Genomic DNA, 913,489 nt, shown 5'->3' on the forward strand with positions numbered 1-913,489 from the left:
ACCGGCTCGGCTTCCCCGCCGCGTTCGCCGTCACCGGCGCCGTGTGCGTCGTGGGGCTACTGGCGTGGCTACGGGCGCCGGAGCCGATGAGCCGCATACCCTCGGGTGCGTGAGCACCACCCCCCACCCCGGCAGCGAGCACCTCATCATCCTCCCGGACCGCGAGGTCGCCGAGGAGCTGGCGGAGGACCTGCGCGAGGAGGGGTTCGAGCAGGTGCGGGTGGTCCGCGAGGCCGCGCGGACCGAGGAGGATGACGAGGACCACGAGTGGGCGGTCTACGTCCAGGACACCCGGCTGCCCGACACGTCCGGGAGCGGTGCCTACGAGGGGTTGCGGGAACGGTTCACCGAGGTCGCCCGTCAGAACGGCGGCTGGTACGACGAGCCGGGTGACGACCGCCCGCCGGCACCCTGACCTGACCCGACACGATTCACCTGACCTGACCCCGGGGGGACACCCATGGCCTTCTTCACCGTCGCGACCACCCTGGCCGTGATCGCGCTCGTCGCGTTCGTCGCCGGGCGGTGGGTCCGCAGCTCGCGCTGGGTGGGTGCGGTCGCCGCCGTGCTGCTCGTGGCCTACACGGCCCTCAACAGCTTCGTCACGCTCGACCACCGCGAAGTGGGGATCCAGACGGCGCTGGGACGCTACATCTCCACGCTCAACACCGGCGGCATCCACTACAAGTCGCCCTGGAGCTCGGTCGAGAAGTTCGACCAGACGATCCAGACCGTCGACCTGTCGAGCATCTCGGTGAGCTTCAGCGACGGTGGCGGCGTCGAGGGGATCGAGGAGATCGGTGGCGGCAAGGGGCTCATCAACGCCACCGTCCGTTGGCAGATGTCGCGCGACGAGGACGGTGCCCGGCTGCTGTGGGAGCGTTACCGCACCTTCGAGTCGGTGAGCGCCTCGCTGGTGGAGCGCACGGCCCGGGACGCCGTCATCAACATCGCCAACGCCTACCCCGCCGCGACCGCGATCATCTCCCAGCGCGAGATCGCCGAGCAGGTGCGGACCGAGGTCGAGCGCAGCCTGGACCCCTACGGCGTGGTCATCGACTCGGTCTCCATCCCCGCGATCGACCTGGACGACTCGACGCAGGCGGCGGTGGACCGGCTCTTCACCACCCAGCAGGACATCAAGCGGGCCCAGAACGAGCAGCGCCGCGCGGAGATCGACGCCGAGACGGTCCGGATCCGGGAGGCGGAAGGGGCGCTGTCCCCGGCCGCGAACCAGCGCTACTGCCTGGAGATCGTCAACGCCTGGGACGTGGCCCAGAACGGCCCCCTGCCGGCGACCTTCAACTGCGCGATGACCGGGTCGGGCGACAGCCCGGCGATCATCGTCGACGGCAGCAGTCCCACCCCGAGCGGCAGCGGCGGTTCACCGGCGCCCACGCAGGACGAGGAGGCGCCGGAGGCCGAGCCCTCCGAGTGACCGCCGGGCCGGCAGGCCAGGATGGGGGTATGGAGCAGCTCGAGGTCGAGCGGAAGTTCGACATCGCCCCGGACGCACCCCCGCCGTCACTGGACGGCGTGGTGGGTGTGGGGCAGACTCGGACGCACCGGATGCGGGCCGTCTACCTGGACACGGTGGACCTCCTGCTGATCCGGCACCGCATCACCCTGCGGCGGCGGGAGGGGGGCGCGGACGAGGGGTGGCACCTCAAGCTCCCGCGGGGGTCCGCCCGGCTGGAGCTGCACGCGCCGCTGGGGAAAAGCCCCGGCCGGATGCGGGTGCCGGAGCGGCACCGCCAGGCGGTGGCCGAGGCCCTGCCCGACGGGCTGCCCGAGGGCGCGGCGGGGACGCTGGTGCCGGCGGCCGTCCTGCGGACCGTCCGGCAGGAGACCGACCTGCTCGACGAGCGGGGACGGGTCGTGGCCCAGCTGTGCGACGACCACGTGAGCGCGCTGCCCGAGGGCCGGCGGTGGCGCGAGGTCGAGGTCGAGCTCGTGGAGGGCGGTCCGGGGGACGAGGCGCTGCTCGACCGGATCGCGACCGCGCTGCTGGCCCAGGGGCTGGCGGCGTCGCCCTCGCCGTCCAAGCTGGCCCGCGCGTTGGGCGACCGTCCCCGCCGCGCCGAGGCCGGTGCGGGTCCCACCCCGGACGACAGCGCGGGCGAGGTGGTGCGGGCCTACCTGCTCGAGCAGGTGTCGGTCATCCTCGGCCGGGAGGCGGGTCTGCGGGTCGACGCGCCGGACGCCGTGCACAAGTCCCGGGTGGCGGCACGACGGCTGCGCAGCGCCCTGCGGACGTTCCGACGACTGCTCGACCGCGAGGTCACCGACCCGGTGCGCGAGGAGCTGAGGTGGTGGGGGGAGGTGCTCGGCGCGCCCCGGGACGTGGAGGTCCTGCGGGCGCGGGTCGGCGAGCGGGTCCGGTCCCTCCCGTCCGACCTCGTCCGAGGGCCGGTCGTGGGCCGGGTCGAGGGGGAGCTGGCCGGTCGGCACGCACGGGGTCACGCCGTCCTGGTGGAGGAGCTGGACGGGGAGCGCTACCTGGCGCTCACCGACGCCCTGGTCGACCTGGTCGCCGAGCCGCCGTGGCGCGGCAGGGCGCGTCGGTCGGCCCGCGCGGTGCTCCCAGGCCTGGTGGAGAAGGCAGCAGAGCGCGCGGCGAAGGAGCACGGCCGGGCGGGGCTGGCGGAGGGCGCTGACCGGCTGCACCTGCTCCACGAGACGCGCAAACGGGCCAAGGCCGCCCGCTACGGGTGGGAGGCGATCGCACCGGTCTTCGGCGGGTCGGCGACCGAGCACGCCGAGGCCTGGGAGCAGGTGACGGAGACGCTGGGGGCGATGCAGGACGCGAGCGTCGCCGCCGCCCGCCTGCGTGAGCTGGTCGAGGACGCGGAGGAGGCCGGCGAGCCCACGCTCACCTACGCCGTCCTCCTCGGGCGGGAGCTGGAGGCGCAGGAGCGTGCCGCGCTCGACGGGGAGCGGGCGATGGACGACGCCCTCCTCTGACGGGGGCGTCCCAGGCGTCCGAGGCAAGGCTGTGCACCTGAGGCGACGCCCTCCGAGGTGTCTCTCGTGCACACCCTTGCCCGCGGCGCCCGTGGCTCCCCGGCGCCGGCTGGCCCACCTCGGCGCCCGTGCCCACCCGTCGGCACGTTAGTCCGGGTCGAGGGCCCGCTCGAACTCGGCGAGGACCTGCGGGCTGAACAGGACGAACCGGACCTCCTGGACCGTCCGGGCCCGCTCCGCGGACGCGCGGACGGCCGCCACGGCGACGTCGGCCACGACGGCGGGGTCCCACCCGTAGATCCCCGCGCTGACGGCCGGGACGGCGACCGACCTGGCCCCGACCGCGTCGGCGACCTCCAGGCTGCGGCGGAAGCACGAGGCCAGGAGCTCCGGATCGGTCTGACCGCGGTGCCGGTCCGGTCCCACCGTGTGGACCACCCACCGGGCCGGCAGGTCGCCCGCCCCGGTCGCGACCGCCTCGCCCACGGGAAGCCCGTCGGGCCAGACCGTGGCCCGCACCTGCCGGCACTCCTGCAGCAGCGCCGGTCCGGCGGCGCGATGGATCGCCCCGTCCACCCCGCCACCGCCCGACAGGGAGGAGTTGGCGGCGTTGACGACGGCGTCGACGCGCTCGGTGGTGATGTCGCCGAGGTGGGCGGAGATCTGCATACCCCCCAGGCTGGCAGGAATCCGCGTCCGGTGCGGCACAATCGGGGGCCAACGGTCCTGCAGGCGAGGAGGTACGGGTGGCGCTGGCCTTCGTCGTCACCCTGCTCGCCGGCCTGTCGACCGTCGTCGGGGGGTGGCTCGGCACGCACACCCGGGTGCTGCGGCGGGACGTGCTCGCCGCGGCGCTCGCCTTCGCGGCCGGGGTCATGATCACCATCTCGGTGGTCGAGATCGCCCCGGGGGCCGTGACCGACCTCAGCGACCACCTGGGGGAGACCGAGGCGTTGCTGTGGGTCGGCGGGGCTCTCGTGCTGGGGGCGCTCGCCGTGCTGGGGATCGACAAGGCCATCCCGCACGACATCAACCCGGCCGAGATCGCCGGCGGCGAGCAGCTGGACCGCATCAACGCCGGTGAGGTCAACCCCCGGCTCCTGCGCAGCGGCGTGCTGCTCGCCGCGGTCGTCGGGCTGCACAACCTCCCCGAGGGGCTGGCCACCTTCATCTCCACCCTGGAGCGGCCGTCGGGCGGCATCACCCTGGCCGTCGCCATCGCCATCCACAACGTGCCGGAGGGGCTGGCCGTCGCGGCGCCGATCTACGCGGCGACCCGGTCCAAGCTGCAGGCGCTGTTCTGGGCCACGCTCTCCGGGCTGGCCGAGCCCGTCGGGGCCGTCCTCGGCTACCTCCTCCTCAGCGCCGTGCTGCCCGACCGTTGGCTGGTCCTCACCCTGGCCCTGGTCGCCGGGATGATGCTGGCCGTCAGCTTCCTGGAGCTGCTGCCCTCGGCCCGTCGGTACGAGACGCACTACTCCCAGACCCTCGTCGGCTTCCTCCTCGGGGCCGTGGTGATGGTCCTCTCGCTCCAGCTGCTCCAGCTGTCACCCGCTCAGGGTTGAGCGGAACAGACTCAACTTCCTTCCTGTTGTCCATCGTAGAGTTCACACCACGCGACAGCGGCCGCCTCCGCGGCCGGAGGAGGACACATACCCATGGAGCTGACCACCAAGGCCCAGGAGGCGCTGCAGGCCGCCATCCGCGACGCCGCCGCCTCCGGGCACGCCCAGGTCGAGCCGGCGCACCTGCTCATGGCGCTCGCCGGCCAGCCCGAGACCACCACCGCCCCGCTGCTGGACGCGACCGGGGCGTCGGCGCGCTCGGCCGCCCAGGCCGCCGCGACCGCCCTGGCGTCCCTGCCGCGGGCGAGCGGGTCGACGATGGGCAACCCGCAGTTCTCCCGGGCCATGCACGGTGTCGTCCGTGACGCCGAGCAGGCGATGTCGGCGATGGGTGACAGCTTCGTCTCCACCGACCACCTGCTCCTGGCGCTCGCCCGCACCGGCTCCTTCCCCGTCCTGGACGCGGCGGCGATCGAGGAGCGCATCCCCACCCTGCGCGGGGGCAAGAAGGTCGACTCCGCCGACCCGGAGGCCACGTTCGACGCCCTGGGGAAGTATGGCACCGACCTCACGGCGATGGCCCGGGAGGGCAAGCTCGACCCGGTCATCGGCCGCGACGCGGAGATCCGCCGCGTGGTCCAGGTGCTCTCGCGCCGCACCAAGAACAACCCGGTCCTCATCGGCGAGCCGGGCGTCGGCAAGACGGCGGTCGTCGAGGGCCTGGCCCAGCGGATCGTCGCGGGCGACGTGCCCGAGTCCCTCCGCGACAAGACCCTCATCGCCCTCGACCTGTCGGCGATGGTGGCGGGGGCGAAGTACCGCGGCGAGTTCGAGGAGCGTCTCAAGGCGGTGCTCGGCGAGATCAAGGCCAGCAACGGCCGGGTCGTCACCTTCATCGACGAGCTGCACACCGTGGTGGGGGCCGGCGCGTCGGGCGACTCCTCGATGGACGCCGGCAACATGCTCAAGCCGCTGCTGGCCCGCGGCGAGCTGCGGATGGTCGGCGCGACCACCCTGGACGAGTACCGCGAGAACATCGAGAAGGACCCGGCGCTGGAGCGCCGCTTCCAGCAGGTCTTCGTGGGCGAGCCCTCGGTGGAGGACACCATCGCCATCCTGCGCGGGCTCAAGGAGAGGTATGAGGCGCACCACAAGGTCGCCATCGCCGACTCCGCGCTGGTCGCCGCGGCCTCCCTCTCCGACCGCTACATCTCCGGCCGCCAGCTGCCCGACAAGGCCATCGACCTCGTCGACGAGGCCGCCTCCCGCCTGCGGATGGAGATCGACTCCAGCCCGACCGAGATCGACGAGCTGCAGCGGGCCGTCGACCGACTGCGGATGGAGGAGATGCACCTGGCCAAGGAGACCGACGACGCCTCCCGGGACCGGTTGGCCCGGCTCCGCGCCGAGATGGCCGACAAGCAGGAGGACCTGGCCGCGCTCAACGCCCGGTGGGAGGCGGAGAAGTCCGGCCTCAACCGGGTCGGCGAGCTCAAGGCCCGGCTGGACGACCTGCGCACCCAGGCGGACAAGGCCCAGCGCGAGGGCGACTACGAGAGTGCCTCCCGCCTGCTCTACGGCGAGATCCCGGCCGCCGAGCGTGAGCTCACCCAGGCCCAGGAGCAGGAGGACCTGGCCGCGAGCTCGGCGGGCGCCGCCGGAGGCCCGATGGTCAAGGACGAGGTGGGGGCCGACGACATCGCCGAGGTCATCTCCGCCTGGACCGGCATCCCCGCCGGTCGCCTGCTCGAGGGGGAGACGGAGAAGCTGCTGCGGATGGAGGAGGTCATCGGCGGGCGGCTCATCGGGCAGCGCGAGGCCGTGCGTGCGGTGAGCGACGCCGTGCGGCGGGCCCGGGCCGGCATCTCCGACCCGGACCGGCCCACGGGGTCCTTCCTCTTCCTGGGCCCCACCGGTGTCGGCAAGACCGAGCTGGCCAAGGCTCTCGCCGACTTCCTCTTCGACGACGAGCGCGCCATGGTCCGCATCGACATGTCGGAGTACTCCGAGCGGCACGCCGTGGCCCGGCTGATCGGCTCGCCCCCCGGCTACGTCGGCTACGAGGAGGGCGGTCAGCTCACCGAGGCCGTGCGGCGCCGCCCCTACTCGGTCGTCCTGCTCGACGAGGTCGAGAAGGCGCACCCGGAGACCTTCGACATCCTGCTGCAGGTGCTGGACGACGGTCGGCTCACCGACGGCCAGGGGCGCACGGTGGACTTCCGCAACGTCATCCTCGTCATGACCTCCAACCTGGGCAGCCACTTCCTCATCGACCCGCTCGCGGACGCCGAGACCAAGCGGGAGCAGGTGATGGCCACCGTGCGGTCGACCTTCAAGCCGGAGTTCCTCAACCGGCTCGACGAGGTCGTCGTCTTCGACCCGCTCAGCCAGGACGAGCTGGCCACGATCGTGGGGCTCCAGGTCGACCTGCTCGCCCGGCGGCTGTCGGACCGCCGGATCACGCTCTCGGTCACCGAGCAGGCCCGGGACTGGCTGGCCCGGCGCGGCTACGACCCGGCCTACGGCGCGCGCCCGCTTCGCCGGCTGGTGCAGACCCAGATCGGTGACCGCCTCGCGCGGTCGCTGCTGGCCGGGCAGGTGCGGGACGGTCAGCAGGTCGTCGTCGACCTGGACGAGGCCGCCGACGAGCTCGCGCTGCGCTGAGCCCGGCCCGGGGCCGTGGCGGACGTCCCCTGTCCGCCACGGCCCCTAGCGTGGGCCCATGGACACGCGCGCACCCCTCGACCCCGACAGCGACCTCGGCAGGTGGCTCCTGGGCACCGACCCGGCCCTGCGCTGGCAGGTGCAGCGTGACCTGCTCGACGCCCCCGAGGAGGTCTGGCGGGCGACCCGGGCGCGGGTGACCACCGAGGGGTATGCCGCGCGCCTGCTGGCGCTCCAGGACGAGGACGGGCAGTGGGCCGGCGGCGCCTACTTCCCCACGAGGAACGACCCGCGGGCGGAGGTCGGGGACGCCAACGAGGGTCAGCCCTGGGTGGCCACCACCTGGTCGCTCAGCGCGCTGCGCGAGTGGGGGGTGCCCGCCGAGGCCCTCGGGAACACCGCGGAGCGGTTGCGGGAGCACGCGCGCTGGGAGTACGACGACCTGCCCTACTGGGGCGGCGAGGTCGACGTCTGCATCAACGCCTGGACCCTGGCGAACGGCACCTGGCTGGGCACCGACGTCAGCTCCCTGGCGGCCTGGTTCCCCGAGCACCAGCTGGCCGACGGCGGCTGGAACTGCGAGTGGGTGGAGGGTGCCACGGCGTCCTCCTTCCACTCCACCCTCAACGCGCTCGAGGGTCTGCTGGAGCGCGAGGAGCGGGGCGCGCCGCCCCAGGAGCGGGAGCAGCTCCGGCCGGCCCGGCACCGCGGTCAGGAGTACCTCCTCGAGCGACGCCTCCTGCGCCGGCGCTCCACCGGTGAGCTGGTCGGGGACTGGGTCACCCAGCTCGGCTACCCTCCCCGCTGGCGCTACAACGTGCTGCGGGCCCTCGACGTCTTCCGGCGTGCGGCCGTCCTGGACGGCACGGCGCCCGACCCGCGGCTGCAGGAGGCGGTCGACGCCCTGCGATCGCTGCAGGGGCCGGACGGGCGATGGGTCCAGCAGGCCCACCACGAGGGGCAGGAGTGGTTCCCGGTCGACGTGCCGGTGGGCAACCCCTCGCCGTGGCTGACGCACGCGGGGCTGCGCGCTTTGCGTTGGTGGGACGGTCGCGGCTGAGACCTCCTGAGGTTCGGCACACGTTCACCCCTCCTTCACCCAACCCGCCTCGGCGGGACACCCTCTCTCCCTAGCGTTCCCGGTGGTTGGCAGCGCGGCCGGCACCCGCCGACTGCCGGGTCCTCCCGGCAGGAGCGCGCCACCGCCATCCAGACACCCCTGAGAGAGGTTCCACCCGTGAAGCTGCACCGTTCTGCACCGGCCGTCGCCCTGGCGATGACCGCTTCGCTCGCGCTCGCCGCCTGCGGCGACGACACCACCACCGGTGACGAGGCTGCCGCAGCGGCCGACGGGACCGCCGTCGCCGCCGGGGACGACGGGTCCCAGGACGGCGGGGCGCTGTCCGGCGACATCGCCGTCGACGGCTCCTCCACCGTCACCCCCCTCACCGAGCCGGCCGCCGAGCTGTTCATGCAGGAGCACGCCGACGTCCGCATCGCGGTGGGGACCTCCGGGACCGGCGGAGGCTTCGAGAAGTTCTGCAACGGCGAGACCGACATCTCCATGGCCTCACGACCGATCAAGGAGGAGGAGGTCGCGGCGTGCGAGGCGGCCGGGATCGAGTACGAGGAGCTGGGCGTCGCCAACGACGGGCTGGCCGTGGTGGTCAACCCGGAGAACGACTGGGCCGGCTGCCTCACCGTGGAGGAGCTCAACGCCGCCTGGAAGGACGGCTCCGAGGTCACCGACTGGTCCGGCATCCGTCCCGACTTCCCCACCGAGGAGCTCGAGCTCTACGGCCCCGGCACCGACTCCGGCACCTTCGACTACTTCACCGAGGCGGTGAACGGTGAGGAGGGCAACATCCGCCAGGACTACAACGACATCGGGGAGGACGACAACGCCGCCATCCAGGGCGTCGCCGGTGGCACCGGCGCGATGGCCTTCATCCCGCTGACCTTCGCCCTCGAGGCCGGGGACAGCGTCAAGATCCTGGAGATCGAGAACGAGACCGGCGAGTGCGTGGCCCCCTCCGCCGAGACCGTGCAGGCGGGCGACTACACCCCCTGGCCCGCGAGCTGTTCATCTACCCCAAGGGCGAGGCGGTCTCGACCAAGCCCGAGGTCAAGGCGTTCGCCGAGTTCTACGTCGAGAACTCCGACCAGATCGCCGACGCGGCCGGATTCATCGCGCTGACCGAGGAGCAGAAGCAGGCCGCCCTCGAGCAGATCGCCTCCCTCGGCGGTCGCTGACCCTCGCGTCACCCGCCCGCGACCAGGACCGCGCAAGGACCAGGATGAGCACCATCACGCGACCCGGACCCGTCCCCGGAGGACGGGCCGGGACGGGGCTCTCGCTCCGGGCGAGCTCGCCCCGGTGGGGGGAGAAGGCGGTCGTCGGATGGCTCCTGCTCTGCGCCGCCTTCTCGGTCCTGGTCACGGTGGGCATCGTCCTGTCCCTGGTCCCGCCCACGGTGGAGTTCTTCCGCCGGGTCGCCCCCTGGGACTTCTTCTCCACCGACTTCTGGGCCCCCACCAACGCCGGCAACCCCGGCTTCGGGGTGCTCAGGCTGGTCGTCGGCACCCTCAACGTGACGTTCTGGGCCCTGCTCATCGCCATCCCGGCAGGCCTCGGGGCCGCCATCTACCTCAGCGAGTATGCGAGCTCCCGGTCCCGGCGGGTGCTCAAGCCCGTGCTCGAGGTCCTGGAGGGCGTCCCGACGGTCGCCTACGGCTTCTTCGCCATGACCTTCGTCACCCCGCTGCTGCGAGAGTTCTGGCCGACCTTCCTGCCCCGCAAGCTGGGCGAGCCGCCCGGCATCTTCTCGGCCGCGTCGGCGGGACTGGTCATGGGGGTCATGATCATCCCCACGGTGGCCTCCATCTCGCAGGACGCCATGAGCGCCGTGCCCTCCGGGTTGCGGCAGGCGGCCTACGGGCTCGGCTCGACCCGGATGCAGGTGGCGACCAGGGTGGTCGTGCCGGCGGCGCTGTCGGGGATCGTCGCCAGCTTCGTGCTCGGGATCTCCCGGGCCATCGGCGAGACGATGATCGTGCTGCTGGCCGCGGGCGCCTCCGCCAACCTCACCTTCTGGCCGAACGACTCGGTGCTGACGATGACGACCTTCATCGCCCGGACCTCCACGGGGGACATCGGGCACGGCACGACGACCTACTACACGATCTTCGCGGTCGGCGCCCTGCTCTTCGTGATGACCTTCGTCATGAACATGATCAGCATCGCCCTGGTCCGCAGGTTCCGGGAGACCTACGAGTGAGCACCTCCACCACACCCAGGCTGAACGGCCCCAACCGCACCGGGGTCGCGGCCGCCCGGCGCGCCACCGAGCTCGGTCTGGACGGCAGCGGCCGCAGAGGCTCGTGGAAGGGCGGTGCCTTCCGCGCTCTGCTGGTGCTGTGCCTGATCCTGGCCTTCGTCACCCTGCTGGCCGTCATCGTCCAGGCTTTCGTCCGGGGGCTGCCCAGGCTGGACCTGGACCTCATCACCGGGATGCCCTCGACGCTGGACCGCGAGACCTCCGGCATGCAGTCCGCGATCTTCGGCACGATCTACGTGATGGCCGGCGTGATCGTCACCGTGGTCCCGATCGGCGTGTCCGCCGCCATCTACCTCGAGGAGTTCGCCGACCACTCCCGGTGGTGGGTCCGCTTCATCGAGCTGAATATCCAGAACCTCGCGGCCGTGCCCTCGATCGTGTTCGGGATCCTCGGCCTGGCCTTCATCGTGCGCGGCCCGCTCAGCCTCGGGCCGGTGGCCTACGCCGGCTCCCTCACCCTGGCGCTCCTCGTGCTCCCTACCGTCATCCTGGCGGCCCGGGAGGCGATCCGGGCGGTCCCCAACAGCCTGCGCCTGGGCTCCCTGGGGCTGGGAGCCACCCAGTGGCAGACGATCTGGCACCACGTGCTGCCCGCGGCGGTGCCCGGGATCGTCACCGGCACCATCCTGGCCCTGTCCCGTGCGATCGGCGAGACGGCACCCCTGCTGCTCGTCGGCGCGACCGTCTTCGTGACGTACAACCCCGACGGCTTCTTCGACGGCGCCTACACCGTCCTGCCCGTCCAGGTCTTCCAGTGGGCCGTCCGCCCCCAGGAGGAGTTCCGCGTCCTCGCGGCCGCAGGCATCATCGTGCTGCTGGGCGTCCTGCTGGCGATGAACTCGCTGGCCATCTGGATCCGCCAACGCTTCACCCGCGAGCTGTGAGAGGCCCGCGCCCTCCCGTCGGCCTCCGCCGACGGTCCCGACCGGAAGGAGCCGCTCCCGTGAGCGCCAGCACCGTCACCCCGCCCCGCAGCCTGCCGGGCCGCGACACCCCCGACCATCCCGCGGCGGTCATGGAGACCCGCGGGCTCAACGTCCACTACGGCGGTTTCCACGCCGTGCACGACGTCGACCTGGCCTTCGGCCGGCACGAGATCACCGCCCTCATCGGCCCGTCGGGGTGCGGCAAGTCCACGGTCCTGCGCTGCCTCAACAGGATGAACGACCTGGTCCCCGCAGCCCGCGTGGAGGGCTCGGTGCTCTACCACGGCCAGGACGTCTACGCCCCCGAGGTGGACCCGATCGAGGTGCGCCGCCGGATCGGGATGGTCTTCCAGAAGGCCAACCCCTTCCCCAAGTCGATCTACGACAACGTGGCCTACGGCCCACGGGTGACCGGTATGAAGGTCGACAGCATGGACGACCACGTGGAGAGGTGCCTGCGGGGCGCCGCCCTGTGGGACGAGGTGAAGGACAAGCTGAAGGAGTCCGGCTACTCCCTCTCCGGAGGTCAGCAGCAGCGCCTGTGCATCGCCCGCGCCATCGCCACCGAGCCGGACGTCATCCTCCTGGACGAGCCGTGCTCGGCCCTGGACCCCATCGCCACCGGGGCGGTCGAGGACCTCATGCTCGACCTTCGCCAGGACTACACCCTCATCATCGTGACCCACAACATGCAGCAGGCGGCCCGCATCTCGGACCGGACCGCCTTCTTCACCGCGCGACCCGACGAGACCACGGGCAACCGCACCGGGCTGCTCGTCGAGTACGACAAGACCTCGACGATCTTCGAGAACCCCTCGGACAGCCGGACGGAGGACTACATCTCGGGCCGCTTCGGCTGACGTCAGGGGTGGTCACCACCGAGCCGACCGTGCCGGGACCCCGCACGGTCGGGCTTCACCTGTTGTTCACCTCGGTGTCTCCTGCCTGACACGATCGGGTCCTACGGTGAGCGGCGGCCAGCGACGTCCGTCGTGCGCCTCGGCACAGGCCTGGCGCGCGTCCGACCGCCGTCCAGCAACCGGAGAGGACCTGCGTGCTCCACGAGCGTCGCGCCCGGGCCCGGCTTCTCGCCGCGATCCTGCCCCTGACCCTGCTCGCCGCCTGCGGCAACGACGACCCGACCGGCATGCTCGCCGAGGGTGGCGGAGGCAGCCTCGAGGGCGACATCAAGGCGTCCGGCTCCTCGGCCCAGGAGGCCGCCATGACGGCCTGGATCGCCGGTTACCAGGGGGAGCAGCCCGGTGTCCTCGTCCAGTACGACGCCATCGGGTCCGGCGGAGGGCGGGAGAACCTCATCGCCGGGGCCACCGACATCGGCGGCACCGACGCCTTCCTCGACGAGGAGGAGCGGGAGGCGGTGAAGGAGAGGTGCGGCCCCCGGGGGGCGCTCCACGTCCCGGTCTACATCTCCCCGATCGCGCTGCCCTACAACCTGCCCGGCGTCGACGACCTGCAGCTCACGCCGGGCACCCTCGCCCGCATCCTGGACCAGAAGATCACCACGTGGGACGACCCGGCGATCGCGCAGGACAACCCGCAGGCCGACCTGCCGGACACGCGCATCACCGTGGTCCACCGGTCCGACGACTCCGGCACCACGGAGAACTTCCTCGAGTACCTCGCCGCGGCCGCCCCGCAGGAGTGGCCGCACGAGGTCGACAAGGCGTGGCCGGTCCCGGCCGAGGCCGCCCCCCAGAACACCGGGGTCATCCAGGTCGTCAACGCCACCGAGGGGGCCATCGGGTATGCCGACGCCTCGGTCGTCACGGGGGACGCCGTCGCGATCGGGGTCGGGGAGGAGTTCGTCACCTTCTCCCCCAAGGCGGCCGCCCGGGTCGTGGACGCCTCCGATCCGGTCGACACCGGGCTCGAGGGGGACCTGGCCCTGGAGCTCGCGCGGGACACGACCGCGTCCGGTGCCTATCCCATCGTCCTGGTGTCCTACCTCGTGGCCTGCACGCACTACGAGCGGCCGCAGCGGGCCGAGCTGGTGAGGGACTTCCTGTCCTACATCGTCTCGGAGGAGGGCCAGCGCGCCGCTGCGGACGCGGCCGGGTCCTCACCGATCTCGGACTCCCTCCGGGAGCGTGCCCTCGCCCTCGTCGACACGATCCAGGGAGGCTGAGCGATGGCTCCGGCACCAGGCACCGCCCCGGCGCGCGAGCGGCGCGGCATACCGCCCCGAGCGCCCCGCCGGCCAGGGGACGTCCTGTTCTCCGGCGCCTCGCTGGGCTCCGGCATCCTCATCCTGCTCGCGCTCGCCGGCGTCGCCTTCTTCCTCGTCCAGCAGGCGATCCCCGCGCTCACGGCCGACCCCGAGGACGTCACCGGCGAGGCCGGGTTCGGCGGATACATCTGGCCGCTGGTCTTCGGCACCGTCGTGAGCTCCCTCATCGCCATGCTCGTGGCGACGCCGGTCGCGGTGGGGATCGCCCTGTTCGTCTCCCACTACTCGCCGCGCCGGGTGGGTGCGGTCGTCGGATTCGTGGTCGACCTCCTCGCGGCCGTGCCCTCGGTCGTCTTCGGTATGTGGGGACTCGCGGTCTTCGCCCCCATGCTGGGTCCGCTCTACGGCTGGCTGGAGCGCAACCTGTCCTTCATCCCCGTCTTCGGCGAGGCCTCCGCGACCGGGCGCACCATCCTCACCGCCTCGCTCGTGCTGGCCGTCATGATCCTGCCGATCATCACCTCGGTCTCCCGCGAGGTCTTCCTCCAGACCCCGCGGCTGCACGAGGAGGCCGCGCTCGCGCTCGGCGCCACCAAGTGGGAGATGATCCGCACGGCCGTGCTGCCGTTCGGCATGCCGGGGGTCATCGGCGGCACCATGCTCGGACTGGGGCGGGCCCTGGGCGAGACGATGGCCGTCGCCATCATCCTCGCGCCCGGGGCCTTCAGCTGGAACCTGCTGGGCAGCGGCAACAAGACGATCCCCTCCGAGATCGCCCTCAACTTCCCCGAGGCGGCCGGGCTGCGCCTGTCCGAGCTCATCGCGGCCGGTCTGGTCCTGTTCGTCATCACCCTGGCGGTCAACATGCTCGCCCGGTGGATCGTCGCCCGCCGCGCCGCCTTCTCAGGAGCCAGCTGATGAGCACCCCGTTGCAGGTCACCCCCTCCGGTCCCCGCTCCCGCCGCAAGGACCACGAGGGCGTCGTCGCCTCGTCCGTCCGTCCGACGACCGGTCGTCCGGCCCTCGTCCTGGCCGGCGGCGCCGTGCTGCTCGCCGTGGTGCTCCGGCTGCTCGACGTGCACGTCGGGGCCGCGGTCGCCGCGGGCTGCGCTGCCTACCTCCTGGGGGTGTACGTCGTCTACCGCGCCCTGGGCGGGCCCCGGGTGGCGGTCGACCAGCTCATGCGCGGCCTGGTCCACCTGGCCTTCGCCCTGGCCGTCCTGCCGCTCCTGTCGCTGCTGTGGACCGTGATCACCCTCGGGTCGGGCCGCGGCCTGGACCTCTCCTTCCTGTGGCAGACCATGAACGGCGTGACCGGGGTGCACGACCAGGCCTACGCCGAGGGGTCCGCCCCGTTCGTCGGCGGCGCCTTCCACGCGATCGTCGGCACCCTGGTCATCACCGGGCTGGCCACGCTCATCTCGGTGCCCATCGGCCTGTTCACCGCCATCTACCTGGTGGAGTACGGCCGGAGCGGACCGTTGGCCCGCTGGATCCGCTTCTTCGTCGACGTCATGACCGGCATCCCCTCCATCGTGGCCGGGCTCTTCGCCTTCGCCCTCTTCGCCTCGGTCTTCGGCCTGCGCGACGCCAAGATGGGTCTGGCCGGCGCCGTGGCGCTCTCGGTCCTGATGATCCCCACCGTCGTGCGCAACAGCGAGGAGATGCTGCGGATCGTGCCGGCCGAGCTGCGCGAGGCGGCGCTCGCCCTGGGCGTGCCCAAGTGGCGCACGATCGCCAAGGTGGTGCTGCCCACCGCGGCCTCCGGCCTGGCCTCCGGTATCACCCTGTCGATCGCCCGGGTGATCGGGGAGACCGCCCCGCTCCTCGTGGCGGTCGGCTACGCCCGGGCGCTGAACTGGAACCCGCTCGAGGGCCCGATGAACACGCTGGCGGTCTATGCCTACTTCATGTTCACCAAGCCGCTCAGCCCGGCGGTCCGCGACCCCAGCCTCGAGCGGGCCTGGGCCGCCGCCCTGCTGCTCGTCCTCATCGTCGTCGCCCTCAACCTCACCGCCCGGCTCATCGCCAAGATCTTCGCGCCGAAGACCGGCCGCTGACCCCCTGCATCGGAGAGCATCACCCATGTCCAAGCGCATCGACGTGAAGAACCTCGACATCTACTACGGGGACTTCCACGCCGTGAAGAACGTCACGATGACCATCGAGCCCCGCTCGGTCACCGCCTTCATCGGGCCCTCCGGCTGCGGCAAGTCGACCTTCCTGCGGACCCTGAACCGCATGCACGAGGTCATCCCCGGGGCCCGTGTCGACGGCGAGGTCCTCATCGACGGGCAGAACCTCTACGCCAGGGGTGTGGACCCGGTCGAGGTGCGGCGGCAGGTCGGGATGGTCTTCCAGCGCCCCAACCCCTTCCCGACGATGTCGATCAAGGAGAACGTCCTGGCCGGGGTGCGGCTGAACTCCCGGCGCATCTCCGCCAAGGCCGCCGACGAGCTCGCCGAGAGCGCGCTGCGGGGCGCCAACCTGTGGAACGAGGTGAAGGACCGCCTCGACAAGCCCGGTGCCGGCCTGTCCGGCGGTCAGCAGCAGCGCCTGTGCATCGCCCGCGCCATCGCCATCCAGCCCGAGGTCATCCTCATGGACGAGCCGTGCTCGGCCCTGGACCCCATCTCCACGCTGGCGATCGAGGACCTCATCAACGACCTCAAGACCGACTACACGGTCGTCATCGTCACCCACAACATGCAGCAGGCCGCCCGCGTCTCGGACCGGACCGGCTTCTTCAACCTGGAGGCGACGGGCCGTCCGGGCGAGCTGGTCGAGTACGACACGACCCAGACCATCTTCAACAACCCCGCCCAGAAGGCGACCGAGGACTACATCTCCGGCCGCTTCGGGTGAGGCACGACATACTGACGGTATGACGCGCGCCGGCTCCCGCCCCACCCGACCGGCGGGGCTGGTGCTCGCCCTGTCCGCCGCCCTCGCCCTGTCCGGCTGCAGCGGCGGTGGGGACGACGACGCGGCCACCACCTCGACGCCGCCGCCCCCCACGGCGCAGGACCGGCTCGAGCAGGCCCACGACGTCGTCGTCGAGGCCGGGTCCCTCCAGCTGACGCTGACCGGGACCGACCTGCCGGAGAGCGAGAACTCCTACATCATCAGCGCGACCGGTGGCGGCACGATGGAGCCGCCCGCCTTCGACGGCACCATCACCGCCCGGCTGGCGGGGGTGCAGGCCGACGTCCCGACGGTGGCGCTGGACGGCGAGCTGTGGGTCAAGCTGCCCTACGTGCCGGCGCACGTGCAGACCGACCCGGCCCAGCTGGGCGTGCCCGACCCGGCCACCCTCTTCGACCCCGAGACCGGTCTGGTCTCCCTCCTGGAGGACACCGTCGACCCCGAGTTCGGGCCCCGCGCCCGGGCGGGGGAGGAGATCGTCCAGGAGGTCGTGGGGACGCTGCCGGGGGAGGTCGTCACCGCACTGCTCCACGCCGGGGACGACAGCGCCGACTTCGACGTGACGTATGGCCTGGTGGAGGAGACCTGGGAGGTGCGCACGGTGGAGATCACCGGCCCGTTCTACCCGCCGGCGACCTCCACCTACACCGTGACGCTCGACAGCTACGGCGTGCCGGTCACCGTCACGCGACCCTGACATGGGGACGGGGGAGGGGCCGACCGTGCCGCGGGGGGCGCGTGCGCTGCTGACCGTCGCGGCGCTCGCCGTCGCGCTGGCCGCGGCGGACACCTACGTCGTGGTGCTGGCCCTCACCGACATGATGGCCGGCGTCGGTGTGGGCATCGAGTCGCTGCAGCGGGGGACGCCGATCATCTCGGGGTTCCTGCTCGGCTACATCGCGGTCCTGCCGCTCATCGGGCGGCTGTCGGACCTGGTGGACCGACGCCGGATCCTGCTGTGGTGCCTCGTCGTCTTCATCGTCGGCTCGGCGGTCACCGCGGTGGCGGTCGAGCTGCCGGTCATGGTCGCCGGGCGCTTCCTGCAGGGGCTCGGCGGGGGCGGTCTGGTGCCCGCCACCCTGGCCCTGGTCGCCGACCTGTGGCCCCCGCACCGACGGGGTATGCCGCTCGGCGTGGTCGGGGGCGTGCAGGAGCTCGGCTCGGTCCTCGGGCCGCTCCTGGGCGCGGTGGTCCTGGCCGTCGCCGGTTGGCGCGAGATCTTCTGGCTCAACGTCGTCCTCGGTGCGCTCTGCCTGGCCGGCATCTGGCTCCTGCGACCCGGGCCGGGCAGCTCAGCACCGGACGCCGGCGTCCGACCGCCCCGGCGGGCACGCCGCCGGTCCTGGGCGACGGCGACGGCATACCTGCTGGCGGCGGTGGCGGCCGTCCTCTGGACGCTGACCCTGTGGGCCCCCGAGGCTCTCACCACCTCGATCGAGCTCGGTAGCCCGTTCGTGCCCCTCGACGGAGGAACCTCGAGGGTCCTCACGCCTGTCGGGCTCACGGCCGCGGCGGTCACGCTGCTGCTGGTCGGCGTCACCTCGCCGCGCTGGCTCCCCCTGCTCCTGCGCGCCGACCTGCTCGGCGCGAGCCTCCTCGCGCTGGCGCTTGCCTGCCTGGTGCTCACCTTCTCGACCGCGGACCCGGAGACCGAGGTGCTGGGGCCCTGGGGTCTGTGGCTGCTCCCGCTCGGGGTGGCCTCGGCGCTCGGCTTCCTCGTCCGCCAGCGCACCGCCCGGGACCCGCTGGTCCCGCAGGGGGTCGTCCGGGGCCGGGTCTGGCCCGCGCTGCTCGTGAGCCTGCTCGTGGGTGCGGCCATCGTCGCCGTCGTCGTGGACGTGCCGCTGCTGTCCCGCCTCACGCAGGGCACGGACGAGACGGACGCGGCCCTCGTCCTCGTCCGGTTCCTGGTGGCCGTGCCCGTCGGGGCGGTGCTCGGCGGCTGGTTGCTCCGCCGGGTGGGCCCTGGCGTCGTGGCCGCCCCGGGCCTCGCGCTCGCCGCCGTGTCCATCCTGGCCATGGCCCAGTGGGAGCGCAGCACCCTCGACGCTGTCGTCGCCACCACGCTGCCGCTGGTGGGGGCCGGGCTGGGCGTCGGGCTGGCGATCGCGCCTGTCAACGACGCGGCCCTGGCCGACGCGGTGGACGACGGGCACGGCACCGTGAGCTCGCTGGTCGTGGTGGCCCGGATGGTCGGCATGGTCGTCGGTCTGGCGCTGCTGACCTCCCTGGGCCTGCGGCGCTTCCACCAGGAGGTGGGGGCGCTGCCCGACCCCACCGACACCGAGGCGCTGCTCGACGCGGCCGTCGTCCAGGTGCAGACCGTGCTCACGGGCGCGGGGCTGGCCGCGGGGGTGGCCGCGGTCGTGGCGCTGCTGCTCGGTCTGCGTCGACCGGGACTGGCGCCGACGGCGGGCTCCCGTGCTAGTGTTCTCCCTGAGGTGCGCACACGCGGGCTTCGACAGCGATCAAGAACGAGGCAGTATCAGTGGCTACAGGCACCGTGAAGTGGTTCAACTCCGAGAAGGGTTTCGGATTCATCGAGCAGGACGGCGGAGGCGCTGACGTCTTCGTCCACTACTCCGCCATCGAGAGCTCCGGCTACCGTGAGCTCCAGGAGGGTCAGAAGGTCGAGTTCGACGTGACCCAGGGCCAGAAGGGCCCCCAGGCGGAGAAGGTCACTCCTCTCTGAGCTGACACACCCGAACGTCGTGGAGACGCCCCCGAGCAGCTGCTCGGGGGCGTCTCCCGTGTTCGGGGGCCGGCGCGCGGCCTACCCTGGGGTCATGACCCAGACGCTGCACCTCGTCGGCGAGCCCGAGGCCGACCGGATCCTGTCCGAGCACCCGTTCGCCCTGCTCACCGGCATGCTGCTCGACCAGCAGATCCCCATGGAGGTGGCCTTCGACGGGCCGCGCAAGATCCTCGACCGGCTGGGGTCGGTGGATCCCGCCGCCATCGCCTCGACCGACCCCGAGGAGTTCATCGCGCTGTGCGCGACCCCGCCGGCGGTCCACCGCTTCCCGCGCTCGATGGGGCAGCGGGTCCACGACCTGGCCGCCGCGGTCGTGGAGGCCTACGACGGCGACACCGCGGCGATCTGGACCGACGGCGACCCGGACGGCAAGGAGGTCCTGCGGCGGCTCAAGGCCCTGCCGGGCTTCGGTGACCAGAAGGCCCGGATCTTCCTCGCCCTGCTCGGCAAGCAGCGCGGGCTGACCGCAGACGGGTGGCGCGAGGCGGCGGGCGACTACGGCCGGGACGGTGTGCGCATGTCGATCGCCGACGTCACCAGCGACGAGACGCTGCAGCAGGTGCGCGCCTGGAAGAAGGAGAAGAAGGCCGCCGCCAAGGCCTCGTCGGCGTGAGCCGGTCGCCGGCGCGCGAGCGCGCGCCCGGCGTGTGGTCCACCCCGGGGATGGTGACCCTGGCCGCCTTGTCGTTCTGCGGGTTCGCCGGGTATGCCGCGCTCCTGCCGGTCGCGCCGCTCTGGGTGGTCCGCGGAGGCTCCGACAGCGCCGGCGCCGGTCTGGTCAACTTCGTCCTGCTCGCGGCGACCGTGGCCACCCAGTTCGCCGTGCCCGCCCTGGTCCGCCGGCTGGGGTGGGGGCCGGCGCTCACGGGCGGGCTGGTGCTGCTGGGTGCGCCCTCGCTCCTGCACGTCCTCACCGCTGACCTCGGGGTGACCCTGGCTCTGTCCGCCGTCCGCGGCGTCGGCTTCGGCGTCCTCACCGTGGCCGCCAGCGCGGCCGCGGTCCTGCTCGTCGAGCCGGCCCGCCGGGGCGCGGCGATCGGGGCCTACTCCCTGGCACTGGCGCTGCCCAACGTGCTGCTCATGCCGACCGGGGGATGGGTCGCCGACACGCTCGGCTTCGGGTGGGTCTTCGGCGTCGGGGCCCTGCCCCTGCTCGGGGTGCCGGCGGCCCTCGCGCTGGCGCGCCACCTGCCGGAGCGCTCCACGCACGCCGCCGGGCCGGGGGTGGCCGCGACGGGACCCACCGGGACGCCCGCCACCGGGACGCACACGACCGCGGCGGGCATGTCCACCGCGACGGCGGCCACCCGCACCACCTACCTGGCCCTGCTGGCGCCCACGGCCGTCCTGCTGTCGGTCACCCTCGCCGGCGGGGCGATCATCACCTTCGCGCCGCAGCTGGTGCAGGTGCCCTGGCTGTCCGCGGTCGGGCTGCTCGCGCTCGGCCTGACCTCGACCCTCACCCGCTGGCGGATCGGGGCGGTCGCGGACCGGATCGGCGGGCAGCGTCTGCTCCTGCCCTTCCTCGGCCTCCTCGTCCTCAGCCTGCTGGCCCTGGCCTGGCTGGTGCGGGACCCCGTGGGACCGGGCTCGGCCCTCTGGTGGGTGCTGGCGTGCGCGGCGGTGGGGGTGAGCTACGGCGCGCTGCAGAACCTCACCATGCTGCAGGCCTTCGCCGCCGCCGGGCCCCGACGGGTGGGGGCCGCGAGCGCGGTGTGGAACGCCGGCTACGACACCGGCACCGCGGTGGGCTCGCTGCTCGTCGGCGCTGTCGCCGTGGTGGCCGGCTTCGGGTGGGCGATGGCCCTGACCGCGGCGCTGTGCCTGCTGGCCGTCCCCCTCGCGCTGCGCCCGCGCTCCTGAGTGGCCCGCTCAGGTCAGCTGAGGTCGACGACGACGGGGGCGTGGTCGCTGGCGCCCTTGCCCTTGCGCTCCTCCCGGTCGATGAAGGCGTGCTCGACCCGGTCGGCGAGGGCCGGCGACCCCAGGCAGAAGTCGATGCGCATCCCGCGGCGCTTGGGGAAGGCGAGCTGGGTGTAGTCCCAGTAGGTGTAGACCCCGGGCCCCGGCGTGTGCGGTCGCACGACGTCCGTGAACCCCGCCCGCACGACCTCCTCGAAGGCCGCGCGCTCCGGCGGGCTCGTGTGCGTCCTGCCCTGGTAGAACTCGACCGACCACACGTCGTCGTCGGTGGGCGCGATGTTCCAGTCGCCCATGAGCGCGATGGCCGCGTCCGGCGCCTCGGCGAGCCAGCGGGCGCCCGCCTCCCTCAGGGCGGCGAGCCAGTCGAGCTTGTAGCGCAGGTGCGGGTCGGCCAGCGAGCGACCGTTGGGGACGTAGAGACTCCATACCCGCACGCCCGCGCAGGTCGCGCCCAGGGCGCGGGCCTCCGCCTCGGCCGGCTCGCCCCACCCCGGCTGCCCGGGGAAGCCGACCTCGACGTCCTCGAGCCCCACGCGGCTGACCACCGCCACGCCGTTCCACTGCGAGTGCCCGACGTGGGCCACCTCGTAGCCGGCCGCCTCGAAGGGCAGCAGGGGGAACTGCTCGTCCTTGCACTTGGTCTCCTGGAGGGCCAGGACGTCCACCTCGTGCCGGTCCAGGAAGGCGAGGATCCGGTCGACCCGGCTGCGGACCGAGTTGCAGTTGAAGGTGGCGATGCGCATCCCGCCACCCTACGAGAGGGCGGGGGCGTGCCTCCGGGACCCCGGGAGCGGGTCCGAGTCAGGGGCGGGTCAGCCGCCGCAGCGCCGTGAGGTACCCCGCCCGGACGGCGGGAGCGGCATACCGGGCCAGGGCGTCCGGCACGCCGGCGGCACCGAAGGTCTGCCGCCAGCGCACCCGGGTGTCGGGGCCGGCGGGCCGCAGGTCGACCTCGATCCGTCCGTGCAGGACGCGGCCGACCTTGACGATGACGGCGTGCCGGGGCGGGTCGAACTCCACGACCTCCATGTCGTCGTCGAACCCGACCGGCCCCACCCCCGTGCGGGCGGTGAAGCTGGCCCCCGGTCGCAGGGTCCCGCCGTGGACGGTGGTGAGCGGGATGGCGGCGGTGTGCCGGTCGAGGTCCCACAACCGTTCCCAGACCGCCTCCGGGGGGCCGGGGGCGAGGAGGTCGATCTCGAACGCGGGGGTGGCCATGGCCGCAGACTAGGGCACGCGCCCGTGGCGGACGCTGCCTACGATGGCCGGTATGACCACCCTCGCCCTCGGAGCCCATGTCGACCAGACCGACCCCGTCGCCGAGGCGCAGGCCCGGGGGATCTCGATGGTGCAGTTCTTCCTCGGGGACCCGCAGAGCTACAAGGGTCCCCAGGTCGCGCACGAGGGTGGCGCCGAGGGGCTGCGGGCGGCCGCGGAGTCGGCGGGGGTGGACCTCTACGTCCACGCCCCCTACCTCATCAACGTCGCCACCCTCAACAACCGCATCCGGATCCCCTCGCGCAAGCTGCTCCAGCAGCACGTGGACGCCGCGGCCGAGATCGGGGCGAAGGCCCTGATCGTGCACGGCGGTCACGTCGGGGTGGAGGACGACCCCGAGAAGGGCTTCGACAACTGGCGCAAGGCGATCGAGGCCACCGACCTGTTGGTCCCGGTGCTGCTGGAGAACACCGCCGGCGGGGACAACGCGATGGCCCGCCACCTGGACCGCATCGCCCGGACGTGGGAGGCGATCCAGGCGGCCGAGGGGGCCGAGATGGTCGGCTTCTGCCTGGACACCTGCCACGCCTGGGCCGGCGGCATCGAGCTCGGGGACGTGGTGGAGCAGATCCGGGGCATCACGGGCCGGATCGACCTGGTCCACGCCAACGACTCCCGGGACGCGGCCGGGTCGGGGGCCGACCGGCACACCAGCCTGGGGGCGGGGCAGATCCCCGAGGACGAGCTGGCCGACGTCCTCCGGGCCGCGGGTGCCCCGGTCATGCTGGAGACCCCCGGCCAGGACCTGCACGCCGCGGACCTCGCGTGGCTGCGCGAGCGTCTCTGAGCCCCGCCCTGAGGCCCGGGCCGCACGGCACCGCCGCGTAGGCTGAACGGATGGGCACAGCGTTGATCACCGGGGCGTCGGCAGGGCTGGGCCGTGAGTTCGCGGTGCAGCTGGCGGGCCGGGGGCACGACCTGGTGCTGGTCGCCCGTGACGCCGGGCGTCTGGAGGCCGTCGCCGCCACGCTGCGCTCCACGCACGGGGTGCAGGTCGAGGTGCTCGCCGCCGACCTGGCCGACCGTGCCCAGCTGGGGACGGTGGCCGCGCGGGTCGCCGACGAGGACCGGCCGGTGGACCTGCTCGTCAACAACGCGGGCTTCGGCTCGCGTCGCGGCTTCGTCTCCGGCGGTCTCGAGGAGGAGGAGCGCGCGCTCGACGTCATGGTCCGTGCGGTCATGGTGCTCAGCCACGCGGCCGCCGGGGCGATGCGCGGCCGCGGACGGGGTGCCGTCCTCAACGTCTCCTCCGTCGCCGGGTATGCCGTCATGGGTCACTACTCGGCGATCAAGTCCTACGTCACGGTGCTCTCCGAGGCGCTCGCGACCGAGCTGGCCCCCCACGGGGTCACGGTGACGGCGCTGTGCCCGGGGTTCGTCCGCACCGAGTTCCACCAGCGGGCCGAGATGAACATGTCGCGGCTCCCCGAGGCCCTGTGGCTGGATGCGGGCGACGTGGTCCGGGAGGCGCTCGACGCGGTCGCCAGGGGTGCGGTCGTCTGCGTCCCGTCGGTGACCTACCAGGGCCTGGTCGGGCTGCTGCGGGTCGCCCCGCGCCGCCTCACCCGGCGGGTGGCGGGCGGCCTGGCCGACCGTCGTCGCCGAGGGCGGGCGCGCGGCCGCTGAGGGCGGGCTGCCCGACCACGCCAGGTCCCGCCGGTGGCGCAGACGAGGCTGTGCACGCCAGACGACGATGCCCGGCTCGTCTGACGTGCACAGCCTTGTCCGGGTGTCGCCGACCCCTGGGCAGCCGCGCCAGTAGGGTGCGTGCCATGAGCCACCGCGACCGCCTGCTGCAGCTGATCAAGGACCTGGCCGTCGTGCACGGCCGGGTGACCCTGTCGTCGGGGCGGGAGGCCGACTACTACGTCGACCTGCGTCGCATCACGCTGCACGGGGAGGCCGCCCCGCTGGTGGGCGAGGTGATGCTGGACCTGGTCGAGGACCTGCAGATCCACGCGGTCGGCGGGCTGACGATGGGTGCGGACCCGGTGGCGACCGCCATGCTGCACGCCGCCGCGCGGCGGGGTCGGGCGCTGGACGCGTTCGTGGTGCGCAAGAGCGAGAAGGCGCACGGCCTGCAGCAGCGGATCGAGGGTCCCGCGGTGAGCGGTCGTCGCGTGCTGGTCGTGGAGGACACCTCCACCACCGGCGGCTCCCCGCTGACCGCGGTCGAGGCGGTCCGCGAGGCCGGCGGCGAGGTCGTCGCCGTCGCGGTCATCGTCGACCGGGCCAGCGGTGCCCGGGAGAAGATCCAGGCCCAGGGCCTGGACTACCGCGCCGCGTTCGGTCTCGACGACCTCGGGCTCGGGTGACCCGCTGCGTCGCACCCCGCACGTTCCCTCAGGGGACCGACGGTGGCCAACGGTGCCGCCGCCAGTCGTCCCAGGTCGCAAAGCCCGAGGGGGGAGCGCCGACGGGATCGGAGCCGTCGAGCTCGCCGGGCGACGGGGTCTCCATCGCCGCCGCCCAGTCGCGGAGCTCCTCGTCCGACATCGGCCAGCTGGCCCCCGGAGCCTCGGACTGGCGCCGATCGAGCCGTCTGCGCTGCTCCGCCGGGTCGACCTCACGGTGGACCAGGACGACGCGAGCCCCGCGCTCCGCGGCTGCGTGACGCAGCGCCGTCCGCTCGTCCCGGCTCCACAGGCCGAAGTCGACCACCACGTCGATCCCGAGCTCGAGACCGCGCAGGGCGATCTCGACCAGCCGGCCCTCGATCACGGCCTGGGCGGCGGCAGGGTTCTCGGTCCCGTACAAGGCCTTCACCCAGTCGTCCTTGGTCAGGCGCAGCGCCCCCTGCCGCTCGAGCTGCCTGGCGGCGGTGGTCTTCCCGGTGCCCGGCAGCCCGACGGTGAGGAACAGCGTCGGCGCGGACCTGCCCCGCTCTCCGGCATCCATGGGGTCATGATCGCCGAGCGGGCCGCGGGCTGCCAGGCCCGGGACGCGGAAGGGGCGCACCTCCCGGTGCGCCCCTTCTGCTGCCTCGTGGCTGCGGCTCAGCGCCGGCGCCGGTCCCAGTGCGCGAAGCCGGCCGCGCGCGCGGCCTCCTCGCTCTCGAACCACAACCTCGGCACGCACCGCGTCATAGCTCGGCGACTCCTCGGTGTGGAAGAGCATCGAGCCGGAGTTGCCCTTCACCACCCAGCCCTCCGGGCCCGAGCCGTCCTCGGCCGGGTCGGCCGAGCCGGGACCGTAGACGGACTCCGAGAACACCGCCCCGCCCGCAGCAGCGGGAGCGTCGGCGTCACCGTAGGAGCGGTCGGGCTCGGCATAGGCCGTCTCGCTGGTGGCCTGGTCCTGCTCGGTGTAGGCGGTCTCGCCGGTGGCCTGGTCCTGCTCGGTGTAGGCGGGGTCGCCGGTGGTGAGGTCGGGCTCGGTGTAGGTGGTGTCGCCGGTGGTGAGGTCGGGCTCGCCGTAGGTGGTGTCGCCGGTGGTGAGTCGGGCTCGCCGTAGGTGGTGCCGCCGGTCGCGAGGTCGGGCTCGCCATAGGCAGTGCGGGCGGCCGAGGCGTCGTCGTAGGAACCGTCGGTGTCCTCGCCGGCGTAGGTGCGGTCGGTGTGGGCGGCTCCGGCCGCACCGACCGCCGCTGCCCCGGCGCCGGCAGCGGCGCCGGTGCCCTGCGCACCCGTGCCGATCGGCTCGTCGGCGACGACACGCTCACCGGCGGCGGCTGTCGTGTCCGGCGGGTAGGTCGTGGCGCTGGACAGGGCCGGACCGTCGTCGCCACGGACGGGGGTGGTGTCGTCGTGGTAACCGTGCTCCTGCATGCCCGGCTCGCCGACCACGTCCTCGACGACGACCGCCTCGCCGCCGTCGCCGCGGTAGGTCGTCGTGGCGGAGTCGTCGAGCGGCTGCTCGTGGTCCGTGCCGCGGTCGTGGTCGTCGACGCCGGAGCGGTCGTACCCCTCGACGGGCGAGTCGGAGGACCCCTCGTGGGCCGTCACCTCCTCGGGGGTCTCACCCGGGGTCTGGTCGTCGGCGGGGAGCGGCTCGTCTCGGGCCCCGGCGTCGATCTCCTCGCTGGTCAGGGCGTGCACGTCCGCGTGCTCGTCGTGGCCGGCGTGGTGGTCCTCGGACAGGTAGGCGTCCGCGTGCTCGTCGTGGCCGGCGTGGTGGTCCTCGGACCGGTAGGCATCCGCGGGCTCCTCGTGGACCGGCTCCTCGCGGGACTGCTCCTCGTGGACCGGCTCGTCGCGGACCTCACCGTCGGGCGCGCGATCGGTCGTGGCGGCGCCGGTGGCCGCGGCTCCCATGGCGCCGATCGCGGCCGCCTGCCGCATCTGGTCCCCGTCCCCCTCGCGCGGGTGTCGACGTCCGCGTGGTGGGAGTCGTCCACGTGTGTGCGTGTGCTCGACGTCCGCGTGGTGGGTGTCGTCGACCACGGTGTGGTCCACGGTCGCCCCGGAGGCGTCGTCTGCGTACGCGCCGCCGGCGACGGGCTCGTGGTCGTCCTCACGCACGACGTAGTCGGTCTCCTCGGCCCGGTGGCCCCGCTCGCTCGCAGCGTCACCGGCCCCCGCCCCGTGGCGCCGACAGCGGTCACGGCCTCGGCCTCGCGCCACCGGTCCGCGTCGTCGTCGACCCGCTGGTCGTCGTCTCCCCGCAGGTCGTCGTCGGCGTGCTGGTCGAAGGGCTGGTCGCGAGCGTCCGTCCGGTCGTCGGCGGGCGTGGTGCCCGGGCGTCGACCCCGGGGCGGCAGTGCCGGGGCCCAGGTCTCGTCCCTCGGCCACGACGTCACGGCTGCCCACGGCGGAGTCGTCACGGCTGTCCACCGCGGTGTCGCCACCACCGGGCCGGCGCAGCAGCATGAAGATCGCGGCGCCGATGAGCAGGAGCAGCAGCGCGACCATGATCCACGTGGTCGTCGAGTTGTCCATGTTGGTCCCTCCGTCAGGCGACCGGAGGTCGGTCGCGATGGGGTCGGGCACCACGCGGGTGCACCGGTTGGGCACCACCGTAGTGGGATTCGCCCTGCTCCGGCAGGTCGAGGACGCCGTGAGGGCCGAGCAGGCGGCAGCGTCTGGGACAATCGCGTGTGAGTACTTCGTCCGACCTGACCGGTGTCGCCGGGTGGGCCGTCTCCGTCATGGAGACCCTGGGAGGTCCCGGCGCGGGCCTGATCATCGCCCTCGAGAATCTCTTCCCGCCCCTGCCCAGCGAGGTGATCCTCCCGCTCGCCGGCTTCACCGCGAGCCAGGGGACCTTCACCCTCACCGGGCGATCCTGTGGACGACCGCCGGGTCCGTGGTCGGGGCGATGCTGCTCTTCCTCCTCGGCTCGGCCCTGGGGCGGGCCCGGTTCCGCTCCCTCTGGGGACGGCTGCCCCTCGTCGACATGACCGACCTGGACCGGACCGAGGCGTGGTTCGCCCGCCACGGTGGGAAGGCCGTCTTCTTCGGGCGGATGATCCCGATCTTCCGCAGCCTGATCTCCATACCCGCAGGCATCGAGGGGATGCCGCTGCCCAAGTTCCTGCTGCTCACCACCGCCGGGAGCGGCATCTGGAACACGCTGTTCGTGGTGGCGGGATACCAGCTGGGGGAGAACTGGCACCTGGTCGAGTCCTACGCCGGTGTCCTGCAGAAGGTGGTCATCGTCGTGGTCCTGGGCCTGGTCGCGTGGTGGCTGGTCCGGCGGGTCCGCACCGTCCGCGACCGCGCCGGGGCCTCCCGCGACGGCCAGGTATGACGTCGCGCCCGGCGGTGGGGGTCGGGCCTTGGGAGGGCGACCGGCCGCAGGACGCGGACGGGTCCCTGCCGTCCCACCTCGACCCCGACCTGCTGCGTGACGGTGACACCCGCAACGTCGTCGACCGCTACCGCTACTGGCGGCACGAGGCCATCGTCGCCGACCTCGACACCCGCCGCCACGAGGTCCACGTCGCGGTGGAGAACTGGGAGCACGACTTCAACATCGGCTCGGTCGTCCGCACCGCCAACGCCTTCAACGTCGCGGCCTTCCACATCGTGGGGCGCCGTCGCTGGAACCGGCGCGGGGCCATGGTCACCGACCGCTACCAGCACGAGCACCACCACCCGGACGTCGCGGGCCTGGGCGCGTGGGCCCAGGAGCGACGGCTCCCGCTCCTCGGGGTGGACAACGTCCCCGGCTCCCGCCCGCTGGAGGACTTCCCCCTCCCGCGCGGCTGCATACTCCTCCTCGGCCAGGAGGGCCCCGGGTTGAGCCCGGAGGCGGTCGCCGCGTGCGAGGACGTGCTGGCCATCACCAGCACGGCTCCACCCGCTCGATCAACGCGGGGGCGGCGGCCGCGATCGTCCTCTACCACTGGGCGCTCCAGCACACCCGGTGAGCCTGAGAGGATGAGCCCCATGCTCCGTCGCCTCACGTCCGAGATGTCCATGACCGTCACCGCGCCGGGGTGGCCACGATCGGGACCTCGGTCGCCGAGCAGGTGGACCGGGCGCAGGAGAGCTTCTCGGTGACCCTCGACGGCGAGCCGCTGGAGGTGCTGGACGTGCTCGACGACGCGTCGGGCACCCGGTGGCACGTGGTCCGTGACGTGGCCCCGGGGCAGCTGCTGGTCAGCTACTCCGCGCTCGTGCGGGACGGCGGGGCCAGCCGGCCGGTGACCGAGCTGGACCGCATCCACTACGTGCGGCCCAGCCGCTACGTCGACCTCGACCGGCTCGAGGCGGTCGCCCGCGCCGAGGTGGGGGAGGTGGTGGGGGAGCAGGGGGTCCTGGACGTCGCGACCTGGGTGCACGAGCACCTGCGCTACGTCGTGGGCAGCTCCCGCGTGACCGACGGGGCGAGCGACACCTACCTCGCGCGGCGCGGGGTCTGCCGCGACTTCGCCCACCTGACGATGGCCCTGCTGAGGGCCCGCGGCGTCCCGGCCCGGATGGTCGCCTGCTACGCCCCCGGCCTGGCCCCGATGGACTTCCACGCCGTCGTCGAGGCCGCGGTCGGCGACCGCTGGGTCGTCGTCGACCCGACCCGGCTCGCGCCCCGGCCCTCCCTCGTGCGTATCGGGGCCGGCGCCGACGCGAGCGAGACCAGCTTCCTCACCGTGCACACCGGGGGCCTGAGCTTCGGGCGGCTCACCGTCACCGCCGCCGTGGAGGACGCCGACCTCCCGGTGGACGACCACCTGGGCACCGTCGAGATCGGCTGAGCACGCGGACGGCCGCGGGGCGTCACCGCGGGCCTCCCTCCCGGAACGCCGCCGGGGTCAGACCCGCAGCGCCGTGAGCTCCACCTCGACGAACATCGCGCTGCTCCGGGTGCCGGTGTAGATGCCGCGCAGCGGAGGGACGTCGCCGTACTCGCGGCCGCGGGCCACCTCGACGTGCCGGCCACCGGGCTGCACGCCGTTGGTGGGGTCCATGCCGACCCACTCCCCGTCCCACCAGCACACCCAGGCGTGCGACTCGCCCTTGTAGGGCTGGCCGATCTCGGGCTCCCGGGCGGGCAGGAGGTAGCCGCTGACGTAGCACGCCGGGATCCCGACGGTCCGCAGGCAGCCGATCGTGAGGTTGGACATGTCCTGGCAGACCCCGGCCCGTCCCGCCCACGCCTCCGAGGCCCGGGTGTGCACCCCGGTGGAGCCGGACACGTAGGTCATCTCGTCCCGGACCAGGTCGACGATCTCCCGGGCGCACGCGGAGGGTGTCGAGGACCGGTCCGCGATCTCCTGCACCCGGGCCCGCAGGTCCTCCGGAGGCTCCACCGAGGGGCTGCACAGCAGGTACTCGCTGAGGTCGTCGAAGACCTCGGCCGACCGCAGCTCCTCCCACGACAGACCCTGCCCCGTGACCTCCGGACGCTGGACGTCCACGGTGGCCGAGGCGGTCACGCTCAGCCGCTGGTGGGGCTCGTGCACCTCGAACTGGGTGACGGTCGTCCCCCAGTAGTCGGTGTAGGTGTTGGTCCACGCCGCCGGAGCGATGTCGACCTTGGTGTGCAGCACCTGCTGGTGCAGGGTGGACATCGGGGTCATCCGGGCCTCGTTGAAGGAGTGCGAGGCGGCGCCGGTGTACTCGTAGCCCGTCCGGTGGACGATCCGCAGCAGCATCAGCGCACCCCCGCCCGCCACACCGTCTGACCGGCACCGTCGAAGAAGTGGCTGGACACGGCGTCGTTGACGGCCGAGCACGTCCGTTGCAGGTCGCTCATCCGCGTCGGCAGGTCCACTGTGAGATCCTCCAGCGCGCCGAACTCGAAGCGGGCGCGCGCCCGGCCCAGGGCCCGCAGCGCCTCCGTGGACGGCACGCGCGTCCCACCCTCCAGCGCTTGCAGCGCCTCCTCCGCCCGGTCCAGGGCGAAGAGGACCGAGCGCGGGAAGAGCCGGTCCACGAGGAGGAACTCGGCGGCCCGCTGGTCGGTCGCGTCGCCCCGGTAGGTCCGGACGAACGCGTGGTGGGCGCCGCACGCCCGCAGCGTCTGGGTCCAGGCGTAGGGGCCGTCCGCGCTGTAGGCGGCGGTCTCGATGATCCGCGAGGTCATGTCCACCCGCTCCAGGGAGCGGCCGAGCAGGAGGTACTGCCATCCCTCGTCGTGGCTCATCGTCGAGTCCGCGATGCCCCCGACCACGGCGCAGCGCTCACGGACCAGCTGGCAGGCCCGGTGGGCGGGGAGGTGCTGGAGACGGTTGCCGCGCATCATGTTCCACGTGGTGTTGATCGCCTCCCACATCTCGGTGGAGACGGTCTCCCGCGAGCGTCGCGCGCTCTCCCGGGCACCGTGGAAGGCGGCGACCATCGACGTGGAGGACGACTCGTCCCACCCGAGCAGCTGCAGCACCGTGTGGTGGTCGGGGCTGGCCTCGTCGTCGATGCCCATGACGCGCAGCAGGATCCGGCTGACCTCCTCCTCGTCGACGACGGGGTCCTCGAGCAGCCGGGTCAGGTGCACCTCCAGGAGCCGGGAGGTGTCCTCAGCCCGTTCGAGGTAGCGACCGATCCAGTAGAGCGACTCCGCGATCCGGCTCAGCACGGCATACCTCCGGTCTGTTGCTGCTGCTGCTCCTGCTCGGCCGGCTCGGCCTCGGAGCGGGTGAGGGCGACCTGGGGGGCGGTCCCCAGGGGGAGCGAGCGCTGGCTCTGACGCTGGAAGCGGCTGCGCCGCCCGTCGCCGGAGAGCACCCACGTGTCCTTGGACCCGCCGCCGCGGCTGGAGTTGACGATGAGGTCCCCCTCGCCGAGCGCGACCCGTGTCAGCCCGCCGGGCAGCACCCACACCTTCTCCCCGTCGTTGATGGCGAACGGCCGCAGGTCCACGTGCCGGGGCCGCATACCCTCCTCGACCATCGTCGGGATGGTCGAGAGCTGCACCACCGGCTGGGCGATCCACCCCCGCGGGTCGCGCAGCACCGCGGTGCGCAGCTGGTCGAGCTCGGCGGCGTCCGCCTGCGGGCCGATGACGATGCCCTTGCCGCCCGAGCCGTCCACCGGCTTGAGCACCAGCTCGTCGAGCCGGTCCAGGACCTCCTCGCGGTGCCCGGGGTCCTCCAGCCGCCAGGTGTCGACGTTGGGCAGCAGCGGCTCCTCCCCGAGGTAGTAGCGGATGAGGTCGGGCACGTAGGAGTACATCAGCTTGTCGTCGGCGACCCCGTTGCCGACCGCGTTGGCGATGGTAACGTTGCCCGCCCGGGCGGCGTTGAGCAGGCCCGGGCAGCCGAGGACTGAGTCGTTGCGGAAGGCGACCGGGTCCAGGAAGTCGTCGTCGACCCGACGGTAGATGACGTGGACCGGCTGCAGCCCGTGCGTGGTGCGCATCATGACTCGCCCGCCCTGGGTCACCAGGTCGCGCCCCTCGACCAGCCGGCAGCCCATCAGCCGGGCCAGCAGGCTGTGCTCGAAGTAGGCCGAGTTGTAGGGCCCGGGGGTCAGGACCACCACCTCGGGGTCCTGGACCCCCGACGGTGCGGCCGCGCGCAGCGCGCGGAGCAGACGGTCGGGGTATGCGGCCACCGGCCGGATCCGGTGGGTCCCCACCACCTCCGGCAGGGTGGAGGTCATCGCACGGCGGTTGGTCAGGACGTAGGAGACCCCGCTGGGGATGCGGACGTTGTCCTCCAGCACGCGGAAGGTGCCCTCGGCGTCCCGGATGAGGTCGATGCCGGAGACGTGGACCCGCACGCCGTTGACCGGCTGGATGCCGTAGGCGACCCGGTGGTAGTGCTTGCTCGTGGTGACCACGTGCCGCGGCAGGACCCGGTCGGTCACGATCTGCATGGCGCCGTAGACGTCGGCGAGGAAGGCCTCCAGCGCACGCACGCGCTGGCCCACGCCCTCCTCGACGTGCGACCACGTCGAGGCCTCGATGATCCGCGGCACGATGTCCAGGGGGAAGGGCCGCTCCTCGCCCTCGTAGTCGAAGGTCACGCCCTGGTCGTGGTAGCTCTTGCTGACGTACTCCGCCCGGTTGCGGACGTCGTCCAGGCCGAACTCCTCGAACTGGGTGGCGACCTGGTCGTAGGCTGCCCGCACCCGGCCGTCGGCGGCCACGGCCTCGTCGAAGGTCGAGGTGGACGTGGGGTAGTCCGTGAAGGCGCCGGCCATGCGCACACCCTAGTGGGGCGGTCGGCGGGCCTGTGGAAGAGTGGGTGGTGCACCGACACCGCTGCTCTTCGAGGAGGACCCATGCCGATCGCCACCCCTGAGGTCTACGCCGAGATGATCGACCGGGCCAAGGCGGGCAACTTCGCCTACCCGGCCATCAACGTCAGCTCCAGCCAGACCCTCAACGCCGCACTCAAGGGCTTCGCCGACGCGGGCAGCGACGGCATCATCCAGGTCTCCACCGGTGGTGCCGAGTACTTCTCCGGCCAGGGCGTGAAGGACATGGTGACCGGGTCCCTCGCCTTCAGCGCATTCGCGCACGAGGTCGCCAAGAAGTACGACGTCAACATCGCCCTGCACACCGACCACTGCCCCAAGGACAAGCTGGACGGCTTCGTCCGGCCGCTGCTGCAGGCCTCGATCGAGCGGGTGCAGCAGGGTGGGCTCCCCTGGTTCCAGTCCCACATGTGGGACGGCTCGGCGACCCCGATGGAGGAGAACCTGCAGATCGCCGAGGAGCTGCTCGACCTGTGCCAGCAGGCACGGATCATCCTCGAGGTCGAGATCGGCGTGGTCGGCGGCGAGGAGGACGGCGTCGCCCACGAGATCAACGACAAGCTCTACACCACCCCCGAGGACGCCGTCGCGACGATCCGGGCCCTGGGCGCCGGTGAGAAGGGCCGCTACCTCACCGCCCTCACCTTCGGCAACGTGCACGGTGTCTACAAGCCCGGTGGCGTCAAGCTGCGCCCCGAGATCCTCAAGGCGGCCCAGGAGGCGGCGGCCGTCGAGCTCGGTCGGGGCGGTGAGGACCGTCCCTTCGACCTGGTCTTCCACGGCGGCTCCGGCTCCTCCGCGCAGGAGATCTCGGACGCCGTCGACTACGGCGTCGTCAAGATGAACATCGACACCGACACCCAGTACGCCTTCACCCGGCCGGTCGCGGGCTTCATGCTCACCAACTACGACGGGGTCCTGAAGATCGACGGCGAGGTCGGCAACAAGAAGATGTACGACCCGCGCACCTGGGGCAAGGAGGCCGAGGCCTCGATGAGCGCGCGCGTCGTCCAGGCCTGCGAGCACCTCCGCTCGGCCGGGACCAGCCGGTGAGCCTGGGCGCGGGGGGCGACCTGCTCGGCATACCCCCGACCGAGCTGCCGGAGGACCCCGCCGCCGCCGAGCTCGAGGCGGGGGACCCGAGGCAGGTGGCTGCCTCCTACCCCGCCTCGTGCCTGGCCTGGGCGCGGCTGGCCGAGGAGGCGCTGGCGGGCTCCGAGCCGGTCGCCGCCTACGCCTACGCCCGGACGGGCTACCACCGCGGTCTGGACCAGCTGCGCCGGTCCGGGTGGCGGGGCCAGGGGCCGGTGCCCTGGGAGCACGTGCCCAACCGCGGGTTCCTGCGGGCGCTCGCGGCACTGGCGAAGGCGGCCGGCGCGATCGGGGAGACGGAGGAGCAGACGCGCTGCACCGAGTTCCTCCGGGCCTCCAGCACCACCGCCGCCCGCGAGCTCGGTCTCTGATCTGAGGGGGGGGTTGGCCCCCGGGCGGTGACGCCGTCCGTGACGCGGTGCCACCGGCCCGGGAGGCCCCTCCGCGCGAGGCTCCGTGGCCGTGGCCCGGAGCGTCTCGCGCTCCCAGTGCCCGGGGCCTGCGCGTCCCCTGACGATGGACCCGGGCTGAGGCCTATATAACCACGACCTGCCACCTGCGCGTTGTCCGAACCGTGCCAGTGGCCTTAACCTGCCAAGGATGAAATTCGCAGCCCAGCCCGGCCTGAGCGAGCCCGCCGAGCTCCTCTACCGCCACGTCCTGCGCTCCGCCCCGGCCGACCTGGCGCAGCACGCCGACGCGCTCGGCTGGCCCCTGCGGCAGACCCAACGCGTCTTCCGTGACCTGGAGCGGATGCGGCTCGCCCGGCAGGCCCCGGACGGGCTGGTGCGGGTGGACGACCCCCGGGCGAGCGTGGGTCGGCTGCTGGACCACGAGGAGGCCGAGCTCGACGACCGGCGGCGTCGGGTCCTGCGCATGCGCGAGTCGCTGGAGAACTTCGAGTTCGACTACCGGCGCGGGCTGCAGCTCTCCGGCCCGCGGCAACCGCCCTGGGAGGAGGTCTCGCCCGCCGAGGCCGCCGCCGTCGTCGAGCAGCTGCACCGAACCTCCCAGGGGCCGGTGCTGCAGGTCGTCCGCGACGTCGGCACCGGGCCCGGTCACGACCAGGCCGTCCGGCGTCACTGGGAGGAGGCCGCCTCCTCCGGGCGGGTCCTGCGCACCATCCTGCCGCTGTCGATCCTCACCGACCCGCAGTGGCACGACTTCGCCGAGCGACGGGCCCAGCTGGGGGAGCAGCAGCGCTACTTGCCTGACGAGGCCCTGCGGGTGGAGTTCGCCGTCTTCGGGCGGGCCGGCGTCCTGCTCCACGAGGGAGAGGCCCCGGACGCCGACTACCTGCTCATGCGGCCCCGGCCCGTCGTCGAGGTCCTCACCACCCTCTTCGACGAGCTCTGGCGGCGGGCGGAGCCGGTGCACCCCCCGGACGCCAGGGCAGGGGACGTCCGCCTGCTGGAGCTGCTCTCCCTCGGCTTCAAGGACGAGGCGATCGCCCGGCAGCTGGGGCTCGGCCTGCGGACGGTCCGTCGGCGCATCGCCGGGCTCATGGAGGAGCACGGTGCGGACACCCGCTTCCAGCTGGGTCTGGCCGTCAGCAGGCGGGGGCTGGTCGGGTAGGGGCCGTCCCGGTGGGGTCCGGCGGGCGCGCCGACCGGTCCCCGGCGGCCCGCCGATACGATGAGGCCTCCGAGACCGAAGACGGAGAGGCAGGCACATGCCAGCGATCGTCCTGGTGGGCGCCCAGTGGGGCGACGAGGGCAAGGGCAAGGCGACCGACCTCCTGGGGTCGCAGATCGACTACGTCGTGAAGTTCAACGGAGGCAACAACGCCGGGCACACGGTCGTCGTCGGCGACCAGAAGTACGCCCTGCACCTGCTGCCCAGCGGCATCCTGACGCCCGGTGTCACCCCGGTCATCGCCAACGGCGTCGTCATCGACCTCGGGGTGCTCATCTCCGAGCTCGACGGGCTCGAGGCGCGCGGGGTCGACACCTCCCGGCTGCGGATCAGCGCCAACGCCCACGTCATCCCGCCCTACAACACCGTCCTCGACAAGGTGACCGAGCGCTTCCTCGGCAAGCGCCGGATCGGCACCACCGGGAGGGGGATCGGACCCACCTACGCCGACAAGATGAACCGCATCGGCATCCGGGTCCAGGACCTCTACGACGAGTCCATCCTGCGGCAGAAGGTCGAGGCGGCCCTCCAGGGCAAGAACCAGCTGCTCCTCAAGGTCTACAACCGCCGGGCGATCGAGGTGGACGAGGTGCTCGCCGAACTGCTCGAGCACGCGGAGCGGATCCGGCCGATGGTGACCGACACGGTGCTGGAGCTGGGCACCGCCCTCGACGAAGGGAGGACCGTCCTCTTCGAGGCCGGCCAGGCGACGCTGCTGGACGTCGACCACGGCACCTACCCGTTCGTGACGTCCTCCAACGCCACCGCCGGCGGCGCCTGCACCGGCTCGGGCGTGCCCCCCACCCGGATCGACCGCGTCATCGGGGTATTCAAGGCCTACACCACGCGGGTGGGTGAGGGCCCGTTCCCGACCGAGCTGGACGACGAGCACGGCGACCACCTGCGCACCGTCGGGGCCGAGTTCGGCACGACCACGGGCCGCCCGCGTCGCTGCGGCTGGGCCGACGTCGTCATCGGCCGCTACGCCACCCGGGTCAACGGCCTCACCGACGTCGTGCTCACCAAGCTCGACGTCCTCACCGGGCTGGAGAAGATCCCCGTGTGCGTCGCCTACGACGTGCAGGGTCGCCGCGTGGACGAGATGCCCGTCGGCCAGTCCGACTTCCACCACGCTACCCCGGTCTACGAGGAGCTGCCGGGGTGGACCGAGGACATCACGGCCGCCCGCACCTTCGAAGACCTGCCGGTCACGGCCCGGCGCTACGTCGAGCGGCTGGAGGAGCTGATCGGCACCCGCATCTCGGTCATCGGCGTCGGTCCCGGTCGCGACGAGGTCATCGTGCGTCACGACCTCCTTGGTCGCGACGAGGCCTGAGCGACGCGGTCGAGGACGGGTCGCCCCGCCATGGACGTCACGGTCAGCACCGTCTACGACGCTCCCCGGCCCCTGGTCGCCGCGGTCGCCGGCGACCCGGCGCACGCCGAGCGGTGGAGCGGCACCGTCCACGGCGTCCGGTGGCACGGGGAGCCCACCGTCGCCGCGGGATCGTCCTTCGAGCTGCTGAGCCGGGCGCTGGGGCGGGAGATGGCCGCCACCTACCGTGTGGTGGACCTCGTCCCGGGGGAGCGCCTGGTGGCCCGGGTCGAGGGCGGTGCCTACCCGCTGGAGGTGACCATGACCTGGTGGGACGAGGAGCCGGGGTCCACCGGCCCCCGCACCGGGATGGCCCTGCGCCGCGCCGGCCGGCCACCGGTGATGGCGACGCTCGGGTCCGGGGCCGTCACGCTGGGGATGCGGCGCGCGATGCGGCGGGACCTGGAGCGGCTCCGCCTGGTGCTGCGTGAGGAGGCCGACGCCGCCTCACGGCCCGGCGTCTGACGCCGGCCCTCAGTCCTCGTCGGTGTGCTTGGCCCGGGAGACGATGAGCGGGTCCGGGGAGTAGACGACGCTGTCGTCCTTGCCCTCGTAGTCGAACTGGTGCAGGAAGGCGCGCAGGGCGTTGATCCGGCCGCGCTTCTTGTCGTTGGACTTGATCACCGTCCACGGCGCGTGCTTCTTGTCCGTCCGGTTGAACGTCTCCTGCTTGGCCGCCGTGTAGTCCTCCCACCGGTCCAGGCTCTCCAGGTCCATCGGGGAGAGCTTCCAGCGCCGGACGGGGTCGATCTGGCGCAGCGCGAACCTGGTGCGCTGCTCGTCCTGGGTGACGGAGAACCAGAACTTGGTGACCGTCGTCCCGCTCTCGACGAGCATCTGCTCGACCCGCGGGGCCTGGCGCATGAAGGTCTCGTAGTCGTCGTCGCTGCAGAAGCCCATGACCCGCTCGACGCCCGACCGGTTGTACCAGCTGCGGTCGAACAGGACGATCTCCCCCGCGGTGGGCAGGTGGTTGATGTAGCGCTGGAAGTACCACTGGCCCTGCTCGGTGGAGGAGGGCTTGTTCAGCGCGACGACGCGGGCGGCGCGCGGGTTGAGGTGCTCGGTGAAGCGCTTGATCGTCCCGCCCTTGCCGGCGGCGTCGCGGCCCTCGAAGAGGATGATGTGCTTGGCCCCGACGTCCTGGGTCCAGTACTGGAACTTCAGCAGCTCGACCTGCAGGAGGTACTTCTCGTGCTGGTAGATCTCGTCGTCCATGAGCTCGTCGTACGGGTAGCCCTCGCGCCAGGTCTCCACGGCGTTGCCGTCGGGGGCGATGAGCACCGGGTCCTCGTCGGTGGCGTCCCGCACGGAGTAACCCTCGATGCGCAGCTGGTCGATGTACTCGCGAAGGTTCATGCGCTGGACCATGTCCCTAGTCAACCGCTCAACCGGGGAGGACGGGACACCGGGTCCCACTCCCGTCGCCGCTCCTCGCCCCGCGCCGACCCCCCCACCCCGACCTGTGCACCCCAGGAGCACTTCTGCACGGGCTACAGCCCGCCACCATGTCCGATTCCGGTGCACAGGTCGGGCACGGGGGACGCGTGGCTCAGACGGGAGAGCCGTGACGGGCCCGGGCGCGGGCGAAGGCCGCGCCGATCCTGCTGAGCGCTGGTCCCGGAGGAGGAAGTCGACGATCCCGACGAGCTCTCCCGTGGCGTCGCGCACCGGGTACGGCCGTGCAGACTCGAGACCTGCCCGATCCGTGGCTCCGCCCCTCAGGGCCGAGTCCGCGCTCACCAGACCGGACACGATGCCGAAGGCGGCACCGACCTGGAGGCAGGCGAGTTCGGGAAGGACCGCCGGTATGCCGTCCACCTCACCCACCCACCGAGGCAGGACGGGCGGATGCACGTGCACCACCGTCCCGCTGCGGCCACGCCTGCCGTCGGTCCGCACGAGATGGACACGGTAGTCCACGCCATACACGCCCACCCCTCGGAGGACGAGCGCGCTGTGATGGCTCAGCGTGAAGGGCGACCCGCCGTGGCACATCGCTGCCGCGACAGCCCGGGCGCGCAGCTCGTGCCGTTCCCAGGGCTGGGCGGTCCGCCACCGGTCTCCGTCAAGAAAGGTGGAACGCCGCAGCCGCACGAGGACTCCCGAGGTGAGAAGACGATCGACCTGGGCCGGTGTCACCCCCATCGCCTGCAGACGCCGCGTCGTCGTCACCCACCCTGCGCCGCCAGGTGCGCAAGGACCTCTTCCCCCACCGTTGCCATCGGCCCAGGGTGGCTGACGTGCAGAAGGGCTCTTCAGGTGCACAGGTCGGGGGGGAGGGTCAGTCGACCCAGACCCGGGCGTTGCGGAACATCCGCAGCCAGGGGCTGTCCTGGGCGACCGGGCCGTCGGTCCAGGAGAGCTGCGCGTTGCGCAGCACCCGCTCGGGGTGCGGCATCATCGCGGTGAAGCGGCCGTCGGGGGTGGTCACCGCGGTGAGGCCGCCGGGGGAGCCGTTCGGGTTCGCCGGGTATGCCGTGGCCACCCGCCCGTGGTTGTCGACGTACCGGGCGGCGGCCAGGACCCGTGACTCGTCCCCGCGGGCGGAGAAGTCGGCCAGACCCTCGCCGTGCGCCACGGCGATCGGCAGGCGTGAGCCGGCCATCCCGGTGAGGAAGACGGACGGGCTGTCGAGGACCTCCACCATGGACAGGCGCGCCTCGTACTGCTCCGACCGGTTGCGGGTGAACCGGGGCCACGCCTGCGCGCCCGGGATGAGCTCGGCCAGGGCGGCGAACATCTGGCAGCCGTTGCAGATCCCGAGCCCGAAGGTGTCCTCCCGGGCGAAGAAGGCGCTGAAGGAGGCGGTCAGCCGCTCGTTGAAGAGCACCGAGCGGGCCCAGCCCTCACCGGCGCCGAGGGTGTCGCCGTAGGAGAACCCGCCGCAGGCGACCAGACCCTTGACGGAGGCGTCGGCGAGGTCGAAGCGTCCCGCCTGCAGGTCGGTCATGTGCACGTCGTAGGTGTCGAACCCGGCCCGGTCGAAGGCGAAGGCGGTCTCGACGTGGGAGTTGACGCCCTGCTCGCGCAGGACGGCGACCCTGGGGCGGGCCCCGAGGTTGAGGTAGGGCGCAGTGACGTCCTGGGCGGGGTCGAAGGTGGGCTCCACGTGCAGGCCGGGGTCGTCGTCGGCGCCGAACGCCGCGTGCTCCTCCTCGGCGCACGCGGGGTTGTCCCGCAGGGTGCTGATGCGCCAGGACACCTCGTCCCAGGCCTGGGCGAGCTCGCGCACCGGCTCGTCCAGGGAGATCTCCCCGGCGCGCACGACCACGCGGCGGGTGGAGGTGGCGACGCCCAGCTCGTGGGTGAGGTCGCCCAGGCCGTGCCGGTCCAGCACCGCCAGCAGCTCGTCGACGTCGTGGCCCCGGCAGCCCAGGACGACCCCCAGCTCCTCGGAGAAGAGCGCGGCGACGCCCCCGGTGACGGGGTCCGCGTAGGACAGCCCGTCCGGGACGTCGACGTCCACCCCGACGGCCCCGGCGAAGGCCATCTCGCACAGGGTGGCCCACAGGCCGCCGTCGCTGCGGTCGTGGTAGGCGGTGAGCAGGCCGCGACCCCGCAGCTCGGCGAGCGCGGCGGTGAGCTGGGCGAGGTGGGAGGGGTCGTCCAGGTCGGGCACGGTCCCACCGAACTCCCCGCGGACCTGGGCCAGGATCGACCCGCCGAGCCGGTCGCGACCGGCGCCGAGGTCGACGAGCACCAGCGCGTCCCGCGCCCGCACCTGCGGGGTGAGGGTGCCGCGGACGTCCGGCAGGGACGCGAAGGCCGAGACGACGAGGGAGACGGGCGAGACGACCTGCCTGGCCAGGCCGTCCTGCGTCCACGTCGTCCGCATCGACAGCGAGTCCTTGCCGACGGGGACGCCGATCCCGAGCGCCGGGCACAGCTCGGTGGCGACGGCCTGCACGGTGTCGTAGAGCGCGGCGTCCTCCCCGTCCTCGCCGCAGGCGGCCATCCAGTTGAGGGAGAGCTTCACCTCGCGCAGGTCGGCCACGGGTGCGGCGAGGAGGTTGGTGAGCGCCTCGCCGACGGCCATCCGTCCCGAGGCCGGGGCGTCGACCGAGGCGAGCGGCGTGCGCTCGCCCGACGACATCGCCTGGCCCGCCAGCCCCACGTGGTCGCTGAGCGTCACGGCCACGTCGGAGACCGGGACCTGCCAGGGGCCGACCATCTGGTCGCGGTGGGAGAGGCCGCCGACGGTGCGGTCGCCGATGGTCACGAGGAAGCGCTTGGAGGCCACGCTGGGGTGGCGCAGGACGGCGTATGCGGTGTCCCGCAGGGTCTCCCGCCCGTCCGCGTGCAGGTCCAGCTCCTCGGTGGAGCGCCGGACCCGGCGCACGTCGCGCACCATCCGGGGCGGCTTGCCGAGGAGGACCTCCATCGGCATGTCGACGGCCCGGGCGTCCTCGGACACTCCGGTGAGGACCAGCCGACCGTCGGCGTGGGCGACGCCGACCACGGCGTAGGGGCACCGCTCCCGCTCGCACAGCGCGCCGAACGCCTCGAGGGAGGCCGGGTCGAGCGCGAGCACGTAGCGCTCCTGGCTCTCGTTGCTCCAGATCTCCTTGGGGGACAGCCCGGACTCCTCGAGCGGGACGGAGCCGAGCTCGAAGCGCGCTCCCAGGCCGGCGTCGTCCACGAGCTCGGGAAAGGCGTTGGACAGCCCGCCCGCCCCCACGTCGTGCAGGGCCAGGACGGGGTTGTCCTCCCCGAGGGCCGCGCAGTGGTTGATGACCTCCTGCGCCCGGCGCTGCATCTCGGGGTTGCCCCGTTGCACCGAGTCGAAGTCGAGGTCCTCGGCGTTGGCCCCCGAGGCCATGGAGGAGGCGGCCCCTCCGCCCAGGCCGATCCGCATACCCGGTCCTCCGAGCTGGACGAGGAGGGTGCCCGCGGGGAAGCGGACCTTCTCGGTCTGCGAGGCGCTGATCGACCCCAGGCCCCCGGCGCTCATGATCGGCTTGTGGTAGCCGCGCCGCACCCCGTCGACGGTCTGCTCGTAGACCCGGAAGAAGCCCCCCAGCGCCGGGCGGCCGAACTCGTTGTTGAAGGCGGCGGCGCCGACCGGGCCCTCGGTCATGATCTCCAGGGGCGTGGCGAGGTGCGCCGGAGCGCCGTAGTCCTCCGCCTCCCAGGGCTCGGAGGTGCCGGGCAGGCGCAGGTGGGAGACGACGAAGCCGGTGAGCCCGGCCTTGGGGGCCGACCCCCGGCCAGTCGCCCCCTCGTCCCGGATCTCACCGCCCGCGCCCGTGGCCGCTCCCGGGAAGGGTGAGATCGCCGTCGGGTGGTTGTGGGTCTCCACCTTCATCAGGACGTGGACCTCCTCCTCCGCGGCGGCGTAGCGGGTGGGGCCGGCCAGCGCGGCGGGCCCGTGCCGGCGGCCCTCGGGCGCCCAGCGCGTCACCGTGCCGCCCCGCATGACGGAGGCGTTGTCCTTGTAGGCGACGACCGTGCCCTGGGGGCTGGCCTGCTCGGTGTGCCGGATCATGGCGAAGAGCGAGCGCTCCTGCGGCTCCCCGTCGACGATGAAGTCGGCGTTGAAGATCTTGTGGCGGCAGTGCTCGGAGTTGGCCTGGGCGAACATCGTCAGCTCGACGTCGGTCGGGTTGCGCCCCAGCGCGGTGAAGGCCTCGACGAGGTAGTCGATCTCGTCCTCGGCCAGGGCCAGTCCCCAGGACCGGTCGGCCTCCACGAGCGCCGCGCGACCCCGGCCCAGGACGTCGACGTGCTCCATCGGGGCTGCCTCGCGCTCGGCGAAGAGGGCCGCGGCGTCCTCCTGCGACGGCAGCGCCGACTCGGTCATCCGGTCGTGCAGCACCGCCGCGCAGGCGACCCACTGCGCCTGCGTGAGGTCGTCGGGCCCCTCGAGGTCGAGGGTGTACTCAGTGACGCGCTCCACCCGACGGATGTCGATCCCGCAGTTGTGGACGATGTCGGTCGCCTTGCTGGCCCACGGGGAGATGGTGCCCAGCCGGGGCGCGACGACGACCATCGCCTCGGCCCGGGTGAGGGGGCCGTCCGGGCGCGGCATGCGACCGTAGGGCTCGCCGTAGTCGAGGATCGCGCCGAGCGTGCCGGTGGTCGCCTCGTCCAGCGTCTCGTCGGAGGCGACCCAGTGCACATGACGGGCCGCGACACCCGTGACCCGGGGGACCACCTCCCGCAGCCGGCGCAGGAGCGCGGCGGTGCGGAAGTCGGACAGGGCGGAACCGCCGGGGAAGGCGGTCAGCCGGTAGTCGGGCACGACCATGGCTCAGGACTCCTGCACGTCGGGGGAGGGGAGGAACGGGGTGCCCGTGAGCGTCTCGTACGCCTCGACGTAGCGCGCCCGGGTGAGCTCGACCACCTCGGGCGGCAGGGCCGGCGGCGGCGTGTCGGAGGCGCGGTCCCACCCGCTCGCCGGGGAGGTCAGCCAGTCCCGCAGCACCTGCTTGTCGTATGACGTCTGCGTGCGCCCGGGCGCCCACTCGCCCGCCCGCCAGAAGCGCGAGGAGTCCGGGGTGAGCACCTCGTCGGCGAGGACGACGTCGACCACGTCGGGATCCACGGCGGCCCAGTCGATCTCGTCCTCCAGCGCCTCCTGGGTGCTGAGGCCGAGGGCGGTCGCCAGCTGCTGGGGGTCGACGCCGAACTCCACCTTGGTGTCGGCGATGAGGATGCCCCGGTCGGCCGCGATGTCGTTGCCCCGCACCAGGATCGCGACGGTGAGGTCGCGCAGGCGGGCCGCCAGCCGGGGGCCCACGAGATGCTCCACCTCCCCGAACGTGATCGGCTCGTCGTGCTCGCCGACCGCGGCCTTGGTGCTCGGGGTGAAGATCGGCTCGGGGAGTCTCGACCCGTCGACGAGGCCCGCGGGGAGAGGGACCCCGGAGACGGTGCCGGACGCGGCATACTCCGCCAGGCCGCCGCCGGTGAGGTAGGCGCGGGCGACGCACTCCACGGGCAGCATCCGCAGTCGCTTCACGGAGACGGCGCGGCCCGCGACCGCGGCCGGCACGTCCGTCGACATGACGTGGTGCGGCGCGAGGTCGGCCAGCTGGTCGAACCACCACAGGGACAGCTGGGTGAGGACGGCGCCCTTGTCGGGGATCGGGGTGTCGAGGACGTGGTCGTAGGCGCTGATCCGGTCGGAGGCGACGAGCAGCAGCCGGCTGTCGTCGCGGCGACCGGTGCCGGGGTCGAGCGGAGCGTAGAGGCCGCGCACCTTGCCCACGTGCACGAGCTCGTGGCCCGGGAGCTCGACGGGGGCGTCGACGGGCGAGCGGGGGTCCGGCGTGGTGGCGCGGGGAACGGTGATCTGCCCCTGCTCGGCGGCGCGTGCGACGTCGGTGCGGAAGAAGGATCCGTCGAGGGAGATCCGGTGCACAGCGGCGTAGGCGCGGACCCGGGCCTCGGCGAGGTCGCGCCCCAGGGCGACGACGCTCAGCACCCGCCCCCCGGCGGAGACCAGAGTGCCGTCGACCCCCCGGGTGCCCGCGTGCAGGACGTGGACGCCCTCGACCGCCGCCGCCCGGTCCAGGCCCGTGACGGGGTCCCCGGTGCGCGGGGCGGAGGGGTAGCCGTCGGCGGCGACGACCACGGTGACGCTCGCCTGCGAGGACCACCGCAGCGGGGGCAGCTGCGCCAGCCGGCCCTGGGCCGCGGCCAGGAGCACCCCGGCCAGGGGGGTCTCCAGGCGGGCGAGGACCGACTGCGTCTCCGGGTCGCCGAACCGGGCGTTGAACTCGATGACGCGGGGCCCGGCCGCGGTCAGGGCGAGCCCGACGTAGAGGACCCCGGTGAAGGGCGTGCCGCGACGGGCCATCTCCTCGACCGTCGGTCGCGCGACCCGGTCCACGACCTGGTCGACCAGGTCGGGGGCCTCGTGCTCCAGCCAGGGCAGGGGGCTGTAGGCGCCCATCCCTCCGGTGTTGGGGCCGGAGTCCCCGTCCCCGACCCGCTTGAAGTCCTGCGCCGGCGCCAGCGGGACCACGGTCGACCCGTCGGCCAGGCAGAAGAGCGAGACCTCCGGGCCGTCCAGGTAGTCCTCGACCACGACCCGGCCGCCGTCACGGGCCAGGCAGGAGAGGGCGTGCTCGGTCGCCGCCTCCCGGTCCGCGGTGACCACGACCCCCTTGCCGGCGGCCAGCCCGTCCTCCTTGACGACGTACGGGGCGCCCGTGGCCGCGAGGGCCGCCTCCACCTCCTGCGGCGTGGTGCACACGTGGCACGCCGCGGTCGGGACATTGGCGGCGGCCATGACCTCCTTGGCGAAGGCCTTGCTCCCCTCCAGCCGGGCCGCGGCGGCCGTCGGCCCGAAGCACGGGACGCCGGCCTCCAGCAGGGCGTCGGCGACACCGGCCACGAGCGGCGCCTCCGGCCCCACGACCACGAGGTCCACCTGCTCCCGCCGGGCGATCCCGACGACCGCGGCCGGGTCCGTGGGGTCTCCCGGCAGGCAGCGGGTCAGCTGGGCGAGACCGGGGTTGCCGGGCAGGGCCAGGATCTCCGAGACGTCCGGATCGAGGGACAGGGCCCGCGCCAGGGCGTGCTCACGGGCGCCGGAGCCGAGCAGCAGGACCTTCACCCGACCGAGCCTACCCAGGCCGACGGGGGCATAAGTGTGGCCCTCCTGGGAGGCAGGGGGGGTATCTCCCAGGAGGGCCACGATGCAGGGCAGGGTCTGCGGGGGCTCATGGGGGGGCATTGCTCCCGCGACTCGCACATCCCTGCGCCGGCGAACCGGCAGTTCCCACAGTGACACACCTGCCCGCGTCTTGTCATCCTGAGCGCTGGCGGGTTGCCGCCACTGTCGCCCATCCGTCAGGATCGGGGGGTGATCACCGGTCCCGAGCCGAGCAACATCCAGGCGACCCGGCAGACGTTCGGGCTCAGCTACGAGGACTTCGTGGGGCGGTTCTACCGCGCCGCGGTCCCCCTGGGCGTGCCGACGCGGGAGGGCCTGAGGGAGTCGGGCTACTCCGACGAGGACATCACCGTCGCCACCTCGGAGCTGGTGGCACGAGGGTTCCTCACGACCGGCGACGACCCCGACTCCTGGGCGGTCGTCCCGCCCCGCGCCGCGTTCAGCGCCTACGCCGCGGAGATGGAGCACCGCATGAACCTCACCAGGGCGACGATGGGCCCGATGGAGCTGATGTGGCGCCGGTCCCTCGGCCGGCGTCGGGTGACGGAGATGCCCACCGACATCGACCTGCTGGTCGACGTCGACGACATCGTCCAGCGGGTGCTGACCCTGCACCAGAGCGCGACCACGCGTCTGTGGTGGGCGGTGGACGGCTCCGCCGCCGCGCGCTCGTTGCTGCACCGGGCGATGGACGAGCCGGGGCTGCTCGAGGTAGGGGCCCACGTCGAGCGCCGGCTCATGATGGACACCTCGCTGCTGCAGGACGAGGCGGCCCTGGCCCACCTGCACCGGTGCCGCGGGGCCGGGCACGAGGTGAGGATGGGCAACGGCATCCCCTTCTCCATGGTCGTCGGGGACGACACCGCCCTGGTCGACCTGTCCGCCTTCGACGAGCTAGGCCAGGGGTCCTTCGTGGCCAGGCTGGCGCCGGCGGTGAGCGCCGTCAGCCGGCTGGCCGAGGAGATCTTCACGCTGTCCACCCCCTACGGGGAGACGGTGGAGGCGCTGGCCGCCGACGGGTCGGCCCCGCCGCTGGACGAGCGTGACCGACGGATCCTCGCCCTGCTCACGGTCGGGGCCTCCGACCAGGTCGCCGCCCGTCAGCTCGGGGTGTCCGTCCGCACGGTGGAGCGCAGGGTGCGCTACCTCATGGAGCACCTGGGGGCCGCGACCCGCTTCCAGGCCGGGGTGCAGGCGGTGCGCCGGGGCTGGGTCTGAGCCCGGACGCGGGATAGCATGAGGCCTTTGCGGGGGCGCGGGTGCAGGGCCGTGCCCGGACCCGGACGAACGGAAGGTGGCCGATGACCGCGACCACGAGCGAGCTCGTCGCTGCCGAGATCGCGGCTGAGCAGGCGCACGTGGACAGGGTCTACGGCGAGCTCGCCAAGGCGGCGGAACGGGTGGAGCTGGTGCACGCCGAGGGGATGGCCCGGGGGCAGACGGACCGTCGTGGCACCGGTGACCCCCGGGAGGAGGAACTGGCCGGCCTCTTCGAGCGGGACGCGCTGGTCTTCACCGCGAGCAAGCGGCGCGCCTCGCTCCAGCACCAGCACGAGGGTCTGGTCTTCGGACGTCTCGACCTGGACCACGAGCGCCCCGACGCCGACGGCGAGACCCGGGAGGTGCGCTACGTCGGCCGGCTCGGGGTGCGCGACGACGACTACGAGCCGTTGGTCGTGGACTGGCGGGCCCCCGCGGCCGCGCCGTTCTACCGCGCCACCCCCGTGGACCCCCAGGGCGTGGTCCGCCGCCGGGTCCTGCGGTGCCGCGGCGAGGAGGTCGTCGGGGTCGAGGACGACCTCATGGTCACCGAGGCCCCGGACGACCTGGTCGTGGTGGGGGACGGCGCCCTCATGGCGGCCCTCACCCGTAGCCGGGGTGCCGCCCCGCATGCGGGACATCGTCGCCACGATCCAGCAGCACCAGGACGAGGCGATCCGCGCCCCCGCCCGCGGGATCACCGAGATCACGGGTGGCCCCGGCACCGGCAAGACCGTCGTGGCGCTGCACCGGGCCGCCTACCTCCTCTACTCCGACCGACGTCGTTTCGAGGGCGGCGGGGTGCTGGTCGTCGGCCCCTCGGCCGCCTACACCGCATACATCGAGCGGGTCCTGCCCTCCCTGGGGGAGGACTCGGTGGTGCTGCGCTCGGTCGGGGACGTCGTCGGCGGCCTCACCGCCACGCGGCTGGACGCGCCCGAGGCGGCGGCCCTCAAGGGCAGCCTGCGGATCCGCCAGCTGCTGTCCGCGCTGGTGCGCGAGCCGGCCCCGGGGGCTCCCACCCTGCTGCGCGTCTTCGTGCAGGGCCACGCGGTCCGGCTCGAGGCGGCCGACCTCGAGCGCGCCCGCCGGCAGGTCCTCCGGCACCACCACCGCAACGCCGGGTATGACGCCGCCGTCGCGGCGCTGGCCCAGCTCGCCTGGGAGCAGGTCCGGCAGGGGGAGCGGGAGGAGTTCGTCGACCGGTTCACCGACTCCGGCGACGTCGAGGCCTTCATGCGCGAGTGGTGGCGGCCCGTCGACCCCCGCGACATGCTGCTCTGGCTCGCCGACGAGGCGATGGTGCGCCGGCTGGGGGCCGATGCCCGGACGGCCCGGATCGTCGCGGACTCCTACCGGGAGGCGCTGCGCACCGGCACCTGGAGCGTGGCCGACGTGGCGCTCGTCGACGACCTGCAGGCCCGCCTCGGGCCGATGGTGGACCTGCCCAGCGAGGAGCGCGGTTTCTACGAGATCGAGGAGCTCGACGACGCCTCGCAGTACGGCGTCGCGGCGCTCCGCGTGGGATCGGCCGGGGACGGGGACGTGACCGCGGTCGGCGACCACACGCACCTGGGTGACGCCCGGGCCGCGGAGCGTCTGTCGCACGACCCTCGGGAGCGGCTCCTGGCCGGTCGCGTCACCCCGGCCGAGGAGTACGCGCACGTCCTGGTCGACGAGGCGCAGGACCTCTCCCCGATGCAGTGGCGCATGCTCGGCCGCCGGGGCCGGTGGGCCTCGTGGACGGTGGTCGGTGACCTCGCCCAGGCCTCGTGGGACGACCTGGAGGAGGCGGCCCAGGCGCGGGAGGAGGCCTTCGGCGGTGCGCCCCGGCAGGCCTTCCACATGGACACCAACTACCGCAACGCCCGGGAGATCTTCGACCTGGCCGCGCGGATGATCCGCGAGCACGTCCCGGACGCCGACATCCCGCCGCGGTCCGCGAGACCGGGATCGAGCCGGTCGAGGCCGCCGTGCCTGCCGGGGACCTCGTGGCCGGGGTCGCCGACGAGCTCGACCGGCTGCTGCCGGAGGTGGAGGGGCAGGTGGCGGTCGTCGCGCCGTGGTCCTGGCACCGGCGGCTCGCCCCGGTGCTGGACGGCCGGCCCGACCGCGTGCTGATCATCGACCCCCTGTCGACCAAGGGGCTGGAGTACGACGCGACGGTCGTCGTCGACCCCGCCGCGATCGTGGCCGAGTCGCCCGGCGGGGTGCGGGCCCTGTACGTCGTGCTGACGCGCGCCGCGCACCGCACCTCGATCCTGCGCCCGGTCTGAGGCGCCCGCCCGTGGCGCGTCACCGGGTCGGGTACGCGGGGCGTCGTGCCCTCCCCGCGGTCGTGGCGCTCCTCGCTCTGGCGCTCGCGGGGTGCGTCCCGTCGGGCGGGGGCGGCGCGGTGCCCCCCGCGCCCACCGCGGCCGGTCCCGGGCCCGCTCCGGCGGACCAGGATCCCGAACGGCGGATGCATCCTCGACCGGTGCGGAGAGGTCGGCCGACGGAAAGAGCGACGGCAGGCGGACCGCATACCCCGAGGACACCGGCGGCGTCCCGCCGGCGGAAGGCCGGGCGCAGGTGGTCTTCACCGGTGACCTCATGCTGGCCCGCAGCGTCGGCGAGCTGGTCCTGGCCGAGGGTCCGGCGGCGCCGTGGGAGGGGGTGGCCGAGGTGCTCGCGGGGGCGGACCTGCGCGTCGGCAACCTCGAGACGACCGTCGGGGCTGCGGGCGAGGCGGAGGACAAGGCCTACACCTTCCGGGCGCCCGCGGAGGCGGTCGACGCCCTCGTGGCAGGCGGGTTGGACGTGCTCAGCCTGGCCAACAACCACGCCTACGACTTCGGTGCCGAGGGCCTGCTGGAGACGCTGCGTCTGGTGCGCGGGGCAGGGATCCGGACCGTCGGGGCGGGAGCCGACGCCGAGGCCGCACACGCCCCGGTGGTGGTGGTGGAGGGGGTCGAGCTGGGCTTCCTCGGCTACGTGGACGCGCCGGACGACTGGTCCGGCTACGCGAACCGGGCCTGGGCGGCCACCGCCGGCTCGCCCGGCGTCGCCTGGGCCGACCCGGCCGCCGTCGCCGCCGACGTGGCGGCCCTCGCGCCGGAGCTGGACCACGTCGTCGTCCTCCTGCACGCCGGGACCGAGGGCAGCGGGGAGCCGGACCCGGTCCAGGTGGCTGCGGTCCAGGCGGCCCTGGACGCCGGGGCGAGCGCGGTCGTCGGCGCCCACCCGCACGTCCTGCAGGGGTGGTCCCTGCAGGAGGGACGGCTCGTGGCCTGGTCGCTGGGCAACACGGTCTTCGACGGGTTCGAGGATCCGCTGAGCAGGGAGGCCGGCCTGCTGGTGGTGACCTTCACGGGCCGGGCGGTCGAGGAGGCGCGCCTGGTCCCAGCCCTCGTCGACGAGCGAGGGCTGCCCACGGCTCTCGACCCCTCCGAGGCGCCCGGCCGGGCGATCCTGCAGCGGGTGGACGCGCTCCCGGTGCCCGAGCTCACCGGTGGGGACGGGTGAGCGCGCGGGAGGGGACGGAGGGCCGGGAGGCCACCCCCGACTGCCCGGCGCACCCGCCCCGGCCCTGTGGATCGGACGCACCCGGTGTCGGTCGAGGCGGTTAGGGTCGGTCCTGTGAGCACCGCCCTGTACCGCCGCTACCGGCCCGAGTCCTTCGCCGACGTCATCGGTCAGGAGCACGTCACCGAGCCGCTGATGCAGGCGCTGCGTTCCGGACGGGTCAACCACGCCTACCTCTTCTCCGGCCCGCGGGGGTGCGGCAAGACGACGAGCGCCCGGATCCTGGCCCGCTGCCTCAACTGCGAGCAGGGCCCGACGGACACCCCGTGCGGCACGTGCGAGAGCTGCGTCGCGCTGGCCCGGGACGGTGCCGGGTCGGTCGACGTCATCGAGATCGACGCCGCCAGCCACGGGGGGGTCGACGACGCCCGCGACCTGCGGGAGCGCGCGGCGTTCGGGCCCGCCCAGTCGCGGTTCAAGGTCTACATCATCGACGAGGCGCACATGGTGACGCCCAACGGCTTCAACGCCCTGCTCAAGGTGGTGGAGGAGCCGCCGCCCCACGTGAAGTTCATCTTCGCCACCACCGAGCCGGAGAAGGTGCTGGCGACGATCCGCTCTCGCACCCACCACTACCCCTTCCACCTCGTGCCGCCCCAGCGGCTCACCTCCTACCTCGAGCAGCTGAGCGCGCAGGAGGGGGTCCGGCTCGAGCCCGGTGTGCTGTCCTTCGTCACACGCGCGGGCGGGGGGTCGGTCCGGGACTCCCTGTCGGTCCTCGACCAGCTGATCTCCGGCGCCGGTGAGGAGGGACTGACCTACGAGCGGACCGCCGCGCTCCTGGGCTTCACCGACGTCGAGCTGCTGGACTCGGTGGTCGACGCGGTTGCGGCGGGGGACGCGGCGACCGTCTTCCAGCAGGTCGACCGCGTCATGGAGTCCGGGCACGACCCGCGGCGCTTCGTCGAGGACCTGCTGGAGCGCTACCGCGACCTCATCGTCCTGGCCGCCGTCGGGGAGCAGGCCGGCGGGCTGCTGCCGGGCCTGCCGCCGGACCAGGTGGAGCGGATGCGGCTGCAGTCGCGGACGTACGGCCCGGCCGCCCTGTCCCACGCCGCCGACCTGGTGGCCCGGGGCCTGTCCGAGATGGCCGGCGCGGTCTCCTACCGGCTCATGCTCGAGCTGCTCGCCGCCCGGTTGCTGCTGCCCGCGGCCGCCGGGGAGGAGGGGTATGCCGCCCGCCTGGACCGCCTCGAGCGTCGCCTCAGCTCCGGGGCCGGGGTGGACGTGCCCGCGCCGGCCGCCCGTCCGGTCCGTGGTCGGGCCCAACCAGGCCAGGCCGAGGGGCCGACCGGCGGGCCTCCGGGTGGCCAGAGGGCCCCCGGTCCCCAGGGCGGCGAGGTCGTCTCCGGCGCCCAGGGGGACCCGGTCGACGCCGGCCCCCGCGGCGGGGGACCAAGCCGCCCGGACCCGCGGGAGGACGTCCCCACCGGGCCGGACACCGAGGGGGCGGCCAGACCAGGTGCTCTCGACACCGCCGCCCTGCGCCGCAGCTGGCCGGACATCCTGGCCGCGGTGCGGGAGATCAGCCGGCGCACGGCGGCCGGTCTCGAGCAGGCCCAGGTGCTGGACTTCGACGGCCGGCGGCTGCTGGTCGGCTTCCCGGCGGAGAGCTGGGTGCGCCACTTCACCGGGACCTCGCACGAGGAAGCGCTGCGCCAGGGGGTCCTCGACGCTCTGGCGCTGGACACCCGCATCGAGGCGGCGGTCCAGCGCGACCCCGAGCCTCGGACCCAGACCGGACCCCAGCGCATGGCGCCGCCCCAGGACCAGGCGCCGCCCCAGAGCGAGACCGGGCCCCCGCCGAGCGGAACCGCCGGTGACTCCCCGCACCCCCCGGTCGGGGGCGGTCACCAGCAGGGGCGGGTGCGTCGACGGTCCGACGAGGCCGACCGGGACGGCCGGTCCGCCTCCCCGGCTCCATCGGCCGCTCCGCAGGTCAGGGTGCGGGGCCGCGGGACGGCGGGGCAGCCGCAGGGTGGCCCCACCGGGGACCCGCAACGGACCGCGCCCTCGATGGCCGAGCAGCTCGGGGCCGTCGGGCGCACCGGGGCGGACTCCGGGCCGGACTGGGCGCAGACCGCTCGCAGCGCCGCGGCCCCCGCCTGGGCCACGTCCGAAGGTGCACCCGAGGGTGGGTCGTCCGACGGCGCCCCCGCCGGTCGGGACGCTGACCGGGAGCGGGGGGTGCCGGCCGAGGGTGGTCCGCCTCCTGAGGAGCGGGAGGCGGTGCGGGACGAGCGCGGCCCGGCCTCCGCCCCGGTCCAGGAGGACGTCTCCTCGCCCCCGACGGGCCACCGGCCGGGGCAGGTGCGCACCCGGGCCGCGGCCCAGGCGCCCCCGCCCGCGCCGCAACCCACGACCGCGACGAGCTGGGCGGACGCGCCGAGCGCCGACGACGAGGACCTCAGCTCCTCCGGGGCGGTGGGGCAGCCGGTCATCGAGACGGTGCTGGGAGGTACGGTCATCGACATCACCGAGGACCGGGTCGGCTGAGAGGACGTCCATGATTTACGAGCTGCTGCACCCGATCGTCACGCCGCTGGCGACCGCGATCTGGCGCCCGGAGGTCGTGGGTCGGGAGAACGTCCCGCCGACGGGCCCGGTCATCCTGGCCAGCAACCACCTGTCCTTCGCCGACAGCGTCGTCATCCCGCTGACCTCCCCCCGGCAGGTCGCCTTCCTCGCCAAGTCCGAGTACTTCACGGGCAAGGGCCTTAAGGGCTGGATCAGCCGGGAGTGGTTCGAGGGGGTCGGCTCGATCCCCGTCGACCGGGACGACACGCGGGCCGCCCAGGCCTCGCTCGACCTCGCCCTGGCACACCTGCGCAGCGGCGGAGCCTTCGGGATCTACCCGGAGGGCACCCGTTCCCGGGACGGGCGGCTCTACCGCGGCCGGACCGGCGTGGCCTGGCTCGCCCTGGAGGCCGGCTGCCCCGTCGTGCCCGTCGGCCTCAGCGGCACCCAGGACATCCAGCCGGTGGGCTCCCGGTTGCCCCGCCGCGCCAAGGTCCGGGTCGAGTTCGGCCCGGCGATCCCCGTGGCAGGGCGGTTCGACGGGGTGCCGTCCGGCCGCGCCCGCCGGGAGCTCACCGACGAGGTCATGGCCGCGATCCTGGGGATGACCGGCCAGGAGTGGGCGGGGGAGTACAACCAGCGCCCGCCGGAGACCGCCGCGTGAGCCGCTGGCCCGTCGTCCTCTTCGACTTCGACGGCACCCTCGCCGACACGCTGGCCCTCATCGTGGCCTCCTACCGCCACACGCTCGCCGACCTCGAGCCGACGGTGAGCGAGCGGGAGATCCGGTCCTGGATCGGGCGCACGCTCGTCGACACGCTCGAGTCGCGGCACCCGGGACGGGGGGAGGACCTCGTGGCCCGCTACCGCGCCCACAACCTGGCGCACCACGACGACCTCCTCGAGCCCGTCCCCGGGCTGGACCTCCTCCTGTCCGACCTGCTCGCGGGCGGCACGGCCGTCGGGGTGGTCAGCTCCAAGGTCGGCGACACGGTGCGCCGCGGCATGGCCGTCGCAGGCCTCCCCCACGTCGAGGTGGTCGTCGGGCTCGGGGAGACCACCGAGCACAAGCCGCACCCGGCACCGCTGCTGGAGGGAGCGCGGCGGCTCGGTCTGCTCCCGGGGGAGGTGAGCAGCCAGTCCTGCGTCTACGTCGGCGACGCGTGGGTCGACGTCGCGGCGGCCCGGGCGGCCGGGATGGCCAGCGTGGCGGTCACCTGGGGTGCCGGGTCGAGGGAGGAGCTCGCCGACGCCGACCACCTCGTCCACGACGTCGAGCGGCTGCGGGCCCTGCTGCGCCCCGGCCCCTGACCGCGCCCGTAGCCCCTGAGCGCGCCCGGTGCGCCTGGCCGCGGCACCCAGGCGGACCGCATACAGTCGATCACTGTGTACGAGGGCGTGGTCCAGGACCTGATCGACGAGCTCGGGCGGCTGCCCGGGGTCGGGCCGAAGGGTGCCCAGAGGATCGCCTTCCACCTGCTGACCGCGGACCCGGAGGACATCACCCGGCTGGCGGACGCCCTGGTCCAGATCCGCGAGAAGGTGCGCTTCTGCGAGGTGTGCGGCAACGTGGCCGAGGCCGAGCGCTGCCGCATCTGCCTGGACCCGCGCCGCGACCCCGCGGTCATCTGCGTCGTCGAGCAGAGCCAGGACGTGGCCGCGATCGAGCGGACCAGGGAGTTCCGCGGCCGCTACCACGTACTGGGCGGGGCCATCAACCCGATCGGCGGGGTGGGCCCGGACGACCTGCGGCTGCGCGAGCTGGTCGTCCGGCTCGCCGACGGGCAGGTGAGCGAGGTCATCATCGCGACCGACCCCGACCTGGAGGGTGAGGCCACGGCGACCTATCTCGCGCGCCTGCTGCGGCCCTACGAGGGCGTCGCGGTGAGTCGGCTCGCCTCCGGCCTTCCCGTCGGGGGCGACCTGGAGTATGCCGACGAGGTCACCCTGGGGCGCGCCTTCGAGGGACGCCGCGTGCTGTCCACCGGCACGGCCGGCTGAGCTCCCCTAGTGTGGGGGCCATGAGCGAGCCCATCGACGACGGCTGGGACGACCTTGCCCAGGAGATGCACCGCGAGGTGGAGACCTACTTCGCCAGCCTGGAGGAGGTGTCCTCCGGGGGCGCGGCCGAGTCGGCCCTTCCGCTCCTCCTGCTCTCCCTCGGCCAGCTCTGCGCGTCCGGGGCGCGGCTGGGGGCCATGGTCGACGTGGTCCCGGAGGAGCGTTTCGAGCCCGACGTCGGCCCCGACCCCGACCTGGAGCGGGTCCGCGACGGCCTGCACCAGCTGCTCGGGGGCCTGGACGCCTACTGCGACCTGGAGGACCCGGTGCTCTCGGGCGAGGTGTCGGAGGGCTCGCTGTCGGAGGACCTCGTCGCGGTCGCCGCCGACCTCAGCAACGGTCACAGGCACTACCTCACCGGCCGGGTGACCGAGGCGCTGTGGTGGTGGCAGTTCAGCTACCTGTCCTCGTGGGGGGAGCGCGCCGCGTCGGCGCTGCGGGTGGTCCTGGCCCTGCTCTCGCACGTCCGTCTCGACGCGGACGACGAGCAGGTCATGGAGGCCGAGATGGCCGCCCTGCACGCCGTGACCTGACCCCCTCAGCGCGACGGGGGCTCGGCGAGGTCGTTGGGGCTGGTCGCCGGGTCCAGCGGCGCACCGGACCGGTAGGCCGCGCGCGTGATCGAGTTCGAGGCGACCGAGCTCATGATGATGAAGCCCAGGACGGCGACGCCCAGCTTGACCAGGTCCACCCACAGGAAGCCGTGGTCGTGGACGGTCCACACGTAGGCGCCCACCGCGATCGACGGCATCCCCACACCGGTGGCGGCGGAGAGGACGTTCATCCGCGACAGGCCGTCGCGCGCCTTGAACATCGCGACGCCGCTGACGAGCACGAAGAGCGCTCCCCCGACGCAGAGGAGGGCGACGAGGGCGACCACGACCACCTCGGGCATCAGCGGCGCCCCCTCGTGAGGATCCGCGCGAGCGCGACCGTCGCCAGGATGCCGAGCAGCGCACCGATCGACAGGACGTCCATGGTGATGGAGGACCCGGCGAGCATGGCACCCAGGGTGACCGTCCCGATGCCGCAGAAGTAGACGAGGTCGCTCACCGCGGCGACGCTGGCGTCGTCCCGAGCCGTGAGCACCCTCACCACCCCCAGCACCGCCGTGGCGGCCAGGATGACGATGGTGGTCACGACGACCCAGGTGATCATGTGGCCTCCTGCGCCCGGTCGGAGGTATGCCGTGCCGCGGCCGGTGAGCCGCCGGCCGGAGGTGCGGCGGTGGGCCGGGGCGGGTCGTCCGGCCCCGGGGCGTCCTTGCCCCGGGTCATGGCGAGCAGGTGCTGCTCCATGTCGAGCAGACCGGCCCGCACCTCCTCGGGGTCCTGCCCGTAGATGGCGTGGACGAACAAGGTGGGTGGTGTCTCACCCCTCGCGGCCGCGATCCCGAGGGTGACGGTGCCGGGGGTGATGGTGATCGAGGACGCCATGAGGCTGACCTCCAGGTCGGTGACGCAGCGCAGCGGGAGCTCGATGATCGCGGGGGAGATCGCGGTCCCGGGCGTGAACGCGTCACGCGCGACGGTCAGGGCACCCTTGACGATCTCCGCACCCAGCCAGCCGGAGTAGCGCAGCGCGCGCAGGGGGTTGATCATCCCAGCACCGCCTCGACGTAGGGGGCCGTGTCGACGAGACCCTCGGCCGCCCGCCGCACCAGCGGCAGGAGCAGGCCCGCACCGAGGAACATCGCCAGCTGCAGCGCGGCCAGGACAGCACCGGGTGCCATCAGGGTGCGGGTGACCCGGACGTCGTCCGGCAGGGGCACGCTGCGGCCCCGGCCGGTCCGGGGGCTGTCCGGACGGTAGGTCTCCATGGGGGGGCCCCAGAACACGCCTGCCCACAGGCGCTGCATCGCGATCAGGCTGGCGACGGCCGCGACCAGCACGAGGGTCAGCATCAGCCACCCCTCCCAGGTCCCGGCGGAGGCGGAGGAGGTGATGAGGCCGAGCTTGCCGAAGAAGCCGGCGGAGGGCGGGATGCCGACCAGGGACAGCAGGACGAAGGCGTACCAGATGGCCACCCAGCCGTCCCGGTGCATGAGGCCGGAGAGCCGCTCGTAGCGCCCGCTGCCGTAGGTCTGCTCGATCGCGCCGGACAGGAGCAGCAGCGAGGCCATCGTCACGATGTGGTGGAGCATGTAGAACAGCCCGGCCGCGAGGGCCACCTCCGTGAAGAGGACGACACCCACGAGGATGTGGCCGACCCCGGCGACCATCTGCCAGGCCAGGGCCCGGCGCATGATGTGCTCGCCGAAGGTGGAATAGGCCCCCACCACGATGGAGAGCGCGACGAGCAGGGTCAGCACCAGGGCCCACGGGGCCGCGCCCTCGAACACGGTGGAGTAGACCCGGTAGATCGCGTAGAGCGCGACCTTGGTGTGCAGAGCGGAGAAGAGCGCCATGATGCCTGCGGAGGTGGCGGGGTAGGTCTGAGGGAGCCATCCGTGCACCGGGACCACCGCGGCCTTGATCGCCATCGCCAGCAGGACCACCGCTGTGGCGACGGCGACCATGGGCCGATCCGCGGCAGCGCCCGCCAGCTCGGCGATGTTCACGGTGCCGGTGGTCCCGTAGACCAGGCCCACGCCCAGGACCAGCAGGCCGGAGGTCAGCAGGTTGACGACGACGAAGGTGCGCCCGATCCCGAGCCGGCGCCACGTGCCGGTCACCGCGATGAGGGCGTAGGACGGCAGCACCATGACCTCGACCATGACGAAGAAGTTGAAGAGGTCGCCGGTGAGGAAGGCGCCGTTCACGCCTCCCAGCATCATGAGGATGAGAGGCGGCACGAAGCGGTACCGGTCCTCGCCGGTCGCCGTCAGGAAGCTCACGCAGGCGAGCGCGGCGGTCGCGGTGACCGTGATCATCAGCGCGGCCAGGGTGTCCGAGACGAAGGGGATGGCCACGCCCGGGACGTAACCGCCGACCTGGTGGGCCAGGACGGGTTCGGAGCGGTGCTGCAGGAGCAGCAGGATGCCGCTCGCCAGGGAGACGAGGGGCACGGCCAGCAGCAGGATCCGCTCGAGCAGGGCCTGGCGCACGACCACCAGGAGCCCGGCCAGCAGGAGCGGGCCCCCCATCAGCAGCGGCAGGGCGGCGGCGGGGAACGTCACCGGTCCCGCACCTCCCCGGTGCGGGGCATCCGCTTGGTGTCGTCGTCGTGGCCGATGGCGGCGAGCGCGAGCATGAGGACGGTGGAGGCGAAGGCGATGACGATGGCGGTGAGGACGAAGGCGTGCGGCAGGGGGTCCGTGGACAGGGCGGGGTCCGCCACGTCCGGCAGCGGCTCCCCGCGCCAGGAGGTGACCCCCGCCGAGAGGATGGCCAGGTTGGCCGCGTGGGCGAAGAGCGTCAGCCCGAAGATGATGCGGACCATCCCTCGTTGGAGCATGAGGTAGACCCCGCCCGCGACCAGGGCGGCGACGGTGAGGGGGATGATCATCGCTCCTCCTTCACGGGTGCGTCCGTCCGCTCGGCCTGCTCGCCGGCGTTGTCCGCCGCGGGCCTCGCGGCGGGTGGGGGCACGCCGTCGGCGAGCCAGGTGGTCCGGGCCCCCACCTTCGTCCGGGAGCGTGCCGCGAGCTGCGACGGCGACTCCCCGCGGGAGGACTCCAGCGGGCCGGGCAGCTCGCCGTAGGACGACTCGTCGGCCCGCTCCCGGGTCCGCTCCACGCCGGAACCGGCACCCAGCAGGTTGAAGGCGGCCATGACCAGACCCAGGACTGCTGCGTAGACACCGACGTCGAAGATCAACGAGGTGGTCAGCTTGATCCCCAGGACGTAGCCCGCGATCGGCTCCAGGAAGGACCCGGCGAGCACCAGCCCGAGGACCCCGGTGAGCGCGGCGACGACCACCCCGCCACCGATGAGGAACATGGGTGCCCGGGCCGGCCCGATCTGCCGGTCGGTCGCGGCCGACAGGTACATGAGGGCCACGACGGACGAGCCGATCAGGGCCGCGATGAACCCGCCACCGGGGGAGTTGTGACCGCGCCAGAAGACGATCGCCGAGATGATGACGAGCAGCGGAGCCGTGGCCTGGACGAGCAGCTGCATCGGCACGGCGTTGCCCCAGGCCTCCTCGAGCGCGCGGTATGCGGTCGTGCCCCGCTCACGGAGGGGGACCGGGGGAGGGGCGACGTAGTTGCGGTCGACCTCGGGGGGCGGGTCGAGGTAGCGGTCCCTGACGGTGGACAGCACGGCCACCACGGCCACGCCCGCCATCCCGAGCACGGCCAGCTCGCCGAAGGTGTCCAGCGCGCGGAACTCGACCAGGATCGTGTTGACCACGTTGTCCCCGCCGGTGATCTCCGGACCGTTCGCCAGGTAGTAGTCGGCGATCTCGCTGCGCCCACGTCGACCGGTGAGGGCCCACACGCCCAGGCCGGCCGACACGCCCGCGACCAGCGACAGGGCGAGGGCGCCGCGCTGACCCATCCGTGGGGCCCGACCGAAGCGGAGCGGCAGCTTCTGCAGCACGAGCATGATCATGAGGATGCTCAGGGCCTCGACGAGCAGCTGGGTGAGACCCACGTCGGGGCCACCCAGGCCGAAGATCTGGATGGTCATCGCGACGCCGATGGCGGACAGGGCCACGGTGGCGGCGAGCCGGGACTGCGAGCGGCACAGGACGTAGACGCTCACGAGCATGATCGCCAGGACGACGAGGTCGACCCCCGCCGTGGCACCAGGGTGCCGCTCCGGCAGCATCCCACGCGTCAGGAGCACCAGGCTCCCCCCGCCGAGGACCACGGAGGCGGCGACCAGGATGGGGACCAGATGCCGCGTCGGGTTGTCGGCGCGGACGAGGAGGGCCAGCGTCTGCCCGAAGCGGGCGACCGGGGCGATGAGGGCGGCGATGACGTCGGCCCCGTCCCAGCTCGCGGTGAGGCGTTCGGCCGCCGGGAACAGCGTGCGCCGTCGGGCGATGACGAGCGCACCGACCGCGAAGATCAGCAGCGAGGCGACGAGCTCGGCGTTGACCCCGTGCCAGAGCTCCAGGTAGAGGTCGACGCTCTCGACGGGCAGGGATGCCTCGACCACCCGGGTGACGGGGGTCTCCAGGACGCCGACCCAGAGCGCGAGGGGGAGGCCGGCCAGGATCGGCAGGGCGGCGAAGACCCCCATGGCCCACGGTGTGGTGTGCAGCGGTCGGTCCTCGGGCCACCGCTCCTGCCCCTGACCGTCGAGGAAGCCGCCCCAGATCAGCTTGGCGGAGTAGGCGAAGGTCAGCACCGCCGCGAGGGCGGCGAAGACGAAGCCCGACCAGCCGGCCAGCGGCCCTCCCGGTGACTCCAGGAGGGCGGCCAGGACCCCCTCCTTGGAGACGAAGCCGAGCATCGGCGGCACGCCCGCCATCGAGGCGGCACCGAGCACGGTGACCCAGAAGACGAGGGGCATGGCCCCGTGCAGCTGCGGCAGCCGCCGGACGTCGCGGGTGCCGGTGGAGTGGTCGATGACGCCCACCATCATGAACAGTCCGGACTTGAAGAGGGCGTGGGCGATGATGTGCAGCGTCGCGGCCTTCATGGCCGTCTCGGTGCCGACCCCAATGGTGGCCACGATCAGCCCGAGCTGGCTGACGGTGGAGTAGGCCATGAGCTTCTTCAGGTCCGTGCGCTGCAGCGCGAACCACGCGCCGAGGGCGCAGGTGACCAGGCCGACCACGACGAGCAGCACGTTCCACACCAGGACGTCGTGGAAGGCGGGGAGAAGCGCATCAGCAGGAAGATGCCCGCCTTGACCACGGCGGCGGCGTGCAGGTAGGCACTCACGGGCGTGGCGGCGGCCATCGCGTCGGGCAGCCACACGTGGAAGGGGAACTGTGCCGACTTGGTGAAGGCGGACAGCAGCACCAGGAGCGCCACGCCGGTGGTCACCCCGGGCGAGGTGGTCCACACCTCGTGACCGAGGGCCTCCGAGATGCGCGTGGTGCCGGTGACCGCGGCGATGATCCCGACCGCGGCGAGCAGGGTCAGCCCCCCGAGGAAGGTGACGAGGAGGGTGCGCATCGAGGCGCCCTCCCCGCTGTAGCCGGAGCGGGCGATGAGCAGAAAGCTGGCCATGGAGGTCAGCTCCCAGCACAAGAAGAGCAGCAGCAGGTCGTCGGCGAGGACCAGACCCACCATGGCGAAGGTGAAGATCGCCATGAACAGGTAGAAGGACAGGTTGCGCCCAGCAGCCAGGTAGGCGGTCGAGTAGGCCAGGACGACCGCGCCGATCAGCAGCGCGATGAAGGTGAAGAGTACCCCGATGCCGTCGGCCCGCAGCGCCAGCTCGAGCCCGAGGTCGGGCACCCAGGGGGTCGACCACTCCACGACGTCGCCGGCCATGACGGCGCGGGCCGCCGGCCAGAAGGCCGCGGCGGCGGCGAGGTAGAGACCGGCCAGGGGCCAGCCGGCGTGCCGGCCGAGCAGGCGGGTGAGGGGAAAGCTGGCCAGCACCGCCGCCGCCGAGATGGCGAGGGTCCAGACTAGGGTCATGGCGCCACCGTCCCGGACGCCTCACCGGCGTCCGCGTGGACGCGACGCCGCATGACCATGCGGACGAGGGTATCAACCTGCGCCTCCGGGCCGGCAGGCACCGTCCGGAGAAGAGGCCAGGCCCGGGCACGACGACGGGGCGGGGAGAGCCTGCAGCTCTCCCCGCCCCGTGCGCCGTGGACCATGCGGGACCCGGTGGTCCCGCTCAGGCGGGGGTGATGAGACCGGTGGTCGCCGTCCGGGCGGCCTCCAGCCGGCGCGAGACGTCCTGCCAGTTGACGACGTTCCACCAGGCGCTCACGTAGTCGGCCTTGACGTTCTTGTACTGCAGGTAGAAGGCGTGCTCCCACATGTCGAGCATGAGGAGGGGGGTCTGCCCGATCGGCACGTTGCCCTGCTGGTCCCAGAGCTGGAAGACCCGGGGGGCCTGGCTGACGGCGTCCCAGGACAGGACGGCCCAGCCGGACCCCTGGATGGTCGTGCCGGCGGCCTCGAACTGCCCCTTGAAGCCGTCGAAGGAGCCGAAGTGCTCGTCGATGGCGGCGGCGACCTCACCCTCCGGACGGCCTCCGCCGTCGGGGGACATGTTCTGCCAGAAGACGCTGTGGTTGGTGTGACCGCCCAGGTTGAAGGCGAGGTTCTTCTCCAGCATCGGCACCGTGCCGAAGTCCCCCGACTCCCGCGCGGCGGCCAGCTTCTCGAGGGCCTGGTTGGCGCCGTCGACGTAGGCCTTGTGGTGCTTGCTGTGGTGCAGCTCCATGATCTCGCCGCTGATGTGCGGCTCGAGCGCGCCGTAGTCGTAGGCGAGGTCGGGAAGGGTGTAGATGCTCACGGTAAATCTCTCCTCAGGATTGGGGGTTTTCCGGGCTTTCAGCACTATAGACGGGGCTCGTTGCGGGTGCTCGACGAGGCTGGATCGGCGCCGGCACGGGGGCGCTGGAGGTGTCACCGCGCAGGTGCTTGAGGACGAGCTCGGCGCTGATGAGGCACATCGGCAGGCCGATGCCGGGGATCGTGCTGGCTCCCGCGTAGTGCAGACCCGCCACGTGGCGCGAGGTGTTGCTGCTGCGGAACATGGCACTCTGCCGCAGCGTGTGGGCCGGGCCCAGCATGCCGCCCCGCCAGGCCAGGAGGTCCGCCTCGAAGTCTCCCGGTCCGATCGTCTCGCGGACCACGACGCGCTCGGCCAGGTCGGGGACACCGGCCCAGCGGGCGACCTGGGCGATGGCTGCGTCGGCGACCGCCTCGACCTGGGGGCTGCCACCACCGTCGCGCCCGCCGCGCCCGAGACCGGGGTCGGCCGGCACGGGCACGAGGACGAAGAGGTTCTCGTGGCCCTCCGGCGCCACACCCGGGTCGGTCGCCGAGGGCTTGCAGACGTAGACGGAGGCGGGGTCGGGGACCCTCCCGCCGAAGATGGCGTCGAAGTTCGAGCGCCAGTCATGGGTGAAGAACAGCGAGTGGTGGGGCAGCTGCGGCAGCTCCCCGCGCACCCCGAGCAGGACCAGCACCCCTCCGGGTCCGGGGTCGCGACCCTCCCAGTAGCTCTCGGGGTAGGAGCGCAGCTCCTCGGGGAGCAGCCTGGTCTCCAGGTGGTGCAGGTCCCCGGCCCCCACCACGACGTCGGCCGGGTGCAGCCGCTCGGTCCCGTCCCCGTCCCGCCACCGCACCCCCGTGGCCCTGGCGCGTCGGCGACCACGACGACCGGACACGGGCGCGGTGGTCACCTCGGTGACGCTCGCGCCGAGGTGGATGCGGACGCCCTGCGCGGTCGCGAGGTCGGCGATCCTGCCGATGAGGTGGGTGAACCCGCCCTGCGGGTACATCACCCCACCCGTCAGGTCCAGGGCGCTCATCAGGTGGTAGAGGCTCGGCGCCCGGTCGGGGGAGGACCCGAGGAAGACCGCGGGGTAGCCGAGCACCTGGCGCAGGCGGACGTCCTGGAAGCGGGACCCGACGAAGGACTCCAGGGAGCGGGTGAGCAGCGGCAGGAGGCGGGGCAGCCGGCGCAGGACATCAGGGGCGGCGAGGGCGATCGGACGGGTGAAGCTGGTGTAGAGGAAGTGCCGCAGAGCCACGTCGTAGGCCTCCCGGGCCGACCCGAGGTAGCTCCGCAGGGCGGCGCCCGCTCCGGGCTCGACGGCCTCGAAGGCCTCGATGTTGGCCCCGGTGTCCGCCACGACGTCGAGGGGGGGCGGTGGGTCCTGCCCCGGGGCGCCCTCGTAGAAGACGCGGTAGGCGGGGTCGAGGACGCGCAGGTCGAGCTGCTCGGCGGACGAGGTGCCCAGGAGCTCGAAGAAGTGGTCGAACACCTCCGGCATGAGGTACCACGACGGGCCCGTGTCGAAGCGGAACCCCTCCGTGGACCGGGAGCCGGCCCGACCGCCGACCTCATCCCGCTGCTCGAACAGGTCGACGTCGTGACCGTCGGAGGCCAGCAGCGCGGCGGTGGCCAGCCCGGCGATCCCGCCGCCGACGACCGCGACCCTCATCGCGCACCTGCGATGCTGCGGGCGACGATCCGGGCCTTCACCAGGTCGGGCACCCGGACGCGCTCCTGCGCGATCCGTGAGGCCGGGGTGGTCCGCAGGCGGGCGGACAGCTCCTGGAAGAGCCCGTGGGCCGCCTGCACGGCGGCCCGGCTGCTGGGTGGGAGTCGACGGACGGCGATCGCGGCCGCGTCGAGGTCCGCGTCGATGTCGTCCAGGAGCAGGTCGCGCTCGCGGTCGGTGAAGGTGCTCAGGTCCACTCCCGGGAAGTAGGCCCGCCCGAGCCGGCTCTGGTCGGCGTGCAGGTCCCGCAGGAAGTTCACCTTCTGGAACGCGGCGCCGAGGCGACGCGCACCGGGGGCGAGCTCGTCGTAGGCGGCCGGGTCGCCGCCGACGAATACGCGGAGGCACATGAGGCCCACGACCTCCGCGGAGCCGTAGACGTAGGTCGCCAGGCTCTCCGGGTCGTGCACGTGGACCGACAGGTCCGCCCGCATGGAGTCGAAGAAGGGGTCGACCAGGTCCGGGCCGATCCCGTGCTCGCGGGCGGTGAGGGCGAAGGCGTGGACGACGAGGTTGGCGCTGCCGCCGCTCCGCAGGGCGCTCAACGTCTCCCGGTGCATCCCGTCGACGAGCTCCGCCCGCAGGTCACGGTCCCAGGTCTGGGTGGCGTCGTCGACGAGCTCGTCGGCCACCCGCACCAGCGCGTAGATGGACCGGACGTGAGTGCGCACCGGCTCGTGCAGCAGCCGGGTGGCCCAGCCGAAGGAGGTCGAGTAGTGGGCGATGACCACCGCGGCGCTCCGGCGGGCGACGTCGTCGTAGGAGGTCGAGACCGGCGGGTGACCGCTACGCCGGGAGATCATGCGGCCCCCTGCACCCCGGTGACGGGCCGGCCCAGGCTCTCGGCCGCCGTCCACCGGTCCTCCTCGGGCCTGAGCAGCAGGGTGACCATCGGGCGCAGGAAGTCCTGGACAGGGGCGGGCAGGTCCGCGACTCCCGCCAGGGCGGCCTCGCGCAGGTCCCGCACCAGGTCGCTGACGACGTGGAGAGCCCCGCAGGCGAGGAGGATCTCCCGGGCGCGCGCCGCGCCCTCCGGCGTCAGGTGCGGGTCGCCGACATACCGGGACAGCTCCGGCCACCAGGCGGTCGTCCGCGCCACGGCCACCAGCGCCGTGCACTTTCCCTCGCGCAGGTCGCCCAGGGGATCCTTGCCCGTCCTCGCGGACGGCGCGAAGACGCCGTCGAGGTCGTCCTGGAGCTGGAAGCCCACCCCCATGCACCGGCCCACGGCCCCCAGGGTGGCCACCGTCGAGTCGGAGGCGCCCGCCAGGAGGGCGCCCGCCCGGAGCGGCAGCTCGAAGGAGTAGGCGGCCGTCTTCCACTCCGCGACGTCGAGGACCTCCGCCATGGGGGCGGCGCCGGTCAGGCTGAGTCGCACGTCGGCCAGCTCCCCGGCCGCGCTGCGGTGGAGCACCTCCTCGAGCAGGTCGAGCAGGGCGACCGTCACGTCGGGACGCGCCCCGCACGTCGCGATCTCCCGCACCGCCCCCGCGAGGGCGAGGTCGCCGGCCAGGATCCCGGCCGCCTCGCCGTAGCGGCCGGCCCGTGCGGGGTCGGCCCCGTCGGCCACGGCGCGGGCGGCGAAGGTGCCGCTGACGTTGGGCCGTCCCCGTCGTACCTGATCGCCGTCGATGACGTCGTCGTGGATGACGAAGGCGGTGTGCAGGAGCTCCACCGCGTCACCGACCCGCTCGGCCCGCGCGTGGTCCTCGCCCCCCAGGGCGGCGTGGACGCCGGTGAGCAGCGCGGGGCGGAACCTCTTGCCGTGCGCGGTGGCCTGCTGCAGCGCGGCCCACAGGGCCCGGTCGTGGTCGTCGAGGACCTGTGCCGCACCGGCGGAGAAGAAGCGCTCGTGCGGAGCGGCGGTGCCGGACCCGACGGTCGGGCCCTGGGTCTCGGTGACTGTGGTCATCGGTGGCTCGTCTCGTTCGGCGGTCTGGGGGGCGTGGTCCCGCAGGCACCAGCATGCAGCATTGACAAAGATTTGACAAACATTAGACGCCACGGAGTTCCGCGGCGACCGTCCGGGCGGCCGCGACGAGCGAGGGGGGCAGGGGGGCCAGGGTCGGGCCGGCGAGGTCCTCCACGAGCGGCGGGACCCCGGGGGCGCCCTGCCCTCCGACGTACACCCGGAGCCCGGGGAAGTCCTGGGTGAGGCGCCGGAACACGGCCGCGGCGGCAGGTGCGTCCCTGGCGAGCGGGACCGACACCACGGCTCCGGCCGGCCGGAGGCGGTCGGCGGCGTGCGCCCAGCTGTCGACCGGCAGGTCCACCCCCAACCACCGGACGTCGGCGCCCAGGCGGCGCAGCACGGTGGCGAAGCTCAGGGATCCCAGCTCGTGCAGGGAGCCCGGTGGCAGCCCGGCCAGGACGACCGGGCCGCCCAGGGCTGTCCCCGAGGCGTCGAAGGCCCGGCCGAGACGACGTCGCACCGCGGCGCTCACGAAGTGCTCGCCGGCCACGTCCACGATTCCGTCCTGCCACGCGCTGCCCACCTGGGCGAGAGCCGGGAGCAGCCAGTGCTCCACCACGGACTCGAACGACCCCGCGGCGAAGGCCTGGTCCAGCAGGAGCTCCGCCTCGGCCCGGTCCAGCGACACGGCGACCCGCACGAGGGCGTCCAGCCCCGGGCCGGTCCCGGCACCCAGGGGCTCGGGCGGGCGGAACTCACCCGTCGGTGCCGAGGTGGCGCCGTTGACCTCCTGGGCGGCGAGCGAGGCCGGGGTGCCGCCGTCCACCAGGCGCATCATGAGCCGCAGGCGCGCGATGTCCTCGTCGTCGTAGAGGCGGTAGCCCCCGTCCGTCCGGGTCGGGCGGACCACGCCGTACCTGCGCTCCCAGGCGCGCAGCCGGTCGGGGGCGATCCCGGTCAGGGCGCTCACCTGCTTGACCGTGTAGGGCACAGGTCCACCTCCTTCGAAAGGGTGTGGCCGGAGCATACCCCAAGTTGTGACAAACCTTGGACGTAGCATCCAGGTCCGCACATCTGACAAACCCGTGACAAACATTTTACGAAGGTTGAATCCAACGGGGAGGTTCACGCCGTAGTGCTGGGTGAGGGTCGGACCGGTTCCACCCCAAGAGACACGAGGAGCACCTCTCATGCGTAAGACCACCACCGCCGTCCTGATGGGCGGCCTGGCCGCCGCCGCCTTCGCCGCCCCCGCCGCCGCCGACGAGCACGAGTCGGCCGTGTCGGTGCTGCACGGTGTGCCCGGCCTGACCGTCGACGTCTACGTCAACGGCGAGGAGACCCTGCCCGACTTCGAGCCCGGGACCCTCACCGACCCGCTCATGCTGGCTGCCGGCAGCTACGACATCGAGATCTACGCGGACGGCGACACCCCCGACTCCGCGGAGCCGGCCCTGTCCGCCGAGGGCCTCGAGGTGCCCGGTGGGGCCAACCTGACCCTCGCCGCCCACCTGAGCGACGAGGGCACCCCCATGCTGAGCGCGTTCGTGAACGACATCTCGCAGACCGCCGCCGGTGAGGCCCGCCTCACCGTGCGTCACGCCGCCGCGGCCCCCGCCGTGGACGTCCGCGCCGGTGGCACCCCCGTCATCGAGGGCCTGACCAACCCCAACGAGGAGGTCCTGGACCTGCCCGCCGGCACCGTCTCCGCCGATGTGGTGCTCGCCGGCACCGAGGACGTCGTCCTCGGCCCGGCCGACGTGGACCTCGTGGAGGGCACCAACACCATCGTCTACGCCTGGGGCTCCGCCGAGGAGGGCAACCTCGCGCTGGCCGTCCAGACCATCGACGGTCTGCACAGCGCCCCCGAGGGTGTCCCCTCCGGTCAGGGTGGTCTGGTCGACACGAACGCCATGCTCGTCCTCGCGCTGGCCGGTGTGGCCGGCGCCGTGATCGCCGGTCGCCAGGTCGTGCGCTCCGAGCGGGTCTGACCCCATGACCCCGCGCACCGCCCACCGGTCACGCCGCGTCTCCCTCCTTGCGCTGGCTGTGACGATCGCGAGCCTCGTGCTCGCGGGGTGGGCGGTGCGTGGCGTCCTGCAGGAGCCCGTGCCCACGGTGACCGGCTTCGGGTCGGCCGCGGCGACCGGTGACGTCGACCCCTCGACGACGGCCGCCGCCGCGGCCGACCCCTCCGCAGCGACGGTCGGCTCCACCGTCGCGACCTCCCCGCCGACGCGGCCCGCCCCGACCGCGTCGGCGGGGAGCCTGCCCACCCCGGGCCGCAGCTCGGCCGCCCTGCCCGAGATCGAGCCCCGGCCGACGCCCGTGCGCCTCGCGGTGCCGGCCGTCGGGCTCGAGGTCACCGTCGAGGACGTCGGCGTCCGCGCCGACGGCCAGATGGAGATCCCGGACGAGGGCGACCGGGCCGGGTGGTACCGCCACGGACCCCGTCCCGGGGCTGCGGAGGGGTCGGTCGTCGTCGCCGCGCACGTCGACACAGACACCGGCCCGGGAGCCTTCCTCGCCCTGACCGAGGTGGCGGAGGGCGACGAGGTGCAGGTCGAGCTCTCCGACGGGACGAGCGTCACCTACCGCATCGTCGGGGGCGAGCAGGTCGCCAAGACGGACCTGCCCGTCGACGACCTCTTCCGCCGCGACGGCGACCCGGTCCTGCGCCTGGTCACCTGTACCGGTGACTGGTCACCGCGGGCCGGCAGCTACACCGACAACCTCGTCATCAGCGCCGTACCCGTGAGCTGAGGCCACCACCGCCTAGGCTTGCGGGCATGACCTCAGCGCATGCCGACGACACGGCCATCGGCGAGGCCTGGGTCCGTGGGGAGGAGGAGGCGCTCGAGCAGGCGTACGAGCGTTGGAGCCCCCTGGTGCACGGTCTCGCCCGCAAGGCCGTGGGCCCGGTCGAGGCCGAGGACGTCACCCAGCAGGTCTTCCTGTCGGCCTGGCGGGCCCGCTCGACCTTTGACCCGCAGCACGGGCCCCTCGGGGCCTGGCTGGTCGGCATCACCCGCAGGGCGGTCGCCGACTCCTTGCGCGTGCGGCAGCGAACCGCCCCGGTGGTGGACACCGACGAGGTCCACGACACGCCGGATGACCGCTGGGAGCACGTGGACCGGGACGACCTGCTGGCGATCTACGAGGAGCTCGAGAAGATCGGTGACCCGCCCCGGAGGATCCTGCTCCTGGCCTACGTGCACGACAAGACGCAGAAAGAGATCGCCGAGCTGCTCGACCTGCCGCTCGGCACCGTGAAGACCCACACAAACCGGACCCTGGCCCGGCTCCGAACCCTCTTGGGAGGTGCCTGATGCACGATGACGACGACGGGTCGACGCCTCCGCGTCCTCCGGACGAGCGCGCCGCCGAGCTGCTGCGACGGGGGGGCGAGGTGGAGGTGCCGCCCCCTCCGCACGTGTGGGAGGCCGTGCGCCAGGCGCTGGGCCGGCCGGGTGTCGTCTCCCTGGCCGACCGGCGACGGCGCCGGTGGGTCGGCCCGGTGCAGCTGCTCGCCGCCGCCGCTGCCGGTGCCCTGGTCACCTGGGCCGGGGTCGAGGTGGTCGGCCGCGAGGCGCCCCCGGAGCTGCTCGCCAGCGGCGACCTCCAGGCCCTGGCGGCCGGGGCGCCGGACGGTCGGGCGGAGGTCGTGACCGTCTCGGGGCACCAGCGCCTGCGGGTGGAGCTCACCGAGCGTCCGGACCCCCAGGACGGCTACCTCGAGGTCTGGCTGCTGCGCCCGGACGTCTCCGGCATGGTGACGCTGGGTGTCCTCGACGCCGAGACCGGTGAGTTCGCGCTGCCGGACGGTCTGGACCTGGGGGAGTATCCCGTGGTGGACATCTCGCGCGAGCACATGGACGGCGACCCGGGTCACGGCGGTGACAGCCTGGTCCGGGGGCAGGTCGGGTGAGTCCTGTCCGCCGGGACCAGCTGGTCGTCACCGCGGCCGCCGTCCTCTGGATCGTCGGCACGCTCATCGGCACCGGTCTGGTCGGTGCCGAGGGCGGGGTGGAGGAGCAGGGGGACGGTCTGTTCTCCGATGCTGCGACCCTCATCGCCCCCGACGGACCCGCCTTCTCCATCTGGTCGGTGATCTACCTCTTCCTCGCCGGCTACGTCGTCTGGCAGTGGCTGCCCCGGGCCAGGGACTCCGTGTGGGCCTCGCGGACCAGGATCCCCGCCGCCGCGTCGCTGGCTCTCAACGGCCTGTGGCTGCTCGTCGTCTTCGCCGGCTGGCTCCTCGTCTCCGTCCTGGTCATCGCCGGGATCGCCGTCTCGCTGGGCGTCATCCTGCGCCGCACCGCCGACCTGCCCGACGAGGGACGGGTGCCCCGGGTCCTCGTCTCGGTCACCTTCGGTCTCTACCTCGGGTGGATCTGCGTCGCGACGTGCGCGAACGTCGCGCTCTGGCTGGTGGACCGCGGCGTGCCCGCCGAGGGGCAGCTGGCCACGGTCGTGACCCTCGTGGTCCTGGCGGTCGTCGTCGCCCTGGTCGCCGTGCTGCTGCACCGGGCCGACCGGGTCTTCGGCACGGCGCTCGTGACGGCGGTGACCTGGGGTGTGTCGTGGGTCGCCGTGGGACGCCTGTCCGGCGAGCCGGCCAACGACGTCGTCGGCTACGCCGCCGTGGCCACCGCCGTGCTCGCGGTGGCGGCCTGGGGGGTCAGGGTCAGAGCAGCACGAAGCCCGGGTCACCGCCTCGCGCGGTGACCCGGGCCCGCGACGATCAGCACCAGGGGTAGACGAACAGGCTGTCGTCACCCGCGCGGTGGTCGGCCAGCACCACGGACAGCGGGATCGGGTCCGGCACGCCGGAGATGTCGGCACCCGGTCGGATGGTGACGCCGGCGTCGACGGCGAGGCCGATCGGCAGCCCGCCCTGGGCCACGGTGGTGAACAGACCCTGGTCCTTCAGGAAGGCGATGCCCGCCTGCATGCAGGCGGTGTCGGGGCGGTGCCCGGCGGCGGAGGCGGCCGGGGCGGCGGCGACCGAGGCGGTCAGGGCGAGGGCGGCCAGGGTCAGGGCGGTCTTCTTCATGATTCCTCCGGGGACAGTGGGCCGGGTCCGGGATGGCTCCGGATTGGTCTCATCATGGATCTGTTGCACAATGTTTGTCAAGGGTTTGTCACAACTAGTTCACAACTCATCTGGCGGAGGTCGTGCGTGCAGGGCAGAGTGGACCGGGTGAACCCCGTCGCCGAGCTGCGCAGCTTCCTGCGCGCATCCCTGGTGACGAAAGTGCCGCGCTCCCGGCGGGACCCGGCGCACGTGCTGCGGCGACGCCGGGTGGTCTCGGCCCTCACCCTGGTGATCGGTTCCGCCGTGCTGTGGTGGTCGCTGCAGCTCCAGCCCGGCGACCCGCTGTTCTACGCCGGCACGGCCCTGCTCGCAGGCATCTGGCTCGCCGGGGCCTTCCTGGCCGGGCCGCTCTACCTGGGTCGTGCCCACACCCGGGACGGCACCGCATACGCCCGCCCCGTCGTGCAGTCCCTCGCGCTGGGAACCCTGCTCCTCGGGGTCTTCCTCGCCGGCGCGTTCGTGGTCGCGCAGGTGCCGTTCCTGCGCGGGCCGGTGGACGACCTGCTGGACCACGCGAGGTTCGGGTCCCTCCCGCTCGTCCTCGTCATCACCATGGTCAACGGGATCGCCGAGGAGCTCTTCTTCCGGGGTGCCCTCTACGCCGCCATCCCGCAGCGGTGGACCGTCGCCGCCACCACGATGGTCTACGCCGCGACGACCGTCGTCGTGGGCGTGCCGCTGCTGGTGCTGGCCGCTGTCTGCCTGGGTCTGGTCTGCGGCCTGCAGCGGCGGGTCACCGGTGGCGTGCTCGGCCCCGTCATCACGCACATCACCTGGTCCTCCGGCATGCTCCTGCTCCTGCCGCCCCTCCTCTCGACCCTGAAATGAGCCTCATGAACACACCCCGCACCGCCCTGGTCACCGGCGCGTCCGGCTACGTCGGAGGGCTGCTGGTCCCGCACCTGCTCGAGGCCGGGTATGCCGTCCGCGTCCTGACCCGGTCCGGCTCCCTCGACGCGCCGTGGGTGTCCCGGGTGGAGGTGTGCCGCGGGGACGCGACGCAGGAGGAGGACCTCAGGGCGGCGCTGCGCGGGGTCGACGTGGCCTACTACCTCATCCACTCCATGGACGGGGAGGGCGACTTCGCCCGGCGCGACCGGGAGCTGGCCGAGGGGTTCGCCCGCGCCGCCGCGTCGGAGACCGTGGGCCGGATCGTCTACCTGTCCGGTCTGCACCCGGACGGCGAGCTCTCGACCCACCTCGCGTCGCGGGTGGAGGTGGGGGAGATCCTGCTCGACTCCGGGGTGCCGACCGCGGTGCTCCAGGCGGCCACCGTCATCGGCCGCGGATCCGCGAGCTTCGAGATGCTGCGCTACCTCACGGCCCGGTTGCCCGTCATGGTCGCGCCGCGCTGGCTGGCCAACCGCATCCAGCCGGTGGCCGTGGACGACGTGATGCACTGGCTGGTGGCGGCGGCGGACCTGCCGGCCGAGGTCAACCGCACCTTCGACATCGGAGGCCCGGACGTGCTGACCTACCGCGACATGATGCAGGTCTTCGCCGAGGAGACGGGGCTGCGCAGGCGGCTCATCTACACCCTGCCGGTGATGACCCCCTGGCTCGCCAGCCACTGGGTCGGTGTGGTGACACCCGTCGGCGCCGGGGTGGCCAAGCCGCTCGTGGGGTCGCTGGTCCACGAGGTCGTGTGCCAGGAGAACGACCTGGAGGGCCTGGTCGGTCCACCGCCCGGGGGAGCGACCCCCTACCGCGAGTCGGTCCGGCGCGCCATGGCGGGGGTGGCGCCCGACCCGCAGCATGCCGCAGCCAAGGTCGGGGTCGGTGCCGCCACCCTGGTGGCGACCTCCAGCCTGGTGCTGGGCGTGGCTCGTCGACGCCGGCGGTAGCCGGGTCCACCGGCACGAGGATCCCCCGGGCCCGGCCCGGGGGATCCGCGCTGTGGTCCTGCCCTTCCCGCTGCGGGGGTGAACGCTGGCGTGGCGGGGGGTGGAGCGGGGCGTCGGTCGTCGCCGGACCGGGACCGTCGACCCAGCTGCGCCGGGTGCCCGGTCCCCCGTGAGGCCCGGGTCGCGGCGACAGGGTCGGCGGGGTCGGCCTCTCACGCGACGGGTACTCGGCGGCCATGATGGCGTCGAACTCCGCCCGCAGCCAGTCCTCCTCGCCGCAGACGAGGTCCCAGAAGACCTCGTCCTCCGGTCGGACCAGCGTCTGGTCGGAGGTGGTCATGCCTGCTCTCCCGTCCGGGCCCGCCCGGGTCAGGCGTCGATCGCCTGCCGCTCGGTCGAGCGGGACACCTCCTGCGGCCCCTGGGAGCCGTCGGAGGACGCCGTCGACACGCTGATCTTGCGTGGCTTGGCCTGCTCGGCGACCGGGACGCGCAGCGTCAGCACACCCGCGTCGTAGCTCGCCTCGATCCGCCCGGTGTCGAGGTTGTCGCCCAGCACCAGTTGGCGGCTGAACACGCCCCGCATCCGCTCCGCGGCGAGCATCTCCCGCTCGTCGTCGCGGACGGGACGCTCGGCCCGCACGGTGACGACGTTGCGCTCCACGTCCAGGTCGATCGAGTCGGCCCGGACGCCAGGCAGGTCGAACTCGATGACGAAGGTGTCGCCCTCCCGCCACGCGTCCATGGGCATGACCGAGGGGCGGGCCGCCGTGCCGTTCATCCCCGAGAACATCTGCTGCGACAGCCGGTCCAGCTCGCGGAACGGATCGCTGCGCATGAGCATCGAGACCATCGTGGGCTCCTTCCTTGGATGCTGTGGTGATGTCACGATCAGTCGAGTAAATCTGTTTCGACTGATATAGATTTCATAGCACCGTGTGTGACAGGATGCAAGTCCGTCGACGGACGGGGTCATCGACTGGCAGGAGGCGACATGACGGACGGTTCCAGGCCCCACGACTCCGACCGAGGTGTCTACGGCATCTCCGTCGCGGCGGAGCTGGTCGGTCTGGCGGCACCCTCCTTGCGACTCTACGAGTCCCAGGGGCTGCTCGAGCCGGACCGGACCCCCGGCGGGACGCGGCGCTACAGCATCAACGACCTGGAACGGCTCCGAGCCATCGCCGAGCTGCTGGACGCCGGCGTCAACCTCACCGGCATCGCCATGATCCTGCGGCTGCGGGAGGAGAACGAGCGGCTCACGGCCGAGGGGCACCGTCTTCGGGCGGAGCTGGGGGAGGCCCGGCGGGGCCGGCCGTGACGTGGCCGTCCGGGGCTCCTGCGGAGGTGGTGCCCCTGCCGTCCTGCCCCTGCTCGGTGTCCGCTGCCTCGTCGCTGGGCGCGGTCGACTGCCCGCGCATGAGCTGGTAGCGCCAGCGCTGCGCACCCGAGGCCCTCGCCCTGGCGTGGCTCTGCGGGTCGAGCGGGTCGTCCCCGAGCACGGGATCCTCCCCTGACTGGTAGCGATCGGTCCAGAGCTGGATGATGGTCCACCCGACGGCGGTGTAGGGCACCGCCAGGATGGCACCGAAGATGCCGCCCACGATCGTGCCGATCGTGAGAGCGAGCAGGACGACCAGCGGATGCAGGCTGAGCGCCTGACCCATGATGACCGGCTGGAGCAGGTCACCCTCGACCTGGTTCACGACGATGACGATGGCCAGGACGATGAGCGCCTCGACGGGCCCGGTCGTCACCAAGGCGACCAGGGCGGCCAGCACGCCCGCGACGGTGGCGCCGACGATCGGGATGAAGGCGCCGACGAAGACGATGACCGCCAGCGGCAGGGCGAGAGGCACTCCCACGATCGCCAGACCGATCCCGATGAGCACGGCGTCCACGGCTGCCACGATCGCCGTGCCGCGCACGTAACCCCCCAGCACCTCCGCGGAGCGGTCGGCGGACTCGGCCAGCTTGGCCCGGGTGTCTCCCTGGAACCACCGCAGGGTGAAGTTGGCGATCTTCGGACCGTCCTTGAGGAAGAAGAACAGCACCACGACCATGAGGATGACCCCGGCGAAGAACTCCGTGGCGGCCGAGAGGCCGGTCAGGGTGCTGCTCGCCATGCCCGCGACGTCGCCGCTGACGACGGCGTCGACGACCTGCTGCGCCAGGTCGTCCACGGCGGTCGTGTCCACCGGCAGGGGGCCGGTGCGCAGCCAGTCCTGCAGCTGCTGCCAGCCGTCCACGGCCGAGGACTGGAGGGTCTCCCACTCGTTGCGGATGGCCAGGACGACCCCACCCACCACGCCCCCGACGACGGTCAGGATCCCGACGAAGGCCGCGATGGTCGCCAGGAGGTGCGACCACCCCTTGCCCACGAGCCATCGCACGGCGGGAGACACGGCCGCCCCCAGCACCAGAGCGACCAGGACGGCCACCACGACCACCTTGATCCGCAGCAGGAGCCAGAGCACCCCGACGGCGACGGCGGCGACGAGCAGCGTCTGCGCCGCCCGTGACGCCACCCGGCCCATGCCGTCGGACCAGGCTCCCCCAGGCTGTGAGGCCCTCGACACCGATCGGGAGGAGACCGGTGGGTCCTGAGCTGGCGGCGTGGGCTGGGTGGCCATCGAGGTGAGCTCCTGCCGGGGATCGTGTTCTTCCCGGCGCCGCACCGACCGCGCCGGGACGGTCGGGTCCCGACGTGCAGGACAGGACCCTTCCTTCTAGTGTCGCAGGGCGACCACCCGGAAGGAGTTGGTCATGTCCACCCCGAGCAGCAGCACGATCAGGAGCGCAGGCACGAACGAAAGATGTACCTCGTGTTCGCGGCCATGATCGCCACCTCGACGGTGACGATGTTCCTGCTGACCTACACCAACACCTGGGCCTGGGCCCACGTGGCTCTCAGCGAATGCGGGTCTACATGGCCCTCATCATGGGCTCGGCGATGGCCATCATCATGCTCGCCTTCATGTGGGGGAGGATGTACAAGAAGGTGGCGGTCAACCTCGCCATCGTGACTGGTGCTCTCTTCGTGGGGCTGACTGCGCTGTGGCTCGCCCGCTCCCAGACGCTCGTCGACGATCAGGCCTACATGAACGGGATGATCCCGCACCACTCCATCGCCATCCTCACCAGCGAGCGGGCCGACATCGACGACGTGCGGGTCCGGGAGCTGGCCGACGAGATCATCGAGGCCCAGCGCAGGGAGATCGCCGAAATGACGTGGCTCGTCGACGACATCGAGATCAACGGCGTGGTGACGACCGAGCAGGAGGCCGAGCAGCGCCCCGTCCCCGAGTTCCAGGTCACTCCGTGAGAGGCGCGTGGTGATGGGGGTCGTCCTGACGCTTGCCGGCGTCCTTCTGCTCCTGGTCGGGCTGCACGACATGTTCCACACCCTCCTGCACCCCACCGGGCAAGGAGCGTTGACCCGGATCGTGCTCGCGGGCACCTGGCGGGTATCCCGGGCGACCGGGCACCGCCTGGGCTCGGCGGTGGGACCGGCAGCCATGGTGGGGGTGATCCTGATGTGGGTCGTGCTCCAGATCCTCGGGTGGGCGTTGGTCTACCTGCCGCACGTCCCGCGCGGCTTTCTCTACGCGTCAGGGATCGACCCTGCGGACTACGCCGAGATCGCCCAGGCTCTCTACCTGTCCGCCGTGACGCTGACCACCCTGGGCTACGGGGACGTGGTCGCGACCGACCAGTGGATCCGACTCGCCACGCCACTGCAGGCCCTGACCGGCTTCGCGTTGCTGACCGCTGCGCTGACGTGGTTCATGCAGATCCACCCGCCGCTGTCCCGCCGACGAGCTCTGGCGCTGGAGCTCAAGGGCCTCGCCCACCTCGGATGGGCCGACAACCTGGCCGAGCTGGGGGTGGTCACGGTGAGCAGGATGCTGGACACCACGGCGGCCAAGGTGAGCAAGGTCAGGATCGATTTCGCGCACAACCGCGAGGGCTTCTACTTCCAGGAGGACGACCATGACCTCGCCCTGGCCCGTCAGCTGCCCTACGTGCTCGAACGGCTCCTCGTACAGGTTCCCCCACCCGTCCTGACCAGCATTCTTGTCATTCGGTTCAGCCCCCCGTGACCTGACCGAGGACCTCGGTCAGCGCGGGCGTCGACGCGTCCTTCGCCACGGGCTCACTCTGGTCATCGGCAGGCTTCTCGCGCGGCAGGTTGGTCGCGTGCTGGTGCGCCAGGCTGACCGTGGAGTCCACGCTGACCGTCCACTCGACCTCCCCGGCCGCGTCGGCTCTCGCCAGCAGCGCCTGATGGATCTTGTCCCACGTGCCGTCCTGGCTGAACCGCCGGTGGCGTTTCCACACCGTCTGCCATGGCCCGAACGACGCCGGCAGGTCACGCCAGGCCAGGCCGCACCGGTATCGGTAGATCACGCCCTCCACAACCTGCCGGTGATCACGCATCGGACGGCCCGTCCTGGGCCGTTGCGGCGGCAGCAGAGGCTCGATCAACGCCCACTGCTCGTCCTCAAGAAACGCTTCACGATTCACGAGCCCCACACTCCCCGACCCCGACCCTCAGCCTTTGGAGACGACACGCCCTAGGGCCTTGAGCTCCTTGTCCGCGGCCTTGGTCCGGGCGTAGATCGTGGCCAGGTCAGCTGTCAGTTCCAGGGCGTGGGCCTTGCGGACCTTGCCGGCCGCCGTGGTGGGGCGGACCTTCTTGAGCAGCTCCTTGGCCTGGGCCGCGGACAGGAACGTCTTGGCTCCGCCGGGGATGAGCTCGAGCAGGAGCTTGTGCAGCTGGCACACCTTGCGGGTGTGCTCCTCGCCCAGGGAGCGGCGCCGGTCCACGCACATCCGCAAGATCTCGAGCTGCTCGTCATTGACGACCGGGCGCAGTCCGGTCATGCGGACCCCGACCAGGGCGATGGAGTGGGCGTCGGTGGCGTCGGTCTTGCGGCCCTGCCCGGTGGTGAAGATCCGCACCCGCGCCGACATCTTCGCCGGCACGTCGACCACGTCCTCACCGTCGGCGACCAGCCGGTCCGCGACGTGCTTGCCGATGCCGGCGCAGCCCTCGACCGCCCACACCCGGTGCGGCCACGCCCGGGCGTAGGCCAGCAACCGGCCGTACCCGTCGGCATCGGTGCCGAACCGTCCACCGCCCACTAGCGCCTCGTCGGCGGTCATGACCTCGATCGTGACGCTGGGCTTGTGCGGGTCCATCCCGATCACGACCCGCGGTGACTGCTCGTCCATGCTGTGCTCCCTTGCTCGCGACAACAACGGTGGTGTCGAGCTGGGAGGGCACCGCTACGTACGGCTGGGCATACCCCTCTTGAGCCTCTCGCAGCCCTGGCGGTGACCGGGACGACGCACGCCAATTGTGAGCCTCACACCCGGGGTGTGGGCAGCCGCAAAGAGGACGACCGTCCCGGTCACCTAGAACCGAGCCTGGCCGGCCCAATCCTGCCGTCTATGAAACACGTAGCCGCGTGGCGCGTTCATACCCCACTCCCCGGTGCGAGGGAGGCTCCAAGATCTGCCCGTCCGGGAGGGGCCCTCGTCAGGGGGATACGACCAACTCGGATACGCAGAGTCTCCAGTCCTGGTCTGCGTAAGCCCGTGACCCGCGGACCGGGCTTTCCGCGCGCAATTCTTGCACCGGGTTATTCGCGGGCGACGCCAGGACGGGCAGGCTCGAGACGCCCAGTCCAACTGATCCTGTTGGGCAGTGGAGGTCATGCGTTCGCCCTGTACACGTCGGCCATGGTCGGTTCAGGGCAGGCTTCCCGCGCGGAGAGGTCTCCCGAGGCATCGGTCGCCTCGTGGGCGAACCACGGAGGTTGGATATCGGTGCCACCTTCGTACATCGCGAGGTACAAACTAATAAAGATCTCACGACTGCTTGGATCGGTCACCGGGTATCCCCCCGCCAACAAGCATTCCCTCGCCTGGAGCTGAAGATCATAAAGGGTGCCGAGCTCCTCCCGAGTCATCGGATCGCCACCCGGGACTGGCCCCGCCTCGGCTTCGCACGCCTGGATGGCCTCTTCGAAAGCAGCCCGCTGCTCCGGAGGCGGGTCCCAAATGTCGAGCCCGTCCCCAGCCATCTGCGCCCTAAATCCTGCCTCCCGCAGGCATTCGCCCTTGGTCTGAAGCCAGGCGCGCTGCAGATCCTCCAGATTACGTGGCCGGGCGGCCGGAGCGCTCGGCGCGGCTCCGTGCGCGGGTGACGTAGCGGGCACCGGTGCGGAAGCAGTGTCTGCACTGCTCACCTCAGTGGAGCGGACAGGGGCGTTCGCGCCAGCTTCCCCCGAACCTTCTGGACCAGCAAGACAAGCTCCCAGAAGCAGTGGGAGAGCGGCAGCACCCAATATCGCCGTTCTCAGTTTCACTGGCGATCACGGATTGCGGCAGATGCCACGCGTGTTGCTGGAGTCGAGATTCGCCGGCGTCGTCACATGCCAGTAACCGCCATTGTACGTTCCGTACACATATCGCGTCTGATACTGCGTGCCGTTGACAAACTCTCTATAGAAGTTCTGTCCCGGGCCTTTCACCTGGGTAGTCCCCGAGGTCCGGGCCTGCACCCAGGGGTCTGACGGCTGTATGCAGTCGATCCGATAGAGGTACCCATCCTTCTGCGCAGCGAATGCTGGAATAGCTAAACCTACGACAAGTAATCCCCCCAGAAGTGATCCTACGATCTTCCGCCCTGTCCCCTGCATGACTGCCTCCCTAGTCCAGGTGACGGTTGCCCACGATGGCAGCGTCAGAAGCGCAGACACTATGGGATGGGAACGCGCGGGGTCAACCCTGGCCCCGGCTCGGGGGGGGAGGGTGCGCCTGGCCCGTCGTGTGTGTCGCTCCAGGTTTCGCTCCGCCCGCCGAGGCATCCGCTCTTGCCGCAACTGGTAAGCAGTCGGGACCCGCTTTCGACATGCGTGGCAGACTCCAACCATGTGCCATCAGCACGTGGAGCTTCACGCCCATGAATGAGGTTAGTTAGCGGGTGAATGCGCGCAGGGCCCGGGGAGGAGCGTGCGTGGGATGGACTCTGCTCGCCTGTGGACTGCTCGCTTCCTGTAACGGTCCCGACGGTGACACCTCGTCTCCGGACACGGCCCGCAGCACAGTCCAGGAGGTGGCCCGTGGGTACTACGCGGACATCGCTCAGTGCCTTACCGACCAAGGGTTCCCCACGACCTACGACCCGGACGAGATCCGGATGGAGATCAAGGCGGACGCTGCGCAGGACCAGGACCTCCAGAAGGCAGAGGCGCACTGCCGACGTGTTCACGGTCCGGCCTCGACCTCGTCCCCGGCCTTGCGGACGGTGATCGAGGACCGCAGCAACGGGGAGGGCTTGGTCGTGGCAGTGCCGCGCAGCTGCTCCGTGGCCTTGGCCGGTGCCAGGTACCGGTCGATCGTGGCCGCGCTCATCGACAGCAGCTCGGCCCGCACCTCGGGGCTGTACCTGCCCTGCGGGTCCAGCCGACCCGATCCCTGCAGGGGCGAGCTCACCATGGCGTTCCTGGGCGTCGAGTTGGGTGCGCATCGAGGCGGCCAGGTACTTCCCGCACTGCCCTCCGGAGGCCGCCCACACCCGCTGCAGCACCTTGGTCGCGTCGTAGGAGTACTTCGGTGCCCGCGGCCGTCGGGGCCGGGTCGCTACCTGCCGGCCCGACCCCGGCGGCGACTTCGCCGCCTCGGTCAGCCGGCGGCGGGCGTTGTCCCGCGACCAGCCGGTCACCGAGACCACCTCGTCCAGGATCTGGCCACGCACCTTCTTCCCCGCGCTCACGTACGTCCTGGCGTACCGCGTCGTCACCTCGGCACGAGACCTCATCGACAGCCCACCATCCATGTCCCAGGGTGGCACCCAGCAGCCCCCTCGTTTCGCGGGCATTCTTAGTTGAGGCACCAGGCCCGTTTCGCGGGCACTTTAGGTGAGTCTCGTCGGATCCTTGACGAACACGGGCGCTAGGCCTAACTTCTTTTGTACATCAAAGGAGTCAACGATGACCAAGATGAAGTTCTATGCTGTTAGCCTGGCAGTGGCGCTGCTTCTCAGCATCCTGCCAACGGCTGGAGCCTCGGCGGCGTCGAGTTCTGGACAACTCGGCTGCTCGACCAACTTCCAGCCCGCTCTCACGACCTACACACAGTCGTACCTCACGCACACCCACACGCACACGTCCTCGAGTGGCAGGACCGAGACGTATAGAGGACAAGGGACGCTGCGTTTCACGTCGCAGGCACCTTTCCTTCACACCAGGTGGACGGCGACCAATCACTCGTGGGAGGCGTGGGACCGGACGCCGTGGATCCGGTGCGTGTCTCGCCCGCTCTAGGCCGAGGGTCGGGGAGGACAGCGACGTGCGTCGCTGTTCTGACCATAGCCTCGAGCGTTCTGCTCGCAGCCTGCGACGCGGGTCGACCGACCCGCCGAGCGCTGATACACCGACGACCCCCGAAACAGAGACGGCTTCGCCACCGCCCACGCAGGCGGCCGGCGACCTCAATGACGAGCCGGGCGACGTTTCCTCGGTGGACGAGGAACTGCCTGAGTGGGAGCCTCCGGTCTTCACCCGGGAGGACTGGCTGAGTTGGTCGAACTACGACCTCGATGAGTTGCCCGAGGTCGCCGTGATCCGGGAGATCAACCTTGAGGAGCAGGAGGAGGTCATCATCGCCTGCATGGCCGACCAGGGATTCAGCGGTGAGTACGATGCCCAGAGCGGGGGGACCAGATGGAGCTATCCCACCGAGCAGCAGGACGCGTTCACGCTGGCGATGTATACCTGTGACGCGAGCTATCCGCTCGCGCCGGAGTACTACCAGCCCTACTCGACCGAGCAGCTGGTGCAGATCTACTCGTGGCAGGTCGAGCAGACCCTGCCCTGCGTAGAGGAGCGCGGTTACGAGGCCGGGGAACCGCCGACCCTGACGGCTTACGTCGAGTGGTACTCAGAGCGGATGACGCCGATGTGGGACCCGCTCCGGGAGGTCATCGGCCAGACCGACGACCAGTCGTTCAGGGAGTTGGAGCAGGACTGCCCCGGCCTCCCGCCCGCCGACCAGCTCTACGGCAGCTGACCTCGGTATCGGCCAACCTCTGGGCGAATCGGCTTCGCCCCCCGGGGCGCGTTCGACCTCATGAACGCCGCCTGGTCCGACGTCGCGACCGCGATGCAGGTGAGCGCGTACTCGCTGAAGTCGCTGGCTGCCGCGGATGGGCCAGGGCGGCTCGATCGTCGGGCTCACCTTCGACGCGCAGTACGCCTGGCCGGTCTACGACTGGATGGGCGTGTCGAAGGCGGCGTTCGAGGCGACCAGCCGTTACCTGGCCCGCGACCTCGGGCCGCTCGGCATCCGCTCCAACCTGGTCTCCGCCGGCCCGATCGCGACCACCGCGGCCAAGTCGATCCCGGACTTCGAGCAGTTCGCCAAGTGGGGCGAGCACTCGCCGCTGGGCTGGGACGTCAAGGACCCGGTGCCCGCCGCCCAGGCCTGCGTGGCGCCGCTCTCCGACTGGTTCCCCGCCACGACCGGCGAGATCGTGCACGTCGACGGGGGCTACCACGCGACCGGGTTCTAGCCGGAGTGCCTTCAAGCCCTTTAGTCGTGGCAGGCGATCAGCGATCGTTTCACGGGTCGGCCGGTGTGGTCGTCGTGCAAGATGACAACAGTGAGGGCGAGGAGACCTCCAGATACGAACGATCACGCCGGCGAGGTTTGTCCGCCGTGGCTTCTGGGTCGAGCTCTACCTTGAAGGCGTCCTTGATCGACTCGGATGATCTGGCGCAACGAATTGGAGAATCCGGCGCCCAGCCGTTGGGCCACCGGTCGAAGATGTTGTGCGGGCTGCAAGGCGCCCTCAGCCGTCGGACTGGCGCCTGCCCGCCCACCTGGTTGAGGTCAACTCCCTGAGGGTGGGGATGGCGTTTCCTCGGGGGCAAAGAGCCCCCACGGATCAATCTGAGGGCAGTCTCGGAGCACCTCGTTCTCCCACTCCCATGGAGAGACCGCGTGGACTACCTCAGAGTGCGCGAGCCAAGGCGGCCCTGCCTCGGACTCATAGCCTTCGACAAAGGCCTCCTTACTGGACGGCTCCGCCACTGGGTAGCCGTGCTCACGCAGACAGGCTGCTGCTCGCAACTCTGCGTCGTACACGTCTTCCAACATTCCCCGATCGAAAGGAGGATTGAGAGGTACCGGCCCTGCCACCGACAGGCATTCAGAATCCAGGCCACCTTCAGAGGGCCGGTTCGGCACACTGAAACCTTCCCAGCCGCCTCCACGCCGATGTATGGGCTGCAGGCCCGCATCGCGAAGGCACTCGACGAAGGCACTTTCCCAGCGTCGATGCTCCAGCACGTAGTCGCCGTATGCCTCTCGGGCCGACCCGGCTGTCTCCTCCGATGACGGTGAAGCACCCGACGAACAGCCGGCTAGTGACACCGTAAGGAGGATTGCGGCGACTAGCCGGTCAAGCGGCAAGAAGGCACCAAGTTACGGTAGGTGTCATTGGCGACGACGCGGTAGTAGCCCCCACCTGTCATGCGACCACCGTCCGTGATCGTCCTGTAAACGCCGCCGGTGTTCTGCCACTCCGGGTAAGCTCCCCCAGTTTGCCAATCACCCGGGCCCCAGGTGTTGCCCGTGCCTCGCAACTGCAGGGTGATCACGCCTGTGTTGTTGTTGGGACACGGATGATGCCGAATCCCCGAATCGGCAGCCGCAGACGCGGGGCCAGCCATCGCGACGGTCAGCGCGATGCCAGCCGCTAAACCAGTCACCTTGCTTCTCAAGCGTGATTCCATGTCCCACCCCTTCGTTTTGTGCGACGCCGTCGTCGCCTCTGAGTACAGAGTGGCGTGTCTACACCCGATACGCAACCCCCGGGTAGGTAGAGAGTTGCGACGCACCGGTCAGAGGTGCACCTCGTAGTTAAACTAGTGGCCCGCGTTCAGTTGCTTGACGGTTGGCTTTCTTGAGGATCTCGTCTGCGGTCTTGGTCCAGACGAAGGGGTCGACTTCACCTACGTGGCGACCTTCGCCGGGTTCGTCTACGTCGCCTTCGCCATCGATGTCTTCTCCCGGATGATCGTGGGCTGGCGAGCGGCCAGGACGATGAAGACCGACCTGCCGCTGGATGCGTTGGACATGGCGCTGTGGCACCGCGGCCGCGCCGGGCACGACGTCAACGGCCTCGTACACCACTCCGACGCGGGCAGCCAGTACACCTCGATCCGGTACACAGACCGGCTCATCGAGGCCGGTCTCCAGGCCTCGATCGGGACCGTGGGCGACTCCTACGACAACGCCCTTGCCGAGAGCGTCAACGGCCTCTACAAGGCCGAACTCGTCTACTGGGAAGGACCCTGGCGAGGCGCGGACGATCTCGAGCTGGCCACACTCAGCTGGGTCGACTGGTTCAACCACACCAGAATCCACTCCTCGCTCGGCTACCGCACCCCTGCAGAGATCGAGATTGAGTACTACCGTCACAACCACACCGCCGAGCAACCGCTCGCGGCAGAACTGACCGTCTGACAAACTCGGGGCGATTCAGGTCGATGATGAAGAGGCTTCACAACACCCGGTTCCTTGCGTACACCTTCCCGTCTCGTTCACCAGGCACGGCCCGTCCGGTAGTGCCGAAGCGCCCTGACTTTGTCGCGGCTGCTCCCGCCCTCCCCGGCGATCCCCGGTTCAGGCTGCCGCCAACTTCACCCAGCCGCTACGACGACCAGACGATGCAGGTCTCTCACCTCCATCCGAAACAACAGCGCCTCGTGGCGCACCACGTGCTCATCCACGCCCAGGGTTGACACGCCGGCGAAGCGGGACTCGTCCTCGGCCGCCGCGGCCAGGATCGGCTTGATCGCGGCCCACACCGTGCGCCACCGCACACCGAGCTGGCGGGCCACGCCCTGCACCGAGGCGTGCTCCCTGCGGATCTGCCCGATGGCCCATCGCGCGGCGGGGGTGGTGAGCAGCCCGCGCGGGCGGACCAGGTCTGGTTCCTGCTCGGTGAACGTCCGCACTGCGCATCCGTCCTCGCGGCACCGGTAGCGGCGCTTGCGCCAGATGAGCACGACCGGGGTGTCGAAGCAGGGCGCGTCGACCAGCCGCACCGCCCGCCGGCTGTGCGCCTCCGCGACCCTCCCGCAGGTCGGACACCCGACCGGTGCCTGCGCCGACTCCACCGTCACGGTAAGCAGGTCCGGTTCCCGCCGGACGGCTTTCAGGTGCAGCCCGTCCAGGCCGACGAGCAAGTCGCAGTTGTCGCAGTACGCGCCGCCGGCGCTCCAGGCGCGGCAGCACGACGTAGGCTGATTCACGTCGAGGTCCTCGGAGATCAGGGTGAGGTAAGAGTCCTCTGATCATTGGGGACCTCGACACGTCCCGGCCTCACCCAGCGCGTCGGCGCGCCGCCCTCACCCCACCCTCAAAGACGAAGAGCCCGATAACTGTTGGTCGGGGCGAGATGGTTATGCCACGGACAGTCTCGGGCACGATCGTCTCACGAATGCTGAAGCCGGGTGCGGCGCGACCTGACTGATGTCACGATGTGGTCACGATGTGGTCCGCGAAGCGTTGCATCAACTAGGCGAGGGCACCATTCTGGCTGGGAACACGGGGCTTCCGTAGCAGTTTCCGGACGACGGAGTTCAGAATGCGACGTGAATGGATATTCAAGGGCGAGATGTGGAGCCGGTGGACGGCTGCGGGACTTGGTGGGTTGCTAGCTGTCACTCTGCTGGGCACGATTCCCGCTCAGGCAGCTGTGATCCGGTCGGGCACGGTCTACTGTAGCGCCGGCCAGCAGCTGATCATCTCCTCGGACACGGTTGGTCAAACTTACCATCGGGTCACCAACAGTTCAGGTTCCACCAGGACCTACAATCATGGCTTCCGCGACTACCCTTACCCGAGCAACACCAGGGCCGCAACCTGGACGGGGTTGCGAGTCGCGGCTGGCGAGATCGAAGCGCCGCACATACTGACAAGCCCACCCGGGCACCAGCGGTTCTACTGTGCCGGATGACGATGCCTTTACTGTCGACGTGGTCGGAAGGCGCCGACAGTGGGCAACAACCGTAGGGCTTGCCCTAGTTCTGACTGGCTGCGCTTCGGGCCCGGAGGGAAGCGCCGACGGGGGCGGCACAGCCTTGGCGCCTCTCACTCATGAGGAGGAGTTGGAACGCCTCGCCGTCGATTTTGGCTTGGATCCGAGGAGTCTGCCGCAGGTGGACGTGGTGCGCGAGATCAGTCCTGAGGAGTCAGATGAGGTTACTTCCGAGTGCATGACAGAGCAAGGCTTCCCGCCGGACCGGCAGGGAGGCACGATGAGCTGGACGACCCCGGACGGGCAGTTACTCGGCCTGAATACTGCGCTGTACGTTTGCCAGGCGAAGTACCCAGTGGCTCACCGGTATCGCGAATCCCTCTCGAGGGCGCAGCTGGAGCTGGTGTACGACCACCAGGTCGAGGTGATGGTGCCCTGCATCCGGGAGCTGGGTTACGACGTGCCGGAGCCACCGAGCCGCGAGCGATTCCTGGAGCGGGACGGGGCCTGGGAGGAGCTGGGGGAGTTGGAACCGCAAGTGGTCCAGGACGCCATCCGGACGGGCCGTTGGGAGTCCTACCAAGACTTTCTGGACGCCTGCCCGCCCATGCCCCCCCAAGATGTGCTCTACGGAGGCTGACGGCTTACTCCGCCCTCTATTGCGCGCATGGCAGGTTGGCGACTACCCGGATGCGGCAGACATCCGGCTCTTCGTCTTTGAGGGTGGGGTGAGGGCGGCGCGCCGATGCGCTGGGTGAGGCCGGATGGGGTCGAGGTCCCCGATGATCAGAGGACTCTTACCTCTCCTGATCTCCAAGGACCTCGACGTGAATCACCCTACGTCGTGCTGCCGCGCCCCGGGCGCTGGCAGCGCGTACTGCGACAGCTGCGACCTGTTTCTGGGCCTCGACGGCCTGCACGTGCTCGCCGTCGAGCGGTCCCCGAACCTGCTCACCGTCACGGTGGAGTCCGCGCCGGGCCCGGCCGGTTGCCCCACCTGCGGGGTGCTCGCCGAGGCCGTGGGTCGACGAACGGTAAGGCTGATCGACGCGCCGTGCTACACCACACCCGTCGTCCTGCTGTGGCGCAAGCGCCGCTACCGCTGCCGGGAGGATGCCTGCGAGAGGGTCACGTTCACCGAGCAGGAACCGGACCTTGCCCGTCCTCGCGGGTTGCTCATCACCAGGGCGGCACGGTGGGCGATCGGCCAGATCCGGCGCGAGCACGCCAGCGTCCAGGGCATCGCCCGCCAGCTCGGCGTGCGGTGGCGCACCGTCTGGTCCGCGATCAAGCCGATCCTGGCCGCCGCGGCCGAGGATGAGACCCGCTTCGCCGGTGTGTCCACCCTCGGGGTCGATGAGCACATCGTGCGCCACGAGGCGCTGTTGTTTCGGATGGAGGTGAGAGACCTGCATCGCCTGGTCGTCGTAGCGGCTGGGTGAAGTTGGCGGCAGCCTGAACCGGGGATCGCCGGGGAGGGTGGGAGCAGCCGCGACGAAGTCAGGGCGGTTCGGCACTACCGGACGGGCCGTGCCTGGTGAACGAGACGGGAAGGTGTACGCAAGGAACCGGTGTTGTGAAGCCTCTTCATCGTCGACCAGCTCGAACCCGGTGGATCTGGGCTGGTGAGCGGTGCGTACCTGCCCCTTGTGGTGGCTGCCAGCCAGGTGGCCGTCGGGGGGCAGGGAACTGTCGGGACGGTTGTATGTGTCGGGCCTGGCAGGTCGTGGTGAAGGTCTACGGCGTAGCCACGACGAGACCGCAGGGGCAAAGCCGGGCGCCTCGCCCGTTGACCGAGCAACAGTGAACGTGGGAACCGCCCGTAGTCCGTTCCCCGCCCTCGTGGCGGGGATAGGTCCGATGCCGACCGAAGGGTGCGGGTGGGGCGGAGCCGTCGTAGTACTCCGAGGCCGGGAGAGCCGGTCGCATGGGGAAGGACGGCAGCGAGAGGAAGCAAGGAGGGACTGTGATGTCCGAAGACGCGTCGGTGAACACCGGCGCCGTGATCTGGCCCGAGCATGAGTGGGCCCAGGTGACGGTACGGAGGATGCAGACCAAGCTGCATTGTTGGGCGGTCGGGGACCCCGGCCGCCGGTTCGACGATCTGTACAACCTGGTCTGTGACCCGGCGTTCCTGGTGGTGGCGTGGCAACGCGTCGCGGGGAACAAGGGGTCGCGGACGCCGGGGGTGGACCGGGCCACCGTGGCCTGGATCGCTTCCCGGATCGGGGTCGAGGAGTTCCTGAACGGCGTCCGCGCGCAGTTACGGGCGCGGACGTTCTGCCCGGTCGAGGTACGTCAGGTGGAGATTCCCAAGGCCAGCGGCAAGGTCCGCAGGCTGGGGATCCCGACCGTGACCGACCGGGTGGTGCAGGCGGCTCTGAAACTGGTGCTGGAACCGATCTTCGAGGCGGACTTCGCTCCGTGCTCGTACGGTTTCCGCCCGAACCGGCGCGCGCAGGACGCCATCGCCGAGATCCATCACTTCACCACCAAGTCCTACCACTGGGTGCTGGAGGCCGACATCGAGGCGTGCTTCGACAGGATCGATCACGTCGCCCTGTTGGACAGGGTCCGAACGCGGATCGGCGACAAGCGCGTGACCAGGCTGGTCAAGTCGTTCCTCAAGGCCGGGGTGATGACCACCACCGGCTCGCGGGAGGCGACGCACACCGGCACCCCGCAGGGCGGGATCTTGTCCCCGTTGCTGGCCAACATCGCCCTGTCCACGCTGGATGATCACTTCATCACCGCGTGGGAGCAACAGATGGGCACCGAGGTCCAGCGGCAGCGCCGCAAGCGACAAGGCAGGCCCAACTACCGTCTGGTCCGGTACGCCGACGACTTCGTCGTCCTGGTCACCGGGCAGCGGGAGCACGCCGAGCAGTTGCGGACGGAGGTGGCAGGCGTGCTGGCCCCGATGGGCCTGCGCCTGTCACCGGAGAAGACCCGTGTGGTCCACATCGAGGACGGGTTCGACTTCCTCGGCTTCAACATCCGTCGGATGCGCAGGCGAGGGAGCAACAAGTGGTTCGTGTACACCAAGCCCTCGAAGAAGGCGATCGCCTCGATCAAGGGCCGGGTGAAATCCATGACGTACAGAGCGACCCTGCACCACGATCCCGGGTACTTGTTCGAGTACCTGGGCCGGGTGCTGCGAGGGTGGGCCAACTACTTCCGGCACGGCGTGTCCAAAGCGACCTTCTCCGCGGTCGACTCCTATGCGTGGGAGCGGATCACGGCCTGGTTGCGGGACAAGCACAAGATCGGATGGCCAGAGTTACGGCGCAGGTTCTGCCTGCCCGGGACCTGGCGGCTCGCCGTCGACGGGCAACGGTTCCGGGGCGCAGCCAGCGTCTCCGTCGTCCGGTACCGCTACCGCGGCTACCGGATCCCGACCCCGTGGACACCGACAGTCACCACCGGCTGAGCAACAACCACCTCGTGGAGAGCCCGGTGCGGTGAGAGTCGCACGCCGGGTTCGGCGGGCGGTCCGGGGAAACGGAGCGACAGCAATGCCGCCACCGCGCCCCGGACCGACCCAACTGGCACCACGTCTCCACCAAGCCCGTCGCCGACGGTGGCCGCGGACCGAAGGAGCTCACCGGCATGGTCGACCTGACCAGATACAAGAACGGGCAGGTCAGGGCACGACTGCTCGACCTCGTCCCGGGCCGCACCAGGGCCGCCTACGCCGACTGGTTGACGGCCCGCGGCAAAGACTTCACCGCCGGCATCCGTGTCGCCACCCTCGGCCCGTTCCAGGGATACAACACCGCGATCGATGAGGAGCTGGCCGAGGCCACCGCCGTGCTCGACGTCTTCCACGTCGTCGCCCTGGGCACCAAGTGCGTCGACGAGGTCCGCCGCCGGGTCCAGCAGGCCTCCACGGGGCACCGCGGGCGCAAGGGCGACCCGCTCTACGGGATCCAGAACATCCTGCGCGCCGGCGCGGAGAACCTCACCGACAAGCAACGCGCCCGGATCGAGCGGGCATTCGCCGCGAACGAGGCCCACGATGAGGTCGACCTTGCCTGGCAGTGCGCCCAGCAGCTGCGCTCGGCCTACAAGCACGCCGACAAGGCCGAGGGCCGAGCGATCGTCGAGCGCATCGTCGCCTCCTTCCCCTCCTGCCCGATACCCGAGATTGCCCGCCTTGGTCGAACCCTGCGCAAGTGGAAGGACGCCCTCCTGGCCTACTTCACGACCAACGCCTCCAACGGCGGCACCGAGGCCATCAACGGCCTCATCGAGCTCCACCGCCGCATCGCCCGAGGCCTGACCAACTTCGAGAACTACCGCCTGCGCATGCCGCCTCATCGGCGGAGGCCTGAACCTATGACCCCACCCTCAAAGACGAGGAGGGTCTGTCCGATGAACGGTGTTTCCGGCGTTCATCTCAGAGGTTCTCCGCGGCCGGCATGCGGTCGGCGAAGGTGACGGCGAAAGCGTTGAGCGCGGGCTTCCACCGCATGGTCCATCGTGCCTGCCCGGTGCCCTTGGGGTCCAACCCGCGGGTCACCAGGTAGAGGCACTTCAGCGCGGCCTGCTCGGTCGGGAAGTGCCCGTGCACGGTCACCGCCCGTCGGTACCTGGCGTGCAAGCTCTCGATGGCGTTGGTGGAGAACAGCACCCGGCGGATTTCGACGTCGTAGGCCAGGAAGGGTATCAACTCCAACCGCAGAGCTGCTGTTTCATGGCGATGACACCGATCACCCGCTGACGCACGAGCTGGCGTGGCTGTCTCCCATTCGGCAGGTCGGGGTCGGTGCGCGTCCTGGTTATCCACGACCGCAGCCGACCGCCGTCCTGCACCGTTACCCGTACGACCGTGGCATCCTTCGTGCACTAACGATCTCTCGGCGGTCTCTTTGAGTACGTGTCAGCCCCCACCGGTGACAGCGTGAACTTCACCCGGCTGGGGAAAGTGGATGTCACCTTCCTGGACCACTCCGAGACAGTTCTGGGATCGACGGTGACCCACGAAGGACTCATGCTGTCTCCGGTCGAGGCCCCCGACGACCAGAACCTGATCCATCCGCTCCTGCCGCACGGAGGGCGCTAGCCCGGATCGTTCACGGGGTGGTGGTGTGATCGGCGTGTAGAAGCACCGAAGTGCTCCCTGATCAGGGAAGACTTGGACTTGTCTAAGGTCCCAGGTCGCCCAGCAGGAAGCACTCGGTAAGTGAAGCGTACGTCGTGGTCGTCGGGGTTGTCCGTCTCTGCTGATGGTGTCGGCGTGGTGGCCCACGCGGGCAGTGTGGGGCTGCGCCTGCTGGCGGAGCGCACCGGGCTGACGGCGGAGCTGTCCGCGGCGATGGCCCGCCGTTCGTTCGTGCCGGTCCACGACCGCGGCCAGGTGCTGAGCGACGTGGCGGTGATGCTCGCCGACGGCGGGGAGGCGATCGCCGACGTCGACGTGCTGCGCCACCAGGGCGGCGTGCTCGGGCCGGTCGCCTCACCACCGACGGTGTGGCGTGCTCTGGACGAGGTCACACCGGCCCGGGCCAGGAAGATCGCCGCCGCCGGGCCCGGGTCCGGCGCCACGTGTGGTCCCTGATCCCCGGTGGGTTGCCGGCCAGCAAGGTCGCCGGGAGCGACCTGGGACAGGTCGTCGTGCTCGATGTGGATGCCACGATCGTGATCGCGCACAGTGAGAAGGAACAGGCGGCGCCGACCTTCAAGCGGACCTTCGGGTTCCACCCCCTGGGCGTGTGGTGCGACAACACGAGTGAGTTTCTGGCCGCGAAGCTGCGCACCGGTCGTGCCGGGTCGAACACGGCCGTCGATCACATCGAGGTCCTGGCTGCGGCGATCGCCCAGGTCCCCGGCACCCACCGCAAGGACCTGCTGGTCCGCTCCGACGGGGCCGGTGCCTCGCACGACCTGCTGGACTGGCTCACCGGCCAGGGCAAGGTCCGCGGCCGCCGGGTGGAGTACTCCGTCGGGTTCGCGCTCACCGAGCAGGTCCGCGGCGCGATCGTCCTGGTGCCCAAGCAGACCTGGACCCCGGCGGTGGACGCCGACGGTGGTGTGCGCGAAGGCGGGCACGTCGCCGAGCTGACCGGCCTCATCGACGCGGACCTGCTCGCGACGTGGCCCGAGGGGATGCGGGTCATCGTGCGCCGTGAGCGGCCCCACCCCGGTGCGCAGCTGTCCCTGTTCGAGGAGGCAGACGGGTGGCGTTACCAGGCGTTCGTCACCAACACTGCCGTCGGGCAGCTGGCGTTCCTGGAGGCCCGCCACCGCGCCCATGCCCGCGTGGAGGACCGCATCCGGCACGCGAAGGATTCCGGCCTGGGACGCTTTCCCTCACGAGAGTTCGGCATCAACCAGACCTGGCTGCTGCTGACCGGCATCGCCGCCGACCTCCTCGCCTGGACCCGTCTGCTGGCCCTGACCGGTGAGGCCAAGCCCCTGGCCGCGTGCGAGCCCAAGGCGCTGCGCTACCGGTTCCTGCACGTCCCCGCCCGGCTCACCCACGCCGCCCGTCGCCGACGGCTGCGGATCCCGAGGTCCTGGCCCTGGGCGGCAGCGATCGTCGCGGTCTTCGCGAACATCGCCGCCATCCCCCGACACCCCTGACCGCCCCGTCCGCTCACGACCAGGAACCCGGAGAACCGCAGCCCGGCAGCGCCAGCCGGCGCTACCCCACGTCCACGCGCCGAATCCGAAAGGCGATGACCATCACGCTCGCGCCGAGCCAACCAGCCCGACCTCATGAAAGACCGGGGCTAGCCTGCGGCGCGTCCGACTTGCCGCTGATCGCGCGACCGTTCGCGCAGACGTCCGGATGTTCCATAAGCCTCCTACGAGGCTGGCCCCAGCCGCCGGGAAAGCAGACTCGGTGGTGGCGACGCCTCATGCGCGCAACACTCAGTCCCACCGCCCAGGAGTTCATGCCACTTCAGCTGGCCATAAGACGGCAGGTGCCTTGTCGGTTTCCGCCTGCGGCTCCGCGACGCCAAGGACGTATTTCCCGCGCATCGCCGGTGAAGCCAACCAGAGTCGCTGCCCAGTTTCGAGGGACGCCTTTCGAGGCGATTCGATGGTCCAGACAAGTTCTGTACCGTCGGTCTGACGCGTGGTGATCCTCTGGCCTTGCACCTTCGTCAGCACTGCAGGGACGGTTGAGTCCACCGATGGAGCAGCGGCTGAAAGTGAGTCCGAAGCTGTGATCCACCACCCCCCGATGACACCCGTGACAAGCCACGCGGCGCCAAAGAAGGTGGCCTGCTCCAGGGGTGAGTCCCACATCCAAACGGATAGCAGCGTCGTGAAGATCGACGCCATGAATGACAAAGACACCCAGCCCAGCCGCATTCTACGTTTCCGGGCTCGAGGAGCGGCCCGAAGATAGTCCGCAGCTTCCTGCCCCGTCATCGAGAGTCCACAAGTGATTCGAATCGATGCTCCCGCCGGTGCTCCCCTTCAGCGCCCCCCTGGTCTGTACGCATCCCCATGACCGGGACACTATCGGGGATCACTCGATCACGCACTCACATGCCGCTGCTGGTGAAGGGGAATCCGGATCGTCCTCGAGGTGCGTCTGGGGTAGATCCGGAAGGTCACGGTTCGATCGCGTTCTGTCCGTCTCGTGGTCCTCTGATCCTGGATCCGCCGAGCGGGTTTCGTGAGGAGGTCGCGCGTCGCTGAAGACGATTTTTGGAGCGGGTCGGGGTTCTGGGCGTGGGAGGTCCGCCGGTCTGCCCGGCTTTTCCACTTGTGGTCGTTCCTCGAAGGGTCAGGGGGCTGGGTCAGGAGGGGGCGTAGGCGGCGTCGTGGAGGCCAAGCCAGGGGTGCTGCCAGGGCCAGTTCGTGGGCAGGTGCAGGTGGAGTCGTCGGGCCCGGTTGGCGATCCGGGCGGGGATCTTGATCAGCTCGTCGCGGATCGTGGCGGGTCGGGCCCAGGCGTGCCGGGTCGAGGCCAGGACGCCGGCGGCGCGGGTCAGGTTGTAGGCGATCGCGGCCAGCACCGTCCACGCACCGTTGGCCGAGAACGATCCGGAAGGGACGTGAGCCAGCGGCCCTGATTTCAGGTCGGCGATGACCTGCTCGACGATCGCGTGGTCACGGTGCGAGGCCTCCGCGGCCAGCATGGACAGGGGTGAGTCGGTGAACACGGCGTGGTGGCGGTAGGTCGCGAACAGCTCGTCCTGCCCGGCCTTGGTCGCCTTGGGGTTCAGGCGTCTGACGCGGCGCACGATGAGCCGGGCGGTGACGTGCTCGGCCTTCTTCCGGGACGTGAACGCTGTGTACTCGACCTCGGTGACCTGGGCGTCGGAGACCCACCGGTCCTCGGCCTGGTCCCAGATCGCGTTCGGGTACTTGATGGACACCCAGTCGTCCTCGGGGATCCGGGAGATCGCGGCGGTCACGGCCGGGTCCATCCGGGCGGTCAGGGAGAACCGGGCCCCGGCCCGGCGGGTCGCGGCGACGACGTCGTGGTTGTAGTAGGCCGAGTCCGCGCGGACGGTCAGAGTGCCGGTGGCACCGGCCCGGCGGGCGGTGGCCAGCGCGTCGGCGATCAGCCGGGCCGCGCCGTGCGCCGAGGCGGCGTTGCCCTTGCGCAGCCTCGTGGCTGCGAGCACCGGTGCCGCGGTCGGGGTGGACAGGGTCGCGACCTGCACGTTCAGGCCCTTGACACCGGTGTAGCCGTACCCGACCCCTTCCTTGGCGTACCCGTGGGTCGCGCGGATCGTGTCGTCGACATCCAGGTAGGCGACCTGATCGGCGCCGGCCAGCAGGCCCGGGACGATACCGGCCAGGTTGGCCAGGACACGGGAGCCGACGGCGTCCAGCTGGCGGACGTGGCCGAAGGTGTAGCCGCGCAGGTGGGTGCCCAGCGTGGTCGGCGCCCGGAGTCCGGTGAAGACCCGGTCCATCCCACCGTGGCGCACCACGTCCATGTCCTCGATGCTGTCCGCGCCGGCGACCATGCCCGCGACCAGCGAACTGACCTTGAGGTCGGCGTTGGCGCCGGCCGAGCCGGGCACGCTGACGTGCCCGGCCACCAGATCCTCCAGCCCGGCCTCCTCGGCCAAGCCCATCACCGGGACCAGGCCGGCCGTGCCGATCAGGTTCGGGTCATCGAACACGGCGGAGATGTTGTGGCAGACTCGCATTATCGGGTGCTCCTGTTTTCTGGTCGATCGAACTGTCGCAAGTCCAATCGTCCCAGGTCACAGGGGCATTCGTGTGTTACGACCCGGCTTGGTCACCCAATACATCGGCGGATCGAGGCTGATCCGGACTGGCGCTACGTTCAGGCATGCGCAACCGGGCCACCGCCGTCCTCGTTATCACCGCCGGCTTCGGCGTAGTGTTCTGGCTCGGCACCGGACCCCTTGCGCTGCTGTACACGCCCCGTTGGGCTGCCGACGCGGTCCCCGTTTTCTTTGGTCCCCTGGCTCTGACCGCGGTCATGATGGTGCCCCGTTCAGCGCCTTGGAGTTTAGGTGGATACGGCGTGGGAGTCATCCTCGTTGAAGTGATCGGTGACCGGATATACCGGGCACAGCAGGCCCGCCTGCAATCGCAGTTAGCCGATCCCGGGTACTCACAGGACTGGGAACCGAGCCATCCCGGGTGGTGGATTTCGACCCTTATCTTCCTGACGTTGACAGGAATCGGGTGCTGGCGAGGGCGAGGAGCCGCCCGCCGCTCGGACGGAGCATCGGACCGCACACCTGCCCATGCCGGTTGACATCCCCGTCGATGGTCGTTCCACGCTTGCGCTTCCCCACAAGCCAGGTCCAGGCCAAGTTCCCGGCAACCTGACCTGCCGCCGACCGGTCAGCACTCCGTCGTCGCCTCAGCTCCGCAACACCTCGAGAAAAGAGCGCAGCTCCGCGTTCACGCCGACTCAGGCCCGTCGAGCGAGGGGGTAGGTTCCCCGTTGGGTCTGTCCGATGAGCGGTGGTTCTGGCATTCATCTCAGAGGTTCTCCGCGGCCGGCATGCGGTCGGCGAAGGTGACCGGCGAAAGCGTTGAGCGCGGGCTTCCACCGCATGGTCCATCGTGCCTGCCCGGTGCCCTTGGGGTCTAGCCCGCGGGTCACCAGGTACAGGCACTTCAGGGCGGCCTGCTCGGTCGGGAAGTGCCCGCGCACGGTCACCGCGCGCCGGTACCTCGCGCGCAGGGACTCGATGGCGTTGGTGGAGAACAGCACGCGGCGGATCTTCAGGTCGTAGGCCAGGAAGGGGATGAACTCCTCCCACGCCGCTCTCCACATCTTCGGGATCGCGGGGTAGGGCTTGCCCCACTTCTCCTCAAGTTCCTCGAACGCCGCCCACGCCGCCTCGACCGAGGGTGCGGTGTAGATGCGACGAAGGTCCTTGGCCAGCTGGTCCCAGTACTTCCGGGAGGCGTACCGCAGCGTCGCCCGGATGAGGTGGATCACGCACGCCTGCACGATCGCCTGCGGGACCGCGTTCACGGAGTCGGGCAGGCCCTTGAGGCCGTCGCAGACGATGAAGAAGACGTCGGCCACGCCGCGGTTCTTCAGGTCGGCCAGCACGTTCATCCAGACCTTCGCCGACTCCCCACCACCCTGCCCGGCCCACAGGCCGAGCACGTCCCGGCGACCCCCCAGGTCGACGCCGATCGCGGCGTAGAAGGGCTGGTTGCCGACCTGGCCGTCGCGGACCTTGACGTAGATCGCGTCGATGAAGATGGCGGCGTAGACGCCCTGCAACGGTCGGGAGGACCAGGTGGCCATCTCCTCCAGGACCTTGTCGGTGATCCGGCTGACGGTGTCCTTGGAGATCGAGGCTCCGTACACCTCCTGGAAGTGGGCGGAGATCTCACCGGTGGTCAGGCCCTTGGCGAACAGGATGATCGCGACCGCGTCCACGTCCGAGAGGCGCCGCTGTCGCTTCTTGACGATCACCGGCTCGAAGGTGCCGGCCCGGTCGCGCGGCACCGCGATGGTCACCTACCCGGCGGCGTCGGTCAGGACCGTCTTGGGCCTCGTGCCGTTGCGGATGTTGCCGTTGCCGGACGTGGGTGCCTGATGCTTCTCGTGACCGAGGTGCTCGGTCAGCTCCTCTTCCAGGGCCGTCTCCAGGACGGTGGCGGTGATCGCCTTGAGCAGCCCGTCCGGGCCGGTCAGGTCCTCCCCACGGGCACGGGCAGCCCTGACCAGCTCCCGGACCGCGGTGCGCTCGGTCTCGCTGCGCGAGACCGTCTTCCTGGCTTCCTTCGGCATCGAGCTCATGCTCGAGATCTTCTCGGTCATCTCATGACCTTCCCCGCCAGCGGTGCCGGCGCGTCGGGCCAGAAACACCGTTTAGCGGACAGTCCCCCGCCTTGCTGATTGTCAGCGGCTGCGGCAGCACTACGGCTGAGCAGGCTTCGGCCCCCAATCCCGCCTCGGCCGCCAGCGCACCCAACGTCGAGGCACCGACAGAAGCGAATGACGCAGAGGTCAGTCCGTCACCGCCGCAAGTCCCTGACGGGTACACCGGCCCGCACATTGAGGAACCCGCTCCAGTCCCAGCCTGCCCGGCGGTTAGGGCGAAGCTGTGGGCCACCAGCGGTAGGAGAGGGTCGGGAACGCCACCCTGACCGCACCCGAGAAGGAACACGGAAAGCAGCGGCGTCCCAGGGCGGGGCCACCCGGCGGACTCACGGCGACTTGTCCGCCAGCCAGGCGGTGATCTCGGGGCCCATGGGGTAGGGGCACGCTACTTCTGCCCGAAGATAGGCGTTCGGATCTTCAGGGTAGGGACTCCAGCGGTCGTCAAGGGCCTGCTCATTCCCTGCGTAGACGAGGTACTCGTTGGCGATGAAGGCGTCCACGCTCGGCGGCTCGGTCGATGGTGGGTAGCCACGCTGCCGGAGGCAGTCTGCTGACTCGACCAGGAGGGCGTGCTGGGCTCGGAGCTCGTCAGCTGAGTAGGGGATCTCGGTGGGAAGGGGCCCGAGCCTTTCCGTGATCGCCTCGTGGCATGCGGCTGACTGGGCCCGCCGAGCCTCGCGCTGATCTGATCCGCCGCCCGTGATCGTGATTCCCTCGCCGTCGTAGTGGGCGGGGAAGCCGTTCTCGGTGAGGCACGAAGCTTTGGCGGTCCACCACTGCCTGGCCATCTCGGCTTCGTTGCTCCGGTCGATCGGTGCCTCGGGGATGGCCATGCCCCACGCAGTCTCGCGGAGCGGGGCTGCCGTTGGGCCTCGCCCCGGATCGGGCTCAGCTACCCGCTGCGTGTGGGTTGCAGACTCCGTGGCCGGGTGACCGGAGTCGGTGCAGGCCGTCAGCGCCGCGCCAGCGGACACCAGGAGGATGACTGCACGGCTTCGGGGCAGGCTCACGGATTGAGACAGAAGGAGTAGGTGCCAGAGCTGCTGACGGTCCCGGATCCGGGCGCCTCAACCGACCAGTAGCCACCGTTGTACGTGCCAGCGACGTACCAGTAGCCCGGAGATCCGCTGCGTTCGGTCTCGTACGGCTGGCCTGGGCCAACAATGTTCAGGGTGCCCGATCCTTGTGCGCGCACCCACGGATCAGACGGCTGAATGCATGAGGAACGGTACCGGTACCCGTCCTTGAATCCGTACGCGCTGCCCGGTATCGCCGTTGATACCACCAGGGCCAGGGCGAGCGCGCCACACGCCACAACCTGCGAGACAGACTTTGAACGAACCACTCCTAAGCTCCCGTCCAGCTGAGTGTAGATTCGCGGGCAACATACCAAGACACGGCGAACGGGGCAACCACAGCGGGACCGCCCATCCAAGGTATCGAGCGGGCGCGTGACGCCGGGGTCGTCATCGAGACGTCTTTGGCGGCGGGGTGAAGCAGGTGTCGGTCCGGCCTGGAGCTTAGCCTGGATCCACCGATCGGGTGAGCCGGTGAAGCGGCGTGGGAAAGCGAGAAATGCCCTTCTGACCTGGGAAGATACGACTTGTCTAGAGCACGTATCACCCAAACCGGAAGGGCATCTCGTAGATGCAACTCTCTCACACCCTCCCCGTGGTCTCCGCGACGTTCGATGACCCCAACCTCGTGTCTGCCGCCGGGCTTGTCCCGCTGATGACGCTGGCCGAAGAAGCCGGCCTGCACGCCCTGGGCGATGAGCACCTGAGCCTGCCGACCGACAAGGGCGCCAACGCCGGCGCCAAGCTGGCCGCCCTGGTGGCGGGTATGGCCGCCGGCGCGGACAGCATCGAGGATATGGGGCTCTTGCGCCACGGCGCGATGGGCAAGCTGTTCGAACGGCCCTATGCCCCCTCCACGCTCGGTTCGTTCCTGCGCACGTTCACCTTCGGCCACGTCCGCCAGGGCGACGCGGTCGCCTCCCGCTTCACCCTCGCCCTGGCCGGGCGCACCGGGCTGCTGGGCCGGGCCGGCGACACCGGGACGGTGCTGCTCGACCTGGACGACACCATCGTGGAGGTCCACGGCTACGCCAAGCAGGGCGCCGGGTTCGGCTACAGCGGGGTCCGAGGGTTGAACGCGCTGCTGGCGACCGTGTCCACCGAGCAGACCGCCCCGGTCATCGCCGCCCAACGCCTGCGCAAGGGTTCCGTGGGTTCCTCCCGTGGCGCGGCCCGGTTGACCACCGATGCCCTGGCGCTGGTCCGGCGCAGCCACCTGGCCGGGCGACCGGTGCTCCTGCGCGCCGATTCCGCGTTCTACTCCGCCGCCCTGGTGGGCGCCGCCGACAGGGCCGGTGCACAGGTCTCGATCACCGTGCGGCTGGACCCGGCGGTCAAGCGCGCCATCGCCGCGATCGCCGAGGACGCGTGGACCACGATCAGGTACACCGACGCGATCTACGACCAGGCCACCGGCAGGTGGGTCTCGCGGGCCGAGGTCGCCGAGATCGACTACACCGCGTTCACCTCGGCCAAGAAGTCCGAGCAGGTCACTGGCCGGCTGGTGGTGCGCCGCGTCCCGGACCTGAACCCCAGGGCCAAGGACGGGCAGGAGTCGATGTTCGACACCTGGCGCTTCCACGCGTTCTTCACCACCACGCCCGCCACCGAGCGGGACACCGTGGCCGCCGACCAGGTCCACCGGGGCCACGCGGTCATCGAGAACGTCCACGCCGACCTGAAAGCCTCGGCCCTGGCGCACCTGCCCTCGGGCAAGTTCGCTGCCAACGCCGCCTGGCTCATCGCCGCGGTCATGGCGTTCAACCTCACCCGCGCCGCGGCCACCCTGACCGGCAGCACCCGCCTGGCGCGGGCGACGACGCCCACGATCCGCCGCAAGCTGGTCAACCTGCCAGCCCGGGTCGCCTCCTCCGCCCGCCGCCTGCACCTGCACCTACCCCGAGACTGGCCCTGGGAGCACGCCTGGACCGTCCTCTACGACGCGCTCCGCCCCGGCCGGGCCGCAGCACCCGCCTGACCCCAGCCCCCGTCCCTACCAGCAGGAACCCAGTGGAAAAGCCGGGCAGACCGGCAGTTCACGCGCGCCCTCACGACCCTCGCCCCGTCACAGACCTGACCCCGTCCTACAGCGGCCCATCCACCTGCCCATCGGTGGATCGAGGCTTAGATGTACGCGGTTCTCAATCTACGACCATTCGACCCCGCCCACGTCAACGCAATGCCGCGACGAGTGAGGTACGTCGGCACCGTGGTGATCGCACCCGCCAATGCCGAGAGGGTCTACTTACCGGGCTATTCGCAGATGAGCAGTCCAGCGCGCCTTGGGCCCGCGCCGTGGTGCCCGAAGATTCCGCCGTGGTCGCCGTTGCGGAACCTGGCCTTTGAGGTGGACGCTGGTTGGGTTCGTCGTTGGTCGACCCCGGAACACCCTGTGGTGCGAGTAACCCTGTAGATGAGCATGGGGCGGAGGGCTCCACGGGAGGCGTGGATTGGTGCCAGCGAGCGCGTCGCCATCGACAGCGACGTACGATGGGTCGAGTTCAGCCGCGAGTGACCTCCAAAGTGCTGGCGCTCATGCCGCTGACGGAATCTCCTGGTTTCGGCACGCCGGTCGTTTTGGCTTGGTCATGTGTTCGGCGACGTCCTGGCCCTGCTTGAGCCGGGCGCGCCTGTACTTGCGGCGGTTATGGCTGGGGAGGTCACGGTTGAGTGACGAGGAGGCGGGTTCCCAACCTGACCCGGGGTCTGACGCGTTAGGGTCACGACACCGTCCGGCGTGGAGAGGGATGTGATGACGGACCCGACGAAGAGTTCAGGGGCGCGCAGGGCGCTGGGTGTGCTGCTGGCGCTGGTGCTGCTGGGCGGCGCGGTGGCGGCGGGCTGGTGGGCCTCCCGTGCGACGTTGACGTCCTCGGTGCCGCAGGACGAGGCGACGGCCGGGACCGAGCAGGTCGTGTGGGCCGAGGCGAGCCAGGGGTCGGTGGGTCGCTCGTTGCCGTTATCGACGACCTTGCGGCAGCCGGCGCTGCCGGTGGCGGCCAACGCCCTCTCGGGGGTGGTGACGGCCGTCTCGCCGGGCGAGGTCGGCCCCGCTGACGTCGTTTATGTCGTCGGTGACACCCCGGTGCGCGTGGTCGAGGCGGACCGGCCGTTCTGGCGCGACCTGACGCGGGGCACCAAGGGCGAGGACGTGACTGCCCTGCAGGAGCTGCTCATCCGCGACGACTACCTCACCGGCACGGCCGACGGCGACTTCGGGCCGGCGACCGAGCGCGCGGTCAAGGCCTGGCAGAAGGACGAGGGCCGGCCCCAGAGCGGTGTGGTCGCGCTCGGTGAGCTGGTCGCGGTCACGGACCTGCCCGCGGTGGTGCAGCTGGGCGATGCGATCGCGGTCGGGCGGACCCTCGGTGGGGGCGAGGACTCGGTGCTGGCCCCGACCGGTCAGCGGGAGTTCGTGCTGGTCGTCACCCAGGAGCAGGCCCGGTTGATCCCGGCCGAGGCGACGGTGGAGATCTCCTACGAGGACCATGCCTGGACCGGGGTGATCGCTTCCTCGAGCCTGGACGAGTACGGCTCGACCACCTTCACCCTCACCGCTCCCGACGGCGGCGAGGTGTGCGGGGACGACTGTGGCGTGCTGCCCAACGACGCCCAAGTCACGCTGCGCTCGGCGGTGGTCATCGTGCCCAAGGTCGAGGGCACCACGGTCCCGGCGGCTGCGGTCCGCACCGCCCCGGACGGGCGGACGTTCGTGGTGACCGACGCCGGTGAGGTCGATGTGACCGTCCGAGGGTCGGGCCAGGGGGTGACCGTGGTCGAGGGGATCGAGCCCGGCGCCCGGGTGCAGGTCACCGGCCAGGGTGCGGGTATGGGGCAGCCCGGCGGCGGTGCGCCGCCGGCACCGGCGCCCGGGGGCGGGTCGGGCGAGGAGTCCGGGCCCGGGGACGGGTCGGGCTCGACCCAGGACGGGTGAGGCGGCGTGGCGCTGGCCGTCGAGAACCTCTCGTTCGCCTACACCCGTGGTGGTGAGGAGCTGTTCGACGGGTTGTCCCACGAGTTCGTCCCGGGCGAGGTGACCGCGTTGACCGGACCCTCGGGGCGGGGCAAGTCGACCCTGCTCTACGTGCTGGGGCTGATGCTGGCCCCGACCAAGGGCCGGGTGCTGCTGGACGGCGTGGCCGTCTCCTCGGCCCCGGACGCGGTCCGCTCCCGGGTGCGGGCGCATCGGATCGGGTTCGTCTTCCAGGACGCGGCCCTGGACCCGACCCGCACCGTGCTGGACTCGGTCGTCGAGCCGGCGCTCTATGCCGGCTGGTCCCTGTCCCGGGCCCGCTCCCGCGGCCGGGACCTGCTGGAGCAGATGGGCGTCGGGGCCCGGGCGGACCACCGGCCCGGGGAGATCTCCGGCGGGCAGGCCCAACGGGTCGCGGTCTGCCGGGCCCTGGTCACCGACCCGGCCGTCATCCTGGCCGACGAGCCGACCGGCAACCTGGACCGCGACAACGCCACCGGGGTCCTGGCCGCCCTATCCGCTGCGGCCGGCGGCACCGAGGACGGTGGCGTGGCCAGGACCGTGGTCATCGCCACCCACGACCCGTTCGTGATCGAACGCTCCGGGCAGGTGCTGTCGCTGTGAGGATCCTGCTGATGCTGCGCGAGGCCCTCGCCACCGCCTGGGTCGCGAAGGTCCCCTCCACCCTGGTCACCTTCCTCGTCGCGACCATGTGCGCCGCCACCCTGGCCACCGTCGGACGCACCGCCGCCGCCGAGGAACAGCTCCTGTCCCGCCTCGACTCCGCCGGCTCCCGCGTCCTGGTCGTCTCCGACGCCCGCGGCGACGAGCTCATCTCCCCCACGATCGTGGACCAGACCGCCGGCCTGTCCACCACGGAGCGGGCCATCGGCACGATCATCCCCGTCGACGTCGTCAACGGCGCCGTCGGGCAAGGAGCCACCCGCGTCCCCGCGTGGGGCGTGCACGGCGACCTGGCCGACGTGGCCACCCTGACCTCGGGCCGCTGGCCCGGCCCCGGCGAGGCCATCGTCACCGAAACCGCGATGGATCGCCTCGGCATGCAGGCGCCCGTCGGGTGGGTCGCCCAGGCCTCCACCACCGTCGTGGACGACTGGGCCGTCGTCGGGTCCTACACCCCCCGCGAACCCTTCAGCGACTACGGCACCGGCGTCCTATACGTTAGCCCGCAAGGTCGGGCCCTGGACAGCCTGCACGTCGTCCTCACCGACGCCCGCGCCGCCCAGGCGGCCCAGGGCCAGGTGCTGCGCCTCATCGACCCGCCCACCCCCGACTCGTTGACCATCATTTCCCCCGTCTCCCTGGCCCAGCTCCAGGAACAGGTCACCGGAGACCTCGCCGGCTTCGGCCGCACCCTCCTGCTCGCCGTCCTCGGCGGCGGGGCCCTGCTGACCGCCATCGTGGTCCTGGCCGACGTGCTCGTGCGCAGCAAGGACCTCGGCCGCCGCCGCGCCCTCGGAGCCACCCGCGGCACGATCATCTCCCTGGTCACCCTGCGCACCCTCGGCCCCGCCCTCCTGGGCGCCGCCCTGGGCACTGGGCTGGGCATATACCTCACCCACCGCCTCGACGCCACACCCCCCTGGCAGTTCATCACCGGCACCGCCACCCTCGCCCTCCTCGCAGCCCTCGCCGCCGCCATCCCCCCAGCCCTCTACGCCGCCACCCGCGACCCCGTCCGCGTCCTGCGCACCCCCTAAGCCTCGATCCACCGATGGGCAGGTGGATGGGCCGCTGTAGGACGGGGTCAGGTCTGTGACGGGGCGAGGGTCGTGAGGGCGCGCGTGAACTGCCGGTCTGCCCGGCTTTTCCACTGGGTTCCTGCTGGTAGGGACGGGGGCTGGGGTCAGGCGGGTGCTGCGGCCCGGCCGGGGCGGAGCGCGTCGTAGAGGACGGTCCAGGCGTGCTCCCAGGGCCAGTCTCGGGGTAGGTGCAGGTGCAGGCGGCGGGCGGAGGAGGCGACCCGGGCTGGCAGGTTGACCAGCTTGCGGCGGATCGTGGGCGTCGTCGCCCGCGCCAGGCGGGTGCTGCCGGTCAGGGTGGCCGCGGCGCGGGTGAGGTTGAACGCCATGACCGCGGCGATGAGCCAGGCGGCGTTGGCAGCGAACTTGCCCGAGGGCAGGTGCGCCAGGGCCGAGGCTTTCAGGTCGGCGTGGACGTTCTCGATGACCGCGTGGCCCCGGTGGACCTGGTCGGCGGCCACGGTGTCCCGCTCGGTGGCGGGCGTGGTGGTGAAGAACGCGTGGAAGCGCCAGGTGTCGAACATCGACTCCTGCCCGTCCTTGGCCCTGGGGTTCAGGTCCGGGACGCGGCGCACCACCAGCCGGCCAGTGACCTGCTCGGACTTCTTGGCCGAGGTGAACGCGGTGTAGTCGATCTCGGCGACCTCGGCCCGCGAGACCCACCTGCCGGTGGCCTGGTCGTAGATCGCGTCGGTGTACCTGATCGTGGTCCACGCGTCCTCGGCGATCGCGGCGATGGCGCGCTTGACCGCCGGGTCCAGCCGCACGGTGATCGAGACCTGTGCACCGGCCCTGTCGGCGGCGCCCACCAGGGCGGCGGAGTAGAACGCGGAATCGGCGCGCAGGAGCACCGGTCGCCCGGCCAGGTGGCTGCGCCGGACCAGCGCCAGGGCATCGGTGGTCAACCGGGCCGCGCCACGGGAGGAACCCACGGAACCCTTGCGCAGGCGTTGGGCGGCGATGACCGGGGCGGTCTGCTCGGTGGACACGGTCGCCAGCAGCGCGTTCAACCCTCGGACCCCGCTGTAGCCGAACCCGGCGCCCTGCTTGGCGTAGCCGTGGACCTCCACGATGGTGTCGTCCAGGTCGAGCAGCACCGTCCCGGTGTCGCCGGCCCGGCCCAGCAGCCCGGTGCGCCCGGTCAGGGCGAGGGTGAAGCGGGAGGCGACCGCGTCGCCCTGGCGGACGTGGCCGAAGGTGAACGTGCGCAGGAACGAACCGAGCGTGGAGGGGGCATAGGGCCGTTCGAACAGCTTGCCCATCGCGCCGTGGCGCAAGAGCCCCATATCCTCGATGCTGTCCGCGCCGGCGGCCATACCCGCCACCAGGGCGGCCAGCTTGGCGCCGGCGTTGGCGCCCTTGTCGGTCGGCAGGCTCAGGTGCTCATCGCCCAGGGCGTGCAGGCCGGCTTCTTCGGCCAGCGTCATCAGCGGGACAAGCCCGGCGGCAGACACGAGGTTGGGGTCATCGAACGTCGCGGAGACCACGGGGAGGGTGTGAGAGAGTTGCATCTACGAGATGCCCTTCCGGTTTGGGTGATACGTGCTCTAGACAAGTCGTATCTTCCCAGGTCAGAAGGGCATTTCTCGCTTTCCCACGCCGCTTCACCGGCTCACCCGATCGGTGGATCCAGGCTAAGAGCACCCGCACCGACAATCAAACGTACTCATCTGCCGCATCCTGTTACGGACCGAGGCGCTGCCCCTGGGACAGCGCCGGGGTTGGTGATTTACCGTGGCAGCGCCAGGCGGGTGGACGGGTCAGAGGACGTTCCCCGCGTCACCTAGCCCGGCAGCAGCCCCGCAGTTTGTGCTCTTCACACCGTCGGCACGCGAACCATCAAGCGATCTACGTCCTCGGGGTTCACCCGGAGGACTCGCTGCCCAGCTCTGTAGGCAGGCAAGCGTCCTTCAGCGATCCTGCGGCGAAGTGTGCGGGTGCTCAGGCCGGTCCGTCTGGCCGCTTCGGTAAGCGACTCGAATTGGAGGCGTCGGCGGGGGGTCGATTCAGGTCTGCCTGGAGTGCTCATGCCTCCAAAAGCGACAGGTTGCTGCTCAGGGTCTCAGCACATCTGCAGGATGCTGGGGCTGATCGCCCTCTGGCCACAGCCAATGTCGCCTGACAATCGGAACCTATAGTGCAGCGCGTGGACGACGTCGTGGCCGCCGAGAGCTCTCCTACGTACGCGAGAGTGCCGGTGAGCGCCGCGCGTCTGCGCGATCTGCGACTCAGCAACGGTTGGACGCAGCAGGCGCTCTCCATGATGGTTGGCGTCAGGGGGGCTGCTGCGGTCTCGGCATGGGAGAGGGGTCTCGCGGTGCCGAGGCCGGCCACACTGCTGCGCATAGCGCGAGCCTTCGGGGTGGAACCCGTCGACCTGCTGCAGCGAGACGGTTTCGAGGCCCTGGCTCTACGAGAGTTGCGAGTCGTCCGAGGGATGAGCCTGAGAGAGCTCGCCGCTGCCGCCAGCACGTCGACGTCCACCCTGAGGAGGTGGGAAAGCGGCAGCTACCTCAGGGCACCAGGCCCGGATGTTGTTCGCGCTCTAGCTCGGGCCCTGGATGTCCAGCCCGCACGGGTGGAAGAGGCGTTGGTGAATGCTCGCGACGCCGCGAGCCGGCGGCCCTGATTCTCGCGGGAGCACGTGGACAGACCTTGGTAAATGTTTGGTAAGAACCCCCGGCGGGGCCAGATCCGGGCTCTAGGCTCGCCTCGGACAAGGTCAGGAGGGGGTTCGCCGGTGCGCGGGTTCATGTTATCCACAGGCTCCTTGCCTGCGCCGACTGGCCGTCACCAACCAGCGGTAATGTGCCAAGTTATCCGCGCGTGAGACCCAGACAGCCAGTCGGCCGCTTTGGTAGGTATGGAAGGAAACAGGACATGGTGAGCACTCGGGTTCGACTGGGAAGCCTGATCGCAGCGGGAACGCTTGCGCTGACCGGTTGCTCCAATGCCCCGGTGACCGAGAGCCCCACGCCGGCTCCGAGCACCGTTGACCAGGGCACTGCGACGACTGAGACCGCCCCACCGCCCGTGGATGACGCGGTGCAGACCACAGAGGCCGCCGCCGGCCCCACCGCCGTCGAGCTCAAGGACCAGGGGCAGCGGGACGCCGCCGAGGCCGTTGAGCAAGCCTGGGCGATGCTTGACATGGTGAGTCAGAACCTCGAGCTCGAGGTGGGTGAGCTGGCCAAGGTGGCGCGAGGACAGGCTGTCGCCCAGTGGGTTTCCAACGTTCAGTCGCGTCGGGAGCGGAACTCGGTTCAGTCCGGTGACACGGAGGTGACTGTCACCGGGGTCGAGACGATCACTGAGGGGGAACGGTACGAGGTGACCGCCTGCTTGGACTGGTCGGACGTGGAGTTCAACGATGTGAAGCCCGACCGTGGCGAGCTCGGGGACCGCCAGCAGATCACCTACGTGGTACGTCCTGACGCTGGAGGACCAGAGCTGTTTGTCACCGAAGACCCCTTGGAGTACGTCGCATGCGACGACTGAGATAGAGCCCCGCTGGGTGGTGGGCTTTGAGGTGATGCTCGTTGCCTACCGGTCGCCTTTCTCGAGGGCGACGGTTCCAGTATCACCGGTGGGGTAGATCTTGGCCATGGAGGCTTCGGACAGGTAGCGGCGGTCGTCGACCTGCCACTCGTCGTGAGTGTCGGCCAGAACGGCGCCGATGAGGCGGACGACGGCGGCCTCGTTCGGGAAGATGCCCACGACTCGGGCACGGCGCTTGATCTCCTTGTTCAGCCGCTCGAGGGGGTTGGTGGACCAGATCTTGCGCCAGTGCTCGCGCGGGAAGACCGCGAACGCGAGCACCTCCGACTTCGCGGCGTCCATCACCGGGCCCGTCCTTGGGTACCGGGCGGCGAGGTCGTCACGCACCCTGTCCCACTGCTTGTCGATCGCGGCCAGGTCGGGTTGGGCGAAGATGGTGCGGAAGATCGCGGCGACCATCTCGGTCTCGGCCTTCGGCACGTGCGCGAGGACGTTGCGGATGAAGTGGACCCGGCAGCGTTGGTGGGCCGAGCCCTGGAACACCCGGGTCAGCGCCGCGACCAGGCCGGCGTGCTGGTCGGAGATGACCAGCTGCACCCCGCCCAGGCCACGCTTCTTGAGCCCGGTCAGGAACGCGCGCCAGAAGACCTCGTCCTCGCTGTCGCCGACGTCCAGGCCCAGCACCTCGCGGCGGCCGTGCTCGGTGACGCCGGTGGCGACCACGACCGCCTTGGACACCACCATCGCGGCCTCGGTGCGCACGTGCAGGTAGGTCGCGTCCAGGTAGACGTAGGGGAAGCGGGCGTGGTCCAGGCGGCGGGTGCGGAACGCCCCGACCGCCTCGTCCAGGCCGGCGCAGATCCGTGACACCTCGGACTTGGAGATGCCGGTGCCACCGAGCGCGGTGACCAGGTCGTCGACCGAGCGGGTGGACATGCCGTGGACGTAGGCCTCCATCACCACCGCGTACAACGCCTGGTCGATGCGCCGGCGCGGCTCCAGGATCGAGGGGAAGAAGCTGCCCTGGCGCAGCTTGGGGATCGCGACGGTGACGTCGCCGCCCTTGGTCGTCAGCAGCTTGGGCCGGGTGCCGTTGCGCTCGGTCACCCGCCCGGGCGTGCGTTCGTAGCGGCCGGCGCCGATGGCCTCGGTGGCCTCGGCCTCGATCAGCTCCTGCAGCACGATCCGCACGGACTCGCGCACGAGATCGACGCCGTCGCCGGCGCGAAGTGCGTCCAGCAGGTCGGACACGGCAGACTGGGGAAGGGTCATCGGTGAGATCTCCTCTGGTGAGTGCTTGGCGGTACACACCGAGCATCTCGCCGATGACCCCCTCACGTCAGGGAGCCACACCGCCTCCCCAAACCCCACCACTCCACGGGACTCTTACACGACTGACGGGGGGTCTGGCGGGGGGAGTCGGGTTGGCTTTTCTTGCCGTATGGATCAGCTCGAACGCCCGTTGGGGTTGTTCGAGGCGTTCTCCGTGACGAAGAGGCCGCTGCTTTTTTCAGGAACTCCCGGTCCGCGCCCCGTTTACTCGTGGCGGATCTGCGTCGTGGTTGAAGTGGCGCCGACCAGCCAACTGGCTGCCGCGGCAGCCACGCTAGTCAATCCCAGACCAAGGAGTACCGGCCACAACCCTCCGAGGGCCACCCAGGCAGGGGCCGCACCCGGGATGATCAGCAGGGCGCTCAGCACCCCGAGCAGCAAGGCCAGGGTGGACAACGAGGCGAGTGGGGTCAGAATGGCCAGCAGAGATGCTCGGCGCAGAGTGACCACGCGCGCACCGGCGGCCCACAGGACCGATGTCGTGCGAGCGCGCTCCAGGTGGCCCGAGACAGCGCCGGTGAACACGGAGGCCGCGGCCGTGAGCAGAGTGAGCGCAGCCCCCCAGCTCATCAGTAAATAGTAACGTCTCAGTCCACCATCGAAGCCCTGTTGCGAACTCTCCCGTGTGGCCACTTCCGCGGTGGGATCCGCGGCAAGTGCTAGTTCGCTGACTTCCTCCACCACATCGGATGCGTTCACCCTGACGTTGACGAGCGTCGGCCGGAAGGCCGAGGAATCTAAGCCGGAAACTGCTGCGTCCACGATGATCTGCGGTCGGTCGATGGCTGCGGGAGATGTCCGCAAGGTGACCGCACGGTGTTGCGGGAGGACCAGGGAGGAGGGTGCATCGAAGTCTGGGACGTCGGTGAAAGCCGCTACCTCTCGAGGTTGCAGGCCGGTGATCGCCAGTTCACTCGCGCCGGCCAGCTCTGACTCCGCCAATGACGTCTGGCTGACCGCGTGCCCGCCGGAGCAGGACGAGGGATCCATGCCCGCGGCATCGACGATCGCCTGGCAGTCGCCGATCCACACAGTTAGCGCGGATTTGCCCGTTTGCACCTCCCCGGTCAGCACCGTCGCCACGGCCTCGACACCAGGCAGACCGGTGATTTGGTCTGCGAACTGCTCTACTTTCGCAGGCGGGGCAGCGGGCAGCCGTACCGCGACTACCCCAGTCGACTGCTCGACCACCGGTTGGTCGCGGTACGACGCCTCGACAGCCGTCGGGAAGGCAATCACGAACGTCGCTGCCACGAACACGGCCAGCACAGCGGTCGAGACCATTCTCGCTGCCGCCCGGGGGGCGGCTGTCAAGGACCCGCCCGCGAGCACCACCGATCCTCGCGAGGACTTGAGTAGGGCGGCGCCGATCACGCGGCACACAGCAGGGCCTATCAGCAGCAGGGCCACGGCGCCGGTCACCATCGCCGCTACGACGGCCTGGCTTCTTGACAGCACACCTGACAGGCCCGCTACGACGCCGACGAGCAGGGAGAGCACTCCCAGTGCTGCCCAGCGCCAGGTACCTCCGTCCTCGCGGGCGGTGACCGTTGCCCCCAGCGGGTCTCGGACGGTGCGCCGCGCTGTGCGCACGGCGATGAACCCAACGCTCACCGGAAGGACGAGTACCGTGAGCACGGCCACCGCCCAGGGAGGCCTGAGATCGGAGGCGAAGGGCGCGGGCGGCTCGACGACAAGGGGTGCCAACGCCCCTCGCAGGAGCAGGAGTACGCCGAAACCCAAGAGTGTGCCCACCAGCGCACCAACGGCAGCTTCGATGGCAACCACTCGGGTCAGTAGACGTCGAGATGCTCCTGCGATGACCAACGCGGCTGCCTGGCGTTTTCGAGTCCGGCTCGCAGCCCTGGTGGACACGTAGGCCAGCAGCAGGGGCGGCGCCAGCATCGCCACGCCGGCCAGCGCCAACAGCAGTGCCAGCACGGGATCATCTAGAGTCGAAGCACGCGACACCGCCAGGCTGAGCACCGGAACAGCCACGGGCGAAAGCTGACCGGTCTCTGTGCCACGGACAGCCATCAGGGCGGTGGGGCCCGCCAGCGCCTCGGGCCCGAGCGTCCCGCCACTGCGGCCGTAGCGTCCCAGGTCGTCTTGCTCCCGCAACAAACCCTGCAGCGCGGGCGACAGCACGACCTCACCGGGAGCAGGGAAAGCGTCTACGCCCGGCGGAGGAGGTATGCCCGCACCGTGGACGGCCGTGTTGACGACGACTACGTCCTCCCCTCCTACCCGGTCCCGCACGGAGTGCACGAAGACGTAGTCCAAGTTGTGCTGCGGATCTGCCTGTTGGGTCCAGTCCGCGGCCTGGGTCCAGGCGAGACGGTTCTCTTGCCGGTCCAGGGCCACCGGGATGCTCGCAAGGAAGAGGACGACCAAGGTCGCAAGCGCCACCGTCGACACGAGCATGCCAGCCAGCACCCACTGCCACGGCCCGGACCCCCGCCACAATCGCGTTAACAGCCAGCCAGTCATTTTCGTCCGCCGACCGGAACGAGCCGCCCGTCGAGCAGGTGCACCTGACGGTCCGCAGTGTTGGCAACGCGGTCGTCGTGGGTGACCAGGACGACCGCTGCGCCTCGCGCTCGGGCCGCATCCAACAGCAGACCTAGCACGGCCTGGGAGGCTGTGGAGTCCAGGGCGCCGGTGGGCTCGTCGGCCAGGACCACCGAGGGGTTCAGCACCAGCGCCCTGGCGATAGCTGCTCGCTGTTCTTGTCCTCCCGAAAGCTGGTGCGGATAGTGCCCCGCCACCTCCGCGATACCGAGTTCTTCGATCAGTGCCTGGGCTGCGACTGTGGCCTGGCTCCGATCCCGGCCGCTGAGCAAGAGGGGAAGTCGGATGTTGTCGAGCGTCGTCAACTCGCCGACGAGCTGTCCGAACTGAAAGACCAGCCCGATGTGGCCCAGTCGGAAGGAAGTGCGCTCGTCCGCGCCGAGACCCCAGATGTCGGTGCCGTCAATGGTGACCTCCCCGCCGTCCGGGACCAGCAACCCGGCCAAGACGAGCAGGAGGGTCGACTTGCCCGAACCACTGGCGCCGGTAACGGCAACCACCTCCCCGGGCTCGACTGAGAAGGAGATGCCGGTCAGCACGGGCCGTTGTCGAAAGGCCTTGGACACCCCCCGACAATGGACCCCTGCCGACGGCTGTTGAGAATCATGCAACTCAGACGTCGAAATCACGCAGATAAATGAACGCGTCCGAGCCAGCTCGCCAAGGGAACGTGAAGTAGATGCGCGTTCCCTTCGGACAGGCGCGCGGGCTGTAGTCAGTCGCCGTAGAGACGTTGTAGGTCGCGTACACCTGGGCGCACTGACCGTCGTTGTCGGTGTCCATGACATTGCCGTCGACGCGGATGTCACCGCTCCTGTTACGGCACTCTCGGACCTGTGCCTCGGCTCCCGAGGTCTTGAGGGTGTAAGGCGCCCCACAGTTCCCCGGCGCAGGCGGGGGGGGAACCGCCATCATCTCGTAGGAGGCCGCCTCTTGGGCCGTCGTCTCGACACCGACAGCGGGCACTGGTAGCAGAATGCCATTGACCAAGAGGGCTGCTGTGGCAAGAGTGAAGAAGTGAGGACGTTTCATGAGGGGATCCGTTCTGACGAGGCTAAGAACTACGGGGGTGCAGCGGTCTCCCGCCAGACACAAGCCGACCCAGGGAGATCCACGACTCTGACCCCATCGGACTCCTGTGAGCACAGAGTGTCCACCCCCGCGCGCTCAAGTGCAACCACTTCTATAACTACTCGGGTGAACTTCTGGTCAAGGATCGGCAAAGAGGGTGACCGAGAACCCGATGCGTGCCGAGGGCGGCACCCCACTCACGCCACGACCGCGTCTCCCCGGGCTTGCACTACACACGACCGCAACCCGCAGGGCCGATCCGGGTGGACACCGTTCCGACACCGGGGCACGCCTTGACGTGCTGGGTGGCATAGGCCTGGACCAGCGCGAGGCTGGACCGGCTCACCCCTGTGCGTCAGGATGGGGTGAGACACCACCGCTGATTTGCTACTGACCTCGCACGGGGCGAGAGATGGACACATTGAGATGACAATGACGGTTGCTGATGTCGGCGCCGATGATGGGGTCATGTCCCCTCGTGCTGACCAGCCGAAGCGGCGGAAGTTCACCGCTGAGTTCAAGGCCGCGATCCTGGCCGAGTACGACGCGGCCGACCGCGGTGAGCGGGGCGCGATCCTGCGCCGGGAGGGCCTGTACACCTCCCACATCGCCGAGTGGCGCAAGGCCGCCGCGGCGGGCGCGCAGGCCGGGCTGGGCAGCAAGCCGCGGGACCGGCGCGAGCGGGAGCTGCAGGCGCTACGTGCACGGGCGGAGAAGGCCGAGGCCGAGCTCGCGCGGACCCGGGCGGCGCTGGACTTGATGGGAAAAGCACACGCGCTCTTGGAGACGCTCTCCGAGAGCGCGGACAAGCCGCCGCGGTCGCCGCGGTGATCAACCCGGCCGTCGAGCAGGTGGCCGAGCACGTCGGCACCGCCAGGGCGTGCGCGCTGCTGGGCCGCTCCCGCGCGAGCCACTACCGGGCCAAGAACCCGCCACCGCCACGTCCACGGACGCCGCGGCCGGCGCCGGCGAACAAGCTGACACCGGCCGAGCGGGCCCACGTGCTGGCCGTGTTGACCAGTCAGCGGTTCGCGGACAAGGCGGTCGCGCAGGTCTGGGCCACGTTGCTGGACGAGGGCACCTACCTGTGCTCGATGTCGACGATGCACCGGATCCTGCGCGAGCACGACATGGCCGGGGAACGGCGCCGGAGGCGACCCACCCGCCCCGGCAGCGGCCCGAGCTCGTCGCGACGGCGCCGGGGCAGGTGTGGTCCTGGGACATCACCAAGCTCAAGGGGCCGGAGCGGGGCGTGTACTACGACCTGTACGTCGTGCTCGACATCTTCTCCCGGTTCGTCGTGGCTTGGACCATCGCTGCCCGCGAGGACGCCGAGATCGCCAAGAACCTGCTCGAGCACGCCATGGGCATCCATGGCGTGCCGGAGACGATCCACGCCGACCGGGGCACGTCGATGACCTCCAAACCGGTGGCCCAGCTGCTGGTGGACCTGGGCGTGGCCAGGTCGCACTCCCGCCCGCACGTGTCGAACGACAACCCTTACAGCGAGGCGGCGTTCAAGACGATGAAGTACGCCCCGGTCTTCCCCGAGCGCTTCGGGTCGCTGGCCGACGCCGGCGCGTTCGCGGAGGCGTTCTTCGCCTACTACAACCACGAGCACCGCCACTGCGGGATCGGGCTGCACACCCCCGCCAGTGTCCACTTCGGCACCGCCGGGCAGGTCCGCGCCCAGCGCCAAGCCACCCTGGACGCTGCCTACGCCGCCCGCCCCGAGCGCTTCAGCCACCGCCGACCCCAGGCGCCGAACCTGCCCACCGCGGCGTGGATCAACCAGCCCTCACAGGAGGCCCTCATACAGACCGCCTGACGGAATCTGTCTCACCCGCCTTGACACTTTCCGCCACCCCGCCGAAATGCTGAGAGCGGAGCCAGGGGTAGGCGACTCAATGACGACCGTTTCCGAGCCAGGGGACGGCCGGGGGAAGCGTCAGAGCGACCGTCACCCCGGCCCGACGCGCTGGCGGCACGGTGCCGTGCGGGCGACGAGCCGGAGCTGGTCGAGGTCTTCCGCGGGCTGCTCGCCGCGCGTGGCTGAGCCTCGGCACAGCCTCACGTAGCCTCGAATCGGGAGGCTCATCCGTCCCTGACCACGGTGCCACCCTCCACGGCATACACAGCCTGAGCCGGGTCGGACACATCACCGTCGATGTGGCTGGTGAAGACGAGCGTGTGCGGGACTGCTGCACGGGTAGGTGACACCGAGTCTGTGGTGCTGTGAAGCGCTGCAGGAAAGGATGTGCACCATGCCCAAGCCCTATCCCCAAGAGTTCCGGGACGATGTCGTCCGGGTCGCCCGTCAACGGGAGGAGGGGGTGACGATCAAGCAGGTGGCCAAGGACTTCGGGATCTCCGAGTCGTGCCTGACGAACTGGATGGCCCAGGCCGACCGCGACGCCGGGATCAAACCCGGCGCCGACCGTGAGGAGATGGCCGAGCTGCGCGAGGCGAAACGGCGCATCCGGCTGCTGGAGCAGGAGAACGAGGTCCTGCGGCGCGCCGCTGCCTACCTGTCGCAGGCGAACATCTCCCCAAAATGATGTACCCGCTCGTCCGCGAGCTGGCCGGCGACGGGATCCCCGTCACGGTGACGTGCCGGGTGCTGAAGATCGCTCGCCAGCCGTACTACCGGTGGCTGAGGGATCCGGTCACCGGTGCCGAGCTGGCGGCCGCCTACCGCGCGAACGCCCTGTTCGACGCCCACCGCGACGGCCCCGAGTTCGGGCACCGGCTGCTGGCCGACGAGGCACGCGAGGCCGGGGTGGGCATGTGCGACCGGACCGCGTGGCGGATCTGCTCGGACAACGGCTGGTGGAGCGCCTTCGGCAAGAAGCGCGGCAAGAACGGCAAGCCCGGGCTGCCGGCGCACGAGGACCTCGTCGAGCGGGACTTCACCGCGGCCGGCCCGAACCAGCTGTGGCTGACCGACATCACCGAGCACCCCACCGGTGAGGGCAAGCTCTACCTGTGCGCGGTCAAGGACGTCTGGTCAGGCCGCATCGTCGGCTACTCCATCGACGCCCGGATGAAGTCACGCCTGGCGGTGCAGGCCCTGGACAACGCCGTCGCGACCCGCGCCGCGCACGGCATGGACGTCGCCGGCTGCATCGTGCACTCCGACCGCGGCAGCCAGTTCCGGTCGCGGAAGTACCTGGCCGCGCTCCGCCGCCACCACCTGGTCGGGTCTATGGGCCAGGTCGGCACGAGTACGGACAACGCCGCCATGGAGTCCTTCTTCGCCCTCCTGCAGAAGAACGTCCTGGACCGCCGCCGATGGGCCACCAGGCAGGACCTACGCATCAGCATCGTCACCTGGCTCGAGCGCACCTACCACCGCCGCCGACGCCAGGACCGCCTCGGTCGGTTGACGCCCATCGAGTACGAGGCCACCATGGCCGCAGCCGCCCCTCAGGCGGCCTGACCCCACCTGTCACCTACCCGTGCAGCAGTCCCCGATGGCTCTCCTGCGCGGTCGGGTCTGAGGATCGCCCCATCCTACGCCGTTCACGCTGCTCAGGGACCTGCTCGGCCTCAGCTCTTGGCATGATCCGCTTCTCTTTGGTTCAAGCTCAGTGAGGCAGGACTATGCGGTCTCACTTTGGTTGGCTGGCCTGGCGTCACCCCACATGTCAGGCGTTGAAGGGGGGGAGGAGCAGCGAGAGCATGGGGGCCGGTTCAAGGCACACTTGTGGGAATCCCCCCCAAAGGCCGACCTCACGTTGATTCCAACCCACGCCGAGGGGCTCGCCCTCGAATCGAGGGCGAGCTTGTCGCTACCCACCGCGAGCCGTGCACTGCTGTGCGGGAGGCGGCCCGTGCCGGTTCACAGGCCTGGAGGTCAATCACCGGGGCGTCGTCGTTTTGTTCACGCGGCTGAGGCCGTGTCCAGCGCCGCGTCCAGCGGGTCGGTAGCTACCTCATTGCAGGCCTCTCTGCTCGCGTGCCGAGGGGCGGGTGAAGACGGGAGGCCGGGGGCGCCACAGGGAGGGGCTCTACGCCCTTCACGGGCGGAGCGATGGCGGCTACGATAGGAGCCACGTCAGCACCTACTTTGCTGTCGTCCGACCCCCGGAGGTTGCCGCCTCGCGGGGGTCATTCATGGTCGCAGCCGGTCCAGTTATGCCCCAGTTTATGCCCAAGTGGGACAACGCAAACCGGCCCTGACTGCGTTTCCGCAGGTCAGGGCCGGTTCTTGTGTGGTCGGGGTGACAGGATTTGAACCTGCGGCCTCTTCGTCCCGAACGAAGCGCGCTACCAAGCTGCGCCACACCCCGTGGCTACCGGCCCGACGGGGATCCGTCCGGCACAGCAGCGCCCAGAATAGACCACGGTCGGGGCAGCACCTAAATCCGGGCCGGCCGCGTCAGCCCGGGGTCCCGACCGGGTGGCGCTCGACCAGCGTCAGGAGGGTCGCGCCGGGCCGGCACCAGAAGCGGAACGGCGTGTAGGGGTTGCCCCCCAGGCCGGCGGAGACGTGCAGCCACGCGGCATCGGCGGGCGCGAGGCGCGAGGGGGTGGTGCCGGCACCGGGCCACCAGCGGGACAGCCCCGCGACGCGGTCGGTCCCCAGGTCGCAGTTCGTCACCAGGGCCCCGACGCCCGGCACCTGGAGCTGCCCCCCGTGGGTGTGCCCGGCCATGATCAGGCCCGCTCCGTCGGCCGCCATCGCGTCGAGCACCCGCTGGTAGGGGGCGTGGGTGACGCCGATCGTCAGGGCCGCGGTCGGATCGGCCGGGGCGGAGACGGCGTCGTACCGGTCGCGCTCCAGGTGGGCGTCGTCGGTCCCGACCAGCTCCAGCGCGACCCCGGCCACTGTGAGGCAGGCGCGGCGATGGGTCAGGTCGACCCAGCCGCGGTCGGTCAGACCGTCGACCAGGTCCTGCGTGGGCAGCCGCTCGGGCGTGAGCTCCTCGCCCTTGCGGTGGCTGTCGTCGAAGTAGCGCAGCGGGTTCTTGGGCTTCGGGGGGAAGTAGTCGTTGGACCCCAGGACGAAGACGCCCGGACGGTCCAGCAGGCCGTCGTAGGTGTCGAGCACCGCCGGCACGGCCGCCATGTCGGCCAGGTTGTCGCCGGTGCTGACGACCAGGTCCGGCGCCAGGGCCGCCAGACCGGCGACCCAGCTGCGCTTCCGGCGCTGCCGGGGGACCAGGTGCAGGTCCGAGACGTGCAGCACGCGCACCGGGCCGGACCCCGCGGGCAGGCACGGCACCTCGACCCGCCGCAGGGCGAACCACCGCGGCTCCACCCACGTCGCGTAGGCGGCCACCGCGGCACCCGCACCAGCGGCCACGGCCGCGGCGGTGGTGAGCGCACGCCATACCGACCGCGCTCGGGCATCGGGAGAAACCATGACGGGATCCTCCCAGGTGGATGGGAGACTGGTCGCATGACTGACCGCACCGGACTCAAGGCCACCCTTCAGCAGCACCTCACCGACGCCATGCGGGCACAGGACAAGGTGCGTGCCGGGACCCTGCGGATGGTGCTGACGGCCGTGACCAACGAGGAGGTCGCCGGGAAGGCCCATCGCGAGCTGTCCGACGACGAGGTGCTCAAGGTGGTGGCCAAGGAGGCCAAGAAGCGGCGGGAGGCGGCCGAGGCCTACCACGGGGCCGGGCGGGCGGAGCTGGCCGCCCAGGAGGAGGCCGAGCTGGTCGTCCTGGAGGGCTACCTGCCCGCCCAGCTCTCCGACGAGGAGCTGCTGGCCATGGCCCGCGACGCGGTCGCCGAGGCCGGCGTCGAGGACCTGCGCGGTATGGGGCAGGTCATGAAGATGCTGCAGCCTCGGGTCGCGGGTCGGGCCGAGGGCGGGCGCATCGCCGCCGCGGTGCGCCAGGCGCTGGGGGCCTGAGCGCGGGCGGTCGCCGGGCACGCACCGGTAGGCCCGACGCGCCGCGCCCCGCCGCTCACGGCGACCGGTCCGCGCCGATCAGCCCGAGCAGCTCCTCCAGCGCGCCCACCCGTCGGATACCGGGCTGCCCGTGCTCCACGCCCGCGGTGACCAGCAGCACCCCCAGGACGCCTGCGGACCCGGCCGCCTCGACGTCCGCGGGCCGGTCGCCGACCATGAGCACGTCGGCCGGGTCGAGGTCGTGCCGGCGGAGGAGCTCGGCCACCATGGCGGGGTCCGGTTTGCGGGGGAACCCGTCGGAGGCGCTGACCAGGTCGTCGACCTCGAGGCCGGCCGCCGAGAGCAGCTCGAGGGCGCTCTGCCGGTCGCGGTGCGTCGCCACGAGGTTCGACCCGCCCCCGGCCCGCACCGCGGCCAGGACCTCCTCCGCCCCGGCCATTGGGGCCGGCGGGTCGTCGCGCCACGTCTCCCGGGTGGCCGCGTAGGCCTCCCGGAGCGCCATCTCGGGGACCCCGTGGCGGTCGGAGAGCTCGGAGATGGCGTGGCCGCTGGAGACGCGGGTGAGCCGGGCCACCTCGTCCAGGAGGGAGGGCTCCGGCTCACCGCCTCCCGTGACGGCCCGGGCCAGGGCCCGGTCGACCACGGGGTAGGTGTCCAGCAGGGTTCCGCCGAGGTCCCAGATCACGCTGCGCATGACCCATCGTCACCCGCCGGCCACCCGGGGAGGAAGCTGCCCTCCCGTGTGTCTCAGCCCTGGCCCTCGTCGTCCCCGTCGTCGTCCTGCCCCGGGGGGTCGGGGTTGCCGGGCGGGCTGGGCGGCGGCGCGGGCGCCGGCGGCGGCTCCGGCTCGGAGGTGGGCGGCGGCTCGGGCTCGGGCTCGGTGGTGGGCGGCGGCTCCGGCTGCGAGGGCGGCTGGGGTGCCGGCGACGGCTGCGAGGGGGGCTGCGAGGGCTGCGGGGCCACCGGGGGGGCGAAGCCGCTCGAGACGTGCAGCACCACCGGGGTCGAGGTCTGGATCGAGGAGCCGACCCCCGGGGTGGTGTAGACGACGACACCCTCGGGCTGGCTGGAGGAGACGCGCTCGATCGTGCCGGTGAGCCCCGCGTCGCGCAGCTCGTCCTGGGCCTCCTCGACGGGCAGGCCCACCACCTGGGGGATGGTGACCCGCTTGCCGTTGAGCAGCTCGTCGGTGGGCTCGGGCCAGTCCTGCGGCTCCGTGTCGCGCAGCGCCCAGTCCATGATCCGCTTCCACGTCGGCGCGGCCAGCGACGAGCCGTAGAGCGGGCCCTCGATGTAGCGGTCGCCGACCTGGATGTCGACGAGCGTCTCGGGGGACCGGGCCGCGCCGGGGACGTTGCCGACGAAGACGGCCGTGGACAGCTGGGGGGTGAACCCCGCGAACCAGGTGTGCGACGCGTTGTTGTTGGTGCCGGTCTTGCCGGCGGAGGGACGCTCACCGTCCAGGACGGCCAGGTAACCCGACCCCTGGGGGCTGACGACCCCCTTGAGCAGCTCGATCGAGGCGTGCGCGATCTCCTCGTCGATGGCTCGCTCGCACTCACCCACCTCGAGCGGGAGCTCGTTGCCCTTGGCGTCGGTGATGCGGGTCACCGGCACCGGCGGGCAGTAGATGCCGCCGGAGGCGAAGGTGGCGTAGGAGGCGGCGACCGTCAGCGGGCTGGCCCAGTCCGAGCCGAGGACGAGCGAGGTGGCGAGCCGGCTCTCCGCGTTGCCGGGGTCCTCGCCGTAGACCCCGCCACGGGAGTTCTGCAGGCCCATCGCCGTCATGGTGTCACCGATGTCGCAGGTGCCGACCTGGGAGGCCAGCGAGGCGAAGGCGGTGTTGACCGACTGTGCAGAGGCGTCCCGCAGGCTCATCTCCTCGGGCATCGCGTTGTCCCCGGAGTTGCGGACGGTCCAGTACTCCTCGCCGATCGTGCACCCCTCGTCGAAGTCCTCGGGCAGGAAGACCGCGGCGTCGAAGACGTCGTCGGGGTCGGTGGGCCACTCCTCCTGGGGGACCGGGTCCTCCGGGTTGTCCAGCCAGACGTTGCCCCACGTGGCCTTCCCCGGCTCGCGGATGCTGATCTCCGCCTCCACGGGGACGCCCTTCTCCAGGGCCTCCACGATGGTGTAGGCCTTGGCGACGGAACCGACCTCCATACCACCGGGGCCGCCGAAGCGGTCGTCGACGTTCCAGTTGACCGAGGTCTTCTCGATCTTGTCGGTGCTCTCCTCGAAGGAGTACTCGCTGGACTGGTTGAAGGCCAGGACGTGGCCGGTGCCGGGCTCGACCACGGAGGCGGCCGAGGCGAGGTAGTAGTCGTTGTCGTAGGGCGTGGCCTCGAGCAGGATCTCGTGCAGCTGGTCGGAGAGCTCCAAATCCAGCGTGGTCTCGACGGTGAGCCCGTTGGTCGTGAGGTTCTCGTAGCGCTCCTCCCGCGTGTCGCCCAGCGCGGGCTGGGTCATCAGCCACGCCTCCACGTAGTCGCAGAAGTAGGGGTTGCGGGAGTTCAGGCAGGAGCGCTGGCTGTCCGTGCGGAGCCGGTCCTCGACCTCGACGGCGAACGCCTCGTCCGCCTCGGCCTGGTCGATCATGCCCAGCTCGAGCATCTTGGCGATGACGAGGTCGCGGCGGGCCTGCGCGGCCTCGGGATTGGTGACCGGGTTGGTCGTGGAGGGGGAGCGGACGATGCCGGCCAGCAGCGCGGCCTCGGCGACGGTGAGCTCGGAGGCGTTCTTGTCGAAGTAGTTGCGGGCGGCCGCCTCGACCCCGTAGGAGTTGTTGCCGTAGAAGGCGAGGTTGAGGTAGCCGGTGAGGATCTCGTCCTTGGTGAGCCGCTCCTCCAGGGTGATGGCGTACTTCAGCTCGCGCAGCTTGCGGATGTAGCCCTCCATGCCCGCGCGGGCCTGGGCGGCGTTCCACGCCTCCGCGTCGTTCTCCTTCACGGCCTGCTCCACCAGCGCCAGCTTGATGTACTGCTGGGTCAGCGTCGAGCCGCCCTGGGTGTTGTCGGTGGTGGCGTTCTGCACCACGGCCCGCGCCAGCGCCTCCAGGTCCATCCCCCCGTGCTGGAAGAAGCGCTCGTCCTCGATGGCGACCTGGGCGTCCTTCATGGCCTGGGAGATGTCCTCGCTGGCCACGATGATGCGGTTCTGCTTGGCGGGGGTGGCGATGACGCTGCCGTCGGCGGCGAGGATCCGGGACTGCTGGGCCAGCGGGTTCTGCTCGAGGTCCCCGGGCAGCTGCTCGAACATGCCCACGCTCTCGCGGGCCGCGAAACCGGCGGCCCCGACGACGGGGGCGAGCAGACCCGCACCGATGATCCCCATGAGCACCGAGACGGCCAGGAAGACCCCGAGCAGGGAGGTCACCCTGGCGACCGTGAGAGCAGAGCGCATGGGTCCACGGTACGGGAGGTTCCTGAGGAAACCCCGTTCATCGCGGGGCGAGCAGCCCCTCGATGGCGTCCCGGAGGACCGTGCGGGCCGGGTGCGTGGGGTCGACGAGGGGGAAGTGGGTGACCCCGGGCAGGAGGACGAGACGGTCGCGTCCGGGGTCGCCCGCCTGCTCCCACCAGGAGCGGGCCACCTCGAGCGGCACCTGCTCGTCCTGGTCCCCGTGCACGACGACGACGGGGTATGGGGCGCGCCCGAGCCGCGCCGGGTCCGCCGCGCCCCAGGCGGTCGGGTCCGCGGCGGGGGTCGAGCCCATCAGGGCGGCTGCGGCGTCGCCGTCCAGGCCCAGCCGGTGGACCAGGTGAAGGTCCAGGCAGCCCGCGAGGCTGACCGCCCCGGCGAGGCCGGGGACCGTGCTCGCCTCTGCTCCCCGACCTGGTGCAGGGTCCACACCGCCAGGTGGCCGCCGGCGGAGTGCCCGACGAGGACCACGGGGCACGCCCCGGCCTCGTCCCGCCCGACGGCGGCGACCGCCGCGACCACGTCATCCCCGGTCGCCGGCCACCCGCCCCCGGGCAGCCCGGGACGGACGTACTCGACCAGCGCCACCGCATACCCCTCCTCGGCGAGCGAGGCGGCCAGGGGCCGCAGGTGGACGCGGTCCCACTCCGCCCGCCAGAACCCTCCGTGGACCAGGAGCACCCAGGCGTGCGGCTCCCCCGGGGGCTCGTGCACCTCGTAGACCTGGTGCGCAGCCGGGCCGTAGGGGACGGTGCGGGAGGGGTCAGGTCCCCGGAGGTCGAGAATGCCGCGGTCGGGGGAGGTGCTCACGGTCGTTTCCTAGCACGCTGCTACCTTCCCCGCATGAGTGCTCGTCCCTCCTGGGTGGGGCAGCGTCGCCCCCGCAAGGTCGCGGTCGTCGGCGCCGGCATCGTCGGGCTGGCCACCGCGTGGCACCTGCTCGAGCGCGGGGTGGGGGTGACGGTGCTCGAGCGCAGCGGCGTGGCCGCCGGCGCCTCGTTCGGCAACGCCGGCTGGCTGACCCCCGGCCTGGCCGTGCCGCTCGCCGACCCGGCCGTCCTCGGCTACGGCGTCGGGGCGATCCTGGACCCGGCCTCCCCGATCTCCGTGCCGCCGCAGGCCGACCTCGGTCTCGCGCTCTTCCTCGCCCGCTTCGCGGCGCGCTGCCGGATGCCGCAGTGGCGTCGGACGATGGCGGCCCTCGTGCCGCTGAACACGATGGCGCTGGAGGCCTACGACCAGCTCGAGGCCGGCGGGCTCGAGGTGCGGACCGTCCCCGGTCCCATGGTGGCGGCGTTCACCACCGAGAAGGCCGTCGCGTCCCTCTTCCACGAGCTCGACCTCATCCGGGCGGCCGGGCAGGACGTCGACGCCGAGCGGGTCGACGGCGAGCGGGTGCGCGAGATGGCCCCCGTCGTGTCGCCCGACGTGGGCTTCGGGGTCGTCATCAAGGGGCAGCGGCGCATCGACCCCGGACCGTTCATGGAGTCCCTCGCGGACGCCGTGCGGGCCCGGGGGGGCGAGGTGCGGGTGGGCGCCGAGGTGGCCCGCCTGCGCCACGGGGCAGGGGGGATCTTCGTGGACGTGGTCGGTGGGGAGCCGGTGCGCGCCGACCAGGTCGTCCTGGCCACGGGCGCCTGGCTGCCGCGGCTCGCGGGGCCGCACGGCGTCCGCCAGCCGCTGCGGGCCGGACGCGGCTACTCCTTCTCGGTGCCGGGACCTGACTCCGAGCTGGCGGTCCCGGTCTACTTCCCGCACGAGCGGCTGGTCTGCACCCCCCTGGGCGGCGGGCGCATCCGGATCGGCGGCACCATGGAGTTCCGCCCCACCGACGCGCCCCTCGTGCAGGCCCGGATCGACGGGCTGGTGTCCACCGGCCGGCCGCTGCTGCCCTCGCTGGACCTGTCGGCCGCCGCCCGCGAAGACGAGTGGGTGGGCTCGCGGCCGGTCACCCTCGACGGGCTCCCGCTCGTCGGTCCGGCGCGCACGCCGGGGGTATGGGTGCACGGAGGTCACGGGATGTGGGGCATGTGCCAGGGCCCGGCGACCGCCCGTCTGCTCGTCGAGCAGATGATGACCGGGACGGTGCCGGAGGCGCTGCGGCCGCTCGACCCGTTGCGGTGAGAGGCCGGTAGGGTCGGCCCCATGACGAACCAGCAGTGGGAGTACGCCACCGTTCCGCTCCTCATCCACGCGACCAAGCAGATCCTCGACCAGTGGGGCGAGGACGGCTGGGAGCTCGTGCAGGTGGTCCCCGGGCCGGGCGAGGGGGCCAACCTCGTGGCCTACCTCAAGCGTCCCAAGGGCTGAGGTCCTCGTGAGTGCCGTCGAGGCGCGGTTGGCCGAGCTGGGCCACACCGTCCCCGAGGTGGTCCCACCCCTGGCCGCCTACGTGCCGGCCGTGCAGCACGGCGACCTGGTCTTCAGCTCCGGCCAGCTCCCCATGGTCGACGGCGTCCTGGCCGCCACCGGCAAGGTCGGTGAGGGCCCGGGCCTGGTGGACCCGGAGGAGGCCCACCGGCTGGCCGGGATCTGCGCGCTCAACGCCGTCGCGGCCGTGCGGTCCGTCGTCGGCGACCTCGACCGGGTGGCCCGGGTCCTCAAGGTCGTCGGCTTCGTGGCGAGCGACCCGTCCTTCACCGGCCAGCCCGCCGTGGTCAACGGCGCCTCCGAGCTGCTGAGGGCCGCCTTCGGCGAGGCCGGGGTCCACGCCCGCTCCGCCGTGGGGGTGACCAGCCTGCCGCTGGACACCCCGGTCGAGGTCGAGATCACGGTCGCCCTGCGCGACTGACCCCATGGCCGGAGCTCCCTACCGCGACTTCCCGATGCCGGCCGTCATCGCCGAGCAGACCCGACGCTGGCTGGACACCGCGCAGGAGGAGCGCACGGTCGCCCCGGCCCGGGCCTCGGCCACCGTGCTGCTCGCGCGTGAGGCCGCGGCCGAGGTGGCGGGTGTCGCCCCCGGGTCGGCCGTGGAGGTGTTCGTCCTGCGCCGGGCCGCCGGGATGGCCTTCGCCGGGGGGATGCTGGCCTTCCCCGGTGGCGGGGTCGACGCCCGCGACGCCGACCCGAGCCTGCCCTGGGCCGGTCCCGACCCCGCGCGGTGGGCCCGCCGGCTGCAGGTGGCGGAGCCGATCGCCCGCGAGCTGGTCATCGCCGCCGCCCGCGAGGTCTTCGAGGAGTGCGGGGTCCTGCTGGCCGGACCCAGCGCCGACGAGGTCGTCGCGGACCTCACCGACCCCTCGTGGGACCGCGAGCGGGAGGCGTTGCTGGACCGCTCGCAGAGCTTCGCAGAGATGCTCACCTGGCTCGACCTCGTGCTGCGCACCGACCTGCTGGCGCTGCGGGGCCACTGGACCACCCCGGTCTGCGAGCCGCGCCGCTACGACACCAGGTTCTTCGCCGCCCGCATGCCCGGCGGGCAGGTGGCCGACGACCGCAGCTCGGAGGCGGAGGTCGCGGGATGGGCCACCCCCGCCGACATCCTGCGGGCGCAGGCCGAGGGCCGGGAGGTGCTCCTGCCCCCGACGCAGGTCATGGTGGAGCAGCTGATGGAGGTGCCCGTGGGGGGCCTGGACGACTGGCTCGCCCGCCCGGTCCCGGTCCACCCCGTGCAGCCCTGGCCGGTCGAGCACGGGGGCACGCTCTGGATGCGGTCGCCGGTCGGCCCCGACGGTCACGGGCTGCCGGTCCCCGGGACGGACCTCCGATGAGACCGACCGGCCCGGCCGACCCGGGATGGCGGGGCGGGGCGTGGGGCGAGCGGGCCCACGCCGTCCTGTGCCCCAACCCCTCCCCGATGACGCTCGAGGGCACCAACACCTGGGTGCTCTCCGAGCCGGGCAGCACCGACGTCGTGGTGGTGGATCCCGGGCCTCTGCACGAGGAGCACCTGCAGGCGGTGCTCGACCACGTCGGGTCCCGCGGGGCCCGGGTCGCGCTCACGCTTCTCACCCACGGCCACGACGACCACGCCGAGTCCGCCGGCCGCTGGGCCGAGCTGACCGGTGCCCCGGTCCGGGCCGTGGGTCGCGGGCACGACGACCTGGAGGAGGGTGAGGTGGTCCGGGTCGGGGGGCTGGAGCTGCTGACGGTCCGCACCCCCGGCCACACCGCCGACTCCGTCTCCTTCCTGCTGCCCGCCGAGCAGGTCCTGCTCACCGGTGACACGGTGCTCGGCCGGGGCACCACCGTCGTGGCCTACCCCGACGGCGACCTCACCTCATACCTCGCCTCCCTGGAGCGGCTGCGGACGCTGACCGGGTCGGGCCGCGCCACGAGCATCGCCCCCGGCCACGGGCCGGTGGTGCCCGACGCCGCGGGGACGGTCGAGCACTACTGGCGGCACCGCCACGAGCGGCTCGAGCAGGTGCGGGACGCGGTGGAGCGGCTGCGCGCGGATCCCGCCCCGGTCGCCGGGGCGGATCTGGCCGACCGGGTCGTGCAGCTGGTGTATGCCGACGTCCCCCGGGAGGTGTGGCCGGCGGCCCGGCTCTCGGTGCTGGCGCAGCTGGACTACCTGGGACGGTTGTAGCCCACCCGTCCGCGCGCCCCGGACGGGCTAGCGGGCCCGGCGGCGCAACCGGTCGGTATCCAGCAGGACCACCGACTTGGCGCCCAGCGTGAGCCACCCCCGGTGGGCGAAGTCGGCCAGCGCCTTGTTGACCGTCTCCCTGCTCGCGCCGACCAGCTGGGCCAGCTCCTCCTGGGTCAGGTCGTGCGTGACCGCCACCCCGTCCTCGGTGCGTCGGCCGAACCGGTCGGACAGGTCCAGCAGGGCCTTGGCGACCCGGCCGGGCACGTCGGTGAAGACCAGGTCGGACATCCCCTCGTTGGTGCGGCGCAACCGGTGGGCCAGCCCGGCCAGCATCTGCATGGCCACCTCCGGGTGCTCGCCGAGGAAGCGGCGCAGGGCGTCGTTGCCCAGCGAGATGAGCTCGGTGTCGGAGACGACGTAGCCGGTGCTGAGACGCGGGCCGGGGTCGAACAGGCTCAGCTCCCCGAACATCTCCCCCGGACCGAGGACCGACAGCAGGCTCTCGCGCCCGTCGCCGGAGCCGCGGGCCAGCTTGATCTTGCCCGAGACGATGACGTAGAGCGAATCCCCGGGATCACCCTCCCGGAAGACCACCTCCCCCCGGGACAGGCGCAGCGGTGTCATCGAGTCCATGAGGCGGTCCGCGGTCTCCTCGTCGAGGGCGGCGAAGAGCGGCGCTTTCATCACGACAGGCCGGTACACACCATCATCGTGCCATGACCAGCAGCGCAACGGGGGGAGCCGGTGTGTCGCACGTCACGTCTACGCTGGACGGGTGACCCTCCCCACCGACCTTCCCGCCGGCCTGCCCGCCCCCGGTGCGACGCCGGACCGGACACCCGCGGGGGAGACCCCCCTGGCGTTGACGCGGCGGGCCCGCCGCATGGCGCGGCTGCTGGAGCAGCGCTACCCCGACGCCGGGTGCGAGCTCGACTTCCAGGACGCCTACCAGCTGCTCGTCGCGACCGTCCTGTCGGCCCAGACGACGGACCTGCGCGTCAACGGGGTCACCCCGGCCCTGTTCGCGCGCTACCCGGACGCCGCCGCCCTGGCCACGGCCGACCGCACCGAGGTCGAGACCATCGTGCAGCCCACGGGCTTCTTCCGCGCCAAGGCCGACTCCCTGCTGCGTCTGGCGCAGGCGCTCGTCGAGCGCTTCGACGGGCAGGTCCCGGGCCGGCTGCAGGACCTCGTGACCCTCCCCGGGGTCGGCCGCAAGACCGCCAACGTGGTCCTCGGGGACGCCTTCGGCGTCCCGGGCATCACGGTCGACACGCACTTCGGCCGGTTGGTCCGGCGGTTCGGCTGGACCGCGGAGGAGGACCCGGTCAAGGTCGAGCACGCCGTGGGGGCCCTCTTCCCGCGCAAGGACTGGACCCGGCTGTCCCACGTCCTCATCTTCCACGGCCGCCGCACCTGCCACGCCCGTCGTCCGGCCTGCGGGGCCTGCCCGGTGGCGCGCCTGTGCCCGTCCTACGGGACGGGCGAGACCGACCCGGTCGAGGCCCAGGCCCTCGTCCGCTCGGCGCCGCGCCGGTGAGGGGGCCGGCGTGACGGCATACCTCCCCCCGGCCTGGCTCACCGACCTGGCCGCGGCGCTGCCCGGTGTCGACGGGGAGCGGTTCAGCCGCTTCCTCCCGCCGCCCGAGGGCGGCCGCCGGCATTCGGCGGTGCTCATCCTCTTCGCCCCCGGGGTGCACGAGCCGCAGGACCCGGGTGCCACGACGGTCGTGATCACCGAGCGCGCCCACACGATGCGCTCGCACGCCGGGCAGCCGGCCTTCCCTGGAGGGGGCACCGAGCCGCAGGACGTCGACGCGCCCGCGACCGCGCTCCGCGAGGCGTGGGAGGAGATCGACCTGCACCCTCCCACCGTCGACGTGCTGGGCACCCTGCCGACGCTCCACATCCCGGTCAGCGGCTACGACGTCACGCCGGTGCTGGGGTGGTGGCGGGAGCCCGACCCGGCCACCCTGTGGGCCAAGGACGAGCGCGAGGTCGCCCGGGTGCTCCAACCGCCGGTGTCCTCCCTGACCGACCCGGCGGGCCGCTTCCAGGTGCGGCACCCGAGCGGCTTCGTGGGGCCGGCCTGGGACGTCGAGGGGCTCCTGGTCTGGGGTTTCACCGGTGGTCTGCTCGACCGGCTCCTCGACCTGGCGGGCATCGCCCCGTCGTGGTCCCCGGTGCGCACCCTCGACCTGGAGCTCTGAGGCCGCCGGGACGACAGGACGCCGCCCCCCTGGAGGGGACGGCGTCGGGTCACGGCCGGGTCGGTCGGACCCGGTGACGGGTGGCTCAGCTACGGGTGGCCTCGCGGCGCTCCACGTCGAGGGCGTTGTCCAGGGCCTTGGCGGCCGGGGTGGCGCCGGAACCGCTGAGGTGCTCGGTGCCGGGGGCGAGCATGCCGGCCTTGTGGGGGGGCTGGGCCGAGGCCTTGAGCTTCTCCACGGTCTGCTTGCCCTGGTCGATGGCCTTCTCCGGCTTGCCCTTGACCTGGGTGACCTGACCCTTGCCGACGAGCGCGAGGACACCGGCCACGACGAAGAGCAGGGCCGCCATGATGAGCAGGCCTGCCCACCAGGGCAGCCAGATCGCGATGACGCCCGCCAGGCCGAGGAAGAGCAGGCCGAGGCCGTAGAGACCGAACAGGGCGGCACCGGCGAACATGCCGGCCCCCTTGCCGGCGTGCGTGACGTCCTGCTTGATCTCGGCCTTGGCGAGCTCGAGCTCGCCGCGCATGATCTGCGACAGGTCGGTGGAGACGTCGGAGACCAACTGTCCCAGCGTGCGCTCGCCGGTGACGCCGGTCAGGGGCGGCGGGGCGTCGTTCACAGGAGATGACATGGCTCGGATGCTATCCCGTGCGCGGGCCGGTCGCAGGATCAGCGCTCGGGCGGACCGGTGCACCGTGGCGCAGGGACGGTCGCTGGGGCGGGGGCTCAGCAGAAGGATGTCCGCCCGGCACACCCCTGTGAGTGCCGGGCGGACACCCTGTCGACTCACCGGTCCCGTGACAGCCGGTGGGGCACTACCCGAAGCGGGGGCCACCGAGGTCGATGCCTCTCATCCTGCCAGCACGCGCGGGTGCCACCAAGAGGGTTTCGGTCAAGACTTGGTAAGGACCCGCCGGTAACATCGGCCCGCCTCGCCGGGCCCGTCCGGGCCTCTCCGGGGGTCGAGGGGGCCGCTCGTAGGGTGGGCGGATGACCTCGCCCCCCCTGGACGCCCTGCGTGCGCTCGCCGACCTCCCCGGCGTGCAGGAGGCCGTGGACGAGGCCAGGGACGCGTGCACCCGCCTACGTTGGCACCAGGCGCTGCGGCGTCGCACGCCCGAGGCGGCCGCGGAGTCCCGCGTCCGCGGGGCGACGGCCTCGGCGCTGCTCGAGGGGGCAGAGCCCGCCGGTTCCGAGGCGAGCCTGCCGCTCGTCCGCGACCTGATGCGCGGCGCCGTGCCGTGGCAGGCGAGGGGCCAGGACCCGGTGTGGCAGGTGCTCTCCGGCGTCGTCCGGGCCACAGCGGCCACCGAGCACGTGGGCGCCACGCACCTGCGCGCGCCGGCACAGCTGCTCGCCGCGCTGCACACGGCCGCGACCGCGGGCCTGCTGCCCGAGGACCAGGTCGGGCGTCCTCGCTCGTCCGACGGGTGCCCGGAGGCCGTCGAGGTCCTCGGGGCCGCACCGGCGGTCGAGGAGTCGCTGCAACGGCTGAGGCTGGTGCACGAGCTGGTCGCCGCGGTCCCGGGAGGCCGCGTCCCGGTGCTCGTGCTGTCGGCCGTGGTGCACGCGGAGATCGCCGTGGGGCGGCCCTTCGTCGCGGGCAACGCCGTGGTCGCACGTGCCCTGGACCGGGTGCTCGTCAGGGTGGGGGGTCTCGACCCCACGGGGGTGGCGGTGCCGGAGGCCGGACATGCGGACCGTGCGGGCACCGACTACCGTGGCGCTCTGGCCGCCTACGCCGAGGGAGGGCCCGAGGGGGTCCGGCTGTGGCTGATCCACTGCGCGCACGCCGTGGGTCGGGCGGCCGAGGAGGGTGCCCGGGTCGCGGACGCGGTGCTCGCGGGAAAGCTGCCGCAGCGGTGACGCGATGGAAGTCCAAGCGGAGGTACCCGGTCCGACGAGTTTCGGGTATCGCTTGCGTCGCACCCATCGCATGGGGCATACTCACACCTAGCGCTCCTCGCAAGAGTTGTAGCGCGGGTGCACAGGGTCATCCCCCCCTGACCTTGGGCACCGACGGCCCCGGCATCCCCCCCGCCGGGGCCGTCCCCTTTTCCCAGGGCGCGTTCGGGTATGCGGTCTGGCAGAGCGCGCTGACCTGCTTCTTGACCAACTCTTGACCTTCTCTCGTGGCGACCGGCGACCCTCTGTGTCGTCGGGTGCGGTGGTCGCCCACACGGGTCGGCGGGTCGGGGGAGCGGTCCACAGGCCAGCCCCGTGGACTACCGGAGGACGGTGCCTGCAGCCACGCTCGGGTCCATGGACAGGTCCGCGAGCCTCGGCGAGCTGCTGGCCGCCCTCGGCCCCCTCGGCCCGCTGGTCGACGACGAGCGGGTCACCGACGTCCTCGTCAACGGCGCCACGGGAGTGTGGGTCGACCGGGGCGGGGGTGTGGAGCCCAGCACCGTCCTGCTCCAGGACGAGCGCGGCGTGCGCCGGCTCGCGGTGCGCCTCGCCGCGATGGCCGGTCAGCGGCTCGACGAGTCCTCGCCCTGGGTGGACGGACTGCTCCCGGGCGGCGTGCGTCTGCACGCGCTGCTCCCGCCCCTGGTGGCGGGAGGTGCCCACCTGAGCCTGCGGATACCACGCCGCGCCGTCCCGGGGCTGGCGGACCTGCGGGCCTGGGGGGCGGTGGACGACCTCGCCGAGGCCGTGCTGCGTGGCGTGGTGAGATCGGGTGCCTCCTTCGTCGTGTCAGGAGGGACGGGCACGGGCAAGACGACGATGCTCGCGGTGCTACTGGGTCTGGTCCCGCGGGAGGAGCGGGTCGTCGTGGTCGAGGACGTGCGCGAGCTGCGCGTCGATCATCCGCACGTCGTGCACCTGCAGGGCCGGAGCGCCAACGTCGAGGGGCGGGGGGAGATCCCGCTGACCACCCTCGTCCGGCAGTCCCTCCGCATGCGGCCCGACCGGGTGGTGGTCGGCGAGGTCCGGGGAGCCGAGGTCCGCGAGCTGCTCACGGCCCTCAACACCGGGCACGAGGGTGGGTGCGGGACCCTGCACGCCAACACCGCGGGGGACGTCGTCACGCGGTTCGAGGCGCTGGGCGCCCTGGCCGACCTCTCGCCGGCCGCCGTCCACGCCCAGCTGGCCAGCGCGATCCACGTGGTCCTGCACGTGGACCGCGGGGTGGCCGGGCGGCGCCTCCGGGAGGTCGGGACGCTCCGCCAGGACGCCACGGGCCGCGTACGGTGCGAGACCGCCCTGTCCGGGGGGCCCGGTGCCTGGGTCCGCGGACCGGCCTGGGGTGATCTCGCCGCACGGGTGGGTGCTACCTGGCCCGGGGGCGGCGGGTCGTGACGGGCGCCGGACCGGGTCCGGCCGGCGCCCTGCTGGTCGGGCTCGTGGTGGGGCTGGCCGTCCTGGTGTGGCCGGTGAGGTCCGGTGCGCCGGGGTCGGGTCGGGGTCGGGGTCACCCGCGCCGGGGGGTCACGGCCCGGTGGGTCCGCGCGGTGTCCACGGCCCTCGCCCGCTGGCGGGGAGCCGGCGCTGACCGCCGGGCCCGGATGGCCGAGCTGCAGGTGCTCGACGGGCTGGCCGCTGCCCTCGAGGCCGGGCTCCCGGTCTCCCGGGCCGTCCAGCTCGCCGTGGGTGGGAGCGACCCCGGCGGCGCCTGGGAGCAGCTCGCCGGCGCCGCCGCCGAGGGGCGTCAGCTGGGAGCGGCCTGGACGCGGTTGGCGCGGCAGACCGGAAGCCCCACGCTCGCGTCGGTGTCACGGGCGTGGCGGGTCGCCGAGCTGACCGGGGCGCCGCTGGCCGCCGCCCTGCGTGTCAGCGCGCACGCAGGCCGGGAGCGCGCCCGACTCACGCGGGCTCTCCAGGTCGCCGTCGCCGGGCCCCGGGCCACCGTCGCCGTCCTGACCGCCCTCCCGCTGGCCGGGGTGGGGCTGGCGGCGGTGCTGGGTGTCGGCCCCGCTGCCCTCTACGGTCATCCCGTGGCCCACGCCTCGGTGGGGACCGGTGCCGTCCTGCTCCTGGCGGGCCAGGTCTGGGTGCGGCGCCTGGTGGCCACGGTCCTGGGGGGTTCCGCATGACGGGCGGTCCCGTGTGATGGCGGTCCTGGCGGGTGCGCTGGCCGCCGCCGCGGTGCTGCTGTGGTGGCGTCCGCCGGACCCGGCCTGGACGCCGGCGCGGGCCGGGCCGCCGCCCTCGCGGCAGCATCGCGGCCGGGACAGGGCGTCGCGGGCGGGTGAGGGAGGAGCCGTCGTGGCCGAGGCGATGGAGCTGCTGGCCCTGGCCCTGCACGGTGGGGTGTCCCTGGGGGAGGCGACGACCCAGGTGGCCACCGTCCTCCCGTCGAGCCGCAGCGAGCAGCTGGGCAGGGTGGGCCGGGCGTTGGTGGCCGGGGCGGACGTCGACGAGGCCTGGGCCGAGGCCGGCCCGGACTGGGTCTCGGCCCGGACCGCTCTGGAGCTGGCGGCGATCGCCGGCGTGGCCCCGGCGCAGACGCTGAGGCAGGCGGCCCTCGACCTTCGGGGCGACCTGGTCTCGGACGTCGAGCTCGCCACGGCCCGGTTGGGCGTGCGCCTGGTCCTGCCCCTGGGTCTGACCTTCCTGCCGGCCTTCGTGCTGATCAGCGTGCTTCCCCTGGTCCTGGCGCTCACCCGCGAGCTGGCCTGGTGAGGTGTCGCAGGGCGCGCCCGATACCCGCCCGGGCAACCCGGGCACCCCGGGCACCCCGGGCACCCCGGGCGGATGCTCCTCCACACCTGCACGGCGGGGGGCCGGCCCGTCCACAGACGGTGCCCGACCCTTCCCCGGGGCGGCTCCGGCTCCGCAGGGTAGGACGACAGGCGCCCCATCCGGGGGTGCTGACCAGAGGAGGGGACCATGAAGAAGTCCACGATCAGGCTGCGCGCCCTGGTGCGCGAGCTGCGTCACCGAGGAGAGGCGGGGATGACGACGGCGGAGTATGCCGTGGGGACCATCGCCGCCTGCGCGTTCGCCGCGGTGCTGCTGGCGATCCTGAAGTCGGGTGCGGTCAAGGGCGTCGTGACGTCGGTGATCACCACCGCGCTGTCGGTGTCGCTGTGAGCCCGCGCGGGCACCGGACGAGGGACCGGGGGATGGTGAGCGCCGAGCTGGCCCTCGCCGTCCCGTCGGTCCTTCTGGTGCTCGCGATCTGTCTCACCGCTCTGGCTCTGGGCGTCGACCAGGTCCGGGTCGTGGATGCGGCGCGCGTCGGGGCGCGCGCCGCATCCCGCGGGGAGGACCCCGCCGTGGTGGAGGGGCTCGTCCGTGCCCGCGCGCCCCACGGGGCGATGGTCAGCGTCGACGTCGACCACGACCGAGTGGTGGTGACGGTCTCCGCCCCCGCCCGGGTGCGTTGGCTCCCGGCTGTGCCAGGGGCGCAGGGGTCCGCTCAGGCCCTCTGGGAGCCCGGGGCGGGACCGTGAGCGTCCGGCGAGCGAGACAGCGCCGGTTGCCGTCGCCGGCCGGGCGCGGACACCGGCCCCCGTCGCCGACCGAGCGTGGGTCCGGCACCGTGCTCGCGGTCGGGGTCATCGCGGGGGTGAGCACCCTCCTGGTGCTCGCCCTCCTGCTCGTGGCCGTGCTGGCCGCGGGCCAACGTGCGCGGGCTGCCGCGGACCTCTCGGCCCTCGCCGCGGCCGGGAGCCTCGTCCGGGGTGAGGGCGAGCGCGAGGCCTGCGCCGCGGCCGGCACGGTCGCACGGCACAACGGTGGTTCCCTACGGACCTGTCGCACGGAGCTCGTCGGCACCGATCCCTGGCCCCGGGTGCGGGTCACCGTGACGAGCGAGGTGCCAGGGACCCCCTGGGAGGCGACGGCCGAGGCCGTGGGCGGCGCAGCGGCCCTGACCGGATGACGGTCAGCGTCGGGGCGGGTCGACGTCCAGGTCGCTCCGTGCCCCGGGGGCGCCCGGGGTCGTGTGCCCCTCGCCCCGGGGGGACCGGGGCAGGATCGGCGCGTCCGACCCGGTGGAGGGCGTCGTCCCGCGAGGGTGGGACGCCCCCGACGAGGGCGCACCCGCCGGGGCGGAGCGCTGGTCCAGCGTCGAGGAGTCCTGGGCGCGCTCGGCGCGACGGTCGGCCTCCTTGGCCTGCCGGCGCAGCTCCCGCACCTCCTTGGCCTTGCGCGCCTTGGTCCGGGTCCCGACCGCCATCATCCACAGTCCGGAGGTTGCCGCGGCGAGGGCGATGCCACCGGCGACGAAGAGCCAGAAGGGCTCCAGCGACACGTTGAGGACGCCGTAGTCGATCTCGACGGCGGACATCCCGGCGGTCGCGAACCACATATAGGCGATGACCGCCAGGGCGAGCAGGAGGAGGATCAGGCCGAAGATGACCATGGGGGCCTCTTTCCGGAGCGTGCGGTGACGTCCTTGAGTCGGTGGCGACCGGCACCCGCTGTCGGTGCCCGACCTCGAGCCTAGCGCGGTCGGACGGGCCCAGCGAGCGCTCCGGAGCAGGTCAGGCGGTCGGCACCGCCACGGGCCGCTCGCTGAGGAGGTGGTCCAGCAGCGCCACCGCACCGGTCCTCGACAGGGGGTCGTTGCCGCTGCCGCACTTCGGGGACTGCACGCAGGCCGGGCAGCCGGACCGGCACTGGCACGCCTGGACGAGGTCGCGGGTGGAGGCCAGCCAGGTGGCGGCCACGCCGAAGGCGCGCCGGGAGAAGCCCGCGCCGCCCGGGTGCCCGTCGTAGACCATCACGGTCGGCAGGCCGGTGTCGGGATGCAGCGCCGTCGAGACCCCACCGAGGTCCCAGCGGTCGCACATCGCCATAAGAGGGAGCATGCCGATCGCGGCGTGCTCGGCCGCGTGCAGCGCCCCGGGGACCTCGTCCTCGGCGATCCCGGCGAGGGCCAGCTCCTCCGACGGCAGCGTCCACCACACGCCCTGGGTGAGCAGCGACCGCTCCGGCAGCTCCAGCGGGTGGTGGCCCACGACGGTGCCGTCCGGCAGCACCCGCTGGAAGGCGGTCACGCGGGTCGTCACCTCCACGCGGCCGGTGCACAGGTGCGCGGCTCCCCACAGCTGCTCCTGCTCCACCGACCGGATGGCGAACGTGCTCTCGCTGAAGGCCCGGGTGGACCAGCCGGGATCGCCCGCGACCACCAGCGCCACGGCGCCCTCGAGGTCCAGCTCGGTGACGACGTGCGGCTGGCCCTGGTGCACGTAGACCGCGCCCTCGTGGACCGTGGTGAGCGCCCGGGCCTCGTCGACCGTGCCGAGCACCCGCCCGCTGGCGGCATCCACGATCTGCACCGTCTGACCGGCGTCGCGCAGCCGGAGGTGGTCGGAGGGCCGGTCCGGTCGCGACCAGTACCACCCCGTGGGGCGCCGTCGCAGGAGCCCGCCGACGACGAGCTGCTCGGCCAGGGTCTCGACCGTGGGGCCGAACCACCGGGAGTCGGCCCGGGTGAGTGGGAGCTCGGCCGCTGCCGCGGCCAGGTGCGGCCCGAGGACGTAGGGGTTCTCCGGGTCCAGGACGCAACCCTCCACCGGGGCGTCGAAGATGAGCTCGGGGTGGGAGAGCAGGTAGGCGTCGAGGGGGTCGTCGGCGGCGACGAGGACGGCCAGCGAGGGGGCGCCGCTGCGCCCGGCACGGCCGGCCTGCTGCCAGAACGAGGCCCGGGTGCCCGGCCATCCCGCCATCACGACGGCGTCCAGGCCGGCGATGTCGATGCCCAGCTCGAGCGCGCTCGTCGCGGCGAGCCCCAGGACGGACCGGTCCCGCAGGGCCGACTCCAGGGCACGCCGCTCCTCCGGCAGGTAGCCGCCGCGGTAGGCGGCCACCTGGCCCGCGGTCGCGTCGCCCGGCCCGCCGTCGGCCTCCAGGGCCTCACGCGCCCGGGCCGCGACGACCTCGACCCCGGGACGGGAGCGGGCGAAGGCCACGGTCTGCACACCCGTCCGGACCAGATCGGTGAGGACCGACGCCGCCTCCGACAGGGTGCTGCGGCGGGTGCCGTCGTCCTGCTCCGGCGGCTCCCAGAGCGCCACCACCGTCTCCCGGCGCGGCGAGGCGTCGTCGGTGACCGCCCTGACGTCCTGCCCCAGGAGCGCCCGACCGAGGGCGGCGGGCTCGGCGACCGTCGCGGAGGCGAGGACCACGGTGGGGTGCGCGCCATACCGGGACGCCAGTCGCAGGAGGCGTCGCAGCACGGCGGAGACGTGGGCACCGAAGACGCCGCGGTAGACGTGGCACTCGTCGACGACGACGTAGCGCAGGGCACGGAGGAAGGGCCGCCACCGCTCGTGACCGGGCAGCAGCGTGTGGTGGAGCAGGTCGGGGTTGGTGAGCACGTAGTGGGCGTGCTCGCGGATCCAGCGCCGCTCCTCGGTGGGGGTGTCCCCGTCCAGGGTGGCCACCCGGATGCCGGGGAGGGCCAGGTGGTGCAGCCGCGCCGCCTGGTCGGCACCCAGCGCCTTGGTCGGGGCGAGGTAGAGGGCGGTGGCGCCGCGGCCGGTCGGCGCCCCGACGCCCTCGGACAACGCCGTGAGGACCGGCAGCAGGTAGCCCAGGGACTTGCCCGACGCGGTGCCGGTGGCCACGACGACGTGCTCCCCCCGGCGCGCCAGCTCGGCCACGGCGCCCTGGTGCTCCCACAGCTCGCTGATCCCCTCCCCGTGCAGGGCCGCGGTCACCTCCGGGGCGACCCACCCCGGCCAGGGCACGGTGCGCCCCTCACGGGCGGGCACCGTGCGGGTGTGCACCAGCCGCGCGGCACGCGCCCCGCGGCCGAGGTGGGCGAGGGTGCGCACCGGGTCGAAGGCAGGCGCGTCGGGGCCTGCGGCGACCGCCCCGGGGGGCGGGGGCGGCACAGGGGCAGGAGCTGGTGCGGACATGGTGCGACCACGCTACGCCCGGCCCCTGACAGGCCCACGAATCTCAGCCGTGCCGCGGGGGGTGTTGGGAAGCGTGGCGGCCCTCACTACAGTGACCTGCGTCCACGCAGTTCCGCGCGAGCTCTCGCGCGTCGTCGCCCGCACCGTCGCGGGCCACCTCAGGAGGCAGTCCATGGTCCCAGTCCGAGCCGCGGCGAGCGATCTGTCGCTCACCGGATTCGATACGGCCGTCGTGATCGTCGTGCTCGCCATCGCCCTGGTCGCACTGGTCTTCGGCTTCATGTTCCGCAAGCAGGTGCTCGCCACCCCGACCGGGACCGACAGCATGCGGGCGATCGGCGCGGCCGTGCAGGAGGGGGCCTCCGCCTACCTGACCCGCCAGTTCCGGACGCTCGGCATCTTCGCCGTGGTCGCCTTCCTGCTGCTGCTGGTCCTGCCCGCCGACGACATGTTCGTGCGCATCGGCCGCTCCGTGGCCTTCTTCTTCGGGGCCGGCTTCTCCGCCGCCATCGGCTGGCTGGGCATGAACCTGGCGACCGCCGCCAACATGCGGGTGGCCGAGGCCGCCCGCCACGGGGACCGGGACCAGGGGATGCGGATCGCCTTCCGCACCGGTGGCACGGTGGGTATGGCGACCGTCGGCCTGGGTCTGCTCGGCGCCGCGCTCGTCGTCCTCGTCTTCCAGGGTGACGCACCGACCGTGCTCGAGGGCTTCGGCTTCGGCGCCGCGCTGCTGGCGATGTTCATGCGGGTCGGCGGCGGCATCTTCACCAAGGCCGCCGACGTCGGCGCCGACCTCGTCGGCAAGATCGAGGCCGGCATCCCCGAGGACGACCCGCGCAACGCCGCCACCATCGCCGACAACGTCGGCGACAACGTCGGCGACTGCGCCGGCATGGCGGCCGACCTCTTCGAGTCCTACGCCGTGACCCTTGTCGCGGCCCTCATCCTCGGCACCGCGGCCCTGGGCGCCGAGGGCGGTCTCACCTTCCCGCTCGTCATCCCCGCCATCGGTGTCCTCACGGCGATCATGGGTGTCTACATCACCAAGGCCAAGGCGGGGCAGAACGCCCTGCAGGCCATTAACCGCAGCTTCTACATCTCGGCGGCCGTCGCGGCGGTCGCCTCCGTCGTCGCCGCCTTCGTCTTCCTGCCGACCGACTCCGCCGACCTCGGCGGAGGCGAGGCCTCCGGCACCGTGACCGGTGGCATGCTCTCGCTGCTGGGCGACACGGGGGACCTCGACTTCAACCCGGCCCTGGGCTCGGCGGCGGCCGTCGTCATCGGCATCGTGCTCGCCGCCTTCATCCTGTGGCTCACCGGCTACTTCACCGGCACCGAGTCCAAGCCGACCAACGACGTCGCCCGCACCTCCCTCACCGGCCCGGCCACCGTGATCCTCTCCGGCATCGGCATCGGCCTGGAGTCCGCGGTCTACACCGCCGTCACCATCGCCGGCGCCATCTTCGGCCTCTTCCTGCTCGCCAACGGCTCGATGATCGTCGCGCTCTTCTACGTCGCCCTGGCCGGCTGCGGCCTGCTGACGACCGTGGGTGTCATCGTCGCGATGGACACCTTCGGCCCGGTCTCCGACAACGCCCAGGGCATCGCCGAGATGTCCGGCGACGTCGACGAGGCCGGCGCCCAGATCCTCACCGAGCTGGACGCCGTCGGCAACACCACCAAGGCCATCACCAAGGGCATCGCGATCACCACGGCCGTCCTGGCCGCCACCGCGTTGTTCGGGGCCTACTGGAACGCCATCACCAACTCCCTGGGCGACGTGAGCGAGGAGGCCGAGACCGACGTCTTCCAGTCCTTCCTCATCTTCGACCCGCGCGCGCTGGCCGGGGTGCTCATCGGCGGGGCCGTGGTCTTCCTCTTCTCCGGCCTGGCGATCAACGCGGTGACCCGCGCCGCCGGGGCGATCGTCTTCGAGGTGCGCCGCCAGTTCCGGGACAAGCCCGGGATCATGGACTACTCCGAGAAGCCCGACTACGCCCGCGTCGTCGACATCTGCACCAAGGACTCGCTGCGCGAGCTGGCCACCCCCGGCCTGCTGGCCGTCTTCGCCCCGATCGCGGTCGGCTTCGGCCTGGGCGTCGGCGCGCTCGCGGGTTACCTGGCCGGCGCGATCGGGACCGGCGTGCTCATGGCGGTCTTCCTGGCCAACTCCGGTGGTGCCTGGGACAACGCCAAGAAGATCGTCGAGGACGGCAACTACGGCGGCAAGGGCACCGAGGCGCACTCGGCCACGGTCATCGGCGACACCGTCGGCGACCCCTTCAAGGACACCGCCGGCCCGGCCATCAACCCGCTCATCAAGGTGATGAACCTCGTCGCCCTGCTCATCGCGCCGGCCATCGTCGGCCTCACCTACGGCGACGGGGCCAACGACCTCGTCCGCTGGGGGATCGCCCTGCTGGCGGTCGTCGTCATCATCGGCGCGGTGACGGTCTCCAAGCGCCGCGACATCGCCATCGGGGACGCCCCCGAGGTCGAGGCGGCCGGGGTCGTCTCCGGGGACTGACCACCTCCTGCGCTCGGGCCCGTCCGGTCACCTCGACCGGGCGGGCCCGTCCCGTGGGCCCGCGGCCCCGTGGGCGGGCCGTGGGAGAGTGCTGCCGTGACCTCGCCCGACAGCCCCCAGCCCGACAGCCTGGCGCCCGACGCCGCGACGGACGCCGGCCGGACGCCACCGCGCAGCGACGACCCGGTCGCGCTGGAGGCGCTGCGGGCGGACCTGCAGGAGGCCGGCTACGACCTCGCCGGTGTGCGGCGGGCACTGGGGGACCGCGCGGCGGACGCGCTGCACCGCGAGCAGCCCCTGCTGGCGGTGCGGGCCACCACCGACCTGCAGGACCCCGCCGGGGTGCTCGTGGGCTGCTTCGTGCTCGGCCTGGCGGTCCCTGCGGCCGCGCTCGACCGGTGCCTGCCCCGCACCAGGAGCACAGGTCTGGTGCGCCTGGGGCTCGTGGTGGAGGACGGCTCGTCCGTGCGGGCCACCTGCGACCTGCGTCCCTACGGCACCGAGAGCGAGACGTGGTGGGTCGCCTCGGACCCGGGGGAGGGCGCGACCGGAGGGCCGCTCCCGCCCGACCACGTCCTGGGGATCGGTGGCGCGTCGCTGACGCTGGCGACCTGGACGCCGCGGCCGCAGGTCCGCCGTGCCCTCGACCTCGGGACCGGGTGCGGGGTCCAGGTGCTGCACCTGGCCGGGCACACGGCATACCGGGTGGCGACCGACCTGTCCGGACGGGCGCTCGACCTCGCCCGGTTCACCCTCGCGCTCAACGGGGTGGAGGCCGAGCTGCGGCAGGGGAGCCTCCTGGAGCCGGTCGCGGACGAGCAGTTCGACCTCGTCGTCAGCAACCCGCCGTTCGTCATCACCCCCCGCAGACCCGACGTGCCGGTGCTGGAGTACCGGGACGGCCGGCAGGGGGGCGACGCCCTGGTCGCGGGGCTGGTGAGGGACGTCGGTCGCCACCTCGCCCCGGGCGGGATCGCGCAGCTCCTGGCCAACTGGGAGCTGAGGGCCGGCGAGCGGTGGCAGGACCGGGTCAGGGGCTGGCTGGCCGGGACCGGCCTGGACGCGTGGGTCGTGCAGCGCGAGGAGCAGGACGTCGCCGAGTATGCCGAGACCTGGGTCCGCGACGGCGGTCACCGGGCGGGGACCGCCGGGTTCGAGCAGCTCTACGCCGCGTGGCTCGACGACTTCGCCCAGCGGGGGGTCGAGCGGGTCGGGTTCGGCGTGATCACGCTGCAGCGGCCGGTCGAGGAGCGGGAGCCGTGGCAGGACCTCGTCGACGTCCGCACGCCGGTAGCCACCCCCATGGGCCCGGTGGTCCTCCGGGGGGTCCGGGCCCGCACCTGGCTCGCCGAGCACTCCGAGGACGAGTTGCTGGAGGTCGCCTGGTCGGTCGCCGACGACGTCACCGAGGAGCGGGTCGGTCGGCCCGGCGCCCCGGACCCGCAGGTGATCCAGCTTCGGCAGGGCGGCGGTCTGGGCAGGGTGGTGCGCCTGGACACCCTGGGGGCGGGTCTGGTGGGCGCCTGCGACGGGGAGCTCACGGCACGGCAGCTGTGCGGCGGGCTCGCGGTGCTCACGCAGGTGCCCTCCGCCGAGGTGGAGCAGCAGGTCCTGCCCCTGCTGCGCGAGCTCGTCGCCGACGGCCTGCTCGTCTGAGCGGGCGGGGTCAGCGCCCCGGGTCAGGCGCTGCGGTCGTAGGCGAAGCTGCCGCGGGACAGCACGAACCTGCGCCCGTTGAGCTCGGGGTTGGCGCAGGTGACGCCCGCCTCCGACGACTCGCACCACACCGGCCCCACCTCGATCCGCTGGCCGTAGGGCAGGACAGCGACCCGCACGCCGTCGACCTCCAGCGTGTCGCGGTCGACCTCCGGCTCCCACCAGCCGCCGGCGGTGAGCCCGGCGTCGCTGACCAGGTCCTCGGAGACGCAGGTCCAGGCGCCGGACTCCTCGATGGTCCGCATGGCGTTGGCGTCCGCCGGGCTGCACGGCCCGACGAGGTCCGGGACCATCTCCGCCTCGCTCACGGTGTACGACTTCTCCGCGATCTGGCAGGTGGCGCTCTGCTCGGTGAGCACGCACGCGATGTTGCCGGTGGGGAGCACGAAGGCCGCCCGGTCGCCCTCGACCCGGATCGTGCTGCCGTCCGCGGTGGCGCTGCGCTCGCCGGCGGCCAGCTCCAGCTCCATGGGCTCGGTCGGGGGAGCGACGGGGGCGGCGCTGCGCGCCGCGTCCTCACCCCCGGCACCCTCCGTGCCGGCCGCGTCGGTCGGGGTGGCCGGTGCCTCCTGCGGGTCGTCGTCGCAGCCCGCCAGGGCGAGCATCGCGCCCACCGCCAGGGCCAGCGCGGGGCCCCTCCGGCGGCGCGGCCGCACACCTGGTCCTCGTCGCACCGTCATGGGGCAGCAGCGTAGTCGCTCCGGACCGTCGGCTACGGTTGCGCCCGAGGTCCCGTGTCGGAGCCGCGACGAATCCGCGGCACACGGGGTCAAGGAGCGTGAACATGGCCGCAGGCACCAAGCTGGTGATCGTCGAGTCCCCCGGCAAGGTCAAGAGCATCGGGGAGTACCTCGGCCCGGGCTACCGGGTCGACGCCAGCATCGGCCACATCCGGGACCTGCCCAACCCCTCCGAGCTGCCCCCGGAGATGAAGAAAGGCCCCTTCGGGCGCTTCGCCATCGACGTCGACGGCGGGTTCGAGCCCTACTACGTCGTCGACGCGGACAAGAAGAAGAAGGTCGCCGAGCTGCGCCGTGCGCTCAAGGACGCCGACGAGCTCTACCTCGCCACCGACGAGGACCGGGAGGGCGAGGCCATCGCCTGGCACCTGCTGGAGGTCCTCAAGCCCAAGGTCCCCGTCCGCCGGATGGTCTTCCACGAGATCACCAAGGAGGCCATCCAGCGCGCCGTCCACGAGACGCGGGAGCTGGACATGGACCTCGTTGACGCGCAGGAGAGCCGGCGCATCCTCGACCGGCTCTACGGCTACGAGGTCTCGCCGGTGCTGTGGCGCAAGGTGCGTCAAGGGCTGTCGGCCGGGCGGGTCCAGTCGGTCACCACCCGGATGGTCGTCGAGCGGGAGCGGGAGCGGATGGCCTTCCGGTCCGCCTCCTACTGGGACGTGGAGGGCGAGTTCGCCCCCGGGGGCAACACCGGCCAGGCCTTCGAGGCCAAGCTCAGCGCGGTCGACGGGGCCCGGGTCGCGACGGGCCGGGACTTCGCCGACGACGGCACGCTGCGCACCCAGGGGGCCGTGCAGCTGGACGCCGAGGCGGCGCAGTCCGTCGCCGCGGGCACCCTCGAGGCCGAGGTGGCCGTCACCGAGGTCTCCGAGAAGCCCTACACCCGCCGCCCCTCGGCCCCCTTCACGACCTCCACGCTGCAGCAGGAGGCCAGCCGCAAGCTGCGGCTGAACAGCCAGAGCACGATGCGCACCGCCCAGCGTCTCTACGAGAACGGCTACATCACCTACATGCGGACCGACTCGACGACGCTGTCGAGCTCGGCGGTCAACGCGGCCCGGGAGCAGGCCCGGGACATGTACGGCGCCGACTACGTGCCCCAGGCCCCCCGGTCCTACGGGAAGAAGAGCAAGAACGCCCAGGAGGCGCACGAGGCCATCCGGCCGGCGGGCGACCGGTTCCGCACCCCGGCCCAGGTCGCCGGCGAGCTGCGGGGCCAGGAGTACGCCCTCTACGAGCTCATCTGGAAGCGGACGGTCGCCTCCCAGATGGCCGACGCGCGCGGCTCGACCGCCAGCGTCCGGCTCGAGGCGCGGCTGCCCGAGGGCACCGCGTACCGGACCGCGCAGTATGCGGCCTCCGGCACCGTGATCACCTTCCGCGGCTTCCTCGCCGCCTACGAGGAGGGACGCGACGAGTCCCGCTACGGCGAGGACGGCGAGATGGGCAAGCGACTGCCCAAGCTGTCCGAGGGGGTCGCTCTGGAGACGCTGCGCGCGGAGGCCGAAGGGCACCGGACCAGCCCGCCGGCGCGCTACACCGAGGCGACCCTGGTCAAGGCGCTGGAGGAGAAGGGGATCGGCCGGCCCTCCACCTACGCCGCGACCGTGAGCACCATCCAGGACCGGGGCTACGTCCGCAGCCGCGGGTCCGCCCTCATCCCGACCTGGCTGGCCTTCGCCGTCACCCAGCTGCTCGAGCGGCACTTCCCCCGCCTGGTGGACTACGACTTCACCGCCGCGATGGAGCAGGACCTGGACCGGATCGCCCAGGGTGACGAGCAGCGGGTGTCCTGGCTGCACCGGTTCTACTTCGGTGACGAGGCGACCCGGGCCGAGGGCCTGCGCTCGCTCGTGGACGACCTGGACGACCTGGGCGACGCCCGGGCCGTGTCGGCGATCGACATCGCGACGGCACCACGGTGCGCGTCGGCCGGTACGGCCCCTACGTCGAGGTCGAGGAGGACGGCGAGGTGAGGCGGGCGACCGTCCCGGACGACATCGCCCCGGACGAGATGACCGCCGAGAAGGCGACCGAGCTGCTGGCCCAGGCCGCCGACGACGGGCGCGTGCTGGGGCAGGACCCCGAGACCGGACGGGACATCGTCGCCCGGGCCGGGCGCTACGGGCCCTACGTCACCGAGGTGGTCCCTGACGAGGAGCCGGCGGCCAGCACGAGGAAGAAGGCCGCGAAGATCAAGCCCCGCACCGGTTCGCTCTTCCGTGACATGGACCTGGCCACGATCGACCTGGACACCGCGTTGAAGCTGCTGTCCCTGCCGCGCGTGGTGGGCGTCGACGCCGAGGGTGTCGAGATCACGGCGCAGAACGGCCGCTACGGGCCCTACCTCAAGAAGGGCACCGACAGCCGCTCCCTGGAGACCGAGGCCCAGATCTTCGACATCACCATCGAGGAGGCGCTGGCGATCTACGCCCAGCCCAAGACGAGGGGCCGGGGGGTCGCGAAGCCGCCGCTGGCGGAGTTCGCCGAGGACCCCGTGTCCGGGAAGAAGGTCGTGGTCAAGGACGGGCGCTTCGGGCCCTACGTCACCGACGGGGAGACCAACGCGACCCTGCGCAAGGACGACGACCCCGAGACCCTGACCGAGGAGCGCGCCTTCGAGCTGCTGGCCGAGAAGCGGGCCAAGGGTCCGACCACCCGCAAGCGGGCGGCTAAGAAGGCACCGGCGAGGAAGACCGCGGCCAAGAAGACGACGGCGAAGAAGGCGACCGCGAGGAAGGCCGCCCCGAAGAGCCCCTGACCCTCAGGCGCGGAGGGCCTGCCCGAGGTCGGCGATGAGGTCCTGCGGGCTCTCCAGGCCGACGGAGAGCCGCAGGATGCCCTGGCCCGGCTTCGCCTCGTCCGCGACCACCCGGTGGGTGAGGGCGGCGGGATGCTGGACCAGGGTGTCGACGCCGCCGAGGGAGACCGCGTGGGTGATGAGCCGGCACCCCGTGGCGACCGCGGCGGCGCGCTCGTAGGAGCCCAGGTCGAAGGAGAGCACCGCACCGGGGCCAGCCATCTGGGTGCCGACGAGACCACGGGGGTCCGCGCCCTCCAGACCGGGGTAGAAGACCTGCTCGACCGCGTCGTGCTCCGACAGCCAGCGGGCCACGACCTGGGCCGAGTCCTGCTGGGCACGGACGCGCACGGCCAGGGTCTGCAGACCCCGGTGGGCCAGGTACGCGGACAGCGGGTGCAGGATCGCGCCGGTGATGGCCCGCACGGGGCGGATCCGGCGCGCCCACCCCGCATCGGTGACCACGGCGCCGGCGAGCACGTCGCCGTGCCCGGCGAGAAACTTGGTGACCGAGTGCAGCACGAGGGTCGCCCCGTGCTCCAGGGGTCGCTGCAGCACGGGGGTGGCGAAGGTGTTGTCCACGAGGACCGGCACGGACCCGGCGGCCGCCACGACCTCCCGCAGGTCGAGCAGGTCCAGGGTCGGGTTCGCCGGGGTCTCGACGACGACCAGGCCGGTGTCGGGCTCGACCGCCGAGGCGATGCCGTCCGCGGTGGTCCACGTCACGCGGGTCCCGAGGAGACCGGTGGCCAGGATGTGGTCGGATCCGCCGTAGAGCGGACGCACCGCGACCACGTGCGGTGTCCCGGCACCCACGCACGCCAGCAGGACGGCGGACAGCGCCGCCATCCCGGAGGCGAAGGCCACCCCGGCCTCCCCGCCCTCGAGCTCGGCCAGCGCCTCCTCGAAGCGGGCCACCCCCGGGCTCCACAGGCGCTGGTAGACCGCGGTCTGTCCCTCCTCGCGGTCGTACCCACCGCTGAGGTGGTCGTAGGCCGCACCCCCGGCCTCCACGTCGGGCAGCGGATAGGTGCTGGAGAGGTCGATCGGCGGGACGTGCACCCCGAGAGCGGTCAGATCGGCGCGTCCTGCGTGAACGGCCCGGGTCTCGACGCTGAAAGATTCGGAGTTCATCCCTGAATTCTGCTGAGGCTTCGGCTCCGGGTCAAATATGCCGAAGGTCTGGCTTCTCTTGCGGCCGCTGTCCTATCCTCCCCCTACGGGCAACACGGAGGAGATCAGGCAGTTGCGACCGCGTTCCACGGGGGAGGCGGCGGTGTCGACCGCGGCCGGGGTGCCCGCATCGTCCTCCGCGCCGAGCCTCGTCGTGGTGGTCAGCCCGTGCCGGGAGGAGCAGGCCCGGCTCATCGCCGGACTGCCTCCGGACGTCGCCGTCCTGCTGGCCCCCACCCTGGAGCACGCGCAGGAGCTGCTGCATACCCTCCCGTCGGTCGCGACGGACCCGATCCTGGGGTGCACCCTGCGTGCGGACGAGCGGACGGTCACCTTCGGGGACCGGTACGTCCGACTGACGCCCCTGGAGTTCGCGATGCTCAGGGTGCTGGCCTCCGAGCCGGGGCGGGTGTGGGCCTTTCCCGAGCTCGCTCGGACGGTCTGGGCGACCGGCTACGTCGGCGACGGTGCCCAGGTGCGGGCCGTCGTCAAGAGGTTGCGGCGCAAGCTGGCGGAGGCGGAGGCGCCCGTGTGCGTCGAGACCGTGCGGGCGGCGGGCCTGAGGCTCGGACGACGCACCCCCGCCCTGTCCTGACCTGCGTCGACGCCCCGCGTCCCCGGTCGACCCGATTGCCCCACAGCTGCCCCGGTCCGGTCGTTGTCCCCGCTGCCGTGCGAGGCCTAGTTTCAGAACTGTCCGGGCCGCGTCGTGCCCGGGAGAGCTGCATCGACCAAAGGGGGTCGTGGGAATGAACGCACGGGACAGGTGGCGGCGGATCGTCGCAGGGCTGGCAGGGGCGGCGCTCCTGGCGGGGGGCACGACGGCAGCGGCCGTCCCCGCGGGCGCCCAGCCGGCGGCGGAGGCGGTCGACAAGATCGACGAGACCCTGGCGAACACCCTCGAGGAGGACGGGCGCACCGACTTCTGGCTCCGCTTCGCCGACCGGCCCGACCTGGACCAGTTCGCCGGGATCGCCGACTGGGACGCCCGGGGCCGGGCCGTCCACGACGCGCTGACGGCCTCGGCCCGGTCCAGCCAGCAGCAGGCCCTGGCCACCCTGAGGGACGAGGGCGTCGCCCACCGGTCCTTCTGGATCACCAACGCGATCCGGGTGGAGGGGGGCACCCGGGAGCTGGCGCTCGCCCTGGCGGCCGACCGTCAGGTGGAGGGTCTCTACCCCACGAAGACCTACGAGGAGCCCGACCCGACGCCGGTCGAGCTCCGCGACGTCGGCCCCGACGCGGTCGAGTGGGGCATCGCCGACATCAACGCCGACGACGTCTGGGCCGACTTCGGCGTCACCGGCGAGGGCATCGTCGTCGCCAACCTCGACAGCGGCGTGCAGTGGGACCACCCGGCCCTGATCGAGCAGTACCGAGGGTGGGACGGCGCCACCGCCGACCATGACTACAACTGGTTCGACGGAACGCCGGAGAACGAGCCCGCGCCGTGGGACTGGGCCGGGCACGGCACCCACACCATGGGCACCATGGCCGGTGACGACGGCGGGGACAACCAGATCGGCGTCGCCCCGGGGGCGAGGTGGATCGCCGCCTCGACCGACCTGAGCGACGCGATGATGTTCGCCGCCGGCGAGTGGTTGCTGGCGCCCACCGAGGTGGGCGGCGCCAACCCGGACCCGGCGATGCGACCGCACGTCATCAACAACTCGTGGGGCTCGGGCATGCCGACGAACGACCCCTTCATGGAGGACATCATCGAGGCCTGGCACGCCGCCGGGCAGTTCAGCGTGTTCTCCAACGGCAACGAGGGACCGGGCTGCGAGACCTCCGGCTCCCCCGGCAGCCGCATCCTGACCTACTCGGTCGGCAGCTACGACAGCTCCCGCTCGATCAGCGGATTCTCCTCCCGCGGTCCGGGCCAGGACGGCGAGGTCAAGCCCAACATCGCCGCCCCGGGCGACGGCGTCCGCTCCTCGGTGCCGGGCAACGGTTACGACATCTACTCCGGGACCTCCATGGCCGCACCCCACGTGGCCGGTTCGGTCGCGCTGATGTGGGCCAGCGCTCCCGCGCTGGTCGGGGACGTGGGGACGACGAGGAGCCTGCTGGACGGGACCGCGATCGACACCGAGGACCTGCAGTGCGGCGGCACCGCCGAGAACAACAACGTCTTCGGTGAGGGCCGGCTGGACGCTCTGGCGCTGGTGGCCGCCACTCCCCGTGGTGACATCGGCTACCTCGAGGGCACCGTGACCGACGCCGCCTCCGGTGACCCGCTGCCGGCTGTCGAGGTCGTCCTGGACGGTCCCCTCGACCGCACCCTGCGCACCGGCGCCGACGGCGGCTACCGCGCGCTGGTCATGGCCGGTGACTACACCGTGAGCGCCTCGAAGTTCGGGTGGGTCACGGACTCTGCATCGGTCAACGTCCCGGTGGACACCACCGTGGTCCAGGACTTCGCCCTCGACCAGGCGCCGTCGGGCACCCTCACCGGCACCGTCACCGACGGGTCCGGCCAGGGCTACCCGCTGTACGCACGGGTGTCGGTGGCCGGCACCGACCTGGCCACCTACACCGACCCGGTCGACGGGAGCTACGCGCTCGACATCCCGCTGGACACCTACGTCCTGGTCAACGTCACCGTGCAGTACCCCGGGTACCAGCTCGCCTCGGAGGAGATGCAGCTCACGGGTGACAGCGAGCACGACTTCGCCGTGCCGGTCGACTCCTTCTCGTGCATCGCCAACGGCTACGAGGTGAACGTCGACGGGGTCACCGAGACCTTCGACGACCTCACCCTGCCTGCCGGGTGGGCGGTCGAGGACCACGCGGGCACCGGTCAGGTGTGGACCTTCGACGACCCCGCCGGCCGGGGCAACCTGACCGGTGGCGAGGGCGGGTTCGCCATCGCCGACAGTGACTGGTACGGCCCCGAGGGCTACCAGGACACCTCGCTGATCAGCCCCTCCTTCGACCTGAGCGGGCGGACCAACCCGGTGCTGACGTTCCAGCACTACTACGAGTCGCTGGGCGACCGGGCCGACGTGGACGTCAGCGTGGACGGCGGGGCCACCTGGACCACCTCGGTCAGCTACGGCGGCTCGGCGCAGGGACTGGACCTGGTGCCGCTGCCCGCCGAGCCCGACGTCAAGGTCCGCTTCCACTACTACGACGCCTACTGGTCGTGGTTCTGGCAGGTCGACGACGTCTTCCTCGGGGACCGCACCTGCGACCCCGTCGGTGAGGGCGGCTACGTCGTCGGCAACGTCTGGTCCTCGCTGCAGGACCAGCCGATCCGCGGCGCGCGGGTGACCAGCCTGGACAACCCGGCCGACACGGGCATCACCCGTGACACCCCCGCCGACGAGGGCCAGGACGACGGCTTCTACTGGCTCTTCAGCAACCTGGCCGGCACCCACCCGTTCGAGGCCAGCGCCCGGCTCTACACCTCGCAGGTGCAGGACGTCGCGGTGCCCGACGGTGGTGCGGTCCGCGCCGACTTCGTGCTCGGCGGCGGTCTGCTCACGGTGGACCCGACCTCGATCGACACCGAGGTGGTCCTGGGTGCCTCGGCCACCGAGGACCTTACCGTCACCAACGAGGGCGACGGGACCGTCGACGTCGAGCTCAAGGAGGTCCGCGGTGACTTCGTCATGCAGCGGGCCGACGGGACCCGGATGGCGACGACCGAGGCGCTGGGTATGCGGGGCGCCGAGCCCCGCCGGTCCGACGCGGAGAGCTCGATCGTCGCCTTCCCCGGGCGCGCCTCGGACCAACGGCCCGCCGCCGTCGGTCCTGCGGAGGAGCCGTGGGTGGAGCTGACTCCCCACCCGATGCCGGTCATTGACGGCCGGGTCGTCACGCTGGACGGACGGTGGTACGCCATCGGCGGCAGCGACGGCATGGAGGGCACCGGAGCGGTCCGCGTCTACGACAACGACACCATGACGTGGTCGGACGTCGCCCCGCTGCCCGTCCCGCGGCACGCGGTCCAGGCCGGGACCGTCGACGGGCAGATCGTCGTCAGCGGCGGATGGACCCCCGAGGGTGGCACCGCCACGGAGACCTTCGTCTACGACCCCGCGGCCGACTCCTGGACCCAGGTGGCCGAAGCCCCCTGGGGGGTCTCCGCGGCCGGCCAGGCCGTGCTCGACGGTCGTCTCTACACGGTCGGTGGCTGCAGCACGGGCGAGTGCGTGCCGATGTCGTCCTCGGTGACGGCGTACGACCCGGCGAGCGACAGCTGGGAGGGTCTGGCCGACTACCCGCTCGACGTGGCCTTCCCCTCGTGCGGCGCGATCGACGGTCAGCTCTACTGCACCGGCGGCGTCAACGAGATGGGGACGTCCGCCCAGACCTTCGCCTACGACCCGGCGGCCGACACCTGGACCCAGGTGGCCGACGCCCCCGCGACCACGTGGGGCAGCTCCTACGCCGCGGCCAACGGGATGCTGGTCATCACCGGAGGCATCGTGGACGAGAACGTCTCCAACGAGGCCTGGGGCTACGACCCCACGGCCGACACCTGGCTCGACCTGCCCAACCCCAACACGCCCACCTACCGGGGCGGGGCCGCCTGCGGGTTCGTGCGGGTCGGCGGTGACCAGGGCGGGTTCATGCCCACGGACGTCGTCGAGCACCTGCCCGGCCTGGACGACTGCGGCGACAGCGGGACCGACGTGCCCTGGCTCTCCCTGAGCCGGACCGAGGCCACCCTGGCACCGGGCGAGTCGGTCACGGTGCAGGTGACCACGGACGGCGACGTCGCGCAGCCCGGCACCTACTCCGCCGGGGTCAAGGTCGTCGGCGGCGTCCCGGGGAGCGAGCCGACGGTGCCGGTCACGATGACCGTCACCCCCCCGGCGACCTGGGGCAAGCTGACCGGTCTGGTCGACGGTGAGAGCTGCATCGGGGAGATCTACCCGATCCCCGGCGCCGGCGTCGACGCCAGCCCGACCCGCATGGACCAGCCGCACTGGCGGATGGTCACCGACGGGGAGGGGCGCTACGCCCGGTGGATCGACACGCGCGTCGGCGAGCTGGAGCTCATCGCCTCGGCGGCCATGCACCTGAGCGACAGCGCGCTCGTCACCCCGCCGCGCGGACAGATGACCGAGCAGGACTTCACCCTGCTCCACGCCACCTGCGAGGTGCCTCCGGGCCCGATCCACCCCGACGTGCGTCGGGTCTACGGCACGGACCGCTACGGCACCGCCGCGGCGCTCGCGCAGACCTACGCCCCAGGCGTGGACACGGTCTTCGTCGCCACCGGCCTGACCTACCCGGACGCCATCGCGGCGGCCGCACGGGCCGGCAGCCTGGACTCCCCGGTGCTGCTGACCCGACCCGGGTCCCTGCCGTCGGCCACCTCGGTGGAACTCAAGCGGCTGGACCCGCAGGAGGTCGTCGTCCTCGGTGGCGAGGCCGCGGTGAGCGACGCCGTCGTCCGGGCCATCGAGACCGCCAGCGGCGCACCGACCCGGCGCCTGGCCGGGACGGACCGCTACCGCACGGCAGCCCTGATTGCCGCGGAGGTCGAGGCCTCCGACGTCGTCTTCGTGGCGACCGGTCAGGACTACCCGGACGCGCTCGCCGGTGCGGCCCGGGCCGGGGCCCTGGACGCCCCGGTGCTGCTGACCCGGACCGACTCGTTGCCGTCGGCGACGATCGCCCAGCTGCAACGGCTCGACCCCGACGAGATCGTCGTCCTGGGAGGCACGGGGGCGGTCAGCACGGCCGTGGAGACCGCCCTGGAGGCGTACGGCGAGGTGACCCGCGTCGCCGGGGCCAACCGTTACGCCACCGCGGTGGCCGTCGCGGAGGCCTACCCGACGGTGGACAGCCTCTACGTCGCCTCGGGCCAGAACTGGCCCGACGCGCTCGCCGGCGCGGCTCGGGCCGGGAGCGAGGACGTGCCGATCCTGCTGGTGCGCAGCACCTCGGTGCCGGGGGTGACCTGGTCCTCGCTGGAGCGGCTGGAGCCCGGTCGGATCACGGTCCTCGGCGGCCCGGTCGCGGTCTCCGAGGAGGTCGTGGAGCAGCTCCGCACGTTGGAGTGACCTCGAGCCGGTGACCCCGGCCGAGGCGGCCCGGTGACGCGCAGGCGTCACCGGGCCGCTTCGGCATACCCTGTCCTCGTGCCGAAGAATCCTCGTGACGAAAAGCCGCTCGACCCGACCGACCTGGCCCTGGTCCGGCTGCTGGAGCAGGACGGGCGGATGTCGAACGCCATGCTGGCCCGCGAGGTCGGCATCGCCGAGTCGACCTGCCTGGTCCGCGTGCGGAGCCTGCGCGAGCGCGGGGTCGTCCGCGGCATCCACGCCGACATCGACCCGGTCGCCGTCGGCCGACCGGTCGAGGCCATGATCGCGGTCCGCTTCGGGGGGCACCGGCGCAGTCACTTCGAGCAGTTCACCGAGGAGGTCCCCCAGCTGCCGGGTGTGCTGGGCGCCTACCACGTGTCCGGTGCCATCGACTACTACGTGCACGTCGCCTGCCCCAGCGCCGACGCGCTGCGCGACTTCGTCCTGGACCACCTGACCAACCGCCCGGGCGTGCTGCACGCTGAGACCTCGCTGATCTTCGAGAGCCTGCGGGGACGCGGCACGATGACCCGGACGGAGGACGCGCCGGAGCTGCCCGCTTGACCCTCACGCGACGTGAGGTCTCATCGTGGGAGGCGTGACCAGGAGCATGGCGATGACGGGCGAGATGCTGACCGTGGGTCAGGTGGCCGAGAGCCTCGGCGTGACGGTGCGGACCCTGCACCACTACGACGAGATCGGCCTCGTGGTCCCGTCGGAGCGCAGCCGCGCCGGGTACCGCCTCTACACGGAGGAGGACCTGCGGAGGCTGCAGCACGTCGTCGTCTACCGCCGGCTCGGCCTCCCGCTGGAGCGGATCGGCGAGATGCTCGCGGACGACGCCGGTGCCACGATCGTGCAGCACCTGCGCCGCCAGCGGGAGACGGTCACGACCCGGGTCGCCGAGCTCACCGAGCTCGTGACGGCCATCGACCGAGCCCTGGAGGCAGAGATGAACGACCACAGGATCACCCGCGAGGAGCAGCGCGAGCTGTTCGGCGACACCTTCGACGACAGCTACGCGCAGGAGGCGGAGGAGCGCTGGGGCGGGACCGAGGCCTGGGAGCAGTCCCAGCGGCGGGCCCGGAGCTACGACGAGGCGCAGTGGCAGCAGATCAAGGACGAGGGGGACGCGGTCAACGCCCGCTACGTGGAGCTGATGGGCTCCGGCGTGCCCGCGGCGTCGACCGAGGCGATGGACGTGGCCGAGGAGGCCCGGCAGCAGATCTGCCGCTGGTTCTACGACTGCCCCCGCGAGATGCACGCGGGCATCGCCGCGATGTACGTCTCCGACCCGCGCTTCCGGAAGACCTACGAGGACGTCCACGAGGGCCTGGCGCAGTACGTGCACGACGCGGTGGTCGCCAACGCCGCCCGCGGCTGAGGACCGTCCCGGGGGCGGTGTGGACGAGCACCGGGTCGGTCCGCGCCGTCACGTAGGCTGCCGCTGTGATCGAGCAGACCCCGCCCTCCGCCGCCCCGCGCGGCGTCGGGCGGGGTCTGTTCGTGGCTTTCGAGGGGGGTGACGGGGCCGGGAAGTCCACCCAGGCCCGGCTGCTGGGGGAGTGGCTGCAGGAGCGGGGGTATGCCGTCCGCCACACGCGCGAGCCGGGGGCACGGCGCTCGGGCGCGGGATCCGCGAGCTGCTGCTCCACGGGGAGGACGGCTCGGTCAGCCCGCGGGCCGAGGCTCTGCTCTTCGCCGCGGACCGTGCCCATCACGTGGCCACGCTGGTCAGGCCGGCCCTGGAGCGCGGAGAGGTCGTCCTGACCGACCGTTATCTCGACTCCTCCGTCGCCTACCAGGGCGCGGCCCGCGACCTGGGCCACGAGGAGATCCGCGAGCTGTCGGTATGGGCCGTCGACGGCCTCGTGCCGGACCTCACGGTCCTTCTGGACGTCCCGGCGGGGGTGGGCCGGGAGCGCCGGGGCGCCGTCCACGACCGGCTCGAGCGCGAGGCCGACGACTTCCACGACCGGGTGCGGCGAGGGTTCCTCGACCTCGCGGCCCGCGAGCCCGGACGGTATGTCGTGCTCGACGCCACCGGCGGGGTCGAGGACCTCGCCGCGGTGGTGCGCGAGCGGGTCACGGAGCTGCTGGCGGGTGCGCCGTGAGCGCCACCGGGGTCTTCGACCAGCTGGTGGGCCAGGACCGGGTGGTGGGCACGCTGCACCGCGCGGCGTCCGTGGCGGGGGCCATGACTCACGCCTGGTTGTTCACGGGCCCGCCGGGGTCGGGGCGGTCGGTGGCCGCCCGCACCTTCGCCGCGGCCCTGCAGTGCGAGCGGGAGGACGACCCGGGGTGCGGGCGGTGCCAGCCCTGCCGCATGGTCCTGGCCGGGAGCCACCCCGACGTGCGCATCGTGGACACCGAGCAGACCTTCATCAAGGTCGAGGAGGCCCGGGCGCTGGTGGTCGAGGCCCAGGCCCGGCCCAGCATCGGCCGGTGGCGGGTCATCGTCGTCGAGGACGCAGACCGGCTCAACGACCACTCCGCCAACACCCTGCTCAAGTCGCTCGAGGAGCCGACGGCGCGCACGGTGTGGATGCTGTGCGCCCCCACCCTCGAGGACGTCCTGGTGACCATCCGGTCCCGCTGCCGGCACGTGCGCCTGGGCACCCCGCCGGCGGCCGCGGTCGCCGAGCTGCTGGTCCGGCGTGACGGGGTGGACCCCTCGATGGCCCACTACGCCGCCCGGGCCGCCCAGAGCCACATCGGGATCGCGCGCCGGCTCGCGACCGACGAGCACGCGCGCGCCCGGCGGCGCGAGATCGTCTCGATCCCCCTGTCGCTGCACTCCCTGGGCGATGCGCTGCGCGCCGCCCAGGATCTCGTCCAGGAGGCCGGGGACGGGGCTCGGGCGACGTCGGAGGACTACGCCCAGGAGCAGCGGCACGAGCTCCTGGCCCAGATCGGCGCGGACCCCTCCGCCCGGTCGCAGCCCCCCTCGGTGCGGGCGCACCTCAAGCGCCTCGACGAGCGGCTCCGGGCCGAGGCCCGGCGCCAGCAGCACGACAGCATCGACGCGGCGCTCACCGACCTCGCCTCCGCCTACCGGGACGCCCTCATGGTGTCGACGGGGGCGCCGGTGGAGCGCATCAACACCAGCGACCCCGAGCAGGTCGAGCGCCTCGCGCGGGCCTTCTCCCCCGAGGGTCTGCTGGGGGCGCTGGAGACCATCGGCCTCGCACGGCAGCGGCTCATCGCCAACGGCGCGCCGCTGCTCGTCCTCGAGGCGATGATGATCGGCCTGACGCTGCCCGGCAGCGACTGACGACCGGAAGGACACACGTGGCCAGCACCCACACCGCCCGAGCGCGGGTGATCACCGCGACGGTGGCGAGCCTCGCCCTGCTCGCCGGCTGCGCCGGGGGGCAGTCTGCCCCGGAGGCGACCCCACCCCCCACCAGCGCGGCGGGCACCGCGGCCGAGGCGGAGGACCGGGCCGCCGGCACCGACGAGGACGCGGCGACGACCGAGGGGGGTGCGCGCTCCGCCGCGCCCTCGACGGCTCCCGACGCAGCCCCCGGCCCGGTCCCCGAGGGCCTGGACGACTACTACTCCCAGCCGCTGGACTGGAGCGCCTGCGAGGGGGCGTTCGAGTGCGCCAGCCTCACGGTCCCGGTCGACTACGCCCAGCCCGACGGCGCCACCCTCGACCTGGCTCTGCTCAGGGTGCCCGCCGCCGGGACGGCCCGGGGGTCGCTCGTGGTCAACCCCGGCGGGCCTGGCGTGTCCGGCGTGGACTACGCGAGGCTGGCCGGGCCCGGCTTCGGGCCGGAGCTGCTGGAGTCCTACGACGTGGTCGGTTTCGACCCCCGGGGCGTGGGTCGGTCCGCACCGCTGACCTGCCTGTCCGACGCCGAGATGGACGAGTTCATCGCCAGCGACCCGACCCCGGACGACGCCGAGGAGGAGGCCCGGCTCGAGGCCCAGCTCGAGGAGTTCGCGCAGGCCTGCGTCGAGGCCGCCCCCGACCTGCTCGGTCACCTGTCGACGGTCGAGGTCGCCCGCGACCTGGACGTGCTGCGCGCGGCCCTCGGTGACGAGCAGCTCACCTACCTCGGGGCCTCCTACGGCACCTTCATCGGCACCACCTACGCCGTGCTCTTCCCCGAGAACGTCGGCCGGATGGTCCTGGACGGCGCCCTCGACCCCACCCTCACCGCCATGGAGCTGGGTCTCGGCCAGGCCGAGGGCTTCGAGCGAGCCACCCGCGCCTACGCCGAGGACTGCGTGGCCGGCGGGAGCTGCCCGCTGGGGAGCGACGTCGAGTCCGTGCTGAGCACCATCGGCGACCTCCTGGACCGGCTCGACTCCGACCCCCTGCCCGTGACGGGCGACGTCGCCGGGGAGCTGACCGAGGGGTGGGGCCTCTACGGCGTGATCGCCGCCATGTACGGCCAGGAGAACTGGCCGGTCCTCACCCAGGCCCTGGCGCAGGCGCTCGACGGGGACGGGACCATCCTCATGCTCCTGGCCAACTTCTACCTCTCGCGCAGCAGCGACGGGACCTACGACGGCAACACGATGCAGGTGATCCGGGCGGTCAACTGCCTGGACCGCCGGGGCGAGGCGTCGGCCGACCTCGACGAGGACGCGGTCCTTGCGCAGTTCGAGAAGGTCGCCCCCACGTGGGGCCGCTACCTCGCGGGTGACGGCGCCTGCGCGTCGTGGCCGGTGGAGGCGGCCGAGACCATCGAGGACTACTCGGCGCCCGGGGCGCCCCCGGTCGTCGTGATCGGGACCACCCGGGACCCGGCGACCCCCTACGAGTGGGCGGTCCAGCTCGCGGACACCCTCGACTCCGGCGTCCTGATCAGCTTCGACGGCGACGGGCACACGGCCTACGGGCGATCGAACGACTGCGTCGACGACGCCGTGCACGCCTACCTCCTCGACGGTGTCGTGCCGCAGGACGGGCTGCGCTGCTGAGGTTTGGGGGCGGCGAGCCCGGTCGGGTATCCTCGTGCGGGTTGCCCGCCGCCTTAGCTCAGTCGGCCAGAGCGATTCACTCGTAATGAATAGGTCAAGGGTTCGATTCCCTTAGGCGGCTCCGACACGAAAGGCCCCCCACCGTCACGGTGGGGGGCCTTTCGCGAGCGGCTCACTCCTGGTCGGCCACCAGGCGCAGGGTGAAGCGGCCGGCGCCCTCGCCCTCGGTCGTGCCGGACATTCCGACCGCGCCCAGCTGCTCCAGCGCGGCGCGGGCGTCCTCGTCGGTGACCTCGGGGAGGTAGTACTGCTCGAAGGCGGCGACGTCGACGAAGAAGACGGTGTCGCTGCTGCCGGAGTCGGCCACCGCGGCGGAGAAGAGCGCGGTGGAGCCGAGCGTCTCGCCCGTGCCGTCGGCCAGGGAGTCGACGTAGGCCTGGTCGGTGCCCACGGTGAGGGTCCCGTCGTCCTCACGGACCGTGAGGAACCCGGCTCCCAGACCGTTCTCGCTCAGCATCGTCTGCAGACGGGCGGTGTCGGTGGTCACGCGGTAGCCGAGCGGCAGCGCCGGCACGGACGGCTCGGTGGGGCTGATCCCCGTCACGGCGTCCACGATGCCCGGCCCGACGGACAGCGTCATCGACTCACCGAGCACGGTCCGGAGGTCGTCGGGAAGGGTGAAACCTGCCTCCTCCGCCTGGCCGGACACCTCGGCGACCTCGTCGGGGTAGAGATCGGCGTAGTAGTCCCAGGTCGCCTGCACCATCTGCGCGCCGTTCTCCACGGACAGAGCGACGGCGGTGTCCGCCGGCAGCTCGCCCACGAGTCGGGTCGCGCCGGTCGACGCAGGTAGGGCGACGCCGGACACCCCGCGGGTGATGCCGTGCAGCTCGATCGCGTCGGCGCTGAAGCGCAGGGTGCCGGCCATCCGACCGGTCACGTCGGGACGCTCGGGCAGACCGAGCGCCTCCTCGGTCAGCCCCAGGTCCGCGTCGAAGGCGGACGGATCGATCTCGGAGGCCCGGGCCGCATCCGCCCACATCGCGACGATCCCGGCCTCGCCGAGGTCGTCCATGTCGGAGGTGTAGGGCTCGTGCTCGTCGAGGGTCCCGGCCTCGGCGGCGGACCGGACCAGCTCCAGCGACCCCTGCTGGGTCAGCACGACGTAGTCGTCCGCGAGGTAGTAGGCGAGGTCCTCGCTCCCCTCGGCGTCGAGCCCGTCCAGGAAGTCGAGGGCGGCCTGGCCGTCCTTGACCTGCAGGGCCACGGCCGCCACGGGCTCCTCGCCCTCCCCGGTCGGGATGAGCGCCACGCCGGCCCGGTCGCCCAGCCACGGCTCGACGTCCTCGGCGTAGCTCACCTCCGGGGGCAGGTCGCCCTCCTCCTGGAGCTGCTCCCACACCCAGGCGCGCCAGTCGCGGTCGATGCTGGCCCGCACCTCGGGGTCCAGCCCCTGGAAGAAACGGACCGCCGTGACCTTCTGGCCGGCGCTCGGGTCGAGGTCGACCTGGGCGTAGGCCGCGGCCGTCGCCGGCAGGACGCTGTCGGGCTGGTCCCCGCCACCGCTCATCGCCAGCGCGGCGTAGACCCCGCCACCGAGCAGCGCCGCGGCGGCGACCCCGCCCCCGATGAGCAGCCAGGGAGCCCTGCGGCCACCCTCGGTCAGGTCGCCCCCGGGCGTCTCGGTCACTGTCGTCATGGTGCCTTCCGTTCCCCTCGATCGGCCGCGCGACCCTGCAGTCCCACGGGTGCGGCGCCGAGTCCCGGCACCGGCCGGACCCAGCGTATCCACTCAACCTGGGCGCCGGCCCCGCACGAGGGATACGACGACGCCCCGGTCGGGTCGGTTCCCGTCCGGGGCGTCGGGCCGGGGAGAGACCCGGTCGTGCTCAGTGCTGGGGCATCGGCCAGCGCGCGGTGGACAGACCGGCGTCCTTGGCCCGCTGCACGGCCTCCTGGTAGACGCGCTGCGCCTCCTCCGGCCCGGCCCAGTGCGCGCCCTCGACCGACTTGCCCGGCTCGAGGTCCTTGTAGACCTCGAAGAAGTGCTGGATCTCCAGCCGCGTGTGGGTCCCGATGTCGTCCAGGCTCTGGATGGCCAGCTTGCGCGGGTCCTCCGCGGGGACGCAGATGATCTTGTCGTCACCCCCCGCCTCGTCCCTCATGTGGAACATCCCGATGGGGCGGGCCGCGACGAGGCACCCGGGCCAGGTCGGCTCGTCGAGGAGGACGAGGGCGTCCAGCGGGTCGCCGTCCTCGCCCAGGGTGTCCTCGATGTAGCCGTAGTCGGCGGGGTAGCGGGTGGCGGTGAACAGCATGCGGTCCAGCCGGATGCGTCCGGTCGCGTGGTCCACCTCGTACTTGTTGCGGCTTCCCTGCGGGATCTCGATCGTCACGTCGAACTGCATCTGCGGCGGCTCTCTCTGGTCGGGGGACGGCGTTAGGCTCGGCTCCAGTGTCCCCCATCGGGGTGTCGTGAATCCATCCGGAGGTGCTCATGCGGTATGCCGTCGCCCCGGCGCTCGCCGTGGCGTTGCTCCTCCCCCCGGCCGGGGCGGGCCTGCCCGGCCCCGCCGCCTCGGCCGGCGGGGAGCAGGACGCGGTCGCGACGAGCACCTCGCAGAGCGAGGTCACCGGCCCGTCGTCCACACCGACCGCCCCCTCGGACGTGCGTCCCCGGATCGCCGCGCTCCAGCACCCGCTGGGGGAGGTCGCCGCCGCACCGGCGCCGGACCCGGCCGCCCTGCGGGAGGAGCTGGAGGATGAGCTCGAGAGCGAGTGGCTCGGCCCGGGCAACCGCCGGGGCCTGTCCGTCCGGGACGCCCTGACGGGCGAGGTGCTGACGGAGGTCAACGCCGACCGGCTGATGACCCCGGCCTCCACCACCAAGCTGCTCGCGGCGGCGGCGATCGTCGTCGGGCTGGACCCGGAGGCACGGTTCTCCACCCGGGTGGTCGCCGGGGCGGAGCCGGGGCAGGTCGTGCTCGTGGCCGGCGGGGACATGCTGCTCGGCGACGCGGCGGGAGACCCGGAGGCCGTGGCCGGGCACGCGGGCATCGCCGATCTCGCGGCGCAGACCGCACGGGCCCTGCGGAACGGGGTCCGCGGCGACGGGGCAGCGTCCACGGGTGCCCCGGGGCCGGGTGCCGTCCTCCCGGAGGACGCGGCGACCACCTCCGACGCACCCACCGACCCCGGCCCGGTCACCGTCGCCCTGGATCTCTCCCACGTGGCGGGGCCGCACGCGGTGCCGACCTGGAGCGACCACTGGGTGCAGGAGGGCTGGACCGGCCGGATCGTGCAGCTGGGCCGTGCCTCCGACCGGGCCCTGCCCTTCAACCCCTCCCCGGAGCGGCCCGAGCAGGAGGTCGCGCGCGTCTTCCGCGCGGCGCTGGCGCAGGAGGGGATCGAGGTGGTCGGCGCCGAGGACGAGGACGCGAGGGCCGCCGAGGTGCAGATCGCGCCGGACGCGGCGAGCTGGCCTCGTGGAGTCCGCCGCCGTCGCGACGTCTCTGGCGCTGGCGCTGGCGACCAGTGACAACGCGATGATCGAGCAGCTCGCGCGCCAGGCCGCCGCGGCCGCCGGGGAGAGTCCCGAGCAGGAGTCGGTGACCGCCTGGATCACCCGCACCCTGGTCGAGCGCTACGGGGTCGACCTGACCGGGATGCGCATCGTCGACGGCAGCGGGCTGTCCGACGGCACGCGGCTGTCGATGGCTGCGGTGGCCTCGGTCCTGGTGGCCGGGTCGGACGGGTCGCACCCCGCCCTCCAGGAGGTGCTGGCCGCCGGGGGGCTGCCGATCGCCGGTTACACCGGCACCCTGGGCAACGGCCTTCGCTTCCACCTGCCGGTCCACGCCCAGGCCGTCGGCAACGCCCGGGCCAAGACCGGGACGCTGCCCTGGGTCACCTCCCTGGCCGGGTCGGTCGTCACCGCCGACGGGAGGCTCCTGGTCTACGCCGTCGGCGCCGACCGGATCGGTGAGGACGCCGCCGCGCTCGAGGCGGCCTCGATGCTGGACGAGATCGTCGCCCAGCTCGCCCGCTGCGGGTGCTGACCCCGGTGCGGGGGACGGGTCCGGGCCGACCGCATACCGTGGGTCCATGACCCAGACCCCCGAGGGCCCGACGCCGACCCTGCCCACGACCGCCCGCGACGTCCCGGGCAGCGCCCTGGTCGACTGGGAGTTCGCCGCCGGGGCGGCCGCGCGGCTGGCACCGGCCGGGCCGAAGGCCTCCCGGGCCGAGATCACCCAGCTGGTCGAGGAGCTGCGCTCCGCCGGCGAGCGGGCGGTCGACCCGGTCGCGACCACGGCCCGGATGCAGACGCCCCCGGGGGTGCCCCCCGCGCTGGTCGTCGACCGCGCCGGGTGGATCCGCGCCAACGCGGAGTCGATGGGCGCCATGCTCGCCCCCGTCCTCGACGACGTGGTCGCCCGCAAGCGCGTCTCGGACCGCGAGCACGCCGAGCGCACCGGCCGGACAGCCCCCGAGCTGGGCCCCACCTCCCAGGCGATCTCGGGGAAGGTGACCGGCACCGAGGTCGCGGGCCTGCTGTCCTGGATCTCGACCAAGGTGCTGGGGCAGTACGACCTGGCCCCCCAGGGCACCCCGAAGCTGATGTTCGTCGCGCCCAACATCCTCACCGCCGAGCGGGAGCTCGGGGTGGACGCGGGCGATTTCCGGCTCTGGGTGGCGCTGCACGAGGAGACCCACCGGGTGCAGTTCACCGCCGTCCCGTGGCTGCGCCAGCACATGATCGACACGGCGCGTGCGGTCGGCACCCAGATCATGCCCGAGCCCGACGACCTGGGCCGACGGCTGGCCGAGATCGTCGGCCGGCTGCCGGGCGTGATCACCGGGAAGGAGGACATCACCCAGGTCATGGCGACTCCCGAGCAGCGCGAGCGGCTGGCGGAGGTCACCGCGATCATGTCGCTGCTGGAGGGGCACGCGGACGTGGTCATGGACGAGGTGGGGCCCAGCGTCATCCCCACCGTGTCCGAGATCCGCGCGAAGTTCACCCAGCGTCGCCAGGGTGCGGGCAACGTCGACAAGCTGCTCCGCCGGCTGCTGGGGATGGAGGCCAAGATGCGGCAGTACCGCGACGGCGCCGTCTTCGTGCGCGCCGTGGTGGACGAGGTGGGGGTGGACGGCTTCAACGTGGTCTGGACCTCCCCCGAGGCGCTGCCGCGCGCGACCGAGATCCCGGACCCGCAGGCCTGGGTCCGACGCGTGCACGGCTGACCCCTCCCGCCGGACGCCGCCATCCCGTGCCCGGGCCTCCAGCCGCCGTCGCCTCCACGCGCGTCGCCGTGCGCCGGTGGCTGCGCTCGGTCGGGCTCGCACCCGACGCGCTCGTCCTGGTCGCGTGCTCAGGAGGAGCGGACTCGCTGGCGCTGGCCGCCGCCATCGCCCACGTCGCCCCCCGCGAGGGCTGGCGGGCCGCGGCGGTCGTCGTCGACCACGGCCTGCAGGACGGCTCGCGGCAGGTGGCCCACCGGACGGCCGCCGTGGTGTCCGGACTGGGTCTGCCCGTCCAGGTCGTGCGGTGCGACGTCGGTCCGACCGCCGCAGGGCCGGAGGCCGACGCCCGGCGTGCACGCTACGGCGCGCTCGTCGCCACCGCGCAGGACCTGGGTGCCGACGTGGTGCTGCTCGGTCACACCCGGGACGACCAGGCCGAACAGGTCCTGCTCGGCCTGCTCAGGGGGTCCGGTGCCCGGTCGCTGGCCGGTATGCCGCCACGGCGCGCGCTCGGTGGGGTTGAGGGCAACCAGGCGAGGCGGCCGGTGGGGGCTAAGGGCAACCAGACGGCGCGGCCGGTGGGGGGTGGGCCGCTGCTGGGTCGGCCGCTGCTCGGGGTCTCGCGGGCGCAGACGGTGCAGGCCTGCGCCGACCTGGGCCTCGAGCCGTGGTCCGACCCGCACAACGAGGACCCGCGCTACACCCGCGTGCGGGCCCGCCGGGTGCTGGCGGTGCTCGGGGCCGAGCTCGGCCGGGGCGTCGTGCGGGGTCTGACACGCACCGCCGACCTGCTCCGCGACGACGCCGACGCCCTCGACGAGGCCGCGGAGGCGGCATACCGGGGGCTCGGGGAACCGCCCTGGCCGGTGGCCGAGCTCTCGGCCCTGCCCCGCGCCGTCCGCACCCGCCTGTGGCGACGGCTGGCGCTCGGCGCGGGCAGCCCTGGGACCGACCTCACCCGCGAGCACCTGCTCGCGGTGGACGACCTCGTCACCGGGTGGCGCGGGCAGGGCCCCCTGCACCTGCCCGGGCGCGTGCGGGCCGGCCGTTCGGGGGACCGGGTGTGGCTGCGGGGGCCGGCGTAGTTGAATGGTCCGTGCCGCACCTCGTCGCGCCGGCCCGGCGCGCGGACGAGCAGCTGCCGCACCGACATCACGAGGAGCACGCGTGGACGCCGAGCACATGGGTGAGGACCTGGCCTCGATCATGCTCACGGAGGAGCAGATCCAGGGCCGGCTGGCGGAGCTCGCCGACGCCGTCTGGCAGGACTACGCCGACAAGGACGTGCTGCTCGTGGGGGTGCTCAAGGGTGCGGTGATGGTGATGGCCGACTTCATGCGGGCGCTGCCGGGCTCGGCGGAGATGACTGGATGGCCGTGTCGAGCTACGGCTCCGGCACCAAGAGCAGCGGTGTCGTGCGCATCCTCAAGGACCTCGACACCGACATCACCGACCGCCACGTGCTCATCGTCGAGGACATCATCGACTCGGGCCTGACGCTCTCGTGGATCCGCACCAACCTGCTCTCGCGCCGCCCGGCGAGCCTGGAGATCTGCACCCTCCTGCGCAAGCCGACGGCCGCGAAGGTGGAGATCGACGTGCGCTACGTCGGCTTCGACATCAAGGACGAGTTCGTGGTGGGCTACGGTCTGGACTACGCGGAGAAGTACCGCAACCTGCGGGTCATCGGCACGCTGGCGTCGCACGTCTACTCCTGACCGGAGCAGACCGACGGAACAGCCGCACCCGTCCGAGCGTTGTGGCGAGCAGGAACGATCCGGACCGACCGAGCAGGAGGACCGGGCCGCCGCCCTGGGGCGGAGGCCTGACAGCGTCAGACATGAGCACCGCCAAGCCGACGCGGCCGCAGCGCCGCAAGCCCAGCCCGTGGATGTGGATCTTCCTCTTCCTCGCGCTCGGGATCCTCTGGTACACCCTGCTGTCGCAGAGCCCCTTCACCCGGATCGACACCGCCGACGCGATGCAGCTGATCCGGGACGGCAAGGTCGCCTCGGCCGAGATCACCCCGGACCGGATGGACCTCACCCTCACCGAGCCCTACTCCGACGAGGAGAACCGGGTCCGCGAGACCGACCAGGTCATGGCCTACTACGTCGAGGCCCGCGGTGACCAGGTCATCGAGCTGGTCGAGGAGTACGTCCCGGCGGGGGAGTGGACCGACGACCCCGCCCAGCCCAACTTCTTCGTCTCCATCCTGGCCAGCTTCCTGCCGCTGCTGCTCATCCTGGGCCTGTTCCTGTGGCTGATGATGCGGATGCAGGGCGGCGGGCGCGGCGTCATGCAGTTCGGCAAGTCCAAGGCCAAGCTCGCCACCAAGGACATGCCGAAGGTCACCTTCGCCGACGTCGCCGGGGCCGACGAGGCGGTCGAGGAGCTGGAGGAGATCAAGGAGTTCCTCTCCGAGCCCCGCAAGTTCCTCGAGGTGGGGGCCAAGATCCCCAAGGGCGTCCTGCTCTACGGGCCACCCGGGACGGGCAAGACGCTGCTGGCGCGGGCCGTGGCCGGCGAGGCCGGCGTCCCGTTCTACTCCATCTCCGGCTCCGACTTCGTGGAGATGTTCGTGGGCGTCGGCGCCTCGCGCGTGCGTGACCTCTTCGAGCAGGCCAAGGAGAACGCCCCGGCGATCATCTTCGTCGACGAGATCGACGCCGTCGGTCGCCACCGCGGCGCCGGCATGGGTGGGGGCCACGATGAGCGGGAGCAGACCCTCAACCAGCTGCTGGTGGAGATGGACGGCTTCGACGTCAAGACCAACGTCATCCTCATCGCCGCCACCAACCGGCCCGACATCCTCGACCCGGCGCTGCTGCGCCCAGGCCGCTTCGACCGGCAGATCGCGGTCGAGGCCCCCGACATGCTGGGGCGCCTGCACATCCTGCAGGTGCACGGCAAGGGCAAGCCCCTGGCCGACGTGGACCTCATGGCGATCGCGCGGCGCACCCCCGGCTTCTCCGGGGCCGACCTGGCCAACGTCCTCAACGAGGCGGCGCTGCTCGCGGCCCGCAAGAACGAGAAGGTCATCCACGACCCCGACCTCGACGAGGCGATCGACCGGGTGATGGCCGGCCCGCAGAAGCGCACGCGGGTCATGAGCGCCATGGAGAAGAAGATCACGGCCTACCACGAGGGCGGGCACGCCCTCGTCGCCGCGGCGATGAACCACACCGACCCGGTGAGCAAGGTGACGATCCTGCCGCGCGGCCGGGCCCTGGGCTACACGATGGTCCTGCCCGCCGACGACAAGTACTCCACCACCCGCAACGAGCTGCTGGACCAGCTGGCCTACGCCCTCGGCGGACGCGTCGCGGAGGAGCTCGTCTTCCACGACCCGACGACCGCGCGGCGCGACGACATCGAGAAGGCCACCGGGCTCGCCCGCAAGATGGTCACCCAGTTCGGGATGAGCGAGCGCATCGGTGCCGTCAAGCTGGGCTCCGCCGGGGGTGAGGTCTTCCTCGGCCGCGACATGGGCCACGAGCGGGACTACTCCGAGAACCTCGCCGGGGTGGTGGACGAGGAGGTGCGCCGCCTCATCGAGGCAGCGCACGACGAGGCGTGGCACGCCCTCAACGACAACCGCGACATCCTGGACGCGCTGGTGCTGGAGCTGCTGGAGAAGGAGACGCTCAACGCCGCGGCGATCGCGGAGATCTTCACCGACGTCCGCAAGCGTCCGGTGCGCCCGGTCTGGCTCTCCTCCGACGGACGGACCGTCCACCAGGAGGGCCCGGTCCTCACCGAGGCGGAGAAGCGGGCGATGGCCAACGGTCACAACCCGCTGGAGGACGCCCTGCGGGAGAAGCCTCCGGCCAAGGTGATCGAGGTGCCCGAGGGCGGACGTGTCGACCCCGGGCCCTGACGACCCCTACGCCGCCGGCCACGGGGACCTGGCCGACGCCGCCGTGGCGGTGGACGGTGCCCGTCCCCTCCAGGGTGTCGACCACGACCGGATCGCGGCCGCCGTGCGGGAGATCCTCCTCGCCGTCGGTGAGGACCCGGACCGCGACGGCCTGCTCGACACCCCGGCCCGGGTGGCCCGCTCCTACGCCGAGGTCTTCGGAGGGCTCCACCAGGACCCGAGGGAGGTGCTGGGCACGACCTTCGACGTGGAGCACGACGAGATGGTGCTCGTCACCGACATCGCCGTCTACAGCACCTGCGAGCACCACCTGCTGCCCTTCCACGGGATGGCGCACGTGGCCTACATCCCCGGACGGCACCACCGCGTCGCCGGGCTGTCCAAGCTGGCCCGGCTCGTCGACGTCTTCGCCCGCCGGCCCCAGGTGCAGGAGCGGCTGACCACCCAGGTCGCCGACGCCCTCATGGACCACCTGGACCCGCGCGGCGTGCTGGTCGTCGTGGAGGCCGAGCACCTGTGCATGTCGATGCGGGGCGTGCGCAAGCCGGGAGCCCGCACGACCACGTCCGCCGTCCGTGGACAGCTGCGTCACCCGGCCACCCGCGCCGAGGCGATGAGCCTGATCAGCCGATCGGCCGGATGAGGGCCGGGGCGTGAGCGCACCGCGCACCGTGGCCGACCTGGTGCTCCCGGGGGTGACCCGGATCATGGGGATCGTCAACGTCACCCCGGACTCCTTCAGCGACGGGGGTCGCTGGCTGGACCCGACCGCGGCCGTCGCCCACGGACGGGCGCTCGCGGCCCAGGGCGCCGACCTGCTCGACGTCGGCGGCGAGTCCACGCGCCCGGGCAGCACCCGCCCCTCGGAGGCCGAGGAGCTCGACCGCGTCGTGCCCGTCGTCGAGGCGCTGGCCGGGGACGGCCTGCTGGTCTCGGTCGACACGATGCGCGCCGCGGTCGCGGCTGCCGCGCTCCGGGCCGGGGCGGTGCTGGTCAACGACGTCTCCGGCGGGCTGGCCGACGAGGCCATGCCGGAGCTCGTCGCGAGCACGGGTGCGCCGTTCGTCGTGATGCACTGGCGGGGTCTGCTCACCGACCCCTCCGCCGAGCCGCACTACGACGACGTCGTCGCCGAGGTCCGCGCCGAGCTGGAGCAGAGGGTGGACGCCCTGGCCACGGCCGGGGTGTCGCGCGGGCAGATCATCCTCGACCCCGGGCTGGGCTTCTCCAAGGACGCCGGGCACAACTGGACCCTGCTGGCGGGGATGGAGGAGATCCTGGCGATCGGCCTCCCCGTCCTGCTCGGTGCCTCCCGCAAGCGCTTCCTCGGCCGGCTCCCGGCCCGGCCCGGGGCCCCCGTGAATCCCGGCGGGACACCGACACCGGCACCGGAGCGGGACGCCGCGACGGCCGCGACCAGCCTCCTCGCGGCCCAGGCGGGGTGCTGGGCGGTCCGCGTGCACGACGTCGCCGCGACGCGCGACGCGCTGGGCGTGGAGGAGATGCGGCGGCGTCACGCCCGCACGCACCCGAATCCGACCGCGCTCCATACGCGAGGACCCGTCGGGGGTGCGGGGCGATGACGCGGCGCGGCGACCTCGTGAGACTCACCGGCGTGCGGGCCCGTGGTTTCCACGGTGTCTTCGACCACGAGCGGCGGGACGGCCAGGACTTCGTCGTCGACGTGGAGATGCACGTGGACCTGACCCGGGCCGGGCGCACCGACGACCTGGCGCACACCGTCCACTACGGCGAGGTGGCCGCCGACGTCGTGGCCGTCGTCGAGGGGGAGCCCCGCGACCTCATCGAGAGCGTCGCGAGCCAGATCGCCGACCGGGTCCTCGCCCGGCCCCTCGTGGAGTCGGTCACGGTCACCGTCCACAAGCCGCAGGCGCCGGTCGGGGTGCCCTTCGGGGACGTCGAGGTCGTCGTCCGCAGGGACAAGGACCTCCCCGTCGTCCTGGCACTGGGGGGCAACCTGGAGCGGGACGGCGCGGGCCCCGACGTGACCCTGCGCGAGGCCGTGGCCCGGCTGCGCCGGACGCCGGGGCTGCGACGGCTCAGGGTGTCCGACGCGTTCGTCACCGCCCCGGTCGGTGGCGACCTGGTGGCCGGGCAGCCCGACTACGTCAACGCGGTCGCGGTGGCCCGGACCAGCCTGTCACCCGGTCGTCTCCTCGCGCGTCTGCACGACGTCGAGGCGGCGCTGGGCCGGACCCGGACGGCCCGCTGGGGAGCTAGGACCCTGGACCTCGACCTCGTCCAGTACGGCGACCCCCTCGAGGGGACCGACGTCCGCTCCACGGCCGAGGAGCTGACGCTGCCCCACCCGCGCGCCCGGGAGCGGGCCTTCGTGCTCGTCCCCTGGCTCGACGTCGACCCCGCCGCCCGGCTGCGGGTGGGCGAGGAGGTGGTGGCCGTGGGCGACCTCGTCCCGGCGCTGTCGGACCAGGCCGTGCGCCGGTGGGAGGACCCCCGGTGAACCCGGCGGAGGGGGTCCGTCCCTCGGCCGGGCTGGTCGTCGCCGTGCTGGCCGGGATGGCCAGCTGGCTGCTGCTCCAGGTGGCGAGGTCCCTGGGCGCCAACTACCCGGTGATCTCCTGGATCGGGGTGGTCCCCCTGGTCGCCGTCACGCTCCTCGTCCTGGGGATGTGCTGGCAGATCCGCCGCTACGCCCGGGGCAAGGGCACCGCGCGACCCACTCCGCAGCGCGGGAGGGGGACGCTGGTGGGGGCCCAGGCGGCCGCGCTCGGCGGTGCCGCGCTGGTGGGGTGGTACACCGCCAACGCCCTGGTCCACCTGCCGCACGCCGACGTGCCCAGCGAACGGCTGCAGCTGGGGTGGGGTTTGCTGCACGCCGCCCTGGCCCTGGCGCTGTCGGTCTCGGGCTACGTCGGTCAGGCGTGGTGCCGCGTCCCGCCCGGGGAGGACGACGACGACGGTGACGGGGCGGCCGAGCGCGGGCTGGCCTACGGCTGACGTCCGCCCGCTCAGGCCAGGGCCAGGGCCAGCCAGTCGGCGACGACGGGCGTCGGGACCCCGAGACGGTCGGGGTCGACCGGGGCCAGCAGCCGGTCCCAGGAGGCGGCCCGGTGCAGCGCCCCCAGGCGGTCCGCCGCCCGCAGGACCTCCGCGCGGTCGGACCGGTCGACCTCGGGCCAGTGCTCGGCATACCGGTCGAGGAGTCCGTGCACCGTCGCGGTCCCCGGCAGCGGGTCCCGCAGCCGGGTCCCGCCCGCCGTGCGCAACGGGGCGGACAGGACGGCCCACGGGTGGGAGCGGAACGCGTCACCCAGGTCGAAGAGGCGCAGCCGGCCGTCGGCTCCCCGGCCGGCGTTGCCGAGGTGCACGTCGTTCGGCTGCAGCGTCGTGGGCAGCCCGGTCCCGCACAGCACGTCCATCGGGCGGTGAGCCGCCCCACCCCCGTGAGCATCGACCGGGCCCGCGTGGCGTCCACGTGCTGGGGATGGCCGGGCGGGAGCCCGGACAGGGCCTCGACGGTGCGGACGGCGTGCTCGACGGCGTCATGGGCGTCCAGGAGCGGCACCATCGCCAGCTCGTGGAGGTGCGGCGCACACGCCCGCTGCAGATCCGCGGCGAGGTCCAGGCACTCCGTCCAGGCGCTCCCGGACGGCTCCGGATGAGGTCCGGCGTCAGGGAGCAGCCACCACCCCCGGCCCGGGTCGACCGCCCACGGCGGCACGGTGAGCCCCGGTGCGATCCGGTCCAGCGCGGCGAGCAGCTCCCCCTCGAAGGCCTGCCCGGGGTTGGCCACCTTGATGAAGGCGCGTGCCGGGAGGTCGACCCCCTCCTGGTCGGCGCGGACGACCGGGACCTCGTGCACGGCGGCCCAGAACCGGACCTTGCGCTCGGTGAGGGGCCCGGTGCGTCGCCACCCGGCGATCAGGAGCGCCGCGTCGACCCACCGGGTCACCTCGTCGAGGAAGTCCGGCGACCGCCAGCGGCCCACCAGATCGGTCATGGCGGCCCAGGGTAGACCCGCCCTACAGTGGCCGGGTGAACGACCACCCCTACCGTGCACCGGTCGACCCGCTCCCCGACGGCACACCCACCTCCCTGTGGCCGGGGCTGCGGGACGAGGAGCACTCGAGGTGGTACGCCGCCCGCTTCCGGGAGATGGGGCGGCGCGGGGAGGACCTGGAGGGGGAGTCGCGCCTGGTCGACGTCCTGGCGCCGCGCGGGGCCAGGTTGCTTGACGCCGGGTGCGGACCCGGGCGGCACGGCGGTCACCTCGCGCGGCTCGGGCACCGTGTCGTGGGGATCGACGTCGACCCCGTCCTGGTCGCGGCGGCCCGGGAGGACCACCCGGGCGCGACCTGGCTCGTGGGGGACCTGACCACCCTGGACCTCGCGGCCCAGGGGGAGGGCGAGCCGTTCGACGGGGCCCTGCTGGCCGGCAACGTGCTCGACTTCGTGCCCGAGGAGCACCGGGGCGGCGCCGTCCGTCGGGTCGCCGCCCACGTGCGTCCTGGCGGGTTCGTGCTCGTGGGTTGCCGCGTGGGTCGCGGCTTCACCTCTGCCGACCTGGACGCCGTGCTGCCCGGGGCGGGGCTGGTGCTGGAGCACCGGTTCGCCACCTGGGACCTGCAGCCCTGGCGACCGGGGTCCGACTTCTCCGTCAGCGTGCTGAGGGTCCTCGGCCGGGCTTCGTGACCCGGCCTGTCTGCTGCGTCACATCCGGGCCCGGAGCGCCCGAAAGAGGCATCTACTACATACCGTAGGGGGTATGGTGGATGTCATGAACACGCTCCTCATCCTGGGGGCGGGCACCGCTGGCACGATGGCCGCGCGCAGGTCATCTTCGTGTGAGGTCCCGGCAGGTCAGCGGTCGACGTCCCCGACGACGAAGAACATCGAGCCGAGGATCGCGACCATGTCCGCCACCACGGTCCCGGGCAGCATCCGGCCGAGCACCTGCACGTTGTTGAACGACGCCGAGCGCAGCTTGAGCCGGTGGGGCGCCTTCTCCCCCCGGCTGACCAGGTAGTAGCCGTTGAACCCCAGCGGGTTCTCCGTCGCCAGGTAGTGGCTGCCCTCGGGCACCTTGAGCACCTTCGGCAGCTTGGTGCTGACCGGGCCGTCGGGCAGCTCGCGCAGCCGCGCCGTGCAGGCCCGCGCGAGGTCCAGGCTCACCTCGATCTGCTCGGCCAGGACCTCCAGCCGGGCGTAGCAGTCGCCCGCCTCCCGGGTCACGACCCGGCCGGGCCCGCCCTCGGCGAAGAGCTCGGCATACGCCAGGTAGGGCTCGTCGCGCCGCAGGTCGACGTCCAGACCGCTCGCGCGGGCGATTGGGCCGGACACGCCGTAGGCGAGCACCTGCTCCAGCGGCAGGACGCCCACCCCGCGGGTGCGGGACTGCAGGATCTCGTTGCCGAGGGTGAGGCCCAGCAGGTCCGGCATCCGCCCGCGCACGGTCTCGACGGCGGCGTCGACCCGGTCCAGCCATCCCTGCGGCAGGTCGTGGAGCAGGCCGCCGATCCGGGTCGCCATGTAGTGCATGCGCCCGCCGGAGAACTCCTCCATCACCGCCTGCAGCTCCTCCCGCTCGCGGAAGGCGTGGAACATGGGGGTGATCGCGCCGAGCTCGTGCGGGTAGGAGCCGAGGAACATGAGGTGGTTGAGCACCCGGCCGAGCTCGCTGAGCAGGGTGCGCGTCCAGGTCGCCCGCTCGGGCACCTCGAGCCCGAGCAGGTGCTCGGCGGTCAGCGCGACGCCCACCTCGTTGTTGAAGGCCGACAGCCAGTCGTGCCGGTTCGCCAGCACCAGGATCTGCCGGTAGTCGCGGACCTCGAAGAGCTTCTCCGCACCCCGGTGCATGTAGCCGATGACCGGCTCGGCGGCGGTGATCCGCTCACCGTCGGCGGTGATCCGCAGGCGCAGGACCCCGTGGGTGGCCGGGTGCTGCGGCCCGATGTTGAGCACCATCTCGGTGGTCTGCAGACCACCCACCCCGGCGGCGCCCAGGGTGACGTCCAGCTCTCCGGCGCTCACGCCGCCACCCTATGCGTCCGGACGCACGAGGGCCACGACCCACCAGAAGTCGCCGGGTCCGCCCCGGGCGGTGAGGGCGGCCAGGGCGCCGCGCCGGGCCAGGGCGGCCAGGTATGCGGCCGGTTCGAGCCGCGCGAGCTCGTGCGGCACCGGTGCCGCCGGGGGCGGGTCCGGGAGCAGGTCGATCAGGGCCTCCCGCTGGAGCAGGAGCCGGCAGGCGTCCGTCCCGCCGCGCGGGGTGCCCGCGCCCAGAGAGTCGACGGCGACGTGCGCGGTGAGGTCGCAGGACCCGTCGGGGACGGCCGGCACCTCACGACCGCCGCGGAAGCCGGTCAGGGTCCCGTGCCGAGGGCGGTCGGTCAGCGTGTGGCCGTAGTCGACCGCGAGGACGACCCCGGAGCGCACCCGGGACACGAGGTCGGCGAACGCCAGGTCGCGCGTCCGCCCGATCTCCGCCCGCTCGACCTCCTCCGGCAGCCAGGTCCGCGCCCACCCCAGGTCCGCGCCGACCAGCGGTGGTCCGGCCGTCTCGCGTCCCCGGTGGTCCACCCTCACGGTGCGCCACACCCCCTGCCCGTCCCGGGTCGCGACCGGGCACGGGACGACGTCCAGCCACTCGTGGGCGAGCACCAGCGTGTCCTCGAGGTCGTGCAGGTCGTGGGGGAGGGAACCGCCGCCCGGGGCGACCAGCCACTCGTGGACGTCCAGGTCGGGGGGAGCGGGCACGACGTCGACACCGGTCAGCCGGAGGGCCGGGTCGAGGTCCCGCACGTGGCGGAGGAACTCACCCCGTCCGCAGCCGACGTCGACCAGGCGGGTGCACCCGTGCCGGCGGGCGAGGGCCACCACGGCCTGCGCGAGCACCTCACCACCGCCGGGGACCCCCTGGGCCGAGGTGGCGAAGTGGGACGCCGGGGCGTGCAGGCGGTAGAAGCCCTCCTGGCCGTAGAGCGCGTCGCGCCAGGCGCGCTCCCAGGTCTGCACTCGTCCGTCCACGGCACTAGGGTGCATCACCGTGGAGCTCCTCGACGTCGGCCGGATCGTGCTCGGTGTCATCCTCCTGGTCGGCGGCGGAGAGCTGCTGGTGCGCGGGGCGTCGTCCCTGGCCGTCCGGGCGGGGATGTCGTCGCTGGTCGTGGGACTCACCGTCGTCGCGGCCGCGACCTCGGCCCCTGAGCTCGCGGTGACCACGGGGGCGGTCCTGGACGGCGAGACGGCCCTGGCGATCGGCAACGTCGTGGGGTCCAACATCGCCAACGTCCTGCTCATCCTGGGGATCTCTGCCCTCGCAGCCCCGCTGGTGGTGAGGAGGGTGCTCGTCCGTATGGACGTCCCCGTCCTGGTCGGGCTGTCCCTGCTCACCCTGGTGCTGGCCCTCGACGGCGAGATCGGCCGGGGGGACGGGGTGGTGCTGCTGGTGCTGCTCGTCGCCCACGCGGCGGTGGCGATCGTCGTGAGCCGACGGGACCCGATCGTGGCGGGGGAGCAGCCTGCTGCCGAGGACTCCTCCGGGCCAGGTGTCCTCGTCTCGGTCGCTCTGGTCGTCATCGGCGTCGGGCTGCTGGTCCTGGGTGCTCGCGTCCTGGTTGCAGGTGCGGTGAGCATCGCGACCGGGCTGGGGGTGAGCGGGCTCGTCGTCGGGCTGACCGTCGTGGCCGTCGGCACCTCCCTGCCCGAGCTCGCGACCTCGGTCATCGCCACGATCCGCGGCGAGCGCGACCTCGCCGTCGGCAACATCGTCGGGAGCTGCATCTTCAACCTCGGGATGGTGCTGGGTCTTCCGGCGCTCCTCGCCCCCGGCGGGCTGGCCGTCCCCGCGGCGGCCGTCGCGCTGGACCTGCCGCTCATGATCGCCACCGCCGTGGCGCTGGCGCCGGTCGTCTTCACCGGCTACCGGGTGGGTCGGCGCGAGGGCGGTCTCTTCCTGCTCCTCTACGCCGCCTACGTGGGCTACGTCGTGCTGGACGCCACGAGCCACGACGCCCTCGAGGGCTTCACCACCATCATGGTGATCTTCGTGCTGCCGCTGGTCGTCCTGGCGCTCGTCGGTGCCGTGGCCTACGACCTGGGCCGCCGCAAGGAGCGGCGGCTGGCTGCCCGGGCGCAGCCCTCCGACTGAGATCGACGTCGTTTTCCTGCTAGACCCCCGACCCTGAGCGGCGCAGGATGGGACCGTGACCCCGATGCACCTCGACCCCGACCGTTGCGTCGCCGCCGTGCGCAGCAAGGACGCACGGTTCGACGGCTGGTTCGTCACCGGGGTGGTCTCGACCGGCATCTACTGCCGCCCCAGCTGTCCGGCCATCACCCCCAAGGTCCGCAACATGCGCTTCTACCCCAGCGCCGCGGCCGCCCAGGGTGAGGGGTTCCGTGCCTGCCGGCGGTGCCGGCCCGACGCCACCCCCGGCTCGCCGGAGTGGGGGGCGCGCAGCGACCTGGTCGCCCGCGCCGTGCGGCTCGTCGCCGACGGCGTCGTCGACCGGGAAGGGGTCGTGGGGCTGTCCCGGCGGCTCGGCTACTCCGTCCGTCAGGTGGAGCGTCTGGTCCGGGCCGAGCTGGGGGCGGGTCCGCTGGCGCTGGCCCGGGCGCAGCGTGCGCAGGCGGCCCGGCTGCTCGTGGAGCGCACCGACCTGCCGATGGCGCAGGTGGCCCACGCCGCGGGCTTCGCGAGCATCAGGTCCTTCAACGACACGTTCTCCCGGGTCTACGCCGCCACGCCGACCGAGCTCCGCGCGTCCGTGACGGGCCGGGGGAGCAGCACGACGTCGGGTGCCCGGCCCGGGGTCGCCGGTGGCGCACGGTCCGGCGCGCCGACGTCGCTGAGCCTGCGCCTGCCCTTCCGCGGCCCGCTGCACACGGCCAGCCTCTTCGGCCACCTCGCCGCCACCGCGGTCCCGGGGGTGGAGGCGTGGACGGGTGACGCGCTCGAGCGCCACCTCGCGCTGCCGGGTGGCCCTGCCGTGGCGGTGCTCCGGCCCCCGGCTGCGGGCGCGCGGCACGTCGAGCTCACGCTGCGGCTGGCCGAGGTGGCGGACCTGGCCGCGGCCATCGCACGGGTCCGTCGCATGCTGGACCTCGACGCCGACCCCGAGGCGGTGGACCGTCACCTGTCCGGCGACGCCACGCTCGCCCCGCTCGTGGCGACCGCCCCCGGCGTCCGCCTGCCCGGCGGCCCCGACCCGGCCGAGATGGCCCTGCGGGTGGTCCTCGGCCAGCAGGTCTCGACGGCTGCGGCCGCCACCCAGGCGGGGCGTCTGGTGCGTGCCGTCGGCCGGCCGCTGCCGGAGGTCTTCGGGCCGGGCCGGTTCTGCTTCCCGACCCCGGACGCGGTCCCGGCGCCGCGACGACCAGCTCCCCGGTATGCCGGCGAGCCGGCGACGCACGCTGCGCACCGTCGCCGCGGCCCTGGCCGACGGTGAGCTCGACCTGGGGCCCGGTGCGGACCGCGACCGGGCGCGGGCCCAGCTGCTCGCCCTCCCCGGGGTGGGGCCCTGGAGCACCGAGATGGTCCTGCTCCGGGGTCTGGGCGATCCCGACGCCTTCCCCGGGACGACCTGGGCATCCGCGCCGTGGCCCGGACCGTCGGCCTGCCGGACGCGCCCGTGCCGCTGCAGGACCGCGCGGCGTCGTGGCGACCCTGGCGCGGGTACGCCACCGCCCTGCTCTGGGCGTCCTCGACCCACGCGGCCGCACGCCTGCCGCAGACCTCGCGCCCGAGGGGCGACCTCCACCCCGCCCATCCCGAAGGAGCACCCCATGACCTCCGTCCCTCCCCACCTGCGCGTTGACAGCCCCATGGGGCTGCTGCGCCTGACCACCGACGGCGAGCACCTCACGGGCGTCTGGTTCGAGGACCACCGGCACGGTCCGGGCGACGTCGGGCCGGCCGCCGGTCCAGGGCAGGTCCCGGCCGTGCTGGAGTCGGCGGCGCACCAGCTGGGTGAGTACTTCGCGGGCGAGCGCACCGTCTTCGAGCTGCCGGTGGCGACCCGGGGCACCGCCTTCCAGGAGCGGGTCTGGGCGGCGCTGCGGACGATCCCGTACGGGCGCACCTGGTCCTACCGCCAGCTCGCCGACGCCGTGGGGAGCCCCGGCGCGGCCCGGGCGGTGGGGCTGGCCAACGGCCGCAACCCCGTGTCGATCGTCGTGCCGTGCCACCGGGTGGTGGGGGCTGACGGGTCGATCACCGGCTACGGCGGAGGAGTCGCCCGCAAGCAGCTGCTGCTCGACCTGGAGGCCGGTGCCGACGCCCGTCAGCTCTTCTGAGCCCCGACCGGCGGACGACGGTCGCGGTGGCGCGTGTCCGACAGGGTGGTCCCGGCGACTACCCTGGAAGGTGTGAGCCACCCCCCTGCCGACGCCCTTCCCGAGACCGACCTGCCCGAGCAGATGAAGGTCCGGCGCGCCAAGCGGCAGGCGATGCTGGACGCCGGGGTGGAGCCCTACCCGGTCGAGGTGCCGGTCACCCACGGCCTGGCCGAGGTGCGCGAGCGCTGGGGTCACCTCGAGACCGGGGAGGAGACCCAGGACGTCGTCGCCGTCGCCGGGCGGCTGGTCTTCGTGCGCAACACCGGCAAGCTCTGCTTCGCGACGCTCCAGGCCGGGGACGGCACCCGGCTGCAGGCGATGCTCTCCCTGGCCGAGGTCGGGGAGGAGTCCCTGGCCCGGTGGAAGGCCTGGGTGGACCTGGGCGACCACGTCCTCGTGCGCGGCCGGGTCGTCTCCTCGCGCCGCGGCGAGCTCTCCGTCATGGCGCAGGAGTGGACCATGGCGGCCAAGGCGCTGCGACCGCTGCCCGTCCTGCACAAGGAGCTCTCCGAGGAGCAGCGGGTCCGGCAGCGCTACGTCGACCTCATCGTCCGCGAGGAGGCCCGGCAGATGGTGCGCGACCGGGCCGCCGCCACCCGGGCGGTGCGCCGGGTGCTCGAGGACGACGGCTTCGTCGAGGTGGAGACCCCCACCCTGCAGCTGGTCCACGGTGGCGCCAACGCCCGTCCCTTCCGCACCCATCTCAACGCCTTCGACCTGCCCATGACCATGCGGATCGCCCTCGAGCTGCATCTCAAGCGGGCCGTCGTCGGCGGGATCGAGAGGGTCTACGAGATCGGGCGGATCTTTCGCAACGAGGGCATCGACTCGACCCATTCCCCGGAATTCACCATGCTCGAGGCCTACCAGGCCTACGGGGACCAGCGCACCGTCGCCGATCTGACCCGCCGTCTCATTCTCGCTGCGGCTGACGCCGTCGGCCGGGGGCGCCAGGTCGCGACCCCTTCCGGGACGGTCGACCTGGACGCGGAGTGGGCCTGGCTGTCGTTCTACGACGGCCTTTCCCGGGCGATGGGGAAAGAGGTCTCGCTGGAGACGTCCCGCGCCGACCTCATCGCCATGGCGCAGGCGCACGACGTGCCGGTCAAGGACGGATGGGGTGCGGACAGGATCGCCCTGGAGATCTTCGGTGACGTCGTGGAGCCGACCCTGGTCCAGCCCACCTTCGTCTGCGACTACCCCGCCCTCGCCCAGCCCCTGGCGCGGCCCCACCGGACCGTCCCGGGTCTCATCGAGGCCTGGGACCTCATCATCGCCGGGGTGGAGCGGGCCACGGGCTTCACCGAGCTCGTCGACCCCGAGGTCCAGCGGGCCAGGCTCACCGAGCAGTCCCTGCTGGCGGCCGGCGGGGACGTCGAGGCGATGCAGCTGGACGAGGACTTCCTGCGGGCCCTCGAGTACGCCTCGCCGCCCATGGGTGGCCTCGGCATGGGGCTGGACCGCGTGCTCATGCTGCTGACCGGCTCAGGGATCCGTGAGACCATTCTGTTTCCCTTCCTCAAGCCGGAGGCGTGATGTCCGAGGTTCTCCACGAAGGCTGGATGATCCTGGCGGCCCTGCTGCCCTCGATCGGTCTTCTCTACCTGTTCTTCGTCATCATCAAGCACATGGTCGAAGGCGACCGTCGTGAGCGCGCCGCCCAGCGCGAGCTCGACAGGCAGGAGGCCGCCCGCGCCGATTCCCCCGGGCCCGCCGGAGAAGGCTTTTCGGCGTAGGTCTGCAGGATGATTTCCGGCCGGCGGCCGATTAATGTCGGACGCCGTTTGGCAGTGTCGGGCCGGAAGGGGATACTCTTTTCTCGTACGTCAGCAGAGCATGATGAGAGCCAATGATGGGAGAAAAGATGGCACAGCGCGTGCAGGTCATTCTGGTGGATGACGTGAACGGTGGTGAAGCGTCCGAGACGGTCGAGTTCGCCCTGGACGGCGTCAGCTACGAGATCGACCTCAACGACGAGAACGCCGCCAAGCTGCGTGAGGACCTGGCTCCCTGGATCGGCCAGGCCCGCCGGTCCGGCGGCCGTCGTTCGTCGCGTCGCCGCACCTCCGGCTCGGCGTCGGGCTCCGCCCGCGGCGAGGACCTGACCAAGATCCGCGAGTGGGGCCGGGAGAACGGCTACAAAGTGAGCTCGCGCGGACGCGTCTCGCAGGAGCTGCAGGACGCCTACGCCGCCGCGCACTGAGCGCGAGCGCGAGCACGGCACGACCGGGCCGGCCTCCCCTTTCGTGGGGACGCCGGCCCTGGCGTCGCCCGGCCCCCGGTCACACCTCGTCGATCGTGGACTGCGTGAGCCGCAGGTCCCCGGAGGCCGCGGCCTCCACCTGCGCCCACCCTCGGGGACGGGCGACCTGAGGGCGGTCCCGCCCGCGCAGGGACCACGGGCAGATCGTGGTCTTGGCGGCGTTGTTCTGGCTCCAGTCGAGGAAGATCTTCCCCGGGCGGAGCGCCTTGGCCATCCTGGCGGTGACTAGGTCGGGGTGCTCCTCCGCCAGCTGCTCGGCCAGGGCCTTGGCGACGGCGCTCACCTCCTCGGAGGTGCGCGTGCCCTCCAGCGGGGCGTAGAGCTGCATACCCTTGGACCCGCTGGTCACCGCACGGGCGCGCAACCCGGCGGCCTCGAGCCGGTCCCGCACCAGCACGGCCACCCGCGAGCACTCGGCGAGCCCGGTGCCCGGCCCCGGGTCGAGGTCGATCACCATCCGGTCCGGCGGCTGAGGCTCTCCCGCCTCGTCGACCTGCCACTGCGGCACGTGCAGCTCCAGGCTGCCGAGGTTGACGAGATAGACCAGCGCCGCCACGTCGGGCACCAGGGGGAAGGTCAGCGTGTCCCGTCCGCGCGAGGAGCCGGGGTGGGCACCGTCACCCGCGGCAGCCAGTCGGGTGCGCCAGAGGGCAGGTTCTTCTCGAAGAAGTGCCCCTTCTCGACCCCCTCGGGCCACCGGATCCTGGTCACCGGCCGCCCCTGCAGCTCGGGGAGGATCTGCTCGGCATGGGTGACGTAGTAGGTGATCACCTCACCCTTTGTGCGGGTGGACGGGTAGAGCACCTTGTCCAGGTTGCTCACCCGCAGGGTGCGTCCTGCCACTCGGACGCTCTGGCTGCTCACTGCGCCTCCAGCAGGTCGGCCGCGGCCAGGTCGGCCCGGGTCCCCTGGTAGGAAGGCTGCCGCAGCCTGCTGTCCCCCGGGGTGAGTCCCAGAGGCGGAGGCCACGTCGATGACGACCTCCGGCGCCACCCAGACCGAGCCCCTGGCCTCGGCATGGGGGATGGGGTCGACGAACGGGTATGTGGTGCCCGGCAGCGCGGCCAGCCGCTCGAGCAGGGTGGCCCCGGCGCGCCCGGCCAGCCCGCTGCCCACCCGGCCGAGGTACGCCAGGCGCAGGTGCCCCGCTGCGTCCCTCCGCGGTCGACCGTGGCCGTCGTCGACCGGCACGCCGACGTGCACGGCCCCGAGCCGGGAGGCCGTGCCCGTCTGCGGCCTCCAGCCTCCGACCACGACGCTCATCCGGTCCCGGTGGGGGAACTTCAGCCAGTGGGGGCTGCGCTCGCCCGGGAGGTAGGGCGCCGACCGCCGCTTGCTCAGCACCCCCTCCAGGCCCTGCTCGTGGGTCACGGCGAGCAGCTGGGCCCCGTCCTCGAACACCGGGGAGAGCTGGGTGTGGGGCAGGTCCTGGACCAGGTCCTCCAGCGCGCCGCGACGAGCGCTCCACGGGAGCGGGGTGAGGTCGAGACCGTCCAGCCGCAGGAGGTCGAAGACCAGGTACGTGACCGGGCGGGCGGCTGCCACCCGGCGGGCCGCCGCCTCGGTGGTGAGGTGCACCCGGTCCACGACGTGCGAGAAGGACGGGCGACCGTCCAGCAGGGCCACCGCCTCCCCGTCCAGGAGCAGGTCGGGGGCGAGGTCGGCCAGGCCGGCGAGCTCGGGGAAGGCCACGGCCACGTCCCGCTGCCCGCGCGTGAGCAGCCGCAGCCGGCCGTCCCGCACGTCCGCGAGCAGCCGCACGCCGTCCCACTTGATCTCGTGCACCCACCCCTCACCAGAGGGTGGACCCACGCTCGGGTCGCCGGGAGTGGCGAGCATGGGGCGCATGGGTCCATCCTGGGGGGTGTGAGAGCGATCTGGAAGGGTGCCGTCTCGTTCGGGCTGGTCAATGTGCCCGTGCGGCTCTACTCCGCCACCGAGAACCACGACCTGAGCTTCCACCAGGTCCGGCGTTCGGACGGCAGCCGCATCCGCTACAAGCGGGTCGCGCAGGCTGACGGCGAGGAGGTCGAGTACAAGGACATCGCCAAGGCCTACCAGACCGAGGACGGCAAGACGGTCATCCTCACCGACGAGGACCTGGCGAGCCTGCCCAGCCGCAGCAGCAAGGAGATCACCGTCGAGAAGTTCGTCCCGATCGACCAGATCGACCCGATCCTCTACGACAAGGCCTACTACATCGAGCCCGACGCGATGGGCGCCAAGGCGTACGGCCTGCTGCGGGAGGCCCTGCGGGAGTCCGAGCGGGTCGCGGTGGTCACGGTGTCGGTCCGGACCCGGATGACCATGGCCGTCCTGCGCGTCCTCGGTGACGCGATCGTGCTGCAGACGCTGCTCTGGCCCGACGAGGTGCGCGACGCCGGGCGGCTCGACCACCTCGACGAGGTCAGCGAGCCGAAGCAGGCGGAGGTGGGCATGGCCCGGATGCTTGTGGAGTCGATGGCCGGCGACTTCGAGCCCGAGGGGCACGTCGACGACTACAAGGAGGCCGTCGAGGCGCTGGTCGCGAGCAAGATCGAGGGCGGCGACGTCACCGAGAGCCCGGACGCCGTCGACGACGACGCCGACTCCGGCGAGGTGGTCGACCTGCTGGCCGCCCTGCAGCGCTCGGTCGAGCGGGCCAAGCAGGGCCGCGGCGGCGGCACCGCGGAGGAGGCCGACGGCCGGTCGGACGACTCCGACGACTCCGACGATGGCAGCGAGGACGAGGCCGCCGCCAGGAAGACCACGGCCACGAAGACCACCGCCAGGAAGACCACGGCCACGAAGGCCGCCGCCAAGAAGACCACGACCAAGAGGACCACCGCCAAGAAGACGGCTGCCAATGACACGGCCAAGCGCACCGGGACCGGCAGCACCACCCGGAGGTCGGCCCCCAAAAAGGCGGGCTGACCGGCCGGAGCGGCAGGGCCGAGCGTCAGGGGGCGGTCGTGGCGGCGGCGTTCTCGGCCGCCTGCTGGGCCGCCATCTTCGGGCTGCACCCGACGGCCTGGTCCAGGCTGCGCGCGACCGTCCCCGCCACCACCACGAGGTCGCGCTGCAGGTCCTCCTCGCCCTCGGCCAGGGCCTCCACCACGAGGGAGTAGGGCTCGTAGCCCTGCGAGCCCTCGCTGTCGGGGACCCGGCACATGGTCAGGGTGGTGACCTTGCGCGGGCCGAGGTAGGCCTCGCCCAGGTAGTCGGGACCGCCCTCGGCGATGCCGGCCTCCTGGGCGGCCAGGCGGTCCTGGGCAGGCAGCTCCTCACCCCGGTCGATCACCAGGCGCAGGAGCGGCTGGTCCCCGTCACGGCCCTCGCAGGCCCAGGTGGTCCGGTCGTCCTGCACGGTGACCTGGACCGGCTCGGTCCAGTCGGCCCCGGTGACGGCCCGCTGGACGCTGGGGCTGATGTAGCGGCACAGGAAGCCGTTGGCGGCCGGTGGCTCCTCGACGCCCACCACCGCGGTGACGTCAGCGTCGTCCGCCGCGGGCTGGCTGGGCGAGGGGCCGGCCGGGGCCGGCCCCGAGGTGCACCCCGACAGCAGGAGGGCGGACACGGCCAGGGACGGCAGGAGCGAGGAGCGGGTGCGCATGGGCGGACATGGTAGAGGCCGCGGCTGGGGCGGCCGTGTCGTTGCGCCGGGGGCGAACACCAGGCCGGTGCGGAACATCGGCGGTGGACGACGGCGTTGAGCGGAGCAGACGCACCGTAGAGTGAGGTTGCAGGAGCTATCGGCGAAGGAGACCGACATGTTCGAACGGTTCACCGACCGCGCACGACGGGTGGTGGTGCTCGCGCAGGAGGAGGCGCGGATGCTCAACCACAACTACATCGGCACCGAGCACCTGCTGCTGGGGCTGATCCACGAGGGTGAGGGCGTCGCCGCCAAGGCGCTGGAGTCCCTCGACATCTCGTTGGACGCGGTCCGCCAGCAGGTGCAGGAGATCATCGGCCAGGGGCAGCAGAGCCCGACGGGGCACATCCCGTTCACCCCGCGCGCCAAGAAGGTCCTGGAGCTCTCGCTGCGCGAGGGTCTGCAGCTGGGCCATAACTACATCGGCACCGAGCACCTGCTCCTGGGCCTGATCCGGGAGGGCGAGGGCGTCGCGGCCCAGGTCCTGGTCAAGCTCGGCGCGGACCTCAACCGGGTCCGCCAGCAGGTCATCCAGCTGCTCTCGGGCTACCAGGGCAAGGAGACGGCCGCGGCCGGCGTCGGACCGTCCGGCGGAGCGGAGGGCCAGCAGGCCGGCTCGCTGGTCCTGGACCAGTTCGGCCGCAACCTGACCCAGGCCGCCCGCGAGGGCAAGCTCGACCCGGTCATCGGGCGCGAGCAGGAGATCGAGCGGGTCATGCAGATCCTGTCCCGCCGCACCAAGAACAACCCGGTCCTCATCGGTGAGCCCGGTGTCGGCAAGACGGCGGTCGTCGAGGGTCTGGCCCAGGCGGTCGTGCGCGGTGACGTGCCCGAGACGCTGAAGGACAAGCAGCTCTACACCCTGGACCTCGGCGCGCTCGTCGCGGGCAGCCGCTACCGCGGTGACTTCGAGGAGCGGCTCAAGAAGGTCCTCAAGGAGATCCGCACCCGCGGCGACATCATCCTGTTCATCGACGAGATCCACACCCTCGTCGGTGCCGGTGCGGCCGAGGGCGCCATCGACGCCGCGAGCATCCTGAAGCCGATGCTCGCCCGGGGTGAGCTGCAGACCATCGGCGCCACCACCCTGGACGAGTACCGCAAGCACATCGAGAAGGACGCCGCGCTGGAGCGTCGCTTCCAGCCGATCCAGGTCGCCGAGCCCACGCTCAAGCACGCGATCGAGATCCTCAAGGGCCTGCGCGACCGCTACGAGGCGCACCACCGGGTGACCATCACCGACCAGGCGCTCGTGGCCGCCGCCTCCATGGCCGACCGCTACATCAACGACCGTTTCCTGCCGGACAAGGCGATCGACCTCATCGACGAGGCGGGCGCGCGACTGCGCATCCGCCGCATGACCGCTCCGCCGGACCTGCGCGAGTTCGACGAGAAGATCGCGCACGCCCGTCGGGAGAAGGAGTCCGCGATCGACGCGCAGGACTTCGAGAAGGCCGCGCGGCTGCGGGACGAGGAGCACAAGCTCACCCAGGCGCGCAGCGAGCGGGAGAAGGAGTGGAAGAACGGCGACATGGACGTCGTCGCCGAGGTGGACGAGGAACTGATCGCCGAGGTGCTCGCCGCGGCGACCGGCATCCCGGTCTTCAAGCTGACCGAGGAGGAGTCCAGCCGCCTGCTCCACATGGAGGACGAGCTGCACAAGCGGATCATCGGCATGGACGACGCGATCACCGCGCTGTCCCAGGCCATCCGCCGGACCCGCGCCGGCCTGAAGGACCCCCGCCGCCCGGGAGGCTCCTTCATCTTCGCCGGCCCCACCGGGGTCGGCAAGACCGAGCTCGCCAAGGCCCTGGCCGAGTTCCTCTTCGGGGACGAGGACAGCCTCATCACCCTGGACATGTCCGAGTACTCCGAGAAGCACACGGTCTCCCGGATGTTCGGCTCGCCCCCCGGGTACGTCGGCTACGAGGAGGGCGGGCAGCTCACCGAGAAGGTCCGGCGCAAGCCGTTCTCCGTCGTGCTCTTCGACGAGGTGGAGAAGGCCCACCCCGACATCTTCAACAGCCTGCTGCAGATCCTGGAGGACGGTCGCCTGACCGACAGCCAGGGCCGGGTCGTGGACTTCAAGAACACCGTCATCATCATGACGACCAACCTGGGCACCCGCGACATCGCCAAGGGCGTCTCGCTCGGCTTCTCCGCCGGGCCGGACACCCAGAGCAGCTACGAGCGGATGAAGAACAAGGTCACCGACGAGCTCAAGCAACACTTCCGGCCCGAGTTCCTCAACCGCGTCGACGACACCATCGTCTTCCCGCAGCTGACCCAGGATGAGATCGTGCAGATCGTCGACCTCATGGCGGCGCGGCTCGACGAGCGGCTCAAGGACAAGGACATGGCGCTGGAGCTCACCCCCGCCGCCAAGGAGCTGCTCGCCAAGCGCGGCTACGACCCGGTCCTGGGCGCCCGTCCGCTGCGCCGGGCGATCCAGCGCGAGATCGAGGACCAGCTGTCGGAGAAGATCCTCTTCGGCGAGATCGGCCCTGGTCAGATCGTCGTGGTCGACGTCGAGGACCCGGTCGGCGAGGGCCGCAGCCGCGACAAGGTCTTCACCTTCGCCGGCCAGGAGAAGCCGTCCGCGGTGCCGGACACCCTGCCCGTGGAGGAGCAGGCGGGCTGACCGTCCGCGTCGCGGGTCACCGACCCGACCGAGCAGTCCCCGGAGGGGCCGTGGCACCTGGTGCCACGGCCCCTCCGGCCACGTGCGGCATACCCTGACCCGGTGACCCTGCGCGAGGCGACCCCGACCGAGCTGGCCGCCTGGGACGACCTCGTCTGGGCCAACCCCGGGGGTCCGGACCTGTACCAGCTGGACAGCTACGCCCGCTTCAAGGCCCCCGCCTGGCGGGCGCGGCGGCTCGTCCACGAGCACGAGGGGCTGCCGCCGGTCCACGCCCTCTACCTCGTGCGGCGCCTCCCACCCTTCGGCGAGCTCTGGTACTGCCCCATGGGTCCCCGGGTCCCGGACGCCGACCACGCCCGGCGCTGCGTGGAGGACCTGCGGACGGGGGAGGTCGGCCGGCCCTTCCTCGTCGTGCTCGAGCCGTCGGTCCCGGCGACCGGTCCGCAGGACCGGGAGCGTCTCATCGCCTCGATCCCGGGTATGCGGTCCGTCCCGGACCTGCAGCAGGGCCAGCACACCGTGGTCGTCGACCTCCGACCCTCCGAGGAGGAGATCCTGGCGGGCTTCCGGCAGCGGGCGCGCCGGCACCTGCGCAAGACGGCCGAGGCGGTCGTGGAGCACCGCACCGACGCCGAGGCCTTCGCGATCATGTGGGACCTGTTCTCGCACACGATGGAGCGGGCGGGGGTCGACTTCCGGAGCCGGGAGTACCACCAGGGCATCTGGCGGGACTACATCGACGCCGGGATGGGGCACTTCGTGCTGGCCCGTCCCCGCCCGGGCGGGGAGGTCGAGGCGGGCGCCTTCGTCGTGCACCACCGGGAGCTGGGCTACTACAAGGACGGGGGGTCCCTGCGCACCCAGGACTCCAACGGGCTGCAGTACCGCGTCCAGTGGGAGGCGATGCGCTGGTGCCGGGAGCGCGGCGTCACCGACTACGACATGTACAGCACGCCGCCCAGCTGGCTCGCGGACGACCCGGGTCACAAGGCGCACCCGCTGGTGCAGTTCAAGACCGCCTTCGCCCCGATCGTGGACCACGTGGGCACGATGCAGCTGGTGCTCAGGCCGCGGGTCGTCCGCGCCTGGGACCTGGTCGGCATGCCGGTCCACCGCCGGCTGGCCGAGCGCACACCGGCCGGGATGTTCTTCTGAGCGGCGCGGGCGCCGCGGGGTTCGACCTGGTCCGGATCGGTCGGGGCCTGCCCTTCGCGGAGGTGCTGCCGGAGCTGCGGTCAGGGCTGTCGAGCCGCGGGGCCGTGGTCGTGCAGGCGCGTCCCGGCGCGGGCAAGACCACGCTCGTGCCGCCGGCGGTGGCAGGCTCCCTGGCCGCGCGGGGACCGGGCCCGCGTCGGGTCGTGGTGACGGGGCCCCGGCGCGTCCTGGTGCAGGCGGCCGCGCGCCGCCTGGCCGCCCTCACCGGCACCGAGGTGGGCGGGCTGGTGGGCAGCACCGTCCGGGGCGACTCACGGGTGGGGCCGGCCACGGTCGTGGAGTTCGTCACGGCAGGGGTCCTCCTCCGGCGCCTGCTGCGCGACCCCGAGCTCGCCGGGACCGGAGCGGTCGTCCTGGACGAGGTGCACGAGCGCGGCCTGGACACCGACCTGCTCGTGGGGATGCTCGCGGAGGTCAGGATGCTGCGGCCGGACCTGCTGCTCGTCGCGATGTCGGCGACCCTCGACGTGCCGGCTCTGGCGAGCGCCCTGGGCGACGCGGACGCTCCGGCGCCGGTGCTGGACCACAGCTCCGCCCAGCACCGGCTCGACGTCGTCTGGGCCCCGCCGGGCGGTCCGCGCACCGACGCCAGGGGCGTCACCGACGCCCTGCTGGACCACGTGGCGCGCACCACGGCCGAGCACCATACGAGGGCCCTCGCCGTCGACCCCGACGTTGACGCCCTGGTCTTCCTCCCCGGGGTCCGCGAGGTGGACGGGGTGGTCGACCGCCTGACCCGGCTCGTCCCGGGCCGGAGGGTGCTCGCGCTGCACGGTCGCCTCGGGCCGGGGGAGCAGGACCTCGCCGTCGGCGGCCGCGAGCCCGGCGGCGCCCCGCGGGTGGTGGTGTCGACGGCGCTGGCAGAGTCCTCGCTGACGGTGCCCGGCGTCCGCCTCGTCGTCGACGCCGGACTGTCCCGCGAGCCGCGGCAGGACCTGCGTCGGGACATGAGCGGGCTGGTCACCGTCCAGGCGTCCCGGGCGGCGATGACCCAGCGGGCCGGACGGGCGGCCCGGCTGGGCCCCGGCACCGTCGTGCGCTGCCTCGACGAGACCACCTTCGCCCTCGCGCCCGAGCACGCCACCCCCGAGATCGCCACCGCAGACCTCGCGGGAGCCCTGCTCACCCTGGCGGCGTGGGGCTCACCCCGGGGCGAGGGTATGCCGTTGCTCACCGCGCCCCCGGCGGGCGCCGTGCAGGCCGGCGAGGACCGGCTGCGCGAGCTCGGCCTGGTCGGACCGGACGGCCGGGTCACCGACCTGGGCGCGAGGGCGGCGGACGTGCCGGCGGACCCCCGGGAGGCCCGCGCCCTGCTCGTCGGGACCCCCGTGGTCGGCGCGCGGGCGGCCGCCGAGGTCGTCGCCGCGCTGGCCGGCGACCACCGTCGCCCCGACGCGGACCTGGGGGCGCTCGTCGCGGCCCTGCGCTCGGGGCACGCACCCGGTGTGGCGCGGTGGCGTGCGGAGGTGGCCCGGCTGGAACGCCTGGCCCGTCGGTCCGTGCCCGCGGGCGACCCGCCCCGGGGCGTCGTCCCGGACGGCGAGGTCGTCGGCCTGGTCACCGCGCTGGCCCATCCCTCGCGGGTCGCCCGCCGGTCCGGCGGCACCTGGCTGCTGGCCTCGGGGACGCGGGCCGCCCTGGCGGCCGGCAGCCCGGTGGCGAGCTCGGAGTGGGTCGCGGTCGCCGACGTCACCCGGTCCGGCGGCCGCGACGCCGCCGGCACCGGGGCCGTCATCCGCCTGGCCGCACCCCTGGGCCCGGCCTCCCTGGAGCTGGCGGCCGGCCCCCTGCTCGGGCGGGAGGTGCGGGTGAGCCTCCGGGGCGGCAGGGTGACGGCGCGGGAGGTGGAGAGCGTCGGGGCGATCGAGGTCACCTCCACCCCGGTCCGGCCCACCCCCGAGGACGGGGCCCGGGCCGTGGCGGCCGCCCTCGCACGCGACGGGGTGGGTCTGCTGACCTGGTCCGCGACCGCCACCGGCCTGCGCCGCCGCCTGGCGCTGCTGCACCGCACCCTCGGGGCTCCCTGGCCGGACGTGTCGGACGAGGCGCTGGCCGCCCGCGCCGAGGAGTGGCTCGGGCCCGAGCTGCGCCGGCTGGCCGCGGGCACCCCCGTCGACCGCCTCGAGCTGGCGGAGCCGCTGCGCAGGCTCCTGCCGTGGCCGGAGGCCGCGCGGCTCGACGAGCTGGTCCCCGAGCGGCTGCCCGTTCCCAGCGGGTCCAGGGTCGCCCTGGACTACCCGCCGCACGACGACCGTGACGCCCGGCCCGTCCTCGCGGTCAAGCTGCAGGAGTGCTTCGGGCTGGCCGAGACCCCGACCCTGGTCGACGGGCGGGTGCCGGTGCTCCTCCACCTGTTGAGCCCGGCACGCCGCCCGCTCGCCGTCACCGACGACCTCCGTTCCTTCTGGTCCGGCCCCTACGCCCAGGTGCGGGCCGAGATGCGCGGCCGCTATCCCAGGCACCCGTGGCCCGAGGACCCCTGGACGGCCCCCGCCACCGCCCGGACCTCCCGGCGCCGCTGAGCCCGGAACGTGAGCGCTCCCGCCCCGAGCCGGTGGCTAGACTCGCCCGCGTGAATCCCATCGTCGTCCGCCAGCTCGCCCCGACCGACCGGGAGGTCTACGAGACGGTCCTGGCCGGGCTGGCCGGTTCCCCCCACCTGACCTTCTTCCACTCCTGGGAGTGGGGCGAGGTGATGGCCGAGCGCACCCACCTGCTGGAGCGGGTGGCGCTGGAGCAGGACGGCGCGGTGGTGGCCGTGGCCCAGGTGGGGCTGCACCGGGACAAGGGGGTGGCGTACTGGTACTCGCCCCGCGGGCTGGCCCTGGACTATGCCGACCCCGGGCTGGTGACGGCCGCGCACGCGGCCCTGCGCGACCACTTCCGGGGACGGGAGGGCGCGGCCCTGCTGCGCGTGGACCCCAACGTGGTCCAGGGCGACCCGGCCGAGGCCGCGATCGACGCCGTGGGCGCCAAGCGGGCTGCCATCTTCACCCAGGTCGAGCGCTGCTGGATGGCCGAGGTCCGCCCCACCGAGGAGGAGCAGATCGCCTGGCTGAAGGACCACGGGCTCAAGGGCAACACCCGGCGGTTGTTCAACAAGGCGGGCAAGGCCGGCGTCACCGTCCGGGCCAGCGACGACCCGGCCGACCTGGAGATCCTCATCGCGATGCTGCGGGAGATGGACCAGCGCAAGGGCGGCATCGGCATGCACACCGACGACCACTACCGCGTGCAGTTCGCCCACCTCGCCCCGGCCGGTCATCAGAAGGTGTTCCTGGCCGAGATGGAGGGGCGGGTGGGTGCCGCGTCCCTCATGGCGCTCTACGGGACCGAGGCCAGCTTCCTGCACGGGGCCAGCTCGGCCGACGAGGACTTCCGCAAGCTCTCGCCGAGCTATCTCATGCACCTGCGCACCATGGGGTGGCTCGCCGAGCACCGCCCGGAGATCACCCGCTACAACTTCTGGGGCATCGTCAGCGACGAGAACCGCCACCCCGGGCACCCCCGGCACGGCTACTCCGAGTTCAAGCGCAGCTTCGGCGGCTACAAGGTGGAGTACGTCCGGGCGCGCGACCTGGTCTACCGGCCCCTGCACCGCTCCGGGCTCTACTACCTGGACGCGGCCCGCACCCGCCTCCACCGGAACGACTGACGCGCGTGAGCGCCGCCACGCACGACCGTCTCTCGGCCGACGTCCGGGCCCGGCTCGCCGCCTCGACCGGCACCGACGCCACCGACTGGCACCTGCTGTCCAAGGGACGGCACGCCCTGGAGCTCGTGCTGGCGCAGCTGGAGCCGGGGGAGGTGCTGACCCAGCCCTTCACCTGCCTCACCGCGGTCGCCCCCGTCATCACCGCCGGGCACGTCCCGACCTACGCCGACATCGACCGCGCCACCCTGGCCATGGACCCACGCGGTGTCGGCCGGGCGGTCACCGGACGCACCAGGGCCGTCATCGGACAGCACACGTTCGGTGCGGCCGCTCCTCTGGACCGGGTGCGCGCCGCGCTCGACGAGGACGTGGTGCTCGTGGAGGACGCGGCCCACTGCCTGGGGGAGATGGCCGTCGACGCCTCCGGCCGCCCGGTCGCCGACGTGTCGGTGCACAGCTTCGGGGTCGAGAAGATGCTCCCCACCCGTGCCGGCGCCGCCCTGTGGGTGGACCCGTCCGCCGCCGGCCGCCCGTGGCACACCCGGCTGATGCACGCCCTCGCCGGGCTGCCGGGCACCGGCCTGCGGGGCGCGGTGTCCGAGGTGCTCTCCCCGACGGCCCTGCGGGCGGGCCGACGGCTGGGAGGGCCCGCCGCCCGGCTCGTGGACCGGGCCGCCGCCGCGGGCCTGGTCGACAAGGCGATCATGCCCTCCGAGCTCTCCGGCATGGTGGCCGGGGAGCCGGCGGCCCTCACCGGTCGGTCCCTGGCGGCCGTCGCGCGGGAGCTGCCCGACCTGGCGGCCTCCCGGCGCCACCGGCGCCGGATCGCTTCGATCTACCGGGAGGGTCTGGCCGGGCTGGCCGACGTCACCCGCCCCGCGGTCCTGGACGAGGAGGGCCGCTCCCTCGTGCGCTACCCCCTGCTGCTGGCCGACGCCGCGCAGGCGGAGGCGACCTTCGACGCGCTCGCGGCCCGCGGGCTCGTGCCCGGGCGGTGGTACCGACCCCTGCTGTTCCCCGGTCCGACCGACCCCGCGCCGTTCGCCCACGCCCCCGGATCGTGCCCGGTGGCGGAGGACGCCAGCGCGCGGATCCTCAACCTGCAGACCGCCCCCTTCGTCACCGAGGAGGCGGCCCGGGCTGCCGTCGACGTCGTCCGCTCCCAGGTAGGTTGACCCGGTGCCTGTCCTCGACCTGTCCGACCCGGTCGCCGTCGACCGTTACGCCGCCTTCGTCCGGGCCCACCCGCTGCGGGCGCTGAGCCAGGACCCCCGGTGGGGGATCGTCAAGGACGACTGGGGCCAGGAGGCCGTCTACGTCGAGCGGGACGGGCAGATCGTCGCCGCGATGTCGCTGCTGGTCCGCCGGCTCCCCGGCGGCTTCTCCGTGCTCTACGCACCGCGCGGGCCGCTGGTCGACTGGGACGACCACGACCTGGTCCTGGAGATCCTGGAGCAGGCCGCCCCGCTCGTGCGCAAGCACCGGGCCGTCATGACCAAGTTCGACCCCGAGGTGACCTGGTCGACCGAGCTCGACGCCTGGCTCCGGGCGCAGCCCGGCTGGGTGGTCAAGAACGTCGGTGCCGACAAGGACGACCTGGTGCAGCCGCGCTACTGCATGATCGTCTCCCTCCGGGACGAGGAGGGCAGGCCCCTCGACGAGGAGACGCTCCTGGCCAAGTACGACGGCAAGGCGCGCAACCGGGTCCGGGCGGGCCGGAGGAGGGGGGTGCGCACGGTGGTCGCCGACACCGAGGAGGGTCTGTCCACCTTCCACGACATCTACACCTTCATGGCCCGGCGCAACGAGATCACCGCGCGCGGCCTGCCCTACTTCCACCGGATGCGGGAGGCCTTCGGGGAGCGGATGCGGGTGGTGCACGCCGTCCACGAGGACGACGTGCTAGCCGCGTCGGTGACGATCGACTACCACGGCAAGCTCTACTACCTCTACGCCGGCTCCAACGACACCAAGCGCAACCTGAGCCCGAACCAGGTGATGAACCACGACCTCATGGTGTGGGGCCTGTCCACGGGTGCGGAGAGCTACGACATGGGCGGGGTCTTCGCGCTCGACGAGTCCGACGGTCTCTACCTGTTCAAGCGGGCCTTCTGCAAGGCCGACGGCGGCGCCACCGAGTTCATCGGCGAGGTCGACGTCGTCCACCGCCGGGCGGTCTACGCCGTGCTCCAGCGTCTCGTGCCGCGGGTGCAGCGGGCCCGACGCGCAGCCGCGGCCACCGTCTCCCAGGCACGCAAGACGATCGCCGCCCGGCGAGCCTCCTGAGGGCACGGACCCCTCCCGCCCCGCGGCTCAGGCGGGGAGCCGGAAGCGGTCGTCATCCAGGGGCTCGACCAGGCCGTCGGAGACGAGCGCGTCCAGGCAGCGCTCACGCTGGAGCGCGTCCGGCCAGCAGGCGCGCAGGCGGGTCCCGGGGACGGGGCCGGGAGACTCGCGCAGGGTCTGCAGCAGCCGTCCGCGGCACTGCCGGTCGGTGCCCTCCCAGGCCTGCCCGCGTCGCGGCGGTCCGTCGTAGGGCGGGGAGCCGGCCAGGCGCCACGCGCACACGTCGGCGACGGGGCACGCCAAGCGGGGTGAGCGGGCCGTGCAGACCAGCGCCCCGAGCTCCATGACCGCGACGCTCCAGGTCGCGGCCTCTCGGCCGTCCCCGGGCAGCAGTGCCGTGGCCAGCGCCGTCTCGTCGCGGGTGAGCGCGGGCGCGGGCAGCGCGGCGCCCCGCACCAGCCGCGCCTGCACCCGCCGGACGTTGGTGTCGACGACGGTGGCCCGGTGGCCGAAGGCGAAGGCGGCGACCGCGGCGGCCGTGTAGTCACCGATCCCCGGGAGCGTGCGCAGGGCGGTCTCGTCCGCGGGCACCTCGCCCCCGTGCCGGTCCCGGAGCGAGGTCGCGGCCGCGTGCAGACGCAACGCCCGCCGGGGGTAGCCCAGCCGTCCCCACTCCCGCACCGCCTCGCCCGCCGGGGCCGCGGCGAGGTCCTCGGGGGCGGGCCACAGGGTCATCCAGCGCTCCCAGACGGGCAGCACCCGCGCCACCGGCGTCTGCTGCAGCATGACCTCGGACACCAGGACCCCCCAGGGGGAGCACCCGGCGGTGCGCCAGGGCAGGTCGCGCGGCGGGACGCGGCATACCACTGCCCGAGGCGGCGGTGCAGGGTGCGCCGCCGGTCAGGTGTAGCGCTCAAGGATGGAGCTCTCGGCCAGCCGGGACAGGCCCTCGCGCACGGCTCGGGCCCGGGTCTCCCCGACGCCCTCGACCTGCATCAGGTCCTCGAGGCCGCGGACAGCAGGGCCTGGAAGCTCCCGAAGTGGTCCACGAGCCGGTCCACGATGACGCCGGGCAGACGGGGTATGCGGTGCAGCAGCCGGTAGCCCAGGGGGCTCAGCTGCTGGTGGTCCATCCCGTCGCCGACCACGTGGATGCCCAGGGCGCGCGCCACGGCGGCCAGGTCGAGCAGCTCGATCGAGTCGAGCACCGCCAGGTTGAGCAGCACGTCCGCGGGTGCGGGCGCGCCGTCCTCGGGGGGGGTGTAGTCCCGGATGACCAGCTCCCGCTCGGCCGCGACCCCGCCGGTCAGCTCCTCGAGCTGCAGCCCGATGAGCCGGCCGTCGGTGCCGAGCGCGAGCAGGTAGTGGTCGATCTCGTCGCTGATGCGGCGCACCATCTCCAGCCGCTGCAGCACGGTGACCAGGTCACGGACCGTCACCAGGTCCTCGATCTCCAGGGCCGACAGGGTGGCCGCGACCTCGTCGAGGCGGGCGCGGTAGCGCTCGAGGGTGCGCAGGGCCTGGTTGGCCTGGGCCAGGATCTGGGTGCGGTCCTCCAGGACGTGGCGCAGGTCGCCGACGTAGATGGCGATCATCGACATCGACTGGCTGACCGAGATGACGGGGAAGCCGGTCTGCTTGGCGACCCGCTCGGCGGTGCGGTGCCGGGTGCCGCTCTCGCGGGTCTCGATCGAGCGGTCGGGCACCAGCTGCACGGCGGCGCGCAGGATGCGAGTGCCGTCCCGGGACAGGACCACCCCGCCGTCCATCTTCGTCAGCTCCCGCAGCCGGCTGGCCGAGAACTCCACGTCCAGGTCGAAACCCCCGGTGCTGATGGAGTCGACCACCCGGTCGCTGCCCAGCACGACCAGCGCGCCGGTGCGGCCGCGCAGGATGCGCTCCAGCCCGTCGCGCAGCTCGGTGCCCGGGGCGACGGCCGCCATGGTCGCCCGCAGCACGTCTTCGTCGGAGCGCTCAGCCACGCCTGTGCCCCTTCCCCGCAGATCCGCCTCACCCTGCCCGGGGAGGGACCCGGCGGGTGCGGGCCGTCCGACGTCCCGCTCGGGCACAGGATACGGGTGGGCTGCGGCGTTCTTGTCCTCCTGCGGGACAGTCGTTACCCATTCTTGACCGGGGGCCCCGGCCCGGTGGCGGGCCTCAGCCTGCGGGGTGGAGCCGGGCGCGGGCGGTCGCCGGCAGGCGGGCGGCCGCGGACTCGGCCGCCGCGACGACCAGACCCACGGCGTCGGCGAGCGTCGGGACCTCGTGGACGCGCATGCCGGTCGGAGGCCCGCCCTCGCTGAGCGAGCCCGCGGGGACGACCGCCTCGGTGAAGCCGATCCGGGCCGCCTCGGTGAGCCGGCGCGGGAGCCCGGTGACCGGCCGCAGGTCGCCCGACAGCCCGACCTCCCCCACGGCGATGGTGCTCACCGGGAGGGCGAGGTCGGCCTTGGCGCTGGTGAGGGCCAGGGCCAGGGCCAGGTCGACCGCGGGCTCGGACAGCCGGACGCCACCGACGGTGGAGGCGTAGCAGTCGTTGCGGGCCAACGGCACCCCGCCCCGCTGGGACAGGACGGCGAGCACCATGGCCAGGCGGGCCGAGTCGAGACCGCTCGTGGTGCGGCGGGGGCTGCCGACCTCCTCGCCGCCCACCAGCGCCTGCACCTCCGCCACCAGGGGCCGGCGCCCCTCGAGGGTGACGGTGACGCAGGTCCCCGGCACGGGCCGGTCGCGGCTGGTGAGGAAGAGGCCGCTGGGGTCGGCCAGCCCGGTGATCCCCGCGTCGCCCAGGTCGAAGCACCCGACCTCGTCCGTGGGGCCGAAGCGGTTCTTCACCGCACGCACCAGCCGCAGCCGGGAGTGCCGCTCGCCCTCGAAGCCGACCACGACGTCCACCAGGTGCTCGAGCAGGCGTGGCCCGGCGATGGCGCCGTCCTTGGTGACGTGCCCGATGAGGATGGTCGCCGTCCCGCGCGACTTGGCGGCCTGGATCAGCGCCGCCGCGACCTCCCGCACCTGGCTGACGTTGCCCGGCGACCCCTCCACCTCGGCGCTCGCGACCGTCTGCACCGAGTCGACGACGAGCAGGGTGGGGGCGATCCGCTCGAGCTGGCCGAGGATCGTCGCGAGGTCGGTCTCGGCCGCGAGGAAGAGCTGGTCGGCGACGGCGCCGATGCGCTCGGCCCGGAGCTTGACCTGGGCCGCCGACTCCTCGCCGGAGACGTAGAGCACCTGCAGCCCCGACCGGGCGGCCCGGGCGGCGACGTCCAGGGCCAGGGTGGACTTGCCGATGCCCGGCTCGCCGGCCATGAGGACCACGGCGCCGGGGACGAGGCCGCCTCCCAGGACGCGGTCGAACTCCTCGACCCCGGTCGGGCGGGCCCGGGCCTGCTGGGCGTCCACCTCGGCGATCGGCACGGCGGGGCGGACCGGGGGCACGGCGTTGGTCCGGACCGCCGACGCGGCCCCCACCTCCGCGACCGTGCCCCAGGCCTGGCACTCGCCGCACCGGCCGACCCACTTCGCGGTCTGCCACCCGCACTCGCCGCACCGGTATGCCGGACCTCTCGCCTTCGCCACACGCCCCAGGGTAGGTGGCGGGTCCGACAGGCCCGTGCCGTCCTCACCGGGGGCGCGGGCTCCCACCCTGGGCGGCCCGCGTCGCCGGGTGCACGTGCAGCGGCAGGAGCGGGCGACCACCGGGCCCGCCCAGGGCCTCGACCGCGGCCAGGTGCACCTCGCAGGCGCGCGCCAGCTCCGCGTAGGCCGCCGGGCCGAGCAACTCCACCAGCTCGGCGCGCAGGGAGACGAACACCGGCTCGGACCCGGTGTGCGCCTCCGGGGCGTTCGTGCAGTACCAGTCCAGGTCGTGCCCGCCCGGGCCCCAGCCCCGCCGGTCGTACTCCCCGACCGAGATCTCCAGGTGGGAGGTGCCGTCGGCGCTGCTCACCTCCCGGTACTCCCGCCGCAGCGGCAGCTGCCAGCACACGTCCGGCTTGGTCGTCAGCGGCTCCAGCCCGCGGTCGACCGCGTGCCGGTGCAGGGCGCAGCCGGGTCCGCCGGGGAAGTCCCCGCGGTTCAGCAGCACGCAGGCGCCGTCGACCACGCGCGTGCTGGTGGAGCCGTCCTCGTCCGTGACCCACCACCCCTCGGTCCGGCCGGTGCCGCGCAGCTGCCACTCGTCGGCCCCGAGCGACTCCACCACCGCCGTCACCCGGGCCAGGTCGTCCGCGTCGGTGAAGTGCGCCCCGAGGGTGCAGCACCCCGCGTCCGGCGCCCCGGCGTCGATCCCCGGGCACCGGCCCTCGGCGTAGAGACAGTGCCACCTCGAGGTGAGCCAGGTCAGGTCGGCCCGGACCCGCTGGGCCGGCTCGTCGGGGTCCTGGATCTCGGCCCACAGGCCCGGACGGTCCAACGGGGTCTGCGTCACCGGCCCAGCGTAGGTGGGATACTGGAAGCATGCGCCTGGGTGTGATCGACGTCGGTTCGAACACCGTTCACCTCCTGGTCGTCGACGCCCACCCGGGCGCCCACCCGATGCCCGACTTCTCGCACAAGGCGACCCTGCGCCTGGCCGAGCACCTGACCCCGGAGGGGGACATCAGCGCGGAGGGTGCCAGGACGCTGGCCCGCTTCGTCACCGACTGCGTCGAGGTGGCCGAGAGCCGGGGGGCCTCCGAGCTCATGGCCTTCGCCACCAGCGCTATCCGGGACGCCGGGAACACCGAGGACGTCCTGGCGCGCGTGAGGAAGGAGTCCGGGGTCACCCTCGAGGTGCTCCCGGGGGAGGACGAGGCGCGGGCCACCTTCCTGGCGGTCCGGCGATGGTTCGGCTGGTCCGCCGGCCGGCTGCTCACGGTCGACATCGGGGGTGGCTCCCTGGAGCTCGCCGCGGGGCTGGACGAGGAGCCGGACGTCGCGGTGTCCCTGCCGCTGGGGGCGGGCCGGCTGTCGCGCGAGCTGTCGGCCGACCCTCCGGGCGAGCAGGAGCTGCGGGCGCTGGGCAAACGGGTGCGGTCGCAGGTGGCGACGGCCCTGCCGACCCTCGCGCGGGTCGGGGTCCCCCAGCTGGCCACCGGCAGCAGCAAGACCATCCGCTCCCTGGCCCGGGCGTGCGGGGCGGCGCCCCGGGCCGAGGGTCTCTACCACCCCAGGTCGCTGCGCCGCGCCGACCTGGCCGACCTCACGCCGCGGCTGGCGCGGATGACGGCCGCGGAGCGGGCGTCGTTGCCCGGTGTGTCCGCCGAGCGCGCCACCCAGCTGCTGGCCGGCGCCGTGGTCCTGGAGGCGGTCCTCGACCTCGCCGACGTCGAGGAGCTCGCGATCTGCCCGTGGGCCCTGCGTGAGGGGCTCATCCTTCGTTTCCTGGACGGACTGTCCGATGACTGATCCCGCGCCCTCGTCCCCGCTCGACGACACCGGCACCACCGGGCTCGACACCACCCCCGCCGGCACCGGCCCGGCGCCGGGGGCCAGCGGCCCCATACCCGTCCACGTCTCGACCTCGTCGGTCTACCCCGAGAACGCCGCCTACGCGTTCGACCTCGCGCAGCGGCTGGGCTACGACGGGGTGGAGATCATGGTCTGGACCGACCCGGTCACGCAGGAGGCGGGGGCCCTCAACGCGCTGGCCAACCTGCACGAGCTCAGGATCGGGGCCATCCACGCGCCCACGCTGCTGCTCGCCCAGCGGCTGTGGGGCTGGGAGCCGTGGGGCAAGATCGAGCGGGCGCTCGACCTCGCGGCGGAGGTCAACGCCCAGTGCGTGGTGGTGCACCCGCCCTTCCGCTGGCAGCAGGGGTATGCCGAGGGGTTCGTGGAGGGCGTCGCGGAGCGCGAGAAGCGGTGGGGCGTGCCGATCGCCGTCGAGAACATGTTCCCCTGGCGCACGGGCGCGTCGGCGATGCAGGCCTACCTCCCGGGGCCCGACCCCCGGGACTACCCCTACGCTAACGTCACCCTCGACATCAGCCACGCCGCGACCGCGGGCACCGACGCGCTGGAGCTCGCCCGGGACCTGGCCGACCGCATCCGGCACGTCCACCTCGGCGACTCCTTCGGCTCCTTCAAGGACGAGCACCTCGTGCCCGGCCGGGGGGCGCAGAAGTGCCGGGAGGTGCTCGAGCTGCTCGTGGAGCGGGACTTCACCGGGGTGGTCAGCCTGGAGGTGGGGACGCGCCGGATGAAGCCGGCCGACCGGGAGCAGGCCCTCGCCGAGTCGCTCGCCTTCGCCCGTGAGCACCTGGGCCAGCACGACCTGCCAGGGGCCCGGCCGCGCGCCTCGTGACCGGGCGTAGCCTAGCCCCCATGGTCCTCGCCAACCTCGATCCCTCCCAGGTGCTGCGCCAGACCATCCTCGGCATGAGCCGCAACGACCAGCTCCGGTCGGCGATCGAGAAGGCCCCCGTGAGCAGGGACATCGTCAAGCGTTTCGTCGGCGGGGTCAGCAGCTCGGACGCGGTCCGCACCGCGACGGAGCTGGTGGACACCCGTCGGCTGGTGACCATCGACTACCTCGGCGAGGACACCCTCGACCCCGCCCAGGCGGCGCACACGCGGGACGCCTACCTGGACCTGCTGGAGCACCTGGCCGAGGCCGGCCTGACCGCCGACGGCACGGTGGAGGTCAGTCTCAAGCTGTCGGCGCTCGGGCAGGCCCTGGGGCGGGACGGCAACCGCATCGCGCTGGACAACGCCCGGGCCATCTGCCAGGCCGCCGCCAACGCCGGGACCACGGTGACCCTCGACATGGAGGACCACACCACGACCGACCTCACGCTGTCGGTGCTGCGCGACCTGCGCCAGGACTGGCCGTGGGTGGGTGCGGTGCTGCAGAGCTACCTCTACCGCACCGAGCAGGACTGCCGTGACCTCGCCCACGAGGGGTCGCGTGTCCGGCTGTGCAAGGGCACCTACAAGGAGCCGGAGTCCGTCGCCTTCCCCGACAAGCTCGACGTCGACCGCTCCTACGTGCGCTGCCTGAAGATCCTCCTGGAGGGCGCGGGGTACCCGATGATCGCGACCCACGACCCCCGGCTGGTCGAGATCGCGACCGTGCTGGCGGCCAAGGCCCAGCGCGCCCCGGACACCTACGAGTTCCAGATGCTGCTGGGCATCCGTCCCGAGGAGCAGCTGCGGATCGCGGCCGGCGGGGCCCGGATGCGGGTCTACCTGCCCTACGGCGAGGAGTGGTACGGCTACCTCATGCGGCGGATGGCCGAGCGCCCCCAGAACCTCGGGTTCTTCCTGCGCGGCCTGGCCACCAAGGGCTGAGGGTGCTGGGATGACGATCGCCCTCCTGGGGGCCGGGGTGATGGGCTCGACGCTGGTCGCGGCCCTCGTGCGCTCCGGCCACGAGCCCACCGACCTCGTCGTCGCCGACAAGGTGAACGCCCGTGCGGCGCTGGTGGCCGACGAGCACGGTGCCCGTCACGCACCGCCGGCCGAGGCCACCGCGTCCGCGGACGTCGTGGTCCTGGCCGTCAAGCCGCAGGACATGGCCGCGCTGGTGGAGGAGATCCACGACGAGGTCCGCCCGGACACGCTGGTGGTGTCCATCGCGGCGGCGATCAGCACCGCATACCTGGAGCGCCGGCTGCCCGAGGGAACCTCGGTCGTGCGCGTCATGCCCAACACCCCCGCCCTGGTCGACCAGGGCATGTCGGCGATGAGCCCCGGACGGCACTGCACCCCCGAGCACCTGGCCCAGGCGCGCGACCTGATGGAGCACGTGGGGCGGGTGATCGTGCTCGACGAGGTGCACCAGGACGCGGTCACGGCGATCAGCGGCAGCGGGCCGTCCTACATCTTCTACGTGGTGGAGGCCATGATCGAGGCGGGCGTGCTGCTGGGGCTCCCGCGCGACACCGCCACCGAGCTGGTCGTGCAGACGTTGTATGGTGCGGCCACGATGATCCGAGAGACGGGGCACCACCCGACGGTGCTCCGGGAGCAGGTCTCCAGCCCGGGCGGCACCAGCGTGGCGGCCCTGCGGGCCCTCGAGGATCACAAGGTCAGGGCGGCCTTCCTCACCGCGATGGAGGCCGCCGCCATCAGGTCCAAGGAGCTGTCACCGCCGGTGGAGTGACGGCGCCGGTGGGCCGTCGGAGGGCGAGTCCGGCGGCGATGCACCCTTGGCCCGTGTGACAGAGTAGGGAACATGACTGAGATTCACGTGCGCGTCCTGGGCGAGGACGAGTGGCAGGCCTACAAGGACGTCCGGCTCCGTGCGCTGCGTGAATCTCCCGAGGCGTTCGCCGCCTCGGTCGACGAGGAGGAGCAGCACCCCGAGGAGATGTGGCGCGAGCGGATGGCGCGCTCGCGCAGGCTGCTGGCGGAGGAGGGGTCCGACATCATCGGGGTGGCCAGCCTCGGCACGACCCACCGCACGAAGATCGAGGGCGCCGCCGAGCTCTTCGGGCTCTGGGTGCAGGCCGACCGGCGCGGCGCCGGGGTGGCCCGTCGGCTGCTGGAGAAGGCGGCCACCGTCGCCCGCGAGGAGGGGCTCAAGCAGCTGCTCTACTGGGTCGGCACCGACAACGGTCGCGCCGTGGCCTTCGCCTCCTCCTTCGGGTTCCGGCCCACCGACTCCCGTCGTCCGATGCGCCTGCAGGGCGTGGACGCCGAGGACGCCGAGGCCGAGGAGATGATGATGGTCTACCCCCTGGCCGACGCCGCCGGGGTGCCCACCTCCCTCTGACCCGCACCTCCACGACGCCCCGTCGTGGACTAGCGTGGAGGTATGAGCGTGCCCTGGGTGATGTGGGACGACCGCTACACGGCCTACGACTTCGGCCCGGGTCATCCGATGCACCCGTCCCGGCTCGACCTCACCGTCCGGCTCGCGCGGGAGCTGGGCCTGCTCGACCACGACGACGTCCGGGTCCGCCCCGTCCGCCAGGCCACGGACGAGGAGCTGCTCAGCGTGCACACCGCCGAGCACGTCGCGGAGGTGCGCCGGGTCTCGTTCGACCCCTCCGGCGCGCGGGGGCGGCACGGTGTCGGCACCGACGACACCCCCGCCTTCGCCGGGATGCACGAGGCGTCCGCGCTGGCCGTCGGCGGGACGCTGCTGGCGTGCGAGGCCGTCTGGTCGGGGGAGGCCGCCCGGGCGGTGAACATCGCCGGAGGTCTGCACCACGCCATGCCCGAGGCGTCCTCGGGGTTCTGCGTCTACAACGACATCGCCGTCGGCATCCAGCGTCTGCTGGACCTCGGTGCCGAGCGGGTCGCCTACCTCGACCTCGACGTCCACCACGGTGACGGCGTCGAGCGGTGCTTCTGGAACGACCCCCGGGTGCTCACCGTGTCCGTCCACGAGACCGGCCGGGCCCTCTTCCCCGGCACCGGTTTCCCCGGGGACACCGGCGGGCCCAGGGCCCAGGACACCGCCGTCAACGTCGCCCTGCCCCCGGGCACCGGCGACGAGGGCTGGCTGCGTGCCTTCCAGGCCGTGGTGCCCACGATGATGCGGGCCTTCCGCCCCCAGATGATCGTCAGCCAGCACGGCTGCGACTGTCACTTCGCCGACCCGCTCGCGCACCTGTCGCTGTCGATGGACGCGATGGCGGTCGCCGACGGCTGGGTCGCCGAGCTGGCGGAGGACCACGCCGGGGGCAGGTGGGTCGCCCTCGGCGGCGGGGGCTACGAGCTGGTCGACGTCGTGCCCCGGGCCTGGGCGCACCTGATCGGGGTCGTGACCGGTCGACCGGTCGACCTCACGACATCGGTGCCGGAGGCGTGGCTGCAGCACGTGCAGGACGTCTACGACCGGGAGGGTCCGACCTCCATGGGGGACCGGGGCGGGCGCGACATCAGGTTCGGGCGGTGGGAGGACGGCTACCACCCGGAGGACCCCGTCGACTCCGCGATCATGGCCACCCGCCGGGCGGTCTTCCCCGGGTGGGGCCTGGACCCGTACTTCGACTGACCGCCGGGTGGGTCACAGCGTCCCACCGTGCGTCACCCGAGTCACAGCAGGAACTCCGGGCTGATTTCGCACCAGGCGGCGTGTCGGGCTGGACTTTTTCTGGTCACGGCTTTCGCAACGGCACCATCTGCCCCTAGTGTTAACCCCACATCAACCGCTTGATCGTGGGTCGCGTGCCGGAGGGGAAGCCGAGTTCGCGCCCGCGGGAGACAACGAGAGACGGGAAGCGTCCTATGGCTGAAGAGCGTCAGCTCGCCGAGATGACGTTCATGACCGTGGCCGAGGTGGCTGCCGTCATGCGCGTGTCCAAGATGACGGTGTACCGGCTGGTGCACTCTGGCGAGCTCCCCGCCGTGCGCGTGGGAAGGTCCTTCCGTGTCCCGGAGAAGGCCGTTCACGCCTACCTCCAGGAGTCCTACCACGGCACCGCCTGAGGGCGCCGCGGGACGGCGCACCCGGTGGACCCGGCGCCCGCCGCGTTTGGGGAGCGTCCCCGCGCCGCGTTAGGCTGACCCGAACCTCGCGGCGTCCGCGGCCCACGCGGTGCTGCGGACAGCACGAGACACCCCCGATCGAGAAGGACGGCCCATGGGCTCTGTGATCAAGAAGCGCCGCAAGCGGATGGCGAAGAAGAAGCACCGCAAGCTGCTGCGCAAGACGCGTCACCAGCGTCGCAACAAGAAGTGACCGGCTGACCGGTCCAGGCATGGCGTCCCCCTCACCGGGTGGGCGCCATCGTCATACCCGGTCCGAGGGGGAAGGTGAGGTATGCGGTGGCGCAGGCGGGTCCCGGAGGTGGTCGTCGTCACGCGGGCGGGCTGCCACCTGTGCGACGTCATGGTGCGGGTGGTGTCCCGCGCCGCGGGGCGGGTGCCGGTGACCACGCGCGACCTGGACGAGGAGCTCGCGGCCGGCCGGCTGGAGCGTTCGGAGCACGACCGGTGGACCACGCTCGTCCCGGTCCTGCTGGTGGACGGGCGCGAGCTGGCCTGCCACCGCACCGACGAGGCGACCGTGCGCCGCGCCCTGCGCCGGCGATGAGGGGTGACCTCCGGCCCGGCACCCGGCGTTTTGGTTTCTTCCTGGGACACCCATAGAGTGATGGGGTCCGCGCCGACCGGGCGCGGGGGTCTGGTATAAGCCCCACCGGTCGGCGTTCCCGATGAGAGGAGCCGGTGCCGTCGTGATGGCCGAGTCTGCCCGACGCGGAGTGCCGGAGGCCACCGTCGGACGACTTCCCGAGTACCTACGGGCCCTCACGACCCTCGCCTCCCACGGCCGGCGATCGGTCTCCAGCGAGGAGCTGGCTGCGCTGACGGGGGTGCGCTCGGCCCAGCTGCGCAAGGACCTCTCCCACCTGGGCTCCTACGGCGTGCGCGGCGTCGGTTACGACACCACCCGCCTCGCCGAGCAGATCTCCGCCGAGCTCGGGCTCTCCCAGGACTGGCCGGTCGTCATCGTCGGGATGGGCAACCTGGGTCGGGCCCTCGCGTCCTACGGCGGCCTCGCCTCCCGCGGGTTCCGCGTGGTGGCTCTCGCCGACACCGACCCGACCGTGGTCGGGACCAGCGTGGACGGCCTGGTCGTCCAGCGGCTGGAGGACATCGACCCGCGGCGCACCCCGGTCTCCGTCGGGGTCATCACCACGCCGGCCGCGGCGGCCCAGCCGGTCGCGGACGAGCTGGTCCGTCTCGGCGTCAGCTCCATCCTCAGCTTCGCCCCCGGGGTGCTCCAGGTGCCCCAGGACGTTGACGTGCGCCGCGTCGACCTGGGCACCGAGCTGCAGATCCTCGCCTTCCACCAGCATCAGCGCTCCCTCTCCCGGGCCACCGGGGAGGGGGTCTCGTGAGCGTCCTCATCGTCGGTCTGTCTCACCGGTCGGCCCCCATCGACGTGCTGGAGCAGGTCGCCGTCGACCCGGACGGCGCCGCGTCCCTCACCGCCCGCGTCCACGCCGGTCAGCACGTGGAGGAGGCGCTGGTCCTCTCCACCTGCAACCGGCTGGAGGTGGTCGCCGAGGCCGGCACCTTCCACGGTGCGCTCGCGGAGGTCGGGGACGCCCTGTGCGCGGCCAGCGGGCTGTCGCGGGAGGAGCTGACCCCCCACCTCTACGTCCACCACGACGAGCGTGCGGTGGCCCACCTCTTCTCGGTGGCCAGCGGCCTCGACTCGATGGCGGTCGGCGAGAGCCAGATCCTGGGTCAGCTGCGCGACGCCCTCGCCGACGCCCAGCGCAGCGACCACGTCGGCCCCGTGCTCAACCCCCTCCTCCAGCAGGCCCTGCGGGTCGGCAAGCGGGCCCACGCCGAGACCGCCATCGACGAGGTGTCGCGGTCGCTGGCCGGACTCGCCCTCGACCGCGCCCGCGACGTCCTGGGCGACCTGTCCGCCGTCCGCGCCGTGGTCGTCGGGGCGGGGGCCATGTCCGGCCTGGCCGTCTCCCGCCTGCTGCGCGCCGGAAGCCGCGACGTGACGGTGGTCAACCGCACCGACGCGCGGTCGGCGCGGCTGGCGGAGGTGCACGGCGTGCGGGCCGCGCGGTGGGAGGAGCTGTGGACCCTCATCGGGTCGGCCGACCTCGTCCTCACCGCGACCGGAGCCGTCGGGCACGTCGTCGAGGCGGACGACCTCGCCGCCGCCCGGGCCCGGGCCGGTCGCTCCGGCGCCCCCCAGGTGCTCCTGGACCTGGCCCTCCCGCGCGACGTCGACCCCGACGTCTCCCGCCTGTCCGGCGTGCGCCTGTGGGGTCTGTCCGAGCTGCAGCGCGAGGGTGCCGGTGAGGACCACGGGGCCGCCACGGACGCCGCGCTCCGGGCGGTGCAGCAGCTCGTGGACCAGGAGGTGACCGGCTATCTCGTCGACCGCCGGGCCGCCCGCCTGGGCCCCACGCTGGCCGCCCTGCGCGACAGCGCCGCTCGGGTCGTCGACGCCGAGATGGCCCGGTTGGACCAGCGGTTGCCGCACCTGCCCGTGGAGGAGCGCGCGGAGCTGCGCCGCACCGTCCAGCGGGTGGTCGACAAGCTCCTGCACACCCCGACCGTGCGGGTCAAGCAGCTGCACCGGAGCGAGGGGCCGGGGGACTACGCCCACGCCCTGCGCGAGCTCTTCGACCTGGACCCGCACGAGGTCGCGCTCGCCCCGACGCCGGCGCTGACGATGCCCCGGGCCCTGGACCCGACCTCCGTCCCGCCCGAGGCGCCGGGTGCGGGAGAGGTGTCGTCGTGACCGCCCCGGTCCTGCGGCTGGGCACCCGTGCCAGCGCCCTCGCCACCAGCCAGTCCGGCTGGGTCGCCGACCACCTGCGGGCAGCCGGCCACGAGGTCGAGCTGGTGCTGGTCCGGACCGAGGGGGACCTCTCGCGGCGCAGCCTGACCGAGATCGGGGGCACCGGGGTCTTCGCCTCGGCCCTGCGCGACGCCCTCCACGAGGGGCGGATCGACCTGGCCGTCCACTCGCTCAAGGACATCCCCACCGCACCCGAGCCGGGGCTGACCATCGCGGCCGTGCCGGAGCGGGAGGACCCGCGGGACGTGCTCGTGGCCCGCGACGGGCTCACCCTGGCCGAGCTGCCCCCGGGCGCGCGGCTCGGCACCGGCTCCCCCCGGCGGGCGGCGCAGCTGGCTCAGGCTCGCCCCGACCTGGAGGTCCGGGACATCCGCGGCAACGTCGACACCCGGATCGGATACGTCCGCAAGGGCGAGCTCGACGCCGTGGTCCTGGCGCGCGCCGGGCTGTCCCGGCTCGGACGCCTCGACGAGGTCACGGACACCCTGCCGCTCGACCGGATGCTCCCGGCCCCTGGCCAGGGCGCGCTGGCGCTCGAGTGCCGCACCGACCGTCGCGAGCTGGTCCGCGATCTCGCGGACGCCCTCGACCACGCCCCCACCCGGGCCGCCGTGACGGCCGAGCGGGCCGTCCTGGCCCGTCTGGAAGCCGGGTGCACCGCCCCGGTCGCCGCCCTGGCGACCCCCCTGGACAGCACCGGGCTGTCCCTCGAAGTCTTCGTGGCGCTGGATCGTCCTCAGCGCCACAGGGCGACCGGCAGCCTCGCTGACCCGGTCGCGCTCGGCCACGACGTGGCCGAGCACGTGTTGACCCGTCCCGCCCCCCTCGTCACCGTTGCCGACAGCAGTGCCGCTGCCGCGGGGGCCTTCGAACCGGAGCCAGAACTGTGAGCACAGACGTCGCGCACCTCTCACCCGTCCTGTCCGAGGCCGCCGCGGCCCGGGTGGCCTTCGTCGGCGCCGGACCCGGCGACCCCGGGCTGCTCACGGTCCGGGCCCGGGACTACCTCGCCGCCGCGGACGTCGTCATCCTCGACGACCCCCGCCGTGAGGACCAGCTCGCCGGATGGGTGCGCGAGGACGCCGAGGTCCTGCTCACCGTGAGCGACGCCGAGGCCGCGACCCCGCTGACCGAGGCGGCCCGCAAGCGGCTCCTGGTCCGGACGGCCTCGCGCTTCGCCGATCCCAGCCACCTCGTGGTCCGCCTCATCGAAGGGGACCCGACCGCCTTCGCCGGGCTCACCGTGGAGGCCGCCGCCTGTCGCGAGGCGGGGGTGCCCTTCGAGATCGTCCCGGGTGTCACCACCGCGTGGTCGGTCCCGGCCTACGCGGGGATGCCGCTGTCCGGGTCCGGCAAGGGTGTCGGGGGTGAGCTGCACGTCGTCGACGCCGGCGACCCCCGCATCGACTGGTCGCTGTCGGCGGGGGCGGACATCACCGTGGTCGTGCTCGGCTGCGGGGACCCCCTCCTGGGGGCCCTGCGATCGCTGCTGGCCGCCGGACGCGCGGGGGAGACCCCGGTGGCGCTCACCGAGCACGGCACGACGGTCCACCAGCGCACCAGCGTGCTGACGCTCGACGAGGCGGTCGCGGCGATCGAGAGCGGGGCGGCAGAGTGCCCCGACGCCTCGATCGCCGTCGTCGGGCCCCAGGTCGAGATGCGCCACGAGCTCTCCTGGTGGGAGACCAAGCCGCTCTTCGGCTGGTCGGTCCTCGTGCCCCGCACCAAGGAGCAGTCCGGGACGATGACGCAGCGCATCGCCGCTTACGGCGCGACCTCCTCGGTGGTGCCGACGATCAGCGTGGAGCCGCCGCGGACCCCGCAGCAGATGGACCGCGCCATCAAGGGCCTGGTCACGGGGCGCTACGAGTGGGTGGGCTTCACCTCGGTCAACGCGGTCCGCGCGGTCCGGGAGAAGTTCGAGGCGCTGGGCCTGGACGCCCGTGCCTTCGCCGGCCTCAAGCTGGCCGCCGTCGGCGGGGTCACCGCCGAGGCCCTGCGCGAATGGGGGCTGGAGCCCGACCTGGTCCCGGACGGCGAGGAGTCCGCCCGCGGGCTGCTGGAGGTCTGGCCGCCCTACGACGACGTCCTGGACCCCATCGACCGGGTCTTCCTCCCGCGGGCCGACATCGCCACCGACACCCTGGTGGCGGGGCTGCAGGAGATGGGCTGGGCCGTCGACGACGTCACCGCCTACCGCACCGTCCGGGCCAGCCCTCCGCCCGCCCCGGTGCGCGAGGCCATCAAGGGCGGGGCCTTCGACGCGGTCTGCTTCACCTCCTCCTCCACGGTCCGCAACCTGGTCGGCATCGCCGGCAAGCCGCACCCGACCACCGTCGTGGCGTGCATCGGCCCGGCCACCGCCCGGACCGCGGAGGAGCACGGGCTACGGGTCGACGTCGTCGCGCCCGAGGCCAGCGCCACCGCGCTCGTCGACGCCCTGGCGGCGCACGGGCGGGAGCTGGCGGCCCAGGCGCAGCAGTCCGGCGAGCCGCTCCTGCGCCCCAGCCAGCGCAGGACGACCGGCCGCCGCACCCGCGCGCGCCGGTGAGCGGCACGGCATACCCCCCGGTCGGTCCGCGCGAGCGGCCCCGCCGGCTGCGGTCCACCCCGGCGATGCGCCGGCTCGTCGCGCAGACCCGGCTGGACCCGGCCGAGCTGGTGCTGCCCGTCTTCGTCCGGGACGGGATCGGGGAGCCGACGCCCATCGCCTCGATGCCCGGGGTGGTGCAGCACACCGAGCAGAGCCTGCTCGTCGCGGCCCGGGAGGCGGTCGACGCCGGTGTCGGCGGGATCATGGTCTTCGGGGTGCCGCGGGAGGGTGACAAGGACGCCACCGGCAGCTGTGGGCTGCGGGCCGACGGCATCCTCAACCGCGCCCTGCGCGCCCTGCGCGACGACCTCGGTGACGGCACGGTGCTCATGAGCGACCTGTGCCTGGACGAGTTCACCGACCACGGCCACTGCGGCGTGCTCGCCGACGACGGCAGCGTCGACAACGACGCCACCCTCGCGGTCTACGCCGAGATGGCGGTCGCGCAGGCCGCGGCGGGCGCCCACGTCGTCGGCCCGAGCGGGATGATGGACGGTCAGGTCCGGGTCGTGCGCGAGGCGCTCGACGACGCCGGGCACCAGGACGTCTCGGTGCTGGCCTACACCGCCAAGTACGCCTCCGCGGCCTACGGGCCGTTCCGGGAGGCGGTGGGGTCCAGCCTGCAGGGGGACCGCCGCACCTACCAGCAGGACCCCGCCAACCGCACCGAGAGCCTGCGCGAGCTGCGCCTCGACCTGGCCGAGGGCGCGGACCTGGTGATGGTCAAGCCGGCCCTGCCCTACCTCGACGTGCTCTCCGACGTGGCCGAGGTCGCCGACATGCCGGTCGCGGCGTACCAGGTCAGCGGCGAGTACGCCATGATCGAGGCCGCCGCCGCCCAGGGGTGGGTGGACCGCGACCGGATGGTCCTGGAGACCCTCACCTCGATCCGCCGGGCCGGTGCCCAGCTGGTCCTCACCTACTACGCAGTGCACGCCGCCCGCCTGCTCCACAGCGGAGCGCGCTGACCCCCCCACCCCACCAGCCGCCTCGCGTGGTTGCTCCATACCCCACCGGCCGCCTCGCGTGGTTGCCCTCGACCGCACCGGCCGCGTCGCGTGGTTGCCCTCGACCGCACCGGCCGCGTCGCGTGGTTGCCGTTGACCCCACCGGCCGCGTCTATTGGTTGACATGAGTCGGCGGGTCTGACCGGCTGACGCGACCGGACCAGGTCGACGTCCTGGCCGCTCGCCCGGTCAAGGTGGCTGAGGTGCCTGAGGGGGGCCCGTCGAGCAAGCACGCGATGGATCCGGCCACCACCCTGGGCGTCCGGTCGACCCCCCAACAACCATTGGACGCGGCCCGTGGGGTATGGAGCAACCACGCGGGGCGGTCGGTGGGGTGTGGGGCAACCATGCGAGGCGGTCGGTGGGGTGTGGGGCAACCATGCGGGGCGGCCGGTGGGATTACGTAGGCTGGCGCTCATGACCCCCGACCCCGGCCAGACCAGCCAGACCAGCCCGCCGTACCCGGCGGGCGCACCGGCCTCCGAGCAGCTGATCGAGCGGGCACGCCGGGTCATCCCCGGTGGGGTGAACTCCCCGGTCCGCGCCTTCCGGTCCGTCGGCGGCACCCCCCGCTTCATGGAGCGCGCGCAGGGGCCCTGGATGTGGGACGCGGACGGGCGGCGCTACGTCGACCTGGTGTGCTCGTGGGGCCCGATGATCCTCGGCCACGCCTCCCCGCGGGTCCTGGCCGCGGTCACCGACGCGGCGGCCCAGGGGTTCTCCTTCGGCACGCCGACCGCCCGCGAGGTGGCCCTGGCCGAGGAGATCGTGCGCCGGGTGGAGCCGGTCGAGCAGGTGCGGCTGGTCAGCTCGGGCACCGAGGCCACGATGAGCGCGCTGCGCCTGGCCCGCGGCTTCACCGGCCGGTCGGTCGTCGTCAAGTTCGCGGGGTGCTACCACGGGCACGTGGACGCCCTGCTCGCGCAGGCCGGCTCGGGGGTGGCGACCTTCGCCCTGCCGGACAGCTCGGGGGTGCCCCGCAGCTCGGCGGCCGAGACGATCGTGCTCCCCTACAACGACGTCCCGGCCCTGGAGGCCGCTTTCGCCGAGCGGGGCGCCGAGATCGCGGCCGTCATCACCGAGGCGGCGGCGGGCAACATGGGGGTGGTCCCCCCGGAGCCCGGGTTCAGCGACGCGCTGCGCAGGGTGACCGCGCAGCACGGCGCGCTGCTCATCAGCGACGAGGTGATGACCGGTTTCCGCTGCTCCGAGGCCGGCTGGTTCGGGCTGGAGGGGCGGCCCGAGGGCGGGGCGCCCGACCTGTTCACCTTCGGCAAGGTGATGGGCGGCGGCTTCCCGACCGCCGCCTTCGGCGGACGCGCCGACGTGATGGCGATGCTCGCACCGGAGGGGCCGGTCTACCAGGCGGGCACGCTGTCCGGCAACCCGGTGGCCTCCGCCGCCGGGCTCGCCACGCTGCAGGCGTGCACGCCCGAGGTCTACGCCCGGCTGGACGAGGTCAGCGAGGCCCTGGCCGGCGCCGTGACCGACGCCTTCACGCGGCACGGCATACCCCACCGCATCCAGTGGGCGGGGTCGATGTTCTCGGTCTTCTTCCGCGAGCACGCGGTCCGGGACTACGCCGACGCCCAGGACCAGGACCGCGAGCGCTTCGCCCGGTTCTTCCACGCGATGCTGCGGCGCGGCGTGCACCTTCCCCCGAGCTGCTTCGAGTCGTGGTTCGTCTCCGCCGCGCACGACGACGAGGCGGTCGAGGTGGCCGTGCGGGCGATCGAGGAGAGCGCGGCCGAGGTGGCCTGAGCGGGCTCGCCCCTCAGGGCCTGCTCAGGCTGGCGTGGGAGAATAGGTGACATGTCCCCTGCCGTGCCCGTCGAGGACCCCGTGCCCCCGGATCGGTCCCGCGGCCCGCGCGCGCTGCGCGACGGCAGCCCGGTCACGATCATCCACGTCGTCCGCCACGGTGAGGTCCACAACCCCGAGGCGATCCTCTACGGCCGGCTGCCCGGCTACCACCTGTCGGACCTGGGCCGGGAGATGGCCCGGGCCGCCGCGGACCACCTCGCCGACCGTGACATCACCTACGTGGTCTCCTCCCCGCTGGAGCGGGCGCAGGAGACCGCGGAGCCGATCGCCCGGGCCCACGGCCTGGACGTCGCCACCGACGAGAAGCTGACGGAGAGCACCAACCACTTCGAGGGGATCCGGGTCGACCGGCGCGCGCTGCTGCGGTGGTCCACCCTCCCGGTGGTCCTCAACCCGCTGCGCCCGTCCTGGGGCGAGGCCTACACCCACGTCGCGGCCCGGATGCGGCTCGCGCTGGACGAGGCGCGCGAGCACGCGGAGGGGCACGAGGGGGTCATGGTGAGCCACCAGCTGCCCATCTGGATGATGCGGCGCTCGGTGCAGGGCCGACGACTGGCCCACCACCCGCGTCGCCGTGAGTGCTCCCTGGCCTCCGTGACCAGCGTCCGCTTCCACGGCACCTACCCCGTGCGCGTCCTGTATGCCGAGCCGGCCGCCCACCTGCTGCCGGGCGCCCTCGACGTCACCGGCACCTCCACCGAGGTGATCGGCCGGTGAGCACGACCACCCGCTCGGTCGGGCGCCGCGCGCCCGCCCTGGCCGCCGTGCTGGCCCTGACCCTGGCCGGGTGCGGCGAGGACGGCACGAGCATCAACGAGCAGATGCGCCAGGGCGACCAGAAGGGCTACGTCGCCGGCAGCGGCCTGGTGGAGCAGCTGCCCCCCGACGGGCGCAGCACCACGATCGAGCTCTCCGGGACGACGCTCGAGGACGAGCCGTGGACCTCGCTGGACCACCGCGGCCGCGTCGTGGTCGTCAACGTCTGGGGGTCGTGGTGCGGGCCGTGCGACGCCGAGGCCCCCGACCTGGTGGCGGTGTCCGACGCCTACGAGCAGGCGGGGGAGCCCGTGCAGTTCGTCGGGGTCAACCACCGTGACAGCGTGCCGAACGCCCTGGCCTTCGAGGAGAAACACGGCGTCCCCTACCCCTCGCTGGTCGACGACGGAGGCCGCACCCTGGCCCAGCTGCAGGGCCTGGCCACGGCGCGCCCGACGACCCTGGTCCTCGACGGTCAGGGCCGGGTCGCCGCCCGCGTCAACGGCCAGGTGGACGCCACCACCCTGCGTGGCCTCGTCGACGACGTGCTGGCGGACGAGCCCGGTCAGGCCGCGGGGGCCCAGGGGTGAACGAGCTCGTCCTGTCCGGCCCGTTGCTGCTGGCCGCCGCCGTCGCCGCGCTCGCCGGGCTGGTCTCCTTCGCCTCGCCGTGCGTCCTGCCGCTGGTGCCGGGCTTCCTGGGCTACCTGGGCGGGATGACGCCGGCGCGCCCCGGCCCGGCGCGCCCCCCGCCGGGGAGCGGGGCCGGCTGCTGCTGGGGGCGGGCCTGTTCGTCCTGGGCTTCAGCGTCGTCTTCCTCGCCATGAGCGTGGTCATCTCCGGCCTGGGTATGGCGCTCACCCGCCACCAGGCCCTGCTGCTGCAGGTCTCCGGGGTCGTCGTGGTCGCGCTCGGTCTGGTCATGGTCGTGCAGCCGTCCGCCGCCTGGCAGGTGCGGTGGCGCCCCGCCGCCGGCCTGGCCGGCGCGCCGCTGCTCGGGGTGGCCTTCGGGCTGGGCTTCACCGCGTGCACCGGGCCGGCCCTGGTGGCGATCCAGACCCTCGGCACCTCGATCCTCCCGGGGAACGACCAGGTCCCCCGGGCGCTGGTGCTCGGCGCCGCCTACTCCCTCGGGCTGGGCCTGCCCTTCCTGCTGATGGCGGCCGGGCTCGGCTGGGTGCACCGGGTCTCCCGGCGGGTCCGGGCGCACCACCTGCTGATCCAGCGGGTCGGTGGCGGCCTGCTCGTCGTGCTGGGCCTGCTCATGCTCACCGGGGTGTGGACCGAGCTGACGGCCTGGACGCAGACCCGGCTGGTCAGCAGCTTCGAGACGGTGCTCTAGTGGCCACCCCCACCCGGCCCGCGGACGAGCAGCGGATCGAGCCGGCCTACCCCAAGGACCGCAGCACCCTGGGTGGTCCGCGGCTCGGGGTCCTCGGCTGGCTGCGCTGGGCGTGGCGCCAGCTCACCAGCATGCGGACCGCGCTGGCCCTGCTCCTGCTCCTGGCCGTCGCGGCCATCCCCGGCTCCATCTGGCCCCAGCGCAGCGTCGACCCCGTCCGGGTGCGCAGCTTCTTCGAGCGCAACCCGGACCTGGCCCCGTGGCTGGACCGGCTGCACCTCTTCGACGTCTACTCCTCGCCCTGGTTCGCCTCGATCTACCTGCTCCTCATGGTCAGCCTCGTCGGCTGCATCGTGCCGCGCATGCGCCAGCACCTGACCTCCCTGCGCTCGCAGCCCCCCCGGGCCCCGGGTCGTCTCACCCGGATGCCGGTGCACCGCCGGGTCGAGGTCGACGCCGATCCGCGGCAGGTGGTCGCCGCGGCCAGGGCCGTCCTGCGGGACCGGCGCTTCCGCCTGCGGGACGAGGACGCCGAGGACCCGCTGGCCGTCTCGGGGGAGAAGGGCCACCTCAAGGAGACGGGCAACCTCGTCTTCCACCTGGCGCTGCTCGGCGTGATCGTCGCCGTCGCCGCGGGGAGCCTGTGGGGCTGGCGCGGCGAGATCATCCTCAAGGAGGGGGAGAGCTGGACCTCGGGGGCCGGCACCTTCGACACCCTCAACCTCGGACCCCTCGTCGACGAGCAGGACGTCCCCACCTTCACCCTCACCCTCAACTCCCTGGACGTGGAGTTCGAGAGCCGCGCCGAGGGGGCGCAGTTCGGCCAGCCGCGCCGGTTCGAGGGGGTGGCGACGGTGGAGCTCCCGGGCCAGCAGGCCCGCGAGCAGGACTTCGCGGTCAACGCCCCGCTCGCCGTCGACGGCGACTCCATCTTCCTCCTCGGCAACGGCTACGCCCCGGTCGTCACGGTGCGCGACCCCGACGGCGGGCTGCTCTACTCGGACGCGGTGACCTTCCTGCCCCAGGACAACACCTACGGCAGCGAGGGTGCGGTCAAGGTGACCGGGCGCGAGCCGGGCCTGGGCCTGGTCGGCGGCTTCTTCCCCACGATCGACGTGAGCCCGGAGACGGGGATGACCTCCACCTTCCCCGGCCTGCAGGATCCCGCCCTGGTGCTGACGGCCTACGAGGGCGAGCTCTTCCCCGACGGGCGGGCGCAGTCGGTCTTCTCGGTCGACACCGACGCGATGACCCAGCTCACCCTCGAGGACGGGAGCCCGGTGGCCTTCCTGCTGCGCCCCGGGGAGACCTACGAGCTGCCCGACGGCAGCGTCGTGGAGTTCGAGGGGGTCATCCGCTGGGGCGGGCTGCTCGTGCGGCACGACCCCGGCCGGATGCCGGCGCTGGTCATCTCGATGCTCGCCCTGGCCGGCCTGGCCCTGATGCTGGGGGTGCGGCGGCGCCGGATCTACGTCCGGGTCACGCCGGGGGCGGGCGGAGCCGGCGGGCGACGGCATACTGGGGTGAGCGTCGCCGGCCTCCCCAAGGGCACCGACCCCGGCCTCGAGGCTCTGGTCGAGGACCTGGTGCGACGGATCACGGAGGCGACGACGACGTCCGCGAGCACGGACGACAGGAACGACAGGAGCACGGACGCATGACCGACCCGACCATGGCGATGACGAGCGACGTGGCCATCTGGGCCGCCATCGCGGTCCTCGCGCTCGCCCTCGTGGCCTTCTCGGTGCACCTGGCGATCGCCGGCGCGAGCAGCGAGCGGCGCGTGGACGCACGCTCCCGGGAGGAGGCGCTCGTCCCCGCCGGTGCCGACCCGGGGCCGGGCGCGGCCGATCTGCCCGACCGTTCGGCCGCCGCGACGTCCCCGGCCGCCTCCGCGCTGGCCCCGCCGCCCGACGGCGCGACCGGCGGTGCCGCCCGACGCTGGGGGGTCGCCGGTCTGCAGCTGACCTGGCTCGCGACCTTCCTGGTCGTCGGCGGGACGCTCATGCGAATGATCTCGGTCACCCGGGCGCCGCTGGGCAACATGTACGAGTTCGTACTCGTGACCTCCTCCTTCGCCCTCCTGGTCTACTCGGCGTGGAGCCTGCGCCGGGCCCGCCTGTGGCTCGGGGTCTTCGTGGTGCTCCCCGTCACCCTCATGCTGGTGGCCGCGAAGCTGTGGTGGTACACCGAGGCCTCCCAGCTCATGCCGGCCCTCGAGAGCTTCTGGCTGGTCATCCACGTGACGATCGCCTGCCTGTCGATCGCCCTGTTCGTCATCGGCGCGGGCCTGGCCGCGGCCTTCCTCGTCAAGGACCGGGCCGAGACCCGGGGCCGGGTGCGGGGCCGGCTGGCCGCGCTGCCCCCGGCGGCGGCGCTGGAGCGCCTCACCTACGGCATCCACGTCCTCGCCTTCCCGCTGTGGACCTTCACCCTCATCTCGGGCGCGATCTGGGCCGAGCAGGCCTGGGGGCGCTACTGGGGCTGGGACCCAAGACAAGGAGCTTGGACGTTCGTCATCTGGGTCGTGTATGCGGCGTACCTGCACGCCCGGGCGACCTCCAGCTGGTCGATCCGCCGGGCGACCTGGGTCGCGATCGTCGGCTTCATCTGCGTGATCGTCAACTACACGGTGGTGAACCTGCTCATGACCGGCCTGCACTCCTACTCGGGGGTGGCCAGCTGATGGTGCTCCTGCGCTACACGATGATGCGCATCCTGCTCTTCGCCGGCTGCACCGCGGCCTTCGTGCTGCTCGGCCTGGACGTGCTGTGGGCGGCCGTCGCCGGAGCCCTGGCCTCCATGGTCATCGCCTACTTCCTGCTGCGCCCCGACCGGGATCGGATCGCCGCCGGCCTGGAGCACTCCGTCGAGGAGCGGATGGCCCGCCGCCGCGACCAGGTCGACTCCGAGCGGGCCGCGGAGGACTGAGCCTCCACCGCGCGGCACCCACGGCCGCCCGCGGCGGCCCGTCGGTCAGGCCAGGACGAGGCCGACGGTGAGGGCCACGGCATACCCCAGCTGGAGCACGCCCGTCTGTCCGAGCGCCGGCAGCAGCTCGCGGCCGTAGGTCTCGCCGAGCACCGAGCGGACCGGGCGGACCGCGAGCGGTGCCGCGAGCAGCCCGACCAGCGCGGTGGGGTGCGCGACCGCCGCCAGGAGGACGGAGGCCAGGGCGAGGCCGACCAGCCCCGCGTAGAGCCGGCGGGTGCGGGCGAAGCCGAGCCGGACCGCGAGCGTCCGCTTGCCCACCTCCCGGTCGCCCTCGAGATCGCGCAGGTTGTTGGTCACCAGGATCGCGCAGGCCAGCGCGCCGCACCCGATCGCGCCCCCGACGGCGCCGAGGGTCAGCGCGTGCGCCTGGGTCCAGGTCGTGCCGAGCACGGCGAAGAGGCCGAAGAAGACGAAGACCATGACCTCGCCCAGGCCGCGGTAGCCGTAGGGGTTCTTCCCGCCGGTGTAGTGCCAGGCCGCCCACAGCGCGACGACCCCGGCCAGGGCCAGCAGCCAGGTGCCCGCGAGCGCGACCAGGGCCAGCCCGGCCACGGAGGCGACGAAGAAGGAGCCGAAGGCCGCGGCCTTGACGTCGGCGGGGGCGGCGAGCCGCTGGCCGACCAGACGCACGGGTCCGACCCGCTCCTCGTCCGTGCCCCGGACCCCGTCGGAGTAGTCGTTGGCGTAGTTGACGCCGACCTGGAGCGCGAGCGCCACGACGAGCGCCAGCACCCCCAGCCCGAGGTTGGCGTCGCCGGCGGCGTGCGCGGCGGCGGTGCCGACGAGGACGGGGGCGATCGCGGCGGGGAGCGTGCGGGGGCGCGCCCCCTCGATCCACTGGGCGAGGGTTGCCATGCGGTGGTCTACAGGCCCTTCAGGAAGTCCGGGTCGTCGTCGGGGCCGAGCGGCCCGCGGGGCGGGCCCTGCCGGCGGCCCCCGCGGAGCGTCTCCAGGATGCTGGTGGGTCGACCGGCGATGAGCCAGGCCAGTCCGCCGGCCACGGGGAAGATGAGGACGAGGACGACCCACAGCGGCTTGGGCAGCCCGCGCACCTGGTCCTCCTCCGTCTGGATCGCGTCGACGATGCAGAAGACGGTGAACGCCAGCAGCGCGACGGCTGCGATCACACGGGGCAACGCGGGTCCTCTCGGGGTCAGCGGGGCAGGGTGTCCATTCTGCCACCCCGCAGCAGGTCGACCGCGCGGAAGCGGTCCGGCTTGCCGGAGGGCAGCAGCGGTATGGCGTGGCTCGCCACGACCCGCCGGGGCAGGGCGTGCGGCGGCAGGCTGGGGCGCAGGGCCTCCCGCAGTCGCGCCTGCCAGTCGGCACCGGCAGGGTCACCGGCCCGCACCACCAGGGCTCCGACGACCTGGCCCCACTCGGGGTCGGGCACCCCGACCACGAGGGCGTCCACCACGCCCGGGAGGGCGGTGAGCACCGCCTCGACGTCCCGCGGCTCGACCTTGTGCCCTCCGGTGATGATGACGTCGTCGACCCGGCCCAGGACGCGCAGCCGGCCGTCGGCGTCGAGGGTCCCGCGGTCGTCGGTGACGAACCAGCGGCCCTCCATGTCGTGCACGAAGCGGGCGTGGGTCAGGTCGGGGTTGTCGAGGTAGCCGTCGGCCAGCACCGGGCCGCCGAGGTGGATCCGGCTGTCCTCGGGGTCCACCCGGACCCGGACGCCCGGCAGCGGCACCCCGTCGTAGACGCACCCGCCGCTCGTCTCGGACATGCCGTAGGTGTGCACCACCCGGCAGCCGGTGGCGCGGGCGTCCTCGAGCAGGGCGGGGTCGGCCGCGGACCCGCCGAGCAGGACCGCGTCCAGCCGTCCCAGCGCCTCGTGACCGGCCTCGTCGTCCAGCAGCCGGCGCAGCTGGGTGGGCACCAGGGAGGTCAGCCGCAGCGGCGCCTCGGAGGAGGTGACCAGCCGCTCCACCGCGTCGGCGAAGGCGGCCCCGGTGAAGGGACGGTGCGGGTCCAGCACGACCGGGGTGGACCCCGCCAGCGCCGAGCGCGCCAGCACCTGCAGGCCCGCCACGTGATGGGTGGGCAGCGCCAGGACCCAGCCTCCGTGCCCGCCGAGCACCCGGGCGGTGGCCAGGCCGCTGGCCCGCAGGGCGGTGCCCGGCAGGCGCACGCGCTTGGGGGTGCCGGACGAGCCCGAGGTGGCCACGACCACCGCTCCGTCGTGGGTGGGCGGGTCCTCACGCCGGCCGACGAGGTCGGCCAGGGCGTCGCGGACGTCATCCCACGGCGCCCCCTGGGGGAGCACGAGGTCGGTCACGGCGTCCGGAGGTAGGCGTCGAGGTCGACGTACCAGCGGCCGTCGACCTTCCGCAGGGTGATCGTCGCGTCCCCCATGGCGTCGGCGAACAGGGGGGAGTAGTTGTCCCTGTCGATGACCGCGGTGTCCTCCTGGACCTCGGCGCCGCGGATCTGCATCGCCTCGAGGATCTCCACGCCCTCCTCACCCAGGCCCTGGGCCTGCACCGTGGACTCCATCGTGGCCGGCAGCTGGGCCCGGCACAGCTCCAGGTCGGCGGTGACCGCGGTCATGGGCAGCTCGGGGTCGGAGAAGGACAGGAGCATCTCGCAGGCGTCGGCGTCGGCCGAGACCAGGGCCAGCAGGAAGGCCTTGGCCCGGTCGGCGGCGGCCTGGCCCTCGGCGCCCCCCTCGACCAGGGCGGGGTCGACGGTGGCGGCGGCCGGGTCGCCGACGCCGGCTGCCGCGTCGTCGTCCGGGTCCGAGGTGGCCGGGGCCGGGTCAGCCCCGGGCGCGGAGTCGTCCGCGGGAGCCGTGGTCGGGGCGGGGTCGACCGGTGTCGCCGTGGCCGGTGCTGTGGCCTCCACGACCGCCGGCTCCTCGCTGCACGCCGGCAGCAGGAGGGCGCAGGCGACGGCCAGGGCCGCTGCCGGACGGTGGCTCATGGTGGTCGACTCCCCTCGGGTGGCGCTGGCCGCAGTCTCTCACGCGGCCCGGCCGCCGGCGCCGCTCAGAAGTACCAGGGGAAGGGCGACCAGTCGGGTGCGCGCTTCTCCAGGAACGACTCCTTGCCCTCGACGGCCTCGTCGGTCATGTAGGCCAGCCGGGTCGCCTCGCCGGCGAAGACCTGCTGACCCATGAGGCCGTCGTCGGCGAGGTTGAACGCGAACTTGAGCATCCGCTGGGCGGTCGGGCTCTTGGCCAGGATCTCGCGGGCCACCCGGACGGCCTCCACCTCGAGGTCGGCGTGGTCGGCGACGATGTTGACCGCGCCCATCCGGTGCATGGTCTCCGCGTCGTAGGTCCGGCCGAGGAAGAAGATCTCGCGGGCGAACTTCTGCCCGACCTGCTTGGCCAGGTAGGCCGACCCGTAGCCACCGTCGAACGACCCCACGTCGGCGTCGGTCTGCTTGAACCGCGCGTGCTCCCGGGAGGCGATGGTCAGGTCGCAGACGACGTGCAGGCTGTGCCCGCCGCCGGCCGCCCAGCCGCTGACGACGGCGACGACGACCTTCGGCATGGTGCGGATGAGCCGCTGCACCTCCAGGATGTGCAGCCGGCCCCCCTCGGCCCTCACCCTGGCCTCGTCCACCCCGGAGGCCGTGAGGTCCTCGGTGCCCTCGGCGGCGTACTGGTAGCCGCTGCGTCCCCTGATGCGCTGGTCGCCGCCGGAGCAGAAGGCCCAGCCGCCGTCCTTGGGGGAGGGGCCGTTGCCGGTCAGCAGCACCACGCCCACGTCCGGGGTCATCCGGGCGTGGTCCAGCGCGCGGTGGAGCTCGTCGACAGTGTGCGGGCGGAAGGCGTTGCGCACCTCGGGCCGGTCGAAGGCGATCCGGACGCAGCCGAGCTCCACGTGCCGGTGGTAGGTGATGTCGGTGAGCTGCTCGAAGCCGTCGACGACCTGCCACCGGGACGGGTCGAACGGGTCCTGGGCCTGGGGTGTGTCGGTCACGGCGACCACCCTAGCCAGTCAGGAGGCCCCGGTCGGTGGGGTCCGGCGGACAGGGTTGACGGCTCCGGCTCCCGGTGGTGGAGGGAGAGCCCGCGCGCCTACTGGTCGCGGCTGCTCAGGACGCAGAACTCGTTGCCCTCCGGGTCCGCGAGCACGCTCCAGGTGACCGCACCCTCGTCCTGACCGACGTCCACCCGCGTCGCGCCGAGGTCCAGCAGCCGCTGGATCTCCGCGTCGCGGTCCTGGGAGGTGTGCGGCGCCAGGTCGATGTGCAACCGGTTCTTCAGCGTCTTGCTCTCGGGCACGGGGACGAAGACCAGTCCCTGGCCGCGGCGCATCCAGTCCTCCAGGGTCGCGACCGGGCCGGCCTCGTGCTCCTCCAGGGCCTGCCTCGGCACGATGACCGCCTCCTCCGGCGTGTCGTAGGCGCTGACCCAGTCCAGCACCTGAGCCCACCACCGGGCCTGGGCCTGCGGGTCGTGGGAGTCGACGACGACGGTGTACCACTTGAGTGCCATGCCCCCAGCGTGCCGCGGGCGGGGCACGCGCGCAGGCCGGGGCGTGCGGGACGAGGACAGGCGCCGTCCGCCGTCGACGGCCTACCCTCGGCAGGTGCCCCCGTCGCCCTCCCTGCCGCCTGCGTCGTCGCGCCCCGACCTGCCCGACCTCCCGGCGCTCCTCGGCTCCGCCCATGTCGTCCGGCTTCCGCTCCGCCTGCGCTTCCGCGGGGTGACCGAGCGGGAGGCGGTGCTGCTCGCCGGGCCGAGCGGCTGGGCCGAGTGGGCCCCCTTCGTGGAGTATGACGACGCCGACGCCGCCCGGTGGCTGGCCGCCGCCGTCGAGCTGGGCTGGGGCGAGCTGCCCCCGCCGGTGCGGGAGACCGTGGGCGTCAACGCGACCGTGCCGGCCGTCCCGGCGGACCGGGTGCCGGAGGTATTGGCCCGCTACGACCTGGCGGGCGGGGTCGCCCGCCCCACCGCCAAGGTCAAGGTCGCCGAGCGTGGTCAGACCCTGGCCGACGACATCGCCCGGGTCACGGAGGTGCGTCGGGTCCTCGGGGCCCGGGCGCGGGTCCGTGTGGACGCCAACGGGGCCTGGCGGGTGGACGAGGCGCTCGAGGCCCTCACCCGGCTCGCCCCCCTGGACCTGGAGTACGCCGAGCAGCCGTGCGCCACCGTGGCCGAGCTCGCCGAGCTGCGGGTGCGGCTCGCCCGGGCCCGCGTCGACGTGCCGGTCGCCGCCGACGAGTCCGTCCGGCGTGCCGAGGACCCGCTGCACGTCGCCCGGGTCGGGGCCGCGGACCTTGTCGTGGTCAAGGTCGCCCCGCTGGGCGGCGTGGCCCGGGCCCTGGAGATCGTGGCCGCGGCGGGGCTGCCCGCCGTGGTCTCCTCGGCCCTGGACACCTCGGTCGGCCTGGCCGCCGGCGTGCGCCTGGCCGCCGCGCTCCCACGGCTGGAGCACGACTGCGGTCTCGGCACCGCCGCCCTGCTCGCCGCCGACGTGGTGGGGGACCCTCTCCTCCCGCGGGCGGGCACCCTCACCACGACCCGGGCCGACGCGGCCCGAGCGGGCGTGGACCGCGCCCTGCTCACCGCATACGCCGCCCCCGCGCAGCGGCAGACGTGGTGGCGCGATCGCCTCGCCCGTGCCCACGCCCTGCTCTGAGCCAAAGGTTTACCTGCGCGAAACACCCGGCAACCGGCCCGAAACACGACGCGTCCGGTGCCGAAACATCCGCGGACTTCACTGTCCTCACCGGCCCGCCCCGTCGGCCCCGAGGACGTGACCCGGGGGGCGGGCCACCCCTCGCAGGATCCTTATCAGGAGGCAGCAGATGGAACTCACCGCAGGTGATGTCTGGGTCATGATCTCGGCGGCGCTGGTGCTGCTCATGACACCGGGCCTGGCGTTCTTCTACGGCGGCATGGCCCGCGCGAAGGCCGCCCTCAACATGATCATGATGAGCTTCGTGTCCGTCGGGATCGTCGGCGTCGTCTGGGTCCTCTGGGGCTACGGGATGCCCCCGGTTCCCGGCATCCTCGGCGGGCTGGTCGGGGACCCGACGCGTGACGTCGGGCTGAGCAGCCACGTCGGCTCCACCGACCTCGTCGGGATCGGCTACGGCGCGACCTTCGCCATCATCACGGTCGCGCTCATCTCCGGAGCGGTCGCCGACCGCACCCGCTTCGGCGCCTGGTCGGTCTTCGTGCCCGTCTGGGTCACGCTCGTCTACTGCCCGCTGGCCTTCATGGTCTGGGGCGGCGGCCTGCTCTCGGCCGACGGGCTGCTGGGGCGCACCTTCGGCGAGGCGATCGACTTCGCCGGCGGCACGGTCGTCCACATCAACGCCGGCCTGGCGGCCCTCGTGCTCGTCTACATCATCGGAAGCCGGTCCGACTTCGGGCGCTCCAGGGGCTTCCACAAGCCGCACAACATCCCGCTGGTCATGGTCGGCACCGCCCTGCTGTGGTTCGGCTGGTTCGGCTTCAACGGCGGAGCGGCCGGCAGCGTGGAGGAGGCGGGCCTCATCTGGGTCAACACCCTGGCGGCCCCCGCGGCCGCGATGCTGGCCTGGATGGTGACCGAGCGGGTCCGGGACGGGCGCCCCACGTCCATCGGCGCGGCCTCGGGCGTCGTGGCGGGCCTGGTGGCGATCACCCCCGCCTGCGCCTCGGTGTCGGTGCTCGGGGCGCTGGCGATCGGCGTCCTGGCCGGTGTGGGCTCCGCGCTGGCGGTGGGCCTGAAGTACCGCTTCGGGTATGACGACGCCCTCGACGTGGTCGGCGTGCACCTCGTCGCCGGCATCATCGGCACCGTCGCCCTCGGCTTCCTGGCGCTGCCGGTCGACGGGGAGGGCGGGGGCCTGCTCTACGGCGGAGGGGCGGCGCAGCTGGTGGCCCAGCTCGCCGCGACGGCCTTCACCCTGGTCTTCACCGGCGTGCTCACCGCCCTCATCGGTCTGGCGATCCACCGGACGATCGGCTTCCGGGTCAGCGCCGAGGACGAGGCCCGCGGCGTCGACCTGTCCGAGCACGACGAGGCCGCCTACGCCTTCGGCGAGGAGGCCGCCTCCTACGACCCCATCGCCGAGGAGACCCGCGCCTGAGGTGAGGGGCGCGGACGGTCCGCCCCGCGCCGGGGGCGGGGCGGACCGGGTCTGGTCGGGCACGTCCGGGGGGCGTGCCCGACCAGACGCGTCGGGGGAGGGGGGCTGGGGGAGCAGCTGGGTCAGGCCTCGAGCAGGAGGGTGAGCAGCCGTCTCAGCTCGGCCCGGTCCGCCTCGTCCAGGGTCTGCAGGGCCTGCTCGGCGACCGCGCGCCGGCGCTCTCGGACGGCGGTGACGATCCCACGCCCCGCCTCGGTGAGACCCAGGAGCACGGCGCGACGGTCGGTGGGGTCGGACGACCGGGCGGCCAGCCCGGCCGATTCCAGGGCGTCGGCCACCTCGGTGGCCGAGCGGGGGGCGATCCCCAGGTGCTGGGCCAGGGACGAGACGCGGACGCCCTCGTGCTGCGCCTCGAGCCGGGACAGCGCGAGCAGGGCCCGTTCCTGGTGGGGGGTGAGGCCCAGCCCGTCCGCGCCGTCCAGGCCCAGCCGCCGCCACCGGCGGGCCAGGCGCAGCAGCAGGTCGACCTCGCCGGCGGAGCGGACCTCCTCGGTGGGCGGCCCCGGAGGGATGTCGGTCATGCGGCCAGTATAGCGAGGCAGCGGAATAAGGAGGTTACCTCCGTACTTGTCAGGGAGGACACATCGTCAGCCGGCACCGACGACCGGCCCGAACGGAAGGAGAAGCCCTTGAGCGACTTCTCACCCCTGCACCCCGGCTCCGGCCCGCTCGAACGCGCCGGTCGCGGCCCTGGCTCCGGCGCCCGACGCGACCCCAAGGACACCGCCCAGCTGGCGGCCCACCCCGTGGACGGGCGACGCGTCCTGGCCCTCTTCGCCCCGCACCGCAGCGCCATCGGCGTCGTCCTCGTGCTCATCGTCACCAGCTCGGCCCTGGGCCTGGCCACCCCGTTCCTCGTCAAGGAGATCGTCGACGTGGCGATCCCCGAGCAGGACGTCCGGCTGCTGGTCCTCCTGGTCGGCGCCATGATCGGCGTCGCCGCCGTGAGCGCCGTCCTCGGCGTGCTGCAGACCTGGATCAGCACGACCACGGGGCAGCGGATCATGCACCGCCTGCGCACCGATCTCTTCACTCACCTGCAGCGCCAGCCGCTGTCCTTCTTCACCCGCACCCGCTCCGGAGAGGTGCAGTCCCGCCTCACCCACGACGTCTCGGGCCTGCAGGGGGTCGTCACCTCGACCGCCACCTCGCTGGCCGGCAACGTCGCCACCGTGATCGGCACCCTCCTGGCCATGCTGGCCCTCAGCCCCACCCTCGCCCTGCTGTCCCTCGTCGTCATCCCTCCCGCGGTCCTGGTCACCCGCTCCGTGGCCCGGCTGCGCCGGGACGCCACGGAGAAGCGGCAGCGGGCGCTGGCCGGTCTGCACGCCCAGGTGGAGGAGTCGTTGTCGGTGAGCGGGGCCAGGCTGAGCAAGACGCTCGGCGCCGGCGGCCAGCTCGCCGACCGGTTCGGCAGGTCCAGTGCGGGGCTCCTCGACCTGGAGGTCGCCGCGCAGATCGCCGGACGCTGGCGGCAGGCCACGATGGGCATCGTCTTCGCGGTCGTCCCGGCCGCCCTCTACCTCGTGGCCGGTCTCCCCGTCACCGGGGCCGGCATCTCGATCGGCACCCTCGTGGCCTTCACCGCGCTGCAGGCTGGGATCTTCCGGCCGGTGATGGGCCTGCTCGGCGTCGGCGTCCAGGTCACGGCCTCCATGGCCCTGTTCAGCCGGATCTTCGAGTACCTCGACCTGCCCGTCGAGGTCGCCGAGCCCGAGCCCGGGCGGGCGCGGCACCTGGACCCGTCCGAGGCGCGGGGCGAGCTGCGGCTGGAGGGCGTGACCTACCGCCACCCCGGTGGCGAGCGCGACGCGCTGCGCGAGGTGGACCTCACCATCCCCGCGGGCAGCACCGTCGCCCTGGTGGGGCACACCGGGTCGGGCAAGAGCACGCTGGCCTCCCTGCTGACCCGGCTGGACGACCCGACCCGGGGACGCGTCACGCTGGACGGGATCGACCTGCGTGACCTGCCCTCCGCGGAGCGGGCCGCGGTCGTGGGGGTCGTCTCCCAGGAGACCTACCTGCTGCACGCCACGATCGCCGAGAACCTGCGCTTCGCCTCCCCGGGCGCCACCGACGCCGACCTGGAGCGCGCGGCGCGGGACGCCCAGATCCACGACCTGATCGCCTCTCTCCCCGACGGCTACGACACGGTGGTGGGCGCCCGTGGTCACCGCTTCTCCGGGGGCGAGCAGCAGCGCCTGGCCCTGGCCCGCACGCTGCTGCGTGACCCCAGGGTGCTCGTCCTGGACGAGGCGACCAGCGCGCTCGACACCCGCACCGAGGCGGCGATCCAGGACGCGCTGGACCGGGTGCGTCAGGGTCGCACCGTGGTGACGATCGCGCACCGGCTGTCCACCGTCCGCCACGCCGACCTCATCGCCGTGCTCGACGGCGGCAGGCTGGTGGAGCGGGGCAGCCACGAGGAGCTGCTCGCCCTCGGGGGACGGTATGCGGCGCTCGTCGCCGCCGGTGCGCAGCCCGACGCCGGGGCGCGGACGGAGCAGCCCGTGGCGCTGGCCGCCTGACCTGCGCGCGGCGCCCCGGGCCGGGACAAGCCGTTAGGCAGCCCGGCCCGCGGGCGATATCCTCGGGACGTTCTGTATCCCCCCGCGACATCTCGAGGTGCACCGTGCCCACCGGCAAGGTCAGGTTCTACGACGAGGACAAGGGCTTCGGCTTCCTGTCCAGCGACGAGGGCGACGACGTCTTCGTCCCCCGCTCCGCGCTGCCCGCGGGACAGACCACCCTCACGCGCGGCGCCCGGGTGGAGTTCGACATCATCGCCGGCAAGCGTGGCGACCAGGCCCTGCACGTCCGGCTGCTCGAGCCGGCGCCGTCCGTGGCACGGGGCCTCACCATGAGGGACCGCAAGCCCGCGGAGGAGATGGTCGTCGTCGTGGAGGACCTCATCTCCCTGCTCGACCAGGCCTCCAACGACCTCCGCCGGGGCCACTACCCCGACCGTCAGCACGGCTCGGTGATGGCCAAGGCCCTGCGCGCGGTGGCCGACCAGTTCGAGGCCGGGAAGTAGCCCGGTGGCCGCCCCGAGGACCGACGCCGTCCTGACCGGTGCCGTCGAGGTCGCCCGCGCCGCCGCGGGCGAGATCGCCGAGCCGGGGACGGTCGGTGACCACCTGGGCGTCGTGCTCGAGGGGGAGCGGGTGGCCACGCACTCCTTCGCCTGCACCGCCTCGGCCTACCCGGGGTGGCGGTGGGCGGTCACGCTCGCCCGTCCGCCGCGGGCCCGGAAGGCCACGGTGAGCGAGGTGCACCTCCTGCCGGGCGAGGGTGCGCTCCTGTCGCCGGAGTGGGTGCCCTACGCCGAGCGGCTCGCTCCCGGTGACATCGGTCCGGGTGACCGCACCCCCTACGTCGAGGAGGACCCGCTGCTGGAGGCCGGCTTCGAGGCCACCGGCGAGGAGGAGGTCGACCAGGTGGCGCTCTGGGAGCTGGGACTGGGCCGCGAGCGGGTGCTCTCCGCCGAGGGGCGCGACGCGGCGGCCACGCGCTGGGCGACCGGGGAGCGCGGCCCGCAGAGCGAGGCCGCACGGCAGGCGCCCGCGCCGTGCCGGACGTGCGGCTTCTTCGTCCCGATGTCCGGCGCCCTGCGCTCGGTCTTCGGGGTGTGCGCCAACGAGTGGTCGCCGGCCGACGGTGCCGTGGTCGCGCTCGACTTCGGCTGCGGCGCGCACAGCGAGGTCGACGCCGAGCGTCGCGCGCCCGAGCCCGTCGAGCCGCCCGTGCTGGACGAGCTCGGGGAGATCGTCTTCGAGGAGCGCTGAGGCTCGGAGGCCCGTCGCGCGTCCGCCCGCCCCGTCAGGCGAACTGCGCGTTGCCGCGGCCCCGGCGCAGGTAGCCGTACCCCACGGCCCCGAGCGCCATACCGGCCACCGGCACCCACACCCACCACGCCCGCTCGCCGCTGCGCAGCTGCGGCACCAGCAGCACGACCACCAGGACGACCGCCCAGGCCAGGATCCCCCAGCGCACGAGGGTGATCGTGCGCACCGGCGCCTCCGGGGGGTGGATCTGCCCGGACGGCTCCGGCGTGGACTCCTCGGCAGGCGTGGTCACCCCACTACGCTAACCCGCATGTCTACCCCCGCGCGCACGAGCGCCACCCGGCCCGGCCCCTCCGGTGGCCCGCTCGACAGCTTCTTCCAGATCTCGCACCGCGGCTCGACGCTGGCCCGCGAGATCCGGGGTGGCTTCGTCACCTTCTTCGCGATGGCCTACATCGTCGTCCTCAACCCGCTGATCATCGGGACGGTGCCGGACGGGTCGGGCAGCTTCCTCGCGGACGGCAACCTCGCGACGATCGCCGCGTGCACCGCGCTCGCCGCCGGGGTCCTGTCGATCATCATGGGTGTCTTCGCGAACTACCCGCTGGCCCTGGCGACGGGACTGGGGCTGAACGCCTTCGTCGCCTACGGCGTCGCGAGCCTGGACGGCATGACCTGGGCCGACGCGATGGGCCTGGTGGTGATCGAGGGCATCGTCATCCTCGTCCTGGTGCTGACAGGCTTCCGCGAGGCGGTCTTCCGCGCGGTGCCGGCCCAGCTCAAGGTCGCCATCAGCGTGGGGATCGGCCTGTTCATCACCTTCATCGGGCTCATCAACTCCGGGGCGGTCCGGACGCCCGCCGGGGCCGCCGTGCCGGTCGAGCTCGGCGTGAGCGGCGTCCTGACGGGCTGGCCGACCGTGGTCTTCCTCGTCGGCCTGCTGCTCATCGCCGTGCTCATGGTCCGCAAGGTGCAGGGGGCCATCCTCTACGGCATCATCGTCGCGACCGTGCTGGCGATCGTCATCGAGGCGATCTTCACGATCGGTCCCCAGACCCCCGACGGCGCCAACCCGACCGGCTGGAGCCTGACCAGCCCCGCCCTGCCCGCCAACCTGGTCTCGGTCCCCGACTTCTCCCTGCTGGGGCACTTCAACCTGCTCGGCTCCTTCTCCGCCCTCGGCTTCACGGCGGTGTTCCTGCTGGTCTTCACCCTCATGCTCGCCGACTTCTTCGACACGATGGGCACCATGGTCGCCGTCGGCGCCGCGGGCGACCTGCTGGACGAGGAGGGCAACCCGCCCCGCACCCGTTCCATCCTGGTCGTGGACTCGCTGGGGGCGATGGCCGGTGGCGCGGCCGGCGTGAGCAGCCAGACCTCCTACATCGAGTCGGCCTCCGGGGTGGGCGAGGGTGCCCGCACCGGTCTGTCCTCGGTGGTGGTCGGGGTGCTCTTCCTGCTCACGACCTTCCTGTCGCCGCTGGTCGCGATCGTCCCGCAGGAGGCCGCCACGCCCGCCCTGGTCATCGTCGGTTTCCTCATGATGCAGCAGGTCATCGGGATCAGCTGGGACGACCTGGAGATCGCGCTGCCGGCGTTCCTCACGATCGTCCTCATGCCGTTCACCTACTCGATCACGGCCGGCATCGGCGCCGGCTTCGTCACCTGGGTCCTGCTCAAGGTCGTCCGCGGCAAGGCCGCGCAGGTCCACCCGCTCATGTGGATCGTGGCACTGCTCTTCCTCTTCTACTTCGGCATCGACCCGATCCGGGACCTGCTCGGGGTATGACGTCGGCCGGCGGTGCGGCCGGACATTAGTTAGGTGAAGCAACAGTAGGGTAGCATCGGGGGCCGTGCCTGCTCCCGACCCCGACACCGCAGCCCTCGCCCACGACCTCCGCATCGCCTGCATGCGGGTGGCGCGGCGGGTGCGGTTCGACGCGGACAACACCGTCGCGCCCCACCAGTTCAGCGTGCTGGTCCGGCTCGAGCAGCCCCGCACGCTGGGCGAGGTCGCCGCGCTGGAGCAGGTGAGCGCGCCGACCATCAGCCGCACCGTGGCTCAGCTCGTCGACCAGGGCTACGTCACCCGGGAGACCGACCCCGACGACCGGCGCTCGGTGCGGCTGTCGCTGAGCGAGCTGGGCGCCGCCGTCGTGCGCCGCGAGCGGGCCCACCGGGACGCGTGGATGACCGCCCGGCTCGAGGGCCTGACCGCCGCCGACCGCACCCTGCTCCGCCGGGCCACCGACCTCATCGAGGGGCTGCTGACCAGGGAGTCGCGGCCGTGAGCGCGATGTTCTCCGCGCTGTCGGTGCGCAACTACCGCATCTACGCCGCGGGCGCCATCGTCTCCAACACGGGCACGTGGATGGGTCGCATCGCCCAGGACTGGGTGGTCCTCACCGAGCTCACGGACAACTCCTCCCAGGCCCTGGGCATCGTCACCGGCCTGCAGTTCCTCCCCATCCTGCTCTTCACGCCGCTCGCCGGGGCGATCAGCGACACCTTCCCCAAGCGCAACGTCATGCTGGTCAGCCAGTCCTTCATGGCCTTCTTCGCGGTCGTCATGGGTGTCACCGTGCTCACCGGCCACATGGAGCTGTGGCACATGTACGTCCTGGCCTTCCTGTCCGGGACGGCCGCCGCCTTCGACGCCCCTGCCCGCCAGTCCTTCGTCTCCGAGATGGTCCCGAAGGACAAGCTCACCAACGCGGTCGGTCTGAACTCCGCGTCCTTCCACGGCGGGCGACTCATCGGCCCCGGCGTCGCCGGGCTGCTCATCGCCGCGTTCGGCACCGGGCCCACCCTGCTGCTCAACGCCCTGACCTTCGTCGCGGTCATCGTCGCGCTGCTGATGCTCGACACCTCCGCGCTGACGGGCAAGCGACCCGCGTCCCGGGGGAGGGTGCGCGAGGGGATCGCCTACGTGCGACGGCGCGCGGACATCATGCTCATCATGGTCATCGCCTTCATGCACGGCACCTTCGGCATGAACTTCCAGATCTTCAACGCCCTCATGTCGACCCAGGTCTTCGGCAAGGGCGTCACCGACTTCGGCATCACCGGGTCGATCATGGCGATCGGCTCGCTCGGCGGGGCGTTGCTGGCCGCCCGTCGCGACCGCCCGCGCTGGCGGCTGCTGCTGGGCTCGCTCTTCCTCTTCTCCCTGACCACCCTCGCGCTCGCCCTGGCTCCCAGCTTCACGGCATACACGATCCTGCTCGTCCCTGCCGGATTGTTCGCGCTGACCGTGATGGTCAGCGCCAACGCGATGGTCCAGCTCTCGGTCGACCAGGAGGTCCGGGGCCGCGTGATGGCGCTCTACATGGCCGTCTTCATGGGCGGCACGCCGGTGGGTGCCCCGGTGATCGGCTGGGTGGGGGACGAGTTCGGGGCCCGCTGGACCGTGCTCATCGCCACGGTCGCCTGCGGCCTCACAGCGATCTTTGCGACGATCTACGTCATGCGCCACGACAACCTCCGCCTGCGCGTGCGGGCCTCCTGGCCGCGCCCCCTGGCGCTGGAGCGTGGCGTGCTGGCCGAGCCCCTCCCCGAGAAGGTGAACTGATGAGCGCCCACACCCGACGCGTGGTGGTCCTGCTGGCCCTGGCGGCCCTGATCCTCGTGCCCGCGCTGGCCGCGATCTCGTGACCGCCGACGACTTCACCACCCGGCCGACGCTGACCGGCACCCACGGGATGGTCTCCAGCACCCACTGGCTGGCCTCCCAGACGGGTATGCGGATGCTGGAGCTGGGCGGCAACGCCGCCGACGCCGCCGTGGCCGCCGGCCTGGTGCTCCAGGTCGTCGAGCCGCACCTGAACGGCCCCGGGGGGGACCTGCCCCTGATGGTGGCCTCGGTCGACGACCCCACCCCGCGGGTCCTCTGCGGCCAGGGTCCGGCCCCGGCCGGGGCCACCCCGGAGCACTTCGCCTCCGTGGGCCTGGACCGCGTGCCCGGCAGCGGACCTCTCGCGACCGCCGTGCCCGGTGCCGTCGACGCCTGGCTCACCCTGTTGCGCGACCGCGGCACGATGACGGCGCGTGCCGTGACCGAGCCGGCCCTGCACTACGCCCGCCACGGGCACCCCGTGCTGCCCCGCGTGAGCGCCACCATCGCGACGGTGCGCGAGCTCTTCGTCGAGGACTGGACCACCTCGGCGCAGCAGTGGCTGGTCGACGGGTCGGCGCCCGAGCCCGGGTCGCTCGTGCGCAACGAGGCGTGGGCGGGGACCCTCGACCGCCTCCTGGCCGAGGAGGACGCCGCCGCCCGCGCCGGTGGGAGCCGCGAGCAGGCGATCGACGCCGTGCGCCGCGCCTGGTCCTCCGGCTTCGTCGCCGAGGCGGTGGGGGAGTTCTCCCGCCGCGCGTTCCGGCACAGCGGGGGCCAGCGGCTCCCTGGTGTCCTGGACGCGCAGGACCTGGCCGACTTCGAGGTGACCTGGGAGGACGCGGTCACGGCGGAGTTCGCCGGTCACACGGTCGCCAAGACCGGTCCCTGGGGCCAGGGTCCCGCGCTGCTCCAGGTGCTGACGATGGTCGAGGGCCTGGGTGCGGTCGATCCCTCGACGGTCGACGGGGCGCACGCGGTGGTCGAGGCCTGGAAGTTGGCGATGGCCGACCGGGAGGCGTGGCTGGGCGACAGCTGGCCCGACCCGTCCCTGGCGGGGGCGCTGGTGGCGGACCTGCTGGACCCGGCCTACCTGCGGGACCGCGCCGGCCTCGTCGGCCCGACGGCCTCGACGCAGCTCCGACCGGGTGCGCCCGGCGGGCGGGAGCCGCGGGTCGCCGCGATGGCGCTCGAGGTGGACGGCGCGCCGGACGTGGACGCCACCACGGGGGAGCCGACCGTCCAGCGCGACGGCCTCACCCGCGGCGACACCTGCCACGTCGACGTCGTGGACCGGTGGGGGATGCTCGTCAGCGCCACGCCCAGCGGCGGCTGGCTGCAGTCCAGCCCGTTCATCCCCGAGGTCGGCTTCGCCCTCGGCAGCCGGCTGCAGATGACCTGGCTGGAGCAGGGCCTGGCCAGCTCGCTGGTCCCCGGCCGCCGGCCGCGGACCACCCTGACCCCCACGCTCGTCCTGCGCGACGGCATACCCGTCCTGGCCTGCGGCACCCCCGGCGGGGACCAGCAGGACCAGTGGCAGAGCCTGTTCCTGCTGCGGCACCTGCTCGGCGGGCTGGACCTGCAGGCGGCTATCGACGCGCCGCACCTGCACACCACCAGCTTCCCCGGCAGCTTCCACCCCCGCGCCACGGAGCCCGGGGTCGTCGTGGCCGAGTCGCGGCTGGGCAGCGACGTGCTCGACGGGTTGCGCTCGCGCGGGCACCGGGTGCACGAGGCCGGGCCGTGGAGCCTGGGCCGGATGTGCGCCGTGGCCCGCGACCCGCGCACCGGTGTGCTCAGCGCCGCCGCCAACCCCCGGGGAATGCAGGGGTATGCCGTCGGGCGTTGAGCAGGGGGATCGATCCCGCATCGCCTACCGTGGATGCGCCGCACACACCAGGAGGACGCACGTGCCTGCCAAGGCCAATCTCGCCAAGCTCGCCCTGAAGTACGGGCCGGTCGTCTACACCCTCGCCCAGAAGTACGGGCCCCAGGTGGCCGAGCAGATCATGAGGAGCCGGGAGCCGGCCCAGCGGCTGCTGCAGGACCGGGCGGAGCGGGTGCGCAGCCCGCGCAAGATGGCCCTCGCGCACGCGGACAGCGTCCTGGAGGGCACCCTCCAGCAGGTCTTCCACGCAGGGAGGCCCTACTGGGTCGTCTTCTCGCGCAACGAGCCCGTGGGCGTCCACCCGCACACGAACCTCCCCTTCGAGACCCTCCTGCTGAACACGGACCCGGCCAAGAGGATGCGGCCCGACCAGCTGCGGCGGACCGTCCAGCTCCCCTCGGGCCCCCGGCGCCGGTCGTGAGCGGCCGGCTCGGCGCCGAGCGGGTGGACTACCGGGGCGGGCTGGAGGACGAGGACGCGCCGGCGGCGCCGCTGCCCCTCCTCACCCGCTGGATCGAGGAGGCGGTCGCGCGCTCCGCGTCGGCGGGCGACGTGCCCGAGCCGACCTCGATCGCCGTGGCCACCGTCGACGCGCACGGCGCCCCCGACGTCAGGGTCGTGCTCATGCGTGACCTCGACGAGCGCGGCCCGTGCTTCTACACCCACCTCACCTCGGACAAGGGCCGTCAGATCGAGGGGGACGACCGGGTGGCCGTGGCCCTGACGTGGCCGGCGATGTACCGCGCGGTCCGCCTGCGCGGGCGGGCCGAGCTGCTGCCCCGGGACCAGGTGGAGGCCTACTTCCGCAGCCGCCCGTGGGGCTCGCGCGTGGGGGCGCACGCGTCCGACCAGTCCCGGCCGCTCGCCGGCCGTCCGGTCCTCGAGGCCGCCTTCGCGGACGCGGCCCGGCGCTTCCCCGACACCGGGTCGCCCGACGACGTGCCCCTGCCCGACGGATGGGGCGGGTACCGCGTGGTGGCCGACCGGGTCGAGCTGTGGGCGGGTCGGCCGAGCCGGCTGCACGACCGGATCGTCTGGGAGCGCACGGGTGACGGCGGGCTCGACGATCCCGCCGTCTGGCGGCGTTCGCGCCTGATGCCCTGACCCCGACGCCTAGGATGGCCGCGTGAGCGAGCTGATCGACACCACCGAGATGTATCTCAAGACCGTCCTCGAGCTCGAGGAGGACGGCGTGGTGCCGATGCGTGCGCGGATCGCCGAGCGGCTGGGCCAGTCCGGCCCCACGGTCTCGCAGACCGTGGCCCGGATGGAGCGTGACGGGCTGCTCGAGCTGGCGGAGGACCGGCACCTGGTGCTCACGGCGCAGGGGCGGCGGGCCGCGGTGCGGGTCATGCGCAAGCACCGGCTCGCCGAGCGTCTGCTCGTGGACGTCATCGGCCTTGACCCCGCGGTCGCGCACGACGAGGCCTGCCGCTGGGAGCACGTCATGAGCGACGAGGTCGAGCGGCGCATCCTCACCCTCGTCGAGGACGGCACGAGCTCGCCCTACGGCAACCCCGTGCCCGGGCTGGAGGAGCTGGGGCTGCCGGAGGCGCCGGCGCCCCAGGGGCGGCCCAGCAGCGGGCTCGCCCAGGAGGGCGGTCGGGTCCAGGCCGTGGTCACGCGCCTGGGTGAGCCGGTGCAGGTGGACGTCGAGGTGCTCGGTCTCATGCTCGACTCCGGGGTTCGACCCGGGGCGGAGGTCGTGGTGTGGGGTGAGGCCGGACGGGTGATCATCGAGCCCGTCGGGGGACAGGCCGTGTCGCTGCCGGTGGACGTCGCGGGGCACATCTTCTGCCGGTGAGCCGCGGGCGGCGGGGGGGGCGGCCGGGCGGTGGGCCCGCCGGAGATTCCCGCTCGGCGTGTGAGAAGACTCACACCCGGACCGCCCGGCTGTCGGACGGACGAGGCGTTCCCGCAGGTCGGTACCCCCGTACGCCGAGTCCTGTCAGCGCGCCCCAGGGTCGTCCACGTCTGACCGCTTGACAGGAGCGGGGGAACCACCTCCCGGAGCCGGCCCAGGCTCCTCGGGGCTGTACGACCCGGCCACGCCGGGTCGGGGGTGCTCCACCCCAGGCCCGAGAGCTCACCCCGCAGGCACTGGAGGATCTCGATGACCCGACGCACCACCGGCCGCCACCGGCGGCCCGGCCACCTCAGCGTGGCCAGTACCACCCTGACCCGCACCGCCGCCGTCGCGGCCACCTCGACGGGTCTGCTCGCCGGCACCGCCGTCGCCGCCGGCGCAGCCCCCTCCGTGCAGCAGGACGACCCGTCCGGCGCCGTGAAGGGTGCGCAGGCGCTCGTCCGGCTCGCCCAGACCGTCCAGGCGGACCGCAGCATCCTCGTGGACCGCCCCGCCCAGGCGGCCCCGGCCCCGGAGGACCTCGCCGACGCCTCGCCGGCGAGCTTCGGCACCCGCGGCTTCACCGCTCTCGCACCGGTCGTCCGGCCGGAGCCCGCCGTCGTCGAGCCCGCCGCCGCTGCGGTCCCGCAGGCGCAGGCCGAGGCGGCGGTGGAGACCCGCGCCGCGACGACCACCGCCAGCCGCACCAACGAGCGGGTGGCTCCCCGGCAGGAGCAGGCCGCCCCCACCCGGACCGTCCAGCAGCAGGCGGCCCCGGTCCAGCAGCAGGCCGCCCCCGCGCGCCCGGCGCCTGCACCGGCCCCCGCTCCGGCGCCTGCACCGGCCCCCGCTCCGGCTCCGGCCCCGGCCCCCGTCGGGGGTGGCGTGCTCGCCGTGGCCGCTGCCTACACCGGGATCATGTACGTCTACGGCGGGACCACGCCGGCCGGCTTCGACTGCTCCGGGTACACCTCGTTCGTGTTCCGGCAAGCGCTGGGCATCGAGCTGCCCCGCAGCGCCTCCGCGCAGCAGTCCTACGCCACCCCCGTGAGCAGCCCGCAGCCCGGCGACCTGGTCTTCTACGGCTACCCGGCCTACCACGTCGGCATCTACGCCGGCAACGGCATGATGTACGACTCCGGCCGTCCGGGCATCCCCACCCAGCTGCGCGCCGTCTTCGCCGGGGTCTCCGGCTACGGACGGGTCGGCTGAGCACCGGACTTTGACGAGGAGGGCCCCGCCGCTGCAGCGGCGGGGCCCTCCTCGTGATCCGGGCCGATCAGGACAGCGCCGACCAGGCCAGCCCCGCGGCCGACAGGCCCAGGACGAGGGTGAGACCCAGGTAGGCCGCGGCGCGCCCCACGTCGCGCCGGCCCAGCTGCCAGGTCAGGACGGCCAGCGTGCTCCACGTCGTGAGCGCGGCGCTGAGGCCGGTCCCCAGGAGCAGGACCAGGCCCGGGGCCAGCCGGTCGGCCACGGCCACCAGGGCGCCGAGGCCGGCGCACCCCGCGACGTTCGCCACGAGCACGCCGCGGGCCTGACCCAGGGGCGGCTGGGACAGGGCGTGCCGCGCCATCGCCCCGAGGGCACCCCCGAGGGCCACGAGGGGCACCGCCCACCACCACGCCAGGTCGGTCATCACCGATGCCCGCGCATCCGCATCGTCGCCGTGCCGGCCAGGGCCGCCGCGCAGACGCAGAGCAGCGGGGTGGCGACGAGGTACCCCAGGGCCAGGGCCGGTTCGTCCCGACCGAGCACCGCCACCTGCACCGCATACGTGGAGAAGGTGGTGAAACCGCCCAGCAGGCCGGTCCCCGCCCCCGCACGCACCCAGCCCCGCAGGGGGCTCATCTCGTCCCGGGCGAGCAGCCACCCCAGCGCGGCGCTCCCGAGCACGTTGGCCACGACCGTGGCCCACGGCCATCCCGACCCGGCGGGCAGGCCCAGCTCGAGCAGCCAGCGCAGCAGCGCCCCGACCGACCCCCCGGCCGCCACCGCCCCCAGCGTCGCCGCGCTCAGGGCGGTGGGGCCGCGGCGGCCGGGGTGCGAGGACACGGCCGCAGCGTAGCCCGGCCGTACACTGGAGGGATGACGACCAGTGGCGCCGACGCGCAACCTGACAGTCCGTGGCCGGGCAGTGCCCGGCCACCTCAGGACGAGGTGCACGCGACGTGCTGATCGTGGGCGGCATCACCGTCATCGTCGTCCTCACCCTCATGACGGGCTACTTCGTGGCCCAGGAGTTCGCCTACGTCAGCGTGGACCGGGGCAAGCTCACGCAGCTGGCCGACGAGGGCGACCCGGCGGCCCGTCGGGCCCTGCGGATCACCTCCCGGCTGTCCTTCACGCTGTCCGGGGCGCAGTTCGGCATCACCGTCACGGCCCTGCTGGTCGGGTACCTCGGGGAGGAGTTCCTCGTCCGGGGGCTGAGCGAGGAGTATGCCGACGTCGGCTGGCTGGGACGGGCGGCCATGATCTCCGCCTTCTCCGTGGGGACGCTCATCTTCTCCACCGTCCTGCAGATGGTCATCGGTGAGCTGGGCCCGAAGAACTGGGCGATCGCCCGACCGGTCGAGCTGGCGCGCGCCCTGTCCCGCACCACCTTGTGGTACCTCGCGCTGTTCGGGCCGGTCATCATGCTCTTCGACAAGGCGTCCAACGCGCTGCTGCGCTCGGTCGGGATCGAGCCCGTGGAGGAGCTGCCGCAGGGCGCGACCCCCCAGGACCTCACCCGCATCATCGCCGAGTCCCACAGCGGGGGCACCCTGGACGAGGACCTCTCCATGGTGCTGCAGCGCGGCCTGGCCTTCCGTGACCGGGTGGCGGCCGAGGTCATGACGCCGCGCACCTCCGTCCAGACGATCCAGGCCGACGAGAACGCCTCGGTCGTTCTCGAGGCCCTGCAGTCCGGCCATTCCCGCTTCCCCGTCACCGGCCGCGACATCGACGACGTGGTCGGGGTGATCGGGCTGCACGACCTCCTCGAGGTCGAGCCGGGGGAGCGTGCCGGCACCCTGGTCCGCGACCTGGCCGACGACGCGGTGATCCTGCCCGAGTCGCTGCCCCTGCCGCGGGTTCTGGAGGCGCTGCGGGAGTCCCACCAGCAGCTCGCGGTGGTCGTGGACGAGTACGGCGGCTTCGCCGGCATCGTGACCTTCGAGGACGTGGCCGAGGAGGTCGTGGGCGAGATCTGGGACGAGGACGACGTCGAGGAGGAGACCAGCGCCGCGCGGCCCGACGGGGGGTGGGAGCTGTCGGCCCGGCTGCGGCTGGACGAGGCGGCCCAGGTGACCGGCGTCGAGCTCCCCGAGCACGAGCACTACGACACCCTCTCCGGTCTCGTGCTGGACTCCCTGGGCCGCACGGCCGAGGAGGGTGACAGCGTGCTGGTCCGGTGGACCAGCCGGGACGGCGAGGGGGACGAGTACATCCATCAGACCCGGATCGACGTGGTGAGCACCGCCCGGTTCGTGCCGGAGGTCGTGGCCCTCCACCCGATGGTCACCAGCACCCTCGACACCTGGCGGGGGATGAGCGAGGAGGAGCGGGCGGCGCTCTCACCGCCGGACGACGGCCCGGTGATCGCCGTCCCGTCGGGGGCGCCGTCGGACGCCGGGACCGTGGAGGTGGGCCGATGAGCATCGGTACCGCCATGCTGGTCAGCCTCGTGCTGCTGGTCGCCAACGCCTTCTTCGTCGCCGCGGAGTTCGCCATCGTCGCCGCGAAGCGGCACCGGCTGGAGGAGCGGGCGGCCGAGGGCAGCCGCGCGGCCCAGGCCGCGGTCGACGCGTCCCGCCAGCTCTCCCTCATGCTCGCCGGGGCCCAGCTGGGCATCACCCTGTGCACCCTGGGGCTCGGGGCGATCGCCAAGCCGGCGATGAAGGACCTGGTCTACCCTCTGCTCACGGCGCTCAACGTCCCCGCACCGGACGTCGTCCTGTCCGGCATCGCCGTGGCGGTGGCCGTCGGCACCGTCGTCTTCCTGCACATGGTGGTGGGCGAGATGGCACCGAAGTCCTGGGCCATCTCCCACCCGGAGAGCTCGGCCATGCTGCTGGCCCTGCCGTTCCGCGCCTTCACGTGGGTCATGAAGCCCGTGCTGTGGCTGATGAACGAGCTCGCCAACCTCATGCTGCGCGCCGGGGGGTGGACCCGGTCGACTCCCTGGGCAGCGCCCACACGCCTGCCGACCTGCAGCTGCTGCTGGCCCAGTCCTACGAGCACGGCGTCCTCGAGGACGCCGACCACCGGATCCTCACGGGGGCGCTGCGGCTGGAGGAGGAGACCGTGGCGACGGTGATGTTCCCCACCGCGGAGGCCGTCACCATCCCGCGCGGGGCGAGAGCGGCCGACGTCGAGCGGATCAGCCGGGAGAGCGGCCGGTCGCGGCTCTTCGTCGTCGAGCCGACGGGCAGCGGCGGCCAGCAGCGCATCCGCGGCCTCGTCCACGTCCGGGACGCGATCCTGGCCTCCGCCCAGGGGCGACCGGGCGCCTCCCTCGGCGACTTCCTCCAACCCGTGGCCTCCCTGCCCGCTGCCCTGCCCCTCATCGACGCCGTGAGCGCGCTGCGCCAGCAGCGAGGGCAGCTGGCCCTGGTGCGGGACGACGCCGGCCGGGTGGTCGGGATGACCTCGATGGAGGACATCCTCGAGCAGATCCTCGGCGAGTTCGACGACGAGTCCGACGAGCCCACGGGGCCGGTGGTGCCCGCCGGGGCGGCGCCCTCGGGCCCCGACCAGTCCGCCACCCCGACCCACGCCTGAGCCGGGGCCGAGGTACCGCCCGCACCGACCGCGACGACGGAGGGTGACCGACACGGCACCCACCGCTCCCCGGGTCTGTCGGCGCTCTCTCCTACGGTGGGAGCAGACTCAGGGAGAGCGGAGGTGAGGCACGATGGTGCGGTTCCTGCACACGGCGGACTGGCAGATCGGGATGACCCGGCACTACCTGTCCGCCGAGGCTCAGCCCCGCTTCGCCGCCGCCCGCACCGACGTGGTGCGCCGACTGGGCGGGCTGGCTGCCGACCTGGGCTGCGACTTCGTCGTCGTTGCCGGTGACGTCTTCGAGCACAACCAGCTCACCCCGCAGACGGTCCGCCGGGCGGTGGAGGCTCTCCGGGCAGTGCCGGTGCCCGTCTTCCTCCTGCCGGGCAACCACGACCACCTGGGCCCGATGTCGATCTGGTCCTCGCCACTGCTCCGCGAGGAGCTGCCCCCGCACGTCCAAGTGCTCGACCGCGCCGGCCTGCACGAGGTCTCGCCCGGGGTGGAGCTCGTGGCCGCGCCCTGGGTGGGCAAGCATCCCGACGGTGACCCGGTGGCGGGTGTCCTGGCCGACCTCGCCCCGGCCCCGGAGGGTGTCGTCCGCGTGCTCGTCGGCCACGGCGCCGTCGACCTGCTCGACGCCGACCGGCGCACGGCCTCGGCCATCGCGGTCGAGCCGCTGGTCCGCGCCCTGGACGAGGGGCGGGTCCACTACGTCGCGCTCGGTGACCGCCACAGCACGACACAGGTCGGCGACGACCCTGCGGTGTGGTACTCCGGGGCACCCGAGCCCACGAGCTGGCGTGAGGACCGCGCCGGGGAGGTCCTGGTCGTGGAGGTGGCCCCCGGCCTCCCGCACGCGCGGGCCCGGGTCGGCGTCACCGCGCACCGGGTGTCCCGCTGGAGCTACGTGTCCCAGGAGCGGGACCTCGGCTCCGAGGACGACCTCGACCTGCTCGACACCGAGCTCGCAGCGCTGCCCGACAAGGAGCGCACGGTCCTGCGGCTCGGGCTGCGCGGCACGCTCGGGCTCGCCCAGCACGCCCGCCTGGAGGAGATGCTGGAGCGTCACGCCCAGCTCCTCGGCGCCCTTCATCGGCCGGCTCAGCACTCCGACCTCGTCCTGGCCGGCGACGACGACCTGGCCGACCTCGAGCTGGGTGGGTTCCTGGCCAGCGCGGCGGAGGAGATCCGCGGCGGCGCCCGCCTGGGGTCCGGGTCTGCGGACGAGCTGGGAGGAGAGTGGGGAGCAGCGGACGTCCGACGCCTTCACCCCCGGTCTTCCGGACGACGAGCAGAGCGCCCGTGACGCCCTTGCCCTCCTCTACCGCCTGAGCCGGCAGGAGCGCCCATGAGACTGCACCGGCTCACCCTCCGCGACGTCAAGGGCGTGCGAGAGCGCAGCGTGGACTTCCCCGACCACGGCGTGGTGGTGGTCGAGGGCCCCAACGAGGTCGGCAAGACCACGATGATCGAGGCGTTCGACGCCCTGCTGTCCTTCAAGGCGTCGTCCCGGGCGGCGGGGGTCCGCGCGCTCCAGCCGGTCGACCGTGACGTCGGCCCCTTCGTGGAGGCAGAGCTCACGATCGGCGGCACCCGCGTGCGTTTCGCCAAGCGCTGGCTGCGGCAGCCCGCGACGACGCTGAGCGTGCTGGGCCCCCGCCCCGAGCAGCTCACGGGTGACGTGGCGCAGCAACGTGTCGACACCCTGGTCAGGGCCCACCTCGACCGCACCCTCTGGGATGCGCTCCGGCTGACCCAGTCCGGTGACGGCACCGTGGCGTCGCTGACCACGAGCACGGTCCTGACCGAGGCGCTCGACGCGGCCGCGGGGGCGCACCAGCACGCTGACGGGGCCGACGCCCTGCTGCAGAGCGTCCAGGCCGAGTACTCCACGTACTTCACACCGACGGGCCGGCCGACGGGTGACTACCGCGCAGCGCTGGCCGGCCACACTGAGGCCCAGGACGCGGTGGCCGAGGCGCACCGTCGGGTGCAGGAGGGTGCAGGCCTGCTGGCGCGGCTGGCTGCGGCCCGGCAGCGGCGCGAGGAGGCGGAGGGCGCGCTTGCCGTGGCGGCCCACCAGCTGGGCGAGGCGGAGGAGGCAGGGGCACGTGCCGAGCGGGTGGCCGCTGCCCGGGCCGAGGCCCAGGAGCGGCACGAGCACGCGCGGCAGCTGCACGTCGCCGCGGTCGCCGCGTCGACCCAGCGCCGGCGTCAGGTGCAGGAGTGCGAGGCGTTGGTGGCCGAGGTGGCGGCGGTCGAGAAGGATCGGGACCTCGCTGCGGAGGAGGCCGAGGCGCTTTCGACGGCCTACCTCCGTGCCCGTGAGCGCGCCGAGGAGGCGGCGCGGGTCACCGAGGGGACGGAGGCGTTGGTCGAGTCCTGCAGGAGCCGCTCTCAGCTGCTGGCCGACGCGGACGAGCTCGCGCGGCGTGAGGAGCTGCTCGACCGCGTGACCCGGCTGGTCGAGGAGATCGCGCAGGCCAGGGCCGACGTGCCGTCGCCGGCCGTCGAGCGTGAGGCCGCACGTCGGGCCCGCAGTCTCCACGACACCCTGAGCGAGCTGCTGCGGCAGCATGACGCCGAGAGCCCGGTCCTGCACGTGGAGGCCGGGGAGTCGGGCGTCGCCGTCCAGCGCGCGGGCGGGTCCGAGCGGCAGTGGGTCCGGTCCTCCGACGAGGCCCGCGTGGTGCTCACCCACGACACCGTGGTCGACCTCCCGGACCGGACGCGACTGCGGATCCAGCTGCAGGACGACTCCCACGCACGGATGGCCCGGATCGTCCAGCTGCAGGAGCAGCTGTTCGACGTGCTCCGCGAGAGCGGTGCGACGGACGTCGAGGAACTGGAGCGGTCGGCCGAGGCGACCGAGGACGCGCGGCGGTCCGTGCTGGAGCTCACCCGCGACCTGCAGGGCGCACTCGCCGGGCGGGGGGACGACCTGGCGGCACAGGCGCTGGGCGCCGGGCTCGTCCCCGGCGTCCTGGTCGAGGAGGTCTCCGAGGCCCGACGGCTCCTGGAGGAGGGCCTCGCAGCCCTGGCGGACGGGTCCGACCTGCCCGCCGACGGGCGAGCCGCCCGGGCCGCGGTGAACGAGGCGGTCTCGCGTCACCGCCGCGCCCGGGAGGAGCAGGGGGCGGCGCAGGTGGCTCTGGACCAGGCCCGCACGGCGGTCGCCCGGTTGACGCAGCGCCTGGACCGCGCGCAGGGTCGGATCCAGGTCCTGGCCGAGCGGGTGGACGACCTGCGCACCCGGCTCGAGCGTGAGCGGGCGGAGCAGCCGGACGAGGATCTGGCCGCGCTGGTGCGTCAGCAGGCGGAGCGGGTCGAGGCCGAGTCCGCGAGGCTCCGCCGGGCCGAGGAGGCCATGGCTGTCGCCGACGTCGACGGTGCGCGCGCCAGGCTCGCCTCCGCGCGGGAGCAGCACCGAAGGGCCGTGGCCGACCGGGAGGCGGCGCTCCACGAGCTGCACACCCTCGCGGGCCAGGTGGAGATGACGGCAGGGGAGGGCCGGGAGGAGCTCTACGACCTGGCGGTCGCCGAGCTGCAGGAGGCGGAGAGGCTGCTCGTCGCGGTCGACCGGCGGGCGCGGGCGGCCCGGCACCTGCACAGCACGCTCACGCGCCACCGGGACGCGGCGCACCGCACCTACGTGCGGCCCTACACCGAGGCTCTGGAGGAGCTGGGACGCCAGGTCTACGGCCCCGGTTTCGGCGTGACGGTCGACGACCAGCTCGGCCTGGCCTCGCGGACCCTGGACGGTGCGACCGTGGGTTTCGCCGAGCTGTCCGGGGGTGCCAAGGAGCAGCTCGGGATCCTCGCCCGGCTGGCCGTGGCCCGGTTGGTGGACCCCGTCCAGGGCGTCCCGGTGGTCATCGACGACGCGCTGGGCTACAGCGACCCCCGGCGGCTGCGCCAGATGGGGGAGGTCCTCGGTGCGGCGGGCGTCACGGACGGGCTGCAGGTCATCCTCTTGACCTGCACCCCGGAGCGCTACTCCTCGATCCCCGAGGCCCGGACCATCCGGCTCACGGCCTGATCCCGGCCACCACCGTCTCGGGCTCGTGCTCGACGGGGAAGGTGACCGAGGCGGCGATGAAGCATGCCTCGGCAGCCTGCTGGTGCAGCTGGGGCATGAGCGAGACGTGCTCCGGGTCCGTCACCACGACGCGCGGCCTCAGGACCACCCGTTCGAAGTGCCCGCCCAGACCGACCTGCCGCATCGTCCCGAGCGGGGTGTCCTCATACCCCGTGACCGTCACGCCGTGCATCACCGCCATGTGGAGCAGGGACAGGAGGTGGCACTGGGACAGGGCCGCCAGGAGCAGGAGCTCGGGGTTCCAGCGGGAGGGGTCACCGCGGAAGGGACGGTCCGCCGAGAGCTCCAGGTCGGGGCGTCCGACGCTGCGGGCGAGGACGTCCCGGCGGTAGTCCCGGTAACCCGTCGTCCCCGGACCCGCGTTGCCCGTCCAGGACAGCTCCAGCTCGTAGGTGTGCTGCGTCATGACCCCACCCTTCCATCGTGCGACCAGGGCCGTCTCCCGATAGCGTCGGTCCATGAGCGACGACAAGAAGATCACCGTCACCCGCACCATCGATGCCGCTGCCGCCGACATCTTCGACGTGCTCTCCCTGCCGGCCCGTCACGTCGAGCTGGACGGCTCCGGTTTCGTGCAGTCGGTCGATCACGGTGACCGCATCACCGCGGCCGGGCAGACGTTCACCATGAACATGTCCGGCGACCACATGGGTGGGGACTACCGGACGGACAACCATGTCACCGGTTACGACAGCGGGCGCCTGCTCGCCTGGGAGACCGCCCCGGCCGGCACCGAGCCGCCGGGATGGCAGTGGGTGTGGGAGCTGACCCCGCAGGGTCCCGACAGCACCGAGGTCACCCACACCTACGACTGGAGCAAGGTCACCGACCAAGACCTGCTGAAGAAGGTGTCCTTCCCGCTGGTGACCAAGGAGCAGCTCGACGACACGCTCGGCCGCCTGGCTGCCGCGGTCTCCGGGGGCTGAGTCAGTCCGACGGTCCACCGAGGTGGCGGTTTCCAGGCCCCACTCGTGAGAAGATCGAGGGCGTGCCCGGCCTGCGCCGGGCGCGCCCTCGTAGCTCAGGGGATAGAGCACCGCTCTCCTAAAGCGGGTGTCGCAGGTTCGAATCCTGCCGGGGGCACTGTGCATCTGTGCAGGTCAACGTGCTGACGATGCTCACGGGGCGGCCACCCGGGCCCCACCTCTCTAGCTTGCCACATCGGCAAGTCATGCTAACTTGCCGACATGGCAAACGATGAGTTCGATCCTGACGGCCTCGACCCTGGACGTGGGGCGGGCAGCGCTGACGACGCGCGGGTCGCTCTCCAGGATCTGTCCGACGTCCGGGCTCGGTTCGGGCGACGACTGGCCACGCCGTGGTGGTACAAGGTCGTCTCCGCCTTCCTCGTGGCGGCACTGTTCACCGGTGCCGGCATGCCGTACGAGAGCATCGACCTCGGCTCCTTCAGCACGGGGGCGTCCCTGGTCGTCCTGGCTGTGGCCGTGGGGCCGGTGCTGCTGCGCGAGCTCCTCCGGCTCAGCACGGGTGCGTCCTTCGACAGGTATCGCAACGGCTGGACCATCCCCTCCCTGGCACTGATCGCCCTGCTCGTGACCTGCGTGTCGTTGCAGGCCTTCGCCGACGTCGACCTGGCTCCTCTGGCCGGTGCTGCGGCCGGGTTCGTCCTGACCTACCTCTACGAGTGGTGGACCGACCGACGGCTCGCCCGCGGGCAGTTCCCCACGCACGGAAGGCGACCCCAGGGGTGAGCAGGGCCCCCAGGTTCGACGAGGTCATCCACGCCCGCAACAGGCTTCAGATCTGTGCGCTGCTGGCCGAGGTGGACTCGGTCGACTTCGCCACCGTGCGGGAGACGCTCGGGGTCAGCGACTACGTCGTCAGCAAGCACGTGAAGGTCCTGGTGGATGCCGACTACGTCCGCACCCGCAAGGAGAAGCAGCAGGGGCGGGCCCGGACGTGGCTGAGCCTCACCGAGACGGGGCGAGCGGCCCTGGACGCGCACCTTGCCGAGCTGCGCCGGATCACCGGTCTCGGGGACTGAGGCCGAACCGAGTGAGCGGACGGTGCGACACTGGGGGATCATCGATCGTCGCTCGTACAAGGAGTCAGCCGTGACCGAGGGAACCGTCCGTTGGTTCGACGCCGACCGGGGGTTCGGCTTCATCGCCCTGGGGCCGGACGGGGAGGACCTGTACGTGCACGCCTCAGAGATCCTCAGCGGTGACGCGATGAAGGTGCTCAGGGAGGGACAGGTGGTCGAGTTCGAGATCGGCGAGGGGGACCGTGGTCCCCAGGCGCGCCGCGTCCGGGTCCTGGCCGACCGCGCCGCGGACACCCCGTTGGGAGTTCTCGGCACCGTCTCCTGGTACGAGCCCGCGAAGGGGTACGGCTTCGTCATGCCCGACGACGGTGACGCCGAGATCTTCCTGCACAGCTCGGCCATCGTGGGGGGCGGCGTCGTCTCGGACGGGCAGCGGGTGGCGTTCCTGGTCGTCGACGGGGAGAGGGGACCGCAGGCCGACCACCTGCTGCCCCTGGCCGACCACGCCCAGCAGTCCGCGACGTCCGACGGGGCGGACGGCACCGTGTCCTGGTACGACGAGGCCAAGGGCTTCGGCTTCATCGCCCCCGACTCGGGAGGCCCGGACGTCTTCGTGCACGTCCGCGCGCTCGCCGACGACCTGCCGGAGCTGCTCGAGGGGGACCGGGTGACCTACGACGTCGTCCCGAGCGAGCGGGGCCCGCAGGCACGTGACGTGCATCTGGCCCGCAGCCCAGCCCCGCGTGGTGCGCCCGCGGCGTCGACGAGCCGTGCCCGCCCCGGGCAGCGGGGGCTCTCGGACGTCCCGGCCCGCGGCGGCGAGGGCGTGGTCGTGCGCTACGACCCCGAGCGGGGGTTCGGGTTCATCGCCCCGGACTCGGGGGGTGCGGACCTGTTCGTGCATGTGTCGGTCCTCCGTGACGCCGACGAGCTGCACCAGGGTGACCGGGTCAGGTACCAGGTGCGGCAGAGCGATCGGGGGCCGCAGGCCGACCGCGTCGAACGGGTGTGAGCGGGTGTCCGGCGTGACCATCGCCCTCGACGTCGACCCGCAGCAGGTCCAGGGCCGGACCGTCCTGACCCTCATGGGCAGCCAGACGCTGGGCGGCGTCGGTGTGGCCGCCGGCATCGCGGTCGGCGCCGTCGTGGCCGCGGACGTCAGCGGCAGCGACGCCCTCTCGGGCCTGGCCACCACGACGCAGGTCCTCGGCGGTGCGCTCGCCACCATCCCGGTGGCCGCCCTCATGGCGACCCGGGGGCGCCGGGTCGGGCTCGTCACGGCATACCTCGTGGGCGCCGTGGGCGCGGCGCTGGCGATCACGGCCACCGCGACGGGCAACTTCCTCCTGCTCCTGGTCGGCACCACCCTCTTCGGGGCCTCCACCACGGCCAACAGCCAGTCCCGGTATGCCGCGACCGACCTCGCCCCCGCCGAGCGTCGGGGCCGGCACCTGAGCTGGGTCGTGTGGGCCACGACGATCGGCTCGGTCCTCGGGCCCAACATGGTCGGGCCGGGCCGGGGGGTCGCCGAGACCCTGGGGATCCCACCCCTCGCGGGCGCCTGGGTGTTCTCGCTCGCCGGTTTCCTCGTGGCCGCCCTCGTGCTGCAGCTCCTGCTGCGCCCCGACCCGCTCCTGCTCTCGCGACGTCTGCACGCCACCGAGCCGGAGGAGCAGGCCGTCCCCGCCGCCGCCCGCCGCGGCAACGTGCGGACCGGCCTGCGGCTCATCCTCGAGACGCCGGCCGCGCTGTGGGGGACGACCGCGCTGACCGTCGGGCACGTCGTCATGGTCGCCGTCATGGTGATGACCCCGCTGCACATGACCCACGGCCAGGCGCAGATCGAGCTCATCGGGCTGGTCATCAGCCTGCACATCCTGGGCATGTACGGCCTGTCCCCGGTGGCCGGCCAGCTCACCGACCGTCTCGGGGCCCCGGCCGTCGTGCTCGTCGGGGTCGGCATCCTGGTGCTCGCGTGCGTTCTCGCCGGGATCTCCGGCAACGGCCACTCGACCACCCTCACGCTCGGCCTGGTCGCCCTGGGCCTCGGCTGGTCCTGCACCATGGTGGCCGGCTCCCAGACCATCGCCGGCTCGGTGCCGGTCGCCGAGCGCGCTGCGGTGCAGGGGGCGGCGGACCTGGTCATGGGGCTGTCCGCAGCGGCCGGCGGGGCGCTGGCGGGCGTGGTCATGGAGTTCCTCGGGTATGACGTGCTGTGCCTGCTCGCCGGCCTCGCCGCGCTCGCCCTGGGTGCCTTCACCGTCGCGCGGCGCTCAGTGGTTAGCCTGACCGGGTGACTCGCCCCACGGGTGACCTCCGTCCCTGCGCCCCACGCCCTCGACGACGCCCGCGTCGAGGCGGTCCAGCGCGCCCGCACCCGGTGGCGTCACGAGGTCGCGGAGGCCGGTGGCCCCAACACCCTCCTGTGGCACCGCACGTCCCTCACCGGCACCTTCGACCTCAACCTGGCGCACCCCGGCGGCGTCGCCAAGCTCCTCTCGGGACGTCCGACGCCCCTGTCCGACCTGGTCCGCGAGCAGGTCGCCTTCCTGGACGCCGCCCGCCGGATCGGCGCCATCCGCGACAAGGTCGGGGAGATGCGCCGCGAGCACGGCATCGAGACCGGCTTCCTGGCCATCGGTCTGGCGACGTGGTCCCTCCAGCGGGTCCTGGTGCCGCCGCGCGCGCCGGTCCTGCTGCGGGCCTGCACCATCACCCCCACGGACGCCGCGCACAGCGACTTCGTGCTCGAGCTGCACGAGGACGTCGTCTTCAACCCGGTCCTCGAGCACTACCTGCGCAGCGAGGCCCACCTGCAGCTGGACCCGGAGATGCTCGCCGGCCTCTCCGCGCAGAGCCACGGCTTCGACCCGCGGCTGACCTACCAGGCGCTGGAGCAGATCTGCGTCGAGATGTCCGGCTTCGCCATCGGTCCGCAGATGGTCATCAGCACCTTCCCGTGCGCCAAGCTGCCCCTGGTCACGTCCTACACCGGCGACATCGCACCGCTCGCCTCGCACGACCTCGTGGCGGCCCTGGGCGGGGCCGACGTCCCGCCGGCGCCGACCGCGCCGGACCCCGAGCGTGCCGACGACCCCGCGCGCGAGCTGAACGTGCTGGACGCCGACCGCTCGCAGCGGGTGCTGGTGGACGAGGTGATGCGCGGGGGCACGCTCGTCCTGGACACCCCGAGCGGGACGGGGGCGACGCAGACGATCGCCAACCTCGTCGCTGCAGCCCTCTCCGAGGGGCGGACCGTCATGGTCTGCTCCGAGGAGCGGACCGCCCTGGAGAGCCTGCAGCGCCGCCTCACGCACGTCGGCCTGGGTGACCTGTGCCTGCACCTGGCCGAGGACCCGGCCTCCATGCGGCGGACCCTGGGGGAGGTCCGGTCCGCCCTGGACCGCCTGGCCACCGAGGACGAGCCGGACCTCGGGGCCGACCCGCTGCCGGCGCGCGCCGACGCGCTGACCGTCCTGCGCCGGGAGTCCGAGATCCTGCACCGCGAGCACGAGCCGTGGGGCCTGTCGCTCCACCGCACCCAGGACGACCTGTCCGCGCTCGCCGCGCTCGAGCACCCGCCGACCTCCCGCGTCCGCCTCCCGGTCGACGTGCTCCGCACGGTGACGGAGGAGGAGCTCTCCGACGTCACCGACGCCCTCATCGAGGCCGCGGACGCCGGGGCCTGGGCGCGGGCGCGCACCGAGGACCCCTGGTATGCCGCGCGTCTGGCCTCGGCCGACGACGCCCGGCGAGCCACCGAGATCGTCTCGCGCCTGGTGGGAGGCGAGTTCAGCGCCGCCCGGGAGCTCGCCGACAGCGTCTGCGCGACGGCCGGGATGCCGGCCCCGGCGTCGCTGCAGCAGTGGGAGCACCGGCTGGGGCTGATCGCCCGGGCCAGCGAGACGCTGGACGTCTTCTCGCCGGGGATCTACGACGCGCCCCTGGACGAGATGGTCGCGGCCACCGCCGCCCGGGACGACGTCACCGAACGGCCCGGCGCGGTCGCGCGCGCCCGGCTCCGGCGCCAGGTCCGCCAGCAGCTGCGGCCCGGCACCCCGCCCGCCGACCTGGGCGCCCGGGTGCGTCGGGCCCGGGACGAGCGGGCCGAGTGGGAGGAGGTCGCCGGGCGGGCGGCCCGGCCCCAGGCCCCGTCCGGGTGGGAGGAGGCGCTCGCCGCCCACACCCCCCTGGGGGAGGACCTCGCGTGGCTGGAGCGGGTGCTCGAGGGCACCCCGGCCGGTCACGAGTTCTCCACCAGCCATCTCGACATCGTGCTCGAGCGGCTCGTCCGCCTCGACGCGCGGGCCGACCGGGCGGAGGTCGCCGCCCAGGCGCACCCCCTGCTGGACCCGCTGCGCGCGCGGGGGCTCGGCGACCTCGTCGACGACCTCGCCCGCCGCGGGGTTCCACCGGAGCGGGTGGCGGCCGAGGTGCGCTTCGTCCACCGCAGCTCGGTGCTCGACCACCTGACCTCCGACGAGCTGCCCCAGCAGGTCCCGGGCGAGGCGGTGCGGGAGGCCGAGCGGGCCTTCCGTGCAGCGGACCGCGCCCACCTGCACCGCAACGCCCTGCGGGCGCGTCGTGCCGTGCTCCGGCGGTTGCGCCGCACCCTCACCGCCCAGGGCTCCCAGGTGCGCGCCTGGCAGCGGGCGGTGGAGGAGACCCGCCTGGGTGCGGTCGACGCGCGCGACATCATCAGCCGGGCGCCGGACGTCGTCCTGGCCGCGCAGCCGGTGCTCCTGGCCAGCCCGCTCGCCGTGCCCTCGGTGCTGCCCCCGGACGTGCAGGTCGACCTGCTCGTGATCGACCGGGCCGGCCGCACCACCACCGCGCGGACCGTGCCCGCCCTCACGCACGGGAGGCAGGTGCTCGTCGTGGGGGACAGCGGGGGCCCCGGCCCGCGGCAGTTCTCCGTGGTCGCCGACCCCAAGGTCGAGCGGGAGGTCGCCGACCAGGATCTCGGGCGGTCCCTGCTGGAGGACGCCTCGGCCATCCTGCCGGTGCGCCACCTCGCCGTGCACTACCGGGCGCTGCACCAAGGGCTGGTGGCTCCGCTGGCGCCGCTCATGCCCGTTCCCGTGCACTCCTTCCCGGGCACCGCCCGCACCGCCGCCGTGCGTGAGCACGTCGCGGAGGGCGGGATCGCCGCGCAGGTCCAGGCCACCGCAGCGCTCGCGGTCGACCACGCACGGGCGCACCCGGGGGACAGCCTGCTGCTGGTGACCGACGACGACGCGGGTGCCGAGGACCTCGGCATCGCGCTGCGGGCCGCCGTCGGACGCAGCGAGCAGGTCGAGGAGCTCCGCGCCGCCCTTGGCGACGCCGCGGACCTGGTGGAGCCGCTCCTGGTCCGCCCCGTCCACCGCATCAGCGGAGAGGTCCGGGACCGCGTCATCTGGGTGACCGCGCCCGGCGGCGCTCCGGACGCCCGGTCCGTCGGCTCGGTCCTGGCCGCGGCCCGCCGCGCGATCGACGTGGTGGTCCCGTCCCCGGTCGGTGGATGGTCTCCCGCCCCCGGCGGCGGCACCCTGCTGCTCCAGCGGGCCCTCGACCACCAGGAGCCGGAGCACGGCCACGGCTCGGCGGTGCTGGGGGAGCTCGTGCGGCGGCTGCGTGCCGAGGGGCTCGAGGTCCTCGAGGGGGTCGGGCATGGCCCGCACGCCATCCCCGTCGCCGTCGCCGACGAGACCGACGACCAGCTCCTCGTCGTGGCCGTCGACGGCGACGCCGCGCCCCCGACGACGGCCGGGCTCGCCCGCCCGGGGGCACCCGACGTCGGTCGTGACGACATCCGCCTGCGCCACGAGCAGCTGACCCGGATGGGGTGGGTGCCCGTGCGGGTCCGCAGCTCGGACGTCTTCAGCGATCCGGCCCGGGAGGTGGCCCGGGTGCTCTCCGCGCTGCGGGAGCGGGTCTCGCGGACGCCATGAGCACGACGCCATGAGCACGACGAGGCCCCGGCGCCCCGGCGCCGACGAGCCCTGCGCGGCGTCGGAGTCCGGCGTCGCGGGGAGCGGCAGGGCACGCCGCCGCCACCGCAGGGTCGTCGCCCCACCCACCAGCCCGGTCGCCGACGAGTCCGACGACCTGCCGGCCGGGGCGGCGCCGGATCGTCCGGCCGAGCGGGCGTCTCGGCGTCCCGAGGACCGGGAGGACCCGCACGATGCGTGGATCCGTGCCCAGCGTCCTCCCCACTGGGACTAGGAGGACCCGCGGCCCCCGCCGCGCAGGTGACGCCGGGACGCAGGAAGCCCCCCGGCACGGGGTGCCGGGGGGCTTCCTGCGTGGCGGGCATCAGCCCGCGGGGACCGGAGGGGTCAGAGGGTCGTGGTGCCGCGCTGGCTCAGCAGGTCGCGGATCTCACGCAGCGTGGCCAGCTCGTCGGAGACGGGCTCCGGCTCGTCCTCCAGGCCGAGGCGGGCCTTGCGGTGCTCGTTGTACTTGTTCATCGGGACGACCAGCACGAAGTAGACGACGGCGGCGGTGAGCAGGAAGACGATGAGGGCGTTGATGATCGCGGCGAAGTCGAGGTAGGTCGCCTCGTTGCCCGAGATGATCTCGAAGCCCAGCCCGCTGGCCTCGGCCCCGCCGACGGAGTTGAGCAGGGGGGTGACGATGCTGGAGACCATGGTGTCGACGACCGCGGCGAAGGCGGAGCCGATGACGACGGCGACCGCCAGGTCGACGACGTTGCCGCGCATGATGAATTCCTTGAAGCCCTGAAGCATGGTGTGTCCTTTCTGTCCGGGCGCAGCACGACGGCGCTCGAAGAGTGGTGTGGGGCCCGGCGTCCGCACAGACCGTCGGCCAGCGTAGCGGCAGGGGCGCCCGGAGGAAACTTGTCGCCCGAACCGGTACGCGTCGTCGGTGCGAGATGTCAACCGCCCGTGGGGGAGACGCGGAGGCTGACCTGCAGGGATGCCCCGACCGGGTCGGCGCCACGGGCGGCGGCCAGGGCGACGGCGTCCGGCCCGTCCACCGCCACCCACAGTCCCGGGCGCTCGCTCGTCACGAGCCGCAGGACCACCGCTGACGGGACGACCACGGACCCGTCGACCGGGGAGTGGACGTCCACGGTGTCGCCCGGGGAGAGCGCCGCGGCGACGGCCGGCTCACCCAGCGGCAGGTAGACGGCGGCGCTGCCCTCCGGCAGCCCGTCCAGCAGGGCCGAGGTGCGCAGGTCCGACGGCACGACCGCCCGGCCGGCGACGAGGGGCACCGCGGTCGTGCGCCCGAGCGTGGACGCCGGGTCCCTGAGCGCGTCCGCGGGGAGGGCACGGAGCGGCAGGTGCTGCACCGTGAGGTCTCCCGGGGTGAGCGTGGCACCCACCGGCACGTCCCGGGCAGCCACGAGCGCGGTCACGTCCTCGGGGTCGGGCCGTCCGAGCGCCGCGTGGACCGTCAGGGCGACGGCCGTCGCCGCGAGCACCGCGGCCAGCACCCGCCGCCACCGTGCGGAGGACAGCGGGGGCAAACGGCCGGCGAGCCGTGGGGTCGGCCGCCGACGACCCGGGGAGGAGCGCGACATACCTCGACGCTAGGGGCGCCGCAGGCCCGCGGGCAGGGGTCAGGCGGCGCCTGTGGAGGAGCGGGAGGCCGAGGTCGAGGATGTGGGGAGGAGGACCCCGTCGACCCGGTCGAGGTGGATCCCGACGTGCCGGAGGACCCGCCCGCAGGGGCGCCCCCCGAGCCGGAGGCTGAGTCGGAGCCGGAGGATACCGACCCCGACCCGCCGGACCCCGACCCGCCGGACGCCGCGGACGTCCCGCCCGGGACGGCACTGCCGGACCCCGAGCCCCGGGAGTCGGTCCGGTAGAAGCCGGACCCCTTGAAGACCACGCCGACCGCGGAGAAGATCTTGCGGAGGGAGCCGCTGCACTCAGGACACCGGGTCAGCGCGTCGTCGGTGAACGCCTGCTGGATGTCGAAGGCGTGACCGCAGTCCTTGCACGCGTACGAATAGGTGGGCACGGCAGGAGATTCTACGTGGCCTCCGGGGTCCCCCCGTCCGCGTGACCTAGTCTGGTCACGTGTCCCGACCCCTGTGGCAGCGTCTGGCCGTGCCGCTCGTGGCGATCCTCGTGGTGGTCCTCGTGGCCTCGGCCGTCGTCGGCGTCGGTCTGACACGCAGGGCCCTCCCGCAGACCAGCGGCGAGGTCGAGGTGCCGGGGCTCGACGCCTCCGTCGAGGTCGTGCGCGACGAGCGGGGGGTTCCCCACATCTACGCCGACACGCCTCGGGACCTCTTCCGCGGGCAGGGGTACGTCGCGGCGCAGGAGCGGTTCTTCCAGATGGATCTGCGGCGCCACGTCGTCAGCGGCCGGCTCGCCGAGCTCGTCGGCCCGAGCGGGGTGGAGACCGACAAGGTCATCCGCACCCTCGGCTGGCGCAGGGTGGCCGAGCAGGAGCTCGCCCTGCTCTCCCCGCAGGCGCGCACCTACCTCCAGGCCTACGCGGCGGGGGTCAACGCCTACCTCGACGAGCGCGGCGGGGCCTCCACGCTCGGGTTCGAGTACCTCGTGCTCGCCCAGAGCGCGCCCGGCTACCAGGTGCGTCCCTGGGACGAGGTGGACTCCCTGGCCTGGCTGAAGGCGATGGCCTGGGACCTGCGCGGCAACTACACCGACGAGCTCGCCCGCGGGCGTCTGGTCGGTCAGGTCTCCCTCCAGCAGCTGGGCGGTCTCTACCCGCCCTACCCCGCCGACGAGCACCCTCCGATCCTCAGCCGCGACGAGTGGTCCCCGCCGCGGGCGGTCCCAAGGCCCCCGGCGGACGCGCGCGGTGGCACCGACGGGCCGGTCGCCGCCCCCCCGCCGGGAGGGGCGGACGATCCGGCGGACGTCGGACGGCTCGGTGAGCCCGGCCCACCCTCCCCGCCGGCCGGCAGCCTGACTCATTCCTGGTTGGCGGGCGCCGGGGACGACGCCCTGGGCCGCACCGAGGCGGCGTTCGCGGCGGTGCCGACCCTGGTCGGCCGGGGGGAGGGCATCGGCTCGAACTCCTGGGTCGTGTCGGGGGAGCACACGAGCACGGGTATGCCGCTGCTCGCCAACGACCCCCACCTCGCCCTGTCGCAGCCCAGCGTGTGGATGCAGGCGGGCCTGCACTGCCGGGAGGTGGGGCCGGAGTGCCCCTTCGACGTCAGCGGGTTCACCTTCGCCGGTCTACCCGGGGTCGTCATCGGTCACAACCAGTCCGTGGCCTGGGCCTTCACCAACATGGACCCCGACGTCACCGACTTCTACCTCGAGGACACCGAGGGGAACACCGTGCGCCGGGGCGACACCTTCGAGCCGCTGGAGGTGCGCACCGAGACGATCCGCGTCGCCGGCGGTGACGACGTGGAGCTCACCGTGCGCGAGTCCTCGCACGGCCCGATCGTCTCCGACGTGATCGAGACCATCGGGCTGATGGGCAACCAGGCGCCCCTGGACGGGGTGCGCACCTCGCGGCGGCTCGAGGTCGCCCTGGCCTGGACCGGGCTGGAGCCCGCCACCACCGCCGAGGCCATCTTCCTGCTCAACGCCGCCACCGGCTGGGAGGACTTCCGCGAGGCGGCCCGGCACTTCGCCGTCCCGGCCCAGAACCTGCTCTACGCCGACGTCGAGGGCAACATCGGCTACCAGGCCCCGGGTCTGGTGCCCGTCCGGGAGTCGGCCACGCACGACACCCCGCCCGGGTTCTACCCCGCGCCGGGCTGGGAGGAGCGCTACGCCTGGCAGGGGTGGGTCGACTTCGATGCCCTGCCCCACGTGCTCAACCCGGACGACGGCCTCATCGTCGCCGCCAACCAGGCCGTCACCGCCGGGTCCCGGCCCTTCCTCACCAGCGAGAGCGACAAGGGCTACCGCGCCACCCGCATCCTGGAGCTCCTGCAGGAGGGGATGGAGCAGGGCCCGCTCACGGTGCAGGACATGAGTCGGATCCAGCTCGACGACACCAGTGCCTTCGCGCCCGAGCTGCTTCCCTACCTGCTGGCCGTCGACCTCCCGGGGGACTTCTACACCCAGGCTCAGGACCTGCTGCGGACCTGGGACGGCAGCGCGCCCGCCTCCGGGGAGGGGTCGGCGGCCGCGGCCTACTTCTACGCCACGTTCAGCAACCTGCTCGAGGCCGTCTTCGACGACGAGCTTCCCCCGGACCTGGGCGCCACCGGCAACTCGCGGTCCATGCTCATCGTCGAGGACCTGCTCTCCGACCCCGACAGCGTCTGGTGGGACGACAAGCGCACCCCCGGGGTCGTGGAGTCCCGTGACGAGGTGCTCCGGTCGGCCCTCGTGGAGGCCCGCCTCGACCTCACCCGGGTGATCTCGAAGGACCCGGCGGGCTGGACGTGGGGCGACCTGCACCAGGTGACCCTGGAGCACGAGGTCCTGGGCGGGGAGGACATCCCCGGTGTGGTGCGGTCCATGGTCAACAGCCCCACGCTGCCGGCCCCCGGCTCCAGCGCGATGGTCAACGCCTTCAACTGGGACGCGAGCACGGGGTCCTTCACCGTCACCTCCGGCCCCTCCATGCGGATGGTCGTGGACCTGGCCGACCTGGACGCCTCCACGTGGGTGGACCACACGGGGGTCTCGGGGCACCCCTTCGCCCCCGGCTACGGGGACCAGACGCAGGCGTGGCTGGCGGGCGAGACCTTCCCCTGGGCCTTCACCCGGGGAGCCGTCGAGGAGGCCGCGGTGGACCGCCTCGTGCTGGTCCCCGGTCCCTCCGGCGGCTGACCGCCGGCGCCGACGCCGGCGACACCCGACCTACCGCACGGGGGTCGGCAGCACCCCCGAGGTGGGGCGCAGCACTGCGTCGACCACGGTGTCGTGGTCGTCGGCCGGCAGGTCGTCGACCACCTCGTGGTCGTGCAGCACGAGAACGACGGGCACGCCGCCGGCCAGGGGCTGCACCCGGGGCAGGGTCGTGTCGTAGTACCCCCCTCCCTGCCCGAGCCGGACCCCCTCGCGGGTCACCGCCAGACCGGGCACGAAGGCCAGGTCCACGTCGCGCCAGGCCTCCGGCCCCAGCCGGGTGCGTGACGGGTCGCTCAGGTCGGCCCAGTCCAGGTCGGGCCGGGCCAGGGTCACCGGCACCAGGACCTGCACGCCGGCGCCCAGCAGCGCGTCCGTGAGGCCGTCGACCGGCGGCTCGGTGCGCATCGGCTCGAAGGCGGTGACCGTCATCCCCGCCACCCCGGGCCGTCCCAGGCGCGCGGCGTGGGCCTGCAGGTGGGCCAGCCCCGCCTCCCCGAGGCGGCGCGCCTGCTCGGAGCGGGTCCGCCCGTCCCAGCCGGCCACCAGCTCGCGGCGGGCCGCGCGGACGAGGGAGCGCCAGGTCGCCTTGTCGGCGACGACGTCCCCCGTGGGCCGGTAGGCGGGCAGGGTCGGCGGGGGCTGGGTGCCTGTCACCTCGCCATTGTGACCTGCCCGACTACGCTGGTGCCGTCCGTCCGTGCCCGCTCTCCGGAAGGCCGCCGATGATCACCGTCGAGGAGCACCTCGAGAAGATCCTGGGTCAGATCAGACCCGTCGCCACCGTCACCGTGCCGGTGACCCGCTCCGTCGGGCTGGTGACCAGCGGCGACGTGCACGGCCGGGCCGACCTGCCGAGGTTCGACAACTCCTCGATGGACGGGTATGCCGTGCGCCGGGACGACCTGGCCGGGGCGGGGCCCGAGACCCCGGTCGTGCTGGTGGTGTCGGGTGACGTCGCGGCGGGCGACCCGCTCCCGCGCGAGCACGTGCCCGGCCAGGCGTGGCGGATCATGACCGGCGCCCCCATGCCGGTCGGGGCCGACGCGGTGGTGCGGGTGGAGGACACCGACGGCCACCCCCGCGAGGCGCAGTTCCGCGTGCAGCCCGAGGAGGGGGCCCACGTCCGCCGGGCGGGTGAGGACCTGCGTGCGGGGGACGTGGTCGTGCCGAGCGGCACCCGGATCGGTCCCGGTCAGCTGGCGGCGATGGTGTCGGCCGGCGTGGAGGAGGTCGAGGTGGTCGGGCCCGTCCGGGTGGCGATCCTGTCCACCGGTGACGAGCTCGTCGCACCGGGGGAGCACGTGGGCCCCGGGCAGATCGTCGACTCCAACGGGCCGATGCTCGAGGCGCTGGTGCGTGAGGCCGGGGGTCAGGTGGTCTACGTGGGGCACCTGCGCGACGACGAGAAGGACACGCAGCGGCAGATCGAGCACCATCTGCGCTCGGCCGACCTCATCCTCACCTCCGGCGGGGTCAGCAAGGGGGAGTACGACATCGTCAAGAAGGTGCTCTCCGGCCAGGGCTCGATGACGTTCGTCGAGGTCGCCATGCAGCCGGGCAAGCCCCAGGGGTTCGGGGTGCTCGGCAAGGGGGTGCCGCTCTTCGCGCTCCCGGGCAACCCGGTGAGCGTGCTCGTGAGCTTCGAGGTCTTCGTGCGCCCGGCCCTGGAGCGACGCGGCGGACGTCGCACCAGCACCCGGACGGCACGGGGCTACGCCACGGAGAGCTGGCGCAGCTCCCCGGCCGGCAGACCTACACGCGGGTGCGGCTCAGCCGGGACACGACCACCGAGTATGCCGTCACCCCCGCGGGCGGCGCGGGCTCCCACCTGCTCGGCGGGCTGGCCATGGCCGACGCGCTCGCCGTCTCCCCGGCGGACGTGGAGCAGGTCGAGGCGGGCTCGGAGGTCGAGCTCCTCCTCCTGCGTCCCCGCGGCGAGATCGACGGCCGGCTGGACGAGGAGGAGGAGCGGGCCGAGCGGGAGGCGGCCTCCGGCGGGACGGACGGCGAGGCGGACCGGTGACCCGTCCCGACGGTCTCACCCACCTCCGGGCCGACGGCACGGCCCACATGGTGGACGTGAGCGGGAAGCAGGTGACGGCCCGCAGCGCCAGCGCGCGGGGCCGGGTGCTGCTGGGGCCACGGGCGCTGGCGGCGCTGCGCGAGGGCACCGTCCCCAAGGGCGACGCCCTCGGCGTGGCACGGATCGCCGGGATCCAGGCGGCCAAGCGCACGCCCGACCTGGTGCCCCTGTGCCATCCCGTCGCGGTGCACGCCGTCGAGGTCGACCTGGAGGTCGTGGACGACGGGGTCGAGATCGCGGCCACCGTGCGCACCGCCGACCGCACGGGCATCGAGATGGAGGCCCTGACGTGCGTGAGCGTCGCCGCGCTGACGCTGGTCGACATGGTCAAGGCGGTGGACCGCCTGGCGGTCATCACCGACGTACGGGTCACCGCCAAGTCCGGCGGGCGCTCGGGCGACTGGGTGCGCGAGGAGTGACCTGGCGCTGGCCCGCCCAGGTGAGGCACGTCCGGCCCGACGGACGGCTGCTCACCCTGCGCCCGCTGACCCGGGGTGACCGGGTCGAGTGGGAGGGCGTCCGCTCCCGCAACGCCGACTGGCTGCGCCCCTGGGAGTCCACCCTCCCCGGGCCCCCCGCCCACCCGCTGACCTACCCCCAGCTGCGCCGCGGCCTGGACCGGGCGGCGCGGGAGGGTCAGGCGCTCCCTCTGGTCATCGACGTGGACGGCCGGATCGCCGGGCAGGTGCAGCTCTTCGACGTGCTCTGGGGGGCCCGCCGGTCGGCGACGGCCGGCTACTGGCTGGCGCGGGAGGCGACCGGCCAGGGGTTCGCCACGTGGGCGCTCGCCGCGCTGGTCGACCACGCGCTGCTGGCCGCCGGGCTGCACCGGGTCGAGGTGTCGATCCGCCCGGAGAACGCCGCGTCCCTGCGCGTCGTGGAACGGCTGGGCCTGCCGGAGGAGGGCCGGCAGCGGGGGTTCATGCACGTGGACGGAGCCTGGCGCGACCACCGCCTCTTCGCGGTCCTCGCCGAGGACCTCGGACCGCAGGGTTTCGCCAACGGTGGCCTGGTGCGACGCCTGCGCGAGGACCCCGCGGGCTGACGTCTCACTCGTCACAGCAGAAACTTGCGCGACACTCGCGCCGCCTCCCCGATTCCGGTGAACCTCCGCCCTAGCGTGAGGGCCGTGCCCCCGGTGAGCAGCCTGATCTTCGTCGTCATCCTGGCGGTGTGGGCTGTCTACCTCGTCCAGCACTGGGTCCGGCGACGGGACCACCTGGCGACCGCCCGCTCGGTCGACCGGTTCTCCGAGTCGATGCGGGTCCTCGAGCGCCGGCGCGCGCTGCCCCGGCCGGACGTGGTCGAGCACGCACCGCCCGCCCCCTCCGTCCTCCTGCGTCCCGCCCGCCCCGAGGTCGTCGTGAAGCGAGGTTCGGGCGCCGCCCCGGCGCCCGCGCACACGGTCGCGACCGCCGTCGGCCCGACCTCCACCTTCCGTCGGGCGCAGCTCCTCGCCCGCGCCCGGGCCGCGGGACTGCTCCTGGGCTCGGTCGTCATGCTCGCCCTCGTCGGGCTCACCATCGCCCAGGTGCTGCACTGGGGCTGGTCGTTCGCCGGGCTGGCCATCCTCGCGGTCACCGTCGCCGCGATCCGCTGGTCGGTCTCCCGCAACCGCACGGCCCGCCGCCCTGCCGCCCGCCGTCCGGCAACCCGCCGGCCTGCCGCCTCCCGTCCTGCCGCGCGCCGGCCTGCCGCCCGCCGTCCGGCTGCGGCCCCCCGCCGTCCCGTCGTCGCACCCGGCACGGCAGCCTCCCCCCTCGCGGCCCAGGCCCGGGCCACCGTGTCCGTCCACGCCACGCCCGCCCGTCGGGCCGTGGACCTCGACCGGCGCCCGGCCCCCGTCCTCTACGACATCGACGAGGTGGAGACCGCGCTCTCGGCCACCGCACCCTCGTCGACCTCCGGGGCCGACCAGGTCGGGGACGTCGTCGCGGACGTCCAGGACGTTGCCGGCGGCACCTGGAGCCCGGTCCCGGTGCCGCCCCCCACCTACACGCTCAAGGCCCGCGCCCACCGTGCACCGACCGGCTCGGAGCAGCTGCCGCTGGACGGCACGGAGATGGCGCTGGACGAGGAGTTCGAGGAGCTGCCCAGCGTCGATCGCGTGGGCTGAGCGCTTTTTCTCCCGCCGGTCTCCCGGTGTATAGTGGACAGCCGCACCACGGGGCTGTGGCGCAGTTGGTAGCGCGTCTCGTTCGCAATGAGAAGGCCAGGGGTTCGAATCCCCTCAGCTCCACACCGCCAGGGCCGGTCCGTCGATCTCGACGGGCCGGCCCTTCGTCGTCGCCGGGGTGCGGGTCGGGCCGTCGGGCTCGACTAGGCTCGGGTCTCCGACGGGGCGGCGCACCCCATACCCTGCGCCCGAGGTGAGAGGAGAGGACGCCATGGCCGTCAACCTGCGGGGACGCAGCCTGCTGTCGCTGGTGGAGGAGACGCCCAAGGAGATCCGCTACCTGCTCGACCTGGCCCACGACCTCAAGCGGGCCAAGTACGCCCGGCAGGAGCGGCAGCTGCTGCGCGGCCGCTCGGTGGCCCTCGTCTTCGAGAAGACCTCCACCCGCACCCGTGCCGCCTTCGAGGTGGCGGCGGCCGACCAGGGCGCCAGCACGACCTTCCTCGACCCGAGCAGCACCCAGATCGGGCACAAGGAGTCGATCAAGGACACCGCACGGGTGCTGGGCCGGATGTACGACGCGATCCAGTACCGCGGCTCCAGCCAGGCCAAGGTCGAGCAGCTGGCCGAGCACGCCGGTGTGCCGGTCTACAACGGGCTGACCGACGAGTGGCACCCCACCCAGATGCTCGCCGACGCGCTGACGATGGCCGAGCACACCCACAAGCACCGGCACGAGATCGCCTACGCCTACCTCGGTGACGCCCGCAACAACATGGGCCACTCCCTGCTGCTCCTGGGCGCGAAGCTGGGCATGGACGTGCGGATCGGTGCGCCGGAGGGGCTCCAGCCCGCCGACGACGTCGTGCGGCTGTGCGAGGAGATCGCCGCGGGGACCGGTGCCCGGCTCACGGTCACGGCCGACCCGGTCGAGGCCGTCCGCGGCGTCGACTTCGTCCACACCGACGTGTGGGTGTCCATGGGGGAGCCGGTGGCGGCCTGGGACGAGCGCATCAAGCTGCTCCTGCCCTACCAGGTCAACGCCGAGCTCATGGCCGCCACCGACAACCCCGGGGTCAAGTTCATGCACTGCCTGCCGGCCTTCCACGACACCGACACCAGCGTCGGCCAGGAGCTCATGGGCAAGCACCCCGAGCTCGCGGGCGGGCTCGAGGTCACCGACGAGGTCTTCGAGTCGGTGTCCAGCATCGTCTTCGACCAGGCCGAGAACCGGCTGCACACCATCAAGGCGCTCCTGGTCGCCACGCTCGCATGAGCGTGGTCCAGGGGGAGGTGCCCGCGGTCGGTGACGGCCCCCATCTGCGCGAGCCCGCGCACCGGGTGAACCCCCGGGCGGTGCGCTACTGGGTCGTCAACAGCCTGCTCGGCGGGGTCATCACCTGGGGGGTGCTCTTCGCGATCTACTGGTTCGTGCCCGACTCGTGGAAGGTGTGGCTGGGGCCGGTCTTCCTGCTCATCATGGCCGCCAACGTCGTCGAGGTGATGGTCGAGCCGCTCATCCGCTACCGCCGCACCCGCTGGGAGGTCACCGGCGAGCGGGTCTTCTCGCAGACCGGCTGGCTCTCCCGGGACCAGCGGATCGCCCCGCTGTCGCGGGTGCAGACCGTGGACACGCACCGCGGGGCGATCATGCGGCTCTTCCGGCTGGCCGACGTCACCGTGACCACGGCGTCGGCGGCCGGCCCCATCACCCTGCCCTGCCTCGACACCGACCTCGCCGACCGGGTCACCGCCGACCTGGCCCGCATCACCGGGCAGACCACCGGCGACGCCACGTGAGCACCCCCGCCGACCTCCCCCCTCCGTCCGGACCGCCGGTGGTGCCGGCCGTCCCGGGTATGCCGCCGCCCCCGGGTCCGCCGGTGGGGGCACCCGACCAGGGTGGCCCGGTCGTGGCCGACGAGGAGTGGCGACGGCTGAGCGGGCGGATGCTGCTGGTCCACCCGGTCCGGACCCTGTGGTCCATGGCCTTCCCCCTCCTCATCGCCATGTTCGGTCTCGTGCGGGGGGAGGACCGCGGCTGGCTGTGGATCGCCGTGGCCGGCGGTGCGCTGGCGCTCGTCGCCGGGGTGATGACCTGGTTCATCACCCGCTACCGCTTCACGCCCGACCAGCTCCAGCTGCGCACCGGGCTGCTGAGCCGCCGCGTGCTGACGGCCCCGCTGGACCGGATCCGCAGCGTGGACATCGAGTCCAGCCCGGTGCACCGGGTGCTGGGGCTGGCCAAGGTCAAGGTCGGCACGGGGGTGGACAGCAAGCAGATCGAGCTGGACGGTCTGACCCACGAGCAGGCCGCCCACCTGCGGGTCGACCTGCTGCGACGGTCCGGGGCCGCGACCGCGGTGGACGCCGCCACCGGGCCGGCGGCCACCGCCGCCGCGTCGGTCGAGGGGCCTGCGGCGACGCCGGTCCCCGGGGACCGCGAGCTGGCACGCATCGACTGGGGCTGGCTGCGCTACGCCCCGTTCAGCCTGTCGAGCCTGGTGGTCGTCGCGGGTGCGGTCGGTGTCCTCTCGCAGTTCGGGGACGAGCTGCCGGTGGACGAGGTCACCGTGGCGCAGGACGCCTGGGCGTGGGTCGTCGCCCAGGCGGTCCTCGTGCTCGCCGCCGGGCTCACCCTGGTCGTGGTCCTCGGGTGGGTGCTCGTGTCCACCGCCTCCTACGTGCTGACCTGGTGGAACCTGCGCCTGGTGCGGGAGGGGACCGGCAACATCCGGGTCACCCACGGCCTGCTGACCACGCGCTCGCAGACGATCGAGCGGGCCAAGGTGCGTGGCGTGCGGATGGGTGAGCCCTTCCTGCTCCGCTTCGTCCGGGGGGCCGAGCTGTCCGCGATGGCGACCGGGGTCGGGACGGGCGGCACGGTGAAGGTCCTGCCGCCGGCCCCCCGGTCGGTCGTCCAGGACGTGGGGCACGAGCTGCTGGAGGAGGACGGACCACTCACGATGGACCTGCGCGGGCACGGGCCGAAGGCCCGACGTCGCACCCACGTGAGCCGCCAGTGGGGCACCCTCGTCCTCGCCCTGCTCGTGGCCGCGCCGACCTACCTGGTGGACGTGTGGTGGTTCGCCGACTGGCCGTGGTGGACCCCGCTCGCGGTGCTGGCCGTCGTCGGCGCCCTCAACGCGCTCGTCGCGGAGAGCGCCTGGCGCAACCTGGGCCACGGTCTGACCGACCGGCACCTCGTCGTCCAGACCGGCGCCGTCGTGCGGACCCGCGAGGTGCTGGAGCGTGCGGGCATCATCGGGTGGGTGGTGCACCAGGGCTTCTTCCAGCGCAGGCTCGGGCTGGCGGACCTCACCGCCACGACGGCCGCAGGTCGGGAGCAGGTCGTGGCGCCCAACATCCCGCTGCCCATGGCCGTCGAGCTCGCCCGGGCCACCACGCCGGGAATGCTGGACGAGCTGGCGGTGTAGTGCTAGCCATGGGCGACCTCGAGAACATCATCGGGCTGCCGGACGACGCGGACCTCGACGACCACGCCCGCTACGACCGGGCCACCTTCGCCTTCGAGACCAAGGACTACGCACGGGCGGCGGGCCTGCTCGAGCCCCTCGTGCGGTCCGCGCCCGGCAACGCCGAGATCTCCCTCCTGCTCGCGCGCAGCTACTACCACGCCGCCCGGCTCGGACCCGCCGAGCAGCTGCTCCTCGAGATGGTCGAGCGCTGGCCGACCGACGCCTACGCCCACCTGTTGCTCGCCCGCACCCTGCAGCGGGCGGGCCGTGCGGAGGAGGGTGCGCGTCACCTCAAGATGGCCGAGGCCATGGGCCTGGACGGCTGAGGACGTGCCACGCACGATGTTCCACCACCAGCCCGAGCTGCGGTGGTCGATGGAGCACCTGGCCGAGGAGGCCCTCACCCGGTGCGGGGTCGAGCTGGACCCACGGGGCTTCCTCGTCGGGATCCCCGAGGGTGACACGTCCCTGCCCGTGCTCATCGAGCCCCGGCGCCGGGCCTTCGCGCTCGACCAGGTGACCGGCGTCCTCGACGACATCGAGACCCGCCTCCGGCGCCGGATGGGCGAGCTGGAGGACGTCCCCGCCGAGCTGGAGGAGCAGGAGCACTACCGGCTGGCAGTGCTGGAGGGGTGCCGCCGCGACGCGGTCGTCGACGCCCTCCACCAGGCCGCCCGCTTCACCGACCGGACCGTCCGGGTCGGGATGAGCGTCGTCGTCGGCAGCTACCGCATCTTCCCGGTGCTCGCCGTCCTCACCGAGGCGTGGGAGGACCTGGAGACCCTGCGGATCTCCGAGGTGGACGGGCTGTCCGTGCCCACGACCTTCCCCGAGGCGGTCGTCATGGACGTGCTCCGCGCCGCCTCGCGGGAGCTGGACCGCACCAACCCCTCCTCCCTGCTGGGCGTGGACGCCGGCGCCGTCCTGCGCTCGGCGGCCGACACCTTCGTCAACGGGGTGCTGGCCCGGACCGGGTCGACGTCGGCGCACGGGCTCCGTGACGCCCTGGACGCGGTCGCGGGTCAGACCTACGAGGGCCGCGCCTCCCTGGGCAGCATGGTGCTGGCCAGCCGGGAGCACCCGTGCGTCGAGCTGGACGTGGCCTTCACCCAGGACGTGCCCGTCTCCATCGTCCGCTCCTTCCGCAAGGTGCTGGAGATGTCCCGGACGGGTATGCAGCTCGTCTCCGACGGGCGTGACGTCTACGGCCTGGGCGTCGTGGCGGACGACTACGACCCGGCCACCGAGGAGGTCTTCCGGGTCCGGCTGGCCGGCAACGGCTCGTGGGAGCTGTGGCACGGCCGGCACGCCCTGCTCCGGGTGGACCAGGGGCAGCCCTCGCTGCCGCAGGACCAGATCGACGACGACTCCTTCCTCGAGACCTTCACCCGGGTCTTCCCCGACGCCACGCCGCGGGACCGCGAGGCGGTCTGGAGCCTCGCCCAGGCCTGCACCGACCAGCGCTACGGCACGATGCTGGTCGTGCACCCGGACGCCCGCGCCTAGGGCGAGCGGCTGCTGCCCCAGGGCCAGCTGATCGAGGCCACCCGGCTGGGCCGGCGCGCGCTGCGCGCCCTCACCCGGATCGACGGCGCCGTCCTCGTCGGGCCGGACGGCACCTGCCACGCCGCCGGGGTGATCCTCGACGGCGCGGCCACCGGCACCGGGGACGGTTCACGCGGAGCCCGCTACAACTCCGCCGTCCGCTACCTCGCCGGGGAGGGGAGGGGCTCGATGGTCATCATCGTCAGCGAGGACGGGCGCATCGACCTGCTGCCCATCCACAAGCGCCGGGTCTCCCGGGGGCGCGTCGCCCGCTCGGTGGAGCGTCTGGTCGCCGCGGCGCAGGAGCAGGAGGAGTACGAGGCCTTCGCCCGGCTCGACCGGGTCGTGGGCAGCCTGGAGTTCTACCTCTCGGCGGAGCAGTGCCAGCTCGTCAACGACGCGCGCGAGGCCGTCGAGCACCGCCGCTGGACCGAGGAGCGTCTGCGCCGGTAGGTGATCCCCATCCAGCCCCACCCGGGTCTGGACGACAGCTACTTCATCGACGCCTGAGGGACCGCCCGCACCACCGCGCCGGACCTGTCAGTTCCAGAAGTCGAACCACATCCGCAGCTCCCAGTCCGCGCGGGGGATGGTGATCGCGGTGTGGACCGGCCAGTACCACGCGAACCACGCGGCAGCCAGCGCCACATACGCGACCACCACCGCCGCCCCCCAGCCCCGTCGCCGGCGGGAGGCGTCGGCCGGGCCGAGCACGAGCGCCAGGCAGGCGATCACCACCAGGACCAGCCACGGCACGAAGGCCACGGCGTAGAAGCTGTAGATCGTCCGGGTCTGGTAGAGGAACCACGGCAGCCATCCCGCGATCACCCCGGAGAGGGCGGCACCGGCGCGCCAGTCGCGGCGCGCGAGCCACAGGAAGGCCACGACGAGCAGCCCCACGGTCGCGGTCCACCAGACCACCATGTTGCCGAGGGAGGCGATGTACTCGACGCACCGGGCGGCCTCGCACCCCTTCTCCCCCCGGTCGGGCCAGTCCGCGTAGAAGAGGGTCGGTCGCCACTGCACCGTCCAGCTCCACGGGTTGGAGCTCCACGCGTGCTCGTTCTGCAGCCCGACGTGGAAGCTGAGCTGCTCCTCGTGGTAGGCCCACAGGGACCGCAGGGGGTCCGGGACCATCCGGGCCAGCCCCGTCGCGGGATGGTCGGCGGCCCACTGCCGCTTCCACCCCCCGTCGGTGAGGAACCACCCGGTCCAGGTCAGCACGTAGGTCACCACGGCGGTGGGGACCATGAGCAGGAAGGCGGGTATGCCGTCCCGGGTCACCGTGCTGGTGAACCAGCGCTGCACCCCTGCGGCCCGCCGGGCACCCAGGTCCCACCACACGGTCATCAGGCCGAAGACGGCCAGGAAGTAGAGCCCGGACCACTTGGTGCCGATCGCCAGCCCGAGCGCCACGCCGGCGGCCAGCCGCCACCACCGGACCCCGAGCCACGGGCCCGACCGGAGCCGCCGGGGGTCGAGGCGCCGCGCGAGGCGACGCCGACCGTCCTCCCGGTCCAGCAGCAGGAGCAGGAAGGCCACCAGCACCCACCACATGACGAAGATGTCCAGCAGCCCGATCCGCGACTGGGCGAAGTGGTGCCCGTCGAGGGCGAGCAGGGCGGAGGCGGTGACGGCCAGGAGGGCGTTCTTCCAGATCAGCCACGCGCACCAGCCCAGCAGCGCGATGGACAGGGTGCCGATCACGGCGGAGGACAGGCGCCAGCCGACCGGGTCCTCGGGCCCCATGACCAACTCGCCCAGCGCGATCATCCACTTGCCGACCGGGGGGTGCACCACGAGGTCCGGCTCGCCGCCCCACACGTCCGGCGTCCCGGCGTTGAACAGCGCGTCCGGGTCCTCCAGCCCCTCCCGGATCTCCCGTTCGTGGCCGTACCTCACCAGCGACCAGGCCTGCTTGACGTAGTAGGTCTCGTCGAAGACCAGGCGGGAGGGGTGGCCCAGGCGCCAGAAGCGCAGGGCCCCACCGATCGCGGTGACCAGGAGGATTCCCAGCAGCGCCACGCGGCGCTGGCGGGCGAGCGCTGCGGGCGGCGGTCCGAGCAGACGCGCCCGCAGAGACTCCATACGGTGCATCGTAGGTGAGCGGTTCGGCCCCCGGACCCGGTGGGAACGGCGCATTAGCGCACTCCGGGCTGCGCTAAAAGTCCTGTCGGTCCTCAGTAGTAGAGTCCCCGTCGTGGCCCTTACAACCGCTCCCGCGCGCGAGACCCGGCAGGGTCTGCCCAGCATCCTGCTGAAGACCGTCATGGCCGTGACCGGCTTGTTCTTCGTGCTCTACCTGCTGCTGCACATGTACGGCAACCTGCAGATCCTCATCGGGCGCGAGGCGTTCGACGACTACGCGCACCACCTGCGCGTCATCGGGGAGGGGATGATCCCGGAGAACGGCGTGCTCTGGATCGCCCGGATCCTCCTGCTCGCCTCCCTCGTCGGCCACGTCTGGTCGGCGATCCTGCTGTGGCGCCGGGCCGGGAAGGCCCGCCAGCACCGGTACGTCGGCAGCAAGCGGGCCACCTACGGGTCGGTCTACGCCCGGGCGATGCGCTGGGGCGGCCTGGCCATCCTGCTGTTCGTGATCTTCCACATCCTGCACTTCACGACGCAGACGATCACCGTCGCCGGCGAGCACGCCAGCCCGGCCGAGCGCGTGATCAGCAGCTTCCAGGTGTGGTGGGCGGTGCTCATCTACGTGGCGGCGATGATCGCCGTCGGGATGCACCTGCTGCACGGGGTCTGGGGGGCCTGCATGACCCTGGGTCTCAACACCTCGCTCAAGCGTGCCGAGCAGATCCGCTTCATCTCGATCCTGGTGGCCACGGTGATCGTCGTCGGCTTCCTGATCCCGCCCTTCGCCATCCTGTTCGGCTTCGTGAGCTAAGAGGACTGAGACATCCCGATGACTGACACCCTGATCGAAGGCCTCTACCGCGAGGGCGAGCCGATCGCCGACACCAAGGCGCCCCCCGGCGACATCTCCCAGAAGTGGACGACCCGGCAGTTCGAGGCCGCCCTGGTCAACCCCGCCAATCGCCGTAAGCTCTCGGTGATCATCGTGGGCACCGGCCTGGCCGGGGCCGCGGCCGGAGCCACCCTGGGCGAGGCCGGCTACCAGGTCAAGAGTTTCTGCTACCAGGACAGCCCCCGGCGGGCGCACTCGATCGCCGCCCAGGGCGGCATCAACGCCGCCAAGAACTACAAGGGCGACGGCGACTCCATCCACCGGCTCTTCTACGACACGGTCAAGGGCGGCGACTACCGCTCGCGCGAGACCAACGTCTACCGCCTCGCCGAGGTCAGCGCCGACATCATCGACCAGTGCGTCGCCCAGGGCGTCCCCTTCGCCCGCGAGTACGGCGGTCTGCTGGACAACCGCTCCTTCGGCGGCGTCCAGGTCTCCCGCACCTTCTACGCCCGCGGCCAGACCGGTCAGCAGCTGCTCATCGGCGCCTACCAGGCGCTGGAGCGGCAGATCGCCGCCGGCACCGTCCAGATGTTCGCCCGGCACGAGATGCTCGAGCTCATCGTCGTCGACGGCAAGGCGCGCGGCATCATCGCCCGCGACCTGGTCACCGGGGAGATCGAGACCCACCTGGCGGACGTGGTCGTGCTGGCCTCCGGCGGCTACGGCAACGTCTTCTTCCTCTCGACCAACGCGATGGGCAGCAACGTCACGGCCACCTGGCGCGCCCACCGCAAGGGTGCCTACTTCGGCAACCCGTGCTACACCCAGATCCACCCCACCTGCATCCCCCAGTCCGGGGAGCAGCAGTCCAAGCTCACGCTCATGAGCGAGTCCCTGCGCAACGACGGCCGCATCTGGGTGCCGAAGAGGGCCGAGGACTGCGAGAAGGACCCGCGGGAGATCCCCGAGGAGGACCGCGACTACTACCTCGAGCGGATCTACCCGGGCTTCGGCAACCTCGTGCCCCGCGACATCGCCTCCCGGCAGGCCAAGAACATGTGCGACGAGGGACGGGGCGTCGGCCCCGAGGTCGACGGGTCCCGGCGCGGCGTCTATCTCGACTTCGCCGACGCGATCGGGCGGCTGGGCGAGGACGCCGTCCGGGCCAAGTACGGCAACCTCTTCGACATGTACGAGCGGATCACGGGGGAGAACCCGTACCAGGTGCCGATGCGCATCTACCCCGCCGTCCACTACACGATGGGCGGGCTGTGGGTCGACTACGACCTCCAGTCGACCATCCCCGGTCTGTTCGTCACCGGCGAGGCCAACTTCTCCGACCACGGCGCCAACCGGCTGGGCGCCTCCGCGCTCATGCAGGGCCTGGCCGACGGCTACTTCGTCCTGCCGAACACCATCCGCGACTACCTTGCCGCGGGTCCGTTCGAGCGGATCGACGAGGACCACCCGGCGGTGGCCGAGGCCCGTGAGTCCGTCCAGGGCCGCATCCAGCACCTGCTGGGCACCAACGGCACCCGGTCGGTCGACTCCTACCACAAGGAGCTCGGCAAGATCATGTGGGAGAAGTGCGGCATGGAGCGCACCGACGCCGGGCTGCGCGAGGCGATCGAGCAGATCCGGGCCCTGCGCGCCGACTTCTGGGCCAACGTCCGGGTGCTCGGCACGCCGGAGGGCCTGAACCAGGCGCTGGAGCGGGCCGGCCGCGTCGCCGACTTCCTGGAGCTCGGCGAGCTGATGTGCATCGACGCGCTGCACCGGCGGGAGTCGTGCGGCGGTCACTTCCGCGCGGAATCCCAGACCGAGGACGGCGAGGCGCTGCGACACGACGACGAGTTCGCCTACGTCGCGGCGTGGGAGTGGGGCGGGGACGGCGGAGCGCCGGTCCTGCACAAGGAGGACCTCGTCTACGAATTCATCGAGCTCAAGCAGAGGAGCTACAAGTGAGGCTCGCGCTCAAGATCTGGCGTCAGGACGGCCCGAGCGACACGGGCCGGATGGCGCGCTACGACATCGACGGGGTGTCGGAGGACAGCTCGTTCCTGGAGATGCTCGACCTGCTCAACGAGCAGCTCACCGAGCGCGGCGAGGAGCCGGTCGCCTTCGACTCCGACTGCCGCGAGGGCATCTGCGGCACCTGCGGCGTCGTCATCAACGGCGAGGCGCACGGCCCGGAGCGCACGACGACCTGCCAGCTGCACATGCGCTCCTTCAAGGACGGTGACGAGATCGTCATCGAGCCCTGGCGGGCCGACCCCTTCCCCGTCATCAAGGACCTGGTCGTCGACCGCAGCGCCTTCGACCGGATCATCCAGGCCGGCGGCTTCATCTCGGCCAACACCGGGTCGGCGCCGGACGCGCACGCCACGCCGGTGCCCAAGGAGCACGCGGACCGGGCGTTCATGGCCGCCGAGTGCATCGGCTGCGGCGCGTGCGTGGCCGCCTGCCCGAACGCCTCCGGGATGCTCTTCATGGGCGCCAAGATCACCCACCTGGGTGAGCTGCCCCAGGGCCAGCCCGAGCGCGAGGCCCGCGTCGTGTCGATGACGGCCCAGCACGACCACGAGGGCTTCGGCGGCTGCACCAACCTCGGTGAGTGCACCCGCGCCTGCCCGAAGGGCATCCCGCTCAACGTCATCTCCCAGATGAACGCCGACTTCCGGCACGCCGGCTACGGTCGTCGCTGACCCTGGCCGGGGCGTGAGCAACGCGGCGCGGCCCGGCGCCCGGGCCTCCGGATCCGGTGCGCTGGTCCTGGCCGCCACGCCGATCGGCGACTCCCGGGACGCCAGCCCCCGCCTGCTCGAGGAGCTCGCGGGGGCTGACGTCGTCGCGGCGGAGGACACCCGCCGGTTGCGACGCCTCACCGAGCGCCTCGGGGTCCAGGTGGGGGGGAGGTGCTCAGCTACCACGAGCACAACGAGGCCTCCCGCACCCCGGAGCTCGTCGGGCGGATCCGCGAGGGCGCCCGGCTCCTGCTCGTGACCGATGCCGGTATGCCGTCGGTCTCCGACCCCGGCTACCGGCTCGTGGTCGCCTGCGTCGAGGCGGACCTCCCGGTCACCTGCGTGCCCGGTCCGTCGGCCGTGCTCATGTCCCTGGCCGTGTCCGGTCTGCCGGTCGACCGGTTCTGCTTCGAGGGCTTCCTGCCACGCAGGCAGGGGGAGCGGGAGCGAGCCCTCGGTGCCCTGGTCGAGGAGCCCCGCACCATGGTCTTCTTCGAGGCCCCGCACCGGCTCCCCGCGACTCTGACCTCGATGGCCACCGTCTTCGGGGCGGACCGTCCGGCCGCGGTGTGCCGCGAGCTCACCAAGACCTACGAGGAGGTCCGACGCGGCCCGCTCACCGAGCTGGCGCAGTGGGCGGCGGACGGGGTGCGGGGGGAGATCACCGTCGTCGTCGCCGGACGACCGCCCGCCTCCGCGGCGGACAGCGAGCCGGACGACCACATACCTGAGATCCTGGAGCGCACCGCCGCCGGGGAGCGTCTCAAGGATGTCGCCCGGGAGGTCTCCGCCCGGACCGGGTTGTCCGCCAAGGCGCTCTACGACGCCGCGGTGGCCGCCCGCTGACGGCACGTGCACCGCGGACCCAGGCCCCGCCGGGACCTGCCGGCCCTTGTGCCGGGCGGTCCGGTTTGGCATAGTCGCGACGTGGTCCGACAACGACGTCGGGCCCACCTATCCCGAGGAGACCGGCACGCATGAGGGTCAACCTGTCCGCGATCCTCGGAGGCCTCCTCGGGGGGCTGCTCGCCGCCGCCGTCTGCTGGTACGCCACGTCTCGCGTCCTCCCTGCCGCCGACCTCGACTACAGCCCGGCGGAGATGGCTCTCACCGCGCTCGTCGGCGCGGGCGGTGGGGTCCTGGGCGTCGTCGTGGGATGGCTGGTCCACCGGCGCCGGGCCCGCGGACTGGGAGGGATCGCAGCCATCGTCAGCCTCCTGGGGGCGCTCGGCGCCACGGTGGGCTGGGCCCGGATCGTGGGTGGGCTGGACGAGACCGGACTGTTCCTGGTGGGCAGCGTGCTGCTGCTGGGGATCGCTCTGGTGCTGCTCGCCGCGGTGTGCGGGCTCACGGCGGCGCTGCTCGGTCCTGCGTCGCGGGAGCCCCGGACGCGCGGAGCGGCGGCCCAGGGTCCCTCGTAGTCGCTCCTGCAGCCGGACTGTCAACTCTGAGCCGGTTCGAACCGGCTCAGGGTTGACCAACCGGCTCGGAGTCGGCGAGCCGGCCCGGGGTCACTCGTAGCCGGCGTCGGCCATCGCCCGGTCGCGGCGGGCCCGACGCGAGCGGCCGCGCCGCCAGAGGGCGAACAGGCCCCAGACCAGCAGCAGGATCAGGAAGATCACGAGCACGGGCAGGAAGATGGCCACGAGCGAGAGGGTGATCGCCATCCCGTCCTCGGCCGCCGACACGACGGGGGTGCCGAGGCCGCCGGTCGTGGTGTTGACGACGGGGCGGCTGACGGCCTTGCCCGTGTGCACGATCCCCGCGGTGATGATGCCGAGCACCACGCCCACCCACGGGTTGTCGGCCATGAAGCTCGACCCCTGCTCGAAGTCCTCGGCCGCCGTGGTCGCCGCGAAGATCAGGCCACCCGTGGCCGGCCGGACGAAGGTGCCGACGGCGTCGTTGATGTGGTCGACGAGGGCGATCTTGTCCAGCACGAGCTCGGACAGGAGCAGGACGGCCGCGATGCCGATCGCCCACCACGACTCGATCCAGGCGTACTGGTGCGGGAGGGTGATGACGTCGGTGAAGCGCGCGATGAGTGCGACCAGGAGGAACGGGATGTAGGCGTTCAACCCCGCGGCCGCGGACAGACCGGCTCCGGTGAGGGCAGCGAGCATGCGGTGCCTCGCCTTTCGTGTCGGCGTCCCCCGGCGGAGGACGTCGCTCCAGTCAACCACGCGGTGCCGGCGGACTGTTCCCGCCGCCTGCGCCACGGCATACCCCCTCCCCCCAACCTTCCGGGGTCCCGCATCGTTACCGGGGGGAGGATGGATCGAACGAGCAGGAGGAGGATCCGGTGCGCAGCGAGAACGACGCCGCCTACGTCGAGTTCGTCGACGCGTCACGGTCGACGCTGCTGGCCTACGCCTGGCTGCTCACCGCCGACGGCCACGCCGCGGAGGAGCTGGTCCAGGAGACCCTCGTCCGGGTCTACGTGCGCTGGCGACGGCTGCGCAGCGGGCAGCCGCTCGCGTACGCCAGGAGGATCCTGTCCAACCTGCACACCGACCGGTGGCGGTCCGGCCGGCGGGAGGTGCTGCGGGGCGAGGTGCCGGAGACGGCGTACAGCTCCGACCCGGTCACCACCGACCTGGTGCGGGCGCTGCAGCAGCTCTCTCCCCGCGAGCGCGAGTGCGTCGTCCTGCGCCACTACCTGGACCAGTCCGAGAAGGACACCGCGGCCACCCTGCGGATCAGCGTGGGGGCCGTCAAGAGCTACACCGCCAAGGGACTCGCGCGGCTGCGGCCGCTGCTGAGCGCCACGATCGAGGAGGAGCGCCATGTCTGAGCCGACGCTGAGCCAGCTGCTGGACCGGGCCGCCCACCACGCGCCCCCGATGGACCTGAGGAGCGAGGACCTGCTGGCGGCCGGTCGGGCGAGGGTGCGGCGGCGCCGGGCCGCCGGGGCCGGCGGGGTGCTGGGCGGTGCCGCCCTGGTGGCGGCGGTCTGGGCCGGTCTCGGTGGGGACGGCTCCCCGCTGAGCACTCCCGACCTGCAGCCGGCCACCACGGTCCTGGAGCAGGGCGAGGTCGTCGACGCGGCGCTCTTCGGCGGGTTCAACACCATCGACGACGAGCAGGTGGCGCACGTTACGACGGGCGGCTGACCCGCGGCATCAGCGGCCCGCTCGTCCTCGAGGTGTCGGACAACGGCGAGGTGGTCGAGCGGATCAGGGCGGAGTCCCCGGTCGCCGGGCTCGAGGTCTTCGCCGGGGAGCGGATGACGGTGGCCCTGTGGGAGGCGCCCGAGGACGCCGAGGCGTTCGTGCCGCTCGTGGGGCCGCACGACCCGGGCGGGCCGTCGGACGTCCGGACGACCGAGGTCGAGGGCGTCCCGGTGGCGTTCTCGATGTGGGCGGGCGATGTCGTCCGGATGCCGGTCGAGCTCCTCGACGTCTACGTCGTGGGCAGCGACAGCGTGCAGACCCTGACCGGTGCCCCCGTGACCTCGGAGGTCCTGAGCACCCGGGACGCCCGGGCGGTCGCCTGGGCGGACGCGTCCCGGGGCGTCTGGGGGTATGCCGTGCACGCCCAGGACCCGATGCTCGCCCAGGTGGGGGAGCACCCGGCGCAGGTGTCGTCCTCCGCGTCGACGGCGGACGAGCTCACCGTCTCCGCCCACCTGCTACCTCAGGGGGCCGACCTCGTGGACGTCCGGCTCGACGCCGGTGACTCCGACAGCACGGTGCTCGAGGGTCGTGAGGTGGTGCTGGTCGAGCAGCGGGGGGTGGACTCCGCCGAGGTCGTGTTCCGGCTGGCCGGTGCCGAGTTCACCGCGGACCAGTACCACGTCGACCTCGCCACCCTGCAGGTCGGCGAGGAGCTGACGCTGGAGGAGAGCCGCTCGGTGCCGGGTGGCGTGGCACTGCTCACAGCCAGCGACTCAGAGTCCGTCCTCACCGTCAGCCCCCAGGAGCTGGACCGTGGGCTGGTGACGACGACGGTCGACGGTCGGCCCGTGGTGGTCGCCGCCGGCTGGGACGCGGGCGCCGACGTGCTCCTCTCCTCCCGGGTCGAGCTCGACGACGGGTCGGGCCCCCGGTGGGTCGACCCGGAGGACGTGGCGCAGACGGTGCTCGCCGACGGACGGTCGGTCACCCTGCTGGCCGTGGACCTGACGGGGGACGACCAGGTGCTGGCCGTCGGGCGTCAGGACGGGGATGAGGTGGCGCGCTGGGAGCCGCCCGTGCGGACCGCCGGGGTCGAGTGGCGGCAGGTGGACGGTGCCCCGGTGCCCTTCGTGGACGGGGCGGCGCTGCCCCGCCTCGACGACGGGGCCACGGACGAGGTCAGGCACTACGCCGACGGGTCGGGATCGGCCCGAGGGTATGTCGTGCTGCCGGGGCAGGCTGCGGGAGCCACCTTCGTCCCGCTCCTCGAGGGCGACGGTGAGCTGCTGACCGCGCCGGAGATGGTGCACCAGGTGGACGAGGTCGAGGTCGGCGACGGGACCGACACCGTGCTTACGGTCGTGGGTGGCCTCGACGACGAGGGCGGCTCGACCCTGGCCGGCGTGGCCGCCCAGCGAGCCTCCGAGGGCGCCGCCAACACCTGGACGGTCGTCGGTGACGCCTCCTCCGCCCACGTGGTCGTGGACCCGGGGCTCGTGGTCACCATCGGTGCCGAGCAGGGGGTCTGGTTGGTCTACCCCACGGGGTCGGTCGACCCGTCCCAGGTGCAGGCCGGTCGGATCGGCCAGGACCTCGCCCTCCTGCGGACGGCCCCGGGGACGGACAGCACCCTCGTCGCGGTCTCCCCCGAGGGTGCCCCGGCCCCCCGGGTGGGGGTCGACGACGGGCAGGTGGAGCCGCCGGCCACCCATCCCGTGCCCCAGCTCGACCTGGTCGTGCGGGTCTGGACGCTCACCGGGCCGTGACTCGCGGTCAGATGGTGCGGCGCACGAGCACCTGCACGAGGTGCTCGAGCGTCGCCCCCGGGTCCCTGGTCGTCCCGCCGTGCACCGGCCCGGGCTGGACGATCGTGCTCCGGGGGGCGCTGAGCCAGCCGAAGCGCGGCCCGAGCCGGTCCAGGCGGGGGGTGCTCGGCGAGTGCTCGCCCGCGGCGACACGGCATACCTGGTCCAGCGCGGAGCGCACCGCCTCCAGGTCCAGCCCGGGGTCGAGGGCGAGTGCCCGGGCGTCGTCCAGCGCGACGGCGCCGCGCAGGAAGTCGGCCTCCTGGCTGTAGAGCACGACGCCGACGTTGATGAACTCCTCGCGCTCCACGCGGGGGACCAGGCGCAGGACGACGTACTGGTAGTCGACGCTCGTGATCGCGCTCATGCCGCACCTCCTGGGAGCCACACCTGCGGGGTGAGCACCCGCGCGAGGAGATGGTCGCGGTAGGCCGACCGCACCGCAGCGGTGTCGGGCAGGTGCTCCGTCGTCTCCAGCCACTCCTCCGGCACCTGGTCGACCACGTCCGCGACGAGCGAGGGGGTGACCAGCGGCGCCAGCGCGGCGTGCGCCCCCGGCAGGTCGGTGGCGACCGCCCCGAGGACGTGGTCGTCGGCGCCGACCCGGAACGGCTGCTCCGCGAACCGCTGCGGGTCCGGCGGGCGGCTGGGCCACGAGTGGTGGAAGTAGAGAGCCGCGCCGTGGTCGATGAGCCAGGTCTGCCGGTGCCAGGTGAGCAGGTTGGGGTTGGACCAGGTGCGGTCGACGTTCGCGGTGAAGGCGTCGAGCCAGAGCACCCGGGAGGCGAGATCGGCGTCCGGAGGACGGGAGCCGTCGTACCCGAGCGCGCCCGGCAGCAGGTCGACGCCGAGGTTGGTGCCGGGCGAGGCGTTGAGCAGGTCCTGCACCTCCTGGTCGGCCTCGTAGCGCGCCATCGCGGACGGAAGGTCGATCGTCACCAGCCGGGGCACCGGCAGCCCCAGGCGGCGGACGAGCTCACCGACCACCACCTCGGCGACGAGCACCTTGAGCCCCTGCCCGGCCCCGCGGAACTTCACGACGTAGGTCCCCAGGTCCGCCCCCTCGACCACGCCCGGCATCGACCCGCCCTCGCGCAGCGGCGTGACGTAGCGGACGGCGGTGACGTGGTCGAGCACGGGCGACAGGCTATCGGCCCCCGGTGCGGGGCCGACCCCGCCCGCTGACAGCATGGGGGACATGACCCGCGACCTCGACCTCACCCTCTTCGGCGCGACCGGCTTCGTCGGCCGGCTCACGGCCGAGCACCTGGCGGCCACCGCCCCCGGGGACGTCCGCGTGGCGCTCGCCGGAAGGTCCCGAGAGCGGCTCGAGCAGGTGCGGGACGGGCTCGGCCCGCGGCCGCCGGGTGGGAGGTGGTCGTCGCCGACTCGGACGATCCCGTCACGCTCGAGGTGATGGCCTCCCGGTCGCACGTCGTCGTGTCCACGGTCGGGCCCTACCAGCGCCACGGCCTACCGCTGGTCGAGGCGTGCGCCCGCGCCGGGACCGACTACGCCGACCTCACGGGCGAGGTGCTCTTCGTGCGGGAGGCGATCGACCGCGCCCACGACCAGGCCCGGGCGACTGGCGCCCGCATCGTCGTCTCCTGCGGCTTCGACTCCGTGCCGTCCGACCTCGCCGTGCACCTGCTCCACCGGCGTGCCGAGCAGGACGGGGCCGGCGGGCTGACCGACACCACGCTCTACGCACGGGCCAAGGGCGGGGTGAGCGGGGGCACCATCGACTCCATGCGACTGCTGCTGCAGGAGGCGGGCGAGAGTCGCGAGGCCCGCCGGGTCCTGCGTGACCCGGAGTCGCTGTCCGGCGGCTTCCGCGGGGCGCCCGGTCAGGAGGACGTCGCCCGTCCCTTCGTCGACGCGGGCACCGGGCGCTGGGTCGTCCCGTTCTTCATGGGTCCGTACAACACGCGAGTGGTGCGGCGTTCGCACGCGCTCCGGGGCGCCGCCTACGGGCCGCGGTTCCGCTACCGCGAGCTCATCGCGACCAGCCGGGGCCCCGGCGGGGCCGTGCGGGCGACGGCGATGACGGCCGGGCTCGGCGCGCTCGCCGTCGGTCTCAGCACGCCCGGCCTGCGCCGGGTCGTCGACCGCCTGCTCCCGGCACCCGGCGAGGGGCCGTCCGAGGAGTCGCGCTCGGCGGGCTGGTTCCGCATGCGCACCGTCACCACCACGGAGGACGGCAGCCGGTATGCCGCCACGGTCGCCGCCTCCGGCGACCCCGGGTATGCCGCCACCTCGGTCATGCTCGGACAGTCCGCGCTGGTGCTCCTGGCCTCGCGACGGGCGGGACGCCCGGGTGAGGGCGGGGTGCTCACGCCGGCGGTGGCGCTGGGCGACGACCTGGTCGAGGCCCTGATCCGGCAGGACTTCACCCTGGAGGTCGAGCGGCTGCGGCCGTGAGCGGCCGGTCCCCGCGCCCCGGTCCGCCCGCTCAGGCCAGGTCCTCCCGGGTCATCGTGGACGGGTCGAACTCCCGGCGCTCCACCAGCACCATCCAGTTGCCCGAGTTGTCACGCATGAGGGCCTCGACCCCGTAGGGACGCTCCGTCGGCTCCTGGAGGAACTCGACCCCCTTGGCCACCAGGTCGGCGTGCGTCGCCCGGCAGTCGTCGACGTTCAGCCCGACCCCTGGCAGGCCGCCCTCGGCCTGGGCGCGGCGCATCGCCTCGACCAGCTCGGGGGACAGCGGCTCGCCGGGGGTGGTCAGGTGCAGGTGCAGCTCGGGCTGGGTGGGGTGCACGACGGTCAGCCAGCGGAAGTCGGGGCCGAGCTGCACGTCGTCGCCCTTCTCGAAGCCGAGGACGTCGGTGTAGAAGGCGAGGGACTCCTCCAGGTCGGCGACCCAGACGGTGACGAGGGAGACGTTGGTGATCATGCCCCGACGCTAGACGTCGCCACCGACACCTGGCTTCTCCTCGATTGCGCTCATCGGGTCGGGCCCTCGGGGACCCGGCTCGCCCGCGCGCTCCGCCAGCCCCCGCATGAAGACGTGGCAGCCGGGGATGCGGGGCGCGCCACCGACCGCATACCTCGCCTGGAACTGGCTCGGACTCTCCCCCGTGACCTGCCGGAAGCGGCTGCTGAAGGACCCCAGGCTGCTGAACCCCACCGCGTGGCACACCTCGGTGACGGTGAGGTTGGTCGCCCGCAGCAGGTCCTGCGCCCGCTCGACCCGTCGCTCGGAGAGGTAGACCCCCGGGGTGCGGCCGTAGGTCCGGCTGAACAGCCGCAGGAAGTGGTACTTGCTCAGCCCCGCGATCCCGGCCAGCGTGGCGAGGTCCACCGGCTCGCGAAAGTGCCGGTCGATGTGGTCCCGCGCCCGCCGCAGGTGGATCAGGACGTCCCCCGGGACCCGACCTGGCTGCATACCCCCACCTTTGCAGAGGTCGGCACGTTGAAAGGGTGAGGGGCCACGGTCACGACGAGAGAGCAGGTATGCGGCAGACGCACGAGCAGGAGTTCGCGAACTTCTTCGACGACGCCTCCCCGCGGCTGCTCGCCGCCGCCTGGTTCCTCACCGGTGACCGGCACGCGGCCGAGGACCTGGCCCAGGAGGCGTTGGCCCGCACCTACGCCCGGTGGGGCCGCGTGCGGACGGGGGAGCCCCTGGCCTTCGCACGCCGGGTGCTGGCCAACCTGCACACCGACCGCTGGCGCAAGCACCGGCGCGAGGTGCTCACCGACGACCTGCCGGAGGGGTCGCACGGGAGCGACCCGCAGACCGTCGACCTCGTGCGGGCGCTGACCACGCTGGCCCCGCGCGAGCGTGAGTGCGTGGTGCTCCGGCACTACCTCGACCTGTCCGAGAGGCAGACCGCCGAGACCCTCGGCGTCAGCGTCGGGACCGTCAAGAGCTACACGATGCACGGGCTGCGCAAGTTGCGCATCCAGCTGGTGGAAGGGGAGCAGACCCATGTCTGAGCGCACCGACGACCGTGACGTGCTGGCCCTGCTCGACCGGGCCGCCGTCCACGCCCCGCCGCTGCACCTCGACCGGGGGGCCGTCGTGACCCGCGGCCGGCAGATCGCGCGCCGCCGCCGGGGCGGGGCCGGAGGTATGGCGCTCGCCGGCATCGCCCTCGCCGGCACCGTCTGGCTGGGCCTGGGTGGCGGGTCGGTGCTCACCACCCCGGAGGTCGCGCCGGCCTCGGTCTCGTGGGAGGTGGACGCGCCGACGACGCTCACCCTGCTGGACGACGTGGGTCTCGGGGACGAGAGGTTCACGGTCACGCTCACCAAGGAGCCGGGGAGGGCGAGCGCCACATTCACGGTCGACGGTGTCCAGGAGACCGTGGAGGGAACGACGATGAGGGGCGGTGGGGACGTCTTCGTCGGGGAACGTGCGACCCTGGTGGTCTGGGAGCAGCCGCGCGGGTCCTGGGGCTCCGCGCTGGTGCCTGAGCCGGCCGACGGCTTTGGGACGGGCGGGACGGTGGGCGAGGGGGACGCCCGCTTCCACCTCACCACCGACGTGGGATACGTGCCGAGCGACCTGGTGCTCCACAGCGACCGGGCGGTCTGGACCGCGGGTGGTGAGGTGGCCGCGACGGCACGCCTGGAGGACGGGAGCGTGGAGGTGACCGCCTTCTCGCTGCCGGGGCTGGGGCTCGGCGGCTTCCTCGAGGACGGGCACCCGTCCCCGACCTTCCTGGACCCATCGTCGGTGTTCGTCTCGGGGGACGTCGAGCCCTGGTGGCGGGGCGGGGAGGACCTCACGGTCTACCTCTACCGCCTGCCCGCCGAGGCCCGATGGGCACGTCCGGTGATCGACAGTTCCGCTTCGCCGCCGGTGGTGGGCGCACCCGTGGCCGCGACCGCGGTCGGGGACTCGGCGTTCGCCGTCAGCGTGCTGACCAGGCAGGAGATGGTCGAGGCCGGGGTGTGGGGAGCCTTCGAGTGGTCCTCGGACGGTGAGACCTGGCACGCGACGCAGGACCGGTCGGACGCGTCGGCCGGTGACGCCGGCCCCGTGGAGGAGGGCGACCTGGTCACCCTGCTGGGCGAGACGTACGAGGTCGGCGTTGACGTCCAGGGCTGGCCGACGCTCCTCGACGAGAACGGTCAGACCTTCCTCGGCGTGAGCGAGAGGGAGGGGCCCTCGGCCGGCGGCGTCGTGATGTGGCGCGAGCGCTGGTGGCCGTGGTCGGGTCGTCACGCCGTGCACTTCTACGTCGACTGGGAACCGCCCGCCGGTGCCGAGCTCGTCGTCCGGGGTGACGGTGACTGGTTCTCGCCGCAGGACGCGGTGACGATCTCCGGCCCGGAGGGCGTGGTCACCCTGGTCTCGGTCCCGGCCGAGGCCGGCGGCCCGTCCGTCACCGGGCTGGGCCTGCGGACCGACGACGGCGTCACGCCCGTCACCCCCGACTAACCCCCCCCACCCCCACCGGCCGCCCCGTCTGGTTGGTCTCACCCCCACCGGCCGCGCCGTGTGGTTGCGTTCACCTCGACCGGCCGCGTCCCGTGGTGGGTCGCCTGCATGCCGCCCAACCACAGGAGGCGGCCGGTGCCCCTGGGAGCAACCACAGGAGGCGGCCGGTGCTCCTGGGGCCAACCACAGGAGGCGGCCGGTGCCATGGGGGCTGGGCGGGCTGCATACCCGGGAGAGAGCCGGGGGGCCCGCCTGCCCCACCTAGACTGGTGACCCATGACCCACGTCCTCACCTCCGTCGCCTGGCCCTACGCCAACGGCCCGCGCCACATCGGCCACGTGGCCGGGTTCGGCGTCCCGTCCGACGTCTTCAGCAGGTACATGCGGATGGCGGGGCACGACGTGCTCATGGTGAGCGGCTCGGACGAGCACGGCACGCCGATCCTGGTGCAGGCGGACAAGGCCGGGATGAGCCCGCAGGAGTTCATCGACGTCAACCACCGGGCCATCGCCGAGGACCTCGTGGCACTCGGGGTCTCCTACGACCTCTACACCCGCACGACCACGGCCAACCACCACCACGTCGTGCAGCAGATGTTCCTCGCCTGCCACGCCAACGGCTACATGGTCGAGCAGACGCAGCAGGTCGCCATCAGCCCCTCCACCGGCCGCACCCTGCCGGACCGCTTCATCGAGGGCACCTGCCCGATCTGCGGGTATGCCGAGGCGCGGGGCGACCAGTGCGACAGCTGCGGCAACCAGCTGGACCCGACCGACCTGCGGGACCCACGCTCGAAGATCAACGGCGAGACGCCCGAGTTCAAGGACACCCAACACTTCTTCCTCGACCTGCCCGCCCTGGCCGAGGCGCTGGGGGAGTGGCTCGACGGTCGCGAGGCCAGCGGGTTGTGGCGGCCCAACGTCATCAAGTTCTCCCAGAACATCCTGCAGGAGATCCGCCCCCGGGCGATGACCCGCGACATCGACTGGGGCATCACGGTGCCGCTGGAGGGCTGGTCGGACGACCCGACCAAGAAGCTCTACGTCTGGTTCGACGCCGTCATCGGCTACCTCTCGGCCTCGGTCGAGTGGGCCCGGCGCACCGGTGACCCCGAGCGCTGGCGCGAGTGGTGGAACGACACCGAGTCCCCGTCCTACTACTTCATGGGCAAGGACAACATCACCTTCCACTCCCAGATCTGGCCGGCGGAGATGCTGGCCCACAACGGCCGGGGGAGCCGGGGCGGCGACGTCGGCCCCTTCGGCGAGCTCAACCTGCCGACGGAGGTGGTCTCCAGCGAGTTCCTCACCATGGAGGGCAAGCAGTTCTCCACCTCCCGCAGCGTGGTCATCTACGTCCGGGACGTGCTCGAGCGCTACCAGCCCGACGCGCTGCGCTACTTCCTCTCGGCGGCGGCCCCGGAGACCGCCGACTCCGACTTCTCCTGGCCCGAGTTCCTCAAGCGCACCAACACCGAGCTCGTCGCCGGCTGGGGCAACCTGGTCAACCGCACCGCCTCGATGATCGCCAAGAACTTCGGCGAGATCCCGCCCGCCGGCGAGCTGGAGGAGGTCGACCGCGCGCTGCTGGACCAGGTGCGCGCCGGCTTCGAGACCGTCGGTCGCCTCATCGGGACCCACAAGCAGAAGGCCGGCCTGGCCGAGGCCATGCGCCTGGTCGGGGTGGCCAACGCCTACGTCTCGGCCACCGAGCCCTTCAAGCTCAAGGGTGAGGACCAGCGGGAGCGGCTGGGCACGGTGCTCCACGTCCTGGCCCAGGCCGTCGTCGACCTCAACACCCTCCTGTCCCCCTACCTCCCGCACAGCTCGACGGCGGTCCACCGGGCGCTGGGTGGGGAGGGCGTCTTCCAGCCGATGCCGGAGGTCCGCGAGGTGAGCGACCTCGACGACCCCACGCGCGGGGACTACCCCGTCATCACCGGCGACTACTCCTCCGCCCCCCGCTGGGAGCACCGGCCCGTCGCCGTCGGCGCCCCCGTCGCCAAGCCGTCGCCGATCTTCACCAAGCTCGACCCCTCGGTCGTCGAGGAGGAGCGGGCCCGCCTCGGGCTCGAGGACGACGTGCAGGTCCAGGTATGACGTGGGGCGCCGCGGCCGGTCCGCGTCCGGAGGCCCCGTGACCGACCCGCGCGCCGACCCGCGCGCCGGCCAGCGACCCCCTGCCCCGGACCCGCTGCCGATCCCGGTGGCGGACAACCACGCCCACCTCGACATCCGGCGCGACGACGCCCCGGAGGTGGGGCTGGAGCAGCAGATCGCCGAGGCCGCGGCGGTCGGGGTGGACCGGATGGTGCAGATCGGTTGCGACATCGGGTCCGCCCGGTGGACCGTGAGCATCCTCGACCAGCACCCCGCCCTCCTGGGTGGGATCGCGATCCACCCCAACGAGGCGCCGAAGCACGAGGCCGCCGGTGACCTGGACGACGTCCTCGACGAGATCGCCTCTCTCGCAACCCATCCGCGGATCCGCGCGATCGGGGAGACGGGGCTGGACTACTACCGCACCGGGCCGGACGGCGTTGCGGCGCAGCAGGAGTCGTTCCGCCGCCACATCGCCCTGGCTAAGGAGACGGGTCTCGCGCTGCAGATCCACGACCGGGACGCCCACGACGACGTGCTGCGGATCCTGGCGGAGGAGGGAGCGCCCGAGCGGACCGTCCTGCACTGCTACTCGGGCGACATGGAGATGGCCCGCGAGTGCGTGCGGCGCGGCTACTACCTGTCCTTCGCCGGCACCGTGACCTTCCGCTCGGCCAGGGGTCTGCGGGACGCGCTGGCGGTGACGCCGGTCGAGCACCTGCTCGTGGAGACCGACGCCCCCTACCTCACCCCGACGCCTCACCGGGGGCGCGCCAACGCCTCATACCTGCTGCCCCTGACGGTGCGGGCGATGGCCGCGACGCTCGGCACGAGCGTGCCGGAGCTGTGCCAGGCGCTGTCGGACAACAGCGAGCGCGTCTACGGCCCCTGGGCGTAGGGCTCCTCAGCGCTCGTTGTTGCGCTCGGCGGCCCGGGCGCCCAGCGTCGTGAGCGTGTCGACGATCCTCGAGTCGAGCCGGCGGCTGGCCTCGCGACCCTCGACGACCTCGGCGGGGTCCGTCGCCCCGACCCGGTGGGGTGCCGACGGCAGCAGCCGGGACCCCAGCCCCATGAGCCGCGTCGTCGTCCCCGGCAGCAGCCCTCGGAAGCGGACCCCCACCTTGGTCAACGGGGTCAGTTCGCACCGGACCTCCCCGGCGAGGACGGCGTCCACGATCCTGCGGGCGGCGCGGTCGGCCGACATCGCGAGCAGCGGCAACGAGGCGGCCGGGCCGAACCACGCGTACTCCCTGGACGCCCGGCCGGTGAAGTGCGCCCGCTCGTGCGACCCGGTGCGCATCAGTCCGGGGACGACGGTCGTGGCGGTGACCCCGCTGCCGGACAGCTCGGCCGCCAGACCCTCGCTGAAGGCGACCGCGCCCGACTTGGCCACCGCGTAGGGCCACAGGTGCGGCGGGGTCACCTCGCCGCCGATCGAGGTGACCGTGCCGATCCGGCCGCGGCCGCGCTCCCGCATCGCGGCCACCACCGGCAGGGTCACGTTGATCGGGCCGTGCAGCATCGTGCCGAGGGAGGCGTCGAAGTGCTCGAAGGTCATCGACTCCGCCGGCCCCACCTGGATCACCCCGGCCACCGTGACGAGGACCTCGATCGGGCCCACCCCCGACTCCACGTCACGCACGAGGTCGAGCACCGCGGCCCGGTCGCTGACGTCGCACACCCTCACCTCGACCTGGCCGCCGGGGACGGCGTCGACCAGCTGGTCCCTGGCCGCCTCGAGGTCCGACCGGGTCCGCGAGCAGATGACGACCCGGTGGCCCCGGGCGAGCAGCTCCCGGGCGACGAGCAGGCCGAGCCCGCGAGAGGCTCCCAGGACGAGGGCCAGAGGGCGCGCGGACGGGCTGGGCGAGGTGGGGGATGGGGACGAGGGAGGCATGGTGCCAACGTAGGCCCGCCCGCACCCCGGTGCCCGTCGAGCGCGCGCGGCGCCGCGGCGCGTCATACCGTCGCGGCATGAGAGCACTCACCTGGCACGGCGTCGAGGACGTCCGCGTCGAGACCGTCCCCGACCCCGTCATCGAGGCACCCACCGACGCCGTCGTGCGCGTCACCTCCACCGCGATCTGCGGGTCCGACCTGCACCTCTACAAGGTGCTCGGGCCCTACCTGCACGAGGGCGACGTCCTGGGCCACGAGTTCATGGGCGTCGTGGAGGCGGTCGGCGGTGAGACGGGCGAGCTGAAGGTGGGCGACCGGGTCGTCGTGCCGTTCAACATCTCCTGCGGCTCCTGCTGGATGTGCGAGCGGGGTCTCTTCGCCCAGTGCGAGACGACGCAGAACACCGAGCACGGCAAGGGCGCCTCCCTCTTCGGCTACACCGACATGTACGGCGCCGTGCCGGGCGGTCAGTCCGAGCTGGTCCGGGTGCCGCAGGCGCAGTTCGGGCCGGTGCGGCTGCCCGAGCACGGTGCCGACGAGCGCTTCCTCTACCTGTCCGACATCCTCCCCACCGCCTGGCAGGGGGTGAGGTGGGCCGACGTCCCCGAGGGCGGGACCCTGGCCGTGATAGGCCTGGGCCCGGTGGGCCAGCTCGCCGTGCGGGCGGCCCGCCACCTCGGGATGCGCGTGATCGGCGTCGACCTCGTCCCCGAGCGGCTCGCGCTCGCGGCCGAGTGGGGCGCCGAGGTGCTCGACGTGAGGACCGACGGGCTGGACAGCCCGGTCAAGGTCGGCGACGCGGTCCGCGACCTCACCGACGGGCGGGGGGCGGAAGGCACGCTGGACGCGGTCGGTATGGAGGCGCACGGCAACCCGGTGGCCGCGGCGATGATCAGCGCCGTCGGCAAGCTCCCCGGGGTCGTCTCCCGGCCGATGATCGAGCACGCGGCCATCGACCGGCTCGCCGCTCTCCACTCCTCCATCGAGGCGGTGCGACGGGGCGGCACCGTCTCGGTCAGCGGTGTCTACGGCGGCGCGGTCGACCCGATGCCGATGATGGACATGTTCGACAAGGGCCTGACCGTGCGGATGGGGCAGTGCCACGTCAAGCGCTGGACCGACGAGCTCCTCGAGCTGGTCAGCCAGGACGAGGACGTGCTCGGCCTGGAGACCCTGGCGACGCACCGGGTGCCGCTCGAGGAGGCCCCGCAGATGTACGAGACCTTCCAGAAGAAGGAGGACGGCTGCATCAAGGTCGTGCTTCGGCCCTGAGGGGTCCCGGCCACCCCGGCATGACCGATAATGCCGGGGTGAGGGACGACACCGTGGGCGCCGGCGACGACGACCGCGACGACCGCGGCGGCGACGCCCGCGGCGGGGCGGACCCGGTCGAGCACCTGCTGGGGCCGGGGGAGGTCCGGGCGCTGGCGGCCCGGCTCGGCATCCGTCCCACCAAGCAGTGGGGCCAGAACTTCGTCATCGACAAGGGCACGGTGCGTCGCATCGTGCGCACCGCCGACCTCACGGGCCGCGACACCGTGCTGGAGGTCGGGCCCGGGCTCGGGTCGCTCACCCTGGCCCTGCTCCCGGTGGCGCGTCACGTGACCGCCGTCGAGATCGACCCGTCCCTGGCCGGGCAGCTCCCGGGGACCGTGCAGGACCTGGCCCCCGACCTCGCGGACCGGCTCACCGTGGTGCAGGCCGACGCGCTGCGCCTCGAGGCCCTGCCGGACCCGCAGCCGACGGCCCTGGTGGCCAACCTTCCCTACAACGTCGCCGTCCCGGTGGTCCTCCACCTCCTGGCGACGGTGCCCACGCTGCGGACCGTGCTGGTCATGGTGCAGCTGGAGGTGGCCGAGCGCCTTGCCGCCCGACCCGGCTCCAAGGTGTATGGCGTCCCCTCGGCGAAGGCCGCCTGGTACGCCGACGTGTCCTCCGCCGGGCGGATCGGGCGCAACGTCTTCTGGCCTGCCCCGAACGTCGACTCGGGGCTGGTGCGGATGGTGCGCCGCGACCCTCCTGTCGCCACGGCCTCGCGCCAGGAGGTCTTCGCCGTCGTGGACGCCGCCTTCGCCCAGCGGCGCAAGACCCTGCGTGCGGCGCTCGCCGGCTGGGCAGGCTCCGCGCCCCGGGCGGAGGAGATCCTGCGTGCCGCGGCCGTCGACCCGCAGGCCCGGGGTGAGGTGCTCCCGATCGAGGACTTCGCGCGCGTCGCCGACGCCGCCCGGCGCCTGGGCGCCCGGGAGGTCGACGGCGGCCCGTCCCCGGCGGCGTCCGACGACATAGGGTGAGTGGCATGACCACCGGCCACCTGACGGACGCGCACGCGGTGACCGTCAGGGTGCCCGGCAAGATCAACCTCGGCCTGTCGGTGGGGCCGCTGCGCGAGGACGGCTTCCACGAGCTGTCGACGGTCTTCCACGCCGTGAGCCTCTACGACCACGTGACGGTGCGGCCGGCGGCGAAGTGGTCGGTGCACGTCACCGGCCCCTACGCCGACCGCGTGCCGACCGACGGGACCAACCTGGCGCTCGTGGCCGCCCGCACCCTGGCCCGGCGCCGGATGCGACGGGCGAAGGTCGACCCGGTCCGCATCGAAATAGACAAGCAGATCCCGGTCGCCGGCGGCATGGCCGGCGGGAGCGCGGACGCCGCGGCCACGCTCGTCGCCTGCCGTGAGCTGTGGGCCCTGGACCACATCGAGAACGACCTGCTGGAGATCATGGCCGGGAGCCTCGGCTCCGACATCCCCTTCCTGCTGCACGGCGGCACGGCGATCGGCTCGGGTCGCGGTGAGCAGATCACCCCCGTCCTCGCTCGTGGCGAGCTGCACTGGGTGCTCTGGGCGGGACAGGGCCTGAGCCTGTCGACCCCGGCGGTCTACGGCGAGTGCGACCGGCTGCGCGAGCTGACCGGGACGGGCGCGCCGTCCCCCCAGCCCTCCGAGGCGCTCATCACGGCCCTGCGTCGGATGGACACGGACGAGGTCGCCGCGGCGCTCCACAACGACCTGCAGCCCGCGGCGGTCTCGCTGCAGCCCGCGCTGGCGACGGTCCTGGAGGTCGGCCTCGACCTGGGGGCCAGGGCCGGCCTGGTCTCCGGCAGCGGTCCGACGGTCGCCTTCCTGGTGGGGTCGCAGGCCGAGGCGATCGACCTGTCCGTCGGGCTCGCCGCCAACGGCCCCCCGGGCGACATCGTGCGCGCCCTCGGCCCGGTGCCCGGGTGCCAGATCGTCCCTCAGCGCGTCCCGGGGGCCCCGGCCGCCGCGCCGGTGACCTCCAGGTCGACCCCGTCCGCGTCCTCGCGGTCGATTCCGTCCGCCACCTCCCGGTCGACCCCGTCCGCCACCTCCCGGTCGACGCCGCCCGCATCCTCCCGGCCCGGGCCGCTCGGCCCCGTGCCCGGCTGATGGCGTCCCCTCCTCCTGCCGCCCTCGTCGCTCTAGACAAGGCCCACCTGGTGGCGGGCACCCAGGTCCTGCTCGACGACGTGTCCGTCGGGGTGGGCGACGGGGACCGCATCGGCGTCGTCGGACGCAACGGCGGGGGCAAGACGTCTCTGCTGTCGGTGGTGCGCGGCACCCGCGAGCTGGACGCCGGTCGGGTGGTCCGCACCGGTCACGTGACGGTGGGGATGCTCGCCCAGAGCGACGACCTCGACCCCGCGGCGACGGTCGGGCAGGTCGTGCTCGGGGACCTCGCCGAGCACGAGTGGGCAGGTGACGGCCGGGTGCGGGAGGTGCTCGACGGGTTGCTGGGCGGCACCGACGCCGCAGCCCTCGGCGGGTGGGACACCGTGGTCGGTCCCCTGTCCGGCGGGGAGCGCCGTCGCCTCGCGCTCGCCGCGCTGCTGGTCCAGGACCCCGACCTGCTCATCCTCGACGAACCCACCAACCACCTGGACGTCGAGGGAGTCTCCTGGCTGGCTGCATACCTCTCGGGGCGGCGGCCCCGCGCCGGCAACGCCCTCCTGGTCGTGACGCACGACCGGTGGTTCCTCGACGAGGTCTCCACGCGCACCTGGGAGGTGGGCGAGGGGCAGGTCCACACCTACGAGGGCGGGTATGCCGCCTACGTCCTGGCCAAGGTCGAGCGCCAGCGGGTGGCGAAGGTGACCGAGGAGCGCCGGGCGAACCTCGCCCGCAAGGAGCTGGCCTGGTTGCGCCGCGGACCGCCGGCGCGCACGAGCAAGCCACGCTTCCGGATCGACGCCGCAAACGAGCTCATCGAGGGCGAGCCCCCGCCCCGCGACACCGTCGAGCTGGTGCGTTTCGCGACCACGCGGCTGGGCAAGGACGTGCTGGACCTGCTCGACGCCACCGTGACGGTGGGTGAACGCACGCTGCTGCGGGACGTCACGTGGCGGATCGGACCCGGTGACCGGTACGGCATGGTGGGGGTCAACGGGGCCGGCAAGTCCACCCTCCTGCGCGTCCTGCAGGGTCAGCACCCCCTGGCGGCGGGGCGGCTCAAGGTGGGCAAGACGGTGCGTATGGCGTGCCTCACCCAGGAGCTGCGCGAGCTGGACCGGGTCGCGGGTTGGTCGGTCATCGACTCGATCACCGAGGTGCGGTCGTTCACGGTCATCGGGGGCAAGGAGGTGTCGGCCAGCTCCCTGGCCAAGCGGCTCGGCTTCAGTGGCGGCCGCCAGCAGTCGCGGGTGGGAGACCTCTCCGGCGGGGAACGGCGCCGGCTGCAGTTCGTGCGGCTCCTCATGGACGAGCCCAACGTCCTGCTGCTCGACGAGCCCACCAACGACCTCGACATCGACACGCTCACGGCCATGGAGGACGTCCTGGACGGCTGGGCCGGCACGCTGATCGTGGTCTCGCACGACCGCTACCTCCTCGAGCGTATGACGGACCGCCAGGTCGCCCTGCTGGGTGACGGTGGGCTCCGGGACCTGCCGGGAGGCGTGGAGCAGTACCTCCAGCTCCGCGCCGGCATGCGGGCGACGCAGCAGTCCGGGAGTGGCTCGGGCCGGGGTGGGGCGGGACGGGACGGTGCGGGATCGGGGCGGGACGGTGCGGGATCTGCGCCGGGGGCGACCGACGGCGGCGCCTCGGCAGCGCAGGTGGGAGGTGCGGGGTCGACAGCTGGTGGTCCGGCCTGGTCCGCGGCCGAGGTGCGCGAGGCGCGCAAGACGCTGTCGCGGGTCGAGCGGGCGCTGGACCGTCTGCACGCCCAGGAGGCGAGGCTGCACGACCGGATGGCCGACGCCGCGACCGACCCGGACGCGCTCGGGCGGCTGACAGCCGAGCTGCAGGAGCTGCACGACCAGGAGCAGGAGCTGGAGCTGGAGTGGTTGGAGGCGTCCGAGGCCGCGCAGGGCTGACGTCCGCGCTTCCTCCGTCCCACGCCCCTCACCTCCCCGAACTGTGCGGCCCTCTCCACCTCCCCTCTCCGAACTGTGCGGCCCTCTCCACCTCCCCTCTCCGAACTGTGCGGCCCTCTCCACCTCCACCTCCACCTCCACCTCCACCTCCACCTCCACCTCCACCTCTTCCGTCCTCCCGGGCGCCGTCGTCCGTCACCTCCCGGATTCTCTCCGGCATCCTTGGCATTCGGACCTGTCATTCATACATGTGTCTGATGACTGTTGACGGATCTCGAACATGTGTAGTATTATCGCAGTGTCAGCACCACCGTTGGGGAATGAGCGGGTGCGACCGACCACCAGGGGGGTGACGAGGGTGAAGAAGGACCACGGTGCCGATCAGGCTTCAGGCGCGTCAGCCTCGCCGAGCACGTCGGCTCTCACCCACGCCTCGGGTCGCACTCGTGAGGATCTGCTCCAGGCACTGGCCGCGGCTGGTCTGGACGACGGGGCCGCGGTGGCGTTCGCGGACGCTGCGCTGGTCCTGGGCGCAGCGTCGCGGGGTCGCGCCATCGGGGAGCTGCCTCTCGCCTCCGCCGCACCCTCCGCCCGGTCCGCCCAGGAGGCGGGGACCCTGCCGCAGCCGGGTGCGGCGCCGCGGTCGGTGGAGTCGCACCGGCACGCGGCCGAGGTGGCGTTGCGGGCGGTGGAGGCGATCACCGTGTGTCAGGGCCGGTTGGACGCCGCGCTGGTGGTCGCGACAGCGGCCCAGGCCACGAGCACTGGGGCGATGCTGCTCCGGGAGAAGGACCTGGCCGGCCCCGACGAGCTGTCGCGCACGGCCCGGGACCGCTGGCGTTCCATGACCAAGCGGCGGACCCGCGGGGAGGTCGCCCCCGCGACCGGGTGGACGCCGGGCGAGAGCGCGCACCTGATCGGGTTGGCGACCGCGCCGGTGTCGTTCTCGGGTCCGGTGGTGGGGCAGATGGGCCGCGGGCAGCTTCCGTGGCGGTTGGCCCGGGCGTTGTGGAGAGCCTGCGAGGGCATGGACGCCACCGATGCCGCCCATGTCGCGCACGTGATGTGCGCCGACGACCAGGACACCTGCGTCCCCGAGCGGCTGGAGCCGGACGGGCGGGTCACCGCAGCGCCGTGGAGCCACCGTGCCTTCTGGTCCGCGCTGGACCGTGAGGTCGCCAAGCTGCGGACCGCCGACGACAGTCCGGATGCCGCGGACGCCAGGGCGGCACGCGAGGCTGCGTTCCAGGCCCGGTGCGTGATCGCCAAGGCCGGGGAGGACGGGATGGGGTCGCTCACCGTGCTGATGCCCGTGCTCTGGGTGGCGGCGATCAAGGACCGTCTCGACGGAGCGGCCCAGGCGGCACGGGCCGCGGGAGACGAGCGCACTCGTCAGCAGCTCGAGGCTGACATCGCCCGTGTGCTGCTGGCGCACGCGGCCCTCGGCGTCGGCGACCTGGCCATCCCTGAGCTCCCGGACGGTGAGGAAGTCACCGCTGACGACCTCGCCCGGACGGGGTGGAGCCCCGAGCTGATCAACGCCATGTCCGGTCTTCCACCGGCGGTGCTGCAGGTCGTGGTGCCCCTGCTGGCCCTTCACGACCCCGGGCAGGCGCAGACCCTGCCGACCGTCGGGCGCCCGGGCGCCCGCCCGACCTCCGAGGCGACCCTCGCGGACGACAACAACCACACCGGCCAGGACGGGTGTCCGTCATGCCTGCCAAGCAGACGTATGCATCCCGCCGAGGGGCTGGTCGATGGCGGGGCTGGAGAGATGGGACGGACGGGGGAGATGGGGCAGACGGGGGAGAGCTCTGCCGTGAGGGCGCCCTCACCGCTGGCCGATCCACCGGCCGGCCCACCACCGGAGCAGCGCCGGTTGTGGGTCGGAGAGCTCCTGGGCGCCTTCTCCTCCTTCCTCTCGCCCGCGCAGATCCGTGAGCTGGCCCTCTCGCCAGGGACCACCATGGCCAGACTGCTGGTCGATCCAGCGGACGGACGGTGCGTGGAGCGATCGCGAGCGACCTACCTGATGGATGCGGCGATGCGGACTCAGCTCCTGGCCGCGGACGTGACCTGCCGAGCCCCGGGATGTCTGCACCAGGGTGCCCGGTGCCAGATCGACCACGTCCACGAGCACTCCCTCGGGGGACCGACCAGCGAGGCCAACGCACAGCTGCTGCACACGGGTCACCATGAGCCGAAGACGACCAAGGCGTGGGACGCGCACCTCTCCGCCAACCGGGACGTCACCTGGACCTCCCTGCTGGGGCGGGTGTATCGGACCCGGGTGTGGGACTACCGCCGCTACGTGACGGTCCTGACCGACGCCGTCGACGCGGTCAGCGCTGCCCCGGCCGAGGACTTCCTCGACGTGCTGAACCAGGAGATCTACCTGGCCCTGACCTTCCGCGATCTGGGCGACAGGCTCAACACCGGCGATGACGACCTTGAGCCGGACCTCGCACGGTTCGGCGGGTGGGGCCTGGTGGGTCTCACCCACACCGATCCGGCCACCGGCAGACGTGCCCCCGGACCGTCTGCCGCTGCTGCCGCCGACGCCATGGCCCGCTGGGCCACGGCTGGTCCGCCCAGGCCCGGTGAACAGGCCGTCCCCGGTGCGCTCCAGGCCCGCTCGGGGCGAGGGGTCGCCGGTCCTGACGACCCTCAGCCCCAGGGCGACGAGGGCCCCGTGTCCGACCCGGAGGGCCGACCCGAGTATGGCCAGGGCGAGGCGTGCCCGGAGCCCGGGCACGACCACCCGAGCAGGGTCGGACCCTACGACTACCACCGCATCAGCCCGCCGCCCAGGACCACCCGGAGCGACTGGGCCCGGCGCATCGCCGAGCTGCACGCACAGGGCCGACCCTGCCCACCCTTCTGAGGCGGCACGACCTGCCCACCCTTCTGAGGCGGCACGACCTGCCCGCCCTCCTGAGGCGACACGACCTGCCCGCCGGCGCCGGCCCGTTCGCCGGCCAGTTCTGTCGTCGTCGAGATACGGACCGCTAGTCTCGCGGTATGGGCAGCACCGGGACCGCCGACGACGTCGACGGGGTGGTCGCTGCGTGGCGCCGGGAGCGCCCCGACCTGGACGTCTCGCCGTTGGAGGTCCTCTCCCGCGTCTCGCGCCTGGCCCGGCACCTCGACCTCGCCCGGAGGGCGGCGTTCGCCGAGCACGGGCTCGAGCAGTGGGAGTTCGACGTGCTCTCGGCGCTGCGCCGCTCCGGGGAGCCCTATCAGCTGACCCCCGGGGACCTGCTGCGCGAGACCCTGGTGACCAGCGGGACCATGACCAACCGCCTCGACCGGCTGGCCGCTCGCGGCCTGCTGAGCCGGCACGCCTCACCGCACGACCGTCGGGCCGTCCTCGTCACGCTCACCCCGCAGGGGCGGGAGCTGGCCGACCGGGCGCTCGTCGCGCTGCTCAAGGGGGAGCGGGAGCTGCTGGCCGGCCTCTCGGACGCCGAGCGCGACAGCCTGGCCGCCTTCCTGAAGCGGTTGCTCGTCGACTTCGAGGCGTGAGGCGGTCCGCGCCGAGCTCCCCGGGTAGGAATCGAACCTACGTCGCTAATCCTGATTCAAAGTCAGGCGGCCCCTGCCAGCAGAGCAACCGGGGAACGTGCCGAGGCACCCCGACAGCCTAACCGGGCTCAGCCCTTGCCCTGGGTGCGCAAGGTCGGCCTGGCCTCCATCCCGGCGAGGCCGTTCCACGCCAGGTTGACCAGGTGCGCGGCGACGTCCTCCTTCTTCATCCGCCGCGAGTCCAGCCACCACCCACCGGGGATGGCGACCATCCCGACCAGCATCTGGGCGTAGAGGGGCGCGGTCTTGGGGTCCAGCCGGCGCCGCTTGAACTCGGCGGCGAGGATGTGCTCGACCTGGCTGGCGATGTCGCTGATGAGCGAGGCGAAGGATCCGGTCGACTGCCCGGGCGGGCTGTCGCGCACGAGGATCCGGAAGCCGTCGGTCGAGGTCTCGATGTAGTCGAGGAACGCGGTCGCCGCCGCCTCGAGCAGCGCCCGTGCGTTGCCCTCGTGCGAGGTGAGTGCGGTGGTGATCAGACCCAGCAGGGCCTGGATCTCACGGTCGACCACGACGGCGTACAACCCCTCCTTGCCGCCGAAGTGCTCGTAGATCACGGGCTTGGACACGCCCGCGGTGGCCGCGATCTCCTCCACGCTCGTGCCCTCGAAGCCCTTCTCGGCGAACAGCGCCCGGCCCACCTCCACGAGCTGCTGCCGTCGCTGGGGGCCGGTCATCCGGTTGCGTGGGGTCGGCTTCGCCGTGGAGGAGGTCACACCGTCCATCATGCCAACCCCCGGGTATGCCGCCGCTCACGGCTCACGGTCCGGCCCTCGGGAGCGCCGGGGGCCGGAGGTAGAGTCTGGGGCGTGACGACCCACCACCCCGCCGCCGTCATCATCCTTGCCGCCGGACAGGGCACGCGGATGAGGAGCAGACTCCCGATAGGTCCTCCACCGCATCGGCGGACGCAGTCTGGTGGGCCACGCGATGGCCGCCGCCCGCGAGGTGGGCGCCGAGCACACCGTCGTCGTCGTGCGGCACGAGCGACCTCGTCGCGGCTCACGTCGCCGAGGTCGACGCCTCCGTGACGATCGCCGACCAGGACGAGGTCCCCGGCACCGGTCGCGCGTGCGAGTGCGGCCTGGACGCCCTGCCCGCCGACCTCACCGGCACCGTCCTGGTGACCATGGGCGACGTTCCCCTGCTGTCCGGCGAGACCCTGGCGGACCTCACCCGCGTGCACGAGGAGAGCGGGGCGGCCGTCACCCTGCTCAGCGCCGTCGTCGACGACGCCGGAGCTACGCCGCGTGGTGCGGGACGCCGCGGGCGAGGTGCTGCAGATCATGGAGTTCAAGGACGCCCGGGCCGCGCGGGAGGAGGGCGGGGAGCTCGCCCACGTCGTCGACATCACGGAGTACAACTCGGGGATCTACGCCTTCGACGTCCAGGTGCTGCGTCGGGCGCTGCAGCAGGTGGACGTGCAGAACGCCCAGGGCAGGAAGTCGAGAAGTACCTCACCGACGTGGTCCGGATCGCCCGCGAGGAGGGCCGGGGCGTGGTGGCCCACCCGCTGGACGACCTCGTGCAGACCGAGGGGGTCAACGACAAGGTGCAGCTCGCCGCGCTCGGCCGGGTGCTGAACCAGCGGGTGGTCGAGCACCACATGCGGCAGGGCGTCATCGTGGTCGACCCCGCGACGACCTGGATCGACGTGGACGTCACCATCGGCCAGGACACGGTGATCCGGCCGGGCACCCAGCTCCTGGGGGCCACGACCGTCGGGGAGGACGCCGTCGTCGGGCCCGACACCACGCTGACCGACACCGAGGTGGGTGACGGCGCCACCGTCGTGCGCACCCAGGCCGAGCACGCCGTGGTGGGTGCCAGGGCCAGCGTGGGGCCGTTCTCCTACCTGCGCCCCGGGACCGTCCTGGGCGAGGGCGGCAAGATCGGCGGCTTCGTCGAGACCAAGAACGCCCAGATCGGGGCGAATGCCAAGGTGCCGCACCTGACCTACTGCGGGGACGCCACGGTGGGGGAGGGCGCCAACATCGCGCGGGGGGACCATCTTCGCCAACTACGACGGCGTGGCCAAGCACCATACCCACGTGGGGCGGCACAGCTTCGTCGGCTCCGACTCGGTCCTCATCGCCCCGGTCGACATCGCCGACGGGGCCTACGTCGCCGCGGGGTCGGCGGTCGAGGGGCACGTCGAGCCGGGCCAGATCGCCGTCGCCCGCGGGGCGCCAGCGCAACATCGACGGGTGGGTGGAGCGGCGCCGTGCCGGCACCAGGACCGCCGAAGCAGCCGAGGCCGCTCGTGCGGCCGGGACGAGGCACGTCGAGGACACCACCACCCCCATCGAGGAGAGCTGATGACCGGCATCAACCGGACCACGGAGAAGAACCTCATGGTCTTCTCCGGCCGCGCCCACCCTGAGCTCGCCGAGGAGGTGGTGGCCGACCTCGGCACCCACCTGGTCCCAACGCAGGCTTACGCCTTCGCCAACAGCGAGACGTACGTCCGCTACGACGAGAGCGTGCGCGGGTGCGACGCCTTCGTCATCCAGAGCCATGTGGCGCCGGTGAACGAATGGATCATGGAGCACCTGATCATGGTCGACGCGCTCAAGCGCGGCTCGGCCAAGCGGATCACGGTGGTGCTCCCCTTCTACGGCTACGCCCGTCAGGACAAGAAGCACCGCGGCCGCGAGCCCATCTCGGCCAGGCTGGTCGCCGACCTGTTCAAGACCGCGGGCGCGGACCGGCTCCTCGCCGTCGACCTGCACACCGCGCAGATCCAGGGCTTCTTCGACGGCCCGGTCGACCACCTGATGGCCACGCCGATCCTCACGGACTACGTGCGGGGCAAGTATGGCGAGGAGCCGCTGGCCGTCGTCTCGCCGGACGCCGGACGCATCAAGGTGGCCGAGTGGTGGAGCAACAAGCTCGGTGGGGTGCCGCTGGCCTTCATCCACAAGACCCGGGACATCGAGCGCCCCAACGAGTCGGTCGCCAACCGCGTCGTCGGGGAGGTCGAGGGTCGGCTGTGCATCCTCGTCGACGACATGATCGACTCCGGCGGCACGATCTGCCACGCCGCGGACGCGTTGATGGAGGAGGGGGCGAAGGGCGTGGTCATCGCGGCCACCCACCCGATCTTCTCCGGCCGGCCGTGCAGCGTCTCCGGGACTCCGTCGCCCAGGAGGTCGTCGTCACCAACACGCTCCCGCTGTCGTCGGAGGCGCAGGCGCTGGACAAGATCACCCAGCTCTCCATCGCGCCGCTCATCAGCCGGGCCATCCGTGAGGTCTTCGAGGACGGGTCGGTGACCTCGATGTTCGAGCGCGAGGGGCGCGCCTGACGGGCGGGCGGCGCCCACCAGGACATCGCCGCCGGGATCACGACCTCCGCGCACGATTTCACCCGTCCCCGCGACGGACGCTAGACTTCCGTGGTTGCCTCGGCGAGGGACGTCGCACGACGTCCGTCATCGACGAAGCGTGTCTCTGACGGCTGTGACCCTGATGAGCGCCTCCGCGATGACGCCACCGTGCCGCGTCCCGCGTCGAGGCCCCACCGACCAGTGACCGCATACCCCCGACCAGAAGGCTGACCCATGTCTGATGAGCTGAAGATCTCCGCCGAGAAGCGCACCGAGTTCGGCAAGGGCGCCGCCCGCCGCATCCGTCGCGCGGACAAGGTGCCCGCCGTCCTGTACGGCCACGGCACCGACCCGGTCCACCTGTCCCTGCCCGGCCACGAGACCCTGCTGGCCCTGCGTCACACCAACGCGGTCCTGAGCCTGGACGTCGAGGGTGAGCAGCAGCTGGCCCTGGCCAAGGACGTCCAGCGCGACCCGATCAAGCGCACGATCGAGCACGTCGACCTGGTCATCGTCCGCAAGGGTGAGAAGGTCGTCGTCGACGTCGCCGTCCACGTGGAGGGCGAGGCCGCCCCCGAGACCGTCGTCACCACCGACCACTCCGAGCTCACCGTCGAGGCCGAGGCCACGCACATCCCGGAGAGCCTCATCGTCTCGGTCGAGGGTCTGGAGGCCGGCACCCAGATCCTGGCCGGCCAGGTCGAGCTGCCCGAGGGCGTCACCCTGGTCACCGACGCCGAGGCTCTCGTCGTCAACGTCACCCAGGCCATCTCCGAGGAGGCCCTGGAGGCCGAGCTCGCCGAGGCCGAGGCCGAGGTCGGCATCGAGACCGACGAGCCGGAGTCCGAGGGTGACGCCGAGGCACCTGCCGAGGGTGAGGCCGCCGCCGAGTCCGGTGACGGCGAGGCCGCCGACCAGGCGTGAGCCGCTGACGCGATCCCCGCACCACCGACGCGGCCGTGCCGGCCCGGGACTGTCCCGCCGGCACGGCCGCGTCGTTCCCCCGAGCCACCTGGAGCACCCATGAGCACCGCACCCTGGTTGGTCGTGGGGCTGGGCAACCCCGGCCCGCGCTACGAGGGCAACCGCCACAACATCGGCGCGATGGCGGTCGCCGAGCTGGCACGCCGCGCCGGCTCGACCCTGCGCGAGCACAAGGCGGCTCGCGCCTGGGCCGCCGAGGTCCGGCTCGGGACGTCGCCGGGCGGGCTGCCCGGCCCGCGCGCCGTCCTGGCGCGCCCCCGGACCTACATGAACGTCTCGGGCGGGCCCGTGAGCGGCCTGATGAAGTTCTACAAGGTCCCTCCCGAGCAGCTCGTCGTCGTCCACGACGAGCTCGACATCGACTTCGGCGTCCTGCGGCTCAAGCGGGGCGGCGGTGAGGGCGGGCACAACGGGCTGCGCTCGATCAGCCAGTCGCTGGGCAGCAAGGACTACCTCCGGGTGCGGCTGGGCATCGGCCGGCCGCCGGGGCGGCAGGACCCCGCCGACTACGTGCTGGCCGACTTCCCCTCCCGCGACCAGGTGGAGGTCGACCTGCTGGTGGGGGAGGGGGCGGACGCCGTCGAGGACCTCGTCCACGTCGGGCTGGAGGCCGCCCAGCAGCGCTTCCACGCCCGCTGACGTCACCCTCCCCGCGCGGGGCCGGGTGGCGCGCCGTGAGGCCCGCCACCCGGTGAGGCAGGTCAGCCCTGCTGGCCCTTGAGCTGCTGCAGCCGCGCCTCGATCTCCGCGTCGGCGCTGTGGTCGTCCAGCTCGGCGAACTGGTCCTCCAGGCTGGTGGAGCGGGCCTCGGCGCGCCCGGCGACCATCGCCTCCTGCTTGCGGATCTGGTCCTCCCAGCGGGAGAGGTCGCTCGTGGGGTCCATGACGTCGATGGAGGCCATGGCGTCCTGGACCTTGTTCTGCGCCTCGACGCTGCGGGCGCGGGCCACGAGGGTGCCCCGTCGCGACTTGAGGTCCTCCAGCTTGGTCTTCATCGTGGTCAGACCGGCCTTGAGCTGCTCGACGGTCTCGTTCTGCTGGGAGATCGTCGGCTCGGCCCGGCTGATCTCGCCCTCGTGCTGGATCTGCCGGCTGAGCGCGACCCGCGCCAGGCTGTCGAACTTGTAGGCGCCGTCCGGGTCGCCGGAGGCCCTCATCTGCTCCGCCTTCTCCGAGGCCGCGGCGGCCTTGCGGCCCCACTCCGCGACGGCCTCACGGTCGGTCTGCAGGTCGGCCTCGGCCATCCGCACGTTGGCGATGGTCTGGGCCACCGCCTCCTCCGCCTCGGCGATGGAGTTGGTGTAGTCGCGGATCAGCTGGTCCAGCATCTTCTCCGGGTCCTCGGCACGGTCCAGCAGCGCGTTGACGTTGGCGCGCGCGAGCTGGCTGATGCGACCGAGGATGGTCTGCTTCTGGGTCATGATCGATCCTTTCGTCGTCCCTGATCGGGTCTGTGGGTGTCCGGGTATGCGGTGGTCGGGGCTGCTGTCGTGAGCCTGCGCCGGTGTCCGGGTATGCGGTGGGTCGTCGGCTCAGAACCGACCGCCGGAGAAGTTGCCGCCCCCGCCGCCTCCGCCGAAGCTGCCGCCACCGAAGCTCCCTCCGCCGAAACCGCCTCCGCCGAAGCCGCCGCCCCCGCCCCAGCCGCCGGAGTGGTGGTGGCCGCCGCCCCGCCCGCCGCCCAGCAGGATGCCGCCGAGGATGACCGACCACGGGTCGATCCCGCCGGACCGCGGGCCGCCGTAGGGGGAGCCGGGGCCGCCGGAGCCGCCCCAGGAGCTGAGGTCGTTCTGAGCCTCGGTCAGCGCCTGCTCGCCGAGCTGCTCGGCGCGGGTGAGCAGCGCCATCGCGTTGGCCGGGTCGCTCTCGGCCAGGGACTGGGCCTGGTCGAAGAGGCGCAGGGCCTCGGACATGCGGGTGCGGGCCCCGCTGTTCACGGCACCGCGGCGGGTGGCGATCGTCTGGTTGATGCTCTGCAGCCGGGCGCCGACCCGGCTCACCCGCTGCGTGAAGTTCTCCCGCATCTTGCGCGTGTGGGCCTCGCTCTCGCGCATGGGCGCCAGCAGCGTGTCGAGGTCGTGCTCGGCGGCGTCGAGGTCGGCGAGCGCCCGCAGGGGGTCTCCGCTGGTCCGCGAGGACCGGGCGCGGTCGATGGCCTCCCGGGCGCGCTGGGCGGCCTCGGCGACGAGCGGCTCCCGGGGTGCCAGACGCTGGACGTCCTGCAGGTCCGAGCTCAGCGACGCCACGCGGGCACTGATCTCCTCGGCGGAGTTGCGCAGGTCGTCGTCGGCCCGGGCGATCTGGTCCAGCAGGACCACCGCCTGCCCGAGGGCCTCCTCGGCGGCCCGCGCGGCAGCCACGGCGGAGGCCCGGTCGTCCCGCTGCAGCGACTGCCGCCCGGCGTTGATGAAGCCGTCGGCGGACTGCACGAGGTTGGTGGCCTGGCTGTGGTGGTCACGCACCGTGCGCAGCGCCTCGGCGGGGTAGCGCGCCGCCAGTCCGCTCACCTCCTGCTCGGCCACCGGCAGCCGCTCGCGCGTCTCCCGCGCGCGCGCCTCCAGCTCGTCGAGGAACTGCGGTGCGCGGTCCTGCAGCGAGCGGAGCGTCGCGAACTCCTGGGTGTGCTCGTCCAGGGCCCGGCGCGAGACGGTGGTGAGCTCGATGATCCGCGCGAGCATGCTGCGCTCGACGTCCTCGGGCTCCTTGCGGTCGTCGTCCAGCTGCTGCCGCAGCGAGAAGGCCTCCTGGGCCGAGGTGCGGGCGCTCGCCAGCGCCTTGCGGAACGGCTCGGTGCGCTGGGTGCCGAACTGCGCCTCGGCGAAGGCCAGCTCCTCCTCGGCGGACCGAACGGCGTTGTCCATCCCGACCAGCGACTCCGCGGCCTGGCGCTGCAGGTCCTGCAGGCTCACGCCGCGCGCCTCCGGCGGGACGGGTGCGCCCCCGGAGGGACGCCGCTGCTGCTTCGAGCGCCGGCTACCGGCGACGGCGCCCACCCCGCCGATGACCAGGGGCAGCAGGAAGAGGAGGGGGAAGCCGCCCCCCAGGCCGCCGGAGGAGTCGTTGCGCACCGGGCCCTGCTCGTACTCCGGGGGTACGTAACCCCCCGACCCGTCGGAGCTGCCGGACCCCGAGCCTCCGGAGGAGTACTCCCGGGCCAGGCCCGCGACCATCCCCTCCACCGCACCCGGCCAGTCGTCCTCGGCCAGGGCGGGGCGGACGTCCTCGAGCTGGATGACCTGCAGCGACTCGGCGCTCAGCGTGGCCCCGACGTCTCCCAGGCCGTAGCGCCGCTGATCCACGGCCACGGCCAGCACGATGTCGCCCGGCCCCATGCCGGAGACCTCGGAGGCCTCCTGGGCCCACGCCTCGCCGTCCATGGCGGCGCCGGAGCTGTCGGTGAACTCCTCGACGAAGGCGACGTAGAGGGCCAGGCCGGTCTCCTCCATCAGCCCGTCGATCTGCTCCTGGGCCTGGGCCTCCTCCGCGTCGCTCAGCGCGTCGGCCGGGTCGTAGATCTGACCGGGCAGGTCCAGCGGCTCCTCGGCAGCGGCCGGGGCGGCGCCGGCGAGCGCGAGGCCGGCGGCGACGAGCACGGCATACCTGGCACGCGCCCGCGGCGGACGCCGACGGGAGCGGTCACGGGCCTGCACGGTGGTATCCCTCACGGGTTCGATCCTCCCTGACCTGGGTCTGCGGCGCCACCGGGTCCGGCCGGCGCCCCCGGGGCCAGCATGGCACGACCGCCCCGCACCACCTGCGACGAGCCGGGGCACCCCGGCGTTCCCCCTAGACTGGGTGCTCGCAATTCGCCCCAGCACATCGCCGCGAAGGACCCCCCATGTCTCTGTCCCCCGTCGTCGACGTGCTGCGCGCGGACCCGGCCGTCCAGCGGGTGCTCGACGCAGCCGCGGAGGGTCGGCCGGCGGTGGACGTCTCCGCCGCGGCCGGGACGCACCCGGCCCTGGTGGCCGCCCTGGCCGGCGCCGACCGCGCGCCCCTGCTGGCCGTCACCGCCACCGGCCGCGAGGCCGACGACCTGGTGGCCGCGCTGGGTGGCCTGCTGAAGGACGGTGCGGACGTGGTCGCCGGGTTCCCGTCCTGGGAGACGCTGCCGCACGAGCGGCTCAGTCCCCGCTCCGACACCGTCGGTCGACGGCTCGCGACCCTGCGCCGCCTGGCCCACCCGGACCCCTCCGACCCCGCGACCGGACCGGTGCGGGTCGTGGTCGCTAGCGTCCGGGCGCTGCTGCAGCCCGTGGTCCGGGGCCTGGGGGACCTGGAGCCGGTGCGTCTGCGCGCCGGCGAGGACCGGGCGCTCCCCGAGGTGGCCGAGGCCCTCGTGGGTGCGGCCTACTCGCGTGTCGACATGGTGGAGAAGCGGGGGGAGTTCGCGGTCCGCGGCGGGATCCTGGACGTCTTCCCGCCCACGGAGGAGCACCCCGTGCGCGTGGAGTTCTGGGGGGACACGGTCGAGGAGGTCCGCTGGTTCAAGGTCGCCGACCAGCGCAGCCTCGAGATCGCGCAGCACGGCCTCTACGCGCCGCCGTGCCGGGAGGTGCTGCTCACCGAGGACGTCCGTGCCCGCGCGGCCGAGCTGCTCGACGTGCTGCCGGGGGCCGCGGACATCCTGGGCAGGGTCGCCGAGGGCATCGCCGTGGAGGGTATGGAGTCGCTCGCGCCCGCCCTGGTCGACGGGATGGAGACGCTCGTCGACGTCCTGCCGCCGAGCTCCCGCGTCGTCGTGCTGGACCCGGAGCGGGTGCGCACGCGGGCCCACGACCTGGTGACGACGAGCGAGGAGTTCCTCCAGGCCGGGTGGGCGGCCGCCGCGGGCGGCGGAGCCAGCGTCCCCATCGACCTGCAGCAGGTGCTGGGCACCGCCTCGTCCTGGTCGCTCGCGGACATGCGCACGCACACCCTGGGCAGCGGCCACCCGTGGTGGGCACTGACCGCGTTCACCGCCGACGAGGAGCTGGCCGAGCCGGACGACGAGGTCAGCACCCTGGTGGTGCCCTCCACGCCGGTGGCCGCCTACCGCAGCGACGCCGAGGCCCTGGTCACCGACCTCCGCGCCTGGGCGGGGGAGGGACGACCGGTCGTCCTCGCGCTGGACGGCCACGGCCTGGCCCGCCGCGTCGGCGAGGTGCTCGGCGAGCACGACGTGCCCCACCGGCTCGTCGAGGAGCTGACGGACGCGGACCTGCCGACCGACCTGGTCACCGTCACGACCGGGCGGGTGGGCCGCGGCTTCCTCCTGGGTGAGGGCGGTCTCGTCCTGGTGGGGGAGACCGACCTCACGGGCCAGCAGTCGTCCGGGGGCTCGACCAAGGACATGCGGAAGATGCCCTCGCGCCGCCGCCAGCAGGTGGACCCGCTCCAGCTGCGTCCCGGGGACTTCGTCGTCCACGAGCAGCACGGCGTGGGCCGGTTCGTCGAGATGGCCCAGCGCACCGTCCAGGGCGCCACCCGGGAGTACGTCGTGCTGGAGTACGCGAGCTCCAAGCCGCGGGGGCACGGCATACCCGACCGGCTCTTCCTGCCCACCGACCAGCTGGACCAGCTGACGAAGTACGTCGGCGGCGAGGCGCCCTCGCTGCACCGCCTGGGCGGCTCTGACTGGCAGAAGACCAAGGCGCGCGCCCGCAAGCACGTCAAGCAGATCGCCGGCGAGCTCATCCGGCTCTACTCCGCCCGCCAGGCGACGCAGGGGCACGCCTTCGGCCCGGACACCCCCTGGCAGCGCGAGCTCGAGGACGCCTTCGCCTTCGCCGAGACCCCCGACCAGCTCTCGAGCATCGAGGAGGTCAAGGCCGACATGGAGAAGACAGTCCCGATGGACCGGCTGATCAGCGGCGACGTCGGCTACGGCAAGACCGAGATCGCGGTGCGGGCCGCCTTCAAGGCGATCCAGGACGGCAAGCAGGTGGCGGTCCTCGTGCCGACGACCCTGCTGGTCCAGCAGCACCTCGAGACCTTCTCCGAGCGCTACGCCCAGTTCCCCGTCGTGGTGCGGGCCCTGTCCCGCTTCCAGAGCGACAAGGAGGCCCGGTCGATCATCGCCGGGCTCGCCGACGGCTCGGTGGACCTGGTCATCGGCACGCACCGGCTGCTCAGCTCCACGGTCCGCTTCAAGGACCTGGGGCTGGTCGTCGTCGACGAGGAGCAGCGCTTCGGCGTCGAGCACAAGGAGCAGCTCAAGGCCCTGCGCACGAACGTCGACGTGCTCTCGATGTCCGCGACCCCGATCCCGCGCACCCTGGAGATGGCCATCACGGGCATCCGCGAGATGTCGACGCTGGCCACGCCGCCGGAGGAGCGGCACCCCGTGCTGACCTTCGTCGGCGGCTACGACGAGAAGCAGATCGCCGCGGCGGTGCGGCGCGAGCTGCTGCGCGAGGGTCAGGTCTTCTACATCCACAACAAGGTCTCCTCGATCGAGAAGGCCGCCTCCCGGCTGCGCGAGCTCGTGCCGGAGGCGCGGATCGAGACGGCGCACGGGCAGATGGGCGAGCACAAGCTGGAGCAGGTCGTCGTCGACTTCTGGGAGCGGCGCTTCGACGTGCTCGTCTGCACCACCATCGTCGAGACCGGCCTGGACATCTCCAACGCCAACACCCTCATCGTCGAGCGGGCCGACACCCTCGGCCTGTCCCAGCTGCACCAGCTCCGCGGCCGGGTGGGCCGGGGACGCGAGCGGGCCTACGCCTACTTCCTCTACCCCCCGGAGAAGCCGCTCACCGAGACCGCGGTCGACCGGCTGCAGACGATCGCGGCCAACACCGACCTGGGCTCGGGCATCGCCGTGGCGATGAAGGACCTGGAGATCCGCGGCGCCGGCAACCTGCTGGGCGGCGAGCAGTCCGGGCACATCGAGGGGGTCGGCTTCGACCTCTACGTCCGGCTGGTCGGTGAGGCGGTGGCGGCGTTCAAGGGGGACGTGCAGGAGCCGCCGGCCGAGGTGAAGATCGAGCTGCCCGTCGACGCCCACCTCCCGCACGACTACGTCCCGGGCGAGCGGCTGCGGCTGGAGGCCTACCGCAAGCTCGCCCAGGTCGCCGACGAGGCGGAGCTGGAGCAGATCCGCGGGAGCTCGTGGACCGCTACGGCGCACCTCCGCCGGCGGTGGAGACCCTCCTCCAGGTCGCCCGGCTGCGCACCGTGGCCCGGGCCGCGGGGATCACCGACATCGGCGTGCAGGGTCAGATGGTGCGCTTCGCCCCGGTCGAGAACCTGCGGGAGTCCCAGCAGCTGCGGCTCACCCGGGTCTACCGGGGCACGATCATCAAGCCCGCCCTGCGCCAGATCCTCGTGCCGATGCCCAAGACCGCGCCGGTGGGGGGCAGGCCGCTGCGGGACAAGGACATCCTCGACTGGGCCGGGCAGCTGGTGCAGACCGTCCTGCTGGACGACTACGCGAGCGCGAAGGCCTGACCGCGCGCCTGTCCCGGAGCCGGGGACGTCTCGCCTACGCTCCCAGGATGTCCCCGGAGCGCCGGTTCGCGACCACGGTCCTGGCCGGGCTGAGCGCCGTGGTCGTGCTGCTCGCGGCGGGCAACGTCGCCACGGTGGTGGTCGACCGGCGGGTGCGCACCCTGCCCGAGGAGCTCCTGCGGGTCTTCAACCTCAACGTCGAGTCCTCCCTCGGGACCTGGTTGTCCATCGTGCTGACGGCGCTCGCCGGCGGGCTGGCCCTCCTGGCGGCCTGGGGTAGTGCGGATCGGCGGCAGCGCTGGGGCTGGCTCGCCGTCGCCGGGCTGCTGATCCTGCTCAGCGTCGACGACAAGGTGCAGTTCCACGAGCGGCTGCCCGACTACCTCGGTATGGAGCGCGGCTCGCTGGCCACCCACGAGTGGCTCCTGCCGGGGATCGTCCTGCTGGGGCTGGCGCTGGTGGTCGTGATCGTCCTGGCCCGGCACCTGCCGCGGGTCCCGCGGCGCTGGCTGCTGGTGGCGCTGGTCGTCTTCGTGGCCGGGTCGGTCGGCGCCGAGGGGCTGTCCGGTCTGCTGGTCCGCGGGGCGGAGGGAGAGACCGGCACGCTGCGCAGGCTGGTCTTCGGCCTGATGATCCTCGAGGAGAGCCTGGAGATGCTGGGCTCGGCGCTCGCGGTGGCGGTCATCCTGGGCCACCTGCGTGCGGACGGCGTGCTGCGCCGCGGCCCGGGTGCGGCGTCGGAGCGGTCCGGCCCCCGACTATGATGACGGCTGTGAAGCGCCTGATCCCTGCCACCGCCCCGGCCCTCGTCGCCGCCGTCGCCCTGGCCGGGTGCGGCGGCACGACCATGCAGGAGGGCGTGGTCGTCAACGGCTCCGCCTACTCGGTGCAGGAGGTCGAGGAGACCACCCGTCAGTTCAGCGAGCTGTCCGGCCAGGACGTGGCGCCCCAGGCCGTCATCAGCATCGCCGGCGCCGTCCCGGTGCTCGACGAGTACTTCGCGGGCAGCACCTACCAGGCCAGCGAGTCCAGCCTGCGGGACGAGCTCGCGGGGGGCGGGCTCGACGGGGAGCCCGGCGAGCTCACCCTCGACGTGGCCCGGTACCAGTACTACGCCTCGGTGCTCAACGACCCGGCCGTGCAGGCCGACCCGGCGATGGCGGACATCCTGGCGCAGGTCGACGGCTACGCCGCCGACGTGGCGGAGCAGGACGTCCGGGTGAACCCCCGCTTCGGTGCCTGGGACCCGCAGGCCGGGCAGGTCGTGCCGCAGGTGCCGTCGTGGATCACCCCGTCCGACGCCAGCTGACCCTCCTGCTCACCTCGCCCCGGGTCGCCCCGGGGCTGCTGTCGGCCTCCGCCTGGCAGGCGCTGCGGGAGGCCTCGGCCGTCCTGACGGCCGACGTCGGGACCCCCACGGCGCAGGCCCTGGCCCAGGCGGGGATCGACGTGTCGGTCCTCGCGACCGAGACCCCGCAGACCCCGCAGACCCCGCAGGCGCGGGCCGCCGCGCTGCTGGCGCACGCGCAGGACGGGCCCGTGGTGTGGGTGGGGTCCGCGGACGGCGACCCCGGACTGGCGGAGGCGCTCGCGGTGACCCTTCCCGAGGACGACCCGCCCACCCTGGAGCTGCTGGTCGCCTCCTGGGACGTCCCCGGCGCGCGCCTGCTGGACGCGGTCGCGGTGATGGACCGGCTGCGGTCGCCGGGCGGCTGCCCGTGGGACGCGGAGCAGACGCACGCCACGCTGGCGCCCTACCTCGTGGAGGAGGCCCACGAGGCCGTCGAGGTGCTCGAGCGCCTCGATCCGGCCGCCGGCCCGACCCCGGAGGAGGGGGAGGCCCGGGCGGCGCTGCGCACGGCCGCCGCCGACGAGCTCGGCGACGTCCTCCTGCAGGTGCTCTTCCACGCCAGGGTGGCCGCCGACGACGAGCAGGACCCCTTCGACGTCGACGACGTCGCGGCCGCCCTCGTCGACAAGCTGGTGCGCCGCCACCCGCACGTCTTCGCCGACACCCGCGTCTCGGGGGCCGCCGACGTCGAGGCCAACTGGGAGCAGATCAAGGCGGCCGAGCAGCCGCACCGGGAGCACCCGCTGGACGGCATCCCCACCGGTATGCCGCCGCTGGCCCGGGCGGTCAAGGTGGCCTCACGTCTGGACCGGGCGGGGCGGTCGGAGTGGCTGGACGCCTTCGTCGCCGAACAGGTCGCGGCCGGGGACCCCGGCGCGGCGCTGCTGCGCCTCGTCCTGGACCTGTGGGCCCGGGGGGCCGATCCTGACGCCGCGCTGCGGCAGACCCTCCGCGTGCTGGGGGAGACGGCACGCGGATAGGCTCGTGCCAGGCAGCGTCACGCTGACCGCCGACCACCCTGCTCACCCCGACGAAGGAGAGCCCATGGCCTCGATCGACGCCATCATCGCCCGCGAGATCCTCGACTCCCGCGGCAACCCGACCGTGGAGGTGGAGGTGGGTCTCGACGACGGCACCGTCGCCCGGGCCGCCGTGCCCTCGGGTGCCTCCACCGGGGCCTTCGAGGCCGTTGAGCGTCGCGACGGCGACGACAGCCGCTACCTCGGCAAGGGGGTCGAGGCGGCCGTCGCCGCCGTCATGGACGACCTGGAGCCGCGCCTGCTGGGCTTCGACGCCTCCGAGCAGCGTCTGGTCGACGCCGAGATGATCGCCGCGGACGGCACCGACAACAAGGCCGAGATCGGTGCCAACGCGATCCTCGGCGTCTCCCTCGCCGTGGCCAAGGCCGCGGCCGACTCGGCCGGTCTGCCGCTGTTCCGCTACGTGGGCGGCCCGAACGCGCACGTGCTGCCCGTGCCGATGATGAACATTCTCAACGGTGGCTCGCACGCGGACTCCAACGTCGACATCCAGGAGTTCATGATCGCCCCGATCGGCGCCGGCTCCTTCCGCGAGGCGCTGCGCTGGGGCACCGAGGTCTACCACGCGCTCAAGGCCGTGCTCAAGGAGCGTGGCCTGGCGACCGGGCTGGGGGACGAGGGCGGTTTCGCGCCGGACCTGGAGTCCAACCGGGCCGCGCTGGACCTCATCGTCGAGGCCATCGGCCGGGCCGGCTACACCGTGGGCTCCGACATCGCCCTGGCGCTCGACGTCGCTGCCTCGGAGTTCTTCGAGGACGGCACCTACCGCTTCGAGGGCGGCACGAGGTCGGCCGAGGAGATGATCGACTACTACGCCGAGCTGGTCGAGGCATATCCGCTCGTCTCGATCGAGGATCCGCTGAACGAGGACGACTGGGAGGGCTGGGTGCGCATCACCGAGCGCCTCGGGAGCCAGGTGCAGCTGGTCGGCGACGACCTCTTCGTCACCAACCCCGAGCGGCTGCAGCGCGGCATCACCGAGCGGGCGGGCAACGCCCTGCTCGTCAAGGTCAACCAGATCGGCTCCCTGACCGAGACCCTCGACGCGGTCGCCCTCGCCCAGGCCAACGGCTTCCGCTGCATGATGAGCCACCGCTCCGGCGAGACCGAGGACGTCACGATCGCCGACCTGGCCGTCGCGACCAACTGCGGCCAGATCAAGACCGGCGCCCCCGCCCGGTCCGAGCGGGTCGCGAAGTACAACCAGTTGCTGCGCATCGAGGAGGAGCTCGACGACGCGGCGGTCTACGCCGGGGCCGGGGCCTTCCCCCGCTACCGCGGCTGACCCGGCGCGCCTGGACGGGTCGGGGAGGGTGCACGGCATACCCTGGCGACGTTGCCGCACCCTCGCCCCGCCGACCCCGCAGACCCCAGGAGCACCATGAGCACCGCACGCGGTCCTCGCGACGCGCATCCGTCGGCGTCCCGTGGGGGCCGACCGCCCCGACGGCCCACCGCCCGCCCCGGCCAGCCGATGCCGACCCGGGCCGCGGGGGCCCGGGCGGCCGGCGGGCGGCCGGGACCGGGTCGGCAGACCCCGGCGCACGTGCGCCGGCTGCTCACCCTGCTCACGCTCGTGGTGCTCATGGCCCTCGTCCTGGCGCCCGCGCTGTCCGGCTACCTGCGGCAGCGGGCCGACATCTCGGCGGCCCGCGCCGGCATCGCCGCCCAGCAGGAGGAGATCGCGGGGCTCCGGGCCGAGCTGGAGACCTGGGAGGACCCCACCTTCGTCGAGCAGCAGGCGCGCGAGCGGCTGCGCTTCGTCAAGGAGGACGAGACCGTCTTCACCGTCATCGACGACACCGGCACCGACTACACCGAGGCGCTGCCGGGCATGGCCCCCGTCAGCGAGGAGGTCGTGGCGTCCAGCCCGTGGTACGGCCAGGTCTGGGAGTCGGTGATGGTGGCCAACGAGGGACTTCCTGAGACGATCGACCCATGAGTCGACCGGACCGGACCACCCTGGAGGAGACCCCCACCGAGCACGACCTCGCCGTCCTCGCCCACCAGCTGGGCCGCCCGGCGCGCGGGGTCGACTCCATCGCGCACCGCTGCCCGTGCGGCTGCCCGACCGTCGTGCGCACCGAGCCCCGCCTTCCCGACGGCACCCCGTTCCCGACGACCTTCTACGTCACCTGCCCGCGCCTCACCGGTGCCATCTCGACCCTGGAGAGCCAGGGGCTGATGAAGGAGATGACGCAGCGGCTGAGCGACGACGAGGACCTGCGCTGGGACTACGCGCAGGCGCACAACGACTACCTGCGTCGCCGGGAGGAGCTCGCCCATGTGCCTGAGCTCGCCGGCGTGAGCGCGGGCGGCATGCCCAACCGCGTCAAGTGCCTGCACGTGCTCGCCGGCCACGCCCTGGCAGCCGGCCCCGGGGTGAACGCCCTGGGGGACGAGGCGCTCGAGGCGCTGCCCGACTGGTGGGAGGGCGGGTGCTGCGGGGCCGACCTGGTCGAGGAGGCCGCTGCACCGACGGTCGACGAGGCGCCGACGCCGACGGTCGACGAGGCGCCGACGGTCGACGAGGCGCCGACGCTGACGCCGACGCAGGACGGGACCTCGCCGTGACCCGGGTCGGTGCCGTCGACTGCGGCACCAACTCGATCCGCCTGCTGGTCGCCGACGTGGAGCCCGGTCCGAACGGCCTGCCCGCGCTCACCGAGGTGACCCGGCAGATGCAGATCGTCCGGCTGGGGGAGGGGCTGGACGCCTCCGGTGCGATCTCGCAGGAGGCGATGTCGCGCACGCTGACGGCGGCGGGGGAGTATGCCGCGACCTGCCGGGAGCAGGGGTGCGCATCGGTGCGCTTCGTCGCGACCTCGGCCTCCCGCGACGCCTCGAACGCCTCGGACTTCGTGGCCGGGGTGCGCGAGGCCTTCGGGGACCTGGCGGTGGAGCCGGAGGTGGTCTCCGGGCTGGAGGAGGCCCGGCTGTCCTTCGTGGGGGCCACGGGCGACCTCGCCGCGGCCGGGGCCGAGGACCCCTACCTCGTGGTCGACATCGGCGGCGGGTCGACCGAGTTCGTCCTGGGTGACCTGGCCCGCGGGGTCCTCGCCGCTCGCTCGGTCGACGTCGGCTGCGTGCGGATGACCGAGCGGCACCTGCACGACGACCCGCCCACGGAGGACCAGGTGTGGTCGGCCCTGTCGGAGATCGTGCGTGCCGTCGAGGACGTCGCCTCCGACGTCGACCTGGGCTCGGTCGGCACCCTCGTCGGCCTCGCCGGCTCGGTGACGACCGTCACGGCCCACGCGCTCGGCCTGCCGGCCTACCGGTCGGACCAGATCCACGGCGCCGAGCTCGCGGTGCCGCTGGTCATCGACGCGTGCACCGACCTGCTGCTCTCCCCCCGCTCCCGCCGGCGCGAGCTGCCCTACATGCACGAGGGCCGGGTCGACGTCATCGGGGCCGGTGCCCTCATCTGGCGCACCGTGGTCCAGCGGGTCGCGCACGACTCCAAGCTGCGGACGGTGCGGGCCTCGGAGACCGACATCCTCGACGGCATCGCGCTCTCCCAGCTCGCCCCGTCCGGGCCGTCCCGGTGAGACCGGACCGGTGCCCGTCGACCTCCCGCACCCGCTGACCGGGCAGCCCTTCCCCAGCCCCGTCCCGCCGGGCACGGGGTGGCCGCAGGACCCGGCGGCACCGCATACCCGCAGGGCGCGGAGCGCGGCAGGGGTGCGCCGCCTGGCGTCCGGTGCGCCGAACCTCGCGGCGGTCGACGCCCTGGTGTCGGTCTGCTCGGCGTGCCCCCGGCTGGTGGCCTGGCGCGAGCAGGTGGCGCGGGTCAAGCGGGCCGGCTTCGCCGACCAGCCCTACTGGGGGCGGCCGGCACCCGGCCTGGGCCCCGACGACGCCGGCGTGCTCGTGGTGGGGCTCGCCCCCGCCGCCCACGGCGCCAACCGGACGGGGCGGATGTTCACCGGCGACCGGTCCGGGGACTGGATCTACGCGGCGCTGCACCGTGCCGGCTATGCGTCCCAGGCGTCGTCGGTCTCCGCCGGGGACGGGCTGACGCTGCAGGACCTGCGCATCACCGCGCCGGTCCACTGCGCACCGCCGGACAACGCGCCGACCGTGCAGGAACGGGCCACCTGCCGGCCCTGGCTGCAGCGGGAGCTCTCCCTGCTCGAGCCGACGCTCCGCTCGGTCCTGGCGCTGGGAGGGATCGGCTGGGACGCCTTCCTCGCGGCCGCCCGCGGCGTGGGCTGGCAGGTCCCCCGGCCCAAGCCTCGCTTCGGTCACGGCGCGACCGCGCTGCTGGTCACACCGACCGGCCGGGAGGTGCGCCTGGTCGGAAGCTACCACGTCAGTCAGCAGAACACCTTCACCGGGCGGCTCACCGAGGCCATGCTGGACGAGGTCGTCGCCCGGCTCTGAGCGGCGGCTGGCTATCCTGACGGGCGCACGCCCCCTTAGCCCAACCGGCAGAGGCAGCCCACTTAAAATGGGTTCAGTGCGGGTTCGAATCCCGCCGGGGGCACCCGGGCCCGGTCACGGCGACGTCGTGCCGGCCCACAGCAGCGATCGGGCCACCAAGGCGTACTGGCCCTTGGGGTGGGCCCGGAAGAGCGGCTCGGAGCCGAGCAGGACGACCCGGGACCCGCCCGCCGACTCGCCACTGACCACGACCGCCTGGCCGGCTGCGGAGTCGGGCCCACCCCGCCCGTCGGGGTCGGGGCGCCAGTGGCCGCTGACGACGGGCTCGGCGGAGAAGCGCTGGTCGGCCCGGACCTCGCGGCCCAGGTCGGTGAACCACAGCGGGGAGTAGACGAAGGTGTGCGGCGGGGCCGCGCCCGCGACCGGGCTGGCGGTGTCGTTGTCCACCCGCACCACCCCGTTGGCGTCGGACCGCCCCGTCACCGGGGTGACGTCCAGCAGCCCGAGCGCCTCGTTGAGGTCGGCCCCGACCTGTCCCCGCCCGACGAGCCCGCCGCCGTCCCTCACAAAGCTCTTCAGCTCCACACGGGCCTGGTGGTCCAGCTCCCGCCAGGACAGGCCGGAGGAGACGTAGAGCGCGTCGAGGTCCTCGAGGTCCAGCCCGTCGTTGAGGGCCTGGGTGCTCACCGGCTCGACCGTGAGCCCCATCTCGGCGAAGGCCCAGCGCTCCTCCGCGGACGCGGCGACCCCCACCCGCCCGGCGGTGGGTGACAACGGTGCCCCGGAGGCCCCCTCGGGGGCACCGGCGAGCTCCACGCCGTGGACCCGGGCGACCTCGCCGGCGGCCCACGACGCCCAGGAGGGACCAGGACGGTGCCGTCGTCGAGCAGCTCCACCGTCACCCCGTGCTCGAGCAGCGTGCTCGTGGCCGCCACGTCGGCGGGGTCGGCCAGCGGCAGCACCCACCCGGTGGAGCTCGGGTCCAGCGAGCCGCTGGCGGCTGCCCGCTCGACCGGCGTCCCGACGATCCGCAGGGGCGAGCTCTCGGGCACCGTCACCACGTCGGCGCCCCACAGCAGCCCGTGGCTCCAGCCGGAGATGTCGTACATCGCGTCCACCCGCCCCGAGATGTCGCTGCCCCGACCCAGCAGGGTGTGGGCGACCGCGCGCTTGGCCTGGTGCAGGTCGACGACGTAGGACCCGGCGGGGTAGGAGCGGCCCGAGATCGTGCTCCCCCGCGACAGGCGGGTCACCTCCACGTCGTGGGCCAGGAGCAGGTCGACGAGCCGCGCGGCCGCGGGGGCCGAGCGCTGCCCGTCCCCCGTGGGTATGACGTAGGCCCGGGGGTACTGCGTCAGGAAGACGTCCTCGGGCCCCACCACGCCGAACAGGCCGTCCTCCACCGGCACCTGCCGGGCGCCGGTCACCCCCCGGCGGAAGATCTCGACCTGGTCGGCGAGCAGCTCCTCCCGGTGCTGCCCGGCATACCCGAGCGTCGCCGTGATGGCGGCGTGCGCGATCTCGGTGTTGATCGCGGCCCGGCGCTGGAGCTCGGCCGTGCCCAGCTCGTAGGCGCTGTTGTTGACGCGCAGCGGGAGCTCGACGGTGGAGGCGACGGCGCCGTGGAGCTGGGAGTACTGCGGGACGAAGATCGGCGGCCAGCCGTCCCAGCCCTCGGCCCAGTCCCGCAGCGGGATCTGCGGTGGCCGCACCCCGTCGTCCTCGTCGTGGCCGAGGCCGAGGACCGCCTCCTCGACCGCGAGGGCGAGCGGATAGGCGTGAGGGAGCAGCAGGTCGGTCTCGTAGGCCTCCCCGTGCGGAGGGGTCGTCGGCTCCACCAGCGTGCCGTTGACGTAGCCGTGCAGGTCGACGACCAGGGCCGGCTGGGTCTCCACGATGACGTCCCGCAGCGCGACCGTCTCGGGCTGCGACCCGGTCACCAGGTCACGGTTGAGGTCGAAGCCGGCCGGGTTGCGGCGGGTGCCGGCCACCCTGCCGTCGGGGTTGGCGGAGACGAGCAGGTGGATGCGGTGCCGCTCCAGCAGCCGGGCCACCTGCGGGTCGCGGGAGGCGGCATACTCCTCCACCAGCCGCAGGACCGCGTCGGTCCCCTCCCACTCGTTGCCGTGGATGTTGGCGTTGACCAGCACGGGGAGCTTGTAGGAGCGGGCGAGGCCCCGGTCCCGCGCGGCCTGGGCCGGCTGCTCGGTGAGGCGGTCGCGCATGCGTTGCTGCTGCCGCGCCTCGGCCGGGCTCTCCGGCGCGGTGAGGGTGACGAGCATCAGGTCCCTGCCCTCGGTGCTGCGGCCCACCACCTGCACCGACACCCGGTCCGAGGACTCCTGCGCGTCGTTGAGCCGCCGGACGACGTCGTGCCAGGGGGACAGCCCCAGCCGCAGCGCGGCGTCGGCCGGGTCCGCCGGGGGCTCGACGAGGGGGGTGCGGCGCGGGAACCCCTCGTCCAGCACGGGATGGGCGGGCAGGACCGCCGCCGTCGGCGGGACGGCGGTGGGGGAGGCGGCGATCGGTGGCGCGGTCGTCAGCGCCAGCCCCGCAGCGGTCGCCAGCGAGGTGGCCAGGGCCACCGGGCGCCGTGCGCGCGTCATACCTCGTCCTTCCGGGGGGTGTGCGAGTGGACACTCTACCTGCCGGAGGGCGGGGAGGACGAAGAATGAGGGGATGTGGACGACGGCGGAATCCTCAGGTGCACCTGTACGTTTATCCTGGTGAACTGACACGCGGGAGGACTTTTCCCGCGTGCCGCACGACAACGGAGGTCCCATGGCCGTCAACCCGGTCTTCAACCGTATCGACAAGGAGGCTGCCCAGGGCGGCTACGCCGGCTTCGGCTCGCAGCCCTCCTCCTACCCCCCGCCGCAGGGTCGACCCACGCTCCCCGCGCAGACCGGCTACCCGGGGCCCAGCGAGACCCTCACGGCCGAGCAGCTGCAGGACATGTACGCCCAGGCCCCGGCCGGCCCGGCCCAGACCGGCCGACTGACCCTGGACGACGTGGTGATGAAGTCCCTGATGCTCTTCGTCATCGTCATCGCCGTGACGGGGGCGACCTGGTTCCTCGTCGGTGACCAGCCCGGCCTGACCATGCCGCTGTGGCTGCTCGGCATGTTCGGCTCGCTGGCCCTGTCCTTCGTCATCGGCTTCAGCAAGAAGGTCAACGTCCCGCTGATCATGGTGCACGCCGTGCTCCAGGGCCTGTTCCTGGGGGCCATCAGCCCGACCTTCGACGCGATGTACCCCGGGGTCGTGACGACCGCGGTCGTGGCCACCATGGCCACCTTCGCCGGGATGTTCATCGCCTGGAAGTCCGGCTTCATCAAGGTCACGAGCAAGTCACGCCGCATCTTCGGGATGATGGCGATGGGCTACCTCGTCTTCCTGCTCGTCAACGTCGGCGCCAGCTTCCTGGGCTTCGGCGACGGCTGGGGCGTCTACGGCGGCCCGCTCGGCATCCTCATCTCCCTGTTCGGTGTCGGCATGGCCTCCTACTCCCTCGCGGTGGACTTCGACTCCATCGACCGCGCCGTGCGCGGCGGGGCTCCCGAGAAGTACTCGTGGCTGCTCGGCCACGGCCTGATCGCCAGCCTGGTCTGGCTCTACATCGAGTTCCTGCGGCTCTTCTCGATCCTGCAGCGCGACTGATGACCGTTCCCGGCGGCAGGGGCAGCGCCCCTGACGCCGCCGGGACCGAGCTGGAGCGCGTGGTCCGGAGGTGGCAGCAGCTGCCCCTGGACCACGCGCTTCGCGCTGTCCCGGCGGTGCGTCAGGTCGTGCAGGCCCTCGCCGACGACACCGCGCGCGCCGGAGGGCTGCCGCTCACGGAGGTCCCCGACCTCGGCCCGGCCGTGCTGCCGGACCAGCTGCGCGTCATGGTGCACGACTGGCGGGCAGCCGGTATGCCGGAGGCGGACCTGGCGGCACGGCTCACCGCGCTGCGCCGCAGCCTGCCCTGAGCAGGCCCCTCAGTGGGCGGCGGCGTGCTCCGCGCCGTCCTTGCCCCTCCTCGGCACCAGCGAGACCACGCCGACGATCAGCAGCCCGGTGACCAGGCCCAGGATCGCCGAGAAGAAGGTGTTGGTGAGCCAGGTGACGAAGCCGGCCGCCGCGGAGATCCACCCGGCCACGGCCACCTCGGCGTCGTGCACGAGGTCGTAGGGCAGGGAGAAGCCGAGGTCGTCCATGCCGACCAGCAGGATGTGCCCGCCGACCCAGAGCATGGCGACGACGCCGACGATGGACAGCACCTTGAGCACGACCGGCATCGCCTTCACCAGTCCCCGGCCGAAGGCCTGGGCGCCCTCGGACTCGCGCTGGGCCAGGCCCAGCCCGATGTCGTCCATCTTCACGATGAGGGCGACCACGCCGTAGATGAGCAGCGTGATCGCGATCGCGACGACGACCAGGATGACGGCCCGGTTGAGGAACGGCTCGTCCGCGACCTCGTTGAGCGAGATGACCATGATCTCGGCGGAGAGGATGAAGTCGGTGCGGATCGCACCGCTGACCATCTTCTTCTCCTCCTCGGGGCCTCGCTCGACGACCGGCGCGTCCTTGGCCGCGTCGTGGTGGCCGCCGACGCCCAGCCACTCCAGCACCTTGTGGGCGCCCTCGTAGGACAGGTAGGCGCCGCCGAGCATGAGGATGGGGGTGAGCAGCCAGGGGGCGAACTGGCTGAGCAGCAGCGCGGCGGGGACGATGAAGAGCAGCTTGTTGCGCAGGGAGCCCAGACCGATCTTCCTGATGATCGGCAGCTCGCGGCTGGGGTCGAAGCCGGTGACGTAGCGGGGGGTGACGGCGGCGTCGTCGACGATGACACCGGCGGCCTTGGCCCCGGCGCGGCCCGCGGCCGCGCTGATGTCGTCGACCGACGCGGCCGCCACGCGGGCGATCGCCGCGATGTCGTCGAGCAGGGCAGCCAGACCAGCAGCCATGGGGACCTCACAGGTGTCGAGGGAGGGAGGGAACGGCGAACCTGGCCAAGGGTACTTCCGGTCCGCGGTGCGCGCCGCGCGCACCGCGGACCCGAGGCCGTCTCAGCTGAGCCGCTCGATGACCATCGCCATGCCCTGGCCACCACCGACGCACATGGTCTCCAGGCCGAACTGCCCGTCCCGCGTCCTGAGCGCGTTGATCAGCGTCGTGGAGATCCGGGCCCCGGTCGAGCCGAAGGGGTGACCCAGCGCGATCGCCCCGCCGTGCACGTTGAGCTTGTCGTAGTCCATCCCGAGGGCGTCGGCCGAGCCCAGGACCTGGACGGCGAAAGCCTCGTTGATCTCGTAGAGGTCCATGTCCTCCATCGCCAGGCCGGCGTTGGTCAGGGCCCGCCTCGAGGCCTCGATCGGGCCCAGCCCCATGATCTCCGGCGACAGGGCGGACACGCCGGTCGAGACGATCCGGGCCAGCGGGGTCAGCCCCAGGTCCTTGGCCCGGGTGTCGCTCATGACGACCAGCGCGGCCGCCCCGTCGTTCAGCGGGCAGCAGTTGCCGGCCGTCACGGTGCCGTCCTCGCGGAAGACCGGCTGGAGCTGGCTGACCTTCTCCAGGGTCACCCCGGCGCGCGGGCCGTCGTCGGTCGAGACGACGGTGCCGTCGGCCAGGGTGACGGGGGCGATCTCCCGCTCGAAGACACCGGCGGCGATGGCGGCCTCGGCGCGGTTCTGGCTGGTGACGCCCCACTCGTCCTGCCGCTGCCGGGAGATGCCGTAGGCGGTGGCGACGTTCTCCGCCGTCTGGCCCATGGCGACGTAGACGTCGGGCAGCCCGCCCTGCTCCCGGGGGTCGGTCCAGGTCCGGTTGGTGGCGGCCGTCTCGGCGGTCCGCGCCAGGGCGTCGGCGAAGCGCGGGTTCTGCCACTCCGAGCGGCTCTGGCCCGCACCGGCGAAGTCGGCGTAGCGGGAGACGCACTCGACGCCCGCGCTGACGAAGACGTCACCCTCACCGGCCTTGATGGCGTGGAAGGCCTGCCGGGTGGTCTGGACCGAGCTCGCGCAGAACCGGTTGATCGTGGCCCCGGGGACCTCGTCCAGGCCGAGGAGCACGCTGACGACGCGGGCCATGTTGAAGCCGTGCTCGCCCCAGGGCTCGGCGCAGCCGAGGTAGAGGTCGTCGATCGTGGTGGGGTCCAGCACGGGCACCTGGTCGAGGGCCGCGCGCACGACCCCGGCCGCGAGGTCGTCGGGTCGGACGGTGGTCAACGAGCCCTTGAAGGCCCGTCCGATGGGGGTGCGGGCGGCGGCGACGATGACGGCCTCGGCCATGAGGTCCTCCTTGACGTGGGCTGGGCTCTGCGGGGTGCAGCGGCTACGGGGTCGAGTCTAGGTGTGGTGACCGGCGAGGCGTTCCAGGCCTTCGTCGAGACTGACGCGCGGTGCCCACCCCAGCACCTCGTGCGTGCGTCGCTGGTCGAACCAGTGGGCGGTCGCCATCTGGGAGGCGAGGAAGCGCGTCATGGGGGGCTCGGTGATCGCCGGGACGCGGGGGAGGCGGGCGGACAGCCGGGCGGAGACCGCGGTGGCGCCCTCGACCGCTGCCCCGAGACCCCAGGCGACCGGTGCGGGCACCCGCAGCCGCGGGGGCGGGGCCCCGACGGCGCGACAGATGCCGGCCACCAGCTCGCCGATGGGTCGAGGCTCCCCGTTGGTGACGACGAGGGCCTGGCCGCGGACGCGGTCGATCCGCTCCAGACCGGCCACGACGGCCTCGGCCGCGTTGTCCACGTAGGTGCTGTCGACCAGGACGGTCCCGCTGCCGACGAGGGCCAGGCGGCCCTGCCGGGCCCGCTCGGCGAGCCGGCCCACCAGCTGGGTGTCACCGGGGCCCCAGACGAGGTGCGGTCGCAGCGCCGTGACCGCGAGGTCGCCCTGCCCGCGCTCGTCCGCGGCCAGGGCGAAGAGCTCGGCGGCGGCCTTGGTGCGCGCGTAGTGCCCCTTCGCGTGCATGGGGGAGGCCGGGCCGGCTCCCTCGCCCACGAGGGAGTGCCCCGTGTGCGCGACGGAGGGGGAGGAGATGTGCACGAGGCGCCCTCCCCCCTGGCCCCGGAGGGCCTCGATGACGCGGCGCGTGCCGCGCACGTTGATGTCGACGAAGTCGAGCCAGGGGCCGGTCACGTCCACCCGGGCGGCGAGGTGGACGACCGCGTCCTGGCCCCGCACCGCCCGCTCGACGGCGTCGCCGTCACGGATGTCGCCGAGCAGCTCGCGGTGCCGTCCGCCGCCGGTGCGGCGCTGCATGGTGGTGACGTCCCAGCCCCGCTCCTCGAGCAGGTCGGCCACCGCGGACCCGAGCATCCCGCTGGCCCCGGTGACGAGGACCCGCCCGGCGCTCACCGGCTCCTCCGGCGGGGCGCCGACCCGCGCACGGCGCGGGCGACGCGCTCGCGCACCGACCTGCCGTGCAGCCGGGCGTCCGCCCAGTCGGCGAGCGCGCTCCGGTCGACCTTGCTGGCGTGGCGGACGTCGACCGGCAGCCAGTCGCGCACCAGGACCGCAGCCACGGGCCGGCCGACGACCTCTCGCACGCGGGCGGCCAGCGCCGGCGGTGCCAGGACGCCGGCGCCGCGTCGGGCACCGGTGAGCCGCGCCGGCCCGGTGGCCCGCTCCTCGGGCACGACGACGAGCACCAGCTGACCGGTCCCGGCCGGCCCCACCTCGACGGCGGCCGCGTCGAGCACGCCCGGCAGGGTGCGCACCCGGTCCTCCACGGCGTAGGGGGTCACCGGCCCGGAGGCGGTCCGGACCAGGTGCGCCAGCCGCCCCTCCACCCAGAGGCGCCCCTCGTCGTCCAGGTGCCCGACGTCGCCGGTGCGGTGCCAGCCGGGGGGCCGGTCGGCGGCGTGCTGGACCGCCCAGAGCCGGTCGTAGCGCTCCTTGACGTGGGCGCCGCGGACGACGATCTCGCCCACGACCCCGGCCTGCGAGGTCAGCTGCTCCGAGGGCACGCCCTCCGGGTCCAGGGGGGCGATCCGGACCTCCACCCGGGGGAGCGCCGGGCCGACGCAGACGCCCTCCTGGCGGCGGACGTCCGTCGGGTCGAGGAGGGTGGGGTCGTGGCTGGCCACGGGCAGCGCCTCGGTCATGCCGTAGGGGGTCTGGGTCGCGGCCGAGGGGAGGAGCGCCCGGACCTTCCGCAGCAGCTCCACCGGCACGGGGGCGCCGGCCGACAGGACCAGGCGGGGGCCGGCGAGCGCGACGCGGTCGTCCGGACCGAGGTCACCGGCCGTGGCGACCACGTTGCGCAGCGCTGCCGGGGCCGCGAAGACCATCGTGGCCCCGACGGCCCGCACCGCGTCCGCGAGCGCCCGTGCGGTGAGGGTGTGCGGGGCGGTGACGTCCATGTCCGGGACGGCGCTGGTCAGGCCGAGTGCGGGGCCGTAGAGCGCGAACGGCGCGAAGGCCGCGACGAGGCTCTCTCCGGGGGAGAAGCCGAAGGTGTCGCGGAGCAGGGCCACCTGGGCACCGAGCCGGTCCCGGGTGTAGACCACGCCCTTCGGTGGCCCGGTGGCGCCGGAGGTGAAGAGCACGGCGCCGTCCTGCCCCCCGGGGATCGTGGAGGGGTCAGGCAGCTCCCGCCCGTCGGCGCGTCCCGCCCGGGCCAGGGCCGGCAGCTGGTCCCCTCCCGGCTCGACGAGGATGCGGCGACCGGGCACGCGGGTCGTGGCCGCCAGGGCGAGTGCGGCCCGGACGCCGACGACGTGGCGGGGGCCGGCGCTGCGCAGGGCGGCGCCCAGCCGGCCGAGCCCGAGACCGGCGTCGGCGACGACCAGCACCGCGCCGAGGCGCCAGACGGCGTAGACCACGGTGGTGAGGTCGATCCCGGGGGGGACGAGGACGGCCACCCGGTCGCCACGGCGCACGCCGCGGGCAGCCAGGCCCCGCGCCACGTCGTCGACCCCGGCGGCCAGCTCGCCGACCGTCACCTGGCGGCGTGCCCCTCCCGGGCCCAGCTCGACGACCGACAGGGCGTCCGGACGGCTGGTGTCGACGGTCACCGGGACCCGCGGCACCTCGTCGTCGTCCACGCTGTGCGTCCCGTCCCGCCCGGTGTGCGTCGCGTCACGCCCGGTGCGCCTGCCGTCCCGCCCGGCGGTCACGGTCGTCGTCAGCCAGTCCCAGACGACGCCCACGCCGTCCGGCCGGTCCTCGAGCACCAGGTGCGAGGCGTCGGGGTAGCGCTGCACGTCGGCCTGGGGCATGCGGCGCAGCAGGTCCTCCAGGTAGCGCTGGCCGAAGACCGGGTCCCGGGTGCCCCAGACGAGCAGCGCCGGGACGTCCAGCTCCCCGCAGCCCCGGGCCACCGCATCGAGGGTGGGCCGGCTGCGGTGGTCGTCCTCGAAGGGGATGTCCCGCACGAAGTCGGCGACGGCGGCGCGCCGGGCCGCCGTCGCGTAGGGGGCGGCGAAGGCGTCTCGCACCGCCCTGCCCAGCGGGGGGAGGGACAGCGCTGTGGTCGCCCGGACGAAGGCAGGGGTGCGCTCGCACGCGCCCGACAGGAGGGCGGGGGTGCGCGCCAGCCGGATCACGGCGGGCGGGGCGCTGTCACCCGGCTGGTGGACGGCCGTGTTGGTGAGGACCACCGCGGCCAGCTGGTCGCGGTGCCGCTGCGCCCAGCCCAGGGACACCGGTCCGCCCCAGTCGTGCGCCAGCGTCACGACCGGCCCCTGCAGGCCCAGCACGGACGTCAGACCGGTCAGGTCCTCGATCCGCTGCGCGAGGGTTCGCGGCGCCCCCGGACGCTCGGACCACCCCATACCGAGCTGGTCGACGGCGACGACCCGCCACCCGGGCGGCGCCTGCGCCAGCACCCGGCGCCACAGGTAGGACCAGGTGGGGTTGCCGTGCACGCACAGGAGGGTCGCCTCGACCCGCTCGCCGCGGGCGGCCATCGCCGGGCCGGTGTCCAGCAGGTGCCAGCGTCGGGGGACCCCCTCGGCGTCCGGGGCCGGGACGACCCGGGACCAGGCCGGGTCCACCCCCGGGGGCGCGGGCCGGGGGAGTCCGACCGGCTCCTGGGCGGCCAGTCCCGAGCTCACCAGTCGATCTCGACGCAGGTCATGTTGAGGCCCGACCCGATGCCCATCATGAGGACCCGGTCGCCGCGCCGGAGGGAGTCGGCCTCCTTGGCCAGCGTGATGGCCACGGCGGCCGGGCCGACGTTGCCCAGGGTGGGGAAGGTGAGCGGGATCCGCGCGGCGTCGATGCCGAGGGCCTCGGCGGTCCGGCTGGTGTGGACCTTGGACACCTGGTGGACGATGTAGCGGTCCATGTCGGTCCAGTCGAACTCCTCGGCGGCGTCCCGCCACAGGTCCTTGGCGAGCCCCATCCCGGCCACGAGCAGGCCCTGGGCGTCGGTGCGCATCTCGGTGAAGTCACCCACGCACAGCTCGTGGTGCTCGGTGGCGGCGCGGGTGACGCCGCCGACGACCCGGTGCCCGTCCGGGTGCTCCGAGGCCCGGCCGAGCAGCATCGCTGCGGCCCCGGAGCCCAGCGTGAGGGTGGCGAACTGGGTGGTGATGTCCTCGGCCGTCGCGTCCGGCGCGGCCAGCCGGGCCAGGGTCCGCTCCTGCGGCGTCCGGGACCCCTCCCCGCAGACGACCAGGGCGTAGTCGATCTGACCGGCGTCGATCATGGTCGCGGCCAGCTGAATGCCGTTGACGAAGCCCAGGCAGGCGTTGGTGAGGTCGAAGTTGAGGCAGGCGGTCGGCAGGTCCAGCGCCCGGTGCACGGAGACCGCGATCGAGGGCTCGAGGTGCTCCCGGGAGACGGAGGTGTTGACCAGCAGCCCGACGCGGGCGGGGTCGACCCCCGCCTCGGCCAGGGCCTGCCGGCCGGCCTCGATCGCACCCTCCACGAAGCTGTGGCCCTCGGGCCACCACCGGCGCTCCTCGATGCCGGCGAGCTTGGCCAGCATGCCCGGACGTAGACCGTTGCGACGGTAGGAGTCCCCGATGACCGCCTCGAACTCCTCGGAGGTCTTGACCTCGGGGGCGTCGATGGCGATCACGGACAGCACCGCGGTGTCGTGGTGCCGGAAGGTGGCGTTGCCGTTCACGGGGTGACCTCGTCTGGTCGAGGGGGGAGAGGGACAGGCGCCCATTCGACCACAAGGGTCCCGGCTCCGAGGAACCGGACGCCCCTGGTGTGCCACGATGTACGGACGCGGCCGGCCGCCCGGGTCGCCGGCGGGAAAGGACATCATGATGAGCAGGACCCGTATGCGCCTCGGCGCGCTGGTGACCGCCGGCGCCCTGACCCTCGGGCTGAGCGCCTGCAGCGGGGACGACGGCGACGCTGCGGGCGACCCGACGCCGCCCGCGAGCACCGCCGACGCCGCCGGAGGCGGCTCCACGCAGGACGCTGCGGGCACCTCGGAGGGCACGACCGGCTCCGGGCCCGCCACCGAGGCCGCCGAGGGTGAGGAGATCCCGGTGGCCGACTTCCTGGCCCTGCTGCGCGAGCCGGGGGAAGAGACCCTGTCCAGCTACACCATGACGATGACGATGGACGACGCCGGGCAGCCGGTCGAGGTCGACGGTGCGGTGGACCTGTCGGGGGAGTCCGCGGCGATGCGGATCGTCATGGGCGTGCCCGACCTGGGCGAGGTCGAGCTGCTCCTGGTGGACGGCACGATGTACATGGCGATGGAGGGCCTGGTGCCGGACGGGAAGTTCATCGAGGCTCCGCCCGAGCTGACCTCCGACCTGCAGGACCTGGACGACATCGAGGTGTCCGCGATGTGGGACACCTGGGAGGACAGCGCGGAGAAGGTCGTCTACCTCGGTGAGGACGACGTCGACGGCACGGACATGCGCCGCTACCAGGTCACCGTCGACGGGGAGTCGCTGGACCAGGCGCTGCGCACCGCGGCCGGCGAGCTCGGGGACGACGCCGCCGCGACCTCGCTCGCGCCGCAGGGACCGGTCGTCTACGACGTGTGGCTGGACGAGGACAACCTCATCCGCCAGCTGGAGATGGACGTCGAGGGCAGCATGCTGACCATGACGCTGGACAAGTGGGGGGAGCCGCAGGACATCACGGCACCCGCCTCCGACGAGCTCGTCGACCTCTCGGAGCTCGGCGGCTCGACCGGCTGAGGATCCTCAGCGCGGCGGGAGCACCTCGGTCTGGGCAGGGGTGCTCTCGTCGTCCAGCCGCAGACCGACCGGGCAGGTGTAGCCGTTGGGCCCGTGGTTGCAGTAGCCGCCAGGGTTCTTGTGGAGGTACTGCTGGTGGACCTCCTCGGCGTAGTAGAAGGGACCGGCCTCCGAGGCGCTGCGCAGCTCGGTGACGATCGTGCCGTGCCCCGCGCCGGTCAGCACCTCCTCGAAGGCGTCCCGGGTGGCCCTCGCCGCGCGCTCCTGCTCCGGGGTGGTCCAGTAGACCGCCGAGCGGTACTGCGTGCCGATGTCGTTGCCCTGCCGGTTCGCGGTCGTGGGGTCGTGGTTCTCCCAGAACGCCTTCAGCAGCAGCTCGGGAGAGATGCGCGCCGGGTCGTAGGCCACGAGCACGGCCTCGGCGTGCCCGGTCCTGCCGGTGCACGTCTCCTGGTAGGTGGGGTTGGGGGTGGACCCGCCCATGTAGCCGGCCGCCGTGGTCACCACGCCGGGCAGTCGCCAGAAGATCCGCTCGGTGCCCCAGAAGCACCCCATCGCGACGTAGAGGACCTCCGTGCCCTCCGGCCAGGGGCCGTGGAGGGAGGTGCCGAGGACGACGTGGCGCTCGGGGATGTCGGGGAGGGGGACGGGCCGGCCGGGGAGGGAGGTGGAGGACTGCATACCTCTCAGTGTCCCACCCGACGTCCGGTGGCGCCCGGGCACCGACCTGTGGCACCTTTCCCCCCATGTCCGCCGGTGACTGGGTCCTGCTCGTCGTCCTCCCCGTGCTCCTGCTCGTGGTCGGGGTGGTCTCCTGCTGCGGGGGCGGGCCGCGCTGCCGAGGCCCGGCGGATCAGGGGAGGGTTCGGCGGGCCGCCGGGCTCCTCCGACGTCGGTCCGGACCTCGGTCCCGACGCGGGCCCGGAGCGGCAGCGCGCGGCGGTGCTCTCCGCCCAGCGGCAGGTCCTGCGGGGCTGGGTCCTCGTCGGTGCCGCCGCGGTCTGGCTCCTCGTGGCGCTCCTCACCCGCCTCGCGTGAGCGCTCCCGAGACCCTGCTGCTGGTCGACGTCGGGTCCACCTTCACCAAGGCGGCCCTGGTCGACGGCGAGGGGGGCGAGCTCCTGGCCCGCGCGGCGGTGCCCACGACCGTCGGCCCGGGCCGCGACGTGCTCGACGGCGTGGTCCAGGTATGTCGAGCCCTGGCCGCACCCGGTCGGGCCCCGGTGCCGGACCCCCTCGACGACGACGCCCGGGACCGCGTCCTGGTCTGCTCCAGCGCCGGCGGGGGGCTGCGGCTGGCGGTGGTGGGTTACGAGCGCGAGGTGACCGCCGAGGCCGGTCACCGGGTCGGGCTCTCGGCCGGCGCGCGTGTGGTGCACGTCGCCGCCGGCCCCCTGCGCACGGCCGACGTGGCGACGCTGCGGGCCGCGCGTCCGGACGTGGTCCTCCTGGTCGGGGGCACGGACGGCGGGAACGCCGAGGTGCTGCTGCACAACGCCCGCCGACTGGCCCGCGCCCGTGTGGGCGCCCCCGTGGTCGTGGCCGGCAACGCCGAGGCGCAGGGTCCGGTCGCGGTCGAGCTCGCGAGCACCGGACGGCGGTTCACCCTCGCGCCGAACGTCCTGCCCCGGATCGGCGTGGTCGACCCCGGCGGGGCGCGGTCGGCGATCCGCCAGGTCTTCCTCGAGCACGTCATCGGGGGCAAGGGCCTGTCCCCGGGACCCCGGTTCGCCCGGCTGGTGCGGGCCGCCACCCCGGACGCCGTGCTGGCGGGCGTCGAGGTGCTCGCCTCGGTCGCGGGGCAGGACGTGCTCGTCGTGGACGTGGGTGGGGCCACGACCGACGTCTACTCCGTCGTCGAGCCGCAGGGGGAGGACGCCACGCTGCGCAAGCAGGTCGTGGCCCCCCTGTGGCACGCGCGCACCGTCGAGGGCGACCTGGGGATGCGCTGGGGCGCGCCGGGTGTCGTCGAGGCGGCCGGGACCGAGGGGCTCGAGGTCGGCGAGGCGGTGGCGGCGTGGGTCGGACGGGCCCACGTCGACCCCGGGCTGCTGCCCACCTCGGCCGACACCGTGGACCTCGACCTGCGGCTGGCGGGGCTGGCCGCCACCGTGGCCGCCCGCCGCCACGGCCGCCCGGCCGCACCGGGGGAGCCGCCCCGTCCGCTCGCCGACGTCGGACTGCTCGTGGGCTCGGGCGGGGCGCTGCGGCACGCACCCCCCGGGCGGGCGGACGCGGTCCTGGAGGGTGTCCTGGCCGACCACGGCGGTGGGTGGCGTCCGCCGGCGCAGGCCCGGGCCGTCGTCGACACGGACTACCTGCTGCTCGGGGCCGGCCTCCTGGCCCGGGAGCACCCACGCCTGGCCCGCGCGGTCGTGTCGCCGCTGGCTGCGGGGCTGGCTTCCGGGTGGGCAGCGGGCTAGACTGGGGAGCCGAAGGACGGTCCGGGCCAGGGTGCCCGGACCTTGTGTTTGGGGACACCCCCGCCGCCCGGCACCGTGGCGGCCGACGAACCTACCTGCGCAGCGGGGCGCACTCGCCCCGCCGCGCGCACGCACCAACGAGGAGAGATCACCGTGAGCGAGACCGCCAGGGCCGCGAGCTACCTGACCCAGGAGGCGTACGACCGCCTCAGGTCCGAGCTGGACCACCTCAAGGGGGATGGTCGCTCCGACATCAGCTCCCGCATCGAGGCGGCGCGGGAGGAGGGCGACCTCAAGGAGAACGGCGGCTACCACGCCGCCAAGGAGGAGCAGGGCAAGATGGAGCTGCGCATCCGCCAGCTCGAGCACCTGCTGCAGAACTCCGTGGTCGGGACCGCCCCCGCGGACGACGGGATCGTCGAGCCCGGCATGGTCGTCACGGTCGAGATGTTCGACGAGACGGAGACCTTCCTGCTCGGCTCCCGGGAGATCATCGGCGACGACAGCGACCTGGACGTCTACAGCGAGCAGTCCCCGATGGGCTCCGCGCTCCTGGGCGCCAAGCCCGGTGACACCGTGACCTACGACGCCCCCAACGGGCGCTCCGTCTCGGTCAAGGTCATCGAGGCCACGCCCTACCGCGGCTGACCACGGTCAGTGCCGGGGACCGTCCTCGGGGTACCAGCACTCGTCGACGTAGCCGGTCACCGCGGGCGAGGCCGTGCGGACGCTCTCGACGTGACGGCTCGGGGAGCTCTCGCCCGGGGCGACCGTGACCTCGGTGCGGCCCACGACCACGCTGCCGGAGTCCCTGGCCTCCAGGCGGCACACCACCTCCCGCGCGGGGTCGCGCCGCACGTCGAAGCGCACGTCGACCTGGGTGTCGGACACGACCTCGTGACCGGAGTCGACCCAGCCGACGCGGCCCACGGTCGCCGACAGCCCCCAGATGGTGGCCAGCACGGTCCCCACCAGCACGGCGACCGCCCCGACGACCCACCAGCGCCGGGAGCCCCGTGCCGAGCGCAGTCGCTCCTCCACCGCGGCCTCCTCGGCGTCCCAGTCGGGAGGCCCGGCGAGGTCGCCGGGAGGTGGCTGGGCAGGCGGGGTGCTGGTCACGAGACGGTCTTTCGCAGTGAGAGGATGGGCGGGTGCCCTGAGCCGCCCGGGGCGGGCGTCACAGCACCCATTGTCCACGAAGGAGATCCCAGATGACCACGAGCGCGGGCGAGCCGCTGCGCCTGATGGCCGTGCACGCCCACCCCGACGACGAGTCGAGCAAGGGGGCGGCCACCATGGCGCGCTACGCCTCCGAGGGGGTCTCGGTCCGGGTGGTCTCCTGCACCGGTGGGGAGCGGGGCGACATCCTGAACGCCCGGCTGCGCGACGACCCGGCGATCGCGCGGGACATCGCCCAGGTCCGTCGGGACGAGATGGCCCGGGCGGCCCAGATCCTCGGGGTCAGCCACACCTGGCTGGGCTTCACCGACTCGGGCCTGCCCGAGGGGGACCCCCTCCCGCCGCTGCCGGAGGGATGCTTCGCGCTCGAGCCGCTGGAGGTGACGACGGAGGCGCTCGTCCGGGTGATCCGCGAGTTCCGCCCGCACGTGGTGACGACCTACGACGAGAACGGTGGCTACCCGCACCCCGACCACGTCATGACCCACACGGTCTCGGTGGCGGCCTTCGAGGCGGCGGGCGACCCCGGCGCCTACCCGCACGCCGGCGAGCCGTGGCAGCCGCTCAAGCTCTACTACAACAGCTGGTCCCCGGACCGGATGCGGCTGCTGGACGAGGCGATGGTCGCGGCCGGCCACGAGCCTCCCTTCGCCGACTGGCGCAAGAACATCGAGCGGCGCCCGCGCCGGGTCCTGTCCACCCACATCGACTGCGCCGCGCACTTCGCGGCCCGCGACGACGCCCTGCGCGCGCACGCCACCCAGGTGGATCCGGACGGGCACTGGTTCGCCGTCCCGCTGGAGCTGCAGCAGCAGGTGTGGCCGACCGAGGACTACGAGCTGGCCCGCTCCCTGGTCCCCGCCCGGCTGCCCGAGGACGACCTCTTCGCCGGGATCCGGGAGCTGCTCGCCGAGGGCAGCCTGGACCGGACGTGCCGGCGCCCGCACGAGCGGACCGCCGACGGGGCGCTCGTCCTCTCCCACCGCGGGGCGCCCCCGGTCCCGCCGCTCGAGCCCGACCAGGAGCGTTCGACCGCACCCCTGGACGCCGACGGCGACGGTGACGACGACATGCGGGAGAAGGAGGGTCACCAGCGATGAACACCACCAGTGTCGAGATCACCGCCGGTCTGGGCGGCTTCCTCGTCGTCTTCGCCCTGGCCCTGGCCGTCTGGTTCCTCGGACGGGACCTGACCCGGCGGCTGCGCCGCATGAAGCGGGCCGAGGAGGTGCGCCTGGAGCAGGAGCGCGACGACCAGCAGCCCCCGGGCCCACAACATCCGGGCCCCGAGGACCGCCGGGACCCGCTGGCCTGAGGGACCCGCGCCCCGCGGGACGGAGCGGCGGGTCAGGCGGCGCGGTCGCGCAGGACGACGAGCAGGGCGGCGGCCCAGTGCGCGGCGAAGGCCGCGACCGTGAACGCGTGGAACACCTCGTGGAAGCCGAACCAGCGCGGGGAGGGGTTGGGGCGCTTCAGGGCGTAGACCGTCGCCCCGAGGGTGTAGAGCAGCCCGCCGGCGGCGATGAGCAGGACCACGAGCGGTCCGCCGTGGCGCCAGAACGGCACGAGGTAGAAGACCGCGACCCACCCCAGGGCGACGTAGACCAGGGTGTAGAGCCAGCGGGGGGCACCCACCCAGAGGACGCGGAAGAGGACGCCGGCCACGGCGCCGGTCCACACCACCCACAGCAGCGTCCGCATCTGCCCCTCCGGGAGGAGGATGACCGCGAACGGGGTGTGGGTGCCCGCGATGATGAGGAAGATGTTGGCGTGGTCCCACCGCTTGAGGACACCGGCGGCGCGGGGGCTCCAGCGGCCCCGGTGGTAGATGGCGGAGGTGGCAAACAGCAGGACGGCCGTGATGCCGAAGACCAGCACGGAGGTCCGGGCCCCGGCTCCTCCGGCCAGGCCGACCAGGACGGCGGCGGCGGCGACGGAGACCGGCACCATACCCAGGTGCAGCCACCCGCGCAGGTGCGGCTTGACGTGCTCGACGAGCGCCTCCAGCGACTCACCGGCCTCCGACACCGCCGAGGCCACGGCATCCCGGGCGTGGTGCGGTTGGGTCATGCTCCCAGCCTAACTTACGCAACCGTAGGTTACGACCCCGTAGGTTGAGGCTGCCGGGTCGGGGCGGGACAGCACATCCCCAGGGGGCGCGAGTAGTTTTGGCCCATGCAGACGCCCCGGGACCTGGTCTACAAGGCCTACACCAGCTCGTTGCGTCGCCAGCTCCCCTCCGACCGCCTCCCGCGCCACGTCGGCGTGATGCTGGACGGCAACCGGCGGTGGGCGCGGGAACGCGGGGCGGCCTCGGCCGAGGGTCACCGCGCCGGGGCGGAGAACATCGCGCCCTTCCTGGGGTGGTGCGAGGAGGCGGGGGTCGAGGTGGTCACGCTCTGGCTGCTGTCGACCGACAACCTCAACCGTCCGCCGGTCGAGCTGGAGCCCCTGCTGTCCATCATCGAGGAGGTGGTCTCCGACCTCGCCGACGCCCAGCGCTGGCGCATGCGCGTGGTGGGGGCGCTGGACCTGCTCCCGGGGGACACGGCGACGCGCCTCACCGAGGCCGCGGCCCGGACCGACTCGGTCGAGGGTATGGGGGTCAACGTCGCCATCGGCTACGGGGGCCGCAGGGAGATCGCGGACGCCGTCCGGTCCCTGCTGCGTGAGGCCGCGGAGAGCGGGCTCTCCGTCGAGGAGCTCGTCGACAGGGTGACGGTGGAGGATATCGCCGCCCACCTCTACACCCGGGGCCAGCCGGACCCGGACCTGGTCATCCGGACCTCCGGCGAGCAGCGGCTCGGCGGGTTCCTGCTGTGGCAGAGCGCGCACAGCGAGTTCTACTTCTGCGAGGCCTACTGGCCCGACTTCCGCAAGGTCGACTTCCTGCGGGCGTTGCGGGCGTACGCCGAGCGGGAGCGACGCTTCGGCAGCTGACCGGTCACCGGCGTCACATCTGACCCACCCGAACCAGGCGTCGCAGGGCGGGGGTGGTCGAACCCTGGAAGTTCACCTCCGGCACCCGACACGCCGGGCTCCCAGCCCGGTGCGGACCGCTGGGACGCCCTAACGTCGTGCCCAGAGGTGGGGCGCCCGGCTCCGCCTCTCGGGAGGCCCACCAGATGGAGCGCAGGCTCACAGGCGGAGGGCCGGCACCGGCCCGACGCCCCCGCGGCGCGGCCCGGTCCCGGTCCCACCACCGCCCGGACACGTAGCCCAGCCGCACGTGTCAGTCAGGGAGCGAGCATGACGACCTACCCCTCCAGCAGCCGCACCGGCAGCCTCCTGGCGGGGCCCGCCCCGCTGGACGGCCTTCCCGACACGACGCGCAAGACCTACGTCCTGGACACCTCCGTCCTGCTGTCCGACCCGTGGGCGATGCTGCGCTTCGCCGAGCACCAGGTCGTCCTGCCGGTCGTGGTCATCACCGAGCTGGAGGGCAAGCGGCACCACCCCGAGCTGGGGTACTTCGCGCGCCAGGCGCTGCGGATGCTCGACGACCTGCGGGTCGAGCACGGGACCCTGAGCGTGCCGGTGCCGGTCGGCCCGTCCGGCGGGACCCTCCACGTGGAGCTCAACCACACCGACCCGGCCTCGCTCCCGGCCGGGTTCCGGCTGGGGGACAACGACACCCGCATCCTCGCGGTGGCCACGAACCTCGCCGGGGAGGGCCTGGACGTCACCATCGTCAGCAAGGACCTCCCGATGCGGGTCAAGGCCTCCGCGGTCGGCCTGGACGCCGAGGAGTACCGCGCCGAGCTCGCCGTGGACAGCGGCTGGACGGGCATGGGGGAGATCGAGGTCGACGACGAGCAGATGCACACCCTCTACGACTCCGGGAGGCTGCCGCACCCCGCCGCCCTCGAGCTGCCGGTGCACACGGGGCTCACGGTCCTGGGGCCCTCGGGCAGCGCGCTGGGCCGCGTCACGCCCGACCACGCCATCCGCCTGGTGCGCGGGGACCGGGACGCCTTCGGGCTGCACGGCCGCTCGGCCGAGCAGCGCATCGCCCTCGACCTGCTCCTCGACCCCGACGTGGGGATCGTCAGCCTCGGGGGACGGGCCGGCACCGGCAAGAGCGCCCTGGCCCTGTGCGCCGGGCTGGAGGCGGTCATGGAGCGTCGCCAGCACCGCAAGGTCATCGTCTTCCGGCCGCTCTACGCCGTCGGGGGTCAGGAGCTCGGCTACCTGCCCGGCAGCGAGAACGACAAGATGGGGCCGTGGGCCCAGGCGGTCTTCGACACCCTGGGAGCCCTGGTCTCCCGGGAGGTCGTGGAGGAGATCCTGGACCGGGACATGCTCGAGGTGCTCCCGCTGACCCACATCCGGGGCCGCTCGCTGCACGACGCCTTCGTCATCGTCGACGAGGCGCAGAGCCTGGAGCGCAACGTGCTGCTCACGGTCCTGTCGCGCATCGGCCAGAGCTCCCGGGTCGTGCTCACGCACGACGTGGCCCAGCGTGACAACCTGCGCGTGGGTCGGCACGACGGGGTCGCCGCGGTGATCGAGGCGCTCAAGGGGCACCCCCTTTTCGCGCACGTCACCCTCACCCGCAGCGAGCGGAGCCCGATCGCGGCGCTGGTGACCCAGATGCTGGAGGGGCACGCGGGCCTGCTGTGACCTCCTGAGGGTGTGATCTTTCCCACCCGACGGGCCCTGGGTTTGACGTCGGGGTCCTCGTCTTGGCACGGTGGACGGGTTGATCACGATTTGGTAACGCCGCCATGTCCCGAGGATCGCCGTGGCCGCCCCGGCCCGGCAGACCTTCTGACGGCGTGACCTGTCCCCCCAGTGAGGAATGCCATGAACGACGATGCCCTGCGCACGGACACCGCCTCCGGTCGCCACCGCCCCCGCCGCCTGTCCCCGGCCGCCACGGCCGTGACCGCCACGATCGCGGCCGGTTCGCTGGCGCTCGCTACCTATGCCGCCGCCGCCGGGGTCACCACCGCGCCGTCGGAGCCCGCCCCCGCCGTGGAGGCGTCGGTGAGCCAGGTGTCCCCGAACCTCGCGGCCGACGCGGTGGCCTCCCTCGGGGACGCCGTGAGCAAGGACAGCAGCGGGATCTTCGCCCAGGCTCGTGAGCTGCGCGCCGAGCAGGCGGGGGAGGCGTTCGGCGCCTCCACCGGGCTGCTGGGGGAGAGCCTGTCGACCCTGCAGGAGTCGTCCCGCTCCATCAAGGCCGAGCGGGCGGCTGCCCGCGAGGCCGAGCGCCGGGCCGCGGCCGAGGCTGCCGCCCGGGAGGCGGCTGCCCTGCAGGCCGCCCAGGACGAGGCCGCCGCCCAGCGGGCCCAGGAGGAGGCCGCCCAGGCTGCCGCCCGCGCGGCCGAGCAGGCTGCCTCGCGCTCCGCCGAACGCCCGGCCCCCCAGCCCCAGCCCCAGCCCCAGCCCGCCCCCGAGCCGGCGCCGGAGCCCGAGCCGGAGCCCGCCCCCGTCTACTCCGGCGACTCCCGCGGGATCGCCCAGTCCATGCTCGGGAGCTACGGCTGGGGGATGGACCAGTGGAGCTGCCTGGACTCGCTGTGGCAGAAGGAGTCGGGCTGGAACCACCTGGCCATGAACCCCAGCTCGGGCGCCTACGGCATCCCGCAGTCACTGCCGGGCAACAAGATGGCCACGGCCGGCGCGGACTGGCAGACCAACCCGGCGACCCAGATCCGCTGGGGCCTGGGCTACATCTCCGGGCGCTACGGCACCCCCTGCGCCGCCTGGGCGCACTCGCAGCGGGTCAACTGGTACTGACCCTCAGGGTCTGTCACGATCGGCGGGTGACCGACACCGATGCCGGGCGGGCCGCCCGCCGTCTCTCCGACCACCCCTGGCTCGAGCGGCTGGCCCGGGTCGGGTATGCCGGGAGCGGCCTGGTCCATCTGGTGATCGGCTGGATCGCCCTGCAGGTCGCGCTCGGCGGCTCCTCGGAGAACGCCGACCAGGGCGGTGCGCTGGAGGTCCTGCGTGAGGGGCCGCTCGGGGCGGCCCTGCTGTGGTTCTGCGTGGTCGGCCTGGCCGCCCTGGCCCTCTTCCAGCTCCTGGAGGGGATCGTCGAAGGGGGCGAGCCGAGCGACCGGGCCAAGGCGTTGGGGCGGAGTGCCCTCTACGGCGCGTTCGGCGTGACCGCCTTCACGGTGGCGCGTGGCGGCAGTGGCGACAGCGAGGAGAGCACCTCCGAGATCACCGCCACCCTCATGTCGGCCCCCGCCGGCCAGCTGCTGGTGGCCGCCGTGGGCCTGGGGGTCGTGGCCGGTGGTGGCTACCACCTCTACAAGGGGCTCACCAGGAAGTTCACCGAGGATCTCGTGTCCACGGGTGGCGGCGACCTGGGTCGGGGCGTGGAGGTCGCGGGCATGGTCGGGTATGCCGCCAAGGGGGTCGCCCTGCTCATCGTGGGCGGCCTGTTCGTCCTCGCCGCCTGGCAGCGCGACCCCGAGGAGGCGGGCGGTCTCGACACGGCCCTGCGCTCCCTGGCCGACACCGCGTCCGGGACGGTGCTGCTGGTCGTGGTCGCCCTGGGGCTCGTGCTCTACGGGGTCTACAGCTTCGCCCGCGCCCGGTTCGCCCGGCTCTGAGGATCAGAGTCGGCGCAGCCGCACCCGGTCGACGGTGTGGTTGCGTCCCTTCAGCAGGACGAGGGTGGCCCGGCTGCGGGTCGGGGCGATGTTCTCGACCAGGTTGGGGGCGTTGATCGCGTCCCAGATGTTCTCCGCGATGTCCACGGCCGCGTCGTCGTCCAGCGAGGCGTAGCGGTGGAAGTGCGACTCCGGGTCCGCGAAGGCCGTGCGCCGCAGCTCCAGGAAGCGCTCGACGTACCAGGCCTTGATGTGCCCACGTGGGCGTCGACGTACACCGAGAAGTCGAAGAAGTCGCTGACGGCCAGCCCGGCCCGACCCGTCGGGTGCGCCTGCGGGGGCTGCAGGACGTTGAGACCCTCGACGATGAGCACGTCGGGCCGGCGCACCACGATCCGCTCGCCCGGGACGATGTCGTAGGTGAGGTGGCTGTACACCGGGGCCGTGACCTCGGACTTGCCGGCCTTGACCTCGGCGACGAAGCGCAGCAGGGCCCGACGGTCGTAGGACTCGGGGAACCCCTTGCGGGCCATGAGGTTGCGGCGGGTCAGGACGGCGTTGGGGTGCAGGAACCCGTCCGTCGTGACCAGGTCGACCTTCGGCTCCCAGTCCCAGCGGGCGATGAGCTCCCGCAGGATGCGGGCCGTCGTGGACTTGCCGACCGCGACCGAGCCGGCGACGCCGATGACGAACGGGGTCCGTTCGTGGCCCTCGTCGAGGAACTCGCTGGTCATCTTGTGCAGCCCGGCGGTGGAGCGCTCGTAGAACGAGAGCAGACGGCTCACGGGGAGGTAGACCTGCTCGATCTCGGCCAGGTCGAGCCGCTCCCCGAGGCCCCGCAGCCGCTCGACGTCCGCGGCGTCCAGGCGCATGGGGTGCTCCTCCCGAAGCCGGGCCCAGTCGTCGCGGTCCAGCTCGACGTAGGGGGAGGGGATGCTGCCGTTGCCGTGCGAGGCCATGGGGGCCATTGTGCCAACCCGCCCGTCGGCGCGGCGACGCCCGTCACGGCATACCGGTCCACGGCCCGGGTGGTCGTAGGCTAGAGCCCATGTGTGGAATCGTCGGTTACGTCGGCCCTGGCACCAGTGACACCGCCCTCGACGTCGTCATGGAGGGCCTGGGTCGCCTCGAGTACCGCGGCTACGACTCGGCCGGCGTGGCCGTCCTGGCCCCCGACCACGTGGAGACGCGCAAGCGGGCCGGCAAGCTGGGCAACCTGCGGGAGGCGCTGCAGGACGCGCCGCTGCCGCCGACCAGCACGGCGATCGGCCACACCCGCTGGGCCACGCACGGCGGACCGACCAACGAGAACGCCCACCCGCACCGGGGCGGGCAGGCGGGCAAGCTCGCCCTGGTCCACAACGGGATCATCGAGAACTTCCACAGCCTCAAGCAGCAGCTGCTCGCCGAGGGTGTCGAGTTCACCTCCGAGACCGACACCGAGGTCGTGGCCCACCTCGTCAGCTCCGCCTTCGAGCGCACCCACGACCTCACCGCCGCCATGCGCGAGGTGGTCAACGTCCTGCAGGGCGCCTTCACCCTGCTGGCGGTCCACGCCGACCAGCCCGGCGTGGTCGTCGGGGCCCGCCGCAACTCCCCCCTCGTCGTGGGTCTGGGCGAGGGCGAGAACTACCTGGGCTCGGACGTCGCGGCCTTCATCGGCCACACCCGGCACGCGCTGGAGCTGGGCCAGGACCAGATCGTCACCATCACCCCCGACACCTACGAGGTCATCAACTTCGACGGCACGCCCTCGGACGGCAAGGCCTACGAGGTCACCTGGGACGCGGCCGCGGCGGAGAAGGGCGGCTTCGACACCTTCATGGAGAAGGAGATCAACGACCAGCCGCACGCTGTCGCGGACACCCTCCTGGGGCGCACCGACGCGGAGGGCAACCTGCGGCTGGACGAGCTGCACATCGAGGAGGACGAGCTGCGGGCGGTCACCAAGATCGTCATCGTCGCCTGCGGCACGGCCGCCTACGCCGGCATGGTGGCCAAGTACGCCATCGAGCGGTGGACCCGGATCCCCGTGGAGGTCGAGCTCGCCCACGAGTTCCGCTACCGCGACCCGGTCATCGACGCCCACACCCTGGTGGTGTCCATCTCCCAGTCCGGGGAGACCATGGACACGCTGATGGCGGTGCGCCACGCCAAGGACCTCGGCGCGAGGACCGTCTCGATCTGCAACACGCACGGTTCGACCATCCCGCGCGAGTCCGACGCCGTCCTCTACACCCATGCGGGGCCGGAGATCGCCGTGGCCTCGACCAAGGCCTTCCTGGCCCAGATCACGGCCAGCTACATCCTGGGCCTGTACCTCGCCTCCCTGCGCGGCGAGAGCTTCGGCCGGGACGCGGCCGAGGTGATGGCCGAGCTGCAGGAGGTGCCGGCGAAGATCGAGCAGCTCCTGGGCCGGATGGACCGCGTCAAGGAGATCGCCTACTTCATGGCCGACTCCCGCTCGGTCCTCTTCCTCGGTCGGCACGTCGGCTACCCCGTGGCGATGGAGGGCGCGCTCAAGCTCAAGGAGCTGGCCTACATCCACGCCGAGGGCTTCGCCGCCGGGGAGCTCAAGCACGGACCGATCGCTCTCATCGAGCCCGGGCAGCCGGTCTTCGTCGTCGTCCCCTCGCCGGACAGCGAGCACGGGCTGCACGGCAAGGTGGTCTCCAACATCCAGGAGATCCGGGCCCGGGGAGCCCGGACCCTGGTCATCGCCGAGGAGGGTGACCAGGACGTCGTGCCATTCGCGGACGAGGTCATCCGCGTGCCGCGCACCTCCCCCCTGCTGGCTCCACTGCTCACCGTGGTGCCGCTGCAGGTCTTCGCCCTCCACCTGTCGACCGCGAAGGGGCTGGACGTGGACCAGCCCCGCAACCTCGCCAAGTCGGTCACCGTCGAGTGACCACGCCATGATCGTCGGGGTCGGGATCGACGTCGTCGACATCGCGCGCTTCCAGGAGCGGATCGCGAGCAGCCCCCGGCTGGGCGCGCGCCTGTTCACCGCCGACGAGCTGGGGCTCCGGCCGGAGTCGATGGCGGCCCGGTTCGCGGCCAAGGAGGCGCTGGCCAAGGCGCTGGGCGCCCCGGGGGGGCTGCGCTGGACCGACGCCACGGTCGTGCGGGCGGCGGACGGACGCCCCCACCTGGCCGTCACCGGCACGGTCGCCGCCCGGGCGGCCGAGCTCGGGGTGACCCGCTTCCACCTGTCGCTGTCGCACGACGCCGGCGTCGCCTCGGCCGTGGTCGTCGCCGAGGGGCCCGGGGTCGTCCCGCCGGCGGAGGACTGAGATGCTCCGGGGGTATGCCGTGGCCGACGTCCGCGCGGCCGAGGACCGGGTGCGGGCGGGGCTGGCGGACGGCGAGCTGATGATGCGGGCCGCCCGGGGCCTGGCCGAGGTCGTGGCGCTCCGGGCACGGCAGCGGGGGGCACGGCGGATCGTGGTGCTCGCCGGCCCGGGGGACAACGGCGGGGACGCGCTGCACGCCGCCGCGCTGCTGGCCACCGAGGCGTCCGTGACGGTCGTGGGCGTGGCCGCCCGGCTGCACGCCGGCGGGTCGCGGGCGGTGGAGGAGGCGGGGGTCCCGGTGCTCCAGGTCGACCCCGACGCGGCGGAGCTGCCCGACCGGGTCGCCGCCGTCCTCGCCGGGGCGGACCTCGTCGTCGACGGGCTGCTCGGCATCGGGGGTCGCCCCGGCCTTCGGGGGGCGATGGCGCGCGTGGTCGACGCCGTCCCCGGCACCGCATACCTGCTCGCCGTGGACCTGCCCAGCGGGGCGGACCCGGAGGGCCGGCAGACCCCCGCCGCGGCGGTCTTCGCCGACGAGACGGTGACCTTCGGCATGCTCAAGCCGGTGCACCTGCTCCCCGGCGGGGAGCCGGCCGTCGGCCGGCTCACCGTCGTGGACATCGGTGTCCCGATGGACGCCACCCCCGTCGTCGAGCGGTGGGAGCACGCCGACGTGGCGGCCGTGTGGTCGGTGCCGGGCCCCCGGGACCACAAGTACTCCCGGGGTGTCCTGGGCGTGGTCGCGGGGAGCGCGGCCTACCCCGGCGCGGCGGTGCTGTGCGTCACCGCCGCGGTGGAGGCCGGGGCCGGCATGGTGCGCTACCTCGGCCCCCGCCGCGCCGAGGACCTCGTGCTGGCGGCGTGCCCGGAGTCCGTGCCGGGACCGGGCCGGATGCAGGCGGCCGTCGTGGGGCCGGGTGTCGAGCCGCAGGGGTGCGACCACCCGGAGTGCGACGACGGGCAGGCCAGAGCCGTGCGTGAGCTGCTGGGGGAGGACCTGCCGCTGGTGGTCGACGCCGGTGCCCTGACCGTCCTGGCGTGCTGGCTCGCCGAGGGCCACCGCCGCACCGCGCCGACGCTGCTCACCCCGCACGCCGGGGAGCTGGCACGCCTGCTGAGCACCGTGCAGGACACGCCGGTGACGAGGGAGCAGGTGGAGGAGGACCCGCTGGCCTCCGCCCGCCGCGCCGCCGGGCTGACCGGGTGCACCGTCCTGCTCAAGGGCTCGACGACCCTGGTGGTGGACCCCGACCCCGACGTACCCGCCCGGTCCCAGACCGGCGCCCCCGCCTGGCTGGCGACGGCCGGCGCCGGTGACGTCCTCGCCGGTCTCGCCGGCACCCTCCTGGCCGCCGGGCTGCCGCCGCGCGACGCCGGGTCCCTGGCGGCGCTGGTGCACGGCGTCGCGGCGGACCGGGCCAACCCGGGCGGGCCGGTCCGGGCCCTGGCGGTGGCTCGGGCCCTGCCCGGTGCGGTGGCCTCGCTGCTGGCCCGCGACTGACGCCCGGCCCGAGGGTCACCGGGGGGCCCGTCGGGCCGGGTCGGCCCGTGTGTAGGTTGGCGGACATGGATCAGCGACTCTCCCTGGTCACGCTGGGCGTGACCGACCTCGACACGGCCCGGGCCTTCTACGAGCGGCTGGGGTGGACGCCGGGGCCCTCCCCGGAGCACATCGTCTTCTTCCAGGCCGGGGGCATGGTCGTCGGGCTGTGGGACCGGGCCGCCCTCGCGATCGACTCGGGGATCGAGACCGACGACACCGAGGACACCCCCGGCAGCGGGGACGGCTGGGGCGGCCAGGTCCTCGGGGTCAACGTGGCCAGTTCCGGCGAGGTGGACGAGCAGATGGACTCGGCCCAGGAGGCCGGGGCCACCATCCTGCGCCCGGCCTCCTCACGCTTCTGGGGCGGCTACTCCGGTCTCTTCGCCGACCCTGACGGGCACGTGTGGGAGATCGCCTACAACCCGTACTGGACCGTGACCGAGGACGGGCAGACCTTCCTCGGCGACGGCCGGGGCTGAGCGGCCTCAGCGGGCACGGGGCCGGTTAAGGGCGCTGTTGACCGCGCGGAGCGAGGCGGTCACGGTGCTCGGGTGGATCCCGACGCCCCAGCGGACCTCCCCGTCCACGGCGCACTCCACGTAGGCGGCCGCCAGGGCGTCCGAGCCCGAGCTCAGCGCGTGCTCCTGGTAGTCGAGGACGCGCACGTCCACCCCGACCGAGGCCAGGGCGTCGGTGTAGGCGGCGATCGGGCCGTTGCCGGTCCCCGTCACCGCCCGCTCCCTGCCGTCGACGACCACGGTCGCCTCGATGCGGTCGTGCGCGTGCTCGTCCTCGTGGGTGACCGTGTAGTCACCCCCCACGACGGGCCCCGAGGAGTGGAGGTACTCCCGCTGGAACGCCTCCCAGATCTGGGCCGGGCTCATCTCCCCGCCCTCGCTGTCGGTGTGCCGCTGCACCGCGCCGCTGAACTCGATCTGCAGCCGGCGCGGCAGGTCCAGCTTGTGCTCGGTCTTCATCACGTAGGCCACGCCGCCCTTGCCGGACTGGCTGTTGACCCGGATGACCGCCTCGTAGCTGCGCCCCAGGTCCTTGGGGTCCACCGGCAGGTAGGGGACCTCCCACCGGTGCTCCGCGACGGGGACCCCGGCGTCCCGCGCCTCGCGCTCCAGCGCCTCCAGGCCCTTCTTGATGGCGTCCTGGTGGCTGCCGGAGAAGGCGGTGAAGACCAGGTCCCCGCCGTAGGGGTGCCGCTCGGGCACCGGGAGCTGGTTGCAGTGCTCGACCGTGCGCCGCACCTCGTCGATGTCGGAGAAGTCGATCTGCGGGTCCACGCCCTGGCTGAGCAGGTTCATGCCCAGCGTGACCAGACAGACGTTGCCCGTGCGCTCGCCGTTGCCGAACAGGCACCCCTCGATCCGGTCCGCACCCGCCAGGTAGCCCAGCTCGGCCGCCGCCACGCCGGTGCCCCGGTCGTTGTGCGGGTGCAGCGAGAGGATGACGTTCTCCCGGTGGTCCAGGTGCCGGCTCATCCACTCGATGGAGTCGGCGTAGACGTTGGGCGTGGCCATCTCCACGGTCGCCGGCAGGTTGATGATGACCGGGCGTTCCGGAGTGGGGACGAAGACCTCCATGACCGCGTTGCAGACGCGGGCCGCGAACTCCAGCTCGGTGCCGGTGTAGGACTCGGGGGAGTACTCGTAGGTGATCTCGGTGCCGGGAGGCATCTGCTCCTCGTACTTCTTGCAGATGCGGGCGCCCTGCACCGCGATGTCCACGATCTCGTCCTCGGTCGCCCCGAAGACGACCCGGCGCTGCAGGGTGGAGGTGGAGTTGTAGAGGTGCACGATCGCCTGCTTGCAGCCCGCGATCGACTCGTAGGTGCGCTCGATGAGGTGCTCCCGGGCCTGGGTGAGGACCTGGATGACGACGTCGTCGGGGATGAGGTCCTCCTCGATGAGCATCCGCACGAAGTCGAAGTCGGTCTGGCTGGCCGCCGGGAAGCCGACCTCGATCTCCTTGTAGCCCATCGTGACCAGCAGCTCGAACATGCGCCGCTTGCGGTCCGGGGTCATCGGGTCGATCAGGGCCTGGTTGCCGTCCCGCAGGTCGACCGCGCACCACCGCGGCGCCTCGGTGATCGTGCGACCCGGCCACGTGCGGTCCGCCAGGTCGACGGCGGGGTATGCGGTGTACCGGCCGAACGGCATACCGCTGGGCTGCTGGGGGTTGCGGCGGACGACGTGCGTGTCACCGGAGGTGACGGGGGTGGTGATGCTCATGCTGGTCTGGCTCTCTCTCGCTGGGCTGCTGGCTGTCGGTCCGGGGGACAGCAGGAGCTCCGCAGCGAGGGCCGGACCTAGGAGGTCTCGCTGCGGCAGCTGAGGAGGAGCAGAGAAGTCATCGAGATGCACCCTACTCGACGGGGGCGCCCGGCGGAAGGGGGCCCGTGCGACAGCCGCGCCCGCCGGCGGATAGCGTGACGCGGTGGCCCGTCAAGTCCAGCTCGTGCGCGTGACCGCCCGACCCCGTCCCCCGGTCCCCGGGCAGACCATCCTCGACCCGTCGGTGACGACCATGCGGGTGAGACCGCCGGACCTGGACGTCTACCTGCACGTCAACAACGGGGTCTACCTGCAGATGATGGACGTCGCCCGGAGCAACTACATCGCCGACCTGGGCGGCTTCCCCCTGCTGCGGAGTCGGGGCTGGTACCCCGTCGTGGCCGCGCAGACCGTCAGCTACCGGCGCTCGCTGACCTGGGCCAGCGGTTCGCGATCGAGACCCGGGTGGTCGGCTGGGACGAGCGGGTCATCTACCTGGAGCAGGTCTTCACCCGCGGCGCCGACCTCGTCGCCCGGGGCCTGGTCGCGGGACGCTTCCTCACCCGGGGCAGCGGGGCCCGGGTGCCGGCTCCGGAGGTCGTCGCGCTGCTGGCCCCGGGCGTGGCCGCCCCCGACGTGCCGCAGGACGTCCTGCAGTGGGCGCGGGCGCTGGACGTGGCGCACCGGGCCTGAGCCGGTGGCCGCTACCCGACCGCGGGGGTGACCACCGGCTTCCAGCTCGGCCGGGCCTGCTCGAAGGCGGTGATGTCGGACTCGTGCCGCAGCGTGAGGGAGATGTCGTCCAGGCCGTTCTCCAGCCGCCAGGCGACGTAGTCGTCGATCTGGAACGGGGCGACCAGGTCGCCGCAGGTGACGGTGCGGGCGGGCAGGTCGACGGTCACCGTCGTGCCGGGCGCGGTCTCCAGCTGCTTCCACAGGAGCTCGATGTCGCCCTGGTCGAGCTGGGCGGCCAGCAGCCCGCCCTTGCCGGAGTTCCCCCGGAAGATGTCGGCGAACCTGCTGGACAGCACGGCCCGGAAGCCGTACTGCTGCAGGGCCCACACCGCGTGCTCGCGCGAGGAGCCGGTCCCGAAGTCCGGACCGGCCACCAGCACCGAGCCGCCGGTGTAGGCGGGGTCGTTGAGCACGAAGCCCGGGTCCTCCCGCCAGCGGGCGAACAGGCCGTCCTCGAAGCCGGTGCGGGAGACCCGCTTGAGGTACTCCGCGGGGACGATCTGGTCGGTGTCGACGTTGGAGCGGCGCAGCGGGACGCCGACCCCGGTGTGGGTGGTGAAGCGGTCCATCAGGCCAGCGCCTCCTCGGGGACGGGGGACAGGTCGGCCGGCGAGGACAGGGTGCCCCGCACGGCGGTGGCCGCGGCGACGGCCGGGGAGACCAGGTGGGTGCGCCCTCGCGCGCCCTGCCGACCCTCGAAGTTGCGGTTGGAGGTGGAGGCGCACCGCTCCTCGGGCGCCAGCTGGTCGGGGTTCATCCCCAGGCACATGGAGCAGCCGGCGAGCCGCCAGTCGCCGCCGGCCTGGGTGAAGACCCGGTCCAGGCCCTCCTCCTCGGCCTGCAGGCGCACCGCGTGCGAGCCCGGCACGACGAGCAGCTGCACCCCGTCGGCCACCCGTCGGCCGCGCAGCACCTCGGCGGCGACCCGCAGGTCCTCGATGCGGCCGTTGGTGCACGAGCCCAGGAAGACCGTGTCGACGGCGACCTCCCGCATCGGCGTGCCCGGCGTCAGCCCCATGTAGTCCAGCGCGCGGCGGGCGGCGTCCTTGGCGTCGTCGTGGCCGAGGTCCTCCGGGTCGGGCACGGCCTCGCCGAGCTGGACCGACTGCGCGGGGTTGGTGCCCCAGGTGACGTAGGGGGTCAACGTGCCGGCGTCGAGGACGACCTCGGCGTCGAAGACGGCGTCGGGGTCGGTGGGCAGCTGCCGCCACGCCTCCAGCGCTGCGTCCCAGTCGGCGCCGGTGGGCGCGTGCGGACGGCCCTTGAGGTAGGCGAAGGTCTTCTCGTCCGGCGCGACCATGCCTGCCCGCGCCCCGGCCTCGATGGACATGTTGCAGATCGTCATCCGCCCCTCCATCGACAGCGCCTCGATGGCCGACCCGCGGTACTCCAGCACGTAGCCCTGACCGCCGCCGGTCCCGATGCGGTTGATGACCGCGAGGATGATGTCCTTGGCGCCCACGCCCTCGGGGAGCTCGCCCTCGACCGTGATCGCCATCGTCCGGAAGGGCTTGAGCGGCAGGGTCTGGGTGGCCAGGACGTGCTCGACCTCGGAGGTGCCGATGCCCAGGGCCAGCGCACCGAAGGCGCCGTGCGTGGAGGTGTGCGAGTCGCCGCAGACGATCGTCATCCCCGGCTGCGTCAGCCCCAGCTCGGGCCCGATGACGTGGACGATCCCCTGCCCCCGGCGCCCGCGCTCGTGGTGGACGATGCCGAACTCGGCGCAGTTGGCCTTCAACGCCTCCAGCTGGGTCCGGGAGACGGGGTCGGTGACCGGGCCCAGGGTGGTGGGGACGTTGTGGTCCTCCGTGGCCACCGTGAGGTCCGGTCGGCGCACCGGTCGGCCGGCCAGCCGCAGCCCGTCGAAGGCCTGCGGGCTGGTCACCTCGTGGACCAGGTGCAGGTCGATGTAGAGCAGGTCCGGCTCACCCTCGGCTGAGCGCACCACGTGCTGGCTCCAGAGCTTCTCGGCCAACGTTCGCCCGGCCATGCGCAGCCCCTTCCTCCCGCTCCCGGCGGGTGCGTAACAATACGGTCACTGTAGTACCTATGCATCGCCGTCCCGTCATCGGAAGGTTCCGCCCATGCGACGTCATTCCCTCGCCGTCCTGCCCGGTGACGGGGTCGGCCCGGAGGTCACCCGCGCCGCCCTCACCGTGCTCGACGCGGCGCAGGACCGGTTCGGCTTCGGCACGGAGCGGACCGAGGTGCCCCTGGGGGCCGACCACTACCTGGAGACCGGGACGCTGCTCACCGACGACGTCGTGGACCAGCTCCGGGCCCACGACGCCATCCTCTTCGGGGCCATCGGGAGCCCGCGGGTCACCCCGGGCATCCTGGAGCGGGGGATCATCCTGGCGCTGCGGGGGGCGATGCGGCAGGCCATCAACCTGCGGCCCGTGCGGCTCTACCCCGGTGTCCCCACCCCCGTCCGGGGCCTGACGCCGCAGCGCTGCGACCTGGTCGTCGTGCGGGAGAACACCGAGGGGGCCTACGTGGCGCAGGGCAGCCGCGTGCACGAGGGCACGCCGGCGTGGACGGCGGTCCAGGAGTCGGTCAACACCTGGTACGCCGTGGAGCGGGCGGTCGACTTCGCCTTCCGGCTGGCCTCGGTGCGGCGCGGGCGGCTGACGCTGTGCCACAAGACCAACGTGCTGGTGGAGGCCGGTCGCCTGTGGACCGCGGTGATGGACAGCGTGGGGGAGCGCTACCCCGAGGTGGAGACCGACTACGTCCACGTCGACGCCATGTGCATGCACCTGCCGGTCAGCCCCGAGCGCTTCGACGTCGTGGTCACCGACAACCTCTTCGGCGACATCGTCACCGACCTCGGTGCGGTGCTCCAGGGTGGGCTCGGGGTGGCGGCCAGCGCCAACCTCACCTTCGAGCCGGACGCGACGAGCATGTTCGAGCCCATCCACGGCTCGGCTCCCGACATCGCCGGTCGAGGGTGGGCCAACCCCGCCGGGGCCTGCCTGTCCCTGGCGATGCTGCTGGGTGACCTGGGCGAGGGGGAGGCCGCCGCCGCCGTGGAGGCCGCCACCGCCGCGGTGCTGGCCGACCTGCCCGGTCTGGCGGGGGAGGCCATGGGGGCCAGCACGCACGACCTGGGCGAGCGGGTCGCGCAGGTCCTGCGGGAGGGGTCGGCCCCGGAGGTGGAGGGCAGCCTGATGGTCCAGCTCGCGCAGGTCCGGGGCATGATGGGGCGGTGAGCGCGCCACCCACCTCCCTGTGGCCGGCCGAGGTGGTCGTCGACCTGGACGCCATCGCCGCCAACGTCCGCACGCTGCGCGAGCGGGTCGGCGGGGCCGAGCTGATGGCGGTGGTCAAGGCCGACGCCTACGGTCACGGCCTGGTCCCGTCGGCCCGCGCGGCCCTGGCCGGGGGAGCCTGCTCCCTGGGGGTCGCGCAGGCGACCGAGGCGCTGGCGCTCCGGGCCGCCGGGGTCACCGCTCCGGTGCTGGCCTGGCTCGTGCTCCCGGGGCCGGACCTGGGGCTGCTGCTGGCGGCCGACGTGGAGATCGCGGTGGCCGGGCCGGAGCTGCTGGAGGCCGTCGCGGCCTGTGCCCGCGGGCGTGGGCGGCCGGCGGTGGTGCAGCTCAAGGTCGACACCGGGCTGGCCCGCAACGGAGCCTACGGGCTGCCGGTGCGGCGGGGCGACCCGCGCACCGACTGGTCCGACCTGGTGGCACGGCGGCCCCGCTGGCGGCCGAGGGGGTGCTGCGCGTGCGGGGTGTCTTCACCCACTTCGCCTATGCCGACGCGCCCCGGCACCCGACCGTGCAGGCGCAGCAGGACGTCTTCGCCGACGCCGTGGCGGTGGCCGAGCGGGCCGGTCTGGACCTCGAGGTGCGGCACATGAGCAACTCGGCGGCGACCCTGACCACCCCCTCCGCGACCTGGGACATGGTGCGGCCGGGCCTGGCGGTCTACGGTCTGTCGCCCGTGCCGGAGCTGGCCTCGGCCGCCGACCTGGGGCTCGTCCGGCGATGAGCGTCCGCGCCCGCGCGGCCGTGGTCAAGCGGATCCGGCCGGTCAGGGTGTCTCCTACGGCCACACCTACACCGCGGAGCGGGAGACGACTGTGGTCGACGTGCCGCTCGGGTATGCGACGGTGTGCCCCGCCATGCGTCCAACGCCGGGCCGGTGCAGATCGGCGGGGTCCGGTCCCGGGTCGCGGGCCGCGTGTGCATGGACCAGTTCGTCGTCGACGTGGGCGACCTGGAGGTGGCCGTCGGCGATCCGGTCGTCCTCTTCGGCAGCGGTGCTGCGGGAGAGCCGACCGCCCAGGACTGGGCCGACGCGGCCGGCACCATCAGCTACGAGATCGTCACCCGGTTCGGTCCCCGCGTGCCCCGGGTCCACGTCGGCGGGGCCGGCCGTCCCGCGGAGAGGGACCAGGGGTGAGCGGCTGGAGGAAGCTCCCGACGGCCGAGGAGACCCAGGCCTTCGGCCGGGCGCTGGGCGAGCGGCTCCGAGGCGGTGACCTGGTGGTCCTCACCGGCGACCTCGGCGCGGGGAAGACCACGTTGACCCAGGGGCTGGCCGAGGGGCTGGGGGTGCGGGGACCGATCACCTCACCCACCTTCGTCATCGCCCGCGTCCACCCGTCGCTGGTCGGCGGCCCGTCGCTGGTGCACGTCGACGCCTACCGCCTCGGTGGGGGGGCCGAGCTGGACGACCTGGACCTCGACGCCGACCTGGACGAGGCGGTGACGGTCGTCGAGTGGGGTGCCGGCCTCGTCGAGCAGCTGACCGAGGACCGGCTCGAGGTGCTGCTGGAGCGGTCCGGCACCGACGACCCGGGCGAGCAGGCCCGCAGGGTCGGTCTGCGGGGTGTGGGCCTGCGTTGGGACGACGTGATGTATCTCCTGCAGGATCCGGCCCTCTAGGGGGTGGACGCCGGGCCACGGGATCAGTACCGTGTGCGAAGGTAAAGAATTGGTCAAGAGATGCCGCCTACCCGTGGGGCGGGTCCTGACCATCAGGGCAGGCAGGTGGGATCGTGACCGCATCTGTTCGGCTGCCGAGGGACAGTGGTCCCGACGGCGAGGACAGTCCCGGGAGAGTGTCGAATCCGACACGCTCCCTCTTCGTGGTGCCGGAAAGGTGGGACCGGGAGACGGAGGGGCTGGTCCTGCCGCGTCGCCACACGGCGCCCCGGGCCCGTCGCTACCTGGACGGCTACCTGCGCAGCGTGCGCTTCGTCGACCTGGTCCTGGTCGCGCTCGCCGTGGCGGTGGCCCAGGTCTACCGGTTCGGGACGGACGACCGGCTGCTCAACACCCCGCGCTGGCCCACCGAGGTCACCTACACCTGGGTCTCGGTGGCGCTCGTCGTGGGGTGGCTGGTGGCGCTCCGCCTGCAGAACGCCTACGACGGCCGGGTGGTCGGGCACGGCGTGCACGAGTACCGCCAGGTCTTCCACGCCTCGCTGTGGCTCTTCGCCGCCCTGGCCATCACCGCCTTCGCCTTCAAGCTCGACTTCGCCCGCGGCTACGTCCTGCTGGCCTTCCCGCTCGGGACGATGCTGCTGCTGGTCGGCCGCTGGGCGGCGCGGCAGTGGCTGGTCCGGCAGCGACGGGCCGGCCGGCTCTCCGACCGGGTCCTGCTCGTCGGTGACCGCGAGCAGGTGGCGAGCCTCGTGGTGGCCCTGCGGCGCGCACCGGACGCCGGCTACAACGTGCTCGGCGCCTGTGTGGACCACGCGCGGGCCGGCACGGTCGCCGGCATACCGGTCCTCGGGCCGGAGTCCGAGGTGCTCGTGCAGGCGCACGAGCTGCAGGTCGACGTGGTGGCGGTCTCCTCGTCCGCGGGCCTGGGACCGACCGGTCTGCGCCAGCTCGGGTGGGCCCTGGAGGGCACCGACATCGACCTCGTCGTCGCCCCCGGCATCATGGACGTGGCCGGCCCGCGGGTCCTGACCCGCCCCGTGCAGGGCCTGCCCCTCATCCACGTCGAGGCACCGACCTTCGCCGGCCCCCAGCTGGTGCTCAAGGCGATCATGGACCGGGTGGGCGCTCTGGTCGCCATCGTCCTCTTCGCCCCGGTCCTGGCCGCCGTCGCGGTGGCGGTCCGGCTCGAGGACAGGGGCCCGGTCCTGTTCGCCCAGGAGCGGGTGGGCCGTGACGGTGAGCTGTTCCGGATGTTCAAGTTCCGCAGCATGGTCCCGGACGCGGAGACCCGCCTCCCCGAGCTGCTCGACGCCAACGAGGCCTTCGGTCCGCTCTTCAAGGTGCGCCAGGACCCCCGGGTCACGACCACGGGCTCCTTCATCCGCCGCTACTCCCTCGACGAGCTCCCCCAGCTCCTCAACGTCCTGCGGGGGGAGATGAGCCTCGTCGGTCCGCGTCCTCCGCTGCCGCGCGAGGTCGCCGAGTACGAGGACGACGCGCGCCGCCGGCTGCTGGTCAAGCCGGGTATGACCGGCCTGTGGCAGATCAACGGTCGCAGCGACCTGTCGTGGGACGAGTCGGTCCGCCTCGACCTCTACTACGTGGAGAACTGGACCCCGGTCCTGGACCTCATGATCATGTGGCGCACCGCGCAGGTCGTGCTCCGACCGGGCTCCGGCGGGGCCTACTGACGCCGGTAGGGTGCGGGGCGTGAGCTTCCGCATCGCCTACCTCGGTCCCGCCGGGACCTTCACCGAGCAGGCGGCCCGACGCTGGGACCCCGACGGTCGGCACGAGACGTGGCCCGCGCCCAGCGTCCCGGAGGCGATCGCGGCGCTGCACGAGGGCCGGGTCGGCGCAGCCGTCGTGCCGTTCGAGAACTCCGTGGAGGGGTCGGTCCCCGCGACCCTGCAGAGCCTGCTGGAGGCCGACGGCGTCCGCATCACCGCCGAGGTGCTGGTCGAGGTGGAGTTCAGCCTGCTCGCCCGGCCGGGCACCGCCCTGGAGGAGGTGCGGGTCGTCGCGACGCACCCCCACGCGGCGGCGCAGACCCGGGCGTGGCTGGCCCGCACCCTCCCTCGGGCCCGGGTGGTGGCCGAGACCTCGACGGCCCGGGCCGCGCAGCTGGTGGGGGAGGGGGAGTATGACGCCGCCGTCGCCGCTCCCGGGGCGGCGGACGCCTACGGCCTCGTCGCGCTCGCCGAGGGGGTCGCGGACCGGGCGGGGGCCGTGACCCGCTTCGTCGTCCTCCAGGAGGGGGCGCCGGTGCCGGCGCCGACGGGCGCCGACCGCACCACCCTGGTGGCCCTGATCTGGCAGAACCGGCCGGGGGCCCTGCTGGAGCTGCTCGAGCAGTTCGCGATCCGTGGGATCGACCTGTCCCGGCTCGAGTCGCGCCCGACGGGGGAGGGGTTGGGGGAGTACTGCTTCTGGATCGACGCCGACGCCCACCTGGACGAGCCACGCCTGCAGGAGACCCTGGTGGGGCTGCGGCGCACCACCCGCGACCTGCGCTTCTTCGGCTCCTACCCCCGGGCCGACGGTCGGGTGCCGACGGTGCCGGCCCATGCGGACGACACGGCCTACGCGCAGGCCTCGGCCTGGGTCAGCTCCCTGGGGGGCAGCTCGCCCCTCACCGGTCCAGCTGGAGCCAGGGGGCCCACCCGCCGTTGAGGACCAGCCAGGCGATGAGGCCGTAGCCGGCCTGCCCGGGATGCACGGTGTCACCGGCCGCGAGGTCGGACTGCCACTGGTCGTGCGCGACGAGCGGGGAGAAGCAGTCGACGAAGGGGACCCGACGGCGCGCGCACACGTCGGCCTGGGCGTCGGACAGCACCTGCAGGCGCGCGTTGACCTCGGCGTCCAGGGTGGGTGTCGGGCCGACCACGAAGGTGGAGATGCCGGTGGAGCTGGCGTCGTCCAGGATGTTGGCGAGGTTGAGACGGGAGCGGGCGGTGGTGATGCCCTGCAGCACGTCCTCGGCGCCCACGCCCACGACCAGGCGCCGCTCCCCGCGGCCTTCCCACCGGGGCGGGCACTCGCTGCGCCAGCGGGTCATCGCGTCCGCCGAGCTCGACCCCCGCACGCCCAGGTTGTAGCTGGTGAGGGTGGCCTCCCGGACGGGGGTGCGGCCCACGACCCGGCTGACCCACCGAGTGCCTTGGGGTCGCCGTAGCCCGCGACGAAACCGTCGCCGACGAAGCACAGCCCGATGTCACGGGGTCCCTCGTGGACGGTGTGCTCCGCACTGGGGACGTACTCGATGCGCGCCGGCTCACCCGCGCTGTCGCTGCTCATCACTGACCGCTCCACTCCTCGTCCTCGTCGTCCCGTGCCAACCAGGTGGCCAGCCGGTCCACCGCCACCTCGAACTCCGGGTGCACGTCGACGAAGGTGCGCAGCTGCTCGGCCAACCAGGTGAGGCTGACCTCCTCATCGCCCCGGCGGGCCTGGAGCTCCTCGATGCCGCGGTCGGTGAAGTACACGCCGACAGGCTATCCCGAGGTCCCGTCCGGAGCCGGGAGGCTCCCGGCGAGGTGCAGCGTCCGGTGCCAGGACTGGGTGACGTAGCGGGTCTGCCAGCCCATGGACCGGTAGAGCCCGTCGGCGCCGGTGGGGGAGTCGGCGTCGACCTCGAGCCCGACCGAGCCCCGCCCGCGCACGGCGGCGTCGACGATGACGGTCCTCAGCAACCCCTTGGCCACCCCACGGCCCCGGGCTCGGCGGTGGACGCCGATGTACTCGACGTAGGTGCCGTCCGGGGTCGCGAGGCCGTCCGCCCCCACGCCGCCCCGCTGCACGGTCCCGACCAGGGCACCGGCCGGCTCCCCGTCGACCGTCGCCAGCCACCAGTGGTCCCACCGGTGGCCCGGGTCCTCCCGCAGGCGGCTCACGAACTCCTCGAAGGTCTCCCGGTAGGAGTTGAAGTGGTCGGCGAAGGACTGCTCGAGCACGAGGTGGACGGCGCGGAGGTCCTCCTCCAGGGGCATCCCCACCCCGTCGTCCCGCCGCACCCGGCGGATCTCCACCCCCGGGCGCAGCGCAGGAGGCTCGGCGTCGGCCTGCCGGTCCACGGGACGGGTCATCTGCCACCACTCCCGGACGTTGGCGTAGCCCGCCTCGGTGAGCCAGCGCTGCTGCCGGGGGTCGTCGGCGAAGGCGCCGGAGTCCAGCTGGGCGCTGCGCAGACCACGTCGCGCCATCACCTCCCGGCCGAGGTCCTCGACCCGGCCGAAGCAGTAGGTCGCCAGCGCGTCGCCCTGGGCCTCCGGCAGGTCGGGGTCGACGGTCACCCCCACGAGGACCCGGCCGGCTGCACGGTCGTGGCAGCTGACCCAGGCCCGGAGCACCCCGTCGGCGTCCCGCACCGTCTCGTGGAGGTGCGTGCTGGCGCCCCGTCCGGTGACCTCGGCCGCGACCGCGTCGCTGTCGGCCCCGGGCCAGCCCCGGGCCTCCCGCTCGTGCCGTCGGAGCAGCCGGACGAGGTCGTCCAGGTCGTCCACCTCAGGGCTGGCGGCCCGGTGTCCGGGGGGCAGGGGTGGTCCGGCGGGGGCGCTGGTCATGGGCACAGTCTGCCAAAGCGCCCCGCGCCGGACGGAGCGGCTCAGCCGCGTCGGCCGAAGGCCTGCTCGTGCAGGGCCGCCTGCTCCACCTCGTGGACCTTCGTCGAGCCCGTCGCGGGAGAGGCGGACGCGGGGCGGCTCACCACCCGCAGCGGCCGGTCCTCGCCGTGCTGGGCGAGCGCCTCCGGAAGGTTCAGCGCCATGAAGGGCCAGGCGCCCTGGTTGGCCGGCTCGTTCTGGACCCAGACGAGCTCGGCCTCGGGGTACTTCCGGGTCAGGGCGGCCAGCTGGGCGCCGGGCGCGGGGTAGAGCTGCTCCACCCGCAGGATCGCCGTCCGGTCGTCCTCGCGCTTGCGCCGCTCGTCCTCCAGGTCCCAGACCAGCTTGCCCGAGGCGAGCAGGACACGGTCCACGGAGCCCGGCTCCAGCTCGGCCGTGTCGGGCAGCACGGGCTCGAAGGTCCCGGTGGTGAACGCCTCCACCGGGCTGGCCGAGGCCTTGAGCCGCAGCATCGCCTTGGGGGTGAAGACGACCAGCGGCCGGCGCGGACGCGCGGTGACGTGCGCACGCAGCAGGTGGAAGTAGGACGCCGGCGTCGAGGGGAAGGCCACGACCATGTTGTCCTCGGCGCACAGCTGCAGGTAGCGCTCGATGCGGGCGGAGGAGTGGTCCGGCCCCTGCCCCTCGTATCCGTGGGGCAGCAGCAGGACCACGCTCGAGCGCTGGCCCCACTTCTGCTCGGAGGAGGAGATGAACTCGTCGACGATCGTCTGCGCCCCGTTGGCGAAGTCACCGAACTGGGCCTCCCAGAGGACCAGGGCGTCGGTCTTCTCCACCGAGTAGCCGTACTCGAACCCCATCGCGGCGTACTCCGACAGCAGCGAGTCGTAGACCTCCAGCGGCGCCTGGCCCTCGGACAGGTGGTGAAGGGGGGTCCAGTTCTTCGCGGTGCGGTTGTCGGTGAGGACGGCGTGCCGCTGCACGAAGGTGCCGCGGCGCGAGTCCTGGCCGACGAGCCGGACCGGGGTGCCCTCCATGACGAGCGAGCCGATGGCGATCAGCTCGCCCATCGCCCAGTCCACGCCCCCCTGGCGGGTCATCTCCTGCCGCGTGGTGAGCAGCTTGGCCAGCTTGGGGTGCACCGTGAAGCCGTCGGGGACGCTCGCGAAGGAGTCGCCGATGGTGTGCAGCGTGTCCTCGGAGATGGCGGTCGGGCGCTGCCGGGTGGCCATGTCGCCCTCGTCCTGGGCCTGCGGCCGCTCCAGCCCGTGGGTCCCGTCGCCCTCGCCCTTCAGCGCCGCCTTGGTCTCGGTGAAGACCTGCTCCAGCTGCTTCTGGTAGTCCCGCAGCGCGACCTCGGCCTCCTCGATCGTGATGTCGCCACGACCGATGAGGGACTCGGTGTACAGCTTGCGGACCGAGCGCTTGGCCTCGATGAGGTCGTACATCAGCGGCTGGGTCATCGAGGGGTCGTCACCCTCGTTGTGGCCCCGTCGGCGGTAGCAGATCATGTCGATGACGACGTCCTTGCCGAAGCGCTGCCGGTAGTCGTAGGCGAGCTCGGCGGTGCGCACGACCGCCTCCGGGTCGTCCCCGTTGACGTGGAAGACCGGGGCCTGCACCGTGCGGGCGACGTCGGAGCAGTAGACCGACGAGCGCGAGTGGTGGGGGGCGGTGGTGAATCCGACCTGGTTGTTGATGATGACGTGGATGGTGCCGCCGGTGCGGTAGGCGGGCAGCTGGGACATCTGGAGCGTCTCGAGGACCACGCCCTGGCCGGCGAAGGCCGCGTCCCCGTGCATGAGGACCGGCAGCACCGTGGCCGGGTCGTCGCCCGATTCCCGGGTCAGACGGTCCTGCTTGGCGCGGGTGATGCCCTCCAGGACCGGGTTGACGGCCTCCAGGTGGGAGGGGTTGGCTGCCAGGTAGACGCGAGTGGTCCTGCCGGTCTCGGTCGTGAACTCGCCCTCGGTGCCGAGGTGGTACTTGACGTCGCCCGACCCCTGGACGCTGCCGGGGGCCGACTTGCCCTCGAACTCGCGGAAGATCTGCCCGTAGGACTTCCCGGCCAGGTTGGCCAGGACGTTCAGCCGGCCGCGGTGCGGCATACCGATCGTCACCTCGGACAGGCCCTCGTCCGCGGCCCTGTTGAGCACCTTGTCGAGCAGGGCGATGACGGACTCGCCGCCCTCGAGGCTGAAGCGCTTCTGGCCCACGAACTTGGTCTGCAGGAAGGTCTCGAAGGCCTCCGCGGCGTTCAGCCGGCGTAGGATCCGCAGCTGCTCGGCCGGAGCCGGCTTCTCGAAGGGCACCTCGAGCTTGTCCTGGAACCACTTGCGCTCGGCGGGCTCCTGCAGGTGCATGTACTCGATGCCCACGGTGCGGCAGTAGGAGTCGCGCAGGATGCCCAGGATGGTGCGCAGCGTCAGCCGCGGCTTGCCGCCGAACCCACCGGTGGGGACCTCGCGGTCCAGGTCCCAGAGGGTGAGGCCGTGGTTCTCGATCGTCAGGTCGGGGTGGCGGCGCTGGCGGTACTCGAGCGGGTCGGTGTCGGCCATGAGGTGGCCGCGGACGCGGTAGGCGTGGATGAGCTCCTGGATCCGGCTGGCCTTCGACAGGTCGTCGTCGTGGGAGGCCCAGATGTCCGGCGCCCACCGGATCGGCTCGTAGGGGATCCGCAGCGAGGTGAAGATCTCGTCGTAGAACCCGTCCTGGCCCAGCAGCAGCTGGTGCATGACCTTGAGGAACTCGCCGGACTGCGCGCCCTGGATGATGCGGTGGTCGTAGGTCGAGGTGAGGGTGAGGATCTTGCTCACGCCGGCCGCGGCGATGCGCTCGGGGGCCGCACCCTGCCACTCGGCGGGGTAGTCCAGGGAGCCGACCCCGAGGATCGTGCCCTGCCCCTTCATCAGACGGGGGACCGAGTGCAGGGTCCCGATGCCCCCGGGGTTGGTGAGGCTGATCGTCGTGCCCTGGAAGTCCTCGATCGTCAGCTTGCCGTCGCGGGCCTTGCGCACGAGCGACTCGTAGGCGCTCCAGAACTCGTGGAACGTCATCTGCTCGGCACTCTTGATGCTGGGCACGAGCAGCTGGCGGGTGCCGTCCGGCTTGGGCACGTCGATGGCCAGGCCGAGGTTGACGTGGGCGGGCGTGACCAGGACCGGCTTGCCGTCCTGGGTCGTGAAGCCGTTGTTCATCTCCGGCATGGCCTTGAGCGCCTTGACCATGGCGTAGCCGATGAGGTGGGTGAAGCTGACCTTGCCGCCGCGGCTGCGGGCGAGGTGGTTGTTGATCACCGTCCGGTTGTCGATGAGCAGCTTGGCGGGCAGGTTGCGCGCGCTGGTCGCGGTCGGGACCTCCAGGGAGCTCTCCATGTTGGTGACGACGCGGGCCACCGCCCCCCGGAGCACGGTGTGGGTCACCTCCTCCTGCGGGCCGGTCGACTTCGGGGCCGGGGCGTCCCGGGCGACCTTCCTGGCGGGGGAGTCTGCGCTGTCCTTCTTCGCGGCGGTCTTCGCGGGGGCCTCCTTGGCGGCGGGGGCCTCCTTGGCGGCGGGGGCCTCCTGCTGCGGGTCCTCCTGCTGCGGGGCCCGCCTCGGCGGAGCCGTCTTCTGCGGGGCCTCCTCGGGCGGTGACGTCCTCGGCGGGGTCGCGGCGGAGCGCGGGGGAGCAGGGGCGACCTTGCTCGTGCTGCGCAGAGGGGTGGGTCCGGACTCGCCGGAGGTCTCCGGCGCCTTCGCCGGGGTGGGGGCCTCCGGGGCCCTCGCCGGGGTGGTGGTCTCCTGGGTGCGGGCGGCGTTGCCGTTCACGCCGTCGTCCTCGAAGTGACGCCGCCACTCCGGCCCCACCGATCCCGGATCGTCGTCGAACCTCTCGCGCATCTCCTCGACGAGCCACTCGTTGGCTCCGAAGTCGGAGAGTGTCTTGTCGCTGCTCGGGGGGTGGGCCACGGGGTCTGCGCCTCTTCTCGGTCTGGGGCCTGCTGCGCCGGCTCAGTGCGCCAGCTCGTGCACACGTCAGACCTAGATTAGCCCGTGACCTCAGGCCTGCGCGCCCTGGGTCGGGGGCGAGTCAGGCGACGTCGCGCCGGGACGTCAGGACCCACCCGAGGGCCGCCATGATCCCCGCGTACCCGAGCAGGACCAGGGCGGCGACCCACCACGTGAGCGGGTCCTCGGCGCCGCCGAGCGACTGCCGCACCTCGGGGTCGACCCCCGAGAAGAGGTCCAGGGTCGCCATGGTGGCCTGGCTCGGGAAGTACCGGGCCGCGTCGGCGAGCCAGTCGACGAAGGTCAGCCCGAAACCGATGAGGGGCTCGAGCAGGAGCGTGAACCCCACGCCGACGAAGAGCGCGATGACCTGGTTGGGGATGATCACCCCGAGGCCGAAGCCCATCAACCCCCACAGCACCAGGACCAGGACCATCCGCGCGAGGGTGCCCACCAGCTCGACGGGGTCGGGGAAGACGCTCACGTCGCCCACGGCCAGCATGATGCCTCCACCCAGGACGCTCCCGGCCGTGAAGACGACCGCGTTGAGGAGCACCACGAGGACCAGCCCGACGAGCTTGGCAGCGATGAGCCGCCCACGGCGCGGGGTGGCCAGCAGGGTGGCAGTGAGCGTCCGGTGGCGGAACTCGCCGCTCATCGACAGGATCCCGAGCACCAGGGCCAGCAGGTAGCCCATGGACACCCCGCCGGTGTAGACCATGCGGGCGACCGTCAGGTCGTCCCACACCTCGGCCGGTCGGATGATCTCCCCGTCCGCGCCGGGGAACTCTCCGATCACCGCCAGGAAGAGGCCCTGGAGCGCGGCGAACGCGGCACCGATCAGGAGCATCGCCACCGGCATGGCCCAGGCCATCCGGGTCGTGGCGTACTTGCGCAGCTCGCTGCGCACTGCGGCGGTCATCGGGACTCCTCCTGGGGGCCAGTCGACCCCGGTGACGGTGGCGGGACGGCCGACCCGGGATCGGCGAGGTTGCGGTTGCGGTGCTCCGGCGACTCGGTGAGCTGCAGGAAGAGACGCTCGAGGTCGGTGCGCAGCGGACGCAGCTCGTGGACGGCCAGACCAGCGCGCAGGGCGGTGTCCCCCACCAGGGCCAGGTCCCCCGTGGCGACTCGCAGGCCCCCGTCCTCCGGCGTCGCGCTGAGGCCGGCCCCGGCGAGCGCCTCGGCGAGGCGCCCGGGATCGGGGGTGCGGACCCGCGTCGCGGGCTCCCCGTGCAGGTCCTGCATCGTCCCCTGCCGCACCAGGCGGCCGTTGGCGATGATGATGACGTCCTCGACCGTCTGCTCCACCTCGGCCAGCAAGTGGGAGCTGATAAGCACGGTCTTGCCCTGGTCCCGGGCGAGGTGCTGGAGGAAGCCGCGCATCCAGCGGATGCCCTCCGGGTCCAGGCCGTTGGCGGGCTCGTCCAGGAGCAGGACGTCGGGGTCGCCCAGCAGGGCGGCGGCCAGCCCCAGGCGCTGCCGCATACCCATGGAGTAGTCACCGGCCCTCTTGCGGGCCGCGGCCGGGATACCGACCAGGTCGAGCAGCTCGTCGACGCGCCGGTCGGGGATGCCGTGGGTCGCGGCGAGCACCCTCAGGTGGTTGCGTCCGGACCGACCGGGATGGAACCCGGTCGCCTCCAGCGCCGCCCCCACCGTCTCCATCGGACGGGGGAGGGCGGCATACCGACGCCCGCCGATGAGGGCCTCGCCGGCGCTCGGACGGACCAGGCCCAGCAGCATGCGCAGGGTGGTGGTCTTGCCGGCGCCGTTCGGGCCCAGGAAGCCGGTCACCCGCCCGGGAGCGACGTCGAAGGTCAGGCCGTCCACCGCCCGGAACGAGCCGAAGTCCTTCGACAGTCCCCGGACGCTGAGATCGATCCCGGACGGGAGGCTCGCAGCAGTCATGGGGACAGTCAACCTCACCCCTCCCGCGCGCACCTCCCCCACCCGTCGGATTCGGGGCTCCGCCGGGCTGGGGAGACCGACCGCGTCAGCCGATCCGCATGACCACCGTCTTGGTCCGGGTGAGACCGTCCAGCGCCTCCACCCCCTTCTCCCGGCCGTAGCCCGACCGTCCGACGCCGCCGAAGGGCAGCTCCACCCCGCCGCCGGCGCCATAGGTGTTGACGAACACCTGACCGGCCCGCAGGTCCGCGGCCAGCCGGTGCGCCCGGGCCAGGTCCCGGGTCCACACGGCCGCGAGGAGTCCGTATGGTGTCCCGTTGGCCAGCGCGACCGCCTCGTCCTCCTCCCGGAAGGGGAGGACGACGAGCACGGGCCCGAAGACCTCCTCCTGGGCGATGGGGGCCTGGGGCGCGACCCCATCGACGATCGTCGGGAGCCAGAAGGCCCCGCCGCCGAGCGCCGGGTCGTCGGGGGCGGTGCCGCCCACCACCACCTCGCCGTCGGCGGCGGTCACGAAGCCGCGGACCCGTTCCTGCTGGGCGGCGGACACCAGCGGCCCGAGGTCCGGGTCGTCCAGGCCCCGGCCGAGCGAGACGCGCCGGAAGCGTGCGGCGACCTTGTCGACGAGCTCGTGGCGGACGTCCTCGTGCACGATCAGCCGGGAACCCGCCGAGCAGGTCTGACCGGCGTTCTGCAGGATCGCCCGGGTGACGTGGTCCGCGGCGACGTCCAGGTCCGCGTCGGGGAAGACGACCTGGGCCGACTTGCCGCCCAGCTCCAGGATCGTGGGGACGACCCGGTCCGCGGCGGCGTGCGCGATGACGGAGCCGGTGCGGGTGGACCCGACGAAGCCGAGGTGCGCCACGTCAGGATGGGCGCTCAGGCAGCACCCGCCTCCGGCCCCCGGCCCGGGACGACGTTGACGACCCCGGGGGGCAGGCCGGCCTCGACGGCGAGGCGGGCGAGCACCACGGCGGTGCGGGGCGTCTCGTCCGCGGGCTTGACGACGATCGCGTTGCCGGTCGCTGTGGCCGCCGCCACCGCCCGGGCGGCGAGCTGGAGCGGGTAGTTCCAGGCGACGACGCTGCCCACGACGCCGTACGGCTCCCGGCGGGTGTAGACGTGGGTGTCCGGCCCGAGCGGCACGACCTGGCCGTACCAGGCCTCGATCACCCTGCTGTAGAAGCGGAAGTAGCGCGCCGCCACCGTGGCGTCCGTGCGGGCCTGGGACAGGGGCTTCCCGGTGTCCTCGGACTCGGTGACGGCGAGGTCCTCCCGGTGGCGGTCGACGAGGTCGGCCAGGCGGGCCAGCGCGTCTGCGCGGTGCTCGGTGGGGACCCTGGCCCAGGCGGGCTGGGCCGCCGCGGCGGCGGCCACCGCCCGGTCGACCTCGGCCGCCCCGGACCGGGTGATCCGGCCGAGCACCGAGCCGTCCGCCGGGTCGATGTTGTCGTAGGTCTCGGTGGCCAGCACCGCCGTGCCACCGATGAACGCAGGGACGGTGGAGTGACGGGGCACGGGGCTTCCTCCTGGGTCGGGGCTCGGGGGAGGGCTCATCGGATTGCGATCCGCGCGGGGCCGGCGACGGTCCGACCGATGACCGGGGCGCCGGGGACCTCCCCGACCACGAGCAGCCCGCCGCTGGTCTGGGCGTCCGCGAGCAGCAGCAGGTCCTCCTCCGTCACCCCGGCCCCGACGTCGACGTGGTCCCGGACCCAGGCCAGGTTGCGCCGGGACCCGCCGGGGACGAAGCCGTCGGCCAGGCTGCGCCGGGCCGCCTCCAGGACCGGGACGGCGTCCTGGTCGATCTCGGCGCCGACCCCTGACGCGCGGCAGAGCTTCCACAGGTGCCCCAGCAGGCCGAACCCGGTGACGTCGGTGCACGCGCGGACCCCCCGGTCCACCGCGGCCTCGGCGGCCGCACGGTTGAGGGTGGTCATGACCTCCACCGCCTCGGGGAAGGTCTCGCCCGTCTGCTTGTGGCGGTTGTTGAGGATCCCCACCCCCAGGGGCTTGGTGAGGGAGATGGGCAGGCCCGGCTCGGCGGCGTCGTTGCGCAGCAACCGATCGGCGGCCGCCAGGCCCGTCACCGCCATCCCGTAGAGCGGTTCGGGGGCGGTGATGCTGTGCCCGCCCGCCACCGGGACCCCCGCCATGGCGGCGACGTCGAGCCCGCCGCGCAGGACCTCGGGGACCAGGCCCGGGTCGACCGAGTCGACCGGCCAGGCCAGCAGGTTGATCGCCAGCACGGGGCGCCCACCCATGGCGTAGATGTCGGACAGCGCGTTGGCGGCGGCGATCCGGCCCCAGTCGTAGGGGTCGACGACGGGGGAAAGTAAGTCGGCGGTCGAGAGCACCGCCTGGCCACCCTCGATCCGCACCGCGGCCGCGTCGTCACCGTGGTCGAGCCCGACCAGCAGGTCGGGGTGGTCGAGTCCTCGCAGGTCGGCGACGAGATCCTCCAGCTGCCCGGCGGGGATCTTGCAGGCGCACCCCCCACCGGCCGCGAGCCGGGTCAGGCGGAAGGGCGCGGGGTCGGTCATCGGCTCACCCTAGCCATGCGTCAGCCGCCCGGCGCCCGTGCCGGCCGGACGACCTCCCGGTGGCCCGCGTCGAGCCGACGGGTCCAGCCCCGCGCGTCCAGGTGCTCCAGCAGGGGCACGGCGACCCGGCGCGTGGTCCGCAGCGCCTGCCGGGCCTGGCTCGTGGTGAAGGGCTGGGGAAGGCCGGCGAGCACGGACATCGCCAGGGCGGGGCCGCGGGGCAGCAGGAGCACGTCATCCCCGATCCGCACCAGCTGCCCGGTGGCCACGGCGGCGGCGACCTGGCGCGGCCCCAGGCCCAGGTCGCGCAGCTCGTGCGCCTCGGGTGCCGCGAACGGCTCCCGGGCCAGCCTGCCGAGGACGAGGTCGAGGCCCCGCTGCGCCTCGCCCAGGGAGGGGCGCACGCCCGGCCGGCCGACTCGGCCGCCAGCCACCTCCAGCCCGGCGGCCGCGGAGAGCGTCTCGAGCACCGCGAGATCGGGGACCCCCACCCGGTCCCGGGCCGCGCCCAGGGGCAGGAGGGGGTCGAGCGGCTCGGCGGCGGCCCGCTCGTCGACCGCCGCCAGCAGCTCCTCCTGCCACCGGCGCCATACGGCGCGCGAGACCAGGTGCTCGCCGGCCCGCACGACCTCCGTGTCCGGGGTCTTCGGGCCGAGGAGGTCCGCGTCGAGCCCGAGGAGGCGGGCCTCCTGCCGGCTCAGCCGTCCCCGGCGGTCGACCTCGGTGGCCAGCCGCCGGGCGGGCGAGGCCGAGGCCAGCAACCGCTCCTCGTGCAGCAACCGGTCGCCCCGGCGGGCTCCCTCCCCCCGTCGCTCCAGGGGTGGTGGGGCCACGTCGGCCACGACCATCCCCGTCAGCGCGCCCTCGACCCCCGGCCGGCGCAGGATGGCCCGGTCGGCCGCCTGCAGGGGCAGCGGGCGGGCCAGGCTCAGGCGGGCGGCGCGGCCCGCCAGCGGACGCAGCCGGACCGGTGCGGCGCTGGAGCCGACGTGCAGGGTGAGGTGCTGCGGCAGCTCCTCGGCCGGGACGTCCAGCCGGGCGTCGAGGAGGTCGGTCAGCGGCCAGGCCCCCGCGGTGAGCAGCGCGTCGCCGCGAGCGACGGACTCGACCGGGAGTCCCCGCAGGTTGACCGCCACCCGGGCGGGCGCCGTGACCTCGGGCCTGTCCCGGCCCAGCGACTGCAGCCCCCGGACGGTCACGGTCGTGCCGGCAGTGCCGGCCGCCGTGCCGTGCGCCAGCGTGAGCGTGTCACCCACGCTCACGCGCCCGGCCTCGAGCGTGCCGGTGACCACGGTGCCGCTGCCGCGCACGGTGAAGGCCCGGTCCACCCACAGCCGGACGCGCGCCTCGGGGGAGGGGGTGGGCAGCGAGAGGCACAGCCGGGTGATCGCCCGCCGCAGGTCGTCCATCCCCTGCCCGGTGACTGCCGACACGCAGACCCCGGGGGTGCGCGCCGCGGGGGCGAGCGACCCGCGGGCCACCCGCTCCCGCGCGGCAGCCAGCGCCGGGCCCGGGTCGGCGAGGTCGGCCCGCGTCACCACGAGGAGGCCGTGCCGGACGCGCAGCGCCTCGACGGCCCGCAGGTGCTCCTCGGTCTGCGCGCGCCACCCCTCGTCGGCCGCCACCACGAGCAGCACCGCCGGGGAGGGGCCGAGACCGGCCAGCATGTTGCCGATGAAGCGTCGGTGGCCGGGCACGTCCACGAAGGCCACGTCGCCGGTCCCCTCCAGGCGCGTCCAGACGTACCCGAGGTCGATGGTCAGACCACGGGCCCGCTCCTGCGCCCACCGGTCCGGCTCCATCCCGGTCAGGGCCCGCACCAGGGTCGACTTCCCGTGGTCGACGTGACCGGCCGTGGCCAGGACGTGCATCAGGCCCCCACCGCCACGACCACCTCGACCAGGGCATCCTCCTGCTCGCGGGGGACGCAGCGGAGATCGACCAGGCAGCGGCCGCGGTCCAGCCGGGCCAGGACCGCCGGGCTTCCGAGACGCAGGGCCGCGGCATACCGCTCCGGCAGGCTGACCGCCCACCCGGGCAGGGGGACCTCCGGGGCGCCACCGCCGCCCACCCGTCCCTCCACGGGCACGACCGCGGGGTCGGCGAGCCCGACACCCCGGTCCGACAGACGCGCGGCGAGGGAGCGGGTCCGGGCCTCGAGCTCGTCGGCCCGGGCGTGGACGGCGAGGGGCACGGGGGGGACCGGTCCGCGCAGCGTGGCCTCGAGCGCGGCGAGCGTGAGCTTGTCGACCCGGAGCGCGCGGGCCATCGGGTGTCGCCGCATCCGCTCCACCAGCGGCGCGTGGCCCAGGACGAGGCCCGACTGGGGGCCGCCCAGGAGCTTGTCCCCGCTGGCCGTGACCACGCCGGCCCCGGCCCGCAGCGTGCTGGCCGCGTCGGGCTCGTCGGGCAGGAGGGGATCGTGCGCGAGGAGCCCGCTGCCGATGTCCACGACCAGGGGTGTGCCGTGCGCCCGGCCCAGGTCGGCCAGCTCGTCGACCGTGGGGGCGGAGGTGAAGCCGGCGACGCGGAAGTTGCTGGGATGGACCTTCAGCAGCGCACCGGTGCCCTCGCCCACCGCCTCCGCGTAGTCGGCCACGGTGGTGCGGTTGGTGGTGCCCACCTCGCGCAGCCGCGCGCCCGCCGACTCGACGAGCGCGGGCAGGCGGAAGCCGTCCCCGATCTCGACCATCTCGCCCCGGCTCACGACCACCTCCCGCCCGGCCCCGAGCGCCGTCGTGGCCAGCAGGAGCGCGGCCGCCCCGTTGTTCACGACCAGGGCGTCCTCGGCCTCCGGGACCCGCTCGCGGAGCGCCGCCAGGGTGCCCCTGCCGCGCCCGGCCCTGGCTCCCGTGGCCAGGTCGAGCTCGACGTCGACGTACCCGGTGGCCGCGTAGACCGCCTCCCGGGCGGCGTGCGCCAGCGGGGCCCGTCCGAGGTTGGTGTGCACCACGACGCCGGTGGCGTTGAGGACGGGGACGAGGGTGGTGCCCGAGGACTCGAGGTCGAGGAGCCGGGCGAGGACCGTCTCCCGCACCCGGTGGGGGGCGAGCGCGCCGTGACGCGCCTGCGCGAGCGTGCGCGTGACCACGTCCTTGGCCCGCTCGCGACCGAGCCGCTCCGCCGCCGCGGCCACAGCCGGCTCACGGAGCAGGGCGTCAGTGCGCGGGATCGCTCGGCGCGGGTCGCTCATCCTGGGCATCCTAGGCAGCAGGCGGCTGGGACGACGCAGCCGCCGACCCCGGACGGGTGTCGGCGGCTCCCACTCGGCGGAGGCGGACAGGAATCGAACCTGCCTGCGACGGATACCGCCGCACCACGGTGTTGAAGACCGGGGGGCCCACCAGGAACCCTGACACCTCCCCAACGCCTCGCGACGCACGCCCCGGGAGGGGTGTGGTCGCCTGGCGCTGCGCGCCCCCGGCAGGATTCGAACCTGCGCTCCCGCCTCCGGAGGGCGGTGCTCTATCCCCTGAGCTACGGGGGCAACAGCGAGTCACTTTAGCAGCCGGATCTCGGACTTCCGCAATCCGACCTGGCGGCCCTCCGGCGCGTTCGGGAGCGCTCACCGCCGACGACTAGACTCCCCGGGGTGACCCCCGAGCAACTCGCGTCCGCCCTGCATACCCTCCTCACCGACGCCGTCGCCGAGGGCGACCTGCGCGTCGAGGTGCCCGCGCTCGACGCGGTCCGCGTGGAGCGTCCCCGCAGCCGGGAGCACGGCGACTGGGCGACCAACATCGCCCTGCAGCTCGGCAAGCAGGCCGGTATGCCGCCCCGTCAGCTGGCGGAGCTGCTCGCCGCCCGCCTGCGGGGGGTGGCGGGCGTCGCCGCGGTGGACGTGGCCGGCCCCGGCTTCCTCAACATCACCCTGGACGCGGCCAGCGCCGGGGAGCTCGCGCGGTCGGTGGTCGAGGCCGGGGAGCAGTTCGGGCGCAACGACGTCATGGCCGGGCGGACCATCAACCTGGAGTTCGTCTCCGCGAACCCGACCGGGCCGCTGCACATCGGCCACACCCGGTGGGCGCGCTCGGGGACGCCCTGCGCCGGCTGCTGACCGCCAGCGGCGCGGACGTCACGGCGGAGCACTACATCAACGACGCGGGCGCGCAGATGGACAAGTTCGGGGCCTCGATCGTCGCAACCGCGCGCGGCACCGAGGTGCCCGAGGGCGGCTACTCCGGCCCGTGGATCGACGACCTGGCCGAGCAGCTGCTGGCGGAGCGTCCTGACCTGCTCGAGCTGCCGGAGGCCGAGGCGACGGCGTGGGCGCGGGACCGCGGCTACACCCTCCAGCTGGCCCAGATCCGGCGGACGCTGGACGACTTCAACGTGCACTTCGACGTGTGGTTCAGCGAGAAGTCCCTGCACGACGGGGGAAAGGTCGAGGAGGCCGTCGCGCGGCTGCGCGAGCAGGGCCACGTCGACGACCGCGACGGTGCGGTCTGGCTGCGGACCACCGACTTCGGTGACGACAAGGACCGCGTGCTCGTCCGCGCCAACGGCAGCCCCACCTACCTCGCGGCGGACGCGGCCTACTACCTGTCGAAGAAGGACCGCGGCTTCACCGAGAAGGTGTACATGCTCGGGGCCGACCACCACGGCTACGTCGGCCGTCTCAAGGCGGTCGCCGCCTGCGCGGGGGACGACCCGGAGGTGAACATCGAGGTGCTCATCGGCCAGCTGATCAACATCAGCGGCGAGCGGATGGGCAAGCGGCGCGGCAACGCGGTCTTCCTCTCCGACCTCATCGAGTGGATCGGGTCGGACCCGGTCCGCTACTCCCTGGCCCGCTACCCCGCGGACACCCCGCTGGACCTCGACGGCGAGCAGCTGCGCAGGCGGACGAACGACAACCCCGTCTTCTACGTCCAGTACGCCCACGCCCGCACCTGCAACGTCGCCCGCCTGGCGCGGGAGGACGGCGTGCTGCGGGAGGAGGGCTTCGACCCCGCGCTGCTCACGCACGAGACCGAGGCGGTGCTGCTCGCGGCGCTCGGCGACTTCCCCCGCGTGGTCGCCCAGGCCGCCCAGCTGCGCGAGCCGCACCGGGTCGCCCGCTACCTGGAGGACCTGGCCGGTCGGTTCCACAAGTGGTACGACGAGTGCCGGGTGCGCCCGATGACCGAGGACGAGGAGGTCACCGACCTGCACCGCTCCCGGCTCTGGCTCAACGACGCCACCCGGCAGGTCCTCGCCAACGGCCTGGGTCTCCTCGGCGTCTCCGCCCCCGAGCGGATGTGAGCGGAGCCCTCCCGCCCGCCTCCCGTCATACCCCACAGATCCGGAGCACCCCGTGAGCACACCTGTCCGCCTGGCCCTGCTCGGTGCCGGCACCGTCGGGGCCGCCGTCGCCCGCCGTCTCGCCGAGCGGGGGGAGCGGTATGCCGCCGGCCTCGGGCGACCCCTGGAGCTGGTGGGTGTCGCCGTCCGCGACACGGCCCGCCCGCGGGGGGTGTCGACCCCGCCCTGCTCACCACCGACGCGCGGTCCCTGGTCGGGGCGGTCGACGTCGTCGTGGAGGTCATGGGCGGGATCGAGCCGGCCCGTGGCCTCCTCGAGGAGGCGATGGCCGGCGGCGCCCAGGTGGTCACCGCCAACAAGCAGCTGCTCGCCCGCCACGGTGACGACCTGCACGCGCTCGCCGCCAAGCACGGGGTGGGCCTGGACCACGAGGCGGCGGTTAGGGCCGCCGTCCCGGTGCTCAGCGTGGTCCGCGAGGCGCTCGCCGGGGACGAGATCACGGCCCTGCGCGGGGTCGTCAACGGCTCGACGAACTACGTGCTCGACCTGGTGGCCACCCAGGGCGTCCCGTTCGAGGCGGCCGTGCGGCAGGCGGGCGAGCTCGGATACCTCGAGGCCGACCCGAGCGAGGACCTCGATGGCCTGGACGCGGCCGCCAAGATCGTCCTGCTCGCCCGGGCGGCCTGGGGCGGGACGGTCCGGCTGGAGGACGTCGACATCACCGGCATCGGTGGACTGACCGACGAGGACTTCGCGCGGGCCGCGCGGTCCGGCACGGTGGTCAAGCTGGTGGCCTCGGCCCGGCGGGAGGCGGGTGGGAGGGCCTCGTTGTCGGTGCGGCCCGAGGCGCTCCCGGCCGACGACCCGCTGGCCCGGGTGCGGGGCGGCACCAACGTCCTGGTGCTCACGGCGGAGTCCGCCGGCGAGCTGCGCCTCGAGGGCCCCGGCGCCGGCGGGGACGCGACGGCCTCGGCCGTGCTGGCCGACCTCCTGCGGGCGGCGGGGCGCGTCCGACGCTGACGGGTGCGGCCGCGCGCAGCCACGCCGGGCGCGTGCGCGTCAGGTGGGTGGAACGGCCGGGGCGCGTGTTATCTTGGGTGCGCCTCGAGAGGAGGGCGGCCAGTCGGCCGGCTCCGAGGCAATCTCCACGCGCGGACCGTCGGGTCGACCGACACGGCAGCGCCAGATCCCTGGCCGGTCCGGGCATCGAGCCCCATCACGCGCGATTCCTGCGCGTCGACCAATCTGAGACCCCAGACCCGGGATGTTCCGGAGCCGAGGGGGAAGGACCTACGTGACCGAGATCACCGACGCTGCTGCGACCAGGACCGGATCGCTCAGCACTCTCCGTCTGGCCGAGCTGCAGCAGCTCGCCTCCAGCATGGGCATCTCCGTGAGCGCGAAGATGCGCAAGGCGGACCTGGTGTCCGCCATCCGCGAGCAGCGTGGCGGGGGCCCGCGCCGCGGCTCCGACCAGGACGGGACCCCGGCCCCGGCGCCCGCCGTCGAGACCTCCCGCAGCCAGCCCCAGGGTGATGGTGCGGGCGCCGACCGTGGGCAGGGCGACCCCGGCCGTGGGCAGGGCGAGGCGACGGGCGGCATCGAGGCTGCGCTGGACCGGGCCCAGGCCCAGCGCGAGGAGGCCGCGGTCTCCCGCCCCCGCCGGAGCCGGCGCGCCGCGTCGGGCGTGGGCGCCCCGCCCGCACCGGAGCAGCGGGAGCAGCAGGACTCCCCGGAGGTCTCGGGCCGTGAGCAGCCCGCCCGCCGCGAGGACCAGGGCTCGGGCCGCGAGGACCAGGGCCGCCGCGAGGACCAGGGCTCGGGCCGCGAGGAGCAGCGCCGCGAGGACCAGGCGAGCAGGGTGGTGAGCGCGAGGGCCGTGAGGGCCAGGGTGCCGAGCGCCAGGGCCGGCGGGAGGGCCGGAGCCAGCGTGAGGGCCAGGGCCAGCGCGAGCAGTCGCGCGAGGATCAGGGTGGCGAGCGCCAGGGCCAGCGCGAGGGTCGCGACCAGCAGGGCCAGGGCGACGCCCAGGGCCAGCGCGAGGGTCAGCAGCGCGACCTCGACGACGACGGTGACGACGACGGTCGCCGTGGTCGGCGCCGCAACCGCAACCGCAACCGCAACCGGGACCGTCAGCGTCCCCGTCCGGGTGCGCAGGGCGGGGGCCAGGGTGCTCCGGGTCAGCAGGACGAGGAGGCCTACTCCGACGAGGACGTCCTCGTGCCCGTCGGCGGCGTCCTGGACCTGCTGGACAACTACGCCTTCATCCGCACCACCGGCTACCTGCCCGGCCCCACCGACGTCTACGTCCCCATGGGCCTGGTCAAGAAGCACGGTCTGCGCAAGGGTGACGCCGTCCAGGGGGCCATCAAGGCCCCGCAGGACGGCAGCGACGTCGGCCAGCACACCGTGTCCTCCTCCGGCAGCAAGCGCGACCGCGGCAAGTTCTCGGCACTCGTGCGCCTGGACGCGGTCAACGGCCGGTCGCCGGAGGAGGCTCGCCGGCGGCCCGACTTCGCCAAGCTGACCCCGCTCTACCCGCAGGAGCGCCTGCGGCTGGAGACCGACCAGAAGAACCTCACGACGCGGATCATCGACCTCGTCGCGCCGATCGGCAAGGGCCAGCGCGGACTGCTGGTCGCGCCCGCCAAGGCGGGCAAGACGCTGATCCTGCAGGCGATCGCCAACGCGATCACGACCAACAACCCCGAGTGCCACCTCATGGTCGTCCTGGTGGACGAGCGTCCCGAGGAGGTCACGGACATGGAGCGCGCGGTCAAGGGCGAGGTCATCTCCTCGACCTTCGACCGGCCGGCCGAGGACCACACGACGGTCGCGGAGCTGGCGATCGAGCGCGCCAAGCGTCTGGTCGAGCTCGGTGGCGACGTGGTGGTCCTGCTGGACTCCATCACCCGGCTGGGCCGCGCCTACAACCTGGCCGCCCCGGCGTCGGGCCGGATCCTGTCCGGTGGTGTCGACTCGGCCGCGCTCTACCCGCCCAAGCGCTTCTTCGGCGCCGCCCGCAACATCGAGAACGGCGGCTCGCTGACCATCCTGGCGACCGCGCTCGTGGAGACCGGCTCCAAGATGGACGAGGTCATCTTCGAGGAGTTCAAGGGCACCGGCAACATGGAGCTCAAGCTGGACCGGCAGCTGGCCAACCGCCGCATCTTCCCGGCGGTCGACGTCAACGCCTCCGGCACGCGGCGCGAGGAGATCCTCCTCGGCGCCGACGAGCTGAAGATCATGTGGAAGTTGCGCCGGGTCCTCGCCGCCCTCGACCCGCAGCAGGCGGTCGAGCTGCTGCTGGACCGGGTGCGCAAGACCAAGCACAACTACGAGTTCCTCACCCAGGTCCAGCAGACCAGCGCGGTCCGGCTGGACGACGAGGACTGAGGAACGCGCTAGAATCATCCGTTGGCCCACCGGTTCACGCCGTCGCACCCTGCGCCGGCGACCCGGGGAACCCGCCATCCTCGCAAGGAGACGCCCCATGAAGAAGGACATCCACCCGGAGTACGTCGAGACCCAGGTCACCTGCACCTGCGGTGCGACGTTCACCACCCGGAGCACCGCCACGTCCGGCCACATCAGCGCCGACGTCTGCTCCAACTGCCACCCGTTCTACACGGGCAAGCAGAAGATCCTGGACACCGGTGGCCGCGTGGCCCGCTTCCTGGAGCGTTACGGCAAGAAGGCCGCCAACTAGGACCTGCGACGCCGGTCCCGCGAGCTGCTCGCGGGGCCGGCGTCCGCCGTCTCCCGGGTCCGCGCACCCGTCCCCGATCAACCCACCGGAAGGTAGGCCGTGGCCGACACCTCAGCCTTCGAGCCGGCCCGCCCGTTGCTGGCCGAGCACGCCGACATCGAGCGGCAGCTGGCCGATCCCGCGGTGCACGGCGACCCGGCCGCCCTGCGGCGCCTCAACAAGAGGTATGCGGCGCTCGGCCCGACCGTGGCGGCCTACCGGGCCTGGGAGCGGGCGGTCGGGGACCTGGGCGCGGCACGGGAGATGGCCGGCGAGGAGCCGTCGTTCGCCGAGGAGCTGCCGGCGCTCGAGGCGGAGGCGGCCCGGGCCGCGGAGCACCTGCGGCGTCAGCTCGTGCCGCGCGACCCGGACGACGACCGCGACGTCATCCTGGAGGTCAAGGCCGGGGAGGGTGGCGCGGAGTCGGCGCTGTTCGCCGCCGACCTCATGCGGATGTACCTGCGCTACGCCGAGCGCCGGGGCTGGCGCACCGAGCTGCTGGACACGGCGGAGTCCGACCTCGGCGGCTACAAGGAGGCCAGGGTCTCCATCTCCGCGACCGGCACGCCCGGCCCGGGGGAGGCTCCCTGGGCCCGGCTGAAGTACGAGGGTGGCGTGCACCGCGTGCAGCGGGTCCCCGTGACCGAGAGCCAGGGGCGGATCCACACCTCGGCGGCGGGCGTGCTCGTGCTCCCCGACATCGACGACCCGGCCGAGGTCGCCCTCGACCCGAACGACCTCAAGATCGACGTCTTCCGCTCCTCCGGGCCCGGTGGGCAGTCGGTCAACACGACGGACTCGGCCGTCCGCATCACCCACCTGCCCACCGGGCTGGTCGTCAGCTGCCAGAACGAGAAGTCCCAGCTGCAGAACAAGGAGTCCGCGCTGCGGGTGCTCCGGGCCCGGCTGCACCAGCTGGCGGTCGAGGAGGCGGAGGCGGCCGCGAGCGAGGTGCGGCGCAGCCAGATCCGCACGGTCGACCGCAGCGAGCGGATCAGGACCTACAACTTCCCCGAGAACCGCATCGCCGACCACCGCACGGGCTACAAGGCGTTCAACCTGGACCACGTGCTCGACGGCGACCTGGACCCGGTCGTGCAGTCGGCGGTCGACGCGGACGAGGCGGCGCGGCTCGCGGCGGCCGGGGACCGGTGAGCACCCACCCGCAGCACGGGGGCCGGACCGGCGAGGAGGTCGGTCGCACCATCGACCACCTGGTGCGCGAGGCGACGACGCGGTTGCTGGCCGCCGGGGTGGCCAGCCCCGGGCCCGACGCCGAGAGCCTGCTGGCGCACGCGCTGGGCCGGGACGTCGGCGACGTCCGCCGGGCCCGGCTCCTGGGCGAGCGGGCGCCGGAGGCGGTTGAGACGGCATACCGGGCCCTCGTCACCCGTCGCGCGGATCGCGTCCCGCTGCAGCACCTGACGGGACTCGCGCACTTCCACGGGCTCGAGCTCGCCGTCGGACCGGGTGTCTTCGTCCCCCGACCCGAGACCGAGGTGCTGGTCCAGCTCGCGCTGGAGGCGGTCCGGGAGGTCCGCGGACCGGTCGTCGTCGACCTGTGCACCGGGAGCGGCGCCGTCGCGCTGGCCCTCGCCGCGGCCCGGCCCGACGCCCGGGTGGGCGCCGTCGAGCTCTCGCCCGAGGCGTTCCGGTATGCCGAGGACAACCGCCGGCGCACCGGGCTGCCGGTGGACCTGCGGCGCGGTCGGGCCCAGGAGGCCTTCGACGACCTGGTGGGCACCGTCGACCTCGTCACCTGCAACCCTCCCTACATCCCGCCCGACGCCGTGCCGGTGGACCAGGAGGTCCGCGACCACGATCCCGCGCTCGCCCTCTACGGCGGGGGGGAGGACGGGCTGCGGATCCCGCTCGAGCTGGCCGACCATGCGCTGCGGCTGCTGCGCCCCGGGGGTGTGCTGCTCATGGAGCACGCCGACGCGCAGGGCGTGAGCCTGCCGCGTGCGCTGCTGGCCCAGGGCTGGACCGAGGTCTCCGACCACCTGGACCTGGCGGGGCGTCCCCGGGTCTCCCGAGCCGTGCGCTGAGCCCGGCGCCCCCCTGGGGTCACGGCTCAGCCCCCGGCTCGCGAGGCGGCGCCGGGGGCTGGAGTCGGTGTCTCAGGGGATCACAGTGCGTTCATCAGCCAGATCACCAGGACGATGATCAGCAGGATGCCGACGATGGTCCAGATCAGACCGCTACCGCGCATGATTCACTCTCCTCTCGGCATGGGCACCGGGGTGCACCCACGTCAGAGAACCTACTGTCAGCGCTGCGGTTCCTGGGCGCAACCTGAAACGACACGCGGGGCCGCGTGGGAAGATGGCTCCCGGCCCCAGCCGTCGACCCGGGAGGACCCCATGAGCGCCACGCCGTCGCTGCAGGACCGTCTGCTGGACTGCACCGACCCCGCGCGGCGTCGCCCCTCGGTGGAGCGGGCGGCCGCGGTCGTGCGGGAGGGCAAGGTCGTCGTCCTGCCGACCGACACGGTCTACGGCGTGGGCGCGGACGCCTTCGACGTGGTGGCGGTGGCCATGGTCCTGGCGGCCAAGCACCGGGGCCGGGAGATGCCGCCACCGGTGCTCGTGCCCGAGCCGCGCACGGTCGACGGGCTCGCGATCGACGTCCCGATGTACGCCCGCATCCTCATGCGACAGTTCTGGCCCGGGCCCCTGACGCTCGTCCTGCGCTCCCAGCCCTCCCTGCAGTGGGACCTGGGCGAGACCAACGGGACGGTCGCGCTGCGGATGCCCGACGACGACGTGGCTCTCAGCCTGCTGAGCGAGGTCGGCCCCCTGGCCGTGACCAGCGCCAACGTCACTGGGCAGCCGGCAGCGACCACGGCCGCGGAAGCCCTGGAGCAGCTCGGGGGAGCGGTCGCCGCCTACCTGGACGACGGTCCGCGCACCGGTGGCGCCCCCTCGACGATCCTCGACTGCACCGGTGAGGAGCCCGTCGTGCTCCGCCTCGGGGCCCTGTCCCCCGAGGAGATCCGCGCCGTCCTGGGGACGACCGCCCTGCACGACGCGCCCCGGAGGGAGGCGGCGGCGGCGGACGCGTCGGAGCCCGCCCCCGGGACCACCGTGGAGCCCGCCCCCGGGACCATCGTGGAGCCCGCCCCCGGGACCACGGAGGACCCGACGGCGGGCCTGGTCGGATCGGTCCGGCCCAGCGGGGTGAGCACGCCCCCCGGCGCGGTGCAGGTCGTGCGGGGACCGGCAGCGCCGGCCTGAGCCGACGGCATACAGTGTCCGCATGACGACGTCTGTGACTCCTGACACGTACTACGGCCCGTCCTTCGCCGCCCTGCTCGAGCAGGACCCGGACGTCGCCGGCCTGCTCGTCAGCGAGCTGGACCGCCAGCGGGCCGGGCTGCAGCTCATCGCCAGCGAGAACCAGACCAGCCCGGCGGTGCTCGCGGCCCTGGGCTCGACCCTGTCCAACAAGTACGCCGAGGGCTACCCCGACGCCCGGTACTACGGCGGCTGCTCCGAGGTGGACAAGGTCGAGAAGCTCGCGATCGAGCGGGCCAAGGAGCTCTTCGGGGCCGACCACGCGAACGTGCAGGCCCACTCGGGCGCGAGCGCCAACCAGGCGGTCTACGGCGCCTTCGCGTCACCGGGCGACACGATCCTGGCGATGTCCCTGGACCACGGGGGTCACCTGACCCACGGGTTCAAGGTCAGCTTCTCCGGCAAGTGGTTCAACGCGGTCCAGTACGGCGTGTCCCCGGAGACCGAGGACATCGACTACGACCAGGTCGAGGCCCTGGCCAAGGAGCACCGGCCCAAGATCATCATCGCCGGAGGCTCGGCGATCCCGCGGCTCATCGACTTCGCCCGCTTCCGCGCCATCGCCGACGAGGTCGGGGCCATCTTCTGGGTCGACGCCGCCCACTTCATCGGGCTCGTGGCCGGCAAGGTCATCCCCTCGCCGGTGCCCCACGCCGACGTCGTCTCCTTCACCACCCACAAAGTCCTGCGCGGCCCCCGGGGCGGCGCCATCGTGTGCAAGGAGGAGCACGCCCGCAAGATCGACCGGGCCGTGTTCCCGATGATGCAGGGCGGCCCCCTCATGCACGCGGTCGCCGGCAAGGCCGTCAACTTCGCCGAGTGCATGACGCCCGCCTACCAGGCGTACGCGCAGCAGGTGCTCGACAACGCCCAGGCGCTCGCCGGACAGCTGGCCGAGCACGACATCCGGCCCATCACCGGCGGCACCGACACCCACCTGTCGCTGCACGACCTGCGGGGGGTCGGTGTCACCGGCGCCGACGCGGAGGCCCGGTGCGACGCGGCCGGCATCGTCCTGAACAAGAACGCCATCCCCTTCGACCCGGAGAAGCCCAACGTGGCCTCCGGCATCCGCGTGGGCACCCCCTCGCTGACCACCCAGGGGATGGGCGCCGAGCAGATGCGCACGGTCGCCGACCTCATCCACCGGGCCGTGACGGAGACTGACGGGTCGGCCGACCATCCCGTGGCCCGTGAGATCCGGGACGAGACCACCGAGCTGCTCACCGCCTACCCGGCCTACCCCGAGCCCGCCGCGCGCTGACCCGGGGACCGCGGGCCCGTGCGTGAGTTCCTGATGGTGCTGCTCACCGCAGCCATCGTCACGTATCTCACCACCCCCCTCGTGCGGCGGGTCGCGCTGGCCGTCGGGGCGATCACCGCAGTGAGGGACCGGGACGTCCACTCCGTCCCCATCCCCAGGCTGGGCGGCGTCGCCATGCTGCTCGGCTTCGCCGCCGCGGTGCTGCTCGGCTCCCGGCTGCCCTACCTCGGTCAGCTCTTCGACGACTCGCCGGCCCTGCTCGGCGTGCTCGCGGGAGCCACCCTCATCACCCTGCTGGGCGCCATCGACGACGTCCGCGACCTCGACTGGCTGACCAAGCTCGCCGGGCAGGTCCTCGCCGGCGGCATCATGGCCTTCTTCGGGGTCCGTCTGCTGTCGCTGCCCATCGGGGGGACGACCGTGCTGGACGGACCGGTGCTGGTTATGCTCACGATCCTCGTGGTGGTCATCTCGACCAACGCGGTCAACTTCATCGACGGTCTCGACGGCCTGGCGGCCGGGGTGGTGCTCATCGCCGCCGGCGCCTTCTTCGCCTGGACCTACCTGGTGAGCAGTGCCTTCGACCCGCCCAACGTCTTCCACGTCGCGACCTTCATCAGCGCGGCGATCATCGGCATCTGCCTGGGCTTCCTCCCGCACAACTTCCACCCCGCCCGCCTCTTCATGGGTGATGCGGGCGCGCTGCTGCTCGGGCTGCTCCTGGCGGCGGCCACCATCTCGATGACGGGGTCGGTCGACCCGAGCTCGTCCCTGGCCAGCGCCTCGGCCCTCACCGCCATCCTGCTGCCGCTCGTCATCCCCCTGGCGATCATGGCCCTGCCCTTCCTCGACATCCTGCTCGCCGTGCGTCGGCGCACCCGCGCCGGCCAGCTGCCGTGGAAGCCCGACCGGGGCCACCTGCACCACCGGATGCTCGACATCGGCCACAGCCACCGGCGGGCCGTGGTCCTGCTCTACCTGTGGTCGGCGCTCATGGCGCTCGGAGCCGTCTCCTTCGCCTACGTGCCGGTGGAGGTGTCCGTCGTGGCCATCGTCCTCATGCTCGGGCTCGCCGTGGGTCTGACCTGGCGCCCCGTCCGCTCGCGCGTCGACTGACCGCCCTTCACCTGCGGGTTTGGAGATGGGGGAGCCGCTTGTGATAGTTTTCACAAGCCCTGCCCACCCGTTCGCGACGCCCAGGAGCACCCCCATGACCGCACCCGCGCCGCGCCCTGCGCGCACGCCGTTGCGGTCGATGCTCCAGGGTGGTCTCGTGCCCGGCGTCCCGGTCGCCCTCATCGCCCCGTTGCTGGCCTGGGCGGCCGCCGGGGGAGGGGCCGCCGTCTCGGCGCTGCTCGGCGGGGTGGTGTCGCTGGCGATCTTCGTCCTCGGTGTGCTCGGCATCCGGGGGGTGCTCATGGGGCCCACCGCCACCACGATGGCCGGGGCGTTCGGCGTCTTCGTCCTGCAGATGGCGGTGCTCGCCGTCGTCGTCTGGTCGCTCGCCCAGACGACCTGGCTGGAGGTCACCCCCCTGGTGCTGGTGTTCGTCGTCGTCGGCCTGGTCTTCCAGGTCGGGCTGGTGGTGGGCTACCTGCGCTCCCGCTCCGAGCTCTCCGTGACCCTCTCGGGGGAGGGCTCGTGAGCCGGCCGGGAGGTCCTGACGAGCCGTGGCAGCCGCGGCGCGTGCCGTCCCCGGACGGCTCCTTCGAGCCCGAGGTCACCGGCATGAGCCGGCAGACCGACCTGGCCAACGCCGTCATCGCCTACCTGCTCGCCGGACCGGCCGGATTCGGCCTGCTGGGCTGGGTGCTGGACGCCCTCATCGGCACCCAGTTCCTGCTCCCGGTGGGCGTGGTGCTGGGGATGGTGCTGTCCATGTACGTGATCTGGGTCAGGTACGGTAGGCCATGACCCGGATGTCCCTACTTGTCCCTGCCCGGACATCCCCGCTGTCCCGGACCACCTGTATGGAGGAGAACGCGTGAGTGCGACCATGACGGCCGCTGGGCTGGTCCTGCCCATGGCGGAGGACGAGAGCCACTTCCCGCCCACACCGGGCGACTTCTGGCAGCCGATGTTCGCGATCCCCGGGACCGACTACTTCGTCACCCGGCCGATGGTCCTCATGGCGATCGCCACCGGCCTGCTCATGCTGTGGCTGTGGGCCTCCACCCGCCGGGCCGCGATCATCCCCTCCAAGGGCCAGTGGGTCACCGAGCAGGTCTACAACTTCGCGCGCAACGGCATCTCCCGGGACATGATCGGCAGCAAGGACTTCCTGCCCTTCGTCCCGTTCCTGTTCAGCCTGTTCGTCTTCATCCTGCTCAACAACCTCTTCGGCATCATCCCGCCGTTCCAGAACCCCACGATGGCGCGGGTCGGCTTCCCGATCGGGCTCACCCTGCTCGTCTACGTTGTGTACCACTGGGTCGGCCTGCGCAAGAAGGGCGGGGTGGGCGCCTACCTCGGCTCCATGCTCCCCGGCGGGCTGCCGGGCTGGATCAAGCCCTTCATCCTGCTCCTGGAGCTCATCACCTTCTTCATCACCCGGCCGCTCACCCTGGCGCTGCGACTGTTCGGCAACATGTTCGCCGGGCACATGCTCCTGGTGGTCTTCATCGTCGGCGGCTGGTACCTCTTCAAGACCTTCGACCCCGGCCTCATGGCCGTGGCCGTCCCGGCCTGGATCCTCGGCTTCGCGCTGACCATCTTCGAGGCGCTGATCCAGTTCCTGCAGGCCTACGTCTTCACCCTCCTGGCCGCCTCCTACATCGGCGGCGCGCTCGCGGACGAGCACTGAGCCACCGGCTCGGCACCACCGCACCCCCCTGACCGACAACTGAATACGCACGACAACGCTTCGGCTCCCCGGACGGGGTGCCGGGACATCACACAGAAAGAGATATGACGTGACTGGTGACATCACTCTGCTCGGCTACGGCCTGTCCACCATCGGCCCGGCCATCGCCGTGGGTCTGATCTTCGCCGCCTACATCAACGGTGTCGCGCGCCAGCCCGAGGCGCAGGGCAAGCTCCAGCCGATCGCCATCCTCGGCTTCGCGCTGGCGGAGGCCCTGGCCATCTTCGGCCTGGTCCTCTTCTTCATCGCCTTCTTCACCGGCTGACCCGGCCCCGCCCCATCCCAGACCCCGTCCCGGACCGGTTGAAGCCGGCCAGGGACACGCACCAGTGAGGAGCCGCTCGTGGAGCACACCACGATCGTTGCGGGCGTGCTGAAAGCTGCCACCGAGACCACCCAGCCGATGGGCGCCGGCGAGGACGCCGTCCCGATCCTGCCCTACCTGCCGGAGTTCATCTTCGGTCTCATCGCCTTCGGCATCCTGTACTTCTTCGTCGCCAAGAAGATCGTCCCGACGCTCGAGCGTGTCTACGCCGAGCGCACGGACGCCATCGAGGGTGGCATGCAGGCGGCGGAGAAAGCCCAGGCGGAGGCCGCCGCAGCCAAGAAGCAGTACGAGGACCAGCTCAGCGAGGCCCGCGCCGAGGCTGCCCGCATCCGCGAGCACGCCAAGGAGCAGGGCGCCCAGATCATCGCCGAGATGCGTGAGCAGGCCAACGTCGAGGCCACCCGGATCACCGAGACCGCCCACAAGCAGGTCGAGGCCGAGCGGCAGCAGGCCATGGTCCAGCTGCGCGGCGAGGTCGGCCAGATCTCGACCGACCTGGCCAGCAAGATCGTCGGAGAGTCCCTGCACGACGAGACCCGCCAGCGCGGGATCGTCGACCGCTTCCTCGCCGAGCTCGAGGCCGGCACCATCCAGCCCGCGAAGCTGGGCGCCGGTCACGGGACCGAGCAGGGGCGTTGATGGACAGCGCCTTCCGTCGTTCCTACGCCGCGGTCGAGGAGGCCCTGCGCAACGCCCTGGGCTCCGACGCCGGGGTGGACGCCGGCCGCACCGCCGAGGAGCTGTGGGCCGTGACCCGGGCGATCGAGGGCAGCCCCGTGCTGCGCCGCAGCCTGGCCGACCCCTCGCGCGAGGGTGCCGACAAGGCCGCCCTCGCCGAGCAGCTCTTCCGCGGCAAGGTCGGTGACGGTGCGCTCTTCCTCACCCGGGCCGTCGCGGCCCAGCGCTGGGGCGGCGAGGGTGACCTCGTGAGCGCCCTGGAGCGGATCGGGGTCGAGGCCATGCTGGCCCAGGCCGAGCGCCACGGTCGGCTGGGACAGGTCGAGGATGAGCTGTTCCGCTTCGGCCGGATCGTCACGGCCATACCTGAGCTGCAGGCGGCCCTGGGCGACCGCCGGGCCGACGCGGCCGCCAGGTCGGCGCTCGTCGACCGGCTGCTGTCGGTCAAGACGGCCCCGGAGACCGTGAGCCTGGCCCGTCAGGCGGTCAGCGGCGTGCGTGGCCGGCGGTTCGACAAGGGCCTGCGTGCCTACCTCGACCAGGCGGCGCAGCGTCAGGACCAGGTCACCGCCACGGTGACCAGCGCCGTCCCGCTGTCCGACGAGCAGCACAGCCGCCTCGCCACCGCCCTCAGCCAGCAGTACGGACGCCAGGTCCACACGAACGTGGTCATCGACGAGAACGTCGTCGGTGGCATCCGCGTGGAGATCGGCGACGAGGTCATCGACGGCACCGTCAGCCAGAAGCTGTCCGACGCACGCCGCACGATGACCAGCTGACCCACCCCACCCACCGACGACACCGCACCTACCCGGCCCACCGGCACCCGCACCGGGCCGACGACGAGGAGAAGAGACATGACGGAGCTTTCGATCCGTCCGGAGGAGATCCGCGACGCCCTGGACCAGTTCGTCCAGTCCTACGAGCCGAGCGCCGCCTCTCGCGAAGAGGTCGGCCGCGTGGTGGATGCCAGCGACGGCATCGCCCACGTCGAGGGCCTGCCCTCGGTGATGACCAACGAGCTGCTGCAGTTCGAGGACGGTACGCTCGGTCTGGCCCTGAACCTGGACGTGCACGAGGTCGGTGTCATCGTCCTGGGCGACTTCTCCGGTCTGGAGTCGGGTCAGGCGGTGCGTCGCACCGGTGAGGTCCTGTCCGTGCCCGTCGGTGATGGCTACCTCGGGCGGGTCGTCGACCCGCTCGGCCAGCCGATCGACGGCCTGGGGGAGATCGCGACCGACGGTCGTCGCGCCCTGGAGCTGCAGGCACCCGGCGTCATGATGCGCAAGTCCGTGCACGAGCCCCTGCAGACCGGGATCAAGGCGATCGACGCCATGATCCCGATCGGTCGCGGGCAGCGGCAGCTCATCATCGGCGACCGGCAGACCGGCAAGACGGCCGTCGCGATCGACACGATCCTCAACCAGAAGTCCAACTGGGAGTCCGGCGACCCGGAGAAGCAGGTCCGCTGCATCTACGTCGCGATCGGTCAGAAGGGCTCCACGATCGCCGGCGTGCGCGGCACCCTGGAGGAGGCCGGCGCGCTGGAGTACACCACGATCGTCGCCGCCCCGGCCTCGGACGCCGCCGGCTTCAAGTACCTCGCGCCGTACACCGGCTCGGCCATCGGCCAGCACTGGATGTACCAGGGCAAGCACGTCCTCATCGTCTTCGACGACCTGTCCAAGCAGGCCGAGGCCTACCGCGCCGTGTCGCTCCTGCTGCGCCGCCCGCCGGGCCGCGAGGCCTACCCCGGTGACGTCTTCTACCTGCACAGCCGGCTCCTGGAGCGTTGCGCCAAGCTGTCCGACGAGCTGGGTGGGGGGTCGATGACCGGCCTGCCGATCATCGAGACCAAGGCCGGTGACGTGTCGGCGTACATCCCGACCAACGTCATCTCCATCACCGACGGCCAGATCTACCTGCAGTCGGACCTGTTCAACTCCAACGTCCGCCCGGCGATCGACGTGGGTGTCTCCGTCTCCAGGGTCGGTGGTGCCGCCCAGATCAAGGCGATGAAGGCGGTCTCCGGACGCCTCAAGGTCGACCTCGCGCAGTTCCGCGAGATGGAGGCCTTCGCGATGTTCGCCTCCGACCTGGACGCCGCCTCCAAGGCCCAGCTCGAGCGCGGTGCCCGCATGGTCGAGATCCTCAAGCAGCCGCAGTCCTCCCCGGTGCCGGTGGAGGAGCAGGTCGGCATCATCTGGGCCGGCACCAACGGCCACATCGACGACGTGCCAGTCTCCGACGTGCGCCGCTTCGAGTCCGAGTGGGTCGACCACCTGCGCCGCGAGCACGGTGACCTGCTGGCCGGCATCCGCGAGAGCGGCAAGCTGGGCGACGACACCGAGTCGGTCCTGGGCGAGGCGATGGCGGCTTTCAAGCAGGAGTTCCGCCCGGACTCCAGCGCGGAGGTGCACGTCGGCTCCGCCGAGGACGAGGACAACATCGACGCGATGGCGGACGAGGACGTCGACCACGAGCAGATCACCGTCAACCGCCGCTGACCGGCGGACCTGACGACAGACACGAGAGAGGCGAGATATGGGAGCGCAGCAGCGGGAGTACCGCCAGCGCAGCCGGTCCGTCCAGTCGACGCAGAAGATCACCCGGGCGATGGAGCTCATCGCCGCCTCCCGCGTCGTCAAGGCACGGCAGCGGGTCGCGGAGACCACGCCATACGCCGCTGCCATCACCCGCGCGGTGTCGGCGGTGGCGACGCATACCGAGGACATCGACCACCCGCTGGTCACGGCGCGGGAGAACCCGCGCCGGGCGGCGATGATCGTCATCACCTCCGACCGGGGGCTGGCCGGGGCCTACTCGGCCAGCGTGCTCAAGCGCAGCGAGCAGCTCCGCGAGCTGCTCCAGGACGAGGGGATGGAGGTCGTCCCCTACCTCACGGGCCGCAAGGCAGAGTCCTACTACCGCTTCCGCGGTCGTGAGTTCGCCCAGTCCTGGACCGGCTTCTCCGACGCCCCGACCTTCGAGGTCGCCAAGGAGATCGCCGAGACCGGCGTGCGCGAGTTCGTCAAGGGAGCCGAGAACGGCGGCGTGGACGAGCTCCACATCGTCTACACCCGGTTCATCAACATGGTGAGCCAGGAGGTGCAGGTCACCCGCCTGCTCCCGCTGGAGGTCGTCGAGGACGAGGCGCCGCGCACGGAGAACGCCTACCCGCTCTACGAGTTCGAGCCGAGCGGCCCCGAGGTGCTCGACGCGCTGCTGCCCCGCTACATCACCTCCCGCGTCTGGAACGCCCTGCTGCAGGCGGCCGCCTCCGAGCTGGCCGCCCGCCAGCGGGCGATGAAGTCCGCCACGGACAACGCGGAGGAGCTCATCAAGACGTACACCCGGTTGGCCAACCAGGCCCGCCAGGCCGAGATCACCCAAGAGATCAGCGAAATCGTGGGCGGCGCGAGCGCCCTCGCCGACGCCAAGAAGTGAGAAGGAAGCACATCATGACTGCTACCACTGACGCTCCCCAGCAGGAGCAGACCCAGGGCGCCGTGGGCCGTCTCTCCCGGATCATCGGCCCGGTCGTCGACGTCGAGTTCCCCCCGGGACAGATGCCCGCGCTCTACAACCTGCTCAAGACCGAGGTCACCATCGGTGACAGCACGAGCACGATCAACCTCGAGGTCGCCCAGGACATCGGCGACAACATGGTGCGGGCGATCTCGCTGCAGCCGACCGACGGCCTGGTCCGCGGCGCGCCCGTGCAGGACACCGGCGGCCCGATCACCGTGCCGGTCGGTGACGTGACCCTGGGTCACGTCTTCAACGCGACCGGTGACGTGCTGGACCTGCCCGAGGGCGAGACGCTGGAGGTCACCGAGCGCTGGGGGATCCACCGCCAGGCTCCGGCCTTCGACCAGCTGGAGTCCAAGACCCAGATGTTCGAGACCGGCATCAAGGTCATCGACCTGCTCACTCCCTATGTCCTCGGCGGCAAGATCGGCCTCTTCGGCGGCGCCGGCGTGGGCAAGACGGTGCTCATCCAGGAGATGATCGCCCGCGTCGCCCGCGACCACGGTGGTGTGTCGGTGTTCGCCGGTGTCGGCGAGCGCACCCGTGAGGGCAACGACCTCATCGTCGAGATGGAGGAGGCCGGGGTGCTCGGCCAGACCGCCCTGGTGTTCGGCCAGATGGACGAGCCGCCGGGCACCCGCCTGCGGGTCGCGCTGTCGGCGCTGACGATGGCGGAGTACTTCCGCGACGTGCAGAAGCAGGACGTGCTGCTGTTCATCGACAACATCTTCCGCTTCACCCAGGCCGGCTCCGAGGTGTCCACGCTGCTGGGCCGCATGCCCTCGGCCGTGGGCTACCAGCCCAACCTGGCGGACGAGATGGGCACCCTGCAGGAGCGCATCACCTCCACCCGCGGTCACTCGATCACCTCGATGCAGGCCATCTACGTGCCGGCCGACGACTACACCGACCCGGCTCCGGCGACCACCTTCGCCCACTTGGACGCGACGACCGAGCTCTCCCGCCCGATCGCCTCGATGGGTATCTACCCGGCGGTGGACCCGCTCGCCTCGACGAGCCGGATCCTGGACCCGCGCTACATCACCCGCGAGCACTACGACACCGCGGTCCGGGTCAAGTCGATCCTCCAGCGCTACAAGGAGCTGCAGGACATCATCGCGATCCTCGGCATCGACGAGCTCTCCGAGGAGGACAAGATCCTCGTCGGACGCGCCCGCCGGATCCAGCGCTTCCTGTCGCAGAACACCTACGTGGCCAAGCAGTTCACCGGCATCGAGGGTTCGACGGTGCCGCTGGCCGACACCATCGAGGCCTTCACCAAGGTCGCCGACGGTGACTACGACCACGTGCCGGAGCAGGCCTTCTTCATGTGCGGTGGCCTCGACGACGTCGAGCGCCAGGCCGCCGAGCTGGAGAAGAACAGCTGACCCACCGGTCCTCGGTATGACGAGGGGCCGGCCCGTCCTCGGACGGGCCGGCTCTTCGCCGTCCCCCCGGGCGCCGGGGCCTCCCGCGCGCCACCCGGCGTTCCGGTCCTACACCGCGTCGGAGACAATGGCCGGGTGATCGACGCCGACACCGCCGCCCTGGCCTCCGCGCTGCGCGCCCTGCCCGACGATCCGCGGGTGGTGGCCTCGGGCAACCACAGCGTCCCGTGGGAGCTCGTCCGGCTCCTGGACGAGAACGTCCCGCGCTACGTGCTCAACACCCTGAACGGCCCGCCGGGGATCCCCGAGCGGGAGGGCGTCACCGCCGAGACCAGCTTCGTCGGGGCCGGCCAGCGTCGGCACTCCGGGCTGCGCTACGTGCCCTCCCGGTTGTCTATGGTGCCGATCCTCTTCCGGCGCTCCCTCCCGGTGGACGCGGTCCTCCTGCACTGTTCGCTGCCCCGGGACGGCGTGGTCTCGCTGGGCATCGAGGTCAACGTGCTGCCCGCCGCCATCGAGGCCTGCCGGGAGCGGGGCGGCCTGGTCGTGGCGCAGATGAACGACCGCATGCCCTTCACCCACGGGGACGCGCTGGTGCCGCTGGAGCACGTCGACCTGGCGATCGAGGTGAGCAGCCCGCTCCCGACGCCTCCGGCCGCGGCGGCCCTGGGGGCCGACACCACCGCCATCGGCGAGCGCGTGGCCGCGATGGTGCCGGACGGCGCCACCCTGCAGATGGGGATCGGCGCGGTGCCGGACGCGGTGCTCGCGGCGCTGACCGGGCACCGCGGGCTGCGGCTGTGGACCGAGATGTTCTCCGACGGCGTGCTCGCCCTGGACGCCGCGGGGGCGCTCGACCCCGACCACCCGTTGACCACGTCCTTCCTCTTCGGCACCCAGGACCTTTACCACTGGCTCGACGACAACCGCAGGGTCCACATGCTGCGCACCGAGCGGACGAACGACCCAGCGCTCATCGCCCGTCAGCGCTCGATGACCTCGATCAACACCGCCCTGGAGGTCGACCTCTTCGGGCAGGCCAACGCCTCGCGGGTCGACGCCCGCATCCACAGCGGCTTCGGCGGCCAGACGGACTTCATCGTGGGGGCCATGCACTCCGCGGGCGGGCAGTCGATCATGGCCCTGCGCTCCTGGCACCCCAAGGCGGACGTCTCGACCATCGTCCCGATGGTCGACGAGCCGGTCACGTCCTTCCAGGCCTCCGCGATCGTCACCGAGCAGGGGGTCGCGCCGCTGTTCGGGCACAGCGAGAAGGACCAGGCGCGGCACCTCATCGAGCTCGCCGCCCACCCCCGGGTGCGGGACGAGCTGTGGGAGGAGGCCCACCACCTGGGCCTGGCCTGAGCGCCGGGTAGGCTCGCGCCGGCCGTGCGCCCGCGGCCCCACCCTGCCCGGACCGCGGTGTCCGGCACCCCTGCGAGGAGACCAGCGTGAGCCTGTGGAGCGTGCACGGCGACGGATACACGATCGAGCCCGGCGAGGTCGTGGGCCCCCGGCAGCGCCTGGCGTGGCTGCCGACAGTCGGGATCGGGATGCAGCACGTCGTGGCGATGTTCGGCGCCACCTTCCTGGTCCCGCTGATCACCGGCTTTCCGCCGAGCACGACGCTGCTCTTCAGCGGCATCGGCACCCTCCTCTTCCTCCTCGTCACCGGCAACCGTGTCCCCTCATACCTGGGGTCCTCCTTCGCCTTCCTCGCCCCGATCGCCGCGGCGCAGGGGGTGCACGGCCCGGCGGGCGCCCTCGGCGGCGTCGTGATGGCGGGGGTGGCGCTCCTCCTCGTCGGGCTGCTGGTGCAGACCGTGGGCCACGCGTGGGTGCACCGCCTCATGCCGCCCATGGTCACCGGGGCCATCGTCGCCCTCATCGGCCTCAACCTGGCACCCGCGGCCTGGAACAACGTCCAGCAGGCCCCGGTCACGGCGCTGGCGACCCTGCTGGCGATCCTCCTGTGCACCGTGCTGTTCCGTGGGCTGCTCGGCCGGCTCTCGATCCTGCTCGGCGTGCTGGTCGGGTATGCCGTCGCCGTGGCCCGGGGGGAGGTCGACCTCTCCGCCATCGGCGAGGCCGGTCTGGTCGGGGTGCCGACCCTGATGCTGCCGGAGTTCCACTGGGGGTGGCGGGACTCTTCCTGCCCGTCGTGCTCGTCCTGGTGGCGGAGAACATCGGGCACGTCAAGTCCGTGGCGCAGATGACCGAGGGCTCGGCCGACGCCCTGGACGACCACATCGGCCGCACGCTCATGGCCGACGGGCTGGCGACGACCCTGGCCGGCAGCGGCGGCGGGTCCGGCACGACGACCTACGCGGAGAACATCGGCGTCATGGCGGCGACGAGAGTCTACTCGACGGCCGCCTACTGGGTGGCGGGCCTCACGGCGATCGGCCTGGCCTTCCTCCCGAAGTTCGGCGCGGCGATCCAGACCGTGCCGGAGGGCGTGCTCGGCGGCGCGGCCACCGTCCTCTACGGCATGATCGGCGTGCTCGGCTTCCGGATCTGGATCGAGCACCGGGTCGACTTCGGCAACCCGATCAACCTCGCGACGGGGGCCGTGGCCCTGGTGGTCGGGATCGCCAACTACACCCTCTCGGCCGGTGAGCTGCTCTTCGAGGGGATCGCCCTGGGCACCTTCGCGGCCCTGGCCGTCTACCACGGCATGCACGCGATCAACCGCGTCACCGGGGCGGTCGCCGGCGAGGGCCACCTGGAGGTCGGAGGCCCCACCAACCCCGACCCGGAGATCCCGAGCCCGTCCTGGGAGGAGCCACGTGGCCGCTAGACTGGCCGGAGCCGCATACCGCCGAAAGAGGGAACGCAACTCGTGAGTGCACTTCAGGTCGAGCTCGTCGCCGCGGACCGTAAGGTCTGGTCCGGCGAGGCCCAGATGGTCAGCGCCCGCAGCATCGACGGCGAGCTCGGCATCCTGCCGGGTCACACCCCGCTGCTGGGGGTGCTCGTGAGCGGCGAGGTGCGCATCCACACCGGCGGGGGTTCCACCGAGACCGTCGTCATCGACAGCGGCTTCCTGTCCGTCGACCAGGACAAGGTCGTCGTGGTGGCCGACAGCGTGGACGCCGGCAACCTCGCCCGGGACGCCCGCTGAGGTCCTGATGCCCGAGGCCCTGCTGCTGGTGCTGATGGCGGTGCTGGGCGCTGCCGTCATCCTGGTGCTGGGCCTGGTCGCGTTCCGCGCCGCCGGCGACCGGTCGGCCCTGGCGCCGCCGATGCCGGCCGCCTACCGGGACGACGCCACCGGTGCGTGGCGCCGCGGGACCCTCCGCTTCGTCGACGACCGCCTGGCCCTCAAGGGGTCGGGCGGTCTTGCTGCCGGTCCCTGGATGCGGGGCAACCTCGACCTGGGCATCGCCCGCCCCCTCGCGGCGGCCGAGGCGGCGACCCTGGGTCGCAGCAACCTCATCCAGGTCCCGGCGACCTACGGCACCAGCACCTTCGAGCTGGCGCTGGACGAGCAGCACTACACCGCCCTCCGCGCCTGGGTCGAAGCCGTCCCCCCGGGCTGGAACAGCCAGGTGGCCTGACCCGCTCCCTTCCCCACCGGCCGCCTCCAGTGGTTGCCCCTCGCCCCACCTGCCGCCTCCAGTGGTTGCCTTTCGCCCCACCGGCCGCGTCTAATGGTTGGGCTCAGCCCCACCGGCCGCGTCTAATGGTTGGGCTCAGCCCCACCGGCCGCGTCCGGTGGTTGCCTTTCGCCCCACCGGCCGCGTCTAATGGTTGGGCTCAGCCCCACCGGCCGCGTCCGGTGGTTGCCTTTCGCCCCACCGGCCGCGTCCCATGGTTGGGCTCAGCCCCACCGGCCGCGTCCGGTGGTTGGGCACAGCCTCGCCCTAGTGACCCGACCCGCCCACGGGGCGGCCCGGCGACGTCTGGCACGATCAGGCCCATGGTCAACCTCACCCGGATCTACACCCGCACCGGCGACGACGGCACCACCGGGCTCGGCGACAACGGCCGCACGAGCAAGAACGACCCGAGGCTGGCCGCATACGCCGACACCGACGAGACCAACTCGGTCCTGGGAGTGGCGATCGCATGCGGCAACCTGCCGCTGGAGGTGCAGCAGACCCTGACCCGGGTGCAGAACGACCTCTTCGACGTGGGCGCCGACCTGTGCATGCCGCTGCGCGCGAGCTACGAGTGGGAGCCGCTGCGCGTCCGGCCGGAGTGGGTCGACGAGCTCGAGGAGGACTGCGACCGCTACAACGAGCACCTCGAGAAGCTGCGCTCGTTCATCCTGCCCGGCGGCACCCCCGGGTCGGCGCACCTGCACGTGGCCCGGACCGTGGCCCGCCGGGCCGAGCGCGCCGCGTGGGCCGCCGTCGAGGCCCACGGCGACCAGCCGGCCCCCGAGGACGCCCCCAAGGGCCAGGGCGGGGTCAACCCGCTCGCGGCGAAGTACCTCAACCGACTCTCCGACCTGCTGTTCATCCTCGCCCGCGTCGCCAACCTGTCCGGCGACGGCGACGTGCTGTGGCAGCCCGGCGGTGGCCGGGCCGAGCCGACGGGACCAGCGGCCCGCCGCCGGCGCGCGACGGAGGCCGACGACGCATGACCCACCGGCCGCCTCGTGTGGTTGCCCTTTCACCCACCAGCCGCCTCGTGTGGTTGCCCTTCCACCCATAGGCCACCGCCGGCGGGGCTGGACGCAACCACTGGAGGCGGCCGGTGGGGCTGAGCCCAACCACTGGAGGCGGCCGGTGGGGCTGAGCCCAACCACTGGAGGCGGCCCGTGGGGCTGAGCCCAACCACGGGACGCGGCCGGTGGGGCTGAGCCCAACCATTGGAGGCGGCCGGTGGAAGGTCAGGTGACGAGGGTCGCGGCCTCGCGGCGCGGGTCCGCCGCGGCGACCAGACCGCTGCGCGGGGAGCGCATCGCCGCGCCCACGCCGCCGAAGTACATGGACAGGGGAGGGTGCTCGTGGCGGGTCATGCCGGCCCGGTCCAGCGAGGCGGAGATCTCGGCGTCCGCCTCGTGGTCGATGCGGGTGGTCCCGTCCTCCAGCCGCCGCGGGTGCATGCGGGGCTGGTCGATCGCGCTCTGCAGGTCCTCACCGTGCCGGGCCATGTGCAGCAGCACCTGGGCCAACGCCGTGGTGATCCGGTCGGCCCCTGGCGTCCCGATCGCCAGCATCGCGCCGTCCTGGCGGCGGGCGGTCGTGGGAGCCATGTTGGACGGCAGCCGGGTGCCGGGGGGCAGGGAGTGCAGCCCGCGCCGGTTCAGCTCCAGCTCGCCCAGGGCGTTGTTGGCGATGAGCCCGGTGCCGCGGATGGTCATCCCCGAGCCGTAGCCGGCCGACGCGGTGAGGGCGCACGCCATACCGTCCTCGTCCACGACGGAGACGTGCGCCGTGCTCGGGGAGGTCGGGAGTCCCGCCGAGCCGATCTCGTGCAGCGTGTCGAGGAGCTCGGCCCCGGCGGCAGCGAGGTCCTCGGCCGTGTCGATCCGGTCCAGCCGGATGTCGAGCACCTCCTTCATCACCTGGGCGGCGCGAGCCGGGGTGACCTCGTCGGAGACCGCGCTGAGCAGCCGCAGGAGGGCGGTGAGGACGGGCCCACCGATCGAGGGCGGAGGGTTGCAGGCCAGCTCCCAGCCGCCGAGCCGGCTCACCAGGGCCTCGCGGACGACCGGTTGGTATGCCTGGAGGTCGGTGAGGGTGAGCAGGCCGTCCCGCTCCCGCATGTCGGTGTCGATGGCCCGGGCCACGTCGCCCCGGTAGACGTCCGCCGCCCCGACCCTGCCCAGGTGCTCGAGCGTGTCGGCGAGCGTGGGGTCGACGACGAGGTGACCGACCGGCGGGGCCACGCCGTCGTCGGTGAGCAGCGCCCGGGTGGCCGGGTCCCACGAGCTGATCGAGTCGGTGACCAGGACGAGGTAGGACTGGGCGATCCGCCCCAGGGGGAAGCCCTGGCGCGCCACGTCGGCGGCGGGCTGCATCAGCTCGGCCCACGGGGCGCGGCCGAAGGTCTGGTGCGCCCACCCCATCGCCGCGAACATGCCGGGGGTGGCGACCGACCCGGGTCCGACGTAGGTCACCAGGCCCCCGCCGTAGGTCGCCTCCGCACGCATCAGCCCCCGCCGGCCGCGTCCGGCGACATGGCCCTCCCCGGCATCTCCACATTGCCGTCGACCACCACCGGGGTATGCCCTGGCACCCACACGTTGACGAAGCACCCTCCGAGCGTGGAGACGACCCCTGGCTCGGTCACGGTGGCCGTGAGCATCGCGGCGACGGCGGCGTCGACGGCGGTGCCGCCCGCGTCGAGCGCCTGGCGGGCCGCCTCGGTGGCGTAGGCGTTGGGGGCGGCGATCGCCGCGCGTCGCGTCATGCGCCCGATTCTGCCCGACGGTCGGGACGGGGGTGGTGCGTCGACCTCGGCGCCCGGCTCAGCGGCGCCCGGCCCGGCCGGCGGTCAGCACCCGCCGCGTGAGCAGGAAGGTCACCGGGATCGCGACGACGGTCATCACCAGGGTGGCCCAGCGCTCGTCCAGCCAGCCGCGCTCCACGAGCAGGACCGAGCCGGCCGTGACGACGACGAAGTTGAACACCGTGGTGAGGGGGAAGGCGAGGAACCGGCGCCAGGTGGGCCGCACGCCGAAGGTGAACAGGGAGTTGGCGAAGAAGGAGAAGACGATCCCCACGCCGTAGGCGAGGACGTGCGCCGGAAGGTAGGGCAGCACCAGCAGCAGCAGCCGGTAGACCGCGTAGTAGGTCAGCGTGTTCGCGATCCCGACGAGTACGAAGCGGGACAGGGCCGCCAGCTGGCTGCGGAGGTCGCCCACGGGGAGTCCGGGCTCAGAAGAGCCGGGAGCCGGCGTCGTCGAGGCCGCGCAGCGCCTCGTAGTCGAGGGTGACGCACCGGATGCCCCGGTCGGTCGCCAGGACCCGGGCCTGGGGTCGGATGAGCTGGGCGGCGAGGACGCCTTGGACGGGGGCCAGGTGGGGGTCACGGTTGAGCAGCTCCAGGTAGCGGGTCAGCTGCTCCACGCCGTCGATGTCACCGCGGCGCTTGATCTCGACGGCCACCGTCGCGCCGCCGGGGTCCCGGCACAGGATGTCGACCGGGCCGATGGCGGTGGGGTACTCACGCCGCAGCAGCGTGAAGCCGTCCCCCAGGGTGTGGATGTGCTCGGCCAGCAGGGCCTGCAGCTGGGCCTCCACGCCGTCCTTGACCAGCCCCGGGTCGATGCCGAGCTCGTGGGAGGTGTCGTGGATGACCTCGTGGAGCCTGACCCGCAGGGTGTCGTCGCGCTTGGCGTGGCTGACCACCCAGACCTGCTCGACGCCCTCCTCCCGCTCGGCCTCGTCCGGCGCGACCTGGGCCATGGAGCACGGCGGGGCCATCCAGTTCAACGGCTTGTAGGACCCGCCGTCGGAGTGGACCAGCACCGACCCGTCGGCCTTGACCACGAGCAGGCGGGTCGCGAGGGGCAGGTGGGCCTCCAGGGCGCCCTGGTAGTCGACGGAGCACCGGGCGATCACGACACGCACCGGCTCACCCTAACCCGCTCCCGGCAGGGGCCCGAGACGCGGCGGTGGTCGTCTGAGAGGATCGGGCCATGCGTGAGATCACCACCGTCGGGGTCATCGGACTGGGCACCATGGGTGCGGGCATCGTCGAGGTCTTCGCCCGCGGCGGCCTGCAGGTCGTCGGGATCGAGACGACGCAGGAGCTCGCCGACCGTGGCCGCGCCATCCTGCAGGCCTCTACCGACCGGGCCGTGGCCAAGGGCCGGCTCGACGAGGCCACGCAGGGCGAGATCCTGGGCCGCGTCACCATCGCCACCGACCTGACGGCCCTCGCCGACGCCGACCTGGTGGTCGAGGCGGTGCCCGAGGTCATGAGCCTCAAGCACGAGGTCTTCGGCCGGCTCGACGAGATCGTCGCCGAGGACGCGGTGCTCGCCTCCAACACCTCCAGCCTGTCGATCACTCAGATCGCGGCCGGCACCAAGCACCCCGAGCGCGTGGTCGGCCTGCACTTCTTCAACCCCGCGCCCGTCCTCAAGCTCGTCGAGGTCATCACCACGCTGCGCAGCGACCAGGGGCTGGTCGACGCGGTGGTGGCCCTGTCCGAGCGGCTGGGCAAGCGACCGATCGTCGTGGGGGACCGGGCCGGCTTCGTCGCCAACTACCTCCTGTTCGGCTACTTCGTGTCCGCCCTGCGGATGCTGGAGGAGGGTCACGTGAGCCGCGAGGACCTCGACACGGCGGTGCGCGTGGGTGCAGGCCTGCCCATGGGGCCGTGCACCCTCATGGACCTCGTGGGCCTGGACGTCTGCCACCACATCGGTGACGTCATCTACCAGCACTCCCGCAGCCGGATGCACGCCCCGAGCGCGATGCTGGAGCGGATGGTCACCTCGGGTCTGCTCGGCCGCAAGAGCGGCCGCGGCTTCTACACCTACGCCAGGCCGGGCAGCGGCCAGGTGGTCGAGGACGAGCAGACCCCGGCCCCCGTCGAGCCCTCCGGCCTCAGCGCGGTGGGCGTCATCGGGTCCGGCGAGATCGCCGACGACCTGGTCTCCCGCCTGGAGGAGGGCGGGTATGCCGTGACCCGGGTCGCGGACCCGGGCGAGACCCAGGAGCTGTCGGCGCTGAGCGGTGTCGGTCTGGTCATCGAGGCCCGCGCCACCCCGGAGCCGGAGGAGGACGAGGACGGCGAGCTGTGGGTGGAGGGCCGGGACGACGTCTGGGAGGCGCTCGCGGGCGTGGTCGGCGAGGACACCGTGCTCACGACCGTCAACGACGACGCGGCGGTGGCGATCGGGGCGCTGTCCGGTCGCCCTCAGAAGGCGGCGGTCCTGCGGATGCACGCCCCGACCGGGAACGGCCAGGTCGTCGAGATCGGGCGGTCGTCCGCGACCGACGACGCGTCCGTCGCGCTCCTGCGCGAGCTGGTCAGCAGGATCGGGGCCGAGCCGGTGGTGTGCCGTGACCGGGCCGGGCTGGTCGTCGACGCCCTCCTCATGCCGCACCTCGGCGACGCCGTCCGGATGCTCGACGAGGGCTACGCCTCGGTCGAGGACATCGACACGGCGCTCCAGCACGGTCTGGGCTACCCCGTGGGGCCGTTCGCGATGATCGACCAGATCGGGGCCGACGAGGTGCTCTCCGTGCTCGAGGAGCTGCGGGCCACGCCCGGCAGCCTGCCCCAGGAGAGCGTCGAGCCCTCGCCGCTGCTGGTCGAGCACGTGCTCCTGGACCGCCCCTTCACCCGCAGCGCCTGAGGACCGGGCGCGGCCCCGCCGCGTGCGTCGTCGTGCCACGCTCCAACCGCCCTCGCCACCGGGGCCGCCCCGTCAAGGGAGGACCCGGCAGCCCGCCGCCCCCGCCGCAGCGGGGCGGGGTGAGCGAGGTCAGGTATGCCGGACGGCTCTGGGCGGTCCGCCAGGTCCGGGCCAACGACACGGGCCGGGTCTACGTCTGCCCCGGGTGCCAGCAGGACGTCGGGGCGGGCACGCCGCACGTCGTGGCCTGGCCCGCGGAGTCGATGCAGGAGGTGGCCAACCGGCGGCACTGGCACACCGTGTGCTGGTCGGCGCGGGAGCGGCGGCGCCCGGGCGGCTCGTTCGCCTGAGGCGGAAACCGCTGTCCGTCAGGGCGGGCGGGGACCTACCCTCGGTGGTATGAGTCCGTCGACCACCGCCGCCCAGGACCAGGCCCTCGCCCTGATCGTGGCCCGGCAGGCCGACCCCGCGACCGCCTGCGCCTACCTGGGCACCGAGGCGGAGGGGGTGCGCGCGGAGCTGGACGACCTCGACGTGCCCTGGCGGGAGAGCCTGCGGGTGGGGCTGCGGGACGGACGGGTCGTCGCCGCCGTGCTCGTCGACCACGACGAGGAGACCGGGCGCAGCTGGGTGCACGGCCCCTGGGCCGCCGACGAGCAGGCGTGGGACGAGCACGCCGAGGCGCTGCTGGACGCCGCGGTGGCGCAGACCCCGGAGGGGGTCGACGACCACGAGGTGTGCGCGGCGCCCGCCCACACGCTCCTGGCGGCGCTCGCTGCTGACCGCGGGTGGCACCGCGGCGTCGTCAACATCGCCTACGTCGCGCGCTCCGACGCCGGCTGGCCGCAGCCCTCGTCCGGCACCGGTGCGACCACCCGCACCACCACCGTGGAGGACCTCCCGGCGCTCGCGGAGCTGCACGACTACGCCTTTCCCGGCACCTACGCCACGGCGCGGCAGCTCCTCGACGACGAGGACCGGACGACCGTCGTCCTCGAGCGCGACGGCGCCGTGGTGGGCTACGCGTCGGCGGAGGTCCAGGCCGACGGCGAGGGCTACCTCGACTTCATCGCGGTGGCAGAGGCGGTGCGCGGGCAGGGGCTGGCCCGGACGCTGCTCGCCCGGATCGGGCGGGAGGTGCTGCAGGCCTCCCCACGTGGGTCGGTGAACCTCACGGTCCGGGAGGACAACCTGCCGGCCGTGGCGCTCTACGAGTCCTTCGGCTTCGTCCGCGACGCCGAGCTCGTGGGCTACCGGTCCCGGCCCTACGCGCACCGGACGCCCGCCGGGCCGACAGCCGCCGAGTAGGTCCCCGGCTAGCAGGGCCCGGCTAGCGGGTGTCCTGGCGCGGCACGAGGACCTCCTCGTAGATCAACAGCAGCCCGGCGGCGACGGGGATGGCGACGAGGGCACCGAGCACGCCCAGGAGGGTGCCGCCGGCGAGCACCGCAACCACGGTGACCGCGCCGGGGACCGAGACCGTGCGCTTCATGATGCGCGGGACGATCCAGTAGTTCTCGATCTGCTGGTAGACGACGTAGTAGACCAGGACGACCAGGGTGGTCGTGGGGGACACGGTCAGGGCCGCCAGGGCCACGATGACCGCCCCCAGCGTGGCGCCGACGAGCGGGATCAGCCCGAGCAGCCCGACCGAGACGGCCAGGATGGCGGCGTAGGGGATGTCCAGGACCTGCATCATGAGCCAGGAGCACACCGCGTTGACCGTCGCGACGGTGGCCTGCCCGAGGGCGTAACCACCGACGCGGCGCATGATCTCCTCGGCCAGCCGTCGGACGCCTGGGCGCCGGCTGGCGGGGACGAGGTGGTAGGACGCCTCCTTCACCACCGGGAGCGTCGCCAGCAGGTAGAGAGTCAGGATGGCCGAGGTCACGACCCCGACCAGGCTTCCGGCCACCCAGCCGGCGGCGCCCAGCACGCCGCCGAACAGGGCGGTCCACGTGGTGCGGTCGGTCAGGAGCTGGTCCACCTCGGCGGTGACCCGCTGGGTGACCTGGTAGTCCTCGTCCATCGCGACGACCCACGGCATCGACGCGAGGTCCTCCAGGGCGGCAGGTGCGCTCTCCACCAGGGAGATCGCCTGCCCCACGACGCCCGGAAGCAGGGTCAGGGCGGCCACGCCGGTCACCGTGAGGAAGCCGGCGAAGACGAGGAACACGCTCGCCGGGCGGCTCCAGCCGCGACGGCTCAGCCACTCCACGAGGGGGTTGAGCGCCAGGGTGAGGAAGAGGGCGACGGCCAGGACGGTCAGGACGGAGGACAGCCGGGTGAGGTTCTGGACCAGGAGCCAGGCCAGCAGCACCCCGAGCGCCCCGGAGAAGCCGACGTAGAAGGGGGACAGCGAGAAGAGCGACCCCGGTCTCGCCTCGCCCCCGGCCCCCGGCACAGGTGCCCGGACCGGGCTGCCGTCCGGCTCGGAGGTGCGGTGGATCTGCTCCCAGAGCTCGGACTGCAGCCGGTTGCTCTCGTCCAGCAGCGCCCGCTGCCGGACCCGGAAGTCCTGCCAGCGGCGGACCGCCCGGACCCCGGCGCGGGGCAGGGCGGCCGGTGCCCGCCGCAGGCGCACGAGCGCACCGGCCGGCGGACGACCTCCGTCGGGGGGCTCGTCCGGGGTGGTCCGCAGCTGCTCCTGGGCCGTCACCGGCAAGGGCTCACGTGGCGGGCTCGACCAGCTCCACCAGGACGCCACCGGCATCCTTGGGGTGGATGAAGTTGATGCGGGAGCCGGCGGTGCCGGTGCGGGGGCGGTCGTAGAGCAGGCGCAGGCCGCGCTCGCGCAGCAGCCGGCTCACGGCCTCGATGTCGCTCACGCGGTAGGCGAGCTGCTGCAGCCCCGGCCCGTTGCGGTCCAGGAACCGGGCGATCGTGGACTCCGGACCGGTCGGCGCCAGCAGCTGGAGCATCGTCGTCCCGTTGCCGCCGTGGGGCTCGGGGCTCCCCACGGCGATCATCGCCTCCCTCACCCCCTGGGCCTCGTTGGTCTCCTCGTGCGCCAGGCGGTGCCCCAGCACCTCGCAGTGGAAGCGGATGGCCTCGTCGAGGTCGGGCACGGCGATCCCCACGTGGTCGATCGCCAGCAGGAACGGTGCGACCGCGTCGCCGGCGCCGGAGGTGGGCGTGTCGCTCATGCCCCCACCGTAGGCCGCGGGACCGACGGACCCGGGGCGCCTCCCCGGGGTGTCGCGCCGGCCGTGCGGTCCCGGCCCCGGGAGAGCACTAGCATCCCCTCATGCCAGACCTGCTCGTGCGCGACGTCCGTGTCGTCCCCCTCGACCCGGAGGCCGCGGCGACGCCGGCCGAGCCGGTCGACGTGCTGGTGCGCGACGGGCGGATCCATGCCGTCGGCCCGGACGTGCGAGAGCGCCCGGAGGCGGAGGGGGTCCCCCTCCTGGACGGCGGCGGCCGGTATGCCGTGCCCGGCCTGTGGGACCAGCACGTCCACATGGTGCAGTGGGGGCTGACCCGCACCCGGCTGGACACGTCCGGGACCTCCAGCCCGCAGGAGGTCCTCGACAAGGTCGCGGCGCGCATCGTCGACGGCGTCGGCACGCCGACCGGAGTGCTCGTCGGCTACGGCCACCGGACCGGCCGCTGGGCCGAGCGCCCGACCGTCGCCGCGCTCGACGCCGTCAGCGGTGAGGTGCCCGTGGCCCTCATCAGCGGGGACGCCCACCACGGGTGGCTAAACACCGCGGCCCTGCGCCTCGTGGGCGGCCCGATGGTCCCCGGGGTCGTCTCCGAGGGTCTCTGGTTCCCGCTCTACGACCGGCTGCAACGGCTCCACGGCGCCGAGGAGGAGGCCGAGCTCGGTGTGGCACGGGCCATCGCCGAGGCCCACACCCGGGGCGTCGTCGGCATCGTTGACCTGGAGTTCGGCCATCCCTGGCGGCAGTGGCGCGAGCGGGCCGCGGAGGGACGACCGCCCCTGCGCGCCCGCACCGGCGTCTACCCGGAGGGCCTGGACGAGGTGATCGCCTCCGGGGCCCGCACCGGCGACCCCGTCCGGGCCACCGACGGACTGGTGACGATGGGCCCCCTCAAGGTGATCACGGACGGGTCGCTGAACACCCGCACCGCCTGGTGCTGCCAGCCCTACGCCGACGCCGGCGGCTCCGAGCTCCCCGTCGGCGCACCCAACCTGCCGGCCGACGAGCTGGTCGACCTCGTCCGCCGCGCGCACGAGGCCGGCCTGGAGGCGGCGCTGCACGCCATCGGCGACGCCGCCGTCGCCATGGTCCTGGACGTCTTCGCCGCCACCGGCGCGAGCGGATCGGTCGAGCACGCCCAGCTCCTCGCCCTCGCCGACCTCCCCCGGTGGGCCGCCCTGCCCGGGCGCGTCCGCGCCAGCGTGCAGCCGGCGCACCTGCTCGACGACCGCACCGTCACCGAGCAGTGCTGGCCCGACCGGACCGACCGCACCTTCCCGCTGCGCTCCCTGCTCGAGGCGGGGGTCGAGCTCTCGCTCGGGTCGGACGCCCCGGTCTCGGCGCTCGACCCCTGGCTCGCCATGGCCGCGGCCGTGCACCGGGGCGACCCGGAGGGGGAGAACTGGCACCCTGAGCAGGCGATCACGCCCCGGCAGGCGCTCGCCGCGTCCGTGGACGGGCAGCGGGCGGCCCCCGGGGGCAGGGGGGACCTGGTCCTGCTGGACGCGGACCCGACCGGCCTGCCCGGCGCGTCCACGGGTGAGCAGGCGCGGCTGCTGCGGGACACCACCGTCAGCGCGACGGTCCTGGACGGGGCCGTGGTCCACGGCGGCTGAGGCCTGCGCCCCGCAGGCTCGGGTGCGCCGTCGGGCCTGTCGGTTCGCAGGGCTAGAGTGGCAAGGAGCGCGGCACACAGCCCGCGGGCACCCTGACCACCACTGCTGCTGGAGGCACCGCACCATGTCCGAGACCACCTCCGTCCTCGTCGCCGGGGCACGCACCCCGATGGGCCGTCTGCTCGGTTCGCTCTCCGGATTCTCCGGCGCCGACCTGGGCGGCGTCGCGATCAGGGGGGCCCTGGAGAAGGCCGGCCTCACCGGTGACCAGGTGGACTACGTGATCATGGGCCAGGTGCTCACCGCAGGGGTGGGCCAGATCCCGGCACGGCAGGCCGCCGTCAAGGGTGGCATCCCCATGGACGTGCCCGCCCTGACCATCAACAAGGTCTGCCTGTCCGGCATCGACGCCATCGCCCTGGCCGACCAGCTCATCCGCGCCGGCGAGGTGGAGGTGGTCGTCGCCGGTGGCCAGGAGTCGATGACCAACGCCCCGCACCTGCTGGAGAAGTCACGTTCGGGGTACAAGTACGGCGACGTCACGGTGCGCGACCACATGGCCTACGACGGCCTCTGGGACGCCTTCACCGACCAGGCCATGGGAGACCTCACCGAGGCCGCCAACACGGCCGACCAGGAGTTCAGCCGCGAGGAGCAGGACGCCTTCGCCGCCCGGAGCCACCAGCGCGCCGCCTCGGCCTGGGAGAACGGCCTGTTCGACGACGAGGTGGTGCCGGTCTCGATCCCCCAGCGCAGGGGCGACCCGGTCGAGTTCCGCACCGACGAGGGCATCCGTCCCGAGACGACCGTGGAGTCGCTGGCCGCGCTCCGCCCCGCCTTCCGCAAGGACGGCACCATCACCGCCGGCTCGGCCTCCCAGATCAGCGACGGGGCCGCGGCGGTCGTGGTGATGAGCAAGGCCAAGGCCCAGGAGCTGGGGCTGTCCTGGCTCGCCGAGATCGGGGCGCACGGGATCGTCGCCGGCCCCGACTCCACCCTGCAGAGCCAGCCCGCCCGCGCCATCGCGGCCGCCTGCAAGAAGGAGGGCATCGAGCCCACCGACCTGGACCTCGTCGAGATCAACGAGGCGTTCGCGGCCGTGGGGCTGGCCTCCACCCAGGAGCTCGGCCTCGACCCGGAGAAGGTGAACGTCAACGGTGGCGCCATCGCCCTGGGCCACCCGATCGGGATGTCCGGCGCCCGGATCCTGCTGCACCTGGCCCTGGAGCTGCAGCGGCGTGGCGGTGGCGTGGGTGCCGCGTCCCTGTGCGGCGGCGGGGGCCAGGGCGACGCCCTCATCGTGCGCGTCCCCTCCGGCGCCTGAGCGCCCCCGGCCGGCACCAGATGCGGTCCCGCCGCGACGTCGATGTCCCCGCGCTGGTCGAGCAGGCCAGGGCGGGGAGTCCGCGCGCCGTGGCCCGGCTGATCACGCTGGTCGAGAACGCCGACCCCCGGCTCCGGGAGGTCATGGCCGCGCTGGCGCCGCACACCGGGCAGGCGCGGGTGATCGGGCTGACCGGCAGCCCGGGCGTGGGCAAGTCCACGACCACCTCGATGCTCGTGACCGGACTGCGCGCCCGAGGGCTGCGTGTCGGGATCCTGGCGGTCGACCCCTCCAGCCCGTTCTCCGGGGGTGCGCTGCTGGGTGACCGGATCCGTCTGGCCGACCACGCGCTCGACCCCGGCGTCTACATCCGCTCGATGGCCTCCCGCGGACACCTCGGCGGACTCGCCTGGGCGACCCCCCAGGCCCTCCGGGTGCTCGACGCGGCGGGGTGCGACGTCATCCTGGTCGAGACCGTCGGGGTCGGCCAGAGCGAGGTCGAGGTCGCAGGCCTCGCCGACACGACGCTGGTGCTGCTGGCACCGGGGATGGGTGACGGCGTGCAGGCCGCCAAGGCCGGCATCCTGGAAATCGGTGACGTCTTTGTGGTCAACAAGGCCGACCGGGAGGGGGCGGACGCCACGGTGCGCGACCTGCGTCACATGATCTCCCTGGGGGACCGGACCGAGCCGGGGCTGTGGCGCCCCCCGGTGCTGAAGACGGTGGCGGAGCGCCGCGAGGGGCTCGAGGAGCTGCTTGAGGCACTGGACCGGCACGAGGCGTGGATGGACGACCGCGGCGAGCGGGCCCGCCGGCGCGCCGAGCGGGCCGCCCGGGAGGTGGAGGCGATCGCCCTGTCCGAGCTGCGGTCCCGGATGGGGGACGTGCGGGGGAACGGCGTGCTGCAGCGCGTCACCGCGGAGGTGGTGGCCGGCCGGACGGACCCGTATGCCGCGGCGGAGCAGGTGATCGCGGGGCTCACCTGAGCCCCTGGTGCTAGCGTCCGACGGAGCCAGGGGAAGGAGGCGGACTCGTGGAGCTCCGGATCGCGGTCGACCTGGGCCGGCACGCCGTCACGACGGCGGCGACCCGCATCCCCGTCCACGGGCACCCGGTGACCACCTCGACGCCCACCCTGGCATGGGTGGGGCCGCAGGGGACGGTGCGCTGCGGCGTCCAGGCGCAGGTCGCGGCGCGGCGCGACCCCGCAGGGGTGGTCGAGGGCTGGGTCGAGCGGCTCTTCTCGGTCCGTGTGCTCTCGGTGGACGAGGAGGACGGGCTCTCCTGGCGCGCGGCGGACCTGCTCGCCCGGCTCGTCGAGGACCCGCTGCGGGTCTCGGTGCTCGGGCTGGGCGCACGCCCGGACGAGGTCACCCTCGTGGAGGTGCTGCTCGTGGTCCCCCACGGGTGGATCGAGGCCCAGACCAGAGCGGCCGAACGGATTCTGGCCGAGGAGGTGGAGACGCTGTGCCCGGCGGCCGAGGTCGACGTCCTGACCGTCCCCGCAGCCCGTGCCCTCGCGTCCAGGCTCCCGGGGGAGCGGAGCGGCGAGGACGCTCTAGGGGAAGGTGCGGCAGCGGGGGCGGGGGCAGCCCTCGTGCTCGACGTCGGGGCCCAGGCGACCACCCTGCATCTGATCGACGAGCACGGCGACCCCGTGCGCACCGAACGGCTCCCCGGCCTCGGCGGCGACCGGCTCGACGACCGTCTGCTCGCCGTGGTCACCGAGCGGGTCGGCGGCGTCGGCCCCGACGGGGGTGAGGGGTCGGCCCGGCTACGGTCGGCCGTCGCCGACGCGCGCGAGCAGCTGTCGAGCCAGGAGGCCGTCGACATCCCGGTCGAGAAGGGACCCGCGGAGCGCGAGCACGTCGGGGAGGGGGAGCCGCAGACGCGCGGGCAGGCGGCGGGGGCCGTCGCCCTCGTCCAGCTCACCCGGCCCGAGCTGACGGCCCTCGTCGAGGAGGACCTCGTCGAGCTCGTCGCGGCGGCCCGCGACCTGACCGACCCCGTCCTGCCCGGCCGGGTCCTGCTGGTCGGCGGGGTCGCAGCCACCCCCTCCCTGCTCCGGATCGTCGAGACCGGCCTGGCCCCCGACGGAGGCGGTCCTCCCCCTGCCGTGCTGCGGGACCCGTCCCCCAGCCTGGCGGCCGTCCTCGGGGCGCTCAGCCTCGCCGAGAGCCAGGACCGCGCCTGGTGGAGCGGGGCACCTACCGAGGTCGTCGGCGCCGCAGCGGCGGGGGGACGCGACCGTCGTCCGCTGCTGGCGACCGCCGGGGCCGTCGCCGTCCTGCTCGTCGGTGCCCTAGCGGTGGCGGCCCTCCAGCTCGGCGGGGACGAGGACCCGCCCGGGGGCACCGACCCGCCCCCGGCGGGGGTGACCTCGACCAGCAGGACCTCGGGCGGTCCGTCCACGACCGGACCGGCCGTGGCGACCTCCGGACCCACGGCACGCACGAGCACGGCGACGACGGATCGCTCGACCGCGACGAGCTCGCCGTCCTCGGACCTGCCGTCGATCCCGCCGGCCGAGCCGGACCCGGTGGGTCCGACCGACCCCGATCCCCCGGTCCTCCCGAGCCCGGTGCTGCCGCCCCCCTCCCACCCGCCCCCGTCCCGCCGGCGCCCGTCCCGCCTGTCCCCGCACCCCCGGCGCCCGTCCCCACCGCCACCGAGACGGTCCCCGTGCCGCCGGAGCCGACGCCTCCACCGACGGAGCCCGACCCGACGCCGCCACCGACCCAGCCGACGCCGCCACCGACGGAGCCGACGCCGCCACCGACCCAGCCGACGCCGCCACCGACGGAGCCTGACCCGACGCCGCCACCGACCCAGCCGACGCCGCCACCGACCCAGCCGACGCCGCCACCGACGGAGCCCGGCCCGACGCCGCCACCGACCGCCCCGGCACCCGTCCCTCCACCGACGACACCGCCCACCGTCCCGCCTGACACGGAGCCCGCCCCATGACCAGCCCCTCCACCTACGACCTGCGCCGTCCCCGGGCGGCGGACGCCCCCGGGTTCGCGGCGCTGCACGCGCGGATCTGGCGGATCACCTACCGAGGCCTGATGAGGGAGAGCGTGCTCGAGGAGCTCTCGGCCGCCACGTTCCTGCCCATGTGGGAGGCCATCGGGGCTGCCTACGACGAGGGCCGTGTCCCTCCGGACGGGAGGGAGCTCTGGGTCGCCACGCTCGAGCAGGAGCCCGCGGGGTTCCTCCTGTTCGGGCCGCCGCGGGAGGAGGACGCGCCGGCGCCGAGGCAGCTGTGGGCGCTCAACGTCGATCCCGACCACCACGGGTCCGGGTTGGCGCAGCGGCTGCTGGACGAGCTGCTCGGGGCCGGACCGGCCTACCTGTGGGTCGCCGAGGGCAACGACCGGGCGATCCGCTTCTACCGGCGCAACGGCTTCGAGCTCGACGGCACGAGGGCTCCCGACGACCGCGACGGTCTGGTCGAGCTACGGATGGTGCGGCCCTCCTGACCTGCAGGACACCCCCACGCGCGCCTACCTGAGAAAACGCTGATTTCGCGCATCGGGCAGCCATGTTTACCATTTCGTTATGAAGCTTTCTCGTCCTACCCTCGCGCTCGCCCTGAGCTCGGCCCTGTTCCTGTCCGCCTGCTCCGGTGACGGGGAGGTCGTCGAGCCCACCTCCGGATCGTCCGCCGCCGGCGCCTCGCAGGCGTCGGCCGACGGCGCCGACGGCACCACGGCCGCCGACGCGGCGACGGCGACCACGGGCGAGGACGCGGGTGCGACCTCCGACGGCACCGACGTCGCCGGCAGCACCGACGCCGCCGGCAGCACCGACGTCGCGGCCGGCACCGGGGGTGCCGGGGGGACGGACGACGCCGCCGGCACCACGGTCGCCATGACCGCGGACGAGGACCGGGCGGCCCTGCCGCTCGCGGAGGCCGAGGAGGCCGCCCGGACGATCCTCACCGCCCGGATGAAGGCCGACCAGGGGGACGGCCGCGAGATCCGTGACCTGCAGCGCGCCTCCCTCATGGAGAGCGCCCGCACGGCCCACGAGGCGGCCGACCGCCTGGAGTCCGTCACCGGGGAGCCCGCCGAGGTCGACCTGGAGGAGAACCCGGTCGAGCCCAACGTCCTGGCGATCAGCCGCGAGGACGGCGAGCTGCCGATGTTTCTCCTGGTCCAGACGGTGCCCGAGGAGGGTCTGCCCGTCCTGCACCTCCTGGAGAGCCGGACCGGGGAGACCAAGGACTTCCGGATCAGCTGGGAGGCGCCCATGCTCCCCGGCACCGAGGTCCCCACCTTCGACGCCCGCTCGGTCGGGACCCCGGTCCTGCGCAGCGGCAAGGGGGACCTGCAGATCGCCCCGCGTGACCTGCTTAAGCAGCTCGCGGTCCTGGTCACATACCCCACCCAGGAGGACCTGCCCGACTTCCGGACCCACGACTACGCGCCCAGCGTGCGCCGCGCCGCGCAGGAGCAGGCCGAGGCGGTGGGCGGACGGGCCACGCTGCAGGAGAAGAACTGGCTGGTCTCGGACGACACCAAGACCCTGCTCTTCGAGGACGGGAGCGCCTTCGTGATGGGCACCCTCCTGCGCGACACCCAGTTCCGGGTGGTGGACGGCAACGCCCTGAGCCCCTCCGACAGCTTCCGGGTCTTCCAGGACAGCGGCACGCTGGAGAACGAGGCGGTGCTGCGCACGAGCGTCTTCGTCGGTATGCGCGCCGGCACCGAGGAGAACCCGTTCAAGCCCGAGATGATCGCGGCCCGCGAGCAGCTCGTCGACGCCTGGGGTTCCTGACCCGGGGCCGGCACCGCATACCCTGAGGGCATGACCCAGCAGCCTTTCACCTCCGCCGCGCTGCGCGGTGCCGTCGACCTGTCCGGGCTCGGGGCCCGGCCCGCCCCCTCCGGGGGTCAGCCTCCGGCCGGGGGCCAGGCCGGCGCGTCCCCGTCGGGGCAGGAGGGCGGCGTCCCGGGACGTCGGGGTGCGCTCGTGCACGCCACCGACGCCACCTTCGAGTCGGTGGTCAACGCCAGCCTGACCACCCCGCTCGTCCTCGTGCTCTGGACCCCGCAGGTGCCGGAGTCGCTGCAGCACCTGCGGGAGCTGGCGCAGGCTGCCCGCGACCAGCAGGGTCGCTTCCAGGTGGTCGGGGTCGACCTGGGCGCGAACCCGGGGGTCATGCAGGCGCTCACCCCGATCCTGCAGCAGGTCTTCGGTCAGGTGAGCGCCCTGCCCGTGGTGATGGGTCTGCTCGGTGGTCAGCCGATGCCGTTCTACCTCGGCCTGCAGCCGATGGGGCAGGTGCAGCAGCTGCTGGAGAAGTTCCTCGAGGCCGCCGTCACCAACGCGATCACCGGACGGGTCGACGTCAGCGGCGATGCCGGTGACGACGCGACCGCCGCGGGGGAGGAACCGCAGGATGAGGGGGAGCTGCCGCCGCTGCACCAGGAGGCCTACGACGCCATCGACCGTGGCGACTGGGCCGCGGCTGTGGACGCCTACGAGCGGGCGCTCGCGCAGGACCCGGGCGACGAGATGGCCCGGCTGGGGCTGGGTCAGGTCAAGCTCCTGGAGCGGACCAGCCACCTCGACCTCGTGGCCGTCCGCGCCGCGGCCGCCGAGCGCCCCGACGACGTCCAGGCGCAGATCGAGGCCGCCGACCTCGACCTCGTCGGTGGTCACGTCGAGGACGGTTTCCTGCGGCTGGTGGACACGGTGCGCCGCACCAGCGGCGCCGACCGCGACCGGGCCCGGACGCACCTGATCGAGCTCTTCGACGTCATCGGGTCCCACGACCCGCGCGTCGCCAAGGGCCGGCAGGCCCTCATGAGCGCCCTCTTCTGACGAGGCGGGCGCCGGCTCGCTCGGGAGGGACTGGGACCCGGACGGGGCGGGCTGCTCAGCCCTCCAGGGCCGCGTCGACCAGGCGCTGGGCGTCGGCCTGCACCTCGGCGAGGTGCTCGGGGCCCCGGAAGCTCTCGGCGTAGATCTTGTAGACGTCCTCGGTGCCCGAGGGGCGCGCCGCGAACCACGCGCTCGCGGTGGTGACCTTCAGGCCGCCGATGGCGGCACCGTTGCCCGGGGCCTCGGTCAGGACCGCCTCGATCGGCTCGCCCGCGACCTCGGTGGCGGGGACGTCGTCGGCCGACAGCTTCTTCAGCTTGGCCTTCTGCTCCCGGCCGGCCGGGGCGTCCACCCGGGCGTAGGCGGGCTCACCGTGCTCGGCGACGAGCTCGGCATACCGCTGCGACGGGGTGCGCCCGGTCCGGGCGATGATCTCGGCGGCCAGCAGGCACAGGATGATGCCGTCCTTGTCCGTGGACCAGACCGACCCGTCGCGGCAGAGGAAGGAGGCTCCCGCCGACTCCTCGCCGCCGAAGCCGATCGTGCCCTCCAGCAGCCCGGGCACGAACCACTTGAAACCGACCGGCACCTCCAGCAGCTCCCGGCCGAGCGACTGGGCGACCCGGTCGATCATGGAGGAGCTGACCAGGGTCTTGCCGACCGCGGCCTCCGCCGGCCAGTCGGGGCGGCCGCCGCCGTAGAGGTAGTCGATCGCGACGGCGAGGTAGTGGTTCGGGTTCATCAGCCCACCGTCGGGGGTCACGATGCCGTGCCGGTCGGCGTCGGCGTCGTTGCCGGTGGCCACGTCGAAGCCGGCCCCGCCCTCCATCGCGGTGATGAGGGAGGCCATGGCGTCGGGGGAGGAGCAGTCCATCCGGATCCTGCCGTCCCAGTCCAGGGTCATGAAGGACCAGGCGGGGTCGACCTCGGGGTTGACGACGGTGAGGTCGAGCCCGTGCTCGCGGGCGATGGCCGCCCAGTAGTCCACCGCGGCACCACCCAGGGGGTCGGCCCCGATGCGGACGCCCGCCTCGCGGATCGCCTCCACGTCGATGACCCGCGGGAGCGCCCGGACGTACTCGCCCATGAAGTCATGACCCGTGGCCCGTGCGCGCGCCTCCTCGAAGGGGACCCGCTCGACCCCCCGCAGCCCCGCCCGCAGCAGCTCGTTGGCGCGGTCGGCGATCCACCCGGTGGCGTCGGTGTCGGCAGGGCCACCGTGGGGCGGGTTGTACTTGAACCCGCCGTCTCGTGGCGGGTTGTGCGAGGGGGTGACGACGATCCCGTCCGCCTCGTCCCGCGCACCCTCCGTCTCCCGGTTATGGGCCAGGATCGCCCTCGAGATCGCCGGCGTCGGGGTGTAGCCGTCGCCGGAGTCCACCCGGACGTCGACGTCGTTCCCGACGAGCACCTCCAGGGCGCTGCGCCAGGCCGGCTCGGACAGCGCATGGGTGTCCCGTCCCAGGAAGAGCGGCCCGTCGATCCCCTGGCTCCGCCGGTGGTCGACGATCGCCTGGGTGGTCGCCAGGATGTGCTGCTCGTTGAAGGCGCCGTCCAGCGAGCTGCCCCGGTGCCCGGAGGTGCCGAAGGCGACCTGCTGGTCCAGGTCGTCCGGGTCGGGGACGATGCCGGTGTAGGCGGCCAGCAGTTCCTCGACGTCGATGAGGTCCTGCGGCTGGGCCGGCTGCCCGGCCCGCTCGTGACGTGCCACGGTCTGCTCCTTAGCTGGGGTCGCTGCCCCGGTCGGTCGATCCGGTGGCGGGCCCGGCCCCGGGGCCGCCGTTCCCCGTCGGCTCGTCGAGGTCGTGGTCCTGCTCCGGGGTGACCCCGAAGGTGAGGAAGGCCTCGTCGTCGGCCGTCGTCGGCGCTCCCGCGACCCCCGCGGCGGCGGCGTCGCCGCTGCCGTCCAGGTCGACCGGCTCGCCCTCGGCGTGGTCGATCGGCTGGCCACCCTCGGTGACGAAGGGGTGGTCCTCCGGCAGCTCGCCGTGGGCGAGCTCGACCGTCGAGCCGTCGCCGAGGTCGCTCGTGGCGTCCTCCGGCGTGACCTCCTCATCCGTGGCGTCCTCGCCCGTCGCGTCCTCGGCCGTGGCGTCCTCGCCCGTCGCGTCCTCGCCCGTCGCGTCCTCGGCCGTGGCGTCGCCCGTCGCGTCCTCGGCCGTGGCGTCGACCGTCGCGTCCTCGGCCGTGGCCTCCTCGCTCGTGATGCTCGCCCAGTCCTCCTGGTGCACGGACTCGGGCTCGAGCACGACGGCACCGTAGGCGGGGACGGTGACCATGGCCGACCAGGGCTGACGCTGGTGCGCGTGGTCGACGGTCTCGACGCCACCCAGGTTGCCGGTCCCGGCACCGCCGTAGACCTCGGCGTCGGTGTTGAGGACCTCCCGCCAGCGGCCGCCGTAGGGCAGGCCCGTGTGGACGGTGTGGGTCAGCCCGCTGAAGTTGACGAGCACCGCCACGACCGGGCGCAGCCCGTCCGGGTCCTCGTTGCCCCACCGCAGGTAGCTGTAGGTGTTGTGCGAGGCATCGTTGGCGTCGAGCCAGGTGAAGCCGTCGGCGTGGTGGTCGATCTCCCACAGGGCCGGCAGCTCGCGGTAGATGCGGTTCAGGTCGCGCACCAGGGTCTGCACGCCGGCGTGCTCGGGGCGCTGGAGCAGCTCCCAGGACAGTGAGCCCTCCTCGGCCCACTCGCGGACCTGCGCGAACTCCGAGCCCATGAAGAGCAGCTGCTTGCCCGGGTGCGTCCACTGGTAGGCGAGGAAGGCGCGGGTGGTCGCGAACTTCGCCCAGGCGTCCCCGGACATCTTGCGCACCAGGGATCCCTTGCCGTGCACGACCTCGTCGTGGCTGACCGGGAGGATGTACTTCTCCCCGAAGGCGTAGACGATGGAGAAGGTCAGGGCCTGGTGGTGGTGCCCGCGGGCCCACGTGGACTCCCCGACGTAGCTGAGGGTGTCGTGCATCCACCCCATGTTCCACTTGAAGCCGAAGCCCAGGCCGCCCTCGTCGGTGGAGGCCGTGACGCCCGGCCAGGAGGTGGACTCCTCGGCGATCATCACGACCCCGGGGCTGCGCCGGTATGCGGTGGCGTTGGCCTCCTGCAGGAGGGCCACCGCCTCGAGGTTCTCCCGGCCGCCGTGCTGGTTGGGCAGCCACTGACCGGGCTGCCGCGAGTAGTCGAGGTAGAGCATGGAGGCCACCCCGTCCACCCGCAGGCCGTCGGCGTGGAACTCCTCGAGCCAGTAGGTGGCGTTGGCGACCAGGAAGTTGCGCACCTCCGGTCGGCCGTAGTCGAAGATGTAGGAGCCCCACTCGGGGTGCCAGCCCTTGCGCGGGTCCGGATGCTCGTAGATCGGCGTGCCGTCGAAGCGGGCCAGCGCCCAGGGGTCGGTCGCGAAGTGGCCCGGAACCCAGTCCAGGATGACCCCGACACCGGCGCAGTGCAGCCGGTCGATGAGGTAGCGCAGGCCGTCCTCGTGGCCGAACCGGCTGTCCGCCGCGTAGTACCCGGTGACGTGGTAGCCCCAGGACCCGCCGTAGGGGTGCTGCATGACCGGCATGAACTCCACGTGGGTGAAGCCCAGGGAGGAGACGTGGTCGACCAGCTCGTCGGCCAGCTCCTCGTACCCCAGGCCCTGCTTCCAGCTGCCCAGGTGCACCTCGTAGATGCTCATCGGCCCGTGGTGGACGTCGGTGGCCTTCCGGGCCTCCATCCACTGGGCGTCGCCGTGGCTCCACCGGTGGCGGCTGACGGTGACGACCGAGTTGTTGAAGGGAGGCACCTCGGAGGCCCGTGCCATCGGGTCGGCCTTGGCCCGGCGCACGCCGTCGGGGCCGGTGATGTCGTACTTGTAGTGGGCGCCCTCCCGGACGCCGGGGACGAAGAGCTCCCAGACGCCCACGTCGTCATGGGCGCGCAGGGCGTGCGTCGCGCCGTTCCAGCCGTTGAAGTCGCCGATGACGTGCACGGCGATCGCGTTCGGGGCCCAGACGGCGAAGCGGGTGCCGGTCACCTCGCCCAGGTCGTCCCGGACCGTGATGACGTGGGAGCCGAGGGCGCGCCACAGCTCCTCGTGGCGACCCTCGCCGATGAGGTGCAGATCGGTCGCCCCCAGGCTGGGGCCGTGGCGGTAGGCCTCGTCGAGCACCCGGCGACGCCCGCCGGACGCGACGTGCAGTCGGTAGGCGGGGACGGTCTCCTCGGGCAGCACGGCCACCCAGATCCCGCCCGTCTCGTGGCTCATGGGCACCGTGCGGCCACCGGGCAGGAGCACGGTGACGTCGTCCGCCTCGGGCTGCAACGTGCGGATCGTGACGTGGCCGTCGTGCTCGTGCGCCCCGAGGAGGGCGTGGGGGTTGCGGTGCATGCCGTGCACGACGTCCGTGGCCTCCTCGAGGTCCAGCGGGCGGGTGTGCGGCGGCGCGGGCTCCGTGGGCGGGTCGAGCGGCTGGCGGACGGTTCGCGCGGGGCCGTCACCGCCCGGGCGACCCCCGGCGCTCGTCCCGGCGCCACGGGTGCCCGGGGCCGTCGGGCCGTCGCCCCCGGGCAGCACGATCGCGCCGGTGACGATCTCGGGGGAGGAGGTCGCCTCCTCCCAGGCGACGGTCCGCGCCTGCTCGGGGTCGTGCACCTGGCCCGACCAGCCGCTGGCGGCGAGGGTGCGGGGCCCCCCGACCTCGGTCTCGCGGAGGACGCCCGGCGTGCGACCGGGGAGGTCGTCCAGGGCGAGGAGCATCTCGGCCGGCGGGGGGACGGGCGCGTGGGGGACGCCACCGCTGGCCGGGACCCCCCGGGGCACCAGCTGCTCGTCGGTCCCCGCCGCGATCTCCGCGTGGCCGGTGCCGGGCTCGACGTCGGCGGCTCCGGTGTCGACGTGGTTGTCCGCGGCGGGGCTGCCGAGGGCCGCGGCGTCGATCGGGCCGGCGTGGCCCTCGCTGCCGTCGTCGGGCGTGGCGGCCCCGTGGTCGTCCCGCCCTTCGTCGGCGGGTGCGTCGATCCGGGTGCTGGTGCCGGTCCCGGTGCTGACTGTGTCCTCGTCCACGCTCTCCTCGTCCGCGCTCTCCTCGTCCGCGGTGTCGTCGTCCGCGGTGTCGTCGTCCAGGGTGTGCTGTCCCGCGGCCCCGGTCCCGACGGCGCCCTCGTCCGTGGGGAGCGCGCCGGCGAGGCGCGTCTCCTGGTGCCTCGACGGGTCGTCCGCGGCGCGGTGCCGGCCCTGCGGGCCGTCGGCCGAGGGGGCGATGAGGGAACCGGTCAGCCGCTCCACGGCCGCGACCGGGATCGGGACCCAGTCGGGGCGGTTGCGGGCCTCGTAGGACGCCTCGTACAGCGCCTTGTCCAGCTCAAGCGCGTCGAGCAGCAGCCGCGCCCCGGGTGAGGACAGGTCCTCGCCGGAGGCCTCGGCATACCCCTGCAGGAAGGCCTCCCGGGCCGAACGGACCCATTCCTCGTGCTCACCCTCACCGGCGAGACGGACCGAGGCGGCCGCGTAGTCGAAGGAGCGGAGCATCCCGGCGACGTCCCGCAGCACCAGATCGGGGGCGGTGCGGTCGGCGAGCGGACGCAGCGGCTCGCCCTCGAAGTCGACCAGGACCCATCCGCGGCCGGGAACGCGCAGGACCTGGCCGAGGTGGTAGTCCCCGTGCACGCGCTGCAGGTCCGGAAGGTCGGCGGACCCGAGCTCGGCGTAGACCGCCTCCACGGCGTCGCGGTAGGCCGCCAGGGCGGGGACGTCGGCGAAGGCCTCCTGCGCGCGCTGCCGCATACGGTCCAGCAACGTGGTGCGCCCGTCGTCGTCGGGGGTGGTGGTGCCGAAGGACCGGCGCAGGGCGGCGTGCACCTCGGCGGTGGCGGCCCCCAGCTCCCGGGCGTGCTCGGTGAAGTCGTCGTCGGTGCGGCAGGCCTGGAGCGCGCCGACCCAGGCGTCCTGCGTCTCCGGCAGGAACTCCTGGGCGAAGGCGAGGTGGCCGCTGGCCTCCGTGCCGTCGGTGGTGGACCAGCGGCCCTCGACGTAGCCGATGGGGCCCGGCACCTGCCGGGACCCGGCCAGGGTGATCGCGGTCGGCACCGTGACGTCCGGGTTCTCACCCGGCTGCAGCACCCGGAAGACCTTGATGATGACCGGCCGGGTCTCGCCGTGCGCCTCGACCACGATGGAGGTGTTGGACTGCTCACCGGACAGGACGCGGGAGCTGCGCAGCGCGGGGGCCGACCCGCCGGCCACGACCCGCCGGGCCCGCGCGGACGGGACGTCGGACTCGGCATACATCTGCTGCAGGAGGACCTGGGCGAAGACCGGGTCGTGGGTGGCGTCGTAGATGTAGCGGGTGCCCAGCTCGTCGTGCTCGGCGGTCGCGACGAGCGCGTCGGCCAGGAAGTCGACGGCCTCGGCCCGGTAGGAGAGCGGCACCTGGTAGACGACCGGCTCGGGGCCGGACTCGTCCAGGACCAGGTGGTCCTCCAGCCCGACCTCGCCGAAGGGGTCCTCCCACCGGATGGCGCCGATGCGCCGCAGGCGGGGGGCACCGGTGGTCTTGCCCCGGTACCACCGCTGGCGGGCCACCCAGTCGGGCAGGAACTCCTCGAACGACGGGGTCAGGGTGCTCATGAGGACTCCTCTGTGACGGGGGTGAGGCCGAGCCAGTAGAACCCTCGGGACCCGAGGGTGAGGGAGACCGTGCCGTCGGCCCCGATGTCGCGGAAGCCGAGGCCGCCGAAGAGGTCGCGGACGGCGGCCCCGTGCAGCCGCTCCTGCACCGAGACGGTCACCGCCTGGGGGCGGGAGGACAGGTTCATCGCGCACAGCACGGCCGGGTGGCCCTCGCGGCCCTCGGTCTCGCCCTCGGGCAGGACGCGTGCGAAGGCCAGCACGGCGTCGTTGTCCGACCCGCAGGGGACGTAGTCACCCAGGCCGAAGACCTCGTGCTGGCTGCGGACGCTCAGCATGCCGCGGGTCCAGTGCAGCAGGGAGGAGCCGCTGGCCATCTGGGCCTCGACGTTGACGTTGTTGTAGTGGTAGACGAGCGAGGAGATGACCGGGAGGTAGAGCTTGCCGGGGTCCGCGGTCGAGAACCCGGCGTTGCGGTCCGGGGTCCACTGCATCGGGGTGCGCACCGCGTCGCGGTCGGTGAGCCAGATGTTGTCGCCCATCCCGATCTCGTCGCCGTAGTAGAGGCACGGGGAGCCGGGCAGCGACAGCAGCAGGGCGTTGATGAGCTCGATCTCGCTGCGCGAGTTGTCCAGCAGCGGGGCCAGCCGGCGGCGGATGCCGACGTTGGCCCGCATGCGCGGGTCGGGGGCGTACCAGCCGTACATCGCCGACCGCTCCTCGGCCGAGACCATCTCCAGGGTGAGCTCGTCGTGGTTGCGCAGGAAGGTGCCCCACTGGGTGCCCGCCGGGATGGCCGGTGTCTCCTCCATGACCCTCACGATGGGCTCGGCCTTCTCCTCGCGCAGCGCGTAGTAGAGGCGGGGCATCACGGGGAAGTGGAAGCACATGTGGCACTCCGGCGCCTCCTCCGTGCCGTAGTAGTCCACGACCTCGGCCGGCATCTGGTTGGCCTCGGCGAGCAGGACGCGCCCCGGGTACTCCTCGTCCACCATGGCGCGCAGGGCGGCCAGGAACTCGTGGGGGCGGTCCGGGGAGGTTCTCGCAGTTGGTGCCCTCCTCCTCGAAGAGGTAGGGCACCGCGTCGAGCCGGAAGCCGTCGATGCCCAGGTCCATCCAGAACCGGACGACGTCGAACATCGCCTCCTGCACGGCGGGGTTCTCGAAGTTGAGGTCGGGCTGGTGGGAGAAGAAGCGGTGCCAGAAGAACTGGCGCCGCACCGGGTCGAAGGTCCAGTTCGAGGTCTCGGTGTCGACGAAGATGATGCGGGCGTCCGCATACTTCTCATCGGTGTCGGACCACACGTAGAAGTCGCCGTACGGGCCCTCGGGGTCCGAGCGCGAGGCCTGGAACCACGGGTGCTGGTCGCTCGTGTGGTTCATCACCAGGTCGGTGATGATCCGGATGCCGCGGGCGTGCGCCTGGCTGATGAGCTCACGGAAGTCCGGCAGGGTGCCGAACTCGGGCAGGACGGCCGTGTAGTCCGCCACGTCGTAGCCGCCGTCGCGCAGCGGCGAGGCGTAGAAGGGGGGCAGCCAGATGCAGTCCACCCCCAGCCACTGCAGGTAGTCCAGCCGGTTCAGCAGCCCGGTGAAGTCGCCCGACCCCGAGCCGGTGGAGTCGTCGAAGGCCCTGACGAGCGCCTCGTAGAAGACCGCCTTGCGGAACCAGTCCGGGTCGTTCTTGAGGCCGGGCTGGTGCAGGTTCAGGCCGCGCATCTGTTCTCTCTCTCAGGCGGTCGTGACGTGGACGATGTGGACCGGCTCGTGACCGTATCCCGGCCCCAGCTGCACGGTGGGGCTGCCGTCCCAGACCCAGCGGGCGCCGGTGACCAGGTCGTGGGCCGCGAAGCGGTGCCCGTGGTCCAGGCCCAGCCCGAGGTCCGGGAGCGACAGGTGCAACCGGGTGGTGCGCACGGTGAAGGGGTCGAGGTTCGCGACCACGATGACGGTGTCCTGCTCCGAGCCGTCCCCGGCGCCGCCGCCGTGCTTGGAGAAGACCAGGACGTTCTCGTCGTCGGCGGAGTGGAAGGTGATGTTGCGCAGCCAGTGCAGGCTGGGGTGCTCGGCGCGGATCCGGTTCAGGGTGGTGAGCCACCCCGTCAGGTCCTCCCGCCCCTCGACGTGCTCGCCCCAGCGGCGGTCCTTGAACTCGTACTTCTCGTTGTCGACGTGCTCCTCGGCACCCGGCCGCGGGACCCGCTCCACGTGCTCGAAGCCCGCGTAGATGCCGTAGGTCGGCACCAGGGTGGCCGCGAGGGCGGACCGGACGAGGTGGGCGGTCAGGCCGCCCTGCTGCATGTACGGCGTGAGGATGTCGTGCGTCGTCGGCCAGAAGGAGGGGCGCATGTAGTGCGCGGTCTCCGTCGCGAGCTCGGTGACGTAGTCGCGCAGCTCGGCCGCGGTGTTGCGCCACGCGTAGTAGGTGTAGGACTGCTGGAAGCCGACCTTGGCCAGGGTGCGCATCATCATCGGCTTGGTGAAGGCCTCCGCCAGCCAGATGACCTCGGGGTGGTCCACGGCGACGTCGGCGATGAGCCACTGCCAGAACTCCACCGGCTTGGTATGGGGGTTGTCGACGCGGAAGACCTTCACCCCGTGGTCGATCCACACCTGGATGACGCGCCGCACCTCGGCGTAGATCGCCTCGGGGGCGTTGTCGAAGTTGAGGGGGTAGATGTCCTGGTACTTCTTCGGCGGGTTCTCCGCGTAGGCGATGGTGCCGTCGGCCCGGGTGGTGAAGAACTCGGGGTGCTCGGTGGCCCACGGGTGGTCGGGGGAGGCCTGCAGGGCGAGGTCGAGCGCCACCTGCAGGCCCAGCTCCTCCGCCCGCGCGACGAAGGCGTCGAAGTCCTCGAAGTCGCCCAGCTCGGGGTGCAGGGCGTCGTGCCCACCCTCGGGCGAGCCGATGGCGTAGGGGGACCCGGGGTCGTGCTCCTGCGCCTCCAGGGAGTTGTTGCGACCCTTGCGGTTCGTGGTGCCGATCGGGTGGACCGGGGTGAGGTAGACGACGTCGAAACCCATCCGGGCGATGGCGGGCAGTCGCTCCGCCGCCGTGGCGAAGGTGCCGGTGGTCCACAGCCCGGTGGCCGGGTCGCGGCGGGCGCCCTCGGACCGGGGGAAGATCTCGTACCACGCGCCGGTGAGGGCCAGCGGGCGCTCCACCCACCACGTGTAGGTGGGGCTCGCGCTCACCGCGTCACGCAGGGGAGCGTCCGTGAGGATCTGCTCGACCTGCGGGCTCAGCCCGGCCTGGAGACGGTCCTCGACGGGCAGCGCGCTGCGGCGCAGCCGGTCGATGGCCTCCTCGAGCACACGGGTGTCCTGCGCGGACCGCTCGACCTCGTCCAGGGCGCGCTCCAGGACCCGGGCCCCCTCCTCGAGCATGAGCTCGACGTCGACCCCGGCGCGCACCTTGACCGGCCCGTCGTGGTGCCAGGTGCCGTAGGGGTCGGACCACCCCTCCACGCGGAAACCCCATACCCCCTCCCGGTCGGCCGAGACCACCGTCCGCCAGTGGGAGAGCCCCTCGTTGACGCACCGCATCGGCACGTGGTGCTCGCCGCCGTCCGGGTCGATGAGGACGGCGGTCGCGTTGACGGCGTCGTGCCCCTCCCGGAAGACCGTGGCCGAGAGCGGGAAGAGCTCCCCGACCACCGACTTCGTGGGCCGGCGTCCGCCGTCCACCACCGGCTCGACGTCGAGCACGGGGATGCGGCCGATCGGCTCCTGGCCGAAGACGGTGAGCACGGACAGGTCCGGCGGGGTGCTCGTGTTGGTGGGCGTGGACAGCTGGGGCGTGGTCGAGTCCTCGGTCACCGGGCCCACGCTACCGGTGATCCGGGAACGTCTCCACGTCGCGGTCGACGTCGGCGACGAGGACGGTGAGGCTGGTCGGCGACGTGGACCGCGCCGTGCCCGGCGCGAGCACCTCGCCCGGCTCCACGTCGGCCTCGCTGGTCCAGCGCAGGGTCCACGAGGCGACCCCGTCCACCCAGGGCGCGACGATCTCATCCCGGCTGAGCCCGCCGTGCAGGACCAGGGCCACGGCCTGCCGGTCGCCGTTGTGCAGGGAGTCGTAGACGGCCGTCACGGTGCGGCGCCAGGGGTCGGACCACTCCGTCTCGGTGAGGATGCCGGCCCACTCGTCGTACCAGCGCAGCCGCACCCGACCGGGGACGGCGTCGTAGAGCGGGAACTCGGCCGGGCGCAGCACGGGGAGCTCGCGCCGCAGCGCCAGCAGGTCGCGGACGTCCTCCAGCAGCTCGCGCTGCCAGGGCCGCAGGTCCCAGGAGAGCCAGGTGAGCTGGTTGTCCTGGTTGTAGGCGTTGTTGTTGCCCTCCTGGGTGCGACCGAGCTCGTCGCCGGCCAGCAGCATCGGGACGCCGGTGGAGAGCAGGGTGGTCGCCAGCAGGTTGCGGATGGACCGGTTGCGCGCCGCGAGGACGTCGGGGTCGTGGCTCGGGCCCTCCACGCCGTGGTTCCAGGAGCGGTTGTCGTCGTGACCGTCCCGGTTGTCCTCCCCGTTCACGTAGTTGCGCCGCGTCTCGTAGGCGGTGAGGTCGGCTCCGGTGAAACCGTCGTGGGCGGTCACGAAGTTCACCGAGGCCAGGGGGCCGCGGTCGTCCCGGGCGAAGAGGTCGGCGGAGCCGGCCAGCCGGGTGGCGAGGTCGCGTATGCCGTGGCCCGGCTGCCCCCGCAGGGCCCGGCCCACGTCGGCCAGCCAGAAGCTGCGGACGCCGTCGCGGTACCGGTCGTTCCACTCGGCGAAGGGCCCGGGGAACTGGCCGGTGCGCCAGCCGTGCACCCCGACGTCCCACGGCTCGGCGACCAGCTTGGTGCGGGACAGGACCGGGTCGGTCTGCAGGGCGACGAGGAAGGCGTGGTCCCGGTCGTAGGCGTCGTCGCGGCCCCGGGCGAGCGCCGGCGCCAGGTCGAAGCGGAAGCCGTCGACGTGGAACTCCTCCACCCAGTGCCGCATCGAGTCCAGCACCATGCGCGCGACCAGGGGCTCACGCACGTCGAGGGTGTTGCCGCAGCCGGTGACGTCGATGTCGCGGCCGCGGGCGTCGAGCCGGTAGTACGTCCGGTTATCCAGACCCCGCCAGGACAGGGTGGGGCCGTCCCACCCGCTCTGCTCGGCCGTGTGGTTGTAGACGACGTCGAGCAGCACCTCGATGCCGGCGGCGTGCAGGGCCTTCACCGCGGTCTTCACCTCGTCGACGACCCCCTGCGGGTCGGTGGCGGCGGCGTAGGCGGCGTGCGGGGCGAAGAAGCCCAGGGTGTTGTAGCCCCAGTAGTTGCTCAGGCCCTGGCGGACCAGGGCCGGCTCGGAGGTGAAGGCGTGCACCGGCAGCAGCTCGAGCGAGGTCACCCCCAGACCGGTGAGGTGCTCGATCACGGCGGGGTGGGCGAGCGCCGCATACGTGCCGCGCAGCTCCGGCGGGACGTCCGGGTGCCGCATGGTCAGCCCACGGACGTGGGCCTCGTAGACGACGGTGTCGGTCCACGGCACGTCCGGGTGTGCGTCCTGACCCCAGTCGAAGCGGCCGTGGTCGACCACGACCGACCGGGGCACGCACCCGGCCGAGTCCCGGCCGTCGGGGGTGGCGGCGTCCCCGACCCCCCGGTGGTCCACGGTGTGGCCGTACACCTCCGGGCCCCACCTCACCTCGCCCGCGACGGCGTGGGCGTAGGGGTCCAGGAGCAGCTTGGCAGGGTTGTGCCGGTGCCCGGCGTCGGGGTCCCAGGGGCCGTCGACCCGCAGGCCGTACCGCGTGCCGGGGACCAGCTCGGGGACCAGGTCCCACCAGATCCCGTAGGCCGTGCGGGTGAGCGGGATGCGGCGCTCGCCCTCGGCGTCCTCGAGACAGACGTGCACCGCGGTCGCGTGCCGGGCCAGGACCGCCAGCTCGGGGCCGGCGGAGGTCTGGGTGAGGCCGAGGGGCGGCGGCCGGTCCGTGCTGCGACGCGGTCTGATGCGGGGCGCCATGGGGGACACCTTAGGGAGCGCCCGGGCTGCGCGACCGCGCGGGGGAGTCGGTACGTTGGGGGCATGACCGATCCGACCTCCCTGCCCAACTTCCCCCCGCCGCCGCAGGACCGCCCGCTCACGGGCCGCGTGCTCGACGCGCTGCAGGACCTCACCTTCTCCCCGAACCTCGACAGCCAGGGCGACATCGCCTTCGAGGTCCAGGGACAGCGGTTGTTCGTGAAGATCATCACCGGTGAGCAGTTCGACATCATGCGCGTCTTCGGGCAGTGGCAGATCGCCGAGACGGTGCCGGACGACATGACCACCCGGCTCAACGGGTGCAACGACGTCACCCTCGGGGTCAACCTGGTCAAGGCGGGCATCGCCAACAACAACCTCGTCCTGGCCGTCGAGCAGATCGTGGCCCGGCAGGAGGCCCCCAAGGGCAAGGTCCAGGTTGCGACCGGCCTCATCCTGCAGGCGCTGCAGCTGTGGCACCGCAACGTCATCGCCAAGTCCCAGGTCGAGCGCGGCCTGCAGCCGGACCTGCCTCCGGACGCCCCCGAGGGCACCGAGGTCGGACCCTGGCTGTCCGTCGGCACCCAGGGCGGGACGGGCACGACCGAGGGTGGGTCGGGCCAGGCGGGGCAGCAGTGAGCCGCACGGTGGGGACGGCCAGCGAGTTCGTCCGGGTGGAGATCGACGCGAGCGTCGCGACGATCCGCATCGACCGGCCGAAGATGAACCCGCTGTCCATCGAGGTGCAGGACGCGCTCGGCGAGGCCGCCCGGATCGTGGGCGCCGACGACGAGGTGGCCGCCGTCATCCTCTACGGCGGGGACAAGGTCTTCGCCGCGGGTGCGGACATCAAGGAGATGCAGCGCATGACCTACACCGACATGGTGCAGCGTGCCCCGCTCATCCAGGGGGCCTTCACCGAGGTCGCCCGCATCCCCAAGCCGGTCATCGCCGCCATCGAGGGCTACGCGCTCGGGGCCGGCAACGAGCTGGCGCTGTGCGCCGACTTACGGGTCGCCGGCGACAACGCCAAGATCGGTCAGCCGGAGATCCTGCTGGGGGTCATCCCAGGCGCCGGAGGGACCCAGCGGCTCGCGCGCCTCGTGGGCGTCAGCAGGGCCAAGGACCTCGTGTACTCCGGCCGCATGGTCGACGCCGCCGAGGCGCTGGAGATGGGGATGGTGGACGAGGTCGTCCCCGCCGGCACGGTCTACGAGAAGGCCCAGGAGATGGCCGCCCGCTACGTCCACGGCCCGGCCTTCGCGCTCCGCGCCGCCAAGGAGGCCATCGACCGGGGTCTCGACGGGGACCTGGAGACCGGCCTGGCCATCGAGGCCATGCAGTTCGCCGGCGTCTTCGCCACCCGGGACCGCGAGATCGGGATGACCTCCTTCGTCGAGCACGGTCCGGGCAAGGCGGCCTTCGAAGGTCGCTGACGGCACGGCATACCGCACGTCATCGCACGTCATCCAGGGAAGGGGCGCAGCCGACCGGCTGAGCCCCTTCCCGCGTCGAGCCCGCCCGCCCGCCTCCGAAGCGTCGTAGTGCACGCGATACGCCCTCGCCCGGCGTGCATGACGTGCAGAGCGTTGTCTGTCGCGGGGTCGGGGTGCAGCGCGACCGTCGGGCCAGCCTCAGGCAACGTCCTCCTCAGCCTGAGAACGCTGCTCGCTCCTCCGCCCGGGCGATCGCGGCGAGGATCCGGCGGCGCAGCAGACCGGGCCGGGCGAGGTCGGACCATCTGATGCGTACCACCTCGTAGCCCAGCTCCCGGATCCGGTCCTCCCTGTCCTTCTCGGCGAGCAGGTCCGCGTGGTCGAGGTACTTCCCGGCGCCGTCGAACTCAAGGACGACCATCCACCGGTCCAGCCTCAGATCGGTGCGCGCCACGAAGACGTGGCCGTCCCGGACGGTGAACTGCGGGGTGCAGGGGCCGAGTCCGAGCAGGTGGATCAACCACCGGGAGCGGCTCTCCCCCACCGACTCGCTGCGCCCGTCGGCCAGCTCGACGACCTGACGCACGACCGCGCTCGACGGGAAGTGCTCGGCCCGGGCGGCCTCCACCGCCGCGAGCGCCGCGGTCGTGCTCGGGCCGTCCGGCCGTCCGACCTCCGCCAGGTCGCGCTGCCGGGCCTGGTGGAGGACTCCGTCCAGGGCGACGATCCCGGCCTCGGCGCCGGAATTCGCCGCCACCTGCAGCGCGGCCAGCTCTGGCGCGACCGCCCGCATACCGTCCACCTCGATCACCCACCTCGGGTCCACGGCCGAGTGCACCCAGATCGTCCGGTCGCGTCGACCCCGGCCACCGTCCGTCCTGGACAGGTGGACGAGGTCGTCGACGCCGAGACACGCAAGCCCGTGGACCAGCAGTGCGCTCTCGTGGGAGAGCGCATGACCCCAGCCCTCTTCCGGCAGCCCGGGCGCCGACGGGGCGAGGCTCAGCCCGACCGCCCGGGTGAGCAGGGCGCGCCTGTCCCACGGGGTGATGCCGGCGAGCGCCTCCCCGAGGACGAGCACGCCCCGGCGCACCCGCACCAGGTCGCCCCGGGCCACCATCGCGTCGACCGTGCGCCGGGAGAACCCCGCGGCACGGACCTGCCGACTGCTCGCCACCCCGCCCTGCGCCCCCAGCAACGTCCTGATCCCCTCCACCGACATGCGTCGAGTCTGCCGTTCCGCGCATCCCGGTGCGCAGAGTTATCCCCAGGCCGGCCGGGCTCAGGGCACCAGACCCGCGACGGACAACGCAACGCACGTCATGCACGTCTGTAGGAGGCGTATTGCGTGCATTGCGACGCATCGGAGGCGGAGGCGGAGGCGGAGGCGCACGCTCACTAGTTGACTTCTCTGACTAGTCAGTTTTACGATCTAGTCATGAACACAGAACAGTGGCCGAGCGAGTGGCTGCGCGGCGTGCTGGGGGTGTGCGTGCTGCGCATCCTGCTCGACGGGCCCAGCTACGGCTACGCCATCACCCAGCGCCTCCTCGAGGCGGGTCTGGGCACGGTCAAGGGGGGCACCCTCTACCCGCTGCTCGGTCGTCTCGAGGAGGCCGGCCACGTCGAGGTCGAGTGGCGCCCCGGCGACGGAGGCCCCGGCCGCAAGTACTACGCCCTCACCGGGCAGGGACGCTCCGAGGCCGTCGCGCAGGCTGCGCGCTGGGCCGACTTCACCACCATCACCCGCAGCCTCACCGACGAGGCCTGCACGCAGACCGTAGGAAGGACCTAAGATGAACACCACCAGCAAGAGGGCCACCGGCCAGGGGATCCTGGGCGACCCGGGGGCCATCGCGCCCAGCGTCGACAAGGCGTGGCGCGACGACTTCATCATCGAGCTCCGGCTGCTGTCGGTGCCCGGCCCGAGCATCGGTGACGCCCTCATGACCGTGGAGACGCACGTGTCCGAGTCGGGGGAGAGCGCCCAGGACGCGTTCGGCGAGCCGAGGGCCTACGCCCGGGAGATCGCCCCCAGCGCCGGGGCCGGTCGGATCCGGGGGATCACCGGGTGGACCGTCGTGGGCAACATCGCCGGCCTGGTCGGGATGCTGGCGGCGGTCCGGGCGATGACCGGGTGGCTGGAGGGAGGACCCATCCAGCTCACCGTCGGGGACGGGGTCGTGCTGCTCCTCCTGCTGCTGCTCGTCACCGCCGTGCTCCGGTGGGCCTCGACGCTGCTCCGGTTCGTCGTGGAGCACAGGGTGGCCGTCGCGGTGCTGGCGCCCCTGCTGCTCATCGGCGGCTTCGTCGGTGTGCTCATGCTGCTGCGCCAGGAATGGGTGGAGGTGGGCGTCCTGCCCGTCGCCCTCGCCGCCGTGGTGCTGCTGGGGCTCAGCGTGGTGGCCGCCTGGATCGACACCCCGGCCGACGGGGACGAGATCGTCGCGCCGGAGCAGGGCCCGCGGCCCAGGACGGCCGCCCGTCTCGGGCCCGCGCTGATCCTCCCGGTCATGACGCTGCTGCTCCTGGGGCTCACCTGGGGCCTGCACTCCCTCGCCTGACGGGCCGGGGCCGGGCCCGCCCCCCGCCCGACCGGCGGGGGGCGGGTCCCGTCTTTGTGCCGACGTGCCCGGGTGACAAGATGACCTCAGACCCACACCCCAACCACGAGGACGTGACACGAGTGAACATCGTCGTCTGTGTGAAGTACGTGCCGGACGCCCAGGGCGACCGCACCTTCGAGGCCGACCACACCACCGACCGGGAGGCCGTCGACGGACTGCTCTCCGAGCTGGACGAGTATGCCGTGGAGGAGGCGCTGAAGATCGTCGAGGCCGGGGACGGTGAGGTCACGGTCCTCACCATGGGCCCGGACGACGCCGTCGCGGCGGTCAAGAAGAGCCTGCAGATGGGCGCCGACAAGGGGGTGCACGTCCTGGACGAGGCCATCGCCGGGTCGGACGCGGCCGCGACCAGCCTCGTGCTGGCGGAGGCCGTCCGCAAGATCGGTGACGTGGACCTCGTCCTCACCGGCCTCGCGTCCACCGACGGCTCGATGTCGGTGGTGCCGGCGATGCTGGCCGAGCGACTGGGCCTGCCCCAGGTGACCTTCGCCTCCGAGCTGACCGTGGAGGGCGGCACGGTGCGCATCCGCCGCGACAACGAGGCCTACTCCGAGACGGTCGAGTCGAGCCTGCCGGCCGTGGTGTCGGTGACCGACCAGATCAACGAGCCGCGCTACCCCTCCTTCAAGGGGATCATGGCGGCGAAGAAGAAGCCCGTCGAGACCTGGTCGCTGGCCGACCTGGGGGTGGACGCCTCCCAGGTCGGGCTGGGCGCCGCCTGGACCGAGGTCGTCGACGCGACCGCCCGCCCGCCGCGGGCCGCCGGCGAGGTCGTGACCGACGAGGGCGACGGCGGCGGCAAGCTGGCCGAGTTCCTGGCCTCCCGCCGGTTCGCCTGACCGACCACGACATACCGAAGGAGCAGAGAAACATGAGCGACGTTCTTGTCCTGGTCGACCACGTCGACGGTGAGGTCCGCAGGTCGACCTTCGAGATGCTGACCGCGGCGGCCCGGCTCGGTGAGCCGGTCGCCGTCTGGGTGGGGGAGGCCGACGCGGCCCAGGCCGCGGCCGAATCCCTGGGCCGTCACGGCGCGACCGCCGTCCTGGTCGCGGGTGGACCGGCCCTGACCGACCACCTGGTCGCCCCCACCGCCGAGCTGCTCGCCGAGCTGGTGTCCGCCCGGACCCCGGCCGCGGTCCTGGTGGCCTCGACCAACGACGGCAAGGAGATCGCCGGCCGGCTGGCCGTCAAGACCTCCTCCGGCCTGATCACCGACGCCGTCGACGTCACCGCCGGCGACGGTGGCGTGCAGACGACCCAGTCGGTCTTCGCCGGCAACTGGACCGTCGTGGCCCGCGTCACCCAGGGCACCCCGGTCATCACGGTGAAGCCCAACAGCATCAGCGCGCAGGAGTCCGGCGGGGCAGCTCCCGCGGTCGAGACGGTGGACTTCACCCCGTCCGAGGCCGCGACCGCCGCCCGGATCACCCAGCGCGCGGCCAAGGAGTCCACGGGTCGGCCCTCGCTCACCGAGGCCGCGATCGTCGTGTCCGGCGGCCGTGGGACGGCGGGCGACTTCGGCCCCGTCGAGGCCTTCGCCGACTCCCTCGGCGCCGCTGTCGGAGCCTCGCGCGCCGCCGTCGACGCGGGGTGGTACCCGCACTCCCACCAGGTGGGTCAGACGGGCGTGCAGGTCTCCCCGCAGCTCTACGTCGCCGCGGGCATCTCCGGGGCGATCCAGCACCGGGCGGGCATGCAGACCTCCAAGACGATCGTGGCGGTCAACAAGGACCCGGAGGCCCCGATCTTCGAGCTGGTCGACTACGGCATCGTCGGCGACCTGTTCACCGTCCTGCCGCAGGCCACCGACGCGGTCAACCAGCGCAAGGGCTGACCGCGCAGGGCGGTCACCTACCCTGGGGGACGATGCCCTCGACCGTCTATCTAGACCACGCCGCCACGACCTCGGTCCTTCCAGAGGTCGTGGCGGCCGTCGCCGCGACCCTGGGGCAGGTGGGGAACGCCTCGTCCACGCACGGGCCGGGTCGGCAGGCCCGGAGCACGGTCGAGGGTGCGCGGGAGGACATCGCCGACGCCCTGGGGGTCCATCCCTCGGAGGTCGTCTTCACCTCCGGCGGCACCGAGTCCGACAACATCGCCGTCACCGGCACCTTCCTGGCCCGCCGGGCGGCGGACCCGCGGAAGACGCGGGTCGTGACCACGCCGGTCGAGCACCACGCCGTGCTCGACCAGGTCGACCACCTCGTGGCCGAGCAGGGCGCCGCGGTCACCTGGGTCGAGCCGGACGAGACGGGGGTGATCACCCCGGAGGCCCTGCAGGACGCCCTGGCGCAGGGGTCCGGCCCGGACGACGTGGCGGTCGCCTCGGTCATGTGGGCCAACAACGAGATCGGCACCGTGCAGGACGTCCCCCGCCTGGCCGAGGTATGCCGTGCCGCCGGGGTCCCGCTGCACACCGACGCGGTGCAGGCGCTGAGTCAGGTTGAGCTCCCCCTCTCCGGCCTGGGCACCGGCGCGACGCCGGACCTGGTCGCCCTGACGGGGCACAAGGTCGGCGGACCCGTCGGCAACGGCCTGCTGCTCGCGGCACGTGGTCAGTCGCCCGTCCCGGTCCTGCGGGGCGGCGGCCAGGAGCGGGGCCTGCGGCCCGGCACCCTGGACGTCGCCGGGATCGCCGGCCTAGCCTTGGCCGTCCGCCACGCCGTCACCGACCTGGCCCGGCATGCCGCGCGCGTCGGCGCCCTGCGGGACCGGCTCCTTGCCGGGGCGCTGCGCACCGACCCGTCCCTGCGGGTGAGCGGGCCGTGGCGACCGGGGGACCTGACCGGCCGGCTCCCGGGCAACGCCCACCTGCAGGTGCCCGGCGCCGACAGCGACTCCCTCCTCTACCTGCTCGACGCCGCGGGGGTGGCCTGCTCCGCCGGCTCGGCCTGCACGGCGGGGGTGACCCGCCCGAGCCACGTCCTGCTCGCCTGCGGCGTCCCGGAGGACCTGGCCCGCGGCGCCCTCCGGCTCACGCTCGGGCGGACGTCCACCGAGGCGGACGTCGACGCCTTCCTCGCCGTGCTGCCGCAGGTCCTGGACCGGGCCCGGCGCGCGAGGGCGGCCTCCTGATGCGCGTCGTCGCCGCCATGAGCGGAGGGGTGGACTCCGCCGTCGCCGCCGCCCGGATGCTCGACGCCGGTCACGAGGTCGTGGGGGTCCACCTCGCGCTGGCCCGGTCGGCGGCCACCCTGCGCGAGAGCGCCCGCGGCTGCTGCACCCTCGAGGACGCCGGAGACGCGCGCAGGGTCGCCGACCGGCTCGGCATCCCGTTCTACGTCTGGGACATGGCCGAGCGGTTCCAGCAGGACGTGATCGAGGACTTCGTCGCGGAGTACGCCGCGGGTCGCACCCCCAACCCCTGCCTGCGCTGCAACGAGAAGATCAAGTTCTCCGCGCTCCTCGACAAGGCGCTGGCCCTCGGCTTCGACGCGGTGGCCACCGGTCACTACGCCCAGGTGGTCGAGGTCGCCGATCCCGCTGCGCCGCAGGGGATCCGGCGTGAGCTGCACCGGGCAGTCGACCCGGCCAAGGACCAGTCCTACGTGCTGGGGGTGCTGGACGCCGACCAGCTCGCCCGGGCCTTCTTCCCGCTGGGGGACACCACCAAGACCCGGATCCGGGAGGAGGCGCGCGAGCGCGGCTTCGCGGTCGCGAGGAAGCCGGACAGCCACGACATCTGTTTCATCCCCGACGGGGACACCCGCGGCTGGCTCGCGGAGCGGCTCGGCGCGCAAATCGGCCCGGTGGTGGACGAGCACGGCGAGGTCCTGGGTCAGCACGGCGGGGCGCACGGCTACACCGTCGGCCAGCGCCGCGGCCTGGGGCTGAAGGTCCCGCCCGCGGACGGCAGCAAGCGCTACGTCCTGTCCACCGACACCCGCACCAACACCGTCGTCGTCGGTCCCGAGGAGCTCCTCGGGGTGGACACGATCCTGGCCGACCACGTGCGCTGGTGCGGCCCCGCCCCCTCCGGCGAGGTCCGGGTGGGGGCCCAGGTTCGGGCCCACGGCCAGGAGTATGCGGCGACCGCCCGCGTCGTCGCGGACGGCATACCCGGGAAGGGTCTGGAGGTGCACCTGGACGAGCGGATCCGCGGGGTCGCCCCCGGCCAGTCGGTCGTGCTCTACGACGGCACGCGGGTGCTGGGCTCGGGCACCATCGCCCGCGCCTCTCGCCGCACGTGACGACCGCCCCGTGACCGGGGACGGGGGTGCGGCCCTCGGGCTGCTGTCGGGGGTCGCCGCGGCGGTGCTCTTCGGTCTCGCGGCCGTCGTCCAGGCCAGGGCCGTGCGTGACGACTCCGCCCGCCTCACCGGGCTGCTGCCCTTCGTCCGGTGGGCCGTGGGTCGTCCGTGGATGCTGGCGGTGGTCGTCGCCTACCTGGCCGGGTTCGTGCTCCACGCGGTGGCGATCTGGCTGCTGCCGCTCTACCTCGCGCAGGCCAGCATCGCTCTGTCCCTGCCGGTGACGGCGCTGGCCTCCGCCCGGCTCGCGGAGGTGCTAGGCGGGTCGGGATGGCTCGGGATCGCGGCCGTCTCGGGCGGCCTGGTGCTGCTGGCGGCGGGGGCCGGCCCGGCCGGGGCGGTGGTGGCGGGCGCGGGCTTCGCGCTGGGGCTCGTGGTCGTGCTGCTGGCCCTGCTGGCGCTGGGTCTGCTGCTGCGCGGCGCCGGTCCGGTCCTGCTGGGGTGGCTCGCCGGTCTGGGGTATGCCGGGTCCGCCCTGGCGGTGCGGGGCGTGGAGCTGCCGCTGTCCCCGGCGGTCGCCGTCGCCGCGCTGGCGGTGCCCGGCTACGGGCTCCTGGGGTTCTGGCTCTATTCGCGGGCGCTGGACCGGGCCCTGGTCTCGACGGCCACCGCGCCGATGATCACCGCGCAGACCTTCCTGCCGGCGCTCGTGGGGGTGGCCTGGCTGGGGGACGGGGTCCGCCCGGGCTGGGGCGCGGCGATCGTCGTCGGGCTGCTGCTCGCGACCGGTGGCACGGCCCTGCTCCAACGCCGCACCCGGCGACCGTAGGGTGGCCCGGTGCCCCCCTCCGCGCGCGACCCCGACCCCACCGACCCCCGCGATCCTGCCGCCACCGGCTCCTCCTACGGGGTCGGCGCCACGGGGGTCGGCTCCTGGCCGGGCACCGACGTCCGGGAGGCCCTGCGGGTGGTGCGGGGCGAGCTGACGACGACGGTCCCCGAGGGCGTCGTGGGGGTGCCCTACCTGCCCGAGCTGCCGGCCCGGGGCCCCGGCGCCGACCTGCTGGGCCGGTCCGCCCACCTGCTCGTCGACCTGCCCGTCGACCTGCAGCCGCAGGGCTGGCGGCTCGTGGACCGGCCGGGTCGCGACCACGACCGCACCGGGGGGTGGTGGCGCCAGGACCTCGACGAGCTCGCCGAGGCCCTCGACGGCTACGACGGCCCGCTCAAGCTGCAGGTGGCGGGGCCGTGGACCCTGGCCGCCGGGGTGTGGCTGCCGCTGGGGGACCGGGTGCTGTCGGACCGCGGCGCCTCCCGGGACCTGGCCGCGTCGCTGGCCGAGGGGGCCGCGGGGCACGTGGCGGACGTGCGCCGCCTGGTGCCGGGGGCGTCGATGGTGCTGCAGCTCGACGAGCCGTCGTTGACGGCGGTCTCCCGGGGGCGGATCCGGTCGGAGTCCGGCTACTCGGTGCTGCGCACGCCCGAGCCGGCCGAGCTCGTGGGTGCGCTCGGCGCCGTCGTCGACGCGGCCCGGGGGGCGGGCGCCGCACAGGTCGTGGTCCACTCGTGCGCCTCCGACGTCCCGCTCGACCTGCTCCGGCGCGCGGGTGTCGACGCGGTGAGCCTGGACACCGGGCTCCTGGGTCGTCCGGGGTGGGAGGCCGTGGCCGGCCTGCTGGACGCCGGCGTCCGCCTGTGGGCCGGGGTGCTGCCCACCGACGAGCCGGGTGCGGCCGAGGCCGCCGTGGACCGGGTGCTCACCCCCTGGCGGGAGCTCGGGCTGCCGCTCGCGGACCTCACAGCCCTCATGGTCACGCCGTCCTGCGGCCTGGCGGGCTCGACGCCCGAGGCGGCCCGGGCCGTCACCGCGACGACGACGCAGGTGGCCGCCCGCCTGGCCGAGGCCGCGACGGGATGAGCACCCGGGGCGTGCCCGCCGCGGGGCGGGCGCCCGTCCCGTGGCAGGTCTGGTACCTCACCCTGGCCCTGGTCTGGGGGTCGAGCTACCTGCTCATCAAGGTCGGGCTGGAGGCGCTCAGCGGGGTGCAGGTGACCGCGCTGCGGATCGTGCTGGGAGCCGCCGTGCTGCTCGTCCTGGGCGCGCTGACGGGCACGCAGCTGCCGCGCGGGCGTCGCACCTGGGGGCACCTGCTCGTCACCGGCACCCTGCTCTGCTCCCTGCCCTGGACCCTCTTCGCGCTGGGGGAGCTGCGGGTGACCTCGGCGGTCGCCGGGATCGCGAACGCCACCACCCCGGTCGCCGCGGTGGTCGCGACGGCGCTCCTGCTGCCCGGGGAGCCTGTCGGTCGGCGGCGCCAGCTCGGGGTCGGGATCGGCTTTCTCGGCATCGTGCTCATCGCCCAGCCCTGGTCCCTGGAGCGCGGCCCCGACCCGGTGGGCCTGGCGATGGTCCTCGTCGCCTCGGCCAGCTACGGGATCGGGTGGACCTACGTGCGCCGGCACCTGCACGGGGTGGACCCCGGCGGTCTGTCGATGCCGGCGGCGCAGGTGCTCGTGGCGCTGGCCCAGGTGCCTCTGCTCCTGCTGGTCGACTGGTGGCTCCGCGGCTTCCCGTCCGGCGGGCCGCTGGTGCCGGCCGGCCCGGCGGCGTCCGTGGGCGGCTGGGCCCTGTGGGGGCCGGTGCTGGCGGTGGGCGCCCTCGGCGTGGTCGGCACCGGGCTCGCGCAGGCGATGCAGTATGCCGTCGTGCGGGCCGCGGGCCCGACGGTCGCCACGAGCGTGACCTACCCGATCGTCGTCGTCTCGGTGCTGCTCGGGGTGCTGCTGCTGGGCGAGCGCGTCGGGCCGCTGGTCCTGGTCGGTGCCGCGGTCGTCCTCGGGGGCTCCCTGCTCATCGGGACGGGGCGCCGGGCCGGCGGCACGGCGAGGCGGCGGCGGGTGCGGCATACCTCGGCGGTGTCGGAGGACCCTGCAAAGATGGGCGGGTGAACGCGAGCACCCCCACCGACCCGGTCGACGACGTGCCCGAGGAGGCCCGCCACCGGTGGGCCGAGCTCGCCGAGGAGATCCGCGGGCACCAGTTCGCCTACTACGTCAAGGACGCCCCGGTCGTCAGCGACGGGGAGTTCGACGCGCTGGTGCGGCAGCTGGAGGAGCTCGAGGAGGAGCACCCCGGGCTGCGGGTGCCGGACAGCCCGACCCAGGTGGTCGGGGGGAGCTTCTCCACCGACTTCACGGCCGTGGACCACCTGGAGCGGATGCTCAGCCTGGACAACGCCTTCTCCACCGAGGAGCTCGTGGCGTGGGCCGAGCGGGTCGAGCGTGACGTCGGCGGGGCTGAGGTCAGCTACCTGTGCGAGCTGAAGATCGACGGTCTCGCGGTCAACCTCCTCTACGAGCAGGGGCGTCTCGTCCGGGCCCTGACGCGCGGGGACGGACGGACCGGGGAGGACGTCACGCTCAACGTGCGCACGATCGAGGGGGTGCCGCTGCGGCTGCGGGCGCCCGAGGAGCAGCGGGCCGAGGGGGTCGTGGGGGAGGGAGGCGGCACCCACCTCGTCGAGGGCGCGGTCCTCGAGGAGGGGATGGGCACCACCGAGCCGGTCCCCGTGCCGCGGCTGGTCGAGGTGCGGGGTGAGGTCTACTTCCCGGTCGCGGCCTTCCAGGAGCTCAACGCGGGGCTCGTGGCGGCGGGCAGGGCGCCGTTCGCGAACCCCCGCAACACCGCGGCCGGGTCGCTGCGGCAGAAGGACCCGAGGGTCACCGCCTCCCGCGACCTGCGGATGATCGTGCACGGGATCGGGGCCCGGGAGGGTTTCGACGTCGTGCGCCAGTCGCAGGCCTATGAGCTGCTGGCCGCCTGGGGGCTGCCGGTGTCGGACCGGACCCGCGTGCTCGGCACGATCGAGGAGGTGTGCGACTACGTCACCGGATGGGGTGAGCGACGGCACTCGGTCGAGCACGAGATCGACGGGGTGGTCGTCAAGGTCGACGAGGTCGAGGTGCAGCGGCGGCTCGGGTCGACCTCCCGGGCACCCCGGTGGGCCATCGCCTACAAGTACCCGCCCGAGGAGGTGACCACCAAGCTGCTGGACATCCGCGTCGACGTGGGCCGCACCGGGCGGGTGACGCCGTGGGGCCTCATGGAGCCGGTGCAGGTGGCCGGGTCCACCGTGGAGCGCGCCACCCTGCACAACCAGTACGAGGTGGAGCGCAAGGGCGTCCTCATCGGGGACACCGTGGTGCTGCGCAAGGCCGGCGACGTCATCCCGGAGATCCTCGGGCCGGTGGTGGACCTGCGGGACGGCACCGAGACCCCCTTCGTCTTCCCGACCCGGTGCCCCGCCTGCGGCACCGAGCTGGTGCAGCAGAAGGAGGGGGACAAGGACTGGCGCTGCCCCAACGCGCGGGCGTGCCCGGCGCAGCTGCGCGAACGGCTGTCCTCCCTGGCCGGTCGAGGGGCCTTCGACATCGAGGCGCTCGGGGCCGAGGGGGTCAACGCCCTGCTCGACGCCGGGGTCATCACGGACGAGGGGGAGGTGTTCGGGCTGGCCCACGGCACACCGGACGACCCCCCCACTCCCGAGCAGGACCGGGCCGACCGCGCCCGTCTCGCGCGCGTGCCGCTCTTCACCCGAACCGCGAAGAAGACCGACGACGAGGACGATGTCATCGAGGGTCGGGTGCTCTCGGCCAACGGGCTCAAGCTGCTCGCGAACCTTCGCGCGGCGAAGGCCCAGCCGCTGTGGCGGGTCCTGGTGGCCCTGTCGATCCGGCACGTCGGCCCGACCGCGGCCCGGGCGCTGGCCACGGAGTTCGGCTCGATGGACGCGATCCGGGCGGCCGACGTCGAGCGCCTGGCCGCGACCGAGGGCGTCGGTGGGATCATCGCCGAGTCGGTCGTCGAGTGGTTCTCAGTCGACTGGCACCGGGAGATCGTCGAGCGGTGGGCCGCCGACGGGGTGCGGATGGCCGACGAGCGCGACGAGTCGGTGGAGCGCACCCTGGAGGGTCTGACGGTCGTGGTGACCGGGTCGCTCGAGGGCTTCAGCCGGGACGAGTCCAAGGAGGCGATCGTCTCCCGCGGGGGCAAGGCGTCCGGGTCGGTGTCGAGGAAGACCGACTACGTCGTCGTCGGCGCCAACGCCGGGTCCAAGGCCGCCAAGGCCGAGGAGCTGGGGGTGCCGGTTCTCGACGAGGCGCAGTTCGTCCAGCTGCTGGCGACGGGGTCGGTGACCGGCTGAGGTCCCCGGCGCGCACCAGGGGTCGGCTGCGCGTCGCAGCGGGGAGGCCCACCGAGCCGGCACGGGTCCCCGTCGGTGTCGTGATCGTGCCGGGTCGGGGGCACACTGGAGGTATGCGCCGACTCTGGATCGTCCTCCTCGCGCTCGTCGTGGTGGTCGTCGGCGCCTCCCTCTGGCAGGGGGACCGGCTCTTCGCCGGTGTCTACGCCCTGGGCGGTCTCGCCCTGGTCTGGTGGACCGCCCCCTGGCGCGGCGGGCGCACCACCACCCATCAGGAGGTCCTTGCGATGCCCGAGTCCGACCGTCCCGTCGTCATCTACTGGCGGCCCGGCTGCGGCTTCTGCCAGCGCCTCAAGGCGCACCTGGGGCGGGACGGCGAGCGCGCCACCTGGGTGAACATCTGGCAGGACGAGGCCGCCGCTGCCTACGTGCGCGAGGTCAACGGCGGCGACGAGACGGTGCCGACCGTGGTGATCGACGGCATACCCCACACCAACCCGCGCCCTGCGCTGGTGCTGGAGCGGCTGCGCGCCTCCTGACGGACGCATGCACGTTCCTGCACCGGATGCAGCGTCGTCGCGCGTGCCTGCGGTGCATGAGCGTGCATGACGCGGCGTGAGGTGGCCGCCCGGCGTGCCTGCGGTGCATGAGCGTGCATGACGCAGCCCGAGGCTCGCCGGCCCGGGGCCATCCGCCCGTGGGCCCGGCGGTCGGGCGCCCGGTGCGACCGTAGACTGGCCCGCATGTCCAACCTCTCCCGCGACGATGTCGCGCACGTCGCCATGCTGGCGCGCATCCAGCTCGAGGACTCCGAGCTGGACCGCCTCGCCGGCCAGCTCGACCAGATCGTCGACTGGGTGGGCCAGGTCAACGAGGTCGCTGCCGCCGACGTGCCCCCGATGTCGCACCCGCTGCCCCTGGTCAACGTCACCCGCCCGGACGAGGTGCGCCCGAGCCTGAGCGCCGAGCAGGCGCTGGCCAACGCGCCCGACGCCGAGGACGGCCGCTTCGGCGTCCCGCGGATCCTGGACGAGGAGTGAGGATGACGAGCACGACCCAGACCGGTGGGGCCCGCGACCTGACCCTGCTCACCGCCGTGCAGATGGCTGACGGCCTGGCCGCGGGGACCTTCACCTCCGTCGAGCTGACCCAGGCGCACCTGGACCGCATCCAGCGGCTCAACCCCGCCCTCAACGCCTTCCTCCTCGTCGACGCCGAGGGGGCGCTGGCCACCGCGGCCAACGTCGACGAGGCCCGCGCCGCGGGGGAGAAGCTCCCGCGGCTGGCCGGCGTCCCCGTCGCGGTCAAGGACATCGCCTGCACCCAGGGGCTGACCACCACCGCCGGCTCGCGGATGCTCGAGCACTTCGTCCCGCCCTACGACGCCACGATCGTGCGGCGGCTCAAGGACGCGCGGATGCCGATCCTCGGCAAGACCAACATGGACGAGTTCGCTATGGGCTCCTCCACCGAGCACAGCGCCTTCGGCCCCACCCGCAACCCGTGGGACCTGGACCGCATCCCCGGCGGGTCCGGCGGGGGGAGCAGCGCCGCCGTCGCGGCGCACCTGGCCCCCCTGGCCATCGGCTCCGACACCGGCGGCTCGATCCGTCAGCCGGCCGCCGTCACCGGCACGGTCGGCGTCAAGCCCACCTACGGCGGGGTGAGCCGCTACGGCATCATCGCGCTCGCCTCCAGCCTCGACCAGATCGGTCCGTGCGCGCGGACGGTCGCGGACGCGGCCCTGCTGCACGAGGTCCTGGGCGGGCACGACCCGCTGGACTCCACGTCGATCGACGCCCCGGTCCCGCCCGTCGTCGCGGCCGCCACCGGCACCCGTGACCTGACCGGACTGCGGGTCGGTGTGGTCACCGAGATCGGCGGGGAGGGGTTCCAGCCCGGCGTCCTCGCGCGCTTCGACGAGGCGCTGGAGCAGCTGCGCGGGCTCGGTGCCGAGGTCGTGACGGTCTCGTGCCCCCACTTCGTCTACGCGATGGCGGCCTACTACCTCATCCTCCCCTCGGAGGCGAGCTCCAACCTGGCCCGCTACGACGCCATGCGCTACGGCCTGCGCGTCGTGCCGGAGGGCAGCCCGAGCGCCGAGCAGGTCATGGCCGCCAGCCGCGACGCCGGCTTCGGCGACGAGGTCAAGCGCCGCATCATCCTGGGCACCTACGCGCTGTCCAGCGGCTACTACGACGCCTACTACGGCCAGGCCCAGAAGGTCCGCACCCTCATCGCGCGCGACTTCGCGGCCGCCTTCGAGCAGGTCGACGTCATCGTCGGCCCGACGGCGCCCACGACGGCGTTCCGGATCGGGGACAAGCTCGAGGACCCCATGGCGATGTACCTCAACGACATCGCCACCATCCCCGCCAACCTCGCCGGGATCCCCGGGATGTCGATCCCGTCCGGCCTGGCCGACGAGGACGGGCTGCCCGCCGGGGTGCAGATCCTGGCCCCCGCCATGGAGGACCAGCGGCTCTACGCCGTCGGCGCGGCCCTGGAGGAGGCGCTGCAGCAGGCGCAGGGCGGCTACGTGTTCGAGAAGGCTCCCGAGATCGAGGTGACGGCATGACGACCACCGCCCGCCCCGCGCACGCCGAGGACACGGTGCCCTACGAGGAGGCCCTGAGCCGCTACGAGCCGGTGATGGGCCTGGAGGTCCACGTCGAGCTCAACACCCGGACCAAGATGTTCTGCGGGTGCGCCACCGGCTTCGGGGAGGCGCCGAACACCCAGACCTGCCCGGTCTGCCTGGGCCTGCCCGGGGCCCTGCCGGTCGTCAACGGCACGGCGGTGGAGTCGGCGATCAGGATCGGTCTGGCGCTCAACTGCAAGATCGCGTCCTGGTGCCGCTTCGCCCGGAAGAACTACTTCTACCCGGACATGCCGAAGAACTTCCAGACCTCGCAGTACGACGAGCCGATCGCCTTCGACGGCCACCTGGACGTCGAGGTCCCGGCGAACGAGAGCGGCGGCGAGCCGTTCACCTTCCGGGTGGAGATCGAGCGCGCCCACATGGAGGAGGACACCGGCAAGTCCACCCACGTGGGTGGGGCCACCGGGCGGATCCACGGGGCCGACTACTCGATCGTCGACTACAACCGGGCAGGCATACCCCTCATCGAGATCGTCACCCGGCCGATGCTCGGGGCCGGCGACCGGGCCCCCGAGGTGGCCAGGGCCTACGTGGCGGCGCTGCGCGACCTGCTCAAGGCGCTCGACGTCTCCGACGTCCGGATGGAGCAGGGCTCGATGCGTTGCGACGCCAACGTCTCGCTCATGCCCGTCGGGTCCGAGGTGCTGGGCACCCGCACGGAGACCAAGAACGTCAACTCCCTGCGCTCGGTGGAGCGGGCCGTCCGCTACGAGATCACCCGCCACGCCGCGATCCTCGACGCGGGGGAGAAGGTCTTCCAGGAGACCCGCCACTGGCACGAGGACACCGGTATGACGACGGCCGGCCGGCCCAAGTCCGACGCCGACGACTACCGCTACTTCCCCGAGCCCGACCTCGTGCCCGTGGCCCCGAGCCGTGAGGACGTGGAGCGCCTGCGCGCGACCCTGCCGGAGAACCGGTCGAGCGCCGCCGCCGGCTGCAGGCCGGGTGGGGCTTCTCCGACCTGGAGATGCGGGACGTCGTCAACGCCGGTGCCGTCGAGGTGATCGAGGAGACCGTGTCCGCGGGAGCCTCGCCCGCCGCGGCCCGCAAGTGGTGGACCGGCGACCTGGCCCGGCGTGCCAACGCCCAGGGAGTCGCCGTGACCGAGCTGGGGGTTACCCCCGCGCACATCGCGGAGCTGGACGGTCTGGTCGGGTCCGGGCGCCTCAACGACTCCATGGCCCGTCAGGTGATGGAGGGTGTGGTGGCAGGCGAGGGCGGCCCGACCCAGGTCGCGGACGCGCGCGGGCTCGAGCTGGTCCAGGACGACGGCGCGCTGCAGGCCGCGGTGGACACGGTCATCGCCGCGAACGCCGACGTCGCCGAGAAGATCCGCGGCGGCAAGGTGCAGGCCGCGGGTGCCCTCATCGGCCAGGTGATGAAGGAGATGCGGGGGCAGGCCGACGCGGCCAGGGCCCGGGAGCTCATCCTGTCGACGCTCGGCGTCGAGGGCTGACGCCCGCCGGCATGGCCCCGTCCCCCGTCGCCGCCGTCCCGCTGGACCTGCTGCCCCACCTCGACCCCGTCGACGGGGTCGAGGTGGTGCCCTACGACCCCCAGGACCGCGGGACCGTCCCCGGCGGAGGGCGAGAGGTCGACGTGCTGGCCCTGCCGATGATCGCCGGCCCCTGGCTGCGGCGGATGGGGGAGGTGCCCGGGCTTCGCGCGGTGGTCCTGGCCTCCGCGGGGTTCGAGCACGCCCTGCCGCACGTCCCCGACGGCGTCCGGGTGGCGAACGCGGTGGGCGTGCACGACACTGCCACGGCCGAGCTGGCCCTGACCCTGATGCTCGCCGCCCAGCGGCACCTGCCGCACCACGTCCTGTCCCAGGCGCGGGGCACCTGGGACCGGTCGACGCCGCCGCGCGAGCCCTGGCGCTCGCTGGCGGACTCGACGGTGCTCGTCGTCGGCTACGGCGGCATCGGGAAGGCGCTGACCCGCCGGCTCCTGGCCGCCGAGTGCGAGGTCCTGGCCGTCGCGAGCACCGACCGCCCCGGGGACGACCTCGTGGAGCGGGTGCACGGCGTCGATCGGCTCCCCGAGCTGCTGCCCCGGGCCGACGTCGTCGCGCTCAGCCTCCCGCTCACCGCAGGGACGCAGGGGTTGCTGGACGCCCGCGCGCTGGCCCTCCTGCCCGACGGGGCCCTCGTGGTGAACGTCGCCCGGGGCGGGGTCGTCGACACCGGCGCCCTGCTCGCGGAGTGCGTCGCCGGGCGGTTGCGTGCCGCCCTCGACGTCACCGACCCCGAGCCCCTGCCGGACGGTCACCCGCTGTGGTCCGCGCCCGGGGTGCTCGTGGTGCCCCACGTGGGCGGCGCCTCGCCGGCGTCCTACCCGCGGATGGGTCGCTACCTGCACCGCCAGCTCACCACATACCGCGACACCGGGGACCTGGAGCACGTCGTCCACGGCTGAGCCACGCCCGCCACCACGGGCTGGGAGCCGCGGCTAAGGTCGAGGTATGCGACGTCTGGTCCTGGTCCGGCACGCCAAGGCGGAGGGGGCTCACCCACGGGGCGACCACGAGCGCGGGCTGGTGGCCGAGGGGGTCGCCGCCGCGGTCGACCTCGGGCGGTGGCTCGCCGGCCAGCAGCTGCACCCCGACCACGTCACCGTGTCCACGGCGGAGCGGGCCCGGGCGACGCATGCGGCGCTGGCACGTGGTCTCGCCGACGACGGGTCGGGCTCCCCGGGGGAGCCGGACGTCGCCGCAGCTGTGCGCTCACTCTGGCAGGACCGGCGGGTCTACGACGGCGGCGTCGACGGGGTCCTGGCAGCGGTGGCGGAGACGCCGGAGGACGCACGGGTGCTCTGGGTGGTGGGGCACGAGCCGGTGATGACCACGACGGCCTGGGAGCTGACGCAGACCACGCAGCTGCCGTCCGAGCTGCGTCGGGAGCTCTCCCGGGGGTTGCCGACGGCGACCGCCGCCGTGCTGGAGACGCAGGACGAGTGGGCCGAGCTCGGCTTCGGGGGCGCCCGGCTGGTGGCGCTGCACACCGGCCGCGCAGACTGAGGCCTCGGTCTCCGGGGCGTCCGTCGGCGGGTGCCGGAAACCGACTTGGGGGTGTCGGGGGCGAGACCTAGAGTGTCCGGGTGACGGACGACAGAGGTGGCCCGGTGATCCGGGCCCGGGGGTTGCGCAAGGTCTACGGCGACTTCGTCGCGGTGGACGGGATCGACTTCGAGGTGCAGGCCGGGGAGAGCTTCGGGCTGCTCGGACCCAACGGCGCCGGCAAGTCCACCACCATGCGGATGATCGGCGGCACCCTCGACCGCTCCGAGGGCGAGCTGAGCGTCCTGGGCATGGACCCCGACGTGCAGGGGCCCGAGGTGCGGGCCCACCTCGGCGTCGTCCCCCAGCAGGACAACCTGGACGAGGAGCTGCGCGTCCGCGAGAACATCGTCATGTACGGCCGCTACTTCGGGCTGCCCCGCTCCTACCTGCAGCCGAAGGCCGACGAGCTGCTCGCCTTCGCCCAGCTCGAGGCCAAGGCCAGGGAGAAGGTGACCAACCTCTCGGGCGGCATGAAGCGGCGGCTCACGATCGCCCGGGGCCTGGTCAACGAGCCCCGGATCCTGCTGCTCGACGAGCCGACGACCGGGCTGGACCCGCAGGCGCGGCACGTCCTGTGGGACCGCCTCTTCCGGCTCAAGGAGGCCGGGACCACCCTGGTCGTGACCACCCACTTCATGGACGAGGCCGAGCAGCTGTGCGACCGGCTGATCGTCATCGACCACGGCACGATCATGGCCGAGGGCAGCCCGCGCGAGCTCATCCGGCGCTACTCCACTCGTGAGGTCGTGGAGGTCCGCTTCGGCTCCGAGCGCAACGCGAGCGTCGTCGCGCAGCTGGAGGGGGTCGGCACCCGCAACGAGGTGCTGCCCGACCGCATCCTCATCTACACCGATGACGGGGAGGCCGCCCTGGAGGAGGTCTCCCGGCGCGGCCTGCACCCGGTGACCTCGCTGGTGCGGCGCAGCTCCCTGGAGGACGTCTTCCTCCGGCTCACGGGGAGGTCCCTCGTTGACTGACCGCCCAGCGACCGGCGGCGCCCCCGGTGCCGCCGCCCCCCGGTCCTCCCAGGAGGACCTCACCGCGCTGGCCTACTCGGGCCGGGTCCTCCCGCACCCGCAGATGGCGGCCCGGGCCCGACGGCACGGGTGGTGGTACTACGCGGAGGCCTACCTGCGCGGCATGCGTGCCTACGCAGTGCCCATCGCCTTCTACGCCCTCGGCCAGCCGCTGCTCTACCTGGTCGCGATGGGGCTCGGGCTCGGCGCCCTCGTCAGCGGCGGCGTGGGCACGGTGGAGGGCGTCGACTACCTCACCTTCGTGGCCCCCGCCCTGCTGGTGTCGACGGTCGTCATGTCGGTGTCGGGGGAGATGACCTACCCCGTCATGTCCGGGTTCAAGTGGCAGCGCCTCTACTACGGGCCGGCCGCGACGCCGGTGTCGCCGGGGCAGATCGCGCTGGGCCACTTCGCGGCCGTCGTGATCCGGTTCACGGTGCAGTCGGTCATCTTCTGGCTGGTCATGCTCGCCTTCGGGGCCACCGCCGGGCTCGGATCGGTCCTCCTGGTCCCGATCGGCGTGCTGGCGGCGATGGCCTTCGGCGGCCCGTTGCAGGCCTACGCGGCGACGATCAAGGACGAGGGCCTGCAGTTCACCTTCGTCCAGCGCTTCCTCGTGATGCCGATGTTCCTCTTCGCCGGCACCTTCTTCCCGTTGCACGTCATGCCGGTCTACCTGCAGTGGATCGGGTGGATCAGCCCCGTGTGGCACGGCACCCAGCTGGCCCGGGTCGTGTCCTACGGGGCCCCGGTCCCACCGGGGATGATCGCCGTGCACCTGGGCTTCCTGCTCGCCTGCGTCGCCGTCGGCCTGCTGCTGGCCCGTCGCTTCTACACCCGCAGGTTGCGCGCATGAGCGCCCCCACGCGGGTCCGCGCGGCCGTCGGGGGCCTGAGCTCGGGCAACGTCGGCGCCGTCCTGGAGCGGGGTTTCACCGTCATCCGCTCGCAGAACTGGATGATCCTGGTCTCCGGGTTCTTCGAGCCGGTCTTCTACCTGCTCGCCATGGGCGTCGGGATGGGCACGCTCGTCGGGGAGGTCGAGGGGCCCGGGGGGCGGCCGATCAGCTACGCCGCCTACATCGCCCCGGCGCTGCTGGCGACCTCGGCGATGAACGGCGCGATCTACGACTCCACCTGGAACGTCTTCTTCAAGCTGCGCTTCGCCAAGCTCTACCAGGCCATGCTCCAGACCTCGCTCGGGCCGCTGGACGTCGCGCTGGGGGAGATCCTCATGGCCCTCTTCCGGGGCTTCCTCTACGCCCTGGGCTTCCTCGGCGTGCTGGCCGTCATGGGGCTGGTGACCTCCTGGTGGTCCCTGGCCATGGTGCCGGTGGCGGTCCTCATCGCCTTCGGCTTCGCCGCGCTGGGGATGGGCGTCACCAGCTACCTGAAGAACTTCCAGCAGATGGACCTCGTCAACTTCGTCATGCTGCCGATGTTCCTCTTCTCCGCGACGCTCTACCCCATCAGCGTCTACCCCGAGGCGGTCCAGTGGTTCGTCATGGCGATGCCCCTGTGGCACGGGGTCGAGCTCATGCGGCAGCTCTCGGTCGGGCACCTCACCGGCCTGACCCTGGTGCACGTCGGCTACTTCGTCGGGATGACCGCCGCCGGCCTGGCGCTGACCACGGTGCGGCTGCGGGCGCTCTTCCTGCGCTGACCACCGGGCGCGTCGTGTGGTTGCCCCCCACCTCACCGGGCGCGTCGTGTGGTTGCCCCCCACCTCACCGGGCGCGTCGTGTGGTTGCCCCCGACCCCACCGGGCGCGTCGTGTGGTTGCCCCCGACCCCACCGGGCGCGTCGTGTGGTTGCTCGCCCCCCGGTGGGGCCTCATCGCAGTTGGCCAGAGCATCATCAAAATCCCACTGCGCTCCGACGCATGGATCGAGGGCGGCGCATTGAGCAGTTGCGTCGGGTCACATGTTAGGTCAACGCGGACCTTCAACCACGCGGCGCGCTCGGTGGGGTCGGGGGCAACCACACGGCGCGCCCGGTGCGGTCCAGAGCAACCACTCGGTGCGCTCGGTGGTCGGCGGCGGCTGCGCGGTTGTCTAGGGTGGTGGGGTGACTTCAGTGCTCGACCCCGGCACCGCCGACCTGACCCTGCTGCAGGACCGGCAGGTGGCGGTGCTCGGCTTCGACGCCATGGCGGCCGCGCACGCCCTCAACCTGCGCGACAGCGGGGTCGACGTGCGGGTCGGCACCAGCCCGGACGGCCGCGGGGCGGCGCGGGCGGAGATGGAGGGGCTGACCGTCACCGAGCCCGCCGACGCGGTGGCGCACTGCGACGTCGTCCTCGTCCCGGTGGGTGCCGCCGGACGGTCCCCGGGGCCGCGGGAGCAGGACCTCGACGTGGTCCAGGCCCTCCTGCACGAGCACACCGACCCCGGCGACCTGGTCGTCGTGACCTCCGGCGAGCCCGTGCGGACCGGGCGGCTCACCGTGCCGGACGGTGTCGACCTGGCCATGCTGCGCGCGGTGGGGGACGGTGAGCGGGTGCGGGAGGAGTACCTCGACGGACGGGGCTGCCCCGCGCTGGTCGCGGTGGCCCGGGACGAGAGCGGGGCGGCCTGGGCGACCCTGACGGCCTACGCCGCGGCGATGGGGGCCCTGCGCTCGGGGGCGATCGTCACCACCCTGGCCCACGAGGCGAGGGCGGCGAGGTATGCCGAGGCTCACGTCTTCGCCCCGCTGTGGGCCGGCATGGAGTCGGCCTTCGAGGCGCTGGTGCGCAGCGGCGTCGAGGAGGAGGTCGCCTACCTGGCCGTGGTGCACGAGCTGAAGGCCCGGGTCGACCAGGTGCACGCGGCGGGCCTGGCCACCCAGTTCGGCCCCGACGCCGCCCCGGGGACCGAGCCGGTCGACGGGGCACGCTCCCGCCGGGCCGCCCAGGAGGCCGCCTCCCCGCTGGAGCAGGTGGGCCGCCGGGTCCGGTCGATGATGAGCTGGATCCGCTGAGGCCACGCGGCCCCGGTCGGCTCCCGTCGACCTGCCCGGGTGGGTCTCCTGCCCCCCGGCCGCGGCGACCATCCGCCCGCTGCCCGGCGCCCGGTGCGGGCTAGGCTCGTCCCATGACCTCGACGCCGACGTCCACGTCCTTCGCCGTCACCGAGAACGACGGCCGCGCCACCCCCGAGCAGATCCGGGCGGTCCTGCAGGATCCCGGCTTCGGCGCCCACTTCACCGACCACATGGTGCAGATCGACTGGGACAAGGGCCAGGGCTGGCACGACGCGCGCGTGGTCCCCTACGGCCCCCTGTCCCTGGACCCCTCGGCGGCCGTCTTCCACTACGGCCAGGAGATCTTCGAGGGGATGAAGGCCTACCGCCACGACGACGGGTCCGTGTGGACCTTCCGCCCCGAGCGCAACGCCCAGCGCCTCAACGCCTCCGCCCGGCGGCTGGCGCTGCCCGAGCTGCCCCCCACGGTCTTCCTGGACGCCGTCAAGGAGCTCGTCACCCTCGACCAGGCCTGGGTGCCGCCGGCCGGCGCCGGTGAGACCGCGCTCTACCTGCGACCGTTCATGATCGCCACCGAGGCCGCGCTCGGCGTGCGCCCCAGCAACAAGGTCCTCTTCTCGGTCATCGCCTCCCCGGCCGGGGCCTACTTCGCCGGCGGGCTGAAGCCGGTCAGCCTGTGGGTCAGCGAGCACTACGTCCGGGCCGCGCCCGGCGGCACCGGGGCCGCCAAGTGCGGCGGCAACTACGCCGCCTCGTTGGCCGCGCAGGCCGAGGGGATCGAGCACGGCTGCGACCAGGTCGTCTTCCTCGACGCGACGGAGCACACCTACGTCGAGGAGCTGGGCGGGATGAACCTCTTCTTCGTCTACGCCGACGGCCGCATCGTCACCCCCGAGCTCACCGGCACCATCCTGCCGGGGGTCACCCGCTCCTCGCTGGTGGACCTCGCCCGCGAGCGCGGGCACGACGTGCAGGAGCGGCGCTTCTCCCTCGACGAGTGGCGCGAGGGTGTCGCGGACGGCTCGATCACGGAGGTCTTCGCCTGCGGCACCGCCGCCGTCATCTCACCCGTGGGACGGCTGGCCTGAAACGGCGGGGAGGTCGTCATGCCCGACGCGCACGAGGTGACGATGTCGATGCGCCAGGAGCTGCTGGACATCCAGTACGGCCGCGCCGAGGACCGCCACGGCTGGCTCTACCAGCTGGTCTGAGCCGCCCCAACCCGACCGGCCGCCTGGTGTGGTTGCCCTACGACCGACCGGCCGCCTGGTGTGGTTGCCCTAGGACCGACCAGCCGCCTGGTGTGGTTGCTCAACGGGCAAGGGTCGAGGCAGCCGCGGGCAGAGTGTCCAGGACGTCGAGCAGTCGGCGCCGCAGCGCGTTGGAGCGCGCGGTGAACCTCCGCTGCGCCTCGACATACTCGGCCTTGCCCTCGGCCGTCTCGATCCGCACCGGCTCGTAACCGAGATCGCGCAGGTCGTAGGGCGCGGCCCGCATGTCGAGCTCTCGGATGTCCCGCGCCAGCGCGAAGGCCTCCAGCGTCAGCTCCCCGGGGACGGCGGGGGAGAGCTTGAAGCACCACTTGTAGAGGTCCATGCCGGCGTGCAGGCAGCCCGGTTGCTCCAGCCCGAGCTGACCCTCCCGGGTGGGCGTGAGGCTGTTGAGCGGTGCCGCGGGCGGCGTGAAGAAGCGGTACGCGTCGAAGTGGGAGCACGCGAGGGTGTGCGACTCGACCACCCGGTCGGTGCCCGCGGCCCCGAGCCGCAGCGGCCACCCACCGTGCCGCACCTGGTCGTCCTCCGCGCGGTACACCATGGCCCACTCGTGCAGGCCGAAGCAGCCGTAGCGACCGGGTCGGGAGAGGGTGGCGGTGAGCAGGTCGCGCACGAAGGCCACCGCGCGTCCGCGCCGCCGGCCGAACGTCTCGGTGTCCAGGTATGCCGTGTCGTCGGCGACCGCGTAGAAGGACCAGTCCGCGCGTTCTGGGGCTCTCTGCAGACCGACGCCCGCCCCCGGGTGCCAGCGGGCCAGCTGGGCGGGCCGGAAGGCGTAGTACTCCCACAGGAAGTCGTCCACGGGGTGGGTGCGGCCCTCGACCCGGCGCGCGAGACGGTCCGCGGACAGGCGCTCTACCGCCGCCGCGTGGACGGCGGCGCGTTCACGCCATACCTGCTCGGGGAGGACCTGCACGAGACCCCAGCCTACGGCCCGGCCGCGGCCCCGACGGGGCAGGATGTGCCCATGAGCACCGTCACCGACCACCTCGACGACGACCTGCGCGGGCAGCTGGTCGCCGACTACCGGCACCTGCACGCCCACCCCGAGCTCTCCATGCAGGAGCACGCGACGGCGGCCTGGCTGGAGGGTCGGCTGGACGAGCTCGGCATCGAGCACTTCCGGTGCGGCGGCACCGGCGTGGTCGGGGTCCTGCGCAACGGTGCAGGGCCGACGGTCGCCTACCGGGCCGACACCGACGGGCTGCCGATGGCGGAGGACACCGGGCTCGAGTGGTCCAGCCGGGCGACGGGCACGCTGTCGGACGGCACCGAGGTGCCGGTCATGCACGGGTGCGGGCACGACACCCATGTGGCGGTCGCCCTCGGGCTGGCCGCCTCCCTGGCGCGTCACCGGGACACCTGGGCGGGCACCCTCGTCCTGATCCTGCAACCCGGTGAGGAGACGGCCGCGGGAGCGGCGGCGATGGTCGAGGACGGCCTCTGGGACCGCGCGCCCAGGCCGCAGGCGGTCTACGGCCAGCACGTCATGCCCTCACTGGCGGGGACGGTCTCGCTGCCCGTCGGCACGGCCATGGCGATGGCCGACTCGTGGCGGGTCACCCTGCACGGCCGGCAGGCCCATGGCTCACAGCCGCAGCACTCCATCGACCCGGTCGTGCTGGGCGCGCACGTCGTCACCCGGCTGCAGACCGTGGTGTCCCGCACGGTCGACCCCCGGGACATGGCCGTGGTGACCGTCGGCACCTTCCACGCCGGCACGAAGGAGAACATCATCCCGGCCTCCGCCGAGCTCACCCTCAACGTGCGGACCTTCTCGGACGAGGTCCGGCAGAAGGTCCTCGCGGGGATCCGGCGGACCATCGAGGGTGAGGTCCTCGCCTCCGGCGCCCCGAGGCCCGGGTCGAGGAGATGTACCGGTTCCCCCCTGCGTCAACGACGTCGACGAGGCTCAGCGGGTGCTGGGGGTCCTGCGCGCCGAGCTGGGGGAGGAGTCGGTCCAGGTGATCTCGCCGGTGTCCGGCAGCGAGGACGTCGGGGTGCTGGCGGACGCCGCCGGCGTGCCCCTCGTCTACTGGTTCTTCGGCGGCCACCCCCAGGAGGTCCTCGACCGGCCGGAGGTGCCCGGGAACCACACGACCGGCTTCGCCCCGGTGGCCGACCCGACGCTGGAGACCGGGCTGCGTGCGGCGCTGGCCGTCGTGCTGTCCCGGCTGGGTCGCGACCACGCCTGAGCCGGGGCGGCGGAGCGGCGGGGCGGAACGCACCGACGCCCTAGGCTGGAGCCATGCGCATCTGCCGATTCACCACCGGTGAGGACCCCGCCTTCGGGCTCGTCGACGGGGCCGGGGAGAAGATCGCCGAGATCTCCGGCGACCCCCTCTACACCCGCATCGAGCTCACCGGCCAGACCCACCTGGTCGCCGACGTGCGGCTGCTCTCGCCCGTCATCCCGCGGAGCAAGGTGGTGGCGATCGGGCGCAACTACGCCGACCACGCGCGGGAGATGGGCCACGAGCTGCCGAGCGAGCCGATGATGTTCTTCATCCCCAACACCTCGGTCTGCGGCCCGATGGACCCGGTCGTCCTGCCCTCCTTCGCCCAGGAGTTCTCCTACGAGGCCGAGCTGGCCGTCGTCATCGGGCGGATGTGCAAGGACGTCGCCGCGCAGGACGCCCGCTCGGTGATCTTCGGCTACACCGTCGCCAACGACGTGACCGCGCGCGACCTGCAGCGCAAGGACAACCAGTGGGCCCGCGCCAAGGGGATGGACACCTTCACCCCCATGGGCCCCTGGATCGAGACCGACCTGGACGTCTCCGGCCTGCGGATCACCTCCCGCGTCGACGGGGAGACCCGGCAGGACGGCACCACGGCCGACATGGTCTTCGGCGTGGAGGAGCTGGTGGCCCACGCCTCGGCGGCGTTCACGCTGCTGCCCGGTGACGTCATCCTCACCGGGACCCCCGCGGGGGTTGGGCCGATCACCGCGGGTCAGCGGTGCGAGGTCGAGGTCGAGGGGATCGGGGTGCTGGCCAACCCGTTCGTGGCGGCCGACGCGTGAGCGACGCGGTCGACGGTCCCGACCCGGTCGAGGGGCCCGACCCGGTGGCGGTCGACCGGACCGCCCCCATCGGGGTCTTCGACTCCGGGTTCGGCGGGCTGACCGTGGCGCGGGAGATCCTCGACCAGCTTCCGCACGAGTCGGTGCTCTACCTCGGTGACACCGCCCGCACCCCCTACGGGCCGCGGCCGATCGCCGAGGTCCGCCAGTACGCCCTGGAGTGCCTCGACCGGCTCGTCGACCACGGCGTCAAGGCGCTGGTCATCGCCTGCAACAGCGCGTCCGCGGCCGTGCTGGCCGACGCGCGGGAGCGGTATGCCGTGCCCGTGGTCGAGGTCATCCGGCCCGCCGTGCGACGGGCCGTGTCGGTGACGCGCAACGGCCGGATCGGCGTCATCTCGACCCAGGCCACCCACACCTCGCGCGCCTACCTCGACGCCTTCGTCGCCGCGCCGCCGGACGTGCGGGTGACCAGCCGGCCCTGCCCGCGGTTCGTCGAGCTCGTCGAGGAGGGGATCACCAGCGGCCCCGAGGTCGTGCAGACCGCGCGGGACTACCTGGGGCCGCTGCAGGATGACGGGATCGATACCCTCATCCTGGGGTGCACCCACTACCCGCTGCTGACCTCGGCGCTGCAGTACGTCCTGGGCGAGGAGGTCACGCTGGTCAGCTCCGCGGCGTCGACGGCGGCCGACCTCTACCGCATCCTCACCGACGGGGACCTGCTGGCGCCGCAGGACGACGAGCCCTACCACCAGTGGCTGACCACCGGGGACCCGCAGGCGTTCACCTTCCTGGCCCGGCGCTTCCTCGGCCCCGAGGTCGAGCAGGTCCACCAGGCCTTCGTGGGGCGACCGGACGAGCGGCTCCCGGTGCCGGCGGGTGCCGAGCAGCCCTGAGGCCGGCCCGCAGAGTCCTCGTCCTCAGGCCCGCCCCTCAGGTCCGTCCCAGACCAGCGCCCCGTCCTGGCGGACCCGCGCGCCCTCGCTCACCGGATGCTCCACGAGGGCACCGGTGTGCATGAGGTGCCGCACCGGCACCCCGTGGGTCAGCACGGCGACGTCGGCGACGAGGCGACGGTGGCAGCGCCACCACACCGCCTCGCTGCACATGACGACCGTGGGGCGCCGCCGAGCCCCGTCCAGGAGAGCACCCATCGCCTCGGCATACCCCGGCGTCCGGGTCCCGGCCGCGTAGGCGCGGAACTGGTCGACGCGCCACCACGGGTCAGCGCTCGCCGCGTCCTCCTCGCGGGTGAGCCGACGGCGCCCACCCAGGCGCTCCTCCCACCGGTAGGCGATCCCGCGAGCCGGGAGCCACTGCTCCAGCGCCTCGCGCCGGGCGTCGGGGTTGTGCCGCGACCCGGGGAAGCGCCGCACGTCCACGACCTGCTGCACGCCGGCGGCGACCAGCAGGTTGCCCAGGGCGTCACGGTCCAGGGTGCCGTGCCCGACCGTGAGCAGGGGCGGGGCGTCCATCGGCCCAGGGTAGGTGCTCCGACCCCGGACGGCGCGCGGGTCCGGGCGGCACAATGGCGCGCATGGACCTCACGATCGTCGGCTGCACCGGGTCGATGGCCGGGCCGGAGTCGCCCGCCAGCTGCTACCTCGTCCGGGCCTCCGACGGCGACCGCGTCTGGCAGGTCCTGCTCGACCTCGGGTCGGGCGCCCTCGGGGCCCTGCTGCGGCATACCGACCCGCTGACCCTGGACGCCGTTCTGCTCACCCATCTGCACCCCGACCACTGCCTCGACCTCACCGGGCTGCGCGTCCTTCGGGCCCACGGACCACGCCCGGCCGAGGGGTCCCTGGACGTGTGGGCTCCGGACGGCGCGGCCGAGCGGATGGCCCGGGCCTACGGCGTGGTCCGGCCCGAGCCGATGGGCGGGATGACCTTCCGCCGGCTCGAGGACGGGGTGCCGCTGCACGTGGGCCCCCTCACCGTGACGCCGTACGCGGTGCGCCACCCCGTCCCCGCCTTCGGCCTGCGGGTGGAGGCCGACGGCAGGGTCCTGGCCTACAGCGGCGACACGGACTCGTGCCCGGGCCTGGCGCCCCTGCTCGCGGACGCCGACGTGGCCCTGGTGGAGGCGTCCTACCTCGAGAGGCGGGACCCGGGACGGGGGGTCCACCTCACGGCACGGCGCGCCGCCGAGGCCGCGGTGGACGCCGGTGCCCGGCGGCTCGTGCTCACCCACCTGCCGCCGTGGACGGAGGTCGCCGACGCGGTGGCGGAGGCGGCGCAGGTCTGGCCGGGCGAGGTGGAGCTGGCGCGGCCGGGCCGGACCCTGCAGGTCTGACCCGGCCGCGTCCTCACAAGTCGTCCTCAGTGGGCGGGCTGGGCGGTGTGGTGCCAGAAGCTCACGTGCTCGTGGTCCAGCCGGCCCGCGGACAGGAGCAGCACCGCGCCCACCAGGACGGGCAGGACGACGATCCCGGACGAGCCGCCCAGGACGGCCTGCCACATGATGCCGCCGCCCCGGCTGTGCAGCAGGCCGGAGCCGAGGAGCTGGATGACTCCGAGGACCAGGAGCAGGAGCCCGGCCTCGGTGGCCCGCCGCAGCCCCAGGAGCGCCAGCGGCACGAGGGCGCCGAGGATGACGAGGGTCATCACGGGGCCGGTGGTGTCGCGGGCGAACAGGTCGAACCGGGCGTCCAGCACGGCCAGCGCGGCGACCGCCACGCTGAGCCCGAGCAGGGTCGGGATGGCCGCGTCGGTCCGGCGCAGGGCCAGCCATCCCAGACCACCCGCGGTCAGGACCCAGGCCGCGACGCCCAGGATCACCGGGACCAGGGGAAGGTCGCTCACCGCGTAGCCGGCGGCGAAGAGGCCGCCGCCCAGCGCGAGCAGGATCAGCAGCGCGCCGGTGAGCACTCGGAGAACTCGGGAGGTGGTGCGCATCGCTCTCACTCCTTCGGGAGGACGAAGGGGCGGCTCGTGCGGCGGGGATCCGTCGTGACGGCGTCCTGCTCCTATTCTACGTCGTAGTGCGCGTTCATGGAGATTCCCAGCCCGGTGGTCGAGGATGGGGCGATGGTGACCCGACCCCTGCACGACCGGCGCGCCGTCGGGGCTGCGGCCTCGCCCGCAGGCGACGACCCTCGGGCCGCGACCCCGGGAGGCGACCGGTGGTGGCCCGCGCTCGCCGGCATCGCCGCCGGCGCCACGACCCTGGGTCTCGCCGAGCTCCTGGCGGCGGCCCTGTCCCGGACGCTGGGGACGAGCGGGACCCCGTCCCCGCTGCTCGCGGTCGGCGGTGCGTTCGTGGACCGGACGCCGGCCTGGCTCAAGGACTGGGCCGTGGCGACCTTCGGCACGGCCGACAAGGTGGCCCTCGGCGTCGGGATGGGGCTGGTCCTGCTCCTGGCCTGCGCCGCGGTCGGGGTGGTGGCGGTCCGCTCCCGGCCCACCGCGCTGGGCCTCTACGGGCTGCTGGGTCTGGTCGGCGTCGCCTCCGTCCTCTCGCGCCCGGCCTCCGGCCCGCTGGACGCGGTGCCGACGGTGGTCGGCGTGCTGGTGGGTATGTGGCTCCTCGGGCGGCTGCTCGACCGCCGGGCCGGAGCCGGCGCCGGCGTGCCGGGGACCTCGGCCTCGCGCCGGGCCCTGCTGCGGGCCACGGGCGGGCTGACCGTGCTGGGCCTGCTCGGCGTCGTCGCGGGCCAGGCCCTGGGGGCTGCGGGTCGCGCCGCCCAGCAGGCGGCCCGGGCCGTGCGGCTGCCCACCCCTGTGCGCACCGTCACCGTCCCGGCCGCCGCCGGCAGCGACTTGGCCGGCCACTCCGCCTACCTCACCCCGAACGAGGACTTCTACCGCATCGACACGGCGCTGCGCGTGCCGCGGGTCGACCCCTCGACCTGGCGGCTGCGGGTCACCGGCCTGGTCGAGCGGGAGATCGAGATCGGCTGGGAGGACCTCCTGGCCGAGCCGCACGTGGAGGCGCTGGTCACCCTCACCTGCGTGAGCAACCAGGTGGGAGGGGACCTGGTCGGCAACGCTCGGTGGCAGGGCTGGCCGGTGCGGGAGCTGCTGGCCCGGGCCGGGGTGCTGCCCGAGGCCGACATGGTGCTCTCCCGCAGCGTGGACGGGTGGACCGCCGGCACCCCGATCGAGGTGCTCACCGACGACCGCGACGCTCTGCTGGCGGTGGCGATGAACGGCGAGCCGCTGCCGGCCGAGCACGGCTTCCCGGTCCGGATGGTCGTCCCGGGCCTCTACGGCTACGTCTCCGCGACGAAGTGGGTGACCGAGCTCAAGGTGACCCGCTTCGACGCCGACGAGGGCTACTGGACCCCGCGCGGATGGTCAGCCCGGGGCCCGGTGAAGACGGCCTCCCGCATCGACACGCCCCGCTCCGACGACCGGCTGCCGGCCGCGGACATCGTCGTCGGGGGTGTTGCCTGGGCCCAGCACCGGGGTGTGCAGGCGGTCGAGGTGCAGGTCGACGACGGGCCGTGGAGCCGGGCCGAGCTCCTCGCCGAGCCCAGCGTCGACGCCTGGCGGCTGTGGCGCTGGACCTGGGACGACGCCGCCCCCGGCTCCCACACGCTGCGGGTGCGCGCCACCGACGGCACCGGCGAGGTGCAGACCTCCCAGCTCGCCCCGCCCGCCCCGGACGGCAGCAGCGGCTGGCACACGATCTCCGTCCAGGTCACCTGACCCACCGGACGCGCGGTCCTGCCAGACCGGACGCGCGGTCCTGCCAGACCGGACGCGCGTTCTTGCCACACCGGACGCGCGTTCCTGACGGTTATCCACAGGCAGCCGGATCCCCGACCGCGGCCGTGGACCCGCCGCCCAGGGCCTCAGGACAGTTGGCCCACCGGCTCCCGCTCGTTCCCCTCGGACGTCGCGGGTACGTCGACCACCGGCCGCACCGCGTCCATCGCGGCGCGCAGCCTCCGGCCGCCGGCCAGGGCCAGGGTCACGGCCAGTGCGGTCGCCGCCACGGTGACGGTGAACGCCGGCCCGTGCCCACCGGCGTCGGCGAGCCGACCCGCGACGGCGGCGCCGACGGCATACCCGGTGCCTGTGGCGGCGGCGAGCACCGTCATGGCGGCGCCGAGCCGACGCACCGGGGTGGTGCGCTCGGCCAGGGTGAACGTCGTGATCATGGCCGGCGCGATGGCGAAGCCGAGCCCCAGGAGCGCCACCGCCAGGCCGGTCAGGCTGCCGACCGCCAGGAGCGGCAGGGACAGCACGAACATGGCGGCGGTGGCCACCCGCAGGCGCAGGGGGTAGCCGACCCGCTCGGGCAGCATGACCATCGCCAGGCCGGCGATGACCGACCCCACGCCCAGCAGCGCGTGCAGGAGACCGGTCACCCCGGGCGCGCCGGCCTGGGTGGCCAGCACCGACGTGCCGGTCTGGACCGAGCCGAAGACCATCCCGATCGACAGCTGGGTCGCCGCCAGCAGCACCAGGGGCAGGGTCACCAGACGGTCCCCGGCCTCCCGGAGCGATGGCGCCGGCCCGACCAGCCGGCCCGTGGGGTGCAGGGCGAACCAGGTGCCGAAGGCCCCGAGCATGAGCGCGGCCGCGATCAGTGCGGCGACGGGGTGCAGGGCCGCGGCGATGAGCCCGACCAGGGCGGGGCCGAGGACGAAGGAGGCCTCGTCCGCAGCGCCCTCGTAGGAGAAGGCGGTGTCGACCACCCGGGGGTCGTCGGTGCCGACCGCGTGGCTGATGGGGCGCCAGCGCACGCGGGCCATGGTGCCGACCTGCGGCACGAAGGCGCCGCCGAGGGCCGCCGCCACGGGCAGCGGCCACCACGCGGCGCCGGCCTCGTGGGTGAGGGTGAGCCAGGACAGGACGCCCAGGCCGAGGGTGCCGACGACGCTCTGGGCGAGCAGCACGGGGCGCTGGCCGTAGCGGTCGGTGAGCGCCCCGGCCAGGGGAGCGCCGACGGCGTTGGCGACCGCCAGGGCCCCGGCCGTCGCACCGCCGGCGGCGTAGGAGCCGGTCGCCGCGGTGACGGCGAGCAGGGCGGCGATCTGCGACATGGCCAGCGGGATGCGGCCGACGAACGCGACGAGGACGTAGAGAGGACCGGTGAGCGCGAAGAGACGCTGGTAGGACTGCACGGGGGACACAGGTGTGCCGAATGCCTTTCGACGGGTCCACAGGACCGGCGTGCGCCGTCCCACCTCCCGGCGCACAGGACCCTGTGCAACCTCTCTAGGTTACCGGAATGACCAGGTTCGGGGCCAACCGCCGCCAGGGGGCCACCTCCACCACGCCCGACCCGCGCCCGCCGCGCACGCCCGACCCGCGCCGGCGGCTCCACCAGCTCGGGCCCCTGGCCCAGCTGCGGGCCGGGCGCCTGTGGTGGCGGGTGCCGCAGCTGCTCCTCGGCCTCGTCCTGTATGGCGTGTCCATGGCGATGCTCGTCCGCGCGACCCTGGGGGTCATGCCGTGGGACGTGCTGCACCAGGGCGTGGCCCGCCACGTGCCGCTGACCTTCGGCCAGGTGGTCATCGGCGTCTCGGTCCTCGTCCTGCTGCTGTGGATCCCGCTGCGCCAGCCACCCGGGCTCGGCACGGTCGCCAACACCGTGGTGATCGGGCTGGTCGTCGACCCGGCCCTGGCCTGGATGACAGCGCCCGAGAGCTGGGCCGGCCGGATGGGTCTCATGGTGGGCGGCCTGGTCCTCAACGGCGTGGCGACCGCTCTCTACATCGGTGCCCAGCTGGGGCCCGGCGCGCGGGACGGCCTGATGACCGGCCTGGCCCGTCGCACCGGGTGGTCCCTGCGCCTGGTGCGCACGGGCATCGAGGTCGCCGTGGTGGCCCTGGGCTGGTTGCTCGGCGGTGTGCTGGGTGTGGCAACCGTGCTCTACGCCCTGCTCATCGGCCCGCTGACCCAGGCGTTCCTCCCGTGGACGGTGGTGCCGCTCGACCCGCCCCCCGCACGCCCTACGCTGGGAGCATGACGACCCGCCACGACGGCCGCGCTCCCGACGAGCTGCGGGAGATCCGGATCACCCGCAACTGGCTCGACCACGCCGAGGGGAGCGTGCTCGTCGAGTTCGGGCGCACCCGCGTGCTGTGCGCGGCGAGCTTCTCCGCCGGCGTGCCGCGCTGGCGCAAGGGCAGCGGCAAGGGGTGGACGACCGCCGAGTACGCCATGCTGCCCCGCGCCACCCACACCCGCTCCGACCGGGAGTCGGTCAAGGGGCGCCTGGGCGGGCGCACGCACGAGATCAGCCGGCTCATCGGCCGGTCGCTGCGCGCCGTCGTCGACCTCGAGGCCCTGGGGGAGAACACGATCCAGATCGACTGCGACGTCCTGCAGGCGGACGGCGGCACCCGCACCGCCGCGATCACCGGCGCCTACGTCGCGCTGGTCGACGCGGTCGAGAAGGCCCGCAGCCTGGGTCTGATCAAGGCCAAGGCGGAGCCCATCACCGGCTCGGTGTGCGCCGTCAGCGTCGGCGTGATCGACGGTGAGCCGGTCCTCGACCTCGACTACGAGGAGGACGTCACGGCGGACACCGACATGAACATCGTCATGACTGGCGACGGCCGCTACGTGGAGGTCCAGGGGACGGCCGAGGGAGTCCCCTTCGACCGGGAGCTGCTCGACGCCCTGCTCGACGTCGCGGCCGAGGGCTGCGCGGAGCTGACCGCACGCCAGCAGGCCGCCTTCGGGGCCGACGACATGGGTGGTGCCGACTCCCACGAGGTCGGGGCCGACGTCGACCAGGGCCCCCCGACCTGGTGACCGGCGGGGACCGCCGCCTGGTGCTGGCGACCCGCAACCCCCACAAGGTCGCCGAGCTGCGGGACATCCTCCGCGATGTCCTGACCGCCACCGGGCTGGAGCTCATCGGGCTGGACGCGTTCCCCGACCTGGAGGACGTCGTCGAGTCGGGGGTCACCTTCGCGGACAACGCCCTGCTCAAGGCGAGGTATGCCGCCTCCGCCACCGGTCTCCCCGCGCTCGCCGACGACTCGGGGCTGGCCGTGGACGTGCTCGGTGGCGCACCGGGGGTCTTCTCGGCCCGGTGGGCGGGGCCGCTGGCGGCCGCGACCGGCGTCCCGGTCGACGAGGCCAACAACACCCTCCTGCTGGCCCAGCTCGCGGACGTGCCCGACGAGCACCGCGGTGCCGGTTTCGTCTGTGCCGCGGTGCTTGTCGTGCCGGAGCAGCCGGGTGCGGGCGCAGGCCATGAGGTCGTCCGGCTCGGCGAGTGCCGCGGGGTCCTCGCCCGCGCGCCGCGAGGCCGCAACGGCTTCGGCTACGACCCGCTGCTGGTGCGCCCCGACGGGCGCACCCTGGCCGAGCACACCGCGACGGAGAAGCACGCCGTCTCCCACCGCGGCCAGGCCTTCCGATCCCTCGCGCAGGACCTCCGCACCATCCTGGGCTGAGAGGCCCCTGCGGATCCCCGCCCCGGCCCCGTCCGGAGCACGCGTGCGCACGGCATACCCTTGACCTGCCCCCTCCCCAGGACCTCGAGGACTGCCTATGGCGCACCAGTGGCGCGGCGTGATCGCCGAGTATGCCGACCGTCTGCCCGCGACGATCACCGGGACGGTCGTGACCCTGCGGGAGGGAGGGACCCCGCTCATCCCGGCCGAGCATCTGTCCGAGCTGGTCGGCGCGCAGGTGCACGTGAAGTACGAGGGGCTGAACCCCACCGGCTCGTTCAAGGACCGCGGGATGACCGCGGCCATCTCCGACGCCGCGCGGCTGGGGGCCAAGGCCGTCATCTGCGCCTCGACCGGCAACACCTCGGCGAGCGCCGCGGCCTACGCCACGAAGGCCGGGATGACCTGCGGTGTCCTCGTCCCGGACGGCAAGATCGCCATGGGCAAACTGTCCCAGGCCATCGCGCACGGCGCCACCCTCATCCAGGTCGACGGGAACTTCGACGACTGCCTGACGCTGGCGCGCAAGCTGGCCGAGGCCTACCCCGTCGAGCTGGTCAACTCGGTCAACCCGGCGCGGATCGAGGGCCAGAAGACCGCCGCCTTCGAGGTCGTCGACGCCCTCGGTGACGCCCCGGACATCCACTGCCTCCCCGTCGGCAACGCGGGCAACATCACCGCGTACTGGCGCGGCTACACCGAGTACGCCGACCCCTCCGCCCCCGGGGCGCACGGGTCGGCCCCCGCGAGCAGACGCCCGCGGATGTTCGGCTTCCAGGCCGCCGGCGCGGCCCCGATCGTCCTCGGGCACCCCGTCGACGAGCCGGAGACCATCGCGACCGCGATCCGGATCGGCAACCCCGCCTCGTGGGACCAGGCGGTCGCGGCGCGCGAGGAGTCCGGCGGGCTGATCGACGCCGTGACCGACGAGGAGATCCTGGCCGCGCACCGGCTGCTGTCCGCCCGCGAGGGCATCTTCGTGGAGCCCGCCTCGGCCGCGTCGGTGGCGGGTCTGCTCAAGGCGCACGCGGCCGGCCTGGTGCCCGCGGGGTCGACCGTCGTGTGCACCGTCACCGGGCACGGCTTGAAGGACCCGCAGTGGGCGCTGAAGAACGCCGACGGTGACGACGTCGAGCCCGTGCGCACCTCCGTCGACGCGGTCAGCGTGGCCGCGGCGCTCGGGCTGGAGTGATGGCGCGTCCGGGGACGGCCGTCACCGTCACCGTGCCGGCCAGCACGGCCAACCTGGGGTCGGGCTTCGACGCGGTCGGCCTGGCCCTGGGACTGCTGGACGAGTATGAGGTGCGCGTCCTCGACACGCCGGGTCACCTCGAGGTCGTGCTGGAGGGGGAGGGGGCCGCGGTGGTCCCCGCGGACGAGAACCACCTCGTGGCAAGGCACCTGCGGGAGGCGCTGAGCGCCGGCGGGACGGCGTGGCTGGACGGCTACGGGCTGCGGCTGGTCTGCCGCAACACCATCCCCATGTCGGCCGGGCTGGGGTCGTCCGCGAGCGCGATCGTGGCCGGGCTGGGGCTGGGCTTCGCGCTGGTGCGGGGCGGTGAGCTGACCGAGGCCGATCTCGGGCTCGTGAACACGCTCGCCGGTGTGGCCGAGGGCCACCCGGACAACTCCTCGGCCTCCGTCCACGGCGGCCTCACCATCTCCTGGATGCCGTCCCCGCAGGTCGTCCGCACCGCCCGCCCGCGCCTGCACCCCGACGTCGTCCCCGTGGTGCTCGTCCCCACGGCCGAGCGGCTGGACACGGCGGTCGCCAGGTCGGTGCTCGGCCCGCAGGTGGCCCGGACCGACGCCGTGCAGCAGGCCGGACGGGCGGCGCTCCTGCTGCACGCGCTCACGGCCGAGCCGGCCCTGCTGCTCGACGCCACCCAGGACCGGCTCCACCAGGAGCAGCGACGGGAGGTCTACCCGGTGACGATGGGCGCGGTCGACACCCTGCGCGCGCTGGGGCACGCCGCGGTGGTCTCCGGGGCGGGCCCCACGGTGCTCGTGCTCACCACCGGTGACCTGGAGGAGGTCGTGGTGGCCGAGGTGCGCTCCTGGGGCAAGGGGTGGCGGGTGCTGCGACCGGGGGTGCCGGACGTGGGGCTGCAGGTCGTGCCGGGCGCGGCCGAGGGGACGGACGGGGCAGGCTGGTGAGACACCGGGCCTTCACCCAGGTCGACGTCTTCGGCCCGGGGTCCGGGCTGGCCGGCAACCCGCTCGCTGTCGTCCACGACGCCGACGGCCTCGACGAGGCGACGATGGCGGCCTTCGCCCGCTGGACCAACTTGTCGGAGACGACCTTCCTGCTGCCACCGACCGACCCCCGTGCCGACTACCGGGTGCGGATCTTCACCACGGGCGGTGAGCTGCCCTTCGCCGGGCACCCGACCCTGGGCACGGCGCACGCGTGGCTCGAGGCGGGCGGCCGGGCACGGCATACCGACCGGGTGGTGCAGGAGTGCGGTGCGGGGCTGGTGCCCGTGCGCGTGGGCGAGCGGCTCGACTTCGCCGCCCCGCCGCTGGTCCGCTCGGGACCGGTGGACGAGGCCCGTTCCCAGACCGTGCTGGCGGCACTCGGTCTGGCGGCGGAGGACCTTGTCGGCATGGCCTGGGTGGACAACGGACCGGGCTGGATCGCCGTCGAGCTGCGGTCGGCCGAGGCGGTGCTCGCCGTCGAGCCGATGGCCGAGCACTTCGGCGGCGGTGGCGGGTCGGCGCTCGGCGGGCTGGCGCTCGGGATCGTGGGCCGCTGGGCGGATCCGGCCGCGGTCGGCAAGGACGTCGAGGTCCGCGCCTTCTTCCGCGACGGCGCGGCCCTCTTGGAGGACCCCGTCACCGGCAGCCTCAACGCCGGCCTCGGGCAGTGGCTGATCGCCGCCGGCCGGTTGCCGTCCCGGTATGTCGCGGGCCAGGGCGCCCGGGTGCGTCGAGACGGCCGGGTGCACGTCGAGCAGGACGGACCTGACCTCTGGGTCGGGGGCCAGGTCACCACGGTCATCCGCGGCGAGGTCCTGCTCTAGCGAACTACCGCAGACTGCGCGGGTTGATCTGTGACGTCAGCGCGGCTGCGTAGGCACGCTGACCGTCCACGGTGGGGTGGAAGTTGTCGGGGTAGATCCACGAGTCGGACGAGTTGACCCCGTGCCCGTCGAACCGCTTCGCCACGTCGACGTACTGGAAGCCCGCCCCGGTCGCCTCCGCCGCGATGACGGTGTTGAGCAGGTCCGCCGCGTCGTTGAGCATCTGCTGCTCGGTCACCGATGCCCCGAGATAGTCGCCGTACTCGGGGGAGAACAGCCGCGGGTACCCAGTCACGACCACGTGCGCGTCCGGCGCGGCCGCGTCGACGGCCGTGTAGGCGTCGTCCAGCAGGCCGGGCAGGGCGTTCGTCACCAGGCCCGTCGAGTAGGCCAAGGCGCCGGCGCACTGCTGGTCCGAACCGTACAGACAAAGCCCGACCGCCTGGCCCCAGGCGACGTCGTTGCCGCCGATGGAGATCGTGACGAGGTCGGTGTCCTCGTCCAGCGCACCAAGCTGGGCGTGGACGGAATTGACTTCACCCTCGGGATTGGAGGCGACCGCCCCGGAGCAGGCTGCGAAGTCGTCCAGGTCGATCTTCATCCGCCCGTCGAGCACGTACGGGTACGCCAACGGCGACTGGCCACAGGGAGGGGTGAAGGGTGCCGTGCCGAAGCCCGCCGCATACGAGTCACCGAGGGCGTCGTAGACGACCTCCCTCGGGGCAGCAGCTGCGGGGAGGGCGGTGGCCGCGGCCATCGCCACGGCGGAGAGGGTGACGAGGACGGGGCGGGTCCGGCGAGCTGTGCGAGGGTCCATGAGCCGACGCTAGTCCTGCCGTGGCCCGTCTGTCAGGGAAACCGTCAGGTGAGCCGCGCCACGCTAGGTAGGCTGGCCTGCGCGCGCTCGTGGTGGAACTGGTAGACACGCAGGATTTAGGTTCCTGTGCCCTTGGGTGTGCGGGTTCGAGTCCCGCCGAGCGCACCGCGATCCATCCCCCCACCCCCGACCTGTGCACCCCGATCCGACTTCTGCACGGGCTATAGGGCGCCCACATGTCAGATTTCGGTGCACAGGTCGGGAAGGGGGGCGGGGCGAGCCCGCACGCGGGCCGGGGGCGTCGCCGGTATGGCGTCAGCCGGGCAGCTCCACGCCGAGCTGCTTGGCCAGGGACGCCACGTGGCCCTTGGCCTTGACGTTGTACTTCGCCAGCTCGAGGACACCCTGCTCGTCGACGACGAACGTGGAGCGAATCACGCCCATGACCTTCTTGCCGTAGTTCATCTTCTCGCCGTACGCGCCGTAGGCGGTGAGCATCTCCTTGTCCGGGTCGGACAGCAGGGGGAAGGGGAGCGACTCCTGCTCGGCGAAGGCCGCGAGCTTCTCCGGGCCGTCGGGGGAGACGCCGACCACGGCATACCCCTGCTGGGCGAGGACGGCCTCGTTGTCCCGGAAGTCGCACGCCTGGGTGGTGCAGCCGGGGGTCACGGCCGCGGGGTAGACGTAGATGATGAGCTTGCGCCCGGCGAAGTCCGACAGGCTCACCTGGCGCCCCTGCGCGTCGGGGAGCGTCCAGGCGGGGGCGGGCTGACCGGGCTCGAGCTTGGGCATGACGGACCTTTCGACGGATCGTGCGGCGGCATTCTGCGTTATCGTCTCATCGACGACCAGCCCACCTCCGACGAGCCGAGGAAGATTCCCACATGGCCGACAAGCAGCCCGCCCGCTCCACCAAGGAGATCGAGGCCGACATCGCCGCGACCCGCAACCGGCTGGCCCGGACGGTCGACGAGCTGGCCTACCGCGTGAGCCCGGACACCATCAAGGCCAACGCGAAGGCCAAGGTCAACACCCAGGTCCACTCGCTGGTCGGGCAGGCCAAGGGCAAGGTCGTCGACCCCGCCGGCGAGCCGCGGCTGGACAACATCGCCAGCGCACTCGGCGTCGTCGCCGGCGCCGCGCTCTCCCTCGGTGTGCTGCGTCGTCTGTTCAACAAGGGCTGACGTGCCTACCGGCGGGTATGCCGTGCGCTCGCCCGCCGCGTGATCGTCGACCAGGCCGTCTACCGCGGGGGCCGGCGCGAGGAGTGCGGCGACCTGTCCGAGACCCTGGCCACGCTGCGGGCTCCCGGCGCCCCGGACGAGGACTTCCTGTGGGTGGGTCTGAAGGACCCCGGGCCTGAGGAGTTCGACGTCGTCGTCCGCGAGCTCGATCTGCACCCGCTGGCCGTCGAGGACGCCCGCTCCGGGGACGAGCGCGCCAAGATCGAGCCCTACGGCGAGAGCGCCGACTCCTTCTTCGCCGTGGTCAAGACCCTCCGCTACCTCGAGGCGACCTCGGACATCGAGACCGGTGAGGTCGTGGTCATCCTGGCCCCTCACATCGCCGTCACCCTCCGGTGGGGCGAGGTGGCCCCGCTCGCCGGGCTGCGGCAGCGGTTGGAGGAGCACGAGCATTCGTTGCTGCGCCGGGGGCCGGTCAGCGTCCTGCACGGGGTCCTCGACACGGTGGTCGACACCTACGTCGAGATCGACGACGAGGTGGCCAGGGACCTGACCGAGATCGAGGCGGACGTCTTCGGCGGGGGCAACCGCACCCACTCCACCACCATCTACCGGCTCAAGCGGGAGGTCCTGGAGTTCCGCCGCGCCGCGGCGCCGCTCCGCGTCCCCCTGCAGACGCTGGCGGACGACGAGGGACCCGTGCGTGACCCGGAGATGAGGCTGCACTTCCGGGACGTCAGCGACCACCTGCAGGAGGTGCTCCAGGACGTCGAGAGCTTCGACTCCCTGCTCTCCGACGTCCTGTCCGCCCACCTGTCCCAGATCGGGGTGCAGCAGAACTCCGACATGCGCCGGATCTCGGCCTGGGCGGCGATGATCGCGGTGCCTACCCTCATCGCCGGCGTCTACGGCATGAACTTCGACCACATGCCCGAGCTGCACTGGGCCTTCGGCTACCCCCTCGCGCTGCTGGTCATGGCGGTGGCGGTGGGCCTCCTGCACCGCTCGTTCCGCCGCTCCGGCTGGCTCTGAGACACTGGCCGGTGTGAGCACCAGCACCACGGACGGCACTACCACCGCCAACGGCACCGCCTACCGCGTCCAGGGCGCGCCCGGCGGCAGGCCGGTGGTGGCCCTGCACGGCACCCCGGGGTCCCGCTTCAGCGGCACTCCCGCCAGGGACGCGCTCAACGCGCTGGGCCTGCGGGTGGTCACCCTCGACCGACCCGGGTATGGCGACACCCCGGCCGGTGAGCCCCGCCCGGCCCGGGAGCTGGCGGCGGACGTGCTGGAGGTGCTCGACCACGTGGGCATCAGCGAGCCGGTGGGTGTCCTCGCCGCCGGCGGCGGCACCCTGGCCGCGCTCGCGCTCGCCGCGCGGCACCCCGAGCGGGTCGCCGCCCTGACGCTCGTCTGGCCCCAGGCGCCCGGTGCCTCCGACGCGGGCAGCCCCGGGATGGACCAGCACGAGTGGGTGCGCGACATGGACGAGCAGCAGCGCATGCTGCACGCCCTGGCCCTGCAGGACCCCGTCTTCCTGCGGGACCAGCTCGAGCTCGGGCTGGGCCAGGACGCCGGCGCCGACGGCATCGTGCTGGACCTGGCCCAGGCCCAGGAGCCCTGGGGCGTGGACCCCGCGGACGTCAGCTGCGTCGTCGACGTGTGGTGGGGCACCGACTCCTCGGTGACCCCGGCCGGGCACGCGCGGTGGCTGTCCGAGCGGCTGACCGGGGCCGAGGTGCACCGGCACGAGATGGACGAGCCGCGGTGGCACGTGCGTCGGCTGGCCGAGGTCTTCGCCACGCTGGGGGAGCGGCTCGGGGTCGAGCCGCTCACGGCCCAGGAGCTGGCGGCCGTCACGGCCGCGGTCGACACGGACGGGTGCGGCGGCGGACGTATCGGCGGCTGCGCCTGCGGGGCCGGCGGCTGCGGAGGCTGAGGCGGCCCGCGCCGCAGAGTGGGCACAGTCGGCCGCACCGCAGCGTGGGCACAGTCCCACGGTGACCGGCGAGGACGTCCCCCTCAGCCCGGCTGGGCCGGCCCCCGGGGGCTGATGAGGTCGAGCGCACCGGGACGCAGCTGGTCACGGACCAGCACGACCCGCTCACCGGGCGTCGGCTCCGGCGCGGCCCACACGGTGTCGCCGACGCTGAGGCCGCCGGTGCTGCTGACGGGCAGCCGCACCTCACCCTCCGGGCCGTCCACCACGACCTGGCGGGCTGCCAGTCGGGTGATCGTCACCCGCACCGGGTCGACGTCACGGGCGTGCTGGACCTGGCGCACCCGCCGCCGCTGCCGGAACCCCTCGACGGCGACGAACGTGGTGGCCCACCCCAGGATGAAGAACCAGTCGACGCGGTCACCCCACAGTCGCATGATCACCCAGGACGCTCCGACGCAGAAGACCCACAGGAAGACGACATACCCCCACTGCGGCCCGGCCTGCTCGCGCAGCAGACGCCTGACCTGCGTCCGGGTCCGGCCCGTCGCCTGGTGCTGAGCCCCCACCAAGCCTCAGCCCACCTCGTCCCGCGCGGCGACGAAGGCCTCGACGCAGGTGCGGACGTCCTGCTCGCTGTGGGCGGCGGAGAGCTGCACGCGGATCCGCGCCCTGCCCTTGGGGACGACGGGGTAGGAGAAGGCGATGACGTAGACGCCGCGGGCGAGCATCGCGTCAGCGACCTGGGACGCCGTGCGCGCCCCGTCCTCACCGGGGAACATCACCGGGACGATCGCGTGCTCGCCGGGCAGCAGCTCGAAGCCGGCCTCGGTCATGAGGGTGCGGAAGAGCTCGGCGTTGCGGCGCAGCACGCGGCGGGGCTCGTCGGAGTCGCGGGCGAGCTGGATGGCCTTCATCGAGCCGGCGACCACGGAGGGCGCGACGGCGTTGGAGAACAGGTAGGGCCGGGCCCGCTGCTTGAGCAGGTCCACGACCTCCTGGGCGGACGCGACGAAGCCGCCCGAGCCCCCACCCAGGGCCTTGCCGAGGGTGCCCGTGACGATGTCGACCCGGTCCATCACCCCGCAGGCCTCGTGGGAGCCGCGGCCGTTCTCCCCGATGAAGCCGGTGGCGTGCGAGTCGTCCACCATGACCATCGCGCCGAACTCCTCGGCGAGGTCGCAGATCTGCTCGAGCGGCGCGAGGTAGCCGTCCATCGAGAAGGCGCCGTCGGTGACGATCAGGGTGCGGCGGGCACCCTTGTCACGGGCCGCCTCCAGCTGGGCCCGCAGGTCGTCCATGTCCCGGTTGCGGTAGCGGAAGCGCTGCGCCTTGGACAGCCTCACCCCGTCGATGATCGAGGCGTGGTTGAGCTCGTCGGAGACGACGGCGTCCTCGGCCCCGAGCAGCACCTCGAAGATGCCGCCGTTGGCGTCGAAGCACGAGGGGAAGAGGATCGAGTCCTCGGTGCCCACGAAGTCGGCGATGAGCCTCTCCAGGTCACGGTGCTGGGTCTGGGTGCCGCAGATGAAGCGGACCGACGCCATACCGAAGCCCCAGGTGTCCAGGGCGTCGCGGGCCGCGGCCACGATCTCGGGGTGGTCGGCCAGACCGAGGTAGTTGTTGGCGCAGAAGTTGAGCGCCTCGCCCTGCGTGGTCGCGATGTGGGAGGACTGGGGGGTGGTGTTGAGGCGCTCGCGCTTGGTCAGCCCGTCGGCCTCGATCTGGTCGAGCTCGGCGCGCAGCTGGTCCTTGACTCCGTACATCCTGCTCTCCTCAGCTCCAGTCCATGATGACCTTGCCGACCTCGCCGGAGCGGGCCGCCTCGAAGGCATCCTCCCACTGCTCGGCGGGGAAGCGGTGCGTGATGACCGAGCGGATGCGGTCGCGCAGCACCTCGGAGGTCTGCAGCATCGCGGTCATCTTGTACCAGGTCTCGTACATCTCCCGGCCGTAGATGCCCTTGAGCGTGATCATGTGGGTGATGACCTTGCCCCAGTCGATCGCGAACGGCTCGGAGGGCAGTCCCAGCATGGCGACGCGGGCCCCGTGGGTGCAGTTGTCGATGAGCTCCGACACCGCCCTGGGGTTGCCCGACATCTCCAGGACCACGTCGAAGCCCTCGGTCATCCCGAGCCGCTCCTGCGCGGAGCTGATGCGCTCCTGCGAGACGTCGATGACCAGGTCGGCCCCCGCTGCCCGGGCCAGCTCCAGCCGGGGGGCGGAGACGTCGGTGACCACGACGAAGCGTGCCCCCGCGTGGCGCACCACCGCGGCCGCCATCACCCCGATGGGGCCGGCCCCGGTGATGAGCACGTCCTCGCCCTCGAGCGGGAAGGACAGCGCGGTGTGCACGGCGTTGCCGAGCGGGTCGAAGACGGCGCCGAGGTCGGGGTCGATGAGCTCGGGCTGGACCCAGACGTTGTCGTGGGGCACGACGACGAAGTCGGCGAAGCAGCCGTCCCGGTTGACGCCGAGGTTGGAGGTGTTGACGCACATGTGCCGGCGGCCGGCCCGGCAGTTGCGGCAGTGGCCGCACACGACGTGCCCCTCCACCGAGACCCGCTGCCCGACCTGCAGGCCGTAGCGGCCACCCTCCGGCACCCCCGGGCCGAGCTCGACGATCTCGCCGTAGAACTCGTGGCCCACCACCAGCGGAGGCTTCAGCATCGAGGCCGCCCAGTCGTCCCACGACTCGATGTGCAGGTCGGTGCCGCACAGCCCCGCCCGCAGCACCCGGATCTTCACCTCACCCGGCCGGGGCTCCGGCTCCGGCAGGTCCATGAGCTCCAGACCTGGCCCCGCGGTGGGCTTGACGAGTGCACGCATGCGCCCATGATGGCTCATCATCGGCAGCCCCGATCCATTTGGGGCGGCGGCCCGGCCCGGTGTAGAGTTTCTCGCTGTTGCCGGCGCCTATAGCTCAATTGGCAGAGCAGCTGACTCTTAATCAGCGGGTTCGGGGTTCGAGTCCCTGTGGGCGCACATCGAGAAGGGGCAGGTCCTGGTGGACCTGCCCCTTCTGCATACCCGTGTCAGACTCGGGACCGTGAGTGACACCCAGCATCGAGAGACCATCGACCGAGGCCAGGATGCGGGCGACTTCGAGCGCCGGGACGACCGGGCGCCCGACTCCCCGACCGACCTGCCCAGGACGCACTGGAAGGGTGTGCTGAAGCGCACCGTGTCGGAGTTCGGCAAGGACGGGGGCTCCGACCTCGCCGCGGCGCTGACCTACTACTCGATCATGTCGCTGGCCCCGATGCTGCTGGCGCTGTCGACGTCGTTGACCTTCTTCGGCCAGAGCGAGGCCACCCAGGACGCGGTGGAGCAGCTCGGCACGCAGCTGGGGGTGGAGCAGGGGACGATCGAGACCGTCAACGGCTACATGGAGAGCATGGGAGGGTCCGGCGGGGCGGGGATCCTCTTCGTCGTCGGTCTGGTCGGTGCGCTGTGGTCGGCGTCCAACTACGTCAACGCCTTCAGCCGGATGATGAACCGGGTCTACGGCGTGGAGGAGGGCCGGCCGGTCTGGAAGCTGCGGCCCTGGCTGCTCGGGCTCACCCTGCTCGTCGTGGTCCTGCTCATGGTGATCATCCTGTCGGTCACCCTCTCCGGCTCGCTGTCCGAGATCATCTTCGGCTTCATCGGGCTGTCCGACCTGGCGACGACGGTCTGGAACTGGGCCAAGTGGCCGTTCATCCTGCTCATGCTCATCGTCATCGTCGCGATGCTCTACTGGGGCACACCCAACGTGCGCCAGCCCAAGATCCGCTGGCTCAGCCCGGGTGCGGCCCTGGCGGTCGTGGTCGCGATCCTCGCGGCGGCCGGCTTCTTCATCTACCTGACCGGCTTCGGCGGCGAGGACTCCTACAACGCGACCTACGGCGCGCTCGGTGGTGTGATCATCCTGCTGCTGCTGATCTTCATCATCAACAACGTCCTGGTCCTCGGGGCCGAGCTCGACGCCGAGCTGGAGCGGGGCCGTGAGCTCGCGGCCGGCATGGCGGCCGAGGAGGAGATCCAGCTGCCGCCGCGGGACATCAAGGGGACGAGGAAGAAGGCGTCGAAGCAGGCCGCGGCGGTCCGGGAGGCGCGGGAGCTGCGGATGCGGTCCGCGAGCAAGCTGCGCGAGGCGGGCAAGAAGGTCGGCCTGGAGGGGCGGGGCTCCGGCCGCGACTGAGACGGTATGCCGTGGGTCCGGTCACGCCCCCGCGGCCAGCTGTCGCAGCATCGTCGACGCCTCCTCGTCCTCGGGGTCGAGCTCCACGGCGCGGGAGAGGTGCTGCACCGCCTGCTCGCGCCTCCCGTCGATCTCGTGCGCCCACCCGGTGCTGAGCTCCATCTGGGCGGAGTCGGGCTGCACCGTCGCCCAGACCTCCAGCAGGGGCCACGCCAGGTCGGTCCGGTGCATCTCGATGACGCCCCACACGGCGTCGGCGAACCCGTCCTCGCCCAGGTCGTAGGCGGCACCCTCCGCCTCGAGCCGCCGGTAGAGCTCGACGGCCCTCGCCACGCCCGACTCCTCGAGCGCCCCCGCCAGCGCCACGGTGACCGGCGGTGCGGGGGGATCCGCCAGGTCCTCGCCCAGGAGGACGTCCAGCGCGGCCTTGGTGAGGGTGAAGGTCGTGCCCCAGAACCAGCCGAGCGCCATCTCCCGCTGGAAGTCTCCTCCCGTGCCGGCGACCGGCGCCCACATCACCTCGTGGGTCGCCGGCGACATCAGCCCCCGACCGCCGGCCAGGTGCGCGACCATCCAGCGGCTCAGCTCGGCGGCGCTGCTGTGGAGGGTCGAGCTGGGCGCGTGCCGGCGGGTGTAGGGGTAGGCCCCCTCGACGCCCCGCGGCGGCAGTCCCAGGTGGGGGCTCGCGGCCTGACCCGCGGGGACGTCGGAGCGCAGGAAGGTGCTGGTCGTCATCCCCGCGGGGTCGAGCACCCGGTCCTTGAGGTGCGCCTCGAAGGTCGTCCCGCCGACCGTGGCGACGAGGTGCCCCAGCAGCTCGTACCCGGCGTTGGAGTAGGCGAAGTCGGCACCCGGGTCGCGCTCCAGCGTCCAGCCGGCGACCCGGGCGGCGAAGCGACCGAGCGCCCCGTCGTCGAGCTCGGGCTCGTGCCAGCCGTAGTCGCTCACGTCGCCCAGGCCCGACGTGTGCGACAGCAGCTGCCGGACGGTGATGGAGGTCGCCCGGGCGCCGGAGGGGGCGGGACCGGGCAGGTATGCCGCGACGCTCCGGTCGAGCTCGAGCTGGCCGCCCTCGACGAGCTGCATCACCGCGGTGGCGACGAAGGTCTTGGAGATCGAGGCGAGGTGGAAGAGCGTGTCCTCGGTGACCGGTCGGCCGGTGCGCCGGTCGCGGGTGCCGAACGAGCGGGTGGCGACCCGGTCGCCGTCGCGCACGACGCCGATGGCCATCCCCGGGAGCGCCCAGGTGTCGACCACGCGCTGCGCGTAGGCCGATAGGGGCGCGTCGCTCGCCGGGGGAGGTCCCACCCGCCCACGGTACTCCTGGCTCCACGCGCTCGGGGATTAACCGCAGGTAGGTTGAGCGGCATGTGGATCCGTGACGTCAGGCCGTGGGGCGGCGACCCGTGCGACGTGCGGGTGGAGGGTGAGCTCGTCGCGGAGGTCGTCCCTGCGGGAGCCGCCCGGTCAGGAGGTGCGGGGTCCGGGCCCGAGGTCGCCGGTCGCGGCCGGCTGCTGCTGCCGGCGTTCTCCGACGTGCACGTCCACCTCGACTCCACGCGGCTCGGCCTGCCCTTCCGCCCCCACACCGGGGGGCCCGGGGTGTGGACCATGATGCTCAACGACCGTGCCCACTGGCGGGAGGCCGAGGTCGGGATCCGGGAGCGGGTCACGGACACCCTGGGCCGGATGATCGCCCGCGGCACGACCCGGGTGCGCTCGTTCGCCCAGGTCGACGTCGACGCCCGGCTGGAGCGGCTGGAGGCCGTCCTGGAGGCCAGGGAGACCCACCGGGGTCGGGCCGAGGTCCAGGTCATCGCCTTCCCCCAGGCGGGGCTGCTGCGCGAGGAGGGATCGGCGCAGGTCCTCGAGGACGCGCTGCGCGCCGGGGCCGACGTGGTGGGCGGGATCGACCCCTGCAGCCTGGACCGGGACCCCGTCCGCCATCTGGACATCGTCTTCGGGCTCGCCGAGCGCTACGGCGTGCCCGTGGACGTGCACCTGCACGAGCCCGGCGAGCTCGGGCGCTTCTCCGCCGACCTCATCCTGGAGCGGACCCTCGCCCTCGGGATGCAGGGCAACGTCCTGATCTCCCACGGCTACGGCCTGTGGGACGGGTCGGAGAGCCGGACGCGTGAGCTGGTGGAGCGGCTCGCGGACGCCGACGTCGCCACCTCGACCGTGGCCCCGGGCGGTCGGCAGAACCTGCCGCTCGAGCTGCTCGTCGAGCACGGGGTCCGGGTCGGGCTGGGGGAGGACGGGCAGCGTGACTACTGGTCGCCCTACGGCAACGCCGACATGCTGGACCGGACCTGGCAGCTGGCCTTCACCCACGGCTTCCGTCGGGACGACCTCGTCGAGCACTGCCTCGCGCTCGCCACGCGGGGCGGCGCCTCGATCATGGACCGCGACCTGCCGCGGCTCGCCGGGGTGGGGGACCGGCCGGGGCTGGCGGTCGGGGACCGCGCCGACCTGCTCCTCGTCGCGGGCGAGACGCCGACCGCGGCGGTGATGGACCGCAGTGGAGACCGCACGGTGCTGCACCGGGGGCGCGTCGTCGCCGACGGCCTGGAGCTGCGCTGACCGACGCTCCAGCGACCTGCTGGCCCGACGGCCTCAGCCCTTGACCGCCCCCTGGGTGACCCCCTCCATGACCCAGCGCTGGGCGAGCAGGTAGGCGATGATCGCCGGCGCCATCGCCATGAGGTAGGAGGCGAAGGCCACGTTGTAGTTGCTGCTGAACTGGGTCTGGAAGAGGTACTGCCGGACGGGCAGGGTCTGCAGGTCGGGGTCGGAGATGATGATCGAGGGCATCATGAAGTCGTTCCAGGCGTAGAGGAAGGCGAAGATGCCGACGGTGGCGCTCATCGGCGCCAGCAGCGGGAAGATGATCCGCCAGAAGGTCTGCCACGTCGACGCGCCGTCGATCCGCGCGCTCTCCTCCAGCTCGATCGGGATCGAGCGGAGGAACGCGGTGAACAGCAGGACGCTGAAGCTCAGCTGGAACATGGTGGCGAGCAGGATGACGCCGAACGGGTTGTCCAGTGCGAACCGGCCGGTGAGCTGGATCTGCGGCAGCGCCACCACGGGGAAGGGGATGAACATCGCCCCGAGGAGGTAGAAGAAGGACCACCTGAACATCCGCCGGTCCCAGTTGCGGATGATCGCGTAGGAGGCGAAGGCGGCGAGCACGATCGTCGCCACGACGGTCCCCGCGGTCACGAACAGCGAGATGCCGAAGCCGACCGGGAAGTTCGTCAACTGCCAGGCGTCGACGAAGCCCTGGACGCTGACCGGGGAGGGGAGCGAGAGGGCGTTGCCGTCGACAGCCTGGTTCGAGGTCTTCAGCGCCATGGAGACGGTCACGTAGAGCGGCAGCAGCACGGTGGTGACGCACAGGAAGAGGATGATGGTGACCGGCCAGTTGATCCGCTCCAGCCCCACCTTGGAACGCCGGCCGCGGGGCGGGGTGGGCGGGGTGGTGGCGCTTCCCTGGGCAGCGATGGTGGTCATCAGATCGAGCTCCTGCCGCGTGTGACCATGAGTTGAAGGACGGCGATGATGATCGCCACGACGAAGAACATCGTCGCCGTGGCCATCTGGTAGGCGTAGTCGCCACCCATGAAGCCGCTGATGATGGTCATCGCGATGCTGCGCGTCGCGGTGCCCGGTCCGCCGCCGGTGAGGCCGACGATGATGTCGTAGGCGTTGAGGAAGTTCTTGAAACCGAGGATGACGTTGATGACGACGTAGCCGGCGACGAGGGGCAGGGTCAGCCGGGTCAGCTGCTGCCACGGGCTGGCCCCGTCGATGTCCGCCGCCTCATAGACCTCACCGGGGACCGCCAGCAGGCCGGCGATGTAGATCAGCAGGGTGCCGGGGATCGCCTGCCAGGCGGTGACGATGACGATCGCGATCCAGGCCAGGTCGGGGTTGGCCAGGATGCTCGTCTCCAGGGTGCTGATGCCCAGGGCGCCACCGAGCGAGGGGACCGTGTTCTGGAAGAGGAACTGGAAGACGTAGGCGATGATGATGCCCGAGACGACCATGGGGATGACGAACATCGCCCGCAGCCCCATCTTGAAACGGATGCGCGAGGTCAGCCCCAGCGCCAGCCCGAAGGCGATGACGTTGACCACGATGACGGTGACGAAGGCGAACCCGAAGGTGAACAGGAAGCTGGAGAGGATCGCCGGGTCGCTGAACGCCGCGACGTAGTTGACGAAGCCGATGAACTTCCACTCGCCGATGCCGATCGAGTCGGTGAAGCTGAAGAAGATGCCGATGATCCCCGGGATGGTGATCGCGAAGGTGAACAGGGCGACGGCGGGGAAGAGGAACAGGTAGTAGATCGGCTCGACCTTGCGCGAGGACCTGGGTGCCCTGCGGGGGGTCGTGGTGGTCGGTGCCTTCGGGGTGGCGGTGGTCGCGCTCATCGTCCCGACTCCTCGGACTGTGCGGTCGGTGCCGGCTGCCGGAAGGCGAGCCGGGCCCAGTCCTCGTCCATCGTCGCCAGCTGGGCCTGCGGGTCGGCGCCGAAGACGATGGCCTGGGTGTAGTTCTCGGTGGGGATCGTCCGCGGGATGAGGATCCCGGGGCCCTGGTAGAACTGGCCGCTCTCGAAGTAGGAGGTCATCCCCTCGATCCGCGGGTCCTCGGGCTCCGGCGCGTCCTCCTGCGGCACGAAGCCGAGCTGGGACTCGTTGTAGGCCTCGATGACCTCGGGCTGGAACAGGTACTCGAGGAAGTCGAGGGCGGCCTCCTGGTGGTCGGAGCCCTCAGGGATCATCGCGGCCAGGTCGATGTTGACCCGGACCTTGAGGTCCTCGGGGTCCTCGGTCATCGGCAGCGGGAAGCTGCCCAGCTCCAGGTCGGGATCGGTCAGGGCGATCTCGCCGAAGGCCCACGGTCCCTGCAGGTACATCGCGCCCTCCCCGCCCGCGAACGCCACGTTGCCGTTGGCGTAGGTGCGGCTCGCGGAGTCGGGGTTGGTGTAGTTCTCGGCCAGCAGCATCATCTTCTCGACGGGCTCCAGGAAGTTGCGCTGGAAGGACACCTCGGAGTCGGGGCCGACGTCGGCGCCCTCGGCGGCCAGCCGGTCGTAGAAGTCGAGCACGTCGATCGACCCGCCGACCGAGTAGTCGAACCAGCCCTGGCTGATCGTCCAGGCGTCGGCGAAGGTGGCGTAGAAGGGGGTGACCCCCGCGGCCTCCAGGGTGTCGGCCACGTCGATGAGATCGCTCCAGGTCTGCGGGACCTCGAGGTCGTGCTCGGCGAAGATCTCCTTGTTGTAGATCACCGAGGCCGCCATGACCGAGTAGGGGAGCGCGGGGGTGCGGCCCTCGCACACGCCGTACTGGTCCATGAGGGGCTGCAGGTCCTCACGCATCCGGGACGCGGCCTCGGTGCTCGACAGGTCGATCAGCGCGCACCGCTGGACGAACCGGGCGACCTCGTAGTTGTAGTTGGCCAGCATGATGTCCGGCGGGTTGCCGCGGACGAAGCTCGCCGAGACGACGTCGACGCCCGAGGTGTCCATCTCGACGCGGACCTCGTCCTGGGAGTCGTTGTAGTCGGCCACCACCTGCTGCATGAAGTCCAGTGCCTCGCGCTTGCTGAAGGTGAACCGGATCTCCTCCGGCCCTCCCCCTCCTCCGCAGGCCGTCAGCGTGAGGAGGGAGGACAGGGACAGCAGGGCCGTGAGGGACCTCAGCCGACGCGACGCGCCTGCGCGCTGGCGTCCGCGGGTCCCGGGCGGCTCGCCCGGTGCTCCCGTCCTGGAAACGACGTCGGTCATGAGCGTTCCTCCCTCGCACCCGCCGCCACTCGACCGCGTGCACGCTCGCCAGTGAGCTACGAGGAACCGTAACCACGGCTGCGTGGAGCGGCCAGCCGAATCGACCTGGCGCATGGGCCATCGCCATTCCTGGCCCGTGGTGTGCGGTTGCCGGCGGCACGGGTGGGGATTCGCCTCGACGACGGAGGCCCCGGATCCCGCGTCGTTCCGCGGGGGCCGGGGCCTCATCCAGTGCTGTGAGCACTTCTACGGGGTGAGTGAAGGGAGTATAACCCGCAGTCGCCTGACCTGTGAATATAGGCGAAACGCTCCGAGTGTGCCAGCAGTGTGACAGTTGAGACTGCTACTGACGCCCGTCGCCATGGTGACTGTCACAGCGCACGGCGTGCCCGCTTTCGGGCCAGCAGGATCAAGAGCCACCCTCGACCAGGAGCCGATGCCCTGCGCTTCCCGTCGGTGGCCCGGTCACACTGGCCCCTGCAGCCGACCAGGTTGCGTACCGTCTTGGCGCAAACCCAGCGCCTCCGCCGGCCGTCAGGACCTCAAATCCATGACGTGGACGAGGGTGCTAGCGTCCCAGGCCACGCTTAGATCGGCGTAATCGGCGGCTCTTGGCGCAACCAGTGTCGGAGGGGGCCATGCTGTGTTGGCCAAATGGTGGCCACGATGGACTTTGCACAGCCATTCCCTGGGTCAGGCGGGCAGGTGCTCCTGGACCTGCACGAGCAGGTCGGTCGGTGACAGCCACATGGAGGGGTACTCCCCGTACCAGCGCTGCTGGCCGTCACGGTCGATGAGGACGAAGCTGTGGCCGGGCAGGCCGGCGTGCATGCCCTTGCCCAGGGTGCCGTAGGCGTCGGACACGGTGCCGTCGTCGAGGAGGAACGGTGTGCGCACCCCGTTGCGCTGCATGTCGCGGGTGATCTGGTCGCGGGTGTTCATGACGATGGGCAGGACGGTGAGGTCCAGGTCCGCGAACAGGTCCTCGTCCTTCTCGATCTCGGCCATCTGAACCAGGCAGGACTGGCAACCTGCCCCCTCGTTGAAGTAGAGGAGAACGTTGCTCCCGCGGAACTGCTCCAGGCTGACCACCTGGCCGTCGGTGTCGGTCAGGGCGAAGGTGGGCGCCGGGCGGGTCTGGGCGTCGGAGGCTGGGCGTGAGGTCAGCAGCATGGCCGAGACCACGGTGACCCAGTGCCAGGAGCGCGACGCTGACGACGGTGAACCTGCGGCGTCGTCGGCGCTTCTCGGCCTCTTGCTCCTGCGCCTCGATCCTGGCGAGACGGGACTCGCGGGCTGCTCGGGTGGACATGTCTTCTCCTCAGCGGTGCTCTGCGTCGTCGGGGACGGCACCGGTACGCAGCGCCGGCGCGTGGTGGCAGGTGTCGGCGGCGGCGCCGAATCCGGTGGTGTGGTCGTCGGGACCGGGGGGACCCTGGGGGCGGCGGCGGTCTCGCAGGGTGGCGACGACGAAGACGGCCGCCAGCACCATCACGCCCATGCCCAGCAGGGGCTCCGGCAGCGGGGAGACCCACTGCTCGAAGCGGTCGAACAGACCGGCGAGACCCTGGCCGATCTCGACCTGGAACTGCGGGCCGCTGGTCATCGTCCCGGTGCCGGCGAGGTAGATCACGAAGACGCCCATCGCGGTGAAGGTGGCCGCCACCACGATGTTGATCGAGTTGGTGAACAGGACCCGGCCGCCGAGCTGCAGCCGGACGGGGCGTGCCTGTAGGAAGCGTCGCTCCCCCAGGCGGAAGCGGTCCCAGAACAGGGCCATGACGAACAGGGGGAAGACCATCCCGAAGGTGTAGGCAAGACCGAGGGCGAAACCTCCGACTGCGGATCCGGAGAGAGCCGAGAGGGTCATGACCCCGGCCAGGACGGGGGCGCAGCAGCTGCTGGCGATGCCGGAGAACACGCCGAGGCTGAAGAAGCTGAGCCCGTCGCCACTTCGGGTGTCGGGGGCGCGCAGTGATGCGGGGAGGGTGAGCATGCGCCCGGAGATGCTGATTGCGGCGAGTGCCAGCATGAGCGCGCCGCCGGCGTAGTACAGCGGGGTGTGGTAGTTCGCGACCGCGGAGGCGACCAGGCCGATACCCAGGGTGATCGGCACCATGACCAGGCCCAGGCCGGCTGCGAACAGGAAGGTGAGGGGCAGCAGCCGCCACCGCCGGTTCTTGACGGCCGCGGCGAGGTAGCTGGGGGCCAGGAACACGATGCAGCAGGGGGCGAACAGGGCCACCCCTCCTGCCAGGAACGCGGCCAGCACCGAGCCGGTGGTGAGCAGCTCGCCCATCTCAGCTCTCCAGCAGGGTGATCAGCTCGCGGCGCGAGACCCCGCCCTGGCTGAAGAAGGCCCCGTCGACGAGCACCAGCGGGGTGAGCCCGGCCCGGTGCTCCTGCATGAGGTCCTGCCCCTGCGGGGTGCGCGCGTCGAAGGACCTGACCTCGATGAGGTACCCGTCCTCCTCGAGCGCGGCCAGCACGCGGTGCGTCTCGTCGCACGAGTGGCATCCAGGGCTGTCCACGACCTCGATCTGCACGGGTCGGGATGTACTGGTGGTCGTCACGCGTGTTCCTCTCTGCGCCTCAGGCTGGACACGGACCAGCCTCACGTGCCGAGGCAGCGGATCTGCGGCGATCCCATGGAGAATTGATGTGCGGTCCGCAGGTGCCTCCAACCGACCTCCACAAAGTCACAGCACCGCTACCGGCGCCGGCACCGCCTACGGCTGCCAGACGAGTGGGAAGTCCGAGATAGGCAGTCGGCTGCATTCGTGGCTGACCGTAGCTCCTCGTGCAGCGGCCGGACGGCGACCGGAGCTTCCCGCGGCGCGTCGACCATCACCCTGGGCGGGGCCGGACGGGGACGCGGAAAGCGTCCTTGAACCCGATCACGAAGGTTTGATGGAGAAACCTGTCCACGGCCCACCTAACACCGCCGGGGATGTCACGATCGGGTGGTGGCGGCGGATCGTCTGCCACCCATTCATGGAAAGGGAACCGATGCACAAGCTCGTCAAGCTCATGGCTGTCTCCGCACTGGCCGTCCCCGGGCTGCTCCTCGCCGGACCCGCCCAGGCGGACGGCGACAATTCCGCATTCGGCCAGCACGTGCAGATGCACGCCAAGGGCGACATGGGGTTCGACGGCTCGCACAATCCAGGTATGCACCAGGGCAAGTCGGGCTGGGAGCCCCACACGCACCCGATGATGCCCTGACCCTGCCCGCGCACCCTGCACCGCCCTCACCCGGGGCGGTGCAGGCCCGGCACCCCGGACGCTCGAATGGCCGGATTCTCCAGGCAAACGCCACAGAAGCGCCATACCGACACCGTGTGTGTCCCGCACACTGGTGCCATGTCAGCACCAGCGGCCTCCCTGTCGGTGCAACCCCATGGCGGACGTCGCAACCTCTGGGCCACGATCCGTGCGGGCTTCGGTGTCGCACTGGGGATCCTGCCTCACCTCCTGCACCACGTCGGTCTGGTCGCCGGAGCCGCCCTCCTGACCGGAGCGTTCGGCAACGGGGTCCTCTTCCTCGTTGGCCTGCTGTTGAGCATCCCGCTCCTTCGACGGCTGCGGTTGAGGTTCCACAGCCGCTGGGCACCCGCGACCGGGGTCGCGGTCTTCACTGCTCTCTTCGCGCTGTCGGCTTTCGTCATCGGTCCAAGGATCGGCAACATCGGATCATTGGAGCAGACACCCTCCGCCCCCTCGCCGTCGGTGACGAAGCCGGCCGACCACGAGGAGCATCACTGAGGGGCGTCGGCATGCGCGGAGGCGCGGGCAAGGCACGGAGGATGAGGCGCGCCTCGCGCTTGTCCCGACCCTGGGATCTCCATCGAATCTCCATCGAACCTGATGCTCTTCGGCAGGTGAGCGGTGCAGGGTGGACCCCCTCGTGACCTTCTCAGCACCGCGACCAGTCCTGACCGCCGCCCTCGCGCTGACCCTGGCGCTCGGTGCCTGCAGCACCAGCACCGAGCCGGTGTCCGAACCGCCGGCGAGCCCCACGACCTCGAGCCCGACGAGGGATCTCGAGGGCACCACCGCAGAAGATCCGGCAGGAGCGACGGCGGCGCAGACCTCGCACAACTCGATGGACACCCAGTTCGCCCAGCAGATGATCGTGCACCACGAGGGCGCCGTCGAGATGGCCCAGCTGGCCCAGGAACGCGCCATCACTCCTCAGGTGCAGGACCTGGCCGGGCAGATCGAGGCGGCTCAGGACCCCGAGATCGAGCTTATGCACACCTGGCTGCAGGCATGGGGTGAGCCTTCCATGCCCGAGGACGACATGGCCGACATGGGCCACGGAGACATGGGCACGACGATGCAGATGGAGGGGATGACCCAGCAGGAAGCGATGGCCGAGCTGGAGTCGCACTCCGGGCAGGAGTTCGACCGCCGGTTCCTGGAGCTGATGATCGAGCACCACCGTGGAGCCATCCTGATGGCCGAGGGGGCTCTGACCGAGGGACAGGACCCGCAGGCTCAGGAGCTGGCGCAGCAGGTGGTGGCCGACCAGGAGGCCGAGATCGATGTGATGGAACAGATGCTGGAGGACCTGTGAAAGGACCTGACATGCATTGTGGAGCACTTCGGCGACGGCGGAGCCTGACCCGGTGACCTGGATCTGGCTCATGCTGCTGGTCGTGGGTCTGGTGCTGTTGGGGTACACGGTGGTGCGGGTGCTGCTCGGTGGCCTGGCAGACGGTTCGGCGGCGCGGACCTGCGGGCTCCTTCCAGCTGGCCGCGGGCGCAGCAGGTCCTGGACGAGCGTTACTCGGCCGGGGTGCTGAGCACGCAGGAGTACGAGCACCGGCGGGGCGTGCTGGCCCGGGGCGAGGACGGGTCGTGAGGCCGGTCAGCCGTCGCACCGCGCTGACGATGGGTGGCGTGGGACTGGCGGGGACGCTCGTCGGTGGGACGGGTTTGTGGCGCGAGCTGTCCGCCCCCGACGCCGACGGGGCCTTCGGGGGTCGGGGCGACGAAGGCGGGGACGACGAGCTCGTTGAGCCCGAGGTGCTCAGCAGCAGCGACGGGCGGCTCGAGGTGCAGCTCCAGGCCCGGTTCGGCACGCACGAGGTCGCCGGACGGTCGGCCAGGACGATGGGTTACAACGGGGGCGTGCCGGGCCCGACGCTGCGGCTGCGGCCCGGGGACCTGCTGCGGATCGCGCTGGAGAATCAGCTGGACCACGTCACCAACCTGCACGTGCACGGGCTGCACGTCACCCCCGAGGGGAACGGTGACAACGTCTTCCTCGAGATCGGGCCCGGGGAGAGCCGCCAGTACGAGTACCGGCTGCCCGAGGACCATCCGCCGGGCGTCTACTGGTACCACCCGCACCATCACGGCACCGTGGCCGACCAGCTGTTCGCCGGGCTCTACGGGGCCATCGTCGTGGAGGAGGACGATCCTCCGGCCCTCGACCGCGAGCGAGTCCTGGTCGTCTCGGACATCACCCTGACCGGGGACGGGTCCGTCGAAGCTCCCTCGATGCCGGAGCGGATGATGGGCCGCGAGGGCGAGCTGGTCCTGGTCGACGGCCAGGTCGAGCCCCTGCTGCGCGGCCGGGCGGGTGAGCGGGAGCGCTGGCGGGTCGTCAACGCCTGCTCCTCGCGCTACCTGTCGCTGCGTCTGGCGGGTGAGGGCACCGACGTGCAGGTCCTTGGCCGTGACGTGGGCCGCCTTGCCCGGCCGGTCGACCTGGACCAGGTGGTGCTGGCCCCCGGCAACCGGCTGGACCTGCTGGTCGACCTGGCCGAGGGCGGGAGCGAGCTGGTCGCCGTGCCCGTGGACCGCGGTCAGATGATGGGCGGGATGATGGGCGACGACGTCGGCCCGGAGGACGCCGAGCGGGTCCTGGCGCGGCTGGAGGTCGGGCGGGGAGGCGGGTCGAGCGCCGGTGGCTCCGGCGACGGCACCGCCGGTGGGGCTCCTGGTCCCGACGGACCGCTGGCGGACCTGCGCGAGGCCCGCGTCGACCGGCGACGGGAGCTGACCATGGAGATGTCCATGGGCGGGATGATGGGCGGCGGTGGAGGCGGCAAGATGATGGACTTCACCATCGACGGGCGGTCCTTCGACGTCGACCGCGTCGACCAGCAGGTGCGGCTGGGCACCGTGGAGGAGTGGACGATCGGCAACGTCGGTCCCCTGGACCACCCGTTCCACCTGCACGTGTGGCCGATGCAGGTCATGGACGTGGACGGACGCCGCCCCCAGGACCCGCTGTGGCTGGACGTGGTGAACGTCCCCGCCGAGGGCAGCGTGACCGTGCGGATCAGGTTCGCCGACTTCGGCGGGCGGACCGTGTACCACTGCCACATCCTCGACCACGAGGACCTCGGCATGATGGGGACGATCCTCGTCGAGTGATCCCACCGATCGACAGCTGACCCGACCACCACCGGAAGGAGAAATCATGTACGGCAACGGATGGGGCATGGGTATGGGCATGGGCTGGATGTGGCTCGTGTGGCTCCTGGTCATCATCGCCGTCGTCGCCCTCGTGGCGCTGCTGGTCCGCTCCGGCGGCGACCGGGCCCGCACGCGCGGGCCGGTCGACCAGCCACACCCGCAGCCACCCGCGCACGAGGCCGACGAGGCGAGCACGTCCGGCGGCAGGTCCGCGGCGCGGCGGATCCTCGACGAGAGGTATGCCCGTGGGGAGATCGACGAGCAGGACTACCAGGAACGGCGCCGACGCCTCAACGAGCCGGACGGCTGAGACCACCTGCCACCCTGCCCTCGCGCCGTCCCCCCCTGACCGCACACCCTGACCGAACCACCCCTGACCGATCAGGAAGGAACCGATGATGTCCAGCCCGCACGAGCAGCACGACCAGCACGAGTCCTCCGGGCAGTCCGAGCAGGATCACCAGCAGCACAGGAAGCACGAGCGGAAGATGTACCTGATCTTCGCCGCGATGATCACCACCTCGACGGTGACGATGTTCCTGCTGACCTACACCAACGCCTGGACCTGGGGGCACATGACGTTCAGCGAGGAGCGGGTCTACATGGCCCTGCTGATGGGCTCGGCCATGGCCATCATCATGCTCGCCTTCATGTGGGGGATGATGTACAAGAACGTCACGGTCAACCTGGCGATCATCGCCGGCGCGCTCGTCCTGGGCCTGACCGCGCTGTGGCTCTCCCGCTCGCAGACCTTCGTGGAGGACCAGGCGTACATGAACGGGATGATCCCGCACCACTCGATCGCCATCCTCACCAGCGAGCGTGCTGACATCGACGATGTGCGCGTGCGCGAGCTGGCCGACGAGATCATCGAGGCCCAGCGCACGGAGATCGCCGAGATGAAGTGGCTCGTGGAGGACATCGAGCAGAACGGCGCGGTCACCACCACCGAGGAGGCCGAGCAGCGGCCGGTACCGGAGCTCGGGACCAACCCGTGAGGTTCAGCTCCCGCGGGACAGGGGATGTGCCCTTCCTCCGCCCCTGCCGACGACAGACCGGGGGGCCTACCACCGGGGGAGGCGCCTGGTGATGGAGGTGGTGGCGACCGTCGCCGGGATCGTGGTGATCGTGATCGGTCTCCACGACATGTTCCACACCCTGCTGCACCCGACCGGGCAGGGGCGTCTGAGCCGCTTGGTGCTGGTCGGGGCGTGGCGGATCTCCAGGGCGACCGGGCACCGCCTGGGCTCGACCGTGGGGCCCCTGGCGATGGTCGTGGTCATCCTGCTGTGGGTGCTGCTGCAGCTGCTCGGGTGGGCATTGATTTATCTGCCGCACGTCCCCGAGGGGTTCATGTACTCCTCCGGGGTGGATCCCTCGGACTACCCGGACGTCCTGGAGGCCGTGTACCTCTCGGCGGTCACGCTGTCCACCCTGGGCTACGGGGACATGGTGGCGACCGACCTGTGGATCCGGACGGCTGCACCCCTGCAGGCCCTCACCGGGTTCGCCCTGCTCACCGCCGCCCTGACGTGGTTCACCCAGATCTACCCGCCCCTCTCCCGTCGCCGCTCCCTTGCCCTGGAGCTCAAGGGCCTGGCCGACAGCGACTGGGCGCAGAGCGTGGACGCGGAGGACCCGGCGGTGCTGAGCCGGGTGCTCGACACTCTCGCAGCCGAAATGCTTAAGGTGCGCATCGACTTCGCCCAGCACAGTGAGGGCTTCTACTTCCAGGAACGCGAGCCCGACTTCGCCCTGGCACGTCAGCTGCCCTACGCGCTTCAGCTGCGCGACGTTGCCCTGGCCTCGTCGCAGACGGTGGTGCGACGCAGCGGGCGTCAGCTGTCACTGGCCATCGAGGAGCTCAGCTCGGAGCTCGACGACAACTTCTTGCACACCGGGGGCGACCCCGAGAAGGTGTTCGCCGCCTACGCGGCCGACCATGGCCAGGAACCGCGCGCCTGAGTCCGTACCGCTCCCGTGGGAGCAACCCCCACGGGAGCGGGCCCCGGCGCGCCGGCACGATCGCCCGTAGCCCTGTTCAGCTCAGGGTGGTGAGCAGGTCGGCGCACGCCTGCTCGCAGCGGCGGCAGGCCTCGGCGCAGACCCGGCAGTGCTCGTGCATCTGGGCGTGCTGCTCGCACTCCTCGCCGCATACCGTGCAGGCGGTGCGGCAGGCCTCCAGCGCGGCCCGGGTCGTCTCCACGGTGTTCCCGGTCTGCCGTGACAGGACGTTGCCGGTGGCGGCGCACACGTCGGCGCAGTCGAGGTTCTTGCGGATGCAGGTGACCAGGTCGGCCACCATGTCCTCGGCCAGGCAGGCGTCCGCGCACGCGGTGCAGGTCTGGGCGCACTCGAAGCACGCCTCGATGCACTCGGCGAGCTTCTGCTGGTCGACCGACCCCAGGTCCTTGGGGTAGGTCTGCAGCATCGTGGTCACGTGGTGGGTCATCGTGTTGCTCCCTTGCGTCGTGTCCGGCGTCGGTGCCGGTGTCTGGATCTGGTGCAGGGCCGGCCTGGGAGCCGGCCACGTCCGACGGTAGGCCCGGGGCTAGGAGGTCGCGACCGGAACCGGCCCGTGCGGGGCGAGGGGGCCGTGGGATCTGCTCGTCGAGCCGTCGGCCTCGCACCGTCCGGTTTCACGGCTGCCGGACTCGAGGTGCGCAGGGGGAGGCTCACGGGGAGAAGGAGGCCCAGAGGGCTCCGGACCCGATGCCGAGAAGGAGACTCAGGGCTGCGGTCGCGATCGCGGTGGTGCGCGACCAGTGGCCGGGTGTGCCGGCGTCGTCCTGGTGCTGCTCCGGTGTTTCGGGGCGGGCGTAGAGGGGCGCGATCCAGCGCAGGTAGTAGAAGAGGCTGACGACGGTGTTGACGAGGACGAGCACGGCAAGCCAGGCGTACCCGGCGTCCCAGGCCGCGGCGGTGGTGGTCACCCAAGCCGCCGAGCGGACCGGGCTGAGCACCTACACGCTTCGGCGAAGGATTGCAGACGGCCGGTTGCCGGCATACCGCAGCGGGTCCCGCATCATCCGGGTCGACCCTGACGACGTCGACAAGTTGCTGACGCGTATCCCGGCGGTCAACCGGCGCGGCTAGAGGGCAATCTGCTGGCTCAGCCGCTTGGTCAGTGCCCTGTCCCGAGCGGCGCTCGCGTGCTGGTATCGGAGGGCGACCGTGACATCTGTGTGGCCGCCTCTGTACAGCAGCTCTGCCAGAGTCGCCCCCTGGACCGCGTACGCACTGAGTCCGGTGTGCCGCAGGCTGTGGAAGTGGAAACCTGGCCGCCCGGCCTTGTCCCTGGCCTCTCGCCAGTGCCGGTCGAGCGTGGACTGACTGACCCGTGTGCCTCTCGGACCGCAGACGACGGGGTCTGCGGCCTGGGGACCGGTGAAGGTGTCGAGGTGGTGGGCCAGGTCCGGTAGCAGCGCAGCAGGTATGGCGATGCTTCGTGCGCTGTCCGCCTTGGGTGGGGTCAGGGCCCCCGCCTGGCTGTTCCACTGTCGGCGGACATGCAGGGTGGCCCGGTCGGGGTCCTCGAGGTGCTCGAGGTCGCGACGTTGGAGGCCGAGCACCTCACCCATCCGCAACGCGCACCACGCGGCCAGTGGAACCGCGATGCGCAGATGCTCAGGCATGGCCTCGGTCAATGCCCGCACCTCGTCAGGCGTCGCCACGTCGCCCTGCGCATCTTCGGGCCGGACGCGGCGATGCTTGGGTACTTCCGGGAACGAGAACGTCTGGAGGCCGCCGGCGCGTGCTTTCACGGCAGCGTTGATGCAAGACCGGAGCACGATCGCGCTGTTAGGGGCGATGCCGTTCCTGCGGGCACCCGCGTGCCGCTTGCTCGGCAGGCGGGCCAGCGCGGCCAGGTGTTCGGCCACGAGATCGGTGGTCAGGTCGATGAGCCGCACGTCCCCGAGCTGGGGGAGGACGTGGTTCTTGAGCACGGACCGGTACGCGACGATCGTGCCCTTAGACCTGTCGGGATTGGCCTCCAGCGCGGCCAGCCACTTCTCGGACCACTCCCGCAGCGTCATGCCCTCGGCGACGGCTTGTTCGGCCTCAGCCTTGCGGGCGGCCCGGTGCTGAGCGGGCGGGACGAAGATCCCGCGTGCGGCGTCGGCCCTGGCTATGCTCAGCGCTGCCCGGGCGTCCATAAGGGTGTCGAACATGCCGAGGGGAACAGTTCGCCCCTCGTGATTCATGCGAACCCGGTAGCGGCCTCGGTAGAGCGAGATGCCCCGAGGCAGCTTCGAGGGCGCGGACATGAGTTCCTCCAGGCATGAGGGGGTTCCGTGTGGTGCTCCGGCTCGAAGCTGTGACAGCAGTGTGACAGAAATACTGCTGTCACGCGCCTACACCTGCTCACACCTGCTCAACGCGAAAGACCCCGGATTCCGCGCCATGACGCGGAATCCGGGGCCTCACCTGCGGTGACGCACATCACGTCAACGCACTACGGGTGAGTGACGGGACTTGAACCCGCGACATCCGCGACCACAACGCGGCGCTCTACCTGCTGAGCTACACCCACCATGAACGCCGTCCACCCCAAGGGGCGGTCGGCGACGCGGACCATCGTACCTGCTCGGGGCCGATGCTCCGAACCGCCGGGCTCAGGTCGAGGTGTGCCGCGCCGCGATCTCCCGCAGGCTGGCGCTGTCCAGACCGGGGGCGTCCTTGAAGATCGCCTCGCGGTAGTAGCGCAGCTCGGCGATGCTGTCCCGGATGTCCCCGAGGGCGCGGTGACCGCCGGTCTTCTTCGGCGCGGCGAAGTAGGCACGGGGGTACCACCGCCGGGCGAGCTCCTTGACCGAGGACACGTCGACGATCCGGTAGTGCAGGTGGGTGTCCAGCTCGGGCATGTCCCGGGCGAGGAAGGCCCGGTCGGTGCTGACGGTGTTGCCGCCGAGGGGGGCCTTGCGCTCGGTGGGCACGTGCTCGCGCACGTAGGCCATCACCTGGGTCTGCGCCTCCTCCAGGCTGATGCCGCCCGCGAGCAGCGGCAGGAGGCCGGACTCTGTGTGCATGGCGGTGACGAACTCACCCATCTGGTCCAGCGCTTCCTGCGGAGGCCGGATGACCAGGTCGACACCCTCGCCGAGGACGTTCAGCTCGGAGTCGGTGACCAGGCAGGCCACCTCCACCAGGGCGTCCGCCTCCAGGTCCAGGCCCGTCATCTCGCAGTCGATCCACACGATCCGCTCACCAGTCACGGACCCCAGCCTAGGCACTCGACTCGCGCGATACCCTCGCGACCATGCCCGCACCGCCCACACCGCCGCCGTCGGTGACGCCCGTCGACCCCTCCGGCGACTGGCACCAGGTGATGACCTTCCAGCCCCAGGCCCCCGTCCCGGCCAACGCTACCCGGCGTCCGGTGCTCCGCGGGTTGCTGGCCTGGAGCGCCGTCATCGTCGTCTTCGGCCTGGCCGGGCTGGTGATGGCACTGCTCGTCACCGACGCGGTCGGGCCACGGGCGGCGGCCCTCGCCCTGGCGAGCTCCGCGCTCGCCCTGGGGATCGTCATACCCCTCTTCCTGTGGGTGGACCGCCTCGAGGCCGAGCCGGCCCGCCTGCTCTGGTTCGCCTTCCTGTGGGGGGCGCTCATCTCCACCCTCGGTGCCCTGGTGCTCAACGAGCTGGGGGTCGCCTTCTTCGCCGGGCTGCACGTCGATCCCATGGTGCTGGGGGCGGTCGTCGTCGCACCGCTGACCGAGGAGGCGACCAAGGGGCTGGGCGTCCTGCTCATCTTCTGGCTCGCCCGCCGGGAGTTCAACGGCGTCACCGACGGCATCGTCTACGCCGGCATCGTGGCGGCCGGCTTCGCCTTCCTCGAGAACGTCCTCTACCTCGGGACGATGTATGTCGAGTCCGGCACCCCGGGTCTCATCGGGATCTTCATCATGCGGTGCCTGGTGAGCCCGTTCGCCCACCCCATGTTCACGATCTGCATCGGCCTGGCGCTCGGCCTGGTGGCGCACCGCCGGCGCTGGAGCTCGGCGTGGATCGTCGTCCTGGGGTTCGCCGCCGCGGTCTTCCTGCACGCCTTGTGGAACTACAGCGCGGTCGCCGGTGGGGAGGGCTTCCTGGTCCTCTTCGTCGTCGTGCAGATCCCGCTGTTCGTCGGCTTCCTCCTGCTGCTGCGGTGGAGCCGTCGCCGGGAGTCTCGCATCCTGCGCGACACCCTCACCGGGTACGGGCTGAACGGCTGGTACACCCCGGCCGAGGTGGCGATGCTCGCCGACCCGGGGGAGCGGCGCCGGGCCCGGGCCTGGGCCAGGTCGGTCGGGGGCCGCGCCGCGGAGCGCGCGATGCGGGCCTTCCAGGACGAGAGCGGGGAGCTGGCGATGGTGCGCAAGCACCTCGCGCACGGCGGTCCAGAGCCGGAGTGGCTCCGCCGCGAGCAGCGGCTGCTGGGGACGATCACCGCCCACCGGAAGGTGTTCGTCCCCGGCCTGTGAGCCGCCCTCCTCGCCGGCGGGCGGCTCGGAGCCTGCTCAGGCGGGGAACACGCCGCTGGAGAGGTAGCGGTCGCCGCGGTCGCAGACGACGAAGACGATCGTCGCCCCCTCGAGACCTTGGGCCACCTGGAGGGCGGTCCAGCACGCGCCACCGGCGGAGACACCGCCGAAGATGCCCTCCTCGCGGGCCAGCCGGCGGGCTGTCTCCTCGGCGTCGGGCTGGGTGACCTGCACGGTCCGGTCCACCGCAGACGGGTCGAAGATCGTCGGCACGTACTCCGGTGGCCAGGCCCGGATGCCGGGGATCTTCGCGCCTTCCGCGGGCTGTGCCCCGACGATCTGGACACCGGGGTTGCGCGACTTCAGGAAGCGTGAGACCCCGGTGATCGTGCCGGTGGTGCCCATCGCGGAGACGAAGTGCGTGATCCGTCCGTCGGTCTGGCGCCACAGCTCGGGGCCCGTGCCGCGCTCGTGGGCGCGGGGGTTGTCCGGGTTGCCAAACTGGTCCAGGACCCGCCCTCTTCCCTCGCGCTCCATCCTCGTCACGACGTCGCGGGCCTCCTCCATCCCGCCCTCAGCAGAGGTGAGGACCAGCTCGGCTCCATACGCCCTCATCGTCCGGATCCGCTCGGTGGAGGCGTTCTCCGGCATCACGACGATGAGCGGGTAGCCGCTGATGGCCGCCGCCATCGCCAGGCCGATCCCCGTGTTGCCTGACGTCGCCTCCAGCAGGGTGTCGCCGGGGGAGATCTCCCCTCGCTCCTCGGCGCCCCGGATCATGCTGATCGCCGGCCGGTCCTTCACGGAGCCGGCCGGGTTGTTGCCCTCGAGCTTGGCGAGCAGCACGTTGCCGCTGCGTTCGTTGTCCGGCCCCGGAAGGCGCTGCAGACGCACCAGCGGGGTGCCCCCGATGACGTCCTCCATCGTGGGGTACGGCTGCGGATCGCTCACCCGCCGGAGTCTACGACCGTGCTCACCGACGGACTGCCGCCGCCTCGGCAACGCCGTCCAGCAGAAGCCCTTCTGCTCCGTGCGCCAGCAGCCGCGAGCGGCGAACGCGCTGTGCCCCTGTTCCGGGTCCCCCAGCAGTCACAGGCCGAAGGCGATGGGATGCTTCGGCTCGTAGAGGAGGATCTTCCCCGCGGCCGGGACGGCAGGTGGATGCCCAGTCCGAAGCCCATGTTCTCGGGCTCCGTCGAAGTGGGCACCGAGTAGTGCCAATTCCTCCATCGTGCTGAGGAGGTCGTCACACATCAACGCGATCTGTTGATGACCCTCTGGTGCCCACGTCTCACCCGCTGGCCCACGCGTGGGGTGAACCCCCAACTCGCTCGGCCCGGTCCTGAAGATCAGCCACTCGTCTGGCTCGTCAGTCTGACCCTCGGTGACGCACGGCCACCGCAGCACCTCCTTGAAGAATTTCCGCGTCGCCGCGGGGTCACTGGAGTAGATCAAGGTGTGGATGGCACTGAGCATGCTCAACGGGGATCGAGACGGGTGGACGTCTGCACTTGATCCCACCGTCCAGGGAACGTCCTCTCCGTCGGCAAGGCACCTCGTTGCGGTCAAGCAGCGTTTCGATGGCGCCCCCGGCAGGACTCGAACCTGCAACCGTCGGATTAGAAGGCCGATGCTCTATCCATTGAGCTACGGGGGCCGGCGGTCAGAGTCTAGGTGAGCGGTGCAACTAGGATCGGTGACCATGACCGGAGCGAGCGCGGAGCCCTCGGGCGGCCCCGAGGGACCCCTGGCCGCGCTGCGCGCCCAGATCGACGAGGTGGACGGGCAGCTCCTGGACCTCCTGGCCCGGCGGCTGGAGCTCGTCGCCGAGGTCGGGGAGGTCAAGGGCCGCCACGGGCTGCCGATCTACGCCCCGGACCGTGAGCGGTCGATGATCGAGGCCAAGCGAGCGATGGCTGGGGAGCGCGGCCTGTCGCCGGACCTGGTGGAGGACGTCCTGCGCCGTCTCATGCGCGAGTCCTACACCCACGAGAAGAACATGGGCTTCACCCGGCAGGCTCCCGACCTGGGGCCGGTCGTCATCGTCGGGGGAGGGGGCCGGATGGGTCGCCTCTTCGGTCGGATGCTCACCCTGTCGGGGTATGCCGTGCGCGTGGTCGAGCGGGCGGACACCCCCGAGCAGGTCGCGGAGGCCGTCGCGGACGCGGGGATGGTGCTGGTGTCGGTGCCGATCCACGACACGGTCGGGGTGATCAGCGGCCTGCCGCCGCTGCCGGAGGACTGCCTGCTGGTGGACCTCACCTCGACCAAGCGGGCCGCCATGGCGGCCATGCTCGAGGCCCACCCCGGCCCGGTGCTCGGACTGCACCCCATGTTCGGTCCGGACGTCGACAGCTTCGCCAAGCAGGTCGTCGCCTACGTCCCCGGCCGTTTCCCCGAGCGCAGCGGCTGGCTGCTGGAGCAGATCCGGCTGTGGGGTGCCCGCATGCACGCCGTCGAGGCCGACGAGCACGACCACGCCATGGGCCTCATCCAGGCCCTGCGGCACTTCTCGACCTTCGCCTACGGGTGGCACCTGGCCCACGAGGACCGTGACCTGGACACCCTGCTGGCGCTGTCCTCGCCGATCTACCGGTTGGAGCTGGTCATGGTGGGCCGCCTGTTCGCCCAGGACCCGGAGCTCTACTTCGACATCATCACGGGGTCCTCCGACGCGGTCGAGCTGGTGGAGCGCTACCACGAGCGGTACGGCGAGGTGATCGCGCTGCTGCGCGAAGGGGACCGGGAGGGTTTCGTGCGCCGCTTCGGCGAGGTCGGCGCCTGGTTCGGCGAGCACGCCGACCGCTTCCTCACCGAGTCGCGGATCCTGCTGGCCCACGCGGACTCGACCCGGCAGTAGCCCACGCACCCGGCGGTTCGCTTTGGCCTCAGCCTCCGCCCGGGGGAGACTGTCGAGCGTGACCGTCACCTCCGCCGACCCTGCTGCGCTGCTGTCCGCCGTCGAGCGGCTCCACGCCGGTGCGGGTGCGCTCCAGCTGCCGCTCGAGCTGGACGGAGCCGCCGAGGCGCGCACCGCCCGGCGAGAGCTGGTCCAGCAGCTGGACGACTACGTGCTGCCCCGGCTGCGTTCTCTCGACGCACCCCTGCTGACGGTCGTCGGGGGGTCCACGGGTGCGGGGAAGTCGACCCTCGTCAACTCGGTCGTGGGCGCGGAGGTCACCCGGCCCGGCCTCATCCGGCCCACCACCCGGGCGTCGGTCCTGGTCCACCACGAGAGCGACACCCGCTGGTTCACGGACAAGCGGGTCCTGCCCGAGCTGGCGCGGGTCGCCGGGGCGGATACCGCCGGCGACGACCCGGGGTCGGTGCGCCTCGTCACCTCCGACGCGCTCCCCGCGGGCCTGGCGCTGCTGGACGCCCCGGACATCGACTCCGTCGTGCAGGCCAACCGCCAGCTGTCCAAGCAGTTGCTGTCCGCCGCGGACCTGTGGCTCTTCGTCACCACGGCGGCCCGCTACGCCGACGCCGTCCCGTGGGACCTGCTGCGGGAGGCCTCGGAGCGGGGCACGTCGGTGGCAATCGTCCTCAACCGCGTGCCACCGGAGGCGATGGAGCAGGTGCGCGTGCACCTCGCCGGCATGCTGCGCGACCAGGACCTCGGCAAGGCTCCCATCTTCACCGTGCCCGAGGTCGACCTGCAGGACGGGCTCATCCCGGACCGGAACATCGAGCGGCTCCGGGGGTGGCTGACCTCGCTGGCCAGCGACGCCCGGGCCCGCTCCGTGGTCATCCGGCGTACCCTCTCGGGCACCCTCGGCTCCCTCGGGCAGCGGGCCGGAGCCCTGACCGAGGTCGGCCGGGAGCAGCTGGCCGCCCTCCACCGGCTGCAGGAGGCACCCCGGGACGCGTATGCCGACGCCCTCGCCTCCGTCTCGGACGGGGTCCAGGACGGGTCGCTGCTGCGCGGGGAGGTGCTGGCCCGCTGGCAGGAGCTCATCGGCACCGGTGAGTTCCTCCGGTCGATCGAGGCCGGCATCGGGCGCGTGCGCGACCGGGTCTCCTCGTGGTTCACCGGCCGGGAGATCTCCTCCGAGCCCCTGGGGGACGCGCTCCAGTCCGGAGCCGCGGCCCTCATCGCCTCCCACGGGCAGGTCGCGGCCAGCACCGCCGCCCGGGCATGGAAGCAGGCGCCCGGCGGCGCTCCCCTCGTCGAGGCGCACCCCGAGCTGGCCAAGGCCACCCCCGGCTTCGTCGAGGACGTCGAGCGGCTCATCCGTGACTGGCAGCGCGACATCCTCGAGATGGTCAAGGAGGAGGCCGGCAGCCGACGGACGACCGCCCGCTACCTCGCCTTCGGCGTCAACGGCCTGGCCGTGCTGCTCATGATCGTGGTCTTCAGCATGACGGCCGGGCTGACGGGCAGCGAGATCGCCATCGCCGGTGGGTCCGCGGTGCTCGCGCAGCGGCTGCTGGAGGCCGTCTTCGGTGACCAGGCGGTGCGGGACATGGCTCGGAAGGCCAGGCAGACCCTCCTGACCAGGGTCGAGACGCTCTACGAGCAGGAGCGGTCGCGCTACGACCGCGCCCTGGAGGAGGTGGCGGTGCCCGAGCAGGCGATCCGCGAGGTGGACGAGGCGCGCGCGCAGGTGGAGGCCACCCGATGAAGCTGCGCAGGGGCCGCGGCCACGAGACGGCCGGTCTGCCGCTCACCGACCGCGCGGGGAAGCTCGCGTCGGCCCTCGACGTGGGTGGCGAGCAGCTCGACCCCTCGGCGGCCGCGCAGGCGCGGGGGGTCGTGCAACGGGTCCAGGAACGGTGGGCGATCAAGGGCAGCCGCACCGTGGTGGCGCTCGCCGGTGCCACGGGCTCGGGCAAGTCGAGCCTGTTCAACGCCCTCGTGGGGGAGGACGTGTCGGCGATCAGCCCCCGACGGCCCACCACCGCGGAGGCCGGTGCCGCGGTGTGGGGGGAGGAGGACGCCTCCGAGCTCCTCGACTGGCTGGGCATCGCGAACCGGCACCACGTCACGGCCACGGCGGACAACGTCGGCCTGGACGGCCTGGTCCTCGTGGACCTGCCCGACTTCGACTCCCGCGAGGTGCGGCACCGGGTGGAGGCAGACCGCATCCTGGAGCGCGCCGACGTCTTCGTCTGGGTCGTCGACCCGCAGAAGTACGCCGATGCCCGCATCCACGACGAGTACCTCCGGCCGCTGCGCCACCACGAGACCGTCATGCTGCTCGTCCTCAACCAGGTCGACCGGATCCGGCAGGAGGGTGGCGTGGACCAGATCCGTGAGGACCTGCGCCGCCTCGTGCGCGAGGACGGCGCGGGGGACCACGAGGTCCTGGCGACCTCGGCTCGGCTGGGCACCGGTGTCGAGGAGCTGCGGGCCCGGATCGGAGAGGTCGTCGCGGCCCGGAACGCCGTCGAGGCCCGCCTCGTCGGCGACGTGCGCACCAGCGCGGAGACCGTGGCGGAGGGGGTCGGGGAGAGTACGCCGGCCTTCGACGACGACGCCCACGGCCAGCTCCACCAGGCGCTGAAGGTCGCCTCGGGCGTCCCCGTCGTCCTCGACGCCGTGCAGCGGCACTACCTGCGGCAGGCAGCGGCCCAGACGGGTTGGCCGTTGACCCGCTGGCTCTCCGGCCTGCGGCCCGATCCGCTCCGGCGGCTCCGGCTGGGCGACGACACCCCCGGGCCGACGGGCATCGCCCCCTCGGACGTCCGCGCGGTTCTCGGGCGCTCCTCCCTCCCCGCCCCCACCCCGGCCGCCCGGGCCAACGTCCAGCTGGCCACCCGTCAGCTGGGGGAGCACGCCGGCCGCGACCTGCCGCCGCGGTGGTCCGAGGCCGTGCTGGAGGCGGCCAGCCCACGGGAGGACAACCTCGCCGACGCGCTCGACCAGGCCATCGTGGGGATCTCGCTGCGGGACCGTCGGCCCTTCTGGTGGTCCGTCCTGGGCGTGCTGCAGATCGTGCTCGCCGTGGTCGCCGGGGTCGGCCTGCTGTGGCTGGCCACCCTGGCCGTCCTCGGCTGGCTGCAGGTCCTGGTGGACGCCCCCTTCTGGGGGCCCGTGCCCGTCCCGCTCGCCCTCCTCGTCGGCGGGCTCCTCGCCGGGCTCCTCCTGGCCCTCGTCGGGAAGGTGGCGGCCCGCGTCGGGGCCCAGCGGCGGCGGGCGCACACGGAGGAGGTCCTCGACGACGCTATCGAGGAGGTCTCCTACCGGCACCTCCGTCGTCCCGTCATGGCGGTGCTGGACCGGCACGAGAAGACCCGGCAGCTGCTGATCGACGCGGCGTCCTAATCGGCTGAGCTGCCGCCACCCGGGATTGACGAGGGGGCCGCCGACCCGACGCCCCTCCCACACCGACCGGCCGCGGCGCGTGGTTGCCCCCGGACCCACCGGCCGCGCCGCGTGGTTGCCTGCGCACCGACCGGCCGCGAGGCGGCATACCTCAGGACAGCAGTGCGGGACGGTTGACGGAAGATCCGTCCCCCGTCCCGCCGCGACCCAGCTCAGGCCGGCTGCTTCAGCAGACGCTCGGCGTCCTCCTCGCTCACCACCCCGTCCTCGTCCGCGAGAAGCTCGCCGTCCTCTGCCTCGTAGCCCGCGTCGGGGGCGGCCGCGGGCCCGCCCTCTGACGGGGGCGGGGGCGCGGAGTCGTACTCGTCCTCGCTCGTCGGATAGGTGTGCGACCCCTTCGTGTAGCTCGTGATGCCCCAGGACAGATCGACCCCGACGCTGTCCGCGAAGATGCAGGGTCGGGCTCCCTTCATCGCGTCGGTGGTCCACTCGTGTATGCGGAACCGACCGTGGGCGACCACCGGCATGCCGACGTCCAGCGAGAAGTGCGCGTTGGCCCCGAGGCTGCCGCGGCAGATGATGTCGTAGTAGGTGACGCCGTCGTCCACCCACTGACCCGCGTTGCCGTCGAAGCGACGGTTGTTGACGGCGATCGGGATGACGGTGAACGGGCGACCGTCGACCTTGCGGTGCTTGATCTCCGGGGTCCGGGTCACGTTGCCCGCAACCGTGACGTTGGTCTCTCTCAGCATGATTCCCCTCCTGATTCGGCCCGTCCAGCGACGGGCGGTAGCACCACGGTGGACCGACAGCAGCCGTGCCACCATGGGTGATCGCCGGTCGGTGGACAACCAGGGGGACGCACGAGTGGGTGTGGAGACCGCGCTCGGGCAACCACATGACGCGCTCGGTGGGGGTGGGGGCAACCACATGACGCGCTCGGTGGGGGTGGGGACCGAGGTGGGTGCCCGTCGGGATTCGTGGGCCACGCGGCTCCCCGACTACCCTGGGAGGCATGGCCGAATTCATCTACACCATGACGCGCGCCCGCAAGGCGGTCGGCGACAAGGTGATCCTCGACGACGTCACGATGTCCTTCTACCCCGGCGCCAAGATCGGCGTCGTGGGGCCCAACGGCGCCGGCAAGTCGACCATCCTCAAGATCATGGCCGGCATGGACCAGCCGTCCAACGGTGAGGCCCGGCTCACCCCCGGCTACAGCGTGGGGATCCTCCTGCAGGAGCCCCCGCTCAACGAGGACAAGACGGTCCTGGGCAACGTCGAGGAGGGCGTCGGCGAGATCAAGACCAAGCTCGACCGCTACAACGAGATCTCCGAGCTGATGGCCGACCCCGACGCGGACTTCGACGCCCTCATGGCCGAGATGGGCCAGCTCCAGGAGGAGATCGACCACGCCGACGCGTGGGACCTCGACGCCCAGCTCGAGCAGGCGATGGACGCCCTGCGCTGCCCGCCGCCGGACGCCGACGTCACCGTGCTCTCCGGCGGTGAGCGCCGCCGCGTCGCCCTGTGCAAGCTGCTGCTGTCCAAGCCGGACCTGCTGCTGCTCGACGAGCCGACCAACCACCTCGACGCCGAGTCCGTCCAGTGGCTCGAGCAGCACCTCGCCAGTTACCCCGGGGCCGTCCTGGCGGTCACCCACGACCGGTACTTCCTGGACAACGTCGCCCAGTGGATCGCCGAGGTGGACCGCGGCCACCTCTACCCCTACGAGGGCAACTACTCCACCTACCTGGAGAAGAAGCGCGAGCGCCTGGCGATCGCCGGCAAGAAGGACGCCAAGCTGGCCAAGCGGCTGGAGACCGAGCTCGCCTGGGTGCGCTCGAACCCCAAGGCCAAGCAGACCAAGAGCAAGGCCCGCCTGGCGCGGTACGAGGAGATGGCGGCCGAGGCCGACAAGACCCGCAAGCTGGACTTCGAGGAGATCCAGATCCCGCCGGGGCCCCGGCTGGGCAGCCAGGTCATCGAGGTCAAGGACCTGAAGAAGGGCTTCGGGGACCGGGTCCTCATCGACGGCCTCTCCTTCACCCTGCCCCGCAACGGCATCGTCGGCGTCATCGGCCCGAACGGTGTCGGCAAGACGACGCTGTTCAAGACCATCGTCGGCCTGGAGGAGGCGGACGGCGGCACCGTCAAGGTCGGTGACACCGTCAAGATGTCCTACGTCGACCAGTCCCGCGAGAACATCGCCCCCGAGAAGTCGCTGTGGGAGGTCGTCTCCGACGGGCTGGACTTCATCCAGGTCGGCCAGGTCGAGATCCCGTCCCGCGCCTACGTCAGCCAGTTCGGCTTCAAGGGGCCGGACCAGCAGAAGAAGGCCGGGGTGCTCTCCGGCGGGGAGCGCAACCGCCTCAACCTGGCGCTCACCCTGAAGGAGGGCGGCAACCTGCTGCTCCTGGACGAGCCGACCAACGACCTGGACGTCGAGACGCTCGGGTCCCTGGAGAACGCGCTGGAGTCCTTCCCCGGCTGCGCCGTCGTCATCAGCCACGACCGGTGGTTCCTCGACCGGGTCGCCACGCACATCCTCGCCTACGAGGGTGACGAGCAGGACCCGGCGAAGTGGTACTGGTTCGAGGGCAACTTCGGCGCCTACGAGGAGAACAAGGTCGAGCGGCTCGGTGCCGAGGCGGCCCGTCCGCACCGCGTCACCTACCGCAAGCTGACCCGCGACTGACGCGAGGTATGCCGCGCCGCCGCCGGCCCGAGCCACCGCTGCCACCGCGCGACGGGCTCGGGCCGGCGCGCGTCCGGATGCCGGTGCACGTCGAGCACCCCACCGTGGTGTCCTTCCTCGCCGCCCTCACCGGCGACGAGGAAGGGGTGCGCCGCCGGCTGGCGGCGGGGGAGATCGTCCTGGCCGACGGGACCCCGGTGGGGGAGGGCACCCCCTACCGCCCGGGGGGCACGGCATACCTCTATCGAGACCTGCCGGAGGAGGTGCCGGTGCCGGGGGAGCTGCTCGTCCTGCTGCGGGACGACGACACCGGGCTGCTGGCCGTCGACAAGCCCCCTTTCCTGGCCACCACCCCCCGGGGCGGTCACGTGGCCCAGACCGCTCTGGTGCGGCTGCGTCGGGCCCTGGACCTGCCTGAGCTGACCCCGGTCCACCGCCTGGACCGGCTGACCAGCGGCGTCCTGCTGCTGACCACCCGGGCGGCCGCGCGCCGTCCCTACCAGGTGCTGGTGCAGACGGGCGGCCTGCGGAAGACCTACGAGGCGCTCGCCCCGCTGCCCGAGGGTCGTGACCTCCCGCTCCTCGTCCACGACCGCCTGGTCAAGACGAGGGGCGAGCTGCAGGCCCGCGTGGTCCCCGGCCCCCCGAACGCCCGGACCCTCGTGGAGCTGCTCGACGTCGTCGAGCCGGGCGTCGGACGCTACCGCCTCACCCCGACCACCGGGCAGACGCACCAGCTGAGGGTGCACCTCGCCGGTCTCGGGATACCCATCCTCGGTGACCCGCTCTACCCCGTCGTGAGCGACGTGGCCCCGGGCGACTTCAGCAACCCCCTGCAGCTTCTCGCGGCGGAGGTCTGCCTCACCGACCCGTTGAGCGGGCGGGAGCGGCGCATCACCAGCGCCCGCACCCTGCCGATCGGACCCCCGACCGGCTAGCCCTTGCGGCCCCGGAACATCCCCAGGAGCGGGGACCCCGCCCCGAGCAGGAACCCGAAGTCGTACCAGTTCCCCACCCGGTCCACGTCGTAGACGGGGAAGCGCTCCCAGGCGCCGAAGACGTGGGCGATGAGGACGAACCACGCCGTGATCCCGTTCCACACGCCCCACAACAGGTCCTGCCACCACATACTCGCACCTCTCCGTCGTGTCCGACTCCACCGTATGCGGTGCGGACGGGGACGCGGGAAGGGCCCGCCTCCCGGGTGGGAGACGGGCCCTCGCCGTCGTGCTGGTGACCGTCAGGGGCGGACCCCGTCAGGCCGGGTGGTCACGGGGTGACCGTGACCAGGGTGTAGCCAGCCTCACCGGCACCGAAGTCGTACCCGATGGCACCGAGGTAGCGGGTTGCTGCCTCCAGGCCGGACCACGTCGCGGTGAGCTCGACCGGGACGCCCGAGACGACCGAGGTGGGCGACGGGGTGACGTCGAGGTTGCCCTCGTCCGCCACCGGCGTGTACACGTGCACCGGACCCGTGGCGACGTCCCCAGCGGGGGCGTTCCAGTTGTCGATCGCCAGGTGGTAGACGCCCGGGGCTGGAGCGACGAGCGTGATCGCCTCGTCCGAGCCGCCGGCCGCGCTCTGCGCGACGACCGCGGTGTACTCCGGGTTGATGAGGAAGAGGTCCAGGTCGAGGTTCTCGCTCGGAGCCCACTCGTCCTGCCAGACCTCGACCCGCAGGGCCGCGGCACCCTCCGGCACCGTGACCTCCATCACGAAGTCCTCGAAGCCGGCGCCGCCGGACGGACCGTCGGAGGTCACGCTGACCTCCTGGCTGTCCGCCGCGGTCAGGCCGTGGACCACCGAGGTCATGGTGCCGGTCGTGCCGGGCACCACCTCGAAGGTCGTGCTGCCCTCGGTGCCGTGACCACCAGGTCGGTGGGGGCGGCGACCGCGACCGGGTTGACCGCGATGGGGCTGCGGACGTCCGAGCCGGGGCCGGTCCAGGTGACCGAGCCGAAGGCCCACTCACCGAGCGGCGCGCCCTCGTTGGTGATGGTCACCTCGAAGGTCGCGGTCTCGCCGGCACCGACGGTGATGGTCTCCGGGGAGACCTCGACCGACATACCCTCGGGCGCCTCGACGACAGCGTCGAAGGTGCCGCCCTCGCCGGTCGCGGTGACCGTGCGGGTGACCGTCTGCGAGCCTGCCAGCTGCCCGATGGAGATGCTCGGGTAGTTGAGGTCGCTCGGGTCGACGTCAGGAGCGGCGTCGCAGTAGGCCTGACCGCCGACCAGGAGCTGCAGCTGACCGATCGCGCACGCGTAGTCGTACCAGTCCGTCCGATCCGACTCGTAGACCAGCGGCGTGCCGTAGGACGCCGCCGGCTCGACCTCGCCGGAGCCGTAGTGCAGCGGGTTGGCCGGGGCGCCACCGTAGTGGATCGGCTCACCGTCGCTGTTCAGCGGGTCGGCGGTGGTCATCATCGCCGACTTGACCGCCATCGGGCTCCAGTCGGTGTTCTTCGACATCATCAGCGCCGCCAGGCCCGCGACGTGCGGGGCGGACATCGAGGTGCCGGACATGGCGTTGAAGTTGCTGCCACCGTTGGTCAGCGGGGAGACCGCCGCGATGACGTCGACACCCGGAGCCGTGATGTCCGGCTTCAGGAGGTCACCGTTGCCGGCGATCGCCGGGCCGTAGGAGCTGAAGCCGGCCATCTCGGGCACGACCATCTCCGCGCCGCCCTCACCGGTGGCCGAGATGAAGGCCGTCGGGTTGGGGTCGGACTCCTCGTAGGCCTTGATGGCCGCGGCTGCGGTGCCGTTCACGTGGATCGTGGGGATCACGTGGAAGTCGGCGTTCAGCGACTCGCTGTCGTTGTTGTTAGCCATGATCATGCCGATACCGCCGGCGGCGGCGACGACGTCGCTCTTCTCCACGCGGGCGTTGCTGCCGCGGGTGCAGATGACGATCTCGCCGTCGATGGCGTCCTCGTCCAGCGAGCCGGGGAGGCACAGCTTGGCGTCGGCCGCGGTGCGACCCTCGGCCGGGTAGTCCTCGGAGTCGATCAGCGGGGCGGGGCCGACGGCCTCGCCGACACCGACGCCCTCGAAGCGCTCGCCCGCGGAGTTGAAGGTCTCCTCCAGGGTCTCCTCGACCCCGGCGCTCAGCGCGTTCTCGCCACCGAGGATGAAGACCGAGCCCGGGTCGACAGCGACCATGGTGGACAGCACGCGACCGGGCACGTCAGCCGGACGGCTGAGCATGACCGGGACCTGCTGCCAGCCCGCGAGGGCGGAGGCGGCCAGGGCGTCCGGGTAGTCCGCACCGGTCGCGACGTGCACGACGGGGGCGGGGTTCTCCGTGGAGTAGCCGAAGCGCTCGGCGACGGCCACCGAGGTGCCGTAGCGGTCGCTGCCGGCGAGCCGGTCGGTGGCGCCGAGCTCCTCGGCAACGTCCTCGCTGACGGCGGCGGAGCCACCGAGGATGGTGACCTCGGGGTTCCCCAGCTCGGCGAGCGCGTTGGTCACCGCACCGGGGACGCTGTCGCTGCGGACCAGCAGGACGGGCGCACCCTCGGCACCCGCGAGCGCGGAGCCGGAGAGGGCGTCGGGGAAGTTCTCGCCCTCGCCCGTGGCGACGTAGACGTGGTCGGCGCTGCCGTAGGCCTCGGCGATCATCGCGGCGGTGGCGTAGCGGTCCTTGCCGCTGACGCGCACCACGTCGCCGTAGTCGGCGAGCTCGGACTCGACGGCCTCGGAGACCGCGACCGACCCACCCAGGATGACGATGTTGGAGGGCGCGAGCTCCTCCAGGGCCGCCACCGTGGCGCTGGGCAGCGAGTCCACGCGGGTGAGCAGCACCGGGGCGCCGGAGGCGTCCTGGGCGGTCATGCCGCCGGACATGGTCATGCCCTTGGCAGCCGGGGCCGCGCCCGCGAGCGCGTCCGCGAACTGGTTGCCGGTGGCGATGTAGACCGTGTCGACCTCGTCGTAGCCGGCGAGCGCGATCTCCGCCGCGGTGGCGTAGCGATCCTTGCCGGAGATGCGGTCCACGATGTCGCTGGGGCCGGTCTCGACGTACTTGCTGACGTTGCGGTCGTGCGTGGAGGCGGCGACGGTCATGACCCACGGGGAGTTGTGGGCGACCGAGCCGGCACCCACGGTGTCACCGGAGTTGCCGGCCGAGGCGGCCACGAAGACGCCGGCGTCCGCCGCGTTCAGGAAGGCCAGCTCGATGGAGTCCACGACGTACTGCGAGGACCCGGAGACCGAGTAGTTGATGACGTCGACGCCGTCCTCGACCGCGTCGTTGACGGCAGCGAGCAGACCCGAGGTGGAGCCGCTGCCACGGCCGTCGGCGGTCTGCCACAGGGCCTTGTAGGCCGCGATCTGGGCGGCCGGCGCCATACCGGAGCCGGTGCCCATCTCGGTGCCCAGCACCTCGATCTCGACGTCGTTGTTGCCGGCGGCGGTGCCCGCGGTGTGGCTGCCGTGGCTGTTGGTGTCACGGGGCGACATGAAGTCGTAGTCCGTGACGTTGCCCTGCGGGTAGTAGCGGGCACCGATCAGCTTGCTGTTGCAGGTGATGTTGCCCTCGGGGTCGTCATCGCCCTCGATACACTCGCCGTTCCAGCTGGCCGGCGGGGCCGGGTTGCCCGGCAGGTCGGCGAAGCTGGGGTTCTCGGGCCAGATGCCGGTGTCGATGACACCCACGACGACGCCCTTGCCGGCCTCGGCGTCGCCACCGAACTCGGTGTCCCACACGCCGCCCTCGCCGCGCAGGCCGAGGTAGTCGGGGGTGGTGACGGTGTCCGCGTGACGGATCTCGTCCTCCCAGACGTAGGCCACGTCGGGGTTCTTGCGCAGGGCGGTGACCTGCTGGGCGGTCAGGTCGACCGCGAAACCGTTGAACACGGTGGTGTAGTCGTAGGTCTTGGCCTCGGCGTCGAGACCGACGCTGGCCAGGACCTCGTTCTGCTCCGAGCGCAGGACGTCCACGTAGCTGCGCGCTGCGGCGCTGGCGGTGTCGACCTTCTCGCCCTCGGCCGGCTTCGTCGCCGGGATCCCCTTGAGGCCGCCGTCGTAGGCCGCCACGGACTCTTGCTTCATCATGACGATGTAGGAACCGTCCTCGGCCACCGACAGCTCGGGCGCGGCCCAGGTGGGCGCTCCGATCGTCAGGGGTGCCAGGACAGCACCGGCACCGGCGAACGCGATGAGCCGCGTCCTCCGCCGTCCAGGTGTGTTGCGCACTGTTGAGTGTCCTTCGTTCGATGGATAGGCGTCACCCGCTCACGGGCCCGACGTTGGGCACGACGGAGGCAACGTTGCCGAGTATGTGTCGCCGGGGAGGGGATGGGAAGGGGGCAGTTCCCCCGCAGGGGCAGACGTGACCATTTCGTGACCTTGCCGGTCGCAGGGTCACCTCTGGGGTGGTGGACCTCACCCCTCCGGGTGGTTGACGTGCCGTTCCGCCCGTGCCCGCGCTGTGAAGGGTCAGCCCTTGAGGCGGACCATGCCCTCCTGCCCGACGGTGGCCGCGAGGGTCCCGTCGGCGGCGAACATGTGGCCCAGACCGAGCCCTCGGCCGGACTGCGCCGAGGGGGAGGTCTGGGTGTAGAGGACCCACTCGTCCACCCGCACCGGGCGGTGGAACCACATCGAGTGGTCCAGGCTCGCCGGTCGGAGACGGGCGTCGCCCCATCCGATCCCGTGCCTGCGCAGGACGGGCTCGAGGAGGACGTAGTCGGAGGCGTAGGCCAGGATCGCCGCGTGCAGCAGGTCGTCGTGCGCGGCAGCCTCCCGGGCGATCCGGAGCCACACCGACTGCTCGCTCGGACCTGGCTCGGCCGGGCCCAGCAGCAGACGGTCGGTATGCCGGATCTCGACCGGTCGCGACCGTGCCGTCAGGCGGGCGACCGGGTGGTCGATCCGTTCCAGGATCTCCTTGTCCGACCGCAGCCCCTGTGGGCCGGGGACGTCCGGCATCGGCACCTGGTGGTCCAGCCCGTCGGCGGCCTCCTGGAAGGACATGATGATGGACATGAGGATGCGGCCGTCCTGCACCGCGTGGACCCGACGGGCCGTGAAGCTGCGTCCGTCGCGCATCCGCTCCACGAGGAAGCGCAGCGGCCGGCCGGCGTCCCCCGGGCGCAGGAAGTAGCCGTGCATGGAGTGGATGAACCGGGGCTGCGGCTCTTCGTCGGTGCCGTCGTCCACCGGTTCCACGGTGCGCCCGGCCGCGACGAGGCACTGGGCGAGGACCTGACCGCCGAAGACCCGGCCGTGCGGCATCGGCTGGCTGCGGCCGACGAAGACGTCACCCTCGGAGTCCGACAGGTCCTCACCCGGCACCTGGGGGGAGGCGACGTGGATTGTGGTGGTGCCCTCGCGGCGCAGGTCGAGCACGTCGAGCAGGTCGTCGATCGGGTCGGGCAACGTCTCGTCCATCACGGGGGCGAGCCTAACCCTCGACGCTCAGGGCTCGACGAGGACGACGTCGAGGGTGCGGGGTCCGTGCACACCCTCGACCCGGTCCAGCTCGATGTCGCTGGTGGCGCTGGGCCCGCTGATCCACGTGAGGGGTCGGGAGGGGTCGAGCAGCGCCACGGCGTCCGGGACGTCGTGGACGACCTGGTCGGCGCGGACGACGCAGACGTGCTGGTCGGGCACGAGGGTCAGGGCGCGCCGACCCTGGTCGGGCTCGTGGTCCAGGACGATGGTGCCGGTGGTCGCGATCCCCACCCGCGCCGCGGTGACGACGGCGTCGATCCCGTCCAGCTCGTCGGCCCGCAGCGGGCCTCCGTCCTCGCCCTCGTCCGCCAGCACCCGGATGCCGCTGTCCCGCAGGCTCGAGACCCAGGCCGGGTCCAGGCCGGTGGGCACGAGCACCGTGTGCGCGGCCGCCCGGGCGAGCGCAGCGGCCACGACGCCTCCGACGTCGGCCGGCGAGCAGCGCTGGACCGTGGCCCGGTAGTCCGCCACGTTCTCGGCGAACAGCTCCAAGGTCGCCCCGGGCGAGTCGCCGACCGTCGCGATCCGCGGGATCTCGCCCCGGCTGCCCGCCGGGGTCGTCACGTCGCGGGTGGCGGTGCGCAGCCGGCTCAGGATCTCCTCACGGGCGCTCACGTCTCCTCCTCCGGGGTCGTGGTGCTCGTCCCGTCCTGCTGCCGGACGGGTCCGGGCGCCCCACCGGGGTCGTCCTGGCGCCGGCGCGCCCACCACTGCCGGAAGGTCTCCCTCGGCGGGGTCGGGACGTCCCTGGCCTGGGTCCAGGCCCCGAGCCCCGGCACCGAGCGCAGCGTCCTGCCGCCCAGCAGCCGGCCGCCGAGCGTGGCGGCCCGCTGGGCGGCCTCCAGCCGCCGGTGGTCGCCGAACATCCAGGCGGCGGCCCGCATGGAGGTGGCCTCGGGGGACCGGCCCGAGGCCTCGTCCACGACCTGCGTGCGCAGGTGCACCAGCAGGGTCGGGATGTCGATGCGCACCGGGCAGGCCTCGAAGCAGGCGCCGCACAGCGAGCTCGCGTAGGGCAGGGACTTGTCGACCTCCGAGCCTGTGCCCCGCAGCTGAGGGTTGAGGATCGCGCCGATCGGACCGGGGTAGACCGAGCCGTAGGCGTGCCCGCCGGCCCGCTCGTAGACGGGGCAGACGTTGAGGCAGGCCGAGCAGCGGATGCAGCGCAGCGCCTGCCGTCCCAGCTCGTCGGCGAGGACGTGGCTCCGCCCGTTGTCCAGCAGGACGACGTGCACCTCCTGCGGCCCGTCGCCGTCATGGACGCCGGTCCACATCGAGGTGTAGGGGTTCATCCGCTCGCCGGTGGAGGAGCGGGGCAGCAGCTGCAGCATGGTCCCGAGGTCCTCGAAGGACGGCAGCACCTTCTCGATCCCGACGACGCTGATGAGCGTCTCCGGCAGGGTGAGGCACATCCGCCCGTTGCCCTCGGACTCGACGACGACCAGGGTGCCGGTGTCGGCGATGGCGAAGTTCGCGCCCGAGACCGCGACCCGGGCCCGCAGGAACTTCTCCCGCAGGTGCAGCCGGGCCGCCTCGGCCAGGCGGGCCGGCTCGTCGGTGAGGTCCTCGGGGGCGGGGCGGCCGACCGAGCCCATCTCGCGGCGGAAGATCTCCCGGATCTCCGCCCGGTTGCGGTGGATCGCGGGCACGAGGATGTGGCTGGGCCGGTCGTGCCCGAGCTGGACGATCAGCTCGGCCAGGTCGGTCTCCCACGCGTGGATCCCGGCCTCTTCCAGGCGCTCGTTGAGCTCGATCTCCTGGGTGGCCATCGACTTGACCTTGACGACCTCCTGGGCCTCCTTGGCCCGCACGATGTCGAGGACGATCCGGTTGGCCTCGTCGGCGTCCCGGGCCCAGTGCACGGTGGCACCCCGGGCCGTCAGGTTCGTCTCCAGCTGCTCCAGGTAGTGGGGCAGGTGGTGCAGCGCCTCGTCCTTGGCGTCGGCCCCGGCGACCCGCAGCTCCTCCCAGCGGTCGACCTCGCCGACGACGGCGGCCCGCTTGGCGCGGATGGTCGCGGTGGCGTGCGCCAGGTTGCGCCGCTGCTGGGTGTTGGCCAGGGCCTCCTTGGCCGCCCGCTGGAAGGACGGCATACCGAGGAAGATCGGTGAGGTGACCTGCAGGGGCGCGCCGGTGTCCTGCCTGCGGCCGTCCGGGTATGCGGTGGGGCCGGCGCCGACGTCGCCGGTCGGGATCGTGGTCGGGCCGCTCATGCGGGGTCCTCCTCGGTCGAGGCCAGCACCTGGGCCAGGTGGAGCGTCCGGACGCCGGAACGCTGCCGGCCCAGGACACCGCCGATGTGGGCGAGGCAGGAGTTGTCGCCGGCCACGAGCACCTCGGCCCCCGTCTCCCGGACGTGGCGGGCCTTGTCCGACCCCATCGCGATGGAGGTGTCGGCGTTCTTCACCGCGAAGGTCCCGCCGAAGCCGCAGCACTCGCTCGCCGCCGGCAGCTCGACCAGGTCGATCCCGCGCACCGCGCGCAGCAGCTGCAGCGGCTTGTCGCCGACGTGCAGCATGCGCAGGCTGTGGCAGGTGGGGTGGTAGGTGGTCCGGTGCGGGAAGTAGGCACCGACGTCGGTGACCCCCAGGACGTCGACGAGGAACTCGGACAGCTCCCGCACTTTCGTCGCCGTTCGCTCCGCCGCCTCGGCCAGCCCGGCGTCCCCGGCCCGGCGGGCGAGCATCCCGTGCTGCTCGCGCACCGACCCGACGCACGACCCCGACGGAGCGACGACGTGGTCGTAGCGCTCGAAGGTGTCGACGAACCGGCGCACCAGCGGGGTGGCCTCGTCGGCATACCCCGTGTTGGTGAACATCTGCCCGCAGCAGGTCTGCTCACGGGGGAAGACGACCCGGCACCCCAGCCGCTCGAGGAGCATCACCGTGGCCTGCGGGGCCTCGGGCCACATCGTGTCGTTGAAGCACGTGGCGAAGAGCGCCACGGTCGGTGCGGGTGTCGTCATCGACCCTCCCTTGCAGGTCAGAAGTGGTCCGACCATTGTGTGGCACCGAGCGTAGGTCTACACTCACCGGCACGTCAAGGATGTGCCGGGCCGGCACCTCCGCAGCACACCCAGGAGCGAGGATGACCGATCCGGCGGCGCCGCGGGCCTACGAGGTCGCCGCCCGGTGGGTCGAGGAGCGCATCCTCGCCGGTGAACTGCGGGTGGGGGACGGGCTGCCGGCGGAGCGGGAGCTCGCGGCCCAGCTGGGGGTCAGCCGGGCGGCGGTCCGCGAGGCGGTGCGCTCCCTGCAGGCCCAGGGCGTGCTGCGCTCCTCGGTGGGAGCCGGCTCCGCCGGGGGGACCAAGGTCTCGGCGATGCCGTCCGGAGCGTTGACGCGGCTGCTGCGGATCCACGTCGCGCTCGCCAACTTCCCGCTGACCGACGTCATGGAGGTGCGCGTGGCGCTGGAGCGGCTCAGTGCGCGGCTGGCGGCCGAGCGTCACGGTCCGCAGGCCGCCAGGGACCTGAAGGACCGGCTCGGGGAGGCCCGGGACGCCGCCTCGCGCGGCCGGGAGGCCTTCAACGACGCGGACGCCGCGTTCCACGTCGCGATCGCCGAGGCGGCGGGAAACAGGCTGGCGGCGGACACCACGATCGCCATCCGCGAGTCGGTCCGCGGCCCGATGCTGGAGCGCTTCCGCGGGTTGGACGATGAGGCGTTCCGGGGGCTGACAGAGGACCTCAACCGCGAGCACGCCCAGATCGTGGAGGCCGTGGTTGCGGGGGACCCCGCCGGTGCGGACGCGCTCGTCGAGGCCCACATCCGGACCGCCTGGGTGCGGCTGACGGGCGAGGACGACGCGGCTGCGACGATGGAGGCATGAGTCAGGAGCGCCTCCCCGACGTCCCCGCGGTCGCGAGCATCGTCCCGATCCCCGTGCGGTGGTCTGACATGGACGCCTACGGTCACGTCAACAACGTGCAGTACCTCCGGATCTTCGAGGAGACCCGCGTCTACGTCTTCAAGGCCTGGTTCGGCCAGGACCGTGACCTCATCGACGAGGGCATGCTCGTGGTGTCCGCCGCGGTCGACTACCTCCTGCCGATGGAGTTCGCCTACGCCCCCGCCCGGGTGGGGGTGTGGTGCAGCGAGATCGGCGCCGCCTCCTTCGAGCTCTCCTACGCCGTGGCCGGACCGGAGGGGGACGACACGGTCTACGCCCGCGGCCGGACCGCGATGGTGGCCTACGACCTGCAGGACCAGCGCCCGCGACGGCTGGGCGGCCCCGAGCGGGACGCGCTCGGGCAGGTGCTGGCCGACCCACCGGTGCTGCGCAGCGAGCAGCGGGCGCTCAAGGCGCTGCGCCGGCGGCAGGGATGAGCGGCGTCCTCACCTTCCCGGACGGGGAGTCGGTCGTGGACCTGGCGACCTTCGTCGGGAGGGCGCGCAACCTGGACGCCGACGGGGCCGTCCGGCTGCAGGCCGTCGGTGAGGTGCTCGCGGTCTGGGTATGCGTGCTGCCCGGCCAGGGCATCCTGCGCACCGGTCTGGTGCTGGGGCTGCGGACCATGCGGCTGGCGGGGGAGCACCGCCTCGACGTGACCGTGCCCCTCGGGGCGCTCACGGACCGTTTCGCCCGCCGCGCCAGCACCGGCGACCCGGGGACGGCACTGCCCGTCCCGCCCGGGGAGGTCGCCCCGCCCTGGGCCGCGGTCAGCCCGCCGCGGGGCGGGTGGGAGCCTGCCGGCACGATCGCCGTGGCCACGCTGCGGCAGGCCGCCCAGGACGGGATCGCCGAGGTGGCGCAGGGGGCGCCGGAGGGGTCCGGGTCGGCGGCCGTGGAGGCGCTTCGGCACCGGGTATGGGGTCGGCCGGTGGACCTGCGGGTCCCCGCGGGCACGGCGCTCGCCGTTCACGCCCTCGGCTTCGCCCCGGCCGGCCGGTCCGGGGACGCGGCGACGGTCCACCGCGCGGGCCCCTGGGTCCGGCTCTCGCTGCCGGCGGGGCACGTGCTGGCCCGCACCTGAGCGGGGCCCTCAGGCCGGGGGCCGCCTCAGGCTGGTGTCCGGATGGAGCGCGACGAAGAGCGACCACGGCTCGGCGGAGGGGTCACGGGGCCGGTCGTGGAACTCCTGGAGCAGGGTGAAGAGGCGCTCGCGGAACTCGTCCATCTCCTGCGGCGGGAGCCGCAGGCCCAGCCGCGTCATCCCCTGCCGCTCCGGGGGCACCTGGGCCACCTCGTCGAGGAAGGCCTGGAGCAGGGAGCTGCCCTGGGTCTGGGTGCGGGTGTACCACGACTTGCCGGTCGTGCGGTAGGGGATCTCCCGGGCGCCCCGTCGTCCCCGCCGGGGCTCGAGGGCCTGCAGGTAGCCGGTGTCCACCAGCGTGCGCACGTGGTGGAGGACGGACGCGGGGTGCCGCCCCAGCACCTCGGCGATCTCCCGGTTGGTGAGCGCCTCGTCGAGGCATATCCGCAGGATCCGCAGACGCACGCCCGAGGCCAGCGCCCTGGCCTCGGCGTCGGTCGCCGGTCGTGGCTCGAAGGCCGCCTGCTGCGCCTGCTCACCCATGGCGGGGACGCTACCGCACACCAGTGATTGACAAAAGCCAATCAGTAGGCGGAGGATCGGCAGGTGAAGACCGGACCGACCCCTGCCGCACCCCCCGCCAGCCTCTGGCGGCACCACGACTTCCGGCTGCTGTGGGCCGGTGACACGGTCTCCGTCTTCGGCATGCAGTTCGTCGGCCTCGCGATGCCGCTGATGGCGGTGCAGCTCCTGCGCGCCGACGCCTTCCAGATGGGCCTGCTCGCCACCCTGCAGTCGTTGGCCTTCCTCCTCATCAGCCTTCCGGCCGGGGCCTGGGTCGACCGGTGGCGCAAGAAGGGCGTTCTCGTCCTCGGGGACCTGCTGCGGGCGGTGCTCCTGCTCGCCCTGCCCGCGGCCTGGCTGCTGGACGCGCTGGCGATGTGGCAGCTCTACGTCGTCGCGACCCTGGTCGGGGTCGTCACCGTCTTCTTCGACGTGGCCAACCAGTCCTACCTGCCCGAGATCGTCCGCAGCGAGCAGATCGGGGACGGCAACGGCAAGCTCCAGGCCAGTCAGCAGACCGCCATGGTCGTGGGGCCGGCCTCCGCCGCGGCGCTCGTCCGCCTGGTCGGCTCGCCCCTGACGATCGCGGTCACCAGCGTGTGCATGGCCCTGTCCTCGCTCTTCGTCTCGCGCATCCGGCACCGCGAGCAGGCCCCCGACCCGGCCGCCCGGCGCCCCCTGGCCGTCGAGATCCGGGAGGGCCTGGCCTTCGTCCTCAGCCACCCGCTGCTGCGCCGGATCGTCGCCTGCACCGGCCTGACCAACCTGGCCAGCTCGGCGGTCTTCGCGCTCTTCGTGCTCTACGTCATCCGCACCCTGGGGCTGGCGGAGACGACCCTGGGCCTCATCATGTCGGTCGGGGCCGTGGGCGGGATCCTGGGAGCCGTCACCTCCTCCCACCTCACCCGGTTGGTGGGGGAGGGCAGGGTCATCCCGTTGGCCGCCGTCGTGGGGGCGGCGGCGGCCCTCAGCGCGCCGCTGGCCTCCGTCCTGCCCCCGGTGCCCACCCTGGTCACGGGCTGGTTCCTCATGAGCTGGGGCGTCGTGGTCTACAACGTCGCTCAGGTGAGCTTCCGCCAGCGCCTGTGCCCCAGGCCGCTCCTGGGGCGGATGAACGCCTCGATCCGCTTCCTCGTCTGGGGGCCCATGCCGGTCGGCGCCTTCCTCGGCGGACTGCTCGGTCGCGAGCTGGGCGTCGTGCAGGCGCTGTGGATCTTCTCCCTCGTGGGGCTGCTGGCGACGCTGCCGGTCCTGCTCTCGCCCCTGGTCACGATGCGGGAGCTGCCGCGCGAGCTGGACCGGTTGGCGCAGGAGGTCTCCGGGTGAGCCGCGGGACCCGTCCCGCACCCGCTCCTCCCCCCGGCTGAGGGCCGGGTCCGAGCCGCACGCACCCACGGGCGGGACCGGCCCGACCGACCCGGCCGACCGCATACGCTGCCCGCATGGACTCGGCCCTGCTGACGAATATGGCGCTCGTGCTGGTCTTCGTGCTGGTCGGAGGGGTCTTCGCCGCCACCGAGATGGCGATCGTCTCGCTGCGGCCGAGCCAGGTCGACGACATCGAACGATCCGGCGGCAGGGGGAGGCGGATCGCCGGCCTGGTGCGGGACCCCAACCGGTTCCTGTCCGCCGTGCAGGTGGGGGTGACGGTCGCGGGCTTCTTCTCCTCCGCCTTCGGCGGCGCCACCATCGCCCCCTACCTCTCCCGCTGGCTCCAGGGGCGCGGACTGGCCGCCGGCGTCGCCGACCCGCTGGCCCTCGTGCTCCTGACCCTGGTCATCGCCTACCTGTCTCTCGTGCTGGGCGAGCTGGTGCCGAAGCGGCTGGCGATGCAGCGCTCGACGGCCTTCACCCGCGTCCTGGCCCCGCCGCTGGGGGTCTTCGCCACGCTCCTGACGCCGGTGATCAGACTGCTCTCGGTCTCGACCGACGTGGTGGTGCGGCTGCTGGGCGGTGACCCGTCGGCGAGCCGGGAGGAGATGACCATCGAGGAGCTGCGCCGGGTGGTGGAGGACAACCGCGACCTGCGCCCCTACAGCCGGGAGATCCTCGCCGACGTCTTCCGGGCCAGCGAGCGGACGCTCGGTGACGCGCTGCGGCCCCGGATCGACGTGGACTTCCTGCGGGCCACCAGCACGGTGCGCGAGATCGAGCCGCTGGTCGTGAGCACCGGGCGCAGCCGCTACCCCGTCATCGGGGAGTCCACGGACGACGTCCTCGGCTTCGTCCACGTGCGTGACCTGCTCACGGTCGGGCACGACCGCCGTGCCCACGTGCGGGTCGGCGACCTGTCGCGGGAGATCGTCGCCCTCCCGGTGACCAAACCGGTGCTGGCCTCGCTGGCCTACCTGCGGGGCGCCCAGGCGCACCTGGCGCTGGTCGTCGACGAGCACGGCGGGACCGAGGGGATCGTCACGATCGAGGACCTCGTGGAGGAGGTCGTGGGGGAGATCTACGACGAGTACGACACCGACCCGGACCCCGAGGACGCGCTCGTCCGCGAGGGCGGGACCGCCCGGGTCCCCGGGAGCCTCATCGTCGAGGAGCTCGAGGACGCGCTCGGGCTCACCCTGCCGCGCGGCGGGTTCGAGACCGTGGCCGGCCTCGTGCTGGCCCGGCTGGGTCGGGTCGCCGAGGTGGGTGACGTCGTCGAGGTCGACGGCGCCCGGCTGGAGGTGGTCGCCGTGGAGGGTGCCCGGATCCGGGAGGTCCAGGTCACCCGGCAGCCCACGCAGGAGTAACCGTAGGCCGGGACACCCGGCGCACGTCCGTGCACCGCAGGCACGGTCGTCGACCGTGCCTGCGGTGCATGAGCGTGCCTGCCGGCGTCTCCGCCCTCAGGCCAGCCAGACGGTGGTGTCCTGGTGGATCGTGCCCCGGTGCAGCTGCCCGGAGCACACCAGCACCCGGAGGTCCTCCGGCAGGGTGACCGGCTCCTCCCCCAGGTTGGTCACCACCGTCACGGGGGTGCCGTCCTGCCGCGCGTTGCGGAAGGCCAGCACCTGCGGGGCGACGGGGACACCGCCCAGCTCCTCGAGCCACTCCAGGCCACCGACCCCCAGGTCGTGCTCGCGACGCAGCCGCAGCAGGGTGCGGTAGAGCTCCAGCGTCGAGCCGGGCACCCCCTGCTGGCGGTCCGCGGCAAACAGGCCGTAGAGGAGCGGCTGGGGCAGCCACGGCTCGGACTCCAGGCCGCCGCTGAAGCCGTAGGCCGGCTCGTCGGCGGACCAGGGCAGGGGGATCCGGCACCCGTCACGCCCGACCTCCTCGCCCTGGGTCCGGCGGAAGGCGGGGTCCTGGCGCACGTGCCCCGGCAGGGCCGTGTGCTCGGGCAGACCGAGCTCCTCGCCGTTGTAGAGGTAGGCGGAGCCGGGCAGGCCGAGCATCAGCGCGGTCGCGGCGCGGGCCCGGCGCAGGCCCAGGACGACGTTGGGCTGCACGGAGTCCGGGCCGATGCCGTTGGGGCGCTTGCCGTCCTGCACCAGGCCCAGGCGGGAGGCGTGGCGCACGACGTCGTGGTTGGACAGCACCCAGGTGGTCGGGGCACCGACCTCGTCCGCCGCCTCCAGGGAGCGGTCGATGACGGTGCGCAGGTCCTCGGCGGTCCAGGGGTTCTCGAGGAAGTGGAAGTTGAAGGCCTGGTGCATCTCGTCGGGCCGCACGTAGCGCATGGTCCGGCGCTGGGTCGGCAGCCACGCCTCGGCCACGAGGATGCGGTCACGCTGCGGGTCACCCTCGGGGTTGTAGGAGTCCAGGACCTCGCGCCAGCCGCGGTAGATCTCGTGGACGCCGTCCTGGTCCCACATCGGCCCCAGGTTGTGCTCGGCGTCGCCCTCGCCGCCGGCCATGACGGCCCTGTCCTCCCAGTCCGGCATCGCCGGGTCCTTCACCAGCGCGTGGGCCACGTCGACGCGGAAGCCGTCGACGCCCCGGTCCAGCCAGAAGCGGAGGATGGACAGGAACTCCTCGACGACCTCCGGGTGGTTCCAGTTGAGGTCGGGCTGCTTGGAGTCGAAGAGGTTGAGGTACCACTGCCCCGGCGCCCCGTCGGCCTCGGTCACGCGGGTCCAGGCACTGCCGCCGAAGACCGAGCGCCAGTTGGTGGGGGGCTCCGCGCCGCCCTCTCCCCGACCGTCCCGGAAGAGGTAGCGCTCCCGCTCGGGGGAGCCGGGGCCGGCCGCGAGGGCGGCCCGGAACCAGGCGTGCTCGTCGCTGGTGTGGTTGGGCACCAGGTCCACGACGACCCGGATCCCGAGCTCGTGCGCCCGGGCGATCAGGGTGTCGGCGTCGGCGAGGGTGCCGAAGAGCGGGTCGACGTCGCGGTAGTCGGCCACGTCATACCCCGCGTCGGCCATGGGGGAGACGTAGAAGGGGCTGATCCAGATGGCGTCCACCCCCAGCCCGGCCAGGTAGGGCAGCCGCGAGGTGATGCCCGGCAGGTCACCGACGCCGTCGCCGTCGCTGTCGGCGAAGCTGCGGGGGTACACCTGGTAGATGACGGCGTGCCGCCACCAGGCGGACTCGGAGGACTCGGGGGAGTGGATGGTCACGCTGACCGAGGGTATGCGGACACCCGGCACCGAGGGAAACTCAGGCCTCGGGGTCCTCGAAGGTGTTGACCATCGCGTGCGCGGCGTGCGCCATGTAGGCGCGCATCTGGTGCTCGTCCATCGCGTCGAGCCGGTCGGCGATGGTGTCGATGGCGGTGTTCATGTGGTGCAGCCAGCGGTCGCGCTGCGTGGGCGTCACCCGGAACGGCATGTGCCGCATCCGCAGGCGCGGGTGGCCACGCTGGTCGGAGTAGGTCGTCGGGCCGCCCCAGTACTGCTCGAGGAACATCCGGAGCCGGACCTCGGCCGGGCCGAGGTCCTCCTCGGGGTACATGTCCCGCAGCGGCGGGTCCTGGGCCACGCCGCGGTAGAACTCGGCGACGAGCTGCACGAAGGTCTCGTGGCCGCCGACGCGCTCGTAGAAGGTGCGCTGGGGCACCATGCGCTCGCCCTCGGCGGGCGTGCCGGGGGCGGGCGGGGGACCGGGGTCGGGCTGGGCACTCACCCGTCCAGTCTCTCAGGTCGGGCGCGTGCCGCTGTCCGGGGCGGGGGCCTGCCGGCACGGGCGGAGGGCCTCAGGACGTGTCCACCCCCAGCAGCTCGGCGGTGAAGCTGCCGGGGTCGTACCCCTCCACCTCGAGGACGATTTCGTCGCCCGGCTCGAGGGCATGGGCGAGGCTCCCGGTCACCAGCTGCGTGGTGCGCGCGTCGGACCAGGCCGTCCACCAGCCGTCCCGCGAGATCTGGTCGATCAGGGTGCTCCGTCCCTCGATCGTGATCCGGACCCGGCCGACGCCCTCGGTGGTGAAGGTGAGTGCCTGCGCCCCCGGGGCCATCGTCAGCGTCGCACGACCGTCCACCAGGTCGTCCTGGGTGACCGTCCGCTCGGCGACCATGTCCTCGGGGAAGACGGCGGCCAGCCGCTCCTGCGCAGCCGGCGGCGGTGCTGCGGCGGCGTGGTCGAACTCCTCGAATGGGACGACGATGTAGGCGCTCACCGTGCCGCTGCCGGTGCCGCTGCCGGTGCCGTCCCCCGCTCGGGTCCGGGGCAGGCTGGCCTGCACCTCGCCGTCGGTCTCGCGCAGGGCCTCGACGCCCACGACCGACTGCATCTCGAGGTTGAGCAGCGCCAGGTCGGGATCCCCGCAGGTGAGGCCGTCGTCGATCGGCCCACCGTCGACCGACACCGACGCCACCGGTGCGCCGGTGGCGCGAGCGCCGTCGCCCCCCGGACAGGTGACGACCCACGCGGTGGGCTCACCCCGCAGCTCCGCCGGGACCTCGAGGGTCTGCCAGGACCCGTCGGCCGGCAGCTCCCAGGTGGCCGCGTGGCGGAACCCGAGGTACCACTGCGGCAGGCCCCCTCCGCCGTCGGGCTCCCCGTCGGCGACCGGGGCCAGCGCGGCCGCCGGCTCGGCGACGTCGGTGACGGCGACCTGCCACGGGAAGACCCCCATGACCGGCTGCACCGCGACCGTGACCGTCCGGGTCTGCCCCACCGGCGGGAGCAGCTCCGACGGCAGCTCCAGGGTGCGGTGCTGACCGGGGGTGAACACCTGCCATCCCCCGTCCCGCAGCTCCGGGTCCTGAGAGAACCAGCCCGCGGGGCCCTCGCCGTCGCCGTCGTCGGTGACCCGGACGCCGTCGACGAGCACCCGCAGGGTGCCGGGACCGCCGGCCCACAGCTGCAGCGTGCTGTCGGCGCTGATCGTCGCGGTGCCCGCGTGGACGCCGCCGAGGGCGCCGGGGCCGCCCTGCGGTGCGTCTCGGAGGTCGACCGTCGTCGTCGGGCTGCCGGCATCGACGACCACGCTGTCCTCCGGCACCGCCGGCGGGGTGAGCGGAGGGTCCGGCACGGGCTGGTCGGGGTAGTCGCTGCGCGAGGACTCCTCGTAGACGGCCACGACCGCCTCGGCTCCTCGCGGGAGGTCGCCCTCCCACGTCGCCGAGAACGCTCCGCCGCCGTCCGGCGGCGGCAGCGGCACCGGCGTCACCACGGCGCCACCGTCGCGAGGTGCGCACGGGATCGTCACGGGGGACAGGGAGGAGACCGGGTCGGCGTCCAGCACGAGGGCCGGCCGCTGGATGGCCGGGTCGTCGGGCGCAGGACCGGCGTCGCACCACAGCACGGCATACCGCTGGCCGCCGGGCGTCGAGGGATCCGGGGCGGGCACCTGCGCGCTCTCCTCCATGCTCAGCTCCTCGGCCTCGAGCAGCCGAAGACCGTCGGCGACCTCCGGCGGCTCACCGTCCGTCAGCACCCAGCCGTGCGAGACCGGGTCGCCCGGGTCGCCGGCAGGGAGGCTCGCGTCGGGGCCGTCGCCCAGACCCTGCGTCAGCACCACCGCCGCGGCGGCCGCAGCGGCCACGCCCACGCCGTACCCCCAGAAGCGGCGGGTCCGTCGGGCCGAGCGCGCGGCCCGCAGGTCGGTGAGCAGGTCGGCGGGCGCGGGGGCGGGGTGCTCGTCGGCCATCTCCCGCAAGGTGGCCCTCAGGTCCTGGATCGTGGGTGCCATCAGCGTGCCCTCCTCTCGGTGGCCGCGACGTCGTCGTCGACCAGGTGCTCACTGACCCGCAGCGCCGCCAGGGCGCGCGAGTGGTGCGACTTGACCGTCCCGACCGAGAGGCCCAGGGTGCGGGCCGTGTCGGCCTCGGTGAGGTCGTGGAAGTAGCGGAGGACGACGACGGCCCGCTGCCGGGGCGGGAGCGCCCGGACGGCGTCGGCCAGCGTCAGCCGGGTCTCGACGTCCGGGCTCCCCGGGGCCGTCGGACCGGCCGGCCCGGTCGTGCCGGTCGTGCCGTGCTGCTCGGGCAGGTGCTCGGTCGGGTGCTCCCCGTGCCAGCGCCGCCGCCGCCCGGTGAGGAACTCCCGCAGCAGGATGGTGCGGACGTAGCCCTCCGGCTCCTCGGTGATGCGTCCCCAGCGGTCCCACGCCTTGAGCAGCGCGTCCTGCACCAGGTCGTGCGCGAGGTGCGGGTCGCGGCACAGGAGCACCGCGGTGCCGTAGAGCCGGTCGCCGCGGGCGAGCACGAACTCGCTGAACGGCATCCGTCCGTCTGCTGTCATCCTCGGACCTCCTTCACCCGGTCAGACGACCTGTCCGTGGGAAAGGGTTGTCACCGGGGCGAGGGCGTCCCTGGCGGAGGGCTCAGATCTGCGGCCCCTGGAAGGGGGCAGGGGCCGGGCCCCGCACCCCGGCCGCGTCGAAGGCGTCCTTCGCGCGCTCCCGGATGGTCCGGGGTATGCCGAACTGCTCACCGGGTCGGCACCTGGCGAAGATCCGCACGGTCATGGTCCCCCCGGTGACCGACTCCACGCCCGCCACGGTCGGGCGCTCGAGCAGCTTCTCGGCATATTGCTGCTCCTCGTGGACCTCGGTCACCACCTGCTCCAGGATCCCGATCACCCGCTCCGGCGACTCGTCGTAGGCCACCGGGATGTCGATGGTGGCCAGGGCCCAGCCCTGGCTCTTGTTGCCGATGCGGATGATCTCGCCGTTGCGGATGAACCAGACCACGCCGTTGGCGTCCCGGAGCCGGGTGATGCGTAGCGTGACCTCCTCGACGGTGCCGGTGGCCTCACCGGTGTCGACGACGTCACCGACGCCATACTGGTCCTCGATGATCATGAAGACCCCGGACAGGAAGTCCTTGACCAGCGACTGGGCGCCGAAGCCCAGCGCCAGCCCGCCGATGCCGGCCGAGGTGAGCAGCGGCGCGAGCGGCATACCGAGCTCGGCGAGCACCGTCAGGACGGTGACGGCGACGATGACGAAGGTCGCGACGCTGCGCAGCAGCGAGCCCATCGTGAGCGCCCGCTGCCGCCGTCGCTCGTCGGCGACCCCGGTCCCGGTGTGCAGCAGCCGGTCGACGCTGGTGCGCTCGTGCTCGTCGGCCCGGCTGACGGCGGCGTCGACCACGCCCCGGATGGCGCGGTGGACCGCCCAGCGCAGGACCAGGGCGCCGAGCAGCACCAGCACGATGCGCACCGGGGCGCCCAGCAGCCAGTCACGGGTGCTGTCCCAGGTGCCGAAGGGCCAGTTGAGCGACGCGGAGTGCATGACGGCCATTGTGGCGGGGGCGGGGTGTCCCCGACCGCGCGCCCTGCCGGAGCAGCCCCGAAAGCCTGAGAGACTGGGTCGCGTCGTCCGCACCGAGTCCCGCTGAGAGGTTGGTCAACCCGTGACCGAGCTGACCCCCCGTCTGGCCGAGCTGGCCGCCGCCTACGGCGTCGCCACCGAGTTCTGGGACTGGCAGGGCCGCCACACCGAGGTGCCCGTCGAGTCCGTCGTCGCCGTCCTGGGCGCCCTCGGCGTCGTCGTCGCGGACGACCAGGACGTCGAGCGCGCGCTGCAGGAGGTGCAGGATCGTCCCTGGACCCGGGTGCTGCCTCCGGTCCTCGTGCGAGCGCAGGGCCAGGAGGTCGAGGTGCCGGTGCACGTGCCCGAGGGCGTCGCCTTCGACGCCGCCCTGGTGCTCGAGGACGGCGAGCGGCGCGAGCTGGGTGCGGCCTCGGACGAGCGGCCCACCCGACGGCTCGGCGAGGTCACGGTGGTCCGGGTCGACCTGGACCTCCCCGACGACCTGCCGCTCGGGTGGCACCGGGTGGAGGTCCGCTCCGGCGAGGACGTGCGCAGGATGCCGCTGGTCATCACCCCGGCGGCCATCGAGCTGCCGGAGGCGCTGCAGGCCGAGGGGGCCCAGAGCTGGGGGCTGATGACCCAGCTCTACGCCATGCGCTCCTCGGAGTCGTGGGGCATCGGCGACCTGGCCGACCTCGGCGACGCGGGAGCCTGGGCCGCCGGGCTGGGTGCCGACTTCGTGCTGGTCAACCCCCTGCACGCGGCCGAGCCCGTGGCGCCGATGGAGCCCTCGCCCTACCTGCCCACCAGCCGGCGCTTCGTCAACCCGATCTACATCCGGGTCGAGGACGTCCCGGAGGTGGCCTACCTGTCCGCCGCCGAGCGCCAGCTCGTCGAGTGGCACTCCGACGACGCCAGGCGCTACCTGGAGCTGGACACCCTGGAGCGGGACGCCGTCTGGGACGCCAAGGAGGCGGCGCTGCGGCTGGTCTTCCGCCAGCGTCGCTCGCTGCGCCGCAGCCGCGCGTTCCACGCCTACGTGGAGCGCGAGGGGCAGGGCCTGGTCGACTACGCGACGTGGTGCGCCCTGGCCCAGGAGCACGGCACCTGGTGGCGCAACTGGCCGCAGGAGCTGCAGGACCCCCGCTCGCCCGCGGTGGAGGCCTACCGCGACCGTCACACCGAGGAGGTCGAGTTCCACTGCTGGCTGCAGTGGGTGCTGGACGACCAGCTCGCGACCGTGCAGCGTGACCTCGTCGACACCGGTATGGCGCTCGGCGTCATCTCCGACCTCGCGGTCGGGGTGCACCCGGACGGGGCGGACGCCTGGAGCCTGGGGGACGCCCTGGCCCGTGGGGTGACCGTCGGCGCGCCCGCCGACCAGTACAACCAGATGGGTCAGGACTGGTCCCAGCCGCCGTGGCGGCCGGACAAGCTGGCCGAGCTGGGCTACGGCCCCTACCGCGACATGGTGCGGGCCGCGCTGCGCGACAGCGGTGGCCTGCGCGTCGACCACGTCATCGGGCTCTTCCGGCTGTGGTGGATCCCGCAGGGGTCCGAGCCGTTCCGGGGGACCTACGTGCGCTACGACCACGACGCGATGGTCGGGATCCTCCTGCTCGAGGCCCACCGCGCCGGGGCGGTCGTCGTCGGGGAGGACCTCGGCACGGTCGAGCCGTGGGTGCGGGACTACCTGCGCGAGCGCGGGGTCATGGGCACCTCCATCCTGTGGTTCGAGCGCGACTGGGACGGCGGGGGCGCACTCCTGCCGCCGGAGTCCTACCGCGAGCTGTGCCTGGCGACCGTGACCACGCACGACCTGCCCCCCACGGCCGGCTACCTCCAGGGCGTCCACGTCGAGCTCCGTTCCCGCCTGGGCCTGCTCGAGCGGTCGCTGGAGGAGGAGATGGAGCAGGAGAGCCGCTCGCGCGACGAGGTGCTCACCGACCTGCAGCGACGGGGCCTGCTGCGCCCGGGGGCCTCGGTCCCCCAGCAGGTGGAGCCCCCGCGAAGCTCGTCGGTGTGTCGCGACACGCCCCCCGCGAAGCTCGTCGGGGTGTCGGTCAGCGACCTCGCGGCGACACACGGGTCATCAACCAGCCCGGCACCGACGAGGAGTACCCGAACTGGCGCGTCCCCCTCGCCGGCCCCGACGGTTACCCCGTCCTGCTCGAGGAGCTCTTCACCTGGCGCTCCGCGCGCCGCCTCGCCCGCACCGTCACCCGCACCCCCTGAGCACCGGACGCGCGTTCCTGACACTCCGGACGCGCGTTTCCCTGACAGTTCCTGACAGTCCACAGGGGTTCGGCCCCGCCTCGCCACCGACGCGCGTTCCTGACACTGTCCACGGCGTGACGGTCCACAGGGGTTCGGCGCCCGCGACCCGTCGACGGGTGGGTCCGGGCCCGTGCGAGATCGACGTGCGGCCGGTCCACCGCGAAGGGGAGCCGGCGCAGCTCGCCCTCCCACTCGGCATACGCGGTGATCGGGGGGACCGGCTCCTGCCGCAGCGACTTCCACCGGGAGGCCACCCGCTCGGGGTCGAGGCGGATCTGGTCCGAGGTCCACCGCAGGAGCCGCAGGCCCAGCGAGGTCAGCCCCTCCCCGCGCACCGCCTCGGCGCCGAGGCGACCCAGCGCCGACTGCTCCGGGGTGACGGAGACGCCGACGTCCAGGAAGTACTTCCCGAGACCGTCGGCCTCACGGACGATGCCGTGCTCGGGGTCAAGGCCGTCGACCCGGGCGACCGGCCGCATCCGGTCGTCGTAGATCGTCGCCTGCGGCAGGGGCAGCGGCACACCCAGCTCGTGCAGCCGCACGTCCGAGAACGACTCTAGCCACGACTCGCGCCGCACGTCGCTCAGCGCCACGGCCACGAGGGCGCGCGGGCGCCCGACCCACCGTTTCTGCAGACCGAGTATGTCGAGCAGCTGCCGCTCGGTCACCCGGCCTGTGCGCAGGACGTCGTCGACGAGCGCGGTGCCGTGGGGGAGGGTGCGGCTGCGCGCCGTGTCCGCGACCGTGCGCGGCGCCGTGGTCACCCGGAGCCCGTCCACCACCTCGACCGGGGTGTCCGTGGAGTCGCAGTGGTGGACGACCAGCCCCTTCTCACGCCGGGACCGGGGCACGCGCTCCACGGCGGTCAGCTCGACGGGGGAGTCGGGCGAGACCAGGACGGCGAACCCGTGGACCAGGGCGGCGCTGGTGTGGCTCGCCGCGTGGCCGGGCAGGCGGCGCAGGTGCTGGCGGACTCTGTCGAGGTGCTCCTGCACGACCCGCTGCCACCTCGGGTCGCCGGGGACGGCGGGCTCGGCCCGTGCCACGGCATACCACCCCTGCCGGAGGCGGCGCACCCGGCCGAGCCGGAGCGCCTCGTCCAGGGCTCGGCGTCCCAGCCCGGCCGACTCGGCCTCGGCGCGGCTGAAGGGATGGGGAAGGTCGGGCAGCGACATACCGCGATGCTGGCCCCGAGGATGGGGTCGGCGCACCGGTCGGTCCCGACCTGTGGATAACCGTCAGGAACCCGCGTCCGGTGTGTCCGGAACCCGCGTCCGGTGTGTCTGGAACCCACGTCCGGTGTGGCAGGGACGCGCGTCCGGTGTGGCAGGGACGCGCGTCCGGTGTGGCAGGAACGCGCGTCCGGTCGTCAGGGGGCGGTGGCGTCGGCGGCCTGGGCCCGGAGGGCGCGGGCGACCGAGTCACGGTTCTCGGACATGGTGCGGCGCAACGAGCTCGAGGCCTCCGGGTGCTCGTCGAGCCAGGTCTGGGTCGCGTCGAGCAGGGCCGGGGTGGCGACGGCGAAGGGGTAGAAGCCCACCGCGAGCGACTCGGCGATGTGGTGGGTCCGCTGCTCCCACACCGTGCCGACGACCTCGTGGTAGCGCTCGACGTAGGGCTCCAGGAGCGCGACGTCGTGCACCCGGCCCCAGCCCAGGGCTGTCGAGGCGAGGACCGAGTTGGACAGGGCGTCGCTCTCGACGGCGGCCACCCACGCGGCCTCCTTGGCCTCCGGCGTGGGCAGCGAGGCCCGGGCCCGCGCGGCCTTCTCATTGCCGGTCGCGGTGTTGTCCCGCTGCCGCTCGGCCGCGATCTCGTCCTCACCGGCGACGCCGGCGGTGGTCAGGGCCGTCAGCAGCGTCCACCGCATGTCCTGGTCGACCTCGAGCCCCGGCAGGGTGCGCTCGCCGGAGAGCAGGTCGCTCACGAGCCCGAGGTCGTCCTGCGTCTGCGCGAAGGAGGACCACGCCGTCACCAGCTGCAGCTGGGCGTCCGAGCCCGGCGCGGCGGCCTCCGTGGCCGATCGCAGGCCGGCGGTGAGCTCGGCGACCACCGCCTCCCGGTGGGCCGGGGCGGTGTAGGTCAGGGCCGCGGCGCTGACCTGCTGGATGAGCACCCGCAGCAGGGTCGAGTCCTGCTCGCCGGGCAGCGCGCCCAGCACGAGCCGCACGTAGTCGGTCGCCGGCATCTCGCCGTCCCGGGTCATGTCCCACGCCGCACCCAGCACGAGCGCCCGCGGCAGCGAGTCCTCGAAGGCGCGGACGTGCTGGAGCGCGGTGGCCAGCGACCGCTCGTCCAGGCGGATCTTGGCGTAGGCCAGGTCGTCGTCGTTGACCAGCAGCAGGTCGGGCACGGGGGTGCCGGCCAGCTCCTCCACCCGGGTGCGCTCCCCGGCGACGTCCAGCTCGACGCGCGCCGTGCGCCGGAGCACGCCGTCCTGCAGGGTGTAGGCCCCCACCGCCAGGCGGTGCGGCCGCTGGGTCGGGTGCTCCGCCGGGGTCGTCTGCACGATCTCCAGGGACTCCAGGACACCGTCCTGGGTGACCGACAGCTCCGGGGTCAGCGTGTTGACCCCGGCGGTCTCCAGCCACACCTTCGACCAGGTGCGCAGGTCCCGGCCGCTCGTGGCCTCGAGCTCCACGAGCAGGTCGTCGAGGGTTGTGTTGCCCCACGCGTGCCGGGCGAAGTACGCCCGCAGCCCGTCCCGGAACGGCTCGCGGCCGACATACGCGACCAGCTGCTTGAGCACCGAGGCGCCCTTGGCGTAGGTGATGCCGTCGAAGTTGACCTCGACCGCGGCCAGGTCGACCATGTCCGCGGCGACCGGGTGCGTGGAGGAGAGCTGGTCCTGCTTGTAGGCCCACGCCTTCTCGGCCGTCCCGAAGGTGGTCCACGCGTCGGTCCACCGCGTGGCCTCGGCCTGGCACGCGGTGGAGCTCCACTCGGCGAACGACTCGTTGAGCCACAGGTCGTCCCACCAGCGCATGGTCACGAGGTTGCCGAACCACATGTGGGCCAGCTCGTGCAGGATCGTCAGCGCCCGCCGCTCCACGATCGCCTCGGTCACCTTGGACCGGAAGACGTAGCTCTCGACGATGGTGACGCACCCGGCGTTCTCCATCGCGCCCATGTTGTACTCCGGTGTGAAGATCTGGTCGTACTTGGTGAACGGGTAGGGCTGGTCGAACTCCTCCTCGAAGAACGCGAAGCCCCGCTTGGTGACGTCCAGGATGTTCTCAGCGTCCAGGTGCTGGCGCATGCTGCGCCGGCAGAAGACCCCCAGCGGGATCTCGCCGGCCCGCGTGCTCACGCTGTCCCGCACGACGTCGTACGGCCCGGCGACGAGCGCGGTGATGTAGGAGGAGATCCGCGGCGTGGGGGCGAACTCCCACCGCGCGATCTGGTCGGCGGGCACCCCGTCGGCGTTGCGCGCGCCGTCGGCGGCCGCCGGCTCCGGGGTGGGCTCGTTGGAGATCACCTGCCAGTGGGCGGGGGCGGTCACCGTGAACGTGAAGGCCGCCTTGAGGTCGGGCTGCTCGAAGACGGCGAAGACGCGCCGGCTGTCCGGCACCTCGAACTGGGTGTAGAGGTAGACCTCGCCGTCCGCCGGGTCCACGAAGCGGTGCAGGCCCTCGCCGGTGTTCATGTACGCCCCGGTGGCCCGGACGACCAGCTCGTTCTCGGCCGCCAGGTCGGGCAGCGAGATCCGGCCGTCCGCGACGACCTCGGCCGGGTCGAGCTCGGTGCCGTTGAGGACGACCTGCTCGACGGACGGGCCGACGAAGTCGATCCAGGTGCTCTCGCCCGGGGTGGTGCAGGAGAAGTGCACGTTGCTCGTCGTGGCGAACGTCTCCGGCCCGCAGGTCAGGTCGAGCTCGACCGCGTAGGCGCTGGTGTCGAGCAGGGCGCTGCGTCGCGCCGCCTCGTCGCGGGTCAGGTTGGTGCCGGGCATGGTGCCTCCGTCTCGTCCGTGCAAACGCGCTCCAGCGTATGCGGCCCCTCCCGTTTTCTCCCACCCCGCCTCGGGGTGCGACCATGCCGGGTATGACGAACCGCGCCGAGATGTTCTTCGACCCCGCCTGCCCCTGGGCCTGGATGACCTCCCGCTGGCTGATGGAGGTCGCGGAGGTCCGCGACCTGGAGATCACCTGGTCGGTGATGAGCCTGTCGGTCCTCAACGAGGGCCGGGACGAGCTCCCCGAGGACTACAAGGCGTTCCTGGCCAAGGGATGGGTGCCGGTGCGGACGATCATCGCCGCCACCCAGGGTCTGGGCGAGGACGAGGCCAACGTACTGCGCAAGAAGATGTACGACGCCTACGGCCGGCGGATCCACCTGGAGGGCCGGGGCGCGGACGACCTGCCCGGCATCACCGCCGAGGTCGTCGCCGAGCTGGGTCTGGACCCGGCGCTGAACGACGCGGGCTCCTCCGACGCGCACGACGAGGCGCTGCGGGCCTCCCACCAGCGGGCCATCGACCTCGTCGGGGACGAGGTGGGCACCCCGGTGGTCTCGGTCGAGGGCGTGGCCTTCTTCGGCCCGGTCGTGACCCCGGCGCCCAAGGGCGAGGCGGCGGGCCGGCTGTGGGACGGGTGCCTCCTGGTCGCCGGCACCCCGGGCTTCTACGAGCTCAAGCGCAGCCGCACCGCCGGGCCGGACTTCAGCTGATGCGGGTGCACATCGGCGGCGACCACGCCGCTTACGAGCTGCAGCGGGACCTGGTGTCGTGGCTCGCAGAGCAGGGACACGAGGTCGTCGACCACGGCCCGGAGGCGTATGACGCCACGGACGACTACCCGGTCCACGTCCTGCGGGCGGCGGCGGCGGTGGCGGCCGACCCCGGCTCCCTCGGGATCGTCCTGGGCGGCTCCGGCAACGGTGAGCAGATGGCGGCCAACAAGGTGCCGGGCATCCGCGCCGGCCTCGCCTGGAGCCCCGAGCTCGCGCGCCTCACCCGGGAGCACAACGACGCGCTCGTGCTCTCGATCGGCGCCCGCTTCTGCAGCCTGGAGGAGGGCCGGGCCATCGCCCAGGCCTTCCTGGACACCCCCTTTTCGGGGGAGGAGCGGCACCAGCGCCGCATCGACATGATGACCGCCTACGAGCAGGACGGGACCCTTCCGCCCCTGCCCTGAGCCCAGCTCCGCCCAGATGACGAGGGGCGCCCCACCGGATGCGGTGGGGCGCCCCTGGCGCGTGGTGAGGGATCAGCCGCGCGGCTCACCCTCGGTGGGAGTGCCGTCGGTCCCGAGACGCTCACGGGCCATGTCCTGCCCCTTGTCGACGTGATCGGCGTACTTGTCGCCGGTGCGCTCGTCGATCATGTCACCGGCTCGCTCCACGACGCCGTCGCCGTGCTGGTCGACGGCCTTGTCGATCGCGTCCTGGTGCTGCCCCATCGCGTCCTTGGCCTTGTCCATAAATCCCATGGGCGGTCCTCCTTGCGTCGGTGCGGGGCCGGACGGCCCCCGTGCCCGACCATGCCAGCACACAGGTGGGGAGGTGTCGACTCGAAGCGACGCCCCACTGTGCCTCGCGGCCCGCTCAGTCGAGGAGCGCCCAGCCCATCTGCACGACCGCGACGACCTCCTGGTCGGCCGGGTCGACGGCCGGACCGGAGGCCATCATGCGGGCCTCGCGGACCGGCAGCGGGGGGCCGCCCTCGCCGCCCTCCCGGATCCAGAGCACCGGACCGAGGGAGCGGCCGGTCAGCTGGGCGTAGTGTTCGGCCCGCGTCCGCGCGTCGTCGACGGCTGCCTCCCGCGCCCGCCAGGCCTGCTCGCTCGGGTCCGACAGCTCGGGGCGCAGCCCGTTCACGCCGAGCCCGGACCCCACGGCCCCGGCGACGCGCGCCACGAGCTCACCCACCTGCGTCGGGTCCGCGGTGCGCACCTGCACCGACTGGTGGGCGGTGTGCCCCACCTGCTGGCCGCGCGCGTCGTGGCGCGGGTGCAGACCGAGGCCCTGCGTGCGCAGCTGCTGCTCGGGCAGCGCGTCCTGGCAGGCGCGGACGGCGGTGGTGAGAGCCTCCAGCGCCCCGCCGACGGTGGGGGCGTGCCCCTCCAGCTGCAGGTCGACGACGAGGGTGTCGGGGGCGGCCGCCACCCGGCCCGTGCCGGTGACGACGACGGTGTCACGAGGGTCCATCCCCCGATCGTAGGGCGGGGGAGCGCAGGTTGGAGCGGGTGACGGGAATCGAACCCGCGTAGCCAGTTTGGAAGACTGGGGCTCTACCATTGAGCTACACCCGCACGCCACGTCCAGGATGGTGGTCCCGGACGATCGAGCCGATAGTCTAACCCTCTGGTCCCGCCCGCCCGTGCAGCGGGACCGGACGGGGTATGGCGCAGCTTGGTAGCGCGTCCGCTTTGGGAGCGGAAGGCCGCCGGTTCGAATCCGGCTACCCCGACCACCTAGCATGTGGTGACCGTTTCCGCGTGCCCTGGTGCACGACATACCCCCGAACAGCATGGAGCCCCCGCAGTGAAGAGCGCTGTCGAGAACCTGACCCCGACGCGGGTCAAGCTGACCGTCGAGGTCCCCGCCGCCGACCTCAAGCCCCGCCTGGACGCCGCCTACAAGAGCATCGGCGCCAACGTCCAGATCCCGGGCTTCCGCAAGGGCAAGGTGCCGGCCAGGATCATCGACCAGCGCTTCGGTCGCGGCGCCGTCGTGCAGGAGGCCGTGAACGAGGCCCTGCCGGAGTACTACACCGAGGCCATGCAGGAGCACGACCTGCGCCCGCTGGGTCAGCCCGAGGTCAACCTGACCTCGCTGCCGATGACCGACGACCAGGACTTCGTCTTCGAGGCCGAGGTCGACGTGGTCCCCAGCTTCGAGCTGCCCGACTTCTCCGGCATCGAGGTGACGGTGGACCCGGTCGAGCTGTCCGAGGAGGACGTGCAGACCCGGATCAACGCGCTCCGCGAGCGCTTCGGCACGCTCAAGAGCGTCAAGCGCAAGGCCAAGACCGGCGACCACACGACGATCGACCTGTCGGCGCGGATCGGCGAGGAGGAGATCGACTCCGTCACCGGCGTCTCCTACGAGATCGGCTCGGGCACCATGCTCGAGGGCCTGGACAAGGCGCTGCGCGGCACCAAGACCGGTGAGACCGTCGAGTTCACCAGCCCCCTGGCCGGGGGCGACCGCAAGGGTGAGCAGGCCGACGTCACCGTCGTCGTGCAGGCCGTCAAGGCGCGCGAGCTGCCCGAGCTCGACGACGAGTTCGCCCAGCTGGCCAGCCCCTTCGACACCATGGCCGAGCTCGAGGCCGACCTGCGCAAGCAGGCCGAGCAGGGTGCGAGGTTCGAGCAGGGCGTCGCCGCCCGCGACAAGGTGCTCGAGGCCATGCTCGCCATGGTCGAGATCCCCGTGCCCGCCAACCTGGTGGAGCAGGAGGTGCACCGCCACCTGGAGGGTGAGGGTCGTCTCGAGGACGACGAGCACCGCGCTGAGGTCACCGAGTCGACCACCAAGGCGATGCAGACGCAGTTCCTGCTCGACGCGCTCGTCGAGCGTGACGAGGTGGGCGTCGACCAGGGCGAGCTCATCGAGTACATCATGATGACCGCCCAGCAGTACGGCATGAACCCCCAGGAGTTCGCCCAGCAGATCGACCAGCAGCAGCAGGTGCCGGCGATGGTTCCGAGGTGGGTCCGCCGCAAGGCCCTGGCCTCCGTGCTCGAGGCCGCGAAGGTCGTCGACACCGAGGGCAACGTGGTCGACCTGGACGAGATCGAGCCGGGTGACGACGACGACGAGGACGGGGCGACGAGGAGCTGCTCGAGAGACCAGCGACGACGTGGAGGCACCGGCGGAGGTCGAGGCCCCCGTGGACGCCGAGGTCGAGCCGCAGGACGCCGCGGAGACCGCCGAGAAGGCCTGACCCGCTCGCGACGCCCGTCCGCGCCTGGTGCGCGGGCGGGCGGTCGCGCGTTCACCGGTGGTGTCCCGCGTGCTCAACGGCGGCTCGGGCCGCCTGGGCCACGAGCCCGGCGCGCACGGCCGGACGGGAGGCCCGCTGCTCGTGCAGCGCCAGGGCGACCACGCTGCCGAGCACGACGGCGATCCGAGCCACTGGCTCGGTCCGGGCGCGCGGAGAAGGCGAGGACCCCGACCAGCGCGGCGGTCACGGGGGAAGGCCAGCTCGGCCAGGGTGGCGCGGGAGGCGGGCGTGCGGCCCAGCGCCAGGTAGTAGAGGACCATCGCGGTCAGCCCGGGCAGCGCGGCCAGGGCCAGGATCGAGGGGCGGCAGACCACGGCACGGCCAGCGGGGTCGAGGTGCCGGCCGCGAGCGCCCCGAGCGTCGCCAGCCCGACGGCGAAGCGCAGGGCCGTGAGGTCGACGAACCGCAGCTCGCTGCTCGCCGCCCGACCCAGGACCGTCCCGGCGGCCCAGAGCGTGGCCGCGCCGACCGCCAGCAGCGCCGCCTGCGCCGAGGCGATGCCGACCTGCAGCGGGTCCGCGAAGGTCATCAGCCACCCGCCGACGAGCGCCGGGACGCAGAAGAGCAGGTAGGTGGGCCGCAGCCGCTCCCCCAGAGGAGCGCGGCCAGGGCCAGCGCGATGAGCGGCTGCAGTTTCTGCAGCACCTGCGGGTGATGGGATCGCCCACGGCGAAGGCGGCCGTGAAGAGCACCGTCGCCAGCGCCGAGCTGCCCGCGCCGATGACCAGGACGGAGACCTGGGTCCTACGGGTCGCGCCCCTCAGCCGGCGCAGCGCCGGGGGCAGCCGGGCAGGAGCACCAGGCAGAGGAGGGCGTGCTCCCAGAAGACGATGGCCAGCGCCGGCAGCTCGCGGGCGAGCGGTCCGCGCCAACAGCGCCGACAGACCCCACAGGGAGCCGCGACCGCCACCAACCACGTCCGGTCCGCCCGTATGCCGTCCCTGTCACGCGCCGTAGCATGCCAGACGCTCCGACGATGTGCGCTCAGGGCGAACATCCGCGGACTCGGGGAGTAGGGGGCGGGAGGCGGGCGTTAGGGTCAACGAGAGGTGCCGTGGACCGCCGCGGCGGCACGAGCACCGCAGGCTCGCACGAGACGAGAAGAGGCAGCATGACCGATCACCGCACCGCCAGCACCCCCGCCCGGATGGCTGAGCGCCCGATGGGTGGCCTGGACGACCAGATCTACAACCGTCTGCTCAAGAGCGCATCATCTTCCTGGGCTCGGACGTGCGCGACGACAACGCCAACGCCATCTGCGCCCAGCTGCTGCTCCTGTCGGCCGAGGACCCCGACAAGGACATCTGGCTCTACATCAACAGCCCCGGCGGCTCGGTCACCGCGGGCATGGCGATCTTCGACACCATGAAGTGGATCCCCAACGACGTCGCCACCGTCGCCATGGGCCTGGCCGCCTCGATGGGGAGTTCCTGCTCTCGGCCGGCACCAAGGGCAAGCGCTACGCCACCCCGCACGCCCGGGTCATGATGCACCAGCCCTCCGGCGGCATCGGCGGCACCGCGTCCGACATCAAGATCCAGGCCGAGCAGATGCTGCACATCAAGAAGCAGATGGCCGAGCTCATCGCCGAGCACACCGGGCAGAGCGTGGAGCAGATCGAGGCCGACTCCGACCGCGACCGCTGGTTCACCGCCGCCGAGGCCAAGGAGTACGGCTTCGTCGACCACGTCTACGAGACCTCCGCGGACGCTCCCGGCGAGCAGTCCTGACGGCATACCTGCACGACACGAGAGACGAGCTGACATGACCCACACCCGTATGCCGGTGGCGCGTGGACGGCCGCGGGCCAGCCCGGCGGCCGCGCCCCCCTCGCCCCCTCCAACCGCTACATCCTCCCGCAGTTCGAGGAGCGCACCTCCTACGGCACCAAGCGCCAGGACCCCTACACCAAGCTCTTCGAGGACCGGATCATCTTCCTCGGCGTCCAGGTCGACGACGCGTCCGCCGACGACGTCATCGCCCAGCTGATCGTGCTGGAGAGCCAGGACCCGGACCGCGACATCCTCATGTACATCAACAGCCCCGGCGGCTCGTTCACGGCGCTCACCGCCATCTACGACACGATGCAGTACATCAAGCCGGACGTGCAGACCTTCGTCATCGGCCAGGCCGCCTCGGCCGCCGCGGTGCTGCTGGCCGCCGGCGCCAAGGGCAAGCGGTTCGCGCTGCCCAACGCCCGCGTGCTCATCCACCAGCCCGCCCTGATGGGTGGCGAGTACGGCCAGGCGTCCGACATCGAGATCCAGGCCAACGAGGTGCTCCGCATGCGCACCTGGCTCGAGGAGACCTGGGCCAAGCACTCCGGTCGCGACGTCGAGCAGGTCCGCAAGGACATCGAGCGCGACAAGATCCTCACCGCCGCCGAGGCCAAGGACTACGGCCTCATCGACGAGGTGCTCGCCTCGCGCAAGGGCACGCTCGACGACTGAGGTCCCTCCACGGTGCGCACGCGCCCGGTCGCCCCTCGGGCGGCCGGGCGCGTGCTGTCCCGGCGCGTACGCCGAGAGCGGACAGCGCCCAACACACCTATGCCGTGAGCGCAATAGCCTGTCGGCCGGGGGCCCGGCAAGGTAGCGTCTCACCCATGGCACGGATGGGTGAGAGCAGTGAGCTGCTGAAGTGCTCCTTCTGCGGGAAGAGCCAGAAGCAGGTCAAGAAGCTGATCGCGGGCCCTGGCGTGTACATCTGCGACGAGTGCATCGACCTGTGCAACGAGATCATCGAGGAGGAGCTGGCCGAGTCCAGCGACCTGGGGCTGGGCCAGCTGCCCAAGCCGCGGGAGATCTTCTCCTTCCTCGAGCAGTACGTCGTGGGCCAGGACCCGGCCAAGCGCGCGCTCGCCGTGGCGGTCTACAACCACTACAAGCGCATCCAGGCGGGCGAGGGGGCCCGGGGCGAGGACGCCGTGGAGCTGGCCAAGTCCAACATCCTGCTCGTCGGTCCCACGGGGTGCGGCAAGACCTACCTGGCCCAGACCCTGGCCAAGATGCTCAACGTGCCCTTCGCCATCGCCGACGCGACCGCGCTCACCGAGGCCGGCTACGTCGGTGAGGACGTCGAGAACATCCTGCTCAAGCTGATCCAGCCGCCGACTTCGACGTCAAGAAGGCCGAGACCGGCATCATCTACATCGACGAGATCGACAAGATCGCCCGCAAGAGCGAGAACCCGTCGATCACCCGTGACGTCTCCGGCGAGGGCGTGCAGCAGGCGCTGCTGAAGATCCTCGAGGGGACGGTCGCCTCGGTGCCGCCGCAGGGGGGCCGCAAGCACCCGCACCAGGAGTTCATCCAGATCGACACCGGCAACGTGCTCTTCATCGTGGGCGGCGCCTTCGCCGGTATGGAGAAGATCATCGAGTCCCGCACCGGCAAGCAGGGGCTGGGCTTCGGCGCCGAGCTGAAGTCCGCGAAGGACGCCGGCGAGCACTTCGCTGAGGTGCTGCCCGAGGACCTCATGAAGTTCGGCCTCATCCCCGAGTTCATCGGCCGGCTGCCCGTCATCACCACCGTCGCCCCGCTGGACCGGGACGCCCTGGTCAACATCCTCACCGAGCCGCGCAACGCGCTCATCAAGCAGTACCAGCGGATGTTCGAGATCGACGGCGTGGAGCTGGAGTTCGACGAGGGGGCGCTGGGCGCGATCGCCGACCAGGCGCTGCTGCGGGGCACCGGTGCCCGCGGCCTGCGGGCCATCCTGGAGGAGGTCCTGCTCCCGGTGATGTTCGACGTCCCCAGCGACGACGAGATCGCCAAGGTCGTCATCACCCGCGAGGTGGTGCTCGAGAACGTCAACCCGACCATCGTGCGCCGGGGCGTGACGCGCAAGCGCACCCAGCGCAAGGAGAGCGCCTAGCTCGTGCGGGCCCGCACCCTGGCCAGGTAGGCCAGCGCACCGGTCACGACCGTCAGGCCCACGATGCCCGGCAGGGCCCCGCCCCGGGGGGTGGCGACGCCGACGAGCAGGGCGGCCAGCAGCCACACCACGGCCGTCATCACCCCCACGAGCAGCGTCCGCAGGGCCCACAGTCTCACCACGGACGTCGGCACGCTGGCCTGCGGCGGCAGGGCGGAGGCCAGCGAGGCGCTGGCGTGCACGAGCAGCAGGCCCAGCGCGGCCGGCAGCAGCGCCCAGTGCCAAGGACCCTCCACCCCGGCCCACCAGGACGCGACGGCGAAGAGCGCGAAGACGGTGGGCATGAGGGTCGTCGGCTGGTAGACCACGAGGGCTCCCATGACCACCAGCCCCGCCCACGCCACCGGCCCACCGCCCCCGGCGGCTGCCATCGACACCATGAAGAGGGCGGCGCCGAGGAGCGCGACGAGCCGGACCCGCAGGTGGCTGCGGCTGGCCGAGCGCAGGTCGACCCAGTAGTCCACGAGCTCGCGCATCAGACCCCCACCCGGCGACCGCGCCGGGCCAGCTCGCGCAGCACGACGTCCAGGCTGCCGGGGCCGAGCCACGGCACGACCGGGATGCCCTGGGCCCGGATGGCCCGGATCTCCCGGTCACGTTCGAGCATGCGGATGCGCCAGGCGGTGCGGGCCAGGGGGTCGCGGTCGGTCGAGGGCAGCACGTCACCCTGCTCGGGGTCCACCAGCGCGTCGACCACCACCACCGACAGGCCCCGGGCGGCGAGCGTCGCCGCCTGCGTGAGCGCGTCGGGGGAGACCAGCGCCGAGATCATGACGACGAGGGTGCCGTCCTGCATGCCCAGGTGCACCCGGCGCGGGTCGGTCTGCTCGTCGACGGCGGGCACGATCCGGCACAGGGTGTCGAGCACGCGAACACCGTGGCGCTTCCCGGTGCCGGTCGGCACGGTCAGGGGCGTGCGGGCGGACAGGACCCGCAGGCTGACCCGGTCGCCCTGCTGGAGGAAGTGCTCGGCCACGGCGGCGGCGGCCCGCACGGACCGGTCCAGGGAGCTGGGCGCACCGTCGACGCCGCCGGAGACCCCCAGGTCGTAGTGGGCGTCCACGAGCACGGCGACGTGGGTGTCCTGGTCGGCGTAGCTGGAGGTGACGAAGAGCTCGCCGGTGCGGGAGGACCGGGGCCAGTGGATGCGCCGGAGGCGGTCGCCGAGCTGGAAGGGACGCAGCGTCGCGAACTCCGCACCCTCCCCGGGCCTTGACGACCGGTGCGCACCCACGAGGCCGCGGGGGTGCGGGGCCGGCGCGGTGCTGTCGAAGGCGGCGGGCTGCGGCAGCACCCGCAGGCCCAGCGCCTCCTGCGGGACCGGGCCCCACCGGAACGAGCCCCAGGAGCTGGCCGCCGCGACCTGCATCGGGCCGATCCGCCGCACGCCCCACCGGGTGACGCGCAGCCCGACCAGCACGCGGCGCCGGCCGTCGACGGTGGGCCCCTGGGCGTCGACGACCGCGCAGCCGCGGGCGACGGGCAGCGTGTCGGCGTCGCGCACCCCGGTCGTCCTCTCCTGGACGATCCCCTCGACGAAGGGTGCGGGCGAGACCGCCGCCGCGATGATCTCGGCCCCTTCCACGGGCTCCACCTGCCCGACCGCCACCACCTGCTGCCCCTCCCGGATCAGGCTGTGCGACAGGGCGAACCGGTGCTCGGGCACGCGCCGGGGCCGGGTGACCAGGCTCCAGGCGAGGACGACGGCGAAGGGAGCGGCCAGCACCAGCAGGTCGGGCCGGCGCCACAGCAGCGCGATCGGTGCGGTGAGCAGCACGACCGCCACGCAGCGCAGCAGCGCGTGGGTCGGTGCCCAGCGCTCCCGCCGGGTCAGGACGCTCTCGCGGGGACGGCTCACCCGAGGACCGTGGCGGCGCCCGTGCGCGAGCCGGGGACCGGCACCTGGCCCAGGGCCGCGGTGACGACGGCGTGCCCGCCGGTGGCCGACATCCACAGCTCGGGCTTGATCGAGATGCGGTGGTCGAGCACGGCGTGCGCGACGGCCTTGACGTCCTCGGGGGTGACGTAGTCACGCCCCTGCACCACGGCATACGCCCGGCTCGTCAGCATGAGCGCGAGCGAGCCGCGGGGGGAGGAGCCGACGAGCACCGCCTGGTGGCGGCGCGTGGCGGAGGCCAGCTCGACGCAGTAGCGGCTGATGTCGTCCTCGACGGGCAGCCGCTCGATGGCCTCCTGCATCGCCGTGAGCCCGGCGGCGTCGGTGACGGCCTCCAGCCGCTGGTCCTCCTGCCGGCGGCCGATCCGGCGGCGCAGCACGTCCCACTCCTCCTCCGGGCTCGGGTAGCCGAAGGAGACCCGCACGAGGAACCGGTCGAGCTGCGCCTCGGGGAGCGGGTAGGTGCCTTCGTACTCCACCGGGTTGGCGGTCGCCAGCACGTGGAAGGGCTGGGGCAGCGCGAAGGTCTGACCCTCGACGGTGACCTGGTGCTCCTGCATCGCCTCCAGCAGCGCGGACTGCGTCTTGGGCGGGGTGCGGTTGATCTCGTCCGCGAGCAGCAGCCCGGTGAACAGCGGCCCCGGGCGGAAGGCGAACTCGCTGCTGCGCTGGTCGAAGACGAAGGACCCGGTGAGGTCCGACGGCAGCAGGTCGGGGGTGAACTGGGCTCGGGTGAAGTCCAGGCCGAGGGTCTGGGCGAAGGAGCGTGCGGCCAGGGTCTTGCCCAGGCCGGGAAAGTCCTCGAGCAGGACGTGGCCCCGCGCGAGCACGGCGGTGAGCACCAGCGTCAGCGCCTCCCGCTTGCCGACGACCGCCTGCTCCACCCGGTCGAGCACCTCACCGGCCAGGGCGCAGACCTCCGCGGCGGACAGGCTCTCGCCGGAGGATGGGGGGTATGGCGTCCCGCCGGCAGGCTCGGGGGTGGTCGGCGTCGTCACAGCTTCTCGATCCTGTCGATGGCGTTCTCCAGCGCGCTGCGGCTGCGGCGGCGGGTGTCGGTCGGTGGATGGGTCAGGTAGTGCCAGAGCGCCGGCCCGACCAGCTGCTCGGCCCGCTCGGGCTGGGTGTCCAGGTCGACGTCGTGCCGGGCCCGCAGCCGCTCGGCGGCGAGCTCGCGGACGACGGCGTGGACGTCGTCGCGCCGGTCGTCCCGCTCGACGGCGTCCCGCAGGTCCCGGCGCAGCCGCAGCAGGCGGTAGTCGAGCGCGGCGGGCGGCACCGCGTCCGTGCGGGGGGTGGACAGCCAGTGGGCCCGCTCGACCCCCTCGCCGATGCGGGCGACCGAGGTGAGGGTGAGGGTGACCGCGGCCCCGCCCAGCAGGATGACCAGCACCGTCTCCGGCAGCGAGTGGGGCAGCGACCCGACGTACCAGAGCAGGCCGCCGGCGGCGGGGACGAGGATCAGGGCGGGCGCCAGGTTGCCCCAGGCGTCCTGCCACCGGCGGCGCGACGAGGGAGTCACGACCGCTCCGGGCCGGGGGAGGGCGTGGGTGCGTCGATCCCCTGCTCGACCCTCAGCCGCCGGAGCAGGTCCCCGTGGATGGTCTCCAGCGCGTCGACGGCGGCGGCCCGCTGGGCCTCGGTGACCTCGTGCCGGGAGAAGCGGGCCTCGCGGTAGGCCTCGGACAGGGTCGTGATCGCCTGCGGGTCGACCTGCCAGCGGGAGAGTACGCTGGTGGTCAGCTCGGCGGCCGTGCGGGAGCGGTCCTCCCGCAGCCCCGAGCGGTGGGCGGCCTCCTCCAGCGCCACCCAGCACGCGACGACGGCGTTGCGCGGGTCACCCTCGGTCAGCGCGCGGTAGCGGACCTCGTCGCTGCTGGCCTCCAGGAGCGCCACCAGCTCGTCCTCGTGGGGGGAGGGGAGGTCGGTCCGCCGGTCCCCCCGGTTGTCCAGCAGGTTGCGCAGCAGCACGAGCATGCCGTAGAGCACGGCGAGGATGATGCCGAGCTGGACCAGGTCGACCAGCCGCTGGCTGAGGTCGGAGGCCTCCTCCGGCGGGCTGGCGTCGTCATCGGCGCCCGTCTCGAGGGCGGCGTCGACCTGCTCGCCCTGGGGCAGCGTGATCGCCGGGCTGTCCCAGGTGCTGCTCGGCGGGGCCACCAGCGGCGAGCCGTTGCTCGCCCCCCAGACGAGCAGGGCCAGACCGACGACCGCCGTGAGCGCGGCCACGATGACCGTCGGTGTCAGGCCCCTGCGCATGGGCCGACCCTACGCGGGCACCTCGTCGGTCACGAGCTCGACGTCCCGGACCTCCAGGGACTCCCCGTCGACGAGCGCGATCTCCCCGCTCACCTTGCCCGCCGCGGACAGGTCGCCCAGGGCGGCCCGCACCCGCTCGACGTCGGCGGCGGGGCCGGCGACGGTCGCGGCGGAGATCGCGGTCCGCATCTTGACCTTGGCCTCCGACTTGGCCTTGCGCAGACCGGTGAGGGCCTGACCGACCACACCCAGGAGCGCCACGTCGCCACCCTTGACCGCGGCGGCGAGCTCGGCCGCGACCGGCCAGGGCTGCACGTGCACCGACGAGCCCTCCTCGTGCCACCAGCTCCAGACCTCCTCGGCGGCGAAGGACAGCACGGGGGCCAGGAGCCGGAGCTGGACCGACAGGGCCAGCCGCAGGGCGGCCCGGGCCGAGAGGGTGCCGGCCGAGGGCGCCCCGTCGGTCGCGGCCTCCTCCCCGAAGGCCCCGCCGTAGGCGCGCTCCTTGACGAGCTCGAGGTAGTCGTCGCAGAAGGTCCAGAAGAAGGCCTCGGTGAGGTCGAGGGCGGTCGAGTAGTCCCAGGCCTCGTAGGAGGCCGTCGCCCGCTCGACCACCTCGGCGAGCCCGGCCAGCATCGAGCGGTCGATCGGCTCGGTGACCAGGGTGGCGGCGTCGGCGGGAGCGCCGTCGGCACCGGCCGGCAGATCGCCGAAGCTGAGCGCGAACTTGCTGGCGTTGAGCAGCTTCATCGCCAGCCGACGGCCGACCTTGACCTGGTTGGGGTCGTCGATCGTGTCCACGCCGGGGCGGGCTGCGGCCGCCCAGTAGCGGACCGCGTCGGTGCCGTGCTCCTCGAGCATGCCCAGCGGGGTCGTGGCGTTGCCCTTGGACTTGCTCATCTTCTTGCGGTCCGGGTCCAGGATCCAGCCGTTGACGTAGGCGTCGGTCCAGGGCAGCGACGCGTGCTCCAGGTGGGCGCGCACCACGGTCGCGAACAGCCAGGTGCGGATGATGTCGTGCCCCTGCGGGCGCATGTCGAAGGGGAAGATCTTGGCGAAGAGCTCGGGGTCGGACCCCGGCCCGTCGCCTCCCCGCGTGGGCCAGCCCGCGGCGATCTGCGGGGACAGCGAGCTGGTCGCCCAGGTGTCCATGATGTCCGGGTCGCCGGTGAAACCGCCCGGCTGGTCCCGCTGGCTCTCGTCGTACCCGTCGGGCACGTCGGACATCGGGTCGACGGGGAGGCGCTCCTCACCCGGGACCAGGACGGTGTCGTAGTCGACCTCGCCGGAGGCGTCCACGGCGTACCAGACGGGGATCTGCACGCCGAAGAAGCGCTGGCGGCTGATCAGCCAGTCGCCGTTCAGGCCGCCCACCCAGTTGCGGTAGCGGTTGCGCATGAACTCGGGGTGGAAGGCCAGCTCCTCGCCCCGCCCCAGCAGCTCGGCCCGCAACTCCTCGTCCTTGCCCCCGTTGCGGATGAACCACTGGCGGCTGGTGACGATCTCCAGCGGCTTGTCGCCCTTCTCGAAGAAGTTGGCCTTGCGCTGCGTCCGCTGCGGCTCGCCGTCCAGGTCGCCGGACTCGCGCAGGGCGGCCACGACCGCCTCCCGCGCGGCGTGCGTGGTCCTCCCGGCCAGCTGCTCGGCATACAGCTGCTCGCCCGGCCCGCCGGCGATCCAGCCGGGGGTCTCGGCCTGCAGGCGACCGTTGCGGGTGATGACCGAGCGGGTGGGCAGCGAGAGCTCGCGCCACCACTGCACGTCGGTCATGTCGCCGAAGGTGCAGCACATCGCGATGCCGGCGCCCTTGTCCATCTCGGCGGCCGGGTGGGCCAGCACCGGCACCTCCACGCCGAAGAGGGGCGAGGTGACGGTGGCGCCGAAGAGCTCCTGGTAGCGCTCGTCGTCGGGGTGCGCGATGAGCGCGACGACCGAGCAGATCAGCTCGGGGCGGGTGGTCTCGATGTGCACCGGCCCGCCGCCGTCCGTGCGGTGGTAGGCCACCCGGTGGTAGGCGCCGGGGTAGTCGCGGGCCTCCAGCTCGGCCTGGGCGACCGCGGTCTGGAAGGTGATGTCCCACAGTCCCGGGGCCTCGGCGGAGTAGGCCTCCCCCCGGGCCAGGTTGCGCAGGAAGGCCTGCTGGGCCACGGTGCGGGAGCGGTCGTCGATGGTGCGGTACTGCACCGTCCAGTCCAGGGAGAGCCCCAGGCGACGGAAGGTGTCCTCGAAGGCCTTCTCGTCGATCACCGTGAGCTCCTCGCAGAGCTCGATGAAGTTGGCCCGCCCGACCGGCACCTGGTCGGCGGCCTTCGAGCTCCGCCCGTCACCACCCTGCTGCGGCGGGATGAAGCCCGGGTCGTGGGGCAGCGTCGCGTCACCGCGGACGCCGTAGTAGTTCTGCACCCGTCGCTCCGTCGGCAGGCCGTTGTCGTCCCAGCCGATGGGGTAGAACACGTGCTTGCCCGTCATCCGGTGGTAGCGGGCCAGGCAGTCGGCCTGGGTGTAGCCGAAGACGTGGCCGAGGTGCAGGCTGCCCGAGGCGGTGGGAGGCGGGGTGTCGACCGCGAAGATCTGGCTCCGGTCGGCCACCAGGGCCGCCTCCCGGTCGAAGGTGTAGTGGTCGCTGTCCCGCCAGACCTCTACCCAGCGCTCCTCGAGACCGTCGACGGTGGGGCGCTCGGGCAGGGTGGCCGGGCGCGGGGGGTCGAGGCGGCGGTCGGACGTCATACCCGGCATTGTCCCAGACCCGCCACGGTGCCTCCCGCCCCGCCGCCCAACTATGCCCGGTCGTAGATCACGGAATGATCAAGAAAGGGTCACGATGCGTTCACAAACGCCTCCAGCCGTTGCGCGAGAGCGTCCTGGCTCGGACATTGATCTCCATGTTCGGACAACTCACGCCCGTGGCGGGCGCAGCCGAGGACGCCCTGGAGAGCCGTGACCCGCAGTGGATCACCAACCTCGAGGAGGCGGTGGACGAGAACTTCGCGACCGTCACCAAGTGGTCCGGCGACATCATCTTCGTCAGCATCCCGAGGACCGACATCCCCTTCGTCGTGGTCTGGCTGGTGGTGGCGGCGATCGTCATCACCTTCTACCTCGGCTTCATCCAGGTCCGCGGCCTGCCCACGGCCTTCGACGTGATCCGCGGCAAGTTCTCCTCGGCGGACGACCCCGGGGAGATCCCGCACTACCAGGCGCTGACCTCGGCCCTGTCCGGCACCGTCGGTCTGGGCAACATCGCCGGCGTCGGTGCCGCCGTCACCATGGGCGGGCCCGGGGCCACCTTCTGGATGATCCTCGCCGGACTGTTCGGGATGGCGACCAAGTTCGCCGAGTGCACGCTGGGGGTGAAGTACCGCCACATCCGCGAGGACGGCAGCGTCGCCGGCGGCCCGTTCACCTACCTGCCGGTCGCCTTCAGCCGGTTCCCCAAGTTCGTCGGCGTCTTCCTCACCGGCCTGTTCGCCGTCGCGATCCTCTTCTTCGGCGTCGGCGGCGGCAACATGTTCCAGGCCAACCAGACCTACGCACAGGCGGTCACCGTCCTGGACCCCGACGGCACCGGCTTCCTGTCCTCCACCACCGGTGGTCTGGTCACCGGCCTGGTCATCGCCGGCCTCGTGGGCGCGGTCATCATCGGCGGGATCAAGTCGATCGGGCGGGTGACCTCCACGCTCGTGCCGCTCATGGGTGGCATCTACATCCTCGCGTGCATCGGGTCATCCTCACCAACCTCGGTGAGGTCCCCGCGGCGGTCACGAGCATCATCGGTGGGGCCTTCAGCGCCGAGGGCGTGGCCGGCGGCATCGTGGGCGTGCTCGTCGTGGGCATGACGCGGGCCGCCTTCTCCAACGAGGCAGGCCTGGGCTCCGCCCCGATCGCGCACTCGACGGTCAAGACCCGCCGTCCGGTGTCCGAGGGCTTCGTCGCCCTCTTCGAGCCGTTCATCGACACCGTGGTCGTCTGCACCATGACGGCCCTGACCATCACCATCGCCAACACGACCTTCTACCAGCAGGAGCGGCAGAACTACTTCGACGACCCGGACAACTACAGCGTCGGCGGGGTCACGGTCACCTCCGACGCGTTCGGGGAGAACATCTCGTGGTTCCCGACGCTGCTGGCCTTCGCGGTCGCCCTCTTCGCCATCTCGACGCTCATCACCTGGTCCTACTACGGCCAGCGCGCGTGGAACTACCTCTTCGGCGACACCCACGCCTCGACGCTCATCTACCGCATCGTCTTCCTCACCTTCACGGTCCTGGGCTGCATCCTCACCTTCGGCCAGGTGCTGACGTTCGCCGACAACTTCCTGTTCGTCTGCGCCTTCGTCAACCTGCTCGGTGTCTACATGCTGCTGCCGACCATCAAGCGCGAGATGAAGGAGTACCTCGCCGACCGGGCGTCCGGGCGGTTGTTCGAGCTGGGCAAGGAGGACGCCGAGAAGGAGATCGCCCTGGAGGAGATCGCCGACGAGAACCAGCTCGTGGACGCGACGGGCCGCAACCGCGTCGCCCAGGGCGTGGACGTCGAGGACCTCCGCACCGGTGACGGCCTCACCGTCACCGAGCGTCCGCAGGGCCCGCCCTACGGCGACCCCGACGACGACGGCTTCGGGATGGGCAGCGCCACCGACCCCTACCCGCCGCCGAGTCGTCGGCCGCGGCCGCGGCACGAGGCGGTCCCGGACGCCGACGACAACGGCTTCGGTGCCGGCAGCGCCACCGACCCGCTCGAGCCGCCGCACCGGCGCGCACCGGGCCGGCACCAGGCGCACGACGACGGTGCCCCGCCCGCCGACCGCGACGTCGATGGTGGTCGGGACGGTGACCCGCGCACCTGACGTGACCATGGGGCGCTGAACGCCCACCACCGGCGAGGGGCCGGGAGCGCGAGCTCCCGGCCCCTCACCGCGCCGCCGGGGAAGTGCCGACGGAAGGACGGGGGGGCTCGTCCGGCCAGCCCCACTGACGGGCGTCCTGGGCGTGCTGGCGGCCGTCGTACTCGAAGGCGAGGAGCAGGTCGGGGTCGGGGAGGTCGAGCCGGTAGCGTTCCCGTCCCGTCTCGTCCAGCACCCACCGGTTCACCTGCGGCTCCGGGAGCCCACCCAGGACGAGGAGCAACCGACTCCCCGTCTCCATACCCGACTCGGCCCCTGCGCGGACCCGGGCGGCGCCGTCCCGGGCGCGGGCCGCGCCCTGCCCGACGGCCCGCTCCGCCGCGGCGAGCAGCTGGTCCGGTGTCGTCACCCGCCGGTGGACCAACGAGTCGCCGACCACGAGGTCGACCAGGGTGAGCTCGGTGGCGGGATCGACGCGACCGTCACGTGCACCTCCGAGGTGTCCGGCACCACACCACTCAGAGACGGGCGGCGGTGTGGTGGCTCCCGACAGCGTCGGGCACCACCAGGTGGGCTGCGCGCAGCAACGTCAGGGGTGAGAGCTCGGTCGAGGCCGCCACCCGGACCGTGCCGAGCAGACGGTGGTAGGCGGGGCCGTCGACCCGGTGCCGGGAGAGCCCGCGGCCGAGGGCCTCGCTGCGCAGGAACGGCTCGCCCGGCTCGTAGATCGTCATGCCCAGGATCGTGCCGTCTCCAGCCTCCCTCGGGCGGGTCGCGACCGTGGGGCTCAGCCCCGGGGGCCCTACGCGATGCCGCGGCCGGGGTTCATGATCCCCAGCGGGTCGAAGACCGCCTTGATCGCACGCTGACGTCCCACCTCCGGTTCGCCGAGCTCCTCGGCCAGCCACGGCCGCTTCTGCTGACCGATGCCGTGCTCCCCGGTGAGGGTGCCGCCGAGCGCCCAGGCCGCCCGGACGAGGTCGTCGAAGGCACCCTCGGCCGCCGCGACGCTGGCGGGGTCCGTGCGGTCGTAGAAGAAGCACGGGTGCAGGTTGCCGTCACCGGCGTGCCCGCCGCAGGTTGCCTCCAGCCCGCGAAGGCCGGCGATCTCGTGGACGGCGAGGACCAGGTCACCCAGCCTGGAGAGGGGCACGCAGACGTCCTCGATGAAGCGGTCCCCCTTGGCCCGCAGCGCCGGGTTGAGCACCCGCCGTCCCTCGAGCAGCAGGTCGGCCTCGGTGCGGTCCTCGGCCACGGCTACCTCGGTGGCGCCCGCTGCGGTGAGGGAGACGGCATACTCCTTCACGTCCTGCGCGGCGTGACCGGGTCGGTCGGACTGCACCAGCAGCACACCACCGGCCCCGAGCGGGAAGCCGTAGTCGCCGTACGCCTGGACGGCGTCCACGCTCGCCCCGTCGAGCAGCTCGACCAGGCTCGGGGTGTGCCGCTCGTCCCGCAGGGCGGCCACGCCCGCCATCGTCGCCTCGAGAGTGGGGAAGACGGCCAGGACGGTCAGCGGCGGGTCGCCCGCGGGGACGAGGCGCAGCACCGCCTCGGTGACCACGCCGAGCGTGCCCTCGGACCCCACGAACAGACCGGTCAGGTCGTAGCCCGCCACCCCCTTGGCCGTCCGCCGCCCCGTCCGCATCACCTCGCCACCGGGCAGGACCACCTCGAGCCCGCGCACGTAGTCGGCGGTCACGCCGTACTTCACGCAGCACAGGCCGCCGGCGTTGGTGGCGATGTTGCCACCGATGGTGCACATCGCGCTGCTCGCCGGGTCCGGTGGGTAGGCCAGACCGTGCTCGGCGGCGGCCGCCTTGAGGTCCCGGTTGACGACCCCGGGCCCGACGACCGCGACGCGCTCCACCGGATCGATCTGCATCGAGCTCATGCGCTCGGTGGACAGGACGACGGCGCCGGGCGCGGCGCACGCCGAGCCGGTGGTGGAGGAGCGACCCCCCTGGGGCACGACCGGTATGCCGTGCCGGGCGGCATACCGCAGCGTCGTGACCACGTCCTGCCGGTCCCGCGCCCGGACGACCGTGAACTCCCCAGGGGCGATCGCCCGCGCCTGGGGGAAGGCGTCGACGGCGTACCCGGCACGGATGTCGGGGTCGGTGACGACGCGGCCGGGCAGCAGGGAGTCCAGATCGGAGGTGGTGGGCATGAGTCCCACGGTATGTCGTGACGTCCTTGGGGTCGTCGGCCGTCGACCGTCCCCGCCGGGCGCCTCAGCGCACGGGGGAGCCCGGGCCGAGGGGCAGCCCCACGACGTACCAGAGCACGAAGAAGGTCACCCACTTAAGCAGGTAGGTCAGCAGCACGACCAGCAGGATGACGGCGATCGGAGGCACGCCGAGGCTGTCGATGAGGCTGGCGCCCCCGACCGCCAGCACGGTGCCCAGGTTGGACCAGGAGAACCACGCGATGAACTGCGCGGCGGCGAAGAAGAGCACCAGCACCGGCGCCAGGTCAGACAATGCCCTTGGCCATGAAGGCGGGCAGGTCGGCCCAGGAGGTGATGGGCCGGGCGGTGAGGCCGTAGGCCACCGTCACGCTGATGGGCAGGCGGCTGAGCGCGCCTTGTGTCCGGCACCGGTCTGCGTCGCCATCGCCTCCCCTTCTGCGGTCGTGCCAACCTAGCCGGGCCGGCAGGGACGCGCGACCGGGGCGGGTCGCCACTGGTTCGGGCTAGCATGGGAGGCAGCAGCGTCCGAGCCGTCATCAGCGGCGAGCTTGCGGAAGAAAGGCCCCCGTCGCCAGCGGGTGCGCCCACTAGACCCGCACGGGGCAGGCCCGTCACAGCCGTCGCGAGTGAGTGGTGCACGACCGGCCCGAGCGGCAGGACGTGCGCAAGCGAGGTGGTACCGCGGCACCCGCCGACCCGGCACGGGAACGGTGAGGGCGTCGTCCTCGACGGACAGACCTGACCGAGGACCGCACCACCCACCGCACCACCGAGGAGCCGACCCATGGCCTACCCGCTCGCCAGCACCTCCGGCCACGCGCTGACCAGCTCGCCGCGCTTTCCGGAGATCGAGGAGGCGGTGCTCGCCTACTGGAAGGAGCACGACACCTTCGTCCGTAGCGTCGAGGCGCGCGAGGCGGGGGAGAACGGCGCCAACGAGTACGTCTTCTACGACGGGCCGCCCTTCGCCAACGGTCTGCCGCACTACGGCCACCTGCTCACGGGCTACGTCAAGGATGTCGTGCCGCGCTACCAGACGATGCGGGGCCGGCGGGTCGAGCGCCGCTTCGGCTGGGACACGCACGGGCTGCCGGCCGAGCTGGAGGCGATGGACCAGCTGGGCATCAAGACCAAGGACGAGATCCTCGAGCTCGGCGTGGAGGCCTTCAACGCCAAGTGCCGCGAGTCGGTGCTGAAGTACACCCAGCAGTGGGAGGACTACGTCACCCGGCAGGCGCGCTGGGTCGACTTCGAGCAGGACTACAAGACGCTCAACGTCTCCTTCATGGAGTCGGTGCTCTGGGCCTTCAAGAGCCTCTACGACAAGGGGCTGGTCTACGAGGGCTTCCGCGTCCTGCCCTACTGCTGGAACGACGAGACGCCGCTGTCCAACCACGAGCTGCGCATGGACGACGAGGTCTACCAGGTCCGGCAGGACCCGGCCGTGACCGTGGGGATGCGGCTGCTGCCCGGGCCCGACGGGGCCGGCCCGGAGACCGACCCGCTCACGGGTGCGCTGGTGCTCGTCTGGACGACCACCCCGTGGACCCTGCCGGCGAACCTGGCGGTCATGGTCGGGGAGGACGTGGAGTATGTCGTGGTGCGCGCACCGCTGCCCGGCGCCGGGGCGGAGGCGCAGGGGGATCGGTACCTCCTCGCGAAGGAGCGGCTCGCCGCATACCAGGCCGAGCTCGGGGATGACCCCGAGGTGCTCGCGACCTTCCGCGGCGCCGACCTCGTGGACCGCGCCTACGTCCCGCCGTTCGGCTACTACCAGGGGTGGGAGCGGGCGCACCGGCTCGTCGTCGCCGAGTTCGTGACGACCACGGACGGCACCGGCCTGGTGCACACCGCCGGCGCGTTCGGCGAGGACGACAAGGTGGTGACCGACCGGGAGGGGATCGAGCCGGTCATGCCGGTTGACGTGGACGGCACCTTCATGCACCCGGTGGGGGAGTACACCGGCATGCTCGTCTTCGACGCCAACGCCCCGATCCAGGACCACCTGCGGGCGGCCACCCTCAACCAGCTGCCCCGCACGGCCGAGCACCCGGACCTGCTCGACCAGGGCTCGGTCACCGAGGGCACCGTGCTGCTGCGGCGGGAGACCTACGCCCACTCCTACCCGCACTGCTGGCGGTGCAAGCAGCCGCTCATCTACAAGGCGGTGTCGTCCTGGTTCGTCGAGGTGACGGCCATCAAGGACGACATGCTGCGGACCAACGAGGAGATCACCTGGGTCCCCGGGCACGTCAAGCACGGGCAGTTCGGCCGGTGGCTGGAGAACGCCCGCGACTGGTCGATCTCGCGCAACCGCTTCTGGGGCAGCCCGATCCCGGTCTGGCGCTCGGACGACCCGGCCTACCCGCGGATCGACGTCTACGGGTCGCTGGAGGAGATCGAGCGCGACTTCGGCACCCTGCCCCGGGACCGCGACGGCCAGGTCGACCTGCACCGGCCCTTCGTCGACGAGCTGACGCGCCCGAACCCCGACGACCCGACCGGGCGGAGCACCATGCGCCGGGTCGAGGACGTGCTGGACGTGTGGTTCGACTCCGGCTCGATGAGCTACGCCCAGGTGCACTACCCGTTCGAGAACGCCGACTGGTTCGAGCACCACTTCCCGGCCGACTTCATCGTGGAGTACATCGGGCAGACCCGCGGCTGGTTCTACACGCTGCACATCCTGGCCACGGCCCTCTTCGACCGGCCGGCCTTCAGCGAGTGCATCTCGCACGGGATCGTCCTGGGCAACGACGGGCAGAAGATGTCCAAGTCGCTCAAGAACTACCCGGACGTGCGCGAGGTCTTCGACCGGGACGGCGCGGACGCGATGCGCTGGTTCCTCATGTCCAGCCCGATCCTGCGCGGCGGCAACCTCATCGTCACCGAGCAGGGCATCCGCGACGGGGTGCGCCAGACCATGATCCCGCTGTGGAACGCGTGGTACTTCTTCGGTCTCTACGCCAACGCCGCGGGCTACCAGGCCCGGTGGTCGACCTCGTCCACGCACGAGCTCGACCGCTACGTCCTGGCCAAGACCCGGGAGTTCGTGCAATCCGCGGAGGCGGCCTACGACGCCAACGAGATCGCGGTTGCCTGCGACACCATCCGGGACTTCGTGGACGTCCTCACCAACTGGTACATCCGGCGCTCCCGGGACCGCTTCTGGGCCGAGGACCGGGAGGCTTTCGACACCCTCTACACCGTGCTCGAGATCGTGTGCCGCGTCGCGGCGCCCCTGCTGCCGCTCACGACCGAGGAGGTATGGCGCGGCCTCACCGGGGGTGAGTCGGTGCACCTCACCGACTGGCCGGCGGTGGCGGACCTGCCGGAGGACCCCGAGCTCGTGGCGGCCATGGACACCGTCCGTGAGGTGTGCTCCGCAGCCCTGGGGCTGCGCAAGGCGGAGCGGTTGCGCGTGCGGCTGCCGCTGGCCTCGCTCACGGTCGCCACCGCGTCGTCCGAGGGTCTGACGCGCTACCCCCTCCTGACCGGGATCGTGAAGGACGAGGTCAACGTGCGGGAGGTGGTGGTGCTCGACCTGGACAGCGAGGAGGCATCCTCCTCCGCGCACCTGGTGGAGCAGCGGCTCACCGTCAACGCCCGCGCGGCCGGGCCGCGGCTGGGCAAGGACGTGCAGGCGGCCATCCGGGGCAGCAAGTCCGGGAACTGGTCGGTGGCCGAGGACGGCACCGTCACCAGCGGCGGTCTGACGCTGCACGAGGGGGAGTACACCCTGGAGACGGTCGTGGCGGACGGCGGCGAGGGCGGCTCGCGCGCGACGACGATGCTGCGCGGACCGGGCGGTGGCTTCGTCGTGCTCGACACCGAGGTCACCGAGGAGCTGCAGCGCGAGGGTCTGGCTCGTGACCTGGTGCGCGCCGTGCAGGGTGCGCGCAAGGACGCCGGCCTGGAGATCACCGACCGGATCAGCCTCACCGTGGTGGGCGACGACGAGGTGTGGCAGGCCGCCACCGAGCACCAGCGCCTGGTGATGGAGGAGACGCTGGCGGTGCAGTTCGGGGCCGCGGGCGCCGGCACGCCGCTGCCCAGGCACCGGCGGCCCAGCCTGGGCGGTGGCACCGACCCCGACGGCAGCACCCAGCCCCGCCCCACGGCATACCGGACCTCGGCGACGCTCGACGGCGGGCGCACGGTCGACCTGATGATCAGCAAGGTGGAGACGCGATGAGTGACGACCGGTTCTTCGAGGGCAACGAGCTGCCGCTGGAGGCGGGGGCCGCGGTCCCCCGGTCGGGCACCGGGCCCGAGGAGGCCAGCCCGGAGCAGGAGGCGCGCTACGCCGAGGTCGTCGAGGCCATCCTCGCCCGCACGCCCGAGCACATGCCTGAGCCGACCCTGCACCGGGTGACGCGGGTGATGGAGCTGCTGGGCGACCCCCAGCGGGCCTTCCCGATGATCCACCTGACCGGCACCAACGGCAAGACGTCCACGACCCGGATGGTCGAGCGGCTGCTGCGCGAGATGGGGCTGCGCACGGGGCGGTTCACCAGTCCCCACCTGCACGACATGCGCGAGCGGATCAGCCTGGACGGGGAGCCGATCGGGATCGAGCGGTTCATCGCGACCTACGACGACGTCCTCCCGTTCATCGAGATGGTCGACGCCGAGTCGATGGCCGACGAGGACCCGCAGCGCCGGGTGCGGATGACCTACTTCGAGGTCGTGGTCTGCCTGGCGTACGCGGCCTTCGCCGACGCTCCCGTCGACGTGGCCGTGGTCGAGGTGGGCCTGGGCGGCGTGTGGGACGCGACGTCGGTCGCCGACGGGGTCGTCGCGGTCGTCACCCCGATCTCGATCGACCACACCCGGCTGCTGGGCTCCACGGTCGAGGAGATCGCGACCGAGAAGGCCGGGATCGTCAAGGGGGGGTCGATCGCCGTCGTCAGCGTCCAGGAGCCCGAGGCGATGAGCGTGCTCGTCGACCGGGCCGACGCCGTCGGGGCCGACCTGAGGGCCGAGGGCGTGTCCTTCGGCGTCCTCTCGCGCGAGGTCGCCGTGGGCGGCCAGCTCGTCTCGGTCCGGGGCCTCGCCGGTGACTACACCGACCTTTTCCTGCCGGTCTTCGGTCCCTACCAGGCGCACAACGCCGCGGCGGCGATCGCGGCGGTCGAGGCCTTCGTGGGTGGGGGTGAGCAGCCGCTCAGCGACGAGGTCGTCCGGGCCGGGCTCGCGGGGGTGACCTCACCGGGCCGGCTGGAGATCGTCCGGCGCTCGCCCACCGTGGTCGTCGACGCCGCACAACCCCGGCGGGGTCGACGCGCTGGTCCAGGGCGTGGAGGAGTCGTTCACCTTCACCCGCCTCGTGGGGCTGCTGTGCGTCCTGGAGGACAAGGACGTCGAGCCGATGGTCCGGGCGCTGGAGCCGGTCCTCGACCACGTCGTGGTCTCCCGCACCACCTCGCCGAGGGCGATCCGCCCGGCCCGCCTCGGCGAGCTCGTCGCGGAGTTCTTCGGCGAGGACCGCGTGACGGTCGTCGCCGACCTCCCCGAGGCCCTGGACGTCGCCGCCGGCCTCGCGGACGAGGCGGGCCCCGGGGGAGCGGTGCTCGCGACCGGCTCGGTGACCACCGCCGCCGAGGTGCGCGCCCTCCTCGGCGTCACCACCACCTGACCGGACGCGCGTTCCTGCCACACCGGACGCGCGTTCCTGACGCTTTTCCACACGGGGGCGGGCCCCATACCTGTGGATAACCGTCAGGAACGCGCGTCCGGTCGCTCAGTGGCCGTCCTCATGGGTGCTGCCGGAGCCGTCGTCGGAGCCCTCGTCGTCGCTGCCGTCCTCGCCGCTCCCGCCGTGCGAGCGGGCCTGCGCCAGCCAGGCGTCCACGTCCTCGCGCGGCTCGGCGCCACGGTCGGCGAGCATGTCGCGCATGAGCGAGACCTCGCTGGCCTGGGTGTCGATCATCCGCTGGGCGGCGGCACGCACGCGCGGGTCGTCCGCATCCAGGGCCGCCTGCGCCATCTCCACGCCGGACATGTGGTGGGTGGTCATGAGCTGCAGGTAGAGAACCTCCGCCTCCTCGCCGGTAGCGTCGGTGAGGGCCTGGATCTCGGAGGGCGCGGCCATCCCCGGCATGGGCACGCCGGCGGGCAGCTCCATCTCCGTGTGGTCGTGACCGGACATCCACTGCATCCGCTCCCCGGTGCGGGCGCGGGGCAGGCCCCAGTCCTCGAGCCAGGTCGCCATCATGCCGCGCTCGAACTCCTGGTTGTTGACGATGTCCTGGGCCACGCGCTGCACGGCCTCGTCGTCCGAGCGCGCCATCACCAGCAGCGACATCTGCGTCGCCTGCGCGTGGTGCTCACTCATGTCGCGGGCGAAACCGGCGTCGACGCTGCCCTCCCCGGGGGACCGGTCCCCGAAGGCCAGCCAGCCCAGCAGCACCCCCAGGCACAGGGTCGGGATGATGAGGGCGGCGAGCATCGGGGCGCCGAAGCTGCGCCAGCGGTCACGGACCGGCACCGCGGTGGGCGTCGGCCCCGCCTCCTGCGCCGCTGACCCCCCACCGGGCTCTCCGGCCGCTCCCTCCGGGGGCGTGCCCACCGGCCCCTCGCCGTCCGGGTCCTGGGTGGTCACGAGCGATTGACCAGGTCGGTGACCGTCCCCCCGGTGCACGCGGCGCCGGGCTCGGGCGCGGTGGGGCCCTGCTTGTACGCGCGCACGAAGGCCTGCAGGGTCCTCTCGTCGGCCGTGTCCAGGCTCAGCTGGTGGTCCCAGGCGGTGGCCACCACGGGGGACTCCTGGTCGGGGTGCGGGCTGACCAGCATGAAGTCCTGGTCGCCGAGATCCTCGAGGGTGGCGATCTGGTCGGCGGGCAGGTCCGGCTGGTAGGTGAGCCAGACCGCGCCGTGCTCGAGGGAGTGCACCGCGTGCTCGTCCGGGATGGGGTCGGCGTAGACGCCGCAGTTCCACCACGCGGGGTGGTGCGGGCCGCCGGCGGGCGGCGTCTGGTCGTACTCGACGGGGGTGGCGGTGTGGTCCAGCGCCTGGTGGTCGTACTCCTGCACCCCTGCGAGGTCGGCCGTCGCGGGCGAGTCGAGGACGACCGCCGTGACCACCGCACCCACGATGAGGGCGAGGACGAGAGCGGCGGCCCCCCAGATCATCCCGCTGCGGCGGCGCTCGGCGGCGGCCCCCGCCTTCTGGATCTTCGCCACCTTGGTGGCGCGGTCGCCGCCGGCTGGGGTGCGGTCGGGTCTGGGCATGGATCGGCTCCTGGGGGTTTCCGTCGGGGACGCTTCAGGCCCAGGGTATGCGGTGCCGCTGGTGGCTTCCTGGACGGGCCGGCCGGGTCGTTCTGGGAGGATGTCCCGGTGACTCCCGGCATCCTCACCCGCCGCCTGTGCGGCACGACCCTTCTCGCGCAGGCGATGTCCGTCTTCTTCGGGGCGCTGGTGGCGTGGCGGCTCGCGGGCACCACCGGCGACGACCGGGCCACGCTCTACCTGTGGGGCGGGGTGGGCATCGCGGTGCTGTGCGTGGTGGCCGCGGGTGCCCTGCGCGGACGCGCCGGCATCGCGCTGGGCTGGGCGGCCCAGGCGCTCACGCTGCTGTCCGGCATCGTGCTCCCGGCCATGCTCGTCGTGGGCATCCTCTTCGGCGTCCTGTGGTGGCTGTGCCTGAGCCAGGGTCTGCGGATGGACCGGCTCGACGCGCAGCGTGCGGCCCAGGACGGGGTGGGCTGACCGGTGGACCTGCTCACCGCCATGATCCTCGGCCTCGTCCAGGGCCTCACCGAGTTCCTCCCGATCTCCTCCAGCGCGCACGTCTCGATCGCCGGGCGCCTCCTGGGCGTGGACGACCCGGGGGCGGCCTTCACCGCCATCTCCCAGCTGGGGACCGAGACGGCGGTGCTCATCTACTTCCGGCGTGACATCGTCCGCATCGTCCGGCGCTGGACCGGCTCGCTCACGGGCCGGGTGCCCCGCTCCGACCCCGACGCCCTGCTCGGCTGGTGGGTCATCCTCGGCACCGTCCCGATCAGCGTCCTCGGTCTGCTCTTCCAGGACCGCATCGAGACCGGGCTGCGCAGCCTGTGGATCACCGCCACGATGCTGCTGGTCTTCGCGCTGGTCATCCTGGCCGCGGAGCGGGTCGGTGCCCAGCGACGCGAGCTGCGGGAGCTGACCTGGCGGCACGGCCTGGCCTTCGGCCTCTGGCAGGCGCTGGCCCTGGTGCCGGGCGTCTCGCGCAGCGGCGGCACGATCGCCGGCGGCCTGTTCATGGGGTACACCCGTGAGGCCGCCGCCCGCTACTCCTTCCTGCTCGCGATCCCCGCGGTCCTGGCCTCCGGCGGGCTGCAGCTGGTCAAGGTGTTCACCGGTGACGCCGTCGGCTCCGGCACGCAGTGGGGGCCGATCGTGGCGGCGACGCTGATCGCCTTTGGCGTGGGGTATGCCGTCATCGCCTGGTTCATGCGCTACATCACCACGCACACGTTCACGCCGTTCATGGTCTACCGGATCGTGCTGGCGCTGGTGCTCTTCGCGCTGCTGGGGTTCGGCGTCCTGGAGGCCTGACCCGGTCCGGTCCGGGCGGCGTCATACCCTTGGTGCCGTGACCGACACCACCCAGACCGAACGTTCCCTCGTCCTCGTCAAGCCCGACGGCTACCGTCGCGGGTTGACCGGCGAGGTGCTGCGCCGCATCGAGGCCAAGGGCTACACCCTGGCCGCGCTCGCCGTCCTGACGCCCACCCGTGAGCAGCTGGGTGCGCACTACGCCGAGCACGATGGCAAGCCCTTCTACGAGCCGCTGCTGGAGTTCATGAGCTCCGGCCCGGTGACGGCGGCGATCATCGAGGGTCAGGGGTGCGTGGCCGGTTTCCGCTCGCTCGCCGGCGCGACCGACCCCACCGGCGCCGCGCCCGGGACGATCCGCGGTGATCTCGGACGGGACTGGGGCGTGGCGGTCCAGCAGAACATCGTGCACGGCTCGGACGCCCGGGAGTCCGCCGAGCAGGAGATCGCCATCTGGTTCCCCGACCACGCCTGAGCGCCGGTCGCCACACCCGAGCCGCGCGGCCGGGGTGAGCCCCGGGTCCACCCCTGAGGTGCCGGACGTGCCCCGCGCCGCCCCCTGCAGCGGCACGAGGCACGTCCGACGACGGCCACGAGGCTGAGCGTGGACGAGCCCTGTCAGGGGTCTGCCCCGCGTCCACGTGCAGCGTTCCTGCCCGTGCCGTCCGGTGATCCCGGGGAGGATCACACCTGGATAGAGGGCGCAGACGTCCGGCAGATACATCCCCGGCCGAGGTATCTGTCCCTGCCCTGATCCCCTCCCACGGAGGAACGGAACCCACTAGGCTGCCGACCAGACGGCGGTGCGGGGCGAGGAGTGACCATGGCCGAGTCGGACCAGATGCCGGTGCTGCACGTCCCCCCGGACGTGCTGCGGCGGTATGCCGCACGGCTCCTCGACCCGGTCACCGCGCCCCCCGACCCCACGCGCAAGGGTTCGGACCCGACGCGCCGGGGACCCGGGCCCACGGCATACCTGACGACGAGCCTGCTCGTGCGGGGCCTGCCGGGGCCCGAGGTCGATGCCGTCGTCGAGCGCATCCAGGAGGCGGCCGACCGCGCGGGACGTGCGGTCCGGCTGGTGGTGGACCCGGCTGAGGACGGTCATCTGGCGTGGTTCCGTCGGGTCGGGGAGGCCTACCTGGAGGAGCTGCAGGGCGCCTACCAGACCCGGGTGCTGCTGGCTGCACCGCGGGACGGAAGCACCACGGGCCTGGACCCCTGGGAGCTGCTGACCCTGGCGCGGGCCGACGGCCGCGGCCCGCTGGCCGCCGACCTGGAGCACCTCGTCCTGGCAGCCGGCGGAGAGGTGCAGGGCGGGGGCGGCTACTGGGGCGGCCACGGAGGTGGCGGTGGTTACTGGGGCGGGCACGGAGGTGGCGGCGGCTACTGGGGCGGCCACCACCGGACCTCCGGTGCGGACGACCCGGTGCCCGGGCGGACACCCCTGGGCGTGAGCCTTCCCGACCCCTCCCGCGACGCGCCGAAGCCTGCCCGCGCGCCCGTCGTGGCGGTCCCGGACACCGGGATCGGGGCGCACCCCTGGTTCGAGGGTCACCCCGGGGTGCGGGTGACCACCGACCTCGACGGGATGCCGGTCGGCCCCGAGGGCGGTCTCGACCCGGACCCCGAGGGGACGGGTGTGCGCCACGACCTCACCGGGGCGCTGGACGCGCTGTCCGGGCACGGCACCTTCATCGCGGGGGTGGTCCGGCAGGCCGCCCCGTCCGCCCGGATCCTCGCGCTGCCGGTGATGGACTCCGGCGGGGCTGCCTCCGAGCACGACGTCCACCGCACCCTCACGGCGCTGTGGGTCAGCCATGCCCGGGCCCAGGACGAGGGCCGTCAGGACGACGTCGTGGACGTGCTCTCCGTGTCGATGGGTTTTTACCACCAGGACGGGACGGTCGAGGAGCACCCGGTGCGCTCCCTGATGGACCTCTTCGCCCGGCGCGGCGTGCTGGTCGTCGCCGCCGCCGGCAACGAGGCGACCCGGTGGCCGCTCTACCCGCGCGGGCTGGGCGGCCGGAGGGGCGGGGCGTCCTGCCACCGGCCCGCCGCCCCTGGTCTCCGTGGGCGCCCTCAACCCGGACGGCCGCACGGTCGCCCTCTTCAGCAACGCCGGGTCGTGGGTCACGACCCACCGCCTCGGGGTGAACGTCGTCAGCACCCTGCCCACCACCTTCCAGGCCGCGGCCCAGGCCGGGTGGGCGACCGAGGTCCCCGAGGGTCATCGACGCGCGACCCTCGACGCCGACGACCACGCCGGCGGGTTCGCGGTATGGAGCGGCACCAGCTTCGCCGCCCCGCTGCTCGCCGGCCAGCTCGCCGCCCACGTGGCGCGGGTGAAGGACCAGTCGCCCGACCCGGCGTCCGCGGTGAAGCGCGCCTGGGACGCCCTCGACCGGGAGATCGGATGGTCCTCGTGAGGCGGGACGGGGCGGGAGCGGAGGTAGAGCCGGAGCAGCTGTCGACGGGCCACCTCGCAGGTCGTTGCTTCGCCGCCTACCGGGACGGGGACGCCCATCGGCTGGGGGAGCTGGTCACCCTGGTGAGCCCCCTGCTGTGGCGCGTCGCCCGGGCCCACGGCTGCGACCCGCACGCCGCGCAGGACGTGGTCCAGGAGGTGTTCCTGCGCCTGGTGGACCGGGCCACCAGCATCCGCGACCCCGGTGCGGTGCTCGGCTGGCTGGTCGTGGCGACCAAGCGTGAGGCGTGGCGGGTGGCCCGCTCCACGCGGCGGGACGTCCCCGTGGAGAATGCCGCGTCCGAGCACCTCAGTGCCGAGCCCGGGCCGGAGGCCTCGGCGATCCTCACCGAGCAGCAGCAGCTGCTGTGGTCGGCCGTGAAGGACCTGAACGAGCGGTGCCAGCAGCTGCTGCGCATCGTGGCCTTCGTGGACCGACCCGACTACGACCAGGTCTCGGCGGCGCTGGGGATGCCCCGCGGCAGCATCGGCCCGACCCGCGGCCGGTGCCTGGACAAGCTGAGGCGCAGCCTCTCCGACGACCCGAGGTGGGCCCAGGCATGACGACGATCCCAGGTATGCAGCCCTTCGACGCCACCGACGCGGCGATCCTGCGTGAGCTGCGGGAGATCCAGGCGCGGGTCGACCCGTGCCCCGCCGGGCTGGTCGAGCGCACACCTTCGCGCTGACCGTGCAGGCCCTGCACGCCGAGGTCGCCGAGCTGACGTCGACGGCCGGCCTGCTGACCCGCGCCGCGGTGGAGGACGCGGAGGAGGCCGTCACCGTGACCTTCAGCGCCGAGTCGATGAGCATCATGCTGACGGTGTCCGACGCGGGGCCGGGTCGCGCCCGCATCGACGGCTGGCTGACCGGTGGCGGTGCCGAGGTCGAGCTGACCGGCCCGGACGGGGCGACGACCCGCACGCTCGCCGACCCCGACGGGCGCTTCGTGCTCGACGCGGTCCCCCGCGGCGCTGCCCGGCTGCTGGTGCGTCGGGGCCAGGAGCGACCGGTGCTGACCCCCACCTTCGTGCTCTGAGGAGCGGATGAGCAGCAGCCACCGGGTGAGCGAGCTCTTCGACCGGGGCCGGCAGGCCAACGCCGCCGGTCGCCCGGGGGAGGGTGAGCGCCTGCTGAGGCGGGCCCTGGCCCAGGTGGAGCGCGACGGGGCGGCGGCCGCCGGCGCCCTGGACGCGGTCGCCGGTGGCCCGGCCGACGTCGAGGAGGTGAAGGCCCGTCTCCTGCTGTCCCTGAGCACCTCCCTGGTCGAGCGACGGGGGCCGGGCGCGGCCCTGGACGTGGCCGGGCAGGCGCTGGAGATCGCCCGGGGCCGTCCCGTGGGGATGCGGGGAGCGGGTGCGTTGCAGGCGCTGTGCCGCTCCCAGTTGGCCATGATCCACGGACGGGCGGGTGACCCGGCAGCCGCCCTGGCCGAGCTCCGGGCCGCCTCCTCGACGGCCCACGAGCTCGGGCCGCGGGAGCGCGCGACGAACCTCGGTCTGCAGGGCCTGCTGCACCTCGAGCAACCCGATCCGGCCCGGGCGGCCGTGGCCTTCCGGCAGGCTGCCGATCTGGCTGCCGGCCATGGCCTCCAGCAGCACGAGTTCATGGCGCGCCACAACCTCGGTCTTGCGGCCTACGTGGCCGGCGACCTCAGCCGGGCCCTCACCCTCATGCGGGAGGCGGACCGGATCCCGGCGGACGTCTCCCGTGCCGTGGCCTGGCACGGTCGCGCCAGGGTGCTCATGGAGGCAGGGCTGGTGGACGAGGCCGCGCAGCTGCTCGCCCGGGCCGCGGCGGAGGGCGAGCGGGACGGGCAACGCCTGGTCACCGGCCAGGCGCTCATCGACCTCGCGACCTGCCAGCTGATGCTGGGACGCCCGGAGGCTGCGGTGTCCCTGTCCCGCCAGGCCCGGGACTCGCTGGGCCGTCGCCTCGCGCCCGGTCTGCGCCGCCAGGCGGAGCTCGTCCTCATCAGCGCCCGACGGCGGACCGGCACCGGTCTCGCGCAGGTCGTGACGGGAGCGCTCGGCCTGGCCGCGCACTTCGACCGGGCGGGGGACGTGGTCGCGGCGGACGTCGCGAGGGTCGTCGCCGCCGAGGCCCTGGTCGCCCTCGGCCGCCCCGTCGAGGCGGTCGCGACGCTGGGCGCGACGGGACGCACGAGCCGGCTGGTCTCTCTCACCACCCGGCTGCGGGTCCGGACCGTCCGCATCGCGGCAGCCCACCGCGAGGGCCGGGCAGGGGTGGCGAGACGACACCTGCGTGCGGCTCTGGAGGACGTGGAGGAAGCCCTCGGCCAGAGCGCCAGCCTGGACCTGCGCGCCGCGCTGCTCGTCCACACCCAGGAGCTCGCCGACCTCGACCTCGAGGTGGCCGGTGGCCGGGCCCTGGACCGTCTGGTCGCCGTGGAGCGGTGGCGGGAGGTCGCCAGCCGGACGCCGACGCTGCGCGCCCCCTCCGAGCCCGGGCTGGCGCGCAAGGTGGCCGAGCTGCGGCAGCTCCGTCAGCAGGCAAGCGAGGACCCCGGTCGGGCGGCGGCACTCGCCGGGCCGGTGAGCCTCCTCGAGCGGGAGGTCGCCGAAGCCTCGTGGGCCGCGCGGTCCGACGCCGTGCCCGGTCGCCAGGGGCCGGTCACGCGGCAGGGTGCTGGGCTGAGGGAACGGCTGCGGGAGCAGGACTGCGCGCTCGTCGCCTACTCCGAGTCGAGGGGCCGGGTCGGCGCGGTGGCCGTGGACGGGGCGGGTCGAGATGGGTCGACCTGGGTGACAGCGCCGAGGTCGCGGAGGTCGCGCGGCGCCTGACCGCCGACCTGGAGGCGCGGGCCCGGGTCGCCGACGGTCCGCTGCGCGGGGCCGTGGAGTCGGCCCTGTCCGGCTCGCTCGCCCGGCTGGACGACCTGCTCCTGGGGCCCCTGCAGCTCGAGGGCAGGCTCCTCGTGGTCCCGACCCCCACCTTGTCGGCCCTGCCGTGGGGGATGGCGCCCAGCCGACGGGGGAGGCCCACCACCATCGCGCCCAGCCTGACGTCCTGGGGCAGGGGGGAGACCACGGTGGCCGGTCCCCGGGTCCGGGTCCTCACCGGTCCGGGACTGCCCCTGGGGGAGGCGAGGTCGCGGCCGTGAGCTCGGCGTGGGACGGAGCCGCCGGCGCCGCTCCGCCCGGCGCCCCTGGGGCGGGTGGTCACGGGATCCCGCACGCCACGGCGGCCGAGCTCGGCGAGGCACTGGCCGGTCACGACGTGGTGCACGTGGCCGCCCACGGCAGCCACCGGTCCGACAGCCCGATGTTCTCCTCGCTGTGGCTCGCCGACGGCCCGGTGTCCCTCGCCGATCTCGAGCAGCTCCGGCACGGTGCCTCCCACGTCGTCGTGTCCGCCTGCGAGGCCGGTCGATCCCGGAGCAGGGGAGGAGCGGCTCTGGGTCTGGCCAGCGGGCTGCTGAGCCTGGGGGCGGCGTCGGTCGTCGCCTCCGTCTGCCGGGTGCCCGACGAGACGGCGGCCGACCTCATGCCCCGCTACCACGCCCACCTCAGCTCCGGTCTGCCCGTGGACGAGGCCCTGGCCGCTGCCGTCGAGGCCTGCGACCTCCCCCTGGCGGGGTCCTTCGTGGCGTGGGGGTCGCCGTGGCGACGCCGGGGGAGCGCCACCGGTTGCGGGGGCACCTGAGCCGCGTCAGAGTGTGAGCCAGGCCACGCCGCGCCTCGCGGCGTGGAGGCTGAACCGACCAGGAGGGCACAGCATGAGCGACGAGACCACCCCCACGGGCCAGGATGAGGGAGATCTGGGCGACCAGTTCGCTGCAGCCGGAGGCAACGACGGCCGGACCGCCGGAGGCGCCGGTGCGGAGGAGGGTTTCCGGGACAGCCACCTGAGCGAGGACACGCTCGGCCAGGCCTTCGAGGACATGGGGGACGCGTCCGAGAGCGGCACCGACCCATCCGGTGACGGTGGCGCTGACGGCGGTGCGGACGGCGGTGCGGACCCGACCGGTGACGGGGGCGCTGATGGCGGTGCGGACGGCGGTGCGGACCCGACCGGTGACGGTGGCGCGGACGGTGGCGCGGACGGTGGCGCGGACCCGACCGGTGACGGTGGCGCGGACGGCGGTGCGGACCCGACCGGTGACGGTGGCGCCGACGGCGGCGCGAACCCCCTCTGACCTGGAGACGACGATGAGCATCAGCGACGACAACGGTCGGCAGCCCTCCCAGGAGGAGACCGAGCGGACCACCGACATGGAGCGGACCGAGGACCTGGAGGACGCCCGCAGCGCGGACATGGGGTCGGAGTCCATGGACTCCGCCTTCGACGAGCTCGACGGGGACGGGGTGAACCCGCCCGAGGACGGCGGTGAGGTGGACGGCGGCCGGTGACCGACCGCGACCACCTGCGGAGGGCCGGGCGACCGGCCCTTCGTCGTCTGCTCGGGCCGACCTCGCCCGAGACCTTCGCCACCCAGATCTGGGGTCGGACCCTCCACCTGTCCTCGGCGGCGGACCGGGGAGGTGACCGCTTCGAGGACCTCTTCTCCCTCGACGCGGTCGACGAGCTCGTCTCGGACCGAGGCCTGCGGACGCCCTTCCTGCGGGTCGCCAGGGACGGGGCGACGTTGCCCGACCGGGCCTTCACCTCCGGTGGCGGCATCGGTGCCGCCATCGCCGACCAGGTGAGCGACGACAAGCTGCTGCAGCTCTTCGCCGACGGGGCCACCATCGTGCTCCAGGGCCTGCACCGCACCTGGGGGCCGGTGCGGGAGTTCAGCGCCGCGCTGTCGGCCGACCTCGGGCACCCGGTCCAGGTGAACGGCTACGTCACGCCGCCGCAGAACCAGGGCTTCTCCGACCACTACGACGTGCACGACGTCTTCGTCCTGCAGGTGCACGGCGAGAAGCGGTGGTCGCTGCGCGAACCCGTCCTCCCGCACCCGCTGCGGGACCAGCCGTGGGGTGACCGGCAGGACGAGGTGGCCCGCCGGGCCGGGGAGGAGGCCTACCTGGAGACGACGCTGCGGCCGGGCGACTGCCTCTACCTGCCCCGCGGCTGGATCCACGCCGCCCGCGCCCTGGGCGGGGTGAGCACGCACCTGACGATCGGCGTCCACGCCTGGACGCGCCACCACCTGGCCGAGTCGCTGCTCCGCCGCGCCGGGACCGCCCTGAGCGGGCACGACGCGGTGCGCGAGAGCCTGCCGCTGGGCGTCGACCTGACGGACCCGGCCGGTGCGGCCGACGACGTCGAGCTGGCCCGGGAGGCTCTGCTCCGGGTCATCCGGGAGCTCCCGGCGGAGGAGGTCGTCCGCGAGCTCAGGGGCCGCGAGCGCGCGGCGCAGCGCCCGGCACCCGTGCCCCCGCTCGCCCAGCTGGCCGCCGCCGACGCCCTGGGCACTGACACCACCGTGCGGCTGCGCCCGCACCTGATGGCCGACCTCCTCCCGGCACCGGACGGCACCGTCGTCGTCTCCTCGCGCGCCGGTCGGTTCTCCCTGCCGTCCGCCGCACGTCCCGCCGTCGAGCTGCTGCTGCGGGAGGGATCCGCCCGTGTCACCGACCTGACCGCCGCCGCCGGGCTGGACGAGCAGGCGGGGCTGGAGCTGGCCCGGACCCTGCTGCGCCGGGGCCTTGCGATGCCCGGGAGCCGGGCGGCCGACGGCGTGGGTGACACTGGGGGACATGGCTGAGGACGTGCGCTGCAGCGACGCCGCCCGCGAGCGGGAGGACCCGATGGTCGGCACCGCGCCGCCCCAGCGCCGGCTCCTGCTCGTGGAGCAGGACGGCGGGTGGCGGCCGGACGCCATCTCCTCCCTCCCGGTCGAGGAGGCGCTGCGCGAGGAGATCACCCGACGTGCCGGGCAGGCCCGGGCTCGCGTCCTGCTCATCCGGCGTCCTGGTCGGCAGACCTCCGGCGTGTGCCTCATGCGCTCCTGGTGCGTGGTGGACCCCTACGCCCCGGCCGGGCACCGGGTGACCTGGGGCACCTGGGCCTACCCGGTCGAGCTCCTGTCGGCCCTGGACCGCCTGGAGGAGCTCGCCGCCATGGGCGAGGAGGCGACCTCCTCCCCGGACCCCGGGACCTCCAGCACCCCGCCCGGGCACGACGACCCGGTCCTGCTCGTCTGCACGCACGGCAAGAAGGACGTGTGCTGCGCGGTGCGCGGCAGACCCGTCTCCGCGGCGCTGGCGGCCCGGTGGCCGGAGGAGACCTGGGAGTGCTCGCACACCGGCGGCGACCGGTTCGCGGCCAACCTCATCGTCGCTCCGGAGGGGGCCACCTACGGGGGGCTGGACCCCGACCGCGCGGTCGAGGTCGTGGAGCGGCACCACCAGGGACGCCCGGAGACGGCATACCTCAGGGGCCAGATCGGGCTCTCCCGACCCGCCCAGGCCGCCGTGGTGGCTGTTCAGTCGCGGACCGGCGCAGGATGGGCGAGCCTCGGGGACCTGCAGGTGGTGCCGGTCCCGGGCACCGTCCTGGACGAGCGGGAGGTGAGCGCCCGCGCCGACGAGCTCGGCACCTCCGGCGACCCGGTGGCCCGCTGGCAGGTCAGCCTCACGGGGTCGCACGGTGAGCGCTGGCTCGCCGAGGTCAGCGAGCACCTGCGCCCCGCCGCGGCCCTGACCTGCACGAGCCTGCGGCTCAAGCACAGCCGCGTCCCGGTCGTGGAGTCGCTGACTACGATGCCGGGGTGAGTTCCGCCACCGCTGTCGACGACCCGCGCAGGGGGAGGCGGGAGGCGACGGTCGCGGCCGGGGGAGCGAGGGTCCCCGGGCTGCTCGGACGGGACCTGGCGATCGACCTGGGCACGGCCTCGACCCAGGTCCACGTCCGCGGCCGTGGCGTCCTGCTGGACGAGCCGACGCTGGTGGCCGTGGACACCGGGACCGGCCGGCTGGTCGCCGCCGGCGGGGACGCCCTGGAGATGCTGGGGCGCACCCCCGAGCACATGCTCACCCTGCGTCCCCTCACCGACGGGGTGATCACCGACGCCGAGGTCACCGAGCAGCTGCTGAGGCACTTCATCCAGCGGGTCCGGCCCAGCCGGCTGGTCCGCCCCCGTGCGGTCGTGGCCGTCCCCAGCGGCGTCACCGCGGTCGAGCGGCGGGCCCTGGAGGACGCCGCCCTGCGCTGCGGCGCGCGGCGGGTCTACGTGCTGGAGGAGGCGATGGCCGCGGCGATCGGCGCCGGCCTGCCGGTCGAGTCCGCGGCGGCGAGCATGGTCGTCGACATGGGGGGCGGCACGACCGACGTCGCCGTCATCTCCCTCGGCGGGGTCGTCAACGCCCGCAGCCTGCGGGTGGGGGGCGACGAGGTGGACGAGGCCGTGGTGGCGGGGGTGCGCCAGGCCCACGACCTGCTCCTCGGGGAACGCTCGGCCGAGCACATCAAGACCTCGGTCGGGTCGGTCTGGCCGCTGGCCGAGGAGCTCACCGCCCGGGGTCCGCGGGCGGGACCTCGCCACGGGGCTGCCGCGCACGGTCGAGCTGGGCAGCGCCGAGGTGCGCCGGATGATCGAGCCGGTCACCGCCCAGGTCGTCGAGGTCGTCCGCTCGGTCCTGGACGTGTGCCCGCCCGAGCTGTCAGGGGACCTGCTGGACGCCGGGATCGTCCTCACCGGGGGCGGGGCCCTGCTGCGGGGCTGGACCGAGCGGCTCCGGCACGAGCTGGGCGTCCCGGTCCGGCTGGCCGACGACCCGCGGCACGCCGTGATCCGCGGTGCGGGCGCGTGCGTCGACGACATGACGGCCCTGCGCCGCCTGCTGGCCGGGAGCCCCCGGGGGTGAGGACACGTCCGGCACGCGGGACGCGCCGGGGCCGGGGTATGCCGGTCCTCGCCGCGGTCCTGACCTTCCTCACCGGCGCCGCCCTGGTCGTGGACCTGGCCCGCCCCGGCCTGGCGGCCCCGCTGCGGGAGGGGGTCGCGACGGTGGCCGGCCCGGCCCAGGCCGTCCTGGCCGGCTGGGACGACGGCGAGCTGACCCGGCTGACGCAGGAGCGCAACGCGCTCGCCGCCGAGGTGGCACGGCTCGAGGAGCAGCTGCGCCGGGCCGAGCAGCTCGCCTCGCTCGACCGGTCCACGACGTGGGGCGACCACGAGCTCGTCCCGGCGCGCGTGGTGTCCTTCGCCCCGAGCACCTCCCCGGTCGCCGGTCGCACCGTCACGATCGACCTGGGCTCGGAGGACGGCGTGCGGCAGGACGCGACCGTCATCTCCGTCGACGGCCTGGTCGGCCGTGTGCTCCGGGTCGCGCCACGCACCGCGGACGTGGTGCTGCTGGGCGACGCCGGTGTGGTCGTCGGCGTGCGCTTCGGGCCGGACGGTGCCCTGGGCAGCGTCGAGGCCGTCCCCCGGCCGGGCCTTCCCGCCCGCGGCCACGGCGAGCTGACCCTCACCGCCCTGGGGACACCGAGATCTCGGTCGGCGACGAGGTGACCACCCTCGGCAGCCCCGACGACCGGCCCTACGTCGCCCGCGTCCCCTGGGCACCGTCACCGGCGTCGACCCCGACCGTGGGCAGCTGGGGCGCACCGCCGTCGTCACCCCGCACGTGGACACCGACACCCTCGACCTCGTCGCCGTCGTCCGGATCGACCGGGGGAGCCGTGAGCCTGCTCCCGGGGGTCCTGCTGCGGGCGCTGCTGCTGGTCGTGGCCGTGGTGCTCCCGAGCGCCTGGCCGTCCGGCCTGGCCCGCCCCGACTCGTCCTGCTCGTGGTGGCGGCGGGTGCCCTGCTGCACCGGCCGAGCACCGGGCTGCTGGTGGGCCTGGCCGGCGGCTGGCTCCTCGACCTCGTCCCGCCGGGCGCCGCACCGCTGGGCGGCACCGCCCTCACCTACGCGGCCGTCGGGCTGGCCCTCGGTCTGGCCCGGAGGGTGTCCGCGGCCTCGCCCGTCCTGCCTTGGCTGCTCACGGGTGCCGCAGCCGCCGCCGTCCTCGGCGTCCGGTGGGTGGCCTCAGCCGCCGGTGTCGGCCGCGCGCTCCCGACCGACCTGCTGTGGTCGTGGGGTATGACGATGCTGGTCGCGGTCGTGGTCCTGCCGGTGCTCATGGCCACCGAGCGGCGGCTGGCCGACCGGGGCAGGGCGTGACCGGCCCGCGCCGTCCCGACCGTCGGCCCCCCGTCCGGGTGCCGAGGCCGGGGCTGACGCCGCCGCGGGTGCGGCGCCAGCTCTCCACCCGGCCCCTGTGGGGTGTCGTCGTGGTCGTCCTGCTCCTCGGTGTCGTCCTCGCCGGACGGCTGGGCCAGCTCCAGCTGTCGCAGCACGAGGAGCTGGCCGCGCAGGCGGCCGAGGTGAGCACCAGGACGGTGCACACCCCGGCCCTGCGGGGCCGCATCCTGGCCGCCGACGGCACCCCGCTCGTGGTCAACGCACCCACCTCGGTGGTGACCGTCGACCCGGAGCTGCTGCTGGAGGAGCCCGAGCAGGTGCGCGGCCTGCTGGCCGGGGTCGCCGAGGTGCTGGGCGTGAGCGCCGATGACCTGTTCGGGCGGACCCGGCTCTGCGGCACCGCGGACGCGCCCCCGGCGCCCGCCTGCTTCTCCGGGTCCCCCTACGAGCCGGTGCCGGTCGCCTTCGGCGTGGACCCCGTCCGCGCCCTCGCCGTGCTGGAGCGGCCGGAGGACTTCCCCGGGGTGGGGGTGCGGACGGTGCCCGTCCGCGACTACCCCGCCCCGCAGGGGGTGAACCTGGCGCACGTCCTGGGGTACCTCGGGCGACCCACCCAGGAGGAGGTGGACCGACCGGGGGGCGGGGTCGGCCCCCAGGACCTGCTGGGGCGCGCCGGGCTCGAGGCGGTCTACGACGAGGCCCTGCGAGGGAGTCCGGGTGCCACCACGGTGACCGTGGACCCCCGGGGTCTGGTCACCGGCCGGCGGGGGAGCACCGACCCGCAGCCGGGGGCGGACCTGCGCACCTCCCTGGACGTCGGGATCCAGGCCGCTACCGAGCAGGCGCTGCTGGACGCGGTCCGGGCCGCGCGCCGGGCGGGGGCCCCGGCACCCAGCGGTGCCGCCGTCGTGCTCCGTCCGGACGACGGCGCGGTGGTGGCCGCGACCAGCTTCCCCACCTACGACCCGGGGATCTGGACCAGCGGGGTCGGGCAGCGGGAGTACGACCGGCTGCTGGACCCGGAGCGGGGACAGCCCCTGGTCAGCCGTCTGGTGGCGCAGACCTTCCCGCCCGCCTCCACCTTCAAGGTCGTCACCCTCCCGGCCGCCCTGCAGACCGGCATCGACCCGGAGGGGGAGTACCCGTGCCCCGGCGCCGTGAGCATCGCCGGCCAGCGGTTCACGAACTACGAGTCGGAGGAGCACGGCGAGCTGGACCTGCCCGGCATCCTGGCCGTCTCCTGCGACACCTCGTTCTACCGGTGGGCCTACGACGCGTGGCGGGACCAGGGTGGCGTCGGGCAGGCCAGCGACGACGGGGACCGCTTCCTCGCCGTCGCCCGGGGTTTCGGGCTGGGGCGTCCCACCGGGGTCGACCTGCCGGCCGAGGTGGCGGGCCACCTCCCCTCGCGGGCGTGGAAGCGGGACTACTGGGAGGCGACGAGGGAGGCCTCCTGCGAGCGGGCCGGGACGGGCTACCCGGAGGTGGAGGACGAGGAGCGCCGGGAGTTCCTGGAGCAGCTCGCGCGGGAGAACTGCGTCGACGGCTGGCAGTGGCGTCCCGGGGACGCCGTCAATTTCTCGATCGGCCAGGGCGACGTCGCGACGACCCCCCTCCAGGTCGCGACGGTGTATGCGGCGATCGCCAACGGCGGCCGGCTGTGGGCGCCACGGGTCGGCGCGGCCCTGGAGCGCCCGGACGGCACCGTGGTCGAGGAGGTCCAGCCGGTCGACCAGGGCAGGGTCGCCCTCGACGACACCACGCTCGACCTGGTCCGGGAGGGGCTCGCGGAGGTGATGACCGAGGGCACCGCGGCCGGCGCCTTCGCCGGGTGGCCGCACGAGGACCTCCCGCTGGCGGGCAAGACCGGCTCGGCGGAGGTCTTCGGCGCGGACTGGGCCACGTCGTGGTTCGCGTCCTACGGACCTACGACCGACCCGGAGCACGTGGTAGTGGTCCTGGTGGAGCAGGCCGGCCTCGGCGCGGACGTGGCGGCCCCGGCCGCCAGGGCCATCTGGGAGGCCATCCGCGAGGGTCGGTAGCCCCGACCGACCGGGAGCGGGAGTCTGTTCGGCATACCCCTGGGGGTATAGTCTCATCACGAACCGCACCCGACTCCGGAGGGACCCCCATGCTGCTCGAGCGCATCTACGACCAAGACCTGGCCCAGGCGAGCTACGTCATCGGCTGCCAGGCCAGGGGCGAGGCGATCGTCGTCGACGCCCGCCGCGACATCCAGCCCTACCTCGACCTCGCCGCCGCGAACGGGATGACGATCGTCGCCGTCACCGAGACCCACATCCACGCCGACTACCTGTCCGGCACCCGTGAGCTGGCCGCGGCCACCGGGGCCCAGATCTACGTCTCCGGCGAGGGCGGGAAGGACTGGCAGTACGCCTTCGAGGGCACCCGCCTGCACCACGGCGACACCATCACCCTCGGCAACATCACCGTCCAGGCCCTGCACACCCCCGGTCACACGCCGGAGCACCTGGTCTTCCTCGTCACCGACGGTGCCTTCACCGACCAGCCCGGCTACCTGCTGTCCGGCGACCTCGTCTTCTCCGGCGACCTCGGTCGTCCCGACCTGCTCGACGAGGCCGCGGGCGGTGTCGACACCCGCTTCGCCGGCGCCAAGCAGCTCTTCCGCTCGCTGAAGGAGTCCTTCCTGACGCTCGCCGACCATGTCCAGGTCTACCCGGCGCACGGTGCCGGCTCGGCCTGCGGCAAGGCGCTGGGCGCCCTCCCGTCCACGACCGTCGGTTACGAGCGCCTCTACGCCTGGTGGGCCCCCTACCTGGCGGCCGACGACGAGCAGGGCTTTCTCGACGAGCTGCTCGACGGGCAGCCCGACGCCCACGCCTACTTCGCCCGGATGAAGCGGCAGAACAAGCTGGGCCCGGCCGTCATGGGCGAGCGGGCCCCGCTCGCCGAGCTGGGCGCCGAGGCGGTCCGCGCCGACCTCGAGGCCGACCGGATCACCCTGGTCGACACCCGCCCCGTGGCCGAGGTCCACGCCGGCACCGTGCCCGGTGCGCTGTCCGTCCCTGACCCGGACAAGGCCGCCACGTACGGCGGCTGGGCCTACGACCCTGAGCAGGACTCCCGCCCGCTCGTCCTGCTGGCCCCCGACCAGGAGGCCGCCCAGCAGATCTGGGACCACCTGGTGCGCGTCGGCATCGACGACGTCAGCGGCTACGTCACCTCCTTCGACGGGCTCCCGCTGGAGAAGCCGGCGACCGTCAGCCCGGCCGGCCTCGACTCCGTGGAGCGCGCCCTGCTGCTCGACGTCCGCAACCGCACCGAGCACACCGCCGGCACCATCCCGGGGGCCGAGCAGCTCTCCGCCGGCAAGGTGCTCTGGCACCAGGACCGCCTTCCGCGCGAGGGCACGATCGTGACCTTCTGCCAGTCCGGCCTGCGCAACAGCGTGGCCGCCTCGGCGCTGCGCCGTGCCGGGTTCGACGTCGTCGAGCTCAAGGGCAGCTACGCGGCCTGGCTCGAGGACCAGTCCCGGCGGGCCGCCGTCGCCGGCTGACCTTGCCCCTCCTCCGCCCCGACCCCGGCACGACCGGGACCCACGGAAGGATCTTCGTGAGCACCACCACCGACATCAGCACCATCATCGACGCCGACACCCTCAAGGCCTGGCTCGACCGCCACGATGACGTCATCATCCTCGACGTCCGTTCGGCCGCCGAGTTCGAGTCCCTGCACATCCGGGGCTCCTACAACGTCCCGCTGCAGCTGCTGGCCGAGCACACGGAGGAGGTGGCCCAGCGGGTCGGGCGCCGGGTCGTGCTGGTCTGCCACTCCGGCGTCCGCGCCGAGCAGGCCCGCCTGCGCCTGCACGAGGTAGGCATGGACTCGGCCGTCGTCCTGGACGGCGGCGCCCCCGCCTATGCCGCGGCCGGCGGTGACGTCGTGCGCGGCGAGCAGCGGTGGGCGATGGACCGGCAGGTCCGCATGGTGGCCGGCACCCTCGTCACCACCGGCCTGCTCGCCGGTGAGCTCGTCTCGCCCAGGCTGCGTCTCGTGGCGGGGGCCGTCGGGGCCGGCCTGGCCTTCTCCGCGGCGACGAACACCTGCGCCATGGGCGCGGCCCTGGCCAGGATGCCCTGGAACCAGGGTGCGCAGGACCCCGAGGCCTCCGTGACCCTGGACCGGCTGCCGCAGGCGGGCTGACGCCCCCGGGCGAGAAGGAGAATCGTGACCGCCACCCTCGTCATCACGCTGCTGCTGTCCGTCCTGGTCGGGGTCTCCCTGGGTCTCCTGGGCGGGGGCGGGTCGATCCTGACCGTCCCCATCCTGGCCTACGTCGCCGGGCTGGAGGCCAAGGAGGCGATCGCCGCCTCGCTCTTCGTCGTCGGGGTGACCTCCGCCGTGAGCGTGGTCTCGCACGCCCGCAACGGGCGGGTCCGGTGGCGGACCGGTCTCATCTTCGGGGCCGCCGGCATGGCGGGCGCCTTCGTCGGGGGGCTGCTGGGCGGCTTCATCCCCGGCACGGTCCTCATGATCGCCTTCGCCCTCATGATGCTCGCGACGGCCGCGGCGATGGTCCGCGGCCGTCGCGGCCAGGCCGCCGCCCCGGCGACCCACGAGCTGCCGGTCCTCAAGGTCGTGCTCGAGGGTCTCGTCGTCGGCCTGGTGACCGGCATCGTCGGCGCCGGCGGGGGGTTCCTCGTGGTCCCGGCGCTCGTGCTCCTCGGCGGTCTGTCCATGTCCGTGGCGGTCGGCACCTCGCTGCTGGTCATCGCCATGAAGTCGTTCGCCGGCCTCGCCGGCTACCTCACCACCGTCCAGCTCGACTGGCCCCTCGTGCTGGGGGTGACCGCAGCCGCCGTGGCCGGATCCTTCGTCGGTGCCAGGCTGGCGGGGGTCATCCCCGAGCAGGTGCTGCGCAAGGGCTTCGGCGTCTTCGTCCTGGTCATGGCCGTCCTCGTCCTCGTCCAGGAACTCTCGGTGCCGCTGTGGGCCGTGGGTGCGCTGGTGGGTCTGGTCGGCGTCGCGGCCGTCGTGTGCTGGCTCGCCGTCCGGTCCTGCCCCCTGCGTCGGACCAGGACCGCCGTGGCCGTCGCGTGAGGGTTTTCGGGGGTCACGCCGCGGCTCGGTAGGGTCGGGTGCGTGACGCAGCCGGAGCACGCCCCACCCGTCGACCCCACGCCCGACCCCATCAGCCCGGAGCTGAGGGCCGACGTGCGGAGGGTCTCGACGCTGCTGGGCCAGTCGCTGGTGCGGCACCACGGGCAGGACCTGCTCGACGCCGTGGAGCAGGTCCGACTGACCACGAAGGCCAGCGAGCAGGGTGACGAGGGCGCCGTCGAGGAGGTGCGCCGGGTCCTGGCCGCGCTGCCCCTGGACCGGGCCACCCAGCTCGTGCGGGCCTTCGCGGAGTACTTCCACCTGGCCAACGCCGCCGAGCAGGTGCACCGTGTGCGCACCCATGCCGCGCGCCCGGAGGCCGACGGATGGCTGGTCTCGGCGGTGCGGGACGTGGTGGCCGCCGGGGGTCCGGAGCTGCTCGCCCGGAGCGTCGCCGAGCTCGACGTGCGACCGGTCTTCACCGCCCACCCCACCGAGGCCTCCCGGCGCAGCGTGCTGACCAAGCTGCGCCACCTGTCCGACCTCCTCGCCACCCCGACCGAGCCCGACACCCTGGCCCGCCGTCGGCAGGATCGCGACCTCGCCGAGCTGGTGGATCTGCTCTGGCAGACCGACGAGCTGCGGCAGAGCCGGCCCACGCCGATGGACGAGGCCCGCAACGCCATGTACTACCTGGACGAGGTCCTCACCACCACGGTCCCCGGGCTGCTGGGTGAGCTGGCCGACCTGCTGGCGGAGCACGGCGTCGCCATCGACCCCACGCGGCCCCCGCTGCGGTTCGGGTCCTGGATCGGCGGGGACCGGGACGGCAACCCCTACGTCACCCCGGAGGTCACCCGGGAGGTGCTGCGCCTGCAGGCACGGCACGCGATCGGGGTGGCCCTGACCCTGGTCGACGTCCTCATCTCGCAGCTGTCCTCCTCCACCGTGGTCGTCCCGGTGACCGTGGAGCTGGAGGAGTCGGTGCGCCAGGACCTGGCCCGGCTGCCGGGGCTGGACCAGCGGGTGCTGGAGCTCAACGCCCAGGAGCCCTACCGGCTCAAGCTGACCTGCGTCCGGGCCAAGCTGCTCAACACCCGGCGCCGGGTGGATGCGGGGACCCCCCACGAGCCGGGCCGGGACTACCGCAGCGGCCGGGAGATCCTCGAGGACCTGCTGCTCGTCCAGAGCTCGCTGCGCACCCACGGTGGCGGCCTCGTGGCCGACGGGCGCGTCGCACAGGCCGTCCAGACCCTCGCCGGGTCCGGTCTGCACCTGGCCACCCTGGACGTGCGGGAGCACTCCGAGCGGCACCACGAGGCTCTCGCGCCGGTCCTGGACGCCACCGGCGTCACCGGACCGCAGGGGTATGCCGTCCTCGACCGGGCGGCGCGCGTCCGCCTGCTGGGTGAGGAGCTCGGGTCCCGCAGACCCCTGCTGACCAGGTCGGCGCACCGCGGCACGGTGCTGCGGGTCTTCGACGAGATCCGGCACGCGATCGCCTCCTACGGGGAGGAGGTCGTGGAGACCTACATCATCTCGATGACGCAGGGGGTCGACGACGTCCTGGCCGCCGCCGTCCTGGCGCGCGAGGCCGGCCTCATCGACCTGCACGGCGACGCGAGCGGGGAGGGGGCCTTCGCCCGGATCGGGTTCGCCCCCCTGCTGGAGACGATCGACGAGCTCCGCGGGGCCGCCGAGCTCGTCGACGAGCTCCTGTCGGTGCCCGCCTACCGGGAGGTGGTGCGGCTGCGCGGCGACCTGCAGGAGGTGATGCTCGGCTACTCCGACTCCAACAAGCAGGCGGGGGTCCTCACCAGCCAGTGGGCCATCCACCGGGCCCAGCGGGCGCTGCGCGACGTCGCCCACCGGCACGGGGTGCGCCTGCGGCTGTTCCACGGGCGGGGCGGCTCGGTCGGCCGCGGTGGCGGACCGACCTACGACGCCATCCTGGCCCAGCCCAACGGCGTCCTGGAGGGGGAGATCAAGTTCACCGAGCAGGGGGAGGTCATCTCCGACAAGTACTCCCTGCCGGCGCTCGCGTCGGAGAACCTCGAGCTGTCCCTGGCCGCCGTCCTGCGGGCCGGTGCGCTGCACCGGGACCCCCGCACCACCGCCGAGGAGCGGGTCCGGTTCGGCGTGGTGATGGACTGCGCGAGCGACGCCGCCTACGCCGCCTACCGTCGGCTGATCGACGACCCCGACCTGCCCGCGTACTTCGTGGCGGCCACGCCCGTGGACCAGCTGGGCGAGCTGAACATCGGCTCCCGCCCCAGCAAGCGGCCGGACACCGGGAAGGGCCTGGACGGCCTGCGGGCGATCCCGTGGGTCTTCGGCTGGACCCAGACGCGACAGATCGTGCCGGGGTGGTTCGGCGTCGGGTCGGGTCTGCGGGCGGCCCGGGAGGCCGGCCACGAGGACACCCTCACCGAGATGCTGGAGCACTGGCACTTCTTCCGCTCCGTGGTCTCCAACGTGGAGATGACGGTGGCCAAGACCGACCTGGGGGTGGCGGCCTACTACGTCGACACGCTGGTGCCGGAGGAGCTGCGCCACCTCTTCGACGTCATCCGCGAGGAGTTCGAGCTGACCGTCGAGGAGCTCAAGCGGCTCACCGGTGAGGACGACCTGCTGGACGACCAGCCCGTGCTCAAGCGCACCCTGGCGGTCCGCGACACCTACCTGGACCCGATCAGCTACCTCCAGGTGGAGCTGCTGCGGCGGCTGCGCGAGGACCACCAGGCGGAGGTGGCCGCCGGCACGCGGCCGGGCCGGGGGACCGACGAGGAGGCGCGGGTCGCCGAGCTGCGGCGAGCGCTCCTGGTCACCGTCAACGGGGTCGCCGCCGGGCTGCGCAACACGGGCTGAGGCCCGGAGGGCGGCCGGGACCGGAGGTATGCGGAGGCCGTTCATGAGAGCGGCTCTCACCTCGGGTTGGTTCACTGGATGTCATGACGAAGACCACCAGCCTGACCATCGCCCTCGCACTGTCGGCCACCCTGGGCCTGGCCGCCTGCGGATCCGACGACGACGTGACCGGGCCCGGCGTGAGCGCCGGCACGACCGACGCCGTCGCGACCGCGGACGAGACCGGCGACGACGACAGCACCGGCTCCGACGACCCGGCCACCGGCACGACCGAGGGCAGCACCAGCGGCGCGGTGCCGCCCGGCGCGGAGGACGTGACGAGCCTGGCCCTGGCGGCCGTCGCGACCGCCGAGACCGAGACCGCAGGCATCGCCTACGAGATCGACGACCAGGACGACGACGGCACCTGGGAGGTCGACGTGCGGGCCGGCGACCGGTCCGTCGAGGTGACCGTCTCGCCCGACGGCACCACCGTGGAGAGCACCGAGGAGGACGACCTCGACGCGGAGGACCGGGACGCCCTGGACGCCGCCAGCATCACGGTGGTCGAGGCGATCGAGATCGCGGTGGGTGAGGTCGGCGGCGTCCTGGACGACGTCGAGCTGGACGAGGAGGACGGGACCTACGCCTGGGAGGTCACCCTGGACGGGACCGACAGCGGCGACGACGTCGAGGTGCTGGTCTCCGTCACCGGTGAGGTCCTCCGCGCGGACGCCTGAGCCTCGATCCGCCGATGTATTGGGTGACCAAGCCGGGTCGTAACACACGAATGCCCCTGTGACCTGGGACGATTGGACTTGCGACAGTTCGATCGACCAGAAAACAGGAGCACCCGATAATGCGAGTCTGCCACAACATCTCCGCCGTGTTCGATGACCCGAACCTGATCGGCACGGCCGGCCTGGTCCCGGTGATGGGCTTGGCCGAGGAGGCCGGGCTGGAGGATCTGGTGGCCGGGCACGTCAGCGTGCCCGGCTCGGCCGGCGCCAACGCCGACCTCAAGGTCAGTTCGCTGGTCGCGGGCATGGTCGCCGGCGCGGACAGCATCGAGGACATGGACGTGGTGCGCCACGGTGGGATGGACCGGGTCTTCACCGGACTCCGGGCGCCGACCACGCTGGGCACCCACCTGCGCGGCTACACCTTCGGCCACGTCCGCCAGCTGGACGCCGTCGGCTCCCGTGTCCTGGCCAACCTGGCCGGTATCGTCCCGGGCCTGCTGGCCGGCGCCGATCAGGTCGCCTACCTGGACGTCGATGACACGATCCGCGCCACCCACGGGTACGCCAAGCAGGGCAGCGGGTACGGCTACACCGGCGTCAAGGGCCTGAACGTGCAGGTCGCGACCCTGTCCACCCCGACCGCGGCACCGGTGCTCGCAGCCACGAGGCTGCGCAAGGGCAACGCCGCCTCCGCCCACGGCGCGGCCCGGCTGATCGCCGACGCGCTGGCCACCGCCCGCCGGGCCGGCGCGACCGGCACTCTGACCGTCCGCGCGGACTCGGCCTACTACAACCACGACGTCGTCGCCGCGACCCGCCGGGCCGGGGCCCGGTTCTCCCTGACCGCCCGGATGGACCCGGCCGTGACCGCCGCGATCTCCCGGATCCCCGAGGACGACTGGGTGTCCATCAAGTACCCGAACGCGATCTGGGACCAGGCCGAGGACCGGTGGGTCTCCGACGCCCAGGTCACCGAGGTCGAGTACACAGCGTTCACGTCCCGGAAGAAGGCCGAGCACGTCACCGCCCGGCTCATCGTGCGCCGCGTCAGACGCCTGAACCCCAAGGCGACCAAGGCCGGGCAGGACGAGCTGTTCGCGACCTACCGCCACCACGCCGTGTTCACCGACTCACCCCTGTCCATGCTGGCCGCGGAGGCCTCGCACCGTGACCACGCGATCGTCGAGCAGGTCATCGCCGACCTGAAATCAGGGCCGCTGGCTCACGTCCCTTCCGGATCGTTCTCGGCCAACGGTGCGTGGACGGTGCTGGCCGCGATCGCCTACAACCTGACCCGCGCCGCCGGCGTCCTGGCCTCGACCCGGCACGCCTGGGCCCGACCCGCCACGATCCGCGACGAGCTGATCAAGATCCCCGCCCGGATCGCCAACCGGGCCCGACGACTCCACCTGCACCTGCCCACGAACTGGCCCTGGCAGCACCCCTGGCTTGGCCTCCACGACGCCGCCTACGCCCCCTCCTGACCCAGCCCCCTGACCCTTCGAGGAACGACCACAAGTGGAAAAGCCGGGCAGACCGGCGGACCTCCCACGCCCAGAACCCCGACCCGCTCCAAAAATCGTCTTCAGCGACGCGCGACCTCCTCACGAAACCCGCTCGGCGGATCCAGGCTGAGACCTCCTCCGACGCCCCGACGAGCCCCGTGCTCAACGGGGCGTCGTGCTGTCCTCATGACCGTTGGGGACGTTGTGGTGGCAAATTGCCTGGCGGACGCGTGTGACACCTGTGGTGACCTGCGGGGACACCCTGTCAGTGTGACGAAGGTCACGCGTGTTGCCGTTGATTTCTTGCCATGAACGCATGTTTTCGCAGGTCGAGGCCCTTGCGCCGACCTCAGGACGTTGTTAGTTTTCGTCTCGGTCGGTCCCGAGACGTCCCTCTCAGGTCCGACTGTTCCACCACCTGCACCACCCACGGGCCGGGGCCATCCCCGACCGGTGTCCTGTCCCGCCCCTGCACCCTTTGGATGGCCCATGGTCTCGCGCTCGGCACACCGTGCCTCTCGTCCCTCCTCGTTCCCCCGGGTCGCCTCCCTGGGTCTCGTCGCCGCCACGGCGGCCAGCCCGTTCGCCACCGCGGTGCCCGCGCTCGCGACTCCGTCGGTCGGTGGCCTGGCGGCCACGCCGCTGCTGCCGACGACGCCGCTGCCGACGACGCCGATCGCCACCACGCCGCTGCCGGCCACGCCGATCGTGACCACACCGCTGCCGGCCACGCCGACCACGACCGTCACCCGGTGGGTGACCGTCGGGTCCAACGTGCGCTCCGGCCCCGGGACCTCGTACTCCGTGGTGGGCGGGTTGTCCGCCGGCACGCGGGTGACCGGCACCTACACCTCGAACAACTGGCTCGACCTGGGCAACGGTCGGTTCGTCGCCGGATCGCTGCTCACCGCGACCGACCCCGGTGGCAGCACGCCCACGCCCCCGTCGGAGACCGTCCGCTGGGTCACCGTCGGCTCCAACGTCCGGTCCGGGCCGGGCACCTCCTACCCCGTCGTCGGGGGCCTGTCCGCCGGGACCAGGGTGACGGGGACCCTGACGTCCAACGGGTGGTTCGACATGGGGAACAACCGCTTCGTCGCCGCCTCCCTGCTCACGGCCACCGACCCGGGTGGGGGAGGCGGCGATCCGGCCCCGGCGCCCCCGCAGGCGCCGCCCACCGCCGAGACCCGCTGGATCAGCTCCGGCGCGAACGTGCGCTCCGGTCCCGGCACGCAGCACCCCGTCGTCGGCGGTCTGACGCAGGGCACGCAGGTCAGCGGGTCGATGACCAGCAACAACTGGTTCGACCTGGGCAACAACCGGTTCGTCTACGGGCCGCTCACCACGACCTCCCCGCCGTCGAGCCCGACGCCCCCCGCTCCCACGCCGCCGGCTCCCACGCCGCCGCAGGACCCGCCCGCGAGCACCGTCACGCGGTGGGCCACCACGACGATCAACGTCCGCTCCGGCCCGGGCACCAACCACCCGGTCGTCGGCGCCCTCACCGCCGGCGCGCAGGTGAGCGGCAGCACCTCCAACAACTGGTTCGACCTCGGGGACGGCCGCTTCGTCGCCGGCTGGCTGCTCGCCGAGACCGCACCGGGCCAGCCCGCCCCCGCACCGGCCCCCGGTCAGGTCACAGGCGCGGTCATCCTCGCCGAGGCCGCGAAGTACGCGGGCGTCCCCTACCTGTGGGCCGGCAGCACCCCGGCGGGCTTCGACTGCTCCGGATTCACCTCCTACGTCTTCGCCCAGCTGGGGATCAGCCTGCCCCGCACGGCGGCCCAGCAGAAGAACTACGTGACCCCGGTCTCCGACCCCCGCCCGGGCGACCTGGTCTTCTACGGCTCGCCGGCCTACCACGTGGGCATCTACGCCGGGAACAACACCATGTGGGACTCGGCCCGCCCCGGCACGGTCGTCTCCCTGCACACGATCTGGGACTCCGGCGACCTCAGCTACGGCCGGGTCCCCGGCGTGTCCGCCTGACGCGCCGCCGAGGATGCCCGAGGGTCACACCCTGCACCGGCTCGCCGGTGCGCTGGACGGGGCCTTCGGGGGCAGGACACCCGAGGTCTCGAGCCCGCAGGGACGTTTCGCCGACGGGGCGGCCGTCCTCGACGGGGTCGCCGTGGACCGCGCCTGGGCCCACGGCAAGCTCCTGTTCGTCGACTTCGCCGGCGGCCGCACCCTCTACGTCCACCTGGGGCTGATCGGCACGTGGTTCGTCGTCCCGGTCACCCCGGCGGGCACCGTGCCGGAGGTGACCGGGGCGGTCCGGCTGCGCCTGCTGTCCGAGCACCACGTGGCGGACCTGCGGGGGCCCATGGCGTGCGAGGTGCTCGACGAGGCCCGGGTCGACGCCCTCGTCGCCCGGCAGGGCCCGGACCCGCTGCAACCGGTGGGTGAGCACAACGACCCGGACGCGGCCTACCGCCGCATCGTCGGATCCGGCCGGACGATCGCCGAGCTCCTCATGGACCAGACGGTGCTGGCCGGCGTCGGCAACATCTACCGCTGCGAGGTGCTGTGGCGTCACCGGCTGCACCCGCTGCGGCCGGGCCGGTCGCTGAAGCGCGCGTCCTGGCAGCTGGTCTGGGACGACCTGGTGCGGTTGATGCCCTGGGGCGTGCGGACCGGCTCGATCATCACCCTGGACGACGTGCTCGTCGACACCGAGGCCGCCTGGGACAGGGGCGAGCGGTCGGAGGTCCCCCGCGAGTTCGCGGTCTACCAGCGCACCGGGCTGCCGTGCCTGCGGTGCGGCTCGACGGTGCGGCACAAGGTGGTCGCCGGTCGCAACCTCTTCTGGTGCGGCGGGTGCCAGCGCCGCACCTGAGCGGACGCCGTACCCGGCCTCAGGCGCCCGCGACCTCGGCGGTCCAGCGGTAGCGCGTCGGTCGGCCGTCCGGACCCACGCTCCCCGGATCTCCCAGGATGCCGGTGAGCAGGACGCGCGGTGAGGGGAAGTCCGGCGGCAGGGCCTCGTTGTAGCGGCGGTGGGCCTCCAGGGACCGCACCGCGGCCTCGACGTGGTCGGTGACGTCCACCTCGTGCGAGACGTCGGCCCCGCCGCTCCAGCACTGGTAGCGCACGCCCGCCCACGGCTCGAAGCCCTCGGCCAGCAGCTCGGGGAAGATCCACCGGTTGCCGGCGGCGGCCACCGCGTCCAGCACCTCTAGGCCGACGACGCGGTGGTCGGCCTGGTTGAGGTGCCCGCCCCCGAAGCGGGGTGCGTACGTCCCGGTGGCGACCAGGTCCGGGCGGCGCCGCCTGATCTCCCGGGCCAGCGCGCGCCGCAGCTCCAGCGAGTGCTGGAGCGTCCCGTCGGGGAAGCCGTCGAGGAAGTCCACGACCTCGACGCCGACCTCCCGGGCACCGTCGCGTTCCTCCTGCTCCCGCACGACCGCCGCCTCCTGGGGGTCGAGGGTGTCGATGCCCGCCTCACCACGGGTCACGAGCAGGTAGGTCACGTCCTTGCCGGCGGCGACCCACGCGGCGACCGCGGCCGCCGTGCCGTACTCGATGTCGTCGGGGTGGGCGGCGACGACCAGGGCGGTCTGCCAGTCCTCGGGCAGGGGTGGGAGAGTGGTCATGGTCCCAGCGTGGCACGGATTAGGGGTGCCCGCCGGGGCGCTGATATCCTGAACGACGCCGTCGAACGGCCGCGGATCCAGAGTGCCCCGGTGGACATGCCCGGGATGCGCCGCGCAACGAGAGAAGGAGTCGCCCATGGCGATGGACACTGCCGCCAAGCAGGAGATCATCAAGGAGTACGCCACGACCGAGGGCGACACCGGCTCGCCGGAGGTCCAGGTCGCGCTCCTGACCGCCCGGATCAAGGAGCTCACCGAGCACTCCCGTGAGCACAAGCACGACCACCACAGCCGCCGCGGCCTGCTGCTGCTGGTCGGCAAGCGCAAGCGCCTGCTCCGTTACCTCGAGCAGACCGACATCGAGCGCTACCGGTCGCTGATCAAGCGTCTCGGCCTGCGCCGCTGAGCTTCGCAGGGAAGCGGTTCCCCGACCGGGAGCCGCTTCTTTGCGTATGACGTGCGGGGCCGACCCGGTCCGGCACGTCACCGGGGACTGCCGTGACGGCATACCCGAGAAGGACCCAGCCGGGCACAACGATGATGCCCCGCGCTGCGAGAGAGAACACGAAAAGGAGGGCCCATGGAGGGTCCAGAGATCACCTTCACCGAAGCCACGATCGACAACGGCAGCTTCGGCACCCGCACCGTCCGGTTCGAGACCGGGCGCCTGGCCAGGCAGGCCGGCGGCTCCGTCACCGCCTACCTCGACGACGAGACCATGCTGCTGTCGACCACCACGGCCAGCAAGCACCCCAAGGACTTCCTCGACTTCTTCCCGCTGACGGTGGACGTCGAGGAGCGCATGTACGCCGCGGGCAAGATCCCCGGCAGCTTCTTCCGGCGTGAGGGCCGGCCCTCCACCGAGGCCATCCTCACCTGCCGGTTGATCGACCGCCCGCTGCGCCCGACCTTCGCCAAGGGTCTGCGCAACGAGGTGCAGGTCGTCATCACCGTGCTGTCCCTCGACCCCGACCACCAGTACGACGTCGTGGCCATCAACGCCGCGTCGGCGTCGACCCAGATCTCGGGCCTGCCCTTCAGCGGCCCGATCGGCGCGACCCGGGTCTCGCTCATCGACGGCCAGTGGGTCGCCTTCCCCAACTTCTCCGACAGCCAGCGCTCGACCTTCGACATGGTCGTGGCCGGTCGCGTCGCCGGTGATGACGTCGCGATCATGATGGTCGAGGCCGAGTCCACCGACGCGACCTGGGACCTGGTGCGGAACGAGGGCAAGCAGGCCCCGACCGAGGAGGTCGTCGCCCAGGGTCTGGAGGAGTCCAAGAAGTTCATCAAGGTGCTGTGCGAGGCGCAGGCCGAGCTGGCGACCAAGGCCGCCAAGGAGACCCAGGACTTCCCGCGCTTCCTCGACTACGAGGACGACGCCTACGCCGCGGTCGAGGGCTTCGCCGCCGCCGACCTCGCCGAGGCGCTGCAGATCGCGGGCAAGCAGGAGCGCGAGTCCCGCATCGACGAGATCAAGATCGCGATGAAGGGCCAGCTCCTCGGCCTGCACTGGGACGCCGCGGGCGACAGCGACGTGTCCCAGGACGCGCCCTTCGCCGGTCGCGACAAGGAGCTGGACGCCGCCTACCGCGCCGTGCAGAAGAAGCTCATCCGCGAGCGCATCCTGCGCGACGAGGTGCGCATCGACGGCCGTGGCCTCAAGGACATCCGCGCGCTCAGCGCCGAGGTCGAGGTCATCCCGCGGGCGCACGGCTCGGCGATCTTCGAGCGCGGCGAGACCCAGATCATGGGTGTCACCACGCTGAACATGCTGCGCATGGAGCAGCAGCTGGACACCCTGTCCCCGGTGACCCGCAAGCGCTACATGCACAACTACAACTTCCCGCCCTACAGCACCGGTGAGACCGGCCGCGTGGGCTCCCCGAAGCGGCGCGAGATCGGGCACGGTGCGCTCGCCGAGCGTGCGCTCATGCCGGTCCTGCCGAGCCGCGAGGAGTTCCCCTACGCCATCCGTCAGGTGTCCGAGGCCCTGGGCTCCAACGGCTCGACGTCGATGGGCTCGGTGTGCGCGTCCACCATGTCGCTGCTCAACGCCGGTGTGCCGCTGCGCGCCCCGGTCGCGGGCATCGCGATGGGTCTGGTCTCGGCGGAGATCGACGGTCAGATGCGGTATGCCGCGCTGACCGACATCCTCGGCGCCGAGGACGCCTTCGGCGACATGGACTTCAAGGTCGCCGGCACCCAGGAGTTCGTCACGGCGATCCAGCTGGACACCAAGCTCGACGGCATCCCCGCCGACGTGCTGGCTGGTGCCCTGACGCAGGCCCGTGACGCGCGCCTGCACATCCTGGACGTCATGAACGAGGCGATCGACGCCCCCGACGAGATGAGCCCCTACGCCCCGCGCGTCATCTCGGTGAAGGTCCCGGTCGACAAGATCGGCGAGGTCATCGGCCCGAAGGGCAAGATGATCAACCAGATCCAGGAGGACACCGGCGCCGACATCTCGATCGAGGACGACGGCACCGTCTACATCGGCGCCACCGACGGCCCGTCCGCCGAGGCCGCCCGCGCGGCGGTCAACGCGATCGCGAACCCGCAGATGCCCGAGATCGGGGAGCGCTTCCTGGGCACCGTGGTGAAGACCACGACCTTCGGCGCGTTCATCTCGCTGCTGCCCGGCAAGGACGGCCTGCTGCACATCTCCGAGATCCGCAAGCTCGTCGGCGGTCGTCGCATCGACGCCGTCGAGGACGTCCTCGGCGTGGGCCAGAAGGTCCAGGTCGAGCTCAAGGAGATCGACCCCCGCGGCAAGCTCTCGCTGGGCGCCGTCGTCGACGCCGAGCAGTCCGGCGGCTCGGCGGAGGCTTCCGCCGCCCCGGTCGAGGTCGAGGCCCCGGTCCAGGCCGGTGGCCCCTCGGAGACGCCGGTGGGCGCCCAGTCCGAGGCGGTCGAGGCCCACGTGCCCCCGGCCCCCGAGGCGGCCGCGCCGTCCGGCGACGCCGAGGGCGACGAGGGTGCTGAGGGCTCCGAGGACTCCGGCGGTGAGCGTCCGCGTCGTCAGCGTCGCCGTCGTGGCGGTCGTGGCCGCGGCAGCAGCGCCGGCGGCGACGAGCAGACCGCGGGTGGCTCCGACCAGGAGTGACCAGGGGTCGGGCGCGCCGTGAGCGCGCCCGACCACGGCCCGCACGCAGCACGAGGCCCGGACGGATCAGATCCGTCCGGGCCTCGTGCGTCGTGGGTGGGCCGGGTGGGGGGCCGGATGGGCTCCTCGGGGGCCGGGCCCGGCTCAGGGCCGGGGGACGACCGGGGCGCAGTCCTCGACGAGCCAGCGCATCTCCATGATGGCGCGGCCGTGGGCGTCGGTCCCGGGGACCCATGCGATCTCGACCGTGCGGCGACGTGTGTTCACCGTCGAATCACCTCCTGCCGTGTGTGTAGCGCGTGGCCATCACCATAACAAGAAATGTCGGGAAAGTGAACAACAGGTGAACGGGCGCGTCGCGAGGGTAGGTTGTCGGTCACGGTCGCGGCGGGCGACCGGGCAGGAGGTGGTCCGGGTGCCGGAGAGGGTCGACCTGGCGCTGCGGCTGCTGGCCCGGCTGGAGCGGCGCGAGCAGGTGCTGCCCGCGGCCCGGTCGCCCCGGGAGTTCCTCCGGCAGGGGCGCACCGTCGTGGCGGCGGACCTGGAGGTCGGCGGGTCGGAGCTGGTCCCGCCGTCCGTGCGAGACACCCTCCGCGCGGGGGCGGAAGGGGTGGACCTGCTCAGCGCCCCGGTGGCGGCCGACGTGCTGGCGCTGGCGAAGTTCGACCTCGGGGACCAGCTCAAGCTGCGGGCGCACTACGTGGGCGGGGGACTGACCATGGCGGTGGCGCCGATGCCGCGCGGCCGGAACGCGACCGACGGCATCGGCAACGCGGTGCGCGCCCACGAGGTGGTGTCGGCGGGTGCGCCGGGCCTGCGCCCCCGGCTCGTCGCCCACGGCCGGCACGGGCGGTCGCTTCGCTACCTGGTGGAGGAGTGGGTGGACGCCGCCCCCGTCCTGACGTCCGGGGGTCTGGCGGACGCGGTGGCCGAGGTCGTCGCCGGCCTCGCCGCGGTGCACCGGGTGCACGGTCTCGAGCTGGTGCCGGCCGGCCGCTCCTGGGGGAGCGGGCTCGCCGGGCGGTGGGAGGCGGTGCGGGCTGCCGGTCTGGTGCCCGCCGCGACTGGGCGGCAGGTGGCCGCGCTCGTCGCCCGGGACCCGCAGGTGCGCGTCTCCTGGACCCACGGGGACCTCGTCGCCTCCAACGTGCTCCGCACCCCCGACGGGCAGGTCGTCCTCGTGGACTGGGAGCACTCCGGGGTCGGGGTGGTCGGGCAGGACGCGGCCAAGCTGCACCTCTTCAGCGCTCGTCCGGAGGAGACGCTCGACGCGGTGCTCGACGGCTGGGGTCACGGCGTGGGAGCTCCCGCCTGCACCGCGGCGGAGGAGCTGGCGCTCGCCCACGCCTACCTGCTGGGCCGCTACCCCGCCCGTCGCGCCGCCCTCGAGGGGCACCCGCGCGCGCGGGTCTACGAGCGCCAGGTGCGGAGGCAGGTCGAGCGGCTGGAGCAGGTGCTCGCCCGCTGCGGCTAGCTAGCCGGAGGGGGGAGGGGGGCTCGTGCGGGCGTCCGGGACGGCGGCGAGGGTCGCCGCCCCCACCCACCGCTCCAGAGGTCCCCGCCGCCGCGCGAGCGCGAACCCGGCGCCGAGGAGCACCGCCGCCGCGGCGTGCAGCAGCAGGGCGTGCTCGCCCTCCCGACCCAGTGCCCCCTGCCGGCCCGCGGTCCCGAGCACCACGACGTGAGCGGCATACAGGGTCAGTGTCATCGCCCCGGCGCCGGAGAGCACCCGCCACGGCAGGGTCCCCGTCACCCGGACGAGCAGGAGGCAGGACGCGAGGACCACCAGGGCCGCGCCGGTCGTGTGCGCCAGGTCGACGACGCTGCCGCTGTGCGGCGCCCAGACCGCGAGCCACCACCACGACCCCTCCGGGTGCGTGCCGTAGAACCCCGTCCGCAGCACGGTCGCCAGGTCGCTCCAGCGGTCCGTGACGCCCCAGCTGTCGAGCAGGGCCTGGCGCACCCCGGGGGAGCGGGTGGCCCAGGCGGACACCCCCAGCGCCAGGGCCGCCAGCCAGACCCCGACCAGCAGGAGGATCCGCAGGGTCCGCAGGGGCACCCGGTGGTCGGCGCTCCGACCCCTCCCGGCGGGTCCGTCCCCGCCCTCCGCCCGGCCGGCCCGCGCGCCGGTGAGTGCGGGCGCGAGAGCCCGCCCGGCGGCCATACCCGCGAAGAGGTAGGTCGCCCACGTCAGCACCGGGTAGTAGCCCGTGACGGCCAGCTCGGTGAGCAGCTGCCACGGGTTGGCCAGGCTCAGCAGGGAGGGCACCTGGTAGCTGCTCGGGGGCAGCACCGACCGCAGCACGAGGCTCAGGGCCGGGCTCGCCAGACCCCAGGCCAGGGCCAGCCAGGCCAGGGACGAGGCACGCCAGCGCAGGACCGGCAGCGCGCAGCAGAAGAGCAGCCCGTAGTAGGTGAGGATCACCGCCACGCCCGAGTCGAGCAGACCCAGCACCAGCCCGACGAGCGCGACCACCCCGGCCCGCACGAGCAGCCGGGCCCGGTGCACCCCGATCGTCCCTACGCCCACGTCCCGGGTGACCAGCACCAGGCTCACGCCCGCGAGCAGGGCGAACAGGGCCGAGGACCGCCCCGCCACCACCTGGAAGAGGACGGGGACCTCGGCGCCGTCGACGACGGTCAGGTGCGCGGCGAACATCCCCACGAGGGCCAGCAGGCGGGCCAGGTCCACCCCCAGCAGCCGGCTCGGGTATGCCGTCCCGACGGTGCTCAGCCCCACCACCTCAGCAGGGCGGCCGTGAGGGCGGCTGCGGCCACCACGACGATGAAGGGGGCCCGGAGCAGCAGGAGCCCCACCGCGACCCCGAGGCCTGCGGCCCGGGCGTCGAGCGTGGGCAGCCGGTCGCCGTCCAGGAGGCCCTGGGTGACGACCAGCGCGCTCAGGAGCGCGACCGTCAGCAGGGGCACGACCCGGTCCACCCAGGGCACGTGCAGGACCCGCTCGGGCACGAGGTAGCCGCCGAGCTTGAGCAGCCAGGCGAGCAGGCACGCGGCCAGGACGGCCAGCCAGAGCGTCACCGGTGTCCTCCCTCGAGCTGCCGCAGGACGTCGGCGTCCCGGGTCACGGGGGGCACGGGCAGGTCCGGGCCGGTGCCCTGGGTCGGCCGGGTGCGGCCGGTGGGGTCGGTGCGGTCGGTCGGCTCGCCGGAGGCCCGGCGCGGCAGTCCCACGACGAGGGCCGCGGTCGCGCCCACGAGGACCTCGACGCCCGTCGGCACGAAGGGGGCCGAGACGAGCGTGAGCACCAGGGCCAGCCCTGCGGTCGCCACCGGTCCCCGGCCCCGCAGCCGTGGCCACACCAGGGCCACGAAGGCCGCGGCCGCCGCGGCGTCCAGACCGTAGGCCCGGGGGTCGCCCATGGCCTCGCCGGCGAGCGCGCCGAGGAGCGTCGTCGTGTTCCAGATCACGAAGAGGGCGGCGCCGGTGACGTAGAACCCGATGCGGGCGTCGCGGTCCTGCGGCTGGCCCACGGCGACCGCCGTCGACTCGTCGATGGTGAGGTGGGCGGTGAGCGGCCGCAGCAGCGCGGACGGGCGCAGCCGTCGGGACAGCTCCAGGCCGTAGAAGCCGTTGCGCACCCCGAGCAGGCTGGCCGTGGCGACGGCCGCCACCGGGTGCCCTCCGGCACCGATCACGCCGTAGAAGGCGAACTGCGACCCACCGGTGAACATGAGCAGCGAGGTCAGCACCGTCTGCCACACCGTCAGCCCGGCGGCCACCCCGAGCGCGCCGGCACTGACGCCGTAGAGGCCGACCATCCCCACGGCCAGACCCTGCCGGGCCGCCGCCGTGCGCCACCACGGCGGCTGCACCTCCGTCGCGGACGGGGTCACAGGCTCACCACGAGGCGCACCTCCCGGGCCGTGCGCCCGTCCTCGTCCACCACCCGGTCGCGCCACGCGCCGTCGGGCTCGAACCCGGCACCGGCGAGGAAGGCCCGGGTCGCCCCCGCGTCCGCGAGCACCCACGTGGCCACGGCCTCGAGGTCGTCGTTGCCCGCCCGCAGGGTGTCGACGGCCGCGTTGAGCAGCCGCGACCCGTGCCCGGTGCGTCGACCCTGCGGGTGCACCCCGCCGTCCAGGATGACCCCGGTCCGGTCGGGGTCGAGCCCGGGCTCGTCCTCCGCCGGCCCCAGCGCGACGTAGCCCACGACCTGCGGGCCGGCGCAGGCGACCAGGAGGCGGTGCCGGGGGGTGGGCGGCTGCTCCAGGGACCGGCGCCAGACCGCCGCGAACCGCGGACCGGTGAGGGCGTCGACGACTTCGGGCGCCAGGAGGTCGGCATACTCCGTCTGCCAGACCCACGCCTGGACCAGGCCCACGGCCGGGGCGTCGCTGGGCCGGGCCGTGCGGACGCTCGCGTCCGCCACCGGGCCGGGGCCGGTGGCCGCCCCGTGGTCGTGGTCGTGCTGGTGCGGGTGGTCGTGCTGGTGATCGTGCTGGGAGTCGCTCACCGGCCCAGTCTCCCACCCGGGTCGTGTGACAGCTCCACCGTCGACGGACGGTCGGAGTGTCACACCGGGGGTCGGTTCTGGCACACTGGGGGGATGTACGGCAACGACTTCGGCGACGGTCCCGGCGCTCCGCTCAACGCCGCGGAGACCCAGGACTACGCGGACGCCCTGGCGGAGCACCTGGCGGCCTTCGACGCCCTGGTCGAGGACGACCAGCGGATCGAGCCGTGGGACGCGATGCCCGAGGGCTACCGCTCGACCCTCATCCGCCAGATCGCCCAGCACGCCCACTCCGAGATCATCGGTATGCAGCCCGAGGGCAACTGGATCAGCCGGGCCCCCAGCCTGCGACGCAAGGCGATCCTCATGGCCAAGGTGCAGGACGAGGCCGGCCACGGGCTCTACCTCTACTCCGCCGCCGAGACGCTGGGCGTGGACCGGGAGGAGCTGCTGGACAAGCTCCACACCGGCCGGCAGAAGTACTCCTCGATCTTCAACTACCCCACCCTCACCTGGGCCGACGTGGGGGCCATCGGCTGGCTGGTCGACGGCGCCGCGATCATGAACCAGGTGCCGCTGTGCCGCTGCTCCTACGGGCCCTACGCCCGGGCGATGATCCGGGTCTGCAAGGAGGAGTCCTTCCACCAGCGCCAGGGCTTCGAGATCCTGTGGACGCTGTCACGGGGCACCGAGGCCCAGCGCGCGATGCTCCAGGACGCCGCCGACCGGTGGTGGTGGCCGGCGCTGATGATGTTCGGCCCGCCGGACTCGGGCGAGAAGGCCAAGGAGGGTCACACGGCGCAGTCGATGGCCTGGGGGATCAAGCGGTTCACCAACGACGACCTCCGGCAGAAGTTCGTCGACATGACGGTGCCGCAGGCCCACAAGCTCGGCATCACCCTGCCCGACCCCGACCTGCGCCGGAACGAGGAGCGTGGGCACTGGGACTTCGGGGAGATCGACTGGGACGAGTTCTGGCGTGTGCTCAAGGGTGACGGCCCCTGCAACGAGCAGCGGATCGCCACCCGCGTCGCCGCCCACGAGGACGGCGCCTGGGTGCGTGAGGCGGCGGTGGCGTACGCCGCGAAGGCGGCGGCCCGGTCGGCCGGGGCGGTCGCGTGAGCGCCGACGGCTGGCCCCTCTTCGAGGTCTTCGTCCGGGCCCGGCGCGGGCTCAACCACGTCCACGTCGGCAGCCTGCACGCCCCCGACGCGCAGATGGCGCTGCGCAACGCGCGCGACCTCTACACGCGGCGGCAGGAGGGTGTCTCGCTGTGGGTCGTGGCCTCCGAGGACATCACCGCCTCGAGCCCGGAGGAGAAGGACCCGTTCTTCGACCCGGCCGCGGACAAGGTCTACCGCCACCCCACCTTCTACGACGTGCCCGAGGACGTGGAGTACCTGTGAGCACGACCGCCTACCTGCTGGGCCTGGGGGACGACGCGCTGATCTACGCCCAGCGGCTGGGGGAGTGGCTCACGCACGCCCCCCAGATCGAGGAGGACATGGCGCTGGGCAACGTCGGCCTGGACCTCCTGGGTCAGGCACGCGCGCTGCTCACCCGCGCCGGGGAGCTCGAGGGCCGGGGCAGGGACGAGGACGCCCTGGCGATGACGCGTGACGAGCGGGAGTTCCGCAACGTCCAGCTGGTCGAGCAGCCGCGCCGGGACTTCGCCTTCGAGATGGCGCGCATGCTCTGGTTCTCCAGCTACCAGCTGGAGCTCTACTCCGCGCTGCGGACCTCCGCGGACGCGACCCTGGCCGCGGTCGCGGGCAAGGCGGTCAAGGAGGTCGACTACCACCGCGACCACGCGACCCAGTGGGTCCTGCGCCTCGGGGACGGGACCGGCCTCAGCCACGAGCGGATGCAGGCGGGGCTGGTCGCCGTGAACCCCTACGTCGCCGAGCTCGGGGAGGACCACGACGCGGCCCGGTATGCCGTCGAGCAGGGCGTCGGGGTGCTCCCCTCCTCCCTCGCCGACGCGGTCAACGCCTACGTGTCCCAGGTGGTGGAGCAGGCCACGCTCACCATGCCCGACCCGCCCCGCTGGCTTGCCCGCGGCGGCCGGGAGGGGATCCACTCCGAGTCGATGGGCTACCTGCTCGCCGAGATGCAGCACATCGCGCGCAGCCACCCCGGCGCGAGCTGGTGAGGACCGCCGCCGTGGGCCCCGCACCCGCCTCCGAGCACGCCGCCGGCGACCTGCTGCCCCTGGTCGAGCGGGAGGTCAGGGCGGTCCTGGACCCGGAGATCCCGGTCCTCACCATCGAGGACCTGGGCGTGATCAGGGCGGTCGACCGGGTCGGTGACGGGCTCGTCGTCACCCTCACCCCGACCTACTCCGGCTGCCCGGCCATGCACGCGATGGAGCAGTCCGTGCTCGAGGTGGGCCGTCGGCACGGCGTGCCGCTCGAGGTGCGGACCCGGCTCGCGCCGGCCTGGACGACCGACTGGATGAGCGAGGCGGGCCGGGACAAGCTCAGGCGCTTCGGGATCGCCCCGCCGTCCGGGGCGGCACCGCATACCTCCGGGCCGGTGCCGCTGACCCTCACCGCCCGGGTGGTGGCCTGCCCCCGCTGCGGCTCCGAGGACACCGAGGAGCTCGCCCGCTTCGGCTCGACCGCCTGCAAGGCGCTGCGGCGCTGCCGCGGCTGCCGCGAGCCCTTCGACGAGTTCAAGCCGATCTGAGCCCACCGGGGCGGTCCGACCCCCCCCGCACCCGCACCAGCCAGGAGAGAGATGTCCCTGCTGCAGCAGCCGACGCGTCGCCGCGCCACCTTCCACGACCTCACCGTCAGCCGGGTGGACCGGCTCACCGACGACGCCGTGGCGGTCAGCTTCGCGGTCCCGCCCGAGCTGGCGGGGGAGTTCCTGTCCTTCGAGCCGGGGCAGCACCTTACGATCCGGGCCGAGATCGACGGGCAGGACGTCCGGCGCTCCTACTCCTGCTGCATCTCCCGGGCCCAGGCCCGGGCCCGAGGGGAGGTCCGGGTCGCCTCGGCGCGCGTGCCGGGCGGGCTGATGTCGACCTGGCTCAACGAGCACGTGGGCGTCGGCGACGTCCTGCAGGTGATGACCCCCACGGGGTCCTTCACCCGTGCGGTCGAGCCGACCGCGGCCAAGCACCACGTGGGCATCGCCGCCGGGTCGGGGATCACCCCGGTGCTGTCGATCCTGACGACCGTGCTGGAGGAGGAGCCGGCCTCGCGCGTCACCCTCGTCCTGGGCAACCGGCGCACCGACAGCATCATGTTCCTCGAGGAGCTGATGGACCTCAAGAACCGCTACCCCGGGCGGCTCACCCTGCTCAACGTCCTCTCGCGCGAGATCCAGGACGTCCCCCTGCTCACCGGGCGGATCGACCGCGACAAGCTGGAGGAGCTGATGGCCACCTTCACCCCGGAGGACGAGGTGGACGAGTGGTACCTCTGCGGGCCGTTCGGGCTGGTCGGGACGGCGCAGGCGGTGCTGGCCGAGCGGGGCGTGGACCCCCAGCACGTGCACCACGAGATCTTCCACGTGGACGACGCGGGGTCCCCGGTCACCCAGGCCCGCGCCCTCCCGGTCGACCCGACGGCGCCGCCGGAGGCGGTGGTGACGGTGACCCTGGACGGGCGCACCACCACGGTCCCGATGCCCACCCGGGCCGAGAGCATCCTCGACGCGACGCTGCGCGAACGCCCCGACGCCCCCTTCTCCTGCACCGGCGGCGTCTGCGGCACCTGCCGGGCCAAGGTCGTCGCCGGCGAGGTGCGTATGGAGCGCAACTACGCCCTGGAGGAGGACGAGGTCGGACGGGGCTACCGCCTCATGTGCCAGTCGCACCCTGTCAGCGACACGGTGGAGATCGACTACGACGCCTGAGCGCCGCCGGGGGTGCCGCGCCCCGCGTCGCGCCCCCGTCCCGAGCGGTCAGCCGCGATCCGTCAGCCGCGCAGGTCGTGCCAGGCGATGTCCAGCTCGAGCAGCAGCGCGCGCAGCAGCGGGAGGCTGACGCCGACCACGCCGTGGTGGTCGCCCTCGATCCCGGTGACGTAGGCGCCGCCCAGGCCGTCGACGGTGAACGCCCCGGCGACCTGCAGGGGCTCGCCGGTGGCGACGTAGGAGGAGATCTCCGCGTCGGTGAGGTCGGCGAAGTGGACGGTCGTCGTGGACGTGGCGCCCAGGGTCGCGCCGGTGCCGCCGTCCTCCTCGTCCCGGTTGTCCACGACCCAGTGCCCGGTGTGCAGCAGCCCCGTGCGCCCGCGCATCCGGCGCCACCGCTCCACGGCGACCTGGCTGCTGCCGGGCTTGCCGTGCACCTCCCCGTCCAGCTCCAGCACCGAGTCGCACCCCAGGACCAGCGCCGCGGGGTCGTGCCCGCGCACCACGTCCTCGCACTTGGCCTGCGCCAGCGTGAGCGCCACGTCGGCCGGCCCCAGGTCGGCCTGCCGCTCGCGGACGGCGGCCAGGGCCGCCTCCTCGTCCACCCCGGACACGATGACCTCCGGGTGCACCCCGGCGTGGGTGAGCGTCGTCAGGCGGGCAGGGGAGGCGGAGGCCAGGACCAGGGGGATCATGCGGACCAGGGTAGTGGCCGAGGTCCTGGGCTCAGAGCTCGCCGAGGACCGCGGCGCGCAGCGTGTCAAGGCCGACGCCGCCCACGTCGAGGGCGCGGCGGTGGAAGGCCTTGAGGTCGAAGGACTCGCCCTCCCGCTCGCGGACCGTGTCGCGCAGCTCCAGCCAGAGGCGCTCGCCGATCTTGTAGGACGGGGCCTGGCCCGGCCAGCCGAGGTAGCGGTCGAGCTCGAAGCGGACGAACCCCTCGTCCATGTTGACGTGGTTGTTGAGGAACTCCCAGGCCTTGTCGTAGGTCCACTCACCGCCGCCGACCTCCTCCGGGGCCTCGAAGCCGCAGTGCACGCCGATGTCGAGGACGACGCGGGCGGCCCGCAGCGACTGCGCGTCGAGCAGCCCCATCCGGTCGCCCGGGTCGTCCATGTAGCCCAGGTCGGCCATCAGCCACTCGCTGTAGAGCGCCCAGCCCTCACCGTGGCCGGAGGTCCAGGAGGCCATCCGGCGCCACCGGTTGAGCAGCTCGGAGCGGTAGACGGTCTGGCCGATCTGCAGGTGGTGACCGGGCACGCCCTCGTGGTAGACCGTGGTCAGCTCGCGCCAGGTGCCGAAACTCGTGACCCCCTTGGGGACCGACCACCACATGCGCCCGGGTCGGGAGAAGTCCTCCGAGGGGCCCGTGTAGTAGATCCCGCCCGTCTGGGACGGCGCGATCATGCACTCGATCCGCCGGACCGGCTCGGGGATGTCGAAGTGGACGTCGGCGAGCTGGGCCACGGCCTCGTCGGCCTTGACCTGCATCCACTCCCGCAGCGCGTCCGTGCCCTCCAGCTGGTAGGCCGGGTCGGCGTCCAGGACGGCCACCGCCTCCTTGACCGTGGTCCCCGGCCGGATCTGCTCGGCGGTCTCCTCCATCATCCGGGTGATCCGGGCCAGCTCGTCCTGGCCCCAGCGGTAGGTCTCCTCCAGGTCGATGACGGCCCCGAGGAAGCCCCGCGAGCGCAGCGCGTAGAGCTCCCTCCCGCAGGCGTCGGACTCCGGGGCCTGCGGGAGCAGCTCGGCCTCGAGGACCTCGGCCAGCGTCGCGTAGGCTTCCTTGGCGGACGCGACCGCCGCGGCGAGGTCGGCCCGGAGCGGCTCCGGCTGGACCTCGACTTCCCCGGCGAGGGCGTCGAAGGTGCTGGCCTCGTCCCCGGCCTGGTCGCGGCACTGCTCGGCCACCTTCTCCACCTGGCGTCGGGGAGCGACCTGCCCGTGCCCGGCGGAGAAGCGCAGCGCGGAGGCGTACTGCTCCAGGGCCGTCGGCACGGCCTCCAGGCGGGCCACGATCGTGCGCCAGTCCTCCTCCGACTCCTTGGCCATGAGGTCGAAGATGTCGCGGACGGCCTGCGGCGGGGAGGCGATGACGTTCAGGTCCGCGGGGGCGCGGCCCTCCAGGACGAGGTCCACCTCCTCCACGGCCAGCGACAGCCGCTCACGCAGGGCCGCCGCGGTCACGCGGTCGACGTCGTCCTCGGGCAGCAGGTCCGCCAGCTGCGCCAGGGTGGCGGCGGCCAGCTCCCGCTGGGCCCGCAGGCCCTCGACCGACAGGTCGTCGATCCGGTCGTCCTGCCCCGGCACCCCGAGGAAGGTGGCCTCCAGCGGGCTGAGGGCGACGGAGGCGTCCAGGTGGGCCTCGGCGAGGCGGTCGATGTCGGTCTGGGGGCGGCGGTGCTCGGTCACCCCTGGAATCTACCGCCCGGTCCACGACCGTCCGGGGCCAGGGGCGGGGCTCCCCGGGGGCGCCGCATACCCTGACCTCATGCTGGCCCGCGTGCGCTCGACCAACCTCGCCGTCCCCCGGCCGGACCCGGGCGCCGGTCGCACCACAGGGATCGACAAGCGGCCCGTGGACCGGATCGAGGTGTTCCGGCCCGGGCCCAGGTATGGCGACGGGCCCGGCGTCGTGGGCGACCACGTGGGCGACACCCGGCACCACGGCGGTGAGCAGAAGGCGGTTTACGCCTTCAGCCGGGAGGAGCTGGACTGGTGGGAGGGGGAGCTCGGGCGGGGCCTGCCGGACGGGATGTACGGCGAGAACCTCACGACCGAGGGGCTCGACCTGGAGTCCCTGCTGGTCAACCAGCGGGTGCGGGTGGGGGACGAGGTGGTGCTGGAGGTGTCGGTCCCGCGGACGCCCTGCGCCACCTTCCAGCGTCACATGGGCGAGAGGGCCTGGGTGCGGCGGTTCACCGAGCGCGGCCGGTGCGGGACCTACCTGCGGGTCGCGGTGCCCGGCACCGTCCGTCCGGGCGACCCGCTGGAGGTGCTGGAGCCGCCCGCCCACGACGTGGACCTGCGCACCGCCTTCGCCGCGGCCATGGGTGACGATCGTGCGGCACGCTCCGTGGTCGACGCCGGCTGCCTGCCGACGATATACCACGAGCGCCTCGCGCGGCATCTCGCCGGGGAGGGCTGAGGTGAGCGCCCGGGGAGGCACCGGGGTGACCCTGGGGTGAACGCCCCGGGCTCAGCGCGGCAGGGCCGAGGCGCGCCAGCCTCCCGGTCCCACGGCGGGGCGCGGGCGGGCGAAGCGGGACCGGGCCGTCCACAGGGTCCGCGGCGCGGGCGCCGGTGCGCCCTCGCCCGTGGCCGCCGCCAGCACGACGGTGAGCGCGGCCAGCTGTTCCGGGGTGGGGTTGCCCCGCTCCACCCTGATCACAGGGGTGTCACCCGCCGGTGCGCCCGCCGGGGGAGCCGCGTGCCCCAGCTCGATCGCGACGTCGCCGCTCACAGCGGGATGTTCCCGTGCTTGCGGGGGGCCCGGGTGGAGCGCTTGGAGCGCAGGTGGCGCAGCGCCCGGGCGACCTCGATGCGGGTGTGCGCGGGCTCGATGACGGCGTCGACGTAGCCGCGTTCGGCGGCGATGTAGGGGTTCGCGAGGGTGTCCTCGTACTCCTGGATCCGACGGGCCCGCTCGGCCTCGACGTCCCCACCGGCGTCGGCCGTCTCCTGCAGCTGCCGTCGGTAGAGGATGTTCGCGGCGCCCTGGGCACCCATGACGGCGATCTGGGCGGTGGGCCAGGCGAGGTTGACGTCCGCACCGAGGTGCTTGGAGCCCATGACGTCGTAGGCGCCGCCGTAGGCCTTGCGGGTGATGACGGTGACCAGGGGGACGGTGGCCTCGGCGTAGGCGTAGAGGAGCTTGGCGCCCCGCCGGATGATGCCCCCGAACTCCTGGTCGGTCCCGGGCAGGAAGCCGGGCACGTCCACGAAGGTGAGGATGGGGATGTTGAACGCGTCGCAGGTGCGGACGAACCGGGCGGCCTTCTCCGAGGCGTCGATGTCCAGGGTGCCCGCGAACTGCATGGGCTGGTTGGCCACGACCCCGACCGAGCGCCCCTCGACCCGGCCGAAGCCGGTGACGATGTTGGGGGCGAACAGCTCCTGGGTGGCCAGGAACTCCTCGTCGTCGAGGACGGCGCGGACGGCCTCGGTGATGTCGTAGGGCACGTTGGCCGAGTCGGGGATGAGGGTGTTGAGGGCCTCGTCGGCGTCAGTGACCTCCTCCAGCGCCTCCTGCTCGAAGGCGGGCGGGTCCTCGAGGTTGTTCTGCGGCAGGTAGCTCAGCAGCTCCTTGACGTAGTCGATCGCGTCGTCCTCGTCCGAGCCCATGTAGTGGGCCACGCCGGAGGTCGTGTTGTGGGTGCGGGCGCCGCCGAGGTCCTCGAAGGTGACGTCCTCACCGGTGACGGTCTTGATGACGTCGGGTCCGGTGATGAACATGTGCGAGGTCTGGTCGGCCATGACGATGAAGTCGGTGATGGCCGGGGAGTAGACGGCGCCGCCGGCGCAGGGTCCCAGGACCAGCGAGATCTGCGGGATGACGCCGGAGGCGTGCACGTTGCGCTTGAAGATCTCGGCGTAGAGGCCCAGGGCGACCACGCCCTCCTGGATGCGGGCGCCACCGGAGTCGTTGATGCCGACGACGGGGCAGCCGATCTTCATCGCCAGGTCCATGACCTTGACGATCTTCTCGCCGAAGACCTCACCCAGGGAGCCGCCGAAGACGGTGAAGTCCTGGGAGAAGACGCAGACCGGTCGTCCGTCGACGGTGCCGTAGCCGGTGACCACGCCGTCGCCGTAGGGGCGCCGGGTCTCCTGCCCGAACGCGGTCGAGCGGTGCCGGGCCAGGGCGTCCAGCTCGGTGAAGGACCCCTCGTCCAGCAGCGCGTCGATCCGCTCCCTCGCGGTCTTCTTGCCCTTGGCGTGCTGCTTGTCCACCGCGGTGGCCGAGCCCGCGTGGACGGCCTCGTCCATCCGGGCGCGGTGGTCGGCCAACCGGCCGGCGGTGGTGCGCAGGTCCGGGCCCTCGCCCGCCTGCGGGGCGTCGACAGTGTCGCTCATGGTGCTCAACTTAGCCTTGACGGTATGACGACAGACAGTCGGGACGGTGAGTTCCCCCGGTGGTGGTGGGAGACCCCCGAGCGGCACGCGAGCATCGGCTCCACCAACACCGAGGCCCTCGCGGACGCCCGGCCGGGGCGGGTGGTCGTCGCCGACCACCAGAGCGCGGGTCACGGCCGTCGCGGGCGGTCGTGGTCCTCCCCGCCGGGCACCGGGATGGCGATCAGCGCCGTGCTCCCGGGCCTGCCCGCGGCCGTCCTCGGCTGGGTCCCCCTCGCGGCGGGACTGGCCGTCGTGCAGGCGCTCGCCGACAGCCGGTGGCCCGTCCACGCCGTGCTGAAGTGGCCCAACGACGTGCTCGTCGAGGGTGGCGCGCGCCCCGGCAAGCTGTGCGGGGTGCTCACGCAGGTGGCCCCGTCCGGGGCGGTGGTCGTGGGCGCCGGGGTCAACGTGGACCACGAGGAGGACCAGCTGCCCGTCCCGTCGGCGACGTCGTGGCGGCTCGCCCGGGGTGGGGCGCCGCTTCCCGACCAGGCCCGCGAGGTCTTCCTCGAGGACTACCTGCGCCACCTGGCCGAGCGGCACGAGCAGCTGGCCGCCGGGCGGGTCGGGGCGGTGCGCGCCGCATACCTGGACCGGTCGGCGACCGTCGGCCGGACGGTGGTGGTGCACCTGCCCGACGGTGGCACTGCGGGAGGCCGGGCGGTCGGGCTGAGCCCGGACGGGGCCCTCGTCGTCGAGGGTGCACAGGGCCGCACCGTCCACCACGCCGGGGACGTGGAGCACGTGCGACCGGGCCTGCCCGTCGGCCAGGACCCGCACGGGTACCCTGCCTGACATGGCCTTCACGATGCTCCAGCTGACCCGGCACGGCGAGGGGGCCCACGTCGTGGAGCTGGCCCTGGACCGGCCGGCGGCGATGAACGCCATCTCGACCGCCTTCGCCGAGGAGATCACCGCGGCGACCGCCGAGCTGGCCGCGGACCCCTCCGTGCGGGCCGTCGTCGTGACCAGCACCCACCCGAAGGCCTTCTGCGTGGGGGCCGACCTCAAGGAGCGCAACGGCTTCACCGACGCGCAGATGATGGAGCACCGGCTCGTCACCCGGAAGGCCTATCGGGGGGTGCTGGACCTCCCCGTGCCCGCGGTGGCGGCCGTCGAGGGCTACGCGATGGGCGGGGGGATGGAGATCGCCCTGTCCTGCGACCTGGTGGTCGCCGGCGAGCAGGCCACCCTGGCGCTGCCCGAGGTGGGGGTGGGCGTCATCCCCGGCGGAGGCGGCACCCAGCTGCTCACCCGGCGCGTCGGCTGGTCCCGCGCCGCGTCCATGATCTTCACCGCGCGCCGGCTCACCGGCGCCGAGGCGCACGCCCTGGGCGCGGTGGACGAGCTCGCCACCCCCGGTGCCGCCCGGGCCCGGGCCCTGGAGATCGCCGCCCAGATCGCCCGGAACTCGCCGGTCGCCGTGCGCAACGCCAAGTCCGCCATGCGGCTGGGGATGGGCACCGACCTGGCCGCCGGGCTGGAGATCGAGGACGGCGCCTGGCGGGCGACGGCCTTCAGCGGCGACCGTCGCGAGGGCGTCGCCGCGTTCGCCGAGAAGCGCACGCCGCAGTGGCCCGGCGCATGACGCGGACGGGGGCATACTGGCCCGGGCCCACCACCCACGGAAGGACGGGGACGACGTGACGAGGGTGCTGCTCGCCGAGGACGACCCGACGATCTCCGAGCCCCTCGCACGCGCGCTGCGGCGGGAGGGGTATGTCGTCACCCTCGCCGAGGACGGCCGGGCGGCCCTGCGGGCCGCGGTCTCGGACGACCCCTACGACCTGCTCGTCCTCGACCTCGGTCTGCCCGTCATGGACGGTGTCGAGGTGTGCCGGAAGGTGCGGGAGAGCGGCAGCACGCTGCCCGTGCTCATGCTGACCGCCCGCACCGAGGAGATCGACACGGTCGTCGGTCTGGACGCCGGGGCCGACGACTACGTCACCAAGCCGTTCCGGCTCGGTGAGCTCATGGCCCGGGTGCGGGCGCTGCTGCGCCGGGGGCCGGGTGCGCCTCCGGTCCGCACCGGGGCACCGCTGCGCATCGACGTCGACGCCCGTCGGCTCTTCGTGCACGACCGCGAGGTTCGGCTGACGACCAAGGAGTTCGACCTGTTGCGCGTGCTCATGCGCGAGGAGGGTCGGGTCGTCTCCCGCGAGGTCCTCATGCGTGAGGTGTGGGACACCTGGTTCGGGTCCACCAAGACCCTGGACATGCACGTCTCGGTGCTGCGGCGCAAGATCGGCGACGACGCCCACGACCCCCGGCACATCGTCACGGTGCGGGGGGTCGGCTTCCGCTTCCAGAACGACCCCGACGGGACGGACTGACCCGGGGTGCGCACGATCCTGCGGGAGCACAGCACGCGGGTGATGCTCACCGTCACCGCCGTGCTCGTCGCCGTGGGCTCGCTGGCCGCGGTCGTCATGAACGAGGTCGAGCTGGCCCGTCAGGCCGCGGGGATGAACCTGCTGCCCACCTGGGTCACCGCCCTGGTGGTCCTGGTCTGCACCGGGGTGGCGCTGCTCATCGCCCACCCCTGGGCCCGCTCGCTGGCCGACCGCACCTCCGAGACCGTGGCCGTGCCGCTGCGCCGCCTGGCGCACCGGACCGACGAGATGGCCTCCGGGGGGTTCGCCCTGGATCCCCAGGCCCGCCCCGGACGGCTCGTCGACCCCGGTCCATGGCACTCCGGCATCCTGGAGGTCGACGCCCTGGCCCGGGAGATCGACCGGCACCACCAGACCTTCGCCCGGGCCCTGGTCTTCGAGCGGTCGTTCGCCGCCGACGCCTCCCACCAGCTGCGGACGCCGCTGGCGGCGCTGCTGCTGCGGCTGGAGGAGATCGCCCAGTCCGACGACCCGGCCGTGGCCCGCGCGGAGGCGGACATCGCCATCGCGCAGGTGGAGCGGCTCACCGGCGTCGTGGACGAGCTGCTGCGCCGCACCCGGGCCGGGCACGCCAGCGGCGGGGCGGTGAGCGCCGTGGACACCGTGCTGGCCGGGATCGACAAGGAGTGGACACCCGCCTTCGAGGAGGCCGGCCGCACGATCCGGCTCACCTGCGAGCGGGGCGTCATCGTGGAGGCCAGCAGCTCGGCGCTGTCCCAGGTGCTCAACACCCTGGTGGAGAACGCCCTCATCCACGGTGCGGGGCAGGTCGACGTGCACGTGGCGCGGTCCGGCCCCTCCGCGGTGGTCACCGTGGGCGACCACGGGCCCGGCGTGCCGAGGGAGCTGTCCCGGGCGATCTTCGACCGGGGCCGCACCACAGGGGACGGCACCGGTCTGGGTCTGGCCGTCGCGCGGGAGACGGTGGAGGCGATCGGCGGGCGGCTGGAGCTGGTCCAGGCCCGTCCGGCCGTCTTCTCCTGCTACCTGCCGCTGGCCGAGACGTCCTGACCCGCCGCGGGGCCCGGGGTGGGAGCCGTCGACGGAGATCCGGCCGCAGGCACGTCATCCCCGGACCCTCGCGCCTCGGCGGCCAGCTCGCCGCGGAAGACGAAGGTGCGGTAGGCCCAGAAGCGGAAGAGGGTACCCAGCGCCAGCCCGATCCCGTTGCCGGAGATGTTGTCAGCGAGCTGGCTGTCCAGCCCCAGCACGTAGCGGGAGAACCCCAGGCAGGCCAGCGCGATCCCCAGCCCGACGACGTTGAAGAAGACGAAGAGCACGAACTCCCGGGGCACCCCCTCGCTGCGCCGGTGCCGGAAGGTCCACCACCGGTTCCCCAGCCATGAGAAGACCGTCGCGACGCCGGCCGACACCGTCTTGGCCCACAGCGGCGAGTCGGCCATCGGCCCCGGGTCCGCCCCGGGCAGGCCGAAGACGAGCAGGTTGTAGAGGACGGTGTCGAGCACGAAGGCCAGCGCCCCCACGGTGCCGAACTTCGCCAGCTCCTGCACCAGCACCTGGTAGCCGGCGCGCAGCCGGTCCACCAGGCCGGGTCGAGGAGAGGTCACGGGCGGCGATTCTACGTCGCGGCGCTGGGTAGGGTTGCTAGGTGACCATCTCCGACCCGGCCCCCCCGCCGCTGCGCGCCGAGGGCGGCTTCCCCGTCGTGGGGATCATCGGCGGGGGCCAGCTCGCCCGCATGTCGCAGCCCCCGGCCGTTGCCCTGTCCATCACGCTGTCGGTCCTCGCCGAGTCGGAGACCGCCAGCGCGGCGCTCGTCGTCCCGCACAGCCCGGTCGGGGAGCACACCGACCTGGAGGCCGTCCGCGACTTCGCCCGGCACTGCGACGTCGTCACCTTCGACCACGAGCACGTGCCGCCGGAGGTGCTCGCCGTGCTCGAGGCCGACGGGGTGCCGCTGCACCCGTCACCGGCGGCGCTCGTGCACGCCCAGGACAAGCTCGCCATGCGTCGCCGGCTCTCCGAGCTCGGCCACCCCTGCCCACGCTGGGCCCGGGCCCGCACCGCCGCCGACGTCGAGGCCTTCGCCGCCGAGGTCGGCTGGCCGCTCGTCGTCAAGGCGCCCCGCGGGGGCTACGACGGCAGGGGCGTGCAGGTGTGCCGTGCCCTCGGGGACGTCGAGCCCTGGCTCGCGGGGGTGGGTCAGGGCGGGCTGGCCGACGGGCTCCTGCTGGAGGAGGCGGTGTCCTTCCGCCGCGAGCTCGCCGTCCTGGTGGCCCGCAGCCCCTCCGGCCAGGCGGCCGCCTGGCCGGTCGTGGAGACCGTCCAGACCGACGGCATCTGCACGGAGGTGCTGGCCCCGGCCCCCGACCTCGACCCCGTCCTGGCGGTCGCCGCCGTGGAGGGCGCCCTGCGCCTGGCCGGGGAGCTGGGGGTCACCGGGGTGATGGCCGTGGAGATGTTCGAGGTCCACCGGGAGGGCGCCGAGGGCGGCGCGGCCTCCGCCGGCTATCTCGTCAACGAGCTCGCCATGCGCCCGCACAACAGCGGCCACTGGACGATCGAGGGGTCGGTGACCAGCCAGTTCGAGCAGCACCTGCGGGCGGTCCTCGACCTGCCGCTGGGTGATCCCTCACCCCGCGACGCCTGGACCGTCATGGGCAACGTGCTGGGCGGGGAACACCCGGACCTGTACCCCACCTACCGCCACCTCATGGCCCGCGACCCCGGGCTGAAGATACACCTCTACGGCAAGGGTGTCCGCCCCGGGCGCAAGCTCGGCCACGTCACGGTCTTCGGCGGTGACGGCACCACCGGGTCCCTCTCCGCCCTGCGCGAGCGGGCCCGCCACGCGGCCGACTACCTGCAAGGAGTGATCGAGGAGTGAGCACCCCGCAGACCCCTGCGACGGCGGCACCGCTGGTCGGGCTCGTCATGGGCAGCGACAGCGACTGGCCGGTCATGGAGGCCGCGGCCCTGACGCTGGAGGAGTTCGGCGTCCCCTACGAGGCCGACGTCGTCTCGGCCCACCGCATGCCGGGCGAGATGATCGACTACGGCCGGCAGGCGGAGGCCCGCGGCCTGCGGGTCATCGTCGCCGGGGCGGGGGGCGCGGCGCACCTGCCCGGCATGCTCGCCTCGGTCACCGTGCTCCCCGTGATCGGCGTGCCGGTCCCGCTCAGGCACCTGGACGGCATGGACAGCCTGCTCTCGATCGTGCAGATGCCCGCGGGCATCCCGGTCGCCACCGTCTCGGTGGCCGGCGCCCGCAACGCCGGCCTGCTGGCCGTGCGGGTGCTGGCCGCGGGGGAGGGCGAGCAGGCGGCCCGGTGGCGCGAGCGGCTGGGCCGGTTCGCCGAGGACCTGCGCGACCAGGCCCACGCCAAGGGGGCCCGGCTGCGGGAGCGGCGGGCCGGCACCCAGGGCTAGGTTGGGCCCATGCGTTTCGGAGTGTTCGTGCCCCAGGGCTGGCGGATGGACCTCGTCGGGATCGCTCCCGAGCGGCAGTGGGGGGTGATGCTGGACCTCGCCCAGCGGCTGGACGCCGAGGAGTCCTGGGAGTCGCTGTGGGTCTACGACCACTTCCACACCACGCCCGAGCCGACGCAGGAGGCCACGCACGAGGCGTGGACCCTCATGGCGGCGCTCGCCGCGACCACGGGCCGGGTGCGGCTGGGGCAGATGTGCACCTGCATGAGCTACCGCGAGCCGACCTACCTGGCCAAGGTGGCTGCGACCGTGGACGCCATCTCCGGCGGCCGGGTCGAGATGGGCATCGGTGCGGGGTGGTACGAGCACGAGTGGCGCGCCTACGGCTACGGCTTCCCCAGCGCCGGGGAGCGGCTGGCCCGGCTCCGCGAGGGCGTGGAGATCTTCCGACAGATGTGGACGACGGGCAGCGCCACCCTCGAGGGCGAGCACTACCGGGTCGACGGGGCCCTCTGCCACCCCCGACCCCTCCAGGGGACGGCCTTCGAGGGCAGCCCGCGCAACGGCATACCGATGTGGATCGCGGGCGGCGGGGAGCGCAAGACGCTGCGCATCGCGGCGGAGTATGCCGACTGCACCAACTTCGACGGCTCCCCGGAGGGTTTCACCCGAAAGTCCGAGATCCTGCGTCAGCACTGCGCGGACGCCGGGACGGACTTCGAGGCCATCGTCCGCTCCGCCAACTACAACGTCGTCATCGGCCGCGACGAGGCGGAGGTGGAGGAGCGGCTCGCCGGGGTCAAGGACCGGTTCCTGCGGGCCGGCCTGGACGAGGACCGCGCCGAGGCGCAGGTCGCCAGCCTGCGGAACCAGCCCGCCGTCGGCACCCCCGAGCAGATCGTCGAGACGCTGCAGGGGCTGCAGGAGCGAGGCATGACCTACGCCATCACCTACTTCGCCGAGGCCGCCTACGACACCTCCGGCGTCGACCTCTTCGAGGACGAGGTCATCCCCGAGCTGCAGGGCTGAGGCGGGCAGCCTCCCGGCGGGAGGGGCGGCGGCCCCGAGTAGGCTCGGCGCCATGAGCGACTTCGACCTGTTCCGGATCAACGAGGACCACGAGGCACTGCGGGAGGCGGTCCGCGAGATCGCCGAGGAGCAGATCGCGCCGCACGCCGCGGCGGTCGACGAGGAGAGCCGGTTCCCGCACGAGGCGCTCAAGGCCCTGACCTCCACCGACATGCACGCCCCGCACATCCCGGAGGAGTACGACGGCGTCGGTGCCGACGCGCTCGCCACCTGCATCGTCATCGAGGAGGTGGCCCGCGCCTGCGCCTCCAGCTCGCTCATCCCGGCGGTCAACAAGCTCGGCACGATGCCGCTCATCCTTGCCGCCAGCGAGGAGGTCAAGGCGAAGTACCTCCCGCCGGTCGCCCGCGGGGAGGCGATGTTCTCCTACGGTCTGTCCGAGGCGGGGGCCGGGTCGGACACCGCGGGTATGCGGTGCCGCGCGGTCGAGCAGGGCGACGGCTCGTGGGTCCTCAACGGCCAGAAGTCCTGGATCACCAACGCCGGCGAGTCTGAGTTCTACACCGTCATGGCGGTCACCGACCCCGACGGCCCGCGCGGACGCAACGTCACGGCCTTCGTGGTGGAGAAGGGCGATCAGGGCTTCACCTTCGGCGAGCCGGAGAAGAAGCTCGGCATCAAGGGCTCACCCACCCGGGAGCTGCACTTCGACAACTGCCGCATCCCCGGTGACCGGATGGTCGGCGGCCTGGGCGAGGGCCTGAAGATCGCCCTGAGGACGCTCGACCACACCCGCGTCACCATCGGGGCCCAGGCCGTCGGCATCGCCCAGGGCGCGCTCGACGCCTCGCTGGCGTACGTCAAGGAACGGCAGCAGTTCGGCAAGGCGATCGCCGAGTTCCAGGGCGTCCAGTTCATGCTCGCCGACATGGGGATGAAGCTGGAGGCCGCCCGGCAGATGGTGTACGTCGCGGCCTCGAAGTCCGAGCGCGGGGACGCCGACCTGCCCTTCTTCGGAGCGGCGGCCAAGTGCTTCGCCTCCGACGTGGCGATGGAGGTGACGACCGACGCCGTGCAGCTCTTCGGTGGCTACGGCTACACCAAGGACTTCCCCGTCGAGCGGATGATGCGGGACGCCAAGATCACCCAGATCTACGAGGGGACCAACCAGGTCCAGCGGGTCGTCATGGCCCGGCAGCTGCTCAAGGGCTGAGCGCGGCTCAGTCCTCCTCGGCCGTGGTGGCCTCGGCGTCCTGCTGCTCCGGCTCCTCCGTGGAGCGCAGCAGCACCAGCGGCTCACCGCCAGCCTCGGTGCGGCCGACGACGAGCTCCTCGTCCTGGCGCCGCGTGCTCGTGCCGTAGGTGTAGGTGACCGTCGAGGTCACGAGCACCGAGCCGTCCTCGCGCTGGGTGCCCACCATGCCCTCGTAGCGCAGGCCGGTGAGCCCGTCACGGATCTCCGGATCCACCTCGACGTCGGGGCCCAGCAGCGGGGCCACCCCGGCGGCGCCCTCACGGGACAGGACCACGTAGAACCGGTCCGCCAGACCGACGGCCTCCGCCACCGTGACCGGCGCCGCGTCGGTGGGCTGGGTCACCGACGTCGGGTCGGTGCCCCCGGGGTCGTCGAGGCCCTGGGCGATGGTCCACACGAGCCAGCCCAGGGCGGCCAGGAGCGGGACGACGAGCAGCCACCCCAGCCACATCGAGCGGCGGACCGGCCCGCGACGTGCGGGGGCCCGACCGCGCGTCGTGCGGGTCCGCGACGCCGGACCGGGAGCCGGGGCGCGGTGCTGCTCGGGTCCGCCCGGCCGGGGCCCGGCGTGCGGGTCCCGCCCGCCCGGCCAGGGCTCGGGGCCGCGCTCCGCGGCATGAGGTATGGAGCGGGTCGGGTCGACGACCGGGACGGCCTGGGTGGAGGGGGGACCGGCCCGGCCGTCCCCCAGCGCGGCACCCACGGCCGCGCCGGCCGCAGCACCGGACCCCGCGGCCCACGCGGCGTCGTCCCGGTGACCGGGTGAGGACCCCGGCGTCCCCGGTCCGCCCCCGCCGGCGATCCGGCGCAGCTCGGTGGCGGCGTGCTCGGCGGTCCAGCGACGGGCGGGGTCGAGCTCCAGCATCCCGCGCAGCACGGGCGTCAGCGCCCCGGCCCGCGTGGGCGGGGCCGGGGAGTCCCGGGCGATCGTGTGGAGCTGGGCGACGCTGTTGGGCTCCTCCCGGAACGGTCGCCGGCCCTCGACCGCCGCATACAGGGTCGCCCCGAGGGCCCACACGTCGGAGGCCGGCGAGGGGTCCTCGCCGCGGGCCAGCTCGGGGGAGAAGTAGGCGGCGGTGCCGGCGACGAAACCGGTCTTGGTGAGGGCCGCGTCCTCCTCCGCCCGGGCGATCCCGAAGTCGGTGAGCTTGGCGTTGCGCCCGGTGTCGTCGGTGAGCAGGACGTTGCCGGGCTTGACGTCCCGGTGGACGATCCCGGCCCGGTGGGCGGCCGACAGCGCGGTCGCGACCTGCGCGCCGATCCCCGCCACGAGGTCGACGGGCAGCGCGCGTCCCCCCTCCATGAGGGCGGCCAGCGAGGGCCCCGGGACGTACTCCATGACGATCCAGGGGGTTCCCTCGAACTCGAACGCGTCGTAGACACGCACGACGTGCTCGTGGGCCAGGGTGGCGCTGGTCCGCGCCTCCCGCAGGCCACGCGTCACCAGGACCTCGGCGTCGGTCTCGCCGGCGACCCGCTTGAGCGCCACCTCCCGCCCCAGCTTCTCGTCGAGGGCGAGCCAGACGATCCCGCCTCCGCCGCGCCCCAGGGTCCGCAGGATGCGGTAGCGGTCGGCGACCCGGCCGGGGTCGTCCCCGGCCCGGGCGACGTCCGTGGTCTCGGGCTCGTGCCGGTCATCGTGGTTGTCGCTCATGGATCACCTCCGGTCCAGTCTGGCGTACGCGGCGGGGGTCAGGGGGTGGGGACCGTCACGGCCTGGCCGTTCCGGAGCGCGGTGAACAGGGCCGCAGCCCCTTCCTCGTTCCACAGGACCGCGCTGCCCACCGGGCTGGCGAAGTTGGCCTGGGCCACCGGGACGGTGACCGAGGTGCCGGAGCCGTTCGCGACCGACCGCATGGCCAGGGCGAGCCGGCCGGCCTCGATCAGCGAGGTGTCGTCCCCGAGGGCCAGCGCGCCCCCGGTGGCGGTGCCCACCTGGTGCAGCCGCCAGGGGTTGAGGACCGTGGCGGGGGTGGCGAGCTCCTGGACGAGGGCGCCGAGGAACTCGCGCTGGCGCTCCACGCGCCCGATGTCCCCCCGGGGATCGCTGTAGCGCATCCGTACGTAGCCTAGGGCCGAGGCCCCGTCGAGCACCTGGCAGCCGGCCGGCAGGTCGAGGTGGGCCTTGTCGTCCTGGATGGGCTCGTCGAGGCACATCTCCACCCCGCCGACACCGTCGACGACGGTGACGAACCCGCCGAAGCCGATCTCCAGGTAGCCGTCGACCCGCATGCCGGTGGCGCGCTCGACGGTGTCGGTCAGCAGCTCGGGGCCGCCGCGGCTGTGCGCGGCGTTGAGCTTGTCCCACCCGTGGTCGCGGATGTCCACGTAGCTGTCCCGCGGCAGGCTCACCAGCGTCGGGCTGCCCAGGGTGGGCACGTGCAGCAGCATGACCGTGTCGGCCCGCGAGCCCTCGGTGAAGCCGGTGCCGAAGTCGTCCCGCTGGTCCTCGGTCAGCTGCTCACGGCTGTCCGTGCCGACGAGCAGGAAGGTCGACCCGGCGGCGCCGCCCGGCCGGTCCGCGACGTCCGGCGTGGCGTCCACCCGGTTGACGCTGCCCCACACCAGGGAGAGCACGACGATCATGGTCACGACGTAGGCCACGACCAGCAGGGCCAGGAGAGCGAGGAACCGGCGGAAGCCGTAACGGGGCCGGCGCCGGCGCCGGCGGGGCGCGGGGGCGGTACGGCGCCGCGGCGGCGGTCCGGAAGGGGCCCGACGCTCGTCGTAGCGCTCGTCGTACGGGTCGTAGCCCTGGCGACGGTCGTCGTAACGCTCGTCGTAAAGGTCGTAGCCCTGGCGACGGTCGTCGTAGCGCTCGTCGTAAGGGTCGTAGCCCTGGCGACGGTCGTCGTAGCGGTCGTCGTAGGCGTCGTAGCCCTGGCGCCGGTCGTCGTAGCGCTGGCGAGGGTCGTCGTAGCGGTCGTCGTAGGCGTCGTGGCCCTGCTCGTCGCGGCGCGGCGGCCGCGGCATGCGCTGCGTCGGGTCGCCCTGCGGGGACCGGTCGTCCCGCCCCCGCGCAGGGCGCGGCACGGGGCGGGTCCAGTCGTCGTCGGGTGGGCGAGGCACGGACAGACAGCCTAGGCCAGGTGCCTTGTGGTCGGCTGGACGTGGCCCGCGCGAGCCGCAGCGGGGCGTCCCCGCCCGGAAGGTAGCCTCGCGGACGTGACCCCGACGCCCGACCGCACCGCATACCCGCCCGTCTCGGTCATCATGCCCATCCTCAACGAGGAGGGGCACCTCGAGGAGGCGGTGCGCTCGGTGCTGGCGCAGGACTACCCCGGGGGGATGGAGGTGGTGGTCGCGGTCGGGCCGAGCCGTGACCGCACGCGGGAGGTCGCCGACCGGCTCGCCGCGGGTGACCCCCGGGTGCTCGTGGTGGACAACCCGGGCGGCCGCACGCCGGACGGTCTCAACGCGGCCCTGGCCGCCTCCCACCACGGGATCGTCGTGCGGATGGACGGCCACGGCGCGATGAGCGAGGGCTACGTGCGGCGGGCGGTGGAGCTCCTGGAGGAGACGGGGGCGGCCAACGTCGGGGGCCTCATGCTCGCCGAGGGCTCGACCGACATGCAGCAGGCCGTCGCGATCGCCATGCGCTCACCGCTGGGCATCGGTGGGGCCCGCTTCCACGTCGGAGGACGGGCGGGACCGGCCGAGACCGTCTTCCTCGGGGTCTTCCGCCGGGCCTGGCTGGAGCAGGTCGGCGGCTACGACCCGTCCTACACCCGCGCGCAGGACTGGGAGCTCAACCACCGGATCCGCAAGGCCGGCGGGGTCGTGTGGTTCACGCCCGAGCTGACGGTCACCTACCGGCCCCGGTCCAGCTTCGGTGACCTGGCCCGGCAGTTCTACACCAGCGGCCAGTGGCGGCGGCAGGTGGTGCGCCAGCACCCCGACAGCGTCAACGCCCGCTACCTGGCGCCTCCGGCGGCCCTCGCCCTCGTCGTGGGTGGCGCGGTCGGTGGGCTGCTGAGCCGGCCGATGTGGGTGCTCCCGCTGGGGTATGCGGCGGCCGTCACCGTCGGCGGGGCGTGGATCTCACGCGGCCAGGGCGTCGGGGTCCGGGCCCGGATGCCCGCGGTGCTGGCGACGATGCACCTGATGTGGGGCGCCGGGTTCCTCCGCGGACCCGACGCCCCACCACGCTGACCCGGCTGCTCAGCCCTCCGTGGGAGGGGTGGGCTCCGGGGTCGGCTCGTCGACCGCGATGCGCAGCTGGGGCTCGGTCTTCTCCACGACCTCCTCGACGCTGACGCCCGGGGCGACCTCGCGCAGGACCAGGCCCTCGGGGGTGACGTCGATGACCGCGAGGTCGGTGATGATGCGCTGGACGACCTGCAGACCGGTGATGGGCAGGTCGCACTCCTCGACGATCTTGTAGGAGCCGTCCTTGGCGACGTGGTCCATGAGGACGATGACCTTCTTGGCACCGAGCACCAGGTCCATCGCGCCGCCCATGCCCTTGACCATCTTGCCCGGGATCATCCAGTTGGCGATGTCGCCGGCGCGGGAGACCTGCATGGCCCCGAGGATGGCCGCGTCGACCTTGCCGCCGCGGATCATGCCGAAGCTGGTGGCCGAGTCGAAGAAGCTGGCGCCCGGCCGGACGGTCACCGTCTCCTTGCCGGCGTTGATGAGATCGGCCTCCTCCTCACCCTCGTAGGGGTAGGGGCCCACGCCCAGGATGCCGTTCTCCGACTGCAGCACCAGCTCGACGTCGTCCGGGACGTAGTTGGGGACGAGCGTGGGCATGCCGATGCCCAGGTTGACGTAGTCCCCGTCGCTCAGCTCACGGGCGGCGCGGGCCGCCATCTCCTCACGGGTCAGAGCCATGGCTCAGGCCTCCTGGTTCGTCGTCGGGCGGGGGCGCGTGGTCACGCGCTCGATGTCCTTGGCCGTGGCCTGCTCGGGGGTGAGGGCGAGCACCCGCTGGACGTAGATGCCGGGCAGGTGCACGTCGTCGGGGTCGATCTCACCGGGCTCGACGAGCTCCTCGACCTCGGCGACCGCGATGCCGGCGGCCATGGCGCACAGGGGGTTGAAGTTGCGGGCCGACTTGTTGAAGACCAGGTTGCCGTGCCGGTCGCCCCTGGCGGCCCGGACCAGGCCGAAGTCGGCGAAGATCGACTCCTCCAGGACGTAGTCCCGGGCGTGCCCGCGCACGGAGTACTCGCGCTTCTCCTTGGGAGGGGACTCCAGCACCACATTGCCCTCGGCGTCGTAGCGCCACGGCATACCTCCCTCGGACACCTGCGAGCCCACCCCGGTGGGGGTGTAGAAGGCCGGGATGCCGGCGCCGGCGGCGCGCATCTTCTCGGCCAGCGTGCCCTGGGGGGTCAGCTCGACCTCGAGCTCGCCGGAGAGGTACTGCCGCGCGAACTCCTTGTTCTCACCCACGTAGGAGGCGATGACCCTGCTGATCCTGCCCTCGGCCAGGAGCAGGCCCAGGCCGGCGCCGTCCACGCCGCAGTTGTTGGAGACGACCTGGAGGTCCTTCACCCCCTGGGCGAGGACCTCCTCGATGAGCACGGTGGGGATGCCGGAGAGCCCGAACCCACCGACGGTGACCGTCATGCCGTCGGTGAGGCCTGCCAGCGCCTCGGCTGCGGAAGCGACTACTTTGTCCATGCCAGGAGGCTACCCGCCGCGGGGGACGCGTCAGCCGGGACCCCCGGCGTCCGGGACCGCCCGGAAGGTCACGCCCTCGGCCGTCAGCCGCGGGTCGTCGTCGGCCGGCAGGGGGCCGTCCACCAGGACCGCGGAACCGTCGGTCGCGAGCATCTGGAGCACCACCCGGACGAAGGTGCCCCGGTCCCGCGTCGTGACCAGGGAGCGGCCGCCCGTCGGCAGGGGCGCCAGACCCTCGAGGAGGTCGGCGTAGGTGACCCGGGAGCCGAAGGTGACCAGGGCCGTGTCCTGCGGGTCCACCTCGTCCCACGCGACGAAGTCGTCGGCGTAGCTGGACAGCTCGGCGGCCTCGTCCATGACCCCCGAGCGCAGCTCGGCCCCGAAGTGGCGGGACAGGGCCGGCAGCGCCACGGCCACCACCTCGTCGCAGTCCTCGGCGAGCTCGCTGTCGGGGTCGGTGGTGACCAGGACGTCGGCCCCCTCGTGGGTGTCCACGGTCAGGGTCGCCCCGACCGACCAGACCGCCAGCGCCCAGTAGGCCAGCCGCCAGTGCGGCGCGGGGAGGTCCACGAGGACGACCGAGCCGGGCTGGACGTCCAGGCCCTCCTGGAGGGCGTTCGCGGCCTTGGCGACCCACGTCCGCAGCACGCGCCGGGAGATCTCGATCCGTTCGCCGGTGCCGTCGGGGTTGTCGTCGTAGTAGGTCAGCGCCGGGCGGGTGGCGTCGGCGGCCACGGCGTCGGAGAGGACCTGGGCTGGAAGGTGCACGGACCCCAAGGTAACGCCACGTCTTGCGTCGGCGTGCCCGGAGGGGCAGGCTTGGGCGCCGTGACCCCAGCCCCGCGTCGACCCGTGCCGGGGGTCCCCCCGGCCACGGGACCGGCCCTGCGCCCGGTGCGCAGGGTATGGCGTCCGGACGGCCCGGTCGACGTCCGGGCCACCTGGGGGGTGCTGCGGAGAGGGGCGGGCGACCCCTCGTGGGTGGTCGCGCGCGGCGCCCTGTGGCGCGGCATCCGGGCTCCCCAGGGTCCGGCGACGCTGCGTCTGGTGCCGCACCCCGGGGAGGGGGTGGTCGAGGCCGAGGCATGGGGGGCGGGGGCTGCCTGGGTGCTGGAGCACCTGCCCGGCATGCTGGGGGAGGGGGACGAGGGGCGGGCCACCTTCGTCGCGCACCACGGGGTGGTCGCCGACGCGCTACGGCGCAACCCGGGGTGGCGGGTGCCGAGGACGGGCCTGGTCCTGGAGTCCCTCGTCCCGGCCGTCATCGAGCAGAAGGTGACCGGGCAGGAGGCCTTCTCCGGGTGGCGGCGGATCGTCCGCCGCTTCGGGGAGCCGGCCCCCGGGCCCGGCGGACCTCTCGGCCTGGTCGTGGCGCCGTCGGCGCCGACGCTCCTGTCGATCCCCTCCTGGGAGTGGCTGGGGGCCGGCGTGAGTCCGCAGCGCTCCGACACGGTGCAGCGGGTGGCCCGCGTCGCCTCGCGGTTGGAGGAGGCGGCCGACCTCGATCGCGTGGCGGCGCGGCGCCGCCTCACGAGCATCCCCGGGGTCGGCGTGTGGACCGCGGCCGAGACCGCGCACCGGGCGTTCGGCGACCCCGACTCGGTGAGCTTCGGCGACTACCACGTCGCGGCCAACATCGGGTGGGCGCTGACCGGCCACCCCGTCGACGACCAGGGCCTGGTGGAGCTGCTCCGGCCGTACGCGGGGCAGCGCTACCGCGTGCAGCGGCTGCTGGAGCTGGTCGGTGCGCTGCGGCCCCGGCGGGGTCCGAGGATGGCGCCCCGGGCCCACCTGCCGGTGGCCCGGCGTCACCCCAGGGGTGGTCGGGAGCCGGGGGCGCGGTCGGCCTGAGACGGCGCGCCCGTGCCGGGGTGCTCCGCCACGTGCACCGCGGCCCCCACGTCCTCGCCCGCCAGGGCCACCTCGAGCCGTGCGGCGACGCGCCCCGCGGTGACCGGGTCCGGTGCGTGCACCGCATACCCGGTGCCGGCGGAGCCGGTGACCCCCGCACCGGGGTGGCCCAGCACCGCGAGCCGGACGGCCCGCGCGCCCCTCTCCTCCACGGGCTCCGGCCCCACCGGGGCGAGCCCGACCTCCTCGGCCGCCACCGAGCCGGGCGGGGCGCCCAGGGCGGCTCGCACCGCCTCGTGGTGACCCACGGCGAACCAGTCGGAGGGGCCGGTCCGGACCAGGGAGCGTGCCCCGGGCGTCGTCCCGGCGGGGGCCACGGCCTCCGGGAGCCCGCGGACGAGCGCCGCGGCCACCCCACCCAGCTTGCCCTTGACCAGGTCGGCCGCCGCGGCGAGCTCGTCGGCGAGGGCCCGCTCGGTGACGGCCAGCGGGCGCCCGTCGACGTCGGTCCCTCCCCGCAGGTCGTCCACGACGTGCAGCCCGTGCGCGCCCAGGGCGAGGTCGACCTGCCCCGCCCGCCAGGCCCGGCCCGCCGTGTCGGTGAGGATCACGCCCACCCGCGTGCCCGGCCGGAGCCCCACGAGGCGCGCGTGCAGGTCCGCCGCGGCGGCGTCGGGGTCCTCCGGCAGCAGCAGGACACCACCGTCCGGACCGGTGTTGGAGGCGTCCACGCCGGCCGCCGCCATGACCGGGCCGGCGACGGCCTCGACCACCCGGGTGGTGCCGCGCGGGGTGCGGCGCTCGGCGACGACGCGCACGGTCGCGCGTGCCACGACCTGCTCCCGGTGCCGCCGGGCCCCCTCGGGGGAGGCGGGGGAGGCCTCGCGCAGGCCGAGGGCCTTCGACACGACCTTGCTCGACACCGCCAGCACGTCCCCGTCCTGCAGCCCGCCCCAGGGCTCCAGGCCCGCAGGAGGAGCGGGGCCAGGTCGGTGCCCGCCGTGACCTCCGGCACCCCGGTCAGGGGGCCAGGAGCACGCCGCCCCGTCCGGGGAGCGGCCCGGTCACGCGGTCCGCTCGGCGGGCGAGGGGCGCAGGGTCAGCGCGAGGTCGAGGGCGGCGCCGGCCACCCGGCTCGCGCCCTGAGGGTCGCGCATGAGGATGTCGTCGGCGCGCACCGTCACCCGCGCCGGCACGCCGGCGCGGTCGACCTCGTCGCCGTGGTGGACGAGCCAGCCGTCGAGCAGGTCGGCGTACAGCCCGCGACACCGCTGGCCGTGGGCTCGACCCCGCGGGGCCAGGCAGGCATCGGCATACCCGCGGACGGGCCGCCCACCCACGACGGGACTCACCCCGACCACCGGTGCCCGGGTGCCGCGCAGCGCCTCCGGATGCCCGGGACACCAGGATGATCCCGATCGAGACGACGGGGTTGCTCGGCGGCAGCAGCACGACGTCGGCCGAGCGGATCGCCTCCAGCACACCGGGTGCGGCGGCGGCCCGGGCCAGACCCGCGACGGTGAACCGCCGGGCCGGCAGCGCGGCCCGGTGCCGCACCCACCACTCCTGGAAGTGCAGGGCGCGCTCGCCGTCCCCGTCGTCGACGACCACGTGGGTCTCGATGGGGGTGTCGGTCGCGGGCAGCAGCTCGACCCCCTGGTCCGGCAGCCCCCAGCGATCCGCGAGGCGTCGGGTGACCTCGGTCAGGCTCAGCCCCTGCCCGAGCCAGAGGCTGCGGGCGACGTGGGTGCCGAGGTCGCGGTCGCCGAGCCCGAACCACCGGGGCTCGACACCGAGGGCGCCCAGCTCGGCCATGACCTCGCGGCCGTCACCCTCCCGACCCCAGCCCTGCTCCTCGTCGACGGCGCCGCCCAACGTGTAGAGGATGGTGTCCAGGTCCGGGCAGACCCGCAGGCCGAAGAGCGTGATGTCGTCGCCGGTGTTGCCGACCACCGTGATCCTCGCCGGGTCCGTCCCGGTCCGGTCCGGAAGGGCACGGACCAGGCCGCGGACGAAGCGGGCGCCACCGACGCCGCCGGAGAGAGAACGGTGATCTGCATGGTGCCATTGTGCGAGGTCAGCGGCTTCTAGCAGATCGGGGGTTGACTCAGAGGGATGACACGCGTGTAATTCTCGTTGTGACTTACGGTCGCGGCCGGCGGAAGTGTAGGCGAGAGGTCGAGGAGGAGCCATGCACGAGCTGGAGCTGCTGTCCCTGTTGAACGGGGCGGACGAGCAGGAACCCATGTCCTGGCAGGAGCGTGCCCTGTGCGCGCAGACGGACCCGGAGGCGTTCTTCCCCGAAAAGGGAGGGTCCACCCGGGAGGCCAAGAAGGTCTGCGTCGGGTGCGAGGTGCGCGCCGAGTGCCTGGAGTATGCCCTCGCGCACGACGAGCGCTTCGGCATCTGGGGCGGACTCTCCGAGCGCGAGCGGCGCAAGCTGAAGAAGCGCGCCGTGTGAGCCCGGCTCCCGGCACCTGGCTCCCCCCGCCGCTCCATGACGTCGACGTCCGGGCCCGGCACGGCACGCGCCGGCCGGTCCGCGGTCGACGACGTCACCGTCTCCTCCTCCTCCCCGCCCGCCGGCGGGACCCAGCCCCTCGTCGAGGTCCTCGACGCGCTGGCCGCCCAGACCCGCCCTCCGCAGCGCATCCTCCTGTCCGGGCTGGCGCCCGACGCCGAGGACCTCGACCGCGTCGTGCGGCACCCGTTGGTCGTCGACCACCGGATCCCGCTGCTCCTGCGCCCGGCACGGGAGGGGCCGACGCCCGGTGGCAGCTGGTCGAGGACGCCCGGGGCACCCTGCCCGTCCACGACAGCCATGGATCTGGTTCCTCACCCCCGACAGCCGCCCCGAGCCCGAGGCGCTGGCCGCTCTCGCCGGTGCGGTCCGGCGCAGCAGCCGGGTCGGGGTCGTCGGCCCCAAGCTGGTGCGCGATGACGACCCGCGGCTCCTGCTCGCGCTGGGGCACCACCTGACCCCGGCCGGCCGGGCCACCGACACCGGCCAGCCCGGCCTGGTCGACCAGGGCCAGCTCGACCTCCGGCAGGACGTCCTCGGCGTGCCGCTGGCCGGGTCGCTCGTCGCCAGCCCGGTCCTGGACGCGGTCGGCGGTCTGGACCGGGCCTTCGGCGAGGACGGCGTGGACGGGCTGGACCTGTCCTGGCGCGCGCACCTGGCCGGTCACCGCGTGGTCGTCGCCCCCGACGCCGTGGTCCGTCAGGGGGAGGAGGGCCTGGGTGTCACCGACCCGCTCCGCACCCGGCTGCGGCAGCGCCAGGTGGCGCTGGCCCGTGGGTCCCTCTGGTCGTCCACGTGGCGCGCGCTGGGCGTCCTGGTCACGAGCCTGCTCGCCGCCACCGTCCTGCTGCTGGTCAAGCGCCCCGAGGAGGCGGTGGCCGAGTGGACCGATGTGCGCGCGGTGCTCAGCCCGGCCCGCGGGTGGGGCGCCCGCCGCCGATTCTCCCGCCGCCGCACCGTCCGTCCCGCGACCTCGCGGGACTGCACGGGTCGCCGCGTGCGGGATGGCGCTCCACCCTCGACACCGTCGGCGAGGCCCTCGACCCGAGGGCGTCGGCGCCCGGTCGCGACGCGCCGTCTGCGGGGCGCGGCGGGGTCGAGTCCGGCCCGGTGCCGGACGAGCTCGCCGAGCTCTCCGGCGAGGGTCGTCGACGAGCACGCTGGAGCTGGCCGCTGGCCGTGGCCCTGGTCGTGTGCCTGGCCCTCACCGGGTGGGCCTGGCGTGACCTGCTCGAGGGCCTGCGGCCGGGGGGCCTGGGCGTGGTGGGACCCGAGCTGGGGGTGGCCGACACCGACGCCGGGGGGCTGTGGTCCTCCGCCCTCGACGGCTGGCGCGGGTCCGGCCTGGGTCACGCGCGGCCGGCCGAGAGCTGGCTGCCCGTGGCGGCCGCCCTGGCGCTGGTCGCCCAGCTGCTCCCCGGGGCGGCCTCCGCACCCGCGGCGCCCGCCCTCGCCGGGGCGCTCGCCCTGGCGGCACCGGCCTCGCTCGTCACGGCATACCTCGCGCTGCGGCGGACCACCTCCCACCGGTGGCCACGGGCCCTGCTCGCCCTGGGCTGGGCCGGCCTGGCGCCCCTGACCGTGGCGCTGGGCGACGGTCGCGTGGGACCGGTCGCCGTCCACGTGCTGGCCCCCCTCCTGCTCGCCGGGTATGCCGTCAGCGCCCACCCCCGCGGCGGGGCCCGCCGCACCGCGGCGGTCTTCGCGACCGTCCTGGTCGTGGTCCTGGCCGCCCTGTGGGTCCCGCTGGTGCTCCCCGTCGTCACCCTCGGTGGCCTGGCCCTGGTCGTGACCGGGCGTGGCGCCGCCCGCTGGCGCGGCCTGGCCCTGGCGCTGCTGCCCTGGGCGCTGCTGCTGCCCTGGCTGCGGACGTGGTGGGCGGAGCCGGTCCGCCTCCTCGGAGGTGCCGGCGCGACCCGGGCAGCCTCCGACCTGCCGGTGACGAGCTCGTCCTGGCAGGTGCTCCTCTCCACCCCGGGCGAGAGGTCGACCCCGGCGCCCTCGAGGCCGTGCCGCTGTGGCTCGCCGCCGCGCTGTGGGCCGGCGCCCTCGCCGCGCTCCTGCCCGGGCCGGCGAGGTCGTCGCGCGGGTCTGCTGGTGGGAGCCGCGCTCGTCTGCGTGACGCTGGCCTGGCTCGCCACCCGTACGGGTCTGGGTGTGCTTCCGGCCCCGCACCCGCAGGCGGGGATGGCCGTGACGGTCTGGCCGGGCACGATGCTCTCCCTGGCCGGAGCCGCCCTCCTGCTCGCCTCGGGGCTGCTCGTTGACCGAATGGTGCCCGTCGCCCCGGGCCCGGAGCCCGCCCAGGTGGGGACCCCGCAGGGTGAGACCCGCAGGGTGAGACCCCGCGGGACGGGTTCCGGCGGGGACGGGTCGTCGGTCTGACGACCGCCGCGCTCCTCACCGTCCCCGTCGCCATGACGCCCCTGTTCACGACCTCCACGGGAGCGTTGACCCCCGGCGAGTCTGCCGTGCCCGCCGTCGCGGCCGAGCAGGCCCGCGGCCCCTACGCCCTGCGCACCCTGGTGCTCGAGCCAACCGGGGTGTCAGCGGACGGCGGGGGTGTGACGGACGGCGCGGACGGCGCGGGGGGCTCGGATGTCGCGGACACCATCCGCGTGGACCTCCTCGCCGCCGAGCCGGAGCCCGCCAGGATCCTGCGTGACCGGACGGCCGAGCTGTGGGTGCCGGAGACGGCCGGGCTGCCGGACCCGGGGAGCGAACGGGCCGAGGTGGCGGTCGTCGAGGCGCTCCTCGAGGACGCCGAGGCGGACCAGGTCGGTGAGAGGCTGCTCGCCACGGGCGCCGGGTACGTCCTGCTGCGCGCCGGCGAGGATCATCCGCTGGCCCGGGTCGTGGACCGGGTGGCCGGGCTCACCCGGGTCTCCAGCCCTCCCGGCCAGGTCCTGTGGCGGGTGACCGAGGGGCAGCCCGGCCGCCTGCGACTGCTGGACGCGGGCGGCACGGCCGTCGGACGGGTCGACGTGACCGGGCCGCACGCCCGGTCCGACGCGGTGCTCGACCTGCCCCAGGCCGTGGACCTGGTCGTGGCGGAGGGGGAGGGGTGGCAGCGCGCCGCCCGTGTCACCGTGGACGGGGAGCCCGTGGCGGTCGAGGGGTCACGGGTGCCCCTGCCGGCCGGCGCGCGCGAGCTCGAGATCGAGGTGCGCCGCCCGGGCCTGACCTGGCACCTGGTCGCGCTGGCCCTGGCGGTCGTCACGGCGTTCCTGGCCCTGCCGTTCGGCCGGCCGAGGACGAGGAGGAGTCAGCATGAGCGCGGAGGAGCAGGCCCCGGCGGGTGACGGAGGCTCCCCGGGGACGGTGCGGTCGCGTCGGGTGGTCGCGGGGCGGGTGCGCCTGGCCGTCGCCGTGCTCCTCGGCGGTGGGCTGCTGTGGGCGGCGACCGCCACCGACAGCACCTGGGGAGCCCTGCCCGGCTCTCTCGACGGGGCGGCGGGCACCGGCAGCGGTGCGTCCTTCGTCCGTTCGGCCTCCCTGGTCTGCCCGGGCTGGCCCGGTGGCGACGGCGAGGCCCAGCAGGTGCAGGTGCGCGGAGCGAGCGCACCGGCCGAGCTGGGGGCCCGGGCCGACGTGGGGGACGGTGCCACGCTCGAGGCCCCGGAGGAGGGCTCCGCGATCCGCTTCCCGTCGGGAGGCGCGCCGGACGCGCTGGAGGTCGACGGGGGGTGGAGCACGGCGGCGGCCGGGCCCGACGCCGCACCAGGTCTGGTGGCGGCCCAGCTGAGCCTGTCAGCGCAGCAGGGTGGTCGGGGGCTCGCCCACACCCCCTGCCGGGCTCCGGCGGAGGTGATGCACCTGCTCGGGGGTGGGCCCGGCGCCGGGCGCACCGAGCAGGTCGTCGTGGTCAACCCCGGGGCCGACCCTGTCACCGTCACGCTGGAGGTGAGCGGTGCGGACGGCCCGGCCGAGGTGAGCGGCGGCACGGGTCTCGTGGTGCCGCCCCGCGGGAGCGCCGCATACCTGCTCGACGCGCTCGCCCCGGGGGTCGAGGCACCGGCGGTCACGGTGACGGCCGAGGGGGGCCCGGTCACGGCCCATCTGCTCGAGCGACAGCGGCAGGGGAGCGTCGACCTGGGGGTCGATCTCGTGCCGGCCGCCGCCCTGCCCGGTCTCGACCTCGTCGTGCCTGCCCTCCCCGGCCCCGATCACGGCGGCAGCGGGTCCCGCAGCCTGGTCCTGAGGCTGCACGCACCTGCGGAGGAGGCCGTCGTCGAGCTGCGTGCCCTGACCCCCCGGGGCGCACGGACCCCGGAGGAGCCGGTGGTCCGGGTGCCTGCGGGCAGCACGGTGGAGGTCGACCTCGAGGAGCTGGACGACGACGTGCTCGGGCTGCGTCTGCGCTCCGACGTGCCCGTCACCGCGGCGGCGCGGCTCCGGGTCGAGCCGACCTCGGACGATCCGGTCGTCGTGGAGACCACCGACGATCCGGGCGTGTCCTCCTCGGACCCCGACGACGCCGTGACCACTGCGGCGCCCGACGGCTCGACGACGACCTCACCGGACGGCGACGCCACGAGCGCCTCACCGGATGACGAGGCCACGGCGCCGGACCTGGACGAGGCCGGGACCACCGCAGCGCCGGATGAGGACGGGACCACCCCGGTGCCCGACGAGGCCGCGACCACCGCGACCCCGGACCAGGCCGCGACCACCGCGACCCCGGACCAGGCCGCAACCACCGCGGACCCGGAGCCAAGGCAGCGCGTGGTCCGGCCGGCGGGCGAGCTGGCCTGGGTGACCGCCACGACCCTCGCGCGCAGCCCCGTGGGCACCACGCTCCCCGGGGACGACCTCACCGTCGACGGCCGGGCCGTGACCGCCTCGCTGGCCGTCTCCGTGGTGGACGCCACCCAGGCTCAGGTGGTCTGGCTGGGGCAGGACCGCGAGGTGACCGTCGAGGAGCTCGACCTGGCCAACGACACGACGGTCCTCGTGGACGTGCCTGCGGGAGCGGCGGCGGTGTGGGTCCGACCGGTCGGCGTGGCGGGGATCGCGGCGGCCCTGCACCTGAGCGGGGTCGACGACGTCGGTCCCTACCTCGGTGCCGCGACCCTGCCGGTCGTGCCCTGGACGCGGGAGCCGACCCAGGTGCTGCCCGCGCTGCCCTGACGAGGGTCGGGCTGAAGGGGACGGGCTGATGGGGCCGGCTAGAGGAGGTCCTCCGGGTCGCGGCCGAGCATCCGGGCCACCTGCTCCGTGACCACCTCGCTCACGAGGGCGGCCAGCTCGCTCTCGTCATGGGCGCGCTGCATGACCGGCCGGCGGTAGATCACCAGCCTCGCCGGGAGCCCCCGCTCGGCGGGGAAGAGCCGCCCGAGGGCCACACCGTGCTCCCAGGGCGCGGGGTCAGACGGGGGGACCTCCTCGACGGCGAGCTCCAGGCCGAGCTCGTGCCCCACCCGTCGTTCCACGGTCTCCGCCGCGTCCAGGACCAGCTCGTCGAAGTGCGCACGTCGCGAGGTCATCACCGGCACCGATGGCCAGGCCAGCGGACCGCGCAGCCCGCGCCCCCGCCGGTCCCGTCGTGCAGCCACAGTCGCGACCCTAGCCGACGAGTTCGCGGGCAGCCGGGGTGGCAGCGCGGGTTTGTCCGACCGGCGGCCTACAGTGTCCGTCGTGACCCTGATCCGCCAGTGCTCCAAGACGGCGTGCGTTCGCCCTGCCTCGTCGACGTTGACCTACGTCTACGCCGAGCAGACCGCGGTGATGGGTCCGCTGGCGACCTTCGCCGAGCCGCACAGCTACGACCTGTGCGAGGAGCACGCCTCCCGGTTGACCGCCCCCCGGGGGTGGGACGTCGTCCGTCTGGAGCTGCCCGAGGGTCAGCCCCGACCGCCCGTGGACGACCTGGCGGCCCTGGCCGACGCCGTGCGGGAGCACCGGGGCGTCGTGCGGTCCGAGCCGGGCGCGGGTCCCGACGAGGTGGAGTACGGAGCGACCGTCACCGAGATCGCCCGGCGGGGTCACCTCCGCGTGCTCCGCGACCGCTGAGACCGGTCGGCGGTCGACCGGCTCGCTCGTCGGTAGGCTTGGCGCTCGTGACCGACGTGAGACTGGCCGACTTCGTCAAGGCCTACGACGTGCGCGGCCTGGTGCCCACGCAGCTCAACCCCCGCGTCGCCCAGGCCCTCGGGTCGGCCTTCGCCCAGGTCGTGGCCCAGCCCGACGGCGATCGGGGGGTCGTCATCGGTCATGACATGCGCGAGTCCTCCCCGGAGCTCGCCCGCGCCTTCGCCGCCGGTGTCGCGGGGCACGGCCTGGACGTGACGATGATCGGCCTGTGCTCGACCGACGGGTTGTACTACGCCAGCGGGTCCCTGGACCTGCCGGGGGCGATGTTCACCGCCAGCCACAACCCTGCCCAGTACAACGGCATCAAGCTGTGCCGCCGGGGAGCCCGGCCCGTGAGCCAGGACAGCGGGTTGGCGGAGATCCGTGACCTGGCCCAGTGGACGCTCGACCGTGCCGAGGTGCACGGGGTCGTCCCGTCCGGTCGGCCCGGGAACGTCACGGAGACCGACCTGCTCGCCCCGTACGCCGCATACCTGCACTCGCTGGTCGACCTCTCGGCGATCCGCCCGCTGCGGGTGGTCGTCGACGCCGGCAACGGCATGGCCGGCCTGACCGTGCCGGAGGTGCTGGGTCTCGACGGGCTGCCGCTGGACGTTGTTGCCCTGTACTTCGAGCTGGACGGGACCTTCCCCCACCACGAGGCCAACCCCCTGGATCCGGAGAACCTGCGCGACCTGCAACGGGCCGTGCGCGAGCACCACGCCGACCTCGGCCTCGCCTTCGACGGGGACGCGGACCGCTGCTTCGTGGTCGACGAGCGGGGGGAGCCGGTCAGTCCCAGTGCCATCACCGCGCTGGTCGCCGCCCGCGAGATCTCCCGGGCGGTGGCCGCGGGTCAGGATCCCGGCGACGTCGCGGTCGTGCACAACGTCATCTGCTCCCGCGTCGTGCCCGAGACCATCGCCGAGCTCGGCGCGCGAGCCGTCCGCACCCGCGTCGGCCACTCCTTCATCAAGGCGCACATGGCCGAGCACGAGGCGGTCTTCGGCGGTGAGCACTCGGCCCACTACTACTTCCGCGACTTCTGGTACGCCGACACCGGGATGCTCGCGGCGCTGCACGTGCTCGCCGCGCTGGGCGAGCAGGAGGGTCCGCTGTCGCAGCTGGTCGCCCGCTACGACCGGTATGCCGCCTCCGGCGAGCTCAACTCCCGTGTCACCGACGTCGCGGGGGCGACCGCACGGGTGCGGGACTGGGCGCTGGCGCAGGGGGCCACGGAGGACGCGTTGGACGGTCTGACGATGACGCACGAGGCTGACCCCCTGTGGTGGTTCTCGTTGCGCCCCAGCAACACCGAGCCGTTGTTGCGGCTGAACGTCGAGGCGAAGGACGCCGCGACGATGGAGCAGGTCCGGGACGCCGTCCTGGACCTGGTGAGGCAGGAGGCCTGAAGGTGGCACGACCCGAGTACGACGCGTGGGTGCGCGAGATCCTGCGCTGCCCGGTGGGCCGGCACGAGCTCGTGGACGTGGAGGACGAGCAGGGGCGTCCGGCGCTGCAGTGCGCCGTCGACTGCGACGGTCCCGGCCGCCGCCGCCGCTACCCGGTGGAGGGTGGCATCCCGGTGCTGCTGGCCGACGACGCCGTCATCGTCACGGTGACGGGCTGAGCCCGCCGTGCCGTACATCGACGAGGCCCTGCTCGACGACCCGGAGGAGCTGCAGCGCAAGGACTCCCGGGACACCCTGAGGGCGTTGGCCTCGGCGGGGGCCCAGGTGCGGGAGGCCGCGACGCTGGCCGGTGAGGCGGGCGTGGACCGGCTCGGATCGATGGACCGACCCCGGTCGGTGCTCGTCGCCGCGATCGGGGGCTCGTCCATCGTGGCCGAGGTCCTGGAGCTGCTGGCCGAGCCGGGCTCCCCGGTGCCAGTGCAGGCGCGCCGCAACCTGCCTCTCCCGGGCTGGGTCGGGCCGCTCGACCTTGTCGTCGCGGTCTCGCTCTCCGGCCGGGCCCCGGGCCCTCTGGCGGTGGCCGCGGAGGCGGCGCGGCGCGGCGCCATGCTGCTCACGGTGGGCGCCGACGACTCCCCCCTGGCCGAGGTGTGCCGGCGGGCGCGGGGCGTGCACGTGGGCGTGGGCGCCGGACGCACCAGCTCGCGGACGGCGCTGTGGACGCTGCTGACCCCGGTCCTGCTGGGGGCCGACCGTCTCGGGCTGCTCGACCTGCCGGACGCGCAGCTGCAGGCGGTGGCGGACCGGCTGGACGAGCGCGCGGAGGAGATGCGCCCGTCCTCGGAGGCCTTCGTCAACCCGGCCAAGGTGCTGGCGGTCCAGCTCGCCGAGACGGTGCCGGTCGTCCTGGGTGACGGCCCGCTGGGTGGTGTCGCGGCCGCCCGGGCCTCCTCGATGCTGGCGCGCACGGCGAGGATCCCGGCGCCCTTCGGCGAGCTCCCCGACGCCGCCAGCGGGATCGTGGCGACCTTCGACGGTCCCTACACCGGCCTGGGCGGTCGCCGCGCCGGCACCTACGACGACACCCGGATCCGGCTGGGGGACATCGACACCTCGGGCTGGGAGCCCCACCACTTCAGCGAGCCGGAGGGTGAGCTCATGGAGCGGCCCCGTGGACCCCAGGGCGGCCGGGGGCGGGACATCTTCGCCGACCCCTACCTCGACGGACCGACGCTGCCCCAGCTCGGCCTGCTGATGCTGCGCGACGCCCCGCCCGAGGTGCCCACGAGGGAGTCCGCGCAGGCGCAGGCTCTCACCGACGCTGTCCTGGAGACGGCGCGCGAGGCCGGCGTGCGGGTGATGGAGGTGCAGGCAGGCGTGGGCGCACCCCTCGTCCGCCTCGCCGACCATGTGGGGATGGTCGACTTCGCGGCGACCTACCTGGCGATCGGTCTCGGTCTCGACCCGTCGGTCAGCCCGCACGTCGCGGACCTGCGGGACCGCACGCGCTGACGGGACGAGGGGCAGGGTCGTCACCGGCCCTCGTCCGGTCCGACGTCGACCTCGGTCAGGGGGTCCCACTCTCCCGGTGGTCGCCCTCCCCGGGCCGTTCGTCGTCCGCCGCCCACCACGGTGGGTGAGGACCGTGCCACCTGGCCGCCAGGTCCTCCAGCGTGTCGAGCACCGGGGGCGGCATCGTATGGTGCGTCTGGCCGTAGCGGGTGCGGATGCGGACCGCACGGGTGCCGTCGGCCGCGGTCGTGACCTCCGTCGTCACCCCTTCAGTCTCCTTGTCCAGGTTGCAGGACCGGCACGTGCCCTGAGCGTTGCTCGCCGTCGTGGCGCCACCGTCGCGTGCCCGGACGAGGTGGTCGACGTCCTGGATGGGGGCGTGGCACCACGGCACGGCGCACTCCTGGTCGCGGGTCACCACCAACCTGCGCAGCGGCCCGGTGAACAGTCGGCGCCGCCCGTCGACGTCCTGGACGGTGGAGTCGACGGGGTCGAGGAAGAGTCGGCGCAGCCAGGCCCGGGAGGACCCGACGTCGCCGCCACGGCTGCTCCCCGTGGCGGCGATCAGACGCGCCAGCACGGCCGGGACAGGGCCGTAACCGGGCACCCGGGCGGAGTCAGCACCGTCGTCGACGAGCGATCGGTCCGTCATGACCAGCCCGATCTCGACGGGCATCCCCTCCCGCGCCGGATCCACGCCCGTGACGCGGTGGACGAGCTCGTCCGCCCTCAGCTGGGCCACGGTCGGGACGTCATCACCGGACCCGGTTGCCCCGGCGGCCCGTGCCGCCCGGGCGTGCTCGTCCAGCGCCTTGTGCACCGCGACACCCTCGACCAGGGGGAGGAGCCCGCCCAGCCTCACCATGCCGTCGGCCGCAGGCCGGATCGAGACGTAGCGGTCCTGGAGGGCACGGGTGTGCCGCTGCACGAATCCCCTCCGGTCGGTCTCGTAGGCCAGGGACGCCGCCTTCTTCGCCAGCCGCCCCTCCGAGCAGGTCCCGAGGACGGGCGCCAGCCGGGAGTCGACCTCCCGCGCCTCGCCGTCCCCGAGGTCCTGCGTCTCCCGGACCACCAGGGACGCCGCCCACTCCGAGATCCGCCCGTCGCGGAGGGCCTGGAGCGTGTGGGGGAGCCGGTCGTGCAGCGACCGGGCCATCCCGATCAGCGCCCGGGACCGGTGCGGCGAGACGCCCCGGGCGAGCGACACCTCGAGCGTCACACCCTCCCGCTCCCGTCGGCGATGGCCCAGCTCACCTCTGGTCGGCTCCCGCTCCAGAGCAGCCTGCTCGTCCAGGTCGACCGTGAGGGCGGCCTGGGCGCCGGCGCAGACGTTCTTGAGGCGCTCCAGCTCGGCCAGGACAGCCACGCGCTGCGCCTGGTCCATCGGCTCGCCCGCCCCCGCGAGCAGGTCGGCGAGCTGCCGGACCTGCACGAGCACCCCCGGTGCCGGCCCCCGGAGCGACACCCCCCTGGGCGTGGTCACGGACACCGACGCTCCTGCGGCCACCACCTCGCGCGGCGGCGGAAGCCCCTGCTGGGTCGCGACCGACATACCCACCCCCCGTTCGGTGCACCCCCTCCCGAGATGCAACTGCCACGCACGCTAACCCCCACCACCGACAAGCCTCCTGACCTGCGGAAACAACCCCGTGTGCCACACTCCGGGGGTGAGCGACCCGGCCCAGCCCCCCGCCCCTCCGCGTGACCGCGACCGTGACCGTGACCTCGACCCCATCGCGCGCCATACCCGGTCCCGGCGCGAGTTGGAGGACGGCATCGAGCAGGACTTCCGCCGCAACCTGTCCTACGGCGAGTACCTCGACCTGCACCGCGTGCTCTCGGCCCAGCACCCGCAGGCGGTCCCCCCGCGCCACGACGAGCTGCTCTTCATCATCCAGCACCAGACCTCCGAGCTGTGGCTCAAGCTCATGCTCCACGAGCTCACCTCGGCCCGGGAGCTCGTCCGCTCCGACGACCTGCAGCCGGCGCTGAAGCGGATCGCTCGCGTCAAGCACATCCAGCACACCCTCACCGAGCAGTGGTCGGTGCTCGCCACGCTGACGCCCAGCGAGTACGCCCTGTTCCGCTCCTTCCTCGCCACGGGTTCGGGCTTCCAGTCCTGGCAGTACCGCGCCGTCGAGTTCTCCCTCGGCAACAAGAACGCCGACATGCTGCGGGTCTTCGCCCACGACCCCGAGGTGCACGCGGAGCTGGACCGGCTCCTGCACGAGCCCAGCCTCTACGACGAGGTGCTGCGCTGGCTCGCCCGGCAGGGTCACCCCGTCCCGGCGGAGGTGCTCGACCGGGACGTCACCGCGCCCTACGAGAGCCACGAGGGCGTGGTCGACGTCTTCGCCGCGTCTACGCGGACCCGGCACGGCACTGGGTCGAGTACCACGTCGCCGAGGACCTCGGGACGTGGAGGACAACTTCCAGGTATGGCGCTTCCGTCACCTCAAGACCGTGGAGCGGATCATCGGCTCCAAGCGGGGGACCGGCGGGTCCTCCGGGGTGCCCTTCCTGCGCCGCGCGCTCGACCTGACGTTCTTCCCCGAGCTCTACGACGTGCGGGCCCGGGTGCAGGACGTCACGCCGGAGGGCTACCACGGGGGTGAGGGCGCGTGAGCACCGCACCGACCCGGGAGGACGCGCAGCGGCTCGACGCGGCCGACCCGCTGGCCGCCCACGCGGCCCGGTTCGAGAGGGCCGAGGGCGTCGTCGCCTACTTCGACGGCAACAGCCTCGGGCGACCCGTCGCCGGCACCGCCGAGGAGATGGCCCGCTTCGTCGGGCACGACTGGGGCAGCCGGCTCATCCGCTCCTGGGACGAGGCCTGGATGGGGTGGCCGGAGGAGACCGGCGACCTCGTCGGCTCGGCAGCCCTGGGCGCCGCTCCGGGCCAGACGGTCGTCGCCGACTCCACGACGGTGCTGCTCTACAAGGTCCTGCGGGCCCTGGCGGACCACCAGGTCGCGGTCGACCCGCGCCGGACCGAGCTGGTCCTGGACACCGACAACTTCCCGACCGACCGCTACGTGGCCGAGGGGATCGCCGCCGAGCGGGGTCTGACCCTGCGCTGGATCGACGTCGACCCGGCCGCGGGCGTGACCCTCGAGCAGGTCGAGGAGGCGGTCGGGCCCCGCACCGGGGTGGTCCTGCTCTCGCACGTCGCCTACAGGTCGGGCTGGGTCGCCGACGCGGGGCCGATCACGGCGGCCGTCCACGACGCGGGCGGGCTCGTCCTGTGGGACACCTGCCACTCCGCGGGCTCGGTGCCGGTGCACGCCGACGACTGGAGGTGGGACGCCGCGGTGGGGTGCGACTACAAGTACCTCAACGGTGGCCCGGGGGCGCCGGCGCACGCCTACCTCGCGCGCCGACTCCACGACCTGCCCACGCTGCGGCAGCCGGTACAGGGCTGGATGGGCCGGCGTGACCCCTTCCTCATGGAGCAGGGCTACGTGCCCGCCGGGGGCGTCCGGTCCCTCGTCAGCGGCACCCCTCCGGTCGTCGGGATGCTCCCCCTCCGGCGGGCCCTGCGGATGCTCCAGGAGGCCGGGATCGAGCAGGTCCGGGAGAAGTCGTTGCGGCTGACCGACCTCGCGCTGCAGATCGTCGACGCCTGGCCCGCCGAGCTCGGCGTCACGGTGGCCAGCCCTCGCGAGCGGGCCCGGCGCGGGGGCCACCTCACCCTGCGGCACCCGGACTTCCGCGAGGTCAACGCCCGGCTGTGGGAGCGCGGGGTCATCCCCGACTTCCGTGCCCCCGACGGGCTGCGGCTGGGGCTGGCGCCCCTGTCCACGACGTTCGTCGAGGTGTGGGACGGTCTGGCCGCGGTCCGGGAGGAGCTCGGCGGATAGCCTCGTGCCCGTGAGCGAACCCACCTCCTTCGACCTCGTCATCATCGGCAGCGGCTCCGGCAACTCCCTGGTCACCCCGGACCTCGAGGGCGGCCGCACCGCTGTCGTCGACGGAGGGCCGCGCTTCGGAGGCACCTGCCTCAACGTCGGCTGCATACCCACCAAGATGTTCGTGCACGCCGCCGAGGTCGCCGCCACCGTGCGGGACGCCGCACGCTTCGGGGTCGACGCCACGCTGGACGGGGTGCGCTGGCGCGACATCCGGGACCGCATCTTCGGTCGGATCGACCCGATCAGCGACGGCGGGCGCGACTACCGCCGCGACGCCGACCACACGGAGGCCTACCTGGGGCACGCCCGGTTCGTCGACGACCGGGTGCTGGAGGTGGAGATCACCCGCCCCGGCGGGGGGCACGAGGTCGGCTCCGTCCACCGCATCACCGGGGACTCCGTCGTCATCGCCGCCGGTGCCCGACCGCACGTCCCGCAGCCGGTGCTGGACTCCGGCGTCCCCTTCCACACCTCCGACACGGTCATGCGCATCGAGGAGCTGCCCGCCAGCATGGTCATCCTGGGCGGTGGGGTCATCAGCGCCGAGTTCGCCCACGTCTTCTCCTCCCTCGGGGTGCGGGTGAGCGTGGTCGTCCGGGGCGGGCGGATGCTCAGCGCGGTGGACGCCGAGATCTCGGCTGCCTTCACCGACCTGGCCCGCGCCCAGTGGGACCTGCGCACGAACGCCCCCGTAGGAGCCGTGCGGGCCGGCGGGGAAGGGGTCGAGCTGCTCCTGGACGACGGCTCGATCGTCACCGGCGAGCTGCTCCTCGTGGCGACCGGCCGGGTGCCCAACACCGACGACCTGGGGCTCGAGCGCACGGGGGTGCGTCTGCACGACGACGGGCGGGTGGTCGTCGACGAGCACGGCCGCACCGACGTGGACGGGGTGTGGGCGCTCGGGGACGTGAGCTCCCCGTACCAGCTCAAGCACGTGGCCAACCAGGAGGCGCGGGTCGTCGCCCACAACCTGGCGCACCCCGACGACCTCATGTCCTTCGACCACCGCTACGTCCCCGCCGCCGTCTTCACCCACCCGCAGGTGGCGCACGTGGGCCTGACCGAGCAGGAGGCCCGGGACCAGGGGTATGACGTGACCACCAAGACGCAGCGCTACGGCGACACCGCCTACGGCTGGGCCCTGGAGGACACCACGGGCCTGTTCAAGCTGGTCGCCGACCGGCGGACCGGTCGGCTGCTGGGCGCCCACGTCATGGGCCCGCACTCCTCCACGCTCGTCCAGCCCGTGATCCAGGCCCTGTCCCTCGCCGGCCCCGGGGGAGGACCCACCGCGCTCGAGCTCGCCCGGGGGCAGTACTGGATCCACCCCGCCCTCGCCGAGGTCCTGGAGAACGCCCTCCTCGGGCTGGAGGTCGCGCCCCACCACGACGTGACCGCCGACTACGACCCCAGCGGCGAGGAGGTCGACGGCAGCGGCTGAGCAGGGACTCCCGGGCCTGCCACGTAGCATGACCCCATGCCGGACACCACCGTCGTCCCCGGGACCACCCTCGAGCACCGCGTGCGTGACCTCTCGCTCGCCGAGCAGGGCCGCCACCAGATCAGGCTGGCCGAGCACGAGATGCCCGGGCTGATGGCCCTGCGCGAGCGGTTCGGCCCGGCCCGGCCGCTCGCGGGCGCCCGGATCGCCGGGTCGTTGCACATGACGGTGCAGACCGCCGTGCTCATCGAGACGCTGACCGCCCTGGGCGCCGAGGTGCGGTGGGCCTCCTGCAACATCTTCTCCACCCAGGACGAGGCGGCGGCGGCCGTGGTGGTGGGGCCGACCGGCACCGTCGAGGACCCCCAGGGGGTCCCGGTCTTCGCCTGGAAGGGCGAGACCCTCGAGGAGTACTGGTGGTGCACCACCCGGATCATGCTGTGGCCCGACGGCGCCGGGCCCAACATGATCCTCGACGACGGGGGCGACGCCACCCTCCTGGTGCACAAGGGCAAGGAGTGGGAGGCCCAGGGTGCGGTGCCCAGCCCCGAGGACGAGGACCCGCAGGAGTGGAGGGTCATCCTGGAGACGGTGCGCGCCGGCCTGGCCGAGCACCCCACGCGGTGGACCGACGTCGCGGCGGGCCTGCGGGGCGTCACCGAGGAGACGACCACCGGCGTCCACCGGCTCTACCAGCTGCACGAGGCGGGGCAGCTGCTCGTCCCGGCCATCAACGTCAACGACTCGGTCACCAAGTCCAAGTTCGACAACACCTACGGCTGCCGGCACAGCCTGGTCGACGGGCTCAACCGGGCCACCGACGTGCTCATCGGCGGCAAGGTCGCGGTCGTCTGCGGCTACGGGGACGTCGGCAAGGGCTGCGCGGAGTCGCTGCGCGGGCAGGGAGCACGGGTCGTCGTGACCGAGATCGACCCGATCTGCGCCCTGCAGGCCGCGATGGACGGGTACGACGTGGCCCGCCTCGAGGACGTCATCGGCCGGGCCGACTTCGTCATCACCGCCACGGGGTGCAAGGACGTGGTCACCGTCGAGCACATGCGGGCGATGAAGGACAAGGCCGTCCTGGGCAACATCGGCCACTTCGACAACGAGATCGACATGGCGGGCCTGGCGCGGGTGCCCGACGTCGTCCGCACCGAGATCAAGCCCCAGGTGCACGAGTGGGTCTTCCCGGAGGGCCGGTCGATCATCGTCCTCTCGGAGGGGCGCCTGCTCAACCTCGGCAACGCCACCGGCCACCCCAGCTTCGTGATGTCGACGAGCTTCACCAACCAGGTGCTGGCCCAGATCGAGCTCTTCACCCGCCCCGACGACTACCCGCTGGGCGTGCACACCCTGCGCAAGGAGCTCGACGAGGAGGTCGCCCGGCTGCACCTGGCCGCGGTGGGCGTCGAGCTGACCGAGCTGACCAAGTCGCAGGCGGCCTACCTGGGGGTCGACGTGGCCGGCCCCTACAAGCCGGACCACTACCGTTACTGACGCCGGCCCGCGCCGGCCCCGGCCCGGCATACCGCAGGAGGACCCCGTGAGCTCCAAGCTTCTCGTCGTCGACGACGACCAGGCCCTGGCCGAGATGCTCGGCATCGTCCTGCGCAAGGAGGGCTACGAGGTCGCCACGTGCGGCGACGGCGGGCGGGCGCTCCCCATGTTCCGCGAGTTCCGCCCCGACCTGGTGCTGCTGGACGTCATGCTCCCCACCCAGGACGGCATCGAGGTATGCCGTCAGCTCCGGCTGGAGTCCGGGGTCCCCGTGGTGATGCTCACCGCCCGCACCGACACCCGGGACGTCGTCGCCGGGCTCGAGGCGGGCGCCGACGACTACGTCGTCAAGCCGTTCAAGCCCCAGGAGCTGCTGGCGCGGATCCAGGCGCGGCTGCGGCGGACCGACGGGACGGAGGACCGGCGCCTGCAGGTCGGTGACGTCATCATCGACGTCGCGGGCCACCAGGTGACGCGCGCCGGGGAGACGATCCCCCTCACCCCCCTCGAGTTCGACCTGCTCGTGGCCCTCGCCAGCAAGCCCTCCCAGGTCTTCGACCGGGAGTCGCTGCTGGAGCAGGTGTGGGGCTACCGCCATGCGGGGGACACCCGCCTGGTCAACGTCCACGTCCAGCGCCTGCGGAGCAAGATCGAGCTGGACCCGGAGAACCCCCAGATCGTGGTGACCGTGCGTGGCGTCGGGTACAAGGCCGGCCATCCCTGACCCGGGCCCCGGGGGGTGGGCGCTGGCACGCTGGTGGCGGGCGTCCCTGCGGCGGCGCGTCATCCTGACGACCGTGCTCGTCGGCACCGTGCTCGCGCTCCTGCTCGGGACCTTCCTCTACCAGCGGGTGGCCCGCGGACTGGTCGAGCAGGCCGTCGACAACGCCCAGCGGGACGCTGCCCAGCAGGTGTCCCAGGCCCAGGAGGCCTTCGACTCCACGGACCGCACGGACGACTTCGGCCTGCGCACGCTGGCTCGTGAGCAGATCGACACCATGGTCGGGACCAGCGCGGACGACGGGCGTCGGGTGCTCCTGCTGCCGGCGCTGGAGAACGACCCGGCCCCGGTGGTCGAGGCCATGTGGATCGGGCTGTCCACGCCGCAGGCGCCGCCGGGGCTGCAGGAGGCCGTCAGCGCGGACCCCGAGAACCAGCAGACGATCGTGGTGCCCGTCGCCCTGGACGGTCAGGAGACGCCGGTGACGGCGACTGTGATCGGCTCGCGCGTGACCCTGCCCCGTGCGGGGGCCTACGACCTGCTGCTGGTCTACTCCCTGGAGCGGGAGCAGCAGACGCTGGCCCTGGTGCGCCAGCTCTTCCTCGGCGGCGGGGGAGGCCTGGTCCTGCTCATGGCCGGTCTGGCCGTGGTCGCCACCCGCATGGTCACGCGCCCGGTGGCCAAGGTGGCCCACGTCTCCCAGCAGCTGGCCCGCGGGATGCTGGACGAGCGGGTGCCCGTGCACGGCCACGACGAGATCGCCCAGCTCGCGACCTCGTTCAACACGATGGCCGACTCCCTGCAGCACCAGATCCGCGAGCTGCGCTCGCTGTCCCAGCTGCAGCAGCGCTTCGTCTCCGACGTCTCGCACGAGCTGCGCACCCCCCTGACGACGATGCGGATGGCGGCCGACGTCCTGCACAGCTCGCGCGAGGACTTCCCCCTGCCCGTCGCCCGGTCGGCCGAGCTGCTCGACCAGGAGCTGGACCGCTTCGAGGAGCTGCTGTCCGAGCTGCTGGAGATCAGCCGGTTCGACTCCGGCGCCGTCACCCTCGAGCGCCACGAGGAGGACCTCGTCGCCCTGGTGCAGGCGGCCGTGGACGGCGTCCGCCCGCTGGCGGACCGGCTCGGCAGCGAGCTCGTGCTCCACCTCCCGGCCGCGCCGGTGCCGGTCCAGATGGACGGGCGGCGGATCTCCCGCGTGCTGCGCAACCTGCTGACCAACGCGGTGGAGCACGGTGAGGGCCGCCCGGTGGAGGTCGTCGTCGCGGCCACCCCGCAGGTGGCCTCCTGCTCGGTCCGCGATCACGGCATCGGGCTGACGACCGACCAGCAGCAGCACGTCTTCGACCGGTTCTGGCGGGCCGACACCTCCCGTGCCCGCACCACCGGGGGCACCGGCCTGGGGCTCGCCATCGCCCTCGAGGACGCCCGGGTCCACGGTGGCTGGCTGCAGGTCGGGAGCGCACCGGGCCAGGGGGCCTGCTTCCGGCTCCTGCTGCCTCGCTCGGCCACCTACGTCATCGCCGACGAGCCGGCACCCGTGCCCCCTCCGGCCCCGGCGCCCTCGCCGGCCCCGCACGAGGTCCGGGCCCCGGTGCCCGTCGCCGCGCGCGCACCGGGACGGGGGGCCGAATCGCGCCCCCTCCCCGAGCCGGTCCCCGTCCCCGGCCCCTCCACCCCGGAGGACGCCTTCGTCCCACCCGTGACCCTGGCGCTCGCCGCCCGGGAGGAGAGACCATGACCCGCCACCCGAGCGCCGGCCGCCGCCGGACCGGCCTCCTGGTCGTGGCGGTCCTCGTCCTGGGCGGGTGCTCCAGCCAGCTCCCGACCTCTCCCCAGCCGCGGGCGGGCCTTCCGGTCTCGGTGCAGGCGCGGCCCGACGTCGAGCGCATCCTCAACCCGCCCCAGCCGGGGGCCACGGCGGCGGAGGTGGTCCGGGGCTTCCTCCAGGCGAACGTCGGGTTCGCGGACGACGGTGACGTCCCCCGCTCCTACCTCACCGCGGAGCTCGCGAGCCGGTGGGTGCCGACCAGCGCCGTCCTGGTCGTGGACGGCACCCCGGAGGTGACCTCCGTCGACGGGCGCGAGGTCACCGTCGCGGTCCAGGTGGCCGGTCGCATCGACGCCGAGGGCCGGCTGCTGGAGCAGACGTCGACCTCGCGCACCACGCAGAGCTTCACGATGAGCCGGGTCGGTCAGGAGTGGCGCATCTCGGCCTTCCCCGAGGGGTTCGGCGTCTGGCTCACCCGCGCCGACCTCGAGCAGTCCTTCCGGCCCACGACGCTCTACTACCTCAACCCGCACGGCAACACCTTCGTCCCCGAGGTGCGCTGGCTCCCCGTCGGCGACGGGCGACCCACCGCTCTGGTGCGCGCACAGCTGGCGCCGGTGCCGGACCACCTCGAGGGAGCGGTGCGCACCGCCGTCACCGACGACGTCCGGCTGGGCGCAGCCTCGGTCCCGGTGGACCCCCGCACCTCGGTGGCGGTGGTGCAGCTCACCGGTGCCGGCCTCGCGGCGGACACCCAGCTCACGGCGGCGCTCCAGGCCCAGCTCGCGCACGCGCTGCTGGCCCTGCCCGGCGTGTCCGGCGTCCAGGTGCAGCTGGCCGGCCAGCCGCTCACCCTCGGCCAGGACGGCCCCATCACGGCCTCGACCCAGCTGCCCTACCACGACGTCGAGCGCAACGTCGACATGGTCCTGCTGCGGGTGGGCACCCGGTTCCGCCCCATCGACGCCACCCAGTCCACCCTGCGCGACCTGCCCCAGGAGCGCACCGAGGCCCTGGAGCTCCCGGAGCTGGGAGCCTCGTGGACCGACGTCGCGGCGAGTGCGGACCTGCAGGACTTCGCGGCGGTCTCGGTGGACCGCACCTCGTTCTGGCGGTGGCGTCAGGGCGTGGAGACGAGCAACGACGGCATCGGGGACGCGCTGACCCCGCCGGCCGTGGACCCGCTGGGCGGTTTCTGGATCGGCGGGGTGAGCCGGTCCACCGGCGAGCCCCGCATCTGGATCGCCGAGCCGGACGACCTCGGGACGGCCCGGCCCCTGGAGGTGCCGTGGCTGCATGCCCGGGACCGCCTCCACATGATCTCGGTCTCGCCCGACGGCAGCCGCGCCGTGCTCGTGGTCGCCGACACCTCCTCGGAGCGGCGCCGGATGGTGCTGGCGGGCGTCGAGCGGGACGGCGCGGGTCGCCCCGTCGGCCTGACCGAGGGTGTCCCGGTCGCGCCGCACCTCAGCGACGTCGCCACGGCACGGTGGGCGTCCGCTGGCGACCTGTACCTGGTCGCCCGCCGGCCGGACGACCCGAGGATGCGGGTCTTCAGCCTGCGGGTGGGGGAGTGGCTCTCACCCATCGGGGCGCGCGACGCCCTGGAGCCGGTCGACGTGCTCCCCGTGCCGCGCAGCGGTGGTGCCGAGCCCATCGCCCGCACCGCGGACGGCCGGTTCCACACCACCGAAGGCTCGGGGTGGTACGGCGCCCGCAACGGTGACGAGCTCGTCGTCCCCGGGGGCTGAGCCCGCCGCGGTCCTCCCCGACGCCTGAGCCGGCGGCGTGCGTGACCGGCTCCCTGTCCGCGACCTGTCGCCGCGCGGTCGCGCCCACCTGTGGACGAGGCATGGGCCCTATCCCACCGTCCTGACAGGCTGGGGTATGCCGTGGCGACCCACCCAGGACCTGCTCGCCCTGGTCGAGCTGGCCGCCCCCAGCGCCTGCGCCGGGTGCGGACTGCCGGGCAGCCGCTGGTGCGCGGACTGCGGGACGTTCCTGGCCGCCTCCCGGCCACGCCCGTGGCGGCCGACGCCGTGCCCGCCGGGACTGCCCCCGACCTGGGCGGGGCTGGCCTACCGGGGCCCGGCCCGCGCCGCCCTGGTGGCCTGGAAGGAGGACGGCAGGGTCGACCTCACCCCCGTCCTGGCGCGGGCCCTCAGGCCGGTGCTGGCGGCGGCCCTGCAGGGCTCGGCGCCGCACGCCCGGGCGGTGCGGGCCGGGAGGCCGGTCGTCCTGGTCCCGGCCCCGTCGGCGCGGGCCGGCGTCCGCGCCCGCGGCCGGCGTCCCGTGCCCGAGCTGGCCCGGGCCACGACCCCGCGCGGGCCCGTCGTCGAGGCCCTCCGGCTGGTCCGCCGGGTCAGGGACCAGGCGGGTCTGACGGCAGGGGAGCGTGCCACGAACCTGCGTGGCGCGGTGGCGGTCCGACCCGGCCGGGGCGACCGGCTCCGGGGCGTGCCGTGCGTCCTGGTGGACGACGTGGTGACGACAGGAGCGACCCTGCAGGAGTGCGCCCGGGCCCTCCTGGCAGCCGGGTCGGGGCCCGTCGTGGCCGTCACCGTCTGCGCCACCGTGCGGCGCGGTCCCGGCCCCGCCGGGCCGCCCGGGCCATCTGTGGCATCCCCCGGACCCGCCGACTAGTGTGTCTGCATGGAGCACCTTCCCGAGGTTCGACGAGGGGGTGAGGCAGGACGAGACCAGGGCCGCGACGACGCGGCCGACCCCCGTTGCACATCCCCCCGCTCTTGATGGAGGAACTCGATGGAACTCACCGTGACCGGTCGCAAGAAGGACGTCGCCGATCGTTACCGGCGCCACCTGGAGGACAAGCTCAGCAAGATTCCCCAGCTCGCCCCCCGCGTGCGACGCACCGACGTCGTCCTCACCCACGAGGCCAATCCTCGTCAGGCGAAGGAGTCCGAGCGCTGCGAGATCACCTGCTACGTGCACCGCACGGTGGTGCGGGCGGAGGCCGCCGCCGACGACGAGTACGCCGCTCTCGACCTGGCCATGACCAAGCTCACCGAGCGGCTGCGCCGTCTGGGCGACAAGCGCCGGGTGAGCCACACCGGCAAGCACCGGCTGCCCTCGGTGGCCGAGGCCACGTTCGGCCTCCCGACCGGGGCGGCCGCCGACGGGACCGCCGAGGCGCCCGAGCGCGCCCTGAGCCCCGAGGAGGCCGTCGACCAGGCCCTCCAGACCCAGGGCAACAGCCCGATCGAGATCCGCGAGAAGGTCCACGCCTCCAGCCCGATGACCGTCGGCGAGGCCCTGTCGCGCATGGAGCTGATCGGGCACGAGTTCTTCCTGTTCCACGACGCCGACAGCGACCGGCCCAGCGTGGTCTACCGCCGACGCGGCTGGTCCTACGGCGTGCTGCGCCTCGACCGCGAGGACGAGAGCCAGGACGACGACGAGGGCTCGGACGAGCCGACGGAGACCGCGGTCGCGTCCTGACGCGGCGTCCGGCCTGAGCGCGCGGGCGGGCACGGCCACGACGGTCGTGCCCGCCCCGTCGTCGTGAGAGCTCCCGTGGCACAGTGGACGCCATGCCAGCCAGCCTGAGCCGGGCCCAGGCGCGCCGGATCGCCCTGGCGGCCCAGGGTTTCGGTCGTCCGCGCCCGACCTCCGTCGGCACCCGCCAGCTCAGCACCATGATCGAGCGGCTCAAGGTGCTGCAGGTCGACAGCGTCAACGTCCTCACCCGGGCCCACTACCTTCCGCTGTTCTCCCGGCTCGGGCCCTACGACACCGCGCTGCTGGACCGGCTCCGCGACGGCTCCGGCCCGCGGGCCCGGGCAGGTCGCACGCTGGTGGAGTACTGGGCCCACGAGGCCTCGCTCCTTCCCGTGGCCACCTGGCCCTACCTGGGGTTCCGGATGGAGCGGGCGCGGGAGCGGGCCTGGAGCCGCCACGTCGTCGAGGACCACGCCGTCCTGCTGGCCGCCGTCGTCGACGTCGTCGCCTCCCAGGGGCCGCTCACGGCGCGGCAGGTGGAGGCGCACCTGCCCCACGGGGCTGCCCGGGACAGGGAGGACTGGGGGTGGAACTGGTCGGCGGTCAAGCAGTGCCTGGAGTACCTCTTCTGGGCCGGTCTGGTCACCTCCGCGGGCCGGACCGCGCAGTTCGAGCGCCGGTATGCCGTGCCCGCGCAGGTGTTGCCGCCGGAGGTGGTGGCCCGGGCGCCCGGCACGCCGGAGGCTCCGGGGCCGCTGGAGTCCGTGACCGAGCTGCTGCGGCAGGCGGTCCGGGCGCACGGCATCGGCACGCGCCGGGACCTGGCCGACTACTTCCGCCTGCGCGGCCCGCTGGTGCAGGAGGCGCTGGACGGGTTGCTCGCCGCGGGGGAGGTCGAGGAGGTGGACGTCCCGGGGTGGCGGGGCAGCAGCGCCGTATACCTCGACCCTGCCGCGCGGCGACCCCGGGCGGTGCGGGGAGCGGCCCTGCTCAGCCCCTTCGACTCCCTGGTCTGGCAGCGGGACCGGGTGGAGGAGATCTGGGACTTCCGCTACCGGATCGAGATCTACGTGCCGGCGCCGCAGCGGGTGCACGGCTACTACGTGCTGCCCTTCCTGCTCGACGAGCAGCTGGTCGGACGGGTCGACCTGAAGTCGGACCGGGCGGCCGGCGTGCTGCGCGTGCAGTCCCTGGGCTGGGAGCCGGGCACCGACGTCGCACGAGCGCTGCCGGCGCTCCAGGACGAGCTGGCCTCGATGGCCGGATGGCTCGGGTTGGGGCGGGTGGACCTTCCGGCGGGGTAGGTGTCACCGACCTGGGGCGGGGGACGGTTAGCCTAGTCGGGTGCCGAACCTCTTCGAGAAGATCCTGCGCGCCGGTGAGAAGACCGCGCTGCGCCGGCTTGAGACCATCGCCCGGCAGGTGAACGCCCTGGAGGAGGACTTCGAGGGCCTCTCCGACACCGAGCTGCGCGAGGAGACCGACAAGTTCAAGGCGCGCCTGGCCGACGGCCAGACGCTGGAGCAGCTGCTGCCCGAGGCGTTCGCCGCGGTCCGCGAGGCGGGGAAGCGGACGATCGGCAAGCGCCACTTCGACGTCCAGCTCATGGGCGGCGCCGCGCTGCACCAGGGCAACGTCGCCGAGATGCGGACCGGTGAGGGCAAGACGCTCGTCGCCACCCTGCCCTCCTACCTCAACGCGCTCACGGGCAAAGGCGTGCACGTCATCACGACCAACGACTACCTGGCGCAGTACCAGTCCGAGCTGATGGGCCGTGTCCACCGGGCCTTGGGGCTGGAGACCGGGTGCATCCTGTCCTCGATGACGCCGGCCCAGCGCCGGGAGCAGTACGCCATGGACATCACCTACGGCACGAACAACGAGTTCGGCTTCGACTACCTGCGCGACAACATGGCCTGGTCGCTGAAGGACCTGGTCCAGCGCGAGCACCACTTCGCGATCGTCGACGAGGTCGACTCGATCCTCATCGACGAGGCGCGCACGCCGCTGATCATCTCGGGCCCGGCCGACCAGGCCACCAAGTGGTACACCGAGTTCTCCAAGATCGTCCGGCGCCTGGAGCGCGGCACCGCGGCCGACCCGCTGCGCGGCATCGAGTCCACCGGTGACTACGAGGTGGACGAGAAGAAGAAGGTCGTCGGTGTCCTGGAGCGTGGGATCGAGAAGGTCGAGGACTACCTCGGCATCGACAACCTCTACGAGCCGAGCAACACCCCGCTCATCGGCTACCTCAACAACGCGCTGAAGGCCAAGGAGCTCTTCTCGCGCGACAAGGACTACGTCGTCATGGACGGCCAGGTCATGATCGTCGACGAGCACACGGGTCGCATCCTGCCCGGACGCCGCTACAACGAGGGCATGCACCAGGCCATCGAGGCCAAGGAGGGGGTGGAGATCAAGAACGAGAACCAGACCCTGGCCACGGTGACCCTGCAGAACTACTTCCGGATGTACGACAAGCTCGCCGGCATGACGGGCACCGCCCAGACCGAGGCGGCCGAGCTGCACCAGATCTACAAGGTGGGCGTCATCTCGATCCCCACCAACCGGCCGATGGTCCGCAAGGACCAGCCCGACCTCGTCTACCGGACCGAGGAGGCGAAGTTCAACGCCGTCGTCGACGACATCGCCGAGCGCCACCGGGCCGGCCAGCCCGTGCTGGTCGGCACCACCTCGGTCGCCAAGTCGGAGTACCTCTCCGAGCAGCTGCGCCGGCGGGGTGTCCGGCACGAGGTCCTCAACGCCAAGCACCACGAGCGGGAGGCGGCCATCGTGGCGGAGGCGGGGCGCAAGGCCGCGGTCACGGTGTCCACCAACATGGCCGGTCGAGGCACGGACATCATGCTCGGCGGCAACCCGGAGTTCCGGGCCGTGTCCGCCATGCACGCCCAGGGCCTGGACCCCCAGGAGACCCCGGAGGAGTACGAGGCCGCCTGGGAGAGCACCCTGCGCCGCGCCGAGGAGTCGGTGGCGTCCGAGCACGACGAGGTCACCGCGCTGGGCGGCCTCTACGTGCTGGGCACCGAGCGCCACGAGTCGCGACGCATCGACAACCAGCTCCGCGGTCGCGCCGGCCGCCAGGGCGACCCGGGTGAGTCCCGCTTCTACCTCTCGCTGCAGGACGACCTCATGCGGATGTTCAACGCCGGGATGGTCGACCGGGTCATGTCCACGTCGGGCATGAGCGACGACATCCCGATCGAGTCCAAGATGGTCTCGCGCTCGATCGCCAGCGCCCAGTCCCAGGTCGAGGCGCAGCACTTCGAGACCCGCAAGAACGTCCTGAAGTACGACGACGTCCTGAACCGGCAGCGCGAGGTCATCTACGCCGAGCGCCGCCGGGTGCTCGCGGGGGAGGACCTCCACGAGCAGGTGAGGCACTTCATCAACGACGTCGTCACCGACTACGTGACCGCCGCCGGCGGTGTCGGTCTCGCCGACGGGATCGACCTGGAGTCCCTGTGGGAGGACCTGGGCCAGATCTACCCGGTCGGCATCACCGTGGACGAGGTGGTCCAGGAGGCGGGGGGTCGGGCCGGGGTCACCACCCAGCAGCTCGTCGAGCAGCTGACCAGTGACGCCCAGCACGCCTACGACCAGCGCGAGGCCGAGGTCGGCGAGGACCTCATGCGCGACGTGGAGCGGCGGATCGTCCTGCAGGTGCTCGACCGCAAGTGGCGCGAGCACCTCTACGAGATGGACTACCTCAAGGAGGGCATCGGGCTGCGGGCCATGGCCCAGCGTGAGCCCCTCGTGGAGTACCAGCGCGAGGGCTACCAGCTGTTCCAGGCCGTCATGGAGGCGATCAAGGAGGAGTCGGTGCGGTTCCTCTTCCAGGCCGAGGTCAAGCGCACGGAGGAGCAGGCTCCGGCGGCGCCTCCGCAGCAGCAGCTCACCTTCGTGGCTCCCGGTGAGGGCGGTGAGGCCGAGACGCGTCGGGTGCGTGCCGACGGCTCGTTGCCCGAGGAGGAGAGCGCCGCGCCCGCCGCGGCCTCCGGGAGCAACAGGGCGGAGCGGCGCAAGGCGAGGAAGGCTCGCTGAGCCGGCGCCGGAGGCCTCACCCGAGCTCGAGCGCGGTCACCAGCCACCGACCGTCGACCCCGCACATCCGCAGGGCGAGCGCACGGACCCGGCCCTCGCCCTGCACCACGGCCGAGACCTCGCACACCCCGTCCGCGGGGTGGCAGGTCAGCAGGGTGCGGACCCGCGGGGCCCGGTGGGGCCGCTGGGCGCGGCGCCGGGCGAGCAGCCCGCGACGGGCCACCCGCTCACGCACCTCCGGGACCAGCCACTTCGTCAGCTGGCTCGCCGACCGGGTGCCGTCGCACGCCTCCAGCACGGCCGTGATGATCCGCCGCGCCCACACCTCGGCGTCGGGCAGCTGGGCCGTGGCCGTCGCCTGAGGCCCGAAGTAGCTGTCGTACGCCTCCGCCCGCAGGTCCACCGCGAGCGACCCCTGGACGTAGCCCTCGGCCTGGGACGGGGGCCGCACCGCCGCCGCCGACCCGCCCCGTCCGGTGGGTGACCAGTCGCACCCGTCGGCGTCCGGCTCGGCACGCGGCGCAGGTGCCAGCCGGAGCACCTGCGGACCGGTCTGCCGGCTCGCGCGTCCCTCGGTCGGCGCCGGTCCCCCCACCGTCCTCATCGGCCCGGCCCCCGCTCCGGCACGACCAGCTCCTGGCCGGGGAGGATCAGATCCGGGTCGGGACCGATCACCTCGGCGTTGGCGGCATACCACCGCGGCCACTCCTGCGCGATGTCCGCGCTGGTCGCCTGCGGTCCCAGGTGGCGGGCGCACAGGTCCCACAGGGTGTCGCCCCGCCGCACCACCACGTGGTCGGGCAGCACCTCCCGGGGGACGGTGGTCACCAGGGTGACGTCCTGGTCGGGGACGGCACGCGGAGGCAGAGGGGTCGGGGTCCACCCGGGGTGAGGCACCACCGGGCCGGGCACGTCCGGCGAGGGTCCGGCCTCGACCCGGTGCGACCCGGCGTCCTCGACCGGGAGCGCAGGTCCCGCCACGGCTGACGGGGTCACGGCGACGCCGTCGACCGAGGAGAGCTGCGGGACGGTGCTGACGGTGGCGCGGGGTGCGGCGACGCCGTCGACCGAGGACACCTGCGGGGCGGTGCTGACGGTGGCGACGGGTGGGGCCGCGACCGCGGCGGTGGTGCCGCTGAGCGTGACGAGCAGGGCGCACGCCACCTGCACCGACCAGGACAGCTGCTCGGGCCGAGGCGGATGGACACCCCCCGCCCGGACCAGGACGGCGGTGGCCAGGGCCAGCACCGTGGCCACCCGGCCCGCCGCGAGGGTGGCCGCCGCCAGGACCACCGTGTCCAGGGCCTGCTGCGTGGGCACCACCCCAGTGCCCGGCCAGCTCGCGACCGTCCACCCCCCCAGCCCGACGGTGACCGCGACGGCCCCCAGCGTCAGGACCATCCCGGTCGTCCTCGCCCCCATCCTGGCGCCCATCGACTCCTCCTCTAGCATTCGTTTGCGTTCGTTTGCGTTCGATATCGGAAGGTTAAGTCTCGCTACGACTGTCGTCAAGGGCGGGAGCAGACCTGTGGACGGCGGCCGGTGGGTCCCGACGGATGGCACCATGACGCTCATGCGGTGGCACCAGCTCTCGACGACCTCGCCGCCCAGCAGCAGGCGCTGGAGCTGCGGGAGCGGGACGCCGAGATCGCCGAGCACACCCGGGCCGAGCGGGGGCAGGTCGAGCTGCTCCAGCGTCTGGCGGCCGTGCTGGAGCGGCCGCTCCGGCTCCGCGTGCGGGGGATGGGGGCCCTGGAGGGCGTCCTCACCGACGTCGGCGCCGACTGGCTCCTGCTCGACACCCCGGTCGGTGGGCCCGCGGGGCGCGAGCTGCTGCTCCCGGTCACCGGGGTGCTCTCGGTCGAGGGGCTGTCGGGACGGGCCGAGACCGACCCGCCGTGGCCGCCAGGCGCCTGGGCTCCGGCACGCCCTACGGGCCGTGAGCCGGGACCGGGCACCGGTGCGGGTGCACGACGTCGGAGGGGATCACGTCTCCGGCACCATCGACGCGGTCCTGGCCGACCACCTGGACCTGAGCCGGCACGCCGACGACGAGCCGCGGCGTGGCACCCTCGTCCGGGGTCGGACGACCATCCCCTACGCAGCCGTGGCCGGGGTGCGTCGCCTGTGAGCCGTCAGTCGTCCACGCCGTGCCCGATGGTCTCCCGGGTCTGCGCGTAGGCCCGCTGGATGTAGGCCTCGAGCTCGGTGTTCTCCACCCGCCACACGCCGCGACCACCGAACTTCACGCCCTGCAGCTCACCGGACCGCACCAGCGCCTTCACCTGGGACAGGGACACGTTGAGGGTCTCGGCGACGTCGGTCAGCGTCAGGAATCGCGGCGCAGCCACAGGCACCCTCCAGGTCGGTCGGCGGTCTTGACCAAGATTTTACGGTTTCATGGTCCCGTCTTGACCAGCCTGTGGACAAGATGCTCGGGAGGCGACGACAGGCGGTTAGCGTTCCGGGGGTGGAGCTCCGGGCGACCGGGGCTGTCGTGGCGCGTCGGGTGCAGGGTGCGCCGGGACGGCAGGGACAGGGAGGGTGCGATGACGACCGAGACGGCAGCACGGGTGAGAGGGGCCGGGCGGGGCGCCGCCTCCGACCGGGAGGCGCCCCGGCAGGCCCGCCGGCTGCAGCGCCCCGGCTGGCGGGACCTGCGGCTGGTCGTGGGTCTGCTGCTCATCCTGCTCTCGGTCGCCGGTGGCGCCCGGCTCGTGACGGGCCTGGACGACACCACTCCCGTGTATGCCGCCGCCCGGGACCTTCTCCCCGGGCAGCCGGTCTCGGCCCAGGACGTGGTCGCCGTGGACGTCCGGCTGGGCGAGGGCTGTCGCGGTACGTGGACGGGTCGGCCGGGCTCGAGGACGGCACCCACCTGCTGCGTCCGGTCGCGGCGGGCGAGCTGATCCCCGCCACGGCGCTGGGGTCGGCGCGGGAGGCCCTGGACAAGACGGTGAGCGTGCCCGTGGACCTCAACGCGGCGAGCGCCCTGAGCACCGGGTCGGTCGTCGACGTGTGGGTCAGCCGGAAGGACCCCGACGCGCTGGGGGAGGCCTTCCTGGACCCGGAGCTGCTCCTGGCCGGGGCCGTCGTCGACCACGTGCCGGCCGAGAGCGCCGGGCTCGGGGCGGGCCTGGGCCGGCCCGCGGTGGCGGTCGTCGTGCCGGCGGACGAGGTCGGCGGGGTCATCGCCGCGGTGGACCAGGGAGCCCGGGTCACGCTCGTGCCGGGCCCGCGCTCGTCCGGGGGCGGCCGGTGAGCCTGCCTCTCGTCACGGGCGTCGCACCCCGGTGGGACGCCGCGACGGCCACGCTGGCCAGCTCGGCCGCCGAGGTCCATCTCGTCCGCCGGTGTGCCGACGTCAGCGAGCTGGTCGGGGTGGCGGCCGCCGGCCTGGCCCGCGTGGCCCTGGTGTCGTCGGACCTGCGCGGGCTGGACCGGTCGGTCGTCGACCGGCTGGGCGACGCCGGGGTGCTCGTCGTGGCCCTGCACCCACCGGGTGAGCAGGAGGCGGCCCGCCGGCTGCGCCGCTGGGGCCTGCCGTGCGTCCTGCCCGCCGACCTCACCGTCGCCCAGCTCGACGAGGCGGTCCTCGAGCTGCAGCTGGCAGGGTCGGCCGGTGAGCGGGCAGGTCCTGCAGCACGGGGTCGAGGTCCGGCGGAGGCGCAGCCTGGGGGTCCGGCGCAGGCCCAGGCCGGGGACCCGGTGGCGGGGCAGCCGGGGGGCCCGCCTGAGGGTGGGGCCGCGGGTCCGGCCGCGCCTGGGGCCGAGGGTGGGGCCGCAGGTCCGGCCGGGGAGACCCGGGCCGGTGGAGGGCCGGAGGTCGGTGACCTGCCGGGCCATCGGAGCGACCCGTCGCTGGTCGGGGTCCGCCCGGAGGCCGGGGCGGCGACCGAGGAGGACCTCGACCGTGAGCTGCGGACGCTGGTCGAGCAGGAGCTGGCCCAGCGCGACCACCCGGAGGGCAACGACCGGACGCCGCCGGGTCCGTCGGGGCCGACCGACCAGCCCGACGAGCCTGCCGCGCCGCGGGAGCGCGGTGAGGTCGTGGTCGTCTGGGGTGCCTACGGGAGCCCGGGACGCACCACCGTCGCCGTCAACCTAGCGGCCGAGCTCGCCGGGGTCCTGGACCCGGTCGTGCTCGTGGACGCCGACACGTACGGCGCCTCGGTCGCGCAGGCCCTGTCCGTCCTGGACGAGGCCCCCGGGCTGGCCGCCGTCTGTCGTGCGGCCGACCAGGGCACCCTCGACGAGCTGGCGCTCGACCGGCACGCGCCGGAGGTCAGGCCCGGGCTGCGGGTGCTCACCGGCCTGCCCCGGCCGGACAGATGGCCGGAGATCCGGGAGAGCGCCCTGCTCGACGTGCTCGAGCAGGCCCGTGCGGTCGCCCGGTGGGTCGTCGTCGACGTGGCACCCCTGGTGGAGCAGGACGAGGAGCTCTCCTTCGACACCGCCGCACCGCGCCGCAACGGAGCCACCCTGACCGCCCTGCAGGCCGCCGACCGGGTGGTGGTCGTGGGCGCCGGCGACCCGTTGGGCCTGCAGCGGCTGGTGCGGGCGCTCGATGCGCTGGAGGAGCACAGCCGCTCCCCGCGGACGGTCGTCGTCACGCGGGTGCGCCCCGGGCCGGTTGGTCCTGAGCCCGGGCGTCGCATCGGGGAGGCGCTCCAGCGCTTCGCCGGGGTCGGACGCGTCGTGCTGGTCCCGGAGGACCGGGAGTCCCTGGACGCGGCCATGCTGCACGGGCAGGCGCTGGTCGAGGCCCGCCCGGCGGGTCCTGCACGGCAGGCCGTCGCCCGGCTGGCGGCCGAGGTCGCGGGGCACGTGCCGGGGCGGGCGACCGGCAGGGCGACCGGCCGTGGCGGGGGTCGCCGGCTGCTGCCGTGGCGTGGTGGCCGCGGCCCTGCGCAGCGCTGAGAGCGGCCCCGGACCGGCCCAGCCCCTCCTGCCTGGCACGGTCGGCGGAGTCGTCTGCGACGATGGTGCCGGAGCAGACCGAGGCGCGCAGGACCGGCGCGACCACGAGGTGACGAGGAGGCCACCGGTGACCACTGTGCGGTGCTACGTGCCGTTGAGCGCTGAGCAGCTCAGCCAGCTCCACGACGAACGGCGGCTTCCCGGCCCCCTGCGTGCGACGGCCGTGACGAGGTCGGTGCGGGCGTCGCAGCCGGGGGCCGACAGCGAGGAGTGGGAGCACGTCGCGATCCAGGCGGCGGCCCGGGGCCTGGTCGCCGACGGCCTGCCCGTGATCGTGGCGGCGGTCGACCTGGTCGACACCGAGGTCGACGCCACCAGGGCGGAGGGCCCGCAGGTGAGGGTGGGCGAGGTCATCCTGCCGCGGGTGGCCGCGCTGCACGTGGGTGATGACGTGGTGACCTCCGATCCCTCCACCCTCCCTCCTCCCGGCGGCGAGGAGGAGATCGAGCTGTCGTGGTACGACACCACCGAGATCGCCCACGTGGTCGAGCTGGTCGCGGCCCTGGTGACCGGCGCGCAGGACCAGGCGCCCCTCATACCTCCCGATCCCGCGACCTGATCCCACGACCCACGAGACCGACGACGAAGGAAGCGACCCATGGACGCCATCGTGCAGATCCCCACGCCCGAGAACGAGCCGGTCCGGGACCACGCCCCGGGCAGCAGCGAGCGCGGAGCCCTGGAGGCGGCTCTGGCGCAGATGGCGGCCACCCCGGTGGACCTGCCCCACATCATCGGCGGCGAGCCGGTCACGGGGACGGGGCCGGAGATCGAGGTCGTGCAGCCGCACGCCCACGCCGAGGTGCTCGGCACCCTGCGGGACGGCAACCGCGAGGACGCCTCGGCCGCGGTGGCCGCGGCGCTGGAGGCCGGCCCCCGCTGGCGGGTGATGAGCTTCGAGGACCGGGCCTCGATCTTCCTCAAGGCCGCCGAGCTCCTCGCCGGGCCGTGGCGCGCCCGGATGAACGCCGCGACGATGCTCGGGCAGTCCAAGACGGCCTACCAGGCCGAGATCGACGCCGTGTGCGAGCTCGCGGACTTCTGGCGGTTCAACGTGCACTACGCGCGCCAGCTGCTGGCCGAACAGCCGATCCGCAACGCGCCCGGCACCTGGAACCGCGTGGACCAGCGGCCGCTGGAGGGCTTCGTCTACGCCGTGACGCCGTTCAACTTCACCGCCATCGGCGGCAACCTGCCGACCGCCCCGGCGCTCATGGGCAACACCGTGATCTGGAAGCCGGCCGCGACCCAGCAGCGGGCGGCGAGCCTGACGATGGACCTGCTCATGGAGGCAGGGCTGCCGGCCGGGGTGATCAACATGGTGACCGGCCACGGTCGGGAGATCTCCGAGGTCCTCCTGGACAGCCCCGACCTGGCCGGCGTCCACTTCACCGGGTCCACGGCCGTCTTCAACATGTTCTGGAAGGAGATCGGGGCCAACCTGTCGCGCTACCGCTCCTACCCCCGCATCGTGGGGGAGACCGGGGGCAAGGACTTCGTCGTGGCGCACCCCAGCGCCGACCTCGACGTGCTCCGGACGGCCCTGGTGCGGGGGGCCTTCGAGTACCAGGGCCAGAAGTGCTCGGCCGCCTCACGCGCCTACGTCCCGGCCTCGCTGTGGAAGCGGATGCGCGACGACCTGGTGCAGACGACCGAGGGCCTGGCCGTCGGGGACGTGCGCGACCTGTCCAACTTCATGGGCGCGGTGATCGACGAGCGGGCCTTCGCCAAGCACCGGTCGGTCCTGGACCGGGCCCGTCAGGACCCCGGGGTGGAGGTCGTGGCCGGAGGCACGTACGACGACGCCGTGGGCTGGTTCGTCCGACCCACGATCGCGGTGGTCGAGGACCCCGCGCACGAGATGGTGACCACGGAGTACTTCGGGCCCATCCTCACCGTCCACGTCTACCCCGACCGGTCCTGGTCCTCGATGCTGGACCAGATGGAGTCGGTCGCGCCCTACGCCCTCACCGGGGCGGTCATCTCCCAGGACCGCGCCGCCGTCGCCGAGGCGACCGAGCGCCTGCGCTTCGCCGCCGGCAACTTCTACGTCAACGACAAGCCGACCGGTGCGGTGGTGGGCCAGCAGCCGTTCGGCGGGGCCCGGGCCTCGGGCACCAACGACAAGGCCGGGTCAGCGGCCAACCTGCAGCGCTGGATCAACACGCGCGTCATCAAGGAGACGTTCGCGCCCGCGACCGACTACCGCTACCCCCACATGGGCTGAGTCCAGGACGCCGGCCGGCGCTCTCAGCCGGCCGGCGGGGGCCCGGGGGTCTGCAGCCACTCCCGGGCGACCTGCTCCTCCAGCGCCACGATGCGGTGCATCTGCGCGGCGACCATCTCCTCGATCCGCTTGCCGAAGAAGGGGACCTTGGCCTCCAGGTCGCCGTCGACCACGTGCAGGGTCGTGCCCGGCTCCTGACCACGGCGCAGGTGGATGCCGCCGGTGAAGGACACGGGCAGGCCGGGCAGCTCCAGGCCCATCGCCCCCTCCCGCTCCCCGTCCGCGTCCGCGGCACCCCAGCGGACCGTCTCCACCATCAGCAGCGTCGGCCCGACGAACGCGCGGGCCCACTCCGGGACGCCGGTGCTGGGCAGGTGCCGCTGGACGGTGACGGTGACGGCCCCGTCCTCGGGGTCGGTGTCGACCGTGACCGTCTGGTCGGTGGCGCCGGAGCGCTCGGCCCGGGCGACCTGGAAGTCGTGGTCGGTCAGCATCTGGTGGACGCGCTGCGGGTCGGCCGGGTGCGAGACGGTCTCGGTGATCCTCATGCTCCTACCGTAGTTGGCGGTGCAGCCCGTGCAGGCGGCGCAGCACCACACCCTTGTCGGTGAGGGTGAGCGGACGACGCCGGGACCGCTCGGCGACCTGGTCGAGCAGGTCGGCGAGGCTGGTCATGACGTCCGCCGTCGGTGCCGCCCAGCCCAGACCGTCCTGCTGACGGACGAGGGGCGCGAGCGCGCGGAGCCTGGCGGCGGCGGCACGGCAGGAGGCGTGGTCGGGCTCGCCGTCCGTGCCCCCGATCGCGCCCACCACCGCAGGGAGGGTCGTGGGCTCGTGGCGGCCGGCCGCCAGGTCCACCAGGCGGTGGGCGAGCGTGTCGATGAGGGCGTCCGCCAGGCCCGTGGCCTCGGCCCAGCCCAGCTCCGGGGCGAGGGCGGTCAGGTCGTCGGCCGCGTGCAGCGCCGCGGCCGCGGACCCGGTGGTCGAGGGCATGGACCCACTGTAGGGAGCCGGGCCGACAGACGTCGGCGCTCGTCCCCAGGGCAGGAGGACAGGAGGGCCGAGGGGTAGGCTGGCTCCGGCGTTCGACGAGGAGCGCGACGACGGTCCGACAAGGAGTGCATGGCCCCATGGCGTCCACCGCGAGGCTGACTGACCTGTTCTACCACCACAAGCAGGACGGCGGGCGGAGGGAGACCTACCGCGACGCGCTGGTGACCACCATGGAGGGGCTGGCCACCGGCCGGGAGCCGGGCACCGCCGAGGTCCGGGTGCTGAACCCCACGGTCGCCCAGGACGGGTGGGACAGCCGCAACACCTTCGTCCAGGTGGTCACCGACGACATGCCCTTCCTCGTCGACTCGGTCCTGGGGGAGCTGTCCCGCTCCGGCCTGGCGGTGCACGACCTCCTGCACCCGCAGCTCGTTGTCGACGAGGCCTCGGGCGAGGTCGTCGGCGCGGACCCGGGGGCGGCCGGTCCCGGACAGCGCGTCGAGTCCTGGATCGTCGTCGAGATCGACCGCGTCCCCGACGAGGAGGCGCGAGCCGAGCTCGCCGGCACGCTGGAGCGGGTGCTGGTCGACGTGCGCCGCGCCTTCGAGGACTGGAGCGCGATGCGCGAGCAGACCAGGACGATCATGGCCCACCTCGAGCTGCGCCCCCCGTCCACGGTCGACCCGGACGAGGTCGCCCCCACCGTCGACTTCCTGCGCTGGATGGACGACCACCACTTCACCTACCTGGGCTACCGGTCCTACGACCTGGTGGAGTCCGACGAGGGTGCCGCCCTGCGCTCGGTCCCGGGCAGCGGGCTGGGGATCCTGCGCGACGAGGAGGGCGCGACCGCGACGCTGAGCCCCCTGCGGCCCGAGGCCGTCGAGACCGCCCGCGAGCCACGGCTGCTCACGATCACCAAGGCCAACACCCGGGCGACGGTGCACCGCTCGGTGCCCCTGGACTACATCGGTATCCGACGCTTCGACGCCGAGGGCCGGGTCGTGGGCGAGCAGCGCTTCCTGGGCCTGTTCACCCGCGGCGCCTACGCCGAGTCCGCGACCCGGCTGCCCATCGTGGGGGACAAGGTCAGGGCCATCATCGCCGGCTCCGGCTACGCGCCCGACAGCCACTCCGGCAAGGACCTGCTGAGCGTGCTGGAGGGCTATCCCCGCGACGAGCTCTTCCAGGCGCCGCTGGAGCACCTCAGCCGGACAGCGGAGGAGGTCGTGCGCCTGCTGGAGCGCCCCGAGGCGCAGGCCTTCGTCCGCAAGGACGAGTTCGGCCGGTTCGTCACCGCGCTCGTCTACCTGCCAAAGGACCGGTACAACACGACCAACCGGCTCCGCGTGCAGAAGATGCTGGAGGAGGCCTTCGAGGGCGACCTCGCGGACTACGCCACCCGGGTGGGCGACGGTCCCCTCGCGCAGCTGCACTTCGTCATCCGCCTGCCCAAGGACCGGCCTGCCCCGCAGGTCGGGGAGGAGGAGCTGCAGCGCCGGCTCGCCGCGGTGACGCGCACCTGGACCGAGGGTCTCACCGAGGCGGTGGCCGCCCACGTCGACGAGGGGGCCACCGGTGACCTCGTCGCCCGCTTCGGGGGTGCCTTCCCAGAGGCCTACAAGGAGGACTTCGACGGGGAGACCGCCTACTTCGACCTGCGTCGGATCGGCGAGCTGCTCGGCAGCGACGCCTCGGCCCGACCCCACCTCTACCGCGCCGAGGGCGACGACGAGCATGAGCGCAGGATCAAGGTCTACCGCGCCGAGGAGATGTCGCTGACCGACGTGCTGCCGGTCTTCGCCCACTTCGGCCTGGAGGTGACCGTCCAGCGCCCCTACGAGCTCGACGGCGAGGGTGCCCGGACCAGCTACATCTACGACTTCGGGCTGCGCGCCCCCGGGCCCGACGTGTGGAGCGGGCGTGGCGGGCGCACCGAGGAGGAGGTGGCGGCCGCCTTCGAGGACGCCTTCACCGCGGTATGGAGCGGCGCGGCCGAGTCCGACCGGCTCAACGCCCTGGTGCTCACCGCGGGGCTGGACTGGCGCAGCGTGGTCATCCTGCGCACGCTGGTCCGCTACCTGCGGCAGATCGGCATCTTCAGCCTGGACTACCTGGAGGAGGCGCTGGTCGCCAACGCCGAGATCGCCGGGCGGGTCATCGACCTCTTCCGCACCCGCTTCGACCCGGACCTCGGGCAGGACGACCGGACCGAGGCGGTCGAGACGATCCTGGGCGACATCATCCACGACCTGGACGCCGTGGCCAGCCTCGACCACGACCGCATCCTGCGGGCCCTGGTCTCGGTCGTGCGGGCCACCCTGCGGACCAACTACTACCAGGTCGACGAGGAGGGGCGGCCCCGGGCGCGCGTCTCGCTCAAGCTGCTGCCGCGCGAGCTGGAGCTGCTCCCCGAGCCCCGGCCAGCCTTCGAGATCTGGGTCTACGCCCCCGACGTGGAGGGCAGCCACCTGCGTTTCGGCTCGGTCGCCCGGGGTGGTCTGCGCTGGAGCGACCGGCGGGAGGACTTCCGCACCGAGGTGCTGGGGCTGGTCAAGGCGCAGATGGTCAAGAACGCCGTCATCGTCCCCACCGGGTCCAAGGGCGCGTTCTTCGCCAAGTCCCTCCCGGACCCGGCCGCGGACCGCGAGGCGTGGCTGGAGGCCGGGCGGGCCGCATACCAGACCTTCATCCGCGGCATGCTCGACATCACCGACAACCGCGTGGGAGCCGAGGTCGTCGCCCCCGACCGCGTCGTGCGCTACGACGGCGACGACCCCTACCTCGTCGTCGCCGCCGACAAGGGCACGGCCACGTTCTCCGACCTGGCCAACGGGGTCGCCCGCGACTACGGCTTCTGGCTGGACGACGCGTTCGCCTCCGGCGGCTCGGCGGGGTACGACCACAAGGAGATGGGCATCACCGCCCGCGGGGCGTGGGAGTCGGTCAAGCGCCACTTCCGGGAGCTGGGGCTGGACACCCAGAGCGAGGACATCACCGTCGTCGGCGTGGGGGACATGAGCGGCGACGTCTTCGGCAACGGCATGCTGCTGTCCGAGCACATCCGGCTGGTCGCGGCGTTCGACCACCGGCACGTCTTCCTCGACCCGGACCCCGACGCGGCCAGCTCCTTCGCCGAGCGTCAGCGGCTGTTCGAGCTGCCCCGCTCGAGCTGGGCCGACTACGACGAGTCGCTGATCAGCGAGGGCGGCGGGGTCTACCCGCGCACCCAGAAGTCGATCCCCGTCAGCCCCCAGGTGCGGGAGCGGCTCGGGATCGAGGACGAGGTCACCGCGATGACCCCGCAGGAGCTGCTGCGGGCGATCCTCACCGCCCCGGTCGACCTGCTGTGGAACGGCGGGATCGGCACCTACGTCAAGGCCTCAAGCGAGACCGACGTCAGCATCGGGGACCGGGCCAACGACCCGATCCGGGTGGACGGGCGGGACCTGCGGGTCCGGGTCGTGGGCGAGGGCGGCAACCTCGGTATGTCGCAGCTCGGCCGTATCGAGGCGGCGCTCGCGGGCGTCCACGTCAACACCGACGCGATCGACAACTCGGCCGGGGTCGACAGCTCGGACCACGAGGTCAACATCAAGATCGCGCTCAGCCCGCTGGTGCAGGGCGGTGAGATGTCGCTGCCGGAGCGGGACGAGCTGCTGGAGTCGATGACCGAGGAGGTCGCGGCCAAGGTGCTGCGGCACAACTACGACCAGAACGTCCTCATCGGCAACGGCCGCAACCAGCGGGAGGTGATGGTGCTGGTGCACCAGCGCCTCATCCGCTACCTCACCGAGCGCGCCGGGCTGGACCCGCGCCTGGAGTTCCTCCCGGACCGCAAGGAGTGGGAGCGCCGGGTGAAGGCGGGCACCGGACTGACGAGCCCGGAGTTCTCGGTGCTCGTGGCCTACTCCAAGCTGGCGCTCAAGCAGGAGCTCATCGAGACCGAGCTGCCCGACGACCCCGCGCTGGTCGACACGCTGCTGGGCTACTTCCCCCAGCCGCTGACCGAGCGGGCCCGCGAGCAGATCCTGGAGCACCCGCTCCGCCGCGAGATCGTCGTCAACGAGATCGCCAACGCCATGGTCAACCGGGGCGGTGTCTCCTTCGCCTTCCGGGCCGAGGAGGAGACGGGCGCCACGGTGGCCCAGATCGCCCGGGCCTTCCACGTCGTGCGCTCCGTCTTCGGGATGCAGGACTACCTGTCGCGGGTCGAGGCGCTGGACAACGAGGTGAGCACGGACACCCAGACCGAGCTCTACCTGGAGTTCCGCCGCCTGGTGGACCGCGCGACCCGGTGGTTCCTCAACTACCGGTCGCTGTCGGCCGGCATGGAGGACGAGATCGAGCGGTTCCAGGGGTCGGTGCAGGAGGTGATGCCGCTCATCGGGGAGCTGCTGCAGGGCGGCGAGCGCGAGCGGTGGTCCACGGCCGTCGAGTGGGCCCGCGGGGAGGGGGTCCCGGAGGACCTCGCCCGCGACTACGCCTCGCTGCTGGACAGCTTCTCCCTGCTGGACGTGGTGGAGACCGCCATGGCCACGGGTCGCGAGGTGCAGGAGGTGGCGGAGATCTACTTCGGCGTCTCCGAGGCCTTCCGGCTGGACGTGCTGCTCACCCACGTGTCGCACCTGCAGCGCGAGGACCGCTGGGCCTCCCTGGCCCGGGGAGCCCTGCGTGACGACATCTACGCCGTCATGCGCGGCCTGACCCGCACCGTGCTGGAGCGCACGGAGGCCGGGGAGGACGGCGACCGGCTCGACCGCGTCCGCGACTGGATGGCCGAGCACCGCGCCGCCCTTGTGCGCACCAGCCAGGTGCTGCACACCGTCACCGAGATGGAGGAGCCCGACCTGGCCCCCCTGTCCGTCGCCCTGCGCACGCTGCGCGGGCTGGTGCGTCAGGGAGCCGCCGACTGACCCTCCCCTCCCGGCCGCGGGCCGGGGCGGGAGGGCGCGCGCCCTGGCGTCACCGCGGGGCTCCAGGTCGGGGCCGGCTGCCGAGGAGGCGCGGCTAGAGTGCGGTCCGTGCCTACTCTGCGCGAGACGTTGTCCCGCTCCACCATGTCGCCGGACGACGTGGACTGGGTCCACCGCCTGGTCGCGGACTGGCAGATGGTGGCCGACCTGTCCTTCGCCGACCTGACGCTGTGGCTGCCGGTGCAGATGGACGACGCCAGCGACCCCGACCTGTCCCCGTGGTTCCTCGCGGCGCACGCCCGACCGTCCACCGGGCCGAACTTCTACCACGACGACGTCATCGGTCAGACCCCCGCCCCGGAGCGGGAGCACTGGCTCAACGACGTCCTGCGCTCTGGCCGCCCGGTGACCCCGCCGGAGGCGGGCTACGTGCGCGAGCAGTACGTCCCGGTGGTGCGTGCGGGGCGGGCGATCGCCGTCCTGGTGCGGCACACCGACCTGCAGAACATGCGTCAGCAGGGAGGGCTGGAGGTGAACTACCTGCAGATCAGCCAGCAGCTCTTCAGCATGATCGCCGAGGGGGCCTTCCCCATGGACGGGGCTGCCACGGGCGTCGGCCGCGGCACCCCCCGGGTGGGGGACGGCGTGGTGCGGCTGACCGCGGAGGGGTTGATCGACTACGCCAGCCCCAACGCCGTCTCGGCCCTGCGCCGACTGGGCCACACGGACCTGGTCAACGGCGCCGATCTGTCCGAGATCGTCACCTCCCGGCTCACCCAGGGCAGCACGGTGGACGAGACGGTGCCGCTGGTGCTGACCGGCCGGGCGCCCTGGGGGACCGAGATCGAGACGCCCACGATCAACCTCACCCTCCGGTCGGTGCCCCTGACCCGCGCGGGGGTGCGGGTGGGCGCGCTCCTGCTCATGCGCGACGTCAGCGAGATCCGGCGTCGCGAGCGGGAGCTGCTCAGCAAGGAGGCCACGATCCGGGAGATCCACCACCGGGTCAAGAACAACCTGCAGACGGTGGCCGCCCTGCTGCGGCTCCAGTCGCGACGACTCGACGACCCGGGGGCCAAGGCGGCGCTGGCCGAGGCCGGCCGCCGGCTGTCCACCGTCGCGCTGGTCCACGACACGCTCAGCCAGGGCTTCTCGGAGTCGGTCGACTTCGACGAGGTCGCCACCCGGGTCCTGCGCGCCACGGTCGAGGTGGCGGCCACCCGGACCGTGGCCGGCACCAGGCTGCTGGGCTCCTTCGGGTGGCTGCGCGCCGAGGACGCGACGCACCTGGCGATGATCCTGGCCGAGCTGGTCCACAACGCCGTGGAGCACGGCTTCGAGGAGGCCGACCACCCGGGCCGGGAGGTCCCGATGGTGACGGTCGGCGCCTGGCGCTCACGGCACGAGGGGCAGGACCTGCTCGAGGTCGAGGTGTGCGACAACGGCCAGGGTCTGCCGGACGGGGACCGGGGCGCGAGCAGCGGCCTGGGTATGCAGATCGTGGAGGCCCTGCTGACCGACATGCGGGGGCAGATCAGCTGGGAGAACGCCGAACCGCACGGGACCGTCGTGCGGTTCACCGTGCGGTTGCGGGGGTCGGTCTAGAGGGGGAGGGTGGGCCGCGCCGGGTGGTTCGGCTCCGGCGCAGCGAGGCGGGTGGGGCCGCTCAGCCGGCCCGACGGGCGCGGGCCTTGCGGCGCTTGAGCGCCCGACGCTCGTCCTCGGACAGCCCGCCCCAGACGCCGGCGTCCTGGCCCGTCTCCAGGGCCCACTTCAGACACGTGTCGATGACGGGGCAGGTCCGGCAGACGGCCTTGGCGTCCTCGATCTGCTGCAGAGCAGGTCCGGTGTTGCCGATCGGGAAGAACAGCTCGGGATCTTCCTCGAGGCACGCTGCGCGGTCGCGCCAGTCCATCAGTGTTGCTCCTTGGTCCCTGCCCGGAGGGCAGTCGTCGTGTGGTCTCACCGCTCGGCCGGTTGCAGGGGGCTCGCCGAACGGGACGCCTCTTCGTTGATCCGTCCTGCGAGGGCCCCGGGAGGAACCTCGCTACATCTGCCTGGCCAACGCCTCGGTTGAGCACAGTGTTCCCGATCTTTTCATCCGGCCCCGCCTTAGCACAAGGGTTTCGCCGAACTCATGCCTCGGGGGGTATGAGGCATCCGTCACACCGGACGGTCGCCCACCTAGAGTGGGGGGATGCCCTCCACCCCTGTCCTTGCCCTGGTCGGAGCCCGTGTGCTGCCGATCGACACCGCCCCCGTCGAGGACGGGACCGTCCTGCTGCGCGACGGGCGCATCGAGGCTGTCGGCCCCCGCGGCGAGGTCGAGGTCCCCGCGGAGGCGGAGGTCGTCGACGTCTCGGGCGGCTGGCTGCTGCCCGGGCTGGTCGACGCCCACGTGCACCTCGGCGTCTGGGAGGAGGGGGAGGGCTGGGCCGGTCAGGACACCAACGAGATGACCGACCCGGTCATGGCCGCCGCCCGGGCCATCGACGGCATCAACCCCCGCGAGCAGGGCTTCGACGACGCCCTCATGGGTGGCATCACGACGGTCAACGTCAACCCCGGCTCCGGCAACCCGATCGGCGGGCAGGCGGTGGCCCTCAAGACCTACGGCCGCGTCGTGGACGAGATGGTCCTGCGCAACCCCTCCGGGGTGAAGGCCGCGCTGGGGGAGAACCCGAAGCGCGTCTACGGGGACCAGAAGAAGACGCCGTCGACCCGGCTGGGCGTCGCGCTCGTGCTGCGTCGTGCTTTCGCCGCCGCCCGTTCCTACCAGGCGAAGGTCGCCGCGGCCGACGGCAAGCCGGTCGACACCGACCTCGTCTCCGAGATCCTCGTCAAGGTCCTGGAGGGGGAGATCCCCTGGCGGCAGCACTGCCACCGTGCCGACGACATCGCCACGGCCCTGAGGCTCGCCGACGAGTTCGGTTACCGCCTGGTCCTCGACCACGGCACCGAGAGCTACCTGATGGCCGACCTGCTCGCCGAGCGGCAGGTCCCGGTCCTCTACGGGCCGATGATCGTCTCCCGGTCCAAGGTCGAGGTGAGGGACCGGTCGCTGCGCGCGCCGGGGATCCTCGACCGGGCCGGGGTGGAGGTGTCGCTCATCACCGACCACCCGGTCGTCCCGATCGAGTACCTCATCACCCAGGTCGCCCTGGCCGTGCGCGAGGGCATGGACCGGGACGCGGCGCTGCGGGCGGTGACGATCAACCCGGCGCGCGTCCTGGGCGTGGAGGACCGGGTCGGCTCCCTGGCACCGGGCAAGGACGCGGACGTCGTCCTGTGGTCCGGCGACCCGCTCGACCTCCAGTCGCGCGTGCTGCGCACCTGGATCGACGGGACCGAGGTCTACACGTATGACGCTGCCGTCGGCAGGGGCACCGTCCGGCCCCGCTGACCGGCGGGGTCGGCCCGGACAGGCGGGGTCCGGCGGCCCCTCAGTGACCCGGGGTGACTTGCTCGGGTCGTGACGGCGCGAGCACGCAGTCGGGGCACAGGCCGTGCTCCGGCAACCGGTAGAACACGCAACAGCCGGAGCGCAGGAAGGCCTCGTCGGGGCGCTCCATCGGTCCTCCGACCCCGACCGGCAGGCCGTCCGGGTCGACCGTCCCGCCACCGGCGGCCACGGCCGGGTGGTCCAGCAGCGAGCGGGTGAGCGACCAGGTGGCGGCGGCCCGGTCGGGCCGCAGGCGGGCCAGCACGCGGGCGCCGCCGACGAGCGCGGAGGTGCTGTTGCTCGCGAGCACCCGCCGCGGGGTGCGGCCCACCCGTGAGCACGCCGTCTCCAGGTCGGCGAGCCCCGCCTCCACGACCAGCTCGCCCACGAGGCGAGCGGCGTCGGCGGGCCGGGAGACCGCATACCCCGCGTCCGGGTCCCTCAGCCCGAGGGGGACGGGGCCACGGTGCTCGGGGCTGGCCACGAGGTTGTCGCCCGTCAGCGCCGGGACCCAGCCGTGCAGCGCGGCCCCGGCGAGGGCGACCGACCACAGCCGGGAGGCCAGCGAGACCTGGACGGCCGACACCGCCACCTTGGGGTCGAGGTCTGCCGCGGGCAGGCTCGCCCCCTCGGCGAGGACGGCACGGACGGCGGCGAAGCGGCCGGTCAGCGCCGGCTCGGCCAGCACGTCGGGCCAGGGCACGGCACCGCTGGTGGCGTCCGGGGCCGCGGCCAGCGAGAAGAAGCCGCCGAGCTCCTCCAGGGTCGCCAGCCAGGAGTCGGGTGCGGTCATGGGGTCCTTCCGGTCACGGCGACGCCCGGCCGGGACCCGACCGGGCGTCGCGCGGGTGGTGGGTGTCGAGGCGGTCAGCCGTCGGCCCGGCGCTCACCCTTCAGCACCGCACGCGCGGCCGCGAACCGGGCGATCGGGACGCGGAAGGGCGAGCAGGAGACGTAGTCCAGGCCGGCGTTCTCGAAGAACTGGATCGACTCGGGGTCGCCCCCGTGCTCGCCGCAGACCCCCATCTTCAGGCCGGGCCTGGCCGAGCGGCCCCGGTCGACGCCGATCTGCACCAGACCTCCCACGCCATCCTGGTCGATCGACTCGAAGGGGTTGCTCGGAATGACCTCGTCGGTGACGTAGTGCGTCAGGAAGCCGCCCTCGGCGTCGTCGCGGGAGATGCCGATGCCGGTCTGGGTGAGGTCGTTGGTGCCGAAGGAGAAGAAGTCGGCGTGCTCGGCGATCTGGTCGGCGACGATGGCCGCCCGCGGCAGCTCGATCATCGTGCCGATCGTGACGTCCAGCGACGCCCCGGCCGCCTGCAGCTCGTCGGCGACCGCACGCTCGACGATCTCGCGCTGGGCCTTGATCTCGCTGGCGTAGGCGACCAGGGGGATCATGATCTCCACGCCGACGGTCTCGCCCTCGCGCTCGCGCACCGCCAGGGCGGCGCGGATGATCGCGCGGGTCTGCATGTCCGGGATCTCGGGGTAGAGCATCGCCAGTCGGCAGCCGCGGGTGCCGAGCATGGGGTTCTGCTCGTGCAGGCGCTTGACCTGGCCGAGCAGCACCCTGGCCCGCTCCAGCTCCTGGGCGTCGCCCCCGGTGAGCTCCAGGCGCTGGACCAGCAGCGACTGCTCGACGAGGTCGGGGAGGAACTCGTGGAGGGGCGGGTCGAGCAAGCGCACCGTCACCGGCAGGCCCTTCATGGCGGTGAAGATGCCCTCGAAGTCCTCCTGCTGCATGGGCAGGATCTGCTCCAGGGCCGCCGCGCGCTCGTCCTCGGTCTCGGCCAGGATCATCCGGCGCACCGCGGGGAGCCGGTCGGCGGCCATGAACATGTGCTCCGTGCGGCACAGCCCGATGCCCTCGGCCCCCAGCTCACGGGCCTTGGCCGCGTCCTCGTCGGTGTCGGCGTTGGCCCGCACCCCGAGGCGCCGGACGTCGTCGGCCCAGCTGACGATGGCCTCGAAGTCCTCGTTGATCTGCGGCGGGACCAGCTCTAGGGCCTCGCCGTAGACGTCGCCGGTCGTCCCGTCCAGGGTGAGCAGGTCGCCCTCGTGGTAGACGGCGTCACCGATGGTCAGGGTCTTCTCCGAGGTGTCGATCCGGATCGCCGAGGCTCCCGCCACGCACGGCTTGCCCATGCCCCGGGCCACCACGGCGGCGTGGGAGGTCATGCCACCGTGGGCGGTCAGCACCCCCTGGGCGACGATGACGCCGTGGATGTCGTCGGGGGTGGTCTCGTAGCGCACGAGCACGACGGGCTCGCCGGCACCGCCCCGCTCCGCGGCCGTGTCGGCGTCGAAGACGAGCTCGCCGACCGCCGCACCGGGGGAGGCGGGAAGACCCCGGGTCACCGGTGACCTCCCGTGCTGGGGGTCGATCGCCGGGTGCAGGAGCTGGTCGAGCTGGCTGGGCTCGACGCGCTGCAGGGCCTCCTCGCGCGTGAGCACCCCCTCCTGCACCATGTCGCGGGCGACCCGGAGGGCCGCCGCGGCGGTGCGCTTGCCGTTGCGGGTCTGCAGCAGGTAGAGCGTGCCGTCCTCGACGGTGAACTCGATGTCCTGCATGTCCTTGTAGTGGGCCTCGAGGTCGTGCATCGTCTGTCGCAGCTGCGCGTAGGCCTCCGGCAGCACCCCCTCCATCTCGGCCAGCGGCCGCGGCGTGCGGATGCCGGAGACGACGTCCTCGCCCTGGGCGTTGACGAGGAACTCGCCGTAGAGCTCGTGCTCGCCGGTGGAGGGGTTGCGGGTGAAGCAGACGCCGGTCGCGGAGGTGTCGCCGCGGTTGCCGAAGACCATCTGCATGACGTTCACGGCCGTGCCGAGGTCGTCGGGGATGTTGTTGGCCTTCCGGTAGACCCGGGCCCGCGGCGTGTCCCAGGAGCGGAAGACCGCGTCGACGGCGCCGCGCAGCTGCTCCAGCGGGTCGGTCGGCAGGTCCCGACCCAGCTCCCGGCGGGAGACGTCCTTGAAGGTCGCCACCAGCTCCTGCAGGTCCTCGGTGCTCAGGTCGGTGTCCTGCGCGACCCCGCGGCGTGCCTTGAGGGAGGTCAGCTCGTCCTCGTAGACGTGCGGGGGGACACCCTCGACGACGTCGCCGTACATCTGCAGGAACCGGCGGTAGGAGTCCCAGGCGAAGCGCGGGTTGTCCGCCTCGGAGGCAAGGGCGTGCACGGTCTCGTCACCGATCCCGAGGTTGAGGATGGTGTCCATCATCCCGGGCATGGAGAAGACCGCACCCGAGCGGACCGAGAGCAGCAGGGGCTTCTCGCCCCCCAGGGTGCGCCCCGTGCGCTCCTCGAGCCGGGCCACGGCCGCGGTGATGTCGTCCCACAGCCCGTCCGGCCACCGCCCGTGCGCCTCCATGGTGTCGACGCACGCCACCGTGCTCACGGTGAAGCCGTCCGGCACCGGGATGCCGAGCCGCTTCATCTCGGCCAGGTTGGCACCCTTGCCCCCGAGCAGGACTTTCATGTCCGCCCGACCCTCGGACATGTCGTACAGGTACTTCGCGGCCTCATCGTTCATGGGGTATGACGCTCCTTGCGGACGTGCGCCGCGTGACTCCGCTGCCCCGCGGCTGGCATGCCCCGAGCCTATCGGTGACCCCTCAGCCGCCCTGAGCCGACTCCTTGCGTCGCTCGACCAGCTCGATCACCCTCCCGGCCGCCTCCTCCAGCGCCAGCTCCGTGGTGTCGATGACCGGGCAGCCCAGGCTGCGCTGGACCTGCGCCACCTGGTCGAGCTCGTCGAAGATCTTGGCCAGGTCGCTGTACCCGTCGCGGTGCACGGCCGCGCTGCCCATGGCCCGGACGCGTCGCCCGCGGATGAGCTGGAGCCGCTCCGGGTCGATGGTCAGGCCGACGATCTTCCACCGCTCCAGGGTGCGCAGCTCCGCGGGCGGGTCGATGCCCGGGACCAACGGGATGTTGGCGGTCTTGAACCCGAGGTAGCCGAGGTACATCGACAGCGGGGTCTTACCCGAGCGGCTGACCCCGACGAGCACGATGTCGGCCTCGCGCAGGTGGTTGGACAGCTTGCCGTCGTCGTTGGCGATGGAGAACTCCATCGCCTGGACCCGCTTGAAGTAGTCCTCGCTCACCCCGACGGGGCGGATGACGCGCTCCGGGTCCTGCCCGGTGGCGGTGGTCAGCGCCGTGACGGCGGGCTCGAGCAGGTCCGCGTGCGGCAGGCTGCGCTCGGTGCAGAGCTGGGCGACCAGGTGGCGCAGGGCCTCGTCGACGACGGTGGAGAAGACGACCGTGCGGACCCGGTCGGCGTGCATGCGGCCGAACGCGTCGTGCAGGCCGTCGGCACTGGTCTGCCGGGGGTGGCGGATAATCCGCACGTCGTAGCCGGCGTACTGCGCGGCCGCCGCGCGGGCGACGCGGGCGGCCGTGTCGCCGGTCGAGTCGGCGATGATGTGCACCTCGATGGGCGTGCGGGACATGCACCGAGGGTACGGCGTGCGCCCCGGCGGGGCGCGCAGGCTCAGACCGGCTCGTTGCGCTCGCCGGGGGAGGGCTCGGCGGTGGTCGCCAGATCCTCCCCCTCGACCACGCTCTCGACCTCGGTCCCCGGGGCCGTCGTCAGCTGGTCGTCCTCGGCGTTGTCGCTGGTGCCGAAGTCCCCGCCGACGAAGTGGCCCTCCTCGGGCTCGGGCTGCTCGGGAGACGTGGGGTGCTCGCTCATGACCGTCACCCTGTCGCAGTCCGGGCCGACCGGCAACCGGGGCCTCCCTGCTCAGAGGGTCCGGGACGGGCCGTGGTGGACGTCCTCGCTCAGACGGATCACCGCGTAGTAGAGCTCCAGGCTCATCCGCACGAAGGCCAGGTAGAACAGGCCGAGGATGGGCGCACCGATCAGCTGGACCAGGCCGAGCACGGGGGAGGCGCCGAACTCTCCGCTGAAGTGCCGGAACGACGTCAGGAAGAGGAACAGGGTGAACAGGGCGATGAGGACGGTGCCGACGATGTAGACGATCTTGACGATCTTGGGGGTGACGAAGTGGTTGAAGTTGAAGTCGAAGAGGGCCTGGAAGAAGCCCGCGCCGTTGTTGTCGACGGCTCGGCCAGGGGTGGCCTGGGGGTGGTCGGGGGTGCTGGACATGGGGTCTCCGATCGTCGTGCGAGAACCCCGGTAGCGCCGATGCCCCCGGGCGCGGTGCCAGGATGTCAGACATGACGACATCGGGAGCGCACCGACCAGGCGTGTCGGCGCACCCGTCCGAGCGGCGACAGGTCGTGGCCGTCGTGGGGGCCACCGCGACCGGCAAGTCGGACCTCGGCCTGGCGCTCGCGCAGGAGCTGGGCGGCGAGGTCGTCAACGCCGACGCCTCGCAGCTCTACCGGGACATGGACATCGGGACGGCCAAGCTCGGGCCGGAGCAGCGGCTCGGCATACCGCACCACCAGCTGGACGTGCTCGGGGTGCGCGAGGAGGCCAGCGTCGCGGCATACCAGGCCTCCGCACGGGCGGACCTCGCGGCGATCCGGGCGCGGGGGGCCGTGCCTGTGGTGGTCGGGGGGTCCGGGCTGTATGTCCGGGCGCTGCTGGACCGCCTGGAGATTCCGCCGACGGACCCCGGGGTGCGGTCCCGGTGGGAGGGGGAGCTGGCCCGGGTCGGTCCGCAGGCGCTGCACCGCCGGCTCATGAGCCTCGACCCGGTGGCGGCGGGGTCGATCGAGCCGGGCAACGGCCGGCGGGTCGTGCGAGCCCTGGAGGTGATCGAGCTGACCGGCAGGCCCTTCAGCGCGACGATGCCGACCCGCGAGCTGGTCGAACCGACCGTCCTGCTGGGGCTGCGCACCGAGCGACGGGTGCTCGACGAGCGGATCGCCGCCCGGGCGGCGCGGATGTGGGAGCGCGGTCTGGTGGAGGAGGTCCGCGAGCTCGAGCGGCACGGGCTGCGCGAGGGGCGCACGGCCCCCCGTGCGGTCGGCTACGCCCAGGCCCTGCGGCAGATCGACGGCGAGCTCACGCAGGACGAGGCGGTGGCGGACACCGTCGTCGCGACCCGGCGGCTGGCCCGTCGGCAGGAGAGATGGCTCGGTCCCGACCCGAGGATCCGGTGGCTGGACGCGGACCTCCCGGGGCGGCGGTTGCTCGAGCAGGCCCTGGCTCTCCTGGACGCGGCGCCGCCGGCCCGGGACGCCAGGGCGGGCGTGGGCACCGGCAGGTAGTCTTCCCCCAGAACGCGAGGCACAGGGCCGCAACGGTCCTCGACCGAAGGGATGGCTGTCATGGCCGACGAGGCGGACGCCACCGGGACCCAGCAGTTCCGGCGGCAGCTGGATGACTTCCTCTCCACCGCCGCCCCCGGGCTCGAGGAGGTCACGACCTCCAAGGCCTTCGGCACCATGCTGGCGCAGGCGGTGGGCAACATGGTGGCCCTCCACCGGATCGGCAATGACGTGCTCGACCTGGCGATCCGCAACGTCCGCCTCGCCGGGCGCGCCGACGTCACCACGCTGCACAAGCAGCTGGCCCGCACCGAGGACAAGCTCGAGCACGTCCTGGAGGTCGTCGAACGGCTCGAGGACGAGCTGGTCGCCGAGCGCCGGCGCAACGCCTCGGTGGCGCAGGCCCAGGCCGCGGGCGACGGGGACGACACCGACGAGACGCCGCCGACCACCACCCGCACCACCCGTCGCGGCAGCGGCACCCGGCGGACCACCGGTCAGGACGGCTGAGCCGTGCAGTCGCTCGTGCGGCAGCTGATCAAGCTCCCGGCCAACCTGCTCGAGTACTCCAACATCCGGCTCACCACCGCGGACGCCGTCGTCGGCTCCAGCGCCAAGGACGTCGTCTGGACCTATCGCAAGACCACGCTCTACCGCTACCGCAGCAGCAACCGGACCCACCCCGTGCCGGTGCTGCTCACCTTCGCGCTGATCAACCGGCCCGACATCTTCGACCTGCGCCCGGGCAACTCCTTCGTCGAGTTCCTGCTCGATCACGGCTACGACGTCTACCTCGTGGACTGGGGGTATGCCGACGAGGAGGACGACGACCTCGGGCTGGGGGACTACGCCCTCAACTTCCTGCCCCGGGCGGTCCGCGAGGTGTGCCGCACGAGCGGTGCCGAGGAGATCTCGCTGGTCGGCTGGTGCATCGGTGCCGCCCTGTCGAGCATCTACCTCGCGGTCACGCCCGACGCGCCCGTCCGCAACTGGGTGCCGCTGACGATGCCCTTCGACTCCTCCAACAGCACCTACCAGACCTGGCTGGGCAGCGACGAGATGGACCCGGACTGGCTGGTGCAGCACGCGGCGTACCTCCCCGGCGGCGCCGTCGACATCACCAACAAGCTCATGAAGCCGGTGCCCAACCTGGTGGGGACCCCGCTGCGGCTGTGGCGCCAGGTCCAGGACGGCACGGTGGACAAGGCCGCCTACCAGCCGATGGCCAAGTGGGTCGGGGACAACCCCAACTTCTCGATCACCGCCTTCTCCCAGTGGGTCACCTGGATCTACAAGGAGAACCGCCTGGCCACGGGGCGGCTGCGGGTGGACGGCAAGCTGGTCGACCTGTCCCGGATCACCCAGTCGACGCTGGTCGTGACGGCCTCCGCCGACCACATCGCGCCCCGGCACGGCACGCTGCCCCTCTTCGACGTCCTGACCTGCGAGGACCTCGAGCACCTCGACGGGGTCGGGGGCCACATCGGCCTCATGGCCGGCTCCCGTGCCCGTGGCGAGATCTGGCCCCGCATCGACGAGTGGCTCGCCCCCCGCAGCCAGGCCGAGCCCCGCGCCTGAGACCACGACATACCCCATCCCCCACCGAAGGAGTTGCAGATGACCACCGACCAGGGTTCACGTCGCACGGGGAGCAAGCTGGCCGACCGGGTGGCTCTCGTCACCGGGGGCACGCGCGGCATCGGGGCGGCGATCAGCCGCAGCCTCGCCGGGCAGGGCGCCACCGTCGCCATGGGTTACGGCCGCGACCACGAGCGGGCCCAGGAGTTCCTGGCCGAGCTGCAGCAGACCTACCCGGACGGGGCCTTCTCGGTCCACCCCGGCAACGTCGCCACCGCCGACGACTGCCGCCGGACCATCCAGGACGTCATCGACACGCACGGCAAGCTCGACATCCTGGTCAACAACGCCGGCATCACCCGGGACCGCACCGTGCTGAAGATGGAGGACGACGACTGGGACTCCGTCATCCAGGTCAACCTCTCCGGCACCTTCTACATGGCGCAGGCCGCCCTCAAGCACATGCTGGAGCGCGGGACCGGGCGGATCGTCAACGTCTCCTCGATCATCGGTGAGGTCGGCAACATCGGGCAGGCCAACTACGCCGCGTCCAAGTCGGGGCTCTTCGGGCTGACCAAGACCCTGGCCCGCGAGGCGGTCTTCCACCTGGAGCGGGCCGGCAAGCTGCAGGACAACTCGATCGGCCTGACCGTCAACACGGTGACGCCGGGCTACGTCAACACCGAGATGGTCGAGGCGGTGCCGGAGAAGGTCCTGGACAAGATCAAGACCAGGATCCCCATGGCCCGGCTGGCCGACCCGGAGGAGATCGCCCGTGTGGTCCACTTCCTCTGCGCCGACCGGTCGTCCTACATCACCGGCCAGGTATGGGGTGTCAACGGCGGCATGGACATGTGACCCAGGCGATTTGCACGTGTTAGCTAACTCCTGCTAACGTTGTTCTCGTACCGGGCGGACCATCCGCCGAGGACCACGCAGAAGGAGGGCCCACCATGGCCAGCACCACCACCACGCAGACCGCCCAGAAGCTCGCCCAGGAGACCACCCGCCAGTTCGAGCAGGGTGCCGAGCGGGTCAAGGAGTTCAACGCCGGTCTCGTCGAGTCCACCAAGTCGGCCACCCGCGTCGGTGTCGACAACTACGAGAAGGCCGCCAAGAGCGTCTTCGACCTGCAGCGTCAGATGGCCGGCACCAGCCAGGTCGAGTGGGTCACCTCCGTGGCCAACACCCAGATCCAGCTGGCCGAGGACATGACCGCCGCCTGGGCCAAGGCCGCGCGCGAGCTGCTCAAGTGAGCCCGGGGGCCTAGCGCCCCCCTCACGCCGACGGCCCTGCCCCATCGGGGCAGGGCCGTTCTCGTGTCCGACCGGCGATCCACGGCCCCCGGGTCTATCGTGGATCAACCCGTGGTCGTCGGCGCCGTGGCCCACGACCGTCCGCTCCCAGGAGGACCTTTGCCCAGCACCCTCACCCCCACCGTCCCGTTCGGCGTCGTCGACTCCATGGTCTCGGCCACCGTGGGGTCGTGGACCTCCATGGCCCGCGCCGGCCTGGACTACTGGTCGGGAGCCCTGGCGCGCCGGGCCACGCCGTTCGACCTGGGGCAGGACCTCACCTCGTGGTTGGCGGTGATGAACGACCGCGAGCGGCCGCAGTGGGCCAACGAGCACACCGTCGCCCGGGAGTGGCCGATCGCCCGGTTGCGCGACTACTCGACCGCCGACGCCGATGCGGGCATGGTCGCGACGATCATCCTGCCGCCCCAGGCGGGGCACGACTCCTCGATCGTCGACTACAGCCCGACGCAGAGCCAGGTCATGACGGCCCGCGACAACGGCTGCCACCGGATCTTCGCCCTGGAGTGGGTGGGGGCGACGTCGGAGACCAAGGACACCAGCATCGAGGACTTCATGCAGCTTCTGCGTGAGGTCGTCGAGCTGGTCGGGGGCAGGGCCAACCTCGTCGGCGACTGCCAGGGCGGCTGGCTCGCCACGATCTTCACCGCGCTGCACCCCGAACTGGTCAACAGCCTGGCCATCGCCGGGGCCCCCATCGACTTCCACGCCGGCGAGCCGCTCATCCACGACTGGGTGCAGCTGCTGACGCCGCGGGGCGACATGAACTTCTACCGCTCCGTCGTCGCCGCCAACGATGGGGTCCTGCCGGGGAGCTTCCTCCTGCACGGCTTCATGACGCTGCAGCCGGACCAGGAGCTGGACCGCCAGCTGCAGCTGCTGGCCAACCTGCACGACCCCGCCCACGTGGAGCGCTACCGCCGCTTCGAGAACTGGTTCCAGTGGACCCAGTCGCTCCCCGGGGAGTTCTACCTCTGGGTCGTCGAGCACCTCTTCGCCGGCAACGAGCTCATCCGGGGCGAGCTGGTGGTCGAGGGCCGCACGGTGCAGCTCGCCGACATCACCTGCCCGCTGTTCCTCATGGCGGGCGAGACCGACCACATCACGCCCGCGCCGCAGGTGTGGGCGCTGGCGGACCACGCGTCCACCCCCGAGGACCAGGTGGGCCGGCAGTCGTCGACCGGCGGGCACCTCGGGCTGTTCATGAGCCACGAGTCCCTCGAGCGCCACTGGTCGATCATCTTCGCCGAGATGGCCGCCCTCTCCAGCCCCGGCGCGGACGTGCCCCAGGAGCTGACCGACGAGCCCACCGGGCACGGCGAGTTCGTGGTGGACGTCGTGACCACCCCGCGCCCAGCAGTCCGGGCCAGGCGCTCGAGCACCCGTAAGGCGGCCGCCGCCACCCGGGCCGCCACCAAGCGTGCGCCCCGGGCCAAGGCTGCAGCCCCGTCCGCCGCCGCGACGGAGGCCCCGGTGACGGAGGCGTCGGTGACGGAAGCCTCGGTGACGGAAGCCTCCGCGAAGCGGGCCGCCGCGACAGGGGCTTCGGCGACGGAGGCCCCGGCGAAGCCCTCCACGGTGGGGGAGCCCGCGCCCGCCCAGGACACACCCGCTCCCCGTGCCCGTCAGGCCACCTCCACCGGCAAGGCCGCGGCGGACAAGCCGGCGCCTCGTGCCCGCAAGGTCGCGTCGTCCGGCACGGCCACCGCGGACAAGCCGGCGCCTCGTGCCCGCAAGGCCGCGCCCCGCAAGGCCGCCAGCAAGCCCGCCTCCGCTGCCCGCAAGGCCGCGCCCCAGCAGGAGAAGCTCACGGACGAGGCCGGCCCGCAGGCCTGAGCCGCGGGGCCGGGGGGTGCCCGGACCGCCGCCGGTGTCAGCAGGACCAGCAGCGTCAGCAGCTGCGACCGTGGTTCACCACGGCCGATAGACAAGGAAGATCGCGATGGACCACGTTCTCGACTTGGTCCATCGCGATCTTCCTTGTCTATCCCGGCCGGCCGCCCCTGCGCCGGGGCGTCGGGGCGACTGGATCCCCGTCCGGCCGCCCCTGCGCCGGGGCGTCGGGGCGACTGCATCCCGGCGGCGTCAGGACCCGTCATCCACCTCGGTGTCCTGCGCCCCGGCGCCGCTGCCCGGCGCCTCAGGACCGGCGCCGCTGCTCCGCGCCTCGGCCTCGCTGCCCGGCGCCTCAGGACCGGCCCCGCTGCCCCGCGCCTCGGCGCGGCCGGCCCCGGCGGCAGCGGCGTTCGCCCGCACGAAGGACCGGTAGATCTCGGCGAGCGAGTCGCGCTGGCCAGGCGTGAGCTCCTCGGCGCCCTCGATCGCCGTCAGCAGGTCGGTGTGCTCCACGTCCTCGGCGCCCTGCTCGTAGAGCTCCTCCACGCTCATCCCCAGCGCGGTCGCCAGCCCGGCGGCCACCGCCTCCGACGGCGCGCGCAGCCCTCGCTCGATCTGGGACAGGTAGGGGTTGGAGATGCCCACCATCGTCGACACCTGGCGCATCGACAGGTCGGCCATCTCCCGCTGCTGGCGGATCAGGGCCCCCATGAAGTTCTTCTGCCGCTGGCTGACCATGGATCCAGCCTAGGCCAGGCTAGGTGCGGGTGACCCGCAGGACGCGGAAGCCCCCGCTGGAGGCCACCCGTTCGACCGCGACCGGGCCCATGAGGCCGGGAAGGGTGGCGCGCAGCCAGGTCTGCAGCGAGTCTGCGCCGAGGTTCTTCTGGACGACGAGGTAGGCCGCGGCTCCCGCCACCCCCGACGGTCCAGGGGCCACCGGCTCTTCCGACAGCCGCGGGAGCCACGTGGTGAGCAGGTCGTGCAGCACCGCCTTGCCGACCCGGATCGGCGGGTTGGACCAGATGAGGTCGAAGCGCGTGCCCGGGTCCACGTCCTCGGGCGTCCCCGCCCGCACCCCGGTGCACCCCAGCGACGCCGCGTTGCGGCGGCACAGGTCCAGGGCGCGCTCGTTGACGTCGACGGCGTGCACGGTGGCTGCCGGTGACTCCAGCGCCAGCGTCAGCGCCAGCGGACCCCAGCCGCACCCCAGGTCCAGGAAGGCCCCCGTCGCGGGTGGTGCGGGAGCCTCCTTGAGCAGGACCCGGGTGCCCTTGTCGATGCCGTCGGGGGAGAACATCCCGGAGGCCGTGACCACCTCCACGTCCTGACCCGCGAGCCGCACGGGCACCCGGCGGAGCTCGGCCGGCGACGCCGGGCGGGCGGTGAAGTAGTGGTCCTGCTGCTCGTCCATCGCGGGCAGTCTAGGGCCGGTCCGGGCAGAAATCGCTCGCGCCCGGCGTTGACTGGTGAGACGCTGGGTCGAGCCCGGCGCACCGCATACCGGTCGGACCCGAAGGAGACCATGGCCCAGCCCCACCGCTCAGCCCCCCGCACCAGCACCCCCCGCGAGAGCGTGCTCGACCGCCGTGCCGAGGCGCTCTCGGACAGCCAGATCGAGCTGCGTGAGCACGAGTGGGGCGAGGAGGGTGGCCTCGACGTCGACGGCGACCAGCTCGAGCGCGAGGAGCGGGCGGCCCTCCGGCGCATCCAGGGGCTGTCGACCGAGCTCGAGGACGTCACGGAGGTCGAGTACCGCCAGCTGCGCCTGGAGCGGGTCGTCCTGGCCTCGGTGTGGGAGGACAACGGGCAGGACACCCTCGAGGACGCCGAGAACTCGCTGCGTGAGCTGGCCGCCCTCGCCGAGACCGCCGGCTCCACCGTCCTGGACGGCGTGATCCAGCGTCGGCTCAAGCCGGACCCCGCGACCTACCTCGGCTCGGGGAAGGCCGCCGAGCTGCGCGACATCGTCGCCGCCGAGGGCGCCGACACGGTCATCACCGACGGTGAGCTCGGACCATCGCAGCGACGCGCGCTCGAGGACGTCGTCAAGGTCAAGGTCATCGACCGCACGGCCCTCATCCTCGACATCTTCGCCCAGCACGCGAAGAGCCGGGAGGGCCGCGCCCAGGTCGAGCTGGCCCAGCTGCAGTACCTCCTGCCGCGGCTGCGCGGCTGGGGCGAGTCGATGTCCCGTCAGGCCGGCGGCCGGGTGGCCGGAGGTGAGGGCATCGGCTCCCGCGGGCCCGGTGAGACCAAGATCGAGCTGGACCGGCGACGCATCAACTCGCGGATCGCCAGGCTGCGCCGCGAGATCAAGGACATGAAGACCGTCCGGGACACCAAGCGCTCCTCCCGCAAGGCCGGCCGGGTGCCCAGCGTGGCGATCGTCGGCTACACGAACGCCGGCAAGTCCTCCATCCTCAACCGGCTCACGGGTGCCGGCGTGCTGGTCCAGAACCAGCTCTTCGCGACCCTGGACCCGACCGTGCGCCGGCACGAGACCGAGGAGGGGCACACCTACACCCTGGTCGACACCGTCGGTTTCGTCCGGCAGCTGCCGCACCAGCTCGTCGAGGCCTTCCGCTCGACGCTCGAGGAGGCCGCGGACGCCGACGTGCTCCTCCACGTCGTCGACGGGTCCCACCCCGACCCCGAGGGGCAGGTGGACGCCGTGCACAAGGTCCTCGCCGAGATCGAGGACGGTCGGGCGCTGCGCATCCCGGAGATCATCGCGGTCAACAAGGCCGATCTCGCGGACGAGGAGACCCTCGCCCGGCTGCGGCACGCCTACCCGCACGTGGTCGTGGTGTCGGCACGCACCGGGCAGGGTATGCCGGAGCTGCTCGCCGCGGTCGAGGGGGCGCTGCCGCGCCCCGAGATCCTCGTCGACGTGCTCGTGCCCTACTCCCGGGGTGACGTCGTCACCCGCCTCCACGACGAGGGCGAGGTGCTGAGCGAGGAGCACACCGGCGAGGGCACCCGCATCAGCGCGAAGGTCGACGAGGACCTGCACGGCCACCTCGGGGAGTTCGCGGTCTGAGGCCCGCCCTTCCGGGGGGCCGGTGGCGTGCACTTAGGCTGGTCCGGTGACCGCTGAGCACCGACGACTGGCCGAGTCCGACGACCCCACCGCGCCGTGGCGGCGGTGGGGTCCCTACGTCTCCGCGCGGCAGTGGGGGACGGTCCGGGAGGACTACTCGGCCGACGGGGACGCCTGGGCGCACTTCCCCTTCGACCACGCGCACCGGCGGGCCTACCGGTGGGGTGAGGACGGCATCGCCGGCCTGTGCGACGTCGACGGGCACCTCAACCTCGCGGTGGCGATGTGGAACGGTCGCGACGACCGGCTCAAGGAGCGGTTCTTCGGGCTGACGAATCCCCAGGGCAACCACGGGGAGGACGTCAAGGAGTACTGGTGGCACCTCGAGGGGCTGCCCACCCACTCCTACGCCAGCTCCCTCTACCGCTACCCGCAGGCGGCGTTCCCCTACGAGGAGCTGCTGCGGGTCAACGGCGAGCGGGGGGTGGAGGACCCCGAGCACGAGCTGGCGGACACCGGTGTGCTGGACCAGGACCGGTTCTTCGACGTCGTGGTCACCCACGCCAAGGCCGCTCCCGGCGACATCGTCGTGGAGGTCACCGCGACCAACCACGGGCCGGAGGCGGCGCCGCTGCACCTGCTCCCGCAGGTGTGGTTCCGCAACACCTGGTCGTGGGGCCTGGACGAGCGTCGACCCGTGCTGTGGCGCGACGACGTGGCGGCCCGGGACACCGGCACGGTCGTGGTCCGGGGGGAGCACCACGAGCTCGGTGCGGTCCCGTGCGGGCGGACGGTGCGCCGCGGACGGTCTTCTGCGACAACGACACCAACCTGGCGGCTCTCTACGGCGAGGACGCGGTGCCACCGGGGCACACGGCATACCCGAAGGACGCCGTGGACCGGACCGTGGTGCACGGTGAGAACGCCGGCAACCCCGACCAGCGGGGCACCAAGATGGCGTTCTGGTGGTCCTTCGACGCGGTGGCCCCGGGGGAGAGCGTCACCGTGCGGCTGCGGCTGACGGAGGGTGACGGAGCGGCGCCCGACGCCCCCGCTGACGATGAGGTCCTCACGCAGCGCCGGCAGGAGGCCGACGACTTCTACGCCGCGGTGCTGCCGGAGGGCACCGTCCCCGAGGACGCCCTCGTGGCGCGCAGGGCCTTCGCCGGGCTCCAGTGGTGCAAGCAGCTCTACCTGTATGACGTGACCCGCTGGCTGGCGGGCGACCCCAGCCAGCCACCCCCGCCGCCCGAGCGCGCGGAGCGGGGCGGGCGCAACACCAGCTGGCAGCACGTCAACCTGGCCGAGGTCATCTCGATGCCCGACGAGTGGGAGTACCCCTGGTTCGCCACCTGGGACCTGGCCTTCCACTGTGTCGCCTACGCCCACGTCGACCCGTTCTTCGCCAAGTGGCAGCTGCTGCTGATGTGCCGCGAGTGGGCGATGCACCCCAACGGCCAGCTGCCTGCGTACGAGTGGAACTTCTCGGACGTCAACCCGCCGGTGCACCCCTGGGCGGCGTGGCAGGTCTACTGCATCGACGGGTCCCGCGACCGGGTCTTCCTCGAGCGGGTCGTGCTCAAGATGCTGCTCAACTTCCCGTGGTGGGTGAACCGCAAGGACGCCGACGGCAGCCACGTCTTCGAGGGCGGGTTCCTCGGGCTGGACAACATCGGCCTGTTCGACCGCTCCGACCCGCTGCCGGACGGTCAGCGGCTCGAGCAGGCGGACGCCACGGCCTGGATGGGCCTCTTCTGCCTCAAGATGCTCCGGATGTCGATGGAGCTGGCGCGCGAGGACCCGGCGTGGGACGAGGTGGCCACCAAGTTCCTCGTGCACTTCCTGTCGATCGCCCAGGCGATGAACGACATCGGCCGGGGCCACGCCAGCCTCTGGGACCCTGAGGACGACTTCTTCCACGACATCCTCACCACCGAGGACGGTCAGGTGCACCGTATGCCGGTGCGCTCGATGGTCGGCCTGCTGCCGCTGTCGGCCGTGGCCATCGTGCCCAACTGGGTCGTGGACGAGCTGCCCGACCTCACCGAGTTCTTCGACGGGTGGACCCGCCGGCGACCTGAGCTGCAGGACGCGCTGCTCCACACCAACCACGAGGGCTTCGCGCTGCGGACCCTGTCGATGGTCGACCGTCGCCAGTGGCGCGCGGTCGTCGCGCGGATGCTCGACGAGGGGGAGTTCCTCTCGCCGGGCGGCCTGCGCTCCCTCTCCGCCGCCCACCGCGACGGCGTGCAGGTGCGCGTCGGCGGGTCGGACCTGTCCCTGGCCTACGTGCCGGGCGAGTCCGACTCGCGGATGTTCGGCGGCAACTCCAACTGGCGGGGCCCGGTGTGGCTGCCCGTCAACGCCCTGCTCACCGACGCGCTGCGCACCTACGGGCGCGGCGCCGGCGTGGGTCGACCGGTGGAGTACCCCACTGGCTCCGGTGAGGAGCTCCCCATCGACGAGGTGGCCGCCCGGATCGAGCAACGCCTGGTCGGGCTGTTCCGTCCCGGGGCGGACGGTCGGCGCCCCTCCACCCCGGTGCACCACCCCTCCGGGCCGTTGTGGGACGCCCACCCGACCTTCAGCGAGTACTTCGACGGCGACTCCGGCGTGGGCCTGGGCGCCTCGCACCAGACGGGGTGGACCGCGCTCGTGGCCCACTTCGTCTGTGCTCCGGACGGCATCGCCAACCGCTGACCTGGGCCGGGAGGCGCGGAGTAGCCTGAGGGCGGAGGTGAGCGGCGTGATCCGCACCGCGCTCGTGGTGGACGACGAGCCGCAGATCCGCGCCCTCCTCGCCGCCTACCTGGCCCGGGACGGCTTCGAGGTGCGGGAGGCCGGGACCGGCGCCGAGGCGCTGCGGCAGGCCACCCTGCAGCCGCCGCCCGACGTGGTCCTCCTGGACGTCGGGCTGCCCGACCTCGACGGCATCGAGGTGCTGCGCCGGCTGCGCCGGGACAGAGACCTCCCGGTCGTCATGGTCAGCGCGCGGACGGAGGAGGGCGACATCCTCATGGGTCTGGCGGCAGGGGCGGACGACTACGTGACCAAGCCCTTCCGCCCGCGGGAGGTGGCCGCGCGGGTGGCGGCCGTGCTCCGCCGGGCCGCACCCGCCCCGCAGGCCGATCCGGGGCAGCCGGAGGAGGTGCTGTCCTTCCCCGGCCTGCAGGTCGACCGGACCCGGCGCGAGGTGCGCCGGGACGACCGGCTGCGGGAGCTCTCGGCCCTCCAGTTCGACCTGCTGTGGACGCTGGCGGAGCACCCGGGCCGGGTGTTCACACGGGACCAGCTGCTCCAGCGCGTCTGGGGCTACGACCATGTCGGCGACGAGCGGGTCGTGGACGTCCATGTGCGCAGCCTGCGGCGGGCCCTGGACGACGACGCGACCGCCCCCCGCTTCGTGGGCACCGTGCGGGGCGTGGGCTACAAGTTCCTGCCCGCGAGGGTGGCGTCGGACCCGGTGCCGCGGTCGGGGCAGCAGCCGTGAGCCGCTGGCGGTCGCTGCGGACCCGGCTGGTGCTGTCCCACGTCCTCGTCGCGCTGGCCTCCGGACTGGTCACGGCGGTGGTCGTGCGCCTCGTCGCGCTCCAGCGGTGGGACCGGGTCTCGGGTATGCCGGGGGGCGCCCGGCACGGGGGTCCCGCTGCGCCGGGCGGGATGGCGGGCTTCCGGGCCGAGTTCGTCGACAGCGTGGACCGCGCGGTGCTGGCGGGGGTGGTGGTGGGTCTGCTCGCGGCCGTCGGCCTCGGTGTCCTCGCCGCCCGTCGGACCGCGCTGCCGCTCGAGCAGCTGCGGTCGGTGACCCGCGAGCTGTCCCTGGGCCGCTACTCCGTGCGGGTCCCGCGACCGACCACGACGGAGCTGGCCGACCTGGCCGACGACGTGCGCCGGCTGGGCGAGCGACTCGGGGAGACCGAGGCCCGGCGCGCCCGGCTCATCGGTGAGGTGGCGCACGAGATGCGCACCCCGCTGACCGTGACCCGGGGGTATGCCGAGGCGATGCTCGACGGGGTCGTGCCGGCCGACGAGGTCGGGCTGGGGAAGGTGATCGACCAGACCCGTCGGCTGGAGCGGCTGGCCGAGGATCTCAGCAGCCTGTCCAGGGCGGAGGAGGGGCGGATGGACGTGCGGACGGTGCCGGACGCCGACCTGGGGGTCACAGTGCGCGGGGCCGTCGCGGCGGTGCAGGCCACCGCGGCCGCCCGGCAGGTGCACCTGTGCACGACGGCGCCGGCCTCCCTGCCCCTGCCCCACGATCCCGACCGGATCGCCCAGGTCGTGACCAACCTGCTGACCAACGCGGTGCGGGCCAGCGGGGCAGGGGACACCGTGGACGTGCGGGTGACGGCAGGGGACCCGGCCGTCGTCGACGTCCTCGACCGCGGCGTCGGACTGCAGCCGGGGGAGGAGGAGGCGGTCTTCGAGCGGTTCTACCGGGGGGACCGCTCGGGCCAGGACGACGGCTCGGGCATCGGACTGACCATCGCCCGGGCCCTGGCCCGGGCGCACGGAGGAGACCTCGTCGCGAGCAGCGCAGGTCCGGGGACCGGTGCCCGGTTCAGGCTCACGCTGCCCGCCGGTGGCCTCTCGGGGGCCGGGGCGTCGGCGACCTGAGCGCAGCAGCATCGAGCGGGCGGGCACGGTGCCCGTGCCCGCCCGGTCCTCCTCTCAGGCGTCGTCGGTGTCCGCGTCGGCGTCGTCCGTGGTCGTCATCGGGCAGTCGCCCGTGCCGTCACCACGGTGGTGGCCGCCGCCGCCCCTGGCGTCCATTCCAGGGCCGCCGTGCCCGTCGGGACCCTGCCGCATACCCGGACCGCCCTGACCACCCTGCCCGCGCTGCCCCGGCTGCATCCGTGGGCCGGGGCCGCCCGGGCCGCGACCGTCGCCCGTCATCGCGGGCAGCTCGCCGGCCGCTGCGGCTTCGAAGGCCGCCAGGTGGTGCTCGGAGGCGGTGAGCAGGTGGCCCAGCACCCGGTCGACGTCGGCGTCGTCGATCGCGTCGATGGTGGACCTGAGATGCTCGATGTCGGCCGTCTCCAGCTCGATACCGACCTCGAGGGCCGCCTCGGGGCTGGTGAGTCCGCGCTCGAGCCAGTCGTCGTACATCGCCTGGATCTCGGCGTTCTCGAAGTCGCCGGGCACCACGTCCTCGGGCAGCGTGCCGCCCTTGAGGGTGATGAGCCGGGCCAGGGCGTCGTGATGGCGCTGCTCGGACCGCTCGATGGTGACGAACGGTGCGAGCCCGTCGTGGGCCTCGCCGAGCTCGTCGTAGAGGTCGCGGGCCATCCGCTCCTCCTCGAGGTTGAACTGCAAGGTCTCCAGCACCTCGTTGGTCGCCGTGGTGGGGCTGCCGTCGTGCTGCGTGTCCCCGCTCGCCGCGAGCGCGGCGCCGGTCCCGAGGACGAGGGCGGTGCCGACACCCGTCGCCAGCAGCGTGCTCATGAACCTGGTCCTGGTGGTCATCGGTGGATCCCTTCTCTGGTGGCCTGCTCCTGAGTCAACGCCCTGACCGTGAAGGACCGACGATGTCGTCCGTGAAGGTTCGATGAAGCCGGTCAGGCGGTGGCAGGCGCCGGCGACACGGGGGCCGGGGACCGTCCGGGGAGCAGCCGGAGGGCGACCAGACCCAACCCGACGGCCAGGAGGCCGGCGCCGATCGGGCCGAACCCCGACACGGCGGCCGCCCCCACGGCCATAAGCACGCACCCGACCGTGCTGTGCCCTGCCCGCCGCAGCACCACGGCCACCACGACCATCGCCACGGCGAAGGCCACCCAGATGCCGATCGAGACCGCCTGGAAGGCGCCACCCGGGATGTCCAGCAGGTTCGGCTGCACCTGGGCAAGCCAGGGCGCCACGAAGCCCTGGGCGAAGTGCGTGGTGGCCTGACCGGCCAGCGCCAGCTGCGCAACGGGGACGAGCCAGGCGGGCGGCGTCCGCCGTGGGCCGACACGCAGCAGCGGTGGCATGAGCACGAGGAGGGCGGTGACCAGCACCCAGCTGATGCGCTGGGTGAGCGCGAAGGCGGGGTTGGCGGCCGTCTGGGAGAACAGCTCGGCCGGCGCGAGCAGCCACGCCGGGCTGAGGACCAGTCCGTTGACGGCTAGGCCGGCGCAGACCGCGACGACGGCGGTCAGGACGTTCCTGCTCGGGTATGCGGTGGGCTGAGTGGTCATGACAGGTCCTCCTACGACGGTGGCCGGGTCGGTCTCGGCCGTTCGCTCCCACTCTGGTGATCCCGGTTTCCCGGGCGACAGGGTCGCGGGTCCCGACCTTCGCCTCCCGCCCGTGCCAGCTCAGCCCTGCGTCACGTCCCGTGCCCGGGCGACGAGCTCGGCCCGCGAGCGTGCCCCGGTCTTGGCCAGCAGCGCGCTGACGTTGTTCTGCACCGTCTTGACCGACAGGAACAACCGACGGGCGATCTCGTGGTTGGACAGGCCCCTGGCCACAAGCGCGAGCACCTCGTCCTCCCGGGTCGAGAGGCCGGGGATCGCCGGGCCGCCCTGCAGGGTCCGCCGCCGCACGGCCTCGCCGACCGTGCCGCCGAGCACGGTGTCCCCCTCGGCCACGCCGCGGACGGCGCGAGCGACGGCGCCGTGCCCGGCTCCCTTGAGGACGTAGCCGCGCACCCCCGCCGCGAGCGCCCGGGCGACGGTCGCTGGGTCCTCGTGCATCGTCAGCGCCAGCAGCCCGACGTGCGGGCGGGTGCGCGACAGCTCGCGGGCGGCGTCCACCCCGTCGAGCACCGGCATGTCAAGGTCGAGCACCACGACGTCCACCTCCAGTCCGTCCTTCAGCAGCTGCAGCAGCTCCATACCGTCCGCCGCGACGCCCACGACTTCGATGTCCTCCGCGCTGTCGAGCAGCAACTGCAGGCCCTCGCGGAACACCGGGTGGTCGTCGGCCACAGCGACCCGGATCACCGCAGCGCTCCCGGGACCGTCAGCCGCACGGTGCAGCCGCCCTCGACCGCCTCCTGCACCGACAGCTCCGCGCCGACGGCCGCCGCGCGGCGCGCCATCCCCCGCCGGCCGGTCCCCTCGACCGAGCCGGTGAGCCCACGCCCGTCGTCGTGGACCCCGACCTCCAGGCGGTCGCCCACGACCGCCAACCGCACCCGCGCGCCGGCTCCGCCCGAGTGGCGGGCCGCGTTGCGCACTGCTTCGACCACGACCAGGTAGGCCGTCGCGGCCGCCCGTTCATCCAGGTCGGGCAGCGGGTCGGGGTGCAGGGAGACGGTGATCGGGAAGGTGTCGGCGTAGACGCCCACGTGCTCGCTTACCGCCGCCCCGAGGTCCTGGTCCTGCAGGGCGGCCGGGCCCAGGTCGTCGATGAGGCGGCGGACCTCGCCCAGCGCCTCCTCGGTGGTGGTGCCGATTGAGGCGAGCAGCTCGTCGATCCTTCCGGTCTCCCCCCGGGCGAGCAGGTTGCGGGCCGCCTCGGCACGCATGGAGAGCGACCCGAGGGCAGGCCCCAACGAGTCGTGCAGCTCCCGCCGCAGCCGCTCCCGCTCCTGCAGCCGGGCGGCGTGGAGGCGGTCGTAGCGCACGCGCAGGTCCAGGCCCCAGAGCTGGTCCCGGACGACGGCCGCCCCCACCGCGACCGGCAGCAGCAGGAAGGCCACGCCCTGCAGCACCGCTCCCGCCTCGGCCAGGAGCGCCAGGGGTGCGGCGACGGCAACCACGAGCGCGGCCAGGGCCAGCCAGCGCAGGGCCCGCCGGTCGCGCTCGCCGGCCCGGCGCCATCGCAGCACCGGGGCCGCGCAGGCCAGCACCACCAGACCCGGGAGCACCGCGAACAACCCGCTGAGGAGCGGGGAGGAGATGCCCTCCAGAACCCGGACCCCCAGGGGGTTGGGAAGCGACTCCAGGGCCGGCGCACCCAGAGGTCCGGGCAGGACCGCGGTGGTCAGCGTCGTCAGCCCGGTCCACGCCAGCACCAGCGCCTCCGCCACGCGCCAGCGGCGCCCAGGCAGGCGGCCGTTGGGGAAGCGCAGCAGCATGATCGTGGTCAGGCCCTGGGCGGGGACCCAGATCCAGTTCGTGAGCCACCCCGCCCACAGGGCCAGCTCGTGCCCCCGTGCCAGCAAGGTGAGTGCGGCCAGCAGCGCCAAGGGCCCGGCCACCCAGGCCGCGGCCGACCCGAGCATGAGCCAGGCGATGGGTTCGCGCGGCCGGTGACGCGCCAGCGTCGCCCCGGCGAGCGCGAGGCCAGCCATACCGATCATCTGCAGGACGAACGAGACGGTGCTGTTGAAACCCTCGACCCCCTCCGTGGCCCCGGCGGCCAGGAGGGCCAGGACCGTCGCCACGCCGGCGACCGTCGCCACCAGGCCTGCGACCGCGACCGGCCGCAGCCAGGTATTGGCCGGGGGGCGATGGCCGTCCAGCCGCCCCGGCACCGCGATCGCGGAGGCGTCGGTCACGGCCTCACTGTAGGGCCGGGCGCTCCCGGACGGCAGGGGTCGATCTCCCGGTCGGTTCGGGAAACCTTCTCGTCGGTTGATACCCTGAGGGGTATCCCCACCGTCTAGAGAAGGACCCCAGATGACCCACGGCAAGAAGGTGCTCGACGACCTCCGGGACCCCGCACGCACGCTGCGTGCAGCCATCCCGGACGTCTACGCGGGCTTCGCGGCGACCCACAAGGCCGCCCTCGCCGGCGGTGCGCTGGACACCCGCACCAAGGAGCTCATCGCCCTGGCCATCGGGATCGACCAGAAGTGCGACGGCTGCATCGCCTCGCACGCCCGGGGTGCCGCCCGCGCCGGGGCCACCCCCGAGGAGGTGGCCGAGACGATCGGTGTCGCCATCCTCATGGCGGGCGGACCGAGCTCGGTCTACGGTCCCCGCGCCTACGAGGCCTTCCTGGAGTTCCACGCGCAGTACTCCTCCTCCGAGGGCTGACCACCCGGCCGCCGGGCCCGCGCCCGGCCTACGCTGGCGGGCATGACCCGCGTCACGCAGCGCCGTCGCGTCACCCGGCTCACCGCCGGGGGCGCGGCACGGACCCGCGCGGACGTGGTCGCGGGGGAGGAGCCGCTGGAGATCCGGGTCGACGGTCGGGCCCTCTCGGTGACGATGCGGACGCCCGGTCACGACTTCGACCTCGTCGTGGGCTTCCTGCACGGCGAGGGGCTGCTGCGCTCGTGGGACGACGTGGCACAGATCGACTACCGGTCCGGGATCGGGCCGGACGGGTTGCGCGACTACAACGTCGTGGACCTCACCCTGGCCGAGGGGGTGCCGGCGCCGAACCTCTCGCTGGAGCGGCACGTCTATACCTCCTCCTCCTGCGGGGTGTGCGGCACCGCGTCGATCGAGTCGGTGCGGCGCTCCGGCGCCCATGACCTCCGGGGCGACACCGCGGCCCACCCCCTCGCCGACCTGCTCTCCCTGCCCGACCGGCTGCGGAGCGAGCAGGTCCTCTTCGACCGGACCGGCGGGGTGCACGCGGCCGGTCTCTTCGTCCCCGGTGAGGGCGGCCTCGAGCTGGTCTGCCTGCGGGAGGACGTGGGCCGGCACAACGCCGTCGACAAGGTCCTGGGCTGGGCGCTGGGGGAGCGGGGTATGCCGTTGCCCGGCACGGTCCTCCAGGTCTCCGGGCGGGCGTCCTTCGAGCTCGTCCAGAAGGCCGCGCTCGCGGGAATCCCGGTCCTGTCCGCCGTGTCGGCGCCGTCCAGCCTCGCGGTGGAGCTGGCAGAGGAGGTCGGTATGACGCTCCTCGGCTTCAACCGCGGGGCCTCTGTCAACGTCTACACGGGCGGCCACCGCGTCGCCTGACAGCTCCTGGCGAGCAGGGGGTACAGCGCCAGCCGGCGACCCGCGCGCCAACCGCATCCCGAGCCGGGTGGTCAGCGCCGCTGGCCACCTCCTCGGCCCTCACCGGCGCAGCAGCGCCACCCGCATCTCCCGCAGCTCCCCGGTCACCACGCCCCGGGCGATCGCGGGGTCGGACTCCATGAGGGCCCGCGCGGCGGTCTCGTCCGGTGCCTCGAAGACCGTGATCCCGGTGTTCACCGGCCCGAGCGTCGGGCCGGCGAGGATGACCACCCCCTGCTCGGTGAGACGCTGCAGGTGGGCGAAGTGCTCGGCGAAGACCGACTCCTCCTGCGGCGTCATGGTGTCCGCGAAGTGCTCGCGCGGCGGGTGCAGGAAGTAGATCCACTGGGCCACGCAGGTCAGGCTAGCCCCGCCCGCGCCCGCGCGGCGCGCATGCTGGGGCCGGGGAGGCCGCGAGCTCGGCTGCCCCGGTGGCTCGTGCGGCGCGAGCTCTGTTCCGGCCGTGGGGCGGTGGTCCATGCCAAGGTGGGCTTATGGCAGGCCGCGCACCCAGGACCGTCCCCACCGATGTGCCACCGGAGGCGTTCCTGGAGACCCTGGACGGCAGACGGTCCGGGGAGGGCGGGTCCTGCTCGACGTGATGCGGGAGGCCACCGGTGTCGAGGGCGTGATGTGGGGCCCGTCGATGGTCGGTTACGGGTCGGCGCGCTACCGGTCAAGTAGTGGAGCCACCGAAGGCAGGTGGTTCCGGGTGGGGTTCTCGCCGCGCAGGGCGAAGCTCACGTTCTACGGGTTGCAGGGCCATCCCCGCAGCGAGGAGCTCCTCGCCCGGCTGGGGCCGCACACCCTCGGGGTGGACTGCGTCTACGCCAACCGTCTGGATCAGCTGGACCTGGAGGTGCTGCGGGAGCTCATGGAGCACGCCTTCGTCGACGTCACCACGGCGGAGGTCGCCGACGGCTGAGGGCTGTGGACGGTGCCGTCGGAGGGTGGGCGGCACCGCATACCCTGAGACCCATGCCTGCCGTCCCCGACCTCGACACGATGCTCCGTGCGGCCGTGGCCGCGGTCGGGGGGACCGAGCGTCCCGGTCAGGTGAGCATGGCCAGGGCCGTGGAGCGCGCGGTGGAGCAGGAGGAGCACCTGCTGGTCCAGGCCGGCACCGGCACCGGCAAGTCGCTGGCCTACCTCGTGCCGGCGATCGCGCACGCGATGCGCACGGGCAAGCCCGTCGTCGTGGCCACGGCGACCCTCGCCCTGCAGGCGCAGATCGTCGACCGTGACCTGCCGCGGATCGCCGACGCGCTGGCGCCGCTGATGGGGCGACGGCCGACGTTCGCCCTGGTCAAGGGTCGGTCCAACTACCTGTGCGAGCACAAGCTGGTCGGTGGCTTCCCGGACGAGGACGACGACTCGCTGCTGTCGGTGGGGTCGGTCGACCGGGAGCGGGGGCGGCTGGGCGGCGAGGTGGTGCGGCTGCGGGAGTGGGCCGAGCTCACCGAGTCCGGCGACCGCGACGAGCTCGTGCCCGGGGTGAGCAACCGGGCGTGGCGGCAGGTCTCCGTCACCGCCCACGAGTGCCTCGGGAGCAAGTGCCCCGTGGTGGCCGACTGCTACGTCGAGCGCTCCCGGGCCGCCGCGACCGAGGTCGACGTCATCGTCACCAACCACAGCTTCATGGCCATCGACGCCTTCGAGGGCCGCTTCATGCTGCCCGAGCACGACCTGCTCATCATCGACGAGGCGCACGAGCTCACCGACCGCGTCACCTCGACCATCACCGACGAGCTCACGGCCTCCAGCGTCTCGGTCGCGGCCCGCCGCGCGGGCAAGGGTGAGGCGGCGGCCCGGCTGGCGGAGACCAGCGACCTCGTCGCGGCCGCGCTCGAGCAGCTGCCCGAGGGTCGCTTGCAGTCGATGCCCGAGCGCCTGGTGACCACGATGCAGCTGGTCCTCGACGCGTCGCGGGCGGCGCTGTCGGAGATCAAGCCGGAGAAGGGCGCGGAGGTCGACGGGGCCCGGCAGATGGCGCTCGCCGCGGTCCAGGACGTCTTCGACACCAGCGAGCGGGTGCTGGAGGACCGGGAGCTGGACGTCGTGTGGATCACCCACGACCAGCGGCGCGGCAGCGTGCTGCGGGTTGCACCGATGAGCGTGTCCCTGCTCGTCCGGGACAAGATCTTCGCCGAGCGAACCGTCGTCCTCACCTCCGCCACCCTTGAGCTGGGCGGCACCTTCGACGCCGTCGCGGGCACGATCGGCCTGCGGGGGGCGGGGTCACCGACGTGGAAGGGGCTCGACGTCGGCTCGCCCTTCGACTACCCCCAGCAGGGGATCGCCTACGTCGCGGCCCACCTGCCCCCGCCGGGCCGGGACGGAGCGAGCCCGGCGGTCTTCGACGAGATCGAGGAGCTGGTGCGGGCGGCCGGTGGACGCACCCTGGGGCTCTTCAGCTCGCGGCGCGCCGCGGAGGCCGCGGCCGAGCAGATGCGGGACCGGCTGGCGGACACCGGGATCCGCATCCTCTGCCAGGGTGAGGACCAGATGCCGACCCTGGTGCGGGACTTCGCCTCGGACGCCACGACGTGCCTGTTCGGGACCATGTCGCTGTGGCAGGGCGTGGACGTGCCGGGGTCCGCGTGCCAGCTGGTGCTCATCGACCGCATCCCCTTCCCCCGCCCGGACGACCCGCTGTCCTCCGCCCGGACCGAGGCGATCGGCCGGATGGGCGGCAACGGGTTCATGGCGGTCTCCGCGACCCACGCGGCCCTGCGGCTGGCCCAGGGTGCCGGTCGGCTGATCCGCCGCGGGGACGACCGGGGGGTCGTGGCGTTCCTCGACTCCCGGATGATGAGCGCGCGCTACGCCGGCTTCCTGCAGCGCTCGCTGCCGCCGTTCTGGCCCACCAGCGACAAAGAGCTCGTGCTCGGTGCCCTGCGTCGTCTCGACCAGGAAGCCCCCGACGTCGTGCCGGTGGTGCAGCCCGGGGCGCGGGGTATCGGCGGGGCACCGCTGCCCACCGACGAGGTCCCCGTCGCCCGGTCACCCCGCACCGCGGTCACCGGTGGGCACGCCTGGACCGACGAGCAGGACGAGGAGCTGCGCGACGGGGTCGGCTCGGGCGTCTCGCTGGAGGAGCTCTGCGAGCACCTGGAGCTGGCGCCGGACCTGGTCACAGCGCGGATGCACCAGCTGGGCCTGGAGGTGGGTGCGTGAGCGGCGGTCCCGCCGGGCCCACCGACGGCCTGGGCCCGGAGGGGAATGGGTGGGACGACGCCGCGAGCCCGGCAGCGGCCCTGGGGGACGACGCCAGCACGCCGACCGACCCGCCCGAGGACCGGCCGTTCTGGCACCTCGCCGAGCTGGTCCACTGGGAGGCCGCGGTGCGCCGGGGCCGCTACGAGCGCTCCACGCTCGGCGCGTCGCTGCAGCAGGTCGGCTTCATCCATGCGGCCTACCCGGAGCAGCTGGCGGCCGTCGTCCGGGCCCACTTCGCGCGCTGCGCGGACCCGCTGGTGGTCCTGGAGATCGACCCGGCCCGGCTGCGCGAGCACGGGACTGACGTGCGGCTCGAGTCCGGCGACCCATCGGATCCCTCCGGCGACCGCTACCCCCACATCGTCGGCCCGCTCCCGCTCGATGCGGTGACCCGCACCCGCCCGGCCGTTGTCGCCAGGGGATGGCTCGACCTGGGGCCCTGGGAGTCCGTCGGGGGAGTGAGTCGCGAAGCCGGGTCGGATTGACATCGGTCGATGTCCTGCACGACGATGAGGCATAGACAGTCGTCTATAGATCGGATCCACCATGAGCCACGGGCCCGCCACCGTGACGACGCGCGACACCGGACCGGCCGGGCACCTGTCGACGACCGACAAGTACCTCCCCGTCTGGATCGGCGCCGCGATGCTGGCCGGTCTGCTGCTGGGCCGGCTCGTGCCCGGCCTGGGGTCATGGCTCGGCGCGGTGGAGATCGAGGGCATCTCGCTGCCGATCGCCCTGGGGCTGCTGGTCATGATGTACCCCGTCCTGGCGAAGGTGCGTTACGACCGCCTGGACACCGTGGTCGCCGACCGGCGGCTGCTGGTCAGCTCGCTGGTGCTCAACTGGGTGCTCGGCCCGGCGCTGATGTTCGCGCTGGCCTGGATCTTCCTGGCCGACCTGCCGGAGTACCGCACGGGCCTGATCATCGTGGGCCTGGCGCGCTGCATCGCGATGGTCGTCATCTGGAACGACCTGGCCTGCGGGGACCGGGAGGCCGCCGCGGTCCTGGTCGCCCTCAACTCGATCTTCCAGGTCGTCGCGTTCGCCGGCCTGGGCTGGTTCTATCTGTCGGTCCTCCCCGGGTGGCTCGGGCTGGACCAGGCGGCGCTGGACGTCAGCCCCTGGCAGATCGCCACGTCGGTGCTCATCTTCCTCGGGATCCCGCTGCTGGCCGGCTACCTGTCCCGGGTCTGGGGCGAGCGGGCGCGCGGGCGGCAGTGGTACGAGGAGCGCTTCCTGCCCGTCGTCGGCCCGTGGGCGCTGCGCGGGCTGCTCTTCACGATCGTGCTGCTCTTCGCCCTCCAGGGTGACCGGATCGTCTCCCAACCCCTGGACGTGGCGCGGATGGCGGTGCCGCTGCTGCTCTACTTCGGCCTCATGTGGGGCCTGGGGTTCGTCCTGGGTCGGGCTCTGGGGATGTCCTACGAACGCACCACCACCCTGGCCTTCACCGCAGCCGGCAACAACTTCGAGCTGGCGATCGCGGTGGCGATCGCGACCTTCGGGGTCACCTCGGGCGAGGCGGTCGCGGCCGTCGTCGGCCCCCTCATCGAGGTGCCGGTCCTCGTCGGACTCGTCTACGTCTCCCTCGCCCTGCGTCGCTCCTTCCCCACCCGCGCCGTCCCCGCTTCCCGAGAGGCCACGTCGTGACCGGCACCGCGAGACCCACCGTCCTGTTCGTCTGCGTCCACAACGCGGGCCGCTCGCAGATGGCCGCGGCCTACCTGCAGCACCTGGCCGACGGGGCGGTCGAGGTCCTCTCGGCCGGCTCCGCACCGGCGGACCAGGTCAACCCGGCCGCCGTCCAGGCTATGGCCGAGGAGGGCATCGACATCACGGCCGAGCAGCCCAAGCTCCTGACCGACGGAGCCGTCCGTGCCTCGGACGTCGTCATCACGATGGGCTGCGGCGACACCTGCCCCGTCTATCCCGGGAAGCGCTACGAGGACTGGGAGCTGGACGATCCTGCCGGCCAGGGCGTGAAGGCGGTGCGGCCCATCCGGGACGAGATCCGGGCGCGGGTCACGGCCCTCATCGCGTCGTTGGACGTGCCGGCCCGCGACTGACCCGAGGCGGTCGTCCGGGGACGGCCGGCAGGGCCGGCACCGGTCAGCAGCACCCGTCCGCCGGCGCCGCGCCCACCCTCTCGGACAGCGCGAGGAAGCCGCGCACCTGCTCGAGCGGCGCGCGGCGGACCGTCCAGTGCACCCAGCGGCCGCGCTTGTCACGGTCGACCAGACCGGCCTCGTGCAGCTTGTGCATGTGGAAGGACAGGGTGGGCTGGCTGATCTGCAGGGCCGTCGGGAGATGGCACGCGCAGGCGGTGCCGGACTGCGACTCGGCGAGGTACTGCAGCAGCCGGACCCGCGTCGGGTCGGCCAACGCCTTGAAGACCAGCGCCAGGTCCTCGGCCTGGCCGCGGGGGAGCAGGTCGCAGTCCGCACCGGGGCAGCAGACGTCCTCGGTGCTCACGGTCGGTGGCGCGGTCATCTCCCCAGCGTACGCCCCACATCGATGATCGTCCATGCATGCGTGTGGACGGCCGCGTCGGGGTGTCGGCGGCGCGTGGCAGGCTGGGGCCCGTGAGCACACCCCCGCCCTTCGTCCTCGTCACCGGCCCGGAGGAGCTGCTGGCCGAGCGGGCCACCGAGTCGGTCGTGCAGGCGGTGAGGGCCGCCGAGCCCGAGGTCGAGGTCGTCCGGCTCCACGCCTCCGCCTACCAGCCCGGCGAGCTGCTGGTCCACGCGAGCCCGAGCCTGTTCGGTGGGTCGACGGTGCTCGTCGTGCACGACATGGACGAGGCCGACGACGCGCTCGTCGACGACCTGAGCGCCTACCTCGAGCAACCCGCGGACGGCGTCACCCTCGTCGTCCGCCACAAGCAGGGCAACCGCGGCAAGCGCGTGCTCGACGCGCTGCGGAAGGCCGACGCCCGGGTGGTGGAGGCCAAGGCGGTCCGGACCGAGAAGGACAAGCACGACTTCGTGGTCAAGGAGTTCCGCGCGGCGCGTCGCAAGATCGCGCCGGAGGCGGTGAACGCCCTCGTCCTGGCGGTCGGCAAGGACCTGCGCGAGCTCGCCGGCGCCTGCGCGCAGCTCGTGCGGGACGTCGAGGGTCTCGTCGAAGCGGAGGACGTCGCCACCTACTACGGCGAGAAGGTCGAGACCACCGGCTTCAAGGTCGCCGAGGCGGCCCTCGCCGGTCAGGAGGCGGTGGCGATGCGCCTGCTGCGGCACGCGATGCTGGGTGGGCTTGACCCGGTGCCGATCGTGGCGGTGCTGGCGATGCAGCTGCGCCAGGTGGGCCGGGTCGCGGCCGCGGGCCGGGGCAGCGCCGGGCAGCTCGCCAAGGACCTCGGTATGGCGCCGTGGCAGGTCGACCAGGCCCGCCGGGTCGCCCAGGCCTGGGACGGTCCGCGGCTCGGGGCGGCCATCCAGGCGGTGGCCGCGGCCGACGTCGACGTCAAGGGCGGCATCCGCACCGAGGCCGCCGTGCGCAGCCCGGAGTACGCGGTGGAGCGCGCCGTCCTGGAGGTGTGCCGCCTGCGTCAGGCGGGCACGAGGTAGCCCGCGGCGGCACCGCATACCCGCAGCGGCGTAGATTGCCTCCTCGTGCGATCCCTCCGGGGCCTGGTGGCCGACACCCGCCCCCTGCGGAACGCGCACTTCAAACGGCTGTGGCTGGCCAACATCGTCACCGTCATCGGCGCCCAGCTCACGGTCGTCGCGGTGCCGGCGCAGATCTACGTCATGACCGGGTCGTCGGCGTACGTCGGGCTCACCGGCCTGTTCGGGCTGGTGCCGCTCGTCGTCTTCGGGCTGTGGGGCGGCGCGCTCGCCGACGTCTTCGACCGGCGCACGATCCTGCTCGTCACGACCATCGGGCTCATCGTCACCAGCGGCCTCTTCTGGCTCCAGTCGGCGGTCGGCGGGACCGACGGGTTCGGGGTGTGGTGGCTGCTGGTCCTCTTCGCCGTCCAGCAGGCGTTCTTCGCCGTCAACCAGCCGACCCGCAGCGCGATCCTGCCCTCCCTGCTGCCGAGCGAGCTGATCCCCTCCGCGGCCTCCCTCAACATGACCGTCATGCAGGCCGGCGCCATCGCGGGGCCGCTCGTCGGCGGCATGCTCATCCCCGTCCTCGGCTTCGCCTGGCTCTACGCCCTGGACACGGTCACGCTCCTCGCCACGCTATGGGCCGTGCTGGGGCTGCCCTCGCTCGCCGTCGAGGGCTCGACCGCGCGGGTGCCGGGGATGCGCTCGGTCGTCGACGGCCTGGCCTACCTGCGCCACCACCCGGTGCTCATGATGTCCTTCGTCGTCGACATCATCGCCATGGTCTTCGGTATGCCGCGGGCGCTGTTCCCGGAGATGGCGCACCTCAGCTTCGGCGGGGACCCCGAGGGCGGGCTGGTCTTCGCCCTCCTCTTCGCGGCGATCCCGGCCGGGGCGGTGCTCGGCGGGGTGCTGTCGGGGTGGGTGTCCCGGGTGGAGCGCCAGGGGCTGGCCGTGATCGTCTGCATCCTGGTGTGGGGAGCGGCGATGACCGGCTTCGGGGTGGCGGTGCTCCTCGCCGACCTGTCGCGGCCGCTCATGCTGGCCGCGGCCCTCTCCTGCCTGGCGCTGGGCGGGGCGGCCGACATGGCCTCGGCGGCGTTCCGCACGAGCATGCTCCTCACCGCGGCCGACGACAACGTGCGGGGGAGGCTGCAGGGCGTCTTCATCGTGGTCGTCGCCGGTGGCCCGAGGGTCGCGGACGTGCTGCACGGCGCCTCGGCCGCCATGGTGGGCGCGGCCGTCGCCGCGGCCGGTGGCGGGGTGCTCGTCATCGTCGGCACCCTGGTCGCGGCCCTGCTGGTGCCGTCCTTCGTGCGCTACCGGGTGGTCCGGGACCAGCGGGCGACGTGAGGCCGGGCCGACCGGCGACGACGAGGGCGACGGCCGGCGGGACGACGTTTGGGCCCCACGGGAGCACGCTGCTAGATTAGGAGACCGCGTGCGCGCTCGGTCGTGCGCGCAACGCACCGCATCACCCGCGTTCCTGGCCTCGCCAGGGCACCCCCACGCCGCAATCGGCCGGAGCGCGGTCGTCGCCCTCTACGACACCCATTCAACGACTGAGCAGGAAGAGCACTTCGTGGCAAACATCAAGTCCCAGATCAAGCGCGTCAAGACCAACGCCAAGCGGACCGAGCGCAACCGCGCCTACAAGTCCGAGCTGCGCACCTTCCTCCGCAAGTTCCGCGAGGCCGTCGACAGCGGCGACGCGGGCAAGGCCGAGGATGCGCTGAAGGTGGCCTCGCGCAAGCTGGACAAGGCCGTCTCCAAGGGCGTCATCCACAAGAACCAGGCCGCCAACAAGAAGTCGGCCATGGCCAAGAAGTTCCACTCGATCGGCGCCTGAGCCTCTCAGCCGCCGACGAGCCGCCAGCGGGCGCCCGACCCTCCGGGGACGGGCGCCCGCTGCGCTATGGTGGGACCCATCATGACGACCCGCTGCGAGCTCCTCCTTACGCAGCCGCGCTGACCCACGCACCACCCAGCGCGGCTGACCCCTCCTGAGCGAGGGGCTTTTTTGTGCACCGAGCGGCATACCCAGAGCACAGCAGCGAGACGACGACAAGGACGACGATGAGCGAGCGCATCCCCCAGCACCGCTACACGGCCGAGCTGGCCAACCAGATCGAGGCCCGGTGGCAGGACCGCTGGGAGGCCGAGGAGACTTTCACCTCGGCCAACCCGGCCGGTCCCTGGGCCACCCCCGAGGACCCCCGCCTCGCCCCCGGACGTCCGCACCGCTTCATCATGGACATGTTCCCCTACCCCTCCGGGGCGGGCCTGCACGTCGGGCACCCGCTCGGCTTCATCGCCACCGACGTCCACGCGCGGTTCCAGCGCACCACCGGCGCCAACGTGCTGCACACGATGGGTTTCGACGCCTTCGGGCTGCCGGCCGAGCAGTATGCCGTGCAGACCGGGCAGCACCCCCGCGTCACCACCGAGGCCAACATGGAGGTCTACCGCCGCCAGCTGCGCCGGCTCGGGATGGGTCACGAGCAGCGCCGCAGCTTCGCCACCATCGACCCCGACTACTACCGCTGGACCCAGTGGATCTTCACCCAGATCTTCGAGTCCTGGTACGACCCCGAGGCGGCGCCGCGCGAGGGCTCCGGGCAGCGCACGCCCGGGCGGGCCCGGCCGATCAGCGAGCTGGTCGAGCAGTTCGAGTCGGGCCGGCGCGCGATGAGCGACGGCGGCCTGTGGGCGGAGAGGTCGCCGACGGAGCGGGCGCAGGAGCTGGACCGCTACCGGCTGGCCTACCTGTCCCAGGCGCCGGTCAACTGGTGCCCCGGCCTGGGCACCGTGCTGGCCAACGAGGAGGTCACCGCCGACGGCAAGTCCGAGCGGGGTGACTTCCCGGTCTTCAAGCGCAGCCTGAGCCAGTGGAAGATGCGGATCACGGCGTATGCCGACCGCCTCACCGACGACCTGGAGCGGCTGGACTGGCCGGAGAAGGTCAAGCTCATGCAGCGCAACTGGATCGGCCGCTCCACCGGGGCCGACGTGCGCTTCGAGGTGCCCTCGGACGACGGTGACACGGTCTTCCCGATCCACGTCTTCACCACCCGGCCCGACACCCTGTTCGGCGCCACCTTCATGGTGGTCGCGCCGGAGCACCCCTTCCTGGAGCGGGCCCTGGCAGAGGACGACGGGACCGTCCCGCACGCCTGGCCCGAGGGCACCAGGCCCGCCTGGACCGGCGGCCACCCCGACCCGCGGACGGCGGTGACGGCATACCAGCAGATGGCCTCGACCAAGAGCGACGTGGAGCGGCAGGCGGACTCGAAGACCAAGTCCGGCGTCTTCACCGGCGCCTTCGCGACCAACCCGGTCAACGGGGCCCAGATCCCGGTCTTCGTCGCCGACTACGTGCTCATGGGCTACGGGACCGGGGCCATCATGGCCGTCCCCGGCCAGGACCAGCGCGACTGGGACTTCGCGGTCGCCTACGACCTGCCGATCATCCGCACCGTGCAGCCGACCGAGGGGTTCCCGCAGGACCAGGCGTTCACCGGCGACGGCCCGGCGATCAACTCCGCGAACGACGAGGTCAGCCTGGACGGGCTGGGGGTCGACGAGGCCAAGGAGCGGATCATCGCCTGGCTGGACGAGAAGGGGCTGGGGGAGCCGACCGTGACCTACCGGCTGCGCGACTGGCTCTTCAGCCGGCAGCGCTACTGGGGCGAGCCCTTCCCGATCGTCTGGGACGAGGACGGCGTGGCGCACTCCGTGCCCGACTCGATGCTGCCGGTCGAGCTGCCGGACGTGCCCGACTACAGCCCGCGGACCTTCGACGCGCAGGACGCGGACAGCTCGCCGGAGGCCCCGCTGGCGCGCGCCACCGAGTGGGTCGAGGTGGAGCTGGACCTGGGGGACGGGCGCGGTCTGCGGCGCTTCCGCCGGGAGACCAACACCATGCCCAACTGGGCCGGGTCGTGCTGGTACTACCTGCGCTACCAGGACCCCGCCAACGACCAGGCGCCCGTCGATCCCGAGGTCGAGCGCTACTGGACCGGCCCGCGGGCCGAGCCGGTGCCCGGCGCGCCGGAGGGATCGGTCGACCCCGGTGGGGTCGACCTCTACGTCGGGGGTGTCGAGCACGCGGTGCTGCACCTGCTCTACTCCCGCTTCTGGCACAAGGTGCTCTTCGACCTGGGTCACGTGAGCAGCGAGGAGCCCTTCCGCAAGCTCATCAACCAGGGCATGATCGAGGCCTGGGTCTACCGCGACGAGCGCGGCTTCCCCGTGCCGGCCGAGGAGGTCGAGCACCACGTCTCCGAGGACGGCACTGCGTCATACACCTGGAACGGGCAGGCCGTCACCCAGGAGTACGGCAAGATGGGCAAGTCCCTGAAGAACGTCGTCACCCCGGACGAGATGTGCGAGCAGTACGGCGCCGACACCTTCCGGGTCTACGAGATGTCCATGGGCCCCCTGGAGCAGTACCGCCCGTGGGAGACGCGGGCCGTCGTCGGCAGCCAGCGCTTCCTGCAGCGCCTGTGGCGCAACGTCGTCGACGAGGAGACCGGGAAGTTGCGAGTCACCGACGAGCCCCTGTCGGCGGAGCTGGAGAAGGCGCTGCACCGCACCATCGACGGCGTCCGCGCCGACTACGAGGCGCTGCGGACCAACACCGCCGTCGCCAAGATGATCGAGCTCAACAACCTGCTGACCCGGACCGGACAGACCCCGCGCGCGGTCATCGAGCCCCTGGTGCAGATGGTCGCCCCGGTGGCGCCCCACCTGGCCGAGGAGCTGTGGGAGCGACTGGGGCACACCACCTCGCTGGCCTTCGATCCCTTCCCGGAGGCGGACCCGGCCATGCTCGTGGACGACACCGTCACCTGCGTGGTCCAGGTGAAGGGCAAGGTGCGCGACCGGCTGGAGGTGGCTGCCGACATCGCCGCCGAGGAGCTGGAGGCCCTGGCCCTGGCCAGCGAGAAGGTGCGGGCCCACGTCGGGGACGCGCCGGTCCGCAAGGTCGTCGTGCGGGCGCCCAGCCTCGTCAACATCGTCGTCTGAGGACGCGCCCGTGGCCGTCGCCGTCGTCACCGACAGCACCTCCTGCCTCACCCCGGACCGGGCCGAGCGGGAGGGGCTGACGGTCGTGCCCCTTCACGTGCTGGTCGCCGGGGAGGACCGGGTGGCGGTCCGTGAGATCTCCCCCGGCGAGGTGGCCGACATCCTGCGCCGCGGCAAGGAGCGGGTCAGCACCTCGATGGTCACGCCCGGCGAGTTCGTCGAGGCCTTCCGGGAGGTGGCCGGCCGGACCGGGTGCGAGGAGATCGTGTCGGTCCACCTGTCGGGGAGGATCAGCGGCACGGTCGAGTCGGCCCGGTCGGCCGCGTCGGAGCTCACGGGCGAGCTGCGGGTGGACGTCGTGGACTCCGGGGTGCTGGGCATGGCGCTCGGGTATGCCGCCTGCACCGGTGCCCGGGCGGCGGCCGACGGCGGGGGTATGGAGGAGGTCGTGCGGGCCGTCGAGGCTCGCGCCGCCGGGACGCGCACCTGGTTCTACGTCGACACGCTGGAGCACCTGCGGCGGGGTGGTCGGATCGGGCGCGCGCAGGCCCTGCTGGGCTCGGCGCTCGCGATCAAGCCGCTGCTGACCGTCCGGGACGGGGAGGTCGCCGCGCAGGAGAAGGTCCGGACCCGGGCCAAGGCGCTCAGCCGGCTGGTGGAGCACGCCGCCGAGGCGGTCGCCGACGCCGGTGGGCCGGGGTCGGGGGTCGAGGTCGCCGTGCACGAGCTGGCGGCGCGGGAGGCCGCCGAGGAGCTGGCGTCCACCCTGGCCGGGCGGACCGGGGTGGAGCCCGAGATCGTAGAGCTGGACCCGGTGGTCGGCAGCCACACCGGCCCGGGGACGCTCGCGGTCGTCGTCGCGCCCCGCTGAGCGGCGCCCCCCGGGGTCACCCCCTCACTCGGCAGGTGCCTGCGTCTTCCGCTGAGTCGGCACCCGCCCTCGTCGCCGTGCCCACCGCCCGTCACTGAGCGCCGCGTCGTCATCCTCGAGCCGCTTCGTCATCGTGGAGCCGGTTCGAGTCGGCTCGTAGATGACGAACCGGCTCGGAGTGCCTGTGACCGTGACGCACGTCCGGCGTCCACACCCGGGGTCGGCCCTCGGGCGTCCTCCACAGACTCGGTCACGGTCCTGCCCCGGAGGCCGGACCTGCCTAGCGTTCGGGCATGCCGCCTCCTTCCGTCCCAGGCCTGCCCGCCGGCCATGACCAGCACCAGGGGCGGCACCGCAGGGGACGGGTCGTGCCGGAGGACGCGTGGGAGGACTGGGACGAGGTCGCCGGGAGCGGAGAGGAAGCACCCGATCCCCCCGAGTCCGCGCCGCGCGGGGAGCGCGAGGTGCGCCTGCTCTCGGGGGAACGAGAGGTATGCCTCCTACCGGGGGAGGGTGAGGTGCGCCTGCCGCCGGGGGAGCGCGAGGTGCGCCTGCCGCCGGTGGAGCGCGAGGTGCGCCTGCCGCCGGGGGAGGGTGAGGTGCGCCTGCCGCCGGGGGAGGGTGAGGTGCGCCTGCCGCCGGTGGAGCGCGACGATGCTGGCGAGGTGGACCGGGAGGACGGGGGCGGTCGGGTCCGGGTCCTCACCGTGCCCGCGTCGCTGCGGTCCGTGGACGTGCGGGTCGGCGCCCGGGCGGTGCGGGGTCTGCTGCTGGTCGGGGCGGTCGTGCTGCTCGTCCTGGGCGGTCGGTGGTGGTGGGTGGCGCAGGGTGCGGGGGCGGAGCCCGTGCCTGCCGGACCGGCCACCCCGGTGGCCCCGCCATCGGTGGAGGCGACGGGGCCGGGAGGTCAGGGCCCGGATCACGGAGGGTCAACGGACCCGGAGGCTGGGGAGGGAAGCGAGGACGCGGAGACCGAGGACGCGGAGAGCGCCGCCACCGCGACCACCACCCAGGCCACCGCCTCCGCCCATGGAGCCGGGACAGGGGCAGCGCCCGGGGGGATCACGGTGGTCGTGCACGTGGTGGGGGAGGTGCGTCGCCCGGGCGTGGTCGAGCTGGCGGCAGGGTCCCGCGTCGCCGACGCGGTGGAGGCGGCCGGCGGCCTGACCGATGCGGCCGACCAGGCGTCGCTCAACCTGGCCCGCACCCTGGTCGACGGGGAGCAGGTCTGGGTGGGCGCCCCGGGGGAGGAACCCCCCTTCCCCGGCGTCGGGGCCGGGGGCGGGGGTGCCGGTTCTGCGGGGGGAGGCACCGTGGTGGGTGCCCCTCCGGACGCCCCTCCGCCGCCGCTCGACCTCAACCTGGCGACCCAGGCCGACCTGGAGGAGCTGCCCGGGATCGGTCCGGTCACGGCGGGGCACATCCTGGCCTGGCGTGATCAGCACGGCAGGTTCACCCTCGTCGAGGAGCTGATGGAGGTCAGCGGCATCGGCGAACGCACCTTCGCCCAGCTCGAACCCCTCGTCTCGGTCGGAGGATGAGGGGTGCCGACGTCGGACCGCACGGGTGCCGCTAGGACCAACGTCCGGAAGGCTCTCACCGGGGAGGCGACTGTCTCCGAACCGCGGGGCCGGGAGGCGACGGCCTCCGAGCCGCCGGGCCGGGAGGCGACGGCCTCCGAACCGCCGGGCCGGGAGGCGACGGCCTCCGAACCGCCGGGCCGGGAGGCGACGGCCTCCGAACCGCCGGGCCGGGAGCCCCTGGACCTCCGCCTCCTGCTTCCGGCCCTCGTGGCCTGGGCCGTGCTCGTGGCGCTGCTCCCGCACCCTCCTGCCGTGCTGGGGGCCGTGGCCGTGGTGTGCCTGGCGCTGTCCCTCCTGGGTCTGCGGCGGTGGCGCCGGCCGGGGCGTCGACCGCGTGTAGCGCCCCGGCAGGAGCGCGCGGCCGCACCAGCAGGCACGCGCACCCGGTCGACGGGCTGGGCGGGGGTGGCGGTGCTCTCCCTCGCTGCCACGGGGGTGGTGTGCGCCGGTGCCGCGGTGCACGTGGCCCAGGCCCGGACCGGGCCGGTGGCGGGCTGGGCGCAGGAGCGTGCCGTGACCGAGGCGGAGCTGGTGGTGACCACGGAGCCCAGGGTGGTGACGCGCGGGGACGAGCGACCCCCGCTCGTCGTGCTCGAGGCGCGCGTGGTAGCGGTCGAGGCCCGAGGCCAGCGGTCCACGCCGCGGACCCCCGTGCTCGTCCTGGCCTCCGCCGGCCAGGGTGGGAGGACGTGCGCTGGCACAGCCGGGTGCTCGCCTCGGGCCGGTGGGCCCCCGCCGAGCCGGGGAGCGGACCGTGGCGGTCCTCACCCCCCGCCCCCCCGGTCCCCGGTCCTGACCGAGGACGCCGGTGCGGTGCTCCGCGGGGTGGACGTGGTGCGCGAGCGCTTCCGCCAGGCCCTGCACCCGCTGCCTGCAGATGCGCGCGGCCTCGTGCCGGGCCTGGTCATCGGCGACACCTCGCTGACCCCGCCGGACCTGACCGAGGCGATGCGCGCCACCGGCATGACCCACCTGTCCGCCGTCAGCGGCAGCAACGTGGCCATCATCATGGGCGGTGTCGCCGTGCTGCTGGCCCGGGTCGGGGCGCCGCGGCGCTGGCGGGTGCCCCTGGTGCTGCTGAGCCTGGTCGGCTTCATCCTGCTGTGCCGGCCCGAGCCGTCCGTGCTGCGGGCCGGGGTCATGGGGGCGGTGGGTCTGCTCGCCCTCACCTCGGGGCGGCGGAGGATCAGCCTGCCCGCCCTGGGCTGCGCGGTGCTCGGTCTGCTCGTCGTCGACCCCTGGCTGGCGCGGTCCTACGGGTTCGCGCTGTCGACGCTGGCCACCCTCGGGCTGGTGCTCTGGGCCCGTCCGTGGGGGCTGGCGATGGCCGGCCACCTGCCCAGGCGGCTGGGACTGCTCGGGCACGCGACCGCCATACCCCTTGCGGCGCAGGTGATCTGCGCTCCGGTGATCGTGCTGCTCCAGGGAAGCATCACCACGGTCGCCGTCCTGGCGAACCTGCTCTCGGCACCGCTCGTGGCGCCCACCACGATCCTGGGGGTGGTCTCCGCCTGCCTCGCCCCCCTGTCCGTGACCACGGCCCGGTGGGTGGCCTGGCTGGCCGCCGTGCCCGCCTGGCTCATCGGGCGCATCGCGCGCGTGTGCGCGCAGCTGCCCTACGGCACGGTCGACTGGGTGGACGGCGTCGCCGGGGCGTGGTTGCTGGCCGTGCTGACGGTGGCGGCGCTCGTGACCGCGCCGTGGTGGCGGCATCAGCTCGGGCGGCGGCCGTGGTGGGTCGTGGCCCTCGGGGGCGGACTCGTCGCCTGGGTGTGGCCGGCGCCGACCCTGCAGGGGTGGCCACCGCCCGGGTGGGTCGTCGTCGGGTGCGACGTGGGCCAGGGCGACGCCTTCGTGATCCGCACCGGTCCTGCGCGCGCGGTGCTCGTCGACACGGGCCCGGAGCCGGACCCCGTCGCAGCGTGCCTGCGGGACCTGGGTGTGCGCCACGTGGACCTGCTCGTGCTGAGCCACTTCCACGCCGACCACGTGGGTGGGGTCCCGGGGGTGCTGGCGGCCACGGACGTCGCTACCGCCTTCGTCAGCCCCGTCCGGGAGCCACCGGAGGTCGCCGCACGGACGGCGGCGCAGCTGGAGGCGGCCGGCGTGCCGGTGGACGCGGTGGGAGCGGGGGTGCGGGTGCGCATCGACGACGTGGTCGTGGAGGTGCTCGGTCCCGGCGACCGTCCGGTCGTGGGAGGGTCGGCGGCCAACAACGGCAGCGTCGTCCTGGACGTGGACGCCGCCGGCACACGCATCCTGCTCACCGGCGACCTCGAGCCGGAGGGCGCCCGCCCGGTGCGGGACCGCGTGCGGGGTCGGGACTACGACATCCTCAAGGTCGCCCACCACGGCTCGGCCGCCCAGGACGACCGCCTGGTGCGCGACGCCCGGGCGGAGGTCGCGCTCATCGGGGTGGGGGCGGAGAACACGTTCGGGCATCCTGCGCCGAGCGCGCTGAGCCTGCTGAGGGAGAGTGGTGCGCTGGTCCTGAGGACGGACACCGACGGTGCCGTGGCCGTCTCCCGGGACGAGCGGGGCAGGCTCCTGGTGCACCGGCGGGACGGGTGAGGATGGTGTCCGCGCCGGGTGGACCCAGCACCCGTCACCCGCACCCGACCCTGAACGGTCAGTCCCCGGCGGCCCCCGCGGACCCGAGGGACAGCGAGCCCGCGGGCTCGATCGGGACGCACCCGTGACCGCCCAGCTCGCGTGCGCTGGAGCACAGGGCGTCCAGCGCCGCCCCGACCGCGGGCACGCGCTGCAGGTCGGGCGTCGTGACGACCTGGACGATCCGGCGCGAGGGCGGAGAGACCGGACGGGTGACCACGTCCGGGTGCGAGACGGTGCTGAGGATGAGCTGGGGCACCAGTGCCACCCCGAGTCCCGCCGCCACCAGGCCGAGGACGGCCACGTAGTCCTCGGTCTCGAAGGTGACGTCCGGGTCGAAGCCGGCGTCGTGGGCCAGGGTGAGCAGGTGGCCCCGGCAGCGGGGGCAGCCCGCGATCCACCGGTCGGCCGAGAGGTCGGACAGGTCGACCTCGTCCTGGTCGGCCAACGGGTGGTCCTTCGGCAGGGCCAGCATGACGGGGTCGGTCAGCACGTCCATCACGACCAGGCCGTTGAGGTCGTCCTCGCCGCGTCCAGGGTCGTTGCCCTCGTAGGAGAAGGCCACCGCGAGGTCGACCCCGCCGGCGCGGATCGCCGCCAGCGACTCCGGGGGCTCGGCCTCGGAGAACTGCACCGTCACCGCCGGGTGGCTCTGCCGCAGCCTTGCCAGCGCGCGAGGCACCAAGGTGGCCGAGGAGGACGGGAAGGCCATGAGCCGCACCCGCCCGGCCTGCAGCCCGGCGATGGCGCTGACCTCGGCCTCGGCCTCGGCCAGCCGGTCCAGGATCTCCCCGGCCCGGCGGGCCAGCAGCTGCCCGGCCTCGGTCAGCCGGACCGTGCGCCCGATCCGCTCGACCAGGGCCGTCCCGGCCCGCTGCTCGAGCCTGCGCACCATCTGGGACACGGCCGGCTGGGTGTAGCCGAGCGCCTGGGCAGCGGCGGTGAACGAGCCCTCCTCGGCGATGGCCCGCATGACCCGCAGCCCTGCAGCGTCGAACATGCCTCCCACCCTAGTCGGGACGGCTCCGGCGGGCCCGGGCCCCGCAGCCCGGCAGGCGTGGACGGCATACTGACGCCGTGAAGGGTGCGGTGACCGGGCGGTGCGCAGGGACGGTGGACGGGTGAGCACGGGGGAGGGGCGGGCGCCCGCGGGCGGCGTCCGTCGGCACGTCCTGGGCCAGGAGCTGCGGGCGGCCGTGCCGCACCACCGGCTCCAGCCGCCGGTCCTGGACGGGCCCGTCGACCCCGGGCTCACCATGCCCCCGCCGGTCGAGGTCGACGACCACGGGTATGCCGTGCTCCGTGACCTGGTCGCCGGGGGCGGCGTGGTCGCCCTGACGGGGGCCGGGATGTCGACGGCGTCGGGGATCCCCGACTATCGCGGCCCGGACGGGCAGCGGCGCGTCACGCCGATGCAGCATGCCGAGTTCGTCGGGTCGTCGGAGGCACGCCGGCGCTACTGGGCCCGCGCCTTCGCCGGCTGGGAGAGGTTCGTCGCGGCGAGGCCGAACCTCGCCCACCGGTGCGTCGCCCGGCTGGAGCGCGCAGGGCTGGTGGACCATGTCATCACCCAGAACGTCGACGGCCTGCACCAGGAGGCCGGGTCGAGGCGGGTCCTGGAGCTGCACGGCTCGCTCGCGCGGGTCGAGTGCCTGGACTGCAGCGAGCGGACCACCCGGGAGCAGGTCCACGCCTGGCTCACCGAGGCGAACCCCGGGTTCCTGCGCCGGGCCAGCGACCCCGCTCAGGTTCGTCCGGACGGTGACGTGGCCCTGCCGGAGGCGTTGGTCGGTTCCTTCCGCGCGCCCCGGTGCCTCGTGTGCGGCGGGGACGTCCTCAAGCCGGACGTCGTCTTCTTCGGGGGGTCGGTGGACAAGCCGGTCGTCGCCCACGCCTTCGACCTGCTGGGACAGGCGCGGCTGCTGCTGGTGCTGGGCTCCTCGCTGCGGGTCATGAGCGGCTACCGCTTCGTGCGCCGGGCGGCTCGGGAGGGCATCCCGGTGGCCGTCGTCACCCGGGGCGACACGCGTGGGGAGGGTGAGCCGACGGTGCAGCTGGACGCCCTCCTGGGGGACGTCCTGCCGCGGCTCGTTGCCGATGTGACGCGTGGGGTCGAGGAGCCGCACCCCTGAGGGTGGGGGTGCCGTTTCATCGGGCCAGTGCCCGGGGACCTTTGCTTGACTCGATGAGCACGCCCGGTCCCCGCGACCGGGGTATCCGACTGATGGAGGAGCGCACGTGAGCATCACCCAGGAGCAGATCAACGACCTCTACGACGCCGAGGTCGTGACCCAGGACGACGACAACCTCGGTGGGGTCGGTGAGGTGTACCTCGACGACCAGACCGGCGAGCCGTCGTGGATCTCGGTCAAGACGGGCTGGTTCGGTGCCCGGCAGAGCCTGGTCCCTCTGCAGGACGCGGACCTCTCCGGCGGGCGGATCCGTGTCCCGCACACCAAGGACACCATCAAGAACGCGCCGAACGTCGACGCGGACCAGCACCTGTCGGAGGAGGAGCAGGACGAGCTCTTCCGCTACTACAGCGGGGCGGGTGTCGACACGAGCCGCTACGGCGCCGACGGGTTGGACGACCGTCGCGACGTGACCGAGGCCGACCCGGCCGTCGCCGGCGGCTTCAGCGCCGGGGGCGCCGACAGTGACCTGGACCGCGACCGAGGGACGCTGGCGGACACCGACCGCGACTCGGACGTGGACCGCGACCGCGGAGCGGGGCTCGGCGGGGACCGTGACCTGGACGTCGACCGGGACCGCGGTGCCGAGCTCGGTGGGGGTGTGGGCCGCGAGCGTGAGGGGTCCATGACCCTGCACGAGGAGCAGGTGGACGTCGGGACCGAGCGCGTCGAGACGGGGAGGGTGCGGCTGCGCAAGCACGTCGTGACCGACCAGGAGACCGTCACCGTGCCGGTGCAGCGTGAGGAGTTCGAGGTCGTCCGGGAGCCGGTGGCCGGTGAGGACGCCCGGGACGGCGCTCGGCTGGGTGAGGACGAGGCTGAGGTCACGCTGCACGAGGAGCGCCCTGTCGTGGACAAGGACGTGGTCGCCACCGAGCGCGTCGGCCTGGAGAAGCAGACCGTCACCGACGAGCAGCAGGTCGTCACCGACGTCTCGCACGAGGAGGTCGACGTCGACCGGGACACCACGGGAGACGCCGGGATCGCTGACGGTGGACCCCGCCAGGGGGACTGGGACGGCGACGGCGTGCGTGGCGAGGGCCTGGACCTGGACGGTGACAACCGCCGCGGCTGAGCCCCGCTGATCCTGCCCGACGGCCGCGTCCACCCCGGTGGAGGCGGCCGTCGGCGTCGGCGACCCAGGGCCTGAGGTGCACGTCTTGCAGCAGCGGCAGGGGGTGTGGTGTGATCCTCGGCGGCACGGGTGGTCTCCCGGGCGCCGGCATGGAGGTGGCCGTGATCACGCAGGAACAGCTCAACGCGCTCTACGACGCGGACGTGGTGGACCAGGACGGCGAGAAGGTCGGCGCGCTGGACCAGGTCTACATCGACAACGCCACGGGCGACCCTGCCTGGCTGACCGTCCGGACCGGGTGGATCGCCGGTCGCCGGTGCTTCTGCCCCCTGTCCAACGCCGAGATCGTCGACGCGCAGATCCGTCTGGCCTACACCGTCGAGATGATCAAGGGTGCTCCTGACATCCCCGTCGACCGGCACCTGACGGAGGACGAGGAGGAGCAGCTCCTGGAGTACTACTCCGTCGACGAGGGCCCCGCGCCCTCGGCCTGAGCAGCCCACCCGGCCCTCGCGCGGCCGTCGTCCCCCACCTCCGGCCGGCGGTATGACGTTGCCGCATGGCGACGCCGCCCCCGGCTGAGGATGGAGGATGCCGGGGGCGGCGTCGCGGTCGGTGGGCCGGCGGGCCGGCGGGGAGGAGAGGTCAGACGCGTCGCAGGACGGCCGTGACCTTGCCGAGGATGACGGCGTGGTCGCCGTCGATCGGCTCGTAGGCGGGGTTGTGGGGGATGAGCCAGGTCTTGCCGTTGGTGTTGCGGAACGTCTTCACCGTGGCCTCGTTGTCCAGCATCGCCGCCACGATGTCGCCGTTCACGGCCGTCGGCTGACGACGCACCACCACCCAGTCACCGTCGCAGATGGCGGCGTCCACCATCGAGTCGCCCACCACGTTGAGCAGGAAGAGCTCGCCGTCGCCGACGAGCTGCCGGGGCAGCGGGAAGACGTCCTCCACGGCCTCCTCCGCCAGGATCGGTCCACCGGCGGCGATCCGGCCCACGAGCGGGACGTAGGACGGGCGGGGGCGGGAGTCACCGATCCCCGTCTCGTCGTAGGTCGTCTCGGTCGTGGGGCTCACCGTGCCCCCGTCGGTGTCACCGCGGCGGTAGCCGTGCCCCTCTGCGCCGGGGTTGACGACCTCGATGGCACGAGGACGGTGCGGGTCGCGCCGCAGGAAACCCTTGCGCTCGAGCATCTTCAGCTGGTGCGCCACCGAGCTGGGGGAGGTCAGGCCCACCGCGTCACCGATCTCGCGCAGGCTGGGCGGGTAGCCCCGGGCGTCGACCGAGTCGCGGATGACGTCGAGGACGCGCCGCTGCCGGTTGGTGAGCGTCGCCCCACCGTCCCGGTCGGGCATCTCGTGAATCGTGGCCATGCTCTCCATCCCCTCGTCCGATGCTGCACCGGTCGTCCGGAGGTGCCCGGCCGGCCAGGCTGCCCGGGCATCAGCCCAGGTCAGCGGGTCTGTCGGTGGCGGGTGATTGTGTCACCGACATGAGCACAGCCTACGTGAGCAGCCCTGGCCGGACAAACATCTGTTCGGTCGGCGTGTCGACAACGTCGGACATCCGTGCTATCAATAGGACAGACGTCCGATCGGACACACGTCCGAGCCGGACCTCCCTGAGGAAGGTGACCAGCATGAGCACTGCGACCCTCGACCACCCGGTCCTGGCCCTGCCGGCCGCGCTGCGCCCCGGCGCGCGGCGCGCCGCCCGAGCCACCTGCGGCTCGTGGAGCCGTCGGCGCCGACGGCCTCGCGGACGACCCGCCGTCGGGCGCTGCGCATCACGCGTCGAGGGCGGCTGGCCCTGACGAGCAGCCTGACCCTCGTGGTGGCCCTCGTCGTCGCCTCCGTCATCGGCCTTTTGGGGCCCGCGGGAGCGACGACCTCGGTGGTCGTCGAGCCCGGCATGACCCTGTCTCAGATCGCGGCCGAGCAGCTGCCGGACGTCCCGCTGAGCCGGGCGATCGTCGACATCCAGCAGGCCAACAGGTTGTCGACGACGTCCATCGCGGCGGGTCAGGAGCTGGTGATCCCGTCCCGCTGAGCCGGATCGCCGTCTCCGAGGACCGTCAGCCGGCGCGCCCGTCCTCCGGCGCGGCAGCAGGGGGGCCGTCCGCGTCGCCGCCCTGCGGGGCCTGCTCCCCCGGCTGGGTGTCGCCTGCCGTGGAGTGCACGGCGTCCCACACGACGGGCAGCTGCTCGGAGGGGATGAAGTATCCGGCGATGTGCGGGTCGAACATCAGGCCCGCGATGCCCGACTCCTGGTAGACCTGGGCCGACTCCACGATCTCGGACGGGGGCAGCGCGATCGCCCTCAGATCGTCCTCCTCGCGGATCATGCCGTTCTCCACCGCGAAGTGCCGGGCTCGCTCGGCCGTCGTGAAGGTCAGCAGCATGAGCTGGTCCTGGATCACCGCGGCGGCGGGTGACTCCTGGCCCTCGTCGCCGACCGCGATGAACCACCAGTGCCCCAGATCCATGGTCAGCCGCCACAGGGCGGTCATGCCGACGCGGTCCTCCGGCCCGGTGACGCGGGCCGCGAGCAGGTCGGTCTGGCTCGCCTCCACGCCGTCGTCGCCCGCCTTTGCGTCGTCGCCGGTGGTCCGAGCGCCGCGGGGCGCGGCCTGCCCGGCCCCGGGGTCGTCCGCGCGGCTGGGGCCCTGCCCCTCGTAGATCGAGTCCTCCGGCGAGGTCGACCGGTCGTCCTCCTGGAAGGGCAGTGCCGTGGGATCGCTCATGCTCCCCATCCGACCACACCCGGGCGGGACCACCAAGCCCCGCGCGGTCCGGAGCGGTCGTGTCCTGCGGGTTCACCCCCGGGGCGCCGACGAGCGCAGGGTCAGGTGGGAGGCTGGTCCGAGCTGCCCGGCGGTCGGTGCACGGGCACGGGTCCGGTCGGGTCGACGACCTCGTGCGACCAGCTGTGCGGCACCACGCCGGTGGGGTCGGGGGCGCTGTCCCTCGCCCGCTGCGGGTCGCGCTCCGTGGGTGAGCCCTGCTGGGCGGTGTGCCCGAAGGGGGCACCGCCATCCCGGGGGCCGTGACCGTCCATCGTCACCAGCACCTCCTCCCGGCCGACGTCCACCCGCTCGCCCCGCACGGCCACCTGCACCGCCTCGCCTGTCTCCACCCGCAGGGCCAGCGATTCCTGAGCCACCCGCACCCGCAGCCGCGAGCCGCGCCACCGCATACGCCACGTCAGGGTCTCCCAGCCCTCGGGGAGCCGCGGGTCGAGGCTGAGCACGCCGCCGTGGTCCCGCATCCCGCCGAAGCCCGCCACCAGCGCGCTCCACGTCCCGCCGCTGGAGGCGACGTGCACCCCCTCGGAGGTGTTGTCGTGCCGGTCGTCCAGGTCGACGAACAGGCCGGTGTGGAAGTAGCGCAGCGCTAGCTCGTCATACCCCACCTCCGCGGCCATGATCGCCTGGACCACCGCCGACAAGGACGAGTCACCGGTGGTGATCGGGTCGTAGTAGTCGAAGTCGGCCCGCTTCTCGGGCTGGGTGAACTGGTCGCCGGCCAGGTAGAGGGCCAGCACGACGTCGGCCTGCTTGAGCACCTGGAAGCGGTAGATGACCAGCGGGTGGTAGTGCAGGAGCAGCGGGCGCTTCTCGTCCGGCGTCTCGTCGAGGTTCCAGATCTCCCGCTCGAGGAAGTGCGCGTCCTGGGGGTGCACGCCGGTCTGCTCGTCGTAGGGGATGAACATGCCGTCGGCGGCCCGCTCCCAGGCCTCGACCTCGTGCTCGCCCAGCCGGAGCCGGGCGCCGGCCCGGGCCAGGCCCCTGGGGTCGGAGACCTGCAGCTCGCGCACCGCCTCGACAGCCGCGCGCAGGTTGAGCTGCGCCATGACGTTGGTGAAGAGGTTGTCGTTGACGACGGTCGTGTACTCGTCCGGGCCGGTCACCGAGTGGATGTGGAAGCGGGTGTCCCCGTTGGTCTGCCAGAAGCCCAGGTCCACCCACAACCGGGCGGTCTCGACCAGGATGTCGACCCCCTGGTCGAGGAGGAACTGGCGGTCGCCCGTGGCCCGGACGTACCGCATGAGCGCGTAGGCGATGTCGGCGTTGATGTGGTACTGCGCCGTGCCCGCCGCGTAGAAGGCGGAGGCCTCCTCGCCGTTGATGGTCCGCCACGGGAAGAGCGCGCCGTACTGCGCCATCTCCGCGGCCCGGCGCCGCGCGGCGTCGAGCATCCCGTGCCGGAAGCGCAGCGCGTTGCGGGCCGCCTGCGGGTGGGTGTGGACCAGGAAGGGCAGGACGTAGCACTCGGTGTCCCAGAAGTAGTGTCCGCCGTAGCCGGAGCCGGTCAGCCCCTTGGCGGCGATCCCGTGCGCACCGGCCCGGAGCGTGGCCTGCCCGAGCTGGAAGAGGTTCCAGCGCACGGCCTGCTGGACGTGCTCGAGACCCTTGCCCTCGACCTCCACGTCGGACTCCAGCCAGAAGCGCGCCCAGCTCTCGGCGTGCTCGGCACGCAGGGCCTCCAGGCCCCGCTCGGCCGCGCGGTCCAGGGTGCGGGCGCACCGGTCGGCGAGCTCTCGCGGCGGGACGCCGCGGGAGGTGTGGACGGCCACCATCTTGGTGAGGCGCACCGGGCGTCCCTCCCGGGCGTCGACCCGGAAGACGCACTTGCCGACGTCCGGCGAGAGCGTGGAACTCTCGCTGAAGGAGTTGTCGGTCTCGAGGGTGTGGTCGACCATCGTCGCGATCGTCATGCCCGAGCTGCGGGTGCGGTAGCCCAGCAGCAGGCGCCCCTCGACGTCCTCGTGGAGCACCGGCTGGAGGACGCGGTGTTCGAAGGCCTCGGCGCGTCGGGGGTCCGCGGCCTCGCCCAGCGCCTGGGCGCGCACGTGGTACTCGTCCGAGCCGTCCTGCCGGTTGAGCAGCTGGCTGGAGACGGTGACGGCGGCGTGGCCGTCCAGCATCTCGACCTCGAAGGTCATCACCGCCAGGTGGCGCTCCACCACCGAGGTCATCCGGGTGCTGCTGATCCGCACCCGCTTGCCGGAGCTGGTGCGACACACGACGTCCCGCGTGAGGATGCCGGTGCGCAGGTCGATCGCCCGCTCGTACTGCTCCAGGTCCGCGGTCGCCAGCAGGAGCGGCTCGTCGTCGACGTAGAGCTTGATCGTCTTGGGGTCCGGCACGTCCACGATCGTCTGCCCGACGCGCGCGAGGCCGTAGGCGTCCTCGGCGTGGTGGATGTCCCAGGTCTCGTGGAAGCCGTTGACGTAGGTGCCGTGGGTGTGGGTGTCCCGGCCCTCCTCGACGTTGCCCCGCATCCCGAGGTAGCCGTTGGACACGGAGAAGAGGGTCTCGGTCACACCGAGGTCCTCGCGGTCGTAGGCGGTCTCCACCAGGCGCCAGGGGTCCAGGGGGAAGCGGCTGCGGTCCATCGGGTCCACCGGCTCCGGCGGGCGGTGCCGCGACCCGAGCGGACCGACCGGGTATGCGGTGGCCTCCCGGCCCTTGCGGCCGCCGGTCACGGGAGGAGCCGCGCCAGGTCGGTGACGACCTCGTCGGCGCCGTGCTCGCGGAGCGTCTCGGCGCCCACCCCGCGGTCGACCCCGATGACCCGGGCGAAACCACCCGCGGCGCCCGCGGCCACCCCGGAGACCGCGTCCTCGAGGACCACGCAGCGGGCCGGGTCGGCCCCCAGCTGCTGCGCCGCATACCGGAACGTGTCGGGCTCCGGCTTGCCGGGCAGGCCCTGCTCGGTCGCCACGACGCCGTCGACGACCACGGTGAACCGGTCGGCGAGGCCCGCGGTGCGCAGGACGTCGGTGGCGTTCCTGGACGAGGAGACCACCGCCATCGCGACCCCGAGGTCGGGCAGGGCGTCCAGCAGCTGCACCGACCCGGGGTAGGCCTCGATCCCCTCAGCCTCCAGGACCTCGTTGAACAGGGCGTTCTTCCGGTTGCCCAGGCCGCAGACGGTCAGCTCGTCCGGGCTGTCGTCGGGGTCGCCCTGGGGCAGCTCGATCCCGCGCGAGGACAGGAAGGCCGCCACGCCCTCGTAGCGGGGCCGGCCGTCGACGTGGGCGAAGTAGTCGGCGTCGGTGTAGGGGTCGTGCTCCTGCGGCAGGCCGTCGAGGAAACGGGTGAACATCACCTCCCAGGCCCGCATGTGGACCTCCGCGGTGGGCGTCAGCACACCGTCGAGGTCGAAGAGGGCGGCGTCCACGCTGTCCCAGTCCACGCCTCCACACTAGGGGAGGGTGTGTCGGCGCCTGCGGCTACGGTCGGGGTATGCAGCAGCTGGAGCAGACCGACCTGTCCGGGCCGAGCGGGGCGCCGGGGCAGCTGGACACCGACGCGCGGGTGGCGCTGCGGCGCCTCGTCGGGCGGGAGGACGCCGACTTCCGTGACGGTCAGCTGGAGGCGGTCAGGGCCCTGGTGGAGGACCGGTCCCGCGTGCTCGTCGTGCAGCGCACGGGGTGGGGCAAGTCGGCGGTCTACTTCGTGGCGACGGCGCTGCGCCGGGCCCATGGCGCCGGCCCGACCGTGATCGTCTCGCCGCTCCTGGCGCTGATGCGCGACCAGATCGCGGCCGCGGCCCGCGCAGGCGTGCGCGCCGTGACGATGAACTCCGCCAACGCGACCGAGTGGGACGAGGTCCGGCAGGCGCTCGCCGAGGACCGGGTCGACGTGCTCCTCGTCAGTCCCGAGCGGCTCAACAACCCGCGTTTCCGTGACGAGCAGCTGCCCGACCTGGCGCGGCGGTGCGGGCTGCTCGTCGTCGACGAGGCCCACTGCATCTCCGACTGGGGGCACGACTTCCGGCCCGACTACCGACGGATCCGGACCCTGCTGGACGCCCTGCCCGAGGGCACGCCCGTGCTGGCGACGACCGCGACCGCGAACGAGCGCGTCGTGGACGACGTCGTCGAGCAGCTGGGCGCGGGGGGTGCGCAGGTGCGGACCATCCGGGGGCCGCTCGCACGGGCCTCGCTGCGGCTGGGCGTCCTGCCGCGCCTGACCCCCGAGCAGCGGCTGGGATGGCTCCTGGCGCACCTCGGGACGCTGCCGGGCAGCGGGATCATCTACTGCCTGACCGTCTCGGCCGCCGAGGACGTCGCCGAGGCCCTGCGCGGGGCCGGGCACGAGGTGGCGGCCTACACCGGCCGGACGGACACCGAGGAACGGGAGCGGCTGGAGGGTGCGCTGCGGGACAACCAGGTCAAGGCCCTCGTGGCGACGAGCGCGCTGGGGATGGGCTTCGACAAGCCCGACCTGGGCTTCGTCGTCCACCTCGGCGCGCCCAGCTCGCCGGTGGCTTACTACCAGCAGGTCGGTCGTGCGGGCCGCGCCACCGAGCGGGCCGACGTGCTGCTGCTGCCGGGCTCGGAGGACCGGGACATCTGGAACTACTTCGCCACGGTCTCCATGCCCCGGCAGGACCAGGCCGACGCCGTGCTGACCGCACTGGCCGAGGCCGGCCGCCCGATGTCGACCCCCGCCTTGGAGACGGTCGTCGACGTGCGGCGGACCCGGCTGGAGCTGCTGCTCAAGGTGCTCGACGTCGAGGGTGCGGTCGCCAAGGTCCAGGGCGGCTGGACCGCCACCGGGCAGCCGTGGGTCTTCGACAAGGAGCGCTACACCCGGGTGGCGGAGGCCCGCGTGCGCGAGGCCGAGCTGATGCTGGCCTACCAGGCCACCGACGGGTGCCGCATGGCCTTCCTCCAGGAGTGCCTCGACGACGGCACGGCGCAGCCGTGCGGCCGGTGCGACCGCTGCGCCGGCACCTGGTTCCCCACCGAGATCCCCGAGGAGTCGGTCGGCTCCGCCCGGGACCGGCTGGGTGCGGTGGGGGTGCCCGTGGAGCCCCGGGGCCAGTGGCCGACGGGTATGCCGCGGCTCGGCGTGGACGTCAAGGGCAAGATCCGCCCCGAGGAGCAGGCCGGTGTCGGCCGCGCCCTGGCGCGGTTGTCCGACCTCGGCTGGGGCCAGCGGCTGCGGGCCGTGCTGGCGGCGGGGGAGTCGCGACCCGACCCGGACGTGCCGGACGACCCCGAGCTCGGGCCGGCCATGACCCCGGGGCAGCCGGTGCCGGAGGACGTGACGCGGGCCGTGGTCCAGGTGCTGGCCGGATGGGGCTGGGACCAGCGCCCCGTCGGGCTGGTCGCGATGCCCTCCCGACGTCGCCCGGCGGTGGTGGGCTCGCTCGCCGAGCAGATCAGCCAGATCGGCCGGCTGCCGCTGCTGGGCACCCTCGACCTGGTGCACGGCGGACCCGTGGGGGAGCCGGGCGGCAACAGCGCCTTCCGGCTCGCCAACGTGTGGGAGCGGATCGGCGTCGGGCCGCAGCTGCGCGAGGCGCTCGCCTCGACCAGGGGCCCGGTCCTCCTCGTCGACGACGTCGTGGACTCGCGCTGGACCATCACGGTCGCCGCGCGCGAGCTGAGGCTGGCCGGTGCCGAGGCGGTCCTGCCCCTGGTGCTGGCCGTCGAGGGCTGAGCCATCAGCCGGGGCGACCTCGGCGCCTCCAGGACGGGGTGCCGACCGTGGCGACCCAGCACAGCGGAGGCGCGCTGCTGACAAGTGCGCTTGACAGCAACCGTCAGTGTCAAGTACACATGACACATGAGGACGGCGCACATCTGGTGGGTGGCGGGGACCCTGGCGCTCGCAGGACTCGTCCTGCAGGGCTTCGGGAACGTCGAGGCGCAGAGTCCGTTCGAGGATCCGCTCGGTCTCGGCGGGATGCTGCTGGTCACCCTGCCGCTCACCCTGGCGCTGAACGTCACGATGCGCCGGCGCAGGGACGCCTCGGGCGAGAGCTCCCCGGACAGCGTGGAGTTCCGCGCCGCGCAGCAGGCCCGCAGTCAGGCCTACAGCGATGCCGTCATGCTCGGAGCGGTCCTCTTCCTGGTCCTGACGGTCGTCGCGGACACGCTCGCGGCCCTCACGGCGATGGCCTTCATCGCGCTGTCGGTCGGAGCCTTCTGGATCCGCTACCGCCTGGCCCTGCGAGCACTCGGTGCCTGAGACGGTCAACGGCCTCCGAGAGCTGAGGGAGTCCCGCGGCTGGAGCCAGGGCCGGCTGGCCCAGGAGGTGGGCGTCTCCCGGCAGACGATCAATGCCATCGAGACCGGGCGCTTCGACCCCAGCCTCCCGCTGGCCCTGCGGCTGGCGCTCACGTTCGGGCGCCCGGTCGAGCACATCTTCACCCTCACGACGTAGGCAGTACCGGTTCCCTGGGTGCGCCGGCGCGGGCTCCCCGATCACACGGGGGCTGTGCGGCGCCGGTCCCGCATGCGGTGGGCCAGCTTGACGACCTCCTGGGCCCAGAGGACGACCGAGGCCATCGCCAGACAGATGAGCCACTGCATACCGGTCAGACCCACGGTGGTGAAGGCCTGCTGCATCACGGGCACGTGGACGACGACCACCTGGAGGACGACGACCAGACCGATCGCCGCCCACAGCCACGGGTTGCGGAACATCCGGTGGAACGAGCTCTGCGCCGCCGAGCGGGAGCTGAGCGCGTTGAGCAGCTGGGCGAGGACGAGGGTGGTGAACCCCGCGGTGCGTGCGGTGTCGAAGGTCTCGGAGCCCTCGATCAGACCACCCGGCAGGAAGAGGTCCATCGTCAGCAGGGTGACCGCCCCCATGAGGGTCCCGGTGAAGACGATCCGCGCCCACATCGGTCGGTCGAGGATGGGCCGGTCGGGGCGGCGCGGGGGCCGAGCCATGACGTCGTCGATCTCGGGGTCGACACCCATGGCGAGCGCCGGCACGGAGTCGGTCACCATGTTGATCCAGAGGATCTGGGTGGCGAGCAGCGGGACGACGAGCGCGTCCGGGTTCGCGGTGTCGCGCAGTCCGAGCAGGCCGGCGAGCACGATGCCGAAGAAGACGGTGACGACCTCACCCAGGTTCGACGACATCATGTAGCGCAGGAACTTGCCGATGTTGTCGAAGAGGATCCGGCCGCGGTGGCTCGCGGCGACGATCGTCGCGAAGTTGTCGTCACCGAGGATCATCCGGCTGGCTTCCTTGGTGACCTCGGTCCCGGTGATCCCCATCGCGATGCCGATGTCGGCGCTCTTGAGCGCCGGCGCGTCGTTGACGCCGTCACCGGTCATCGCCACGACGTGCCCGTCCCGCTGCAGGGCGTCCACGATCCGCAGCTTGTGGTGTGGGGCGACCCGCTCGTAGACGCTAACCTCGCGGACGAGGTCGACGAGAGCGTCGTCGGACAGGTGCTCCAGCTCGACACCGGTGCCGGCGCGCTGGCCCTCGGTGATGATCCCGAGGTCGGTCGCGATCCGCCGTGCGGTCGCGGGGTGGTCGCCGGTGATCATGATGGTGCGCACCCCGGCGCGGTGCGCGGCGGCCACGGCGGCCCTGGCCTCCTCCCGCGGCGGGTCGATGATCCCGACCACGCCGGCGAGGACGAGGTCGTGCTCGACGTCCCCGTCGGGGCCTTGCAGCTCGCCCTCGTGGACGACGCGGTAGGCGACCCCCAGGGTGCGGTAGCCCTCGCCGGACAGCGCCTCGACGACCGCCAGGTGCCGGGCCCGGGCCGCGTCGTCGAGCGGGACGACCTCCTCGCCGTGCCGCTCGGCGACGCAGCGGTCGAGCAGCACGTCGGCGCCCTTGGTGAAGACGCGGCTCTCCGCCCGGTCGTCGTGGTGGGCCAGGACCGACATCATCCTGCGCTCGGAGGTGAAGGGAGCCTCGGCCCGCCGCTCGTAGTGCCCGATCCGCTCGGTCACCTCCCCCAGCTTGTTGCTCGCGACGACGAAGGCTGCCTCGGTCGGGTCGCCGTGGACCACCCACTGGCCGTCCTGCTCGCAGATGGTCGCGTTGTTGGCGACGGTCCCGCCGATGAGGACGAGCCGGGCCTCGACGAGCAGGTCCTCGGCGGCGTCCGTGCCGGTCGTGACGCCCTTCCCCCGCTCGTCGGGGACGAGGACGGCGTCACCCTCCGGTGCGTACCCCGTGCCGGAGAGCTCGACCCGGCCGAAGGCGGTGACGATGGTCCGCAGGGTCATCTCGTTGCGGGTGAGCGTGCCCGTCTTGTCCGAGCAGATCACCGACGTCGACCCGAGGGTCTCGACGGAGTGCAGGTGCTTCATGACGGCCTTGCGCCGGGCCATGGCCCGCACCCCGATCGCCAGGACGACGGACAGGATCGCGGGCAGCCCCTCCGGGACGGCGGCGACGGCCAGGGAGACCCCGAGCATCAGGATGGTGACCCACTCCTGCGTGGTGTCGGCACCCTGGACGAGAGCCAGGGTCGCCATGACGACGACGGCGATGCCGATGACCAGCGCGCCCAGGGTGCGGGAGACCTTGGCGATCTCGACCTGCAGCGGGGAGGGTTGCTGCTCGGTGCGGTCCAGGAGGGCCGCGATACCCCCCCATCTCGGTCTGCATACCGGTCGCGGTGACGACGGCCCGCCCCACGCCCTCGACGACGGCGGTGCCCTTGTGCACCATGTTGACCCGGTCGGCGAGGGCGACCTCGCCGGACAGGGCCGTCGCGGACTTCACGGTGGCGGCCGACTCGCCGGTGAGCGCCGCCTCCTGCACCTTCAGCCCGGTCGCCTCGATCAGCCGGGCGTCGGCGCCGACGGCGTCACCCTCGCTGAGCAGGAGGATGTCACCGGGCACGAGGTCGGCGGACGGCAGCTCGGTCGGTCGGCCGTCGCGGAGCACCGAGGAGCTGGCGGCCGTCATCGTGGCCAGCGCGGCCACGGCGTCCTCCGCCTTGGCCTCCTGCACGAAGCCGAGGACGGCGTTGAGGGTCAGGATCGCGGCGATGACGACGGCGTCGATCGGCACCCCCTCGGCCCCCTCGATCGCCCACGCGGTGAGGGAGACGGCGATCGCCACGAGGAGGAGGTAGACCAGGGGGTCCTGGAACTGCGCGAGGATGCGGCGCCACAACGGCACCGCGTCCGTGGAGCGCAGCTCGTTGGGTCCGTGCTCGGCGAGCCTGACCTGCACCTCGGCGGTGCTCAGCCCGACGTCCGGGTCGACCCCGAGGAGTCTCTGCAGGTCCCTCACCTCGGTGAGGTGGGCAGACAGGTCGGGCGTGCGTCCGGTGGGGCTCTGGATGGCCACCTCCTCATCCTCTCAGCCGGACGAGCAGCGGTGGAGGAGGGTCCTCCGGACCACCAGGACCGCGACGGGCGGCCTCAGAAGGTGGTGCTGAGCCACCACCAGAGCAGCAGCCCCTCGGTCGCCATACCGAGGGCCAGACCGACCGCGAAACCGGCTCCCCACTCCCGCAGGCGCGGCACCAGGACGACGACCCCGACGACGGCCAGCGCCGGCAGCGGCGAGAAGAAGGTGACCTGCTCGACCCAGCCCCACCGCTCGCCCAGCGGGCCGAGCGCCGACAGGGCGATCTGCAGGACCAGTCCGGCCGGGAGGCCGAGCAGGAATCCCCAGACGAGTCCTGCGATCGTGATGGTCCCTGCGGAGGAGGTCCGCGCCAGCCGTGGACGCGGTGTCGTCACCATGGCAGGAGAGTAGCCCCTCTCTGCTCCGCCGGGGGTGCTGCGCCGCGCTGCTCGTCGGGGCGCAGTGGCTCGTCGCCCGGCTCACGTCCTGGCTGCCCGGGGGACGCACGGTCTCCCGACGGCGCCCGTCCGGGCGTCAGTAGACGAAGAACGGGAAGACGCTGCGGTCGTGGGCGTGCACGATCGCGAGGAAGACCACCGCGTCGAAGAGCAGGTGGATGATCACGACGTACGTCAGCGACTTGGTCCGGGTGAAGATCCACCCCTGCAGCAGCGCGAACGGGATCGTCAGCAGAGGCCCCCACTCGCGGTAGCCGAGCTCCCACAGGAAGGACACGAAGATCGTGGCCTGCAGGACGTTGGCCTGCCAGAGCGGGAAGTGCCGGCGCAGCAGGGCGAAGCAGATGCAGATGAAGAAGAGCTCGTCCCACAGCCCGACGGAGTTGACCCCGACGAAGAACCGGCCGAACTCGCTGGCGGTCTGGATCGGCGGCCAGTTCTGGTAGGCGCCGGAGCGGATGAAGTAGAACGGCAGGATGAGCCAGCCCAGCAGGGGCACCGCGACGACGTAGGCCCACTGCATCCGGGTCCAGCGCCGCCCGGTGAACCAGGGGAAGCGGATGGCCCGCCGCCGGTAGACGAGCCGGTCGATCGCCACCGGCACCAGCACGGCACCCCCCAGCACGACGCCGAGCAGGAAGAAGTTGGGCCAGCTGATGTCGGCCTCGACCGACGTGGTGGAGACGATCGCGATGCCGACGCCGATGAGCAGCAGGTCCTTGAAGAGCTCCCGGTCGACGAGGTATGCGGTGACCAGGCTGGCCAGCAGCACCACGTGCCCCGGCCAGCCGACCATGAGCCCGAAGAGGAGGAAGGCCGAGGCCGCCACGCCGGCGGCGGGCAGGAGCTTCAGCGCCGACGGGGCCTGCGACGTGGCAGGCTCGGTGGAGGTCGCGGCGATCGGCACGCGGCGAGCCTAGTAGGGAGCACCCGGGTGAGCGGCACGACATACCACCTCCGGCCGCGCAGCGGCTGGCTCAACGACCCCAACGGGATGGTGCGCCGGGGGGAGCGGTGGCACGTCTTCTTCCAGCACAACCCGGACGCGCCGGCCCACGACCGGATCGCCTGGGGACACGCGAGCAGCACCGACCTGGCGCACTGGGAGCAGCACCCGGTCGCCTTCGGGCCCACGCCCGGGGGTCCCGACGCCTTCGGGTGCTGGTCGGGCTGCTACCTGCCCGGCCTGGACCGGCCCGCGGTCGCCTACTCGGGGATCGCGGCGGACCCGCCGCACAGCACGGTGTGCGTGCGGACCGGCAGCGAGGACCTGCTGACCTGGTCCTCGCCCACGGTCGTGGCCACGACGCCGCCGCACGTGCGCGAGATGCGCGACCCCTTCGTCCTCGACCACGCAGGTCGGCGGTTCGCCGTGCTCGGGGCCGGGCTCCCGGGCGGCGAGCCCGCGCTCACGCTCTTCGGGCTGGACGACCCGTGGCGGTGGAAGGACCTCGGCGTCTGGCTGACGGCGTCGTCCTCACCAGTCCTGGCCGGGGCCGGCCCGGCAGACGTCTGGGAGTGCCCGCAGCTGGTGCCGGTCGACGACCGGTGGGTCCTCGTGCTGTCCCTGCACGACCGCGGCCACCTCGGCGACGTGGCCGGGTGCGTGGGGGACCTGGTGGACGACGGCGGCGTGCCGCGGTTCGTGCCCGAGCGGCTCGACCTGCTGGACACCGGGAGCTGCTTCTACGCCCCGCAGGTCGCCCTCGACGGGGACCCGCACCCGTGGGTCATCGGCTGGGCGCGCGAGGAGGACCGGGACCCCGCCGAGCGGGACCACGCCGGCTGCATGACGCTCGCCCGCCGGCTGGTCCTCGTGGACGGTCGGGCCCGGCTCGTGCTGGACCGGCGGGCGGAGCAGCTCCTGGGGGAGGAGCTCGACGAGCTCGGGCCGGGCGAGCACCGACTCCAGGGCGCGGCGCGGGTGGTGGTGCGCGGTACGGGCGCTCTGGTGCACCCCGACCTCGGGCCCGTCGCGCTGGGCGAGGGCGACGAGGCCTGGGTCGACGACGAGCTGGTGGAGGTCTACCCCGCCGACGCCGCGCCCTCGACCTGGCGCTCGCCCGCGCCGTGGACGCTGCGGGTGGAGGAGGGGACGGCGACGCTCTCCATACCCCAGGCCTCGGCGAGCAGCCGGTAGGAGCGGCGCCGCATCTGCGGGTCGTAGGTGTAGGTCGTCACGATGAGCTCGTCGAGGTCGTGCGTCGCCGCGAACTCCTCCAGCTGCGGCACCACCGTCTCCGGCGTCCCGACCATCCGCACCGCCTGGTGCGACTGGGCCAGCGGCATCAGCTGGGCGGGCACGACCTCGGCCAGGTCGTGCACCGGCGGGTCGATCGGCGCCGGCTGCCCGCTGCGGATCCGGATCGCCATGAGCTGGGCGGAGGTGAAGAGGAAGTCGGACTCCTCCTGGGTGGGCGCGACGAGCACGTTGACGCCGGCCATCGTCGTCGGCCGGTCGACCTGCGCGGTCTCCGCGTCGGGGTTGAAACGGTCGCGGTAGACCAGGAACGCCTCACGGATCTGGTCGGGCGCGAAGTGGGAGGCGAAGCTGAACGGCAGCCCCAGGGCCGCCGCGACCTGGGCACCGCCGGTCGAGGACCCCAGCATCCACAGGGGCACGTGGGTGCCCTCGCCGGGGATCGCGCGCACCCGGGCGTCGGGGCGCGGGTCGCCGAGGTAGGACTGCAGGGCCATGACGTCGGCGGCGAAGTCGTTGAGCTGCCCGCTGCCGCGCGCCAGCGCCGCGGCGGTCATCGGGTCGGTGCCCGGCGCCCGCCCCAGTCCCAGGTCGAAGCGGTCGCCGTAGAGGGTGGCGAGGGTGCCGTAGTACTCCGCCACCATGAGCGGGGAGTGGTTGGGCAGCATCACGCCGCCGGAGCCGAGCCGGATCCGGTCGGTGTGCTGGGCCAGGTGCCCCAGGAGCAGCGAGGTCGCCGAGGCCATGAACGCCTCCGACCCGTGGTGCTCGGCCACCCACAGCCGGTGGTAGCCCAGCCGCTCCACCTCCTGCGCCAGCTCCGTCGACGCCTCCAGTGCGTCGCGCGGCGTCATCCCCTGGGAGCGGGGCGCGAGCTCGAGGACGGACAGGGGCACACGGGGGGAGGAGGTGGGCATGGTGGCGTCAACGACGGGAGGTGCCCGGGTATGCCGTGGGCCCGGCGGGTGCCGCCCGGGGACGCCGGGGTGGCGCCTCAGAGCGGGCGCAGCAGGAGGTCGTGCATCTCGCGCATCGCCAGCCGCTCCCGGCGGGCGGCCGCGGCGACCACCCAGCGCAGCGGCATACCCGGGTGGAGCAGCTCCTCCCCGATCCGGGCGACCCGGCGGTCCTGCTCGGCCACGAGGAACGGGTAGCCGCCCCCGGCCTCGGTGAGCCGCTCGGCGAAGTCCCAGGCGCGCCGCCGTGCGTAGCCGATCGACCACGCGGACAGGCACTCGTCGAAGCGGCAGCCCACCCGGTCGGCCATGGACGTCCACGGGGAGACCGTGGCCAGCCCCTCCTGCATCCGGTCGACCATGACGGCCAGCACGTCCGAGATCCGCTCGAAGTCGTCGCGCAGGTCCGCGATCGGCCGCCCCTGCTGGACGGTCGCGGCGGCCAGGCCCAGGTCGAGGTTGATGTGCGCGTTCATGCCGGCCAGGAGGTGCTGCAGGGCGAGCGTGCCGCGGGTGGGTGCCTCGAAGGTCACCGCCCACGCCGCCGCCACGGGGCGTCCCAGACCGTGGTCACGGACGGCGTCGAGGTAGAGCCGGGCGAACTCGACGTCGAAGCGCTCCATCCGCTCGCCGTCGTCGAACTCGCCGGCGCGGATCCCGTCGCGCACCCGCACGGTCACCGCGCGGTAGACGCAGGTGAAGAACCCCCGGGGGTCGTTCGCGGCCAGGGACCGCTCCAGGAGGCGGTCCATCGCCGCGACGGCGGCGTCGATGGAGTCCATGCGTGAGTATGGCGTGCGGCGACGCGGTGCGGGTCCGGCAGCGTCAGGTTGGTCACACCGGGGCTTGTCCTGCTGATCGACCCTGGCGTGTCGCGCTGGACGGGAGGACGATGGAGGTGGGGCACCGTCGCCCCGGAGCAGGAGAGGAACGATGAGCAAGGAGCTGACCCGCACGACCAACCCGTTCGCCGAGATGATGGAGTGGTGGGATCTCGCCGGACCCAGGGACCGCAAGGGGGTGGGGCTGGCGCCGCAGGTCCGCGTCGTCACCGTGCAGGGCGACGTCCTCACCATTCGCGGTGAGCGCCGCGAGCAGAAGAAGGACCGCAACCACCAGGAGTTCCACGACGGCTCGTTCAGCCGCAGCGTGACCCTGCCCGCGGGTGCGGACCCTGACGCCGTCGACGCGTCCTACACCGACGGCGTGCTCGAGGTCCGGGTGCCCATGACGGCACCGGAGGCGGGGACGCGGACCGTCCCGGTGACGCGGTCATGAGAGCCACCCCGGGCGCCCGGATCGTGATGGCCGCCACCCACGTGGGGGAGCCCACGCGGGACGGGCGGATCCTGGAGGTCCACGGCCCGGACGGCGGGCCGCCCTACGTCGTGGAGTGGTCCGACGGGCACACGGGGCTGATCTTCCCCGGCCCCGGCTCCGTGCTCCACATGTCGGAGGCGCACGAGGGTGCCGGCGGGGCCAGGACCGCGGAGGCGGCTCCTGTCGCGCCGGAGGCCGCTGCGTCGTCGGGCGCGGCGGGACCCGCTGCGGAGCCCGCGTCGGCCTCGATGTCACCGGGCCACGTGCGTGAGTGGACCGTCCGGATCTCGATCTACGAGTCCGGGGACGACACCCACGCGCAGGCCGTGCTGCTCGGCGACTCCCCGCAGCACGTGACCGCCGCCGGCGACAGCCACCGGGCACCGGACGATCCCGTCGTCCCCGAGATCGGGGACGAGGTGGCCGCGGGGCGCGCCCTGCGCCACCTGTCCGAGCGGCTGCTCGCGACCGCGGACGACGACATCTCCGCGATCACGGGTGAGGACGTGCACGTCCGGCGCAGCTGACAGTCAGGGGCCTCGCTCGCGTCCCCGCGCTAGGCTCGGGCATGCGCAGGGTTACGACGGGTATGACGTGTCTGGTGCTCAGCCTCGGGCTCACCGGGTGCATCGCACCGAGCGGGTTCGAGACGGTGGGGCGGACCGGGGTGGCCTCCGTGGAGGGTGACCTGGCCGTGGTCTGGGACAGCTGCGGGGAGGAGGAGATCCGCTCCGTCGTCATCCACGCCGACCGGGAGGGGCTGGCCGACGACGAGGAGAATCCTGAGGTCGGCCGTTGGGAGATGGGGGAGCGCAACCGGGAGGAGAAGGTGTTCGTCCCGTCGGCCGCCGACGACCCGCCACAGCTGGACCCGTCCCGCGGCTACATCGTGCAGGCCCTCCCCGCCGGTGAGGTCGAGAACCTCCCCGCCGTGCACTTCACCCTCGACGAGGTGGCCGGGTTGGGTCCGGGGGAGGTGCTGATCGGCGCCGAGGACGGCAGCGTCGTCGGGACCATGGATGACCTCGCTGACTGCTGACCCTCAGCCGTAGAAGGGCTGCGGCTGCGAGGGGTCGGCGGGCACCACGTCCACGGTGCTCAGCGCGACGAGCTCGTCGACCGCGGCCTGCGAGGCGCCGATCCCGGCCCAGTGCGGGTCCACGTCGGCGGCGATGCACCACGCCCGGTCCTCCGGCCAGACGAAGGATGGCGTCATCGGGCGGCGCGGCATCCCCGGTGCGATCTCCCGCGCACCCCAGTCGCCCAGGTCCGACAGCGGCCCGGTGAAGAGGTGGTAGCTCCGGTGCGGGTGGTGGACCGTCGGCGGCCCCAGCATGTCCGGCGCGAAGGCCACCACCCCCGGTCGGCTCGTCCCGCCGCCGTCGTCGCTGAAGCTGTGATCGAACGACATCACGACGGTCGCACCGTGGTGCAGGTCACCCCACCCGTCCCACAGGCAGTGCCAGGCCACCTCGGGGGTCGAGGTGTGCCGTCCCAGGACCTCCACGACCGCGCGCAGCTGCTCCAGCTCACCGGGTCGGTCACCGCCGTCGTGGTCGCTCTCGTCCTGACCGAAGAAGGTCGGGTCGGGGATGAAGAGCAGCCGTGCGTAGGCCTCGAACGGGGGCGGGCCGAAGAGCGCCAGCCGGGGCCACGGCTGCTCACGCTCCGTGAGCCACTGGGCTGGGCCGGGATCGCGGACGGGTCGCAGGGTCACCGTGCGGCCGCCGCATCGTCGCGCCCGGTGGTGAGGTCCCGTGCCAGCAGCCCGTGCACGTGCTCGTCATACCGGAGCCCGTCGGCATAGCGGTAGGACTCCCGCATCGTGCCCTCGAGCCGGAAACCGGCCGTGAGCGCCACCGCGCACGACGCGGGGTTGGCCACCGCGTGGAAGAGCCCGACACGGTGCAGCCCCAGCTCGGTGAGGGCGAAGCGGGAGGCGAGGACGACCGAGCGCACGGCATACCCCTGACCCCGCGCCCACGGGGCGACCCAGTAGCCGATCTCCGCGTCCCCCTGCGGTCGGTCGATCTGGTGCACCGACACCGAGCCGACCAGGCGGTCCGCCGCGTCGGCCACCGCCCAGGACACGTGGTCGCCGTCGGTCCAGTCGTTGCGCTCCCGCACGAAGCGGCCGGCCGGGTCCGGTCCCGAGGGCGGCGGGTTCCACAGCGCGATCTGCGGGTCGGCGAAGGCGAGGAGCAGGTCGTCCACGTCCCCGGGGAGGTAGGGGCGGAGCACGACGCCGTCCTCCTCGAGCTGCACCGGGGGCGGGGGAGTCACCATCGCGCCAGCGTAGGGCCGGTAGGTTCGGAGCTGTACGCCGGACGGGCGGGAGGAGCGGTGGATGGTCGGGGGACCGGGCGAGTCGTGGCAGGAGCGGGAGGCGCGGCGGCGCCGGGTCGCCGAGGACGCCCGCACGCTGGGCCGAGAGCCGGCCGCGTGGTGGGCCCGCCTGACGCTGGCCGTGGTGACCGCCGCCTGGCTGGCCACCATCGCCTGGATGGCGACGACCCTGCCGGAGCAGGTGCCGACCCACTGGTCCGCCGGCGGCACGCCCGACGGGTGGTCCAGCAGGGCGGGGGCGCTCGCCTTCGTCGTCCTGCTGCCCGCGCTGGCGTTCTACCCGATGATCCTGCTCTCCCGGCTGGTGCTGGTCTGGCCCGACGGCGTCAACGCCCCGCACAAGGAATGGTGGCTCGACCGGCCCCGACGGCTGGTGCGCTTCGAGCGGCTGCTGCGGGAGGACCTCATGGTCATCGTGGCCATCACGGTCCTGCTCATGGTGTCGATCAACCTCATCACCGGGTATGCCGCGCACCAGCCCGGTGGGGCCGTGCCGGCCTGGTGGTTCCCGGTGGTCCTGGTGGCCTTCCTGGTCGCCCTCACCGTCGTGACCGTGCGGATGTTTGTCGGCGGGCGCTACCGTCCGGACGACGACGATCCGGAGCTGGCCTGACGGAGGCCCTCACCCGTGCGGGGGAGTCGACCGCCCCCCACATCACGATCAGGTGACGTTTGTGTCGCAGCGTCATGGGTGAGCCGGGGTCAAGGCCATGATGAGCCTGTCGTCGTCCCAAGGGGAAAGCAGGGGTCATGCCGTCGTTGCGGTCTGTCGTGTCCACACTCGTCACGGGTGCGGTGGTCGTCGTCGGAGGAGGGGCGGCGTTCTCCGCGGTGACCGCCGGCCCCGGCTCGGACCGCGCCACCGTCGTCCGCGTCATCGACGGCGACACCATCGACGTCCGCTACGACGACGAGGTGCACCGCGTCCGGCTGCTCAACATCGACACCCCCGAGACCAGGCACCCCGGCAAGGCGGTCGAGTGCCTGGGCCCGGAGGCCACCGCATACCTCGCCGACCAGCTCCTTCCCGGTGACGTCGTGCGCCTGGAGTACGACGTCGAGCGCTACGACCGCTACGAGCGCGAGCTGGCCGGCGTCTTCGAGGGGGAGGTGCTCATCAACGCCGAGATCGCGCGTCGTGGGCTCGGCGTCCCCGTGCTCTTCGAGCCGAACCGCAAGTTCCTCGACGAGGTCACCGCGGCCTACGAGGAGGGCAAGGCGGCCGGGGCCGGCATGTTCAGCGCCGACCTCGCCTGCACCTTCGAGGCCCGGATCGCGGCGTATGCCGACTCCGTCGCCGCCGTCGAGGCGCTCGCCGCTGCCGAGGATCCGGCCGCCGTGCAGGCGGCGGCGGACAGCGCCGTGGCCGAGGGTGTCGCGCTCCTGGCGCTCATCGACGGCGCCGGGGCCGGCTCGCTGGCTGCCGCCGGCCTGAGCGGGGCGGAGCTGGACGGGCTGCGCGGTGAGGTCCGCGCCCTCCAGGGGCGGGCCGAGGGCGCCGCGAAGGCAGCCGTCGCCGAGGCCGAGCGGGTCAAGGCCGAGGAAGAGGCCAGGAAGAAGGCTGAGGAGGAGGCCGAGCGCAAGGCTGCGGAGGAGAAGGCCAAGGCCGAGGAGGAGGCCAGGAAGAAGGCCGAGGAGGAGGCCAGGAAGGCTGAGGAGGAGGCGGCGCGCGAGGCTGCCGAGGAGGCCCAGCGTCAGGCGGAGGCCGAGGCGGCCCGCCAGGCAGAGGCCCAGCGCGCCGCCGAGGAGCAGGCGCGCCGGCAGAGCCAGATCCAGCCGCTGATGCCGCAGACACCCGCGCCGCCGCCTGCCGCGCCCCCGGTCGCACCGCCGCCCCCGCCCCCGTCCACCAGTGTCTACTACCCCAACTGCGCAGCGGCTCGGGCCGCCGGTGCCGCGCCCGTCTACCTCGGGCAGCCCGGCTACGGCACCCACCTCGACCGCGACCGGGACGGCGTCGGCTGCGAGTAGCCACCGCTAGGACGCACCCCCCATCGATGAGAGCGGGTCTTGTGTCACATTGATCGCTCGGGCGATGAATGTGACACAAGAGTCGCGCACAGCGATGGGCACGCTGGTGGGTCGCCCTGAGGGTATGGACACGCTTCTCCCACGGGTGCATACTCCTAACTGTGTTAGGCGAGCCGAACAGCGTTAGGCAGGCGGAGCGTCGCGCGGAGACCCGGCGGGAGATCCTCGACGCCGCGTGGGACATCGCGCGCGAGAAGGGGCTCGCGGCGATCACGCTACGGGACGTGGCGGCGCGGGTGGGCATGCGGGCGCCGTCGCTCTACACGCATGTCGATTCCAAGCACGCGATCTACGACGCGATGTTCGGGCAGGCGTGGGCGGAGTGCCTCCGGGTCTGCGAGGCCGCTCTCGTAAGGGCTCCGGGCGACGTCCGCGGCGACCTGCGCCTCGGCGCCCGCACCTTCTTCGACTTCGCGGTCGCCGACCTGCCGCGCCACCAGCTGATGAACCTGCGCACCATCCCGGGCTTCGAGCCCACCCCGGAGGCCTACGCCCCGGCGGTGGCGGTCATGGACCTGACGCGTGACCTCTTCGCCCGCCACGGCGTCACCGCGCCGGAGGACCTGGACCTGTATGTGGCGGTGGTGGGCGGACTGGTGGACAGCCAGCACGCCAACGACCCCGGGGGCACGCGCTGGGGGCGCCTGCTGGAGCGGGCCGTGGACATGTTCCTCGACAACCTCGACCTGCGCGGGACGGCCGCGGCAGGCACCTCCCGGAAGGACACGTCATGAGCGCACCACCCACCACCCGGCCCACCGGCAAGGCGAGCGCGCGGCGCCCGGCCGTCGACCGGCATACCGCCGAGCGCCTCGCGAGCACGGAGTATGCCCGCGTGGCCGACCTCCTGGGCCGACTCACCCACGAGCAGTGGGCGGCGCCCACGGACTGCCCGGGCTGGGACGTGCGGGCGATGGCCGGGCACGTGCTCGGCATGATGCAGATGGTGGCCAGCAAGCGGGAGCTGGTGCGCCAGCAGCTCACCTCCACCCGGCACGCCAAGCGCGACAAGGGGCTGATGATCGACGCCCTCACCGCCCTGCAGGTGCGGCAGAACGCCGACCTCACCACCGACGAGCTCGTCGCCGAGATCCGCCGCCTGACGCCTCGCGCCGTCACGGGCCGCATCCGGCTCCCCGAGCTGCTGCGCCGGCAGACCATGAACGACGAGGAGGACGGGTGGTGGACCTTCGCCTACCTCATGGACGTCATCCTCACCCGTGACCCGTTCATGCACCGCGTCGACATCTCGCGGGCCGCCGGCGAGCCGCTGGAGCTGACCGCCGAGCACGACGGCGTCCTGGTCGACGACGTCGCGCGGGAGTGGGCCGGCCGGCACGGCGCTCCCTTCGTGCTCGAGCTGACCGGCCCCGCCGGCGGGCGGTGGCAGGAGGGCGAGGGCGGCGAGGAGCTCAGCCTGGACGCCGTCGAGTTCTGCCGCGTCCTCAGCGGGCGGGCGCCAGGGGAGGGGCTGCTCGCCACCCGCGTGCCGTTCTGACCGACGCGCGCGGGGCCGGTGAATGGGGATCGACACGCCCGCCACGCCGACACGCCGAGGACTTTTCCGGGCTGATCCGCGCCGTTGCGCGGATCTGGGGACAGGCCTGCCACGACATGCCGCCAAGCCCTTGCATCTGGTGGGGCACGGGCATAACATCCCAACATCTAGTAGTTACACAGATGTGGTTACTCCACATCTTGTGCACAGCCGGAGCTCGTGGACCCACACGTTCTCCACAGACCGTCCCCAGATCCACCCACAGGGCGTCCCGCCAGGGCACCCTCGCGCCGCGCTGCGCCGACGACCGCCGAAGGAGCCGAGATGCACTGCCCGTTCTGTCGTCATACGGACTCCAGGGTCGTCGACAGCCGCGTCCAGGAGGAGGGCACCGTCATCCGGCGGCGCCGCCAGTGCCCGGAGTGCGGGCGCCGGTTCGGCACCGTCGAGACGGCCACCCTCTCGGTCATCAAGCGCTCCGGGGCCACGGAGCCGTTCAGCCGGGACAAGGTGATCTCGGGGGCCCGCAAGGCGTGCCAGGGGCGGCCGGTCACCGACGACCAGCTGCAGCTGCTCGCCCAGCAGGTCGAGGAGTCGATCCGCTCGCTCGGGCAGGCCGAGGTGGACGCGCACGAGGTGGGCCTGGCGATCCTGGAGCCGCTGCGCTGCCTCGACGAGGTCGCCTACCTGCGGTTCGCCTCCGTCTACCAGGCCTTCGACTCCCTCGACGACTTCGAGGCGGCCATCACGCTGCTGCGCACCGAGCGTGACGCTGCGGCCGCCGCCCCACCAGGGGGTATGGCGTAGCCACGCCCCCGCACGCCGGGGTCTGTCAGACCCCGGTGCTGCACTTGAGACAAGCCCACGCACGACCAGCACGACCACGACCGACAGCAACCACGACCAAGGAGATCAGTCATGACGGAGACGACCGGGGCGAAGGCTCGCACCCGCCGGGGCGGCAAGGGCCTGAAGATCGAGCGCATCTTCACCACACCTGGCGTCCACCCCTACGACCAGGTCACGTGGGACAAGCGCGACATCGTCCAGACCAACTGGAAGAGCGGGGAGACGATCTTCGAGCAGCGGGGCGTGGAGTTCCCCGACTTCTGGTCGGCGAACGCCTCGACGATCGTCACGACGAAGTACTTCCGCGGGGCGGTCGGCACCCCGGAGCGCGAGAGCGGCCTCAAGCAGCTGGTGGACCGGGTCGTGCTGACCTACACCCGTGCGGGCAAGGAGCACGGCTACTTCGCGACCGACGAGGACGCCGAGATCTTCGAGCACGAGCTGACCTACCTGCTCGTGCACCAGATCTTCTCGTTCAACTCCCCGGTCTGGTTCAACGTGGGGACCAAGAGCCCGCAGCAGGTCAGCGCCTGCTTCATCCTCGCGGTGGACGACTCGATGGACTCCATCCTCAACTGGTACAAGGAGGAGGGGAAGATCTTCCAGGGCGGCTCCGGCGCCGGTCTCAACCTCTCCCGCATCCGCTCCTCCAAGGAGCTCCTCTCCTCCGGCGGCACCGCGTCCGGCCCGGTCTCCTTCATGCGGGGCGCCGACGCCTCCGCCGGCACCATCAAGTCCGGGGGCGCGACCCGCCGCGCGGCGAAGATGGTCGTGCTCGACGTCGACCACCCCGACATCGAGGAGTTCATCGAGACCAAGGCGCGCGAGGAGGACAAGATCCGTGCGCTGCGCGACGCCGGCTTCGACATGGACCTGGGTGGCCGCGACATCGTGTCGGTGCAGTACCAGAACGCCAACAACTCGGTGCGCGTCTCCGACGAGTTCATGCGCGCCGTGGAGGAGGGCAAGGAGTTCGGCCTGACCTCCCGTCAGGACGGCTCGGTCATCGACACGGTCGACGCCAAGACCCTCTTCGAGAAGATGGCCAAGGCCGCCTGGGAGTGCGCCGACCCGGGGATCCAGTACGACGGCACGATCAACGACTGGCACACCAACCCCGAGACGGGCCGCATCACCGCGTCCAACCCGTGCTCGGAGTACATGTCGCTGGACAACAGCTCGTGCAACCTCGCCTCGATCAACCTGCTCAAGTTCCTGCGCGCGGACGACACCTTCGACGTGGAGACCTTCGAGAAGGTCACCGAGCTGATCTTCACCGCGATGGACATCTCGATCTGCTTCGCCGACTTCCCGACCGAGGCGATCGGCCAGACCACCCGTGACTACCGCCAGCTGGGCATCGGCTACGCCAACCTCGGCGCCCTGCTCATGGCCACCGGCCACGGCTACGACTCCGAGGGCGGGCGCGCCGTTGCCGCCTCGATCACCTCCCTGATGACCGGCGCCGCCTACAAGCGCTCCGCAGAGCTCGCCGAGGTCGTCGGCCCCTACGCCGGCTACGCCCGCAACGCCGACGCCCACAAGCGCGTCATGCGCAAGCACCAGGCCGCCAACGACGAGCTCCGCACGCTGGGCGCGACCGATGGGACTCCGGGATCCACAAGGCCGCCACCAAGGCCTGGGACGACGTCGTCAAGCTGGGGGAGAAGCACGGCTTCCGCAACGCGCAGGCCTCGCTGCTGGCCCCGACCGGGACCATCGGCTTCATGATGGACTGCGACACCACCGGCATCGAGCCCGACTTCTCGCTGGTGAAGTTCAAGAAGCTCGTCGGCGGCGGCTCGATGCAGATCGTCAACCAGACGATCCCGCGGGCGCTGAAGCGGATGGGCTACACCGAGGAGACCATCGAGGCGATCGTCGAGTACATCGCCGAGCACGGTCACGTCATCGACGCTCCCGGTCTGCGCACCGAGCACTACGAGGTCTTCGACTGCGCGATGGGCGTCCGGGCGATCAGCCCGATGGGCCACGTGCGGATGATGGCCGCGACCCAGCCGTTCCTGTCCGGCGCGATCTCCAAGACGGTCAACCTGCCCGAGTCGGCCACGGTCGAGGAGATCGAGGAGGTCTACCTCCAGGGCTGGAAGCTGGGGCTGAAGGCGCTGGCGGTCTACCGCGACAACTGCAAGGTCGGGCAGCCGCTGTCCGACGGCAAGGCCGCGAAGAACGACAAGAAGGCCGAGAACGAGGCCGAGCCCAAGGTCGAGAAGGTCATCGAGTACCGCCCCGTCCGCAAGCGCCTCCCCAAGCGCCGCACCAGCCAGACCACGAGCTTCGCGGTCGGCGGCGCGGAGGGCTACCTCACGGCCGGCACCTACGACTCCGGCGACCTGGGGGAGATCTTCCTCAAGTTCGGCAAGCAGGGCTCGACCCTGGCCGGTGTCATGGACGCCTTCTCGATCGCCGTCTCGATCGGGCTGCAGTATGGCGTGCCGCTGGAGACCTTCGTCGAGAAGTTCACCAACCTGCGCTTCGAGCCGGCCGGCCTGACCGACGACCCGGACGTGCGCATGGCGCAGTCGATCATGGACTACGTCTTCCGCCGTCTGGCGCTGGACTATCTGGACTTCGAGTCCCGGTCCTTCATGGGCATCCACTCCGCCGAGGAACGCGCCCGTCAGCTCGAGACCGGCTCCTACGCCCCCGTCACGCCGTCCAACGGCTCCGACGAGGACTACGAGGACCAGCTCGAGAACCTCAGCCAGAGCGCGGCCGTCAAGGCCGAGCCGAAGGCGAAGAGCGCGGAGAAGGAGGAGATCGCCGACCAGTCCGGCGCCGGTGCTGCCGACGCCCGCCCGGTCGACGCCGAGATCCACTCCTCGGCCGAGCTCATGGAGCAGTTCGCCGGCAAGGTCAACGACGCCCCGATCTGCCTGACCTGCGGGACGAAGATGCGCCCGGCCGGCTCGTGCTACGTGTGCGAGGGCTGCGGCAGCACCAGCGGCTGCAGCTGATAGCAGAAGGTGGAGGGCCTGGCGCACCTGCGCCAGGCCCTCTGCCAGGTTTGCGGCGCCCTCCGGCGGCGCGGAGGGGACGGCAGTGTCGGTAGAACTCTGACCGGGGTGCGTGACATCGCGACTCCTCCCCAGACCGGTCGTCCGCCAGGGCATCAGGGCGACCCATTTCGCCCAGAAGGGCGCGTCTCTAGTCGCCAACACGTGTTCTCCTTCGCTGCCTGCGTCCTCATGGAGCCCAACCGCGAGACTGCCGCAGTATCAGCGCCATGCTGAGAAGATCAGAGCATGAGCAGCCTCGACCCCGAAGACATCTTTGCGGCAGTGCGCGCCATCCCGGCCGGCACGGTGATCACGTACGGCGACCTTGCCCAGCGTGTGGGCCTCACTCCTAATCACGCCCGCGCGGTCGGCAACGTGCTCGGGAACCGGCCCGACAAGAACGCCTGGATGACCACCCCTGCCGAGGACCATGACATTCCTTGGTGGCGAGTCGTGAAGGCTGACGGCACGATGCTGGCCGATCAGGACGACAACAGCCGCCGGTGGGTTGAGTGGGCCAGGGCCGTGCTGGTCAGCGAGGGCGTGGCCTTCACCCACGATGGGCGGGTGGCCAGCCTCGCCACGACTCGCCGCCACCCGGGGGGCAGTGGTACGCGCAGGTCACAGTCGAAGCCGTACCGCGAGCCAGCGCCGTGCTGGAGGCACGAGACCATTCAGCACTCCTGCCGAGATTGCGCGGCGAGCCGCTAGCCCAGATCGGGTAGGACCCTCGGCCATACGCTCGGGCTCATGCTGGAACCAGGGCTGATCTCGGTCGACTGGCCTCTGGAGAACCAGTAAACCGCCATCACCAACGCCCTGGACGCCGGCGTGCCACTGCGCGACGCTCATATCCTGCCCGGCACGCTGACCCCAGAACGACCGAGCCCTACGACAGGGCCCGCAGCACCCTCGACCGCCACGGCGTCCACTGCCTCATTGCCTACGTCACCGGCGTCTGAACCTGTCCATGGTCCACGGCTGGCGTCAGTTCCGCCTAGCCGACTCCCGCCGCATGGGCAACTTCGCGCTGAGTGCGTCGGGGTGAGCCACCGCCAGGACGTAGTGGCCGAGGCGGACGAGGTCCGCGGCAAGCGGAGCGAACGCGTGGTCCCACCGCCGACCACGACGGTGGAGAACGACGATAGGTCGTCGGGAGAGCAGGCCTCGAGCAGGCCATCTCGCCACCATCTGGACCGTCTGAAAGGATTCAGGTGCAGGCGTAGCGCTCACGCCAGACCCGTGTCCCTCTTGGCAGAGCGACGGCAGGATCCAACCGTCATCAGGTCCCCCACAGCCCACCCGGAGGCGCGGCGGTAGTCCTCGACCAGCCAGGCGACGTCCGCGCCGGTGGGGACTCCCGCCGACCAGAGGTTCTCCAGGTCAACGAGGTGCAAGACGCGAGCAGAGTCTTGGGCGAGCGCATGTGGTCAGCCGCGGTACTTGCCGGAGTGGTGCTCGTTCTCCCAACTGCGGAAGTTGGCGATTTCCATGCCCAAGATACCGATCGTGGCGGTCACAACGGCCGCGTCGTCTGTGAAGCCGACTCCCACCAGAATGTCTGGGATGGCGTCGACGGGCGACACCACGTACCCAAGCGCACCGAGGAGAGCGGCGAGCTGGGGCGTGGCGAGACCGTAGTGCCCGTTCTTGACGGCCTTCGCCAAGCGCAGGAGCACCAGGAACTCGTGGCCCATCCGGCCGAGGAGTCCCTTCACCCTCCCGAAGTCGCCCTCGTCGCCCCCGAATGGCATGCCGGCAGTGGTCATGACTGGTTCCCTTCGATGGTGGGTGAAGGAGTGTGTCCTCCATTCTGGGATCCAGCATTGCTGACCGGATCCTGCGTGAGCCGCCGTGATTACGCGAGGTTCAGCAGGGTAATCACGCGGGGCTGTGAAGTAGGGTGACGAGTTCTGAGCTGAGCGTTGCCCCCTCGCCGGTCAGCGCCCAGATACTTGGAGGCGACGAGTTGTCGTCGGCCGGCAACGTGCTTGCGACGCTGCCGTAGCCGAGGCGAGGTGGCGCCCCGGGGACCCTGAGTACCCACCAGTCGTAGGCGCTGTCGGGGCTTGGTTCAATCCGTCGCGGTAGGCGGGGCTGGTGGTGGCAGGCCCTCTTTAACTCGTCGAGCGTCCCTTCGGTCCACGTCCACGCCGTCGGTTCCACGGCGAGCAACTCGGGCAAGCGTCTTGCCTCGGCCGATGACTCGCAGAGCACCAGTCCGGCGAGGCTCGAGATGACAGGTCGCACGCGTACTAAGACGCCGACGCCGGGGTGCCCCGACTCGGACTTCGGTGGCCATGGTCGCCATTCGGAGCGGCCAGGAACGACGCGACGGCAGAGTGTCTGGAGCCTTCCTCCGTCGAACCATCCAGGCTGCGGTCGAACACCCTCCGGTATGGCGGATGACTTGACCTCCGTGAACCCGCAGTCGGTGAGGATGTCCAGGACGGTGTCCGTGACCCTCGCGACCCCCCGGCCGTCGCACACCGGACAGATAGGGACGAAGAATCCGGCCAGGCCGACCCAGCGCGCTGAGGGTTCCTGCGCGATGAGTCCCACGTACAGTCCGTCTACCTCCTCCCCCGCCTTCTGAACCGTGGAGACCAGAACGTGCGACAGGTCGGCGTCGACCAGACCCGTCTCGATGGGTTCCCGGCCGGGCTCGGGATGGGTGAGCTCAAGGTTGCGCAGTCCCGGACTTGGTTCGAGAACGTCCGCCAGAGCGGAGAGCCACACATCGAGAGCAGCCCACGCCGCCGCAACCTCGCGATCCACCTCAGCGTGGCTCTCCGGCCGCCCGAGGTCGACATGGGGAACATATGCCCAGGAATTGCAGTCCCTGCTCGCAGGACACTGTCGCGGGCGCAACGTCGCCTCAGCGGGTCCACACATGGAGGAAGATTGCCACATGAGGTCTCAACCGTCCGGAGCCGATCTTGAGTTGATCTCCTTGGTCATGGACGAGACAGGGGCCCACGTGACCCCGACCCAACTCGAACGCTGGCGGATGCGAGGACTCCTTCCTCGAGCCCACGTGGTCCGGGAGGGTTTTGGCGGGTCCCGGGTGCCAACCCACGCCGACGACGTCGCTGGGGCGGTTGCCCTGCTTGCGCAGATTTCACGCCGCAGCCGCCCATGGCAGTACTCCGCCATCGAGCTCTTCGACGCCGGGTTCAGCCTCTCGACCGAAGCGGTCCGGGAAACAGCGACGTTCGCCGTCAATCGCTCCGTGAGACCCATGACAAAGGCTTGGGCACGGGCAGAGCTCGAGGCTGTCCCTGCGGAGGATCCTGACGAGGAGCTTGGGGAGATCGGCGAACGAGCTGCCGCCCTCCTCCCCCGAGCGGTTTGGAAGAGCGTGCAGCTCGAAACCCAGCTCGCACATCCACACGCGACCGCCGGCCAACTGCGAGAGTACGTTGACCGCGCGATGACGTGGAGGCTCGTCGATCTAAACGTGCCTGGGAGGATGACCGACAAACAACGCAACCTGGCCCGGCACGGCTCCGTGGACCCCATGCCGGTACTTGGCGCCACGGGGGTGCTCCCCCTGCCTAGTGAACGCCTTCAAGTCGCAAGGACGCTCAGCTGGGCCGAGGCAGAGACCTACCGCGAGACGGCTCGCTTAAGTCTGGAGGACAACCCCCATGCGGATCTGAGCACCTTCGTGGTAATGACGTGGATCGTCACCGCGGCGAGACGCAACGAACGCCCGGACGCCCTTGACACCCCTTGCCGCAGGAGCACTTGGTTCAGGAGCTCAACGCGATCTGGGAGGCGCAGCAGGGTGCGGATACCGGAGCCGACACCCACTCCGCGTAGCGACTGCTTGACGACCGCGCGGCGGGCGTCCCCCTTCGCAGCGGGGGTCCATGCGACCAGGCCAGTGTGTCTGGCAATTCCCTCACTCCGTCACGCATGGCCGCCGCGCCACGACGCGGTCAGGTCAGAAAACTCTGAAGCCGGAATGTAGGGATCTGGACTTGCGGCGCTGAGCAGCATCTTTGACAGGCGTCGGCATCCGCGGAGCACCTGCTCTGATATGGCATGAGCACTGGGCTCCGCGAGGGCCCGATCGATGCGTCCTCCGACAATCGCCTTGTGGTCGCTGTCCAGACGGCCCTGGTATTCATTGGCAGTCTCCATGAGGGATAGCCAACGCACTGGGTACAGCTCTCCATTCGTGTCGCGCAGGATTTCGTCGCCAAACATGAACTCGATGGAAGCTGCCCGGCCATTTACGACAGTCGTCGCGTAGCCCCCTGGTCCAAGCGTCGGGTAGCTGGCTGCGTACGGAACGTCGGGGAGATTGGTCACGGCGATACGGGAGGGAAGCCCCAACCTAACGAGCTGCTGTGCCGCGACTCGCCCCGCCGTGTCGTTGTCGAGAACAGCAACGATGCGGTTCATCACTTTCGCGGCCGCCATCCCCTTGGTGAGCGAGACCACTCGATCCGTCCCCCCAGGTGCCCGGTACTCGGCGAAATCGAGGAATTCGAATAGGTGTGCGGTAGCGGGCGCGGCTATCTCGAGGGCACGGCGTAGCCACCTCGCATCACTTTCGCCCTCGGTGATGACAATGACGGGTCCGCTCGCGGCGACGGCGGCGGCCATCCGGGTACGGGCGTCTGGTGGGGCTTGTCGTCCGCGTTCATCCACCCACCGAGGACGAGGTCGGTGAGGTCAAGAGTTACCGTTGTGGCGGGGCGCGTGTTGACGAGGGAGAGGGCCAGAGCGAACCGTGGATCGTCGAAGCTCTCTCGCAATGATTCCCATTGATGCTCGAGGAAACGGCGCTCGTGGTCGATTATGCGATCCCTCGGGACCTCGGCGATCACGGCCTGACCCCGGCGACTAGTCAAGGCCGCGGTGACAGCGGCACCGTCGGGGTAGGTTGTCTGTCCCTCGGGCCACGAGTCACGCAAGTCGATGCCGTCGTCCTCGGTGTCGCGAGCTAGCTCCTCGTCGAAGAAAGCGATGCAGAGTGACTGCACGCGCTCGGAAGAAAAGCCCTGAAGGTCGAGGCGGAAGCGGAGGGTCTCGGCCGGGGCGCTGTATCCCATCAGACGGGTGTGCCAAGACGGCGGCCGGTCGTCCGTCGCGACCTCCGCCCCGCCGTCGGCCAGTCTTTCGAACTCGGCTAGTTCGTTGCGCTTGACCTCGTCGACGAAGCGGTCAGCCTCCGTGAAGACCAGCATCAACTGGTCCGAGACGAAGTTCTTGCCGAAGACAGGGGCCACCCGCTTCCCTACCTCTATCTGCCACCAAGAGCCCACTCCTGCACCATAGTGGCTCTTCACAGTTGAGGGTGTAGAGGGCGCTGGCGCGTCGGTCACGGGGTAGACGTCGAGGTCTTCCGATGATGGAGGTTCCTACGCCGCCCATCCGAAAGACCTCGACATGTCCGACGCTACCTTCACGCGCCCCGACCTGACTACCTTCGCCGGCCTGGACGACCTGGGTCTGGTGGTCACCGGCCAGCTGCTCAAGCCTGACCGTGCGGTGCTGGCCTGCCGGGTCCTCGAGCCGGACGACTGGTGCAAGCGGTGCGGCTGCCATGGCGTTCCGCGGGACACCGTGACCCGACAGCTGGCGCACGAGCCGTTCGGGTGGCGTCCCACCACACTGTTGCTCACCATCCGACGCTACCGGTGCACCGAGTGCAGCCACGTGTGGCGTCAGGACACCACGGCCGCGGCCGAGCCACGGGCGAAGATCTCCCGCGCCGGGCTGCGGTGGGGCCTGGTCGCGATCGTGGTCGGCCACCTGTCGATGTCCCGGGTCGCCGAGGGCCTGGCGGTGTCGTGGAACACCGCCAACGACGCGGTCCTGGCCGAAGGACAGCGGCTGCTCATCGCCGACCCGACCCGGCTGGATGGCGTCCGTGTCTTAGGCGTGGATGAGCACGTCTGGCGGCACACTCGGCGTGGTGACAAGTACGTCACCGTGATCATCGACCTCACCCCGGTCCGCGACGGCACCGGCCCCTCCCGCCTGCTGGACGTCGTCGAGGGGAGGTCCAAGGCAGCGTTCAAGGACTGGCTCGCGCAGCGGGACCAGGCCTGGCGCGACGGGATCGAGGCCGTGGCCATGGATGGGTTCGCCGGCTTCAAAACCGCCACCACCGAGGAGCTGCCCGAGGCTGTGACGGTCATGGATCCATTTCACGTCATCCGGTTGGCCGGTGACGCCCTCGATGAGTGCCGCCGTCGCGTGCAGCAGGAGCTGCACGGGCACCGCGGCCGCAAGGGCGACCCCCTCTACTCCGCCCGTCGGACTCTGCACACCGGCGCCGACCTGCTCACCGACCGTCAGCACGAGCGTCTCGACAGGCTCTTCGCCGGCGATGAGCACGTGCAGGTCGAGGTGACCTGGGGCATCTACCAGCGGATGATCCACGCCTACCGCGACCCCGACCGCGCCGGCGGCCGGACCGAGATGAGGTCCGTGATCGACGCCCTGACCGAGGGCGTCCCGGGGCCGCTGGTCGAGCTGCGCAAGCTCGGCCGCACCCTGGCCCGACGAGCCAGCGACGTTCTGGCCTACTTCGACCGGCCCCGCACCAGCAACGGCCCTACCGAAGCCGTAAATGGACGGCTCGAGCACCTGCGCGGACTGGCCCTCGGGTTCCGCAACATCACCCACTACATCGCCAGAGCTCTCCTGGAAGCCGGCGGCTTCAGACCCCAACTACACCCTGGATTGTGAAGAGCCACCATAGTTGGCTGCAGCGCGACATGGCTGTGCGCTTGGAGCGCAACTGACTCCTCATTTCCCGCTGTCGGCCGTCTCAAGGTGCGTCATACCGCCGCGTATAGCCCCCTGTGGGTGCCCCCTCGACGACCCTTGTTCACCGCACTGCAAGCCTCCCACCGTCCTGGGTGGTTGCCACGATGGCTGGAACCCGCCCACCGTTCACATGCCGTCGGCGTGACAAGCGCGGCCCTGGGCAGCGCCGATCGCTAGTTTGGGCAGGTGCGGATGTTGTGGCCGGAAAGGCCACAACCACTGCACGTATAGGACCGGGTGCTCACCTCCGAGGGGCCGATGGAGGCGGTGTCGACCCGACGGCTGACTTCGAACGAGCGCTCGGGCCAGCTGACTCGAAAGGTGGTCTCGGTCTGCCTCAGATCGACCCGCCGGTCGATCCCATTGTTGGTCTGCGCGATCGCCTCAAAAGCGCGACGCGCAGGGTCTCCTGCGCTGCTGTTCCGTGCCACCTCTCGCGACATCACGTCTCCTTCTGTGCCCCATCCGGAAGGCAGATGGTACAAGCGATGTCCCCTGCGGTGCAATGCCCGTAGCGTCTCTAACCAAGGGGGAGACGTGGTCGGCTGCCTACGCATCCACGGAACGCCAGCACGCGCAGGCGATCCTGGACTGCCAGGCCCCACCGATCTCTGGCTGAGGGTCCGGAGGCCGGTTGGCCGCGGTTAGCCGTGGAGGCGCGGCGAGCGACGCAAAGACTCTGCGTGACTGGAACGCCGTCACGATGGCTCTGACGCAAGAGTCGGACTGTGCGGCCTCAAGGGGCTTGGGTCGGCACGCTGCCGCCCACTCAGGACATGGTATTGGTCAGGTGCCGCCCGATATACCCCACATAGACCATCCCTGAGCTGGCGACATCGTCGTGATAATACATTCGCGGAGAGATCGACTTTGCGGAGGCAACCTTCACATGCGCTCCCATAAAAATGGTCTCGGACGGGTCAACGCAGGAAGGCACTGGCAACTCGCGTTGCTTACGCATCTTCGGGTTCGCCTCTACGGTTGTGGACTCGCCTGCCGCGTGGTTATTGGCGGACCACCCCGGGTAACCTGGAGGCGTCGTCTGGCAGTACGAGTGGAAATTTCCAGTGTGGTCCCCCGAAACTCGGGCGCTGACGTACCCGCTGAGCGCACGCAATCCGTCCCATGCTCGAGACGCCCACGTACCCCAAGGGTCGTGAGGCTCTAGTTCCAATGCCACTCCGCGATCACCGGTGAACACAATGCCGGGCAGCCTGCCCTCGTCCAACCATTCCAACATCTCTGAGAACGCACCTGGGGCTTCATCTGGCGTAGCCTCTTGCGCCCAGGCGACCTCTCCCATGTCGACCTTTGCGAGTTCGACCCGCAAGCGATCTCTTTCAGCTTCGAGCCGGCGGATTGAGTCCAAGGCGTCCGCAATTTCGAACTGTGCCTCGTCGAGATTCTGCCTCAACAGCGCCGTCTCCTCCGTAACGTCGGCGCTCTCGGCCTCCAACCGCTCCAGGCGGCCCCGCAGGACCCGTTGCGACAATTGGGAGGATCGACCAGCGAGCAGGACAGTACGAAGTGTCTCGACCAGAGTGGTCGGATCCTGCAGCTGCACCTTCCCGTCAGGTTCCTCCGAAAACTCGTTCACCAACTCAACGAGATGCCGTAGCAACAGGTCTGTCTCGACTGGCTCGACCTTGGGGAGATCCAGATCGCGTATCCGTGCCTGCTCCGCCGCGCCGGTGGCCTCGACGATGCCAGCCAGAGTCTTCTCAACTGATTCGCCCTCGGTGCCGCGCGCCTGATCTATCGGTATGTCCCTGGATCGTTCCACTGAACGGGACACGGATGTACGGGCAGCACGGGCTGCCCATTCAAAGACGAGCTCACTCTCCGACTTCGTCAAGAGGCGGTCCAGGCGCGTGAGTCTTGTAGGCAATGGCAAGGCCAAGCTGTGCCGACGTGTGGCTGAGGCTAACAACGCCCGAATGCGCCCGTCAGGAGTCTCGGCTAATGTGCGGGCGGATAGGAGCCGGTGTCTTCGAGCATCTACCGCGGAGGCAGGGTCGACCTCGGGAAGATAGGATCTTATGGAACCGGCTGGTACCGCGTGACTGCGGCCGACCTTCTGCTCCAGCGCGGCCGACGCTCGCTCGGTTAGGACATAAGTGGCGGCCATACCGACCGTCTCTTTAGTCCACAATGCGACTTGGTCAACCCAACGAATCTGGTCGGCTCCAGGCACGGGACCTGCAACCTGGAGGGGGACGGTCCGCTCCGGATCGCAGAAGGCGTCGATGAGTTCATCCACCTCGTCCTCGTCGATCACGAGTCGAGGTCGATCGTTAAGGCGTGCTGGACCGTTGTACGCCTCAACGGCACCAAGAATATTGCGCACTAGTCGCGGGGTCGCCGTGAATCGAGCCTGGCGGCTGCGCTGCTCCCCTTCGTCCTCTGAACGAGACGCCGCAGCGGGTGCCTCCACGGCAACCCACAGCCAGCCGGGCTCCCGTTCACCACTGGGCTGGTGGGCTGTGAGGGTCGTAACCCAGCGTCCAGCAGCGTTCTCTTCCTCCAGACGGTACCGGACAGCATGGGGAGCGTTCGGCGGGGTTAGCGCAACGGTCGTCAACAAGTGCCCGTCTGCCAGCACATGCATGCCGGGATCGGCCGGTACATGGTCAAACTTCTTGTGCCGAAGCCAGGCATGGAACTCTGTCTCGGCAAGTTCGAGAACGCGATCCTGCACGTTCAACACTGATCGGTACCCGACTGGCAAAACACCACCCCACATCGAACGCTGGTTTCGTCGCCCAGACTACCCAACCGGAGCGCGTTGCCTGCAAGGTGGGTGCTACGACACAGCGCACGGCGCAGTGGAGACACCCGCGCGAATGTCACTGGATCGGGGTTCGTAGGTTGGGCGGGTACGCGGTGGATGAGGTTCCGCGCCGGTCAGCCCGAGCTGACACCCGACGACCCTGGGCGTCAAGGCAGCAGGTTGGCTGGCGTATCGCTCGCCGGCGACTACGTTCGCTATGTTGCGCGGTGGCAATAGACAACCCCCGCCCTGGGAACGCAACCTCCTCCAGCCATAAGCTTGAGAACAAGACAAGATCAGATCACCAAGCGTGCTCAATCACTCGCCGTCCAGCAGCGACTAACGATCACGTTGGAGCTGATACAGAAGCCGCCGAGGCTGTTCTATATTGTGGGTTTCCTCTTGTCATACTTGCAGCTCCCGGCACAGGACAAGTTGAGCCCGGGGATGAAGCCGTTCAGCCTGCCCGCTATGTAAGCGGAGACACAGCTGTGATGCATGTCTCACGGCGCCGGTAGCATTATCTCGACGCTGTCTCGGCCTGACCAGGCGTCCTAGCCCGAGGCGGCTTTGAGCATGTGCGACTTATGACTGGCGTGGCGGAGGTCCTGTATTGGCGTGACCGAACGTCGCCGTGCAACCCGAGCGACCACAACGGGCCGCGCGTCATACCGCCGCTTTAGACGCACAAATCAAGACTGTCCGTCGGGGGCGGCTTCGACGCCTGGCATCCTGGTCGCCGCTGGTCGAGTGTGTCAGCGCGCACGGTTGACGACATTGGGTTTTCAGAGGGAGAGGTTCGAAGTCCGGTCACGTCCGGCAGGCTCTGACCTCAGCGTGCGTATTGCTTTCGCAGGGCAGAGAGCCGCTGTCGGAGCGGTGTCCGAGGGACCTTGGCGAGGTTCAACGGTGGGTCCAGCTCGCGGAGGATGTCCGTCTCAAGGGCATTCAGCGTGTGCGCGTTCGCCACAGGGATGAGCACGACGCGCAGGTGGGCATGCATCCAGAAGGTGAGTCGTGCTTCGTCGATGGTCGGCTGCCCGTAGGCGTGCGCCAGCACGGAGCCGATGCTCCGACGAAGGGTAGAGAACTCGTTGTTCTTGCCCAAGTGCATGGTGGAGATGCGGCCCCAGAGGGTGTTTGACGAGATCGCGCCGCTCTTGCGAGTCGCCCCGGCGAGTCCGGCGTAGATGAGGCCAGGAGCGATCTCGTGCTCAAGCCCCGCGGACAGGTCCTTTGCTCCGGCGTCGTCGACCCACCAGCTGTACATTCCAGGAGATCGCAGGCCACTTCCAGCCGTCTCCAGGACGTCGTCGAGCGCCCTCGCCCCTGAGCGGTCTGAGAGTTGCACGACGATCTCAGCCACGTTGTCGGTGGGGGCAATCTTCTTATGGAGGTACCACGAGAGGCGCTGGCCAATCGTCATCCCCTTGAGCTGGTCGACGATGACGGCGCCCTTTGGGCTGACAGCCGCGTCGACGGCCTTGACGTAGGTCGATCCGGCATGGATATCAAGGATGCGGCCCCGAAGCGGGCCGACGGCCTGCTCCAGCTGCTGCGCCACTTTCTGGCCCCAGCGCGCCTGGTAGGCGGGGCCCGTCTTAGCGAGGTAGCAATCGTACGGCTCGAGCCATTCGTCGGGAGCAACCAGGCCGTGTTCAGCAGAGAGGATGTACCACGGCTTACCAGTGCTCTCGGCGTAGGCGCGCATCTTCGCGAAGTAGGGCGAAGTGTAGAGCTCTTTCGCCGGTCCCCCGCATGTTTGCTTGCTCTTCACGCAGCCGATCAGCACGACGTCGGCTGCCGAAGGTACCGCAGGCCGGCTCGGAGATGTGAAGGGTGTCCCTGCGGGCCGTGCCGGGCCAGCCGGTATGAGGGAGCCGGCTTCACCCTTGCCCACGCTGAAACCCAGCTTCACTAGCAAGTGTTGGGCGCTTTGCGACTGGAACTCACTCTTGGCCAGGCCGGTGGCCAGCGCCAACACCTGCTTGACGGGCCACCGTGTCCCGTCGATGTCGACCCAGTACTGGTAGATCTTGTCAGGATGATGGTTCGCGAGACGCTTTCGCACATCGGTGTCCGACAACTCGAACCGCCGACCCGTGAGGGTGAACGAGATCGTGCCCACGAGCGCCTCCCTTCCGCTCTTCGGAGCTGCGCCACACTCCACTCTACGTGCGCGTTCTTGCTCGCTCACTGCGTTGCGCCGCTGATCTCCAGGACCCGACCGGGCAACAGGATAGGACGACGGGGGCCGCTCCCGCGGAACTCCATGAGTCCTCGTCTGACAAGCTGTGCGCATGGAACTGGGGGTCTACGAGAAGCTGATCACGGCCCAACTGCGTGCCACGCTGCAGTCTTTGGAGACTGAGCATGAGGCGGCGGTCGTGCCCGACGCTGAGGCCGCAACAGTCCTCAGCCGGCACGTTGGGGAGGTCCTCTCGCGCCGGCTCAGCGGGATCAGGACTGATGAGCAACGGTTGGCCCTGGTGAACAAAATCCTGCAGCAGGTGGAGCACGAAAGCGACGAGGTGCTACCGCCGACCTCGCAACTTGTGGCGGTTGTCAACGCGCAGGGGCCGGGGACGCCTAGCTCGATCAGGACACGTCCGGCGACGCCTCTCAGCGATGCGGCGCTACTGACCAATGCCAGAGGGGAACCCAACCTCGGGGCCGAGGTGAAGGCAGAGATGGCCTCGGCCGACGAGGTGGACCTCTTGCTGGCCTTCGTCAAGTGGCATGGCCTCCGACTGCTCACGCCAGAACTGAAGAGCCTGCGGGACCGCGGGGTTCCACTCCGCGTCATCACGACGACGTACATGGGGGCCACCGAACGCAAGGCGCTCGACCGCCTGGTGGCCGAGTTCGGCGCGGAGGTCAGGATTCAGTACGACGCTCAGCGCACGCGGCTTCACGCGAAGGCGTGGATGTTCCGTCGGAAGACGGGTTATGACACGGCATACGTCGGCTCGTCCAACCTGTCACGTGCGGCCCTGCTTGATGGCGTGGAGTGGAACGTCCGTCTGTCGAGAGTCGCAACCCCCGCCCTCCTCGAGAAGTTCAAGGCGACGTTCGACACCTACTGGAATGACCGCACGTACGAGCTGTACGACCCCGAACGTGACGGGGACCGTCTCGACGACGCGCTCGCCGAGGGCGCAGGTCGTAAGCAGCACTCCGGTGTCACGGTGACGCTGTCGGGACTAGAGGTCCGTCCGTTTCCCTACCAGCAGGAGATGCTCGAAGCCCTCGACGCCGAACGCAACGTTCACGACCGACACCGCAACCTTGTTGTGGCTGCAACTGGGACAGGGAAGACGGTCGTCGCCGCCCTGGACTACCGCGGTCTCTGCGAGGCGGCCGGAGAGAGGCCCTCGCTGCTGTTCATCGCGCATCGACGCGAGATCCTCGAGCAGTCCCTGCGCACCTATCGTGAGGTCCTCGCAGATGGAGACTTCGGGGAGTTGTACGTCGGTGGATCGCGCCCAGAACGCTGGCGCCACGTCTTCGCCAGCGTGCAGTCGCTGACTGCATACGGGGTCTCCAACCTCCCCCGCGATGCTTACGACGTCGTCGTCATCGACGAGTTCCACCACGCCCAGGCAGCGACCTACCGACGGATCTTGAACCACCTTCAGCCGCGAGAGCTCCTTGGCCTGACAGCCACGCCCGAGCGGACCGACGGGCTCGACGTCCGAGCCTTCTTTGAAGGTCGTACGGCCGTGGAGCTACGGCTGTGGGATGCCCTGGGCGCCGACCTCCTCTGTCCCTTCCACTACTTCGCCGTCGCGGACAACACGGATCTGCGCAACGTGTCGTGGACGCGGGGGCGCTATGACGAGCACGAGCTCGAAAACGTCTACACCGGCAACAACGCTCGCGCTCAGATTGTCGTGCAGCAGCTACGCGACAAGGTCCTTGACGTGGGTGCGATGCGCGGCCTGGGGTTCTGCGTCGGCGTGGAGCACGCCCGCTTCATGGCAGAGTCCTTCAACCGGGCGGGAATCCCCGCCAAGGCCGTGAGCGGCGACACCGCGCCAGCTGAGCGAGAGCAAGCGCTGCGAGACCTGCGGAGCAGGAAAGTCAACATCCTATTCGCGGCTGACCTCTACAACGAGGGGCTCGATCTGCCCGACGTCGACACCGTCCTTTTCCTTCGGCCCACCGAGAGCGCGACGGTCTTCCTGCAGCAACTGGGCCGCGGTCTGCGCCGGACTCAGGACAAGGCAGTGCTCACCGTCCTGGACTTCGTCGGATACCACCGCAGGGAGTTCAGGTTCGAGCCAAAGCTGCGAGCGCTCACCGGAAGCACCCGACGCGGACTCGTCCACGACATCGAGAAGGGCTTCCCCTTCCTGCCAGCCGGGTGCCAGATCGTCATGGATAGGCAGTCGCAGGCGATCGTGCTGGAGAACATCCGCACGCAGCTCTCCAACCGGTGGAGTCAGATCGTGGCGGAGCTGCGGTCCTACGGAGACCATGAGCTGGGGTCCTTCTTGGAGGAGTCAGGCGTCGAGCTCTCAGACATCCTGCGCCGCGGTGCCCACTCCTGGACCAAGCTTCGCCGCGACGCTGGGATGCCAAACCGCGGCGGTTCACCTCTAGAGGACAAGCTGCTCAAGCGGATTCGGGCTTTCGCTCACGTCGACGACAAGGACCGAGCCGAGTCCTACCGTCGGCTGCTCTCAGACGACGCTCCGCCCTTCCACGAGTTGTCCCCGGCGGAGCAGAGGATGGCACGCATGCTCTTCTTCTCGGTGTGGCCAGACGGGGGCGGTCATGCCTCCTACGCCGCCGGGATGGACGCGCTTCGAGCGGAGGAGGCGACAAGGGATGAGTTGCGCAGTGTCGTCGACCTGTCCTTCGATGCGGCCCGTCACCGGACCCCGGCGCTTGCAGGTGCTCTGAGCGGTATCCCATTGCGTGTGCACGCGAGGTATCAGCGCGAGGAGGTACTGGCGGCGCTGGGCTACGCCTCTTTGGAGAGGAAGCCGAACTCTTTCCGTGAGGGAGTGCTGTATGCCGCCGACGCGAACGTCGACGCCTTCTTCGTGACGCTCAAGAAGTCGGAGGCTGACTATTCGCCGACGACGATGTACCGCGACTACCCGATCAGTCCCACTCTGTTCCACTGGGAGTCGCAGTCCACCACCTCGGTCGACTCGAAGACCGGCCGGCGTTACATCGAGGGCGCCAGCAACGTCCTCATCTTTGCCCGCGAGGAGCAGAAGGACGAGTTTGGGACCAGCCCGTACCTGTTCCTCGGCCCAGCGCACTACCGCAGCCACACCGGCGATCGGCCCATTGCGATCACCTGGGAGCTCGAGCACCCGCTGCCAGCTGACTTCTTCGCCGCCGCAACCGTCGTCGCCGGCTGACGCGGCCGCGGGCGCCCAAGCTACGACCGCACGGCATACCTCTCCAGCCACCCCGCCAACCACGCCGTCCCGTCCGGCTCCCGCCCGAGCGGCGTCAGCATGACCGTCATCGCCAGGTCGGTGCCAAGGGCGTCGCACGCCCAGGCGAGCTCGCCGCGGGGGGCGCCGAGGGCGAGCAGGGGCGTGCTGCCGTTGAGGGCGCCGAGCAGGCCACCGGTCACGGCGGAGGTCGCGGTCCTGTCCGGCGCGAAGGACGCCAGCGCCATGGCGAGGGGGAACTCCTCCGGCGCGGGGTGGGAGAGCACGGTGTAGACCGCGGCGGCCAGCACGGACAGCGCCGTCCGGTCGGGTGCGAGCTCGGCCACCCGGTCGGGGTTGTGCGGGTCGGTCGTGGCGGCCAGCACCGCCGCACCGAGGCGGGCGGCGACGACGCCTGCGCCCTCGGCCTCCAACCGTTCGACCTCCTCCAGCCACGCGGTGTCCAGACCTCCCGGGTTCCTCAGGGCCGCCGCGCCCAGGCGGGCGCCGGCCGCGACGAGCGGGCCGATGAGCTCGTGGGAGTGGGTGGCGCGGGCGGCCTCGACCGCCGGCCACACGCAGTCCGGCCCCTGCTGCGCCACGAGCGTGGCGAAGGGCAGGGTCCGCACCAGGGCATGCGGCCCCAGGCTTCTCGGGCCGACGGCCAGCACCTCCGGGCCGTGCCGCAGCACGCGGACGGTGGCGGGCGCGCTGCCCCGGCGCACGGCATACCCGGGCACGTGCGACAGCAGGCTCTGACTGGAGCCGCGCTCGGGGGCGACCCCGGGGATCCCCTGCCCGACCGCCCACCGCCTCAGCGCGGCCAGGCTCTCGTGGCCCCAGTCGTGGTCGAGCCGGCGACCGGCCCGCTCCATCGTGCGGATCATGCCCTCGACCGTCGCGAGGGCCAACTGTGTCGCGACGCCGGCCGGGCGCACCGCGGCCTGGCTCATCAGGTGGTCGGCGCCGTCCCCGAGGGCGATTCCGTGCAGGATCCCGCGGGAGAGCTCGATCAGCTTGGCCAACCGGGCGGCGGACTGGAGATCCATGGTGTCCTCGCTCATCGCTGGGCCTCCGTCCAGAGCAGGCCGTCGATGTCGCGGCCGAGGGTGGTGGAGATCGCGGCGGCCGCGGCCGGGGCGTCGGCGCCGAGCAGCACCGAGTAGCGCAGGGCCACCGACGGGGTCCGGTGGTGCGCCGCCACGCAGTGCAGCAGCACCCGCCGCCCCTCCTCGCGCAGCTCCCTCACCGCCCGGGCCGCGTCGTCGAGCGCCCACCGCAGGTGCTGGTGGCTGCCGGGGTCGTCGTCGTCCACGATCCACGCGAGCGCGTGGTCCTCCGGCCGCACCCGCCCGGGCGCGATCTCATCACGACCCAGGCGGCACAGGGACACAACCGCGTCGACGCCGAGCTCCTCGACGCGCCCCAGGTCGGCGGTCGTCCCCAGGAGCACGTCGGGGTCCACGGGGTGCGGCAGGGCGAGCGGGCGCTGCCCGGTGCCCAGGTATGCAGTGCTCGGCCAGCCGGCCGCGTCGTCCCGGCCACCCCGGGCCGTAAGGATCGCCAGCCGCACCAGGTCGGGCGCTCGCAGCCCCGGCCATCCGTGGAGCTGCCGGGTCCAGGTGAAGGGGAGGCCGGAGGCGCCGTACCGCGCACCGAGCAGCCCGCCGGCGATGGCCGCGACCGTGTCGGTGTCGTGGCCGATCGCGATGGCGGTGCGCAACGCCTCGCCGACGTGGTCGGGGCTGGGCTCGGCCGGCAGCGTGTGCCAGATCGAGGACCACGCGGCCTGCAGGGCGGTGACGGTGAACCCGTTGGGGGTGAAGTGCCCAGGCGGGAGGGTCTCCGCCTCGTCGAGCCAGGCGGCCCAGGTCGACCGTCGGTCGGCCGGCAGCAGGTCGAGCCCGCCGCGCACGTCGAGGGCCCCGTCGAGGACGGCGCGGCGCACCGCCTCCGACCACAGGACGCAGGAGTCACCGGCCAGCGGGTCGGCGTGGGTGAGCTCGGCGACCGCACGGGCCGCCGCGGCCGTGGCGTCCCGGTCCTGGAGCCGCGTGAGCCCCACGACCGCGGTGCGCATGAGGGCACCGTTGCCGGCGGTGCGGCCGGTCCGCTCGTGCAGGTCGCGGGACGCCGTCCGGAGCACGTCGTGGCGGGGGACGGCCGGGTCGGCCCGCCGGGCAGCACGCAGGACGGCGCTGGTCTGCATCCCGATGTCGGCCGGGCCGTCGTCGAGCCACCGCTCGAAGGCGGCGGCCACCGCGATCAGGCCCAGGTCGCCCGTCAGGTCCGCGCCGGTGGCCGAGACCTCGGCGATCGCGATCGCCATCTGCGTGTCGTCGGACCACTCGCCGGGGGCGTAACCGCCCAGGCCGCCGCCGCTCATCCGCGGGCCGGCCGCCGGGTCGAGGGCTGCGGTGCCGAACTCGTACGGGACGCCCAGGGCGTCGCCGACGGCCTGGCCGAGGAGCACGCCGGCCGCGCGGTCGGACTGGACTGTCGTGAGTCTCATGGTGACCTCCTTCATTCGTGTCACCCTGACAGTAGAGCGCGCCACCGACATACCTGTCAACTCGACACAAAACGGGGGCGTAGCGTGACCGGCATGACGGAGAAGCAGGTCTACGAGCTGGTCCAGACCTATCGCGACTTCGAGCTGCGGCGCTACCCATCGCACGTCGTCGCCGAGGTGGTGGTCCGGGCGCCGTTCGCGGACGCGGGCAACGCCGCCTTCCGCACCCTCGCCGGCTACATCGGCGGGCAGAACCGGTCGGCCGGCAAGATCGCCATGACCGCCCCGGTCGTGCAGCGGGACGCCGAACCGATCGCCATGACCGCGCCCGTGCTGCAGACCCAGGGCGACGGCGAGGGTGAGTATGCCGTCTCCTTCGTGCTGCCCTCGACCTACACCCTGGAGACCGCGCCGGTCCCGACCAACCCCGCGGTGCGGCTGCACGAGCACCCGACCACGCTGGCCGCCGCCCGCCGCTACCGCGGCCGGTGGACCCAGGCGTCCTTCGAGCACCACCGGGCCCTGCTGGTCGACGCGGTCCGGGGCGCCGGGCTGACCCCGGTGGGTCCGCCGCGGTGGGCCCGCTTCGACCCGCCGATCGTCCCCGCGCCCCTGCGGCGCAACGAGGTCGTGCAGGACCTGGCGGAGGACGGGTAGCCGGCCCGCCCCATACCTGTCCTCCCGACACGAAACCGGTTAGCCTCCTGGGGTGCCGCACACCTCGGAGTACCCGCCGTTCTACGTCACCGTCGACCTCGTCATCCTCACCGTGCGCGAGGGGGCCCTCGGCGTCCTGCTCGTCGAGCGGGGGAGCGAGCCGTTCGCCGGTCGGTGGGCCCTGCCGGGCGGGTTCGTCCACCTCGACGAGGACCTGCCGGACGCGGCCTACCGCGAGCTGGAGGAGGAGACCGGGGTCGGTCGTAGCGCGGTCCACCTCGAGCAACTGGCGACCTACGGACGGCCCGACCGGGACCCGCGCCACCGGGTCGTGTCCACGGCATACCTGGCCGTCGGCGCCGACCTGCCCGAGGTGCGCGGCGGGTCGGACGCCGCGGACGCCCGCTGGTGGCCGGTCGGCCAGGCGCTCGGCCTGGACCTGGCCTTCGACCACCGGGAGATCCTCGGCGACGGGGTGGAACGGGCCCGCGCCAAGCTGGAGTACAGCGACCTCGCGCTGAGGTTCGTCCCCTCCCGGTTCACGATGCCCGAGCTGCAGGCGGTCTACGAGACGGTCTGGGGTATGCCGCTCGATCCGCGCAACTTCGCCCGGAAGGTCGTGCGGACCGAGGGCTTCGTGACGGAGACGAGGGGAGGAGCGACGCGGGGGCCGTGGGCGACCGGCGAAGCTGTATGCGGCCGCGGGTGCGACCGAGCTGCAGCCGCCGCTGCGGCGCGACTGAACGGGGTCGGTCCGGTGGCGTGCTGGACCAGGGATCAGCGCGATCGTGGTGCTGGCGCCGCACGCGGGTGAGTGCCACCCTGAGTCATGACCACCGACCGGACCCGGCGTCCCCGCGAGCCGCGCGGATCGTCACCCTCTCGCTCGAGGGTCTGACGATGGTGGGGGCCGCGGCGGGGGTGCAGGGGTTCCTGGCCGGCGCGTTCGACCCGCTCGTGGACCAGCTGCACGAGGCGTGGCCGCTGGTGGACGGGCGGGTGCTGCCGGCCGTGGCGCTCGGGGGCCTGGTCGCGGTGCCCCAGGGCGTCGCCCTGTTCCTCGGCCTGAGGCGCCACCCCCGGGCCGCGGACGCCGGCCTGGTCGTCGGGGTCGGCCTGGCGGCCTGGGTGCTGCTGCAGCTGCCGCTCATCGGGTGGGGCTCGCCGGTCCAGTGGCTCTTTGCCGGGGTCGGGGTCGCCCAGGCGGTCGGGGCGGCGGTGTGGCGCGCTGCAGCCCGACGTTGAGCGGGATCGGGGCCCCTCCCGGTGCGATACTGGGCCGCCAGCCCTGAGGAAGAGACCCCATGTTCGAGGCGCTCAACGCCTTCATCGAGACGCACGCCGACTCGCCCTGGCTGCTGCCCGTCGTGCTGCTGGTGGCATCATCGACGGCATCCTCCCCCCGGCCCCGGCCGAGAGCACCCTCGTCGCCCTGGCGGCCGTCGCCGCGGCCGAGGGCGAGCCGAGCATCGTCGCCCTCATCGTGGTGGCCGCCCTCGGTGGGTTCCTGGGGACAACCTGACCTACACGATCGGCAGGTACACCGGCTGGGTCGTTTTCAGGGCAGCGAGCGCCCGCGGGTGCGGGCCTTCTTCCTGTGGGTCGCGCGGATGCTGCTGCGGCACGGGGCCATGATCATCATCGTCTGCCGCTTCATCCCCGGCGGCCGACAGATGGTCAACCTCACCGCAGGAGCCATGGAGTTCCCGCGGCGACGCTTCATGCTCTTCGACAGCATCGCGGTGACCGCCTGGGCGGGCTACAACGTCGGCATCGGCGCGGTGGCCGGCGCCTGGCTGGAGGACCAGCCGCTCCTGGGGATGGTGGCCGCCCTCGTGCTCGCGCTCGCGCTGGGCTGGCTGGCCGAGCGTGCGGCCGCCCTCTGGCGGGCGCGGACCGAGAAGGAGATGGTGGCGGAGGCGACGTAACCGCCCGTATGCGCGAAGGGTGCTCCACTGAGCCTGGGGGCCAACAGCGTGTCTCGTGGTGCAGGTGAGACGCGTGTGACAGCCTCGGCATACCTGTCCCCCAGTCTGAAAGCTGGCCACCATGGCGTACGTCGTCGAACCTCCTTCCGTCGTGCGCACCGGACCCGGTGGCGCCACGACCTACGTCAAGCGAAATCCGTTGCTGGCCGTCTTCATCTTCACCGCCTGCCTGAGCCTTGTGGCCGGCTTCTGGGGTGGCCACGGTGCGGCCAGCTGGTACGGATGGGCCGTCTTCGCCATCCTCGGCACCAAGCTGGCTCTTTCTCTCATCCCTCCTCGCCGCTGGGCCGCGGCGCCTGGGGACCTGCGGGTCGGCGTCATCATCACGTCTTACAACGAGGACCCCCGTTATCTCGCCGCGTGCCTGGACTCCCTCCTGGCGCAGACCCGGCCGGCCGAAAGCATCGTCGTCGTCGACGACTGCTCGACGGACGAGGGCGGGCACCGACTGGCCCAGCGCTACGCCAGCCGACATCCCTCTGTCGTGGCACTGAGGCACCAGCACAATGCGGGGAAGCGGCAGGCACTCGCCACCGGTTTCCGTGAGCTCGAGGACAGGGCGGACGTCTTCCTGTGCGTGGACTCCGACACCATCCTCGAGGTCAACGCCGTCGAGGAAGGTCTGGCTCCCTTCTCCGATCCGCGGGTCACGGCGAGCACCGGTGTCGTCGTCGTCGCCAACCACGAGCGCAACCTCCTCACCCGGTTGGTGGACGTCCGCTACATCAACGCCTTCGTGGGCGAGCGCGCCGCATACTCGCGTCTCGGCTCCGTGCTGTGCGTGTGCGGGTCACTTGCGTTCTACCGTGCCGACGTCGTCCTGCGACACCTCGACGCCTTCCTGAACCAGACGTTCCTGGGTCAGGTGGCGACCGTGGGTGACGACCGGCACCTGACCAACTGGTGCCTGACCGAGGGGAAGGTCGTACTGGCCGAGAACGCCATCGCGCACACCGCGGCTCCGGAGCGGTGGAGCCACTACTTCCGTCAGCAGACCCGCTGGGGTCGCTCCTTCTTCCGCGAGTCGCTGTGGGTGTTGCGGCACCGCAGTCCCCGCATCCTGGCCTGGTGGCTCACACTGGTAGAGCTCACGCAGTGGCTGGTCTTCTCCTCGATCCTCGTCTACATCATCGTCATCCACCCGATGGTGACCGGTGACCTTCTCCTGGCTGAGTACCTCCTCTTCGTCGCCGTCATGGCCATGGCGCGCTCCGTCCGGTACTTCGACGTGAAGAGGCTGCACCAGACCCCCGGCTCCCGGCTCCACTCCTTCCTGGTGACACCGGTCTACGGCTATCTCACGGTCTTCGTGATGGCCCCGTTGCGTATGTGGTCCCTGCTGACCCTCAGGAAGAGCATCTGGGGGACCCGTGAGAACGGAGTCGAGGTGCGGGCGTCTGGTCTGGCATCCCTGCGCGCCCGCAACGCGGACCTCGTCGAACCGGCCCTGGCTGACGTGAGTGACGTCCGCGCCCAGGCAGGGGACGTCCGTCCAGAGGTGCCGACGTCGCGTGCGGTGGCCGTGTGAGCCGCGAGGGCACGCTGCGCGACGCACTGTCCCGGATCGGCGCCTGGGACTAGGACGTCGTCACAGCGCGCTTGGCTGGCGGCGTCCTTGTGACAACCCCTTACCCGGCCGCGGACCTCAACCTCTCCAGCAGGGGCTCGGCGCACTCCCGGAGGAACTGGTCCTGGCTCTCGCCACCGATCTGCACCAGAGCGATGTCGGTGAAGCCGGCCTCCCAGTAGGGCCGGACCGCCTCGACGATCCCGTCGAGGTCCGGCCCGCAGGGGATCTGCGCGGCCACGTCCTCCGGACGGACGAACTGGGTGGCCCCCGCGAAGCCGGCCGTCGTCGGCAGGTCCGCGTTGACCGACCAACCCCCGGCGAACCAGCGGAACTGGTCGTGCGCCCGCTCCACCGCCCGCTGCTCGTCCGGGTCCCAGCAGATCGGGATCTGGCCGACCGCCCGCGCCGGGCCACCGTCCCCGATGCGCGGGGCGCCGTCGGTGCCGTTCCACTGCTCGATGAGATCGCTCGAGGGCTCGGTCGCGACGAGGTGGTCGGCCAGCGGGGCGAACCGGGCGACGGCCTCCTCCCCGCCGACCGCGAGGGCGATGTCGACACCGTCCTCGGGGAGGTCCCACACCCGGGCCGACGGCACGTCGAAGTACTCACCCCGGTGTTCCACGAGCTCACCGGTGTGCAGGGCGCGGATGATCTCGACCGCCTCGGCCAGCATCTCCTGGCGGGTGCCCACGGTCGGCCACCCCTGCCCCACGACGTGCTCGTTGAGGTTCTCCCCGCTGCCCAGGCCGAGCGTGAAGCGGCCGTCGGCGAGGATCTGCAGCGTCGCGGCCTTCTGCGCCACGACGGCCGGGTGGTAGCGCATCGTCGGGCAGGTGACGTAGGTCATCAGCCCGACCCGCTCGGTCGCGTGGGCGACGGCGCCCAGGACGCTCCACGCGTAGGGGGAGTGACCCTGGGCCGACAGCCACGGGAAGTAGTGGTCGCTGCTCACCTCGAAGTCGAAGCCGCGCTCCTCGGCGGCGATCGCGAAGCGGACGAGGTCCTTGGGTCCGGCCTGCTCGGTCATCAGGGTGTAGCCGAAACGGATGTCGCTCATGACGCCATGCTCGCGGCCCGGCCGGGGTCGCGCCCGCCGAAGATGTCCCGCCTGCCGTCTGTCCGGCCCCCGTCACCCCGTCAGGACCGCCGGACCCCGTAGCGCACGTGCGTCGCGTAGCTCGAGCTCCACACGCCCAGCACCTCGAGGTCGAGGTCCAGGTCGAGGCCCTCGAAAAGCCGCTTGCCCCGGCCGAGCACCACCGGGGCGGTGGAGATCGCCAGCTCGTCCACCACCCCCGCCCTCAGCCCCTGACGGATCAGATCGGCCCCACCGCCCAGCGAAAGGTGACCGTCCCCGGCCAGCTCGCGCGCCTTCCCCACGGCGGCCTCGAAGCCGTTGACGAAGACGAAGCCCGAGCTCGGGTCCGGCTGGTCCTCGGTGCGGTGCGTGAGGACGACCACCGGTCCGGGGAACGGGTTGGTCCCGCCCCAGGCGCCCGCGGCGTCATACATGCCGCGGCCGATGACCCCGCTGCCGAGGCCGTCGGTCACCGCCTCGAAGAACTCCCGGTCCGCGCCGTGCATGCCGTCGGTGTCGTGACCGGCCTGGTAGGTCCACGGACCACCCATGACCCAGTGGTGGAGCCGCTCCCCGCCGACGCCGAGGCCCTGACCGGCACGGTCGTCCGGCCGGTCACGAAGCCGTCGACCGAGGTGGTGATGGACGCGACGACCCTGCCCATGGCGACCTCACCCTCCGAGCAGGTCGCCCAGACCTCCGCTGCGGCCGGTGCGCTCGCCGCTGCCGGCGGTCTGGGCGTTCTCGGCCGGCTGCACGAGCACGTGCCCGTTGCCGCTGAAGGCCATCTGGATCGTCTCGCCGGTGCCGCCGCGGATCATCGAGCCGAGCCCGCCGGTGTCCACCCGCACGTCCATCCGCACGCCCGCGGTCCAGAGCACGACCGCGTGCGCGTCGGCGAAGGTCGGCGCCTGAGCGACGTCCAGGGCGACGGGCTCGCCCTTGCTGGTCACCGCGACATACCCCGAGCCCTTGAGCACCACGTTGAACAGACCGCCGGCCATCATCCCGCCACGGACGGCGACCCGGTGGATGTCCCAGTCGATCGAGGAGCTGAAGGCGAGCACGTTGGCGCCGTTGACCGAGATCATGTCGTTGTCGAGGTAGAGGATCTGCACGTCGGCGGCGCTGTCGGCCAGGAAGAGCTCACCCTGGCCCGTGCACTCCATGATCGGCACGCCCTCGCCGGTCATCGCCTTCTTCAGCATCCGGTCCAGCCCGCCGGAGCCCCGGTTGGCGAAGCGGATGTCGCCCTGGTAGGCCACCATCGAGCCCATCCGCGCGCTCACCGGCCCGTAGTCCATCCGGACCTTGAGCAACTTGGAGTTCTGCCGCACGAACTGGTCGCGGGACTCGGTCTCCTTGAACTCCTCGAAGAGGGAGCCGTGGATCGCCATGGGTGCTTCTCCTTGCCTGGTCGGGTCGAGAACGAGGTATGCGGTCGCGCCGGCGGGCGAGGAGGCCCCCGGACCGTCCACGACCCGAGTATGGTCGGTGGCGAAGGCACTTGTCAGCAAAGGAGCAGGCAACGATGGGACTTTTCGACAAGGCGATGAAGACCGCGAACGAGCTGGCCGGCAAGGCCGAGACGATGCTCTCGCAGAGTGGCCTCAACGTGCCGGGCGCCACCGGCGGCGAGGCGGCGCGGCTCTACCAGGAGCTGGGCCGGCTCGTGCACGAGGAGCACCGGGGCGCTCCCGCCGACGGCGCGCGTCGCTCCTAGCTGCTCCGCCAGCTGGACACGCTCGCCGAGCAGGCGGCCTCGGCACCCCCGCCGCCCGGGGCGCCACCCCCGCCCGGGGGAGGGCCAGCGTCCTACGGTGGCGCGCCGACCTCCTACGGTGGGACGCAGCCTCCCCAGGGCGGGGCCGCCACGTCCTACGGGCAGCAGGCTGACGGCCCGTCCAGCCCGCCGGCACCGCCAACCGCCCCGACTTCTCCCGAGGCACCCTCGACGCCTCCACCCCCGCCCCCACCTCCGCCGCCGTCCACCTGAGGCCTCCCGCGACATCGTGGTGCGGGGCTCCTGTGACACATTGATCGTCGGGACGATCAATGTGTCACAACGCCGGACCTGGGTCGCCACTCACCGGCCAGCGCAGGCCGGGGCCGTCGTCGGTCGGTCCCGCCGCGCTGACCTGGCCGCGCCGACCTACTCGTCGCGGGCCACGACCTTCGCCTCGCCGATGGTCACGCCGGGGACCGACAGGCCCTTGAGGGCCTTGGAGACCCCGGCCACCAGCGACGAGGGCGCCCGGTCCTCCTCGCGGATGTCGTCGGGGGACAGCGAGCCCTCGGGGGTGTCGGACTCGACGGCCTCGACGAGGGCGGCCTCGTCGGTGATCTCGGCGTCCAGGGTGATGGTCAGCGTGTGCTTGCTCATCGTCCGAGCCTGACGGATCCACCCCGCCTCGGCCATCTGGGTGGCCACGTCACGGCACCTCACCCCACGCCTGGCCCTTGCCGCATCCCCTGGTGAGCCGCTTTACTGGTCGGACGCTCACCGCCGAGAGAGGTCGCCCATGCGCCCAGCCCCAGCAGCTCCCCGGCGGTTCCTGGCCGTCACGGCCCCCCTCCTCGCCGTGCTCCTCCTCACGGCCTGCGGTGGGGGCGACGACGAGGCCACGGAGGATCCGGTCGCCGCGGCCGAGGCGGATCCTGCGGCCGAGGACTCCGACGACGCGGGGGACGCCGGTGGGGACGACTCCGGCGAGGAGGGCGCCGCGATGGACGAGACCGAGGACGTGGTCGCCGAGGAGGCGGACGGGTCGGTCGAGGCCAACCGGGTCTGCGACGCGCTGACCGCGGCGGACCCCGACACCGCCTTCGCGGACCTGACCTTCGACACCCCCCAGCCCGGCACAAACGTCGCCGCCTGCCGCATGGCGCTGACCAACGCCGAGGGCGAGGGGCTGTCCGCCGCCCTGGACCAGAACGACCTGTTCTCGGTCTACCAGGAGCAGTACGCCGAGGACGAGGACGTCTACCGCGAGATTGCCGGGCTGGGTGAGGAGGCCTTTATCCTCAACGACGCCCAGCTGCACGTCCGGCAGGGGGACGAGCGGTGGATGATCAGCCTCCAGGCGTTCGTCTTCGGCGACGACCCGGCCATGCCGGAGCCGTCGGCCACCGAGGCCGGGCTGACGGAGATCGCGCGCACCCTCCTCGACCGGTAGCCGTCCCGGCTGGTTCTATGCACCCGTGACTCACCCCGAGCCCGGGCACGCCCGCGGCACCTCCGCATACCGCCGCCTCCTGGCCGCGCTCCTGTGCGCGGGCGTCGCGACCTTCGCCCAGCTCTACTCCCCGCAGGGGGTGCTGCCGCAGATCGCCGCGGACCTCGGCACCAGCGCCGACCGGGCCGCCCTGACCGTCTCGGCCGCGACGCTGGGGCTGGCGCTCGCCGTCGTGCCGTGGTCCTTCGTCGGCGACCGGTTCGGGCGGCTGCGGTCGATGATCGTCGCCGTCGTGAGCGCCACGGTGCTCGGTCTCCTTTCGGCCTGGGCCCCGACCTTCGAGCTCGTGCTCGCGCTGCGGCTGCTGGAGGGTGCGGCCCTCGGTGGCGTCCCCGCGCTGGCGATGGCCTACCTCAACGAGGAGGTCGACGCCCGCGCGGCCTCGATCGCGGCCGGCTGGTTCGTCGGCGGCACCACCGTCGGTGGGCTGCTCGGGCGGGTGGTCGCCACCCCGGTCGCGGACGTGACCTCGTGGCGGGTGGGGATGACGACAGTGTCGGTGATGGCGGCGCTCGCGGCCGTGGCCTTCGTCGTGCTCGCCCCGCGGGAGCGCCGCTTCGTCGCGGTGCGGGTCGGCAGCCTCCTCGACCAGACCCGGCGGGTGCTCATCAACCTGCAGGACCGCGCGCTCGTGGGTCTCTACCTCTCCGCCTTCCTGCTCATGGGCGGCTTCGTCGCCGTATACAACTACCTGGGCTTCCGGCTGAGCGCCGAGCCGTACCTGCTGCCCGGCTGGGCGGTCGGGCTCGTCTTCCTCGCCTACCTGGCCGGCACCGTCTCCGCGCCGCGGGCGGGGGAGCTGGCCGCACGGCACGGCAGGTATGCGGTGCTCGTCGCCAGCGTCCTGGTGATGCTCGCCGGCCTGCTCCTCACCCTGACCGGCCCGTTGTGGCTGGTGCTCACGGGCCTGGTCGTGCTCACGGCGGGCTTCTTCGGTGCGCACTCCGTCGCGTCCGGGTGGGCCGGGGCCCGGGCGGTGACGGCCCGTGGGCAGTCGACCGGGCTCTACAACCTGGCCTACTACGGCGGCTCCAGCGTGCTCGGCTGGGCCGGGGGGCTGGCCTTCGAGGCGGTCGGCTGGGGAGGGGTCGTGGCCTTCGTCACGGCGGCCGCTCTCACGACACTCCTCGTCCAGCGGCTCCTGGTGAGTGAACAATCGGTAGCGTGAGGGCGCCGACCAACGACGGAGGAGCCCCCATGTCCGACCCACGCACCGTTCCAGGTGACCACCTGCGCGACTACGGACCCGATCCGGACCGTGGGGCGGAGATCGCCCAGCAGTCGCCGGGGGAGCGCGACCCGGGCCTGGAGGAGCGTCCCAACCGCATCCGGTGGATCGGCCTGGCGGCCGGCCTCCTGGCTGCGCTGCTCGTCTACGTCGTCATGCCCGGGGACGTGGCGCACGCGGCCCGGCTGACCGCCGCCGTCGCCGTCCTCATGGGCGTCTGGTGGATGACCGAGGCGCTGCCGATCCCCGTCACCGCCCTCGTCCCGCTCGTCGTCTTCCCCGTCCTCGGTGACGCCAGCGTCAACGAGGTGGGGGCGTCATACGGCAACAACATCATCTTCCTGTTCATGGGCGGCTTCATGCTGGCGCTGGCCATGCAGCGGTGGAACCTGCACCGGCGCATCGCGCTGGTCACCGTGCGCGCCATGGGGACGAACCCCGCCATGGTCGTCGCCGGCTTCATGATCGCCACCGGCTTCCTGTCGATGTGGGTGTCCAACACCGCCACGGCCGTGATGATGCTGCCCATCGGTGTGTCCGTCCTGCTGCTGGTGGCGCGCCTGGGCACCGAGACCGGCTCGGGCGGCGCCGAGGACGCCTTCGACGGGGTCGACGTCGACGCCGACCCCACCTCCCAGCAGGTCAAGGACGCGGTCATCGAGTCCAACTTCGGCACCGCCCTGATGCTCGGCATCGCGTACGCCGCCTCGATCGGCTCGCTCGGCACCATCATCGGCACGCCGCCGAACACCCTGCTCGTGGGCTACCTGGCGGAGAACCACGACATCACCATCGGCTTCGGGCAGTGGATGATGGTCGGCGTCCCGCTGTCGATCGTCTTCCTCGTCATCTGCTGGTTCCTGCTGACCAAGGTCTTCTTCAAGCCCGAGATCGACGAGATCCCCGGCGGGCGCGAGATGATGACCCGGGAGATCGACAAGCTCGGCGGCATGTCCCAGGGCGAGATCCGCGTGCTGGCGATCTTCGTCCTGGCCGCCGCCTCCTGGGTGGGCATCCCGCTGCTCTTCGACGAGCCCCCCATCGACGACGCCGGCATCGCCGTGACGATCGCGCTGCTGCTCTTCCTCCTGCCGGCCGGCGCCGCCCGCGGCGTGCGCCTGCTCGACTGGAACAGCGCGGTCGCGCTGCCCTGGGGCGTCCTGCTCCTCTTCGGTGGCGGGCTCGCGCTCTCCGCGCAGTTCGGCTCCTCGGGGCTGACCGAGTGGATCGGCACCCAGGCCGAGGGCCTCGGCGGGCTGCCGGTGGTCCTGCTGGTCGTCGTCTTCACCGCCGGGATCATCTTCCTCACCGAGCTGACCTCCAACACCGCGACGGCCGCGACCTTCCTCCCCGTCGCCGCGGTGTCGCCCTCGGCCTCGGCGTCGACCCGATGCTGCTGGCCATCCCGGTCGCGCTGGCCGCCACCTGCGCCTTCATGCTCCCGGTGGCGACCCCGCCCAACGCGATCGCCTTCGGCTCGGGCTACGTCACCATCCCGCAGATGGTCAAGGCCGGCCTGTGGCTCAACCTCATCGGGATCGTGCTCGTCACCCTCACGGTCATGACGCTGGCGGTGTGGGTCTTCAGCATCGTCTACTGAGGTTCGAACCCCTGTGGGCCTTCAAGGTTATCGATCGGAAGGGTGCGATTCATTTTGCCTCGTCGGGTCGTGCTGACGAGTCGACGGTGAGGACAAGAGTGTTCCAGTAGTCCCACTCCCTCACGTAGCCCATGAACTCCCCACGCTCGTTCTGGACGGCGATGGGCATCTGGCTATCGGAGCCGCCAGCGTCGGCGGAGTCGACTAGGGCTTCCCGAAGGTCTTCCACCGACATCACTGTTTCACCGGGCAAGATGCGCTCTGCCCACGCGCCGCTCTCGAAGACGCTGCCGACGAAGACCCCACACATTTCGCCAGCGTCGTCGAGGAGCGCGATGATGGCCTCACCCCCGTCACCGGTGCCGTTGCCGATGCGCACCGACTCGCTCACGGAGCCAGGAAGGATCCAAGGACGTCCCTCCGCGTGGGACAACCGGCCATCCTTCTTAACCTGCTCCACGGTCGTGATGCAGATGGTGCCACTCTCTACATTCAACTCACCGCCTGGAATAGCATGGACGGGCTGCGTTCCCCGCCGACAAACGCCGACCCCGGTGGTGCCGTCACCCTTCACCGCGGCGATCACGAGATCCCATTCCTCACTGTCGGCGCGCAGCCCCAGAGGCACGGTCACGCCGTCATAGGCTGCGAGCTCGCCACTAAGCCTGATAGTGGCTCGCTCAAAGACCTCGACGGTCATGTCATAACCAGGAACCGCGATCTTGACCTTGTCCGCACCGTTGAAGAGCTCCACGACGTACGGCATCGAGTGGCGGAGCGAGGGGGTGGGGCGGTCGAAGTAGTTAAGTCTGCGCTGGTCTGCCATAGAGAGAGTGAAGCACAGCACCGACACGCCCGGAGAGCGGAGCCAAGCCATGACGCGCAGGCGCGGGCACCGAGGCAGATCTCGCTACAAGGCGAGTGGTCGACTGGGCCGTGCTCACCTGACAATTCGTGGGGTCCCCGCTGAACTGGTGACGCCGACGTCCGTTGTGCTGCGGAGAAAGGTGCGTGGTTGCGGACCGCGGTCCTGCGGCTGCCTGCCGTCCCGGCGGTAGCGCAAGGCAGCACTTCGCGCCGCAGGACGCCTGGGGTCAGGACCGTCCGGCGACCTGACGCCGACGCAGCCCCAGGAGGCCGAGGGCGACCGCGACGACCGTCAGTGCTGCCAGCACCACCAGCGGGACGAGCGCCACGTCCTCGACCGGGACCTGGGCCGGGTGGCTCAACGGGGACAGGTCCACGACCGCCTGCGGCACGTCCAGCAGCGTGGCGAAGGTGCCCGCGAAGACGATCAGGCCCACCATCGCCCAGCCGACCGGTGCCAGCAGGCCCGGGAGCCAGCCGTGCAGGAGGGCGGCCAGACCGAGCACGGCGAGCACCGCCGGGACGAGGTTGAGGTGCGCCACGGTGCTGTCGCCCGTGAGCGACGGGTCCCCGGTGACGGCGGTCGCGGCCACCCCGGTGAGCACCCCGGTCACCACCATGATCAGCGTCGCCTCCACGGCAACCACCGCCAGGTGGGACCCGGCCCAGGCGGCCCTGCTGGTGGGCGTGGCCAGCACCAGCTCAGCACGACCGGCCGCCTCCTCCGCGCGCAGCGACTGCACCGCATACACGACGTAGGCGCAGGTCAGCATCGCGCTGAAGACCGACAGGAAGGCGACGTAGCCCAGCGTCATCTGCTCCGCCCCGAACATGGCCTGCATCTCGGGCGGAAGGGCGTCGGCGGAGTCGAGCATGACCTGGGTGAAGGCGCCGTCGATCACCCCCAGGAAGAGGATGGCCGCGCCCCAGGCCAGCACCGGTCCCCGCTGGAGACGCAGCGCCAGGCCCCACGGAGAGCCCAGAGCGGCGCCACCACGTTCGTGGCCACGCCGGGTCGGCAGCAGCCCGGCCCCGAGGTCCCGACGACCCTGGAGCACGTAGGCGAGGGCGACCGTGGCGCCCGCGAGGGCGAGCAGGAGGAGCAGCGGCCACCACCGGTCGAGCACGTACGGCGCCGCCTGGGCACCCCAGCCCAGCGGCGACGCCCAGGACAGCGCGCTGCCGCCGGTGGCGACCATGTCGCCCAGGGCCCGCAGCGCGAAGGCGGCCCCGAGCACCAGACCTGCCAGACCGGCGGCGCCCCGCGAGTGGGCGCTCAGCTGGGCCGTGACGGCGGTGATCCCGGCGAAGGCGAGGCCGACCAGGCCGACGGACGCAGCGACGACCGCCGAGCCGGGGGCCGGATAGCCGTTGACGAGAGCGAGCATCCCGACCACCACGGCGGCCAGGACGTTCGTGACCACGGCCACGACGAGGGCCGCGGTGAGCGGCGCCTGCCGGCCGACCACGTCGGCCCGCACCAGCTCCGAGCGTCCGCTCTGCTCCTCCAGGCGGGTGTGCCGGGTGATGAGCATGATGTTCATCAGCGCGGCCAGCAGCAGCAGGTAGAGGAGGTAGCCGGCGGCGAAGAAGCTGGCGTGGGTGGGGTCCTCCATCCCGTAGGCGGGGCCGGTGAAGAGGCGGCCGACGGGCTGCTGCACCATCGGCGTCACCGCGGCCAGGTCGGCCTCGGTGGGGGCGAGCTGGGGCAGCGCGGCCCCGAGGTAGAGCATGAACAGACCCAGGCCGCCGACCCAGGCGGGCAGCTTGATGCGGTCCCGCCGCAGCATCAGGCGGACCAGGGTGGCGGTGCCTGTCGTGGGCCTGACGGACCGGTGCTCGGGGGCCGGGTCGATGACGTCCGGGCGGCGCGGGTGCGTGGTCGTCGTCCCCATCTCAGGCGACCTCCGCGTCCTGGCGCGAGGGCAGCTCGTCACCGTAGTGACGCATGAGCAGCTGCTCCAGCGTGGGCGGGTGTGCCACGATCGAGGTGACGCCCAGCCCGGCGAGCACCTGCAGGACCGGTTCGACCCGGTCGCCGTCGACGTCGAGCCGGACCTGGTCGCCGGAGCGCTCGAGCGCGTGCACACCGGGCAGGTCGGCGAGCCCGTCGGCGGGCCGCCGCAGGGAGGCCACGACGGTGGTGCGGGACATGTGCCGCAGGTCCTGCAGCGTCCCGCTCTCGGCGACCCGACCGGCCCGGATGATGGAGACCCGGTCGGCGAGGACCTCTACCTGGGCCAGGATGTGGCTCGAGAGCAGGACGGTGGGCCCTGCGGCGCGGCCTCGCGGATGCACTCCTGGAAGACGACCTCCATCAGCGGGTCCAGCCCGGCGGTGGGCTCGTCGAGGAGCAGCAGGTCCACGGGGGAGGCGAGCGCGGCCACGAGGGCCACCTTCTGCCGGTTGCCCTTGGAGTAGGTGCGCGCCTTCTTGCCGGGGTCGAGATCGAAACGCTCGACCAGATCGTCGCGGCGGGCCCGGTCGAGGGTGCCGCGCAAGCGGGCGAAGAGGTCGATGGCCTCGCCACCGGTCAGGTTGGGCCACAGCTCGACGTCGCCGGGCACGTAGGCCAGCCGGCGGTGCAGCCGGACCGCCTCGTCCCAGGGGTCCTGGCCGAAGAGCCGGGCGGTGCCCCCGTCGGCCTTGAGCAGACCGAGGAGCACCCGGATCGTCGTGGACTTCCCGGCCCCGTTGGGCCCGAGGAACCCGTGCACCTCGCCCGGTTCGACGCTCAGGTCGAGCCCGTCGAGGGCGCGGGTGGCGCCGAAGGTCTTGACCAGTCCCTCGGTGAGGATGACGGGTGTGGTGCTCATGTTGCGTCCTTCTGGTCGGGGTGGTCGGGGTTCTCGGTCTGGTCGGGGTCCCCGGGAGGTCCGTCCGACGCTCCTGCGTGCAGGTCCGGGCCACCGTCGCCACGGGCGGCGATCGCCTCCTCGGTCAGCACCCCCGAGGTGAGGATCTCCGAGGCCGGGAGGATGTAGGGCAGCACGTCGCCACCCTCCCCGAGCACGTCGGCGCCGAGCATCCGGTGCAGCTGCTCGTGCAGGATGAGGACGCCCATCGACCAGAGGGTGAGGACGACCATCCGGGCGCGGGGGTCCGCGGTGGGGCGGACCATGCCGGCGCGCTCGGCCTCGGCGGTGTACTGCAGAGCACTGTCCACCAGGTCGTCCATCAGCGCGTCCAGGTGCGGGCTGCCCTCGACGAGGACCCGGGCCAGGTAGCGCAGGACGGAGCGTCCCTCGTCCATCCGCGAAACCATCGACACCAGGTCGGCGCCCGGGCCCTCCGCCATGGCCCGGCTCTTGGTCTCCCGGATGGTCCGCACGACCTGCTCGTCGCAGGCCTCCCGCAGGCCCTCCTTGGTGCCGTAGTGGTGGATGACCAGCGCCGGGGACACCCCGGCCTGTGCGGCGATCGCCTTCAGGCTGGTGCCCCGCACGCCCTGCGCGCCGAAGAGCTCGACGGCCACGGTGAGGATGCGGTCGCGGGCCGTGGGGGATTCATCCTGACTGAACACACAGTCAGCCTAGACTGAACGAGCGTTCAGCCGCAAGGGGTGGAGCAGACGAGGGAGGGCCTGGGCGGCGCTCCCGCCAGGTCGAGACCAGGGTCCGGAGCCGCGAGGGAAGCACCAGGGCCTCGCCGTGCTTGTCACTGGAGCGTGTCCCGCGCACCCCGACACGAAGGACCCCCATGACCGACCAGCAGACGATCGTTCTCACCGGCGCCAGCGACGGCATCGGCGCCGCAGCTGCCCGCCAGCTCGCCGAGCATGGGCACCGGGTGGTGGTCGTCGGGCGCTCGCCGGAGAAGACCGCGGCTGTCGCCGAGGAGATCGGCGCGCCCTTCCACGTCGCGGACTTCGCCGACCTCGCCCAGGTGCGGGCCCTCGCCGAGGAGCTCACGGCATACCCGCGGATCGACGTGCTCGCCAACAACGCCGGCGGCATCTTCACCCGGGAGACGACCGTCGACGGTGTCGAGAAGACGTTCCAGGTCAACCACCTGGCACCGTTCCTGCTGACCCACCTGCTGATGGACCGGCTCGTCGAGGCGGACGCGAAGGTCATCCAGACCTCGAGCATCGGGCATCGCGCCTTCGGGAGGATCGACCTGGACGACCTGGACAACAGCCGGGCGTGGAACGCCAACAAGGCCTACGGCGACGCCAAGCTGGCCAACGTGCTGTTCACCAAGGAGCTGCACCGCCGGTACGCCGACCAGGGCGTCAGCGCGGCGGCCTTCCACCCCGGCGGCATCGCGACCAACTTCGCCAACGACACCAGCAGCGTGATGCGGTTCGCCTACCACACCCCGATCCGCCACCTCATGACGAGCGTCGAGACGGGGGGCCGGCGGCTGGTGTGGCTCGCCGAGGGCACCCCCGGGGTGACGTGGCGGTCGGGGGAGTACTACGAGAGGAACAAGCCCGGCAAGGTCAACCCGCAGGTCCACGACGAGGACCTGGCGCGAGGGCTGTGGAAGCGCAGCGAGGCGATGCTCGGCCTGTGAGGCCGGCCGCTGTCGGACCTCGCCCGTAGGCTCCGGTCATGAGCAAGGGTGCTTGGACAGGCAGAGGTATGACGTGGGCGCGCGACTGATCCCGGCGGAGCCGGTCTTCGTCAACAACGCGGAGGGGGAGGTGTGCGAGCGGCTCGTGCGCAACCTGGGTGACGACGACGTCGTCCTGGCGAACCTCCGGCTGACCGATCACCACCAGGACCACGAGGCCGATCTCGTCGTCCTCATGCCGGGGGCGGGCCTCGTCGTGGTGGAGGTCAAGGGCGGCAGCGTGGAGGTCGACGGCGACGGCCGGTGGTCGCAGCACGGCGGGGGCCGGTCACGCAGGATCGACCCGGTCGGGCAGGCCCGGCGCTCCAAGCACGCCCTGCGGGAGTACGTCCAGGCCGACCCCCGCTGGCGCGACTCCTCCCGCACCCGGGTGCGGTGGGCGCACACGGTCGTGACGCCGTACAGCAGCGTCCCCGACGACTTCTCCCTGCCCGACTGCGGCCGCGACATGATCCACGGCCGGGAGGACCAGCCGCACCTGGCCCAACGGGTGCGGGCGGTCGCCCGGTCGCAGGAGACCAACTGGCGCGAGCCGACCCGCGACGACGTGGACCTGGTCGTGGAGATCCTCAGCGGCCGGAGCCTCATGGTGCGCGACGTGGTTGCCGAGTCCGACGACCGGGAGGCGCGCGCGGACCGGCTCACCCAGGAGCAGGCGATGATCCTGTCGGTCACCCGCCTGCTCCACCGGGTCGAGGTGCGGGGCGGCGCGGGCAGCGGCAAGACCGTGCTGGCGATGGCGCAGGCCAAGCAGCTCACGCGTGGTTTCGCTGGGCAGAAACCGCAACGGGTCGCGCTGCTGTGCTACTCGATCGGGCTGGGGGAGTGGTTCAACCGGGCCTTCGAGGGTGAGCTGCGCAAGTCCCGGCCGGCCTTCATCGGCCGGTTCGAGGAGCTCGCGCGGGCGTGGGGGGCGCAGATCCACGCCGACCGCAACGACTCCGACTTCTGGGAGAAGGAGCTGCCGGCGCGGATGGCGGAGCTGGCCGACGAGCTGCCGGAGGGGAAGAAGTTCGACGCGATCATCGTCGACGAGGCGCAGGACTTCGCGGAGGACTGGTGGGTGCCGCTGCTCGCGGCGCTCAAGGACCCCGACGAGGGCGGGCTCTACGTCTACTCCGACGAGAACCAGAAGGTCTTCGAGCGCTTCGGTCGTCCCCCGGTCGCCCTCGTGCCGCTGGTCCTGGACCACAACCTGCGCAACACCCGGCAGATCGCCGAGAGCTTCGGCCCGTTGGCCCCCATGCGGATGCGCCCGCTGGGCGGCGAGGGGCCGCAGGTGCGCTTCGTGCAGGCCTCGGCGCACGACGCGCTGGGCGTGGCCGACGACGAGGTCGAGGCGCTGCTCGACGACGGCTGGCCGACGCAGCACGTCGCGCTCATCACCACCGGCAGCCGGCACCCGGAGCAGACCTCGCGCCAGGAGCAGCTGGAGCAGGAGGGTTACTGGCGCACCTTCTGGGAGTCCGACGACGTCTTCTACGGTCACGTGCTGGGCTGCAAGGGGCTGGAGCGCCGTGCGGTCGTGCTCTGCGTCAACGAGGACGGCACCCGCGACCGGTCCCGCGAGCGGCTCTACGTCGGCCTCTCGCGCGCCACGGACCAGCTGGTCGTCGTCGGGGACGCCGCCGCGATCCGCTCGATGGGTGGCGAGGAGACCCTGCGCCGCCTCGGCGTGTGAGGACGGCGCAGGGTATGCCGCTCACCGCCCCGGCAGCTGGGCCAGCACGTCGCCGTAGAAGGTGACCTGGGTCCCCGCCGGCAGGCCCGTCTCAGGGTCGTCGGAGGGGAGGATGAAGAAGGTCTCGTAGGAGCAGATCGTCTGTGGGCGGGGGTTGCGACCGGCGACCGCGCCGTTGCCCTTGTAGTCCGCCTCGCCGAACTGGATCTCGACGATGTCGCCCTCCGGTGTCACGGCGACGGCGCCACCGCCGAGGAAGGCGAGAGGCAGCAGCACGCCGGGCTCACCCACGAGGTGACCGGGGGTGAAGGGGCCGTTGCCGCTCGTCCAGATCGTGTAGGACTGGCCGTTGTCGCAGTCGAGGTCGAGGTACTCCGCGTTCGGCGGGGCGGCGGTGGCGGCACCCGCGCCTCTAGCAGGAGAAGGGTGGCGGCGGCGGTGGCGATCGTGGTGCGCATGGAAGTCTCCGTGAGGTCGGAGGGGCCCCGATGGTCCCTACCCGGTCGACCGTAGGACCGGCGCCGACGGAGGCACCATACGCAGTGGTGCGTATGTGCGGTCTCGTGCGCGCCCCGCTCAGACGGCCTCGAGCGCGAAGAAGAGGAAGCCGATGAAGGCCCGCCCGCGCAGGGGCGGCAGCAGCTCCGGAGGGGTGTCCGGCGCCGGCGACGGCTCGGTGATCGCGGTGATGCGGAAGCGGCGGAGGCGAAGGCCGCAGCCATGTCGTGCAGCGGCCGGTGCCAGAAGGTCAGCACCGCCGCCCGCCCGTCGAAGGTGTAGTCCTCGGTGTACTGCGTGACGGAGAAGTAGTCGGCCTGGGGGTAGACGATGGTGTAGGCGCCGGGGTGGTTCACCGACACCAGCAGCCGACCCCCCGGCCTCAGCACCCGCCGCAGCTCGGTGAGCGGCCCGGACCAGTCCTGCAGGTAGTGCAGCACGAGCGAGGCGACCACCAGGTCGAACTCGGCGTCGCCGAAGGGCAGCGGTTCACCGAGATCGGCCTCGTGCAGGTCGGCCTCCTCGCCCAGCCTGCGGCGGGCCAGGTCGACCATCGCCGCGCTCGCCGTCGACGCCGCTCACGGCCGCGCCCCGGTCGAGCGGGCCGCCGACAGCGGCCCGGAGCCGCATCCCGCGTCGAGGACCCGCAGACCGGAGACGTCCCCCGGCCAGACGCAGCATCTCGGGCCGCTCTAGTAGGCGTTGAAGAGGCTCGACTCGTTCTCAGCGGCGTAGGCGGCCGCGAAGCTGTCGTAGGCGGGCCGTGCCGGTCGTCTCGTTCTCGGCGGAGGACATCTGCCATGTCTAACCGCTCGGCTGGCGCTGGCGGGGACGGCGCGCTGAGCGCTCGTCCCGGTCTCGGGCGCGCGAGCAAGGTCGCGACACGCCGGGCCGGACGACCTCCCAGGGTGCATGTGAACCCATCAGGTCGGTCTGGGCGGGCGAGTCTCGACCCGCAGGCGTCAGGTGGCTGGGTCGTCGGGCTGAGACGGGCGGGACAGCCCGGGCAGCAGCGCCTGGCCCTCCCGCAGCGCCTGCATGGCCCCGGGGGTGCTGGCCGATCAACGCGTGCCCCTTGCGGCGGTAGCGGACGAGCTGCAGGGCTCCGAGGGCCCAGAACGGGAACTGCACCGCCATCGCGACCCGGAAGTCGGCCAGCTCGTAGGTCGCGGGACCGCCGGGGACCGGTGGTCCAGGATCAGCCCGATGAGCCCGATCGTCATCAGGGAGGCGACGAACCCGCCGACGTTGATCATCCCGCTCGCCGGCCGTAGCGCTCGGAGGGGTGGAAGGTGCGGGCCAGGTCGAAGCTGACCATCGACCCCGGCCCACCCACGGCCGTGACCATCACCATGACCACGAGCAGCACAGGGGTGCGGGGCCCGGCCAGAGCAGCACCACGGCCCACGTGGGGCGATGGCGGCCACCAGGAGCAGGACCAGCGACGAGCGGTGGTAGGGGACCCGGCTGGTCAGCACCCCGATGAGAGGGCCCGCCACCATCGCGGTCACGGTCATCAGGATGAGCATCCCGCTGGCCACCGTCGACTCCAGACCCTGCGCGATGAGGAACGGATAGCCCCACAGCATGGTGAAGACCGTCGGCCCGAACTGCGAGGAGAAGTGGACCCACAGGCCCAGCCGGGTCCCGGGGTTGCCCCATACCTCGGCCATGGTCCGGGCCAGCGCGCGGATCTTGATGCGCTCGACGACCTCACCGGTGTAGGGGGAGTCGCGCACGAGCAGCAGCAGCGCGATGCCCAGCACGACCCCGGCCCCGGCGGCGATGCCGTAGGACCAGGTCCAGCCGAAGCGAGCCAGCGCCGCGCCAGCGGGGTCGCGGCGGCGACCGCCCCGAGCTGACCGACCATGCTGGTCAGCTGGGTGACCATCGGAGCCTGCTTGACGCGGAACCACAGGGCGATGAGCCGCAGGAGGCTGGTGAAGACCATGGCGTCCCCGCAGCCCAGCAGGACACGGGCCGCGACGCCCGCCTCGAAGGTGCCGGCGAAGGCGAACCAGAACTGGCCGGCGGTCATCAGCGTGAGACCGACCAGCATGAGCAGCTTCGACCCGTAGCGGTCGATGAGCACGCCGACGGGGATCTGCATGGCCGCGTACACGGCCAGCTGCAGGACCGTGAAGGTGGACAGCTGGGCGGCGGTGATGTCGAACCGCTCGGCGGCCACGATCCCCGCCACGGACAACGAGGTGCGGTGGAAGACGGCCAGGGTGTAGACGCTCAGGCCCACCAGCCAGATCACCCAGGCGCGACGCCGCCCGATGTTGTGCACCTGTCGCCGGAGCTGAGCAGCCATCGTGCGTCCCGTCCCTCCTCTCCGGTGGCGGTGCCCGCGGCACCAGGCTCAGTATGGGGTCGTGCCCCTCCGGGGCACGACCCGTCCTGCCGACCATCGGAGGAGGCGTGGTGCACCCTCGCATCAACGTGATCACCCTGGCCGTGACCGACCTCGACCGGTCGCTCGGCTTCTACCGGGCTGGAGTCGCCGGGGGTGGTCGGCACCGAGTTCCCCGGGGACGCGAGCAGCCCGGCGGGGGACGTCGCGATGTTCGAGCTCGAGGGCGGTCTGGTGCTGGCCCTCTACCCCCGCACCGAGCTGGCCAAGGACGCCAACGTCGCGGTCGGCCCGCCGAGCAGCGGAGAGTTCAGCATCGGGCAGATCGTCGGGACGGTGTCGGAGGTCGACGCGGCGCTGGCCGAGGCCCTGGCGGCGGGGGCCACCTGGACCGAGGAGCCGTACGAACGCCCCTGGGGCATGTACTCCGGCTACTTCCGCGACCCCGACGGCCACCTGTGGGAGATCGTCTGCGACACCAGCGCGAAGGCGGACCTCTAGGCTGCCCGGATGACCGCACTGGCGCCCTACCTCTTCCTGCCCGGCACCGCCCGCGAGGCGCTGACCTTCTGGGCCGACGTCTTCGGCGGAACGGCGCAGGTGCACTCCCTGGCCGACTTCGGCAGGTCGGACGGTCCGCCGGAGGCCGTCGCCCACGGTGAGCTGACGGGGGGACCGGTCACGCTGTTCGCCGCCGACGCGACCGGGGACCAGGCGCCGTTCCGCTGCGAGGGCCTGCTGCTCTCCCTCCTGGGCGCCGCGCCCCCCGCGACGCTGCACGAGTGGTTCGCGAGGCTCGCCGAGGGCGGTCAGGTCGTGGACGACCTGCAGACCCGCCCCTGGGGGGCCACGGACGGCCAGGTCGTCGACCGCTACGGCCTGTCCTGGCTCATCGGCTACGAGGAGCAGGAGCCGGACTCCCGCTGACGACCCGGCCCGGAGCCGGCCGCCCAGGCCTCCGTGAGCCAGCCGACGACCTCGTCGTCCACCTCCGCTGGAGCGCTGAGCTCGACGTGGTGCACCCACACCCCGGGCGAGGGATGGGCGACCTCCTTGACGCGGGCGGAGACCAGCTCGCGCGGCAGGGCGAGGGAGAGCACTGCGGGCACGTCGCTGCGGACGTACTGTCCCGGGCGCCAGACGTAGGCGAACCCGCGGCGGCGCCGGAAGGCGACCTGGCTCTTGGTGACCCGCACGCCCGCCTCGCCGATCGCGGCCACGGCGTCCTGCACCGCGCGGCACACCGCCAGTCCCTGCGGGAACCCTCGGAAGAGGTCCTCCGGCACGAGGTCGCGATCCTCGGGCCCCTCAGGCATGACGGACGCACGTCCGCGCGGTTGGTCGGGCCTCGAGACGTCCGGGGGCGATCGGCTCGCCGCATTGCTCGCAGAGGCCGTACGTCCCCTCCTCCACCCGGGCGATCGCGGCCTCCACCTCCGCCAGGTGCCGCCGCGCCTGGGCGGTCACGGCCGCCAGCTGGGCCCGCTCGAAGGCGATCGTCTGCCCCTCGGGGTCGTGCTCGTCGTCGGCGTTGGAGTCGCGGGACGCCTCGAAGAAGCCCCGCATGTCCACCTCCAGCTGCACCAGACGCTGCTGCACGGCGGTGCGCTCCGCGGCGAGCCGCGCAGCCGGGTCCTCGGCGGCGGGAGGGCCGGGGGAGTCGGGGGAGTCAGGGGTCGGGGGCATGGCCGCGCGTCCCCTCACCGCACCGGCTCGGGCCGGCCACCGCGCCTGGCCAGCTCGGCCTCCGCCCGCGCCAGCCCTCCGTGCTCCAGGCCGGCCAGGTATGACGTGCCCCGCCAGACCGGTCGTCCGCGCCGGGCCACGCGTACCTCGAGCGTCCCGGCGAGGTGCTCCAGGGCGCCCGGGGTGTTGCGCGCCTGCGAGGGGAGGGGTACGGGCAGCACGTGCGCCTCCGGCAGGGGAGAGGCCGCGTCGACCTCGACCTGCCAGCCGTTGACGCGGTCCACCCCGCGCAGCCGCCAGGAGTCGTCGGCGACCTCGGCCTGCACCGGAGTGACCACCGGGTCCCCGAGGCGCAGCACCCGACCCGTGGGGAGGCGGACGACCAGCGCGGTCACCTCGGTGCGCAACGGCATACCCAGCGGTCGGGCGTGGACCTGACCCCCGGCGAAGGCGACGCACGCCTCAGCCTCGGCGAAGGCGTGCGCCTGCCCCCACCACCAGGCGTCGGGGAAGCCCTCCGCCCCCCAGTTCTTCTCGCCGTAGACCTGGGCGCCCCGGAGGGTCCACGTCCGCCCGCCGACGACCGCGGTGCCACTCGCCCGGCCGCCGAGCAGCCAGGGGTGCCAGTACTGGTTGAGCCGGGGCACCGCGTGGAAGACGCTGGACCCGCCGAGGAGCCGTGGCCACCGGTGCAGGGGCTCGATCCGCAGGTCGACCCGGGCGTCCACCCCGAGGTCGACCCGCAGGTGGTGCGCGGTCCCCTCGATCGCCCAGCCGTCGGCCCCGCGACCTCCACGGGCGCCGAGGCCACCGGGCGCCGCCTCCGCACCGGGCAGGGCCTCCGTCCGCAGGAAGCCGTCGGAGCTGGCCATCCCGACCGTGGCCCAGGGGCCGTCCGGCCCCTGGTTGACGCCGACCAGCGCGATGAGCGAGCGGCCGGCGGCACCGTCGGTCACCCGCCAGAAGTAGCCCTCCATCGCGACGCCCGGATGCGAGCGGCGAGGGTCCTGCCACGGCAGGTCGGCGCCGCTGCCGCGGTAGCGCCCGAGCAGGTCCACAGGCCCACCCTAGTGACGTGAGAACGCGGACGCGGTCGTCCTGGACGTCCGCCCCCACAGCGAGTACGCCGCCGGTCACGTGCCCGGTGCTCCCTGAGCCTGGGTATTCTTGCCCGGTGACGACGCGCTCGGCCCCTGCTGACGACCGCCCCCGACATACCCCGCGCCGACGGTGGGTGACGGCATGACCGAGGCCGTCCTGCTCCTGCTGGCGGGGATCGTGGTGATCCTGCTGATCATCGCGGCGAACGGTTACTTCGTGGCCCAGGAGTTCGCCTACATGTCGGTCGACCGCAACCGGCTGGCCTCCCGCGCCCGCGGCGGGGACGCGGCGGCCGAAAGGGCCCTGAAGGTCACGCGGCGGACCTCCTTCATGCTGTCCGGCGCCCAGCTGGGCATCACCGTGACCGGCCTGATGGTCGGGTATGTCGCGGAGCCCATGGTCGGGTCCGCGCTGGGCGTCCTGCTGGGCGGGGCGGGGGTGCCCGAGTCCGTGAGCATCCTGGTCGGCACCGTCGGGGTGCTGGCCGTCGCGACCGTCGTGCAGATGCTCTTCGGTGAGCTCTACCCCAAGAACCTGGCGATCGCCAATGCCGAGCCGATGGCCCGGTGGATGGCCCGGTCCACGCTGATCTACCTGGCTGTCTTCGGCTGGTTGATCGCCTTCTTCGACAGGTCGGCCAACCTGCTGCTGCGGCTGGTCCGCATCGAGCCGATCCACGACCTCGACACCAGCGCGACCGCCGAGGACCTCGAGCGCATCGTCGCCGACTCCCGCGACAGCGGCGACCTGCCGCTGGAGATGTCGATGCTGCTGGACCGCATCCTGGACTTCCCCGACCAGGACGTGGAGCACGCGATGGTGCCCCGGGGCCGGGTGGACACGGTGACCCCCGGCATGACGGTGGCCGAGCTGCGGACCCTCATGGCGCACGCCCACACCCGCTACCCGGTCGTCGACGGTGAGGGGCAGGCCGTGGGGGTGGTGCAGCTCGGGGACATCCTGCGCCTGCCCGCGGACTCCGGCACCGCGGTGGGTGAGGTCATGCGCCCACCGGTCATCGTCCCCACCCTCATGCCCCTGCCGGCGGCGGTGGCCGAGCTGGACGAGGCCGGCGAGCAGCTGGCCTGCGTCGTGGACGAGTACGGCGGGTTCGCGGGCGTGCTGACCATGGAGGACCTGGCCGAGGAGCTCGTGGGGGAGATCACCGACGAGCACGACGCCGAGATGCCGGAGCAGATCCTGGGCGGCGAGGACGACGAGTGGCGGATGGACGGTGACGTGCACGTGGACGAGGTCGAGCGTGCCGTCGGGCACCGGCTGCCCGAGGGTGACTTCGAGACCGTCGCGGGGCTGCTGATCGCGCAGACCGGTGACCTGCCCGACGTCGGGGAGGTGGTGACCGTCGAGCTGCCGCAGGACCCCTCCGAGCTCGTCTCGGACGAGCCGGTGCTGCGCAGCCTCGCGGTCGAGGTCCTCGAGGTGGAGCGGCACGTGCCCAGCGAGGTCCGGGTCCGCCTGCTCACCCGGCCGGCCGACGAGGTGGTCCCCGAGCCTGCGGAGCCGCAGGACGAGGACCAGGACGAGGACCAGGACGAGGAGGAGCGGCGATGACCGACCCCCTCGTCGTGGTGCTGGTGACGGTCGCGCTCATCGTCGCGAGCGCCTTCTTCGTCATCATCGAGTTCGCTTTGCTGGGCGCGCGCCGCCACCGCCTGGAGCTGGAGGCGCCCACGTCGCGCTCGGCCCGGTCCGCCCTGCGCGGGATGAACGAGCTCACGCTCATGCTGGCCGGGGCGCAGCTGGGCATCACCGCAGCCACCTTCGCCCTCGGTGCGATCACCAAGCCGGCGGTGGACGCCTGGCTGGGCCCGCTCCTCACCGGGGTCGGGGTGCCCGAGTGGGTGGCCGGTGGCACCTCCTTCGCGCTGTCGCTGCTGTTCGTGACCTTCCTGCACCTGGTCGTGGGGGAGATGGCCCCCAAGTCCTGGGCGATCGCCCACCCCGAGCGGGCGGCCAAGCTCGTCTCGCCCCCCGGACGGGCCTTCGTGTGGATCGTCCGGCCGCTGCTGCTGGGCATCAACAACCTCGCCAACCGGCTCGTGGCCGCCAGCGGTGTCACCCCGGTGGAGCGGGCTGCGGTGGGAGGTCAGGACGCCGACACGATCCGGTCCCTCGTCGAGCACTCCGCGCAGAAGGGGACCCTGGAGGGCGCCTTCCAGCGGCAGATCGACCGGGTGATCGACCTCGAGCAGCTGACCCTGGGCGACCTGGTGCCGGAGGACCAGCACCCGACGGCCGTCGGGGTGGAGGCCACCGTCGCGGAGGTGCAGGAGGCTGCCGCCGGCAGCGGGCACCTGCGGATCCTGCTGGCGGCGCACGACGGGAGCGCGGCGGGAGTGGTGCACGTGCGCGACACGCTGCTGCACGACGCCCACCACCAGGTCCGCCTGCTGGCGCGCCCCGCCTTCGTCCTCGATCCCGGCACCCCGGTCTACGAGGCGCTCGCGCGGATGCGTGAGCGGGGCGAGCAGCTGACGGTCGTGGCCGGACCTGACCGCACCCACGGGGTGGTGAGCGTCTCGGACATCATGCACCGCGTGCTGCCCAGCAGGGTGCTCGTGGACCCCGCGCTCGGCCCGCCCGAGGCTCGCTGACCACCCAGTTCCCGCCGGGGACCGGGGCGCTCCGAGGCCATTCCCGTCACCTGTCCCGCGCGCTCGCGGCCCCGCGGGAGCGTCGCTACCGTGGGGGTGTGGGGATGCCACGCCCGTGATCGAGCTCTCGGCCCGCGACGCGCGCCGGCTGGCGGTGAGCGCCCAGCTGCTGGCGCGGCCGCGACCGCACGACCTGATCGGCACCGCCGCCGGCCTGGGGGCCGTCCAGGTCGACCACACGGCCCACGTCGCCCCCAGTGCCGAGCTGGTCCTGTGGAGCCGCCTCGGGAGCCGGGTGAGCCGGGCGGCGATCGAGGACGCGATCGGGTCGGGCCGGCTCGTGGAGATCCGCGGATTCCTCCGCCCGGCCCGGGACGTCGCGCTCTTCACCGCCGAGATGGCCGCGTGGCCGGGGCCCGACCCGCCGGCCTACCGGGTGGCCGAGGAGCGCTGGGTGCACGCCAACCGGCACGCACGCGACGAGATCCTGGAGCAGCTGCGGGCCGACGGTCCCCTGCCCGCGCGGGAGCTGTCCGCCGACTTCGCCGTCGACTGGCGCTCGTCCGGGTGGAACGACACCAAGAACGTCCCGATGATGCTGGAGCGTCTGGAGGAGCGCGGTGAGGTCGCCGTCTCCCACCGCCTGGGGCGCGAGCGCGTCTGGGACCTGGCGGCCCGCATCCACCCCGACGAGCCGCCCGTGCCGCTGGAGCAGGCGCTGGCCGAGCGGTCCCGGCGACGGTTGCGCGCCCTCGGCCTCGCCCGCGTCAAGGGCCCTGCATGCCCGGTCGAGCCGCTGGACGTGGGCGAGGTCGGGGAGCCGGCCCGGGTGGCGGGCGTCCGCGGCGAGTGGCGGGTGGACCCGGCGCTGCTGCATACCCCCTTCTCGGGGCGGACCGCCCTGCTCTCCCCCCTGGACCGGCTCGTCCTCGACCGGCGGCGGATGGAGGAGATCTTCGGCTTCGACTACGCGCTGGAGATGTACAAGCCCGCCGCGCAACGGATCTGGGGCTACTACGCGCTGCCCGTGCTGCACCTGGACCGGCTCGTCGGCAAGGTCGACGCGCGGGCCGACCGCGAGGATGGCGTGCTGCGGGTCGATAGGCTGCACGAGGACGCGCCGTGGTCCGGCAGCGTCCGCTCGGCGGTCGAGGTGGAGCTGCGGTCGCTGGCCCGGTTCCTCGACCTCGGGCTGGTGCTCCCCGGCAGGAAGGGCTGAGGGTATGGGGCAGCTCGTCTACGTCTCGATCGGCTCCCTCGACGGGTTCGTGGCCGACACCGACGGCAACTTCGACTGGAGCGCCCCCGACGAGGAGGTGCACGCCTACCTCAACGAGCGCGACGCTCAGGTGAGCGTGGAGCTCTACGGGCGCCGGCTCTACGAGGTGATGCAGGTGTGGGAGACCTACGGCACCGGGCCGGACGCCACGGAGGTGGAGAGGGTCTACGGCGAGCAGTGGCGGGGCCGGCCCAAGGTGGTCTACTCGAGCACCCTGGCCTCGGTCGGCACCGCGCGGACCCGTCTGGAGAGGCGCTTCGATCCTCGCGCGGTCCGACGCCTCGTCGAGGAGGCCGAGGGCCAGGTCAGCATCGGCGGCCCCGAGCTCGCGGGCCACGCCCTCCGTGCCGGCCTCGTCGCCCGCGTCGAGTGCTACGTCGCCCCCGTCGTCGTGGGAGGCGGCACGCCGTGGCTGCCCGCCGGCCTGCACCTCGACCTCAGGCTGGAGGAGGAGTACCGGTTCTCCTCCGGCGTGGTCCACCTGGCCTACGAGGTGCTCCCCGGTGGACCGGCGGGGGAGGCGTGATGCTGCGGATCGACCCGGAGTCCCCGGACCCACCCTTCGCCCAGCTGCGGGCGCAGATCCTGGCCGGCGTCGGCGACGGCAGCCTCGCTCCGGGGGACCGGCTGCCGACGGTGCGCGCCCTGGCCGGGGAGCTCGGCCTCGCCGCCAACACGGTCGCCCGGGCCTACCGCGAGCTGGAGGCCGACGGCGTGCTGGAGGGTCGGGGCCGGTCAGGGACGTTCGTGCGCTCCACCGTCACCGCGGGGAGGGCGGCCTCCGCCGCCGCCTCGGGACGGGCGGCGGCGGAGCGGTATGCCGAGACCGTGCGGTCGCTCGGTCTGGACCCGCAGGAGGCCCTGGCGCTGGTGCGGCGGGCGCTGGACGCCTGAGCCGGGTGCTTCGGCCTGCCAGGGGCAGGGCGGCTCAGGCCGCCTTGATGGCGGAGACGTCGAAGACGAGCTTGACCTTCTCGCTGACCAGCACGCCACCGGTCTCCAGCGCCGCGTTCCACTCCAGGCCCCAGTCCTTGCGGTTGACCGAGGTCTCGCCCTCGAAGCCGGCGCGCAGGTTGCCGAAGGGGTCGCGGGCCACACCGGTGAAGGCGAGGTCGACGGTGACCGGACGGGTGACGTCCTTGATGGTGAGGTCGCCGGTGACGGTGAAGGTGTCGGCGTCGCCGCGCACGACGGAGGTCGAGACGAAGCGGACCTCGGGGTAGGTCTCCACGTCGAAGAAGTCGGCCGAGCGCAGGTGGCCGTCGCGGTCGGCGTTGCCGGTGTTGATGCTGGCGGCCTTCATCGTCACCGTGACCGAGGAGGTGGACGGGTCGGCGGCGTCGAGCACACCGACACCCTCGACCTCGTCGAAGCTGCCGCGGACGTTGGTCACCATGGCGTGTCGGGCCACGAAACCGATGCTCGTGTGGCTCGGGTCGATGGTCCAGGTGCCGGTGAGCTCGTCGGCGGCCGGGACCTCGGCGACGAGGGTGCCGGTGGCGGCCGGGGCGGCGGTGTCGGCGCCCGAGGTCGACGGGGTGGTGGCGGGGGTGGACTTCTTGAACCAGTCGAGCAGGCCCATGATGACTCCTTAAGTTGACGTGTCACGTTCAAGATCCAGCGTAGGGGAGGCGTGTGTGACATGTCAACTAGTCGCCCGGACGGCGCGCCGCGCACGGCACGCGCGTGGCAGCGCGCCTGAGGGGAGCTCCGCCAGACGTCGGTGCCCGTCGGTGCCCGTCGGCTCAGCGCTGCAGCCGCTCCACCGCGTCCCGGGCGACGTCGACGGCCTTGGCCAGGACCGGCCGGTCCTCACCGCCGGAGGCCCAGGACGGATCCTGCGGCATCGGGCCCATCGGGTCCGCCACGTCCGGGTCCGCGTGGCCTGCGGCGCTCTGGTCGGCCAGCGAGCGCCGGATCGCCTCGTCCAGCCCGAGCAGCTGATGCCCCTCGGGCAGCAGGTCGCGCAGGAAGTCGTCCTCGCCGCAGACCATGTCGTGGTGGAGGCTCTCGACGAGCGCCTCCACGGTCGGGGTCGGCACGTCGGTGAGGGAGCCCACGAGGGTGCCGACCAGGTCCGTGGGCAGGAACGGCACCTCGACCTGCGGTCGTTCCAGCCCGGCGAGGTCGGCGTAACGGTCGAGCAGCTCGGCGTAGGGCAGCCGCTCCGGCCCACCGATGTCGTAGCTGCGCGAGGGGACGTCGGCCGTCAGCGACCCGACGAGCGCGGCCAGGGCGTCGACGACCGCGATGGGCTGCACGTCGGAGTTCATCACACGTGGGCACGGTCTGCACGGGCATCCGCTCGCTCACCTGGCGGATGATCTCGAAGGATGTCGACCCGCTGCCCAGCAGCACCGCCGCCCGCAGGGACAGCACCATGGCCGGTGAGTCGGCGAGCACCTGCTCGACCTCGAGCCGGGAGCGGATGTGGTCGCTCAGCTCGTCCTCCTCCACGGGGGGCACGATCCCGGAGAGGTAGACCACCCGCGAGGTGCCGTGCCGGGCGACGGCGTCCGCGACGTTGCGGGCGGCCGCACGGTCCTTGCCCGCGAAGTCGCTGCCGCCCCCCATGCCGTGGATGAGGTAGTAGACCGCGTCGACCCCTTCGACCGCCGCGTCCACCTGCCCGGCGTCGGCGACGTCCATCTCGACGGTGGTGACCCGCTCGGACCACCACGGCCCCTCCCGGGAGGGGTCGCTCGTGGTCGTCCTCACCTCGTGTCCCTCGGCGAGCAGGAGAGGGACGAGCCGACCACCGACATAACCGGTCGCACCGGTGACGAGAACCTTCATCGGGCAAGGACACCAGTCACCGGGCCGGACCGCAACGCAGGGCACGGCGGGTGGGGGCGCAGCGGCGGGGACCTCAGGCTGCGGGCACCGTCCCCACGGCGGCGCGGGCCACGGCGCGCAGCGTGAAGGACCCCTGCGGCGAACCGAGGCGGTCGAGGTATGCCGCGCGCAGCGTGGCGCGCCGGTCCTCCGGCTGGGCGACCAGGTAGGCACCGGCCGGCCCGACGCCCAGCAGGAACGTGGACCAGAGCTCGTCGGTGTCCGCATACCCCGAGGTGACGGTGAGGTGCTCCTCGGCGACGTGCGTGAGGCCGGCCCCGGACAGCAGGGCCGTGAGCTGTCCCGGGCGGCCGAAGCGCATGGTCCCCAGCTCGCCGGGGGCGTCCGGGTCCACCGACTCGGCGGCGTCCCAGAAGGCACGCAGCATCTCCATCCCGCCCTCGTAGTCCCAGACGCAGGCCGCCACCCGCCCGCCGGGCACGACCACCCGCGACATCTCGCGGACCGCCCGCTCGGCGTCGGAGACGAAGTGCAGCACCAGCTGGGCCAGGGCGAGGTCGACGGTGTCGTCGTCCCACGGCAGCGTCTCGGCGGGCGCCTCGCGCAGGTCCACGTCGGGCAGCGCGGCCCGGCAGGCGGCGAGCTGGGCGGGGGAGGGGTCGCACCCGGCCACCCGGTCGGTGCCCAGCCGCGCCACCAGCTCCCTCGTCAGTGCCCCGGTGCCACAGCCCACGTCCAGCGCCCGCTGCCCGGCCGACACCCCGGCCAGGTCGGCGAGCAGGGGGGCCAGGGCGACGGAGTACCGGCCCATGAAGGCGTCGTAGGCGTCTCCGCCGCTGGTGAAGGTGCGGACGGATCGCTGTGCACGGCTCTTGTGTCACATTCATCGCCCGAACGTTGAATGTGACACATGTGCCGGCCGGGGGGTGGGGCGGGATGTGGACGGGGCGGGGTGGTGCGGGCTCCGCGACGTGCGGGCCTCGCACCGGCGGGGTCAGAAGCGGGAGGAGCTGCCCGCGCCGCTGAAGCTGCCGCCGCCGCTGTAGCCGGAGGTGGACCCGGAGGTGGCGGACCGGGCCTGCTCGACCTCGCTGGTCCCGGTGGAGTAGCCGCTGCGGAAGGAGCTGACGGCGTACCATGTCCAGGCCGGGTGGGCCGTGCTGACGATCGTCGGCTCGGCGGGGTGGCCGGAGCGGCCCGTGCGCATGGCCTCGGCGAGGGTGCGCTGCTCGTCCTCGTCCTCGCTGAACGTGCGGGCGACGACCCCGGCGAGGTCGTCGAGCAGGCTGCTCAGCTGGTCGCGGGTGGCGCGCAGGTGGTCCAGGGCGTCGTCGGGGGTGACCTCCCCAGCCTCCAGCTCGGCCCGCATCCGGTCCAGCCTCACCAGCTCGCGGCTGGCGAAGCTGCGCAGCGCCCGTGACTCCGCCGTCCCCCGGGCCGCGTCCGGCAGCTCCTCGCCGAGCAGCGGCTCCACCGCCTCGAGGTCGCGCCGCAGCGGCGCGGTCTCGCGCTCCCAGACCTCGGGCCAGGCGGAGTCCAGGTTGAGGAGGGTCGCGGTGCCGGCGATGACGTCGTCCAGCTCGTCCAGGGCCCGGGCCTTGTCACGGTATGCGGTGAGCCTGGCCACGGACTCCTTGGTGTCGTAGTCCCGCTCCGGGATCGACCGGGCCTCGTTGCTGAGCTCGGTCAGCTCCCGCACCCCGCGGGCGTAGTCGTCGTAGCGCCGCAGCATCGCCCCGCCGTAGCGCGTGCCGTCCGGGATGAGGCGGGCGTGCAGCTCGGTCACCTCGGCGTCCCGCACGACGGCAGCCATCCGCCGGTCACCCTCGGCGCGGGCCTCCCGGCTGCGGCCCGCCCGGCGCAGGCCGACCCCGAGGTAGGCCCCGGAGGCGACCAGGGTCGCGAGCGAGGCGGCCCCGGCGGCGACACCGCCGCCCGTCGTGCGCAGGAAGGGTGCGTTCATCCGGGCGGCCGCGGCCTCCACCCCGACGACCGCCCCCTCGGTCCACCGGCCGGCGCGCAGGTCGTCCTTGGTCGCGTCCTGGATCTCCAGCTGGCTGTCCTGCCCGACCTTGCGGTTCTCCCCGAAGTAGGTGCCGACCAGGCGCCCCTCCGGGTCGACGGCGTAGATGTAGAGGTCGTCGGCCCACGTCTGCCCGTCGGCGCTGAGCCACTCCGTGCGCGACTCCCGCGCGTGCGCCAGGACCGCGTCGTTGAGGGCGCGGTCGTCGGTCGCGGCGGCCGCCCCGCCGCGGGAGGTGAAGAGCGCCACCGTGGTCGGCTCGTGGAAGCGCACGTCCTCCACCGCGGCCCGCAGCGTCGGCTCGTGCAGGATCTCGGCGGTGTCGTCCACGACCACCTCGGACGCGGCGTGCTCCGGTGCCTGGGCGAGGAACAGCCCGACGCTCGTGCCCACCACGGCGAGCGACGCGAGCCCCCCGACCAGTCCCCTGCGCAGGTTCGACATACCTCTCCTCCGGTCCCCGACCCCCTGGTGAGCCGTCCCTGCCCACCCTACCGATGAGGCAGGCTGTCCCCATGGCGTCCTCCGACCCGCCCCGGATCCGACGGGCAGCGCAGCGTTACGCGACCGACCACGAGCAGTACCGTGCGGCGACCGACGCCTACCTCACCCTCGTGACCCAGCTGCTGGACGACGCCGGCATCAACTACCTCGACGTCAGCGGCCGCACCAAGACGGTCGAGTCCTACGCCGGGAAGCTCGCGCGGCGCGTCGACGGCCGGCTGGTCTACCCCGACCCGGGGCGGGACGTGACCGACCAGATCGGCATCCGGATCATCACCTACGTCCTGGCCGACGTGCAGGCCGTCGCTGAGCTCCTCGCCGACCAGCTCGTCGTCCTCGACGACCGCGACATGGGGCGGGAGACGGCGGCCGAGGGTCGGTGGGGCTACTCGAGCCGCCACCTGCTCATCGGTCTGGACCCGGTGCGGGAGAAGGCGAGGGGACCCATGAAGGGCCGGCGCGCCTCGGTCCAGATCAGGACGGTGCTGCAGCACGCGTGGGCCGAGTTCGAGCACGACATCCGCTACAAGGGCTCGGTCCCGGAGGCGCACGCCCCCGACTTCGACCGCCGCTTCACCCTTGCCGCCGGGCTGCTGGAGCTGGCGGACCAGCAGTTCACCTCCATCCGCGACCGCCTCCGCGAGGAGTCGACGCCCCCGGTCGAGGAAGCGGACGACGACCCCCGCATCGGCACGCAGGAGCTGTCCGCCTTCCTGGCCGGTCAGTTCGCCGACGCCGGCTGGTCACGGACCGACCACTACGCGTGGGTGTCCGGGCTGCTGCTCGAGCTCGGGATCACCTCGCTCGCCGAGCTCCGTGAGCTGCTCCGCACCGTCGACCTCGCCGCGATCGAGACCCGGATGGGCTACCGCTACCCGCCCGGCGCGGTCCGCCGCCTCGACGACGTGCTGCTGTCCGTCTTCACCGACCGGTATGTCGCGCTGCACGGCAACGCGCACCGGCGCGGCCTGCTCCGCTCGCGTCTGGAGAAGCTGGCGGGAGACTGAGCAGGCCCGCGCCGGCCACGCAGAACGGCGACCGGGAAGGTTGCGCGTCCGGAGCTCACCACCTGGGCGAGCTGAGACCATGCCGACACCGACATCGCAGGAGTGCACGCCATGACCTACCGCTACGGCCTGAAGTGGAACGTCCGCCGGGGCCACCCGGTCGAGGAGATCGACGAGGCGACCGCGCGAGAACGCTTCCGGGAGGGCCCCCAGTTCTCGGTGAGCAGGATCACGCACGGTCGGACCGTGCCGGACTACACCCTGAGCATGCAGCCCGGAGGCACCCATCTCCGGGTCCTGAAGTACGACGAGTTCGGCTCGACCGTCGAGATCTTCGACTTCTCGGAGCGGGAGGGCGATGACCGTCTCTTCATGAACGGCTACGCGGTCTACGTCTACCCCGACGACGCGACCCGGCCGCGGACGTTCTCCCAGGCGGTGGCGCACAAGTCCTGGGTCTTCCGGGAGGACGGCACCGCCACCTGCCGGGAGGTCGTCAAGCCGCAGCCCGACGCCCGGATCTCCGAGTACCGCGACCTTGACGTCTCCGGCCACTGGCGCGCCCGGCCCGCCTTCGGCGACTGGGACCGCTTCGGCGAGCACCCCGAGCCCGCCGGCGGGACCGCGGGCGGCCCCGCCTGACGACGAACGGTCAGGTGTCGCGCGGCAGGACCGTCAGCACCCGCTCGACGTGGTCGCGGAACTCCTGCATGTAGTCGGTGAGGACCTTCCGCAGCGACTCGTCGCTGACCTCGCCGTCCTCGCCGTAGACGTCCGCGTCGAAGGCGATGTACGCCTCGGGGGAGGTCATCTGCCGGGCGTTGCAGTAGCTCAGGACACCGCGCAGGCTCTGCTGGGCCAGCGCGGTCCCGAGCCCGCTGGGCGACGCGCCGATGACCCCGGCCGGCACGTGGTCGAAGGAGTTCTCTCCGTAGGGGCGGGAGGCCCAGTCCAGGGCGTTCTTCAGGGCGCCCGGGATGGAGCGGTTGTACTCCGGCGTGATGAACAGGACCGCGTCCGAGGCCGCGATCGCCTCCTTGAGGGCACGGCCCTCTGGCGGGTAGTCCTTGTCGTACTCCGGCGCGTAGAGGGGCAGGTCCTTGATCGAGATCTCCGTGAACTCCAGGTCGTCCGGGGCGTACCGGATCAGCGCCTTGCTCAGCGTCCGGTTGATCGACGTCGACGACAGGCTCCCGATGAAGTATCCGACCTGGTAGACCATGGTGTCCTCCTGTGCTCGGCGGTGCGGCCCGGGGTCGGGCGCGCACCCCAGGTTGGCAGACATCGCCCCGGCCCACACCTGGAGCGACGGTCACCGGCGGGGAGGCAGGCGGACGGACGGGCAGGCCGGGTGGGGTCAGGTCAGACGTCGCGCCAGCTCGACGATCGTGCGCTCCCGGTGCAGGTCACGGTCGACCGGGTCGGCGTCATACGCCCCCGCGACCGGCTGGACCATCACCTCGGCGACGTCGAAGCGGTCCGCGAGCTCGCGGACCCCGGCGGCGACCTCCTCGGCCGTGCCGACCAGCCAGGAGGCGGTCACCGCCTCGAAGGTCGGCCTGGGCAGCGGCAGGGGCGTGGCCTCCGCCTCCTCCACGGTCATGAGCGGTCGGCGCTGCATCGGCCCGGGGACCTGCAGGCTCGCCATCATGTGCTGGAAGGGGAGCGCGAGGCGGCGGGCCTCCTCGGTCGTGCCGGCGACGACGGCGTTCACGGTCAGGAAGGTCTGCGGCTCACCCTCGCCGGCGTAGGCGGAGCGGTAGAGTTCCAGCGCCTGCTCCGTGCCCCGGCCCGAGAAGTGGTGCGCGAAGACGTAGGGCAGTCCGAGCTGGGCGGCCAGGCGTGCGGAGTAGTCCGAGGACCCGAGCAGCCACACCGGCGGAGCCGCACCGGCCCGCGGCGTCGCGACCACCTCGTGCTGGTGGGTGCCGATCTGCACCGCGGCCCCCTCGGGGGACATGAAGGCCATCACCTGCTGGACGTACTCCGGGAAGCGCTGCACCTGGTCCTGCTCGGACAGGCCCGAGCGCAGGGCCCAGCTGGTCACCGGGTCGGTGCCGGGGGCCCGCCCGAGCCCCAGGTCGATCCGGCCCGGGTATGCGGCCTCGAGCAGGGCGAACTGCTCGGCCACCGCGAGCGGGGCGTGGTTGGGGAGCATGACGCCGCCGGAGCCGAACCGGATCCGGCGGGTGACCGCCGCGAGCATCCCGATCGTCACCGGCGGGCTCGTCGAGGCCACGGACAGGGTGTTGTGGTGCTCAGCCAGCCAGTACCGGTGCGCACCCGCCTCGTCCGCGGCCCGGGCCAGGCTGCGTGCCGCGTCCAGCGCCTGGGCGGTGGTCTGGCCGGAGCGGACGGGGAGCAGGTCGAGGACGGAGACGCGGATGGGTGACATGTCCCTCACCTTACGCCCGGGGCCGCACCGGCGGCTGACGGGGACGGCCCGGCCGACGCCGCTACCGGTCCGCCCCCGGGCGGATCACCGTCACACCCGGTGCCGCAGCCCCGCTCATCGCAGCGAGGGCCTGCGGCGCCTCGGACAGGCCGATGGTCCGGGTGAGGAAGCGCTCGGGCTCCAACCGACCGGCCGCGATGTCGGCCAGCAGCCGGGGGTAGTCGTGCGCCGGCATGCCGTGGCTGCCGAGCACCTGCAGCTCCTGGGCGATGACGACGTGCATCGGCACCGTCGCCCGGTCCTGCACCACCACCGGCGGCAGCAGCCCGATCTGCACGTGCCGGCCGCGCACCCGCAGGCTCAGCACCGCCGAGCGGACCGTCTCGACCAGACCGAGGGCGTCCACGGTGAGGTGCGCCCCGCCGCCGGTCGCGTCGCGGACCCGGTCGACCAGCGACGGGGACGACCCGTCCAGGGTGACGGCGGCCCCGACCTCGGCGGCCAGCGCCAGAGCATCCTGGCTGACGTCGACCGCCACGACCCGCGCACCGCGGGACGCGGCCACCATGACCGCGGCCAGCCCCACCCCGCCGCACCCGATCACGGCCACCTGCTCACCCTCGGCCACCTGGCCCACGTCGACGATGCCGCGGTACGCGGTGGCGAACCGGCAACCCAGCCCCGCGGCCACGTCGAAACCGACCCCGTCGGGCAGGGTGACGACGTTGGCGTCGGCCCACGGGATCGCGACCCGCTCGGCGAACGACCCCGGCCCGCTGAAGCCCGGCTGCCACTGCCGGGGGCAGACGTGGGAGTGGCCGGCACGGCATACCTCGCAGGTGCCGCAGCCGCAGACGAAGGGCACCACGACGCGCTCGCCGACCCGCACCCGCTCGACCCCGGCGCCGACCTGCTCGACGACGCCGGCGAACTCGTGCCCGGGCACGTGGGGGAGCGTGGCGATGTCGGGATCGTGCCCCTGCCAGCCGTGCCAGTCGGAGCGGCACAGGCCGGTCGCCTCGACCCGGATGACGACGCCGCCCGGCTCGGCGACCGGCTCCGGCACGTCGGTGAGGTAGGGGGTGGCCCCGAAGGAGTCGAACCGGACCGCGCGCATGCTCACACGCTAGTCCGCGCGCCGCACCATCAGCCGGGTCCACCCGCCGAGCAGCACCCGGTCGTCCTCGTCGATCCGCACCCGGACGCCCTGCTCCAGCGGACGCTCGGGCGCGGGCAGCCCGACCGTGGTGACGTAGGTGCCGTTGGAGGTGTCGAGGTCCTCGACCCACCACTGGCGCCCGTCGGTGGTCAGCTGGGCGTGCCGCACCGAGACCCCCGCGTCGGTGCCGGCGTCCAGATCGGGGCGCAGCCCCTGCTCGAGGTTGGTCCGGCCCAGGACGAAGGTCCGCCCACCGACGAGGGGCACCACGGTGGGCGCACCGGCGTCGGGCACGGGCTGGTCGCTCTCGCGCGTGGCGGCCCAGGCGTGGTCGACCCAGATCTCGGCGACCCACTCCCCGTCCCACCGGCGGGAGGGCGGCAGTGTCTGCGGCTGCTCGTGGGCGACCCACTCCTGCTCCGGGGCGGGAGGCGCCGGCGGCGGGACGTCCGGACGGTGCTGGAGGTCCGCGGGGTCCAGCCCGATCTCCTCCGCGGTGGTCGGCAGCTCGACGTCGTCGGCCCCGCGGCGCGGCGTGATGTAGGCCTGGTGCGGCTCGGCCGCCTGCAGGTGGGTGGCGGGGGAGGGGTACTCGCCGTCGCCGTTCTCGACGGCCTCCTCGTCGACGACCGGAGGTGCGGACACCCCCGTGACGAAGTCGTAGCCGCACGACCCGCAGAAGGGCACGTCCCCGACGCTCGTCGCGTGACACTCGGGGCACTCGCGGGAGTCCTGCGGGTCGTCGCCGACGGGCTTGGCGGGGGCGGTGCGTGCCGTCTCCTCCGAGGGCTGCCGGGTCTCGTCCGCGGTCACGACCCGGTCCTCAGCTCGCCGAGGTAGGCCTCCTGCGCCGCGACGAGCGCGGCCGCACGGCGGACGTCGGCGGGCCGGGTGTGCAGGCACTCCTTGGCCGCGGTGAGCATGCCGGCCAGGTCCACGCTCGTCGGCGCCCCGCAGCCGGCGAGGGTGCTCGCCAGCCGCTCCGCACGGTCGGCCAGGTCGGCGTACTCCGCCAGCGCCGCCGCATACGTCGAGTGCGCCTGCTCGAGCGCCCGGGCGACCCGCTCCAGGTTGCTCACGTAGGCGTCCAGGTCCGGACCCTCCTCCTGCGGCACCTCACCCAGGGCCTCCACGTCGGGGATGCCGAGCCGGGGCGCCGGGTTGACCGCGTTGAGCACCTTCTCGGCCAGGGCACGCACAGCCTCCCCGCGCGCCAGCAGGTGGTCACGCTCGGCCACCGCCTGCTCGCGGTCAGCCCGGTCGTGGGCCGAGGAGGCCCGGCTGACGATGACCTCACGGTCCATGGCGGCCAGCGCCCCGATGACCCCCGCGAGGTCCGGGAGCGCGCTGTCGTCGTCCCGCTCGCGCAACGCGTCCAGCCCTTCCTGCAGCGCCCCCAGCCGCTGCTGCAGGTCCTCGTCCGGCTCGCCCTCGCGCTCCTCGACCCGCTCCCGCACCCCGTCGAGGTAGGCCTGCGCGTCCTGGACGCGCTCGGCCATGGGGATGTCGTCCTCGTCGGCGCCGATCCGCCCGCGCAGCGACGCCGCGAGGGCGTCGGACAGGCGCAGCGCGTCCGGCAGCGGCAGGGCGAGCGCCTGGGCGTCACCGTCGGGCATCTCCAGCACCCCCCACACCAGCTGGCCGACCCAGCCGCGCTGGTCCTCGTCGAGCTGCGGGTCGCCGGCCTCACCGGTGTGGCCGGACTCCCAGGTGGCCAGCAGCAGGTCGTGCCGCTGCGCGATCGCGTGGTAGAGCGTCATCGAGTGGGTGAGGTCGTGCTCGAGCGCGTCCCGGTCGTCGTGGGCGCGGGTCAGCTCGTCCAGCGCCCGCAGCTCGTGCTCGCGTCGCAGCCGCCACCGGGCCAGCTCCGAGACGTAGCGGTTGACCGCCCCGGTCGGGGGGTGGTCCCCCGGCTCGGAGGGCGGGGGCGGGGCGACGGCATACCTGGTCACTGGTCCTCCGGGACGTGCGTGGGGTCGGGCTGCTCGGGCACGGGCATGCGAGGTATGCCGTCCGCCCCGACCTCGGCGCCCGCGCGGGCGGCGGTCTGCTCGTCGGTGGCGGGGCCGGTGGCCAGGATGAGGTGGGCGACGTCGGTCGCCGACGGGAAGGTGTCGGTCACCACGGACAGCTGCCGGGCCAGGTCGTCCCCGGCGCCGCGGGAGGCGGCGTCGAAGGCGTGGTCCAGCGTGAGCCCGAGCAGGTCGAGGTCGTCGACGAGGCCGAGCAGGGCGGAGCGCTCACCCTCGAGGATCCGGCCCTCGGCGTACGGCCCGGGGAGCCGGTTGTAGGCCTCCACCCGCTCCGCGGTCCACATCAGGGTCCTGGCCACGACCTCGCGGGCGGCGGGGTCGTCCTCGCGCTCGCGGGCCAGGTCGAGCAGGTCACCGGCGCTGGCCAGGACCCGCTGCACGCGGACGGCGAGCACGGGAGGCGTCGGGGCGTCGGTCAGCAGCGGGGTCTGCTCGGCCAGGGCGGCGCGCAGCTCGTCACTGTCCGGGACGTCGTCGGTCACGAGTGCTCCTCACGGGTCGGACGCCCCATTGTGCCCCCAGGGGACGGCCGGGAGGGAACGGGCTACGGTGCGGAGGACGGCGTCGCACCCGCGGCGCCCACCCGAGGACAAGGAGCATCCACCATGCCCGCACCTGTGACCAGCAAGGCCAGCACCACCTGGCGCGGAGACCTCTTCACCGGCGACGGCACCACGAGCCTCGACAGCTCCGGCGCCGGCACCTTCCCCGTGGAGTGGAACGCCCGCGCCGAGGGCTCGGACTCCACGACCACCCCGGAGGAGCTGCTCGCCGCCGCCCACGCCACCTGTTTCTCGATGGCCTTCTCCAACGAGCTGAAGAAGAACGGCACGCCGCCTACCGAGCTGCGCACCACCGCCGAGGTCACCTTCGTCGCCGGCACCGGCATCACCGGGATCGCGCTGACGGTGGACGCCCGGGTGGAGGACGTCGACGGGGAGACCTTCCAGACGATCGCGCAGGGTGCGAAGGAGAACTGCCCGGTCAGCCAGGCGCTCAAGGCCGTGGACATCACCCTGGAGGCCACCCTCGCCTGACGGGCGACCGCGTGGCTAGGCTGCCCGGACCCACCCAGGAGGAGAGCAGATGTCGCGCACGGCCGTCGTCACCGGAGCAGCACGAGGGATCGGGGCGGCGGTCGCCGCCCGGCTGGCCACCGACGGGTATGCCGTGGCGCTCGTCGACCTCGACGCCGGGGCCGCGCAGGCCGCGGCGGAGCAGATCGTCGCGGCCGGCGGTCGGGCGCGGGGGTTCGGCGCCGACGTGGCCGACGAGCAGGCGGTGGCCCGGGTCGTCGAGGAGATCACCGCCGAGCTCGGCGCGCCGACGGTGCTGGTGAACAACGCCGGGATCATCCGCGACAACCTGCTCTTCCGGATGTCGGTGGAGGACTGGGACGCGGTGATGGGGGTGCACCTGCGCGGGGCGTTCCTCATGTCCCGGGCCTGCCAGGGGGCGATGCGCGAGGCGGGCTGGGGCCGGATCGTCAACCTGTCCTCCACCTCCGCGCTGGGCAACCGCGGCCAGGCCAACTACTCGGCCGCCAAGGCCGGCCTGCAGGGGCTGACCAAGACCCTGGCGATCGAGCTGGGCCGCTTCGGCGTCACGGTCAACGCCATCGCGCCGGGCTTCATCGCCACCGACATGGTCCGGGCGACGGCCGAGCGGATGGGGGTCGGCTTCGAGGAGTTCTGCGCGGGCGCCGCCGAGCAGATCCCCGTGGGCCGGGTGGGCCAGCCGGAGGACGTCGCGGCGGTCGCGTCGTTCCTGGCGGGGGAGGGCTCCGGCTACGTCTCCGGGCAGGTCATCTACGTCGCGGGCGGCCCGAAGGCCTGAGCAGCCGCTCGGTTCGTGCGGTGCCGGAATGACGGAGATCACAGGAACGAGCTCTCCCCGTCGACCCGCCGTGCGGATAGCCTGTGCCTGCCCCAGGCATCGGCTCAGCGCAGACGTTTGTGGTCACCGTCTCCTGCCCCGGAAGGCCCTGCCGATGTCCGTCCCGCGCGCTCTCGCGACTCTCGTCTCTGCGGCTCTCCTTGCTGCCGCCGTCTCGGCCCCGGCGACCGGTGCCGACGCCCGCGCATCGACAGCTGGACCCCCGCTCGACGGGACGTCCAACGGGCTGCCGGCACTCAGCCCGGCTGAGGCCGACGCCATCCGGGATCACGCCGTCCGCGCCCTCGAGGGGCGGCCGGGCGCCGTGGCCGCGGCCGTCGCGGACGACACGTTCCCCGTGAACCCCATCGTCACGCGGCACTCCGGCATCGACCGGTACGCCACGGCAGCATCGCTGGCGACCGACATCTGGGGTGACATCCTGTGGGCCGATGTCGATGGCACCCCCTACCCCTTCGACAAGGTCGTCTTCGTCGCGAGCGGCCACGACTTCGCCGACGCCCTGTCCGGCGGGCCGCTGGCCGCCCTCCACGGAGGGCCGATCCTCCTGACCCGCAAGGACGGCCTACCGGGTGCCGCCCGGAATGCTCTCGCAGCCCTGGAGCCGGACCACATCGTCGTGCTCGGTGGGTCGGGTGCCGTGAGTGACAGCGTCGTCTGGGAGCTGGCGCAGTTCGTCCCCGAGCTGCAGCGTGTCAAGCGGATCGGCGGGAAGGACCGGTACGACATGTCGGCCAACCTCTCTCGTGACATCTTCATCAACGGCTTCGGCGAGCGGGCCTACGTGGCGCTCGGCACGAACTGGCCCGACGGGCTGGCCGGTGGTGCTGCTGCCGGGTGGGAAGGGGTCCCGCTGCTGCTCACCAGGAAGGACAACGTGCCCGGGGTGGTGCTCGAGACGCTGGCCCTCTTCCAGCCCGCGGAGATCGTCCTGCTCGGCGGCACGGCGGCGGTGAGCGACGCGGTGCAGGAGGAGCTGGAGATGATCGCCCCCGTCGTGCGCGTGGGGGGCGCGGACCGGTATGCCGTGGCCGCGAACGCGGCGTACCTGCACGACACGCAGCACGGAGCGACGGTCGCCAGCGGCCAGAACTGGCCGGACGCCCTGGCCGGCAGCGCCTACGCGGGCCTGGTCGGGGACAAGGTCCTCCTGTTGCGGTCGAGCGGTGTGCCGACCGCGACCCGGCAGGCGGTGCTGGACCAGGCGGCCGTCTTCGTCGAGGCCCTCGGCGGCACCAACGTCCTGCCGGAAGCGGTGCTGGACGAGCTGCGCGCTATGACGGTGCAGGTGCCTGCGGGGGCGCAGGCGAGGCTCACCGGGTAGTCGGCCCGGCTCGTCCGGTGGACGCCCGTCCGCGGCGGGTGCGCCAGGACCTTCCCGGGAACGGCTGGTCGGAGAGGACGGGCAGCTCGACGAAGTCCTCCACGAAACCGGTCCGGGCGAAGACGGCCCGGACCGGCTGCGGCATCCGGGCGATCCCCTCCGTCTGCGCGAGGTCGCGCGGTGGGCCCAGCTCCAGCAGTCGCCCGCGCAGGTGCACGCGGCACCGGCCCGCGGGCCCGGATGTTCCGCAACCACTGCACCCGAGGGCCGTAGGTGAGGGCGACCGTCACCAGGTCGCCGTCGCGGAAGGCCAGGAGCGGGGTGTGGCGCACCGTCCCCGTCCTCCTCCCGACGTGCTCGAGGTCGGCGAAACGGGCCCAGCCCGGCCAGGTGGATGAGGACCGGGTTGGCGTAGTCCCGGACGAACGGGGTGAGCGACAGCGGTGCCGGCACGAGGACGGTCGGCTCACTGGTAGCTGATGAAGTCCGGCGTAGGCTCCACCAGGCGCATGGTCTCCTCGGCCGAGAGCATCGGGACGTCCTCGTCGTAGAAGTTCTTCCAGCCCCAGTGCTCGATCGACGGCGCGTGCTGACGCAGGGTGCGCCAGGTCGTCTGCTTGTCCGGCTGCACGCCCTGCCCGTCGACGTGGATGAGCACGGCGAGCTCCTCGCGGGAGCGGTCGACCTCCTCCACGTCGGGGATCATGCGGTTCTGGAACATGTGGAGGACGAGGACCTTCTGCGGCAGGTCGTTCTCCCGCGTGAGGTCGGCCAGGTAGTCCACGACCTCGTTGACCTCGCTCGCCTCGACGTGGCCGATCCGCGCCAGGTGGACCTCGTCCGGCCCGATGCGCCACTCGGGGTCGAGCGCCAGGCCGACGTGCGGGCGCAGGAGCAGCTCCTCGTAGAGCTCGGCCTGGGTGCGGAAGTCGGTGCGGCCGGGCTGCAGGTCGAGGACGACGTAGTGGCCGTTCTCCTCCGCGAGGTCGACCAGCGGTTCGAGGTCGACGACCGGGATCTCCTCGGAGTAGTTGCCGTCCCCACCGGGTCCGGCGCTCGCGACGGTCACGATGATCTCGTGCGTCGGGATGACCGGCTCGTCGGTCAGGTCGGCGTACCACCCGGCGTGCTCCTCGGCCCTGGCGATGGTCTCCTCGACCGGCTGCTCGCCGAGGACGCCCAGGGCGCCGGTGCTGGGGGTGCCGTAGAGGGCGACGTAGGTCTTGCCGGGGAGCACCAGCTGGCCGCCACCGGGGAGCTCCACCCCGGTCCTGGCGGTGTCGACCTTCCACGCCAGGTCCTCCGACCCGCCGAAGCCGTCGCCCAGGCCCAGGACGGCGCCGCCGTCGGTGCCCGCCAGGGCCTGGACGGTCCCGCTGTCGGCCCGAGGATCGGTATGCGGCCCCACCAGGACCCGTGCCCCCGCCGCCCGGGCGGTGCCCAGGGCCGCCAGCGCCGCCGGGTCGCCGTCGGTGAGCACCGTGACCTCGCCCGTCGGCTGGGGGGCCAGGGTCGGCGGCAGCTCGTCCCGGTCGGAGCTGAGGGCGGGGGAGCGGTGGACGCTGCGCCGTCCCCGGGCGCCGTGGTCGCGGCCCCGTCGGGTGGGGCAGCGGCGGCGGTGCTGCCCGCCGGCACGAGGAGCTGGGGGGTGGTCGGGTCGAGGTCGAGCACCCGCTGGGCGGCCTCCTCCTCGGCGACCGGCACGGGCCCTCCGTCGAGGCCCAGGAGGTCCGCCAGCTCCTCGTCCGAGCCCGGCACCACGACATCGATCCCGGGGTCGGCCACCGGCCCCAGCGCCAGCGCCACCTCGGCACCGAGACGCTGCAGCTCCTCGGCGGCCCCTGGCCCGTCGACGACGACCGGCACCCCGAGCGCGACGGCGGCGGAGGCGGCCCGGAGACCCTCGTCCGCCGCGGCCAGGACCACGACCGGCGCGCTGCCCACGAGGGCCCCGGTCATCCCCGTCGCGAGCGCCTCGGGCGAGGAGCCGGGCAGGACCGTGGTCTCCGCGGCCGGCTCCAGCAGCGAGGCCACCAGGGGGTCGGGGTCACCACCCAGGCCCAGGAAGCCGCCACCGCCCCCGTCGCCCCCGCCCTCGGCGCCGGCTCCGCCGTCGGTGCGGCTCGCGCCGTCACCCCCGCCGCCGAGGTCGCACCCCGCGAGCGTCAGCGCACCCACGCACGCGACCGCCACCCACACGCGATGTCGCCGAGAGCTCACGACTGACCTTCCCTGACCGGTTCTGGCACTGGGTCGACGGTACCGGCCCCGCCGCGCCCGTCCGGGAACGGCGCGCGGCGCCTCCCGACGTCAGGTGCGGTCGCGGCCGTCCGGGTCCCGGTCGTCGCCCGCGGGACGGTCGGTCCCGCTCGGCGGGCTGGCGTAGGGGTCGCTGCTGGAGGGTCCACCCGGCGCCGGCCAGGACTGACCGGAGGACGGGGGAGGAGGCGCACCCTGCCCGTACCCCTGCTGCCCGTACCCCTGCTGGCCCTGTCCGTACCCCTGCTGGCCCTGCCCGTACCCTTGCTGGCCCTGCCACCCGGGGGTGTCCTGCGTCTGCCCGTAGGCCGAGCTGTCACCGCCGTAGCCGGAGCCGTGGCCGCCATACCCGCCGGGGCCGACGGGCTGCTGGAGCGCGCGGCGGTCCCGGCCGCGCCCGACGAGCCACAGGATGAGGCCGATGAGGGTGAGCAGGCCGAGCGGCAGCAGGGCGAGGAAGCCCAGGCCGGCGGCGATGATGCCGCCGAGCTGGTCGGCGCTGAACCCGGGGGTGAGCATGGCGTCGCCGCCCTCGCACTCGAAGCTGTGCTCGCCCGCGCTGGTCGCCGTGAAGGTGCCGACCAGCCCGAACTCGGTGTCCTGCAGCGCCGAGTCGGCCATCTCGTCCCCGCCGTCCAGGGACGTCGTGGAGCCGTCGGGCAGGGTCACCGTGCAGGAGATCCCGGCCGCGCCGGACTCCGTCACGACCATGCGCGTGGCGCCCTCCTCCATCGTCACCGACTGGGCTCCGCCGGCCAGGGAGACCGACTCCGACTCCATCTGCTGGGCCATGTCCACCGTCCGGCTCACCCCCCACGCGGCGAGGATCCCGGCCAGGACCGTGAGGATCAGGCCGATGAGGAACATCCACTTGCCGGCCGTCGTCATCCCGCTCCGGCGGGGTGCTGGCTGATACCCGTAGCTCATGCCCCGACCTTACGGCCCCGTCCCACCCCTGGGGTGCTGCGCCGACTCCCGAGTGTGTGATGCGCCACACCGTGAAAGGGTGCGGTCTTCACGGGGTGCGACTAAGAGACGAAGGTTCTGCGGCAACTTGTCGTGACGCAGCGGCTGTCCTCGGTATGGCGTGGGCAAGATCCGCCTTGGGCCCAGCGATCTTCGGTGTCAGGGTTTGGTCGGACCGGCACGACCGACCTAGCGTCGTCCCCGTGATCAGCCTCGACCAGGTCAGCAAGACCTTCCCCGCCACCCGCCGCACCCCGCAGGTCGACGCCCTCGTCGACGTGTCGATGCTGGTGGAGACCGGGCAGGTCATGGGCGTGGTCGGGCCGTCCGGGTCGGGCAAGTCGACGCTGGCCCGGTGCATCAACCTGCTGGAGCGGCCGACGTCCGGGACGGTCACCGTCGACGGCACCGAGCTCACCGCCCTGCGGCGCGCGGACCTCAACCAGGCCCGACGCTCGATCGGCATGATCTTCCAGCAGTTCAACCTGCTCGACTCCCGCACGGCCCTGGCCAACGTCGAGCTGCCGCTCGAGCTCGCCGGTCTGCCCGCGGCCGAGCGCCGCACCCGGGCCTTCGAGCTGCTCGACCGCGTGGGGCTCGCCGACAAGGCGCACACCCACCCCGCCCAGCTCTCCGGCGGGCAGCGGCAGCGCGTGGCCATCGCCCGGGCGCTCGCGCCCCGGCCGAAGGTGCTCCTCTGCGACGAGGCGACCTCGGCCCTGGACCCGCAGTCCACGGCCTCCGTGCTCGGGCTGGTCCGCGACCTCACGGCGGAGCTCGGCCTGACGACCGTGCTCATCACGCACGAGATGGACGTCGTCAAGGCCGTCTGCGACAGCGTGACCCTCCTCGAGGACGGCGTGGTCGTCGACGCCGGCGCCCTCACCGACCTGGCCTCCCGATCCGACAGCCCGCTCGCGACCCGCCTGCTGCCCCCGCTCTCGCACGAGGACCGGCACGGCGTCGTCGAGCTCACCCTCGCCGGCGACGGCGTCGACGCCGTCCTCACCGACCTGGCCCGCCGCTTCCCCGTCGAGGTCCACGTGCTGGAGGCGGCCGTGCAGCGCTTCGGCGGCCAGCGCTTCGGTCGCGTGCTGCTCCGGCTCGGTGGCCCCGACGCCGCCGTCACCGCGGCCACGGCATACCTCACCTCCCACCGCACCCCCGTCCTCCAGGCAGGAGACGCCGCATGACCAACTGGGACCGCACCGGCCCGGCCCTCGTCGACGCCACCTGGGAGACCCTCTACATGGTGGGCGCGTCGATGGGGCTGTCCCTCCTGCTCGGCATCCCGCTCGGGGTGCTGCTGGTGCTCACCGCGCCCGGCGGGCTGGACCCGCGTCCCGGGCTCAACAGCGTCCTGGGCGGTGCCGTCAACATCGGCCGGTCCGTCCCCTTCATCGTGCTGCTCGTGCTCGTCGCGCCCCTCACCCGGCTCGTCACCGGCACGACCATCGGCTCCACCGCGACGATCGTGCCGCTGACGATCGCGGCCGTCCCCTTCTTCGCCCGCCTCGTCGAGGCCTCGCTGCGCGAGGTGCACCCCGGCAAGGTCGAGGCCGCCCAGGCGATGGGTGCCCGCCGTCGCGACGTCGTCCGCCGCGTGCTGCTCCCGGAGGCCCGACCCGGTCTGGTCGCGGCCGCGACCGTCACCCTCATCGCGCTCATCTCCTACTCCGCCATGGCCGGTGCCATCGGCGGCGGCGGCCTGGGCGACTTCGCCATCCGTTACGGCTACCAGCGCTTCAACACCGAGGTGACCCTCGCCTGCGTCGCCGTGCTGCTCGTGATGGTGCAGGGCGTCCAGTGGTACGGCGACCGCCTCGCGCGCCGCCTCGCCCACCGCTGACCGGACCGCCCCCCCACCCCCAACCGGACGCGCGTTCCTGCCAGACCGGACGCGCGTTCCTGCCAGACCGGACGCGCGTTCCTGACGCTTTTCCACAGGCCCCGGCTCGACCGGGCGCAGCCGCACCGCCGACCCACCCCATACCCCTGCTGAGGAGAGCCATGCCCCGCACCGCCCTGCCCCTGCTCGCACTGACGTCCACCCTCACCCTGGCCGCCTGCGGCGGCGCGAGCCCCGACCCCGCAGGCACCCCGGAAGCAGCCGGCACCGCAGCGGCCGGCCCGGACCGGGTCACCGTCGCGGTGACGCCGGTGCCGCACGCCGACATCCTGCAGTTCGTCGCCGACGAGCTGGCCCCGGAGGCCGGCCTGCAGGTCGAGATCGTCGAGTTCACCGACTACGTCCAGCCCAACGTCGCCCTCGACGACGGCTCGGTGGACGCCAACTACTTCCAGCACCGTGTCTTCCTCGCCGACCAGATGGGCCAGGGCGGCTACGACTTCGTCTCGCTCGGCAGCGTCAGCTTCCAGCCGATGGGGCTCTACTCGGAGAGCCTCACCGACCTCGCCGACCTGGCCGAGGGCGCGACCGTCGCGATCCCGAACGACCCCGTCAACGGCTCGCGCGGCATCGACCTCCTCGTGCAGGAGGGGCTGGTCACCCTGGCCGCCGACGCGCCCGAGATCCCGACCGTGCTCGACATCGAGGACAACCCGAGGGGTCTGCAGTTCGAGGAGGTCGAGGCCGCCCAGCTGCCGCGCTCGCTCTCCGACGTGGACCTCGCGGCCATCCCCGGCAACTACGCCATCGGCGCCGACCTCAACCCCGGCCGGGACGCGCTGGTGACCGAGGCCGTCGACGGCACCCCCTACGCCAACCAGTTCGTCGTCCGCGCCGGTCGGGAGGACGACGAGGCGCTGCGCACCCTCTACTCCCTGCTCACCGGCCCCGAGGTCCGCGACCACATCGAGCAGACCTACGACGGCGCGGTCGTCCAGGCCACCCACTGACCGCCCTGCCCGCAGAACCCCACCACCCCATACCCAGGAGATGACCCGTATGTCGCACCACCGCACCCTGATCCCCCTGCTCGCCGCCGCCGGCGCCCTCACCCTCGCCGCCTGCGGGGGTGACACCACCGCCGACGACAACGCCGCGGCCACCGGCGGCCAGGGCGAGTCCGTCCTCACCGTCGGCGCCTCGACCGTGCCTCACGGGGAGATCCTGGAGTTCGTCGCCGACGAGCTCGCCGCCGACGCCGGCCTGAGCATCGAGATCGTGGAGTTCACCGACTACGTCCAGCCCAACGTCGCCCTTGACGAGGGTGCGCTGGACGCCAACTACTTCCAGCACCAGCCCTACCTCGACCAGCAGGTGGCCGACGCCGGTTACGACTTCGTGGCCCTGGCGCCGGTCCACCTCGAGCCGCTCGGCCTCTACAGCGACTCGGTCGCCTCGGTGGCGGAGATCCCGGACGGAGGCACCGTCGCCATCCCGAACGACCCCACCAACGGCGGTCGCGCCCTGGCGCTCCTGGCCGAGCAAGGCCTCATCACCCTCGCGGACACGCAGGCCAGCCCGACCGTGCTCGACATCGAGGACAACCCCAAGGGCCTGGAGTTCTCCGAGATCGAGGCCGCCCAGCTGCCCCGCTCGCTGGCCGACGTCGACGCCGCCGTCATCAACGGCAACTACGCCATCGAGGCCGACCTGTCGCCGGCGGAGGACGCGATCGCCGCCGAGTCGGCGGAGGGCAACCCCTACGCCAACCTGCTGGTCGTCCGGGCCGAGGACGAGGACGACGCGGCGCTGGCCACCCTGGCCGAGCTCCTGCGCAGCGAGGAGGTCGCCGCCTTCATCGAGGAGAGCTACGCCGGGGCGGTCGTCCCGGCCCGGTGAGCCGGGTGGTCTGTCCCCACGCCTCGGTATGGTGCCGGGCGTGGGGACCCACCAGGACGAGGACGAGGTCAGGCGACTGACCTACGGCAGCCTGCGCTGGCTGCTCGTGCTCCTTCCGGCCGTGCTCTTCGTCGTCTCGGTCGGGACGGCGGTCGTGCAGGGCAGCCTCGAGACCTCGATCAGCGCCTACTACGGCGGGCCGGTGCGCGACGTCTTCGTCGGGGTGCTCATCGCCGTGGCGGTGCTGCTCGTGGCCTACCAGGGCAGCACGACGATGGAGGACTACAACCTCAACGGCGCGGGGTTCTACGCGATCTTCGTGGCCCTCGTCCCGACCGGGCTCGAGGGGATCCTGGAGGACCTGCGGCGCGGCGACGGGCTCTCACCCGGCGGCGTCAGCCCGGTGGAGCTCGTGTGGAGCCTGCGGATCAGCCTCACCGTCGTGCTGGTCCTCTGCCTGTGGCTCCTGGTGCAGGAGCTGCGCGCCACGGAGCGGATGCGCCAGCTGGTGACCGGTGACCGGATCGCCCTGGTCTTCGTGGCCGTGACCGGTGGGACGCTCCTGGCCTTCCTCGCCCTGGCGATGTGGCAGCTGTGGGTCCCGCCGGCCGACGAGGTGACGATGGGCGGCCTCTCGCTGACCGGGCTCCCCATCGTCGGGGACCTGCAGGTGCGCATCCACGACCTGGCCGCCATCTTCCTCATCTGCGCGCTCGCGGTGGCGGTGTGGAGCCACGCCTGGCCCCGCACCGCCGCGCGCCGCTCCGGCGAGCAGCTGGAGGCCCATCAGCTGATGCACCTCACCGGCTACCGCGTGATCTTCGTCCTCATGGTGCTCGGGCCGCTCCTGGCGTGGGCGGCCGCGGCGGCCCTCGCCCCCGGGAGGACGGTGATCCTCCTGGAGTGGTGGGAGATCGGGCTGTTCTGCCTCTTCTGGGTGCTGGAGACCCGCCGTCAGGCCCGGGTCGGGGGGCCGTCTCCTAGGGTGTGACCCGTGGGAGAGGTCCTGGGCGGTCGCTACGAGCTGGTGGACCCGTTGGGCGAGGGCGGGGCCGGGGTGGTCTGGCGCGCCTGGGACCACCGGGAGCTCCGGTATGTCGCCGCCAAGGTGATGCGTCAGGCCGACGCCCACTCGTTGCTGCGCTTCGTCCGGGAGCAGGCGGTGCGGATCGGGCACCCGCACGTCCTGACCCCGTTGGGCTGGGTCGGGGAGGACGACCGGGTCCTGCTCATCATGCCGATCGTCGACGGCGGCTCGGTCGCGACCCTCGTCGGCGACCACGGCCCGCTGCCGCCGGCGTGGGTCGCCACCCTGCTCGACCAGCTCCTGGCTGCCCTCGAGCGCATCCACGCCGAGGGCCTCGTGCACCGGGACGTCAAGCCCGCCAACCTCCTCCTGGACGCCACCGGCACCGGGCTGCCCCGCGCCCGGCTGGCGGACTTCGGCATCGCGGCGGCTGTGGACCAGCCGCGCCTCACCCAGGTCGCCCACGTCGTGGGGACGGTCGGGTATGCCGCACCCGAGACCCTCAGCCCGGGTTGGGATCCCGACCCGCGCGCCGACCTCTACGCCGCAGGGATGACCGCAGCGGAGATGCTGCTGGGGGAGCGGCCGGGGGAGGCGCAGGGGGCCCGGGTGGGGGTGGTTCATGCCACTTCAGCCCCGGTCGCGGACCGTACCCGCGACCTGGTGGTGCACCTCACCCGCGACCTGGTGCGCGCGCACGTGCCGACACCGTTGCTGTCCGTCGTGCTCGATCTGGCCGCGCCCGACCCGCTCGATCGCTACCCCGACGCGGAGGCGGCCCGCGCCGCGCTCCGGGGCACCGGGCTGGTCGCGGACGCGTCGACGTGGGACGCCGGAGAGGTGGAGGTCTTCGACCACGTGCCGCCTCTGCCTGAGGGCTGGGGGCAGAGCGGCCCGGCTCCGGCTTCGGGGCCGGAGCCGCGGCGCGGTGCGTCGGCGGTCTCCACCCGGCCCGGGGTCCTTCCGGCCGCGGAGCCGGTGCCCCGTCCCGCGGCCGTCCTCCGGACCGGTGTCCTGATGTTGGTCGTCGGGCTGATGCTCATCGGCGCCGCCGTGCTCGTTGCGCTGCTCGGCTGACCGGGGCCCTGGGAGGGCAGCGGTGGGCTGTGCCCCTCAGGCGGTGGGGCCCCGACGGGTGGCGAGGAGGACGATCCCTGCTCCGGCAGCCAGCACGCCGCCACCCCCGAGCGCCCAGGGCAACCAGCCCCTGTCCGCCCCGTCCGAAGGGGTGACCTCCGGGTCGGGGCCGCCGTCGGGCGCCTGCCCGACGTCCGCGGGCGTGGCTGCGCCGGTCGAGCCCGTGTCGCCGACGTTCGCCTCCGTCGTGCCAACCCCGGCGTCACGACCATCGGCGTCGCTGGTGGTGGCCGCCCGGTCGGCAGCGTCCGAGGCGAGGTAGGTCGGTTCCCCGTGCGGCTCGCCCACGACCTGGACGGTGAAGGTGAATGGCTGGGGGACGGCGTCGACGTCGATGCTGGAGCTCAGCCCCACGGTGACGTAGTAGTCACCGGCGCGGTCGGCCGCCCCGCCGTTGACCCCCTCGAGGCGGTTCCAGTAGCGGACCTCGGCGGTCGTGGCGGTGGCGCGCACCGTGTCGTTCCAGACCGCGATGGCGCGGCTGCTGGTGCCGGCCGTGTCATTCGGCTCGGTGACGTTGCCGCGGTCGGGACCGAAGAGGTGGAGGTCAGCGGGGTGCAGCTCCCTCTTCATGTGCTCGGCGAGCTGCCCGTCCGGCTGGGGGAACTCGGCGACCGCCTCCAGCCGCTGGCCCCACCCCACCGGGATGCGGTAGACCAGCACCTCACCGGGGAGGATGTCAGCGGCATACGTGACCCCGGGCTGGATCGGGACAGCAGCGGCGAAGGACGTCCCGCCGACCAGCGTCTGCTCAGGCTCACCCAGGTCCGGGCCCTCGAAGCTGGCGGAGGTGTCCGGCTCGGGGAGCGGGGACGCGCCGTCGATCGGGGGCTCCTCCGTGATCACCAGCTCGATTGTCTGGTCGGCGAGCAGCGCAGCCTGCAGGACCGGGAGATGCGCACGAGGACGTCCTCGTCGGTGCCGCACGCCGGCCGCTCGTCGTTCGCGAACGCCGAGGCGAGGCGCTCCGAAGCCGTTACCACCGTTGGAGGTCCAGACCAGCGCGTTGCGGTGGTCGCAGAGGTTGACGGTCTCGGTGTCCAGGCGCAGGTTGAAGGTGCCGGTGCTGACGTCGCCGTTCGGGCGCATGGTGGCGCCGACCCGGACGGTGGAGTTGGGGACCGTGCGCTCCACGCGGTACCACTTCGCGTCGCCGCTGTCCGGGTCGGGGAAGGTGTCCAGGTATCGCCCCTCCGCCAGCACCGGTGCGGTGTCCTTGTCGTAGCTGCCCTCCACGGGGGTGCCGCCGAACTCGAACGGGCGGAACGCGCGGGTGGAGATGCGGGTGAGGGCGGTGGTGAGGGTGTCGGTGTCGGCGGCGTCGTAGTAGGTGCCGCCGGCGGCGTCGGCGATGCACTGCAGCTGGGTGCGGGTCTGGTCGTCGGCGCCGAGGCCGACGGTGTGGACGACGAGGTCGAGGCCGTCGGCGGACAGCTGCTCGGCGATCTCGCACGGGTCGGGGTCGCAGGTGGCGATGCCGTCGGAGACGAGGACGATGGTGCGGTTGCCGTCCGGGCCGAGGTCGTCGGCGGCCTGCTGGAGGGCGTGGGCGATGGGGGTCTCGCCGAGGGGGGCGTAGTCGTCGACGGCGGCCCCCAGGGCCTGGGCGTTGTCGCTGCCGATGGGCACGACGAGCTGGCTGTCGGTGCACTTGGCCTCGGTGGGCTGGTCGGGGGCGACCGACCCGCCGAAGACCCGCAGCCCCACCTGCTGGTCGCTGCCCAGGTCGTCGATGACCTCGTGCAGGGCTGAACGGGCGGCTCCGATCTTGGGCTCGCCGGTGGCGTCGGGGTCGGCCATCGACCCGGAGGCGTCCAGCAGGAGCAGGAGCTGGGCGTCGCCGTCAGGCTCGGGGGTGGCGGCGTCGTCGGTGGCGGAGGTTGCTGCGGTGTCGATGGCGGTGGTTCCCGAGGCGGGAAGCGTGGTGGCCGTCGCCGACAGCGGCAGCGCCAGCAGCAGTCCGGCGGTGGCCAGAGCCAGGGCTCGAATTCGGGGCAGGGTGGTGCGGACCATGGTGCTCCTTCGTGCTTCGTCGAGGTCAGCGGCTGGTCGAGCTGTTGCGGGTGGCGAGCAGGGCCGCGCCCGCCCCGGCCACGACGACCCCGGCACCACCGAGGAGCCAGGGCCACGGCACACCCGGGTCATCATCGACCGTCCCCGCAGGAGCGGCGTCAGCACCGGCTCCGTCGTCGCTGCCGGTCACCGTCGACGACGCCCCAGACGGGTCCGCGGCCGACGCACCTGCGGTCGCTCCGACCTGTTCCGTGGCGGCGCCCTCGTCCGCCGAGGGGGGCGCGCCGGCCTCGACATACTCAGGGGCACCGCTCACATCGCCGATGACCTGCGTGGTGAGGGTGAACGGGACCGGGAGCAGCAGCTCGTCGTTCGAGGTGAGACTGACGGCCACGATGTAGTCCCCTGCGAGGACGGCCCCCCCGTCGTTGCCGGAGGCATGGTTCGCCCACCGCACCACTGGCGTGGTGGCCGCAGCCTGCACGGCGTGGTCGGCCTGCATGATGGCCCTGGCCTTCAGGTCTCCGGTGTCCGCGAGCACCGACCGGGCTCTCGCCCGGTTCGGGCCGAGGAGCTCGATGTCGACGATGTCGCTGACCGGTCCCGTCGTCTCGGCCAGCAGGCCCGTCGGCTCAGCGATCTCCAGGAGCGCCTCGAGGCGCTGGCCGTGCTGCACCGGCACGCGGAAGAAGACGATCTCGCCGCGGGTGAGCTCCGAGGAGTACGTCCTACCTGCTTCGAGCAGTGGGGCGTCGTTGAGGGAGCTGCCGGCCACGACCTCGTCGACCGGGCCGCCGGGCGCCGGCCCCTGCCACTCGGGGAGGTCGGCGCGGGGCGGCAGGTCAGCGATGTTGGTCACCGGTGGCTCCTCGATCACCACCAGTTCGTAGGGCTCGCCAGCGATCGCCTCAGCGCCGCCGTTCTGCGGGTAGACGGAGAGCACCAGCTCGGAGGCGGTGCTGCAGTCCTCGTCCGCGTCGTAGCCGCCGAAGCGGGCCGAGCTGGTGCCCGTGGTGCCGAAAGAGTTGCCCGACCCTCCGCTCCACGGCATGCCGACATTCATGCCGCACACATCTCCTGCGTGCGTGGTCAACGTGACGTCGTAGCCGGACAGGCCACCACGATCGGGCCGCATCGTCGCTCCGGCGTGGAGGATCGAGCCGGGGATCTCCCGGCGCAGCAGGTAGTGCTTGGCCTGCTCCTTGCTCAGGGCGAGGGTGTCGGTGTACTGCCCCTGCGTGAGGACGGGGGCATCGGCGATCTGGACGGTGCCCTCGACCGGCGTCCCGGTGATGGTGAACGGTCGGAAGGCGCGGGTGGAGATGCGGGTGAGGGCGGTGGTGAGGGTGTCGGTGTCGGCGGCGTCGTAGTAGGTGCCGCCGCGTGCGTCGGCGATGCACTGCAGCTGGGTGCGGGTCTTGTCGTCCGCGCCCAGGCCGACGGTGTGGACCACGAGGTCGAGGCCGTCGGCGGACAGCTGCTCGGCGACCTCGCAGGGGTCGGGGTCGCAGGTGGCGATGCCGTCGGAGACGAGCACGATGGTGCGGTTGCCGTCCGGGCCGAGGTCGTCGGCGGCTTGCTGCAGGGCGTGGGCGATGGGGGTCTCGCCGAGCGGGGCGTAGTCGTCGACGGCGGTGGACAGGGCCTGGGCGTTGTCGCTGCCGATGGGCACGACGAGGTCGCTGTCGGTGCACTTGGCCTCGGTGGGCTGGTCGGGGGCGACCGACCCGCCGAAGACCCGCAGCCCCACCTGCTGGTCGCTGCCCAGGTCGTCGATGACCTCGTGCAGGGCTGAACGGGCGGCTCCGATCTTGGCCTCGCCGGTGGCGTCGGGGTCGGCCATCGACCCGGAGGCGTCCAGCAGGAGCAGGAGCTGGGCGTCGCCGTCAGGCTCGGGGGTGGTGGCGGACGTCGGCAGGGTGCCTGCCGTGGCCGACATCGGCAGAGTCAGCAATAGTCCTGCCGTCAGAAGGGCAGCAGAGCGCCGAGTGAGCTCAGTCATGGTCTTCCCCTGGTGGTTGGCGTTTACGAAAGTAAATTTACCTTGTTTACGAAAGTAAAGTCAAACCGCTGCCGGGCCCCTGTGCCCGACCTCGGGCCTCACCCTAGGGTGGGGGAGACAGCCGCACGAAACGCAGGAGGTGAGCCGTGGTCGACGACACGCGGCGCAACATCGCCGCACAGGTCGAGATGTATGGCGAGCCGCTGGCTCGGGTCTTCGGCCGGCTCGTGGAGCAGCTCGGGATGACGCAGGCCGCGCTGGCCCGGACGCTCGGCATGTCTCCAGCCATGCTCAGTCACCTCAGCTCAGGCACCCGGGTGAAGATCGGTAACCCGGCCGTGCAGCGTCGCCTCGACGAGGTCCGGACGCTCGCGGAGCAGATGGACAGGGGAGAGGTGCCCCGGGACGAGGTCCAGCCGCGGCTGGACGGGATCCGTGACTCGACGGGCTCCTGGACGGCTACCCGCCATGACATGCCCGCCCAGGACGCGACCGACCGCGACGCCACTGAGGCGGCGACGGTCAGGGCACTGCTCCGCCTGACGGGGCCGGTCCCACAACTTCGGGCCGCCGTCGCGCTGCTCGAGCCGGAGCACCCGCAGCTGGCCGACCTGGTGCGCACCTACGGCATCAGGTCCCTGGACGACGCCACCGAGCACCTCCGACGCCACCGCGATCGGCTTCACCCGGAAGCGTGACCTTCCGGACGTGGTCGTTCGGGCTGGAAGGCTAGCTCCGGTCGTCGTCCTCGTCCACGAAGATGAGGGCCCCGGAGTCGACCAGCTCCTGGATCTGCTCGTCGGACATGGCGGCGAGCTCATCCTCGGAGACCTCGACGTAGTCGTCCTCCTGGGCGTCGCCGCCCAGCTCTCCGATGCCCCTTGCTTCGCCCGTGCCCTCGTCCCCGGGGCCCCCTGCGTCGCCGGAATCCGCGGCCACCCCGCCGGGCGTCTGGTCCGGTCCCGCCCCGCGCCTGCTCTCGCCGGCCTCGTCCTCCCACCACTCGTCCGCGCCCTCCGCGGGCGGTGCGGCGTCGTCGAGGTCCTCCTCCTCCGGCTCCTCGCCCCCGCGCAGGAAGAGCAGGAGGACGCCGCCGATCAGCATCATGGTCAGACCCAGGAACGTGCCGAGACTGCCCAGGGCCAGACCTCCGAGCCGGGCGATCGCGGAGGCGGGCCCGACCTCGGGGGCCACGACCACGCCGAGACCGTCGCAGTCCAGCTCGTGCTCCCCGGACTCCTCGGCGACGAACGAGCCGACGACCTGCAGGCGCGCCAGGGTCGTGTCGATCCCGACCCGGCGCCCCTGCTCCGCGAGCGACTCGAACGGCACCTCCCGCGTGGGCCCGGTCACGGTGCAGGAGATCTGGTCGACCGGGGTGGGGACCAGCTCACCGGGTGCCACCAGACCCCCGGTGACGTAGAGCGTCCGCTCGTCTCCGTCCTGCAGCGTCACGGTGGCGGACCCGTCGAGCAGCTCGGCCGAGTTGGACTGCAGGTGGTCCAGGAGGCTGCGGGTCGCCCAGCCGGCCAGCAGGGCCACGACCAGCGAGATCACCGTGAGCACGGTGCCCAGGCGGACGAGCTGGCGGCCGGATCGGCGCAACCGGCCCCGGTTGACCCGACCGCTGTCGGTGGACGGGTGGTCGTCGGTGGGCATGGTCCGACTCTAGGCCGCGCGACGCTCCCGACGTGGGGTGCGGCGCGCCGACGGCCCTGTCCGAGGGGCGCCGGCCCGCACCGGAGGGGGCTGTCAGCCCTGCCCGGCCTTCTCCGACGCCGTGGCCTGACGGATCACGAGCCGGGTCCAGGCTCCGACGTAGATCCGGTCGTCCCGGTCGATCTCCACGCGATGCCCCGGGGCGAGCGGCTCGGTGGGCAGGGGCTCGCCGACGACCCCCACGAAGGTGCCGTTGCTGCTGCCGAGGTCCTCGATCCACCACCGGGTGCCGTCGCTGGTGAGCTGGGCGTGGCGCCGCGAGACCGCGCTGTCGGCGCCAGCGTCCACGTCGGGGCGCACGCCCAGGCTGCCGGACGGCCGCCCGACCAGGACGACGTTGCGCCGGACCACGACGATGTCGGGCACGCCCGCGCTGGGGCACGCCTCGTCCGTCTGCTGCACCGCATACCAGTCGGGGTCGACCCACATCTCGACCACCCACACGTCGGCCAGGTCCCGGGACGGCGGGGTATGCCGTGGCCGCACGTGCGCGGGTCTGGCCTCGGCCGTCATCGGTGGGGTGGCGGCGGGCGCGGCCTCGGGAGGTGCTTCTCCCTCCGGCCTCGCCCCCGCATCGGCTGCGGACCCCGCCTCCATCTCGCCTGCGGACCCCGCCTCCATCTCGCCTGCGGACCCCGCCTCCACCTCGCCTGCCAATTCGGCGTCGGCGTCGGCGGTGTCGGGGTGGGTGCCGGTGTGGGTGTCCGGCACGCTCTCCCCGTCCGCCTCCGCGCCCTCCTGCTCGTTCTCCTCCGGCTCCGGCCCCTCCTGCTCGTTCTCCTCCGGCTCCGGCCCCTCCGGCTCCGGCCCCTCCGGCTCGTTCCCCTCCGGCCTGTCCTCCTCCGGCTCCGGCACCTCCGGCTCGCCCGCCCCCTCGGTCTCTGCCGGATCGCCAGGCAGGTCGTCGAGCGGCGCCGCCCCCGTCGTGAAGTCGTAGCCGCACGCCTCGCAGAAGAGGGCGTCCTCCAGGTTGACCCCGCCGCAGTGGGGGCACGTCACGGTGGGGATCGGGCCGGCAGGGTCGAGGTCCAGGACCGAGCCACCGGCGCCCGACTGCCCCGGGAGGGCAGGTCCTCCGGCGGGGGAGGGGGTCCCGGCCCCCGCCGCAGCGGCACCGATCGGGGCGCCGCAGGTGTCGCAGTAGTCGGTCGCCTCGCTGCGATGGCCCTCCGGGCAGGTCACGGTCACGACGGGCGCACCCGCGTGGTCTTCGTCGAAGCGGTGTCGAGCTCCATCTCGTCGAGCTTGTCGACGTTCTGCCGCAACCGGACCCGCCCGGTGGCGGCGTCCTCGATGTCGACCACCCGCGCCAGCCGGGAGGTGGCGGCCTCGTCCCCGGTCGCCTGGGCCAGCTGCACGGCGCGGCCCAGGCGGGACGTGGCGGTGATGTCGTCACCCAGGGTCTTGGCCCGCAGCCCGTCCTGGATGGCCGAGGCCAGCTCGGTCTGCCCGGTGTAGTGGCCACCTCCGGGCTGATCTGCGCGGTCAGCAGGCTGTCGGCCGACCAGGCCGCCTTGACCAGGCCCTGGGCCTTGACCTCGGTGCCGACGGCGAGCTGGACGCGGGCCGCGAGCTGCTCCTGGCCGATGGCCTTGGGGGCCAGCCGCACGGCGACGTGGTAGTCCCGGGTCTCGTCCCCCCAGGCACCCGTGTCGTAGCCGCCGGTGAGCGCGTTGACCTCGGTCCGCCGGGCGCTGAGGTCCTCCAGCGTCGGGCTCACCTGCTTGACGAAGAGCACCTGCGCACCCTGCGGGGCCCAGACCCGCAACTCGGCGTCACTCACACCGCGGCCCATCGACTGCTGCATCAGCGAGGCGAAGTCCTCCGAGAGCCCGTCCCACGTGCGGATGAGCTCGACGGTGCCCATGAGGGCCTCGGCGATCCGCCGCACCTCGGCCACCTGCCACGCCGCGCCCAGCCCACGGCAGTCGGCCTGGAACCTGCCGCGCACCTGCTCGATGGACCACGACAGCTCCTGGGGCGTCTCGTGCTGGTTGGCGCCGTCGGTGAGCAGGATCGCGTGGCGCTTGGTCAAGGAGGGGACCGTGCCGAAGAGCTGGGCGGCGGCCAGCAGCCACCGGCCCATGGCGGTGCCCCCTCCGGGGGCGAGGCGCTGCAGCGAACGCTTGGCCTCGAGCCGGGTCTGGGGAGACATCCGGGCCATCGACGCGACCGTCCCGGTGGGGTAGCAGAGCGCCGCCTCGTGGTTGCCGGCCACGATCGCGAACCACACGCCGTCGACGATCTGGTCCAGCGCCGCCGACGCGGCGTACGCCGCCGCCTGGACACCCTGCACGTCCATCGAGCCCGAGACGTCCACGATGATGATCTCGCCCGCCTCGCCGGCGGCGCTGCTCATCGGGCTGACCGTGCCGGCCCCGGTGCAGGTCACCGAGACGATCGCGTGCACGTCGGTCCCGCCGTCGGGCAGGAACTCGTTCTGGTGGACCGTCGCGGTGAACTCAGCCATGAGGACCATCCTGCCCCGCCCCGCCCGCCTGGTCGGCACCGAGGGTCCGCATGAGCGCGACCGTGATGTTGTCGGCCCCGCCCTGGCCGTTGGCCCACGCGACGAGGGCCCCGGCCAGGTCCAGAGGGTCGTCGCCGACCCGCTCCTGCTCCCCGCGGACGACGTCGAGCAGGGCGGTGGGATCGGACGCGTAGTTCCACAGGCCGTCGGTGCACAGCAGCAGCCAGCCGGGTGACCGCACGTCCTGCGTCGTGATCTCGGGGGCCTGGTCGGGTGCGTCCGGCCCGAGCCAGCGGGTGATGGTGTGCGCCAGGGGACCGGACTCCGCCTCCGCGCGGCCCATGCCGGCCCGGACCTGCTCCTCGGCCATCGAGTCGTCGGTCGTGAGGCGGACCGGCTCGCCGGCGTCCGGCAGCCAGTAGGCCCTGCTGTCGCCCACCGAGCCCAGGGTCGCCAGCCCGTCCTCGACGACGGCTGCGACGAAGGTGCAGGACGGCGCCGAGTCGGGATAGTCCTCGCCGACCTGCCGCACCGCCGCGGCCGCTGCACCGGTCGCCAGGGCGATCCGCTGCTCCGCCGGCTCGTCGGCCCCGGTCAGGGCGGCGAGCGCGGCCTCGGCGGCGGCGAGGCTGGCCTCGGCCGAGCGGGTGGCGGTGGTGACCCCGTCGCAGACGACCAGGGCGGCCCGGCCGGCGTCCTCGGGGTCACCCCAGAGGGCCATCGCGTCCTCGTTGTCGGTATGCCGCACCCCCCGGTCGCAGACCCCGGCCACGTGCGCGGCGGGCCGGTCGGTGAAGTGGTGGCGCGGGTCCGGCTTGCGCTCACCGCACTGCGTGCACCAGCCGTCCTCGTCGTAGGCACCGCCGCAGGCCGAGCAGGTGCCGTGGTCGACGGGCTCCGGCGGGGGCGGGTCCTGCCGGGCGGGCAGGTCGCCGTCGAGCACCAGCATGGGCGTGGGCAGCGGGGGCGGCCCGGAGGAGAAGGGCTCCGGGTCGGGGAAGTCCTCCTGCGGCGCGGGCGGCTCCAGCGGGACGATCTCCTCCTCGACCTCCACCGGCGTCTCCGGGGGAGCCCCGGCAGCCACCGGCGTCTCGGCAGTCTCCGGCGCCTCCGGCTCGACCCTCCCCGGCACGTCGGACGGGCGGCTCGGCACGGGGGTCTGCTCGCTCATGTCCAGCTCCAGGGTCGGACCGCGTTGGCGCGGTCGATGAGGCCGGCCCGCTCCTGCGGGTCGGGGGTGTAGTCCGCCAGGAAGCGGTACTCCTTCTCCAGCTGGCGTGACAGCTTGTCGCGGGTCACCGGCACGTCACCCAGCCGCCAGTCGGGCTTCTCACCGTGCCGGGCGACCTGGGCCAGGGCCTGCTCGTAGATCGTGGCGTGGAACTGCGCCCGCTGCCGGGGGTCCAGGGTCAGCCGCCGGACGGAGTGCACCGCCTCGCGCAGATCGGCCAGCGAGCCGCGCTGCCGCAGCAGCTCCGCCCGGAGCCAGCGGGCACGGGGGTGCGCCCGGCTGGCGGCCGGGACGGAGTCCAGCGCGGCGATGGCCCCGGGGACGTCGTCCCGGCCGAGACGGACCCGGTGCAGCCCGAACGCGGCGGGTGCGACATACCCGGCGTCCGTGCGCCACGCCCGCTGGTAGTCCAGCTCGGCCGCCTTGGCGTAGCCCCCCATCTCGCTGGCCAGGGCCAGCGCCAGGCGGGGCGCGATCTCGCCCGGCAGGGCGTCGCGGACGGCCGCGAAGTGACCCGCGGCGCTCTGCCCCCTGGCCACCCGGCGGCTCTCGTCCGCGTCGGCCTGGGACAGGGCCCACAGCCCGCGCACCCAGGACGCGCGCCAGTCCCACGGGTCCTCCGCCAGCAGCCCGCGGACGGCCTCGTCCAGCCACTCCTGCTGCCCCATCCGGATGCCGGCGCGGGCCCGGGCCAGCAGCACCTCGGGGGTCATCTCGCCGGCCCTGACGAGCTCGGCGTGCATGGCCATCGGGTCGTTCTCGGGGAGGGAGGAGATCCAGTCGAGCATCGGGTCGGTGTCGTCGCGCTTAACCTCCGGCAGCTCCCACCAGGACAGCGTCTCCCCGGTCGACACCGGCGGCTCGAAGGCCGCCGAGTGCGCCGACAGGGTGGCCGCGTGGTCGCTCCCGGCCGCCACGACCTGGCGCAGCACCCCGATCATCTGCGAGCGCAGCTCCTCCACGGACAGGAAGCGGTCGTTCGGGTCGGGTGCGCAGCAGCGGGCCACGAGGCGGTAGAACGCGTCGTGCTCCACGAACGCCGGGACCTGTGACATCGGCGGGAGGCTGTCGACATACTCCGTCTGGTAGCCGCGGAACTCGAAGGTGAGCACGCACAGCGTGCGCCCGATCGTGTAGATGTCAGAGGCGACCGAGGGGCCCAGCTCGGCGACCTCCGGCGCCTGGTAGCCCACCGTCCCGTAGATCGGGGACTCCAGGTCGTCCTGCCGCCGCACGCCGCCGAGGTCGATGAGCTTGATGCCGTCGTCCTCGTGGATGAGGTTGTCCGGCTTGAAGTCGCAGTAGAGCAGCCCGAGGTCGTGCAGGTGCTGGAAGGCCGGCAGCGCCTCGATGACGTAGGCCAGGGCGACGTCGACGGGGAAGGGTGCGTAGCGCCCGGCCTGCTGCATCCGGTCCTGGAGCAGCTGCTTGAGCGAGCGCCCACCGACGTGCTCCATGACGGTGTAGGCGTCGCCGTCGTGCTGCACGACGTTGTAGATCTCGACGATCAGCGGGTGCTTGACCTGCGCCAGGAACTGCTGCTCGGCGACCGCCGCGTCCAGCGCGTCGTCGTCACCGGTGTTGAGCAGCCCCTTGAGGACGACCCAGCGGTCGGAGACGTTCTTGTCCCGACCGAGGTAGATCCAGCCCATCCCGCCGTGGGCGAGCGCCCCGACCACTTCGTACTGCCCCGCGACGAGCTCGCCGGGGGACAGCTTGGGGGTGAACGAGTAGGGGGCGCGGCACTGGGGGCAGAAGCCCTGCTGGCGGCCCTCCAGGTCACCCGCGCCCCGGCCCACCTTGGCACCGCAGTTGGGACAGACGCGACGGTGCTCGGGCACCTGCGGGTCGGTCATGATCTTCTGCGACGGGTCGGTCACCGGCACGTCTGGCACCTGGGCCAGACCCATGCCCAGGCGGGACCGGCGCACCGCCGCGTGGGCCCGCTGCCGGCGGACGGTGGCCGCGCGCACGGCCTGGCGGGTCTGCCCGGGGCCGGGGGTGGCGACCACCTGGGCGCCGCCGCTGACGTCGGGGTCCGGTATGCCGTCCGCCCCCGCGTCCGCGGACCCCGCCGGGCCCGGGGTCACCGGGGCGACGCCCGACCCGGCCCCGCCCAGCGGGGTGGCGGCGACCGGGGCCTGGCGCGGCTCGGGAGACCCGCAGACGTTGCACCAGCCGTCCTCGTAGGAGCCGGTGCAGCCCGGCTCGACGCACGGGTTCACAGGCTCATCCCCATGGTCCGGGCGAACGTCTCCTGCGCCTGCACGAGAGCCTCCAGTCGGGTCAGGTCGGTCGGGCGGGCCTCGAGGGCCTCCCGGGTCTGCTCCGCGAGGCTACCCATCGCCACCGACGCACCCTCGTCGGCGGTCAGCGCCGCGTGCACCCGCCGGGCCCGCTCGGCGAGATCGTCGCGCCTGGCGAGGGCGGCGGCATACTCCCCGTGGGCCTGCGTGAGCGCCCGCTCGACCCGCGCCAGCCGGTAGAGGTAGGCGGTGAGTCCGTCGGGGTCGGAGGGCACCGGGCCCAGGGCGGTGACGTCGGGCACGCCGAGCCGGGGTGCGGGGCGGACCTCGGCCCGCGCGCGCTCGGCCAGCGCCCGGACCGCCTGGCCGCGGGCGGCGAGCTCGTCGACCTCCCTGGTGGCCTGGGCCCGGTCGGCCTTGGCGTGCGCACGAGCCGACGCGGCGACGATGAGGTCACGCTCGGTGGTCGCGGCCTCCGCCTCCAGCGGCCCCAGGAAGCCGCCGACGTCACCGCCGCGGCGGACCCGCTCCGCGACGTCCTCGACGCGACGCTCGAGGAGGGCGTGGACCTCGGCCGCCGAGGCGCGCCGGCTCTCGGGGATGAGCGCGACCTGGTCGGCGATGCGGGCCAGCTGCTGGCGCAGGTCGACCAGCCGGTCGGCCGCCCGCGGGTCCGCGCCGTCCAGGCGCAGCCGGGAGCGCAGCGAGCTGGCGAGGGAGTCGGAGAGCCGGCAGGCCTCGGGGAGGGAGACCGCGAGCGCCTGACCGGCCCCCCGCGAGCCCGGCTGCTCCAGGGAGCCCCAGACCAGGGTGGTGATCCGGCGCCGCTCCGCCTCGCCGACCCGGCCGCTGTCCCACGTGGCCAGGATGAGCGCCACCCGGTCGGACACCGCCTGCCACAAGGTCATCGACAGGGTGACGTCGGGGGTGACGGCGGCTCGCTCGGCGGGGTCCTCCAGCCCGAGCGCCGCCTGGTCCAGACGGTCCAGCTCGGCCCGCCGCTCGTCCTTCCACCGGATGAGCGCGTCGAGGTAGCGCAGCAGCTCCCGGTCCGGGACGTCGGAGCCGAGCGACCCCGGGGCGGGGGGCGTGACGGCATACCGCGGCGTCATCCGGCCACCTTCTGCCGGCGGACGATCGCCGGGATCAGGGCGAGCAGCGGCAGCAGCCCGGCCGCCAACGCGGTCGGGACGTAGCGCCCCAGGTCCAGGTCGCTCACGGTGCCGGCGACCACCTCGGTCCGGGCCCGGGCGACCAGCTCGTGCTGCGCCTGCAGCGCCTGCTCGCCGGCCTGGACGAGGGTCTCCGCGTGGGGGACCGACTCCTCGAGGGGGAGGTTGCGCAGGTCGACGGCCTGCAGCGGTGCGCGCGCCGCGGCGTAGACCTCCAGGACGTCGGGGCTGACGTCGTTCAGCCAGCCGGACTCCTCCCAGTAGGTGTCACGCTGGTAGGACTCGATCGTGCGGGTGCCGAGCACCACCTGGAGGTCCTGCCCCAGCTGTCGGTGCAGGCTCTCCGAGCCCTCCATGGCGACCTCGTGCCGGGCGATCGGGTCCTCCACGTCCAGGTGCCGGTCGCCGTCCACGAGCAGCATCACCGTGGGCACGAGCGCGAGCCCGGCGAGGCCGGCGCCCACCCGGGAGCCGCCCCGGAGCAGGCCGTAGCCCAGGACCCCCGTCGACACCACGGCCCCCAGGAGCATCCAGGTCGGGAAGGCGCTGTCGGTGTCCAGGGCCTCGGCCGCCCGGTCGACGTCGTAGGAGCTTACGCTGTAACGGGCGGCGTCGCGGGCCTCGGTCCAGGCGCTGAGCACCCGCTGCGGGGTACTGCCTGGCGCCTCCAGGAGCGGACCCACCCCTTGGACGAAGGGGTCGAGGTAGTAGTCGTCGCCGTCCGTGAGCGCCTCCGCCCGAGCGACGCTCGGGACCTGGCCGTCGACGGTGACGTCCTCGCCGTCGAGATAGGCCAGGACGTCGCGGTCCAGCGCCAGCCCGGTGTCCGCCCAGGCGATGCGGGCCTCGTCCTGGGCCACGAACTCCTGGACCGCCTCCGGGGGCGGGGGGTCGATCGACAGCGGGGCGCCGAGGGCGACGAGGGCGGCCGCCAGCGCGGCCAGGGCGCCGGCCCGTCCCAGCCGGGGCACCGGGGTGCCGCTGCGCCGGTCGACCGCGGCGAGCAGGCTGTTGCCGTCGCTCTCCCGGTCCTTCCTGCCGGAGCGCCGTGTCGGCCGGACCTCCACGTGGGCGGTCCTCCCGGTCTCCTTCTGCAGACGGCGGCGCCTGCGCTCCAGCTCACGCTCGGCGTCGTCGATCTCGCGCTGGCGGCGGGCAAGCTCGATCTCGGTCTCGCGCCGCTCCCGGGCCAGCTTCTCCTCCGCCTCCCGGCGCAGTCTGGCGGCCTCGGCCTCGGCCTCCTCCCGCCGGCGCCGGGCCTCCTGCTCCATCCGGCTCCGTTGCTCCTCGAGCTCCTGCCGCTGGCGGGCCAGCTCCTCGGCCGTGGTGTCCTCGACGTCCTCGACGTCCTCCCCGAGGACCAGCATGGGGGCGTCGTGGGGGTCGTGTTCGTCCTCGTGGCCGGTACGCGTCTCGCTCATCGATCCCCTCCGTGGCCCCGGCACTCACCGGGTGCGATCGTCATCGGTAGTCCTTCAGTCGTTGGCTCAGCCCCGTCCAGGCGAACCCGGCCGCGACCAGCCCGAGCACCAGGGCCAGCCCCGAGGTGACCAGCGCCGGCCCGCCGACGTCGCCCACCGACCCGCTCAACCGGGTGTCGACCAGCGCGACCAGCGTCGACTCCGCCGACTCGTAGCTCTCCTGGGTCTGGGCCAGCGCCGCCAGCGCCTCGCCCGGGCCGGCGGCGGCGTCCAGGTCGGCCTGGCCCTCGAAGACCTGCCGCCAGTCGTCGCTGGCGCTACGGTTGCCGAGGCTGGTGAGGCTGCGGGTGGCCTGCTGGACCGCCTCGCGTCCCGCGCCGAGGTCGGCGGCCTGGGCGTACTGCTCGGCCCGGGCCAGGCGGACGTCCTGGAGGGCCTGCGTCGCCCGGCTCGCGTCGTCCACCCGCTGGTCGATGTCCAGCGGCAGGGCGGACGGGTTGAGGGAGACGTAGGTCAGGCCCGCGGTGATCGCCGTGGCGACGAGCAGGGGCACGTTGACGATGCGCCGGGTCAGCAGGGCGAGCCACACGAGCATGGCGCCCAGGACGACGGTGGCCAGCCCGCCGACCACGGCCGTGAGGGCCGACCGGGAGCCGGTGCGCAGGTCGAGAGCGTGGCCGGCGGCGACCTCGTCCGTGGCGCTCAGGGCCGTGTCGGTCAGCCCGACGACCTCCTGGTATGCCGTGCCCGCCGCCTCCCCGTCCGGGGCGTCGATCGCGGCCTGGCCGGCGAGGGCCACCTCGACCAGGCTGCCCGAGGTCGGCGACCCCGAGCGGGCGATGAGCTCCTCGGCCTCGCCCAGATGGGTGCGGAAGGCTCCGGGGTCGGCTCCACGCTGGTCCTGCGGCACGTCCGCCGCCTTCTCGGCGACGGACCGGGCCACCTCGAGACGGCTGGCCGCCACCTCGGTGCCGGCGCGCTCGCCGGCCTCCCACTGGGCCGCGATGACGTTGGGGGTGGGGTTGACCCCGCTCGTGTCGAAGGTCCCGGTGGCCACGACCCCGGTGAGCAGGGCGGCGGCGGTGGCCAGGCCCCGCGCCAGCCGGAGACGGGCCGGGGTGGACCACGACGAGGCCGTCGACGTGCGCGCGCGCTGCGGGCTCCCGGCGCCGGTCGGGGACGCCGCGCCCTGCGGGGTGGCAGCGGTGGCGGGCGCCGGCGACGTGCCCTGCGCGGGGCTGGTCACTCCCGCTCCTCCTCGTCGCCGGGCGACCCGCTCGGCGTCCCCGTCCCGTCCAGCTCAGCGACGTCCTCCGTCCCCGAGCCCGAGGCGACCGGGTCCGCATACAGGTCCACGCCGTCCCGGTCCTCGAAGTCCTGACGCTCCAGCGTCCGCAGCTGCTCCAGGGTGACGTCAGCCTCCTCGCGCAGCCGCCACGCGTGCCGACCGATCGCCGCCTCCAGCAGGTTGCGGGAGAAGCGGCCGTTGCCGAAGCTCGGGCCGCGCGGCGTGGCCGCGAGGATCTCGCGGAAGCGCTGCTCAGCCTCGCTGGCGATGTCGTAGTCCATCTTCTCGGCGAGGACGTGCTGGATCCCGACCAGCTCCTCGTCGGTGTAGTCGTCGAACTCGATGATCGTCCGGAAGCGGCTCTCCAGCCCCGGGTTGAGCGCCACGAACTCCGCCATCGGCTCGGGGTAGCCGGCCACGATGACGACGAGGTCGTCGCGGTGGTCCTCCATCTCCTTGACGAGGGTGTCGACGGCCTCCTTGCCGTACTGGTCGCCGGACAGGCTGTAGGCCTCGTCGATGAACAGCACCCCGCCCATCGCGCTCTTGACCACCTCGGAGGTCTTCGCCGCGGTCTGCCCGAGGTAGCCGGCCACCAACTCGCTGCGGTCCACCTCGACGAGCTGGCCCTTGGACAGCAGACCGAGCGCGCGGTAGATGCCGCCCACCAGCCGGGCGACCGTGGTCTTGCCCGTGCCAGGGTTGCCGACGAAGACGAGGTGGCGGGTGAGCGTGACGACCTTGAGCCCGGCCTCCTGACGCCGCGCGTCCATCTTCAGCACCGCGACCTGACGGTGGATCTCGGCCTTGACTCGCTCCAGCCCGATGAGGGCGTCGAGCTCGGCCAGCAGCTCCTCGACCGTCCGCTCCGGCTCGGGGTCCGGCTCGGGCTCGGCAGGTGCGCCCGTGCCCTCGGGCGGGGGCTGGGTCGCGACCTGGTCGGGGTATGCGGCTCCCTGACCACCACCGGCCGTCTGGTGTGGTTGCCCCTGACCACCACCGGCCGCCTGGTGTGGTTGCTCCTGACCACCACCGGCCGCGTCCCATGGTTGTTGCGTGCCGCCGTGCTGCCCGATCTGGCCGAGCATCTCGCGCACCCGCATCGACTGCTCCTGGGCGCGACGGAGCAGGTCGCTCCCGAAGGCCTCCAGGCCGGCGCGGTCGCCGGGCAGGGGCACGCCGGGGATCCCACCGGTTCGCGGGGGAGACCCGGGGGTCGCCCCGGAGGGCGGGGTGAGGCCCTCGGTCGGTGTGCCCGGCCCGTGGGACGGGAGCTGGCCCGCGGCCTCCAGCTGGGCGCGCTGGACGGAGAGCGCCTTGCCGAGCGCGACCGGCCCGGCCCCCGGGATCGCGGAGGCGGCTGCCGCCACGTCGGCCAGGGCCTGGGCGTAGCCCACCGCCCTCGGGTGGCTGTCGGCCACCAGGGAGGAGAGCAGGGTCGTCGGGACCGAGGCGTAGCGCCGGCCCCGCGGGACGGCGCCGAAGAACTCGCTGGTCGGGAGCTCGAAGGTCTCTGCCCAGAGCACGTGGGCGCTGCTGGGGCCAGGCTGCTCCAGGACCGCGGCAGCCACGGAGCGGGCCTCCGTGCGCGCCATACCCTCGTCGAGCCCGGCCTCACGGGCGACCCTGGCCAGCTGGTCGACCGCGGCGCGCAGGTCGTCGGTCGTCATCAGGCGTCTCTTTCCGGAGGCGTGAGCGCGTCGGGCGGGGAGAGCCCGGCGGGCGGGGACAGCGCGGTGACCTGTCCCGTCGGGTCGTCGGGCTCGGGCACGGGCGCCTGCTCGGGGTCGATCCGCAGGGTGCCGCCCTGACCCGTCGACCCGAACTTCTCGGCGATGAACCGGCCCTGCGCCACCAGCTCCCTCGCGTCGGCCCGGAAGACCGCGTCGAAGACCTTGTCCATCGTCAGCCCGAGGAGGTCGAGCTGGTCGACGAGGACCATGAGGGACGTCTTGGCGCCGTCGACGGGACGGGTGTCGGCATACCGACGGGGGAGCCGCTGGTAGCTGCCGATGGCCTCTGGCAGGTAGTCGATGGCGGTCGCGCTGATGGTGTAGCCCAGGTCGCCCCGCCAGCTTGGCCAGACGCGGGACTGTGTCGCGGACGGTGTCCACGATGCGCTGCCCGCGGGCGGTGACGACCGAGGGCAGCGCCGTGGAGGTGAGCAGCTGCTCGGTCTGGTCCAGCGCGGCATACACGTCCTCCGCGGTGGGGGGAGCGGGCAGGGTCATCCGCTCCTCGGGCTGGGTCGGCGGGCGTCCGAGCATCCGGTCCAGCAGGTCGGAGAACCCCACGGTCAGCGCCTCGTCGGAGGAGCATCACCCAGGTCGAGCTCACCGCCGGCCAGGCGGGCGTCGGTGCGCTGGGCGCGGTCGAGGTACTCCCGCGACTTCTCCACCTCGCCCTCCAGCACGCCGATGGTCTGGGCCATCCCGTCCAGCGCCTGCGTGCGGAACTGGTCGATGGCGTCCATGGTCGAGTAGATGTTGGCGAAGGCCGCCTGCAGCTGCTCGAGCCCCAGGGTGGCCGAGGCCGCCTGCTCCTGGATGGCGACGGAGTTGTCCCGCAGCATCTCGGATGTGCGCTGGATCATCGTCGACGTCGTCTGGTTGAGGGCGGTGATCTGGTCGAGGACCAGGCGCTGGTTGTTCAGCGCCTGGGCGACCAGGACCGCGGTGCGCAGCGCGGAGACCGTGGTGGTCGAGGCGCGGTCGACACCCTTGATGAGCTCGATGTTGTTCTTCATGACGATGTCGATGGCCAGGTAGTTCTGGATCGAGACCGCCAGCTGCGTGAGCAGGTCCTGGTGCTTCTGCCGCACGTAGAACAGGACGTCCTCGCGCATCGCCTTGGCGCGGTCGGGGTCGGTCTCGTCGAGCTCAGCGATCTTGGCCGCGACCCGGGCGTCCAGCTTCTCGGCGATGTAGACGTACTGGTTGAGCCGGCCCATCGCGTCCCACAGCTGCTGCTTCTCCATGTTGAGCGCCGCGTTGTCCTTGGCGAGCTCGTCCTGGCCGTTGCGCAGGGCGTGGAGGATCGCGTCGAGGTGCTTCTCGGCCGACTCGTACTTCTGGAAGTAGTTGGTGAGCCGGTCGGTGAAGGGGAGGCGCTCGATCCACTTCTTGGGCCCGGTGGCCTGCTTGGGGTCGAGGTCCTCGACGGTGCGGCGCAGCTCCATGAGGGTCTGGCCGACCTTGGACTCCTTGGAGACACCGCCCTGCTGCAGCGCGCGCACGGGCGACTTGAGCAACCGGTTGGAGGTCTCGGCGGCCGCCCGGATGTCCTGGTCGCCCATGGTCCGCACGTCGGCCGCCTTCTGGGCGAACTCCGGGGACCGGGTCTCGACCTCGGTCAGGCCGTGCAGGAAGGCGTCGACCTTGGCGTCCAGCGCCGGCACCGCGGCCGGGTCGACCTGCGGGGCCATCCTGGGCGCGGCGGTCTGCGTCACGGGCGCGGCGGGGGCGGGTGCGGTGAGCACCAGCGGACCCGGGGCGGCAAGGGGCTCGGGCGCGGCGAGCGGCTGATCGGTCATCGTCGTCTCCTGTGCTGGTCGCGGTGCGTGGATCCCATCCCCCTGACGTGGACGGCCCCGCCTTGCTGACGCTCTCATTGTGTCGTGGGTTCCCAGCCAACCACACGGGGGTGACGGACCACCGGTGAGCAGCAGCGCTTGACATCGAACAGGTGTTCGACTAAGGTGACGGTATGCCGCACAGGGGAGCGGCCCGGGCGGGACGTCCGGCACCGAGGGGGTGGATGTCATGGGGAGCATTGACCGCGACGACGAGGGGGCGCGACAGCTCCGGCTCGTGCGGGGGGAGGGCCCACGTCCGGCGTGGGAAGGGGGAACGGCCCGATCGTCTGGTGGCCCGGACCCGTCCGCCGTGGCGCTCCAGGAGGCGCTGCGCGCATCAGGTATGCCGGAGGCGCTCGCCTCCACCTGCGCCGTCGTCCTCCCGGCCATCACCCGGCTGGTCGTCCAGGGAGCTGACGTCTTCCTCCAGCCGTCGGAAGCCATCTCGGTGGCCGAGGAGGCGGCGGCCATGACGTCCCTGCTGGAGGGGTGCCGCATGCTCGCCGCCCGCGATCTTGCCGTGGAAGCCGGTTCGGTCATCCTGGCCGAGCGGGGCACCGAGTCCGCGGACTCCATGGCCAGGACGGTGAGGGAGCGCTGGGAGGCGACGTGCCGCGCCCTCAGCGCCGAGGAGCTCGCGGCCGCCACGGGTCAGGGTCGCTGGCACACGCGCGAGACGGCGGCGATCGGCCTGGCGCCCCCGCCCCTGATGGAGCACGTGCTCACCGGGTTGCGCACGGGGGTGGCGCGATGGTCGCTCGTCACGGCCTTCTGGCGGCGGTGCTGGAGCAACCCGAGGATCCCCCGCGAGGTGGCGATCGAGATCGCGGGGGCGCTCTTCGGGGACGACCTCAGCCGGGTCGTCGTCGAGCGGATCACCGCCGACGGAGAGCTGTCCCGCGCCCCGTGGGGTGACAAGCAGTTCCACCAGGCTCTGGAGCGCGAGGCCACCCGCCGGGAGGCGCAGGACCCGGCGGCGACGGCGGCGGACCGTGCGGAGCAGCACCGGCGACGCAACGCCTTCGGGTTCGTCGACGACGACGGCAGTGGCCAGGTCGTCATCAGCGGTGACACGGCCTCGGTGTCCGCCTGCGTGGACCGGCTCCACGTCCTCGCGCGACGGGCGCGGGCAGCGGGAGACGAGCGGACGGAGCCGCAGCTGCGGTCAGACATCGCCCGCTCACTGCTGCTCCACGGGGTCCTGCCCCTGCCGGACCTGGGTGATGAGATCGGGGTGATCACCCCTGACGACATCGAGAGCCTCGTGCAGATCCTTTCGGGCACACCCAGCTACGAGCTGCAGGTCGTCGTGCCGTGGGACTCCCTCGGCGCGCACGCGCTCGTTCCCCTCGACGGGGCCACAGGATTCGTCAACGTGCCCCACGAGGTCGGCGCAGCCGAAGGCGACCCCGAGGACGGAGCCGCTGCTGCGCCCGGGTCTCACCCGGCCGCGAGCGACGGTGTCGGTCGGGTCCTCGGAAGGTTCCCACGGTTCCTCACCAAGGCCGAGGTGCTGGCCATCGCCGGCGGACATGGCGTCACCCTGTCCAGGCTCCTCATCGATCCGGCCGACGGGCGGTGCCTCGAGAGGACCGTCGCCGCCTACCGGCCCGACGCGACCATGCGCGCCCAGATCCGGGCGGCGGACGTCTTCAGCCGCTTCCCGGGGTCGACGATCCCGGTCCGGGACGGGGACCTCGACCACGTCGTCCCGTACCTCCTGGGCGGTCCCACCACCGAGCTCAACCTCCAGGGGCTGCACCGCACGGGGCACGTCCTCAAGACGTCGGAGCACTGGAAGGCTCAGATGGATGCGACTCGCAACGTCACGTGGACGAGCTTCTTCGGGAGGCTCTACACGACGAGGACCCACGACTACCGTCAGTACCTCTCCTCCGTCTCGGCCCTCCCCGGACCCCTCACGGGTCGTGCTCCTGACCTGATGGGGTCCACCTCGGCTCGTGCTGGTGACGCACCGCGGGACCATGCCCAGGAACGGCGGGACCATGCCCACGAACATCGGGATCCTGCCCAGGACCGTCGGGACGAGCGCCACCTCGCCTCGTTTTTGACCTACGCCGCGCTCTGCGCCCGTCGGGCGGGAGCGCCGCTGGAGAAGCCCGGCGACGACCCCACATCCGACGAATGGCTGGCCAGCGACTCCTACCGGGCGATCTGGGTGCGGCACACCCGGCCTGACGGCAGGAAGGTCCCCGGGCCACGGCCTGGCACCCCGTCGCCCGAGCAGCTGATCACCGTCGATCCCCGGAGCATCCTCGAGGCGGATCAGTGGACGGAGGCCGTTCGCGCGGACGGACCTGCGAGGCCCGGAAGCGCCACCAAGGGTGAGGGCGACCCGCGCGGTGAGGGCGACGCCGGCGGTGAGGGCGATGTGCGCGGCGAGGGTGACGCGCGAGGTCACAGTGGTGGGCGGCCGGGCGGCGACGATCCCGTCCCCTTCTGATCGGGCCCCGCCGCAGGTCAAGACTCGGTCAAGGAAAGGTCTGCACTTGGTCAAGGTTGCGCGCGAGGCCTTGTCGGCCGCCGAAGTGACTCGCCAGTATCGGAAGATGACTCGACGACGCGTCACCACCCGTCCCGCACTGCTCGCCGCCGGTGCCACGGCCCTCGCCCTGTCCCTCCCCGCAGCACCCGCCGTCGCCGACGGTTCGGCGCTTAAGGTCGCTGTGGGCCTGACCTCTGGAGCCGCCGCAGGCCTGAGCTCCGATGCCGCCGCCGGGACGTCCTACGTCGCCCTGGGTGACTCGTTCTCCTCCGGCACCGGGACCCGCGCGTCGACCGGGGACTGCTACCGCTCGCCCTACGGCTACCCGGCGCTGCTGGCGGCCCGCCACGGTCTGCACCTCGACTACCAGGCCTGCAGCGGGGCCACGACCGCCGACGTGCACGCCAACCAGCTGGCGGCGCTCACCACCGAGACCGACTACGTGACGATGACGATCGGCGGCAACGACCTCGACTTCGCGGGCGTGATCACCCAGTGCGCTCTCCCGGGGTGGTTGTCGAACTGCGACGGCAGGATCAACAGCTCGCTCACCCTGCTGCGGACGACCATGCCGAGCCGCTACGACACCCTTTTCGCGCAGGTGGGGACCCGTGCTCCGAACGCCGACGTCGTCATCGGCTCCTACCCGCGTCTCTTCAACGGCCGGGACTGCCACCTGGCCACCTTCTTCAGCTCCTCGGAGATGAGCCGGCTGAACGCCGCGACCGACGAGCTCGCGGGCACCATCGCCCAGCGTTCGCAGGCGGCGGGGTTCCGGTATGTCGACCCCCGCCCTGCCTTTGTCGGTCACGCCGTGTGCGACTCCACCGAGTGGGTGAACGGTCTGAGCAGCCCCATCGTCGAGTCCTTCCACCCCAACCGCGCGGGCAACGTCGGGTATGCCGACGTCTTCTGGCCCGGCACCGGCGCGGCGGTGACCACCTCCGCCGCGACGTCCGTGGACTCCACGTCGGCCGGGACCGGGTCCGACGACCACCACGAGCAGGCCGTCCGGGCTCAGGCCGACGCCGTGCTCGCCATGGAGCTCACCAGCCGCTCCCACCTGGCGTCCGCCCGCGCCGAGGGCGTCAACACGGGGGAGCTGGTGCGTCTGGTCGGTCAGCTCCGATCGGGCAACCTCACCGTGGTCGAGCAGGCGCTGGCCGACCTCGCTCGGATGGACAGGGTGCACGAGGCCCGGACCGACGGCTGAGGGAGCTGCTGTCCGGCGGGAGGACCGGGCGCGGATGAACCGTCGGGCACGGCTGCGATAGTGGGACGACGCAGAGGAGGTGCGCCGTGTCCGCCGAGCAGCCCCACCACGGGGGACGTGACGAGCTGTGCGTCGCCCGGGTCCCGCTCTTCCAGGGGCTGACGTATGCCGAGCAGCTGGACGTGGCCTCGGTGGCCAGACCGACCCAGGTGGACAAGGGCGAGCAGATCTACGCCGCGGGTGCGCCCACCGCGCAGCTGATGGTGGTGCACACAGGGCAGGTCAAGATCTCCCGGCTCAGCGTGGACGGTCATGAGCAGATCGTCCGTGTCCTGGGCCCGGGTGACTTCGTGGGGGAGTCGGCGTTCCTCACCGGGGCCAGGCCCGACCACTTCGCCGTGGCCCTGGAGCCGGGCAGCCTGTGCGTCTTCGCGCACGACGACCTGGGACGGTTGATCGCGCAGCACCCCAGCGTCGGGCTCCGCATGCTCCAGACGGTGAGCAGAAGGCTGGACCAGACCGAGCAGCGGCTCGCGGCCGCGGTGTCGGTCGACGTCCCCTCCCGGCTCGCGGACTACCTCCTCGGCCTGCCGGCGCGGCACACCGACGGGGCGGTCGAGGTCACCCTGCCCCTGGCGAAGAAGGACATCGCCTCCTTGCTCGACACCACCCCGGAGTCCCTGAGCCGCCACCTGCGCCGGCTCGCTGACGCGGGCCTCATCGAGCCCGGCCGGGGGCGCCGCATCGTCCTCACCGACGTCGACGCGCTGACCGACCTGGCCGGCAGCTGATCCGGCCCCCGGACCGACTCCAAGCCGACTCCGAGCCGGCCCCCGAGATGGCCCGGGCGCCGTGGGCCGCATACCTCTCAGTCCGTCCGGATCGTCAGCCCGACGGTGACGACGTCCCCCAGCTCGATGCCCTCGGCTCGTCGCACGGCGTCCTTGAGCGGCACCCACCAGGCGCCCTGCCTCGGCCACAGGGACGTGGTGAACTCCGTGGTCCCGACCTGCCCCAGGACGGGGATCATCCCCCAGCCGTAGGTCACGTCCCGCATGATCTCGGTGAGCCACCGCGACTCCTCCGACGGAGCCACCACGAAGTGGAAGGGCGCCGGCCCCCGCCACTCGACGACCTCCCCGCTGAACTCGAGGTCGTGGGCCCCGGGATCGTCAGACCTGCCCATGTCCCGACGGTACAGCCGTCGTCTACGGTGCGGAGGGTGCAGACGCCGATGCCGATCACCGACCGCACCGCACCCCGCCCGGCGGTCCGCCCCTGGGTGGACGAGGCCGTCCGGCGGCTCCGCGCGGACGCCAACCGCAGCGCCGACACCCACCTGGTCAGGCTGGACCTGCCCGCGGGCTGGGACGTCGACGTCTACCTCAAGGACGAGTCCACGCACCCCACCGGCAGCCTCAAGCACCGGCTCGCGCGCTCGCTGTTTCTCTACGCCCTGTGCAACGGCTACCTGCACGAGGGAACCACCGTGGTCGAGGCGAGCTCGGGGTCGACCGCCGTGTCCGAGGCGCACTTCGCGCGGATGCTGGGCCTGCCTTTCGTGGCCGTCATGCACCGCCGAACGAGCCCCGAGAAGATCGCGCTGATCGAGCGGGAGGGCGGGCGGTGCGAGTTCGTGGACGACCCGGGGGAGGTCTACGACGTGTCCCGGGCGATCGCCGAGCGGACCGGCGGGCACTTCATGGACCAGTTCACGTATGCGGAGCGGGCCACCGACTGGCGCGGCAACAACAACATCGCCGAGTCGACCCTGGGCCAGCTGTCGATGGAGCGCCACCCGTGCCCGACGTGGGTCGTCGTCGGCGCCGGCACCGGGGGCACCTCGGCGACCTTCGGCCGCTACTTCCGGCTGCACGGGCTGTCGGCGCAGCTGTGCGTGGTGGACCCGGAGGGCTCGGCCTTCCTGCCCGCGTTCGCCGGCGAGGCCACCTCCGGCCTCCCGACGGGGTCCCGGATCGAGGGGATCGGGCGGCCCCGGGTCGAGCCGAGCTTCATCCCCGAGGTCGTGGACCGGATGATCGGCGTCCCCGACGCCGCCTCGGTGGCGACCATGCGGTTCCTGCGCGACCGGGTCGGGATCTCGTGCGGGCCGTCGACGGGGACGGCCGTGTATGCAGCGCTCCGGCTGGCCTGCGAGCTGCGGGAGCAGGGGAGGTCGGGCTCGATCGTCACCCTCCTGTGCGACGGTGGCGACCGGTACGCCCACACCTACGGGTCGCCGGGGTGGGTGCGCGAGCAGGGATGGGACTGCGAGGCCTACCTGCCGGTCCTGGGCCGTGCCTGGGACGAGGGGGTGTGGGACGAGGGGGTCTGGCGCGACGGGGTGCCGGCGCGCTGACCGTAGGCTGACCCGGTGGAGAAGACCCTGACCCGAGTCGACGACGCCACCCGCCGCGAGGGCCTGCGCCGGATGCGTGTCGTGGCGACCGGGCTGCTCGTCCTCATGGCGGTCGTCTACGTCCTCACCTACGACCGGGGGCCGGCGTGGGACTACGTCAACGCGGCGGCCGAGGCGGGGATGATCGGCGCGATCGCGGACTGGTTCGCCGTCACCGCGCTCTTCCGGCACCCGCTGGGGCTGCCCATCCCGCACACGGCGCTGGTCCCTAGACGCAAGGACGACCTGGGGGAGGGGCTCGAGCAGTTCGTCAGCGACAACTTCCTGACGCCGCAGGTGCTGCGCGAGAAGTTCCTCGACGCGCAGGTGGTGCGCCGGCTCGGGCGGTGGCTGGCCGAGCCCGCGAACGCCGAGCGGGTCACCTCCGAGGCCGTCCCCTTCCTCCGCCGGGGCCTGGAGCGGGTCGACGAGCACGAGCTGCGGACGCTCATCGAGGACGTGCTCATCCCCCGGGTGCGGCGGGAGCCCCTGTCGCCCCTGGCGGGACACCTGCTGGAGCGGGTCGTCGACGACGGGTCCCACCACGGGCTGGTCGACCTGGCAGCCCGGGAGCTGCACGCCTGGCTGGCGCTGCACCAGGACGAGGTCGAGGCGATCATCCGCTCCCGCGCCCCCAGCTGGGCACCCGTCTGGGTCAACGACCAGGTGACCCGTCGCGTCTACCAGGAGCTGCTCCGCTGGGCCAAGGAGGTCAAGGACAACCCCGACCACACCATCCGGCACGCCGTCGACTCCTACCTGGCCGAGCTCGGGCGGGACCTGCAGACCGACCCCCGCACCCAGGCCCGCTTCGAGTCGCTCAAGGAGCGGCTGCTCGAGCACCCGCAGGTCGCCACCACCGGCGTCCGCCTGGGGGAGACGTTGCGCAACACCGTCCTCGAGGCGCTGGAGGACCCGCACAGCGTGCTCCGCGAACGGATGGCGAGCGGCCTGGCCGGGCTGGGCCGGCGGGTCGTCGAGGACGACGGGGTGCGCGCCCGGCTGGACGCCTGGAGCGCGGACACGGTCGTGGGTCTCATGGAGCGCTACGGGCCCGAGCTCACCTCGGTCATCTCCACCACCATCAAGCGGTGGGACGCGCGGGAGGCCTCGGAGAAGATCGAGCTGCACGTCGGGCGGGACCTGCAGTTCATCCGGCTCAACGGGACCGTCGTCGGCGCCCTCGTTGGGCTCGTCATCCACGGCGTCTCGCAGCTGGTCCTCTGAGCCAGGTCCCGACGCGACCGTCCTACCACTCCGTGGGGGTCTGCTGCCGGTCAGGGCGACATCTGTGGACACCGCTCGCCGGGCGGTCCGTCTGTGGAGAACTTCTGCGGGCCGGGCGCCCGGCTCGGCAGGCTCCCCGCATGACCTACGAAGACCTGCCCTCCGACTGGCCCGCTCCCTCGCCGACCCGGCCCTGGCCGCCGACGTGGTCGACCTGGTCGTCAGCGACCTCGACCGCTCGAGCGGAGGACTCTCCTTCCTGCTGTGCCGCCCTGACGGCACGCTCTCCCAGCCCGTCTTCGTCGAGACGCAGGGCTGCCCCGACCGCGCCGACGTCGTGCGGCAGATGACCGACGGGCTGCGCGAGGTGCCGGAGGTCCGCGGCCTGGTCCTGGCCGTGGCGAAGCAGTTCGGGGGGCTGGACGACGACGACCGGCGGGTGCACGACGCGGCCCTGCAGGTATGCCGTGAGCTGGGCCTGACCCTGCACGGGACCTACCTGGCCACCCACGCCGGGGTGCGCCTGCTCCCCGTCGCCGTGGAGCTCACCAGCCACCGCCCGGGCGCCGCCTGACCGGGGTCGAGCCGGTCGGCATGAGCCAGGCGGGGCCAGAAACGGGTTTGCCCCCGGCTCGTAGAGTGGAGAGCGTGCCCGAACCCGCCGCGACCCCGCCCTCCGAGCGGCGACCCCGTCGCGGACGGGGGCCGGGACGGGGCGGTGCCCGGCATACCCGTCGGCCCGCTGACCAGCGCGACCGGCGCGGTGACCAGGGCGCACGCCGGGCCCAGCTCGTGGAGGCGCGGCGACGCGCGCTGCCCGGCCCCGACCAGCTGCACTACCCCCCGGACCTGCCCGTCAGCGAGCGCCGCGACGACATCCGCGAGCTCGTCCGCGACCACCAGGTCGTCATCGTCGCCGGGGAGACGGGGTCGGGCAAGACCACCCAGCTGCCGAAGATCTGCCTGGAGCTGGGGCGCGGGGTGGAGGGCATGATCGGGCACACCCAGCCGCGGCGGATCGCCGCCCGGTCGGTGGCCGAGCGGGTCAGCGAGGAGCTGGGGGTCGAGCTGGGCACCACGGTCGGCTACCAGGTGCGCTTCACCGACCAGTCGCGGGAGGACACCCTCGTCAAGGTGATGACCGACGGCATCCTCCTCGCCGAGCTCCAGCGCGACCGCGACCTGCGCCGCTACGACACGCTCATCATCGACGAGGCCCACGAGCGCAGCCTCAACGTCGACTTCATCCTGGGCTACCTCAAGCAGCTGCTCCCGCGGCGCCCCGACCTCAAGGTCGTCATCACCTCCGCGACGATCGACGTGGACCGCTTCGCCCGGCACTTCGCCGACGCCGAGGGGCGACCGGCCCCGGTCGTCGAGGTCAGCGGGCGCACCTACCCCGTCGAGGTCCGCTACCGACCCCTGGTGCGGCTGGTCGAGCCCACGCGCGGGGGTGCGGACGCCGAGCGGGTGCAGGTCGAGATCGACCAGGTGACCGGCGTCGTCGAGGCGGTCGAGGAGCTGTGGACGGAGGCCTCCGGCAGGGACGGCAAGGGGGAGGACGTCCTCGTCTTCTGCTCCGGCGAGCGCGAGATCCGGGACGTCGTCGACGCGTTGGAGGGCCTCCGGCTGCCGGGCACCGAGGTGCTCCCGCTCTACGGCCGCCTCTCCGCCGCCGAGCAGCACCGGGTCTTCTCCCGGCACGCGGGCCGGCGGATCGTGGTGTCCACCAACGTGGCCGAGACCTCGCTGACCGTCCCGGGGATCCGGTATGTCGTGGACACCGGCACCGCGCGGATCAGCCGCTACAGCCAGCGCCTCAAGGTGCAGCGGCTGCCGATCGAGCCGATCAGCCAGGCCTCGGCCAACCAGCGGGCCGGCCGCTGCGGGCGCCTCGCGGACGGCATCGCGATCCGGCTCTACTCGGAGGAGGACTACCTCGGGCGCCCCGAGTTCACCGACCCCGAGATCCTACGGACCAACCTGGCCAGCGTCATCCTGCAGATGACCGCGCTGGGGCTGGGCGAGATCCAGAGGTTCCCCTTCCTCGAGCCGCCGGACTCCCGGCAGATCGCCGACGGCGTCCGGCTGCTCACCGAGCTGCAGGCCATCGACCCGGACGCCCCGGCCCACCTGCCCCGGAAGCGGCTGACCCCCTACGGACGGGCGCTCGTCGCCCTCCCGGTGGACCCGCGGCTGGCCCGGATGCTCGTGGAGGCCGAGCGGCAGGGGGCACTCAAGGAGGTGCTCGTCATCGTCGCCGCGCTGTCGATGCAGGACGTGCGTGAGCGGCCGGCGGACCAGCAGGCGCAGGCCGACCAGGCCCATGCCCGCTTCCGCCAGGTGGGGGGCGTGCCGCGGGGTGAGGGCCGGGGTGGATCGGCCGGGGGTGATTCGAACGGGGGCGGAGCGAAGGACGACCGGGGCGCCGCGGGGGACCGGCGGCCGGTCCGGGTCCAGGGTGAGGGCGGCCAGGGCCCCCGTGAGGAGTCGACGGACCGTCTGGACTCCGACTTCCTCGTGCTGCTCAACCTGTGGCGCTACCTGCAGCGGCAGCAGAAGGAGCTGTCCGGCAGCGCCTTCCGCCGCATGTGCAAGGCCGAGTTCCTGCACTACCTGCGGGTGCGCGAGTGGCAGGACCTGCACACCCAGCTGCGGCAGGCCGCCCGCTCCCTCGGGCTGCAGACCAACGAGCACCCGGCCACGCCTGACCAGATCCACCGCTCCCTGCTCTCCGGCCTGCTCTCCCACGTCGGGATGTGGGAGCGGGAGAACCGCACCTACCTCGGGGCCAGGGGTGCCCGCTTCGTCCTCCAGCCGGGGTCGGTCCTGCACCGCCGGAACCCCGAGTGGGTCATGACGGCCGAGCTCGTCGAGACGACCCGGCTGTGGGCGCGGACCAACGCCACCGTCGACCCCTCCTGGGTGGAGGAGGCGGCGGCCCACCTGGTCAAACGGTCGTTCTCGGAGCCCCGCTGGTCCCGCTCGGCCGCGTCGGCGGTGGCCGACGAGCGGGTGACGCTCTACGGCATACCCGTCGTGGCCGACCGGACCGTCCCGCTGGGTCGGATCGACCCCGAGCTGGCCCGGGAGCTGTTCATCCGCACCGCGCTGGTGGAGGAGGACTGGGACACCCGCCACGACTTCTTCCACGCCAACCGTCGGCTGGTCAAGGAGCTCGGCCAGCTCGAGGCGCGGGCCCGGCGCCGCGACATCCTCGCCGACGACGAGGTGCTCGTGGAGTTCTACCGGGCGCGCATCCCCGCCGAGGTGGTGTCCGGTGCCCACTTCGACACGTGGTGGAAGCAGGCCCGCCGCCAGGACCCCCAGCTGCTCACCTTCACCGAGGCGCTGCTCGTGGGGGAGGGCGCGGAGGGGGTGAGCGCCGACGACTACCCCACGCAGTGGCGGCAGGACGAGCTGAGCTTCGGGCTCACCTACCAGTTCGAGCCGGGGGCCGACGCCGACGGCGTGACGATGCACATCCCCGTCGAGGTGCTCAACCAGGTCGCCGAGGACGGGCTCGACTGGTTGGTCCCCGGCATGCGGGAGGAGCTGGTGACGGCGCTGGTCAAGGCGCTCCCCAAGGACATCCGGCGCAACTTCGTGCCCGCCCCCGACCACGCGCGCGCCGCGCTGCAGGGTATGGAGTCCGCCGGCGTCGTCGGCGCCGTCCCGGTCCGGGAGGCCCTGGCGGCCGAGCTCACCCGGCGGGGTCTGGTCCGGGTCCACGCCTCCGACATCGAGTGGGAGCGGGTGCCCGACCACCTCAAGCTGACCTTCCGCGTCGAGCGCTCGGTCCGACCCGGGGGCCGGGAGGACCAGCGCGGCAAGGGATCTCGCGGACCGTCCCGGCGCGGACGCGTCGAGGTCCTCGGCGAGGGGAAGGACCTGGCCGTCCTCAAGGAGCAGCTGGCCGGGCACGTGCGCACCACGATGGCGGCCGCCGCCTCTGGTGTCGAGCGGACGGGTCTGACGACGTGGCCGCCCGACCTGGACCCCCTGCCCGAGACGTTCAGCCGACAGGTGGGACCCCGTGCGGTGCAGGGGTTCCCGGCGCTGGTCGACACCGGGGCCGCGGTCGACGTGCGGGTGCTGGCGACCCGCTCGGAGGCCTCCCGGGAGACGCTCCGCGGCGTCCGCAGGCTGCTCCTGCTCAACCTCCAGCCCCCGTGGAAGCGGCTCCTCGCCCTGCTGACCAACCAGCAGAAGCTCTCCCTCGGCCACAACCCCCACGGGTCGGTGCCCGTCCTGCTCGAGGACGCGCTCGCCGCCGCCGTCGACTCCGTCGTCGCCGAGCAGCCCGGGGCCACGGTGCGCACGCCGGCGCAGTTCGAGGCGGCGCTCACCGGGGTCCGGCAGCAGGCCGTGCCCCGGGTGCTGGAGATCGTCGAGTCGCTGGTGCCGATCCTCGACACGGCCCGGGACGTGTCCCTGCGGCTGCAGCGCCTCACCACGCCTGCCGCGGCCGACCTGGCGCTGGACCTGCGGCGGCAGCTCGACGGCCTGGTCCGGCCCGGGTTCGTCGCGGACGTGGGCCACCGGCGGCTGCCGCGGATGGTGGTCTGGTTGCGGGCCATGTCCGAGCGCCTCGACAAGGGGGTGCAGGACCTGCCGCGTGACCGGTCCCGGACGCAGGAGGTGAGGGTCGTCGAGGAGGAGCTCGCGGCCTTCCTCGACAAGCTGCCGCCGCACCGGCGCCAGGACCCGGACGTGATGGACGTCGTGTGGTCGGTGCAGGAGCTGCGGGTCTCGCTCTTCGCGCAGCGCCTCGGCACGGCCGGGCCGATCTCCGCCAAGCGCATCTACGCGGCCATGGACGCCGCCGAGGACGTCCCGGCCTGAGCCGCCTCACCGCACGAGGACGGCGGCCCCCTCGTAGGCGTCGGCCGCCAGGTCCGCGAGCGTCCGCGCCGCGGCGTCGAAGGGCCGCGCCGTGATGGTCGGGTCCAGCCCCAGGGTCGTGGCCAGCCGCAGCAGCTCCTCGCCGTCGGCCCGGGTGTTGGCCGTGACGCTGCGCAGCTGCTTCTCGTAGAACAGCTCCCGCTCGTAGCCGAGCGGCGGGACGTCGGTGAGGTGGATGCCGGCCACCACGCCGACGCCGCCGCGGTCAAGCGCGCGCATCATCGGCGGCACGAGATCGCCCACGGGGGCGAAGAGGATCGCGGCGTCCAGCGGCTCCGGGGGCGGGTCGGCGGCCCCTGCGGCGGAGGTCGCCCCGAGGTCGAGGGCCAGGCGCCGGGCGCGGGGTGACCTCGTCATCACGTGCACGACCGCGCCCTGCCGGACCGCGATCTGCGCCACCAGGTGCGCCGAAGCCCCGAAGCCGTAGAGCCCCAGGCGACCGCCCGGCGGCAGGTCGGCCCGTCGCAGGGCCCGGTAGCCCACGATCCCCGAGCACAGCAGCGGTGCCGCCTTCTCCGCCGACAGCGCCTCCGGGATCCGGTAGGCGAAGGTCTCGTCGACCACGGTGAGCTCGGCGAAGCCGCCGTCGGCGTCCCACCCCGTGAAGGTGGCGTCCGCGCACAGGTTCTCCCGCCCGCTGCGGCACCACCGGCACCGTCCGCAGGTCCCGCGCAGCCACGCGACCCCGACCCGGTCGCCGGGGGACAGGCGCCGACACCCGGGGCCCACCGCGTCGACGCGGCCCACGACCTCGTGCCCGGGGACGGTATGCGGCCGCCGCGGCTCGAGGTCCCCCTCGGCCAGGTGCAGGTCGGTCCGGCACACGCCGCAGGCCTCCACCCGGACCCTCACCTCCCCGGGGCCGGACTGCTGGTCGGGCAGGTCGACCAGCCGCAGTGGTCGCTCGGCGACCGGCCGAGGAGTGTCGACGACCCACGCCTCCATGACTCCCATCGTGGCACGACCCGGGCCGGCCCGGGGCTGCGACCGGACGCCGTCGCTACGCTGACCCGCATGCAGCGACCCACCGCGCCCCTGTCCGCGCACGAGCTCTCGCAGGACCCGGATCTCGGCGACTGGCGGGTCCTCCTGGGCAAGCTGCACACGCGCTTTCCCACCGGGCGGGGCGGGTTCCGGCTGGGCGCCGACCTGGTCTCCCGCATCGCGGCGGTGGCCGACGAGCTGGACCACCACCCGGACGTCGACCTCCGTTACGGCCACGTCACCGTCACGACGGTGTCCCACGACGTCGGCCACCTGACCGAACGGGACCGGCGGCTCGCGGTCGCGATCTCCCGGATCGCGGCCGAGCTGGGGCTCGCCGCGGTCCCGGAGCAGGTGAGCGCCCTCGAGGTGGGCCTGGACGTCCTGGTGGCGACCGACGTCGCGCCCTTCTGGCGGGCGGTGCTGGGATACGAGCCCGAGGAGGAGGGCGGCGAGGCGGACTGCCTGGTCGACCCGGCCGCCCGGCACGCCGGGCTGTGGTTCCAGCAGCTGGACGAGCCCCGGCCTGGTCGTAACCGCTTCCACCTGGACCTCACCGTGCCGCACGACGTCGCGCAGGACCGGGTGCAGCGCGCCCTGGCGGCGGGCGGGGTGCTGGTCACCGACCGCTACGCCCCCTCCTGGTGGGTGCTCGCCGACGCCGAGGGCAACGAGGTCTGCATCTGCACCTGGCAGGGCAGGGGCGAGGACGGTCCGGGCTCCGCCTCCGGCCCCGGCTCCGGCTCCGGCCAGGCCTGAGACCGTGCTCTGGGTGGGCCTCTCCGGCGGCATCGGGTCCGGCAAGTCCACGGTGTCGGCCCGGCTCGCCGAGCTCGGCGCGGTCGTCATCGACGCCGACCGGATCGCCAGGGAGGTCGTCGAGCCGGACACACCGGCGCTCGCCGAGATCACCGCGCGCTTCGGCCCGGGCGTGCTGACGCCGGACGGGGCCCTCGACCGCCCCGCCCTCGGGGCCGTCGTCTTCGGGGACCCGGCGGCCAGGGCCGACCTGGAGGCCATCACCCACCCCCGGATCTTCGCGCGCACCGTGGAGCTGCGTGACGCGGCCCTCGACGACGCGGTCGTCGTGCACGACATCCCCCTGCTGGTCGAGCTGGACCGCGCGGCCGACTACGCGCTGACCGTCATCGTCGACGTGCCGGAGGAGATCCGCCTCCGGCGGCTGGTCGACCTGCGCGGCATGGACGAAGACGAGGCACGCCGCCGTATCGCCGCCCAGGCCGACGACGACCAGCGCCGGCGCGCCGCCGACGTGCTGCTGCCGAACACCGGCTCCGTCGAGGACCTCCACGAGGCCGTCGACCGGCTCTGGCGGGAACGGCTCGTGCCCTTCGAGACCGGCCTGCGGAGCGGTCGCCCGTCCCGACGCCCGGAGGTCCTCACGCTGGTCGAGCCCGACCCGTCGTGGCCGGCGCAGGCTGCGCGACTGTGCGACCGGCTGCGGGGCGCCCTGGGCGAGGCCGCCGTCCGGACGGACCACATCGGGAGCACGAGCATTCCCGCCCTGAGAGCCAAGGACGTCCTGGACCTGCAGGTCGTGGTGCCCGACGTCGGGATCTTGGACGACACTGCGGTCCGCAGGGAGCTGTCCCGGCGGGGGCTGCTCGTGGTGGACCGTGCCGACGGCCAGGGGTGGTGGGACCACGCGCACGGGGAGGGCACCGCTCCCGGGGGGACGTGGGAGAAGGGGTTCGTGGCCACTGCGGACCCCGCCCGCATCGTCCACGTCCATGTGCGGCAGCAGGACTCACCCGCCTGGCGGCTGGCGCTCATCTTCCGTGACTGGCTGCGCGCCGTGCCGCAGGAGCGGGACGCCTACGCGCGGCTCAAGGACGACTCGGTCCGTGCCGGCCTGAGCAGCACCGAGCACGCGTCTGCCAAGGAGCCGTGGTTCGCCCAGGCCTTCCCGCGGGCAGAGGAGTGGGCCTCCCGCACCGGCTGGACACCGGGGTCCTGACCATCAGCTCCCCGCGCCCTGTCAAGGAGCATCGTGTCGACCGCGGACACGACCACCGACCCGGGTCGATGTGCGCGGGTCTTGTGTCACATTCATCGCCTGGACGGTGAATGTGACACAAGACCGCCCACCGGTATGCCTGCCGCGGCGATCAGTCCTGCTGCGCGCCCTCGGTCTCCTCCGGGGCGACCAGCCCGAGCACCTCCGGCAGCCTGGCCGGCTCCTCGCCGAGGACGTGCTCGGCCAGGAACGCCGAGACCACGGCGTACCAGACCTTCGCGTGCTGCGGCGCGAGGATCCAGTGGTTCTCGTGGGGGTAGTAGAGGAACCGGTGCACCGTCGACCCGTCGGCCTCGGCAGGGCGGCCGGAGCGGGCGAGCAGGTCGTACCACAGGCGCAGGCCCTCGCTGATCGGCACGCGGTAGTCCTTGTCGCCGTGGATCACGAGCACGGGGCTCACGATCTGCTCGACGTAGCGGTGCGGCGAGTGCTCGGCGCTCATCTCCTCGGTCATCTCGCGCGACCAGTAGAACGCCGCGTCCGTGGTCGAGCCGAAGGCGTCCAGGCCCCACAGCGAGGCGTGCGTGACGATGGCCTTGAAGCGGTCGGTGTGCCCGGCCACCCAGTTGGCCATGTAGCCGCCGAACGAGCCACCCATCGCCGCGGTGCGTGAGGCGTCGATGTCGGCGCGCTCCTCGACCGCGTCGGTGATGGCCATGAGGTCGGTGTAGGGGGTGTCGCCCCACGCGCCCCAGCCGCGCTGGATGAAGTCCTGGCCGTAGCCGGTGGACAGCGCGGGGTCCGGCAGCAGCACGGCATACCCCTGGGCGGTCATCAGCCACGGGTTCCACCGCCAGGTCCACGCGTTCCAGGACCCGAGCGGCCCCCCGTGGATCCACAGCAGCAGCGGGTGCCCCTCCGGGCCCGGGGCGTCCTGGGGGAGGGCCAGCCAGCCGCGCACCCGCGTGCCGTCGGCCGTGGTGGTCTCGACCTCCTCGAGGGTGCCGGGGATGACGGGTCGCTCGACCGGCCCGGGCAGCGGGGTGACCTCGCCGGTCGCGAGGTCGAGGCGGACCACCTCGGGCGGGAAGAGGTAGGAGGAGCGCACGCCGTAGGCGGTCCTGCCGTCGGGGGCGACCACCAGCTCGCTCCACGCGGCGTCGTCATGGGTCACCTGGGTGACAGTGCCCGAGGGTACGTCGACCCGGAAGACCGGACGGCGACCGTCGGCGTCGGCCGTCACCAGGACGGCGGAGCCGTCCGGAAGCCAGCCGGCGGGGGTGGCCCACAGCTCCCACTCGGGGGCCAGCGGGCTGAGCTCCCCGCTGTCGGTGTCCATGAGGAAGAGGCGGGGCATCGGGGGCTCGGTGGGGCTCGTGACCCGGTCCAGCACGACGACGGCCCGCGACCCGTCCGGGCTGACCGGCCCGGCGGTCGCCTCGGCGCCCTCGCGGTCGAGCAGGGTGCGGCGCTCGCCCGTGGCCAGGTCGACCCGGGCGATGCCCTCGCGCGAGCTGGCCCGCGCCTCGGGGATCGAGGTGCCGACGAGAGCGAAGGAGCCGTCGGGGGACAGCACCGGGCGCGCGTCGTGCAGCGGGGCGCGCAGCCCGGCCGTCAGCAGGCGCAGATGGACCTCCGGGGCCCGGTCGGTCGTGCCCGGCAGGGGCGGGGGAGCCTCGCCCTCGTCGGCGGCGGGCTCCTCGTCGGTGGGGCTCGGGGTCCCCCCGGAGGCCTCGCCGCGCTCCAGGGAGAAGACGTGCGGCTGCTCGGGGCCCAGGTCGTGGTCCCAGTAGCGCACGGGGTAGCCGCTGTGCAGGATCGCGTCGACCCCGGCGTCCTTGCGGGCCTTGACCAGCGTCTTGTGCTCGGCCTCCGAGCCCGCGCCGGGCAGCAGCCCGGCGACGACGAGGACGCGGTCGGCGTCCCGCGCGCACACAACGCCCGAGACCCCGCCGGGCCGGCTCAGGATGACCCGTGCCTCCCCGCCGTGCGCCGGCATGTGCCACAGCGCGGCCTGCGGCTCGTCGTCGTCGGAGTCGGGGTCCGGGCGGGCGGAGGTGAAGTAGAGGTCACCGTCGACGCCGAAGGCGGCCCCCGCCTCACCCTTGGCGCTGCGCGTCAGCCGGTGCGCGGGCCGCGACCCGGCGGGGTCCACCTGCCACAGGGCGGAGGCATACCCGGTGCCCTTGCGGTTGAGGGTGGCGACCGTCGTCACCAGGCGGGTGCCGTCGGGGCTGAGGGCCAGCCCCGAGACCCGGGGGAGGGCGACGTAGTGGTCGAGGTCGTGGAAGGGTGACGCTGGTGCGGTCATGCACCTGTTCCTATCACCAGGGAGCGACGGACCACGACCCGGAATCCTCCGGGCGGTCTCTGCGTTGATCCCCGGTAGACGAGAGGAGATCGCCCCGTGACCACCCACTCACCCCTGTTCCGCCTCGAGGTGGACCGGACGCCGCCCGCCAGCCGCAGCCCGCCCCGCTGCTCATGGTCTCGCTCGACGCTTCCTCGACGCCGGCCAGGTGCGCTCGACTCTGGCCGAGCACCTGCTCGACACCCTGGAGCACGAGGTGGTCGCCCGGTTCGACACCGACGAGCTCGTCGACTACCGCTCGCGCCGGCCGCTCATGACCTTCGACGCTGACCACTACTCGACTTCGAGGAGCCCTCCCTCGTGCTCTACCGGCTGGTGGACGCCGCGGGCGAGCCCTTCCTCCTGCCTCCACGGATCGAGCCGGACTACGCTGGGAGGGGTTCGTCGACGCGGTCCGGCAGCTGTCCCTGGCCTTCGGCGTGCGCCGGATGGTCAGCGCCACGGGATCCCCATGGCGTGCCGCACACCCGCCCCGTCGGGACCACCCGATTCGCCAGCGACCCCAGCGTGCTCGGTGACTACACGCCGATCTTCGGCCAGGTCAAGGTGCCCTCGAGCGCCGACGCGCTGCTGCACCTGCGGCTGGCCGAGGCGGGCCTGCTCACCCTCGGCGTCGCCGTCCACGTCCCGCACTACCTGGCCGAGTCCCAGTTCGGCGACGCGGCGGTGGCCGCCGCGGACGTCATCATGGACCTCACCGGGCTGGTCCTGCCCACCGCCGACCTCGTCGCGATGGCCGGTCTCACCCGGGGCCAGATCGAGGCCGAGCTCGCCCGCAACCCCGAGGCCCGCGAGGTTGTGCAGGGTATGGAGCAGCGCTACGACCACTTCGTCGAGGGCCAGAAGCGGCGCAGCCTGCTCGCGGCCGAGGCGTCCAAGCTGCCCAGCGCGGACGAAATCGGTGCCCAGCTTGAGGCCTTCCTGCGCAACCCGGGGATGGGCGAGGAGCTCGGTGGACCGGACGGCGACGGGGCCGATGCGCACGACGGGTCCGACGGCGGGGCACTGCCCGGCGCACAGGGCCCGACGAGGGGTCGACCGACGGTCAGGACGGCGGCGGCAGGTCGTAACGGGGACCGCGCGGGGGCGCGGGGTCGGTCCCCGGCTCCGGCGCGTCGTGCCCGGTCGACACCGGCGCCGGCGGCAGGCCACCGGCGAACGGGCCCCCGGTCGGGAAAGGCGGCGGCGCATCCGCTGACGCCGGGGCGTCCTGGCCCCGAGGGGGCACCGCGGGGGTGGGGTTGCCGGGCGGCGGACCCGGGTAGGCCGTGCGCGTCGGTGCCGAGGGGTGGCGTAGGGCGAGGACCAGGCGGAGGTCCCCTGCTGCGGGTCCAGCGTGTAGGCCGCGGGGTCCGGGCCGGCGGGGCCGGCGGGGGCAGCATCGGGCGCCGACCGGCCAGCCAGGCCAGCACCCCGGTGACCAGGGCGAGCGGCAGCAGCACGAGACCCAGCGTCGTCCCGCTACGCCCCAGGAGGCCCGTCGGCACGGTGCCGGGGCCGTAGGGGCCGGCGTAGAGCTGGTGCTCGGACGTCGAGCCGGCCGAGGTGCAGTCCAGGGGGTAGGTGCCGGCGGTCAGGTCCTGCGGCGTCCGCGCCGTCTCGTGGAAGCGCTCGCCGGCGACGTCGAGAGGAAAGTCCTCGACCGGCCGGAGCAGGACGGTGTCGTCGAGCGTGCAGACCACCTCGGTCCTCGCCTCCGGGGAGCGGGCCCAGACCGACATCCCGGTGGCGGGCACCTCCACCTGCTCACCGCCGTGGAAGCCGACCAGGTCACCGGTGAGGCGACCCGCCGAGCCGGCCATGCCGACCGCCAGCGCGACGACCCCGGCCAGGGCGAGCAGCGCCGCCACCGGCCACAGGACACGAGCGGCGGAGGAGGCAGGGGCCCGGGACGACATACCGCGCAACCTAACGCACGCCGTGACACGATGCTCCGGACCATCCCACCCGACACAAGGAGTTTGACGTGGGTCTCTTCGGATCGGACAAGCGCGCCGACACCCCGGCCGAGGCGGAGCAGGCAGGTCCGCTGGACAGCGCGGCCAACGCCTTCGTCGGCAAGCTGCTGGACTTCGGCATCGAGGGCATCGGCCCGCTCGACTCGGCGGCGGAGGTCGCCCGCAAGGCCCGCAGCAAGCACGGGGGTGACGTGGAGCGGGCGATCGAGGAGATCGTCGCCGACCACGTCAAGCTGGGTGGTGCCGGTGGCTTCGTCACCGGCTTCGGCGGCATCGTCACGATGCCGGTCATGCTGCCCGCGAACGTCCTGGGCTTCTACACCCTCGCCACCCGCATGGTGGCTGCGATCGCCGAACTGCGGGGGTATGACGTCTCCGGCAAGGGGGCCCGCTCGGCCGTGCTGCTCTCCCTGGTGGGTGCCGACGCGGACGACATCATCCGGCGGGTCGGCCTGTCGGGCGCGGTGGGCATGACGGGTTCGGGCCGGCTGGCCTCGCTGGCGGTGTCCCGGATGCCGAAGGCGGCCGGGATGATGATCAACAAGGCCGTCGGCTTCCGGCTGCTCACCACCGTGGGCGGCAAGGCGCTGGGCCGGGTCGTGCGTTTCGTGCCGGTCGCGGGCGGCATCGTCGGCGCGGGGCTGGACGGCTTCCTGATGAAGCGGATCGCCGACCACGCCCGCCGGGAGTTCACCCCCACCTCCTCGGTGGGCGAGGCGCTGGAGGCCTCCGGCGAGACCCTCTGAGTTTATCCACAGATCGTCGGCGGGCCCGTTTCCACGGGCCCGCCGACGGCATGCTGAGGGGTATGACGAACCACGAGCCCGGGGGGCGCTCGCCCCGACCTCAGCACCGCATCCACCCCGTTCCGGACGCGCCCGTCGTGGCTGTCCGGGGCATGTCGCAGGTCACGGCGCTGGTGCCCCACCTGCTCGGCTACCGCCCCGACCACAGCCTCGTCGTCCTCGCGACGACACCCGAGCCGGGCTCGCGACGGGGGGTGACGTGGGGGGCCGTGGCGATGACGATGCGGGTCGACCTGCCGCCGGAGCCGGAGCTGGTCAACCTGGCGCACTCGCTGGCCGACCCCGTGCGGCGGGGCCTCGGGGAGCGGGCGGACGGGGCGCTGGCGCACGCGGTGGTCTACGACCTGCCGGAGACCGGGGGCGAGCCCTCTCCCGACTACCTCGCCGGGCTGCGCGCCGCGCTGCACCTGCTGTGCGACCAGGTGGGTCTGACCCTGCACGACGTGATCCTGGTGCGGGACGGTGGACGGCAGCACCGCCCCGTGCTCCTCGCGACCGAGGAGGTCCGCCCCGCTTGGGCCCCGGTGCCGGGCGCGGCGGACGTGCCCGCCGTCGCCGACCTGGTGCTCCAGGGGCGCTCGCCGCTGGGGTCGCGGGAGGAGGTGGCGGCCCGGGTGCGGCGGCGCGACGAGCGGGCCAGCGCGGCGACGTCCCTGGCCGTCGACATCCTGTCCCTCGCGCCCGGCCGCCTGGACGACGGCGTGGCCCTGGCCGGTCTCGGTGCCTGGGTGGTCCACGGGGAGCCGGAGCCCGGCGCCCGGGAGCGGGCGTGGATCGCCGTCCTGCTCCACGACAAGACGGTCCGCGACGCCGTGCTGGCGCGGTGGATCCCCGACCTGTTCGACCTGACGGAGGTGCTCCCGCCCGGTGAGGCGGCCGACCTGGCCCGGCACGTGCCGCCGTGGCCGGCCGGTGAGCGCACGGCCCCCGTGGAGCGTCTCCTCACCCTCGCGGGGCAGGTCCCGCTCGACCTGGCGGCCCCGCTGCTGACCATCGCCGGCTTCTGCTCCTGGGCGCAGGGCGAGGGCACGGTGGCGGTCGAGGCGTGCGCCCACGCGCTGGAGGTGGACCCCGACTACCGCATGGCCCAGCTGCTGGACCGAGGCCTGGCCACCGGTCTGCGACCGCCGGCGCTGGGGGGCGCCGGGGCCTCCCGGGGGGCGGATCGGCGCGGTGTAGCCTGACGAGGGAGCTCATCCCGTCTCTTCCCCGGAGGACATCAGGTCATGTCGATCATCGTCGGCTACATCCCCACCCGAGAGGGCCGCGCGGCCCTCGGCGCCGCCCGCAACGAGGCTCTGCTGCGCAAGAGCAAGCTGATCGTCGTCAACTCCCACCGCGGGGGCCGCGACTACGACGCGGCGGAGGCCCAGCGCTTCGAGGACGAGCTGGCCAAGGTGCAGCAGGAGCTGGACGAGGCGGGCCTGGAGCACGAGGTGCGGGCCCTGGTCCGCGGCAACGAGCCGGCGGAGGACCTCATCGAGGTCGCCGACGAGTCCGACGGCGAGATCATCGTGATCGGGCTGCGCCGCCGCACCCCCATCGGCAAGCTCATCCTGGGCTCCAACGCGCAGCGGATCCTGCTGGACGCGCGCTGCCCGGTGCTGGCGGTCAAGGCCACCGAGGAGTGAGCTGACGGCCCTCCCGAGCCCCGAGGAATGCTCCTCGGGGCTCGGACGTTTTATAATGGTGCACGTCGCCTGCCAGCCGAGGCAGGATCCGAACCTCCCGCACCACGCCCCGAGGGCTTCCTCCTGCCCTCCGCCGCGCGCACCCTCCGCCGTCAGAAAGTAGTTGGTTTTCCCCGTGACAGCCCGGACGTCCAGCACCAAGACAGCGACCAACCTGCCCTCCGCCTTCGAGCACCAGGCCCTCAAGGACCTGCTCGCGCAGGGGACCCAGCAGGGCTTCGTGGAGGCTGACGCGGTCAAGTCGGCGCTCGAGGCTGCGGAGGTGAGCAGCGCCGCTGACCAGAAGAAGGTGCTCCGCGTCTTCAGCGACCAGGCCATCGAGGTGCGTGCCGAGCCGATCACCCCCGTGCGCCGCAAGCCGGCCCGCAAGACGGCCGCGTCGAAGGCGGCGGCTGCGACGACCCCAGAGAACGCCCCGAAGGCCCCTGCACGCAAGACCACGACCCGGGCCACGGCCGCTGCCAGGAAGGCTGCGGCAGCCGGGGAGGCGCAGGCGTCCGACGCGGCGGCGGAGACCACCGACGAGGGGACCGCCGCGACCAAGACCACCGCGAGCAAGACCACGGCGGCGACGAAGACCGCCGCGACGAAGACCGCTGCTGCGAAGACCGCCGCGCCCAGGAAGGCTGCGGCGAAGAAGGCGGCTCCCGCCAAGGCGGCCAGCACCCGCAAGGCGGCCTCCGCGGCGGGTGGCACGACGACCAAGCGCACCACCACCCGCAAGACCGCGGCCAAGGCCACGGCTGCCGCCGACGCCCCCGCCACCACCGGTGAGGCCGACGACGAGGCCGTCGAGGTCGACCCCAAGGACGCCGACCTCGTCGTGGAGGACGTCGACGTCGAGGCCGTCGCGGACGACGCGGAGGAGACCGAGGGCGCCACCCCCAAGGGCGCGAAGTCGGAGGACGACTCCTTCGTCGTGTCCACCGCGGACGACGACGACGCCCCTGCCCAGCAGGTCGTCACCGCCGGGGCCACGGCCGACCCGGTCAAGGACTACCTCAAGCAGATCGGCAAGGTCGCGCTCCTCAACGCCGAGCAGGAGGTCGACCTCGCCAAGCGCATCGAGGCGGGCCTGTTCGCGGAGGAGAAGCTCAACTCCGGCGAGAAGATCGACGCCAAGCTCAAGCGGGAGCTGTGGTGGATCTCCAACGACGGCAAGAACGCCAAGAACCACCTGCTCGAGGCCAACCTGCGCCTCGTGGTCTCGCTGGCCAAGCGCTACACCGGCCGCGGCATGCTCTTCCTGGACCTCATCCAGGAGGGCAACCTGGGTCTGATCCGCGCGGTCGAGAAGTTCGACTACACCAAGGGCTACAAGTTCTCGACCTACGCCACCTGGTGGATCCGGCAGGCGATCACCCGCGCCATGGCCGACCAGGCCCGCACCATCCGCATCCCGGTGCACATGGTCGAGGTCATCAACAAGCTGGCCCGCGTCCAGCGCCAGATGCTCCAGGACCTGGGCCGCGAGCCCACGCCGGAGGAGCTGGCCAAGGAGCTGGACATGACGCCCGAGAAGGTCGTCGAGGTCCAGAAGTACGGCCGCGAGCCCATCTCGCTGCACACCCCGCTCGGCGAGGACGGCGACAGCGAGTTCGGTGACCTCATCGAGGACTCCGAGGCAGTCGTCCCGGCGGACGCGGTGTCGTTCACGCTGCTGCAGGAGCAGCTGCACTCGGTGCTCGACACGCTGTCCGAGCGCGAGGCCGGCGTGGTCTCCATGCGCTTCGGCCTCTCCGACGGCCAGCCCAAGACGCTGGACGAGATCGGCAAGGTCTACGGCGTGACGCGTGAGCGGATCCGCCAGATCGAGTCCAAGACGATGAGCAAGCTGCGGCACCCGTCGCGCTCCCAGGTCCTGCGCGATTACCTGGACTGACCGTGCCGGGTATGGGGTCCGCCTCGCCCGAGCGCGCTCCGGCGCCCACCTCTCCCGACGGGAGGGGCGGGCGCCGTCCAGGTCCCGGCGGCGACGCCCGCCGCGACGCCCGGCCCACCGGCGTGCACGTCGTCCGCCTCACGCCGGACGACTGGCGCAGCTACGCCGCATTGCGCATCGGCATGCTCACCCACGCCCCCGAGGCCTTCTGGAGCCGGCTCGAGGACCTCGAGGGTCGCACCGAGGAGCAGTGGCGCCGCAGCAGCAACGACCGCACCCTGCACGCCCGCGACGCAGACGGCACGCCGCTCGGCACCCTGACGGTGCTCACGCCGGAGGCCGGTCCCGACCTCGGGCTGCGTCCCGGCGCCGGCGACGCGCTCGTCCTGGCCGTGTACGTCATACCCGAGGCGCGCGGGGGTGGCGTCGTCGACCTGCTCCTCGACGCAGCGCTGGAGCTGGCGCGCGAGGAGCTTGGCGCCCGGCGCATGGTGCTGCAGGTCAACGAGCGCAACGGAGCGGCGCGGCGGGTCTACGAGCGCCACGGCTACCGGCTGACCGGCCACTCGCTGCCGCACCCGCACCAGGTGGGCACCCGCGACCTGGAGATGGCCCGTCCGGTGTGAGCGTCCCGCCGGACATGCACAACGAGGACCGTCCAGCGGGTTCGCGGCTCTTCCGGCCGTAGTGCATGTCGGTCGGGACGCCCCGGTCAGCTATCCCTCAGGGGTGGGTCGCGCCCGGCCGCCCCTGATCTCGGAGCGCCGCTTCTTCGCGGCCAGCCGGCGCCGCTGCGACCCGCGGGTCGGCCTCGTCGGGCGGCGGGCAGGTGCCGGCGGCGCGAGCGCCTCGCGGAGCAGGGCAGCGAGCCGCTCGCGGGCTGCCTTGCGGTTGCGGCGCTGCGACCGGTGCTCCGCGGCGACGATCCGCACGCGTTGTCCCACGAGGTATGCGGCGAGGCCGGCGGTCGCGCGCTCGCGCTGCGTCTCGCTCAGCGTCGAGGACGCCGCCGGGTCCCACCACAGCTCGACCCGGCTGTCGGTGGTGTTGACACCCTGCCCGCCCGGTCCGCTCGCGCGGGTGAACCGCTCCTCCAGCTCGGCCGCCGGCACCACGAGACCGTGGCGCAGCCCGGGGCCGGGCGGCACCACGAGGTCGAGCTCGGCGGCGTCGGTCACCTCGTCAGTCTCTCAGCCATCGGCGGGTCTGGTCCTCGGAGTGATGCGTGTGTGTGTGGAAACTTCGGGTTCCATTCGAACGATTCCGCCCGAGCATCGTCCTCACCTCTCAGGGTCTTTCGGGATGCCCGCCGTGATGTCGTAGGGCTGCGGCGACGCCGTCCCGGGAGGCGAGGCGGTGACTCTTCGCCACGTCGTCGCCAGACACGCCGACGACGGTGGGGAATGCGGGCAACATGCCTGCTCGATCCGGCGCCCTGCCGGCTGTCGGCTCACCACACGGGTGGAAGCGCCTTCACCCGATCTTCGTACTGACCCGCCCAAAAGGCCATACAACGCCAGTAACCTCATTGACACGGGTGACACCGACTGGGGGCCCGAAGACGCGACCAAGGTTGGGGCCAGAAGGGTGAGTCTCATGGACAACGAGCGTAAGACGAAGGTGCGCGACCTTCCTCCGGTGATGCGCGGAGCGGCGGGGCGTCGAGATGTGACACCCGGCGAGGGCGAGGGTGTGGGCACCGAGAGTTCGCCAGGGTCCCCGAGTCTGGGCGTGGCGGGATTCCTTGCCGACGTCGTGGCCGGTACGCCTGTGGCCGTCACGGCATATGACGGCACGCGGGTGGGGCCGACCAGCCCCGAGGCGACGGTCGTGATCCGCAGCGCCGATGCGCTGCGCCGGATGCTCACTGCCCCCGGTCAGCTCGGGTTCGCGCGGGCCTATGTGGCAGGGGATATCGATGCCGTCGGCGACATCTACACCGTTCTGCAGCTGCAGCACCGGCTGAAGTCCGGGGGCCTCACCGCCTCCCGTGTGATAGCCCTGCGGCGGCTGTTGCGCGAGGCAGGCGGAATGGGGCGGCCACCGTCGCCCCCGCCGGAGGAGGCGCGGGTCAGGGGCCGTCTGCACAGCAGGGGACGGGACGCCCAGGCGATTTCCCACCACTACGACGTCTCGAATGAGTTCTACGAGTTGTTGCTGGGCAGGTCGATGACCTACTCCTGCGCGGTGTGGCCCTCTCCGTCGGTCGGGGTGGACGCGGCGCAGGAGGCCAAGTACGACCTGGTCTCACGCAAGCTCGGGCTGCGGTCCGGCTTGCGACTGCTCGACGTGGGCTGTGGCTGGGGTGGGATGGTGATCCACGCCGCCCAGCGCTACGGCGTCCGGGCGACCGGGGTGACGCTGTCCGCGGAGCAGGCCGACTACGCCCGCCGACGGTGCAGGAGGAAGGGCTGCAGGATCAGGTCACCATCCGTCTGGAGGACTACCGCGACATCGCCGACGGGCCCTACGACGCGATCAGCTCGATCGGCATGTTCGAGCACGTCGGTGAGAACCGGCTGGCGGAGTACTTCACGCGGATGCACGCGCTGCTGGCGCCGGGCGGGCGGCTGCTGAACCACGGCATCACCCGCCCTGCCGGCTCACGGCCGCTGGGGCGCCGGGGCTTCATCCCGCGCTACGTCTTCCCCGACGGTGAGCTCCACGAGATCGGCACTGTGGTCACCAGGGTGCAGCACGCCGGCTTCGAGGTGCGCCACAGCGAGACGCTGCGGGAGCACTACGCGCTGACGCTGCGCGCGTGGGTGGAGAACCTGGAGCGTCACTACGACGAGGCGGTGGCGCTGGTCGGGGAAGGACGCGCCCGCGTCTGGCGGCTCTATCTGGCCGGCTCGGCTCTAGGATTCGAGGCCGGCGACATCGAGGTGCACCAGGTGCTCGCCGTCCGGCCGGACCGCGGGCGCAGCGGTCTGCCGCTGCGACCCGACTGGGGTTGAGCAGGTGGAAGGGCACGAGGGGCCTGTCCCTCGGTGGCGCGGGGGTGCCACCCTCACCAGGCGCTGCGGAATCGTGGGGTTGGTAGGAGTCCTCACGTTCTGGACAGGACTGGCCGCGCTGCACGCCTTGCGGACCGATCTGAGCGTGGTGAACGACTACGTCAGCGACTACGCCAACGGGCCGTGGGGACCGCTTTTCACCGTCGTGACCCTTGTGCACGGGGTCGGCAACCTGGCTATCGCCGCTGGACTCGGCCTCGCACTCGGGCACGACCGCGTTGCTCGTCTCGGCGTGCTGCTCTTCACGGTCGCGACCGTGGGGCTCATCGTGGCCGCCCTCTTTCCCACCGACCCGGTCGGCGCACAGCAGACGGTCACCGGCCTGGTGCATCGCGTCGCGGCGACCGGGTCCTTCGCCCTTGAGCTCGTGGCGCTGGCGCTGCTCGGCCTCGCGTTCCGTTCGGCCGCTGCCTGGCGAAGCTACGCCAGTCTCGCACTCGGGCTGACCGTGGTAGCGGCGCTCATGCTCGCCTGGCTGCTGGTGTCGATCTCGCTTCAGTGGCCACCTGGTCTACCCGAGCGCGCTGCGTTGCTGACGTTCACCGTGTGGGAGTTCACGACCGCCCTGCTCCTGGCGCGTCCGGTCCACGCTGCGCGGGCGCTGTCGACGCGCGGACGTGGCGGACGGCATGGCGACGCCCCCGAAATGGTCTGAAGGACTGAAGGAGGCTGATGGCGGTGCGGATTTGGGAACAATCCTCGTTGTAGACCACGTCCCGGACCCGGACCCGGACCCGGTCGGCGGCGACGGGCACGCGGCGCCCCGGTGGTCAGCGGCGGCGGAAGGTCCGTCCGAACCACGCTCGCAGGCCGGCCAGGCCGCTCGCCGGCAGGAGGGCGGCGTTGGCGCGGACGTTCCACGGCGTGGCCTCGCGGACCTGCTCGACCACCGTGCGCACGTCGTCGCCCATCCGGGACGCGTCAGCGTCGCCGAGGTGGTCGGCAGCGGCATACCTGGATCGTTCGAGCGTCGTCGTGATCCGTCCGAGGGCGTCCTCGCCGGAGCGGTTCATCAGCGTGCTGTCGCGGTAGTGGCGCCGCATGTCCCGGGGGCTGCGCGCCGGCGGTGCGTCCACGCCGAGGTCGCCGAGGCTGCGGGTGAGCAGCAGCCACTGGCCCTCGACCTTCTCCGTGGGATTGCTCGCCGAGCGGACCGCCTCCTCGCGGTAGCGGCGGCCGACGAGCGGCACGAGCGTCATGAGGAGCACCAGGGCGAGCAGGGCCAGCAGCGCCCGCCCGAGCACCGGCAGCAGGTCGCCGAGGTCGTCCAGCCAGGTGCGGTCCCGCGGGGCGGGCGCGGCGGTCGGCTCCGGCGCGGTCGGGGTCAGCGCCTCGGTCACGGTCTCGGTCTGGGCGGCGCTGTCGTCGGTGGAGCGGGTGTACGGCGGCGGGGTGGCGCCGACCCGGGCCCCCGGCGTGGGCTCGAAGCGGGTCCAGCCCATCCCGCTGATCCACAGCTCGGGCCAGGTGTGCGCGTCCGCGGCGATGACCTGCCGCGTGCCGTCCGGCTGGACGCTGCCGGGCAGGAATCCGACCGCCATCCGCGCCGGGATCCCCTCGTAGCGCGCCATCATCACCATCGTCTGCGCGAACTGCACGCAGTAGCCCCGCCGGCTCTCCAGGAAGGCGCTGATGGGGTCGGCCGCCCCGACCTCGGCCTCGGGGGCCAGCTCGAGGGAGTAGGTCCAGATCTGCTGGTCGCGCAGGTGGTTCTGCATCCGGATCGCGGCCTCCAACGTGTTCTCCGCGTCCCCGACCACCTCCTCGCTCAGCGCGCCGATCGCGTCCCGGGAGTCCTCGTCGACCGCGAGCAGGTCGGCGTCGAAGGCCGAGGGGTCCGCGGGCTGCGACCCGACCCCCGCCGGCAGTGGGACGCCCGGGCTGGGGACGAGGAAGCCGACGGAGTACTGCGGCGCCCGCCCCTGCAGGACGACCGTCGAGTCCGTCGGGTCGAAGCGGTAGGTCGCGCCCTGCGGCTGGAGGGTGGTGAGCGGCGAGGGTGCGGCGAGGTGCGGGGGCTGCAGCTGGTTGTCGAGCACCTCCATGTCGTACTCGGTGAGCGAGACGTCCGGGGAGACCCCCTCCGGCGGGGGCAGAGGGGCACCCGGCGGCAGCAGGTTGCTCTGCATCCGGCCGGGGGCGACCCAGCGGCCGTCCTCGTAGCGCTCGGTCGCCGTGACGCGCAGCGGCTGCACGGAGATCGCGTTGGTGCGGTAGGTGACCACCGGCACCCGGGAGCGGTTGCGCAGGTCCTGCGCCGGGTCCATGGTCTCGGTGAAGCTCACCTCGCCCGCGTCGCCCTGGTTGACGGTGCGGGCGTCGGGGTTGCGCGCCATCCCCCCGGTGAAGAACGTCGGCGGCAGGTGGGGGAGCAGGGCCGCGCCGAGCACGGCCGCGACGAGGGTGCTCACCCCCATGACCTGGGCCAGGCCACGGTGCGAGCGGGGGCCGGACGACACGTCGGTGCCGCCGCGGGACTCCTGCCGGTTCGCCGACGGCCACCCGGTCGTGACCCGGTGCGACTGCTGGGCCAGCATCATCAGCCACAGCACCGCGACCGCCGCGAAGAACCACGGCTCCATCGCCCGCCCCGTGTTGGACACCGAGACCAGGAAGGCCGCCGCCAGCGGGATCCCGGCGCTCGCCGGCGCGCGACCGGTCACGCCCATGGAGTCGACGGAGACCGCCGTCAGCGCGATGACGGCGACGATGAGGAAGGAGACGCCCTCGGTGGTCGGCGCGGGGGCGGCATACGTCTGCAGCACGGTGCCGGCCTCGCGGAGCAGCTCGCCGATCCGTTCCAGGGTCTCCCCGGTCGGCACCACCACCCGCCACAGCGTGTCCCGGAGGTAGAGCGCGACGACCCCGGCCAGCGCGAGCAGCAGCTGGCCGAGGGCGACGAGGCTCGGCGGGACGTCGATCGTGCGCAGCACGGCCCCGGAGACGGCGACGAGGGCGACGACCAGGACGGCCTCGAAGGCCCAGCTGTTGTCCCGCAGCAGCGTCGTGAGGGGCCAGGCCACGGCGAGCGTCGCCAGCGCGGCGACGAAGGCCTCCGGCCACATCCCGCGGACGAAGGCGTCGTGGTCGGGGAGCAGGCTGCGCCGTTCGGGCTCGGGTATGCCGTCCCGCCGCCGGTCCGTGCCGGGCCCGGTGGCCGACCCGGTGCGGGCCCCGCCACCGGGGTCGGTGCGGTCCTGGGTAGGGGTGCTCATGCGGGCCGTCCGACCGCGCCGGCTGCGCCCAGGCTGGCCCAGGCCAGGGGGATCTCGGTCTGCGGCCCGCACACCACCGAGCGCCAGCCGGCGTCGGCCATCACGGCGGTCGGGGCGTCGTCGCGGGGGCGGTCGCCGCCGAACCGGGACGGGTCCAGCACGAGGGCGAGGGCGCGGGAGCCGGGCTGGCGGATGGCGGCCAGGTTCCGCAGGTCGAGCTCGTCGTGGGCGACGACGGCGGCCACGACCAGCACCCCGCCGGCGGCGAACGGTCCGGCGGCGGCCGCCAGCCGGTCGAGCCGGGAGTCGCGCTCGGGCTGGGCCCGGGCCAGGGTCTCGAGCACCACGTCGATGTCCAGCGGGTGCTCGGCGAGCCCGTCGCGCAGGGTGGCGTCGGTCAGCAGGTGCACGACGAAGCCCTGGGCGGCCAGGTGATGGGCCACGGTCGCGACGGCCGACACCGCCCACTCGAAGGAGGCCCGGACGCCGGTGCCCGGGTGGGCGCTCACGCGGGAGTCCAGGATCAGGACGACGCGGCGACGGGCCGGCCGGTCCTCCTGACGGACCATGAGCTCACCCCGGTGAGCCGTCGCCGGCCAGTGGACGCGCCGCAGCTCGTCCCCGTCCCGGTAGGACCGGATGCTCACGTCGTCCTCGCCGTGCAGCGCCACCATCTGCGGCATCTCGCCCTCGCTGCCGCGGGCGCTTCCGCGCACCCGGCCCTCCCCGAGGGACCAGATCCGCGGGAGCACGAGGACCTCCGAGCGGGACGACAGCTGCAGGCTGAGGAAGGTCAGGCCGAAGGGGTCGCGCTGGCGCAGCAGGATCGGGCCGAGCGGGAAGGCCCCGCGGTGGCGGGAGCGCACGGCATACCGCAGCCGCCTCTCCTCGCCGGGCTGCATCCGGGGCAGGACGAAGCGGGGACGGTCGCCGAGCTGGTAGTCCAGGTGCTCCTCGGCGAGGTAGAAGGCGGTGGACCGGGTGCCGACGTTGGTGAAGTGCACCTGCACGGCGCCCCGCTCGTCGGGGGTGAGGCGGGGCGGCTCGATCTCGCGGCGGACCTGCAGGTGCGGGGTGCGTCGCGGCAGGAGGAGCAGCGCCAGGATCGGGAGCACGCCGATGAGGATGCCGATGCGGGTGACGTCCTCGTAGCCGAGGAAGACCCCGGCCACCGCCACGACGAGCCCGCCGAGGAGGAAGACCTTCCCTCTCGAGGTCAGCAACCCCCACGGCGATCGCACGACGGCCTCGGTCAGCGGCCGGAGGGGACGGTGGTGCGCTCCACCAGGTCCCGGATGATGTCGGCGGTGCTCGCCCGGGCCAGGGACGCCTCGCCGGTCTGCAGGACCCGGTGGGCCAGGACGGGCACGGCCATCGCCTGGACGTCCTCGGGCAGCACGTGGTCGCGCCCGGCGAGCGCGGCGTGGGCGCGGCCGGCCCGCATCAGCTGCAGGCCCGCGCGCGGCGAGGCCCCGAGGCGCAGCATGCGGTGGGTGCGGGAGGCGGTGACGAGCTCGACGACATACTGACGTAACGCGGGGGCGACGTGAAGGTTCCGGATCGCCTCGATCTGGCGCTGCACCGCCTCGGCCGTGGTGACTGGGACGAGCGCGTCGAGCGGGCTCACGCCGCCGTGGCTCTCCAGCATCGCCATCTCGGCGCGGGCGGAGGGGTAGCCCATCGAGATCCGGGCCATGAACCGGTCGCGCTGGGCCTCGGGGAGGGGGTAGGTGCCCTCCATCTCGATGGGGTTCTGGGTGGCCATGACGAGGAAGGGGCGGGGCAGGGGGTAGGTCTGCCCGTCCACGGTGACCTGGCGCTCCTCCATGGCCTCCAGCAGCGCGGACTGGGTCTTGGGGGAGGCGCGGTTGATCTCGTCGCCGACGATGACGTTGGCGAAGATCGCGCCCCGGCGGAACTCGAAGTCGCGCGTCTCCTGGTTGAAGACGCTCACCCCGGTGATGTCGCTGGGGAGCAGGTCGGGGGTGAACTGCACGCGGCTGACCTGGCAGTCGATGGCCCGGGCCAGCGTCTTGGCCAGCATCGTCTTGCCCACGCCGGGGACGTCCTCGACCAGCAGGTGGCCCTCGGCCAGGAGCACGGTGACAGCGGTGGAGACCACCTCGTCCTTCCCCTCGATCACCGAGGTGATGGCCCCGTGGATGGAGCCGGCGACGGACTGCACGTCGTCCAGGTCGGTCGCCTCGGGCGCGTAGGGGATGCTCGACATAGTCCGATACTGCCAAACCGGGCGCGCGTCCGTGGCACTCGGGACGCGCGGTGCCGGCGGACCGGACGGAAGTCCTGCCAGCGGGAGGGACCGCCTGAGGCGGGCGAGTGCCCCGGAACGGTCGGCGGTTGGGCCACGTCATCGACCGAATCGGGGCACGTGCGACGGCTGTCCGCTCACGTCGTCCAGCGTCCTCCACATCCCACCACCGCAGCCTTGTTCGTGGCCCCGCGCCGCAGCACCGGGTGCCTGGGCCGCCGGTTCGGACCGGAACGCACCACGTGGCCAGGCCTGAGTCGCGCCCTACCCCTCCACTTCGCACCACGACGCTGACCTGCATCGATAGGCTAGATCCAGCAAGATCCCCGCGGAAAGGGTGCGTAATCAGGGGACAGGGTGGGGGAAGTGGAGTAGAGTGGGGGCATCTGGAGCAGTAGGGATGTTCAGCGTCGATCGCGAGAGGGGTGGTCCGAGTGCTCTTCCTCGGCACCTACACGCCGCGGCTCGACGACAAGGGGCGGATGATCCTCCCGGCGAAGTACCGCGACAAGCTCTCCGACGGCCTGGTCATCACCCGCGGCCAGGAGCGGTGCCTGTTCATCTACGCCCAGGCCGACTTCGAGGCCATGGCCGCGCAGTGGCAGGCCAGCCCGACCACCTCCAAGGCCGTCCGCGACCACCAGCGCGTCTTCCTCTCCGGTGCCTCCGACGAGGTCCCTGACAAGCAGGGCCGCATCACCATCCCGCCGATGCTGCGCACCTACGCCGGGCTCCGGTCGGACTGCACCGTCATCGGTGCCGGCGACCGGGTCGAGGTCTGGGACACCGAGGCGTGGAGCACCTACCTCGCCGAGACCGAGCAGGCCTACTCCGAGCGCTCGGAGGAGGTGGTCCCCGGGCTGATGTGAGCCGGCGCACCGCCGCCCTGACCCTGGTCTCCCCCCGTCCACCCGCGCCCCGACTCCTCTTCCCCGGAGCCGGGCCGCTCCCACCGAGACACGGCTCCCGACCCGACTTCCCCCGGGCCGGGCGCCAGGACCCGGTGGACGGTGGGGGACCAGGGCCCGGGACCGGGGCCCTCCCTCACCTTCCTCGCCGCGTGGGACCAGCACCGTATGCCGAGCACCCCCACCTCCGACCGCCACGTGCCGGTGCTGCTCGAGCGCTGCGTCGAGCTGCTCGCCCCCGCGCTCGCAGAGCCCGGGTCGGTCTTCGTCGACGGCACGCTGGGGATGGGCGGGCACACCGAGGCGGTGCTGCGGGCCTGCCCGCATGCGCGGGCGGTCGGCATCGACCGCGACCCGCAGGCGCTGGCCCTCGCCACCGAGCGGTTGGCGCCCTTCGGTGACCGGTTCGTCCCGGTGCACGACGTCAGCGACGACGTGCCGGGCGTCCTGGCCGACCTCGGTCTGCCGCGTGCCCACGGCATCCTCTTCGACCTGGGCGTCTCGTCGCTGCAGCTGGACGAGACCGACCGCGGCTTCGCCTACCGCACCGACGCGCCCCTGGACATGCGGATGGACCAGTCCACCGGCCCCACCGCCGCCGACGTGCTCAACACCTACGAGGCGCGCGACCTCGCCCGGGTGCTGCGCGACTACGGCGAGGAGCGCTCCGCCCGGCAGATCGCCCGCGCGATCGTCCGCCGGCGCGAGGTCGAGCCGTTCACCACCTCCGGCCCGCTGGTCGAGCTGCTCCACGACGTCGTGCCCGCCGCCTCCCAGCGCAGCGGCGGCCACCCCGCCAAGCGCACCTTCCAGGCGCTGCGCATCGAGGTCAACGCCGAGCTGTCGGTGTGGGCGCGCGGGATGGACGCGGCGCTGCGCGCGCTCGCGGTCGGCGGGCGGATCGTCGTCCTGTCCTACCACTCGCTCGAGGACCGCATCACCAAGCAGGCGCTGGCCGCCGGCGCCACCAGCTCGGCCCCTCCCGGCATGCCCGTGGAGCTTCCGGAGCAGCGGCCCTGGCTGCGGCTGCTCGTCCGCGGCGCCGAGCAGGCCGACGCGGCCGAGCAGGCCGCCAATGCGCGCTCTGCCTCGGTCCGCCTCCGCGCCGCCGAGCGCACCCGCAGCACCCCCGACCAGGCACCGCAGACCGCCGCCGACACCCGTGACCAGACCCGTGACTCCACCCCGACCGCACCGGAGGGCCGCCCATGAGCCAGCTGACCATCTCCACCCCCCTGGGCCGGGCGGGTCTGTCGACCCGCACGCGCACCCGCACCCGGGTCGTCGACGCCGCCCCCACGACCGGGGGCAGCACCGCCTTCGCGCTGCTCTGCGCGTTTCTCGTCGCCCTCACCTTCAGCGGGGTGCTCGTCCTCAACACGGTCCGCGCGGAGGGCTCCTTCGTCCTGGGCTCGCTGCAGGTCGAGGCCACCGCCCTGCACGACCAGAAGGTCACCCTGGAGGAGGAGCTCGCGCGCAAGCAGTCGACCGAGAGCCTGGCGGCCGAGGCCAAGCGGCTCGAGATGGTGCCCGCCACCTCCACCGCGACCCTGCGGCTGTCCGACGGGTCCATCTCCGGCGTGGCGTCCAAGGTGGTGGACGGTCGCACGCTTACCGTGGATCTGCCCTCGACGGGCATCCCGCTTCCGAAGGACGACTGACCGAAGGGTAAGCAGCCAGTGGCAGCACCGCGCACTGCCCGCCGCCCCCAGGGGGCCGTGGCTCCCGGCGTCGTCCACCCCGCCCGGCGGGCGCGTGTCCTCTTCCTCGGCGTCCTGGTCGTCCTGAGCCTCTTCGCGGCCCAGCTCGTCCGGCTCCAGGGCCTGGACGCCGGCAGCGTCTCCGCCGCCGCGCTGGGCCAGCGGCTCCAGGTCAAGGCGATCCCGGCCGCCCGCGGCACCATCACCGACGTGCACGGCGCCGAGCTGGCCGTCTCCGTCGAGCGCAAGCGGATCATCGCCGACCCGACGCTGGTCGTGGACTACAAGCGGCGCGTCGACGGCGAGGTCGTGGGGGAGGGCTTCGCCGCGGCGGCCGACGTCGTCGCCGAGGTGACCGGCGCCGACCGTGCCGACGTCCTCGAGCGCCTGGAGAACCCGCTCGGCGAGAAGTATGCGGTGCTCGTCCCCGACGCCTCGCCCCAGCAGTGGCAGGAGCTGCTCGCCGAGGGCGTGCCCGGCCTGGCCGCCGAGGACCTCATGCGCCGCGACTACCCGCTCGGGGAGGCGGTCTCCCCGGTGGTGGGCTGGATCGGCGCCGGCGACGTGCCGGCCGGCGGCTACGAGCTCGTCTACCACGACTCCCTCACCGGCGTGCCGGGCGAGGCGGTCTACGAGGCCGGCGGCAACGGCCAGATGATCAGCACCGGTCTCTACGAGGAGACCCCGGCCCAGCCGGGGGAGGACCTGCGCCTCAGCATCGACGCCGACCTGCAGTGGTACGCGTACAACGCCCTGGAGAAGCGGGTCAAGGAGGCCGACGCGCTCGGCGGCTACATCGCCGTCATGGAGGTCCGCACCGGCCGTCTCGTGGCCCTGACCAGCTACCCCGGCTTCGACCCCGACAAGGCACCGGAGAAGCCCGAGGACCTGCGCAACGCCGCGGTAGAGGACGTCTACGAGCCGGGCTCGACGTCCAAGCTCATCACCGCCGCGGCCGCGCTCGAGGAGGGCCTGGTCGAGCTCGACACCCCGATCGAGGTCCCCGTGCGCGTTCGCCGCGGCGGCGCCTCCTTCAAGGACGCGACCGAGAAGCCGGTCCAGCACCTCACCTTCGCCGGCGTGCTGGCCAACTCCTCCAACAAGGGCACGATCCTCTACGGCGAGAAGCTCACCGACGAGCAGCTGCACGACTGGGCGCTGAAGTTCGGTATGGGGTCGTACACCGGCCTCGACCTGCCGGGCGAGTCGCCCGGTCTGGTCCCGGACCCGGAGATCTGGAGCGCCACGACCCGCTACACCTTCATGTTCGGGCAGGGCCTGTCGGGCAACATGCTCCAGCAGCTCGGCGTCTTCCAGACCATCGCCAACGGCGGCGTCCGTCTGCCCCCCAGCCTGGTCGCGGGCACGGTCGACACCGAGGGCCGCTACCACGAGCAGCCGGTCCCGGAGGGCAGGCGGGTGGTCAGCGAGGAGACCGCCGCCGAGCTCACCCACGCGATGACGGCCGTGCCGTCCACCGGCGGCACCGCCCCGACGGCCGCCGTCCCGGGCTACCACGTCGCGGGCAAGACCAGCACGGCGACGCGCATCGACCCGGAGACGGGGCGCTACGAGGGCGGCACGACGGCGAGCTTCATGGGCTTCGCCCCGGTCGACGACCCGCAGTACGCCGTGGCCGTCGTCATCCAGCGCCCCAACAAGATCAGCGAGTTCGGCGGTGTCATCTCCGGCCCGGTCTTCTCCGACGTCATGCGCTACACGCTCACTAAGGCGGGCATCCCGCCCGCCTCCACGCCGCCCGCCGAGGTCGCGCTCGACTACGATCCTTCTGACCCGGTGCCGGACCAGCCGGGCCTTCGACTGGACGACATCGCCATCAAGGACGAAAGGACCGGTGGGTGATCCCCCTGAGCCTCCGCGAGATCGCGCAGGTGACCGGCGGGCACGTGCATCCCGACACGGCGGAGGTGCGTGACCTGCGCGTCACCGGCCCGGTCGTCACCGACTCCCGCGAGGTCGGCCCCGGTGGCCTCTACGTCGCCCGGCGCGGGGAGAACGCCGACGGCCACGACTACCTCGCCGCCGCGGCGGCCGCGGGCGCGGTCGCCGCCCTCACCAACCGGGTCGTCGACGAGCTGCCGTGCGTCGTGGTCGAGGAGGACCCCGCGCGGATCTCCGGCCGCCCCGACCGACCGCCCTACGACGCCGTCACCCGGGCCTTCGCCGCCCTGGCCCGGGAGGTGCACGACCGCTGCGACGCCGCCGGCGGCCTGCGCACGGTGGCGATCACCGGCTCCTCGGGCAAGACCTCGACCAAGGACCTCATGGCCCAGGTGCTCGAGGAGCTCGGCCCGACCCTGTCGCCCGAGGCGTCCTACAACTCCGAGGTCGGGGTCCCGCTCACCGTCTGCCGGCTCACCGACCGGACCGCCTACCTCGTGGCCGAGATGGGGGCCTCGGGCCGGGGTCACATCGCCCACCTGACCCAGATCGCCCCGCCGCTGGTCTCGGTCGTCCTCAACGTCGGCACCGCCCACCTCGGGGAGTTCGGCTCCCGCGAGGCGATCGCGGAGGCCAAGTCCGAGCTGGTGGCGGCCCTGCGGCCCGGCGGGCTGGCGGTGCTCAACGCCGACGACCCGGCCGTGGCCCGGATGGAGGGCATCGCCCGCTCCGTGGGCGCCCGGGTGATGACCGTCGGGCGCGCCGACCACGCCCAGCTCCGCGCGAGCGAGGTGCGCCTCGACGAGCGCGGGCGGGCCTCCTTCCTCCTGCACCCGCCCCGCGGCGGGACCGGTGCGGACCCCGCACAGCCGCTCCCGGTCAGCCTGCGCCTGGTGGGGGAGCAGCACGTGGGCAACGCCCTGTCGGTCGCGGCCGTCGCCCACGAGTGGGGGATGTCCTGGTCCGCCGTCGTGGAGGCGCTCGGCCGGGCGGTCCCGCGCTCCCCGGGCCGGATGCAGGTCACCGACCGCCCCGACGGCGTGACGGTCATCAACGACGCCTACAACGCCAACCCCGACTCGATGCGGGTCGCCCTGCAGACGCTGGCCGCGATGCGGCGCAGCAGCGGCCGGCTCGTCGTCGCCCTCGGCGGCATGCTGGAGCTGGGGGACGCCTCCGAGGCCGAGCACGCCGGGATCGGCACCCTGGCCGCGGAGCTGGGGATCGACCACCTCGTCGCGGTGGGCGACCTCGCCGCCGCGGCCGCCACCGCATACCTCGCCGCCGGAGGGGTCGCCGCGACCACGGTCGCCGACCGGCACGAGGCCCGGACCGTCCTGGAGGGGATGCTCACCGCCGACGACGTCGTCCTGCTCAAGAGCAGCCGTGACTCCGGGCTGCGCCTGCTGGGTGACGAGCTCGCGGCAGGGGAGGGCTGATGGTCAACGTCGTCCTCGCCGGCGGGGTCGCGATGCTCGTGGCGCTCTTCGGCACGCCCCTGTTCATCCGGTTCCTCGTGCGCCAGGGCTACGGGCAGTTCATCCGCGACGACGGACCCACCTCCCACCACACCAAGCGCGGCACCCCCACGATGGGCGGCGCGGTCATCATCGCCGCGACGCTGCTGGGCTACGTCGTCTCCCACCTGCTGCTCATCCTGCTCGACGCGACCGGGATGCTCGAGGTGACCCACAGCCGGTTCACGCTGTCGGCGCTGCTCGTGCTCTTTCTCATCACCGGCCTGGGCTTCATCGGATTCCTCGACGACTACACCAAGATCTCCAAGCAGCGCAGCCTGGGTCTGACCTCGATCGAGAAGCTCGCCGGCCAGACGGTGATCGCGGTGATCTTCGCGCTGCTCGCGCTGCTCGTGACCGGCGACAGCACCCGGGCCCCGGCCTCGACGGCGATCTCGTTCGTCCGCGACACGAGCATCGACCTGGCCTTCGCCGGCCCGGTGCTGGGCGTGATCCTCTTCATCCTGTGGGCCAACGTCCTCATCGCCGGGGCCTCCAACGGCGTCAACCTCACCGACGGCCTCGACGGCCTGGCCACCGGCGCGAGCGTCATGGTCTTCGGCGCCTACACCGTCATCGGCATCTGGCAGTACAACCAGAACTGCCAGCTCGCCCCCGGCCCCAACTGCTACGACGTGCGCGACGCCCTCGACCTGGCGGTCGTCGCCTGCTCGGTGGCCGGTGCCTGCTTCGGCTTCCTGTGGTGGAACGCTGCGCCGGCGAAGATCTTCATGGGCGACACCGGCTCGCTGGCCCTCGGCGGCGGGCTCGCCGGCCTGGCGATCACCACCCACACCGAGCTGCTGCTCGCGGTGCTCGGCGGGCTCTTCGTCATGATCACCCTGTCGGTCATCATCCAGGTCGCGTCCTTCAAGCTCACGCGTAGACGGGTGTTCCGGATGGCTCCCCTGCAGCACCACTTCGAGCTGCTCGGCTGGGCCGAGGTGACCATCGTCATCCGCTTCTGGATCGTCGCCGGCATGTGCGTGGCCGTCGGGCTCGCGCTCTTCTACGGCGAGTGGGTGGCCAACCTGTGACCGCGGCATCCCGACTCGAGACCCTCACCCACGGGACGCCGACTGGGCCGGCCTGCGCGCCCTCGTGACCGGGCTCGGGGTGACCGGCTTCGCGGTCGCCGACGCCCTCCTGCAGCACGGCGCGGTCGTCACCGTCCTCGACACCGGCAACGCCAGCGAGCGGCAGCAGACCCAGGCCGGCATCCTCGGCATCCTCGGCGCCGACGTCCGCCTCGGCCCGGAGCACGTCGCAGGGTGGCCCGTGGCCGGCGAGGGACGTGACAGTGGTTCATCTGGTGAACCACCAGGTGTCGCTGGTGCGCCCGGTGAACCACCCGGTGTCGCTGGGTCGCCCGGTGACCCGGTGTCACCTCTGGACGTGGACGTCGTGGTCACCTCGCCCGGCTGGAGCCCCGACCACCCGGTGCTGCGGGCGGCGGCGGAGCGCGGCATACCGGTCTGGAGCGAGGTCGAGCTCGCCTGGCGCCTGCGCCCCCGGGTGGGCGCCGCGCCGTGGCTGGCGGTCACCGGGACCAACGGCAAGACGACCACCGTGCAGATCCTGGAGATGATCCTGCAGACCGCCGGGCTGCGGGCCATCGCCGTCGGCAACGTCGGCACCCCCGTGCTGGACGCCGTGCAGCACCCGGACCCCTACGACGTCATCGCCGTCGAGCTGTCCAGCTTCCAGCTGCACCACACCTACTCCATGAGCCCGCTCGCCTCGTGCGTGCTCAACCTCGCGCCGGACCACCTCGACTGGCACGGCTCACTGGAGGGGTATGCCGCGGCCAAGGCCCGCGTCTACGAGCGCACCCAGGTCGCCTGCGTCTACAACGTCCAGGACGCCCGCACCGAGGCGATGGTGGAGGAGGCCGAGGTCGTGGAGGGCTGCCGGGCGGTCGGCTTCACCCTCGGCACGCCCGGGCTGTCGATGGTCGGGCTGGTCGACGACGTGCTCGCCGACCGGGCCTTCGTGGAGGAGCGGCGCACCTCGGCCGCCGAGCTCGGCACGCTCGCCGACCTGTCCCGCGCGTCCGGCGGGGACGGTTCCACCCCGCCACCCCCGCACCTGGTCGCCGACGCCCTGGCCGCCGCCGCCCTGGCCCGAGCCGCCGGCATCACCCCGGCCGCCGTCCGGGACGGCCTGCGGGCCTTCCGCACCGACGCCCACCGGACCGCGGTCGTGGCCGAGCGCGGCGGCGTGACCTGGGTCGACGACTCCAAGGCCACCAACCCGCACGCCGCCCAGGCTGCCCTGCTGGCCTACCCGCACGTCGTGTGGGTCGCCGGCGGCCAGCTCAAGGGCGCCGACGTCGACGAGCTCGTCGCCGACGTCGCGGGAAGGCTGCGGGCCGTGGTGCTGCTCGGCGCCGACCGCGGGCGGATCGCCGAGGCGCTCGCCCGACACGCGCCGGATGTCCCCGTGGAAGACGTCGGCGTCGCCGACCATGGGGACATGCTGGCTCTGCAGGGGTTGATGGACGACGTGGTCGCGCGGGCCGCGGCGCTCGCCCGCCCCGGTGACGTGGTGCTCCTGGCTCCCGCCGCGGCCAGCCTCGACATGTTCCCCAGCTACGGCAGCCGCGGCGACGTCTTCGCCGCGGCGGTGCGCCGGCACCTCGGGGTGAGCGGGGAGGGGTCGTGACGGCCCCCACCCGCAGCCGCCCGGGTCAGCGACCCTCCCGTCCCGCCGGCAGCACTCGCACCGCCGACACGGTCACCCGCAGCGTCGCCGCGCCCGAGGGGGGCTGGTCGGTGCAGTCCGTGGGGGAGTGGCTGCGCTCGCCCGTCGCGCCCTACTACCTCGTGCTCGTCAGCGCCTCGGTGCTGACCGCGTTCGGCCTCTACATGGTGCTGTCGGCCAGCAGCGTCGGCTCCTACGTCGACAGCGGCAGCTCCTACACCGTCTTCCTGTCCCAGCTGGTCTACGCCGTCGGCGGGGTCGCCCTCGCGGTCGTCGGCTCCCGCCTGCCGCTGGCGTGGTGGAAGAAGCTGGCGTGGCCGGCGGTCTTCCTCGCCGTCGCGCTCCAGCTGCTCGTCTTCTCCCCGCTGGGGCTCGACGAGTTCCAGGGCAACCGCAACTGGATCCAGATCGGCAACCGCAGCCTGCAGCCCTCGGAGTTCGGCAAGGTCGCCCTCGTCATCTTCGGCGCGGCGGTGCTGGCCACCAAGCGCCGGGTCATCCACAAGCCGATCCACGCGCTCGTCCCCCTCGTCCTGCCCTTCGGCGTGGTGCTGGTCGGGCTCGTCCTGCAGGGCAACGACCTCGGCACCGGCATGATCATGCTGGGCATCCTCGTCGGGCTGCTCTGGGCCGCCGGGCTGCCGGCGAAGTGGTTCGTCGGGATGGGTGCGATCGCCGTCGCCGGCGTCGCCTTCCTCGCCGCCGACAGCGCCAACCGGATGGCCCGCATCCAGACCTGGATCGGCGGCATCTGCGACAACCCGCACTCCGCCCCCGGGTGCTTCCAGAAGATCCACGCCGAGTACGCCCTGGCCGACGGCGGCTGGTGGGGTCTGGGCCCCGGCGGGTCGCGGGAGAAGTGGGAGCTGCTGCCCGAGCCGCACAACGACTTCATCCTGGCGATCATCGGCGAGGAGTTCGGCCTCCCCGGCACGATCTCCGTGCTCGTCCTCTTCGCCGTGCTGGCCTACGCCTGCTACCGGATCATCTCCCAGTCCGAGGACATGTTCACCCGCCTCGCGGCCGCCGGGCTCATGGTGTGGTTCCTGGGCCAGGCCATGATCAACATCGGCTCGGTCATCGGAATGTTCCCCATCATCGGCGTGCCGCTGCCGCTGGTCTCCAGCGGCGGGTCGGCCCTCGTCGCCGCCCTCATCGGCATCGGTCTCCTGCTCGCCCTCGCCCGCAACCTGCCCGGCGCCCAGGAGCGGATGGGCGGCCGCACCTCCACCCTGCGGCACACCCTGTCGGCCGTGCCCGACGGGCGTGGCCCCGCCCCGGCCCGCCGCCCGGCGCCTCGCCGCTCCGGCGCCACCGCCGGCTCCCGGCCCGCTGCCGCGTCGACGCGCGAGGCGCCTCCGGCGAAGAGCGCGGCGCGGAAGTCCGCGCCAAAGAAGGCCGCTGGCCGGGTCCCTGCGACGCGCCCCGGGTCGCGCACCCGGCCCAGGGGGAGCCGGTGACCGCACCCCTGTCCGTCGTGCTCGCCGGGGGCGGCACGGCCGGTCACGTCAACCCCCTCCTGGCCACGGCCGACGCGCTGCGCCGACGCCTACCCGACGTGCGGATCATCGTCCTCGGCACCGCGGAGGGCCTGGAGACCCGACTGGTGCCCGAGCGCGGCTACGACCTCACCCTGGTGCCCAAGGTGCCCTTCCCCCGTCGCCCTGGTGCCGCGGCGCTGCGCTTCCCCGGCAACCTCGGCCGGGCCGTCGCGGCGGCCGCCACCGCCATCCGCGACATCGACGCCGACGTGGTCGTTGGCTTCGGCGGCTACGTCGCGACCCCGGCCTACCTCGCGGCCCGTCGCGCCGGGGTGCCGATCGTCATCCACGAGCAGAACGCCCGCGCCGGGCTGGCCAACCGGCTCGGCGCCCGCTTCACCCGGCGGGTCGCCACGACCTTCGCCAGCACCCGCCTGCCGCACTCCACGCTGGTCGGTCTGCCGCTGCGCGCGGAGATCCGCGACCTGGACCGGGCGGCCACCCGCGAGCAGGCCCGCGCGCACTTCGGCCTCGAGGCCGACCGGCCCACCCTGCTCGTCTCGGGCGGCTCGCTCGGCGCCCAGCGGCTCAACGAGGCCTTCGCCGCCGCAGGCACCGACCTGCTGGCCGCCGGGGTGCAGGTGCTGCATCTCACCGGGGCCGGTAAGGAGGTCGAGGCACCAGCGCCCGCGGCCGACGGCACCCGCTACGTCGCGCTCGCCTACACCGACCGGATGGACCTCGCCTACGCCGCCGCCGACCTCGCCGTCTGCCGGGCCGGCGCCGGCACCGTGTGCGAGCTCGCCGCGGTCGGCCTGCCCGCGGTCTACGTCCCGCTGCCCATCGGCAACGGCGAGCAGCGCCTCAACGCCGCCGACCTCGTCGCCGCCGGCGGCGGGCGGCTGGTCGAGGACGCCGCGGTGAGCGCCGACTGGGTGCGGGCGGACGTCATACCGCTGGTCACCGACCCGACCACCCTCGGGCGGATGGCGCAGGCCGCCGCCGCCCACGGGGTGCGCGACGCCGACGACCGGCTCGTCGACCTCGTGCTCGAGGCGGCCGCGCGCCCCGGGGACGGGTGAGCGCCGTGGCCGCACCCCGCTTCGACTTCACCGCCCCCGTGCCGCCCGCCGACGAGCTCGGCGCGGTGCACCTCATCGCGATCGGCGGCTCCGGCGTGTCCGGGGTGGCCCGGATGTTCCTGGCCCGCGGGGTCGAGGTCTCCGGCTCCGACCGCGCCGACAGCCCCACCCTGCGCGCCCTCGAGGCGGTCGGCGCCCGCGTCCACGTCGGGCACGACGCCGCCCACCTGGGGCGGGCGCAGACGGTGATCATCTCCGGGGCCATCCCGGAGGACAACCCCGAGCTCGCCGCCGCCCGCGCCGCCGGGCTGCGCGTGCTGCACCGCGCCCAGGGGATCGCCGCCCTGCTCCACGGTCGCGACGCGCTGGCCGTGGCCGGCGCCAACGGCAAGACCACCACCAGCGCCCTGCTCACGACGGCCCTGCTCGCGGCCGGGGTCGGGCCCGGCTACGTCGTCGGCGCGCCCCTGGCCGCCACCGGTGCCAGCGCCGACCCGGGTGCCGCCGGTGCCCCCGTCGTCGTCGAGGCCGACGAGAGCGATGGCAGCTTCCTCGCCTACCACCCGCGGGTCGCGGTCGTCACCAACGTCCAGCCCGACCACCTCGACTTCTGGGGCGACGTCGAGGCCGTCGAGCAGGCGTACCTCGACTTCGCCCGCACCATCGGCCCCGGCGGGCTGCTCGTCACCTCCGCGGACGACCCGGGCGCGGCCCGGCTCGCCGAGCGGGCCGGGGCCGAGGGGATCACCGTGGTGCGGTGGGGCGGCGAGGGGGCCGACGCGGTGCTCACCGACGTCCGCAGCGAGGGTATGCGGTCCGCCGGCACCCTGACCTTCGCCCGCGACCTCGGCCCGGTCCCTGCGGGCACGAGCGTGCGGGTGGAGGTGCCGGTGCCGGGGGAGCACAACGTGCACAACGCCGTCGCCGCGCTGCTCGCGGCGGTCGTGGGGCTGGGGCTGTCGCTCGAGCCGGTGCTGGCCGGGTTGGCCGGGTTCGCCGGGGCGCACCGACGCTTCGAGCGGGTCGGCCGGTCCCGGGACGGGGTCGAGGTGGTCGACGACTACGCGCACAACGCGCCGAAGGTGGCCGCGGTGGTCCGGGCCGCCCGCAGCGCGGCGGCCGGGCGACGGCTGGTCGTCGCCTTCCAGCCGCACCTGTTCTCCCGCACCCGGGACTTCGCCCAGGGCTTCGCCGACGGTCTCGCCGCAGCCGACGTGGTCGTGCTCGTGCCGGTCTACGGCGCCCGCGAGACGCAGGAGCAGTTCCCGGCGGTGACCTCCGGTCTGCTGGCCGGGCTGCTGCGGGACCGGGCCGACGCGCCGGAGGTGCACGAGGTCGGGTCGCTGGCGGAGACCGCACCCGCCCTGGCCGAGCTGGTGAGCGGGACCGACGACCTGGTCGTCACCGTCGGCGCCGGCGACATCACCGGTGTCGGTCCGGCGCTGCTCAGCCTGCTGGATGGACCGTCGAGCGCAGGAGGGACCGACCGATGAGCAGGGGAGCGACGATGACGCGTGCCGCACGGGGTGCCACGCCCGCGTCCACCGGCCCGACGCGGCCGGGATGGCTGGGGCGGCTGCATCCGGGTGCCCGGAAGGGCGCTCCGCGGGGTGCGTGGGGCGGGAACCGCCGGGCCAACGTGCGCGCCCTGCTGCTGTGGAGCTCGCTCGTCCTGGCCCTGGCGGCGGGGATGGTCTTCCTCTTCTACTTCTCCGCGGCCTTCGTCGTGAAGGACCTCACCGTCACCGGCGGCCGTGAGCAGGTGCGGGTCGAGGCCGAGCTGCTCGCGCAGATCCCGAACGGTCGGCCGCTGGCGCGCGTGTCCGAGGCGCGGGTGCGCGAGCGCGTCCTGGCCGACCCGCGGATCTCCGGCGTCACCCTCGAGCGGGAGTGGCCCTCCTCGGTGATCCTGCAGATCACCGAGCGCGACCCGGTCGTGGCGCTGCGCGGCGGCGGGGAGACCTGGCTGGCCGACGCCGGCGGGAAGGTCTTCGAGCAGGTGGAGCAGCCCAGCCGCCGCCTGCCGCTCATCACCGTGCAGGGCACGCCCCCCGCGGAGCTCGCCCCGACGACGGTCCACGGCCTGGCCGAGCTGTGGCGGCTGCGGCCGGACCCGGCCGTCCTGGAGGGGCGCCTGGGCGCGCCGCGGGTGGCGCACGACGGCGAGGTGACCATGAAGCTCGACCAGGTCACGCTCGAGTGGGGGCTGCCCGAGGACAACACGAAGAAGTGGCAGGTCGTGCAGGCCCTTATCGGGCAGGAGGCGGTCGACCCTCAGGGGGCCGCTCCGCTCCGGATCAACCTGCGCAACCCCGACGCCCCGGTCGTCGCGGGTCTGCCCGAGAAGACCGACTGAGGGCGGGACCGCATACCCGTCTCTCGACCTGAGGTTGAGATTGACGGTCGAGGGTGGTTGAGGACTCCCCACGTATGCTCACCACACACCGCAGCACAGTTCTCCCAGTCCCTGAAAGGTCCAACGTGTCCGCAGCGCAGAACTACCTGGCCGTCATCAAGGTCGTCGGCATCGGAGGTGGTGGTGTCAACGCCATCAACCGGATGATCGAGGTCGGCCTCAAGGGTGTCGAGTTCATCGCCATCAACACCGACGCCCAGGCCCTGCTGATGAGCGACGCCGACGTCAAGCTCGACGTGGGCCGCGAGCTGACCCGCGGCCTCGGTGCGGGCGCCGACCCCGAGGTCGGCCGCCGGGCGGCGGAGGACCACACCGAGGAGATCGAGGAGGCGCTGCGCGGTGCCGACATGGTCTTCGTCACCGCGGGTGAGGGTGGCGGCACGGGCACCGGCGGCGCGCCGGTCGTCGCGAAGATCGCCAAGTCGCTGGGGGCGCTCACCATCGGTGTCGTGACCCGCCCGTTCACCTTCGAGGGCCGCCGGCGCGCCAACCAGGCCGAGACCGGCATCGCGAGCCTGCGCGACGAGGTCGACACCCTCATCGTCATCCCGAACGACCGGCTGCTGTCGATCTCGGACCGCTCGGTCTCCATGCTTGACGCCTTCCGCAGCGCCGACCAGGTCCTGCTCTCCGGTGTTCAGGGGATCACCGACCTCATCACCACCCCCGGCCTGATCAACCTCGACTTCGCCGACGTGAAGTCGGTCATGCAGGGCGCCGGCTCGGCTCTCATGGGCATCGGCTCCGCCCGCGGCGAGGACCGTGCGGTCCAGGCTGCCGAGCTCGCGATCTCGAGCCCCCTGCTGGAGGCGAGCATCGAGGGCGCCCACGGCGTGCTGCTCTCGGTGCAGGGTGGCAGCGACCTCGGCCTCTTCGAGATCAACGAGGCCGCCCGCCTGGTGCAGGAGGCCGCACACCCCGAGGCCAACATCATCTTCGGCGCGGTCATCGACGACTCCCTCGGCGACGAGGTGCGCGTCACCGTCATCGCCGCCGGCTTCGACGGCGGCGCGCCGCAGACCCGCTCCGACGAGCGCGCGCTCGGTCAGGTGCAGGGCCGCCCGCAGCAGGGTCAGCGCCCCGTCGGCGCCCCCGGCAACGGCGGCGGCCAGCAGGGGATGCCCCAGGGCGCCGCCCCGGCCCAGTCGCAGCAGCACAGCACCCAGCCCGTCCAGCAGCAGCCGACCCAGCAGGCCCCAGCCCAGGTCCCGCAGCAGCAGCCCGCCCAGGCGGTGCCGCAGCAGCAGCCCGCGGCCCCGACCCAGCAGCGCCCCCCGGTGCAGCAGCCCCCGCGCCAGGTCATTTTCGAGGACGGCGACGACCTCGACGTGCCCGACTTCCTCAAGTAGCAGACCCTCCCCGGCGGGCAGGTCCCGGCCTCAGCACGAGGCCGCGACCTGCCCGCTGTCGTTGGTAAAGGGGAGGTAAAGCGGGGGTATAGAGCCCGCATAGAGACCTCGCCCCTTGAGTGGTTCAAGTGTGTAGCGGGATGTGACGGTGTTCACTACCGCCGGGTATTGCGCTCTCCGGAGTCTGGGTGCATCCTGAATGCGGCTGGGAGAGAGGGGTACTCCCAGAACCCGGCCGCCTGTCCCAACCAACCCGTGTGCAAGGGCGCCCCGGCCGGGGAGCCAGCAACTTCGCAGAAAGGCCATCTCATGGCTGCCATCTTCTACACCCTCGCCACCCTGAAGGCTCGCCTCGTCGAGGCCGACAAGGAGCGCGGCGCCACCGCCGTCGAGTACGGCATCATGGTCGCCGCTATCGCGGCTGTCATCATCGGCATTGTGTTCACCATCGGGGAAGACCTGCTTGCGGTGTTCACGGACGTCTCAGGCCGGCTTGGTGGTGTCGCAGAGACCGAGTGACGAGCAGTCCCATCGCCCGGTCAGTCTCCGGACTGACCGGGCACGTCCCTTTGAGAGGACAAGCAGTGGTCAAGAACCGCCCTGATAGGGAGCGTGGTGCCGCCGCCGTGGAGTTCGCTCTCGTGGCGATGCTTCTTGTCACCCTCCTCATGGGCGTCATGGAGTTCGGGCGCCTGTGGGCCATCCAGGGAAGTCTGGCCCAGGCGGCCCGGGACGCGGCGAGAACGGCGGCCATCACTGATAGTGATACGCATGGGGCAACCAAGTTCGGAGAAGTTTTTTGGGCCATCGCTCCTCTCGACGATGATTCACTCACGGGTTCCACCCCGGTTCGATCCGGAACGCCGGGAGAAGAGTCCTGTCGCTGGACCGTAGAGGTGACCTACACGACGAAGGCCATGACTGGCTTCTGGCCAGGCAACATCCCGATCAGAGCCCAGGGGGCGATGAGATGCAACGGCTAATCAGTCGTCTACGGGAGCAAGGGGAACGAGGAGCATCCGCGATCATCGTGGCCCTCACGCTGCTGGTCCTGGTGGGCTTCACCGGCCTCGGAGTGGACGTGACCTCGGCCTACGCCAAGTCCCAAGAGGTCCAGAACGCCGCTGATGCCGCTGCGCTCGGCACCGCCCAGCATTGCGCGCAAGAGGGGGTGGTCTGCACTGATGGCTCGGAGGAGGTGCGAGTGACGGACCTGGCCCAAGGGAACGTCCGTCTGCAGACAGTGACCGCGTCAGACACCTACCCGACTAGCAACCGGGTGACGGTCGAGGTTAGCGTCGAGCACGAGAACTATTTCGCCGGGGCCGTCGGGTTTCCGTCCTTCACGGTGGTGCGCGAGGCGACCGCCGAGTGGTTCACACCGACTGCGGGTTCGGTCCTGCCACTGACGATTTCGATGTGTAGCTTCTTGGAGCAAACCTCGGGCGAACCCGATCTGGGCGAAATCATCGAGATCTGGCAGCCGCAGGGTGGCGGCGGCAGTGGTGGGGGTGGCGGTGGCGGCGGGTCAGAGGACTCTGCGTACTGCGGCTGGCACGAGTACTACCCCCCAGGTGGGTTCGGATGGTTGCTGCCTGACGACACCACGACCTGCGAGGTTGACATCATTCTTGATGATGGCACAGGGGAGCCGGACGAGCCCGGAATGCCCGGGATGGATCCGCCCAACTGCATCAGCACGGCCCTGGCTCCCCTGCAGGATGGGCCTATGACTGTCCTCCTGCCCATCTTCGATGCGAGAGAGGCCAGTGGCGGCAATGCGGAGTACCGTCTGGTGCGGTTCGCGGCTCTCGAACTTCACGGTATCGAGTTTCAGACGAAACCCGACATTCCAACCGGGTTCACCTGCCTGGAGCCCAAGCCCCCCAATCCGCCAGAAGCGTCCCCGGGTAGGTACTATGCCGATACGTGCCTCCGAGGGCAGTTCGGTGGCTGGGTGGAACTGGGCGATGACTTCAGTGGAGAAGGACCGCCATCAGAGATATCTGTCATTCGACTCGTCGATCCCGGGTTTGCCGGTTAATAGCTGCGCAAGCAGCTGAATCTAAGGAATACATGTGATCAAGCGTGTCATTGCGGCTGTTGCTGCACTGTCGCTCGCCGCAATCGGCATCCTTCTCGTCATCAACTACGCCAACCGGGCGGACGAGCGTGCGCTGGCGGATCAGGAGACCGTTGACGTCTTGGTGGCGACGGAGACCATCTCCCAAGGAGCTAGGGCCGACGAGCTGGGGGACACAGTCGAGGTGCGGCAGATCCCTCGTGCCTACGTGGTCCAAGACGCAGTAGAAGCCGTGGAGGACCTAGAGGATCGGGTCACGCAACGGGAGATCCGGGCGGACGAGCAACTGAGCACAGGTCTGTTCGTCCCTGTAGACGAGTTGCGCCGGCAGGGGGCCTTCGTCCTCCCGGAGGAGGCAGAGACCCTCCACCAGCTGACTGTCAACATCCCCAACCCGCGGGCACTGGGAGGCAGCATTGCGGCTGGTGACCTTGTCGGTGTCTTCAGCACCTTCGAGGTGGAGCCACCCAGCGGTTGGACCGTCGATGAGAGTGGTGCCCTCGTCTGGGACGACGAACAGGCGAGCAACCAAGGCGACACCGCCGGCGAGGGTGACGAGGGGGAGCAGGGATCAACGAACTCCGACGACACGATCACGTACACCGACCTGCTGCTGGACAAGGTGCTGGTTGTGCGGGTGGAAGGTGGCTACGTCGCCGCCCAGGAGGATGGCCAGGACGCTGGCGCTGCGGACACGGTCCACGTGACCTTGGCCGTGGAGCCCCAGGACGCTGCCAGAGTCATCTTCGCCATGGAGACCGGAAGCTTGTGGCTGACCTTCGCACCGGAGGACGCTGAGGATGCAGATGTGGACGCGGTGGTCCCGGCACTTCCCTCCCAGGTGATCGGAGTCATCGAATGAGCACCATCATCGTTGCCACCGACTCCCGGAGCCTGTCCCGGTCAATCCGCCTCGCCGGAACCGACGACGAGCTCATGGTGATCACCCGGGATCAGGTCCCCGCCGGCGCAGCGCAACTCCTGGCGCTGGCGGACGATCCCGAAGCTGTGCGTACCGTCATCCTCGACGGTGGCGGTGACGCAGAGACCGAGGGGCGCGTGCTACAGCTCGCTTCCCGGATGCAGCAGTCGCACCCCCAGGTGAGCGTCGTCCTGGTGACGCCGCGGGGTGAGGAGATTGCCCTCCAGGCCCTTCGCAGCGGCGTGCGCGACGTGCTGCCCCCCGAGCCGCCCCTCGAGGACGTCCGGTGGGTCCTTCGTCGAGCCGCAGAGTCAGCCCAGGCCTTCGCCACCGGGCACGCCCCCGGCGACACCTTCACGGGCCGGGTCATCGCTGTCGCCTCGCCCAAGGGCGGCGTGGGCAAGACCACGATCGCCACCCACCTGGCCGCCGCACTGGCCCAGCACTCGCCGACCGGGACAGTGCTGGTGGACCTCGACGTGCAGTTCGGAGATGTCGCAGCCGCGCTAAATCTCGACCCCACTTACACCCTGGGCGACGTGCTCTCCGGCCCGGTCGCCACGGACGCCATCGCCCTGAAGAGCCTGCTGACTCAGCACGAGTCGGGACTCTACGTCCTGCCGGGCGTCCGCAACCCGGCCGAGGCGGACCACATCGGCACCGAGCACATCTCCCGCCTGCTGGGGACGCTCAAGCGGGAGTTCCGCTACGTCATCCTCGACACCGCCCCAGGGCTGCACGAGCAGACGCTCGCGGCGCTCGACCAGGCCACGGACGTCGTGCTGGTCTGCGGCCTGGACGTGCCCAGCGTTCGGGGGATGCGCAAGGAACTGGACCTGCTCCACGAGCTGGACCTCGAGCCGCTGAACATCCACGTCGTCGTGAACATGGCCGACAAGTCTGGAGGGCTCAGCGTGGCCGACGTGGCCGCCACCCTCGGTCGCAAGGTCGACGTGGTCCTGCCGCGCAGCACCAAACTGCTCCGTGCGACGAACGCCGGGGAGCCCCTGGTCATCAGCAATCCACGTGATCCGGTCAGCAAGGACCTCACCGCACTGGCGGGCCGGTTCGCACCCCTCGGCGCGGGAAGTGCCGGCCGCCAGCACCGGGGGCTTTTGAGCCGATGAATCTCAGCGAACGGTTGCGCCGAGCCCAGGCGTCGGGTCCGATGGCAGGGCCCCCGACGGTGGCGGCTGAACCGACATCAGCGCCTCTCGCGCCTCCCGCGGCGGTCGGTGCCCCGCCGCAGACGCCAGCCCCCGAGCCTGTGACGACGCCCCCGGAGGGCCTGAAGGAGGCCCAGCCTCCACCTCGACAGTCGGACGCACTGGCCGGCCTGAAGGCGGACGCCCGGGACCAGCTCTTCACCCGGCTGGGCAACCGGTTGACCGACACCTCCATGGACGAGAAGGCCCTGCGCGCCCTTGTCATGCGCGAGGTGAACGGGCTGGTCAACAGCAGCAGCGTGCCGCTGAGGGCCGAGGAGCGGCGTCGTCTGGTCGCGGAGATCGCGGACGACGTCCTGGGCTACGGCCCGCTGCAGAAGCTTCTCGACGACGATGATGTCACCGAGATCATGGTTAACGGCCATGAGAACGTCTACATCGAGCAGGACGGGCTGCTCCGGCGGGTCGACGTGCAGTTCTCCTCCGACGAGCATCTGCGCCGGGTGATCGAGCGCATCGTCGGGCGGGTCGGGCGCCGGATCGACGAGTCGTCCCCCATGGTGGACGCGCGGCTGGAGGACGGCTCCCGGGTCAACGCGGTGATCTCGCCGCTCGCCGTCTCTGGGGCCACCCTGACGATTCGCAAGTTCGGCAAGGTGCCGCTGCGGGCCGAGGACCTCGTCGCCAGGGGCAGCATGTCCGCGCAGATGGTCCAGCTGCTGCGCGCCTGCGTGGAGGCCAAGCTCAACGTCCTCGTGACGGGCGGCACCGGCACCGGGAAGACCACCCTGCTCAACGTCCTCTCGTCCTTCATCCCCGCCCGAGAGCGCATCGTCACCATCGAGGACGCCGTCGAGCTCCAGCTCCAGCAGGACCACGTGGTCCGGCTCGAGAGCCGGCCCCGCAACATCGAGGGCCAGGGTGAGGTCACCATCCGCGACCTGGTCCGCAACTCGCTCCGGATGCGACCCGACCGGATCATCGTCGGCGAGGTCCGAGGCGGGGAGAGCCTCGACATGCTCCAGGCCATGAACACCGGGCACGAGGGTTCCTTGTCTACCCTGCACGCCAACACCCCTCGCGATGCCATCGCCAGACTGGAGACGATGGTGCTCATGGCCGGTATGGACCTGCCGTTGCGAGCCATCCGCGAGCAGATCGCCTCTGCGGTCGACGTCATCGTGCACCTCAACCGGCTGCGGGACGGCACCCGACGTGTGACCGCTATCACCGAGGTGCAGGGTATGGAGGGTGACATCGTCACCCTCCAGGACGCGTTCGCCTTCGACTACGCCGCCGGGGTGGACCCCAACGGCCGCTTCCTGGGCCACGCCATCCCTACCGGTGTACGTCCACTCTTCACCGACCGGTTCGCCGAGCAGGGCGTGCAGCTGCCCCCGGGCATCTTCGAGGACGTCTTCATCGCTCGAGGTCGACGGTGAGGAGCCGCGGATGGGCGTGAGCCCACTCACCGGCGCGGTGGTGCTGCTGTGGGTCTGGCGGGAGTGGTGATCGCGCTCCTGCTGGCCCTGCCGAACCGCAGGCTGCCGCACGATCGGCGTCGGCATGGGGCAGAGGAGACCTCGGCGGTCACGCGTGCTGCGGGCGTCGCCACCGGTTGGATCGGGAGGCGGCTGGACCAGGGTGGGAGGGGCCGCCGGTGGGCCGATGCTCTCAACCTCGCCGGCATCCGCATGGACGTCGCCGACTTCGTCCTGGTGGTCGGGGCCGCGATGCTTGCCGCCTTCGCCCTCGGGCTCGTGGTGCAAGGTCTGATCCTGGCTGTGCTGCTGGCCGTGGTCACCCTCATCGCCGTCCTGTTCTGGGTGTCGATCCGGGCTGACATGCGTCGGACCCGGTTCGCAGACCAGATCGACGATGTCGTCACATTGCTCGCGAGCAACATGCGGGCGGGGCACTCCCTGGTCCAGGGCCTGCACTTCGTCGCCCAGGAGGTCGAGGACCCGGCCGCCGGGGAGCTGGCTCGCATCGTCAACGAGGCCAGGGTCGGACGTGACCTCAATGCCTCCCTGGCCGAGACCGCCGAGCGGATGGACAGCGACGACTTCCGCTGGATCGGGCAGGCGATCATGATCCACCGACAGGTGGGTGGCAACCTCGCCGAGGTCCTTGACACGGTGGGCGAGACGGTCAGGGAGCGGGGGCAGATCCGGCGGCAGGTGCGGGCACTGGCCGCCGAAGGAAAGCTGTCCGCGATCATCCTCATGGCACTGCCGTTCGTGATGACCGGACTGCTCATCCTGGTCAACCCCACCTACATCGGCGTCCTGGTCCAGTCCACGTTGGGTTGGGCGATGATCTTCGCTGGGGTCATCATGCTCACCCTGGGTGGGCTCTGGCTGCGCAAGGTGATCGAGGTGAAGTTCTGATGGACCCTCGGACGATCCTGCTGATCGGGGCCGGTCTCGTCGGGCTCGCTTTGGTGCTCCTCGTCTACGCGTTCTCCACGAGTGAGGACGCGGTCCGCCGGCGTGCCCTGGCCAACCTCCAGCGGGACGTTCATGCCACGCCCAAGGAGAACCCGTACGCGGCGCCCTCCGGTCCTCTCTACCGCTTGGCTTACGCAGTGACCCCTGCAGGGATGGTCCGGCTGAACGACCGCCTGCTGGCAGGTGCCGGCCGTCCTGCCCGCTGGCCGCTGCACCGCGTGATCGTGACCAAGCTCGTCGCCACCTCCGCTGCCATCGGCTTCTTCGCGCTCCTCCTGTCCGGTGAGCCCAGCACCCGGATGGTCGTCTTTGCCGTTCTGACGACCGCCTTCGTCTGGTTCCTGCCGGAGATCCTTCTCTACAACACCGGGTTGAAGAGGCGGCAGGCCGTCCAGGAAGCTCTGCCGGACACGCTCGACCAGCTGACCATCGCCGTCGAGGCCGGTCTCGGCTTCGAGTCGGCCATCGCCCACGTCGCCCGGGGGAGCAGTGGCCCGCTCGCCGACGAGTTCGTCCGCACCCTGCAGGAGATCCAGGTCGGTGTCCCCCGCAGGGTGGCCTACAAAGGATTGACGGAGCGGGTGGTGGTCGAGGATCTGCGCAGGTTTGTCCGTGCCATCATGCAGGGTGAGGAGCACGGCATCTCCATCGCCAAGGTGCTGTCCACCCAGGCGTCGGAGATGCGGATCAAGCGACGGCAGCGCGCCGAGGAGAAGGCCATGCAGATCCCCGTCAAGGTGGTCTTCCCCCTGATCCTGTTCATTCTTCCCGCCCTGTTCATCGTCGTGATGGGCCCTGGCGCCATCAACATCATCGAGGCCTTCTCGGGCCTCTGACCGGAGAGATCACCATGCTGCTGAGCCCCGAGGACGTCGTCCGTAAGACCTTCAACACCGTGGTGCTTCGCCGCGGTTATGACGCGGACGAGGTCGACGCCTTCCTCGAGGAGGTCGTCCTGGAGCTGCGTCGCCTTCATGGGAAGGTCGACGAGCTCCAGGCCCAGGTGAACACACTCGGAGCTGAGGTGTCCGCCGAAGGAGTCAGCCCGCGGATGCAGCTCGAGCAGCAGCAGTTGGAACAGGTCCGGGCCGAGCGTCGGGACCTGGTCGCCGACATGGCTGCCCTGCAGGAGCGCTACGACAGCCTCCGGGCCGAGGTGAGTGAGTTGGAGGACCGGACGGTCTCGTGACATCGGGCGGTGAGTAGGGTCGGAGCGTGTTCTTCTGGCGCGAGCGGCTCGAGCCCAGCGGTGACGCCTACGGCGTCGAGTGGGCGATCACCGACCGGTCGGGCGGGTCGAGCCAGGGGACGTACGCCGAGCTCAACCTGGGCGGGCACGTGGGTGACCTGCCCCAAGCGGTCGAGACCAACCGGCACCGGCTCGCCCACGAGCTGGGGCTGCGGCTGGGCGACCTGCGGTTCATGGACCAGCAGCACGGCTGCGGTGTCGCGGTGACACCGGGCACCCGCCCGGACGTGCCGGACTTCGGGGGAGACGTGCCCCCGCCCGTGGACGGCATCGTCTCCGGTCGCACCGACGAGGCGCTCGTCGTGCTGGTCGCCGACTGCGTGCCGGTGCTGCTCTTGGACCGCACAGAGGGCCTGGTCGCTGCGGTGCACGCCGGGCGTCCCGGAATGGTCCAGGGTGTCGTCCCGGCCACGGTCGCCCGGCTGCGCGAGCTGGGCGCGAGGGACCTCGAGGCGGTCGTGGGGCCGTCGGTCTGCCCACGCTGCTACGAGGTGCCCGGGGCGATGCGGGACGAGGCCGCCGCGGTCGAGCCGACGTCGGCCTCCGTGACGTGGATGGGGACGCCGGCCATCGACGTCGCCGCCGGCGTCGTCGCCCAGCTCGCCCGCGAGGGTGTCGCCCTGCGGTGGCTGCCGGGGTGCACGCGGGAGCGCGACGACCTGTTCTCGTACCGTCGGGACGGGACCACCGGGCGCTTCGCCGGCGTGGTCCGACTCCTTCCACGAGAAGAGGTGGCCTGATGGATGCGACGAGCGAGCGGCATACCGAGATCGCGGAGCGCCTGCGGGTGGTGCGTGAGCGCATCGAACATGCCTGCACCGGGGCGGGGCGGGAGACCGGTGAGATCGGCCTGGTGGTGGTCACCAAGTTCTTCCCCGCCTCCGACATCGAGCACCTGGTCGACCTCGGGGTCACCGACATCGGGGAGAACAAGGACCAGGAGGCGGGGGCCAAGGTCGCCGAGCTCGGCGCGGACGTCCGCGCGGCGGTCACCGTCCACTTCATCGGGCAGCTGCAGACGAACAAGGCCAACCGGGTGACGCGGTATGCCGACGTCGTCCAGTCCGTGGACCGCGCCCGTCTCGTGACCGCGCTCGACCGCGGGGTGGGCACCGCCCTGGGCAGCGGCGCACGGCATACCCCGCTCGAGGTCACCCTGCAGGTCGACCTCGGCGAGGGGGAGGACCAGGGCCGCGGCGGAGCCCTCCCGGACGACCTGCCGGCGCTGGCCGAGGAGGTCGCCGGCGCCGAGCACCTGCGGCTGCGGGGGCTCATGGCGGTCGCCCCCTTCGGCCTGGACGAGGCCGGCACGCGGGCCGCCTTCGACCGGCTCGCGGCCCTGGGGGAGCGGCTGCGGGCCGACCACCCCGGGGCGAGCTGGCTGTCCGCGGGCATGAGCGGCGACCTCGAGCTGGCGATCGCGGCCGGCACGACACACCTGCGTGTCGGCAGCGCAATCCTCGGATCGCGCCCGCAGCAGCGGTAACGTCGCACACGACCGAAGCACACCCACGGGTCATCCGCCCGTACGCACCAAGGAGCTCGTGACATGGCCGGGGCACTGCGCAAGACCATGGAGTACCTCGGACTCGCCGAGTCCGACGAGCGCGACGACTACTACGACGACTATTCCGACGAGAGCACCGACCGTCGGGCGTCCGCCGCCACCGCCGCTCCCGTGCGGGCGATCCGTGAGGACGACGACGAGCCGCGCTCGGCCGAGGTGGCCCAGCTGCCCACCCGCACCCCTGTCTCCCAGGTCGTTCGCAAGCCGGAGGTCGGCGAGTTGAACCGCATCACCACGATCCACCCCCGCACCTACAACGAGGCCAAGAACATCGGTGAGGCCTTCCGCGGTGGCGTGCCGGTCATCATGAACCTCACCGACATGGACGACGCGGACGCCAAGCGTCTGGTCGACTTCGCCGCCGGTCTCGCCTTCGGTCTCCGCGGCTCCATCGAGCGGGTGACCAGCAAGGTCTTCCTGCTCAGCCCCGAGCACGTGGCAGTCGACTCGGGCTCGCGCGAGCCCGCCCGCTCCGCCGCAGCCCCCTTCAACCAGAGCTGACCCGGCCGGCTCCGAGCCGCCCAGGTTTCCCTCACCCTCCTCACGTACCCTGACCGCATGGTTGGCCAGGTTCTCGCGCTCGTCCTGCAGCTCTACATCTTCGTGCTGATCGCGCGCCTGGTCTTCGACTGGATCCAGGTCTTCGCCCGCGAGTGGCGCCCGCGGGGCCCGATCCTCGTGCTCGCCAACGGCATCTACACGTTGACCGACCCACCGCTCAAGGCGCTGCGCAAGGTCATCCCGCCGCTGCGGATTGGCGGGATCGCCCTGGACCTGGGCTTCATCGTGCTCATCATCGGGGTCGGGATCCTCCAGCGGCTCGCGCTCGCCCTGCCGTTCTGACCAGGGTCGCGGCGGTGCCCGGTGGGGTGCCGGTGCGTTACAGTGACCGTTGCACGAGGCACTTCATCGAGCCTGCCCTGACTCCTGCGGGCAGGGTCCGTGACATCCCTGATCGAGGTGGAACATGGCACTGTCCCCCGAGGACGTGATCAAGAAGAGTTTCAGCGCGACCCATCTGCGCCGAGGCTATGACGAGACCCAGGTGGACGACTTCCTCGACGAGGTAGTCGTCGAGCTGCGCCGTCTGCTGTCCGAGAACGAGGGTCTGCGCACCGACCTCGAGGACTGCCGCGCCAGCAAGGGTCTGAGCAGCGACGACACCGACGCCTACCGCGCCGTCCCCGCGGCGGGTGGCCAGGTGGACGAGGCCGACCTCGCACGCCGTGACGACCTCGCCGCCGAGCTGGAGCAGCTCGAGGCCCAGGTCGAGGCCCGGCGCGCCGAGGCCGAGGCCGTCGAGCAGCAGGCCCAGGAGCGGATCGCCGCCGCCCGCGCGACGGGCGAGGACACCGGGCCGGCCGTCGCCGGTGAGGGCTCCGCCGAGGCCGACGAGCTGCGCAGCCAGCTCGAGGCGTGCCAGAGCGAGCGTGCCCAGCTGGAGCAGCGGCTGGCCGAGGCCGAGGCCCGCGCCCAGCAGGCGATCGAGGCGGCTGAGCGTGCGGCCGCCGAGCGCCAGGACGACGCCGCCCCGGTGGCGGCCTTCGCCGCCGGCGGTGCCGCCGCGGCCGGCCCGAGCGACGACGCCAGCTCGATCATCTCCCTGGCCCAGCGCCTGCACGACCAGCACGTCTCCGAGGGCGAGAGCACCAAGGCGCGGCTGATCGGCGAGGGTGATGAGTACAGGGAGCGCGTCGTCGCCGAGGCCGACGCCCGCCACGAGGAGCTGGTGACCACCGGTCAGCAGACCCACGACCGTCTCGTCTCCGAGGGGCAGGCCCAGCACGACGAGCTGGTCCGGACCGGCCAGGCCCGCCACGACGAGCTCGTGCAGACCGGCCAGGCCCGCCACGACGAGCTGGTCACCACCGGTCAGCAGACCCACGACCGTCTCGTCTCCGAGGGCCAGACCCAGCACGACGAGTTGGTCCGGACCGGCCAGGCCCGCCACGACGAGCTCGTCAGCGAGGGGGAGGGGCGAAGCGCCCAGATGGTCAGCGAGGCCGAGCAGCAGCGCTCGAGCATCCTCGAGGACCTCAGCACCCAGCAGACCAGCCTCAACGGCCGGATCCAGGAGCTGCACACCCAGGAGGTCGACCTGCGCGACCGGCTCCGGGCGTTCCTGTCCGACCAGCTCGCCAAGGTGGACGGCAACCCCGACACCTGAGCCCCAGCAGCACCCGACGGGCGTCCCGGCACCACGTGTGCCGGGGCGCCCGTCCCCGTGTCGCGGCAGGTGACGGTTGTGCAGGCGCGTGACCTGCTCTATTCTTCGGCCACATCCGCAACAGGCGGTTCTCCGGCCACAGGTCGGCACACACGACGAAGGGCGGGCCCGTGGGGACCACCGCGAGCAAGAGGGGCAAGGAGGCGGGACCGCACACCTCCTTGGCCGTCCAGGAGGGCGAGGACCCGTGGACGGCGCAGGAGCTGGAGGAGGTCCGGGCCGAGCTGGAGGCGGACGTGGCCCGGCTCAGCGCCGAGGTCGACCACGCCGAGCACGACCTGGTCGAGCTCATGCGCAGCTACAGCGACGGGGCGGGTGACGACCAGGCTGACGCCGGTGCGGCGACCTGGGAGCGGGAGCACGAGCTGTCGATCACGAACAACGCCCGCGACCTGCTGGGTCAGTCGCGCACGGCGCTGCAGCGGATCGACCGGGGCACCTACGGCGACTGCGACTCCTGCGGGCAGCCGATCGGCAAGATGCGGCTGCAGGCCTTCCCGCGTGCGACGCTATGCATGACATGCAAGCAGAAGCAGGAACGCCGCTGACCCACGCCCCTTCGCGACGCACCGGGCTGGTGCTCGCCCTCGCCGCCGTGTGGCTGGGTCTGGACCAGCTGACCAAGTGGTGGGCCGAGTCTTCCCTGACGCGTGGCGAATCGGTGCCGTTGGTCGGGGAGCTGCTGCAGCTGCACCTGACCTACAACTCGGGCGCAGCCTTCTCCCTGGGCACCGGTATGACGGGGGTGCTCACCGCGGTCGCCACGCTCATCGTGGTCGTCATCGTCTGGCAGGCCTTCCGCACCCGGAGCCTGCCGTGGGCCCTGACCCTGGGGCTGCTGCTCGGTGGTGCCCTGGGCAACCTCGTCGACCGCTACCTGCGCCCGCCGGGGGTCGGCGTGGGCCACGTGGTCGACTTCCTGCGCCTGCCGAACTTCCCCGTCTTCAACCTCGCCGACATCGGGATCACCACGGCCGCCGGCCTCATCATCCTCCTGGCGCTGCGCGGCGTGTCTCCCGACGGCACCACCGAGGGTGACCCCCGACCGGCCGCGGACGCCGAGCTGGAGCCGACCCCGGAGGAGCGACCGTGAGCGACTCCCGCTTCCTCCCCGTCCCCGAGGGGCTCGAGGGTGAGCGTGTCGACGCCGCCCTGGCCCGCCTGCTGGGCCTGTCCCGCTCCAAGGCCGCCGACCTCGCGGCCCAGGGGCTGGTCCACCTGGACGGCAAGACCGTCGGCAAGTCCGACCGGGTCAGCGCCGGGTCGATGCTCGACGTCGAGCTGGCGCCCCAGGGGCCGCCGGCCGGCCTGGAGGTGGTCGCCGAGCCGGTGGAGGGGATGCGGATCGTCCACGACGACACCGAGATCGTCGTCGTCGACAAGCCGGCCTTCGTCGCCGCCCACCCCAGCGTCGGCTGGTCCGGCCCGACCGTCGTCGGCGGCCTCGCCGGCGTGGGCTACCGCATCTCCACCTCCGGCGCGCCCGAGCGCCAGGGGATCGTCCAGCGGCTCGACGTCGGGACCAGCGGCCTGATGGTCGTGGCGAAGTCCGAGCGGGCCTACACCGTCTCAAGCAGGCCTTCCGCGACCGGGCCGTGGACAAGACCTACCACGCCCTCGTCCAGGGGCTCCCCGACCCGCACGAGGGCACCATCGACGCCCCCATCGGCCGCCACCCCGGGCACGACTACCGCTTCGCCGTCCGCAAGGAGGGCCGGCCGAGCATCACGCACTACGAGCTGCTCGAGGCCCACCGCTCGGCCAGCCTCCTGCAGATCCACCTGGAGACCGGCCGCACCCACCAGATCCGGGTGCACTTCTCCGCGCTGCGCCACCCGTGCGTCGGCGACCTCACCTACGGCGCCGACCCGACGCTGGCCAAGCGGCTCGGCCTGCAGCGGCAGTGGCTCCACGCCACCAGGCTCGGCTTCGAGCACCCCGGCAGCGGGGAGCACATCACGTTCGAGTCCCCATACCCCTCGGACCTGCAGCACGCCCTGGACGTCATCCGAGGCTGAAGGCCCCCGCGAGGCGCCCAGCCACCCAGGGACAGGCCGAGGGGCCGGCGCCTGTGGCGCCGACCCCTCCGCCGCAGCCTCAGGGCTGAGCGTGCGTGCCGGTGAAGACGAGGAACTCCCCGCTGTGGGGGGCGCCGAGGTTGGTGCCCTCGGACCCGCTGTAGCTCGTCAGCAGAGCCCCGTCCTGGTAGACGAGCAGCTCCCACGTGCCGGTGTTGGCGTCGTTGCAGTCGTTGAAGTTGGCGATCTCGATGGTGTAGCTGCCGGTGGGGGCCATGCCCACGGGCCAGAAGACGTTCTCCACGCCGCCGGGCTCCGGGTCGGCGACGCAGGTCCCGACGTTGTCGTCCCGGTCGAGCTCGCCACCGGTGGCGGACGTGCGGTCGCCCCACCAGAGGCGCTCGCCGCTCGGCTCGACGATGTGCAGGTCGAGGTCGTCGCCGCTTTCCCAGATCAGGGTGAAGCGCAGCTCGCCCTCCCCGACGATGAGGTCGGCACCGTCGCAGTTCTGGTCGATGCCGTCGTTGGGGATCTCGACCGCGCCGGGGTTGATGGTCGGGTCGGTGTCGTCGCAGTCCTCCGAGGCCGGGTAGCCGTCACCGTCGGCGTCCGGGTCGCAGTCTGGGGCCTCGAGGTCGAAGCGCTTGCCGTAGCCCGGGCCGTCCCCGGACCTGTTGTTGCCGGCCTTGACCCAGATGGTGTCGAGCGTGCCGTCCGGGTCGCTCACCGTCCAGGTGGTGACGTCGTCCTCCATCTCCGTCTTGACGTTGACGCCGTCGTCCCCGACGACCACGTTGGAGATGTCCTTCTCGGAGGTGATGACCCACGACCCGGTCTCGCAGTCGTAGGTGACGTCGATCCACCCCGTGGGTGCGGCGGTGGCGACGGTGCCGGTGAGACCCATCAGCCCGATGGTCACGAGCGGGACGAGGGTGAGTGTGGTCCTGCGCATCTGCCTGCTCCTTGCTCCCCGTGGGAGTCCGCCGGCTGCGTCTCCCTACGTCACGAACGTAGGGGCGGGGGCCTTGCTCGCGATATGCGCAGTGGTGCGTACTCCGCAGGGATGAGGTGCCGGCGGCACCCGGCCCGCTACTGGGCGCGGTTGGCCACCACGTCGACGAAGACCTGCGGCAGCTCGCTCGGGTCGCGCAGCACCAGGGTCTCGCCACCGGCCGCCTCGGCGAGTCGCTGGAGGGCCTGCTCGTCGACGTCCGGGCCCATCCCGATGAGGACGACGTTGACGGGGGAGTCGGTCGACGCCCTCGCCTCGGCGAGCAGGCCGACCACCTCGTCCTCGGTGAGCCCGCCGGTCGAGTCGTCGTTGACGCCGTCGGTGAGCAGCAGCACCGAGCTGATCGAGTCCTGCGTCTGCTGGGTCTGCATGGCCTGGTATGCCGCCCACAGCGCGTCGTGCAGGCCGGTGTCACCGGCGAGCGTCTCCGGTCCGAGGTCCTCGGTGACCGACAGCAGGAGCTCCTTCTGGGTCCCCCCGTCCACCTCCGCCTCGAGCGGCCGCAGCGGCACCTGCTCGGCGTGGTCGGCCTGGCCGTCGAGGGCGGTGGCGAAGTACCACAGCCCCATCGTCGTCTGCTCGGGGATGACCGAGACCGCGGTCTGCACGGCCGTGCGCGCCAGGTCGATGCGGGTGGTCCCCTCGATCTCGGCCTCCATCGAGCCGGAGATGTCGACCACCGTGAGGATGCGGGACTCGGGGGCCACGGCGGCCCACGTGTCGGCCGTCGCGGTTACGTCGTCGGCGGAGGGGTCGGAGGCGGACGAGGCGAGGCCGTCCGGGGCCCCTGCCACGTCGGGGGCGGCGCCGTCCCGACCGGCGCGCAGACCCAGCTCGGCGAGATCGGGGAGGGCGGCGTCCGAGCGAAGCTCCTGCTCCAGGGCGGCCACCGCCTCGGGCGAGCCGGCGCCGTCGGCGGTGACGAACGGCATACGCACGACCCCGGCGCCGTCGGCCAGCGTCAGGCCCTGCAGCTCACCGCCGTCGGCCTGCGCGAGCTGCTGCTCGGTGACCGGCACGACGGTGCTCGGGTCGGCCTGGACGGCCGAGAGGGGGTCGCCCTGCACGGCGGTCTGTGCGAGCCGCACCAGGGCCTCGCGCGAGGCGTCGCTCTCCGCGGCCCAACCACCCTCCTGCCCGCGTGTGCCGGACAGCAGCGCCATCGAGGCCGCGTCCACCCGCGGGTCGCCCATCCGCAGCACGAAGGGTGCGTCACCGGCGGCGGCGAGCTCGCGGTAAGTGCTGGTGAGCTCGGCGAACGAGCTGTCACCGGTGATGCCGGCGGACTCGAGCACCGGCAGCGTCTCCGGCGCGGTGACGAGCAGGACGGGGGAGGAGGCCACCGGCTCACCCACCTCGAGGTCCACCCCGTCGCCGGTCGCGAGCTGAGACCAGGCCGCCGAGCCCGGCACCCACACGTCGGGGGTCTCGCCGTCGCGCAGGGCGGTCGTCGCGCGGGTCGTCTCCCGCTCCTCCACCTCGAAGGCGAAGCAGTCCGTGGCGGCGCGGTCCGCGGCGCTCTCGACCGCGGTCACGATCTCCGGCGCGGCCCAGACCGTGACGGGGGAGCAGTCCGGCGGATCCGTGGTGACCACGGTGTCGTCGGTCGCGGGAGCCTCCGTCGTGACGTCGGCCTGGTCGTCGGTGGGCGCCGGTGCGGCCACGTCGTCGCCGTCGTCCCCGCGGGTGAGGAAGAAGACCGCGGCCCCGACGAGCGCGAGCAGGAGCAGCACGACCGCACCAATGAGCGCAGGGGGCCGACCGGGACCGGTGTCTCGACTGTGCATGGGCACGCTCGCAAGGTATCGCACCGGTCGGACATCTCGGCGGCGGGACGTGCAAGGTGCCTCGTGGTGGGGCGCCACACCAGCCGGACCCGCACACTGGACCGGTGAGATCTCGTCTGAAGGACTGGCTGATCGGGGCCTTCGCGATGCTCGTGGTTCTGGTAGCCGCGGTCGCCGCCCTGTGGTGGGTCGCGACCACGCCGCCGGAGGAGGCCGGCCCGCCCGCCGGGACGAGCAGGCTCGAGCCGGCGACGGGCGAGCCGACGCCGCCGGCCGACCTCGACGCGGAGAGCGTCTGGCTGGGTGACGTCGACCTCGAGGCCAGCACCGTCGTGCTGCCGGACTCCCCTCTCCAGGACGTGATCGCCACCGGGGTCGGGGTGCTCTCCGGGCCGGAGGGGTTGGTCGCCGACCGGGTGGAGCTGACCGCGACGGTGCCGTTCCAGGTCATCGAGGCCGAGCTCGGCGGCGACACCGAGCTGCGGGCGGGTGAGGACGGTCAGGTCGTGGTGGCCCGGTCGGTCGAGGTGCTGGGGCGGCAGCTGAGCGTCGTGGCGACCGGGACCGTCGAGGCCCGGGACGGTCTCCTGGTGTCACGGCCGGCGTCGATCGACCTGGGCGGCCCCGACGTGCTCTCGCGGGGGACCGCGGCGCTGGTCAACCGCTACGTCACCATCGAGCACGCCATCGAGGGGCTGCCCGAGGGCCTCGTCCTGGTGGGCGTGGCCGTGCAGGACGACGGCTTCCGCGCCGACCTGGAGGGTGAGGACATCGTCCTGGTCCCCGGCGGGGGGTCCTGAGACACCGCAGTCCCGGTGGCTCCGGCCCCCTGAGCAGGGAGGTCTCGACGCCCGACCACCGGCACGGCATACCTGTCAGACCGGCGATCTAGGATCGGTCCCGATGTCAGCCCCCTCCAGCCCCGGTCAGAGCTTCGTGCACCTGCACAACCACACCGAGTACTCCATGCTCGACGGTGCAGCCCGCATCACGGAGATGTTCGAGACTGCCGCCGAGCAGGGGATGCCGGCGATCGCGATGACCGACCACGGCTTCATCTTCGGGGCCTACGAGTTCTGGAAGACGGCGCAGAAGTTCGACGTCAAGCCGATCATCGGCCTGGAGGCCTACGTCACACCCGGCACCCACCGCACCGACAAGACCCGGGTGAAGTACGGCGACGGCGGCCGCGACGACGTCTCCGGCGGTGGTGCCTACACCCACATGACGCTGCTGGCCCGGAACAACAACGGGATGCACAACCTCTTCCGGCTCGGCTCGCTCGCCTCGATGGAGGGCTACTACTTCAAGCCGCGGATGGACCGCGAGCTGCTGGAGACCTACGGCCAGGGCCTCATCGCCACGACCGGCTGCCCGTCGGGCGAGATCCAGACCCGGCTGCGGCTCGGTCAGTGGGACAAGGCGGTCCAGTACGCCTCCGACATGCGCGACATCTTCGGTGCGGAGAACTACTACCTCGAGCTGATGGACCACGGCATCGGGATCGAGCGGGTCGTCCGGCAGGACCTGCTCAAGCTGGCCAAGGAGCTCTCGCTGCCGCTGCTGGCCACCAACGACCTGCACTACACCAAGCAGGAGGACGCCGTCGCCCACGCGGCCCTGCTGTGCGTGCAGTCCGGCTCGACGATGCAGGACCCGAACCGGTTCAAGTTCGACGGCGACGGCTACTACCTCAAGTCCGCCGCGGAGATGCGGGAGATCTGGCGCGAGCTGCCGGAGGCCTGCGACAACACCCTGGTCGTGGCCGAGCGCTGCGAGGTCTCCTTCACCGAGGGGGAGGGGCGCTACATGCCCCGCTTCCCGGTGCCCGAGGGCGAGGACGAGACCAGCTGGTTCGTCAAGGAGGTCGAGGCCGGGCTGCAGCGGCGCTTCCCCGAGGGGGTGCCCGACTACGCCCGCAAGCAGGCGGCCTACGAGACCGAGGTCATCGTCGGGAAGGGCTACCCGGGGTACTTCCTCGTCGTCGCCGACTTCATCAACTGGGCCAAGCGCAACGGCATCCGCGTCGGCCCGGGTCGTGGGTCCGGCGCCGGCTCGATGTGCGCCTACGCCATGGGGATCACCGACCTCGACCCGATCCCGCACGGCCTGATCTTCGAGCGCTTCCTCAACCCCGAGCGCAAGTCGATGCCCGACTTCGACGTCGACTTCGACGACCGGCGACGCGCCGAGGTCATCCGTTACGTCACCGAGAAGTACGGCGACGACCGGGTCGCGATGATCGTCACCTACGGCACCATCAAGGCCAAGCAGGCCCTCAAGGACGCCTCCCGCGTCATGGGCTTCCCCTTCGCCATGGGGGAGCGGCTCACCAAGGCGATGCCGCCGGACGTCATGGGCAAGGGCATCTCGCTCTCGGGCATCCAGGACCCGACGGACAAGAGGTATGCCGAGGCCGTCGAGTTCCGCGAGCTGCTCGCCGAGGACGAGCACGCCGGGGAGGTCTACGAGACGGCCAAGGGCCTGGAGGGCCTGAAGCGGCAGTGGGGCGTGCACGCCGCGGGCGTCATCATGTCCAGCGAGCCGCTCATCGACCTCATCCCGATCATGCGCCGGGACCAGGACGGGCAGATCATCACCCAGTTCGACTACCCGACGTGCGAGGCGCTCGGGCTGGTCAAGATGGACTTCCTGGGCCTGCGCAACCTGACCGTCCTGGACGACGCCATCGTCAACATCCGGGAGAACCGCGGCGAGGAGATCGACCTCGACGAGCTGTCCAAGGACATGACCGACCCCGCCACCTACGAGCTGCTCGGCCGCGGCGACACCCTCGGCGTCTTCCAGCTCGACGGCAACGGCATGCGCCAGCTGCTGCGCCTCATGCGCCCCGACAACTTCGAGGACATCTCCGCGGCGCTCGCGCTCTACCGCCCCGGCCCGATGGGCGTCAACGCCCACACCAACTTCGCCCTGCGCAAGAACGGCCAGCAGGAGGTCGTCCCGCTGGACCCGCAGCTCAAGGGCAAGCTGCAGCCGGAGATGGAGGCGGCGCTCGACCCGATCCTGGGAGTCACGCACGGTTTGGTGATCTACCAGGAGCAGGTGATGGAGATCGCCCAGAAGCTGGCGGGCTACACGCTGGGCAACGCGGACCTGCTGCGCCGGGCGATGGGCAAGAAGAAGAAGGAGGTGCTCGACGCCGAGTACGTCCCCTTCTCAGAGGGCATGAAGGCCAACGGCTACAACGAGGCCTCGGTCGCCGCGCTGTGGGGCGTGCTCGTCCCCTTCTCCGACTACGCCTTCAACAAGGCGCACACGGCGGCCTACGGCGTCATCTCCTACTGGACCGGCTACCTCAAGGCCAACTACCCGGCTGAGTACATGGCCGCACTGCTCACCAGCGTCGGCGACGACAAGGACAAGACCGCCCTCTATCTCGCCGAGTGCCGGCGGCTGCGCATCCCCGTCCTGCCGCCGGACGTCAACCAGTCGGTGGCCAACTTCGCCGCCGTCGGCGACGACATCCGCTTCGGGCTGGCGGCGGTCCGCAACGTCGGCCACAACGTCGTCGACGCGATCTGCCGCACCCGCGCTGAGAAGGGGGCCTTCACCTCCTTCGAGGACTTCCTGCGCAAGTGCCCGGCGGTGGTCTGCAACAAGCGCACCATCGAGTCGCTCATCAAGGCCGGCGCCTTCGACAGCCTCGACCACCCGCGCCAGGGTCTGGTCAGCATCCACGAGCGCTACGTCGACGCCCTCGTGGACGAGAAGAAGCAGGAGGCGATCGGCCAGGACAGCCTTTTCTCCGGTTTCGGCTTCGGCGACGACGGCGGGGCCGACGAGAGCATGCAGATCGTCACCCTCCCGCCCGTGCCGGCGATGGAGTGGGAGAAGGCGGCGCGGCTCGCCTTCGAGCGGGAGATGCTGGGGCTCTACGTCTCCGACCACCCGCTCAACGGCATCGAGCACGTCCTGTCCCAGCACGCGAGCGCCTCCATCCTGGAGATGGTCGGCGACGAGGGCGTCAAGGACGGCGACTTCGTCGCGGTGGCCGGTCTGCTGACCAACCTGCAGCTCAAGCGCACCAAGAACGGCGACCCCTACGCCCGCGCCAGCATCGAGGACATGGCCGGGTCGGTCGACGTGGTCTTCTGGCCGAAGACCTACATGACGATCTCGACGATGCTCGCCGAGGACACCGTCGTCGTGGTCAAGGGCCGGCTCAAGAAGGGCGACGACGGCGCCGAGCTCATGGCCAACGAGATGACCCTGCCGGAGATCCGGCAGGGCCCCCGCGGCCCGGTGGTGCTCAACCTGCCGCTGGCCCGGGCCACCGACGGCCTCGCGCACCGTCTGAAGGGCGTGCTTGCCAACCACCCGGGCACCACCGACGTGCACGTCAAGCTCACCCAGCCCGGCCGGACGGTGCTGCTGCGGCTCGACGACACGCTGCGGGTCACCGCCTCGCCCGAGCTCTTCGGCGAGCTGAAGGCGCTGCTCGGGCCGACCTGCATCGCGGGGTGACGTGGGCTGAGCCAGCCACGACCGCACCCGGGACGGAGCACCCCATACCTGCGGGTAGCGTGGGGCGGGTGACAGCACAGACCTCCCGACCCGCCCCGCCCGCCGCCGCCCGTCGCGACATCGTCCGCAGCCACCACGGCGAGGACGTCACCGACTCCTACGAGTGGCTGCGCGACAAGACGGACCCGGAGGTCCTGGCCCACCTGGAGGCGGAGAACGCCTACACCGACGCGGTCACGGCCCACCTCGAGGGCCTGCGCGGCGACATCTTCGCCGAGATCAAGGGGCGCACCCAGGAGACCGACCTGTCGGTCCCGGTCCGCCACCGCGACTGGTGGTACTACACGCGCACCATCGAGGGTCAGCAGTACGCCGTCCACGGCCGCATCGCGGTGGGCGAGAGCCCGGAGCGGCCCGAGCTCGACCCTGCGGGCGCCCCCGAGGGCGAGCAGGTGCTGCTGGACGGCAACGCCGAGGCGGAGGGCCAGGAGTTCTTCTCCCTGGGCGCCTTCGACGTCAGCCCCGCGGGTGACCGCCTCGCCTACGCCGTCGACCTGTCCGGGGACGAGCGCTTCGACCTGAGGATCAAGGACCTGACGACCGGCGAGGTCGTCGACGAGTCGGTGACCGGGATCGGCTACGGGACCGCATGGTCCGCCGACGGCCTCCACCTGTTCTACACCCGCGTGGACGACGCCTGGCGCCCCCACCAGGTGTGGCGGCACGAGATCGGGGCGCCCGCCGACGGCGACGTGCTGGTCTACCAGGAGGACGACGAGCGCTTCTGGATGGGCGTCGGCACCTCGCGCGACGACAAGCACGTCGTCATCGGCCTCGGCAGCAAGAACACCTCGGAGTTCCGCCTGCTGGACGCGGACGACCCGACCGGCGACTTCCGCGTCGTCGCCCCCCGCGAGGAGGGTGTCGAGTATGAGGTGGAGCCGGCGGGCGACCGCCTCTGGATCGTGCACAACCGGGCGCACCGCGACTTCGAGCTCGCCGTCGCGCCGATCGGCGCCACCTCGTCGGAGGAGTGGACGACTGTCCTGCCCGGCGAGGAGGGCGTGCGCGTCAGCGGCGTCGACGCCTTCGCCGGGCACCTCGCGGTCTCGCTGCGCCGCGACGGCCTGACCCAGGTGCAGGTGCTGCCGCTGTCCGCCGACGGGCGCGCGATCGGCAGCGGCTACCAGGTGCCGGTCGAGGAGGAGGTCTACTCGATCGAGACCGGCTCCAACCCGACCTACGAGACCGACACCCTCCAGGTGCTCGTCGAGTCGCTGGTCACCCCGCGCAGCGTCTACGACCTGGACCTCGCCAGCGGCGAGCTCACCCTCGTCAAGCAGCAGCCCGTGCTGGGCGGCTTCGACCCGGCCGACTACCAGCAGCACCGGCTGTGGGCCACCGCCGAGGACGGCACGCGCATCCCGATCTCGCTGGTCGCCCGCAAGGGGGTCGAGGCCGACGGCACCAACCCCGGCCTGCTCTACGGCTACGGCTCCTACGAGATCTCCATCGACCCGTACTTCTCCGTGGCCCGCCTGTCCTACCTCGACCGTGGCGTCGTCTACGCGATCGCGCACATCCGCGGCGGGGGCGAGATGGGCCGTGGCTGGTACGAGTCCGGCCGGATGGAGCACAAGCGCAACACCTTCACCGACTTCGTCGCCGCCGCCGACCACCTCGTCGAGACCGGCTGGGTCGCGGCGGACCGGCTCGCGGCCGAGGGCCGCTCGGCCGGCGGGCTGCTCATGGGTGCGGTGCTCAACCTCGCCCCCGAGCGCTTCCGGGTCGTGCACGCCGGCGTCGCCTTCGTCGACGCGCTCACGACGATCCTCGACCCGACGCTCCCGCTGACCGTGGGGGAGTGGGAGGAGTGGGGCAACCCGGTGGAGTCCGCCGAGATCTACCAACTCATGCGCTCCTACACCCCCTACGAGAACATCCGCGCCGTCGACTACCCGGCCATCCTGGCCACCACCGGCCTCAACGACACCCGGGTCTTCTTCGTCGAGCCCGCCAAGTGGGTCGCGCGGCTGCGCGAGACCGTCACCAGCGACCAGGCCGAGCGCCCGATCCTGCTCAAGACCGAGATGGTCGCCGGCCACGGCGGCAAGACGGGCCGGTATGACGCGTGGAAAGAGACGGCCTTCGAGGTCGCCTTCATGCTCGACCAGCTGGGCGCCACCGAGGTCCTGGAGCCCTGAGGAGGCGGGCGCGTATGCCCCTGCCGCGCCCGCCGCGGCCACCGCCCCCGCGTGCGGCTGAGCGGCATGGCATACCCGCCACCGCCACCGCCCCCTCGTGCGCTCGCGCGGCACGGCATACCCGCCGCCGCCACCCGGACCCTCACCCAGCTCTGCGCCGGTTCGTCATCCTCGAGCCGGTTCGAGCCGGCTCGAAGATGACAGTCCGGCTCGGAGTGCTGGACGGCGCTGACAGTCCGGCTCGGAGTCGGGCCCGAAGGAGATGGGCGGCCCCCTGCACACCCGAGCGCCGGACCACGGTGCGCCGCCGGGGCCGGGCGCGGGCGTGACGGTCAGGCCGTGACGATGACCTTCAGCGCGTGCTCGTCGGCGGCGCGGGAGAAGGTGTCGTAGGCCTCCTCCCACTCGTCGAAGGTGAACCGGTGGGTGACGAACTTCTCCGGGGCGACCTTGCCCGCCGTGATGTCCGCGAGGAGCTGCTCGGTCGTGGTGGCGTTGACCAGGCCGGTCGTGATGGTGATGTTGTTGATCCAGTCACGCTCGATCGGGAAGCTCACCGGAGCGCCGTGCACGCCGACGTTGGCGACGTGCCCGCCGGGGCGGATCGCGTCCAGGCAGGTCTGGAAGGTCGCGGGGATGCCGACGGCCTCGATCGCCACGTCCACGCCGGCGCCGCCGCGACCCATCGCGCGGATCTGCTCCAGCGCGTCAGGGCCGGCCTCCACCGTGTCCGTCGCACCGAAGTCGCGCGCCGCCTCGAGGCGGAACTTGTTGCCGTCGACCGCGATGACCTTGGCGGCCCCGGAGGAGGCGGCGGTCATGATGGCGGCCAGGCCCACGGGGCCCGAGCCGACGACCGCGACGACGTCGCCCTCCTTGACCGCGCCGTACTGCACACCGATCTCGAAGCCGGTCGGCAGGATGTCGGAGAGCATGGTGCCCTGCTCGGCGGTGACGCCCTCCGGCAGCGGGATGAGCCCGTTGTCGGCGAACGGTACGCGCACAAATTCCGCCTGGGTGCCGTCGATGAGGTGCCCGAAGATCCAGCCGATGCCGCCGAGGGTCTGGCAGTGCGAGGTCAGCCCCTCCGTGCAGTAGTCGCACTCCATGCACTTGCTGATGCAGGAGATGATCACCCGGTCGCCGACCTTGACCTTCGTGCAGGCCTCGCCGACCTCGGTGACCACGCCGACGCCCTCGTGCCCCAGGATGCGCCCGTCGGTCACCGCCGGCACGTCGCCCTTGAGGATGTGCAGGTCCGTCCCGCAGATGGTGGTGGTCTCGACCTTGACGATCGCATCCGTCGGGTCCTGCAGCACCGGGTCGGGCACCTCCTCCCACGTCGCCTTGCCCGGACCGTGGTAGACCATCGCCCTCATGACGGATCCTCTCCTCCTGGCGGCGGGCCGCGGTCGGCGGGGGATCCTGCGGCCATCGGCGCCCGCGCTGCCACCCCCCATCCTACGCTGCGTAGTAACTCTCGTGCAGGGTCCCGGGTGCCGTGCCAGAATCGGGCGATGACGTGCCTCTTCTGCCGGATCGTCGCTGGGCAGGAGCATGCGGAGGTGGTGCTCGAGACCGGTACGGCGCTCGCCTTCCTCGACACCCGGCCCGTGTTCAAGGGCCACACGCTGGTGGTGCCGCGGAACCACATACCCACGCTGACCGAGGTGCCCGACGACCAGCTGGCACCGTTGCTCGCCGCCGCCCGCACCCTCGCGGGGGCCATGAAGGACGCCCTCGGCGCGCAGGGCAGCTTCGTGGCGATGAACAACACGGTGAGCCAGTCGGTGCCCCACCTGCACGTCCACGTGGTGCCGCGGACCAAGGGCGACGGGCTGCGGGGCTTCTTCTGGCCCCGGGTCCGGTATGCCGAGGGTGAGGCCGCCGGGTATGCCGCCCGCCTGCGTGCGGCGGTGGGGACGGGATGAGGGGCGACCCGGACCGGCGGCGCGACCCCCAGCTGTGGCTGCGCCGGGCCCGGCCCCGCACCCGGCTCATCCGGGCCGTGCGGCGGGTGCGCCGGAACGCCCCGCACCTGCTGCTCGCCGCGGCCGCCGCCGGCCTGGCCTACCTGCTGGCGAGCCTCGCCTTCGGCTCCGAGCACGCCGTCTTCGCCCCGATCGCGGCGGTCGTGGCCGTCGGGCTGTCCGCGGGGCAGCGCCTGGTCCGCGCCGTGGAGATCAGCCTCGGCGTGGTCCTGGGCCTCGTCTTCGCCGACCTGCTGACCCGCGTCATCGGGGCGGGGACCTGGCAGCTCATGCTGGCGGTGCTGCTGGCCATGTCCGCCGCCGTCGCGCTGCGGGCCAGCTCGCTCATGGCCAACCAGGCCGCGGTCGCCGGCGTCTTCGTCATGGTCCTCGTGCCGCTGCAGGACACCCCCTCGCTGGTGCGTCTCGCCGACGCCGTCATCGGTGGGGTCGTCGCCATCGTGCTCAACGCCCTGCTCGCCCCGGACCCGCACCGGGTGGCCCTCACCACGGCCGAGCAGCTCCTCGACCGGCTCGCCGCGGCCTACCGGGAGCTGGCCCGGGCGCTGGAGGAGGAGCGGCTGGAGATCGCGACCCGGGCCGTCGACGGGCTGGAGACGCTGGAGACCGTCGGGCGCGACCTCGACACCTCGCTGGAGGCGACCAAGGAGCGGATCACCTTCGGCCAGGCCAGCACCCGCCACGCCCAGCGGCGCCGCCTGCGCGCGATGCTGCAGCTCGCCTCCCGGTCGGGGGTCATGGTGATCAGCGCGCGGTCGACCGCCCGCGCGGTGTCGACCCTGGCGCGGCACCGCAGCCACCCCGACCCCGCGCTCGTGACCGGGCTGGAGCAGCTCGCCCAGGCGGTGCTCGAGCTGCGGAGGTGGGTCGGCGGGGGTGCGCGGATGGAGGTCGTCCGGGAGGCGGCGCTGCGGGCGGCCGTCACCGCGTCCAAGGCCCTGCGCCCCACGCCCGGCGTCGGTCCGGCGGCCCCGGCCGAGCAGGCGCTGGCCTGGCAGCTGCGGGCCTCAGCGGTCGACGTGCTGAGGGTGGTCGGGCTGTCCTACGCCGCGGCCGTCGCCGCCCTGGAGGAGGCCGCCGGACGGGTCGACAGGCCGATGCAGGAGTGAGCGTCGACCGTCCCCGGAAGGAGGCTGCGCCGCCGACCGTTTCGGCGTAGCCTCGCAGGAAGCCGCTACCGCGACAGGAGGACCAGATGGATCTGATGAGCCGGGCAGAGTTCGAGGAGCTGGTGGGGGAGGGCGACGGGACGAGGGTGTCCCTCTTCGCCCCGACGCACCGGGTCAGCGACGGCAAGCGGGGGGAGGAGGACCGGCTCCGGTGGAAGAACCTGATCACCGCGGTCGAGCACACCCTGGCCTCCGACGGGCTGGAGCGGTCCGAGGCGCGTGACCTGCTGGCCCCCGCGTGGGAGCTGCACGGCGACAACATGGCGTGGAGCCACATGGCCGACGGCCTGGCCATGTTCCTGCGCAAGGGATGGCACGCCACCTACCGGGTGCCCCTGGCCCTGCCCGAGCTGGCCGCCGCCGGCCCCGGCTTCATCCTCGGCCCGGTGCTGCCGCTGCTCACCGACCGCAACTACGTCGTGCTCACCCTGAGCCAGCGCAAGGTGCGGGTCCTGCGCGGCAGCCGCGACCAGATCGGCGAGCTGGAGATGCCGTCGGTGCCGCGGGCCTTCGAGGACGTCTTCGAGCCGGACGGCCCGCAGGAGACCGTGGGCTCTCGGATGCACACCGCCGGTGGGCAGGGGGGCGCGGTCCACGGCTCGAGCTCCCAGGACAACGTGCACAAGGAGGACGTCGTCGAGTTTTTCCGCGAGGTCGCCCGCGGCGTGGACGAGCACCTGGCCGGGCGCAGCATCCCCATGATCCTGGCCGGGCTCCCCGAGTGGGTGGCGGTCTACCGCGACCTCACCTCATACCCCCACGTCCTCGACGGCGCGATCGAGCACAACCCCGACGACATGCGCGACGAGGAGCTGAGGGGCGCGGCATGGAAGCTGGTCGAGGCCCGGTTGGACAAGGAGTGCGAGCAGCTGCTCGACCGCTTCCACGAGGCGCAGGCCCACGGTCGGGCCGCGCTGGGCGCCGATCCGGTGCTGACCGCCGCCAACGAGGGTCGCGTCGACACCCTGCTCATGACGGCCGACGGCTGCTACGCCGGTGGCAACGGCGGGCCCGAGGTGGTGCTCCCGCTGCGCGACCGTGAGGACCTGTGCGGCCAGGCGGACGCCGCCGCCCGGGCGACCCTGCGCAACGGCGGGTCGGTGCGGATCCTCGCCGAGCTCCCCAGGCACGCACCCGTGGCGGCCGTCCTGCGCTACTGAACGGCGCACCCGTGGCGGAGCTCGCCCACCCCCGCTGCCCCTGGCCCCCGCCTGCCCGCCGGAGCCGCGCATCCCTGTGCACCGCTCTTGTGTCACATTCATTGCCCTGACGATGAATGTGACACAAGAGCACCGCACATCCATGCGAGTTGTCCACAGGGCGCGAGCCACCCGCCGCCGCGCGCCCCGCGCAACGGGCACGCTGGCGCCCATGGCCCCGACGCGCGACTTCCCTGACCTCCCCGGGCAGAGGGGGCTGGCCACCGTGGCGCAGCTGCTGGAGCACGGGTGGACCAGGTCGGCCGTGGACCAGGCCAGGGCGCGGACCTTCCAGGAGCCCATGCCCCGTGTCCTCGCACCGCACCGTGGACCGCTCGACGCCGCCACCCGCACCTGCGCGTGGGCGCTGTGGGCCGGCCCCAGCGCGGTCTTCACCGGGTCGAGCGCGCTGTCGCTGTGGGGCCTGACCATCCGGGGTGGTCTCCCCGTCACCCTCGTCGTCCCGGCGAGCGGACGGGCCCGGCAGCACGGACGGGTCCGTCTGGTGCGGTCCACGCGCGAGATCATCGGGCGGCGCTCCGGGATCCTCCGCATCGCGGGGGGCGCCCGTGCGCTCGCGGACGCAGCGGTCTACGAGAAGCACCGTCCTGACGACCTCGAGCAGTGGACCATCACCGTCCTGCAGCGCGGCTTGGCCACGCCGGAGGCCGTGGAGCGCGAGCTCTGGATGCGCCCACGCGCCAAGGTTGCCTCCGTATGGCGTGGCCTCGCCGGCTACGTCGACGGTGCCTGGTCCCGGCCCGAGGTGGTGCTGCGCGAGGTCGTCGACGGCGACGGTGGCTTCCCTCCGCTGCTGACCAACTGCCGGCTGCTCTCCCCGGTGGGTGACCTCATCGGCGTGCCCGACGGCTACCTCGAGGAGGCCGGGGTGGCGATCCAGGTGCACTCGCGCCAGTACCACCAGGGCGTGGACGACCAGGGCGGCGACCGGTGGTCGGAGACCGTGGAGAGGGACGGCGCGTTCGCGGCCGCCGGCGTCCGGGTGATCGGGGTGACCCCGTGGACGCTCTACGCCAAGCCGCAACGGTTCGTCAGCCGCCTGCGCCAGGTCGTGGAGGTGGGGCTCCAAGGGCCCCGGCCGGCGGTGCGCGTCGTCCCGCACGCGCCCTGACCCCGTCCGCCGACGCTGACCCCGTCCGTCGACGCCGATCCCACCATCGTCCAGACAATCCCTGTGCACGGCTCTTGTGTCACATTCATCGTTCAGACGATGAATGTGACACAAGAGCACCGCACAACGATGCGGCAGGGGGCAGGGGCTGAGGTGAGGTGCGGGGGAGGGGGGCACATCTGCACCTCTGCCCAGACACGTTGGCGGCCCGGCCCCCGATCGGGGGTCCCGGGCCGCCTTCGACGCTACGCCAGCGTCAGGGTTGGTGCTCGCTCAACGATCCCCATGGTCCGGGGGCCCTCGGCGAGCCGCCTCACCTCAGATGTCGAAGTACATCTCGAACTCGTGCGGGTGCGGGCGCAGCCGGATCGGCGCGATCTCGTTGGCCCGCTTGTAGTCCACCCACGCGCCGAGCAGGTCGTCGGTGAAGACGTCGCCCTCGGTGAGGAAGGTGTGGTCGTCCTCCAGCGCGTTCAGGGCCTCCTCCAGCGAGGTGGGGAGCTGGGCGATGTCGGCCATCTCCTCCGGGGGGAGCTCGTAGAGGTCCTTGTCCACCGGCTCCGGGGGCTCGATGCGGTTCTTGATCCCGTCCAGGCCGGCCATGAGCTGGGCCGAGAACGCCAGGTAGGGGTTGGCCGACGGGTCGGGCACGCGGTACTCGATGCGCTTGGCCTTCGGGCTGGACCCGGTGATCGGGATGCGCACGCACGCCGAACGGTTGCGGGCGGAGTAGACCAGGTTGATCGGAGCCTCATACCCCGGCACGAGGCGGTGGTAGGAGTTCAGCGACGGGTTGGTGAACGCCAGCAGCGCCGGCCCGTGGTGCAGCAGGCCGCCGATGTACCAGCGGGCGATGTCGGACAGCCCTCCGTAGCCGTTCTCGTCGTAGAACAGCGGCTCGCCGTTCTTCCACAGGCTCTGGTGGGTGTGCATCCCCGAGCCGTTGTCGCCGAAGAGCGGCTTGGGCATGAAGGTCGCGGTCTTGCCCTGCGCCCAGGCGGAGTTCTTGACGACGTACTTGAACTTCATCAGGTCGTCGCCGCTGTGCAGCAGGGTGTTGAAGCGGTAGTTGATCTCCTGCTGGCCGGCGGTGCCCACCTCGTGGTGGCTGCGCTCGACGTCCAGGCCGACGGAAGCCAGCTCCAGGCACATCCGGTCGCGCATGTCGGCGAAGTGGTCGACCGGCGGCACCGGGAAGTAGCCACCCTTGTAGCGGGTCTTGTAGCCGCGGTTGCCGCCCTCCTCGGCCCGCCCGGTGTTCCACGCCGCCTCGATGGAGTCGATGAAGTAGTAGCTGCCCTGGGTCTGGCTGGCGAAGCGGATGTCGTCGAAGACGAAGAACTCGGCCTCGGCGCCGAAGTAGGCGGTGTCCGCGATGCCGGTGGAGGTGAGGTACTCCTCCGCCTTGCGGGCGATCTGACGGGGGTCACGCTCGTAGGGCTCGTCGGTGAACGGGTCGACGATCGAGAAGTTCATGATGAGCGTCTTCTCGGCGCGGAAGGGGTCCAGGTATGCCGTCTGCGGGTCGGGGATGAGCTTCATGTCCGACTCGTGGATCGACTTGAAGCCGCGGATCGAGGAGCCGTCGAACATCTGGCCGGTCTGGAAGGCGTCTTCGTCGAAACCCTCGGCGGGGACGTTGAAGTGCTGCATCACCCCCACCAGGTCGCAGAACCGGATGTCGATGAACTTGACGCCCTCGTCCTTGATGTAGGCGAGGACCTCCTCGGCGTTGCTGAACATGCTGCCTCCTGATCGGGCCCGTCTCACGGTCGCTCCCGACTTTACGCGTCGGCCGTTAACGCTCCGTCACCCGTGTGTTTCGGGGGTGTTACGCGGCCCGGCTAGGCTGGTCGGTCGTGACCACCTCGCCGCACCAGGGCGCTTCCCTCGGCCTCCCCGCCACCGGCCCCGGCGCCGTCGGCTCGGTCCTGCGCCGCCTCGTCGCGCTCGTGCTCGACTGGACGCTCTGCCAGCTCATCGCCACCAGTTTCCTGGGTATGCAGTGGGGCCAGGTCTCCGGGGCCCAGGCCTTCGGGCCGCTCGTGCTCTTCTTCGTGCTCAACCTGGTCCTCGTGACGACCATGGGGGCGACGATCGGCCACCGGCTGCTCGGGCTGCGCGTGGTGTCCCTGGACTGCGACGGCTGGTTGCCGCCGCCGCCCGGGCGCTCAGCGCTGCGGGCCCTGCTGCTGTGCCTCTTCGTCCCGGCCCTCATCATGGACGCCGACACCCGCGGCCTGCACGACAAGGCCGCGCGCAGCGTCGTCATCAGGACGCGCTGAGGCGTCCGCCGTGGTCTCCCAGTGGGCGATCGAGGATCGACGCACCACGACCGCGAGGCCGACGTAGGCCAGCACGAAGAGCACGCCCGCGGCGGACCCGACCCACGGCGCCAGCCCGTTGAGCAGGAACTCGGACAGCACGAAGAGGACCAGCGCCGGTGCCAACCACCGCGGCCCGGTGCCGGCCCGCCACACGGCGGCCGCGAGGACGAGATGCCCGAGCACGACGCCGACCAGCCCGGCGGCCAGGAAGGGCAGCGCCGCGGGGTGGCTGTAGAGGCCGTCCAGGGTGGCCGCGTGGGTCTGCACCGCGCCCGGGTCCCGGGCCATCTGCAGCATCATGAGCTGCACGCCGCCGTGCACCGTGTGGCCGAACACCCCGACCAGCAGCAGACCCCCGGCGAGGGTGGCCAGCACGGGCACCCGGTGCCGCAGCAGGTGCATCACGCCGAGGGTGCCGACGGCCAGGAAGAGCTGCGACGCGATCCAGCTCAGGCTGGACAGCGTCGCGACGGAGGAGTCCGCGATGGCCTGCAGCGAGGCGGCGTTGTCGCCGGTGAAGTCCGGCATGGTGAGGATGCTCAGCGCCGTGAGCAAGGCCCCCAGGACGAGGGAGACGGCGACGCTCGTGCGGGTGAGGGAGGGGACGGTCATGAGAGGGCTCCTGCCGGTCGTGGCCGCCCGGTGGTCGGCCTGGTCCGACGCTAGGGAGGGCCCGGGTCGCGCCGGGACGTCCCCGCGTCGCCTCCCGCCTCGACGACGGTCGACGACCCGGGCCGCCACATACCCCTTCGGGTCCACGCCTGTCATCCTCAGGATGACGACACCCGTCCCCGCCGGGCCCTAGATTGTGCTCGTGGAGCGGCTGAGCAGAGGTCAACGGCTGACGGACCTCGCCGTCGCCGCGCTGCTGGCGCTGGTCGGCGTGCTGGAGATCTGGGTGCCCTTCGAGTCGCTCATGGGCGACGGCTCCCGGGTGGTGAGCACGATCGGCGTCCTCTGGTATGCCGCACACCTCTCCCAGCGTCGCTCCCGCCCCTGGGTGGCGCTCGCCGGTCTGCTGGTCTGGCCGCTCCTGGGCCTGGTCGTCGGCGCGGACGACATGCACCTGCTCTTCTTCGGCCAGCTGATCCCCACCCTGGTGCTCGCCTACACCATCGCCCGGCACGCCACCGGCCGCTACCGGTGGATCGGGACGCTGGGGGTGGTCGCGTTCGTGACCTTCGCCGACCTGTTCGTCCCTCTGCTGCGGGAGCCCAGCGAGCTGATCTACCACTGGGGCAACCTCACCCTCGTCTACCTCGTGGGCCACGGGCTGCGGGTCTCGGCGGACCGGGCGGCCCGGGAGGCCGTGCGCGCGCACGACGCGGAGTCCCGGGTGCGGGAGGCCGAGCTGGCGGCGATCGCCGACGAGCGGGCCCGGATCGCCCGCGAGCTGCACGACATCGTCGCGCACTCCATGGGCATGATCGTCGTGCAGGCCGGGGCGGCCGAGCAGGTGGTCGAGGACGACCCCGCGTTCGCCCGCCGGGCGCTCTCGACCATCCGGACCACCGGGTCCTCCGCCCTGTCCGAGATGCGCCGCCTCGTGGGGGTGCTGCGCGACCCCGCGCCGGGGGCCGACTTCGCGCCGCAGCCGGGCCTGTCCGCCCTGCCCGACCTCGTCGAGACGGCCCGCGCGGGCGGCCTGGACGTCAGGCTCCAGGTCGAGGGGGACCGCGAGGAGCTGCCCGCCGGCGTCGACCTCGCGGCCTACCGCATCGTGCAGGAGGCGCTGACGAACGTGCGGCGTCACTCGGCGGCGAGCTGCGCCGACGTGCACCTGGCCGTCGGGCCCTCGGCCGTGCGGATCGAGGTGACCGACGGCGGGCCGGCCCGGCCGGTCGCGGGCCCCCCGGGCCACGGGCTGGTCGGGATGCGCGAACGGGCCGCGCTCTACGGGGGACGCCTCGAGGCCGCGCCGCAGGGCACGGGCTTCACCGTCCGGGCCGAGCTGCCGCTGGAGCGGGTATGACGATCGACCGGACGGGGGAACCGGCCCCGGTGCGGGTGCTGCTGGTGGACGACCAGGAGCTGGTGCGGGTGGGCTTCCGGCTCATCCTGCAGCGCGCCGGGCTGGACGTCGTGGGGGAGGCGGCGGACGGGCTCGAGGCGGTGGACGCGGTGCGCGAGCTGCGGCCGGACGTCGTCCTCATGGACATCCGGATGCCCCGGCTGGACGGGGTCGAGGCGACGCGTCGGATCATGCAGCTGGTCGGCGAGCACCCGCGCGTGCTGGTGCTCACCACCTTCGACCTGGACGAGTACGTCTACGAGGCGGTGCGGGCGGGGGCCTCCGGCTTCCTGCTCAAGGACGTCGCCCCGGACGACCTCGTCCACGCCGTCCGCGTCGTCGCGCGCGGTGAGACGATGCTGGCCCCGGCGCTCATCGCGCGGTTGCTGGAGAGGTTCACCTCCAGGCCGATGGCCGGAGCAGTCCAGGCTGAGCTGGAGGGGGTCACCGAGCGCGAGCTGGAGGTGGCGCGCCTCGTGGCGAAGGGGATGTCGAACGCCGAGATCGGTGCCCACCTCTTCCTCAGCGAGGCGACGGTCAAGACCTACGTGTCACGCCTGCTCAACAAGCTGCACCTGCGCGACCGGGTGCAGATCGCGGTCCTGGCCTACCGCACCGGCCTGGTGGAGCCCGGCTGAGGTCAGCTCCGCAGGACCTTCTCGAGCGCCTTGCCCCGGGCCAGCTCGTCGACAAGCTTGTCCAGCCAGCGGATCTGCTGCATCAGCGGGTCCTCGATGTCCTCCACCCGGATCCCGCAGATCACACCGGTGATGAGATCGGTGCCGGGGTTGAGCCGGGCGGCGGCGAAGAAGTCCTCGAAGGTCGTCCCCGCGTCCAGGTGGGCCTGCAGCTGCGCCTCGTCATACCCCGTCAGCCACTCGATGACCTGGTGCAGCTCGGCGCGGGTGCGACCCTTGCGCTCCACCTTGGTGACGTAGAGCGGGTAGACGGAGGCGACGCTGGTGGAGAAGATGCGGTGCACGTCGGCCGCCGGCTCACTTGCCGCGCAGGGCCTTGCGGCTGGCGCGTGGCGGCCGCATCGGGTCCATGCCCGCAGGCACGGCCGGGCGGTTGCGGCCACCGAGGGCCTTCATCCGCTGCTGGACGACCATCGCCTCGCCGTCGCTCAGCTTCTTGGGGAGCTTCTTGACGGTCTTCACCACGTCGCGCAGCGGGGTCTGGCCCTCGCCGCGGCCGACGATCACCGTGTGGACCGGCACCTCCTCACCGACGACCCGGGTGACCTTGCGCCGCTCGGCGGTGCTGAGCTTCTGCGCCGCGCCCTTGGGCCCCTCGGCGATGAGGACCACGCCCGGCTTGCCGACCGCACGGAAGACCATCGCCGCGTTGTGCAGGTCCCGCATACCCCGCATCTGCCCGCCCGCCTCGGCGGCGACCGGCTCCTGGTCGTAGTACCACCCGCGCTTGAGCTGCTGCAGGACCGCGGAGGAGGCGCCCGGCTGGCCCTCGATCTGGGCGAAGGCCGCCCGCTCGGCCCGCCGGCCCAGGATGATGACCGCCACCAGGAGCGCCAGGGGGAGGCTGACGATGAGGGCGTAGACCACCTGGTCGAAGACGAGGCCGAGGACGACCCCGACGAGGATGACGGCCAGGGCCGCCAGCGCCATCCACCAGATCGCGGCCGGGTCGGCCTTGCGGGTCATGGTGAAGACCTGGCGGATCTGCTTGACCGTGCCGACCTTGTTGGGGTCCTTCGGCTTCTTCTTCCGGCCGAAGAGGCCCTTCTTCGGTGCGGTCTCGCGGGCGGAGGTAGACATGGGGATCAGGATACGTGGGCGCGGAGGTCCGCCTGCTCACGCGCCACGAGGGAGGCGGCCTCCTGACGCGCCGGGACCGCCGCCTCGAACTGGTCGCGCAGGTGCGAGAGGTTCTCCGGCACCGGCCGCCCCCACTTGTGCATCGCCGAGGCGTAGAGCTTGCCGGCCCGGTAGGAGCTGCGGACCAGCGGCCCGGCCATGACGCCCTTGAAACCGATCTCCTCCGCCAGCTCGGACCAGTGGACGAACTCCTCGGGCTTGACCCACCGGTCGATCGGGTGGTGCAGCTTGGAGGGGCGGAGGTACTGCGTGATCGTGAGGATGTCGCAGCCCGCGTCGTGCAGGTCGCGCATCGCCTGCTCGATCTCGTGGTCCTCCTCGCCCATGCCGAGGATGAGGTTGGACTTGGTGACCAGGTCGTTGTCGCGGGCCATCGAGAGCACCCGCAGCGACTTGTCGTAGGTGAAGGCCGGGCGGATCTTCTTGAAGATGCGGGGCACGGTCTCCAGGTTGTGCGCGAAGACCTCGGGGCGGGCGTCGAAGACCTGCTGCACCAGCTCGGGCACGGCGCCGAAGTCGGGGGGCAGGATCTCCACGCCGGTCGTGGGGTTGAGCTCGTGGACCTTGCGGATCACCTCGGCGTAGAGCCAGGCGGCGCCGTCGGGCTGGTCGTCGCGGGCCACCCCGGTGATGGTGGCGTAGCGCAGCTCCATCTGCCGGATGGACTCGGCGACCTTGCGCGGCTCCTCCACGTCGAGGGCGCGCGGCTTGCCGGTGGCGATGTCGCAGAAGTCGCAGCGCCGGGTGCAGATGTCACCGCCGATGAGGAAGGTGGCCTCGCGGTCCTCCCAGCACTCGAAGATGTTGGGGCAGCCCGCCTCCTGGCACACCGTGTGCAGGCCACCGCCCTTGACCATCGAGTGCAGCTCGCGGTACTCCGGCCCCATCTTGGCGGTGGTCCGGATCCAGGCCGGCTTGCGCTCGATGGGCGTCTCGGCGTTGCGCGCCTCGACGCGCAGCATGCGACGGCCCTCGGGTGCGACGGTCACTACGGCTCCTTCGTCAGCGGTGGTTGCCCTGCACGGGGGCAACGCCTCGTCGACCCAGACTATGCCCTCGGGGGGACAGGTCAGTCGACGTCGGCGCGGACGAACCGGACCAGGGCCAGCGCCACGACGACGAGCAGGACCCCGAGGAGCACGAGGGCGCCCTGGGTGAAGCTGACCTGGTGGACGATCTCGCGGCACATCACCGTGACGTCGTCGCAGTTCTGCGGCCACTCGGTCCACTCGGTGCCGTGCCGCACGAAGGCGTCGATGTTGATGCTGAGCAGCCACGGCGTCAACCGGGGCAGCAACCCCAGCAGCAGACCCTCGGCCAGCACGAGGTAGCCGACCATGAGCCCGATGACGGCGCCGCTGTGCCGCAGGATGAACGCGGCGGCCGCGCCCAGCGCACCGGCGATCATCGCCAGGCCGACGATCCGCACCGCCATCCAGGCGACCTGCGTCCACCCGTCCCCGGTGAGCCCGTCGTCCATCCCGTGGAGGCGGAAGACGGCGGGCACCCCCAGCAGGATGAGGGCCAGCGCGGCGGTCACCATCGGGACGGCGGCGACGGCCGCAGCCCCGACCTTGGAGGCGAAGACCGGCACCCGCCGGGGCACGAAGGTCAGCCACGACCCGAGCGTGCGGTGGGCGAACTCGGCGGCCACGTGGGTCGAGCCGATGGCCAGGGCGAGGAAGAGGAAGGGGTGGACCAGGCCGCCGAGGAGGTCTTGGTACTGCTGCAGCATCGACGGCATCTGGCCCATGAAGTCGCTCAACTGAGGGGCACGGAACATCTCCTCGCAGCCGAAGTCGATGCGCGCGTCCCCGGACTGCTGCCTGGCCTGCGCCTCGTCCGCCCGGCACGCGTCCAGGTCGGCCTGCGACGGCGGCTCCCAGTACTCCAGGGCCTCCTCGTACATCTCCTGCGCCTGGGCGTTGGCCTCCTTGACCCACACCGCCTGCTGGTGCACGCCGAAGAGGGCTGCCACGACGACGAGCACCGCGGCCACGAGGGCCAGCCACACCACCCGGCGGGAGAAGAGGCGCCGCAGCTCGACCTTGAGCAGTCGCATCAGCGGGCCTCCTCGTCCCCGGGGGCGGGCCGGGTGAACTGGGTGGGCAGGGTGTCCTCCTGGGTCAGCTCCAGGAAGATCTGCTCCAGCCCGCGCCGGCTCGGGACCAGGCGTTCGACATACAGCCCCTGGCCGGCGAGCAACCGGGTGATCTCGGCCGGCTCGGCGCCGGTGACGGTGAGCAGCCCGGACTCCTCGGACAGGGCCAGCTCGTGCAGCCCGTCGGCGGCGTCCTTGCCCTGCGGGGCGGCCATCCACTCGGCGTGGAAGCCGGCCTCCCGCAGGATGCGGACCGCGGCGCCGGGGTGCTTCACGCCGACCTCGACCGTCTCGCCGCCGGCCCCGATGAGCCCGGCCACCGAGCCCTGGGCCAGGACCCGTCCGCGGCCGATGATCGACACCGTGTCGGCGATCTGCTCCACCTCGGACAGGATGTGGCTGCTGACGAGCACGGTGCGGCCCTCGTCGCCGAGGCGGCGCATGGTCTGGCGGATCTCGTGGATGCCGGCCGGGTCCAGACCGTTGGTCGGCTCGTCGAAGATGAGCAGGTCGGGGGATTTCAGCAGCGTGGCGGCGATGGCCAGGCGCTGCTTCATCCCCAGCGAGTAGGCCTTGAACAGGTCCTTGCCGCGCGCGCCGAGCCCGACCTCCTCGAGGACCTCGGTGACCCGTCGCTGCGGGGTGCCGATGGCCTCGGCCAGCAGCGAGAGGTTCTTCTGCGCGGTGAAGGTGGGGAAGAACTTGGGGGACTCCACGATCGCGCCGACCCGATCGACGACGGCCGGCAGGCGCTCGGGCACGGGCTGGCCGAAGATGTGCATGGTGCCGGTGTCGGCCCGGATCAGGCCGAGCAGCATCCGGATCGTCGTCGTCTTGCCGGAGCCGTTCGGGCCCAGGAAGCCGTGCACGCCACCGGTCGGGACGTCCAGGTCGAGCCCGTGGACCGCCACCCTGGTCCCGCGCACCGTCCGGTAGGTCTTGCGCAGCCCTCGGGTGCTGACGGCCAGCCCCTCGTCCGCGCCGACGGCCACGCTCATCCCGCTCCTTCTCCGGCGGCCCCACGGACGCCCCCTGCAGATCCCAGTCAACACCTCCCGTGTGTCCCGACCAGGGAGGTTGTTGCAGCGAGTCCTGCCACCTCACAACCGGACGCGCGTTCGTGACACACCGGACGCGCGTTCGTGACAGACCGGACGCGCGTTCGTGACAGCGGGGACCTACCGGCGGGCCGCCACCGGGTCCAGCACGCGCTCCAGGTGCGCGGTCGCCAGCGGCAGCACCTCGGCGACCGTGACGTCGCGCCCGAGCTCGCGCGACAGCGAGGTCACCCCCGCATCGGTGATGCCGCACGGGATGACGACGTCGGCATACCCCAGGTCGTTGTCGCAGTTGAGGGCGAAGCCGTGCATCGTCACCTCGTGGCTGACCCGGATGCCGATGGCGCCGATCTTGCGCTCCGGCCCCCGCTCGTCGGCCTCGACCCACACCCCAGAGCGACCCTCGACGCGAACCGTCTCGACACCCAGCTCGCGGCAGACCCCGATCATCATGTCCTCGAGGCGCCGCACGTGACCGACCACGTCGATCGGCTGGGCCAGCCGCACGATCGGGTAGCCGACGAGCTGCCCCGGCCCGTGCCAGGTGATCTTGCCGCCCCGGTCGACGTCGATGACGGGCGTGCCGTCGAGGGGGCGCTCGTGTGCCTCCGTGCGCTTGCCCGCGGTGTAGACCGCCGTGTGCTCCAGCAGCAGCACCGTGTCGGGCAGCTCTCCCGCGACCACCTTGGCGTGGACCGCGCGCTGGTGCTCCCACGCCCGCTCGTAGTCGACGTGGTCGGGGGCGAAGCCCAGGTGCTCGAACCGCATACCCCGACTGTAGACCGCCCCGGGAGGGCGGTCTCCTGTGGATAACTTCTCCGGTCCCCACCGCACCTGCGGGAGGCTGGCGGGGTGAGCGATCTTCTGGTGCCGCAGGTCCCCGGGTACGACGTCGGAGCGCCGCTGGGCGAGGGGGCCAGCTCGACGGTATGGCGTGGCCGTCGACGCTCCGACGGCCTGGCCGTCGCGCTCAAGGTGGTCCGTCCCGTGACGGGCGACGTCGACGACGCCCTGCGCGAGGCGGGGCTGCTGGCGTCGGTGCGGCACCGTCACGTCGTCCATCTCTATGACGTGCTCCCCCTCGCCGCGGCCGGTGCCGAGAGGCCGGACGCGGTGGTGCTCGTCACCCAGCTCGCGGCGGGCGGGTCGCTGGCCCAGCTGCTGAGCAGGCGGAGCATCCTGTCGCCGGGCGAGCTCGTCACGGTCCTGCAACCGGTGGCCGGCGCGCTCGCCGACCTGCACGCCCGCAGTGTCGTGCACGGCGACCTGTCGACGGGCAACGTGCTCTTCCGGGCTGACGGTATGCCGTTGCTCGCCGACCTCGGCACCGCCCGGGTGGCGGGCGAGCGGGGCGGGGCGTGGGGGACCGGGGCGGGCGACGGGATGGTCGCGCCGGAGGTGCTGGAGGGGTTCCCCGCCACGCCGGAGTCCGACGTCTACCAGGTGGGGGCGCTGGCCTGGCTGGCCCTGACGGGACGGCCCCCGGGGCCGGGGCACGACCGGGTCCCGCTGGAGGAGGTGGGCACCGACCTCGACCCGGCCCTGGTCGAGCTGGTGACGCGGTGCACCGCGCCGCAACCGGAGGACCGGCCGGACGCGGAGGAGCTCGCGACGGCCCTCATGGGGGTGGCCACGCCCGCGCCGGTGGAGGTGGCGCCCGACGCCGACCCCGCCCACGGTCTGACCCAGCGGCTCCGACAGCTGGCGCAGCAGGACGAGGCCGAGGCCGACGAGGTCGAGCCCGGGCCGAGGTGGCGCAGGTGGGCAGCGTCGGTGCGGAGGGCACGGCGGGTCGATGACGCCGCCGCGGTGGGCCCGGAGGCTCGTCGGGGTGGTGCGCACCGCGAGGCGCCGGCCGAGGAGGGGCGCCGGTCGAGCCCGTGGGCGGTGGCGCTGGTCTTCCTCGTCGCGGCGGTGGCGGGCGCGGCGGGGTTCCTGCTGGTGGGCGGGTCGGTGCGCGAGGTGGTGGCCGGCCGGGGAGGGGATGACGGTGCGGTCGTGTCGTCGGCCCAGGTCCTGCCGTCCGTCGGTAGGGGTGACGAGGCGGCCGCGGGGACGACGGGGCCCGTGGTGGCCGCGGCCACTACCTCAGGCCCGGTGCCCGGTGAGGACCCGCTGGGGGAGGGGCTGCGCAGCGCTGTGCAGGAGCTCGTCGACGTCCGGGCCGAGGCCTGGGAGGCGAGCGACCCGGCGCTGCTGGCGGACGCCCTGGCCGAGGAGTCGCCGGCGATGGCGTGGGACGCCCGGGAGCTGGAGAGGGCCAGGTCCGAGGAGGTCACCTATCCCCACGTCGCCTTCGAGGTCGACGACGTCGAGGTAGTCGAGGAGACGGAGCGCGGCCTGCTCGTGACGGCGACGGTCGTGCGCGCGGCCCTGGAGGCCCGCGACGACGGGGGCTGGCTGCTGCGGGCGCCGCGCCAGGTGGACACGGTGCAGCTGGAGCTGGTCCGGGAGGACGACCGCTGGCAGCTGTGGGCCTGGACCGACGAGGTGCGGTAGGGGGAGTGCGAAGGCGCGGTCGATGGAGGTGACGGACCCCGGGCGGCGGGGATCCCCATACCGCCCGGGGTGCGTGCGTCAGTCCTCGATCGCCTGGTAGACGACCGCCCGGAGGTCCGCCTCGGGCAGGTCGAACCCGACCATGTGCTGGGTCATGAGCACACCCACGATCTCCTCGACCGGGTCCACCCAGAAGTAGGTCTTGGCCGCACCGGACCAGCCGAACTCGCCGGGGGACCCGGCGAGCGCGCTCTGGCCAATGTCCATCGCGACCCGGGAGCCGAGGCCGAAGCCGTAGCCCGGCGCGGGGGCGCCACCCAGGACGTAGGGGAGCAGGTCGGGTGCCAGGTGGTTGGTGTGCATGAGCTCCAGCGTCTTGCGGCCCAGGATCCGGGTGCCGTCCTGCGCACGGCCCGTGAGCAGCATGTTCGCGAAGCGGAGGTAGTCCGAGGCGGTGCCGAACAGGCCCAGGCCACCGCGCTGGAAGGTGTCCGGCGCGTCGCTCGGGTAGGTGGGCTCGACGTCACGCCGGCCGAAGTCACCGGAGGCGAACGCACCGGCCAGCGTGCTGAAGGTCATGTCGGGGGCGATCAGGTCGGGCAGGCCGTACATGGCGGAGAGGCGTCCGCGCTCGGACTCGGGGACGCCGAAGGCGGTGTCCTTCATCCCGAGCGGCTCGAAGAGGCGCTCCCGGAGGAAGTCGCCGATCGACTGGCCCGAGATGACCTCGACCAGGCGTGCGGTGACGTCGGTGCCCAGGCTGTAGTGCCACATCGTCCCGGGTGCGAACGCCAGGGGGATCGTCGCCAGCTCGTCGATGAGCTCCTCGAGGGTGCGGGTCGGGTCGTTCATGAGCCGCTTGGCGCGGTACTGCTCCGCGACGGGGAAGTCCTCGAGGAAGTCGTAGGTCAGCCCGCTCGTGTGGCTCATCACGTCGCGGATCTGCATCGGTCGCAGCGGGGACTGGTCCTCCAGCGTCCCGCCCGGGCCTGCGATCTGCGTGGTGGCGAAGGCCGGGATCCACTTGGCGACCGGGTCGACGAGCTGGAACTTCCCCTCCTCGAAGAGGGTCATGAGGGCCGTGCAGACGATCGGCTTGGTCATGGAGTAGAGGCGGTAGATCGTGTCCCCCGCCACGGGCACCTCGGCCTCGCGGTCCTGCCACCCCACCCGGGTGGCGTGGACGAGCTGACCGCGGCGGGACACCAGAGCCGTGAATCCGGGGTAGTTGCCCTGGTCGACGTACTTCTGCAGGGCGGGGGTGACCCGCTCCAGACGCTGGGCGCTCATGCCCACGGTCTCCGGGGACATCAGGCGGGACTCGACCTCGGTCATGCACAAGCTCCTTTGCTCGGGACGAGCCCCGAACGTACCCCCCGGATGTAGACCGGGCAAGACCCCCTCGGCCCGAGCCACGATGCCCTGTGGTGACCTTCGGATCGGGTGACCTCTAGCCGTTGTCGTAGAGGCGGTTCCTCGACACGAGGACGTCCAGCGGGCTCGACGGCCCGACGACCGTGGCGGTGGCGGGTATGGAGATCCACGCACCGCCGTCGACGCTGACGTCGCCGCCGTACTCCACCTGGATCCTGGGGCCCAGCCCGGCCGCAGCCGAGGTGTAGGTGTGCGTGATGTCACCGGCCGGGTAGGGCCCACCCAGGCTGGTGGTCGGGCCGATGCTGGCACCGTCCCCGGTCATGTAGGTGATCCCCACCAAAGTGGGTCGGATGCGCACCTGGTGCCCCACGATCGTGGTGGTGTCGACCTCCCCCGGCTCGAACCCCGCCTCCGGCCACGCCAGCTCGAAGTAGACGGGCAGGTTGACCAGGGTCCGACCGTCCGGCGGCTGCACCACCATCTCCGGCAGCGCGAACTGGGTGCGGTGGAACTGCTCGATGATCATGGCCTCGGTGAGGGTGGCCGCGGGCTCTCCCGACTGTGCGGGCACCGCGTCGGTGTAGCAGGTCCCCCCGATCTCGGCCCAGTCCTCCAGCGCGCCACCCCCGGACTCGACCGTGCGCCGGAAGATGATCGAGTAGGCGTTGACCGTGTAACCGCCCACGCCCACGCACGCCTCAAGAGCCGTCTGACAGATCTCCAGCCGAGGCTCAGCGATCGAATTGGGCGGCATGCAGTCGATCACGGCAACGTACTCGTACCAGGATTCGGGGGAAGCCGGGTCAACACCCTCTGGCCAAACGTCGGCCAAACTGAGAGTCTGCTCCTCCGTCATTCCGACATAAGTGCCGTCGTTGCCGCCGATGCACGCGATGATGTCGCCGTCGTCCTCGCAGTCATCAGCCGGCGGGATGGTGGCGAATAGCGCGGAGGCCGACCAAACGGCGGCCACGCCTACTTGCCAGACACCTGAATCTTTGAAATGAGCCACCGCTCACCCTCCCAATTGGTCGTGAAGACTAACTCGAGGGTCGCACCGTCGCTGACCTGCTCAACGGTCGTTGGGACGATCGCTTGCGCTCCCGTCAGGGTGGCCTCCGAATCGACGTATCGCATGTAGGCGTGCCCGAAGCGCTGTTTCTCCGCTGCCTCGACGAAGGCGCTGCACGTGCCGCAATCGGGTTGGGCGAGCTGTCTGAGGGTGTCCAGAGGGGCGTTCTCTTCGTGAACGGCTGACAGGGTAGTTATGTAGTGCCTTACTGCTGATTCAGCCCCATCGGCGGACTGATCCCCGTCCGCCTCAGGCTCCTCCACCTCGTCGCTGGTCGCGGGAGCCTCGCTCGTCACCTCGACGTCTTCAGGGGTCGGTGCGGGCGCGGCGGTGGCCGTGGCGGTGGTCAGCGCGTCCTGCTGGGCCGGCGGCTGGGCGGGCTCGGCCGAGCCGCTGCTGCAGCCAGCGAGGACGAGCAGTCCCGCGGCAGCGCCGATCATGGTGCGTCTCACGACATACCCCTCCTGGTTGTGGACCGGCGCGCTCCCCACGGGCCGGTAGACCTCGTCAGTCTGCCTCAGGAAAGGTCAGGTTCCCGTCGTCCACAGGTAAGAAGTTGGTAAAGAAGTCAGCGGTGCCAGCGCAGCTCGTCGACGACCCAGGCCGCGGCGCGCCTGAGGTCGGGGTGGTCGAAGGTGAAGCCCGCCGCCGTGAGCCGTGTCGGCAGGACCCGCGCAGAGTTGAGGACCTCGCTGGCGGCCTGCCCGAGCACCAGCTTCATCGCGGCCGTCGGGGCCGGCAGGAGAGCGGGCCGGTGCAGCTCGGCGGCGAGCGCGCGCACGACCTTGGCCTGGGTGTCGGGGTGCGGGCCGGTGAGGTTCACCGGACCGGTCACGTCCGGGCGGTCGAGGAGGAAGAGCATCGCCCGCACGTGATCGTGCAGGGTGATCCAGGGCCAGTATTGCCGGCCGCTCCCCAGCGGCCCCCCGAGACCGGCGCGCGCAAGCGGCAGCAGCCTGCCGAGGGCACCGCCGCGCGGGGACAGGACGATCCCGGTGCGGATGTGGGCCACGGGGACGCCCGCCTGCTCCGCGGGGGCGGTCGCAGCCTCCCAGTCCCGGACCAGGTCGGCCACGAACCCCTCGGCCTGCGGGCTGTCCTCGCTGAGGACCGTGTTGCCCTGGTCGCCGTAGATGCCGATGGCCGACCCCGAGACCAGTCGTGGCGGCTCGTCGGCAGGGCCGTCCACCAGGCCTGCGAGGGCCCGCGAGAGCGTGTCGGTGCTGCCGACGCGCGAGCCGATCAGCTCCTTCTTGCGCTTCTCGGTCCACCGGCCCTCGAACAGGCCGGCACCGGCGAGGTTGACCGCGCCCGTCACTCCGGCCAGGACCGCCGGGTCGAGCTCCGAGCCGGGCTGCCACCGGGCCTCACGCACGCCCGGCGGAAGCTCGGTGGACGCGCGCGGGCCGCGGCGGACCAGGTGCAGGACCCGGTCGCCGCGCCCGCGCAGCGCCTCGGAGAGGGCGGCACCGATCAGGCCGCTGGAGCCGGTGATGGCCACCAGTCGGCCGCCGGACGAGGGTGTCGGTGCCGTCATGGGTCAGACCTCGAAGGTCCCCTCCTCCAGCCGCTCCTTCATCGTCATGAGGAAGCGGGCGGCGTCGGCACCGTCGACGACCCGGTGGTCGTAGCTCAGCGCCAGGTAGGCCATGTCCCGCACGGCGATCGTCTCGCCACCGTCCTCGTCCGCGACCACGACGGGCCGCTTGACGACCGCGCCCGTGCCGAGGATCGCGACATTGGGCTGGTTGATGATCGGCGTGTCGAAGAGCGCACCCCGGGAGCCGGTGTTGGTCAGCGTGAAGGTGCCGCCGGACAGCTCGTCCGGGGTGACCTTGTTGTCCCGGGTCCGCTCGGCCAGGTCCGCGATCTTGCGGGCCAGACCGGCGATGTTGAGGTCGCCCGCGTCCTTGATGACCGGCACGAGCAACCCGCGGGGAGTGTCCACCGCGACCCCGAGGTGCTCGGCGCCGTGGTAGATGATCTGGTCGTCCTCGACGCTGGCGTTGACGATCGGGTGCTCCTTGAGCGCCTCGATCGCGGCCATGGCGAAGAACGGCAGGTACGACAACTTCGTGCCCTCGCGCCGCGCGAACTCGTCCTTGACCCGCTTGCGCAGACGCGACACCTTCGTGACGTCGACCTCGACGACCGTCGTCAGCTGGGCGCTGGTCTGCAGCGACTCCACCATCCTGGTGGCGATGACCTTGCGCAGGCGCGACATCTTCTCCGTCGTGCCGCGCTTGGCCGACCCGTCGCCGGACGGGGCCTTCGCCGCGGGGGCCTCCGTGGCGGGGGCCGAGGCCGGAGCCTCCTGGGCCGGGGCCGCGGGCTCCTCCGCCGGGGCCTTCGACGCCTCCTCGGCGGCCTTGGCCGCGTCCAGGACGTCCTGCTTGCGGATGCGACCACCCACACCGGTGCCGGTCAGGGTCGACAGGTCGACGCCGTGCTGGCTGGCCAGCTTGCGGACCAGCGGGGTGACGTAGGCGCTGACGTCCTGACCGCCCTGCGGTGCCGCGGCCTGCTGCTGCTCGCGGTCCGTGGTGCCGTCGCCGTCGGCGTCCTTGTGGGAGGTGCTGCCGTTGTCGGGGGAGCGGGTGCCGATGCCGGTGGCGGTGCCGCCCTGCGCCTCCTCGCCGGAGGCGTCGCGGGTCTCGGCCTTGGTCTCCGACTCCTCGGACGCCGCCTTCTGGACCTCGACCTCCTCGCCCAGGTCGGTGTCCGCCTCGTCGGCGGCCTCCTCCTTGGCCTCGGCCTTCTCAGGCTTCTCCTCGGGCTCGGGAGCTGGCTCCTCGGCCTGCTCCTGCGGCTCCGAGCCGGCGTCGTCGGACCCACCGGAGGCCTCGCCACCGATGACGCACAGCTCACCGCCGACCTCGACGGTCTCGTCCTCACCGGCGATGATCTTGGTGAGCACGCCCGCCGCGGGGGAGGGGATCTCGGTGTCGACCTTGTCGGTGGAGACCTCGAGCAGCGGCTCGTCGACCTCGACCTGGTCGCCCTCGGACTTCAGCCACCGGGTGACCGTGCCCTCGGTCACGGACTCGCCGAGCGCGGGCATCGTCACCGTCTCGCCGCCGGAGACCTCGCCACCGCCGGACCCGGAGGACGCGGGCTTCTCCGCAGGCTTCTCCTCGGCCGGCTCCTGCGCGGGCTCCTCAGCCGGGGCGCTCTTCTCCTCAGGCTCCTCGGACGGCTCGTCCGCGGGCTCCTCGGCGCTCTCGGACGCCTCGTCACCGCCGGAGCTGTCGCCGGACGCAGCCTCGCCGTCACCGATGACGCACAGGTCGGCGCCGACCTCGACGGTCTCGTCCTCCTCGGCGAGGATCTCCTGCAGCGTCCCCGCGACGGGGGAGGGGATCTCGGTGTCGACCTTGTCTGTGGAGACCTCCAGCAGAGGCTCGTCGACCTCGACCTGGTCACCGACGTTCTTCAGCCAACGCGTGACGGTCCCTTCGGTGACGGACTCACCGAGGGCCGGCATCGATACACGTTCCGACATGTCTGTTGTCTCTCCTCGTCCGGGGCTTCGCAGTCTACGTCGTGCGGTCTTCTCAGGTCGGGCGGTATGCCGTGCCCGGCCGGTCAGGCGTGCGCGTGCAGGGGCTTGCCGGCCAGGGCCAGGTGGGCCTCGCCGAGCGCCTCGTTCTGGGTGGGGTGGGCGTGGATGAAGGCGGCGACGTCCTCGGGCAGGGCCTCCCACCCGACGATGAGCTGCGCCTCGCCGATCTGCTCGCCCATCCGGGCGCCGACGATGTGGACCCCCACGACCGGGCCCTCGGCCGAGGAGCGGACCAGCTTGATGAAGCCCTGGGTCCCCAGGATCTGGGACTTGCCGTTGCCGCCCAGGTTGTACTCGTAGGTCTTCACCCGTCGCCGTGGCGCTCCCGGGCCTGCTCCTCGGACAGCCCGACGGAGGCGATCTCGGGGTCGGAGTAGGTCACCTTGGGCACCATCTCGTCGCGTACGGGGGCCGGCTCCAGGCCGGCGATGTCCTCGGCGACGAAGATGCCGTGGGCGAAGCCGCGGTGCGCCAGCTGCGCCCCTGCGACGAGGTCACCGACCGCGCGGACGTTGCCCACGCCGGTGCGCAGCCGCTCGTCCACCTGCACGAAGCCGCGGTCGAGGGTGACGCCGGCCTCCTCATACCCCAGACCCTCCGAGGAGGGCCCGCGCCCGACCGCCACGAGCAGCAGGTCGGCCTCGAGGGTCTCGCCGCCCTCGAGCGTGAGGGTGACGAACCCGTCGGCCTGCGCGACCGACTCCATCTTGACGCCGGTGCGGGAGACGATCTTGCGCTTCTTGAAGGCGCGCTCGAGGGCCTTGCTGATCGCCGGGTCCTCCATCGGCACCAGCCGGTCCAGGGCCTCGACGATCGTGACCTCGGCGCCGAAGCTGCGCAGCACGGAGGCAAACTCCACCCCGATCACCCCGCCGCCCAGGATGATCGCGCGCCCGGGCACCTGCTCCATCCCCAGGGCCTCGTCGCTGGTCATGACCGCACCGCCGATCTCGACCCCGAGCGTGCGGGCGTAGGACCCGGTGGCCAGCACGACGTGCTCGCCGACCAGCTGCTCGTCGCCGACCGTGACGGTGTCGGGCGCGCTCAGGCGGCCCTCACCCTCGACGTAGGTGATGTTGGCCGCCGCCTTGACCAGCCCCTGGAGACCCTTGTGCAGACGACCGACGACGCCGTCCTTGTAGGAGTGGACCGCCGCCAGGTCGATGCCCTCGACGCTGGACAGGACGCCGTACTTCGCGCCGTCCCGGGCGTTGTCGGCGACCTCGGCGCTGTGCAGCATCGCCTTGGTGGGGATGCAGCCGCGGTGCAGGCAGGTGCCGCCGAGCTTGTCCTTCTCCACCAGGGCGACGGTCTTGCCCAGCTGGGCCGCGCGCAGGGCGCAGGCGTAGCCGCCGCTGCCCCCGCCCAGGATCACGATGTCGTAGCTCGTCGTCGGCATGGGGGTCATCCTGCCACGGCGATAAGGGCATGACACCCGGGCACCGGGCGTGCGAGGCTGGGCACGTCAGGACCCCGAGAGCAAAGGAGGTGGCCCATGAACGACCAGCCGGCCACGGACGACGTCAAGGCCAAGTTCCGCGAGGCCCTCCAGGAAGCAGGCCCACGGTGGCCAGGACGTCTCGGACCACTCCGAGCACGGCAAGGTCGGGGGATCCCGCCGCGCCAAGACCTCGGGGACCCAGCAGATGTTCCGCCGCAAGAGCGGCTGACCTCGTCCGGACGCCCGCGAGGGTCACCTCCTGACCCCAGGAGGTGCCCCTCGTCGCGTGCGGTGCCGCTCAGCCCGCGTAGGAGCGCGCCAGCTCGATGAGGGAGCGGACGCCGGCGCCGGTGCCGCCCTTCGGGCGGTAGCCCCACGGCGTCTTCTCGTTGTAGGCCGGGCCGGCGATGTCCAGGTGGGCCCACGGGATCTGCTGGGCGTCCTCGCCCTCCCCGCGCGTGCCGACGAACTCCTTGAGGAAGGTCGCCGCGACCATCGCGCCGGCCGAGCGCTCACCCGTGTGCTTGAGGTCGGCGACGGGGGTGTCGAGCGTAGGGCGGATCTCCTCCGGCAGCGGCAGCGCCCAGGCGGTGTCGCCCGCCTCGGTGCCCAGCCGCACGAGGCTGTCGCGCAGCTCGTCGTCGTTGCCCATGACGCCGATCGTGCGGTCGCCGAGCGCGATGATGCAGGCGCCCGTCAGGGTGGCGACGTCGACGATGGCGTCGGGCTGCTGCTCGCTGGCCAGGGCCAGGCCGTCGGCCATGACCAGGCGACCTTCGGCGTCGGTGTTGATGATCTCCACGGTGCGGCCGCCGCGCATGGTGACCACGTCGCCGGGGCGCTGGGCCAGGTCACCGGTCATGTTCTCCGCGAGGCACAGGCGGTCACCCGGACCGGGAGCCCCAGCTCGGCGATCGCGACGGTGGCCGCGGCGCAGGCGGCGGCGCCGCATGTCCATCTTCATCGTCACCATCGCGGCACCGGGCTTGATGCACAGGCCGCCGGAGTCGAAGGTGATGCCCTTGCCGACGAGCGCCAGGTGGGTGCCGGCGCCCTCCGGGGCGTAGGTGAGGGTCACCAGGCGGGGGCCGCGGGCCGAGCCCTGGCCGACCCCGAGGATGCCGCCGCAGCCCTCCTGCTCGAGGCGCTCGGGCCACCACACCTCCACCTCGACGCCGGCGGCCTGGGCGCGCTCGAGCACCTGGGCGGCGAAGGTCTCGGGGTAGAGGACGTTCGGGGGGGTGTTGACCAGGTCGCGGGCCCAGGCGACGGCGGCGGTCACCGCGGTGACCTCGGAGGTGGCGGACTCCTCCTCGGCCAGCCCCAGGACGACCGCCTCGGCCAGCGGCGCCTTGGCCGACGCCGCCTTGCCCACGCCGTGGTGATCGGCATACGTGTAGGACCCCAGGACCACGCCCTCGGCGACGGCCTGCGCCTCCTCGCGGCCCGACTGGCCGAGCGCGAAGACGGCGCTGGCGCGGCCGGCCAGCGCGCGGGCACCGGTGCCGGCGGCGCGGCGCAGCTGCTCGGTGCGCGAGGCCGGGCCGGACCCGGGCAGGCCCACGACGACCACGAGCGGCGCCTGCAGCCCCTCGATACCGGTGAGGCGGGTGGCCTCCTCGGCACCCGCCTCGGCGCCCACCGTGGACAGGGCGGCGGTGACGGCGGCGGCGACCTGCTCCTCGAGGCCGTGCCCGTCCACCAGGCTCACCTCACCGTTCGTCTTGCGCGCGGCCAGCACCAGCGCCTCGGCCTGCAGACCGGCGGGCGCTGAGTCGCTGAAGCTGACGGAGGTCGGCTGGGGCATGGGACGTCCTTGTCGTTCGGGGTCAAGAGTTGGCAACCCCGAGCGTAGGACACCGGCCCGACAGTAGGCTGCCCGGCATGAGTGAATCCGCGTCGAAGGTGTCCCCCCTGCACGAGAAGCACGTGGCCCTCGGGGCCAAGATGGCCGACTTCTCCGGCTGGCAGATGCCGATCGAGTACGCCACGGGCGGTGTCGCCGAGCACCACACGGTGCGCAACAACGTCGGGCTCTTCGACGTCTCCCACCTGGGCAACGCCCTGGTCACCGGGGAGGGCGCCAAGGACTTCCTCAACACCTGCCTGGCCAACGACCTCGACCGGATCGAGCCCGGCAGGGCGCAGTACACCCTCTGCCTGGACGAGGACGGCGGGGTCGTCGACGACCTCATCGCCTACCTGCGCAGCGACGACGAGGTCTTCCTCATCCCCAACGCCGCCAACAACGCCACCGTCGTGCAGATGCTGCAGGACGCCGCGCCGGAGCACATCACCGTGGAGAACATCCACGAGGACTACGCCATCCTGGCGATCCAGGGCCCCCGGTCCGACGAAGTCCTGCAGGCGATGGACCTGCCGACCGGCCATGACTACATGAGCTTCGTCGACACGCGGTGGAACGGTCGGCCGGTGTCCGTGTGCCGTACCGGTTACACGGGGGAGCGGGGTTACGAGCTGGTCTGCGACGTGGCCGATGCCTCCGACCTGTGGGACGCCCTGGTGGAGGAGATGGCCAGGCACGACGGCACGCCGTGTGGTCTGGCCGCGCGGGACACCCTGCGCACCGAGATGGGGTACGCCCTGCACGGCAACGAGCTCTCCCGGGAGATCACCCCCGTGATGGCCCGCACCGGCTGGGCGGTCGGCTGGAAGAAGGAGAGCTTCTGGGGCAAGGAGGCGCTGAGCGCCCAGCGCGAGGCCAAGGAGTCGCGCCTGTCCAACGGTCTGCTCGTCACCGGCCGCGGGATCCCGCGACCCGGCTGCACCGTGCACGACGCCGACGGCACGGAGATCGGCGTCGTGACCTCCGGCACCTTCAGCCCGACCCTGAAGCAGGGCATCGCGCTCGCGTTGCTCGACCGTGGGGTCGAGGAGGGTCAGGCGGTCACGATCGACGTGCGGGGCCGGAAGGTCGAGGCCGAGGTGAAGAAGCCGCCCTTCGTCCAGGGCGGCGCCTCCTCCTGACCGCCTGAGGTATGGAGCGCCCCGGCGGTGCCGGGGCCGCTCAGCGCCCGACGACGGGGGCCGAGCTCAGGTCGAGGACCCGCCCGGCCAGCACGACGTGCACCCCGGTGGCCACCGCCGAGAGTCGGCAGTTCACGTCGGCCAGCAGGTGGGCGAAGAGCCGGTCCCGGGGCTCGTCGGACCAGGTGAGCCCACTGGCGTCCTCGCTGACCAGCACGACCTCGAAGGGCAGGGCCTGGGCGGCCACCGCGAGCTCGTCGGCGAGCCCGTCGATGAGGGCCTTGGCGCCGGCCGGGTCCTCCCACAGGTCGTGGTCGTCGAGCTGACCGCGCAGCCATGCCCCGACGCAGTCGATGAGGACGGGGTTGCGCGAGCCGAGCAGGGCGCGGGTGAGGTCGCGGGTCTCCTCGGTGCGCCAGCCGGCCGGCCGTCGCTCCTGGTGCATCCGGATGCGGGAGCTCAGCTCGGGATCCACGTCCTCGCCCGGGTCCGGGCGGGTGGCGACGTAGGTGACCCGTTCGTGCCGTCTGAGCAGGTCCTCGGCGTGCCGTGACTTGCCGCTGCGCGTGCCGCCGAGCACCAGGGTCGTGGTCATCGCGGAACCCACTCCTCGTCGAAAGTTCGCCGGCGCGGGTCGGTTCGGGGGACGTTCGGGCAGGGGGACCCGCGCTCGTGCTGGGAGCATACAAGGCGACGGCGGGGGAGCGGTCGCGAGGGCGACAGCTCCCCCGCCGTCAGCGGCGGGTCGGTCGCCGGGTCAGCGACGGCCGCCCAGGATGCCGCCCAGGACGTCACCCAGGATGTTGCCGGAGCCGGCCTGGGGGCGCTGCCCGGTGGCGCCGCCGAGGGCCGAGCCGAGGACGTCCTGCAGGACCGAGGTCATGTCCATGCCGCCGTCCTGCCGGGCGTCCGACTGGCGGGGAGCAGCCTCACCCTGCCCGAGCGCGCCACCCGGCTGGTTGACGCCGCCGGCACCGTCGCCCTGCGGGAAGGACGCGCGCCCTCCGGTACCGGCCCCTGCGCCGGTCACCTGCTTGGCCAGCCAGGAGAGCACGATGGGCGCGAGGATCGGCAGCAGCTTGCGGACCAGGCCGCTGGAGGCGCCACCACCGATGCCACCGAGCTGGTTGACGATGGAGTCGGTGTTGCCGCCGAAGACGTGGCCGACGATCTTCTCGCCGTCCTGGGTGTCGATCCGGTCCACGGAGGGGTTGTCCGCGAGGTCGTCCTGGTGCTGGCCCAGGGCGTCGAGCAGGGACTCGGCGCCGGGGCGGCTCTGGGCGTTGGCGGTGAGGCCGCCCAGGAGCGCGGGCAACGAGGCCTGGACGGCCTGGCGGGTCGCCGCCGGGTCCTCCCCGAGCTGCTGCGCGATCTGCTCGGTGGGGATGGCCCTCATCAGCTGGTCGATCATCGTGTTCTCTCCGATCTCCGGCCCCGGGTGGGACCGGCGCTGGTTCCGAGACTAGGCCACCGAGGGGTTCCGGTCCTGGTGACGACGGCAAGCTGCGCACCGGGATGCCTCTGTGGGTGGTGGCGCCTAGGGTGGCCGGCATGAGCGACAGCTACACATGGACCTACGCCCGGCCCGACGGTGAGATCACCGACCTGGGGCTGGCCGCCGTGCAGTTCCCCACCCAGGCCGAGGCCGAGGCCTGGCTGTCCGAGGAGTGGACGACCCTCGCGGACGCGGGCGTGACGGAGGTGACGCTCCACCGGGACGACGAGGTGGTCTACGGGCCGATGAGCCTCTCGCCGGCCGACTGAGGGGGCCGCCTCAGCGGCGGTGCAGCTCCGCGCCCCGCTCGACGGCGGGCCGCGGCACGCGGCTCATCCGCATCTGGAAGGAGCGCAGGACCACGTACCACGCCGACCCCTTCGGCGGCTCCTTGTCGAAGGCGGCGACGAAGCGCTTCTTCGTGCGGCGCCACAGCAGCCAGCAGTCGATCACGGCGTAGAGCATGAGGCCGTAGGCGGCCAGGAAGCTCCAGACCCGCATCGCGTCGAAGGGCAGCAGCGACAGGGCCAGCACGACGAGCATGATCGGGAGCAGCAGCTCGCCGACGTTCCACCGCACGTCGACGGCGTCGCGCAGGAAGCGTCGCTCCGGGCCGCGGTCGCGGGCGGGGAGGTACTTCTCCTCGCCGGCCATCATCGCCTCGCGGACCCGGCCCCGCTCGGCGCGCATCCTGGCCTTGTCGTCGGCGGTCATCGACTTCTTGTCGACGACGAGGGGGCGCCGGTTGGCGGCCTCGGCCTCCTTGCGGCGCGGCGTCGGCCGGCCCTTGCCCTGCGGACGGGACGGGTCGGCCGGGGCGACGGTGGCCCCGGAGCTGAGCCCGGCGGAGGTGCCCTGCCCGTCGGCGGGCGCGGTCGACTTCTTCCACAGCGGCATGGCTCCAGTGTAGGTGGCGCCCCGGGCTCACCCGACCGCCCGCTCGCGCCCCGACTAGGCTGAGGCGTTGTGGAAGACGCATCGACCAACCCGTCCGCCGGCACCGACCGGACCGCCGAGCTCGCCGCCCGCGTGCGTGACCTCATGCCGGGCGTGCGCTCCGACCTGGAGGCGCTGACCCGCATCCCGTCGGTCTCGCTCGACTCCTTCGACCAGCAGCACGTCGAGGACAGCGCCGCCGCCACCGCCGACCTGCTGCGCGCCGAGGGGCTGGACGTCGAGATCGTCCGCGAGGGCGGCCGGCCCGCGGTCATCGGTCACCTGGCCGCGCCGGAGGGGGCGCCCACCGTCCTGCTCTACGCCCACCACGACGTGCAGCCACCCGGGGACGACGCCGACTGGGACACGCCCGTCTTCGAGCCCACCCAGGTGGGGGAGCGGCTCTACGCCCGCGGCGTCGCCGACGACAAGGCCGGGGTGATGGCTCACGTCGCGGCACTGGGGCCCACGGCGGCCGCCCGCCGGTGGGGGTCACCGTCTTCGTCGAGGGGGAGGAGGAGGTCGGCTCGGCCTCGCTGCCCACCATCCTCGAGCGGCACGGCGACCGGCTCGCCTGCGACGCCATCGTCCTGGCTGACTCCCACAACTGGAAGATCGGCGTCCCGCCCTGACCACCACCCTGCGCGGACTGGTGCGCGTCGTCGTGGAGGTCCGGGCGCTCGACCACGGCGTCCACAGCGGGATGTACGGCGGCCCGGTCCCGGACGGCCTCACCGCCCTCTGCCGACTGCGGCCACCCTGCACGACGACGCCGGCGACGTCGCCGTCCCGGGCTGATGAGCTCGGAGGCGGCCGACCTCGACTACCCGAGGAGGACCTGCGCTCCGACTCCGGCCTCGCTGAGGGCGTCCAGCCCATCGGCACCGGCTCGTTCCTGTCCCGCATGTGGACAAGCCGTCGATGACGGTCATCGGCATCGACGCGCCGTCGGTGGAGAGGGCCGCCAACCTGCTCACTCCCGTCGGCCGGGCCAAGCTGTCGATGCGGATCCACCCCGAGGAGTCGCCGGGGACCGCATACCTCGCGCTCAGGAAGCACCTGGAGGACAACGCCCCCTGGGGCTGCCAGGTCAGCGTCACCCTCGACGACGACGGCAGCGGATTCGCCGCGGACGCGCAGGGGCCGGTGTATGACGCGGCCCGGGCCGCCTTCCGCGACGCCTGGGACGGGGTCGAGCCGGTCGACATCGGCGTCGGCGGGTCCATCCCGTTCGTCGCGGCGTTCGCCGAGCGGTTCCCCGACGCGGCCATCCTCGTGACCGGGGTCGAGGACCCCGACACCGCGCGCACGCGGCGAACGAGAGCCTGCACCTGGGCGAGTTCGAGCGCGTCTGCCTGGCCGAGGCCCTCCTGCTGGAGCGGCTGTCCACGATCGAGAAGGAGGGCGTATGAGCGAGGGACAGGGCACGAAGGGCGGCGGCTACGTCAGCGAGGGGGGAGGGTACGAGCGCAAGACCGCTACATCCCTGAGCGGATCACCGCGACGGCCGCGACGGCTTCCCGGTGGAGCCCGGCCGCTACCGGCTGGTGGTCTCGCGGGCCTGCCCGTGGGCGCACCGCGCCATCCTCACCCGCAAGCTGATGGGGCTGGAGGACGTGCTGTCGATGGGGGTCGCAGGGCCGGTCCACGACGAGGACTCGTGGACCTTCGACCTCGACCCCGGCGGCGTCGGACCCCGTCCTGGGCATCCCGAGGCTCAAGGACGCCTACGACGCCCGCCCCGACGGCTACCCGGAGTCCGGCGTCACCGTGCCGGCGATCGTCGACACGACGACCGGGCAGGTGGCAACCAACGACTTCCACCAGATCGTCAAGGACCTGGTCACCGAGTGGACCGACCACCACCGGCCCGACGCGCCCGACCTGTGGCCGAGGCACTGCGGGAAGAGATCGAGGAGGTCTCCGACCTCGTCTACCAGGACGTCAACAACGGGGTCTACAAGTGCGGCTTCGCCGGGTCGCAGGAGGCCTACGAGGAGGCCTACGACGCGCTCTTCGCCCGCCTCGACTGGCTCTCGGAGCGGCTCGCCGGCCAGCGCTACCTCGTCGGCGACCAGCTCACCCTGGCCGACGTCCGCCTGTGGCCCACGCTGGTGCGTTTCGACGCGGCCTACCACGGGCACTTCAAGTGCAACCGCCAGAAGCTGACCGAGATGCCGGTGCTGTGGGCCTACGCCCGCGACCTGTGGCAGACCCACGACTTCGGCTCGACGGTGAACCTTGAGCACGTCAAGGCGCACTACTACGCCACCCACCTCGACATCAACCCCACCGGCATCGTGCCCAAGGGCCCGGACACCGCCGGCTGGGAGCAGCCGCACGGGCGCGAGTCGCTCGCCTGAGCCGAGCAGGTATGCCGAGAGGCCCGGTCCAGATGGACCGGGCCTCTCGGGTGGTGCAAATCAGTCAGCTCACGGCGCGGTGGTCTGGCTCGCCTCGTCCGTCTTGCTGGCGTCGGTGGAGGGCTCGACCGGCGTGATGGACTCAGTCTTGGCGGTGTCGCTGCCCGAGGGTGCGACGGTGCCGGTCTCGGCGTCTGAGGCGGGGACTGCACCCGGGGGCGGTGGCTCACAGTTCACGCACGGCGGTGTGGCTTCTGCACTGAACTCGATCGTGCCCGACCCGGACAGTCCGCTTTCGGAGGTCCACGTGTAGGTGCCGGTTCCGTAAATCGTTCCGTTCGCACTGTCGGGCTCACCTTGGATGGCCAGGTCGACGATCTGACACTGGGGGACCGTGCCGGTGTACTCGATTTCCAGCGGGTTCGGACTGACAGTCCACGGCGTAGATGGCCCGCCGTTAAGAGAGACTGCAACGTTCTCGAAGGTGATCGATACATCGCTACGGACATTCGTGCAGACGCGCGTGCGGATGACGTAGCCCTTGGTCACGCCGGTCTCTCGCTGGCACGAGGCGCCAGGCAACTTGCAGGCGATGCCGAGGTTCTCGAACCAGACTTCCTGCGAGGCCGCCATCGCCGGGGCTGCGCCAGCCACCGCGACGACGGGCACGCTCCACGCGGCCCCCTTGACGAGTGTGCGGCGGGACGGGCCGCGTGAGGTGGTGCTCATCTGTGTGTCTCCCCTTGCTGTCTTCCTGCGGTGAACCTGCTTGCGCACACGGGTATGCGCCCACGGTCACTGTAGCGGCATACCCAGGAGGCGTAAACCCGGATGTGCTATGGGGTGTGTCACGTGTCGGCAAAACGGGTGGGCGCGTCCCGTAACCTTGCTCCTCGTGACCAGTGACACCCAGCTTCTGGACGATCCGGCGACCGGCGACGCGCTCGCCGACTCCACCTCCGACGCCTCCCTGCAGCGCAGCATCGCGCGCAGCGCCCAGATCGAGGCCGACCTCGAGGTCCACCCCGAGCGCTACCGCATGCTGACCGGTGACCGCCCGACGGGACACCTGCACCTGGGCCACTACTTCGGGTCGCTGCGCAACCGGGTGGCGCTGCAGGACAAGGGCGTGGACACCTTCGTCCTCATCGCGGACTACCAGGTCATCACCGACCGGGACGAGGTCGCGAGCATCCAGGAGCGCGTCTTCTCGCTGCTCGCCGACTACCTGGCTGTCGGCCTGGACCCGGCGCGGACGACGGTCTTCACGCACTCCTCGATCCCCGCCCTCAACCAGCTCATGCTGCCTTTCCTGTCGCTGGTCACCGACAGCGAGCTGCGCCGCAACCCCACCGTCAAGGCCGAGCAGGAGGCGACCGGCGGCCGGCCGATGAGCGGGCTGATGCTGACCTACCCCGTCCACCAGGCCGCGGACATCCTCTTCTGCAAGGCCAACGTCGTCCCCGTCGGGAAGGACCAGCTGCCCCACCTGGAGCAGACCCGCGTCGTCGCCCGCCGCTTCGACGAGCGCTACGGCCGCGCCGGCGACCGGAGCGTCCCCGTCTTCCCCGCCCCGGACGCGCTGCTCTCCGAGGCCCCGAACCTCCTCGGCACCGACGGCACCAAGATGAGCAAGTCCCGTGGCAACACGATCGAGCTGCGGATGTCCGCCAACGACACGGCCAAGGTGCTGAAGAAGGCTGTCACCGACTCCGACCGCCACATCACCTACGATCCGGCCGCCCGCCCCGAGGTCTCCAACCTCGTCCAGCTCGCCGCGCTCACCACCGGCCGGGACCCGCTCGTCATCGCCGAGGAGATCGGCGACGGCGGCTCCGGCGCCCTCAAGAAGCTCGTCACCGAGGCGGTCAACGAGCACTTCGCGCCCATCCGGGCCCGCCGCGCCGAGCTCGAGGCAGACCAGGCGCACCTGCGCTCGGTGCTGGCCGACGGGAACGCCCGCGCCACGGAGATCGCGGAGGCCACCCTCGCCGAGGTGCGCGAGGCCATGCAGATGGTCTACGGCTG

Annotated in this window: 806 protein-coding genes, 14 tRNA genes and 50 pseudogenes (2 of these 870 only partly in view); 553 read left to right on the forward strand and 317 right to left on the reverse strand. The window is 72.8% G+C overall.

The window, feature by feature from the left end; all coding sequences use genetic code 11:
* The 4 genes in view from E3Z34_RS01840 to E3Z34_RS01855 are tightly spaced (at most 45 nt apart) and all read left to right on the forward strand, a layout consistent with a single transcriptional unit that may run on beyond the window.
* Window positions 1-113: the end of an MFS transporter gene (locus E3Z34_RS01840; RefSeq protein ID WP_134772240.1), read on the forward strand. It extends 1,120 nt beyond the left edge of the window; the window shows 113 of its 1,233 coding nt (coding positions 1,121-1,233); its start codon lies beyond the left edge, outside the window; its stop codon occupies window positions 111-113.
* Window positions 110-415 carry a ribonuclease E inhibitor RraB gene (locus E3Z34_RS01845; RefSeq protein WP_134772241.1) on the forward strand — a complete coding sequence of 102 codons (306 nt, stop codon included), beginning with the start codon at window positions 110-112 and terminating at the stop codon, window positions 413-415. The genes E3Z34_RS01840 and E3Z34_RS01845 overlap by 4 nt, the downstream gene beginning before the upstream one ends.
* Before the next feature lie 45 nt (window positions 416-460).
* Window positions 461-1,438, forward strand: coding sequence for an SPFH domain-containing protein (locus E3Z34_RS01850; protein WP_134772242.1), 978 nt, complete (start codon window positions 461-463; stop codon window positions 1,436-1,438).
* Window positions 1,439-1,467: 29 nt separating this feature from the next.
* On the forward strand, window positions 1,468-2,964 hold the full coding sequence (locus E3Z34_RS01855; RefSeq protein ID WP_134772243.1) for a CYTH and CHAD domain-containing protein: 1,497 nt from the start codon (window positions 1,468-1,470) through the stop codon (window positions 2,962-2,964).
* A gap of 147 nt (window positions 2,965-3,111) precedes the next feature.
* On the opposite strand, the gene E3Z34_RS01860 is transcribed toward E3Z34_RS01855, so the two are convergent.
* Window positions 3,112-3,633: an O-acetyl-ADP-ribose deacetylase gene (locus tag E3Z34_RS01860; RefSeq protein ID WP_134772244.1), complete on the reverse strand. Its 522-nt coding sequence runs from the start codon at window positions 3,631-3,633 to the stop codon at window positions 3,112-3,114.
* 77 nt (window positions 3,634-3,710) lie between these two features.
* On the opposite strand from E3Z34_RS01860, the gene zupT reads away from it, so the two are divergent.
* The 16 genes from zupT (at window position 3,711) to E3Z34_RS01940 (ending at window position 21,188) form a co-directional block, all read left to right on the forward strand.
* Window positions 3,711-4,529, forward strand: coding sequence for a zinc transporter ZupT (zupT, locus tag E3Z34_RS01865; protein WP_134772245.1), 819 nt, complete (start codon window positions 3,711-3,713; stop codon window positions 4,527-4,529).
* Between the two features lie 87 nt (window positions 4,530-4,616).
* Window positions 4,617-7,193, forward strand: coding sequence for an ATP-dependent chaperone ClpB (gene clpB / locus E3Z34_RS01870; protein ID WP_134772246.1), 2,577 nt, complete (start codon window positions 4,617-4,619; stop codon window positions 7,191-7,193).
* A 58-nt stretch (window positions 7,194-7,251) separates the two neighbouring features.
* Window positions 7,252-8,253, forward strand: coding sequence for a squalene cyclase (locus E3Z34_RS01875; RefSeq protein WP_134772247.1), 1,002 nt, complete (start codon window positions 7,252-7,254; stop codon window positions 8,251-8,253).
* Window positions 8,254-8,430: 177 nt separating this feature from the next.
* Window positions 8,431-9,390 carry a phosphate ABC transporter substrate-binding protein PstS family protein gene (locus E3Z34_RS01880; protein WP_202977003.1) on the forward strand — a complete coding sequence of 320 codons (960 nt, stop codon included), beginning with the start codon at window positions 8,431-8,433 and terminating at the stop codon, window positions 9,388-9,390.
* A 100-nt stretch (window positions 9,391-9,490) separates the two neighbouring features.
* Complete coding sequence (gene pstC, locus E3Z34_RS01885) at window positions 9,491-10,471, forward strand: phosphate ABC transporter permease subunit PstC (protein ID WP_134772248.1); 981 nt, start codon at window positions 9,491-9,493, stop codon at window positions 10,469-10,471.
* The gene (gene pstA, locus E3Z34_RS01890; protein ID WP_202977004.1) at window positions 10,468-11,415 is read left to right on the forward strand and encodes a phosphate ABC transporter permease PstA; all 948 of its coding nucleotides are present in this window, start codon (window positions 10,468-10,470) and stop codon (window positions 11,413-11,415) included. Before pstC (E3Z34_RS01885) ends, pstA (E3Z34_RS01890) begins: the two co-directional genes overlap by 4 nt.
* A 131-nt stretch (window positions 11,416-11,546) precedes the next feature.
* Entirely contained in the window at window positions 11,547-12,317 is a 771-nt protein-coding gene (pstB, locus tag E3Z34_RS01895; RefSeq protein ID WP_134774683.1) for a phosphate ABC transporter ATP-binding protein PstB, read from the forward strand.
* Between the two features lie 194 nt (window positions 12,318-12,511).
* A complete protein-coding gene (gene pstS, locus E3Z34_RS01900; protein ID WP_238695298.1) occupies window positions 12,512-13,603 on the forward strand; it encodes a phosphate ABC transporter substrate-binding protein PstS in 1,092 nt (363 codons plus the stop codon).
* 3 nt (window positions 13,604-13,606) lie between these two features.
* The gene (gene pstC, locus E3Z34_RS01905) at window positions 13,607-14,563 is read left to right on the forward strand and encodes a phosphate ABC transporter permease subunit PstC (protein ID WP_134772249.1); all 957 of its coding nucleotides are present in this window, start codon (window positions 13,607-13,609) and stop codon (window positions 14,561-14,563) included.
* A complete protein-coding gene (gene pstA / locus E3Z34_RS01910; RefSeq protein ID WP_134772250.1) occupies window positions 14,563-15,705 on the forward strand; it encodes a phosphate ABC transporter permease PstA in 1,143 nt (380 codons plus the stop codon). The genes pstC (E3Z34_RS01905) and pstA (E3Z34_RS01910) overlap by 1 nt, the downstream gene beginning before the upstream one ends.
* Window positions 15,706-15,730: 25 nt before the next feature.
* Window positions 15,731-16,510: a phosphate ABC transporter ATP-binding protein PstB gene (gene pstB / locus E3Z34_RS01915; RefSeq protein WP_134772251.1), complete on the forward strand. Its 780-nt coding sequence runs from the start codon at window positions 15,731-15,733 to the stop codon at window positions 16,508-16,510.
* A gap of 19 nt (window positions 16,511-16,529) precedes the next feature.
* Window positions 16,530-17,267, forward strand: a complete 738-nt coding sequence (locus E3Z34_RS01920; RefSeq protein ID WP_134772252.1) for an LppX_LprAFG lipoprotein — start codon at window positions 16,530-16,532, stop codon at window positions 17,265-17,267.
* Between the two features lies 1 nt (window position 17,268).
* Entirely contained in the window at window positions 17,269-19,077 is a 1,809-nt protein-coding gene (locus tag E3Z34_RS01925; RefSeq protein WP_134772253.1) for an MFS transporter, read from the forward strand.
* On the forward strand, window positions 19,059-19,262 hold the full coding sequence (locus E3Z34_RS01930; RefSeq protein WP_134772254.1) for a cold-shock protein: 204 nt from the start codon (window positions 19,059-19,061) through the stop codon (window positions 19,260-19,262). Before E3Z34_RS01925 ends, E3Z34_RS01930 begins: the two co-directional genes overlap by 19 nt.
* Window positions 19,263-19,356: 94 nt before the next feature.
* Window positions 19,357-19,938 (forward strand): HhH-GPD-type base excision DNA repair protein, encoded by a 582-nt coding sequence (locus tag E3Z34_RS01935; RefSeq protein WP_134772255.1) that lies wholly within the window; start codon window positions 19,357-19,359, stop codon window positions 19,936-19,938.
* Window positions 19,935-21,188, forward strand: a complete 1,254-nt coding sequence (locus E3Z34_RS01940) for an MFS transporter (RefSeq protein ID WP_238695299.1) — start codon at window positions 19,935-19,937, stop codon at window positions 21,186-21,188. The genes E3Z34_RS01935 and E3Z34_RS01940 overlap by 4 nt, the downstream gene beginning before the upstream one ends.
* Before the next feature lie 14 nt (window positions 21,189-21,202).
* Here E3Z34_RS01940 and E3Z34_RS01945 read toward each other — a convergent pair whose 3' ends face one another.
* The gene (locus E3Z34_RS01945; RefSeq protein ID WP_134772256.1) at window positions 21,203-21,991 is read right to left on the reverse strand and encodes an exodeoxyribonuclease III; all 789 of its coding nucleotides are present in this window, start codon (window positions 21,989-21,991) and stop codon (window positions 21,203-21,205) included.
* 58 nt (window positions 21,992-22,049) lie between these two features.
* Window positions 22,050-22,466 carry an SRPBCC family protein gene (locus E3Z34_RS01950; RefSeq protein WP_134772257.1) on the reverse strand — a complete coding sequence of 139 codons (417 nt, stop codon included), beginning with the start codon at window positions 22,464-22,466 and terminating at the stop codon, window positions 22,050-22,052.
* A gap of 52 nt (window positions 22,467-22,518) precedes the next feature.
* Between E3Z34_RS01950 and E3Z34_RS01955 the strand changes: the two genes are divergently transcribed.
* The 3 genes from E3Z34_RS01955 (at window position 22,519) to pyrE (ending at window position 24,841) form a co-directional block, all read left to right on the forward strand.
* The gene (locus E3Z34_RS01955; protein WP_134772258.1) at window positions 22,519-23,313 is read left to right on the forward strand and encodes a deoxyribonuclease IV; all 795 of its coding nucleotides are present in this window, start codon (window positions 22,519-22,521) and stop codon (window positions 23,311-23,313) included.
* 50 nt (window positions 23,314-23,363) lie between these two features.
* Entirely contained in the window at window positions 23,364-24,152 is a 789-nt protein-coding gene (locus tag E3Z34_RS01960) for an SDR family NAD(P)-dependent oxidoreductase (protein WP_134772259.1), read from the forward strand.
* A 146-nt stretch (window positions 24,153-24,298) separates the two neighbouring features.
* Complete coding sequence (gene pyrE / locus E3Z34_RS01965; RefSeq protein ID WP_134772260.1) at window positions 24,299-24,841, forward strand: orotate phosphoribosyltransferase; 543 nt, start codon at window positions 24,299-24,301, stop codon at window positions 24,839-24,841.
* A 28-nt stretch (window positions 24,842-24,869) separates the two neighbouring features.
* Here the strand turns inward: pyrE and E3Z34_RS18465 are convergent, their stop codons facing one another.
* Both E3Z34_RS18465 and E3Z34_RS01975 read right to left on the reverse strand, forming a co-directional pair.
* Window positions 24,870-25,739, reverse strand: a complete 870-nt coding sequence (locus tag E3Z34_RS18465) for a P-loop nucleotide/nucleoside kinase family protein (RefSeq protein WP_238695300.1) — start codon at window positions 25,737-25,739, stop codon at window positions 24,870-24,872.
* On the reverse strand, window positions 25,661-27,403 hold the full coding sequence (locus tag E3Z34_RS01975) for a hypothetical protein (RefSeq protein ID WP_134772261.1): 1,743 nt from the start codon (window positions 27,401-27,403) through the stop codon (window positions 25,661-25,663). Before E3Z34_RS01975 ends, E3Z34_RS18465 begins: the two co-directional genes overlap by 79 nt.
* 379 nt (window positions 27,404-27,782) lie before the next feature.
* Between E3Z34_RS01975 and E3Z34_RS01980 the strand changes: the two genes are divergently transcribed.
* The 3 genes and pseudogenes from E3Z34_RS01980 (at window position 27,783) to E3Z34_RS20060 (ending at window position 29,661) form a co-directional block, all read left to right on the forward strand.
* Window positions 27,783-28,214: a DedA family protein gene (locus E3Z34_RS01980; RefSeq protein ID WP_338043763.1), complete on the forward strand. Its 432-nt coding sequence runs from the start codon at window positions 27,783-27,785 to the stop codon at window positions 28,212-28,214.
* Window positions 28,211-28,836, forward strand: a pseudogene (locus E3Z34_RS01985) (TrmH family RNA methyltransferase). The gene E3Z34_RS01980 and the pseudogene E3Z34_RS01985 overlap by 4 nt, the downstream one beginning before the upstream one ends.
* 69 nt (window positions 28,837-28,905) lie before the next feature.
* A complete protein-coding gene (locus E3Z34_RS20060) occupies window positions 28,906-29,661 on the forward strand; it encodes a transglutaminase-like domain-containing protein (RefSeq protein WP_420818968.1) in 756 nt (251 codons plus the stop codon).
* 57 nt (window positions 29,662-29,718) lie between these two features.
* Here the strand turns inward: E3Z34_RS20060 and E3Z34_RS01995 are convergent, their stop codons facing one another.
* The 3 genes from E3Z34_RS01995 to E3Z34_RS02005 are packed head-to-tail and all read right to left on the reverse strand — an operon-like array spanning window position 29,719 to window position 33,049.
* Window positions 29,719-30,561 carry a transglutaminase family protein gene (locus E3Z34_RS01995; protein WP_134772262.1) on the reverse strand — a complete coding sequence of 281 codons (843 nt, stop codon included), beginning with the start codon at window positions 30,559-30,561 and terminating at the stop codon, window positions 29,719-29,721.
* On the reverse strand, window positions 30,561-31,481 hold the full coding sequence (locus tag E3Z34_RS02000; RefSeq protein ID WP_134772263.1) for an alpha-E domain-containing protein: 921 nt from the start codon (window positions 31,479-31,481) through the stop codon (window positions 30,561-30,563). Before E3Z34_RS02000 ends, E3Z34_RS01995 begins: the two co-directional genes overlap by 1 nt.
* On the reverse strand, window positions 31,475-33,049 hold the full coding sequence (locus E3Z34_RS02005) for a circularly permuted type 2 ATP-grasp protein (RefSeq protein WP_134772264.1): 1,575 nt from the start codon (window positions 33,047-33,049) through the stop codon (window positions 31,475-31,477). The genes E3Z34_RS02000 and E3Z34_RS02005 overlap by 7 nt, the downstream gene beginning before the upstream one ends.
* Window positions 33,050-33,130: 81 nt before the next feature.
* Here E3Z34_RS02005 and fbaA point away from each other — a divergent pair, with 81 nt between their 5' ends.
* The 5 genes from fbaA to E3Z34_RS02030 all read left to right on the forward strand — a co-directional run bounded on the left by fbaA (window position 33,131) and on the right by E3Z34_RS02030 (window position 37,673).
* Window positions 33,131-34,159 carry a class II fructose-bisphosphate aldolase gene (gene fbaA, locus E3Z34_RS02010; protein WP_134772265.1) on the forward strand — a complete coding sequence of 343 codons (1,029 nt, stop codon included), beginning with the start codon at window positions 33,131-33,133 and terminating at the stop codon, window positions 34,157-34,159.
* On the forward strand, window positions 34,156-34,569 hold the full coding sequence (locus E3Z34_RS02015) for a DUF3151 domain-containing protein (protein ID WP_202977005.1): 414 nt from the start codon (window positions 34,156-34,158) through the stop codon (window positions 34,567-34,569). The genes fbaA and E3Z34_RS02015 overlap by 4 nt, the downstream gene beginning before the upstream one ends.
* Window positions 34,570-34,798: 229 nt before the next feature.
* Complete coding sequence (locus E3Z34_RS02020) at window positions 34,799-35,773, forward strand: helix-turn-helix domain-containing protein (protein WP_134772266.1); 975 nt, start codon at window positions 34,799-34,801, stop codon at window positions 35,771-35,773.
* A 97-nt stretch (window positions 35,774-35,870) separates the two neighbouring features.
* On the forward strand, window positions 35,871-37,169 hold the full coding sequence (locus E3Z34_RS02025) for an adenylosuccinate synthase (RefSeq protein ID WP_134772267.1): 1,299 nt from the start codon (window positions 35,871-35,873) through the stop codon (window positions 37,167-37,169).
* Between the two features lie 30 nt (window positions 37,170-37,199).
* Entirely contained in the window at window positions 37,200-37,673 is a 474-nt protein-coding gene (locus E3Z34_RS02030) for an SRPBCC family protein (RefSeq protein ID WP_134772268.1), read from the forward strand.
* A 9-nt stretch (window positions 37,674-37,682) separates the two neighbouring features.
* Here E3Z34_RS02030 and ppk2 read toward each other — a convergent pair whose 3' ends face one another.
* From ppk2 to purD, 3 genes are all read right to left on the reverse strand, one after another.
* Window positions 37,683-38,579, reverse strand: a complete 897-nt coding sequence (gene ppk2, locus E3Z34_RS02035; RefSeq protein ID WP_134772269.1) for a polyphosphate kinase 2 — start codon at window positions 38,577-38,579, stop codon at window positions 37,683-37,685.
* 913 nt (window positions 38,580-39,492) lie between these two features.
* Window positions 39,493-43,458 (reverse strand): phosphoribosylformylglycinamidine synthase, encoded by a 3,966-nt coding sequence (purL, locus tag E3Z34_RS02040; RefSeq protein WP_134772270.1) that lies wholly within the window; start codon window positions 43,456-43,458, stop codon window positions 39,493-39,495.
* A 3-nt stretch (window positions 43,459-43,461) separates the two neighbouring features.
* Window positions 43,462-45,774: a phosphoribosylamine--glycine ligase gene (gene purD / locus E3Z34_RS02045; protein ID WP_134772271.1), complete on the reverse strand. Its 2,313-nt coding sequence runs from the start codon at window positions 45,772-45,774 to the stop codon at window positions 43,462-43,464.
* A gap of 249 nt (window positions 45,775-46,023) precedes the next feature.
* Between purD and E3Z34_RS02050 the strand changes: the two genes are divergently transcribed.
* From E3Z34_RS02050 to E3Z34_RS02085, 8 genes and pseudogenes are all read left to right on the forward strand, one after another.
* Window positions 46,024-47,052 carry a helix-turn-helix transcriptional regulator gene (locus E3Z34_RS02050; protein ID WP_202977006.1) on the forward strand — a complete coding sequence of 343 codons (1,029 nt, stop codon included), beginning with the start codon at window positions 46,024-46,026 and terminating at the stop codon, window positions 47,050-47,052.
* An 83-nt stretch (window positions 47,053-47,135) separates the two neighbouring features.
* Window positions 47,136-49,370, forward strand: a pseudogene (locus tag E3Z34_RS02055) (HelD family protein).
* 91 nt (window positions 49,371-49,461) lie between these two features.
* On the forward strand, window positions 49,462-50,598 hold the full coding sequence (locus tag E3Z34_RS02060) for a CapA family protein (RefSeq protein ID WP_134772272.1): 1,137 nt from the start codon (window positions 49,462-49,464) through the stop codon (window positions 50,596-50,598).
* Window positions 50,599-50,712: 114 nt separating this feature from the next.
* On the forward strand, window positions 50,713-53,154 hold the full coding sequence (locus E3Z34_RS02065; protein WP_134772273.1) for a DNA polymerase III subunit gamma and tau: 2,442 nt from the start codon (window positions 50,713-50,715) through the stop codon (window positions 53,152-53,154).
* Between the two features lie 10 nt (window positions 53,155-53,164).
* Window positions 53,165-53,839: a lysophospholipid acyltransferase family protein gene (locus E3Z34_RS02070; protein WP_134772274.1), complete on the forward strand. Its 675-nt coding sequence runs from the start codon at window positions 53,165-53,167 to the stop codon at window positions 53,837-53,839.
* Window positions 53,836-54,486, forward strand: a complete 651-nt coding sequence (locus tag E3Z34_RS17920) for an HAD hydrolase-like protein (RefSeq protein ID WP_158288579.1) — start codon at window positions 53,836-53,838, stop codon at window positions 54,484-54,486. The genes E3Z34_RS02070 and E3Z34_RS17920 overlap by 4 nt, the downstream gene beginning before the upstream one ends.
* A 75-nt stretch (window positions 54,487-54,561) precedes the next feature.
* Window positions 54,562-55,176: a recombination mediator RecR gene (recR, locus tag E3Z34_RS02080; protein ID WP_134772276.1), complete on the forward strand. Its 615-nt coding sequence runs from the start codon at window positions 54,562-54,564 to the stop codon at window positions 55,174-55,176.
* 20 nt (window positions 55,177-55,196) lie between these two features.
* A complete protein-coding gene (locus E3Z34_RS02085; protein ID WP_134772277.1) occupies window positions 55,197-55,769 on the forward strand; it encodes a DUF5063 domain-containing protein in 573 nt (190 codons plus the stop codon).
* Window positions 55,770-55,774: 5 nt separating this feature from the next.
* On the opposite strand, the gene E3Z34_RS02090 is transcribed toward E3Z34_RS02085, so the two are convergent.
* The 12 genes and pseudogenes from E3Z34_RS02090 to E3Z34_RS02140 all read right to left on the reverse strand — a co-directional run bounded on the left by E3Z34_RS02090 (window position 55,775) and on the right by E3Z34_RS02140 (window position 67,178).
* The gene (locus tag E3Z34_RS02090) at window positions 55,775-56,131 is read right to left on the reverse strand and encodes a cation:proton antiporter (protein ID WP_134772278.1); all 357 of its coding nucleotides are present in this window, start codon (window positions 56,129-56,131) and stop codon (window positions 55,775-55,777) included.
* Window positions 56,131-56,394 (reverse strand): MrpF/PhaF family protein, encoded by a 264-nt coding sequence (locus tag E3Z34_RS02095; protein WP_338043764.1) that lies wholly within the window; start codon window positions 56,392-56,394, stop codon window positions 56,131-56,133. The genes E3Z34_RS02090 and E3Z34_RS02095 overlap by 1 nt, the downstream gene beginning before the upstream one ends.
* Window positions 56,391-56,837, reverse strand: a complete 447-nt coding sequence (locus tag E3Z34_RS02100) for a Na+/H+ antiporter subunit E (protein ID WP_134772279.1) — start codon at window positions 56,835-56,837, stop codon at window positions 56,391-56,393. The genes E3Z34_RS02095 and E3Z34_RS02100 overlap by 4 nt, the downstream gene beginning before the upstream one ends.
* Window positions 56,834-58,354 (reverse strand): monovalent cation/H+ antiporter subunit D family protein, encoded by a 1,521-nt coding sequence (locus E3Z34_RS02105; RefSeq protein WP_338043765.1) that lies wholly within the window; start codon window positions 58,352-58,354, stop codon window positions 56,834-56,836. The genes E3Z34_RS02100 and E3Z34_RS02105 overlap by 4 nt, the downstream gene beginning before the upstream one ends.
* A complete protein-coding gene (locus tag E3Z34_RS02110) occupies window positions 58,351-58,683 on the reverse strand; it encodes a cation:proton antiporter subunit C (RefSeq protein WP_134772280.1) in 333 nt (110 codons plus the stop codon). Before E3Z34_RS02110 ends, E3Z34_RS02105 begins: the two co-directional genes overlap by 4 nt.
* Complete coding sequence (gene mbhE / locus E3Z34_RS19355; protein ID WP_338043800.1) at window positions 58,680-60,599, reverse strand: hydrogen gas-evolving membrane-bound hydrogenase subunit E; 1,920 nt, start codon at window positions 60,597-60,599, stop codon at window positions 58,680-58,682. Before mbhE ends, E3Z34_RS02110 begins: the two co-directional genes overlap by 4 nt.
* Window positions 60,591-61,723, reverse strand: a pseudogene (locus E3Z34_RS18485) (proton-conducting transporter transmembrane domain-containing protein); the annotation flags it as partial. The gene mbhE and the pseudogene E3Z34_RS18485, both read right to left, overlap by 9 nt.
* Window positions 61,724-61,928: 205 nt before the next feature.
* Window positions 61,929-62,555 carry a superoxide dismutase gene (locus E3Z34_RS02120; RefSeq protein ID WP_134772281.1) on the reverse strand — a complete coding sequence of 209 codons (627 nt, stop codon included), beginning with the start codon at window positions 62,553-62,555 and terminating at the stop codon, window positions 61,929-61,931.
* Between the two features lie 13 nt (window positions 62,556-62,568).
* Entirely contained in the window at window positions 62,569-64,215 is a 1,647-nt protein-coding gene (gene crtI, locus E3Z34_RS02125) for a phytoene desaturase family protein (protein ID WP_134772282.1), read from the reverse strand.
* Window positions 64,212-65,078 carry a phytoene/squalene synthase family protein gene (locus E3Z34_RS02130; protein WP_134772283.1) on the reverse strand — a complete coding sequence of 289 codons (867 nt, stop codon included), beginning with the start codon at window positions 65,076-65,078 and terminating at the stop codon, window positions 64,212-64,214. The genes crtI and E3Z34_RS02130 overlap by 4 nt, the downstream gene beginning before the upstream one ends.
* On the reverse strand, window positions 65,075-66,187 hold the full coding sequence (locus tag E3Z34_RS02135; protein WP_134772284.1) for a polyprenyl synthetase family protein: 1,113 nt from the start codon (window positions 66,185-66,187) through the stop codon (window positions 65,075-65,077). Before E3Z34_RS02135 ends, E3Z34_RS02130 begins: the two co-directional genes overlap by 4 nt.
* 82 nt (window positions 66,188-66,269) lie before the next feature.
* Window positions 66,270-67,178 carry a MerR family transcriptional regulator gene (locus tag E3Z34_RS02140; RefSeq protein WP_158288580.1) on the reverse strand — a complete coding sequence of 303 codons (909 nt, stop codon included), beginning with the start codon at window positions 67,176-67,178 and terminating at the stop codon, window positions 66,270-66,272.
* 199 nt (window positions 67,179-67,377) lie between these two features.
* Here E3Z34_RS02140 and E3Z34_RS02145 point away from each other — a divergent pair, with 199 nt between their 5' ends.
* From E3Z34_RS02145 to E3Z34_RS02165, 5 genes are read left to right on the forward strand one after another with little or no spacing between them, the layout of a single operon-like run.
* Window positions 67,378-68,178: a DUF4397 domain-containing protein gene (locus tag E3Z34_RS02145; RefSeq protein WP_134772286.1), complete on the forward strand. Its 801-nt coding sequence runs from the start codon at window positions 67,378-67,380 to the stop codon at window positions 68,176-68,178.
* Window positions 68,179-68,182: 4 nt separating this feature from the next.
* Window positions 68,183-68,950 carry a class F sortase gene (locus E3Z34_RS02150; protein WP_134772287.1) on the forward strand — a complete coding sequence of 256 codons (768 nt, stop codon included), beginning with the start codon at window positions 68,183-68,185 and terminating at the stop codon, window positions 68,948-68,950.
* 26 nt (window positions 68,951-68,976) lie between these two features.
* Window positions 68,977-69,516: an RNA polymerase sigma factor gene (locus E3Z34_RS02155; RefSeq protein ID WP_134772288.1), complete on the forward strand. Its 540-nt coding sequence runs from the start codon at window positions 68,977-68,979 to the stop codon at window positions 69,514-69,516.
* Window positions 69,516-70,115: an anti-sigma factor gene (locus E3Z34_RS02160; protein ID WP_134772289.1), complete on the forward strand. Its 600-nt coding sequence runs from the start codon at window positions 69,516-69,518 to the stop codon at window positions 70,113-70,115. Before E3Z34_RS02155 ends, E3Z34_RS02160 begins: the two co-directional genes overlap by 1 nt.
* Entirely contained in the window at window positions 70,112-70,915 is an 804-nt protein-coding gene (locus E3Z34_RS02165) for a TspO/MBR family protein (protein WP_134772290.1), read from the forward strand. Before E3Z34_RS02160 ends, E3Z34_RS02165 begins: the two co-directional genes overlap by 4 nt.
* Before the next feature lie 16 nt (window positions 70,916-70,931).
* Here the strand turns inward: E3Z34_RS02165 and E3Z34_RS02170 are convergent, their stop codons facing one another.
* A complete protein-coding gene (locus tag E3Z34_RS02170) occupies window positions 70,932-71,243 on the reverse strand; it encodes a hypothetical protein (RefSeq protein ID WP_134772291.1) in 312 nt (103 codons plus the stop codon).
* A gap of 147 nt (window positions 71,244-71,390) precedes the next feature.
* Here E3Z34_RS02170 and E3Z34_RS02175 point away from each other — a divergent pair, with 147 nt between their 5' ends.
* Both E3Z34_RS02175 and E3Z34_RS02180 read left to right on the forward strand, forming a co-directional pair.
* A complete protein-coding gene (locus E3Z34_RS02175; RefSeq protein WP_238695303.1) occupies window positions 71,391-72,113 on the forward strand; it encodes a CPBP family intramembrane glutamic endopeptidase in 723 nt (240 codons plus the stop codon).
* Between the two features lie 5 nt (window positions 72,114-72,118).
* The gene (locus tag E3Z34_RS02180; RefSeq protein ID WP_134772293.1) at window positions 72,119-73,129 is read left to right on the forward strand and encodes an NAD(P)H-binding protein; all 1,011 of its coding nucleotides are present in this window, start codon (window positions 72,119-72,121) and stop codon (window positions 73,127-73,129) included.
* A gap of 369 nt (window positions 73,130-73,498) precedes the next feature.
* Here the strand turns inward: E3Z34_RS02180 and E3Z34_RS02185 are convergent, their stop codons facing one another.
* A complete protein-coding gene (locus E3Z34_RS02185) occupies window positions 73,499-73,972 on the reverse strand; it encodes an Hsp20/alpha crystallin family protein (protein ID WP_134774691.1) in 474 nt (157 codons plus the stop codon).
* 150 nt (window positions 73,973-74,122) lie between these two features.
* Here E3Z34_RS02185 and E3Z34_RS02190 point away from each other — a divergent pair, with 150 nt between their 5' ends.
* A complete protein-coding gene (locus E3Z34_RS02190) occupies window positions 74,123-74,449 on the forward strand; it encodes a MerR family transcriptional regulator (protein WP_134772294.1) in 327 nt (108 codons plus the stop codon).
* Here the strand turns inward: E3Z34_RS02190 and E3Z34_RS02195 are convergent.
* On the reverse strand, window positions 74,388-75,665 hold the full coding sequence (locus E3Z34_RS02195) for an AI-2E family transporter (protein ID WP_238695304.1): 1,278 nt from the start codon (window positions 75,663-75,665) through the stop codon (window positions 74,388-74,390). The genes E3Z34_RS02190 and E3Z34_RS02195 overlap by 62 nt on opposite strands.
* Window positions 75,666-76,045: 380 nt before the next feature.
* Here E3Z34_RS02195 and E3Z34_RS02200 point away from each other — a divergent pair, with 380 nt between their 5' ends.
* Both E3Z34_RS02200 and E3Z34_RS02205 read left to right on the forward strand, forming a co-directional pair.
* The gene (locus E3Z34_RS02200) at window positions 76,046-76,453 is read left to right on the forward strand and encodes a DUF305 domain-containing protein (RefSeq protein ID WP_238695305.1); all 408 of its coding nucleotides are present in this window, start codon (window positions 76,046-76,048) and stop codon (window positions 76,451-76,453) included.
* A gap of 13 nt (window positions 76,454-76,466) precedes the next feature.
* Window positions 76,467-77,231, forward strand: coding sequence for a potassium channel family protein (locus E3Z34_RS02205; RefSeq protein ID WP_134772296.1), 765 nt, complete (start codon window positions 76,467-76,469; stop codon window positions 77,229-77,231).
* On the opposite strand, the gene E3Z34_RS02210 is transcribed toward E3Z34_RS02205, so the two are convergent.
* The 4 genes from E3Z34_RS02210 to E3Z34_RS18090 all read right to left on the reverse strand — a co-directional run bounded on the left by E3Z34_RS02210 (window position 77,218) and on the right by E3Z34_RS18090 (window position 80,634).
* Window positions 77,218-77,655 (reverse strand): IS5 family transposase, encoded by a 438-nt coding sequence (locus tag E3Z34_RS02210; RefSeq protein WP_158288581.1) that lies wholly within the window; start codon window positions 77,653-77,655, stop codon window positions 77,218-77,220. The genes E3Z34_RS02205 and E3Z34_RS02210 overlap by 14 nt on opposite strands.
* A gap of 27 nt (window positions 77,656-77,682) precedes the next feature.
* A complete protein-coding gene (locus E3Z34_RS02215) occupies window positions 77,683-78,366 on the reverse strand; it encodes an IS110 family transposase (RefSeq protein WP_134772298.1) in 684 nt (227 codons plus the stop codon).
* A 482-nt stretch (window positions 78,367-78,848) separates the two neighbouring features.
* The gene (locus E3Z34_RS02220; RefSeq protein WP_134772299.1) at window positions 78,849-79,385 is read right to left on the reverse strand and encodes a hypothetical protein; all 537 of its coding nucleotides are present in this window, start codon (window positions 79,383-79,385) and stop codon (window positions 78,849-78,851) included.
* A gap of 1,021 nt (window positions 79,386-80,406) precedes the next feature.
* A complete protein-coding gene (locus tag E3Z34_RS18090; RefSeq protein WP_202977007.1) occupies window positions 80,407-80,634 on the reverse strand; it encodes a hypothetical protein in 228 nt (75 codons plus the stop codon).
* 1,026 nt (window positions 80,635-81,660) lie between these two features.
* On the opposite strand from E3Z34_RS18090, the gene E3Z34_RS02230 reads away from it, so the two are divergent.
* The 3 genes and pseudogenes from E3Z34_RS02230 to E3Z34_RS02240 all read left to right on the forward strand — a co-directional run.
* A complete protein-coding gene (locus E3Z34_RS02230; protein ID WP_134772300.1) occupies window positions 81,661-82,209 on the forward strand; it encodes a hypothetical protein in 549 nt (182 codons plus the stop codon).
* A 27-nt stretch (window positions 82,210-82,236) separates the two neighbouring features.
* A pseudogene (locus E3Z34_RS02235) lies at window positions 82,237-82,711 on the forward strand (SDR family oxidoreductase); the annotation flags it as partial.
* Window positions 82,712-84,147: 1,436 nt separating this feature from the next.
* Window positions 84,148-84,669: pseudogene (locus E3Z34_RS02240) on the forward strand (IS3 family transposase); the annotation flags it as partial.
* 176 nt (window positions 84,670-84,845) lie between these two features.
* Here the strand turns inward: E3Z34_RS02240 and E3Z34_RS02245 are convergent.
* Window positions 84,846-85,460, reverse strand: coding sequence for a transposase family protein (locus E3Z34_RS02245; RefSeq protein ID WP_158288583.1), 615 nt, complete (start codon window positions 85,458-85,460; stop codon window positions 84,846-84,848).
* Between the two features lie 696 nt (window positions 85,461-86,156).
* Between E3Z34_RS02245 and E3Z34_RS02250 the strand changes: the two genes are divergently transcribed.
* The 4 genes and pseudogenes from E3Z34_RS02250 to E3Z34_RS02265 form a co-directional block, all read left to right on the forward strand.
* Entirely contained in the window at window positions 86,157-86,828 is a 672-nt protein-coding gene (locus E3Z34_RS02250; protein ID WP_134772303.1) for a hypothetical protein, read from the forward strand.
* Window positions 86,829-86,970: 142 nt separating this feature from the next.
* Window positions 86,971-87,630, forward strand: coding sequence for a transposase family protein (locus E3Z34_RS02255; RefSeq protein ID WP_158288584.1), 660 nt, complete (start codon window positions 86,971-86,973; stop codon window positions 87,628-87,630).
* Window positions 87,631-88,157: 527 nt separating this feature from the next.
* On the forward strand, window positions 88,158-89,618 hold the full coding sequence (gene ltrA, locus E3Z34_RS02260; RefSeq protein WP_134772305.1) for a group II intron reverse transcriptase/maturase: 1,461 nt from the start codon (window positions 88,158-88,160) through the stop codon (window positions 89,616-89,618).
* Between the two features lie 104 nt (window positions 89,619-89,722).
* Window positions 89,723-90,530 (forward strand): annotated as a pseudogene (locus tag E3Z34_RS02265) (ISL3 family transposase); the annotation flags it as partial.
* A 57-nt stretch (window positions 90,531-90,587) separates the two neighbouring features.
* Here the strand turns inward: E3Z34_RS02265 and E3Z34_RS02270 are convergent.
* Window positions 90,588-90,935: pseudogene (locus E3Z34_RS02270) on the reverse strand (transposase); the annotation flags it as partial.
* Window positions 90,936-91,091: 156 nt separating this feature from the next.
* Between E3Z34_RS02270 and E3Z34_RS17580 the strand changes: the two are divergent.
* Together E3Z34_RS17580 and E3Z34_RS02275 are read left to right on the forward strand one after the other, a co-directional pair.
* Window positions 91,092-91,253, forward strand: coding sequence for a hypothetical protein (locus E3Z34_RS17580; RefSeq protein WP_158288585.1), 162 nt, complete (start codon window positions 91,092-91,094; stop codon window positions 91,251-91,253).
* A gap of 120 nt (window positions 91,254-91,373) precedes the next feature.
* Window positions 91,374-92,773, forward strand: a pseudogene (locus E3Z34_RS02275) (IS1380 family transposase).
* A gap of 312 nt (window positions 92,774-93,085) precedes the next feature.
* On the opposite strand, the gene E3Z34_RS02280 reads toward E3Z34_RS02275, so the two are convergent.
* From E3Z34_RS02280 to E3Z34_RS02295, 4 genes and pseudogenes are all read right to left on the reverse strand, one after another.
* The gene (locus E3Z34_RS02280) at window positions 93,086-93,481 is read right to left on the reverse strand and encodes a hypothetical protein (protein WP_134772306.1); all 396 of its coding nucleotides are present in this window, start codon (window positions 93,479-93,481) and stop codon (window positions 93,086-93,088) included.
* A gap of 464 nt (window positions 93,482-93,945) precedes the next feature.
* Complete coding sequence (locus E3Z34_RS02285; protein ID WP_134772176.1) at window positions 93,946-95,313, reverse strand: IS1380 family transposase; 1,368 nt, start codon at window positions 95,311-95,313, stop codon at window positions 93,946-93,948.
* Between the two features lie 811 nt (window positions 95,314-96,124).
* A pseudogene (locus E3Z34_RS02290) lies at window positions 96,125-97,397 on the reverse strand (IS256 family transposase).
* A gap of 419 nt (window positions 97,398-97,816) precedes the next feature.
* Window positions 97,817-98,323 (reverse strand): hypothetical protein, encoded by a 507-nt coding sequence (locus tag E3Z34_RS02295; RefSeq protein ID WP_134772307.1) that lies wholly within the window; start codon window positions 98,321-98,323, stop codon window positions 97,817-97,819.
* 814 nt (window positions 98,324-99,137) lie between these two features.
* Between E3Z34_RS02295 and E3Z34_RS02300 the strand changes: the two genes are divergently transcribed.
* The 4 genes from E3Z34_RS02300 to E3Z34_RS02315 all read left to right on the forward strand — a co-directional run bounded on the left by E3Z34_RS02300 (window position 99,138) and on the right by E3Z34_RS02315 (window position 104,260).
* Window positions 99,138-100,544 (forward strand): IS1380 family transposase, encoded by a 1,407-nt coding sequence (locus tag E3Z34_RS02300; RefSeq protein ID WP_134772308.1) that lies wholly within the window; start codon window positions 99,138-99,140, stop codon window positions 100,542-100,544.
* A gap of 774 nt (window positions 100,545-101,318) precedes the next feature.
* Window positions 101,319-102,500: a peptidoglycan-binding domain-containing protein gene (locus tag E3Z34_RS02305; RefSeq protein WP_134772309.1), complete on the forward strand. Its 1,182-nt coding sequence runs from the start codon at window positions 101,319-101,321 to the stop codon at window positions 102,498-102,500.
* A gap of 6 nt (window positions 102,501-102,506) precedes the next feature.
* On the forward strand, window positions 102,507-103,163 hold the full coding sequence (locus tag E3Z34_RS02310; protein ID WP_122263877.1) for an ABC transporter ATP-binding protein: 657 nt from the start codon (window positions 102,507-102,509) through the stop codon (window positions 103,161-103,163).
* Window positions 103,160-104,260 (forward strand): ABC transporter permease, encoded by a 1,101-nt coding sequence (locus tag E3Z34_RS02315; RefSeq protein WP_134772310.1) that lies wholly within the window; start codon window positions 103,160-103,162, stop codon window positions 104,258-104,260. The genes E3Z34_RS02310 and E3Z34_RS02315 overlap by 4 nt, the downstream gene beginning before the upstream one ends.
* A gap of 146 nt (window positions 104,261-104,406) precedes the next feature.
* On the opposite strand, the gene E3Z34_RS02320 is transcribed toward E3Z34_RS02315, so the two are convergent.
* Both E3Z34_RS02320 and E3Z34_RS02325 read right to left on the reverse strand, forming a co-directional pair.
* Window positions 104,407-105,813, reverse strand: coding sequence for an IS1380 family transposase (locus E3Z34_RS02320; RefSeq protein ID WP_134772311.1), 1,407 nt, complete (start codon window positions 105,811-105,813; stop codon window positions 104,407-104,409).
* A 305-nt stretch (window positions 105,814-106,118) separates the two neighbouring features.
* Entirely contained in the window at window positions 106,119-106,331 is a 213-nt protein-coding gene (locus E3Z34_RS02325) for a helix-turn-helix domain-containing protein (RefSeq protein ID WP_122263703.1), read from the reverse strand.
* Between the two features lie 234 nt (window positions 106,332-106,565).
* Between E3Z34_RS02325 and E3Z34_RS20065 the strand changes: the two genes are divergently transcribed.
* The gene (locus E3Z34_RS20065; RefSeq protein ID WP_420818983.1) at window positions 106,566-106,931 is read left to right on the forward strand and encodes a helix-turn-helix domain-containing protein; all 366 of its coding nucleotides are present in this window, start codon (window positions 106,566-106,568) and stop codon (window positions 106,929-106,931) included.
* Window positions 106,932-107,260: 329 nt separating this feature from the next.
* The gene (locus E3Z34_RS02335) at window positions 107,261-107,800 is read left to right on the forward strand and encodes a hypothetical protein (RefSeq protein ID WP_134772313.1); all 540 of its coding nucleotides are present in this window, start codon (window positions 107,261-107,263) and stop codon (window positions 107,798-107,800) included.
* Window positions 107,801-107,845: 45 nt separating this feature from the next.
* Here E3Z34_RS02335 and E3Z34_RS02340 read toward each other — a convergent pair whose 3' ends face one another.
* From E3Z34_RS02340 to E3Z34_RS18490, 4 genes are all read right to left on the reverse strand, one after another.
* Complete coding sequence (locus E3Z34_RS02340; protein ID WP_134772314.1) at window positions 107,846-109,072, reverse strand: IS256 family transposase; 1,227 nt, start codon at window positions 109,070-109,072, stop codon at window positions 107,846-107,848.
* A gap of 264 nt (window positions 109,073-109,336) precedes the next feature.
* Window positions 109,337-111,556, reverse strand: coding sequence for an FtsX-like permease family protein (locus E3Z34_RS02345; RefSeq protein ID WP_158288586.1), 2,220 nt, complete (start codon window positions 111,554-111,556; stop codon window positions 109,337-109,339).
* Window positions 111,557-111,618: 62 nt separating this feature from the next.
* Window positions 111,619-112,242 carry an ABC transporter ATP-binding protein gene (locus E3Z34_RS02350; protein ID WP_238154411.1) on the reverse strand — a complete coding sequence of 208 codons (624 nt, stop codon included), beginning with the start codon at window positions 112,240-112,242 and terminating at the stop codon, window positions 111,619-111,621.
* Between the two features lie 73 nt (window positions 112,243-112,315).
* Window positions 112,316-112,735, reverse strand: coding sequence for a hypothetical protein (locus E3Z34_RS18490; RefSeq protein WP_238695306.1), 420 nt, complete (start codon window positions 112,733-112,735; stop codon window positions 112,316-112,318).
* 507 nt (window positions 112,736-113,242) lie between these two features.
* Between E3Z34_RS18490 and E3Z34_RS02360 the strand changes: the two are divergent.
* Both E3Z34_RS02360 and E3Z34_RS02365 read left to right on the forward strand, forming a co-directional pair.
* A pseudogene (locus tag E3Z34_RS02360) lies at window positions 113,243-114,602 on the forward strand (IS3 family transposase).
* A gap of 436 nt (window positions 114,603-115,038) precedes the next feature.
* Window positions 115,039-116,213, forward strand: a protein-coding gene (locus E3Z34_RS02365) for an IS3 family transposase (protein WP_238695307.1) whose coding sequence is annotated in 2 segments (ribosomal slippage) — window positions 115,039-115,305 and window positions 115,308-116,213 — 1,173 coding nt in all. Because the reading frame shifts where the segments join, the coding sequence is not laid out codon by codon here.
* Window positions 116,214-116,989: 776 nt separating this feature from the next.
* Here E3Z34_RS02365 and E3Z34_RS02370 read toward each other — a convergent pair.
* Window positions 116,990-117,066: transfer RNA gene (locus E3Z34_RS02370), tRNA-Pro, on the reverse strand.
* A gap of 89 nt (window positions 117,067-117,155) precedes the next feature.
* Entirely contained in the window at window positions 117,156-118,142 is a 987-nt protein-coding gene (locus E3Z34_RS02375; RefSeq protein WP_134772316.1) for a metallophosphoesterase, read from the reverse strand.
* Between the two features lie 36 nt (window positions 118,143-118,178).
* Here E3Z34_RS02375 and E3Z34_RS02380 point away from each other — a divergent pair, with 36 nt between their 5' ends.
* Window positions 118,179-118,643 (forward strand): GatB/YqeY domain-containing protein, encoded by a 465-nt coding sequence (locus E3Z34_RS02380; protein WP_134772317.1) that lies wholly within the window; start codon window positions 118,179-118,181, stop codon window positions 118,641-118,643.
* Between the two features lie 55 nt (window positions 118,644-118,698).
* Here E3Z34_RS02380 and E3Z34_RS02385 read toward each other — a convergent pair whose 3' ends face one another.
* From E3Z34_RS02385 to E3Z34_RS02400, 4 genes are read right to left on the reverse strand one after another with little or no spacing between them, the layout of a single operon-like run.
* Window positions 118,699-119,337, reverse strand: a complete 639-nt coding sequence (locus E3Z34_RS02385) for an HAD-IA family hydrolase (RefSeq protein ID WP_134772318.1) — start codon at window positions 119,335-119,337, stop codon at window positions 118,699-118,701.
* A 53-nt stretch (window positions 119,338-119,390) separates the two neighbouring features.
* Window positions 119,391-122,045 (reverse strand): transglycosylase domain-containing protein, encoded by a 2,655-nt coding sequence (locus E3Z34_RS02390; protein WP_134772319.1) that lies wholly within the window; start codon window positions 122,043-122,045, stop codon window positions 119,391-119,393.
* Window positions 122,046-122,082: 37 nt separating this feature from the next.
* Window positions 122,083-122,358 (reverse strand): alpha/beta hydrolase, encoded by a 276-nt coding sequence (locus E3Z34_RS02395; protein ID WP_134772320.1) that lies wholly within the window; start codon window positions 122,356-122,358, stop codon window positions 122,083-122,085.
* Window positions 122,358-122,873: an alpha/beta hydrolase gene (locus E3Z34_RS02400; RefSeq protein ID WP_134772321.1), complete on the reverse strand. Its 516-nt coding sequence runs from the start codon at window positions 122,871-122,873 to the stop codon at window positions 122,358-122,360. Before E3Z34_RS02400 ends, E3Z34_RS02395 begins: the two co-directional genes overlap by 1 nt.
* A 33-nt stretch (window positions 122,874-122,906) precedes the next feature.
* Between E3Z34_RS02400 and E3Z34_RS02405 the strand changes: the two genes are divergently transcribed.
* From E3Z34_RS02405 to E3Z34_RS02425, 5 genes are read left to right on the forward strand one after another with little or no spacing between them, the layout of a single operon-like run.
* Window positions 122,907-124,187: an NAD(P)/FAD-dependent oxidoreductase gene (locus E3Z34_RS02405; RefSeq protein ID WP_134772322.1), complete on the forward strand. Its 1,281-nt coding sequence runs from the start codon at window positions 122,907-122,909 to the stop codon at window positions 124,185-124,187.
* Window positions 124,188-124,208: 21 nt separating this feature from the next.
* Window positions 124,209-124,373 carry a Sp36 family protein gene (locus E3Z34_RS02410; RefSeq protein WP_134772323.1) on the forward strand — a complete coding sequence of 55 codons (165 nt, stop codon included), beginning with the start codon at window positions 124,209-124,211 and terminating at the stop codon, window positions 124,371-124,373.
* A 7-nt stretch (window positions 124,374-124,380) separates the two neighbouring features.
* Window positions 124,381-124,854 (forward strand): RidA family protein, encoded by a 474-nt coding sequence (locus E3Z34_RS02415; protein WP_134772324.1) that lies wholly within the window; start codon window positions 124,381-124,383, stop codon window positions 124,852-124,854.
* A gap of 4 nt (window positions 124,855-124,858) precedes the next feature.
* Window positions 124,859-125,776: an NUDIX hydrolase gene (locus tag E3Z34_RS02420; protein ID WP_134772325.1), complete on the forward strand. Its 918-nt coding sequence runs from the start codon at window positions 124,859-124,861 to the stop codon at window positions 125,774-125,776.
* The gene (locus E3Z34_RS02425) at window positions 125,773-126,597 is read left to right on the forward strand and encodes an MBL fold metallo-hydrolase (protein WP_134772326.1); all 825 of its coding nucleotides are present in this window, start codon (window positions 125,773-125,775) and stop codon (window positions 126,595-126,597) included. Before E3Z34_RS02420 ends, E3Z34_RS02425 begins: the two co-directional genes overlap by 4 nt.
* 27 nt (window positions 126,598-126,624) lie before the next feature.
* Here E3Z34_RS02425 and E3Z34_RS02430 read toward each other — a convergent pair whose 3' ends face one another.
* A complete protein-coding gene (locus tag E3Z34_RS02430) occupies window positions 126,625-127,302 on the reverse strand; it encodes a Crp/Fnr family transcriptional regulator (protein WP_134772327.1) in 678 nt (225 codons plus the stop codon).
* A 181-nt stretch (window positions 127,303-127,483) separates the two neighbouring features.
* Here E3Z34_RS02430 and nth point away from each other — a divergent pair, with 181 nt between their 5' ends.
* Window positions 127,484-128,140 (forward strand): endonuclease III, encoded by a 657-nt coding sequence (nth, locus tag E3Z34_RS02435; protein WP_134774693.1) that lies wholly within the window; start codon window positions 127,484-127,486, stop codon window positions 128,138-128,140.
* Window positions 128,141-128,150: 10 nt separating this feature from the next.
* The gene (locus E3Z34_RS02440; protein ID WP_134772328.1) at window positions 128,151-128,810 is read left to right on the forward strand and encodes an NUDIX hydrolase; all 660 of its coding nucleotides are present in this window, start codon (window positions 128,151-128,153) and stop codon (window positions 128,808-128,810) included.
* A gap of 85 nt (window positions 128,811-128,895) precedes the next feature.
* Here the strand turns inward: E3Z34_RS02440 and E3Z34_RS02445 are convergent, their stop codons facing one another.
* A complete protein-coding gene (locus E3Z34_RS02445; protein ID WP_134772329.1) occupies window positions 128,896-129,444 on the reverse strand; it encodes a phage holin family protein in 549 nt (182 codons plus the stop codon).
* A gap of 359 nt (window positions 129,445-129,803) precedes the next feature.
* Here E3Z34_RS02445 and E3Z34_RS02450 point away from each other — a divergent pair, with 359 nt between their 5' ends.
* From E3Z34_RS02450 to E3Z34_RS02480, 7 genes are all read left to right on the forward strand, one after another.
* Window positions 129,804-130,679 (forward strand): Fic family protein, encoded by an 876-nt coding sequence (locus E3Z34_RS02450; protein ID WP_134772330.1) that lies wholly within the window; start codon window positions 129,804-129,806, stop codon window positions 130,677-130,679.
* 396 nt (window positions 130,680-131,075) lie between these two features.
* Complete coding sequence (locus E3Z34_RS02455) at window positions 131,076-132,116, forward strand: TadA family conjugal transfer-associated ATPase (RefSeq protein WP_134772331.1); 1,041 nt, start codon at window positions 131,076-131,078, stop codon at window positions 132,114-132,116.
* Entirely contained in the window at window positions 132,113-132,850 is a 738-nt protein-coding gene (locus tag E3Z34_RS02460) for a type II secretion system F family protein (RefSeq protein ID WP_134772332.1), read from the forward strand. The genes E3Z34_RS02455 and E3Z34_RS02460 overlap by 4 nt, the downstream gene beginning before the upstream one ends.
* Before the next feature lie 16 nt (window positions 132,851-132,866).
* Entirely contained in the window at window positions 132,867-133,439 is a 573-nt protein-coding gene (locus tag E3Z34_RS02465) for a type II secretion system F family protein (RefSeq protein WP_134772333.1), read from the forward strand.
* A 207-nt stretch (window positions 133,440-133,646) separates the two neighbouring features.
* Complete coding sequence (locus tag E3Z34_RS02470) at window positions 133,647-133,850, forward strand: DUF4244 domain-containing protein (RefSeq protein ID WP_134772334.1); 204 nt, start codon at window positions 133,647-133,649, stop codon at window positions 133,848-133,850.
* A 32-nt stretch (window positions 133,851-133,882) separates the two neighbouring features.
* The gene (locus E3Z34_RS02475) at window positions 133,883-134,212 is read left to right on the forward strand and encodes a TadE family type IV pilus minor pilin (protein WP_134772335.1); all 330 of its coding nucleotides are present in this window, start codon (window positions 133,883-133,885) and stop codon (window positions 134,210-134,212) included.
* 116 nt (window positions 134,213-134,328) lie between these two features.
* A complete protein-coding gene (locus E3Z34_RS02480; RefSeq protein WP_238695308.1) occupies window positions 134,329-134,643 on the forward strand; it encodes an Rv3654c family TadE-like protein in 315 nt (104 codons plus the stop codon).
* A gap of 3 nt (window positions 134,644-134,646) precedes the next feature.
* Here the strand turns inward: E3Z34_RS02480 and E3Z34_RS02485 are convergent, their stop codons facing one another.
* Both E3Z34_RS02485 and E3Z34_RS02490 read right to left on the reverse strand, forming a co-directional pair.
* The gene (locus E3Z34_RS02485) at window positions 134,647-135,126 is read right to left on the reverse strand and encodes a leucine-rich repeat flightless-interacting protein (protein WP_134772337.1); all 480 of its coding nucleotides are present in this window, start codon (window positions 135,124-135,126) and stop codon (window positions 134,647-134,649) included.
* Window positions 135,127-135,247: 121 nt separating this feature from the next.
* Window positions 135,248-137,629 carry a DEAD/DEAH box helicase gene (locus tag E3Z34_RS02490; protein ID WP_134772338.1) on the reverse strand — a complete coding sequence of 794 codons (2,382 nt, stop codon included), beginning with the start codon at window positions 137,627-137,629 and terminating at the stop codon, window positions 135,248-135,250.
* A gap of 172 nt (window positions 137,630-137,801) precedes the next feature.
* Between E3Z34_RS02490 and E3Z34_RS02495 the strand changes: the two genes are divergently transcribed.
* Both E3Z34_RS02495 and E3Z34_RS02500 read left to right on the forward strand, forming a co-directional pair.
* Window positions 137,802-140,159: a sodium-translocating pyrophosphatase gene (locus E3Z34_RS02495; protein ID WP_134772339.1), complete on the forward strand. Its 2,358-nt coding sequence runs from the start codon at window positions 137,802-137,804 to the stop codon at window positions 140,157-140,159.
* Window positions 140,160-140,255: 96 nt separating this feature from the next.
* Complete coding sequence (locus E3Z34_RS02500) at window positions 140,256-141,815, forward strand: DUF7059 domain-containing protein (protein ID WP_338043766.1); 1,560 nt, start codon at window positions 140,256-140,258, stop codon at window positions 141,813-141,815.
* A gap of 23 nt (window positions 141,816-141,838) precedes the next feature.
* On the opposite strand, the gene E3Z34_RS02505 is transcribed toward E3Z34_RS02500, so the two are convergent.
* Window positions 141,839-142,555: a hypothetical protein gene (locus E3Z34_RS02505; RefSeq protein WP_134772340.1), complete on the reverse strand. Its 717-nt coding sequence runs from the start codon at window positions 142,553-142,555 to the stop codon at window positions 141,839-141,841.
* Between the two features lie 104 nt (window positions 142,556-142,659).
* On the opposite strand from E3Z34_RS02505, the pseudogene topA reads away from it, so the two are divergent.
* Window positions 142,660-145,379: pseudogene (gene topA, locus E3Z34_RS02510) on the forward strand (type I DNA topoisomerase).
* Window positions 145,380-145,382: 3 nt separating this feature from the next.
* Here topA and E3Z34_RS02515 read toward each other — a convergent pair.
* Window positions 145,383-146,552 (reverse strand): trans-sulfuration enzyme family protein, encoded by a 1,170-nt coding sequence (locus tag E3Z34_RS02515; RefSeq protein ID WP_134772341.1) that lies wholly within the window; start codon window positions 146,550-146,552, stop codon window positions 145,383-145,385.
* A 142-nt stretch (window positions 146,553-146,694) separates the two neighbouring features.
* Here E3Z34_RS02515 and E3Z34_RS02520 point away from each other — a divergent pair, with 142 nt between their 5' ends.
* The 8 genes and pseudogenes from E3Z34_RS02520 (at window position 146,695) to E3Z34_RS02555 (ending at window position 157,694) form a co-directional block, all read left to right on the forward strand.
* On the forward strand, window positions 146,695-147,186 hold the full coding sequence (locus E3Z34_RS02520; RefSeq protein ID WP_158288587.1) for a winged helix-turn-helix domain-containing protein: 492 nt from the start codon (window positions 146,695-146,697) through the stop codon (window positions 147,184-147,186).
* A 154-nt stretch (window positions 147,187-147,340) separates the two neighbouring features.
* A complete protein-coding gene (locus E3Z34_RS02525) occupies window positions 147,341-152,614 on the forward strand; it encodes a cell wall-binding repeat-containing protein (RefSeq protein WP_134772343.1) in 5,274 nt (1,757 codons plus the stop codon).
* A gap of 78 nt (window positions 152,615-152,692) precedes the next feature.
* Window positions 152,693-153,202 carry an Lrp/AsnC family transcriptional regulator gene (locus E3Z34_RS02530; RefSeq protein WP_134772344.1) on the forward strand — a complete coding sequence of 170 codons (510 nt, stop codon included), beginning with the start codon at window positions 152,693-152,695 and terminating at the stop codon, window positions 153,200-153,202.
* Between the two features lie 34 nt (window positions 153,203-153,236).
* Complete coding sequence (locus E3Z34_RS02535) at window positions 153,237-154,022, forward strand: MerR family transcriptional regulator (RefSeq protein ID WP_338043767.1); 786 nt, start codon at window positions 153,237-153,239, stop codon at window positions 154,020-154,022.
* Between the two features lie 65 nt (window positions 154,023-154,087).
* Window positions 154,088-154,752: pseudogene (gene tmk, locus E3Z34_RS02540) on the forward strand (dTMP kinase).
* Complete coding sequence (locus E3Z34_RS02545) at window positions 154,749-155,912, forward strand: DNA polymerase III subunit delta' (protein ID WP_134772345.1); 1,164 nt, start codon at window positions 154,749-154,751, stop codon at window positions 155,910-155,912. Before tmk ends, E3Z34_RS02545 begins: the two are co-directional and overlap by 4 nt.
* A gap of 17 nt (window positions 155,913-155,929) precedes the next feature.
* The gene (locus tag E3Z34_RS02550) at window positions 155,930-157,573 is read left to right on the forward strand and encodes an alpha/beta fold hydrolase (RefSeq protein WP_238695311.1); all 1,644 of its coding nucleotides are present in this window, start codon (window positions 155,930-155,932) and stop codon (window positions 157,571-157,573) included.
* A 47-nt stretch (window positions 157,574-157,620) separates the two neighbouring features.
* Window positions 157,621-157,694, forward strand: a tRNA-Thr gene (locus E3Z34_RS02555).
* Window positions 157,695-157,745: 51 nt separating this feature from the next.
* On the opposite strand, the gene E3Z34_RS02560 is transcribed toward E3Z34_RS02555, so the two are convergent.
* Window positions 157,746-159,272, reverse strand: coding sequence for a DUF3352 domain-containing protein (locus E3Z34_RS02560; protein ID WP_134772346.1), 1,527 nt, complete (start codon window positions 159,270-159,272; stop codon window positions 157,746-157,748).
* Window positions 159,273-159,462: 190 nt separating this feature from the next.
* Entirely contained in the window at window positions 159,463-159,981 is a 519-nt protein-coding gene (locus E3Z34_RS02565) for an inorganic diphosphatase (RefSeq protein ID WP_134772347.1), read from the reverse strand.
* Window positions 159,982-160,070: 89 nt separating this feature from the next.
* On the opposite strand from E3Z34_RS02565, the gene E3Z34_RS02570 reads away from it, so the two are divergent.
* From E3Z34_RS02570 to E3Z34_RS02615, 10 genes and pseudogenes are all read left to right on the forward strand, one after another.
* Entirely contained in the window at window positions 160,071-161,111 is a 1,041-nt protein-coding gene (locus E3Z34_RS02570; RefSeq protein WP_134772348.1) for a D-alanyl-D-alanine carboxypeptidase, read from the forward strand.
* A complete protein-coding gene (locus E3Z34_RS17585) occupies window positions 161,059-161,631 on the forward strand; it encodes a D-alanyl-D-alanine carboxypeptidase (RefSeq protein WP_158288588.1) in 573 nt (190 codons plus the stop codon). Before E3Z34_RS02570 ends, E3Z34_RS17585 begins: the two co-directional genes overlap by 53 nt.
* A 46-nt stretch (window positions 161,632-161,677) precedes the next feature.
* Entirely contained in the window at window positions 161,678-162,820 is a 1,143-nt protein-coding gene (locus tag E3Z34_RS02580) for a zinc-dependent metalloprotease (RefSeq protein WP_134772350.1), read from the forward strand.
* Between the two features lie 26 nt (window positions 162,821-162,846).
* Window positions 162,847-163,905, forward strand: coding sequence for a tRNA lysidine(34) synthetase TilS (gene tilS, locus E3Z34_RS02585; protein ID WP_134772351.1), 1,059 nt, complete (start codon window positions 162,847-162,849; stop codon window positions 163,903-163,905).
* A gap of 82 nt (window positions 163,906-163,987) precedes the next feature.
* Window positions 163,988-164,538, forward strand: a pseudogene (gene hpt, locus E3Z34_RS02590) (hypoxanthine phosphoribosyltransferase).
* A 122-nt stretch (window positions 164,539-164,660) separates the two neighbouring features.
* Entirely contained in the window at window positions 164,661-166,700 is a 2,040-nt protein-coding gene (gene ftsH / locus E3Z34_RS02595; RefSeq protein WP_420818969.1) for an ATP-dependent zinc metalloprotease FtsH, read from the forward strand.
* 28 nt (window positions 166,701-166,728) lie between these two features.
* Window positions 166,729-167,343, forward strand: coding sequence for a GTP cyclohydrolase I FolE (gene folE, locus E3Z34_RS02600; RefSeq protein ID WP_134774698.1), 615 nt, complete (start codon window positions 166,729-166,731; stop codon window positions 167,341-167,343).
* 64 nt (window positions 167,344-167,407) lie between these two features.
* Window positions 167,408-168,283, forward strand: a complete 876-nt coding sequence (folP, locus tag E3Z34_RS02605; RefSeq protein WP_134774699.1) for a dihydropteroate synthase — start codon at window positions 167,408-167,410, stop codon at window positions 168,281-168,283.
* Entirely contained in the window at window positions 168,280-169,182 is a 903-nt protein-coding gene (folB, locus tag E3Z34_RS02610) for a dihydroneopterin aldolase (protein ID WP_134772352.1), read from the forward strand. Before folP ends, folB begins: the two co-directional genes overlap by 4 nt.
* The gene (locus E3Z34_RS02615; protein ID WP_134772353.1) at window positions 169,179-169,679 is read left to right on the forward strand and encodes a DUF3180 family protein; all 501 of its coding nucleotides are present in this window, start codon (window positions 169,179-169,181) and stop codon (window positions 169,677-169,679) included. Before folB ends, E3Z34_RS02615 begins: the two co-directional genes overlap by 4 nt.
* Window positions 169,680-169,690: 11 nt before the next feature.
* Here the strand turns inward: E3Z34_RS02615 and E3Z34_RS02620 are convergent, their stop codons facing one another.
* Entirely contained in the window at window positions 169,691-170,101 is a 411-nt protein-coding gene (locus tag E3Z34_RS02620; RefSeq protein ID WP_134772354.1) for a hypothetical protein, read from the reverse strand.
* A gap of 616 nt (window positions 170,102-170,717) precedes the next feature.
* Here E3Z34_RS02620 and E3Z34_RS02625 point away from each other — a divergent pair.
* Entirely contained in the window at window positions 170,718-171,374 is a 657-nt protein-coding gene (locus tag E3Z34_RS02625) for a class I SAM-dependent methyltransferase (protein ID WP_238695312.1), read from the forward strand.
* A 168-nt stretch (window positions 171,375-171,542) separates the two neighbouring features.
* Here E3Z34_RS02625 and E3Z34_RS02630 read toward each other — a convergent pair whose 3' ends face one another.
* Together E3Z34_RS02630 and E3Z34_RS02635 are read right to left on the reverse strand one after the other, a co-directional pair.
* Window positions 171,543-172,712 (reverse strand): NADH-quinone oxidoreductase subunit D, encoded by a 1,170-nt coding sequence (locus E3Z34_RS02630; RefSeq protein WP_134772355.1) that lies wholly within the window; start codon window positions 172,710-172,712, stop codon window positions 171,543-171,545.
* A 9-nt stretch (window positions 172,713-172,721) separates the two neighbouring features.
* Window positions 172,722-173,708 carry an SAM-dependent methyltransferase gene (locus tag E3Z34_RS02635; RefSeq protein WP_238695313.1) on the reverse strand — a complete coding sequence of 329 codons (987 nt, stop codon included), beginning with the start codon at window positions 173,706-173,708 and terminating at the stop codon, window positions 172,722-172,724.
* Between the two features lie 19 nt (window positions 173,709-173,727).
* Between E3Z34_RS02635 and E3Z34_RS02640 the strand changes: the two genes are divergently transcribed.
* The 6 genes from E3Z34_RS02640 (at window position 173,728) to E3Z34_RS02665 (ending at window position 179,223) form a co-directional block, all read left to right on the forward strand.
* Complete coding sequence (locus E3Z34_RS02640; protein WP_134772356.1) at window positions 173,728-174,831, forward strand: calcium/sodium antiporter; 1,104 nt, start codon at window positions 173,728-173,730, stop codon at window positions 174,829-174,831.
* Window positions 174,832-174,895: 64 nt separating this feature from the next.
* Window positions 174,896-176,131 carry a bifunctional transcriptional activator/DNA repair enzyme AdaA gene (locus E3Z34_RS02645; RefSeq protein ID WP_238695437.1) on the forward strand — a complete coding sequence of 412 codons (1,236 nt, stop codon included), beginning with the start codon at window positions 174,896-174,898 and terminating at the stop codon, window positions 176,129-176,131.
* A gap of 337 nt (window positions 176,132-176,468) precedes the next feature.
* Window positions 176,469-176,978, forward strand: coding sequence for a methylated-DNA--[protein]-cysteine S-methyltransferase (locus E3Z34_RS02650; RefSeq protein ID WP_134772357.1), 510 nt, complete (start codon window positions 176,469-176,471; stop codon window positions 176,976-176,978).
* A gap of 123 nt (window positions 176,979-177,101) precedes the next feature.
* Complete coding sequence (lysS, locus tag E3Z34_RS02655; RefSeq protein ID WP_134774702.1) at window positions 177,102-178,556, forward strand: lysine--tRNA ligase; 1,455 nt, start codon at window positions 177,102-177,104, stop codon at window positions 178,554-178,556.
* Window positions 178,556-178,756 carry a hypothetical protein gene (locus E3Z34_RS02660; protein ID WP_134772358.1) on the forward strand — a complete coding sequence of 67 codons (201 nt, stop codon included), beginning with the start codon at window positions 178,556-178,558 and terminating at the stop codon, window positions 178,754-178,756. Before lysS ends, E3Z34_RS02660 begins: the two co-directional genes overlap by 1 nt.
* Before the next feature lie 128 nt (window positions 178,757-178,884).
* Entirely contained in the window at window positions 178,885-179,223 is a 339-nt protein-coding gene (locus E3Z34_RS02665) for a histone-like nucleoid-structuring protein Lsr2 (protein ID WP_134772359.1), read from the forward strand.
* A 79-nt stretch (window positions 179,224-179,302) separates the two neighbouring features.
* Here E3Z34_RS02665 and ligD (E3Z34_RS18495) read toward each other — a convergent pair whose 3' ends face one another.
* Together ligD (E3Z34_RS18495) and ligD (E3Z34_RS02675) are read right to left on the reverse strand one after the other, a co-directional pair.
* Complete coding sequence (ligD, locus tag E3Z34_RS18495; RefSeq protein WP_238695314.1) at window positions 179,303-179,848, reverse strand: non-homologous end-joining DNA ligase LigD; 546 nt, start codon at window positions 179,846-179,848, stop codon at window positions 179,303-179,305.
* 11 nt (window positions 179,849-179,859) lie between these two features.
* Window positions 179,860-181,131 (reverse strand): non-homologous end-joining DNA ligase LigD, encoded by a 1,272-nt coding sequence (gene ligD / locus E3Z34_RS02675; protein ID WP_238695315.1) that lies wholly within the window; start codon window positions 181,129-181,131, stop codon window positions 179,860-179,862.
* Window positions 181,132-181,149: 18 nt separating this feature from the next.
* Here ligD (E3Z34_RS02675) and ku point away from each other — a divergent pair, with 18 nt between their 5' ends.
* Window positions 181,150-182,196: a non-homologous end joining protein Ku gene (gene ku, locus E3Z34_RS02680; RefSeq protein ID WP_134772360.1), complete on the forward strand. Its 1,047-nt coding sequence runs from the start codon at window positions 181,150-181,152 to the stop codon at window positions 182,194-182,196.
* Between the two features lie 25 nt (window positions 182,197-182,221).
* Here the strand turns inward: ku and E3Z34_RS02685 are convergent, their stop codons facing one another.
* A complete protein-coding gene (locus tag E3Z34_RS02685) occupies window positions 182,222-182,875 on the reverse strand; it encodes a hypothetical protein (RefSeq protein WP_134772361.1) in 654 nt (217 codons plus the stop codon).
* Between the two features lie 157 nt (window positions 182,876-183,032).
* On the opposite strand from E3Z34_RS02685, the gene E3Z34_RS02690 reads away from it, so the two are divergent.
* The 6 genes from E3Z34_RS02690 (at window position 183,033) to E3Z34_RS02715 (ending at window position 192,717) form a co-directional block, all read left to right on the forward strand.
* The gene (locus E3Z34_RS02690; protein WP_134772362.1) at window positions 183,033-185,558 is read left to right on the forward strand and encodes an ATP-dependent Clp protease ATP-binding subunit; all 2,526 of its coding nucleotides are present in this window, start codon (window positions 183,033-183,035) and stop codon (window positions 185,556-185,558) included.
* 102 nt (window positions 185,559-185,660) lie between these two features.
* Complete coding sequence (locus tag E3Z34_RS02695) at window positions 185,661-186,716, forward strand: lipid II:glycine glycyltransferase FemX (protein WP_134772363.1); 1,056 nt, start codon at window positions 185,661-185,663, stop codon at window positions 186,714-186,716.
* Between the two features lie 62 nt (window positions 186,717-186,778).
* Window positions 186,779-189,298, forward strand: coding sequence for an ATP-dependent helicase HrpB (gene hrpB / locus E3Z34_RS02700; RefSeq protein ID WP_238695316.1), 2,520 nt, complete (start codon window positions 186,779-186,781; stop codon window positions 189,296-189,298).
* A 50-nt stretch (window positions 189,299-189,348) separates the two neighbouring features.
* Window positions 189,349-190,431: a lipid II:glycine glycyltransferase FemX gene (locus E3Z34_RS02705; protein WP_134772364.1), complete on the forward strand. Its 1,083-nt coding sequence runs from the start codon at window positions 189,349-189,351 to the stop codon at window positions 190,429-190,431.
* Between the two features lie 5 nt (window positions 190,432-190,436).
* Complete coding sequence (locus E3Z34_RS02710; RefSeq protein ID WP_158288589.1) at window positions 190,437-191,606, forward strand: DegT/DnrJ/EryC1/StrS family aminotransferase; 1,170 nt, start codon at window positions 190,437-190,439, stop codon at window positions 191,604-191,606.
* 4 nt (window positions 191,607-191,610) lie between these two features.
* Entirely contained in the window at window positions 191,611-192,717 is a 1,107-nt protein-coding gene (locus tag E3Z34_RS02715; RefSeq protein WP_134772366.1) for a lipid II:glycine glycyltransferase FemX, read from the forward strand.
* Between the two features lie 27 nt (window positions 192,718-192,744).
* Here E3Z34_RS02715 and E3Z34_RS02720 read toward each other — a convergent pair whose 3' ends face one another.
* The 4 genes and pseudogenes from E3Z34_RS02720 to E3Z34_RS02735 form a co-directional block, all read right to left on the reverse strand.
* A complete protein-coding gene (locus tag E3Z34_RS02720) occupies window positions 192,745-193,515 on the reverse strand; it encodes an HhH-GPD family protein (protein ID WP_238695317.1) in 771 nt (256 codons plus the stop codon).
* A 102-nt stretch (window positions 193,516-193,617) separates the two neighbouring features.
* Window positions 193,618-194,660, reverse strand: a pseudogene (disA, locus tag E3Z34_RS02725) (DNA integrity scanning diadenylate cyclase DisA).
* Between the two features lie 214 nt (window positions 194,661-194,874).
* On the reverse strand, window positions 194,875-196,296 hold the full coding sequence (gene radA, locus E3Z34_RS02730) for a DNA repair protein RadA (RefSeq protein WP_134772367.1): 1,422 nt from the start codon (window positions 196,294-196,296) through the stop codon (window positions 194,875-194,877).
* Between the two features lie 43 nt (window positions 196,297-196,339).
* Window positions 196,340-197,146: a DUF3109 family protein gene (locus tag E3Z34_RS02735; protein ID WP_134772368.1), complete on the reverse strand. Its 807-nt coding sequence runs from the start codon at window positions 197,144-197,146 to the stop codon at window positions 196,340-196,342.
* 29 nt (window positions 197,147-197,175) lie between these two features.
* Between E3Z34_RS02735 and E3Z34_RS02740 the strand changes: the two genes are divergently transcribed.
* The 22 genes from E3Z34_RS02740 to E3Z34_RS02840 all read left to right on the forward strand — a co-directional run bounded on the left by E3Z34_RS02740 (window position 197,176) and on the right by E3Z34_RS02840 (window position 216,382).
* On the forward strand, window positions 197,176-198,105 hold the full coding sequence (locus E3Z34_RS02740) for a Ppx/GppA family phosphatase (RefSeq protein WP_134772369.1): 930 nt from the start codon (window positions 197,176-197,178) through the stop codon (window positions 198,103-198,105).
* Window positions 198,098-199,003, forward strand: coding sequence for a sugar phosphate isomerase/epimerase family protein (locus tag E3Z34_RS02745; RefSeq protein WP_134772370.1), 906 nt, complete (start codon window positions 198,098-198,100; stop codon window positions 199,001-199,003). The genes E3Z34_RS02740 and E3Z34_RS02745 overlap by 8 nt, the downstream gene beginning before the upstream one ends.
* A gap of 20 nt (window positions 199,004-199,023) precedes the next feature.
* Window positions 199,024-199,989, forward strand: a complete 966-nt coding sequence (locus tag E3Z34_RS02750; RefSeq protein WP_134772371.1) for a proline dehydrogenase family protein — start codon at window positions 199,024-199,026, stop codon at window positions 199,987-199,989.
* Window positions 199,990-199,999: 10 nt separating this feature from the next.
* Complete coding sequence (gene proC, locus E3Z34_RS02755; RefSeq protein ID WP_134772372.1) at window positions 200,000-200,803, forward strand: pyrroline-5-carboxylate reductase; 804 nt, start codon at window positions 200,000-200,002, stop codon at window positions 200,801-200,803.
* A gap of 72 nt (window positions 200,804-200,875) precedes the next feature.
* Complete coding sequence (locus tag E3Z34_RS02760) at window positions 200,876-201,415, forward strand: GNAT family N-acetyltransferase (RefSeq protein WP_134772373.1); 540 nt, start codon at window positions 200,876-200,878, stop codon at window positions 201,413-201,415.
* Between the two features lie 42 nt (window positions 201,416-201,457).
* Entirely contained in the window at window positions 201,458-202,645 is a 1,188-nt protein-coding gene (locus E3Z34_RS02765; protein WP_134772374.1) for an acetoin utilization protein AcuC, read from the forward strand.
* A gap of 233 nt (window positions 202,646-202,878) precedes the next feature.
* Window positions 202,879-203,079, forward strand: a complete 201-nt coding sequence (locus E3Z34_RS02770; RefSeq protein ID WP_134772375.1) for a helix-turn-helix domain-containing protein — start codon at window positions 202,879-202,881, stop codon at window positions 203,077-203,079.
* 154 nt (window positions 203,080-203,233) lie between these two features.
* Window positions 203,234-203,332 carry a 30S ribosomal protein bS22 gene (locus E3Z34_RS02775; protein WP_003792170.1) on the forward strand — a complete coding sequence of 33 codons (99 nt, stop codon included), beginning with the start codon at window positions 203,234-203,236 and terminating at the stop codon, window positions 203,330-203,332.
* 81 nt (window positions 203,333-203,413) lie between these two features.
* Entirely contained in the window at window positions 203,414-203,686 is a 273-nt protein-coding gene (locus E3Z34_RS02780) for a glutaredoxin family protein (RefSeq protein ID WP_134772376.1), read from the forward strand.
* A 145-nt stretch (window positions 203,687-203,831) separates the two neighbouring features.
* Entirely contained in the window at window positions 203,832-204,494 is a 663-nt protein-coding gene (locus E3Z34_RS02785; protein ID WP_134772377.1) for a redox-sensing transcriptional repressor Rex, read from the forward strand.
* Window positions 204,491-205,870, forward strand: coding sequence for a glutamyl-tRNA reductase (locus E3Z34_RS02790; RefSeq protein ID WP_134772378.1), 1,380 nt, complete (start codon window positions 204,491-204,493; stop codon window positions 205,868-205,870). The genes E3Z34_RS02785 and E3Z34_RS02790 overlap by 4 nt, the downstream gene beginning before the upstream one ends.
* The gene (gene hemC / locus E3Z34_RS02795; RefSeq protein ID WP_134772379.1) at window positions 205,867-206,820 is read left to right on the forward strand and encodes a hydroxymethylbilane synthase; all 954 of its coding nucleotides are present in this window, start codon (window positions 205,867-205,869) and stop codon (window positions 206,818-206,820) included. Before E3Z34_RS02790 ends, hemC begins: the two co-directional genes overlap by 4 nt.
* A complete protein-coding gene (locus E3Z34_RS02800) occupies window positions 206,817-208,481 on the forward strand; it encodes a bifunctional uroporphyrinogen-III C-methyltransferase/uroporphyrinogen-III synthase (protein WP_134772380.1) in 1,665 nt (554 codons plus the stop codon). The genes hemC and E3Z34_RS02800 overlap by 4 nt, the downstream gene beginning before the upstream one ends.
* A 65-nt stretch (window positions 208,482-208,546) precedes the next feature.
* On the forward strand, window positions 208,547-209,491 hold the full coding sequence (gene hemB, locus E3Z34_RS02805; RefSeq protein ID WP_134774705.1) for a porphobilinogen synthase: 945 nt from the start codon (window positions 208,547-208,549) through the stop codon (window positions 209,489-209,491).
* A 456-nt stretch (window positions 209,492-209,947) separates the two neighbouring features.
* A complete protein-coding gene (gene hemL, locus E3Z34_RS02810) occupies window positions 209,948-211,291 on the forward strand; it encodes a glutamate-1-semialdehyde 2,1-aminomutase (protein ID WP_134772381.1) in 1,344 nt (447 codons plus the stop codon).
* A 51-nt stretch (window positions 211,292-211,342) separates the two neighbouring features.
* Entirely contained in the window at window positions 211,343-212,071 is a 729-nt protein-coding gene (locus E3Z34_RS02815; protein ID WP_134772382.1) for a histidine phosphatase family protein, read from the forward strand.
* The gene (locus tag E3Z34_RS02820; RefSeq protein WP_238695318.1) at window positions 212,068-212,700 is read left to right on the forward strand and encodes a TlpA family protein disulfide reductase; all 633 of its coding nucleotides are present in this window, start codon (window positions 212,068-212,070) and stop codon (window positions 212,698-212,700) included. Before E3Z34_RS02815 ends, E3Z34_RS02820 begins: the two co-directional genes overlap by 4 nt.
* Window positions 212,697-212,936, forward strand: a complete 240-nt coding sequence (locus E3Z34_RS19640) for a cytochrome c biogenesis protein CcdA (RefSeq protein WP_338043768.1) — start codon at window positions 212,697-212,699, stop codon at window positions 212,934-212,936. The genes E3Z34_RS02820 and E3Z34_RS19640 overlap by 4 nt, the downstream gene beginning before the upstream one ends.
* Window positions 212,933-213,451: a cytochrome c biogenesis CcdA family protein gene (locus E3Z34_RS02825; protein ID WP_338043769.1), complete on the forward strand. Its 519-nt coding sequence runs from the start codon at window positions 212,933-212,935 to the stop codon at window positions 213,449-213,451. Before E3Z34_RS19640 ends, E3Z34_RS02825 begins: the two co-directional genes overlap by 4 nt.
* A complete protein-coding gene (gene resB, locus E3Z34_RS02830; RefSeq protein WP_134772383.1) occupies window positions 213,451-215,112 on the forward strand; it encodes a cytochrome c biogenesis protein ResB in 1,662 nt (553 codons plus the stop codon). The genes E3Z34_RS02825 and resB overlap by 1 nt, the downstream gene beginning before the upstream one ends.
* On the forward strand, window positions 215,109-216,137 hold the full coding sequence (gene ccsB / locus E3Z34_RS02835) for a c-type cytochrome biogenesis protein CcsB (RefSeq protein WP_134772384.1): 1,029 nt from the start codon (window positions 215,109-215,111) through the stop codon (window positions 216,135-216,137). The genes resB and ccsB overlap by 4 nt, the downstream gene beginning before the upstream one ends.
* The gene (locus tag E3Z34_RS02840) at window positions 216,137-216,382 is read left to right on the forward strand and encodes a DUF4229 domain-containing protein (protein WP_134772385.1); all 246 of its coding nucleotides are present in this window, start codon (window positions 216,137-216,139) and stop codon (window positions 216,380-216,382) included. Before ccsB ends, E3Z34_RS02840 begins: the two co-directional genes overlap by 1 nt.
* Before the next feature lie 45 nt (window positions 216,383-216,427).
* Here E3Z34_RS02840 and E3Z34_RS02845 read toward each other — a convergent pair whose 3' ends face one another.
* The 6 genes from E3Z34_RS02845 to E3Z34_RS02870 all read right to left on the reverse strand — a co-directional run bounded on the left by E3Z34_RS02845 (window position 216,428) and on the right by E3Z34_RS02870 (window position 220,898).
* On the reverse strand, window positions 216,428-217,300 hold the full coding sequence (locus E3Z34_RS02845) for a 1,4-dihydroxy-2-naphthoate polyprenyltransferase (RefSeq protein WP_134772386.1): 873 nt from the start codon (window positions 217,298-217,300) through the stop codon (window positions 216,428-216,430).
* Between the two features lie 8 nt (window positions 217,301-217,308).
* The gene (locus tag E3Z34_RS02850) at window positions 217,309-217,572 is read right to left on the reverse strand and encodes a PLD nuclease N-terminal domain-containing protein (protein ID WP_338043770.1); all 264 of its coding nucleotides are present in this window, start codon (window positions 217,570-217,572) and stop codon (window positions 217,309-217,311) included.
* Between the two features lie 26 nt (window positions 217,573-217,598).
* Complete coding sequence (menE, locus tag E3Z34_RS02855; protein WP_134772388.1) at window positions 217,599-218,729, reverse strand: o-succinylbenzoate--CoA ligase; 1,131 nt, start codon at window positions 218,727-218,729, stop codon at window positions 217,599-217,601.
* Window positions 218,726-219,373 (reverse strand): hypothetical protein, encoded by a 648-nt coding sequence (locus tag E3Z34_RS02860; RefSeq protein ID WP_134772389.1) that lies wholly within the window; start codon window positions 219,371-219,373, stop codon window positions 218,726-218,728. The genes menE and E3Z34_RS02860 overlap by 4 nt, the downstream gene beginning before the upstream one ends.
* Window positions 219,374-219,438: 65 nt before the next feature.
* Window positions 219,439-220,380 carry a 1,4-dihydroxy-2-naphthoyl-CoA synthase gene (locus tag E3Z34_RS02865; protein WP_134772390.1) on the reverse strand — a complete coding sequence of 314 codons (942 nt, stop codon included), beginning with the start codon at window positions 220,378-220,380 and terminating at the stop codon, window positions 219,439-219,441.
* Window positions 220,381-220,478: 98 nt separating this feature from the next.
* Entirely contained in the window at window positions 220,479-220,898 is a 420-nt protein-coding gene (locus E3Z34_RS02870) for a VOC family protein (protein ID WP_134772391.1), read from the reverse strand.
* Between the two features lie 94 nt (window positions 220,899-220,992).
* On the opposite strand from E3Z34_RS02870, the gene E3Z34_RS02875 reads away from it, so the two are divergent.
* Together E3Z34_RS02875 and E3Z34_RS02880 are read left to right on the forward strand one after the other, a co-directional pair.
* Window positions 220,993-222,045: an o-succinylbenzoate synthase gene (locus tag E3Z34_RS02875; RefSeq protein WP_420818970.1), complete on the forward strand. Its 1,053-nt coding sequence runs from the start codon at window positions 220,993-220,995 to the stop codon at window positions 222,043-222,045.
* Between the two features lie 169 nt (window positions 222,046-222,214).
* Window positions 222,215-223,486 (forward strand): ammonium transporter, encoded by a 1,272-nt coding sequence (locus E3Z34_RS02880; protein ID WP_134772392.1) that lies wholly within the window; start codon window positions 222,215-222,217, stop codon window positions 223,484-223,486.
* 122 nt (window positions 223,487-223,608) lie between these two features.
* Here the strand turns inward: E3Z34_RS02880 and E3Z34_RS02885 are convergent, their stop codons facing one another.
* On the reverse strand, window positions 223,609-224,067 hold the full coding sequence (locus E3Z34_RS02885; protein ID WP_134772393.1) for a MarR family winged helix-turn-helix transcriptional regulator: 459 nt from the start codon (window positions 224,065-224,067) through the stop codon (window positions 223,609-223,611).
* Between the two features lie 108 nt (window positions 224,068-224,175).
* Here E3Z34_RS02885 and E3Z34_RS02890 point away from each other — a divergent pair, with 108 nt between their 5' ends.
* The 3 genes from E3Z34_RS02890 (at window position 224,176) to E3Z34_RS02900 (ending at window position 227,331) form a co-directional block, all read left to right on the forward strand.
* Entirely contained in the window at window positions 224,176-226,074 is a 1,899-nt protein-coding gene (locus tag E3Z34_RS02890; RefSeq protein ID WP_238695319.1) for an ABC transporter ATP-binding protein, read from the forward strand.
* A 104-nt stretch (window positions 226,075-226,178) separates the two neighbouring features.
* Entirely contained in the window at window positions 226,179-226,580 is a 402-nt protein-coding gene (locus E3Z34_RS02895) for a cold-shock protein (protein WP_134772394.1), read from the forward strand.
* Window positions 226,581-226,584: 4 nt separating this feature from the next.
* The gene (locus tag E3Z34_RS02900) at window positions 226,585-227,331 is read left to right on the forward strand and encodes a DUF3027 domain-containing protein (protein WP_134772395.1); all 747 of its coding nucleotides are present in this window, start codon (window positions 226,585-226,587) and stop codon (window positions 227,329-227,331) included.
* A gap of 34 nt (window positions 227,332-227,365) precedes the next feature.
* On the opposite strand, the gene E3Z34_RS02905 is transcribed toward E3Z34_RS02900, so the two are convergent.
* On the reverse strand, window positions 227,366-227,623 hold the full coding sequence (locus tag E3Z34_RS02905) for a DUF2530 domain-containing protein (protein WP_202977009.1): 258 nt from the start codon (window positions 227,621-227,623) through the stop codon (window positions 227,366-227,368).
* Between the two features lie 18 nt (window positions 227,624-227,641).
* Here E3Z34_RS02905 and E3Z34_RS02910 point away from each other — a divergent pair, with 18 nt between their 5' ends.
* From E3Z34_RS02910 to E3Z34_RS18510, 8 genes are all read left to right on the forward strand, one after another.
* Window positions 227,642-229,120, forward strand: a complete 1,479-nt coding sequence (locus E3Z34_RS02910) for an NCS2 family permease (RefSeq protein WP_134772396.1) — start codon at window positions 227,642-227,644, stop codon at window positions 229,118-229,120.
* A 64-nt stretch (window positions 229,121-229,184) separates the two neighbouring features.
* Window positions 229,185-229,622 carry a MarR family winged helix-turn-helix transcriptional regulator gene (locus E3Z34_RS02915; protein ID WP_238695320.1) on the forward strand — a complete coding sequence of 146 codons (438 nt, stop codon included), beginning with the start codon at window positions 229,185-229,187 and terminating at the stop codon, window positions 229,620-229,622.
* A gap of 5 nt (window positions 229,623-229,627) precedes the next feature.
* The gene (locus E3Z34_RS02920) at window positions 229,628-230,902 is read left to right on the forward strand and encodes an MFS transporter (RefSeq protein WP_134774711.1); all 1,275 of its coding nucleotides are present in this window, start codon (window positions 229,628-229,630) and stop codon (window positions 230,900-230,902) included.
* A 130-nt stretch (window positions 230,903-231,032) separates the two neighbouring features.
* The gene (locus E3Z34_RS02925; protein ID WP_134774712.1) at window positions 231,033-232,793 is read left to right on the forward strand and encodes a gamma-glutamyltransferase family protein; all 1,761 of its coding nucleotides are present in this window, start codon (window positions 231,033-231,035) and stop codon (window positions 232,791-232,793) included.
* A 61-nt stretch (window positions 232,794-232,854) separates the two neighbouring features.
* The gene (locus tag E3Z34_RS18500; RefSeq protein WP_238695321.1) at window positions 232,855-233,253 is read left to right on the forward strand and encodes a hypothetical protein; all 399 of its coding nucleotides are present in this window, start codon (window positions 232,855-232,857) and stop codon (window positions 233,251-233,253) included.
* Complete coding sequence (pdxH, locus tag E3Z34_RS18505; RefSeq protein ID WP_238695322.1) at window positions 233,250-233,936, forward strand: pyridoxamine 5'-phosphate oxidase; 687 nt, start codon at window positions 233,250-233,252, stop codon at window positions 233,934-233,936. Before E3Z34_RS18500 ends, pdxH begins: the two co-directional genes overlap by 4 nt.
* A 22-nt stretch (window positions 233,937-233,958) precedes the next feature.
* Entirely contained in the window at window positions 233,959-234,636 is a 678-nt protein-coding gene (locus E3Z34_RS02935) for a metal-dependent transcriptional regulator (protein ID WP_134772398.1), read from the forward strand.
* 309 nt (window positions 234,637-234,945) lie between these two features.
* Window positions 234,946-235,890: a C40 family peptidase gene (locus E3Z34_RS18510; protein WP_170212980.1), complete on the forward strand. Its 945-nt coding sequence runs from the start codon at window positions 234,946-234,948 to the stop codon at window positions 235,888-235,890.
* A gap of 67 nt (window positions 235,891-235,957) precedes the next feature.
* Here E3Z34_RS18510 and E3Z34_RS02945 read toward each other — a convergent pair whose 3' ends face one another.
* Together E3Z34_RS02945 and E3Z34_RS02950 are read right to left on the reverse strand one after the other, a co-directional pair.
* Window positions 235,958-236,317, reverse strand: coding sequence for a fluoride efflux transporter FluC (locus E3Z34_RS02945; RefSeq protein WP_134772399.1), 360 nt, complete (start codon window positions 236,315-236,317; stop codon window positions 235,958-235,960).
* A complete protein-coding gene (locus tag E3Z34_RS02950) occupies window positions 236,317-236,733 on the reverse strand; it encodes a fluoride efflux transporter FluC (protein WP_202977010.1) in 417 nt (138 codons plus the stop codon). Before E3Z34_RS02950 ends, E3Z34_RS02945 begins: the two co-directional genes overlap by 1 nt.
* 116 nt (window positions 236,734-236,849) lie before the next feature.
* Between E3Z34_RS02950 and E3Z34_RS02955 the strand changes: the two genes are divergently transcribed.
* The 5 genes from E3Z34_RS02955 to E3Z34_RS19360 all read left to right on the forward strand — a co-directional run bounded on the left by E3Z34_RS02955 (window position 236,850) and on the right by E3Z34_RS19360 (window position 243,487).
* On the forward strand, window positions 236,850-238,316 hold the full coding sequence (locus E3Z34_RS02955; RefSeq protein ID WP_134772400.1) for a hemolysin family protein: 1,467 nt from the start codon (window positions 236,850-236,852) through the stop codon (window positions 238,314-238,316).
* The gene (locus E3Z34_RS18515) at window positions 238,313-238,978 is read left to right on the forward strand and encodes a CNNM domain-containing protein (RefSeq protein ID WP_238695323.1); all 666 of its coding nucleotides are present in this window, start codon (window positions 238,313-238,315) and stop codon (window positions 238,976-238,978) included. The genes E3Z34_RS02955 and E3Z34_RS18515 overlap by 4 nt, the downstream gene beginning before the upstream one ends.
* Window positions 238,966-239,442, forward strand: coding sequence for a CBS domain-containing protein (locus tag E3Z34_RS18520; protein WP_238695324.1), 477 nt, complete (start codon window positions 238,966-238,968; stop codon window positions 239,440-239,442). The genes E3Z34_RS18515 and E3Z34_RS18520 overlap by 13 nt, the downstream gene beginning before the upstream one ends.
* Before the next feature lie 133 nt (window positions 239,443-239,575).
* On the forward strand, window positions 239,576-240,754 hold the full coding sequence (locus E3Z34_RS02965; protein WP_134772401.1) for a metallophosphoesterase family protein: 1,179 nt from the start codon (window positions 239,576-239,578) through the stop codon (window positions 240,752-240,754).
* 42 nt (window positions 240,755-240,796) lie between these two features.
* The gene (locus tag E3Z34_RS19360) at window positions 240,797-243,487 is read left to right on the forward strand and encodes an AAA family ATPase (RefSeq protein ID WP_134772402.1); all 2,691 of its coding nucleotides are present in this window, start codon (window positions 240,797-240,799) and stop codon (window positions 243,485-243,487) included.
* Here E3Z34_RS19360 and E3Z34_RS02975 read toward each other — a convergent pair.
* Entirely contained in the window at window positions 243,477-243,953 is a 477-nt protein-coding gene (locus tag E3Z34_RS02975) for an OsmC family protein (protein ID WP_134772403.1), read from the reverse strand. The genes E3Z34_RS19360 and E3Z34_RS02975 overlap by 11 nt on opposite strands.
* Window positions 243,954-244,005: 52 nt before the next feature.
* Between E3Z34_RS02975 and E3Z34_RS02980 the strand changes: the two genes are divergently transcribed.
* The 8 genes from E3Z34_RS02980 (at window position 244,006) to E3Z34_RS03015 (ending at window position 251,759) form a co-directional block, all read left to right on the forward strand.
* A complete protein-coding gene (locus E3Z34_RS02980; protein ID WP_134772404.1) occupies window positions 244,006-244,473 on the forward strand; it encodes an SRPBCC family protein in 468 nt (155 codons plus the stop codon).
* 84 nt (window positions 244,474-244,557) lie between these two features.
* Window positions 244,558-244,630: transfer RNA gene (locus E3Z34_RS02985), tRNA-Arg, on the forward strand.
* 104 nt (window positions 244,631-244,734) lie between these two features.
* Window positions 244,735-245,259 carry a hypothetical protein gene (locus E3Z34_RS02990; RefSeq protein ID WP_134772405.1) on the forward strand — a complete coding sequence of 175 codons (525 nt, stop codon included), beginning with the start codon at window positions 244,735-244,737 and terminating at the stop codon, window positions 245,257-245,259.
* A complete protein-coding gene (locus tag E3Z34_RS02995; protein WP_134772406.1) occupies window positions 245,256-245,552 on the forward strand; it encodes a transcriptional regulator in 297 nt (98 codons plus the stop codon). Before E3Z34_RS02990 ends, E3Z34_RS02995 begins: the two co-directional genes overlap by 4 nt.
* A 70-nt stretch (window positions 245,553-245,622) precedes the next feature.
* Complete coding sequence (locus E3Z34_RS03000; RefSeq protein ID WP_134772407.1) at window positions 245,623-246,564, forward strand: cold-shock protein; 942 nt, start codon at window positions 245,623-245,625, stop codon at window positions 246,562-246,564.
* A 13-nt stretch (window positions 246,565-246,577) separates the two neighbouring features.
* The gene (locus E3Z34_RS03005; protein WP_238695325.1) at window positions 246,578-247,849 is read left to right on the forward strand and encodes an MFS transporter; all 1,272 of its coding nucleotides are present in this window, start codon (window positions 246,578-246,580) and stop codon (window positions 247,847-247,849) included.
* 12 nt (window positions 247,850-247,861) lie between these two features.
* Window positions 247,862-251,485, forward strand: coding sequence for a hypothetical protein (locus E3Z34_RS03010; protein WP_134772409.1), 3,624 nt, complete (start codon window positions 247,862-247,864; stop codon window positions 251,483-251,485).
* Between the two features lie 10 nt (window positions 251,486-251,495).
* Entirely contained in the window at window positions 251,496-251,759 is a 264-nt protein-coding gene (locus tag E3Z34_RS03015) for a hypothetical protein (protein WP_134772410.1), read from the forward strand.
* 113 nt (window positions 251,760-251,872) lie between these two features.
* Here the strand turns inward: E3Z34_RS03015 and mscL are convergent, their stop codons facing one another.
* Window positions 251,873-252,283: a large conductance mechanosensitive channel protein MscL gene (gene mscL / locus E3Z34_RS03020; RefSeq protein ID WP_134772411.1), complete on the reverse strand. Its 411-nt coding sequence runs from the start codon at window positions 252,281-252,283 to the stop codon at window positions 251,873-251,875.
* A 149-nt stretch (window positions 252,284-252,432) separates the two neighbouring features.
* Entirely contained in the window at window positions 252,433-253,083 is a 651-nt protein-coding gene (locus E3Z34_RS03025; RefSeq protein WP_134772412.1) for an SAF domain-containing protein, read from the reverse strand.
* A 114-nt stretch (window positions 253,084-253,197) separates the two neighbouring features.
* Here E3Z34_RS03025 and E3Z34_RS19645 point away from each other — a divergent pair, with 114 nt between their 5' ends.
* On the forward strand, window positions 253,198-253,371 hold the full coding sequence (locus E3Z34_RS19645; RefSeq protein ID WP_338043771.1) for a hypothetical protein: 174 nt from the start codon (window positions 253,198-253,200) through the stop codon (window positions 253,369-253,371).
* A gap of 62 nt (window positions 253,372-253,433) precedes the next feature.
* On the opposite strand, the pseudogene E3Z34_RS19650 reads toward E3Z34_RS19645, so the two are convergent.
* Window positions 253,434-253,682: pseudogene (locus E3Z34_RS19650) on the reverse strand (FmdB family zinc ribbon protein); the annotation flags it as partial.
* Between E3Z34_RS19650 and E3Z34_RS03035 the strand changes: the two are divergent.
* Window positions 253,586-256,279 carry a penicillin acylase family protein gene (locus E3Z34_RS03035; RefSeq protein ID WP_134772414.1) on the forward strand — a complete coding sequence of 898 codons (2,694 nt, stop codon included), beginning with the start codon at window positions 253,586-253,588 and terminating at the stop codon, window positions 256,277-256,279. The pseudogene E3Z34_RS19650 and the gene E3Z34_RS03035 overlap by 97 nt on opposite strands.
* Before the next feature lie 30 nt (window positions 256,280-256,309).
* On the opposite strand, the gene E3Z34_RS03040 is transcribed toward E3Z34_RS03035, so the two are convergent.
* On the reverse strand, window positions 256,310-256,954 hold the full coding sequence (locus tag E3Z34_RS03040; RefSeq protein ID WP_134772415.1) for a 5-formyltetrahydrofolate cyclo-ligase: 645 nt from the start codon (window positions 256,952-256,954) through the stop codon (window positions 256,310-256,312).
* Between the two features lie 68 nt (window positions 256,955-257,022).
* Between E3Z34_RS03040 and E3Z34_RS20070 the strand changes: the two are divergent.
* The 12 genes and pseudogenes from E3Z34_RS20070 to E3Z34_RS18545 all read left to right on the forward strand — a co-directional run.
* A pseudogene (locus tag E3Z34_RS20070) lies at window positions 257,023-257,910 on the forward strand (molybdopterin molybdotransferase MoeA); the annotation flags it as partial.
* A 152-nt stretch (window positions 257,911-258,062) separates the two neighbouring features.
* On the forward strand, window positions 258,063-258,323 hold the full coding sequence (locus tag E3Z34_RS18110) for a hypothetical protein (protein WP_202977011.1): 261 nt from the start codon (window positions 258,063-258,065) through the stop codon (window positions 258,321-258,323).
* A 47-nt stretch (window positions 258,324-258,370) separates the two neighbouring features.
* Window positions 258,371-258,802: a cyclic pyranopterin monophosphate synthase MoaC gene (moaC, locus tag E3Z34_RS03050; protein WP_134774715.1), complete on the forward strand. Its 432-nt coding sequence runs from the start codon at window positions 258,371-258,373 to the stop codon at window positions 258,800-258,802.
* Window positions 258,799-259,428, forward strand: a complete 630-nt coding sequence (locus tag E3Z34_RS03055; RefSeq protein WP_134772416.1) for a GNAT family N-acetyltransferase — start codon at window positions 258,799-258,801, stop codon at window positions 259,426-259,428. Before moaC ends, E3Z34_RS03055 begins: the two co-directional genes overlap by 4 nt.
* Window positions 259,429-259,512: 84 nt before the next feature.
* Window positions 259,513-260,499, forward strand: a complete 987-nt coding sequence (locus E3Z34_RS03060) for a hypothetical protein (protein ID WP_134772417.1) — start codon at window positions 259,513-259,515, stop codon at window positions 260,497-260,499.
* Between the two features lie 50 nt (window positions 260,500-260,549).
* Window positions 260,550-260,622: transfer RNA gene (locus tag E3Z34_RS03065), tRNA-Ala, on the forward strand.
* A 130-nt stretch (window positions 260,623-260,752) separates the two neighbouring features.
* Window positions 260,753-261,775, forward strand: coding sequence for an ornithine carbamoyltransferase (locus E3Z34_RS03070; RefSeq protein WP_476703873.1), 1,023 nt, complete (start codon window positions 260,753-260,755; stop codon window positions 261,773-261,775).
* A complete protein-coding gene (locus E3Z34_RS03075) occupies window positions 261,772-262,299 on the forward strand; it encodes a PH domain-containing protein (protein WP_134772418.1) in 528 nt (175 codons plus the stop codon). The genes E3Z34_RS03070 and E3Z34_RS03075 overlap by 4 nt, the downstream gene beginning before the upstream one ends.
* Entirely contained in the window at window positions 262,296-263,936 is a 1,641-nt protein-coding gene (locus E3Z34_RS03080) for a PH domain-containing protein (protein WP_134772419.1), read from the forward strand. The genes E3Z34_RS03075 and E3Z34_RS03080 overlap by 4 nt, the downstream gene beginning before the upstream one ends.
* A gap of 8 nt (window positions 263,937-263,944) precedes the next feature.
* Entirely contained in the window at window positions 263,945-264,304 is a 360-nt protein-coding gene (locus E3Z34_RS03085) for a tetratricopeptide repeat protein (RefSeq protein ID WP_134772420.1), read from the forward strand.
* Between the two features lie 4 nt (window positions 264,305-264,308).
* Window positions 264,309-265,484, forward strand: coding sequence for a hypothetical protein (locus tag E3Z34_RS03090; protein ID WP_238695327.1), 1,176 nt, complete (start codon window positions 264,309-264,311; stop codon window positions 265,482-265,484).
* Between the two features lie 129 nt (window positions 265,485-265,613).
* Window positions 265,614-265,976 (forward strand): hypothetical protein, encoded by a 363-nt coding sequence (locus E3Z34_RS18545; RefSeq protein ID WP_338043772.1) that lies wholly within the window; start codon window positions 265,614-265,616, stop codon window positions 265,974-265,976.
* 87 nt (window positions 265,977-266,063) lie between these two features.
* On the opposite strand, the gene E3Z34_RS03095 is transcribed toward E3Z34_RS18545, so the two are convergent.
* Complete coding sequence (locus E3Z34_RS03095) at window positions 266,064-267,611, reverse strand: dolichyl-phosphate-mannose--protein mannosyltransferase (protein WP_134772421.1); 1,548 nt, start codon at window positions 267,609-267,611, stop codon at window positions 266,064-266,066.
* A 112-nt stretch (window positions 267,612-267,723) separates the two neighbouring features.
* Here E3Z34_RS03095 and E3Z34_RS03100 point away from each other — a divergent pair, with 112 nt between their 5' ends.
* The 5 genes and pseudogenes from E3Z34_RS03100 (at window position 267,724) to E3Z34_RS03120 (ending at window position 272,614) form a co-directional block, all read left to right on the forward strand.
* Window positions 267,724-268,425 carry a succinate dehydrogenase cytochrome b subunit gene (locus E3Z34_RS03100; RefSeq protein WP_134772422.1) on the forward strand — a complete coding sequence of 234 codons (702 nt, stop codon included), beginning with the start codon at window positions 267,724-267,726 and terminating at the stop codon, window positions 268,423-268,425.
* Window positions 268,426-268,443: 18 nt separating this feature from the next.
* The gene (locus tag E3Z34_RS03105) at window positions 268,444-270,414 is read left to right on the forward strand and encodes a fumarate reductase/succinate dehydrogenase flavoprotein subunit (protein WP_134772423.1); all 1,971 of its coding nucleotides are present in this window, start codon (window positions 268,444-268,446) and stop codon (window positions 270,412-270,414) included.
* On the forward strand, window positions 270,411-271,154 hold the full coding sequence (locus E3Z34_RS03110; RefSeq protein WP_134772424.1) for a succinate dehydrogenase/fumarate reductase iron-sulfur subunit: 744 nt from the start codon (window positions 270,411-270,413) through the stop codon (window positions 271,152-271,154). The genes E3Z34_RS03105 and E3Z34_RS03110 overlap by 4 nt, the downstream gene beginning before the upstream one ends.
* A 13-nt stretch (window positions 271,155-271,167) precedes the next feature.
* Window positions 271,168-272,039 (forward strand): annotated as a pseudogene (gene rsmI, locus E3Z34_RS03115) (16S rRNA (cytidine(1402)-2'-O)-methyltransferase).
* A 131-nt stretch (window positions 272,040-272,170) separates the two neighbouring features.
* Window positions 272,171-272,614, forward strand: a complete 444-nt coding sequence (locus tag E3Z34_RS03120) for a hypothetical protein (protein ID WP_134772425.1) — start codon at window positions 272,171-272,173, stop codon at window positions 272,612-272,614.
* A gap of 90 nt (window positions 272,615-272,704) precedes the next feature.
* Here the strand turns inward: E3Z34_RS03120 and E3Z34_RS03125 are convergent, their stop codons facing one another.
* Window positions 272,705-273,316 (reverse strand): DUF4126 domain-containing protein, encoded by a 612-nt coding sequence (locus E3Z34_RS03125; protein ID WP_134772426.1) that lies wholly within the window; start codon window positions 273,314-273,316, stop codon window positions 272,705-272,707.
* A gap of 179 nt (window positions 273,317-273,495) precedes the next feature.
* Between E3Z34_RS03125 and E3Z34_RS03130 the strand changes: the two genes are divergently transcribed.
* Genes E3Z34_RS03130 through E3Z34_RS03140 form a run of 3 tightly spaced genes read left to right on the forward strand, consistent with a single transcriptional unit; the run spans window position 273,496 to window position 276,075 of the window.
* Window positions 273,496-273,987, forward strand: coding sequence for a SigE family RNA polymerase sigma factor (locus E3Z34_RS03130; protein WP_134772427.1), 492 nt, complete (start codon window positions 273,496-273,498; stop codon window positions 273,985-273,987).
* Window positions 273,980-274,306: a hypothetical protein gene (locus E3Z34_RS03135; RefSeq protein ID WP_134772428.1), complete on the forward strand. Its 327-nt coding sequence runs from the start codon at window positions 273,980-273,982 to the stop codon at window positions 274,304-274,306. The genes E3Z34_RS03130 and E3Z34_RS03135 overlap by 8 nt, the downstream gene beginning before the upstream one ends.
* A gap of 50 nt (window positions 274,307-274,356) precedes the next feature.
* Window positions 274,357-276,075 carry a hypothetical protein gene (locus E3Z34_RS03140; protein WP_134772429.1) on the forward strand — a complete coding sequence of 573 codons (1,719 nt, stop codon included), beginning with the start codon at window positions 274,357-274,359 and terminating at the stop codon, window positions 276,073-276,075.
* A 7-nt stretch (window positions 276,076-276,082) separates the two neighbouring features.
* On the opposite strand, the gene E3Z34_RS03145 is transcribed toward E3Z34_RS03140, so the two are convergent.
* Both E3Z34_RS03145 and E3Z34_RS03150 read right to left on the reverse strand, forming a co-directional pair.
* Complete coding sequence (locus E3Z34_RS03145; RefSeq protein ID WP_134772430.1) at window positions 276,083-276,481, reverse strand: DUF3037 domain-containing protein; 399 nt, start codon at window positions 276,479-276,481, stop codon at window positions 276,083-276,085.
* Window positions 276,478-277,251 carry a HipA family kinase gene (locus E3Z34_RS03150; RefSeq protein WP_134772431.1) on the reverse strand — a complete coding sequence of 258 codons (774 nt, stop codon included), beginning with the start codon at window positions 277,249-277,251 and terminating at the stop codon, window positions 276,478-276,480. The genes E3Z34_RS03145 and E3Z34_RS03150 overlap by 4 nt, the downstream gene beginning before the upstream one ends.
* Before the next feature lie 61 nt (window positions 277,252-277,312).
* On the opposite strand from E3Z34_RS03150, the gene E3Z34_RS19655 reads away from it, so the two are divergent.
* Both E3Z34_RS19655 and E3Z34_RS03155 read left to right on the forward strand, forming a co-directional pair.
* Window positions 277,313-277,531, forward strand: coding sequence for a hypothetical protein (locus E3Z34_RS19655; RefSeq protein WP_338043773.1), 219 nt, complete (start codon window positions 277,313-277,315; stop codon window positions 277,529-277,531).
* On the forward strand, window positions 277,531-278,535 hold the full coding sequence (locus tag E3Z34_RS03155; protein WP_338043774.1) for a saccharopine dehydrogenase family protein: 1,005 nt from the start codon (window positions 277,531-277,533) through the stop codon (window positions 278,533-278,535). Before E3Z34_RS19655 ends, E3Z34_RS03155 begins: the two co-directional genes overlap by 1 nt.
* 31 nt (window positions 278,536-278,566) lie before the next feature.
* Here the strand turns inward: E3Z34_RS03155 and E3Z34_RS03160 are convergent, their stop codons facing one another.
* Window positions 278,567-279,010 (reverse strand): VOC family protein, encoded by a 444-nt coding sequence (locus E3Z34_RS03160; RefSeq protein ID WP_134772432.1) that lies wholly within the window; start codon window positions 279,008-279,010, stop codon window positions 278,567-278,569.
* A gap of 9 nt (window positions 279,011-279,019) precedes the next feature.
* On the reverse strand, window positions 279,020-279,502 hold the full coding sequence (locus tag E3Z34_RS03165) for a helix-turn-helix domain-containing protein (protein WP_134772433.1): 483 nt from the start codon (window positions 279,500-279,502) through the stop codon (window positions 279,020-279,022).
* Window positions 279,503-279,570: 68 nt separating this feature from the next.
* Between E3Z34_RS03165 and E3Z34_RS03170 the strand changes: the two genes are divergently transcribed.
* From E3Z34_RS03170 to E3Z34_RS03185, 4 genes are all read left to right on the forward strand, one after another.
* Window positions 279,571-280,056 (forward strand): SigE family RNA polymerase sigma factor, encoded by a 486-nt coding sequence (locus E3Z34_RS03170; RefSeq protein WP_134772434.1) that lies wholly within the window; start codon window positions 279,571-279,573, stop codon window positions 280,054-280,056.
* Complete coding sequence (locus tag E3Z34_RS03175) at window positions 280,049-281,506, forward strand: hypothetical protein (RefSeq protein WP_134772435.1); 1,458 nt, start codon at window positions 280,049-280,051, stop codon at window positions 281,504-281,506. Before E3Z34_RS03170 ends, E3Z34_RS03175 begins: the two co-directional genes overlap by 8 nt.
* 276 nt (window positions 281,507-281,782) lie before the next feature.
* The gene (gene metG / locus E3Z34_RS03180) at window positions 281,783-283,606 is read left to right on the forward strand and encodes a methionine--tRNA ligase (protein ID WP_134772436.1); all 1,824 of its coding nucleotides are present in this window, start codon (window positions 281,783-281,785) and stop codon (window positions 283,604-283,606) included.
* Between the two features lie 37 nt (window positions 283,607-283,643).
* Window positions 283,644-284,504, forward strand: a complete 861-nt coding sequence (locus E3Z34_RS03185) for a TatD family hydrolase (protein WP_134772437.1) — start codon at window positions 283,644-283,646, stop codon at window positions 284,502-284,504.
* 6 nt (window positions 284,505-284,510) lie between these two features.
* Here E3Z34_RS03185 and E3Z34_RS03190 read toward each other — a convergent pair whose 3' ends face one another.
* Window positions 284,511-285,503 (reverse strand): SDR family NAD(P)-dependent oxidoreductase, encoded by a 993-nt coding sequence (locus tag E3Z34_RS03190; RefSeq protein ID WP_134772438.1) that lies wholly within the window; start codon window positions 285,501-285,503, stop codon window positions 284,511-284,513.
* 77 nt (window positions 285,504-285,580) lie between these two features.
* On the opposite strand from E3Z34_RS03190, the gene E3Z34_RS03195 reads away from it, so the two are divergent.
* From E3Z34_RS03195 to E3Z34_RS03220, 6 genes are all read left to right on the forward strand, one after another.
* Window positions 285,581-286,777, forward strand: coding sequence for a zinc-dependent alcohol dehydrogenase (locus E3Z34_RS03195; protein ID WP_134772439.1), 1,197 nt, complete (start codon window positions 285,581-285,583; stop codon window positions 286,775-286,777).
* A gap of 38 nt (window positions 286,778-286,815) precedes the next feature.
* On the forward strand, window positions 286,816-287,796 hold the full coding sequence (gene rsmA / locus E3Z34_RS03200) for a 16S rRNA (adenine(1518)-N(6)/adenine(1519)-N(6))-dimethyltransferase RsmA (RefSeq protein ID WP_420818971.1): 981 nt from the start codon (window positions 286,816-286,818) through the stop codon (window positions 287,794-287,796).
* Window positions 287,797-287,801: 5 nt separating this feature from the next.
* On the forward strand, window positions 287,802-288,914 hold the full coding sequence (locus E3Z34_RS03205; RefSeq protein WP_194092429.1) for a 4-(cytidine 5'-diphospho)-2-C-methyl-D-erythritol kinase: 1,113 nt from the start codon (window positions 287,802-287,804) through the stop codon (window positions 288,912-288,914).
* Entirely contained in the window at window positions 288,914-290,839 is a 1,926-nt protein-coding gene (locus E3Z34_RS03210) for an ABC-F family ATP-binding cassette domain-containing protein (RefSeq protein WP_134772441.1), read from the forward strand. The genes E3Z34_RS03205 and E3Z34_RS03210 overlap by 1 nt, the downstream gene beginning before the upstream one ends.
* Window positions 290,840-291,338: 499 nt before the next feature.
* Window positions 291,339-293,723 (forward strand): HNH endonuclease signature motif containing protein, encoded by a 2,385-nt coding sequence (locus E3Z34_RS03215; protein WP_134772442.1) that lies wholly within the window; start codon window positions 291,339-291,341, stop codon window positions 293,721-293,723.
* A 137-nt stretch (window positions 293,724-293,860) separates the two neighbouring features.
* Complete coding sequence (locus E3Z34_RS03220; RefSeq protein WP_134772443.1) at window positions 293,861-294,364, forward strand: MarR family winged helix-turn-helix transcriptional regulator; 504 nt, start codon at window positions 293,861-293,863, stop codon at window positions 294,362-294,364.
* A gap of 16 nt (window positions 294,365-294,380) precedes the next feature.
* Here E3Z34_RS03220 and E3Z34_RS03225 read toward each other — a convergent pair.
* Window positions 294,381-294,459, reverse strand: a tRNA-Gln gene (locus tag E3Z34_RS03225).
* Between the two features lie 33 nt (window positions 294,460-294,492).
* Window positions 294,493-295,101 (reverse strand): TetR/AcrR family transcriptional regulator, encoded by a 609-nt coding sequence (locus E3Z34_RS03230; protein WP_194092448.1) that lies wholly within the window; start codon window positions 295,099-295,101, stop codon window positions 294,493-294,495.
* A gap of 189 nt (window positions 295,102-295,290) precedes the next feature.
* Here E3Z34_RS03230 and glmU point away from each other — a divergent pair.
* The 4 genes and pseudogenes from glmU (at window position 295,291) to pth (ending at window position 299,375) form a co-directional block, all read left to right on the forward strand.
* A pseudogene (glmU, locus tag E3Z34_RS03235) lies at window positions 295,291-296,743 on the forward strand (bifunctional UDP-N-acetylglucosamine diphosphorylase/glucosamine-1-phosphate N-acetyltransferase GlmU).
* Window positions 296,743-297,731, forward strand: a pseudogene (locus E3Z34_RS03240) (ribose-phosphate diphosphokinase). Before glmU ends, E3Z34_RS03240 begins: the two co-directional pseudogenes overlap by 1 nt.
* A 255-nt stretch (window positions 297,732-297,986) precedes the next feature.
* Window positions 297,987-298,676, forward strand: coding sequence for a 50S ribosomal protein L25/general stress protein Ctc (locus E3Z34_RS03245; RefSeq protein WP_134772445.1), 690 nt, complete (start codon window positions 297,987-297,989; stop codon window positions 298,674-298,676).
* A gap of 99 nt (window positions 298,677-298,775) precedes the next feature.
* The gene (pth, locus tag E3Z34_RS03250; RefSeq protein ID WP_134772446.1) at window positions 298,776-299,375 is read left to right on the forward strand and encodes an aminoacyl-tRNA hydrolase; all 600 of its coding nucleotides are present in this window, start codon (window positions 298,776-298,778) and stop codon (window positions 299,373-299,375) included.
* Between the two features lie 62 nt (window positions 299,376-299,437).
* Here pth and E3Z34_RS03255 read toward each other — a convergent pair whose 3' ends face one another.
* Both E3Z34_RS03255 and E3Z34_RS17935 read right to left on the reverse strand, forming a co-directional pair.
* Window positions 299,438-300,157 carry a PspA/IM30 family protein gene (locus E3Z34_RS03255; protein WP_134772447.1) on the reverse strand — a complete coding sequence of 240 codons (720 nt, stop codon included), beginning with the start codon at window positions 300,155-300,157 and terminating at the stop codon, window positions 299,438-299,440.
* 111 nt (window positions 300,158-300,268) lie between these two features.
* Window positions 300,269-302,401 (reverse strand): TPM domain-containing protein, encoded by a 2,133-nt coding sequence (locus E3Z34_RS17935; RefSeq protein WP_134772448.1) that lies wholly within the window; start codon window positions 302,399-302,401, stop codon window positions 300,269-300,271.
* A gap of 173 nt (window positions 302,402-302,574) precedes the next feature.
* Between E3Z34_RS17935 and mfd the strand changes: the two are divergent.
* From mfd to E3Z34_RS03310, 10 genes and pseudogenes are all read left to right on the forward strand, one after another.
* Window positions 302,575-306,167, forward strand: a pseudogene (mfd, locus tag E3Z34_RS03265) (transcription-repair coupling factor).
* Between the two features lie 47 nt (window positions 306,168-306,214).
* The gene (locus tag E3Z34_RS03270; RefSeq protein ID WP_134772449.1) at window positions 306,215-306,931 is read left to right on the forward strand and encodes a hypothetical protein; all 717 of its coding nucleotides are present in this window, start codon (window positions 306,215-306,217) and stop codon (window positions 306,929-306,931) included.
* 8 nt (window positions 306,932-306,939) lie between these two features.
* Window positions 306,940-307,476 (forward strand): hypothetical protein, encoded by a 537-nt coding sequence (locus tag E3Z34_RS03275; RefSeq protein WP_134772450.1) that lies wholly within the window; start codon window positions 306,940-306,942, stop codon window positions 307,474-307,476.
* On the forward strand, window positions 307,449-308,498 hold the full coding sequence (locus tag E3Z34_RS03280) for a nucleoside triphosphate pyrophosphohydrolase (RefSeq protein ID WP_134772451.1): 1,050 nt from the start codon (window positions 307,449-307,451) through the stop codon (window positions 308,496-308,498). Before E3Z34_RS03275 ends, E3Z34_RS03280 begins: the two co-directional genes overlap by 28 nt.
* Window positions 308,499-308,562: 64 nt before the next feature.
* Window positions 308,563-309,843 (forward strand): phosphopyruvate hydratase, encoded by a 1,281-nt coding sequence (gene eno / locus E3Z34_RS03285; RefSeq protein ID WP_134772452.1) that lies wholly within the window; start codon window positions 308,563-308,565, stop codon window positions 309,841-309,843.
* Between the two features lie 96 nt (window positions 309,844-309,939).
* Complete coding sequence (locus tag E3Z34_RS03290; protein WP_134772453.1) at window positions 309,940-310,500, forward strand: FtsB family cell division protein; 561 nt, start codon at window positions 309,940-309,942, stop codon at window positions 310,498-310,500.
* A complete protein-coding gene (locus E3Z34_RS03295) occupies window positions 310,497-311,132 on the forward strand; it encodes a DUF501 domain-containing protein (RefSeq protein WP_134772454.1) in 636 nt (211 codons plus the stop codon). Before E3Z34_RS03290 ends, E3Z34_RS03295 begins: the two co-directional genes overlap by 4 nt.
* Window positions 311,129-312,109, forward strand: coding sequence for a Ppx/GppA phosphatase family protein (locus tag E3Z34_RS03300; protein ID WP_134772455.1), 981 nt, complete (start codon window positions 311,129-311,131; stop codon window positions 312,107-312,109). Before E3Z34_RS03295 ends, E3Z34_RS03300 begins: the two co-directional genes overlap by 4 nt.
* A 10-nt stretch (window positions 312,110-312,119) precedes the next feature.
* A complete protein-coding gene (locus tag E3Z34_RS03305; protein WP_134772456.1) occupies window positions 312,120-312,944 on the forward strand; it encodes a uracil-DNA glycosylase in 825 nt (274 codons plus the stop codon).
* 29 nt (window positions 312,945-312,973) lie between these two features.
* Window positions 312,974-313,047: transfer RNA gene (locus E3Z34_RS03310), tRNA-Leu, on the forward strand.
* 11 nt (window positions 313,048-313,058) lie between these two features.
* Here E3Z34_RS03310 and E3Z34_RS18115 read toward each other — a convergent pair.
* Both E3Z34_RS18115 and E3Z34_RS03315 read right to left on the reverse strand, forming a co-directional pair.
* Window positions 313,059-313,697, reverse strand: coding sequence for a hypothetical protein (locus E3Z34_RS18115; RefSeq protein ID WP_202977012.1), 639 nt, complete (start codon window positions 313,695-313,697; stop codon window positions 313,059-313,061).
* Window positions 313,628-315,550, reverse strand: a complete 1,923-nt coding sequence (locus tag E3Z34_RS03315) for a M14 family zinc carboxypeptidase (RefSeq protein ID WP_202977013.1) — start codon at window positions 315,548-315,550, stop codon at window positions 313,628-313,630. The genes E3Z34_RS18115 and E3Z34_RS03315 overlap by 70 nt, the downstream gene beginning before the upstream one ends.
* Window positions 315,551-315,725: 175 nt before the next feature.
* Here E3Z34_RS03315 and E3Z34_RS03320 point away from each other — a divergent pair, with 175 nt between their 5' ends.
* A complete protein-coding gene (locus E3Z34_RS03320) occupies window positions 315,726-316,604 on the forward strand; it encodes a Bax inhibitor-1/YccA family protein (RefSeq protein WP_134772457.1) in 879 nt (292 codons plus the stop codon).
* Window positions 316,604-316,915 carry a hypothetical protein gene (locus E3Z34_RS03325; protein ID WP_134772458.1) on the forward strand — a complete coding sequence of 104 codons (312 nt, stop codon included), beginning with the start codon at window positions 316,604-316,606 and terminating at the stop codon, window positions 316,913-316,915. Before E3Z34_RS03320 ends, E3Z34_RS03325 begins: the two co-directional genes overlap by 1 nt.
* A gap of 9 nt (window positions 316,916-316,924) precedes the next feature.
* Here the strand turns inward: E3Z34_RS03325 and E3Z34_RS03330 are convergent, their stop codons facing one another.
* From E3Z34_RS03330 to E3Z34_RS03350, 5 genes are all read right to left on the reverse strand, one after another.
* Window positions 316,925-317,893 carry a DUF808 domain-containing protein gene (locus E3Z34_RS03330; protein ID WP_134772459.1) on the reverse strand — a complete coding sequence of 323 codons (969 nt, stop codon included), beginning with the start codon at window positions 317,891-317,893 and terminating at the stop codon, window positions 316,925-316,927.
* A gap of 102 nt (window positions 317,894-317,995) precedes the next feature.
* A complete protein-coding gene (locus E3Z34_RS03335) occupies window positions 317,996-319,219 on the reverse strand; it encodes an acetyl-CoA C-acetyltransferase (RefSeq protein ID WP_134772460.1) in 1,224 nt (407 codons plus the stop codon).
* A 57-nt stretch (window positions 319,220-319,276) separates the two neighbouring features.
* Window positions 319,277-320,287 carry an NAD-dependent epimerase/dehydratase family protein gene (locus E3Z34_RS03340; RefSeq protein ID WP_134772461.1) on the reverse strand — a complete coding sequence of 337 codons (1,011 nt, stop codon included), beginning with the start codon at window positions 320,285-320,287 and terminating at the stop codon, window positions 319,277-319,279.
* Complete coding sequence (locus E3Z34_RS03345; RefSeq protein ID WP_238695328.1) at window positions 320,284-322,989, reverse strand: alpha/beta fold hydrolase; 2,706 nt, start codon at window positions 322,987-322,989, stop codon at window positions 320,284-320,286. The genes E3Z34_RS03340 and E3Z34_RS03345 overlap by 4 nt, the downstream gene beginning before the upstream one ends.
* A complete protein-coding gene (locus tag E3Z34_RS03350; RefSeq protein ID WP_194092431.1) occupies window positions 322,986-324,008 on the reverse strand; it encodes a 3-oxoacyl-ACP synthase III in 1,023 nt (340 codons plus the stop codon). Before E3Z34_RS03350 ends, E3Z34_RS03345 begins: the two co-directional genes overlap by 4 nt.
* A gap of 148 nt (window positions 324,009-324,156) precedes the next feature.
* Here E3Z34_RS03350 and E3Z34_RS03355 point away from each other — a divergent pair, with 148 nt between their 5' ends.
* Complete coding sequence (locus E3Z34_RS03355; protein WP_134772463.1) at window positions 324,157-325,050, forward strand: LolA-like protein; 894 nt, start codon at window positions 324,157-324,159, stop codon at window positions 325,048-325,050.
* A gap of 6 nt (window positions 325,051-325,056) precedes the next feature.
* On the opposite strand, the gene msrA is transcribed toward E3Z34_RS03355, so the two are convergent.
* A complete protein-coding gene (gene msrA, locus E3Z34_RS03360) occupies window positions 325,057-325,731 on the reverse strand; it encodes a peptide-methionine (S)-S-oxide reductase MsrA (protein ID WP_134772464.1) in 675 nt (224 codons plus the stop codon).
* A gap of 75 nt (window positions 325,732-325,806) precedes the next feature.
* Between msrA and E3Z34_RS18550 the strand changes: the two genes are divergently transcribed.
* From E3Z34_RS18550 to greA, 3 genes are all read left to right on the forward strand, one after another.
* Window positions 325,807-326,088, forward strand: coding sequence for a hypothetical protein (locus E3Z34_RS18550; protein ID WP_134772465.1), 282 nt, complete (start codon window positions 325,807-325,809; stop codon window positions 326,086-326,088).
* Window positions 326,085-327,473: a glutamate mutase L gene (locus E3Z34_RS03370; protein ID WP_134772466.1), complete on the forward strand. Its 1,389-nt coding sequence runs from the start codon at window positions 326,085-326,087 to the stop codon at window positions 327,471-327,473. Before E3Z34_RS18550 ends, E3Z34_RS03370 begins: the two co-directional genes overlap by 4 nt.
* A gap of 153 nt (window positions 327,474-327,626) precedes the next feature.
* The gene (gene greA, locus E3Z34_RS03375; RefSeq protein WP_134772467.1) at window positions 327,627-328,121 is read left to right on the forward strand and encodes a transcription elongation factor GreA; all 495 of its coding nucleotides are present in this window, start codon (window positions 327,627-327,629) and stop codon (window positions 328,119-328,121) included.
* Between the two features lie 6 nt (window positions 328,122-328,127).
* Here greA and E3Z34_RS03380 read toward each other — a convergent pair whose 3' ends face one another.
* The gene (locus tag E3Z34_RS03380) at window positions 328,128-328,592 is read right to left on the reverse strand and encodes a DUF4307 domain-containing protein (RefSeq protein WP_158288591.1); all 465 of its coding nucleotides are present in this window, start codon (window positions 328,590-328,592) and stop codon (window positions 328,128-328,130) included.
* A 92-nt stretch (window positions 328,593-328,684) separates the two neighbouring features.
* Between E3Z34_RS03380 and mca the strand changes: the two genes are divergently transcribed.
* Window positions 328,685-329,752 (forward strand): mycothiol conjugate amidase Mca, encoded by a 1,068-nt coding sequence (gene mca, locus E3Z34_RS03385; protein WP_238695329.1) that lies wholly within the window; start codon window positions 328,685-328,687, stop codon window positions 329,750-329,752.
* On the forward strand, window positions 329,749-329,967 hold the full coding sequence (locus E3Z34_RS03390; protein ID WP_134772469.1) for a hypothetical protein: 219 nt from the start codon (window positions 329,749-329,751) through the stop codon (window positions 329,965-329,967). The genes mca and E3Z34_RS03390 overlap by 4 nt, the downstream gene beginning before the upstream one ends.
* A gap of 32 nt (window positions 329,968-329,999) precedes the next feature.
* Here the strand turns inward: E3Z34_RS03390 and trhA are convergent, their stop codons facing one another.
* Complete coding sequence (trhA, locus tag E3Z34_RS03395) at window positions 330,000-330,722, reverse strand: PAQR family membrane homeostasis protein TrhA (RefSeq protein WP_134772470.1); 723 nt, start codon at window positions 330,720-330,722, stop codon at window positions 330,000-330,002.
* Between the two features lie 105 nt (window positions 330,723-330,827).
* On the opposite strand from trhA, the gene E3Z34_RS03400 reads away from it, so the two are divergent.
* The 4 genes from E3Z34_RS03400 (at window position 330,828) to E3Z34_RS03415 (ending at window position 335,221) form a co-directional block, all read left to right on the forward strand.
* Window positions 330,828-331,592, forward strand: a complete 765-nt coding sequence (locus E3Z34_RS03400) for an isoprenyl transferase (RefSeq protein ID WP_134772471.1) — start codon at window positions 330,828-330,830, stop codon at window positions 331,590-331,592.
* 441 nt (window positions 331,593-332,033) lie between these two features.
* Window positions 332,034-333,275, forward strand: coding sequence for a PhoH family protein (locus E3Z34_RS03405; RefSeq protein ID WP_238695443.1), 1,242 nt, complete (start codon window positions 332,034-332,036; stop codon window positions 333,273-333,275).
* 183 nt (window positions 333,276-333,458) lie between these two features.
* Window positions 333,459-334,397, forward strand: coding sequence for an aggregation-promoting factor C-terminal-like domain-containing protein (locus tag E3Z34_RS18120; RefSeq protein WP_202977014.1), 939 nt, complete (start codon window positions 333,459-333,461; stop codon window positions 334,395-334,397).
* Window positions 334,398-334,423: 26 nt separating this feature from the next.
* The gene (locus E3Z34_RS03415) at window positions 334,424-335,221 is read left to right on the forward strand and encodes a DUF1206 domain-containing protein (protein WP_134772472.1); all 798 of its coding nucleotides are present in this window, start codon (window positions 334,424-334,426) and stop codon (window positions 335,219-335,221) included.
* A gap of 3 nt (window positions 335,222-335,224) precedes the next feature.
* Here E3Z34_RS03415 and coaA read toward each other — a convergent pair.
* Window positions 335,225-336,180 (reverse strand): annotated as a pseudogene (gene coaA / locus E3Z34_RS03420) (type I pantothenate kinase).
* An 89-nt stretch (window positions 336,181-336,269) separates the two neighbouring features.
* Here coaA and glmS point away from each other — a divergent pair.
* From glmS to E3Z34_RS03440, 4 genes are all read left to right on the forward strand, one after another.
* Window positions 336,270-338,129: a glutamine--fructose-6-phosphate transaminase (isomerizing) gene (gene glmS / locus E3Z34_RS03425; RefSeq protein ID WP_134772473.1), complete on the forward strand. Its 1,860-nt coding sequence runs from the start codon at window positions 336,270-336,272 to the stop codon at window positions 338,127-338,129.
* Window positions 338,130-338,136: 7 nt separating this feature from the next.
* The gene (locus E3Z34_RS03430) at window positions 338,137-338,514 is read left to right on the forward strand and encodes a holo-ACP synthase (RefSeq protein WP_134772474.1); all 378 of its coding nucleotides are present in this window, start codon (window positions 338,137-338,139) and stop codon (window positions 338,512-338,514) included.
* A 1-nt stretch (window position 338,515) separates the two neighbouring features.
* Complete coding sequence (locus E3Z34_RS03435) at window positions 338,516-340,015, forward strand: bifunctional ADP-dependent NAD(P)H-hydrate dehydratase/NAD(P)H-hydrate epimerase (protein WP_134772475.1); 1,500 nt, start codon at window positions 338,516-338,518, stop codon at window positions 340,013-340,015.
* Window positions 340,016-340,080: 65 nt separating this feature from the next.
* Window positions 340,081-340,536 (forward strand): VOC family protein, encoded by a 456-nt coding sequence (locus E3Z34_RS03440; RefSeq protein WP_134772476.1) that lies wholly within the window; start codon window positions 340,081-340,083, stop codon window positions 340,534-340,536.
* Between the two features lie 6 nt (window positions 340,537-340,542).
* On the opposite strand, the gene leuA is transcribed toward E3Z34_RS03440, so the two are convergent.
* Window positions 340,543-342,297, reverse strand: coding sequence for a 2-isopropylmalate synthase (leuA, locus tag E3Z34_RS03445; RefSeq protein ID WP_134772477.1), 1,755 nt, complete (start codon window positions 342,295-342,297; stop codon window positions 340,543-340,545).
* A 295-nt stretch (window positions 342,298-342,592) separates the two neighbouring features.
* Between leuA and E3Z34_RS03450 the strand changes: the two are divergent.
* Window positions 342,593-343,032, forward strand: a pseudogene (locus E3Z34_RS03450) (acyl-CoA thioesterase).
* Window positions 343,033-343,043: 11 nt separating this feature from the next.
* On the opposite strand, the gene leuD reads toward E3Z34_RS03450, so the two are convergent.
* Together leuD and leuC are read right to left on the reverse strand one after the other, a co-directional pair.
* Window positions 343,044-343,643: a 3-isopropylmalate dehydratase small subunit gene (leuD, locus tag E3Z34_RS03455; RefSeq protein WP_134772478.1), complete on the reverse strand. Its 600-nt coding sequence runs from the start codon at window positions 343,641-343,643 to the stop codon at window positions 343,044-343,046.
* Window positions 343,643-345,064, reverse strand: coding sequence for a 3-isopropylmalate dehydratase large subunit (gene leuC, locus E3Z34_RS03460; RefSeq protein WP_134772479.1), 1,422 nt, complete (start codon window positions 345,062-345,064; stop codon window positions 343,643-343,645). The genes leuD and leuC overlap by 1 nt, the downstream gene beginning before the upstream one ends.
* A gap of 94 nt (window positions 345,065-345,158) precedes the next feature.
* Here leuC and E3Z34_RS03465 point away from each other — a divergent pair, with 94 nt between their 5' ends.
* From E3Z34_RS03465 to pheA, 5 genes and pseudogenes are all read left to right on the forward strand, one after another.
* The gene (locus E3Z34_RS03465) at window positions 345,159-346,286 is read left to right on the forward strand and encodes a 3-isopropylmalate dehydrogenase (RefSeq protein ID WP_134772480.1); all 1,128 of its coding nucleotides are present in this window, start codon (window positions 345,159-345,161) and stop codon (window positions 346,284-346,286) included.
* Window positions 346,283-347,481: pseudogene (gene alr / locus E3Z34_RS03470) on the forward strand (alanine racemase). Before E3Z34_RS03465 ends, alr begins: the two are co-directional and overlap by 4 nt.
* Complete coding sequence (gene tsaE, locus E3Z34_RS03475; RefSeq protein WP_134772481.1) at window positions 347,478-347,966, forward strand: tRNA (adenosine(37)-N6)-threonylcarbamoyltransferase complex ATPase subunit type 1 TsaE; 489 nt, start codon at window positions 347,478-347,480, stop codon at window positions 347,964-347,966. The pseudogene alr and the gene tsaE overlap by 4 nt, the downstream one beginning before the upstream one ends.
* A 176-nt stretch (window positions 347,967-348,142) precedes the next feature.
* On the forward strand, window positions 348,143-349,660 hold the full coding sequence (locus E3Z34_RS03480; protein ID WP_238695330.1) for a sugar transferase: 1,518 nt from the start codon (window positions 348,143-348,145) through the stop codon (window positions 349,658-349,660).
* Between the two features lie 19 nt (window positions 349,661-349,679).
* On the forward strand, window positions 349,680-350,642 hold the full coding sequence (gene pheA, locus E3Z34_RS03485) for a prephenate dehydratase (protein ID WP_134772482.1): 963 nt from the start codon (window positions 349,680-349,682) through the stop codon (window positions 350,640-350,642).
* Here the strand turns inward: pheA and E3Z34_RS03490 are convergent.
* From E3Z34_RS03490 to E3Z34_RS03545, 12 genes and pseudogenes are all read right to left on the reverse strand, one after another.
* Window positions 350,602-351,266 (reverse strand): annotated as a pseudogene (locus E3Z34_RS03490) (GDSL-type esterase/lipase family protein). The gene pheA and the pseudogene E3Z34_RS03490 sit on opposite strands and share 41 nt — an antisense overlap.
* Window positions 351,266-351,454: a DUF6104 family protein gene (locus E3Z34_RS03495; protein ID WP_134772483.1), complete on the reverse strand. Its 189-nt coding sequence runs from the start codon at window positions 351,452-351,454 to the stop codon at window positions 351,266-351,268. The pseudogene E3Z34_RS03490 and the gene E3Z34_RS03495 overlap by 1 nt, the downstream one beginning before the upstream one ends.
* A 9-nt stretch (window positions 351,455-351,463) precedes the next feature.
* On the reverse strand, window positions 351,464-352,531 hold the full coding sequence (locus E3Z34_RS03500) for a GNAT family N-acetyltransferase (RefSeq protein WP_134772484.1): 1,068 nt from the start codon (window positions 352,529-352,531) through the stop codon (window positions 351,464-351,466).
* A gap of 41 nt (window positions 352,532-352,572) precedes the next feature.
* Window positions 352,573-356,481: a multifunctional oxoglutarate decarboxylase/oxoglutarate dehydrogenase thiamine pyrophosphate-binding subunit/dihydrolipoyllysine-residue succinyltransferase subunit gene (locus E3Z34_RS03505; protein ID WP_134772485.1), complete on the reverse strand. Its 3,909-nt coding sequence runs from the start codon at window positions 356,479-356,481 to the stop codon at window positions 352,573-352,575.
* Window positions 356,482-356,602: 121 nt separating this feature from the next.
* The gene (locus tag E3Z34_RS03510) at window positions 356,603-357,442 is read right to left on the reverse strand and encodes an ABC-2 transporter permease (protein ID WP_134772486.1); all 840 of its coding nucleotides are present in this window, start codon (window positions 357,440-357,442) and stop codon (window positions 356,603-356,605) included.
* Window positions 357,439-358,431: an ABC transporter ATP-binding protein gene (locus E3Z34_RS03515; RefSeq protein WP_134772487.1), complete on the reverse strand. Its 993-nt coding sequence runs from the start codon at window positions 358,429-358,431 to the stop codon at window positions 357,439-357,441. The genes E3Z34_RS03510 and E3Z34_RS03515 overlap by 4 nt, the downstream gene beginning before the upstream one ends.
* A gap of 85 nt (window positions 358,432-358,516) precedes the next feature.
* Window positions 358,517-359,988, reverse strand: a pseudogene (locus E3Z34_RS20075) (aldehyde dehydrogenase family protein).
* Window positions 359,985-360,974: a selenide, water dikinase SelD gene (gene selD / locus E3Z34_RS03525; RefSeq protein WP_134772488.1), complete on the reverse strand. Its 990-nt coding sequence runs from the start codon at window positions 360,972-360,974 to the stop codon at window positions 359,985-359,987. Before selD ends, E3Z34_RS20075 begins: the two are co-directional and overlap by 4 nt.
* A 20-nt stretch (window positions 360,975-360,994) precedes the next feature.
* Window positions 360,995-362,845 carry a selenocysteine-specific translation elongation factor gene (locus tag E3Z34_RS03530; protein ID WP_134772489.1) on the reverse strand — a complete coding sequence of 617 codons (1,851 nt, stop codon included), beginning with the start codon at window positions 362,843-362,845 and terminating at the stop codon, window positions 360,995-360,997.
* Window positions 362,845-364,167 (reverse strand): L-seryl-tRNA(Sec) selenium transferase, encoded by a 1,323-nt coding sequence (gene selA, locus E3Z34_RS03535; RefSeq protein WP_134772490.1) that lies wholly within the window; start codon window positions 364,165-364,167, stop codon window positions 362,845-362,847. The genes E3Z34_RS03530 and selA overlap by 1 nt, the downstream gene beginning before the upstream one ends.
* A 77-nt stretch (window positions 364,168-364,244) precedes the next feature.
* Window positions 364,245-364,337 (reverse strand) — tRNA-Sec (locus E3Z34_RS03540).
* A gap of 52 nt (window positions 364,338-364,389) precedes the next feature.
* Window positions 364,390-364,461, reverse strand: a tRNA-Arg gene (locus tag E3Z34_RS03545).
* Window positions 364,462-364,566: 105 nt separating this feature from the next.
* On the opposite strand from E3Z34_RS03545, the pseudogene E3Z34_RS03550 reads away from it, so the two are divergent.
* The 23 genes and pseudogenes from E3Z34_RS03550 to E3Z34_RS03660 all read left to right on the forward strand — a co-directional run bounded on the left by E3Z34_RS03550 (window position 364,567) and on the right by E3Z34_RS03660 (window position 387,905).
* Window positions 364,567-366,218: pseudogene (locus tag E3Z34_RS03550) on the forward strand (arginine--tRNA ligase).
* Window positions 366,219-366,467: 249 nt separating this feature from the next.
* Window positions 366,468-367,238 carry a homoserine dehydrogenase gene (locus E3Z34_RS03555; protein WP_238695444.1) on the forward strand — a complete coding sequence of 257 codons (771 nt, stop codon included), beginning with the start codon at window positions 366,468-366,470 and terminating at the stop codon, window positions 367,236-367,238.
* Between the two features lie 244 nt (window positions 367,239-367,482).
* A pseudogene (rho, locus tag E3Z34_RS03560) lies at window positions 367,483-369,614 on the forward strand (transcription termination factor Rho).
* A gap of 97 nt (window positions 369,615-369,711) precedes the next feature.
* Complete coding sequence (gene rpmE, locus E3Z34_RS03565; RefSeq protein ID WP_134772492.1) at window positions 369,712-369,927, forward strand: 50S ribosomal protein L31; 216 nt, start codon at window positions 369,712-369,714, stop codon at window positions 369,925-369,927.
* Between the two features lie 99 nt (window positions 369,928-370,026).
* Window positions 370,027-371,121, forward strand: coding sequence for a peptide chain release factor 1 (gene prfA, locus E3Z34_RS03570; RefSeq protein ID WP_134772493.1), 1,095 nt, complete (start codon window positions 370,027-370,029; stop codon window positions 371,119-371,121).
* Window positions 371,118-372,014, forward strand: a complete 897-nt coding sequence (gene prmC / locus E3Z34_RS03575) for a peptide chain release factor N(5)-glutamine methyltransferase (RefSeq protein WP_238695331.1) — start codon at window positions 371,118-371,120, stop codon at window positions 372,012-372,014. Before prfA ends, prmC begins: the two co-directional genes overlap by 4 nt.
* 315 nt (window positions 372,015-372,329) lie before the next feature.
* On the forward strand, window positions 372,330-373,202 hold the full coding sequence (locus tag E3Z34_RS03580; protein WP_134772494.1) for an L-threonylcarbamoyladenylate synthase: 873 nt from the start codon (window positions 372,330-372,332) through the stop codon (window positions 373,200-373,202).
* Window positions 373,203-373,224: 22 nt separating this feature from the next.
* Window positions 373,225-374,526 (forward strand): serine hydroxymethyltransferase, encoded by a 1,302-nt coding sequence (locus E3Z34_RS03585; protein WP_134772495.1) that lies wholly within the window; start codon window positions 373,225-373,227, stop codon window positions 374,524-374,526.
* An 18-nt stretch (window positions 374,527-374,544) separates the two neighbouring features.
* On the forward strand, window positions 374,545-375,642 hold the full coding sequence (locus tag E3Z34_RS03590) for a glycosyltransferase family 4 protein (protein ID WP_134772496.1): 1,098 nt from the start codon (window positions 374,545-374,547) through the stop codon (window positions 375,640-375,642).
* Window positions 375,643-375,736: 94 nt separating this feature from the next.
* The gene (locus E3Z34_RS03595; RefSeq protein ID WP_134772497.1) at window positions 375,737-376,171 is read left to right on the forward strand and encodes a hypothetical protein; all 435 of its coding nucleotides are present in this window, start codon (window positions 375,737-375,739) and stop codon (window positions 376,169-376,171) included.
* Entirely contained in the window at window positions 376,168-376,440 is a 273-nt protein-coding gene (locus tag E3Z34_RS03600) for an AtpZ/AtpI family protein (RefSeq protein ID WP_202977016.1), read from the forward strand. The genes E3Z34_RS03595 and E3Z34_RS03600 overlap by 4 nt, the downstream gene beginning before the upstream one ends.
* Window positions 376,441-376,510: 70 nt before the next feature.
* Complete coding sequence (gene atpB / locus E3Z34_RS03605; protein WP_238695332.1) at window positions 376,511-377,329, forward strand: F0F1 ATP synthase subunit A; 819 nt, start codon at window positions 376,511-376,513, stop codon at window positions 377,327-377,329.
* Window positions 377,330-377,438: 109 nt separating this feature from the next.
* Window positions 377,439-377,654, forward strand: coding sequence for an ATP synthase F0 subunit C (locus E3Z34_RS03610; RefSeq protein WP_134772498.1), 216 nt, complete (start codon window positions 377,439-377,441; stop codon window positions 377,652-377,654).
* Window positions 377,655-377,792: 138 nt separating this feature from the next.
* Window positions 377,793-378,356, forward strand: coding sequence for a F0F1 ATP synthase subunit B (locus E3Z34_RS03615; protein WP_134774724.1), 564 nt, complete (start codon window positions 377,793-377,795; stop codon window positions 378,354-378,356).
* Window positions 378,356-379,174 (forward strand): F0F1 ATP synthase subunit delta, encoded by an 819-nt coding sequence (locus E3Z34_RS03620; protein ID WP_134772499.1) that lies wholly within the window; start codon window positions 378,356-378,358, stop codon window positions 379,172-379,174. The genes E3Z34_RS03615 and E3Z34_RS03620 overlap by 1 nt, the downstream gene beginning before the upstream one ends.
* A 78-nt stretch (window positions 379,175-379,252) precedes the next feature.
* A complete protein-coding gene (atpA, locus tag E3Z34_RS03625) occupies window positions 379,253-380,902 on the forward strand; it encodes a F0F1 ATP synthase subunit alpha (RefSeq protein WP_134772500.1) in 1,650 nt (549 codons plus the stop codon).
* Window positions 380,903-380,939: 37 nt separating this feature from the next.
* Entirely contained in the window at window positions 380,940-381,842 is a 903-nt protein-coding gene (locus E3Z34_RS03630; RefSeq protein WP_134772501.1) for a F0F1 ATP synthase subunit gamma, read from the forward strand.
* A 14-nt stretch (window positions 381,843-381,856) separates the two neighbouring features.
* Window positions 381,857-383,314, forward strand: a complete 1,458-nt coding sequence (gene atpD, locus E3Z34_RS03635) for a F0F1 ATP synthase subunit beta (protein ID WP_134772502.1) — start codon at window positions 381,857-381,859, stop codon at window positions 383,312-383,314.
* A gap of 135 nt (window positions 383,315-383,449) precedes the next feature.
* A complete protein-coding gene (locus E3Z34_RS03640) occupies window positions 383,450-384,679 on the forward strand; it encodes an acetyl-CoA hydrolase/transferase family protein (protein ID WP_338043777.1) in 1,230 nt (409 codons plus the stop codon).
* Window positions 384,680-384,771: 92 nt separating this feature from the next.
* A pseudogene (locus E3Z34_RS03645) lies at window positions 384,772-386,114 on the forward strand (uracil-xanthine permease family protein).
* A 42-nt stretch (window positions 386,115-386,156) separates the two neighbouring features.
* The gene (locus E3Z34_RS03650) at window positions 386,157-386,438 is read left to right on the forward strand and encodes a F0F1 ATP synthase subunit epsilon (protein WP_134772503.1); all 282 of its coding nucleotides are present in this window, start codon (window positions 386,157-386,159) and stop codon (window positions 386,436-386,438) included.
* Window positions 386,439-386,445: 7 nt separating this feature from the next.
* The gene (locus E3Z34_RS03655; RefSeq protein ID WP_134772504.1) at window positions 386,446-386,874 is read left to right on the forward strand and encodes a DUF2550 family protein; all 429 of its coding nucleotides are present in this window, start codon (window positions 386,446-386,448) and stop codon (window positions 386,872-386,874) included.
* A 362-nt stretch (window positions 386,875-387,236) separates the two neighbouring features.
* The gene (locus E3Z34_RS03660) at window positions 387,237-387,905 is read left to right on the forward strand and encodes a cob(I)yrinic acid a,c-diamide adenosyltransferase (RefSeq protein WP_134772505.1); all 669 of its coding nucleotides are present in this window, start codon (window positions 387,237-387,239) and stop codon (window positions 387,903-387,905) included.
* A 249-nt stretch (window positions 387,906-388,154) separates the two neighbouring features.
* Here the strand turns inward: E3Z34_RS03660 and E3Z34_RS03665 are convergent, their stop codons facing one another.
* Genes E3Z34_RS03665 through nucS form a run of 4 tightly spaced genes read right to left on the reverse strand, consistent with a single transcriptional unit; the run spans window position 388,155 to window position 390,843 of the window.
* Window positions 388,155-389,420: a gamma-glutamyltransferase gene (locus E3Z34_RS03665; protein ID WP_238695333.1), complete on the reverse strand. Its 1,266-nt coding sequence runs from the start codon at window positions 389,418-389,420 to the stop codon at window positions 388,155-388,157.
* Window positions 389,420-389,680: a gamma-glutamyltransferase gene (locus tag E3Z34_RS18555; RefSeq protein WP_238695334.1), complete on the reverse strand. Its 261-nt coding sequence runs from the start codon at window positions 389,678-389,680 to the stop codon at window positions 389,420-389,422. The genes E3Z34_RS03665 and E3Z34_RS18555 overlap by 1 nt, the downstream gene beginning before the upstream one ends.
* A gap of 58 nt (window positions 389,681-389,738) precedes the next feature.
* Window positions 389,739-390,134, reverse strand: coding sequence for a GtrA family protein (locus E3Z34_RS03670; RefSeq protein ID WP_238695335.1), 396 nt, complete (start codon window positions 390,132-390,134; stop codon window positions 389,739-389,741).
* A 13-nt stretch (window positions 390,135-390,147) separates the two neighbouring features.
* The gene (nucS, locus tag E3Z34_RS03675) at window positions 390,148-390,843 is read right to left on the reverse strand and encodes an endonuclease NucS (protein WP_134772506.1); all 696 of its coding nucleotides are present in this window, start codon (window positions 390,841-390,843) and stop codon (window positions 390,148-390,150) included.
* Window positions 390,844-390,911: 68 nt separating this feature from the next.
* Here nucS and E3Z34_RS03680 point away from each other — a divergent pair, with 68 nt between their 5' ends.
* The 3 genes from E3Z34_RS03680 (at window position 390,912) to E3Z34_RS03690 (ending at window position 393,890) form a co-directional block, all read left to right on the forward strand.
* Entirely contained in the window at window positions 390,912-392,582 is a 1,671-nt protein-coding gene (locus E3Z34_RS03680; protein WP_134772507.1) for a 3-hydroxyacyl-CoA dehydrogenase family protein, read from the forward strand.
* Window positions 392,583-392,701: 119 nt separating this feature from the next.
* The gene (locus E3Z34_RS03685) at window positions 392,702-392,932 is read left to right on the forward strand and encodes a hypothetical protein (protein WP_134772508.1); all 231 of its coding nucleotides are present in this window, start codon (window positions 392,702-392,704) and stop codon (window positions 392,930-392,932) included.
* A gap of 49 nt (window positions 392,933-392,981) precedes the next feature.
* Window positions 392,982-393,890 carry a GNAT family N-acetyltransferase gene (locus E3Z34_RS03690; RefSeq protein ID WP_134772509.1) on the forward strand — a complete coding sequence of 303 codons (909 nt, stop codon included), beginning with the start codon at window positions 392,982-392,984 and terminating at the stop codon, window positions 393,888-393,890.
* Window positions 393,891-393,912: 22 nt separating this feature from the next.
* Here E3Z34_RS03690 and E3Z34_RS03695 read toward each other — a convergent pair whose 3' ends face one another.
* Both E3Z34_RS03695 and mce read right to left on the reverse strand, forming a co-directional pair.
* Window positions 393,913-395,241, reverse strand: a complete 1,329-nt coding sequence (locus E3Z34_RS03695; protein ID WP_238695336.1) for an AI-2E family transporter — start codon at window positions 395,239-395,241, stop codon at window positions 393,913-393,915.
* A 10-nt stretch (window positions 395,242-395,251) separates the two neighbouring features.
* Complete coding sequence (gene mce / locus E3Z34_RS03700; protein WP_134772511.1) at window positions 395,252-395,728, reverse strand: methylmalonyl-CoA epimerase; 477 nt, start codon at window positions 395,726-395,728, stop codon at window positions 395,252-395,254.
* Between the two features lie 101 nt (window positions 395,729-395,829).
* Here mce and E3Z34_RS03705 point away from each other — a divergent pair, with 101 nt between their 5' ends.
* The 6 genes from E3Z34_RS03705 to E3Z34_RS03730 all read left to right on the forward strand — a co-directional run bounded on the left by E3Z34_RS03705 (window position 395,830) and on the right by E3Z34_RS03730 (window position 404,518).
* On the forward strand, window positions 395,830-397,362 hold the full coding sequence (locus E3Z34_RS03705) for an amidohydrolase (RefSeq protein WP_134772512.1): 1,533 nt from the start codon (window positions 395,830-395,832) through the stop codon (window positions 397,360-397,362).
* Between the two features lie 124 nt (window positions 397,363-397,486).
* A complete protein-coding gene (locus E3Z34_RS03710) occupies window positions 397,487-398,686 on the forward strand; it encodes an acetyl-CoA C-acetyltransferase (RefSeq protein WP_134772513.1) in 1,200 nt (399 codons plus the stop codon).
* A 20-nt stretch (window positions 398,687-398,706) separates the two neighbouring features.
* On the forward strand, window positions 398,707-399,672 hold the full coding sequence (meaB, locus tag E3Z34_RS03715) for a methylmalonyl Co-A mutase-associated GTPase MeaB (RefSeq protein ID WP_134772514.1): 966 nt from the start codon (window positions 398,707-398,709) through the stop codon (window positions 399,670-399,672).
* A gap of 1,977 nt (window positions 399,673-401,649) precedes the next feature.
* A complete protein-coding gene (locus E3Z34_RS03720) occupies window positions 401,650-402,168 on the forward strand; it encodes a GNAT family N-acetyltransferase (protein ID WP_134772515.1) in 519 nt (172 codons plus the stop codon).
* 79 nt (window positions 402,169-402,247) lie between these two features.
* Window positions 402,248-403,468, forward strand: coding sequence for a hypothetical protein (locus E3Z34_RS03725; RefSeq protein ID WP_134772516.1), 1,221 nt, complete (start codon window positions 402,248-402,250; stop codon window positions 403,466-403,468).
* Between the two features lie 30 nt (window positions 403,469-403,498).
* A complete protein-coding gene (locus E3Z34_RS03730) occupies window positions 403,499-404,518 on the forward strand; it encodes a co-chaperone YbbN (protein ID WP_134772517.1) in 1,020 nt (339 codons plus the stop codon).
* A gap of 55 nt (window positions 404,519-404,573) precedes the next feature.
* Here the strand turns inward: E3Z34_RS03730 and pgm are convergent, their stop codons facing one another.
* The 5 genes and pseudogenes from pgm to glgX all read right to left on the reverse strand — a co-directional run bounded on the left by pgm (window position 404,574) and on the right by glgX (window position 417,115).
* The gene (gene pgm, locus E3Z34_RS03735) at window positions 404,574-406,229 is read right to left on the reverse strand and encodes a phosphoglucomutase (alpha-D-glucose-1,6-bisphosphate-dependent) (RefSeq protein WP_202977119.1); all 1,656 of its coding nucleotides are present in this window, start codon (window positions 406,227-406,229) and stop codon (window positions 404,574-404,576) included.
* Between the two features lie 10 nt (window positions 406,230-406,239).
* Window positions 406,240-411,123 carry a 1,4-alpha-glucan branching protein GlgB gene (gene glgB / locus E3Z34_RS18125; protein WP_134772519.1) on the reverse strand — a complete coding sequence of 1,628 codons (4,884 nt, stop codon included), beginning with the start codon at window positions 411,121-411,123 and terminating at the stop codon, window positions 406,240-406,242.
* Window positions 411,120-412,842, reverse strand: a pseudogene (treS, locus tag E3Z34_RS03745) (maltose alpha-D-glucosyltransferase). The gene glgB and the pseudogene treS overlap by 4 nt, the downstream one beginning before the upstream one ends.
* Window positions 412,843-412,854: 12 nt before the next feature.
* A complete protein-coding gene (locus E3Z34_RS03750) occupies window positions 412,855-414,942 on the reverse strand; it encodes an alpha-1,4-glucan--maltose-1-phosphate maltosyltransferase (protein ID WP_134772520.1) in 2,088 nt (695 codons plus the stop codon).
* 10 nt (window positions 414,943-414,952) lie between these two features.
* On the reverse strand, window positions 414,953-417,115 hold the full coding sequence (gene glgX, locus E3Z34_RS03755; protein WP_134772521.1) for a glycogen debranching protein GlgX: 2,163 nt from the start codon (window positions 417,113-417,115) through the stop codon (window positions 414,953-414,955).
* A 63-nt stretch (window positions 417,116-417,178) separates the two neighbouring features.
* On the opposite strand from glgX, the gene E3Z34_RS03760 reads away from it, so the two are divergent.
* Both E3Z34_RS03760 and E3Z34_RS03765 read left to right on the forward strand, forming a co-directional pair.
* Window positions 417,179-417,754 (forward strand): hypothetical protein, encoded by a 576-nt coding sequence (locus tag E3Z34_RS03760; RefSeq protein WP_194092434.1) that lies wholly within the window; start codon window positions 417,179-417,181, stop codon window positions 417,752-417,754.
* Window positions 417,751-418,551, forward strand: a complete 801-nt coding sequence (locus E3Z34_RS03765) for an enoyl-CoA hydratase/isomerase family protein (RefSeq protein WP_134772522.1) — start codon at window positions 417,751-417,753, stop codon at window positions 418,549-418,551. Before E3Z34_RS03760 ends, E3Z34_RS03765 begins: the two co-directional genes overlap by 4 nt.
* A 214-nt stretch (window positions 418,552-418,765) precedes the next feature.
* On the opposite strand, the gene E3Z34_RS03770 is transcribed toward E3Z34_RS03765, so the two are convergent.
* Complete coding sequence (locus E3Z34_RS03770; RefSeq protein ID WP_134772523.1) at window positions 418,766-419,773, reverse strand: type IV toxin-antitoxin system AbiEi family antitoxin domain-containing protein; 1,008 nt, start codon at window positions 419,771-419,773, stop codon at window positions 418,766-418,768.
* A 216-nt stretch (window positions 419,774-419,989) separates the two neighbouring features.
* Between E3Z34_RS03770 and E3Z34_RS03775 the strand changes: the two genes are divergently transcribed.
* The 21 genes and pseudogenes from E3Z34_RS03775 (at window position 419,990) to E3Z34_RS03875 (ending at window position 441,488) form a co-directional block, all read left to right on the forward strand.
* A complete protein-coding gene (locus tag E3Z34_RS03775; RefSeq protein ID WP_134772524.1) occupies window positions 419,990-420,346 on the forward strand; it encodes a PadR family transcriptional regulator in 357 nt (118 codons plus the stop codon).
* Window position 420,347: 1 nt separating this feature from the next.
* On the forward strand, window positions 420,348-421,115 hold the full coding sequence (locus E3Z34_RS03780) for a hypothetical protein (RefSeq protein WP_134772525.1): 768 nt from the start codon (window positions 420,348-420,350) through the stop codon (window positions 421,113-421,115).
* A gap of 122 nt (window positions 421,116-421,237) precedes the next feature.
* Window positions 421,238-422,017 carry an electron transfer flavoprotein subunit beta/FixA family protein gene (locus E3Z34_RS03785; protein ID WP_134774727.1) on the forward strand — a complete coding sequence of 260 codons (780 nt, stop codon included), beginning with the start codon at window positions 421,238-421,240 and terminating at the stop codon, window positions 422,015-422,017.
* Window positions 422,018-422,049: 32 nt separating this feature from the next.
* Window positions 422,050-423,015, forward strand: a complete 966-nt coding sequence (locus tag E3Z34_RS03790) for an electron transfer flavoprotein subunit alpha/FixB family protein (RefSeq protein WP_134772526.1) — start codon at window positions 422,050-422,052, stop codon at window positions 423,013-423,015.
* A 32-nt stretch (window positions 423,016-423,047) separates the two neighbouring features.
* Window positions 423,048-424,256 (forward strand): cysteine desulfurase family protein, encoded by a 1,209-nt coding sequence (locus tag E3Z34_RS03795; protein WP_134772527.1) that lies wholly within the window; start codon window positions 423,048-423,050, stop codon window positions 424,254-424,256.
* A complete protein-coding gene (gene mnmA / locus E3Z34_RS03800; RefSeq protein ID WP_134772528.1) occupies window positions 424,256-425,371 on the forward strand; it encodes a tRNA 2-thiouridine(34) synthase MnmA in 1,116 nt (371 codons plus the stop codon). The genes E3Z34_RS03795 and mnmA overlap by 1 nt, the downstream gene beginning before the upstream one ends.
* A 10-nt stretch (window positions 425,372-425,381) precedes the next feature.
* Complete coding sequence (locus E3Z34_RS03805; protein ID WP_134772529.1) at window positions 425,382-426,200, forward strand: hypothetical protein; 819 nt, start codon at window positions 425,382-425,384, stop codon at window positions 426,198-426,200.
* A gap of 9 nt (window positions 426,201-426,209) precedes the next feature.
* Window positions 426,210-427,289: a uroporphyrinogen decarboxylase/cobalamine-independent methonine synthase family protein gene (locus E3Z34_RS03810; protein ID WP_134772530.1), complete on the forward strand. Its 1,080-nt coding sequence runs from the start codon at window positions 426,210-426,212 to the stop codon at window positions 427,287-427,289.
* Window positions 427,286-428,320, forward strand: a complete 1,035-nt coding sequence (locus tag E3Z34_RS03815) for a DMT family transporter (RefSeq protein WP_134772531.1) — start codon at window positions 427,286-427,288, stop codon at window positions 428,318-428,320. The genes E3Z34_RS03810 and E3Z34_RS03815 overlap by 4 nt, the downstream gene beginning before the upstream one ends.
* Window positions 428,317-430,575, forward strand: coding sequence for an NAD-dependent DNA ligase LigA (gene ligA / locus E3Z34_RS03820; protein ID WP_134772532.1), 2,259 nt, complete (start codon window positions 428,317-428,319; stop codon window positions 430,573-430,575). The genes E3Z34_RS03815 and ligA overlap by 4 nt, the downstream gene beginning before the upstream one ends.
* Window positions 430,576-430,688: 113 nt before the next feature.
* The gene (locus tag E3Z34_RS18560; protein ID WP_238695337.1) at window positions 430,689-431,114 is read left to right on the forward strand and encodes a glutaredoxin domain-containing protein; all 426 of its coding nucleotides are present in this window, start codon (window positions 430,689-430,691) and stop codon (window positions 431,112-431,114) included.
* A gap of 204 nt (window positions 431,115-431,318) precedes the next feature.
* Window positions 431,319-431,615, forward strand: coding sequence for an Asp-tRNA(Asn)/Glu-tRNA(Gln) amidotransferase subunit GatC (gene gatC / locus E3Z34_RS03830; protein WP_134772533.1), 297 nt, complete (start codon window positions 431,319-431,321; stop codon window positions 431,613-431,615).
* A gap of 2 nt (window positions 431,616-431,617) precedes the next feature.
* Complete coding sequence (gene gatA / locus E3Z34_RS03835; RefSeq protein ID WP_134772534.1) at window positions 431,618-433,153, forward strand: Asp-tRNA(Asn)/Glu-tRNA(Gln) amidotransferase subunit GatA; 1,536 nt, start codon at window positions 431,618-431,620, stop codon at window positions 433,151-433,153.
* Between the two features lie 74 nt (window positions 433,154-433,227).
* A pseudogene (gatB, locus tag E3Z34_RS03840) lies at window positions 433,228-434,696 on the forward strand (Asp-tRNA(Asn)/Glu-tRNA(Gln) amidotransferase subunit GatB).
* An 11-nt stretch (window positions 434,697-434,707) separates the two neighbouring features.
* Complete coding sequence (locus E3Z34_RS03845; RefSeq protein ID WP_134772535.1) at window positions 434,708-435,655, forward strand: NAD(P)-dependent oxidoreductase; 948 nt, start codon at window positions 434,708-434,710, stop codon at window positions 435,653-435,655.
* Window positions 435,656-435,701: 46 nt separating this feature from the next.
* Window positions 435,702-436,256, forward strand: a complete 555-nt coding sequence (locus E3Z34_RS03850; RefSeq protein WP_134772536.1) for a SixA phosphatase family protein — start codon at window positions 435,702-435,704, stop codon at window positions 436,254-436,256.
* Window positions 436,257-436,336: 80 nt separating this feature from the next.
* On the forward strand, window positions 436,337-437,275 hold the full coding sequence (locus E3Z34_RS03855; RefSeq protein WP_134772537.1) for an ABC transporter ATP-binding protein: 939 nt from the start codon (window positions 436,337-436,339) through the stop codon (window positions 437,273-437,275).
* A complete protein-coding gene (locus tag E3Z34_RS03860) occupies window positions 437,268-438,170 on the forward strand; it encodes an ABC transporter permease (RefSeq protein WP_238695338.1) in 903 nt (300 codons plus the stop codon). The genes E3Z34_RS03855 and E3Z34_RS03860 overlap by 8 nt, the downstream gene beginning before the upstream one ends.
* Window positions 438,167-438,976: an ABC transporter permease gene (locus E3Z34_RS03865; protein WP_134772538.1), complete on the forward strand. Its 810-nt coding sequence runs from the start codon at window positions 438,167-438,169 to the stop codon at window positions 438,974-438,976. The genes E3Z34_RS03860 and E3Z34_RS03865 overlap by 4 nt, the downstream gene beginning before the upstream one ends.
* Window positions 438,977-439,380: 404 nt before the next feature.
* Window positions 439,381-440,274 (forward strand): hypothetical protein, encoded by an 894-nt coding sequence (locus tag E3Z34_RS03870; RefSeq protein ID WP_134772539.1) that lies wholly within the window; start codon window positions 439,381-439,383, stop codon window positions 440,272-440,274.
* Window positions 440,275-440,387: 113 nt separating this feature from the next.
* Window positions 440,388-441,488, forward strand: a pseudogene (locus tag E3Z34_RS03875) (branched-chain amino acid aminotransferase).
* A 100-nt stretch (window positions 441,489-441,588) separates the two neighbouring features.
* On the opposite strand, the gene E3Z34_RS03880 reads toward E3Z34_RS03875, so the two are convergent.
* Window positions 441,589-442,467, reverse strand: a complete 879-nt coding sequence (locus E3Z34_RS03880; protein WP_134772540.1) for a 3-methyladenine DNA glycosylase — start codon at window positions 442,465-442,467, stop codon at window positions 441,589-441,591.
* Between the two features lie 51 nt (window positions 442,468-442,518).
* On the opposite strand from E3Z34_RS03880, the pseudogene E3Z34_RS03885 reads away from it, so the two are divergent.
* The 3 genes and pseudogenes from E3Z34_RS03885 (at window position 442,519) to murI (ending at window position 445,475) form a co-directional block, all read left to right on the forward strand.
* Window positions 442,519-443,746, forward strand: a pseudogene (locus E3Z34_RS03885) (amidohydrolase).
* A gap of 53 nt (window positions 443,747-443,799) precedes the next feature.
* On the forward strand, window positions 443,800-444,576 hold the full coding sequence (locus E3Z34_RS03890) for a fumarylacetoacetate hydrolase family protein (protein WP_134772541.1): 777 nt from the start codon (window positions 443,800-443,802) through the stop codon (window positions 444,574-444,576).
* A gap of 44 nt (window positions 444,577-444,620) precedes the next feature.
* Window positions 444,621-445,475, forward strand: a complete 855-nt coding sequence (murI, locus tag E3Z34_RS03895) for a glutamate racemase (protein WP_134774730.1) — start codon at window positions 444,621-444,623, stop codon at window positions 445,473-445,475.
* Between the two features lie 24 nt (window positions 445,476-445,499).
* Here murI and E3Z34_RS03900 read toward each other — a convergent pair whose 3' ends face one another.
* Entirely contained in the window at window positions 445,500-446,054 is a 555-nt protein-coding gene (locus tag E3Z34_RS03900) for a DUF488 domain-containing protein (RefSeq protein ID WP_134772542.1), read from the reverse strand.
* 62 nt (window positions 446,055-446,116) lie between these two features.
* Between E3Z34_RS03900 and E3Z34_RS03905 the strand changes: the two genes are divergently transcribed.
* Window positions 446,117-446,875 carry an MBL fold metallo-hydrolase gene (locus E3Z34_RS03905; RefSeq protein WP_134772543.1) on the forward strand — a complete coding sequence of 253 codons (759 nt, stop codon included), beginning with the start codon at window positions 446,117-446,119 and terminating at the stop codon, window positions 446,873-446,875.
* Window positions 446,876-446,901: 26 nt separating this feature from the next.
* Here E3Z34_RS03905 and E3Z34_RS03910 read toward each other — a convergent pair whose 3' ends face one another.
* A complete protein-coding gene (locus E3Z34_RS03910) occupies window positions 446,902-447,477 on the reverse strand; it encodes a hypothetical protein (protein ID WP_134772544.1) in 576 nt (191 codons plus the stop codon).
* A 132-nt stretch (window positions 447,478-447,609) separates the two neighbouring features.
* Here E3Z34_RS03910 and E3Z34_RS03915 point away from each other — a divergent pair, with 132 nt between their 5' ends.
* Window positions 447,610-449,232 (forward strand): molybdopterin-dependent oxidoreductase, encoded by a 1,623-nt coding sequence (locus E3Z34_RS03915; RefSeq protein ID WP_134772545.1) that lies wholly within the window; start codon window positions 447,610-447,612, stop codon window positions 449,230-449,232.
* Window positions 449,233-449,378: 146 nt separating this feature from the next.
* Here E3Z34_RS03915 and E3Z34_RS03920 read toward each other — a convergent pair whose 3' ends face one another.
* Window positions 449,379-450,656 carry an MFS transporter gene (locus tag E3Z34_RS03920; RefSeq protein WP_194092435.1) on the reverse strand — a complete coding sequence of 426 codons (1,278 nt, stop codon included), beginning with the start codon at window positions 450,654-450,656 and terminating at the stop codon, window positions 449,379-449,381.
* Window positions 450,657-450,763: 107 nt separating this feature from the next.
* On the opposite strand from E3Z34_RS03920, the gene yczE reads away from it, so the two are divergent.
* The 6 genes from yczE (at window position 450,764) to E3Z34_RS03950 (ending at window position 455,968) form a co-directional block, all read left to right on the forward strand.
* On the forward strand, window positions 450,764-451,504 hold the full coding sequence (gene yczE, locus E3Z34_RS03925) for a membrane protein YczE (RefSeq protein WP_238695339.1): 741 nt from the start codon (window positions 450,764-450,766) through the stop codon (window positions 451,502-451,504).
* On the forward strand, window positions 451,501-452,295 hold the full coding sequence (gene rph, locus E3Z34_RS03930; RefSeq protein WP_134772546.1) for a ribonuclease PH: 795 nt from the start codon (window positions 451,501-451,503) through the stop codon (window positions 452,293-452,295). Before yczE ends, rph begins: the two co-directional genes overlap by 4 nt.
* Window positions 452,292-452,945, forward strand: a complete 654-nt coding sequence (locus tag E3Z34_RS03935) for a non-canonical purine NTP pyrophosphatase (RefSeq protein ID WP_420818972.1) — start codon at window positions 452,292-452,294, stop codon at window positions 452,943-452,945. Before rph ends, E3Z34_RS03935 begins: the two co-directional genes overlap by 4 nt.
* A 97-nt stretch (window positions 452,946-453,042) precedes the next feature.
* The gene (thrC, locus tag E3Z34_RS03940; protein ID WP_134772548.1) at window positions 453,043-454,137 is read left to right on the forward strand and encodes a threonine synthase; all 1,095 of its coding nucleotides are present in this window, start codon (window positions 453,043-453,045) and stop codon (window positions 454,135-454,137) included.
* Complete coding sequence (locus E3Z34_RS03945) at window positions 454,137-455,102, forward strand: homoserine kinase (RefSeq protein WP_134772549.1); 966 nt, start codon at window positions 454,137-454,139, stop codon at window positions 455,100-455,102. The genes thrC and E3Z34_RS03945 overlap by 1 nt, the downstream gene beginning before the upstream one ends.
* Window positions 455,099-455,968 carry a PhzF family phenazine biosynthesis protein gene (locus E3Z34_RS03950; RefSeq protein ID WP_134772550.1) on the forward strand — a complete coding sequence of 290 codons (870 nt, stop codon included), beginning with the start codon at window positions 455,099-455,101 and terminating at the stop codon, window positions 455,966-455,968. The genes E3Z34_RS03945 and E3Z34_RS03950 overlap by 4 nt, the downstream gene beginning before the upstream one ends.
* 4 nt (window positions 455,969-455,972) lie before the next feature.
* On the opposite strand, the gene E3Z34_RS03955 is transcribed toward E3Z34_RS03950, so the two are convergent.
* Window positions 455,973-456,785, reverse strand: coding sequence for an SGNH/GDSL hydrolase family protein (locus E3Z34_RS03955; RefSeq protein WP_134772551.1), 813 nt, complete (start codon window positions 456,783-456,785; stop codon window positions 455,973-455,975).
* Window positions 456,786-456,868: 83 nt separating this feature from the next.
* Between E3Z34_RS03955 and E3Z34_RS03960 the strand changes: the two genes are divergently transcribed.
* Window positions 456,869-456,950 (forward strand) — tRNA-Leu (locus E3Z34_RS03960).
* A gap of 150 nt (window positions 456,951-457,100) precedes the next feature.
* Here E3Z34_RS03960 and bcp read toward each other — a convergent pair.
* Window positions 457,101-457,577 carry a thioredoxin-dependent thiol peroxidase gene (gene bcp / locus E3Z34_RS03965; protein WP_134772552.1) on the reverse strand — a complete coding sequence of 159 codons (477 nt, stop codon included), beginning with the start codon at window positions 457,575-457,577 and terminating at the stop codon, window positions 457,101-457,103.
* A 92-nt stretch (window positions 457,578-457,669) separates the two neighbouring features.
* Between bcp and E3Z34_RS03970 the strand changes: the two genes are divergently transcribed.
* The 3 genes from E3Z34_RS03970 to E3Z34_RS03980 are packed head-to-tail and all read left to right on the forward strand — an operon-like array spanning window position 457,670 to window position 459,908.
* Window positions 457,670-457,969, forward strand: coding sequence for a DUF3618 domain-containing protein (locus tag E3Z34_RS03970; RefSeq protein ID WP_134772553.1), 300 nt, complete (start codon window positions 457,670-457,672; stop codon window positions 457,967-457,969).
* A gap of 39 nt (window positions 457,970-458,008) precedes the next feature.
* A complete protein-coding gene (locus tag E3Z34_RS03975) occupies window positions 458,009-459,001 on the forward strand; it encodes a magnesium and cobalt transport protein CorA (protein WP_134772554.1) in 993 nt (330 codons plus the stop codon).
* A 13-nt stretch (window positions 459,002-459,014) separates the two neighbouring features.
* Window positions 459,015-459,908: an alpha/beta fold hydrolase gene (locus tag E3Z34_RS03980; RefSeq protein ID WP_158288592.1), complete on the forward strand. Its 894-nt coding sequence runs from the start codon at window positions 459,015-459,017 to the stop codon at window positions 459,906-459,908.
* 83 nt (window positions 459,909-459,991) lie between these two features.
* Here E3Z34_RS03980 and E3Z34_RS03985 read toward each other — a convergent pair whose 3' ends face one another.
* The 3 genes from E3Z34_RS03985 to tdh are packed head-to-tail and all read right to left on the reverse strand — an operon-like array spanning window position 459,992 to window position 462,737.
* A complete protein-coding gene (locus E3Z34_RS03985; RefSeq protein WP_134772556.1) occupies window positions 459,992-460,477 on the reverse strand; it encodes a hypothetical protein in 486 nt (161 codons plus the stop codon).
* 6 nt (window positions 460,478-460,483) lie between these two features.
* Complete coding sequence (locus tag E3Z34_RS03990) at window positions 460,484-461,674, reverse strand: glycine C-acetyltransferase (protein WP_134772557.1); 1,191 nt, start codon at window positions 461,672-461,674, stop codon at window positions 460,484-460,486.
* A gap of 10 nt (window positions 461,675-461,684) precedes the next feature.
* Window positions 461,685-462,737 carry an L-threonine 3-dehydrogenase gene (tdh, locus tag E3Z34_RS03995; protein WP_134772558.1) on the reverse strand — a complete coding sequence of 351 codons (1,053 nt, stop codon included), beginning with the start codon at window positions 462,735-462,737 and terminating at the stop codon, window positions 461,685-461,687.
* A gap of 83 nt (window positions 462,738-462,820) precedes the next feature.
* Between tdh and E3Z34_RS04000 the strand changes: the two genes are divergently transcribed.
* A tRNA-Lys gene (locus tag E3Z34_RS04000) sits at window positions 462,821-462,893 on the forward strand.
* 64 nt (window positions 462,894-462,957) lie between these two features.
* A complete protein-coding gene (locus E3Z34_RS04005; protein WP_134772559.1) occupies window positions 462,958-464,091 on the forward strand; it encodes a YihY/virulence factor BrkB family protein in 1,134 nt (377 codons plus the stop codon).
* A 21-nt stretch (window positions 464,092-464,112) separates the two neighbouring features.
* Here the strand turns inward: E3Z34_RS04005 and E3Z34_RS04010 are convergent, their stop codons facing one another.
* Window positions 464,113-465,399: a serine hydrolase domain-containing protein gene (locus tag E3Z34_RS04010; RefSeq protein ID WP_134772560.1), complete on the reverse strand. Its 1,287-nt coding sequence runs from the start codon at window positions 465,397-465,399 to the stop codon at window positions 464,113-464,115.
* A 60-nt stretch (window positions 465,400-465,459) separates the two neighbouring features.
* Here E3Z34_RS04010 and E3Z34_RS04015 point away from each other — a divergent pair, with 60 nt between their 5' ends.
* Window positions 465,460-466,674 carry an amidohydrolase family protein gene (locus tag E3Z34_RS04015; RefSeq protein WP_134772561.1) on the forward strand — a complete coding sequence of 405 codons (1,215 nt, stop codon included), beginning with the start codon at window positions 465,460-465,462 and terminating at the stop codon, window positions 466,672-466,674.
* Window positions 466,675-466,707: 33 nt separating this feature from the next.
* Here E3Z34_RS04015 and E3Z34_RS04020 read toward each other — a convergent pair whose 3' ends face one another.
* From E3Z34_RS04020 to E3Z34_RS04045, 6 genes are all read right to left on the reverse strand, one after another.
* Complete coding sequence (locus E3Z34_RS04020) at window positions 466,708-467,604, reverse strand: carbohydrate ABC transporter permease (RefSeq protein ID WP_134772562.1); 897 nt, start codon at window positions 467,602-467,604, stop codon at window positions 466,708-466,710.
* Entirely contained in the window at window positions 467,604-468,527 is a 924-nt protein-coding gene (locus E3Z34_RS04025) for a carbohydrate ABC transporter permease (RefSeq protein ID WP_134772563.1), read from the reverse strand. The genes E3Z34_RS04020 and E3Z34_RS04025 overlap by 1 nt, the downstream gene beginning before the upstream one ends.
* Window positions 468,524-469,888, reverse strand: coding sequence for an ABC transporter substrate-binding protein (locus E3Z34_RS04030; RefSeq protein WP_134772564.1), 1,365 nt, complete (start codon window positions 469,886-469,888; stop codon window positions 468,524-468,526). The genes E3Z34_RS04025 and E3Z34_RS04030 overlap by 4 nt, the downstream gene beginning before the upstream one ends.
* A gap of 693 nt (window positions 469,889-470,581) precedes the next feature.
* The gene (locus E3Z34_RS04035; protein WP_134772565.1) at window positions 470,582-471,061 is read right to left on the reverse strand and encodes a peroxiredoxin family protein; all 480 of its coding nucleotides are present in this window, start codon (window positions 471,059-471,061) and stop codon (window positions 470,582-470,584) included.
* A gap of 148 nt (window positions 471,062-471,209) precedes the next feature.
* Window positions 471,210-472,187, reverse strand: a complete 978-nt coding sequence (locus E3Z34_RS04040) for a cytochrome c biogenesis CcdA family protein (protein WP_134772566.1) — start codon at window positions 472,185-472,187, stop codon at window positions 471,210-471,212.
* A 1-nt stretch (window position 472,188) separates the two neighbouring features.
* The gene (locus tag E3Z34_RS04045) at window positions 472,189-472,461 is read right to left on the reverse strand and encodes a thioredoxin family protein (protein ID WP_158288593.1); all 273 of its coding nucleotides are present in this window, start codon (window positions 472,459-472,461) and stop codon (window positions 472,189-472,191) included.
* A gap of 436 nt (window positions 472,462-472,897) precedes the next feature.
* Here E3Z34_RS04045 and E3Z34_RS04050 point away from each other — a divergent pair, with 436 nt between their 5' ends.
* The 7 genes from E3Z34_RS04050 to E3Z34_RS04080 all read left to right on the forward strand — a co-directional run bounded on the left by E3Z34_RS04050 (window position 472,898) and on the right by E3Z34_RS04080 (window position 478,285).
* Window positions 472,898-473,113 carry a hypothetical protein gene (locus tag E3Z34_RS04050; protein ID WP_134772568.1) on the forward strand — a complete coding sequence of 72 codons (216 nt, stop codon included), beginning with the start codon at window positions 472,898-472,900 and terminating at the stop codon, window positions 473,111-473,113.
* 138 nt (window positions 473,114-473,251) lie between these two features.
* Entirely contained in the window at window positions 473,252-473,653 is a 402-nt protein-coding gene (locus E3Z34_RS04055; protein WP_238695340.1) for a hypothetical protein, read from the forward strand.
* Window positions 473,654-473,795: 142 nt separating this feature from the next.
* Entirely contained in the window at window positions 473,796-474,467 is a 672-nt protein-coding gene (locus E3Z34_RS04060; RefSeq protein WP_134772570.1) for a DUF305 domain-containing protein, read from the forward strand.
* 284 nt (window positions 474,468-474,751) lie between these two features.
* Complete coding sequence (locus E3Z34_RS04065; RefSeq protein ID WP_134772571.1) at window positions 474,752-476,278, forward strand: multicopper oxidase family protein; 1,527 nt, start codon at window positions 474,752-474,754, stop codon at window positions 476,276-476,278.
* 46 nt (window positions 476,279-476,324) lie between these two features.
* Window positions 476,325-476,630, forward strand: coding sequence for an SHOCT domain-containing protein (locus E3Z34_RS04070; protein WP_134772572.1), 306 nt, complete (start codon window positions 476,325-476,327; stop codon window positions 476,628-476,630).
* Between the two features lie 85 nt (window positions 476,631-476,715).
* The gene (locus E3Z34_RS04075; RefSeq protein WP_238695341.1) at window positions 476,716-477,318 is read left to right on the forward strand and encodes a DUF305 domain-containing protein; all 603 of its coding nucleotides are present in this window, start codon (window positions 476,716-476,718) and stop codon (window positions 477,316-477,318) included.
* A gap of 91 nt (window positions 477,319-477,409) precedes the next feature.
* Entirely contained in the window at window positions 477,410-478,285 is an 876-nt protein-coding gene (locus E3Z34_RS04080; RefSeq protein ID WP_134774733.1) for a potassium channel family protein, read from the forward strand.
* A 76-nt stretch (window positions 478,286-478,361) separates the two neighbouring features.
* Here the strand turns inward: E3Z34_RS04080 and E3Z34_RS04085 are convergent, their stop codons facing one another.
* Window positions 478,362-478,772, reverse strand: a complete 411-nt coding sequence (locus E3Z34_RS04085) for a four-helix bundle copper-binding protein (RefSeq protein WP_134772573.1) — start codon at window positions 478,770-478,772, stop codon at window positions 478,362-478,364.
* 223 nt (window positions 478,773-478,995) lie between these two features.
* Complete coding sequence (locus tag E3Z34_RS04090; RefSeq protein ID WP_134772574.1) at window positions 478,996-479,253, reverse strand: hypothetical protein; 258 nt, start codon at window positions 479,251-479,253, stop codon at window positions 478,996-478,998.
* On the opposite strand from E3Z34_RS04090, the gene E3Z34_RS04095 reads away from it, so the two are divergent.
* Window positions 479,246-479,416: an excisionase family DNA-binding protein gene (locus E3Z34_RS04095; RefSeq protein WP_238695446.1), complete on the forward strand. Its 171-nt coding sequence runs from the start codon at window positions 479,246-479,248 to the stop codon at window positions 479,414-479,416. The two genes, E3Z34_RS04090 and E3Z34_RS04095, sit on opposite strands and share 8 nt — an antisense overlap.
* On the opposite strand, the gene E3Z34_RS04100 is transcribed toward E3Z34_RS04095, so the two are convergent.
* The 3 genes from E3Z34_RS04100 to orn all read right to left on the reverse strand — a co-directional run bounded on the left by E3Z34_RS04100 (window position 479,413) and on the right by orn (window position 481,500).
* Complete coding sequence (locus E3Z34_RS04100; protein ID WP_158288594.1) at window positions 479,413-480,525, reverse strand: tyrosine-type recombinase/integrase; 1,113 nt, start codon at window positions 480,523-480,525, stop codon at window positions 479,413-479,415. The genes E3Z34_RS04095 and E3Z34_RS04100 overlap by 4 nt on opposite strands.
* Window positions 480,526-480,781: 256 nt before the next feature.
* Window positions 480,782-480,854, reverse strand: a tRNA-His gene (locus E3Z34_RS04105).
* Window positions 480,855-480,936: 82 nt separating this feature from the next.
* Window positions 480,937-481,500 carry an oligoribonuclease gene (gene orn / locus E3Z34_RS04110; protein ID WP_238695447.1) on the reverse strand — a complete coding sequence of 188 codons (564 nt, stop codon included), beginning with the start codon at window positions 481,498-481,500 and terminating at the stop codon, window positions 480,937-480,939.
* 80 nt (window positions 481,501-481,580) lie between these two features.
* On the opposite strand from orn, the gene E3Z34_RS04115 reads away from it, so the two are divergent.
* The gene (locus E3Z34_RS04115) at window positions 481,581-482,783 is read left to right on the forward strand and encodes a PrsW family intramembrane metalloprotease (RefSeq protein ID WP_134772578.1); all 1,203 of its coding nucleotides are present in this window, start codon (window positions 481,581-481,583) and stop codon (window positions 482,781-482,783) included.
* A 36-nt stretch (window positions 482,784-482,819) separates the two neighbouring features.
* On the opposite strand, the gene cysM is transcribed toward E3Z34_RS04115, so the two are convergent.
* The 3 genes from cysM to E3Z34_RS04130 all read right to left on the reverse strand — a co-directional run bounded on the left by cysM (window position 482,820) and on the right by E3Z34_RS04130 (window position 484,440).
* Entirely contained in the window at window positions 482,820-483,734 is a 915-nt protein-coding gene (gene cysM / locus E3Z34_RS04120; protein ID WP_238695342.1) for a cysteine synthase CysM, read from the reverse strand.
* 138 nt (window positions 483,735-483,872) lie between these two features.
* On the reverse strand, window positions 483,873-484,259 hold the full coding sequence (locus E3Z34_RS19670; protein WP_134772579.1) for a VOC family protein: 387 nt from the start codon (window positions 484,257-484,259) through the stop codon (window positions 483,873-483,875).
* Between the two features lie 105 nt (window positions 484,260-484,364).
* Window positions 484,365-484,440, reverse strand: a tRNA-Arg gene (locus E3Z34_RS04130).
* A gap of 45 nt (window positions 484,441-484,485) precedes the next feature.
* Here E3Z34_RS04130 and tyrA point away from each other — a divergent pair.
* From tyrA to E3Z34_RS04145, 3 genes are read left to right on the forward strand one after another with little or no spacing between them, the layout of a single operon-like run.
* Window positions 484,486-485,643, forward strand: a complete 1,158-nt coding sequence (gene tyrA / locus E3Z34_RS04135) for a bifunctional chorismate mutase/prephenate dehydrogenase (protein ID WP_134772580.1) — start codon at window positions 484,486-484,488, stop codon at window positions 485,641-485,643.
* Between the two features lie 58 nt (window positions 485,644-485,701).
* On the forward strand, window positions 485,702-487,408 hold the full coding sequence (locus tag E3Z34_RS04140; protein ID WP_202977017.1) for a dynamin family protein: 1,707 nt from the start codon (window positions 485,702-485,704) through the stop codon (window positions 487,406-487,408).
* Window positions 487,405-489,051 carry a YfjP family GTPase gene (locus E3Z34_RS04145; RefSeq protein ID WP_134772581.1) on the forward strand — a complete coding sequence of 549 codons (1,647 nt, stop codon included), beginning with the start codon at window positions 487,405-487,407 and terminating at the stop codon, window positions 489,049-489,051. Before E3Z34_RS04140 ends, E3Z34_RS04145 begins: the two co-directional genes overlap by 4 nt.
* Window positions 489,052-489,263: 212 nt before the next feature.
* On the opposite strand, the gene E3Z34_RS04150 is transcribed toward E3Z34_RS04145, so the two are convergent.
* Window positions 489,264-489,803 (reverse strand): single-stranded DNA-binding protein, encoded by a 540-nt coding sequence (locus E3Z34_RS04150; RefSeq protein ID WP_158288595.1) that lies wholly within the window; start codon window positions 489,801-489,803, stop codon window positions 489,264-489,266.
* Between the two features lie 263 nt (window positions 489,804-490,066).
* Between E3Z34_RS04150 and ettA the strand changes: the two genes are divergently transcribed.
* Window positions 490,067-491,749, forward strand: a complete 1,683-nt coding sequence (gene ettA, locus E3Z34_RS04155; protein ID WP_134772583.1) for an energy-dependent translational throttle protein EttA — start codon at window positions 490,067-490,069, stop codon at window positions 491,747-491,749.
* Between the two features lie 8 nt (window positions 491,750-491,757).
* Entirely contained in the window at window positions 491,758-492,687 is a 930-nt protein-coding gene (locus E3Z34_RS04160) for a pseudouridine synthase (protein WP_134772584.1), read from the forward strand.
* Here E3Z34_RS04160 and E3Z34_RS04165 read toward each other — a convergent pair.
* From E3Z34_RS04165 to E3Z34_RS04195, 7 genes are all read right to left on the reverse strand, one after another.
* On the reverse strand, window positions 492,684-492,878 hold the full coding sequence (locus E3Z34_RS04165; protein WP_134772585.1) for a hypothetical protein: 195 nt from the start codon (window positions 492,876-492,878) through the stop codon (window positions 492,684-492,686). The genes E3Z34_RS04160 and E3Z34_RS04165 overlap by 4 nt on opposite strands.
* A 140-nt stretch (window positions 492,879-493,018) precedes the next feature.
* Window positions 493,019-493,582: a PPC domain-containing protein gene (locus E3Z34_RS04170; RefSeq protein ID WP_134772586.1), complete on the reverse strand. Its 564-nt coding sequence runs from the start codon at window positions 493,580-493,582 to the stop codon at window positions 493,019-493,021.
* Window positions 493,558-496,947, reverse strand: coding sequence for a cell wall-binding repeat-containing protein (locus E3Z34_RS04175; protein ID WP_134772587.1), 3,390 nt, complete (start codon window positions 496,945-496,947; stop codon window positions 493,558-493,560). Before E3Z34_RS04175 ends, E3Z34_RS04170 begins: the two co-directional genes overlap by 25 nt.
* A gap of 243 nt (window positions 496,948-497,190) precedes the next feature.
* Window positions 497,191-498,144 (reverse strand): acyl-CoA thioesterase, encoded by a 954-nt coding sequence (locus E3Z34_RS04180; RefSeq protein WP_134772588.1) that lies wholly within the window; start codon window positions 498,142-498,144, stop codon window positions 497,191-497,193.
* Between the two features lie 27 nt (window positions 498,145-498,171).
* A complete protein-coding gene (locus E3Z34_RS04185; RefSeq protein ID WP_134772589.1) occupies window positions 498,172-498,822 on the reverse strand; it encodes a LutC/YkgG family protein in 651 nt (216 codons plus the stop codon).
* On the reverse strand, window positions 498,819-500,300 hold the full coding sequence (locus tag E3Z34_RS04190) for a LutB/LldF family L-lactate oxidation iron-sulfur protein (RefSeq protein ID WP_238695448.1): 1,482 nt from the start codon (window positions 500,298-500,300) through the stop codon (window positions 498,819-498,821). Before E3Z34_RS04190 ends, E3Z34_RS04185 begins: the two co-directional genes overlap by 4 nt.
* Window positions 500,301-500,416: 116 nt before the next feature.
* The gene (locus E3Z34_RS04195; protein ID WP_134772590.1) at window positions 500,417-501,172 is read right to left on the reverse strand and encodes a (Fe-S)-binding protein; all 756 of its coding nucleotides are present in this window, start codon (window positions 501,170-501,172) and stop codon (window positions 500,417-500,419) included.
* Between the two features lie 122 nt (window positions 501,173-501,294).
* Here E3Z34_RS04195 and E3Z34_RS04200 point away from each other — a divergent pair, with 122 nt between their 5' ends.
* Genes E3Z34_RS04200 through E3Z34_RS04210 form a run of 3 tightly spaced genes read left to right on the forward strand, consistent with a single transcriptional unit; the run spans window position 501,295 to window position 503,182 of the window.
* Window positions 501,295-502,038 carry a FadR/GntR family transcriptional regulator gene (locus E3Z34_RS04200; protein WP_202977018.1) on the forward strand — a complete coding sequence of 248 codons (744 nt, stop codon included), beginning with the start codon at window positions 501,295-501,297 and terminating at the stop codon, window positions 502,036-502,038.
* Window positions 502,035-502,535: an acyl-CoA thioesterase gene (locus E3Z34_RS04205; RefSeq protein ID WP_134772592.1), complete on the forward strand. Its 501-nt coding sequence runs from the start codon at window positions 502,035-502,037 to the stop codon at window positions 502,533-502,535. The genes E3Z34_RS04200 and E3Z34_RS04205 overlap by 4 nt, the downstream gene beginning before the upstream one ends.
* Window positions 502,532-503,182 carry a DUF8185 domain-containing protein gene (locus E3Z34_RS04210; protein ID WP_134772593.1) on the forward strand — a complete coding sequence of 217 codons (651 nt, stop codon included), beginning with the start codon at window positions 502,532-502,534 and terminating at the stop codon, window positions 503,180-503,182. The genes E3Z34_RS04205 and E3Z34_RS04210 overlap by 4 nt, the downstream gene beginning before the upstream one ends.
* 9 nt (window positions 503,183-503,191) lie before the next feature.
* Here the strand turns inward: E3Z34_RS04210 and E3Z34_RS04215 are convergent, their stop codons facing one another.
* Window positions 503,192-503,725 carry a winged helix-turn-helix domain-containing protein gene (locus tag E3Z34_RS04215; RefSeq protein ID WP_134772594.1) on the reverse strand — a complete coding sequence of 178 codons (534 nt, stop codon included), beginning with the start codon at window positions 503,723-503,725 and terminating at the stop codon, window positions 503,192-503,194.
* Window positions 503,726-503,788: 63 nt separating this feature from the next.
* Here E3Z34_RS04215 and E3Z34_RS04220 point away from each other — a divergent pair, with 63 nt between their 5' ends.
* A complete protein-coding gene (locus E3Z34_RS04220; RefSeq protein ID WP_134772595.1) occupies window positions 503,789-505,072 on the forward strand; it encodes an MFS transporter in 1,284 nt (427 codons plus the stop codon).
* A 116-nt stretch (window positions 505,073-505,188) separates the two neighbouring features.
* Window positions 505,189-506,487: a hemolysin family protein gene (locus E3Z34_RS04225; protein WP_134772596.1), complete on the forward strand. Its 1,299-nt coding sequence runs from the start codon at window positions 505,189-505,191 to the stop codon at window positions 506,485-506,487.
* A 96-nt stretch (window positions 506,488-506,583) separates the two neighbouring features.
* Here E3Z34_RS04225 and E3Z34_RS04230 read toward each other — a convergent pair whose 3' ends face one another.
* The 5 genes from E3Z34_RS04230 to E3Z34_RS04250 all read right to left on the reverse strand — a co-directional run bounded on the left by E3Z34_RS04230 (window position 506,584) and on the right by E3Z34_RS04250 (window position 512,357).
* The gene (locus E3Z34_RS04230; RefSeq protein WP_238695343.1) at window positions 506,584-508,296 is read right to left on the reverse strand and encodes a glycoside hydrolase family 13 protein; all 1,713 of its coding nucleotides are present in this window, start codon (window positions 508,294-508,296) and stop codon (window positions 506,584-506,586) included.
* Window positions 508,297-508,336: 40 nt separating this feature from the next.
* Window positions 508,337-508,738, reverse strand: a complete 402-nt coding sequence (locus E3Z34_RS04235; protein WP_158288729.1) for a globin domain-containing protein — start codon at window positions 508,736-508,738, stop codon at window positions 508,337-508,339.
* 133 nt (window positions 508,739-508,871) lie between these two features.
* Window positions 508,872-510,812: a hypothetical protein gene (locus E3Z34_RS04240; protein WP_134772598.1), complete on the reverse strand. Its 1,941-nt coding sequence runs from the start codon at window positions 510,810-510,812 to the stop codon at window positions 508,872-508,874.
* Window positions 510,812-511,363, reverse strand: a complete 552-nt coding sequence (locus tag E3Z34_RS04245; protein ID WP_134772599.1) for a SigE family RNA polymerase sigma factor — start codon at window positions 511,361-511,363, stop codon at window positions 510,812-510,814. The genes E3Z34_RS04240 and E3Z34_RS04245 overlap by 1 nt, the downstream gene beginning before the upstream one ends.
* A gap of 82 nt (window positions 511,364-511,445) precedes the next feature.
* On the reverse strand, window positions 511,446-512,357 hold the full coding sequence (locus tag E3Z34_RS04250) for a mechanosensitive ion channel family protein (protein WP_134772600.1): 912 nt from the start codon (window positions 512,355-512,357) through the stop codon (window positions 511,446-511,448).
* A gap of 121 nt (window positions 512,358-512,478) precedes the next feature.
* On the opposite strand from E3Z34_RS04250, the gene malQ reads away from it, so the two are divergent.
* Window positions 512,479-514,668 (forward strand): 4-alpha-glucanotransferase, encoded by a 2,190-nt coding sequence (malQ, locus tag E3Z34_RS04255; protein ID WP_338043778.1) that lies wholly within the window; start codon window positions 512,479-512,481, stop codon window positions 514,666-514,668.
* A gap of 1,356 nt (window positions 514,669-516,024) precedes the next feature.
* Here the strand turns inward: malQ and pepN are convergent.
* A complete protein-coding gene (gene pepN, locus E3Z34_RS04265) occupies window positions 516,025-518,607 on the reverse strand; it encodes an aminopeptidase N (RefSeq protein ID WP_134772602.1) in 2,583 nt (860 codons plus the stop codon).
* Window positions 518,608-518,699: 92 nt separating this feature from the next.
* Between pepN and E3Z34_RS04270 the strand changes: the two genes are divergently transcribed.
* The gene (locus tag E3Z34_RS04270; protein ID WP_134772603.1) at window positions 518,700-519,323 is read left to right on the forward strand and encodes a mycothiol-dependent nitroreductase Rv2466c family protein; all 624 of its coding nucleotides are present in this window, start codon (window positions 518,700-518,702) and stop codon (window positions 519,321-519,323) included.
* The gene (locus E3Z34_RS04275; protein ID WP_134772604.1) at window positions 519,323-519,790 is read left to right on the forward strand and encodes a ribose-5-phosphate isomerase; all 468 of its coding nucleotides are present in this window, start codon (window positions 519,323-519,325) and stop codon (window positions 519,788-519,790) included. Before E3Z34_RS04270 ends, E3Z34_RS04275 begins: the two co-directional genes overlap by 1 nt.
* A gap of 72 nt (window positions 519,791-519,862) precedes the next feature.
* On the opposite strand, the gene E3Z34_RS04280 is transcribed toward E3Z34_RS04275, so the two are convergent.
* The 3 genes from E3Z34_RS04280 to E3Z34_RS04290 all read right to left on the reverse strand — a co-directional run bounded on the left by E3Z34_RS04280 (window position 519,863) and on the right by E3Z34_RS04290 (window position 520,906).
* Entirely contained in the window at window positions 519,863-520,084 is a 222-nt protein-coding gene (locus E3Z34_RS04280; protein WP_134772605.1) for an antitoxin, read from the reverse strand.
* 115 nt (window positions 520,085-520,199) lie between these two features.
* A complete protein-coding gene (locus E3Z34_RS04285; RefSeq protein ID WP_134772606.1) occupies window positions 520,200-520,802 on the reverse strand; it encodes an SIMPL domain-containing protein in 603 nt (200 codons plus the stop codon).
* Window positions 520,803-520,832: 30 nt separating this feature from the next.
* A tRNA-Gly gene (locus E3Z34_RS04290) sits at window positions 520,833-520,906 on the reverse strand.
* An 84-nt stretch (window positions 520,907-520,990) separates the two neighbouring features.
* Between E3Z34_RS04290 and E3Z34_RS04295 the strand changes: the two genes are divergently transcribed.
* The 5 genes and pseudogenes from E3Z34_RS04295 (at window position 520,991) to clpX (ending at window position 526,479) form a co-directional block, all read left to right on the forward strand.
* Window positions 520,991-521,067, forward strand: a tRNA-Pro gene (locus E3Z34_RS04295).
* Between the two features lie 71 nt (window positions 521,068-521,138).
* Window positions 521,139-523,175: a trigger factor gene (gene tig / locus E3Z34_RS04300; RefSeq protein ID WP_338043779.1), complete on the forward strand. Its 2,037-nt coding sequence runs from the start codon at window positions 521,139-521,141 to the stop codon at window positions 523,173-523,175.
* Window positions 523,176-523,714: 539 nt separating this feature from the next.
* Window positions 523,715-524,333 (forward strand): annotated as a pseudogene (locus tag E3Z34_RS04310) (ClpP family protease).
* A gap of 120 nt (window positions 524,334-524,453) precedes the next feature.
* Entirely contained in the window at window positions 524,454-525,053 is a 600-nt protein-coding gene (locus E3Z34_RS04315; RefSeq protein WP_134772607.1) for an ATP-dependent Clp protease proteolytic subunit, read from the forward strand.
* A gap of 155 nt (window positions 525,054-525,208) precedes the next feature.
* Window positions 525,209-526,479 (forward strand): annotated as a pseudogene (gene clpX, locus E3Z34_RS04320) (ATP-dependent Clp protease ATP-binding subunit ClpX).
* Here clpX and E3Z34_RS04325 read toward each other — a convergent pair.
* From E3Z34_RS04325 to valS, 6 genes are all read right to left on the reverse strand, one after another.
* Window positions 526,476-527,015 carry a hypothetical protein gene (locus tag E3Z34_RS04325; protein ID WP_134772608.1) on the reverse strand — a complete coding sequence of 180 codons (540 nt, stop codon included), beginning with the start codon at window positions 527,013-527,015 and terminating at the stop codon, window positions 526,476-526,478. The pseudogene clpX and the gene E3Z34_RS04325 overlap by 4 nt on opposite strands.
* Window positions 527,015-528,397 (reverse strand): DUF58 domain-containing protein, encoded by a 1,383-nt coding sequence (locus E3Z34_RS04330; protein ID WP_134772609.1) that lies wholly within the window; start codon window positions 528,395-528,397, stop codon window positions 527,015-527,017. Before E3Z34_RS04330 ends, E3Z34_RS04325 begins: the two co-directional genes overlap by 1 nt.
* A complete protein-coding gene (locus tag E3Z34_RS04335; protein ID WP_134774737.1) occupies window positions 528,394-529,368 on the reverse strand; it encodes an AAA family ATPase in 975 nt (324 codons plus the stop codon). The genes E3Z34_RS04330 and E3Z34_RS04335 overlap by 4 nt, the downstream gene beginning before the upstream one ends.
* Before the next feature lie 62 nt (window positions 529,369-529,430).
* Entirely contained in the window at window positions 529,431-529,958 is a 528-nt protein-coding gene (locus E3Z34_RS04340; protein WP_134772610.1) for a hypothetical protein, read from the reverse strand.
* Entirely contained in the window at window positions 529,955-530,695 is a 741-nt protein-coding gene (locus E3Z34_RS04345; RefSeq protein WP_134772611.1) for a DUF4129 domain-containing protein, read from the reverse strand. The genes E3Z34_RS04340 and E3Z34_RS04345 overlap by 4 nt, the downstream gene beginning before the upstream one ends.
* Window positions 530,696-530,704: 9 nt before the next feature.
* On the reverse strand, window positions 530,705-533,422 hold the full coding sequence (valS, locus tag E3Z34_RS04350; RefSeq protein WP_134772612.1) for a valine--tRNA ligase: 2,718 nt from the start codon (window positions 533,420-533,422) through the stop codon (window positions 530,705-530,707).
* Window positions 533,423-533,577: 155 nt separating this feature from the next.
* On the opposite strand from valS, the gene E3Z34_RS19370 reads away from it, so the two are divergent.
* Both E3Z34_RS19370 and E3Z34_RS19375 read left to right on the forward strand, forming a co-directional pair.
* Window positions 533,578-534,531 (forward strand): alanine:cation symporter family protein, encoded by a 954-nt coding sequence (locus E3Z34_RS19370; RefSeq protein ID WP_275106674.1) that lies wholly within the window; start codon window positions 533,578-533,580, stop codon window positions 534,529-534,531.
* Entirely contained in the window at window positions 534,465-535,541 is a 1,077-nt protein-coding gene (locus E3Z34_RS19375; protein ID WP_275106681.1) for an alanine:cation symporter family protein, read from the forward strand. Before E3Z34_RS19370 ends, E3Z34_RS19375 begins: the two co-directional genes overlap by 67 nt.
* Before the next feature lie 64 nt (window positions 535,542-535,605).
* Here E3Z34_RS19375 and E3Z34_RS04360 read toward each other — a convergent pair whose 3' ends face one another.
* The 4 genes from E3Z34_RS04360 to E3Z34_RS04375 all read right to left on the reverse strand — a co-directional run bounded on the left by E3Z34_RS04360 (window position 535,606) and on the right by E3Z34_RS04375 (window position 538,003).
* A complete protein-coding gene (locus E3Z34_RS04360; protein ID WP_134772613.1) occupies window positions 535,606-535,947 on the reverse strand; it encodes a hypothetical protein in 342 nt (113 codons plus the stop codon).
* Window positions 535,948-536,056: 109 nt separating this feature from the next.
* Window positions 536,057-536,272, reverse strand: a complete 216-nt coding sequence (locus E3Z34_RS04365; RefSeq protein ID WP_134772614.1) for a hypothetical protein — start codon at window positions 536,270-536,272, stop codon at window positions 536,057-536,059.
* Window positions 536,273-536,340: 68 nt separating this feature from the next.
* The gene (locus E3Z34_RS04370) at window positions 536,341-537,708 is read right to left on the reverse strand and encodes an FAD-binding oxidoreductase (RefSeq protein ID WP_134772615.1); all 1,368 of its coding nucleotides are present in this window, start codon (window positions 537,706-537,708) and stop codon (window positions 536,341-536,343) included.
* Between the two features lie 64 nt (window positions 537,709-537,772).
* Complete coding sequence (locus E3Z34_RS04375; RefSeq protein ID WP_158288597.1) at window positions 537,773-538,003, reverse strand: AbgT family transporter; 231 nt, start codon at window positions 538,001-538,003, stop codon at window positions 537,773-537,775.
* Window positions 538,004-538,513: 510 nt separating this feature from the next.
* On the opposite strand from E3Z34_RS04375, the gene ileS reads away from it, so the two are divergent.
* Together ileS and E3Z34_RS04385 are read left to right on the forward strand one after the other, a co-directional pair.
* Entirely contained in the window at window positions 538,514-541,924 is a 3,411-nt protein-coding gene (gene ileS, locus E3Z34_RS04380) for an isoleucine--tRNA ligase (protein ID WP_134772617.1), read from the forward strand.
* Window positions 541,921-543,367: pseudogene (locus tag E3Z34_RS04385) on the forward strand (bifunctional folylpolyglutamate synthase/dihydrofolate synthase). The gene ileS and the pseudogene E3Z34_RS04385 overlap by 4 nt, the downstream one beginning before the upstream one ends.
* Before the next feature lie 105 nt (window positions 543,368-543,472).
* Here the strand turns inward: E3Z34_RS04385 and E3Z34_RS04390 are convergent.
* Window positions 543,473-544,333: a DUF305 domain-containing protein gene (locus E3Z34_RS04390; protein ID WP_134772618.1), complete on the reverse strand. Its 861-nt coding sequence runs from the start codon at window positions 544,331-544,333 to the stop codon at window positions 543,473-543,475.
* Window positions 544,330-544,962 carry a DUF3105 domain-containing protein gene (locus tag E3Z34_RS04395; protein ID WP_134772619.1) on the reverse strand — a complete coding sequence of 211 codons (633 nt, stop codon included), beginning with the start codon at window positions 544,960-544,962 and terminating at the stop codon, window positions 544,330-544,332. Before E3Z34_RS04395 ends, E3Z34_RS04390 begins: the two co-directional genes overlap by 4 nt.
* A 108-nt stretch (window positions 544,963-545,070) precedes the next feature.
* On the opposite strand from E3Z34_RS04395, the gene E3Z34_RS04400 reads away from it, so the two are divergent.
* The 16 genes and pseudogenes from E3Z34_RS04400 (at window position 545,071) to mreC (ending at window position 557,171) form a co-directional block, all read left to right on the forward strand.
* On the forward strand, window positions 545,071-545,442 hold the full coding sequence (locus E3Z34_RS04400; RefSeq protein WP_238695344.1) for a DUF4233 domain-containing protein: 372 nt from the start codon (window positions 545,071-545,073) through the stop codon (window positions 545,440-545,442).
* A gap of 3 nt (window positions 545,443-545,445) precedes the next feature.
* Complete coding sequence (locus E3Z34_RS04405) at window positions 545,446-546,276, forward strand: undecaprenyl-diphosphate phosphatase (RefSeq protein ID WP_420818973.1); 831 nt, start codon at window positions 545,446-545,448, stop codon at window positions 546,274-546,276.
* A 37-nt stretch (window positions 546,277-546,313) separates the two neighbouring features.
* Entirely contained in the window at window positions 546,314-546,751 is a 438-nt protein-coding gene (gene ndk / locus E3Z34_RS04410; RefSeq protein WP_134772620.1) for a nucleoside-diphosphate kinase, read from the forward strand.
* A 348-nt stretch (window positions 546,752-547,099) separates the two neighbouring features.
* On the forward strand, window positions 547,100-549,307 hold the full coding sequence (locus E3Z34_RS04415; protein ID WP_134772621.1) for a sigma-70 family RNA polymerase sigma factor: 2,208 nt from the start codon (window positions 547,100-547,102) through the stop codon (window positions 549,305-549,307).
* On the forward strand, window positions 549,304-549,432 hold the full coding sequence (locus E3Z34_RS19380; RefSeq protein WP_275106675.1) for a hypothetical protein: 129 nt from the start codon (window positions 549,304-549,306) through the stop codon (window positions 549,430-549,432). The genes E3Z34_RS04415 and E3Z34_RS19380 overlap by 4 nt, the downstream gene beginning before the upstream one ends.
* Before the next feature lie 2 nt (window positions 549,433-549,434).
* Complete coding sequence (locus E3Z34_RS04420) at window positions 549,435-549,782, forward strand: hypothetical protein (protein ID WP_134772622.1); 348 nt, start codon at window positions 549,435-549,437, stop codon at window positions 549,780-549,782.
* A 7-nt stretch (window positions 549,783-549,789) separates the two neighbouring features.
* Window positions 549,790-551,547: a tetratricopeptide repeat protein gene (locus E3Z34_RS04425; protein WP_134772623.1), complete on the forward strand. Its 1,758-nt coding sequence runs from the start codon at window positions 549,790-549,792 to the stop codon at window positions 551,545-551,547.
* A gap of 53 nt (window positions 551,548-551,600) precedes the next feature.
* Complete coding sequence (locus E3Z34_RS17600) at window positions 551,601-551,867, forward strand: hypothetical protein (RefSeq protein WP_158288598.1); 267 nt, start codon at window positions 551,601-551,603, stop codon at window positions 551,865-551,867.
* Complete coding sequence (locus E3Z34_RS04430) at window positions 551,864-552,409, forward strand: CHAT domain-containing protein (RefSeq protein ID WP_158288599.1); 546 nt, start codon at window positions 551,864-551,866, stop codon at window positions 552,407-552,409. Before E3Z34_RS17600 ends, E3Z34_RS04430 begins: the two co-directional genes overlap by 4 nt.
* A gap of 73 nt (window positions 552,410-552,482) precedes the next feature.
* Window positions 552,483-552,902 (forward strand): BatC protein, encoded by a 420-nt coding sequence (locus tag E3Z34_RS17950; RefSeq protein ID WP_194092436.1) that lies wholly within the window; start codon window positions 552,483-552,485, stop codon window positions 552,900-552,902.
* 13 nt (window positions 552,903-552,915) lie between these two features.
* Window positions 552,916-553,116, forward strand: a complete 201-nt coding sequence (locus E3Z34_RS04440; RefSeq protein WP_134772625.1) for a hypothetical protein — start codon at window positions 552,916-552,918, stop codon at window positions 553,114-553,116.
* Window positions 553,113-554,420 carry a cupin domain-containing protein gene (locus E3Z34_RS04445; RefSeq protein ID WP_134772626.1) on the forward strand — a complete coding sequence of 436 codons (1,308 nt, stop codon included), beginning with the start codon at window positions 553,113-553,115 and terminating at the stop codon, window positions 554,418-554,420. The genes E3Z34_RS04440 and E3Z34_RS04445 overlap by 4 nt, the downstream gene beginning before the upstream one ends.
* The gene (locus E3Z34_RS04450; protein ID WP_134772627.1) at window positions 554,413-555,429 is read left to right on the forward strand and encodes a sucrase ferredoxin; all 1,017 of its coding nucleotides are present in this window, start codon (window positions 554,413-554,415) and stop codon (window positions 555,427-555,429) included. Before E3Z34_RS04445 ends, E3Z34_RS04450 begins: the two co-directional genes overlap by 8 nt.
* A pseudogene (locus E3Z34_RS20080) lies at window positions 555,426-556,103 on the forward strand (rod shape-determining protein); the annotation flags it as partial. The gene E3Z34_RS04450 and the pseudogene E3Z34_RS20080, both read left to right, overlap by 4 nt.
* 133 nt (window positions 556,104-556,236) lie before the next feature.
* Window positions 556,237-556,521, forward strand: a complete 285-nt coding sequence (locus tag E3Z34_RS20085; protein WP_420818984.1) for a rod shape-determining protein — start codon at window positions 556,237-556,239, stop codon at window positions 556,519-556,521.
* 38 nt (window positions 556,522-556,559) lie between these two features.
* The gene (mreC, locus tag E3Z34_RS04460) at window positions 556,560-557,171 is read left to right on the forward strand and encodes a rod shape-determining protein MreC (protein WP_238695449.1); all 612 of its coding nucleotides are present in this window, start codon (window positions 556,560-556,562) and stop codon (window positions 557,169-557,171) included.
* Window positions 557,172-557,199: 28 nt separating this feature from the next.
* Here the strand turns inward: mreC and E3Z34_RS04465 are convergent, their stop codons facing one another.
* Entirely contained in the window at window positions 557,200-557,475 is a 276-nt protein-coding gene (locus E3Z34_RS04465) for a hypothetical protein (RefSeq protein ID WP_134772629.1), read from the reverse strand.
* Here E3Z34_RS04465 and E3Z34_RS04470 point away from each other — a divergent pair.
* From E3Z34_RS04470 to E3Z34_RS04515, 10 genes are all read left to right on the forward strand, one after another.
* Window positions 557,452-557,826, forward strand: a complete 375-nt coding sequence (locus E3Z34_RS04470; protein WP_134772630.1) for a hypothetical protein — start codon at window positions 557,452-557,454, stop codon at window positions 557,824-557,826. The genes E3Z34_RS04465 and E3Z34_RS04470 overlap by 24 nt on opposite strands.
* Window positions 557,823-559,889, forward strand: coding sequence for a penicillin-binding protein 2 (mrdA, locus tag E3Z34_RS04475; RefSeq protein WP_134772631.1), 2,067 nt, complete (start codon window positions 557,823-557,825; stop codon window positions 559,887-559,889). Before E3Z34_RS04470 ends, mrdA begins: the two co-directional genes overlap by 4 nt.
* Before the next feature lie 89 nt (window positions 559,890-559,978).
* A complete protein-coding gene (locus tag E3Z34_RS04480) occupies window positions 559,979-561,385 on the forward strand; it encodes an MBL fold metallo-hydrolase (RefSeq protein WP_134772632.1) in 1,407 nt (468 codons plus the stop codon).
* A 56-nt stretch (window positions 561,386-561,441) separates the two neighbouring features.
* Window positions 561,442-562,032: a rhodanese-like domain-containing protein gene (locus E3Z34_RS04485; RefSeq protein ID WP_134772633.1), complete on the forward strand. Its 591-nt coding sequence runs from the start codon at window positions 561,442-561,444 to the stop codon at window positions 562,030-562,032.
* Window positions 562,033-562,056: 24 nt separating this feature from the next.
* Complete coding sequence (locus tag E3Z34_RS04490; RefSeq protein ID WP_134772634.1) at window positions 562,057-562,929, forward strand: sulfite exporter TauE/SafE family protein; 873 nt, start codon at window positions 562,057-562,059, stop codon at window positions 562,927-562,929.
* A 42-nt stretch (window positions 562,930-562,971) separates the two neighbouring features.
* Entirely contained in the window at window positions 562,972-565,797 is a 2,826-nt protein-coding gene (ppc, locus tag E3Z34_RS04495) for a phosphoenolpyruvate carboxylase (protein ID WP_134772635.1), read from the forward strand.
* Window positions 565,798-565,880: 83 nt separating this feature from the next.
* Window positions 565,881-566,516, forward strand: coding sequence for a PepSY domain-containing protein (locus tag E3Z34_RS04500; protein WP_134772636.1), 636 nt, complete (start codon window positions 565,881-565,883; stop codon window positions 566,514-566,516).
* Between the two features lie 119 nt (window positions 566,517-566,635).
* The gene (locus E3Z34_RS04505; protein ID WP_134772637.1) at window positions 566,636-568,003 is read left to right on the forward strand and encodes an IS1380 family transposase; all 1,368 of its coding nucleotides are present in this window, start codon (window positions 566,636-566,638) and stop codon (window positions 568,001-568,003) included.
* Window positions 568,004-568,513: 510 nt separating this feature from the next.
* Window positions 568,514-570,013, forward strand: coding sequence for a C40 family peptidase (locus E3Z34_RS04510; protein ID WP_134772638.1), 1,500 nt, complete (start codon window positions 568,514-568,516; stop codon window positions 570,011-570,013).
* A 13-nt stretch (window positions 570,014-570,026) separates the two neighbouring features.
* Window positions 570,027-570,863 (forward strand): Fpg/Nei family DNA glycosylase, encoded by an 837-nt coding sequence (locus E3Z34_RS04515; RefSeq protein WP_134772639.1) that lies wholly within the window; start codon window positions 570,027-570,029, stop codon window positions 570,861-570,863.
* Window positions 570,864-570,882: 19 nt separating this feature from the next.
* On the opposite strand, the gene E3Z34_RS04520 is transcribed toward E3Z34_RS04515, so the two are convergent.
* Window positions 570,883-571,620 (reverse strand): PIG-L deacetylase family protein, encoded by a 738-nt coding sequence (locus E3Z34_RS04520; RefSeq protein ID WP_134772640.1) that lies wholly within the window; start codon window positions 571,618-571,620, stop codon window positions 570,883-570,885.
* Window positions 571,621-571,756: 136 nt separating this feature from the next.
* Between E3Z34_RS04520 and rpsO the strand changes: the two genes are divergently transcribed.
* Both rpsO and E3Z34_RS04530 read left to right on the forward strand, forming a co-directional pair.
* On the forward strand, window positions 571,757-572,026 hold the full coding sequence (gene rpsO, locus E3Z34_RS04525; RefSeq protein ID WP_134772641.1) for a 30S ribosomal protein S15: 270 nt from the start codon (window positions 571,757-571,759) through the stop codon (window positions 572,024-572,026).
* Window positions 572,027-572,200: 174 nt separating this feature from the next.
* Window positions 572,201-574,729 carry a polyribonucleotide nucleotidyltransferase gene (locus tag E3Z34_RS04530; protein WP_134772642.1) on the forward strand — a complete coding sequence of 843 codons (2,529 nt, stop codon included), beginning with the start codon at window positions 572,201-572,203 and terminating at the stop codon, window positions 574,727-574,729.
* Between the two features lie 144 nt (window positions 574,730-574,873).
* Here E3Z34_RS04530 and E3Z34_RS19385 read toward each other — a convergent pair whose 3' ends face one another.
* Window positions 574,874-574,996: a hypothetical protein gene (locus E3Z34_RS19385; protein WP_275106676.1), complete on the reverse strand. Its 123-nt coding sequence runs from the start codon at window positions 574,994-574,996 to the stop codon at window positions 574,874-574,876.
* Between the two features lie 148 nt (window positions 574,997-575,144).
* Here E3Z34_RS19385 and E3Z34_RS04535 point away from each other — a divergent pair, with 148 nt between their 5' ends.
* Window positions 575,145-576,203, forward strand: a complete 1,059-nt coding sequence (locus tag E3Z34_RS04535; RefSeq protein WP_134772643.1) for a phosphotransferase — start codon at window positions 575,145-575,147, stop codon at window positions 576,201-576,203.
* Here the strand turns inward: E3Z34_RS04535 and E3Z34_RS04540 are convergent, their stop codons facing one another.
* The 4 genes from E3Z34_RS04540 to E3Z34_RS04555 are packed head-to-tail and all read right to left on the reverse strand — an operon-like array spanning window position 576,204 to window position 579,203.
* Entirely contained in the window at window positions 576,204-577,472 is a 1,269-nt protein-coding gene (locus E3Z34_RS04540; protein WP_158288600.1) for a heparan-alpha-glucosaminide N-acetyltransferase domain-containing protein, read from the reverse strand.
* Window positions 577,460-577,768, reverse strand: coding sequence for an AzlD domain-containing protein (locus tag E3Z34_RS04545; protein WP_134772645.1), 309 nt, complete (start codon window positions 577,766-577,768; stop codon window positions 577,460-577,462). Before E3Z34_RS04545 ends, E3Z34_RS04540 begins: the two co-directional genes overlap by 13 nt.
* Window positions 577,765-578,583 (reverse strand): AzlC family ABC transporter permease, encoded by an 819-nt coding sequence (locus E3Z34_RS04550; RefSeq protein WP_238695345.1) that lies wholly within the window; start codon window positions 578,581-578,583, stop codon window positions 577,765-577,767. Before E3Z34_RS04550 ends, E3Z34_RS04545 begins: the two co-directional genes overlap by 4 nt.
* Window positions 578,580-579,203 carry a GNAT family N-acetyltransferase gene (locus tag E3Z34_RS04555; RefSeq protein ID WP_238695346.1) on the reverse strand — a complete coding sequence of 208 codons (624 nt, stop codon included), beginning with the start codon at window positions 579,201-579,203 and terminating at the stop codon, window positions 578,580-578,582. The genes E3Z34_RS04550 and E3Z34_RS04555 overlap by 4 nt, the downstream gene beginning before the upstream one ends.
* A 93-nt stretch (window positions 579,204-579,296) precedes the next feature.
* On the opposite strand from E3Z34_RS04555, the gene paaA reads away from it, so the two are divergent.
* The 5 genes from paaA to paaE are packed head-to-tail and all read left to right on the forward strand — an operon-like array spanning window position 579,297 to window position 583,067.
* Window positions 579,297-580,325, forward strand: coding sequence for a 1,2-phenylacetyl-CoA epoxidase subunit PaaA (paaA, locus tag E3Z34_RS04560; protein ID WP_134772646.1), 1,029 nt, complete (start codon window positions 579,297-579,299; stop codon window positions 580,323-580,325).
* Window positions 580,322-580,609 carry a 1,2-phenylacetyl-CoA epoxidase subunit PaaB gene (paaB, locus tag E3Z34_RS04565; protein WP_134772647.1) on the forward strand — a complete coding sequence of 96 codons (288 nt, stop codon included), beginning with the start codon at window positions 580,322-580,324 and terminating at the stop codon, window positions 580,607-580,609. The genes paaA and paaB overlap by 4 nt, the downstream gene beginning before the upstream one ends.
* Window positions 580,606-581,355 (forward strand): 1,2-phenylacetyl-CoA epoxidase subunit PaaC, encoded by a 750-nt coding sequence (gene paaC, locus E3Z34_RS04570; RefSeq protein ID WP_134772648.1) that lies wholly within the window; start codon window positions 580,606-580,608, stop codon window positions 581,353-581,355. Before paaB ends, paaC begins: the two co-directional genes overlap by 4 nt.
* A gap of 11 nt (window positions 581,356-581,366) precedes the next feature.
* Window positions 581,367-581,891, forward strand: a complete 525-nt coding sequence (paaD, locus tag E3Z34_RS04575; RefSeq protein WP_134772649.1) for a 1,2-phenylacetyl-CoA epoxidase subunit PaaD — start codon at window positions 581,367-581,369, stop codon at window positions 581,889-581,891.
* A gap of 51 nt (window positions 581,892-581,942) precedes the next feature.
* On the forward strand, window positions 581,943-583,067 hold the full coding sequence (paaE, locus tag E3Z34_RS04580; protein WP_134772650.1) for a 1,2-phenylacetyl-CoA epoxidase subunit PaaE: 1,125 nt from the start codon (window positions 581,943-581,945) through the stop codon (window positions 583,065-583,067).
* A 62-nt stretch (window positions 583,068-583,129) separates the two neighbouring features.
* On the opposite strand, the gene E3Z34_RS04585 is transcribed toward paaE, so the two are convergent.
* Together E3Z34_RS04585 and E3Z34_RS04590 are read right to left on the reverse strand one after the other, a co-directional pair.
* On the reverse strand, window positions 583,130-583,762 hold the full coding sequence (locus E3Z34_RS04585) for a Maf family protein (protein WP_134772651.1): 633 nt from the start codon (window positions 583,760-583,762) through the stop codon (window positions 583,130-583,132).
* Between the two features lie 31 nt (window positions 583,763-583,793).
* Complete coding sequence (locus E3Z34_RS04590; RefSeq protein ID WP_134772652.1) at window positions 583,794-585,488, reverse strand: DUF885 domain-containing protein; 1,695 nt, start codon at window positions 585,486-585,488, stop codon at window positions 583,794-583,796.
* Window positions 585,489-585,558: 70 nt separating this feature from the next.
* On the opposite strand from E3Z34_RS04590, the gene E3Z34_RS04595 reads away from it, so the two are divergent.
* A complete protein-coding gene (locus E3Z34_RS04595; protein WP_134772653.1) occupies window positions 585,559-586,215 on the forward strand; it encodes an MOSC domain-containing protein in 657 nt (218 codons plus the stop codon).
* A 51-nt stretch (window positions 586,216-586,266) separates the two neighbouring features.
* Here the strand turns inward: E3Z34_RS04595 and E3Z34_RS04600 are convergent, their stop codons facing one another.
* Window positions 586,267-586,530: an acyl-CoA carboxylase epsilon subunit gene (locus tag E3Z34_RS04600; RefSeq protein ID WP_238695347.1), complete on the reverse strand. Its 264-nt coding sequence runs from the start codon at window positions 586,528-586,530 to the stop codon at window positions 586,267-586,269.
* Complete coding sequence (locus E3Z34_RS04605; RefSeq protein ID WP_134772654.1) at window positions 586,527-588,143, reverse strand: acyl-CoA carboxylase subunit beta; 1,617 nt, start codon at window positions 588,141-588,143, stop codon at window positions 586,527-586,529. The genes E3Z34_RS04600 and E3Z34_RS04605 overlap by 4 nt, the downstream gene beginning before the upstream one ends.
* Window positions 588,144-588,167: 24 nt before the next feature.
* On the opposite strand from E3Z34_RS04605, the gene E3Z34_RS04610 reads away from it, so the two are divergent.
* The 4 genes from E3Z34_RS04610 to E3Z34_RS04625 are packed head-to-tail and all read left to right on the forward strand — an operon-like array spanning window position 588,168 to window position 591,589.
* Window positions 588,168-588,980, forward strand: coding sequence for a biotin--[acetyl-CoA-carboxylase] ligase (locus E3Z34_RS04610; RefSeq protein WP_134772655.1), 813 nt, complete (start codon window positions 588,168-588,170; stop codon window positions 588,978-588,980).
* A gap of 1 nt (window position 588,981) precedes the next feature.
* Window positions 588,982-589,773: an enoyl-CoA hydratase/isomerase family protein gene (locus E3Z34_RS04615; RefSeq protein ID WP_134772656.1), complete on the forward strand. Its 792-nt coding sequence runs from the start codon at window positions 588,982-588,984 to the stop codon at window positions 589,771-589,773.
* Window positions 589,774-589,828: 55 nt separating this feature from the next.
* Window positions 589,829-590,518, forward strand: a complete 690-nt coding sequence (locus E3Z34_RS04620; protein WP_134772657.1) for a response regulator transcription factor — start codon at window positions 589,829-589,831, stop codon at window positions 590,516-590,518.
* Window positions 590,519-590,524: 6 nt separating this feature from the next.
* On the forward strand, window positions 590,525-591,589 hold the full coding sequence (locus tag E3Z34_RS04625; RefSeq protein WP_238695348.1) for a sensor histidine kinase: 1,065 nt from the start codon (window positions 590,525-590,527) through the stop codon (window positions 591,587-591,589).
* Here the strand turns inward: E3Z34_RS04625 and E3Z34_RS04630 are convergent.
* On the reverse strand, window positions 591,562-592,146 hold the full coding sequence (locus E3Z34_RS04630) for a GtrA family protein (protein WP_134772658.1): 585 nt from the start codon (window positions 592,144-592,146) through the stop codon (window positions 591,562-591,564). The two genes, E3Z34_RS04625 and E3Z34_RS04630, sit on opposite strands and share 28 nt — an antisense overlap.
* 41 nt (window positions 592,147-592,187) lie before the next feature.
* Here E3Z34_RS04630 and E3Z34_RS04635 point away from each other — a divergent pair, with 41 nt between their 5' ends.
* From E3Z34_RS04635 to E3Z34_RS04650, 4 genes are read left to right on the forward strand one after another with little or no spacing between them, the layout of a single operon-like run.
* Window positions 592,188-593,426, forward strand: coding sequence for a 5-(carboxyamino)imidazole ribonucleotide synthase (locus E3Z34_RS04635; protein WP_238695349.1), 1,239 nt, complete (start codon window positions 592,188-592,190; stop codon window positions 593,424-593,426).
* 47 nt (window positions 593,427-593,473) lie between these two features.
* Window positions 593,474-593,968: a 5-(carboxyamino)imidazole ribonucleotide mutase gene (gene purE, locus E3Z34_RS04640; protein ID WP_134774745.1), complete on the forward strand. Its 495-nt coding sequence runs from the start codon at window positions 593,474-593,476 to the stop codon at window positions 593,966-593,968.
* A gap of 9 nt (window positions 593,969-593,977) precedes the next feature.
* Window positions 593,978-594,997: an LLM class F420-dependent oxidoreductase gene (locus tag E3Z34_RS04645; RefSeq protein ID WP_134772659.1), complete on the forward strand. Its 1,020-nt coding sequence runs from the start codon at window positions 593,978-593,980 to the stop codon at window positions 594,995-594,997.
* A gap of 52 nt (window positions 594,998-595,049) precedes the next feature.
* Window positions 595,050-596,210, forward strand: coding sequence for an acyl-CoA dehydrogenase family protein (locus E3Z34_RS04650; protein ID WP_134772660.1), 1,161 nt, complete (start codon window positions 595,050-595,052; stop codon window positions 596,208-596,210).
* A gap of 7 nt (window positions 596,211-596,217) precedes the next feature.
* Here E3Z34_RS04650 and E3Z34_RS04655 read toward each other — a convergent pair whose 3' ends face one another.
* Complete coding sequence (locus E3Z34_RS04655) at window positions 596,218-597,906, reverse strand: serine/threonine-protein kinase (protein WP_134772661.1); 1,689 nt, start codon at window positions 597,904-597,906, stop codon at window positions 596,218-596,220.
* A 38-nt stretch (window positions 597,907-597,944) separates the two neighbouring features.
* Window positions 597,945-599,321, reverse strand: a complete 1,377-nt coding sequence (locus tag E3Z34_RS04660; protein WP_134772662.1) for an LCP family protein — start codon at window positions 599,319-599,321, stop codon at window positions 597,945-597,947.
* A gap of 96 nt (window positions 599,322-599,417) precedes the next feature.
* On the opposite strand from E3Z34_RS04660, the gene E3Z34_RS04665 reads away from it, so the two are divergent.
* The gene (locus E3Z34_RS04665) at window positions 599,418-600,404 is read left to right on the forward strand and encodes a glycosyltransferase family 2 protein (RefSeq protein ID WP_338043781.1); all 987 of its coding nucleotides are present in this window, start codon (window positions 599,418-599,420) and stop codon (window positions 600,402-600,404) included.
* A gap of 9 nt (window positions 600,405-600,413) precedes the next feature.
* Here E3Z34_RS04665 and E3Z34_RS04670 read toward each other — a convergent pair whose 3' ends face one another.
* The 3 genes from E3Z34_RS04670 to E3Z34_RS04680 are packed head-to-tail and all read right to left on the reverse strand — an operon-like array spanning window position 600,414 to window position 602,651.
* The gene (locus E3Z34_RS04670) at window positions 600,414-601,088 is read right to left on the reverse strand and encodes a CoA transferase subunit B (protein WP_134772663.1); all 675 of its coding nucleotides are present in this window, start codon (window positions 601,086-601,088) and stop codon (window positions 600,414-600,416) included.
* Between the two features lie 3 nt (window positions 601,089-601,091).
* A complete protein-coding gene (locus E3Z34_RS04675; RefSeq protein WP_134772664.1) occupies window positions 601,092-601,883 on the reverse strand; it encodes a CoA transferase subunit A in 792 nt (263 codons plus the stop codon).
* Between the two features lie 30 nt (window positions 601,884-601,913).
* Complete coding sequence (locus tag E3Z34_RS04680) at window positions 601,914-602,651, reverse strand: TIGR03089 family protein (RefSeq protein WP_158288601.1); 738 nt, start codon at window positions 602,649-602,651, stop codon at window positions 601,914-601,916.
* Between the two features lie 60 nt (window positions 602,652-602,711).
* Between E3Z34_RS04680 and E3Z34_RS04685 the strand changes: the two genes are divergently transcribed.
* Window positions 602,712-603,734, forward strand: coding sequence for a DNA-3-methyladenine glycosylase family protein (locus E3Z34_RS04685; protein ID WP_238695350.1), 1,023 nt, complete (start codon window positions 602,712-602,714; stop codon window positions 603,732-603,734).
* On the opposite strand, the gene E3Z34_RS04690 is transcribed toward E3Z34_RS04685, so the two are convergent.
* Both E3Z34_RS04690 and E3Z34_RS04695 read right to left on the reverse strand, forming a co-directional pair.
* The gene (locus E3Z34_RS04690; protein WP_134772666.1) at window positions 603,692-604,657 is read right to left on the reverse strand and encodes a coenzyme F420-0:L-glutamate ligase; all 966 of its coding nucleotides are present in this window, start codon (window positions 604,655-604,657) and stop codon (window positions 603,692-603,694) included. The two genes, E3Z34_RS04685 and E3Z34_RS04690, sit on opposite strands and share 43 nt — an antisense overlap.
* Before the next feature lie 97 nt (window positions 604,658-604,754).
* A complete protein-coding gene (locus E3Z34_RS04695) occupies window positions 604,755-605,981 on the reverse strand; it encodes a 2-phospho-L-lactate transferase CofD family protein (RefSeq protein ID WP_338043782.1) in 1,227 nt (408 codons plus the stop codon).
* Here E3Z34_RS04695 and E3Z34_RS04700 point away from each other — a divergent pair.
* From E3Z34_RS04700 to E3Z34_RS04725, 5 genes are all read left to right on the forward strand, one after another.
* The gene (locus E3Z34_RS04700; protein ID WP_134772667.1) at window positions 605,926-606,195 is read left to right on the forward strand and encodes a WhiB family transcriptional regulator; all 270 of its coding nucleotides are present in this window, start codon (window positions 605,926-605,928) and stop codon (window positions 606,193-606,195) included. The genes E3Z34_RS04695 and E3Z34_RS04700 overlap by 56 nt on opposite strands.
* A 36-nt stretch (window positions 606,196-606,231) precedes the next feature.
* Window positions 606,232-606,675, forward strand: a complete 444-nt coding sequence (locus E3Z34_RS04705; RefSeq protein WP_134772668.1) for a hypothetical protein — start codon at window positions 606,232-606,234, stop codon at window positions 606,673-606,675.
* A 501-nt stretch (window positions 606,676-607,176) separates the two neighbouring features.
* Window positions 607,177-608,640 carry a hypothetical protein gene (locus E3Z34_RS17605; RefSeq protein ID WP_158288602.1) on the forward strand — a complete coding sequence of 488 codons (1,464 nt, stop codon included), beginning with the start codon at window positions 607,177-607,179 and terminating at the stop codon, window positions 608,638-608,640.
* A 32-nt stretch (window positions 608,641-608,672) separates the two neighbouring features.
* Entirely contained in the window at window positions 608,673-609,557 is an 885-nt protein-coding gene (locus E3Z34_RS04720; RefSeq protein WP_134772671.1) for a hypothetical protein, read from the forward strand.
* Entirely contained in the window at window positions 609,526-611,385 is a 1,860-nt protein-coding gene (locus E3Z34_RS04725) for a DUF5719 family protein (protein ID WP_134772672.1), read from the forward strand. The genes E3Z34_RS04720 and E3Z34_RS04725 overlap by 32 nt, the downstream gene beginning before the upstream one ends.
* 38 nt (window positions 611,386-611,423) lie before the next feature.
* Here E3Z34_RS04725 and E3Z34_RS04730 read toward each other — a convergent pair whose 3' ends face one another.
* Window positions 611,424-611,810: a metallopeptidase family protein gene (locus E3Z34_RS04730; protein WP_134772673.1), complete on the reverse strand. Its 387-nt coding sequence runs from the start codon at window positions 611,808-611,810 to the stop codon at window positions 611,424-611,426.
* Between the two features lie 82 nt (window positions 611,811-611,892).
* Here E3Z34_RS04730 and E3Z34_RS04735 point away from each other — a divergent pair, with 82 nt between their 5' ends.
* The 4 genes from E3Z34_RS04735 to E3Z34_RS04750 are packed head-to-tail and all read left to right on the forward strand — an operon-like array spanning window position 611,893 to window position 615,251.
* Window positions 611,893-612,267, forward strand: a complete 375-nt coding sequence (locus E3Z34_RS04735) for a DUF3499 domain-containing protein (protein WP_134772674.1) — start codon at window positions 611,893-611,895, stop codon at window positions 612,265-612,267.
* A 47-nt stretch (window positions 612,268-612,314) separates the two neighbouring features.
* Window positions 612,315-613,739 carry a phosphomannomutase/phosphoglucomutase gene (locus E3Z34_RS04740; protein WP_134772675.1) on the forward strand — a complete coding sequence of 475 codons (1,425 nt, stop codon included), beginning with the start codon at window positions 612,315-612,317 and terminating at the stop codon, window positions 613,737-613,739.
* 2 nt (window positions 613,740-613,741) lie between these two features.
* Complete coding sequence (locus E3Z34_RS04745; protein ID WP_134772676.1) at window positions 613,742-613,957, forward strand: Trm112 family protein; 216 nt, start codon at window positions 613,742-613,744, stop codon at window positions 613,955-613,957.
* Between the two features lie 7 nt (window positions 613,958-613,964).
* Window positions 613,965-615,251 carry an SIS domain-containing protein gene (locus tag E3Z34_RS04750; RefSeq protein ID WP_134772677.1) on the forward strand — a complete coding sequence of 429 codons (1,287 nt, stop codon included), beginning with the start codon at window positions 613,965-613,967 and terminating at the stop codon, window positions 615,249-615,251.
* Between the two features lie 55 nt (window positions 615,252-615,306).
* Here the strand turns inward: E3Z34_RS04750 and E3Z34_RS04755 are convergent, their stop codons facing one another.
* Window positions 615,307-616,803 (reverse strand): HNH endonuclease, encoded by a 1,497-nt coding sequence (locus E3Z34_RS04755; protein ID WP_134772678.1) that lies wholly within the window; start codon window positions 616,801-616,803, stop codon window positions 615,307-615,309.
* A 181-nt stretch (window positions 616,804-616,984) separates the two neighbouring features.
* Here E3Z34_RS04755 and kynA point away from each other — a divergent pair.
* The 11 genes and pseudogenes from kynA to secA all read left to right on the forward strand — a co-directional run bounded on the left by kynA (window position 616,985) and on the right by secA (window position 632,119).
* Window positions 616,985-617,876 (forward strand): annotated as a pseudogene (kynA, locus tag E3Z34_RS04760) (tryptophan 2,3-dioxygenase).
* Window positions 617,873-619,111: a kynureninase gene (locus E3Z34_RS04765; RefSeq protein WP_134772679.1), complete on the forward strand. Its 1,239-nt coding sequence runs from the start codon at window positions 617,873-617,875 to the stop codon at window positions 619,109-619,111. The pseudogene kynA and the gene E3Z34_RS04765 overlap by 4 nt, the downstream one beginning before the upstream one ends.
* Before the next feature lie 10 nt (window positions 619,112-619,121).
* Window positions 619,122-620,603: a mycothione reductase gene (locus tag E3Z34_RS04770; RefSeq protein ID WP_134772680.1), complete on the forward strand. Its 1,482-nt coding sequence runs from the start codon at window positions 619,122-619,124 to the stop codon at window positions 620,601-620,603.
* Between the two features lie 36 nt (window positions 620,604-620,639).
* A complete protein-coding gene (gene ahcY, locus E3Z34_RS04775; protein WP_134772681.1) occupies window positions 620,640-622,103 on the forward strand; it encodes an adenosylhomocysteinase in 1,464 nt (487 codons plus the stop codon).
* Between the two features lie 46 nt (window positions 622,104-622,149).
* Window positions 622,150-622,827 (forward strand): MtrAB system response regulator MtrA, encoded by a 678-nt coding sequence (mtrA, locus tag E3Z34_RS04780; RefSeq protein ID WP_134772682.1) that lies wholly within the window; start codon window positions 622,150-622,152, stop codon window positions 622,825-622,827.
* A 73-nt stretch (window positions 622,828-622,900) separates the two neighbouring features.
* Window positions 622,901-624,568: an MtrAB system histidine kinase MtrB gene (mtrB, locus tag E3Z34_RS04785; RefSeq protein ID WP_134772683.1), complete on the forward strand. Its 1,668-nt coding sequence runs from the start codon at window positions 622,901-622,903 to the stop codon at window positions 624,566-624,568.
* Window positions 624,565-626,349 (forward strand): LpqB family beta-propeller domain-containing protein, encoded by a 1,785-nt coding sequence (locus E3Z34_RS04790; RefSeq protein ID WP_134772684.1) that lies wholly within the window; start codon window positions 624,565-624,567, stop codon window positions 626,347-626,349. The genes mtrB and E3Z34_RS04790 overlap by 4 nt, the downstream gene beginning before the upstream one ends.
* A 136-nt stretch (window positions 626,350-626,485) precedes the next feature.
* Window positions 626,486-627,241 carry a ComF family protein gene (locus E3Z34_RS19390; RefSeq protein ID WP_134772685.1) on the forward strand — a complete coding sequence of 252 codons (756 nt, stop codon included), beginning with the start codon at window positions 626,486-626,488 and terminating at the stop codon, window positions 627,239-627,241.
* 120 nt (window positions 627,242-627,361) lie between these two features.
* Window positions 627,362-628,057, forward strand: coding sequence for a ribosome hibernation-promoting factor, HPF/YfiA family (gene hpf / locus E3Z34_RS04800; protein ID WP_134772686.1), 696 nt, complete (start codon window positions 627,362-627,364; stop codon window positions 628,055-628,057).
* Window positions 628,058-628,149: 92 nt separating this feature from the next.
* Window positions 628,150-629,361: a winged helix-turn-helix domain-containing protein gene (locus E3Z34_RS04805; protein WP_134772687.1), complete on the forward strand. Its 1,212-nt coding sequence runs from the start codon at window positions 628,150-628,152 to the stop codon at window positions 629,359-629,361.
* 40 nt (window positions 629,362-629,401) lie between these two features.
* Window positions 629,402-632,119: a preprotein translocase subunit SecA gene (gene secA / locus E3Z34_RS04810; protein WP_134772688.1), complete on the forward strand. Its 2,718-nt coding sequence runs from the start codon at window positions 629,402-629,404 to the stop codon at window positions 632,117-632,119.
* A 16-nt stretch (window positions 632,120-632,135) separates the two neighbouring features.
* On the opposite strand, the gene E3Z34_RS04815 is transcribed toward secA, so the two are convergent.
* Window positions 632,136-632,714 carry an Rv3235 family protein gene (locus E3Z34_RS04815; protein ID WP_134772689.1) on the reverse strand — a complete coding sequence of 193 codons (579 nt, stop codon included), beginning with the start codon at window positions 632,712-632,714 and terminating at the stop codon, window positions 632,136-632,138.
* Window positions 632,715-632,719: 5 nt separating this feature from the next.
* Window positions 632,720-633,553 carry a LysM peptidoglycan-binding domain-containing protein gene (locus E3Z34_RS18130; RefSeq protein WP_202977019.1) on the reverse strand — a complete coding sequence of 278 codons (834 nt, stop codon included), beginning with the start codon at window positions 633,551-633,553 and terminating at the stop codon, window positions 632,720-632,722.
* Window positions 633,554-634,058: 505 nt separating this feature from the next.
* On the opposite strand from E3Z34_RS18130, the gene E3Z34_RS04825 reads away from it, so the two are divergent.
* Entirely contained in the window at window positions 634,059-634,250 is a 192-nt protein-coding gene (locus tag E3Z34_RS04825; protein WP_134772690.1) for a hypothetical protein, read from the forward strand.
* Window positions 634,251-634,254: 4 nt separating this feature from the next.
* On the opposite strand, the gene E3Z34_RS04830 is transcribed toward E3Z34_RS04825, so the two are convergent.
* The gene (locus tag E3Z34_RS04830) at window positions 634,255-634,470 is read right to left on the reverse strand and encodes a helix-turn-helix domain-containing protein (RefSeq protein ID WP_134772691.1); all 216 of its coding nucleotides are present in this window, start codon (window positions 634,468-634,470) and stop codon (window positions 634,255-634,257) included.
* Window positions 634,471-634,668: 198 nt separating this feature from the next.
* On the opposite strand from E3Z34_RS04830, the gene E3Z34_RS04835 reads away from it, so the two are divergent.
* The 5 genes from E3Z34_RS04835 (at window position 634,669) to pruA (ending at window position 639,326) form a co-directional block, all read left to right on the forward strand.
* Window positions 634,669-635,028 (forward strand): hypothetical protein, encoded by a 360-nt coding sequence (locus E3Z34_RS04835; protein ID WP_134772692.1) that lies wholly within the window; start codon window positions 634,669-634,671, stop codon window positions 635,026-635,028.
* Window positions 634,962-635,381, forward strand: coding sequence for a hypothetical protein (locus tag E3Z34_RS04840; protein ID WP_134772693.1), 420 nt, complete (start codon window positions 634,962-634,964; stop codon window positions 635,379-635,381). The genes E3Z34_RS04835 and E3Z34_RS04840 overlap by 67 nt, the downstream gene beginning before the upstream one ends.
* Window positions 635,378-637,039, forward strand: a complete 1,662-nt coding sequence (locus E3Z34_RS04845; RefSeq protein ID WP_134772694.1) for a CpaE/TadZ family protein — start codon at window positions 635,378-635,380, stop codon at window positions 637,037-637,039. Before E3Z34_RS04840 ends, E3Z34_RS04845 begins: the two co-directional genes overlap by 4 nt.
* A 127-nt stretch (window positions 637,040-637,166) precedes the next feature.
* Window positions 637,167-637,658: a DUF6912 family protein gene (locus tag E3Z34_RS04850; RefSeq protein WP_134772695.1), complete on the forward strand. Its 492-nt coding sequence runs from the start codon at window positions 637,167-637,169 to the stop codon at window positions 637,656-637,658.
* Between the two features lie 39 nt (window positions 637,659-637,697).
* Window positions 637,698-639,326: an L-glutamate gamma-semialdehyde dehydrogenase gene (gene pruA / locus E3Z34_RS04855; RefSeq protein ID WP_134772696.1), complete on the forward strand. Its 1,629-nt coding sequence runs from the start codon at window positions 637,698-637,700 to the stop codon at window positions 639,324-639,326.
* A 23-nt stretch (window positions 639,327-639,349) separates the two neighbouring features.
* On the opposite strand, the gene E3Z34_RS04860 is transcribed toward pruA, so the two are convergent.
* Window positions 639,350-639,874 (reverse strand): DUF2505 domain-containing protein, encoded by a 525-nt coding sequence (locus E3Z34_RS04860; RefSeq protein ID WP_134772697.1) that lies wholly within the window; start codon window positions 639,872-639,874, stop codon window positions 639,350-639,352.
* Between the two features lie 4 nt (window positions 639,875-639,878).
* On the reverse strand, window positions 639,879-640,319 hold the full coding sequence (locus E3Z34_RS04865) for a hypothetical protein (RefSeq protein WP_134772698.1): 441 nt from the start codon (window positions 640,317-640,319) through the stop codon (window positions 639,879-639,881).
* A 137-nt stretch (window positions 640,320-640,456) separates the two neighbouring features.
* Here E3Z34_RS04865 and E3Z34_RS04870 point away from each other — a divergent pair, with 137 nt between their 5' ends.
* Window positions 640,457-645,235 carry an NAD-glutamate dehydrogenase gene (locus E3Z34_RS04870; RefSeq protein WP_134772699.1) on the forward strand — a complete coding sequence of 1,593 codons (4,779 nt, stop codon included), beginning with the start codon at window positions 640,457-640,459 and terminating at the stop codon, window positions 645,233-645,235.
* Between the two features lie 108 nt (window positions 645,236-645,343).
* Window positions 645,344-646,840, forward strand: a complete 1,497-nt coding sequence (locus E3Z34_RS04875) for a sensor histidine kinase (RefSeq protein WP_238695351.1) — start codon at window positions 645,344-645,346, stop codon at window positions 646,838-646,840.
* A 61-nt stretch (window positions 646,841-646,901) separates the two neighbouring features.
* On the opposite strand, the gene E3Z34_RS04880 is transcribed toward E3Z34_RS04875, so the two are convergent.
* The gene (locus tag E3Z34_RS04880; RefSeq protein ID WP_134772700.1) at window positions 646,902-647,150 is read right to left on the reverse strand and encodes a WhiB family transcriptional regulator; all 249 of its coding nucleotides are present in this window, start codon (window positions 647,148-647,150) and stop codon (window positions 646,902-646,904) included.
* Between the two features lie 282 nt (window positions 647,151-647,432).
* Between E3Z34_RS04880 and E3Z34_RS04885 the strand changes: the two genes are divergently transcribed.
* Window positions 647,433-648,638: an amidohydrolase gene (locus E3Z34_RS04885; protein ID WP_134772701.1), complete on the forward strand. Its 1,206-nt coding sequence runs from the start codon at window positions 647,433-647,435 to the stop codon at window positions 648,636-648,638.
* Between the two features lie 40 nt (window positions 648,639-648,678).
* Here the strand turns inward: E3Z34_RS04885 and E3Z34_RS04890 are convergent, their stop codons facing one another.
* The 5 genes from E3Z34_RS04890 to E3Z34_RS04910 form a co-directional block, all read right to left on the reverse strand.
* Window positions 648,679-649,470: a (2Fe-2S)-binding protein gene (locus E3Z34_RS04890; RefSeq protein WP_134772702.1), complete on the reverse strand. Its 792-nt coding sequence runs from the start codon at window positions 649,468-649,470 to the stop codon at window positions 648,679-648,681.
* A gap of 74 nt (window positions 649,471-649,544) precedes the next feature.
* Window positions 649,545-652,211, reverse strand: coding sequence for a pyruvate, phosphate dikinase (ppdK, locus tag E3Z34_RS04895; RefSeq protein WP_134772703.1), 2,667 nt, complete (start codon window positions 652,209-652,211; stop codon window positions 649,545-649,547).
* 82 nt (window positions 652,212-652,293) lie between these two features.
* A complete protein-coding gene (locus tag E3Z34_RS04900) occupies window positions 652,294-653,133 on the reverse strand; it encodes a pyruvate, water dikinase regulatory protein (RefSeq protein ID WP_134772704.1) in 840 nt (279 codons plus the stop codon).
* Between the two features lie 41 nt (window positions 653,134-653,174).
* Window positions 653,175-653,375, reverse strand: a complete 201-nt coding sequence (locus E3Z34_RS04905) for a hypothetical protein (protein WP_134772705.1) — start codon at window positions 653,373-653,375, stop codon at window positions 653,175-653,177.
* Window positions 653,376-653,426: 51 nt separating this feature from the next.
* Window positions 653,427-653,792: a DUF4282 domain-containing protein gene (locus E3Z34_RS04910; RefSeq protein WP_158288603.1), complete on the reverse strand. Its 366-nt coding sequence runs from the start codon at window positions 653,790-653,792 to the stop codon at window positions 653,427-653,429.
* A gap of 71 nt (window positions 653,793-653,863) precedes the next feature.
* Here E3Z34_RS04910 and miaA point away from each other — a divergent pair, with 71 nt between their 5' ends.
* The 6 genes from miaA to E3Z34_RS18135 all read left to right on the forward strand — a co-directional run bounded on the left by miaA (window position 653,864) and on the right by E3Z34_RS18135 (window position 659,595).
* Window positions 653,864-654,865, forward strand: a complete 1,002-nt coding sequence (miaA, locus tag E3Z34_RS04915; RefSeq protein WP_134772707.1) for a tRNA (adenosine(37)-N6)-dimethylallyltransferase MiaA — start codon at window positions 653,864-653,866, stop codon at window positions 654,863-654,865.
* 60 nt (window positions 654,866-654,925) lie between these two features.
* The gene (locus E3Z34_RS04920) at window positions 654,926-655,375 is read left to right on the forward strand and encodes a hypothetical protein (RefSeq protein ID WP_134772708.1); all 450 of its coding nucleotides are present in this window, start codon (window positions 654,926-654,928) and stop codon (window positions 655,373-655,375) included.
* Window positions 655,376-655,378: 3 nt separating this feature from the next.
* Window positions 655,379-656,443, forward strand: a complete 1,065-nt coding sequence (locus tag E3Z34_RS04925) for an alpha/beta fold hydrolase (RefSeq protein ID WP_134772709.1) — start codon at window positions 655,379-655,381, stop codon at window positions 656,441-656,443.
* 39 nt (window positions 656,444-656,482) lie between these two features.
* Window positions 656,483-657,301, forward strand: coding sequence for a beta-ketoacyl-ACP reductase (locus tag E3Z34_RS04930; RefSeq protein WP_134772710.1), 819 nt, complete (start codon window positions 656,483-656,485; stop codon window positions 657,299-657,301).
* Window positions 657,302-657,396: 95 nt separating this feature from the next.
* Window positions 657,397-657,699 (forward strand): hypothetical protein, encoded by a 303-nt coding sequence (locus tag E3Z34_RS04935; protein WP_134772711.1) that lies wholly within the window; start codon window positions 657,397-657,399, stop codon window positions 657,697-657,699.
* 159 nt (window positions 657,700-657,858) lie between these two features.
* Window positions 657,859-659,595 carry an alpha/beta fold hydrolase gene (locus E3Z34_RS18135; protein ID WP_238695352.1) on the forward strand — a complete coding sequence of 579 codons (1,737 nt, stop codon included), beginning with the start codon at window positions 657,859-657,861 and terminating at the stop codon, window positions 659,593-659,595.
* A 249-nt stretch (window positions 659,596-659,844) separates the two neighbouring features.
* Here the strand turns inward: E3Z34_RS18135 and E3Z34_RS04945 are convergent, their stop codons facing one another.
* Both E3Z34_RS04945 and E3Z34_RS04950 read right to left on the reverse strand, forming a co-directional pair.
* The gene (locus tag E3Z34_RS04945; RefSeq protein ID WP_202977020.1) at window positions 659,845-660,333 is read right to left on the reverse strand and encodes a helix-turn-helix domain-containing protein; all 489 of its coding nucleotides are present in this window, start codon (window positions 660,331-660,333) and stop codon (window positions 659,845-659,847) included.
* 19 nt (window positions 660,334-660,352) lie between these two features.
* Window positions 660,353-661,009, reverse strand: coding sequence for a class I SAM-dependent methyltransferase (locus E3Z34_RS04950; RefSeq protein ID WP_134772712.1), 657 nt, complete (start codon window positions 661,007-661,009; stop codon window positions 660,353-660,355).
* Between the two features lie 111 nt (window positions 661,010-661,120).
* Between E3Z34_RS04950 and hflX the strand changes: the two genes are divergently transcribed.
* The 5 genes from hflX to E3Z34_RS04970 all read left to right on the forward strand — a co-directional run bounded on the left by hflX (window position 661,121) and on the right by E3Z34_RS04970 (window position 667,255).
* Window positions 661,121-662,638 (forward strand): GTPase HflX, encoded by a 1,518-nt coding sequence (gene hflX / locus E3Z34_RS04955; protein ID WP_134772713.1) that lies wholly within the window; start codon window positions 661,121-661,123, stop codon window positions 662,636-662,638.
* A 46-nt stretch (window positions 662,639-662,684) separates the two neighbouring features.
* Complete coding sequence (locus tag E3Z34_RS20090; RefSeq protein ID WP_420818974.1) at window positions 662,685-663,659, forward strand: hypothetical protein; 975 nt, start codon at window positions 662,685-662,687, stop codon at window positions 663,657-663,659.
* Window positions 663,660-663,955: 296 nt separating this feature from the next.
* The gene (locus E3Z34_RS04960; RefSeq protein ID WP_420818985.1) at window positions 663,956-665,338 is read left to right on the forward strand and encodes an MGH1-like glycoside hydrolase domain-containing protein; all 1,383 of its coding nucleotides are present in this window, start codon (window positions 663,956-663,958) and stop codon (window positions 665,336-665,338) included.
* Window positions 665,339-665,375: 37 nt separating this feature from the next.
* Window positions 665,376-666,128: a response regulator transcription factor gene (locus tag E3Z34_RS04965; protein ID WP_238695354.1), complete on the forward strand. Its 753-nt coding sequence runs from the start codon at window positions 665,376-665,378 to the stop codon at window positions 666,126-666,128.
* The gene (locus tag E3Z34_RS04970) at window positions 666,125-667,255 is read left to right on the forward strand and encodes a sensor histidine kinase (protein WP_134772714.1); all 1,131 of its coding nucleotides are present in this window, start codon (window positions 666,125-666,127) and stop codon (window positions 667,253-667,255) included. The genes E3Z34_RS04965 and E3Z34_RS04970 overlap by 4 nt, the downstream gene beginning before the upstream one ends.
* Window positions 667,256-667,309: 54 nt before the next feature.
* On the opposite strand, the gene E3Z34_RS04975 is transcribed toward E3Z34_RS04970, so the two are convergent.
* From E3Z34_RS04975 to E3Z34_RS04990, 4 genes are all read right to left on the reverse strand, one after another.
* Window positions 667,310-668,104, reverse strand: coding sequence for a DUF2202 domain-containing protein (locus tag E3Z34_RS04975; protein ID WP_134772715.1), 795 nt, complete (start codon window positions 668,102-668,104; stop codon window positions 667,310-667,312).
* Between the two features lie 92 nt (window positions 668,105-668,196).
* The gene (locus E3Z34_RS04980; protein WP_134772716.1) at window positions 668,197-668,817 is read right to left on the reverse strand and encodes a hypothetical protein; all 621 of its coding nucleotides are present in this window, start codon (window positions 668,815-668,817) and stop codon (window positions 668,197-668,199) included.
* Between the two features lie 120 nt (window positions 668,818-668,937).
* Window positions 668,938-669,564, reverse strand: coding sequence for a response regulator transcription factor (locus tag E3Z34_RS04985; RefSeq protein ID WP_134772717.1), 627 nt, complete (start codon window positions 669,562-669,564; stop codon window positions 668,938-668,940).
* Window positions 669,561-671,066: a sensor histidine kinase gene (locus E3Z34_RS04990; RefSeq protein ID WP_134772718.1), complete on the reverse strand. Its 1,506-nt coding sequence runs from the start codon at window positions 671,064-671,066 to the stop codon at window positions 669,561-669,563. Before E3Z34_RS04990 ends, E3Z34_RS04985 begins: the two co-directional genes overlap by 4 nt.
* 121 nt (window positions 671,067-671,187) lie before the next feature.
* On the opposite strand from E3Z34_RS04990, the gene E3Z34_RS04995 reads away from it, so the two are divergent.
* The gene (locus tag E3Z34_RS04995) at window positions 671,188-671,547 is read left to right on the forward strand and encodes a carboxymuconolactone decarboxylase family protein (protein ID WP_134772719.1); all 360 of its coding nucleotides are present in this window, start codon (window positions 671,188-671,190) and stop codon (window positions 671,545-671,547) included.
* A gap of 42 nt (window positions 671,548-671,589) precedes the next feature.
* On the forward strand, window positions 671,590-672,423 hold the full coding sequence (gene fdhD, locus E3Z34_RS05000; protein ID WP_134772720.1) for a formate dehydrogenase accessory sulfurtransferase FdhD: 834 nt from the start codon (window positions 671,590-671,592) through the stop codon (window positions 672,421-672,423).
* 99 nt (window positions 672,424-672,522) lie between these two features.
* Here the strand turns inward: fdhD and E3Z34_RS05005 are convergent, their stop codons facing one another.
* Window positions 672,523-672,816, reverse strand: coding sequence for a YciI family protein (locus E3Z34_RS05005; RefSeq protein ID WP_202977021.1), 294 nt, complete (start codon window positions 672,814-672,816; stop codon window positions 672,523-672,525).
* A gap of 247 nt (window positions 672,817-673,063) precedes the next feature.
* Here E3Z34_RS05005 and E3Z34_RS05010 point away from each other — a divergent pair, with 247 nt between their 5' ends.
* From E3Z34_RS05010 to E3Z34_RS05030, 5 genes are all read left to right on the forward strand, one after another.
* Window positions 673,064-673,387 (forward strand): DUF1801 domain-containing protein, encoded by a 324-nt coding sequence (locus E3Z34_RS05010; RefSeq protein ID WP_134772721.1) that lies wholly within the window; start codon window positions 673,064-673,066, stop codon window positions 673,385-673,387.
* Window positions 673,388-673,440: 53 nt separating this feature from the next.
* On the forward strand, window positions 673,441-675,639 hold the full coding sequence (locus tag E3Z34_RS05015) for an ATP-dependent DNA helicase (protein WP_134772722.1): 2,199 nt from the start codon (window positions 673,441-673,443) through the stop codon (window positions 675,637-675,639).
* Window positions 675,636-676,166: a DUF952 domain-containing protein gene (locus E3Z34_RS05020; RefSeq protein ID WP_202977022.1), complete on the forward strand. Its 531-nt coding sequence runs from the start codon at window positions 675,636-675,638 to the stop codon at window positions 676,164-676,166. Before E3Z34_RS05015 ends, E3Z34_RS05020 begins: the two co-directional genes overlap by 4 nt.
* 61 nt (window positions 676,167-676,227) lie before the next feature.
* Window positions 676,228-677,334 carry an ACR3 family arsenite efflux transporter gene (gene arsB, locus E3Z34_RS05025; protein ID WP_134772723.1) on the forward strand — a complete coding sequence of 369 codons (1,107 nt, stop codon included), beginning with the start codon at window positions 676,228-676,230 and terminating at the stop codon, window positions 677,332-677,334.
* A gap of 59 nt (window positions 677,335-677,393) precedes the next feature.
* Window positions 677,394-677,750, forward strand: coding sequence for an arsenate reductase ArsC (locus E3Z34_RS05030; RefSeq protein ID WP_238695452.1), 357 nt, complete (start codon window positions 677,394-677,396; stop codon window positions 677,748-677,750).
* Window positions 677,751-677,793: 43 nt separating this feature from the next.
* Here the strand turns inward: E3Z34_RS05030 and E3Z34_RS05035 are convergent, their stop codons facing one another.
* A complete protein-coding gene (locus E3Z34_RS05035) occupies window positions 677,794-678,174 on the reverse strand; it encodes an ArsR/SmtB family transcription factor (protein ID WP_134772725.1) in 381 nt (126 codons plus the stop codon).
* Between the two features lie 92 nt (window positions 678,175-678,266).
* Here E3Z34_RS05035 and holA point away from each other — a divergent pair, with 92 nt between their 5' ends.
* The 7 genes from holA (at window position 678,267) to E3Z34_RS05070 (ending at window position 689,288) form a co-directional block, all read left to right on the forward strand.
* Window positions 678,267-679,250 carry a DNA polymerase III subunit delta gene (gene holA / locus E3Z34_RS05040; protein WP_134772726.1) on the forward strand — a complete coding sequence of 328 codons (984 nt, stop codon included), beginning with the start codon at window positions 678,267-678,269 and terminating at the stop codon, window positions 679,248-679,250.
* A gap of 45 nt (window positions 679,251-679,295) precedes the next feature.
* On the forward strand, window positions 679,296-680,588 hold the full coding sequence (locus E3Z34_RS05045; protein WP_134772727.1) for an MFS transporter: 1,293 nt from the start codon (window positions 679,296-679,298) through the stop codon (window positions 680,586-680,588).
* Window positions 680,589-680,817: 229 nt separating this feature from the next.
* Window positions 680,818-681,084, forward strand: coding sequence for a 30S ribosomal protein S20 (gene rpsT, locus E3Z34_RS05050; RefSeq protein WP_134772728.1), 267 nt, complete (start codon window positions 680,818-680,820; stop codon window positions 681,082-681,084).
* 227 nt (window positions 681,085-681,311) lie between these two features.
* Window positions 681,312-684,263, forward strand: coding sequence for a leucine--tRNA ligase (locus E3Z34_RS05055; RefSeq protein WP_134772729.1), 2,952 nt, complete (start codon window positions 681,312-681,314; stop codon window positions 684,261-684,263).
* A gap of 10 nt (window positions 684,264-684,273) precedes the next feature.
* Window positions 684,274-685,134 carry a DegV family protein gene (locus E3Z34_RS05060; protein ID WP_134772730.1) on the forward strand — a complete coding sequence of 287 codons (861 nt, stop codon included), beginning with the start codon at window positions 684,274-684,276 and terminating at the stop codon, window positions 685,132-685,134.
* Between the two features lie 293 nt (window positions 685,135-685,427).
* Window positions 685,428-686,675: an SLBB domain-containing protein gene (locus tag E3Z34_RS18575; RefSeq protein WP_238695355.1), complete on the forward strand. Its 1,248-nt coding sequence runs from the start codon at window positions 685,428-685,430 to the stop codon at window positions 686,673-686,675.
* Between the two features lie 3 nt (window positions 686,676-686,678).
* Window positions 686,679-689,288, forward strand: coding sequence for a ComEC/Rec2 family competence protein (locus tag E3Z34_RS05070; protein WP_134772731.1), 2,610 nt, complete (start codon window positions 686,679-686,681; stop codon window positions 689,286-689,288).
* Between the two features lie 58 nt (window positions 689,289-689,346).
* Here E3Z34_RS05070 and E3Z34_RS05075 read toward each other — a convergent pair whose 3' ends face one another.
* The gene (locus E3Z34_RS05075; RefSeq protein ID WP_238695356.1) at window positions 689,347-690,327 is read right to left on the reverse strand and encodes a LysR family transcriptional regulator; all 981 of its coding nucleotides are present in this window, start codon (window positions 690,325-690,327) and stop codon (window positions 689,347-689,349) included.
* A gap of 121 nt (window positions 690,328-690,448) precedes the next feature.
* Between E3Z34_RS05075 and E3Z34_RS05080 the strand changes: the two genes are divergently transcribed.
* The 3 genes from E3Z34_RS05080 to E3Z34_RS05090 all read left to right on the forward strand — a co-directional run bounded on the left by E3Z34_RS05080 (window position 690,449) and on the right by E3Z34_RS05090 (window position 693,088).
* Window positions 690,449-691,459, forward strand: a complete 1,011-nt coding sequence (locus E3Z34_RS05080) for a Sir2 family NAD-dependent protein deacetylase (RefSeq protein ID WP_238695357.1) — start codon at window positions 690,449-690,451, stop codon at window positions 691,457-691,459.
* A 106-nt stretch (window positions 691,460-691,565) separates the two neighbouring features.
* The gene (locus E3Z34_RS05085) at window positions 691,566-692,594 is read left to right on the forward strand and encodes a DUF2382 domain-containing protein (protein WP_238695358.1); all 1,029 of its coding nucleotides are present in this window, start codon (window positions 691,566-691,568) and stop codon (window positions 692,592-692,594) included.
* 161 nt (window positions 692,595-692,755) lie between these two features.
* Window positions 692,756-693,088 carry a PRC-barrel domain-containing protein gene (locus E3Z34_RS05090; protein ID WP_134772732.1) on the forward strand — a complete coding sequence of 111 codons (333 nt, stop codon included), beginning with the start codon at window positions 692,756-692,758 and terminating at the stop codon, window positions 693,086-693,088.
* A 151-nt stretch (window positions 693,089-693,239) separates the two neighbouring features.
* Here the strand turns inward: E3Z34_RS05090 and lexA are convergent, their stop codons facing one another.
* Window positions 693,240-693,968 (reverse strand): transcriptional repressor LexA, encoded by a 729-nt coding sequence (gene lexA / locus E3Z34_RS05095; protein ID WP_134772733.1) that lies wholly within the window; start codon window positions 693,966-693,968, stop codon window positions 693,240-693,242.
* A 266-nt stretch (window positions 693,969-694,234) separates the two neighbouring features.
* Here lexA and E3Z34_RS17615 point away from each other — a divergent pair, with 266 nt between their 5' ends.
* On the forward strand, window positions 694,235-694,408 hold the full coding sequence (locus E3Z34_RS17615) for a hypothetical protein (RefSeq protein ID WP_158288605.1): 174 nt from the start codon (window positions 694,235-694,237) through the stop codon (window positions 694,406-694,408).
* A gap of 17 nt (window positions 694,409-694,425) precedes the next feature.
* The gene (locus E3Z34_RS05100; RefSeq protein WP_134772734.1) at window positions 694,426-694,644 is read left to right on the forward strand and encodes a LysM peptidoglycan-binding domain-containing protein; all 219 of its coding nucleotides are present in this window, start codon (window positions 694,426-694,428) and stop codon (window positions 694,642-694,644) included.
* A gap of 25 nt (window positions 694,645-694,669) precedes the next feature.
* Here E3Z34_RS05100 and E3Z34_RS05105 read toward each other — a convergent pair whose 3' ends face one another.
* The 3 genes from E3Z34_RS05105 to E3Z34_RS05115 form a co-directional block, all read right to left on the reverse strand.
* Window positions 694,670-695,338 (reverse strand): hypothetical protein, encoded by a 669-nt coding sequence (locus E3Z34_RS05105; RefSeq protein ID WP_134772735.1) that lies wholly within the window; start codon window positions 695,336-695,338, stop codon window positions 694,670-694,672.
* Between the two features lie 101 nt (window positions 695,339-695,439).
* A complete protein-coding gene (locus tag E3Z34_RS05110) occupies window positions 695,440-697,992 on the reverse strand; it encodes a glycoside hydrolase family 65 protein (protein WP_134774756.1) in 2,553 nt (850 codons plus the stop codon).
* A gap of 86 nt (window positions 697,993-698,078) precedes the next feature.
* A complete protein-coding gene (locus E3Z34_RS05115) occupies window positions 698,079-698,795 on the reverse strand; it encodes an HAD family hydrolase (protein ID WP_134772736.1) in 717 nt (238 codons plus the stop codon).
* A 50-nt stretch (window positions 698,796-698,845) separates the two neighbouring features.
* Between E3Z34_RS05115 and E3Z34_RS05120 the strand changes: the two genes are divergently transcribed.
* The 3 genes from E3Z34_RS05120 (at window position 698,846) to E3Z34_RS05130 (ending at window position 701,780) form a co-directional block, all read left to right on the forward strand.
* On the forward strand, window positions 698,846-701,053 hold the full coding sequence (locus tag E3Z34_RS05120) for a RecQ family ATP-dependent DNA helicase (protein ID WP_134772737.1): 2,208 nt from the start codon (window positions 698,846-698,848) through the stop codon (window positions 701,051-701,053).
* 126 nt (window positions 701,054-701,179) lie between these two features.
* Window positions 701,180-701,584 carry a hypothetical protein gene (locus E3Z34_RS05125; protein WP_134772738.1) on the forward strand — a complete coding sequence of 135 codons (405 nt, stop codon included), beginning with the start codon at window positions 701,180-701,182 and terminating at the stop codon, window positions 701,582-701,584.
* Complete coding sequence (locus tag E3Z34_RS05130) at window positions 701,577-701,780, forward strand: helix-turn-helix transcriptional regulator (protein ID WP_134772739.1); 204 nt, start codon at window positions 701,577-701,579, stop codon at window positions 701,778-701,780. The genes E3Z34_RS05125 and E3Z34_RS05130 overlap by 8 nt, the downstream gene beginning before the upstream one ends.
* A 41-nt stretch (window positions 701,781-701,821) precedes the next feature.
* On the opposite strand, the gene E3Z34_RS17960 is transcribed toward E3Z34_RS05130, so the two are convergent.
* The 4 genes and pseudogenes from E3Z34_RS17960 to E3Z34_RS05150 all read right to left on the reverse strand — a co-directional run bounded on the left by E3Z34_RS17960 (window position 701,822) and on the right by E3Z34_RS05150 (window position 706,040).
* Entirely contained in the window at window positions 701,822-703,849 is a 2,028-nt protein-coding gene (locus tag E3Z34_RS17960; protein ID WP_134772740.1) for a cation-translocating P-type ATPase, read from the reverse strand.
* Window positions 703,850-704,024: 175 nt separating this feature from the next.
* Window positions 704,025-704,672: pseudogene (locus E3Z34_RS18580) on the reverse strand (cation-transporting P-type ATPase); the annotation flags it as partial.
* Between the two features lie 74 nt (window positions 704,673-704,746).
* Complete coding sequence (locus E3Z34_RS05145; RefSeq protein ID WP_134772742.1) at window positions 704,747-705,073, reverse strand: hypothetical protein; 327 nt, start codon at window positions 705,071-705,073, stop codon at window positions 704,747-704,749.
* A gap of 136 nt (window positions 705,074-705,209) precedes the next feature.
* Complete coding sequence (locus E3Z34_RS05150) at window positions 705,210-706,040, reverse strand: CPBP family intramembrane glutamic endopeptidase (protein WP_420818975.1); 831 nt, start codon at window positions 706,038-706,040, stop codon at window positions 705,210-705,212.
* 27 nt (window positions 706,041-706,067) lie between these two features.
* On the opposite strand from E3Z34_RS05150, the gene E3Z34_RS05155 reads away from it, so the two are divergent.
* Window positions 706,068-707,273, forward strand: a complete 1,206-nt coding sequence (locus E3Z34_RS05155; RefSeq protein WP_134772743.1) for a glycoside hydrolase family 32 protein — start codon at window positions 706,068-706,070, stop codon at window positions 707,271-707,273.
* Here E3Z34_RS05155 and E3Z34_RS05160 read toward each other — a convergent pair.
* Window positions 707,159-708,250, reverse strand: a complete 1,092-nt coding sequence (locus E3Z34_RS05160; protein ID WP_134772744.1) for an LLM class flavin-dependent oxidoreductase — start codon at window positions 708,248-708,250, stop codon at window positions 707,159-707,161. The two genes, E3Z34_RS05155 and E3Z34_RS05160, sit on opposite strands and share 115 nt — an antisense overlap.
* Window positions 708,251-708,327: 77 nt before the next feature.
* Window positions 708,328-709,071 carry a DUF5995 family protein gene (locus E3Z34_RS05165; RefSeq protein WP_134772745.1) on the reverse strand — a complete coding sequence of 248 codons (744 nt, stop codon included), beginning with the start codon at window positions 709,069-709,071 and terminating at the stop codon, window positions 708,328-708,330.
* Between the two features lie 151 nt (window positions 709,072-709,222).
* On the opposite strand from E3Z34_RS05165, the gene E3Z34_RS05170 reads away from it, so the two are divergent.
* From E3Z34_RS05170 to E3Z34_RS05185, 3 genes are read left to right on the forward strand one after another with little or no spacing between them, the layout of a single operon-like run.
* Window positions 709,223-709,567, forward strand: a complete 345-nt coding sequence (locus E3Z34_RS05170) for an Hsp20/alpha crystallin family protein (protein ID WP_134772746.1) — start codon at window positions 709,223-709,225, stop codon at window positions 709,565-709,567.
* Entirely contained in the window at window positions 709,564-710,136 is a 573-nt protein-coding gene (locus E3Z34_RS19675; protein WP_202977023.1) for a dsRBD fold-containing protein, read from the forward strand. Before E3Z34_RS05170 ends, E3Z34_RS19675 begins: the two co-directional genes overlap by 4 nt.
* A gap of 41 nt (window positions 710,137-710,177) precedes the next feature.
* On the forward strand, window positions 710,178-710,648 hold the full coding sequence (locus E3Z34_RS05185) for a hypothetical protein (protein ID WP_134772747.1): 471 nt from the start codon (window positions 710,178-710,180) through the stop codon (window positions 710,646-710,648).
* Between the two features lie 3 nt (window positions 710,649-710,651).
* On the opposite strand, the gene E3Z34_RS18600 is transcribed toward E3Z34_RS05185, so the two are convergent.
* Window positions 710,652-711,326 carry a hypothetical protein gene (locus tag E3Z34_RS18600; protein WP_238695359.1) on the reverse strand — a complete coding sequence of 225 codons (675 nt, stop codon included), beginning with the start codon at window positions 711,324-711,326 and terminating at the stop codon, window positions 710,652-710,654.
* A complete protein-coding gene (locus E3Z34_RS05195; protein WP_134772748.1) occupies window positions 711,323-711,895 on the reverse strand; it encodes a GNAT family N-acetyltransferase in 573 nt (190 codons plus the stop codon). The genes E3Z34_RS18600 and E3Z34_RS05195 overlap by 4 nt, the downstream gene beginning before the upstream one ends.
* A 61-nt stretch (window positions 711,896-711,956) precedes the next feature.
* Between E3Z34_RS05195 and E3Z34_RS05200 the strand changes: the two genes are divergently transcribed.
* From E3Z34_RS05200 to E3Z34_RS05230, 7 genes and pseudogenes are all read left to right on the forward strand, one after another.
* Entirely contained in the window at window positions 711,957-712,568 is a 612-nt protein-coding gene (locus tag E3Z34_RS05200; RefSeq protein ID WP_134772749.1) for a DUF1648 domain-containing protein, read from the forward strand.
* 158 nt (window positions 712,569-712,726) lie between these two features.
* Complete coding sequence (locus tag E3Z34_RS05205; RefSeq protein WP_158288606.1) at window positions 712,727-713,926, forward strand: excalibur calcium-binding domain-containing protein; 1,200 nt, start codon at window positions 712,727-712,729, stop codon at window positions 713,924-713,926.
* A 161-nt stretch (window positions 713,927-714,087) separates the two neighbouring features.
* Window positions 714,088-714,720: a TetR/AcrR family transcriptional regulator gene (locus E3Z34_RS05210; RefSeq protein ID WP_134772751.1), complete on the forward strand. Its 633-nt coding sequence runs from the start codon at window positions 714,088-714,090 to the stop codon at window positions 714,718-714,720.
* Complete coding sequence (locus E3Z34_RS05215; protein ID WP_134772752.1) at window positions 714,717-715,484, forward strand: maleylpyruvate isomerase family mycothiol-dependent enzyme; 768 nt, start codon at window positions 714,717-714,719, stop codon at window positions 715,482-715,484. The genes E3Z34_RS05210 and E3Z34_RS05215 overlap by 4 nt, the downstream gene beginning before the upstream one ends.
* Window positions 715,485-715,808: 324 nt before the next feature.
* Window positions 715,809-716,291, forward strand: coding sequence for a transcriptional regulator NrdR (nrdR, locus tag E3Z34_RS05220; RefSeq protein WP_134772753.1), 483 nt, complete (start codon window positions 715,809-715,811; stop codon window positions 716,289-716,291).
* Between the two features lie 111 nt (window positions 716,292-716,402).
* Window positions 716,403-719,311: pseudogene (locus E3Z34_RS05225) on the forward strand (vitamin B12-dependent ribonucleotide reductase).
* A 288-nt stretch (window positions 719,312-719,599) separates the two neighbouring features.
* Complete coding sequence (locus E3Z34_RS05230; RefSeq protein ID WP_134772754.1) at window positions 719,600-720,064, forward strand: MGMT family protein; 465 nt, start codon at window positions 719,600-719,602, stop codon at window positions 720,062-720,064.
* A gap of 719 nt (window positions 720,065-720,783) precedes the next feature.
* On the opposite strand, the gene E3Z34_RS05235 is transcribed toward E3Z34_RS05230, so the two are convergent.
* The 4 genes from E3Z34_RS05235 to E3Z34_RS05250 form a co-directional block, all read right to left on the reverse strand.
* A complete protein-coding gene (locus tag E3Z34_RS05235; RefSeq protein ID WP_134772755.1) occupies window positions 720,784-721,122 on the reverse strand; it encodes a YkvA family protein in 339 nt (112 codons plus the stop codon).
* Between the two features lie 112 nt (window positions 721,123-721,234).
* Window positions 721,235-722,131 carry a hypothetical protein gene (locus tag E3Z34_RS05240; protein ID WP_134772756.1) on the reverse strand — a complete coding sequence of 299 codons (897 nt, stop codon included), beginning with the start codon at window positions 722,129-722,131 and terminating at the stop codon, window positions 721,235-721,237.
* Window positions 722,132-723,268: 1,137 nt separating this feature from the next.
* Window positions 723,269-723,805, reverse strand: coding sequence for a hypothetical protein (locus E3Z34_RS05245; RefSeq protein WP_134772757.1), 537 nt, complete (start codon window positions 723,803-723,805; stop codon window positions 723,269-723,271).
* Window positions 723,806-723,879: 74 nt separating this feature from the next.
* Window positions 723,880-724,656, reverse strand: a complete 777-nt coding sequence (locus E3Z34_RS05250) for a hypothetical protein (protein WP_134772758.1) — start codon at window positions 724,654-724,656, stop codon at window positions 723,880-723,882.
* A gap of 100 nt (window positions 724,657-724,756) precedes the next feature.
* Here E3Z34_RS05250 and E3Z34_RS05255 point away from each other — a divergent pair, with 100 nt between their 5' ends.
* Entirely contained in the window at window positions 724,757-726,064 is a 1,308-nt protein-coding gene (locus E3Z34_RS05255; protein ID WP_134772184.1) for an ISL3 family transposase, read from the forward strand.
* An 850-nt stretch (window positions 726,065-726,914) separates the two neighbouring features.
* Here the strand turns inward: E3Z34_RS05255 and E3Z34_RS05260 are convergent.
* Both E3Z34_RS05260 and E3Z34_RS05265 read right to left on the reverse strand, forming a co-directional pair.
* Window positions 726,915-728,849 (reverse strand): coiled-coil domain-containing protein, encoded by a 1,935-nt coding sequence (locus tag E3Z34_RS05260; RefSeq protein WP_134772759.1) that lies wholly within the window; start codon window positions 728,847-728,849, stop codon window positions 726,915-726,917.
* An 898-nt stretch (window positions 728,850-729,747) separates the two neighbouring features.
* Complete coding sequence (locus E3Z34_RS05265; RefSeq protein ID WP_202977024.1) at window positions 729,748-731,043, reverse strand: DUF6884 domain-containing protein; 1,296 nt, start codon at window positions 731,041-731,043, stop codon at window positions 729,748-729,750.
* Between the two features lie 172 nt (window positions 731,044-731,215).
* On the opposite strand from E3Z34_RS05265, the gene E3Z34_RS05270 reads away from it, so the two are divergent.
* Window positions 731,216-734,293, forward strand: coding sequence for a DEAD/DEAH box helicase (locus tag E3Z34_RS05270; RefSeq protein WP_134772760.1), 3,078 nt, complete (start codon window positions 731,216-731,218; stop codon window positions 734,291-734,293).
* Window positions 734,294-734,313: 20 nt separating this feature from the next.
* Here E3Z34_RS05270 and E3Z34_RS05275 read toward each other — a convergent pair whose 3' ends face one another.
* Together E3Z34_RS05275 and E3Z34_RS05280 are read right to left on the reverse strand one after the other, a co-directional pair.
* On the reverse strand, window positions 734,314-735,375 hold the full coding sequence (locus tag E3Z34_RS05275; RefSeq protein ID WP_134772761.1) for an ADP-ribosylglycohydrolase family protein: 1,062 nt from the start codon (window positions 735,373-735,375) through the stop codon (window positions 734,314-734,316).
* Complete coding sequence (locus E3Z34_RS05280; RefSeq protein ID WP_134772762.1) at window positions 735,372-736,823, reverse strand: ADP-ribosylglycohydrolase family protein; 1,452 nt, start codon at window positions 736,821-736,823, stop codon at window positions 735,372-735,374. The genes E3Z34_RS05275 and E3Z34_RS05280 overlap by 4 nt, the downstream gene beginning before the upstream one ends.
* Before the next feature lie 93 nt (window positions 736,824-736,916).
* Between E3Z34_RS05280 and E3Z34_RS05285 the strand changes: the two genes are divergently transcribed.
* The 5 genes from E3Z34_RS05285 (at window position 736,917) to E3Z34_RS05305 (ending at window position 740,996) form a co-directional block, all read left to right on the forward strand.
* Entirely contained in the window at window positions 736,917-737,480 is a 564-nt protein-coding gene (locus E3Z34_RS05285; RefSeq protein WP_134772763.1) for an SOUL family heme-binding protein, read from the forward strand.
* 52 nt (window positions 737,481-737,532) lie between these two features.
* Window positions 737,533-738,294 carry an NUDIX hydrolase gene (locus E3Z34_RS05290; RefSeq protein WP_238695360.1) on the forward strand — a complete coding sequence of 254 codons (762 nt, stop codon included), beginning with the start codon at window positions 737,533-737,535 and terminating at the stop codon, window positions 738,292-738,294.
* A complete protein-coding gene (locus E3Z34_RS05295) occupies window positions 738,291-738,725 on the forward strand; it encodes a hypothetical protein (RefSeq protein ID WP_134772764.1) in 435 nt (144 codons plus the stop codon). Before E3Z34_RS05290 ends, E3Z34_RS05295 begins: the two co-directional genes overlap by 4 nt.
* A 335-nt stretch (window positions 738,726-739,060) precedes the next feature.
* Window positions 739,061-739,408, forward strand: coding sequence for a DedA family protein (locus E3Z34_RS17620; protein ID WP_158288607.1), 348 nt, complete (start codon window positions 739,061-739,063; stop codon window positions 739,406-739,408).
* Window positions 739,409-739,529: 121 nt separating this feature from the next.
* Window positions 739,530-740,996, forward strand: a complete 1,467-nt coding sequence (locus E3Z34_RS05305) for a glycosyltransferase (RefSeq protein WP_134772766.1) — start codon at window positions 739,530-739,532, stop codon at window positions 740,994-740,996.
* Window positions 740,997-741,096: 100 nt separating this feature from the next.
* Here E3Z34_RS05305 and E3Z34_RS05310 read toward each other — a convergent pair whose 3' ends face one another.
* The 3 genes from E3Z34_RS05310 to E3Z34_RS05320 form a co-directional block, all read right to left on the reverse strand.
* A complete protein-coding gene (locus tag E3Z34_RS05310) occupies window positions 741,097-742,095 on the reverse strand; it encodes an LLM class F420-dependent oxidoreductase (RefSeq protein WP_134772767.1) in 999 nt (332 codons plus the stop codon).
* Between the two features lie 80 nt (window positions 742,096-742,175).
* On the reverse strand, window positions 742,176-742,667 hold the full coding sequence (locus E3Z34_RS05315) for a dihydrofolate reductase family protein (RefSeq protein WP_202977025.1): 492 nt from the start codon (window positions 742,665-742,667) through the stop codon (window positions 742,176-742,178).
* 120 nt (window positions 742,668-742,787) lie between these two features.
* Window positions 742,788-743,594, reverse strand: coding sequence for an AIM24 family protein (locus E3Z34_RS05320; RefSeq protein ID WP_238695361.1), 807 nt, complete (start codon window positions 743,592-743,594; stop codon window positions 742,788-742,790).
* Between the two features lie 53 nt (window positions 743,595-743,647).
* Between E3Z34_RS05320 and E3Z34_RS05325 the strand changes: the two genes are divergently transcribed.
* Window positions 743,648-743,839 carry a hypothetical protein gene (locus E3Z34_RS05325; RefSeq protein ID WP_134772768.1) on the forward strand — a complete coding sequence of 64 codons (192 nt, stop codon included), beginning with the start codon at window positions 743,648-743,650 and terminating at the stop codon, window positions 743,837-743,839.
* 429 nt (window positions 743,840-744,268) lie between these two features.
* On the opposite strand, the gene E3Z34_RS05330 is transcribed toward E3Z34_RS05325, so the two are convergent.
* Window positions 744,269-744,547, reverse strand: a complete 279-nt coding sequence (locus tag E3Z34_RS05330; protein ID WP_134772769.1) for a hypothetical protein — start codon at window positions 744,545-744,547, stop codon at window positions 744,269-744,271.
* Between the two features lie 91 nt (window positions 744,548-744,638).
* On the opposite strand from E3Z34_RS05330, the gene E3Z34_RS05335 reads away from it, so the two are divergent.
* The 3 genes and pseudogenes from E3Z34_RS05335 (at window position 744,639) to E3Z34_RS05345 (ending at window position 748,180) form a co-directional block, all read left to right on the forward strand.
* Window positions 744,639-745,292, forward strand: coding sequence for a hypothetical protein (locus tag E3Z34_RS05335; protein WP_134772770.1), 654 nt, complete (start codon window positions 744,639-744,641; stop codon window positions 745,290-745,292).
* 25 nt (window positions 745,293-745,317) lie between these two features.
* Window positions 745,318-746,520, forward strand: a complete 1,203-nt coding sequence (locus E3Z34_RS05340; protein ID WP_134772771.1) for an MFS transporter — start codon at window positions 745,318-745,320, stop codon at window positions 746,518-746,520.
* 29 nt (window positions 746,521-746,549) lie between these two features.
* Window positions 746,550-748,180 (forward strand): annotated as a pseudogene (locus E3Z34_RS05345) (SLC13 family permease).
* A gap of 49 nt (window positions 748,181-748,229) precedes the next feature.
* Here E3Z34_RS05345 and E3Z34_RS05350 read toward each other — a convergent pair.
* From E3Z34_RS05350 to E3Z34_RS05365, 4 genes and pseudogenes are all read right to left on the reverse strand, one after another.
* Complete coding sequence (locus tag E3Z34_RS05350) at window positions 748,230-749,006, reverse strand: hypothetical protein (RefSeq protein WP_134772772.1); 777 nt, start codon at window positions 749,004-749,006, stop codon at window positions 748,230-748,232.
* A 268-nt stretch (window positions 749,007-749,274) separates the two neighbouring features.
* Entirely contained in the window at window positions 749,275-750,942 is a 1,668-nt protein-coding gene (locus E3Z34_RS05355; protein ID WP_134772773.1) for an ABC transporter permease, read from the reverse strand.
* Window position 750,943: 1 nt separating this feature from the next.
* Window positions 750,944-751,863 (reverse strand): annotated as a pseudogene (locus E3Z34_RS05360) (ABC transporter ATP-binding protein).
* On the reverse strand, window positions 751,860-752,570 hold the full coding sequence (locus tag E3Z34_RS05365) for a TetR/AcrR family transcriptional regulator (RefSeq protein WP_134772774.1): 711 nt from the start codon (window positions 752,568-752,570) through the stop codon (window positions 751,860-751,862). Before E3Z34_RS05365 ends, E3Z34_RS05360 begins: the two are co-directional and overlap by 4 nt.
* 176 nt (window positions 752,571-752,746) lie before the next feature.
* Here E3Z34_RS05365 and E3Z34_RS05370 point away from each other — a divergent pair, with 176 nt between their 5' ends.
* Both E3Z34_RS05370 and E3Z34_RS05375 read left to right on the forward strand, forming a co-directional pair.
* Entirely contained in the window at window positions 752,747-753,565 is an 819-nt protein-coding gene (locus E3Z34_RS05370; RefSeq protein ID WP_134772775.1) for an SDR family NAD(P)-dependent oxidoreductase, read from the forward strand.
* A 73-nt stretch (window positions 753,566-753,638) separates the two neighbouring features.
* Entirely contained in the window at window positions 753,639-755,306 is a 1,668-nt protein-coding gene (locus tag E3Z34_RS05375; RefSeq protein ID WP_202977026.1) for a nuclease-related domain-containing DEAD/DEAH box helicase, read from the forward strand.
* Between the two features lie 21 nt (window positions 755,307-755,327).
* Here the strand turns inward: E3Z34_RS05375 and E3Z34_RS05380 are convergent, their stop codons facing one another.
* The 4 genes and pseudogenes from E3Z34_RS05380 to E3Z34_RS20100 form a co-directional block, all read right to left on the reverse strand.
* Window positions 755,328-755,582 carry a hypothetical protein gene (locus E3Z34_RS05380; RefSeq protein ID WP_134772776.1) on the reverse strand — a complete coding sequence of 85 codons (255 nt, stop codon included), beginning with the start codon at window positions 755,580-755,582 and terminating at the stop codon, window positions 755,328-755,330.
* Complete coding sequence (locus E3Z34_RS18605; RefSeq protein WP_238695362.1) at window positions 755,537-756,358, reverse strand: class I SAM-dependent methyltransferase; 822 nt, start codon at window positions 756,356-756,358, stop codon at window positions 755,537-755,539. Before E3Z34_RS18605 ends, E3Z34_RS05380 begins: the two co-directional genes overlap by 46 nt.
* A 698-nt stretch (window positions 756,359-757,056) precedes the next feature.
* Complete coding sequence (locus E3Z34_RS18610) at window positions 757,057-757,212, reverse strand: hypothetical protein (protein WP_238695363.1); 156 nt, start codon at window positions 757,210-757,212, stop codon at window positions 757,057-757,059.
* 64 nt (window positions 757,213-757,276) lie between these two features.
* Window positions 757,277-758,121, reverse strand: a pseudogene (locus E3Z34_RS20100) (MFS transporter); the annotation flags it as partial.
* Between the two features lie 195 nt (window positions 758,122-758,316).
* Here E3Z34_RS20100 and E3Z34_RS05395 point away from each other — a divergent pair.
* Window positions 758,317-758,661, forward strand: coding sequence for a VOC family protein (locus E3Z34_RS05395; RefSeq protein WP_238695365.1), 345 nt, complete (start codon window positions 758,317-758,319; stop codon window positions 758,659-758,661).
* 9 nt (window positions 758,662-758,670) lie between these two features.
* The gene (locus tag E3Z34_RS05400; protein WP_134772777.1) at window positions 758,671-759,087 is read left to right on the forward strand and encodes a VOC family protein; all 417 of its coding nucleotides are present in this window, start codon (window positions 758,671-758,673) and stop codon (window positions 759,085-759,087) included.
* Here the strand turns inward: E3Z34_RS05400 and E3Z34_RS05405 are convergent.
* The 3 genes from E3Z34_RS05405 to E3Z34_RS05415 are packed head-to-tail and all read right to left on the reverse strand — an operon-like array spanning window position 759,057 to window position 760,904.
* Window positions 759,057-759,476, reverse strand: a complete 420-nt coding sequence (locus E3Z34_RS05405) for a DUF5655 domain-containing protein (RefSeq protein ID WP_134772778.1) — start codon at window positions 759,474-759,476, stop codon at window positions 759,057-759,059. The genes E3Z34_RS05400 and E3Z34_RS05405 overlap by 31 nt on opposite strands.
* Entirely contained in the window at window positions 759,469-759,846 is a 378-nt protein-coding gene (locus E3Z34_RS05410) for a TraR/DksA family transcriptional regulator (RefSeq protein ID WP_238695366.1), read from the reverse strand. The genes E3Z34_RS05405 and E3Z34_RS05410 overlap by 8 nt, the downstream gene beginning before the upstream one ends.
* A gap of 14 nt (window positions 759,847-759,860) precedes the next feature.
* Window positions 759,861-760,904 (reverse strand): tocopherol cyclase family protein, encoded by a 1,044-nt coding sequence (locus tag E3Z34_RS05415; RefSeq protein WP_134772779.1) that lies wholly within the window; start codon window positions 760,902-760,904, stop codon window positions 759,861-759,863.
* Window positions 760,905-760,944: 40 nt separating this feature from the next.
* On the opposite strand from E3Z34_RS05415, the gene E3Z34_RS20105 reads away from it, so the two are divergent.
* From E3Z34_RS20105 to E3Z34_RS05445, 6 genes are all read left to right on the forward strand, one after another.
* Window positions 760,945-761,001: a hypothetical protein gene (locus tag E3Z34_RS20105; RefSeq protein ID WP_134774764.1), complete on the forward strand. Its 57-nt coding sequence runs from the start codon at window positions 760,945-760,947 to the stop codon at window positions 760,999-761,001.
* An 87-nt stretch (window positions 761,002-761,088) separates the two neighbouring features.
* A complete protein-coding gene (locus tag E3Z34_RS05425) occupies window positions 761,089-762,519 on the forward strand; it encodes a hemolysin family protein (RefSeq protein WP_134772780.1) in 1,431 nt (476 codons plus the stop codon).
* Window positions 762,516-763,562 (forward strand): CNNM domain-containing protein, encoded by a 1,047-nt coding sequence (locus E3Z34_RS05430; RefSeq protein WP_134772781.1) that lies wholly within the window; start codon window positions 762,516-762,518, stop codon window positions 763,560-763,562. Before E3Z34_RS05425 ends, E3Z34_RS05430 begins: the two co-directional genes overlap by 4 nt.
* Before the next feature lie 115 nt (window positions 763,563-763,677).
* Window positions 763,678-764,781: a DNA glycosylase AlkZ-like family protein gene (locus E3Z34_RS05435; protein WP_134772782.1), complete on the forward strand. Its 1,104-nt coding sequence runs from the start codon at window positions 763,678-763,680 to the stop codon at window positions 764,779-764,781.
* Between the two features lie 4 nt (window positions 764,782-764,785).
* Window positions 764,786-765,367 (forward strand): dihydrofolate reductase family protein, encoded by a 582-nt coding sequence (locus E3Z34_RS05440; RefSeq protein ID WP_134772783.1) that lies wholly within the window; start codon window positions 764,786-764,788, stop codon window positions 765,365-765,367.
* Complete coding sequence (locus E3Z34_RS05445) at window positions 765,367-765,735, forward strand: GntR family transcriptional regulator (RefSeq protein WP_134772784.1); 369 nt, start codon at window positions 765,367-765,369, stop codon at window positions 765,733-765,735. Before E3Z34_RS05440 ends, E3Z34_RS05445 begins: the two co-directional genes overlap by 1 nt.
* Before the next feature lie 34 nt (window positions 765,736-765,769).
* On the opposite strand, the gene E3Z34_RS05450 is transcribed toward E3Z34_RS05445, so the two are convergent.
* Both E3Z34_RS05450 and E3Z34_RS18145 read right to left on the reverse strand, forming a co-directional pair.
* Window positions 765,770-766,423: a YceI family protein gene (locus tag E3Z34_RS05450; RefSeq protein ID WP_134772785.1), complete on the reverse strand. Its 654-nt coding sequence runs from the start codon at window positions 766,421-766,423 to the stop codon at window positions 765,770-765,772.
* A gap of 163 nt (window positions 766,424-766,586) precedes the next feature.
* Window positions 766,587-767,114: a Rossmann-fold NAD(P)-binding domain-containing protein gene (locus E3Z34_RS18145; RefSeq protein ID WP_202977027.1), complete on the reverse strand. Its 528-nt coding sequence runs from the start codon at window positions 767,112-767,114 to the stop codon at window positions 766,587-766,589.
* A 5-nt stretch (window positions 767,115-767,119) separates the two neighbouring features.
* On the opposite strand from E3Z34_RS18145, the gene E3Z34_RS18150 reads away from it, so the two are divergent.
* The gene (locus E3Z34_RS18150) at window positions 767,120-767,323 is read left to right on the forward strand and encodes a hypothetical protein (RefSeq protein ID WP_202977028.1); all 204 of its coding nucleotides are present in this window, start codon (window positions 767,120-767,122) and stop codon (window positions 767,321-767,323) included.
* Here the strand turns inward: E3Z34_RS18150 and E3Z34_RS20110 are convergent.
* From E3Z34_RS20110 to E3Z34_RS05465, 3 genes and pseudogenes are all read right to left on the reverse strand, one after another.
* Window positions 767,239-767,637, reverse strand: a pseudogene (locus E3Z34_RS20110) (NAD(P)H-binding protein); the annotation flags it as partial. The gene E3Z34_RS18150 and the pseudogene E3Z34_RS20110 sit on opposite strands and share 85 nt — an antisense overlap.
* Before the next feature lie 73 nt (window positions 767,638-767,710).
* Window positions 767,711-768,448, reverse strand: a complete 738-nt coding sequence (locus tag E3Z34_RS05460) for a class I SAM-dependent methyltransferase (RefSeq protein ID WP_134772786.1) — start codon at window positions 768,446-768,448, stop codon at window positions 767,711-767,713.
* Between the two features lie 183 nt (window positions 768,449-768,631).
* Window positions 768,632-770,104, reverse strand: coding sequence for a DUF5129 domain-containing protein (locus E3Z34_RS05465; protein ID WP_134772787.1), 1,473 nt, complete (start codon window positions 770,102-770,104; stop codon window positions 768,632-768,634).
* 71 nt (window positions 770,105-770,175) lie between these two features.
* Here E3Z34_RS05465 and E3Z34_RS05470 point away from each other — a divergent pair, with 71 nt between their 5' ends.
* Both E3Z34_RS05470 and E3Z34_RS05475 read left to right on the forward strand, forming a co-directional pair.
* Window positions 770,176-771,171, forward strand: coding sequence for a GTP pyrophosphokinase (locus tag E3Z34_RS05470; RefSeq protein WP_134772788.1), 996 nt, complete (start codon window positions 770,176-770,178; stop codon window positions 771,169-771,171).
* A 111-nt stretch (window positions 771,172-771,282) separates the two neighbouring features.
* Entirely contained in the window at window positions 771,283-771,813 is a 531-nt protein-coding gene (locus E3Z34_RS05475; protein WP_134772789.1) for a hypothetical protein, read from the forward strand.
* Window positions 771,814-771,823: 10 nt separating this feature from the next.
* On the opposite strand, the gene E3Z34_RS05480 is transcribed toward E3Z34_RS05475, so the two are convergent.
* The 6 genes from E3Z34_RS05480 to E3Z34_RS05505 all read right to left on the reverse strand — a co-directional run bounded on the left by E3Z34_RS05480 (window position 771,824) and on the right by E3Z34_RS05505 (window position 777,240).
* On the reverse strand, window positions 771,824-772,393 hold the full coding sequence (locus E3Z34_RS05480) for an NADPH-dependent FMN reductase (protein WP_134774766.1): 570 nt from the start codon (window positions 772,391-772,393) through the stop codon (window positions 771,824-771,826).
* A 135-nt stretch (window positions 772,394-772,528) separates the two neighbouring features.
* Window positions 772,529-773,566 carry an LLM class flavin-dependent oxidoreductase gene (locus E3Z34_RS05485; protein ID WP_202977029.1) on the reverse strand — a complete coding sequence of 346 codons (1,038 nt, stop codon included), beginning with the start codon at window positions 773,564-773,566 and terminating at the stop codon, window positions 772,529-772,531.
* Window positions 773,567-773,627: 61 nt separating this feature from the next.
* Complete coding sequence (locus E3Z34_RS05490) at window positions 773,628-774,683, reverse strand: alcohol dehydrogenase catalytic domain-containing protein (RefSeq protein WP_134772790.1); 1,056 nt, start codon at window positions 774,681-774,683, stop codon at window positions 773,628-773,630.
* Between the two features lie 9 nt (window positions 774,684-774,692).
* Window positions 774,693-775,538: an FHA domain-containing protein gene (locus E3Z34_RS18620; RefSeq protein WP_238695367.1), complete on the reverse strand. Its 846-nt coding sequence runs from the start codon at window positions 775,536-775,538 to the stop codon at window positions 774,693-774,695.
* Complete coding sequence (locus E3Z34_RS05500; RefSeq protein ID WP_134772791.1) at window positions 775,535-776,677, reverse strand: hypothetical protein; 1,143 nt, start codon at window positions 776,675-776,677, stop codon at window positions 775,535-775,537. The genes E3Z34_RS18620 and E3Z34_RS05500 overlap by 4 nt, the downstream gene beginning before the upstream one ends.
* Window positions 776,674-777,240, reverse strand: a complete 567-nt coding sequence (locus E3Z34_RS05505; RefSeq protein WP_134772792.1) for a hypothetical protein — start codon at window positions 777,238-777,240, stop codon at window positions 776,674-776,676. Before E3Z34_RS05505 ends, E3Z34_RS05500 begins: the two co-directional genes overlap by 4 nt.
* Window positions 777,241-777,363: 123 nt before the next feature.
* Here E3Z34_RS05505 and E3Z34_RS05510 point away from each other — a divergent pair, with 123 nt between their 5' ends.
* From E3Z34_RS05510 to E3Z34_RS05520, 3 genes are all read left to right on the forward strand, one after another.
* Window positions 777,364-777,795, forward strand: a complete 432-nt coding sequence (locus E3Z34_RS05510; RefSeq protein WP_134772793.1) for an OsmC family peroxiredoxin — start codon at window positions 777,364-777,366, stop codon at window positions 777,793-777,795.
* A 49-nt stretch (window positions 777,796-777,844) separates the two neighbouring features.
* Window positions 777,845-778,594: a 3-oxoacyl-ACP reductase FabG gene (fabG, locus tag E3Z34_RS05515; protein WP_134772794.1), complete on the forward strand. Its 750-nt coding sequence runs from the start codon at window positions 777,845-777,847 to the stop codon at window positions 778,592-778,594.
* Between the two features lie 154 nt (window positions 778,595-778,748).
* Complete coding sequence (locus E3Z34_RS05520) at window positions 778,749-779,978, forward strand: cell wall-binding repeat-containing protein (protein ID WP_158288608.1); 1,230 nt, start codon at window positions 778,749-778,751, stop codon at window positions 779,976-779,978.
* On the opposite strand, the gene E3Z34_RS18625 is transcribed toward E3Z34_RS05520, so the two are convergent.
* The 4 genes and pseudogenes from E3Z34_RS18625 to E3Z34_RS17965 all read right to left on the reverse strand — a co-directional run bounded on the left by E3Z34_RS18625 (window position 779,968) and on the right by E3Z34_RS17965 (window position 783,164).
* Window positions 779,968-780,195, reverse strand: coding sequence for a hypothetical protein (locus E3Z34_RS18625; protein WP_238695544.1), 228 nt, complete (start codon window positions 780,193-780,195; stop codon window positions 779,968-779,970). The two genes, E3Z34_RS05520 and E3Z34_RS18625, sit on opposite strands and share 11 nt — an antisense overlap.
* A 73-nt stretch (window positions 780,196-780,268) precedes the next feature.
* Window positions 780,269-780,448 (reverse strand): annotated as a pseudogene (locus tag E3Z34_RS18630) (hypothetical protein); the annotation flags it as partial.
* Window positions 780,445-781,458, reverse strand: a complete 1,014-nt coding sequence (locus E3Z34_RS05530; protein WP_134772796.1) for a hypothetical protein — start codon at window positions 781,456-781,458, stop codon at window positions 780,445-780,447. The pseudogene E3Z34_RS18630 and the gene E3Z34_RS05530, both read right to left, overlap by 4 nt.
* A gap of 830 nt (window positions 781,459-782,288) precedes the next feature.
* Window positions 782,289-783,164 carry a hypothetical protein gene (locus tag E3Z34_RS17965; RefSeq protein ID WP_194092437.1) on the reverse strand — a complete coding sequence of 292 codons (876 nt, stop codon included), beginning with the start codon at window positions 783,162-783,164 and terminating at the stop codon, window positions 782,289-782,291.
* Window positions 783,165-783,406: 242 nt separating this feature from the next.
* On the opposite strand from E3Z34_RS17965, the gene E3Z34_RS05540 reads away from it, so the two are divergent.
* The 6 genes from E3Z34_RS05540 to E3Z34_RS05565 all read left to right on the forward strand — a co-directional run bounded on the left by E3Z34_RS05540 (window position 783,407) and on the right by E3Z34_RS05565 (window position 789,055).
* Entirely contained in the window at window positions 783,407-784,396 is a 990-nt protein-coding gene (locus tag E3Z34_RS05540) for a methionine ABC transporter ATP-binding protein (protein WP_238695368.1), read from the forward strand.
* Window positions 784,393-785,052 (forward strand): methionine ABC transporter permease, encoded by a 660-nt coding sequence (locus E3Z34_RS05545; RefSeq protein ID WP_134772798.1) that lies wholly within the window; start codon window positions 784,393-784,395, stop codon window positions 785,050-785,052. The genes E3Z34_RS05540 and E3Z34_RS05545 overlap by 4 nt, the downstream gene beginning before the upstream one ends.
* Before the next feature lie 161 nt (window positions 785,053-785,213).
* The gene (locus E3Z34_RS05550; RefSeq protein WP_134772799.1) at window positions 785,214-786,062 is read left to right on the forward strand and encodes a MetQ/NlpA family ABC transporter substrate-binding protein; all 849 of its coding nucleotides are present in this window, start codon (window positions 785,214-785,216) and stop codon (window positions 786,060-786,062) included.
* Window positions 786,063-786,111: 49 nt separating this feature from the next.
* On the forward strand, window positions 786,112-786,951 hold the full coding sequence (locus tag E3Z34_RS05555; protein WP_338043783.1) for a MetQ/NlpA family ABC transporter substrate-binding protein: 840 nt from the start codon (window positions 786,112-786,114) through the stop codon (window positions 786,949-786,951).
* Window positions 786,952-786,991: 40 nt separating this feature from the next.
* The gene (locus tag E3Z34_RS05560; protein ID WP_134772801.1) at window positions 786,992-787,942 is read left to right on the forward strand and encodes a hypothetical protein; all 951 of its coding nucleotides are present in this window, start codon (window positions 786,992-786,994) and stop codon (window positions 787,940-787,942) included.
* Window positions 787,943-787,945: 3 nt separating this feature from the next.
* The gene (locus E3Z34_RS05565) at window positions 787,946-789,055 is read left to right on the forward strand and encodes a serine/threonine-protein kinase (RefSeq protein ID WP_134772802.1); all 1,110 of its coding nucleotides are present in this window, start codon (window positions 787,946-787,948) and stop codon (window positions 789,053-789,055) included.
* 36 nt (window positions 789,056-789,091) lie between these two features.
* On the opposite strand, the gene E3Z34_RS05570 is transcribed toward E3Z34_RS05565, so the two are convergent.
* Both E3Z34_RS05570 and E3Z34_RS05575 read right to left on the reverse strand, forming a co-directional pair.
* Entirely contained in the window at window positions 789,092-791,128 is a 2,037-nt protein-coding gene (locus tag E3Z34_RS05570) for a vWA domain-containing protein (protein WP_134772803.1), read from the reverse strand.
* A 25-nt stretch (window positions 791,129-791,153) separates the two neighbouring features.
* Window positions 791,154-793,067, reverse strand: a complete 1,914-nt coding sequence (locus E3Z34_RS05575) for a vWA domain-containing protein (RefSeq protein ID WP_158288609.1) — start codon at window positions 793,065-793,067, stop codon at window positions 791,154-791,156.
* 209 nt (window positions 793,068-793,276) lie between these two features.
* Between E3Z34_RS05575 and E3Z34_RS05580 the strand changes: the two genes are divergently transcribed.
* Window positions 793,277-793,828 carry a helix-turn-helix domain-containing protein gene (locus tag E3Z34_RS05580; RefSeq protein WP_134772805.1) on the forward strand — a complete coding sequence of 184 codons (552 nt, stop codon included), beginning with the start codon at window positions 793,277-793,279 and terminating at the stop codon, window positions 793,826-793,828.
* Between the two features lie 31 nt (window positions 793,829-793,859).
* Here the strand turns inward: E3Z34_RS05580 and E3Z34_RS05585 are convergent, their stop codons facing one another.
* From E3Z34_RS05585 to E3Z34_RS05635, 11 genes and pseudogenes are all read right to left on the reverse strand, one after another.
* Window positions 793,860-794,789 carry a hypothetical protein gene (locus E3Z34_RS05585; RefSeq protein ID WP_134772806.1) on the reverse strand — a complete coding sequence of 310 codons (930 nt, stop codon included), beginning with the start codon at window positions 794,787-794,789 and terminating at the stop codon, window positions 793,860-793,862.
* Window positions 794,790-794,882: 93 nt separating this feature from the next.
* Complete coding sequence (locus E3Z34_RS18635) at window positions 794,883-796,037, reverse strand: FHA domain-containing protein (RefSeq protein ID WP_238695369.1); 1,155 nt, start codon at window positions 796,035-796,037, stop codon at window positions 794,883-794,885.
* Window positions 796,034-797,319: pseudogene (locus tag E3Z34_RS05595) on the reverse strand (hypothetical protein). Before E3Z34_RS05595 ends, E3Z34_RS18635 begins: the two are co-directional and overlap by 4 nt.
* The gene (locus E3Z34_RS05600; RefSeq protein ID WP_134772807.1) at window positions 797,312-798,490 is read right to left on the reverse strand and encodes a PP2C family protein-serine/threonine phosphatase; all 1,179 of its coding nucleotides are present in this window, start codon (window positions 798,488-798,490) and stop codon (window positions 797,312-797,314) included. Before E3Z34_RS05600 ends, E3Z34_RS05595 begins: the two are co-directional and overlap by 8 nt.
* Window positions 798,487-800,775, reverse strand: coding sequence for a serine/threonine-protein kinase (locus tag E3Z34_RS05605; protein WP_134772808.1), 2,289 nt, complete (start codon window positions 800,773-800,775; stop codon window positions 798,487-798,489). The genes E3Z34_RS05600 and E3Z34_RS05605 overlap by 4 nt, the downstream gene beginning before the upstream one ends.
* Entirely contained in the window at window positions 800,772-801,908 is a 1,137-nt protein-coding gene (locus tag E3Z34_RS05610; RefSeq protein ID WP_134772809.1) for a coiled-coil domain-containing protein, read from the reverse strand. The genes E3Z34_RS05605 and E3Z34_RS05610 overlap by 4 nt, the downstream gene beginning before the upstream one ends.
* Window positions 801,905-803,389: a hypothetical protein gene (locus E3Z34_RS05615; protein WP_134772810.1), complete on the reverse strand. Its 1,485-nt coding sequence runs from the start codon at window positions 803,387-803,389 to the stop codon at window positions 801,905-801,907. The genes E3Z34_RS05610 and E3Z34_RS05615 overlap by 4 nt, the downstream gene beginning before the upstream one ends.
* Window positions 803,390-803,429: 40 nt before the next feature.
* Window positions 803,430-804,635 carry a hypothetical protein gene (locus E3Z34_RS05620; protein ID WP_134772811.1) on the reverse strand — a complete coding sequence of 402 codons (1,206 nt, stop codon included), beginning with the start codon at window positions 804,633-804,635 and terminating at the stop codon, window positions 803,430-803,432.
* Window positions 804,632-806,347 (reverse strand): AAA family ATPase, encoded by a 1,716-nt coding sequence (locus E3Z34_RS05625; RefSeq protein WP_238695370.1) that lies wholly within the window; start codon window positions 806,345-806,347, stop codon window positions 804,632-804,634. The genes E3Z34_RS05620 and E3Z34_RS05625 overlap by 4 nt, the downstream gene beginning before the upstream one ends.
* Window positions 806,347-806,871, reverse strand: coding sequence for a hypothetical protein (locus E3Z34_RS05630; RefSeq protein ID WP_238695371.1), 525 nt, complete (start codon window positions 806,869-806,871; stop codon window positions 806,347-806,349). The genes E3Z34_RS05625 and E3Z34_RS05630 overlap by 1 nt, the downstream gene beginning before the upstream one ends.
* 102 nt (window positions 806,872-806,973) lie before the next feature.
* A complete protein-coding gene (locus E3Z34_RS05635; RefSeq protein ID WP_134772812.1) occupies window positions 806,974-808,209 on the reverse strand; it encodes a toxic anion resistance protein in 1,236 nt (411 codons plus the stop codon).
* A gap of 229 nt (window positions 808,210-808,438) precedes the next feature.
* Here E3Z34_RS05635 and E3Z34_RS05640 point away from each other — a divergent pair, with 229 nt between their 5' ends.
* From E3Z34_RS05640 to E3Z34_RS05650, 3 genes are all read left to right on the forward strand, one after another.
* The gene (locus tag E3Z34_RS05640; RefSeq protein WP_134772813.1) at window positions 808,439-810,715 is read left to right on the forward strand and encodes an HNH endonuclease signature motif containing protein; all 2,277 of its coding nucleotides are present in this window, start codon (window positions 808,439-808,441) and stop codon (window positions 810,713-810,715) included.
* A 106-nt stretch (window positions 810,716-810,821) separates the two neighbouring features.
* Window positions 810,822-811,970, forward strand: a complete 1,149-nt coding sequence (locus tag E3Z34_RS05645; RefSeq protein WP_134772814.1) for an SGNH/GDSL hydrolase family protein — start codon at window positions 810,822-810,824, stop codon at window positions 811,968-811,970.
* An 86-nt stretch (window positions 811,971-812,056) separates the two neighbouring features.
* Window positions 812,057-812,761 (forward strand): Crp/Fnr family transcriptional regulator, encoded by a 705-nt coding sequence (locus E3Z34_RS05650; RefSeq protein ID WP_134772815.1) that lies wholly within the window; start codon window positions 812,057-812,059, stop codon window positions 812,759-812,761.
* A gap of 77 nt (window positions 812,762-812,838) precedes the next feature.
* Here E3Z34_RS05650 and E3Z34_RS05655 read toward each other — a convergent pair whose 3' ends face one another.
* Window positions 812,839-813,156 (reverse strand): DUF1905 domain-containing protein, encoded by a 318-nt coding sequence (locus E3Z34_RS05655; protein ID WP_134772816.1) that lies wholly within the window; start codon window positions 813,154-813,156, stop codon window positions 812,839-812,841.
* A gap of 48 nt (window positions 813,157-813,204) precedes the next feature.
* On the opposite strand from E3Z34_RS05655, the gene E3Z34_RS05660 reads away from it, so the two are divergent.
* From E3Z34_RS05660 to hrpA, 4 genes are all read left to right on the forward strand, one after another.
* Complete coding sequence (locus E3Z34_RS05660) at window positions 813,205-814,329, forward strand: PLP-dependent cysteine synthase family protein (RefSeq protein WP_134772817.1); 1,125 nt, start codon at window positions 813,205-813,207, stop codon at window positions 814,327-814,329.
* Window positions 814,330-814,344: 15 nt separating this feature from the next.
* Window positions 814,345-815,595: a DUF445 domain-containing protein gene (locus E3Z34_RS05665; RefSeq protein WP_238695372.1), complete on the forward strand. Its 1,251-nt coding sequence runs from the start codon at window positions 814,345-814,347 to the stop codon at window positions 815,593-815,595.
* Window positions 815,596-815,800: 205 nt separating this feature from the next.
* Window positions 815,801-816,169, forward strand: a complete 369-nt coding sequence (locus tag E3Z34_RS05670; protein ID WP_134772818.1) for a hypothetical protein — start codon at window positions 815,801-815,803, stop codon at window positions 816,167-816,169.
* 74 nt (window positions 816,170-816,243) lie between these two features.
* Window positions 816,244-820,440: an ATP-dependent RNA helicase HrpA gene (hrpA, locus tag E3Z34_RS05675; RefSeq protein ID WP_420818976.1), complete on the forward strand. Its 4,197-nt coding sequence runs from the start codon at window positions 816,244-816,246 to the stop codon at window positions 820,438-820,440.
* Window positions 820,441-820,446: 6 nt separating this feature from the next.
* On the opposite strand, the gene E3Z34_RS05680 is transcribed toward hrpA, so the two are convergent.
* Entirely contained in the window at window positions 820,447-821,445 is a 999-nt protein-coding gene (locus E3Z34_RS05680; RefSeq protein ID WP_134772820.1) for a zinc-dependent alcohol dehydrogenase family protein, read from the reverse strand.
* Window positions 821,446-821,514: 69 nt separating this feature from the next.
* Here E3Z34_RS05680 and E3Z34_RS05685 point away from each other — a divergent pair, with 69 nt between their 5' ends.
* Both E3Z34_RS05685 and coaE read left to right on the forward strand, forming a co-directional pair.
* On the forward strand, window positions 821,515-822,243 hold the full coding sequence (locus tag E3Z34_RS05685) for a VOC family protein (RefSeq protein ID WP_134772821.1): 729 nt from the start codon (window positions 821,515-821,517) through the stop codon (window positions 822,241-822,243).
* A gap of 13 nt (window positions 822,244-822,256) precedes the next feature.
* The gene (coaE, locus tag E3Z34_RS05690; RefSeq protein ID WP_238695373.1) at window positions 822,257-823,462 is read left to right on the forward strand and encodes a dephospho-CoA kinase; all 1,206 of its coding nucleotides are present in this window, start codon (window positions 822,257-822,259) and stop codon (window positions 823,460-823,462) included.
* 151 nt (window positions 823,463-823,613) lie between these two features.
* On the opposite strand, the gene E3Z34_RS05695 is transcribed toward coaE, so the two are convergent.
* Window positions 823,614-825,773: a S9 family peptidase gene (locus E3Z34_RS05695; RefSeq protein WP_134772823.1), complete on the reverse strand. Its 2,160-nt coding sequence runs from the start codon at window positions 825,771-825,773 to the stop codon at window positions 823,614-823,616.
* Window positions 825,774-825,981: 208 nt separating this feature from the next.
* Between E3Z34_RS05695 and E3Z34_RS18640 the strand changes: the two are divergent.
* The 7 genes and pseudogenes from E3Z34_RS18640 to E3Z34_RS05725 all read left to right on the forward strand — a co-directional run.
* Window positions 825,982-826,053: pseudogene (locus tag E3Z34_RS18640) on the forward strand (hypothetical protein); the annotation flags it as partial.
* Between the two features lie 236 nt (window positions 826,054-826,289).
* Window positions 826,290-827,336, forward strand: coding sequence for a PAC2 family protein (locus tag E3Z34_RS18155; protein ID WP_238695374.1), 1,047 nt, complete (start codon window positions 826,290-826,292; stop codon window positions 827,334-827,336).
* A 463-nt stretch (window positions 827,337-827,799) separates the two neighbouring features.
* Window positions 827,800-828,537 carry an EcsC family protein gene (locus tag E3Z34_RS05705; protein WP_134772824.1) on the forward strand — a complete coding sequence of 246 codons (738 nt, stop codon included), beginning with the start codon at window positions 827,800-827,802 and terminating at the stop codon, window positions 828,535-828,537.
* Between the two features lie 62 nt (window positions 828,538-828,599).
* The gene (locus tag E3Z34_RS05710; protein ID WP_158288610.1) at window positions 828,600-829,781 is read left to right on the forward strand and encodes a DUF4192 domain-containing protein; all 1,182 of its coding nucleotides are present in this window, start codon (window positions 828,600-828,602) and stop codon (window positions 829,779-829,781) included.
* Between the two features lie 42 nt (window positions 829,782-829,823).
* Window positions 829,824-830,228 (forward strand): universal stress protein, encoded by a 405-nt coding sequence (locus E3Z34_RS05715; protein WP_134772826.1) that lies wholly within the window; start codon window positions 829,824-829,826, stop codon window positions 830,226-830,228.
* Between the two features lie 175 nt (window positions 830,229-830,403).
* Entirely contained in the window at window positions 830,404-832,170 is a 1,767-nt protein-coding gene (locus E3Z34_RS05720) for an RNA polymerase sigma factor (protein ID WP_134772827.1), read from the forward strand.
* Between the two features lie 11 nt (window positions 832,171-832,181).
* Window positions 832,182-832,796, forward strand: coding sequence for a GNAT family N-acetyltransferase (locus tag E3Z34_RS05725; RefSeq protein WP_134772828.1), 615 nt, complete (start codon window positions 832,182-832,184; stop codon window positions 832,794-832,796).
* A gap of 90 nt (window positions 832,797-832,886) precedes the next feature.
* Here the strand turns inward: E3Z34_RS05725 and arfB are convergent, their stop codons facing one another.
* Window positions 832,887-833,348: an alternative ribosome rescue aminoacyl-tRNA hydrolase ArfB gene (gene arfB, locus E3Z34_RS05730; RefSeq protein ID WP_238695375.1), complete on the reverse strand. Its 462-nt coding sequence runs from the start codon at window positions 833,346-833,348 to the stop codon at window positions 832,887-832,889.
* 853 nt (window positions 833,349-834,201) lie between these two features.
* Between arfB and E3Z34_RS05735 the strand changes: the two are divergent.
* Window positions 834,202-835,127: pseudogene (locus E3Z34_RS05735) on the forward strand (class I SAM-dependent methyltransferase).
* A 73-nt stretch (window positions 835,128-835,200) separates the two neighbouring features.
* Window positions 835,201-835,842 (forward strand): DUF998 domain-containing protein, encoded by a 642-nt coding sequence (locus E3Z34_RS05740; RefSeq protein ID WP_238695376.1) that lies wholly within the window; start codon window positions 835,201-835,203, stop codon window positions 835,840-835,842.
* Window positions 835,843-835,957: 115 nt separating this feature from the next.
* Here the strand turns inward: E3Z34_RS05740 and E3Z34_RS05745 are convergent, their stop codons facing one another.
* The 3 genes from E3Z34_RS05745 to E3Z34_RS05755 are packed head-to-tail and all read right to left on the reverse strand — an operon-like array spanning window position 835,958 to window position 840,632.
* Window positions 835,958-838,402, reverse strand: coding sequence for a transglutaminase TgpA family protein (locus tag E3Z34_RS05745; RefSeq protein ID WP_134772830.1), 2,445 nt, complete (start codon window positions 838,400-838,402; stop codon window positions 835,958-835,960).
* Complete coding sequence (locus E3Z34_RS05750; RefSeq protein WP_134772831.1) at window positions 838,399-839,643, reverse strand: DUF58 domain-containing protein; 1,245 nt, start codon at window positions 839,641-839,643, stop codon at window positions 838,399-838,401. The genes E3Z34_RS05745 and E3Z34_RS05750 overlap by 4 nt, the downstream gene beginning before the upstream one ends.
* An 11-nt stretch (window positions 839,644-839,654) precedes the next feature.
* The gene (locus E3Z34_RS05755) at window positions 839,655-840,632 is read right to left on the reverse strand and encodes an AAA family ATPase (protein ID WP_134772832.1); all 978 of its coding nucleotides are present in this window, start codon (window positions 840,630-840,632) and stop codon (window positions 839,655-839,657) included.
* 521 nt (window positions 840,633-841,153) lie between these two features.
* Here E3Z34_RS05755 and mraZ point away from each other — a divergent pair.
* The 29 genes and pseudogenes from mraZ (at window position 841,154) to E3Z34_RS05900 (ending at window position 869,411) form a co-directional block, all read left to right on the forward strand.
* Complete coding sequence (gene mraZ, locus E3Z34_RS05760) at window positions 841,154-841,540, forward strand: division/cell wall cluster transcriptional repressor MraZ (protein ID WP_238695455.1); 387 nt, start codon at window positions 841,154-841,156, stop codon at window positions 841,538-841,540.
* A 207-nt stretch (window positions 841,541-841,747) separates the two neighbouring features.
* Window positions 841,748-842,791, forward strand: a complete 1,044-nt coding sequence (rsmH, locus tag E3Z34_RS05765; RefSeq protein WP_134772833.1) for a 16S rRNA (cytosine(1402)-N(4))-methyltransferase RsmH — start codon at window positions 841,748-841,750, stop codon at window positions 842,789-842,791.
* On the forward strand, window positions 842,788-843,240 hold the full coding sequence (gene ftsL, locus E3Z34_RS05770) for a cell division protein FtsL (protein ID WP_134772834.1): 453 nt from the start codon (window positions 842,788-842,790) through the stop codon (window positions 843,238-843,240). Before rsmH ends, ftsL begins: the two co-directional genes overlap by 4 nt.
* 18 nt (window positions 843,241-843,258) lie before the next feature.
* Window positions 843,259-845,142 (forward strand): peptidoglycan D,D-transpeptidase FtsI family protein, encoded by a 1,884-nt coding sequence (locus E3Z34_RS05775; RefSeq protein WP_134772835.1) that lies wholly within the window; start codon window positions 843,259-843,261, stop codon window positions 845,140-845,142.
* Window positions 845,139-846,620 carry a UDP-N-acetylmuramoyl-tripeptide--D-alanyl-D-alanine ligase gene (locus tag E3Z34_RS05780; RefSeq protein ID WP_134772836.1) on the forward strand — a complete coding sequence of 494 codons (1,482 nt, stop codon included), beginning with the start codon at window positions 845,139-845,141 and terminating at the stop codon, window positions 846,618-846,620. The genes E3Z34_RS05775 and E3Z34_RS05780 overlap by 4 nt, the downstream gene beginning before the upstream one ends.
* The gene (gene mraY, locus E3Z34_RS05785; protein WP_134772837.1) at window positions 846,620-847,735 is read left to right on the forward strand and encodes a phospho-N-acetylmuramoyl-pentapeptide-transferase; all 1,116 of its coding nucleotides are present in this window, start codon (window positions 846,620-846,622) and stop codon (window positions 847,733-847,735) included. Before E3Z34_RS05780 ends, mraY begins: the two co-directional genes overlap by 1 nt.
* A 79-nt stretch (window positions 847,736-847,814) precedes the next feature.
* Window positions 847,815-849,362 (forward strand): UDP-N-acetylmuramoyl-L-alanine--D-glutamate ligase, encoded by a 1,548-nt coding sequence (gene murD, locus E3Z34_RS05790; protein ID WP_420818977.1) that lies wholly within the window; start codon window positions 847,815-847,817, stop codon window positions 849,360-849,362.
* A complete protein-coding gene (gene ftsW, locus E3Z34_RS05795; RefSeq protein WP_134772839.1) occupies window positions 849,359-850,861 on the forward strand; it encodes a putative lipid II flippase FtsW in 1,503 nt (500 codons plus the stop codon). The genes murD and ftsW overlap by 4 nt, the downstream gene beginning before the upstream one ends.
* A complete protein-coding gene (gene murG, locus E3Z34_RS05800; protein WP_202977030.1) occupies window positions 850,858-851,964 on the forward strand; it encodes an undecaprenyldiphospho-muramoylpentapeptide beta-N-acetylglucosaminyltransferase in 1,107 nt (368 codons plus the stop codon). Before ftsW ends, murG begins: the two co-directional genes overlap by 4 nt.
* Before the next feature lie 5 nt (window positions 851,965-851,969).
* Window positions 851,970-853,457 (forward strand): UDP-N-acetylmuramate--L-alanine ligase, encoded by a 1,488-nt coding sequence (murC, locus tag E3Z34_RS05805; RefSeq protein WP_134772840.1) that lies wholly within the window; start codon window positions 851,970-851,972, stop codon window positions 853,455-853,457.
* Window positions 853,454-854,320, forward strand: a complete 867-nt coding sequence (locus tag E3Z34_RS05810; RefSeq protein ID WP_134772841.1) for a cell division protein FtsQ/DivIB — start codon at window positions 853,454-853,456, stop codon at window positions 854,318-854,320. Before murC ends, E3Z34_RS05810 begins: the two co-directional genes overlap by 4 nt.
* Before the next feature lie 125 nt (window positions 854,321-854,445).
* Window positions 854,446-855,729 carry a cell division protein FtsZ gene (ftsZ, locus tag E3Z34_RS05815; RefSeq protein ID WP_134772842.1) on the forward strand — a complete coding sequence of 428 codons (1,284 nt, stop codon included), beginning with the start codon at window positions 854,446-854,448 and terminating at the stop codon, window positions 855,727-855,729.
* A 309-nt stretch (window positions 855,730-856,038) separates the two neighbouring features.
* Window positions 856,039-856,248, forward strand: coding sequence for a Flp family type IVb pilin (locus E3Z34_RS05820; protein WP_134772843.1), 210 nt, complete (start codon window positions 856,039-856,041; stop codon window positions 856,246-856,248).
* 149 nt (window positions 856,249-856,397) lie between these two features.
* A complete protein-coding gene (locus E3Z34_RS20115; RefSeq protein WP_420818987.1) occupies window positions 856,398-856,712 on the forward strand; it encodes a hypothetical protein in 315 nt (104 codons plus the stop codon).
* A gap of 47 nt (window positions 856,713-856,759) precedes the next feature.
* Window positions 856,760-857,773, forward strand: a complete 1,014-nt coding sequence (locus tag E3Z34_RS05830) for a pilus assembly protein TadG-related protein (RefSeq protein WP_158288612.1) — start codon at window positions 856,760-856,762, stop codon at window positions 857,771-857,773.
* A 34-nt stretch (window positions 857,774-857,807) separates the two neighbouring features.
* On the forward strand, window positions 857,808-858,674 hold the full coding sequence (gene cpaB / locus E3Z34_RS05835; RefSeq protein ID WP_134772846.1) for a Flp pilus assembly protein CpaB: 867 nt from the start codon (window positions 857,808-857,810) through the stop codon (window positions 858,672-858,674).
* Entirely contained in the window at window positions 858,671-859,861 is a 1,191-nt protein-coding gene (locus E3Z34_RS05840) for a CpaE/TadZ family protein (RefSeq protein ID WP_134772847.1), read from the forward strand. The genes cpaB and E3Z34_RS05840 overlap by 4 nt, the downstream gene beginning before the upstream one ends.
* A complete protein-coding gene (locus E3Z34_RS05845; protein ID WP_134772848.1) occupies window positions 859,858-861,342 on the forward strand; it encodes a TadA family conjugal transfer-associated ATPase in 1,485 nt (494 codons plus the stop codon). Before E3Z34_RS05840 ends, E3Z34_RS05845 begins: the two co-directional genes overlap by 4 nt.
* A 48-nt stretch (window positions 861,343-861,390) precedes the next feature.
* Window positions 861,391-862,290, forward strand: a complete 900-nt coding sequence (locus tag E3Z34_RS05850; RefSeq protein WP_134772849.1) for a type II secretion system F family protein — start codon at window positions 861,391-861,393, stop codon at window positions 862,288-862,290.
* A complete protein-coding gene (locus E3Z34_RS05855; protein ID WP_134772850.1) occupies window positions 862,290-863,186 on the forward strand; it encodes a type II secretion system F family protein in 897 nt (298 codons plus the stop codon). The genes E3Z34_RS05850 and E3Z34_RS05855 overlap by 1 nt, the downstream gene beginning before the upstream one ends.
* Before the next feature lie 14 nt (window positions 863,187-863,200).
* A complete protein-coding gene (locus tag E3Z34_RS05860) occupies window positions 863,201-863,539 on the forward strand; it encodes a DivIVA domain-containing protein (protein ID WP_134772851.1) in 339 nt (112 codons plus the stop codon).
* Window positions 863,540-863,565: 26 nt separating this feature from the next.
* Window positions 863,566-864,339: a purine nucleoside phosphorylase YfiH/LACC1 family protein gene (locus E3Z34_RS05865; protein WP_134772852.1), complete on the forward strand. Its 774-nt coding sequence runs from the start codon at window positions 863,566-863,568 to the stop codon at window positions 864,337-864,339.
* Window positions 864,339-865,085 (forward strand): YggS family pyridoxal phosphate-dependent enzyme, encoded by a 747-nt coding sequence (locus E3Z34_RS05870; RefSeq protein ID WP_134772853.1) that lies wholly within the window; start codon window positions 864,339-864,341, stop codon window positions 865,083-865,085. Before E3Z34_RS05865 ends, E3Z34_RS05870 begins: the two co-directional genes overlap by 1 nt.
* Window positions 865,086-865,148: 63 nt before the next feature.
* On the forward strand, window positions 865,149-865,667 hold the full coding sequence (locus E3Z34_RS05875) for a cell division protein SepF (RefSeq protein WP_134772854.1): 519 nt from the start codon (window positions 865,149-865,151) through the stop codon (window positions 865,665-865,667).
* A 57-nt stretch (window positions 865,668-865,724) separates the two neighbouring features.
* On the forward strand, window positions 865,725-866,009 hold the full coding sequence (locus tag E3Z34_RS05880) for a YggT family protein (protein WP_134772855.1): 285 nt from the start codon (window positions 865,725-865,727) through the stop codon (window positions 866,007-866,009).
* Window positions 866,010-866,133: 124 nt separating this feature from the next.
* Window positions 866,134-867,333, forward strand: coding sequence for a DivIVA domain-containing protein (locus E3Z34_RS19395; RefSeq protein WP_134772856.1), 1,200 nt, complete (start codon window positions 866,134-866,136; stop codon window positions 867,331-867,333).
* Between the two features lie 170 nt (window positions 867,334-867,503).
* Entirely contained in the window at window positions 867,504-867,941 is a 438-nt protein-coding gene (locus tag E3Z34_RS05890; RefSeq protein ID WP_202977031.1) for a TraR/DksA family transcriptional regulator, read from the forward strand.
* Window positions 867,914-868,486 carry a signal peptidase II gene (lspA, locus tag E3Z34_RS05895; protein WP_202977032.1) on the forward strand — a complete coding sequence of 191 codons (573 nt, stop codon included), beginning with the start codon at window positions 867,914-867,916 and terminating at the stop codon, window positions 868,484-868,486. Before E3Z34_RS05890 ends, lspA begins: the two co-directional genes overlap by 28 nt.
* Window positions 868,483-869,411 (forward strand): annotated as a pseudogene (locus E3Z34_RS05900) (RluA family pseudouridine synthase). Before lspA ends, E3Z34_RS05900 begins: the two are co-directional and overlap by 4 nt.
* A gap of 79 nt (window positions 869,412-869,490) precedes the next feature.
* Here E3Z34_RS05900 and E3Z34_RS05905 read toward each other — a convergent pair.
* Both E3Z34_RS05905 and E3Z34_RS05910 read right to left on the reverse strand, forming a co-directional pair.
* Complete coding sequence (locus tag E3Z34_RS05905) at window positions 869,491-870,363, reverse strand: putative metal-binding motif-containing protein (protein WP_134772858.1); 873 nt, start codon at window positions 870,361-870,363, stop codon at window positions 869,491-869,493.
* Window positions 870,364-870,500: 137 nt separating this feature from the next.
* Complete coding sequence (locus E3Z34_RS05910; protein WP_158288613.1) at window positions 870,501-872,156, reverse strand: substrate-binding domain-containing protein; 1,656 nt, start codon at window positions 872,154-872,156, stop codon at window positions 870,501-870,503.
* A gap of 158 nt (window positions 872,157-872,314) precedes the next feature.
* On the opposite strand from E3Z34_RS05910, the gene E3Z34_RS05915 reads away from it, so the two are divergent.
* The 3 genes from E3Z34_RS05915 (at window position 872,315) to E3Z34_RS05925 (ending at window position 878,902) form a co-directional block, all read left to right on the forward strand.
* On the forward strand, window positions 872,315-873,010 hold the full coding sequence (locus tag E3Z34_RS05915; RefSeq protein WP_238695377.1) for a DUF2993 domain-containing protein: 696 nt from the start codon (window positions 872,315-872,317) through the stop codon (window positions 873,008-873,010).
* A 103-nt stretch (window positions 873,011-873,113) separates the two neighbouring features.
* Window positions 873,114-876,698, forward strand: coding sequence for a DNA polymerase III subunit alpha (gene dnaE, locus E3Z34_RS05920; protein WP_134772860.1), 3,585 nt, complete (start codon window positions 873,114-873,116; stop codon window positions 876,696-876,698).
* A gap of 68 nt (window positions 876,699-876,766) precedes the next feature.
* On the forward strand, window positions 876,767-878,902 hold the full coding sequence (locus E3Z34_RS05925; protein ID WP_134772861.1) for a S9 family peptidase: 2,136 nt from the start codon (window positions 876,767-876,769) through the stop codon (window positions 878,900-878,902).
* Window positions 878,903-879,234: 332 nt separating this feature from the next.
* On the opposite strand, the gene E3Z34_RS05930 is transcribed toward E3Z34_RS05925, so the two are convergent.
* Window positions 879,235-880,281 carry a zinc-dependent alcohol dehydrogenase family protein gene (locus tag E3Z34_RS05930; RefSeq protein WP_134772862.1) on the reverse strand — a complete coding sequence of 349 codons (1,047 nt, stop codon included), beginning with the start codon at window positions 880,279-880,281 and terminating at the stop codon, window positions 879,235-879,237.
* A gap of 138 nt (window positions 880,282-880,419) precedes the next feature.
* Here E3Z34_RS05930 and E3Z34_RS05935 point away from each other — a divergent pair, with 138 nt between their 5' ends.
* The 4 genes from E3Z34_RS05935 to E3Z34_RS05950 all read left to right on the forward strand — a co-directional run bounded on the left by E3Z34_RS05935 (window position 880,420) and on the right by E3Z34_RS05950 (window position 884,393).
* On the forward strand, window positions 880,420-880,833 hold the full coding sequence (locus E3Z34_RS05935) for an HIT family protein (RefSeq protein WP_134772863.1): 414 nt from the start codon (window positions 880,420-880,422) through the stop codon (window positions 880,831-880,833).
* Window positions 880,830-882,002, forward strand: a complete 1,173-nt coding sequence (locus E3Z34_RS05940) for an FUSC family protein (protein WP_134772864.1) — start codon at window positions 880,830-880,832, stop codon at window positions 882,000-882,002. The genes E3Z34_RS05935 and E3Z34_RS05940 overlap by 4 nt, the downstream gene beginning before the upstream one ends.
* A 95-nt stretch (window positions 882,003-882,097) precedes the next feature.
* Window positions 882,098-883,222: a baeRF3 domain-containing protein gene (locus E3Z34_RS05945; protein WP_134772865.1), complete on the forward strand. Its 1,125-nt coding sequence runs from the start codon at window positions 882,098-882,100 to the stop codon at window positions 883,220-883,222.
* Between the two features lie 211 nt (window positions 883,223-883,433).
* Complete coding sequence (locus tag E3Z34_RS05950; RefSeq protein WP_134772866.1) at window positions 883,434-884,393, forward strand: hypothetical protein; 960 nt, start codon at window positions 883,434-883,436, stop codon at window positions 884,391-884,393.
* Window positions 884,394-884,711: 318 nt separating this feature from the next.
* On the opposite strand, the gene glnA is transcribed toward E3Z34_RS05950, so the two are convergent.
* Window positions 884,712-886,136: a type I glutamate--ammonia ligase gene (glnA, locus tag E3Z34_RS05955; protein WP_134772867.1), complete on the reverse strand. Its 1,425-nt coding sequence runs from the start codon at window positions 886,134-886,136 to the stop codon at window positions 884,712-884,714.
* Window positions 886,137-886,252: 116 nt separating this feature from the next.
* Between glnA and E3Z34_RS05960 the strand changes: the two genes are divergently transcribed.
* Window positions 886,253-886,678 carry an RDD family protein gene (locus tag E3Z34_RS05960; protein ID WP_134772868.1) on the forward strand — a complete coding sequence of 142 codons (426 nt, stop codon included), beginning with the start codon at window positions 886,253-886,255 and terminating at the stop codon, window positions 886,676-886,678.
* Here E3Z34_RS05960 and E3Z34_RS05965 read toward each other — a convergent pair.
* The gene (locus tag E3Z34_RS05965; RefSeq protein ID WP_134772869.1) at window positions 886,565-887,332 is read right to left on the reverse strand and encodes a hypothetical protein; all 768 of its coding nucleotides are present in this window, start codon (window positions 887,330-887,332) and stop codon (window positions 886,565-886,567) included. The two genes, E3Z34_RS05960 and E3Z34_RS05965, sit on opposite strands and share 114 nt — an antisense overlap.
* Window positions 887,333-887,534: 202 nt before the next feature.
* Here E3Z34_RS05965 and E3Z34_RS05970 point away from each other — a divergent pair, with 202 nt between their 5' ends.
* Window positions 887,535-888,692, forward strand: coding sequence for a sensor histidine kinase (locus E3Z34_RS05970; RefSeq protein WP_134772870.1), 1,158 nt, complete (start codon window positions 887,535-887,537; stop codon window positions 888,690-888,692).
* A complete protein-coding gene (locus tag E3Z34_RS05975) occupies window positions 888,689-889,369 on the forward strand; it encodes a response regulator transcription factor (protein ID WP_134772871.1) in 681 nt (226 codons plus the stop codon). Before E3Z34_RS05970 ends, E3Z34_RS05975 begins: the two co-directional genes overlap by 4 nt.
* Before the next feature lie 2 nt (window positions 889,370-889,371).
* Here the strand turns inward: E3Z34_RS05975 and E3Z34_RS05980 are convergent, their stop codons facing one another.
* From E3Z34_RS05980 to lipB, 6 genes are all read right to left on the reverse strand, one after another.
* Window positions 889,372-889,713 carry a DUF2200 domain-containing protein gene (locus E3Z34_RS05980; RefSeq protein WP_134772872.1) on the reverse strand — a complete coding sequence of 114 codons (342 nt, stop codon included), beginning with the start codon at window positions 889,711-889,713 and terminating at the stop codon, window positions 889,372-889,374.
* A gap of 13 nt (window positions 889,714-889,726) precedes the next feature.
* Window positions 889,727-890,509 (reverse strand): DUF4191 domain-containing protein, encoded by a 783-nt coding sequence (locus tag E3Z34_RS05985; RefSeq protein ID WP_134772873.1) that lies wholly within the window; start codon window positions 890,507-890,509, stop codon window positions 889,727-889,729.
* Between the two features lie 5 nt (window positions 890,510-890,514).
* Complete coding sequence (lipA, locus tag E3Z34_RS05990; protein ID WP_134772874.1) at window positions 890,515-891,558, reverse strand: lipoyl synthase; 1,044 nt, start codon at window positions 891,556-891,558, stop codon at window positions 890,515-890,517.
* A gap of 80 nt (window positions 891,559-891,638) precedes the next feature.
* On the reverse strand, window positions 891,639-892,631 hold the full coding sequence (locus E3Z34_RS05995; RefSeq protein ID WP_134772875.1) for an ABC transporter permease subunit: 993 nt from the start codon (window positions 892,629-892,631) through the stop codon (window positions 891,639-891,641).
* Window positions 892,631-893,668, reverse strand: a complete 1,038-nt coding sequence (locus E3Z34_RS06000; RefSeq protein ID WP_134772876.1) for an ABC transporter ATP-binding protein — start codon at window positions 893,666-893,668, stop codon at window positions 892,631-892,633. The genes E3Z34_RS05995 and E3Z34_RS06000 overlap by 1 nt, the downstream gene beginning before the upstream one ends.
* 180 nt (window positions 893,669-893,848) lie before the next feature.
* The gene (gene lipB, locus E3Z34_RS06005; RefSeq protein WP_134772877.1) at window positions 893,849-894,496 is read right to left on the reverse strand and encodes a lipoyl(octanoyl) transferase LipB; all 648 of its coding nucleotides are present in this window, start codon (window positions 894,494-894,496) and stop codon (window positions 893,849-893,851) included.
* 84 nt (window positions 894,497-894,580) lie between these two features.
* On the opposite strand from lipB, the gene E3Z34_RS06010 reads away from it, so the two are divergent.
* A complete protein-coding gene (locus E3Z34_RS06010; protein WP_134772878.1) occupies window positions 894,581-896,227 on the forward strand; it encodes a serine/threonine-protein kinase in 1,647 nt (548 codons plus the stop codon).
* A gap of 78 nt (window positions 896,228-896,305) precedes the next feature.
* Here E3Z34_RS06010 and E3Z34_RS06015 read toward each other — a convergent pair whose 3' ends face one another.
* The 7 genes and pseudogenes from E3Z34_RS06015 to E3Z34_RS06045 form a co-directional block, all read right to left on the reverse strand.
* Window positions 896,306-897,562 (reverse strand): serine hydrolase domain-containing protein, encoded by a 1,257-nt coding sequence (locus tag E3Z34_RS06015; RefSeq protein ID WP_134772879.1) that lies wholly within the window; start codon window positions 897,560-897,562, stop codon window positions 896,306-896,308.
* A gap of 115 nt (window positions 897,563-897,677) precedes the next feature.
* A complete protein-coding gene (locus tag E3Z34_RS06020) occupies window positions 897,678-898,289 on the reverse strand; it encodes a hypothetical protein (protein WP_134772880.1) in 612 nt (203 codons plus the stop codon).
* Between the two features lie 290 nt (window positions 898,290-898,579).
* A complete protein-coding gene (locus tag E3Z34_RS06025; protein WP_134772881.1) occupies window positions 898,580-899,128 on the reverse strand; it encodes a hypothetical protein in 549 nt (182 codons plus the stop codon).
* A 116-nt stretch (window positions 899,129-899,244) separates the two neighbouring features.
* Window positions 899,245-900,213 (reverse strand): TIGR01777 family oxidoreductase, encoded by a 969-nt coding sequence (locus E3Z34_RS06030; protein ID WP_134772882.1) that lies wholly within the window; start codon window positions 900,211-900,213, stop codon window positions 899,245-899,247.
* Between the two features lie 3 nt (window positions 900,214-900,216).
* The gene (sucB, locus tag E3Z34_RS06035) at window positions 900,217-902,178 is read right to left on the reverse strand and encodes a 2-oxoglutarate dehydrogenase, E2 component, dihydrolipoamide succinyltransferase (protein ID WP_134772883.1); all 1,962 of its coding nucleotides are present in this window, start codon (window positions 902,176-902,178) and stop codon (window positions 900,217-900,219) included.
* 83 nt (window positions 902,179-902,261) lie between these two features.
* Window positions 902,262-903,646, reverse strand: a pseudogene (lpdA, locus tag E3Z34_RS06040) (dihydrolipoyl dehydrogenase).
* Window positions 903,647-903,977: 331 nt separating this feature from the next.
* A complete protein-coding gene (locus E3Z34_RS06045) occupies window positions 903,978-905,486 on the reverse strand; it encodes a leucyl aminopeptidase family protein (RefSeq protein WP_238695378.1) in 1,509 nt (502 codons plus the stop codon).
* A gap of 77 nt (window positions 905,487-905,563) precedes the next feature.
* On the opposite strand from E3Z34_RS06045, the gene gcvT reads away from it, so the two are divergent.
* On the forward strand, window positions 905,564-906,667 hold the full coding sequence (gcvT, locus tag E3Z34_RS06050) for a glycine cleavage system aminomethyltransferase GcvT (protein ID WP_134772884.1): 1,104 nt from the start codon (window positions 905,564-905,566) through the stop codon (window positions 906,665-906,667).
* A gap of 40 nt (window positions 906,668-906,707) precedes the next feature.
* Here the strand turns inward: gcvT and E3Z34_RS06055 are convergent, their stop codons facing one another.
* Entirely contained in the window at window positions 906,708-907,262 is a 555-nt protein-coding gene (locus E3Z34_RS06055; protein WP_158288614.1) for a bifunctional adenosylcobinamide kinase/adenosylcobinamide-phosphate guanylyltransferase, read from the reverse strand.
* 162 nt (window positions 907,263-907,424) lie between these two features.
* Complete coding sequence (locus E3Z34_RS06060) at window positions 907,425-908,078, reverse strand: DUF937 domain-containing protein (RefSeq protein WP_202977034.1); 654 nt, start codon at window positions 908,076-908,078, stop codon at window positions 907,425-907,427.
* A 140-nt stretch (window positions 908,079-908,218) separates the two neighbouring features.
* Between E3Z34_RS06060 and E3Z34_RS06065 the strand changes: the two genes are divergently transcribed.
* Window positions 908,219-908,431, forward strand: coding sequence for a hypothetical protein (locus tag E3Z34_RS06065; protein ID WP_134772886.1), 213 nt, complete (start codon window positions 908,219-908,221; stop codon window positions 908,429-908,431).
* Between the two features lie 10 nt (window positions 908,432-908,441).
* Here the strand turns inward: E3Z34_RS06065 and E3Z34_RS06070 are convergent, their stop codons facing one another.
* The gene (locus E3Z34_RS06070) at window positions 908,442-909,059 is read right to left on the reverse strand and encodes a DUF3043 domain-containing protein (RefSeq protein ID WP_134772887.1); all 618 of its coding nucleotides are present in this window, start codon (window positions 909,057-909,059) and stop codon (window positions 908,442-908,444) included.
* 144 nt (window positions 909,060-909,203) lie between these two features.
* Between E3Z34_RS06070 and E3Z34_RS06075 the strand changes: the two are divergent.
* Both E3Z34_RS06075 and E3Z34_RS20120 read left to right on the forward strand, forming a co-directional pair.
* Window positions 909,204-910,510, forward strand: a pseudogene (locus E3Z34_RS06075) (M20/M25/M40 family metallo-hydrolase).
* A 474-nt stretch (window positions 910,511-910,984) separates the two neighbouring features.
* Complete coding sequence (locus tag E3Z34_RS20120; protein ID WP_420818978.1) at window positions 910,985-911,461, forward strand: glutathione S-transferase C-terminal domain-containing protein; 477 nt, start codon at window positions 910,985-910,987, stop codon at window positions 911,459-911,461.
* Between the two features lie 69 nt (window positions 911,462-911,530).
* Here E3Z34_RS20120 and E3Z34_RS06085 read toward each other — a convergent pair whose 3' ends face one another.
* A complete protein-coding gene (locus E3Z34_RS06085; RefSeq protein WP_134772888.1) occupies window positions 911,531-912,190 on the reverse strand; it encodes a hypothetical protein in 660 nt (219 codons plus the stop codon).
* A 166-nt stretch (window positions 912,191-912,356) separates the two neighbouring features.
* On the opposite strand from E3Z34_RS06085, the gene trpS reads away from it, so the two are divergent.
* Window positions 912,357-913,489: the 5' portion of a tryptophan--tRNA ligase gene (gene trpS, locus E3Z34_RS06090; RefSeq protein WP_238695379.1), read on the forward strand. It continues 1 nt past the right edge of the window; only the first 1,133 of its 1,134 coding nucleotides appear in the window; the start codon lies at window positions 912,357-912,359; only part of the stop codon is in view: it crosses the right edge, with 2 bases visible at window positions 913,488-913,489.

The organism is Ornithinimicrobium flavum (assembly GCF_004526345.1).
Lineage (GTDB): Bacteria > Actinomycetota > Actinomycetes > Actinomycetales > Dermatophilaceae > Ornithinicoccus > Ornithinicoccus flavus.

Bases quoted from the DNA above. Each gene is read 5' to 3' on its own strand.
- E3Z34_RS04935 (WP_134772711.1), top strand. From the start codon at position 657,397: ATGGCCAGCACCACCACCACGCAGACCGCCCAGAAGCTCGCCCAGGAG.
- E3Z34_RS04870 (WP_134772699.1), top strand. From the start codon at position 640,457: ATGGCGTCCACCGCGAGGCTGACTGACCTGTTCTACCACCACAAGCAG.
- E3Z34_RS05105 (WP_134772735.1), bottom strand. From the start codon at position 695,338: ATGAGCGATCCCACGGCACTGCCCTTCCAGGAGGACGACCGGTCGACC.
- E3Z34_RS04075 (WP_238695341.1), top strand. From the start codon at position 476,716: ATGATGTCCAGCCCGCACGAGCAGCACGACCAGCACGAGTCCTCCGGG.
- E3Z34_RS19675 (WP_202977023.1), top strand. From the start codon at position 709,564: ATGAGAGCCACCCCGGGCGCCCGGATCGTGATGGCCGCCACCCACGTG.
- E3Z34_RS02910 (WP_134772396.1), top strand. From the start codon at position 227,642: ATGTCTACCCCCGCGCGCACGAGCGCCACCCGGCCCGGCCCCTCCGGT.
- E3Z34_RS03990 (WP_134772557.1), bottom strand. From the start codon at position 461,674: ATGTACGGAGTCAAGGACCAGCTGCGCGCCGAGCTCGACCAGATCGAG.
- E3Z34_RS04945 (WP_202977020.1), bottom strand. From the start codon at position 660,333: ATGGTCAGCCAGCGGCAGAAGAACTTCATGGGGGCCCTGATCCGCCAG.
- E3Z34_RS02845 (WP_134772386.1), bottom strand. From the start codon at position 217,300: ATGGCAACCCTCGCCCAGTGGATCGAGGGGGCGCGCCCCCGCACGCTC.
- E3Z34_RS04480 (WP_134772632.1), top strand. From the start codon at position 559,979: ATGCTGCTCGAGCGCATCTACGACCAAGACCTGGCCCAGGCGAGCTAC.
- E3Z34_RS17615 (WP_158288605.1), top strand. From the start codon at position 694,235: ATGAGCACTGCGACCCTCGACCACCCGGTCCTGGCCCTGCCGGCCGCG.
- E3Z34_RS05755 (WP_134772832.1), bottom strand. From the start codon at position 840,632: ATGTCGAGCATCCCCTACGCGCCCGAGGCGACCGACCTGGACGACGTG.
- E3Z34_RS20065 (WP_420818983.1), top strand. From the start codon at position 106,566: ATGGTTGGCGTCAGGGGGGCTGCTGCGGTCTCGGCATGGGAGAGGGGT.
- E3Z34_RS03270 (WP_134772449.1), top strand. From the start codon at position 306,215: ATGTCCCCGGAGCGCCGGTTCGCGACCACGGTCCTGGCCGGGCTGAGC.
- E3Z34_RS02980 (WP_134772404.1), top strand. From the start codon at position 244,006: ATGAGCGACGACAAGAAGATCACCGTCACCCGCACCATCGATGCCGCT.
- folP (WP_134774699.1), top strand. From the start codon at position 167,408: ATGGGGATCGTCAACGTCACCCCGGACTCCTTCAGCGACGGGGGTCGC.
- E3Z34_RS03500 (WP_134772484.1), bottom strand. From the start codon at position 352,531: ATGACCAGCGCCCCCGCCGGACCACCCCTGCCCCCCGGACACCGGGCC.
- lspA (WP_202977032.1), top strand. From the start codon at position 867,914: ATGCAAGCAGAAGCAGGAACGCCGCTGACCCACGCCCCTTCGCGACGC.
- E3Z34_RS18515 (WP_238695323.1), top strand. From the start codon at position 238,313: ATGAGCATCGGTACCGCCATGCTGGTCAGCCTCGTGCTGCTGGTCGCC.
- ppk2 (WP_134772269.1), bottom strand. From the start codon at position 38,579: ATGGTCCAGCGCATGAACCTTCGCGAGTACATCGACCAGCTGCGCATC.
- lysS (WP_134774702.1), top strand. From the start codon at position 177,102: ATGAAGGTCCGGCGCGCCAAGCGGCAGGCGATGCTGGACGCCGGGGTG.
- E3Z34_RS03850 (WP_134772536.1), top strand. From the start codon at position 435,702: ATGCGACGTCTGGTCCTGGTCCGGCACGCCAAGGCGGAGGGGGCTCAC.
- nth (WP_134774693.1), top strand. From the start codon at position 127,484: ATGGCGCGGCTGCTGGAGCAGCGCTACCCCGACGCCGGGTGCGAGCTC.
- E3Z34_RS04720 (WP_134772671.1), top strand. From the start codon at position 608,673: ATGACGCCCCTGTTCACGACCTCCACGGGAGCGTTGACCCCCGGCGAG.
- E3Z34_RS02450 (WP_134772330.1), top strand. From the start codon at position 129,804: ATGACCTCGCCCCCCCTGGACGCCCTGCGTGCGCTCGCCGACCTCCCC.
- E3Z34_RS04195 (WP_134772590.1), bottom strand. From the start codon at position 501,172: ATGACGACACCCGCACCGACCGTGGCGCTCTTCGCCACGTGCTTCAAC.
- E3Z34_RS03585 (WP_134772495.1), top strand. From the start codon at position 373,225: ATGACGACGTCTGTGACTCCTGACACGTACTACGGCCCGTCCTTCGCC.
- glgB (WP_134772519.1), bottom strand. From the start codon at position 411,123: ATGAGCACCCTGACCCCGTCGTTCGAGGAGTTCCTGCCCGACTGGGTG.
- E3Z34_RS04395 (WP_134772619.1), bottom strand. From the start codon at position 544,962: ATGCCCAGACCCGACCGCACCCCAGCCGGCGGCGACCGCGCCACCAAG.
- E3Z34_RS03145 (WP_134772430.1), bottom strand. From the start codon at position 276,481: ATGAGCGCGATCACGAGCGTCGACTACCAGTACGTCGTCCTGCGCCTG.
- atpA (WP_134772500.1), top strand. From the start codon at position 379,253: ATGACGGAGCTTTCGATCCGTCCGGAGGAGATCCGCGACGCCCTGGAC.
- E3Z34_RS04015 (WP_134772561.1), top strand. From the start codon at position 465,460: ATGTGGATCCGTGACGTCAGGCCGTGGGGCGGCGACCCGTGCGACGTG.
- E3Z34_RS01980 (WP_338043763.1), top strand. From the start codon at position 27,783: ATGCTGCTCTTCCTCCTCGGCTCGGCCCTGGGGCGGGCCCGGTTCCGC.
- pstC (WP_134772248.1), top strand. From the start codon at position 9,491: ATGAGCACCATCACGCGACCCGGACCCGTCCCCGGAGGACGGGCCGGG.
- E3Z34_RS05355 (WP_134772773.1), bottom strand. From the start codon at position 750,942: ATGGGGACGACGACCACGCACCCGCGCCGCCCGGACGTCATCGACCCG.
- E3Z34_RS05215 (WP_134772752.1), top strand. From the start codon at position 714,717: ATGAGCGCACCACCCACCACCCGGCCCACCGGCAAGGCGAGCGCGCGG.
- E3Z34_RS02475 (WP_134772335.1), top strand. From the start codon at position 133,883: ATGGTGAGCGCCGAGCTGGCCCTCGCCGTCCCGTCGGTCCTTCTGGTG.
- E3Z34_RS04975 (WP_134772715.1), bottom strand. From the start codon at position 668,104: ATGACCACCAGGACCAGGTTCATGAGCACGCTGCTGGCGACGGGTGTC.
- E3Z34_RS04160 (WP_134772584.1), top strand. From the start codon at position 491,758: ATGCCGCGCCGCCGCCGGCCCGAGCCACCGCTGCCACCGCGCGACGGG.
- E3Z34_RS04100 (WP_158288594.1), bottom strand. From the start codon at position 480,525: ATGAATCACGAGGGGCGAACTGTTCCCCTCGGCATGTTCGACACCCTT.
- E3Z34_RS04190 (WP_238695448.1), bottom strand. From the start codon at position 500,300: ATGCCGTCCTTCCAGCGGGCGGCCAAGGAGGCCCTGGCCAACACCCAG.
- E3Z34_RS03430 (WP_134772474.1), top strand. From the start codon at position 338,137: ATGATCGTCGGGGTCGGGATCGACGTCGTCGACATCGCGCGCTTCCAG.
- E3Z34_RS02135 (WP_134772284.1), bottom strand. From the start codon at position 66,187: ATGACCACAGTCACCGAGACCCAGGGCCCGACCGTCGGGTCCGGCACC.
- E3Z34_RS04860 (WP_134772697.1), bottom strand. From the start codon at position 639,874: ATGAGGATCACCGAGACCGTCTCGCACCCGGCCGACCCGCAGCGCGTC.
- E3Z34_RS03170 (WP_134772434.1), top strand. From the start codon at position 279,571: ATGCGGCAGACGCACGAGCAGGAGTTCGCGAACTTCTTCGACGACGCC.
- E3Z34_RS02515 (WP_134772341.1), bottom strand. From the start codon at position 146,552: ATGAACTCCGAATCTTTCAGCGTCGAGACCCGGGCCGTTCACGCAGGA.
- E3Z34_RS03760 (WP_194092434.1), top strand. From the start codon at position 417,179: ATGACCGATCCGACCTCCCTGCCCAACTTCCCCCCGCCGCCGCAGGAC.
- E3Z34_RS17950 (WP_194092436.1), top strand. From the start codon at position 552,483: ATGAGCGACGAGACCACCCCCACGGGCCAGGATGAGGGAGATCTGGGC.
- E3Z34_RS06000 (WP_134772876.1), bottom strand. From the start codon at position 893,668: ATGAGCGTGGCCGTCGGCGCGGACGAGGGGCTGGCCGTCAGCACCCGA.
- E3Z34_RS01860 (WP_134772244.1), bottom strand. From the start codon at position 3,633: ATGCAGATCTCCGCCCACCTCGGCGACATCACCACCGAGCGCGTCGAC.
- E3Z34_RS04325 (WP_134772608.1), bottom strand. From the start codon at position 527,015: ATGCGCGAGCTCGTGGACTACTGGGTCGACCTGCGCTCGGCCAGCCGC.
- E3Z34_RS03330 (WP_134772459.1), bottom strand. From the start codon at position 317,893: ATGGCTGCTGGTCTGGCTGCCCTGCTCGACGACATCGCGGCGATCGCC.
- E3Z34_RS05475 (WP_134772789.1), top strand. From the start codon at position 771,283: ATGACCTACCGCTACGGCCTGAAGTGGAACGTCCGCCGGGGCCACCCG.
- E3Z34_RS03770 (WP_134772523.1), bottom strand. From the start codon at position 419,773: ATGTCGGTGGAGGGGATCAGGACGTTGCTGGGGGCGCAGGGCGGGGTG.
- sucB (WP_134772883.1), bottom strand. From the start codon at position 902,178: ATGTCGGAACGTGTATCGATGCCGGCCCTCGGTGAGTCCGTCACCGAA.
- E3Z34_RS04500 (WP_134772636.1), top strand. From the start codon at position 565,881: ATGACGAAGACCACCAGCCTGACCATCGCCCTCGCACTGTCGGCCACC.
- E3Z34_RS02070 (WP_134772274.1), top strand. From the start codon at position 53,165: ATGATTTACGAGCTGCTGCACCCGATCGTCACGCCGCTGGCGACCGCG.
- E3Z34_RS02200 (WP_238695305.1), top strand. From the start codon at position 76,046: ATGCGGGTCTACATGGCCCTCATCATGGGCTCGGCGATGGCCATCATC.
- E3Z34_RS05160 (WP_134772744.1), bottom strand. From the start codon at position 708,250: ATGCCCACCTCCTCCCCCCGTGTGCCCCTGTCCGTCCTCGAGCTCGCG.
- E3Z34_RS05450 (WP_134772785.1), bottom strand. From the start codon at position 766,423: ATGGGCCTGCTCGACTGGTTCAAGAAGTCCACCCCCGCCACCACCCCG.
- E3Z34_RS19380 (WP_275106675.1), top strand. From the start codon at position 549,304: ATGACGACGATCCCAGGTATGCAGCCCTTCGACGCCACCGACGCGGCG.
- E3Z34_RS03580 (WP_134772494.1), top strand. From the start codon at position 372,330: ATGAGCGCCACGCCGTCGCTGCAGGACCGTCTGCTGGACTGCACCGAC.
- E3Z34_RS04930 (WP_134772710.1), top strand. From the start codon at position 656,483: ATGACCACCGACCAGGGTTCACGTCGCACGGGGAGCAAGCTGGCCGAC.
- E3Z34_RS03945 (WP_134772549.1), top strand. From the start codon at position 454,137: ATGGCGCGTCCGGGGACGGCCGTCACCGTCACCGTGCCGGCCAGCACG.
- E3Z34_RS04645 (WP_134772659.1), top strand. From the start codon at position 593,978: ATGCGTTTCGGAGTGTTCGTGCCCCAGGGCTGGCGGATGGACCTCGTC.
- E3Z34_RS02685 (WP_134772361.1), bottom strand. From the start codon at position 182,875: ATGCGCACCCGCTCCTCGCTCCTGCCGTCCCTGGCCGTGTCCGCCCTC.
- E3Z34_RS03720 (WP_134772515.1), top strand. From the start codon at position 401,650: ATGACCAGCCCCTCCACCTACGACCTGCGCCGTCCCCGGGCGGCGGAC.
- E3Z34_RS04225 (WP_134772596.1), top strand. From the start codon at position 505,189: ATGGACTCGGCCCTGCTGACGAATATGGCGCTCGTGCTGGTCTTCGTG.
- mraZ (WP_238695455.1), top strand. From the start codon at position 841,154: ATGATCCTCCCGGCGAAGTACCGCGACAAGCTCTCCGACGGCCTGGTC.
- E3Z34_RS05645 (WP_134772814.1), top strand. From the start codon at position 810,822: ATGACTCGACGACGCGTCACCACCCGTCCCGCACTGCTCGCCGCCGGT.
- E3Z34_RS03390 (WP_134772469.1), top strand. From the start codon at position 329,749: ATGAACACCACCAGTGTCGAGATCACCGCCGGTCTGGGCGGCTTCCTC.
- E3Z34_RS03230 (WP_194092448.1), bottom strand. From the start codon at position 295,101: ATGACCGGCCCCCAGCGACGGCAGCAGCTCGTGGAGGTGGGCCGGGCG.
- E3Z34_RS05860 (WP_134772851.1), top strand. From the start codon at position 863,201: ATGCTGCTGAGCCCCGAGGACGTCGTCCGTAAGACCTTCAACACCGTG.
- E3Z34_RS03335 (WP_134772460.1), bottom strand. From the start codon at position 319,219: ATGGCCGAGGCCGTCATCGTCGCCGCCGCCCGCACCCCCATCGGACGG.
- E3Z34_RS01945 (WP_134772256.1), bottom strand. From the start codon at position 21,991: ATGCGCATCGCCACCTTCAACTGCAACTCGGTCCGCAGCCGGGTCGAC.
- E3Z34_RS04250 (WP_134772600.1), bottom strand. From the start codon at position 512,357: ATGCACTCCGCGTCGCTCAACTGGCCCTTCGGCACCTGGGACAGCACC.
- E3Z34_RS03015 (WP_134772410.1), top strand. From the start codon at position 251,496: ATGAGCACGACGAGGCCCCGGCGCCCCGGCGCCGACGAGCCCTGCGCG.
- E3Z34_RS04610 (WP_134772655.1), top strand. From the start codon at position 588,168: ATGACGACAGACAGTCGGGACGGTGAGTTCCCCCGGTGGTGGTGGGAG.
- E3Z34_RS05145 (WP_134772742.1), bottom strand. From the start codon at position 705,073: ATGGTGACGACACCGCGTCCACGGCTGGCGCGGACCTCCTCCGCAGGG.
- E3Z34_RS02395 (WP_134772320.1), bottom strand. From the start codon at position 122,358: ATGGGCTCGACCCCCGCCGCGGACCCGACCGCCTGGGGCGCGGCGGAC.
- E3Z34_RS03400 (WP_134772471.1), top strand. From the start codon at position 330,828: ATGCAGACGCCCCGGGACCTGGTCTACAAGGCCTACACCAGCTCGTTG.
- E3Z34_RS04505 (WP_134772637.1), top strand. From the start codon at position 566,636: ATGCGAGTCTGCCACAACATCTCCGCCGTGTTCGATGACCCGAACCTG.
- lexA (WP_134772733.1), bottom strand. From the start codon at position 693,968: ATGGCCACGATTCACGAGATGCCCGACCGGGACGGTGGGGCGACGCTC.
- metG (WP_134772436.1), top strand. From the start codon at position 281,783: ATGACCCACGTCCTCACCTCCGTCGCCTGGCCCTACGCCAACGGCCCG.
- E3Z34_RS03865 (WP_134772538.1), top strand. From the start codon at position 438,167: ATGAGCGCCCCCACGCGGGTCCGCGCGGCCGTCGGGGGCCTGAGCTCG.
- E3Z34_RS05945 (WP_134772865.1), top strand. From the start codon at position 882,098: ATGAGCCGGGCAGAGTTCGAGGAGCTGGTGGGGGAGGGCGACGGGACG.
- E3Z34_RS03615 (WP_134774724.1), top strand. From the start codon at position 377,793: ATGGGCGCCGGCGAGGACGCCGTCCCGATCCTGCCCTACCTGCCGGAG.
- E3Z34_RS02660 (WP_134772358.1), top strand. From the start codon at position 178,556: ATGTCCGAGGTTCTCCACGAAGGCTGGATGATCCTGGCGGCCCTGCTG.
- gatA (WP_134772534.1), top strand. From the start codon at position 431,618: ATGACGAGCACGACCCAGACCGGTGGGGCCCGCGACCTGACCCTGCTC.
- E3Z34_RS04245 (WP_134772599.1), bottom strand. From the start codon at position 511,363: ATGACAGCAGACGGACGGATGCCGTTCAGCGAGTTCGTGCTCGCCCGC.
- E3Z34_RS05935 (WP_134772863.1), top strand. From the start codon at position 880,420: ATGACGTGCCTCTTCTGCCGGATCGTCGCTGGGCAGGAGCATGCGGAG.
- lipB (WP_134772877.1), bottom strand. From the start codon at position 894,496: ATGCGGTTCGAGCACCTGGGCTTCGCCCCCGACCACGTCGACTACGAG.
- E3Z34_RS02565 (WP_134772347.1), bottom strand. From the start codon at position 159,981: ATGCAGTTCGACGTGACGATCGAGATCCCGCAGGGAAGCCGCAACAAG.
- arsB (WP_134772723.1), top strand. From the start codon at position 676,228: ATGAGCCACGGGCCCGCCACCGTGACGACGCGCGACACCGGACCGGCC.
- E3Z34_RS18490 (WP_238695306.1), bottom strand. From the start codon at position 112,735: ATGAAACGTCCTCACTTCTTCACTCTTGCCACAGCAGCCCTCTTGGTC.
- paaA (WP_134772646.1), top strand. From the start codon at position 579,297: ATGTACGGCAACGACTTCGGCGACGGTCCCGGCGCTCCGCTCAACGCC.
- E3Z34_RS05695 (WP_134772823.1), bottom strand. From the start codon at position 825,773: ATGACCGCACCAGCGTCACCCTTCCACGACCTCGACCACTACGTCGCC.
- hpf (WP_134772686.1), top strand. From the start codon at position 627,362: ATGGAACTCACCGTGACCGGTCGCAAGAAGGACGTCGCCGATCGTTAC.
- E3Z34_RS04650 (WP_134772660.1), top strand. From the start codon at position 595,050: ATGAGCGACTTCGACCTGTTCCGGATCAACGAGGACCACGAGGCACTG.
- E3Z34_RS04705 (WP_134772668.1), top strand. From the start codon at position 606,232: ATGACGTCGACGTCCGGGCCCGGCACGGCACGCGCCGGCCGGTCCGCG.
- E3Z34_RS02690 (WP_134772362.1), top strand. From the start codon at position 183,033: ATGTTCGAACGGTTCACCGACCGCGCACGACGGGTGGTGGTGCTCGCG.
- E3Z34_RS05010 (WP_134772721.1), top strand. From the start codon at position 673,064: ATGCGGGAGGCCACCGGTGTCGAGGGCGTGATGTGGGGCCCGTCGATG.
- E3Z34_RS02090 (WP_134772278.1), bottom strand. From the start codon at position 56,131: ATGCCCGAGGTGGTCGTGGTCGCCCTCGTCGCCCTCCTCTGCGTCGGG.
- E3Z34_RS03205 (WP_194092429.1), top strand. From the start codon at position 287,802: ATGACCACCGGCCACCTGACGGACGCGCACGCGGTGACCGTCAGGGTG.
- E3Z34_RS04900 (WP_134772704.1), bottom strand. From the start codon at position 653,133: ATGTCCCGCACGCCCATCGAGGTGCACATCATCGCCGACTCGACCGGC.
- E3Z34_RS03105 (WP_134772423.1), top strand. From the start codon at position 268,444: ATGACTGACACCCTGATCGAAGGCCTCTACCGCGAGGGCGAGCCGATC.
- leuD (WP_134772478.1), bottom strand. From the start codon at position 343,643: ATGGACCGCTTCACCACCCACACCGGGGTCGGCGTCCCGCTGCGCCGC.
- E3Z34_RS02325 (WP_122263703.1), bottom strand. From the start codon at position 106,331: ATGAGCACTCCAGGCAGACCTGAATCGACCCCCCGCCGACGCCTCCAA.
- E3Z34_RS05725 (WP_134772828.1), top strand. From the start codon at position 832,182: ATGGGGTCCGCCTCGCCCGAGCGCGCTCCGGCGCCCACCTCTCCCGAC.
- E3Z34_RS03955 (WP_134772551.1), bottom strand. From the start codon at position 456,785: ATGGACCCTCGCACAGCTCGCCGGACCCGCCCCGTCCTCGTCACCCTC.
- E3Z34_RS04370 (WP_134772615.1), bottom strand. From the start codon at position 537,708: ATGCCCACCACCTCCGATCTGGACTCCCTGCTGCCCGGCCGCGTCGTC.
- E3Z34_RS04035 (WP_134772565.1), bottom strand. From the start codon at position 471,061: ATGCTGCTGACCTCACGCCCAGCCTCCGACGCCCAGACCCGCCCGGCG.
- E3Z34_RS17960 (WP_134772740.1), bottom strand. From the start codon at position 703,849: ATGGCGACCCTGGCTCTCGTCCAGGGTGCCGACACCACGCAGGAGTGG.
- miaA (WP_134772707.1), top strand. From the start codon at position 653,864: ATGACGACATCGGGAGCGCACCGACCAGGCGTGTCGGCGCACCCGTCC.
- E3Z34_RS03075 (WP_134772418.1), top strand. From the start codon at position 261,772: ATGAGCGTGGTCCAGGGGGAGGTGCCCGCGGTCGGTGACGGCCCCCAT.
- E3Z34_RS05905 (WP_134772858.1), bottom strand. From the start codon at position 870,363: ATGCGCAGGACCACACTCACCCTCGTCCCGCTCGTGACCATCGGGCTG.
- E3Z34_RS03355 (WP_134772463.1), top strand. From the start codon at position 324,157: ATGAGCAGGACCCGTATGCGCCTCGGCGCGCTGGTGACCGCCGGCGCC.
- E3Z34_RS05285 (WP_134772763.1), top strand. From the start codon at position 736,917: ATGACGGAGAAGCAGGTCTACGAGCTGGTCCAGACCTATCGCGACTTC.
- E3Z34_RS04725 (WP_134772672.1), top strand. From the start codon at position 609,526: ATGAGCGCGGAGGAGCAGGCCCCGGCGGGTGACGGAGGCTCCCCGGGG.
- ltrA (WP_134772305.1), top strand. From the start codon at position 88,158: ATGTCCGAAGACGCGTCGGTGAACACCGGCGCCGTGATCTGGCCCGAG.
- E3Z34_RS04755 (WP_134772678.1), bottom strand. From the start codon at position 616,803: ATGTCGGTCGCGACCCAGCAGGGGCTTCCGCCGCCGCGCGAGGTGGTG.
- E3Z34_RS02665 (WP_134772359.1), top strand. From the start codon at position 178,885: ATGGCACAGCGCGTGCAGGTCATTCTGGTGGATGACGTGAACGGTGGT.
- E3Z34_RS05600 (WP_134772807.1), bottom strand. From the start codon at position 798,490: ATGAGCGAGCAGACCCCCGTGCCGAGCCGCCCGTCCGACGTGCCGGGG.
- E3Z34_RS05520 (WP_158288608.1), top strand. From the start codon at position 778,749: ATGTCCGTCCCGCGCGCTCTCGCGACTCTCGTCTCTGCGGCTCTCCTT.
- E3Z34_RS05440 (WP_134772783.1), top strand. From the start codon at position 764,786: ATGGGGCAGCTCGTCTACGTCTCGATCGGCTCCCTCGACGGGTTCGTG.
- E3Z34_RS03165 (WP_134772433.1), bottom strand. From the start codon at position 279,502: ATGCAGCCAGGTCGGGTCCCGGGGGACGTCCTGATCCACCTGCGGCGG.
- E3Z34_RS03440 (WP_134772476.1), top strand. From the start codon at position 340,081: ATGGATCAGCGACTCTCCCTGGTCACGCTGGGCGTGACCGACCTCGAC.
- E3Z34_RS05470 (WP_134772788.1), top strand. From the start codon at position 770,176: ATGGCGTCCTCCGACCCGCCCCGGATCCGACGGGCAGCGCAGCGTTAC.
- E3Z34_RS03510 (WP_134772486.1), bottom strand. From the start codon at position 357,442: ATGACCGCCGCAGTGCGCAGCGAGCTGCGCAAGTACGCCACGACCCGG.
- E3Z34_RS04070 (WP_134772572.1), top strand. From the start codon at position 476,325: ATGTACGGCAACGGATGGGGCATGGGTATGGGCATGGGCTGGATGTGG.
- E3Z34_RS17965 (WP_194092437.1), bottom strand. From the start codon at position 783,164: ATGAGCTACGGGTATCAGCCAGCACCCCGCCGGAGCGGGATGACGACG.
- E3Z34_RS03795 (WP_134772527.1), top strand. From the start codon at position 423,048: ATGCCCTCGACCGTCTATCTAGACCACGCCGCCACGACCTCGGTCCTT.
- pth (WP_134772446.1), top strand. From the start codon at position 298,776: ATGAGCACCGCACCCTGGTTGGTCGTGGGGCTGGGCAACCCCGGCCCG.
- purL (WP_134772270.1), bottom strand. From the start codon at position 43,458: ATGGTCGTGCCCGACTACCGGCTGACCGCCTTCCCCGGCGGTTCCGCC.
- E3Z34_RS02750 (WP_134772371.1), top strand. From the start codon at position 199,024: ATGGTCCTCGCCAACCTCGATCCCTCCCAGGTGCTGCGCCAGACCATC.
- E3Z34_RS05810 (WP_134772841.1), top strand. From the start codon at position 853,454: ATGAGCAGGGGAGCGACGATGACGCGTGCCGCACGGGGTGCCACGCCC.
- E3Z34_RS02785 (WP_134772377.1), top strand. From the start codon at position 203,832: ATGGCCGAGTCTGCCCGACGCGGAGTGCCGGAGGCCACCGTCGGACGA.
- E3Z34_RS03660 (WP_134772505.1), top strand. From the start codon at position 387,237: ATGGTCAACCTCACCCGGATCTACACCCGCACCGGCGACGACGGCACC.
- E3Z34_RS04080 (WP_134774733.1), top strand. From the start codon at position 477,410: ATGGAGGTGGTGGCGACCGTCGCCGGGATCGTGGTGATCGTGATCGGT.
- E3Z34_RS02760 (WP_134772373.1), top strand. From the start codon at position 200,876: ATGACTGAGATTCACGTGCGCGTCCTGGGCGAGGACGAGTGGCAGGCC.
- E3Z34_RS04345 (WP_134772611.1), bottom strand. From the start codon at position 530,695: ATGCGCAGGGGCCTGACACCGACGGTCATCGTGGCCGCGCTCACGGCG.
- E3Z34_RS05940 (WP_134772864.1), top strand. From the start codon at position 880,830: ATGAGGGGCGACCCGGACCGGCGGCGCGACCCCCAGCTGTGGCTGCGC.
- E3Z34_RS06065 (WP_134772886.1), top strand. From the start codon at position 908,219: ATGAGCGACAGCTACACATGGACCTACGCCCGGCCCGACGGTGAGATC.
- E3Z34_RS03025 (WP_134772412.1), bottom strand. From the start codon at position 253,083: ATGTCGCGCTCCTCCCCGGGTCGTCGGCGGCCGACCCCACGGCTCGCC.
- E3Z34_RS05655 (WP_134772816.1), bottom strand. From the start codon at position 813,156: ATGGGCAGGTCTGACGATCCCGGGGCCCACGACCTCGAGTTCAGCGGG.
- E3Z34_RS02765 (WP_134772374.1), top strand. From the start codon at position 201,458: ATGAGCGTGCCCTGGGTGATGTGGGACGACCGCTACACGGCCTACGAC.
- E3Z34_RS05480 (WP_134774766.1), bottom strand. From the start codon at position 772,393: ATGGTCTACCAGGTCGGATACTTCATCGGGAGCCTGTCGTCGACGTCG.
- E3Z34_RS05985 (WP_134772873.1), bottom strand. From the start codon at position 890,509: ATGTCTACCTCCGCCCGCGAGACCGCACCGAAGAAGGGCCTCTTCGGC.
- E3Z34_RS05710 (WP_158288610.1), top strand. From the start codon at position 828,600: ATGACGAACCACGAGCCCGGGGGGCGCTCGCCCCGACCTCAGCACCGC.
- E3Z34_RS05965 (WP_134772869.1), bottom strand. From the start codon at position 887,332: ATGACCGTCCCCTCCCTCACCCGCACGAGCGTCGCCGTCTCCCTCGTC.
- E3Z34_RS05490 (WP_134772790.1), bottom strand. From the start codon at position 774,683: ATGCGCGCGGTCCGGTTCGACTCCTTCGGGGCCACCCCCTACCTCACC.
- E3Z34_RS02990 (WP_134772405.1), top strand. From the start codon at position 244,735: ATGGCAAACGATGAGTTCGATCCTGACGGCCTCGACCCTGGACGTGGG.
- E3Z34_RS03325 (WP_134772458.1), top strand. From the start codon at position 316,604: ATGACCGTTCCCGGCGGCAGGGGCAGCGCCCCTGACGCCGCCGGGACC.
- E3Z34_RS02205 (WP_134772296.1), top strand. From the start codon at position 76,467: ATGGGGGTCGTCCTGACGCTTGCCGGCGTCCTTCTGCTCCTGGTCGGG.
- folB (WP_134772352.1), top strand. From the start codon at position 168,280: ATGACGCGGCGCGGCGACCTCGTGAGACTCACCGGCGTGCGGGCCCGT.
- E3Z34_RS18145 (WP_202977027.1), bottom strand. From the start codon at position 767,114: ATGAACTCCGACGTGCAGCCCATCGCGGTCGTCGACGCCCTGGCCGCG.
- mce (WP_134772511.1), bottom strand. From the start codon at position 395,728: ATGAGCGACACGCCCACCTCCGGCGCCGGCGACGCGGTCGCACCGTTC.
- E3Z34_RS05715 (WP_134772826.1), top strand. From the start codon at position 829,824: ATGTCGATCATCGTCGGCTACATCCCCACCCGAGAGGGCCGCGCGGCC.
- E3Z34_RS02345 (WP_158288586.1), bottom strand. From the start codon at position 111,556: ATGCTCGTGTCGACGGTGGCGCTTGCGACCTTGGTCGTCCTCTTCCTT.
- E3Z34_RS03900 (WP_134772542.1), bottom strand. From the start codon at position 446,054: ATGGACGCCCCGCCCCTGCTCACGGTCGGGCACGGCACCCTGGACCGT.
- E3Z34_RS04280 (WP_134772605.1), bottom strand. From the start codon at position 520,084: ATGGGATTTATGGACAAGGCCAAGGACGCGATGGGGCAGCACCAGGAC.
- E3Z34_RS05465 (WP_134772787.1), bottom strand. From the start codon at position 770,104: ATGTCGAACCTGCGCAGGGGACTGGTCGGGGGGCTCGCGTCGCTCGCC.
- E3Z34_RS05370 (WP_134772775.1), top strand. From the start codon at position 752,747: ATGACCGACCAGCAGACGATCGTTCTCACCGGCGCCAGCGACGGCATC.
- E3Z34_RS03515 (WP_134772487.1), bottom strand. From the start codon at position 358,431: ATGACTGCTGCGAGCCTCCCGTCCGGGATCGATCTCAGCGTCCGGGGA.
- E3Z34_RS04040 (WP_134772566.1), bottom strand. From the start codon at position 472,187: ATGGGCGAGCTGCTCACCACCGGCTCGGTGCTGGCCGCGTTCCTGGCA.
- E3Z34_RS04440 (WP_134772625.1), top strand. From the start codon at position 552,916: ATGAGCATCAGCGACGACAACGGTCGGCAGCCCTCCCAGGAGGAGACC.
- E3Z34_RS04920 (WP_134772708.1), top strand. From the start codon at position 654,926: ATGGCCGACGAGGCGGACGCCACCGGGACCCAGCAGTTCCGGCGGCAG.
- E3Z34_RS05545 (WP_134772798.1), top strand. From the start codon at position 784,393: ATGACCAACTGGGACCGCACCGGCCCGGCCCTCGTCGACGCCACCTGG.
- E3Z34_RS06045 (WP_238695378.1), bottom strand. From the start codon at position 905,486: ATGCCCCAGCCGACCTCCGTCAGCTTCAGCGACTCAGCGCCCGCCGGT.
- E3Z34_RS06015 (WP_134772879.1), bottom strand. From the start codon at position 897,562: ATGACCGAGGTCGAGTCCCGCCTGATGTCCCCGGAGACCGTGGGCATG.
- E3Z34_RS05685 (WP_134772821.1), top strand. From the start codon at position 821,515: ATGCAGCGACCCACCGCGCCCCTGTCCGCGCACGAGCTCTCGCAGGAC.
- E3Z34_RS19370 (WP_275106674.1), top strand. From the start codon at position 533,578: ATGTTCGGACAACTCACGCCCGTGGCGGGCGCAGCCGAGGACGCCCTG.
- E3Z34_RS05875 (WP_134772854.1), top strand. From the start codon at position 865,149: ATGGCCGGGGCACTGCGCAAGACCATGGAGTACCTCGGACTCGCCGAG.
- E3Z34_RS02570 (WP_134772348.1), top strand. From the start codon at position 160,071: ATGCGGTATGCCGTCGCCCCGGCGCTCGCCGTGGCGTTGCTCCTCCCC.
- E3Z34_RS01850 (WP_134772242.1), top strand. From the start codon at position 461: ATGGCCTTCTTCACCGTCGCGACCACCCTGGCCGTGATCGCGCTCGTC.
- E3Z34_RS04885 (WP_134772701.1), top strand. From the start codon at position 647,433: ATGCCCTCCACCCCTGTCCTTGCCCTGGTCGGAGCCCGTGTGCTGCCG.
- E3Z34_RS02840 (WP_134772385.1), top strand. From the start codon at position 216,137: ATGGTGCTCCTGCGCTACACGATGATGCGCATCCTGCTCTTCGCCGGC.
- E3Z34_RS02170 (WP_134772291.1), bottom strand. From the start codon at position 71,243: ATGAAGAAGACCGCCCTGACCCTGGCCGCCCTCGCCCTGACCGCCTCG.
- E3Z34_RS04450 (WP_134772627.1), top strand. From the start codon at position 554,413: ATGGCTGAGGACGTGCGCTGCAGCGACGCCGCCCGCGAGCGGGAGGAC.
- ftsL (WP_134772834.1), top strand. From the start codon at position 842,788: ATGAGCCAGCTGACCATCTCCACCCCCCTGGGCCGGGCGGGTCTGTCG.
- E3Z34_RS06085 (WP_134772888.1), bottom strand. From the start codon at position 912,190: ATGAGCACCACCTCACGCGGCCCGTCCCGCCGCACACTCGTCAAGGGG.
- E3Z34_RS03845 (WP_134772535.1), top strand. From the start codon at position 434,708: ATGGCCCCGTCCCCCGTCGCCGCCGTCCCGCTGGACCTGCTGCCCCAC.
- E3Z34_RS02465 (WP_134772333.1), top strand. From the start codon at position 132,867: ATGGCGGTCCTGGCGGGTGCGCTGGCCGCCGCCGCGGTGCTGCTGTGG.
- selA (WP_134772490.1), bottom strand. From the start codon at position 364,167: ATGAGCGACCCGCGCCGAGCGATCCCGCGCACTGACGCCCTGCTCCGT.
- E3Z34_RS02580 (WP_134772350.1), top strand. From the start codon at position 161,678: ATGACCCAGACCCCCGAGGGCCCGACGCCGACCCTGCCCACGACCGCC.
- E3Z34_RS18510 (WP_170212980.1), top strand. From the start codon at position 234,946: ATGACCCGACGCACCACCGGCCGCCACCGGCGGCCCGGCCACCTCAGC.
- mnmA (WP_134772528.1), top strand. From the start codon at position 424,256: ATGCGCGTCGTCGCCGCCATGAGCGGAGGGGTGGACTCCGCCGTCGCC.
- E3Z34_RS01960 (WP_134772259.1), top strand. From the start codon at position 23,364: ATGGGCACAGCGTTGATCACCGGGGCGTCGGCAGGGCTGGGCCGTGAG.
- E3Z34_RS05120 (WP_134772737.1), top strand. From the start codon at position 698,846: ATGCAGCAGCTGGAGCAGACCGACCTGTCCGGGCCGAGCGGGGCGCCG.
- nrdR (WP_134772753.1), top strand. From the start codon at position 715,809: ATGCACTGCCCGTTCTGTCGTCATACGGACTCCAGGGTCGTCGACAGC.
- E3Z34_RS04030 (WP_134772564.1), bottom strand. From the start codon at position 469,888: ATGACCGACGTCGTTTCCAGGACGGGAGCACCGGGCGAGCCGCCCGGG.
- E3Z34_RS04835 (WP_134772692.1), top strand. From the start codon at position 634,669: ATGACGACCGAGACGGCAGCACGGGTGAGAGGGGCCGGGCGGGGCGCC.
- E3Z34_RS01925 (WP_134772253.1), top strand. From the start codon at position 17,269: ATGGGGACGGGGGAGGGGCCGACCGTGCCGCGGGGGGCGCGTGCGCTG.
- E3Z34_RS05310 (WP_134772767.1), bottom strand. From the start codon at position 742,095: ATGAGCGACATCCGTTTCGGCTACACCCTGATGACCGAGCAGGCCGGA.
- E3Z34_RS04365 (WP_134772614.1), bottom strand. From the start codon at position 536,272: ATGACGATCTACGAGCCGGGCGAGCCGTTCCTGCGCAGCGAGGCCCTC.
- E3Z34_RS03530 (WP_134772489.1), bottom strand. From the start codon at position 362,845: ATGCACGTCCTGGCCACGGCCGGTCACGTCGACCACGGGAAGTCGACC.
- E3Z34_RS05555 (WP_338043783.1), top strand. From the start codon at position 786,112: ATGTCGCACCACCGCACCCTGATCCCCCTGCTCGCCGCCGCCGGCGCC.
- E3Z34_RS19655 (WP_338043773.1), top strand. From the start codon at position 277,313: ATGACCCGCGACCTCGACCTCACCCTCTTCGGCGCGACCGGCTTCGTC.
- E3Z34_RS04995 (WP_134772719.1), top strand. From the start codon at position 671,188: ATGACCCACGGCAAGAAGGTGCTCGACGACCTCCGGGACCCCGCACGC.
- E3Z34_RS04670 (WP_134772663.1), bottom strand. From the start codon at position 601,088: ATGGCTCTGACCCGTGAGGAGATGGCGGCCCGCGCCGCCCGTGAGCTG.
- E3Z34_RS02390 (WP_134772319.1), bottom strand. From the start codon at position 122,045: ATGCGCTCTGCTCTCACGGTCGCCAGGGTGACCTCCCTGCTCGGGGTC.
- E3Z34_RS03775 (WP_134772524.1), top strand. From the start codon at position 419,990: ATGAACACAGAACAGTGGCCGAGCGAGTGGCTGCGCGGCGTGCTGGGG.
- E3Z34_RS05680 (WP_134772820.1), bottom strand. From the start codon at position 821,445: ATGGAGGCGTGGGTCGTCGACACTCCTCGGCCGGTCGCCGAGCGACCA.
- E3Z34_RS04615 (WP_134772656.1), top strand. From the start codon at position 588,982: ATGGCCTTCACGATGCTCCAGCTGACCCGGCACGGCGAGGGGGCCCAC.
- E3Z34_RS06055 (WP_158288614.1), bottom strand. From the start codon at position 907,262: ATGACCACGACCCTGGTGCTCGGCGGCACGCGCAGCGGCAAGTCACGG.
- E3Z34_RS03210 (WP_134772441.1), top strand. From the start codon at position 288,914: ATGGCGTCCCCTCCTCCTGCCGCCCTCGTCGCTCTAGACAAGGCCCAC.
- fabG (WP_134772794.1), top strand. From the start codon at position 777,845: ATGTCGCGCACGGCCGTCGTCACCGGAGCAGCACGAGGGATCGGGGCG.
- E3Z34_RS02425 (WP_134772326.1), top strand. From the start codon at position 125,773: ATGAGACCGACCGGCCCGGCCGACCCGGGATGGCGGGGCGGGGCGTGG.
- E3Z34_RS04235 (WP_158288729.1), bottom strand. From the start codon at position 508,738: ATGGTGCCCCAGCGCACCTTCTACGAGCGCGTCGGCGGCCACGAGACC.
- E3Z34_RS01875 (WP_134772247.1), top strand. From the start codon at position 7,252: ATGGACACGCGCGCACCCCTCGACCCCGACAGCGACCTCGGCAGGTGG.
- E3Z34_RS04415 (WP_134772621.1), top strand. From the start codon at position 547,100: ATGGCCGAGTCGGACCAGATGCCGGTGCTGCACGTCCCCCCGGACGTG.
- E3Z34_RS02975 (WP_134772403.1), bottom strand. From the start codon at position 243,953: ATGACGCAGCACACCTACGAGCTGGAGCTGTCCTGGACGGGCAACGCG.
- E3Z34_RS02005 (WP_134772264.1), bottom strand. From the start codon at position 33,049: ATGGCCGGCGCCTTCACGGACTACCCCACGTCCACCTCGACCTTCGAC.
- E3Z34_RS05840 (WP_134772847.1), top strand. From the start codon at position 858,671: ATGAGCACCATCATCGTTGCCACCGACTCCCGGAGCCTGTCCCGGTCA.
- E3Z34_RS04285 (WP_134772606.1), bottom strand. From the start codon at position 520,802: ATGGACCCTCGTGACACCGTCGTCGTCACCGGCACGGGCCGGGTGGCG.
- E3Z34_RS05615 (WP_134772810.1), bottom strand. From the start codon at position 803,389: ATGAGCGAGACGCGTACCGGCCACGAGGACGAACACGACCCCCACGAC.
- E3Z34_RS05170 (WP_134772746.1), top strand. From the start codon at position 709,223: ATGAGCAAGGAGCTGACCCGCACGACCAACCCGTTCGCCGAGATGATG.
- hflX (WP_134772713.1), top strand. From the start codon at position 661,121: ATGGCCCAGCCCCACCGCTCAGCCCCCCGCACCAGCACCCCCCGCGAG.
- E3Z34_RS04085 (WP_134772573.1), bottom strand. From the start codon at position 478,772: ATGACCCACCACGTGACCACGATGCTGCAGACCTACCCCAAGGACCTG.
- E3Z34_RS04655 (WP_134772661.1), bottom strand. From the start codon at position 597,906: ATGAGCGACAACCACGATGACCGGCACGAGCCCGAGACCACGGACGTC.
- E3Z34_RS05075 (WP_238695356.1), bottom strand. From the start codon at position 690,327: ATGTTCGACGCTGCAGGGCTGCGGGTCATGCGGGCCATCGCCGAGGAG.
- rpsO (WP_134772641.1), top strand. From the start codon at position 571,757: ATGGCGATGGACACTGCCGCCAAGCAGGAGATCATCAAGGAGTACGCC.
- E3Z34_RS04020 (WP_134772562.1), bottom strand. From the start codon at position 467,604: ATGACCACCATCGCTGCCCAGGGAAGCGCCACCACCCCGCCCACCCCG.
- bcp (WP_134772552.1), bottom strand. From the start codon at position 457,577: ATGCCCAAGCTCGAGCCCGGTCAGCCCGCCCCCGCCTGGACGCTCCCC.
- E3Z34_RS02870 (WP_134772391.1), bottom strand. From the start codon at position 220,898: ATGGCACTCAAGTGGTACACCGTCGTCGTCGACTCCCACGACCCGCAG.
- E3Z34_RS02620 (WP_134772354.1), bottom strand. From the start codon at position 170,101: ATGGACGTGCTGTGCGGGACCGGGCTGCCCACGACGCTGCAGCCGAAC.
- E3Z34_RS04275 (WP_134772604.1), top strand. From the start codon at position 519,323: ATGCGGGTGCACATCGGCGGCGACCACGCCGCTTACGAGCTGCAGCGG.
- hemB (WP_134774705.1), top strand. From the start codon at position 208,547: ATGCGCCGGCTCGTCGCGCAGACCCGGCTGGACCCGGCCGAGCTGGTG.
- E3Z34_RS02100 (WP_134772279.1), bottom strand. From the start codon at position 56,837: ATGATCAACCCCCTGCGCGCGCTGCGCTACTCCGGCTGGCTGGGTGCG.
- E3Z34_RS05430 (WP_134772781.1), top strand. From the start codon at position 762,516: ATGACCGACCCCCTCGTCGTGGTGCTGGTGACGGTCGCGCTCATCGTC.
- E3Z34_RS02110 (WP_134772280.1), bottom strand. From the start codon at position 58,683: ATGATCATCCCCCTCACCGTCGCCGCCCTGGTCGCGGGCGGGGTCTAC.
- E3Z34_RS02380 (WP_134772317.1), top strand. From the start codon at position 118,179: ATGACTGACCGCACCGGACTCAAGGCCACCCTTCAGCAGCACCTCACC.
- E3Z34_RS02375 (WP_134772316.1), bottom strand. From the start codon at position 118,142: ATGGTTTCTCCCGATGCCCGAGCGCGGTCGGTATGGCGTGCGCTCACC.
- E3Z34_RS19390 (WP_134772685.1), top strand. From the start codon at position 626,486: ATGCCGTGGCGACCCACCCAGGACCTGCTCGCCCTGGTCGAGCTGGCC.
- E3Z34_RS04200 (WP_202977018.1), top strand. From the start codon at position 501,295: ATGACCGATCCGGCGGCGCCGCGGGCCTACGAGGTCGCCGCCCGGTGG.
- E3Z34_RS04210 (WP_134772593.1), top strand. From the start codon at position 502,532: ATGAGCGGCGTCCTCACCTTCCCGGACGGGGAGTCGGTCGTGGACCTG.
- E3Z34_RS03710 (WP_134772513.1), top strand. From the start codon at position 397,487: ATGTCCGAGACCACCTCCGTCCTCGTCGCCGGGGCACGCACCCCGATG.
- E3Z34_RS03125 (WP_134772426.1), bottom strand. From the start codon at position 273,316: ATGCTCGCTGCCCTCACCGGAGCCGGTCTGTCCGCGGCCGCGGGGTTG.
- E3Z34_RS03680 (WP_134772507.1), top strand. From the start codon at position 390,912: ATGCGTGAGATCACCACCGTCGGGGTCATCGGACTGGGCACCATGGGT.
- E3Z34_RS03255 (WP_134772447.1), bottom strand. From the start codon at position 300,157: ATGACCCAGAAGCAGACCATCCTCGGTCGCATCAGCCAGCTCGCGCGC.
- E3Z34_RS19670 (WP_134772579.1), bottom strand. From the start codon at position 484,259: ATGCTCAGTGCCATCCACACCTTGATCTACTCCAGTGACCCCGCGGCG.
- E3Z34_RS02780 (WP_134772376.1), top strand. From the start codon at position 203,414: ATGCGGTGGCGCAGGCGGGTCCCGGAGGTGGTCGTCGTCACGCGGGCG.
- E3Z34_RS05635 (WP_134772812.1), bottom strand. From the start codon at position 808,209: ATGACCGATCAGCCGCTCGCCGCGCCCGAGCCCCTTGCCGCCCCGGGT.
- mscL (WP_134772411.1), bottom strand. From the start codon at position 252,283: ATGCTTCAGGGCTTCAAGGAATTCATCATGCGCGGCAACGTCGTCGAC.
- E3Z34_RS02305 (WP_134772309.1), top strand. From the start codon at position 101,319: ATGACGGACCCGACGAAGAGTTCAGGGGCGCGCAGGGCGCTGGGTGTG.
- rsmH (WP_134772833.1), top strand. From the start codon at position 841,748: ATGCCGAGCACCCCCACCTCCGACCGCCACGTGCCGGTGCTGCTCGAG.
- E3Z34_RS02020 (WP_134772266.1), top strand. From the start codon at position 34,799: ATGAAATTCGCAGCCCAGCCCGGCCTGAGCGAGCCCGCCGAGCTCCTC.
- E3Z34_RS04605 (WP_134772654.1), bottom strand. From the start codon at position 588,143: ATGAGCGACACTGTCGACGCCCCGCAGGCGGGCGAGGGCCCGGACCTG.
- E3Z34_RS05745 (WP_134772830.1), bottom strand. From the start codon at position 838,402: ATGAGCACCCCTACCCAGGACCGCACCGACCCCGGTGGCGGGGCCCGC.
- thrC (WP_134772548.1), top strand. From the start codon at position 453,043: ATGGCGCACCAGTGGCGCGGCGTGATCGCCGAGTATGCCGACCGTCTG.
- E3Z34_RS04180 (WP_134772588.1), bottom strand. From the start codon at position 498,144: ATGGACGAGACGTTGCCCGACCCGATCGACGACCTGCTCGACGTGCTC.
- E3Z34_RS05610 (WP_134772809.1), bottom strand. From the start codon at position 801,908: ATGACGCCGCGGTATGCCGTCACGCCCCCCGCCCCGGGGTCGCTCGGC.
- E3Z34_RS02160 (WP_134772289.1), top strand. From the start codon at position 69,516: ATGCACGATGACGACGACGGGTCGACGCCTCCGCGTCCTCCGGACGAG.
- E3Z34_RS02445 (WP_134772329.1), bottom strand. From the start codon at position 129,444: ATGTCATCTCCTGTGAACGACGCCCCGCCGCCCCTGACCGGCGTCACC.
- E3Z34_RS19395 (WP_134772856.1), top strand. From the start codon at position 866,134: ATGGCACTGTCCCCCGAGGACGTGATCAAGAAGAGTTTCAGCGCGACC.
- E3Z34_RS02420 (WP_134772325.1), top strand. From the start codon at position 124,859: ATGGCCGGAGCTCCCTACCGCGACTTCCCGATGCCGGCCGTCATCGCC.
- E3Z34_RS02180 (WP_134772293.1), top strand. From the start codon at position 72,119: ATGAACACACCCCGCACCGCCCTGGTCACCGGCGCGTCCGGCTACGTC.
- E3Z34_RS03160 (WP_134772432.1), bottom strand. From the start codon at position 279,010: ATGATCACCAACGTCTCCCTCGTCACCGTCTGGGTCGCCGACCTGGAG.
- purE (WP_134774745.1), top strand. From the start codon at position 593,474: ATGGGCAGCGACAGCGACTGGCCGGTCATGGAGGCCGCGGCCCTGACG.
- E3Z34_RS02130 (WP_134772283.1), bottom strand. From the start codon at position 65,078: ATGATCTCCCGGCGTAGCGGTCACCCGCCGGTCTCGACCTCCTACGAC.
- E3Z34_RS05410 (WP_238695366.1), bottom strand. From the start codon at position 759,846: ATGCCCCCGACCCCTGACTCCCCCGACTCCCCCGGCCCTCCCGCCGCC.
- E3Z34_RS02150 (WP_134772287.1), top strand. From the start codon at position 68,183: ATGACCCCGCGCACCGCCCACCGGTCACGCCGCGTCTCCCTCCTTGCG.
- pyrE (WP_134772260.1), top strand. From the start codon at position 24,299: ATGAGCCACCGCGACCGCCTGCTGCAGCTGATCAAGGACCTGGCCGTC.
- E3Z34_RS05315 (WP_202977025.1), bottom strand. From the start codon at position 742,667: ATGGGTGGTCCGTGGACCTACCAGGCCGGTCACGACACCGACGGCATG.
- paaE (WP_134772650.1), top strand. From the start codon at position 581,943: ATGTCCCTGCTGCAGCAGCCGACGCGTCGCCGCGCCACCTTCCACGAC.
- gatC (WP_134772533.1), top strand. From the start codon at position 431,319: ATGTCCAACCTCTCCCGCGACGATGTCGCGCACGTCGCCATGCTGGCG.
- E3Z34_RS04510 (WP_134772638.1), top strand. From the start codon at position 568,514: ATGGTCTCGCGCTCGGCACACCGTGCCTCTCGTCCCTCCTCGTTCCCC.
- E3Z34_RS04165 (WP_134772585.1), bottom strand. From the start codon at position 492,878: ATGTGGTGGCAGGACCTGTTGTGGGGCGTGTGGAACGGGATCACGGCG.
- moaC (WP_134774715.1), top strand. From the start codon at position 258,371: ATGGTGGACGTGAGCGGGAAGCAGGTGACGGCCCGCAGCGCCAGCGCG.
- mreC (WP_238695449.1), top strand. From the start codon at position 556,560: ATGCCGGTCCTCGCCGCGGTCCTGACCTTCCTCACCGGCGCCGCCCTG.
- yczE (WP_238695339.1), top strand. From the start codon at position 450,764: ATGACCAGGTTCGGGGCCAACCGCCGCCAGGGGGCCACCTCCACCACG.
- E3Z34_RS03725 (WP_134772516.1), top strand. From the start codon at position 402,248: ATGAAGCTTTCTCGTCCTACCCTCGCGCTCGCCCTGAGCTCGGCCCTG.
- E3Z34_RS02775 (WP_003792170.1), top strand. From the start codon at position 203,234: ATGGGCTCTGTGATCAAGAAGCGCCGCAAGCGGATGGCGAAGAAGAAG.
- E3Z34_RS04055 (WP_238695340.1), top strand. From the start codon at position 473,252: ATGTCAGCACCAGCGGCCTCCCTGTCGGTGCAACCCCATGGCGGACGT.
- E3Z34_RS04890 (WP_134772702.1), bottom strand. From the start codon at position 649,470: ATGACCGCACCCGACTCCTGGCTGGCGACCCTGGAGGAGCTCGGCGGC.
- E3Z34_RS05405 (WP_134772778.1), bottom strand. From the start codon at position 759,476: ATGCCTGAGGGGCCCGAGGATCGCGACCTCGTGCCGGAGGACCTCTTC.
- mca (WP_238695329.1), top strand. From the start codon at position 328,685: ATGACCACGAGCGCGGGCGAGCCGCTGCGCCTGATGGCCGTGCACGCC.
- E3Z34_RS04865 (WP_134772698.1), bottom strand. From the start codon at position 640,319: ATGCCCTCGACCACCGGGTCCGCGGCCGCGGCGCTGCACGCGGCCGAC.
- E3Z34_RS03730 (WP_134772517.1), top strand. From the start codon at position 403,499: ATGACCCAGCAGCCTTTCACCTCCGCCGCGCTGCGCGGTGCCGTCGAC.
- E3Z34_RS04515 (WP_134772639.1), top strand. From the start codon at position 570,027: ATGCCCGAGGGTCACACCCTGCACCGGCTCGCCGGTGCGCTGGACGGG.
- pstB (WP_134772251.1), top strand. From the start codon at position 15,731: ATGTCCAAGCGCATCGACGTGAAGAACCTCGACATCTACTACGGGGAC.
- E3Z34_RS19360 (WP_134772402.1), top strand. From the start codon at position 240,797: ATGAGACTGCACCGGCTCACCCTCCGCGACGTCAAGGGCGTGCGAGAG.
- E3Z34_RS03085 (WP_134772420.1), top strand. From the start codon at position 263,945: ATGGGCGACCTCGAGAACATCATCGGGCTGCCGGACGACGCGGACCTC.
- E3Z34_RS05445 (WP_134772784.1), top strand. From the start codon at position 765,367: ATGCTGCGGATCGACCCGGAGTCCCCGGACCCACCCTTCGCCCAGCTG.
- E3Z34_RS02030 (WP_134772268.1), top strand. From the start codon at position 37,200: ATGGACGTCACGGTCAGCACCGTCTACGACGCTCCCCGGCCCCTGGTC.
- E3Z34_RS05855 (WP_134772850.1), top strand. From the start codon at position 862,290: ATGGACCCTCGGACGATCCTGCTGATCGGGGCCGGTCTCGTCGGGCTC.
- E3Z34_RS18120 (WP_202977014.1), top strand. From the start codon at position 333,459: ATGAACGACGATGCCCTGCGCACGGACACCGCCTCCGGTCGCCACCGC.
- E3Z34_RS05425 (WP_134772780.1), top strand. From the start codon at position 761,089: ATGACCGAGGCCGTCCTGCTCCTGCTGGCGGGGATCGTGGTGATCCTG.
- E3Z34_RS18130 (WP_202977019.1), bottom strand. From the start codon at position 633,553: ATGGGCGCCAGGATGGGGGCGAGGACGACCGGGATGGTCCTGACGCTG.
- E3Z34_RS01950 (WP_134772257.1), bottom strand. From the start codon at position 22,466: ATGGCCACCCCCGCGTTCGAGATCGACCTCCTCGCCCCCGGCCCCCCG.
- E3Z34_RS05845 (WP_134772848.1), top strand. From the start codon at position 859,858: ATGAATCTCAGCGAACGGTTGCGCCGAGCCCAGGCGTCGGGTCCGATG.
- E3Z34_RS02525 (WP_134772343.1), top strand. From the start codon at position 147,341: ATGAACGCACGGGACAGGTGGCGGCGGATCGTCGCAGGGCTGGCAGGG.
- E3Z34_RS03295 (WP_134772454.1), top strand. From the start codon at position 310,497: ATGAGTCGACCGGACCGGACCACCCTGGAGGAGACCCCCACCGAGCAC.
- E3Z34_RS02740 (WP_134772369.1), top strand. From the start codon at position 197,176: ATGCGCCTGGGTGTGATCGACGTCGGTTCGAACACCGTTCACCTCCTG.
- E3Z34_RS05485 (WP_202977029.1), bottom strand. From the start codon at position 773,566: ATGTCACCCATCCGCGTCTCCGTCCTCGACCTGCTCCCCGTCCGCTCC.
- hemL (WP_134772381.1), top strand. From the start codon at position 209,948: ATGACCCCCGACCCCGGCCAGACCAGCCAGACCAGCCCGCCGTACCCG.
- E3Z34_RS05870 (WP_134772853.1), top strand. From the start codon at position 864,339: ATGGATGCGACGAGCGAGCGGCATACCGAGATCGCGGAGCGCCTGCGG.
- E3Z34_RS02920 (WP_134774711.1), top strand. From the start codon at position 229,628: ATGTTCTCCGCGCTGTCGGTGCGCAACTACCGCATCTACGCCGCGGGC.
- E3Z34_RS05950 (WP_134772866.1), top strand. From the start codon at position 883,434: ATGGCCCCGACGCGCGACTTCCCTGACCTCCCCGGGCAGAGGGGGCTG.
- pstB (WP_134774683.1), top strand. From the start codon at position 11,547: ATGGAGACCCGCGGGCTCAACGTCCACTACGGCGGTTTCCACGCCGTG.
- mbhE (WP_338043800.1), bottom strand. From the start codon at position 60,599: ATGGCGGGCGTGCCGCCGATGCTCGGCTTCGTCTCCAAGGAGGGGGTC.
- trhA (WP_134772470.1), bottom strand. From the start codon at position 330,722: ATGACCCAACCGCACCACGCCCGGGATGCCGTGGCCTCGGCGGTGTCG.
- ettA (WP_134772583.1), top strand. From the start codon at position 490,067: ATGGCCGAATTCATCTACACCATGACGCGCGCCCGCAAGGCGGTCGGC.
- E3Z34_RS03465 (WP_134772480.1), top strand. From the start codon at position 345,159: ATGCGACGTCATTCCCTCGCCGTCCTGCCCGGTGACGGGGTCGGCCCG.
- eno (WP_134772452.1), top strand. From the start codon at position 308,563: ATGGCCTCGATCGACGCCATCATCGCCCGCGAGATCCTCGACTCCCGC.
- gcvT (WP_134772884.1), top strand. From the start codon at position 905,564: ATGAGTGAATCCGCGTCGAAGGTGTCCCCCCTGCACGAGAAGCACGTG.
- E3Z34_RS03890 (WP_134772541.1), top strand. From the start codon at position 443,800: ATGCGCATCTGCCGATTCACCACCGGTGAGGACCCCGCCTTCGGGCTC.
- E3Z34_RS04115 (WP_134772578.1), top strand. From the start codon at position 481,581: ATGCCCGCACCGCCCACACCGCCGCCGTCGGTGACGCCCGTCGACCCC.
- ahcY (WP_134772681.1), top strand. From the start codon at position 620,640: ATGCCGGACACCACCGTCGTCCCCGGGACCACCCTCGAGCACCGCGTG.
- E3Z34_RS02085 (WP_134772277.1), top strand. From the start codon at position 55,197: ATGAGCGAGCCCATCGACGACGGCTGGGACGACCTTGCCCAGGAGATG.
- E3Z34_RS01975 (WP_134772261.1), bottom strand. From the start codon at position 27,403: ATGGACAACTCGACGACCACGTGGATCATGGTCGCGCTGCTGCTCCTG.
- E3Z34_RS18605 (WP_238695362.1), bottom strand. From the start codon at position 756,358: ATGGTCGACCTGGCCCGCCGCAGGCTGGGCGAGGAGGCCGACCTGCAC.
- E3Z34_RS02645 (WP_238695437.1), top strand. From the start codon at position 174,896: ATGCACCTCGACCCCGACCGTTGCGTCGCCGCCGTGCGCAGCAAGGAC.
- E3Z34_RS03595 (WP_134772497.1), top strand. From the start codon at position 375,737: ATGACCGCACCCGCGCCGCGCCCTGCGCGCACGCCGTTGCGGTCGATG.
- E3Z34_RS05055 (WP_134772729.1), top strand. From the start codon at position 681,312: ATGAGCGAGCGCATCCCCCAGCACCGCTACACGGCCGAGCTGGCCAAC.
- E3Z34_RS20115 (WP_420818987.1), top strand. From the start codon at position 856,398: ATGGGCGTCATGGAGTTCGGGCGCCTGTGGGCCATCCAGGGAAGTCTG.
- E3Z34_RS01995 (WP_134772262.1), bottom strand. From the start codon at position 30,561: ATGCTGCTGCGGATCGTCCACCGGACGGGCTACGAGTACACCGGCGCC.
- proC (WP_134772372.1), top strand. From the start codon at position 200,000: ATGACGATCGCCCTCCTGGGGGCCGGGGTGATGGGCTCGACGCTGGTC.
- E3Z34_RS03405 (WP_238695443.1), top strand. From the start codon at position 332,034: ATGCTGCGCTTCGCCGAGCACCAGGTCGTCCTGCCGGTCGTGGTCATC.
- E3Z34_RS05230 (WP_134772754.1), top strand. From the start codon at position 719,600: ATGAGCAGCCTCGACCCCGAAGACATCTTTGCGGCAGTGCGCGCCATC.
- msrA (WP_134772464.1), bottom strand. From the start codon at position 325,731: ATGCAGTCCTCCACCTCCCTCCCCGGCCGGCCCGTCCCCCTCCCCGAC.
- E3Z34_RS02505 (WP_134772340.1), bottom strand. From the start codon at position 142,555: ATGACGGTGCGACGAGGACCAGGTGTGCGGCCGCGCCGCCGGAGGGGC.
- E3Z34_RS02095 (WP_338043764.1), bottom strand. From the start codon at position 56,394: ATGATCACCTGGGTCGTCGTGACCACCATCGTCATCCTGGCCGCCACG.
- E3Z34_RS04240 (WP_134772598.1), bottom strand. From the start codon at position 510,812: ATGGCACCCACGATCCAGGACCTGAGGGCCACCTTGCGGGAGATGGCC.
- E3Z34_RS02470 (WP_134772334.1), top strand. From the start codon at position 133,647: ATGAAGAAGTCCACGATCAGGCTGCGCGCCCTGGTGCGCGAGCTGCGT.
- E3Z34_RS03620 (WP_134772499.1), top strand. From the start codon at position 378,356: ATGGACAGCGCCTTCCGTCGTTCCTACGCCGCGGTCGAGGAGGCCCTG.
- E3Z34_RS05110 (WP_134774756.1), bottom strand. From the start codon at position 697,992: ATGGACCGCAGCCGCTTCCCCCTGGACCCCTGGCGCCTGGTGGAGACC.
- E3Z34_RS02825 (WP_338043769.1), top strand. From the start codon at position 212,933: ATGAGCGTGGTCATCTCCGGCCTGGGTATGGCGCTCACCCGCCACCAG.
- E3Z34_RS05630 (WP_238695371.1), bottom strand. From the start codon at position 806,871: ATGCCGCGCTGGACCAGACCGAGCAGCTGCTCACCTCCACGGCGCTGC.
- atpD (WP_134772502.1), top strand. From the start codon at position 381,857: ATGACTGCTACCACTGACGCTCCCCAGCAGGAGCAGACCCAGGGCGCC.
- glnA (WP_134772867.1), bottom strand. From the start codon at position 886,136: ATGTTCAGCAACGCCGAGGAGGTCCTCGCCTACATCAAGGACGAGGGC.
- E3Z34_RS04910 (WP_158288603.1), bottom strand. From the start codon at position 653,792: ATGTCCAGCACCCCCGACCACCCCCAGGCCACCCCTGGCCGAGCCGTC.
- E3Z34_RS03790 (WP_134772526.1), top strand. From the start codon at position 422,050: ATGAGCGACGTTCTTGTCCTGGTCGACCACGTCGACGGTGAGGTCCGC.
- E3Z34_RS05200 (WP_134772749.1), top strand. From the start codon at position 711,957: ATGGTCGGGGGACCGGGCGAGTCGTGGCAGGAGCGGGAGGCGCGGCGG.
- fbaA (WP_134772265.1), top strand. From the start codon at position 33,131: ATGCCGATCGCCACCCCTGAGGTCTACGCCGAGATGATCGACCGGGCC.
- E3Z34_RS05625 (WP_238695370.1), bottom strand. From the start codon at position 806,347: ATGACGACCGACGACCTGCGCGCCGCGGTCGACCAGCTGGCCAGGGTC.
- E3Z34_RS02560 (WP_134772346.1), bottom strand. From the start codon at position 159,272: ATGACGACAGTGACCGAGACGCCCGGGGGCGACCTGACCGAGGGTGGC.
- E3Z34_RS06030 (WP_134772882.1), bottom strand. From the start codon at position 900,213: ATGACGGCACCGACACCCTCGTCCGGCGGCCGACTGGTGGCCATCACC.
- E3Z34_RS01920 (WP_134772252.1), top strand. From the start codon at position 16,530: ATGACGCGCGCCGGCTCCCGCCCCACCCGACCGGCGGGGCTGGTGCTC.
- E3Z34_RS02485 (WP_134772337.1), bottom strand. From the start codon at position 135,126: ATGGTCATCTTCGGCCTGATCCTCCTCCTGCTCGCCCTGGCGGTCATC.
- E3Z34_RS02745 (WP_134772370.1), top strand. From the start codon at position 198,098: ATGACTGATCCCGCGCCCTCGTCCCCGCTCGACGACACCGGCACCACC.
- crtI (WP_134772282.1), bottom strand. From the start codon at position 64,215: ATGAGGGTCGCGGTCGTCGGCGGCGGGATCGCCGGGCTGGCCACCGCC.
- E3Z34_RS03155 (WP_338043774.1), top strand. From the start codon at position 277,531: ATGGCCTCCCGGTCGCACGTCGTCGTGTCCACGGTCGGGCCCTACCAG.
- E3Z34_RS04425 (WP_134772623.1), top strand. From the start codon at position 549,790: ATGAGCAGCAGCCACCGGGTGAGCGAGCTCTTCGACCGGGGCCGGCAG.
- E3Z34_RS05035 (WP_134772725.1), bottom strand. From the start codon at position 678,174: ATGACCGCGCCACCGACCGTGAGCACCGAGGACGTCTGCTGCCCCGGT.
- E3Z34_RS02880 (WP_134772392.1), top strand. From the start codon at position 222,215: ATGGAACTCACCGCAGGTGATGTCTGGGTCATGATCTCGGCGGCGCTG.
- E3Z34_RS05975 (WP_134772871.1), top strand. From the start codon at position 888,689: ATGACGATCGACCGGACGGGGGAACCGGCCCCGGTGCGGGTGCTGCTG.
- E3Z34_RS05280 (WP_134772762.1), bottom strand. From the start codon at position 736,823: ATGAGACTCACGACAGTCCAGTCCGACCGCGCGGCCGGCGTGCTCCTC.
- E3Z34_RS03320 (WP_134772457.1), top strand. From the start codon at position 315,726: ATGGCCGTCAACCCGGTCTTCAACCGTATCGACAAGGAGGCTGCCCAG.
- E3Z34_RS02405 (WP_134772322.1), top strand. From the start codon at position 122,907: ATGAGTGCTCGTCCCTCCTGGGTGGGGCAGCGTCGCCCCCGCAAGGTC.
- E3Z34_RS05235 (WP_134772755.1), bottom strand. From the start codon at position 721,122: ATGACCACTGCCGGCATGCCATTCGGGGGCGACGAGGGCGACTTCGGG.
- tdh (WP_134772558.1), bottom strand. From the start codon at position 462,737: ATGCGTGCACTCGTCAAGCCCACCGCGGGGCCAGGTCTGGAGCTCATG.
- E3Z34_RS18575 (WP_238695355.1), top strand. From the start codon at position 685,428: ATGCCGCCTCCTTCCGTCCCAGGCCTGCCCGCCGGCCATGACCAGCAC.
- E3Z34_RS04270 (WP_134772603.1), top strand. From the start codon at position 518,700: ATGACGAACCGCGCCGAGATGTTCTTCGACCCCGCCTGCCCCTGGGCC.
- E3Z34_RS04205 (WP_134772592.1), top strand. From the start codon at position 502,035: ATGAGTCAGGAGCGCCTCCCCGACGTCCCCGCGGTCGCGAGCATCGTC.
- meaB (WP_134772514.1), top strand. From the start codon at position 398,707: ATGCGGTCCCGCCGCGACGTCGATGTCCCCGCGCTGGTCGAGCAGGCC.
- ccsB (WP_134772384.1), top strand. From the start codon at position 215,109: ATGACCGACCCGACCATGGCGATGACGAGCGACGTGGCCATCTGGGCC.
- E3Z34_RS02340 (WP_134772314.1), bottom strand. From the start codon at position 109,072: ATGACCCTTCCCCAGTCTGCCGTGTCCGACCTGCTGGACGCACTTCGC.
- E3Z34_RS02255 (WP_158288584.1), top strand. From the start codon at position 86,971: ATGATCAGAGGACTCTTACCTCTCCTGATCTCCAAGGACCTCGACGTG.
- E3Z34_RS03655 (WP_134772504.1), top strand. From the start codon at position 386,446: ATGCCCGAGGCCCTGCTGCTGGTGCTGATGGCGGTGCTGGGCGCTGCC.
- E3Z34_RS05460 (WP_134772786.1), bottom strand. From the start codon at position 768,448: ATGGGCCGGTACTCCGTCGCCCTGGCCCCCCTGCTCGCCGACCTGGCC.
- E3Z34_RS05255 (WP_134772184.1), top strand. From the start codon at position 724,757: ATGTCCGACGCTACCTTCACGCGCCCCGACCTGACTACCTTCGCCGGC.
- E3Z34_RS18560 (WP_238695337.1), top strand. From the start codon at position 430,689: ATGCGCCGACTCTGGATCGTCCTCCTCGCGCTCGTCGTGGTGGTCGTC.
- E3Z34_RS02215 (WP_134772298.1), bottom strand. From the start codon at position 78,366: ATGGACGAGCAGTCACCGCGGGTCGTGATCGGGATGGACCCGCACAAG.
- pstC (WP_134772249.1), top strand. From the start codon at position 13,607: ATGGCTCCGGCACCAGGCACCGCCCCGGCGCGCGAGCGGCGCGGCATA.
- E3Z34_RS05270 (WP_134772760.1), top strand. From the start codon at position 731,216: ATGGAACTGGGGGTCTACGAGAAGCTGATCACGGCCCAACTGCGTGCC.
- glgX (WP_134772521.1), bottom strand. From the start codon at position 417,115: ATGGCGCCCCGCATCAGACCGCGTCGCAGCACGGACCGGCCGCCGCCC.
- E3Z34_RS05585 (WP_134772806.1), bottom strand. From the start codon at position 794,789: ATGCCCACCGACGACCACCCGTCCACCGACAGCGGTCGGGTCAACCGG.
- E3Z34_RS01955 (WP_134772258.1), top strand. From the start codon at position 22,519: ATGACCACCCTCGCCCTCGGAGCCCATGTCGACCAGACCGACCCCGTC.
- E3Z34_RS02195 (WP_238695304.1), bottom strand. From the start codon at position 75,665: ATGGGCCGGGTGGCGTCACGGGCGGCGCAGACGCTGCTCGTCGCCGCC.
- leuA (WP_134772477.1), bottom strand. From the start codon at position 342,297: ATGAGCATCACCACCCCCGTCACCTCCGGTGACACGCACGTCGTCCGC.
- E3Z34_RS04905 (WP_134772705.1), bottom strand. From the start codon at position 653,375: ATGAGCGAGCACCCCACGTCTCCCGAGCAGCCCGAGCCCGAGGAGGGC.
- E3Z34_RS05640 (WP_134772813.1), top strand. From the start codon at position 808,439: ATGGGGAGCATTGACCGCGACGACGAGGGGGCGCGACAGCTCCGGCTC.
- pstA (WP_134772250.1), top strand. From the start codon at position 14,563: ATGAGCACCCCGTTGCAGGTCACCCCCTCCGGTCCCCGCTCCCGCCGC.
- E3Z34_RS03910 (WP_134772544.1), bottom strand. From the start codon at position 447,477: ATGCGCACCACCTCCCGAGTTCTCCGAGTGCTCACCGGCGCGCTGCTG.
- E3Z34_RS03135 (WP_134772428.1), top strand. From the start codon at position 273,980: ATGTCTGAGCCGACGCTGAGCCAGCTGCTGGACCGGGCCGCCCACCAC.
- E3Z34_RS03290 (WP_134772453.1), top strand. From the start codon at position 309,940: ATGAGCACCGCACGCGGTCCTCGCGACGCGCATCCGTCGGCGTCCCGT.
- E3Z34_RS03905 (WP_134772543.1), top strand. From the start codon at position 446,117: ATGGACCTCACGATCGTCGGCTGCACCGGGTCGATGGCCGGGCCGGAG.
- E3Z34_RS04960 (WP_420818985.1), top strand. From the start codon at position 663,956: ATGCCCGACGAGTGGGAGTACCCCTGGTTCGCCACCTGGGACCTGGCC.
- E3Z34_RS02885 (WP_134772393.1), bottom strand. From the start codon at position 224,067: ATGACCGACATCCCTCCGGGGCCGCCCACCGAGGAGGTCCGCTCCGCC.
- E3Z34_RS04790 (WP_134772684.1), top strand. From the start codon at position 624,565: ATGACCCGCCACCCGAGCGCCGGCCGCCGCCGGACCGGCCTCCTGGTC.
- E3Z34_RS06060 (WP_202977034.1), bottom strand. From the start codon at position 908,078: ATGATCGACCAGCTGATGAGGGCCATCCCCACCGAGCAGATCGCGCAG.
- E3Z34_RS02185 (WP_134774691.1), bottom strand. From the start codon at position 73,972: ATGCTCATGCGCAGCGATCCGTTCCGCGAGCTGGACCGGCTGTCGCAG.
- E3Z34_RS02025 (WP_134772267.1), top strand. From the start codon at position 35,871: ATGCCAGCGATCGTCCTGGTGGGCGCCCAGTGGGGCGACGAGGGCAAG.
- E3Z34_RS05305 (WP_134772766.1), top strand. From the start codon at position 739,530: ATGGCGTACGTCGTCGAACCTCCTTCCGTCGTGCGCACCGGACCCGGT.
- E3Z34_RS18555 (WP_238695334.1), bottom strand. From the start codon at position 389,680: ATGACGCGACGCGCGGCGATCGCCGCCCCCAACGCCTACGCCACCGAG.
- E3Z34_RS04585 (WP_134772651.1), bottom strand. From the start codon at position 583,762: ATGATCCCCCTGGTCCTGGCCTCCGCCTCCCCTGCCCGCCTGACGACG.
- E3Z34_RS03970 (WP_134772553.1), top strand. From the start codon at position 457,670: ATGGCCGACAAGCAGCCCGCCCGCTCCACCAAGGAGATCGAGGCCGAC.
- E3Z34_RS03315 (WP_202977013.1), bottom strand. From the start codon at position 315,550: ATGACGCGCGCACGGCGCCCGGTGGCCCTGGCCACCTCGCTGGCGACC.
- E3Z34_RS05570 (WP_134772803.1), bottom strand. From the start codon at position 791,128: ATGGTCCGCACCACCCTGCCCCGAATTCGAGCCCTGGCTCTGGCCACC.
- leuC (WP_134772479.1), bottom strand. From the start codon at position 345,064: ATGGCCGGGCGAACGTTGGCCGAGAAGCTCTGGAGCCAGCACGTGGTG.
- E3Z34_RS04805 (WP_134772687.1), top strand. From the start codon at position 628,150: ATGCCAGCCAGCCTGAGCCGGGCCCAGGCGCGCCGGATCGCCCTGGCG.
- ligD (WP_238695315.1), bottom strand. From the start codon at position 181,131: ATGCGCCCCATGCTCGCCACTCCCGGCGACCCGAGCGTGGGTCCACCC.
- E3Z34_RS02155 (WP_134772288.1), top strand. From the start codon at position 68,977: ATGACCTCAGCGCATGCCGACGACACGGCCATCGGCGAGGCCTGGGTC.
- pruA (WP_134772696.1), top strand. From the start codon at position 637,698: ATGGACGCCATCGTGCAGATCCCCACGCCCGAGAACGAGCCGGTCCGG.
- E3Z34_RS03190 (WP_134772438.1), bottom strand. From the start codon at position 285,503: ATGCCTCCCTCGTCCCCATCCCCCACCTCGCCCAGCCCGTCCGCGCGC.
- glmS (WP_134772473.1), top strand. From the start codon at position 336,270: ATGTGTGGAATCGTCGGTTACGTCGGCCCTGGCACCAGTGACACCGCC.
- E3Z34_RS02925 (WP_134774712.1), top strand. From the start codon at position 231,033: ATGGTCTCCAGCACCCACTGGCTGGCCTCCCAGACGGGTATGCGGATG.
- E3Z34_RS02490 (WP_134772338.1), bottom strand. From the start codon at position 137,629: ATGTCCGCACCAGCTCCTGCCCCTGTGCCGCCCCCGCCCCCCGGGGCG.
- E3Z34_RS05400 (WP_134772777.1), top strand. From the start codon at position 758,671: ATGACCGCACTGGCGCCCTACCTCTTCCTGCCCGGCACCGCCCGCGAG.
- E3Z34_RS05820 (WP_134772843.1), top strand. From the start codon at position 856,039: ATGGCTGCCATCTTCTACACCCTCGCCACCCTGAAGGCTCGCCTCGTC.
- E3Z34_RS02285 (WP_134772176.1), bottom strand. From the start codon at position 95,313: ATGCGAGTCTGCCACAACATCTCCGCCGTGTTCGATGACCCGAACCTG.
- E3Z34_RS03095 (WP_134772421.1), bottom strand. From the start codon at position 267,611: ATGGAGTCTCTGCGGGCGCGTCTGCTCGGACCGCCGCCCGCAGCGCTC.
- E3Z34_RS02650 (WP_134772357.1), top strand. From the start codon at position 176,469: ATGACCTCCGTCCCTCCCCACCTGCGCGTTGACAGCCCCATGGGGCTG.
- E3Z34_RS05575 (WP_158288609.1), bottom strand. From the start codon at position 793,067: ATGTCGGCCACGGCAGGCACCCTGCCGACGTCCGCCACCACCCCCGAG.
- E3Z34_RS02280 (WP_134772306.1), bottom strand. From the start codon at position 93,481: ATGGCGTCGATCTTCACGACGCTGCTATCCGTTTGGATGTGGGACTCA.
- E3Z34_RS04675 (WP_134772664.1), bottom strand. From the start codon at position 601,883: ATGGACAAAGTAGTCGCTTCCGCAGCCGAGGCGCTGGCAGGCCTCACC.
- E3Z34_RS03220 (WP_134772443.1), top strand. From the start codon at position 293,861: ATGGGCAGCACCGGGACCGCCGACGACGTCGACGGGGTGGTCGCTGCG.
- E3Z34_RS03245 (WP_134772445.1), top strand. From the start codon at position 297,987: ATGTCTGATGAGCTGAAGATCTCCGCCGAGAAGCGCACCGAGTTCGGC.
- E3Z34_RS03195 (WP_134772439.1), top strand. From the start codon at position 285,581: ATGAGAGCACTCACCTGGCACGGCGTCGAGGACGTCCGCGTCGAGACC.
- E3Z34_RS03690 (WP_134772509.1), top strand. From the start codon at position 392,982: ATGAGTCCGTCGACCACCGCCGCCCAGGACCAGGCCCTCGCCCTGATC.
- rph (WP_134772546.1), top strand. From the start codon at position 451,501: ATGACGACCCGCCACGACGGCCGCGCTCCCGACGAGCTGCGGGAGATC.
- E3Z34_RS02770 (WP_134772375.1), top strand. From the start codon at position 202,879: ATGGCTGAAGAGCGTCAGCTCGCCGAGATGACGTTCATGACCGTGGCC.
- fdhD (WP_134772720.1), top strand. From the start codon at position 671,590: ATGACCCGCGTCACGCAGCGCCGTCGCGTCACCCGGCTCACCGCCGGG.
- E3Z34_RS03665 (WP_238695333.1), bottom strand. From the start codon at position 389,420: ATGCGTGCGGAGGCGACCTACGGCGGGGGCCTGGTGACCTACGTCGGA.
- E3Z34_RS05930 (WP_134772862.1), bottom strand. From the start codon at position 880,281: ATGAGGGCGATGGTCTACCACGGTCCGGGCAAGGCGACGTGGGAGGAG.
- E3Z34_RS06070 (WP_134772887.1), bottom strand. From the start codon at position 909,059: ATGCCGCTGTGGAAGAAGTCGACCGCGCCCGCCGACGGGCAGGGCACC.
- E3Z34_RS02300 (WP_134772308.1), top strand. From the start codon at position 99,138: ATGCAACTCTCTCACACCCTCCCCGTGGTCTCCGCGACGTTCGATGAC.
- E3Z34_RS02815 (WP_134772382.1), top strand. From the start codon at position 211,343: ATGTCCCCTGCCGTGCCCGTCGAGGACCCCGTGCCCCCGGATCGGTCC.
- pepN (WP_134772602.1), bottom strand. From the start codon at position 518,607: ATGCCCGGCACCAACCTGACCCGCGACGAGGCGGCGCGACGCAGCGCC.
- E3Z34_RS04145 (WP_134772581.1), top strand. From the start codon at position 487,405: ATGAAGCTGCGCAGGGGCCGCGGCCACGAGACGGCCGGTCTGCCGCTC.
- E3Z34_RS05880 (WP_134772855.1), top strand. From the start codon at position 865,725: ATGGTTGGCCAGGTTCTCGCGCTCGTCCTGCAGCTCTACATCTTCGTG.
- E3Z34_RS02860 (WP_134772389.1), bottom strand. From the start codon at position 219,373: ATGAGCCACCGTCCGGCAGCGGCCCTGGCCGTCGCCTGCGCCCTCCTG.
- E3Z34_RS02190 (WP_134772294.1), top strand. From the start codon at position 74,123: ATGACGGACGGTTCCAGGCCCCACGACTCCGACCGAGGTGTCTACGGC.
- E3Z34_RS02295 (WP_134772307.1), bottom strand. From the start codon at position 98,323: ATGGCCATCCCCGAGGCACCGATCGACCGGAGCAACGAAGCCGAGATG.
- valS (WP_134772612.1), bottom strand. From the start codon at position 533,422: ATGACGTCCGACCGCCGCCTCGACCCCCCGCGCCCGGCCACCCTGCCC.
- E3Z34_RS01855 (WP_134772243.1), top strand. From the start codon at position 1,468: ATGGAGCAGCTCGAGGTCGAGCGGAAGTTCGACATCGCCCCGGACGCA.
- E3Z34_RS02145 (WP_134772286.1), top strand. From the start codon at position 67,378: ATGCGTAAGACCACCACCGCCGTCCTGATGGGCGGCCTGGCCGCCGCC.
- E3Z34_RS03780 (WP_134772525.1), top strand. From the start codon at position 420,348: ATGAACACCACCAGCAAGAGGGCCACCGGCCAGGGGATCCTGGGCGAC.
- E3Z34_RS05185 (WP_134772747.1), top strand. From the start codon at position 710,178: ATGCGCAGGGTTACGACGGGTATGACGTGTCTGGTGCTCAGCCTCGGG.
- E3Z34_RS05335 (WP_134772770.1), top strand. From the start codon at position 744,639: ATGCGCCCAGCCCCAGCAGCTCCCCGGCGGTTCCTGGCCGTCACGGCC.
- E3Z34_RS02945 (WP_134772399.1), bottom strand. From the start codon at position 236,317: ATGACCGACCTGGCGTGGTGGTGGGCGGTGCCCCTCGTGGCCCTCGGG.
- ftsH (WP_420818969.1), top strand. From the start codon at position 164,661: ATGAGCACCGCCAAGCCGACGCGGCCGCAGCGCCGCAAGCCCAGCCCG.
- E3Z34_RS04025 (WP_134772563.1), bottom strand. From the start codon at position 468,527: ATGAGCGCGACCACCGCCACCCCGAAGGCACCGACCACCACGACCCCC.
- E3Z34_RS03175 (WP_134772435.1), top strand. From the start codon at position 280,049: ATGTCTGAGCGCACCGACGACCGTGACGTGCTGGCCCTGCTCGACCGG.
- dnaE (WP_134772860.1), top strand. From the start codon at position 873,114: ATGTCAGCCCCCTCCAGCCCCGGTCAGAGCTTCGTGCACCTGCACAAC.
- ppdK (WP_134772703.1), bottom strand. From the start codon at position 652,211: ATGAACGATGAGGCCGCGAAGTACCTGTACGACATGTCCGAGGGTCGG.
- E3Z34_RS04695 (WP_338043782.1), bottom strand. From the start codon at position 605,981: ATGGGTTCCTGCTCGTCCGCCCCGTTCAACAGGGACAGCAGCTCCAGC.
- E3Z34_RS01935 (WP_134772255.1), top strand. From the start codon at position 19,357: ATGACCCAGACGCTGCACCTCGTCGGCGAGCCCGAGGCCGACCGGATC.
- E3Z34_RS04700 (WP_134772667.1), top strand. From the start codon at position 605,926: ATGCACGAGCTGGAGCTGCTGTCCCTGTTGAACGGGGCGGACGAGCAG.
- E3Z34_RS05510 (WP_134772793.1), top strand. From the start codon at position 777,364: ATGCCCGCACCTGTGACCAGCAAGGCCAGCACCACCTGGCGCGGAGAC.
- E3Z34_RS05550 (WP_134772799.1), top strand. From the start codon at position 785,214: ATGCCCCGCACCGCCCTGCCCCTGCTCGCACTGACGTCCACCCTCACC.
- E3Z34_RS04215 (WP_134772594.1), bottom strand. From the start codon at position 503,725: ATGGGTGAGCAGGCGCAGCAGGCGGCCTTCGAGCCACGACCGGCGACC.
- E3Z34_RS04520 (WP_134772640.1), bottom strand. From the start codon at position 571,620: ATGACCACTCTCCCACCCCTGCCCGAGGACTGGCAGACCGCCCTGGTC.
- E3Z34_RS02455 (WP_134772331.1), top strand. From the start codon at position 131,076: ATGGACAGGTCCGCGAGCCTCGGCGAGCTGCTGGCCGCCCTCGGCCCC.
- E3Z34_RS05350 (WP_134772772.1), bottom strand. From the start codon at position 749,006: ATGGCAGACCAGCGCAGACTTAACTACTTCGACCGCCCCACCCCCTCG.
- E3Z34_RS03120 (WP_134772425.1), top strand. From the start codon at position 272,171: ATGAGGGTCAACCTGTCCGCGATCCTCGGAGGCCTCCTCGGGGGGCTG.
- selD (WP_134772488.1), bottom strand. From the start codon at position 360,974: ATGACCGACCCCGCGCCCTTCCGCCTGACCCGGCTCGCGGCCGGTGGG.
- E3Z34_RS05995 (WP_134772875.1), bottom strand. From the start codon at position 892,631: ATGCGACTGCTCAAGGTCGAGCTGCGGCGCCTCTTCTCCCGCCGGGTG.
- ileS (WP_134772617.1), top strand. From the start codon at position 538,514: ATGGCCTACCCGCTCGCCAGCACCTCCGGCCACGCGCTGACCAGCTCG.
- E3Z34_RS05275 (WP_134772761.1), bottom strand. From the start codon at position 735,375: ATGAGCGAGGACACCATGGATCTCCAGTCCGCCGCCCGGTTGGCCAAG.
- E3Z34_RS03630 (WP_134772501.1), top strand. From the start codon at position 380,940: ATGGGAGCGCAGCAGCGGGAGTACCGCCAGCGCAGCCGGTCCGTCCAG.
- E3Z34_RS05660 (WP_134772817.1), top strand. From the start codon at position 813,205: ATGCCGATCACCGACCGCACCGCACCCCGCCCGGCGGTCCGCCCCTGG.
- E3Z34_RS04050 (WP_134772568.1), top strand. From the start codon at position 472,898: ATGCACAAGCTCGTCAAGCTCATGGCTGTCTCCGCACTGGCCGTCCCC.
- mraY (WP_134772837.1), top strand. From the start codon at position 846,620: ATGGTCAACGTCGTCCTCGCCGGCGGGGTCGCGATGCTCGTGGCGCTC.
- E3Z34_RS02495 (WP_134772339.1), top strand. From the start codon at position 137,802: ATGGTCCCAGTCCGAGCCGCGGCGAGCGATCTGTCGCTCACCGGATTC.
- E3Z34_RS05165 (WP_134772745.1), bottom strand. From the start codon at position 709,071: ATGGACTCCATCGACGCCGCCGTCGCGGCGATGGACCGCCTCCTGGAG.
- rpmE (WP_134772492.1), top strand. From the start codon at position 369,712: ATGAAGAAGGACATCCACCCGGAGTACGTCGAGACCCAGGTCACCTGC.
- E3Z34_RS03915 (WP_134772545.1), top strand. From the start codon at position 447,610: ATGGTGACCCGACCCCTGCACGACCGGCGCGCCGTCGGGGCTGCGGCC.
- orn (WP_238695447.1), bottom strand. From the start codon at position 481,500: ATGACGGGCCTGGACCTGGAGGCGGACGCCCTGGTGGAGGTGGCCTGC.
- E3Z34_RS05015 (WP_134772722.1), top strand. From the start codon at position 673,441: ATGCCTGCCGTCCCCGACCTCGACACGATGCTCCGTGCGGCCGTGGCC.
- E3Z34_RS04150 (WP_158288595.1), bottom strand. From the start codon at position 489,803: ATGCTGAGAGAGACCAACGTCACGGTTGCGGGCAACGTGACCCGGACC.
- E3Z34_RS04595 (WP_134772653.1), top strand. From the start codon at position 585,559: ATGCTGGCCCGCGTGCGCTCGACCAACCTCGCCGTCCCCCGGCCGGAC.
- E3Z34_RS05030 (WP_238695452.1), top strand. From the start codon at position 677,394: ATGGCCGCGGCCTACCTGCAGCACCTGGCCGACGGGGCGGTCGAGGTC.
- E3Z34_RS05195 (WP_134772748.1), bottom strand. From the start codon at position 711,895: ATGGTGACTCCCCCGCCCCCGGTGCAGCTCGAGGAGGACGGCGTCGTG.
- tyrA (WP_134772580.1), top strand. From the start codon at position 484,486: ATGACCGGAGCGAGCGCGGAGCCCTCGGGCGGCCCCGAGGGACCCCTG.
- E3Z34_RS04980 (WP_134772716.1), bottom strand. From the start codon at position 668,817: ATGACCACTCAGCCCACCGCATACCCGAGCAGGAACGTCCTGACCGCC.
- E3Z34_RS02965 (WP_134772401.1), top strand. From the start codon at position 239,576: ATGGTGCGGTTCCTGCACACGGCGGACTGGCAGATCGGGATGACCCGG.
- E3Z34_RS03705 (WP_134772512.1), top strand. From the start codon at position 395,830: ATGCCAGACCTGCTCGTGCGCGACGTCCGTGTCGTCCCCCTCGACCCG.
- E3Z34_RS03435 (WP_134772475.1), top strand. From the start codon at position 338,516: ATGCTCCGGGGGTATGCCGTGGCCGACGTCCGCGCGGCCGAGGACCGG.
- E3Z34_RS04880 (WP_134772700.1), bottom strand. From the start codon at position 647,150: ATGGACTGGCGCGACCGCGCAGCGTGCCTCGAGGAAGATCCCGAGCTG.
- E3Z34_RS05125 (WP_134772738.1), top strand. From the start codon at position 701,180: ATGAGGACGGCGCACATCTGGTGGGTGGCGGGGACCCTGGCGCTCGCA.
- E3Z34_RS03815 (WP_134772531.1), top strand. From the start codon at position 427,286: ATGAGCACCCGGGGCGTGCCCGCCGCGGGGCGGGCGCCCGTCCCGTGG.
- E3Z34_RS04530 (WP_134772642.1), top strand. From the start codon at position 572,201: ATGGAGGGTCCAGAGATCACCTTCACCGAAGCCACGATCGACAACGGC.
- E3Z34_RS04950 (WP_134772712.1), bottom strand. From the start codon at position 661,009: ATGGACGAGCAGCAGGACCACTACTTCACCGCCCGCCCGGCGTCGCCG.
- E3Z34_RS02320 (WP_134772311.1), bottom strand. From the start codon at position 105,813: ATGCAACTCTCTCACACCCTCCCCGTGGTCTCCGCGACGTTCGATGAC.
- E3Z34_RS05325 (WP_134772768.1), top strand. From the start codon at position 743,648: ATGGGACTTTTCGACAAGGCGATGAAGACCGCGAACGAGCTGGCCGGC.
- E3Z34_RS02410 (WP_134772323.1), top strand. From the start codon at position 124,209: ATGACGAACCAGCAGTGGGAGTACGCCACCGTTCCGCTCCTCATCCAC.
- E3Z34_RS02385 (WP_134772318.1), bottom strand. From the start codon at position 119,337: ATGCGCAGCGTGATCTGGGACCTCGGCGGAACCCTGCTGGACACCTAC.